The 813,167-nt window shown below is 35.8% G+C and carries 756 protein-coding genes, 1 tRNA gene, 1 rRNA gene, 1 other RNA gene, 15 pseudogenes, 1 CRISPR repeat array, 10 riboswitches and 8 other annotated features (1 of these 793 only partly in view); of the genes and pseudogenes, 600 read left to right on the forward strand and 174 right to left on the reverse strand.

The window, feature by feature from the left end:
- From cas6 to FEZ13_RS00205, 11 genes and pseudogenes are all read left to right on the forward strand, one after another.
- Nucleotides 1–604, forward strand: the 3' portion of a protein-coding gene (cas6, locus tag FEZ13_RS00165; RefSeq protein WP_146550988.1) for a CRISPR-associated endoribonuclease Cas6. It extends 110 nt beyond the left edge of the window; only the last 604 of its 714 coding nucleotides appear in the window; its start codon lies off the left edge, out of view; its stop codon occupies nt 602–604.
- Entirely contained in the window at nt 597–2,378 is a 1,782-nt protein-coding gene (locus FEZ13_RS00170; RefSeq protein ID WP_146550989.1) for a hypothetical protein, read from the forward strand. The genes cas6 and FEZ13_RS00170 overlap by 8 nt, the downstream gene beginning before the upstream one ends.
- Complete coding sequence (cas7i, locus tag FEZ13_RS00175) at nt 2,371–3,273, forward strand: type I-B CRISPR-associated protein Cas7/Cst2/DevR (RefSeq protein WP_146550990.1); 903 nt, start codon at nt 2,371–2,373, stop codon at nt 3,271–3,273. Before FEZ13_RS00170 ends, cas7i begins: the two co-directional genes overlap by 8 nt.
- Complete coding sequence (cas5b, locus tag FEZ13_RS00180; protein ID WP_146550991.1) at nt 3,254–3,958, forward strand: type I-B CRISPR-associated protein Cas5b; 705 nt, start codon at nt 3,254–3,256, stop codon at nt 3,956–3,958. The genes cas7i and cas5b overlap by 20 nt, the downstream gene beginning before the upstream one ends.
- A gap of 3 nt (nt 3,959–3,961) precedes the next feature.
- Nucleotides 3,962–6,277 (forward strand): CRISPR-associated helicase Cas3', encoded by a 2,316-nt coding sequence (gene cas3 / locus FEZ13_RS00185; RefSeq protein ID WP_146550992.1) that lies wholly within the window; start codon nt 3,962–3,964, stop codon nt 6,275–6,277.
- A gap of 67 nt (nt 6,278–6,344) precedes the next feature.
- Nucleotides 6,345–6,846 (forward strand): annotated as a pseudogene (gene cas4 / locus FEZ13_RS00190) (CRISPR-associated protein Cas4).
- A gap of 1 nt (nt 6,847) precedes the next feature.
- Nucleotides 6,848–7,438 carry a CRISPR-associated endonuclease Cas1 gene (cas1, locus tag FEZ13_RS19885; protein ID WP_255473023.1) on the forward strand — a complete coding sequence of 197 codons (591 nt, stop codon included), beginning with the start codon at nt 6,848–6,850 and terminating at the stop codon, nt 7,436–7,438.
- Nucleotides 7,413–7,598 carry a CRISPR-associated endonuclease Cas1 gene (locus FEZ13_RS19890; RefSeq protein WP_255473024.1) on the forward strand — a complete coding sequence of 62 codons (186 nt, stop codon included), beginning with the start codon at nt 7,413–7,415 and terminating at the stop codon, nt 7,596–7,598. The genes cas1 (FEZ13_RS19885) and FEZ13_RS19890 overlap by 26 nt, the downstream gene beginning before the upstream one ends.
- A 28-nt stretch (nt 7,599–7,626) precedes the next feature.
- Nucleotides 7,627–7,959, forward strand: a complete 333-nt coding sequence (cas1, locus tag FEZ13_RS19895) for a CRISPR-associated endonuclease Cas1 (protein WP_255473025.1) — start codon at nt 7,627–7,629, stop codon at nt 7,957–7,959.
- 4 nt (nt 7,960–7,963) lie between these two features.
- Complete coding sequence (gene cas2 / locus FEZ13_RS00200) at nt 7,964–8,227, forward strand: CRISPR-associated endonuclease Cas2 (protein ID WP_146550993.1); 264 nt, start codon at nt 7,964–7,966, stop codon at nt 8,225–8,227.
- Between the two features lie 149 nt (nt 8,228–8,376).
- A CRISPR array of direct repeats spans nt 8,377–10,367; the repeat unit is 29 nt; unit sequence ATTTTATCTGAACATAGAGGGATTTAAAG.
- A gap of 609 nt (nt 10,368–10,976) precedes the next feature.
- Entirely contained in the window at nt 10,977–11,225 is a 249-nt protein-coding gene (locus tag FEZ13_RS00205) for a helix-turn-helix domain-containing protein (RefSeq protein ID WP_146550994.1), read from the forward strand.
- Nucleotides 11,226–11,273: 48 nt separating this feature from the next.
- Here the strand turns inward: FEZ13_RS00205 and FEZ13_RS20345 are convergent, their stop codons facing one another.
- From FEZ13_RS20345 to FEZ13_RS00215, 3 genes and pseudogenes are all read right to left on the reverse strand, one after another.
- On the reverse strand, nt 11,274–11,360 hold the full coding sequence (locus FEZ13_RS20345; protein ID WP_222434413.1) for a DUF5776 domain-containing protein: 87 nt from the start codon (nt 11,358–11,360) through the stop codon (nt 11,274–11,276).
- Nucleotides 11,361–11,545: 185 nt separating this feature from the next.
- Nucleotides 11,546–11,752 (reverse strand): hypothetical protein, encoded by a 207-nt coding sequence (locus FEZ13_RS00210; protein WP_146550995.1) that lies wholly within the window; start codon nt 11,750–11,752, stop codon nt 11,546–11,548.
- A 245-nt stretch (nt 11,753–11,997) separates the two neighbouring features.
- Nucleotides 11,998–12,156, reverse strand: a pseudogene (locus tag FEZ13_RS00215) (transposase); the annotation flags it as partial.
- A gap of 703 nt (nt 12,157–12,859) precedes the next feature.
- Here FEZ13_RS00215 and FEZ13_RS00220 point away from each other — a divergent pair.
- The 3 genes and pseudogenes from FEZ13_RS00220 (at nt 12,860) to FEZ13_RS19220 (ending at nt 13,805) form a co-directional block, all read left to right on the forward strand.
- On the forward strand, nt 12,860–13,180 hold the full coding sequence (locus FEZ13_RS00220; RefSeq protein ID WP_146550996.1) for a helix-turn-helix domain-containing protein: 321 nt from the start codon (nt 12,860–12,862) through the stop codon (nt 13,178–13,180).
- A 179-nt stretch (nt 13,181–13,359) separates the two neighbouring features.
- Nucleotides 13,360–13,536: pseudogene (gene tnpA, locus FEZ13_RS00225) on the forward strand (IS200/IS605 family transposase); the annotation flags it as partial.
- A gap of 122 nt (nt 13,537–13,658) precedes the next feature.
- Complete coding sequence (locus FEZ13_RS19220; RefSeq protein ID WP_186725705.1) at nt 13,659–13,805, forward strand: hypothetical protein; 147 nt, start codon at nt 13,659–13,661, stop codon at nt 13,803–13,805.
- Nucleotides 13,806–13,854: 49 nt separating this feature from the next.
- Here the strand turns inward: FEZ13_RS19220 and FEZ13_RS19225 are convergent, their stop codons facing one another.
- From FEZ13_RS19225 to FEZ13_RS00235, 3 genes are all read right to left on the reverse strand, one after another.
- Entirely contained in the window at nt 13,855–14,019 is a 165-nt protein-coding gene (locus FEZ13_RS19225) for a hypothetical protein (RefSeq protein ID WP_186725706.1), read from the reverse strand.
- Between the two features lie 262 nt (nt 14,020–14,281).
- Nucleotides 14,282–14,482: a hypothetical protein gene (locus FEZ13_RS00230; RefSeq protein WP_146550997.1), complete on the reverse strand. Its 201-nt coding sequence runs from the start codon at nt 14,480–14,482 to the stop codon at nt 14,282–14,284.
- An 18-nt stretch (nt 14,483–14,500) separates the two neighbouring features.
- On the reverse strand, nt 14,501–14,824 hold the full coding sequence (locus FEZ13_RS00235) for a hypothetical protein (RefSeq protein WP_146550998.1): 324 nt from the start codon (nt 14,822–14,824) through the stop codon (nt 14,501–14,503).
- A 206-nt stretch (nt 14,825–15,030) separates the two neighbouring features.
- Here FEZ13_RS00235 and FEZ13_RS00240 point away from each other — a divergent pair, with 206 nt between their 5' ends.
- Together FEZ13_RS00240 and FEZ13_RS00245 are read left to right on the forward strand one after the other, a co-directional pair.
- Nucleotides 15,031–15,495, forward strand: coding sequence for a manganese efflux pump MntP (locus FEZ13_RS00240; protein WP_255473026.1), 465 nt, complete (start codon nt 15,031–15,033; stop codon nt 15,493–15,495).
- 443 nt (nt 15,496–15,938) lie between these two features.
- Complete coding sequence (locus FEZ13_RS00245) at nt 15,939–16,373, forward strand: Dps family protein (protein ID WP_146547929.1); 435 nt, start codon at nt 15,939–15,941, stop codon at nt 16,371–16,373.
- A gap of 267 nt (nt 16,374–16,640) precedes the next feature.
- Here FEZ13_RS00245 and FEZ13_RS00250 read toward each other — a convergent pair whose 3' ends face one another.
- The 3 genes from FEZ13_RS00250 to FEZ13_RS00260 all read right to left on the reverse strand — a co-directional run bounded on the left by FEZ13_RS00250 (nt 16,641) and on the right by FEZ13_RS00260 (nt 18,116).
- Entirely contained in the window at nt 16,641–17,612 is a 972-nt protein-coding gene (locus tag FEZ13_RS00250; RefSeq protein ID WP_146550999.1) for a metal ABC transporter solute-binding protein, Zn/Mn family, read from the reverse strand.
- Nucleotides 17,613–17,710: 98 nt separating this feature from the next.
- A complete protein-coding gene (gene yidD / locus FEZ13_RS00255) occupies nt 17,711–17,944 on the reverse strand; it encodes a membrane protein insertion efficiency factor YidD (RefSeq protein ID WP_208220725.1) in 234 nt (77 codons plus the stop codon).
- A 1-nt stretch (nt 17,945) separates the two neighbouring features.
- Nucleotides 17,946–18,116: a DUF3267 domain-containing protein gene (locus FEZ13_RS00260; protein WP_146551000.1), complete on the reverse strand. Its 171-nt coding sequence runs from the start codon at nt 18,114–18,116 to the stop codon at nt 17,946–17,948.
- A gap of 464 nt (nt 18,117–18,580) precedes the next feature.
- On the opposite strand from FEZ13_RS00260, the gene FEZ13_RS00265 reads away from it, so the two are divergent.
- On the forward strand, nt 18,581–19,432 hold the full coding sequence (locus FEZ13_RS00265; RefSeq protein ID WP_186725707.1) for a M15 family metallopeptidase: 852 nt from the start codon (nt 18,581–18,583) through the stop codon (nt 19,430–19,432).
- Between the two features lie 102 nt (nt 19,433–19,534).
- A complete protein-coding gene (locus FEZ13_RS00270) occupies nt 19,535–19,786 on the forward strand; it encodes a GlsB/YeaQ/YmgE family stress response membrane protein (protein ID WP_146547933.1) in 252 nt (83 codons plus the stop codon).
- 285 nt (nt 19,787–20,071) lie between these two features.
- Here the strand turns inward: FEZ13_RS00270 and FEZ13_RS00275 are convergent, their stop codons facing one another.
- On the reverse strand, nt 20,072–21,118 hold the full coding sequence (locus tag FEZ13_RS00275) for a Cj0069 family protein (RefSeq protein ID WP_146551002.1): 1,047 nt from the start codon (nt 21,116–21,118) through the stop codon (nt 20,072–20,074).
- A gap of 558 nt (nt 21,119–21,676) precedes the next feature.
- On the opposite strand from FEZ13_RS00275, the gene FEZ13_RS00280 reads away from it, so the two are divergent.
- Nucleotides 21,677–23,110 (forward strand): UDP-N-acetylmuramoyl-L-alanyl-D-glutamate--2,6-diaminopimelate ligase, encoded by a 1,434-nt coding sequence (locus FEZ13_RS00280; RefSeq protein WP_146551003.1) that lies wholly within the window; start codon nt 21,677–21,679, stop codon nt 23,108–23,110.
- 397 nt (nt 23,111–23,507) lie between these two features.
- Here FEZ13_RS00280 and FEZ13_RS00285 read toward each other — a convergent pair whose 3' ends face one another.
- From FEZ13_RS00285 to FEZ13_RS00305, 5 genes are all read right to left on the reverse strand, one after another.
- Complete coding sequence (locus FEZ13_RS00285; protein ID WP_146551004.1) at nt 23,508–23,738, reverse strand: hypothetical protein; 231 nt, start codon at nt 23,736–23,738, stop codon at nt 23,508–23,510.
- 386 nt (nt 23,739–24,124) lie between these two features.
- Nucleotides 24,125–25,864, reverse strand: coding sequence for a thiol reductant ABC exporter subunit CydC (cydC, locus tag FEZ13_RS00290; protein WP_146552708.1), 1,740 nt, complete (start codon nt 25,862–25,864; stop codon nt 24,125–24,127).
- A 25-nt stretch (nt 25,865–25,889) separates the two neighbouring features.
- The gene (cydD, locus tag FEZ13_RS00295) at nt 25,890–27,617 is read right to left on the reverse strand and encodes a thiol reductant ABC exporter subunit CydD (RefSeq protein ID WP_146551005.1); all 1,728 of its coding nucleotides are present in this window, start codon (nt 27,615–27,617) and stop codon (nt 25,890–25,892) included.
- Nucleotides 27,618–27,626: 9 nt separating this feature from the next.
- On the reverse strand, nt 27,627–28,628 hold the full coding sequence (gene cydB, locus FEZ13_RS00300; protein ID WP_146551006.1) for a cytochrome d ubiquinol oxidase subunit II: 1,002 nt from the start codon (nt 28,626–28,628) through the stop codon (nt 27,627–27,629).
- Nucleotides 28,625–30,025, reverse strand: coding sequence for a cytochrome ubiquinol oxidase subunit I (locus tag FEZ13_RS00305; protein WP_146551007.1), 1,401 nt, complete (start codon nt 30,023–30,025; stop codon nt 28,625–28,627). Before FEZ13_RS00305 ends, cydB begins: the two co-directional genes overlap by 4 nt.
- 640 nt (nt 30,026–30,665) lie before the next feature.
- Between FEZ13_RS00305 and FEZ13_RS00310 the strand changes: the two genes are divergently transcribed.
- The gene (locus FEZ13_RS00310; RefSeq protein ID WP_146551008.1) at nt 30,666–30,848 is read left to right on the forward strand and encodes a YjfB family protein; all 183 of its coding nucleotides are present in this window, start codon (nt 30,666–30,668) and stop codon (nt 30,846–30,848) included.
- 208 nt (nt 30,849–31,056) lie between these two features.
- On the opposite strand, the gene FEZ13_RS19900 is transcribed toward FEZ13_RS00310, so the two are convergent.
- Entirely contained in the window at nt 31,057–31,179 is a 123-nt protein-coding gene (locus FEZ13_RS19900) for a hypothetical protein (RefSeq protein ID WP_255473027.1), read from the reverse strand.
- 112 nt (nt 31,180–31,291) lie between these two features.
- Here FEZ13_RS19900 and FEZ13_RS00315 point away from each other — a divergent pair, with 112 nt between their 5' ends.
- The 4 genes from FEZ13_RS00315 to FEZ13_RS00330 are packed head-to-tail and all read left to right on the forward strand — an operon-like array spanning nt 31,292 to nt 33,362.
- Nucleotides 31,292–31,603, forward strand: coding sequence for a transposase (locus FEZ13_RS00315; RefSeq protein WP_146547941.1), 312 nt, complete (start codon nt 31,292–31,294; stop codon nt 31,601–31,603).
- 53 nt (nt 31,604–31,656) lie between these two features.
- A complete protein-coding gene (gene ytkD / locus FEZ13_RS00320; protein ID WP_146551009.1) occupies nt 31,657–32,130 on the forward strand; it encodes an RNA deprotection pyrophosphohydrolase in 474 nt (157 codons plus the stop codon).
- Entirely contained in the window at nt 32,108–32,893 is a 786-nt protein-coding gene (locus tag FEZ13_RS00325; RefSeq protein WP_146551010.1) for an alpha/beta hydrolase family protein, read from the forward strand. Before ytkD ends, FEZ13_RS00325 begins: the two co-directional genes overlap by 23 nt.
- Before the next feature lie 13 nt (nt 32,894–32,906).
- Nucleotides 32,907–33,362 (forward strand): hypothetical protein, encoded by a 456-nt coding sequence (locus FEZ13_RS00330; RefSeq protein ID WP_146551011.1) that lies wholly within the window; start codon nt 32,907–32,909, stop codon nt 33,360–33,362.
- A 379-nt stretch (nt 33,363–33,741) separates the two neighbouring features.
- Here the strand turns inward: FEZ13_RS00330 and pckA are convergent, their stop codons facing one another.
- On the reverse strand, nt 33,742–35,328 hold the full coding sequence (gene pckA, locus FEZ13_RS00335) for a phosphoenolpyruvate carboxykinase (ATP) (protein ID WP_146551012.1): 1,587 nt from the start codon (nt 35,326–35,328) through the stop codon (nt 33,742–33,744).
- A 213-nt stretch (nt 35,329–35,541) separates the two neighbouring features.
- Nucleotides 35,542–35,657: riboswitch (SAM riboswitch) on the forward strand.
- Between the two features lie 273 nt (nt 35,658–35,930).
- Here pckA and metK point away from each other — a divergent pair.
- Nucleotides 35,931–37,133 carry a methionine adenosyltransferase gene (metK, locus tag FEZ13_RS00340; protein ID WP_146551013.1) on the forward strand — a complete coding sequence of 401 codons (1,203 nt, stop codon included), beginning with the start codon at nt 35,931–35,933 and terminating at the stop codon, nt 37,131–37,133.
- Between the two features lie 82 nt (nt 37,134–37,215).
- On the opposite strand, the gene FEZ13_RS00345 is transcribed toward metK, so the two are convergent.
- Nucleotides 37,216–37,743: a gamma carbonic anhydrase gene (locus FEZ13_RS00345; RefSeq protein ID WP_146547953.1), complete on the reverse strand. Its 528-nt coding sequence runs from the start codon at nt 37,741–37,743 to the stop codon at nt 37,216–37,218.
- Nucleotides 37,744–37,869: 126 nt separating this feature from the next.
- Here FEZ13_RS00345 and FEZ13_RS00350 point away from each other — a divergent pair, with 126 nt between their 5' ends.
- Nucleotides 37,870–38,670, forward strand: a complete 801-nt coding sequence (locus FEZ13_RS00350; protein WP_146551014.1) for an alpha/beta hydrolase — start codon at nt 37,870–37,872, stop codon at nt 38,668–38,670.
- A 97-nt stretch (nt 38,671–38,767) separates the two neighbouring features.
- On the opposite strand, the gene FEZ13_RS00355 is transcribed toward FEZ13_RS00350, so the two are convergent.
- The 4 genes from FEZ13_RS00355 to mnmL all read right to left on the reverse strand — a co-directional run bounded on the left by FEZ13_RS00355 (nt 38,768) and on the right by mnmL (nt 42,061).
- Nucleotides 38,768–39,286, reverse strand: a complete 519-nt coding sequence (locus tag FEZ13_RS00355; protein ID WP_370467593.1) for an isoprenylcysteine carboxyl methyltransferase family protein — start codon at nt 39,284–39,286, stop codon at nt 38,768–38,770.
- Complete coding sequence (locus tag FEZ13_RS00360; RefSeq protein WP_146551015.1) at nt 39,283–40,350, reverse strand: type III polyketide synthase; 1,068 nt, start codon at nt 40,348–40,350, stop codon at nt 39,283–39,285. Before FEZ13_RS00360 ends, FEZ13_RS00355 begins: the two co-directional genes overlap by 4 nt.
- 173 nt (nt 40,351–40,523) lie before the next feature.
- Nucleotides 40,524–41,093, reverse strand: a complete 570-nt coding sequence (gene mnmM, locus FEZ13_RS00365; protein ID WP_146551016.1) for a tRNA 5-(aminomethyl)-2-thiouridylate-methyltransferase MnmM — start codon at nt 41,091–41,093, stop codon at nt 40,524–40,526.
- Nucleotides 41,090–42,061: a tRNA modification radical SAM protein MnmL/YtqA gene (gene mnmL / locus FEZ13_RS00370; protein WP_146551017.1), complete on the reverse strand. Its 972-nt coding sequence runs from the start codon at nt 42,059–42,061 to the stop codon at nt 41,090–41,092. The genes mnmM and mnmL overlap by 4 nt, the downstream gene beginning before the upstream one ends.
- A 510-nt stretch (nt 42,062–42,571) precedes the next feature.
- Here mnmL and FEZ13_RS00375 point away from each other — a divergent pair.
- The 19 genes from FEZ13_RS00375 (at nt 42,572) to FEZ13_RS00465 (ending at nt 61,841) form a co-directional block, all read left to right on the forward strand.
- Complete coding sequence (locus FEZ13_RS00375; protein WP_146551018.1) at nt 42,572–43,741, forward strand: MDR family MFS transporter; 1,170 nt, start codon at nt 42,572–42,574, stop codon at nt 43,739–43,741.
- Nucleotides 43,742–43,942: 201 nt separating this feature from the next.
- Nucleotides 43,943–44,152, forward strand: a binding site (T-box leader).
- An 87-nt stretch (nt 44,153–44,239) separates the two neighbouring features.
- Entirely contained in the window at nt 44,240–46,657 is a 2,418-nt protein-coding gene (leuS, locus tag FEZ13_RS00380) for a leucine--tRNA ligase (RefSeq protein WP_146551019.1), read from the forward strand.
- 538 nt (nt 46,658–47,195) lie between these two features.
- Nucleotides 47,196–47,825: a Bax inhibitor-1/YccA family protein gene (locus tag FEZ13_RS00385; RefSeq protein ID WP_146551020.1), complete on the forward strand. Its 630-nt coding sequence runs from the start codon at nt 47,196–47,198 to the stop codon at nt 47,823–47,825.
- A gap of 485 nt (nt 47,826–48,310) precedes the next feature.
- The gene (locus FEZ13_RS00390; RefSeq protein ID WP_146551021.1) at nt 48,311–48,988 is read left to right on the forward strand and encodes a response regulator transcription factor; all 678 of its coding nucleotides are present in this window, start codon (nt 48,311–48,313) and stop codon (nt 48,986–48,988) included.
- Nucleotides 48,981–50,297 (forward strand): sensor histidine kinase, encoded by a 1,317-nt coding sequence (locus FEZ13_RS00395; RefSeq protein ID WP_186725708.1) that lies wholly within the window; start codon nt 48,981–48,983, stop codon nt 50,295–50,297. Before FEZ13_RS00390 ends, FEZ13_RS00395 begins: the two co-directional genes overlap by 8 nt.
- A gap of 576 nt (nt 50,298–50,873) precedes the next feature.
- Nucleotides 50,874–51,131, forward strand: coding sequence for an AbrB/MazE/SpoVT family DNA-binding domain-containing protein (locus tag FEZ13_RS00400; RefSeq protein WP_146551023.1), 258 nt, complete (start codon nt 50,874–50,876; stop codon nt 51,129–51,131).
- Nucleotides 51,128–51,514: a type II toxin-antitoxin system death-on-curing family toxin gene (locus tag FEZ13_RS00405; protein WP_146551024.1), complete on the forward strand. Its 387-nt coding sequence runs from the start codon at nt 51,128–51,130 to the stop codon at nt 51,512–51,514. The genes FEZ13_RS00400 and FEZ13_RS00405 overlap by 4 nt, the downstream gene beginning before the upstream one ends.
- 714 nt (nt 51,515–52,228) lie before the next feature.
- Nucleotides 52,229–52,891 carry a copper amine oxidase N-terminal domain-containing protein gene (locus FEZ13_RS00410; RefSeq protein WP_186725709.1) on the forward strand — a complete coding sequence of 221 codons (663 nt, stop codon included), beginning with the start codon at nt 52,229–52,231 and terminating at the stop codon, nt 52,889–52,891.
- 32 nt (nt 52,892–52,923) lie between these two features.
- Nucleotides 52,924–53,337: a hypothetical protein gene (locus FEZ13_RS00415; protein ID WP_146551026.1), complete on the forward strand. Its 414-nt coding sequence runs from the start codon at nt 52,924–52,926 to the stop codon at nt 53,335–53,337.
- A 40-nt stretch (nt 53,338–53,377) separates the two neighbouring features.
- Nucleotides 53,378–53,629 carry a hypothetical protein gene (locus FEZ13_RS00420; RefSeq protein ID WP_146551027.1) on the forward strand — a complete coding sequence of 84 codons (252 nt, stop codon included), beginning with the start codon at nt 53,378–53,380 and terminating at the stop codon, nt 53,627–53,629.
- Between the two features lie 2 nt (nt 53,630–53,631).
- Nucleotides 53,632–54,549 carry an FAD:protein FMN transferase gene (locus FEZ13_RS00425; protein ID WP_146551028.1) on the forward strand — a complete coding sequence of 306 codons (918 nt, stop codon included), beginning with the start codon at nt 53,632–53,634 and terminating at the stop codon, nt 54,547–54,549.
- Nucleotides 54,542–55,072 (forward strand): ferric reductase-like transmembrane domain-containing protein, encoded by a 531-nt coding sequence (locus FEZ13_RS00430; protein ID WP_255473028.1) that lies wholly within the window; start codon nt 54,542–54,544, stop codon nt 55,070–55,072. Before FEZ13_RS00425 ends, FEZ13_RS00430 begins: the two co-directional genes overlap by 8 nt.
- 259 nt (nt 55,073–55,331) lie before the next feature.
- Nucleotides 55,332–56,030, forward strand: coding sequence for a response regulator transcription factor (locus FEZ13_RS00435; protein WP_146551029.1), 699 nt, complete (start codon nt 55,332–55,334; stop codon nt 56,028–56,030).
- A 4-nt stretch (nt 56,031–56,034) separates the two neighbouring features.
- Nucleotides 56,035–57,393 carry a sensor histidine kinase gene (locus FEZ13_RS00440; protein ID WP_146551030.1) on the forward strand — a complete coding sequence of 453 codons (1,359 nt, stop codon included), beginning with the start codon at nt 56,035–56,037 and terminating at the stop codon, nt 57,391–57,393.
- Between the two features lie 99 nt (nt 57,394–57,492).
- Nucleotides 57,493–58,200: a polysaccharide deacetylase family protein gene (locus tag FEZ13_RS00445; RefSeq protein WP_255473029.1), complete on the forward strand. Its 708-nt coding sequence runs from the start codon at nt 57,493–57,495 to the stop codon at nt 58,198–58,200.
- The gene (locus FEZ13_RS00450; protein ID WP_146551031.1) at nt 58,197–58,796 is read left to right on the forward strand and encodes a DedA family protein; all 600 of its coding nucleotides are present in this window, start codon (nt 58,197–58,199) and stop codon (nt 58,794–58,796) included. Before FEZ13_RS00445 ends, FEZ13_RS00450 begins: the two co-directional genes overlap by 4 nt.
- 773 nt (nt 58,797–59,569) lie before the next feature.
- Entirely contained in the window at nt 59,570–60,745 is a 1,176-nt protein-coding gene (locus tag FEZ13_RS00455; protein ID WP_146551032.1) for an MGDG synthase family glycosyltransferase, read from the forward strand.
- Nucleotides 60,746–60,758: 13 nt separating this feature from the next.
- Nucleotides 60,759–61,322: a hypothetical protein gene (locus FEZ13_RS00460; RefSeq protein WP_146551033.1), complete on the forward strand. Its 564-nt coding sequence runs from the start codon at nt 60,759–60,761 to the stop codon at nt 61,320–61,322.
- Between the two features lie 60 nt (nt 61,323–61,382).
- Nucleotides 61,383–61,841 carry a DUF2231 domain-containing protein gene (locus FEZ13_RS00465; protein ID WP_146551034.1) on the forward strand — a complete coding sequence of 153 codons (459 nt, stop codon included), beginning with the start codon at nt 61,383–61,385 and terminating at the stop codon, nt 61,839–61,841.
- Nucleotides 61,842–61,929: 88 nt separating this feature from the next.
- Here the strand turns inward: FEZ13_RS00465 and FEZ13_RS00470 are convergent, their stop codons facing one another.
- Entirely contained in the window at nt 61,930–63,195 is a 1,266-nt protein-coding gene (locus FEZ13_RS00470; protein WP_146551035.1) for a BaiN/RdsA family NAD(P)/FAD-dependent oxidoreductase, read from the reverse strand.
- 318 nt (nt 63,196–63,513) lie between these two features.
- Between FEZ13_RS00470 and FEZ13_RS00475 the strand changes: the two genes are divergently transcribed.
- Both FEZ13_RS00475 and FEZ13_RS00480 read left to right on the forward strand, forming a co-directional pair.
- Complete coding sequence (locus tag FEZ13_RS00475) at nt 63,514–65,124, forward strand: putative polysaccharide biosynthesis protein (RefSeq protein WP_146551036.1); 1,611 nt, start codon at nt 63,514–63,516, stop codon at nt 65,122–65,124.
- A 9-nt stretch (nt 65,125–65,133) separates the two neighbouring features.
- Entirely contained in the window at nt 65,134–65,859 is a 726-nt protein-coding gene (locus FEZ13_RS00480) for a pseudouridine synthase (RefSeq protein ID WP_146547974.1), read from the forward strand.
- A 328-nt stretch (nt 65,860–66,187) separates the two neighbouring features.
- On the opposite strand, the gene FEZ13_RS00485 is transcribed toward FEZ13_RS00480, so the two are convergent.
- Nucleotides 66,188–66,409, reverse strand: coding sequence for a DeoR family transcriptional regulator (locus FEZ13_RS00485; RefSeq protein WP_119415054.1), 222 nt, complete (start codon nt 66,407–66,409; stop codon nt 66,188–66,190).
- A gap of 328 nt (nt 66,410–66,737) precedes the next feature.
- On the opposite strand from FEZ13_RS00485, the gene pepV reads away from it, so the two are divergent.
- The 3 genes from pepV to FEZ13_RS00500 all read left to right on the forward strand — a co-directional run bounded on the left by pepV (nt 66,738) and on the right by FEZ13_RS00500 (nt 73,022).
- Complete coding sequence (gene pepV / locus FEZ13_RS00490) at nt 66,738–68,138, forward strand: dipeptidase PepV (RefSeq protein WP_146551037.1); 1,401 nt, start codon at nt 66,738–66,740, stop codon at nt 68,136–68,138.
- An 874-nt stretch (nt 68,139–69,012) separates the two neighbouring features.
- Entirely contained in the window at nt 69,013–71,328 is a 2,316-nt protein-coding gene (locus tag FEZ13_RS00495; protein ID WP_146551038.1) for a right-handed parallel beta-helix repeat-containing protein, read from the forward strand.
- 644 nt (nt 71,329–71,972) lie between these two features.
- Nucleotides 71,973–73,022, forward strand: coding sequence for a nuclease-related domain-containing protein (locus FEZ13_RS00500; protein ID WP_146551039.1), 1,050 nt, complete (start codon nt 71,973–71,975; stop codon nt 73,020–73,022).
- A gap of 232 nt (nt 73,023–73,254) precedes the next feature.
- On the opposite strand, the gene FEZ13_RS00505 is transcribed toward FEZ13_RS00500, so the two are convergent.
- Nucleotides 73,255–73,866, reverse strand: coding sequence for a hypothetical protein (locus FEZ13_RS00505; protein WP_146551040.1), 612 nt, complete (start codon nt 73,864–73,866; stop codon nt 73,255–73,257).
- 839 nt (nt 73,867–74,705) lie between these two features.
- On the reverse strand, nt 74,706–74,867 hold the full coding sequence (locus FEZ13_RS19230) for a hypothetical protein (protein ID WP_186725884.1): 162 nt from the start codon (nt 74,865–74,867) through the stop codon (nt 74,706–74,708).
- 198 nt (nt 74,868–75,065) lie between these two features.
- Here FEZ13_RS19230 and trmB point away from each other — a divergent pair, with 198 nt between their 5' ends.
- The gene (gene trmB, locus FEZ13_RS00510) at nt 75,066–75,719 is read left to right on the forward strand and encodes a tRNA (guanosine(46)-N7)-methyltransferase TrmB (protein WP_146551041.1); all 654 of its coding nucleotides are present in this window, start codon (nt 75,066–75,068) and stop codon (nt 75,717–75,719) included.
- A 184-nt stretch (nt 75,720–75,903) separates the two neighbouring features.
- Here trmB and FEZ13_RS19235 read toward each other — a convergent pair whose 3' ends face one another.
- Entirely contained in the window at nt 75,904–76,080 is a 177-nt protein-coding gene (locus FEZ13_RS19235; protein WP_186725710.1) for a hypothetical protein, read from the reverse strand.
- A gap of 225 nt (nt 76,081–76,305) precedes the next feature.
- On the opposite strand from FEZ13_RS19235, the gene FEZ13_RS00515 reads away from it, so the two are divergent.
- The gene (locus FEZ13_RS00515) at nt 76,306–77,172 is read left to right on the forward strand and encodes a YtnP family quorum-quenching lactonase (protein ID WP_146551042.1); all 867 of its coding nucleotides are present in this window, start codon (nt 76,306–76,308) and stop codon (nt 77,170–77,172) included.
- A 205-nt stretch (nt 77,173–77,377) separates the two neighbouring features.
- Here the strand turns inward: FEZ13_RS00515 and FEZ13_RS00520 are convergent, their stop codons facing one another.
- Nucleotides 77,378–77,692: a hypothetical protein gene (locus tag FEZ13_RS00520; RefSeq protein WP_146547980.1), complete on the reverse strand. Its 315-nt coding sequence runs from the start codon at nt 77,690–77,692 to the stop codon at nt 77,378–77,380.
- A 177-nt stretch (nt 77,693–77,869) separates the two neighbouring features.
- Between FEZ13_RS00520 and FEZ13_RS00525 the strand changes: the two genes are divergently transcribed.
- The 10 genes from FEZ13_RS00525 (at nt 77,870) to FEZ13_RS00570 (ending at nt 88,891) form a co-directional block, all read left to right on the forward strand.
- Nucleotides 77,870–78,943 (forward strand): M42 family metallopeptidase, encoded by a 1,074-nt coding sequence (locus FEZ13_RS00525; RefSeq protein ID WP_146551043.1) that lies wholly within the window; start codon nt 77,870–77,872, stop codon nt 78,941–78,943.
- A gap of 223 nt (nt 78,944–79,166) precedes the next feature.
- Nucleotides 79,167–79,715: a DUF84 family protein gene (locus FEZ13_RS00530; protein WP_146551044.1), complete on the forward strand. Its 549-nt coding sequence runs from the start codon at nt 79,167–79,169 to the stop codon at nt 79,713–79,715.
- 269 nt (nt 79,716–79,984) lie between these two features.
- The gene (locus FEZ13_RS00535; RefSeq protein WP_146551045.1) at nt 79,985–80,506 is read left to right on the forward strand and encodes a hypothetical protein; all 522 of its coding nucleotides are present in this window, start codon (nt 79,985–79,987) and stop codon (nt 80,504–80,506) included.
- A gap of 10 nt (nt 80,507–80,516) precedes the next feature.
- Entirely contained in the window at nt 80,517–80,828 is a 312-nt protein-coding gene (locus tag FEZ13_RS00540) for a thioredoxin family protein (RefSeq protein WP_146551046.1), read from the forward strand.
- A gap of 27 nt (nt 80,829–80,855) precedes the next feature.
- Nucleotides 80,856–81,671: a DUF1444 domain-containing protein gene (locus FEZ13_RS00545; RefSeq protein ID WP_146551047.1), complete on the forward strand. Its 816-nt coding sequence runs from the start codon at nt 80,856–80,858 to the stop codon at nt 81,669–81,671.
- Nucleotides 81,668–82,276 carry a YtpR family tRNA-binding protein gene (gene ytpR / locus FEZ13_RS00550; protein ID WP_146551048.1) on the forward strand — a complete coding sequence of 203 codons (609 nt, stop codon included), beginning with the start codon at nt 81,668–81,670 and terminating at the stop codon, nt 82,274–82,276. The genes FEZ13_RS00545 and ytpR overlap by 4 nt, the downstream gene beginning before the upstream one ends.
- A 349-nt stretch (nt 82,277–82,625) precedes the next feature.
- A complete protein-coding gene (locus FEZ13_RS00555) occupies nt 82,626–85,889 on the forward strand; it encodes a DNA translocase FtsK (RefSeq protein WP_255473030.1) in 3,264 nt (1,087 codons plus the stop codon).
- Nucleotides 85,890–86,255: 366 nt separating this feature from the next.
- A complete protein-coding gene (gene murC, locus FEZ13_RS00560) occupies nt 86,256–87,554 on the forward strand; it encodes a UDP-N-acetylmuramate--L-alanine ligase (protein WP_146551049.1) in 1,299 nt (432 codons plus the stop codon).
- 280 nt (nt 87,555–87,834) lie between these two features.
- Entirely contained in the window at nt 87,835–88,299 is a 465-nt protein-coding gene (locus FEZ13_RS00565) for a DUF948 domain-containing protein (RefSeq protein WP_146551050.1), read from the forward strand.
- Nucleotides 88,300–88,312: 13 nt separating this feature from the next.
- Nucleotides 88,313–88,891, forward strand: a complete 579-nt coding sequence (locus FEZ13_RS00570; RefSeq protein WP_146551051.1) for a YtxH domain-containing protein — start codon at nt 88,313–88,315, stop codon at nt 88,889–88,891.
- 185 nt (nt 88,892–89,076) lie between these two features.
- On the opposite strand, the gene FEZ13_RS00575 is transcribed toward FEZ13_RS00570, so the two are convergent.
- Nucleotides 89,077–91,233 carry a rod shape-determining protein gene (locus tag FEZ13_RS00575; RefSeq protein ID WP_146551052.1) on the reverse strand — a complete coding sequence of 719 codons (2,157 nt, stop codon included), beginning with the start codon at nt 91,231–91,233 and terminating at the stop codon, nt 89,077–89,079.
- 383 nt (nt 91,234–91,616) lie between these two features.
- On the opposite strand from FEZ13_RS00575, the gene FEZ13_RS00580 reads away from it, so the two are divergent.
- Both FEZ13_RS00580 and ccpA read left to right on the forward strand, forming a co-directional pair.
- Nucleotides 91,617–92,702: a bifunctional 3-deoxy-7-phosphoheptulonate synthase/chorismate mutase gene (locus FEZ13_RS00580; protein ID WP_146551053.1), complete on the forward strand. Its 1,086-nt coding sequence runs from the start codon at nt 91,617–91,619 to the stop codon at nt 92,700–92,702.
- 110 nt (nt 92,703–92,812) lie between these two features.
- Nucleotides 92,813–93,814 carry a catabolite control protein A gene (gene ccpA, locus FEZ13_RS00585; RefSeq protein WP_146547992.1) on the forward strand — a complete coding sequence of 334 codons (1,002 nt, stop codon included), beginning with the start codon at nt 92,813–92,815 and terminating at the stop codon, nt 93,812–93,814.
- Between the two features lie 89 nt (nt 93,815–93,903).
- Here ccpA and FEZ13_RS00590 read toward each other — a convergent pair whose 3' ends face one another.
- From FEZ13_RS00590 to FEZ13_RS00600, 3 genes are read right to left on the reverse strand one after another with little or no spacing between them, the layout of a single operon-like run.
- Nucleotides 93,904–95,091 (reverse strand): acetoin utilization protein AcuC, encoded by a 1,188-nt coding sequence (locus tag FEZ13_RS00590; protein WP_186725711.1) that lies wholly within the window; start codon nt 95,089–95,091, stop codon nt 93,904–93,906.
- Nucleotides 95,058–95,708, reverse strand: coding sequence for an acetoin utilization AcuB family protein (locus FEZ13_RS00595; RefSeq protein ID WP_146551054.1), 651 nt, complete (start codon nt 95,706–95,708; stop codon nt 95,058–95,060). Before FEZ13_RS00595 ends, FEZ13_RS00590 begins: the two co-directional genes overlap by 34 nt.
- A 22-nt stretch (nt 95,709–95,730) precedes the next feature.
- Nucleotides 95,731–96,363, reverse strand: a complete 633-nt coding sequence (locus FEZ13_RS00600) for a GNAT family N-acetyltransferase (protein WP_146551055.1) — start codon at nt 96,361–96,363, stop codon at nt 95,731–95,733.
- A gap of 193 nt (nt 96,364–96,556) precedes the next feature.
- On the opposite strand from FEZ13_RS00600, the gene acsA reads away from it, so the two are divergent.
- Nucleotides 96,557–98,281 (forward strand): acetate--CoA ligase, encoded by a 1,725-nt coding sequence (gene acsA, locus FEZ13_RS00605; protein ID WP_370467669.1) that lies wholly within the window; start codon nt 96,557–96,559, stop codon nt 98,279–98,281.
- A gap of 363 nt (nt 98,282–98,644) precedes the next feature.
- On the opposite strand, the gene FEZ13_RS00610 is transcribed toward acsA, so the two are convergent.
- Nucleotides 98,645–101,329, reverse strand: a complete 2,685-nt coding sequence (locus FEZ13_RS00610; RefSeq protein WP_146551057.1) for a transglycosylase domain-containing protein — start codon at nt 101,327–101,329, stop codon at nt 98,645–98,647.
- Nucleotides 101,330–102,208: 879 nt separating this feature from the next.
- On the opposite strand from FEZ13_RS00610, the gene tyrS reads away from it, so the two are divergent.
- A complete protein-coding gene (tyrS, locus tag FEZ13_RS00615; RefSeq protein ID WP_146551058.1) occupies nt 102,209–103,477 on the forward strand; it encodes a tyrosine--tRNA ligase in 1,269 nt (422 codons plus the stop codon).
- Nucleotides 103,478–104,094: 617 nt separating this feature from the next.
- Here the strand turns inward: tyrS and FEZ13_RS00625 are convergent.
- Nucleotides 104,095–104,343, reverse strand: a complete 249-nt coding sequence (locus tag FEZ13_RS00625; RefSeq protein WP_146551059.1) for a glutaredoxin family protein — start codon at nt 104,341–104,343, stop codon at nt 104,095–104,097.
- A gap of 264 nt (nt 104,344–104,607) precedes the next feature.
- On the opposite strand from FEZ13_RS00625, the gene FEZ13_RS00630 reads away from it, so the two are divergent.
- From FEZ13_RS00630 to FEZ13_RS00640, 3 genes are all read left to right on the forward strand, one after another.
- Entirely contained in the window at nt 104,608–104,856 is a 249-nt protein-coding gene (locus FEZ13_RS00630; RefSeq protein ID WP_146551060.1) for a metal-sensitive transcriptional regulator, read from the forward strand.
- A 158-nt stretch (nt 104,857–105,014) separates the two neighbouring features.
- Nucleotides 105,015–105,311: a rhodanese-like domain-containing protein gene (locus FEZ13_RS00635; RefSeq protein WP_146551061.1), complete on the forward strand. Its 297-nt coding sequence runs from the start codon at nt 105,015–105,017 to the stop codon at nt 105,309–105,311.
- A 610-nt stretch (nt 105,312–105,921) separates the two neighbouring features.
- The gene (locus FEZ13_RS00640; protein ID WP_146551062.1) at nt 105,922–106,692 is read left to right on the forward strand and encodes a sulfite exporter TauE/SafE family protein; all 771 of its coding nucleotides are present in this window, start codon (nt 105,922–105,924) and stop codon (nt 106,690–106,692) included.
- A gap of 330 nt (nt 106,693–107,022) precedes the next feature.
- On the opposite strand, the gene FEZ13_RS00645 is transcribed toward FEZ13_RS00640, so the two are convergent.
- Nucleotides 107,023–107,379 carry a CotD family spore coat protein gene (locus FEZ13_RS00645; RefSeq protein WP_370467595.1) on the reverse strand — a complete coding sequence of 119 codons (357 nt, stop codon included), beginning with the start codon at nt 107,377–107,379 and terminating at the stop codon, nt 107,023–107,025.
- Nucleotides 107,380–107,908: 529 nt separating this feature from the next.
- Between FEZ13_RS00645 and FEZ13_RS00650 the strand changes: the two genes are divergently transcribed.
- Together FEZ13_RS00650 and FEZ13_RS00655 are read left to right on the forward strand one after the other, a co-directional pair.
- Nucleotides 107,909–108,958: a 2,3-butanediol dehydrogenase gene (locus tag FEZ13_RS00650; protein WP_146551063.1), complete on the forward strand. Its 1,050-nt coding sequence runs from the start codon at nt 107,909–107,911 to the stop codon at nt 108,956–108,958.
- Between the two features lie 199 nt (nt 108,959–109,157).
- A complete protein-coding gene (locus FEZ13_RS00655; protein WP_146551064.1) occupies nt 109,158–109,664 on the forward strand; it encodes a cysteine hydrolase family protein in 507 nt (168 codons plus the stop codon).
- Between the two features lie 382 nt (nt 109,665–110,046).
- Here FEZ13_RS00655 and rpsD read toward each other — a convergent pair whose 3' ends face one another.
- Nucleotides 110,047–110,649, reverse strand: a complete 603-nt coding sequence (rpsD, locus tag FEZ13_RS00660) for a 30S ribosomal protein S4 (protein ID WP_146548003.1) — start codon at nt 110,647–110,649, stop codon at nt 110,047–110,049.
- Between the two features lie 405 nt (nt 110,650–111,054).
- Here rpsD and FEZ13_RS00665 point away from each other — a divergent pair, with 405 nt between their 5' ends.
- Complete coding sequence (locus FEZ13_RS00665; RefSeq protein ID WP_146551065.1) at nt 111,055–112,905, forward strand: sensor domain-containing diguanylate cyclase; 1,851 nt, start codon at nt 111,055–111,057, stop codon at nt 112,903–112,905.
- A gap of 109 nt (nt 112,906–113,014) precedes the next feature.
- On the opposite strand, the gene FEZ13_RS00670 is transcribed toward FEZ13_RS00665, so the two are convergent.
- Entirely contained in the window at nt 113,015–113,500 is a 486-nt protein-coding gene (locus tag FEZ13_RS00670) for a GAF domain-containing protein (RefSeq protein WP_146551066.1), read from the reverse strand.
- A 17-nt stretch (nt 113,501–113,517) separates the two neighbouring features.
- Nucleotides 113,518–114,318, reverse strand: coding sequence for a histidinol-phosphatase HisJ (gene hisJ / locus FEZ13_RS00675; protein WP_146551067.1), 801 nt, complete (start codon nt 114,316–114,318; stop codon nt 113,518–113,520).
- A 146-nt stretch (nt 114,319–114,464) separates the two neighbouring features.
- Between hisJ and ezrA the strand changes: the two genes are divergently transcribed.
- From ezrA to FEZ13_RS00730, 11 genes are all read left to right on the forward strand, one after another.
- Nucleotides 114,465–116,156 (forward strand): septation ring formation regulator EzrA, encoded by a 1,692-nt coding sequence (gene ezrA / locus FEZ13_RS00680; protein ID WP_146551068.1) that lies wholly within the window; start codon nt 114,465–114,467, stop codon nt 116,154–116,156.
- 88 nt (nt 116,157–116,244) lie between these two features.
- Nucleotides 116,245–117,381, forward strand: coding sequence for a cysteine desulfurase family protein (locus FEZ13_RS00685; RefSeq protein ID WP_146552715.1), 1,137 nt, complete (start codon nt 116,245–116,247; stop codon nt 117,379–117,381).
- A gap of 4 nt (nt 117,382–117,385) precedes the next feature.
- The gene (gene thiI, locus FEZ13_RS00690) at nt 117,386–118,588 is read left to right on the forward strand and encodes a tRNA uracil 4-sulfurtransferase ThiI (RefSeq protein ID WP_146551069.1); all 1,203 of its coding nucleotides are present in this window, start codon (nt 117,386–117,388) and stop codon (nt 118,586–118,588) included.
- 80 nt (nt 118,589–118,668) lie between these two features.
- Entirely contained in the window at nt 118,669–118,872 is a 204-nt protein-coding gene (locus FEZ13_RS00695) for an alpha/beta-type small acid-soluble spore protein (protein ID WP_146548009.1), read from the forward strand.
- A 550-nt stretch (nt 118,873–119,422) separates the two neighbouring features.
- Nucleotides 119,423–119,629 carry an alpha/beta-type small acid-soluble spore protein gene (locus tag FEZ13_RS00700; protein WP_146548010.1) on the forward strand — a complete coding sequence of 69 codons (207 nt, stop codon included), beginning with the start codon at nt 119,423–119,425 and terminating at the stop codon, nt 119,627–119,629.
- 172 nt (nt 119,630–119,801) lie between these two features.
- Nucleotides 119,802–121,388, forward strand: coding sequence for an acyl-CoA synthetase MbcS (gene mbcS / locus FEZ13_RS00705; RefSeq protein WP_146551070.1), 1,587 nt, complete (start codon nt 119,802–119,804; stop codon nt 121,386–121,388).
- A 319-nt stretch (nt 121,389–121,707) separates the two neighbouring features.
- On the forward strand, nt 121,708–122,619 hold the full coding sequence (gene rarD / locus FEZ13_RS00710) for an EamA family transporter RarD (RefSeq protein WP_146551071.1): 912 nt from the start codon (nt 121,708–121,710) through the stop codon (nt 122,617–122,619).
- A 54-nt stretch (nt 122,620–122,673) separates the two neighbouring features.
- Nucleotides 122,674–123,684 carry a signal peptide peptidase SppA gene (gene sppA, locus FEZ13_RS00715; protein WP_146551072.1) on the forward strand — a complete coding sequence of 337 codons (1,011 nt, stop codon included), beginning with the start codon at nt 122,674–122,676 and terminating at the stop codon, nt 123,682–123,684.
- Nucleotides 123,685–123,698: 14 nt separating this feature from the next.
- Complete coding sequence (locus FEZ13_RS00720) at nt 123,699–124,292, forward strand: RDD family protein (protein WP_255473031.1); 594 nt, start codon at nt 123,699–123,701, stop codon at nt 124,290–124,292.
- Between the two features lie 54 nt (nt 124,293–124,346).
- A complete protein-coding gene (gene tpx / locus FEZ13_RS00725; protein WP_146551073.1) occupies nt 124,347–124,856 on the forward strand; it encodes a thiol peroxidase in 510 nt (169 codons plus the stop codon).
- A 262-nt stretch (nt 124,857–125,118) separates the two neighbouring features.
- A complete protein-coding gene (locus FEZ13_RS00730) occupies nt 125,119–126,054 on the forward strand; it encodes a class I SAM-dependent methyltransferase (protein WP_146551074.1) in 936 nt (311 codons plus the stop codon).
- A 182-nt stretch (nt 126,055–126,236) separates the two neighbouring features.
- On the opposite strand, the gene FEZ13_RS00735 is transcribed toward FEZ13_RS00730, so the two are convergent.
- Nucleotides 126,237–126,695: a universal stress protein gene (locus tag FEZ13_RS00735; RefSeq protein ID WP_146551075.1), complete on the reverse strand. Its 459-nt coding sequence runs from the start codon at nt 126,693–126,695 to the stop codon at nt 126,237–126,239.
- A gap of 563 nt (nt 126,696–127,258) precedes the next feature.
- Here FEZ13_RS00735 and ald point away from each other — a divergent pair.
- The gene (gene ald, locus FEZ13_RS00740) at nt 127,259–128,371 is read left to right on the forward strand and encodes an alanine dehydrogenase (protein WP_146551076.1); all 1,113 of its coding nucleotides are present in this window, start codon (nt 127,259–127,261) and stop codon (nt 128,369–128,371) included.
- Nucleotides 128,372–128,466: 95 nt separating this feature from the next.
- Here ald and FEZ13_RS00745 read toward each other — a convergent pair whose 3' ends face one another.
- Nucleotides 128,467–129,564 (reverse strand): M24 family metallopeptidase, encoded by a 1,098-nt coding sequence (locus FEZ13_RS00745; RefSeq protein WP_146551077.1) that lies wholly within the window; start codon nt 129,562–129,564, stop codon nt 128,467–128,469.
- A 161-nt stretch (nt 129,565–129,725) separates the two neighbouring features.
- Between FEZ13_RS00745 and FEZ13_RS00750 the strand changes: the two genes are divergently transcribed.
- Both FEZ13_RS00750 and FEZ13_RS00755 read left to right on the forward strand, forming a co-directional pair.
- Nucleotides 129,726–130,406: a metal-dependent hydrolase gene (locus tag FEZ13_RS00750; protein ID WP_146551078.1), complete on the forward strand. Its 681-nt coding sequence runs from the start codon at nt 129,726–129,728 to the stop codon at nt 130,404–130,406.
- A 106-nt stretch (nt 130,407–130,512) separates the two neighbouring features.
- Nucleotides 130,513–131,823 carry a DRTGG domain-containing protein gene (locus tag FEZ13_RS00755; protein ID WP_146548021.1) on the forward strand — a complete coding sequence of 437 codons (1,311 nt, stop codon included), beginning with the start codon at nt 130,513–130,515 and terminating at the stop codon, nt 131,821–131,823.
- 51 nt (nt 131,824–131,874) lie between these two features.
- Here the strand turns inward: FEZ13_RS00755 and FEZ13_RS00760 are convergent, their stop codons facing one another.
- Nucleotides 131,875–132,192, reverse strand: a complete 318-nt coding sequence (locus tag FEZ13_RS00760; protein ID WP_146551079.1) for a YtpI family protein — start codon at nt 132,190–132,192, stop codon at nt 131,875–131,877.
- Nucleotides 132,193–132,307: 115 nt separating this feature from the next.
- Here FEZ13_RS00760 and FEZ13_RS00765 point away from each other — a divergent pair, with 115 nt between their 5' ends.
- The 8 genes from FEZ13_RS00765 to FEZ13_RS00800 all read left to right on the forward strand — a co-directional run bounded on the left by FEZ13_RS00765 (nt 132,308) and on the right by FEZ13_RS00800 (nt 142,368).
- A complete protein-coding gene (locus FEZ13_RS00765; RefSeq protein WP_146551080.1) occupies nt 132,308–133,246 on the forward strand; it encodes a DHH family phosphoesterase in 939 nt (312 codons plus the stop codon).
- Nucleotides 133,247–133,267: 21 nt separating this feature from the next.
- Complete coding sequence (gene dnaE / locus FEZ13_RS00770) at nt 133,268–136,357, forward strand: DNA polymerase III subunit alpha (protein ID WP_146552717.1); 3,090 nt, start codon at nt 133,268–133,270, stop codon at nt 136,355–136,357.
- A 133-nt stretch (nt 136,358–136,490) separates the two neighbouring features.
- Nucleotides 136,491–137,138 (forward strand): FadR/GntR family transcriptional regulator, encoded by a 648-nt coding sequence (locus tag FEZ13_RS00775; RefSeq protein ID WP_146551081.1) that lies wholly within the window; start codon nt 136,491–136,493, stop codon nt 137,136–137,138.
- Nucleotides 137,139–137,140: 2 nt separating this feature from the next.
- Nucleotides 137,141–137,998, forward strand: coding sequence for an acetyl-CoA carboxylase, carboxyltransferase subunit beta (accD, locus tag FEZ13_RS00780; protein WP_146551082.1), 858 nt, complete (start codon nt 137,141–137,143; stop codon nt 137,996–137,998).
- Nucleotides 137,998–138,984 (forward strand): acetyl-CoA carboxylase carboxyl transferase subunit alpha, encoded by a 987-nt coding sequence (gene accA / locus FEZ13_RS00785; RefSeq protein WP_146551083.1) that lies wholly within the window; start codon nt 137,998–138,000, stop codon nt 138,982–138,984. The genes accD and accA overlap by 1 nt, the downstream gene beginning before the upstream one ends.
- 192 nt (nt 138,985–139,176) lie before the next feature.
- The gene (pfkA, locus tag FEZ13_RS00790) at nt 139,177–140,136 is read left to right on the forward strand and encodes a 6-phosphofructokinase (RefSeq protein ID WP_146551084.1); all 960 of its coding nucleotides are present in this window, start codon (nt 139,177–139,179) and stop codon (nt 140,134–140,136) included.
- Between the two features lie 18 nt (nt 140,137–140,154).
- Entirely contained in the window at nt 140,155–141,915 is a 1,761-nt protein-coding gene (gene pyk, locus FEZ13_RS00795) for a pyruvate kinase (protein ID WP_146551085.1), read from the forward strand.
- Between the two features lie 63 nt (nt 141,916–141,978).
- A complete protein-coding gene (locus FEZ13_RS00800; RefSeq protein WP_146551086.1) occupies nt 141,979–142,368 on the forward strand; it encodes an FxsA family protein in 390 nt (129 codons plus the stop codon).
- Here FEZ13_RS00800 and FEZ13_RS00805 read toward each other — a convergent pair.
- A complete protein-coding gene (locus FEZ13_RS00805; protein ID WP_146551087.1) occupies nt 142,349–143,374 on the reverse strand; it encodes an AI-2E family transporter in 1,026 nt (341 codons plus the stop codon). The genes FEZ13_RS00800 and FEZ13_RS00805 overlap by 20 nt on opposite strands.
- 197 nt (nt 143,375–143,571) lie before the next feature.
- On the opposite strand from FEZ13_RS00805, the gene citZ reads away from it, so the two are divergent.
- The 18 genes from citZ (at nt 143,572) to rplT (ending at nt 165,757) form a co-directional block, all read left to right on the forward strand.
- Nucleotides 143,572–144,687 (forward strand): citrate synthase, encoded by a 1,116-nt coding sequence (gene citZ / locus FEZ13_RS00810; protein ID WP_146548031.1) that lies wholly within the window; start codon nt 143,572–143,574, stop codon nt 144,685–144,687.
- 78 nt (nt 144,688–144,765) lie between these two features.
- The gene (icd, locus tag FEZ13_RS00815; protein ID WP_146551088.1) at nt 144,766–146,031 is read left to right on the forward strand and encodes an NADP-dependent isocitrate dehydrogenase; all 1,266 of its coding nucleotides are present in this window, start codon (nt 144,766–144,768) and stop codon (nt 146,029–146,031) included.
- Between the two features lie 81 nt (nt 146,032–146,112).
- On the forward strand, nt 146,113–147,051 hold the full coding sequence (gene mdh / locus FEZ13_RS00820) for a malate dehydrogenase (protein ID WP_146551089.1): 939 nt from the start codon (nt 146,113–146,115) through the stop codon (nt 147,049–147,051).
- 118 nt (nt 147,052–147,169) lie between these two features.
- Nucleotides 147,170–147,625, forward strand: coding sequence for a MaoC/PaaZ C-terminal domain-containing protein (locus tag FEZ13_RS00825; protein ID WP_146551090.1), 456 nt, complete (start codon nt 147,170–147,172; stop codon nt 147,623–147,625).
- A gap of 52 nt (nt 147,626–147,677) precedes the next feature.
- Entirely contained in the window at nt 147,678–148,394 is a 717-nt protein-coding gene (locus tag FEZ13_RS00830; protein WP_146551091.1) for a response regulator transcription factor, read from the forward strand.
- Nucleotides 148,394–149,929, forward strand: coding sequence for a two-component system histidine kinase PnpS (gene pnpS / locus FEZ13_RS00835; protein ID WP_146552718.1), 1,536 nt, complete (start codon nt 148,394–148,396; stop codon nt 149,927–149,929). Before FEZ13_RS00830 ends, pnpS begins: the two co-directional genes overlap by 1 nt.
- A gap of 677 nt (nt 149,930–150,606) precedes the next feature.
- Nucleotides 150,607–153,234, forward strand: a complete 2,628-nt coding sequence (gene polA / locus FEZ13_RS00840; RefSeq protein WP_146551092.1) for a DNA polymerase I — start codon at nt 150,607–150,609, stop codon at nt 153,232–153,234.
- 12 nt (nt 153,235–153,246) lie between these two features.
- The gene (gene mutM / locus FEZ13_RS00845) at nt 153,247–154,119 is read left to right on the forward strand and encodes a bifunctional DNA-formamidopyrimidine glycosylase/DNA-(apurinic or apyrimidinic site) lyase (RefSeq protein WP_146548037.1); all 873 of its coding nucleotides are present in this window, start codon (nt 153,247–153,249) and stop codon (nt 154,117–154,119) included.
- Nucleotides 154,120–154,133: 14 nt separating this feature from the next.
- Nucleotides 154,134–154,733: a dephospho-CoA kinase gene (gene coaE, locus FEZ13_RS00850; protein WP_146551093.1), complete on the forward strand. Its 600-nt coding sequence runs from the start codon at nt 154,134–154,136 to the stop codon at nt 154,731–154,733.
- A 130-nt stretch (nt 154,734–154,863) separates the two neighbouring features.
- Entirely contained in the window at nt 154,864–155,886 is a 1,023-nt protein-coding gene (locus FEZ13_RS00855; protein WP_146548039.1) for a glyceraldehyde-3-phosphate dehydrogenase, read from the forward strand.
- Between the two features lie 426 nt (nt 155,887–156,312).
- A complete protein-coding gene (gene nrdR, locus FEZ13_RS00860; RefSeq protein ID WP_146548040.1) occupies nt 156,313–156,789 on the forward strand; it encodes a transcriptional regulator NrdR in 477 nt (158 codons plus the stop codon).
- 27 nt (nt 156,790–156,816) lie between these two features.
- Nucleotides 156,817–158,628 carry a DnaD domain protein gene (locus tag FEZ13_RS00865; RefSeq protein WP_146551094.1) on the forward strand — a complete coding sequence of 604 codons (1,812 nt, stop codon included), beginning with the start codon at nt 156,817–156,819 and terminating at the stop codon, nt 158,626–158,628.
- A gap of 1 nt (nt 158,629) precedes the next feature.
- Nucleotides 158,630–159,577: a primosomal protein DnaI gene (gene dnaI, locus FEZ13_RS00870; protein ID WP_146551095.1), complete on the forward strand. Its 948-nt coding sequence runs from the start codon at nt 158,630–158,632 to the stop codon at nt 159,575–159,577.
- Between the two features lie 83 nt (nt 159,578–159,660).
- Nucleotides 159,661–159,886: a binding site (T-box leader), on the forward strand.
- Nucleotides 159,887–160,165: 279 nt separating this feature from the next.
- Nucleotides 160,166–162,103, forward strand: a complete 1,938-nt coding sequence (gene thrS, locus FEZ13_RS00875) for a threonine--tRNA ligase (RefSeq protein ID WP_146551096.1) — start codon at nt 160,166–160,168, stop codon at nt 162,101–162,103.
- 520 nt (nt 162,104–162,623) lie between these two features.
- Complete coding sequence (gene exaC, locus FEZ13_RS00880) at nt 162,624–164,144, forward strand: acetaldehyde dehydrogenase ExaC (protein ID WP_146548044.1); 1,521 nt, start codon at nt 162,624–162,626, stop codon at nt 164,142–164,144.
- A gap of 462 nt (nt 164,145–164,606) precedes the next feature.
- Nucleotides 164,607–165,113 (forward strand): translation initiation factor IF-3, encoded by a 507-nt coding sequence (gene infC, locus FEZ13_RS00885; protein ID WP_146548045.1) that lies wholly within the window; start codon nt 164,607–164,609, stop codon nt 165,111–165,113.
- Between the two features lie 32 nt (nt 165,114–165,145).
- Entirely contained in the window at nt 165,146–165,346 is a 201-nt protein-coding gene (gene rpmI, locus FEZ13_RS00890) for a 50S ribosomal protein L35 (protein ID WP_146548046.1), read from the forward strand.
- A gap of 51 nt (nt 165,347–165,397) precedes the next feature.
- The gene (gene rplT / locus FEZ13_RS00895) at nt 165,398–165,757 is read left to right on the forward strand and encodes a 50S ribosomal protein L20 (RefSeq protein WP_146551097.1); all 360 of its coding nucleotides are present in this window, start codon (nt 165,398–165,400) and stop codon (nt 165,755–165,757) included.
- Nucleotides 165,758–166,162: 405 nt separating this feature from the next.
- Here the strand turns inward: rplT and FEZ13_RS00900 are convergent, their stop codons facing one another.
- Complete coding sequence (locus FEZ13_RS00900) at nt 166,163–166,603, reverse strand: Rrf2 family transcriptional regulator (RefSeq protein ID WP_146548048.1); 441 nt, start codon at nt 166,601–166,603, stop codon at nt 166,163–166,165.
- A gap of 168 nt (nt 166,604–166,771) precedes the next feature.
- On the opposite strand from FEZ13_RS00900, the gene hmpA reads away from it, so the two are divergent.
- The 6 genes from hmpA (at nt 166,772) to FEZ13_RS00935 (ending at nt 174,706) form a co-directional block, all read left to right on the forward strand.
- Nucleotides 166,772–167,959, forward strand: a complete 1,188-nt coding sequence (gene hmpA, locus FEZ13_RS00905; RefSeq protein WP_146551098.1) for an NO-inducible flavohemoprotein — start codon at nt 166,772–166,774, stop codon at nt 167,957–167,959.
- A 483-nt stretch (nt 167,960–168,442) separates the two neighbouring features.
- On the forward strand, nt 168,443–169,981 hold the full coding sequence (locus FEZ13_RS00910; protein ID WP_146551099.1) for a DUF5776 domain-containing protein: 1,539 nt from the start codon (nt 168,443–168,445) through the stop codon (nt 169,979–169,981).
- A gap of 350 nt (nt 169,982–170,331) precedes the next feature.
- Nucleotides 170,332–171,792: a DUF5776 domain-containing protein gene (locus tag FEZ13_RS00915; protein ID WP_146551100.1), complete on the forward strand. Its 1,461-nt coding sequence runs from the start codon at nt 170,332–170,334 to the stop codon at nt 171,790–171,792.
- 304 nt (nt 171,793–172,096) lie between these two features.
- Nucleotides 172,097–172,534: a dUTP diphosphatase gene (dut, locus tag FEZ13_RS00920; protein ID WP_146549892.1), complete on the forward strand. Its 438-nt coding sequence runs from the start codon at nt 172,097–172,099 to the stop codon at nt 172,532–172,534.
- A gap of 284 nt (nt 172,535–172,818) precedes the next feature.
- Nucleotides 172,819–173,907 (forward strand): M42 family metallopeptidase, encoded by a 1,089-nt coding sequence (locus FEZ13_RS00930; RefSeq protein ID WP_146551101.1) that lies wholly within the window; start codon nt 172,819–172,821, stop codon nt 173,905–173,907.
- Between the two features lie 490 nt (nt 173,908–174,397).
- Entirely contained in the window at nt 174,398–174,706 is a 309-nt protein-coding gene (locus tag FEZ13_RS00935; protein WP_146551102.1) for a hypothetical protein, read from the forward strand.
- Between the two features lie 54 nt (nt 174,707–174,760).
- On the opposite strand, the gene FEZ13_RS00940 is transcribed toward FEZ13_RS00935, so the two are convergent.
- Nucleotides 174,761–175,615, reverse strand: a complete 855-nt coding sequence (locus tag FEZ13_RS00940) for a DUF2599 domain-containing protein (RefSeq protein WP_146551103.1) — start codon at nt 175,613–175,615, stop codon at nt 174,761–174,763.
- A gap of 947 nt (nt 175,616–176,562) precedes the next feature.
- On the opposite strand from FEZ13_RS00940, the gene FEZ13_RS00945 reads away from it, so the two are divergent.
- Complete coding sequence (locus FEZ13_RS00945; RefSeq protein ID WP_146551104.1) at nt 176,563–177,792, forward strand: ISL3 family transposase; 1,230 nt, start codon at nt 176,563–176,565, stop codon at nt 177,790–177,792.
- Nucleotides 177,793–178,443: 651 nt separating this feature from the next.
- Here the strand turns inward: FEZ13_RS00945 and FEZ13_RS00950 are convergent.
- The 3 genes from FEZ13_RS00950 to FEZ13_RS00960 form a co-directional block, all read right to left on the reverse strand.
- Nucleotides 178,444–180,138 carry a methyl-accepting chemotaxis protein gene (locus FEZ13_RS00950; protein WP_255473032.1) on the reverse strand — a complete coding sequence of 565 codons (1,695 nt, stop codon included), beginning with the start codon at nt 180,136–180,138 and terminating at the stop codon, nt 178,444–178,446.
- Nucleotides 180,119–181,765, reverse strand: a complete 1,647-nt coding sequence (locus tag FEZ13_RS00955; RefSeq protein WP_146551106.1) for a pyridoxal phosphate-dependent decarboxylase family protein — start codon at nt 181,763–181,765, stop codon at nt 180,119–180,121. The genes FEZ13_RS00950 and FEZ13_RS00955 overlap by 20 nt, the downstream gene beginning before the upstream one ends.
- Nucleotides 181,766–182,358: 593 nt before the next feature.
- A complete protein-coding gene (locus FEZ13_RS00960; RefSeq protein ID WP_146551107.1) occupies nt 182,359–183,003 on the reverse strand; it encodes a hypothetical protein in 645 nt (214 codons plus the stop codon).
- A gap of 803 nt (nt 183,004–183,806) precedes the next feature.
- Here FEZ13_RS00960 and argF point away from each other — a divergent pair.
- The 4 genes and pseudogenes from argF (at nt 183,807) to FEZ13_RS00980 (ending at nt 188,420) form a co-directional block, all read left to right on the forward strand.
- Complete coding sequence (argF, locus tag FEZ13_RS00965; protein ID WP_146551108.1) at nt 183,807–184,775, forward strand: ornithine carbamoyltransferase; 969 nt, start codon at nt 183,807–183,809, stop codon at nt 184,773–184,775.
- A 1,176-nt stretch (nt 184,776–185,951) separates the two neighbouring features.
- Nucleotides 185,952–187,063, forward strand: a pseudogene (locus FEZ13_RS00970) (IS4 family transposase).
- A 190-nt stretch (nt 187,064–187,253) separates the two neighbouring features.
- On the forward strand, nt 187,254–187,772 hold the full coding sequence (locus FEZ13_RS00975; RefSeq protein WP_146548058.1) for a hypothetical protein: 519 nt from the start codon (nt 187,254–187,256) through the stop codon (nt 187,770–187,772).
- 15 nt (nt 187,773–187,787) lie between these two features.
- Entirely contained in the window at nt 187,788–188,420 is a 633-nt protein-coding gene (locus FEZ13_RS00980) for a hypothetical protein (protein WP_146548059.1), read from the forward strand.
- A gap of 103 nt (nt 188,421–188,523) precedes the next feature.
- On the opposite strand, the gene FEZ13_RS00985 is transcribed toward FEZ13_RS00980, so the two are convergent.
- Together FEZ13_RS00985 and sspI are read right to left on the reverse strand one after the other, a co-directional pair.
- The gene (locus FEZ13_RS00985; RefSeq protein WP_146551109.1) at nt 188,524–189,912 is read right to left on the reverse strand and encodes an FAD-binding oxidoreductase; all 1,389 of its coding nucleotides are present in this window, start codon (nt 189,910–189,912) and stop codon (nt 188,524–188,526) included.
- A gap of 945 nt (nt 189,913–190,857) precedes the next feature.
- Complete coding sequence (sspI, locus tag FEZ13_RS00990; protein WP_146548061.1) at nt 190,858–191,064, reverse strand: small acid-soluble spore protein SspI; 207 nt, start codon at nt 191,062–191,064, stop codon at nt 190,858–190,860.
- Between the two features lie 103 nt (nt 191,065–191,167).
- Here sspI and FEZ13_RS00995 point away from each other — a divergent pair, with 103 nt between their 5' ends.
- From FEZ13_RS00995 to FEZ13_RS01015, 5 genes are all read left to right on the forward strand, one after another.
- A complete protein-coding gene (locus FEZ13_RS00995) occupies nt 191,168–192,148 on the forward strand; it encodes a zinc-binding dehydrogenase (protein ID WP_146551110.1) in 981 nt (326 codons plus the stop codon).
- A gap of 16 nt (nt 192,149–192,164) precedes the next feature.
- Nucleotides 192,165–192,926, forward strand: coding sequence for a TrmH family RNA methyltransferase (locus FEZ13_RS01000; RefSeq protein ID WP_146551111.1), 762 nt, complete (start codon nt 192,165–192,167; stop codon nt 192,924–192,926).
- Between the two features lie 71 nt (nt 192,927–192,997).
- Nucleotides 192,998–193,232: a binding site (T-box leader), on the forward strand.
- 45 nt (nt 193,233–193,277) lie between these two features.
- Nucleotides 193,278–194,315, forward strand: a complete 1,038-nt coding sequence (pheS, locus tag FEZ13_RS01005; RefSeq protein ID WP_146552719.1) for a phenylalanine--tRNA ligase subunit alpha — start codon at nt 193,278–193,280, stop codon at nt 194,313–194,315.
- Nucleotides 194,316–194,327: 12 nt separating this feature from the next.
- Nucleotides 194,328–196,733, forward strand: a complete 2,406-nt coding sequence (pheT, locus tag FEZ13_RS01010; RefSeq protein ID WP_146551112.1) for a phenylalanine--tRNA ligase subunit beta — start codon at nt 194,328–194,330, stop codon at nt 196,731–196,733.
- Between the two features lie 289 nt (nt 196,734–197,022).
- A complete protein-coding gene (locus tag FEZ13_RS01015; RefSeq protein ID WP_146551113.1) occupies nt 197,023–198,813 on the forward strand; it encodes an oligopeptide ABC transporter substrate-binding protein in 1,791 nt (596 codons plus the stop codon).
- Nucleotides 198,814–199,086: 273 nt separating this feature from the next.
- Here FEZ13_RS01015 and rnhC read toward each other — a convergent pair whose 3' ends face one another.
- Nucleotides 199,087–200,022 carry a ribonuclease HIII gene (gene rnhC, locus FEZ13_RS01020; RefSeq protein ID WP_146551114.1) on the reverse strand — a complete coding sequence of 312 codons (936 nt, stop codon included), beginning with the start codon at nt 200,020–200,022 and terminating at the stop codon, nt 199,087–199,089.
- 87 nt (nt 200,023–200,109) lie between these two features.
- Between rnhC and zapA the strand changes: the two genes are divergently transcribed.
- The 14 genes and pseudogenes from zapA to FEZ13_RS01085 all read left to right on the forward strand — a co-directional run bounded on the left by zapA (nt 200,110) and on the right by FEZ13_RS01085 (nt 215,485).
- Complete coding sequence (gene zapA, locus FEZ13_RS01025; protein ID WP_146548067.1) at nt 200,110–200,382, forward strand: cell division protein ZapA; 273 nt, start codon at nt 200,110–200,112, stop codon at nt 200,380–200,382.
- The gene (locus FEZ13_RS01030; RefSeq protein WP_146548068.1) at nt 200,375–200,914 is read left to right on the forward strand and encodes a CvpA family protein; all 540 of its coding nucleotides are present in this window, start codon (nt 200,375–200,377) and stop codon (nt 200,912–200,914) included. The genes zapA and FEZ13_RS01030 overlap by 8 nt, the downstream gene beginning before the upstream one ends.
- Before the next feature lie 93 nt (nt 200,915–201,007).
- On the forward strand, nt 201,008–202,711 hold the full coding sequence (gene polX / locus FEZ13_RS01035; protein ID WP_186725712.1) for a DNA polymerase/3'-5' exonuclease PolX: 1,704 nt from the start codon (nt 201,008–201,010) through the stop codon (nt 202,709–202,711).
- A gap of 12 nt (nt 202,712–202,723) precedes the next feature.
- On the forward strand, nt 202,724–205,090 hold the full coding sequence (locus FEZ13_RS01040; RefSeq protein ID WP_146551116.1) for an endonuclease MutS2: 2,367 nt from the start codon (nt 202,724–202,726) through the stop codon (nt 205,088–205,090).
- A gap of 26 nt (nt 205,091–205,116) precedes the next feature.
- Nucleotides 205,117–205,530 carry a DUF350 domain-containing protein gene (locus FEZ13_RS01045; RefSeq protein ID WP_146548071.1) on the forward strand — a complete coding sequence of 138 codons (414 nt, stop codon included), beginning with the start codon at nt 205,117–205,119 and terminating at the stop codon, nt 205,528–205,530.
- 619 nt (nt 205,531–206,149) lie between these two features.
- Nucleotides 206,150–206,369 (forward strand): annotated as a pseudogene (locus FEZ13_RS20350) (hypothetical protein); the annotation flags it as partial.
- 131 nt (nt 206,370–206,500) lie between these two features.
- Nucleotides 206,501–208,189, forward strand: coding sequence for an AMP-binding protein (locus FEZ13_RS01050; RefSeq protein WP_146548072.1), 1,689 nt, complete (start codon nt 206,501–206,503; stop codon nt 208,187–208,189).
- A gap of 99 nt (nt 208,190–208,288) precedes the next feature.
- Nucleotides 208,289–208,873, forward strand: coding sequence for a fatty acid metabolism transcriptional regulator FadR (locus FEZ13_RS01055; protein ID WP_146548073.1), 585 nt, complete (start codon nt 208,289–208,291; stop codon nt 208,871–208,873).
- 63 nt (nt 208,874–208,936) lie between these two features.
- The gene (locus tag FEZ13_RS01060) at nt 208,937–209,710 is read left to right on the forward strand and encodes an enoyl-CoA hydratase (protein ID WP_146551117.1); all 774 of its coding nucleotides are present in this window, start codon (nt 208,937–208,939) and stop codon (nt 209,708–209,710) included.
- 21 nt (nt 209,711–209,731) lie between these two features.
- Nucleotides 209,732–210,505, forward strand: coding sequence for an electron transfer flavoprotein subunit beta/FixA family protein (locus tag FEZ13_RS01065; protein ID WP_146551118.1), 774 nt, complete (start codon nt 209,732–209,734; stop codon nt 210,503–210,505).
- A gap of 30 nt (nt 210,506–210,535) precedes the next feature.
- Complete coding sequence (locus tag FEZ13_RS01070) at nt 210,536–211,516, forward strand: electron transfer flavoprotein subunit alpha/FixB family protein (RefSeq protein ID WP_146548076.1); 981 nt, start codon at nt 210,536–210,538, stop codon at nt 211,514–211,516.
- A gap of 216 nt (nt 211,517–211,732) precedes the next feature.
- Nucleotides 211,733–212,047: a thioredoxin gene (gene trxA, locus FEZ13_RS01075; RefSeq protein ID WP_146548077.1), complete on the forward strand. Its 315-nt coding sequence runs from the start codon at nt 211,733–211,735 to the stop codon at nt 212,045–212,047.
- 67 nt (nt 212,048–212,114) lie between these two features.
- Nucleotides 212,115–213,890, forward strand: coding sequence for an excinuclease ABC subunit UvrC (gene uvrC, locus FEZ13_RS01080; protein ID WP_146551119.1), 1,776 nt, complete (start codon nt 212,115–212,117; stop codon nt 213,888–213,890).
- 58 nt (nt 213,891–213,948) lie between these two features.
- A riboswitch (Lysine riboswitch) is annotated at nt 213,949–214,131 on the forward strand.
- A gap of 121 nt (nt 214,132–214,252) precedes the next feature.
- Entirely contained in the window at nt 214,253–215,485 is a 1,233-nt protein-coding gene (locus FEZ13_RS01085) for an aspartate kinase (protein ID WP_146551120.1), read from the forward strand.
- Between the two features lie 356 nt (nt 215,486–215,841).
- Here FEZ13_RS01085 and FEZ13_RS01090 read toward each other — a convergent pair whose 3' ends face one another.
- On the reverse strand, nt 215,842–216,261 hold the full coding sequence (locus tag FEZ13_RS01090; RefSeq protein WP_146548080.1) for a DUF2507 domain-containing protein: 420 nt from the start codon (nt 216,259–216,261) through the stop codon (nt 215,842–215,844).
- Between the two features lie 269 nt (nt 216,262–216,530).
- On the opposite strand from FEZ13_RS01090, the gene FEZ13_RS01095 reads away from it, so the two are divergent.
- The 10 genes from FEZ13_RS01095 to FEZ13_RS01140 all read left to right on the forward strand — a co-directional run bounded on the left by FEZ13_RS01095 (nt 216,531) and on the right by FEZ13_RS01140 (nt 223,737).
- Nucleotides 216,531–217,139, forward strand: a complete 609-nt coding sequence (locus tag FEZ13_RS01095; protein ID WP_146548081.1) for a succinate dehydrogenase cytochrome b558 subunit — start codon at nt 216,531–216,533, stop codon at nt 217,137–217,139.
- A 61-nt stretch (nt 217,140–217,200) separates the two neighbouring features.
- Entirely contained in the window at nt 217,201–218,952 is a 1,752-nt protein-coding gene (sdhA, locus tag FEZ13_RS01100) for a succinate dehydrogenase flavoprotein subunit (protein WP_146551121.1), read from the forward strand.
- A 2-nt stretch (nt 218,953–218,954) separates the two neighbouring features.
- The gene (gene sdhB / locus FEZ13_RS01105) at nt 218,955–219,728 is read left to right on the forward strand and encodes a succinate dehydrogenase iron-sulfur subunit (protein ID WP_146548083.1); all 774 of its coding nucleotides are present in this window, start codon (nt 218,955–218,957) and stop codon (nt 219,726–219,728) included.
- A gap of 270 nt (nt 219,729–219,998) precedes the next feature.
- Nucleotides 219,999–220,451, forward strand: coding sequence for an acyl-CoA thioesterase (locus FEZ13_RS01110; RefSeq protein WP_146548084.1), 453 nt, complete (start codon nt 219,999–220,001; stop codon nt 220,449–220,451).
- A gap of 94 nt (nt 220,452–220,545) precedes the next feature.
- Nucleotides 220,546–220,764: a helix-turn-helix domain-containing protein gene (locus tag FEZ13_RS01115; RefSeq protein WP_119415556.1), complete on the forward strand. Its 219-nt coding sequence runs from the start codon at nt 220,546–220,548 to the stop codon at nt 220,762–220,764.
- A 75-nt stretch (nt 220,765–220,839) separates the two neighbouring features.
- Nucleotides 220,840–221,310 (forward strand): MarR family winged helix-turn-helix transcriptional regulator, encoded by a 471-nt coding sequence (locus FEZ13_RS01120; protein ID WP_146548085.1) that lies wholly within the window; start codon nt 220,840–220,842, stop codon nt 221,308–221,310.
- Nucleotide 221,311: 1 nt separating this feature from the next.
- The gene (gene racE / locus FEZ13_RS01125) at nt 221,312–222,106 is read left to right on the forward strand and encodes a glutamate racemase (RefSeq protein ID WP_146551122.1); all 795 of its coding nucleotides are present in this window, start codon (nt 221,312–221,314) and stop codon (nt 222,104–222,106) included.
- 376 nt (nt 222,107–222,482) lie between these two features.
- Nucleotides 222,483–223,076, forward strand: coding sequence for an XTP/dITP diphosphatase (locus FEZ13_RS01130; protein ID WP_146551123.1), 594 nt, complete (start codon nt 222,483–222,485; stop codon nt 223,074–223,076).
- Between the two features lie 12 nt (nt 223,077–223,088).
- The gene (locus FEZ13_RS01135; RefSeq protein ID WP_146551124.1) at nt 223,089–223,592 is read left to right on the forward strand and encodes a metallophosphoesterase; all 504 of its coding nucleotides are present in this window, start codon (nt 223,089–223,091) and stop codon (nt 223,590–223,592) included.
- A 71-nt stretch (nt 223,593–223,663) separates the two neighbouring features.
- Nucleotides 223,664–223,737 (forward strand) — tRNA-Arg (locus tag FEZ13_RS01140).
- Between the two features lie 168 nt (nt 223,738–223,905).
- On the opposite strand, the gene FEZ13_RS01145 is transcribed toward FEZ13_RS01140, so the two are convergent.
- A complete protein-coding gene (locus FEZ13_RS01145) occupies nt 223,906–225,021 on the reverse strand; it encodes a site-specific integrase (protein ID WP_146551125.1) in 1,116 nt (371 codons plus the stop codon).
- Nucleotides 225,022–225,335: 314 nt separating this feature from the next.
- Between FEZ13_RS01145 and FEZ13_RS01150 the strand changes: the two genes are divergently transcribed.
- Both FEZ13_RS01150 and FEZ13_RS01155 read left to right on the forward strand, forming a co-directional pair.
- Nucleotides 225,336–225,620 carry a hypothetical protein gene (locus tag FEZ13_RS01150; RefSeq protein WP_146551126.1) on the forward strand — a complete coding sequence of 95 codons (285 nt, stop codon included), beginning with the start codon at nt 225,336–225,338 and terminating at the stop codon, nt 225,618–225,620.
- 120 nt (nt 225,621–225,740) lie between these two features.
- The gene (locus FEZ13_RS01155) at nt 225,741–226,025 is read left to right on the forward strand and encodes a hypothetical protein (RefSeq protein WP_146551127.1); all 285 of its coding nucleotides are present in this window, start codon (nt 225,741–225,743) and stop codon (nt 226,023–226,025) included.
- On the opposite strand, the pseudogene FEZ13_RS01160 reads toward FEZ13_RS01155, so the two are convergent.
- Nucleotides 226,020–226,400: pseudogene (locus FEZ13_RS01160) on the reverse strand (IS110 family transposase); the annotation flags it as partial. The gene FEZ13_RS01155 and the pseudogene FEZ13_RS01160 sit on opposite strands and share 6 nt — an antisense overlap.
- Before the next feature lie 442 nt (nt 226,401–226,842).
- On the opposite strand from FEZ13_RS01160, the gene FEZ13_RS01165 reads away from it, so the two are divergent.
- From FEZ13_RS01165 to FEZ13_RS01185, 4 genes and pseudogenes are all read left to right on the forward strand, one after another.
- On the forward strand, nt 226,843–227,160 hold the full coding sequence (locus FEZ13_RS01165; protein WP_370467671.1) for an SRPBCC domain-containing protein: 318 nt from the start codon (nt 226,843–226,845) through the stop codon (nt 227,158–227,160).
- Nucleotides 227,161–227,299: 139 nt separating this feature from the next.
- Nucleotides 227,300–227,497: pseudogene (locus FEZ13_RS19905) on the forward strand (DinB family protein); the annotation flags it as partial.
- A gap of 1,326 nt (nt 227,498–228,823) precedes the next feature.
- Nucleotides 228,824–229,804, forward strand: coding sequence for a guanitoxin biosynthesis L-enduracididine beta-hydroxylase GntD (gene gntD / locus FEZ13_RS01180; RefSeq protein ID WP_146551129.1), 981 nt, complete (start codon nt 228,824–228,826; stop codon nt 229,802–229,804).
- 53 nt (nt 229,805–229,857) lie between these two features.
- Nucleotides 229,858–230,751, forward strand: coding sequence for a DMT family transporter (locus FEZ13_RS01185; protein WP_146551130.1), 894 nt, complete (start codon nt 229,858–229,860; stop codon nt 230,749–230,751).
- Between the two features lie 586 nt (nt 230,752–231,337).
- Here FEZ13_RS01185 and rrf read toward each other — a convergent pair.
- Together rrf and FEZ13_RS01195 are read right to left on the reverse strand one after the other, a co-directional pair.
- Nucleotides 231,338–231,446, reverse strand: a 5S ribosomal RNA gene (gene rrf / locus FEZ13_RS01190).
- Nucleotides 231,447–232,245: 799 nt separating this feature from the next.
- Nucleotides 232,246–233,562 (reverse strand): IS1380 family transposase, encoded by a 1,317-nt coding sequence (locus FEZ13_RS01195; protein WP_146551131.1) that lies wholly within the window; start codon nt 233,560–233,562, stop codon nt 232,246–232,248.
- Nucleotides 233,563–233,770: 208 nt separating this feature from the next.
- On the opposite strand from FEZ13_RS01195, the gene FEZ13_RS01200 reads away from it, so the two are divergent.
- The 4 genes from FEZ13_RS01200 to FEZ13_RS01215 all read left to right on the forward strand — a co-directional run bounded on the left by FEZ13_RS01200 (nt 233,771) and on the right by FEZ13_RS01215 (nt 238,202).
- Nucleotides 233,771–234,352 (forward strand): hypothetical protein, encoded by a 582-nt coding sequence (locus FEZ13_RS01200; protein WP_146551132.1) that lies wholly within the window; start codon nt 233,771–233,773, stop codon nt 234,350–234,352.
- Between the two features lie 230 nt (nt 234,353–234,582).
- Nucleotides 234,583–236,376: a hypothetical protein gene (locus tag FEZ13_RS01205; RefSeq protein ID WP_146551133.1), complete on the forward strand. Its 1,794-nt coding sequence runs from the start codon at nt 234,583–234,585 to the stop codon at nt 236,374–236,376.
- 544 nt (nt 236,377–236,920) lie between these two features.
- Nucleotides 236,921–237,196: a hypothetical protein gene (locus tag FEZ13_RS01210; RefSeq protein ID WP_146551134.1), complete on the forward strand. Its 276-nt coding sequence runs from the start codon at nt 236,921–236,923 to the stop codon at nt 237,194–237,196.
- Nucleotides 237,186–238,202 (forward strand): reverse transcriptase family protein, encoded by a 1,017-nt coding sequence (locus FEZ13_RS01215; protein WP_146551135.1) that lies wholly within the window; start codon nt 237,186–237,188, stop codon nt 238,200–238,202. The genes FEZ13_RS01210 and FEZ13_RS01215 overlap by 11 nt, the downstream gene beginning before the upstream one ends.
- A 1,196-nt stretch (nt 238,203–239,398) precedes the next feature.
- Here the strand turns inward: FEZ13_RS01215 and FEZ13_RS01220 are convergent.
- The 3 genes and pseudogenes from FEZ13_RS01220 to FEZ13_RS01230 form a co-directional block, all read right to left on the reverse strand.
- A pseudogene (locus FEZ13_RS01220) lies at nt 239,399–239,790 on the reverse strand (DUF1259 domain-containing protein).
- Between the two features lie 150 nt (nt 239,791–239,940).
- Entirely contained in the window at nt 239,941–240,366 is a 426-nt protein-coding gene (locus FEZ13_RS01225; RefSeq protein WP_186725713.1) for a ferritin family protein, read from the reverse strand.
- Between the two features lie 964 nt (nt 240,367–241,330).
- On the reverse strand, nt 241,331–241,642 hold the full coding sequence (locus tag FEZ13_RS01230) for a hypothetical protein (RefSeq protein WP_146551136.1): 312 nt from the start codon (nt 241,640–241,642) through the stop codon (nt 241,331–241,333).
- A gap of 298 nt (nt 241,643–241,940) precedes the next feature.
- On the opposite strand from FEZ13_RS01230, the gene FEZ13_RS01235 reads away from it, so the two are divergent.
- The 3 genes from FEZ13_RS01235 to FEZ13_RS01240 all read left to right on the forward strand — a co-directional run bounded on the left by FEZ13_RS01235 (nt 241,941) and on the right by FEZ13_RS01240 (nt 243,845).
- Nucleotides 241,941–242,864: a DMT family transporter gene (locus FEZ13_RS01235; protein ID WP_146551137.1), complete on the forward strand. Its 924-nt coding sequence runs from the start codon at nt 241,941–241,943 to the stop codon at nt 242,862–242,864.
- A 102-nt stretch (nt 242,865–242,966) separates the two neighbouring features.
- Nucleotides 242,967–243,134: a hypothetical protein gene (locus FEZ13_RS19240; RefSeq protein ID WP_186725714.1), complete on the forward strand. Its 168-nt coding sequence runs from the start codon at nt 242,967–242,969 to the stop codon at nt 243,132–243,134.
- Between the two features lie 408 nt (nt 243,135–243,542).
- Complete coding sequence (locus FEZ13_RS01240) at nt 243,543–243,845, forward strand: hypothetical protein (RefSeq protein WP_146548092.1); 303 nt, start codon at nt 243,543–243,545, stop codon at nt 243,843–243,845.
- A 285-nt stretch (nt 243,846–244,130) separates the two neighbouring features.
- Here the strand turns inward: FEZ13_RS01240 and FEZ13_RS01245 are convergent, their stop codons facing one another.
- The 4 genes from FEZ13_RS01245 to FEZ13_RS01260 form a co-directional block, all read right to left on the reverse strand.
- Nucleotides 244,131–245,156: a sensor histidine kinase gene (locus tag FEZ13_RS01245; protein ID WP_186725715.1), complete on the reverse strand. Its 1,026-nt coding sequence runs from the start codon at nt 245,154–245,156 to the stop codon at nt 244,131–244,133.
- A gap of 418 nt (nt 245,157–245,574) precedes the next feature.
- Complete coding sequence (locus FEZ13_RS01250) at nt 245,575–246,765, reverse strand: beta-ketoacyl synthase N-terminal-like domain-containing protein (protein WP_146551139.1); 1,191 nt, start codon at nt 246,763–246,765, stop codon at nt 245,575–245,577.
- 772 nt (nt 246,766–247,537) lie between these two features.
- The gene (locus FEZ13_RS01255) at nt 247,538–248,524 is read right to left on the reverse strand and encodes a GGDEF domain-containing protein (protein WP_146551140.1); all 987 of its coding nucleotides are present in this window, start codon (nt 248,522–248,524) and stop codon (nt 247,538–247,540) included.
- Between the two features lie 39 nt (nt 248,525–248,563).
- Complete coding sequence (locus tag FEZ13_RS01260; RefSeq protein ID WP_146551141.1) at nt 248,564–249,424, reverse strand: EAL domain-containing protein; 861 nt, start codon at nt 249,422–249,424, stop codon at nt 248,564–248,566.
- Nucleotides 249,425–250,366: 942 nt separating this feature from the next.
- Between FEZ13_RS01260 and FEZ13_RS01265 the strand changes: the two genes are divergently transcribed.
- The 14 genes from FEZ13_RS01265 (at nt 250,367) to FEZ13_RS01330 (ending at nt 273,479) form a co-directional block, all read left to right on the forward strand.
- Nucleotides 250,367–250,966 carry a hypothetical protein gene (locus FEZ13_RS01265; RefSeq protein WP_146551142.1) on the forward strand — a complete coding sequence of 200 codons (600 nt, stop codon included), beginning with the start codon at nt 250,367–250,369 and terminating at the stop codon, nt 250,964–250,966.
- A gap of 80 nt (nt 250,967–251,046) precedes the next feature.
- Nucleotides 251,047–251,715, forward strand: a complete 669-nt coding sequence (locus tag FEZ13_RS01270; protein WP_146551143.1) for a hypothetical protein — start codon at nt 251,047–251,049, stop codon at nt 251,713–251,715.
- Between the two features lie 80 nt (nt 251,716–251,795).
- Nucleotides 251,796–252,479 carry a hypothetical protein gene (locus tag FEZ13_RS01275; RefSeq protein WP_146551144.1) on the forward strand — a complete coding sequence of 228 codons (684 nt, stop codon included), beginning with the start codon at nt 251,796–251,798 and terminating at the stop codon, nt 252,477–252,479.
- Nucleotides 252,480–252,498: 19 nt separating this feature from the next.
- Nucleotides 252,499–254,466 (forward strand): DUF6792 domain-containing protein, encoded by a 1,968-nt coding sequence (locus FEZ13_RS01280; RefSeq protein ID WP_146551145.1) that lies wholly within the window; start codon nt 252,499–252,501, stop codon nt 254,464–254,466.
- Between the two features lie 11 nt (nt 254,467–254,477).
- A complete protein-coding gene (locus FEZ13_RS01285) occupies nt 254,478–254,810 on the forward strand; it encodes a hypothetical protein (protein WP_146551146.1) in 333 nt (110 codons plus the stop codon).
- 104 nt (nt 254,811–254,914) lie between these two features.
- Nucleotides 254,915–255,208 carry a WXG100 family type VII secretion target gene (locus FEZ13_RS01290; RefSeq protein WP_146551147.1) on the forward strand — a complete coding sequence of 98 codons (294 nt, stop codon included), beginning with the start codon at nt 254,915–254,917 and terminating at the stop codon, nt 255,206–255,208.
- A gap of 117 nt (nt 255,209–255,325) precedes the next feature.
- Complete coding sequence (gene yukD / locus FEZ13_RS01295) at nt 255,326–255,565, forward strand: ESX secretion system protein YukD (protein WP_146548106.1); 240 nt, start codon at nt 255,326–255,328, stop codon at nt 255,563–255,565.
- Between the two features lie 14 nt (nt 255,566–255,579).
- Nucleotides 255,580–256,893: a type VII secretion protein EssB gene (essB, locus tag FEZ13_RS01300; protein ID WP_146551148.1), complete on the forward strand. Its 1,314-nt coding sequence runs from the start codon at nt 255,580–255,582 to the stop codon at nt 256,891–256,893.
- 33 nt (nt 256,894–256,926) lie between these two features.
- Nucleotides 256,927–261,348 (forward strand): type VII secretion protein EssC, encoded by a 4,422-nt coding sequence (gene essC, locus FEZ13_RS01305; RefSeq protein ID WP_146551149.1) that lies wholly within the window; start codon nt 256,927–256,929, stop codon nt 261,346–261,348.
- Nucleotides 261,345–264,080 (forward strand): type VII secretion protein EsaA, encoded by a 2,736-nt coding sequence (esaA, locus tag FEZ13_RS01310; protein WP_146551150.1) that lies wholly within the window; start codon nt 261,345–261,347, stop codon nt 264,078–264,080. The genes essC and esaA overlap by 4 nt, the downstream gene beginning before the upstream one ends.
- Nucleotides 264,067–264,555 (forward strand): type VII secretion protein EssA, encoded by a 489-nt coding sequence (gene essA / locus FEZ13_RS01315; protein WP_146551151.1) that lies wholly within the window; start codon nt 264,067–264,069, stop codon nt 264,553–264,555. The genes esaA and essA overlap by 14 nt, the downstream gene beginning before the upstream one ends.
- Before the next feature lie 622 nt (nt 264,556–265,177).
- Nucleotides 265,178–265,361, forward strand: a riboswitch (cobalamin riboswitch).
- Nucleotides 265,362–265,528: 167 nt separating this feature from the next.
- On the forward strand, nt 265,529–266,941 hold the full coding sequence (locus FEZ13_RS01320; protein ID WP_146551152.1) for a prenyltransferase/squalene oxidase repeat-containing protein: 1,413 nt from the start codon (nt 265,529–265,531) through the stop codon (nt 266,939–266,941).
- A gap of 14 nt (nt 266,942–266,955) precedes the next feature.
- A complete protein-coding gene (locus FEZ13_RS01325; RefSeq protein ID WP_146551153.1) occupies nt 266,956–269,718 on the forward strand; it encodes an Ig-like domain-containing protein in 2,763 nt (920 codons plus the stop codon).
- Nucleotides 269,719–269,771: 53 nt separating this feature from the next.
- Complete coding sequence (locus tag FEZ13_RS01330; RefSeq protein WP_146551154.1) at nt 269,772–273,479, forward strand: Ig-like domain-containing protein; 3,708 nt, start codon at nt 269,772–269,774, stop codon at nt 273,477–273,479.
- On the opposite strand, the gene FEZ13_RS19245 is transcribed toward FEZ13_RS01330, so the two are convergent.
- On the reverse strand, nt 273,429–273,602 hold the full coding sequence (locus FEZ13_RS19245; RefSeq protein WP_186725716.1) for a hypothetical protein: 174 nt from the start codon (nt 273,600–273,602) through the stop codon (nt 273,429–273,431). The genes FEZ13_RS01330 and FEZ13_RS19245 overlap by 51 nt on opposite strands.
- 147 nt (nt 273,603–273,749) lie before the next feature.
- Between FEZ13_RS19245 and FEZ13_RS01335 the strand changes: the two genes are divergently transcribed.
- The 25 genes from FEZ13_RS01335 (at nt 273,750) to FEZ13_RS01455 (ending at nt 308,065) form a co-directional block, all read left to right on the forward strand.
- Nucleotides 273,750–275,882, forward strand: a complete 2,133-nt coding sequence (locus tag FEZ13_RS01335; protein ID WP_146551155.1) for a DUF4430 domain-containing protein — start codon at nt 273,750–273,752, stop codon at nt 275,880–275,882.
- Complete coding sequence (locus tag FEZ13_RS01340) at nt 275,860–277,707, forward strand: prenyltransferase/squalene oxidase repeat-containing protein (protein ID WP_146551156.1); 1,848 nt, start codon at nt 275,860–275,862, stop codon at nt 277,705–277,707. The genes FEZ13_RS01335 and FEZ13_RS01340 overlap by 23 nt, the downstream gene beginning before the upstream one ends.
- Entirely contained in the window at nt 277,704–278,234 is a 531-nt protein-coding gene (locus FEZ13_RS01345) for a DUF4430 domain-containing protein (RefSeq protein WP_146551157.1), read from the forward strand. Before FEZ13_RS01340 ends, FEZ13_RS01345 begins: the two co-directional genes overlap by 4 nt.
- Entirely contained in the window at nt 278,234–279,097 is an 864-nt protein-coding gene (locus FEZ13_RS01350) for an energy-coupling factor transporter transmembrane component T (RefSeq protein ID WP_146551158.1), read from the forward strand. The genes FEZ13_RS01345 and FEZ13_RS01350 overlap by 1 nt, the downstream gene beginning before the upstream one ends.
- A complete protein-coding gene (locus FEZ13_RS01355) occupies nt 279,070–280,746 on the forward strand; it encodes an ABC transporter ATP-binding protein (protein ID WP_146551159.1) in 1,677 nt (558 codons plus the stop codon). The genes FEZ13_RS01350 and FEZ13_RS01355 overlap by 28 nt, the downstream gene beginning before the upstream one ends.
- A complete protein-coding gene (locus FEZ13_RS01360) occupies nt 280,721–281,641 on the forward strand; it encodes an AAA family ATPase (protein ID WP_146551160.1) in 921 nt (306 codons plus the stop codon). Before FEZ13_RS01355 ends, FEZ13_RS01360 begins: the two co-directional genes overlap by 26 nt.
- Before the next feature lie 12 nt (nt 281,642–281,653).
- Nucleotides 281,654–282,697, forward strand: a complete 1,044-nt coding sequence (locus tag FEZ13_RS01365) for a DUF58 domain-containing protein (RefSeq protein ID WP_146551161.1) — start codon at nt 281,654–281,656, stop codon at nt 282,695–282,697.
- Nucleotides 282,698–282,712: 15 nt separating this feature from the next.
- On the forward strand, nt 282,713–284,974 hold the full coding sequence (locus FEZ13_RS01370; protein WP_146551162.1) for a transglutaminase-like domain-containing protein: 2,262 nt from the start codon (nt 282,713–282,715) through the stop codon (nt 284,972–284,974).
- Between the two features lie 437 nt (nt 284,975–285,411).
- Nucleotides 285,412–286,779, forward strand: a complete 1,368-nt coding sequence (locus FEZ13_RS01375) for an amino acid permease (RefSeq protein ID WP_146551163.1) — start codon at nt 285,412–285,414, stop codon at nt 286,777–286,779.
- A gap of 280 nt (nt 286,780–287,059) precedes the next feature.
- Nucleotides 287,060–287,965, forward strand: a complete 906-nt coding sequence (locus tag FEZ13_RS01380; protein WP_146551164.1) for an HNH endonuclease — start codon at nt 287,060–287,062, stop codon at nt 287,963–287,965.
- 114 nt (nt 287,966–288,079) lie between these two features.
- Nucleotides 288,080–289,075: a tetratricopeptide repeat protein gene (locus tag FEZ13_RS01385; protein ID WP_146551165.1), complete on the forward strand. Its 996-nt coding sequence runs from the start codon at nt 288,080–288,082 to the stop codon at nt 289,073–289,075.
- Nucleotides 289,076–289,180: 105 nt separating this feature from the next.
- On the forward strand, nt 289,181–290,473 hold the full coding sequence (gene tig / locus FEZ13_RS01390) for a trigger factor (protein WP_146551166.1): 1,293 nt from the start codon (nt 289,181–289,183) through the stop codon (nt 290,471–290,473).
- A 184-nt stretch (nt 290,474–290,657) separates the two neighbouring features.
- A complete protein-coding gene (gene clpX, locus FEZ13_RS01395; protein WP_146551167.1) occupies nt 290,658–291,926 on the forward strand; it encodes an ATP-dependent protease ATP-binding subunit ClpX in 1,269 nt (422 codons plus the stop codon).
- Between the two features lie 637 nt (nt 291,927–292,563).
- Nucleotides 292,564–294,891 carry an endopeptidase La gene (gene lon, locus FEZ13_RS01400; protein ID WP_146551168.1) on the forward strand — a complete coding sequence of 776 codons (2,328 nt, stop codon included), beginning with the start codon at nt 292,564–292,566 and terminating at the stop codon, nt 294,889–294,891.
- Nucleotides 294,888–295,469 carry a ribosome biogenesis GTP-binding protein YihA/YsxC gene (gene yihA / locus FEZ13_RS01405; protein ID WP_146551169.1) on the forward strand — a complete coding sequence of 194 codons (582 nt, stop codon included), beginning with the start codon at nt 294,888–294,890 and terminating at the stop codon, nt 295,467–295,469. Before lon ends, yihA begins: the two co-directional genes overlap by 4 nt.
- 204 nt (nt 295,470–295,673) lie before the next feature.
- Nucleotides 295,674–295,847: a hypothetical protein gene (locus FEZ13_RS19250; protein ID WP_186725717.1), complete on the forward strand. Its 174-nt coding sequence runs from the start codon at nt 295,674–295,676 to the stop codon at nt 295,845–295,847.
- Nucleotides 295,848–296,430: 583 nt separating this feature from the next.
- On the forward strand, nt 296,431–297,795 hold the full coding sequence (hemA, locus tag FEZ13_RS01410; RefSeq protein ID WP_146551170.1) for a glutamyl-tRNA reductase: 1,365 nt from the start codon (nt 296,431–296,433) through the stop codon (nt 297,793–297,795).
- A gap of 98 nt (nt 297,796–297,893) precedes the next feature.
- Complete coding sequence (gene ccsA, locus FEZ13_RS01415) at nt 297,894–298,724, forward strand: cytochrome c biogenesis protein CcsA (RefSeq protein WP_146551171.1); 831 nt, start codon at nt 297,894–297,896, stop codon at nt 298,722–298,724.
- 19 nt (nt 298,725–298,743) lie between these two features.
- Entirely contained in the window at nt 298,744–299,676 is a 933-nt protein-coding gene (gene hemC / locus FEZ13_RS01420) for a hydroxymethylbilane synthase (protein ID WP_146551172.1), read from the forward strand.
- A complete protein-coding gene (locus FEZ13_RS01425) occupies nt 299,666–300,445 on the forward strand; it encodes a uroporphyrinogen-III synthase (protein WP_146551173.1) in 780 nt (259 codons plus the stop codon). Before hemC ends, FEZ13_RS01425 begins: the two co-directional genes overlap by 11 nt.
- Nucleotides 300,426–301,409, forward strand: coding sequence for a porphobilinogen synthase (hemB, locus tag FEZ13_RS01430; protein WP_146551174.1), 984 nt, complete (start codon nt 300,426–300,428; stop codon nt 301,407–301,409). Before FEZ13_RS01425 ends, hemB begins: the two co-directional genes overlap by 20 nt.
- Nucleotides 301,410–301,412: 3 nt before the next feature.
- Nucleotides 301,413–302,705 carry a glutamate-1-semialdehyde 2,1-aminomutase gene (gene hemL, locus FEZ13_RS01435; protein WP_146551175.1) on the forward strand — a complete coding sequence of 431 codons (1,293 nt, stop codon included), beginning with the start codon at nt 301,413–301,415 and terminating at the stop codon, nt 302,703–302,705.
- A 468-nt stretch (nt 302,706–303,173) separates the two neighbouring features.
- Nucleotides 303,174–303,749: a hypothetical protein gene (locus FEZ13_RS01440; protein ID WP_146551176.1), complete on the forward strand. Its 576-nt coding sequence runs from the start codon at nt 303,174–303,176 to the stop codon at nt 303,747–303,749.
- A 375-nt stretch (nt 303,750–304,124) separates the two neighbouring features.
- Nucleotides 304,125–304,343 (forward strand) — a binding site (T-box leader).
- Between the two features lie 390 nt (nt 304,344–304,733).
- Nucleotides 304,734–307,361 carry a valine--tRNA ligase gene (locus tag FEZ13_RS01450; protein WP_186725858.1) on the forward strand — a complete coding sequence of 876 codons (2,628 nt, stop codon included), beginning with the start codon at nt 304,734–304,736 and terminating at the stop codon, nt 307,359–307,361.
- Nucleotides 307,362–307,498: 137 nt separating this feature from the next.
- Nucleotides 307,499–308,065 carry a hypothetical protein gene (locus FEZ13_RS01455; RefSeq protein ID WP_146551179.1) on the forward strand — a complete coding sequence of 189 codons (567 nt, stop codon included), beginning with the start codon at nt 307,499–307,501 and terminating at the stop codon, nt 308,063–308,065.
- Between the two features lie 54 nt (nt 308,066–308,119).
- Here FEZ13_RS01455 and FEZ13_RS01460 read toward each other — a convergent pair whose 3' ends face one another.
- Nucleotides 308,120–308,929, reverse strand: coding sequence for an ATP-grasp domain-containing protein (locus FEZ13_RS01460; RefSeq protein ID WP_146551180.1), 810 nt, complete (start codon nt 308,927–308,929; stop codon nt 308,120–308,122).
- A 4-nt stretch (nt 308,930–308,933) separates the two neighbouring features.
- Entirely contained in the window at nt 308,934–309,800 is an 867-nt protein-coding gene (locus FEZ13_RS01465; protein WP_146551181.1) for an ATP-grasp domain-containing protein, read from the reverse strand.
- Between the two features lie 238 nt (nt 309,801–310,038).
- Here FEZ13_RS01465 and FEZ13_RS01470 point away from each other — a divergent pair, with 238 nt between their 5' ends.
- Nucleotides 310,039–311,313, forward strand: coding sequence for a bifunctional folylpolyglutamate synthase/dihydrofolate synthase (locus tag FEZ13_RS01470; protein WP_146551182.1), 1,275 nt, complete (start codon nt 310,039–310,041; stop codon nt 311,311–311,313).
- A 59-nt stretch (nt 311,314–311,372) separates the two neighbouring features.
- Nucleotides 311,373–313,079: a sensor domain-containing diguanylate cyclase gene (locus FEZ13_RS01475; protein WP_146551183.1), complete on the forward strand. Its 1,707-nt coding sequence runs from the start codon at nt 311,373–311,375 to the stop codon at nt 313,077–313,079.
- Between the two features lie 140 nt (nt 313,080–313,219).
- On the opposite strand, the gene FEZ13_RS01480 is transcribed toward FEZ13_RS01475, so the two are convergent.
- The 6 genes from FEZ13_RS01480 to FEZ13_RS01505 all read right to left on the reverse strand — a co-directional run bounded on the left by FEZ13_RS01480 (nt 313,220) and on the right by FEZ13_RS01505 (nt 318,870).
- Nucleotides 313,220–314,719 (reverse strand): pilus assembly PilX N-terminal domain-containing protein, encoded by a 1,500-nt coding sequence (locus FEZ13_RS01480; RefSeq protein WP_146551184.1) that lies wholly within the window; start codon nt 314,717–314,719, stop codon nt 313,220–313,222.
- Nucleotides 314,719–315,183 (reverse strand): type II secretion system protein, encoded by a 465-nt coding sequence (locus FEZ13_RS01485; protein ID WP_186725718.1) that lies wholly within the window; start codon nt 315,181–315,183, stop codon nt 314,719–314,721. The genes FEZ13_RS01480 and FEZ13_RS01485 overlap by 1 nt, the downstream gene beginning before the upstream one ends.
- Entirely contained in the window at nt 315,183–315,671 is a 489-nt protein-coding gene (locus tag FEZ13_RS01490; protein ID WP_146551186.1) for a type IV pilus modification PilV family protein, read from the reverse strand. Before FEZ13_RS01490 ends, FEZ13_RS01485 begins: the two co-directional genes overlap by 1 nt.
- A gap of 418 nt (nt 315,672–316,089) precedes the next feature.
- Nucleotides 316,090–317,733 (reverse strand): DUF7305 domain-containing protein, encoded by a 1,644-nt coding sequence (locus tag FEZ13_RS01495; protein WP_146551187.1) that lies wholly within the window; start codon nt 317,731–317,733, stop codon nt 316,090–316,092.
- A gap of 116 nt (nt 317,734–317,849) precedes the next feature.
- Nucleotides 317,850–318,434 (reverse strand): type II secretion system protein, encoded by a 585-nt coding sequence (locus FEZ13_RS01500; RefSeq protein WP_146551188.1) that lies wholly within the window; start codon nt 318,432–318,434, stop codon nt 317,850–317,852.
- Nucleotides 318,427–318,870, reverse strand: coding sequence for a type IV pilus modification PilV family protein (locus FEZ13_RS01505; RefSeq protein WP_146552721.1), 444 nt, complete (start codon nt 318,868–318,870; stop codon nt 318,427–318,429). The genes FEZ13_RS01500 and FEZ13_RS01505 overlap by 8 nt, the downstream gene beginning before the upstream one ends.
- Nucleotides 318,871–319,190: 320 nt before the next feature.
- On the opposite strand from FEZ13_RS01505, the gene FEZ13_RS01510 reads away from it, so the two are divergent.
- The 26 genes from FEZ13_RS01510 (at nt 319,191) to pheA (ending at nt 340,945) form a co-directional block, all read left to right on the forward strand.
- A complete protein-coding gene (locus FEZ13_RS01510) occupies nt 319,191–320,582 on the forward strand; it encodes a G5 domain-containing protein (protein WP_146551189.1) in 1,392 nt (463 codons plus the stop codon).
- Between the two features lie 19 nt (nt 320,583–320,601).
- A complete protein-coding gene (locus FEZ13_RS01515; protein ID WP_146551190.1) occupies nt 320,602–322,266 on the forward strand; it encodes a GspE/PulE family protein in 1,665 nt (554 codons plus the stop codon).
- Nucleotides 322,267–322,277: 11 nt separating this feature from the next.
- Nucleotides 322,278–323,321: a type IV pilus twitching motility protein PilT gene (locus FEZ13_RS01520; RefSeq protein WP_146548143.1), complete on the forward strand. Its 1,044-nt coding sequence runs from the start codon at nt 322,278–322,280 to the stop codon at nt 323,319–323,321.
- Complete coding sequence (locus FEZ13_RS01525; protein WP_146551191.1) at nt 323,318–324,523, forward strand: type II secretion system F family protein; 1,206 nt, start codon at nt 323,318–323,320, stop codon at nt 324,521–324,523. Before FEZ13_RS01520 ends, FEZ13_RS01525 begins: the two co-directional genes overlap by 4 nt.
- Before the next feature lie 104 nt (nt 324,524–324,627).
- Nucleotides 324,628–325,098 carry a prepilin-type N-terminal cleavage/methylation domain-containing protein gene (locus tag FEZ13_RS01530; protein WP_146551192.1) on the forward strand — a complete coding sequence of 157 codons (471 nt, stop codon included), beginning with the start codon at nt 324,628–324,630 and terminating at the stop codon, nt 325,096–325,098.
- Between the two features lie 139 nt (nt 325,099–325,237).
- On the forward strand, nt 325,238–326,218 hold the full coding sequence (gene pilM, locus FEZ13_RS01535) for a type IV pilus biogenesis protein PilM (RefSeq protein WP_146551193.1): 981 nt from the start codon (nt 325,238–325,240) through the stop codon (nt 326,216–326,218).
- On the forward strand, nt 326,215–326,802 hold the full coding sequence (locus FEZ13_RS01540) for a hypothetical protein (protein ID WP_146551194.1): 588 nt from the start codon (nt 326,215–326,217) through the stop codon (nt 326,800–326,802). Before pilM ends, FEZ13_RS01540 begins: the two co-directional genes overlap by 4 nt.
- On the forward strand, nt 326,799–327,632 hold the full coding sequence (locus FEZ13_RS01545) for a hypothetical protein (protein ID WP_146551195.1): 834 nt from the start codon (nt 326,799–326,801) through the stop codon (nt 327,630–327,632). The genes FEZ13_RS01540 and FEZ13_RS01545 overlap by 4 nt, the downstream gene beginning before the upstream one ends.
- 269 nt (nt 327,633–327,901) lie before the next feature.
- On the forward strand, nt 327,902–328,657 hold the full coding sequence (locus tag FEZ13_RS01550; RefSeq protein WP_146551196.1) for a prepilin peptidase: 756 nt from the start codon (nt 327,902–327,904) through the stop codon (nt 328,655–328,657).
- 87 nt (nt 328,658–328,744) lie between these two features.
- A complete protein-coding gene (locus FEZ13_RS01555) occupies nt 328,745–329,365 on the forward strand; it encodes a hypothetical protein (protein ID WP_146551197.1) in 621 nt (206 codons plus the stop codon).
- 95 nt (nt 329,366–329,460) lie between these two features.
- Complete coding sequence (locus tag FEZ13_RS01560; protein ID WP_146551198.1) at nt 329,461–330,072, forward strand: Maf family protein; 612 nt, start codon at nt 329,461–329,463, stop codon at nt 330,070–330,072.
- The gene (radC, locus tag FEZ13_RS01565) at nt 330,062–330,760 is read left to right on the forward strand and encodes a RadC family protein (RefSeq protein WP_146551199.1); all 699 of its coding nucleotides are present in this window, start codon (nt 330,062–330,064) and stop codon (nt 330,758–330,760) included. The genes FEZ13_RS01560 and radC overlap by 11 nt, the downstream gene beginning before the upstream one ends.
- Nucleotides 330,761–330,855: 95 nt before the next feature.
- Entirely contained in the window at nt 330,856–331,872 is a 1,017-nt protein-coding gene (locus tag FEZ13_RS01570; protein WP_146551200.1) for a rod shape-determining protein, read from the forward strand.
- A gap of 13 nt (nt 331,873–331,885) precedes the next feature.
- On the forward strand, nt 331,886–332,788 hold the full coding sequence (mreC, locus tag FEZ13_RS01575; protein WP_146548154.1) for a rod shape-determining protein MreC: 903 nt from the start codon (nt 331,886–331,888) through the stop codon (nt 332,786–332,788).
- 2 nt (nt 332,789–332,790) lie between these two features.
- On the forward strand, nt 332,791–333,315 hold the full coding sequence (gene mreD / locus FEZ13_RS01580) for a rod shape-determining protein MreD (RefSeq protein ID WP_146548155.1): 525 nt from the start codon (nt 332,791–332,793) through the stop codon (nt 333,313–333,315).
- Between the two features lie 23 nt (nt 333,316–333,338).
- Complete coding sequence (minC, locus tag FEZ13_RS01585) at nt 333,339–334,010, forward strand: septum site-determining protein MinC (protein WP_146551201.1); 672 nt, start codon at nt 333,339–333,341, stop codon at nt 334,008–334,010.
- A 1-nt stretch (nt 334,011) separates the two neighbouring features.
- Nucleotides 334,012–334,809 carry a septum site-determining protein MinD gene (gene minD / locus FEZ13_RS01590; RefSeq protein ID WP_146551202.1) on the forward strand — a complete coding sequence of 266 codons (798 nt, stop codon included), beginning with the start codon at nt 334,012–334,014 and terminating at the stop codon, nt 334,807–334,809.
- A gap of 415 nt (nt 334,810–335,224) precedes the next feature.
- On the forward strand, nt 335,225–335,746 hold the full coding sequence (locus FEZ13_RS01595; RefSeq protein WP_146551203.1) for a peptidoglycan DD-metalloendopeptidase family protein: 522 nt from the start codon (nt 335,225–335,227) through the stop codon (nt 335,744–335,746).
- The gene (locus FEZ13_RS01600; protein ID WP_146551204.1) at nt 335,746–336,363 is read left to right on the forward strand and encodes a site-2 protease family protein; all 618 of its coding nucleotides are present in this window, start codon (nt 335,746–335,748) and stop codon (nt 336,361–336,363) included. The genes FEZ13_RS01595 and FEZ13_RS01600 overlap by 1 nt, the downstream gene beginning before the upstream one ends.
- Nucleotides 336,364–336,397: 34 nt before the next feature.
- Nucleotides 336,398–336,473 (forward strand) — a sequence feature (ribosomal protein L21 leader region).
- A gap of 13 nt (nt 336,474–336,486) precedes the next feature.
- Nucleotides 336,487–336,795: a 50S ribosomal protein L21 gene (gene rplU / locus FEZ13_RS01605; protein ID WP_146551205.1), complete on the forward strand. Its 309-nt coding sequence runs from the start codon at nt 336,487–336,489 to the stop codon at nt 336,793–336,795.
- 15 nt (nt 336,796–336,810) lie between these two features.
- Nucleotides 336,811–337,152, forward strand: coding sequence for a ribosomal-processing cysteine protease Prp (locus FEZ13_RS01610; protein ID WP_146548161.1), 342 nt, complete (start codon nt 336,811–336,813; stop codon nt 337,150–337,152).
- Between the two features lie 12 nt (nt 337,153–337,164).
- Nucleotides 337,165–337,461: a 50S ribosomal protein L27 gene (gene rpmA / locus FEZ13_RS01615; protein ID WP_146548162.1), complete on the forward strand. Its 297-nt coding sequence runs from the start codon at nt 337,165–337,167 to the stop codon at nt 337,459–337,461.
- Between the two features lie 274 nt (nt 337,462–337,735).
- Entirely contained in the window at nt 337,736–338,278 is a 543-nt protein-coding gene (locus FEZ13_RS01620; protein ID WP_146548163.1) for a Spo0B domain-containing protein, read from the forward strand.
- Entirely contained in the window at nt 338,278–339,567 is a 1,290-nt protein-coding gene (obgE, locus tag FEZ13_RS01625) for a GTPase ObgE (protein WP_146548164.1), read from the forward strand. Before FEZ13_RS01620 ends, obgE begins: the two co-directional genes overlap by 1 nt.
- Nucleotides 339,568–339,586: 19 nt before the next feature.
- Nucleotides 339,587–340,042, forward strand: coding sequence for an ACT domain-containing protein (locus FEZ13_RS01630; RefSeq protein WP_146551206.1), 456 nt, complete (start codon nt 339,587–339,589; stop codon nt 340,040–340,042).
- Between the two features lie 15 nt (nt 340,043–340,057).
- A complete protein-coding gene (pheA, locus tag FEZ13_RS01635) occupies nt 340,058–340,945 on the forward strand; it encodes a prephenate dehydratase (protein WP_146548165.1) in 888 nt (295 codons plus the stop codon).
- 290 nt (nt 340,946–341,235) lie between these two features.
- Here the strand turns inward: pheA and FEZ13_RS01640 are convergent, their stop codons facing one another.
- Nucleotides 341,236–341,769, reverse strand: coding sequence for a transcription repressor NadR (locus FEZ13_RS01640; RefSeq protein WP_186725719.1), 534 nt, complete (start codon nt 341,767–341,769; stop codon nt 341,236–341,238).
- A gap of 105 nt (nt 341,770–341,874) precedes the next feature.
- Nucleotides 341,875–342,996 carry a tyrosine-type recombinase/integrase gene (locus tag FEZ13_RS01645; protein ID WP_146551207.1) on the reverse strand — a complete coding sequence of 374 codons (1,122 nt, stop codon included), beginning with the start codon at nt 342,994–342,996 and terminating at the stop codon, nt 341,875–341,877.
- Between FEZ13_RS01645 and FEZ13_RS01650 the strand changes: the two genes are divergently transcribed.
- From FEZ13_RS01650 to FEZ13_RS01710, 13 genes are all read left to right on the forward strand, one after another.
- Nucleotides 342,991–343,215, forward strand: a complete 225-nt coding sequence (locus FEZ13_RS01650; protein ID WP_146551208.1) for a hypothetical protein — start codon at nt 342,991–342,993, stop codon at nt 343,213–343,215. The genes FEZ13_RS01645 and FEZ13_RS01650 overlap by 6 nt on opposite strands.
- Nucleotides 343,216–343,812: 597 nt before the next feature.
- Complete coding sequence (locus FEZ13_RS01655; protein WP_146551209.1) at nt 343,813–344,079, forward strand: hypothetical protein; 267 nt, start codon at nt 343,813–343,815, stop codon at nt 344,077–344,079.
- On the forward strand, nt 344,066–344,635 hold the full coding sequence (locus tag FEZ13_RS01660) for a type II toxin-antitoxin system HicB family antitoxin (protein WP_146551210.1): 570 nt from the start codon (nt 344,066–344,068) through the stop codon (nt 344,633–344,635). The genes FEZ13_RS01655 and FEZ13_RS01660 overlap by 14 nt, the downstream gene beginning before the upstream one ends.
- A 14-nt stretch (nt 344,636–344,649) precedes the next feature.
- Nucleotides 344,650–345,060, forward strand: coding sequence for a hypothetical protein (locus FEZ13_RS01665; RefSeq protein ID WP_146551211.1), 411 nt, complete (start codon nt 344,650–344,652; stop codon nt 345,058–345,060).
- Nucleotides 345,061–345,530: 470 nt separating this feature from the next.
- Nucleotides 345,531–346,787, forward strand: coding sequence for a LysM peptidoglycan-binding domain-containing protein (locus tag FEZ13_RS01670; protein WP_186725720.1), 1,257 nt, complete (start codon nt 345,531–345,533; stop codon nt 346,785–346,787).
- Nucleotides 346,788–347,651, forward strand: coding sequence for a phosphotransferase (locus FEZ13_RS01675; RefSeq protein ID WP_146551213.1), 864 nt, complete (start codon nt 346,788–346,790; stop codon nt 347,649–347,651).
- Nucleotides 347,652–347,788: 137 nt separating this feature from the next.
- Nucleotides 347,789–348,409 carry a Holliday junction branch migration protein RuvA gene (gene ruvA / locus FEZ13_RS01680; protein ID WP_146551214.1) on the forward strand — a complete coding sequence of 207 codons (621 nt, stop codon included), beginning with the start codon at nt 347,789–347,791 and terminating at the stop codon, nt 348,407–348,409.
- Between the two features lie 18 nt (nt 348,410–348,427).
- A complete protein-coding gene (gene ruvB / locus FEZ13_RS01685) occupies nt 348,428–349,432 on the forward strand; it encodes a Holliday junction branch migration DNA helicase RuvB (protein WP_146548178.1) in 1,005 nt (334 codons plus the stop codon).
- A 194-nt stretch (nt 349,433–349,626) separates the two neighbouring features.
- Nucleotides 349,627–350,676 (forward strand): tRNA preQ1(34) S-adenosylmethionine ribosyltransferase-isomerase QueA, encoded by a 1,050-nt coding sequence (gene queA, locus FEZ13_RS01690; protein WP_146551215.1) that lies wholly within the window; start codon nt 349,627–349,629, stop codon nt 350,674–350,676.
- Nucleotides 350,677–350,679: 3 nt separating this feature from the next.
- A complete protein-coding gene (gene tgt / locus FEZ13_RS01695; RefSeq protein WP_146551216.1) occupies nt 350,680–351,822 on the forward strand; it encodes a tRNA guanosine(34) transglycosylase Tgt in 1,143 nt (380 codons plus the stop codon).
- Between the two features lie 45 nt (nt 351,823–351,867).
- Entirely contained in the window at nt 351,868–352,146 is a 279-nt protein-coding gene (gene yajC, locus FEZ13_RS01700) for a preprotein translocase subunit YajC (protein WP_146551217.1), read from the forward strand.
- Between the two features lie 154 nt (nt 352,147–352,300).
- Nucleotides 352,301–352,525 carry a hypothetical protein gene (locus FEZ13_RS01705; protein ID WP_146551218.1) on the forward strand — a complete coding sequence of 75 codons (225 nt, stop codon included), beginning with the start codon at nt 352,301–352,303 and terminating at the stop codon, nt 352,523–352,525.
- 264 nt (nt 352,526–352,789) lie between these two features.
- A complete protein-coding gene (locus FEZ13_RS01710; RefSeq protein WP_146551219.1) occupies nt 352,790–353,428 on the forward strand; it encodes a DUF421 domain-containing protein in 639 nt (212 codons plus the stop codon).
- Here the strand turns inward: FEZ13_RS01710 and FEZ13_RS01715 are convergent.
- The gene (locus FEZ13_RS01715; protein ID WP_146551220.1) at nt 353,423–354,940 is read right to left on the reverse strand and encodes a putative polysaccharide biosynthesis protein; all 1,518 of its coding nucleotides are present in this window, start codon (nt 354,938–354,940) and stop codon (nt 353,423–353,425) included. The genes FEZ13_RS01710 and FEZ13_RS01715 overlap by 6 nt on opposite strands.
- Nucleotides 354,941–354,985: 45 nt before the next feature.
- On the opposite strand from FEZ13_RS01715, the gene FEZ13_RS01720 reads away from it, so the two are divergent.
- From FEZ13_RS01720 to dtd, 8 genes are all read left to right on the forward strand, one after another.
- Nucleotides 354,986–355,345, forward strand: coding sequence for a post-transcriptional regulator (locus tag FEZ13_RS01720; protein WP_186725721.1), 360 nt, complete (start codon nt 354,986–354,988; stop codon nt 355,343–355,345).
- A gap of 489 nt (nt 355,346–355,834) precedes the next feature.
- Entirely contained in the window at nt 355,835–358,105 is a 2,271-nt protein-coding gene (secDF, locus tag FEZ13_RS01725) for a protein translocase subunit SecDF (RefSeq protein WP_146551222.1), read from the forward strand.
- 159 nt (nt 358,106–358,264) lie between these two features.
- Nucleotides 358,265–358,402 carry a hypothetical protein gene (locus tag FEZ13_RS19255; RefSeq protein ID WP_186725722.1) on the forward strand — a complete coding sequence of 46 codons (138 nt, stop codon included), beginning with the start codon at nt 358,265–358,267 and terminating at the stop codon, nt 358,400–358,402.
- A gap of 305 nt (nt 358,403–358,707) precedes the next feature.
- A complete protein-coding gene (locus tag FEZ13_RS01730) occupies nt 358,708–360,636 on the forward strand; it encodes a S8 family peptidase (protein ID WP_146551223.1) in 1,929 nt (642 codons plus the stop codon).
- A 495-nt stretch (nt 360,637–361,131) separates the two neighbouring features.
- On the forward strand, nt 361,132–363,477 hold the full coding sequence (recJ, locus tag FEZ13_RS01735; RefSeq protein WP_146551224.1) for a single-stranded-DNA-specific exonuclease RecJ: 2,346 nt from the start codon (nt 361,132–361,134) through the stop codon (nt 363,475–363,477).
- A 2-nt stretch (nt 363,478–363,479) separates the two neighbouring features.
- Complete coding sequence (locus FEZ13_RS01740; RefSeq protein ID WP_146548190.1) at nt 363,480–363,992, forward strand: adenine phosphoribosyltransferase; 513 nt, start codon at nt 363,480–363,482, stop codon at nt 363,990–363,992.
- 826 nt (nt 363,993–364,818) lie between these two features.
- Nucleotides 364,819–367,014 carry a RelA/SpoT family protein gene (locus FEZ13_RS01745; protein WP_146551225.1) on the forward strand — a complete coding sequence of 732 codons (2,196 nt, stop codon included), beginning with the start codon at nt 364,819–364,821 and terminating at the stop codon, nt 367,012–367,014.
- Between the two features lie 17 nt (nt 367,015–367,031).
- Entirely contained in the window at nt 367,032–367,472 is a 441-nt protein-coding gene (dtd, locus tag FEZ13_RS01750) for a D-aminoacyl-tRNA deacylase (RefSeq protein ID WP_146551226.1), read from the forward strand.
- Nucleotides 367,473–367,669: 197 nt separating this feature from the next.
- Here dtd and FEZ13_RS01755 read toward each other — a convergent pair whose 3' ends face one another.
- Nucleotides 367,670–369,499, reverse strand: a complete 1,830-nt coding sequence (locus FEZ13_RS01755) for an SH3 domain-containing protein (RefSeq protein WP_186725723.1) — start codon at nt 369,497–369,499, stop codon at nt 367,670–367,672.
- A gap of 115 nt (nt 369,500–369,614) precedes the next feature.
- Nucleotides 369,615–369,852: a binding site (T-box leader), on the forward strand.
- Between the two features lie 345 nt (nt 369,853–370,197).
- Here FEZ13_RS01755 and hisS point away from each other — a divergent pair.
- From hisS to FEZ13_RS19260, 3 genes are all read left to right on the forward strand, one after another.
- Nucleotides 370,198–371,463, forward strand: a complete 1,266-nt coding sequence (hisS, locus tag FEZ13_RS01760; protein WP_146551228.1) for a histidine--tRNA ligase — start codon at nt 370,198–370,200, stop codon at nt 371,461–371,463.
- 15 nt (nt 371,464–371,478) lie between these two features.
- Nucleotides 371,479–373,257: an aspartate--tRNA ligase gene (gene aspS / locus FEZ13_RS01765; RefSeq protein WP_146551229.1), complete on the forward strand. Its 1,779-nt coding sequence runs from the start codon at nt 371,479–371,481 to the stop codon at nt 373,255–373,257.
- A 252-nt stretch (nt 373,258–373,509) separates the two neighbouring features.
- Nucleotides 373,510–373,647 (forward strand): hypothetical protein, encoded by a 138-nt coding sequence (locus FEZ13_RS19260; RefSeq protein WP_186725724.1) that lies wholly within the window; start codon nt 373,510–373,512, stop codon nt 373,645–373,647.
- Nucleotides 373,648–374,339: 692 nt separating this feature from the next.
- On the opposite strand, the gene FEZ13_RS01770 is transcribed toward FEZ13_RS19260, so the two are convergent.
- A complete protein-coding gene (locus FEZ13_RS01770) occupies nt 374,340–374,525 on the reverse strand; it encodes a hypothetical protein (RefSeq protein WP_146551230.1) in 186 nt (61 codons plus the stop codon).
- A gap of 201 nt (nt 374,526–374,726) precedes the next feature.
- Between FEZ13_RS01770 and ssrS the strand changes: the two genes are divergently transcribed.
- The 9 genes from ssrS (at nt 374,727) to FEZ13_RS01815 (ending at nt 382,487) form a co-directional block, all read left to right on the forward strand.
- Nucleotides 374,727–374,908, forward strand: a non-coding RNA gene (gene ssrS / locus FEZ13_RS01775) — 6S RNA.
- Nucleotides 374,909–375,186: 278 nt separating this feature from the next.
- Nucleotides 375,187–376,278 (forward strand): ABC transporter substrate-binding protein, encoded by a 1,092-nt coding sequence (locus FEZ13_RS01780; protein ID WP_146551231.1) that lies wholly within the window; start codon nt 375,187–375,189, stop codon nt 376,276–376,278.
- Nucleotides 376,268–377,086 (forward strand): alkaline phosphatase family protein, encoded by an 819-nt coding sequence (locus tag FEZ13_RS01785; RefSeq protein WP_146551232.1) that lies wholly within the window; start codon nt 376,268–376,270, stop codon nt 377,084–377,086. Before FEZ13_RS01780 ends, FEZ13_RS01785 begins: the two co-directional genes overlap by 11 nt.
- Nucleotides 377,087–377,097: 11 nt before the next feature.
- Nucleotides 377,098–377,925 carry an ABC transporter permease gene (locus FEZ13_RS01790; protein WP_146551233.1) on the forward strand — a complete coding sequence of 276 codons (828 nt, stop codon included), beginning with the start codon at nt 377,098–377,100 and terminating at the stop codon, nt 377,923–377,925.
- The gene (locus tag FEZ13_RS01795) at nt 377,926–378,768 is read left to right on the forward strand and encodes an ABC transporter permease (protein ID WP_146551234.1); all 843 of its coding nucleotides are present in this window, start codon (nt 377,926–377,928) and stop codon (nt 378,766–378,768) included.
- Complete coding sequence (locus FEZ13_RS01800; RefSeq protein WP_146551235.1) at nt 378,701–379,705, forward strand: ABC transporter ATP-binding protein; 1,005 nt, start codon at nt 378,701–378,703, stop codon at nt 379,703–379,705. Before FEZ13_RS01795 ends, FEZ13_RS01800 begins: the two co-directional genes overlap by 68 nt.
- A gap of 5 nt (nt 379,706–379,710) precedes the next feature.
- Nucleotides 379,711–380,466 (forward strand): DeoR/GlpR family DNA-binding transcription regulator, encoded by a 756-nt coding sequence (locus tag FEZ13_RS01805; RefSeq protein ID WP_186725725.1) that lies wholly within the window; start codon nt 379,711–379,713, stop codon nt 380,464–380,466.
- Nucleotides 380,467–381,498: a histidinol phosphate phosphatase domain-containing protein gene (locus FEZ13_RS01810; RefSeq protein WP_146551237.1), complete on the forward strand. Its 1,032-nt coding sequence runs from the start codon at nt 380,467–380,469 to the stop codon at nt 381,496–381,498.
- A gap of 227 nt (nt 381,499–381,725) precedes the next feature.
- Nucleotides 381,726–382,487, forward strand: a complete 762-nt coding sequence (locus FEZ13_RS01815) for a tRNA threonylcarbamoyladenosine dehydratase (protein ID WP_146551238.1) — start codon at nt 381,726–381,728, stop codon at nt 382,485–382,487.
- A 182-nt stretch (nt 382,488–382,669) separates the two neighbouring features.
- On the opposite strand, the gene FEZ13_RS01820 is transcribed toward FEZ13_RS01815, so the two are convergent.
- Complete coding sequence (locus tag FEZ13_RS01820; protein WP_146551239.1) at nt 382,670–383,494, reverse strand: uroporphyrinogen-III synthase; 825 nt, start codon at nt 383,492–383,494, stop codon at nt 382,670–382,672.
- 392 nt (nt 383,495–383,886) lie between these two features.
- Here FEZ13_RS01820 and FEZ13_RS01825 point away from each other — a divergent pair, with 392 nt between their 5' ends.
- The 4 genes from FEZ13_RS01825 to FEZ13_RS01840 all read left to right on the forward strand — a co-directional run bounded on the left by FEZ13_RS01825 (nt 383,887) and on the right by FEZ13_RS01840 (nt 387,079).
- Entirely contained in the window at nt 383,887–384,201 is a 315-nt protein-coding gene (locus FEZ13_RS01825) for a PadR family transcriptional regulator (RefSeq protein ID WP_146551240.1), read from the forward strand.
- A gap of 2 nt (nt 384,202–384,203) precedes the next feature.
- Complete coding sequence (locus FEZ13_RS01830) at nt 384,204–384,734, forward strand: DUF2812 domain-containing protein (RefSeq protein WP_186725726.1); 531 nt, start codon at nt 384,204–384,206, stop codon at nt 384,732–384,734.
- A 214-nt stretch (nt 384,735–384,948) separates the two neighbouring features.
- The gene (locus FEZ13_RS01835; RefSeq protein ID WP_146548200.1) at nt 384,949–385,848 is read left to right on the forward strand and encodes an ABC transporter ATP-binding protein; all 900 of its coding nucleotides are present in this window, start codon (nt 384,949–384,951) and stop codon (nt 385,846–385,848) included.
- A complete protein-coding gene (locus tag FEZ13_RS01840; RefSeq protein ID WP_146551242.1) occupies nt 385,841–387,079 on the forward strand; it encodes an ABC transporter permease in 1,239 nt (412 codons plus the stop codon). Before FEZ13_RS01835 ends, FEZ13_RS01840 begins: the two co-directional genes overlap by 8 nt.
- A 78-nt stretch (nt 387,080–387,157) precedes the next feature.
- Here the strand turns inward: FEZ13_RS01840 and FEZ13_RS01845 are convergent, their stop codons facing one another.
- Nucleotides 387,158–388,444, reverse strand: coding sequence for a replication-associated recombination protein A (locus tag FEZ13_RS01845; protein WP_146551243.1), 1,287 nt, complete (start codon nt 388,442–388,444; stop codon nt 387,158–387,160).
- Nucleotides 388,445–388,591: 147 nt separating this feature from the next.
- Between FEZ13_RS01845 and cymR the strand changes: the two genes are divergently transcribed.
- From cymR to mtnN, 19 genes are all read left to right on the forward strand, one after another.
- Nucleotides 388,592–389,011 (forward strand): cysteine metabolism transcriptional regulator CymR, encoded by a 420-nt coding sequence (gene cymR, locus FEZ13_RS01850; protein WP_146548203.1) that lies wholly within the window; start codon nt 388,592–388,594, stop codon nt 389,009–389,011.
- Between the two features lie 14 nt (nt 389,012–389,025).
- Complete coding sequence (locus FEZ13_RS01855; RefSeq protein ID WP_146551244.1) at nt 389,026–390,168, forward strand: cysteine desulfurase family protein; 1,143 nt, start codon at nt 389,026–389,028, stop codon at nt 390,166–390,168.
- A 19-nt stretch (nt 390,169–390,187) separates the two neighbouring features.
- Nucleotides 390,188–391,309 carry a tRNA 2-thiouridine(34) synthase MnmA gene (mnmA, locus tag FEZ13_RS01860; RefSeq protein WP_146551245.1) on the forward strand — a complete coding sequence of 374 codons (1,122 nt, stop codon included), beginning with the start codon at nt 390,188–390,190 and terminating at the stop codon, nt 391,307–391,309.
- Nucleotides 391,310–391,323: 14 nt separating this feature from the next.
- Entirely contained in the window at nt 391,324–391,983 is a 660-nt protein-coding gene (locus tag FEZ13_RS01865; protein ID WP_146551246.1) for a tetratricopeptide repeat protein, read from the forward strand.
- 19 nt (nt 391,984–392,002) lie between these two features.
- Entirely contained in the window at nt 392,003–394,489 is a 2,487-nt protein-coding gene (recD2, locus tag FEZ13_RS01870; RefSeq protein WP_146551247.1) for an SF1B family DNA helicase RecD2, read from the forward strand.
- Between the two features lie 818 nt (nt 394,490–395,307).
- Entirely contained in the window at nt 395,308–397,971 is a 2,664-nt protein-coding gene (alaS, locus tag FEZ13_RS01875) for an alanine--tRNA ligase (protein WP_146551248.1), read from the forward strand.
- A gap of 412 nt (nt 397,972–398,383) precedes the next feature.
- Nucleotides 398,384–398,650: an IreB family regulatory phosphoprotein gene (locus tag FEZ13_RS01880; protein ID WP_146548209.1), complete on the forward strand. Its 267-nt coding sequence runs from the start codon at nt 398,384–398,386 to the stop codon at nt 398,648–398,650.
- 2 nt (nt 398,651–398,652) lie between these two features.
- Nucleotides 398,653–399,072, forward strand: a complete 420-nt coding sequence (gene ruvX / locus FEZ13_RS01885; protein ID WP_146551249.1) for a Holliday junction resolvase RuvX — start codon at nt 398,653–398,655, stop codon at nt 399,070–399,072.
- 9 nt (nt 399,073–399,081) lie between these two features.
- Complete coding sequence (locus FEZ13_RS01890) at nt 399,082–399,372, forward strand: DUF1292 domain-containing protein (RefSeq protein ID WP_146548211.1); 291 nt, start codon at nt 399,082–399,084, stop codon at nt 399,370–399,372.
- 32 nt (nt 399,373–399,404) lie between these two features.
- The gene (locus FEZ13_RS01895) at nt 399,405–399,704 is read left to right on the forward strand and encodes a DUF1292 domain-containing protein (RefSeq protein ID WP_146551250.1); all 300 of its coding nucleotides are present in this window, start codon (nt 399,405–399,407) and stop codon (nt 399,702–399,704) included.
- A gap of 129 nt (nt 399,705–399,833) precedes the next feature.
- A complete protein-coding gene (mltG, locus tag FEZ13_RS01900) occupies nt 399,834–400,952 on the forward strand; it encodes an endolytic transglycosylase MltG (RefSeq protein ID WP_146548213.1) in 1,119 nt (372 codons plus the stop codon).
- A gap of 136 nt (nt 400,953–401,088) precedes the next feature.
- Nucleotides 401,089–401,721 (forward strand): O-methyltransferase, encoded by a 633-nt coding sequence (locus FEZ13_RS01905; protein ID WP_146551251.1) that lies wholly within the window; start codon nt 401,089–401,091, stop codon nt 401,719–401,721.
- Between the two features lie 6 nt (nt 401,722–401,727).
- Complete coding sequence (locus FEZ13_RS01910) at nt 401,728–402,657, forward strand: peptidase U32 family protein (RefSeq protein ID WP_146551252.1); 930 nt, start codon at nt 401,728–401,730, stop codon at nt 402,655–402,657.
- A gap of 15 nt (nt 402,658–402,672) precedes the next feature.
- Entirely contained in the window at nt 402,673–403,947 is a 1,275-nt protein-coding gene (locus FEZ13_RS01915) for a peptidase U32 family protein (RefSeq protein WP_146551253.1), read from the forward strand.
- Nucleotides 403,947–404,585: a uridine kinase gene (udk, locus tag FEZ13_RS01920; protein WP_146551254.1), complete on the forward strand. Its 639-nt coding sequence runs from the start codon at nt 403,947–403,949 to the stop codon at nt 404,583–404,585. The genes FEZ13_RS01915 and udk overlap by 1 nt, the downstream gene beginning before the upstream one ends.
- Nucleotides 404,586–405,048: 463 nt before the next feature.
- The gene (greA, locus tag FEZ13_RS01925; RefSeq protein WP_146548218.1) at nt 405,049–405,525 is read left to right on the forward strand and encodes a transcription elongation factor GreA; all 477 of its coding nucleotides are present in this window, start codon (nt 405,049–405,051) and stop codon (nt 405,523–405,525) included.
- A gap of 252 nt (nt 405,526–405,777) precedes the next feature.
- Nucleotides 405,778–405,933 (forward strand): hypothetical protein, encoded by a 156-nt coding sequence (locus FEZ13_RS19265; RefSeq protein ID WP_186725727.1) that lies wholly within the window; start codon nt 405,778–405,780, stop codon nt 405,931–405,933.
- A 503-nt stretch (nt 405,934–406,436) separates the two neighbouring features.
- Complete coding sequence (locus FEZ13_RS01930) at nt 406,437–407,237, forward strand: YrrS family protein (protein WP_146551255.1); 801 nt, start codon at nt 406,437–406,439, stop codon at nt 407,235–407,237.
- A 99-nt stretch (nt 407,238–407,336) separates the two neighbouring features.
- On the forward strand, nt 407,337–408,029 hold the full coding sequence (mtnN, locus tag FEZ13_RS01935) for a 5'-methylthioadenosine/S-adenosylhomocysteine nucleosidase (RefSeq protein WP_146551256.1): 693 nt from the start codon (nt 407,337–407,339) through the stop codon (nt 408,027–408,029).
- 626 nt (nt 408,030–408,655) lie between these two features.
- Here mtnN and sigK read toward each other — a convergent pair.
- Nucleotides 408,656–409,354, reverse strand: a complete 699-nt coding sequence (gene sigK / locus FEZ13_RS01940; RefSeq protein ID WP_146549897.1) for an RNA polymerase sporulation sigma factor SigK — start codon at nt 409,352–409,354, stop codon at nt 408,656–408,658.
- Nucleotides 409,355–409,745: 391 nt separating this feature from the next.
- A complete protein-coding gene (gene pssA, locus FEZ13_RS01945) occupies nt 409,746–410,285 on the reverse strand; it encodes a CDP-diacylglycerol--serine O-phosphatidyltransferase (protein ID WP_146548221.1) in 540 nt (179 codons plus the stop codon).
- Between the two features lie 87 nt (nt 410,286–410,372).
- Here pssA and FEZ13_RS01950 point away from each other — a divergent pair, with 87 nt between their 5' ends.
- The 12 genes from FEZ13_RS01950 to FEZ13_RS02005 all read left to right on the forward strand — a co-directional run bounded on the left by FEZ13_RS01950 (nt 410,373) and on the right by FEZ13_RS02005 (nt 419,964).
- Nucleotides 410,373–411,158, forward strand: a complete 786-nt coding sequence (locus FEZ13_RS01950; protein WP_146551257.1) for a phosphatidylserine decarboxylase — start codon at nt 410,373–410,375, stop codon at nt 411,156–411,158.
- A 60-nt stretch (nt 411,159–411,218) separates the two neighbouring features.
- Nucleotides 411,219–411,740, forward strand: a complete 522-nt coding sequence (locus FEZ13_RS01955) for a YqeG family HAD IIIA-type phosphatase (RefSeq protein WP_146548223.1) — start codon at nt 411,219–411,221, stop codon at nt 411,738–411,740.
- On the forward strand, nt 411,737–412,840 hold the full coding sequence (gene yqeH / locus FEZ13_RS01960; RefSeq protein ID WP_146551258.1) for a ribosome biogenesis GTPase YqeH: 1,104 nt from the start codon (nt 411,737–411,739) through the stop codon (nt 412,838–412,840). The genes FEZ13_RS01955 and yqeH overlap by 4 nt, the downstream gene beginning before the upstream one ends.
- 12 nt (nt 412,841–412,852) lie before the next feature.
- Nucleotides 412,853–413,686, forward strand: coding sequence for a shikimate dehydrogenase (gene aroE, locus FEZ13_RS01965; protein ID WP_146548225.1), 834 nt, complete (start codon nt 412,853–412,855; stop codon nt 413,684–413,686).
- A gap of 4 nt (nt 413,687–413,690) precedes the next feature.
- Nucleotides 413,691–413,996: a ribosome assembly RNA-binding protein YhbY gene (gene yhbY, locus FEZ13_RS01970; RefSeq protein ID WP_146548226.1), complete on the forward strand. Its 306-nt coding sequence runs from the start codon at nt 413,691–413,693 to the stop codon at nt 413,994–413,996.
- Nucleotides 413,997–414,008: 12 nt separating this feature from the next.
- Nucleotides 414,009–414,581 (forward strand): nicotinate-nucleotide adenylyltransferase, encoded by a 573-nt coding sequence (locus tag FEZ13_RS01975; protein WP_146548227.1) that lies wholly within the window; start codon nt 414,009–414,011, stop codon nt 414,579–414,581.
- Nucleotides 414,568–415,149 (forward strand): bis(5'-nucleosyl)-tetraphosphatase (symmetrical) YqeK, encoded by a 582-nt coding sequence (gene yqeK, locus FEZ13_RS01980; protein WP_146551259.1) that lies wholly within the window; start codon nt 414,568–414,570, stop codon nt 415,147–415,149. The genes FEZ13_RS01975 and yqeK overlap by 14 nt, the downstream gene beginning before the upstream one ends.
- On the forward strand, nt 415,146–415,499 hold the full coding sequence (gene rsfS, locus FEZ13_RS01985) for a ribosome silencing factor (RefSeq protein ID WP_146548229.1): 354 nt from the start codon (nt 415,146–415,148) through the stop codon (nt 415,497–415,499). The genes yqeK and rsfS overlap by 4 nt, the downstream gene beginning before the upstream one ends.
- Nucleotides 415,496–416,233 carry a class I SAM-dependent DNA methyltransferase gene (locus tag FEZ13_RS01990; RefSeq protein WP_146551260.1) on the forward strand — a complete coding sequence of 246 codons (738 nt, stop codon included), beginning with the start codon at nt 415,496–415,498 and terminating at the stop codon, nt 416,231–416,233. The genes rsfS and FEZ13_RS01990 overlap by 4 nt, the downstream gene beginning before the upstream one ends.
- A gap of 70 nt (nt 416,234–416,303) precedes the next feature.
- Nucleotides 416,304–417,008, forward strand: coding sequence for a helix-hairpin-helix domain-containing protein (locus tag FEZ13_RS01995; RefSeq protein ID WP_146551261.1), 705 nt, complete (start codon nt 416,304–416,306; stop codon nt 417,006–417,008).
- 77 nt (nt 417,009–417,085) lie between these two features.
- Nucleotides 417,086–417,676 carry a ComE operon protein 2 gene (locus tag FEZ13_RS02000; protein ID WP_146548232.1) on the forward strand — a complete coding sequence of 197 codons (591 nt, stop codon included), beginning with the start codon at nt 417,086–417,088 and terminating at the stop codon, nt 417,674–417,676.
- A 107-nt stretch (nt 417,677–417,783) separates the two neighbouring features.
- Entirely contained in the window at nt 417,784–419,964 is a 2,181-nt protein-coding gene (locus tag FEZ13_RS02005; RefSeq protein WP_146551262.1) for a DNA internalization-related competence protein ComEC/Rec2, read from the forward strand.
- 23 nt (nt 419,965–419,987) lie between these two features.
- Here FEZ13_RS02005 and FEZ13_RS02010 read toward each other — a convergent pair whose 3' ends face one another.
- A complete protein-coding gene (locus tag FEZ13_RS02010) occupies nt 419,988–420,122 on the reverse strand; it encodes a YqzM family protein (RefSeq protein WP_146551263.1) in 135 nt (44 codons plus the stop codon).
- 165 nt (nt 420,123–420,287) lie between these two features.
- Between FEZ13_RS02010 and holA the strand changes: the two genes are divergently transcribed.
- A complete protein-coding gene (gene holA, locus FEZ13_RS02015; protein WP_146551264.1) occupies nt 420,288–421,298 on the forward strand; it encodes a DNA polymerase III subunit delta in 1,011 nt (336 codons plus the stop codon).
- A 120-nt stretch (nt 421,299–421,418) separates the two neighbouring features.
- On the opposite strand, the gene FEZ13_RS02020 is transcribed toward holA, so the two are convergent.
- The 4 genes from FEZ13_RS02020 to rpsT all read right to left on the reverse strand — a co-directional run bounded on the left by FEZ13_RS02020 (nt 421,419) and on the right by rpsT (nt 424,259).
- A complete protein-coding gene (locus FEZ13_RS02020) occupies nt 421,419–421,658 on the reverse strand; it encodes a hypothetical protein (RefSeq protein WP_146551265.1) in 240 nt (79 codons plus the stop codon).
- A gap of 13 nt (nt 421,659–421,671) precedes the next feature.
- The gene (locus FEZ13_RS02025) at nt 421,672–422,331 is read right to left on the reverse strand and encodes a peroxiredoxin (RefSeq protein WP_146551266.1); all 660 of its coding nucleotides are present in this window, start codon (nt 422,329–422,331) and stop codon (nt 421,672–421,674) included.
- A gap of 337 nt (nt 422,332–422,668) precedes the next feature.
- Nucleotides 422,669–423,541, reverse strand: coding sequence for a DMT family transporter (locus tag FEZ13_RS02030; RefSeq protein ID WP_146551267.1), 873 nt, complete (start codon nt 423,539–423,541; stop codon nt 422,669–422,671).
- A 469-nt stretch (nt 423,542–424,010) separates the two neighbouring features.
- On the reverse strand, nt 424,011–424,259 hold the full coding sequence (gene rpsT / locus FEZ13_RS02035; protein ID WP_146548239.1) for a 30S ribosomal protein S20: 249 nt from the start codon (nt 424,257–424,259) through the stop codon (nt 424,011–424,013).
- A gap of 164 nt (nt 424,260–424,423) precedes the next feature.
- Here rpsT and gpr point away from each other — a divergent pair, with 164 nt between their 5' ends.
- The 14 genes from gpr (at nt 424,424) to FEZ13_RS02095 (ending at nt 439,015) form a co-directional block, all read left to right on the forward strand.
- Nucleotides 424,424–425,431 carry a GPR endopeptidase gene (gene gpr / locus FEZ13_RS02040; RefSeq protein WP_146551268.1) on the forward strand — a complete coding sequence of 336 codons (1,008 nt, stop codon included), beginning with the start codon at nt 424,424–424,426 and terminating at the stop codon, nt 425,429–425,431.
- 52 nt (nt 425,432–425,483) lie between these two features.
- The gene (gene spoIIP, locus FEZ13_RS02045; protein WP_146548241.1) at nt 425,484–426,326 is read left to right on the forward strand and encodes a stage II sporulation protein P; all 843 of its coding nucleotides are present in this window, start codon (nt 425,484–425,486) and stop codon (nt 426,324–426,326) included.
- A 60-nt stretch (nt 426,327–426,386) separates the two neighbouring features.
- The gene (gene lepA, locus FEZ13_RS02050; RefSeq protein WP_146551269.1) at nt 426,387–428,222 is read left to right on the forward strand and encodes a translation elongation factor 4; all 1,836 of its coding nucleotides are present in this window, start codon (nt 426,387–426,389) and stop codon (nt 428,220–428,222) included.
- A gap of 485 nt (nt 428,223–428,707) precedes the next feature.
- Entirely contained in the window at nt 428,708–428,857 is a 150-nt protein-coding gene (locus FEZ13_RS19270; RefSeq protein ID WP_186725728.1) for a hypothetical protein, read from the forward strand.
- 202 nt (nt 428,858–429,059) lie between these two features.
- Nucleotides 429,060–429,290 carry a hypothetical protein gene (locus FEZ13_RS02055; RefSeq protein ID WP_146548243.1) on the forward strand — a complete coding sequence of 77 codons (231 nt, stop codon included), beginning with the start codon at nt 429,060–429,062 and terminating at the stop codon, nt 429,288–429,290.
- Between the two features lie 670 nt (nt 429,291–429,960).
- Nucleotides 429,961–430,083 (forward strand): hypothetical protein, encoded by a 123-nt coding sequence (locus tag FEZ13_RS19920; protein ID WP_255473034.1) that lies wholly within the window; start codon nt 429,961–429,963, stop codon nt 430,081–430,083.
- A 35-nt stretch (nt 430,084–430,118) separates the two neighbouring features.
- Entirely contained in the window at nt 430,119–431,252 is a 1,134-nt protein-coding gene (gene hemW / locus FEZ13_RS02060; protein ID WP_146551270.1) for a radical SAM family heme chaperone HemW, read from the forward strand.
- 99 nt (nt 431,253–431,351) lie between these two features.
- Nucleotides 431,352–432,365, forward strand: a complete 1,014-nt coding sequence (hrcA, locus tag FEZ13_RS02065; protein ID WP_146551271.1) for a heat-inducible transcriptional repressor HrcA — start codon at nt 431,352–431,354, stop codon at nt 432,363–432,365.
- 91 nt (nt 432,366–432,456) lie between these two features.
- Nucleotides 432,457–433,026: a nucleotide exchange factor GrpE gene (gene grpE / locus FEZ13_RS02070; protein ID WP_146552722.1), complete on the forward strand. Its 570-nt coding sequence runs from the start codon at nt 432,457–432,459 to the stop codon at nt 433,024–433,026.
- 44 nt (nt 433,027–433,070) lie between these two features.
- Nucleotides 433,071–434,900 carry a molecular chaperone DnaK gene (gene dnaK, locus FEZ13_RS02075; protein ID WP_146548247.1) on the forward strand — a complete coding sequence of 610 codons (1,830 nt, stop codon included), beginning with the start codon at nt 433,071–433,073 and terminating at the stop codon, nt 434,898–434,900.
- Nucleotides 434,901–435,378: 478 nt separating this feature from the next.
- Nucleotides 435,379–436,509, forward strand: a complete 1,131-nt coding sequence (gene dnaJ / locus FEZ13_RS02080; RefSeq protein ID WP_146551272.1) for a molecular chaperone DnaJ — start codon at nt 435,379–435,381, stop codon at nt 436,507–436,509.
- 18 nt (nt 436,510–436,527) lie between these two features.
- Nucleotides 436,528–437,472 (forward strand): 50S ribosomal protein L11 methyltransferase, encoded by a 945-nt coding sequence (gene prmA / locus FEZ13_RS02085; RefSeq protein ID WP_146551273.1) that lies wholly within the window; start codon nt 436,528–436,530, stop codon nt 437,470–437,472.
- Between the two features lie 12 nt (nt 437,473–437,484).
- The gene (locus FEZ13_RS02090; protein ID WP_146551274.1) at nt 437,485–438,222 is read left to right on the forward strand and encodes a 16S rRNA (uracil(1498)-N(3))-methyltransferase; all 738 of its coding nucleotides are present in this window, start codon (nt 437,485–437,487) and stop codon (nt 438,220–438,222) included.
- 595 nt (nt 438,223–438,817) lie between these two features.
- A complete protein-coding gene (locus tag FEZ13_RS02095; protein ID WP_146548251.1) occupies nt 438,818–439,015 on the forward strand; it encodes a hypothetical protein in 198 nt (65 codons plus the stop codon).
- A 764-nt stretch (nt 439,016–439,779) separates the two neighbouring features.
- Here FEZ13_RS02095 and FEZ13_RS02110 read toward each other — a convergent pair.
- The gene (locus tag FEZ13_RS02110) at nt 439,780–440,211 is read right to left on the reverse strand and encodes an IS3 family transposase (RefSeq protein WP_146551275.1); all 432 of its coding nucleotides are present in this window, start codon (nt 440,209–440,211) and stop codon (nt 439,780–439,782) included.
- A 278-nt stretch (nt 440,212–440,489) separates the two neighbouring features.
- Here FEZ13_RS02110 and FEZ13_RS02115 point away from each other — a divergent pair, with 278 nt between their 5' ends.
- From FEZ13_RS02115 to FEZ13_RS02250, 28 genes are all read left to right on the forward strand, one after another.
- Complete coding sequence (locus FEZ13_RS02115; protein WP_146551276.1) at nt 440,490–441,038, forward strand: hypothetical protein; 549 nt, start codon at nt 440,490–440,492, stop codon at nt 441,036–441,038.
- An 87-nt stretch (nt 441,039–441,125) separates the two neighbouring features.
- A complete protein-coding gene (locus FEZ13_RS02120; protein ID WP_146551277.1) occupies nt 441,126–441,437 on the forward strand; it encodes a hypothetical protein in 312 nt (103 codons plus the stop codon).
- Nucleotides 441,438–441,996: 559 nt separating this feature from the next.
- Entirely contained in the window at nt 441,997–443,346 is a 1,350-nt protein-coding gene (mtaB, locus tag FEZ13_RS02125) for a tRNA (N(6)-L-threonylcarbamoyladenosine(37)-C(2))-methylthiotransferase MtaB (protein ID WP_146551278.1), read from the forward strand.
- Between the two features lie 98 nt (nt 443,347–443,444).
- A complete protein-coding gene (locus FEZ13_RS02130) occupies nt 443,445–444,308 on the forward strand; it encodes an N-acetylmuramoyl-L-alanine amidase family protein (RefSeq protein ID WP_186725729.1) in 864 nt (287 codons plus the stop codon).
- Nucleotides 444,309–444,612: 304 nt separating this feature from the next.
- A complete protein-coding gene (gene deoC, locus FEZ13_RS02135; RefSeq protein ID WP_146551280.1) occupies nt 444,613–445,281 on the forward strand; it encodes a deoxyribose-phosphate aldolase in 669 nt (222 codons plus the stop codon).
- Nucleotides 445,282–445,397: 116 nt separating this feature from the next.
- Complete coding sequence (rpsU, locus tag FEZ13_RS02140) at nt 445,398–445,571, forward strand: 30S ribosomal protein S21 (protein WP_146548259.1); 174 nt, start codon at nt 445,398–445,400, stop codon at nt 445,569–445,571.
- Between the two features lie 265 nt (nt 445,572–445,836).
- Nucleotides 445,837–447,828: an ABC1 kinase family protein gene (locus FEZ13_RS02145; protein WP_146551281.1), complete on the forward strand. Its 1,992-nt coding sequence runs from the start codon at nt 445,837–445,839 to the stop codon at nt 447,826–447,828.
- Between the two features lie 88 nt (nt 447,829–447,916).
- Complete coding sequence (locus FEZ13_RS02150) at nt 447,917–448,669, forward strand: NfeD family protein (protein ID WP_146551282.1); 753 nt, start codon at nt 447,917–447,919, stop codon at nt 448,667–448,669.
- A gap of 38 nt (nt 448,670–448,707) precedes the next feature.
- A complete protein-coding gene (gene floA / locus FEZ13_RS02155) occupies nt 448,708–449,688 on the forward strand; it encodes a flotillin-like protein FloA (protein WP_186725863.1) in 981 nt (326 codons plus the stop codon).
- A gap of 36 nt (nt 449,689–449,724) precedes the next feature.
- The gene (locus tag FEZ13_RS02160) at nt 449,725–450,192 is read left to right on the forward strand and encodes a hypothetical protein (protein ID WP_146551283.1); all 468 of its coding nucleotides are present in this window, start codon (nt 449,725–449,727) and stop codon (nt 450,190–450,192) included.
- 48 nt (nt 450,193–450,240) lie between these two features.
- Entirely contained in the window at nt 450,241–450,480 is a 240-nt protein-coding gene (locus FEZ13_RS02165) for a hypothetical protein (protein ID WP_146548264.1), read from the forward strand.
- A gap of 5 nt (nt 450,481–450,485) precedes the next feature.
- Nucleotides 450,486–451,604, forward strand: a complete 1,119-nt coding sequence (locus FEZ13_RS02170) for a sporulation protein YqfD (RefSeq protein ID WP_146551284.1) — start codon at nt 450,486–450,488, stop codon at nt 451,602–451,604.
- A gap of 2 nt (nt 451,605–451,606) precedes the next feature.
- Nucleotides 451,607–452,563, forward strand: coding sequence for a PhoH family protein (locus FEZ13_RS02175; RefSeq protein WP_146551285.1), 957 nt, complete (start codon nt 451,607–451,609; stop codon nt 452,561–452,563).
- A 516-nt stretch (nt 452,564–453,079) separates the two neighbouring features.
- Nucleotides 453,080–455,209, forward strand: coding sequence for an HD family phosphohydrolase (locus tag FEZ13_RS02180; protein WP_146551286.1), 2,130 nt, complete (start codon nt 453,080–453,082; stop codon nt 455,207–455,209).
- 16 nt (nt 455,210–455,225) lie between these two features.
- Nucleotides 455,226–455,714, forward strand: coding sequence for an rRNA maturation RNase YbeY (ybeY, locus tag FEZ13_RS02185; protein ID WP_146548268.1), 489 nt, complete (start codon nt 455,226–455,228; stop codon nt 455,712–455,714).
- Nucleotides 455,701–456,063 carry a diacylglycerol kinase family protein gene (locus FEZ13_RS02190; protein WP_146552723.1) on the forward strand — a complete coding sequence of 121 codons (363 nt, stop codon included), beginning with the start codon at nt 455,701–455,703 and terminating at the stop codon, nt 456,061–456,063. Before ybeY ends, FEZ13_RS02190 begins: the two co-directional genes overlap by 14 nt.
- A 10-nt stretch (nt 456,064–456,073) precedes the next feature.
- Nucleotides 456,074–456,481: a cytidine deaminase gene (locus FEZ13_RS02195; RefSeq protein ID WP_146551287.1), complete on the forward strand. Its 408-nt coding sequence runs from the start codon at nt 456,074–456,076 to the stop codon at nt 456,479–456,481.
- Complete coding sequence (era, locus tag FEZ13_RS02200) at nt 456,468–457,379, forward strand: GTPase Era (protein WP_146551288.1); 912 nt, start codon at nt 456,468–456,470, stop codon at nt 457,377–457,379. Before FEZ13_RS02195 ends, era begins: the two co-directional genes overlap by 14 nt.
- A gap of 21 nt (nt 457,380–457,400) precedes the next feature.
- Nucleotides 457,401–458,225 (forward strand): DNA repair protein RecO, encoded by an 825-nt coding sequence (recO, locus tag FEZ13_RS02205; protein ID WP_146551289.1) that lies wholly within the window; start codon nt 457,401–457,403, stop codon nt 458,223–458,225.
- A 764-nt stretch (nt 458,226–458,989) separates the two neighbouring features.
- Nucleotides 458,990–459,439, forward strand: coding sequence for a DUF4362 domain-containing protein (locus FEZ13_RS02210; RefSeq protein ID WP_186725730.1), 450 nt, complete (start codon nt 458,990–458,992; stop codon nt 459,437–459,439).
- 240 nt (nt 459,440–459,679) lie between these two features.
- On the forward strand, nt 459,680–460,000 hold the full coding sequence (locus FEZ13_RS02215) for an ArsR/SmtB family transcription factor (RefSeq protein WP_146548273.1): 321 nt from the start codon (nt 459,680–459,682) through the stop codon (nt 459,998–460,000).
- 12 nt (nt 460,001–460,012) lie between these two features.
- Nucleotides 460,013–460,969, forward strand: coding sequence for a cation diffusion facilitator family transporter (locus FEZ13_RS02220; RefSeq protein WP_146551291.1), 957 nt, complete (start codon nt 460,013–460,015; stop codon nt 460,967–460,969).
- A 243-nt stretch (nt 460,970–461,212) separates the two neighbouring features.
- Nucleotides 461,213–462,034: an AraC family transcriptional regulator gene (locus tag FEZ13_RS02225; protein WP_146551292.1), complete on the forward strand. Its 822-nt coding sequence runs from the start codon at nt 461,213–461,215 to the stop codon at nt 462,032–462,034.
- 128 nt (nt 462,035–462,162) lie between these two features.
- Nucleotides 462,163–463,146 carry an ABC transporter substrate-binding protein gene (locus FEZ13_RS02230; protein ID WP_370467673.1) on the forward strand — a complete coding sequence of 328 codons (984 nt, stop codon included), beginning with the start codon at nt 462,163–462,165 and terminating at the stop codon, nt 463,144–463,146.
- Between the two features lie 394 nt (nt 463,147–463,540).
- Nucleotides 463,541–464,551 carry a FecCD family ABC transporter permease gene (locus FEZ13_RS02235; RefSeq protein WP_146551294.1) on the forward strand — a complete coding sequence of 337 codons (1,011 nt, stop codon included), beginning with the start codon at nt 463,541–463,543 and terminating at the stop codon, nt 464,549–464,551.
- Nucleotides 464,541–465,569 carry a FecCD family ABC transporter permease gene (locus FEZ13_RS02240; protein ID WP_146551295.1) on the forward strand — a complete coding sequence of 343 codons (1,029 nt, stop codon included), beginning with the start codon at nt 464,541–464,543 and terminating at the stop codon, nt 465,567–465,569. Before FEZ13_RS02235 ends, FEZ13_RS02240 begins: the two co-directional genes overlap by 11 nt.
- Before the next feature lie 11 nt (nt 465,570–465,580).
- Complete coding sequence (locus tag FEZ13_RS02245; RefSeq protein ID WP_146551296.1) at nt 465,581–466,342, forward strand: alpha/beta hydrolase; 762 nt, start codon at nt 465,581–465,583, stop codon at nt 466,340–466,342.
- Nucleotides 466,343–466,547: 205 nt separating this feature from the next.
- Nucleotides 466,548–467,252, forward strand: coding sequence for a class I SAM-dependent methyltransferase (locus FEZ13_RS02250; protein ID WP_255473035.1), 705 nt, complete (start codon nt 466,548–466,550; stop codon nt 467,250–467,252).
- A 144-nt stretch (nt 467,253–467,396) separates the two neighbouring features.
- Here FEZ13_RS02250 and FEZ13_RS02255 read toward each other — a convergent pair whose 3' ends face one another.
- Nucleotides 467,397–468,239 carry a DUF2268 domain-containing putative Zn-dependent protease gene (locus tag FEZ13_RS02255; RefSeq protein ID WP_146551298.1) on the reverse strand — a complete coding sequence of 281 codons (843 nt, stop codon included), beginning with the start codon at nt 468,237–468,239 and terminating at the stop codon, nt 467,397–467,399.
- Nucleotides 468,240–468,916: 677 nt separating this feature from the next.
- Between FEZ13_RS02255 and FEZ13_RS02260 the strand changes: the two genes are divergently transcribed.
- Nucleotides 468,917–469,189, forward strand: coding sequence for a hypothetical protein (locus FEZ13_RS02260; protein WP_146551299.1), 273 nt, complete (start codon nt 468,917–468,919; stop codon nt 469,187–469,189).
- Nucleotides 469,190–469,559: 370 nt separating this feature from the next.
- Here FEZ13_RS02260 and FEZ13_RS02265 read toward each other — a convergent pair whose 3' ends face one another.
- From FEZ13_RS02265 to FEZ13_RS02280, 4 genes are all read right to left on the reverse strand, one after another.
- Nucleotides 469,560–469,727 (reverse strand): FeoB-associated Cys-rich membrane protein, encoded by a 168-nt coding sequence (locus tag FEZ13_RS02265; RefSeq protein ID WP_146551300.1) that lies wholly within the window; start codon nt 469,725–469,727, stop codon nt 469,560–469,562.
- Nucleotides 469,728–469,745: 18 nt separating this feature from the next.
- Nucleotides 469,746–471,755, reverse strand: coding sequence for a ferrous iron transport protein B (feoB, locus tag FEZ13_RS02270; protein ID WP_146552724.1), 2,010 nt, complete (start codon nt 471,753–471,755; stop codon nt 469,746–469,748).
- Nucleotides 471,755–471,982: a FeoA family protein gene (locus FEZ13_RS02275; protein ID WP_146548284.1), complete on the reverse strand. Its 228-nt coding sequence runs from the start codon at nt 471,980–471,982 to the stop codon at nt 471,755–471,757. The genes feoB and FEZ13_RS02275 overlap by 1 nt, the downstream gene beginning before the upstream one ends.
- Nucleotides 471,983–472,299: 317 nt before the next feature.
- Entirely contained in the window at nt 472,300–473,682 is a 1,383-nt protein-coding gene (locus tag FEZ13_RS02280) for a glycine--tRNA ligase (protein ID WP_146551301.1), read from the reverse strand.
- Nucleotides 473,683–474,138: 456 nt separating this feature from the next.
- On the opposite strand from FEZ13_RS02280, the gene ccpN reads away from it, so the two are divergent.
- From ccpN to cccA, 6 genes are all read left to right on the forward strand, one after another.
- The gene (ccpN, locus tag FEZ13_RS02285) at nt 474,139–474,777 is read left to right on the forward strand and encodes a transcriptional regulator CcpN (RefSeq protein ID WP_146548286.1); all 639 of its coding nucleotides are present in this window, start codon (nt 474,139–474,141) and stop codon (nt 474,775–474,777) included.
- A 12-nt stretch (nt 474,778–474,789) separates the two neighbouring features.
- Nucleotides 474,790–475,608: a pyruvate, water dikinase regulatory protein gene (locus FEZ13_RS02290; RefSeq protein WP_146548287.1), complete on the forward strand. Its 819-nt coding sequence runs from the start codon at nt 474,790–474,792 to the stop codon at nt 475,606–475,608.
- A 270-nt stretch (nt 475,609–475,878) separates the two neighbouring features.
- Entirely contained in the window at nt 475,879–477,702 is a 1,824-nt protein-coding gene (gene dnaG / locus FEZ13_RS02295; RefSeq protein WP_146552725.1) for a DNA primase, read from the forward strand.
- Nucleotides 477,703–477,735: 33 nt separating this feature from the next.
- Nucleotides 477,736–478,884, forward strand: coding sequence for an RNA polymerase sigma factor RpoD (gene rpoD, locus FEZ13_RS02300; protein WP_146551302.1), 1,149 nt, complete (start codon nt 477,736–477,738; stop codon nt 478,882–478,884).
- Nucleotides 478,885–478,974: 90 nt separating this feature from the next.
- Nucleotides 478,975–479,541, forward strand: a complete 567-nt coding sequence (locus FEZ13_RS02305) for a hypothetical protein (protein WP_146551303.1) — start codon at nt 478,975–478,977, stop codon at nt 479,539–479,541.
- 524 nt (nt 479,542–480,065) lie between these two features.
- On the forward strand, nt 480,066–480,443 hold the full coding sequence (gene cccA, locus FEZ13_RS02310; protein ID WP_146551304.1) for a cytochrome c550: 378 nt from the start codon (nt 480,066–480,068) through the stop codon (nt 480,441–480,443).
- A gap of 254 nt (nt 480,444–480,697) precedes the next feature.
- Here cccA and FEZ13_RS19275 read toward each other — a convergent pair whose 3' ends face one another.
- Nucleotides 480,698–480,874 (reverse strand): hypothetical protein, encoded by a 177-nt coding sequence (locus tag FEZ13_RS19275; RefSeq protein WP_186725732.1) that lies wholly within the window; start codon nt 480,872–480,874, stop codon nt 480,698–480,700.
- A 100-nt stretch (nt 480,875–480,974) separates the two neighbouring features.
- Between FEZ13_RS19275 and FEZ13_RS02315 the strand changes: the two genes are divergently transcribed.
- Nucleotides 480,975–481,670, forward strand: a complete 696-nt coding sequence (locus tag FEZ13_RS02315; RefSeq protein WP_146551305.1) for a tRNA (adenine(22)-N(1))-methyltransferase — start codon at nt 480,975–480,977, stop codon at nt 481,668–481,670.
- A complete protein-coding gene (locus FEZ13_RS02320) occupies nt 481,670–482,788 on the forward strand; it encodes a Nif3-like dinuclear metal center hexameric protein (protein WP_146552726.1) in 1,119 nt (372 codons plus the stop codon). Before FEZ13_RS02315 ends, FEZ13_RS02320 begins: the two co-directional genes overlap by 1 nt.
- 216 nt (nt 482,789–483,004) lie before the next feature.
- Here the strand turns inward: FEZ13_RS02320 and FEZ13_RS02325 are convergent, their stop codons facing one another.
- A complete protein-coding gene (locus tag FEZ13_RS02325; RefSeq protein ID WP_146551306.1) occupies nt 483,005–483,988 on the reverse strand; it encodes a 4-hydroxy-3-methylbut-2-enyl diphosphate reductase in 984 nt (327 codons plus the stop codon).
- A gap of 70 nt (nt 483,989–484,058) precedes the next feature.
- Nucleotides 484,059–484,742 carry a VrrA/YqfQ family protein gene (gene vrrA, locus FEZ13_RS02330; RefSeq protein WP_146551307.1) on the reverse strand — a complete coding sequence of 228 codons (684 nt, stop codon included), beginning with the start codon at nt 484,740–484,742 and terminating at the stop codon, nt 484,059–484,061.
- Between the two features lie 287 nt (nt 484,743–485,029).
- Between vrrA and FEZ13_RS02335 the strand changes: the two genes are divergently transcribed.
- The 9 genes from FEZ13_RS02335 (at nt 485,030) to FEZ13_RS02375 (ending at nt 492,460) form a co-directional block, all read left to right on the forward strand.
- Entirely contained in the window at nt 485,030–486,328 is a 1,299-nt protein-coding gene (locus FEZ13_RS02335) for a DEAD/DEAH box helicase (RefSeq protein WP_146551308.1), read from the forward strand.
- 23 nt (nt 486,329–486,351) lie between these two features.
- Nucleotides 486,352–487,242 carry a deoxyribonuclease IV gene (locus FEZ13_RS02340; protein ID WP_146551309.1) on the forward strand — a complete coding sequence of 297 codons (891 nt, stop codon included), beginning with the start codon at nt 486,352–486,354 and terminating at the stop codon, nt 487,240–487,242.
- Nucleotides 487,243–487,533: 291 nt separating this feature from the next.
- Nucleotides 487,534–487,947 carry a YwqH-like family protein gene (locus FEZ13_RS02345; RefSeq protein WP_186725733.1) on the forward strand — a complete coding sequence of 138 codons (414 nt, stop codon included), beginning with the start codon at nt 487,534–487,536 and terminating at the stop codon, nt 487,945–487,947.
- 7 nt (nt 487,948–487,954) lie between these two features.
- On the forward strand, nt 487,955–488,230 hold the full coding sequence (locus FEZ13_RS02350; RefSeq protein ID WP_146548298.1) for a TIGR04197 family type VII secretion effector: 276 nt from the start codon (nt 487,955–487,957) through the stop codon (nt 488,228–488,230).
- A 36-nt stretch (nt 488,231–488,266) separates the two neighbouring features.
- Entirely contained in the window at nt 488,267–489,838 is a 1,572-nt protein-coding gene (locus FEZ13_RS02355) for a T7SS effector LXG polymorphic toxin (protein WP_255473124.1), read from the forward strand.
- 12 nt (nt 489,839–489,850) lie between these two features.
- Nucleotides 489,851–490,630, forward strand: a complete 780-nt coding sequence (locus FEZ13_RS02360) for a hypothetical protein (protein WP_146551312.1) — start codon at nt 489,851–489,853, stop codon at nt 490,628–490,630.
- A gap of 126 nt (nt 490,631–490,756) precedes the next feature.
- Nucleotides 490,757–491,506 carry a hypothetical protein gene (locus FEZ13_RS02365; protein ID WP_146551313.1) on the forward strand — a complete coding sequence of 250 codons (750 nt, stop codon included), beginning with the start codon at nt 490,757–490,759 and terminating at the stop codon, nt 491,504–491,506.
- Between the two features lie 54 nt (nt 491,507–491,560).
- On the forward strand, nt 491,561–492,004 hold the full coding sequence (locus FEZ13_RS02370; RefSeq protein ID WP_146551314.1) for a DUF5085 family protein: 444 nt from the start codon (nt 491,561–491,563) through the stop codon (nt 492,002–492,004).
- A 3-nt stretch (nt 492,005–492,007) separates the two neighbouring features.
- A complete protein-coding gene (locus FEZ13_RS02375; RefSeq protein ID WP_146551315.1) occupies nt 492,008–492,460 on the forward strand; it encodes a DUF5085 family protein in 453 nt (150 codons plus the stop codon).
- A 324-nt stretch (nt 492,461–492,784) separates the two neighbouring features.
- Here FEZ13_RS02375 and FEZ13_RS02380 read toward each other — a convergent pair whose 3' ends face one another.
- On the reverse strand, nt 492,785–493,030 hold the full coding sequence (locus FEZ13_RS02380) for a DUF2624 family protein (RefSeq protein ID WP_146548304.1): 246 nt from the start codon (nt 493,028–493,030) through the stop codon (nt 492,785–492,787).
- Between the two features lie 103 nt (nt 493,031–493,133).
- Between FEZ13_RS02380 and FEZ13_RS02385 the strand changes: the two genes are divergently transcribed.
- From FEZ13_RS02385 to FEZ13_RS02415, 7 genes are all read left to right on the forward strand, one after another.
- Nucleotides 493,134–493,907, forward strand: coding sequence for a metal ABC transporter ATP-binding protein (locus tag FEZ13_RS02385; RefSeq protein WP_146551316.1), 774 nt, complete (start codon nt 493,134–493,136; stop codon nt 493,905–493,907).
- Nucleotides 493,904–494,752, forward strand: coding sequence for a metal ABC transporter permease (locus FEZ13_RS02390; RefSeq protein WP_146551317.1), 849 nt, complete (start codon nt 493,904–493,906; stop codon nt 494,750–494,752). Before FEZ13_RS02385 ends, FEZ13_RS02390 begins: the two co-directional genes overlap by 4 nt.
- A gap of 16 nt (nt 494,753–494,768) precedes the next feature.
- Entirely contained in the window at nt 494,769–495,197 is a 429-nt protein-coding gene (locus FEZ13_RS02395) for a Fur family transcriptional regulator (RefSeq protein ID WP_146548307.1), read from the forward strand.
- A 187-nt stretch (nt 495,198–495,384) separates the two neighbouring features.
- Nucleotides 495,385–495,762, forward strand: a complete 378-nt coding sequence (locus FEZ13_RS02400) for a hypothetical protein (protein WP_146551318.1) — start codon at nt 495,385–495,387, stop codon at nt 495,760–495,762.
- Between the two features lie 781 nt (nt 495,763–496,543).
- Nucleotides 496,544–497,023 (forward strand): hypothetical protein, encoded by a 480-nt coding sequence (locus FEZ13_RS02405; RefSeq protein ID WP_146551319.1) that lies wholly within the window; start codon nt 496,544–496,546, stop codon nt 497,021–497,023.
- A gap of 42 nt (nt 497,024–497,065) precedes the next feature.
- Entirely contained in the window at nt 497,066–497,404 is a 339-nt protein-coding gene (locus FEZ13_RS02410) for an MFS transporter (RefSeq protein WP_146551320.1), read from the forward strand.
- Nucleotides 497,405–497,442: 38 nt separating this feature from the next.
- On the forward strand, nt 497,443–498,087 hold the full coding sequence (locus FEZ13_RS02415) for an endonuclease III domain-containing protein (protein WP_146551321.1): 645 nt from the start codon (nt 497,443–497,445) through the stop codon (nt 498,085–498,087).
- 608 nt (nt 498,088–498,695) lie between these two features.
- On the opposite strand, the gene FEZ13_RS02420 is transcribed toward FEZ13_RS02415, so the two are convergent.
- The 4 genes from FEZ13_RS02420 to FEZ13_RS02435 all read right to left on the reverse strand — a co-directional run bounded on the left by FEZ13_RS02420 (nt 498,696) and on the right by FEZ13_RS02435 (nt 501,392).
- Nucleotides 498,696–499,268: a hypothetical protein gene (locus FEZ13_RS02420; protein ID WP_146551322.1), complete on the reverse strand. Its 573-nt coding sequence runs from the start codon at nt 499,266–499,268 to the stop codon at nt 498,696–498,698.
- 18 nt (nt 499,269–499,286) lie between these two features.
- A complete protein-coding gene (gene ispG / locus FEZ13_RS02425) occupies nt 499,287–500,402 on the reverse strand; it encodes a flavodoxin-dependent (E)-4-hydroxy-3-methylbut-2-enyl-diphosphate synthase (protein ID WP_146551323.1) in 1,116 nt (371 codons plus the stop codon).
- A gap of 93 nt (nt 500,403–500,495) precedes the next feature.
- The gene (locus tag FEZ13_RS02430; RefSeq protein WP_146551324.1) at nt 500,496–500,828 is read right to left on the reverse strand and encodes a hypothetical protein; all 333 of its coding nucleotides are present in this window, start codon (nt 500,826–500,828) and stop codon (nt 500,496–500,498) included.
- 51 nt (nt 500,829–500,879) lie between these two features.
- Entirely contained in the window at nt 500,880–501,392 is a 513-nt protein-coding gene (locus FEZ13_RS02435; protein ID WP_255473036.1) for a DUF1189 family protein, read from the reverse strand.
- A 323-nt stretch (nt 501,393–501,715) separates the two neighbouring features.
- Here FEZ13_RS02435 and FEZ13_RS02440 point away from each other — a divergent pair, with 323 nt between their 5' ends.
- The 5 genes from FEZ13_RS02440 (at nt 501,716) to phoU (ending at nt 507,821) form a co-directional block, all read left to right on the forward strand.
- Nucleotides 501,716–502,195 carry a DUF456 domain-containing protein gene (locus FEZ13_RS02440; RefSeq protein WP_146548312.1) on the forward strand — a complete coding sequence of 160 codons (480 nt, stop codon included), beginning with the start codon at nt 501,716–501,718 and terminating at the stop codon, nt 502,193–502,195.
- A 129-nt stretch (nt 502,196–502,324) separates the two neighbouring features.
- Nucleotides 502,325–502,933: a superoxide dismutase gene (locus FEZ13_RS02445; RefSeq protein WP_146548313.1), complete on the forward strand. Its 609-nt coding sequence runs from the start codon at nt 502,325–502,327 to the stop codon at nt 502,931–502,933.
- Nucleotides 502,934–503,384: 451 nt separating this feature from the next.
- Entirely contained in the window at nt 503,385–505,574 is a 2,190-nt protein-coding gene (locus FEZ13_RS02450) for a peptidoglycan D,D-transpeptidase FtsI family protein (protein ID WP_146551325.1), read from the forward strand.
- Between the two features lie 743 nt (nt 505,575–506,317).
- Nucleotides 506,318–507,148: a phosphate ABC transporter ATP-binding protein PstB gene (gene pstB / locus FEZ13_RS02455; protein WP_146551326.1), complete on the forward strand. Its 831-nt coding sequence runs from the start codon at nt 506,318–506,320 to the stop codon at nt 507,146–507,148.
- 16 nt (nt 507,149–507,164) lie between these two features.
- Nucleotides 507,165–507,821: a phosphate signaling complex protein PhoU gene (gene phoU, locus FEZ13_RS02460; RefSeq protein WP_146551327.1), complete on the forward strand. Its 657-nt coding sequence runs from the start codon at nt 507,165–507,167 to the stop codon at nt 507,819–507,821.
- Between the two features lie 374 nt (nt 507,822–508,195).
- Here phoU and FEZ13_RS02465 read toward each other — a convergent pair whose 3' ends face one another.
- Both FEZ13_RS02465 and FEZ13_RS02470 read right to left on the reverse strand, forming a co-directional pair.
- Nucleotides 508,196–508,687 (reverse strand): endolytic transglycosylase MltG, encoded by a 492-nt coding sequence (locus FEZ13_RS02465; protein ID WP_146551328.1) that lies wholly within the window; start codon nt 508,685–508,687, stop codon nt 508,196–508,198.
- The gene (locus FEZ13_RS02470; protein ID WP_146551329.1) at nt 508,684–509,064 is read right to left on the reverse strand and encodes a DUF433 domain-containing protein; all 381 of its coding nucleotides are present in this window, start codon (nt 509,062–509,064) and stop codon (nt 508,684–508,686) included. The genes FEZ13_RS02465 and FEZ13_RS02470 overlap by 4 nt, the downstream gene beginning before the upstream one ends.
- Nucleotides 509,065–509,230: 166 nt before the next feature.
- Between FEZ13_RS02470 and rpmG the strand changes: the two genes are divergently transcribed.
- From rpmG to FEZ13_RS02510, 8 genes and pseudogenes are all read left to right on the forward strand, one after another.
- On the forward strand, nt 509,231–509,380 hold the full coding sequence (rpmG, locus tag FEZ13_RS02475; protein WP_066786565.1) for a 50S ribosomal protein L33: 150 nt from the start codon (nt 509,231–509,233) through the stop codon (nt 509,378–509,380).
- A 67-nt stretch (nt 509,381–509,447) separates the two neighbouring features.
- A complete protein-coding gene (locus FEZ13_RS02480) occupies nt 509,448–510,011 on the forward strand; it encodes a 5-formyltetrahydrofolate cyclo-ligase (protein WP_146548319.1) in 564 nt (187 codons plus the stop codon).
- 22 nt (nt 510,012–510,033) lie between these two features.
- Nucleotides 510,034–510,249, forward strand: a complete 216-nt coding sequence (locus FEZ13_RS02485; protein WP_186725734.1) for a YqgQ family protein — start codon at nt 510,034–510,036, stop codon at nt 510,247–510,249.
- Nucleotides 510,250–510,737: 488 nt separating this feature from the next.
- Nucleotides 510,738–512,618 (forward strand): LTA synthase family protein, encoded by a 1,881-nt coding sequence (locus FEZ13_RS02490; protein WP_146551330.1) that lies wholly within the window; start codon nt 510,738–510,740, stop codon nt 512,616–512,618.
- A 261-nt stretch (nt 512,619–512,879) separates the two neighbouring features.
- On the forward strand, nt 512,880–513,080 hold the full coding sequence (locus FEZ13_RS02495; protein ID WP_146551331.1) for a hypothetical protein: 201 nt from the start codon (nt 512,880–512,882) through the stop codon (nt 513,078–513,080).
- A complete protein-coding gene (tnpB, locus tag FEZ13_RS02500) occupies nt 513,070–513,423 on the forward strand; it encodes an IS66 family insertion sequence element accessory protein TnpB (RefSeq protein ID WP_124218077.1) in 354 nt (117 codons plus the stop codon). The genes FEZ13_RS02495 and tnpB overlap by 11 nt, the downstream gene beginning before the upstream one ends.
- Before the next feature lie 50 nt (nt 513,424–513,473).
- Nucleotides 513,474–515,038: pseudogene (gene tnpC / locus FEZ13_RS02505) on the forward strand (IS66 family transposase).
- A gap of 128 nt (nt 515,039–515,166) precedes the next feature.
- Nucleotides 515,167–516,258: a YqgU-like beta propeller domain-containing protein gene (locus FEZ13_RS02510; protein ID WP_146551332.1), complete on the forward strand. Its 1,092-nt coding sequence runs from the start codon at nt 515,167–515,169 to the stop codon at nt 516,256–516,258.
- Nucleotides 516,259–516,471: 213 nt separating this feature from the next.
- Here the strand turns inward: FEZ13_RS02510 and FEZ13_RS02515 are convergent, their stop codons facing one another.
- Nucleotides 516,472–516,651 carry a DUF2759 domain-containing protein gene (locus tag FEZ13_RS02515; protein WP_146548322.1) on the reverse strand — a complete coding sequence of 60 codons (180 nt, stop codon included), beginning with the start codon at nt 516,649–516,651 and terminating at the stop codon, nt 516,472–516,474.
- A gap of 852 nt (nt 516,652–517,503) precedes the next feature.
- On the opposite strand from FEZ13_RS02515, the gene FEZ13_RS02520 reads away from it, so the two are divergent.
- Nucleotides 517,504–518,142: an MBL fold metallo-hydrolase gene (locus FEZ13_RS02520; RefSeq protein ID WP_146551333.1), complete on the forward strand. Its 639-nt coding sequence runs from the start codon at nt 517,504–517,506 to the stop codon at nt 518,140–518,142.
- A gap of 426 nt (nt 518,143–518,568) precedes the next feature.
- Here FEZ13_RS02520 and FEZ13_RS02525 read toward each other — a convergent pair whose 3' ends face one another.
- Together FEZ13_RS02525 and FEZ13_RS02530 are read right to left on the reverse strand one after the other, a co-directional pair.
- Nucleotides 518,569–518,811: a DUF2626 family protein gene (locus FEZ13_RS02525; protein WP_119416339.1), complete on the reverse strand. Its 243-nt coding sequence runs from the start codon at nt 518,809–518,811 to the stop codon at nt 518,569–518,571.
- 317 nt (nt 518,812–519,128) lie between these two features.
- Complete coding sequence (locus FEZ13_RS02530) at nt 519,129–519,824, reverse strand: helix-turn-helix transcriptional regulator (RefSeq protein ID WP_146551334.1); 696 nt, start codon at nt 519,822–519,824, stop codon at nt 519,129–519,131.
- A 427-nt stretch (nt 519,825–520,251) separates the two neighbouring features.
- Here FEZ13_RS02530 and comGA point away from each other — a divergent pair, with 427 nt between their 5' ends.
- The 11 genes from comGA (at nt 520,252) to gcvPB (ending at nt 529,231) form a co-directional block, all read left to right on the forward strand.
- Complete coding sequence (gene comGA, locus FEZ13_RS02535) at nt 520,252–521,283, forward strand: competence type IV pilus ATPase ComGA (protein ID WP_146551335.1); 1,032 nt, start codon at nt 520,252–520,254, stop codon at nt 521,281–521,283.
- Entirely contained in the window at nt 521,243–522,316 is a 1,074-nt protein-coding gene (gene comGB, locus FEZ13_RS02540; RefSeq protein ID WP_146551336.1) for a competence type IV pilus assembly protein ComGB, read from the forward strand. The genes comGA and comGB overlap by 41 nt, the downstream gene beginning before the upstream one ends.
- 29 nt (nt 522,317–522,345) lie before the next feature.
- Nucleotides 522,346–522,642, forward strand: coding sequence for a competence type IV pilus major pilin ComGC (gene comGC / locus FEZ13_RS02545; protein WP_146552728.1), 297 nt, complete (start codon nt 522,346–522,348; stop codon nt 522,640–522,642).
- Nucleotides 522,617–523,087: a competence type IV pilus minor pilin ComGD gene (gene comGD / locus FEZ13_RS02550; RefSeq protein ID WP_146548327.1), complete on the forward strand. Its 471-nt coding sequence runs from the start codon at nt 522,617–522,619 to the stop codon at nt 523,085–523,087. The genes comGC and comGD overlap by 26 nt, the downstream gene beginning before the upstream one ends.
- Nucleotides 523,077–523,379: a hypothetical protein gene (locus FEZ13_RS02555; protein ID WP_146551337.1), complete on the forward strand. Its 303-nt coding sequence runs from the start codon at nt 523,077–523,079 to the stop codon at nt 523,377–523,379. The genes comGD and FEZ13_RS02555 overlap by 11 nt, the downstream gene beginning before the upstream one ends.
- The gene (gene comGF, locus FEZ13_RS02560; protein WP_146551338.1) at nt 523,361–523,804 is read left to right on the forward strand and encodes a competence type IV pilus minor pilin ComGF; all 444 of its coding nucleotides are present in this window, start codon (nt 523,361–523,363) and stop codon (nt 523,802–523,804) included. Before FEZ13_RS02555 ends, comGF begins: the two co-directional genes overlap by 19 nt.
- Nucleotides 523,782–524,009, forward strand: a complete 228-nt coding sequence (locus FEZ13_RS02565; protein ID WP_146551339.1) for a hypothetical protein — start codon at nt 523,782–523,784, stop codon at nt 524,007–524,009. Before comGF ends, FEZ13_RS02565 begins: the two co-directional genes overlap by 23 nt.
- Before the next feature lie 383 nt (nt 524,010–524,392).
- Nucleotides 524,393–524,905, forward strand: a complete 513-nt coding sequence (locus tag FEZ13_RS02570; RefSeq protein ID WP_146548331.1) for a shikimate kinase — start codon at nt 524,393–524,395, stop codon at nt 524,903–524,905.
- Nucleotides 524,906–525,051: 146 nt separating this feature from the next.
- A riboswitch (glycine riboswitch) is annotated at nt 525,052–525,145 on the forward strand.
- A 3-nt stretch (nt 525,146–525,148) separates the two neighbouring features.
- Nucleotides 525,149–525,223, forward strand: a riboswitch (glycine riboswitch).
- A gap of 61 nt (nt 525,224–525,284) precedes the next feature.
- Nucleotides 525,285–526,385, forward strand: coding sequence for a glycine cleavage system aminomethyltransferase GcvT (gene gcvT, locus FEZ13_RS02575; protein ID WP_146551340.1), 1,101 nt, complete (start codon nt 525,285–525,287; stop codon nt 526,383–526,385).
- A 25-nt stretch (nt 526,386–526,410) separates the two neighbouring features.
- Nucleotides 526,411–527,760: an aminomethyl-transferring glycine dehydrogenase subunit GcvPA gene (gene gcvPA / locus FEZ13_RS02580; protein WP_146551341.1), complete on the forward strand. Its 1,350-nt coding sequence runs from the start codon at nt 526,411–526,413 to the stop codon at nt 527,758–527,760.
- Nucleotides 527,753–529,231 carry an aminomethyl-transferring glycine dehydrogenase subunit GcvPB gene (gene gcvPB, locus FEZ13_RS02585; RefSeq protein WP_146551342.1) on the forward strand — a complete coding sequence of 493 codons (1,479 nt, stop codon included), beginning with the start codon at nt 527,753–527,755 and terminating at the stop codon, nt 529,229–529,231. Before gcvPA ends, gcvPB begins: the two co-directional genes overlap by 8 nt.
- A gap of 705 nt (nt 529,232–529,936) precedes the next feature.
- Here the strand turns inward: gcvPB and FEZ13_RS02590 are convergent.
- On the reverse strand, nt 529,937–530,317 hold the full coding sequence (locus FEZ13_RS02590) for a rhodanese-like domain-containing protein (protein WP_146548335.1): 381 nt from the start codon (nt 530,315–530,317) through the stop codon (nt 529,937–529,939).
- 107 nt (nt 530,318–530,424) lie between these two features.
- Here FEZ13_RS02590 and FEZ13_RS02595 point away from each other — a divergent pair, with 107 nt between their 5' ends.
- The 4 genes from FEZ13_RS02595 (at nt 530,425) to FEZ13_RS02610 (ending at nt 535,054) form a co-directional block, all read left to right on the forward strand.
- Nucleotides 530,425–531,258 (forward strand): lipoate--protein ligase family protein, encoded by an 834-nt coding sequence (locus tag FEZ13_RS02595; protein WP_146551343.1) that lies wholly within the window; start codon nt 530,425–530,427, stop codon nt 531,256–531,258.
- A 175-nt stretch (nt 531,259–531,433) separates the two neighbouring features.
- Complete coding sequence (locus FEZ13_RS02600) at nt 531,434–533,998, forward strand: vitamin B12-dependent ribonucleotide reductase (protein ID WP_146551344.1); 2,565 nt, start codon at nt 531,434–531,436, stop codon at nt 533,996–533,998.
- 60 nt (nt 533,999–534,058) lie between these two features.
- Nucleotides 534,059–534,649, forward strand: a complete 591-nt coding sequence (locus FEZ13_RS02605) for an HAD-IA family hydrolase (protein WP_146551345.1) — start codon at nt 534,059–534,061, stop codon at nt 534,647–534,649.
- Nucleotides 534,650–534,706: 57 nt separating this feature from the next.
- On the forward strand, nt 534,707–535,054 hold the full coding sequence (locus FEZ13_RS02610; RefSeq protein WP_146551346.1) for a hypothetical protein: 348 nt from the start codon (nt 534,707–534,709) through the stop codon (nt 535,052–535,054).
- Between the two features lie 18 nt (nt 535,055–535,072).
- Here the strand turns inward: FEZ13_RS02610 and FEZ13_RS02615 are convergent, their stop codons facing one another.
- Nucleotides 535,073–535,969, reverse strand: coding sequence for a DUF1385 domain-containing protein (locus FEZ13_RS02615; RefSeq protein WP_146552729.1), 897 nt, complete (start codon nt 535,967–535,969; stop codon nt 535,073–535,075).
- Between the two features lie 453 nt (nt 535,970–536,422).
- On the opposite strand from FEZ13_RS02615, the gene FEZ13_RS02620 reads away from it, so the two are divergent.
- From FEZ13_RS02620 to FEZ13_RS02765, 33 genes are all read left to right on the forward strand, one after another.
- On the forward strand, nt 536,423–536,740 hold the full coding sequence (locus FEZ13_RS02620) for a hypothetical protein (protein ID WP_146551347.1): 318 nt from the start codon (nt 536,423–536,425) through the stop codon (nt 536,738–536,740).
- A gap of 53 nt (nt 536,741–536,793) precedes the next feature.
- The gene (gene aroQ, locus FEZ13_RS02625; protein WP_146551348.1) at nt 536,794–537,234 is read left to right on the forward strand and encodes a type II 3-dehydroquinate dehydratase; all 441 of its coding nucleotides are present in this window, start codon (nt 536,794–536,796) and stop codon (nt 537,232–537,234) included.
- 6 nt (nt 537,235–537,240) lie between these two features.
- Nucleotides 537,241–538,302: a M24 family metallopeptidase gene (locus tag FEZ13_RS02630; protein WP_146551349.1), complete on the forward strand. Its 1,062-nt coding sequence runs from the start codon at nt 537,241–537,243 to the stop codon at nt 538,300–538,302.
- Nucleotides 538,303–538,326: 24 nt separating this feature from the next.
- Complete coding sequence (gene efp / locus FEZ13_RS02635) at nt 538,327–538,884, forward strand: elongation factor P (RefSeq protein WP_146551350.1); 558 nt, start codon at nt 538,327–538,329, stop codon at nt 538,882–538,884.
- A gap of 470 nt (nt 538,885–539,354) precedes the next feature.
- The gene (locus FEZ13_RS02640; RefSeq protein WP_146548344.1) at nt 539,355–539,579 is read left to right on the forward strand and encodes a SpoIIIAC/SpoIIIAD family protein; all 225 of its coding nucleotides are present in this window, start codon (nt 539,355–539,357) and stop codon (nt 539,577–539,579) included.
- Between the two features lie 54 nt (nt 539,580–539,633).
- Entirely contained in the window at nt 539,634–539,954 is a 321-nt protein-coding gene (locus FEZ13_RS19760) for a hypothetical protein (protein WP_146548345.1), read from the forward strand.
- Between the two features lie 6 nt (nt 539,955–539,960).
- Nucleotides 539,961–540,881 carry a stage III sporulation protein AE gene (locus tag FEZ13_RS02650; protein WP_146551351.1) on the forward strand — a complete coding sequence of 307 codons (921 nt, stop codon included), beginning with the start codon at nt 539,961–539,963 and terminating at the stop codon, nt 540,879–540,881.
- The gene (locus FEZ13_RS19280) at nt 540,881–541,027 is read left to right on the forward strand and encodes a hypothetical protein (RefSeq protein ID WP_186725735.1); all 147 of its coding nucleotides are present in this window, start codon (nt 540,881–540,883) and stop codon (nt 541,025–541,027) included. The genes FEZ13_RS02650 and FEZ13_RS19280 overlap by 1 nt, the downstream gene beginning before the upstream one ends.
- A 264-nt stretch (nt 541,028–541,291) precedes the next feature.
- Nucleotides 541,292–541,540 (forward strand): hypothetical protein, encoded by a 249-nt coding sequence (locus FEZ13_RS02655; RefSeq protein ID WP_146548347.1) that lies wholly within the window; start codon nt 541,292–541,294, stop codon nt 541,538–541,540.
- Nucleotides 541,537–542,085 carry a SpoIIIAH-like family protein gene (locus FEZ13_RS02660; protein WP_146548348.1) on the forward strand — a complete coding sequence of 183 codons (549 nt, stop codon included), beginning with the start codon at nt 541,537–541,539 and terminating at the stop codon, nt 542,083–542,085. The genes FEZ13_RS02655 and FEZ13_RS02660 overlap by 4 nt, the downstream gene beginning before the upstream one ends.
- Before the next feature lie 115 nt (nt 542,086–542,200).
- Nucleotides 542,201–542,704: an acetyl-CoA carboxylase biotin carboxyl carrier protein gene (accB, locus tag FEZ13_RS02665; protein ID WP_146551352.1), complete on the forward strand. Its 504-nt coding sequence runs from the start codon at nt 542,201–542,203 to the stop codon at nt 542,702–542,704.
- Nucleotides 542,705–542,720: 16 nt separating this feature from the next.
- Nucleotides 542,721–544,076 carry an acetyl-CoA carboxylase biotin carboxylase subunit gene (gene accC / locus FEZ13_RS02670; RefSeq protein ID WP_146551353.1) on the forward strand — a complete coding sequence of 452 codons (1,356 nt, stop codon included), beginning with the start codon at nt 542,721–542,723 and terminating at the stop codon, nt 544,074–544,076.
- Between the two features lie 21 nt (nt 544,077–544,097).
- Nucleotides 544,098–544,505, forward strand: a complete 408-nt coding sequence (locus FEZ13_RS02675) for an Asp23/Gls24 family envelope stress response protein (protein WP_146548351.1) — start codon at nt 544,098–544,100, stop codon at nt 544,503–544,505.
- 509 nt (nt 544,506–545,014) lie between these two features.
- Entirely contained in the window at nt 545,015–545,389 is a 375-nt protein-coding gene (nusB, locus tag FEZ13_RS02680; protein ID WP_146548352.1) for a transcription antitermination factor NusB, read from the forward strand.
- 36 nt (nt 545,390–545,425) lie between these two features.
- Complete coding sequence (gene folD / locus FEZ13_RS02685) at nt 545,426–546,277, forward strand: bifunctional methylenetetrahydrofolate dehydrogenase/methenyltetrahydrofolate cyclohydrolase FolD (protein ID WP_146548353.1); 852 nt, start codon at nt 545,426–545,428, stop codon at nt 546,275–546,277.
- Between the two features lie 191 nt (nt 546,278–546,468).
- On the forward strand, nt 546,469–547,827 hold the full coding sequence (gene xseA / locus FEZ13_RS02690) for an exodeoxyribonuclease VII large subunit (RefSeq protein ID WP_146551354.1): 1,359 nt from the start codon (nt 546,469–546,471) through the stop codon (nt 547,825–547,827).
- Nucleotides 547,828–548,036: 209 nt separating this feature from the next.
- Nucleotides 548,037–548,279, forward strand: coding sequence for an exodeoxyribonuclease VII small subunit (locus tag FEZ13_RS02695; protein WP_146548356.1), 243 nt, complete (start codon nt 548,037–548,039; stop codon nt 548,277–548,279).
- Entirely contained in the window at nt 548,276–549,160 is an 885-nt protein-coding gene (locus FEZ13_RS02700; protein ID WP_146551355.1) for a polyprenyl synthetase family protein, read from the forward strand. Before FEZ13_RS02695 ends, FEZ13_RS02700 begins: the two co-directional genes overlap by 4 nt.
- Before the next feature lie 91 nt (nt 549,161–549,251).
- Entirely contained in the window at nt 549,252–551,159 is a 1,908-nt protein-coding gene (gene dxs, locus FEZ13_RS02705) for a 1-deoxy-D-xylulose-5-phosphate synthase (RefSeq protein ID WP_146551356.1), read from the forward strand.
- A complete protein-coding gene (locus FEZ13_RS02710; RefSeq protein WP_146551357.1) occupies nt 551,159–551,980 on the forward strand; it encodes a TlyA family RNA methyltransferase in 822 nt (273 codons plus the stop codon). Before dxs ends, FEZ13_RS02710 begins: the two co-directional genes overlap by 1 nt.
- A 102-nt stretch (nt 551,981–552,082) precedes the next feature.
- Nucleotides 552,083–552,532, forward strand: a complete 450-nt coding sequence (gene ahrC / locus FEZ13_RS02715; RefSeq protein ID WP_146551358.1) for a transcriptional regulator AhrC/ArgR — start codon at nt 552,083–552,085, stop codon at nt 552,530–552,532.
- A gap of 27 nt (nt 552,533–552,559) precedes the next feature.
- Nucleotides 552,560–554,257, forward strand: coding sequence for a DNA repair protein RecN (recN, locus tag FEZ13_RS02720; RefSeq protein WP_146551359.1), 1,698 nt, complete (start codon nt 552,560–552,562; stop codon nt 554,255–554,257).
- A gap of 151 nt (nt 554,258–554,408) precedes the next feature.
- Nucleotides 554,409–555,368 (forward strand): SpoIVB peptidase S55 domain-containing protein, encoded by a 960-nt coding sequence (locus tag FEZ13_RS02725; RefSeq protein WP_146548362.1) that lies wholly within the window; start codon nt 554,409–554,411, stop codon nt 555,366–555,368.
- 560 nt (nt 555,369–555,928) lie between these two features.
- Nucleotides 555,929–556,720, forward strand: coding sequence for a sporulation transcription factor Spo0A (spo0A, locus tag FEZ13_RS02730; RefSeq protein ID WP_146551360.1), 792 nt, complete (start codon nt 555,929–555,931; stop codon nt 556,718–556,720).
- 171 nt (nt 556,721–556,891) lie between these two features.
- Complete coding sequence (locus tag FEZ13_RS19285; protein WP_186725736.1) at nt 556,892–557,029, forward strand: hypothetical protein; 138 nt, start codon at nt 556,892–556,894, stop codon at nt 557,027–557,029.
- Nucleotides 557,030–557,578: 549 nt separating this feature from the next.
- Nucleotides 557,579–558,829, forward strand: coding sequence for an IS110 family RNA-guided transposase (locus FEZ13_RS02735; RefSeq protein ID WP_146551361.1), 1,251 nt, complete (start codon nt 557,579–557,581; stop codon nt 558,827–558,829).
- 798 nt (nt 558,830–559,627) lie between these two features.
- On the forward strand, nt 559,628–559,819 hold the full coding sequence (locus tag FEZ13_RS02740; RefSeq protein ID WP_146551362.1) for a hypothetical protein: 192 nt from the start codon (nt 559,628–559,630) through the stop codon (nt 559,817–559,819).
- 67 nt (nt 559,820–559,886) lie between these two features.
- Nucleotides 559,887–560,039 (forward strand): hypothetical protein, encoded by a 153-nt coding sequence (locus tag FEZ13_RS19290; protein ID WP_186725737.1) that lies wholly within the window; start codon nt 559,887–559,889, stop codon nt 560,037–560,039.
- Complete coding sequence (locus FEZ13_RS02745) at nt 560,003–560,347, forward strand: hypothetical protein (RefSeq protein WP_146551363.1); 345 nt, start codon at nt 560,003–560,005, stop codon at nt 560,345–560,347. The genes FEZ13_RS19290 and FEZ13_RS02745 overlap by 37 nt, the downstream gene beginning before the upstream one ends.
- A gap of 237 nt (nt 560,348–560,584) precedes the next feature.
- A complete protein-coding gene (gene istA / locus FEZ13_RS02750) occupies nt 560,585–562,084 on the forward strand; it encodes an IS21 family transposase (RefSeq protein ID WP_146551364.1) in 1,500 nt (499 codons plus the stop codon).
- Nucleotides 562,084–562,821, forward strand: coding sequence for an IS21-like element helper ATPase IstB (gene istB, locus FEZ13_RS02755; protein ID WP_370467591.1), 738 nt, complete (start codon nt 562,084–562,086; stop codon nt 562,819–562,821). Before istA ends, istB begins: the two co-directional genes overlap by 1 nt.
- Before the next feature lie 892 nt (nt 562,822–563,713).
- Nucleotides 563,714–565,285: a flagellar assembly protein A gene (locus FEZ13_RS02760; RefSeq protein WP_186725738.1), complete on the forward strand. Its 1,572-nt coding sequence runs from the start codon at nt 563,714–563,716 to the stop codon at nt 565,283–565,285.
- Complete coding sequence (locus tag FEZ13_RS02765; RefSeq protein WP_146551366.1) at nt 565,278–566,012, forward strand: glycerophosphodiester phosphodiesterase; 735 nt, start codon at nt 565,278–565,280, stop codon at nt 566,010–566,012. Before FEZ13_RS02760 ends, FEZ13_RS02765 begins: the two co-directional genes overlap by 8 nt.
- Nucleotides 566,013–566,171: 159 nt before the next feature.
- Here the strand turns inward: FEZ13_RS02765 and FEZ13_RS02770 are convergent, their stop codons facing one another.
- Nucleotides 566,172–566,414, reverse strand: coding sequence for a DUF2627 domain-containing protein (locus FEZ13_RS02770; RefSeq protein ID WP_146548387.1), 243 nt, complete (start codon nt 566,412–566,414; stop codon nt 566,172–566,174).
- 1,157 nt (nt 566,415–567,571) lie between these two features.
- Here FEZ13_RS02770 and FEZ13_RS02775 point away from each other — a divergent pair.
- The 9 genes and pseudogenes from FEZ13_RS02775 to FEZ13_RS02815 all read left to right on the forward strand — a co-directional run bounded on the left by FEZ13_RS02775 (nt 567,572) and on the right by FEZ13_RS02815 (nt 580,392).
- Nucleotides 567,572–568,665: pseudogene (locus FEZ13_RS02775) on the forward strand (Leu/Phe/Val dehydrogenase).
- 185 nt (nt 568,666–568,850) lie between these two features.
- A complete protein-coding gene (lpdA, locus tag FEZ13_RS02780) occupies nt 568,851–570,278 on the forward strand; it encodes a dihydrolipoyl dehydrogenase (protein ID WP_146551367.1) in 1,428 nt (475 codons plus the stop codon).
- Between the two features lie 15 nt (nt 570,279–570,293).
- Nucleotides 570,294–571,298, forward strand: coding sequence for a thiamine pyrophosphate-dependent dehydrogenase E1 component subunit alpha (locus tag FEZ13_RS02785; protein WP_146551368.1), 1,005 nt, complete (start codon nt 570,294–570,296; stop codon nt 571,296–571,298).
- Nucleotide 571,299: 1 nt separating this feature from the next.
- Nucleotides 571,300–572,283, forward strand: a complete 984-nt coding sequence (locus FEZ13_RS02790) for an alpha-ketoacid dehydrogenase subunit beta (RefSeq protein ID WP_146551369.1) — start codon at nt 571,300–571,302, stop codon at nt 572,281–572,283.
- Between the two features lie 104 nt (nt 572,284–572,387).
- Nucleotides 572,388–573,656, forward strand: coding sequence for a dihydrolipoamide acetyltransferase family protein (locus tag FEZ13_RS02795; protein ID WP_146551370.1), 1,269 nt, complete (start codon nt 572,388–572,390; stop codon nt 573,654–573,656).
- Between the two features lie 64 nt (nt 573,657–573,720).
- On the forward strand, nt 573,721–575,436 hold the full coding sequence (locus tag FEZ13_RS02800; RefSeq protein ID WP_370467604.1) for a methylmalonyl-CoA mutase family protein: 1,716 nt from the start codon (nt 573,721–573,723) through the stop codon (nt 575,434–575,436).
- A complete protein-coding gene (scpA, locus tag FEZ13_RS02805; RefSeq protein ID WP_146551371.1) occupies nt 575,433–577,580 on the forward strand; it encodes a methylmalonyl-CoA mutase in 2,148 nt (715 codons plus the stop codon). Before FEZ13_RS02800 ends, scpA begins: the two co-directional genes overlap by 4 nt.
- Nucleotides 577,580–578,659 carry a methylmalonyl Co-A mutase-associated GTPase MeaB gene (gene meaB / locus FEZ13_RS02810; protein ID WP_146551372.1) on the forward strand — a complete coding sequence of 360 codons (1,080 nt, stop codon included), beginning with the start codon at nt 577,580–577,582 and terminating at the stop codon, nt 578,657–578,659. The genes scpA and meaB overlap by 1 nt, the downstream gene beginning before the upstream one ends.
- Nucleotides 578,660–579,069: 410 nt before the next feature.
- A complete protein-coding gene (locus tag FEZ13_RS02815) occupies nt 579,070–580,392 on the forward strand; it encodes an NtaA/DmoA family FMN-dependent monooxygenase (protein WP_146551373.1) in 1,323 nt (440 codons plus the stop codon).
- 198 nt (nt 580,393–580,590) lie between these two features.
- On the opposite strand, the gene FEZ13_RS02820 is transcribed toward FEZ13_RS02815, so the two are convergent.
- Nucleotides 580,591–581,031, reverse strand: coding sequence for a hypothetical protein (locus FEZ13_RS02820; RefSeq protein ID WP_146551374.1), 441 nt, complete (start codon nt 581,029–581,031; stop codon nt 580,591–580,593).
- Between the two features lie 125 nt (nt 581,032–581,156).
- Here FEZ13_RS02820 and FEZ13_RS02825 point away from each other — a divergent pair, with 125 nt between their 5' ends.
- The 4 genes from FEZ13_RS02825 to FEZ13_RS02840 all read left to right on the forward strand — a co-directional run bounded on the left by FEZ13_RS02825 (nt 581,157) and on the right by FEZ13_RS02840 (nt 585,857).
- Nucleotides 581,157–582,188, forward strand: a complete 1,032-nt coding sequence (locus FEZ13_RS02825) for a trypsin-like serine peptidase (RefSeq protein WP_146551375.1) — start codon at nt 581,157–581,159, stop codon at nt 582,186–582,188.
- A gap of 339 nt (nt 582,189–582,527) precedes the next feature.
- Nucleotides 582,528–583,988: a D-alanyl-D-alanine carboxypeptidase/D-alanyl-D-alanine endopeptidase gene (gene dacB / locus FEZ13_RS02830; RefSeq protein ID WP_146551376.1), complete on the forward strand. Its 1,461-nt coding sequence runs from the start codon at nt 582,528–582,530 to the stop codon at nt 583,986–583,988.
- A gap of 341 nt (nt 583,989–584,329) precedes the next feature.
- Nucleotides 584,330–584,770 (forward strand): BrxA/BrxB family bacilliredoxin, encoded by a 441-nt coding sequence (locus FEZ13_RS02835; protein ID WP_146551377.1) that lies wholly within the window; start codon nt 584,330–584,332, stop codon nt 584,768–584,770.
- Nucleotides 584,771–584,828: 58 nt separating this feature from the next.
- On the forward strand, nt 584,829–585,857 hold the full coding sequence (locus FEZ13_RS02840) for an aromatic acid exporter family protein (protein WP_146551378.1): 1,029 nt from the start codon (nt 584,829–584,831) through the stop codon (nt 585,855–585,857).
- A gap of 104 nt (nt 585,858–585,961) precedes the next feature.
- Here the strand turns inward: FEZ13_RS02840 and ku are convergent, their stop codons facing one another.
- Nucleotides 585,962–586,786 (reverse strand): non-homologous end joining protein Ku, encoded by an 825-nt coding sequence (gene ku, locus FEZ13_RS02845; RefSeq protein ID WP_146551379.1) that lies wholly within the window; start codon nt 586,784–586,786, stop codon nt 585,962–585,964.
- 112 nt (nt 586,787–586,898) lie between these two features.
- On the opposite strand from ku, the gene FEZ13_RS02850 reads away from it, so the two are divergent.
- A complete protein-coding gene (locus FEZ13_RS02850) occupies nt 586,899–588,731 on the forward strand; it encodes a DNA ligase D (protein WP_146551380.1) in 1,833 nt (610 codons plus the stop codon).
- A gap of 72 nt (nt 588,732–588,803) precedes the next feature.
- Here the strand turns inward: FEZ13_RS02850 and FEZ13_RS02855 are convergent, their stop codons facing one another.
- Nucleotides 588,804–589,430 carry a nitroreductase family protein gene (locus FEZ13_RS02855; protein ID WP_146551381.1) on the reverse strand — a complete coding sequence of 209 codons (627 nt, stop codon included), beginning with the start codon at nt 589,428–589,430 and terminating at the stop codon, nt 588,804–588,806.
- A gap of 493 nt (nt 589,431–589,923) precedes the next feature.
- Between FEZ13_RS02855 and FEZ13_RS02860 the strand changes: the two genes are divergently transcribed.
- Nucleotides 589,924–590,253 carry a hypothetical protein gene (locus FEZ13_RS02860; protein ID WP_146551382.1) on the forward strand — a complete coding sequence of 110 codons (330 nt, stop codon included), beginning with the start codon at nt 589,924–589,926 and terminating at the stop codon, nt 590,251–590,253.
- Nucleotides 590,254–590,925: 672 nt separating this feature from the next.
- On the opposite strand, the gene prli42 is transcribed toward FEZ13_RS02860, so the two are convergent.
- Nucleotides 590,926–591,021 (reverse strand): stressosome-associated protein Prli42, encoded by a 96-nt coding sequence (gene prli42 / locus FEZ13_RS19295; protein WP_186725739.1) that lies wholly within the window; start codon nt 591,019–591,021, stop codon nt 590,926–590,928.
- A gap of 124 nt (nt 591,022–591,145) precedes the next feature.
- Here prli42 and mce point away from each other — a divergent pair, with 124 nt between their 5' ends.
- The 4 genes from mce to FEZ13_RS02880 all read left to right on the forward strand — a co-directional run bounded on the left by mce (nt 591,146) and on the right by FEZ13_RS02880 (nt 595,010).
- Complete coding sequence (mce, locus tag FEZ13_RS02865; protein WP_146548407.1) at nt 591,146–591,556, forward strand: methylmalonyl-CoA epimerase; 411 nt, start codon at nt 591,146–591,148, stop codon at nt 591,554–591,556.
- A gap of 9 nt (nt 591,557–591,565) precedes the next feature.
- Complete coding sequence (locus tag FEZ13_RS02870) at nt 591,566–593,125, forward strand: acyl-CoA carboxylase subunit beta (protein ID WP_146551383.1); 1,560 nt, start codon at nt 591,566–591,568, stop codon at nt 593,123–593,125.
- Between the two features lie 251 nt (nt 593,126–593,376).
- On the forward strand, nt 593,377–594,501 hold the full coding sequence (locus FEZ13_RS02875; RefSeq protein ID WP_146551384.1) for a M20/M25/M40 family metallo-hydrolase: 1,125 nt from the start codon (nt 593,377–593,379) through the stop codon (nt 594,499–594,501).
- A gap of 23 nt (nt 594,502–594,524) precedes the next feature.
- Nucleotides 594,525–595,010 (forward strand): chemotaxis protein CheW, encoded by a 486-nt coding sequence (locus FEZ13_RS02880; protein WP_146551385.1) that lies wholly within the window; start codon nt 594,525–594,527, stop codon nt 595,008–595,010.
- A gap of 510 nt (nt 595,011–595,520) precedes the next feature.
- Here FEZ13_RS02880 and FEZ13_RS02885 read toward each other — a convergent pair.
- The 7 genes from FEZ13_RS02885 to FEZ13_RS02915 form a co-directional block, all read right to left on the reverse strand.
- A complete protein-coding gene (locus FEZ13_RS02885) occupies nt 595,521–596,945 on the reverse strand; it encodes an NAD(P)-binding domain-containing protein (RefSeq protein ID WP_146551386.1) in 1,425 nt (474 codons plus the stop codon).
- A 219-nt stretch (nt 596,946–597,164) separates the two neighbouring features.
- Entirely contained in the window at nt 597,165–597,500 is a 336-nt protein-coding gene (gene uraH / locus FEZ13_RS02890) for a hydroxyisourate hydrolase (protein WP_146551387.1), read from the reverse strand.
- Between the two features lie 11 nt (nt 597,501–597,511).
- Nucleotides 597,512–597,805, reverse strand: a complete 294-nt coding sequence (gene uraD / locus FEZ13_RS20360; RefSeq protein WP_146551388.1) for a 2-oxo-4-hydroxy-4-carboxy-5-ureidoimidazoline decarboxylase — start codon at nt 597,803–597,805, stop codon at nt 597,512–597,514.
- A gap of 2 nt (nt 597,806–597,807) precedes the next feature.
- A complete protein-coding gene (locus tag FEZ13_RS20365) occupies nt 597,808–598,035 on the reverse strand; it encodes a 2-oxo-4-hydroxy-4-carboxy-5-ureidoimidazoline decarboxylase (RefSeq protein WP_146551389.1) in 228 nt (75 codons plus the stop codon).
- Nucleotides 598,036–599,355 carry a nucleobase:cation symporter-2 family protein gene (locus tag FEZ13_RS02905; RefSeq protein ID WP_146551390.1) on the reverse strand — a complete coding sequence of 440 codons (1,320 nt, stop codon included), beginning with the start codon at nt 599,353–599,355 and terminating at the stop codon, nt 598,036–598,038.
- Between the two features lie 302 nt (nt 599,356–599,657).
- The gene (locus FEZ13_RS20370; protein WP_370467675.1) at nt 599,658–599,780 is read right to left on the reverse strand and encodes a helix-turn-helix domain-containing protein; all 123 of its coding nucleotides are present in this window, start codon (nt 599,778–599,780) and stop codon (nt 599,658–599,660) included.
- Nucleotides 599,725–601,272 carry a PucR family transcriptional regulator gene (locus FEZ13_RS02915; protein WP_146551391.1) on the reverse strand — a complete coding sequence of 516 codons (1,548 nt, stop codon included), beginning with the start codon at nt 601,270–601,272 and terminating at the stop codon, nt 599,725–599,727. Before FEZ13_RS02915 ends, FEZ13_RS20370 begins: the two co-directional genes overlap by 56 nt.
- A 395-nt stretch (nt 601,273–601,667) precedes the next feature.
- Between FEZ13_RS02915 and FEZ13_RS02920 the strand changes: the two genes are divergently transcribed.
- The 3 genes from FEZ13_RS02920 to FEZ13_RS02930 all read left to right on the forward strand — a co-directional run bounded on the left by FEZ13_RS02920 (nt 601,668) and on the right by FEZ13_RS02930 (nt 605,037).
- The gene (locus FEZ13_RS02920) at nt 601,668–602,924 is read left to right on the forward strand and encodes a pyridoxal-phosphate-dependent aminotransferase family protein (RefSeq protein WP_146551392.1); all 1,257 of its coding nucleotides are present in this window, start codon (nt 601,668–601,670) and stop codon (nt 602,922–602,924) included.
- Between the two features lie 572 nt (nt 602,925–603,496).
- Nucleotides 603,497–604,375: a BMP family ABC transporter substrate-binding protein gene (locus tag FEZ13_RS02925; RefSeq protein WP_146551393.1), complete on the forward strand. Its 879-nt coding sequence runs from the start codon at nt 603,497–603,499 to the stop codon at nt 604,373–604,375.
- A gap of 404 nt (nt 604,376–604,779) precedes the next feature.
- Complete coding sequence (locus FEZ13_RS02930; protein WP_146548434.1) at nt 604,780–605,037, forward strand: DUF3243 domain-containing protein; 258 nt, start codon at nt 604,780–604,782, stop codon at nt 605,035–605,037.
- 315 nt (nt 605,038–605,352) lie between these two features.
- Here FEZ13_RS02930 and FEZ13_RS02935 read toward each other — a convergent pair whose 3' ends face one another.
- Nucleotides 605,353–605,892 carry a GNAT family N-acetyltransferase gene (locus FEZ13_RS02935; RefSeq protein WP_146551394.1) on the reverse strand — a complete coding sequence of 180 codons (540 nt, stop codon included), beginning with the start codon at nt 605,890–605,892 and terminating at the stop codon, nt 605,353–605,355.
- 408 nt (nt 605,893–606,300) lie between these two features.
- On the opposite strand from FEZ13_RS02935, the gene FEZ13_RS02940 reads away from it, so the two are divergent.
- The 10 genes from FEZ13_RS02940 to cysI all read left to right on the forward strand — a co-directional run bounded on the left by FEZ13_RS02940 (nt 606,301) and on the right by cysI (nt 618,247).
- Nucleotides 606,301–607,542 (forward strand): DNA polymerase IV, encoded by a 1,242-nt coding sequence (locus tag FEZ13_RS02940; RefSeq protein WP_146551395.1) that lies wholly within the window; start codon nt 606,301–606,303, stop codon nt 607,540–607,542.
- 11 nt (nt 607,543–607,553) lie between these two features.
- Nucleotides 607,554–608,498: a ribonuclease Z gene (gene rnz, locus FEZ13_RS02945; protein WP_146551396.1), complete on the forward strand. Its 945-nt coding sequence runs from the start codon at nt 607,554–607,556 to the stop codon at nt 608,496–608,498.
- Between the two features lie 674 nt (nt 608,499–609,172).
- Complete coding sequence (gene allC / locus FEZ13_RS02950) at nt 609,173–610,432, forward strand: allantoate deiminase (RefSeq protein ID WP_146551397.1); 1,260 nt, start codon at nt 609,173–609,175, stop codon at nt 610,430–610,432.
- Entirely contained in the window at nt 610,432–610,674 is a 243-nt protein-coding gene (locus FEZ13_RS02955) for a hypothetical protein (protein ID WP_146551398.1), read from the forward strand. Before allC ends, FEZ13_RS02955 begins: the two co-directional genes overlap by 1 nt.
- Entirely contained in the window at nt 610,671–611,969 is a 1,299-nt protein-coding gene (allB, locus tag FEZ13_RS02960) for an allantoinase AllB (RefSeq protein ID WP_146551399.1), read from the forward strand. The genes FEZ13_RS02955 and allB overlap by 4 nt, the downstream gene beginning before the upstream one ends.
- A 596-nt stretch (nt 611,970–612,565) precedes the next feature.
- Nucleotides 612,566–613,336: a uroporphyrinogen-III C-methyltransferase gene (gene cobA / locus FEZ13_RS02970; protein WP_146551400.1), complete on the forward strand. Its 771-nt coding sequence runs from the start codon at nt 612,566–612,568 to the stop codon at nt 613,334–613,336.
- A 13-nt stretch (nt 613,337–613,349) separates the two neighbouring features.
- Complete coding sequence (locus tag FEZ13_RS02975; RefSeq protein ID WP_146551401.1) at nt 613,350–614,105, forward strand: sirohydrochlorin chelatase; 756 nt, start codon at nt 613,350–613,352, stop codon at nt 614,103–614,105.
- Entirely contained in the window at nt 614,105–614,266 is a 162-nt protein-coding gene (locus FEZ13_RS02980; protein WP_146548443.1) for a YezD family protein, read from the forward strand. Before FEZ13_RS02975 ends, FEZ13_RS02980 begins: the two co-directional genes overlap by 1 nt.
- Before the next feature lie 448 nt (nt 614,267–614,714).
- Nucleotides 614,715–616,505 carry an assimilatory sulfite reductase (NADPH) flavoprotein subunit gene (locus FEZ13_RS02985; RefSeq protein ID WP_146551402.1) on the forward strand — a complete coding sequence of 597 codons (1,791 nt, stop codon included), beginning with the start codon at nt 614,715–614,717 and terminating at the stop codon, nt 616,503–616,505.
- 17 nt (nt 616,506–616,522) lie between these two features.
- Nucleotides 616,523–618,247 carry an assimilatory sulfite reductase (NADPH) hemoprotein subunit gene (cysI, locus tag FEZ13_RS02990; protein ID WP_146551403.1) on the forward strand — a complete coding sequence of 575 codons (1,725 nt, stop codon included), beginning with the start codon at nt 616,523–616,525 and terminating at the stop codon, nt 618,245–618,247.
- Between the two features lie 292 nt (nt 618,248–618,539).
- On the opposite strand, the gene FEZ13_RS02995 is transcribed toward cysI, so the two are convergent.
- On the reverse strand, nt 618,540–619,460 hold the full coding sequence (locus FEZ13_RS02995; RefSeq protein ID WP_146551404.1) for an alpha/beta hydrolase: 921 nt from the start codon (nt 619,458–619,460) through the stop codon (nt 618,540–618,542).
- A 495-nt stretch (nt 619,461–619,955) separates the two neighbouring features.
- Here FEZ13_RS02995 and FEZ13_RS03000 point away from each other — a divergent pair, with 495 nt between their 5' ends.
- Nucleotides 619,956–620,195, forward strand: a complete 240-nt coding sequence (locus FEZ13_RS03000; protein WP_146551405.1) for a hypothetical protein — start codon at nt 619,956–619,958, stop codon at nt 620,193–620,195.
- Between the two features lie 400 nt (nt 620,196–620,595).
- On the opposite strand, the gene FEZ13_RS19300 is transcribed toward FEZ13_RS03000, so the two are convergent.
- The 3 genes from FEZ13_RS19300 to FEZ13_RS03010 form a co-directional block, all read right to left on the reverse strand.
- Nucleotides 620,596–620,748 carry a hypothetical protein gene (locus FEZ13_RS19300; RefSeq protein WP_186725740.1) on the reverse strand — a complete coding sequence of 51 codons (153 nt, stop codon included), beginning with the start codon at nt 620,746–620,748 and terminating at the stop codon, nt 620,596–620,598.
- Nucleotides 620,745–621,107: a hypothetical protein gene (locus FEZ13_RS03005; RefSeq protein ID WP_243881352.1), complete on the reverse strand. Its 363-nt coding sequence runs from the start codon at nt 621,105–621,107 to the stop codon at nt 620,745–620,747. Before FEZ13_RS03005 ends, FEZ13_RS19300 begins: the two co-directional genes overlap by 4 nt.
- A 261-nt stretch (nt 621,108–621,368) precedes the next feature.
- Complete coding sequence (locus tag FEZ13_RS03010) at nt 621,369–622,454, reverse strand: CotH kinase family protein (RefSeq protein ID WP_146551406.1); 1,086 nt, start codon at nt 622,452–622,454, stop codon at nt 621,369–621,371.
- A gap of 276 nt (nt 622,455–622,730) precedes the next feature.
- On the opposite strand from FEZ13_RS03010, the gene FEZ13_RS03015 reads away from it, so the two are divergent.
- Together FEZ13_RS03015 and FEZ13_RS03020 are read left to right on the forward strand one after the other, a co-directional pair.
- A complete protein-coding gene (locus FEZ13_RS03015; protein WP_186725741.1) occupies nt 622,731–624,257 on the forward strand; it encodes a DEAD/DEAH box helicase in 1,527 nt (508 codons plus the stop codon).
- 32 nt (nt 624,258–624,289) lie between these two features.
- Nucleotides 624,290–625,069: a YqhG family protein gene (locus FEZ13_RS03020; RefSeq protein WP_146551408.1), complete on the forward strand. Its 780-nt coding sequence runs from the start codon at nt 624,290–624,292 to the stop codon at nt 625,067–625,069.
- Between the two features lie 191 nt (nt 625,070–625,260).
- On the opposite strand, the gene FEZ13_RS03025 is transcribed toward FEZ13_RS03020, so the two are convergent.
- The gene (locus FEZ13_RS03025) at nt 625,261–626,532 is read right to left on the reverse strand and encodes a glycoside hydrolase family 18 protein (protein ID WP_146551409.1); all 1,272 of its coding nucleotides are present in this window, start codon (nt 626,530–626,532) and stop codon (nt 625,261–625,263) included.
- Nucleotides 626,533–626,952: 420 nt separating this feature from the next.
- On the opposite strand from FEZ13_RS03025, the gene FEZ13_RS03030 reads away from it, so the two are divergent.
- Nucleotides 626,953–627,549, forward strand: coding sequence for a hypothetical protein (locus FEZ13_RS03030; protein WP_146551410.1), 597 nt, complete (start codon nt 626,953–626,955; stop codon nt 627,547–627,549).
- A 260-nt stretch (nt 627,550–627,809) separates the two neighbouring features.
- Here the strand turns inward: FEZ13_RS03030 and FEZ13_RS03035 are convergent, their stop codons facing one another.
- The gene (locus FEZ13_RS03035; RefSeq protein ID WP_146551411.1) at nt 627,810–628,349 is read right to left on the reverse strand and encodes an ECF transporter S component; all 540 of its coding nucleotides are present in this window, start codon (nt 628,347–628,349) and stop codon (nt 627,810–627,812) included.
- A 540-nt stretch (nt 628,350–628,889) separates the two neighbouring features.
- On the opposite strand from FEZ13_RS03035, the gene nadB reads away from it, so the two are divergent.
- The 4 genes from nadB (at nt 628,890) to FEZ13_RS03055 (ending at nt 633,840) form a co-directional block, all read left to right on the forward strand.
- Nucleotides 628,890–630,470: an L-aspartate oxidase gene (nadB, locus tag FEZ13_RS03040; RefSeq protein WP_146551412.1), complete on the forward strand. Its 1,581-nt coding sequence runs from the start codon at nt 628,890–628,892 to the stop codon at nt 630,468–630,470.
- The gene (nadC, locus tag FEZ13_RS03045) at nt 630,439–631,308 is read left to right on the forward strand and encodes a carboxylating nicotinate-nucleotide diphosphorylase (RefSeq protein ID WP_146551413.1); all 870 of its coding nucleotides are present in this window, start codon (nt 630,439–630,441) and stop codon (nt 631,306–631,308) included. Before nadB ends, nadC begins: the two co-directional genes overlap by 32 nt.
- A 235-nt stretch (nt 631,309–631,543) precedes the next feature.
- Nucleotides 631,544–632,503, forward strand: coding sequence for a quinolinate synthase NadA (gene nadA, locus FEZ13_RS03050; RefSeq protein ID WP_146551414.1), 960 nt, complete (start codon nt 631,544–631,546; stop codon nt 632,501–632,503).
- Nucleotides 632,504–632,946: 443 nt separating this feature from the next.
- A complete protein-coding gene (locus FEZ13_RS03055; protein ID WP_146551415.1) occupies nt 632,947–633,840 on the forward strand; it encodes a patatin-like phospholipase family protein in 894 nt (297 codons plus the stop codon).
- Nucleotides 633,841–634,138: 298 nt separating this feature from the next.
- Here the strand turns inward: FEZ13_RS03055 and FEZ13_RS03060 are convergent, their stop codons facing one another.
- A complete protein-coding gene (locus FEZ13_RS03060) occupies nt 634,139–634,642 on the reverse strand; it encodes a GNAT family N-acetyltransferase (protein WP_146548460.1) in 504 nt (167 codons plus the stop codon).
- A gap of 122 nt (nt 634,643–634,764) precedes the next feature.
- Here FEZ13_RS03060 and FEZ13_RS03065 point away from each other — a divergent pair, with 122 nt between their 5' ends.
- On the forward strand, nt 634,765–634,950 hold the full coding sequence (locus FEZ13_RS03065; RefSeq protein ID WP_146551416.1) for a hypothetical protein: 186 nt from the start codon (nt 634,765–634,767) through the stop codon (nt 634,948–634,950).
- Nucleotides 634,951–635,130: 180 nt separating this feature from the next.
- Nucleotides 635,131–635,628 carry an Lrp/AsnC family transcriptional regulator gene (locus FEZ13_RS03070; protein WP_146551417.1) on the forward strand — a complete coding sequence of 166 codons (498 nt, stop codon included), beginning with the start codon at nt 635,131–635,133 and terminating at the stop codon, nt 635,626–635,628.
- A gap of 429 nt (nt 635,629–636,057) precedes the next feature.
- Here the strand turns inward: FEZ13_RS03070 and FEZ13_RS03075 are convergent, their stop codons facing one another.
- From FEZ13_RS03075 to FEZ13_RS03090, 4 genes are all read right to left on the reverse strand, one after another.
- A complete protein-coding gene (locus FEZ13_RS03075) occupies nt 636,058–636,276 on the reverse strand; it encodes a hypothetical protein (RefSeq protein ID WP_146551418.1) in 219 nt (72 codons plus the stop codon).
- 114 nt (nt 636,277–636,390) lie between these two features.
- Complete coding sequence (locus tag FEZ13_RS03080) at nt 636,391–637,395, reverse strand: ABC transporter substrate-binding protein (RefSeq protein WP_146551419.1); 1,005 nt, start codon at nt 637,393–637,395, stop codon at nt 636,391–636,393.
- A 316-nt stretch (nt 637,396–637,711) separates the two neighbouring features.
- Nucleotides 637,712–638,482, reverse strand: a complete 771-nt coding sequence (locus FEZ13_RS03085) for an ABC transporter permease (protein WP_146551420.1) — start codon at nt 638,480–638,482, stop codon at nt 637,712–637,714.
- Nucleotides 638,469–639,215, reverse strand: a complete 747-nt coding sequence (locus tag FEZ13_RS03090; protein ID WP_146551421.1) for an ABC transporter ATP-binding protein — start codon at nt 639,213–639,215, stop codon at nt 638,469–638,471. Before FEZ13_RS03090 ends, FEZ13_RS03085 begins: the two co-directional genes overlap by 14 nt.
- Nucleotides 639,216–639,289: 74 nt before the next feature.
- A riboswitch (TPP riboswitch) is annotated at nt 639,290–639,379 on the reverse strand.
- 195 nt (nt 639,380–639,574) lie between these two features.
- A riboswitch (TPP riboswitch) is annotated at nt 639,575–639,683 on the reverse strand.
- A gap of 236 nt (nt 639,684–639,919) precedes the next feature.
- Between FEZ13_RS03090 and FEZ13_RS19305 the strand changes: the two genes are divergently transcribed.
- The 9 genes from FEZ13_RS19305 to FEZ13_RS03130 all read left to right on the forward strand — a co-directional run bounded on the left by FEZ13_RS19305 (nt 639,920) and on the right by FEZ13_RS03130 (nt 648,735).
- Nucleotides 639,920–640,096 (forward strand): hypothetical protein, encoded by a 177-nt coding sequence (locus FEZ13_RS19305; RefSeq protein WP_186725742.1) that lies wholly within the window; start codon nt 639,920–639,922, stop codon nt 640,094–640,096.
- Between the two features lie 149 nt (nt 640,097–640,245).
- Nucleotides 640,246–641,013 (forward strand): NRDE family protein, encoded by a 768-nt coding sequence (locus FEZ13_RS03095; protein WP_146551422.1) that lies wholly within the window; start codon nt 640,246–640,248, stop codon nt 641,011–641,013.
- A gap of 614 nt (nt 641,014–641,627) precedes the next feature.
- A complete protein-coding gene (locus FEZ13_RS03100) occupies nt 641,628–642,467 on the forward strand; it encodes a MetQ/NlpA family ABC transporter substrate-binding protein (RefSeq protein ID WP_146551423.1) in 840 nt (279 codons plus the stop codon).
- 248 nt (nt 642,468–642,715) lie between these two features.
- The gene (locus FEZ13_RS03105; RefSeq protein WP_146551424.1) at nt 642,716–643,795 is read left to right on the forward strand and encodes a methionine ABC transporter ATP-binding protein; all 1,080 of its coding nucleotides are present in this window, start codon (nt 642,716–642,718) and stop codon (nt 643,793–643,795) included.
- Nucleotides 643,737–644,390 carry a methionine ABC transporter permease gene (locus FEZ13_RS03110; RefSeq protein WP_146548469.1) on the forward strand — a complete coding sequence of 218 codons (654 nt, stop codon included), beginning with the start codon at nt 643,737–643,739 and terminating at the stop codon, nt 644,388–644,390. The genes FEZ13_RS03105 and FEZ13_RS03110 overlap by 59 nt, the downstream gene beginning before the upstream one ends.
- A 15-nt stretch (nt 644,391–644,405) precedes the next feature.
- Nucleotides 644,406–645,266: a MetQ/NlpA family ABC transporter substrate-binding protein gene (locus tag FEZ13_RS03115; protein ID WP_146548470.1), complete on the forward strand. Its 861-nt coding sequence runs from the start codon at nt 644,406–644,408 to the stop codon at nt 645,264–645,266.
- A 36-nt stretch (nt 645,267–645,302) separates the two neighbouring features.
- Nucleotides 645,303–646,646: an LLM class flavin-dependent oxidoreductase gene (locus FEZ13_RS03120; protein WP_146551425.1), complete on the forward strand. Its 1,344-nt coding sequence runs from the start codon at nt 645,303–645,305 to the stop codon at nt 646,644–646,646.
- Nucleotides 646,643–647,833 (forward strand): acyl-CoA dehydrogenase family protein, encoded by a 1,191-nt coding sequence (locus FEZ13_RS03125; protein WP_146551426.1) that lies wholly within the window; start codon nt 646,643–646,645, stop codon nt 647,831–647,833. Before FEZ13_RS03120 ends, FEZ13_RS03125 begins: the two co-directional genes overlap by 4 nt.
- A gap of 59 nt (nt 647,834–647,892) precedes the next feature.
- The gene (locus FEZ13_RS03130) at nt 647,893–648,735 is read left to right on the forward strand and encodes a MetQ/NlpA family ABC transporter substrate-binding protein (protein ID WP_146551427.1); all 843 of its coding nucleotides are present in this window, start codon (nt 647,893–647,895) and stop codon (nt 648,733–648,735) included.
- Nucleotides 648,736–648,986: 251 nt separating this feature from the next.
- Here FEZ13_RS03130 and FEZ13_RS03135 read toward each other — a convergent pair whose 3' ends face one another.
- Together FEZ13_RS03135 and FEZ13_RS03140 are read right to left on the reverse strand one after the other, a co-directional pair.
- On the reverse strand, nt 648,987–650,192 hold the full coding sequence (locus FEZ13_RS03135; protein ID WP_146551428.1) for an MFS transporter: 1,206 nt from the start codon (nt 650,190–650,192) through the stop codon (nt 648,987–648,989).
- Between the two features lie 423 nt (nt 650,193–650,615).
- Nucleotides 650,616–650,798, reverse strand: coding sequence for a hypothetical protein (locus tag FEZ13_RS03140; protein WP_146548475.1), 183 nt, complete (start codon nt 650,796–650,798; stop codon nt 650,616–650,618).
- Nucleotides 650,799–650,923: 125 nt separating this feature from the next.
- On the opposite strand from FEZ13_RS03140, the gene tlp reads away from it, so the two are divergent.
- The gene (gene tlp, locus FEZ13_RS03145; protein WP_146548476.1) at nt 650,924–651,160 is read left to right on the forward strand and encodes a small acid-soluble spore protein Tlp; all 237 of its coding nucleotides are present in this window, start codon (nt 650,924–650,926) and stop codon (nt 651,158–651,160) included.
- A gap of 117 nt (nt 651,161–651,277) precedes the next feature.
- The gene (locus FEZ13_RS03150) at nt 651,278–651,520 is read left to right on the forward strand and encodes a small acid-soluble spore protein Tlp (protein ID WP_146548477.1); all 243 of its coding nucleotides are present in this window, start codon (nt 651,278–651,280) and stop codon (nt 651,518–651,520) included.
- Nucleotides 651,521–652,049: 529 nt separating this feature from the next.
- Here FEZ13_RS03150 and FEZ13_RS03155 read toward each other — a convergent pair.
- Nucleotides 652,050–653,354, reverse strand: a complete 1,305-nt coding sequence (locus FEZ13_RS03155; protein WP_146551429.1) for a murein hydrolase activator EnvC family protein — start codon at nt 653,352–653,354, stop codon at nt 652,050–652,052.
- A gap of 1,171 nt (nt 653,355–654,525) precedes the next feature.
- Between FEZ13_RS03155 and FEZ13_RS03160 the strand changes: the two genes are divergently transcribed.
- The 3 genes from FEZ13_RS03160 to FEZ13_RS20375 all read left to right on the forward strand — a co-directional run bounded on the left by FEZ13_RS03160 (nt 654,526) and on the right by FEZ13_RS20375 (nt 655,927).
- Entirely contained in the window at nt 654,526–655,143 is a 618-nt protein-coding gene (locus FEZ13_RS03160; RefSeq protein ID WP_146551430.1) for a hypothetical protein, read from the forward strand.
- A gap of 189 nt (nt 655,144–655,332) precedes the next feature.
- The gene (locus FEZ13_RS03165) at nt 655,333–655,758 is read left to right on the forward strand and encodes a pentapeptide repeat-containing protein (RefSeq protein WP_186725743.1); all 426 of its coding nucleotides are present in this window, start codon (nt 655,333–655,335) and stop codon (nt 655,756–655,758) included.
- 28 nt (nt 655,759–655,786) lie between these two features.
- A complete protein-coding gene (locus FEZ13_RS20375; protein ID WP_186725744.1) occupies nt 655,787–655,927 on the forward strand; it encodes a hypothetical protein in 141 nt (46 codons plus the stop codon).
- A gap of 72 nt (nt 655,928–655,999) precedes the next feature.
- On the opposite strand, the gene FEZ13_RS03175 is transcribed toward FEZ13_RS20375, so the two are convergent.
- Entirely contained in the window at nt 656,000–657,220 is a 1,221-nt protein-coding gene (locus tag FEZ13_RS03175; RefSeq protein WP_146551433.1) for an MFS transporter, read from the reverse strand.
- A gap of 314 nt (nt 657,221–657,534) precedes the next feature.
- On the opposite strand from FEZ13_RS03175, the gene FEZ13_RS03180 reads away from it, so the two are divergent.
- The 18 genes and pseudogenes from FEZ13_RS03180 to FEZ13_RS19945 all read left to right on the forward strand — a co-directional run.
- A complete protein-coding gene (locus FEZ13_RS03180) occupies nt 657,535–658,893 on the forward strand; it encodes a radical SAM protein (protein ID WP_146551434.1) in 1,359 nt (452 codons plus the stop codon).
- 29 nt (nt 658,894–658,922) lie between these two features.
- On the forward strand, nt 658,923–659,984 hold the full coding sequence (locus FEZ13_RS03185; protein ID WP_146551435.1) for a PqqD family peptide modification chaperone: 1,062 nt from the start codon (nt 658,923–658,925) through the stop codon (nt 659,982–659,984).
- Nucleotides 659,981–661,183 (forward strand): MFS transporter, encoded by a 1,203-nt coding sequence (locus FEZ13_RS03190; RefSeq protein ID WP_146551436.1) that lies wholly within the window; start codon nt 659,981–659,983, stop codon nt 661,181–661,183. The genes FEZ13_RS03185 and FEZ13_RS03190 overlap by 4 nt, the downstream gene beginning before the upstream one ends.
- Nucleotides 661,180–662,484 (forward strand): NtaA/DmoA family FMN-dependent monooxygenase, encoded by a 1,305-nt coding sequence (locus FEZ13_RS03195; RefSeq protein ID WP_146551437.1) that lies wholly within the window; start codon nt 661,180–661,182, stop codon nt 662,482–662,484. The genes FEZ13_RS03190 and FEZ13_RS03195 overlap by 4 nt, the downstream gene beginning before the upstream one ends.
- A gap of 967 nt (nt 662,485–663,451) precedes the next feature.
- Nucleotides 663,452–663,796 carry a hypothetical protein gene (locus tag FEZ13_RS03200; RefSeq protein WP_146551438.1) on the forward strand — a complete coding sequence of 115 codons (345 nt, stop codon included), beginning with the start codon at nt 663,452–663,454 and terminating at the stop codon, nt 663,794–663,796.
- Between the two features lie 41 nt (nt 663,797–663,837).
- Nucleotides 663,838–664,637: pseudogene (locus FEZ13_RS03205) on the forward strand (IS4 family transposase); the annotation flags it as partial.
- 489 nt (nt 664,638–665,126) lie between these two features.
- Complete coding sequence (locus FEZ13_RS03210) at nt 665,127–665,474, forward strand: mediterrocin family bacteriocin (RefSeq protein WP_146551439.1); 348 nt, start codon at nt 665,127–665,129, stop codon at nt 665,472–665,474.
- Between the two features lie 44 nt (nt 665,475–665,518).
- Complete coding sequence (locus FEZ13_RS03215; protein ID WP_146551440.1) at nt 665,519–667,483, forward strand: DUF1430 domain-containing protein; 1,965 nt, start codon at nt 665,519–665,521, stop codon at nt 667,481–667,483.
- Nucleotides 667,480–668,091: an ABC transporter ATP-binding protein gene (locus FEZ13_RS03220; protein WP_146551441.1), complete on the forward strand. Its 612-nt coding sequence runs from the start codon at nt 667,480–667,482 to the stop codon at nt 668,089–668,091. Before FEZ13_RS03215 ends, FEZ13_RS03220 begins: the two co-directional genes overlap by 4 nt.
- Entirely contained in the window at nt 668,088–668,558 is a 471-nt protein-coding gene (locus tag FEZ13_RS03225; protein WP_146551442.1) for a hypothetical protein, read from the forward strand. Before FEZ13_RS03220 ends, FEZ13_RS03225 begins: the two co-directional genes overlap by 4 nt.
- Nucleotides 668,559–669,502: 944 nt before the next feature.
- On the forward strand, nt 669,503–669,901 hold the full coding sequence (locus FEZ13_RS03230) for a MarR family winged helix-turn-helix transcriptional regulator (RefSeq protein WP_146551443.1): 399 nt from the start codon (nt 669,503–669,505) through the stop codon (nt 669,899–669,901).
- Nucleotides 669,902–670,243 (forward strand): DUF3147 family protein, encoded by a 342-nt coding sequence (locus FEZ13_RS03235; RefSeq protein WP_146551444.1) that lies wholly within the window; start codon nt 669,902–669,904, stop codon nt 670,241–670,243.
- Nucleotides 670,244–670,614: 371 nt separating this feature from the next.
- Nucleotides 670,615–670,719, forward strand: a pseudogene (locus tag FEZ13_RS03240) (DUF255 domain-containing protein); the annotation flags it as partial.
- A 207-nt stretch (nt 670,720–670,926) separates the two neighbouring features.
- The gene (locus FEZ13_RS03245) at nt 670,927–671,811 is read left to right on the forward strand and encodes a helix-turn-helix domain-containing protein (RefSeq protein WP_146551446.1); all 885 of its coding nucleotides are present in this window, start codon (nt 670,927–670,929) and stop codon (nt 671,809–671,811) included.
- Nucleotides 671,812–671,873: 62 nt separating this feature from the next.
- Entirely contained in the window at nt 671,874–672,035 is a 162-nt protein-coding gene (locus FEZ13_RS19310; protein ID WP_186725745.1) for a hypothetical protein, read from the forward strand.
- Nucleotides 672,036–672,219: 184 nt separating this feature from the next.
- Nucleotides 672,220–672,489: a transposase gene (locus FEZ13_RS20380; RefSeq protein ID WP_146552732.1), complete on the forward strand. Its 270-nt coding sequence runs from the start codon at nt 672,220–672,222 to the stop codon at nt 672,487–672,489.
- A 201-nt stretch (nt 672,490–672,690) separates the two neighbouring features.
- A pseudogene (locus FEZ13_RS20385) lies at nt 672,691–672,864 on the forward strand (ATP-binding protein); the annotation flags it as partial.
- A 133-nt stretch (nt 672,865–672,997) separates the two neighbouring features.
- A pseudogene (locus tag FEZ13_RS19945) lies at nt 672,998–673,731 on the forward strand (IS3 family transposase); the annotation flags it as partial.
- Nucleotides 673,732–673,863: 132 nt separating this feature from the next.
- Here the strand turns inward: FEZ13_RS19945 and FEZ13_RS03275 are convergent.
- Nucleotides 673,864–674,700, reverse strand: coding sequence for an alpha/beta fold hydrolase (locus tag FEZ13_RS03275; RefSeq protein WP_146551448.1), 837 nt, complete (start codon nt 674,698–674,700; stop codon nt 673,864–673,866).
- A gap of 152 nt (nt 674,701–674,852) precedes the next feature.
- Here FEZ13_RS03275 and FEZ13_RS19315 point away from each other — a divergent pair, with 152 nt between their 5' ends.
- The 9 genes from FEZ13_RS19315 (at nt 674,853) to FEZ13_RS03310 (ending at nt 680,876) form a co-directional block, all read left to right on the forward strand.
- Entirely contained in the window at nt 674,853–675,011 is a 159-nt protein-coding gene (locus tag FEZ13_RS19315) for a hypothetical protein (RefSeq protein ID WP_186725746.1), read from the forward strand.
- Between the two features lie 53 nt (nt 675,012–675,064).
- A complete protein-coding gene (locus tag FEZ13_RS19320; protein ID WP_186725747.1) occupies nt 675,065–675,217 on the forward strand; it encodes a hypothetical protein in 153 nt (50 codons plus the stop codon).
- A 24-nt stretch (nt 675,218–675,241) separates the two neighbouring features.
- Nucleotides 675,242–675,469 (forward strand): hypothetical protein, encoded by a 228-nt coding sequence (locus FEZ13_RS03280; RefSeq protein WP_146551449.1) that lies wholly within the window; start codon nt 675,242–675,244, stop codon nt 675,467–675,469.
- A gap of 50 nt (nt 675,470–675,519) precedes the next feature.
- On the forward strand, nt 675,520–675,795 hold the full coding sequence (locus FEZ13_RS03285; RefSeq protein WP_146551450.1) for a hypothetical protein: 276 nt from the start codon (nt 675,520–675,522) through the stop codon (nt 675,793–675,795).
- A gap of 216 nt (nt 675,796–676,011) precedes the next feature.
- Nucleotides 676,012–677,241, forward strand: coding sequence for a YcaO-like family protein (locus FEZ13_RS03290; RefSeq protein ID WP_186725748.1), 1,230 nt, complete (start codon nt 676,012–676,014; stop codon nt 677,239–677,241).
- A 13-nt stretch (nt 677,242–677,254) separates the two neighbouring features.
- Nucleotides 677,255–677,968 (forward strand): SagB/ThcOx family dehydrogenase, encoded by a 714-nt coding sequence (locus FEZ13_RS03295; protein ID WP_146551452.1) that lies wholly within the window; start codon nt 677,255–677,257, stop codon nt 677,966–677,968.
- Nucleotides 677,955–678,755 (forward strand): arylamine N-acetyltransferase, encoded by an 801-nt coding sequence (locus FEZ13_RS03300; RefSeq protein WP_186725749.1) that lies wholly within the window; start codon nt 677,955–677,957, stop codon nt 678,753–678,755. The genes FEZ13_RS03295 and FEZ13_RS03300 overlap by 14 nt, the downstream gene beginning before the upstream one ends.
- 94 nt (nt 678,756–678,849) lie before the next feature.
- Complete coding sequence (locus FEZ13_RS03305; protein ID WP_146551454.1) at nt 678,850–679,623, forward strand: DUF2268 domain-containing putative Zn-dependent protease; 774 nt, start codon at nt 678,850–678,852, stop codon at nt 679,621–679,623.
- Nucleotides 679,623–680,876: an MFS transporter gene (locus FEZ13_RS03310; RefSeq protein WP_146551455.1), complete on the forward strand. Its 1,254-nt coding sequence runs from the start codon at nt 679,623–679,625 to the stop codon at nt 680,874–680,876. The genes FEZ13_RS03305 and FEZ13_RS03310 overlap by 1 nt, the downstream gene beginning before the upstream one ends.
- Before the next feature lie 896 nt (nt 680,877–681,772).
- Here the strand turns inward: FEZ13_RS03310 and FEZ13_RS03315 are convergent.
- A protein-coding gene (locus tag FEZ13_RS03315; protein ID WP_370467607.1) for an IS3 family transposase occupies nt 681,773–683,340 on the reverse strand; the annotation gives its coding sequence in 2 pieces (ribosomal slippage) (nt 681,773–682,857 and nt 682,857–683,340; 1,569 coding nt in all).
- A 346-nt stretch (nt 683,341–683,686) separates the two neighbouring features.
- Here FEZ13_RS03315 and FEZ13_RS03320 point away from each other — a divergent pair.
- The 3 genes from FEZ13_RS03320 to FEZ13_RS03330 all read left to right on the forward strand — a co-directional run bounded on the left by FEZ13_RS03320 (nt 683,687) and on the right by FEZ13_RS03330 (nt 689,874).
- Nucleotides 683,687–685,648, forward strand: coding sequence for a thioredoxin domain-containing protein (locus FEZ13_RS03320; protein WP_146551456.1), 1,962 nt, complete (start codon nt 683,687–683,689; stop codon nt 685,646–685,648).
- Between the two features lie 986 nt (nt 685,649–686,634).
- Nucleotides 686,635–687,858 (forward strand): GNAT family N-acetyltransferase, encoded by a 1,224-nt coding sequence (locus FEZ13_RS03325; RefSeq protein ID WP_370467676.1) that lies wholly within the window; start codon nt 686,635–686,637, stop codon nt 687,856–687,858.
- Between the two features lie 132 nt (nt 687,859–687,990).
- Nucleotides 687,991–689,874, forward strand: a complete 1,884-nt coding sequence (locus tag FEZ13_RS03330) for a dynamin family protein (protein WP_146551458.1) — start codon at nt 687,991–687,993, stop codon at nt 689,872–689,874.
- A gap of 338 nt (nt 689,875–690,212) precedes the next feature.
- On the opposite strand, the gene FEZ13_RS03335 is transcribed toward FEZ13_RS03330, so the two are convergent.
- From FEZ13_RS03335 to FEZ13_RS03345, 3 genes are all read right to left on the reverse strand, one after another.
- Nucleotides 690,213–690,587: a nucleotide excision repair endonuclease gene (locus tag FEZ13_RS03335; protein WP_146551459.1), complete on the reverse strand. Its 375-nt coding sequence runs from the start codon at nt 690,585–690,587 to the stop codon at nt 690,213–690,215.
- A 230-nt stretch (nt 690,588–690,817) separates the two neighbouring features.
- Nucleotides 690,818–691,333: a thioredoxin domain-containing protein gene (locus tag FEZ13_RS03340; protein ID WP_146551460.1), complete on the reverse strand. Its 516-nt coding sequence runs from the start codon at nt 691,331–691,333 to the stop codon at nt 690,818–690,820.
- Nucleotides 691,334–691,400: 67 nt separating this feature from the next.
- Complete coding sequence (locus tag FEZ13_RS03345; RefSeq protein WP_146551461.1) at nt 691,401–692,153, reverse strand: GTP pyrophosphokinase; 753 nt, start codon at nt 692,151–692,153, stop codon at nt 691,401–691,403.
- A gap of 176 nt (nt 692,154–692,329) precedes the next feature.
- On the opposite strand from FEZ13_RS03345, the gene FEZ13_RS03350 reads away from it, so the two are divergent.
- Nucleotides 692,330–692,515: a hypothetical protein gene (locus FEZ13_RS03350; protein ID WP_146551462.1), complete on the forward strand. Its 186-nt coding sequence runs from the start codon at nt 692,330–692,332 to the stop codon at nt 692,513–692,515.
- A 328-nt stretch (nt 692,516–692,843) separates the two neighbouring features.
- Entirely contained in the window at nt 692,844–693,029 is a 186-nt protein-coding gene (locus tag FEZ13_RS03355) for a hypothetical protein (RefSeq protein ID WP_146548514.1), read from the forward strand.
- A gap of 220 nt (nt 693,030–693,249) precedes the next feature.
- On the opposite strand, the gene FEZ13_RS03360 is transcribed toward FEZ13_RS03355, so the two are convergent.
- From FEZ13_RS03360 to FEZ13_RS03370, 3 genes are all read right to left on the reverse strand, one after another.
- Nucleotides 693,250–694,422, reverse strand: coding sequence for a cation:proton antiporter (locus FEZ13_RS03360; RefSeq protein WP_146551463.1), 1,173 nt, complete (start codon nt 694,420–694,422; stop codon nt 693,250–693,252).
- 958 nt (nt 694,423–695,380) lie between these two features.
- Nucleotides 695,381–695,701: an AzlD domain-containing protein gene (locus FEZ13_RS03365; RefSeq protein WP_146551464.1), complete on the reverse strand. Its 321-nt coding sequence runs from the start codon at nt 695,699–695,701 to the stop codon at nt 695,381–695,383.
- A complete protein-coding gene (locus FEZ13_RS03370) occupies nt 695,698–696,429 on the reverse strand; it encodes an AzlC family ABC transporter permease (protein WP_370467608.1) in 732 nt (243 codons plus the stop codon). Before FEZ13_RS03370 ends, FEZ13_RS03365 begins: the two co-directional genes overlap by 4 nt.
- Nucleotides 696,430–696,616: 187 nt before the next feature.
- On the opposite strand from FEZ13_RS03370, the gene FEZ13_RS03375 reads away from it, so the two are divergent.
- Nucleotides 696,617–696,973: a hypothetical protein gene (locus tag FEZ13_RS03375; RefSeq protein WP_146551465.1), complete on the forward strand. Its 357-nt coding sequence runs from the start codon at nt 696,617–696,619 to the stop codon at nt 696,971–696,973.
- 226 nt (nt 696,974–697,199) lie between these two features.
- Here the strand turns inward: FEZ13_RS03375 and FEZ13_RS03380 are convergent, their stop codons facing one another.
- The gene (locus FEZ13_RS03380) at nt 697,200–697,424 is read right to left on the reverse strand and encodes a KTSC domain-containing protein (RefSeq protein ID WP_146551466.1); all 225 of its coding nucleotides are present in this window, start codon (nt 697,422–697,424) and stop codon (nt 697,200–697,202) included.
- A 148-nt stretch (nt 697,425–697,572) separates the two neighbouring features.
- On the opposite strand from FEZ13_RS03380, the gene FEZ13_RS03385 reads away from it, so the two are divergent.
- On the forward strand, nt 697,573–698,097 hold the full coding sequence (locus FEZ13_RS03385; protein WP_146551467.1) for a hypothetical protein: 525 nt from the start codon (nt 697,573–697,575) through the stop codon (nt 698,095–698,097).
- An 82-nt stretch (nt 698,098–698,179) separates the two neighbouring features.
- Here the strand turns inward: FEZ13_RS03385 and proC (FEZ13_RS03390) are convergent, their stop codons facing one another.
- A complete protein-coding gene (gene proC, locus FEZ13_RS03390; RefSeq protein WP_146551468.1) occupies nt 698,180–698,974 on the reverse strand; it encodes a pyrroline-5-carboxylate reductase in 795 nt (264 codons plus the stop codon).
- Between the two features lie 1,076 nt (nt 698,975–700,050).
- On the opposite strand from proC (FEZ13_RS03390), the gene cyoE reads away from it, so the two are divergent.
- Both cyoE and FEZ13_RS03400 read left to right on the forward strand, forming a co-directional pair.
- Nucleotides 700,051–700,998, forward strand: a complete 948-nt coding sequence (cyoE, locus tag FEZ13_RS03395; protein WP_146549915.1) for a heme o synthase — start codon at nt 700,051–700,053, stop codon at nt 700,996–700,998.
- Between the two features lie 169 nt (nt 700,999–701,167).
- Nucleotides 701,168–702,511: an ISL3 family transposase gene (locus FEZ13_RS03400; RefSeq protein WP_146551469.1), complete on the forward strand. Its 1,344-nt coding sequence runs from the start codon at nt 701,168–701,170 to the stop codon at nt 702,509–702,511.
- Nucleotides 702,512–702,734: 223 nt separating this feature from the next.
- Here the strand turns inward: FEZ13_RS03400 and FEZ13_RS03405 are convergent, their stop codons facing one another.
- Together FEZ13_RS03405 and FEZ13_RS03410 are read right to left on the reverse strand one after the other, a co-directional pair.
- Nucleotides 702,735–703,340, reverse strand: coding sequence for a hypothetical protein (locus FEZ13_RS03405; RefSeq protein WP_146548520.1), 606 nt, complete (start codon nt 703,338–703,340; stop codon nt 702,735–702,737).
- The gene (locus FEZ13_RS03410) at nt 703,333–703,947 is read right to left on the reverse strand and encodes a hypothetical protein (protein ID WP_146551470.1); all 615 of its coding nucleotides are present in this window, start codon (nt 703,945–703,947) and stop codon (nt 703,333–703,335) included. The genes FEZ13_RS03405 and FEZ13_RS03410 overlap by 8 nt, the downstream gene beginning before the upstream one ends.
- A gap of 395 nt (nt 703,948–704,342) precedes the next feature.
- Here FEZ13_RS03410 and FEZ13_RS03415 point away from each other — a divergent pair, with 395 nt between their 5' ends.
- From FEZ13_RS03415 to FEZ13_RS03425, 3 genes are read left to right on the forward strand one after another with little or no spacing between them, the layout of a single operon-like run.
- Nucleotides 704,343–705,482, forward strand: a complete 1,140-nt coding sequence (locus FEZ13_RS03415) for an ABC transporter substrate-binding protein (protein ID WP_146551471.1) — start codon at nt 704,343–704,345, stop codon at nt 705,480–705,482.
- A 21-nt stretch (nt 705,483–705,503) separates the two neighbouring features.
- Complete coding sequence (locus FEZ13_RS03420) at nt 705,504–706,505, forward strand: FecCD family ABC transporter permease (RefSeq protein ID WP_146551472.1); 1,002 nt, start codon at nt 705,504–705,506, stop codon at nt 706,503–706,505.
- Nucleotides 706,502–707,326, forward strand: coding sequence for an ABC transporter ATP-binding protein (locus tag FEZ13_RS03425; RefSeq protein ID WP_146551473.1), 825 nt, complete (start codon nt 706,502–706,504; stop codon nt 707,324–707,326). Before FEZ13_RS03420 ends, FEZ13_RS03425 begins: the two co-directional genes overlap by 4 nt.
- A gap of 200 nt (nt 707,327–707,526) precedes the next feature.
- Here FEZ13_RS03425 and FEZ13_RS03430 read toward each other — a convergent pair whose 3' ends face one another.
- Together FEZ13_RS03430 and FEZ13_RS03435 are read right to left on the reverse strand one after the other, a co-directional pair.
- Nucleotides 707,527–708,537: a CAP domain-containing protein gene (locus tag FEZ13_RS03430; protein WP_146551474.1), complete on the reverse strand. Its 1,011-nt coding sequence runs from the start codon at nt 708,535–708,537 to the stop codon at nt 707,527–707,529.
- Between the two features lie 147 nt (nt 708,538–708,684).
- Nucleotides 708,685–709,632, reverse strand: coding sequence for an aldo/keto reductase (locus tag FEZ13_RS03435; RefSeq protein ID WP_146551475.1), 948 nt, complete (start codon nt 709,630–709,632; stop codon nt 708,685–708,687).
- 460 nt (nt 709,633–710,092) lie between these two features.
- Between FEZ13_RS03435 and FEZ13_RS03440 the strand changes: the two genes are divergently transcribed.
- Complete coding sequence (locus FEZ13_RS03440) at nt 710,093–710,728, forward strand: LysE family translocator (RefSeq protein WP_146551476.1); 636 nt, start codon at nt 710,093–710,095, stop codon at nt 710,726–710,728.
- A gap of 323 nt (nt 710,729–711,051) precedes the next feature.
- Here the strand turns inward: FEZ13_RS03440 and FEZ13_RS03445 are convergent, their stop codons facing one another.
- The gene (locus tag FEZ13_RS03445) at nt 711,052–712,314 is read right to left on the reverse strand and encodes a glycosyl hydrolase family 18 protein (RefSeq protein ID WP_146551477.1); all 1,263 of its coding nucleotides are present in this window, start codon (nt 712,312–712,314) and stop codon (nt 711,052–711,054) included.
- A 436-nt stretch (nt 712,315–712,750) separates the two neighbouring features.
- Here FEZ13_RS03445 and FEZ13_RS19325 point away from each other — a divergent pair, with 436 nt between their 5' ends.
- On the forward strand, nt 712,751–713,167 hold the full coding sequence (locus FEZ13_RS19325) for a hypothetical protein (RefSeq protein WP_186725750.1): 417 nt from the start codon (nt 712,751–712,753) through the stop codon (nt 713,165–713,167).
- 664 nt (nt 713,168–713,831) lie between these two features.
- On the opposite strand, the gene FEZ13_RS03455 is transcribed toward FEZ13_RS19325, so the two are convergent.
- Nucleotides 713,832–714,197 (reverse strand): helix-turn-helix domain-containing protein, encoded by a 366-nt coding sequence (locus tag FEZ13_RS03455; RefSeq protein WP_146548530.1) that lies wholly within the window; start codon nt 714,195–714,197, stop codon nt 713,832–713,834.
- A gap of 149 nt (nt 714,198–714,346) precedes the next feature.
- On the opposite strand from FEZ13_RS03455, the gene FEZ13_RS03460 reads away from it, so the two are divergent.
- The 9 genes and pseudogenes from FEZ13_RS03460 (at nt 714,347) to FEZ13_RS03500 (ending at nt 724,792) form a co-directional block, all read left to right on the forward strand.
- The gene (locus FEZ13_RS03460; RefSeq protein WP_146551479.1) at nt 714,347–716,359 is read left to right on the forward strand and encodes a type I restriction-modification system subunit M; all 2,013 of its coding nucleotides are present in this window, start codon (nt 714,347–714,349) and stop codon (nt 716,357–716,359) included.
- The gene (locus tag FEZ13_RS03465) at nt 716,356–717,711 is read left to right on the forward strand and encodes a restriction endonuclease subunit S (RefSeq protein WP_146551480.1); all 1,356 of its coding nucleotides are present in this window, start codon (nt 716,356–716,358) and stop codon (nt 717,709–717,711) included. Before FEZ13_RS03460 ends, FEZ13_RS03465 begins: the two co-directional genes overlap by 4 nt.
- A gap of 77 nt (nt 717,712–717,788) precedes the next feature.
- Nucleotides 717,789–720,254, forward strand: coding sequence for a type I restriction endonuclease (locus tag FEZ13_RS03470; RefSeq protein ID WP_146551481.1), 2,466 nt, complete (start codon nt 717,789–717,791; stop codon nt 720,252–720,254).
- A 431-nt stretch (nt 720,255–720,685) separates the two neighbouring features.
- Nucleotides 720,686–720,955, forward strand: a complete 270-nt coding sequence (gene rpsN, locus FEZ13_RS03475) for a 30S ribosomal protein S14 (protein ID WP_146551482.1) — start codon at nt 720,686–720,688, stop codon at nt 720,953–720,955.
- A 391-nt stretch (nt 720,956–721,346) separates the two neighbouring features.
- Nucleotides 721,347–721,790 carry a MarR family winged helix-turn-helix transcriptional regulator gene (locus FEZ13_RS03480; RefSeq protein ID WP_146551483.1) on the forward strand — a complete coding sequence of 148 codons (444 nt, stop codon included), beginning with the start codon at nt 721,347–721,349 and terminating at the stop codon, nt 721,788–721,790.
- 51 nt (nt 721,791–721,841) lie between these two features.
- The gene (locus FEZ13_RS03485; protein ID WP_146551484.1) at nt 721,842–722,771 is read left to right on the forward strand and encodes a ring-cleaving dioxygenase; all 930 of its coding nucleotides are present in this window, start codon (nt 721,842–721,844) and stop codon (nt 722,769–722,771) included.
- A gap of 131 nt (nt 722,772–722,902) precedes the next feature.
- A pseudogene (locus tag FEZ13_RS03490) lies at nt 722,903–723,208 on the forward strand (LLM class flavin-dependent oxidoreductase); the annotation flags it as partial.
- Nucleotides 723,209–723,407: 199 nt separating this feature from the next.
- Nucleotides 723,408–723,878: a GNAT family N-acetyltransferase gene (locus FEZ13_RS03495; protein ID WP_146551485.1), complete on the forward strand. Its 471-nt coding sequence runs from the start codon at nt 723,408–723,410 to the stop codon at nt 723,876–723,878.
- Nucleotides 723,879–724,030: 152 nt separating this feature from the next.
- Nucleotides 724,031–724,792, forward strand: a complete 762-nt coding sequence (locus FEZ13_RS03500; RefSeq protein WP_146551486.1) for a hypothetical protein — start codon at nt 724,031–724,033, stop codon at nt 724,790–724,792.
- A gap of 245 nt (nt 724,793–725,037) precedes the next feature.
- Here the strand turns inward: FEZ13_RS03500 and FEZ13_RS03505 are convergent, their stop codons facing one another.
- The 5 genes from FEZ13_RS03505 to FEZ13_RS03525 form a co-directional block, all read right to left on the reverse strand.
- Nucleotides 725,038–726,333, reverse strand: coding sequence for an aminotransferase class I/II-fold pyridoxal phosphate-dependent enzyme (locus FEZ13_RS03505; RefSeq protein WP_146548541.1), 1,296 nt, complete (start codon nt 726,331–726,333; stop codon nt 725,038–725,040).
- Nucleotides 726,334–726,874: 541 nt separating this feature from the next.
- Nucleotides 726,875–727,642: an ABC transporter permease gene (locus tag FEZ13_RS03510; protein WP_146551487.1), complete on the reverse strand. Its 768-nt coding sequence runs from the start codon at nt 727,640–727,642 to the stop codon at nt 726,875–726,877.
- Entirely contained in the window at nt 727,643–728,551 is a 909-nt protein-coding gene (locus FEZ13_RS03515) for an ABC transporter ATP-binding protein (RefSeq protein WP_146551488.1), read from the reverse strand.
- Nucleotides 728,548–728,748 carry a PLD nuclease N-terminal domain-containing protein gene (locus FEZ13_RS03520; protein ID WP_186725751.1) on the reverse strand — a complete coding sequence of 67 codons (201 nt, stop codon included), beginning with the start codon at nt 728,746–728,748 and terminating at the stop codon, nt 728,548–728,550. The genes FEZ13_RS03515 and FEZ13_RS03520 overlap by 4 nt, the downstream gene beginning before the upstream one ends.
- Before the next feature lies 1 nt (nt 728,749).
- On the reverse strand, nt 728,750–729,862 hold the full coding sequence (locus tag FEZ13_RS03525) for a helix-turn-helix domain-containing protein (RefSeq protein WP_186725752.1): 1,113 nt from the start codon (nt 729,860–729,862) through the stop codon (nt 728,750–728,752).
- A gap of 217 nt (nt 729,863–730,079) precedes the next feature.
- Here FEZ13_RS03525 and FEZ13_RS03530 point away from each other — a divergent pair, with 217 nt between their 5' ends.
- Nucleotides 730,080–730,454: a hypothetical protein gene (locus tag FEZ13_RS03530; protein WP_146548547.1), complete on the forward strand. Its 375-nt coding sequence runs from the start codon at nt 730,080–730,082 to the stop codon at nt 730,452–730,454.
- A 95-nt stretch (nt 730,455–730,549) separates the two neighbouring features.
- The gene (locus tag FEZ13_RS03535) at nt 730,550–731,059 is read left to right on the forward strand and encodes a DNA-deoxyinosine glycosylase (RefSeq protein ID WP_146548548.1); all 510 of its coding nucleotides are present in this window, start codon (nt 730,550–730,552) and stop codon (nt 731,057–731,059) included.
- 59 nt (nt 731,060–731,118) lie between these two features.
- On the opposite strand, the gene FEZ13_RS03540 is transcribed toward FEZ13_RS03535, so the two are convergent.
- Both FEZ13_RS03540 and FEZ13_RS03545 read right to left on the reverse strand, forming a co-directional pair.
- Complete coding sequence (locus FEZ13_RS03540; RefSeq protein WP_146548549.1) at nt 731,119–731,589, reverse strand: GNAT family N-acetyltransferase; 471 nt, start codon at nt 731,587–731,589, stop codon at nt 731,119–731,121.
- The gene (locus tag FEZ13_RS03545) at nt 731,586–732,944 is read right to left on the reverse strand and encodes an MATE family efflux transporter (protein WP_146551490.1); all 1,359 of its coding nucleotides are present in this window, start codon (nt 732,942–732,944) and stop codon (nt 731,586–731,588) included. Before FEZ13_RS03545 ends, FEZ13_RS03540 begins: the two co-directional genes overlap by 4 nt.
- Nucleotides 732,945–733,018: 74 nt before the next feature.
- On the opposite strand from FEZ13_RS03545, the gene FEZ13_RS03550 reads away from it, so the two are divergent.
- The 12 genes from FEZ13_RS03550 to FEZ13_RS03605 all read left to right on the forward strand — a co-directional run bounded on the left by FEZ13_RS03550 (nt 733,019) and on the right by FEZ13_RS03605 (nt 745,333).
- Nucleotides 733,019–733,783 (forward strand): MerR family transcriptional regulator, encoded by a 765-nt coding sequence (locus FEZ13_RS03550; RefSeq protein ID WP_146551491.1) that lies wholly within the window; start codon nt 733,019–733,021, stop codon nt 733,781–733,783.
- Between the two features lie 211 nt (nt 733,784–733,994).
- Entirely contained in the window at nt 733,995–734,852 is an 858-nt protein-coding gene (locus FEZ13_RS03555; RefSeq protein WP_146551492.1) for a MurR/RpiR family transcriptional regulator, read from the forward strand.
- Nucleotides 734,849–735,988: a M20 peptidase aminoacylase family protein gene (locus tag FEZ13_RS03560; RefSeq protein ID WP_146551493.1), complete on the forward strand. Its 1,140-nt coding sequence runs from the start codon at nt 734,849–734,851 to the stop codon at nt 735,986–735,988. The genes FEZ13_RS03555 and FEZ13_RS03560 overlap by 4 nt, the downstream gene beginning before the upstream one ends.
- The gene (locus FEZ13_RS03565) at nt 735,988–736,809 is read left to right on the forward strand and encodes a GNAT family N-acetyltransferase (protein ID WP_146551494.1); all 822 of its coding nucleotides are present in this window, start codon (nt 735,988–735,990) and stop codon (nt 736,807–736,809) included. Before FEZ13_RS03560 ends, FEZ13_RS03565 begins: the two co-directional genes overlap by 1 nt.
- Before the next feature lie 14 nt (nt 736,810–736,823).
- Nucleotides 736,824–737,954, forward strand: a complete 1,131-nt coding sequence (gene menC / locus FEZ13_RS03570) for an o-succinylbenzoate synthase (protein WP_146551495.1) — start codon at nt 736,824–736,826, stop codon at nt 737,952–737,954.
- Nucleotides 737,951–739,024, forward strand: coding sequence for a YkvI family membrane protein (locus FEZ13_RS03575; protein ID WP_146551496.1), 1,074 nt, complete (start codon nt 737,951–737,953; stop codon nt 739,022–739,024). The genes menC and FEZ13_RS03575 overlap by 4 nt, the downstream gene beginning before the upstream one ends.
- A 437-nt stretch (nt 739,025–739,461) precedes the next feature.
- Nucleotides 739,462–739,570, forward strand: a riboswitch (TPP riboswitch).
- Between the two features lie 76 nt (nt 739,571–739,646).
- A riboswitch (TPP riboswitch) is annotated at nt 739,647–739,746 on the forward strand.
- 130 nt (nt 739,747–739,876) lie between these two features.
- Nucleotides 739,877–740,506 carry a thiamine phosphate synthase gene (locus FEZ13_RS03580; RefSeq protein ID WP_255473037.1) on the forward strand — a complete coding sequence of 210 codons (630 nt, stop codon included), beginning with the start codon at nt 739,877–739,879 and terminating at the stop codon, nt 740,504–740,506.
- Nucleotides 740,493–741,566 (forward strand): glycine oxidase ThiO, encoded by a 1,074-nt coding sequence (gene thiO, locus FEZ13_RS03585; RefSeq protein WP_146551497.1) that lies wholly within the window; start codon nt 740,493–740,495, stop codon nt 741,564–741,566. Before FEZ13_RS03580 ends, thiO begins: the two co-directional genes overlap by 14 nt.
- A complete protein-coding gene (gene thiS, locus FEZ13_RS03590) occupies nt 741,556–741,750 on the forward strand; it encodes a sulfur carrier protein ThiS (RefSeq protein WP_146551498.1) in 195 nt (64 codons plus the stop codon). Before thiO ends, thiS begins: the two co-directional genes overlap by 11 nt.
- Before the next feature lies 1 nt (nt 741,751).
- Nucleotides 741,752–742,522, forward strand: a complete 771-nt coding sequence (locus FEZ13_RS03595) for a thiazole synthase (RefSeq protein ID WP_146551499.1) — start codon at nt 741,752–741,754, stop codon at nt 742,520–742,522.
- Nucleotides 742,515–743,531, forward strand: a complete 1,017-nt coding sequence (locus FEZ13_RS03600; protein ID WP_146551500.1) for a MoeB/ThiF family adenylyltransferase — start codon at nt 742,515–742,517, stop codon at nt 743,529–743,531. Before FEZ13_RS03595 ends, FEZ13_RS03600 begins: the two co-directional genes overlap by 8 nt.
- 227 nt (nt 743,532–743,758) lie before the next feature.
- Entirely contained in the window at nt 743,759–745,333 is a 1,575-nt protein-coding gene (locus FEZ13_RS03605) for a long-chain-fatty-acid--CoA ligase (protein ID WP_146551501.1), read from the forward strand.
- 77 nt (nt 745,334–745,410) lie between these two features.
- On the opposite strand, the gene FEZ13_RS03610 is transcribed toward FEZ13_RS03605, so the two are convergent.
- Nucleotides 745,411–745,944, reverse strand: coding sequence for a GNAT family N-acetyltransferase (locus FEZ13_RS03610; RefSeq protein WP_146549917.1), 534 nt, complete (start codon nt 745,942–745,944; stop codon nt 745,411–745,413).
- Between the two features lie 155 nt (nt 745,945–746,099).
- On the opposite strand from FEZ13_RS03610, the gene FEZ13_RS03615 reads away from it, so the two are divergent.
- The 3 genes from FEZ13_RS03615 (at nt 746,100) to ade (ending at nt 749,651) form a co-directional block, all read left to right on the forward strand.
- A complete protein-coding gene (locus FEZ13_RS03615) occupies nt 746,100–746,738 on the forward strand; it encodes an RNA polymerase sigma factor (RefSeq protein WP_255473039.1) in 639 nt (212 codons plus the stop codon).
- A gap of 3 nt (nt 746,739–746,741) precedes the next feature.
- A complete protein-coding gene (locus tag FEZ13_RS03620) occupies nt 746,742–747,746 on the forward strand; it encodes a hypothetical protein (RefSeq protein WP_146551502.1) in 1,005 nt (334 codons plus the stop codon).
- A 147-nt stretch (nt 747,747–747,893) separates the two neighbouring features.
- A complete protein-coding gene (ade, locus tag FEZ13_RS03625) occupies nt 747,894–749,651 on the forward strand; it encodes an adenine deaminase (protein WP_146551503.1) in 1,758 nt (585 codons plus the stop codon).
- A gap of 381 nt (nt 749,652–750,032) precedes the next feature.
- On the opposite strand, the gene tatA is transcribed toward ade, so the two are convergent.
- Nucleotides 750,033–750,260, reverse strand: a complete 228-nt coding sequence (gene tatA / locus FEZ13_RS03630; protein ID WP_146548565.1) for a twin-arginine translocase TatA/TatE family subunit — start codon at nt 750,258–750,260, stop codon at nt 750,033–750,035.
- Nucleotides 750,261–750,442: 182 nt separating this feature from the next.
- Entirely contained in the window at nt 750,443–751,177 is a 735-nt protein-coding gene (gene tatC / locus FEZ13_RS03635) for a twin-arginine translocase subunit TatC (protein ID WP_146548566.1), read from the reverse strand.
- A gap of 841 nt (nt 751,178–752,018) precedes the next feature.
- On the opposite strand from tatC, the gene FEZ13_RS03640 reads away from it, so the two are divergent.
- The 11 genes from FEZ13_RS03640 to hypE are packed head-to-tail and all read left to right on the forward strand — an operon-like array spanning nt 752,019 to nt 762,138.
- The gene (locus tag FEZ13_RS03640) at nt 752,019–753,095 is read left to right on the forward strand and encodes a hydrogenase small subunit (protein ID WP_146548567.1); all 1,077 of its coding nucleotides are present in this window, start codon (nt 752,019–752,021) and stop codon (nt 753,093–753,095) included.
- Nucleotides 753,095–754,816, forward strand: a complete 1,722-nt coding sequence (locus FEZ13_RS03645) for a nickel-dependent hydrogenase large subunit (RefSeq protein WP_146551504.1) — start codon at nt 753,095–753,097, stop codon at nt 754,814–754,816. Before FEZ13_RS03640 ends, FEZ13_RS03645 begins: the two co-directional genes overlap by 1 nt.
- 12 nt (nt 754,817–754,828) lie before the next feature.
- The gene (gene cybH / locus FEZ13_RS03650) at nt 754,829–755,623 is read left to right on the forward strand and encodes a Ni/Fe-hydrogenase, b-type cytochrome subunit (RefSeq protein ID WP_146548569.1); all 795 of its coding nucleotides are present in this window, start codon (nt 754,829–754,831) and stop codon (nt 755,621–755,623) included.
- On the forward strand, nt 755,604–756,092 hold the full coding sequence (locus tag FEZ13_RS03655; protein ID WP_146548570.1) for a HyaD/HybD family hydrogenase maturation endopeptidase: 489 nt from the start codon (nt 755,604–755,606) through the stop codon (nt 756,090–756,092). Before cybH ends, FEZ13_RS03655 begins: the two co-directional genes overlap by 20 nt.
- Nucleotides 756,089–756,514, forward strand: a complete 426-nt coding sequence (locus tag FEZ13_RS03660; RefSeq protein WP_146551505.1) for a hypothetical protein — start codon at nt 756,089–756,091, stop codon at nt 756,512–756,514. Before FEZ13_RS03655 ends, FEZ13_RS03660 begins: the two co-directional genes overlap by 4 nt.
- A 13-nt stretch (nt 756,515–756,527) precedes the next feature.
- Nucleotides 756,528–756,878, forward strand: a complete 351-nt coding sequence (locus tag FEZ13_RS03665) for a hydrogenase maturation nickel metallochaperone HypA/HybF (RefSeq protein ID WP_146551506.1) — start codon at nt 756,528–756,530, stop codon at nt 756,876–756,878.
- The gene (gene hypB / locus FEZ13_RS03670; RefSeq protein WP_370467609.1) at nt 756,878–757,543 is read left to right on the forward strand and encodes a hydrogenase nickel incorporation protein HypB; all 666 of its coding nucleotides are present in this window, start codon (nt 756,878–756,880) and stop codon (nt 757,541–757,543) included. Before FEZ13_RS03665 ends, hypB begins: the two co-directional genes overlap by 1 nt.
- On the forward strand, nt 757,528–759,825 hold the full coding sequence (gene hypF, locus FEZ13_RS03675; RefSeq protein WP_146551508.1) for a carbamoyltransferase HypF: 2,298 nt from the start codon (nt 757,528–757,530) through the stop codon (nt 759,823–759,825). The genes hypB and hypF overlap by 16 nt, the downstream gene beginning before the upstream one ends.
- Nucleotides 759,816–760,052 carry a HypC/HybG/HupF family hydrogenase formation chaperone gene (locus FEZ13_RS03680; protein ID WP_146548575.1) on the forward strand — a complete coding sequence of 79 codons (237 nt, stop codon included), beginning with the start codon at nt 759,816–759,818 and terminating at the stop codon, nt 760,050–760,052. The genes hypF and FEZ13_RS03680 overlap by 10 nt, the downstream gene beginning before the upstream one ends.
- On the forward strand, nt 760,024–761,136 hold the full coding sequence (hypD, locus tag FEZ13_RS03685) for a hydrogenase formation protein HypD (protein WP_146551509.1): 1,113 nt from the start codon (nt 760,024–760,026) through the stop codon (nt 761,134–761,136). Before FEZ13_RS03680 ends, hypD begins: the two co-directional genes overlap by 29 nt.
- Nucleotides 761,137–762,138: a hydrogenase expression/formation protein HypE gene (hypE, locus tag FEZ13_RS03690; RefSeq protein ID WP_146548577.1), complete on the forward strand. Its 1,002-nt coding sequence runs from the start codon at nt 761,137–761,139 to the stop codon at nt 762,136–762,138.
- A 256-nt stretch (nt 762,139–762,394) separates the two neighbouring features.
- Here the strand turns inward: hypE and FEZ13_RS03695 are convergent, their stop codons facing one another.
- Nucleotides 762,395–763,165: a sporulation protein gene (locus tag FEZ13_RS03695; protein ID WP_146551510.1), complete on the reverse strand. Its 771-nt coding sequence runs from the start codon at nt 763,163–763,165 to the stop codon at nt 762,395–762,397.
- A 387-nt stretch (nt 763,166–763,552) separates the two neighbouring features.
- Here FEZ13_RS03695 and FEZ13_RS03700 point away from each other — a divergent pair, with 387 nt between their 5' ends.
- A complete protein-coding gene (locus tag FEZ13_RS03700; RefSeq protein ID WP_146551511.1) occupies nt 763,553–764,131 on the forward strand; it encodes a YitT family protein in 579 nt (192 codons plus the stop codon).
- Between the two features lie 6 nt (nt 764,132–764,137).
- Here the strand turns inward: FEZ13_RS03700 and FEZ13_RS03705 are convergent, their stop codons facing one another.
- Nucleotides 764,138–764,575, reverse strand: coding sequence for a Fur family transcriptional regulator (locus FEZ13_RS03705; RefSeq protein ID WP_146551512.1), 438 nt, complete (start codon nt 764,573–764,575; stop codon nt 764,138–764,140).
- A gap of 202 nt (nt 764,576–764,777) precedes the next feature.
- Nucleotides 764,778–764,992 (forward strand) — a binding site (T-box leader).
- A gap of 44 nt (nt 764,993–765,036) precedes the next feature.
- Between FEZ13_RS03705 and FEZ13_RS03710 the strand changes: the two genes are divergently transcribed.
- The 4 genes from FEZ13_RS03710 to FEZ13_RS03725 all read left to right on the forward strand — a co-directional run bounded on the left by FEZ13_RS03710 (nt 765,037) and on the right by FEZ13_RS03725 (nt 768,750).
- The gene (locus FEZ13_RS03710; protein ID WP_146551513.1) at nt 765,037–765,216 is read left to right on the forward strand and encodes a hypothetical protein; all 180 of its coding nucleotides are present in this window, start codon (nt 765,037–765,039) and stop codon (nt 765,214–765,216) included.
- Entirely contained in the window at nt 765,194–765,487 is a 294-nt protein-coding gene (locus tag FEZ13_RS03715; protein WP_146551514.1) for a DALR anticodon-binding domain-containing protein, read from the forward strand. The genes FEZ13_RS03710 and FEZ13_RS03715 overlap by 23 nt, the downstream gene beginning before the upstream one ends.
- Nucleotides 765,488–765,607: 120 nt before the next feature.
- Complete coding sequence (locus FEZ13_RS03720; protein ID WP_146551515.1) at nt 765,608–767,737, forward strand: type IA DNA topoisomerase; 2,130 nt, start codon at nt 765,608–765,610, stop codon at nt 767,735–767,737.
- A gap of 833 nt (nt 767,738–768,570) precedes the next feature.
- Nucleotides 768,571–768,750, forward strand: a complete 180-nt coding sequence (locus FEZ13_RS03725; protein ID WP_146548584.1) for a hypothetical protein — start codon at nt 768,571–768,573, stop codon at nt 768,748–768,750.
- A 216-nt stretch (nt 768,751–768,966) separates the two neighbouring features.
- Here FEZ13_RS03725 and FEZ13_RS03730 read toward each other — a convergent pair whose 3' ends face one another.
- Complete coding sequence (locus FEZ13_RS03730; protein ID WP_146551516.1) at nt 768,967–769,590, reverse strand: TetR/AcrR family transcriptional regulator; 624 nt, start codon at nt 769,588–769,590, stop codon at nt 768,967–768,969.
- 571 nt (nt 769,591–770,161) lie between these two features.
- Here FEZ13_RS03730 and FEZ13_RS03735 point away from each other — a divergent pair.
- From FEZ13_RS03735 to FEZ13_RS03760, 6 genes are all read left to right on the forward strand, one after another.
- A complete protein-coding gene (locus FEZ13_RS03735; protein ID WP_186725753.1) occupies nt 770,162–770,596 on the forward strand; it encodes an OsmC family protein in 435 nt (144 codons plus the stop codon).
- A gap of 403 nt (nt 770,597–770,999) precedes the next feature.
- Nucleotides 771,000–771,725, forward strand: a complete 726-nt coding sequence (locus FEZ13_RS03740) for an ABC transporter ATP-binding protein (RefSeq protein ID WP_146551518.1) — start codon at nt 771,000–771,002, stop codon at nt 771,723–771,725.
- A complete protein-coding gene (locus tag FEZ13_RS03745; RefSeq protein WP_146551519.1) occupies nt 771,722–772,738 on the forward strand; it encodes an ABC transporter permease in 1,017 nt (338 codons plus the stop codon). The genes FEZ13_RS03740 and FEZ13_RS03745 overlap by 4 nt, the downstream gene beginning before the upstream one ends.
- Before the next feature lie 314 nt (nt 772,739–773,052).
- Nucleotides 773,053–774,144, forward strand: a complete 1,092-nt coding sequence (proB, locus tag FEZ13_RS03750) for a glutamate 5-kinase (RefSeq protein WP_146551520.1) — start codon at nt 773,053–773,055, stop codon at nt 774,142–774,144.
- Between the two features lie 12 nt (nt 774,145–774,156).
- Complete coding sequence (locus FEZ13_RS03755) at nt 774,157–775,404, forward strand: glutamate-5-semialdehyde dehydrogenase (protein WP_146551521.1); 1,248 nt, start codon at nt 774,157–774,159, stop codon at nt 775,402–775,404.
- Between the two features lie 91 nt (nt 775,405–775,495).
- The gene (locus FEZ13_RS03760; RefSeq protein WP_146551522.1) at nt 775,496–775,942 is read left to right on the forward strand and encodes an SRPBCC family protein; all 447 of its coding nucleotides are present in this window, start codon (nt 775,496–775,498) and stop codon (nt 775,940–775,942) included.
- 156 nt (nt 775,943–776,098) lie between these two features.
- On the opposite strand, the gene FEZ13_RS03765 is transcribed toward FEZ13_RS03760, so the two are convergent.
- Complete coding sequence (locus FEZ13_RS03765; RefSeq protein ID WP_146548594.1) at nt 776,099–776,500, reverse strand: hypothetical protein; 402 nt, start codon at nt 776,498–776,500, stop codon at nt 776,099–776,101.
- A gap of 712 nt (nt 776,501–777,212) precedes the next feature.
- Between FEZ13_RS03765 and FEZ13_RS03770 the strand changes: the two genes are divergently transcribed.
- Together FEZ13_RS03770 and FEZ13_RS03775 are read left to right on the forward strand one after the other, a co-directional pair.
- Entirely contained in the window at nt 777,213–777,644 is a 432-nt protein-coding gene (locus FEZ13_RS03770) for a DUF1641 domain-containing protein (RefSeq protein ID WP_146551523.1), read from the forward strand.
- Between the two features lie 45 nt (nt 777,645–777,689).
- Nucleotides 777,690–778,874, forward strand: a complete 1,185-nt coding sequence (locus tag FEZ13_RS03775; protein WP_146548596.1) for an NAD(P)/FAD-dependent oxidoreductase — start codon at nt 777,690–777,692, stop codon at nt 778,872–778,874.
- Nucleotides 778,875–779,151: 277 nt separating this feature from the next.
- Here FEZ13_RS03775 and FEZ13_RS03780 read toward each other — a convergent pair whose 3' ends face one another.
- The 4 genes from FEZ13_RS03780 to FEZ13_RS03795 form a co-directional block, all read right to left on the reverse strand.
- On the reverse strand, nt 779,152–779,889 hold the full coding sequence (locus FEZ13_RS03780; RefSeq protein ID WP_146551524.1) for an amino acid ABC transporter ATP-binding protein: 738 nt from the start codon (nt 779,887–779,889) through the stop codon (nt 779,152–779,154).
- A gap of 196 nt (nt 779,890–780,085) precedes the next feature.
- Nucleotides 780,086–780,790, reverse strand: coding sequence for an amino acid ABC transporter permease (locus FEZ13_RS03785; RefSeq protein ID WP_146551525.1), 705 nt, complete (start codon nt 780,788–780,790; stop codon nt 780,086–780,088).
- Nucleotides 780,774–781,592: an amino acid ABC transporter substrate-binding protein gene (locus FEZ13_RS03790; protein WP_146551526.1), complete on the reverse strand. Its 819-nt coding sequence runs from the start codon at nt 781,590–781,592 to the stop codon at nt 780,774–780,776. The genes FEZ13_RS03785 and FEZ13_RS03790 overlap by 17 nt, the downstream gene beginning before the upstream one ends.
- A 400-nt stretch (nt 781,593–781,992) precedes the next feature.
- Nucleotides 781,993–783,591 (reverse strand): FMN-binding glutamate synthase family protein, encoded by a 1,599-nt coding sequence (locus FEZ13_RS03795; protein ID WP_146551527.1) that lies wholly within the window; start codon nt 783,589–783,591, stop codon nt 781,993–781,995.
- Nucleotides 783,592–783,836: 245 nt separating this feature from the next.
- Nucleotides 783,837–783,879: riboswitch (PreQ1 riboswitch) on the forward strand.
- A 251-nt stretch (nt 783,880–784,130) separates the two neighbouring features.
- On the opposite strand from FEZ13_RS03795, the gene queD reads away from it, so the two are divergent.
- The 6 genes from queD (at nt 784,131) to FEZ13_RS03825 (ending at nt 791,457) form a co-directional block, all read left to right on the forward strand.
- Complete coding sequence (gene queD, locus FEZ13_RS03800) at nt 784,131–784,604, forward strand: 6-carboxytetrahydropterin synthase QueD (RefSeq protein ID WP_146551528.1); 474 nt, start codon at nt 784,131–784,133, stop codon at nt 784,602–784,604.
- The gene (gene queE / locus FEZ13_RS03805; protein ID WP_146551529.1) at nt 784,597–785,325 is read left to right on the forward strand and encodes a 7-carboxy-7-deazaguanine synthase QueE; all 729 of its coding nucleotides are present in this window, start codon (nt 784,597–784,599) and stop codon (nt 785,323–785,325) included. The genes queD and queE overlap by 8 nt, the downstream gene beginning before the upstream one ends.
- A gap of 221 nt (nt 785,326–785,546) precedes the next feature.
- Nucleotides 785,547–785,924 (forward strand): hypothetical protein, encoded by a 378-nt coding sequence (locus tag FEZ13_RS03810; RefSeq protein ID WP_146551530.1) that lies wholly within the window; start codon nt 785,547–785,549, stop codon nt 785,922–785,924.
- A gap of 696 nt (nt 785,925–786,620) precedes the next feature.
- Nucleotides 786,621–788,303, forward strand: a complete 1,683-nt coding sequence (locus FEZ13_RS03815; protein WP_146551531.1) for a methyl-accepting chemotaxis protein — start codon at nt 786,621–786,623, stop codon at nt 788,301–788,303.
- Between the two features lie 265 nt (nt 788,304–788,568).
- The gene (locus tag FEZ13_RS03820) at nt 788,569–790,251 is read left to right on the forward strand and encodes a methyl-accepting chemotaxis protein (RefSeq protein WP_146548605.1); all 1,683 of its coding nucleotides are present in this window, start codon (nt 788,569–788,571) and stop codon (nt 790,249–790,251) included.
- 405 nt (nt 790,252–790,656) lie between these two features.
- Nucleotides 790,657–791,457, forward strand: coding sequence for an ATP-binding protein (locus tag FEZ13_RS03825; protein WP_146551532.1), 801 nt, complete (start codon nt 790,657–790,659; stop codon nt 791,455–791,457).
- 42 nt (nt 791,458–791,499) lie between these two features.
- Here the strand turns inward: FEZ13_RS03825 and FEZ13_RS20390 are convergent, their stop codons facing one another.
- From FEZ13_RS20390 to FEZ13_RS03840, 4 genes are all read right to left on the reverse strand, one after another.
- A complete protein-coding gene (locus tag FEZ13_RS20390) occupies nt 791,500–791,715 on the reverse strand; it encodes a CPBP family glutamic-type intramembrane protease (RefSeq protein WP_186725754.1) in 216 nt (71 codons plus the stop codon).
- Nucleotides 791,652–792,020, reverse strand: coding sequence for a hypothetical protein (locus FEZ13_RS03835; RefSeq protein ID WP_146551534.1), 369 nt, complete (start codon nt 792,018–792,020; stop codon nt 791,652–791,654). Before FEZ13_RS03835 ends, FEZ13_RS20390 begins: the two co-directional genes overlap by 64 nt.
- A gap of 177 nt (nt 792,021–792,197) precedes the next feature.
- Nucleotides 792,198–792,371 (reverse strand): hypothetical protein, encoded by a 174-nt coding sequence (locus FEZ13_RS19335; protein WP_186725885.1) that lies wholly within the window; start codon nt 792,369–792,371, stop codon nt 792,198–792,200.
- Between the two features lie 289 nt (nt 792,372–792,660).
- Nucleotides 792,661–793,455 carry an enoyl-CoA hydratase/isomerase family protein gene (locus FEZ13_RS03840; RefSeq protein WP_146548608.1) on the reverse strand — a complete coding sequence of 265 codons (795 nt, stop codon included), beginning with the start codon at nt 793,453–793,455 and terminating at the stop codon, nt 792,661–792,663.
- 328 nt (nt 793,456–793,783) lie between these two features.
- On the opposite strand from FEZ13_RS03840, the gene FEZ13_RS03845 reads away from it, so the two are divergent.
- The 4 genes from FEZ13_RS03845 to FEZ13_RS03860 all read left to right on the forward strand — a co-directional run bounded on the left by FEZ13_RS03845 (nt 793,784) and on the right by FEZ13_RS03860 (nt 799,678).
- The gene (locus FEZ13_RS03845; protein WP_146548609.1) at nt 793,784–794,557 is read left to right on the forward strand and encodes an alpha/beta hydrolase; all 774 of its coding nucleotides are present in this window, start codon (nt 793,784–793,786) and stop codon (nt 794,555–794,557) included.
- A 310-nt stretch (nt 794,558–794,867) separates the two neighbouring features.
- The gene (locus tag FEZ13_RS03850; RefSeq protein WP_146551535.1) at nt 794,868–796,034 is read left to right on the forward strand and encodes an exonuclease SbcCD subunit D; all 1,167 of its coding nucleotides are present in this window, start codon (nt 794,868–794,870) and stop codon (nt 796,032–796,034) included.
- Complete coding sequence (locus FEZ13_RS03855) at nt 796,031–799,111, forward strand: AAA family ATPase (protein WP_146551536.1); 3,081 nt, start codon at nt 796,031–796,033, stop codon at nt 799,109–799,111. Before FEZ13_RS03850 ends, FEZ13_RS03855 begins: the two co-directional genes overlap by 4 nt.
- A 213-nt stretch (nt 799,112–799,324) precedes the next feature.
- A complete protein-coding gene (locus tag FEZ13_RS03860; protein WP_146551537.1) occupies nt 799,325–799,678 on the forward strand; it encodes an LPXTG cell wall anchor domain-containing protein in 354 nt (117 codons plus the stop codon).
- A 72-nt stretch (nt 799,679–799,750) separates the two neighbouring features.
- On the opposite strand, the gene proC (FEZ13_RS03865) is transcribed toward FEZ13_RS03860, so the two are convergent.
- Entirely contained in the window at nt 799,751–800,569 is an 819-nt protein-coding gene (gene proC / locus FEZ13_RS03865; RefSeq protein WP_146551538.1) for a pyrroline-5-carboxylate reductase, read from the reverse strand.
- Between the two features lie 285 nt (nt 800,570–800,854).
- Nucleotides 800,855–801,069 (reverse strand) — a binding site (T-box leader).
- Nucleotides 801,070–801,191: 122 nt separating this feature from the next.
- Here proC (FEZ13_RS03865) and FEZ13_RS03870 point away from each other — a divergent pair.
- The 7 genes from FEZ13_RS03870 to FEZ13_RS03900 all read left to right on the forward strand — a co-directional run bounded on the left by FEZ13_RS03870 (nt 801,192) and on the right by FEZ13_RS03900 (nt 808,488).
- A complete protein-coding gene (locus FEZ13_RS03870; RefSeq protein ID WP_146551539.1) occupies nt 801,192–802,136 on the forward strand; it encodes an MBL fold metallo-hydrolase in 945 nt (314 codons plus the stop codon).
- Entirely contained in the window at nt 802,123–802,875 is a 753-nt protein-coding gene (locus FEZ13_RS03875) for an SDR family NAD(P)-dependent oxidoreductase (RefSeq protein WP_146551540.1), read from the forward strand. Before FEZ13_RS03870 ends, FEZ13_RS03875 begins: the two co-directional genes overlap by 14 nt.
- A gap of 698 nt (nt 802,876–803,573) precedes the next feature.
- Nucleotides 803,574–804,785: an argininosuccinate synthase gene (locus tag FEZ13_RS03880; protein ID WP_146551541.1), complete on the forward strand. Its 1,212-nt coding sequence runs from the start codon at nt 803,574–803,576 to the stop codon at nt 804,783–804,785.
- The gene (argH, locus tag FEZ13_RS03885; protein WP_146551542.1) at nt 804,782–806,164 is read left to right on the forward strand and encodes an argininosuccinate lyase; all 1,383 of its coding nucleotides are present in this window, start codon (nt 804,782–804,784) and stop codon (nt 806,162–806,164) included. Before FEZ13_RS03880 ends, argH begins: the two co-directional genes overlap by 4 nt.
- Before the next feature lie 698 nt (nt 806,165–806,862).
- Nucleotides 806,863–807,573, forward strand: coding sequence for a cytochrome c biogenesis CcdA family protein (locus tag FEZ13_RS03890; protein WP_146551543.1), 711 nt, complete (start codon nt 806,863–806,865; stop codon nt 807,571–807,573).
- 29 nt (nt 807,574–807,602) lie between these two features.
- Nucleotides 807,603–807,962, forward strand: a complete 360-nt coding sequence (locus tag FEZ13_RS03895) for a response regulator (protein ID WP_146548619.1) — start codon at nt 807,603–807,605, stop codon at nt 807,960–807,962.
- A 25-nt stretch (nt 807,963–807,987) separates the two neighbouring features.
- Complete coding sequence (locus FEZ13_RS03900) at nt 807,988–808,488, forward strand: CcdC family protein (RefSeq protein ID WP_146551544.1); 501 nt, start codon at nt 807,988–807,990, stop codon at nt 808,486–808,488.
- 136 nt (nt 808,489–808,624) lie between these two features.
- Here the strand turns inward: FEZ13_RS03900 and FEZ13_RS03905 are convergent, their stop codons facing one another.
- On the reverse strand, nt 808,625–809,056 hold the full coding sequence (locus FEZ13_RS03905) for a DUF2621 domain-containing protein (protein WP_146548621.1): 432 nt from the start codon (nt 809,054–809,056) through the stop codon (nt 808,625–808,627).
- Between the two features lie 106 nt (nt 809,057–809,162).
- On the opposite strand from FEZ13_RS03905, the gene FEZ13_RS03910 reads away from it, so the two are divergent.
- The 6 genes from FEZ13_RS03910 to FEZ13_RS03935 all read left to right on the forward strand — a co-directional run bounded on the left by FEZ13_RS03910 (nt 809,163) and on the right by FEZ13_RS03935 (nt 813,085).
- Complete coding sequence (locus FEZ13_RS03910) at nt 809,163–809,381, forward strand: DUF1659 domain-containing protein (protein WP_186725755.1); 219 nt, start codon at nt 809,163–809,165, stop codon at nt 809,379–809,381.
- A 32-nt stretch (nt 809,382–809,413) separates the two neighbouring features.
- Complete coding sequence (locus FEZ13_RS03915; RefSeq protein ID WP_146551546.1) at nt 809,414–809,629, forward strand: DUF2922 domain-containing protein; 216 nt, start codon at nt 809,414–809,416, stop codon at nt 809,627–809,629.
- A 255-nt stretch (nt 809,630–809,884) separates the two neighbouring features.
- The gene (locus FEZ13_RS03920; protein WP_146551547.1) at nt 809,885–810,007 is read left to right on the forward strand and encodes a YvrJ family protein; all 123 of its coding nucleotides are present in this window, start codon (nt 809,885–809,887) and stop codon (nt 810,005–810,007) included.
- A 105-nt stretch (nt 810,008–810,112) separates the two neighbouring features.
- Nucleotides 810,113–810,712 (forward strand): SCO family protein, encoded by a 600-nt coding sequence (locus FEZ13_RS03925; RefSeq protein WP_146551548.1) that lies wholly within the window; start codon nt 810,113–810,115, stop codon nt 810,710–810,712.
- Between the two features lie 256 nt (nt 810,713–810,968).
- Nucleotides 810,969–811,445, forward strand: coding sequence for an IS200/IS605 family transposase (gene tnpA, locus FEZ13_RS03930; RefSeq protein WP_146551549.1), 477 nt, complete (start codon nt 810,969–810,971; stop codon nt 811,443–811,445).
- Nucleotides 811,446–811,741: 296 nt separating this feature from the next.
- Complete coding sequence (locus tag FEZ13_RS03935) at nt 811,742–813,085, forward strand: ISL3 family transposase (protein ID WP_146551469.1); 1,344 nt, start codon at nt 811,742–811,744, stop codon at nt 813,083–813,085.
- Nucleotides 813,086–813,167 lie beyond the last annotated feature (82 nt).

The following is an 813,167-nucleotide window of genomic DNA, read 5'->3' on the forward strand; positions in this document are numbered from 1 at the left end:
TGAACTTTATGATGTAGGGAAAAGACCAAAATGTTTAACGTATAGTTTATATATGAGGCAATTCAAATTGGTGGAAAATGAATTTCATATGGAAAATGCAACATTAACGGTTTCAACATCTGATCCAAATTTAGGGATAGCATTTATTAATGGTATTAGTCAAACGAGGGAGTTCCTTCATCCACAGTATCCACTTGAAGTGACGAGCACGCAGATTGCAGCAGAAGAACATATTCATACAAAAATTGTGAAATTTAAGATATTAAACGCAATATTGTTAGAGGATAAAAACCATAAACCATTATTAATTCAAGATGAGTCTTTTGAAAGAGAATTAAATATTGTCATGAATAAACAATTTGAATATTTATATGGTCGAAATCTTTATGAACCAATTCAAATTTTAGAGCATCATTTAAAAAAACAAGTTATTCAAGAAAGTAATCGACATGCAGATGGAAGGACACTATTTTACACAGCACAAAAAGGCGATATTACTTTAAAAGGACATCCAGAGGATTTACAATTTTTGTATCAGAATGGGACAGGAAACCGTTCATCACAAGGTTACGGGACTTTGGAGGTGATTAGTTGTTATGACTAAGATATTAATCAATGATTGGCCGTTTATGATGGGTGCTACGGCACTGTTACGTATAGATACAGAAAAGCAAATAAAGGTAGATAACAATGTATTAGACATTCCAGTTGAATGGATGGAGCGGTTTCCTGAAAAACTTTTTAATTATATGGTGGAGTTTTATAGTGTAGCAAAGAAAAAAGAAGAAACATTGCAAAGATATACAAAATCATTAACATTTAATGTAGAACGAAAAACGAAACAACAAGAAAACACTTTTAAGAACTATTCTGCGTGGACACAAAAAAGTTTAAAAGATAGTTTAGAAAAAGTTATAAAATATTTTGAAGAGGATGCTTCTATAGCTCAAACACTTTTGTCGGATATGAAAACGGCTTTTAAAGAGTCCAATATGGAAGAGATCCTTCGAATTATTAATGAAACGATTCAATTGTTAAAACAAACAAAAATAAATCAAAAATTAACATTAAATAGTGTTAAAGCCAAGATGTTAACTGCATCAGGAGGACAAGTATCCTTCCTAAATGTTACTAAAAACAGTCTAACCTTTAAAGAACAAATAGAAGTTTTTACAAAAGATTTTATTGAACCTATTTTATGGGAATGGAAATTGAAGCAAATTATTATAGAAAAAAATGAAGAAGTAGCAACTGCTATTTTACAGGAAAGTGAATATAGTATTGCGAAAAATTATCGTAAGGCGCATAAAAAATCTAAAACGATCGATTGGGAATGGTTTAACCATATTGAGGAATGTAGTGCAATCGCTGAACAATGGGCAACACTTCCTTATGAAGAAATGATGTTCATGCCATTAGGTTCTACTAGTTTAAATGATCGTTGGGATGGACAAGTAAATAATATTCAACAAATTAGTGCATTTGCTCGCTTGTTATTATTTATTGCACCATTAGGATGTGCGACTTATAAAAGAAAATTTGGTAGAGACGAAGATTTTGTATTTAGTTTTTTGCATGTAGAAGGGGATTGCCAAGAAACGCTTAATAAAAATTATTTATTTATGCAATCATTATCTCATCAAGAACTTTTCAGTGATGCTTTAGTTCATAGTTATGATAAAAAGAAGTGGCTTGAAAATGAACGAGAAAAGATAACATTATTGGTAGAATGGACAACTTATAGTAAAGAGAAAAAAACATTATTAGAATATCGAATTTTGAATGAAAAATTCATTAAAAATATTTTGAAAAATCCAAAAATTAATTTTTCGAAAATATATCCCTATGAATTTCGTGAAGAATTAATGCAACAAGGACTTCGAGGACAAGATAGCAAAACACTTATTATTGAAGAGATATATCGATTGATAAAAGAGCCTATCCGTAATTTATATAGTGTAAGAAAAGCGTTAATAATGCGTGAGTTACTAATAAGGGAGGACATCTTAATGGAGGATACTACATTAACAGATCGTATGTATGCAACAGGGGCGGCAATAAGAAATAAACTATTAGGAAAAGGAAATAGTGGTAGTGATGAAAATTATGTAGCACCACAAGAAAAAAAGTTAACAGCTATTGTCTATCGTTTATTAAATGCTTCAAAGGGTGGAAATCGTCACTTATTTTTTGATACAGCTGTGCGCTTGCATTTAGAGACAGGGAGATTTATTGGAAAAGAATTTACCACTATGTTAGATAAGAAAACCGTGTCAGATAGTGAATTTGCCACAATGTCACTAGCATTTATTGCTGGATTGACACCAAGTATACAAAAAGAAGATGATATAAAAGAAGGAGCGAGTGTAAATGAGTAAAACAATTACAATAACAGTTGTGACAGAAGCAGGTTCGTTGAATTATGGAGAAGGCGTTGGAAACATTTCTGAGTTAAAGAAATTTAATCGAGCTGATGGCAATACTTATTCATTAGCATCACGCCAGTCAATTCGTTATGATATTGTGAGATTAGGAAATGAGTTGTTCGGTTGGAATTTGGATACGGTATCAAAATCGAAAGGAACAGTACAATTTAAAGATGATGTAACCATTGAAGATTCAGTCGAAATGGATTTATTTGGATATTTAAAAACTGGAAAAAAATCATTAAAACGTCCAGCAGTAGCACGTTTAAGTCATGCATTATCATTAGAACCATATACAGGAGATATGGAGTTATTAACGAATATGGGGCTTGCAGAGCGTGAGGGTGAACATCCAAACTTAGCGAATATAGAAAATCATATTAGTTATTACACTTATACTATCACAATTGATTTATCTAAGGTTGGTATCGATGCCAATAACGATATTACATTATCAAATGAAGAACGCTTTAAACGTGTGGCACAATTACTTGATGTTTTAAAATTGTTATCTCGTAATATTAGAGGTCGTCAAGAAAACTTAACTCCATTATTTGTGATTGGTGGAGTCTATCCACTTGCTAATCCATTTTTCCAAGGGCGTATTCATTTAGATGGTAGAGCATTAGATTTAACTCCTCTTCTGCAAACAGACGAATTAACGTTTGGTGGACAGGCGATGAAAGAATTTACGCAAGTTGGTTTAACAGAAGGTACTTTTTCAAATGAAGCAGCTATCCTTGATCATTTTGGTGAAAAAGTACAAACAGTGGAGCAATTTTTCCAAGCCGTTGTCAATGAAGTTGCTAGATATTATGAGGTATCGAATGAAGTTACTAAGGCTTAAAATATTTCAAGAAACAGCTTGCTATCAAAAGCCATTTGCTTTTAAAGTGGGTGAAACTTACCCACTTGCCCCTTTTTCAACGGTGAAGGGAATGCTACATGCTGTTTTGGGAGCGACAGAATATATTCCGATGAATTTGTCTATTCAAGGGCAATCTGAGAGTATGTTGATTGATTATCAAAAAAAGTATATTTATAAAAAAAATACAGTTCCTGCTTTAGTATCAACAGCAGGATTGCCGAATGAAGTGGAAATAGATTCTAAATTAGTTTCAACAATGCCTATGTATCAACATTTACTACTAAATGTAGAACACGTGATTCATATTGAAGCAGAAGAATCAGTGTTAAATACCTTATATGAAAAGTTTCAACATTTAGATACGGCGATTAGCCTTGGAAGATGGGAAGATGTTGTCCGGATTGATGAAGTGGATTTTGTAGAAGTAAAAAAACAAGAGTTAGAGGAAACATTAAATAACCAATATATTCCTTTTGGAGAAAAGGAAAGATTTTTTACAATTACCAATAATCCTTATTATAGACTTCCTCGTAAATATGAAATCCATAATGATAGGCGTACATGGGATTATGTCACAGTATTGTATGTTACAAAGGGTGAAACATTAGAAATAGATGAAGTATTATCAGATGGAAAATATAGTGTTTTTTTGATGGAGGGTTAGTAGATGATATACTATGCAAAATCAAAACCAGACATACTAACTATTTTCGAACATACAAACGATGTTTTAGATGCCGTAAAGGTGCTTTGCCAAAATTATGGCAAGCATCTTTCTTTTTTAACAAAGGAAGATTGGAATTTAATAGAGCTATCAGCTAAATATCATGATTTAGGAAAATATAGTGATGGTTTTCAAGATGTAATTCAAAATGCAATTGATCCTAACTATAGAAAGAAAGGATTGAGGAATTACCCACATAATTATCTATCTGTTGGACTACTTCCTTTTAAAGAATTAAAAAAATTATTTTCACTTGAACAATTAATTTGTTTAGTATTCGCTGTTGGCTTTCATCATGAAAGAGATGAATATCCTTCGAAAGAAGTATTACTGACATTATTTGATCAACAGATTAAGCATAATATTTCTGTAATTAAGGAAATATCGGTGGCGGATCATCCAAGTCCAGCTGCTATAAATATTCTTATAAAAAGAGAACAAATGTTGAAAGATATAAAAAGCGATCTTTTTAAAAAGTATATCCTTATAAAAGGACTGCTTCAACGTGCTGATCATGCTGCTTCTGCTAAAAGAAAATTTGAAGATGTAAATGAATATGTTGAACAAGCAGTGGAAGCTAATGTTGGTGAAAATACCAAATCTTATCTTGAGTCAGCATATGGAGGATTAAGACCTCTTCAAAAAATGACATTTAAACATCAAGATAAAAATATTTTACTTGTAGCACAGACAGGCAGTGGCAAAACAGAAGCCGCATTGCTTTGGATTGGTGAGAGGAAAGGTTTTATTACATTGCCCTTACGTGTTAGTTTAAATGCGATGTATGATCGGATTATAAATGAACAAGAAATTAACTTTTTAAATGTGGGTTTGTTGCATTCTTCAGCAATTGATTACTTTTTTGATAAAAACGCAGACACAGATGAAACGGCCTATGAACAATCTATTTTACAAGTGGAACATACGAAAAGATTAGCGAAAAAAATAACATTGTCAACAATCGATCAACTGTTTAAATTTCCATTACTTTATCGGGGATTTGAAGTAGAATTATCAACGCTTGCCTATTCGAAGGTTGTGATTGATGAAATTCAGGCATATGATCCATACATTGTAGCCATCTTATTAAAAGGGTTAAAAATGATTGATGAACTAGGTGGACAGTGGATGATTATGACTGCAACATTACCAACTATTTTCAAAGAAGGTTTAAAAAAGTTAGGATTACTCGGTGAAAATACGATAGAAGAAACATTACTCATACCAGATGACCGACAAGAGAAAATGGAAATTCCACGACGCCATCGAATACAATTAATGCCTTGCTCTATAGTAGAATGCGTTGAAGAAATATTAAAACGTTCAGAAAATGCCAAGGTATTAGTTGTTGTTAATACAGTCAAGCAAGCCTTGACTTTATATGATGAGTTAAAAAATTGCACCAACTGTTATTTGCTTCATTCTCAGTTTATTGCAAAACATCGTCAAATAAAAGAGACAAAGATATTGGAGTTTGCAACACTAGAAAACGAAGATGTTGGCGTTTGGATTACAACACAAATTGTTGAAGCCTCTCTTGATGTTGATTTTGATTTTTTATTTACAGAAGCTGCAACACCAGATGCTTTATTCCAACGTTTTGGTCGATGTAATCGTAAAGGAAAGAGGTACGAGGGTGGTGTACCAACAGAAACAAATGTGTTTATTTGTTCAGATGCGGCAAATAGCAGCGGAGTGGGAATTAAAAACGCCATTTATGAATTACCAATTGTTGAAAATGGATTACGAGAATTATCCGGATTTGATGGTGAGTTACTGGGCGAACAAGAAAAAATTTTGATTGTTGAGCATGTATTTGGCCGGGAACAATTAGAAGGGACAACTTATTTATTACTTTTCGATCAAGCAATGGATGAACTTGAAAGAATTCAACCATTTACAAAAAATAAAAAAGAAGCACAGGGCATTTTGCGCAAAATTCAATCATGCAGTTTTGTCCCTGGGTGTGAAAATTATGAGGCTGTATTATCACTTATTGAAGAGTACCAACAAATTGATCCTAAATTGTCAAATCAAGAAAGAAAAAAGATACGCCAGCAAATAATGTTAGAAATACAAAGTTATATTGTGTCTGTGAATTATAATAGTTTAATATATAAAATGAAAAAAGGGCAATATACCTTATCTCATTTTTCACAAAAAGGATTTGAATATATTTATTATTCAACAGATGTAAAATATTCAGAAAAACGAGGTTTAGAATTAACGGTTGATGAAGACTTTGACCCTATTCTCTAATTGGGTGAATCAACTGAAAAAGCTATCAAAAATAACTCTTACTATTAATATATAAGGAGAGTGTGAGATGGAACGAAAAATAGGTGGACTGCATGTTCAATATTATACTGTTTGCAAACGAAAGCTATGGCTTTATAGCAAACAAATTTCTTTTGAAACAGATCATGATAAAGTAATAGAAGGTACATTACTTCATGAAAACTCTTATAAGCGTAAGGATAAGGAATTAGAAATTGGCGATGCGGTAATTGATGCGATGGATTCAGAATTTGTTCAAGAAACAAAGTTATCCAGTAAAATGCAAAAAGCTGATGAATGGCAGCTTTTATATTACTTATTTCTATTAAAAAATCGCGGTATTGAAAAGCGGGGGGGAAATTGCATATACGAAAGAGAAAAAAGTCATTACATTGGAATTGACTGAAGAGAAGGAAAAACAATTAAAGAAAATAATTGCAGAAATTTATCAAATAATAGAAGCAGAATGGGCTCCTAAGTTCAAAAAATTACCTTACTGTAAAAGTTGTGCGTATTATGATTTTTGTTATTCCTCTGAAGGAGATGAATAATTTGCAAAGAGACTTTTTTATGTTTTCAAATGGTACTGTAAAACGTAAAGATAATACGATTTATTTAGTATCAGAAGATGAGAAAAAACGTGCTTTGCCTGTTGAACAGGTTGAAAATTTACATTTGTTTGGTGAAATCAATTTAAATACATCTTTTTTAAATTATGCTGGACAAAAAGAGGTAGCTGTCCATTGTTATAATTATTATGGCTTTTACACAGGAAGTTTTATCCCAAGAAAGCAAAAAGTATCAGGGATTGTTACAGTTAAACAAAGTGAACATTATTTGAACAAGACAAAGAGATTATATATTGCCAGGGCATTTGTTCAATCCTCTGCTTATCATATGCTGCGTCTAAATCGGAAGAAAAATAATATGTCCTCGAAATATGTGAAAGAAATTCAAAACTTAAAACAACAAATTGACGGAACAACGTCTGTTTCGCAGTTAATGGGAGTTGAAGGAATGATTCGACAATATTATTATCGAACATTAAACGAGATGATTTCAACGCTTTGTAGAATGTTTCAAAAACATCTTGCATTATTATCGAACATTAAACGAGATGATTCCAACAGATTTTGCCTTTGAAGAAAGAACAAAAAGGCCTCCAAGAGATCCCTTTAATGCACTGATTTCGTTTGGAAATACAATGATGTATACGACTGTTTTAGGGGAAATTTATAAAACACAGTTAAACTCAACGGAATATAAAAAGAATATCATCGATTGGAATTACGAAAATTTATAAAACACAGTTAAACTCAACGATTAGCTTTTTGCATGAGCCTTCACAAAAGCGCTTTTCACTTTGTTTAGACTTAGCTGAAATATTCAAACCTTTATTTGTTGACCCATTAATTATTGCATTAGTGAATACGAAAAAAATTCAAATGAAGCATTTTGAAGACCATGATGGTATGATTTATTTGTCCGAAGAGGGACGAAAAATTTTTATTTCTGCATTTGATAAGAAATTAAAAGATTCAATTAAACATCGGCATTTAAAAAGAAATGTAACTTATCGTTATTTTATTCGTTTGGAATGTTATAAATTAATAAAACATGTTATTGGTGATGAGCAGTATAAACCACTACAAGCTTGGTGGTGAGAAAATGTTTGTGATTATTACATATGACGTAAATGAAAAAAGAGTAGGAAAAGTATGTAAGAAGTTACGTGAATATTTAACTTGGACGCAGAATTCTGTATTTGAGGGGGAAATTACCAAAACACAATATTTAAAATGTCGTCAAGCTGTTGAGGCTATTATTAATCCTGATGAAGACAGTTTATACTATTATATTGTAGGAAATCCGAAAAATATTAAAAAAGAATTTGTAGGAAATGAAAAAGGAGATATGGACTTATTTTTTTAGTGGTGAATCCTGGAAAAATATTTAAAAACGTTATAAACGCTGATATGACAATGTTTGCAGCACATTTTAGAAAAATTTGATTTGCAACACTAGAGGTTCACTGCAAATCTGTTATTATAAACGTTGATATAATGCGGTTTTAGGAAAGTATTTTATCTGAACATAGAGGGATTTAAAGATTGACGAAAGTGTTTCGGATGAAGATAGATGGTATAATTTTATCTGAACATAGAGGGATTTAAAGTGCAAACGGAAGTTGAAGAGTTAGCAGAAGAAGCACATTTTATCTGAACATAGAGGATTTAAAGCAACAAACCATCACAGAAATACAAGTAGTTAGAGGTATTTTATCTGAACATAGAGGGATTTAAAGCTATATATGCATCCAGTATGTATGTCTCTGGAGCTTCATTTTATCTGAACATAGAGGGATTTAAAGTTAAGAATGTCATGTACCGTTGATCTAGGTATGTTATTTTATCTGAACATAGAGGGATTTAAAGCTTTGCCGTCAACCAATGTTTTTATCTGGAAATCTTATTTTATCTGAACATAGAGGGATTTAAAGGTGAATATAATGTGTTCTTTCCCGTCTAACTCAAATTATTTTATCTGAACATAGAGGGATTTAAAGTCGCTCGTAGAAAACAGAGTGCAGAAATCAGACAAGATTTTATCTGAACATAGAGGGATTTAAAGATTACCATGGAAGAAACGTAACAAGTAACAGAATTTAATTTTATCTGAACATAGAGGGATTTAAAGTATAATTTTATTTTTTGATTCGGATAAATAACTGTTATTTTATCTGAACATAGAGGGATTTAAAGATCAATGCTGACAAACCAATAAAAGTTACATTCGAAGATTTTATCTGAACATAGAGGGATTTAAAGTGGGAAGAAGAAAGTACTTCGGTTGACGAGAATACGATTTTATCTGAACATAGAGGGATTTAAAGGTTAGAGAGCGTATCTTATATGCAGCACCATCGATTATTTTATCTGAACATAGAGGGATTTAAAGTCTACACCAAATAAGAACACGCCTCATTTGATTGTTCATTTTATCTGAACATAGAGGGATTTAAAGACAATGGAATAAAACGAATCCTGCGGAGTCCCGCTTGATTTTATCTGAACATAGAGGGATTTAAAGGATTACACTTCCTATTGTTTTTCTAACATTGCTGTTATTTTATCTGAACATAGAGGGATTTAAAGTTTGACGAAGCGTATATCAAGCAACTCAAGCGCGAAGGATTTTATCTGAACATAGAGGGATTTAAAGATTTAAGAGTAATTAAAATATTTTTTTTTTTATTCTATTTTATCTGAACATAGAGGGATTTAAAGAAGAATGTATTCAACTCATTGGAAGTTAAAGCATGCAATTTTATCTGAACATAGAGGGATTTAAAGTTTAAAACGTTTAAGTTAGAAGCTTCAGGGATTTCAAGATTTTATCTGAACATAGAGGGATTTAAAGTTTGAGTTTCGTAATTGTGTAATTCGATTGGAAAACATTTTATCTGAACATAGAGGGATTTAAAGTTTGCAAAACCAGGAAGGTGAAAAGCTACTATTCGATTTTATCTGAACATAGAGGGATTTAAAGACATGATCCGATAAGCTATTCTCACCAGCATTTAACATTTTATCTGAACATAGAGGGATTTAAAGAAAGTCGTTCCGCCCGCTTGTGCGTCGCCACCAGTCATTTTATCTGAACATAGAGGGATTTAAAGATCAGAGTGCTCTAATTGAAAATATTCCGTAAACCAATTTTATCTGAACATAGAGGGATTTAAAGAGTCATAACCTTTGATTTCCCCATTAGCACAACCCCTTATTTTATCTGAACATAGAGGGATTTAAAGTCATGCAATCAAGCTAAATTAGAATTAACAGTGCATATTTTATCTGAACATAGAGGGATTTAAAGATCGTATATCGTTTAGAAGTTATAGCAGGATTATTATTTTATCTGAACATAGAGGGATTTAAAGCGCATGTCAAAACGACTAATGCTATTTATAGATTCATATTTTATCTGAACATAGAGGGATTTAAAGTCCTCTTCTAAGCGTTCTTCGCATTTCGATAATTCGCATTTTATCTGAACATAGAGGGATTTAAAACCATGTAAATTTCTTGCTTATGCTCGTCTAACTTTTCATTTTATCTGAACATTCATTAACTATGAGGAATGTAAATGAGCATTTAGCTAAATCATCAAGCATTACAAAATTGTTATTCATTAACTATGAGGAATGTAAATGCTTTAAAAGATTGAGAGATCATCCGTGCGATGGTCTTTTTTTAATGCATAAAAAATAATAGAAAATTTTCAAATAAATAGTAGCAAAACTATTAACTAATGTAAATAGATATTATATAATATAAATATAGAAAGGGAGGTGATAAAATGAGTCGAATGGAACGAAAGCAACAAGAAAGAGAACGGCAAAAAGAAAAAAGCAGTAATAACGATAGCGGTCACTAACGTTATCACTGCAATCCTAAATTTCCTAAAAGCCTTACTGGGTTAAGGAAATCGGGAAGAGGGGAAACCCTCTCCCACCTTCATTATACAAAATAAGAAAGGATGATGTCACATGAAATACAAAGTATTAATGATTATTTCGATCATCGCCTTGATTTTAACAATTGTAAGTTTCTTTTTATAAGATAAAATAATTTAACCATTCGACTCAGTGTAAAATAATTTTAAAGGATTGATAAAAGCTATGACAAAATATCAAGTGGCTTCAAAGGAAGAATTTATTCAATTAGTGCAATCGGAAATATTAACCTCATCGGAAGTAATCGAAGAGTTACAAATATCTCGTCAGGCATTAGGATCACTTGTAAAGCGTGGTAAATTGGTTCCCATCAAAGAAGTGAATCGAGATAGGCTATTTTTAAGGGAAGATATAGAAAATAGAAAGGAATCAGCTAAGGAGCTTTACTCAAAATACAGACCATATGATGAATAAACGAAAATGACCATGTACTCACATTTATAGTAGCACATGGTCTTTATTTTATACTTTCTCAACAAACGCTTTATTAGCTGTGATGTACAATCCAGATTTTGTTTTTAAACGATATACTGAGCCATAGCGCGTTATTCATTAACTATGAGGAATGTAAATTGTATGGAAATACGCCAGTTCTTACAATTGGAACATCTATAACCGTTAGATAACCCTCTGGTGTTTCAAGATAATCCTTGATATACGTTCTGTCATAGCATTGCAGTTTCGTTTTTCTCACACCTTTCAAAATAAAAACACCTAACATTTTGTAGATGCCGTTAAGGATTCTGCTTTTTTCTTATTCTTGCTAATGAATAAGGGTTATCATGTTTTTCTGGTGTTTGTCCAACAGTCTGCTTTTTACAGGCTTCATTAAAATGACGTATCATCTCTTTATCGACTAACCCCTTAGGTTGAGCTTCTTTTAACAAATCAAGTAATTTTACAGCATCGTCAATTTTCATAAACTCATCTTTGAATCCCATTATCTCAGCCCCTCAATAAAATTATATAAATCAACATCATAAGCCATCAATTTCTTTGAATTAAGTATATAGGCTTTATCCCTCTGCAAAATATTCACCTAATGCTTTTGGATTAACAAGTTATTCATTAACTATGAGGAATATAAATTGGATAGGATACATTTGTAAATGCTAAACTATAGTGGTTCTTACGGAATTTTGATGAAAAGATAAATTAGTTAGTCATAGATTCCGCAAATATTATTTTACATTCTATAAAGAATGCGTTTTTCTAATAGCTCTAGCCCAGCTCGTCCATAGGTCATCCGTTTGATGGTCTTTAATCGATTGATCTGTCCTTCTAGCAAACCGTTGCTATATGGAGACAAAAACGAGTTTTTTACTGCTTGAAAATCACTACGAAGTTTAAGGACAATAGTAAAAAGGCATTTTCTTACTGGATAACTGTTCCTTCAACCGTTGCAAAAAGGATTCAAAATCCTTATTTTGAACAGACTTACGGTATCCTTGTACTGTATAGTATAATGATTTTAAAGAAGGATACCGTTCAAAACAGTGTTCTAGGGAATCCTTGCCTCTCTATTTAGTTCTTCTTCCAGTTTCCACAACCAAGAGCTAAGTTTTTTTCTTGAAATATGAATCTTCTGTTCTTTCGATAAATTATATTTACACTCCTTGTAGACTCTTTCAACTATTGTACGTACAGCTGAATAAGTTCTAGTGTACCCTTGTTCTCTGATAGAGTCATCATAATTACTGCTCAAACTAAACTTCGTACTTCGCAGTTAAATGACATCGCGAACAGATATACTACATTAACGATCTCTGTTGACGGAAATGATTATACACGGAGATACGAAGTTATAAAAGCTTTGCGAAAACAGCCAATTTATGAATTACGTTATGGATTTGATAACAATAAACATTTGCGTTTATTGTTCTTTCCGTATTATTATAATGATATACGCTACCTCGTTTTTACAAAAGTATTCATTAAAACTTTAAATCCCAAATTCGATCCAACAGATAAGCTGAGGGATGAGTCATATGATATTTATAAATTGGTCAGAAGCAATCCTGAAGAATACTTTGGAGAGGATGATTAAAATGGCTAAATTAAATAAATTTAATGCGGTTAAAAGGTTCATTAATGATTTTCCTGGAACAGAGTCGTTATTTTTTGGTGAGGCTGCGGTTAAAGGTGGGCTAATTACAAATCGTCGAACTTCTTTAGAATACACACAAGAAGAACTCGCTGAAAAAACAGGCTTACCAGCTGAACGCATTTATCTTGCTGAAGGCGGAGCTGTTGAACTCGACAAATCAGAATATGAAAAAATCTTTTCAACTTTAAAAATTACAGAAAGTGACATTACTGAATTCCGTACTTTTTTTAAAAAAAGAAGTGGACAATTAGTGCCACAATAAAATAAGTTCTAAACCCATTTTGAAATAATATCAAAATTAGGTTTTTATTTATTGTAGAATTGAAAACCCCTTGCTATGCGAGGGGTTCTAAAAAGCTTTTAGCTATGGACAATAAAAAAACCCCGGTCGTACAATGGAGTGAGGTCTAGCCAACCAACTCTGTACGAAAGGAAATCCAAATGGATAATAAAAGTTTAGCACATACAACATGGAATTGTAAGTATCACATTGTTTTTGCACCGAAATATAGAAGACAGGTTGTATACGGAAAAATAAAAGCAGATGTAGGAAAAATACTACGCCAATTATGCGAAAGAAAAGGCGTTGAAGTAATAGAAGCAGAGGCTTGTGAGGAATGTAAATTGTGATCCACAGAATCATATCTTGACTACAAAGTAAGCCCGTAATCAAACATCGCATATAAATCCCCAGCGTCTCCCGGTATGATGAATCTATCAATCGAAAGGAGGTGCTTTCTATGTCCTCCATCCCACCACTGACCATCATTCCTGTGACGCTTGATCCCATTCCTGAATTTGAACAAACCAATTTTTCACCAGTTTCCTCCCAACCGAGTTTATCATTCAAATCGAAGAGGCAGAAATTAGGATCTTTAACGGCGTAGAGGAGTACATCGGTGAGCTTCTTTTTTATATCTCGGGCTTACAATCTACTCATTCCCATCTTGTACATGATGGAATAAAAGTGAGCGTATTTTTCTTGATAAAGCCTGCTTTCGATAAATCATCATAAATGGAGTTTTTTAATTCTTCAACGGATAGATAAGTGAATGAAGTATCACCATATGTTTCTTCTTTAACGCCATCAGTGCTAGACAATTCATACCCCACCAATTTAGCAACAACTTTTTTACAGTTGGAGGTAACTTTAAGGTGCCATCCACTATAAAATCTTGTTTACACATGCGTTGTACTTCATCTATGGCGTCATCTAGATTAATTTGCAATTTTTCATCGCTTACATCATCTTCTGACAATTCTAAGTAAATTTTCAGCTCTGCTAACCCATCATGTTTCCTCCTTTCAATAGAGAAATAATGGCATAATAAAAGCACTCAACCATTTCACAGTCAAGTGCTTGCTAATTTAATAAGTATATTGAATCATAAACTTTCTGGGCTTCAAAATATAAATCTGTTGGATCATCATTCTCATCTAAACCTTCGATTGTAATATCATAGACTTCAGATAATATATTATCAACTGTTCCATGCATTAATTCATCAAAGTTTGTCAAATGTTTACGCAAGAACTTTTCATCTTGCGGTGTCATATTTATCATATTTCTCACCTTTCACTTTTAGAGCTGTTTGTATTGAGTTACCTGTACATAGTTTATACTCACCCTGCAATTATTACCAACATATTGTCTAGAATTAGGGGGTTTTGTTTTAATGTCAATGGGATTTAGAAGTACATCTTTTGCATCTTCAATACGAACCCCTTCACGTTTTCCTTTGTGTGTACTTCCCGCTTCAACTTGACCTATTAATCTATCTACGAAATACGATTTGTAACCAGTAATTAATATCCCATCAGCTGCTGTTTGACCTACTAGTTCTGTTTGCACTCTATTAGCTATTTTCTTATGCACTTCAAAATCCAGTAAGAGCGTGTATATCACCTTTTTTAACAGCCATCTTATATCCTCTTAATAAATACTCATTTTTTGTTGAAAATGAAGAGATGAAGCCAAGGAAAATAGCTTCATAATATAATCAAAACCCTAATTGAAGCATTTTCTGAACGGTGAGTTTAGAAGAACTAAAACAAAAAAGGAATCCTTGCATATGATGAGGTGAACAGTTGAATCGATGCAGGGAGGATAGTATGCATTGGATTACGATTATTTTAATCGGTATCGCAGCGAATTTAGATAATTTGGGGATTGGGCTTGCTTATGGAGTGAAAAAGACGAAGATTCCCTTTACTTTTAATCTAACCATCGCAGTGGTGTCGATGATCGTTACTTATGTATCGGTAGTGATTGGCAGTATATTGATTGAGTATATAACACTTGAAAAGGCAAACTTTGTGGGAAGCCTTTTGTTATGCGTAATAGGAGCGTATACGATCGTGTTGCACATATTTTCTTGTACAAAGTCCATTAAAAAATTTGAGGGTATTGATAAAGATCGTAATAATGTTATTTCGATTCGAGAGGCTGTTGTTTTAGGCCTTGTCTTATCTATGAATTGCTTAGGGGGAGGCATTGCAATAGGGGCAAATGGAATTTCAGCCATTTGGACAGTGCTTTCGCTTTCGATCGGCATTTTCTCCATTGTCCACATTTAGTATTGGTGGACGGTTTGGACTGTTGCTTTCCAAAACGTTTATTGGAAGATATTCGGCTGTTATTTCAGGGATAATCCTTATTTTTATAGGGATTTTAGAAATGCATATATAACAAAGCCATTTTTTTGTCGCATGAACAGGTAGCTCTTTGCATTAAGATCAAGAGCAACTATTGCACTTGACCTGAAAAGGGTATTACACAAAAAGAAGGAATCAATTGGCTATTGGCTGTAGATTGCGTTTAGTTTAACTTCACATACATTGGAGGAAGAAACTTCATATTGTGTGAAGTTTTCTTTTTAGACAATGGAGAATATATGGACAAATTTCAAATTTTGGATTTATCGGCATTTTTCAAGTTGACAAAATGTTTAGCTTATAGTGAAATGGGAATAGTAAGAAAGAGTAAAATAAACTAGAACATAGTAGGAGTGTGGTTCTTTATGTCAAATTTACAAAAAGAATTAAATCAACTTGTTGCATCATGGTCTGTATTATACACAAAGCTTCATAATTTTCATTGGTATGTAAAAGGACCTTCCTTTTTCACATTGCATATAAAATTTGAAGAACTTTATAATGAAGCAGCCTTAAATTTAGATAATATCGCTGAACGTTTATTAGCTTTAGGTGGACAACCCGTTGCAACGTTGAAGGAACATTTAGAAATATCAGAGATCAAAGAAGCGGAAGGTCATGAAACAGCTGAGCAAATGGTTGAAACTTTGATCCAAGATTTTGATATCGTTAAGAAAAATTTAAGAAGTGGCATGATTGAAGCTGCTAATGAAAATGATGATATGACACAAGATTTATTAAATGCGATCAATCAAAGTTTAGAAAAACACGTATGGATGCTTAAAGCATTTATCTCATAAGCAAGTGAAAAGTATTAACTAAGTAATTCCTATTATTTTTGAACAACATAGAAGTGTCGAAATCTGGAGGTCACTGAAAAAATCGGCTTATCCTGATAAGAATCAGCTTTTTGGCTCTGAAAAGATGGATTTTTATCATAAACAGAATGATGTTAGTATCTTATTGGCCTTTAAAATACTCTTTCTCCGGTACTTTACAAAAACTAAAAATAAAAGCAGTTGGATAAGAAAGATCTCTTTCTTTCATCCAACTGCTTTTTTGATGGTTTATTTTGTTAGGGCTTTTTCAAGTATTTGAATATTCTTATGCATCAATGTAAAGTAATCATCATTGTTTTGGATATTGTCATTCGTTAACACACTTAAGTTGTTTAAAGTAAGGGCCTCGGCGCCAATATCTTTTTCAACTACTTTGGCAAGATTTGATGATACATTTTGCTCAAAAAGGATGTAATGTATATCATCCTTCTTTGCTTGTGCGACGATTTTCGTAAGTTCTTTTTGAGATGGCTCATCTTGCGAGTTTAGACCGGCTACTGAAATCTGCTTTAGTCCGTATGTTCCTGCAATATAGCCAAATGCTGCGTGGGAAACGAAGAATGTTTTCTGATCCGTTTTATCTGCCATTGCTTTAAAATCACTATCCAAGTCTTTTAAATCTTTGATCAGTGATTGGTAGTTCTTTTCGAATTCTTTTTTGTTATCAGGTTGTGCTTTTACAAGTGTATCTTTTATAGAAAGAGCTAGATCTTGGCTAATGATGGGTGATAGCCATACATGTGGATCGAATTGAGAATCATGATGATGTTCCTTTTCTGCTCCATGTTCTTCATCTTCATCATGGTCATGCCCCGTACTGACAGAAAGCTTATCTTTCGATATATCAGCTGCGGTTTCAACAAATTTGACGTTTTCGCTTTGTAATGATTTTTTTGCATTTTCAACGAAGCCTTCAAGACCAAGGCCAATATAGAAGAAGTAATTTGCATCAGCTACTTTCATCATATCTTGTTGAGTAGGTTCAAAAGTATGTTCATTCGATCCTGGTGGATAGATTGAAGACACTTCCACATGTTTGCCACCAATACGTTGTGCAAAATACTCAAGTGGATAGACAGTTGTATAAATTTTTAGTTTGTCATTTTTGCTTTTGGTTGTTCCAGTTTCTTTGCTTGCACCACAAGCTGTAGTAAAAACAGCTAGGAGGGTGATTAGAAAAATGGAAAAGATTTTTTTCATTTTTTCACCTCGTAAATAGTAACTATTACTATTTATTTTTAGACAATAGTTACTATACAAGATTTCTATGAAAAAAACAATAGAAAAACCTTCGAAAATTATTTCTTTTTCGAAGGCCATTCTTCAGGAACAGGATCATATCCACCTTTGCAAAAGGGTTGGCAACGCAGGATCCTTTTAATGGTTAGGTATCCGCCTTTTAAAACACCATGCTTTTCAATCGCTTCAATCCCATAGTTGGAACATGTAGGATAGAAGCGGCAACTTGGAGGTTTTAAGGGTGAGATCACTTTTTGATAGAAACGAATAGGGAATATGAATAGCTTTTTCATTTCATTTCTTCTCTTCCTTTTTAGAATCATCATTAAAACTATCAGTTGGTTTTGGGTCGATTGTTTTATGTGAATTTTTCTGATTGTTTTTAGCTACAAAGTATATTAATACAATCGCTAATACGATGGTCAGTATGACAACCGGCATAATTGCAATCCATGCGACGGACATTTTATTCACTCCATTATTGAATTATCTTTATTGTACTAAAATTTTATTGATAGTTATAGTATAGTGCTTCACGAAGAATAAGAACTGTGAACGTTTCATGACAGCTCTTTAGTTGGTCACTTCAAAATGATCCTGAAAAATGGATTTTAAAGTGGATATGTTGAAGAGGAAAAAGTTAGGATGAATGTTTGGCATAATCATGAAAATCATATGTTTTTAGCAATATTTGAATTAATTTCACAAATTGCTTTCTTCTTGATTCTGCATTATGAAATTGATTCATATATGGATTAGGGAGAAAAATTGTTCAAGTCTTGTAGAAAAGTAATCTCTGACAGAAATTAGTTGAGGATACCTATTTTATTGGATAAAATTAGATGAAGAACATATGTGATTGTTCATACATATTTTAATTTGAAAACTGGAACAGTGAAATGAGTTTGATGAAAAAAGAGGCGTATTTAATGAAAATAACAAAATCACTAATCGCTAGTTGTCTAAGTTTTACATTATTATTAGGAGGGGTTGATCAGGTAATGGTTCCATCGACAACCGCAAAAGCAGCAACCATACAAAAGGTCGAAAAAACGTTGAAGGCAACGGCACAATTGAATATCCGTAAAGGTGCTGGGGTAAAATATTCAAAAATCGACCAAATCGATCCAGGTGTTTTTGTAAAATCAACGCAATTTTATAAAGGGTGGTACAAGGTAAGTTATAACGGCAAAATAGGTTGGGCTTCTGGAAAATATTTAAAAAAAGCACCTGCTCATTATAAAGAAGCTGGATTGGTAGAGTTGACTGAAAAGGACGGCTTTGTGATCGACTTACAGTATGCCACAAAGAAAAATTTTATGGGCTATCGATTATATCCTAAAAAAGCAAAAGCATTATTAACCAAATCAACAGCTAAAAAATTGAAAAAGGCAAATAAATTGGCCAACAAAAAAGGCTATAAAATAAAAATTTGGGATGCTTATCGTCCACTTAGTGTGCAATGGGAGATGTGGTACAAAATTCAAAATCATATGTATGTAGCATATCCATTATTGGATTCAAAACATAGTAAAGGAGTAAGTGTAGATGTAACGCTTGTTGACAAAAAGGGTAAAGAGCTCACAATGCCAACAAAGTTCGACTCTTTCTCTAAAAAAGCAGGTCGCAGCTACAAAAAGAATTCCAAGAAAGCACAAAAAAATATGGAACTTTTAACAAAAATCATGAAAGAGGCTCATTTTACAACCATTGATTCTGAATGGTGGCATTACAATGATAAAAATGATGATTATCCGACGCTTGATGTGCCATTGAAATAAGATGATGAATACCTTTCTTTCTAAAATAATCGAATTGCTTAGTTTAAATTCATAAAAACGGGGAATATATAAGCAGAGCCGAAAGAAAGGAAGTTGATTTCTATGTTCAGTTTCATTTGGTTTTTAATAATCGGAGGTATTTTAGGATGGTTAGCCGGACTTATATTAGGTAAGGATATTCCGGGTGGTATAATAGGTAATATTATCGCAGGTATTATTGGTGCTTGGATTGGTAGTTTATTATTAGGCTCATGGGGACCAAAAGTCAGCGATTTTTATATAATACCAGCTCTAATAGGTGCGATTATATTGATTTTCATCATGAGCTTTATCCTAAAAGCAATGAAGAAATAAGGCAAGCGCGAATTCCTGAATAGTAGGGATTCGCGTTTACAATTTTAAGCTTTGTTATTTTTGTGAAAAGAATGTTTTCCATAGATTTATCCCGCTTTAACGGGCAGTAAGACCCCCATCTCAAGATTTAGAGAGAAACGAAAAAGATAGATGGGGGATCAACTGCCCGTAAAAGTCCGATTGGTTCAACTAACCATCAGTGGGGGATGAAGAAAACCCCCACTGATGGAGTTTCACTTTATATCCAAAAATACGGTGGATTTTGCCATGCGTCATAAAAATTTTTTAGACTGTTAAAGTGGTGTCTTTTGAAATTTTGGTTATGATTTCTTCTGCGATATTATGCGCTAACTCTAATTCAGATGTGAATCCGACGCATGAACAATTCATTTCGCCAAGGATATAACGGTCATTCCCCAATTCATCTGTATCAAGGATAAAGTCTGCTGTCCAGATTAATGGCAAATCATATCCACCTAAAAGCTTCATGATTTCAGGAAGTTGCTGAAGAAATGTGTCGACTAATTCTTTCCAGTCTTCTGGCTTATCATAGCGGTAATTTGCACCAGAGAATAAGGTTGCACTAAATGCTTCTTCGCTATCAGCTGGTTTTTTGTGTACAACATTAATGGGGTGATTATGTAACATGAACAAACGAATTTCCCCCTCTTTTATACGTGGAAGGAAGCGCATATCAACAAGCATGCCATTGTCACCTACAATATACTGCTCACAGAAGTCCATAAAAGCACTCAGTTCAAAATATTCCACATGATTATCTTTTGCTTCTGTGCATTTAACTTTTGCAGTAAGGGGGACTTGCGTTACTTCTGACGGTAACTCATCTACTAATTGAACTCGCCAAATCCCCTCACCTGTCGATCCACGATTTTGTTTTAACACGCGAATGCCATGTGTCAGTGACTTTGGAAAATTATTCTTGAATTCTTCAATTGTATAATAAGCATACGTATCACTAGGTACAAGAGAAGTATCCGTTAATTTTACTAAAGCATCCTTTGCTCCATAACCAATCATTGCGTCAGGGTGAGGCATCCCGATAATGCCTTCTTCACAGAGCTGACGCAGCATAGAAAAATAAGCCGACTCATCTTTTAAATTTCCAGGGTTAATACGAGAGACATAAGCAATTGCATGATTTTTTACATAGTCGAAAATCTCTTGTTGTTTTGCTACATCAAAGAAAATCACTTCTGCCTCTTGACCACGTTGTTGCAAAGCGTTGACCATCGGCATTGTATCTTTTCTATAGCCGTCTGGACCTTTGTCACTGCCGCCTTTTACTTCAAAAAATATAACCTTCTTCCCCATAAAGCTCCTCCTTTGTCTGAATGGATTCTAATCATATAATACAACAAAAGTAATATGTGTAAATGAAATAAATGTATATAATTTGTGAATAAGTAATTAATTTTTTATTAAATTTATATTTTTTTATAATAAAATAGTGTTTTTCTGATTTTGTGTAAAATGACAAAAAGGCGATCATACCATATGCAAAATCGTTACTGAGTGTAATTAAAAATAAAAAATTGATAACATAATTGTATCATTGAGTATTCATTTTTGTCTCGCAAAAAGGAAAAAAATTAGCGCTTTAAGGTTTCGCCAAAATATATACTTGCTGCTGAAATGAAGTATGTTGAAAACTTGAAGTAATAAAACCGCAAAAAAACATTTTTTACTTTATGAACTGGAATGGATAAAATCGCATCATTAAGATACCTAGCCATGTCAAAATAGAAAATGTGCTTTTTTAATTAAATAATTCCTTTTGCATAAATTATTTTGAATGGGTCATTATAAAAAAGAATTATTTGAATGTCCAATAAGACAAAACGTTATGCTTCGTTAGGAGTGAAATGCATCATGAAACTGAATACCCTATTAGAACGCATAGAAAAAAATGCAAATGACCCCATTCACAATTTGGATATCGATGGAATTTCTACTAACTCCTCTGAGGTGCGACCGAATGATCTATTTGTCGCCATAAAAGGTTATCGTGTAGATGGTCATGATTTTATACAAAAGGCTATTGAAGCGGGAGCGCAGATCATTATTGGAGAGAAAGATCTGCCGAAATTATCTGTTCCATATATTAAAGTAGAAAACAGTCGTCGAGCATTGGCAGAAATAGCTTGTGAATTTTATGGCAACCCTTCACGAAATAAGAAAATGATCGGTATTACGGGTACAAATGGTAAAACCACGACTTCTTATATGCTTAAGCATATTTTAGAATCGGCTGGAAAGTCTTGCTCATTATTTGGCACGGTTAAAAATGTAGTAAATGGACAATCTTTATCTTCAACAAATACAACTCCTGATGCCCTCGAATTAAACAAGCAGCTTGCCTTGAGCGAAGATGAATATATCATTATGGAAGTTTCCTCTCATGGATTGTCACAATATCGAGTTCACGGTGTGGAATTTGATTTTTGTTTATTTACCAATTTAGACCAAGATCATCTTGATTATCATCGAGATATGGAAGAATATTTTTCAGTGAAAGCAGGTCTCTTTGATCAGATGAAGCCAGATGGCAAAGCGGTGATTAATCATTACAATAGTTGGGGGCAAAAACTAGCAGAACAGTTGAAAGCTAAAAACTGCACCATTCACGTTATGGGTGATCAGAGCCATTATGACTTGCGAATCGATCAATTGAAATCTGGGAATTCAACAATTATTTTTGATCATAATGCCAATCTAAATTTAAAAATCAATATTTTAGGAAAGCATAATATTTTAAATGCGGCAATGGCATTTTTAACAGCAAGTAAAATGGGCCTATCTACAGAAGAAATACTGGGGGCGTTAGAATTGTTTCCGGGAGTGCCAGGCAGATTTGAAATGTTCCAACATCCCAAAGGAGCAACTGTTGTTGTAGATTATGCACATACAGCGGATGCGTTTAATCATTGTCTTCAAACGGCTAAGGAAGAAGGGGCAAAGCGTATTTTTCACATCTTCGGATTTAGAGGCAATCGTGATGTGACGAAACGTGGAGGAATGGTCAATGTGTCAAAGGAAATTAGTGATGTTCACATACTTACATTTGATGATCTAAACGATGTCACCTATGAAGAAATGGAAGAGGCCCTGCGTATATTAAATGAAGGTGGTTACATCATACCGGATAGAACTTTAGCGATTAAGCAAGCGGTTGAACATGCTCAACCGGGTGATTGGATTTGTATTACAGGTAAAGGCGCAGAAGAATATCAGCAAAAGTTCGAATTACCAACAAGTTCTGATATCGAAACTGTACATTTTTTGTTCAAACAAATGGAAATGTAGCGGTTCCTTCTGATGAAGTCGATAAACCCTGTTCACATCTTCTAACACTTATCTTAAGTGCTGGAGATTTTATATAGATGCCCCCATAAATTGAGCTGATCATTTTGTGGGGTTTTCAATCTTGTATCAGGTGCAATGCTAAAAACGCAAACGAGTTGGGTTATCCGCTTCCTAAGGTTTTCAATCTTGTATCAGGTGCAATGATTGCATAAAAAGCGGAGATCTTCAAATGAGGATCTCCATTTATCCCGTATATAGGCAAGTAAAATTTCCTTCATCAAAATTCAAGTAAAAATGGCGGATAAGCGTAAATCAGCTATCGGCAAAAAGCTCGATGGATTCAATAAACACCCAGCAAGATACAAAAGATTTCTACTGCCTGAGGACTTACTGTATTTTAAAAGAAATAAAAAAGATACCATACCACAATAGATAAAATAATCCCTATATAAGCAAATTTTGGCCAGGAAGCTTGAATTCCAAACAAAGATAAGAAGAGAGCTGTTGAATATATGCCTAAGCTAAAAAATCCGATGGCCTCTCCAGTTATGTTATCGATTAAAAGACCGATGATAAACAAAATAATAGCTAACACAAAGATGATCGTCATTCTGTTATTATGCTTCATCTTCCTTGAAAATAAATAGATCAACGTATTGAAAATCAGCCCTGATAGCAATCCAGCAATATACATATGAGAATACAGATGCATGAATCCTCACCGCTTTCGCAATTTTCAAGATTTACATCAGGTGTGCTGAGGAGAACTAAGAATAGATATGAAGCAAAAACACGAAAATCCCTATATTTTCCCGATTTTATCAAAGCAGATAAATCAGAATAATCAGTACACCTGAATTTATAATATACATTATATGAGAGGGCTTTCGTACAGTTCTAATGAAATTGCCTAGGGACAAGATATTCATGATCATAATCTCAAATAATCTCTATTTCAGAAAAAACAAAATGGGTTATTGTAGATAATAAATTAAAGTACCAATATCTATTCAGTTATTCAAGCATTGGATGATCTAGCGTGTACAAATTTCTATAGCGAGCACTATTTAAAAATAGTTCTTGATGTGTTCCTTCTAAGTGAATTTTTCCTTCTTCAATAAAAATGATTTTATCCATTTTTTCCATGCCTGCTAAGTGATGTGTTATCCAAATAATTGTTTTGCCTTCTAATGCTTCAAAGATGGTTTGGATTAATGTTTGTTCAGTAATGGCATCAAGGCCAACTGTTGGTTCATCGAGAATGACGATAGGCGTGTCTTGCAATAAAATACGTGCTAATGCGATTCGTTGTCGCTCTCCACCTGAGAAACGCTCTCCAAGCTCTTGCATGCGCGTATGATATCCTTCAGGTAATGACTTAATATAATCATGCATCTGAACTTTTTTGGCGGCTGCCATCACTTCTTCGTCTGTAGCATGGATATTTCCTAAACGAATATTATTCATCACCGTCGAGTCAAATAAATGCGGCTTTTGTTCAAGAACACCAACAACTTCAGCCATATCATCACTAAGCAGAAAAGCATTTATATCATTTAGTTGGACTGTTCCTTTTGTTGGTACAATCGCACCTAAAATGAGCTTAGCTAATGTACTTTTACCAGAACCTGTTTTCCCTAAGATAGCTATTTTTTCACCTTGATGAAGTTGTAAGCTCAATTGTTGCAAGATAGATGGCTCTGTATGATCGTATTCAAAATACACATGATCAAACGTAATGGTGATAGGTTGTTTTTTTAGCATGTTTACGGATGCTTGTGTAGATGCATCTTTTGGGGGATTCGATAATTCGATCTTTTCTAAACGATCTAAAGACGTTTCATAATTCGGCAAATGGCTAATCGCATCTGAAACAGGAACAAAGGCTTCTGCCAATGGGAATACGACTAATACAAAGGCCGCGATCCAAATATGCGCGAATTCTCCATGATCAGCACTGATCCCTGCGAAAGCGATCATCATCAATGTGATGACTGCCACTATTGATTGAAATAATAGATTGCGTCTACGATTAAAAGTGTCCATTTCATATTCTTGATCATCTTGTTGTTGTTCGATTTTTTCATAGGCTTTTAAAAATTCTTGTTGCTTTCCGCTGATTTTCCAATCATTCAACCCCATCACGGCATCGGTCAAAGAGGCATATAGCTTCCCACGGATCATTTTCATCTTCAATAGACGTTTACGATTGGCTAGTAATGATACGAGCGGGATCAGCACTACAAGTACAAACAATAACAGCGCCATCAATAAGGCAAATGGAATAGAAAAAAATCCTAAAGCAACAACGGCAATCATGTATAAAATAGCGGCAAAGATACTAGGAAAAATGGTTTTTAAATATAGATTTTGTAAATGTTCCAGATCATCAGCCAATACCCCTAGTAGATTGCCTGTTGAAAAACGATTTGTAAGCGCCAATGCTTGTGATTCTAATTTTTGATATAAACGAACACGCATGTTAGAAAGAATTTTCAAGACAAATGAATGGCTGTACAATTTTTCTACATAGTTAAATACTGGACGAAAAATACCAAATGTACGCACAAGCACAATTGGCACATATACTAATAAGATATTTTCAGGATGAGTAGCAGATTTGGAGATTAAATACCCTGATGTGAACATTAATGCGCTTGCACAAATAAATGCCATTGTTCCAAGAAATGATACAAGCCATAATAATCGACGATTTTGTTGTAAATATGGTCTTACCCATGCATGTTGGAGGATTTTGGATGATTTTGTTGTCACGATATTAAGCCTCCGTTCCATGTGATTGTTGATCAATCAAATCATAGTAATAACCTTGTTTTTCCAGAAGTTCTTCATGAGTTCCTTGTTCTACTATTTTTCCATGATGCATGACCAATATCCAATCCATATCTTTCATCCAGTGAAGACGATGAGTGGCAAAGAAAACGAATCGCTCCTTCAATAATGGCAGCATCCGTTGTTTAATCTCCCATTCGGTTTCAATATCTAAATGAGCAGTGGGTTCATCAAAAAGCAAGATCTTTCGCGAATCCTCTAAGAATGCTCGTGCTAATGCAATTCTTTGCTCTTGACCGCCACTTAAAGACCGACCTGTTTCACCGATCATTTCGTCATAGCCGTTTGGTAGTGATTCAATCACATCTGTTAAACCAGCGCGTTCACAAGCTCTTTTTATTTGTTCATCTGTAGCTTCTTTTGTATAAAAAGCGACATTATGTCGAACGGTATCATGGAATATATATGGATGTTGAGGAATATAGTAAATTTGTTTTTGCCAATCCTTGTTGGCAAAAGACTGAATCGTTTGATCATTTATTTGAATTTCTTCAGCATTAGTGTTAACAAAACCACTTAGTGCATGGATCAGCGTGGATTTACCAGCACCACTTGCACCAATAATCCCTATTTTTTGATACCCTTTGATGGAAAAGGATACTTGATCTAAAAGGGGAACACTTGCACCAGCAACTTGAACGGTCATATTTTTGATTTTTAAGCTAGCATGCTCATCCCATGCTGGAAGCTTCGTCTGGTCTTGAGTATACATAGGTTTTTCTAAAATAGCAGAAATCGCTGTAAAGGTATTTTTCCCATCAAGTGTCGCGTGATAATCTGAGCCAAACTCGCGAATTGGTGCAAAATATTCCGGTGCCAGGATTAAAATGGTCAATGATGGCAGTAATGTCAATGTGCTATTAATGAGCCCTAAGCCCAAAAATAGAGCAACGATGGCGATTGAAATACTTGTAAAAAACTCTAAGGCAAAGGTAGAAAGAAAGGCAATAGCCAACGTGTTCATAGTCGCTTTGCGATATTGTTCACTGACTTTGCGGATATTGCGATCATATTTTTTACTCAAACCTAAAAAACGCAAAGTTTTTAATCCGCGTAATGAGTCCACAAAATGATTAGAAAGGATTTGATAGGATTCATATTGCTTATCTGCTCTTGTCCTTGCAGCAAACCCTAAAAGGATAAGGAAAAAAATCAATACAGGAAGGACTAAGAAAAGGATAAGCGCTGATCTGCCATCAAGTATGAAGATATAAATGAAGATCAAAATAGGAACGATCATCATATTCATCAATTTAGGTAAAAATAATTGAACATATTTTTCGACATTAGAAATACCTTCTAGTGCCATCGTTACCATGTTTCCTGAACCGGTCGTTGCGGTAATGTTGGGCCCAAGGTGAAATAATTTCGTTGTTAGTTTCTTCCGTAACACGGCACCTGTTTTTATTGAAAAATGGGTCATATATTTTTCTCTAAAGTAAATGACAATATGCTTAGCGATAAAAAAGATAAAGAATAATGACATAGGGAGCAACTGATCAGCCAGCTGCTCCTTATGGAATAGATTTGTAATTGTAGTCGCTAGATAAATCGCTTGGAGTATTGTGAATATGCCTTGAAAAATGGCCATTATGAATAAGAATACAAGTGTTTTGGTGATTCCATTAAGTTTAAATAGCGCTTGATCAATCATTTATGTCACCTATTTCTTAGGACTAATACGTTGACGGAATACGTAATAACTCCAAATTTGATAGCCTAATACGAATGGCAGTAAGGTAAAGGCTACTTTTGTCATAACTGATAATGTGTAATGACCACTTGCCGCATTATGGATGGTTAAGTTAAAAGCAGGGTCGATAGAGCTAATCATCACACGTGGGAATAGCCCGATAAATAGCATTGCTACAACAAAGGCTACAGCAAGACCAGAGAAAGTGAATGCATACCCTTCACGTCCCTTATTGGCATATAGCATGCCTAAAACAGTTGCTACAACAGTTAGTCCTAATAATACAGGAGTAGCTACTGGACGTACATCAAAAAGATCTGTTTGTAAGTAGGTCAATATAGCAAAGATTACTTCTCCTACCAATAATACAATGTAAACTTTGTTTAATAAGCTTGTTGCGCGTTCATGAATATCACCAATTGTTCGTAAACCGATAAATGTTAACCCATGGACCAGTGAAAGTAAGACAACAGCTAGTCCACCGACCAATGAGTAGATATTGACAAAATCAGCGAATGATCCATATAGATGCATGTTTGCATCGATCGGCATACCGCGAACAAGACTTGTGAATAGCATTCCTACTGAAAATGGTGCTGCTAAGCTACCAATAAAGAATAACCAATACCAGAAATTTTTCGTTTTATCTGTTTTTGCATGATGACTATATTCAATACCGACACCACGAATGATTAACGCAAGTAAAAGAATGACGAATAATGTGTAATAACCTGAGAACATCGTAGCATACCAGCTAGGAAATGCTGCGAATAATGCACCGCCTGCTGTGATCAGCCATACCTCGTTGGCATCCCAGAAAGGTCCAATGGTTGTGAGAATTTGTTCACGTTCATGTTTATTTCGAGCAAGCAGGCGTGTTGACATGCCAACACCAAAATCAAATCCTTCTAAGAAGAAGAAACCAATAAAGAGGACAGCGACTAATACAAACCATAGTACTTCTAAACTCATTTTTCAAACGCCTCCTTGTCCATCAAATCGACTTTCGTATCTAGTTTTTCCTTTAAAAGAGCATCTGGTCCTTCTTTGGCTATGCGCGTCACCATCATAATCATAATGATCGTTAGAATAACATAGGCACTACTGAAAGAAATAGTTGAGAATAAGAGTTGTCCCTTTGAAACATTCGGTGAAACGGATTGTGCAGTCGTGTAATAACCAAAGACTGTCCATGGTTGACGACCAATTTCAGTCACGATCCAACCGGTTGTATTGGCGATAAAAGGTAATACAATAGCGCCGGTCATTGAACGTAAGAACCATTTTTTGTTTGTGATTGTTCCACGATTGGCAAACCACAAGCCAATCAATGAAAGAAGTACCATCAAGCCTCCAAATCCAGCCATGATGCGAAAACTCCAGAATACGGTTTTCACTGGTGGAATATAGTTGATGTTATCACCATATAGTTTTTCGTATTTTGCTTGAAGAGTTTTCAAACCTTCAACGGAACCATCGAATTCACTATAAGCAAGATAGCTTAATAAGTAAGGAATATTGACTTCCCATTTATTTTCCTTCTTATCGGTATCGATGCCACCAATTAGAGTCCAAGCTGCTGGATCACCAGAATCTTCCCATAATGCTTCGGAAGCAGCCATTTTCATTGGTTGAGATTTCATCAAATGTTGTGCTTGGGTGTGACCAGAGAAGATGAGCCCAAAACCAGCCACGCATGCAACAACCATAGCATAGTTAAATGATTTCTTGAAAAACTCTATATTGCGTTTTTTTAATAAGTTGTAGGCACTAATGCCGCCAATCACAAAACCACCTGTTGCAAGTGCGCCAAAAATTGTATGTGGATATTCCACTAATAACTGAGGATTCGTGAGTAAAGCTGTAAAACTTGTCAAAATAGCTTTGCCATTTTCAATTTTAAATCCAACGGGTTCTTGCATAAAAGAATTGGCTGCTAAAATCCATAGAGCCGATAATGAAGTTCCTAATGCAACCAGCCAAGCAGATAATGCAATTGTCCATTTAGGCAACTTATTGCGTCCAAACATCCAAATCCCTATAAAGGTAGATTCCATAAAGAACGCAAGTAAGGCTTCAACGGCAAGTGGTGCACCGAAGACATCCCCCATAAATCGAGAGTACTCAGACCAGTTCATACCAAATTGAAATTCTTGCAAAATACCTGTTACAACACCAATAGCAAAAGATATTAAAAAAATTTTACCCCAATAGAGAGACATATCTAAATAGATCTTCTTCTTTTTCCATACATACATCGTTTCGAATATTGCCACTAAGAAAATCATGCTAATAGAAAGCGGAACGAAAAAGAAATGGAAAATGGTAGTGATTGCGTATTGGATTCGAGCTAGAACCAAAACATCCATTTGAACTTCCTCCTAAGAAAAAAAGAATTATTTTGAATTTCTCCTTCAGTATACGACCAATTTTTCTTAATGGAAGTGCTAAATTAGTACAAAAGTGTCACGAAGTTGTGAGGTTATTGTGAAATTTCGCTTATTCACATAGTGGAAACTTTTTCAATAGGGGAAAAACCTCAAAGTTTATCATTTTTTTATATGATGGTGTTTATTTTAAAACAATTGTACTAAAAATAGATAAATTAGTAGTGATTTTGGTATATTATTTTGGAATATGTATTAATATAAAAAGCGTGAAAAAGAGAATATAAAGACTCTTCAGAAGCTTATAAAACAGCGCAGAGGTTTATATTTTACTCTTGAAAAGCAATGGAATTTTATTATATGAAATATCATAATTAGGACTTTTGACTTATTTTTTATTTCAACGTTAAAGGAGCCTTAAAAATCAGGAAGAGGATGCTTGATCAATATCAAATTTATACGATATTTGGTATTAAACAAAAGGTAAATAAATAGAAGTACAAGTTTGTTTGATTAAAAGAAATAAAGATAATTATTGAATGTAAAGAAAATTCTTATCGTGAAAAATTCCACTTTAGAATCATCAATCCTTACCCGATATTAGAGTAGGGGAGTGATCGATATGGATTTGAATGCCATTATGGCGACACAGCTTTCAGATCTTCAGCAAACTGTTCAATTAAGCGTTTTACAAAATGCGATGAATATGCAAACGACTACGGCTGTTCAATTGTTAGAACAACTACCAGAGCAACCACAAGCTGTTCATCCATTCAAGGGTACTACGATTGATATCCAAGTCTAAATTTCAAAAAGGATTGTTTAAAAAGTCTCGCTTAATAATATAACACTTTGACTAATGAAGAAAAATCTGCTCAATCTAATGAAAAGAATGAGCAGATTTTTTTGATAGGAGTAGAAATTTTTCGTAACGAAGGTGAAATGAATTTTACTCTTTTAATTTTTCGTACAGTTCTTTCTTTTTTGTATAAAAATTTTTCAAATAAACCAAGCTATTGATAAAGTGAAGCTTCCATCAGTGGGGGTTTTTTCATCCCCACTGGACTAGAGGAACGGAAGTGAAAAGCGCCACGTCCTGTGGCAACACCTGAGGGACCAGCATCTTGTTGACCCAAACCAATCGGACTTTTACGGGTAGTTCATCCCCCATCTCGCTTTGTCGTTTCTCTTTCAATCTTGAGATGGGGTCTTACTGCCCGTTAAAGTAGGATAAAAAGGAGAATTTAAATGTCTGATAACGTCGATGTATATGTATCTGTCATGCACCAATATTATAATTTTTCGCCTCATGATGCTCCTTGGGAATTTCATATTAACGTAGATCCATCCATGTTAAAAGTATTTGATCTATTGTTTGAGCAACTGACGAGTTGGGATCATAATGGTATGTGGAGAGCACAGCTTCCTGCCGTACCATATCACTTTGATGAGCAAAATGATGAAGTCGATAAACGTTTAATGAAGTTATATGCACTGATCCATGAGTACGGAGATCAGGATACAAAAAAATTCATTGAACAAATGCCTTACTATAGTTGATACTTGGCGTTGCCTTCGCTACACTTATGTTAGTAAGGAGTGAGCGAAAAAATATGTTTTCATATACAGATTTAAATGGTAATGGCTGTGAATTATCTTTTAAAAAGAATGCATTTAGTATTGAGCCACAGCACGTGCTTGTATTGGCTAAGTACAATGGCAAGTGGTTGCTTACAAATCATCCAAAGCGTGGCTATGAATTTCCGGGAGGTAAGGTCGAGCAAGGTGAAACATTAGAAGAAGCAGCTGCAAGAGAAGTATACGAAGAAACGGGAGCTAAAATTGAAAATATAGAATGGCTTGCAACTTATATGGTCCAAGAACAAATACCTTTTACAAAAGCAGTTTTTACTGCAACCGTACAATCGGTCAATATGGATCATCCGAATCTAGAAACAAAGGGTGTTCTATTATTGAATGAAGACGAATTATTAGCAAATGAGCATTTAAGCTTCCATATGAAGGATTTAGGCATGAAAAAGATCCTTGAAAAGGTGAGTGAACGTGAAGATAAATGGGGAAATTGAACATTTAAGAGATTACCCATCACCCAATCCACATGTGTCCTTAAAGGAAATAACCTATTGGTCAGACGGTTTACGAGTAAAAGGATTACTTGCTTCACCTATTGTTTATGCTGCTTATGAAGGAATTCTATATTTACGTGGAGGTATGCAGGGCGTAGGAATGGTGCGCCCTGCGAGAATTGCACAACTTGCTTCGCATGGCTTTGTTGTATTTGCACCCTATTATAGAGGAACACGTGGTGGAGAAGGAAGAGATGAATTTGGTGGCAAAGATCGCTTGGATGCGATAAATGCAGTGGACGTTTTGAAACGATTTTGCAAAAGCGAACGGATTCATCTTTTTGCTTTTTCAAGAGGCGGTATAATGGCGCTATGGACGGGAATATTACGCGATGATATTACTTCTATTGTGACATGGGGCGGCGTATCAAACGTGGAATATACGTATGAAGAAAGAATCGATATGCGAAGAATGATGAAGAGAGTTCTAGGCGGCTCACCTCAAACAAATCCTATTGCTTATGAAGAGCGGACACCAATGACACAGTTATCTCATATTCATGCACCTATTTTGATCATCCATGGAATACGAGATGAAAACGTTGGATTTAAGCATGCACAGTTTTTAGAAAATAGTTTAAAGACTTATAATAAGCATGTGGAAACCTGGTATTATCCTGATTATACACACTTTTTCCCGAGCGATATCAATCGAAAAGTTGTGGATGATGCTTGTCAATGGATGAAGTTACAGCAATCGTAATGGGGTGAACATGGTGGGGTATATCAAAGCAAGGGTTAATCCTGAAATGCTAAAAAATAAACAATTGGGATTTGATGAGAAATATTCCTATTGGCAAGAATTGTGGACCAATTATACGGAACCATATACAGAAGTTCAAATTCAGAATTGGAAAGAAGAAAAGCAGGTTATTGAAGAGTTAGAACAAATCAGCTTTGTGTCTCGGGATGAAGGGCTTGTCAAAATCCAACTGGTCATGTTAGAAGATGATACTCGAAACTATTTTAGAAACAAACCACATATAGATGGAAAACTTAAATGGTTTTCCATCCTCTTTCATGATGAGGAGATGAGGGAAGGAATCGAAATCCGTAATTATGGAGAAGAGGTTTTCTTCAATCAAGTAACAAAGGATGAAGCCGAACCAATTGTCGAGATGTTTGAACAATGTCAATTGATCGTAGAATTTGTACCGGATGATACGGACTAAATGTGCACTGCAACTTTTGTTGTGGTGTGTTTTTATTATTGAAATAACTGGTCGTCGTTCATTAAGTCTCTTCTATTTATTTTTTGTATAAAAAGTTAATAAGGATAATGGTATGAAACGAAAATATCCTATTTAAGAGGTGAAATAGGCTTTTTTCATACTAAATGATAGCGGCATGAATTTGACTGCCATGTAGCTTTTTTTGTATAAAAAATTTGTCAGAAGCAGATTGGTTGGGTAAGTTGTTTCTGAAAGTTTACTTTACATGCATCTTAAAGTGAACCACACAGTTTGTTTATATAAATCAAAAACTCGACCAATTCATTGAAATTGGTCGAGTTGGATACGATTTTGGATTACTTATAGGTTGATGGGACTACTAAGCGAGTGGTGCCCCTTTTTTAGCAATATCTTCAGCGACTGAACCGAATTTTTTAAAGTTTTCATGGAACATACCAGCTAATTCAGTTGCCTTTTTATCATAAGCTTTTTTATCGGCCCATACATTACGTGGATTTAAAAGTTCTGTTGGAACATCTTCAATAGCTGTTGGGATTGCAAGACCAAAAACTGGATCTCTGTCAGTAAATACATCGTTGATTTTACCGTTGATAGCAGCGCGGACCATTGTACGAGTATAAGAAAGTTTCATACGGCTACCTTCACCATAGCTACCACCAGTCCAGCCAGTGTTGACTAAGAAAACATTTACTTGGTGTTCGTCAATTTTCTTTCCTAACATTTCTGCATAAACTGTTGCATGAAGTGGGAAGAATGGAGCACCGAAGCAAGTAGAAAATACTGGTTCTGGTTCTACAACACCACGTTCTGTACCAGGGATTTTAGACGTGAAGCCTGATAAGAAATGATACATCGCTTGTTCTTTTGTTAGTTTGCTGATCGGAGGTAAAACACCAAAAGCATCAGCTGTTAAGAAGATAACTGTTTTTGGGTGACCTGCAACAGATGGATCAACGATATTTTCGATATTTTGAATTGGATATGCAGCACGAGTATTTTGTGTTAGTGTAGCATCATCGTAATCAGGAACACGACTGTCAGCATTGACAGCTACATTTTCAAGTACAGTACCAAAGTTGATCGCATTATAAATTTCCGGTTCTTTTTCAGCAGAAAGGTTGATTGTTTTTGCATAGCAACCACCTTCGATATTGAATACCCCATTATCAGACCAACCGTGTTCGTCATCTCCGATTAGTTTACGATTACCATCAGCAGATAATGTTGTTTTACCAGTACCTGATAAACCGAAGAATAGAGCAACATCACCTTGTTCACCAACATTTGCTGAACAGTGCATGGAAAGAATGCCTTGTCGTGGTAATAAGTAATTCATAATACCAAAGATTGATTTTTTCATTTCACCAGCGTATTCAGTACCGCCGATTAAAATAATACGTTTTTCAAGAGATACGATGATAAATGTTTCTGAAGCTGTGCCATCAACTTTAGGATCTGCTTTAAATGTTGGGGCAGATACGATTGTGAAATCAGCATCATGAGTTTTAAGTTCTTCATCAGTAGGTCGGATGAATAATTGGTGAGCAAATAGGTTATGCCAAGCGTATTCATTAACAACTCGGATCGCTAGGCGAGAGTTTTTATCTGCACCTGCAAAGCCTTTAAATACAAAAACTTCTTCTTTTTGCTTTAAATAATTGATAACTTTGTTATATAATGAATCAAATACTTCTGCGGAAATTGGTTGGTTAATTTTTCCCCAGTCAATATGATCTTTAGAAGATTCTTCAACTACCATAAATTTATCTTTAGGTGAACGTCCTGTATATTTGCCTGTTACTGCACGAACTGCACCATCAACTGTTAAGATTGCTTCACCGCGTGAAGTTGCTTTTTCCACTAATTGTGGGACTGAAAGTTGCTCTAAAATGTTTTGTCCTTGTAATAAGTCCTTCAGTTCATTCGCAATTTCTACTGAATTCATCTTGGTTCGTACCATCCTTTTTTTATTTATTTATTATATGCCCTTCTGAAAAGGGGATCTAGTTATTCATTTCGAGAATTAGTATAACACATTTGAATGAATAGTCTATACTAATTATTAATTATTTTTTTAAATTTGACTTTTTTCAAAATCAATAGAGAATACGTTTGACTTTCGGAACAATATCACTTACTATAAGCATTAGAACGGATACTCTTATCCCGAGCTGGTGGAGGGTCAGGCCCTATGAAACCCGGCAACCTGCATTATTTTTCACGTAATGCGTTGGTGCTAATCTGATGCAAGGAACATTCCTTGAACGATAAGAGTGAAAGGTGCTTACGAAACATATCCTTTCCTCATTGTTTTTCGATGAGTGAAAGGTTTTTTTTTTCAAAAAATAGAAGCAAATCTGATTTGTTTCATTATTATATGCGATTTGTGGCATTCTATTTATACTATGTACTGGCACTTTCTATATCCTCGTGTTAAAAAAGCAGCTTACAGCGGGCTTGTCGTTTAGTGTAACTGTTTAAACGGACATGGGTAATGAGTACCGTATCTTTTTTCGAGAGGATCTCGTTATAATAGGAGGAAACCAAATGACAAACAGACGATTATTCACATCAGAAAGCGTAACAGAAGGACATCCGGATAAAATCTGCGACCAAATTTCAGATGCAATTTTAGATGCAATTATTGCAAAAGATCCGAATGCGCGTGTAGCATGTGAAACAACAGCTACAACAGGTCTAGTACTTGTAGCTGGTGAAATTTCAACTACTACATATGTAGATATTAAAGGTATTGTACGAGATACAGTGGCAGAAATTGGCTATACTCGTGGCAAATACGGCTTTGACGCCGAAAATTTAGCTGTGCTTGTAGCGATTGGTGAACAATCACCTGATATTGCACAAGGTGTTGACCAAGCATTAGAAGCTCGTGAAGGCTCTATGACAGATGCAGATATTGAAGCCATTGGTGCAGGGGATCAAGGTTTAATGTTTGGCTATGCTTGTAATGAAACACCAGAATTAATGCCATTGCCAATAAGCCTTGCCCATAAATTGGCACGACGCTTATCAGAAGTTCGTAAATCAGGCCAATTATCTTACTTACGACCTGATGGTAAAACACAAGTGACGGTCGAATATGATGAAAATAACCAACCTGTACGAGTAGACACTATCGTGATTTCAACTCAACATGATGAAGAAGTATCATTAGAACAAATCAAAAAAGACCTAAAGGCGGAAGTGATTGCGAAAGTTGTCCCAGCTGAATTACTTGATGACAATACCAAATACTTTATCAATCCAACAGGTCGTTTCGTAATTGGCGGACCAAAAGGTGATGCAGGTCTTACTGGTCGTAAAATCATTGTTGATACCTATGGCGGTTATGCTCGTCATGGTGGCGGTGCTTTCTCAGGAAAAGATGCAACAAAGGTTGACCGTTCAGGAGCATATGCAGCTCGCTATGTTGCGAAAAATATCGTCGCAGCAGGCCTTGCAGAACGTGCAGAAGTTCAACTTGCTTATGCTATCGGTGTTGCACAACCAGTATCAATTGCAGTCGATACGTTTGGCACTGGTAAAGTAAAAGAAAGCGATCTAGTAGAAGCGATTCGTGAACTCTTCGATTTACGTCCAGCAGGTATCATCAAAATGTTGGATCTACGTCGCCCTATTTACAGGCAAACAGCAGCATATGGACATTTTGGACGGACTGATTTAGATATTCCATGGGAAAAAACAGATAAAGTAGCAGCATTGAAAGAAAAATTTGCTGTAAAAGCTTAGAAAATCAATGACCAAATCAAAAAGGTCATTCGCCATGATGATGGTGGATGACCTTTTGTTTTGTGTAAAATGTTAAAGTAAATTATCGAGGTAGCGGGTTGTTTTGTACAGATTTATAATATTGCCCTTTTTCGTAGTATTCGTTTAGGATACGATCCATATCTTTTTTGTCTTCCTCTGTTAGTTCACGAACCACTTTTGCAGGACGACCGAATGCAAGTGTATTTGGTGGGATTTTCTTTCCTTGCGTAACCAGACTACCAGCACCAATAAATGCGCCTTCACCAATTTCAGCACCATCTAAAACGATGGAAGCCATTCCTATTAGTGCTCCTTTTTTTATATGACAGCTATGAAGTGTTACTTGATGGCCAATGGTGGCTTCATCTTCTATAATTAGCGGTGCAGCTGGACTTTGATGTAAACAACAGAGATCTTGAATATTTACTTTACGACCAATAATAGTAGGCGAAACATCACCACGAATAACGGTATTATAAAAGATAGATGAATCTGGACCTATCGTCACATCTCCTGTTATAACAACATGATCACCAATGAAAGCAGATGGGTCAATAGATGGTTTTTTATCTTTAAATGGATAAATCATCGAAAATACGCCTCATTTCAAGTTAGAATTTTTTATAATTATCGTAACAAACGGATGTGATAATTGGAACAGAAAAACATAGAATACGTTAAAATAGAGATAGAATCAATGAGGAGAGAAGTAATTATGTGGAAATGGGAAGCTGAAGGTCAAGCGAAAGCAGTGGTTGTTTTTATACATAGTGCATACGAGCACCATCGAAGATATGCTTGGTTAATTGAAAAATTGAGAACGTCTGGAATGCATGTCATCACTGGTGATTTACCAGGACATGGTGAAGAGAGCAGGCGTAAAAAAGCGCATGACGAAGATTTTAGAGATTATGCAAAGTTTATTCGTCAAATGATGCAAATCGCATTTACTTACAATTTGCCGATCTTTATCATTGGGCATGGGTTAGGCGCAACACTTGCCATTCAAATAGAAAGAAAACATAAATACGAATGTGCTGGGATGATTTTGACATCTCCATGGATGCATTTAATTCATCAACCCTCTAAGTTATCCAATGCCTTAACAGGATTGAGCAAATTAACGGGGAATATGAAGATTCATCATGACATTACGGTAAAGCAGCTAACACGTAGCTATGAATTTTATAAAGAAGAAAAAGATGATATTTACTATAATTCAGTGATTACTGTTAATTGGTATCGAGAATTACATCAATTTATGAAGAATGTTGTGATAGCCACCGAAGAATTGCCAGACATCCCCGTACTGTTGATGAATGGCGGAAATGATAAAATCGTTTCACCAGCGCACAGTAAAAAGTGGCTTATGCAGCAAAATATTTCGGAATTGCAATATAAGGAATGGAAAGTTTGTTATCATGATTTGTATCAAGAACCTGAGCGGAATGATATTTATCAGTATATGGAATCTTTCATCTATAACGCATTACGAAATATTGGCTATATTATTTAATCATGCTATATAAGAAAGATGTCCGTCGTTGAATCATCAATTGACGGACATCTTTTGGGTATTGCCTGAAACATTTTTCAACGCATCGTCTGTTCAGTTAATAATCATTTTGACTTTTTAATGCCGCTTCTTCAGCAGGAATACGAACGAACATTATCATTATATTCAAAGCTGAAAATACAATGGTGGTGAAGTAGGCTTGGAAAATTAATGGAATAACAGCAATTTCTAAAGCAACGATGATATAGTTTGGGTGAGAAAGCCATTTGTATGGACCTTTTTTTACCAAAGTGGTATTGGGCAATACAATAATCTTCGTATTCCAGAAATGTCCAAGCGATTTAATAGACCAGATTCGACCAATCTGTAAGAGTAGAAAAAATCCAAGCAAAATAATCCAAAATGGACTAAGAGGAGCATCCTTTAAAATATATTCAATCCATAAACTGCTCAAAAATAACCCATGCAGCATAACGATAAAGGGATAATGTGATTGACCGAATTCAATCGCTCCACGATTTTTCATGTAACGTTCATTTTCTCTAGCAATTCGTAATTCTACTAATCTTTGGATACAAATGATTGTAAAAATAATGGCAAATAAAATATTTATCACTCCCACTCTAGTAATACTAACTCTCCACTAAAACCTGGGCCGAGAGAAGTCATTATTCCGAATTCACCGCGATTTGGTTGTTGATCCATAACATATTTCAGTACATAGAGTACCGTTGGAGAAGACATATTGCCGTGCTGCTGCAAAATAATAGAACTGGGTGCTGCTAATTCTTTTGGAAGTTCCAAGGCGGATTCATACGCAGTAAGAACCTTTTTGCCACCTGGATGAGCGATAAAACGATGAATAGTTTGCGGAGAAAGTTCATGCTGAGCAAGAAAGCTTTCTACAAATGGTGCAAACCATTTTACGATAATATTAGGAATGCTTTTGGCAAAGATCACATGCAGACCATCATCTTCAATTCGCCAGCCCATAATATCCTCAGAATTCGGTAATAATTTTGAAGCAGTTGCTTGAATACGAGGTAAAGTTTTGGTATGAGATAATTTTACTTGGTCACCGCTTATTAAAGCGCAGGCAGCTCCATCCCCAAAAAGGGAAGTGCCGATAAAGTTACTTTTATTCAAATCCTTTGGTTGAAATGTTAGACTGCATAGCTCAACGCAAATCACCAAGACTGATGATTCTGGATGTGCCAAACAATAGTCATTTGCACGGCTAATTCCTGCAGTACCGCCACCACAGCCAAGCCCCCATATTGGAATGCGGACAACATCATTGGAAAAAGATAATTGGTTCATTAATCGGGCTTCTATACTAGGTGTTGAAATCCCTGTAGTCGAAACAAAAATAATAGCGTTAATATCCCTTATTGTCACATCTGCTGCTTCTGCTAAACATTTCTGAATAACTTTTATGCTATATTCCGTCGCTAACTCAATATATAAGTCATTTTTTTCTGAAAAAGAGTGATTTTCTTTATACCATTCTATTGGCATAGCCAGTTGACGATTAAAAATTTCCGCATTTTTAAATACTTTTAAATATCGTTCAAGCTTATTCATCTTTCCCGTAAAAAGTTCCTTGATGAAATTCTCTGCATTGTCCTGCGTTAGCGAATAAGGAGGAGCATATGTACTAACGGCTTGTATTTTAGGCATAGATCATTGAACTCCTTTATAATTGGATGGTTTCAATAATCTATGCATACGATCAAATATTTAAAACAAAATATGGTTCAATAGAAAAAAGTTCTAGGTTAGTACCTGTTCTTTTTTTTGCGTAGAACCATGTAAAAGACATCCTAAATCGTTCATTTAAGGTGTCTAGAAGATTATAGTTCCTTCAATTTTTCAAGAGCAATGACAAAAGGAGGATCATTTTTTTGATTGATAAATTCATAACGTAAAACACGGACTTTTTTCTGCGGCAAGCTTGAAACGTAGTCGATGATTCGATCGCGCTCCTCTTTGCCACCTTCGTGACCATAGTAGATAACTAATATAATGATGCCACCTATTTTTAACAAGCTTAATAGACGATCAATCGCTTGCAAAGTTGTATTTGGCTTAGTAATAATGGTGTGTTCACCACCAGGTAAATAACCTAGATTGAAAATAGCTGCACTAACAGGCTCTTTTACATATTGATCTATGTTTTCATGACCATCTAAAATAAGGGATACTTGTTTTGACACTCCTGCTTCCATTAACCGTTTGCTGGTCGCATCAATCGCCTGTTGTTGTATATCAAATGCGTAGACATGTCCATCTTCACCGACAAGCTGTGCAAGAAAAGTCGTATCATATCCATTTCCGGCTGTCGCATCAACTACAACGTCGCCAGCCTCTATTGTATCTTGAAGTAAAAGATGGGCATATTGTAAGACAAGTTTTAATGTCATAGGGTTTTCACTTCTTTCGCGTTGTAAAACTTACCTTGCCAGCTTTCTCTGCGTTCTAGTTCTGCATCAATCCCGTTTAAAACTTCCCATTTGTTTACTGACCACATGGGTCCGATCATTAAATCGATAGGTCCATCACCCGTAATACGTTGTACAATCATTTCTGGAGGGATGACTTCTAGTTGGTCAGCCACTAAATGGATATATGCCTCTTTGTCCATTAATTGTAACATGCCTTTTTCGTATTGTTTGACAAGCGGTGTCCCCTTTAATAGATGAAGCAAATGAATTTTGATGGCTTGAACATCTAGTGTTGCCACTTCTCGGGCAGTTTCCATCATCATATCGTAGTCTTCAAGAGGCAAGCCATTGATGATATGCGTACAAACGCGAATATTATGCTTACGAAGTTTTTCTACCCCCTCTATATAAGTGGCATAATCATGAGCGCGATTGATCAAATTCGCTGTGCGTTCATGAACAGTTTGTAGTCCAAGTTCAATCCATAAGTACGTGCGTTCATTTAATTCAGCTAAATATTCGACAACATCATCAGGCAAGCAATCAGGACGAGTAGCAATACTTAACCCCATCACACCTTCGCAGGCAAGAGCTGCTTCGAATTTTTCTTTCAATATGGGAAGTGGTGCGTGTGTATTGGTATAGGCTTGGAAGTAGGCCATTGTTTTGCCGTCCTTCCATTTATGTTGCATTTTTTCTTTAATTTTCTCAAATTGAACAGGGATAGGGTCGACACGATCTCCTGCAAAATCACCTGATCCAGCAGCACTGCAGAACGTGCAGCCTCCAAAAGCAACTGTACCGTCTCGGTTTGGACAATCGAATCCTGCATCTAATGCCACTTTATAAACTTTACAGCCAAATTGATCACGTAAATAACGATTCCATGTATAATAACGTTTCCCATCTGAAGGAAACGGAAATTCATTGTTTTTCACATCCGTCATAATTTCAACTCCTCAACTTTCTATTCTATCACGTAGTGGCGAAAGTGGACGAATACTTTAACTGTGACAGGAAGAAAGATAGAATTTAACTGTTAAGGTTGTACATTTTTGAAAAGGTTGATACCATTACTTAGATATGCGAAATAAAGTGCGGCTTCCATCAGTGGGGGTTCTCTTCATTCCCCACTGAACTAGAGGAACTCAGGTTAAAAGCGCCACGTCCTGTGGCAACACCTGGGAGATCAACATCCTGCCCGCCCGAACCAATCGGGCGCATGCGGCAGTTGATCTCCCACCTATTTTTCTCGTTTCTCTCTAAAACTTGATGGGGATCTTACTGCCCGTTAACGCGGGATAAAATGAAATTTCCCCCAATCGTTTTGGGGGGAGTGTTAGTTGTACAAAGTAAGCTTTTCCAGACGGTTCCACCATACATAATTCTCGTTGATTATTTGAATCGTGATCACTGGGAACTTTTCGTCTGTTAAAGTGGTAAATGGAGGATTTATAATGCCAAGAAGTGTTTGGTTATTAATTATGGGGATGCTTGTCAATACGGTAGGTAACGCATTTTTATGGCCATTGAATACCATCTATATGCACGATCATCTGGGGCAATCATTATCAGTAGCGGGGCTTGTACTGATGGGGAATGCTGCAGCTGGAGTTGTTGGAAATCTTATAGGTGGCTACGTTTTTGATAAATTTGGTGGCTTTAAATCGATCATGCTTGGAACGATTATTACAATCATCGGTTTGATTTGTTTAGTGATTTGGCATGGGTGGCCTCATTATGTCTGGTTTTTGACACTAATCGGCTTTAGTGGAGGAATCGTTTTTCCAAGTATGTTCGCAATGGTGGGAACTGCTTGGCCAGAAGGGGGCAGAAAAGGCTTTAATGCCATCTACCTTTCACAAAATCTAGGTGTAGCTATAGGTCCAGCACTTGCAGGTATTGTTGCTAATAAAAGCTTTGACTATTTGTTTGTAGCTAATTTAATCATGTATATTCTATTTTTCTTTATTGCTCTATCCTATAAAGGAATTTCAACAGAGAGCGTAATGCCACCAAGTTCTGTTATTAGTGAGAGTGCAAAGATAAAGGATCGGTCTTCTTTATATGCGCTGATGATTTTAGGGATTGGTTATCTTTTAAGTTGGATGGTTTATACGCAATGGACGACTACCATTTCATCTTATACGCAATTTCTAGGAATATCGTTAAATCAGTATAGTTTGCTATGGACTACCAATGGTTTATTGATTGTTTTAGGTCAACCACTTATTCATCCGATTATTAAGAGAATAGGGGAGTATTATAAAGGGCAAATTTTTATAGGCGTTGCGATTTTCATCGTGTCATTCTTTGTTGTTAGCTTTGCACATACATTTAAAATGTTTTTAATCGCCATTATTATTTTGACCTTTGGAGAAATGTTTGTATTTCCAATTGTACCGACAATTGCTAGTAAGCTTGCGCCAAAGGGAAGAGATGGTTTTTATCAAGGACTTATCAATAGTTTTAGTGCAACGGGAAAAATGATCGGTCCATTTTTAGGCGGTGTTTTAGCGGATCAATACGGGATGAAAATCACTTTTTATGTATTAATCGCTATATTGGTGGTGGCACTGATTCCGTATACGATGTATGACCGACCGATGAAGCAAAAAAATGTATAAGGATTTTGGTGGCAATAACAAAATAGTGAAGCTCTCATCTGTGTGTGAAGTTTTACGATAGGTTTTGAAATATGAATTTTGAAAGATAGAGGATTATAGAAGAGTTTTGAATAATTGAATCGTGAATTTTCATAAGAAATTCATAATTTTGCTAAATCTCTTGTCAATTTACGTTATTTCGATTAGAATAAAACTCAATATGATACGATTGTGAAAGGGATTAGTAAGTTTGATTGATTTTATAGAGAGCTAACGATTGGTGAAAGTTGGTAAATCATTAGGCTGAACTCGCCCGGGAGTCACGTTGGTGAAATAAATGATAGCCAAAGTCGTTTTCCACGTTAAGGAATCAAGTTGAGTGCTTACACTAATTTGGGTGGTACCGCGGGAGATTTTACTCTCGTCCCTTTTCTTGGGACGGGAGTTTTTAAATTTTACGGAATTTTTCATTTTAGTAGCAACTATGCTGTCTTTTTATATATTAAGGAGGAATAACCGTTGAATTTCAATCATCAAGAAATTGAAAAAAAGTGGCAAAAATACTGGGCAGAACATAAAACATTCAAAACAGTAAATGACAATTCTAAACCTAAATTTTATGCGTTAGATATGTTTCCATATCCATCAGGAGCAGGTCTGCATGTAGGACATCCAGAAGGATATACAGCAACCGATATTTTATCTCGCTTCAAACGAATGCAAGGTTATAATGTTATGCATCCAATGGGGTGGGATGCATTTGGTCTTCCTGCCGAACAATATGCTTTGGATACAGGAAACGATCCTGCAGAATTTACAGAAAAGAATATAGGTACATTTAAACGTCAAATTCAAGAATTAGGCTTTAGCTATGACTGGGACCGTGAGATCAACACAACTGATCCCGAGTACTATAAATGGACGCAATGGATTTTCATCCAACTTTACAAAAAAGGTCTAGCTTATATTGATGAAGTTGCTGTCAACTGGTGTCCAGCACTTGGTACAGTACTTGCCAATGAGGAAGTGATCGATGGCAAATCCGAACGTGGTGGTCATCCAGTAGAACGTCGTCCCATGAAACAATGGATGCTTAAAATTACGGCATACGCTGATCGCTTACTGGATGATTTAGATGAAGTCGATTGGCCAGAGAACATTAAAGATATGCAACGTCACTGGATTGGACGTTCTGAAGGTGCTGAAGTAGATTTCAATATTAAGGGTACTGACAAGCACTTCCGCGTATTTACGACACGTCCAGATACTTTGTTCGGTGCAACCTATGCAGTGCTAGCCCCCGAACATACATTGGTAAAAGAAATTACATCTGATGGACAGCGAGCAGCGGTTGAAGCCTATCTTGATAAAGTAAAAGTGAAATCTGATCTTGAACGTACAGATTTAGCAAAAGAAAAAACAGGTGTATTTACAGGTGCCTATGCTGTAAATCCTATTAATGATAGAGAAATTCCGATTTGGATTGCGGATTATGTATTGGCAAGCTACGGTACAGGTGCGATTATGGCTGTTCCCGCACACGATGATCGTGACTATGAATTTGCCAAACAATTCAATTTACCGATCATTCCAGTACTAGAAGGTGGAGATGTTTCAAAAGAAGCCTTCACTGAAGATGGAACTCATATCAATTCTGATTTCTTAAATGGTTTAAACAAGCCAGAAGGTATTAAAAAAGCGATTGAATGGCTTGAAGAAAACAAAGTCGGTGAAAAGAAAATTTCTTATCGTCTACGTGATTGGTTATTCTCTCGCCAACGTTATTGGGGGGAACCAATTCCTGTCATCCATTGGGAAGATGGCACAATTACGACGGTCCCTGAAGAAGAACTTCCATTAGTTCTACCAAAAACATCTGATATTCGTCCATCTGGAACTGGCGAATCGCCTCTTGCTAATATTGAGGAATGGGTAAATGTTGTAGATCCAGTAACAGGGAAAAAAGGCCGTCGTGAAACAAATACGATGCCGCAATGGGCGGGTTCAAGCTGGTACTTCTTACGTTATATCGATCCACACAACAAAGAAAAAATCGCAGATCTAGAGTTATTGAAACGCTGGTTGCCGGTCGATATTTATATCGGTGGTCAAGAACACGCGGTGCTTCACCTGTTGTATGCTCGTTTCTGGCATAAAGTGCTTTATGATTTGGGCGTTGTACCAACAAAAGAACCATTCCAAAAACTATTCAACCAGGGCATGATTCTAGGTGAAGGTAATGAAAAAATGTCGAAATCAAAAGGGAATGTTGTCAATCCTGATGACATCGTTGCTAGCCACGGTGCAGACACACTTCGTCTTTATGAAATGTTCATGGGACCACTTGAAGCTTCTATTCCATGGTCTACAAATGGTCTAGATGGAGCACGTCGTTTCTTAGATCGTATTTGGCGTCTATTAATCAACGAAGAAACTGGTGAGTTGTCAGATAAAGTTCAAGCTTCAAATGATAAGACTTTAGAAAAAGTGTATAACCAAACAGTTCAAAAAGTTACGGATAACAACGAACATATTCGTTTCAATACATCTATTTCTCAAATGATGGTCTTCATCAATGAATGTTACAAAGCGGATATAGTACCTACTCAATACGCTGAAGGCTTTGTTAAAATGCTATCGCCAATTGCGCCTCACATCGCAGAAGAGCTTTGGTCTAAACTAGGTCATGATTCCACGATTACTTATGAACCATGGCCAACATTCGATCCTGCGAAACTGGTTGACGATGAAATCGAAGTCGTCGTTCAAGTCAACGGTAAAGTACGAGCAAAACTAATGGTAGCCAAAGATGCCTCCCGTGAGGATTTAGAAGCAGCAGCACTCGCCGATGATCATATAAAAGAATTTATCGAAGGCAAGGATATTAAGAAAATCATTGCTGTACCAGGAAAATTAGTGAATATTGTAGCGAAGTAATAGTAGTAAGTTTAAAGCCATGTCCATTCTTATATTTGGGCATGGTTTTTTGTTTGGGCTGAGGAATAAAGCTTTCGAAGGAGTAATAAATTGTCGGAGGAACGAATAAATCCTTTGAAAGAGCTAATAAACCATCGGAGAGAGCGAATAAAACTGGAGAGAGCGAATAAATCCCTGTGAAGAGCGAATAAAGTCTTCGAAAGAGCCAATAAATCATCGAAGAGAGCGAATAAAACTGGAGAGAGCGAATAAATCCCTGTGAAGAGCGAATAAAGTCTTCGAAAGAGCCAATAAACCATCGAAGAGAGCGAATAAAACTGGAGAGAGCGAATAAATCCCCTGTGAAGAGCGAATAAAGTCTTCGAAAGAGCCAATAAATCATCAAAGGGAGCAAATAAAACTCCAGAGAGGGCAAATAAATCCCTCAAGAAAGCGAATAAAATGAAAAGAGTCAAATTTCACTGTGCGGGTTTGAAACTTTACTAGTCTTATTACGTATATAATAGAAAGTGAATAATTTGAGAAGAGGTTATGTTAGATGGAATCGCAATTTCCGAAGGTTCTTCGGTTCTTTACGTTATTGTGGGTGGTAACGGCAGTTGGTTTGTTTGTTGGTGTGTTTATTCCTCCGGCATTGATTCTGCCAATTAGTATTGCCACAGTAATTTTATTGATCATCGTGATGTTTAGCCGTGCGGCAAGGAGAGCGAGCAAGCTGATTTCTATTTTGTTCGCATTTTTAACAGGTATTACCCTATATAGCCTGCTCAATTTTTATATAGGTGCTTTAGGTGGAAACCTGGTACTTGTTATTTTTGGAACATCAGCAGCCATTTTTATAGTTGCAGGGCTAATTGGTTATCATACAAAGAGAGATTTAGGAAATTGGGGTAAATTTTTATTTATCACATTAATCGGTGTGTTGATCTTCTCGATCATTACTATTTTTGTTGGCTTTAGCGACATTGTTATGGTTGTAGCAAGCGGAATAGGGGTACTATTATTTGTGGGCTATACGCTGTACGATATGAATCAAATCGCCCGTAGCTACATTAGTGATGATGAAGTACCGCTTGTCGCATTAGATTTATATCTTGACTTTATCAACCTATTTACAGAGCTGCTCAAACTTATTTATCATTTAAAAAATATTTTTGATGAAGATTGATGCCGATAGATAGAAGAACCTTCAAAAAAGTCAAAATAGTATGCTAGGAGCAATCCCGGCATGCTATTTTTTAATATGCAGGAAACGTAAAAAAAGTGCTAAAAACATCGATTGATTTCCAGAATGTCATAAAAACCGACTTTTTGGTAAATAAGATAAACGAAAAGATCTATTTTAAGAATTTCCTATAATTAAGGCTTTATTGATCCCACATGGTGATAGGATTTCCACAGTAATGTGAACTGTCTCGGTTTTATCCCGCGTTAACGGCCAGTAAAGACCCCCATCTTAAGGTATAGAGAGAGATAAGAAAGGTAGGTGGGGATCAACTGCCCGTAAAAGTCCGATTGGTTCAGCTAACTATCAGTGGGGGATGAGGAAAACCCCCACTGATGGAAGCTTCATTTTATTGGCAAGGATTCAGTTCCATTTCAGCTTTATCCATTAAAATGAACGGAAAGATTTTAAAGTAAAGGGTGAGGTCTGTGAAAATTTTAGTAGCAGAGGATGATTTACGCTTATTAAAGAACATTGCTTTTATGTTAAAGAAAGAATGTTATGTTGTGAGCTGTGCTAAAAATGGTGAAGAAGCTTTAGAAATGGCCTTGATTGAAGAGTATGATTTGATCATATTGGATTGGATGATGCCCAAAATGGACGGGGTTATAGTATGCAAAGAGCTTCGAAAACGAAACTATGAAGGTGGCATTTTAATGCTTACCGCAAGAGATGATGCACAGGATGTCATCTTTGGACTCGATAATGGGGCAGATGATTATCTCATTAAGCCATTTAAAATGGAGGTATTGTTTGCGAGAGTGCGTGCTATCTTAAGAAGAAAATCGAAACCAATCGAACGAATCATTCCATTGGGTGAATATGTACTCCATATGGATGAAAGGACACTTTATCGAAATCAAGAAAAAATTGAATTGACGAAAAATGAATTTTTATTGTTAGAGTATTTATTTATCAATAAGGGACGTATTTTAACTCGTGAGCAGATTTATGATCATATTTGGGGATATGATGAATATGTTTCCAATAACGCACTCGATGCATTAGTAAAACTAGTGCGAAAGAAAGTGGATACGGATGATAGTCCTTCTCTCATTCAAACAATTAGGGGGACAGGCTATAAGCTGAGGGATGCCTATGTTTAAACAAATTCAACGAAAACTGACCATTCAATACGCAGCTTTTTTTGTTCTGTTTGTATTGATCCTAATGATTATTCTTTATATAGCTATTCAAACAATTATGCAACAACAGCAAGTACAAGAATTAAAAATGTTTTATACGAAAGAGCAATATCATTTGATGGGTGATAATATCGAAAGAAATCAGGATCAGGAAATCGAATCGGATCAAACAGACCCCCATGAGAAGGAACTTCATGATCATACAACAAATAAGGAAAAGGAAATCGAATACGATACGAACCGAGTTTATTTTTATTATGTATTTACCAAAAAACATGAATTGGTACATGCCGATGAATCTTTAATCGGACTTCAGAAAGATATTGATCGATTGATGCTTCAAGCAAAAGATGGCGAACCGCAATCGGTGAAGTGGAAACAAGAGCATTTGCTGCTCATTAAATATCATGCAAAATCAGATAAAAATGGAAATTATATAATCGTTGGGCAATCGATTACAAAACAACACCGTTTGTTAGAACGAATGATGTATGCATTTGTTGTTTTAACGGTGATTGGTACGCTGTTTATTACCGTTCTTAGCCATTATCTAGCAGGTAAAGCTATGGTACCTATAAGACGTTCTTTTGAACGACAACGAAAATTTGTATCCGATGCATCACACGAACTACGTACACCTTTAACGGTTTTTTATAGTTCTTTAGAAGTTTTAGAAAGTGATGAAGAAAATCATTTTAGTTCTTTTGGGCAGGAAGTATTGGACGATCTAAAAGAAGAAACACAGCATATGAAATCGTTATTGGAAGGACTTTTATTTCTTGCACGGTATGATCAGAAAAAGCTTAAAACAAAAAAAGAAACCATTGAGTTATCTAAAATTGTGAATAATATTGCTAAATCCTTTAAGAGAACTTTGCCAGCTACGATTACACTTAAACTTGAAATAGAAGAAGGGATTTTATTTGAAGGAGATGAAACGAGCATACGAGAATTATTGTATATTTTATTGGATAATGCAGCTAAATTTACAGAGCAAGGTTATATAAAAATTGCGCTTTCCAAATTAAAAGAAAAAATAGAACTTGTCGTGGAAGATACAGGTATCGGGATCAGTGACAAGGATTTGCCAAACGTATTTGAACGATTTTATCAAGCAACGAAGAATCGTCAAAAGAAAGGCACAGGATTGGGATTAGCCATTGCACAGGCCATTGTCTTCCAACATCATGGTCAAATTTCAGTAGAAAGTCAATTACAAAAAGGCACTAAATTTACAATATTTCTCCCTACTGTGGATCATAAAGGTTAAGAAAGGATATGGATCACCATGGTCCCTGAATGATATAAAATCATGCCTAATGGAGGTAATGGAAAACTACTTTGTACGAAGAAATTGATGTAAATATTATTTTAGGTACTCAAAGTGAGGGGATGTGTATAAAGGAATATGTTGTTGATTTGCCTGACGATGATGAAATAAATACGAATGTTCAGGTAAAGTGTATACCAATAAAATAAATAATGAAATGAAACCAAAAAATTTATCCCGCTTTAACAGGTAGTAAGACCCCCATCTCAAGATTTAGAGAGAAACAAAAAAGATAGATGGGGGATCAACTGCCGCATGCATCCGATTGGTTCGGGCGGGCAGGATGTTGGTCCCTCAGGTGTTACCACAGGACGTGGCGCTTTTAACCTGAGTTCCTCTATTTTCGTTGTGGATGAAGAAAATCCCCACTGATGGAGTTTCACTTTATGAGCTAATAACAGGTATTGAGCAGAGCACATTTGCATATGCTATAGATACCTGTTATTATCGTTATAATAATTGATAATAAATTATAACAAATAACAAAAGTTATAACGTAAGGAGGCAATAAGAATAATGGCAGCAGTAGAAAAAAGACGTATAACACAAATAGGAAACTCGTTAGGAATTACTTTGCCAAGTTCTATGCTCGATAAATTGAATATTACGAAAGGGGATGAAGTCCATGTAGAAATTGAAAGTGGAAAACTAGTTATAAAGAAAAAACCAGTAATGGTTGAATTACCTGAAGGAATGCCGGCAGATTTCTTTGAATTATTAAAAGAAGAAATGGAGGCACATAAAGAAACAATGAAAGGATTGGTTAATAGATGACAAGATACATTACTATAGCAATGGCCGCCTATATTAATCGATTGTCAATTATTGAATTATCCCCAAAAGAACAAATAGGAGTAAAAGACTTTGGGTTACTTGAATCAGCATTAGCAAGACCTCAGCAAACAGTGTTCGGGCAAGATGCTTATCCTAGTATCTTCCTGAAAGCTGCGGCATTGTTAGAATCTTTATCACAAAATCATGCTTTTCATAACGCTAATAAACGAACAGCTTTCATGAGCACATCTATGTTTCTGCGAATAAATGGTTATAAATTACGTTTCGATGATCCTAAACTTGCCGAAGATTTTATAGTAGACATAGTAAACCATAAGTACACTTTAGAAGAAGTCGCAAATATTTTAGAACAACATACTTAATCTATACATATCTTGTTCATACATACTTATTGTAAAAGTTCTCTATAAAAAGGAGAACTTTTTTCATCCCACTTTAACGGGCAGTAAGAACCCTTGTCCCAAGATGTAGAGAGGAACGAGAAAGATAGGGATCAACTGCCCATAAAAGTCCGATTAGTTCAGGCAGGCAAGATGGTGGTTCCTCAGGTGTTACCACAGGACGTGGCGCTTTTAACCTGAGTTCTTCTAGTTTAGTGAGGGATAAAGAAACCACCGCTGATGGAGTTTCACTTATGTGCATGCTTCCTTCACATGGATAAGTGATACAGATAAATGTTTAAAGTAGGCTACTGGAGAAGTCCATCCATCTTCAAAAAGTATTTTAGTTCATAAAATGAATCAAAGATCGATTTTTATCTATAAAAATGATGCTATAGCGGTCTTGCTTAGAGATGGATAGAGCTTTTTTACGACAGAAGAAAAAATTTGCGAAGAAGCAAGGCAATAGAAGCAAATGTTCAACCTGCACCCCAAAAGGTAGAATGGAAAATCACCTTTTAGGGTGTTTTTTACTTTTGGAGCAGGTTCATTTATTTTGTGCATTTTGTTATAAAAAGTGTGGCGTTCTTACAGGAAAGATCATTGATTTGTAAAAATATTTTTGAGTTTTTGAATTTCTTCAGATTCATTTCATAATGGAATCCTAAACTGTAGCTATAAAAGGAGATGATCAAGTTGAAGAAAAAAATTGTATTTTTCATTATTAGTTTGGTCACCACTTTATCTATTGGACAATATATCGTCCATGCAGATGATGACCACGAACATTATGAAAAGTATGAAAATCACGGTGAAAAAGAGGAACATCACAAGGATTATGATGGAGAGAATGACGAAAGATGGGATGATGATGAAGATGAAGAATATTATGAAGACGACGGCTACTATGAGGATGAAGAAAACGATGGTTTAGCCGAACAAGGAAAATGGAATCTTTGGACTCGTTCAATGGTACAAAATGATGGCGTACTACCATTCAATGATTCAAAAACGGTGAACTTTGCAATTGAAGGAAAAACTATCAAATGCTATGTAATACCGAAAAATGGAGATGTGTTTGTACCTGTACAAAAATTAACGGAAGCGCTAGGTGGTCAAGCGACATATTACAAGACATCTAAAATTATGGATGCAAAATTGAAGGATGAGCAGCTGATTTTTCGAGTGAATACAAATGTCGTATATGAAAATCTGATGAAAACGCCTATGACATCAAAAGCATTTTTGTTCAATAAAGATGTTTATGTACCAGCAAGTGTCCTTTTAAATGCTTATGGCTATTCAGTCGATTGGCAAGAAGAGAAGCAACAATTTATCTGCCAGTCCCTTAATAAATAAGCCCTATTTTATCAGCGTTTAAGGAAAATGGATTGAATCCACGGAAAAGGACTTCAATCCACGGAGAGAGCAATCCAATCCACGGAAAGGGCTCCAATCCACGGAAAAGAGGCTTCAATCCACGGAGAGAACGATCCAATCCAAGGAAAAGAGGCTTCAATCCACGGAGAGAACGATCCAATCCAAGGAAAAGAGGTTTCAATCCACGGAGAGAGCAATCCAATCCACGGAAAAGAGGTTTCAATCCACGGAGAGAGCAATCCAATCCACGGAAAAGAGGCTTCAATCCACGGAGAGAGCAATCCAATCCACGGAAAGGGCTTCAATCCACGGAAAAGAGGCTTCAATCCACGGAGAGAGTGATTCAATCCACGGAAAAGAGGCTTCAATCCACGGAGAGAACGATTCAATCCACGGAAAGGACTTCTCCACCAATAGCAAAATAGATAAAGTCAATAAATAAAATAGTGAGGAGAGATGTTAAACATGAAGGATACAAAAAAGGCAAAATGGCTTGTAGGAACATCTGCAGTTGTTTTATCCGGTTTGTTATTATCGCAACTGGATGATCAAGGAACTACTGAAACAAAAACTACTTCTCAAAATCAGCTATCATCAATTGATCAATCAAAAATTGGTAAGAAAGAAAAAGAACTATTACAACTTGATTGGACGAATTTTGAAATGACCAATGCGACAACAGTAGAAAAAAATGATCGACAAACAAGAAGATCCTAGAGGTGAAAAAAGTGGAATCGATGACAATGCAAATAATGAATACTAACTTTTATATAGAAGTACCCTCAACTTCATATAACTGGAAGGAACAGGTTTCCAAATGGTTGCATTATGTTGCAAAAGAGTGGTCTCGATTTATCCCAAATAATGAGTTAGACCAAATCAATCAATTACCTATTGGTAAAACTTTAACCATCAATTCATCTCTATATGATTGCTTAAAAATGGCTAATGACTATTATAAGCAAACAGATGGATTATTTTCACCCTATTTAAAAAAACAAATAGAGCATCATGGTTATGATAAACCCTTTCCTTTTTATATAAATGACAAGCAAAAAGATGAACAAAATGTAGAGCTAAAGCAAAATGTAAAAAATCCTTTGTGTTTTTTGGCTAATCACCAAATTTATAAGACTTCGGATCAACCGATTGATCTTGGTGGTTTTGCAAAAGGCTATGCTGCTGAAACGGTTAAACAATGGTTACAATCACGAGGCTTCCGCTACGGAATCGTTGATGGTGGTGGCGATATGGCAATATGGTCAGATGGAGAAAAAGAATGGACGATTGGTATTGCTGATCCGTATGACCAAGAAGATATTGGACGCATTAAAATCCAAAATGGAGCGATTGCAACATCCAATAGTGTTTATAGAAGTTGGCGCTATCATCATGAAGTAAAGCATCATATTTTAAATGGACAAACTGGAGAAGTAGCGACATCTCCTATCATTCAGGCAACAGTTGTGACAGATCGTTTATACCAAGCAGAAGTAGCGACCAAATTAAGTTTTTTAATGCCTGAGAAGCAGTTACAAGAATGGTTGGACAAAAGGAAATGGCGTGTCGTACGTTTCCTTGTCTATCAAGATCATAAAACAAAATGGATAAAAACAGGTGGTGATCATCATGCTTAATACTTGGGAATGGATTCGACTTTGTGGCTTTGTTGCTTATTTTTACTTTACTGTTGCAGTGATTTTTGGACTTTTTCGAAAATCACCTACTATAAAAAAACAGAAAAACTTGTTGTTTCAATTGCATTTGAGTGCAGGATGGCTGGGGCTATTCGCATTGATCGCACATGCATTGTTGTTATTAATCGATCAGTACCAACCCTATCGTTTGATCGAAATTCTTATACCTTTTACAAGTACTTATCAAACGATACTATCAGCACTAGGAATATTCAGTTTCTATATTTTCCTGTTGGTTTTAATAACATCAGACCTTTGGATCACCAAGATGAACCGGAAAATTTGGAAGTCTATTCATTTTCTTGTGCTACCGGCTTGGGTGATGTCTTTTGTCCATGGAGTATTCATCGGTACAGATAGTACCAATCCGATTGTTCAGCTATTTTATATTGTTACAGGTTGTAGTATCGTCATTGCATGCTGCATCAGGATATACGGTCAAAATGCTAGAAAGCCGGCTTAAATCAGGTCAAAATCCTGTTCCATAAAATAATACTCCCGCTAGTTACTAAGAATCTGCTCAATCTCACTGTAGAAAGGAGCAGATTTTTATCTTGATTCAACAAATCTTTTTTGTACCGAAAGCGTAGCGACAGGTATAAAAGATGCTCACCTCTTTTTTCGAGAAATTCATGCAAAAAAATTAAAGTTCCATTAAAAAATGAAATTATACATAAAATAATGCTAAATTGAAATGGAGATGTAAATGAGGAGTGTATAGAATGGTTAAGCGAATTTTGGTAGTTGAGGATGAAATCCAAATCGCTAAAATATTGAAATTAGAATTGGAATATGAAGGCTATGAAGTTGTTGTTGCAAATAACGGTAAATTTGGTTTGGAAATAGCATTACAAGGTAAAATTGATCTAATGCTTTTAGATATTATGTTGCCAGAGATGAATGGTATTGAAGTGTTAAGAAGGGTCCGTCAAGAAAATGAACTGATGCCCATTATTTTATTAACAGCACGCAACATGACAATGGATAAAGTAAGGGGACTCGATCTCGGTGCGAATGACTATATGACAAAACCATTTGAGATGGAAGAACTATTAGCGAGAGTGCGTTCATGTTTGCGTCAAAACGAAATCATCACAAATGTGACAAATCATGAGGAGGACTTATTATCCATTCGTGATTTATCGATCAATATGGAAACAAGAGAAGTGATCAGGGCCAATACATCCATTTCCTTAACCCCAAAGGAATTTGATTTACTTGTCTATTTGATTTCTCATAAAAACAAGATTGTCACAAGAGAAAATATTATCAAAGATGTTTGGGATTATGACTACGAAGGCGATACAAATGTTATCGATGTCTTTATCTGGCATTTAAGAAAGAAGATTGATGAAGGGTATACAAGCCCCCCAATTATTCAGACAGTTAGAGGAGTGGGGTATATAGTAAAGGAGAATTAAATATATGAAAATTACTACTAAAATCAATTTAATTACAACAGCGTGGATTATTTGCGTATTGGTTGTTGTAAATATTGTTGTTTTTTACTCCTTTATGAATGTAACAGTTAACGTAGAAAAGAAAATAGTTCTTCAAAATGCAGATGCTATTTTAGAGGATATTAACAACGGAGATTCGAATGAAGTGATAAAAGAAAAGTTATTGAAGTATTTAACAAATGGATCTTTTATCAGAATCATTGATCACAAATCCAAAATTATTCATCAAGTAACAAATAATAAACAAATTGCTAATAAAATCAAAGGGAAATTTGTCACTCAAACAAAATCCAAAAGATATTTAATCAGATCGGCACAGGGGGAAGAGCAGATTCTTGTTGTCCGAATTCCCATCGAATCCAATGGACAAGTAATCGAAACACTAGAAATTGGCGCAAGATTAGTGGGATTAGAATTGGGAAAGGATGTTTTACTTTCCATTCTTATTGGTTGTACTGTATTTGGTGCGATCATTTCTCTTTTAGGTGGAAAATGGCTGGCAAATATCCTTATTCATCCTGTATCTAATATGATTGATACGATGGAGGAAATTGAACAAAGTGGTGTAACGAAGCGAATGGTCGTTGATGGACAACCTAAAGATGAGTTGCAGAAAATGGCTGTAACTTTTAATCGAATGCTGGATCGCTTAGATGATAATATCGAAAGGCAACAGCAATTTCTTTCAGATGCTTCCCATGAGTTAAAGACACCTATTACTGTCATTAAAAGTTATATAGATTTTTTGCGAAGGCATGGTATTCAAAACGAAGCGGTGGCACTGGATGCGATAGAAGTTATTTATTCAGAAGCCACGAGAATACAAGTTATGACAGAAAAGTTTTTAGATTTAGCGAATACAGAATTAGAAAATATGGTGGAAAAAACAACCATTGATTTGGTAACATTAAGTGAGAGCATTGTTAAGCAGTTACACAGTGCCTATAAAAGAGAAATAACACTCCATTATGATGAAAGACCGATCTTGACCGTAGCAGATGAACTAAAATTGAAGCAAGTGATCATTATCCTTTTGGACAATGCCATCAAATATAGTAAAGATCGTATTGATCTATATTTAGAAAATCGTGAAAATGATACCGTTATTCGAGTAAAAGACTATGGTATAGGAATACCTGCCCATGAGATGGAAAACATATTTGAACGTTTTTATCGGATAGATAAGGCAAGGAGTAGAGAAACCGGTGGAACAGGGCTTGGCTTAGCTATCGCTAAAAATATTATGAAACAGCATGATGGAGAGATTAAAGTAGAAAGTACGGAAGGAGAAGGGACAGAAGTAGCATTATTTTTGCCAAAATAAATTTTCATGCGTGATTGCTTTCAACTATACATGAAAGATTTGTTTGCACAGAAAAATGTTCGATTTACACAATATAAATTGAAAAGGGTTGTTTGAAAAGTGTCATATGTATTGATAGGAATCGCTCTTGTTATCATACTGTTCCTTTGCTATGGGGCAGTACCAACAGTGCTGATTCGAGTATTTGAATGGGGAATTGTCAAAAGAATCCATACGAAAGAAATGGCTTTAACTTTTGATGATGGACCCAATCCCAAATACACGCCACAGTTATTGGATTTATTGAAAAAATATCATATAAAAGCTACTTTTTTCGTTGTAGGTAGTAATGTAAAAAAATATCCTGAAATTATTAAACGTATGGCTGATGAAGGTCATACAATCGGCATCCATAGTTTTGATCATATATCTAGCTGGATCTTATCGCCATCTCAATTAAAAAAACAATTAGAAATGACAGAAAAGGCAATAACAGAGTGTACGGGTGAAAAAGTTTCATTTTACAGACCTCCATGGGGACATTTTAATCTCTTCACATTATGGGTCAGTAAAAAATATACCAAAATAATGTGGTCCTCTATTTTTGGCGATTGGAAGGTAGCAAAAGCAAAAAATGGACTTTTGGAAGAACTACGGGTATATGCAAAAGAGGGAGCCATTTTTGTACTCCATGACAATGGTGATACTTTAGGGGCAGAGGAAGAAGCACCAGGATATATGATTCGAAATTTGGAGATTTTTCTTGAAGAAAGTAAACAGAGAAATATTCAATTTATTACATTAAAAGAGTTAGAGAGGGATTTATGAGTATAGACGCAATTACAGAATATATAAATTCATACGGCTATATTATTTTATTTATCTGCTTGTTTTTTGGAATTGTTGGGATTCCAGCTCCTGAAGAGTCTTTATTGTTTTTAACAGGGATATTAGTCAGCCATCATCATCTTTCTATGGGGGAGTCCCTCATCTATTCAGAGCTTGGAGCCTTTTTAGGGATGCTGACAGCCTATTTTTTGGGAAAATATTTAGGAAAACCTTTCGTCAATCGATACGGTCATTACTTTGGATTGACAAGAGAAAAATGGAAAACGATAGAGAAAAGATATAGAGGAAATGCTCATAAAGCGATCATATTTGGTTATTACTTGCCAGGAATACGTCAGATTAGTCCTTATTTTGCAGGAATTGCTCATATTTCGTTTCGTTATTTTTTCTGGTTTTCCCTAATAGGAAGTATTATTTGGACGATTCCGCTCATTTTGGCAGGCTATTATACAGCAAAAGTGATCTACATCAATCCTAAATATGTTCCTTATTTTGGAGTAGTCTTGTTTGTTTTGTTTTTAATACAACTTTTATGGAAGAAAATGTTGCCAAAAAATAAGCGAAATTTGAAATAAAAAACGTAGGAATGCGAACCTTTCTTACCATTCTTACGTTTTTTAATTAGACCCTGTTTCATTTTTTTTGCGGTACTTGAAATTGAAGGAAAAATTTGTTTTAAAAATGGGTGAAGACCTTGAAATAAACATCCGATGCTAGCTTTTCTTTTCTACCATTACCATGACAGCGTCCATTTGTAGCGGAGCTTATTATTGAATGATTATAAAGACAACCTGAAAATTAAATTAAAAATACATTAAAACTACAGGGTATTGAAAAAACTGTGATATTGTCAAATTGTTAAATACAAAGTCGATCACATCAGGCGCGTTGATTAGGAAAAAATGACATAAATATTCGAGCGAATCAATTTCATAAATCATTTTCTTCTTAAAAAATACGAACATTTAAGAATAACTAATTTTGATAGTTGTGGAGCGGAAGACGGCGACTCCTCGAAAATGCATGCATTTTCTTCGTGCGGTGTTAGTTCAGGGAGGCTTATTCAAAGTCCTACGGGAAAAGCTTGAGCTGAAAGCCCCGCAGGAACAATTGAAGGGACAAAGCCTAAGTTCGCCACGTCCTGTGGCAACGGCTTCGGGGTCAACATCGTGTCGACCCGAGGAGATTGAAGCCAAGCCCGTGGAAAGCGCCGTCTGGAGCGGAACAAAAATTTCTGAATATTAATGTTCGTGTTGATTTAAAATGTTCGTGTTTTTTATCTGAATTTTACATTATGAAATTGATTTGAGCATAAACAAAATATTGATTGTAAAAGGAGTTCTTAAAAGTGAAAAAGATTCTATTCTTACCACTCTTACAAATGCAATCAGGGCATCATCAAGTTGCAGACGCACTAATGGACATGTTAAAAATTCAAAATGCAGATATCGAACTAAAGAAAATAGATATTATGAGCTATTCTAATCAAACATTAGAAAAAATAATTTCTACTAATTATTTAAAATGGATCAAGCTAGCTCCTGAATCTTATGATTTTGTATATAAAAAAAGATTCTATTCTTCCAATCCATCAAAAGGCTTAAGTAGGTTTTATGAGAAATTTTTCGTAAAGAAAATGCATAGCTTAATGACAGAAGAAAAGCCTGATGTGATCGTTTGTACACATGGTTTTCCATCTTATCTTATAAGCAAACTAAAAGCGATGGGAAAATGTGATATTCCTGTTATCAACGCGTACACAGACTTTTTTGTTAATAATGTCTGGGCCAAGGAGGGCATAGATCTTCACTTTGTCCCAAGTCGTGAAGTAAAAGAAAACTTGATCGCTATGTATGATGTTCCGAGTGAAAAAATAATTGTGACGGGAATCCCTGTCCATAAAAATATTATGAAGGTCACTCATCGAGATATTCATACAGAAAAACCTAAAATATTGATTGCTGGAGGAAATAGTGGTTTAGGAGGAATATTGAAGCTATCTGCTGAGTTGAAAAAAATAAAACAATTCCAATTCATCGTGCTCTGTGGCAATAACAAAAAGCTTTATGATGAAATAACCTCTTGGCAAATAGAAAATATCAAGCCATTGCCTTATATTTCATCACGACAAAAAATGAATGAACTTTATGATGCGGTAGATGCAATTATGACAAAGCCAGGTGGCGTGACCATCAGTGAAGCTTTAAGAAAAAGACTGCCAATTTTCGTCCATTCATATCTTCCAGGGCAAGAAAAGATCAATTTAACTTATTTAAAAGAACATCAATTGGTATTTGAAATGGATCAAACCATTCCACTAGAAATCCAATTGAAGACCATATTAAAAAATACTGAAAAAATGAAACAGTGGGAACAAGCTATTGACGCTTTTCAGCAAGAAATAGAAATGGATACACCCAATCAGCTAGTGGATGTTATGAATTGGATACTAGATAAAAAAACAAATCGTATGCCATTACAGGATAGAACACCATCTATTCATTTACGAGTAGCTAGGGTATAGGAGCGGATTGGTAATGGAAATAACAAAAGCATTTATAAGGGAAACAGAAATACCTATTCAAAAAGGAATATTAAGATTAGTCGAATATGAAGATGAGCTTACAGTGGATGATGATGAAACGACTGTAGAGGTAGAACTAAATGTCCATCCTACTGTAGCTGATTTTATTGATTCTGTCGTGGACTATGGAGAAGAGCAGGTCGTTTTAATCGCTAAGAACGGCGATAGAGTAACAGGCCTATTTGATATTCATGTAGGAAAAGCAGGTGTGTTACTGCTAGGAGATCCAAGCTTTGTAAAGGGAGTTAGTCATATAGCAGCTATTCCATATGAAAAAAGGCCTTTTCAATTAGAAAAAGGTCATGGAATCCCTTTGAATAGAGAATTACGAGAAAACCCACAATTGAAATTCATCCATTTTTTGGACAGATTCGCTAAAAGTGATCTTCAAGATCATGAAAACCAACAATTCATTTTCAAATTGAAGGATAAACTCCAAAGAGGGGAAAAATTAAATGCTTTTGATCGGTATTTAAAAAGAGAAGTTTACAATTATATAATGGAAGCATTTGCTTAAAATTTCAGTCTCCTTTCAGTTTTTATCAGTATGATAAGAAAAGAAAGGAGATTGATTTATATGCCATTACATCCATCCATTGTTCATTTTCCGATTGCTCTATTGGTATTAGGAGCTGTCATTGAGATTGTCAATTGTTTTGTGAAAAAAGACACACTCAACAGATTTGGCACTTTATTAATCGTTATTGGGGTAATTTCAGGATTCGTTGCACTTTTAACAGGTGAAGGAGCAGAAAAATTTGCCTTTCAAAATTGGGGTCACGGTTTACACGATCAGGTAGAAATGCATGCTTTCTTTGCAGATGTTTCAATAATCCTATTCAGTATCGTAGCTGTTATTAAATTAGTTTTTAAACATACTTTATTCAAATGGAGACCTAAGCGAATAAAAGACGGACTCGTTTCAATCATTATTGTCATTCTTTGTGTAGCTGGTATTGCCTCCTTAGCTACTACTGGTCACTTAGGTGGTAAAATTGTATACGAACATGACACGACAGAATCTGCTCATTCCTAAAATTAGAATGAGCAGATTTTTACAGCCTAGTTGAAAAGTATTTTATGGAATTGGTTAGATCAATCGGATAAGCCTTTTTCGTAAAATATCACTTTGCGTCAACATATTGTGCTGCACTCATTCCGGCGATTCTTCCTGTAACGAGTGCAGACGTAATGTTGTAGCCCCCAGTATAACCATGGATATCTAAAATCTCCCCACAGAAATATAGACCTGCTTTCTTTTTAGAAGCCATTGTTTTAGGTTCGATTTCTTTGATCGATACACCGCCTCCCGTAACAAATGCTTTTTCAAGTGGTTGGGTGCCATTAACGGTCATTTCAAACCCAACAAGATCATTTGCAAGCAGGCGCGCTTGATCGGCTGAAAGATCTGCACCAGTGAGCGATTCTGCTATATCACAGTTAGTCATTAAAAAAAGTAACCAACGTTCTGGAACAAGTCCTTTCCAGACGTTTTTTAATGTTTTTTTAGGCTCCGCTTTTGCTAATTTGAAAATAAGCTGAAAAGCAGATTCAGCATTATGTTCAGTTAATGCTTGAATACGAAGAATTACTGGATTTCTACCGTTTTTCTTCATCTCTTTGACAACAAATTGGCTACAACGCAAAATAGCTGGACCACTTAAACCAAAATGTGTAAAAAGCATGTCCATTTGATGAGTAATGATGATTTTCCCCTTTTTACTTAATACTGAAACTTTTGCATTTCTAAGTGCTAAACCTTGCAACTCTTTGGTGCGAATAAACGTCTCATTGGAAAGTAGAGGGACTTCGGTCGGAAACAGCTCCGTAATAGTATGACCGGCTTTTTCTGCCCAAGGGTAACCATCACCTGTAGACCCTGTTTTAGGAACAGCTTTTCCGCCTACAGCAACTACGACAGCCTTTGTTTTGATTTCGTTTCCATCCTTTAAGCGGACACCTAAAACTTTGTCATCGTCCATTAATAGTTTTGCGACAGGCGTATTTTGACGAATTTCTACTTTTAAACGATTGAGCTCGCGCAGCATTGCGTCCACAACATCTTGGGCACGATTGGAAACAGGGAACATTCGACCATGGTCTTCTTCTTTTAATGCGACGCCATGATCTTCAAAAAAAGCTATAATATCTTCATTGTTGTAAACAGTAAATGGACTATATAAAAAGCGGCCATTTCCTGGAATATGTTTAATGATTTCATCAGTTGATAGTCGATTGGTGACATTGCACCTGCCACCACCAGAGATGGCTAATTTGTGTCCCAGTTTTTGTCCCTTTTCGAGAAGAAGGACTTTCTTTTTCTCTATACCAGCAGCAATAGCCGCCATTAAACCAGATGGACCTCCACCGATCACGATTACATCATACATGCTATAGAAACTCACTTTCTTTTTTGAATTGATTTTTGTCATATAATAATATCGATTTTTGCCCATAGTGAGGGTAGCGGTGGTTCTTGCAGAAAATGGGCAAGAAGCAACCTTATGTGCGTAACGAATAAAAAGATTGGAGAAATGTTCGTATTTTTTTATCTGAATTCTGCATTATGAAATGGATTCTATCAAAAGTATTTTTAAAAAGAATCTTAATTAATTATACACGAAGTGCAGAAACTATTTGAGTAATTGTATGACGAGTTGTAAACTAAAATTTAGGTTTATGAGATTTGGATAGATTGGAAGGGTATTATGTCATCTTTAATGAAGGGCACTGCCATACTAACGGTTGGCATGTTTTTATCAAAGGTACTTGGCCTCGTTTACATATTCCCGTTTTACGCCATTATTGGACAAAAAAACGTGGCATTGTATTCGTACGCCTATGTTCCATATACAATTATGCTATCGGTAGCGATTTCGGGTGCTCCGATTGCTGTATCGAAGTTTGTAGCAAAATATAACAGTCTTGGTGATTATGAGTCAGGAAGAAAGCTTGTAAAATCAGGTTTAATGATTATGACACTTACTGGCTTTTTATCATTTTTGGCACTGTTTCTTTTAGCGGATCCAATTGCTCATTTGGTCATTAAAGATGAAGAACAGGTTTTTACGGTTTCACAGATCGCAGGAGTTATTCGATGGGTTAGCTTTGCTTTAATCGTCGTGCCGTTTATGAGCTTAGTTCGTGGGTTTTTCCAAGGTTATGATCATATGGAGCCAACAGCAATTTCTCAACTGGTAGAGCAAATTGTCCGTATTATCGTTCTATTGACCGGTTCGTACCTTGTGATGCGTGTTTTTGATGGGAAGGCGCAAACAGCCGTTTCATTTGCTGTATTTTCGGCATTTATCGGTGCCGTAGCTGGTTTGATCGCACTTTGGTATTATTGGCGTAAGTTAAAGCCAGAGTTTGATCTAAAGTTACAATATAGTGTGTCGTCAGGACAGCTATCCTATAAAAGTATTTATAGAGAGGTCATCACATATTCCATTCCTTATGTGTTTGTGGGGATCGCCAATCCGCTATTCCAATTAGTTGACATGTTAACATTTAATACGGCTATGACGAATATCGGCTTAGCTAAAGTATCGGATGATTATCTTGGTATGTTAAATTTTACAACACAAAAAATTGTCATTATTCCGGTGATGCTTGCAACCGGTTTTTCTATGGCACTTGTACCAACTATTACTAATTACTATACTAAAAACCAACATAGTGCATTGATCAATGCGATGGATAAGACGTATCAGGTTTTATTATTTATAACATTGCCAGCAGTCATAGGGATCTCTTTATTATCTACAGATATCTATCATTTACTTTATTCAGAAAGTGTAATGGGCTCTAGTGTCCTTGCTTTCTACGCGCCTGTAGCGATTCTTTTTGCTTTCTTCCAAGTAACAGCTGCTCTATTACAAGGAATCGATTATCAAAAATGGATTGTTTTTAGTTTGTTGACAGGGATCTTGGTGAAATTAGCCATTAATATTCCTTTGATCGAAACATTTGAAACAAAAGGTGCCATTATAGCGACAGCAATTGGCTATCTGATTTCGATTACGATCAATATGCTTGTTTTGAAAAAGGCATTAAATTATAAATCCAGATTGGTCATAAGACGTTCAATTCTAATTATGGCATTAACAGTTATTATGGCGGCGTTTGTTATTGTGGCGCATAAAGTATTAGTTATTCTGTTCGGCGTTGCGCATACTAAGATGCTGGCACTAATGTATCTAGTCGTATGCATTAGTATCGCTGTAGCTGTATATGCCTTCTTATCATTCCGAATTGGACTCGCACAAAAATTGTTAGGTGAGAAAATAACTAAAATTGTTGGTAAGTTTGGTCTGTAGGAGGGAACAATGCGGTTAGATAAATTATTATCCAATATGGGATATGGTTCGCGTAAAGAAGTAAAAAAATTGTTGAAAATGAAAGCTGTGTCTGTAGACGGAGCAGTTGTAAAAGATGTATCACTCCATGTCGATCCAAAAGAACAAAATGTCACAGTTCTTGGTGAGAGGGTATTCTATCAAGAATTTATCTATTTAATGATGAACAAACCAGCAGGCGTTATTTCTGCTACAGAAGATTTGTACGATCAAACAGTGATTGATCTACTGAATCCGTTTCATGCACATTTCAAGCCGTTCCCAGTAGGGCGATTAGATAAAGATACAGAGGGCTTGTTACTCATCACCAACGATGGGGGATTAGCACATAACTTACTGTCACCCAAAAAACATGTTCCAAAAGTCTATTATGCAAAAATTGAGGGCAGAGTGATGGAAGAAGATGTAGAATTGTTTCAGCACGGTGTCATTTTAGATGATGGCTACCATACGAAGCCGGGGAAATTAAAGATATTAAATGCTGGTGCGATTTCTGAAATCGAGTTGGAAATCTCAGAAGGAAAGTTTCATCAAGTGAAAAGAATGTTTGAAGCGGTTGACAAAAAGGTTATCTATTTAAAACGTTTATCAATGGGAAGTCTACAATTGGACGAGCATTTAAAACTTGGGCAGTATCGAGAATTATCAGCGGAGGAGATTGAAAAAATTCAATCATGTCCGCCAGTTCAAGGGTAAGGGAGTCTAACCATCTTTATAAAGTGAAATTTCACACAGCAGGTTTCTTCAACCTCCGCTGCGTTAGCTGGATTCATCGGGTTATGCGGGCAAGATTTCACACTCATCCATTGTATTTTATAGGTGTCTTGTCTTGAAGCGGGAGCATGCATACAATTTGTTCATGTGGGATAAAATACAAAAAGAATGACCAAGCGACGCAGCATGGTCATTCTTTTTTAAATTTCAATAATTAGCATAGTAACATGTTAGACGAATTTGCCACCAGCATATGGCGAGTTGACCGTCCATTCAACGAAAAGCGTGAGATCCAACTCGTTGAATCTTTCTAAGATGTCATTTTCACTTTCTTACGCGTCGTTGTCCATTTGCCACGACTTGGACTTTCTACCAAATCGTTAAAGGCTAACACATTCAAATCTCTTTGAATGGTGCGAGGAGTGATGCCGAATTCATCGACTAAATCTTGTGTAGTCACAGTACCTTTACTATGGATGTACATATACACATCTTTTATTCGATTGAGCATCCGATCAGTGGTTGGTTTCATTGGTGAACCACTCCTTCATCTTATTTCTCAAGACTAGCGGACGAAAATAATTGTGAGGTATTCAGGCTCCTAATTTAGTTTGCCTTAGACATCCCCTTTTCAATTTTAATTGTCAGACTTTATTATCTGACAATTCCATTATAGCGAATGTATTTTCAGTTTTCCATACTTTTGTTTGATTTTTCATGATTGTAATATTTGGTTTCCTTTTAAATACGAATGATATATCTGTGCTAAACACTTAACGTACGCCTTTTTGCTATCCCTATGTGAAAAATAGAAAAGGGTGTAAAATGATCATGAGGTTATTTGTAAGGAGGAAATATGAATGGATTGGATGAAACAAGCCCAACAACGCCAAGATGAATTAATCGGCAACTTGAAAGAGTTAGTACAAATTAACAGTGTGCTAGATGAAAGCACTGCGTCTTCTGATGCACCTTTTGGTGAAGGACCAAAAAAAGCTTTAGATTGGATGCTTCAGCAAGGTAAAGAACAAGGGTTAAAAACGAAGTTAATCGATAATATAGTGGGTTATATTGAAATGGGAGAAGGAGAAGAACTAGTCGGTATCCTTTGCCATGTGGATGTGGTTCCTGCTGGAAGTGATTGGATACATCCTCCATTTGGTGCTGTCATTGAAGATGGCAAATTATTCGGTCGCGGTTCTATTGACGATAAAGGTCCAACAATGGCTGCATGGTTAGCTATGAAGATGGTTAAAGATGCTGGTATAAAATTAGACCGTAGAGTCCGCATGATTATTGGATCTGATGAAGAAAGTGGTTTCCGCTGCGTCAAACGTTATGTGGAAAAAGAAGAAATGCCAACATTAGGTTTTGCACCAGATGCAGATTTTCCAATCATTAATGCAGAAAAGGGAATCGCTGAACTTTCATTCCATCAACAAGCAAGGTCACAAGAAAACGAACAATTGGTTTCATTCCATGCAGGTCATCGTATCAACATGGTGCCAGATTTTGCGGAAGCAATCGTTCGTCATGTACCAGAAGAATTTGAAGTAACTTTTAATAGCTATTTAAAAATTAGTGAATTAGAAGGGACAATCGAAAAAAACACAGATGGTTTTAAATTATCTATAAAAGGACGTTCTGCTCATGCAATGGAGCCAAATGCTGGCATCAATGCTGCTGTCAAACTAGCTCAGTATTTGAATACAGTATTTACAACTCCACAATCAAAAGAATTTACTCAATTTTTAGTGACTGGTTTTGCAAACGAAAGTCGTGGTCACGCATTAGGATTAGCGTTTACAGATGAAATTTCAGGAGATACGACATTAAATGCCGGTGTTGTTACATTTGAAGAAGGTAAAGGCGGTCAAATCGATGTAAGTATGCGATATTCTGTTTCGTATCCATATGAAGAAAAAATCACTGCTGCAAGCACTATTGTAGCTAAACTTGGTTTTGCACTTGATGTTGTAGATGATTCTAAACCACATTATGTGGATCCACAAGAAGAACTAATCCAAAAACTTTCAAAAGTATATGAACGCAATACAGGAGAAAAAGCAGAGTTGTTATCTATTGGCGGCGGTACTTATGCTCGTGAATTAAAAACTGGCGTAGCATTCGGCATGTTATTCCCAGGTGAACCTGATTTAGCTCACCAAGCAGACGAATATGTAGTCATCGAAAATTTAGTAAAAGGTGCAGCGATTTATGCGGATGCTATTGTTGAATTAGGCACAAAAAATAGCAAATAGTCTTCTAAAAATGTAAAGGTATTGTTAATATAGTATTAAAATCCCTCATGAATTTAAAAATGAGAGCTTTTTAGGCTATACCCTAAAGGTCTGGAAGATTGGAACTTTCACATCATATAGTCAAAAACGTAGGGACATCTTTATCTGTCTGTAGTGAAATATGCAAGTTTGGATGTTGAGTTGGTATTATTTTTTAAATGTTCGTATTTCAAAGTTAAAATAATTTAGATTTAATTTATCCTGCATTAACGGGCAGTAATACCCCACCCTCAAAATTCAGCAAGAGTAAAGAAGTTAGGTGGGAGATCAACTGCCCGTAAAAGCACGATTGGTTTAACCATCAGTGGGGGATGAAGAAACTCCCACTGATGGAAGCTTCAATTTATCAATATTTTACATAAGTTAGTTCTTTAATTTATACGTATAATGATTGATCTTTAAGCCTGATTGATGGAAAAGAAATTTTTGCCACGTTGGATTTTGATAAGTGACCGAATAACAATGTCCTAATGGCGAATAATACGTTTAAATCATTAGACAGCACAATAAGAAATCATCAAAATCTGGATGAAAGCTTGCATAATGTAACGATTTTTCGAAATAATACTATTCAAAATATGCGGCTTTACTGTTATTTCAAATGACCAATTCAATATAAGTCGTGATGAAGATAATGGCTCATATGAACTTAACCAGAGCTTATCCCACATAAATGAGCGGTAAGATTGCACTTTGAAAAATTTTACTTTGTTTATAATAATACACACATGCATCACAAAGGGTAGGAAAAGAACTGTACGATAATTTTTTAGGATGTGCAGTAACGGTAGAAACATGTTCAAAATAATTTTAACGAGGAAGGAGTAACTTAGCAGTGAAGAACATAGGTAAGATATCCATCTACATAATAGCCCTAAGTATTTTGTTTAGTATTTTATATTTAAAAAATGATGTCTTAACTGCTTCTGCAAATCAGTGGACCTATACGATTTCTCCCAGCACAACACCATTAAATAAAAAGATGAAAAAGTATAAAACTTATTCATCCCAAACCCAAAATTATTATACGATAAGATCTTATCTTGAAAAGCTGGAAGTGAATGGTGGAGGAAAGTTAATACTAAAAAAAGGAAATTATAAGATTACAAACACATTATATGTACCTTCAAACGTAACAATACAATTAAATGATGGCGTAAAGCTAGAAAAAAGCATGAAAACAGGTAGTTCATTAAAAGCTTCAAAGTCCATGTTTCAACTTGTAGCACCCAATATTAAAAAGAATGGAGATCTGAATGATGGCTATTCGGGGTCAAAAAATATTAAGATTATAAGTAAAGGGAAGGCAACTATTGACTTAAAAAATAATAAAAATGTAAATGGTATTATTACAGGGCATAATCAAAACTTGACCATTAAAAATATACAATTCAAAAACGCTAATAATGGATATTTCATCCAATTGGTAGCTACTCAAAATGCCAAAATTCAAAATAACACATTTACAAATGAAAATTCTACATCCAAACCCTCTATTAGCATTGAAGCAGCTGACTTTTCGTATGGCACATACAAAGTTGATTGGAGTATGTATGATGAAACCCCTAATTCACAGATCGTCATCGAAAAAAATAAATTCGATCAAGTTTTCGAAGCCATTAGTTCCAATCAATTTACTGGCGATATATTTCATTCAAAAGTAAAAATTTTGGACAATACGATCAAAAATACGACGTCATATGCGATTGTAGCTAAAAATTGGAAGTTGCCTACAATCGAGAATAATAAGATTCAATCTGTAAATGGGGACTATGGGATCTTTGTGAAGGGGACTTATAAACCAATTATTCAACATAACCAATTTGTAAAAATGAACATAGCAGTCATGTTAGCTGCGCAAACTGGATTAAACGAAGCAGCAAATTCCAATACAGTTACGCTAGGAACAAAAAAAGCACTTGCATCAAATGAAGGAAAAGACTTACGAGAATATTTTATGCATATCGAGCATGATTCGGCAGAACCTGTTGAGAAAATTGAAATTACGGATATGAATGATTTAGGAAAAAAAGAGTATAAGGTGACTCCAGAATCATCTCCACTTAATAAAGAATTCCTTTTACGGGCGTCATATACTCCGCAAACCAAGCAATATTATGCTTTGCGCTCTTATATGGAACAACTTGAAAAACAGGGTGGAGGCAAACTTATTTTTACAAAGGGCGTATATACCGTATCAAATGTTTTATATGTACCATCGAACGTATCACTTGTATTTGAAGATGGTACAGAGATTCAAAAAGGCGATGATACGGGAACAACCGTTATAAACCCATCTAGCTCTATTTTTCAATTGATCCGACCATCTTTATCCAAAAAAGAGCGAGTCGTAAGTGGTCATGGTGGTGAAAAAAATATAAGTTTTGTGGGCAAAGGGAAAGTTGTTTTCAATTTGAATTATAAGCTAAGCAGTTTTGCCATTATTATGGGGCATAATAAAAATGTTCATATATCGAATATAGAATTTCGTAATATGAACGCTGGGCATTTTATTGAAATAGATGCATCAGAGGATGTGACGATTGAAAATAATAAATTTATCGACTCTAAACCTTCTGATCGAAACATTAAAGAAGCGATTAATGTTGATACGCCAGATAAAACCACTTTAGGATGGAGTTCAAAATGGAGTAATTTTGACTGTACGGCTAACAACCGCTTGAATATCATTAATAATGAATTTCGAAATTTAGATCGAGCGATCGGAACTCACAAATATTCTGGTGGGCATCTTCATACAAATGTTATAATCCGCGGCAATACGATTGATACGATGCGAAATGATGCGATACGAGTGATGAACTGGAAAACACCGATCATCGAAAATAATGCTATTCGAAATGTTGCGATTAATAATCCTAAAAAAAGAGGGATTTTATCGAGTGGTGCTATTCATCCGAAAATCCGAAATAACACATTTACAAATGTAGGACGAGCAGTTCAATTCATTGCATGGAAAAATAGTGGACCGGGAGAACAATACGAAGAGATCAAAGACGTCTTATCCAATGAAGAAAAGGATTTATTGAAAACAAATCAACTTTTCAATACAACGGAAAGTTTTATACGAATTTCTTCAGTTTACTTACAATACCGTGAACCTGAAAAAATAACATTAAAGCCGTTTTAGGGAAAGACATATTGAAATATACTTCGTCTCATGGTTTTATCAGAAGAGAATATTTTCCTCGTAAGGGCAGCTGCCCATTTTCTCAACTGTTAGTATGAATCGGCGAAGTCTTAACTCAGGTCGCTTATTTCTAACTGAGTAATTTATCGAATATCACCATAGTAGGTCCAAAGAAAAGATGTGATGAAGAATGACAAATTTCATCACATCTTTTTTGCGATTAATGAAAATGGAAGGAATGAAGAGAACGGAAAATGAATGTACAGGATGATCGCACATAGACGATATAAATATTAAATCAATATTTCAGTTCAAAAATAAAAATTTTTTGGTCAAAAGAAACAGGTTGCCTGATAAAATCATTCAAATTATAACCTAAATCTTGAAACAAAGTGTTTTTAAAAGTGATTAACTTCTCTTTTTTTCGCTTCATATCGTGGTAAAATAGAAGCATATGCCTTTTTATCCTACTTAACAGGTAGTAAGTCAACCAGTTATGATGATGAACCGATTGTTGAAAGACAAAAGATATATAGTGTGTTTAGTCTACTTGCTCATATAGATATAGTGAATAATATAGAACGATAACATCAATAGAATCATTTTATTTGTAATCGTGGGATCATTTTTTAGGAGGAACAGTTATGGCACAATTGGTGAAGTTACAAGATTATGTTTCACGTTATCAAAATGATTTAAAAAGATATCCAACCCAATTTGTGAGATTAAAAAAAATACAATGGGAACGCATGAAGAAAGATTGGGCATCTGGGGAGGAAATTCCTCAATGGGACCATGAAGAATTGGAAGAAAAAACTCATAAAAGTTTCTTGCAACGTATTTTATCTTTTAATCGAAAAAAGAAAGAGGATCATGCGGAAGAGGATATGGATATTGGGGATAAAGAAGACTTTCTCGACCAAATATCTGAAGAGCTTTCCAAACAACAGCAAGATGAGGAAGAGATTCAGGAAGAGTCAAATGCGTTCATGTTCCAGCCAACCATATTTTACTATCCGCAAACCATTGAAGAATTAAAGAAAATGTATGTAGATCAACTTTTTCAATTTCAGATAAAGTGGGCAAGTTCTACTTTAAGAGAAAAATCATACGTAGATTCAAAATATTATCGAGATTCTTTGCTAAGGGCATTTACACAACGTTTACCAGATAGCTATTTGTTGTTTTACTATCCAATTTTTCAAGTGAAAAAGGCACCTGTTGAAATGGGAATCCTCTTATTAACACCTACTGATTGCTTCTGCATTCAAGTTTTAGAGGAAGAATTCCAAGCTGTATTTGTCGGTGATAGCAGTCGATTTTGGGAGAAGAAAGTCGGTAAAATAGATAAAAAGGTTTTAAATCCTCTTATTGGATTAAATCGCATGGAATCTATTGTGAAACAGATTTTTAAAAAGAATACAGTCGATCTACCTATCCGCAAAGTTGTCCTTTCAAGGAATGGTTATATTGACTATCCAGGCTCTAGTTATAGTGTTGAATTTGTCGATAAAAGAAAATACTCAGATTGGTTTGCTCGTCTGAAGAAAAACCATTCTCCGATGAAACTGATGCAATTTAAAGCCGCGCAATATTTGTTGAATAATGTACAGACGACTTCTTATCACAGACTTGATTTGAATGATGACGATCTCATATCTCCTGAACAGGTTATTGAGGAAAAGCATTCATAAAACTTCTTTTTATCGTCAATAGCAGAGCTAGGGATGGTAATACAAAGAGAAAATGGAAAAATTAAGTGGAATTTATCAGTTCCTTTTGAAATATCCAGGTCATACAACAGAAATCGTTAAGCAATATGCACAAGGTTCCAAACAGTCTGTTTTGCTGGTAGTGGTTGAGACAGTGGAGAAGTGTTAAATAATAAATAGGCACTTTATCCATTAAAAGATAAGTGCCTAAAAATTAGCTTACAACACCAGTTGAACTACAGTGAAATTCAACAGTTACACCGTTGCCTTTTTTTGTTGCACCATTATAGGTGAAAGTTCCTGTCACATCGATTTCATAAGTTCTACCACCATCTATTAGGTAAGGTGTATAACCTGTTTGCTTCCATTTCCCTTTGCTTGATGAAGAAGTTAAAGAGGTAATAGAACCAAACTTTTGTATTCCATTAGAAAGTTGAGTAGTAAAAGAGCCTTTAACGGTAATTTTAAGAGATACATTGTTAATAGTTGTTGCTACAGACTTCGTAGCAGATGTTGAGCTTAACGGTTGAATAAGACTAGAAGTTTTTTCTACGGGCGTAAACTTTAATACAGCCATATCTTCAACGATTTTTTTAAACTCTTCTGGTTTTACCCATTCTTTTTCTGGAAAATCCTCTAATGGAACAATACCTATATCAGCATCAGGATATTTCAAATTAGTTTCTTTTATGATATGGACATACTCTTCATAGTACAATCCCTTTTGTCCTTTTGTAAGTTCAGTTGATGCTGAAGCTTTATCAACAGTACCAAATACAATAATCGTTGCTAATAGGGCAGTCATCAATTTTAACAATTTTTTCATTTTATTCACCTCCTCTTGTATAAATATAAAGCCACGGAAATTAATAGTAAATGCATTCGACAAATATAGACAAAAACAGTATTATAGTCGGAAAATATTAATTAAAATATTAAATGAATCAATTTCATAAATCATTTTCTTCTTAAAAAATACGAACATTTAATAATAGCTAATTTTATAGTTGTGGAGCGGAAGACGGCGACTCCTCGATTAGGCTTGCGCATCTCCTTCGTGCGGTGTGAGTTCAAGGAGGATTATTCAAAGTCCTACGGGAAAAGCTTGAGCTGAAAGCCCCGCAGGAACGTTTTATGGGACAAAGCCTAAGTTCGCCACGTCCTGTGGCAACGGCTTCGGGGTCAACATCGTGTCGACCCGAGGAGATTGAAGCCAAGCCCGTGGAAAGCGCCGTCTGGAGCGGAACAAAAATTTCTGAATATTAATGTTCATATTGATTTAAAATGTTCGTATTTTTTATCTGAATTTTACATTATGAAATTGATTCAAATATAAGAGAAAACTAATATAATTGTCATTTCTTCGTGTCGATAAAGGTATTTATAAATCGAATTTTGTCGTAAACAGCTGGTTACTAATTATTACTTGGTGAAAGATGAAGAAAACCCCAACTGACTGGAAGGTTCACTTTATAGAGGGGCTTTGCTATACTTCAATTGTTGATCACGCGTGTTGATTTTACAAAATTAGGGGTGTCTGCTTGGCATAGTTTTGAAAAACTCTGTATTTTTCAGACCATTTATATAGATCTTCGCTGCGGCTTGCTCGAGTCCTCTATTAGGCTTGCGCATTTCCTTCGTGCGGTGTTGATTCAGGAAGTCCATTCAATGTCCCGCGGGAAAAGCGAATAGATGAGACCCCGCAGCGCAAGCGATTAAGGAACGGAGTTGTAGTGCGCCACGTCCTGTGGCAACGACTCCGTGACCAACATCCTGTTGCCCCCAGCAGTCGCCCGCATGAGTCGTGCAAGCCTTCGCTGTAATCAACAAATCCCCTATTTTCATGGATTAAATTGGATAATCAACACGCCTGATTGTTGATATGAATAATCGTCAAATAAAAAGTAACCGGTTCAGTGAAAAGAGGTCTGTTGTGAAGCGCTGTAAAATGAATTGTATTTTAACAGACCGAATAATGAAATGAAACATTGGATTAGATGAAAAAAATAGAAATGAGGAAATACATTGAGAGTTCGACATAAACCATGGGCAGCTGATTTTATTAAAGCACATCCAGAAATCATCATACCTGATCCAGAAAAATGTAAAGGAAATTGGAAAGAGTTGTTTGAAAATAATAATCCATTGCATATTGAAGTAGGTTCAGGTAAAGGGAAATTTATCACTGGTATGGCTTTGCAAAATCCAGAGATCAACTATCTTGGTATTGAATTATTTGATAGTGTCATCGTGAAAGCAGCTGAAAAAGTTATGGAGGCTGGTTCACCGAAGAATGTCCGTTTACTATTAGTAAATGGTGCAGAATTAGAAAAATATTTTGAAAAAAATGAAGTGAGTCGTATCTATTTGAACTTTTCTGATCCATGGCCGAAGACACGTCATGCAAAACGACGCTTAACGCATGAAAACTTCTTAAAATTATACGAAGCAGTGTTAGTAGATAATGGAGAAATACATTTCAAAACAGACAACCGCGGTTTGTTTGAATATTCTTTAGTGAGCATGTCACACTATGGCATGAAATTGAACTACGTGTCGCTTGATTTACATGCAGAAATGCCAGAAGATAATATCATGACGGAATATGAGGAAAAATTTTCTTCGAAGGGACAACCGATTTATCGTTTAGAAGCTCAGTTCCAAACAAAACAGTCATAAGCTTTGTACCATAAGAATTTTTTTGTACAAGTTGCTTCTGAAGAAAGCAAGAAAATTCAAATTATGTAATGTTTTACTTTAGAAAAGTCTTAAAAAGATAAATATGTCATTATAAAAAGCACAGAATGTTGTCAAAGCCGCATTCTGTGCTTTGTTTTGGGATACGTCTTTTTTAGACATAGGTTTATTTAATGTCATGGTCATACAGTGATTGGCGTAGTATTTCCTTTTCTAATTGCTGTAGCTGATTGCCTATGTCTTTTTGCAAATCTTTAGATAAATCTGTTTTCCTTTCTAAATTTTCGATAGATACCAGTAATTTTAAATATTTTTGACATGTTATTTCATGGTCATTGAACATCTTCATGGCTCTCCTCACTTAGTCATAAAGTTTTATTTCCCTTTTTATATATTTTTTATCATAAAATAGTAAAATTTGTAGATATAAATATCTAATCTATTACATTATAGAAAATGTTGTCTATTTATGGTATGGATAAGTACAAATTTTTTTAAACATGTTACAATTATGTGAAGCATCATCTATCCATTTTGATGCATAGATTTACACAAAGGGGGATTTAATGTGGACGCATTTCAGTTTCACGATATGAAGCTTACATGGCTGAATGGAGGAGTCACTCATTTAGATGGGGGAGCAATGTTTGGGGTAGTGCCAAAGCCGTTATGGTCACGAAAATATCCAGCGAATGATAGCAATCAAATTGAATTACGAACAGACCCAATTTTAATCCAATATCAAGGAAAAAATTTATTGATCGATTCAGGAATTGGAAATGAAAAATTTACCAATAAGCAACTGCGCAATTATGGGATAACTGAACAATCAAAAATTGTTGCGAGTCTAGGAGAACTAGGATTAACAACAAATGATATCGACTATATATTGATGACACATTTACATTTTGACCATGCATGTGGTTTGACAAAGTGGCAAGATGATCAACTGATCCCTGCATTTGCAAACGCTACCATTTTAGTTTCTCAAGTAGAATGGGATGAGATGCGTGATCCGAATATTCGTTCAGTAAATACGTACTGGGAGGCTAATTGGAAGTCAATCGTAAACCAAGTGAAAACCTTTGAGCAGCAATTAGAAGTGTTACCGGGTATCCTTATGGTTCATACTGGTGGTCATAGCGATGGGCATTGTATTATTCGTTTAACGCAAAAGGGAGAAACGATTATACACATGGCAGATATAATGCCAACTCATGCACATCAAAATCCATTATGGGTATTAGCTTACGATGATTATCCAATGACCTCTGTGTTTGCAAAACAAAAATTAGTGAAGGAAATCGTAGAAAATGGTTATTGGGTTAGCTTTTATCATGATGCCTACAAACGTCTTATCAAATGGGATGCAACTGGTAAAAATGTAATAGCAGAGCTACCACGTACAAGAGAATCTCATACAACCGCTAATTAATACGAGGGTAATAAAGTAAGGGTCGAAAGTTTCATATATGAAAAAGAAAGCACAAAATGCTGTTCAATCCGCATTTTGTGCTTTTGTGTTGAAGGTGGTGCGTATACTTTCCTTAGAAGGATCCACAGAAAAGCGAGCAATATGTAGCAGAAATCTATCATACCTATTGCAATAGATAAAATTCGATGATCAATCTATTATTATATTAAACTCTTACCAAGTCAACAATGGACCCTGTTTTTGCATCAGCTGCAAATTCAAAATTCACCGTTTCTCCTTCTTCTACTCGAGAAATACCACCCTTATACACTGGAATTTCGATATTTTCTTTATGAAATAATTGAGGCTCCATGAAAATCCATGATCCATCTATTGGTCCTTGAATTTTAAAGGCGTTTTTTATATTTTCTAAAACAGCATTGGCATTTTTATAGGGATTTACCTTTTCACTTACTTCTTTAATGACATATGCAGTAGCAATCCCTGTCGCAACGCCCAGTAAGAAATCCTGTAATTTCATTTAACATGCCTCCTTTGGGTATATGCCATTAGTTTAACATATACTATTCATCGTATGAAAATCGGAAGGATGCGGGATAATTTATGTAAAGAGCATTTCGATATTCGAAGTAAAGTGGTAGAATTTTATCTAAGCTTTGTCTACAATAGGAGTGAACGTTCTAAGGGAGGCTTTATCATGAATCAAGATATGCTAGAAATGTTTAAGACACTTACAGAATTACCAGGTGCTCCAGGAAATGAGCATGCAGTTCGTGCCTATATGCGTCAAGCATTATCAAAATATGCTGATGAAATTGTGCAAGACAATTTAGGTGGTGTTTTTGGTCTGAAGAAGGGCGATGAAAATGGTCCGAGAATTTTAGTCGCAGGTCATATGGATGAAGTAGCATTCATGGTCACTCAAATTACGGAAAATGGTATGATTCGTTTCCAAACGCTTGGCGGCTGGTGGAATCAAGTGATGCTTGCTCAGCGCATAGAAGTTTATACAAAGAATGGTCCTATTCCAGGTGTTATTTCTTCAGTTCCCAAACATTTACTAACACCCGAAATGCAATCAAAACCGATGGAGATTAACAATATGTTAATTGATATTGGTGCAGATGATAAAGAAGACGCGATTCGATTAGGCGTCCGACCAGGGCAATCGATTATTCCTGTTTGTCCATTTACACCAATGGCCAATCCAAAGAAAGTGATGGCGAAAGCATGGGATAATCGATATGGCTGTGGTTTAGCGATCGAATTGTTAAAAGAATTAAAAGATGAAAAATTACCAAATACCTTGTATTCAGGTGCTAATGTGATGGAAGAGGTTGGTTTAAGAGGGGCAAAAGTTTCTGCGAACATGATCAAACCAGATCTTTTCTTTGCACTAGATGCGAGCCCTGCGAACGATACTTCAGGTGATAAAAATCAATTTGGTCAACTCGGGAAAGGCCCGTTAGTTAGAATTTATGATCGTACAATGGTCACTCATAAGGGGATACGTGAATATGTGTTAGATACAGCTGAATCGAATCATATTCCCTATCAATATTTTGTCGCTCCAGGTGGTGGTACAGATGCTGGTAGTGTGCATTTATCAAATGAAGGTGTACCAAGTACAGTTATTGGTATTTGCGCACGTTACATTCATTCCCATGCATCGATTATTCATACAGATGATATCGATGCTGCGAAGGAATTACTTGTAAAATTAGTCAAAAATGCAGACCGTTCAACTCTAGAAACGATTCGCAAAAGCTGAGCATGCTCATGAGTGCTACAGGTTCGAATCAAAACCATTTTTTAACAGTTGATCGAGAAGATGAAGCGACACGAGAAACTGGCATTTAGAAGCTAGCTAAAATGAAAAGCTGAACATGTTCAATCCGAAACAGTTAGCTAGATAGAGACAACTAAAATTTGGTATAGTAAAGGAGATTTCCATCGGGAATCTCCTTTAATCTTGATAGTTAGGAAGTGTCATGATGAAAGTAGGAATAGGTACGACAAACAAAGCCAAAGTAAGTGCAGTACTTTCCGTAGTGACGAAACATTTTCATGATATTTTAACATTTGAACATATTTCAGTAGATTCAGGTGTTTCTGCACAACCAATGTCAACGGAGGAAACTAGAACGGGTGCTATAAATCGTGCAAGAAAGGCATTGGAGGAGACGAATGCCACCATTGCCTTTGGTTTAGAAGGCGGTGTCACAATGATTGACGACATCATGTATTTATGCAATTGGGGTGCATTGGCTATAGAAAATGGGCAATTGTTTACGGCTGCAGGTGCTCAAATTCCGTTGCCAGATGAAATAGCAGAGCAAATAGCTGCGGGGCGAGAGTTAGGACCTGTAATGGATGACTTTGTTCATCAATCAGATACTCATCAAAATGCGGGAGCTATTGGTATTTTAACGGATGGTATGCTGGATCGAAAAGAAATGTTTGAACATATTTTGCAACAATTGGTAGGTCAATATTTTTTTTATCCCGCTTTAACGGGCAGTAAGACCCCATCTCAAAATTGAGAGAGAAACGAAAAATATAGATGGGGGATCAACTGCCCGTAAAAGTCCGATTGGTTCGGACGGGCAGGATGTTGGTCACTCAGGTGTTGCCACAGGACGTGGCGCTTTTAACCTGAGTTCCTCTATTTCAGTGGGGGGAAGAAAACCCCACTGATGGAGTTTCACTTTATCAAAAATATGCGAAATAGGTAGAAAAGACACGATAGTTGCATAGGTGTCGCATGACTTTTACAATAAAGGTAGTCCAAGTACGAATGGAGGAATTACATATGTTCCGTCAATGTACCAAGCTATTCGTCCCAGCGTTACTTATATTGAATATGGCAGCATGTGGCAATTCGGTAGATTCTCAAATATCAGAAGGGCTTTCAGATGCCGACACAATTTTCAATGCAAAACCAGAGAGTAGTACGGCATCAACTGAACATTTGCAATTTTATCTACCTAAAGGCTATCAAGTGAAAAATTCTTCTGATGAGACTAATGTGATTTTATCAAAGGGCAAGCAAACATACGCCATATTTTTTAATCCAAATGAATCCAAGAAGAGTCAACACTTTTATAAAGCGCTACAGAAAAGCGAAAAAGAAGAGATCGTTAAAGAGCAAACATATAAAAAAGATAATCGTTTTGGCTTTGCAACTGTATTAAAGAAAGACCAAGAAAATTATGAAGTCATTGCAAGCACAGGTGGAGTGAAAGTTACGGGTTTAGTAAAAACAGAAGAGGTCAATGATACTATATCTGAATTAATGACGATTGCCCATTCCGTACAATTGAAAAACAAGTGAGGCTATGAAAATGGAAAAATTACAATCAGTAGAACAATATCATTCTTTAAAAGAACAGGGTAAACACGTTTTTGTATTTGAAGCAGGATGGTGCAAAGACTGTCGCTTTATTGAACCCTTTATGCCAACGGTTGAGGAAAAATTTAATGATTTTACATTTGTTTCTGTGGATCGAGATGAATTCATCGATTTATGTGGAGAACTAAATGTATATGGTATTCCTAGTTTTATCGCATACAATAACGGTGACGAAACAGGACGCTTTGTCTCAAAAGACCGCAAAACTCAAGAAGAGATTGAAAAATTTTTACAACAACAATAAGCTATTTTGGATGAGGTGAGTAACTAGGTGACGGCACAAGATTTAGTCAAAAAATTAAAAGAGCGTCTAGGTGAAGCTCACTTTGAATGGAAACTAGATTTAAAAACAAACAAATTAAGATTAGAGCATCGTGAGCTATGCAAGGGAATGGATTTGTTGTTAGGCGATGTTTTAACAAAATATGATATACGTAAAGAAAAAGCGATTGATGAAGTTGTTTACACGATTGAGCAAACTTTTGAAGCGATGAAGAAAGAAAAGGAGCAAGGCTTTGAAGAGCTTACAAATATTTATCCTGTGATTCGTTCAGGCTCTTTTCCTAAAAAATCAAAAGAAGGTCACGCTTTTATCACAACAGAACATACTGCTGAAACAAGGATTTACTATGCGCTAGATCTTGGAAATACGTATCGCTTAATCGATGAAGAGATGGTCCAAAAATTACAAGTCCCCGTGGAACAAATCAAAGAATCTGCACGCTTTCAAATACGTAAATTGCCGACAAATGTTAAACAGGATGAAGTGGCTGGCAATATCTTTTATTTTCTAAATGAAAATGATGGGTATGACGCAAGCCGTATTTTAAATGACGCCTTTTTAAAAGAAATGCGTGGTAAAATTGAAGGCGACATGACGGTTTCAGTGCCTCATCAAGATGTGTTGATTATCGGTGATATTCGCAATAATACAGGATATGATGTTTTAGCCCAAATGACCATGCATTTCTTTACAGTAGGAGCAGTTCCTATTACATCATTGTCCTTTATCTACGAAGAGGGCCACTTAGAGCCGATTTTTATCCTAGCCAAAAACAGAGTAAAAAAGGAGCAAGAAAGAAAATGATCGTATCGTATAACAAAGCACATGTAGGTGACGTATTATTAGTTCAGTTGACGACAGAAGCGATTGTCAAAACGGAATTAGAAAAACACGGAGATTTAGTATTATTAAAAGAAGCAGCAACTAGCGAAGTAAAAGGGTTTAATCTTTTTAATGCTAGTAATTATTTGACAATAGAAGAAGTCGGCAATATAGAAGTGACGAAGGAACTTGTTGCACAATTAGAAGAGGCTATCGCAAAAAATGGAGTTGCACTCAGTCTTGATGTAGACTTATCTCCTAAATTTGTAGTAGGCCATGTGAAAGAAGTGGGGGAACATCCAAATGCTGACAAACTACATATTTGTCAAGTAGATGTTGGCGAAGACGAACCATTACAGATTGTATGTGGTGCTCCAAATGTCGCAGAAGGACAACATGTAGTCGTTGCTAAAATCGGGGCAGTAATGCCTTCTGGTATGGTCATTAAAGAATCTGCGTTGCGAGGTGTGGATTCTTATGGCATGATGTGCTCTGCGCGCGAATTAGCTATTCCAAATGCGCCACAAGTAAGAGGCATCATGATTTTAGATAACGACACAGAAGTCGGCTCAGCATTCAAATTTTAACTAATACTATTTATGGAGTCTTTATCAAATATGTACTTGCTTAAATAAGCATATGCATAGCAGACCGTAGCGGAAATCAGCGAATCAACTATGTTTGTGGATAATTTGGTGTTGCCCTAAAAATGAAAATAACAAACAGCAAAGTGTCTTTCTCAAAAAGGGTAAGACACTTTTTTCCATTTTAATAAAGAGCATGAGGGGATCATTCGTATATTTTAAAACGACTCTATGAATAATATCCTAGTAAAAAAATAAGGATATATGATGGAATCATTTTAAACGCGTTGCATGAATGCATTTATTATTGATAAAATGAAGGCAATGATTTAGAAAAGAGTGGTGCAAATATATGAGCTGGTTTAAAAAAATCGTCTCTCGCATTCTAGGTGATGAAATAGAAGAACCATCAGCTAAGAAAAATATGAATAACAATGATAATAATGAAGAACAATATAAATCATTCGAACAATTTGAAAATGATTATGAATACGAAGAAACTAAATATGAGGATGAATATATTCAACAGCAGCAAAGAAAACAGGCACGGAGCGTTGAACCAAATTTTATCAAAAAAAGAGAGTCTTTTAAATTCCCTTTGATTCCAGATGAAAATGAGCAATATGGGGATGAAACAGGGTTTACGAAGTCAACTAGCAAGCAACGAGCTCAGCAAGAAAATATGACTTTTCCTGATTGGTTGTCACCGAATAAATCCGTAAGTCCTGTTCGGAAAGAAACGTCCAATCAGGTACAACATGAGCGTTCCTATCAAGCAGCACAACATATGGATCAGCGACCAGAAATGTATTCGCCTTTTGCGCGTGAACCTCGTGGATTAAAGGGAGTCGTTGAAAAAACAAGTAGGGAAAATTATAATCCATTTAATCCTAATGGGACAAAAAGCTTGAATCCCTCCAAAAAATACACACCACAACAAAATAGGGTGGAAAAGAAAGCTGTTAGTGAACCTGTAAAACCTTCATACGTACCTAAAAAGAAAAAATTTGTACCAACAGAAGTACCATCGCCCATTTATGGTTTTCAAAAGCCACCAAAGCGTGGTCGAAGCATATATGATTTGTTAGATGAGAAACAAAAAGAAAAAGAGCAAAGTAGTGGTAAAGTGGATGTACAGAATGAAATAGCTGCCACAACTGTAAAGGCATCCTCTAATCAAAAAAACACAGAGAGTATTTCATCAGCAATGGTTGACGAAACTTATGGCAATGAAGCGACAATAGCTAACGAAAATGCAGTGGAACTAAAAAATAGCGAAAAACACTTTTATGAAAAGGATCAGAACAAAGTAACAAAAACCGAAGAACAAGAAGGACAGGTTCAAAATGTAGTAAATGAACATATAGTTGTAGAAAAGGAACAAAACACATCCCCAGTAAAAGAGGAATCCATAGAGGGCGCAGAACTTCTATTAAACAAAGAAGAAACGAATATTGGTGAAAAAGTAGAAATAGAGGAAACAATTTTAAAATCAGATGAAACAACTATTGAAACAGAGCCTATGCGACCATTTAAAGAAGCGGTCGATATCGAAGAAACTGATTACTCAAATGATTCATCAGAAACGATTAGGTCAATCGCAGAAGCTGATCCTAAGGTAAGCGAAACGATGAAGGTTGAAACAATAGAAATAGAGAAAGCTTTAGATCCAGAAGAAGTGACAAGAGCAGAGCCTGAAGTGTCTATAAACGGTGGAATACCTGATAAAGAAATTAAAACTACGGAGGTTTTTACTCAATTAGAGGATGAGGAGATATCTAAAGAAGAAATAGCTCAAAGCCAACCATCTGAAGTGGGAAACTTCGAAAATCGAAAATCGGGTAGTCAAATTCCGTTTAATGTTGTCATGTTAAAATCGGATAAGAAAAAAATAGAACAATCCATTATGCAGACAACTCCATTATCTCGCGCAAAAAACTGGAGTGAATCTGATTCAAAATCTGTTCGTAGTGAGTCTAAATCACCTAAGGATGTAATGTCGAAAGAAGAGTATAAGGAGCTTGCTGAACAAGATAAAATGAAAGTTGAAGGGGTTAATGGTGAATCATCGGCAACTGCGGTTAAAATATCAGTTCCACTAAAACAAGAGGAACAAGAAAAAACAGCGTCTATTCAAGATACTTCTGAGCATCAAAGAAATATGATAGTAGAACAGGAACCGTCAACCGTAAATGATCATCTTGAAACAGCACTTTCTTATTTGGAACCACCAGAAGAGCAAACAGAGGATTTTGAATGGATGGATACACAAGGCATGAAGTTGATCGAGGCATTGTCTTATTTTCAAATTGAAGGAGAAATTGTACAGATCGTTCAAGGTCCTGCCGTAACACAATTTGAAATTACAGTAGGTCATGGAGTAAAAGTAAGTAAAATACGGAACTTAGCGGATGACTTAAAACTTGCACTAGCAGCAAAGGATATACGTATCCAAGCACCAATACCAGGGAAAAGTTCAATTGGCATCGAAATCCCAAATCGCAAATCGCGACCTGTTAGACTTTCAGAAGTGGTGACCCACGAATCCTTTGTTGATTCTAAATCGCCTCTTGAAGCGGCATTGGGATTAGATTTAACGGGGGAACCTGTTACTATTGATTTACGAAAAATGCCACATGGAATGATCGCTGGGGCTACTGGTTCGGGAAAATCCGTGTGTATAAACTCACTTTTAATCAGTTTACTCTTGAAAGCTAGTCCGCAAGATGTAAAATTGATGTTAATCGATCCAAAGATGGTGGAACTTGCACCTTTCAATCATATTCCACATCTAGTTAGTCCAGTTATTACAGACGTCAAGGCTGCTACTGCCGCGCTCAAATGGGCAGTAGATGAAATGGATCGCCGTTATCAACTATTTGCTCATGTTGGTGTACGTGATATTACAAGATATAACAAAATGGTTGAAAAAGAGCGCAAATATTCATTGAAAATGCCTTATCTCGTGATTGTTATTGATGAATTAGCCGATTTAATGATGATGTCTCCACAAGAGGTGGAGGAATCGATTTGTCGAATAGCGCAAAAAGCACGTGCTTGTGGTATTCATCTTGTATTAGCAACACAAAGGCCCTCAGTGGATGTTATCACTGGTTTGATTAAATCGAATATTCCAACACGAATTGCATTCTCTGTATCTTCCCATGTGGATTCTCGTACAATATTAGATTGTCAAGGAGCTGAAAGATTATTAGGGAGAGGAGATATGCTTTACCTTGGTAATGGCATGTCTGCACCAGTGCGAGTACAAGGTACATATGTTACGGATGAAGAGATTGAAGCTGTAACGAATTTTGTCCGTACACTTGGTGAGCCTGATTATCTATTCGAACAAGATGAATTATTAAAAAAAGTCGATTCTATTGATGAACAAGATGAACTTTTTGAAGAAGCTTGTCGCTATATTTGCAGTGAAGGATCTGTTTCAGCATCCTCATTACAGAGAAAATATCGTATTGGCTATAATCGTGCAGCTAGGCTAGTAGATATGATGGAAGCACAAGGTTTTATCTCAGAATCTAAGGGAACAAAACCGAGAGATGTTTTTTTAACAGAGCATGATATAGAGGAAATATTCGGTACACATAATGCATAAATTTTATGTGTTTTAACATATTTTTTCTATTTTAAGTCGAAAATAATAAGGAATTGGTGATTAGTTTAGAACTGTGGTAAATCGTGCTATAATGAAAGATGTTTTAATTGACGATTACAAAAATAGGACTTACTAAATTAGTAAGTATGAAAAAAGCGAAAGTAAATGAAAGAGCTAGTGTCATAGAACTATTTACGGATCAATTGTTCAGTAATAGAGTCTACTGGCAACTTAAAACTTGAAGAACAAGAGGGTTTGCTTGATGAAGTATGCTTAGCATTATCCATCAAGAAGTCACCGTCTTTACGGGACAGTTCATAGATTTGATTATTCAAGGGTAAGGAAACTTTCCCAGGAGGTTTCAACATGACAGTTTATCATTTTACAGGAATTAAAGGTTCAGGAATGAGTTCGCTTGCTCAAATTTTGTTTGATTCAGGGGAACAAGTACAGGGATCAGATATAGAAACATATTTTTTCACTGAAGAACCACTTAGAAAACGAAATATTACAATTTTGCCATTTAACGCGGATAATATTAAACCCGGGATGACTGTAATTGCAGGCAATGCTTTTCCTGATAGCCATCCAGAAATCGTCCGTGCTAAAGAAATAGGCGTAGAAGTTATTCGATATCACAAATTCTTAGGAAGTTACCTAGAAAACTTTACATCCATTGCTATTACAGGAGCACATGGTAAAACTTCAACAACTGGGTTAATGGCGCATGTATTAGAAGGAGCGCATCCTACATCCTATTTAATCGGTGATGGCACAGGTGGTGGCACAAAGAACGCACAAAATTTCGTAATGGAAGCTTGTGAATATCGCCGCCATTTCCTAGCGTATCATCCGGATTATGCAGTTATGACGAATATTGATTTTGATCATCCAGATTATTATAAAGACGCTGAGGACGTATTTGATGCATTCCAAACATTGGCTCTTCAAGTAAAGAGAGCGATTGTGGCATGTGGGGATGACGAATATTTACAAAAGATTAAAGCAAATGTTCCGGTTGTATATTATGGTTTCGGTTCAGAGAATGATTTTGAAGCTCGTAATGTAGAAAAAACAACAGAAGGTACTTCCTTCGAAGTGTATGTTCGAAATGAATTTTATAGTAAATTCTTTATCCCAATGTTCGGAGACCATAATGTGTTAAATACATTGGCTGTTATTTCGCTTTGTCATTATGAAGGTCTGCCAACAGAACTAATTCAAGAGCGCCTTCATACTTATCATGGTGTCAAACGCAGATTTACTGAAACAGATATTGGTGAACGTACATTAATCGATGATTATGCACATCATCCAACTGAAATAAGTGCAACGATTCAAGCTGCACGTCAAAAATTTCCAGAACGTGAACTTGTGGCTATTTTTCAACCACATACATTTACACGTACACAAGCATTTCTACAAAACTTTGCCAATAGTTTAAAGCAAGCGGACAGTGTTTATCTATGCAATATTTTTGGCTCTGCCCGTGAAAAATCTGGTGCACTATCTATTCAAGATCTAGCTAATCTAGTGGAAGGTAGCAAAATATTAACAATGGATAGCGTATCAGATTTGCTAGCGCACAGGGATTCAGTCTTCTTATTTATGGGTGCGGGAGATATTCATAAGTTCCAAGAGGCTTTTGAAAATCTGCTCAAATAAAACTAGAGAATTTAATATTTATAAGGAGAAGTTGTCGAAAACATCAGGAACGTTTTCGACAATTTTTTTAATATGGAATAACAGTCTTATATGAACGATATAATGCTAAATAATGACGATCTTCCATAATCCACTAGAAGAAAAGAGATTTCGTATTTTTTCGTACAATATTTTACTGGCAGGATATAGAAAGAATTTGTAGAATATAATTAAGTAAGTGATGTTTAAATACACTTATTTTGTGGAAAAATCCGTATATAGAGAATGGAGGTATTTAAAAATGATTGTTATTCTATACATTGCTGCATTAGTAGCTGCCATTGGTTTCCTTGTGTTGTGTATTAGTTTAGCTATGACATTAAATTCGTTGAAAAAAACGATGAATAATGTCGCCAGTACAATGGCTGGCATTGAAGGACAAATGGAAGGGATTACAAGAGAATCTACAAGTCTATTAGAAAAAACCAATGGGCTTGCTGAAGATATTCAGGAAAAATCTCAACAATTGAATTCAGTAGTGACTGCTGCTAAGGGATTTGCAGATTCTGTTAGTAACTTAAGCGATTCTGTAAAACATGTTACTTCATCCATTAATACGAATGTCGTGAAAAACAGCGACCAAATTGCCAAAGTGATTCAATGGAGTAATGCCTTTATGGGAATTCGTGATAAGATGAAAGATCAAAAAGATTCTCAGGTAGAAACGATTTATGAAGATGTACCAAGGAAAAGAAAACGTAAATAAGAGGGGGATTTATATGGTAGAACAGAAACCGAACTATAGTGAAGTAAGAAATGTAGGTTATGAGGAAAACGGTCAAACACTTTTACCGCAGACATATGAAAGACGTGCTGAATCTTTATATTCAAATGATAATGGCAATGTGAATATCAAAGACTTTATCATTGGCGCCTTTGTTGGCGGTGTAGTTGGGGCAGCTACAGCATTGTTCTTAGCTCCTAAAGCAGGAAAAGAGTTGCGTAATGATGTGGCGATTCAAGCTAGTCAGTTTAAAGAAAAAAGTGCTGAATTGACATCAACTGCAAAAGAAAAAACAGTGGAACTATCCAAGAAGGTCCAAGCACAATCAGGTCAATTGGTTGATAAAGTAAAATCTTTTAAATCTACTGCAACACCTCCACTTGATGATGGTACGGTTTCCTACGAAGGAGAAGAACCCTTAGATATTATGGAAACAATGGAAAAGACAATTGCTGAATTTGAAGCTGAAGACAAAGAGCATACAGCTGTAAGTGCAGCGATCGAGGAAGCCCTATCAGATACAGATGAAAAAGAAACCAACGAAAAAGAAACCGACGAAAAAGAAACAAAATAGGATAGAAAAAATCTGTCCCAAAAGAAAAATAGTATGTTAGGAGTAATCCTAGCATGCTATTTTTTATCTGAAGTATAAATTGATCATACAATGACAGATCAAAATCCATATAGAATATAGAGGATTTTGATCATTGAAGATAAGTATGGGGAATGATTGGGTGCCTATTTTTTTAATAGTCTTTTTTAAGGGGTTACGCTTGTTGGCACAAGGTGAATCGTAAGTTGATCTCCACCAAAAATTTCTGCATCAAAATGCGAAGGTTCACCATTTCTTAATATCTTGAAGGTTCCCTTAAAATTAGTAGGTATTTGCCAATTAGAAAATAGGAAAACATCTTGATAGATAAAATTAGATGCTTCCATTGCGGAAAATTCTATGTTGTCTCCACTATGAATAACAGCAGTGTCATTTACTGATTGTCCATTTACGAATATACGATAGCATGGTTTTTTTAACTCTAACTGTTCATTTTGGAATGATACAAGGATACGATTTTCTAATAACATATTGAAATGTTCAGCAATAGCATGGATGGTTGGATGTTTTGCTTCTTGAATATTTATATGATCTCCATTTTTTACTTGAAAGTATAATTTAGTAGGTTGATCATTCACAAGAATCTTATGACTGAATTCTGGTAATTCTATTGTTACGCCATTTTTTATAATGAAAAATGGTTTAAGTTGGCTCAATATATTTTCTTTTCCGGTCCATTTTAAAATCTGCTCAACGGTTTGTGCTGTTTCCATTGTTAAAACATCCCCATCTTTAAGGGGAACAGTTAGTTCTGTTAGCTGTCCATTTAATCTTATTTTAGGTTCAATGATAAAAGGTTCATCATTAATATATATGGTATATTTTCCCTCAGATTCAATCATATCTTGAACCGTTGCTTTTGCCGGCTCACCATCAGCACCTTCAACAAGTTCAATTACATCCCCATTTTGTATAGGATGCTTTGTGGATACTTTTTCTCCATTTACGAATATTTCTGTAGGTTTTCCATGACCGCCCGGTACGAAGATGTCTTGTCCATTGACCGTTATACTGATAGCTAATCCAGGTTTCCCGTACAAACGATTAACATTTACGTTTGCTGCTAGTAGAGCATCGGCAACGGTCATTTCTTTTAGCTCAAATAGTCGAATGATCTGCTGATTTACCTGCACAGACATGTATTTAATCGGAGAAATTTTCGCTGCAATAGCAATTCCGATTGGTGTGACAAGTTCGGGTGAAATCGGAATATGATCTTCGTGTGTAAGCTTTTGAATAGCGTCAATTCCTCTTACTGCGGCACGGTTTTTCGGGATTTCAAGAGTTTTACATAACTCATCAGTGATGTCAGGTGTTAAACTTCCACCACCAACAAGTAAAACTGCTTTTGGAGCGACATGACTATTAAGCTGGAGAATTTCATTTCCTATTGCCTTTGCTAAGGAAGATACAGCAGGTCTTAAAACATCCATAACTTCATCTTTGGTGTATACTTGTTCAAAACCTAAAATATCTGCAATAGCGATTTCATCGTATTGGGACATATCACGTTTTACTTTTTCTGCAACGGGAAAATCCAATAGATAATGATCACATAAAGCCTCAGTGATTTCATCGCCTGCTGTTGGGACCATTCCATATGCAACAACTGTGCCTGCATTTGTAATCGCAATATCAGAAGTGCCGGCACCGATATCAACGAGAGCGATATTTAAACGACGCATGGTGGAAGGAATTAAAGCATTGATGGCTGCAATAGGCTCTAAAGTTAATCCTGCCATTTCTAAACCAGCACGTTTTAACGCGGCTAGAAGGGATTCTACAACAACTCTTGGGAGGAATGTAGCAATTACCTCTACTTCTGCCTCTTCGCCTTGTTGATCCATCAAACTGCCGATTTCTTCACCGTCTAACCGATAGTATAAAACTGAGTAACCAACACAATAATAATGACTACTGTGACTTTTCTCTTTATGATCCAGTAATTGTCGTTGTGCTTTTTGAACGGCTGCCAATTCTAACCGATTGATATCATCTTCTGTCATTACAGGTCGATTTTTGATATCTAATGTGGCAGCAGCTTTTTCGGTTTTCAAGGCTCTTCCGGCTGCCGCTACACTAACTGAATGAAGTGGACCATGTTTTTCTTCCAGTTGATCTTTAATATGCTGAATAACGGATGCAACATGTATCACATTATGTATTTGACCATCAACCATTGCACGTTCTTTATGTTCTTCTGCAATTAAATCTACTACATGAAATTTTTCATCGTGCTCCTCTAAAATAATACCAACGACAGATCGAGTACCAATATCTAATGCAAAAAGTTTTGAAGCCACATTTACACAACCTTTCTAATAAAGTAAAATATTCTAACTTTACTCGCACTAATAAGCAATAAACCCTTCGCTTCAAGCCACAAGTAAACGTTCATGAGCGAGTGTGCTTAACTTGTATATGAAAAAGTTTTTACACAGAAACAAGCAGAGGATATACATTGGAAATCCACTGCTAGTAAAAGCTCGATTGGTTCAACAAACACCCAGTGGAGGGTGGAGAAAACCCTTCTTTAGATGAAGATTTGCTTTATTGCGTTGAAGCGTTAAAGAAAATACGTGACATTCTCGTGTGAATTGATTATAATGTTCCTAATATCATAAAATGTATCATAGTTTTCAGACTTCTGAAAGTACCTGATACGAGGAAGAGAGGAGAAACGGCAATGAGTCATCAAAATTTGGATCACCTACGCGAACGCGTTGATGAATTAAACCTTGAAATTCTACGTTTAATCAATGAACGTGCTGGTGTTGTAGAAGAAATTGGGAAGATAAAAGAGAAACAAGGTGTCAACCGTTATGATCCTCTTCGTGAGCGACATATGTTGAATCTATTGAAAGAGCATCATCAAGGTCCATTAAGTCAAGGTACAGTTGAGCACATTTTTAAAGAAATTTTTAAATCAGCATTAAAATTACAAGAAACAAATCAGAAAAAAGAGTTGCTAGTATCACGTAAACGCAAACCAGAAGATACAATCGTTACAGTAAATAAAGAACCTATCGGAAAGGGAAGTCCGACATTTGTATTTGGTCCATGTGCTGTTGAGTCTTATGAACAAACAGCAGCAGTTGCATCATCTATTCATGACAAAGGCTTAAAATTAATGCGTGGAGGTGCATACAAACCACGTACATCACCATATGATTTCCAAGGCCTTGGTGTTGAAGGTTTGAAAATATTAAAAGAAGTTGGTCAAAAATATGGTTTAGGTATTGTTAGTGAAATTGTTACACCTGCTCATTTGGAAGAAGCGTTAGATTACATTGATGTTATCCAAATCGGTGCTAGAAATATGCAGAACTTCGAGCTACTAAAAGCAGCTGGTTCCGTTAACAAACCTGTGTTATTAAAACGTGGTATTGCAGCAACAATTGATGAATTTATCAATGCAGCTGAATACATTATCTCTAAAGGTAATGATCAAATTATTCTATGTGAGCGCGGTATTCGTACTTATGAAAGAGCAACGCGAAATACACTAGATATATCAGCTGTTCCAATTTTAAAACAAGAAACGCATTTACCTGTATTTGTGGATGTGACGCATTCAACTGGCCGACGTGATTTGCTTTTACCATGTGCGAAGGCTGCAATTGCAATTGGGGCTGATGGTGTTATGGCGGAAGTTCATCCAGATCCAGCAGTTGCATTATCAGATTCTCAACAACAAATGAGCATTCCACAATTTGATGATTTCTACGATCAAATTCAAAATTTCATGAAAAATTACCAAGTTCAATCATAATTGAATGCCAGTGGCGATTCGAGTTACGAGAATCGTCACTTTTATTTTCTTGAAAATCGCTTCCAATTTATCGTATCATTGAAACATGATATGAAAAGGGGTGGCATTAAGTGACCGTAACAATTTATGATGTTGCACGAGAGGCAAATGTTTCAATGGCAACAGTTTCTCGTGTTGTAAATGGAAATCCAAACGTTAAACCTACCACAAGAAAAAAAGTACTCGATGTTATTGCACGTTTAGAGTATAGACCTAATGCGGTTGCTCGAGGCTTAGCAAGTAAAAAAACAACAACAGTAGGTGTTATTATTCCGGATATTTCGAATATCTTCTATGCAGAATTAGCTCGTGGTATTGAAGATATTGCGACGATGTATCGCTATAATATTATCCTTTCTAACTCTGATCAACGAGTAGAAAAAGAATTACAGCTATTAGACAATATGTACGGCAAGCAAGTCGATGGCATTGTTTTAATGAGCGATCAAGTGAATGATGAATTATTAAAGAAAATGAGCCATTCACCGGTACCAATCGTATTAGCTGGCTCTATCGACGAAACGAAGCAGGTTTCTTCTGTCAATATTGACTATTTGCAGGCTGCATATGAGGCAGTTCAACGTTTTATCGATAATGGGCATAAACGTATTGCCTATGTGTCAGGTCCATTTACATCAACGATTAACAGAATGTATAAATTTGAAGGCTATAAAAAAGCCTTAGAAGAAGCAGGCATCCCATTAGATGAAAGTTTAGTTATGGCTACTGAGGATTCGTATGATAGTGGATTAGAGGATTTTAATACTTTAAATCAACTACAAGATCCACCAACTGCATTTTTCGCAGGTAGCGATGAATTAGCAATTGGAATTATCCATGGTGCACAAGATTTAGGTAAAAAAGTTCCGGATGATTACGAAGTTATTAGCTTTGAAAATTCAAAACTGGCCCGTATGGTACGTCCACAACTAACAAGTGTCGTCTTACCACTTTATGATATCGGTGCTGTATCGATGAGACTGCTGACTAAAATTATGAGTAAAGAAGATGTTGAAGAACGTCAAGTCATTTTACCATATCGTTTAGAAATACGAAATTCAACACAAAATTAGAGCGATGTTTATTAATAGTTGAAAATGCCAAAAGCACGAATGCTGTTTAATCAGTATTCGTGCTTTTGGCTATGTGAATGAGTTTCACTTTAAGATTTGTCATGATGAAGAGTATATAGTGCTTTTTCGAGCATTTGAGCATTTCTTTCTGTGATTTCTGCTTTACGTGGTATAGGATCATAAAGGTTTTCTGGATCCATCCAGGTAGAGATCAATGGTACAGGAGATTCTTTTTGCCATTTATCAAGCCATGCTTGAGGAAGTTTGCCAGCTGGTGTAGGCTGATCAGTCATTTCTGTCCATATCAGTGACCATGCTCGTGGCACAACTCTCCATATGTCATAACCACCACCGCCCACTGCAATCCATTTGCCATTGCAAAATTCATGAGCAAGTTCATGAGCAAGCTTTGGAATTTCTTTATAAATATTCATGGTTCCATATAAGTGGGTTAAAGGATCAAAGTAATGGGCATCGGCACCATTTTGAGAAAGAATGACGTCAGGTTTGAAGTAAGTAGTGATTTCCCGAAGTGCTGTTTTATATACATCTAGGAAAGAGTCATCTTCTGTAAAGGCATCAATTGGAAAATTAAAGGCCGTTCCATAACCTTGCCCGCTCCCTCTTTCTGTTACTGCCCCTGTACCTGGAAATAGATAACGTCCTGTTTCATGAATCGATAGGGTACAAACATTTGGATCATCATAAAAACTCCATTGAACGCCATCACCATGATGGGCATCTGTATCGATATATAAGACACGTGCATGATATTTTTTCTGCATATATTTGATGGCAACCGTACTGTCATTATATATACAAAATCCTGAAGCACGACCTTTGAAACCATGGTGTAGACCGCCTCCAAGATTTAATGCATGCTGAGATTTTTCTTGCATGACGTAGTCGCATGCCGTGAGTGTACCTCCCACAATTTTTGCACTTGCTTCATGCATCTTTGGAAAAATAGGAGTGTCTTCTGTTCCAATGCCAAAAGGTTCTCCTTGCTTTTCTGTAAGATGACCATGACCAGCCATTTTAACCGCATTTATGTAGCGAATATCGTGTCCAAGAAGAAGTTCTTCATCTGTTGCGGTGCGCAGAGTTACAATATCTTTTGGATCAAGTACACTTATGCTAGTCAGAAGGTCAACTGTTAGTTCTAATCGCTTTTGATTAAATGGGTGTGTGTCAGAGAATTTATAGTCTAATTGTTCGGGTGAATAAACAAAAACCGCCTTTTTTATAGACGATTGATGCCCGGCATATTTGGCCATAGCACATCAAATCCTTCCTTGCGTAGATCATCAATAATGGCTAATGGATTCATGATTTTCACGCGAATTGATAAAATCTTTTGTTCTTCGTGTTCAGCGTCAGAATATACTAGTACACTCAAGATACTTGCATGATGGTTCGCGAAAATCTTAGTTACGTCATGAAGAATCCCGACTCGATCACTAACACGAATTTCAATTTGAGAACTTGGCTTTGTGGCACCTGTTATTTCAATATATGTGTAAAGTAAATCGCTGCCAGTAACAATCCCCACTAATTTTCCACCACTTACGATGGGTAAGCAACCTATTCGCTGTTCATAAAAAATTAATGCCACTTCTTCTACAAAATCAAGTGGATGACCCACCATTGGGTCAGGGATCATTATTTTATCTAAGGTCTGTTCGTATATATTGTCGTCTTTTACTTTTAAAAGAGGGGAAGGGAGTGCATTTTTTAAATCTCTTTCAGTGATTAATCCGACTAAATGATGATCATCATTAATAATTGGTAAATGGCGAATTTTTTTGGCTTTCATAATTGTAGAGGCATCTTTAATGGTATTCGATGGTTTCAATGTAATAATATCCGTTTTCATGATTTCTTCGATCAGCATCATATCCACCCCTTCATAAAAATCAATACATATAGCGATTCATAAAACGTAGTTGGTCAAATTTCTCGATGGTTTCTTGATCGACTCGATTACCGATTCTGACCATTAGACAGTTTGCAGGGTGGGAGGAAATCTCTGGATCATCTGTCGCAGTCACTTCTAATCCACCTGCTTGCATCGTTTTTTCCATTATTTTTCGGTATTCCCATACATTTAAGCCTGTTCTTTTTAAATCCCAATGCCAATAATATTCTGTTGTGATAACAATATAGTCTTCCATCGCATCATCCATCATGGACACTTGTAGGATCGTTTTGCCAACGCCTGTTCCACGAAATTCAGGAGCCACTTCAATAGCACCTAATTCTATCAAGTTTTCCATTTTACCTTCTGACCAACGCTCAAGAGGATCTGGATAAAGGAAAGTTGCATATGCAATAATTGTATCATCTAAACGGGCGATAATCATACGTCCTTCAGGAAGCTTCGAGATTTCTATGACTGCAGCAAATTGTTGTTTGGGAGTTCTAAAAGAAGTCAATCCTTCATGAAATTTAAGTTTTTGAAGGTTTTCTGTTGAAACAGGTCCCTCCACAAGAATCGTTCCAAGAGAGGTTTCCAGTTTTTTAGAATAATATGTTCGTAGATGCTCCATAAATTCACCTTCTTGTTCCTACTTTTGAATTTATTATACATGAATAAAGCAGAAAAAAATCTCATAAATGAGAAAATTCTGTGTACTTATACATTGTTACAAAACAAATAGAATTCTTTTTAAAATATTTGTTATACAATAGGGCAAAACTGTTATATAATAGTAAAGAGGCAGTTGATATAAGGGGGGATCGATATTGAGAATCGAACCATTGTCAGCAATAAAAGGCGAATACCAATTACAAAATTATGACGAAGTAAGATCCACTTTTGAATGGGAGAAAACAGAGCAAGCTTTTAGCTGGCATAAAACTGGTAAAGTCAATATGGCTTATGAAGCAGTTGATCGTCATGCTGAATCCGAACAGAAAGATAAAGTAGCACTTTATTTTGAAAATGAAACAAGAAAAGAATCATATACATTTGCTGATGTTAAGGAATGGACCAATAAAGCTGCAAATGTTTTCCAACAAACGGGATTGAAAAAAGGAGATCGACTTTTTATCTTCATGCCTCGTTCACCAGAATTATACTTTTCAATCATTGGTGGTTTGAAAAAAGGACTGATCATTGGACCTCTTTTTGAAGCATTTATGGAAGGTGCCGTTTATGACCGTTTAAGTGATAGTGAGGCAAAGGCACTTGTTACAACACCGTCATTATTAAAACGTGTACCATTAGAGCGATTACCACTTCTTGAAACTGTTTTTCTTGTGGGAGAGAAAGAGGATATAGAGGAGACAGAACAATTAAAGGATTTTCATAAGCTATTATTACAAGCTTCTAAGGACACAGATATGGTATGGGTTGATCGTGAAGATGGCATGGTGCTTCACTATACATCTGGTTCTACGGGTAAACCAAAAGGTGTGTTGCATGTGCACAATGCAATGCTTCAACAATATCAAACTTCCAAATGGGTGCTTGATTTAAGAGATGATGATATTTTATGGTGCACAGCAGATCCGGGATGGGTGACTGGTACAGCATATGGCATTTTTGGACCATGGTTAACAGGTACAACTGTTGTTGTTATAGGGGGACGCTTTTCACCGCAATCATGGTATCAGGCATTGCAAGATTATGGTGTGACTGTTTGGTATAGTGCACCTACTGCATTTCGTATGCTAATGGGTGCTGGGGATGATATTTTAAACGACTATGATTTATCGACATTGCGTCATGTATTATCTGTTGGCGAACCGTTAAATCCTGAAGTGATTAAATGGGGGTACCAAGTACTTCATCATCGGATTCATGATACATGGTGGATGACAGAAACAGGGGCTCAAATGATTTGCAATTATCCCTCCATGGATATTAAACCTGGTTCTATGGGGAAACCAATTCCAGGAGTCGAAGCGGCGATCGTAGACGATCAGGGAAAAGAGCTGCCCCCATATACGATGGGAAACTTGGCTTTTAAAAAGGGATGGCCATCTATGATGAGGAAGATTTGGAATAATCCAGCTCGCTATGAATCCTATTTTTTTGCAGGACAATGGTATGTATCTGGAGACTCGGCATATATGGATAAGGATGGCTATTTCTGGTTCCAAGGACGTGTTGATGATGTCATTATGACATCTGGTGAGAGAGTGGGACCATTTGAAGTTGAAAGTAAATTAATAGAGCATCCTCTAATCGTTGAAGCGGGTGTAATAGGTAAGCCAGATCCCATACGTGGTGAGATCATCAAGGCATTCATTGCATTAAAAGATGGAGTAGAGCCATCTCCTGAATTAGAAGAAGATATTAAACAATTTGTCAAAAAGGGTCTAGCCGCTCATGCAGCACCTCGTGAAATTGAATTTAGAGATAAACTACCGAAAACACGAAGCGGAAAAATTATGCGTCGCGTCTTAAAAGCTTGGGAACTTGATCTTCCTACTGGCGATCTCTCCACGATAGAAGATTAAGGAATCACTAAGAAGAAAAAAATAAGTTTGATGTTGAGCATCGGGGATAATAATGTTCATATATTGAAGGGGTATATTTTTTATATAAACATGAACCGTATTTAAATGTTAAAAGCACATCTCAAAGTTAGGGGACTTTTGAGATGTGCTTTTGCCTTTTCCAAATATGTGCGTAAGACTTTTCTGATTTCTATTGCAGCAAGTTAACATAGAATCTGAAAGGTAATTCAAAATATTGAACCCCCAAAAATTAGATTTTCTGACCTAATTTTTGGGGCACATGACAGATTAAAAAATGTATTCTTTTAATCTTTCAAACAGTCTCTACCATTTTCGCATGGCGAGTAGTTTCATGATTAAATATTATTGAGTTTTTTCATCATCTTTGCTAGGTTCTTGATGGTTATTTGAGTCACCTGTACCCGTGTTCCCTGAATCATTTTGGTTATTTGAGTCATTTGAATTATCTTTTTCATTCGACTTATCTTTTGACTTATCATTTGAATTTCCATCGTTCTGATTTGAGCTGTTCGGGTCATTCGAATTCACAGGTTTTTTTGTGTTGTTCGGACTGTTTTTGTTATTTTTATTGTCTGTTTTATTGTTGTTTGTGTTATTTGTATTAGTTTCGGAATTATTTTCAGTTTCTTTCTTCTTCTCTTTTTCCTTCTTTTCCTTTTCTTCTTTTTCTTTTGCACCGAATAGTTTTGAATAATCTCCACCAAATGGACTTAATATCTTTTGCTTGAAGGCATTCGATAAAACACCTCCTGAGAATGCTGTTTCAGCACTTGGTAACATAACATTAGCATTGAACAAATCGGTGCGTGAATTTCCAGAACATGCATCTGTATAGGCATTACCTGTAATTCCACAGAAAGTTTGGCTGACAACACCAGATGGCTGTTTGAAAGTCTTACCGTTTGCAGTAGCTAATGTTGGGCTCGTATCATAAACAGCATTCATCAATCGAGCCCACAGTAGGTTTATACGCGTACTTGGTTCGCCATAGACACCATTAGCTTGATATAGTGTTTTAGGTTGATCATAGCCCATCCAAACACCTAAAGAAATATCAGGGTTATAGCCGACTAACCATACATCTTTGTATTCTTGAGATGTACCCGTTTTGGCAGCAAAATCTGCTCTAAACTTCAAATTGCTATTGGCAGTTGTACCTGTACCTTGTTTTAAAACATCCCGCAACATATCTGTAGTAATATAGGCTGTCTGTTTACTGTAGACTGTTTTCGTTTTTTCTTTATGCTTATAAATAGTTTTACCATTGTTATCGACGATTTTAGAAATCATATAGGCATCTACAAATTTGCCGCCATTGGCAAATGTCGCATAGGCATTTGTATTTTCTTCAATAGTGACGCCATATTTTAGCGCACCGATAGCAGTCGCATAGTTCGTATAGTCATCAGCATCTAAACTTGTAAAACCGTTTTTCTTTAATAATCCAGCAGGTCTATAATTCATGATCTGCGCATATAGCCGAATAGCCGGTAAGTTTTGTGAATCTTTTAGGGCTTCACGAGCTGAGATCAAGCCGCGCTCATCTGTTTCAGTATAGTTAGAAGGTGACCAACCATTTATACTGAATTTTACGTCTGCAACGGGGCTACCTGCGCCAATCACACCATATTGAATAGCTGGTGCATAGACAAGTAATGGCTTCATGGTAGAACCATTAGAACGTTTTGCCTGTGTGGCGTGATTCAATTCCTCTAATTTATGATCTCTACCACCGACAAAACTTAAAATCCTACCAGTCTTGTTTTCTATCACAATACTACCCACTTGGACAGGATCAGGAACATTACTAACCTTACCCGTTTCGGAATCTGTCACTTGCTTCGTGAAAGTTGTACCGTAATAAGGGAAGTTATCTTTTACCTTTTGCATCGTATCGTACATTTTTTTATCGATAGTTGAGTAGATTTTATATCCTTTTGAACGTAATTCACGGTCTGCTAGGATGACATATTTATCTTTTAACTTATCTTCATGGTCTAATCGACTAACATCGATTCCATCTTTTTTCGCTAAAATCTTTGCCATAATATCTTTTGCACGATTTTCGATTTCATAGGTTACGTATGGATATTTTTCTTCTGGGCGAACTTCTGGTTTGCGGAAATCCTTTTTAATATTGTATTTCAATGCTTTTTTGTACTGCTGATCTGTGATATAACCTGTCTCATGCATACGGTATAAAACGGTTTTCATTCGATTAATACCAAGTTGCAAACTTTTAGCGTCTTTCAGCTTGCCCCCTTGTGTAAAAGGTGTATAGGCGAATGGAGATTGAGGAATCCCGGCGATATACGCAGCCTGTGCAAGATTTAAATTTTTGGCGCTTTTATTAAAAATCCCTTCAGCAGCAGTTTCGACTCCGGCAATATTGCGTCCACTAGCGTTTCGTCCATAAGGTATAACATTTAAGTAGGCCTCTAAAATTTCATCTTTGGTCATAAAATGTTCTAAGCGCATAGCAAGAAGTAATTCCTTTGCTTTCCGCTCATAAGAAACTTCATTTGTTAAAATTTGGTTTTTAATCAATTGCTGCGTCAAAGTGGAACCACCAGTTTGAGTATTCGAGTTGCTCACATCTTGTAGTAAACCACGTACTACTGCTTTTGGCACAATCCCGTTATGTTGGTAGAAATATTCATCCTCAGTAGCTAATACAGCATGAGTAACATTGGGTGAAACTTTGTCCAAAGATGTTTCCTGACGTTCTAGATCTGTCCGCATTTTTCCTAAATACTTATTACTAGCAAAATAGAGTGTACTGGTTTCATCATAATCAAAGATGGCACTGCGCATTTCTGCTTTTGAACGTAAAGGCTCATCTTTAACAAGAGAAGCGAAGTAACCAGCACCAATTGAACCGACAAATACAAATCCCATTACAATAAAGAGGATGAAAATTAATAATAAGTTCCAAATAACACTAGAAGCAATACGAAAATATTTCATCCTTGTTGTTTTGGATAATTCATCGATTTTTTGATTTATATTGGCTATCCATTCCTTCATCTTTTTAATTATTCGACCAATGCCAAAAATCTAAATCTTTATCAATCATGCCTCGCTCTGGATCTTGAATGGTGCTTGCACACAACTCTCAAAATTCGTGACATCCATTGGAGGTTTTATCTTTATCCAGTGTTTGCGTACTTACTGAATGAAGATAAAAGTTTATAAAGATTGGATGGTGCACTTTTGACAGTAGGTCTACCTCCTTCAATTGTTTTCGCTGAAATTCACTATTGATGCATCCACAATAGATGATTTCTATGCAGCTACTGTTGTTTTAGAAGTATGCTAATTTGATGTTGTTTCATAGGGTGCTTGATAGAGAAATTAATCGTCTATTCATTTCATTGAACAACAGTCTTATCTACATTTTGCTCACTTCTTATTAAAAGATGGTTACCATGCTTATCAATTTAGATTAAGCAGTTTAGTATCATTAACACTTGTATACTAATAACCTTCTAAAATATTGTCTATTATACCATAATACGAATTGACAATAATATATATTAAAATTGACAACGGTCTAGATGTACATCTATAATGGGGTACAATAGTCATTAATCATTTTCTGGCGTTGAAGGATGCGCAGTAGTGGACATATTTCCTGTTTAGAGAGCTAGCGGTTAGTGCAAGCTAGACATAATATGGACATGAATTACACATTTGGAGCGAGAACGGTAGCGACGATAAAGCTATTGAAGCGGGAGAATTGTATATTCTTCAAGCTGGGTGGTACCGCGTTAAATTCGCTATTAACGTCCCTGCATTTTATGTGCAGGGGCGTTTTTTGGTTTTAAAGTAACGAACGGTGCATATCATCTAAAATGATTCAATAGTTCAGTTGTTAAACCAGAACAATTAATAGGAGGAATTTTAATGGCAAACACACTAATTGAAGATCTAAAATGGCGTGGTTTGTTATATCAACAAACAGATGCTGAAGGTATGGAAAAATTATTAAACGAAGAGAAAGTTTCTTTATATGTGGGTGTTGATCCAACCGCAGATTCCATGCATATTGGTCATATCGTACCATTGTTAACATTACGTCGTTTTCAACAAGCTGGTCATCGTCCGATTCTACTTGTAGGTGGTGCAACGGGAATGATCGGTGACCCATCAGGACGTTCTACAGAAAGGAACTTGCTTACGGCAAAACAAATCGACAATAATGTGGCAGGTATCAAAAAACAGCTTGAACGTATTTTCGATTTTTCTGGTGATCAAAATGGCGCACAATTGGTCAATAATTATGACTGGGTAGGAAAACTAAGTGCAATCGAATTTTTACGCGATTATGGTAAATTGATCAATATTAACTACATGCTGAACAAAGATACCATTTCATCTCGTCTAGAAACTGGCTTATCTTTTACTGAATTCGCCTATACACTCATTCAAGGTATTGATTTCAACCATTTATACGACCATTATGATGTCCGTATCCAAGTTGGGGGATCAGACCAATGGGGGAACATCACAACAGGTCTTGAGGTCATCCGCAAAACGCATGATGAAGAGACTAGAGCATTCGGTATCACCATTCCATTGGTGACAAAATCAGATGGTACAAAATTCGGTAAAACAGCTGGAGGGGCAGTTTGGTTAGATGCTGAAAAAACATCTCCGTATGAGTTTTACCAATTCTGGTTGAATACTGCTGATGCAGATGTTGTGAAATACTTAAAAATCTTTACATTTTTAAGTCACGAAGAAATAGAGACATTAGCGCAAAAGGTGGAAACTGAACCACATCTTCGTGAAGCTCAAAAAACTTTAGCTGCTGAGATGACAAAGCTTATCCATGGTGAGGCAGGCTTAGAACAAGCACTTCGCATTACGGCTGCATTATTCTCGGGAGATTTAAAATCACTTTCTGTAGATGAAATGAAAGTAGCTTTTTCAGGTGTTCCTTCAATAGAACTTCCAAAAGAAGCTAAAAATATAGTAGATTTGTTAGTAGAAGCTAAAATCTCCTCTTCAAAGCGTCAGGCGCGCGAGGATGTGACAAATGGAGCCATCTCTGTGAATGGTGAAAAAGTTAAAGACCTAGATTATATCATTGATACAAAAGACCGAATGGAAGATGCATTTGCCATTATTCGTCGTGGTAAAAAGAAATATCATATGGTGAAATTTAACTAATTACCGATAAGCTAAATCGTCTTGTTGGTCTTTTATGATATGTGAAAGTTTGAGGTTCATGAAGAAAGGATTCTCGCTATATGCTGATGAAATTTCAACAGTATATTTATTCACATTCAAATGAATAAAAGATGTAATGTTTTCTTTCAAATTAATGGGTGACTTCAAAGTACTTTTTAATACTTTGAAGTCACTCTATTCCTTTTGGGGCAGTCAACACTCCATATCAAGACATAATAAGTGAGTGATGAACTCCCGAAAAGGTTGATTAGTTCGACTAACGCACAATGCGGACGAAGAAACCCACTGTATGAAGGTTCGCTATATGAAATCAGGTATGGTCAATCCAGCTAGGCAATACAATGTGGGAGTATTCAGCAGGATGTAATATTTTGACCAATTTCAAAGCACCTTCTAATAATCGAGGAGAAGGGCGGCAATAGAGCCATTCCTCCATGATATGCAGGCGTCCCTCTGCAATCGCGAGGAGTTCTGACCAACCAGGTCGTTTCATGAGTAGGGAGAGTTGTGTGTTATTATAACATCCTTCTGAAGGAAAATTCTCCAGCAATCTCATCGCCCTTTTGTATTCTCAACATACTGAAAGGCGGCATTTGCTAAAAACGTTTGACTTTTTCTATGATCTTCATTGCCTGATTTGGCTCATAGCCCAGCACCCACTCACCGTTAATGCAAGTTTGAGAAGCACCGAGACGTCCAGTCTGTTGCATCAAAAATTGCGCCATGTCTGGATCATTATGAATATTGATGACTTTAAAGTCTATGCTTTGCTCATGCAAGAAATTTTTCATCAATTCACAATACCCACAATTTGCGGTTGAATATATGGTTACATCTAATTCCATCATTTTTTCTCCTTTGTAATAGTTTTTCTTATAGAATAAACTTGAATTGTTGACCTAGTGAATTTGTGTTGAAATGTATATAAATATTAGGAAAGAAACTATTTAATTACACCTTCTATTAGTATAAAGGAATATTTATATCATACTGTCAGGGGTATTCGAGCGCAATGAATTTGTTTTCATTTATTTGCTTTTCTTGACATAATACCTTTAGGGGATATAATATCGATACGAGTTATATTCAAAGTTTTTAGGGGTGAATAGATGGAATATAATGATCAGATTCGCAATCGTTTAAAGCGTTTAGAAGGTCAACTAAAAGGTGTTATTAGAATGATTGATGAAGGAAAAGAGTGCAAAGAAGTCGTTACACAATTATCTGCTTCACGTTCTGCCATTGACCGAGCAATCGGATTAATCGTTAGTACAAATTTAGTATATTGCATGTCAGATGAACAACAATTTCAAGATAAGAATAAAGAAGCTGTTGATTTATTAGTGAAAAGTCGTTAATATGGAGCGTTCAAGCTGGATAATTTATTGAAAGGGAGAATCGAGGCATCATTTAGGACTTCAAGCGATGGACTGAAATGATTCGAGATCAACTGCCGAAACTAGATAAGTTGTAGCGGAGAGCGCTCTATAGCCAAATAGGAAGGAGACAAGTTCGTATGAAAATTATTACACCAGAAGAAGTATTAAAAAAGATTGATGAAGGACAAGAACTCCATCTTATTGATGTTCGTGAGCCAGAAGAAATAGCTACTGGAAAAATTGGCATTGCGCAAGCGATTCCATTGGGAACTCTTGAATTCCATCTAGATGAGTTGGATAAAAATCTTGAATATATTATGGTTTGTCGTTCAGGGCGCAGAAGTGCACAAGCAACATCATTTTTAGAGGAAAATGGATATAAAGCAGCTAATATGGAAGGCGGAATGTTAGCGTGGGAAGGTCCTGTAGAATAGTTTAAAATGGTGATTGAAGAAGGGGTATGCTTTTCGTAAGCATACCTCTTTTGAATTGAATTTTGATGTTGTTGAATTTTATCCCGCGTTAATGGGCAGTAAGATTCCCACCTCAAGGTATAGAGAGAAACGAGAAAGATAGTTGGGGGATCAACTGTTGCAGGCGCCCGATTGGTTCTGGTGGGCAAGATGTTGGTCACTCAGGTGTTGCCACGCGACTTGACGCTTTTAACTTGGGTTCTTCTATTTCAGTGACGGAAGAAGACCTTCACTGATGGAAGTTTCACTTTATCGGAATAAAATGATGAAGAAAGCTCAGAAATTACAAACATTTAACTTAAAAAATAAGAAAGTCTTACAAGCCACTAGTACATTTATGTTGTTGCCATTTATGCGGCATTAGCAGGCGTAAGCACACACTACAGGACACAAGTAGCAAGCAGAGGATAAGAGGGATCCACTGCCTGTATAAGCTTGGCTAGTTCACTTATAATACACAAGTGGAGATGAAAAGAACCTCCACTGTGGGTAGTATCACTTTATGATCAAGGCTAAACATGAGGGTTAGATGCGTTGAAGCGATAAAGTGGGTTTTTAAGGAGAGATTTTGTTGGGTCTATTGATGTTACTTTTTTTTCTAGGTATTATTGGGTCTTTTTTTTCAGGGTTAGTAGGTGTAGGGGGAGCAATTGTTATGTATCCGCTGCTTCTGTTTATACCACCCTTGTTAGGATTTGAACGTTTTTCATCACTTGAGATTTCAGGATTACTGGCATTCCAAGTATTTTTTTCTACTTTGAGCGGTGTAATTGCACATAAAAAAGATGGTAAGTTGCAGCTTATTCTTGTATGGACGATCGGAATTCCAGCATTGATAAATGGTTTTTTAGGTGGAGCTATAGCCAAATTCGTTTCTGATTATTTTTTAAATATGTTATATGGTGTGCTTGCAATCGTAGCCATAATGATGATGACTATACCATATAAGGACTATAACCATAAAGAAATCTCGAAAAAAGTAAAAATTTCATTATCTATTTTGATAGGAAGTGTAGTAGGTTTTGTATCCGGTATGATTGGAGCTGGAGGTGCTTTTCTTTTCGTGCCACTAATGATTCGCATCATTAAAATATCCACTCGGGCTGCAATGGCAACTTCACTCGCCATCACATTTTTGTCATCTATCGGTACTATTCTTGGTAAGATTCTTACAAATAGTATTGACTATCATTTGGCGATTTGGTTAGCAATAGCTGGTCTAATTGGATCTCCTATTGGCGTACGTATCAGCAGTAAACTACCTGTGAAACAGCTTCAATGGATTTTTACACTGCTTTTAATGATATCGGTGATAAAAATCTGTTGGGATATGTTCATATAACATGTTATTCCTAATGTCATTCATAATAGGAATTGTCAACTGATTTCCACTACGCTTGCTAGATCTCCTGTGGTTTGCTGCACCCCGTTATGTTAGTAGCCTAAGCGAAGAATTCATGAGAGAAAAGATACTTAGCTCACACAAGTATTCACTTGCTAAAGGTTTCCTATAAAAAATTTTTGCCTTGATACAGGAGTGCTTTCGTTAAAAGGTAGTAGCGTTTATAAAAGGTAAAAGGCCAGACTATAAATAGCCTGGCAAAGGATTGGATTGAAGAAGAGGCTAAGTTTTAGTAACTAGGCATTACTAAGAAAACCGCCTTTGATTTTCTTATCTTCTTCCCCAATGATGTGGCGGGCAGCAACCATTATGGGGCTTACCGCACATAGTATTTGTTTCGACATATTCGTTTACCACAGACTCTGTATGAGGGAAGTAATGTTGGTTATTGATAACATGACGATTAACTGTTGTTGTATGAGACGGATGGATATGTGGGACTACAGTATTTATGATGTTTGTTCTAACATATTGTCTTGTTGGTGAAACGCGTGCTGGGTCGAATTGTGCAGGAGATGTTTGCGGCGGACAGAATTCTGCAGGAGATGTTTGATGTGGGAAACAATGTGCTGACATACCTTGATGACCTCTCCCGCCAAATGAATGATCGTGATATTTACTGTTCATTTTATGACCTCCTTTGTAATAAGGTATATGTCATTAATAACATATGAAAAGGAAGGAAGTGGGGAGTGGTTTTATGCCTATTTGATTTTCAAATAAAAAAATTTATGAAATAACAAAGCATTTGATTCCATTTTGACTCAGTTGAATGTATTGATGCAATCGTAGTTAAGTTTTCGTAAACTATTCAAATTATTATGTAGCTCTCTCATAAAATGAGAACACTGAAAAACTATAGAATCTCTATTTTCATTGATAAAAATCCATCTTTTCTTTAATTTTATAAACTAAAAAAGATTATTTTTATCATTTTTTTGAAGATGCATTGACTTTTTCAGTGGCCTCCATAAAATAGAGGGTCTTTTTTATATGTTTACTACTAAAGACTGAGAGTAAAGCATTAGAAGTTGTATTATAATAAAAATATCCTAATCTTAGGATATTTTTATGAAATCGTTTCCGGAAACCGTGCTCATAAAAGAGGCTTACTATCAGAGCCATTTATATGATTTAATTTTTGGAGGTCTAAACAATGAAAGCAGCAGTATGGCATGGTAAGAAAGATATTCGTATTGAAGAAAAAGAATTAAAACCATTAAAAGATGATGAAGTAACCGTTCGTGTCGCATGGGCAGGAATCTGTGGTAGTGACTTACATGAATATCAAGAGGGACCTGTGTTTGTTCCCGTTGAAAAAGCAGATGAACTCACTGGGGAAATCGCTCCCATCATTATGGGTCATGAATTTGCAGGGATCATTGAAAAAGTCGGCAAGGACGTTCAAAATTATAAAGTGGGAGATCGCGTAGTGGTGAATCCAACATTAACACATGGCGATAAACCAGAAGATGTTGACTGTTATGATGGCTTCAGCTTTATCGGACTACATGGAGATGGCGGCTTCACCAAATATGCAAATGCTCCAGAATCCAATTTATATCGCTTACCTGAAACGTTAACACTTCAAGATGGTGCTTTAGTGGAACCGACAGCCGTAGCTGTACAAGCTGTCAAAGAAGCTGATTTACGCTTTGGAGATACCGTAGCCATCTATGGTGCGGGCCCAATCGGGTTATTGACAACACTTGCCGCAAAGGCAGCGGGTGCTACCAAAATTATTGTTCTGGATCTTTCTGAAACGCGTTTAGAAAAAGCGAAAGAACTGGGCGCTACGCATATTATCAACTCGGGAAAAGTCAATGGACCAGCAGCTGTTCGAGAAATCGTCCCTAATGGTGTAGATGTGACATTTGAAGTGGCTGGTGTGGCTCCAACCTTTAAACAAGCCATCGATTCGACTCGTGCACGCGGGACAATGGTGATCGTTTCTATCTTTGCGCGTCCTATCGAATGGAACCCATTACATTTAACAAATACAGGTGTCAAAATCACTTCAACCATTGCTTATACCCCAACTACATTCCAACAAACTGTAGATTTAATGGGCACTGGTCAATTGAAACCACAAGGTATCGTCACTTCTCAAATTGTATTAGACGATATTGTAGAAAAAGGCTTTGAAGCATTAACAAACGACAAATCTCAAGCTAAAATTCTAGTTGAATTAAGCGGAGAAAAATAAATCCTGCTACTATAGATGTAAACTTCTTAAATAGTGGAATAATTATAGAAGTAAGAGACCATGAGATATTCCCTCATGGTCTCTTATTATGTAATTTCGAATAGAATGAGTTAAAAAGTAATTTAAGTTTCAATGATATTATGGAGGAGATTTTTGTGGTAAAATAATTTACAAAAATACCAATAAAAAGAGGAGAATTATGAAGAAATTTGCGGATGTTTTAATTGTAATAGATTTACAAAATGGAGTATGTACTGGAGTGGGGAACTTATATAATTTAGATGATTTATTGATAAAAGTAAATAAAAGAATATCTTTATACAGAGAATTGGATAAACCTGTAATTTTTGTGCAACACTGTGATGATGAATTAGTACCTGAAGAAGATCCATGGAATATCAATTCAAAGATAGACTTTCGTAAACAAGACCTTTTTGTAAGAAAAACTCATGCTAATTCATTTTACAAAACTAATTTGAAGGATCTCTTAGATACATTATCTATACATAGTATTGAATTTTGTGGAGCCCAAACAGAATATTGCATGGATGCAACTATCAAATTTTCTCATGGATTAGGATATAAAAATTATATGGTGCGAAAAGCAACTTCTACTTTGAATAATGCCTATATGTCTGCAAAAGAGACTATTCATTTTTATGAGAATATATGGAGTCATAGATTTTTAGAATTTATAGAAGACTGATATTAGTTTTATCATTCCTGTTTAAAGTCTTAACAATGATTGGTCAACTAAAAATATGATTAGTGATGAAAATATCAACTTTCTTGAAACCATTTTGACTTTTATTTCTTCAGTAAAAATACTTGCAGATAAGTAAATTCTCATAAATAGAAGTCTACGCAATATATATTAATAGCTTCCCCATCAGTAGTATCAAGGTTTTGAGAGTTCTCCCAAGTATATTGAGAAATAACGGTGATAAGAAAAAGCCCCCAATAATTCCCCCCCAAAAAACGATGAAGTTTGAGCATTTTTGGGTAGCGGTAAAAAACAAAAAACCTTGCAACCGCTAATATAACGGTAACAAGGTTTTGAGAATGATACACTTTGAAATCCACGAAGATTAACGTGAATAGTATTCGACGATGAATGATTCGTTGATTTCTGCAGATAATTCGCTACGTTCTGGAAGACGCACAAAAGTACCTTCTTTTTTGTCTGCATCAAGTGAAAGGTATTCTGGTACAAAGTTAGTAACTTCGATTGCTTCAGCTACAATATCAAGGTTTTGAGATTTTTCACGAAGAGAAATCACTTGACCTGGTTTTACGCTGTATGAAGGGATATCAACGCGTTTACCGTCAACTAAGATGTGACCATGGTTTACTAATTGGCGAGCAGCACGACGAGTGCGAGCTAGACCAAGACGATAAACTAGGTTGTCTAAGCGAGTTTCAAGAAGGATCATGAAGTTTTCACCATGAACACCATTCATTTTACCAGCTTTTACAAATAAGTTGTGGAATTGACGTTCGTTCATACCATACATATGGCGAAGTTTTTGTTTTTCTTGTAATTGTAAGCCGTACTCGGATAATTTTTTACGTTGAGTTGGGCCGTGTTGACCTGGAGCATATGGGCGTTTTTCGATTTCTTTACCAGTACCGCTTAAAGAAATGCCTAAACGACGTGATAGTTTCCAAGATGGACCTGTATAACGAGACATTTAGAAGTCTCCTCCTTTGGTTTTTTATTCGGCATAAAATAAAAACCAGATGTATTTAACCTTATGGTCATTTTATTTTCATGTACCTTCGCTCTTGCAGCCGAAGAGTTACGCAATACCCCGTCTACATTAGTAGAGGAATAAAATGAGCCAATAAAGCCATACAACCGCTGCATTTATTTTACACAAGTTCCATTCTATCTGTTACAGGAGTGAGTGTCAAGAAAAGTTACCTTTTTTATTATAATAAATGCTATAGAAATAAATTTTATAGTAATTTATAATGAAATTTGTGTTAATTAATAAAAAATAATAGATTGGTCATAGTTAAAAAGGCTTGTTTAGTGTATAATAAAATAGTAAAAAATATATACATATTGTATCGGAGAAAAAGGTGATGGAACGTTGCGAAATCTACAAATAATGCAAAGTATTAAATGCCAATTGCTTGATTTGTGGATAAAAAATGCTGGGAAACCGCTTACTGCAATTGAGTACTTAGAATTATTTAATGGGGTTATGCTCCGAGAATTTAATATCAAAAAAATAGAATACTTAAATGCCGAAAATGACGTATTATATCCTTTAACTACTTCTGATATATCAAATGGAATTCCATGTACATCGTTGACGCCTCACCTAGAACAGAGGCATCGTTCTCACCATTTGCTTATTAAAACGCTAAAGCGTTACTTTGAGTACGCTGGTGATGTACTTGTTTTGAAAGGAAATGGTGAAATATTAGGAATCCTTATTATAGAAGATACACCAATATGGAATAGTTTTGCACAAACTCCATATGTCGCAGATTTGGAGAAACTTCTATCAGATATGTTTAGGGTGATCAAAAATAGTTGGAAAAATACTTATGAGAAAAAGTTAAATCGTGAACTTTTTGAAATGACAGAGGTTTTTCACTCAACGATGGATGTTAATCATATTCTAGAAGCAATGATTCACGGCGTTAAAAGGATTTTCCCAAAATTCAATTCAAAGTTGATTTTATCGAATGATCAAGATCGTAGGGGAATAGAGAATGTTTATGTCTTTGATTATTTATTAGAACGTCCTTCCACCATCGAGGCATTTGTATCAGGGGAGATGACGATCGATCATGCTTCAGATATAGATAGTCGTCTATTGAATGCACCTATTAAAGGAAAACAAGGTATTTATGGTGTTTTGCAAATTTTCACCCCGATTGATTATCGATTTAGTCCAAGAGAGAAGAAATTTATACAGCATCTTACACAAATTTCTGGCAATGCACTTGAAAATGCTAAGCTATACCACCAATCCCATCGTCTCGTTTCAGATTTACAGCTTATAAATGAAACTTCACAACGATTGAATATGAAGTTGAACAAAGAAGAGATATTATCCTTTTTAACAAAACAATTGAACAAATCTTTTACGCCTTCCGAGATATGCTTTGCATTACTTGATGATGATCAGTTTCAAAATGCAAAAGGGACTTCAGCTTTTTTCTATCAAGAAGAAGCAAGAGTATACAAAAACTATATTGCCAAGCATTTTGCTAGCTCAACAGATCCTTTATTCGTAGCAGAATTTGATAGCCTAATCGAACAAAAAGTTGCGTATAACTCTATGATGGTAGTACCAATTATTATTCGGGAGAAAGTGCAAGGATATTGCGCTATTTTACATCTTGATCCTTATTATTTTTCATTTGATAGCTTTAAGTTAATGCAATCACTTATTCGCCATTCTTCACTTGCAATCTCCAATATTTTATTGCGTGAACAATTACAGGAAATGGTCGATCGCGACTATTTGACAAAATTATATGCACGCAAGTACTTAGATCGATACGTAGAAAACTCAATGGAAGAGGATGAGTATGGGGCTTTTGTATTGCTTGATATTGATAACTTTAAAATGATCAATGATACATTTGGTCATCAAACGGGTGATTTTATCTTAAAAACAATTGGCAATCAGTTGCAACTGAGTATTCAAGATCAAGGGATATGTGCTCGATGGGGTGGCGAAGAAATGGCCATTTATTTACCAAACAAGGATGCAAATGACGCTATCGAAATTGTTAGGAAAATAATTAAGTTAATACCAAATGTGACAGAGCCATCTGTCACATTATCATCAGGTATTGCCGAATGGCACAATGATTTGGATCTAACATATCAACATTTACTCAAAAATGCAGATATTGCTTTATATGAGGCAAAAAATAGTGGTAAAAACCGATATTGTTTATTTCAGTCCATCAGTTCTTAAATAAAGTGAAACTTCCATCAACTGCCTATTAACGCGGGACAAAAGTCCGATCCGTTCTATTCATATACAGTGGGGAATGAAAGAAGCCCCCACTGTATAAAATTTCACCTTATAGATAAAGATGATCGGTCAATACAGAAACAAATTGTTCAAGACCAGCTTGGTCATCTTTAGAAAAACGTCCTTTTATAGGGCTATCGATATCAAGTACTCCATAAAGGACATTATCAACTATAATAGGAACAACAATTTCAGATTGAGAAGCGCTGTCACAAGCAATATGACCAGGAAATGCATGGACATCCTCTACAATAAGAGTTTGTTTAGATTGTGCTACAGTCCCACAAACCCCTTTGCCAAGTGGAATATGAACACAAGCAGGGAGTCCTTGGAATGGACCTAAGAGCAATTCATTGTTTTTTACTAAATAAAAACCGCACCAATTGATATTTTCTAAAAATTGGTTGAGAAGAGCAGAGGCATTGCTTAAATTTGAAACGTTATCTAATTCACCTTCCAATAATGCATCTAATTGTTTAGCTAATAGATCGTATTTTGGGGCTAAATCCCCACTAGGATTTTTTGTTTGAAACATATTTTACTACCTCCTGATTAATCTTTTAATGGAAAAATTTCATCGTAAAACTGATGTAAATCTGCAACTTGATGTGCATCTGAGCCAAAAACTAATGGGATATTCAATGATTTTGCGTATCGAACATATGGTAATGGTGGATAAGGTTCTTTGCAATATTTTTTTGCAAGCCCTGCACTATTAACATCGAGTTCATATTGATTGTCTGCCATTAATTGTAGAACCTGTTTAATTTGATCATCATCGTCAATTTGTTCGCCATGAGCAAGCTGGAATTTATGAATAAGTGTAGGATGTCCAATCCTCTTTGGTTTATATTGACCAAGATTAGCAGAAATTGATTGTTTTAATGTTTCATAGTATAAATCATATACGGCTTGAACAGAACCTAATTTTTGGGCAAATTCTAAAAAAACTTCACTTGAATAATCGATGCATGTATATTCATCGTTATACTTTAGAAAATGTACGGATAAAATAGCATCATCAATTTGTGGGCCTACAATATTTAAAAAACTAGTTGTTTCCGTTTCATATCCAATAATATAGTCCACTTCGAAGCCAATACGAATATGTATGTCTTCTTTGTATTGCTCCTTAAGTGTATTTAGTTCGTCCAAATACGCAATCAGCTTATGAGGATCCATACCACTATCCTTTTCAGGTGTAGGATCTATAAAATTTGTAGGTAAAGGAGCATGTTCAGTAAAAGTTATATCTTGGAATCCCAATTTCATAGCTTTTTTGATATAATTTTCTATAGAATCTTTAGTGCCATGTGGACAATATGGGGTATGAATATGTGCATCACGCTTCAAAAAAATCCCTCCATTAATAATTATTTAGTTGAATTATAGAGGATTTTATGAGAAATCTCTCTAAAAAGTAAACAAAATATCCAAAAACATGGTACTATTAAGCATAATTAGAAGCTGCAAAACTGATTTTGGATAGGGGGCTTACGATGAAGTATATCATTCCTACCATCATCGTACTATGTGTAATTATAGCAATTGTCTTTCTATTTCGTCGAAAACATAGAAATGAGATTCAAAGACTTGACCAAAAAAAACTACAGATCCAAAATAAACCAGTGCTAGAAGAGCTAACTAAAGTAAAGGCGCTGAATATGAATGGACAAACTGAAGAAATGTTCGAACGTTGGCGAAATAAGTGGACAGAGCTGATGGATGTAGAAATGCCTAAAATTGATGTCCTTTTATTTGATGCTGAAGAACAAGTCGACCAATTTCATTTTGGCAAAGCTACAGAGATTGAAAAAGAAATTGAATCTCGAATTACAGAGTACGATCAAGAAATGGTAAAAATTTTAAAAGAATTAGATGAATTAATCGGTAGTGAAGAAAAAAATCGAATTGAAATTGAACAGTTAAAAGAACAATATCGTTCTGCGCGGAAGACATTGCTGGCACATCAATATTCTTATGGCCCAGCTGCGGAACCTCTTGAAAACCGTTTGGAAAAGTTCAATCCTCAATTTGAGGAATATGATCAGTTAACAGCATCTGGTAACTATTTAAAAGCAAGAGAAATTGTAGTGAGTTTAAAGGAAGAAGGACAAACTCTCTTTAAGCTTATAAATGAAATCCCAACATTGCTGACGGAGATCCAACATAAAATTCCGTCTGATATTCATGAAATCCGTAATGGACACCAAGAGATGGAAGAGCAGTCTTATTTTCTTGTTCATCTTGAAATATTAGAAAAGTTGAACCAAATAGAAGAAAATTTAGTCGAGTTCAAACAAAAAATAGCTGATCTTGACATTGCTCCTGTTCAATTACGTGTAGTTGAAATCAAAGATGAGATTGAATCATTTTATGATGCACTTGAAAAAGAAGTTATCGGTAGAAAATATGTGGATGATCATTTTACAGAAATAGGTGACCTACTAGAATCTGCTATTGAAGCGACTGAAAAGACAGTTGAAGAAGCAGAGGTTGTTCAAAAAAGCTATCGAATATCGCCAAAAGAAGCGAATGTACCAGTAAATTGTAAACAGCAATTACTTTCTTTACGTCAACGTTATGAATTATTGACGGTAGAAGTACAAGAAGAGCAGTCTGCTTATTCAAGCATGGAAGAAACGTTAAAAGAATTAAAATCATCTATTGAGCAATTGTTTGAAGAACAAGAGCAATTCGCTGATCGTATGAAGAATTTACGAATAGATGAAAATAAAGCGAGAGCAACATTAGCTAAACAAAAAAGGTTGCTACATGATACAGAACGCATGCTACATAAAGCCAATTTGCCAGGTATACCAGAAGAAATGGATGCACGGTTGGAAGAAGCAGCCGAACAGATATTTGTTGCTGTTAATAGTCTTCAAGAAATCCCGCTTAATATGGAAACTGTAAATAAAAATCTTGAGATTGCAGAGAAATGTATAGAGGATGTACATAATACAGCGGTTGAAATGCTTGAAAACGTACAATTAATCGAACGAATTATTCAGTACGGCAATCGTTATAGAAACTCGAATCCAGCAATGCACCAACAACTTTTGGAAGCTGAAGATGCATTTCGTGAGATGCGTTATGCAAAGGCACTCGAATATGCAGCAACTGCGGTAGAAGCCGCTGAACCAGGTGCGATGAAAAAAATTCAAGTACTTGCCAAAAACAAAGGTTGACGTTCATAATAAGAAAAGCATTAAGCCACCCGCGATATTGTGCTGGTGGTTTTCTTTTGAAAGGAAATGAATGATATTGAAAGACAAAATGATTTATTTAGATCATAGTGCAACAACAAAACCGGATCCAGCGGTTTTACAAACATTTGTCCAAGTAAATGAACATTACTATGCAAACCCAGCATCTCTTCATCAAATGGGTGTTGAGTCAAACGCATTACTCAGTCGAGCAAGAGAACAAATCGCTGATATTATAAATACTTTACCCGAACAAATTATTTTTACATCTGGTGGTTCGGAGTCCAATAACTTTGCTATTAAAGGATTAGCTAGAGCAAATAAACATCGTGGTACAAAAATCCTTGTTTCATCTATCGAACATGCATCTGTTTTAGAAAGTGCTAAGGCAATGGAAAAAGAAGGTTTTACAATTGAATATATCGATGTTGACAAAAACGGCGTGATCTTAATAGATGATCTAAAGAAAAAACTGACAAAAGATACGGTTGTCGTTAGCATCATGCATGTGAATAATGAAATAGGTGCTATTCAACCGGTGGCAGAAATCGCTAAAATAGTGCATCAAAATAGTCGAGCCTTTTATCATATGGATGCTGTACAAAGTTTTGGCAAAATTCCTGTACAATTTACAGGAGAAGATGGTCCAGATGCCATTACAGTTTCTGGTCATAAAATTAATGCATTAAAAGGATCTGGATTTTTAGCCTTACGAAAACAAATGAACATTCAACCTATTATTCATGGTGGTGGTCAAGAAATGGGCTTTCGGAGTGGCACAGTTGCAGTACCACAGGATGTAGCTTTAGCGAAAGCCGTTCGACTAGCCATTGAAAAACAACCTAAGAAAACAGCACAATTCAGTAAATGGAGAGATGAATTACATGAATTTTTCAAGCAATTTTCATATGTAAATACACTCTCAAGTAGTCAAGGTGCGCCACATATTATTAGTTGTGCAGTGCAAGGTTTAAAAGGAGAAATTTTAGTCAATGCCATGCAGCATGAAGGTATTATTATTTCAACTTCAAGTGCATGCTCATCAAAAGATCATTCAGTTAGTCATGTCGTCAAAGCAATACAAGTTGAACCATCTTATGAAAAAGGTGTCATTCGTATGAGTCTAGGTGAAGGAATCACAGATACAGATATCGCATTCTTTAAAACAGCTTTTAGCAAGGTAATGCACCAAGTAAAGGAGTTTTAACCACATGAAATGGCATGAAATTTTAATCCGTTATGGAGAAATTACGACAAAGGGACGTAACCGTAAATTATTTATCAATCGATTGAAAGAAAATTTACGCTATACGTTCGCTGATGTTCCCAATTTGCGTATTCGTTCAGAACGTGACCGCATGTATTTGAGCAGTAATGTAGATACTGAAATGGAAGAACTCATCAAACGTTTACCACATATTTTTGGTATTCATTCATTTAGCCCTGTGGCTCAATGTGAACCAACCATCGAAGAGATGAAAAAACTAGCTGTTGAAATTGTAAAGGACATGAATTATCAAGGAAAAACATTTAAAGTAAATGCCAAACGCTCATTCAAAAAATTCCCGATGGATACATATGAACTCCAACGGACTTTAGGGAGTCATGTATTAAGTTCGTTACCTGGCATGACCGTTCAAATGAAAAATCCTGATATCGAGCTTCGTGTAGAAGTTCGTGAAAAAGCAGTTTATATGATGATCGATGTCATTCCTGGAGCTGGCGGTTTACCAATTGGCTCTAACGGTAAAGCGTTGTTGCTTTTATCTGGTGGAATTGATAGTCCTGTAGCAGCTTATTATATGATGAAACGCGGCGTAAGAGTAGAAGCTATTCATTTTTTTAGTCCGCCATTTACGAGTGATCAATCATTAGGAAAAGTGAAAGAGTTATGTGAAAAAATTAGCCGCTTCGGTGGTAAAATCCGCTTACATGTTATACCTTTTACAGAAATCCAACAAAAAATTCAAAATAGTGTTCCTGAAAATGTAACAATGACTTCTACTCGAAGGATGATGATGAAGGTAGCGGATGTTGTTCGGAAAGAAATCGATGCCAAAGCAATTGTTACAGGTGAAAATTTGGGACAAGTTGCTAGTCAAACATTAGAAAGTTTAGCTGCGATTAATGCTGTTACAACTACACCTATTTTGCGCCCATTAATCACATTCGATAAATTAGAAATAATAGAAGTTGCCAAAAAAATTGGCACTTATGATATTTCCATTCGTCCATTCGAGGACTGTTGTACCGTATTTACACCAGCAAATCCAAAAACAAAGCCTAGAATCGACAAGATGAACTACTATGAAAGCTTTACTGATTTTGATGAATTGATCGAAAGAGCCGTGAAAAATCGCGAAATTCATACATTCCCGAAAAAACAGACAGATGAATTTCTAGATTTTTTATAATACAAGAATAAATTTCCTATATTTTTGTTGTATGTTTTCTTCTCTTCTGTACATTCTATGTACACAAGGAGGTGATACACATGCCAAACAACACTTCTTCAAACCAATTAGAAGTTCGTGGAGCTAAACAAGCTATCGATCAAATGAAATACGAAATTGCACAAGAATTCGGTGTGCAACTTGGTGCAGATGCATCAGCGCGTGCTAACGGATCCGTTGGCGGAGAAATCACTAAGCGCTTAGTTGCATTAGCTGAACAACAACTAAACGGTTATTCTAAATAACAAATCTTGAGTACAGTATGCTCAAGAAAAAGCAAAAAAACCGAGGAAGAATTCGAGAGAATTTTTTCTCGGTTTTTCAATGATTAGCAATAGAAACATTGTCGAAAGAAATGTTCCTATTCAGATCGTATTTCTGTAGTTTTGCATAAAACTATAGAAAATAGAAGGTGTATATCAGGTATGATGGTTCGAAAAAATTAGATATGCAGGGATACAATCGTAAAAGGTCACATATTTTTTACTTCATTTTACGAATTGTAACAGAGGATTACTCGAGTCCTCGAAAATACGGAAATGTATCTACAATTTCTTTGTGCGGTGTTCATTCGGTAAAGTCAGTTCAATGTTTTACAGGAAAAACGAGCAATTTGTAGTGAAAATATTGACTATCTATATTTTATGGATAATATCTATTTGAGATTCATCACTGCAACTTGGAGTTATAATATTCGATTAACTCTCATTTATATCCATAAATCATTTTTTTTAAACTTAAGTGCATGATTTTTTTTCAAACGCACATTCTATAAGTGCAAAGGAGGTGATTTACATGGCAAGAAGCGGGAACTCAAATCAATTAGAAGTTCGTGGTGCACAACAAGCAGTAGATCAAATGAAATATGAGATCGCACAAGAATTTGGTGTGAGTCTTGGAGCAGATGCATCGGCGCGTGCTAACGGATCCGTTGGAGGAGAAATTACAAAGCGTTTAGTTGCATTAGCTCAACAACAAATCAGTGGCTTTCCAAAAAAATAATTAAATTAAATTAAATAAATAGCGTAAAAGCCGGGGGAGAATAAAACATTCTTTCTCGGCTTTTTAAATTTAGTACTAACTACTAATTACTAATATTTATATCTAGTTGTAATTTCAAAATACATTACATATAATAATTTGTGATGTCAATTTGTTATTCAGGGGGGTTTTTATGAAACAACAAGATTTAATTGCACCTGAAGATTATAATTTAGTGGAAGAAATTGAACGATTCGCAAAAGGGCAAGAAAAAATTGCTATTCAATTTGAAAATGAGATTGGCAGTACAGATTCTATCACATATGATGGGCTAATAAGAAGAGCCAACCAAGTAGCAAATGTTTTTACAAATCATGGGTTGCAAAAAGGTGATGTAGTCCTGATTATGGTACCTCGTTTAATCGATGCCTATATTACATATATAGCGGCATTAAAAGCGGGTTTGGTTGTAATTCCAAGTTCTGAAATGCTAAGAGCGAAAGAAATCGATTATCGAATCGCTCATAGTAACGCGAAAGCGGTCATTGTTTATGAACCATTTATAGAACAGTTCTATCAAATAGAAAATTTACAGGGCGTACAACAATATGTGATTGGGCAAGCAAACGCACCTTGGATCCAACTGATTCAGGAAGCTGAAAAAGAGTCAGAACAATTTGAAGATGCTAAAGTAAAAAGCACGGATAGTGCATTTTTATCTTACACGAGTGGTACGACAGGAAATCCTAAAGGGGTTGTCCACACACATGGATGGGCTTATGCACATCTGAAAACAGCCGCATCCCATTGGTTAGATATTCGGGAAGATGATTTAGTATGGGCAACTGCAAGCCCTGGGTGGCAAAAGTGGATTTGGAGCCCATTCTTATCTGTATTGGGGAGTGGGGCAACAGGATTTGTCTATAATGGACGTTTTAAAGCAGATAAATATTTAACTTTATTGGAAAAATATCGAATTCAAGTTTTATGTTGTACACCAACGGAATATCGCATAATGGCAAAAGTCGATAATTTAGCGGATTATAATTTATCAGCCTTGCATAGCGCTGTTTCAGCTGGGGAGCCATTAAATCAGGAAGTTATTAATGTTTTCAAAAAAGTGTTTCATCTGAATGTCCGAGATGGATATGGTCAAACGGAAAACACATTACTGATTGGAAACCTTAAGGGTATACCGACAAAGCCAGGGGCGATGGGAAAACCTACGCCAGGTAATATCGTAGAAATCATCGATAAAAATGGAAACGCTTGCCCTGTTGGAGAAGTTGGAGATATTGCTGTTCATCGCTCTACACCAGCATTATTTAAAGAATATCTTCATGATCCTGAACGGACTTCAAAACAATTCAGGGGAGATTATTATATAACTGGAGATCGTGCCAAAAAAGATACGGACGGATATTTCTTTTTTGAAGGTAGAAATGATGACATTATTATTAGTTCAGGCTACACAATTGGACCATTTGAAGTTGAAGAGGCATTAGTGAACCATCCTAAGGTTCAGGAATGTGCAGTAGTGGCAAGTCCAGATACAGTTCGTGGAAATATAGTAAAAGCATTTATTGTCTTAAAGGATGTTGTCAAGCCTTCAGATGAATTAGTGAAGGAATTACAACAACACGTGAAAAAGAGAACAGCACCCTATAAATATCCGAGAGCCATTGAATTTGTAAAAGAATTACCTAAAACATCATCAGGTAAAATACGGAGAATTGAATTGCGTGAGAAAGAAAAAAGAAACCATCGTATAAATTCATGATAAGTGGATATATCTTGCATTAACGGGCAGTAAGATCCCCATCTCAAGATTTAGAGAGAATGTGGGATTAGCTATTAAAGTGACTGTTTAAAAGATAGAATAGTATGCTAGAAAGTATTCTGGCATACTATTTTTATATGAGTATGACTGTATTTTTATACAGTTTTTTAATGCTGATAAAAAATTTTTCCTCGAAGTTGTAGTTATAATATAAGTGTAACTTTACTCTAAATGAGAGAATGCAAGTTTTTAATATTTACATTCACTAGTTATAAATTTATAATTTGGAAATGAACGCACTAGAAATTGAGGTGAGATTGTGCAAAATGAAAGAAAGGGTATTATTGCATCAGTAGGTGCCTATTTTTTATGGGGTTTATTCCCTATTTATTGGAAGTTTGTTGAACATGTTTCAAGTGAAGAAATCTTGGCAAGTCGTATCATTTGGTCATTTATATTAACATTGGTTTTTGTATTGTTATTCAAACAATGGCATATATTGATTTTGGATTTTAAAAAATTATGGCATTATCAGAAATCTTTTTGGTCTCTATTTTTTGCAGCCTATTTAGTTTCTCTAAACTGGTTCATCTATATTTGGGCTGTAAATCATGATCACATCGTACAAACAAGTCTTGGGTATTATATGAATCCAATCATTTCGATTCTTTTAGGAATTATTTTTTTAAAAGAAAAATTATCAAAATCACAAATTATTGCATTTTTGCTCGCTGCGATTGGTGTTCTTATCTTAATCACTTCATATGGTCAAATCCCTTGGGTTGCCATTGGATTAGCATTAAGCTTTGGTATCTATGGTTTATTAAAGAAACAGATTGTGCTTGATGCAACACGTGGCTTAGTGATTGAAACAATGTTTATTTTACCGGTTGCATTGATCTATTATGTATATCTTTATTTCCAGGGAAATATGTCGTTTTTGCATGTCGATATGAAAACTGATTTGTTTTTAATTGGAACAGGGATTGTAACAGCTGTTCCACTTATTCTTTTTGCAATGGGTGCACAAAACATCCCTTTATATTTGGTTGGCTTTATTCAATATATTGCTCCTACAATGACACTTATTTTAGGCGTTATTGTTTACCATGAATCGTTTGGTGGAATTGAGTTAGTATCGTTTTCATTTATATGGCTTGCATTAGTCATTTTCTCTATTTCTACTATTGTAGGAGTGAAAAAATCTCACAGAATTCATCAAAAAGCATGAAACGTTTTAAGGTTTCATTCGTATAAACAATTGAAGGCCAAAGGAGGAGAAATAATGACAGCAAAACGATGGATCGCTCTAGCTATAGCGGCGGCATTATTTGTCGTTTCTACATTTGCAAGTGTACTGTGGTCAGTTGCTAAGCTAGACTTTAAGAAAGAGTTTACATCTGCATTTAATATGAATGCTACATATGATACAGATATTATTAAAACTGGAAATCCTGCGAACAAAATAGCGGTTTTAACAGTGAATGGAACGATACAAGATACTGGAGAGTCAGCATCTTTATTGAGTTCGGGAACATATAATCATCAATTTTTTATGAATCAACTAGATGAAATTTTAGATAATCATCAGGTGAAGGGTGTACTGTTAAAAGTGAATTCTCCTGGTGGAGGAACAAATGAATCAAAGCAAATTTATGAAAAAATTGTACAAATAAAAAAAGAACGTAAAATCCCTGTTTACGTATCCATGGGATCGATGGCTGCATCAGGCGGTTATTATATTTCCGCACCTGCTGATAAAATATTTGCGGATGAAGAAACGATTACTGGTTCTATCGGTGTTATTATGCAAGGATTGGATTATAGTAAATTAGCCAAAAAATATGGTATCGAATTCAACACAATTAAAACAGGTCCGTATAAAGATATTATGAATGGTTCTAGAGAAATGACGGATGCTGAAAGAAAACTATTACAAGATATGGTGAATGATTCATATGGACGATTTGTTAAAGTGGTGGCAGATGGTCGTGGAATGTCTCAAAAAGAAGTAAAGAAAATTGCGGATGGGCGTATTATGAATGGTTCACAAGCAGTAAAAGCAGGGTTAGTCGATCAAATTGGATATAGTGAAGATGCACTCCAATCTCTTATGAAGGATCATCATCTTGTAGGTGCTGAAGTATATGAGTACAAATCCTTAGATGACTGGACATCACTTTTCTCTTCAAAGATCAATACGTTACTTGGGGGATCTACTGAAAAAGAAGCGATCACTAAATTATTAACGAAAAATGGTGCCCCTCGTATGATGTATTTGTATGGTGAAGAATAAGGAGGTTTTAGATGATGGCAGAAGCAATTGATGTTGGAATGCTCCCCCCAGAACCGATACAAATAAAAAAAGAAATGGACTACCAATTGAAAGCGGCAGGCTTTTGGACTCGATTTTGGGCATATTTGATTGATCTAATCGTTGTATTTTCTATAAATGCTATTACAGTTAAACCGTTATTTTTCTTTACTGGATGGGAGAATATTGAAATTTTTTATATCCCGCTTTATGGATCCATGACAAGTCTTTTATTTTATGCCTATTTCGTTGTGATGACGAAAATCTGGGGACAGACAGTTGGGAAAATGGTTCTGGGTATTCGTGTTGTTTCAGAGGATGGTAAGCCCTTATCTTGGGCAACTGTGTTTTTCCGTGAATGGATTGGTCGATTTATTTCTGTTACAATTGATATTCTTTATATTTTGGTCGCATTTACACCAAATCATAAGGCTATTCATGATTATATAGCAGATACAAAGGTTATCCATGAAAGAACCTTTGAAGCAAAAGCAAAAATACTAGAAACTGAAGTTCAACCTAAGCAAAAGATAGTAGACTTAGATGAAAATAATAGAGAAGATACAATCACAAATGATCGTGAGTCTTGAAAGTTGCATGACTAAGAGAAATTCGAGTAATATTGTTTTTGAGGAGGCGTTGAAATGGTACAGGTAACATTTATTAACAAACCAGTAACATTAGTAGGACCAGAAATTAAAGTAGGTGACAAAGCACCTGACTTCACGGTGTTATCAACAGATCTTACAGAAAAACATTTATCAGATTTTGCAGGTCAAACTGTTTTAATCAGTGTTGTTCCATCATTAGATACAGGTGTATGTGATGCACAAACTCGTCGTTTTAATGAAGAAGCAGCAGGATTAGGTGAAGATGTAGTTATCTTAACGATCTCTTGTGACCTTCCATTTGCTCAAAAACGTTGGTGCGGTGCAAATGGTATCCAAAACGTCCATACTTTATCCGATCATCGTGATTTATCTTTCGGTGATGCATACGGTGTTCATATGAAAGAATTGCGTTTATTAGCTCGTTCCATCTTTGTTGTCGATAAAGAAGGAAAGGTTTCTTATGTAGAATACGTATCAGAAGGTACCAATCATCCGGACTATGATAGTGCCATAGCTGCTGTAAAATCACTGAAAAATAAGTGAGTTTTATCTTGATTCAGCACATCTCTCTTATAGGTGGCGAGATAAATGTCGTATTTCCTATTTAGAGGTACAAATGGTCGCCGAATCGAGATAGAGCCTACGTTGGCGAATATCATATCATGGATTTTGACAAGGAGCTTTTCGAGTAAGTTTGAAAAATCTGGATGCCATTACGCTGGGCGTAATGGATAGGAAGAAATAAAGAAACAAGTTGAAACCCACTCGTTAGTTTGAGTGGGTTTCCATTTTGAGGGAGAAGAAAATGGAAACGATTGAAAAACTATTTTCATTTATAGATGAATACACAGAAAATACCGCGAAAGAGCATGAGATGACTTATTTAGAGGGTGTTCTTGAAACGCTAAACACATGGCTAGAGGGTGAGATAAAACCCGCTGATCTTGAACCTTCTAAAGAAGAAATTCGTAAAGCGATACAGCTAGTCCTATTAAAGGGTATGCATCAGAGCACACAGCCCAATCACCAAATGACTCCTGATTCACTTGGGCTGCTATTAGGATATTTTGTAGAACAGTTTTATGAAAAAGAGTTGACATCCAATGGAAAAATTACTGTATTGGATCCAGCGATCGGAACTGGTAATTTGCTATTAACTGTAATGGGCTTAGTGGGAGATAAAATAGAAGGCATTGGTGTAGAAATTGATGACTTACTGATACAACTTGCAGCGGCATCTGCAGAATTAGAAAAGCGATCCGTATCTTTATATCGTCAGGATGCACTAGAGAACTTAATCATTGATCCTGTAGATGCCGTTATATGTGATCTTCCTGTTGGCTATTATCCCAATGATGAAGTCGCAAAAGATTATGAGGTGAAAGCACCAGAAGGAATGACATATGCTCATCATTTATTTATCGAGCAATCATTAAAATATGTAAAAGATGGAGGATATCTTTTCTTCCTAGTACCAAACCATATATTCGAATCTGAACAGTCCTCCATATTAAATAAATTTATTACTTCAAAAGCTTGGATTCAAGCAGTTGTGCAATTGCCGGATGAACTTTTCAAAAGTAAAGCACATGAAAAGTGCTTATTTATACTGCAAAAGAAAAATGATACAGGTAAACCTGTAAAAGAAGTATTATTAGCAAAGGTCCCCAATTTAAAAAATATAAAAGCATTAGAATTATTCTTTGCTAAAGTTCAGAAATGGAAGAAAGAACAAAAATAAGGTTTATCAACATAACTCAGGATGGGCTTTCGAAAGCTTACAGAGCATGTTATATGTTCCGCATGTTTCGGAATGTAACATGACAGCGTCTTGCTTAAAATAGAATCTATCATTGAAAAAGGTACTATTCAGATTGACACTGAATAGCACCTTTTGTTATTTTTCAAACAGTTTTGTTCAAATTATTTTTCTTTGGCAGCTGAATCTGTACGAACAACAAGTACATCGCATTTTGCAGAGCGTACAATATTTTCAGATACACTACCGATTAAGAATCTTTCTACAGCATTAAGACCAGTAGCACCACAGATGATTAAATCTGCGTTAACTTTGCTAGAAACTTCTTTTGTGATGATTGTTTTTGGAGAACCGTATTCAATTAATACGTTTATATCTTTAACACCTGAAGTTTCAGCTTCTTTTTTGTAGCCTTCTAATAATTCTTCCGCGAATTCTTGAGCGCGTTCTTGAATGGAACGATCATAAGCTTCAATTGCCGCAAAAGAACGAGTATCAATAATATTGACTAAATATAGAGCCGCTTCGTTACGATTTGCTATAGCAACAGCCTTTTTGAATGCGTATTCAGCTTCTTTTGAACCATCTACTGCTACAACGATGTTTTTATAATTTAATGCCATAATGGATTCCTCCTTTTTTATGTTTCTATTATAACATCCTTCTTTTAGAAATACTCTCCCTAAATTTCCAAATTCAAAATTTCGTAAAATATAATATAACTATGGAAATAATAGAATCAAATCAATTTCATAGATTTTTCACTAGGTATGGATTTAATCAATTAATACTAAATATAGATAAAAAATCAGGTGTGTTAATTATCCGATTTTATCCATAAAGATAGGAAGAATTCGTTGTTTTCCGCTGCGGCTTGCTCGCTTTTCCCGTGGGAAATTGAATTAGTCTCATCGAATTATGTCAAAGATATTTGCTGATTTCTGCCTAATCATCAATACGTCTGAAAAAACAAATATATTCCATCGATATGAACATTAATATTCAGACTTATGTGTGCGTTTTACAGGAAATTTGTTTTCTCTTTTTGGTAGTGCTTTCAAAAAATAATTTTCAAAATTATCAACAAAATATTATAGAAATCTGATACAATGAACTTGTTTTTATGTGGGTACAACTTTATACATAAAAAACAATCGATATTTTTTACACATGAGGAGGATGGAGTATGAAGATTGGTATTCCAAAGGAGATTAAAAACAATGAAAACCGTGTGGCTATGACACCAGCTGGAGTTGTAAACTTAGCGACGTTTGGTCATGAGGTATTTATTGAAACAGGGGCAGGATTAGGTTCAGGCTTCACAGACAAAGATTATCAAGCAGCAGGAGCGCATATTGTTCCAACAGCGCAAGAAGCTTGGAAGCAAGAAATGGTCATGAAGGTGAAAGAACCAATATCTCCAGAGTATGATTACTTTTATGAAGGGCAAATTCTTTTCACTTATTTACATTTAGCTCCTGAACCTGAGTTAACTCAAGCGCTACTTGATAAAAAAGTAGTAGCCATTGCATATGAAACGGTGCAATTACCAAATCGTTCATTACCATTATTAACGCCAATGAGCGAAGTAGCAGGACGTATGGCTACGCAAATTGGTGCGCAATATTTAGAAAGACAAGAAGGCGGAAAAGGAATTTTACTTGGTGGCGTGTCTGGGGTACCACGTGCTAAAGTAACGATTATCGGCGGAGGTATGGCAGGTACTAATGCCGCAAAAGTGGCAATTGGTATGGGTGCCGAAGTAACGATCATCGATTTAAATCCTGAACGCTTACGTCAATTAGAAGATCAATTTGGAAATGATATACAAACATTAATGTCTAATCCATATAATATTGCTGAATCCGTAAAACATTCTGATTTAGTCATTGGAGCTGTACTAATTCCAGGAGCAAAAGCACCAAAACTAGTAACTGAAGAAATGATCGAGTCTATGTCTCCAGGTTCTGTAGTGGTAGATATTGCTATTGACCAAGGAGGTATTTTTGAAACATCTGATCATATCACAACACATGATAATCCAACATTTATCAAGCATGGTGTCGTCCACTATGCAGTAGCAAACATGCCAGGTGCTGTGCCTCGTACATCAACGATCGCTTTAACCAATAATACAGTTCCTTATGCATTAGAAATTGCCAATAAAGGCTATAGACGTGCATGCTTAACAAACGAGGCATTGAAAAAAGGAGTCAATACATTGGATGGCAATGTTACGTTTGAAGCTGTAGCGGAAGCGTTGAACTATCCATATGTTCCAGCTGATTCACTATTATAATGAAATGAAATCTTAACAAAAAATAAAGAGGTGACTCAACGATCGTTTATCCAACGATTTTCGAGTCCCTCTTTTTTATCTAAAAATAATTCCTCTTATTTTGGTTGAATGATTTGCAATTCTTTGGGGAAGCTTGTTAAAACTTCTACGCCATCAGCCGTTACATAAATATCGTCTTCAATACGGACACCCGCTGTATCGCCTTTGTAGATACCTGGTTCGATGGTAAAGACCATTCCTTCTTTGATGGCAATTTCGTTTGCACCATGTACAGATGGAAATTCATGTACGGATATTCCAAGACCATGACCAAGACGATGGGTGAAATATTCACCATAGCCAGCTTCACGAATGACATCACGAGCGATTTTATCTAAATCCATAGCTCGTACACCTGGCTTAACAGCAGCAATTGCGGCTTCATTCGCATTTTTGACAGCTTCATAGACAGTTTTTTGTGCTTCGGAAGGATCACCAAATGCTACTGTACGAGTAATGTCTGAGCAGTAACCTTCATAAATCACGCCAAGATCGAATAGTACTAAATCGCCTTTTTGGATCTTTTGAGTTCCTGGTGTTCCATGTGGAGAAGCGGCGTTTAATCCAGTAAGTACCATTGTGTCGAATGACATGTAGACACCTTTTTCTTTCATTGCTGCTTCGATAGCAGACAATACTTCAATTTCAGTTTTGCCTTCTGCTAGTTCATGACAGCCAACTTCAATAGCATAGTCAGCTAGTTTAGCTGCTTCACGTAGTTTTTCTAATTCATCTTTCGATTTGACTAAACGCATATTGTTGAGTTGTTTGTCTATACCAACGAAGTTAGTTGCTGGATAAAATGCTTGTAAAGACTCTAAACGTTCAACGGTTAAATGATTTTTTTCAATAGCAATTGTATTTAATGGGACATTACGAGTTTCAGCAGTGTTATGGAAAATTTCCCATGCATTTTCCGTATCATCATGACCTACCACTTCGTATGACCAGCCAGCGGATTTGGCATCAGGAACTTCCATTTTAGGGCAAATCATAAATGGTTGTGCATTTTTAAATACCATTACGCCAAGAAGACGCTCATGAGGATCGCTACTAAAACCTGAGAGATAAAATACGTTATCAGGTGTTGTAATAAATGCTGCATCGATGTTGTTTTCTTGTAAATAATTTTGAATCAATTGAACCTTGTTCATAAGAATCCTCCTTAGAAATATTAGAGCTCTTGAAATAATGATAGAAAACTAATTTCAATTTAAGTAACTCTTTTCAACTATAGTCTACCAAAAAAGAGGAAAATATGTATCAATAACGAATTGAAATATAGTGAAGCTATACATTGAAAGGATGATACATCATGCAAATTTCTTATCATGGACATTCTATTGTGAAAGTTAAAACGAATGGCTACACAATTTTAATGGATCCTTTTATTACAGGTAACAGTTTGACAGATTTAAAGGTGGAAGAACAGAAGCCAGATATTATTTTGCTAACGCATGGTCATAATGATCATGTCGGCGATACCATTGAAATTGCAAAACAATCTGGGGCTTTGGTAATTGCTCCAAATGAGTTAGCTGTGTATCTTTCTTGGCAAGGCATTCAAACGCATCCTATGCATATAGGAGGCTCACATCAATTTGATTTTGGTAAAGTAAAATTCACACAGGCCTTCCATGGCTCATCTTATGTAACGGATGATCAACAAATTATTTATACAGGCATGCCTGCAGGAATTCTTCTATTTGTGGAGGGAAAAACAATTTATCACGCAGGAGATACGGCACTATTCTCAGATATGAAACTAATCGGCGAAAACCATCCAATCGATGTTGCATTTTTGCCAATCGGCGATAATTTTACGATGGGGCCAGAAGATGCTGCTAGAGCTGCCCAATTTTTGAAACCAAAAGAGGTCGTACCTATCCATTACAATACATTTCCGGTCATCGAGCAAGATCCTGAAGAATTTGCCGAAATGGTGTCGAATACTACTGTTCAAGTGATGAAACCTGGCGATAAATTTGACATTTAATTGAATTATATATAATAATCTTGGTTTCAAAGGTTAAATTATTAAAGAAAATGGCCAAATTATGTTACACTTAAGCCAAGAACGATGTTGGAAAATAGGTGATTTTTTGGCTACAAAACATGAAAAGATTCTTCAATATATTGAATCATTACCAGTAGGAGATAAAATTTCAGTTCGTCAAATTGCTAAAGAGATGTCCGTTAGTGAAGGCACAGCTTATCGTGCAATTAAAGAGGCTGAAACGAGAAGATTAGTTAGTACGATCGAACGCGTAGGGACAATTCGTATCGAAAAAAAGAAAAAAGAAAATATCGAAAGACTTACATTTGCAGAGATTGTTAATATTGTTGAAGGTCAAGTATTAGGTGGCAAAAGTGGTCTGCACAAAACGTTAACGAAATTTGTTATTGGTGCGATGAAATTAGAAGATATGATGCGTTATACAGATGCAGGGAGTCTACTAATCGTAGGAAATCGGGAACGGACACATGAGTATGCTCTAAAAGCAGGAGCTGCTGTTTTAATTACAGGTGGATTTGATACGACCGATGAAACAAAGAAATTAGCAGATCAGCTAGAGCTTCCTATTATTTCAACAAGTTATGATACGTTTACAGTTGCGACGATGATCAACCGTGCTATTTATGACCAATTGATCAAAAAGGAGATTTTGCTAATTGAAGATATTGTCATTCCGATTAAAAATACATCTTATTTAAGATCAACAGACACTGTAAAAGATTATAATCTACTCAATTCTAAGACAAATCATGGTGGATATCCTGTTGTAGATAAGCATGGGAAAATTGTTGGAATCGTTACAGCTCGTGACCTGATTGGTAAGTTGGATAGCGATCATATCGATCGATTGATGACACGCAATCCAATTACTGTAACATTAAAAACAAGTGTAGCTACTGCGGGGCATAGAATGATTTGGGAAGGTATTGATCTTTTGCCGGTTGCGGACGAGCATGGGGTTTTACAAGGCGTTGTTAGTCGTCAAGATGTTTTAAAGGCATTGCAAATGGCGCAAAGACAACCACAACATGGAGAAACGATTGATGATTTGGTGAAAAATGAAATATCCATTGATTCAGAAGATGAGGAAAATACTGTTAAATTCTCCGTAACACCACAAATGACTAATCAATTTGGTGCTATTTCATATGGGGCATTTATGACTTTAGTGGTTGAATCGGGTTCCTTTATGTTGAAAAAGGTGAAACGTGGAGAAAGCGTATTAGAGAATATGGCTATTTACTTTATCAAACCTATTCAAATGGAAACGATGGTTATCGTAAAACCACAAATACTTGATATGAGCCGTAAATTTGCAAAAATGGACTTTGAAGTGTTTAGCGAAGAAATGCTAGTTGGGAAAGCAATGGCTACATTTCAAATACTTGAACGTTAGCGGATAGATATATTTATATGCAACCAAAAAAGTGATGCACACTTTTGTGCATCACTTTTTGTTCAATTCCTCTTCTTCCGCAATATACTGACCATAGTGGCGAACACGCTTATTATAGTTAATAGAGGCATATACCCCGAATAGAATCATAATCGTGCAGACTATATATGTAAGGGTAGTATGATATATAATCATTTGGTTGATTCCAAATAAGGTCAATAGGATGCCAAGTGAAACACCTGCTCGATTAGCATACCATTTTTTATGAATTGGTAAGTTTGTGCGGAATTGCTTTGTTTTAAAATATAAATAAAACACAAATGAAATAACAATTAAAAATGCTAAAATAATATTTAAGATATTACTCATGGTGCTCCTCCTAAAAAAGCAAATCTGTCTTTATTTTAACGATAATGTTTAAAAAAAGATAGTAAGAAGTAGGGAGTTCCTTATGAGAGACCATTTATTAGTAGGAGGTTTTTTCTTGAAAACCAAAATTATTGAAACGATTCAATCGTATGATACGATCATTATTCACCGACATGTACGTCCTGACCCAGATGCATATGGCTCACAGCTTGGATTACAAGCAATTCTGCAAGCTACTTACCCAGAAAAAAATATATATGCTGTTGGTGAACATGATCTGGCTTTTGACTATTTAGGCAAACCTGAAGTGATTGCAGATGATGTATACCAGAATGCGCTAGTTATTTGTACAGATACTGCCAATACGGAACGAGTAGATGATCAACGTTATCATACAGGGGCATTTTTGATTAAAATAGATCATCATCCTAATGATGATGCATATGGCAATTTATTGTGGATTAATACTTCTGCCAGTTCTTGTAGTGAAATGATTTATGAATTATTTAAGAAAGGTCAAGAAATAGCTGGTTGGAAACTGGATGCAAAAGGTGCGCGCCTATTATTTGCAGGTATCGTTGGCGATACAGGACGCTTTATTTACCCTAGCACAACAGAAACGACGTTTCACGTAGTAGGGGAACTTATTCAATATGATTTTGATCGTACAGAGCTATTTAATAGTATGTATGAATTAGATCGATCATTGTTGCATTTACAAGGGTATATCTATCAAAACTTTTCAATTGATGAAAACGGCGCAGCTTATATTAAACTACCTATCAATCTTTTAAAAGAATTTGGAGTGACAGCTAATGATACATCTGCATTAGTTGGATCGCTTGGCGATGTCAAAGGCATCAAAGCATGGGCTATGTTCGTAGAAGAAGAAGATCAGATCCGTGTTCGCTTGCGTTCAAAAGGTCCGATTATTAATACTTTAGCCAAACAATATCGTGGTGGCGGACATCCAATGGCTTCAGGAGCTAAAATCTTTGAATGGTCTGAAGCGGACGAAATGATCGATAAATTACAAAAACTATGTAAAGCATAAAAAAGAAAGGAAGAGATGATGATGCAACCTGTATACTCTCAGATAGTGACAGCTGCGGACATGCTAAAAAGTACAATTCGCATAAGTGAGCTCATTTCCTTCCTTCAACATGAAAAAGCAAGGGCTGCGGCGATTACAAATTCAAAATTGTACGGATTATTGCCCTTTTGGCGCGCACTAAAAAAAACAGCTATTCACCCTGTTGTTGGCCTGACTGTCAAAGTTGAGTTTTCTCAAGAAGATATTAGGCCATTAGTGTTGTATGCCCAAAATATAGATGGCTATCAAAATCTATTAAAAATGACTTCATCCATTTCTTTAAGGGAAAATGAAACATTACCACTTCGTTGGTTAGAAGGGTATCACAAAGGATGTATTGCATTAGTACCGATTACAAATGATTTATGGCAACAAGAAAACTCTTATGAAGCAGTAGAAAGACTTTTGAATATTTTTGACCGAGGTTACTTATGGATGGGAATTGATCGTCCAGGTGGCATTAGGCATCCGGCAGAAGAGGTAATAGTTGCTTATTGCTTAGAGAATTCACTAAAAGTATGTGCTACCCATTTAAGTACTTTTGTGAAGGAAGAGGATGCTTTTACATATGAGGTAGCAAAGGCCATCTCATTGGGTTCTAAATTGGCTGATCAGGACAAACTCACTTTTCGGGAGAGCAAACAGTTTTTACCTTCTGAACAAAACTATTGCGAGTGGTTTGAGGATCATCCAGAATGGCTGCAAGCAACGGAAGAGATGCTTTTGTCATGCCAAGTGGAACTGAACTACGATCGCTTTTATATGCCAAAATTCCCTGTGCCAGAGGGAGAGACGACAGCCAAAGCTTTACAAAAAAATTGTTTGGCTGGCTTGCAAGAACGTGTCCCTCATGCAGGAAGAGAATATCATAAAAGATTGTCCTATGAGTTAGGCATCATTATAAAAATGGGCTATGCAGATTATTTTTTGATCGTTGCAGATTATATCCAATTTGCAAGAAGTAAACATATTTTAACGGGGCCTGGTCGTGGTTCCTCAGCAAGCTCTTTAGTCGCTTACACGTTGCGCATTACTGATGTAGATCCCATCCAGTATGGTTTGCTGTTTGAACGATTTTTAAATCCAGAACGTATTACACTACCTGATATCGATGTTGATTTTGCTGATTATCGCAGACAAGAAGTGATTCAATACGTTGCAGATAAGTATGGAGCAAATTACACATCTCAAATCATCACATTTGGGACATTATCAGCGAAGGCTGTAGCTCGTGATGTTGCACGTGTTTTTGGATTCGACAGTGAAGAGCTTGCCCATATTTCTAAGCTGATACCTGGAAAACCTGGCATAACATTAAAAGAGGCTATAGCGCAGTCTGAGTCTTTAAGAGGATTTATCAACTCCAGTGAAATCCGTAGACAATGGATGCAAGTTGCTTTAAATTTAGAAGGATTGCCACGCAACGCATCTACGCATGCAGCAGGAGTTGTGCTATGCCCAGAGCCGATCGTTAATGTGGCGCCAATCGAAAAGGGTAATGAAGGTCTCTATTTAACACAATGGCCAATGCAAGAAGTTGAATCAGTTGGCTTGTTAAAAATGGACTTTTTAGGTTTGCGTAATTTGACTATTTTGGAAAGAATTCGTTCGATGATTTACTATGATCAAAAGAGATTCTTGCAATTCGAGAAAATTCCATTACATGATCCCAAAACATTTGAATTATTACAAAATGGCGATACAATAGGTGTTTTCCAATTGGAATCGGAAGGTATGAAAAAGGCTTTGCGTGAGATCCGGCCGACTGTTTTTCAAGATATCGTTGCGGTGAATGCTTTATACCGTCCTGGACCAATGGATTTTATCCCTGTTTATAGCAGACGAAAACATGGACAAGAACGTGTTGAAATGCCACATCCTGCTTTAGAATCCATCCTAGGTGAAACATATGGGGTGATTGTCTATCAAGAACAAATCATGCTGATTGCTTCTAAAATGGCTGGATTTACGATGGGAGAAGCGGATATTCTTCGCAGAGCAGTAAGTAAAAAGAAGAAAGAGGTTCTTGATTCGGAAAAGACTCACTTTGTTCATAATTCAGTTGCTAATGGATTCTCCGAGAAAACTGCAGTGGATGTTTATAATTTGATCATCCGTTTTGCAAATTATGGATTTCCCAAAAGTCATGCAGTTGCATATAGTATCATTTCCTATCAAATGGCCTATTTGAAAGCTCATTTTCCAGCTTATTTTTATGCGGCATTATTAACTTCTACGATAGGAAATCGAGATAAATTCAATAAAATATTGCATGAAGCCAAACAAAAAGGTGTTGTTATTTTACCGCCATCTATCAATGATAGTGGACGATCGTTTCGTGTTCAAAATGGTGCCATTCGCTTTGCATTATCTGCGATCAAAGGTGTTCCACATACATTTATCAACAAAGTAATGGAAATACGAAGAACGGAAGGACATAAGAAGTGGCAAGACATATTTGATATGGCCATCGATTTAACAGCGATCCATTTTACGCATAAAGCGATTGAACCATTGGTTAAAGCAGGGGCACTCGACGAATTTGGCAAAGATCGTGCGATACTTTTAGCAACAATCGATGCTGCTGTTAAACATGCCGAATTGTATCGACCTGAAGAAGAGGATCAGCTTTTAGAGGATGTATCATTTTTCTTTGGCAAACCGAAGCATGCGAAAGCTAGTCCCATTTCAGAAAAACTAAAATTACAATTTGAAAAAGAAGTTTTGGGATTGTATATATCTACACATCCAGTTCAAAGAGTAAAGCAGGAACAACAAATCCAGTCAACTACTGCAGATATCATACGACATATGACAGGCGGTCAATATGTTAAAATGGTTGGAATGATTGCCGCTATTAAACAGATAAGGACTAAAAAGGGCGAATTGATGGGTTTTATAGAAATGGAAGATGAAACAGGTAGTATTTCTGTGACTATTTTCCCAAAAGAATATATAAAAGTCATCGAATGGATAAAAGAAGATGAAATGCTATTCATTGAGGGGATTGTTGAGGTAAGAAAAGGATTCCCTCAAATTATATTAAAAAAATGTACAGCCATTTCATCCTAAAGTAAAAAACTGTGTGACTATCGCACAGTTTTTTGTTTTTTACTTTACAGATGCTAACAGTTTTTGTATGATAAAATTGTTCAAAAGTGGTCAGACCACTTTTATAGAATATTTGGGCACTGGGGAGACGGCTATGAGTGTAGATAAACCCGCTTCGAAAATGTTTATACAAATCGTACGTGAATTACGAGAAATTATTCAAAATGAGAAAATTCCTCCTGGAGGTAAAATCCCATCAGAACGTGTTTTGGCTGAGCGATTGAATGTAGGACGGTCTTCTATTCGAGAAGCTTTGCGCAGTTTAGAGTTATTAGGCCTGATCGAAACTCGTAGAGGTGGGGGGACATTTGTAGCAGATTTTCGTAATCATCAATTAGTAGAAGTATTATCAACATTTATCTTACAGGAAGAAAAAACTTTAAGAAATGTTCACGAAACAAGGAAGATTTTAGAACGTGATGCCATTCGTATCGTCGCGGAGGATGAAAAACTTCGAAATTTACCAGTATGGGAAAGTTTGCTAACAAATTTAATTATAGAGGGACGTATTGAGCGAGAAGATTTGATGAGAGAAATTATTATCACGTCCAATAACCGGCTTGTGCTTAAAATCTGGATACTTTTAAAACAATATGGCAAAGAACCCTACAATGGACTGTCTACAGAAGAAGAACAGCCATTTCTACAAACGTTTATCAGTGAGATCATGCTTGGACATACAGAAGAAGCCATCCAGGCTTTTGAACTTTGGACAATGTTATTACATAAGGAGAGAGAATGATTATGAGTATTCGAGATTTATTTAAAAAAAATAAACCTAATAAGAATATCACGATTACGCGCGAACAGCATAGTGTTCCAGAAGGTATTATGACAAAATGTCCAGAATGTAATCATGTTATGTTAACAAAGGATTTACAAAAAAATAAAAAAGTTTGCCCAAATTGTCAATATCATCACAAAATGACGGCGAAAGAACGGATTGATGATTTTTTAGATGAAGGATCATTTCAATCAATAGACGATCATTTACAAACAGTGAACCCATTAAATTTCCCAGGATATATTGAAAAAGTAACATCAGATATGCAGAAGACAGGTTTGAATGAAGCCGTTTTAACGGGTGTTGGAAAATTAGAAGGCAGACAAGTTGTTGTTGCCGTGATGGATTCATTTTTCCGTATGGGTTCCATGGGATCTGTTGTTGGTGAAAAGATTACTAGAGCAATAGAGAAAGCCACTGAGCTTAGTGCGCCATTTATTGTTTTTACTGCCAGTGGTGGGGCAAGAATGCAAGAAGGTGTTATTTCACTAATGCAAATGGCCAAAACAAGCGTTGCATTGGAACGCCATGGAGCAAAAGGAAATTTATTTATTTCGATTATGACTCATCCGACAACAGGAGGCGTCTCTGCAAGTTTTGCTTCACTTGGTGATATCAATTTAGCAGAGCCAAAAGCGTTGATTGGTTTTGCTGGTCGTCGCGTGATTGAACAAACTGTAAGAGAAAAATTGCCAAATGATTTCCAAACAGCCGAATTTTTATTGGAACATGGTCAATTAGATGCTGTTGTATCACGACATGAAATGCGGAAAACGGTTAGTACAATTGTGAAATTGCATGTAAGGGAGGCAATCTAATGGTAAAAACATTATCTTTTGAAGAGCCACTTGTTCAACTACGTTCCAAGATTACAGAACTAAAAGAGTTTACATCAAATACTGAGGTAGATTTATCAAAAGAGATTGAACAGTTAGAGGAACGTTTTACAAATCTTGAAAAAGATATTTATCACCATTTGAGACCTTGGGATCGGGTCCAAATTGCACGTCATCCAGAGCGACCAACGACGCTTGATTATATTCATGAGCTTTTTGATGATTTTATCGAGCTGCATGGTGATCGTACCTTTGGCGATGATGCAGCGATTGTTGGTGGAATTGCTTGTTTTGAAGGAACGCCAATTACCATTATCGGTCATCAACGTGGAAAAGATACGAAAGAAAATATTCGCCGCAATTTTGGTATGTCTCACCCTGAAGGCTATAGAAAAGCTTTGCGCTTAATGAAACAAGCGGAGAAGTTCAAACGTCCAATTATTTGTTTCATTGACACAAAGGGGGCATATCCGGGAAAAGCAGCTGAAGAACGAGGACAGAGTGAAGCCATTGCAAGAAACTTATTGGAAATGGCAGGATTAAAGGTTCCAATTATCAGTATTGTAATCGGAGAAGGAGGAAGTGGCGGAGCACTAGCTTTAGGTGTGGCTAATCACGTACATATGCTAGAAAACTCTACTTATTCTGTCATTTCACCTGAGGGAGCAGCATCGATATTATGGAAAGATGCTGCTCTCGCTCAAAAAGCTGCGGAAGCTATGCGGATTACAGCTCCAGATTTAAAAGAAGAAAATATAATCGAAGAAATAATTCCAGAAGTATTAGGTGGAGCCCATAAAGATGTTCATAAACAAGCTCAGTTTTTAAAAGATGTTTTACAAAGCTCATTAGACAAATTAAAAGATTTATCAGAGGAAGAACTAATAGAGCAACGTTACCATAAATTTAGAAAAATAGGCACTTTTTCAGATAAAGATTTTCAAAAGACGTCTGACAAGTTAAAATAATGGTATATTAGGTTAAAGGGCTGTTTTAAACGGATGATCGTTTGAATCAGCCTCTTTCTTTCAGACGATAAAACATTTGAACACAATACATATGAAATTTGGTGTGTTGATCAGAAAAAGTAGGATTGCACGATCAATACATCTGCATAAATATAAATGTTCAAATGAAGAGTTGGCGGGAGGTTTAAATAGATGAAAAAAATAGGTGTATTAACAAGTGGTGGAGATGCTCCTGGTATGAATGCTGCAGTTCGAGCAGTGGTCAGAAAAGCACTTTATCACGGGATAGAAGTGGCTGGTATTTATCATGGATATCAAGGATTGATCGAAGGAAATATCAAGGATTTAAATGCTGGTGATGTAGGGGATATTATTCAAAGAGGCGGAACAATATTATATTCTGCTCGCTGTCCCGAATTTAAAACAGAGCAAGGTCAAAAAAAGGCCATTGAACAATTAAAAAAACATGGAATTGAAGGATTAGTCGTCATAGGTGGAGATGGTTCATATCGTGGGGCACTGGCTTTAACAGAAAAAGGTTTCCCATGCGTTGGTGTTCCTGGAACGATTGATAATGATATTCCAGGTACAGACTATACGATTGGCTTTGATACAGCTTTAAACACAGTCATAGAAAGCATTGATAAAATCCGTGATACAGCTACCTCTCATGAGCGAACATTTATCATTGAAGTCATGGGACGTGACGCTGGAGACCTAGCTTTATGGGCAGGACTAGCAGGTGGTGCTGAAACAATCGTTATTCCAGAAGTTCCTGTGGATATTGATGGTTTAGTCAAGCGATTAAAACAAGGTCATGAACGTGGCAAAAAGCACAGTATTATTATCGTAGCTGAAGGTGTTATGTCTGGAGGAGAATTAGCAAAAATACTTAAAGATAGAGCAGAAATCGAAACTCGAGTATCTGTTTTAGGGCATATTCAACGTGGGGGATCACCAACTGCTAGAGATCGTGTTTTTGCTAGCCGACTCGGTGCAAAGGCAGTAGAAACTTTATTGGAAAATCGTGGGGGAGTGGCTATTGGCATTCATAATCGTGAGGTGGTAGACTATGAATTGAAAGAAACATTCAATAAGGAACATAAAGCTGAACTATCAATGTATACATTATCGAAAGAATTATCGATCTAACGGATTGGAGTGGTAGTGATGAGAAAAACAAAAATTGTCTGTACAATTGGACCCGCAAGTGAATCACAAGAAATACTGGTGTCATTAATCGAAGCTGGGATGAATGTTGCGCGATTGAACTTTTCTCATGGTAATCATGAGGAACATGCAGCACGTATTCAAGCCATTCGTGAAGCTGCTAAAAAAACGGGTAAAGTAATAGCTATTTTACTTGATACAAAAGGACCTGAAATACGTACACATAATATGGAAAATGGAGCAATTGAACTGGTAACAGGTCAAAATATCGATATTTCTATGACAGAGGTTCTTGGAAATAAAAATATATTTTCGATTACTTATGAGAGATTAATTGAAGACGTTCAAGTCGGCTCCGTTATTTTACTAGATGATGGATTAATTGAATTACATGTAACAGGTATTGATCAACAGGCTGGTATTATCCATACAACAGTTGCCAATGCTGGTGTCTTAAAAAATAAAAAAGGCGTCAATGTACCAGGCGTTTCAGTCCAACTTCCAGGGATTACAGAAAAAGATGCTCAAGATATTTTGTTTGGGATTGAGCAAAAAGTAGATTTTATTGCAGCTTCTTTTGTCCGTCGTCCTTCAGATGTTATGGAAATACGTGAGCTGCTCGAACAAAATGGAGGAGCTCATATTCATATTATTCCAAAAATTGAAAACCAAGAAGGCGTTGATAATATTGATGAAATTATTCAAGTATCTGACGGTCTAATGGTTGCTCGTGGAGATCTAGGCGTAGAAATTCCAGCCGAAGAAGTCCCAGTTGTGCAAAAAAATTTGATCCATAAATGTAATAAGGCTGGAAAACCAGTTATCACAGCTACTCAAATGCTTGATTCGATGCAGCGTAATCCTCGTCCAACTCGTGCTGAAGCAAGTGATGTTGCCAATGCCATCTTAGATGGTACAGATGCGATCATGCTGTCAGGAGAGACAGCAGCGGGTCTGTATCCATTAGAATCAGTTAAAACAATGGATAAAATCGCAAGACGTATTGAACAAACATTAGACCATAAACGTATTGTTAATGAGCGTAGTAAAGAAAAAGGTGGCAACATGACAGAAGCCATCAGTCAAGCTGTTGCACACACTTCTTTAAGCCTTCAAGTGTCTGCCATACTAGCTCCAACAGAAAGTGGTAATACAGCGAAAATGATTGCTAAATATCGTCCGGGTGTACCGATTATTGCGATGACCTCATCCGAAGAAGTGTGTCGTAATTTAGTGCTTGTTTGGGGAGTCCAACCAATCGTAGCGCCGCAAGTTGCTTCGACAGATGGTGTTTTAGAACAAGTTGTTCAACAAAGTATTGATCGTGGTTATGTAAAACATGGAGATTTAGTAGTGATCACTGCAGGTGTGCCAGTAGGAGAAGCTGGTACAACGAACTTGATGAAATTGCATGTCATTGGTGATGTATTAACAAGAGGACAAGGCATTGGTAAATCGACTGCTATCGGAAAAGCATTGGTCGTGCATAATGCAGAAGAAGCATTAAGCCAAGACACAACGGATCGCATTATCGTTACGATTGGATCAGATAGAGATATGATGCCGGCTATTTCGAAATGTGCAGGGCTCATTACCGAAGAGGGTGGTTTAACAAGCCATGCTGCGGTTGTAGGATTAAGTCTAGGAATCCCGGTAATCGTAGGAGTAAAGGATGCTACTAAACTGATTAAAAACAATCAAGAAGTATCGATGGATGCCGTTTCAGGTGTTATTTACTACGGATCATCAAGAATTTTATAATCCAAAACATATGGATTTGATAGATTGTACATCTTTGGGTATTCTAAAGAAGAGGTGAAGGCAATGAGAAAGTTTCTAATGCTTTTAATTGCAGTACCAATTGTTGAAATAGCTGTTGTATTACTTTCAGGAAAATTGATAGGAGCAATCCCAACCCTTTTATTGATTGTCGGAACAGGTGTGCTAGGTGTATATCTAGCTAAAACAAAAGGATTGAATGCCTTTCAACAGCTGAAAAGAGAAATTGAAAAGGGAAGGGCACCTGGAGATGCAATAATCGATGGTGTATTAACGTTTGTTGGTTCTATCGTGCTCATTCTTCCAGGATTCATTTCTGATATAATTGGGATTTTACTGGTGATTCCAATAACCAGAAAATTATTTAAGCCTGCCATATACTATTGGTTACGAAAAAAAATGAAAAATGGTCAAATTATTTTGATACAAAAATAGGATGGCGTTGCAATTTCACAGCGATTAATAATATGAATGGGCTAATAATGATCCCTGCCACTCCGAAGAGCAATAGACTAATAGCACTTAAAATGAAGGCGTGTACCGAGCGAATCTGCATGGTAGACGCCCACATCATGGATTCAGCAAATTGCCTTGTCAGTTGAATCACAATATATAAAACAATCAGTTGAATGCCTATTGCAACTTTTCCGGTTGCCATAAATACAATACTAATAGGAATTAGAAATACTCCGATACCTAAAAAAGGTAAAAAATCACATACTGAAACAAGTAATGCTTTTCCAACAGGTTGAGAAAAGCCTAGAAAATAAAAGCCAATAGATAGCATTCCAAATGTAATAAGTGCTAGACGAATTTCAACTGTCATAAAATAACTAAATAATGTGGTCGCCTCTTCGAAAATAGTATATATAGGCTTTCTAAAACGAGCAGGAATATAAACAAAAAACCAATGTTTATTTCTGCTCGTTTCATATAGAGAAAAATAAAATGCTACAATAAATATCGTTACTTCCACTAAATGCTGTAAGATATCTTGTATAGATTGAAATATTTTGGATAACAATATATCGAATAACTCAAATAGTTGATCCCTGATTTGAGTAGTAATTGCTACAGGAACATGGATGAACGATGACACATTTAATAGGTTTTCTTTCAGGACAGGAAGGGTATCTATTAATACTGAAATTAGGAACAATAAACCTACTGTTATACCTGCAACTACTATGAATTCAGTCAGAAGTGCAGTTATAAACGAAGGCAATTTCAATTGCTTATGGAATAATTGAAGTAAGGGCGATAGGAAATAAGCTAAAACGATTGCTAATGTTACAGGTAGTATGAGCCAAGCGAAAAAAATTAAAAAAAGTATAAAAGTCCATAATTTTATATTATTTTTTATATTTTCATCAGGAAATTTTATAATATGGTCACCAACTTCCTTTTTTACTAATTTATGTTTTCTTAATAATTTTAATATCTTCTATAAAATACTTAAATTTTCTTCGAAACGCTGTTTTTTCATAAAATGAAGGTTTTTCATTCACAAAGCCGTCAAAATTTATTATAATATCAATGTAAGCGATTTACTTATAGGTTCATATGGATTTGACTATTTTTTTGATAAGTTGAAACTTGGTTTCAACGCTATTGGAAATCGAAAAAGGAGCGAGAATAATGGCAACAACTAAAGGTTTAGAAGGCGTTATAGCAGCGGAAACTAAGATTAGTTCAATCATTGATGATACTCTTACATATGTAGGTTATAACATTGATGATTTAGCAGAAAACGCATCTTTTGAAGAGGTAGTTTACTTACTATGGCACACTCGTTTACCAAAAGCAGACGAATTAGCAGAGCTAAAACAACAATTGGCTGACAATATGGCAGTGCCACAAGCAGTATTGGACCACTTCAAAACTTACGATCTTCAATCTGTTCATCCTATGGCAGCTTTACGCACAGCTGTATCTCTATTAGGTTTATATGATGAAGATGCAGAAGATATGTCAACTGAAGCGAACTATCGCAAAGCTATCAAATTACAAGCTCGTATAGCAACAGTGGTTACTGCATTTGGTCGTATCCGCGCTGGTAAAGAACCAGTTGCACCAAAAAAAGATTTGTCATATGCAGCTAATTTCTTGTATATGCTACATGGTGAAGTGCCACAACCACTCGAAGAAGAAGCTTTCAACAAAGCATTAGTGCTTCACGCTGACCACGAATTAAATGCTTCTACATTTACTGCTCGTGTATGTGTTGCAACATTATCAGATATGTATTCAGGTGTTACTGCAGCAATCGGTGCTCTTAAAGGGCCTCTTCACGGTGGTGCAAATGAACAAGTTATGAAAATGTTGAGTGAAATTGGTTCAGTTGATAATGTAGAACCATATATCCAAAACAAATTAGATCATAAAGAGAAAATCATGGGCTTCGGACACCGTGTTTACCGTAATGGTGACCCACGTGCAAAACATTTGCGTTTAATGTCTGAAAAATTGACAAAACTAAAAGGTAAACCAGAACTTTACGAAATGTCAGTTAAAATTCATGATATGATTCAAGAACAAAAACATTTACCAGCAAACGTGGACTTCTTCTCTGCATCAGTTTACGATTCGCTAGGTATTGAACATGATCTATTCACTCCAGTATTCGCTGTTTCACGTGTATCTGGTTGGGTAGCTCACATCTTAGAACAATATGCTAATAACCGTTTAATTCGTCCACGTGCAGAATATGTTGGACCTGGTATGCAAAAATATATACCAGTAGAAGAAAGATAATTGCTATAATGGTAATATCGCAGGGCAGACTTTTAGAGTTTCTGCCCTACGTGTATGAATATAGGAGGAAAGAAACCAATGTCTAACGAGAAAATCATAGTAGAAAATGGTGTACTTAAAGTACCAAATAACCCTGTTATTCCATTCATCGAAGGGGACGGAATTGGCCCTGATATCTGGGCAGCTGCTTCTCGCGTAATCGATGCAGCAGTAAAAAAAGCTTATAATGGCGAAAAGAAAATTCAATGGCTTGAAGTTTTAGCTGGTCAAAAAGCATTCGACAAAACTGGCGAATGGTTACCACAAGAAACTCTAGACAAAATCAATGAATATTTAATCGCTATTAAAGGACCTCTTACAACACCAATCGGTGGAGGAATTCGTTCATTAAACGTAGCATTACGTCAACAACTTGACTTATATGTTTGCTTACGTCCAGTACGTCACTTTGAAGGTGTTCCTTCTCCAGTTAAACACCCTGAAAATGTTGACATGGTAATCTTCCGTGAAAACACTGAAGATATTTACGCAGGTATCGAATATCAAGAAGGTTCAGATGATGTGAAAAAAGTTCTTAACTTCCTTCAAAATGAAATGGGCGTAACTAAAATCCGTTTCCCAGAAACTTCTGGTATTGGTATTAAACCAGTATCTAAAGAAGGTACAGAACGTCTAGTGCGTGCTGCTATCAATTATGCAATTAAAGAAGGCCGCAAATCAGTTACTTTAGTACACAAAGGTAACATTATGAAATTCACTGAAGGTGCATTCAAAGCTTGGGGTTATGCTGTAGCTGAAAATGAATTCGCTGATCAAACTTTCACTTGGAACCAATATGATGCTATTAAAGCTGAACAAGGTCAAGAAGCAGCTGACAAAGCTCAAGCAGACGCTTTAGCTGCTGGTAAAATCTTAGTTAAAGATTCTATCGCTGATATCTTCTTACAACAAATTTTGACTCGTCCAAAAGAGTTCGACGTTGTTGCAACTATGAACCTAAACGGTGACTACATCTCAGATGCACTTGCTGCACAAGTTGGTGGTATCGGTATTGCTCCAGGAGCTAATATTAACTATGTAACTGGACACGCAATCTTCGAAGCAACTCATGGTACAGCTCCTAAATACACTGGTTTAGACAAAGTTAATCCATCTTCAATTCTTCTTTCAGGCGTTCTTTTGCTTGAACACTTAGGATGGAAAGAAGCTGCTGATTCCATTACTGCTTCAGTTGAAAAAACAATTGCTTCTAAAGTTGTAACTTATGACTTTGCTCGTCTAATGGATGGTGCAACAGAAGTTAAATGTTCTGAATTTGCTAATGAATTAATCAAAAACCTTTAACCTAATTAGAAAGATTGAAAAAGGGAACGGGGTGTTATCCCTGTTCCCTTTTTACATTATAAATAAAAGGGAGAGTTTATAATGGCATCTAATCGTAAAAAAATCTCAGTAATCGGCGCTGGTTTCACTGGTGCTACTAGTGCATTTTTATTAGCTCAAAAAGAACTTGGAGATGTTGTATTAGTCGATATTCCACAAGCAGAGAATCCAACAAAAGGTAAAGCTTTAGATATGGCTGAAGCTGCTCCAGTTCAAGGTTTCGATTCTCGTATTATTGGTACTTCTCACTATGAAGATACGAAAGATTCAGATGTAGTCATCATCACTGCGGGTGTTGCCAGAAAACCTGGTATGAGCCGCGATGATTTAGTTCAAATTAATCAAAAAGTGATGAAATCAATCACAGGAGAAATTGTTAAATACTCCCCAAACTCAATTATCATTGTATTAACAAATCCTGTTGATGCGATGACTTATACCGTGTACAAAGAATCAGGGTTCCCTAAAAACCGAGTAATCGGTCAATCAGGCGTCCTTGATACTGCTCGTTTCCGTGCTTTTGTGGCAGAAGAACTAAATCTGTCGGTTAAAGATGTAACAGGTTTCGTTCTTGGTGGCCACGGTGATACAATGGTTCCGCTAACGCGTTTTTCTTATGCTGGTGGCATCCCATTAGAAACGCTAATTGCTAAAGAACGTTTAGATGAAATTGTTGCTCGTACTCGTACTGGTGGTGGTGAAATCGTTAATCTACTAGGTAATGGTTCTGCCTATTATGCTCCAGCGGCATCCCTTGTGGAAATGGCGGAAGCCGTTCTTAAAGATCAGCGTCGTATACTACCAGTAATTGCTTATTTAGAAGGAGAATATGGTTACGAAGGTATTTATCTCGGTGTCCCAACGGTTTTAGGTGGTAATGGGATAGAAAAAATTATTGAATTAGATTTAACCGCAGATGAAAAAACGGCTTTAGATAAATCTGCCGAAGCAGTTAAAAATGTCATGACCGTTCTTTCTTAATATTTCGTGTCAATATAGCCGAGTAGGTATAGCCTATTCGGTTTTTTGTTTTCATACTCGATTTTTCTTACGATTATTGATACTATAAAATTACTGGAGATTTCAAAGGGGGAATCCTGTGTTACTTGATAAAAAAGGAAAGCTGGGCAAACAGCTTGAAGAGTTATCAGTAGGGGAGTCGATTCAGTTAACAGAGAAGATCGAGGATAAGGATTTATTATTGTATTTAGGATTAACAAATGATAATAATCCTTTGTACATACAACATGACTATGCTGCTCAAACTATTTATGAGAAACCAGTAGTACCTACAATCATGTTAACTGGAATAGTTACATCAGCTATTTCAAAATATTTACCTGGTGCAGGAGCATATATTCGTGAACAAATATTTCGATATCCAAAGCCTTTGTATCATTATGAAACAGTTCAAATTCAATTAACAGTTGAAAATATCGATATTGTTAATCGTGAAATTATTATAAAAATCGAGGGGAATAACAGTAACGAAGAGATTGTATTAGAGGGCACAGTAGTGGCTGTCCCACCTACTCGTCCAATAGATTACACCTAATGGCAAATAGATTTGAGATGGGGGTTTCAAATCAGTTGCGGAGGAACATAAAATGACAAACAAAATCTTAGTAGTGGAAGATGAAGTATCAATTGCGACTTTATTACAATACAATTTAAAACAGGCGGGCTATGATGTCATAATAGCTAATGATGGTCTGGATGGATTACACAAAGCCATAGAAGAAAAACCTGATTTAATCTTATTGGATTTAATGTTGCCAAAATTGGATGGTATGGAAGTTTGCAAAGAATTACGTATGAAAAAGCTAGATATACCGATCATTATGCTCACGGCGAAGGATGATGAGTTTGATAAAGTACTTGGCTTAGAGTTGGGTGCTGATGATTATATGACAAAGCCATTCAGTCCAAGAGAAGTAATGGCACGTGTTAAAGCGGTTTTAAGACGTTCCAAAGTCATTAATAATTCTCAAGAAGCAGAACAATCTTCAGGAGAAAAATCATATCACATCGGTCTTTTAAATGTTTATCCAGATCGGTTCGAAGCATTTTTGGATGATAAATTATTAGAATTTACCCCAAAGGAATTTGAATTACTGTTGTACCTTTTAGAAAATAAAAATCGTGTACTAACACGTGATCAATTGTTAAGTGCCGTATGGCATTATGATTTTGCAGGCGATACACGTATAGTAGATGTTCATATTAGCCATTTGCGTGATCAAATTGAAGAAAATAGCCGAAAACCAAAGTTTATTAAAACCATTCGGGGATTAGGTTATAAATTTGAGGAGCCAAAAATTTGATGCAATCACTACGATTTCGTTTATTATTTACCTTTGGGTCATTATATATTATTACATTAGCTGGCTTAGGATTTATACTGGGTCAGCTTTTCCCGCTATTACTACAAGATTCTATAAAAACGAATATTGTGACATCGAAAGAAAAAGTGACGCATGCGATTGAACAGCAACATCTTTCCTTAACAAATTCACAAAGGGATGCAATTATAAACTCTATTGGGGATCATACGAAAATACAAGATGTATCAGATATTCGACTACAGTTATGGATTTTACTTGGAATTATTTTTATGCTGGCATTTATTATTTTAATCTTAGTTACATATCGTCTTATTAAAAACTTATCACAACCAATAGATAATATGATGATGACAGCATTTGAATTAGCAAAAGGAAATTATCGTGCACGTGCCTTTGAAGTAACAGGTTCTTTTACATTGCGTTTAAGTAAAGCCATCAATATTCTTGCTAGAAATTTACAAGATATGGCGATTACTCGTGAAATCGAACAAGAACGTTTAAAAACATTAATTGAAAATATGGGCAGCGCTTTGATCATGATTGGTAGAGAAGGAGATATAACTATTGTCAATCGTACATTTACGGAGCTGTTTGATCAATCTTATGAAGACGTACAAAGACAGCAATTTCGCGAGTTAGGGCTACCTCATGAATTAGAAGAGTTTGTAGATTATGTTTTTATGACGGAAGTTCCATATAGGAAACAACTTCATATTCAGCTTCAACAGGAATTTCGTGATATGGAAGTGTATGGTGCACCTGTAGTTGGAGAGCACGGATTGTGGCTTGGTATTGTCATTGTCATGCATGATATCACTGAACTTAAAAAGCTTGAACAAGTTCGGAAAGATTTTGTGGCAAACGTATCACATGAGCTTAGAACACCCATTACATCTATAAAAGGTTTTTCTGAAACATTATTGGATGGTGCCTATAAAGATCAAGAAACATTATTAGGGTTTTTAAAAATTATGAATAAGGAGAGTAATCGTTTACAAATGCTTGTCAATGATTTACTTGATTTATCCAAAATTGAAAAATCAGGTTTTACAGTGAATATGGAAAAAACAAGTTTACGGGATGTTATTATTCGTACAATCGAAATGACACATCAAAAACTGGAAAAAAAGCATATACAGTTTGAGGCAAAAATTGATGAAGATGTTTATATAAATGGTGATCCTAATCGTTTAGTGCAAATCGTCATGAATTTAGTGATCAATGCGATTAATTATTCTCCTGAACAGACGAAAATTACTGTTCATCTTTTTGAAAAGGATCAAACTGCTATTCTCGAAATATCAGATGAGGGAATAGGGATAAGTGAAGAAGAAATTCCTCGTGTATTTGAACGTTTTTATCGAGTTAACCGCGATCGAAGCCGCAATTCTGGTGGCACTGGTTTAGGTTTAGCGATTGTGAAGCATTTAGTAGAAGCTCATCGCGGTAAAATTCAAGTTGAAAGTACTGTTGGAGAAGGAACAACAATGCGACTTCTTTTTCCAAAAGCTTAAGAGATAAACATAATGTTGATATTGCCGTAAGATCAGAGAGCTTTAGATAAGATGATATTTGATCGAAAAAACGGCTAGAAATTTGTGGAGGGTTTTACTATCTTTTAAATTTTGTATGATGAAATGGATGTATTTACAATGTTTTTACAATTTGTTTATATAAAATTCAAAATAGAAAATTATACTAAAGGATGAAGCCCCCTTCAAATTTAGTATCGTAAAAGAGAGTTGCAAATCCTTGCACTCTCTTTTTCTATTTGCCTAGGTATGTTGATTAAACAGAAATCAGGAAAAATATTTGACATGATCTTTAAAAAAACATGTATTTTAGCGTTATCTTAATAAATATTGATAGTTTCAAAACATCAACAAATAAGTCTAAAAGCAAATGGGCATATTCCTACCACTTTGATCGAGATATTTATCGAGAACCACTCGTAAATGTAATCAAACAAAACTAGATGTTTGAGGGAAAAAGAAGGATAGGCATCGGTGCTTGGTTTGTGAAATATAGCTAAATCCTATCACCAACATCTGGCTTTTCATGGTCACTCTTTTCCTTTCCTATTATAGGCATGGTAAAATATATAATAAGAAATCATTCATGAAAAATCTTAATTAGGCAAAAATGAATTTAAGAAATAAATGATTTAATTATTTAGTAGGAGTGTGCCAACATGACAAGTGAAAAATTACTTTTATTAGATGGTAATAGTTTGGCGTATCGAGCGTTTTTTGCGCTTCCGTTATTAACGAATGACCATGGGATTCATACAAATTCCGTCTACGGCTTTACAATGATGCTGCAAAAAATATTAGAAGAAGAAAAGCCAACAAAAATGCTCGTTGCCTTTGATGCTGGAAAAACGACTTTCCGACATGCAACCTATTCAGAATATAAAGGTGGACGACAAAAAACACCCCCAGAATTATCAGAACAATTTCCATATCTGCGAAAATTATTGGATGCTTATCGTATTAAACAATATGAATTGGAAATGTATGAAGCAGACGATATTATTGGCACATTAAGTAAACAGGCAGATGAACAAGGGCTTGAAGTGGTTATTGTTTCAGGTGATAAGGACTTAACCCAACTGGCATCTAGTAATACAACTGTCTATATTACTCGTAAGGGTATGACAGATATTGAGCATTATACACCGGATCATGTACATGAAAAGTATGGATTGACCCCTCATCAAATTATCGATATGAAGGGACTAATGGGTGATTCATCTGATAATATCCCAGGTGTTCCTGGTGTTGGAGAAAAAACAGCGATTAAATTATTAAAACAATTCCCAACAGTTGAAGAAGTTTATGAACATATTGATGAAGTGAGTGGCGCAAAACTAAAAGAAAAACTTGTTCATAATGAGGAACAGGCAAAAATGAGCAAACAATTGGCAACGATCAATCGTGAAGCACCTATTGATATAGCGATCGATGATTTAAGCTATGAAGGCCCCGATATGGAAACATTATTCGCTGTCTGGCAAGAGCTCTCTTTCAAATCTTTAATTGAAAAAAGTGAATTCGAATCGGAAGCAAAAGAAACGGCAGACTTAGATTTCAAGATTGTTGATGATCTTTCTGAGGATCAATTAGCAAATCCAATGGCTGTACATCTTGAATTAGCAGACGAACATTATCACACTTGTGAAAGATTTGGGATTGCCTTAACAGCTGGAGAAATTGCCTATTATATTCCTTTTGAAAAAGCATTGGCATCCAAAGCGCTTATAGCATGGCTTGAAGATGATGCACAGAAAAAATATTTATTTGATTCGAAAGCAACTCAAGCTGCATTATTACGGAGTGGTGTCAGATTAAAAGGAGTGGAATTCGATCTTTTATTGGCGGCATATATTTTGAATCCTGCGATGCCCTCAGATGATGTAGCGATTGTTGCTAAAGAATTTGGTTTTACCGATGTCCAACCAAATGAAGTAGTCTATGGTAAAGGTGCAAAAAAATCCATTCCTGAGACAAAAGTTGTGGCAGAGCATGCAAGTCGAAAAGCTACGGCAGTCTTTAGCCTTCAACCCAAACTTGAAAAGCAGTTAAAAGAGAATGAACAATACGAATTATATCGTAATCTTGAATTGCCGCTTGCTGCGATTCTTAGTCAAATGGAAAGTGAAGGAGTAGCGGTGGATCGTAATCGTCTAGTTGAGATGGGAGCAGAACTAACGGCTAAGCTAAAGGACATTGAAGAGGATATATACCAAATAGCAGGAGAGAAATTCAACATCAATTCACCAAAGCAATTAGGTGTTATTTTGTTTGAAAAACTGGGACTGCCTGTCATTAAAAAGACAAAAACAGGCTATTCTACAGCTGCTGATGTCTTAGAAAAATTAGCCCCAGCGCATGAGATTATTCAGCATATTTTAAAATATCGTCAACTCGGAAAATTGCAATCTACTTATATTGAAGGTTTGTTGAAGGTGATTCATGAGGATGATCATAAAATTCATACACACTATCAACAAGCATTAACGTCTACTGGTCGTTTAAGCTCAACAGATCCTAATCTACAAAATATTCCAATACGTTTGGAAGAGGGACGTAAAATTCGTCAAGCTTTTATTCCTTCTCATGAAGGGTGGAAAATGTTTGCTGCCGATTATTCTCAAATTGAATTGCGTGTGCTCGCTCATATGTCTAACGACGGTAATCTAATCAGTGCCTTTAATCATGGCATGGATATTCATATGAAAACAGCAATGGATGTTTTTCATGTCAATGCAGAAGATGTGACACCAAACATGCGGCGGGCAGCAAAGGCCGTTAACTTTGGGATTGTTTATGGAATCAGTGATTATGGATTATCTCAAAACTTAAAGATTACCCGTAAGGAAGCCGCTGATTTTATCGATCGTTATTTTAAAAGCTTTCCTGGTGTTCAGGCTTATATGAAAAATATCGTAGATGAAGCGAAAAAGAATGGATATGTGACAACAATATTAAATCGTCGTCGTTATTTACCTGACTTAAAAAGTTCAAACTTTAATTTACGCAGTTTTGCGGAAAGGACTGCGATGAATACGCCGATACAAGGGAGTGCCGCTGATATCATTAAAAAAGCAATGATTGATATGGCAAAGGCGCTAGAAGAACATCAGCTACAAGCAAAAATGCTGTTACAAGTTCATGATGAATTGATCTTTGAAGCGCCAGAAGAAGAAATCCCTATATTAGAGAAAATAGTTCCTCAAGTGATGGCGAATGCGATTAAATTACAAGTGCCATTAAAGGCAGATTTTGCATCAGGTTCTACTTGGTATGAAACGAAATAAGGGAGTGATTGTATGCCAGAATTGCCTGAAGTAGAGGGAGTTGTGCGTGCACTTCAGCCTGTTGTGGCGGGAAAAGTGATCCGTCATGTTCAGGTTTCAAATACAATTTGCACCTCCATAAAAGAAGGAAAAGCATGTATTATTAAGGACATGAATCCTGAAAAATTTTCAAATACATTGCAAAGTATGACGATTAAAGAAGTCGAACGACGCTCGAAATATATCTTTTTTTATTTAGAAAATCATGATTTGAACTATGTTCTTGTTAATCATTTGGGGATGACAGGAGCATGGTTCCATGTTCATTCATTGAATGAAATAACAGAGGGGAAATTTCAAAAGCATATACATATTGTATTCACTTTTGATGAGGATGAATATCTTGTTTATGCGGATATTCGACGATTTGGTGAGATGCGGCTGTTGCATTCAATCGATGAGTATCCTCCACTATTAGAAATAGCACCGGAGCCTTTTTCAAAAGAAGCATTGTCTCATTTTCTGACTAAATCAACATTGCCAAAATATATGAATAAGCCTGTGAAAGAAGTTATTATGGATAGTCATGTGATTGCCGGATGTGGCAATATCTATGCGACGGAATCTCTATTTCGTATGAAAATTCATCCTGCAAGAAAACTTTCAAGAATAAGTGCTAAAAGAAAAATAGAGTTGTTTTATACGATTGTGGAAGTTTTGAAGGAAAGTATACATGCGGGTGGTTCAAGTATCTCTGATTATCGAAATATTAATGGTGAAGCAGGTGGTATGCAAGATCGTTTACAGATGTATGGGAAGAAAGAGTGCCCAATATGTCATACTAATACAAAACAATTGGTAATTTCAGGACGCAATTCTGTGTACTGTCCAAATTGCCAGCATTAAAAGGTGAGTGAAAAATGATTATTGGTTTAACTGGAAGTATTGCTAGTGGTAAAAGTACAGTAGCTAAGATGTTTCAAGAATTGGGTATTCCCATTGTAGATGCTGACATCGTTGCGAGAGTTGTTGTCGAACCAGGAACCGAAACGTTAGGAAAAATTGTAGAAGCGTTTGGAAAAGAAATTTTGAAGGACAATGGAGAACTCAATCGTGCAAAATTAGGGGATATTATTTTCCATAATCCGTCCAAAAGAAAAGAATTGAACGATATCATGCATCCTGCTATCCGTAAAGAAATGTTGCGACAAAGGGATGAATGGCTTGAAAAAGGGGAACAACATGTAGTGATGGATATTCCATTGCTTTTCGAAAGTCGTCTACAACATTTTGTAGAAAAGATTTTAGTTGTTTCTGTGTCCGAGGATACACAATTAGCAAGATTGATGGAAAGAAATCACTTATCAGAAGAGGAAGCAAGAGCGAGAATTGCTTCACAACTTCCTCTTTCTGAAAAAGAAAAAGGGGCTGACGCTGTCATCTACAATAACGGAAATTTAGAAAATACACGTGATCAATTGTTGCAAATATTGAATTTGTGGGGCGTTATTGATTGTTGAATAAAAATTTAGAAAATATAAATATTAAAATATAGTTTATATTATGTTTTACTTTCTTGGAAATGTGCTATACTATTTGAGAATAATACAAATTAAGTATAACTCATAGTGAACAGGGAGGATATTATTCATGACAGTTTCGATTGCTATTAACGGATTTGGCCGTATTGGACGTATGGTGTTCCGTCAAGCGATTCTACAAGATGATTTAAATATCGTTGCGGTAAATGCAAGTTATCCAGCTGAGACATTAGCTCACTTGGTAAAATATGATACAACACATGGTAAATTTGATGGTGAAGTAAAAGCGGAAGAAGATGCACTCATTGTGAACGGTAAACGTGTGCAACTTGTGAATGATCGCAATCCTCAAAACTTACCTTGGAAAGAAATGGGCGTAGATGTTGTCATTGAAGCAACTGGTAAATTCAATGAACGCAGCAAAGCAGCATTACATCTTGAAGCAGGTGCTAAAAAAGTCATTTTAACAGCACCAGGAAAAAATGAAGATGTCACAATTGTAATGGGTGTTAATGATGATCAATTAGATCTTTCAAAACATGATATTATTTCAAATGCAAGTTGTACAACAAACTGCCTTGCACCAGTTGCAAAGGTTTTAAATGATACATTTGGAATCGTAAATGGTTTGATGACAACCGTTCACTCTTATACGAATGACCAAAAAAACATTGATAATCCACATAAAGATTTACGCCGTGCTCGTGCATGTGCCGAATCCATTATCCCTACTTCTACAGGTGCTGCGAAAGCGTTAACACTTGTACTACCTGAATTACAAGGAAAATTACATGGTTTGGCTTTGCGTGTTCCTACACCAAATGTTTCTTTAGTCGATCTAGTTGTAGATTTACAACGCGATGTAACTGCTGAAGAAGTAAATGATGCATTCATAAAAGCATCTGCGGGCTCATTAAAAGGCATTTTAGATTTCACAATGGAACCACTTGTTTCTCGTGATTACAATTCAAATCCTGCATCAGCAACAATCGATGGTCTTACGACAATGACAATCGGTGGCAATAAAGTGAAAGTACTTGCTTGGTACGATAACGAATGGGGTTACTCAGCACGTGTCGTAGACTTAACTAGAAAAGTGGTTTCTGAATTAAAAGAAGAAGTGAATGTTTAATCATTACTTTTTGTAAAAGTTTTCACTTTTATGAGGGAAAATCCATTTAAATAGCAACAAAAAATCCTCGGTATTGTCGGGAATGTCTAAAAAGTAGAGAGAGTGCGATTCACTGAATTGTGCTCTCTCTACTTTCATTTTGGTTTTGAATGCTTTCTACAGGGAGGACAAGCATCACCTAGAAAAATTTTCTCCACGCAAGCTGTAGCGGAAATCAACGAATTCTCCCTATTGTTATGGATTAAATTGGATAATCAACACGCCTGATCAGCTAGCTTCGATATTTTGAAATTCTCTACTAAATCGACAATATTGTGTAGGAAAGCCTCGAGTAAAGAGGATTTTCTACACTTTTTTCGATTTATACCATTATTTTTTGTTATAATAGATAAACTAATACGTTTTCGAAATCAGGAGAGAAAAATTATGAAATGTCCAGCTTGTCAATATAACGGAACAAAAGTCATTGATAGCAGACCTGTTGATGATAACAAAGCAATTCGTAGACGCCGAGAATGTGAATCTTGTGGCTTTCGCTTTACCACTTTTGAGAAAGTAGAAGAAATGCCGCTTATTGTGATCAAAAAGGATGGATCGCGTGAGGAATTTAGTCACGAAAAAGTACTCCGTGGACTGATACGTGCATGTGAAAAGCGCCCTGTCGCATTAGATATATTAGAGGATTTAGTGTTTAACATCGAACAAGATTTACGACGTATTGGCAATGCAGAAGTAAAATCAGAAGATGTTGGAGAAATGGTGATGGATCGACTTTCTAAAATCGATGAAGTTTCATATGTACGTTTTGCTTCTGTTTATCGTCAATTTAAGGATATCAATGTTTTTATCGACGAACTAAGAGAGTTAATCGAAAGACAATCCAAAGAACATGAAAATGAGTAATAAGTCGATATTTGGAGGGACTAGTCGATGAATTTACATAACGAATTGCAATCTGTAGATCGTCTTTCCATTCGCGTACCTTTTCCCTTATCTAGCTATGATCGGAAATTGATAACCCTCTTGTATCAACCACTTGTTGGAGCAGAACCAATTAGTCTTTATTTTTTATTATGGGCTGAGGGGGAAAATATAGAGGATAATACAATGTCGCATTATCATTTGATGAATGCGTTGAATATGCCGATCGGTAAAATTTTTGAATCACGAATAGCACTTGAAGCGATTGGTTTACTTCGTACATGGCGTAAAGATCAACAAGAAATGCGGTCTTTTATCTATGATGTGATGCCGCCACTCGATGCCGCTACTTTTTTCGACGATCCTCTTTTATCTATGTTTTTATATAGTAAGATTGGGGAATCAGCTTATCGTAATTTACGGCAACGATTTGTTTCAAAAGGATTGTCTAATCATGGTTATCAGGAAGTTTCTAGAACATTCACAGATGTTTATCGACCTGTTCAACACAATTTGCCATCTGATGAAATACAACTTACAGGATTGCAAGAAAAACCAAAAAAATTGCCATTTAACTATGAAGACTTTGATTTTAATCTATTAAGAGTTGGCTTATCGGAACAACTTGTGCCATCTTCTGTCTTGACTGCTGAAGCAAAGGCGACTATTGCAAAGTTAGCATTTCTTTATCATTTAACACCGCTCGATATGCAAAAGATTATTCTTTTAGCACTTGATGATCAAATGGTTTTAAGCGATTTACGTTTAAAAAAAGAAGCGGCCGATTATTATAAATTAACGGTTTCAAAAGAGCCGCCAACCATGCAAACAGTTATTGAGAAGCAAAGTCAGGAAGCCTTTACACAAACAGCCATCGTTGATGATGATATCGATCCAATGGAGGCTGAACTGATTCGATGGTTTGAGACATCTTCTCCCATTGATATATTAAAAGCCGTTGCGGGCGGCAAAGAGCCATTTCCAAATGATTGTCAATTGGTGGAAGATTTAGTCATGCAATATGGCATTCCCACGCCTGTTGTCAACGTACTAATACATTATGTATTTTTACGCAATCACGGGAAACTCAATCGAAAATATGTTGAAACAATCGCTTCACACTGGCGTAATACAGGTGTGAAAACGGCTAGAGAAGCGATGAAACTAGCTAGGGATTTTGAAGAACAAAAGGGCAGTGATTCTAAACAAGAAGAAACTCCTATGGAAACTAAGGATTATTCAACAGAATATAAATTATTAAAAGCAGGGGCAGGTATTTTTTATCAGTTGCCACAGTTTGTTGACGCTGATTTTACAAATACAGATCAGTTAAAAAAAGAATTGCTGGTTATATTGAATAGTGTAAAGCCAATTGACTTATTGACGATGCTCGTAAAAGGAAAAACACCATTTGAAAAGGACGTCAAAGTGGTGCTTGATTTCACTGCGAAATATGACATGCCAATACCGGTTGTCAATGTTTTGATTCATTATGCTTATTATGTAAGCAACGCAAATCTAAATAATGCGTTTTTACAAGCGATTGCTTCCAATTGGCAAAAAAACAATATACAAACGGCAGAGCAAGCATTAAATTTTGCAAGAGATTATCAAATTCAAAAAGCACGTAAGCAAAATGTTCCAAAAGGAAAGCCAAATGCGAAGACTCAAAATGTGCCCAATTGGTATTATGAAAATAAACTAAAGCAGCAAAAGAAGAAGGAAGAAAGACAAGCAGATAATAGCCATACAGATTATGAAAAAAAACGTCAAGAGATTATGAAAAAACTAGGTATGGATGAAGGGGAGGTGGATTCATAGAATGGAGCCAATCAACAGTAGATTAACGAAATTGATGGATTCTCAGTTTCAAGCTCGTTTTCATGAGATGCAAAAGGAGATCCTTGAAGATAAGGGCGTACAAAAGTTCCTAGCTGAAAATGATCAATTAGCCAGCCGTGAAATGGTTGAAAGAGGCTTAGGGAAGCTTTATGAATACGTCAATCAACAGCATGATTGTAGCCGATGTGAATCTGTTGCTACTTGTAAGAATGCGATCAACGGTTTTATCCCAAAACTGACGATCATTCGAGGGCAAATTGATGTAGAATATGTTCCATGTCAGACAAAAAGAATGGAAGATGCACGTCGCAAAGCAGCTTCCATGATTTCTAGTATGCATATGCCGAAGGATGTATTAAAAGCTAAAATTAATGATTTAGATACGAGCAATGAATCTAAAAAGGCCATTCGTGCATTCGCTGAATTGTTTATCCAAACCGTCCGTCATACAGGAAACTTACCAAGGACGGGATACTATATCTATGGGAACTTTGGTGTTGGTAAATCCTTTGTTCTAGGTGCAATTGCCAATGAACTTGCATCGATGGAGATTAAGACTGTGATGGTTTATGTCCCTGATTTTTTAAGTGAGATAAAAAGTTCTATCCAAGATCAATCTTTGCAAGAAAAAGTTGATTTCGTGAAGAAAGCACCTGTTCTCATGTTGGATGATTTAGGGGCGGAAAATTTATCAGCTTGGACAAGAGATGAAATTATCGGTACGATCCTACAATATCGGATGAATGAAGGACTGCCAGTTTTTATTACGTCTAATTATAATTATGATCAGCTTGAGAATCATTTCGCGACGACTCAAAAAGGCGAGGTAGATGTCCTGAAAGCTGCTCGAATAATGGAGCGAATCAAGGCGTTGACAACAGATGTTGAAATGATCGGCGAAAATAGAAGGCTGTATCAAACAGATTGACTTTTTCTATGCTGATGAAGCAGGACTCAATTGAAGCTTGATTTTCAAAACAATTCAGTATATAATTTCAACCATAATCTAATACAAATGCTTTGAAAAGGACAACAATTTTCTGCACGACTCAAAGAGAAAGAAGCCTTGGCTGAAAGCTTCTTAGTAACGGCATAAAATTTACCGCCTTGGAGCAGCGACAGTGAATGTCAGTAATTGTCGACGGTTGCGGCCCGTTAGCCGAACTAGAGCTTCGTCTAAGCAAATTTTGTTTAGAAGGAAGAAGGGTGGAACCACGAGTATCATCTCGTCCCTTTGTGGACGGGATTTTTTTATGCATAAATTTAGCTAATAGCAGCTTGTTTAGATATTCAAAACGAAAATTATGAGAAGATTTGATTCGGAAGTGTGTTTTTCGGCTTCCCATCAATTGACGGTTTTAGAGGAGAGTATAGCACTTAAATTGCGGGTGTTTGGAGTGATCCTCGAAGTTCTCATCATGAAAATTGGACTTTTTGAATAAGTAAAATTTATGCATGAAACAATTTCTCCAGCTTGTGGCCCAGAGCTCTAGAATATAAAAAAGGAGAGATTATTATGGCAGACATGATCAAATTAACATTTCCAGATGGCTCAGTAAAAGAGTTTGAAAAAGGTATCACTACTGATGCAGTGGCATTATCCATCAGCCCAGGATTGCGCAAAAAAGCAATCGTTGGTAAGTTCAACGATATCCTAGTTGATACAAAAACACCTCTTGAAGAAGATGGTTCCATTGCTATCATTACACCAGCAGATAAAGAAGCACTTGAAGTAATGCGTCATTCCACAGCACATCTTTTAGCGCAGGCTGTAAAACGCTTATTCCCAGGTGTGAAATTAGGTGTGGGTCCGGTAATCGATGATGGTTTTTACTATGATATAGATTCTCCAGAACCGATTACTTCAGAAGATTTCCCACGCATCGAAAAAGAAATGAAAAAAATCGTTGCAGAAAATATTGAAATCGTTCGTCATGATGTATCTCGTGCAGAAGCGAAAAAACGTTTTGAAGAAATTGACGATGAATATAAATTAGAGCTTCTTGAAGCCATTCCAGAAAATGAACAAGTTTCAATTTATGAACAAGGTGATTTCTTCGATCTTTGCCGTGGTGTACATGTACCTTCAACAGGCAAAATTAAAGAATTTAAATTGTTGTCAATCGCTGGTGCTTATTGGAGAGGCAACTCAGATAACAAAATGTTACAACGTATTTACGGTACAGCATTCTTCACGAAAGATGAATTAAAAGCCCATCTTCAAATGCTGGAAGAGGCAAAAGAAAGAGATCACCGTAAAATAGGGAAAGAACTTGAATTATTCACTACCAACAAATTAGTAGGTCAAGGGTTACCTCTATGGTTGCCAAATGGTGCTACAATCCGTCGCACCATTGAACGTTATATCGTCGATAAGGAAGTGTCACTTGGTTACAAGCATGTTTATACGCCAGTATTGGGATCTAAAGAGCTCTATGTAACTTCTGGACACTGGGATCACTATCAAGAGGATATGTTCCCTCCAATGGAAATGGATAACGAAACACTAGTACTTCGTCCAATGAACTGCCCTCATCACATGATGGTCTACAAATCAGCAATGCGTTCATACCGTGACCTACCATACCGAGTTGCAGAACTTGGTACAATGCATCGTTATGAAATGAGTGGCGCTGTTTCTGGCTTACAACGTGTTCGTGGTATGACTTTAAATGATGCCCATATATTTGTCCGCCCAGACCAAATCAAAGAAGAATTCAAAAGAGTCGTTGAGTTGATCCTAGATGTGTATAAAGACTTTGATTTAAACGACTATGAATTCCGTCTTTCTTATCGTGATCCAGAGGATACTGAAAAATATTTTGATGATGATGCTATGTGGGAAAAAGCGCAAAGTATGTTAAAAGAGGCTATGGATGATCTCGGCTTAGATTATTATGAAGCTGAAGGTGAAGCAGCATTCTATGGTCCAAAACTAGATGTTCAAGTAAAAACTGCCATCGGTAAACAAGAAACATTATCTACTGTTCAATTAGACTTCTTATTACCAGAACGTTTTGATCTTGGCTATGTAGGTGAAGATGGTAAGCAACATCGCCCAGTTGTTATTCACCGTGGTGTTGTATCAACGATGGAACGTTTTGTAGCATTCTTGATCGAGGAATACAAAGGAGCCTTCCCAACATGGTTAGCACCTGTTCAAGTACAAGTCATCCCTGTATCAAATGATGCTCACTTTGACTATGCAAAAGATGTTCAAGAAAAACTGCAAGCAGCAGGTTTCCGAGTAGAAATGGATTACCGCGATGAAAAACTTGGTTACAAAATCCGTGAAGCACAAATGAAGAAAATTCCTTATATGCTTGTTATTGGAGATAAAGAATTAGAAGCGGGTAGTGTAAATGTACGTCGTTATGGCTCAAAAGATTCTGAAACAGTATCATTTGAAGAATTTTTAAAGGCTATTCGAGAAGACGTTGCTCATAAGGGATAGTAGATATCTATAGAAAAGTCGGGGAAAAATCCTCGGCTTTTTTTGTGTTTGAATAATTTCTAGGTTTTGCATAAAAATTTTATTTATAAAGAAAAAGTATTAAAAGATACTCATTCAAACGTGAAAATATTCACAAGAATATGTGATGATTTTCACAAATAATCGTGAAATATTTCACAAGTATTTGTGTAATTTTTCACATGGCATTTGTTAAATATTTCACAAACTAAAAATACTATATTTTTTAATTGAATATGCTAAATAATCTCGAAAATGTTCTAAAAATATTCATAAAACAACATATTATCTTATTATTTATTGATTATTTATAAATATAAAATGAAAAAATATTCTCTTTATATCAATAATTTTCTTAGTATATATGTGTATTTCACAAACTTTTGTAATCACAGAAAAATATCATAGATTACTATTGTACTTTTAGGGAAAAAGGTTCATGATGAAGGAAAACAAAATAGTAAATCTGTTTTGTAATTTCATTGAAAGAAGGGGTTTTAGAATGATTTATGCAAATCCAAATACAGCAGGTGCTGTCATTCATTTCAAAGAACGTTACGATAACTTTATTGGTGGTGAATGGATCGCACCTGTAAAAGGAAATTATGCAGCTGTTACTACGCCAGTTACTGGAGAAAAATATACAACAGTTGCAAAGTCAACTACAGAAGATATTGAATTAGCTTTAGATGCGGCCCATGCAGCAAAAGATACTTGGGGAACAACATCTCCTGCTGAACGTGCAAAATTATTAAACAAAATTGCAGATCGTTTAGAAGAAAACTTAGAAAAATTAGCAGTTGCGGAAACTTGGGACAATGGGAAAGCAGTACGTGAAACTTTAAATGCTGATATTCCTTTGGCAATTGACCATTTCCGTTATTTTGCCGCTGCTATTCGTGCTCAAGAAGGAAGAACTACTCAAATTGATCATGATACCGTTGCTTATCATTTCCAAGAGCCTCTAGGTGTTGTTGGACAAATTATTCCATGGAATTTTCCAATTCTAATGGCGGCGTGGAAGATTGCACCAGCCCTCGCTGCTGGTAACTGTATCGTATTAAAGCCAGCTTCTCAAACACCTATTTCTATTCTTGTATTAATCGAAATAATTCAAGATTTGCTACCAAAAGGTATCTTAAATATTGTCAATGGTCCTGGGGCTGAAATTGGAGAAGCACTTGCAACAAATCCGCGTATTTCTAAAATCGCATTTACAGGTTCGACAGCTGTTGGTCGTCAAATTATGCAATATGCCACTGAAAATATTATCCCTGTAACCCTTGAACTTGGCGGGAAATCACCAAATGTTTTCTTTGAAGATATCATGGATAAAGATGATGAATTTTTAGATAAAGCACTTGAAGGTTTTGCATTATTCGCATTAAATTCTGGTGAAATTTGTTCATGCCCTTCACGTGCATTGATTCAAGAATCTATTTATGATCGATTTATTGAAAAAGCTTTAGAACGTGTAAAAGCTATTAAAATCGGCAATCCTCTAGATACAGAAGTCATGATGGGGGCACAAGCTTCAACAGCACAGCAACGTAAAATTTTATCTTACCTACAAATTGGGAAAGAAGAAGGCGCGGAAGTATTAATCGGTGGTGACGCCAATCGTTTAGATGGTGAATTTGCTGAAGGTAATTATATCCAACCTACAGTATTTAAAGGTACAAATGATATGCGGATTTTCCAAGAAGAAATCTTTGGCCCTGTCCTTTCAGTAACAACTTTTAAAGACTATGATGAGGCCATTAAAATTGCAAATGATACAGTATATGGCTTAGGTGCTGGTGTTTGGACACGTTCTGGTGATCTGGCATATCGTGCTGGTCGCGCTATTCAAGCAGGCCGTGTTTGGACAAATACGTATCATCAATATGTAGCTGGGGCTGCATTTGGTGGTTACAAACAATCAGGTATTGGACGCGAAACACATAAAATGGTGTTAGATCTTTATCAACAAACAAAATGTTTGCTTGTAAGCTATGATCGCAAGGCACAAGGATTCTTCTAATGTAATTATTTGAAGGATTTAAATACAAGGCTTAGAATATATTTGTTATCTTGAATAAGTCAGAAGTTAAATAGAAGAATGCTCGTATTTTAAAGGCAAAAAGTTGTCCATAAAATGATTTGTTTAAGGTAGAACATATATATTGGCTATAGTTTTGAAAATATGTTGACTATATGTACAGAACGTGGTAAAGTATAAAAGGTTATGAATACAAGTTTGTGGTTGAAGTAGAGGCTGCCCGCTTCTCACCTGATCAATCTAAGCCATTAGTGTTGGCAGGTTACATGATAGAAGAACGGATCACGCATTTCGGCGTGTGCATATATCTTGCGGGCGGACATTTCGACAGTGTCCGCCCTTTTTTAGTGGACATCGAAATACCCGTACCGATCATCATCGGGCAACTAGCCCAAACCATGTATTCGCGACACTACTCGGAGGTGGATTGTTATTAGCAAAGACATGTATGTAAACGAAGGTATTCGCGCTCGTGAACTTCGTGTAATCGACCATAATGGAGATCAACTTGGAGTAAAATCACGCAATGAAGCCTTAACAATTGCAGAACGTGCAAATTTGGATCTTGTCCTTGTGGCTCCTCAAGCCAAGCCACCAGTCGCTCGTATCATGGACTATGGTAAATTTAAATTCGAGCAACAAAAGAAAGATCGCGAAGTACGCAAAAATCAAAAAGTGATCGTGATGAAAGAAGTAAGACTAAGTCCTACTATCGATGAACATGATTTCCAAACGAAATTGCGTAACGGGATCAAGTTCCTAGAAAAAGGGGACAAAGTAAAAGCATCCATTCGGTTCAAAGGTCGTGCGATTACACACAAAGAAATCGGTCAAAAAGTATTAGACCGCTTTGCAGAAGCTTGTGCAGAATATGCAACGGTTGAACAAAAACCGAAAATGGAAGGCAGAAGCATGTTCTTAGTATTACAACCTAAGAACGAAAAAAAATAAGTTTTAGTCGAACAGTTTAGGAGGAATTCGAAATGCCAAAAATGAAAACTCACCGTGGCGCAGCTAAACGTTTCAAAAAAACGGGTACTGGTAAATTAAAATATGACCGTGCTTTTGGTAGCCACTTATTTGCAAACAAATCTACAAAAGCAAAACGTCACTTACGTAAAGCAAATATTGTCTCTCCAAGTGACTACAAACGTATCAAATCTTTACTTTCAAACATTAAATAATTTCGAAAAAAATAATATATTCATGTAATTGAATAGCAGGAGGTAATTAGTATGCCACGCGTAAAAGGCGGTACTGTAACACGCGCACGTCGCAAAAAAGTTTTAAAATTAGCTAAAGGTTACTTTGGCTCTAAACACACATTATATAAAGTTGCTAACCAAGCAGTGATGAAATCAGGTCAATATGCATATCGTGACCGTCGTCAAAAGAAACGTGATTTCCGTAAATTATGGATTACACGTATTAACGCCGCTGCTCGTATTAATGGTCTTTCTTATAGCCGCTTAATGCACGGTTTAAAAATTGCTGAAATCGAAGTTAACCGTAAAATGTTAGCTGATCTTGCAGTAAATGATGCAGCTGCATTTGCACAATTAGCAGATGCTGCTAAAAAAGCCATCGCTAAATAGTTTTAAAAGAAGGAGTGCTTGTTCAGATTCTCGACATTAGAGAATCTGAATCGAAGCGCGCTTTAGCTTTTAACAGAAATTCCAGTGTTTACACGGATATGGATGGTTATAAGTATACCCAGGGTTTGGTCTTAAAGTCTCTTTTGGGATGAAATTTGTAACAGTAAAAAACACGGATGTTGTTCAATCAACATTCGTGTTTTTTCTATTCTAAATTATTTTTTCTATACTAAATGTTAAGGGAGATAAACGATAAATAGTTTTATAACAGATAACTACTTATCGTATAAAAGTAAAGAGGGCATGCCCTAACACCAAAATGTATTCGTAAGGTTCTTCTAAATCCTACACCAACTTATGATATAGAACTGTTATTCAGTAGAAATCCACTTCTTAATCGCGCAATTACTTGTCGTTAAATAGTAATGCAGCCATCTTCTCTTTTGAATCTAACAGATCGTTTAAAGTATATTCATCTAAAACAGCTAAATAAGCGTGAAGTGCTTTATTTAGCACGCCCTTCAACTGACAGACGGGAGAAATGATGCAGCCAACAGATTCAGGATTGAAACAGTCTACTAGGTAGAAATCTTCCTCTGTTTGTCGAATCACTTCCCCTATAACAATATTTTTAGGGTTCATGGCAAGACGTATACCGCCACCACGACCACGTATTGTTTCAATATATCCAAGTTTACCAAGCTCATGGGTTACTTTCATTAAATGATTTTTCGAAATTCCATATGTGTCCGATATTTCTTTAATCGTGGCTAGCTTTTCGGGATCCATTGCACCGAGAAAAAGCAGGACACGTAAAGAATAATCGGTATATAAAGTTAATCGCATCCAATACACCACCATTTCTATGTCTATTATACCATGTAAAGTAAAAACCCTGTTATTTTTAAAAGATGTATTTAAAATATGTCTTTTTCGTTAAAGATGTATATAAAATATTGCTTTAAAGGATATATGGGTGTAGCTTTGAATTATAAAAGAAAAGGAGTGTTCATGATGTTATCACAACAAACAATGGATATTGTAAAATCTACTGCACCAGTACTAGAAGTGCATGGAACAGAAATCACCAAAACTTTCTATAAAAACATGTTTGCAGCACACCCAGAGTTATTAAATATTTTCAACCATGCAAACCAAGTAAAGGGTCGTCAACAAGCAGCATTAGCGAACACAGTTTATGCAGCAGCAGTTCATATTGAAAATCTCGGTGCAATTTTGCCAGTCGTGCAGCAAATTGCACAAAAGCACCGTAGTTTGGGTGTTAAACCCGAACATTATCCAATCGTAGGGGAATTTTTACTTGGAGCTATAAAAGAAGTTCTTGGTGATGCTGCCACAGACGATATTATCAATGCTTGGAAGGAAGCATATGGTGTCATTGCCGATATCTTTATGTCAACAGAAGAAGATATGTATAAGGAAGCTGAAAGCCAAAAAGGGGGATGGAGATTCTTCAAAGAATTTGAAATTGCTGAGAAAGTAGTAGAAAATGAAGAGATCACTTCTTTCTATTTAAAACCAGTGGATGGCAAAGCTTTACCAGATTATAAACCAGGACAATATATTACGCTAAAAGTTGAGATCCCTAACGAAAAATTCACTCACTGTCGTCAATATAGTTTATCAAGAGCTGCCAATAAAGAAGCATTTCGTATTTCTGTAAAACGAGAAGATTTACATGATCCGGCAGGTAAAGTATCGGTTTACTTGCATGATCAAGCAAAAGTGGGAGATCGCATTGAAGTGAGTGCACCAGCGGGAGAATTCCAATTAGACATTGCATCTAAAGCACCTGTAACCTTTATCGCAGGTGGTGTTGGTATTACGCCATTAATGGCTATGTTTGATACTTTAGCTTCACTAGATGCAAATAGACCTGTAACGTTCATTCACAGTACACGTACAGCCAAATTGCATGTATTTGATCAAGAAATTGCTGCTAACTTAGAAAAAATGCCAAATGCTAGCTACATTACAATCAATACTGATGAAGTGGGTTATGTCACGAAGGAATTTTTAAAGGAAAATGTAAGTCTTGAAAATGATGTTTATGTTTGTGGTCCATCTGAATTTATGGAAGCAATGATCAATCATTTATATGCAATTGGCTTTAGGGAATCTCAAATTCACTTTGAATTCTTCGGTCCAGCACAACAATTAAAAGTTGAATTAGAAGCTTAAGGATACAATGAAAATCATAGCAAAAGTTCAAGTGGTCAGAAAAATTTTCTGGCTGCTTTTTTTATCCCGATTTAACGGGTAAATAAGCCCCCATCTCAAGATTTGGAGAGAAACGAGAAAGTTAGATGGGAGACGGACTGCCCTTAAAAGCCCGATTGGTTCAGACCAATAAGATGTTGGTCACTCAGGTGTTGCACAGGGCGTGGCGCTTTTAACCTTAGTTCCTCTAGTTTAGTGGGGGATGAAGAAAATTCCCACTGATGGAAGCTTCACTTTATTGAATATCCATATCTATGTAAGAAAAGATTGTGAATAGATTTAAGTGTTCGAGTTTTTATGGGCTCCTAGTAGAAGATTTAAGAATGCGACAAAAATTTTACATTTTCTCATTTTTTAATTTATGATTCTTTATACCTAGTAAAAATTTGTTATTCTATAATAAAGTACTAAGTCTATAGATACATTAAAAAAGGAGATGGCAACATGAAAAATGTAAAGTTGTTAGTAGCGATTTTTGCTGCCTTAGTTGTATGTGCAATTGGTGTGCAGCGTGCACAAGCAGAAGAATTTGCTCCTGCCAACCCAGATAGCACTACAAAATGGGAAACAACCCCTATTATCGTAGATACAACGAGTCAAAAATTAAGATTGATGGGATCTTCTCCTATTATTGCTGATATTTCAAAATGGCAAGGAGACATAAATTGGGCAAAAGCTAGTAAAAAATTAGATCTAGCCATTATACGTACACAACATGGTAGTACAGAAGAAGATACATATCATAAGAAAAATGAGACAGAGGCAAAGAAGTATGGGGTTCCTTTTGGCGTATATGCGTTCAGTTTAGCTGAATCTTCAAGTGATGCGAAAACAGAGGCGAATAATTTTTATAACCGTGCCGATAAGAATGCATTATTTTATGTGATCGATGTTGAAAAAAATACAAGCACATCTGGCGAAAGTATGCGAACGATTACAAATGCCTATATGAAGCAACTTCGCACAAAAACAGATAAGAAAATCGGATTATATATAGCACATCATTTATACAAAAGTTTTAATCTAGATACGACGAAGGCAGATTTTGTCTGGATTCCTCGATATAGTACGACGAAACCAGATTTTTCTTATGATTTATGGCAATATACAGATAAAGGGCGAATCGATGGGATCAATACAAATGTCGATTTGAACCGATTAAATCCAAATCTTACACTAAATCAGTTTTTAGCGAATGTAACATCAACAAATGATCAGTATACAGTTGATCCAGATCAACATTTTAATGAAGGACAATCAAACGATAATGCATCTGAAACAGAACCGGCAAGTGTACACATTGAATATCACACTTCAAATCCTAAGCATATTATATTAAGTTCAAATACAAACCAATATAGTAGCAGTAGTTTAAGTGAATCTACTAAAACCAATACTTTGAAAAAGGGACAAGTATTTGAAACCGTTGACCTTATAAAGAACACACAAGGCAAAATGGTTTTAAAGTTGGCAAACGGGCAATATATCACAGCAGACAAAAGAGTTGCGATCAAGTGTATAGCTAATATGGCATCTTATTATACAGTGAAACCTTCTTTCATCATTTTAAAAACAACAGTAGGTGCTTATTCTTCCACAACATTCAATAATTCTACAATGCTTGGTAAGGTAAAAAAGAACACAATTTTGACCGTTCGAGATATAGAATACACATCAACGGGAGTTCCAAGATTCAAAACCGTTTCAGGTAGCTATGTAACAGCGAACAAATCGTATGTAAATGCGTTGACAACAAAATATAAAAATTATGTAGTAACGAAACCAAGCTATGTAAAATTAAAGAAGAGTATTTATCAATATAGCAATATTTCTTTGACAAAATCGGCAAAAGGTCCGCTCCTTCTAAAAGGAAAAGTATTAAATATTAAAGGAATTACTTATACATCAGGTGGAACTCCACGTTTACAACTTACAAATGGTCGATTTATTACTGCCAATAAAAGTTATTTAATAGCATACTAAGTATCAATGAGCACAGATTTTTGAGGAAGAAATTTGTGCTTTTTATGTCGCATGAACAGACGGTAAGACCTATTTCGAGAGAAGGACCAGTGAATTAATTGTCCTTAAAAAACACAATTGGTTCGACTACAATGGGGATAAAGAAACTTCCCTTGTGAGAAGTTTCAACTTATTTTCTAATAAAAATAGCATAAAGTTAAAGAATCTTAAAAGAAATGTAACTTTTGTAATGCATTTGAAGGTAATATGTTTTATATTTTCCCTTAATAGTTTGGTATTCTATAGTTGGCAAAGACTTATATCGTTAAGTATTTTGTTCGAATTAAAGTACATAGAAGGAGACGAAAATAGTGAAAGTTATTCGGAATTTAGCAGCTGTAGTTTGTATGATGGTTATTTGTCTTATCACTGTACATACTGCATCAGCAGAAGAGCCTGCACCTGCAAACCCTGATCATACAGAAAAATGGGAAACAGCGCCAACAACGATTATGAAGACTCAGAGTTTATTAAAAACAGCTTCCTCAGAACCTATCATTGCAGATATCTCATATTACCAAAAAGATGTCGATTGGGCACAGGCAAGTAAAGTGTTAGATTTAGTCATCATTCGAACACAGTACGGCAGTACGTTTGAAGATCCAATGCATAAAACATATGAAGCTGGTGCAAAAAAATACGAAGTACCATTTGGCGTTTATGCATATAGTTTAGCTGAATCTTCAAGTGATGCAAAAACAGAAGCCAATAATTTTTATAATCGCGCAAGCAAGGGTACGAAATTTTATGTGCTGGATGTTGAAGAAAACACAAGTAAATCTGGCGAAAGCATGCGAACAATTATTAATTCATACGTAAAACAATTACGAACAAAAACCAATAAGAAAATTGGACTTTATGTAGCCCATCACTTATACACTTCATTAAATTTAGATACTTCTAAATTCGATTTTGTTTGGATCCCACGATATAACAATAGTACCGCTGCCCCTGCCTATCCTTATGATTTATGGCAATATACGGATCAAGGTAGAGTAGCAGGCATTAGTACATATGTTGACCTAAATCGTCTAAATTCAAAGGTGAGCTTAAGCTATTTGACTGGAACAAGTAGTGTCACACCTGCAAGTAAACCAAGATATTACACAGCTAATCCAGGAACAGTTGCTACTAAAGTACAAGTGAATCAATACTCTTCAACAAGTTTTACAAGTGCGACAAAAGGGAAAGCAATAGCAAAGAATACTTTAGTAAAAGTTGCTGGAATTGTAAAAACAAGTGCTGGTACACCAAGACTTAAACTAACGAATGGTACGTATATGACAGCTAATCTTGATTATGTTGTAAAAGTGACGTCTAAAATCGATCAATATTACACAAAAAAACCAAGTAAGGTTCTAGTTAAATCAGGCTTATATGCATATAACAATGCGGACTTGGATAGTAGAGTGACTGGTGTAAAGAAAAATACAGTATTGAGTATTAAGGATCTTGCTTATTCTTCAGGTGGAACACCACGATTAAAATTATCAAATGGATATTATATTACAGCAAGTAAAGATTTTGTTAGAGCAGTGACATCATCCATTGCCAATTATATTTATGTCAATCCAGGAAAGGTTCAACTGAAAAGAAGCGTCTATCAATATAGTAGCCCTAATATGTCAAGCGCTACACGAAAAAGTGCATTGTCAAAAGGTAAAACATATACTGTAAAATCGATTTCATTCTCTTCAGGTGGAACACCACGATTGAAATTATCAAATGGGAATTATATTACAGCAAACAAGAATTATGTCGTAGCGAAATAAGAACTAAACAAAAAATTGATCCCGCTTTAACGGGCAGTAAGACCCCATCTCAAGATTTAGAGCGAAACGAGAAAGATAGATGGGGGATCAACTGCCCGTAAAAGTCCGATTGGTTCAACTTAACCATCAGTGGGGGATGAAGAAAACCCCACTGATGGAAGTTTCACTTTATCCCATTTAGCATATGGAGAAGATGATTCTCCATATGTTTTTTTATATTTGTATGTATTAATCTTTTCAATCATCTCTTTTTTAGATACGATAAGAAGGAGGAAATATTGATTACAAAAAGGTAGGTAAAACGATGGATTTCACATTAAAAGTACAACTTATTCATAAAGATGCAAAATTGCCATTTCGAGCAAATCCAGGTGATGCAGGATTAGATTTATACGCAGTGGAGGAACAAGTCATCAAAGCAGGGGAATCTGCATTGATTCCAACAGGGATCGTGATTGAACTGCCAAAAGGTACAGAGGCACAGGTACGTCCAAGAAGCGGACTCGCACTAAAGCATTCGATCACAGTACTAAATAGCCCGGGAACTGTTGATGAAGGTTATCGTGGGGAAATAAGAGTCATATTAATTAATCATGGTAAAAAAGATTTCTTAGTGGAAAAGCATATGAGAATTGCACAAATGGTTATAGCTCCAGTACTTCAAGTAAATGTAGAACAAGTAGATGCAGTTTCTGATTCGGTTCGTTCTGTTGAAGGTTTTGGTTCATCCGGTAAATTCTAAATATTATTTTTTTGAATTGATCCCGCATGAACGGGCAGTAATACCTCCACCTCAAAATTCAGCGAAAGCAAAGAAGTTAGGTGGGAGATCAACTGCCGCATGCGCCCGATTGGTTCGGGCGGGCAAGATGCTGGCTACTCAGGTGTTGCCATACGACGTGGCGCTTTTAACCTGAGTTTCTCTAGTTCAGGGGGGATGAAGATAATCCCCACTGATTAAAGTTTCACTTTATGATCTATCAGGATTATAATGGGCGAGGAAAGAATGTTTAGGGGGACGAAATAATGGCTCGATTAGATGAAACATTAACTATGTTGAAAGATTTAACGGACGCAAGAGCTATTGCTGGTAATGAAAAAGAATCTCGTGAGGTGATGAAAAAATATATAACACCTTATGCAGATCAAGTGGAAAGTGATAACTTAGGTGCAGTGATTGCCAAAAAAGTAGGTGATCCAAATGGTCCTAAAATCATGGTAGCAGGCCACTTAGACGAAGTAGGTTTTATGGTGACCAAAATCGATGATCAAGGCTTCTTGAAATTCCAGACAATTGGTGGCTGGTGGTCACAAGTAATGCTTGCACAACGTGTGCAAGTCGTCACACGCTCTGGCGAAACGATCGTTGGTGTCATTGGTTCGAAGCCACCACATATTTTGCCTGCTGCTGCTCGTAAACAATCATATGAAATAAAAGATATGTTTATCGATATTGGTGCAGCTTCCAAAGAAGAAGCAGAAAGCTGGGGAGTAAGTCCTGGCGATATGGTGGCACCATACTTTGAATTTACAGTGATGAAAAACGACAAACATCTACTTGCAAAAGCTTGGGATAATCGTATTGGTTGTGCCATTGCCATCGAAGTTTTAAAAGGATTGAAAGATGTCAGCCATCCGAATATTGTGTATGGCTGTGGTGTTGTTCAAGAAGAAGTGGGTCTTCGTGGCTCCAAAACAGCGGCCAATAAGATCCAACCTGACATTGGTTTTGCAGTAGATGTGGGGATTGCTGGTGACACACCGGGAATCACCTCAAAAGAATCCAATAGTAAAATGGGTGCTGGGCCACAAATTATCGTTTATGATGGTTCAATGGTAGCCCATAAAGGTTTACGCGATTTTGTTGTGGATATAGCAGAAGAAAATAATATCCCATACCAATTCGAGTCCATCCCAGGTGGCGGCACAGATGCGGGCTCCATTCATTTAACAGCAAATGGTGTACCGGCTCTTTCCATTGGTATCGCAACACGCTATATTCACTCTCATGCAGGAATTTTGCACCGCGATGACTTTGAAAACACCGTCAAATTAGTGATTGAAGTCATCAAAAAACTTGATCGTGAAACGGTGAATAAGATTACGTTTGGATAAAAAAATAGAATGGCAAAGAAGTGATTCATTTACTTTTATCACGTCTACCATTCAGATGAATTTAGCGATTAACTACCTTCTAACAAATAAGTTAGGGGGTAGTTTTGATGTCCAGAAAAACTAGAAATTTTTGATGTAGATGTAAATAATGCATTCATTCAACGAACCAGTAGTGAGCTTTTATTTGATATGAAAGCAAAATCTGTACCTATTTCAAAAAAACAAGCTATAAATAAGATCGCAATGATTGAGATATGAAAAAATGTACTGAATGGTTTGAAAAATAGAAAATCATTAATTGATGAAAAATACTAGATGGAGAGTTTTCTTAGAAAAAATTAGTAGCACTGATGTAAATTTAATATCCAAAAAAAATTATTATTACATAATATTGATATTTTTATATTAAAATAAGAAAATTACTTTATTTTTCTAATTATTAATTATATACTTATTAAAGTAATTATATTAAAAATTAGGAGGGATAATATTGAATATCTTAGATCCAATATATGTTTCAGTATTCTTTTATATTGTAGCCTATGCCTATATATTTTTACTTATTTATTCGATTTATAAATTTAAATGGAATTTAATAGGATATGGTTTAATTATTGTTTCCTTTATATCTTATCTTTTACTTGGAAAATACATGATAGATAGTGGGATTTATGCGGATGAGCATAACAAGGTTCTACTTAAAACTGGTTTTTTTGAATTAATTTTACTAGCTTATGTTTATATATTTATTATTTTAGCATTTACTATGGGAAATAAAACGGTTCGTAAAGTTAAATAAATATGGAACTGACAAAAGGCTGAAAAAACCGCCTTTTTGCCAGTTCCATATTTATTATGGGTTACAAGCCTTTAATACTGTTTTAGCATATCCTACATTTGGTCTAGAGGGTTCTATATTCCAAGGATTTTTTGCTGCTGAAATTGTATTGTAGTGGCAAGCATATTGATCTTCTAAGCCTGCTTTGTTTTTCCATTTTTTATCATCAGAATGTTTTTTGACTACTTTATTCCATGAGTCTGCTAATTTCAAAATTCTATCATTAGTAGAACCACTATGTAAATAAGATTTATGTGTCAGGCTTAGAGAAACTACGCCAGATCTAGTGATCCATTTTCCACTAGAAAAATAGCTAGAATAGGATGTTGCAGCCAGTGTAGTTGCTAGAGTTACAGAAGATGTAAGATCCTCAGATTCTATTCTTAATTGAATTGTGTCTCCGTTAATTATTTTAGCATCGGTAATTTCAACATCATTTTTATTTTCTATTTGTGGAGATAAGAATAAACCAACAGATTCATTATTTTTATTATAAATAGTTGCTGCACCATCTGATTTTCCATCTGCATTAGTCGATAAAACGATATAATCACCTTTATTAATTTCTAATGGAATATCTATTATCGAGTTAGAAGTTGATGGATTAATAGTTATTTTCTTCTCTAAACTATTCCCTTTTTTAACTGTTGAGCTTTCTAAAGGGGCATCAGACAATAAAGGATCTACTGTAAAAAAAGAAAACAGAGATGTTTCTAATTGTGGGGTTCCAATACTGATAGAAGTATTATCTTCAGTTATAATAGATAAATTCTTATGCTCTTTTGCGGTCGAGGATAAGGGATAAAACGAACCAACAGCTATTACTGCTAATAAAATCGACATAAAAATAGTAATATTTTTATTTTTCAAAATAATCAAATCCTTTATTTTTTTGTAAAATATAACACATTAAATTAAAAGTGTAAATATAATATTGTTAATTTATATATTTTTTTACATAAATAATTAATTGAACTATAATAGTGCATTTTCCTTTGAATATTTTTCCGTTCAAATAACCAAATAAAATTTTAAGCTATTTTTAACAATTCAAAAAATTGATTGAAAAGAACACTTTTCAATCGGACGATTGGCCAGGGCTTCGTCTTCTTAGAAATGGTATCATCCACAATAACATAAATGGGTTGATTGATTTTTCTAGATATCTTCCAAATAAAAGAGACAACGAATATAGCATGGACTTATCATAAATGTTTGTTTTACCTATTTGCAAAAGTATCAAATGTTTTTGCACTATTATAACAATTGGATTAATAACAGAGATATATTGGAATATACAGTTTGTGGATGGAGTATATACTGATAAAATGTAGAGTATTGTTTTCTTTAAAAAATTGATATAAGTGGAAAATTTGGAAAATACATGATAGATAGTGGGATTTACGCTGATGAGCATAACAAAGTTCAGCCTAAAACCGGTTTTTTTGAATTGATTTTACTAGCTTATGTTTATATATTTATTATTTTAGCATTTATTATGGGAAATAAAACGGTTCGTAAAGTTAAATAAAAAATAATAATTGGATTTCTGTTACTTTTTCATTTTGATCGACCCATAAATAAATTTCTTTAAATTTGTATGAAAAATAGTATAGTGCTAATGAATTTTTCAAGCTATCACTTAAATATCAATCAAATAAGCTTAAAAATAAATAAGACTCACTTTTAGGGTCAACACCAAAATCAATAGTTGACAATTGATAGATAAATATGGTAACAGAGCTAAATAAATGAAAAACATCTGCTAACCTGTTATGCTTTGAGTTCCTACACCAAAAGCGAAAGAGGTTAGACAGATGCCCTTTGAGTATATCAATGAACTCTTGAATTTGCCAGAAGTAAATATTGTCAATGTAGAAATAGAGGATGATCACGCAATTATTGAAGTTACTCCAGTTGATTATGTTCAAAATTGCCCATGTTGCCAATCTTCTTCTGTGATTCGGAATGGTATACCTTATAAGCGGAATATACGTCATTTAGCTGCTTTTGATAAAACCGTTGACTTGCGAATCCCTGCCATCTCTTTATTTTGTAAAACCTGCCATGCTACATTTACTTGGACGTACACTTTTGTGGAGTTTAAAAAACGCTATACAAAGGCTTTTTCTGCATTTCTTGCTCGCCAAACATACGGTACTACGGTGGAACAGATCTCTGATGAACAACAGGTTCCTTATTCAACGATGGAACGGATTTTCAAGCGTGAACTTCATGAAAAGAGTGAACAGATTCAAAAACAAGTATATCAAGAGGCGGTTGAACGGGATAATTTAGTGTTGGGAATCGATGACTTTGCGATCCGTAAAGGTCACACCTATAATACAGGGCTACATGATTTGAAAGGAGGACGTTTTCTAGATGTCATCTCCGGACGAAAAGGAGATGAACTTCGAGATTATGCGGAAAAACATCCGCTTTTTAAGCAGTTAAACCCTGTTGCCGTCGTGATAGATTTAGCCAAAATGTATCATACATTTTGTGCGGAATGGTTTCCAAATGCCATTCGAATTGCGGACCGTTTTCATGTAAACCGCTATGTGACAGAAGCCCTCCAAGATGTGCGGAGAAGCGTACAAACGAATCTTTCGTCCCAAGCCCAAAAAAGCCTTAAAGCAAAAGCACGTCTCTTAATTAAGCGTGCAGATGACCTTACGAAAGAGGAAGCTGTGATCGTTCAAGAATGTTTAAGCTATGATAAAAGATTAGAAAACACCTATAAATGGAAAGAAGATTTCATCACATGGTACGACTGTGCACCAGATGTAAAAACGGCAACAATCTGGTTTGAACGTTGGTGTGAACAAGGGCAGGCACTTAGCTTAGTGGAGGTAGAGGAATGTTTAAAAACCATGTACAACTGGAAGGAAGAAATCATCAACTATCATCGTCTTCGCTATACAAATGCAGCTGTAGAAGGACGCAATAATCGAATAAAAGCTCTTCAACGAAGACTATATTTCACTCGCAACCAGTCCGTTTATAAGGAGCGTATTATAGTAGAGTGTAACCGTGATCTAGCATAGTTGCACTCTAGATGTCAACCATTTATTTTGGTGAAGAGCCCACTTTTAGAGGGTTTTTTAAATACGATAAAATTCTATCAGGCGTGTTGATTATCCAATTTAATCCATGAAAATAGGGGGATTTGTTGATTGTAGCGAAGGCTTGCTCGCTTTCCTGCGGGCGAATGCTGGGGGCAACAGGATGTTGGTCACGGAGTCGTTGCCACAGGACGTGGCGCCCTTAGACTCCGTTCCTTAAATCGCTACGCTGTGGGGTCTCATCTATTCGCTTTTCCCGCGGGACATTGAATTTGCTTCATCGAAACAACACCGCACGAAGGAAATGCGCATGCATTTTCGAGGACTCGAGCAAGCCGCAGCGAAGATCTATATAAATGGTCTTAAAAATACAGAGTTTTTCAAAAGCTATGCCAAACAGACACCCCTAATTTTGTCAAATCAACACGCGTGAAATTTTATTTTTCTTCTTGGGAGGAGATTATTTCTTTTTTACTATGATTGTTCTTCTGGCTATCTTTTTTCTTTTTACAGGAGACGGTTAAAGCATGAGGAGACTCGTTCATTCATCCGCGAAATTTCACTTTTCAATAAACAAACCACCAGTGTGGGATATGAAGAAAATCTCTACTGGTGGTTTTGTTTCACTTTATCTTAAAGGTTAAATTTATGAATAGCATTGCGAAGTTGTTCAGCCATGGTAGCAAGATTATTCGAGGAAGCGGTGATTTCTTCCATGCTGGCTGTTTGTTCTTCAGCAGCGGCTGCAACATTTTGTATGCTACCGGAATTTTGTTCTACGATTACACTAACTTCTTCCATGGATTCAACGATATTGCTTACTCCACTATTCATATTTTCAATGGATTGACTAAATTTATTCATTTGTGATGCTAAGTTAGATACATCTAAGTAGATTGCTTTAAATGCCTCACCTGCTTCGTCAAAAGCATCTGAACTTACTTTCAAATTTTCAGTACTTGTAGACATTGAATCTACAGCATTTTCTGATTCTGTTTTGATAGAATCTATTCTATCACTAATATCGTTTGCGGCTTCTCTTGATTGATCAGCAAGTTTTCTTACTTCCTCTGCAACAACTGCAAATCCCTTACCGTGTTCTCCTGCACGTGCGGCTTCGATAGAGGCGTTTAAGGCTAATAGATTTGTTTGATCAGCAATTTCAGTAATTAATGAAACAATTTGGCCAATTTCTTTTGAGTAGTTGTTTAGACGATTCACGACCTCAGAAGTTGATTGGATCATTTCAGTTGTCGTACCCATTTTTTCAACAGCATTTTGGATAATGTCTTTACCATGTTCAGCAGTCTTAGTTGTATCCGTTGCTTTTGTGTTAACTTGTTCTACATATTTTGTCATTTCGTTCATTTTTTTTGAGATACCATTGATGTTTGATCCAATGCTTTCAACAGCTTCCGTTTGCTTATCAGAACCAGTAGCCACTTCTTGCATAGAAACTGTAACTTGTTCAATAGAGGCGCTTGTTTGTTCGGAACCTGCAGACAGTTCTTCTGACGTTGCAGCTACTTGTTCCGCATTTGAACCGATTTGTGAAATGATGTCTCTTAAGTCATCCACCATATGAAAAACACCAAAAGATAATTTGGATAATTCATCTTTCCCTTTCATTTCAAATCGTTTAGCTGCAAGATTTCCTTTAGCTACTTCATCTACATATTGTTTTAAAGCTAATAGTGGTTTAACGATTCGTTTACTGATAAAGAATGCAACGATTGCTCCTAAAACAATAAACAAAATTGCTAGACCTACTGAAGTCCAAATCGCTTGGGATTGAACTTTAGAGATAAAGGATGCATCCATATCTAAACCGAAAATGATATCTGTCCCCTTAAAAGGAATAAAGATAGATTTATGAACCCCATATTTATCTGTATAGATGTCACTAAATGTAGTTTTTTGTTCATCTATTGCTTGATTCATCTTAGGATCAAATTTATAAGCAGCATTATAACTATCTGTATCACTTAATGCGACAATATGTTCTTTACCATTTGAACGAGAAAGAACATAAGCATTTTGGATGCCATGTTTTTTCTTTTCTGAGTTTAAGGTAGTTAACAGCTTATTATAATCTGTCTTATTTTTATTATCAGCGCTACTAACAAGATTTGTATTTAAATGTGTCATGACTTCATCTGAAACAAGTTGTAACTTGTCCTCAAAAAGACCCATTACTTTATTTTGAATCAGATTGTGAGATGAAGTAAAAAGTATGATACCGAAAACTATTGATAGAACGGCGATCGGTAAGACAAATGATAGAATATACTTAAATAATAGTGAATGTTTATATTTGGCAAGATTCACGATTTGTTTCCTCCAATTCTTTTATCGAGTGTTTAAGAGAATCAATTATTGCAGGTATATGCTTTACACCTGTATAAGGAGAAATGGAGAAGAACTTCGCTACACCAACTGGAATACGGTTTGTACTATCAGATGCATCAACCGTACAGATGCGTGTTGTATCTCCAAAGAATACATCATCACGATGCTTCCCTAATACTTCAAATAGAGAAGAATTCAACGTATTGATCATTTCTATTTCCGAAACTTTATAGCAACCTGCTTGTTCGTCTCTCCAGTTATATTCATTCGGATAAAGGCGAAATGCTGTAATTGGTCCAATATTTGTCTCATTTACTACATCAACTGATGATAATTTTTGTGCTAGCTGTTGACGAAATGCTAGGTTTACACGAACATAATTAGCTAATATTTTCTGATAACCTGTTTTTCCGAACGCCACTAAGGCTGCGTAAATAGCAATTGAGCTCCCCATTCGTGAACACTCTAAGGTATAGCCCGTATGATAAGAGCCGTATCCACGATTTCCTACATACGGTGTATCAAAATCTTCTAGATCGAGAAGACCTAATGCACTACCATCTTTCACTAAGAATAAACTTGTAAGATAAGGTGTTTGTCCAAGCTTTTGGAAGTCGAAGCATAAAGAATCAGCCAAGGATAAATACTGCATACGTGAACGGATGACCATTAAACTTTCAAGCACTGCATCTTCGAAATGTAGTGGGTTCTTCCCAAAATCATAATCATTAAAGAATGCGTAAAATCCTCCTAAAGCAGAATCTGCATGAATATGAATTGGTTTCAGGTTATAGCGATTTTCAATAGTAGCTGTGACTTCTTTAATTTCTTTAATATCGTCAATCGCAAAACTATCTGTAGCACCAGTTGTTGCTACAATATAGACTGGAATTCCACCATTTTCGACCACTTCAGTTAAACGTTTACGTAAATTATCTATATCCATTGAATGATCTTGGCCCGCTTTCACACGGATTAAATGATTGCTTCCAATTCCTACAGCTTCAATTGATTTCAATAAACTATAATGGGCATTTTCAGATGCAAAACAGTAAAGGTTATTTGGTACACCTTCTTCCTTTGCATGTGGGAATTGTTTTGCAATCGCTACTCGTAATCCACTAAAAACTGCACCTTGTCCGCCCCAAGTGGTATATCCAAAGCTTTTTGTATAATCATATCCTACTAATTTTGACATCATGGAAATGACTTTTACTTCAGACTCAGTTGCAGCGGGTCCATAGACATCCCATAAGTTATTGCCATTCAGGAGAGAATTAACAAATAAACCTAAAATCCCGGGAATACTGGCCATAGGTAATACATTGGTTACAAAGTTATGTGTATGGAATGGATGCCCTTTCATTAAGCCAGTTAGAGCATCTACTACTGTGTCTAAACCGGTACCGTTTGTAGGTACATCATGTTCTTCCATCAATTCTTTGTAAAAGTTTTCTGATCGTTCCTGCATAGGACCAAGTGTTGTTTTAGATGGATCTTTTAATGAGTCCATGGACGTTAAAATTTCTTCGATATAATGAACTAGTTGTTCTCTTTGCTGTTGATTGCCGTCTTCACTTTGGAAGAGCTGATGAATATTAGTCATAAATTAAGCACCCCTAGTAGTTCGAAATTCTTACATTCGAATTTAGTTAATTAGTTCGTTGTACATAGAATAGTATAATGAATAAAATGATAAAATCCATAGATAGAAAAAAATTAAAATAATTCTAAAAAAAGAGATAATTAGACATTGAGACAAGAATTTATTGAATATAGCTTCTGTTTTGTAATAGATTGATTTGTTATTTTGAAAAATTATTTGTGAAAATTGTATATTTTAATGGGCAGTATGATTCCTACAAGATGGAGAGAAAAATGAAAGGACTTTTATAAATTACGCATAAAAAATTGGAAATTGGAAATAAGAATTATTTGATAGAAAATAATACAATTGTAAATGGTATAATAGATTTTCTAAATGTGACGAAAATACTTATTTTTGCGGTAATCCATAATAAAGAGGTGTCTTTATCCCGTTAAAGTTCGATTGGTTCAGCTAACCATCAGTGGGTGGGGTAAAGAAAACCCCCACTGATGGAAGCTTCACTTTATCAATGTTTAATCTTTGTTGTATTTAATATTGCCATTTACGTATTGGAAATAAAATGGTCTGCAAAGTTAAATAAAAAACAGTGCTCATACTAATAATTGGATTTCTGTTACTTTTTCATTTTGATCGACCCATAGATAAATTTCTTTGAATTTGTGTGAAAAATAGCGTATTGCTAATGAATTTTTCAAGCTATCACTTAAATACCAATCAAACAAGCTTAAAAATAAATAAGAATCACCTTTAGCTGGCTTTAAATAGGGTAAAATTGTGTCAAAATCTTGATTTTCGTATTGTTCAATTTTTTCAGAAATAACTTTAAAAGTTTTTCGAGGCGTCCATTCATCAGAATCTTCTACAGGCTTATTGATATCATATAGACTTTGAATTACTGGATTTTTAGGAGAATTCATTATATAGTTGACAGAATTACTTTTAGGATGTCTTAACATTAGTTCAGTTGGAATATTGTTGATCATGATCACTTTCCTTTCTTTAAAATGTGTTACAACATCTTCTAAAAGAATAGTATTAATGTGAGCGTTAGCTAAAAAAATAGATATAAGTGGTGTATTTGAAACTTTAGAGGCAATTGAAATAAAAAATTCTGTTAACACAGAAAAAGATTGATTAATTTTTTCAATATTTTCTATTTGCTGTATCTTAAAACACTGATCTTCATCTCCACTCGAAGTTTTCAAATCTACTGTACATTCTTCTAACCACTCCATATGCAACACCTCTCATTTATTTGGTTTCGACATCAGCGGGATCATTTGTCAAAACACATATAACAAGTTGTAGCTGAGTCCTTGGGCTTTATTTGATATTTCTTTTGATCATCTGAATCTTACTTTATTTCATATAACCAGAATATTTAAAAAACATAGAATAATACTTCTTTCCCAAAGCATACCATAAAGTTTTCGGGATAAACTATCACATTGTTCTTAGAAAAATTTTATCCCGCATTAACGGGCAGTAAGACCCCCATTTCAAGATTTAGAGAGAAACGAGAAAGATAGATGGTGGAACAACTGCCCGTAAAAGTCCGATTGGTTCAACTAGCCATCAGAGGGGGATGAAGAAAACCCCCTCTGATGGAGTTTCACTTTATCCCGCATTAACGGACAGTAAGACCTCCATCTCAAGGTTTAGAGAGAAAGATAGGTGGGGGATCAACTGCTCGTAAAAGTCTTATTAGTTCGGGCGGGCAAGATGCTGGTCACTCAGGTGTTGCCAGAGGACATGACGCTTTTAGCCTGTTCAGTGTGGGGTGAAGAAAACCCACACTGATGGAAGCTTCACTTTATAATCACTCCATATTTGAATAAAAAAATATGCATGTTGATTCGGAAAAAATTAGGCTGAATAGGGAGTATAATTTTTCAAGATTTTTCGTATTTCTAAAAGTGAGATCATTTTAAACCCTTCATGTATGTTTAAATTTAAAAAATAATAAAAATACAATTGATTTAATATTTATTCATATGTATAATGGTTTTTATCACAACAAATGTAAGGAGCGATTTTAATGAAATTATTAGAACTTGTCCAATTGAAGTTAGTAACATCTTTAAAAGATAAAGATTTACTTGAACTTGCAGATTATACAAGCGAAGAAGTGCAAGGACTACTGGATCTTGCGATGAAGCTAAAAGTCATTACCAAAGAAGGCAGTTGTCCACCCTTATTAGAAGGTAAAACTTTAGGAATGATTTTTGAAAAGAATTCAACTCGTACTCGTATTTCATTTGAAGTAGGGATGAATCAACTAGGCGGTAAAGGAATGTATATGAATACACGCGACTTACAAATAGGCCGTGGTGAATCGATTCATGATACAGGTCACGTACTATCAGGCTACCTAGATGGCATTATGATTCGTGCTAACTCTCATGAAATGGTCAAAGAGCTTGCTGAACATGCTTCTATTCCTGTCATCAATGGTTTAACTGATTTAACTCATCCATGCCAAGCTTTAGCAGACTTAGAAACAATCGCTGAAGAAAAAAGTGAACTAAAAGGATTAAAATTAGCGTATATCGGGGATGGCAATAACGTAGCGCATTCGCTAGTGGTTGCTTGTGCTCATGTCGGAATCGATGTTGTCGTAGCGACACCAAAAAATTATGAGCCAAAAGAAGAATATATGAAAAAAGCGGCGGAAATTGCATTGCAAAATGGAAGCACGGTTGCACACACATATGATCCTGTTGAAGCTGCAAAAGATGCAGATGTCATTTATACAGATGTATGGACGTCAATGGGGCAAGAAGAAGAAGCTGCCAAACGATTACAAGATTTTAAAGGCTATCAAATTAATGATGCACTTGTCGCACATGCGAAATCTGATTATATGTTCCTTCACTGTTTACCTGCTCACCGTGAAGAAGAAGTAGCGACATCCGTTATTGATGGACCAAACTCCTTTATCTTCCAACAAGCTGAAAACCGTTTACATGCGCAAAAAGCTGTCCTTGCTTCTATTTTGGGCGAATAGGCCAATTTTAACAAGTAGAAGTATTATAAAATTTATTGGAGTCTTATTTATCCCGCGTTAACGGGCAGTAAGACCCCCACCTCAAGGTTTAGAGAGAAACGAGAAAAATAGGTGGGGATCAACTGCCCGTAAAAGCTCGATTGGTCTAGCTAACCATCGGTGGGGATGAAGAAAACCCCCCCACTGATGGAAGCTTCACTTCATCATTTAATTTAAGCTTTAATCAAAAATTGAAATCTTTATAAATGTACAAGTCAAATTATTTGTCGTATTTTCAATAAATCTTATTGAAAATACGGCTTTTTTTATCGATTCAATATAATAATACGTTAAGAGTGAAAAAGTAAATGTTGTAAATAATGGTCAACATTATATGAAGTGAATATCCCATTTTTTAATCTAAAAAAAACTGGTGAAAGATTTATATATTTTAAGGTTCCGTTCCCTAAATTGCCCCGCTCTCATCTGGATACTAATCTTCTATGAGCTACATCAGCTTTGCTACAGCCTATTTACACTATATAATCAAACCGATTTTCGATGAAAAATATTTTTTAAGCTATATTTGAATCAATTTCATAATGCAAAATTCAGATAAAAAACACGAACGTTTTAAATCAACATGAACATTAATATTCAGAAGTTTTTGTTCCACTCCAGACGGCGCTTTCCACGGGCTTGGCTTCAATCTCCTCGTCACTACGTTCCTGCGGGGCTTTCAGCTCAAGCTTTTCCCGTAGGAGTCGCCGTCTTCCGCTCCACAATTATCAAAATTAGTTATTATTAAATGTTCGTATTTTTTAAGAAGAAAATGATTTATGAAATTGATTCATTTATAAACAATTAGTTGTTTTGTACGATAAACTAAAAAAAGTATATTATATCCATGATCTACGAGTGCAAAATATAGTAGATAGGATTAATTGTTATGTAGAATGAAAAAAGCATAAATATGATCTTTCTATGACTCTGAAAAAGAAAGCATTATTTAAAAAATCTAATTCTATTATAACATATTATTTTATTTATGTTATAATTCACTAGTGTTGCATTAATTTTAACTGAATATTAAAAATGCTCATAATCTTCAATTATTTAATTCTAACCATAAAAAAATCCTTTATAATGGATTTAGCAAGTGATCACCCGTCCAAATCCACTAATAAAGGAACTCACATGGACAAGAGTACACCAAAAAATTCATTTGAACAATGGTTTTCGCCGATAAACTTTCGATTATTTGAAGAAAAAGTGAAAACGATGAAATTAGATTATTATACGAAAAAATTTACGACGGATTCATTTTTAAAATTACTTCTTTTTGCACAGTTGAACGAAACGGAAAGTCTACATGCTTTAGCAGATTGCCTTTTTGATGAAAATTTACAAGATGGTACAAACTTAGAATCCATAAGTATTTCGCAACTTTCACGTCGATTGAATGGTATAAATCCAGAGATTTTCCTCCATCTCTTTCTTGATTTAGTCGGACAAATTCACACCAAGACACACTATTCGAAGAGAGTCTTACCATTGAAAATTGTCGATTCTAGTACATTGCCACTCAATTTAACGAACCATAAGTGGGCTCAATTTCGTAAAACCAAGGCAGGTGTGAAACTCCATTTACGCCTTGTCTTTATGGAAAAAGGTGAATCTTATCCAGAAAAAGCTATACTTACTCACGCTAAAGTTCATGATCGGAATGAGTTAGAAGTCATGGTAGACGATCGGGACTGCATGTATGTTTTTGACCGTGGTTATTTAGATTACGAGCGTTTTGATCGCATGACCGATGAGGCCTATTTCTTTCTAGGCTAAGGAAAAATGCCGTTATTCGAGAAGTGTACGATTTTAAAATACCCGAGGATTCGGATGTGTTGTCTGATCAAATGGTATTGATTGGTACTACTCAAAATAGAGCTGAAAACTATTTTCGTTTAGTAAAAGTGCTAGATACCAAAGGAAATGTACTCCATCTAATCACCAATCGTTTTGATTTAGAGCCAGAAGAAATAGCAGAAATGTACAAATCTCGTTGGGCCATTGAATTATTTTTTAAATGGATGAAACAACATATGAACATCAAAAAGTTCTATGGTCAAAGCGAAAATGCGATTTACAGCCAAGTATTTATGGCACTAATTGTTTTCTGCCTGAATGTGTTAGCTCAAATGGATACAAAGAGTGAACGGAAAATCCTACAAATCAGCCGTTATTTGAGGGCAGCATTATGGAAGCCAGCACCTATTTGGCTTCGGAAAATGAAAGGAAAAGCTGTACCTTAAACAATAAAAATCGTCGTTGTTGCATAAGTGTAATTGTAAATAATATCCAAATGGATGGGCCACTTTTAATAAAGCATTCACTTTTTGGCCCCAAAGCCCTGAAAATAAATAGTTCGAATTTTCTAACTATATTTATGCAACACTAGTGGTTATAATTATATAAAAATAAACAAAGAAAGGATTGATTAGCTTGAAAAAATTCACAATGCTCATTTCGTTTTTGGTGCTGATTTTATTTTTTGCTATTCCACAAAACACGAAGGCTGCTTCTATTTACAGTGCTGGTTCTAGTTCACCTTCCATTGTTAAAGTATATGGAACATATAATTGGTCCGAAGCTGGATATTGGGATTTAACCGATGTGGATACAATTCCAGATACAGCCGTTGTTACAGCTGCTAAGGTAAATTGGAGTATTTGTTTAAGTTGTGGTATGAATTACGCTGATACGTACGTCGCTTTATTTAATGAGGATGGATATGGTTATTGGATGGATTCTGGCATCTTTAATACTAATTTTGAAGGTGAACCATTAAAACAAAATTGGTCCACGCAATTTTATGTAACTAAAGTTAATAGTTCGGGAGGATATATAACGCCTAATTTAACACTTAGCTGGGAAGATTCAGAAACTTCAGCGAGTGGTAAAGTCAATTTAGTAAACTCAACTGAAAAAAATCAGGTAAAAATTGAAGAAACAATCGAGTAGGGAGTGGTGTATTCCATGAAAGTTCATCTTAATAATCCTATTACAAATATAGTAACAACCTCCTCACTTCGAAAAAATGAAACCACATTCGACATCAATAAAGTATTGGAAGATGATTCGAAGAAAGCTGAAATTGAACTTTCGAGGAGAAAACATGCAGAATTTATTCAATCGACAATGGCTATTTTAAATGAGAACTCTCCGAGTGAATTAGTGGATTCAAAAACGAATACCATTCATATTGAAAAAGGCGTTTATTATTCTCTTGGAACAGTCAATGGTAAACCGTTAAATGCAACGCCTTTGACGAGTGGAGGTGTGAACTCTAACTTTTCGCCTAAATTATATGTGAAGCCTGGTAGTGCAGGAATGCCTGTAACATCAGAACAACTATATTCTTCGAAAGTATTTCAATCCTATACGGAAGAAGAGCACAAAGAGGCAAATCAGATCATTGGCGTTTTTTTAGCATTAGAATTGGTCGGGAACGGCACCTTATCGGTCAACAGTTTTAACGAAAAGGATGCTACCTATTTCCCACAATTTGCAGAAGGTATCGGACTAGATTTGGATAAGCCTTTCTCCATTAACGGGAAAGTGTTTGAATTTAAAGATGGTAAACTTAACCGATTGAAGATAGAAGAATGATACTTATAGAGTCAAAACACATATATGATCATCTTAAAAGCATTGATTCTTAAAATAGAAAACCTTCCTACAATCACTGCTTGTAGGAAGGCTTTTTCATATGTCATAACGATTCTTGAATATCCACTAATTTTCCGGGATTTAAAATATCTTTTGGATCTATCGCTTTTTTGATCGTTTTCATAACATTCAATGCTTCTCCGTGCTCTAGGACTTGATATTTTTGCTTTCCGAAGCCAACGCCATGTTCACCTGTGCATGTACCATTGCGTTCGATGGCAAAGCGTACTAATTTTTCATTGTATGCTTCGGCTCTTGCTAATTCTTCTTTGTTACTCATATCAATCATCAATAATACGTGGAAGTTGCCATCACCGACATGACCTAAAATACCACCAGGAATATTCACTTTTTCTAGTTCAGCACGGGCAAATAATACGGCATCTGCTAAGTCTGTAATAGAAACGCAAACATCCGTTGTCATCAGTTTTTTCCCTTTGAAGCCATGGATATAGGCATAAGCTAAATTGTGGCGAGCCTCCCATAGTTTATGACGAGCAGCGGTGTCTGTTTCAAATTGAATTGATAAACAACCACTATCATTCATAATTTCTTTTGTAAATTCTACGTCTTGTGCAAGCCCTGCTTCATTACCATGAAATTCTAAAAATAAGGTTGGTTTCACTGGAAAATCTGTTTCACTATATTGATTGACTTGTTCAATAGATTGTTCATCTACTAACTCAACACGTGCAATTGGAACACCCGCTTGTAGAATTCCTGTCACAGCTTCAACGGCAGATTGAACATCAGGGAATACAGCAATAGCCGCTGTTTCAAATTCGGGAATACCATAAACTTGTAAGGTCAACTCTGTAAAGCAGCCGAGTGTACCTTCAGAGCCAACGAACAAGCCGTTGAGATGATAGCCAGAAGAAGATTTCGCGGCTAAATTTCCTGTATGGATGACTCGTCCATCTGCAAGCACGACCTCTAAATCACGCACTTGGTCACGCATAACACCATAGCGAACAGCCGTTGTACCACTAGCGTTTGTAGCAGCCATACCACCAAGTGAAGCATCTGCTCCGGGGTCTACGGAGAAGAAAAGACCATATTTTTTAAGTTCTTTATTCAATTCCGTTCTTGTGACACCAGGTTGAACACGCACAAGCAAATCTCCGGGGCGAATTTCTAAAATCTTATTCATCCATGAAAAATCAATCGTGATACTTTGTCTGATCGGGATCACATGACCTTCAAGACTAGATCCTCTTCCAAATGGAATAACGGCAATTCCAAAATCATTGGCAATTTTTAAGATATCACTGACTTCTTTTGTAGAGGAAGGAAAAACAACAACATCCGGCAATCGCCCTTCATGATAGGATTCATCTTTACTATGTAATTCTCGTATGGTTTCATTTACTGTTACTTGCTCATCACTTAAAATATCTTTTAATGCAGAAACAATGGTGTCAGTTGTAGTCATATGCTCGTTCTCCTCTTCTCAAAAAATCTGTATTTTCTAATAATTGAATCAATTTCATAATGCAAAATCCAGATGAAAAACACGAACATTTCTAATCAACATGAACGTTAATATTCAGAAGTTTTTGTTCCACTCCAGACGGCGCTTTCCACGGGCTTGGCTTCAATCTCCTCGGGTCGACACGATGTTGACCCCGAAGCCGTTGCCACAGGACGTGGCGAACTTAGGCTTTGTCCCTTAAAACGTTCCTGCGGGGCTTTCAGCTCAAGCTTTTCCCGTAGGACTTTGAATAAGCCTCCTTGAACTCACACCGCACGAAGGAAATGCGCATGCATTTTCGAGGAGTCGCCGTCTTCCGCTCCACAACTATCAAAATTGGTTATTATTAAATGTTCGGATTTTTTAAGAAGAAAATGATTTATGAAATTGATTCAATTATAAATCAAATGAGGAGAAAATTAAATATCGATAGCGGTTTGCTATTTTTTAAGAACCCGATTCTTTTAGATAAAGACAGATGGCTGGATAAGGAGAAACTTAGAAAATGTATTGGATATAGGCCTAAAAAGGCATTCCATCCATGGGGAATGGGCATCCACGGGAAATATAGTTCTATCCATGGGAAATAGGCATCCATCCACGGAGTAGACTATCCTATACACGGAACGAGCCTCCCAATCCACGGAAAAACCAATTGTATCCACGAAGGAGAAAACTTAAGTCCTACGTTGTGCTAGATTTAGCGAAAAACTTTATCCTTAAAAGTTCAGTAGGAGATGGAGAAACCCCCACTGATGGAAGCTTTACTTTATTGTTCGGATTCTTCGTTGATTGTGACAACTTTTACCCAGTCTTTAAAGTGTTTCTAGAGACTAGTCAACCTTCCTTCCTCTCTACTAAAAAAGTAGCACAAACCATGGTTTTGGCTTGTACTACTTACTAATGTTAAGCTAAAGCTTTTGATAACTCACTTAAAAAATGTTCCTGTTCGTTTTTTTCTGCTTGTTGCCACCATGTTTCAAAGAATACGCCTAATCCTGGAAGTAGATGTTCTTCACCACGTTTAATGGCATCTTCCACGATATCCTTTAATTGTTCCGGACTATTCCCAGAGACATTCTGTTTAATAGCATCACGAATTTGAAAATTCACTTGGCATCCCTCCTAAAGATATTTTTGCCTATAACTCGATTGTTATACATACATTTGGTACACTTATTGTAGAAAAGTTTTACATATAAGGGGGAAAGATTTGATGAAAGCAGTTGTATTTGAAAAGGGACAATTACTTGTAAAAGATATGCCAGCACCAGCTCCAAAATCAGGTGAAGTGTTAGTAGCTATTAAGGCTGCCGGTTTGAACCGACGTGATTTATATACAGCAGGTCGATTAGGGAATGATCGCGAGGCATTGATTCTTGGGTCCGATGCAGTAGGAGTCGTAGAGGAAGTAGGGAATGGTGTAACGAATTGGAAAGTGGGCGACGAGGTTATTATCAATCCATCATTACGTTGGTATGAAAATTCTGATTTTCCACCCGAGGATTTTGAGATATTAAGTTTACCTGATAATGGGACTTTTGCCGAGAAGATTGCTATTTCTGCTGAACAACTAGAGCCAAAACCCGCTTATTTATCTCTTGAAGAAGCTTCAGTCATTGGTATTTCACCATTAACAGGCTATCGAGCATTGTTTACGAAAGGACAAATACAAGCAGGACAAACCGTATTTATTCCTGGAGCTGGCAGCGGAGTAGCAACATTTTTAATTCAAATAGCCAAAAATATTGGGGCTAGAGTCATCGTTACTTCGCGTTCAGAAGAAAAACGCCAAGCTGCATTAAAAATCGGTGCAGATCTTGCAATCGATACAAATAGTGATTGGTCAAAAGAATTGGAAGAAGAAACGATCGATTTAGTGATTGACAGTGTTGGACGTGCGACTTTCAATCGTTCTCTAGCGGTTTTAAAAAAAGGTGGTAAAATAGTAGTGTTTGGCGCAACGACTGAAGATACTGTCGAGCTTAATTTGCGACAATTCTTTTACGCACAATATACGTTATTGGGGACAACGATGGGAAGTCGTGAAGAATTTAGAGCATGTATCGAACATTTAGAAAAATTCAATACGCATCCCATTATAGATCGTGTCTTTCCAATAGAAGAAGCACAAAAAGCACTTGATTATTTAAAAGAAAATCACCAGTTCGGTAAAATTGTCTTGGCGATTTCATAAAGGCGGTAAAGAATAGATGAAAAGAATTGAATCTCCACAAAATGCCCTTGTGAAGCATTGGAAAAAATTAGCGGCAACACGAAAAGAACGTGAACGCTCAGGAGAATTTCTCGTAGAAGGTTTTCATTTAGTAGAAGAAGCGATTAAAAGCAAAAGTGAAATTCTCCATTTGATTGTAAGGGAAGATGTAGCTATTCCAGTAAGTTGGAATATCGATCATATTTTTGTGGTGGAAGTCACTGTTCAAGTAGCGAAAGAATTTGCAGAAACAGAAAACTCACAAGGGATTTTTGCTCAAGTAAAACAACCTGCAATCTCAGAGAAAGAACAAAAGAAATGGACAAAACTATTGCTAGTTGACGCTGTTCAAGATCCTGGAAATATAGGTACGATGATCCGGACTGCGGATGCTGCAGGGATCGACGCAGTTATTTTAGGAAAAGGAAGCGCTGATCCCTTTAATCCTAAGACAGTACGTTCAACACAAGGTTCCATTTTCCACATACCTGTTGTGCGAGGCGAGTTAAGTGAATGGATCGATTCATTAAAAGAAAAGAAAATACCTGTATACGGAACAGCCTTAGAAAATGCAGTGCTCTACAATCAAGTAGAAAGAAAAGAGGAATTTGCACTTATTATGGGCAATGAAGGTAGTGGTATTCATCCTGATTTTTTAGAAAAGACAGATTTGAATGTCACAATTCCTATAATGGGTAGAGCAGAATCTTTAAATGTAGCAGTTGCAACAGGGATTGTGCTTTATTATTTTGCAACATGATTCTAAACTTGAAGTAAAGTGCTGAATTGCGTATAATGGTTGAGTATGATAAATATTGAAATGAACAATAATGAAATGCAATGAGCGGGAAGAGTACATTCATTTGACCCTTTTAGGGAGTGCACGTCATAGACTGAAAGCGTGTATAAGGTGTTGATAGATGGAAGTTCACTCCGTTAGCAGCCACCGGGACCAGTGTTATTACTGTAAAGGTAGGCCGGTGAAACGCCGTTAAGCGAATGAAGTGATTGCATTTTTGATTGGCAATAACTAGGGTGGTAACGCGAATATAACCTCGTCCCTTTTTGGGATGAGGTTTTTTATTTTGGAAGGAGGAATTTATAAATGGCAATGATCGAGCAACTAACTCAACTAAAAAAAGAAGTTGTAGCAAAAATCACAGCGGCAGAAAATGTAAAACAATTGAATGAAGTCCGCGTTGCATATTTAGGTAAAAAAGGTCCGATTACGGATTTATTAAAAGGAATGGGGAAACTTCCAGCAGAAGAACGCCCTAAAATGGGTGCGTTAGTTAATGAAGTACGTGCAGAAGTTCAACAGATCCATGATGTCCGTAAAACAGAGCTTGAAGAGAAAGCAATCCAAGAACAATTAGAAAAAGAAGCGATCGATGTAACATTACCAGGTCGTTCAGTGAATGTAGGCAATGCCCATCCATTGACTCGAGTTATCGAAGAAATCGAGGACTTATTCATCTCTATGGGCTATGAAGTGGCAGAAGGTCCTGAAGTTGAAAAAGATTATTACAACTTTGAAGCATTGAATTTGCCGAAGGGTCACCCTGCACGTGATATGCAAGATACTTTTTATATCTCAGAAGAAATTTTGATGCGTACACATACATCTCCTGTACAAGCACGGACGATGGAGAAAAAACAAGGTGCATCATTTAAAATCATTTGCCCAGGAAAAGTATTCCGTCGTGATAATGATGATGCGACGCACTCTCACCAATTTACGCAAATTGAAGGATTAGTGGTTGGCGAAAATATTCGTATGAGTGATTTAAAAGGTACATTGGATATCTTCGCAAAGAAAATGTTCGGTGAAGACCGTGAAATCCGTCTCCGTCCAAGCTTCTTCCCATTCACAGAACCTTCTGTTGAAATGGATATTTCTTGTTTTAAATGTGGTGGTGAAGGCTGTAACGTATGTAAACATACAGGTTGGATTGAAATTCTTGGTGCCGGCATGGTTCATCCCAATGTCCTTTCAATGGCTGGCTATGATCCTAAAAAAGTATCTGGCTTTGCATTTGGTATGGGACCAGAACGTATCGCCATGTTGAAATATGGGGTGGATGATATTCGTCATTTCTATACAAATGATGTACGATTCCTATCACAATTTCATCGCATAGAAGAGTAAGGAGGGGTAGACATGTTAGTTTCTTTAAAATGGTTATCACAATATGTTGATTTACAAGGTTTAGAACCTGAAGTTTTAGCAGAAAAAATCACCCGTTCAGGAATTGAGGTAGAAGGGGTCCATCACCTATCACAAGGTTTAAAAAAGTTAATGGTCGGTCAAATTAAAGAAATAAAAAAACACCCTGATTCAGATCATTTAAATATTTGTCAAGTTGACTTTGGTGAAGAAGAGCTTTCACAGATTGTTTGTGGCGCTCCAAATGTTGCAGAAGGTCAAAAAATCGTGGCTGTTCGTCCAAACGGTTACGTTAGCGGTAAAAAAATCAAAAAAGGGAAACTTCGTGGTGAAGTATCCAACGGTATGATCTGTTCCCTACAAGAATTAGGAATTGAAGGAAAAGTTGTACCGAAAAAATATGCAGATGGTATTTATGTATTACCTGATGATACACCAATCGGTATGGATGCTATTGAGGCATTAGGTTTAGACGATGTTGTTCTTGAATTGGGATTGACACCGAACCGTTCAGATGCCATGAGTATGTTAGGTGTTGCCTATGAAGTAGCAGCAATTCTTTCTGAAGATGTCAAGCTTCCAGAAACGAGTCATAAGGTAGCTACTGAAAAAGCAGAAGATGTTTTGAACGTTCGTGTAGAGGCACCAACGATAAACCCAATGTACACAGCAAAAGTTGTGAAAAATGTGAAAATCGCTGAATCTCCATTATGGTTGCAACAACGATTGATGGCCGCTGGTGTTCGTCCCTTAAATAATGTTGTGGATATTACAAACTATATTTTGATGGAATATGGACAACCACTTCATGCATTTGATTATGATGCGCTTGGTACCGGTGAAATCGTCGTTCGATTGGCAAAAGAAGGCGAGCCAATGACAACATTAGATGGTCAGGATCGCGTATTAAATGCAAAGAATCTTGTGATTACTAATGGAAAAGAACCAGTTGCTGTAGCTGGTGTCATGGGTGGATTGGATTCAGAAGTAACTGAAAAAACAACCACTGTTGTGATTGAATCAGCATACTTTGATGGTCTATCTGTTCGTTATACAGCGAAAGACCTTGGTTTGCGTAGTGAAGCAAGTGCTCGCTATGAAAAAGGAATTGATCCAAACCGTATAATCCCTGCAGCAGAGCGCGCTGCACAATTATTAACTGAACTGGCAGGTGGGGAAGTATTATCTGGGTCTGTTGTTTTCGATGAATTAGATAAAACACCTTCAAAAGTCATCGTTTCACCAGATTTTGTGAATGCACGTCTTGGTATGAAAATTTCTCTTAATGAAATGGTTTCTATTTTGAATCGCTTGAAATTTGATGTAGAAACAGCTAACGGTCGACTTTATATCGATGCGCCAACTCGCCGCCAAGATATCAAGATTGAAGAAGATATTGTGGAAGAAATTGCTCGTTTGTATGGTTATGATGAAATTCCAGCCACAGTACCTGTCAGTGAGGCAAAAGCAGGTGGTTTAAATTCATATCAAGCAAAACGCCGTATTGTCCGTCATCAATTGCAAGGATCGGGCTTGTATCAAGCATTGACTTACTCACTTACATCTGATGAGCTTTCACAAAAATACGCATTAGAAACTGCACCAACAACACGTCTTTTAATGCCCATGAGTGAGGAACGTAGCACTTTGCGTCAAAGTATTCTTCCACATCTTATTGAAAGTGTCACTTATAATGTTGCTCGTCAGCAAGATTCCGTAGCTCTTTATGAAATAGGTTCCGTATTTTTAGGTAAAACAGAAGAAGGTCTTCCAAAAGAAGAAGAACATCTTGCAGCTGTTATGACTGGGGATTGGTTGAATAATGCTTGGCAAGGTGAACAGAAGAAAGTCGATTTCTTTGTATTAAAAGGAATTTTAGAAGCTTTATTTGCTAAACTTGATTTAACAGATCGTGTTAAGTATGAAACGGCTGTAGTCGATGGTTTACATCCAGGACGTACAGCAAACATAATCTTAGATGGTACACGTATCGGTTTCCTAGGCCAATTACATCCAGCACAACAAAAAGCAAATGGTATCAAAGAAACATATGTGATGGAATTAAATCTAGAAGCTGTTCTTGCAGCTCCTATCGATCCACTAGTATATGTTCCTGTTCCACGTTTCCCATCTGTTTCACGTGATATTGCGCTAATCGTTGATCGTACTACAAAAGCAGCTGATATAGAAGCAATTATCCATAAAGCAGGCGGTAAATTATTAAAAGATGTTCATGTATTCGACCTTTACGAAGGCGAAAAAATGGAAAAAGGAAAGAAATCAGTAGCATTTACACTGACTTACTTTACACCAGAACGTACGCTTACTGATGACGAAGTAGTAGCTGCTCATGATAAGGTAGTAGCAGCATTAACGGAGTCAGGCGCAGAGCTGCGATAAATTGAAACTTCCATCAGTGGGAGGCTTACTGCCCGTTAACGCGGGATAAAAAAACGATGCATTAAAGAGATGAAACAAAAAATCAAGGCAGAGATGATTTTTTGGATTCATCTCTTTTTTCTTTTCTATTGATATTAATATTTATACGAATAGTAAGCATAGAATATATTGGTCAAGTTTATATATTTCTTACAAGCATGAACCGATTTAAAAATCTATGGATATATAATCTAGCATTATGAAATTGCTTCATAGGTATAAAAATTAATTTCATAAAAGGAGAGAAGGAATGAGGAAAAAAATCTGCTTTTTAGGGTTGCTTATGTGCGTAGGGTTCTTTGCATTAGTGGCTTGTGATGGAACAGATTTAAATACGAAGGTGGAAAAGAAGGTAAGTAAAAAAGAAACAGGTTTATGGTCGATTGAAACAAAAAATGATGGACAAGCGATTCAAGGAGGAACTTTAAAAGTAGGGCTAGTCACCGATTCCCCATTTCAAGGAGTTTTCAGCTCTGAACTTTATGAGGATCGTTATGATGCCGAAATCTTACAATATGCTTCTAATTCAATTTTTGAATTAAAAGAGGATTTTCTCATTGGAAATGAGGGTTTAGCCAAATTAGACGTGGATGTGCCGGCAAAAAAAGCAACCATTACAATTAGAAAAGATGTCAAGTGGTCTGATGGTCACCCATTCACCATTGACGATGTGATTTATCCATATTATATAATCGCAGATAAAGATTACACAGGTATTCGTTATGATACGGATTTTCAGAATATCGTTGGTGTCGTTGAATATCATAAAGAAAAAGCCAAAAAAATTACAGGCATTAAAAAAATAGATGCCTACACAATGGAAATCTCGTTCAAAAAGATATCACCGTCTATTTATTCTATTGGAAATGGACTTTGGGGTTATGCAGCGCCAAAGCATCAGCTAAAAAATATAAAGATAAAAAATTTAGGGAAATCTAATACAGTACGTCAAAAGCCAGTCACGCTTGGTGCATTCGTAATTGATAAAGTGGTCAAAGGGAAATCCGTTCAATTGGTGGCAAATAAAAATTATTATAAGGGAAGACCTAAGCTAGATAAAGTTGTGATAGAAGCTGTTCCATCTGCTTCTGCAGCTGTTGCTATTAAAAATGGCAAATATGATATGATATCTGGCTACAAACCAAATGATTATCAAGCCATCAAGAATTTCGATAATATTGATATCTTGGGACGCGATGAATTGGCTTATACTTATCTAGGCTTTAAATTAGGAAAATATGATACCAAAAAAGGGATCAATAGGACAAATCCGAAAGCTAAAATGGGGAATATAAATTTACGAAAAGCGATTGTTTATGCGATGAATGTGGAACAAGTCACAAAAACATATTATGATCATCTTCGCACTCGTGCGAATGCATTATTACCACCTTCATTTAAAACGTTTTATGATGGCTCTTTAAATGGATATCAATATGATCCAGAAAAAGCAAAACAATTGCTCGATGAGGCTGGCTATAAAGATATAAACCATGATGGCTATCGTGAAGATCCAAAAGGGAAAGCGTTCAAAATCCGATTTGCAACAATGGCTGGTTCTGATGATGAGGAAAAGATAGATGAATTCTATATTCAAAATTGGAAAGCTGTAGGATTGAAAGTTGAGTATACAACAGGTCACCCGATCGAATTTAATAATTTCTACAATAAAGTACAGGCTGATGATAAGAATATGGATATGTTCATAGCGGCTTGGAAGATAGGTTCGAATCCATCACCAGTAGGACTATATGCCAAAAATGCAGCTTTCAATTTTAGTCGCTTTGCTTCTAGTGATCTAACAAAGCTGTTAAAAGATATAGATTCTGTCGCTGCAATGGATCAATCTTACCGCAGCAACGCATTTGCAAAATGGCAAGAGTATATGAGTGAGCAGGCAACAACTGTTCCAATCTATTTCCATACAGAAATTATTCCCGTAAATAAACGTGTAAAAAAATTCAATATTGATCATATTCATGGAACAGAATTACAAGATATCGAATTGATCGCTGATGAACCGATCCAGTCTAGTCAATAATTTGATCATATGAAGCATAGAAAAGTGCCAATAAGGTGTAGAATCCCTTATTGGCACTTTTTTGCAAATATCATAACACATGGCGCAAGAAACGAGCAAACTGTAGTGGAAATCAGTAAATCCATTATATTTATGGATAAGATTGTACCATATAACATATCTAGTTTTACATCAAGAACAGATTTTGCTGCTGCCCCATACTTATAGCTGAAAAAATATAGAATGGTTACAACTTTGCAATAATTGTTCAGCTATACTGAAGAAGGTGATCATTTAAAAATTACGTTTTTTTGAAGCAATATGAGAAGCTTTTCGGGTATTCGCAAAATGCCACTTCGTTACGCTGTAAAGAGCTTCTTCACCCTGTGCTAGTAAGATTTGTGCTGCTATTTCATCTACTTGATGACTTGCCCCTTTTGGTAATGTGATACCGATTTGACGGCTTAATTTATCCATTTCCTGTAAAAATGCACAGCGAGCTAAAATAGATGCGGCTGCTACAGCAACATGAATTTGTTCGGCTTTTGTTGCAAATAATACATTTTCTGTTACGATTTCTTTTTCATTTTTAATATAATTGTAGTAGGTTTTTCTTTCTGCGAATTGATCGATCAGTACATATTCTGGTTTTTCGGGTGCAATTTTTTTAAGAAGATGGCATAGTGCTTGGTTGTGGAGCAATGCTTTCATTTTTCCTTGTGAAGTACCTGCTTTTTGAACGGTATTGTATTTTTCGTTATGGAGTGTCAATACGCAATGCGGCAATGTCGCTTTTAAGTCAGGTGCGATTTGGAGCATATAGTCATCTTTGAGCATTTTAGAATCTTTAACTCCTAGTTCTTTGACCAGTTCGATCTTGTCTTGTGGTACATAAACGGCTGCCACCGTGATGGGACCAAAATAATCGCCCGTTCCAGTTTCATCGGATCCCATAACGGCCAAAGAAGATAGATTTTTAGGCAACGCATCCCCTTTTGATAACGTCATAGTAGGTGTATCTTCCGTTGATGCTTCCCAATGCTTTGCTTCACGCTCGCAACCACCACCTTGAAACATTACTTTTCCAGAGGAATAGATGGTAATCGCACAGTCTGGAAGCTTTGCAGCAAAGATAACACCAGGGGCTTTACGTTCGATCGTATTTTGAGAATAATAGTTCATTATTTCTTTTTGTGTTGTTGAAGTTAGCTTCATAACAATATTAGACATATTTAATATTCCTTTCTTCTCAAATCATTCACAACTTAGATACTTCATGATATCATAAGAAATAGGACTTTGAAGGAGGTTACGGCTTTGTCAGAGCAACAAAAAAATCGAGTTTCAGTTGAAATCTACGGTCAAACATATAATATAGTTGGAACAGAATCGCCTGGACATTTACGATTTGTAGCGGCAAGTGTTGACGACCAAATGCGAATGATTAAGCGCGCAAATCCAAGCCTCGACAGTGCCAAATTAGCCGTCCTTACTGCCTGTAACGCAGTAAACGATTACTTAAAATTAAACAAACAGGTAGAAATACTAGAATCACAATTGAAAAAATTAAAGGATGAAGTGAATGATTGATTTAGTCATAATTATATTATTAGTTGCTGGATTAGTAAGTGGTGCTAGAAGAGGGTTGATCGTGCAACTAATCCAGATGGCTGGTTTTTTAATATCTATTATAGTAGCTTATCTCTATTATAAGCCTTTAGCGGAAAAATTAGTATTGTGGATTCCATATCCTTCCGTTGATGAAAATACTACATTAAAATTTGCCGTTGAGCAATTAGATTTAAGCCAAACTTTTTATCAGTTACTAGCATTTGCGTTAATATTCTTTGTTGTAAAATTCGCAATACAAATTTTAGCATCGTTATTTGATTTTTTAAGATATATTCCGATTTTGGGTGGTTTAAATCGTCTATTAGGTGGAGTTTTAGGTGTAGTGGAAGCATACTTACTTATTTTTATTGTACTGTATGTATTAGCTTTACTGCCAATAGACGGCATCCAAAAATATATTGAAGGATCTTTCTTAACAACACTTATGCTTGAATACACACCGATTTTATCAAAAGTATTCCAACATTTATGGTTTGTGTATATGAAATAATGAGAGGCGTAGCTTAAAAAAGCCAAAAGCACGAATGCTGTTTAACCAACATTCGTGCCTTTTTCATTTTATCTTTGTTCGAGGAGGAAAATGATGAATAAAAAAACAATCATCCACACATTAGAAAAAATTGCTCTCTATTTAGAACTTCAAGGGGCCAATCCTTTTAAAATAGCAGCATTCCGCAAAGCTGCCGCTGCATTAGAAGCAGATACTCGTAGTATCAATGAAATAGAAGATATTACAGCGATTAAAGGCATTGGGAAAGGAACAGCCGCAGTTATTCATGATTTGATCGAAAATGGACAATCTGAGGTACTGACACAATTGGAAAAAGAGGTTCCGAAAGGGTTGCCACCACTATTAAAACTGCCAGGGTTAGGTGGTAAGAAAATTGCAAAACTATATCAAGAGCTTGGTGTCGATTCGGCAGAAAGTTTGAAGCAAGCATGTGAGGAAGGAAAAGTATCTACTCTTTCTGGTTTTGGCAAAAAGACAGAGGAAAAGATATTAAAGGAACTTGAATCTTTTGGACAAAGAGCAGAATTTCATCCAATATGGTTGTTGGAAGAAATAGTAGGTGAAATTGAAAAAACACTACAGCAAATACCTGATATTGAACAGTTTTCAGTTGCTGGAAGTTTTAGACGTGTAAAGGAACAAAGTAAGGATGTTGACTTTATCATCGCGACTAACAAACCAGAAGCGGTAAAAGAAGCACTATTAACCAGATTGGCTATAAAAGAAATTATTGCAGCTGGAGATACAAAGATATCTGTAACTTTACATATAGAAGATGTGAATGTTGATTTTCGCTTGGTATCACAAGATGAATATGCAACTGCTCTTCATCATTTTACTGGATCAAAAGAGCATAATGTTCGTATGAGACAAATTGCAAAGGAACGTGGAGAAAAAATTAGTGAATATGGTGTTGAGCAGTCAGATGGCTCAGTTTTAACATTTCACACTGAAAAAGATTTTTTTCATTATTTTGATCTGCCTTTTATCCCACCGACAGTACGTGCAGGCACACATGAATTTGATCGTTTAGACGACATTCCAAAGCTTGTACAGCTTGGCGATATTCAAGCTGATTTGCATATGCATACGACTTGGTCTGATGGTGCCAATGCTATTCATGAGATGGGACAAGCGCTGATGGCAAAAGGGTATCAATATGCAGTTATCACGGATCACTCGCAATACCTAAAAGTAGCGAACGGTCTTACGCCAGAGCGCTTGATGAAACAGCGAGAAGAGATCTGGGCCTTCAATGCACAACATCCGAATTTCCGATTATTGGCTGGAACTGAAATGGATATATTACCAGATGGATCGCTCGATTTTGAGGATGATGTGATGGCAGAATTAGATTTCGTTATTGCATCCATTCATTCTAGTTTTTCACAACCGCAGGAAAAAATCATGGAGCGCTTGCATAATGCGATGAAAAATCCTCATGTTGATATGATTGCACATCCAACTGGGCGTGTGATCGGACAACGAGATGGTTATAATCCTGATATACCTCAACTTATTGCATGGGCGAAAGAATATGGTAAAATTTTAGAGTTAAATGCCAATCCATACCGACTTGATCTTTGCGTGGAACATTTAGAAATGGCTGTAGAAGCAGGTGTGCCTATTGCGATTGATACAGATGCACATGCGATTGAACAATTACGTTATATGGAGATAGGCACAAAGTATGCTCAGAAAGCATGGTTAAAAAAAGAAAATATAGTAAACACATGGTCATTCAATGATTTTGTGAATTTTTTAGAGAAGAAATAGGAGGTGTTTGAAGTGATTGCAGAACGCGCACTAAAAACACTAGAATTTGATAAAGTACGTGCTCAGGTTGCGAGTTATTGTACATGCTCGATTGGTACATCAGCCATTGAACAATTAGTACCTGAAACAGATTTAGAGCAAGTAAAAGCATTATTAGATGAAATGGATGAAGGTCTATCGATTCTACGCGTGAAAGGAACTGTGCCAATGGGAGGAATATTTGATATTCGTCCTCATGCAAAACGAGCACAAATTGGTGGGATGTTAAGCCCTCAAGAATTGATGGAAATCTCAAGTACTATTCGAGCAAGTCGCATTTTCCGCGAGTTTATCGAAGGTATTGAGGAGGAAGATGTGATTCAAATTCCATCTTTCATTCAAAAGAAAAATGATATTCCTGTTTTAACAGGTTTACAGCATGAGATCAATTCCTGTATCGATGACAATGCAGTAGTGATGGATTCCGCTAGTTCTGAATTGCGCTCTATTCGGCAACAACTTCGTGCTCAAGAGGGAAGAGTGCGTGAAAAATTAGCCAGTCTAACACGCGGTAGTAACGCATCCAAAATGCTTTCAGATTCCATTATTACGATTCGGAACGATCGCTTCGTTATTCCGGTCAAGCAAGAATATCGAGGACATTATGGTGGGATCGTGCATGATCAGTCCGCATCAGGTCAAACGCTTTATATTGAACCAGATGCAGTCGTTCAAGCGAATAATGAGATCCATCGTTTAAAAGCAAAAGAAAAAGTTGAAATCCAAAAAATATTGCTTCATCTTTCGTCATTAGTGCAAGAAGTTGCCCATTCATTATTTTTATTGGTTCAATTACTGGGTGAAATTGATGTTATTTTGGCAAAAGCAAAGTATGGTCAGGCTTATAAGTGCACAATGCCAATTATGAATGATGCTGGATATATCAAATTAGGAAAAGCACGCCACCCATTATTGCCAATCGATGAAGCAGTAGCTAATGATATCGAATTTGGTCGTGATATTACGGCGATCGTCATTACAGGTCCTAACACTGGTGGTAAAACTGTCACATTAAAGACAGTTGGTTTATGTACATTAATGGCGCAGGCCGGTATTCCAATACCTGCTTTAGACGGTTCGGAACTGTCCGTATTTACACAATTGTTTGCTGATATAGGTGATGAGCAGTCGATTGAACAAAGTTTGTCTACATTCTCCAGCCATATGGTCAATATCGTGGACATTTTACGAAAATTCGACGAGCGTTCACTTATCCTATTTGATGAATTAGGTGCAGGGACTGACCCACAAGAGGGGGCCGCTTTAGCCATTTCGATCTTGGATGAGGTTCATGGTAGAGGAGCTCGTGTTATGGCGACAACACACTATCCTGAGTTGAAGGCATATGGATATAACCGACAAGGTGTTGTCAATGCAAGTGTCGAATTTGATGTTGAAACACTCAGCCCAACGTATCGCTTACTAATAGGAGTACCTGGGCGCAGTAATGCCTTTGAAATTTCTACAAGACTTGGATTGCCAGAGCATATTATTAATAGTGCCAAATCTTTCACAGGTACAGATCGTCATGAAGTCGAATCGATGATTGCATCTCTTGAAGAAAGTCGTCGTCGTTCTGAGGCAGATGCAGAACGTTCGCACCAACTTTTAGAGAATGCAGAAAAATTACAAGAAGAGCTTGAAGGAAAACTAAAAGAGTATGAAGAGAACAAAGAAGAGCTTGTGAAAAAAGCAAAGGAAAAAGCTCGTAAAATAGTAGAAGACGCGAAGAAAGAGGCTGAAGAAGTCATCGATGAACTTCATAAAATGCGTTTGAATGCCAATAAAGTTGTGAAAGAGCATGAAATTATTGAAGCTCGTAAACGACTTGAAGAGGCCGCTCCTGAAGAAAATCGCATACTGAAAAAACAGCGTCAAGCAAACGCTCGAGCTGTCAATTTACAAAAGGGCGATGAAGTTAAAGTACTAAGCTATGGTCAAAAAGGGATATTGCTTGAAAAAGTTTCGGATAAAGAATGGATTGTTCAAATCGGTATTTTGAAGATGAAACTGGAAGAATCTGATTTGGAATATGTCAAACCTGAAAAAGCAAAAGATACCGTTTCTATTGCAACAGTTCGCAATCGCCGATCGAATGTAAAGCTTGAACTGGATTTACGTGGGGAACGTTATGAAGATGCCATGATCCGAACTGAAAAATATTTGGATGATGCATTATTATCTAATTATCATCGTGTAACCATTATCCATGGTAAGGGAACCGGCGCACTTCGACAAGGTATTCAATCACTACTGAAACGTCATAAAGGAGTCAAGTCATACCGCTATGGTGAAGCGGGAGAAGGCGGATATGGAGTAACGGTCGTGGATTTAAAATAGGAGAAAGCAAAGAGAGTGGGGGTTTTATGTTACCAAATAACTTTTGGCATCATCCAATTGTTGAAACAACGGGTTATTTTAGTCTGGTTGTCCTATGTCTTATCGTAGCTATGGCCATATTTGAATTTGTAACAAAATATAAAAATTGGCAAGAGATAAAAAATGGCAATATTGCTGTAGCATTAGCAACTGGTGGTAAAATTTTAGGGGTGTGCAATATATTTCGTTATTCCATTGAACGTCATAATTCATTGATTGAAATGATCGGATGGGGATTGTTTGGATTTATCTTACTTATTTTTGCGTATCTTCTTTTTGAATTTTTGACACCAACATTTAATATTGATCATGAAATTGAACAAGATAATCGATCTGTAGGTTTTGTTTCCTTTACGATTTCAGTTGGTTTATCATTTGTTATAGGTGCAAGTATTTCTTAGTTATTTAGGATTAGGAGTATTTAGATGGAAAATTTAGCAAAAGCATTAATGGTTGTATGTGTTCTCTTTATTCTTACAGGAGTTATTTATCTTTTAATGCATTAAAGAATATGCCTATTTCAGCCACAAAAGTTTAAGATTCATATCGTTGGGATTGTCCCAAAAGTAAGTTGGGACAAAAGCATTTTAGCCGATGAAAAATCCGAACAGTGAATAGAAGTTCTAATAAGAATTCTCTATTTGTTCGGATTTTTTTATCCTGCTTTAACGGGCAGTAAGACCCCCATTTTAAGATATTGTGAGAAACGAGAAAGATAGATGGGGGATCACCTGCCCGAAAAGCTCCTCTTCAAAGGTTCTTCAAAATCCTATCCACGGGAAATACTCTCTTATCCATGGGAAATGACCTCCCATTCACGGAAGAAGAGGCCCTATCCACGAAAGTGACTCTTCTATCCACGAAAAAACAAATTGTATCCACGAATGAAAATATTTACGTCGCCAATTACTCATTTAGAGCTTAAAATAGTGGTGGGTTTTTCAAAAATAGAGAGTAATCAGGAATTTTTGCCCTCATTTGAATTCATCAGTCACAACAATCCTTTCAAATACGGAGAAATTTAAAGCACTGGCAAAAATCCATTACAAAATAGAAGCGAAGAATAGTGAATTAAAAAATAGACACGGGTGTGAAGCAGTATTATCGGTTTGGCATGGAAATACAAGGAGCAACAGCGATTTTCACTTTTCAACCAGCAAATTGCCAAGTGAAAGGTAGAGACTACAATAGTCGTTTGAGCAGATCAGGCCATTTTACAAACAGAACTGCGGAACCCTGATGCTCGAATATGTAATATATATCTAGAAAAATCGTAAAATTAATGAATTTCAATTGAAAGCGCTGCCCTTCTTACTTATAATTAAGCTTAGAAATATTCTTACAATTTGTAAAATAAAGGAGGAGTATCGATTGACTGAAAAGATTTGGTTAAAGAACTATCCGCCTAATATTCCTACGACGATGAAATATGAAGACATTCCATTGCAGGAATATTTGACACGAGCTATTGAGAAAACTCCGAAAAAAATTGCGATTCATTTTCTGGGTAAGGATATTACGTATCAGGAATTATATGAATCCGCATTAAAATTTGCAAATTATTTAGTGAAGATAGGAATTGAAAAGGGAGATCGTATAGCGATCATGCTGCCGAACTGTCCTCAAAGTGTTATTTCATATTATGGCGTATTATATGCAGGCGGTACTGTCGTTCAAACAAATCCGCTTTACACGGAGAGAGAGGCAGAGTATCAGCTAAAAGATGCAGGTGTAAAAGCAATCGTCACCTTGGATATCCTCTATCCTCGAATTATGAAGATTTGGAAAAACACTGATTTAGAGAATATGATTGTGACAAGTATAAAAGACTATTTGCCATTCCCCAAAAATCTTTTGTATCCTTTTGTTCAAAAGAAAGAGTATGGCTTTAAAGTAGCGATTGAGCATAGCGGTCCGAATCATCTTTTTTCAGAAATAATGAAAATCGGCAACATAAATAATCTTAAAGTAGATTCCGATTATGAAGAGGATATTGCCTTACTTCAGTACACGGGTGGAACAACAGGTTTTCCGAAAGGTGTCATGCTAACACATAAAAACCTAGTATCAAACGTACAAATGTGTAGTGCATGGATGTCTGAATGTGTACCAGGAAAAGAAGTGATCATGGGGATATTGCCGTTTTTTCATGTTTATGGGATGACAACGGTTTTACTTCTTTCCGTTATGCGAGGAGATAAGATGGTATTGCTGCCGAAATTTAATGCAACTGAAGCCTTAAAAACGATTCAAAAACAAAGGCCAACGCTATTTCCAGGTGCACCAACGCTGTATATTGGCTTGTTAAATCATCCTGATATTGATAAATATAATCTTTCATCCATTAAGGCATGTATAAGCGGTTCAGCACCCTTACCTGTTGAAGTACAAGAAAAATTTGAAAAAGTTACTGGCGGAAAGCTGGTCGAAGGTTACGGTTTAAGTGAATCATCACCTGTAACACATGCTAATTTTATTTGGTCAAATGAACGTGTGAGGGGATCAATTGGTGTCCCATGGCCAGATACAGATGCGATCATTTTCAAACCAGATACAACAGAACCACTTTCGGTTGGAGAGATAGGCGAAATTGCTGTAAAAGGACCACAAGTGATGAAAGGTTACTGGAATCGCCCAGAAGATACAGCGATGACTTTACGTGATGGATGGTTGTTAACAGGAGATTTAGGTTATATGAACGAAGATGGTTATTTCTTTGTAGTCGATCGTAAAAAGGATATTATCATCGCAGGTGGTTATAATATCTATCCTCGTGAAGTGGAAGAGATTTTATATGAACATGACGCTGTACAGGAGTGCGTCGTTGCAGGTGTACCAGATCCTTATCGAGGGGAAACAGTAAAAGCCTACATTGTCTTAAAAGACGGTTATCAAGTATCAGAAGAAGAGTTCAATAAATATTGCAGAGCCAATTTAGCTGCATATAAGGTACCACGAATATATGAATTCCGTTCAGAGTTGCCTAAAACAACTGTCGGTAAAATTTTGCGTAGAACACTAGTAGATGAAGAAAAAACAAAGCACCAGCAGATCACTTAAAAAACAATACAGTACTTGACATTTTCCGGTTGAAAATATATTATGAAAATATGAATGAATAGTCATTCATATTTTTGTGATAAACCGGTGGTGATCAAATTGAAGAAAAACAAACCAAAATATAAACAGATATTGGACGCGGCTGTTATTGTAATTGCGGATAATGGTTATCACCAAGCGCAAGTTTCTAAAATTGCGAAACAAGCGGGTGTTGCAGATGGAACGATTTATCTATACTTTAAAAACAAAGAAGATATTTTAATATCTGTTTTTCAAGAGAAAATGTCCGTCTTTGTAGAAAACCTGCAAGAGATTATTAATGAAAGTGCTTCAGCATCTGAAATGCTTTATCGGATGATTGAAGGACATTTTAGGGTGCTATCAGAAGATCATCATTTAGCTGTCGTTACACAATTAGAACTTCGCCAATCCAACAAAGACCTTCGTTTGAAAATCAACAGCATTCTAAAAGTGTATTTAGGACTGCTCGATGAAATTCTAAAAAGAGGTATTCAAAATGGCGAGTTTCGAGAAGATATGGATATTCGTCTGACAAGACAAGTTATTTTCGGAACAATCGATGAAATATCCACAACTTGGGTAATGAAAGAACAAAAATATGATCTCGTCGAAATGGCGCCTCGCGTTCATCAGATTTTACTAAAGGGAATTCAAAAGGGGTAGTATGTTGGCAAATTGTTATAAATTTGCCACATGTATATTTTTTCACAAGGGAGGATATGGGAGATGAAATATCTAAATTATACAGTGGATGAAGGGATTGCAATTGCTGGTATTAATCGTCCACCTGCAAACGCTTTATCTCGTGAATTGATTGAAGAAGTGAACCAACTACTTGATATGGTTGAAAATGATCCAGATGTTAGAGTTGTTTTACTTCATGGTGAAGGTAGATTCTTTTCTGCGGGGGCAGATATAAAAGAATTCACTGAGTTTTCAACAAGCGAGAATTTTTCGGCATTATCCACTCGAGGACAAGATGTTTTTGAAAAGCTTGAAGTATTTCCTAAACCAATTATGGCAGCCGTTCATGGTGCAGCTCTCGGTGGCGGACTCGAACTTGCAATGAGCTGCCACTTCAGATATGTCAGCGAAACAGCCAAATTAGGCTTACCGGAATTGCAATTAGGCATAATACCGGGTTTTGGAGGTACGCAGCGCTTACCACGCTATGTTGGTAAAGCAAAGGCAGCTGAAATGATACTCACAAGTGAGCCTATTTCAGGTACAGAAGCTGTACAATGGGGCTTAGCAAATCGTGCAATTCCTGAAGAGAAATTATTAGAGGAAGCGATAAAAACAGCGAAGAAAATTGCAAAGAAGAGCCCGATTGCATTAAAAACAGCCATCGAGATGTTGCAATTTACAAAATCAGCATCTTTTTACGAAGGAATTACTGCTGAAGCGGAAGGATTTGGAAAAGTTTTTATTACGGAAGACGCAAAAGAGGGTATCCTAGCATTTATTGAAAAAAGAGAGCCTGTTTTTAAAGGTCAATAAAAGTATTGGGAGGTTAGGTATATGAACATTTATGTACTCGTTAAACGAACTTTTGACACTGAAGAGAAGATTGTATTAGATGGTGGCATCATTCAAGAAGACGGTGCAGAATTCATCATCAATCCTTATGATGAATACGCTATTGAGGAAGCTATCCAAATTCGCGATGCACAGGGTGGCGAAGTGACAGTTGTAACAATTGGCGGAGAAGATGTTGAAAAGCAACTTCGCACAGCATTAGCAATGGGTGCCGATAAAGCGGTGCTAATCAATGCAGAAGAAGATGTTGAAGATTTAGATCAGTTCTCCGTGGCATATATTTTAGCTGAATACTTAAAAGACAAAAAAGCAGACTTGATTTTAGGTGGAAATGTTGCGATAGATGGAGGATCTGGTCAAGTAGGCCCTCGGGTTGCGGAATTATTAGGGATCAATTATGTAACGACGATAACAAGTCTTGAAATTGATGGGAATACAGCCAAAATCGTGCGCGATGTGGAAGGGGACTCGGAAGTGATCGAAGCCACTCTCCCTCTATTGGTGACCGCACAGCAAGGATTAAATGAGCCACGCTATCCTTCTTTGCCTGGGATCATGAAAGCGAAGAAAAAACCGTTAGAAGAACTAGAATTAGATGATTTAGATATAGATGAAGATGATGTTGAAACAAAAACAGAAACAGTAGAGATCTTTTTACCAGCTCAAAAAGAAGCTGGTCGTGTATTGCAAGGAGAATTGCAAGACCAAGTGAAAGAGCTGGTTCAATTATTGCATTCAGAAGCAAAAGTTATTTAAGCTGATTCATATTGCTGAGGAGGAAATCGTATGACAAAAAAAGTTTTAGTTTTGGGTGAAGTACGTGAAGGAACTTTGAGAAATGTTTCGTTTGAGGCAATTGCAGCTGCAAAAACAATTGCTGATGGTGGTGAAGTGATCGGCGTCTTAATAGGTGATGCCGTTGAATCATTAAGTGCAGAACTTATTCAATATGGTGCCGATCGTATTGTGACTGTAGAGCATCCACATTTGAAACAGTATACTTCTGATGGTTTTAGTCAAGCATTTGTCGCTGTAACAGAAGCAGAAAATCCAGATGCCATTGTATTTGGTCATACAGCGCTAGGGAAAGATTTATCTCCGAAAATCGCAAGCAAATTGCAAAGCGGTTTGATCTCTGATGTCACAACGATTGAAGGTAATGGTGACGATGCTTTATTTGTCCGTCCAATATATTCTGGTAAAGCATTTGAGAAAGTCAAAGTAAAAGATGATGGCATCGTATTTATCACGGTTCGACCAAATAACATCACGCCGCTCGAAAAAGATGAAACCCGTTCAGGGGAAGTTTCAAGTCTATCAGTAGATATTACAAATTTACGAACGGTTATCAAAGAAGTGGTTCGTAAAGCTGCGGATGGCGTTGATTTATCGGAAGCGAAGGTCGTTGTATCTGGTGGGCGCGGTGTGAAAAGTGCTGAAGGCTTCGAACCATTACAAGAATTAGCAAAACTTTTAGGTGGTGCTGTAGGTGCTTCCCGTGGGGCCTGTGATGCAGATTATTGTGATTATTCATTGCAAATCGGTCAAACGGGTAAGGTGGTAACACCAGATTTATATATTGCATGTGGTATTTCAGGGGCCATTCAACATTTGGCAGGTATGTCTAACTCCAAAATTATCGTAGCGATCAATAAAGATCCAGAAGCGAATATTTTTAAAATAGCAGACTACGGAATTGTTGGTGATCTATTTGAAGTTGTCCCATTGCTGATCGAAGAATTTAAAAATGTAGTCGTTCAATCTTAATGAAAATGAGGGATTACTATAAAAATAGTGTGTTAGGAAATATCCCTAGCATACTATTTTTTGATGTGTGAGTTAGAACCAAAATCGATTGTTAGAAAAATTTATAGTTTGATTTTTTAGTAGGTAAATGAATCGTTTCAAGTGAGCAGAAAAGTCGCCTCATATTTTCTTTTATGCTACACTACCGATACATAGAGTTAAGGAGGAAATGAAAAAATGGCAATTGTACATTCAACAGATGCAACATTTTCAAATGATATTGCAAATGGATTAACATTAGTAGATTTTTGGGCAACTTGGTGTGGCCCATGTAAAATGATTGCTCCAATTTTAGAAGAATTAGATCAAGAATTAGCCGGTAAAGTGAACATTGTAAAAGTTGATGTTGATCAAAACCAAGAAACAGCTAGCCAATTCGGTATTATGTCAATCCCAACATTACTATTATTTAAAGATGGAGAACAAATTGACAAAACAGTTGGTTTCCAACCAAAAGAAGCATTAGCTGAATTCATCCAAAAACACGCTTAATCATTTAAGACTTACAAACGAAACCGGGTCCCTACAAAAGGTGCCCGGTTTTTTTAGAGGTGATTTGATGAATGAATTAATCAAACAAAAGCTAGCTATCTTGCCAGACCAACCGGGATGTTATCTCATGAAAGATCGACAAGGCACTATTATTTATGTCGGCAAAGCAAAAGTTTTAAAAAATCGGGTTCGTTCTTATTTTACAGGCACACATGATGGTAAAACGCAAAGACTCGTTAGTGAGATTGAAGATTTTGAATACATTGTCACTTCTTCAAATAAAGAAGCATTTTTGCTCGAACTCAATTTGATCAAGCTACACGATCCAAAATATAATGTTATGTTAAAGGATGATAAAACATATCCTTATATCAAAATCACAAATGAGAAATATCCAAGATTACTCACAGTTCGCAAAGTAAAAAGGGATAAAGGAAAATATTTTGGTCCTTATCCGAATGTCTATGCGGCAAATGAGACCAGGAAACTGCTTAATCGACTATACCCTTTAAGGAAATGTTATTCACTTCCGAATCGTGTTTGTCTATATTATCATCTAGGTCAATGTTTAGCTCCATGTGTCAAAGATATTGATAAACAGGTTTATGATGAGATGGTCCAAGAAATTACGAATTTCTTGAATGGCGGATATACGGCAGTCAAAGAGGAATTGCATCAGAAAATGTTGGATGCTTCAGAAAAACTAGATTTTGAACGTGCAAAGGAATATCGAGATCAAATAGCCCATATTGACGCTGTAATGGAAAAACAAAAGATCACCACAACTGATTTTATCAATCGGGATGTTTTTGGCTATGCGGTAGATAAAGGCTGGATGTGTGTACAAGTATTCTTTGTTAGACAAGGGAAACTAATTGAACGTGCAGTCTCTTTATTTCCTTCATATGGAGAACCAGAGGATGAATTTTTAACATATGTCGGGCAATTTTATGAAAAAGCTGAACATATAAAACCTAAGGAAATTCTTATCCCAAAAGAAATAGATGGTGATATGTTACAGCAAGTATTGAATATTAAAGTGTTAAAGCCACAAAGAGGTAGGAAAAAGGAATTACTCGATTTGGCATCAAAAAATGCTCAAATAGCTATTACTGAGAAATTCCAATTGCTTGAGAGACAAGAACAAAGAACAATAGGTGCTTGCGAACAATTGGGGGATGCGATGAATATTGCAACTCCTCTACGTATCGAAGCTTTTGACAATTCTCATATTTTTGGAGCGGATACAGTTTCGGCAATGGTTGTTTTTATTGATGGTAAACCGAGTAAAAAAGAATATCGTAAATTTAAAATTCAAAATGCCCATGCACATGATGATTATGGAGCGATGCGCGAAGTTATTCGTCGCCGCTATTCAAGAGTTTTAAAGGAAGGCCTCCCTCTTCCAGACTTACTCGTAACCGATGGAGGGAAGGGACAGATGGAAGTAGCAAGAGAAATTTTAGAGGATGAGCTTGGATTGGATATTCCAATTGCGGGATTAGCAAAAGACGATAAGCATCAAACTTCTCAACTGTTATATGGAAATCCGCCTGAAATCATTCCGCTAAAACGAACAAGTGAAGCTTTTTATTTGTTACAACGCGTTCAAGATGAAGTACACCGATTTGCGATCACATTCCATAGGCAGCTGCACGAAAAAAATGCGATTACATCCATTTTAGACGAAATTCCAGGAATCGGACCAAAAAGAAAGCAACAGCTATTAAAACACTTTGGTTCGATCAAGAAGATTAAAGAAGCAACGTTTGAAGAATTACAAGAAGCTGGTGTACCTAAAAAACTGGCTCAGGCAATCATTGACTTTTTTTTGAAAAAATAATTGCAAAAATAGCGATTTATATGGTATCGTAGTGTCACCAATTAAAAATCACTGATTTAGTGATGATAGAGGCGCGGGTTTCAAGAGTACCCGACTGGAGGATGAATAGATCCTTTGAAGGTCGATGAAAGGGGAGGCCGCCGAAGTTGCAAGATTGCTAATTCCATCTTGCTGCTGGTTCTACATTGAAGAAATGTAGAATTGTCAGAGTCAACATAGATTCTGGAGGGCTATCTCACATGAATGTTCTTTTGAACGTGCATGCTAAGAGCAGCTCTTCACACATGTGAAAGGGCTGCTCTTTTTTCATTAGAAATCATTGTGAAAGTCGCCCACATACAACTATGTAGGGGAGCGTTTTGATGAGTATTTTAGTGGTAAAATTTGGCGGGACTTCCGTCGCAACAACAGAAAGAATTATGCATGTTGCCAAACGCATTCAGCGTGAGAAACAAAACGGGCATGACATTGTCGTAGTTGTATCTGCAATGGGGAAAACGACAGATCAACTTGTAGATATGGCTCATGAAATTTCTGAATCACCTTCAAAAAGAGAAATGGATGTACTATTGACAACTGGAGAACAAGTAACGATATCATTGTTATCCATTGCTTTGCATAAATTAGGAATTGAGGCGCAGTCATTTACTGGTTGGCAAGCCGGTATTATGACAGAGCATGTGCCAAGCAATGCAAGAATCGAGAATATTGCACCAAAGGCTGTCAAAGATGCTTTGGAAAAGGGGAAGGTTGCTGTAGTCGCTGGTTTCCAAGGTATTGATGATGAAGGAAATATTACAACATTAGGCCGCGGAGGTTCAGATACGACTGCTGTTGCACTTGCAGTAGCACTAAATGCTGAACGCTGTGATATTTATACAGATGTTGATGGTGTTTATACAAGTGATCCTCGATATGTTAAAGGCGCCAGAAAGTTACTGGAAATGTCCTATGATGAAATGCTCGAACTAGCGAATCTGGGAGCAGGTGTTCTACATCCTCGCTCTGTAGAGGTAGCCAAGAATCATCATATTCCTATGTCTGTTCGTTCGAGTTATGAGGATGTTGAAGGTACTATCTTGAAGGAGGAAATTACAGTGGAAAAAGGCTTGGTTGTACGTGGTGTTGCATTTGAATCGGATATTATTCGTTTAACGGTATATTATAAGGAAGCATATAATAGTTCATTAGCTAATATTTTTACAACATTAGCCAAAAATCATGTCAATGTCGATATTATTGTCCAAACGATTATTGAAGGAACGGAACCATCTGTGTCGTTCTCAGTAAAAAAAGAAAATCTTCAAGATACATTACAAGTTTTATCTGAACACAAAGATACATTGGGCTATCATCATGTGGACTATGAAGGGGAACTGTCAAAAGTTTCAATCGTCGGATCTGGTATGGTGTCAAATCCAGGTGTTGCGGCATCGATGTTCGAACGCTTATATCGTGAAGGGATTCCTGTTAAAATGGTCAGCACTTCAGAAATCAAAGTATCTGTTGTTGTACCGCAGGAAGATATGTTAAAAGCAGCAAATGCTTTACATGACGAATTTGGTTTATCCGTCAAAGAAAAAATTCCACATTAATAAATGACTTTCACCTGATGGCTACTACAATTAATGAGTAAGCGTCAATATGTTCATAAAGGACTTTTCATATGAACGAACGTATGCGTGGAGTCCTTTATTACGTAAATAAAACTCCTACCAGTATTTTGATGACTACTGAAAAAACTGTGATAAAAATCATGGTTCTATAGTTTTTCAGTATTCTCCATTTTTTCTGGTAGGAGTTTTTGATGAATGAATCTATCGTGTATGAACAAGCAGAAAGTTTTCTTTTAAAATAACTAGTAAAGTATAGAATTAACCGCTTATAAAAGATGAATTGATCCAACTAACTAACCCAAGTGAAAGAAAATTTCCCTGGGTAAAGGTTCACTCTAGCCTTCTATCCTATCCTTCAAATCCCATTTGATGTGAAATTTAACTTGTGCTTGTTTTGGTTTCGTTTCTTCGTAGCACTCTGTTAGGAAGCCACAGTATTTTTGTTGGTTCTGCGCCAAAAATCCAGCCTCAAGTTGAAAACAGCGACTATCAAATTTTAATACTTCGGGATCTCCGGTTAAAGTACAAAAAGCTTCATCAGTTGAGACCTTATCAATCGTTAAATCTCCCCAACCAGCTTCTTTAAAGAATGAGATTGCTTCTTCTAAATCATAGAGCGGAAATTGACGAGCTAGTTCTTTTCCACACCAATATAGTATATCTTTTTCATTTTTCCCCAATATAGAAGAGAGTACATGATCACGAATTAGCTCATAACCAAATTGTGTTATTTCATTTTTTTGTTGAGTAGACATGAAAATCCTTCTTTCATATTTTGTCTAAATTATGTCAGTAAAAGAATTAATACACATTAGACATGAATGATTGCTTTTTTCGAGAATAATATGAACGAGAATAGCTCATAAAAAAGTTCATGTTGCCTTGACGCTATTGTGGTATGAGAGTACAATAAACTTGTCATAATATTGTACCATTATGAAACAAGCAGTCAATAGATGTCGAGTGATAATTACATGACAAAAAATTGACATCTTGCTTTCAAGTATTAAGGGGGGTAACAGTCTTGTCGAAAGATCGAGAGTTTTATTGGCGTCGTCTGCATTCTCTTCTTGGAATTATTCCAGTAGGGTTATTCGTGACGCAACACTTGTTAATCAACTTCCAAGCAACACACGGTGCAGAAGCATTTAACACAGCAAGTGGATTTATGGGGAATTTACCATTCTTATGGTTCCTTGAATGGTTTGTCATTTACATTCCTTTAATGTTCCATGCATTTTATGGAGTGTATATTGCCTTTACAGCAGCACCAAATAATCAACGTTTTGGTACTTTCCGTAACTGGATGTTCCTACTTCAACGTATTACAGGCGTTATTCTTGTAATATTCATTGCATGGCACATTTTCCAAACTCGAATTCAAAAAGCGCTTGGTACAGAAGTTGACTATGATATGATGGCTAATATTTTATCTAACCCAGTCATGGTTGCGTTCTATGCATTAGGTATTATTTCAGCTACGTTCCACTTGGCTAACGGTATTTGGTCATTTTTAGTAAGTTGGGGAATTACACAATCTCCAAAATCTCAAAAAATTGCAACTTACATCACATTGATTTTCTTTGTAGTGTTATCTGTAATCGGCGTGGGTGCTCTACTTGCATTTATTTAAGCAGTCATGTGTAAACTTGTAAGCGCTTGATTACTATTTGAACGAGGAGTGAGAAAAAAACATGGCTAAAAGCAAATTGATAGTCGTTGGTGGCGGTTTAGCTGGCTTGATGTCTACTATGAAAGCTGCCGAAATGGGCACAGAAGTTGAATTATTCTCATTAGTTCCGGTAAAACGCTCACACTCTGTATGTGCGCAAGGCGGGATTAATGGTGCCGTAAATACAAAAGGTGAAGGGGACTCTCCTTGGATCCACTTTGATGATACAATTTATGGTGGGGATTTCTTAGCAAACCAACCACCAGTTAAAGCAATGACTCAAGCAGCACCTGGTATTATTCACTTATTTGACCGTATGGGCGTTATGTTTAACCGTACACCTGAAGGTCTGTTGGATTTCCGTCGTTTCGGTGGTACTATCCATCACCGTACAGCGTTTGCTGGTGCGACTACTGGTCAACAACTTCTTTATGCACTTGATGAACAAGTTCGTCGTTGGGAAGTTGAAGGATTAGTGACAAAATATGAAGGCTGGGAATTCCTAGGCGTAATTCTTGATGATGAAGGCGTATGTAAAGGTATTAAAGCTCAAAACCTTACAACTCATGAAATCAAAGCATTTCGTGCTGATGCCGTAATCATGGCTAGTGGTGGTCCTGGTATCATCTTTGGTAAATCAACAAACTCAATGATTAATACAGGTTCTGCAGCATCAATCGTTTATCAACAAGGTGCAAAATATGCAAATGGTGAAATGATTCAAATTCACCCAACAGCAATTCCTGGCGATGACAAATTACGTTTAATGTCAGAATCTGCTCGTGGTGAAGGTGGACGAATTTGGACATATAAAGACGGTAAACCTTGGTACTTCTTAGAAGAAAAATATCCTGCATTCGGTAACTTAGTACCACGTGATATTGCAACACGTGAAATCTTTGACGTATGTATTAACCAAAAACTAGGCATTAACGGTGAAAACGTTGTATACTTAGATCTTTCTCACAAAGATCCACATGAATTAGACGTTAAACTTGGTGGTATCATTGAAATTTATCAAAAATTCGTTGGTGATGATCCACATAAAGTACCTATGAAAATCTTCCCAGCTGTTCACTATTCTATGGGTGGTCTATGGGTTGACTTTGATCAACATACTTCAATTCCTGGTCTATTTGCTGCAGGTGAATGTGATTACTCTCAACATGGTGCAAACCGTCTTGGTGCAAACTCATTACTTTCAGCTATTTACGGTGGTAGTGTAGCAGGTCCTAACGCTGTTCATTACATCCAAGGATTAGATAAACACGTTGAAGATCTTTCATCTTCTTTATACGATAACGCTGTGAAAGAAGAACAAGCTAAATGGGATGAAGTATTGCGTTTAGATGGTAATGAAAATGCATACTTACTTCACAAAGAACTTGGTGAAGTCATGACTTCAAACGTTACAGTTGTTCGTTACAATGATAAATTAGAACAAACTCTTGTAAAATTACAAGAATTAAAAGAACGTTGGAACAATATCAATATTAACGATACATCTAAGTGGTCCAACCAAGGTGTTCAATTTACTCGTCAATTGAAGAACATGCTTGCTTTAGCAAATGTTATTACAAAAGGTGCTTTACTTCGTAACGAATCTCGTGGAGCTCATTACAAACCTGATTTCCCAGAACGTGATGATGAAAACTTCCTTAAAACAACAATTGCTGAATTTACACCTTCATTTGATCCGAAAATTACTTACGATGACGTTGATATTTCACTTATCAAGCCTCGTAAACGTGACTATACGAAAGGAGCTCACTAATTATGGGTAACGAAGCACAAAAATATGTTGAAGTTGAAGTCCAACGTCAAGATGACTCGAACTCAAACCCTTATTGGGAAAAATTTAGAGTTCCTTATCGTCCAAATATGAACGTTATTTCCGTTCTTATGGCAATTCGTGAAAACCCTGTAACAACTGATGGTAAACAAACTACACCTATTGCATGGAACATGAACTGTTTAGAAGAAGTTTGTGGGGCATGTTCAATGGTTATCAATGGTCGTCCTCGTCAATCTTGTTCCGCATTGGTAGATCAATTAGAACAACCATTGAAATTACAACCAATGAGTACTTTCCCTGTTATTCGTGACTTACAAATCGATCGTAGCCGCATGTTTGATTCATTGAAAAAAGTGAAAGCATGGGTTCCAATTGATGGTTCTTACGACTTAGGCGAAGGTCCTCGTATGCCTGAACGTAAACGTGAATGGGCTTATGAATTATCTAAATGTATGACTTGTGGTGTATGTTTAGAATCTTGTCCAAATGTCAATAGCCATTCAGACTTCATCGGACCAGCTCCACTTTCACAAGTACGTCTATTTAACTCGCATCCAACAGGTGCTATGAACAAAGATGTACGTTTAAACGCAATTATGGGTGAAGGCGGTCTTGCCAATTGTGGTAACGCACAAAACTGTGTGGCTGCTTGTCCAAAAGGTATTCCTTTGACAACTTCTATTGCGGCTTTAAACCGTGCTACAACTGTTCAAATGTTCAGAAACTTCTTTGGTTCTGATCATATGGTTGACTAGTAATAAAATAGATAACGAGAAAGCACAGAATGCTATTGATCAGCATTCTGTGCTTTTTATTTCCTCCTGTAAATTTTCAAGAGTAATTGTCTCCCAATCATACATAAAAACTTTTACACAAAAAATAAACAAAGAACACAGGCTTAAATAAGAATCACTGTGTGCCCAAAAGGCCAGTAAAAAATCGATTCGTTCAATTGAATAGATTCCATAGCCAACTTTTTGTTATAATAAATGAATAACTATTCATTTTCAACAGGGGGGATATGGATGTTAAAAAGTTATATAGAAAATATAGAAAAATGGAGAGAAGAATTTTCGTTTTATGTGCCGATCAAAGTACGCTTTTCAGATACAGATATGTATGGACATTTGAATAATACAGTGCCAATTGTTTATTTTGAACAGGCTAGAATTGATTTTTTTAATCATTTAGGATTAATGGAGGATTGGACGGATCAGGATGTGAATAACATCCCTGTAGTCGCAGACATACAATGTGACTATCTAAAACAGGTGTATTTCAACGAACCATTGAAGGTATATGCCAAGATTGCCAAAATAGGATCTTCGTCTGTCGATTTGCATTATTTAGGTGTAGATCATCTTGAACAAATATGTTTTACAGGCAGAGGAACAATCGTTCAAATAAACCAAAACAACGGAAAATCAGCATCTTGGACGGAAAAACAACTGGAGAAATTGTCTGGATCAAAAAAGTAATTTTAATCTCTAAAATTCATCGGGCAAATGCCGTCACCGCAACGCAACTCCTATCATACTGTACAGTGTGAGGGGATTGGAGGGGCGCACGTAAATGAGTCGTTTTCATCATTCAATTTTGACGAAAAGAGAACACGAAATATTCCTTTTATTAATGAAGGATTATACGACGAAAGAAATTGCTAAAGAGCTAGGTATAAGTGAAAAAACAGTTCGAAATCATATTTCCAATACTATTCAAAAATTAGGCGTATCTAGTCGCGCACAAGCAATGCTTGAGTTGATCCGATTAGGGGAGTTTACTTTAGAATAAAAAGTATACTTGCCATTTTGTAAAAAACACTTCACAATAGGGATAAGTAATCCTTTTGAGGAGTGGAAAAGCTACATGTCAAACCAGGAGCATCATAAGATTATCCATAATATGGAACAAATAGAGTTGTTAGAAAGAGAATTACGCCATATTGCAGCTCTTATTAAACAAAAAGGCAGAGAAATTTTAAGTAATTATACGATTACACCACCACAGTTTATCGCTCTACAATGGCTTCATGAGCTAGGAGACATGACAATTGGTGATCTTTCGAATAAAATGTATTTAGCGTTCAGTACGACGACGGATTTAGTTGATCGTATGGAAAGAAATGAGCTGGTACAGCGTATTCGAGATAATCAGGATCGTCGTGTCGTTCGTATCCATTTGCTTACAGAAGGAGAACGCATTATTGAAGAAGTAATTGAACAACGCCAACACTATTTGGCAGGTATCGTAAAAGATTTTCATATCGAAGAAGTTCAATCTCTTTCAATATTATTAAGCAAACTATACAAAGAAATGAACCAGGATAGAGGCGGTTAAAGTGAATGCTCCCATTGGAGTAATTGATTCAGGAGTTGGTGGGCTAACCGTTGTGAAGGAAATGCTGCGCTATTTACCAAATGAATCGATAACCTATTTAGGCGACACTGCTCGTTGCCCATATGGTCCCCGTTCTAAGGAACAGGTGATTCAATTTACTTGGCAAATAGTCGATCAGCTTGAAAAGATGAATATTAAAATGCTTGTGATTGCTTGTAACACTATAACAGCGGTAGCTTTAGATGGGTTACAGAAGCGTTGTAAATTCCCTGTAGTGGGCGTTATCAATGCGGGTGCACAAGCAGCTATTAAAGCGACAAAAACACATGATATTGCAGTTATTGCAACTCAAGGAACAGTCAAAAGCGGAGCATATGAAAATGCTCTTTATTCATTATATTCTTCTAGTAACATAACATCATTAGCATGTCCAAGATTAGTGCCACTTGTTGAAAGTGGTGAATATGAAGGCAAATTTGCCCAAAACTTGGTAGCGGAAACACTAGCACCATTAAAAAATACAAAGTTTGATACGATGATTTTAGGATGCACACATTATCCAATTATTCAAGGACTTATTGAAGAAGTAGTGGGCGATCAAGTGCATGTTGTTTCTTCTGCAGAGGAAACAGCGAAACAGGTAAAGGAGATTTTACGATTTCAGCACATTGCTAGAACAGATAAAAAACCTCCTGAGTATCTTTTTTATACGACAGGATCAGTTCCTATTTTTAGATCAATCGCAAGTAATTGGTTACCCTTAAAAGAAATCAATGTCAAACGAATAAAACTATAGTATAAAGCTCGAAAAGTTTTCTTTTCGGGCTTTCATAATACTACCCTTTAGGACAAGTATATGAATTTTTAATTACATAACGCTTTCAATATAAAAAAGTGAATTTCACCTAGCTTTGGGAAGACATTTCACTGTAGTAAAATTGGAGACTACTGAAAAGGTTAACTCTCCTCCAAATGCATGATAAAAATCAGTTTTTTGGCTTATAAAATGAAAGAGAAGATAGATTTTGATCTATAAAAATGGTGATGCTACAGTTTTCAATGATCGTGAAATTAGGCAGAAGGGTAAAAAACTTTTGATTTTTTTAACCATACTGGCTTATATAAAGGATGTAAAATTTTAATTTTAGATGAAAACAGGAGGACTTTTTAAATTGAAACAAGTAATCATTGCAACGAAAAATAAAGGGAAAGCAAAAGATTTTGAAGCTATTTTTGCGCCGCTAGGCTATAAAGTTCTTACACTATTTGATGTAGCACCTGATATGGAAATTGAAGAAACAGGAACAACTTTTGAGGAAAATGCCATTTTGAAAGCAGAAGCTGTTGCCAAACGATTAAATACATTTGTCATTGCCGACGATAGCGGACTACAAATTGACGCTTTAAATGGCGAACCAGGGGTTTATTCTGCTCGATATGCAGGAGATCACGATGATGAAGCGAATATTAACAAAGTGTTGACAAAATTAAAGGGTGTACCTGAAGAAAAACGCACTGCACGCTTTTGTTGCTGTATAGCGATAACAGGTCCAAGCCACAAAACAGAAACTTTCTTTGGTACATGCGAGGGCAAGATTCTTACAGAAAAACGTGGGAATCATGGCTTTGGGTATGATCCTATTTTTTATGTACCATCACTTGGTCGTACAATGGCGGAATTAACAGCTGAAGAAAAAGGTGCGATTTCTCACCGTGGTCATGCCATCCACAAATTAGCTGAACAATTACCATCATGGTTTCAATAGGAGTGAATATCGATGAAAATATTGGTCATGAGTGATACACATGGTGATGCAACAGTCATTTCACATGTCATTCATCAAAATCCTGATGTAGATAAAATCTTTCATTGTGGTGATAGTGAATTAAACTTTTCTGCACCAGAACTGCAAAATGCACTGAAGGTAAGAGGAAACTGTGACCATGACGGGCAATTGCCACTTGAAATCATAGAAGAAATAGAGGGAAAACGAATTTTCATGACACACGGTCATTTATTCAACGTAAAATTTGAATTGACCACATTGTCCTTTAGAGCAAGAGAACTAGGAGCAGATGTCGTTCTTTTCGGACATTCCCATGTATTAGGTGTTGAATTAGTCGATAGGATTTTATACGTCAATCCGGGTAGTCTGCTACTTCCTAGAAGGCGTAAAGAAAAAAGCTATGCAATTGTCGAGACCGTTGAAAATGGCTGGCACATTATTTTTTACACAGAAGAAAAACAAGTGATTGAAGAAAAAACATTATTATACAAATAAAACATGTTGACATATTCTTTACCAATGTTATAATAGTAAATGTCTTACTGATATGACTCAGTAAGCATACTGTCTCAGTAGCTCAGCTGGATAGAGCAACGGCCTTCTAAGCCGTCGGTCGGGGGTTCGAATCCCTCCTGGGACATCGAAGGGTTCAGACAGTAAAAGTTTGAACCAATAAGAAGATGCTTCAAACCTTGATATAAAAAGGTTTGGGGCGTTTTTTAGTTTTTGAAGAAAGAGAAATAATCCGAATGAAACGAGTGAAAAAGACGCTTTTTATACACGTTTTACACCATTTTTACACCAGGATTTATTCATCGAGTAGTTCATCGAATATTGAGATAGTTTTTGAAGAATCCCTTTCACGGAGTTCTTTTAAAAGATGTGCGTAAGTAGAAGTGGTGATATCGATCGACGCATGACCAAGTCTCTCACTAACATATAGAACAGAAATATCTTTATAAAGTAGAACACTAGCGTGAGTATGACGTAAACCGTGTACCGTAATAACAGGTTTCATTTTTAGTTTTTTTATAGAAGCTCTTAACACATCATTTAAACGATCATTTGTAATGACTTGAATCGGTGAATCTGGTGCATAAAACACCAAGTGATTTTCATTTTGTGGATGGTTTTTAATTTTAAGTACCTGTTTTTTTAAGATGTATATTGTTGCCTTGTCTAATCCAATTGTACGTTCAGATGATTCATTTTTCAACGGACCAAATCCACCATTTTCTTTATAACGCCATTGTCGATAGATTTTAATAGTATTCTTTTTAAAGTTAATATCTTCAATGGATAATCCAACTAATTCTCCATATCGCATACCTGATGTTAATGCAACAATCAGCATTAAATATTCCAATCCATCATCAAGATGATTGTGTAAGTAAATTAGTAGTTTTTTACTTGCCTCATAATCTAAAAACTTTTCAGAGCTTTTCTTACTTGCCAATCCTGTTATGGTAACATTGCGAGTAAAATCTATTTTTATTAAACCTTCATCGATTGCCTCTCTTATACAAGTTCGAATAAAACCATTCATTTTACGATTTGTTGTTTTAGCAAATTGCTCTCCCATACAATTAAGAAAATGTTGGTATTCACGTTTGGTGATATCTTGAATTGCTTTATCCCCAAAGTATTTTAGAAGTTTATTGTGGGATGCTTTATATGAGTTAAGGGTAATATTCGATATATCTCTCTTATATGTCTTGTACCATTCCATAAAGTATTTTTCAATGGGATAGTCTTTTTGAGGATCAAGTACTCCATTTTTTAAATCAAGCTCCATCTGTATAGCTGCTTCTTGTGCCTCTTTTTTGGTTCGAAATCCTCCTTTACGAATTGGTTTTTGCTTACCGTTTATTTTGCGACTAATGGTATATTGCCAAGAGTTACCACGCTTTGTGTAGCTAGCCATACTATTTCCTCCTTTTATTGGTATAAAAATAGTATAGATTTAGAACGAATGTTTGACAATTGAGAGTTTGAAGTTGATTAAAATTGTTGATAAATGGTTTAAACATAATAATTACCCACTAATTTATAGTACTATTTTATTAGATCTATATAGTAAAATTAAGTAAATCTAATTAATTTAGGTGGTACTATATGTTATTTGAACCATTGTCTCAAGTTGAGAGAAATGAATTGTTATCACTTGTCACACCTAAACAATAAGATTATTTATTAAATAAAGTAAAGTGTGGAAGAAGAACGATTTTCGGTAACATTATGGTTGAAGAAAAAGTACAAGCAATTAGATCTGTAGATATAGATTTACAAGAGGATGAAAGAAACGTAGAGGATTGGGATATTATTGATTACGTTGATTTTGGTTCAGGGAATCGTTTAGGGAAATGTGCTTGCGGTATCACTTTACGATTTATGTTCACTGTTCAACATAAGAGGACAAATAAAACGATTACATATGGTAAAGACTATTTAAGAGCATTCTTAAATCTGCCTATAAAAGACATAGAAGCAGTAATAGCTGGATTAAAAACTATAGATTATTAGCTAGATGAAATACTGGTTAAGATTAAAGATAATGATTATGGATATGAAATATTAGATGAAATACCAGAAGAAATTGAGCTACTTAAAAATATAAATGAACATGTAGAATATCAGATTCCTTTGTTAAATCGACAAATCAAAAAAATTGAACAAGAAGTCAATAAATACTACGCTGAAGAATTAGCTAAAAATGAGAAACTTAAAGCAGAGCGAGTAGAAGTAGCCAAAAGAGTAGAGACTTATTTAAAAGCTAAAGAAATATTAAGAGAACGTTATGAACTAGAACAAAAAGAGAAACAAGCCAGGGAAGAGAGAATCCTAGAAACTACTAGACATTTACCAGAGTCTTCTAATGCGACGATTGCTGAAATTGCTTTTCCATTAGTACTTAGTGGGGTTTCCTAGTTGTTTGTAAGGCTCTAAATCCTCTTTATAATACAATTCGCAGAGGTGGTGAGCGTCAATAATATCAGTCTTTACCTTACGTAAATTAAAACTCTTAGCTCGAAATGATACGAGAGGGTTCACTATAATTAATAAGTACCCTCTTTTCTCGAAATATTGCACAATGGGTGTGTGATAATGTCCGGTTGCTTCTAATACTATAGGAGGATGTATCCCTGATATACCTTCTACTTCTCTAATAAAATCTAAAAGACTACTTAACCCTTCAAGAGTATGTGTTACTTTGAAACTCTTTTTGTAAGGTAGCTTTTTATCCAAGAATGCTTGAACCTGACTTTCTCCTTTTGCCACATCCAGAACTATGACTGGATTCATCATGTATCTCCTCCTGAAAATCTATTAGCCGGTAACCATATTCCTCCATGTAGTTTCATAGCTTCGCTTGTTATACGAGATCCAAGTCCCAACCAGCCTCAATCATGTTTCTACAAGTAGGGGGGGACTGTTTAAATGACGGGATCAAGTCCCAAGGGCCATTACGTTCTCCCCCGGCTACCGTTATCATATATCGATATAAAAAATGGTCAACCAGAAATATTTTCTTTTCTGATTGACCTTATAATACGAAGAGCCATTTAATTGAAAGGGAAGGAATTATTAGAAAGTAAATCGAAGTAAAAGTACTAACAAAGACTGTTAAGAATTATGAGGTGAAGAAATGAAGAACCAAAGAATTATTGGACAAACAAAAGATGTTGGATTTCAGGTCGGAGTTAGAAGGACTTTTTCAATTTCACAGGAGAAAGCTTAGGAGCTTATTGCTTCTAAGGAAGGATTAGATTTATGGTTGGGTGAGAGTACTAGCATCATTCTTGAACCAGGTCAGAAATATATAACGAAAACCGGGGCAGGGGAAATTCGGATTGTTAAACCGTTAGAACAGCTTCGCCTAACATGGCAAAAAGAGGAATGGGAAAAACCCTCAACAGTTCAAGTCCGTATTATATCGAAAGCAAGTAATAAAACAACGATTAGTTTTTATCAAGAAAAGCTTGCCGATAAGAATGTTCGAGAGGAAATGAAAGTATATTGGGGAGAAATTCTAGATGGAGTAACGGAAGGGCTGCAAAATTAATTCTTTAGATAAAGAAGGGTTGATGTGAAGTAGAATGCTTGCCCACTCGACTGAGTTTATAGTACGCAAAACCAAAAATCATAAGTGAGGAGAGGAATTTATGATTAAACAACTGATCGTTGGCAACGCAACGCATTAGCTGGCCTCTACGCGTATTCTGGAAGGTTTGTCCGATGAACATATGTCTTGGAAGCCGCACGATAAATCAATGACGCTCGGAGGGCTAGCCACACATCTGATCAACCTGCGAAATTGGCAAATTGCGATTTTTCAGTACCTTGAGTTCGATCTTGCGACCGTACCGCAGAGGAGAGAGACTTTGAAAAAACGCGCTGACTAAGAGCTTGATTTGCATAACGAAGTACTACATCATTACCTGCAGTAGCAACTTGCATGTCACTAAAGTATTCATCTACTAGTTGCCAACCTACTATTCGTATACGTTTTGTGCAAGTTCTCGTTTGAGGTTAAAATATTCTTGTCTTAGATCCTTTAGTAATGAATCCATCATTGGGAGAAATACCATTTTCATTTTAAACTGCCTAATTTACGACAGTCAACCTGCAATGATTTAAGTGCTAATTCCAACAAAAGATACTTATGAAGTAACTGTCTTTCGTAGGCTATCTCCTGGTAAAACTAAATAAAAGAAGAAAAAACTCATGCTTTATAAATAATGACACTAGGGAAATCAGTCAAATAGGTGCATTCTTAGGGATGAAAAGAGCGACGGGTACCTTTTTTGACGTAAATATATCATCATATAAAATAAATGATATGAGGATATATCAATCGAAAATGCTAGGAGATTTATGTGTTCTTTCAAAATACAAAGAATGGTGCATAAATAGAAGAGTGAAGATAGTCCAATTGTGTTTTCGGATATAACCTGGCTTAGCCAATCAAAGAATTTAATATCTGTAATTACTGAGAAGCAGCTTCTGATTTAACAAGTCTAATACTTGTCATTCAATAATAGTGGGAAAACATCATCATCATATCCATTTTAGAATTACATATAAAAGAATTGCATATAAAATAAAATAGCAACCGACCATCCAACATGATAGCTGCTATTTTATTTATGTAAATAACTCCCTAAAACAAAGCTAGGCTAGCAGTCTTTGGCAAGAATCTTTAATACCGTTAAAACGTATATAGGTTTATTATTTTGAATGAAACGTAGAAATTAAATCTTTCTCTTTCAATTTGCAGTTGCACAGATAACATAGTTTACGACCTCTGAAGCTTCATTGGGATGTGTATCAATGATGATATAATCAAACAAAAAAGTAAATTGCATTGACAAATACATGTAACTAGTTTTACATTTAAATAAACAATCAAACAGATATGTATAATATAGGTATTTATATAAAACTTAGTAAGTTTTATTACATATGTATATAAAAGTGCAATTAATGTATGTTGTTTTCCCTCTGTTCCATCACTTCGCTTGACTTCTGTCCTGTATTTTTATTATGCATTTCCAACATCAAAACTAAAAAATATATATTTTTTAATAAATGTATTGAATATTATTAAATGCAATAATAATCTATTTTTTTGATAAAATTAAAATTATTCATAATATTGACATATTGATGTGAGATGTCTACAATTATAACTAGTTGTTCATAAATATACAAAAGGAGTGATTGTTTTGTTAAAGACAAGACAAAAGGCAGCTATTTTAACTTTAAATCCTGATGAAGTTCAAATGATTAATGAACAGTTAGAAAATTTGGTTAAAAAATATCAAAAGGCCGATGATGAAAACTTTATAAAAAATGCTAGTATTCATGCTCATTTGTTACCTGAACGAGTTAAAAATTTTTTAAATGAGTTTAGACTCTCAGAAAATTATGGAGCTTGTATTGTGCGAGGATATCCAATAAACAATGAAGAAATTGGTAGTACTCCATCTCATTGGAATTACACTGAAAAGGATAAAAATACAGTAAAACAAGATATCTTATTCATTTTATATGGTTCTATGCTTGGAGATGTTTTTGGCTGGTCAACGGAACAAAATGGAAAATTAGTCCAAGATATTTTGCCTATAAAGGGTGATGAAAATAAACAAGTCAACTCTGCTAGTGAAGAACTTATTACATGGCACACCGAAGATTCCTTCCAAACTTATGCTCCCGATTACTTAGGTTTATTTTGCTTAAGAAACTTTGAAAAAGCTGCAACTACTTTTGCATCCGCTAATTCTATTGAGCTTGAAGAACGTTATAAGAAAATTCTTTTCGAAAAGCGATTTATCATTAAACCTGATAATGCCCATAAAATAGATCATTCTTTGCCTTTTGAAAAAACTTCAATTCTTTTTGGTAGTTTCGATTCTCCTTATCTACGTGTCGATCCTTATTTTATGGATAGAACTAGTGAAACAGAAGATGAAAAGGCTGCACTCAATCAATTAATTCATGAATTTGACGAAGTCATAGATGATGTAATCTTACAATCAGGAGATGCTTTATTCGTTGATAACTTTAGAGCCATACATGGAAGAAAGCCTTTCCGAGCTAAGTATGATGGACAGGATCGATGGCTTAAAAGGATTCGCATTACTAGAGATTTAAGAAAATCTAGATCTCATAGAATATCTGGCAATGATAGAATAATAAAAAATTAAAACAATGCAAGGCGGTGTTTTCAGCATTGCTTTTATCATCGAGGGAGATTTAAATGAATGAAAACAAGTTACCCGTTTCCCCAACAATACTATTAATAATCGGTGTTGTTGCAATTTCCTTTTCATCTATTCTGGTTAAATGGTCTGAAGCCCCTGCTTCTATTTTAGGTATGTATCGATTGTTCTTCACAATCATTATTCTTTTTCCCTTTTTACCTTGGAAGCAAATGAAGCATATTTCTAAAAAAATGACGGTAAAAGATTGGACACTATTATTCATATCAGGTACATTTTTAGGACTTCATTTTTTATTTTGGATGGATTCGTTAAAACACACTACAGTTGCAAGTTCAATGATTTTAACAACGCTTGAGCCTGTTTTCGTAATGATTGGTGCATACTTTCTCTTTAAAGAAAGAACAAGCCCTGTAGGAATACTGAGTATCGGATTAGCTATTATTGGATCAATCATTATTGCTTCTGGGGATATTGGATTTTCTTCTTCGGCTTTATATGGTGATTTACTCTCTATCCTCGGTACATTGGCCGTTGCGATTCATATGTTAGCCGGACAAAACTTATGCAGAAAAATTCCGCCCTCCATTTATAGTACATTTGTATTTCTGATTGGGGGTATTATTTTATTATTCTATAGTCTTATTAATAATGTTTCGTTGGTAAATTACTCTAAGAATGATTGGATTATATTTCTTTTACTCGCGCTCATTCCCAATATTTTTGGACATGCATTATTTAACTGGCTACTGAAATATGTAGATGCTACGACAATTTCAATGAGTGTTTTAGGTGAGCCAATTGGTGCTATTATTTTAGCCTATTTCCTATTAGGAGAAGGTATTACTATGTTACAAACTATTGGTGGTGTCCTTGCTATTGTTGGGGTAGGTATATTCTTAAAAATAAAATCAAACCATATCACTACTTAAAATTGACAAAACCACATTAATTGATAAGTCTTTCTTATCTTTTCAGGTAGGGTTTATGATCATTTATTAATGATTAGTCAAAAGCTAGGTATACGTTAAATTTTTTTGGGGCAACGATTAACTTACATCATAAATAAAAGGATAATAAAGGGGAATTTAGGGTTTGGTAGGCGGTATTTTACCGTAAATTACCGAAATTTATGCTAGAATACTTCAATTTCCTTTAAAATACTATATTTTTTTGGCATTATTATTGAAAAAAAGTATAGCTAATGGCTATACTATGATTGTAGCAGAAAGCAGCTAGGACTTTATTTACGGACCTTCAGTGGCCTTACTCCTGACGAAGCCTATAGCAAGACGCCGTATATCTATTCGGAAGATATACCATAGTGGAATTTTAATCGTCTCGAAAAAATTTCAATTTACATCGCAAGTAGGATATCGCTGAAAAGCTTACAAAAGCTATTAAAGCCATATCAGCTATATTAGAACATAGTTTTATATATCAGACCTTAAAATTCCTAAAAAAAACCCCCACTTGACCTCGGAAATCAAGTGGGGGTTTTTATGTAGATTAATCAAACGTTGGCGACTTTCTATTCTCGCACAAATGTACTATCCTAAACGTAGAGAAACTTAACTTCCGTGTTCGGAATGGCAACGGGTGTATCCTTCTCGCTAACATCACCAATAACCTCAATCATATTATGTGTAGCTTTCAACGGGAACGTCCCGCTAAATGCCCAGTCGGATTCTGGGTGGCTACATTCCACTGATTCGGTGTCAGTGGTCCGTTTACTAACAACACTATGTAAGGTGTTTAACCATCTAATCATTTAACCATGTCTAATGCGGTCTTTATTACAAAATAAGCAGCTTTGCAGAGATTCGTTAAGACAGTGGTCACTGGAACAAGAACTTTAAAGATATCATGGAACTTTTTCTTCATAGGACTTTACCCCCTTTCTTAACGCAAAGGACGATGTAGCCTAAGTTTAATTAAAGCAATATTACCTTTAGTTGTAAATTTTACCAATCTATTATTTGTTCAGTATTTTTTAAATCGTTCAAAAGTAGAACTTTTATATGCTATAAAGTACAACCGCTTCCTGAAATAGTAAAGTTTGTATTACTATAAATATATAGATTATATAGAAAAATATAATAGTTACTTTCGGAAGATTTGAGATTATTCATGAGAGAGTTTGAAGACTTAAATTACACCGATAATTTTTCCATTTTAAAAACTTTGGAAATTATCATGACATCTCCTGTTTATATAATAAACCTGAATTATTCACAGCCACATCATAAGTTGTGGATTTAGTACGGAAATCAGTTATTTTCTCCATTTTAAGTTTAAAAAGTGCTTATTTGCCTGCCAAAAATACCTTTTACCATTTTTTACATTAAAAAAGTGCTTTTTTGGGCAGACTATTCCCTTGAATTAGAATACGTTTTTTTTAGATGGAGATAGAGAAATTGAAGTAATTATTCTATCTGTAGGTTTTGAATGTTATTGAGTACCTGCCAAAAGAATTTCTGGTACACAAAACTAGAGGCCATCTTAAAATAAAGAGATCGCCCTGATTGGACTAATTTGCTTGCGACTTTAATAATTCGCGTGCGAATCGTCTCCATTTGCATATTCCTTTGTGCTTTTGGAAAAGTGAGCGTTCTCATCCAATTGGTCAAGTTATACGCAAGAAGACTTACCATCATTTTGGCTTCATTTACTTGGAAAGAGTGGCTATTCATTTGATCCAATTTGAAGCCATTCTTGGCTTCTTTAATATAGTTTTCCATCGTTCCTCTTTTTTGATAACTACGGACAATGGCTTTTGGAGAAAAAGCTTCTTTCAAATTCGTCACAAAAAAGGAATGCGTAAAGAGAAGTTCTCCTTCAGGGCGAACCGAATAAATGATTACTTTTCTGGGTTGATCCCATGATTTTGCTTGATAAATGGTTTCTTCATAATAGACTTCTGTTTTAGTAATATCTGAAGGCGAAGTGGAAGGGTGGTATTCTTCCGCAAGTTGTTGGAGAATCGCGTTTGATTTTAAGCGGATAATATAATAAACCGATTCTTTTTCACATAATTCATATAAACCAGGGACGGCAAAACCACTGTCTCCCCGTACAAATAAGGTGGTTGAAGGGAATTTTTCATTGTAATGTTCCATCAACGGTTGGATAAATGGGACAACCCCATTGGAAGTATACACATTTCCAGGACGTAATTGAGCTTTTAAAAAGTCTCCTGTCCCCCCATCAAAAGCGACGAGTGGATGGAAACCAACTGTTCCATAATGGGAATTGTAGGCCGCAGACTCTTGGTGACCATAGGTATCTGAATGAGTCGAATCTAAGTCAAAGATAAGGGCTTGGGATCCTCTGAATGAATGTATTTTATCGAGTAATTCCTGATTGGCTTGGTGACACTGTGCAATCGATTGGGCATCAAAACGTTTATAAAATCGAGATAAACTAGGTTGAGAAGCTAAATGATTGGTGCCAATTACTCGCGTAAATACTGGATCATCTATCAATTGATCCGCAGCATCATCTTGTGCATATCCGGCGATGGTTTGATAAATTTTTTGACGAAGTAAATGGATATTGGAATGAAGAAAGAACAGTCTTTCATCTTTTAAATGGAGATGTTTCGCAAGGGTCTTGGAGAAATTAATTTTTTCATCAAATTCTCTAAAGACAAATTCACCTGTATCCGAAGAAAGAGCGCCTCCATCATTGGATAGTTTGATTTGATGATTGAAATTTAGTGTCATTTGAGGTAAAGTAGCCATTATGAGAATCCTTTCTTTTGGTTATTTCATCGTTGTTTTAACCTTAACAGAAACGGATTCTTTTTTCATTTATTTCATGCATAAATGATAAGTTCCTAAAGTTGATTTATCAGCTTTAGGAACTTATTTATAAAATTCTATGAATAATTCAGGTTTAAGTATATTAATTTATTCTGATTATTCTAGTTCCAAGAAAAACTATAATAGTTTGCCAGATTGGGCTTTTTACAGATTACTCATACCGTGGTTGCAAGCTCTTTTAATCCTTGTAGTCATTTTTATATTGATGATATGGCTAAGTACCACAAAATATAATAATTCTATAATTTTAATAGTTTGTTCTTGTTGGCTATTTTCTTTAATAACTGTTGTTTATGTTTTTAGAAATATCTATTCGCTTTTAAAAAAGATTAAAGAAGTAGTTCAAGAACAAAGTTTATTTAATAAAGGAATTTTATCTCTATCATTCTTAACTCTTCTTTTTACCTTTGTCGCTCCAGACATAGCTTTTGCTTTTGGGTATAATTTATTTTTATCTGTATTTAAAGGTGTCAAACTAGGGTTTTTAGATAGTTATTATTTAAGTCTAATTATTTCAAATACTTTACCTATAGGAACAACTTTTACTAATTATATTTCTGATATAGGAGATAATCCTTATATTTACACTTTTCAAATTTTTCATGTCTTTACGAATAAAATTATTAATTGGGTTATTATAGGTATGATTTTTAATTATCTATTTTTGGCGTTTGATGGAAAACAACAGCGAAATCATACACGAAAATAGTAATGAATATGCAAGCTATTTCATGTGTAGAGGATTATTACTTTGATTACTTTATTTTGGCTTTTTTTAAGGACTAATACTCATAATAATAATCTTTTGACCAATGTTTCCTAATCAATCTGATAAATCAGATTTAGAAAAACAAATAAGTCAATACCACACTAGGAAATTTTTGGTATAATAAACCTATATACTGTTTGATAATTAAGAATATGGAAGGGTCTTGGAGTATGAGTATTAGTGTTTATGATAAATTAGAAAAGAAAATAAATAGCTTAAAAGATATACTTAGTGAAATAGATACAGAAAATCTAATTGGGTTAGTTGCTACTGAATTTGGTGTCACAGTAGATATAAGTGAGAGTATATTTAAAAAGACGCAATTAAATTCACCTTTCAAACAATACTTGTATTTAATTGGCTTATTACTATCAACACAAGATAAAAAAATATCGACAAAAAAAGAACCTTCAATGGAAAAAATAAAAAATAACCTAAATGATATTACAGATTTATATACAGAAATATTTTTTCCCATTGAAGGACAAGAAGTAGACGAACGCTGGTTAGAGTCAAGAAAAATAAGTATGCCCGTATTTTTGAATTATTTTAATACCAATTCCTTAACGTATGAAGAACAAGATATAGATAGGATAAGGAATTGGTTTACTCCATTTAATAAATATATTCAAGAACAAACAGGTATAACTGTTGATGAACTTATAAGAATTTTTACTTTTATTAGGGATAATCTTCAAAAAAGGTTTGATGAAATACAAGTATTACACTTTAAGATGTTTGAAGAACGGGAACAATTTCTTCATTATATGAAAAAGAAGAAAGTTTCTTTCGAACAAGCAAGGAAAGAACTTCACCTTCCCTACACAATTAAATGGGGTGAGGAATTACAATTAGTTCACCATATTAAGGTAGAAGACTTAAAGGATGAGTTTGGAGAAGAAGTGACAAAGAGTTTTGTCAAATTATTTTCAATGATACGAGAGGAAAGAAATTTTTTCTATTATACTGAACCAAATCCTTTTGAATCATCTCCTATTTGGAGAAAATCTGATGAATTATTATTTGTACCTATATATAAACAGATTATACATGCAATACAACTTCAACTTACTTCTTTACTAGAGGATAGTGAACATAAAGCAAGATTTTATAAGAATAGAGACAATAAATCAGAGGATAAGACACTAGAAATTTTCAAGAAACTATTTAAAGATTCAGCTACCTACTACACTTCTGTATTTGAAAATGACAAATCACAAAATGAACATGACATACTTATTAAATATAAAGAAACGCTTTTTATAGTAGAAGTTAAAGCTTCAAAAGTGAAAGCACCATTTAGGGACCCAGATAAAGCTTACAACAGAATAAAGAGAGATTTTAAAAGCGATGGTGGTATTCAAAAAGGATATGACCAAGGGTTAAATTTAAAAAATCTAATTTTGCAAAACCAAGAGACTGTTTTATATGATTCAAAAGGGAATGAATTAGTAAAAATAGAAAAAGAAAATATAAATAAGATATTTATTATTGTTGTAACTGCCGAAGATTTGGGAATCCTCTCTACAAACTTATCCTACTTACTTGAAAAGCCAGAGGAAGAACCTTACGCGTGGGCTTGTAACTTATATGATTTGGAAACTGCCTTAGATGGAATCATCTATAAACAAGGTACCATTAGTACTTTTATTCAATACTTGCAGGAAAGAGAAGAATATCATGAAAATCTAGTAGCTTCAGATGAATTAGAAATACTGGGTTACTTCTTAGAAAATGGAAGTTTAAATTCTTTATATGTTGATGAAAAAACAATGGTAGGATTTCACCCAGATTTTTCAACAATTTTTGATGAAATTTATTTTGAAAAAAGAGGTATTACTAGAATACACCCCTCTCCAGAATTAAAACAGAATAAAAATAACAGTAAAGCTAATAAGAAAGATTCAAAAAAGAAGAAACGAAAGCAATCTAGAGAAAGTAAAAAGAAAAATAGAAAAAAATAGTAACTAATTATTTAAAATTCATTTCAACGCTGTATCTATGAAAATACTAGCTTTAACAAAGGCATTGTATCAGTTTTTGTATGAATCTATTTATTATCTGATTATATTGTACTTATATACTATACTTTACAATAGGCTGTAAGGAAATGATACCTATATTCGTTGAATTGTGAAGATACTTAATATGGTACAAAAATGGCGGAAACTTATTATTTAAATTATAGTTGGTATGAAATATAATATTTTATGAATAGTTGCCAATAATTCCTTGCCAATAAATTTGTTGGATTTAATCCAACGGGAAATAAAAACCCTCATACGACAACGTTTCGGCATTATCGCCATTCGTATGCACGCGCAATAGCACCTGTATGATGTGCAACAGTACATCGTATCGATGACCAAACGCAAGGGGAAGATGGCTATAACAGCCAGCTATGAAGAGTAGAAATCTTGTTTAGACAGATTTTAACTTTTAAAAATCCTAGTAAGTATATGCAAGGGGGAGGCGCAAGCCTCAATACTTATAGGAGGTAATGCTAATTTGCAAAAAATTAAACATAAAGCTATTCAGTTGAAATCTTGGGTTTCGGGAAATGTAAGAGGAGACGATGGAGAAATCAGCTATGTTAAGACGTTCTTTTTTTTAGCGATTTTGTACAATGGTATTGGTCCATTCGTTAAATTCTTACTTAAAATGATTGTTATGATTCTTAAAGGTCTTACTATCATTATTCCTTACGTTATCCACTTCGTCGAAGGTCTAATTTCTACTCTTTCTTATTCTTTAAATAAGAAGGAGTTTTTTTATGAACTTTAATAATAGTAAACTATATGGTTTATCTAACAAGAAAATATTAGCAGACTTATTAAAAGTAGATAAAAAAAGATTAAAAAATGTAATAGAAGAGTTTGTGCCATATAAATTACCTACGGAACTTTCCACTATAAATGGTAAGAAAAGAGATTTATATAATCCAAAAAATGAACATAAAAAAGCATTAAAAAAATTGGTAGGATTATTAATGCAAGTAGGAATACCTTCATACGTATATGGGGGTATTAAAGAGAGAAGCCATATACAAAATGCGTCTATTCATAGAACAAAAAAATATCTTATGCTTATAGATATTCAAAACTTTTTCCCATCTACCTCAGATTCTTACATATATAATTTATTTAAAGATAGATTTGGGATGGCAAATGATTTAGCGAAAATATTAACGGATTTTGTAACAGTTCAGTGCGAAAATAGAGAAGGAAGATACTTACCACAGGGGTATCCAACAAGTCCAGTATTAAGTTACTTATCTTATGCAGCAATGTATCAAGAATTATTACATTTGGCAGTGGAGAATGGAATGCAATTTAGTTGTTATTATGATGATTTAACTTTCTCTTCTGATAAATTTATTTCTAAATCTTTAAAGAGAAAATGTTCTCAAATAATAGAAAGATATCATTTTAAAATCCATCCTACTAAATCAAAGTTAATGGTAAAAAAAGGAGTAGAAGTAACAGGAGTATTTCTAGGTGATTCAGGAGAAGTAAAGGCTCCTAAAAAACTATTGAAAAAAGTGCAAAATTCTTATGAGAAAGTGAAAGAAATGGATAAAAATCCAAATGCTTTTACAAAAATTGATTTTGTAGATGAATTGAATAGCTTTCAAGGGTTAATTGCGGCAGTAAAGAGTATAGAAAATGATAGAAAAGTTGATTTATATTTAAATGAATTAAAACATATCAGAAAAAAATATGATGTTCCTTATAGAAAAGGTTCAGCAAAAGAGCACTTTAGGTCGGAGAATGCAAAATTTATACTATGAATTTTGATGAAATAAGATACAAGGCAACCTTATAACACATTAATATAATAGTAAATTATTATGAATATCTATATAATATATGTAGGAAAATGATTACGTACTTATTTCTGTAAATGTTCTAATCCCTAGTGTCCTTCACTTTGATACAACTTTTAACATCAAATCAACTGACTCAACGTTTTAGAGCATTGTGGCCTTCTCAAAAAAAGGTAACTTGTTACCTTATTGTTTTTGGGGTCGGGGGTTCGAATCCCTCCTGGGACATAGTTTGCGTGGATTTGCTTGGATTTGAGTAAATCTAAAATAGCCTTGAAACCTTGATATATAAGGGGTTTGGGGCTTTTTTCTTTTTTGTGAGAATTGATGTATTTGGAACTATGTGTTGTGCTACACAAGACAAAACACAAGACAAGATTAACTGATTCGCATATCTGCAAATACTTTTGCGGAAATAGTTTCATCGCGTTCTTCTTTTTCTTTTAAAACATGAGCATAATCGAATCAGAATCCTACATTGGGATATGTTAATGATTTTCAGAAAACAAGGGAATTTGGAAGACGTATGTAGGGAGTAATGAGTTAAGACGGGATACGACATTTATATGAATGAAAGATAACCATAAGAAAAATAATTGATTGAAAGCAGGCTGTAACATCCAAGTCGCAACGGCAGGTCAATAGGTGCTTGCCTACACTTGTCCCTCCTGTATTGTCAGTGTTCGGAGTGTTTTGTGAAGTTGCTCAAAAGCATGACGCTACTGCTTCATTTCTTTTTCACCTTCACAATGACGATACTGATTGTAAATTACCATGGTGCTCTTGCCTATACTGACATCAAAAGCCACAACATGTTTCATTCGCATTTTTTAGCCAATCATAAAAGTTTTCATATCACCTTATTGATTCCATTTTCTTATACGATCTCTTGAACCCAACATATTAAACTGATTCATATAAGGGTGTGAAGTTAGTCTGTTTATTGATAAGGACTCTAAAATGATTTCAGAGACTGGTCGATTTTCCTTCACTTCTACTAAAAAAATAGTAGTACAAACTATGGTCCGGGTTTGTACTACTAATGTTAATATGTTTATTTTGCGTAGTTTTAATATATTAGGTGGAACCAAATTAATTTTTAAATATAACAGAAAAAGCCATACCTTGTTAAGAATTATTTATTCAAAGAGTCAATGAAACTAATGTTTTAGAACACTAAATGCTTCTGCAACTTTTTGTGCAAACGTTAACGGAGGTTCTACAGATTGAAAATGAATATATAAAATATTGGGGTTGGTAAAAATCCAGTGATTATGAATGGCACTTATAATTGATGATTACGGACTAATACATTAACAAAAGGTTGGAGTTCTTCTTCTAAAAGGACAACTTCTCCAAGATTCAGTGCATCTCCTTTGTAATCCAATGATTCAAACGATATTCCTGCATGAAGTACACTGTGACTTGGACGTCCTTGAATAGTGACATGGAGATTCCGATTGATTTCAACTGAACAAACTTCATGTTTCACATTAGCTTTCCCATTAACAATTTGAGCATATTGATGACATAGATAATTGAAGTTCGACATATTAAAACACCTCATTTTTTAAAATTTATGAATTAAGGTAAATGTCTAGAACTAATAATCACTATGTCAATGCGGTAATAGTTTGGAGAAGTAGCATAGAAAAATAATAATATTAATTATTAAGTAGCCAGTATGTTATGTTATTTCTAATTATTGATGATTCATGAAATATAAGAACCAAACAGCGTGGTTTTGTTCATCAGCAGAGGCATGTGTAAATGCATTTCTGATATTTTCATTGTTGTATCTTCTTGCGATTTCATGGTAAAAATCTACCGTTTCCTGTTCATCTACAAATGCAGCTTGAACTCCACTTTTATAATCATTTGGACATGGTTGTGTTATTTGTGGAGAAGGCTGATTTCCAGTTAAGGAAGAATAAATTTGGGCAAAAGTTTGATAATGCCGGATTTCATCATTCCTGATTTCAAGGATTCTATTTTTCACCCAAGAATTAGGAACTTGATTAGCTAATAATTCATAGCAATAAATAGCATGGTATTCTCCATTAATTGCTTTTGAAAGATCATTAAGGATTTCCATGTTTGCAGAACTCTGCATGGAGCTATGATTCATTTTATTATCACCTCCAATCTTTAATGTATGACTTTCTTCATAATATGAAACTTATCCAAGCGGACAGATTTATAAACATGATTGATTTCCTTCGCAAAGAATACAGTTGGAATGTTAAAAGATAATAATCAATTTAAGAAAGTGAAAAGTTGAAGAAAATAAAAATTATTCTAATCGAATTGTCTTGCATGGTAACGAAAATTGTCTTGCCAGTAAAGAAAACATTATGAACAAACTAGGAAAGTTTCATGTGAAATAAAGAAGGAATCATTAGAAAGTAAATTGAAGTTACAACTATCTGTAAGTTTTTAATCGACGGGTATTTAGGTGGGAAGGTACAAAGAGAAATGGGGGAGGACTGATTATTTTGAAAAATGCAAGGATATTAAAAATATGGATGTGTGTAGGATTATTAAGTTTAAGTCTAATAAGTCTGTTTTCCAGCAGATTGATTAATTGTTTGAAATACAACAGAATGATTTTGTTATCTAGGAAATACGCTTCAACCTTCTCAGTGGTTTTCCCCGATTGGTATACAAAGATAGTTTAAGTTATTGATATATAAGTTTTTTGCACTCTCTCCCGGGTATCAATTGCATGGATTTGAGTGGCTCTAAAATAGCTTTAAAACCTTGATATATGAGGTTTTGGGGCTTTTTTCTTTATAAGAATTAATTTTTGAAACTTTGTGTTGTACTGTGCAACACAAAGCATCGGTTATGAGTGAAAATAAAAATCCTCACAAGCTACTGGAACAACGAGTGAGGAAAAGATAATGGAACATGATTATGAGTATCTTCAAAATATTTTATCTAATCACGATATTGACAGACTGAATATTGCTATTAAAGTAGGTAGCCCAATCATCGTGGAAGGTCCTCAAAATCTGACGACAAAATCAGCGTTTGTTAAATATCTAAGATCACATAGTGTAAATGCTGTAGGATCCCATGGAACTGAGACATTACATTAAATAGATTGTTTCTTTGACTTGATCAATTGAGCGTTTCGAGACATTGAAGCACCAATTTTCCAGTAGTTCATCTTTCACTTCGTAACCAGCTGCAAGCATAGCACCTTTAAATTGCCCGTTAGTGATATAAAAACCATTTAACGAATCGCTAAAAATATGCTTTAAATCGTAAGAATTGGTAGCAAGATCAAATCGGTTATCACGTTCTAAATTTTTTAAAATCCAGTCTTGAAGAATCTCTTGTTGCTCTTCAGTAAGATTTTTGAAATCATCTGGATTATTTAGATCAGCATTGTTTACCACATTCATCACCTACCTTTCACAGTTAATTATACAAAAATATGGAATTAAAAAGTCATTAAATTGTGACTAATTTATAAACAACTTCACTAATTTCAAAATAGAGGGATATAATTAAAGGGGATTTATACAAAATATGTATTAATTGTGATTATTCCTTATTGAGATGATAAAATTATGATGAAAGATACTGATTATTAGGAAGTGAATGATCAAATGGGAGAAGTATTTATGGCTTCAAATTCGAATCTATCATTGATGCTTGATTGGATTAAAAATAATGAAATAAGGAATTTTGCAAATGAAAAGTAAATATGGTATGGGCATAGTGCTGGCGTTAGGGGCAGCTTTATTAAATGGAACAGTTGGAATACTTAGTAAAGGTCTATTTGACAGTGATTTAACATCTTCGGCAGTTTCTTTCTATAAATGTGTATTTGCATTTATTGGTTTATCTATTATTGCATTATTTAATTTAAAAATGAGAAAAGAAATAAAAAGATTAACTAAAAAGATCTTACATATTGCGATATGCTCTTTTTTGGGGATTTTTGTATTATATTTCTTTGAAACAACAGGATATAAATATGATAAGGTACCATACATTGTATTCATTTTATTGGGAACATCGGTACTTACAACATTTGTATTCAGCACAATCATATTAAAGGAAAAGAAAAGTGTTATGAATTATATAGGTCTTGTATTGTTAGTTGTAGGCTTATTTATAATGGAATTTGCTTCAGGAGTATCAAATGCCGTATCAATCGGTACGTTATTTGCTGCGATTGCAGGATGTGGATATGGTCTGTTTTTGGTATTGACAAAAAAGTTTAATTTAGAAGGCGGATTAGCGCTAATTTGGTACTTTATGCTCTTTGGAATTATTTATTTGTTTATACCATTTTATAAAGAGGAGATCGTTATTCCAAATGATTCCTCTATGCCTTCGTTAATAGCTTTGGCTATACTTCCTACGATTGGCGGATTTTATTGCACAACTAAAGCATTAACCTTCTTAGAGGCAAACAAAGTGCAGCTTTTAGAACTTACGGAACCTTTATTTGCAACGTTATTTTCATATATTTTTTTAAGAGAGGTAATAAGCAATATTGAATTTTTGGGTGCTTTTTTGATTTTATTTGCCATATATATTTCAGAGTATAAGTTGAAAAAGGAAAATAATTTTAGTAAAAATAAAAGGAGGGGCGTAATTGAAAAATAGAAAATTTTATACCTATGAGTCTATGCTTTTTACTTTTAGTATTTTTGTGTTGGATGTTCTAACATAGAAGACTCACTATTCCAAAAGGAAGCGGAACAAATAGTGATTGACTATAATAATAATGGAAATGGTTCGCCCAAAATCATTTCAACAAAAATAAAAGGGAATGCCTATTATATAAAATGGGAGAACAAAGGTAATTTAGAAGAAGGTACTGATAAGGTGGATAAAAATGGAAAAGTAACAATGATCGATAGAAAAATTGAATAACTTCCATGGAAAAATAGAAATGAGTCCAGAAAGTATTTGTTTGGCATTTAATTAAAAGGTCATTTTTTGTCAATTCTAAACGTGTTGTTGGCGCTTTCCACGGGTTTGGCTTCAGTCTCCTCGGTGCCCGGATATGATGTTGATTCCGAAGACATTGCCACAGGGCGTGGCCTCTTAGACTTAGACTACTTGGTCAACATTCTATTGCCCCCAATATTCGCCCTCAGGAAAGCGAGCAAGTCTTCGCTGTAATCAACGAATCCCCCTATTTTTATGGGCTAAATTGGATAATCAACACGCTTGATAATGGAATCAACTTCCGAAAGTTAAAAAATCATGATTGACTTCGATACAGAAATAAGTAATACTTATGCTTAAATTAAAGGAAAATTTAGGAGATGCAGTAAAGTGATTATAAGAGTGTTTTTAGAATTTTTTCGAGTGCTCATTTTGTTATTTTTATTAATGGCTATCATATCTTATCCTATAAGAAAACTATATGATTTAATCGGTATTGGAACGGACAATTATTTTTATATAACAGAATTCGCTATTTTTCTTCTTGTTTATGTTATTTACAATAATAAACTACAATTTACAGGATTTTATACAGAGGGGGCTAAAAAGCTACCTTCTAAAGTAACATGGTCAATCGTATCCATTTCAATTTTGCTACTATCAATACCTATTATTATGAACGGCTTTAAATAAATGAATATATTTTTAAGTTAAGAGGGAGATGAACAATAAGCTGGATTGTTCGTCTTTTTCTTTTGAGAAAAGAGGGAGGTGCATAAAATAAAACAATCATTAACAAATTTTTAGCAGTGAACGAAGTGAAGGCAAATTAGTAAATAGATGATAGGAGCGGATGATTAGGTTTTAAAAATGGAAGAAGGTGAATAACACGATTTACAGCGCAACTTATTTATTGATCCACAGTGGGGGAGGAAGAAAATCCTCCATTGTGCAAAATTCACTTGATGCTTCTGTTTTTTACCATACATTATGTTGAGGTATCGTTATTTGGAATTCTGTTCCTTCTGGAGTACTGTTTAAAACCTTTAAATCACCACTGTGCTCATACATGATTTTTCGACTGAAGGCTAAACCGATGCCCATTCCTTTCTCTTTATCGCTTACGAAAGGATTAAAAATCTTATCCCATTCTTCCTGTGGAATACCCTTTCCTGTATCTTTTATGTGGATGTAGACAAGCCCATTAGAATACATAGTATCTATGCTGATCAGGCGTTGTTGTCGTTCTTCTGGAATGGACTCTGCGCAATTCTTTATAATATTTACAAGTACTTGAGTGAAAGAAATTGGGTTTGCTAATATCTTGAGCTTTTCATATTTTTTCTCAAATATCACGTTTACACGATTTTCTTTTGTGTTCTCATTCGTTAAATAGATTGCATGATCAATGATTTCATTCAAATCCACTTTTTCAAGTTCTGGCTTTTTGTTTTTCATGTAATCTGTAAAATTTTCCACAATATTTTCTAGTTGATTCGTAGCAGAATTTATATACTTTAAGTATTCCACACCATTCTCTGACAATTTTTCATTTTTCTCAAGAACAATGGAGAAGTTTTTAATAATATGGAGTGGATTTCGGATTTCATGAATAAGAGAAGAAGATAGACTACCTATATAATCCATTTTCTTTTCCCGTTCCATCAATACACGAAATTGCTCATTTTGCTCAAGATGCAATCTAAAAAATGAAAGCATTAATCCTATGGAGAAGATAATCACAAAAATACTCGTCACTAAGCTTCCTAAATTCGGGATCAGGTTAACCGTTCCGCATAATATTAATACAGTCGAATAGCTGAAAAAAGCTGCCATAAAACGTTTAATCGTTCTGCTTTGGACTTTACTTATAAACATGAAGCTACTGATACTCACTATGATGGATAATAGAACTTCTGTAATAAAGAAATAAGCCTGTGTAGGGCTGCTAATAGGATATAAATAAAATAAGTCCTTTTTATAGATGAGCTCTACATAATGCATATCGGAAATTCCATAGGGCGTCCAGTTTAAAATATATAAAAACGTGCTTACGATAAAAGTTATCCAAAACATTTTTTTGCTTACAATCATTGATAAAAGTTTATTATGATTATCCCTCAGTATTACATCATTATACATTTTATAACTTATGTAAATCATAACAGGGAAAAAGTATAAAACGGCAAATCTAAATAATTTGAAAACCCACATAATCACATTTTTAGGTAGCAATTCATAAAAATAAAGTATCCCTATATCCATTTGCCAAGAAAACATGAGGACCATGTAAATGGACAACGGTATGGAGAGTTGTGTACCCCGTAATACTTGAAAAATGAATTTTGCTAAGATTAGTGGTATGAAACCAATTGCGATTATTAAAATTCCTATTATATACATTTATTTACTCACACCTGTTTTATACTTTTTTTAAATAGGCAACCGCATTATTTCCACCAAGTCCATGATTGGTCACTAGTACTTCGTTAATCTCTTTATATTGAATAGCTGTATTGATAAACATTTCTTCATATCCCAGCTTTTGCGTTTTTATAGTAGGAGGGATAAACCCATATTTAATGCTTAACAACCCAGAAATAACTTGTATAGCACCTGCTGCTCCGAAAGGGTTACCAACCATTGCTTTTATAGATGTATAAGGCACTTCATGATTGAAAACTTCTTTTGAACACCTTTTTTCTATTTGATCGTTTATTTGAATCCCTAATGCTTGACTATTGACGTAGTCAGGTTTTCTATTATATGCAATTTGTTGCACTAAATTTTTTAATTGTTCGCCCTTAGTATCGGTGGAAAAAGCACCGATCCCATCATTGTTAGAGATGACTTGTTCTATTTCACCTAAGATTTCTATATTTCTTTTTAGGGCATCTTCTTCTCTTTCTAAGATTAGAAAGGCTGCTGCCTCCGCAATAGCAAAACCTCTACTACTTTTACTAAATGGAATGGCCCCTTCTTCTAATGTTTGATTGATCGTTATGGATCTATTTTTTATAAAGGCTTGATTTGTTGTCTTTGACATGGCGCTGTCTACTCCACCTACCACAGCCACATCTATGAGTCCGTTCTTTAAGTATAGCATGGCAATTTCTATTGCTTCTAAACTAGAGGTACAACCTGTACTAATTGTTTTTTCAATACCTTTGATTCCTAAATCATGACCAATTGCCGATGTAAGGCTATGATGATTTGCAAAATGGATAAAATGAGTGACCATTTTATTAGGGTCTTCTTCCATAAGAGCAATAGATTTAAGAAAACCTTCCTCGGAGATACCGCCTATAGCCGTTCCTACAAATAACCCCACTCGCAGAGAAGTAAGGTCGATATTTGCAGATGCGATCGCTTCTTTTGCTGCCTTTATGCCTAGTAACATAGCCTTGCTATAACGTTTATATGCAGGATTATTTTGATATTCTTCTAATCCATTTTCGACTATTCCTAAAATGGTTGATTTTTTTTCATGCGGCATAAGTGTGCTGTTTTCTTTTAAAGTATTTTCTCCTGTTTGAAGAACATTCAAGAAATCTTTGATATTCTCTACTTTTGGACTAATTACGCCTACTCCCGTAGCAACAATGTGATTCATATGATCGCCCTTCTTTTAGCTATTTTCTCATACCTATACTAATCTTAGCCTTTTTATTTATTTGTCACAATATGAATTTGCTATACAAAAATACTATATACGAATAGAAAATAAAGGAATAGAAAATAATGGCTTTATATATGTATTTAATTTACTTTTCATCCAAATCACCCTTTTTTTTACAATCTTTGAGCGTATAAAATAGTTTGTATAAAGGCAAAGTCTAAAAAAGGAAGAACTTTTTTGATCAAATAAAGCCATCACAACTCATCAAAGAAAAAAAGGTCTTTCTTCCTATATATCAGTTTACAACAGAAATGATAGATGCTCTAGTAAAAAAATAAAATATTACAAAAGTTTTTCATAATTGATCGTGATACAATCTCTATTGATGCGACTTTTTTGTAGTAATATGTCGTAATATCATGTTTAAAGAAGCTGTTTTTATCCAAGCTAGAATTTACTTTAATTTGGGCAAATGTAAGCAAATTTAAAAACATCTTAAAACTTTTATTTAAAAGAGTTCTAAGATGTTTTTCTTTTTTTACCATACTCCATGTTTTACAGAATGCATGAAGTCTTTCTTTATCCCGCATTAATGGGCAGTATACTACCACCTCAAAATTCAGCGAAAGTAAGGAAGTTAGATGGGAGATTAACTGCCCGTAAAAGCTCGATTGGTTTAGCTAACCATCAGTGGGGGATGAAGAAAACCCCTAATGATGGAGTTTCACTTTACGGATGATGGATGATATATAATAGTGAGTTTTCCTTAGTTTGATTTCATTGTCATGCAATCACTTTCGTCGATTAAATAGCAACTTTTCTTTATCTGTTTGCATTTTCTTTTGACCGATGCAACTGCATCTGAAATGTTTTCGACTTTTTCGTAATTCTTTTTTTTATTTGTTAATACAGCGATGGATAGGGAGATGATAGTAAATGGCTCCATATCCTCAGACCGACCTTTTATTTGAAAATGAGGATCTAGAAGATGCTTAGGATTATAAAAGTTTAAAATGGTCGTATCGAAATCATTAATAATTTGCGAACAAATGTCGTCTACTTCATAATGCGGAAGGATGGCCATAAAATCATCCCCACCAATGTGACCTAGAAAATAGCCAAGTTGCTGAACGTTTTTTTTCAGTATTTCGGTTAGATGGAGCAGTACCTTATCTCCCTTATTGAAGCCATATAAATCATTATAGGCTTTGAAGTGATCGAGATCAAAATACATAATGCTATACATTTCCAAGGTCAACACTTCACTTAATTTTTTTTCAATTAGGCGATTGCCAGGAAGACTGCTTAATGGATTTAAAAAACTCGCCATTTCTACTTGTATTTCAACAAAATTCATCAATAATGCTCTGATACTGACAACTCCTATATATTTTCCTTCTTTTGTGACAATTACGTCATCGTATAAATCTTCTTCTTTTCTTGCCATAGCCAGTTTACTAACTTCTGTGATGGGCTGACAATATTCTACAATGAGTGGATTTTGTTTGGACAGCAAGTTGTTTTCTCTTCCCATATAAAGATTATAACCATATAATGTTCCGATTTTTTGATAGAAATGTGTTCTCGTTATATGTGCAATTGGTTTTTCATGATGTACAACGACAATTCCTCTCATATTGGGATTTTCGACAAATAATTTGTCTACTTCTTTATTTTTGACTGTTGGGTCGATTGAGGGAACTGTTTTCACGATTTGACCAATAGTTGTTACTACTACCCCTTTATTTGCCATAACTTCCTCACTCCTGCAACAAAATGCCAAATCGTTTGGTTAACGATTTGGAATACTTCCGTCAGTAATTTCTGTTTTTGGTTTTCCTAATGCATAACCTTGTCCGAAGTGAATACCAATGGATTGAAGGTATGCTATTTCTTCTATTTGCTCGATTCCCTCTGCAATTATTTTTGTATTGGATTGCGTGGCATATTCGTAGATCAATGAAACCAGTTTTTGTGCGGCATCATTTTGATGAATGCTTTGTATAAGAGAACAATCTAATTTCATAAACTCGGGCCTTAAATAGATGAGTGTTTTTAAGCTATTGTAGCCAGAACCTACATCATCAATAGCAATACGGTAACCTTGTGAGCGATAGTTAGAGAGTACTCGCTCAAACTCTCGATAATCCGTAACCGCACTACGTTCCGTTAATTCGAATACAATTTGATTTGGCTGGACGCCCATTTCGTTTAGAAGCTGCATCGTTTCGCCCATATGATAATTTTTATCCAATAATATAGAGGGATGAATGTTTAAAAATAATGTGTAGTGTTTTTTTATAATTGTCTCTTTATTTAATCTAGCCACATATCTTTGAAGAGAAAGATTCCTGCAAAATTTTTCAAACTCAAAAATCATATCTGTCGTTCCAACAAAATCATAAAAAGCATCAGTAGTTGAAAATAAATGAGATTTTGTTGGACGGTTTAATGCTTCAAACCCAAATGTTTCACTTGTTTTTAAGTCAACGATCGGCTGGAAAAACGTATCGAGTTTTTCATTTTTCAATATTCTTTTTAATTCATGGTATCTTTTGTAATCGAGTAGATTTTCATGGCGACGGTTGAACAAATAATGAACATATGAAAAAAAGTTAGCGGGTAAATCCTCGGAATTTAGTAAAAAATGCATAAGAACTCCTTATAAATAAAGGTATTTTTTCTTATTGTAATCTTTTATTATTAAATCTATGTTAATTTTTTCTAAATTTTTAAAATAAAACGAACTCGATAAAATGATAGAGGACTTCTACAAAGGGGATTTAAAAGAAAAATTTCTCATGTTTGATGTTGCTGGAGCGGTTCATTTAGTTTTGAAAATATAAGTAGCTGGATGATGAAATAAGATTTTTCAGACGTGTCGATGATCCGGTTTAATCTAAAAATACGAGGCCTTTTAGAATTGTAGTAAATAGTGATCCGAATTTTTTTCTAATTAACATACCTGAAGATTTTTAACCTAAAATAAGCGGAAATAATACGAAAGTTACAGGGCGATTTAATGAAAAAAGGAGAAAGACTTATGTTTGAGTTAAAAAAATGATTATTTGAAAAATGATTATATAAAAAATCAAATAGTTATAAGAGAAAAGATAGCTTGTTTTGATTTAGTTGAGCCGCGTAAAAAAAAGGAGAAAATAACTATAAATTTTTTAAAAATAAAAAACAGGAAAATATGGGACTGGTAAGTTTTATGTGACTTATTTCCTGTATAAAATGTTATGATATGGAAACATTGCTTTTGGAAGAAACTTGTTAAAAACGTGATCATTATAAGGGTTTTTGGAGAATTTAAAAGAATTCATCGTAAATATAAAAACTGAAATATCTAAATTTTTAGTTTTATTGTAGTAATAAATTACCAATGTAAATATAGGAAAATATGATTTTTACTTTGATAGCTAAATCATGTAATATTTATCCATAAATGATGAATTAATGACCATTTTATTGAACAATGGGAATCAAAATTTAACGATGTGGGTTTGATAATATGATACTGAACCATGTAAAGAAGTTAGTTTTTATTCTTTTTTTTACAATAATCTCCTCTTTTTTTATGGGCGGATGCAATGTGAATATCAGTGTAGATAAAGCCCCAGACAAAAGTGTAGATCCAAATGAGGAAAAACTATTAAATTCAAGGGCAATGAAAGATGCCTATTCAGCAAAATTCTTATCCAACAATCCAAAAGAAAAAGATTATTTAACATTTACCTCTGGGACAAAGGGGTATAAGATGCTGTTTTATAAAGATGCCATTGTCAATGATTTTTACGAAATTCATGGCAAGATTTTTGAACGATTGACTGTAACGTTTGAATATAAACCAGATAATTTATTAGTTTACCAAGATATGACTTATTATGATAGCGAACATTTAGGTGCGAATGTAGATTATTTAGTTGGAGAAATGAAAGAAGAACTAAAGGGAGAAAAGATTAAGCATTTTGAGGATGATGAAAATGTATATTATACCGGAAAAATATTTAAATATGACGAAAAAATACCTTATAGCTTCTTTTACGCAGTTATTCATTCCAAAAAACATGATACAAAAAGTGTCGAGTTTTATGGTTATGGAAGCTGCTCAGATGTAGATAAGACATGTAATGCAAAGGATGAAAGAATCGAAAAACATTTCAATAAAATTATTAGATCTTTTGAATTTTGATGAAAGCTAAAGAGGGTTACAAACGAATTCATAAAATTAAGAGATGGATTTTAAGAAATCTTAAAAACAGGAGTAAATAAATGAAATTATTTAAAAAGGGAGATTTCATAATAGTAAGTTTATTTCTCATTATAACAACCACCTTACTAGGAGGATGCAATGTGGATATAAGTGTAGACAAAGAGGATACTACAAAAGCTAAAAATGCAGACGAACAGAAATTATTAAACTCAAGAGCGATGAAAGATGATTTCACATCCCAATTCTTATCCATCAATCCGAAAGAAAAGGATTATCTAACGTTTACCTCCAAGACAAAGGGATATAAGATATTGTTTTATAAGGATGCTATTGTCGATGATTTTCGCGAGAGAGATAATACAAATTCTGAAAGTATCACGGTCAGTTTCGAAGATAAACCTGACAATCTGAAGATTTATCAAGACATGACCTATTTTGATAGTGAATTTTCTAGGAAAGATGGAGATGAAATGGTTGAAGAGATGAAAGAAATTTTAAATAAAGAAGAAATTAAACATTTTGAAGATGATGAAAAGGAATGTTATATCATGCATGATAAAAAAGGTACTTATAGTTTATTTTTCGCAGTTATTTACTCAAAAAAACATGATACAAAAGCTGTAGAGCTTCATGGTCATGGGAAATGCTTAGATGCAGAAAAGACATGTAATAAGGATGAAAGAATCGAAAAACATTTCAATAAAATCATTAGATCCTTTGAATTTTAATGAAGGCTAAAGAGGTTACAAACGAATTCATAAAATTAAGAGATGGATTTTAAGAAATCTTAAAAAACAGGAGTAAATAAATGAAATTATTTAAAAAGGGAGATTTCATAATAGTAAGTTTATTTCTCATTATAACAACCACCTTACTAGGAGGATGCAATGTGGATATAAGTGTAGACAAAGAGGATACTACAAAAGCTAAAAATGCAAACGAACAGAAATTATTAAACTCGAGAGCGATGAAAGATGATTTCGCATCTCAATTCTTATCGATTAATCCGAAAGAAAAGGATTATTTAACATTTACCTCTGGGACAAAGGGGTATAAGATGCTATTTCATAAAGATTCTATTATTAGTAATACTTTATATGAAATCCATAATAAGAGCTTTGAAAATGTTGTTTCCTATCTTAAATATCCCAAAGAAAATTTGATGATTGAGCAAGAAACTACCTATTATGATTATAGTGTTGGGGAAGATCTAGATTTCTTATTAAGCGAAATCGAACAATTTGTAGACAGAAAAAATATTAAACAATATGAAAATAAAGAGTATGAATATTATATTGCCAATCTATTAAAAAAAGAAGATGGGATAAATTATAATTATTTTTATGCTGTTATTCATTCCAAGAAAATTAACACAAAGAGTATATCGCTGACAGGGTATGGAAGATGCATTAACATGAAAAAATCATGTGATGTTGAAGATGAAAAAATTGAAAAGCATTTTAATAAAATCATTAGATCCTTTGAATTTTAAAGAAGAATAGGTGATGGAAATGGGGAATAAAAAAGAAGTTTTTGATTCGGATATCGTAAAAATTCGGTTAGCTAAAGAAGAGTATACAGGAATTAGTGAAGAACAAGTAAAACAGATTTATTTAGAAGAAACAGGTCAAAAATTAGATGCAAAAGTAAAAGTCTATAAAAGTGACGACTATATTAAAAAAGATTCAGGTTTTGCAGGTTCTATTATTCATGTTTATAATCCTAAAAAAGGGATTAATGAAGCTTATACCATCACAAGAGGAACAGAAGATGCAAAGGATTGGGAATATAATGTATTTGGCTTATATGGAGGAATAGATAAAAAACAATATCAAGATGCAAGAGCATTTTATTATAACACTTTGAAAGATATAAAAAATAAAACAAGGGATTCTGTTCGAATTAAGAATTATGGAATTGGACATTCATTGGGAGGAAATTTAATTCAAACATTAAATATTACTGGAGCAAATTTTGATGAAGTTACTGCTATTAATGATGCCCCTCCAAGTGTATATCAACTTATAAAAATAGATATTACTTTTAGAAATTATATATCAGCTAAGCTTAATGTATCTCCTGAAAATGTAGAGAAAATTATTGTTTCAGATCCTCAAAAATTAAAAAAACTGGCGGAAGAATATTACGCTAAAAAAGGTTCCAATATTCATCATATAACGGCGAAAGACGATATGCTTTTTTGGGCTTCAAAAATTCGAGGCTTTATTGATTTAGGTACTCGAGGGCAAACAATCGAAACAAATCCTAAGTTTTCAGGATTAGATGGAACGTTGGGGAGTGTTACCAATGTAAATGATAAAGATTTGGCGACACTTCAACTGTATATGGACAAATTTCAAGGTGAATATCAAACGGGTGGATTAAAGGGCTTTCTATATGCGGCTACAGGTATAGATTCTTTAAAAAAGGCTTGGAAAAACTACCAAAAACATTTGAAAGATATGATTTCTCCTGTTGACATAAGAGCTTCAGCTACTAAGAAAAAACTAACCATCGATTTTGGTATCGGCAAGCTACCGTTCAATGTATTAGATATTGATCTTTCTGTTCAACTAAAAAATCCGGTTCGTTCGGCAGCAAAATTGTATACGAGTAGTCTTATAATGGCTGATCAGGTGATAAAAACCGTTGTAAAAACAGCCACATTAGTAGGCATTTTGTCTAAAATATTAAAACCACTGTTAGATACACCGAATGACAGGATTTCAACTAGGATAGATGCTATTTCTTCTAAATTTGATAAGATCAATAAGCAAATTGAACTTCTGCAAAAAATAAAAGATCAGCTTGCAAAGAGTGGATTGGCAGGTACTCCTAATTTGTCTCTCATGTCTGATCTAACGTCAGAAATGACAAAAATTGTCCTCGAATTCTCTGAGCTTATAGCAGATATAGATGTCACGATCGATGAAGTGATTGATATCATCAAAGAAGTCCTTTCAGGTGTCTCAGCACATGGATTAGAGGAGTTATTGAATGGTCTTTCTGACTCTAAAAAAAGTTACAAGGAGTCTGATCTCATATATACAAAGCGCATTGGAAAAACAAAAATAAAGGTTAATATTTCCTCTGCATTGCGAATTTATAAAAAAGGTTTAGAAATATATGATGAAAAATCTGCATTGCTGACAAGAATGCAAGCCCGTTATGAAGATGAATATCCGGATTACTATAATCATCATGTAAAAGAACTTTTAAAAGAAATTCATTTAATGGAAACTAATCCAGGCGCATATCGTTCACTCGTACCATACTCGGATATAAGAGTTACGGCTATTTCAGTAGAGGAGAAAATAGACCCCATGAATCATATTATCGCCAACACTTTCACGACAATATTTGAAGAATTGGCGACTGAAATTGAAACGGGAAGAAAATTCATCTCAAAAATCAGGTCATCTATTGAAAAAATGTTTCAAGAAGATGAAAATATCTCGCAAATGTTCAAACATATCTAGGGGGTGTGAAGGTGGGCATCTATACAACGGATTACCGCTTTTTATCAGATAAGGATCTATTACACAAATCTACATTGATGAACAATCTCTTTGAGGAAAACCTCAATTTACATATGCAGCTCAATGACAGCATAAATAGTGAGTTAAAAGCAAGTAAAGGAATGTTGATCGATGAAATATTAAAAAAACTACAAGAAAAAACAAAAAGGCATAAAAGTTTGATTACGGATGCCAAAACAAAAGGATATTTTCAAACAATTGTTTTTGAATATTGTATCAATGAAATGAACAAACAAAACATTCATATTTACTATGAAGTTATAGAAAAAATGAAAAAAAGTTGATAATTAGATGGTTGCGTCCATTTTATAATGCCGAAAGGTAAATATAAAATGATTTCGTTTCCATCAATTATATAAATATTAAAAATTTAAAAGGAGATGTTTTTATGTCAGGTCTTATTCGAGTTACACCAGCAGAATTAGAGTCAATGTCAAGCAGGTATTCAAAGGAAAGTAGAGAAACAGAAGAACAAATCAATCGTTTGAATCAAATGATTCAAGAACTACAAGGAGTATGGGAAGGGGAATCAAGTAAAGCCTTTGCGGAACAATACGAATCATTGAAGCCTTCTTTTGTAGAAATGCAAAACTTGCTAGCGGATATTGCAACTCAATTATCAGCTGCAGGACGTGCTCTTGAAGATGCGGATCGTCAAATTGCAGGTCAAATTAGAAGCTAACTGCTGCGATTCTATAGAAGTGCCTATAAATAGCGGCACTTCTTTTTTATCCCGCTTTAAACAGCCAGTAAGAGGAAATCCCTTGTGTAGAGTTTCACTTTATAAGGAGTGCAAAGTATGTATGTAGATATAACGATCGATTTAAAAAATTATAATTCTTCCATCTTTGACTTAAGAATCTCTAATTATCATTCCATTAGAACCATGATTGACATGGTTTGGCAGGTGCAAAATTTGATGGAACCACCTCGAGATGGGTATTGGATAAGAGTGGACAATAAAGAGAAGGTACATGGTGGTTATGAAAAACTTATCCATGCAAATATAACTTCTGGAGATCGTATCGAAATATTATAGGAGGAAATCGAAAAATGAGCGAATATCCAAAAAATTATCTGAGTCAACAGCTAGATGCTCTGACAGAAATTCGAGATCATGAGCTCGAAATTACTTTTCAAAGAGAAAGAATCAAATTAGACGATCCATTAGAAGTTACGTTTATAGAATCTTTAGACAAGCTCATCCATCGAAAAGTTGAATGGAGTGATGTTGAACTAAAAATAAGTTATCAATTTGAATCACCGCTGCAATGGAGTAACAAAATTGTCAAGGAAGCCGAATTAAGCCGCCTTTATTTTTCAGCGAATCTTGTTAAAAAAGTAAAATTCCATGAATTAAGTCGGCTACATATCATCATCAGTCCTGAAAATGTTATTTATGATGATGCCATGCAAGTGTACTTTTTGCATTATGGAGTAGAAAATAGTGTTCCTCCTTATATTCAAGAAGAAAGGCGTCTATTTCAAGAGGTGAGAGCATTATGCTGTGCGGCTATTGAACCCAAGTTCGATTTTTTACACTATTTGAATTATTCTGCAACGACAGCTATCCCTCCTAGGGCAAAAAAAATGATGGCATGTGAATCGTACCAAGAATTGCTCAAAGCGATTTCCGAAATGATTCAAAACTATCATACATATGAAAAAACGATTACACAAATACCAGTAAAAAGATGGAAAACAATGAAATACAGCTTTATAGCTGTAAGTGTGCTATTAGTTCCTCTATTGGTCTATGTGATTTACTCATTCACTTTTTCTTTGCCAAAATATAAAGCATACATAGCGAGCCAAGAACATTTTCTAAATAGTGAATATAGCGACGTAGTAGATCAATTAGAGCCGTATGATGTGGAGAAAATGCCCTATGTTACGAAATATATGCTCAGTCTTTCTTATGTGACAAGTGAACAGCTAGATGAAACACAACGAGATAATGTTTTAAAAACGATTACACTTCAAACGGATGAACGGTATTTTTTATTTTGGATCTACATAGGGCGTGGTGAATCAGAAGAAGCATTGAAAATCGCCCGTGAATTAGAAGATACCGATCTAACCATTTTTGCATTATTAAATCTAGAAGAGAATGTGAAAAACGATTCTTCCTTAGATGATGAAGAAAAAGAGGACAAGTTAGACAATATTGAACAGGAAATAGAAGACTATAAGGGGCAACTTGATGAGGCAAAAAAGGAAGAACAGGGTGGAATAACAGAAAGTGAGCTAGATTCTTCCACACAAACGCCAAATACAGTGGAAGAAAAGGATTCAAAAACGACGGACACTGATCAAAAAGAGTCCACTAAAAAAGAAAACAAGTCAGAAAAGAAATCGGAAAAGTAAACCATTTAATCTACAAGAAAGGAGGAAATCATTTTGAGAACACTTTGGATTTATGCAAATGATTTTGTCTACTATTATCCAATTGAAAAAGAAAAAGAATTAACAATCGGAAAAGAAAAAAATCAGACGATCACATTGAATACTTTATCCGATCACACAAAACTAACTGTCAAAATAGCAACACCTGATATTAGCATTTATTTAAAGGAACAGTTATTATGCAATCTTTCGCATATGCAATCTTTTAGCAAGCAAATCGATGGTCACTCCATCAGGTTTTTATATACGAATGAGGAACCCAAAACGGAACGTTATTATGTTGGGAAACAAACAGCGTTTTCTGTCAGCGGAAATGACGTGATCCAAATAGATCAAGAACTGTCCCATTCAGAAGGTCTGCGGTTTGTAAAATACAATGATAGCTGGAGCGTGTATCCCAGTAGTACAGATGTCTATATCAATGGAAAAAAACAATTATCACCATCTCCATTGAATCTTGGGGATCAGATTATGACTGAATGCCATACTTTTTCATTTATAGAAAATGATATTTTCGAGGTAACTGCGTATAGACCGATTGAATCGGCTCTTCCAACCATTACTGTCCCAACTTCGAAAATAGCAGAAAATTATCCATTTTATCGTAGAACGCCTCGTATGATTTATGAGCTGCCAAAAGAGAAAGTCTCTTTATCCTTTCCCTCCCAGAAAAATGAGGATCATCATAGGGGCTTATTATTAGTCGTCCTGCCACCTCTTATTATGCTGATTGCCCTTGCGATCATGGCTTTTATTCAGCCGAGGGGTATTTATATCGTCGTCACGCTTTTGATGTTTATCGTTTCAATCGTGACCTCGTCTGTTCAATTCGTGAAGGATAAGAAGCAACAGTCGAAAAGAGAAAAGAAGAGAATTGATGTCTATCAAAAATATTTGGAAGCTAAAAGAGTCCATTTACACGAATTGGCTTCAGAACAAAGGACAGTCATGGAATACCATTTTCCGTCATTTGAACAAATGAAAGGATTAACAAGTTCGCTTAGTGATCGTATATGGGAGAGATCACTCAAAAGTCATGATTTTCTACAATTTCGTTTAGGAACAGGAACAGTAGAATCTAGCTTTCAAATCGATTTTAACGCGAATGATTTAGCCAATAGAGAGCTGGATGATCTGATCGAACAATCTCAACAACTTGAAAATACATATAGTCATCTTCAAGACTTACCGATGATTGCTGATTTAGCGAAAGGACCCTTAGGGATAGTTGGACAAGAACCAATCGTGAAACGAGAATTACATCAGATGATTGGACAACTTGCTTTCTTTAATAGCTATCATGATTTGCGTATTGTTTTGATTTTTCATCAAGAAAATTATCAAGAATGGGAGTGGATGAAGTGGCTGCCCCATTTTACATTGCCTCATGTGCAAGCGAAAGGGTTTATATATGATGACCAGACAAAGGATCAATTATTGAACTCCCTTTATGAATTGATTCGAGAGAGAGAACTGAATGATGAGGAAAATGTTTTATATAGGCCGCATATGCTATTCGTGGTTCTCAATCAGGATCTATTAGTAGACCATAAAATCATGGAATATTTAGAAAAAAATCTTCATGATATAGGAATTTCAACTGTTTTTGCTGCTAAGTCTAAAGAAGAACTACATGAAGAAATAGCCACTTTGGTGCGATATGTCAATCCGTTCGAGGGTGACATTTTAATTGAAAATAAACGGGCGATCAAGCGCTCCTTTAAAATGGATAAACATTACCGTGTATCCAATGAAAAGTTTGCAAGAGAACTGAAAGCGCTAAATCATCAAATAGGTTTCACCAATTCAATCCCTGAATCCATTTCATTTTTGGAAATGCTAGATGTCCATGATATGTCACAGTTGCCGATCGCTACTAATTGGAGAGAACATGAAGCCAAAAGTTCTTTAGCAGTCCCGATAGGAGTAAAAGGTGTTAACGAGGTTGTCGAGCTGAATTTACATGAGCGTGCTCATGGACCTCACGGGTTACTAGCTGGTACTACCGGATCAGGGAAAAGTGAATTTCTACAAACGTATATTTTATCACTGGCTGTTCATTTTCATCCTTATGAAGTCGCGTTCCTGCTAATTGACTACAAAGGTGGTGGGATGGCGCAACCATTTAGAAGCTTGCCTCATTTACTCGGGACCATTACGAATCTAGATGGCAGTAAGAACTTTAGCGCGCGTGCATTAGCTTCGATTAAAAGTGAATTGAAACGAAGACAGCAATTATTTGATACATTTAATGTCAACCATATCAATGATTACAATGATCTTGTGAAAAATCATATAGCTGCAATCCCTATGCCACACCTATTTCTTATTTGTGATGAATTTGCAGAGCTCAAAACAGAAGAACCAGAATTCATAGGGGAGCTAGTGAGTGCTGCACGAATCGGCCGTAGTTTAGGGGTCCATTTAATACTGGCAACACAAAAGCCAGGAGGTATCATTGATGATCAAATCTGGAGTAATACCAATTTCCGTATCGCCTTAAAGGTTCAAAATGCCTCAGATAGTAAAGATATTCTAAAAAATTCAGATGCTGCTGCGATTTCTGTAACGGGGAGAGGCTACCTGCAAGTGGGGAACAATGAGGTATATGAACTTTTCCAATCTGCTTGGAGTGGCGCACCTTATTTGGAGGATACTTCAGATGCTGAATCAGAGGTTGCCATCATAGCAGATTTAGGACTGATTCCACTTTCAAATGTGGAAAGCAAAAAAACATCCAAGCGCCAAGAGCAAACGGAAATTGACATGATTGTCCATGAAATCGAACAGGTGCAGAAAAAATTGAAAATTGATAAGCTGCCAAGCCCTTGGTTGCCACCATTAAAAGAACTGATTCATCAAGACGATGCTGTATGTGATGATCCGATGAAAATCCCGATCGCTATGGTGGATGAACCCGAACGGCAAAAACAGTCTCCTTATTATTATGAAATAATCAAGGATGGCAATATAGCCATTTTCGGTTCTGCTGGATATGGAAAATCGACGACAGCATTACTGATTCTTCTGAGTATGGCACGAAACTTTTCACCAGAAGAAATTCATTACTATATTTTGGATTTTGGCAATGGTGCCTTACTACCTTTGGCCTCACTAGCGCATACAGCTGATGTGTTTACAGTTGATGACCATCGTAAAATCGAAAAATTTCTAAAAAGAATTCGACTGGAAATGGCATCAAGGAAAAAGGTATTGCAGAAAAAGCAAGTGAATACGATTCAAATGTATAATCAGATAGCTGAAAAACAATTACCACTTCTTTTTATAACAATTGAAAACTTTGATTTTATCAAAGAAGAATTGCCGGATATTGAAATGATTTTGAACCAATATGTACGTGATGGTCAGTCATTAGGGATCTATTTCATCTTTACTGCCACAAGGATCAATGCGATTCGATCAGGTATGATGAATAATTTAAAAACGAAAATCGTTCACTATTTGCTCGACCACACAGAAGCAGCTTCAGTTCTTGGAAGATTACCGTATTTGCCAGAGCCGATACCTGGCAGATCTATTATTAAAAAAGAATCAGCCTATTTTTCACAAGTCTTCATACATGCTGAAGGGAAGGATGATTTCGAGCGTTTTGAAAATGTTAAACAAATGATCCAAACTTACAATGAAAAATATAAATATGCGATGAAACCAGAACCGATTCCAATGTTGCCAGATCGATTAACAACAGTAGATATGCAGAAATATATTTCTTCAGAAAATCCAAATTTACAAATTCCAATTGGATTAGAGGAAGAAAATGTAACACCTGTCTGCTTGAATTTACATCAGGTCAATCATTGTTTAATTGTTGGCCCTAGCCAAAGTGGAAAAACAAATATATGTAAATTCATAGTCGAAGCTTTATTGAAAGAAGATATTCAATATTTTGGTATTTTCGAAGCATTCCAGAAAAACTTTACACATATGGCTCATCTAGATTATCTGAGCTATTTATCAACAAAAGAAGAAATAGCCGAGTGGATCGAAACAGTAGAGGAAATATTAACCTATCGTGCAGAAAATGAAGACATCCTACAGGAGCATCCACCAATCGTGCTATTAATAGATGGCTATAGTTTCTTCCAAAATATAGTTGACTCGCGTCTTCAAGAACGATTATCAAAGTTGATTAAGAATTATACAAATATCGGATTTACACTGATCGTAACAGGAAGTAACAATGATTTCTCGAAAGGATATGACGCATTTACAAATGAGTTAAAACAATTGCGCCAAGGTATTCTATTGATGAAAAAATCAGATCAAACCATATTCAACCTACCATTTGATCGAAAAGAAAGGGAGATTCATAACGGCTTCGGCTATTATGTGAAAAATGGTCAAGCGTCGTTTATTCAAATACCATTAGTAGTAGAAAGTGGGGTAACAATATGACATCAGGCAAAAAATACGTTTTCAAGGTGCTAGTTTTAATCCTTCTCATTGTCGCATTGCCTACACTTTCCTTTCAATTTGTTAATCATAAAACAAGCCAAGATCAAGAAGTATCCAACACGATTGCTATTATAAATGAAGATATTGGCGCCAAAAAGGAAGGAAAATCATTAGCACTAGGCAATGAATTATCGACAATTTTAAATAAGAATTCAAATTATGAGTGGAAAGTTATCGGGCGAAGTGCTGCACAGAATGGTTTGAAAAATAATCGTTATGCAGCAGTACTTTATATACCTTCTGATTTTTCAAAGAATTTAATGCAATACGAAGAAAAGAATACCGTGGCGACTGATTTTGACTATTCCATTCAGGATAATCTCACAGCCTTAGAAAAAGAAAAGGTACAAAGAGAAGTGGAAAGAGCTACAGGCGTTGCCAATGATAAAGTTTCCGCATTATATTGGAGCTATGTTTCTCAAGACCTTCAGAATGTTCGTCTAGGTTTTGACGGCATATTGAACAAAGAAATCGATTTCCAAACGAAAATGACTTCATTTTACAAAACAATTTCTTCAGATTTCTCCAATACCATGAATGATCAAACAAAGCAATTGAAGCTGATCCAATCAGGTATTCAAAATTATGCTGAAAATACAAATGAATCGATTACATCCGCAGATCAATTTCAAACACAGTTAAAGGATTTTACGCAGCAGGTTCAACAATTTCAAGAGTATCAGGCTGCACAAGAGAAAATTTTGCAGCAAGATTCAGATAAGCAATTACAAATTGTGAAAGACGACTTATTCAAGCAACAATCAGATGTAAAAACGATTAATGAGTTATTGAATAATCAGGGAACAGTCATTGAAAAAGAGTTTACTGGTTTTTCAAACAATATTGGAAACAGTAATCGTGTATTAGAGGATCTGTACTTATTAAGATCTAAAAATAATAACTATGAAGTCGTCCTAGATACGCTGACCCAATTAGAGAATAGTAATATCGAAGATCAATCAAGAGATATTATCAATCAAAGAAATGCTTTGCCTCATTCGGATCCTTCAGATTCAGGGGATGATTCAAAAACGATTTCGCCTTTACCACAATTAAAACTAAATATCCAAAATGAAAAACATGCCTTAAACAGCGTTGCGACTAGTATCACACAGGTACAGAAGAGCATAGAAACAGCAAATAAAGATGAATTGCCAGAGCTAGCGAAAGCAAGCGAAAGTCTGCAAACGATTCAATCGAATATTGAAACGATTCAAACGAATCTCGAAGCGATAAAAGGTGAACAATCGGCCTTCTATACATCAGCCCAGCAATTACTTGTAACTGCTAAAAATTTAGAAAAAGAAAATGTTAATCTACAATATCAGCTTGATCAATTATTAGATGGAAATGAATCGAATCTCATAGAACAAATTCAAAAAATAGAAACGAAGATCCTAAAGCAAGCAGTTTTAACGGATTCACAAAAGGCCGAGCTGAGAGCGGTATTTAACACACCGATTACAACAGATGATCATGATCGACTTCTCAACTATTATGAAGCACTAAACCAATTTGATGGTACACTTTCATCAAGTCTATTAAATGAAGAAAAACTGGAAACATTTAAAGAAAAAGTGAAACCAAAGTTGGAAATTTCCAAAGAGGAAACAGATTTATATCAGCTCTTATTAAACGATTTACCATCGATCCAAAAGAAGATTGACGAAACGAAGCCTTCACTTCTTGACAATATCGATAAAACAAATGATTCAGTGACAACTCACTTTGAACAGATCTCAAATGATTTAAATAATATGAGTGATTTAACGCAAAACTTGCAAAGCCAAATTTCAGAAACTATCCATCCACCTTTAACCAGTAATTTAGAGGAAGGTAGCTCTTTAGAAGGTGTACATGATCAAATACGTACCGCGATGAAATCTGTTGAAGACTCGATCCAATCAATTGATAAATCGCAATCATCTGTAATTGGCAATGCACAGCGTATCCTATCAAATGTCAACGGCGTAAAAACAGATGCGGGTGTGTTAGATGATAAGTTAGGGAGCAACTTACTGGTTACCAAGAAATATAAAGATGATCTATTTTCTGTGCTACCTAATACATTTGTAGATGGACAAAGGAATACACAGGTCTTTGATGCTTTAGCCGCACCGATCAATGTAGAGAACAAAAGTCCGATTGTAGAGGAAGTCAAGAAAGTTCCACCTTTAGTATTGATCATCATTATCTTAGTTTGCAGTTTGTTGATTGGCTATCTAGTGAATGAGATAAAATATTCATCTTGGTTAATGAAAAGCACCATTTTTATCATCCTAAATCTTATCGTTGGGTTAATCATCAGCATGTTCAGTTTGAAAATGTATGAGTTAGATGGGACAAAGGGGATTCAATGGTCCATTTTCACAGTATTATTATTAATGACAGGCTCAGCGTTTATATTGGGCACAAATATAATTGGGCGCTTTATGGGCTGGATCGGTAGTATTATGCTTTTATTATTCTTTATTGCACCATTACTAGCCATAACGGTTCCTGATTTTAATTATCGGGATCCTATGACAACGATGTATATGTCGATCCAATATGATGTCCATCCTCCGACTGAACTTGCTTATTCTATCCTAGTGTGCTTAATTGTTGTATTTATGGGTATTTCATTGGCTACGATGAAGCTTAAAAGGGGTGAGGAGGTTGTCGAAGAATAGACGGATCATCATCGGGCTTTTTATATGGGGTGTGTTCTGTGCAATGCCTTTTCAGGTTCTTGCAGCGACACCAGATATTCGCACACTTGTCCCGAACAGCTATCAATATAAAGAATTTAAAGAAAATAAAGAAGTATTGCATGATGATCATAGGCAAAAGAGAATTCAATTATTAAGTGATGATTTGAAAATACTTACATTTGAAAAAAATCCTTATCCGAATCATGATGAACTAAAAGTTACATTATTTGCTCGAAATGTTTCTGAACATAATACGATTCAGCTAAAATCTCAAAAGCTTGATCTTTTTAAGGAAAAAAACAATGCACTCAAAGATGACTCCTATAAATCAGATCAAACAGAAGCCTTCACACTCTCTTTACCGTCTCTATTTTTAGGGATTGTGATCATCCTTTGCCTTGTACTTTTCTTTATCGTTTTACCTAAGGTTCTCGTAAAGAAAAAGATATCCTAAAAGTACTCAAGCTGTAAATGTCGAAATACGTTTGAATTTTATAAGTTTGAATGATCATACGTTAAAGAATGAAATATGATCTATTTTTTCGCAGAATGGTTGGCTACTGCTGATATGATCATGACCTGAATTAGAGAAATCTATCTTCTAATTCAGGTTTTTTTAGTGAATCAATGTCATAAATTTATTTTTGATTTCACGAAGGGGGATGTATGCGTTTTCAAGGAGTCGTGTTATTGTTTCACAATTATTAATAATGAATGTAATTAAATATTCATATTTTTATATAAATTTATGTTATGAAATTGATTCAAGTACCATACATCTATTAACGGGTTGATAATGAAAACGTAGGATTAATGGTTCTGGTAATAAAGAAGTGATTCTTGCGTTTTGAAAGTCTTATACACAACCTTTGATGGAACGAGATTGTTTGACTCTTGTGGAAAAGCGAGCAAGTCGGGGCAGAAATCAGTGAATCCTCCTATTTTTATGGATTAAATTGAATAACCAACACGTCTGAAAAATATAGTATTTTTTGAATATAAACTAAATTTTAAAAGGTTTTATTTCTTTTTTGGAGAATAATTTGTATAATGAATTTAATAGTTTTTTTCAATTTCATAAATAAGCCTATATTGGTGCTATTTAACATAGCTTAAAAAGGAATCAAGTGAAAATCTTGAACGGTCCGGCCACTGTAATAAATGTGTACTTTTTTATATCCACTGGCAGCTATTATGCTGGGAAGGGAAAAAGTACGATACATTTTAAGTCAGGAGACTTGCCTATAGGTAATAGACACACCTTCTGGGACTAAGGTATGAATGGCTGCTAATGTTTGGATTTGAAATCGTTTTCAATCCTTAAACAGACATTTATTTGAATACATACTTTCAGTTCTGATCTCTTTGGAGGTGAGAACTTTTTTTATTGAAAAAAACAAATTTTTATACAAAGGAGATAGAGGGATATGAAAAGAAATCGTTTTTTATTAAAAGCAACAACAGCATTAGTCATCGCGTTGACAGCACTACCAGTAATCAGCCATGCAGAAGCATATGATCCAAATGATGATTATCAGCAGCTAGATGTAAAATTTTATGAAAATCAAAAACCAGATCAAGGTTTCTATATTAATGCAGCTGCCAATTATGTGCTAGAAACGGTGGGGAATCCGACGGTCGGTTCTGTCGGTGGAGAATGGTCTGTCATGGATTTAGCGAGAGGTGCTTATACAGGCTATGACTATGTAAACAAGTTAAACGGAAGTAGTTTTAATAGTACGTATTTATCAAATTTAAATGATTATGTAACAAGCGTAAATGGCAATCTTAGTTCAACAAAATCAACAGAATATTCACGCGTGATCTTAGCTCTTAGCGCCTTGAAAAAAGATGCTCACCATGTCACACTAGAAAATTATGATTTCATAAATAGATTAGAAGAATCCTTCAAATTTTCCTATAAGCAAGGAATCAATGGTCCCATTTGGGAACTTATCGCTTTAAATACAGCAGACTATGAATTTAGTGGCGGATTGACAGGAGACGATGTCAATACGAAGGGCAAAATGCTGGATTATATTTTAAATAAAGAGCTTTCAAATGGTGGTTGGGCACTATTTGGCACAGCTACGGATCCAGATATTACAGGAATGGCGTTACAGGCGCTTGCTCCCTATTACAATCATTTAGCAGATTATGAGGCAACAGGTGCAACGATTCCTTATGGAACTTTTATGGGGAAAGTAGAACGAGCTGTCCTAGCACTTGCGAATATTCAAGCGGATAATGGTGGCTACAATGCATGGGGCAATGTCAATGCGGAAAGCACAGTACAAGTTGTTGTTGCGTTGACAGAACTAAATATGAACCCGAAAGCGACAGCGATTAGTCTCCCAACAATTGGTGAAACAGCCTATTTTAACGATACAACTGCCACACAGGATGGTGTCACTACAGGAAATATGATAGATGCACTTTATACATTCTTTGCACCTGGCAGTGGTATTGCAAAAGAAAGTGCTGGTTTCAAACATGTTACGACCGGTTATGACGGTGGTGGTGGTTCTGGTGCGGGTGTCAATGCGATGGCAACTGACCAAGCCTTATATGGTTTAATCGCTTATGATCGTTATAAAAATGGCGAAAACGCGCTATATGATATGACAGATGCGCAAGAAAATTATACAGCTAAACAATTTAGTCTCACATATGTAGAAAATGGAAATTCAACTACTGAACATTATTCACCATATGCAGCAGTAAATTTAAAAGACACTATAGAACGATGGAATACAAAAGCTGATGGCACTGGTACAAGCTATCTGGCGACCGATACGCTATCAATGCCAGAAGAAAATATTACTTTATACGCTGAATAAGGAGTGAACGATTAGTGTCAACAAATATGAAACGATTGTTTCATTGTTTTGCATTTGTGATTTGTTTCATATTTTTATCGACGCCCATAAAAGCAAATGCACAGGCTTTTGACCCAAATGAAGATTTTAAAGATTTAGGCATTCGTTTCTATAATGATGAGAAACCGGATATTGGATTTTATATGAATGCCTCTTCTCGCTATATTTTAGAAACGGTCAAAGAACCAAAGATGGGATCTGTATATGGTGAGTGGTCGGTTATGGATTTACTACGAGGAATGTATACAGGTTACGATTATATCAACTATATTCCTAGTGACTACTTTACTGCATACAAGAAAGGGATCAATCAGTATGTTATGGATAAAGGCGGTATACTTGATCCCAGTAAATCAACAGAATGGTCACGTTTAACGCTTGCGATGACAGCACTTGGACAACCAATTACCGATATTGCTGGTTATAACTTTGTGGATAAATTATCCCAATCTCTTAAATTCTCTTATCGTCAAGGTATTAATGGACCGATTTGGGAGCTGATAGCTCTTGCTACAGGCGGCTATGATTTATATACAAAACCATCAAAATTTGAAGATGAAAGCGATATTAACTCGAAGGGCAAAATGATCGATTATATTATGAAAAAAGAAATCCCTAGTGGTGGCTGGGCGCTGTGGGGAAGTACGCCTGACCCTGACATTACAGGAATGGCATTACAAGCTTTTGCACCTTACTACCTTAGTGAATCGAAATATAATGCAACTGATGCAACCGCTTCTTATACGGACTTTAAAAAGTCAGTCGAACGTGCCATCGTCGTACTGGGAAATATTCAAGCTGATAATGGTGCTTATAATGCATGGGGAAATGTCAATGTAGAAAGTACGGTTCAAGTCATTGTGGCTTTGACCGCATTAAATATAAATCCAAAGACAACAGAAATCTATCTACCGACGATTCAGCAAACTGCAAAATTCAATGAAAAGGGTGCAACGCAAGATGGTGTGTATACCGACAATATGATTGATGCACTTTATACATTTTGGGCATGGGGGAGTGGTTCTTCTCCAGAAGTAGGGGGTTTTAAGCATGTCACGACAGGCTATGACGGCGGTGGTGGTTCAGGTACAGGTGTCAATGCGATGGCAACTGACCAAGCGCTTTATGGCTTAATCGCCTATGATCGTTATGCAAGAGGAAAAAATACGCTTTATGATATGAGCGATATGAAAAATGGTGAATATAAAACGATGACAGCTAAGAAGTATACAGTAACTTTTAAAATGGGGAACGAAACCGTAACAGAAAGTTATTCACCTTATGCACTGGTGTCGATGAAAGATACATTTGGTACAAATCATACACCTGTCATTGCTTGGACAACAAAAGAAGATGGTCAAAATGCAGCTCAATACTTAACAGCTGAAAAATTATCAATGCCAGAGCAGAATATCACATTATACGCCAAAACTAACACAAAATCTTATAAAATTTCCTATCAATTAAATGGTGGAATTTTAGATGACCGCGCTGCCTCAACCTATATTGATGTTGAAGGTGCAACTTTACCTACCGCGAGTCAAGTTAAAAAAGCAGGATATCAATTTGTAGGCTGGTATACGAATGCAAACTTCAGTGGAGCAGCTGTGACAAGTGTTCCTAAAAATTCGTCTGGTGATCAAATATTCTATGCAAAATGGGTTGATATGAATTCCGCAAGTAGTGAATTAGTCCAAATGATAAAAAATTTACCATTAAAGATTACGTCAAAGGATATTATAAGCGTACAAAATGCACGGACGTTATACGAATCATTATCCGTTGATCAAAAATTGCTTGTAACGAATATAGGCAAGCTATTAGATGCTGAGCAACAAGTTTTACAGTTAAACCAAAATAACAATGGTACAACTGGTAATACTGCGGAGTCTGTGACACATTTAATCGAACAATTACCGGCAATTTCAGTGATTACGCTGGATGCACAGTCCGCGATTACGAAAGCACGTACCGCATATGATAGTTTAATCATTAGTGAAAAACGTCTTGTTTCAAATTATAGTCTATTGGTCCGTACTGAAAAGGCATTTGATACCTTAGTAAGTAAAGAAGTAGATCAAAAAGTGGCGGATCGACTGATCAAACAAATTAATGCTCTGCCAACGACTTCTAAAGTGACTTTAAAAGATTTAGAAAAAATCCAAGTTGCACGCACAGCCTATGATGTCGTGACACTAAAGCAACAAGAGATGGTCACAAATTATAACAAGCTGATTCAATTGGAATTGAGATTAAAATCTTTAGAAGCGGATAAAAAACTATCCGTCCAAGCAGTCACAAATGCTAGAAAGACAATAACAGGAACTGCAACACCTAATATTACGGTGAAAGTTTATAATGGCTCGAAGAAAATTGCTACAGGGAAAGCAAGGGCAACTGGAAAATTTTCATTGACGATCAAGCAACAAAAAGCGGGCAGTAAGCTGAAAATTTCAACATCCGATGGTGGAATAAAATACGTAACTGTTAAAGCTTCTAAAACATTGAAAAAGCCTATTGTTTCTTCTGCGAAAACGACGAAAATCACTGGTAAAAGTAAAAAAGGCTACACGGTTGAAGTTTATAAAGGAAGTAAACGAATTGGAACCGCAAAGGTTTCTAAAAAAGGAACATTTACAGTCAAAATCATTAAACAAAAGAAAAAGACAAAATTGAAAATTCAAGTAAAAGACTCATTGAATAATCATAGTGAATTTAAAATGGTGAAAGTACAATAGGAGGAACTGAAGAAGTGATAAGAAATCTTGTAAAGTGTGCTGGGCGGCTCCTGTTGGCAAGTATTTTAGCATGTTCAACAATCTTAACAAACGGTGTATTCCTTGAAAAAGACATTGAAGCGAAAGCAATGGAATCAAATGGTGAATCGGTTCTTTTTCGCACTACACTAAACGATCGAACAACAAAAGCAGATCAACTTACATTTGATGTCTGGGCAAGTGATAAATCCACAGGGACTAAAATAGATAAGGAACAAATAAAAGTAACTAGTAATGACAAAAATGTTGCCATTAATTGGGCTGATTCTGAGAAAACAAGTTTTACCTTATATCTAACAGAAGGGGAAAACAAAGTCACCATTCAAATTACCAATGGTTCGGATGTTTTAACAAAAAGATATACAATCATTCAAGAAGAAGCAAAAACTGGAGAGGTTATTGGTGATTTTGTCTTTAGTATAGATGCATTTACACTTGGTATCGGTTATTTGGTTGAACCACAACGCACACCCATTGTTAAAGGGGAAAATAGTGCGCAAATTTTAGATCAATTATTGAAGGACAATAATTATAAATATAAATTCACAGGTAAGCTTACATCTGCTTTTTATTTAGCTGCTATCCAGTCAGCAACAAATAATTTTTTTGAAAATATGGCAATCCCTCAATCTCTACTGACTGCTATTAATGATTGGGGCGGAGACATAGATTACGAAGGAATTAATAGTGATAAAGATATTAAAAATGGACTTCCATACAGTATAGGTGAATTTGATCTGACCTTTATGTCTGGTTGGATGTATGCCATTAATGATGTATTTCCAAATGTAGGGTTTGCTGATTCGTATCCACAAGAGGGGGATGTATTACGGACACAATTCACACTATATGGCTATGGTAGAGATATTGGTTCAGGTGGTATTTGGGGAGAAGACTTTTTCCAAGAAAATAATAAAGATGAGGCAACAAGGGCTCTAGCATATATTAATAGTAGTCAACAACGTGAGGAAATTTTACAATCTAGCGAAGTGAAAAATGCCTATGATGCACTTTTAGAAGTTATTCAACAAATTGATGTTGATCAAGCATCTTTAGATAAATCAACGGATGTGTTAAATCATGCTGTTGTAAAATGGGTGCTAAAAAATGATGTAGAAGAACAATATAGCTATGATCTTACCGAGATGCAGAAATTGTTATTAGACGATGTATTAAGTTATAAGCAACGTATTGCTGCATTACCTTCAGTTGAAGATGTTTCAATAACTGATGTAACAACTATTAATCAGTTGAAGAAGGATGTGAACTCTTTAACTCAAGAACAAATAGATCTAATACCGAATATTTCTAAAATAGAGGAATTGGAACAAAAGATTGAGATGAATATAGTTCAATCTATCAAACAACTACCGGCAGCAGATAGGGTATCACTTGACGATCAACAAGCCATTGAAGCAATTAGGGCAGCCTATGAATCACTTTCAAATGATCAAAAAGAAGAGATTACAAATTATGAGGATTTTAAAACAATTGAACAAGCATATGAACAGTTTGCGATTAGTACATTAACGCAGCAAATAAATGAGTTGCCAGAAGCAAAGTTAGTGACGCTAGATGATGGTGAAAAAATTAATCAAGTATTGCAAAATTATAATCGCTTAAGTGAAAAAGTAAAAGAACAAATTTTAAATGCTGCAAAATTAGATAAAGTTGAATCTAAATATCAAAGTTTAGTAGCAATTCATCAAGTACAACTGAAATTAAACAAATTACCTAAAATTGATAATTTAACCATCAAACATGGACAACAGTTGAAAGAAGCTCGTCAAGCATATAATGATTTAACTGAGGAACAACAGCAAGAAGTAGATATTACACTTCTTGAACAACTAGAACTTAAGATGGAACAACTTGTGATATCGTCAAATAAGGTTTCAAATGTCATTAATTTAATTGATAATTTACCATCAGTTGATGAGTTAAAACGAACGGACCGTATGGATGTAGAATTAGCACGTGCTTTATTTGATGCACTTTCAGTAGATGATAGAGAAAAGGTGACGAATGAAGCAAAACTTATTTTGATTGAATCAGTTTTAAATGACTTAGAAAATGAATATGATCAGCCGATTAAAATAGTCGAAAATTTAATTAATCATATACCTAGTCTTTCTAATATTACGTTGCAAAGTAATTCAATAATCGAACAAGCATCTTTGGCGTATAACCAGTTATCGGAAGAACAGAAACAACAAGTATCAAATGCCTATATCTTAACGACAGCTAAAGCTATTTATGATGATTTGAAAGCACAAGATGATGCCAAAAAAGCACAAGCAGTAGCAGACAAAATTGCTACACTACCAAGTGTGTCATTGATTGATCTAACTGATGAAACACTGATAAAAAAAGTAAAAAATAATTACGATCAGTTAACGGATTCACAAAAACAGCTCGTTTTGAATAATGGGATAATCAGTGAATTAGAAGCCCGATTAGCGACGATGAAAGAAGCAGCTCTTAAAGTAAAGTCAATGATTGCCACTTTACCAGAAACTTCGAAAATCACAGAAACAGATTGTAAGAAAATCGAAGAAATACGCACGGCATATACAGCTTTATCGACAGCACAAAAGCAGCTCGTCACAAATGGTACTGTACTTGATCAAGCGGAGTTGCAATTAGCACAGCTACAAGAAGCATCAATCAAAAAATTAATAAAAGAAATCGATAATTTGCCAATAACGATTTCACTCAAAGATGAAAAGACAATTCGAGAGTTACGTTTAAATTACGATAATTTAAAGATACAACAACAAGCACTAGTGACAAACTATGTGACATTAAAGGCAGCAGAAAAAACGCTTGAAAGTTTAATCAATAAAGATAAAGAAGCAGCGGAAAAAATCGTGAAATCGATTAATGATCTTCCTTCAAAAATAACTGTGAAAGACCAACCAACAGTAGAAGCAGTTCGCAAAACATATAATGCATTAACAGAAACACAACAAATATATGTTTCCAATCTTGCCAAATTAGAGGCGGCAGAGAAGGTATTAGCAACTATTAAAGAAGCTGATCAGAAGAAAGCCAAAAAAGTGGATGATAGTATTTTACAATTGCCAACTACATCAAAAGTTACATTAAATGATGAAGCAATGATCACATCCGTGCGCAAGGCTTATAATGCGTTGACAACCACTCAAAAACAGTATGTTAAGCATTACGCAACACTCAAAAAATTGGAAGCAAAACTAGCTACTCTTCAACAAGCAACTAGAAAACCTGAAATCGATATTCCAACAATAAAAAATACAAGCAAAACGATTGAGGGCTATGTAACACCAAGTTCAAAAGTGGTGGTTTACAAAGGTAGCAAAAAGATAAAAACGGCAAAAGTTGATAAAAACGGTTTTTATAAAGTAACGATTCCTCTTCAAAAGAAAAATACAAAATTAAAATTTGTTGTATACAATCAAGAGGGAAAAAAATTAATTCAAAAAACAGTTAATGTGAAAGCAGCAACCGTAACCGCAGCATCTTCTGTAAAAGCGACAACGACAAAAATAATGGGGAAAGCACCTAAAGGCAAAACTGTCAAAGTATATAAAGGAAGTAAGCTGATAGGAAAATCAAAATCTTCAAAGAAAGGTACGTTTGTCGTAAAGATGAAGAAACAGAAAAAGGGCGCAAAGCTAAAAATAATCGTATTAGATAGTGTAGGCAATAAAAGTAAAACCAAAACGGTAACAGTAAAGTGAAGTTTCCGTTAGTGGGGGTTCTTCCTCCCTCACTGAAATAGAAGAACTCAGGTTAAAAGCGCCACGTCCTGTGGCAACATCTGAGTGATCAACATCATGTTGGCCCGAATCAATCGGGCGCATGCGGCAGTCCATCCCCACCTATATTTCTTGTTTCTTTCTAAACCTTGAGGTGGGGTCTTCCTGCCTGATAATGTGGGATAAAATAATCTTTATACTTTAAGTCAGTTGCACTGGCTTAAAGTTTTTTTAAGATGTTGAGGTGACAACATGTATCGAAATAAGTGGATACAGCGGTTCATTCGATTAGCAGCTATAGTGATGGCAGTTAGTTTCCTACTATTTTTCTTCAATCGACAAGATGTTAAAAAGTATGATGATGTGCTGGATTCGGAAGCAACAAATGTATCGAAAATGCCTTTATCTTTATCAGCAGTGAACGGCACAATCACAACTAATAATAGTGGGAACGGTGGATCAAATAGACATCAATCATCTGATGAAGAGGAAGACACTAAAAATACAAGTGATCCAGACACAAAAGATCAACAACAAGATCCTAAGAAAACAAATCATTTACGCTCTGAACAACAACGCACGCAAACAAAGATAAACAATGATCCAATTGATGGGCAAAGCAAAAAAGATAACAGCGATCTATCAGCACAACAAACAGACCAAGACTCAGGAAATCATCAAAAGCCATCAAAGAAAATAAATACAACTAACGAAGCGGGCAACCATCAAAGTAAGCAAGCCGATTCAAAAGAAATTATTGCAGGAGAAGAAGATCATAATCCGTATTTTACAACGTCGATTCAAAATGGAGAAACGGTTAGTCAGTCAAATTATCATTTTTCCATTACACAAAAGAATGCAAAAGTAAAAGTGTTACAAACATCCATTATCGTAAATGATGTCACCATAAAAGATTTTGCAGGGCAAGTGAAACTTAAACAAGGCAAAAATACGATCACTATCCGAGTCACCTATAATGATGCGCGAACACCGAATGTGGAACGTAGCTATACCGTTTATTATGAAGAAAATAAACTTGTTATTCGTACAAATCTAAAAGAGGAAAAAACGAATGATCAAGTGATTCGTTTTTATGCCAATGCATACTTTAATGAGCAACAATTTGATGTACATGTAGAATTGGATGGGGAAGTACTTGTTCAAAATAACGATGGTCAATATGAAGCATCGTTACGAAACGGCTATAACAAATTTGTCATTACGGCTAAAAAAGACGGCGAACAAGTCAAAAAGATTATTATCGTACAGTATGAAAAGAAAAAAGCACGCATCCATTTTGAAACAGATTTGAAAAATCAACAAGTAACATCGGCTGAACTAACATTTTATGCAACAGCATCAGTTAAAGAAAAGGCGATTCCTATGACTGCCTCACTCAACGGTGAAATGATGGAGGAAAAGAATGATGTATATTTTGACCTTTTAAGAGAGGGAAAAAATATAGTTGTATTGAGTGCAAAGTCAGATGGTGAAATCGACAAAGAAACATATACGATTTATTATGCCGAACCAACAGAAACTTCACAGGAAACTGTACCAAATGATAAAAACGGACCAACCATTGTTACGGATTTAAAAAATGGTACTCAGGTTCGTGGATCTATCAAAAATATTATTGTACGCGCAAGTGATGCCAATGGTAAACGAATACAAGCAAGTGGTGTTTCAGTAAAGGTCAACGGTCAAGGGGTTGGCTTTATATGGGATGATAGCGAAAAAACAAGTTATAAATTAAAACTACGTGAAGGGAAAAATACCATCGTCATAAAGGCATGGGATGTAGAAGGACGGATTACAACTAAGACCTATACCGTTTATGCTAAAAATGTGGATGAGGGAAAAGTAATCGGTCAAGCGACAATTAGTGTCGAAGCTTCTACTGTAGGATTAAAATATTTGATTAAACCAACAACCATTGATATTCACGAAGGAGAAAAAGGTTCTTATGTTTTAGATCAGTTACTCCGTAAATACGGGTTTACGTATCAAAATACAGGTACACTTGATAGTAATTTCTATTTAGCGAGAATTGCCAAAAAGGGAATGTCGCAAAACTTAAGGATTCCGTTAGACTTAGCGCAACTTGTAAAAAAATCATCATCTTATTATGATGAAACGAATTATGATCCAAATTCATTGGGCGAATTTGATATTGCCAATGGTTCAGGGTGGATGTATAGCATTAATGGTGATTATCCTAACTATGGATTTTCAGATGCCTATTTCTTAGATGGTGATATTATACGCATTCGTTACACATTACATTATGGTAGCGATATCAATGGATCAGGGATAAAAGGCAATAATAGTAATGGAGCGAGTACAACAGGAGGAAATGGGGATGCTTGGGGGAAAGAATGGTAATTTTATTGTAGCTATGTTATTAGCATTTGTTGGATTTTTTTATACCAACAATGCAGTACAAGCAAGTGAACGAACAGATCAAGATATTCAATCAATCATTGAACAAGTGATTGATTGGAAAAAACAAAGCATCGGGCAAAATGTAGATGATCCCCTTTTCAGCAATACGTATTTGAAAGATGCAGGGAATACAATCGCAGACTGGTATCCCATCGGTATGGGACGCATTGGCTACGATGATGACTATATGGCTTATACTGCTATGATTGATCGTATTGTCACTGAACGTTATGCGACGAAAAATAAGCTGAGTGAAACAAAAGCAACTGAATGGCATCGAATTGCCCTTGCATATTTAGCATCAGGTGGAGATGCAACAAATGTTGGCAATGGTATTAACTTAATTGCGGACGGTACGTATAATCGTGGAAAAACAGTGGATTTAGGCACGCAAGGGATCAATGGTTTAATTTGGGGATTGATCACTCTTGATGCAATGCGCTATGAAGTGCCAAAAGATGCGCATGATACGAGGCAAGAAATTATTCAACGTATTTTAGCCTTGCAATTAAAGGAGGGTGGCTTTGCATTCGATCAAAAAAAGTCAGATGTCGATATGACAGCTATGGCAATTACCGCCTTAGCTCCTTATTACAATAGTGAAGAAACTTATCATTATACAAACAAACAGGCAGGTAAGCAGGTCACGAAGTCAGTACGACATGTTATTGATGAAGCACTTCTATGGTTAAGCAAACAGCAACAAAAGGATGGAGACTATAAAAGCGATGGTAAGTCCAACTTAGAGAGCACTGCACAAGTTGTCGTGGCGCTTACATCTTTACATATTGATCCACAAAGAGATGAACGTTTTATAAAAAATACGCACTCCTCAGTGGATGGTATGATGAAATACCGCCAAGGAGACGGTGGATTTATCCATGCGAAAACCTATAACAAAAACAATCCAACATCGCAACCAGATGAGTCAAATTCAATGGCGAGTGAGCAAGCGCTTTATGCGTTCGTAGCACTTTTTCGATATATAGAGGGAGATCGTACACTCTACGATTTTCGAGATGAACAAACAACAAAAGTAAAAAATAAGATTTATGAGGTAGAACAAGCAATCGCTAAGTTAAAGAATCAGCCAGACCTAGCAAAGCAGGCGCTTGTATTGTATAAAAAAGTACCAATCGCTGAACGCAGTTATGTTGATAACTATGCTCTGTTAGAAGATACACTTACAGAGGAAAGAATTCCATTCAAAACAGCTTCATTAACAGCAAATCAAAAACAAACTAAACGGGTAATGACGACGCCAAGTTATTTCCATCAAAATAGACGCAAAGACAACGCCATTACAAAACAAGATGTGGCTGCAGTAGCTGAACTTGTTCGACAAAAGCCTTCGACTGAACAGGAGGTTACTGTTACAAAGTATTTAAAACAGTGGAAACAAGCAGATAATGCGTCTGATTTTTCAGAAGAAAAGAAATTATTGCAACAACGTCAGCAGGAAATTGACAAACTAAAAAAAGAAATTGCTTCTCTAAATGAAGAAATACTAGATAAATTATATCCATTTGAAGATTTAAAATGGAGTGATGCTAAAGCTGTAAAAGAAATTACTGCACGTTACAAGGCACTTCCGGTTAATGATCGTAAGCAAGTAATACAGTATGAAGATGTGGAAAAAGCAGAGGTACAGATTAACAGCTTAAGACGTCAACGTGTAATTACAGTTCTTCTAGTGGTTGTAGTAATCGTTTTAGGCATGAGCTTCATCATCAAAAAACGTCGTCAAAAGGATGATGAGGAATGAAAAAAGATCTACTTATTGTAGGATTTATCGTTGTTATTTTAAGTATTGTGTTTTCAGGGACGAAGATCCAATCTGTAGATGAATATTATATGACGCATGCGGATGATATTCGTCCAGATTCTGAAATTGTAACAGTATCAATCCAAGCAACCACACTTGTTGGACATGAAAATCGTGTAAAACCTGAACTTAGAAGATATATCCCAAAGAATGGGGTTATTTTAAAACCGACAAAATATGTGTTACGAAAAGACGATACAGCTTTTGATATTTTACAACGTGCAACAAGACAAGAAAGAATCCAAATGGAATATCAAGGAGCAGATAAAAATATTTACAAAAGTGCTTATATCCAAGGCATCAATTATTTATATGAATTTTCAGCTGGAGAGGGTAGTGGTTGGATGTATCAAGTCAACGGTAAATTTCCAAATGTGGGTGTCAGTCGTTATCGATTAAGGGATGGCGACACGATTGACTTTTTATATACAACAAATTTAGGTGACGATATCGGGGGTGGCATGTAATGGCTTTTGCGACGTTTCATCCTTTAGCAGTGCTTTTCTATTATAGCGTGCTGTTAGTACTTGCAAGTGCTACAAAACATCCATTGCTAATCGTTATTGTTCTATTGTCTTCCATAATATATAGCTTTTTATTGTATGGACGAAAAGGAACCTTTTCTAATATTTTGTATGATGCTCTTGTCACACTATTAATCGTTTTAGCTAGTGCAGCCTTTAAGCATAATGGTGTCACTCCGTTATTTTTCTGGAATGATCAGCCGGTGACAAAAGAGTCACTGATTTGGTCAATGGCATTGGGAGGTCTTGTCACAACTATTAGTTTTGTTTATCGAAATGCGATCCATGATTTACCAATGGATAAGTTGTTATTTGTAGGACGCCTTATATGGCCTACACTTGGCATGGGTTTATCAATGGCGATCCGCTTTGTACCACTCTGTAAGGAACGATTCTACCGTATGCATGCCGTGCAAAAAACGATTGGTTACTATGCAACAGCCAGCTCTTTTGATAGACTAGTTGGTTGGGTGAAAACCTTTTATGAGGCGGTTATTTGGACATTTGATCAATGTTTCCATAAGAGTGATGTCATGCGTGCAAGGGGATATCATTTACCACATAAAACAACTTTTCATTTGTATTCTTGGCATATCTCAGACTTCGTATTACTAGTCAGTTTAGCCATTATTATGGTATTTTTTTTCGTTATATATCCAAATATAGCCTATTATTATTTTCCACAAATAAAAGAAATGCAAGTTTCAACCATCATATTAGTAGTCAGCCTCATAATGGCACTATTACCGGTCATGCTTGAACTAAAGGAGAGAATCATATGGCATTATTACAGCTCAAAGATGTAAGTTATAGTTATTCAGAGGAGCAGTATATTCTACAACATATCGATTTATCAATTGATGAAGGTGCTTTTGTCACGATTTTTGGTCCTTCTGGTTCGGGAAAATCCACACTTTTAAAATTAATGAAGCCTACATCATTAGTCAATGGCAATGTAGTAGGTGAGATATTGTATGAAGGTAAAACTTTCTCAAACTTAAATGAAAAACAGAAAGTGAGCGATATTGGATTTGTTTATCAAAATCCAGATCATCAAATAGTAGTTGAGGATGTATGGCATGAACTTGCTTTTGGGCTTGAAAATCTGGGACTGTCAACGGTTGAAATGAAAGTGCGCATCGGTGAAATGGCTAATTTCTTCGGTATTCAGCATTGGTTTCGAAAAAAAGTATCGAATTTATCTGGAGGACAAAAACAACTTCTTAATATGGCATCCGTGCTTGTACTTCATCCCAAGCTGTTGATCTTAGATGAGCCCACTGCACAACTTGATCCGATTGCTGCAAAAGAGTTGATGAATATGCTTGGGCGCATTAATCAAGAACTAGGTGTGACGATTGTCATTGTGGAGCATCGTTTAGAGGAGTTGTTACCTTATACAACGCAATTTGTTTTTATGAAAAAAGGACAGATTCTAATACAAGGTTCTAGCGAATCATTTTTTCATCATTTTGCAAAGAAAGTTCCGGCATGGCAGTGCTATTTGCCAGCAGTTGTGCAACTTTCATTAACATTAGATCCGGAAAAAAAGCCTGCTTTAACAATACAACAGGGGCTGGCTCGCTTGAAAAATAAATCGTTCATGTTGCGTCCACCAGTGATAAAACATATTTTACAGGAAAATATCATCTTAGAATTGAAGAATCTCTCTTTTCGTTACCATCGTTATCAAGATGATATTTTGAGAGATGTACAGTTAAACGTATACGAAGGAGAAATTATTAGTTTGTTAGGAGGCAATGGCGCAGGAAAATCCACACTTTTACAAACGATAACAGGACAGTTAAGGGCTTATAAAGGAAAAATTTATTTGCATCATGAGCGTATTCGCTTTAATAAAAAAATATATCAGCAAGAAATCGGATTGCTACCACAAGATCCGCAACTTCTTTTTTTAGAATCGACTATAGAGAAAGATTTTGAACGGTTTGGTAAGCGTCATGGTTTAACAAAAGAGGAATGCCAAAAACGTATTATACAATGCAGCGAAAGACTTAACATTGCACATTTATTGCAACATCATCCTGAGGATTTAAGTGGTGGTGAACTTCAAAAGGTGGCGCTTGCAAAACTATTACTTTATCAGCCACGCTTATTGCTTTTAGACGAGCCAACAAAAGGGCTCGATCCACAGGCAAAACAGGAGATCATCTTTCTATTAAGGGAATTGCAAAGGGCAGGGTTAACCATTGTCATTGTTACACATGATATTGAATTTGCGGCAGTAGTATCCGATCGTTGTGGATTGTTCTTTGATGGACATATACCAGCGGTTGAAGAACCACATTGCTTTTTTATGAATAATCATTTTTATACGACAGCAGCAAATCAGTTAGCAAAGCCAGTTGAGCCACGAATTATTTTAACAAGTGAGCTGCTAGAAGGAATACAGCAAAAGGAGATACATGATGGACACACAACAGTTATTAGATGAAGTCAATCGCGTTGTTCGAGGGAAAGAAGAGGTTACAAGAAAAGTACTGATGGCCATTTTGGCGGGTGGTCATATTTTACTTGAAGATTTTCCAGGAGTAGGGAAAACGACAATGGCACTCGCTTTTAGTAAAGCGATGGGAATATCTTTTAATCGTATTCAGTTTACGCCAGATGTAACCGCTTCAGATATTGTCGGGTTTAATTATTTTGATAAGGGGCAAAATGGTTTCGTTTATCATAAGGGAGCTGTTATGGCGAATTTTGTGCTTGGTGATGAAATCAATCGTACATCGAGTCGGACGCAATCTGCTTTACTTGAAGCAATGGAAGAAGGAAATGTAACTGTCGATAGTGTGACATATGAGTTGCCACAACCTTTTATCGTAATGGCAACGCAAAATCCACTCGGAAGTGCGGGAACACAGCCACTGCCTCAAGCACAGCTAGATCGTTTCATGATTAAAATATCAATGGGCTATCCTGATTTTGAAAGTCAAGTGGCTCTATTGAAAGATCGTCAGACAACACAGCCTTTGGATGAAGTGGCACAGATCGTTGATAGAAAGCGATTATTGATGTTGAAACAACAAGTGCAAACTATTCATATTGATGATGCGTTACTCGTGTATATTACAAATTTAACGATGGCAACGAGGAATCATGCACAAATTTTACAAGGTATTAGTCCTCGTGGAGCGCTTGCAATCTGTCAAATGGCAAAGGCGCATGCATTTTTAGAAAATCGATCGTTTGTAACTCCTGAAGATATTTTAGCTATTTGGTCAGATACATGTGCACACCGTCTTGTTCTTCATCAAGGGGGTCAATCTGCCAATGAACTTTTAGAAGAGATTGTACATGCTGTACCTTCACCAGATGAGCAGTTAAGCTAGGGGGACTATGATATGAAATGGCGTTATTGGTTCTCAATTATGATTATATTAACTCTCTTCATGTTATTTAGTCAGGATACTTTCTTTTTTGTTCTGTTTATCAGTTGGATTATTTGGAATTTGGTTGATATCTTGATAAAAAGATTAGTGAGCCATACTTTCTCTGCTACGATCTCAATCCAGAGTGAAGTACAAAGGAATCAACATATTCCACTAACTATACAACTAAAACATCACAGTCTGTTGCCGGTTGCAAAGGCATTGTTATCCATACAAGCGGAAAATCGATTAACCAATGAGATGATGACAAAGGTATTGCCACTATCGATTGGCAGGAAGAACGAAAAAGTACTTACGATAGATGTACAAGCCCAAAGTTGCGGGCAATGGCATATTACATTACAACATCTTATAAAGCAGGGCGTTTTTCCGTGGAGTAAAACAGTGTATCCACTTCAAACAGCTACTTCGTTCATAAGCTGGCCCACAATCTTTCCGATTCAAATTATTTCGCCATTCGATACAGTAGAAGAAATTCCAGTATTGCAGCAACAACAAACACTGCGATCAACGTCTGAAAGATTAGGATTGCGTCCATACCGAATGGGCGATTCGATTAAACAGATTCATTGGAAATTGTCCGCAAAGCAGGATGAATTAGTTGTGCAAGAACATCTTGAGCAGCAACAATCTGCGGTGGCATTCTATATTGAAAAAAGAAAAGATACAGAACAATACGATACGATGCTATCAATGCTTTTTTCATTGTTAAATGCATGTATGCAACAAACAAAACTCGCTTTTATAGAGATAAATGGGATACGTTATGAATGCTCTACATCGCAGCAGTTAGGACATATTGCATGGCAATTATTACAAGGGGAAAAGGTGACGATGCCAAAATCATTTGGTTCGTGTATTGCTATCGTAGCAGATGAGAGTGTACCTGCTTCAGCAACAGCGCTTCGTTATCAACAATCGGAGACAGATTGCCGCACACCATTTGACTTTACAAAAGAAACAATGGATCAACGCTTTGCATCGGTCATTTTATAAGGAGATGCCACTTCAATGAAAAAAACAATATCGTTCGATTGGAAAGAACAGCAAAATAGGCATCTTCTATTGGGGTTTGCGATACTTTGTTTTTTAGCCAGTATTTATAGTGCTATAAAAGAACTTTTTCAAATCAAGAGTATGTCATATATAGGTCTTGTTGTTCTTACAATCGTTGCAATGATTCTCGAATGGCAAAAAAAAGAAGAACGAATATTTCGCTATACAAAACTCGGCTTTTTATTAGTGGTACTTTGTTCATTTCCTCTTTGGCTCAGTGGACTGACGACGCTTTATAATGAGGCGGCAGAAACTGTAGGAAAGACTATGGGGTATGATTGGACACAATATGATGTCAAGGAAGGTATGAGTTTTTATACCATTTGCTTAATCACAGTGTTTCTTGCCTATATGATGCAATGGTCCATTAAGAGAGTGTCATCTGTTATTTATATAGTGATGGCGCTTTTAGTATTCACTTGGCAAATGATAAGTATCCACTCACTCCACTGGTTACTCAATGCAGCCATTGTGATCACATTAGTTTTAGTTATTTGGTTAATGAAACAACCCAAATTAGAAATCAATGTATTGTTTCAACTCGGTACAGTTACTGTTGTGATGACATGTATGATTATTGGACTAGCATTTCTTATGAAGCAGCCAACATGGCAAAAAGAAAGTTTTATGATGACTCATACAAAGGCATTATGGGAGCAATGGCAGTATGGTGGTGAAAAAATCGATTGGCATACAAATGGTGATATGCAAAAACTAGCAAAGGCAAAAACAACGGATAAAGTAGCGATGACTGTCATGATGGAAAAACCGACTTCCCTATATTTACGTGGTTTTGTTGGTGCGAGTTATGATCAAAATAAATGGCAACCATTATCCAATGAAATCTATTATAAAGAGCAAGCTCTATTACATGGTCTTCGTGAAAAATCGTTTAGTAGCGATACATTATTGGCTCAAACTTTTCAGCTAGTTGAAAAATCGCCACTTTCAGAAGTACGCATATATCCGAAAAGTGTATCCACAAAATATAGCTATACGCCCTATGAATTAGCAACACAGCCAATGGCATTAGGGTTTGAACATGATGGATTAAATGAAAAAAACACGTGGACAAAAGCAGAACATTATCGTTATAAAATTGCATCTGCCGCACGTGTGCACTATCCTATTACAGCTTCTAAATTACAAGCAAGTAAGGCGGATGATTTCTTTGCAATGGAAGGTCATTACAATGAATTTGTCTACAAACAATATATTGCCATGACAAAAATGGACCGTACTATTCTACAAACTCATTATGGAGATCGTCCAAAAGAACGTTTGCCTTATGAAACAGCCATGAAAAAAGTTCAAAAGTTTGTGAAAAATGAATTACGCTACGATGAAAATGCAGGGGAACTTCCGAAAGGGAAAAATTTCGTACAATATACATTAGAAGATACAAAACGTGGCTATAGTCCGCATTACGCAACCATAGCGACGTTAACCTTTCGTTATTTGGGTATTCCGGCACGCTATGTAGAAGGTTATCTAGTGACACCAAGCCTAATGAAACATAAACAGGCCTATACGGATATAGCAGTAACAGGTAAAGAAGCACATGCATGGGTTGAAATTTATATCGATCAGTTGGGATGGATCCCCGTTGAAGTAACACCTGGATATGAAAATAAAATGCCAAAGGTGGAGACACTTAAAGCAATTACAAATCAAAAATCTGTGCATTCTTCTATTCCGCAACAATCTGTACAGAGAGAAAAGAAAACAAGTCAACAACAAGTAATTACAGACAAAGATTCAACTATTGAACCAGCACCAAAAAAAGAAAATAATCAGTGGCCTGTGATGAAAAAACTTTTATTCGTAGGCAGTATATTGTTGCTTCTTCTTATTTGTTTCATCAGCTGGTATGTCTATCGAAATCGGCACAAACTGCATAAATGGAAAAAAGCGTTACAATCGGATGATCCAATAATGTCAGCGAAGGCTCCTATTGCTATATTAGAAGGACAGTTTATGTATATTTTAAAGCTCGCAAAGCCAGATCCATCACTTTATAGCTGGTTAGCAGTTTTACCAATAGATATGGTTAAACCTTTCAGAAGGGCTATGGAGGATTATCAATCCATTCGCTACAGCCCTATTACAAAAGATTCGACGGAGTTATTGCGTAATTATCATATTATCCGAGAACAAATTGATCGTAATCTTTCTATCTATCAAAAAATTTATTTTTGGTTTAAGGGAGTCAGATAGTAGGGAGTATTTTATCTCGCGTTAATATTTGAAGAAAAATTTCATTTAAATAAGCCAATAGAATCACCAACAGTGTTTAAAAGAAAAAGTATGTATTTCTAATCAAAATAACTTAAAAAGACGCGGATGTTGCTAACCAACGTTCGTGTCTTTTTTGTAAGCTCTTTTTAAAAGAAATGAGTAAGATGAAACCAACGACGATCTGAGTTATGCTCTTTTTTATATAATTACAGTGTATATTTAGAAAATACAATTGTATTTTCCGGAGAAATTGTTTAAAATTAATGACATAAATAAACTTGTTGTATAACACAATATAGTTTTGTGTGATTTTTGTTTTCATATAGAAATTACTAAGATAAATGACCTCATTTGTTCTTTATATGAAGTATAAAACTATGAAAATGCAATTGTGTTCATACATTAGGAGGATAATAATGTTTGATAAAGAATTGAAAAGGGGATTAGAAGCAAGACATATTCAAATGATCGCGATAGGTGGAACAATTGGCGTCGGTCTATTTATGGGTTCAGCAAGTACAATCAGCTGGACTGGACCATCTGTTATGCTTGCTTATGCGATCGCCGGTATTTTTGTGTATTTTATTATGCGCGCGATGGGGGAAATGCTTTATATCGAGCCTAAAACAGGTTCATTTGCCACATTTGCTCATGAATATATTCACCCATTAGCTGGTTATTTAACAGCGTGGAGCAATTGGTTCCAATGGGTCATTGTAGGAATGTCAGAAATCATTGCAGTTGGTGCATATATGCAATATTGGTTCCCGAATCTTCCAGCATGGGTACCGGGGATCATCGTTATGGTGATTTTAGGGATTGCTAATTTAGTATCTGTTAAATCATTTGGCGAATTTGAATTTTGGTTTGCTATGATTAAAATTGTCACCATTGTTTTAATGATTATCGCTGGTTTCGGATTGATCTTCTTTGGTCTTGGAAATGGTGGACATGCCATCGGCTTTTCAAATTTATGGTCACATGGAGGATTCTTTACAGGGGGGATAAAAGGTTTCTTCTTTGCTCTATCACTTGTCATTGGAGCCTATCAAGGTGTCGAACTAATTGGTATTACAGCTGGTGAAGCAAAAGATCCTCAAAAAACGATTACCAAAGCGACAAAATCTATTATATGGCGTATTTTAATCTTCTATATAGGTGCAATTTTTGTCATTGTTACTGTTTATCCTTGGGATGAACTAGAAGCTGTAGGTAGCCCATTTGTGGTAACCTTTGCAAAGGTTGGTATTACAGTCGCAGCAGGCTTTATCAATTTTGTTGTGATTACGGCTGCCATGTCTGGATGTAATAGTGGTATTTACAGTGCTGGTCGTATGGTTTATACGCTTGCCGAAAACGGACAAGCACCTAAAATGTTCTTAAAAGTGTCTAAAAATGGTGTGCCTTATTGGGGCACAATTGCTGTTTTAATCGGCCTAGCTGTTGGCGTTATTTTGAATTTTGTTGCGCCATCTAAGCTTTTTGTTTATGTGTATAGTGCAAGTGTGTTACCGGGCATGATACCATGGTTTGCTATTTTACTTAGTCAAATCCGTTTTAGAAAAGTCCATGCAAAAGAAATGGCACAGCATCCATTTAAAATGCCTTTCGCACCGGTAAGTAATTATTTAACGATTATTTTCTTATTAATCGTGTTAGTGGGCATGTGGATTAATGATGATACACGTATTTCATTGATCGTAGGAATGATTTTCTTAGCACTTATGACTGTTTTGTTCTACGCATTTGGTATGAATAAACGCGAATATAAAACATATAAGTAATCCATCATCAATAGAAAACTAAGACAAAAGTATTTCAGCTAATAAAAAATCCGAACGATGAATCGAAATTCTAATTAGAATTTCACATTAGTTCGGATTTTCTTTTTATGGTTGAGTTCGTATTTTTGTCATAGCAACAGGAGAATATAGAGAGTTTGGCTGTATACTTAAAAAATTAGGCTGCATACTATTTTTACTTTTGAGACAATCTTTCATTCCTATCCAATCTGATAGCGTTATAATAGGGATAGAAAGTAAATGGAAGCAAGGAGTGTTTTAGATGCGTAGCTTTATCGTGATGCAGGGGGAAACCTATGAAGAGGATAAGGATTTGGGAATTATTTGGTCACCCATCTATGATAAGGCAGGTCTAGAACCGCATTTTTGGTCACGAATGAAACAGGTGAAAAAAGGAGATCTTATTTTTCATTATGTAAAGGGTGCGATCGTTGCAATGAGCATGGCACAAAGCGATTGCAGAGAAGAAGTGAAGCCGGTTCTATTTCGTTTACAGACGGAGGAAAAAGGTCATGTTGTTCAGACTACCTATTACCCTTTAGAGATCCCAATTATCATTCGTGATTTTTGGCAGGAAATCCATCCCCTACTGCCAGCAAAATATTCTGCTTTTCAAGATGATGCTAGTGGAAACAGCGGCTATTTATACCCATGCAGCGAAGAAATGACATTGACTTTTTCACATATCATTCGTTCCCTGAATAAGAAGAATGAAGAACAACAATTATCATTATCTATCGACGACATTCAACAAACCAATCCTCTTTTTTCTCTACTAGATCGTATAGATGCACAAGTAAAAATGCATTTACAACAAGAACAATCCTATTTTTTAGAACAACAACGAACATTGTGGCAAGAAAGATGTTCGATTTGTGATATTCATCTTCCAGCACTGATGCGAGCTACTCATGCGAAACCGATCAAAGACAGCCTATTAGAAGAAAAAAACGATCCTTATAACGGTATTCTTCTATGTGCCAATCATGCTATTTTATATGAAGAAGGATTGATCACATTTGATGGAAGCGGAAGACTGCATATCTCACAACAAATTGATCCTGAAGATTATAGTAAATTTCAATTGGTCCAAAATATGAAAATAAAAATCCATCCAGAAAATAAGTCTTATTTTAGATGGCATAAACGGTATCACTTTCACCCATAATGGTGAATACTGTCCGTTTCAATATGACATGAAGAATCAATAAGTTTTGTCATATGAAATTGTTTCAGCTTCAATTGAAAATATGCTATGATGTTGTAGGGAGAGTGAACACAATTGCGTAAAAAAAGAGGAAAACTTCAAAAACAAGGTAATGTTATTGTGTTCCCTGGGACAGTGGAGAAGCTGATTGATGAAGGTCAGCGATATGCTGAAAATTACCAATACGATAAAGCTGTCGAATTATTGCGTGAGGCATTGCAATATACAGAAGATGATGAAGGACTATTAAGTATTTATGCATTTTCCCTGTATGAAACGCGAAATTTCCAAGAAGCGAAAGCGGTTTGCGAAAAATTATTGGCTATTGGTTCACAATTATACATAGAAACCATGGAGCTTTATTTGACAGTATTAATGGAGTTGAAAGAATTTAGACAGGTAGAGACACTCATTAGCTCACTACTTGAAGAAGATGTCATTCCACCGGAGTCTCGAGATAAATTTATTCGGATTCAAAATCTTAATGCAATGGTTGCGGATACACAACATAAAGAGCAATCAGGTGGAATAGAATTAGAAAAAGTGTTTGAACAATTCAAAGCAGATTCTTTTTTTACTCAAAAAAATTTACAACAATTGCAAAATTTACAAGCTATTCGTGATATGAATCTTCTCCCACTGAAAGACTTAATGGTTGCCATAATTGAAGATAAGCGAGCACATCCAATGATTCAAAGTTTTGTATTGTACTTACTTGTTCAACAACAAATTGATGTAGAAGTACAAGTGAGAAAATTTGGTGAAATGTGTACGGTAAACCCAAAAAATCTAAAATTTCCTGAGGAAATGCCTGTTGCTAAGGAAGTTTTAAAACTCGTAGAAGAGAAATTAGAACAAGAACCATCTGCATTAGAAATGGTCCAATATCTATTAACAAGACATATGTTCGTGACATATCCATTTGAATGGTTTCACTATTTATCAGAGGAAATAGCTGAGGGCTATATTGATTTTGTACATGCTATGTTTGGTGAGGTAAAAGAAACTGACTACGATTTAATAGACCTTATCAATTTTCTTGAAGAACAGTCTGAGCTGTTCGATGTATGAAATCAGTTGAAACTATAGTTATCTATGATATACTAAAACAGTTGTGAAAGTCGTATTAACGAATGAATTGTCCAACATTTGAATTTAATTTTGGAGGTATTATAAATGTCAGCAAAATGGGAAAAACAAGAAGGCAACGTTGGCTTATTAACAGTTGAAGTTGCTGCTGAAAAAGTAGACGAAGCTTTAGATAAAGCTTTCAAAAAAGTTGTAAAACAGATCAATGTACCAGGTTTTCGTAAAGGTAAATTGCCACGTCAATTGTTCGAAAAGAGATTTGGCGTAGAGTCATTATTCCAAGATGCTTTAGAATTTTTAGTCAATGAAAATTATCCTATTGCTATCGACGAAGCTGGTATTGAACCTGTTGATCAACCAGAAATCGATTTTGAAATTGAAGATTTAGGAAAACATAAAGATTTCAAATTTACTGCTAAAGTTACAGTAAAACCAGAAGTGACTCTTGGTGACTATAAAGGCTTAGAAGTAACTAAGCAAGAAACTTCAGTTACTGATGATGAAATCGAACAACAATTAAAAGATCAACAAAATCGTCTTGCAGAATTAGTTATTAAAGAAGAAGGCGCTATCGAAGAAGGCGATACTGCTGTCATCGATTTCGAAGGCTTCCAAGATGGCGTAGCTTTTGAAGGCGGAAAAGGCGAAAATTATTCACTTGAAATCGGTTCAGGTTCATTCATCCCAGGATTCGAAGAGCAATTAGTAGGTGTAAAAGCTGGTGAATCGAAAGATGTAGTTGTGACATTCCCTGAAGAATATCATGCTGCAGAATTAGCTGGTAAAGAAGCTACTTTCAAAGTAACTGTCAAAGAAGTAAAAGCAAAAGAACTTCCAGAATTGGATGATGACTTAGCTACAGAAATCGATCCAGACGTAGAAACGTTAGAAGAGCTTCGTACTAAACTAAAAGAAAAAGCTGTTTCTGAAAAAGAAACTTCTGCTGACACAGCTTTACGCGATGATTTAGTAGAAAAAGCTGCTGAAAATGCAACAGTTGAAATTCCAGAAGTAATGATTGAATCAGAAGTGAACCGTATGCTACAAGAATACGATCAAAGCTTACAAATGCAAGGTATGAACCTTGATCTATACTATCAATTCTCAGGTCAAGATGAAGCCGCTTTGCGTGCTCAAATGAAAGAAGATGCTGAATCTCGCGTTCGCGTGGCATTAGTTCTTGAAACGATTGCTGAAGCTGAAAAAATTGAAGCAACTGAAGAAGATATTAACTCTGAATTAGAAAAAATGGCTGAACAATTCAAAATGGATGTAGAACAAATTAAATCAGTTTTAGGCGGTACTAGTGTAATTGAACATGATGTTAAAATTCGTAAAACAATTGAATTCCTGGTAGAAAATGCTAAAATATCTGAATAATACATTTGATTTTGAGTAAACCTGAACAAGGTACGGGTTTTAAATCCGTACCTTGTTTTCTTACTATAAATTTAGAAAATTTAGAATTATACATATTGAGAAGTAATATTGTAGCGAGAGTTCATAACATTTGATAATATAGATAGAATCTTGTAACATTGTTGCTTGAGTAGGGGTGAAATAATTGTTCAAATTTAATGATGAAAAAGGTAATTTAAAATGCTCATTCTGTGGCAAACCGCAAGAACAAGTTCGCAAACTAGTTGCAGGACCTGGAGTATATATTTGTGATGAATGTATTGAACTTTGTTCTGAAATTGTAGTGGAAGAACTTGGTACTGAAGAGGAAGTTGAGCTAAAAGACATACCAAAGCCAAAAGAAATACTAGACATTTTGGATGATTATGTCATCGGTCAAGAGCGTGCGAAAAAAGCGTTATCTGTAGCTGTATACAATCACTACAAACGCATAAACTCAAATAGTAAAATTGATGATGTTGAGTTGTCAAAATCTAATATTGTATTAATCGGACCAACTGGTAGCGGTAAAACATTATTAGCGCAAACTTTAGCACGCATTATCAATGTGCCATTTGCTATTGCGGATGCTACATCATTAACAGAAGCGGGTTATGTTGGAGAAGATGTTGAGAATATCTTACTTAAACTGATACAAGCAGCTGATTATGATATTGAACGTGCTGAAAAAGGAATTATTTACATCGATGAAATTGACAAAGTAGCTCGTAAATCTGAAAACCCATCTATTACGCGTGACGTATCTGGTGAAGGGGTTCAACAAGCCCTATTGAAAATTCTTGAAGGTACGACTGCAAGCGTCCCACCACAAGGCGGTCGCAAACATCCACATCAAGAATTTATCCAAATTGATACGACGAATATCTTATTCATCGTAGGTGGTGCTTTTGATGGAATTGAGTCCATCATCAAGCGTCGTATGGGTGAGAAAGTGATCGGTTTTGGATCCGATAACACCAAACATAATATGGATGAAAAAGATTTGATGAAGCATTTAATCCCAGAGGATCTGCTTAAATTCGGTTTGATCCCTGAATTTATTGGTCGTTTACCAGTATTGGCTAGTCTAGAACAATTAGATGAGGACGCACTTGTCCAAATTCTAACAGAACCAAAAAATGCATTGACAAAGCAATACGAAAAAATGTTAGAACTTGATAATGTTGAGCTCGAATTTGATAAAGATGCACTATATGAAATTGCAAAAGAAGCGATCGAACGTAAAACGGGTGCACGTGGCTTGCGTTCCATTATTGAGAATATTATGCTGGATGTCATGTTCGAGTTACCTTCTCGTGATGATATTGCAAAATGTATTATTACAAAGGAAACAGTTACAGAAAAAGCTCGGCCGAAACTTCTTTTACAAGATGGTACAGAGTTAGAGCCAGGCAACAAAAAAACGTCTGCATAAGAACTGATTGAAAAGCTGGCTTCGAACAAGTGCCAATCAGCACTTGTTCGGTGCCATTTTTTTATACCGTATTAACAACCTGCACGAAGCGTTTTAAAAAACGAGACTCTAGGGACGCCACTCCATTCATAAAACGAAAGAAAAATCAATTTAATCAATCAAATCGTTATTCTATAATAATTGTTGTGCTTTCAAACGTTACCAGAATGAGAAAATTTTATCCCGCTTTAACGGGCAGTAAGATCCCCATCTCAAGATTTAGAGAGAAATGAGAGAGATAGATGGGGGATTAACTGCCTGTAAAAGTCCGATTGGTTCGGGCAGGATGTTGGTCACTCAGGTGTTGCCACAGGACGTGGCGCTTTTAACTTGAGTTCCTCTATTTCAGTGGGGATGAAGAAAGCCCCCGCTGATGGAGTTTCACTTTATCTATTCTTTTGTGAAACGTCTATTTGTAATAAAACTGATGAAATATCGACGGTATTCATTAAGCTTTATTAAAGGCAGAACGAGTTGCTTTAATAAACTTTTACTGTGCATGAAACGAGCATTCTGTAACATACTTATTGTGTAAATAACAATGTTCAAAAGATACTATGATAAGATATTTTGAAATCACTTGGAGGTGTTCACTCGTATGACAGAAGTAACAAGAACGAAGGACATACCACTTTTACCACTTAGAGGGTTACTCGTTTACCCAACGATATTATTACATATTGATGTAGGTCGTGAACGCTCTATTGTTGCATTGGAAAAAGCGATGGCAGATGATAATTTGATCTTTCTTGTCACACAAAAAGTAATGAGTGTCGAAAATCCTGTTGAAGAGGATTTATATGAAGTGGGAACAGTTGCCTATGTCAAGCAAATGTTGAAATTACCAAATGGTACAGTGCGAGTACTTGTAGAAGGTCTCAATCGTGCAAAGATAAAGAAATGTTTAGAACATGATGACTATATGTCTGCTAACTTAGAAAATTTAGTGGATTCAAAAGATGTAGATATTGAAACAGAGGCATTGATGCGAACATTATTATCGTATTTTGAAAAATATTCTAAAGCTTCTAGTAAAATTTCAAACGAATCTTATGAAACGGTTGCAGATATTGAAGAACCGGGACGTTTTGCTGATACAATCGCCTCCTATTTGCCATTAAAAATGCAAGGAAAACAAGAAATCCTTCGTGCTATAGATGTCAAAGAGAGGATTAAAATCTTAATTCAGCGTCTACATGACGAGCAAGAAGTATTAAATCTTGAACAGAAGATTAATACGAAAGTAAAGCGTGCAATGGAAAAAACGCAAAAGGAATTTTATTTACGTGAACAGATGAAAGCCATTCAAGAAGAACTAGGCGATCGTGAAGGCAAGCAAGCTGAAGTGGCAGCACTAAAAAAACGTATTGAGACTTCGGATATGCCAGAAGACACGATGAATGTTGCGTTAAAAGAATTAGGACGTTACGAGAAAATACCAATTGCTTCTGCAGAAAGTGGCGTTATTCGAAATTATTTGGATTGGCTTCTTACTATACCATGGCGTACGGCAACGAAGGATCGTCGTGATATTCATGTAGCAGAAAAAATTCTAAATCGTGATCATGAAGGATTAGAAGAAGTAAAAGAACGGATTTTAGAATATCTATCTGTCCAACAATTAACCAATTCTCTGCGGGGACCAATCCTTTGTTTAGTTGGACCACCAGGAGTGGGAAAAACATCTTTAGCTAAGTCAATCGCGGAGTCTTTGAATAGGAAATTTGTTCGGATCTCACTTGGTGGAGTGCGTGATGAATCCGAAATCCGTGGTCACAGAAGAACGTATGTTGGCGCAATGCCAGGGCGCATTATCCAAGGCATGAAAAAAGCAGGTACGATCAATCCTGTTTTCTTACTGGATGAGATTGATAAGATGTCGAATGATTTTCGTGGTGATCCTTCTGCAGCCATGTTAGAAGTATTAGATCCTAACCAAAACAGTACGTTTAGCGATCATTACATTGAAGAAACATATGATTTATCCAATGTAATGTTTATTGCAACAGCAAATGATTTAAGCACGATCCCAGGCCCTTTAAGAGATCGTATGGAAATCATCTCAATTGCTGGTTACACAGAAGTCGAAAAACAAGAAATTACGAAAAAGCACTTAATTCCAAAACAAATGAAAGAAAACGGTTTGACCAAATCTCAATTACAAATTCGTGATGATGCAGTGCTTGACTTGATTCGTTATTATACTCGAGAAGCAGGTGTTCGAGGCTTAGAACGTCAAGTTGCTTCACTATGCCGAAAAGCAGCCAAAAAGATTGTTTCAGGTGATAAAAAGCGAGTGGTGATGACTTCGAAAAATTTAGAGGAGTTTCTTGGAAAGCATCGATTCCATCATGGACAAGCTGAAACAGAAAACCAAATCGGTGTTGCAACAGGTTTAGCCTATACCGTTGTTGGTGGCGATACGCTTCAGATCGAAGTTTCACTTACTCCAGGAAAAGGGAAGATCCAATTGACTGGTAAGTTAGGAGATGTCATGAAAGAATCTGCTCAAACAGCATTATCTTATGTGCGTTCAAAATCAGATGAATTGGGTGTGAAGGATGATTTCTTTGATACACATGATATCCATATCCATGTCCCAGAAGGGGCTGTACCAAAAGATGGACCTTCAGCTGGGGTGACAATGGTGACGGCCATTACTTCTGCTATTACTAAACGTCCAATTCGACGTGAAATAGGAATGACAGGAGAAGTTACTTTACGTGGGCGCGTTCTACCGATTGGCGGTTTAAAAGAAAAATCACTAGGAGCTCATCGCGCAGGATTAACAACCATTATTTTACCGAAAGACAATGAACGTGATATTGATGATATTCCAGAAAGTGTTCGTAAGGGACTCACATTTAAGCTCGTGTCAAATGCGGATGAAGTATTGGAATTAGCATTAGACGGAGGGATTTCATGAAAGTTCATAATGTAGAGATGGTCATCAGTGCTGTTCGACCATCTCAATACCCGGATGACGGTCTGCCAGAGTTCGCTCTAGCAGGTCGTTCTAATGTCGGTAAATCTTCTTTTATAAATCGAATGATTGGCCGAAAGAGTATGGCTCGTATATCTTCAAAGCCAGGGAAAACCCAAACTTTAAACTTCTATAAAATCGAAGAACAATTATTTTTTGTGGACGTCCCCGGATATGGCTATGCGAAAGTATCAAAATCTGAACGGGCAGCATGGGGCAAAATGATCGAGCAATATTTAACAGGAAGAAGTGTGTTAAAAGCGGTCGTACAAATCGTTGATATTCGCCATGAACCAACGGATGATGATTGTATGATGTATGACTTTTTAAAACATTACAATATTCCAACGATCGTCATAGCGACAAAAGCAGATAAGATTAAAAAAGGAAACTATGCCAAACATAAAAAAATAGTCAAAGACGTCCTCGATATGGACCCAAGTGATCCACTCATCTTATTTTCAGCTGAACTGGGAATGGGAGTGGAGGAAGCTTGGGAAGAGATTGAGAAAAGAATGTAATGACTACATAAAATGAAGCTTCCATCAGTGGGGGTTTTCTTCATCCCCCACTGAAATAGAGGAACTCAGGTTAAAAGCACCACGTCCTGTGGCAACACTTGAGTGACCAACATCCTGTTGGCCCGAACCAATCGGGCGCATGCGGCAGTTGATCCCCACCTATCTTTCTCTTTTCTCTCTAAACCGGGGGCTTACTGCCCGTTAATGCGGGATAAAGTGAAGCTTCACTCATTAGGGCTTCATCTCCAATGGGTGTCAGTAGAACTAGTCGGTATTACAGGCAGTATCCCTATAACCTCTACAGGTTGCTTGGATCTAAAGGAGAAGAGAGGTACTGCTGTTCATACAGATATAAAAGTAGAATATTGTTTCAGCTAACAAAAAGGAGCCAAGAATGTTCCAACATGCATTTTCTTGACTTTTTTATCTTGATTCAGCAAACTTTTATGCGAGGAAAGCGAAGCGACAGGTATAGATGTTTTTTGTACCGAAAGCGGAAACAGCAGGTGCAGAAAACGATCCATCTCTCTATAGGGTGAGATGAATGCAGTTTGAATTCCGATTCAGCGAGTGTACACAAATGCTCACAGAAACGATTTGTCAGATCTTTTTTTAAAGTCCTTCACCTATTTGACATTACTTGCAGAAAGCGCTTACTTATAGTGAAAATCAATTGCAAAGTTGAAAAGAAGTTTTAAAATAAAAAGAGGTTTATGAAATGGGCTCAAATGCATAAAATATTGAAAAGGACATTCAATATCAGAAATTTCAATATAAGTGCAACAATATTGTGCTTAGGGGTATGATTTGATAAAATATAGATTATAATAATTCTAAAGAGCAATAATAAAAGAAAAAAGTCGATTTTATGTCATATCCTGTTCATAATTGCAAATGGGATGAAGCGATATTTATGCTATAATAGAAATCGTCAATTAGAACGTGAGAGGTGTATAATTTCATGCATACCATCATAGTAGGCTTGAATTATAAAACAGCGCCCGTCGAAATTCGCGAAAAATTCTCCTTTATGGAAGAACAACTTCCCGAAGCGATGAGAGCATTACAAAGTCGAAAAAGTATATTAGAAAATGTAATCGTTTCAACATGTAACCGTACTGAAATTTATGCAGTTGTCGATCAATTGCATACAGGGCGTTATTATATCAAACAATTTTTAGCGGATTGGTTTAAAGTTCCAGTCAGCACTTTTGAATCGCATTTATATATTCGTGAAGAAGATAGCTCAATTATGCATCTATTCAAAGTTTCTTCAGGAATTGACTCAATGGTGTTAGGTGAAACTCAAATTTTAGGACAGGTCAAAGGTAGCTTTTTAAAGGCTCAAGAAATTGGTACGACTGGTACTGTGTATAATAAATTATTTAAACAAGCTATTACCTTTGCCAAACGTGCCCATGGCGAAACGGCTATTGGTGAAAATGCAGTTTCTGTTTCTTACGCTGCCGTGGAACTTGCAAAGAAAATATTTGGATCATTGTCTAACAAGCATATTGCCATATTAGGCGCTGGAAAAATGGGTGAATTGGCTGCTGAAAATTTATACGGAAGCGGTGTTGGAAAAGTAACCGTTATCAATCGTACATTCTCAAAGGCTGAAACGCTAGCTGAAAAATTCCACGGTACGGCAAAGTCTATGCGCGAGCTACAATGTGTACTATTAGAAGCAGATATTTTAATCAGTTCAACCGGTGCGACAGAGTATGTCATTGATTATGACTTGATGCAATTTGTAGAACGTTTGCGTAAAGGAAAACCAATATTCATGGTGGATATTGCTGTTCCGCGTGATTTAGATCCACGAATCGGCGATCTACCAAATGTTTTCCTATATGATATTGATGATTTACATGGGATTGTTGAAGCAAATCTTGCTGAACGTCAACGTGCGGCTGAACAAATTACATCTATGATCGATAGTGAGATCGATGAATTCAAAGATTGGATGTCTACTTTAGGCGTAGTTCCTGTTATTGCAGCACTTCGTCAAAAAGCTGCTCGTATTCAATCAGAAACAATGCAAAGTATTGAAAATAAAATGCCTGATTTAACAGAACGAGAAAAAAAGGTATTAAATAAGCATACGAAATCGATTATCAACCAATTGTTAAAAGAACCAATTTTACAAGCAAAAGAAATGGCTGGCTCTCAAAAATCGAAAGAGCAACTCGCGTTATTCCAACAAATTTTTGGGATTGAAGAAGCAGTTGAAGAAGAAGCTCAAAGACAACAACTTCATGAAAAAGAACGCATGCAAAAATTAGTATTAGAAGCACAAACAACTGATGCTAAATTGTCATATTAGAGGACTTTTTAGAAGGCGTTTTCGTATCTATGTGGTAAACTGATAGGTGCGAGGACGCTTTTTTCTTTTAAGAAACAATTATTGAAAAGGAGTCGGTTATGGCTGATTTGACAATGGCAAGGCTGCATGAAGCAATGACCGTCTTATATGCAATCAGTCTTGTCTTTTATTTTATAGATTATCTCAATAAAGACGCGAAGGCTCATCGGATTGCTTTCTGGTTAGTGTCAATTGTTTGGGTGATGCAGTCTGTATTTTTAGGACTTTATATTACAGAAACACATCGTTTTCCAATATTATCTTTATTTGAAGGCATTTATTTTTATGCATGGCTATTAGTAACAATTTCGATATTGTTACATTGCTTATATCGTGTCGATCTGCCGGTATTTTTTCTGAATGTGATTGGTTTTATCTTTATTTCCATTCATACATTCGCGCCAAATCAGATTGCACAGTCGCCGGTAGGAGATTCACTTATTTCTGAGTTGCTTATTATTCATATAACGTTCGCAATATTGTCATATGTAGCATTTTCTTTGTCATTTGTTTTCTCCACATTGTATTTAATCCTTTATAATGTACTTAAGAAAAAGAAATGGACAAAACAATGGACAAGATTACCTTCTTTGGACCAAGCTCAAAAAGGAATGTCGAGTGCATTATTAACAGGTATTCCATTTTTACTTATTAGTTTAATACTAGGATTGCAATGGGGCTTTGCATCATTTGATCATTTTTCCATTTTTGATGCTAAAATTATAGGTTCTTTTATATCCTTATTAATTTATTGTTTGATTTTATTCGGATATCGAAAGGGAAAACTACATACTACCATGTATGCTTGGACACAGGTCTATGCATTTTTGATCATTATTATCAACTTCTTTTTAGGGAGTCGTTTATCAAGTTTTCACTTTTGGAATTGAGAGAAAGGTTGGATTGTAAGTGCGTAAAATTATTGTAGGTTCAAGAAGGAGCAAACTTGCTTTGACGCAAACGAATTGGTTTATCGAACAGTTAAAGCAAGCAGGTGCACCATTTGAATTTGAAGTGAAGGAGATTGTTACAAAAGGTGATAAAATCCTGGATGTTCAATTATCCAAAGTTGGTGGGAAAGGCCTATTCGTAAAAGAAATCGAACAAGAGTTATATGATAAAGAAATCGACTTTGCTGTTCATAGCATGAAGGATATGCCAGCAGTACTTCCAGAAGGACTTGTTATTGGCTGTATCCCCAAACGTGAAGATCCACGTGATGCATTTATTTCTAAGGGGCATGTAAAATTTGCGGATCTTCCTAAGGGTGCGGTTGTCGGTACAAGTAGTTTACGTCGTAGTGCTCAATTGTTACTTGCTCGTCCCGATTTAGAAATCAAATGGATTCGCGGTAATGTAGATACGCGTTTGGCAAAATTAGAAACGGATGAATACGATGCGATTATTTTAGCGGCGGCAGGTTTAAAACGTTTAGGCTGGAATGATGAAGTCGTTACAGAATATTTATCAACTGATATTTGTATGCCAGCTGTTGGTCAAGGTGCGCTCGGAATCGAATGTCGTGGAGACGATGAAGAATTGCTAGCAGAACTTGCGAAACTAACAGATCAAGCAACTTGGAAAGAAGCACAAGCTGAACGTGCATTCTTAGCAGCGATGGATGGCGGTTGCCAAGTGCCAATCGCTGGGTTTGCTCGTTATACGGAAGGAACAGTTTGCTTCAATGGTTTAGTAGCAGCACCCGACGCTTCTGTTTTCTATAAAGAAGCATTCACTTCAGAGGATGCATCCTTAGCAGGAAAAGAAGTCGCAGCTAAGCTTACAGAACAAGGCGCTTATGAATTGATACAAAAAGTGAAGGCTGAGCAAGATGCCAAGTAATTTGCCATTACAAGGACGACAAATTGTGCTAACTGGTACGAAAATGACGGATTCAGTGTTTTCCAAAATAACAGCTTTAGGCGGTACAGTACATTACTTACCGCTTATTACTGTTCATGAAATCGAGACACCTGAAGATAGTATAATGTTGCACCGTGCCTTCAGTAGCGAATGGCTGATTTTCACCAGTCAAAATGCGGTACAAGCATTTTCAAACAAACTAAAACGATTGAACAAGGCAAAAGAAAATTGTAGGGCAAAAATTGCCGTAGTTGGAGAGAAAACAGCACAAGCACTTCAAAAACTAGGATTTACAATCGATTTTATGCCTTCTACATATAGTGCAGATATTTTCGTGAAAGAATTCCCCAATCATGTGGGACCATTAAAAAGTTGTCTATTCTTGAAAGGTAGTTTAGCAAAAGCTACTATAAAAGAGGGGTTACCTTTTCCGGTAGAGGAATGGACGGTTTACGAGACCATTCAAACGACTGAACATGTTTCTGCGATGAAAAAATTGGTCGAACAATCAGCACCTGTTACTGTGATCTTTGCAAGTCCATCTGCAGTAGATGTTTTTGCAAAGCATATAGCGCCTACAACAGGGTGGAAAGGTTTTCAAATCGCAGCAATCGGTCATGTAACGGAAAGGGCAATACAACATGTGGGTGCTCAGGTAGATGTAAAACCAGAAAAATATACAATGATGGCCATTATTGAAGAACTGGCTAAAGAAGGGAACTTGAATCATGACAGACTTGAATTTTAAAAGACACCGACGTTTACGCCAATCTGCAACGATGCGTGCAATGGTGAAAGAAACACACTTACACAAAGAAGATTTCATCTATCCTATTTTTGTAATTGATGGAGAAAATATTAAAAATCCTGTACCTTCAATGCCAGGAGTTTATCAATTTTCGCTAGACCGTTTAGGTGAGGAAATGGATGAAGTTGTATCTTTAGGTATTCCATCTGTGATCCTTTTTGGACTTCCTGCTGAAAAAGATGAAGTGGGAACACAAGCTTTCCATAATCATGGAATCGTTCAAGAAGCAACTCGTTTGATCAAAAAAGATTATCCTGATATTGTTGTTGTCGCAGATACTTGCCTATGTGAATTTACTTCCCATGGTCATTGCGGAGTCGTATCAGAAGATCATAAAATTTTAAATGATCCTTCATTAGATATCCTTGCAAAAACAGCTGTGTCACAAGCACAAGCCGGTGCAGATATTATTGCGCCGTCTAATATGATGGATGGCTTTGTGGCTGCGATCCGTAAAGGATTAGATGAAGCTGGCTTTGAAGATGTTCCGATTATGTCTTACGCTGTGAAATATGCATCTGCATACTACGGTCCATTCCGTGATGCGGCAGATGGAGCGCCTAAATTTGGTGATCGTAAAACATATCAAATGGATCCGTCAAATCGTTATGAAGCTATGCGTGAAGCTACAAGCGATGTAGAAGAAGGAGCAGATTTCTTAATCGTCAAACCGGCATTAGCATACCTAGATATTGTTCGTGATGTTCGTAACAACTATGATTTACCGATCGTTGCCTATAATGTAAGTGGTGAATATGCAATGGTGAAAGCGGCGGCACAGAATGGCTGGATCGATGAAAAGCAAGTTGTTCTCGAAACATTAACAGGTATGAAACGTGCAGGAGCAGATTTAATCATTACTTATCATGCAAAAGATGCAATTCGATGGATGGAGGAAAAATAAGCAATGACTCGTTCACATGAAAAATCAAAAGCAGCATTTGCTGAAGCAATCAATTTAATGCCAGGTGGGGTCAACAGTCCTGTTCGTGCATTTAATGCTGTAAACATGGATCCTATCGTAATGGAAAAAGGCCATGGGGCTATCATTACAGATGTAGATGGCAATGACTATATAGATTATGTATTATCATGGGGACCACTTATTATTGGTCATACTCATCCGGATGTTGTAGCGGCTATCAAACGAGTCGCAGAAACAGGTACAAGCTTTGGGGCATCCACTGTTGTCGAAAACGAATTAGCAAAAGAAGTGATCGAACGTGTACCATCAGTGGAAATGGTACGTATGGTTTCATCAGGTACTGAAGCCACAATGAGTGCGATTCGTGTAGCACGTGGCTATACAGGACGTGATAAAATCCTTAAATTCGAAGGCTCTTATCACGGTCATGGTGATTCTTTGCTGATCAAAGCAGGTTCAGGTGTTGCAACACTTGGTTTACCTGACAGTCCTGGGGTTCCGATGGGGATTGCTCAAAATACTTTAACAGTTCCTTACAATGATTTAGCAGCTGTACAACAAGTGTTTGACAAATATGGTGAAGATATTGCAGCTATTATTGTAGAACCAGTTGCAGGTAATATGGGCTGTGTTCCTCCACTACCAGGTTTCTTAGAGGGTTTACGAGATATTACGACAAAAGCTGGTTCACTATTGATCTTTGATGAAGTGATGACAGGTTTCCGTGTAGGTTTTAACTGCGCACAAGGCTATCTTGGGATTACGCCAGATCTTACATGCTTGGGAAAGGTAATCGGTGGTGGTCTTCCAGTGGGCGCTTTCGGTGGTCGTCGTGAAATTATGGAACATGTGGCACCAGCTGGTCCGATTTATCAAGCCGGTACACTTTCTGGTAACCCATTAGCAATGGCTGCTGGTCTTGAAACATTGAATCATGTAACACCAGCATCATATGAATACTTTAAAAAATTGGGGGACCAATTAGAAGCTGGTTTCCGTGAAGCAGCTGAAACATATAATATTCCTCATACTGTAAACCGAGTAGGTTCTATGATTGGCTACTTCTTAACAAACGAAAAAGTGATCAACTTTGAAACAGCTAAAACGGCTGATTTGCAATTATTCGCAGATTACTATGCATTAATGGCTGAAGAAGGAATCTTCCTTCCACCATCTCAATTCGAATGCGTATTCTTCTCAACAGCACATACAGAAGAACATATTGCTAAAACAGTAGAAGCGTTCCAAAAGGTATTCAAGAAATTGGCTAGATAGATCATAACGGATATTTGGAAAAAGGTTTGAGTTTACTTAAGCACAACAAAGGACAGAAGCAAAAATTTATTCCTTTTTTAGGGAAATGAGTTTAGTTTGGGTTTGTCTTTTGATAAATGAAAACAATGAAAACACAGAATGCCCTAAACGAGCGTTCTGTGTTTTTCAGTTTAACAGCTTATACGCAGCGGGGAAGGATCAAGAAGATTACGCTGTGCAAAGTTTTCTTTATAATAAGAAATCGAATGATCATATTAGGTGTGTTAATGATCTCATTTTATCCATAAGATATAGAATTTTTTAGGATTACATCAAATATTCATCCTCATTTTTCCTCATCGACACGCTGTAATGATATTTTAAAATAACTTCAATAATAAAATAGCACTCGGACAAATTCCCTCTTTAGTAGAAGTTCTTTTTAAAATTTTTTCTGCATATATATGAAGATAGAGGAGGGATGTCGGAGTGTCAAACATTACCTGGGAAATAAATGAGTCATTTATTTTTCCTGAAGCGTATGGCCGCCCAGTAAAAACAGAAGAGATTAAAGTGGTTCCACGTTGGGAACAACAAATAGATGATTTATCGCTCCAAGTTTCCGGAATTTATCATGTATCAGCTTATTTAGAATTTGATAAAGAAAAGGAAAGAGCGAAACAATTATCAAATGATTGTACATTAATAGACGATGTGGAATGGCGAGACGACAAAGGATATTTCGAATATGCGATTGCTTTTGATGTGAGTCTACCAAAGGAAGTAGTGCAATCATCTATTCAATTAGATGCGCGAGATGTTAAGGTGGAATTACAAGACGATGGAATTTGCCACGTTAACTATCAAGTAGATTGTCACTATGATGAAGTGAAAAAGGAGCAACCAGAGATCTTAGTACAATCTACTGAAAGTACAACTTCAGCTGATCTTTTAGAAACTCCTATAGAATCAAATTCGGAAGAATCTATCTTAAGTGAATTTTTATGGAATTTAGAAGAACATTATACGACGGTTGAGATTCCATTAAATGATATCCGTAAATAATAAATACCAAAGTAATATAAAGATTAAGAGGAGGACAACATCTAAAGTTGTTGGGACAATAATGACCCGTATGAATTGAAAACAGGATAAAGGTAAGATGATATTTTTACAGTAAAACCTCGTCTTACGTAACCAAGGGGGAAGTAAATAAGGATTGTAACGTCCTCTTTTCATTATTGAATCTCCTTTCTTTTTGAAATGAAAAATCCATTCCTAGTAGTATATGTTGCTAGGAATGGGTTTTTGTCGTTAAAGTTATAAATATTATTTCATCTGTAGGAAATCAAATAACTTGTAGATCGAATAATGGTGATGAAATGATGTATTGAAAAACTTGAAAAATAATGTCGTATTCGGTAAAATAAATATAGCTATATATATGCGAAGAAGGGGAGGAGTAGAACGCTCCTACTTGTTAGAGAGGAAACGGTTGGTGCGAGTTTCTCAAGTAGACGTTTGAAGGTAGCCCTGGAGCAGTTTCTGTGAACAAACGAAGTAGCAGAAACCGGTGTGATAAAGCCGTTATCCGATGAAGTGTCAGCTCATATTGGCTGAAATTAAGGTGGTACCGCGAATAGAACCTTCGCCCTTTGTTTAGGGTGAAGGTTTTTTATTTATCTTCCCCCGATTACTTTGTCCTGTATTAACGGGCAGTAAGATTTCCTGTTTCAAGACTTTAATCACAAGCAGGAAGAATGGAGGTCCACCACCTATAAAGGTCCAATTCGGGCAGTAAGACCCCATCTCAAGGTTTAGAGAGAAACGAGAAGATGATGGGGGATGAACTGCCGCATGCGCCCGATTGGTTCGGGCAAACAGGATGTTGGTCACTCAGGTGTTGCCACAGGACGTGGCGCTTTTAACCTGAGTTCCTCTATTTCAGTGGGGGATGAAGAAAATCCCCGCTGATGGAAGGAAGCTTCACTTTATCGAATAACAAGATAATTAAAGGAGGTCATACGATTGACTGAACAAAATACATCAATGCCTACAAAATACGATCCACAGTCGATTGAACAAGGTCGCTATGATTGGTGGCTGAAAGGCGAATTTTTTAAAGCACAACCTGAAAGTGGAAAACAACCATATTCTATTGTTATTCCACCACCAAATGTAACTGGTAAATTACATTTAGGTCACGCCTGGGATACGACACTACAAGATATCTTGATTCGTATGAAACGCATGCAAGGTTATGATGCTCTTTGGTTACCAGGGATGGATCATGCAGGTATTGCAACACAAGCAAAGGTAGAAGCAAAGCTCCGTGAAGAAGGCGTTTCTCGTTATGACATAGGACGCGAAAAATTCCTCGAAAAAACATGGCAATGGAAAGAAGAATACGCGGGTACAATTCGTCGGCAATGGGCGAAATTAGGTTTAGCTCTTGACTATTCTCGTGAACGCTTCACCCTTGATGAAGGTCTTTCTGATGCAGTAAAAGAAGTATTCGTCAGATTATATGAAAAAGGTCTAATTTATCGTGGTAAACGTATTATCAACTGGGATCCACAAGCCAAAACAGCCCTATCTGACATCGAAGTTATTTATAAAGATATCGAAGGGGCATTCTATCATATGGAATATCCTTTAGCTGATGGTTCTGGCAAACTCGAAATCGCTACAACACGTCCAGAAACCATGCTTGGTGATACAGGTATCGCTGTCAATCCAAAAGATGAACGCTATGCACATTTAGTTGGTAAAACCGCTATTCTTCCAATCGTAGGTCGGGAGCTTCCGATTGTAGCAGATGATTATGTCGATATGGAATTCGGTACAGGTGTTGTTAAAATGACTCCTGCGCATGATCCTAATGACTTTGAAGTAGGGAATCGCCACAATTTAGAACGGATTATCGTGATGAACGAAGACGGTACGATGAACGAAAACGCTGGCAAATATCAAGGCATGGATCGTTTTGAATGTCGTAAACAAATCGTCAAAGACCTACAAGAAATGGGTGTATTGATCCGCATCGAACCATATATGCACTCTGTTGGTCACTCTGAACGCACGGGTGTTGTTGTAGAACCTTATCTATCCGCACAATGGTTTGTTAAAATGGAGCCTCTTGCAAAAGCGGCATTAGCGCTTCAACAAAAAGAAACAGAAAAAGTAAACTTTGTACCAAACCGTTTTGAAAACACGTATTCTCGCTGGATGGAAAATGTTCATGATTGGTGTATTTCTCGTCAATTATGGTGGGGTCACCAAATTCCAGCTTGGTATCATAAAGAAACAGGTGAAATTTACGTAGGAAAAGAAGCACCAGCTGATGAAGAAAACTGGACGCGTGATGAAGACGTACTAGATACTTGGTTTTCATCTGCATTGTGGCCTTTTTCTACAATGGGATGGCCTGATACAGAAGCAACCGATTTTAAACGCTACTATCCAACAGATACCTTAGTAACAGCGTATGATATTATTTTCTTCTGGGTATCCCGTATGATTTTCCAAGGTCTTGAGTTTACAGGGGAACGCCCTTTCAAAGATGTACTCATTCATGGCTTGGTACGTGATGGTGAAGGACGTAAAATGTCTAAATCCCTTGGCAATGGTGTCGATCCAATGGATGTTATCGAAAAATACGGTGCAGATTCATTGCGTTACTTCTTGGCAACTGGTTCATCTCCAGGGCAAGATTTACGTTACACCACTGAAAAAGTAGAAGCTGTTTGGAACTTTGCTAACAAAATCTGGAATGCATCACGTTTTGCATTGATGAATATGGATGGCTTAAAATACGATGAGATCGATCTTTCAGGTGAAAAATCAGTTGCGGATAAATGGATTTTGACACGTTTAAATGAAACAATTGAAGAAGTAACTCGACTTGCCGATAAGTATGAATTCGGTGAAGTTGGCCGTCATCTACACAACTTTATCTGGGACGATTTCTGTGACTGGTACATTGAAATGGCCAAACTACCGCTTTACGGTGAAGATGAAGCAGCCAAGAAAACGACTCGTTCTGTACTTGCTTATGTTTTAGACAATACAATGCGTCTATTACATCCATTAATGCCATTTGTGACAGAAGAAATTTGGCAAAACTTACCTCATGATGGTGTATCGATCACTCAAGCTTCATGGCCTGTAGTAAAACAAGAATATATTTTCGATCAACAATCACAAGACATGAAATTATTGATGGATATCATCCGTGCAGTACGGAATATTCGTGCAGAAGTAAATACACCAATGAGTAAAAAAGTGCCAATGTATATTTCTGCAAAAGATCAAGCAACACTTGCCGTTCTAGAGGCTAATAAAGCGTATATCGAAAAATTCTGTAATCCTGAAACACTTACATTAGGTGAAAATTCACAGCCTACGGTGAAAACGATGTCAGCTGTCGTATCAGGTGCTGAATTATTCTTACCACTTGAAGGTTTAATCGATGTAAAAGCGGAAATTGAACGTTTGACGCACGAACTTGAAAAATGGGATAAGGAAGTAAAACGTGTTCAAGGAAAACTAAGTAATGAACGTTTTGTTTCCAAAGCCCCAGAAGCAGTCGTTGCTACAGAACGCGCAAAAGAAGCAGATTATCTTGAAAAATTTGCAACTGTTGAAAAACGCATTACCGAATTGAAAAACATGTAATTTGAAAGTGGGACTACGCTTATTATAGAGATTTTCAATAGGTGTCAGCGAAAGCAATCGAGCAGAATTAAACGTCTTTAGAAATGGGGATTTTCCCTGTTAATGCAAGATCAATAAAATCGTCGAAGTCTTTATGAATGGACTTCGACGATTTTTTTATGGGGAAGATAAGACTTCATTTGCTGATAAAATATAGGCTTTATCTTAAAAAGTTTGAATTGATTTACGGAAAAGGAGGCTCAATTTATAGAAGAGGAAGGAGGAGTTCTATCCACGGAAGGAGGGGTTCCATCCACGGAAGGAGAGGTTCCATCCACGGAAGGAGAGGTTCTATCCACGGAAGAAAGAGTCCCATCCACGGAAGGAGAGGTTCTATCCACGGAAGAAAGAGTCCCATCCACGGAAGGAGGGGTTCCAATCCACGGAAGGAGGGGTTCCAATCCACGGAAGGAGGAGTTCCATCCATGGAAGAAAGGCTCTATCCACGGAAGGAGGGGTTCTATCCACGGAAGGAAGAGTTCTATCCACGGAAGGAGAGGTTCTATCCACGGAAGGAGAGGTTCTATCCACGGAAGGAGAGGTTCTATCCACGGAAGGAGGGGTCCCATCCACGGAAGGAGGGGTTCCATCCACGGAAGAAAGGCTCCAATCCACGGAAGGAGAAATTCCATCCATGGAAAATAAAAATACAAGGCCTCACCTAAAACTCTTCTAAATGAATTCTTTATCTTTAACCAACCAAATCAGTATGATGATAACTATAAATTTTCTGCAAAATATTCCATGATCAATGTAGGTAATTCTTCGTTATATAATTGATAAAAAGATCTGGCGCCGACGGGATCCTCGATTTCATTTAAAAGCCAGTCGCCGTTTGGTAATAATAAAAAGTCGATGCCGATGTAATCGCTTTTCAATGCTTTTTGTAGCTGAAGAACATGTTGTTGTTGAAGAGCATTTAATGGATATTTTTCGATTGTTCCTCCTAAAGTATAGTTGGAGCGGAAATCGTGACTGCCTATGCGTTTGACAGCGCCGATGATGGTTGAACCAAGCACCCATACACGAACATCCGTAGCCTTTGTTTCGATGTAGGGTTGGATAATCGTTTGGCGATTGCTCCATATATGCTGATGTTTTTTTAATTCATTTTCATCTGAGCATAATGCTACCTCTTTGCCGCCATGTCCATCAATGGTTTTGATGATAACTGGAAAGTTGTTGATTGGGTCTTCCGACAAAATAGGGACAGAAGGAATGCCATGTAATTTTCCAAATTGAAGAGTCCTTTTTTTATTATTCGCAATGCCATTGACAAATGAATTATTGAAAACTTTAATGCCTGCTCGCTCCAACTTTTTGGCTATTTGAGAATTGCGCGTACGATTCCAGACAAATGATAATGGATCGATTGTATAGTTTTCAAACTGCAACTGTCCATCTACTTCATCATCAGTGATGAATGAAAGTGCTATGTCATACTTTTTAGCCGTTTCAATCATTTCCTCGATAAAATACTTATTTTTCTCTACATCCTGTTGTTCATATATGAGATAAGCATGTTTCATCGTGTCACCCGATTTTCTTTAAAATATATTCGACGAATGCTACACCTACATTAATACCTGTCACATTATACAGATTTCGGATATGTGCAGCGGCATTGACTTCACACACAATCGGCGCCTCATCGGGACCAAATAGCAAATCCACACCAGCAAATTCAGCTCCTACAGCTTTGGCTGCTTGAATAGCCACTTCTTTTTGGGTATCAGTCAACATGATTTTTTCGGCATGACCGCCATTTGTAATATTGGCACGAAAATCCGTTTCAGAATGGCGATACATAGAGGCAATGATTTCGTCCCCAATAATATTCACACGAATATCACGACCACGACTTGAAGCGACAAACTGCTGGAAGACAAAATCTACACCTCGTAGGGCATCTACTTTCTCATAGAATTCCTCTTCCGTATGGATCAAATATACATTCATCCCAAATGAGCCATGTCCTTCTTTTATAATCATTGGTAGCCCCAATGTATGTAAGACATTTTCGAAATAGCCACTGTCACGAATCGTAAACTTGGGATAGACCTTGGGTGCGATAATTGTAGTAGGCATTGGCACATGAGCCTTTGCCAATTGTATGTATTGCTTTGCTTTGTTGTCGCAGGTTTCAATCACTTCAGGATCATTGAATACAGGAATTCCACAATTTTTTAAATAAGTAGCAAGTAAAATATCTTTATCCAAAAAGATAACGAAATCAGGTTTGTTTTGAAGCTTTTCATCTAGCTTCATCATGATTTCATAGTTCTTTAAAATAGTTGGTTGAACATTTAGTTGTTCACAAGCTTCAGCCATTAATCTGGCTTGGTCGAGAAATTTATCATTGATAAGACTACCATTGTAAATAATCCAACATGTTTTCATTATAAAATCCCCTTCATACAAGTGAGTGCTATAATAATAAAGTAAAATTTCATACAGTAGATATTTTTTCCATTTCTACTGTGTATGACTAGTTGAACCGATCAGGCTTATACAGGCAGCTGTTTCCACACTTATTTCTTTCTTTTTATTGGGACCTTAAAGTGGGGTCTTCCTGTTAATGTGGGATAAATAAAAGTTTAGCACGAAAATGATTGAATATATAGGATGGAGTGTTAAAATGATTCCTAAATTAGATGAATATAAAAAACGCTGGCATATTTTAAGTGATTCAGCGATCAAACCAGGACTAGATGCAATGACAGAAGCATTGGCATTAGTAAAAAATCCGCAAAACGATCTTCCTGTTATTCATTTAGCAGGAACAAATGGCAAAGGTTCTACCGTTACCTTTATTGAACATATTGCTCAACAGCATGGATTAAAAACAGCAACATTCATGTCTCCTTGTATTGAGGATGTTCATGATCAAATCCAGCTTAATGAAAAACCAATAACGCCGAAAGAAATGAATGCCGTTTTTCAAATCATGCATGATGCAGGGCTAGATGGGAAATTGACTGATTTTGAACTTCTCACAGTGGCAGCTTTTCTCGCCTTCAGTCGATTCCAACCTGATATTGCGATCATCGAATGTGGAATGGGCGGCCGTTTTGATTGTACAAATGTGATGATCCCTGTTGTTTCAGTTGTACCAAGCATTGCGTTAGAACATACCAATTTCTTGGGCGATACATTGAGGAAAATCGCTTATCACAAATCAGGCATTATTAAAAAAGACAGACCTATTGTGACAGGTGCTCTTCCAACTGAAGCAATGGAAGTTTTTAAAGAAGAAGCGACAAAACAACATGCGCCCCTCTATGTGTTTAATAAAGATTTTTCAGTAGAAACAACTAAAGATGGTGAAACATACATCAATCCGAATTACGAATTTACGAACTTAAAACGCATCATGCCAGGCGCTCACCAAAGAAGTAATATGGCACTTGCTATTACTGCCTTTACATTATTTGCAGGGGAGAAAAATATTAAAATCGACTCGACAAAGCTGCAAAAAGGTATACATGAGGCTCATTTAGCCGGGAGATTCGAGAAAATAGTCCCAAATCTATATATTGATGGTGCCCATAATCCTGCCAGCGCAAAAGCGCTAATTAAGTCGATTAAGGAAGAATTTCCAGGAAAAAAGATTCATTTTATAGTAGGAATGCTAAAGGATAAAAATATAGAAGGTGTTTTAAGGTTATTAGAAGAAATAGGTACTAGTTTTACTTTTGTGGATGTGGACAATGAAAGAGCAATGCCTGCTGAAATGATCTATGACATAAGTCACAGTAAAAATAAGCGCGTATCAGATGAAGATATCATTCGTATAATTGATGAAAAGCTAGATGAAACAAGCATTGTTATCATGACAGGATCACTTTATTTATTAACACAGTGGAGGAAAGCACTATTAACAAGGTTTAAAAGTACTAAATTTTTATATTGAAATATGAGTATATTTTGGTATAATTTACATTATAAATTTAAAAAAGCAGGGTGAAAAGTATGGAAAAGACAATTGGTTTTCAAGTGTTGATCTTCATCTCATGGATTGCATTAGTACCTATAAGTATTTATGCGATTTATGTCCAATTTCCCCCTGCTTTCAATATAGATTGGCCTTTACTGATAGGATTGACCATTTTAGGACTTGTGACAGCTTCCTGTCCAGCCAATATTAATGGAGTACCTTATTTTTTGATTCAGTGGGTAGGTCTTGCTGTATTTTTAAGATTTGGCTTATTTATAGAAATCATTGTGTCTCAGATCGCCATCATACCATTGATTTATCGCTTAAAATTAACCCGGCAAGATATTTATCGGATTCCCTGGAATTCAATGATGTTTTTAATGGTGTCATTTATCAGTGGTTTTGTCTTTTTGAAATTAGGAGGGACTATTCATTCCATTGACCCTATACATATGGTTGGTTATGGATTGCTTTATATTTTGGTGAATAATGGGGTAAATCACACACTTATAAAACTAAGTGGTTTTTTATTAGGCAACAGAACACCATTCTTTACGATGGAAGATGCTTGGGATTATTTGATAGGTTGCTATGTACTGCCAATGGGGATTAGCTTGTACTTTTTATGTGAGTATGTCGGGATTATCGCCATCATATTATTAGGCATTCCTTTTTATATTTCAACAAAACTTTTACAGCTTTATGGAATCTCCAATAAATTGAATAAGGAACTTTCTGAAGCTGCTCATTTCGGTCACCAATTGGCTGATCGGCTAAGTTCAGAAGAAACACTCGACTTATTTATGGAACAAGTGCCGAAAATGGTATCAATTGATGGGTTTTATATGATCGATCGTCGAAAACAAACGGGAATCCTTTCTATTTTGAAAGCTTATGAAAATGGACAAACGATCATGAAAAACGTCACACATAAAGAACTTAGCAAGGGGATATTAGAGGAAACATTATATACAGAAGAAAAAATTAAATTTAAGAGGCGAATGGAATGGGAATCAAAATCTAGCGACTATTTGCTCCCTGATACTCAAAGCATTTTAGTATTGCCTCTCTCAAGAAATCACGAAATGGAAGGGATTCTCATATTAACATCTAAAAAGAAAAACTTCTTTAAGGATTATCAGGTGAAAATCCTCGAACTCGTTTGTTCGTATTTTACGGTTTCTTTAGAAAAAGCAAGATATGTAGAAAAGGCGAAGCATAAGAGTGAGCGCTGTGGCTTAACGGGATTATATAATTATAGGTATTTTGATGAGCATTTGACCATCACGATGGAGCAATTGAAAAGAAGAATGATTTCTAATTTATCGTTAGTCATGTTAGATATCGATTATTTTAAAAAGATCAATGATAATTATGGTCATCAAAGTGGCAATGATATCCTATGCGGAATTGCAGACATTTTACGAAGAGAAATCGGTGAGCATGGCACAATCGCTAGGTATGGAGGAGAAGAGTTCGTCATTCTTTTGCCAGGCTATTCAAAAGCAGCAGCACTTCATATTGCAGAACATCTACGCAAGACCATTGAACAACAACCATTTGAAATCACACCTGATTTGATGGAAAATGTCACACACTTAGTTGTCCATGTAACAGCAAGTATAGGTGTATCTGCTGCACTTGAAGACACCGATGATGCTCCAGCGCTACTACGAAATGCTGATCAGGCCATGTATATCGGCGCGAAGAAAAAGGGAAGAAATAGGGTTGCCGGGTATTGATGCTATAAGCAATAATAGAATTTACTTATTATGGGTTAAATAAATTTTACAAAAAATGAAGAATACTGTTATTCAATATTCTTCATTTTTTTATGAAAATATTTGTTTAATTGTTGCTAACAAATACAAAAATTAACATTCTACTTTTCAATCATATCTCCCACAGTTGTTAACTTATTAGCATCTCCATAAATTTTAATAGTCGTTGTACCGCCAACAGAGTTTGTTGGATCATAAAAAACGGATGAGCCACCACTAGCTTCAAAAGAGTTGGAAATAATGGTGCCTTTAATTTTTCCACCACCAGATAATGAAAAATTCGCATGGGGTGCAAGAAAAATTTGAGAATAGACATTTGTACCGCCACTAACGCTTACATTTTGCCCACCAGTATAAATATCCCCTTGGAATCCAGCTCCAGCAGTAATGTGAACATCAGCTTGTTGTGCATAAAGAGATCCATATATTTTTTGTGCACCATCCATATCCACTGCGTTTTTTCCTTTATAGTAAATTTTTAATTTGGAAATATCACCTGGTGAGCTATTATCATATATATCTTTATCTATATATTGGCTATTAATAGTACTACCACTACCAGTTGTTATTTGATTTTCTACGTAAAAAGTTAGCTTACCAGAACCTATTATTTTAATATGCCCATTCGTAACATCTAAATGGTTGACGAGAATTTTTTTATCTGTATTTCCTACATTGATGACCAGTGTGTAATTACTATTTAAAATGATGTTATCAAATTTCATATCTGTAGTCATATCAAGTTGATAGCCATTTGTAAGATAATGAGTAATCAATAAATCATGATTTTTTATAACAAATGCAGATTCATATTGGTTTTTTTGAACTACTTTGTTTGCTGGATAAGGTAATTGCTCTAATATCGAAAAGTCATTATCGGGAAATGGAGGTAATGAAATTTCAATAGGAGTTGTGATATTAATTTTGGGCTTTTCTGTATAGTAATCAGGTATTGAAATGTTTTTTATATCACTTGATTCAGTAGCAACTTCTCCATCAAAAATATTTGCACTACCTGATAGTTTAAGAGTATTGGAAACATGTACTGCATATTTATTGCTTTTCGTTTCTTGCTTTTCAGTGATATTTGCATTTAAAGTAACTGTGTAGTTTTGTGAAAGTGTTCGTTTATTCTTTCCGATTTTTCCAACTGATAAAATATCGTATTGTATAGGAAAACTATTATTAATACGGCTTACTGTAACAGTTGCAGTGGGCTGTTCGTTAAAATTTTTATCAAAATTGTCAAATATATAAGTAGAAAGTCGAATGTTATTTTCAACAATTGTATAAAACTGTTGTTCAAAATTATAATTTATCTTTTGCTCAGTTGTAAGATTATCATATTCATTTTTGGTTTGATCATATGCATTGTTGACGATTGTATCTAATTTTGATTTGGTTTGAACAATTCCGGCTTCTGCAATATAGTAGGCAGATTGATCCGAACGCTCATGATCTGCCTGTTTTAATGTAGTTGCAGAAGTTCCCATTAGACCTAATCCAAGTATAGAAATTACTACTAAAGTGAGAACTGCAATGATAAGTGTATAACCGTGTTTATTATTTAAATATGATTTTAAATATAGCAATTTTTTCATCAATCCTCACTCCTCGATACAATAGTGGTTGATAATTCTTTATTACTATCTAATTTTTTTATGGAAATATGCCAAGTATTGTTATTTTGATTTACAGTAAAAGTATCAATTTGTTTTGCTAGAATTTCATCATTTGTTGTAAAGGTATTTGGAGCGCCATTAAATTTATAAATAGTGTGATTGGATTTATCTAATTGGTAATTTACATTGTCAATTTTTATGCCATTAGTAATTGGCTGTATGTTATTTGCAGTTGTCTTTCGAATTTCCTTTGTAATGATTTTAAAAACATAAGATATATCACTCAATTGATGATTTTCAGTTAACTGAACATCATAATGATCGACACTTTTTGTAAGTAAACTTAGGATAAGCAGTGACAAAAAACCAATAACCACAAGCACTGCCACTGTTTCAACAAGTGTCATTCCTCTTTGATGTTTCAAAATTTCTTTGCCTTTCATTACGATCCCGCCTTCCATTCAATGACGTTTTGCATAATCGCTTTATAGTTTTGAGGATTACCACAGACAGCATCGGGATTTTCTAACGTTTTTTTATCATAAACAGTAATCGTCATATCGGAAAGTTTAGAGGGGAATTGGACATTTTGAGCTAGTTGTAATGCAATCGTATAGCTAGGATATTGAGCGTCTTCTTTAAAATAAGTATTTGCACAAGATGCATTTTGATAGTGTAGACTTGTAATGCCATCTTCTTTATGGTTAAAAGTATATTTTTTACTGACGCTATAGAAATTCTCCATCTCCGTTTGCGCAACGTATGTTGCATCAATGATTGTCTCTGAAGATTTTGTCGTTTGTTTTGTTTGAATAAAAAGTGTGAAAAATGACACTAATAGAATGACTAATATGACAAAGGATGCAATGACTTCTACGAGTGTGCTTCCTTTTTTGTTACAAATGTTATGGGTTATATTCAAATTGTTCATCCCTGCCTTCTATCATTAGTGAAAAAGTAATATATATTTGTTTAAAATGATAACATATTTTAAGATAGTTTTTACGAGAATAAAGGTGAAAAAGAAATAAATTTTATTAAAATGAATGCTAGATTGGTATCATCATGAAAAATATAAAAATAGGGCACAAAGAATAGTGATTTAACAGTATTCTTTGTGCCCTTTTTAATATGTTTTTTTCTGCTTTAACGGGGCAGTAAGACCTTTATTTCAAAATTTAGAGAGAAACGAAAAGATAGATGAAGGAATCGAATGACCGTAAAAATCCGATTGGTTTAGACCGACAAGAGGTTGGGTTCCTCAGGTGTTGCTAAGGGATATGGCGCTTTTAACCTGAGTTCCTCCATTTCAGTGGGGGATGAAGAACCCCCGCTGTTGGAGTTTCACTTTATTGACTGGAACGTTCTATATATTCTGGAGGATTTAGTTCCGTAATATATTCTTCTTGTTGATCTCGCATAAAGGTGGTGTATTGTTGGATAAGATCTTCATCGTATGTTACTTTTAGACGTGAATCTTTTTTCTTTTGTTCATCAATTGAATCTGTATTAATTCCAAACCAATCTGGTGTAGTATTCCCTCTAAGAGCAGTCAGGATTAATCTTTTGGCTGAGATGCCGCCAGTTAATCTGATATTAGAACCTACACCATACATAATCATATTAGACTTGGAATAGAAAAAGCCTTTTATTGTACTTGGATCGTGATAGTCACTATACTCGGAAATATTAGAAATCTGAATATTTCCATTGGCAAAAATGATCAATGTGCTATCGGGATCCAACCCTTGTAGTGTACTCTCTTTTATTTCAACATCCCCTTTTACATAAATTAATGCATCACTTTTTAAATTGGTATCATTTATCGTTAAATCACCGTTAACGTAATATGTGCCTGTTAAGTTTATATTTTGGTGATTACTATCTATTTTCATGTCACCTTCATATTTATACTCTTGGCATTTGTTATTCTTTTCTTGCCTACATTTTTTCCCCACGAGAACGGTATCACTGCGGCTAAAATTTTCCGTTGGTTTTTTAGAAATAGTTAAATCTTCAAAGTAATAATCAGCGATTCCCACATTTTTTTCCTGTATTTTTGCTAATACATCAATTTGATCCGCTGGCAAAGATTTTGTCACAATGTCTAGATTAGGTGTATTAAATAAATAATTATTTTTTAGCTTATTCGTTGTGCTAACGTTTGCGGGGGATAACTTAGTATATGGAGGCTTATCCAAATAATATATTCCCTTTTTATCTGTAGGATTGGAAATATGGTCATCATAGTTACTTGCCTCATCTACAGTGTAAATATTTTTTCCGCTTTCTCTCATAATGATTTTAGGAGTTATACTTTTTGTATCTTTCACTAATCTTGGACCGACACTGTTTTCCCAAACTGCAATGATTCCAAACATCCAATGTGCATTCCTTGTAATAATCAAATTCCCATCTGTCTTAACATCACCTTGTATCTCAACTCCGCCATGTAGATAGAGGTCACCACCATCATTCGTTGAGAGTGCATAGCGAAGCTGGTCTGGGATGGCATCTGTTCCGATAATGACTTTGCTAGTGGTGATACGTGTTTTTCCATTGACGATACCAGTGCTTTTAAACGTTACAAGGCGTTTATAGAGATCTTTTTCATCGTTAGAAACCATTTCTACCCGATCAATGCATACTTTCGTTTCTTTGGTTTGATCCTGTTTTCCCCCTGGGATTGTGATTCCTCCTCCATCTGAGCAGTTAGGTATTATATTATTCTCTAATAATTGGTAGAAATCTGTTTTTCCCATCGGATTGTTTTTGATTTCATTTTGTAAGTATAGTTGTATATCGTTCACTGCATATTTAATCCCTTTATCAGATAAATCCTGTGCCTGAACAGTGTCTTGCCGTAGTTCATTTTTCTTGATACCACTGGATGTCAACGTTAATAAGCTTAGCCCTAATACCGTGAAAATAACGATAACAGCTACTGTGAGTATAAGCGTGTAGCCTTTTTCGTTTTGTAATTGTTTTGTCAATGATATCCCTCCTCCGTCTATTAGTAAGAGCTTTTCTATTTGAATCTCTAGTTGTTCTTAGGGGTTGCTAGATTTCCTATAGGAGCTGACCGTCTAATGGCTCCTTCCTTCAATCATTAGTTAGATGTAGAGAAAAGAGGTTGAATCGTATTTTTGAAAGCTATCTTTTTTTTCGTCACGTTTTGACTGCGTTTCGTTGTTTTTTCAAGAACAAGGTAGATTTCATAGGAAGGGTCCGTCTCAGGATCCCCATTTATCTTCGATTCTGGTAATATACGAATATTCGTATTTTCTATATGATAATGGTCGTTTTTTAAAAGGATATTCGTTGTAGTCCCATTTGTTTGAAAGCCAATTTTCTGCAATGTATTTTGACAAGCACTATCATCGATATTCCAGTTTCCTTCCTCATCCTTTTGGCATTTTGTTAGATCCGTTGTTACTTCTAGAAAGCTGCCACTTTCATTTGTTGTATTGCGTACGATCGTGTTTTGATTGGTTGAGTATATTATTTTGATGAATTGACTCATAATAAGATCCGCCTCATCACGTAACTCTGTATCTGTTTGAATATCATTCGCTTCTTCACTACCTTTTATAAAAACATTCACAACGATGACAGAAATAATAGAAAGGAGTACGAGACTCGCTAACACTTCTACCAGCGTGATACCCATATTATTTTTAAGGATTTTATTCAATAGAAACATACCCTTCCGTTGAACTTTTGGTTTTCCCATCTGGTGCAGTAACAGTGACGACCACTTTTATGATTTTTAAATCTACTTCAGAATTGCGCCCATATTTTTCTGTTCCTTGAGAAGCAGCATAAGAAACGGTATATGCTTTTTCATTAAATGTAATTGTATCGGGTGGGGCAGCAGGATTAGTAGCAATTTGAAAATAATCTTGAACATCCGAAGCTGCCTTGATTTCTTTCATTGGTTTTGCTTTTAACCCTTCTAATATCCCATCTGCCAAATTGATGACAACCAATTTCTCATTATTGATGTTTGCGGTTTTATTTGTTTGCACAAATAATTGAGTAAAAGATAGCAAAATAATCACAAGTAAGACAATGGATGCAAGAGTCTCTACAAGTGTAAAGCCATTTTGAGTGGCAGTAGTCTTATTCATCACATAAGAAACCTCCAATCCTCCTTATTAATGAAAGAAGAATTAAAAAAATAGTTATAGCTTTTTGGATGTTAAAAAAGTTTTTTGTTCTAAAAATCTAAAAAATAAGATAGTTAACTCTATCTATCCTTTTTGTATTATTATATATCCTTTAATATACAATCGCTGTGATATTTAGCATATTAAAGTTTGAAAAAATTACATATTTTTCGGGAATTATGTGAAAAAAGGCATATCTTTTCTTCATTTTTTCATTTATAATGTTGATTGTAGCCAAATATACATATACGAAAAAGAGAAAATGATGGGAGATCTATAACATGAAGATATTCTCTAAAGCTATGATCATTATGCTTTTGATATCCGTAGCGCTAGTTTCAGGAGAATATATGAGTATCCGGACACTAGCAGCTTCTGAGGGGTCTACTATTGGATCTATTTCTGTGAAAGACTTATCTGAAAGTGATTTAAAGAAAAAGTTAAATACTGCAATTGCGGAATGGAAAAATAACAATATTGAAATCATGGTTGGAAATCATAAAGTACGCTTGAGCGGAGATGATTTTCTATTTGATGTAGATGCTTCTATTCAACAATATGAGGTAGCTATAGACAAACCGTGGTATGCTTTTTGGAAAAAGACACCAATTGTTCATGAACCACTTCAAGTAAAAGCCAATCATTCACTGATTGAGAAAATTGAAAGTGAAGTAAAGCTAAAGGGAGGGAACATAGATCAACAAGTTTTAGAAGCAGCATCTTATTTAAAAAAATCTCCTATTGAAATACAAATAGATGATTTTTCGATAGAAGATGCTGAGCGCATATCATTTGAATCGATTCCAATCCCTGACAACCTGCAAACAGAGGTCGAAACCATTGCGAAAGAATTAGATGGCATCATGATCGAACCTGAGAAAACATTCTCTTTTAATAAAGTAGCCACACAGGTCGGCAGTAATGATGATGCGATGTCGCTTGTAGCATCCGCATTATATAGTACTGTTTTACAAAGCAGCTTTGAAGTTATTGAAAGACATCAAGCAGAGGATATTCCAACCGATGTGAAACCGGGATATGAAGCAAGCGTTAGTCCTTTTTTAGAACAGGATCTGCAATTTGTTTCACATAGTCATGTTCTTGCTAAAATCATGGCGAAAGTAGAAGATGGAAAGTTAAAAGTTTCCTTATATTCTTTACCGGGAAATCCACAGGTGACGATTTCCGAAAAAGATCGGCAGACTGTTGCACCACGTACGATATATCGCTATACGAAAAGCTTAGATGAAGGTGAGAGCAAAACGATTCAACAGTCAAAGCCGGGTTTACAGTTGCTTATATTCCGCACCATTACGGATGAAAATGGTGATACCAAGACGCAATTGATCGGTCAAAACTATTATGCTCCTAAAAATGAAATTATTGAAAAGTCTTCTATAGAAGCACCAGCTGATACGAATGCAACGGCCAATGCTGAGGATGGAAACACGGACAATACCAATGGCACTGATGAAAATGTAGGTCAATCGAATCATGGTCAAACAGAGGATAACAGTAGCCATTCAAACAATAGTAAAAGCCAAACAAATAAAGATCAATCCAATACATCAACTCATAAAAAAGCAACAGAAAGCAAAAATGGTGGGACTGTACCAAAAGGTAGCTACTATAATGATTCTGGCGATATTGTAACACCAAAAGACACTAAATAAGCATGTAGAGGTGATAATGATGGGGCTTTCTGCAAGAAAAAGATTGGGAGATCTGCTCGTTGAAGCAGGGGCGATCACTCAGCAACAGCTTGATTTCGCATTGGCAAATAAACCAAAAGCCGAAAAACTAGGTGACTTTTTAATCAGCGAAAATTTATTGACAGAGCAACAACTTATTGAAGTACTAGAATTTCAATTAGGGGTCCCGCATATTAGCATTAGTCAATTTATGATTGATCCCGAGTTAGTGCAATTATTGCCCAAAGATTTAGCAAAACGATCACTTATCATGCCGCTTACACGTGAAAAGAACAAGTTATTAATCGCAATGGCGGACCCAATGGATTATTTTGCAATTGAAGAAGTTCGTATGGCGACTGGCTGTCAGATCGAAACATGTATCGCTACAAAGGATGATTTAAAACGTGCCATCAGCAAATATTACGATTTGCAAGAAACAATGGACGCAGCACTCAATGATTTGATGCCGGCAGAAAATAGCGACGAAGCAGAAATATTAGATGATGACTCACCTATTGTCAAATTAGTCAATCAAATTATTTCCAATGCCGTTGTGCAAAGAGCCAGTGATATCCACTTCGATCCACAAGAAACAGAATTCCGTATTCGTTATCGGATTGATGGTGTTTTAAGAACAGAGCGTTCACTCCCAAAGAATATGCAAAATATGGTTATTGCTCGTATTAAAATCATGGGTAATCTGAATATCACGGAAAGTCGTTTGCCGCAAGATGGACGGATCAAGGCAAACATCAATCTGCATCCTGTAGATATTCGATTATCTACTTTGCCAACTGTTTATGGAGAAAAAGTGGTGATGCGTGTCCTAGACTTAAATAATTCGCATGGTGATTTAGGAAAATTGGGATTTTCAGAAAATAATTTAGTTCATTTTAAAGAAATGATCAGTAAGCCGAATGGCATCGTACTGATCACTGGGCCAACAGGTTCTGGTAAATCTTCTACATTGTCGACTGCCTTGACTTATTTGAATAGCGAAGAAGTCAATATTATTACAGTAGAAGACCCGGTCGAATATCAATTAGATGGTGTCAACCAAATTCAAGTTCGTGAAGAAATCGGTTTAACATTTGCCACTGGTTTACGTTCTATTTTGCGTCAGGACCCAGATATTATCATGATTGGTGAAATTCGTGATCTAGAAACAGCACAGATTGCCACAAGAGCCTCACTAACAGGGCATTTAGTATTAAGCACACTACATACCAATAGTGCTGCGGAATCGATTTCTCGGCTTTTTGATATGGGCATCGAGCCATTCCTATTATCATCATCGATCGTAGGGGTAGTGGCCCAACGACTTGTGCGTCGTGTTTGTCGAGATTGTGGGGAATACCATGATTTATCGAGTGAAGAACTAGAGATATTTGCCAAACATCATATTCCTATTTCAAAAGTAAAAAGAGGAAAAGGCTGTACCTCTTGCAATAACACAGGGTATCGCGGTCGATTAGCAATTCATGAAATCTTAGTCGTAGATGAAGAAGTAAAAGAATTGATTTTGAAAAAGGCTAGTTTGGCGGATATAAAGAGGCATATGTCGAGGAATGGCTATCGGACATTGCTGGAGGATGGATTGTTAAAAGTAGCAGATGGTGTAACGACAACGGAAGAAATATTACGTGTGGCAACAGAAGAGTAGGGTGTGAAAAAATGACAGTATCCATAGTAGAATTACTAACTTATGCAGATGACAAAGACGCTTCAGATTTGCATGCAACAGTGGGGGTTCCTCCATACTATCGAATTAATGGTCAGCTAATGCCGCATGGAGAAGAAAAGTTAACACCTGCTGATTTAGAACAAATGGTTCGTGAGGTGTTGCCATCTCATCGTATGGAAGAGTTTGAAACGAAGGGTGAGGTGGATTTTAACTATTCATTGCCGGGAAGATGCCGGTTTCGTATGAATGCTTATCATCAGCGCAACAGTTGCACGATAGCGGCCCGTAAAATTACTGCGGAAATACCAACGATTGAGCAGCTTGGAATGCCGGAAGTGCTGAAAAGCCTATGTCAAAAACCACAAGGCTTGATCCTTGTCACAGGACCAACGGGTTCAGGTAAATCGACCACTTTAGCGGCGATGATCAATGATATCAACGACCATCAAGCCAAACATATCATCACACTAGAGGACCCGATCGAGTATTTGCATAAGCATAAAAAATCAATTGTCAACCAGCGAGAGGTAGGTTCTGATACGAAAAGCTTTGCCAATGGTTTACGTGCTGCCCTTCGTCAAGATCCTGACATTATTCTAGTAGGAGAAATGCGAGATTTAGAGACGATTTCGACAGCTATTACAGCGGCTGAAACAGGGCATTTGGTGATGGCGACCTTACATACCAGTAGTGCACCTACTACGATCGACCGTATTATCGATGTTTTTCCACCACATCAGCAAGGACAGATTCGTATTCAGTTAGCCAATGTACTACAAGGGATCATTTCACAACGTTTGTTTAAACGGATAGACAAGCCGGGGCGTATTGCAGCGACAGAGATTTTAGTCCATACGCCATCTGTTGCGAATCTGATCCGCAACGACAAAGTTCATCAGTTGACGAATATTATGCAAACGAATCGTGCACTTGGTATGCATACGATCGATCATTCGATTCAACAGCTGCTTACCCAAAGGATCATTGACTATGAAACTGCCCGACTTTATATGAATGCAGGTGATCTTGCATGACAGTCTTTCGTTTTACAGGTCGAACTTTGCAGGGAACGATGGAAAAAGGCACGATTGAAGCGATGTCCAAGCAGCAAGCGATGAAAAAACTGCGTGATAAAGGCATCAATCCACGCCAAATTGAAGAATCCAAAAGTATTTTTCATAAAGATTTAACGCTTGGAAGAGCGATCAAAAATGAGGATTTTGTCATCTATTGCCGTCAATTCTCCACGCTGATACGTGCGGGTATTTCCATTGTGGAGGCGACGCATATTTTAGGCGAGCAAACGTCTAGTAAAGGCTTGAAAAAAGCACTAAACGGCGTAGAAGAAGATCTGCGTTCGGGGATCGCCTTTTCAGATGCAGCCGCTAAATTTCCAAGGATTTTCCCGACACTTTTTGTCAATATGATGAGATCTGGAGAAGCCACAGGGAATTTGGACGACACATTAGATCGCATGGCATTTAGCTATGAGAAGTCATTTAAGTTAAAGAAGAAAATACAGTCGGCGATGGCTTATCCAATCGTGTTATCGGTTTTAATCGTTTGTGTCGCCACTTTTATGCTCATTTGGTTAGTCCCAAAATTCACCGCGAACTTTGAGAGTTTTGGCGCGCAATTGCCGCCCATTACTTTAATCGTACTAGCCTTTAGCCATGCGCTGAAAAAGTTTTGGTGGATCTTTTTACTCGTCATCATCATGGTGACGGGCACGTTTATCTATCTTTACAAAAACAATAAGAGATTTCATTTCTATACACATTATGTGCTATTGAAATTACCGATTTTCGGGAAAGTTTTTCAAAAATCAGCGATTGCTCGTATGACAAGGACATTAGCGACGCTATTTAGCAGTTCGGTGCCGATTTTAAACGCATTAGTCATTGTGGAAAAAGTCATCGGCAATCCCGTGATTGAAGATGTGGTGAAAAAATCCAAAACATCGTTAGAAAAAGGGAGCTCACTTGCAGAGCCATTAGAAGCCAGCTGGGTTTTCCCACCATTAGTGACGCAAATGGTATCGATCGGCGAGCAAACGGGTTCACTGGATTATATGCTAGAAAAAATCGCGGAGTTTTACGAGGATGATGTTGACCGAACCGTTGACTCTTTAAAATCATTGATCGAGCCGATTATGATTATTTTATTGGCAGCGGTCGTCGGCTTTATCATGGCAGCAGTTATGCTACCGATGTTTAGTTTATATGAACAAATTTAAAAGATTCGTATTCTATTTGAAAGGAGGTGAAAGGGAAATTGACGAACGACTCATCAAGAAATTCCCTGAACAAACAACAAACCAACCCTAAAGGAGGAAATAAAATGAAAGCAAAATTTAAAAAATTGATGAAGAATCAAAAAGGTATGACATTGATCGAATTATTAGCAGTTATCGTAATCATCGCTATTATTGCATTGATCGCTATTCCGGCGATTGGGAATATTATTAACAAGTCACATGATAAAGCGATTTTATCAGATGCTTCACAAGTAATTTCATCGGCTAAAATTGCTATTGCTGACGGATCATGTGAGACGGATGATACAGATAAAACGATAACATGTAACAAAGCAGAATTAGATGATAAAGTTGATGGTATTACTTTGGATAAAGATGATAAAGTTGTAAAAACACAAGATACTAATGGTAAAAGTGTTTACACTATTACGTTCAAGAAGTTTGCAAGTTTTAAAACAAATAATTTCAAAAAAACAGAAACAAACACGGATGGGATAGATAGTGACAATACTATAACAGATGCAAAATTGGCAAAACTAATGGGGAATAAATAACTTAGGAGACAGCAGCTCCAAGCTGCTGTTCCCCTTTAATCTTTCGTTGAAGAAAGCCAGATTCCGATCATATGTACAATCATTGACCATTTGGCTTTCTCCACCGAAGCATTAAAGCTTTCGTGTAGGAGGTCTTACAATGTTATTTGGCAAGAAAAAGCGACATGTTTCGCTGGATTATAATGATTTTGGCTTACAGATATTAACCTATAGTTCGGCTGATTTATCACAGGCAAAGGGTTATTCGATTCCACTGGATGAGGGGATTGTCGTGGAAGGGATTATTGAAGATGAATTGGCATTCTTTGAGTTATTAAAAGAGCAAGTGAAAAATTGGGGCATCAAAGGGCAAGACGTTCGTTTTTTTGTGCCTGAAAGTACGGTGATGATGAAGGCTATCGATCATCCGAAAGAGTTAGTAGACAAAAAAGCGATTAAAGAATATGTAGAAATGGAATTAGGTCGTGCGATCCATCTTCCTTTTGAAAATCCTTTAATCGACATATACGACGCAAAACAGGGAGACGGAAAAGCAACCATTTTTGCGACAAATGCAGAAGAAGTGCAAAAAGTAGTGAGTATTTTGATGGATGCAGGACTAACACCCGCTGTGGCGGATATTAAAGTGATTTCGCTTATTCGATTCGTCGATCGCATTTTACCCAATCTAGCGGATACGACCTCTCTTATTGTCAATTGGTCGATCAATGAAATATCCTTAGCGATTTATTCGTTCGGTGAAGTAGAGTTTTTACGTTTCCAAATGATTGAAACGGAGCGCAGTAAATGGCAATCTCGCTATACAGAAGATGGTTTTGATTATGTGTATCAAGATGATATCAGTCATTATCAGATGGCTTTAATGGATTCGATTGCTGAAATCGAACGTATTATTAACTTCTATCGTTTTTCATTGAACAAGGGTGAAAAAGGTGTTGAGCAAATTGTAGTGATGGGCGATTCACCGGAGCTTTCCTATATTGCGAAAACGATTGAAGGGCAAGGGGCAATACCTGTACATATTTTCACGGATCAAATGATCGCTGATGCGTTTCCCAATTTTAAGTCTTCTCAAGCGAGTTTGATCAGTTTGGCTTTGAAGGAGGATGTAAAGGCATGATTCCTGATATTAACCTCTTACCCAAAGTAGAAAAAAGAGCATCCAAAAATTCAACATGGTTATTAGCGATAATCATCATTGCCCTGTTAGCTATCATATTTGGTATTTATTATGCTTCCCTCAGAAGTGATGTGAAAGCTTTGGATGCGCAGCAACAGGCATTATCCAATGAAATCAATGCCTATCAAAAACAAATCGATCATTTTCAAGAGGAATCACAAGGTTCTTTTGATCAATCGGTCAAATATGTAGAATCTGTTTCCTATCCTGTCACACCGATTATTGATAGTATTGAAAGTCATCTTCAATCCTATGAAAAGCTGACAGATCTGACATATGGCGAGGCAGGTGTAACGATAACAGCCGATTTTGAAACATTACATGGTGTGTCAACGTATGTTCAAAATCTGTTGACAGATCCTTTGTATACGGATGTACAAGTAACATCTATCACATCCTTTGAACCGGATAAGAAGGAATACCAAGATGCGACTTCAAGTGATCGATTGGTTCCTCGCTATACGGCTACGATCCAATTAACGGTCAATCAAGTAAAACTATTAGCGGAAGGTGAAAGACCATGAATTCATTAGGAAGCAATAAAAAGATGACGATCCTTCTTATGGTTGCATTGGTACTCGTTGTTGTTTTCGCCCTTTTTTACTATGTGATTTATCCGAAAATAGAAGAAAAGGATTCATTGCAGCTTCAGCTATCAAGTTCACAATCGGAGTCGAAACAATTAGAGAAACAGCTAGAAACACTCAAATCGAATCAACAGGCTGAACAAAAAAGTACCGCTGAATTGAAGATGAAAGTACCTACAAGCCGTGAACTGAATCATTTGATCGATTCAATTGAACAATTAGAATCCGTCAGCAATACAGATGTCACAGAGGTAGCCTTTAATAATTATGATGCGAGTGTAAAAGAAACACTTAAAACAGATGAGCAAGAAGATAAAAATAAGCAAACAGACCAAGAAAATGCAGCAAACTCTTCAGCTGATTCGGCGGCATCTACGGATACAACACAGGCTAAAGACGAAAATACAGATACAAACGATCAAAATAATGCTTCCCAAACATCAGACGAACAAAACAATGATGAAGAAAAAACAGCACCTGTTTCACCGATCGCATCGAGTAGTCTGCCAGATACATTAAAATTAGTCACAATGAATGTCACAGTGGCGGCAATGGATAAAAAAGAAATAAAAAATTTTTTAAAGGAAATCGAGCTTTTGCCTCGAATTATGCGTATCGACTCTGTTTCTTATGCAACCCCCAATACAGAAGTAACAGGGACAACGGATGGATCACAAGAAGATTCTTCAAAAGAAAAATTACAAGCCACCGTACAACTAACCACTTTCTACTATGTCGGTCAGCTGGATGATCAAAAAGAAAAGTAAGGAGAACTGAGGCAGTGAATCCCCATCATAGCCAAATGCTAGGGATGACTGCCTTTTATCCCGCAGTAGTGGGTAAGTAGTAAAACTTCATATCATATGTGTTGATTAGGCAGAGCAAGTCGTAGCGGAAATCAACGAATTCTTCCTATTCAGTGGACAATAAGATTGGATAATTAACACAACTAACCTCATATCGAAAATCAAGTAAACTTTCATAAGTGTATTTGAATTGGTCATAGAACATGTTAGATGAAATAGAGGTGAATCAAATGGAAATTGTTTATCTAATATTTTGGATGATACTGGGTCTCGTATTCGGCTCCTTTTTTAATGTGGTCGGATTACGAGTTCCTAAAGGCGAGTCGATCGTGACGCCACCATCCCATTGTGATCAATGCAATAGGAGATTGACGGCGATCGATCTCGTCCCTGTGCTTTCCTATATCTTCTTAGGTGGAAAATGTAGAACTTGCGGCGCAAGGATAGGATTTTTTTATCCGTTGATGGAATTATTGACTGGTGTGTTATATGGCTTAGCCTATTGGCATTTTGGCTTTACAGTAGAATTCATCGTTGCGATTTTGTTTATTTCATTGCTTGCCATTATTACAGTTTCAGATATTGTGTATATGTTAATCCCGGATAAAATTTTACTGCCTTTTGCATGTGTATTTATGATTTTAAGGATTTTTTCTCCACTAGATCCATGGTGGGATGCTTTTGTCGGTGCTGCTATTGGATTTGGTATTTTATTTCTGATTGCGGTTGTGTCGAAAGGTGGAATGGGTGGTGGCGATATTAAGTTATTTTTCGTCATCGGTCTTGTTTTAGGCTTTAAGCTAACGATTGTCGCATTGTTTATATCATCTATCATTGGTTTAATAGCGGGTATTATACAACTTCTATGGCAAAAGAAAGGGCGTAAACATCCAATTCCATTTGGACCTTGGATCGCATTGGGAAGTACGATCACTTATTTTTATGGTTTGAAAATACTCGAATGGTATACCAATTTGTTATTTTAACAAGAAAACTTTTTAGGGCGAGACGACAGCAGTCTCGTCTTTTTTTATGTCTATTCTGCTACGGTATTGAATAGGGGTGATGTCGTTATGAAATTAAAGCGCAACAAAGAGGAAAAACAATTTCTATTAGCTGCGGTCATTCATGGTGTAATGATTGGGGCTGCGGGGGTACTATTATTTTTCTTTATATTACAGGCGGTTGAGAAAAAAGAGGGGGCTTCTGACAAAGTATTACCTGTCAATTTACCAAAAAGTACAAAGGTGGAAAGTAAATCAGTGCCATTCTATGCGATGCAATACGGTGTCTATTCTTCGTCGCAGGCGGCTTCTGATTTTCTAGCAGGGCATCCGGAATATGAAAATGTAGCTATCATACCTGCCGATAAGCAATTCTATCTTTGGGGAGCGATTAGTACTAGTGAAAAGAAGATCAAGTCGATTGTTACAAAAGATTCCTTTGTAAAGCCTTTTCGTCTGAGTGGTGCTGCATGTGAAGAAAAAGGGCTCAAAAGTATACCACAATTGCTAGAAGTAAGCAAAGTAGCGAAATTAAATAGTAGCGATTCTCAATCTAAACTCGCTGCACCTGTTGATTGGAAGGCGGCGGTCGCAGATGCGACAAAGGCTTCGGATAAATTGGAACTCGTCAAATTAATGCTTTTGGAGCATTATGTATCGCAAAATGACTGTTTGAAAATCGAATTTTGATAGAAAAAAAGTATGCAAAATTTAGTTTCTCTTATTTTTTCTGATTTCCCTAATTTTTACTTTTATATTATGATGATTAAAAAAGGAGTGATTATATGTCCATACGATTAAACAGAGATATGATTCTATTGAATCCACAAGGGAATTGTGAGGAGTTGTTAAAGAAATTGCAAGTTCCTTTTTCAGTCATTCATCAAAACATAGCGCTAGATTGTCCATTACCACCGACTCCCTTTGAATATGCAAATACTTCAGTTGTCGTTCGATTATTGAGGATGAATGTATCGCATTCCTCTATATGTTATATGACTATTGAGCGTGTCATCAGTTTAAATGGTGTTATTATGCGTTTACCCCATGCTAGAAAGGAAGCAATATCATTTTTAAGGCAATTGTCCAATCAAAAGCATGTAGTCACTACTGCTGTGGGCATACGCTATGATGATAAACTATCATCCTTTGTTGTACAGTCTGATGTGATTATGCATCGCCTTTCAACAAAAATAATTACACAATATATCGAAACAGGGGAACCTTTTGAACAAGATATTGGTTATAATATAATGGGAGTCGGACAAAATTTAGTGAAGAGGATAGATGGAAGTAAGTATAATGTCGCTGGTCTACCATTAGATGTACTGAAGATCTTTCTAGCAGAAAAGCATATTATCTCTGTGGAAAAGGAGGAATCCATCCATGGCAACTAATGTTGAAACGCCATTGATGATCCGCGATGTTCATCTAGATGATCGACCAAGAGAAAGACTCAAGCGGCAAGGCGCAGATAGTTTATCAAATCAAGAGTTACTAGCGATTCTCCTACGCACAGGGACAAAGCAAGAATCTGTGCTCCATGTGGCGAATCGTGTCTTAACCCATTTTGAACAGCTTCACGAATTAAAGAATGCGACAATTGAAGAAATCATGTGCATTAAAGGGATTGGTGAAGCAAAAGCCATTCAATTGTTAGCGGCTATTGAATTAGGAAGACGTTTACATAAGCAAAGGACAGATGAACGTTTTACGATTCGCTCACCACATGATGCGGCTCGTTATTTGATGCCCGATATGTCTTCTTTATTGCAAGAAAATTTTGTGACGCTATTTTTAAATGTCAAAAACCAGATTATTCATCAGCAAACGATTTTTATAGGGAGTTTAAATGCAAGTATTGTACATCCCCGTGAAATTTTTCGTGAAGCTGTAAAACGATCAGCCGCCTCGATTATTTGTGCTCACAACCATCCATCTGGTAATCCTTCTCCTAGCTCGGAAGACATAGACGTGACCAAACGTCTACAAGAAGCAGGTTTAATCATTGGAATCGAACTTTTAGACCATGTCATCATCGGGGATCATCAATTTATAAGTTTAAAAGAGAAAGGGTATATGTAGCACTGTAATTTTTAACTCTTTTCCGTTATAATGAAATTTATGATTTGATGAACAGCTACGAAGTTATGGCTAAAAAGAGAAAGGAAGAACAGAAAGTGTTTGGATTAGGTGGAAAAGATGTCGGGATTGACCTTGGCACAGCAAATACATTGGTATTTTTGAAAGGGAAAGGAATCGTACTCAGAGAACCTTCTGTAGTAGCGAAAAATACAAAAACTGGTGAAATCGTTGCGGTAGGTAACGACGCCAAAAATATGATTGGTCGTACACCAGGTTCAATCGTGGCTATTCGTCCGATGAAAGACGGTGTTATTGCAGACTTCGATATTACAACTGCAATGATCGAATATTATATGAGAGAAGCGATGAAAGTTTCTGGCGGTAACTGGAAAAAGCCAAACGTCATGGTTTGTGTGCCTTATGGCATTACATCCGTAGAACAACGTGCGGTAATCGATGCATCTCGTCAAGCAGGTGCGAAGGAAGCCTATACAATTGAAGAACCATTTGCAGCTGCGATTGGCGCAAATCTACCAGTTTGGGAACCAACAGGCAGTATGGTAGTAGATATAGGTGGCGGTACTTCTGAAGTGGCAGTGATCTCTTTAGGTGGTATTGTGACAAGTGAATCTGTACGTGTCGGTGGAGATGCAATGGATGCGGCTATTATTGCTTATATTCGTAAATCTTATAATCTCACTATCGGTGAACGTACAGCTGAAACGGTTAAAATGGAAATCGGTTCTGCAAGTACTGAAGGTCCAGAAGCAAAAATGGAAATCCGTGGTCGCGATTTGGTAACTGGACTACCAAAAACAATTGAAATTTCGTCTGTTGAAATTGTAGCTGCATTGAAAGAATCGATTGCGGCGATTATCGATGGCGTGAAAAAAACATTAGAACAAACTCCACCTGAATTGTCTGCCGACGTGATGGAACGAGGAATCGTGTTAACTGGTGGTGGCGCTTTACTGAAAAACTTGGACAAAGTAATTAGTGATGAAACAAATATGCCTGTATTTATCGCAGAAAACCCATTAGACTGTGTTGCAATAGGGACAGGTATGGCATTAGAACATATTGACCTAATGCGTCGTCACCAAACAAAATAAGGGGGATTAGACAATGCCACAGTTTTTCTCGAATAAGCGATTGATATTGCTGCTTGTCGGCGTAATCTTCTTAGTGGCATTGATTAGCTTTTCCTTACGCGATCGTCAAAACGCATCTCTTCCTGAACAAATTATCAAAGACACTGTCGGATTTGGACAATCCATTGTTGCCAAACCGGCAAGTTATATTACAGGATTTGTCAATAATGTAGATGAATTATTGAACACCTATGATGAAAACAAACGTTTAAAATCGCGCCTGGAAGAATTCGGAACATTACAAGCTAAAGTCAATGAATTGAAAGTTGAAAATGACAAGTTAAAAGATTTAGTTGGAAAAAAGGATGATTTACGTAACTTTGATCCGATTCAAGCAAATGTCATTGCACGTAATCCTGACCAATGGGAAGAAAAACTCATTTTAAATGAGGGCTCTATGAGTGGTATCAAAGTCAATATGGCTGTACTAACTTCTAAGGGCTTAATTGGTAAAATCGTTCAAACTACCCCTTATACGTCGCAAGTTGAATTACTATCAACCAATAACACCAATTATCGCGTATCTGCTGTTGTAGCCAATAAAAAGTCAGAAGCATTCGGCTTAATCGAAGGTTTTAATGCAAAACGTGGAGAATTGGTCTTAAAAAGAATTGATTCAAGTCTGCCTGTTAAAAAAGGTGATAAAGTGACAACTTCTGGTCTAGGAGGAATATTCCCTAAAGGCGTGTTAATCGGTGAAGTGACAAAAGTTTCTACAGATGATTTTGGTTTGACGAAATTAGCATATGTCAAACCGGCGGCTGATTTTTCTATGTTAGATCATGTTGTCATTGCGAAACGTCAATCTATCTCTGTTGATGGTTCAGATGGCAATGGTACAAATAAATCTATCACTACAGAAACTGGGGATCAGTAACAATGGTTAAATTTCTTATTCCGCTTGTAGCCGTTCTATTGTTTTTTTTAGAAACAGAGTTTTCGCTTTATTCTCCAATTGAATGGCACGGTCATTTATATTACCTAGTACCGAGATTTTTGATTCTTTACTTGATTTTCTTGTCTATTTATTATGATCGTAAACGTGCAATGTGGTACGGATTAATATTTGGGGTATTGTATGATATTTTTTATATTGATATTATTGGATTGTACACATTCTTATATCCATTCATTTGTTTTATAGCGGGTTATACAGTAAAATATATCCATCAACATCTAGCGATTACAACAGTCCTTTCATTGGTACTCGTAGCACTACTAGAGATCGTTTTACATCAATTTTTCTTATTGATTTCTTTTACTTCGGTTCCATTTACCGAGTTTTTAAACCAACGGCTGATTCCAACGATGATCGCAAACTCTATCTATTTGATCATGCTAGGTTGGACATTTAAATATTTGATAGAAGCTCGACTCTTTAAAGCAAATCAATCAACTTTATAATAGAGAAGCGTGAGGTGAAGCATTTGACAACTAAGCAACTTGTCTTAATCAAAGGTACAAAAGAGGGACTTGTGCTTCAGCTTGATGATCAATGCGCTTACTCTGATTTATTGGATGAATTAAAGCGTAAAGTCACTGAAGATGGTTTAGAAGGACAAGCAGAAGTAACGATACATGTGGGAAATCGATATTGTAATCAGGAGCAGTTAAAGGAAATTCTTCATACCGTTCAACAATCTAAACACTTAAAAGTTTCTAAGATTAAGAGTGATGTGATTACCGTAGAAGAATGTAATCAAAAGCTTTTGAAAAGTCAATCTGCAACTTACATAGGTATTGTGCGTTCTGGACAAGAATTGAGAGCTGACGGTGATCTAGTTGTTATTGGCGATGTCAATCCCAACGGTAAAGTGATTGCTGGAGGCAGTATCTATGTCATGGGACGTTTAAAGGGAATGGCACATGCAGGCGTTGAAGGAAACCGTGAATGTGTAATTGCTGCTTCATGGTTAGAGGCCACCCATCTTATGATTGCCGATTTAATGGAATTGATGACCAATGAGGTGACCATTTTAGCGGAAAAACCAGAAATGGAATGTGCTTATATTCATCCGAACGGACATATTGCTATAGACCGCTTGCAGGATTTACGCATTTTAAGACCAAATTTATCGACATTTAAGGGAGGAAGCTAATGTGGGTGAAGCTATCGTAATTACTTCTGGTAAAGGTGGAGTAGGGAAGACAACTACTACTGCCAATTTAGGTACTGCATTGGCACTTCAAAACAAAAAAGTATGCTTAATAGATACGGATATCGGTTTACGTAACCTAGATGTCATTTTAGGTTTAGAAAACCGTATTATCTATGACTTAGTAGATACTGTTGAAGGGCGTTGTAAAATTCAGCAGGCACTTGTAAAGGACAAGCGATTTGATGATTTACTTTTCTTATTACCAGCTGCCCAAACCTCTGATAAGAATGCTGTAACACCACAGCAAATGGCAAAGTTAGTGGAAGAATTGAAACTAGATTTTGACTATGTTTTAATTGACTGTCCTGCAGGAATTGAACAAGGTTATAAAAACGCTGTTGCAGGTGCTGATAAAGCGATTGTTGTGACAACGCCTGAAATTTCGGCAGTCCGTGATGCTGACCGTATAATTGGATTATTGGAAAAAGAAGAAATAGAACCACCAAAACTCATTATCAATCGTATCCGACCTCAATTAATGAAAAATGGTGATTCAATGGATGTCAATGAAATTACGACACATTTATCAATCGATTTGCTAGGGATCATTCCAGATGATGAGCAAGTCATCCGTTCTTCTAATAAGGGAGAACCCATCGTTATGGAACCATCTACTCAAGCAGCGATTGCCTATCGGAATATTGTGCGTAGAATTTTAGGCGAATCTGTGCCGCTGATGTCATTGGAAAATGAACATAAAGGTGTTTTTTCAAAAATTAAAGCTTTATTTGCGAAATAATAGGATACTACATAATGTGTAACAAGGTGCTAGCTGCTTAAAAGCAAGCCCTGTTCTAACAAAATAATTAGTTACTAGTTAAGTTAGTAAAGCTCTTCTCTATTATTTTAGAGATCAGCCATCATTTGTACGATGACAAGTGCCATTCAGCATAATTGAATGGCGCTTTTTTTGTTTAAAAAATTTTTTATGTACAGCTCTTGAATGTTATGGGAATTTCATAGGCTTATGGGGAAAGAGAGACAATAAAACGTATTCTACATTATGAAATGGATTCAGGTGAATAATTTCATAGAAGGTATAAAACCTTTTTGAATGGTTTTCATCTCGACTATTGAAGTGTGATCGATAGTTGTACTGTTTGCAAGGGATGCCTCATAAACTGATAGAAAATGTAGTTTTGGGGTGGTAGTTCTTGAAAAAGTGGAAATTGACGCTATTCGTTGCAGTATTGCTATTTACATTCATCGTATTAGAAAAAAAGCAAATACTAGATAGTCATGTAACGGATTATGTCTTATCAAATGATGACTTACTGATTCTCACGAATTGGACAAAAGAAGTATTCCAGGAGGAAGAAAAGGTAACAGTTATGGCGCCGGTAGCTGACTCACATATCGGAGAATATAACACGATGCAATCTTTTTCAAACGGAGTGCTATTATCTTACGATGAACCATTGACTATTTATGCAAAACATGACGGCTTTGTTATTTTTACAGGGCATACAAAATCACTTGGTAAAACAATGACGATTACATATGATACAGGTGAGCGGGTAACATATGGATTGCTAAAATCACTAGATTATTTGCCCTATACAACTATTAAGGAAGGAGAACCTCTAGCTACAATGGATTCGGGAACTTTCTATTTGCAAATTGAGCGTAGAGGCGCTATGTTAGATCCGGATTCTATAAAGGGTTGGCTTCAGTGATGAGGAAACTAAAGCTTCACCCCACACTTTTGCCATTGATTGTATGGTTAATCATTACGGGGCAGTTTGCTAATTATGCGTTATTATTTATTTCTTTATGCTTGCATGAATTTGGACATTTATTCGTTGCTTATGTCCTTCATGTGAAAGTAAAATCTTGCGTTATCATGCCTTATGGTGGGGAGATCCTTTATGCTACAAGGTGGCAAGTGACAAAAAGACAGCAATTTATGATTGCTCTAGGAGGTCCGATTGTCACGTTGATCCTTTATGGGATTGCATTTTTCTTTCCGAAATCTTTAAGTGAGCCGCTTCAAGCCATACAGATTTTATTGCTTTTGATCAATATATTACCTATTTGGCCTCTTGATGGCGGGAGAATGCTAGAAATACTATGGAGTGAAAAAAAGTCACTGCAAACGACTAAAACGTCTTTTTTGCTATTATCCATGTCTTGTTGTGCAACATGTTTTGTTGTGGCTATATGGTATTTTCCGCACTCCATCTTTTTTATGCTGATTCTGTTATTGCTTTTTGTTCAAAATATCAAGGTTTTTCGTTACAGAAAATATGAACAAGCTTTTGAAAACGTTGTGCTAAATAGGTTGACGTCATAGTTTTTGTGTGATAATATTTCTATGTTATGTAGCACCCGTGCTACAACCGCTCTGAAAAGGTTATAAGCATCCATCTGGATCACCTATTGAAGGCGAGTCTGAGACTTTTGAGGAGGTGCAGTTATGTACGCAATTATTGAAACTGGTGGTAAACAAGTTAAAGTAGAAGCTGGTCAAGAAATCTACGTTGAAAAAATCAACGCTGATGCTGGTGAAACAGTTACTTTTGACAAAGTTCTTTTCGTTGGTGGCGAAGATGTTAAAGTTGGAGCTCCATTCGTTGAAGGCGCAACAGTTACAGCTAAAGTTGAAAAACAAGGCCGTGAGAAAAAAGTTGTTGTTTTCAAATTAAAAGCTAAAAAGAACTACCGTCGTAAACAAGGTCATCGTCAACCATACACAAAATTAGTTGTTGAAGCAATCAACGCTTAATAGTGGAGGGATTCGATGATTACAGTTAAGATTCATAGCGATGAAAACCGCAAATCTTATGGCTTTGAAGTTTCAGGTCATGCCTATTCTGGTGATCCTGGTCATGATTTAGTTTGTGCAGGCGCGTCTGCTATTGCTTTTGGCACGGTAAATGCAATTGGACAAATCCTACAATTACAACCAGGTATTGAACAAGGCGAGAACGGAGGATTTTTATCCTGTGTGATTGATCAGGCAGATCTTGACGCTGAGGCTGATGCAAAACTGCAAATCATTCTTCAAACAATGGTGACCCAGTATTATACGATGGTCGCAAGTTATGGAGATTTTATCGAATTAAAATATAAAATGATCTAGGAGGTGGAACATATGTTACTAGTATCTTTAGATTTACAATTCTTCTCTTCTAAAAAAGGTGTAGGTTCTACTAAGAACGGTCGTGATTCTGAAGCAAAACGTTTAGGTGCTAAACGTGCTGATGGTCAATTCGCAACAGCTGGCTCTATTTTGTATCGTCAACGTGGTACTAAAATCTATCCAGGTGAAAATGTAGGTCGCGGTGGTGACGATACTTTATTCGCAAAAGTTGATGGCGTTGTTAAATTCGAACGCCTAGGCCGTGAAAAACGTAAAGTCAGCGTATACCCAGTTGCTCAAGAAGCATAATGAACGTGTATTAGATCTGTCTCATCAGTTTCTTTTGAGACGAGATCTTGCAAAAGCAGAGAGGCACGAATGTTGATTTAACAGCATTCGTGCTTTTTTGCTATTCTAAGTCATCTGGGAAAAACCTCCCTTTCTTTTCATCCATAATTGAGGGAGGAAAGTTCAATATTCTTTTGCTGCAATTTACGAAAATCGAATTTTTTCTAATTAGAAGAAAATCTCTAGGGAAATTGGTATACTGTAAAATGAACATCTCATCGAAGGAGAGTGAACGATGATGAACGGAAATACACTCACCATAAATGAAGCGCTACGTTTTGCAAACCATGATTTTCTAAATCAACTTCAACTTATTAAGATTAATCTTGACTTGGGTAGGACAGACTCTGCTAAAACAGCTGTAGAAGAAATTACTGAACAATGTAAAACCTTTTTCAATATCAATAGATTGGGTTTACCAAAAACGATTGAATGGATTCATACATTAGGATGGCGTTATCAAAACTTCCATGTTGACATTCAGAGCATGATTGAACATGAAGTAAATCCAATTTTGGATGATGCGATTTGTAACTATTTGGAGAAATCTGTATTACATGTTTATTCATCACTAGATCCGTTTGTTGATCAACAACTATCATTACAAATCTATTCAACAGCAAGAAAATTCGAGATTTTGTTTCATGCAAAAGGACGTTGGGAGCAAAAAGATGTTTTTCAACAATCGATCCAACAGCCATTATTAGTGGTTGAAGATGACCAATTTTCAGAACAAGAATGGCAATATGTCATTTTAAACAACAAGGAGGGACTTTAATGTTTGTCGACCACGTAAAAATTTATGTTAAAGGTGGAGATGGAGGCAATGGTATGGTAGCCTTCCGCCGTGAAAAATTCGTGCCAAACGGTGGTCCTGCTGGTGGAGATGGCGGTAAGGGCGGTGACGTAGTATTCGTAGTTGACGAAGGTTTACGCACATTAATGGATTTCCGTTATAAACGCCATTTTAAAGCTAACCGTGGCGAACACGGCATGAGCAAAAACCAACATGGTAAAAATGCAGAGTCTTTATATGTTTCTGTGCCGCCTGGTACTGTCGTAACGGACGAAGAAAACGGCCGTGTGATCGCGGATTTAGTAGAGCACGGTCAAAAAGTGGTCATTGCAAGAGGAGGACGTGGCGGTCGAGGCAACTCTCGTTTTGCTACACCTGCAAATCCAGCTCCAGAACTTTCAGAAAAAGGGGAGCCAGGACAAGAACTTAATGTTATATTAGAATTAAAAGTATTAGCTGATGTTGGTTTAGTTGGATTTCCAAGCGTTGGAAAATCAACTCTATTATCAGTTGTTACATCAGCAAAGCCGAAGATTGGCGCTTATCACTTTACAACGATCGTGCCGAACTTAGGTATGGTTCGTATTGATGATGGGAGAAGTTTTGTCATGGCTGATCTTCCAGGTCTTATTGAAGGTGCATCTGAGGGGATAGGCTTAGGCCATCAATTCCTACGTCACATCGAACGCACACGTGTCATCGTCCATGTGATTGATATGTCTGGTATGGAAGGTCGCGATCCATATGAAGATTATTTGACCATCAATAAAGAGTTAGAACAATATAATATGCGACTAACAGAGCGTCCGCAAATCGTCGTTGCCAATAAAATGGATATGCCAGATGCCGAAGAGAATTTCAAAGTGTTTAAAGATCAAGTAGGGGAAGATGTTAAGATTTTTCCGATCTCAGCTATTTCACGCCAAGGTTTAAAAGAAATGTTATTTGCAGTTGCAGATCTTTTAGATGAAACGCCTGAATTCCCACTCCATGAAATGGAAGATGAGGAAACAGATGCAACTGTTCTATACAAGCATGAGGCGAAAGGTGAAGATTTTGTCATCAGTCGTGACGATGATGGCGCTTACGTATTATCAGGCTATACCATTGAACGGCTATTTAAAATGACAGACTTTAGCCGTGAAGAATCAGTACGACGTTTTTCACGCCAATTACGTGGTATGGGTGTCGATGATGCACTACGTGAACGAGGTGCTCAAAATGGGGATACCGTTCGCTTATTAAAGTTTGAGTTTGATTTTATAGAGTAGTTAATCAGGGGGGAAAAAGATGAAAAATATTGCAGATCAACGCTATTATTTAGTACGCGAAGATGTATTAACAGATGCTATGCAAAAAACATTAGAGGCAAAGCATTTGTTACAAACCGGTGCTGTCACTTCTATTTGGGATGCTGTTAAGCAGGTAGATTTATCCAGAAGTGCGTTTTATAAGTATCGAGATGCTGTTTTCCCCTTCCACTCTATTGTACAAGAACGTATTTTAACAGTTTTTTTACAGCTAGAGGACCGCAAAGGAACACTAGCTCGACTTCTATCCACCGTAACAGATACGCATTGTAATGTACTAACCATCCATCAAACGATTCCGATTCAAGGGCGGGCAAATGTTACACTATCACTTGATGTGACAGCAATGGATGTAGAGTTAGATGAGTTATTGCAAAATCTTAAGAAATTAGATTTTGTAGAGTCAGCAGAGGTTATTAGTTCAGGCGCGCTATAAGGGGGCATTTTCGAGTTGGTATCCGAAGAATGGAAAAATCGAGTGGCTTATTTGGGCCCAAAAGGTACATTTACACATTTAGCAGCACAAGAATTATTTCCAAATGAATGGATGATTCCATTTAGAACGATTCCAGAATGTATTGAAGCTGTAGCAGAAAGTCAAGTAGAATTAGCCATTGTTCCATTAGAAAACGCTTTAGAGGGTATTGTCCCATTGACCATCGATTATTTATATCATGAGGTCAATTTATACGTAGTGGGTGAAGTACTGTCACCAATTGAACAGCATTTAATGGTACATAAAAAGCAAGTAGCAAATTGGAAGAATATACAAGGCGTCTATTCTCATCCTCATGCATTAGCACAATGCCATAAATATTTGTATTATCGCTTTCGAGGTGTTCCACTACATCAGACTTCATCTACTGCAGCAGCTGCAAAATTTGTTTTTGAACATCCGGAAGAGTGTATTGCAGCAATTGGTAACTCCGCTGCAGCCGAGACCTATGATTTGGAAATTGTTCAACCTAAAATTCATGATTTTCATTTTAATCATACTCGTTTTGTTGTACTTTCAAGAAGTAATGGACGTATTGAATTAGCAGAACGAGAAGAACAGATTAAAACAACGCTTATGATCAAATTATCCAATGACCATTCTGGGGCATTGCATCAGATTTTATCAGTTTTTGCTTGGCGAAAAATTAATTTAAGTAAAATTGAATCACGACCTTTAAAAACAGGTTTAGGCGATTATTTCTTTATATTGGATTTGTTAGAAGATGAAAATGCTCCATTGATGAAAGGTGCTATGGAAGAATTAGCAGCACTAGGCTGTACGGTTAAATCGTTAGGAAGCTACTACACCTATAAACAACATTCAAAAAAAGCATCCAAATGATAAGGTGAAATTTCACCCAGTGGGAGCTTTTCCTCATTTCCTACTGGGTTGTTTGTTGGTCCAACCAGACCGTTATAGGTGGTGAGCCTCTGTTATATTGGAACGTTAGAGTAGCGGAAGCTTTACTGTCTGTTACTACCAGATTAATTGGTCTCAATACGAGTGATATTCATCATTCGCGATGGTTAATCAGTAGCTTTGTCAATTATTGCAGTACTATTCATATGGAATTATAGAAGAGATGTTACATAGTAGGTGTACTTTATGTTCCTTATGCAACAACTCTTTTTTTAATCCTTTGAGAGTAAATAGCCTTTTTCTTTTAATCGTTTTTCGGCTAAGTCAAGTTGAGCTACCGTGGGGGCAGAAATGGTATGAAGATGGGCACCATCTGTCAATGCCATCAGTGGACTTGCATTTGTTTCCTGAAGTTTTTTCATAAATTGCTGTACCTCAAAACGATTTTTTACCATAATATTAGCTGTGATTTCTCCATAGACAGGATGTTCGACTGTAACATCCTTTACAGTGGTTCCTGCATCCACTAATGTATTTAATTCATCCTCGGTCTGTTCAGAAGTATGGTAAGCGGCGATCTGCCGTTCAAAATTTTGTACACTTGCTTGCTGATTAAAATAGAGATAGCCTTGACTCGTAGCGACAATTGGTTCATTCCTTGCTTTTAGTAAGGCAATGTCATTCACAATCACTTGTCTGGAAACATTCGTTCTTTTGGCGAATTCTGTTCCTGTAATGGCTTTTCCCTCTGTTTTCAATAAATTTAACAAAAATGTTCTACGTTCTTCCCCAAGTAATTTTTTCATAAATAACACCTCAAAATACAAGCATAAATAGTACTTCTCTATACATAGTGTAACATGAAACGAATACATAAAACCGCATTAAATCAATGCTTGAAGCCTGCTTTTTTATGAGTTAGCCCCAGTTTTAGCCCCATTTAGTGCTTGTTTGAATACTAAAACCGATTCTTTTTCGGTCTTTTTCATAACATGTCCATATACATTATAAATCATTTGAACGGTGTTCCCTAAGCGATCCGCAATTGCTTTTACATTAAAATCATTATTCAATAAGATGGTAGCGTGAGTATGCCGTAAACCATGTACATTTATCTTATGAATGCCCGTTCTTTTAATGGATTTTCTAATGATGTGTATGGGAATATGCTCTTTTATAGGTTCTGGCATGTCGCTGGAAATAAAAACAAAAGTTTCACCGGTTATTTTTTTACCGTCTTTTAGCAACTCTTTCTTACACCATTTTTTATAGTTTTCAAGTTGTACCATAACGATTTCATCAACTACAATAGTTCTATGACTATTCTTTGTTTTGGGTGTTCGTGATCCCTTATCATCACGAGTTCGTTCAACGGTAATTGTATGCTTTTTAAAGTCTATGTTTTTCCATTGAAGCCCCAATGCTTCACCGCGGCGAATGCCAGTATAAGCAAGCGTAAGAATCAAAGAATAGTTTGTGATATTTTCGTTTAGTTTAACATCATTCAATAAGATATTTAACTCGGCGGGTGTGAGAAAGTTATTTTTCACATCCGTTTCTTCATCATTCAATATGGCAACTTTCGTGAAGCGGTTGCGATCTAACATTTCATTTTCTACCGCGGCATTAATCGCTATTTTAAAAATCGTATGCCAAAGCCTAACGGTTCCGCTTTTGAATTTTCCTTCTACTTTATGAATAAATTCGCGTTCATACGTTATTTTATCAAGTTTTTGCAATTTGAAGTGGCTTAGATAGGGTTTTAATTGAGTACGTATTATCCATTCTCTTTGAATGGCGGTTCCAATTTTCCACTTCTTTTTGTTGGATTCATACCAAATATCAAGCCATTGGCCAACTGTCATATTTTCATATTCCACTTTTTTAGATCCGCCACTTAATAACTCGGCTTTTACTTGGAGCAGTGCTTTGATTGCCGCTTTTTCGGTAGCATAGCCGCTTCCTTTCTTCTCTTTGCGTTCGCCTAGAGCATTGTAGTATTTATGGCGAAATCCCCATAGAAGAACATGAATAAATTATTTTCATTAGAAATTAGCAATACAAACAATGGGTTAGGGTTATTAGAAGGTGACGGGGTTATTGTGTCTACAATCGAGCAACCGCAAGGAAATGGAAAGGATTTAGCGGTATTTGAAGTAGCTGGACAACGCTTTGTAAGTACATTCACACGCTTTGGCAATCAGATCATGTTGTTAGGTGAAAAATACAAGTTGCGAGGGAACATCGAGTAAAAATCATTGGTAAAGTAGTTGGCGGCAGTCATTTGAGCAAACAAAAGGCTCCTGCTGCAACAGGAGCATAAATTAATAAAACAAACATGGACCACTCAAAAAAGGTGGTCTTTTTTTATTGTATATCAAATTTATGATATACGCACTTTTGGAAATTATTTATAGTAAACACAGAGGTGAAGTATGAAAATAATTGACAGTAATTTTGATATTAGTGTGATCAATGGAATGGCTGCTCAATTCGGCCTTTTCTTAGGTATTTTAGTCAGGGCAATTACAGCACTAATAATCTTCTTCAAGATATTGAAAGTACCAAATAAAATAGCTGGTCCACTAACTGTTTTAATATTTCTTGTCACTGCATATTATGTTTTTAAGTTAGTCATATCATGATGGTATGGCTATTTATTATGTTTAATAAATATGTAATATACTTCCTTTTATTTATTTTATTTTTAGTTTCAATGAGGATTTTGGGGTATATTTAAAAAAAGAATACATAATAGTAAGAGATATAGAGGTATTGCATCCTTCGTTACATTTGTGTAAAATCAAAATATATATTGACACTATATATGGTGCGGAAGTGATGCGGAATTGGGGAGAAAAGAAAAATTACTCGATCAAATAAAGAAAAATCCTAAAGATAGAGATTTTAGAGAACTTAAAACTTTACTTGAACGCTACGGTTTTATTGTTGATGAAAGCTCAGGGAAAGGCTCTCACTGTCCAGTTTATCATTCTAAATACAAAGATGATGAAAGTTTAAGATGGACACTTTCTAAAAGAAAGCCAATGAAAGTCTATCATGCTAAAGAAGCTGTAAGACTTGTTGAGGAGGTAATAAGCCGTGAAGAAAATTAATATTACATTGGAAGAGTTTTTAAAATTAGATTACAAATTTACAGTGACTCCCTATAAAGATGAAGAATTTAATGAAAGTGGTTTCGTAATTACAAGCCCCGAATTACCTGGAATAAAAGTATTTGGGGAAAGTATTCAAGAAGCATTAGAAGAATTTGAAGAAGCTAAAATAGCTTTTTATGAATTAAAAGAAGAATTAGGAGAAAATATCGTACTACCAATAAAAGAATCTGATAGACCGTCGGGAAGGATAACTGCTAGATTTGGTGTTGATTTGCATGAAAAGATTATAGATTATGCATCTTCTAATAAGATTTCGGTAAATGCCGCAATTAATCAGCTTGTTAATTTTGGGCTTGAGAAAAGTCAAAATAATCTTGTTCTAAATGAAATTAAAGTGGTTAAGCAATTGATTAAGTTACAAGATATTAAATTAAGTTATGGAAATGAATATTTAGATGAAAGTTATTCTTTTGAAATACCTAGATCGCCAAAAAAGGATTTCGGATTGGATTTCGAACTTACGGATAGATTATTTTGTGAAGATTTAAATTGAATAGAGGTGATATTATGGAAAAATCATTGAGAATAAGTATTAATTACATCGAATTACGCGAATTAGAATTTAAAAGGTCCGAAAATAAATCTGAATCTGAAAATAACTTGGACTTAAAAGTAAACATAAAAGATAAAATTAAAAAAGATAATAGTTACCAAGTAAAAGTAGAGTTTGTTGCTAACTTTAAAGTAATCTCGGGGTATATAAATATTAATGGACAATATGTTTATGTAGCAACTTTAAGAAATATTGAAGATATAGAAGAATTTGATCAATTTGTAGAAGAGAAGAAGTATGAATTAGCATATCCAATGTTATGCAAAATTACTAGTTTAATTACTAAAATGTCAGAAGAAGTTAGAATCTTTCCTTTAATTGTCCCTCCAGGAGCGTGGCTTGAAAGAGAAGAAAGCGAAGAATAATCTTATTACATGTACCAGTATACAATTTGTATAACTGGTCTTTTTTTGTAGATGTAAAAATTTATATAAAAACACAAAATTTAAAAATAATACTGAATACTCCATTTGAAATAGGAAGAATTAAAAAAGTGTAGATAGATATTTAAATAGGAAAATCGACAAATATATGGTCATTTTTATCATTTAAAATATTCACCCATTCCTACACACGCTCGCCGTTATTTTAATCATTAGTCCCAACTAGCCCCAATCAGCCCCAAATGCATACTTTTTTATGCCTTATTTTGCATGCTGAACATTTTCAAAAATAGGCAAGAATCCTTGATACAAAAGGATTTAAGAAATTATAAAAATCCATTCTACATTCAGAATTTGGTACATAGTGTAACATGAAAGGCGTAAACAAATAAGATTAGAGTGTCCAAATAATGATGCTTTTCATATTGTATAGAGATGGAAGGAGGAAAAGCGTGCGCGTTCATACTGTCAAAAAGGGCGAAACACTTTGGAAAATTGCAAGACAATACGGAATTTCTTTTGAGGATATGAAGAGATTAAATGCTCATTTAGCAAACCCTGATTATATTGTTCCGGGGATGGAATTATTTTTGCCTGATGCGCCTAAAAAGGAACAACCTAAAAGCCAGCCGAAAGAATATCCGAGGGTACAACCAAAGGAATATCCAGTAGCAAGACCAAAGGAGCAACCGGTGACACCGCCAAAAGAGCAGCCGGTAGCGAGACCAAAGGAGCAACCAGTGACACGACCAAAAGAGCAGCCGGTAACGAGACCGAAAGAGCACCCGATAGCGAGGCCGAAAGAACAACCGGTGACACGACCAAAAGAGCACCCGATAGCGAGACCAAAAGAACAACCGGTGACACGACCAAAAGAGCATCCGATAGCAAAACCAAAAGAACAACCAGTGGTAAAACCAAAGGAAATACCGATTCCTATCCCTATACCAATAGAAGAACCAAAACCAATCCCCCATATACATCCATTTGAAGAAGCCCGCCCCATTAGAGCCAGAATAGAATTGACAGAGCAACATGAGGAGGAATTCTTTATTCAACCGCAAAAAGAACATAAGCCGGAGCCTGAATGTGAACCTTGTGCACAGGCGGCACCGTTACCAGCACCTGTTCCAATACCTGCTCCACCACCAATGCCATGCCCGCCACCGATGCCGATGCCGTGTGCACCAATACCATGTTTCCCACAATATGCAGCCCCACAATATCATCATGACTGTGGATGTGGAGGACATCAATCGATGCCACAATGGCCAGCACCCGTTCCAGTGCAGGTACCACAATGGCCAGTGCCAGTTCCAACAACACAATGGCCAGTGCAGTCATCAGTCCCTCAATGGACTGAACCAATGGTGTCACCTATGGAACAGATGACACCAACGACACAGCCAAGTTGGGCTATGCCAGAATCAACAAGAGAATGTGAAGAACCACCATCGTATCAACATCATGACGACCATCAAGAATTCCATCAACAACCAATGGAATCATGGTACCATGCTCCGGCAATGCCATATCCAAATTATGTTGATCCATACTGGAATTTCGGACCGCCGATCTATCAGCATAATCCAATGCCACAAGCGTGGCCAGGACATTATTATTCACCATACCCACCAGCTCAACATTGGCCACAACCACAGCCACATCACGTGCCAAACTTCCCGCAAGCAGGCTATGAGTCTTACTAGGTGAACAAATTCAATGTAAAAAAGAAGATTAAATCAAATGTCTGGCATTGTCAGTCAGGGAATGAAGAATTTGTTGTTAAAAAATATGATAATCCTATGGTTGCGAAGAAGGTAAAAGTAATTCATGAAAGTCTTGCTGACATACAATTTCCACATACGATTTCAAAGGTTACATTAGAAGATGAAAATATACTTATACAACCATGGATAAAAAACGCTAGAGCATTTAAGTATCACTATAAGCATGATCGTACAAATTCTCTAGCTATTTTGTACCAGTTACATCAAACGGGCAAAAAAATAGACTGGTCAAAAGATGAATATCTTTTGCCACCATATGATTTAAGGCTTAAATGGCAAGAACGATTACAAAAATTTATCTTGCATTATGCACAAGTATCTGTTTATCTAGGTGCAGATAAATGTAATCAGCTCATTTTATATGCACAAGAAGCTCTATCGGGATTTAATCAAATTGAACCTTTGGAAAGTCAAAAAACATTACTTCATGGTGATATCGTCCATCATAATTTTTTGAAGGATGCAAAGGGGAAAAACATTTTAATAGACTTTGATCTGGCTTCTTATGGATATCCAGAGGAAGAGCTGATTATGTGGATGCACCGCGTATTGCCAAATGTGAATTACAACTTGAGGGCATTGTTAAATGAGCAACCTATACTGAAACGAATACCAAAGAATTACTTACAGACATTACGTTTTCCAAATGAATTATTACGTGAATGGATGTATGTAAAAACAGTGACTACTGAAAGACAACAGGCATTTGTGGAGGAACTAATACGCTTTACGGAAGCGGCACTCTCTTCTTGGCCAAAACTGTGGTATGATTGTGATAGGTGAAATTAGAATACATGTTTGTATTTTAAGATAGGTCGTATGTTGACCTATCTTTTTTTCACGATGATCCTAGGTTCATATATCATCACTCATTTAAAATTATGCTATAATCTATAACGTTGAATAAAAGGAGAATTGCAATGTATGACTACATAAAGGGTTCTGTTACGCGTGTTACCCCAGAATATATTGTTATAGAGCAGCAAGGAATTGGCTGGCAGTTGTATACGCCAAATCCATTTGCATTTCAAGTGAATAAAGAGCAAATAAAAGTCTTTACACATTTACATGTTCGTGAAGATGCACATCACTTATTTGCGTTTAAAACATTAGAACAACGTGAGTTATTCCGCAAGCTCATCCAAGTATCGGGAATTGGACCAAAAGGAGCACTTGCCATATTAGCGAGTGGTGATCCAAGTCAAGTAATCTCTGCCATTGAACATGAGGATGAGAAATTCCTTGTGAAGTTCCCTGGTGTTGGTAAAAAAACAGCCCGCCAAATGATTTTAGATTTAAAAGGAAAATTAGATAGTTTACTAGAAGACATTGAATTGCCAAGTGCAGAAAATGAGCTTCCGCTATTTGGCGTCAATCCAAATAAACACGAATTAGAGGAAGCTCTTTTAGCACTTGCTGCATTGGGCTATTCAGAACGTGAACTAACGAAAATCCGCTTGCAGTTGGACAAGGATGAACGTTTAAAAACGACAGAGGATTATATGAAGGAAGCGTTAAAACTTTTACTAAAACAGCAATAATGGAAAGGAGGGAATACGATGGATGATCGTGTCGTTTCAGGTGAGGCGATAAAGGATGATGTTCAATTTGAATTATCATTACGCCCTCAAACACTTACGCAATATATAGGACAGCATAAGGTAAAAGAAAATTTGAAAATTTTCATAGAAGCCGCTAAAATGCGTGAAGAGAGCCTTGACCATGTTCTCCTATACGGACCTCCGGGACTTGGAAAAACAACGCTGGCAGCTGTTATCGCCAATGAACTAGGCGTTCATATACGTATGACAAGTGGTCCAGCTATTGAGCGTCCAGGCGATTTGGCCGCTATTGTCAGCTCACTAGAACCGGGAGATGTCTTATTTATCGATGAAATTCATCGTCTGCCAAGAGCTATTGAGGAAGTTCTCTATCCAGCAATGGAAGATTTCTGCTTAGATATTGTAGTGGGAAAGGGACCTCAAGCACGATCGGTAAGACTGGATTTACCTCCTTTTACATTAGTTGGTGCAACAACAAGAGCTGGTGCACTGTCAGCTCCACTTAGAGACCGTTTTGGTGTATTATTACGATTGGACTATTATGATGAGCATTCATTGACAGAGATCGTATGCAGAAGTGCTGAATTATTTGATGTCCATGTGGATCAAAGTGCGGCAATCGAATTAGCCAAACGATCTCGTGGCACACCGCGAATTGCCAATCGTCTATTAAAGCGGGTACGTGATTATGCACAAGTCATAGGTGATGGTGATATTACATTGAAATTAGCACAGGATGCATTAGAATTACTCCAAGTCGATCCATTGGGATTAGACCATATCGACCATAAACTGATTGAAAATATGGTGGAACGTTTCCGAGGTGGTCCGGTTGGGTTAGATACGATTGCTGCAAGTATTGGTGAAGAGTCTATGACGATTGAAGATGTTTACGAGCCGTATTTAATGCAAATCGGATTTATCCAAAGAACACCAAGAGGTCGAATCGTTACGGCGCTTGCCTATGAACACTTTGGTTACAAATATCCATCTGAATCCTAATGGTGGGAAGTTAAACTAAATAGGGAAAATTAAAAGGATGTTTTGATATCCATTTATTTTCTACTGCATATGAAAAATAAAGTTAGTGAAAACTAGGCTTGAGCATTTTTTCTTTGCATTCAGTCAATAGGCAGGAGTAACCAATACAATAGCTATGTATCATTGATAGTCAAATAACAAAAAGGAAGTTTACCATGAAATTAGAAGACTTTGATTACTATTTACCAGAAGAATTGATCGCGCAAACACCATTAAAAGATCGTGCATCAAGTCGTCTAATGGTATTGGATCGTGAAACTGGTGAAGTATCACATCATCATTTCCGTGATATTTTAGATGAATTACATGAAGGCGATTGCCTGATTTTGAACGATACACGTGTATTACCAGCACGTTTAATCGGTGTTAAAGAAGAAACAGGAGCACATATAGAAGTATTATTATTAAAACAAACGAATGAAAATGAATGGGAAACACTTGTAAAGCCTGCTAAACGTGTAAAAGTTGGTACTGAAATCACGTTTGGTGATGGACTTTTGAAAGCAGTATGTACGGGTGAATTAGAACACGGTGGCCGCATGTTCAAATTTGAATATGAAGGAATTTTTGTGGAAATACTTGAGAAATTAGGGACGATGCCATTGCCACCATATATTCATGAGAAATTAGAGGACCAAGAACGTTACCAAACGGTTTATTCTAAAGAGCTTGGTTCAGCAGCGGCTCCAACAGCTGGGCTTCACTTCACTGAAGAATTATTAGATCAAATCCGTGCAAAGGGTGTTAAGGTAGCATTCTTAACTTTACATGTAGGGATTGGTACATTTCGTCCAGTCAGTGTTGAAAATATTGAAGATCATGATATGCATGCAGAATTCTATCATTTATCTGAAAATACAGCGAAGGTTATTCATGACACAAAGGCAAATGGTGGTCGCGTTATTGCGGTAGGGACAACTTCTACACGTACACTTGAAACAATTGCTCAACGCCATCATGGAGAAATTGTGGCAGAGTCAGGGTGGACGACCATCTTTATCTATCCAGGATTTGAATATCAAGCAATTGATGGTATGATTACAAACTTCCACTTACCGAAATCAACACTTGTCATGATGATCAGTGCACTTGCAGGGCGTGAAAACGTATTAAATGCATATAAAATCGCTGTTGAAAATAAATACCGATTCTTCAGTTTCGGTGATGCTATGTTCATCCGACCAAAAGCAAAGAAAGGAAATTAATACATGTCTCAAGCAATTCGATACGAACTTATCAAAACAGATAAGCAGACAGGTGCAAGATTAGGAATTGTGCATACACCGCATGGCTCCTTTGAAACGCCTGCTTTCATGCCAGTTGGCACACAAGCAACCGTAAAAACAATGTCTCCAGAAGAAGTCAAAGAAATGGGTGCAGGTATTATTTTAAGTAACACCTATCATTTATGGCTTCGTCCAGGCCACGAAATTGTTCGTGAAGCAGGTGGCTTACACAAATTTATGAACTGGGATCGTGCCATCTTAACCGATTCAGGTGGTTTCCAAGTATTTAGTTTAAGTGATATTCGTCGTATTGAAGAAGAGGGTGTCCACTTCCGCAATCATTTAAATGGGGATAAGCTTTTCTTAAGTCCAGAAAAATCCATGGAGATTCAAAATGCTTTAGGCTCAGATATTATGATGGCATTTGATGAATGTCCTCCGTATCCAGCTACGTATGAATATATGAAAAACTCTGTAGAACGCACTTCTCGCTGGGCGGAACGTTGCTTAAAGGCACATGCACGTCCAGAGGATCAAGGATTATTTGGAATTGTACAAGGTGGAGAATTTGTGGATCTTCGGAAACAATCGGCAAAAGATTTAGTTTCGCTTGATTTTCCGGGATATGCAATTGGTGGTTTATCTGTAGGGGAGCCAAAGGAAATCATGAATCGTATGTTAGAATTTACGACACCATTATTACCGAACGATAAACCACGTTATTTAATGGGTGTAGGTTCACCGGATTCTTTAATAGATGGTGCAATTCGTGGCATTGATATGTTTGACTGTGTGTTACCCACTCGTATTGCGAGAAATGGTACATGTATGACAAGTCAAGGTCGTCTAGTTGTCAAAAACGCCAAGTATGCTCGTGATTTTGGACCACTTGATCCGAACTGTGATTGCTATACTTGCAAAAACTATTCACGTGCCTATATCCGTCATCTGATTAAAGCAGATGAAACATTCGGTATTCGATTAACTTCCTACCATAATCTTTATTTCTTACAAGATTTGATGCGTCAAGTACGTCTTGCTATTCGTCAAGATCGTCTTGGTGATTTTCGTGAAGAATTCTTCGAACAATACGGCTTTAATAAACCGAATGCAAAAAATTTCTGATTCTTGTATAATATACGCTAGTGATAGAAAGGGGGATATATAAGAATGGGACAACAATTACAAGCGCTACTACCAATGATTATTATCTTCGCATTAATGTATTTTATGTTGATTCGTCCGGCTCAAAAGCAACGTAAAAATACACAAGCGATGCAAAATAGTTTAGCAAAGGGTAATAAGATCGTGACAATCGGCGGTTTACATGGTGAGATCGAAGCAATCGATGACTCTTCCGTATTGATCAAAGTAGAAGATGGTTCTAAATTACGTTTTGAACGTGCTGCTATTGGAAAAATAATAGATACAGCAGCAGAAACAAAATAATTTTTTGCAACATATCCAGCATGGAATTCCTAGATAGTTGAATACTATTGACGACAAAAAAAGTCTTTATTTCAAACAGAAATAAAGGCTTTTTTGTACTTTTGTCGAAAGAATATAGTATTCATCATGTTGAAAAATGAAGGGATTTCAGATAATGTCTAAAAAGCTTCAAAATCAAAAAAAGAAAATAGAACCATTAGGATTTGATGATGATACTATCCACTCACGATTAACAGCAAAACAGCGCATGGCTCAAAGACGTACAGGAAGCCATCTAAAAATACAGCCTAAGCCAAAATGGATTCGTTCTTTAGGCTATATTATTTTTATACTCCTTATGTGTGGTTTTGCTGCAACTGCCATTTTCCTTTTGTTTTAATGAATAATTTTTTTTGAAAGACAAAGGATAGAAGATAAAGTGAAACTCCATCAGTGAGGGTTTTCTTCATCCCCCACTGAACTAGAGGAACGAAAGTGAAAAACGCCACGTCCTGTGGCAACATCTGAGGGACCAACATCTTGTTGGCCCGAACCAATCGGACTTTTACGGGCAGTTGATCCCCCATCTATCTTTCTCGTTTCTCTATATCTTGAAGATGGGGGTCCTACTGCCCGTTAAAGCGGGATAAAAAGGGGTCGTAATGTGAACGATTTATTAGTTATCTCTTTTCGTATGATTTTCCTATACTTTGTCATATTGATTATTTTCAAACTAATGGGGAAACGTGAAGTCGGAGAATTGAGTGTAATGGATCTTGTGATCTTTGTATTGATTGCAGATGTAGCATCGTTTGCAGTTGATGATCCAAAACGAAATTTATTTGAATCTATTTTGCCAATGATTATTTTATTAGTGATACAAGTAGCCATTTCTTGTATTTCCTTAAAAAGTAAAAAGATACGTGATAAAATTGATGGTGATCCCACAACAATCATTCGAGATGGTGTACTCTTTGAACAAGAGATGAAAAAACAGCGCTATAATTTAGATGACTTGTTTCAACAACTGAGAGAACAAAAAATTGGTTCTATCCAGAAAATTGCCTATGCTTTCTTAGAACCATCTGGCAATCTTTCTGTATTTATGAAAGACAGTTTACCACCTATATTGCCGTTGATTGTTGATGGTGAGATCCAAAAACGGCATCTTCAACTAATCGAAAAAAATGAGCAATGGTTAAGAGAAGAACTAATGAAAATTGGATATAAAGATACAGAGAATATTTTTTACTGTTGCTTTGAAGATGGCGAAATCTATGTCCAACTAAAATCTTCATCATAATCTTTTTCTCAATGTTTTGGTTAAATAGCGAAAATCATTTAAACGGATTTGATCAGCGAACATCAGAACAATGAGTGTTAAACCAAGTGTGATAGAACCATTAACCCATATATTAAATTCGGAGGTAGGGAGAATATATTGGCGGAACACAACGATTAAAATACAAGCCCAATATGGTATAACGAATAGCTTAAAACCCGTGTCCACATATTTCTTTTTCCGAATCGTCGCTATATGCAAAAAGGATGTGATCAGTACGCCAAAGCCAATAGCGATAACGGCTCCTGTTTCTGCAATCCCAGGTTGTGACGCGAGAGCAAGCATTACAACAAGCTTACCGATTCCGCCATATACTGAGTTCATCATCGCTGCTCTTGCTTCATTTAGCGCCTGAAGAATCGAATTTAAAGGGCTCTGTATATAGTAAAAGAAGAAAATCGGGGCTAATAATTTCATATATCCTCGATTTTCCGATAAATGGAATAGCTTGGTGGCAAATTCATCGCCGTATAAATAAAAGAAAACAGCACTAAAACATCCAACAATGGTTGATAGTCTGAGAGCGATGTGAACGCGCTCTCTTAGTAGTGGCTGGTTGCCTCTTGCAACCGCGTCACTAACTGCAGGGATCAACACAACGGCTAATGCATAAGGGATAAATGATGGGAATAACAACAATGGTATATGGACACCCGATATAATGCCGTATTGTTTTGTAGCGGCTGCAGCCGTTAAGCCGGCCAATGTTAGGGCTTTTAAAAATACGATTGGTTCTAAAAACCATGTAAAAGAACCAAATAATCTGCTACCCGTTGAGGGTAATGCGATATTCAAAATCGGTTTTGGAGAAGAATAGCCTTTCGATGATAAAACAAGTCCTTTTTGTCTTGCATGTACATATTTCCAATATAGGTAGAGAAGTGCCGCCGCTTCTGCAAGTCCTGTGATGACCATCGCATATGTGGCGGTCATTGCAGGAGACCCTTGAACTACACCATATGGTAATAGCCATGTGATCATGGCAATTCGTATAACTTGTTCAATCGTTTGAGACCAAGCTGTTTCTTCAATCCGTGCAAGACCTTGGAACAATCCTTTAAACAAGGCAGAAGCCATTGAAAGCGGCACAGTAAACAATGATATATATAAAAGCATGCGAACTTGATTGTCGTGTAAAAGATTTTCTGCTAAATAGGGGATGAATAATAATATCAATGGAAAGAAAACGAGTATAGAAATATAACTTAATAGTCTAGATGTTCGCATTACTTTACTGATTTCTACTCGTTTACCTTTTGCTTCTAGCTCAGCGACGATTTTAGCGATAGCTGTAGGTATCCCCAATTGAACAAGTGATAAAAAGAAGATGAATGCTGGATAGGCTGTCATATAAATTCCAACTGCATCTTCACCAGCGATTCGCATAAATTGCATTCGATATAAAAAGCCTAATAATTTAGATAGTAGAACAGCTCCCATTAACAAAAAGGTGCCATGAAAAAACGAGGTCATAAGATCCCTTCTTTCTGTAAATACAATTTCGGTGGAAGACTAATCATGTACGTTCAAAAAATTGAAAAGGACGTGAGTATATTGGTAGTTCAATATGAGTCATTATTTCAAAAAGTATTACCTGTCCTAACCATTAGAAAAGCAGACTTCAAGATGGAAGGTTTGAAACACGTTACAGAACAAGAAATTTGGCATTATTTAGTTGCAAAGAAGTGGAAAAAAATAAGTGAATCAGATTTAGCTTTACATAAAGTAATTGCCGATATTTTTTCATTAACTGCTGCTCAGTATATGACCTTTATGCAAGTGGAAGAACTAAAAAGCGCAAATTGGTTTTCTTCTGTTGATGAAAACGAATTACAAGTTTTACTGGGAAAGCAGGAATCTTCTAAAATTTCATCTTAAACCAGAAAGTAGATAGGATTAATTTGACAGGCAGGCAAACCTGTTTCATAATAAACGTGTTATGCAATTATAGTGACAAATAGAATCAATAGAATCATGAACATTAATATGCAACAAGGTGTGCTGATTGGAGAAAATAGGAGAAAATTTAGCGTGATCGAAAGAAACGCCATATTCTAATGCCATTTTTATGGATAACAGCGGAGAAAACAGCTTAGCATTTACTGCAGAACAGCGAGCAATCCGCAGCGGAAATCAGAAGATTATTTATATTTTGGTGCATAAATTGGATCATCAACATACCTGATATGTAACAATTCTACTGTTTCAAAAGGGCGATGGATGCCCGTAATTGTGAGATAGTTTACTGACTAGGATGATAACTTTGATACAAAGTAGTGACAGGATAACTAGCGAGCAGAACGGACATCAAGAATCGTCTGCTGTCATTTCGTAATATCGCGGCATTTGTTTGAGGAGGAAGTTTTAATGAAATTAAAAAGCCGAATTGTCGCGTTTCTAATGATTGTTGTTGTAATTGGCGCACTCATGGGAACGACCATAAAAGGCGTACTAAGTAATATTAACTTAGGCTTGGATCTTCAAGGTGGCTTCGAAGTTCTTTATCAAGTAGAACCATTGAAAAAAGGGCAGAAAATTACAGAAAGTGATGTTAAGGCAACAGCTGAGTCGATTAATAAACGTGTCAATGTTCTTGGAGTAAGTGAACCTAGCATTCAAATTGAAAGCGGGAATCGTATCCGCGTTCAATTAGCAGGTGTGAAGGATCAAGAATCTGCACGAGAAGTTTTATCTAATCAAGCAAATCTAACATTCCGTGATGTCAATGATAAAGTATTATTAGACGGAAACGATTTGCAACAAGGCGGAGCAAAAGCATCGTTTGACCAACAAGGTCGCCCAATGGTTACGCTTAAATTAAAAGACCCTAATAAGTTTGGTAATGTAACGAATAAAGTTGCAGCAATGGGAGAACCAAATAATCTATTAGTTATTTGGATGGACTTCGATGAGGGCAAGGATTCTTATAAAAAAGAGGTTTTAAAGAAAAAACCTCGGTTTATTTCAAATCCACAAGTTACACAAACGATTAACTCAAAAGACGTGCAAATCACAGGTAACTTTACAGTACAAGAAACAAAAGATTTAGCAGGTATTTTAAATGCAGGTGCTCTTCCAGCCAAATTAGTTGAAAAGTATTCCACTTCAGTTGGGGCACAATTTGGGGACGAAGCACTAAATGATACAGTATTTGCTAGTATTGTTGGTGTAGCATTGATCTTTATCTTTATGCTATTGGTTTATCGTTTACCAGGTTTAGTGGCAGATCTCACACTAACCATCTTTACATTTATTGTGTTGGTGCTATTTGACTGGATTCATGTCGTATTGACCTTACCGGGGATCGCTGCCTTGGTACTAGGAATAGGGATGGCAGTCGATGCCAACATTTTGATGTATGAGCGTATTAAAGAAGAATTGCGTGTCGGTAAATCTGTCAAAGCCGCATTCCATTCCGGTTCTAAATCTTCATTTAGCGCAATTTTCGATGCCAACATTACAACGATTCTTGCAGCTGCAGTATTATTTGCTTTTGGTACAAGCTCGATTAGAGGGTTTGCAACGACATTGATCATTTCTATTCTTGTCAGCTTTTTAACCGCTGTTTGGGGGACTCGTGTTCTTTTGGGGTTACTTGTCAATAGTGGTTACTTAGATGGTAAAGTCGGTTTATTTGGTGTCAAAAAATCTCGTGTACATAAACTTGAAGAAGGCGTTGATACACTTGATCTAACAACACACTTTGATCGCTTTGATTTTGTTCATAGTCGCAACAAATTCTTTGTACTATCAACTGTTTTGATTCTTGCCGGTATGATTGTACTTGGTATTTTTAAATTGAATCTAGGAATCGATTTTACAAGTGGATCACGTGTCGAAGTGACATCTAATCATGCATTAACGAAGGAAAATGTTGAGTCTTATATCGATAAGATTGGTTTTTCTTCTGATGATATTGTTATTTCTGGTGACAAAAATGATCGTGCTGTCATTCGATATAAACAAAACTTTTCAAAAGAAAAAGTGAAAGAAATCAAAACTGAGTTCAAAAAAGAATTTGGTGATACACCAGCGATTAGTACTGTTTCACCAACGATCGGTAAAGAACTTGCCAAGAATGCGATGAAAGCATTGCTTTGGTCATCACTTGGTATCATTATTTATGTTGCTTTCCGATTTGAATGGCGGATGGGCGTTAGTACGATTATTGCCACGCTCCATGATGTATTCTTCATGGTCGCGATTTTCAGTCTCTTCCGTATAGAGGTTGATATAACCTTTATCGCAGCTGTTCTAACAATTATCGGATACTCCATAAATGATACGATCGTTACATTTGACCGTATTCGGGAAAATCTACATCGTATTAAGAAGATTAAGGATGCAGACGATCTGGCTCATATTGTCAATAAATCATTACGTCAGACATTAGGACGTTCTGTCAATACGGTTATGACAGTGCTTATTGTAGTTGTTGCCTTATTAATCTTTGGGGCAAGCTCCATTACAACATTCTCTATCGCCTTATTGATCGGTTTAGTAACAGGTATGTATTCTTCTATTTACATTGCAGCACAAATTTGGTATGTCTTAAAAGTTCGTGAAATGAAGAAAAAAGGACATGTAGATGTAAGTAAGAAGAAAAAACAATGGGGTTCAGATGAGCCTGTCGTTTAGCTTATCTTTTTCATAAATAACAAATAAAAGTCCATCCTATAGGATTTTCTGTAGGATGGGCTTTTTTGTTTTGTTAGAAGCACTTTATCCTGCTTGAACGGGCAGTAAGCCACCTATCTTAAGATTTAGAGAGAAACGATAGATGGGGGCAATTGCCGCATGCGTCCGATTGGTTCGGGTAGGCAGGATGTTGGTCACTCAGGTGCTGCCACAGGACGTGGTGCTTTTCACTTCCGTTCCTCTAGTTCATTGGGGGATGAAGAAAACCCCCAATGGTGGAGTTTCACTTTAGCTTGATTTCTTGTGAACAGGCAGTGTTGAACCTCGACGACAAGATTCAATGAGCAACAGTCTGTGAAAGCTTGATTGGTTTAGCTAATACACAGAAAGAGAAAACCTCCCTACTGAGAGAAAATTCACTTTACGAAAAAATAACAATTGCCCCATTTAAAATGATAGCAAACTATAAAAAATATGATAATATAATAGAAGTATAAAGTACTATTAGAAAAGCAGGTGATAAGACTTAAGTATCAGTTTGGCGATTGTGTAAAATTTAGTGCGGTGGGATGTGCTAATTTATATAGAAAGCGGAGAAGCAAATGAATAATTTGATGAAATGGCTCACGACATTATTGACACCTTGTATTGTTTTTATTTTTTTACCATTGTTTGCCCACGCAGCAGACGAGCAGTATAACAATGTGATGGTTGTTTACAAAAATGATAGCGGGAAAGAACAGGTATTCAATCAGGCTACTAAGATTGAACATACATATGAAAATCTTCATACAATTGAAGGTACATTTACGAAAGAGGCAGTTGATGCCTTGAAAAAGGTGCCTGATATTCAAGTGGTCGAAAAAAATCCGACAACAGTGGAAACCAATAACACCACAAGCTCGCTTCTTACAACGATTACACCTAATTGGAATATTCAAGCTGTCAATGCGCAAAAAGCTTGGTCCTCCGGTTTAACAGGGAAAAACGTAAAAGTTGCAGTAGTTGATACGGGAGTTTCTATAAATCCTTTATTGCCAAATGTTGAGCGGCATTCTTTTGTAGATGACAATCCTAGAACTCGTATAGATGAAAGTTCACCGTATGATACGGAAGGGCATGGTACATTTGTTTCAGGCATTATTGCTGCTGGAGTAACGTCCAGTCAATTATATGGCAATATCGTCGGAGTTGCGCCGGATGTATCTTTATATAGTCTAAAAGTTTTTGAAAAAGATGGCGCAAGCATGGAATCTCTATTAAAAGCACTTGAATGGTCAATCGAAAATAACATTGATATTGTCAATATGTCACTCGGTACTACCGATGATGATCCTATTTTGAAGAATGCGGTCAAAATAGCTTACGATGCGGGTCTGACATTAGTTGCAGCCGCAGGAAATGATGGTGTGGGAAAAGACGTGGAATATCCTGCAAAATACGATGAAGTAATCGCGGTTTCTTCTTTGGACCAAAGTAATCAAATATCCTATTTTTCTAATACGGGCTCAAAAGTAGAATTTTCAGCACCTGGCAGTGATGTTTATTCTCTAGGGATATATGATGAATTTAGAGAAGATTCTGGAACCTCTTTTTCAACGCCACACGTGACAGGGTTTTTAGCTTTATTAAAACAGCAATATCCTGATTACACAAACAAGCAATTAAGAAAGGTCCTTCAAAATTATACAATGGATCTAGGGGCAAAAGGGAAAGATCCTTACTATGGTTATGGCTTGGTCAACTATGTTCAAACAACACCAGAAGATGTCCAAACACTTAAAGTCCGTAATGTATCCAGAACATCCGCAACTGTTTTCTATACACCAAAGGAAAATGGAGAAATTCCTACTGATAAATATCGAATATATGTTAATGATCAATTAATGGCTACAACTACAGATTTGAACTATGTTCTTCCCAATTTAAAAGAGGGTACGAAATATACCGTATTAGTTGAAGCGGTAAGTGCCAATAATGTTTCATCAGTAGGGAAGACAATTAGTTTTACAACATTAAAACCTACCGTAGAAGAACAATATATAGAAAATCATAAGAGCACCATTACAAGTTGGATGACTCGGTTAAAAAAGGGTCAATCGTTGACATTCCAAACACAATTTGTACCTTTATATTCGATAGCAGCAGGATTGACGACTTCACAAAAAAATATGGTAACGAATTATAGTAAAAAAATTAATCTCGTTGCTATTTCAGCAACGTCTTCATCCAGTTATATAAAGGCGACAAACTTAAAAAATATGAAAAGTAAAAAATCAACGACAATCACATTCGGAACAACTATAAAACCATCAACGCTTACTTCAAGCAAAATATCTATTATAAGTGCAGGTAAAAAAATAACAGGGTTCACACTCACAAAAGGGGCTAAAGGCAAGAACATTAAACTATCGACTAAAAAAACATTAGCAACCGGAAAATATACGATCTTTATAGATAATAAGGGCGTGAAAACTTCCAAAGGAAAATCTCTCTTAAAGCCGATTGCTATAAAATTTGAAGTGAAATAAGGTTTCTTTTGAGAAGAGACCTGCAAGAGTAAGAATATGGATTGAACAGCATAGATGAGATCTTAAAAGATGGACGAATTATTTAATTGAACTTTCTCGGTAGTGAGAACTCTGTATAAAACAGGGATTTTGCTACCGCGTTTTTTTGTCGATGTTGGACATAAATCGCTGTATGGAAAATACAATTTAAAAGGAGCAAATAAGTGGACGGAGAGAGCAAATAAATGGTCCGAGTTAGCGAATAAAACCTTCAAAGTAGCGAATAAAACCTTCAAAGTAGCGAATAAAACCTTCAAAGTAGCGAATAAATCCATCGAAAGAGCGAATAAACCACCAAAAGTAGCAAATAAACCTATCGAAAGAGCAAATAAATCCCCTCAATGGTTATCTATGAAGTTTCACTTGATCCATCCGCTATAATCATAGAAAGATAGTCTTCTACTTTCATTATCTAGCATATATTTTGTATAATGAATCTCATGAGGAAGTGACACAATGATAGCAACGGAAAAAAGATGGCGTATCAATCGCCCAGATGAACAGCTTGTGAAAGAATTTGTGGATGAACTTAAAATTTCTTCAATATCAGCTAAAATTTTAGTAGCACGCGGTTTCACAACAGTTGAAGCAGCCCGTGCTTTTTTAACGATTGATGAACAAACCATCCATGATCCATTTGAAATGTATGGTATGAAAGAAGCGGTTGATCGGATTCAAAAAGCCATACAAAATAGAGAAAAAATATTAGTATATGGGGATTATGATAGTGATGGAATTACCAGTACAACGGTTATGAAAACTGCTCTCCAAGATTTGGGGGCGGATGTATCTCATATGATTCCAAACCGATTCATTGATGGCTATGGACCGAGTGAACGTTTATTTAAACAGGCACATGAAGAGGGGTACCAACTTATCATCACTGTCGATAATGGGATTGCCGGGAACCATGAAGTGCAGGTAGCGAAAGAATTAGGAATGGATGTTATCGTTACAGACCACCATGAACCAGGGGAAATATTGCCCCCAGCCGATGTGATTATCCACCCAAGACATCCGGCTGGAAACTATCCATTTGGTGAGTTGGCAGGTGTTGGCGTCGCATTTAAAGTGGCACACGCCTTGTATGGTAAGTTGCCTAAGCATTTATTAGAGATTGCGGCAATTGGTACCGTAGCAGATTTAGTACCCCTTTTAGACGAAAATCGTTATCTTGTCAAAGCAGGATTAGAGGCACTGCAACATTCTACAAGGCCGGCTATTCAAGCGTTATGTAAAGTAGCAGGTGTCAATCAGCAAGAGATTGATGAAGAAACGATTGGCTTTGGCTTTGCACCAAGATTAAATGCATTAGGAAGATTGGGAGATGCGGCACCTGGTGTGGATTTTTTAATGGCACAAGATGCAGCGGAAGCAATGACGATGGCCAGCTCCTTAAACGAAAAAAATAAAGAACGCCAAGCAATGGTAACAAGTATTACAGAACAAGCTATTGCTATGATCGAAAATGATGAAGAAATTGGACATTCACAAGTACTAGTCATTGCAGGTGAAGGTTGGAATCCAGGAGTTGTTGGTATTGTTGCATCGAGACTTGTAGAAAAATACTATCGTCCAACGATTATTCTTTCTATAGATATCGAAAAAGGTGTAGCAAAAGGCTCTGCTCGAAGTATAGAAGGTTTCCATATGTATAAGGAGCTTGCTAAAAATAAAGATATTCTACTGGCTTTTGGAGGGCACCCAATGGCTGCTGGTATGACACTCGCAATGGAAGATATTGATGAATTGCGTTATCGTTTGGATCAGCAAGCAAGAGATTGTTTAACAGAAGATGCATTAACACCGGTGTTAGATATCGATATACCACTGACACTCGATGAAATCGATATAAATGCGATCGAAGATGTCCGTAAGCTAGCGCCCTTTGGTACAAGTTTTGCGAAGCCTGTCTATGCAATAGAAGATACATCTATTCGTTCCATGAAAAAAATCGGTGCCAATGAAGACCATATCAAGCTGCAAATCGTTTCAAATGATCAAGAATTAGATGTAGTAGGCTTTCATAAGGGCTATCTAGTTGATGAACTAACATATGGTATTCAAGTATTTTTTGCAGGTGATCTTCAAATCAATGAATGGAATGGCCGCAAAAAACCGCAGCTGCTGTTGCAGGATGCTCGAACGGATGAATGGCAATTATTCGATTTGAGAGGTATTAGGCAGGTTGCACGCTGGTTACAAACGATTCCACTTGAGGAGGTAACATTTATAGCTTTTAGGGAAATGACTGTAAATTATTATGACTCTTTAATTCCCCAAAAGATTCAAAGTTACTCTGAGGACATCTCAAATGAAAATTGCATGCCATATGTTGTATTATTAGATTTGCCCCCCAATGTTCGAATGCTGGAACAGCTATTAGAAAATGTAAGACCCAATCGAATTTATGCGCACTTTTATATGCCAGACTCTCACTATTTTGATGGAATGCCTACAAGGGAACAATTTGTATGGTATTATACTTTTTTGAGAAAACGGCGAATCTTTCAATTGCGTCAAAATTTAACTGAATTGGCCAAACATAAAGGCTGGAGTCGCGATATGCTTATTTTCATGACGCAGGTGTTTTTTGAACTTGGATTTGTTACAATAGATAATGGACTTGCGAAAATTGTTGATCATCCGCCTAAAAAAGAGTTAACAAGTGCGAAGATCTATCAACAACGTGCGCAACAAATGGCTTTAGAGCAAACTCTGCTGTATGCACCGTATAAGGATTTAAGAGAGTGGTTTGACCTTCGTTTAAACGGTCAATCGGTTTCTGAGGAGGAACAATAATAATGGATTTAAAACAATATGTGACGGTCGTAGAAGATTGGCCTAAAAAAGGCATCTCTTTCAAAGACATCACGACAATTATGGATAATGGAGAAGCGTATAAATATGCTACTGACCAAATCGTTGAATATGCTAAAAAAGTTGGTGCAGAATTGATTGTTGGTCCAGAAGCACGAGGATTTATCACAGGATGCCCAGTTGCTTATGCGCTTGGAATTGGTTTTGCCCCAGTTCGTAAACCAGGTAAATTACCGCGTGAAGTAGTTTCTGTAAGTTATGGTCTTGAATATGGGAAAGATACGTTAACGATGCATAAAGATGCTGTAAAAGCCGGTCAAAAAGTTTTAATCATAGATGATTTACTAGCCACTGGAGGTACCGTAGATGCTGCCATCCGTTTGGTTGAACAACTTGGTGGGGAAGTAGTGGGCTGTGCTTTTTTAATCGAACTAGAAGAATTACATGGTCGCGATAAGCTTCATGGCCACGATGTCTTAACATTAATGAAATACTAATGATAAAGTGAAGCTTCCATCAGTGAGAACACTGAAAAACTATAGAATCTCTATTTTCATTGATAAAAATCCGTCTTTTCTTTAATTTTATGAACTAAAAAAGATTATTTTTGTAATTTTTTTGAAGATGCATTGACTTTTTCAGTGGCCTCCCATCAGTGGGGGTTTTCTTCATCCCCTACTGAACTAGAAGAACTCAAGTTAAAAGCGCCACGTCCTGTGCAACACTTGAGGGACCAACATCCTGCTTGCACAAACCTATCGAATCTATGCGGCAGTTGATCCCCATCTATCTTTGTTTCTCTCTAAATCTTGAGAGGGGGGTCTTACTGCCCTTTAAAGCGGGATAAATGGCTATCTAAAAATTCATATACACTAGGTAAAATTTCGCCACACTTTTACAGGCAAAGCCGAGGGATAGGTCGCACTACGAACTTGTCATGGTTCTCGTGTTTTTTCTGTTAGAGTTTGCACAGAGCTTTACCTGTATTTCAAAAATAGCATGCTAAGTTTACGCTTAGCATACTATTTTTACTTTTAGCTTGCATAAACAGGCGGTGAATTCATGGATGGCAACCGGGGATTTGCTTAGCTTCTCGAGAAAGCAAAGCGGGCAATTTGTAGAGTGATTGGTTGAACATCTCTATTTTTGAGGATAAAATGGAATGATTAATACATTTAAATTCGTGGGATCTTATTGTCGAAGTTTCACGTAATTTGTCGAACTATTATTTTTTTTGAAGAATTAGCCTTTACAAATAGGCTCTTTTTTTAATACAATTAACGTTATACATAATCGGAAAATTATGAAATAGGGTGGGCTAACATGGCGAAAGATCAAGTGATGACAGTAGAAGAAGTATTCGCAATTCTAACATCGTATATGAATAGCGAACACGTTGCATTTGTAAAAAAAGCATATGAACTGGCAAAAGATGCACATAAAGAACAGTTCAGAAGTTCAGGAGAGCCATATATCTTACATCCTGTCCAAGTTGCCGGAATTTTGGCAGAGTTACAAATGGATCCGGAAACAGTTGCAGCGGGTTTTTTACATGATGTTGTAGAAGATACACCTGTCACACATGAAGACCTTGTCGAACAGTTCAATGAAGAAGTTGCAATGCTTGTAGATGGTGTTACGAAATTAGGAAAGATTAAATATAAGTCAAAAGCTGAGCAGCAGGCTGAAAATCATCGTAAAATGTTCGTAGCGATGGCACAGGATATCCGCGTTATCCTCATTAAATTAGCAGACCGATTACATAATATGAGAACGCTTAAACATTTACCAGTTGAAAAGCAGCGCCGTATCTCAAAAGAAACACTTGAAATCTTTGCTCCACTGGCACATCGTCTAGGAATGTCAGCTATTAAGTGGGAGTTAGAAGATACTGCACTCCGTTATTTAAATCCACAGCAATATTACCGCATCGTTAACCTTATGAAGCGTAAACGAGTAGAACGCGAAGATTATTTAAAATCAGTAATGGATGAAATTCACGTTCAACTTGATGACATCCATATCAATGCAGATTTATCTGGTCGTCCCAAACATATCTATAGTATTTACCGTAAAATGGTTTTGCAAAATAAGCAATTTAATGAAATCTACGACTTATTAGCTGTTCGTGTCATAGTAGACAGTATAAAAGATTGCTACGCAGTTCTCGGTATTATTCATACGCTTTGGAAGCCGATGCCTGGCCGTTTCAAAGATTATATTGCGATGCCAAAACAAAACCTTTATCAATCCCTTCATACAACTGTCATCGGACCATATGGAGATCCTCTTGAAGTCCAAATTCGCACAAAAGAAATGCATAAGATCGCTGAATATGGGGTCGCAGCACATTGGGCATATAAAGAAGGTAGAACCGTTGATAAAAATAAATCGAATATCGATAATAAGCTAACATGGTTCCGTGAAATTTTAGAATTCCAAAACGAATCATCTAATGCAGAAGAATTCATGGAATCACTGAAATTTGATTTATTTTCTGACATGGTTTATGTATTCTCTCCAAAAGGCGATGTGATCGAGTTGCCAGCAGGGTCAGTACCCATTGATTTTGCGTATCGAGTACACTCTGAAATTGGTAACAAAACAATTGGTGCTAAGGTAAATGGGAAAATGGTTCCTCTTGATACACCTTTAAAGACGGGCGATATTATAGAAATTATGACATCCAAGCAATCATTCGGTCCAAGCCGAGATTGGCTAAATATCGCACAATCTTCACAGGCCAAACATAAGATTAAGCAATTCTTTAAAAAACAATTACGTGAAGATAACGTTAATAAAGGCCGTGAAATGATTGAAAAAGAAATTGTTGAGCAGGGATATGATCCAAAAGAAATATTGACACCTGAAAACTTTAAACGAGTATGTGAAAAATTGAATTATGCGAATGACGATGATTTAGTCGCAGCCGTTGGATTTAACGGAATGACAGCACTCCAAGTCGTTAATCGCCTCGCCGAACGGGTAAGAAGACAACGTAGTCAAGAAGAAACAATAGAGAAAATTGCGAAAGAGATGAAAACACCTCCAAAGGAAAAAGTAACAGAGACAGGTGTGATTGTTAAAGGTTTGGACAACTTATTAATCCGTTTATCTCGTTGCTGTAATCCAGTACCAGGCGATGATATTGTTGGGTTTATCACCAAAGGTCGTGGTGTTTCAGTTCATCGTGCAGATTGTCCAAATATCCAAACATCAGAAAATCATGAACGATTGATCGAAGTTGAGTGGGGAAAGAATTTAGAACAAGAACATAAATTGTTCAATGTGGATATTGAAATTTCTGGCTTTGATCGTGTAGGTTTGTTAAACGAGGTCATACAGGTCGTCACTGAAACGAAAACACCAATTAGTGGCATTAGTGCACGGACGGATCGAGATAAAATTGCGACCATCAATTTGACTTTACAGATTAAGCATATTCAAAATCTTTATAAAGTAGTAGATCGTGTCAAACAAATTCCAGATGTCTATTCTGTACAACGTATTATGCATTAAGATTGGAGATTATATCAATGAGAGTAGTTCTGCAACGAAGCAAAGAAGCTTCCGTTACTGTCAATGGAAAGGTTACAGGGAAGATTGATCAGGGCTATGTGTTATTAGTTGGGATTACACATGGTGATACGAAAGATGATGCAGATTATCTGGCAAAGAAAATTGCAAAATTACGAATTTGGGAAGATGCAGAGGGCAAGATGAACCGCTCTATTAAAGAACATGGCGGTGACATTTTGTCAGTCTCCCAATTTACTTTGTATGCTGATACAAGAAAGGGCAATCGTCCAAGTTTTACAGATGCTGCCCGACCTGAAGAGGCTTTTGGTTTATGGGAATACTTTAACAGTACACTTCATGCACTAGGATTACATGTTGAAACGGGTGTCTTTGGTGCAATGATGGATGTCAAACTTACAAATGATGGACCTGTAACGATATTGCTGGAGTCGAAATAATGAAAAAACGTCTGATTAATGAGAAATCAGACGTTTTTTTCTCGTAAAGTAGTGAAACGTGCATTCATAATAGGACACATAGTCTAACAAATAAACTAGATGGTCAAGCCTAAGCTAAATTTGTATATTCAAAGACTTCAAATCTCTAAACAAAAACAACCATATCATTGAAGATATGGTTGTCCATTGTGTAGTGATTAGTCGCGACCATAGTAGTTTAAAAGTCCATTTACAACACCTTTAGCAACTGTTTCGCGATAATCATTACTATTCACTAGTTTGGCATCTGAAGTATTTGAAACAAAGCCAAGTTCTAATAATACAGATACAACAGAATTGTATCTTACTACATAGTAGTCCATTGCTTTGAGTTTGCGATCTTTATAATTCGGATATTCCTTTTTTATTGCATCTTTGATACCATCATGTATAGCATCTGCAAATTTCTTGCTGCTCACTTTAGCTGAAGTTGAATAATAGCTTTCATAACCCGTAGCAGAAGAAGGTCCCGAATTGTGATGTACGCTTATAAAGGCGTTTGCCCCTTTTTTTTTGGCGTATGCAGCACGTTGTTCTAATGATAAAAATTGATTGTCCGTTGTACGTGTCATGTACACGATACCGCCAACTTTTTCAATAGCAGATTGAATGGCTTTCGCTGCTTTTAAGTTGAGTGTTTTTTCAACTACATGATTGCCAGATGCTCCATTATCTTGCTTCCCATGTCCAGGATCAACAACAATCTTAATCCCTTTTAAAGTTCCTTTTACACTATTAGAAACAGTTGTAGTTGGTTTCTTTGTAGTGATTTTACTACTAGTAGTATTAGAAGAAATCCAGCCTTTTTGTTTGGAAGTATACTGAACTTCTACCCAATTATTGTTGGAGATACGTAGGATCTTAAAATAATTGCCCTTTGACGCTTTTCCAAGTGATGGAGCAGCAGTTGTTGGTAACGATCTTACGTTCAAACTACCGGAACGCATGACAAAATATTGTGTTTTAGATGGTTTCTTTGCTGTAAATGAGATATTAGTCGTTGAAGCAAAACCGTAGGATGTACTACCATTGATCCAACCTTTTTTATCATTATAATTTACATAAATCCACCCGTTGCTTGCTTGTTTCAAAATTTGAACTTTTGATTCAAAAGGTACGATTTGACCGAGAGATTTTGCATTCACACTGTAACTGTTTCGTATTGTCAGTCCAGTTGGTTCTGTTACATAATAGTAGGTTGTTTTTTTAGGTACAACAACGGTGATTGAACTAGTAGTTGGTTCTTTTACCTTTTGAGTGCCGTAATGGGTGGAAACCCAACCTTTTTTGCCAGTTTGATATGTAACTTCTACCCAATCATTACTTGCAATACGAGAAATGAGTAAAGATTCGTTTTTCTTTACATATGCCAGTAATTTAGACTTTGAATTTGGCTCTGAACGTACAGATAATGACTTTGCTGTAACGACAAAATATAAATTCTTTTTAGCGTTTGTAATTTTAGGTTTTGCTGTAGTAGCCTTTTTGGTGGAAACCGTAACATAAGTAGCACTTACCCACCCAGTTATACTAGAAGTTTTAATTTTAATCCAGCCATTTTTTTGTTGGATATATGTAGCAGTTTTTCCTTTGTTTAATTTTCCTAAAACCGTAGAATTAGTGGAATTAGATTTTCGAATATTTAGATTATCCGTTTTAGAAGTAACAATTTTGGAAGTAGTAGAAGCGGTCGAAACGGTTGTCTTGACAGTTTTTAAATATTCGGCTGATGCCCAACCTGTTTTGTTCTTATACTTCACTTGATACCATTTTCCACTTGCCTTTACTTTTACTAGGGTCGTATTTTTTTTAACAGTTGTTATGACCTTTGAACTAGTGCTAGGAGCCGTTCTTATATTTAGTGCGCTGGCAGTAACCTTTAATTTTGTGGAAGAGGCATGTGCTTTAGGAATTACTGCGAATATTGAAAAGACTAAAACGAGACAAAGTAAGACAATAGTCGCTGCATTTAGTTTTTTGGTATTCATATTTTTCCTCCTTTTTTCCATTGTAAGATGAAAAGAGATAAAAAACTATAAGTTTTTTTAAATAGTTGACATATTTTGCGAAAATGTTATGATATGAAGTAATCTTTATGATTATTAAATACCTATGACCAAGAAAGTAACAATCAAGTTGTACTTTTTAGAGAGGAAAAGACGTGGCTGAAATCTTTTCTATTGTACCGATATGTGAAAAACACTTGAGAGGTTTTTCTTCGAACGATTAGTGAGCTAGTAGGGGAAAACGGTATCGGCCGTTATCCGATTTGAGAGGATCTAGTATTAGCTAGATCAACTAGGGTGGAACCGCGGAAGCTTATATAGCTCTCGTCCCTTGCATTAAGCAAGGGGCGGGAGCTTTTTGTTTGCAGAAGATAGCATGCAGAGTCTTCAGAAACATTGAAAAGTTTGAATCAAAATGTTTTTTCAGTTTTCAACAGCAAGACTGAAACTAATTTATCCCGCATTAACGGGCAGTAATACTTCTCCTCAAAATTCAGCGAAAGCAAAGAAGGTAGGAGGGAGATCAACTGCCGCATGCGCCCGATTGATTCAACTAATCATCCGTGAGGGATGAAGAAAACCCTCACTGATTAAAGTTTTACTTTATGACAGTAGCTGTCGAAGCTTCATATCGCGTTCATCATCAGTGAAGACTGTTAAAAATAGAAAGGAGATTGTGTATGAGTTTTAAAGTACCTAGGGGCACCCAAGATATCTTGCCTGGTCAAACAGAAAAATGGCAAAAAGTTGAGGAAATCATTCGACATCTTTGCCATGTTTACCGTTACCAAGAAATTCGCACACCTATTTTTGAATCAACTGAGTTATTCCAACGTGGTGTTGGCGATACAACAGATATTGTGCAAAAGGAAATGTACACATTTGAGGATCGGGGAGGACGTTCCATAACACTTCGACCAGAAGGTACAGCCTCTGTCGTTCGTTCTTATGTTGAACATAAAATGTTTGGTCAACCTGATCAGCCAGTAAAATTATCTTACATGGGACCAATGTTCCGTTATGAACGCCAACAAGCTGGACGTTATCGACAATTCGTACAATTTGGCGTAGAAGCAATTGGTAGTAAAGATCCTGCAATTGATGCAGAAGTGATTGCGCTTGCGATGAATGTTTATGCAGCAGCTGGATTAAAAGATATAAAATTAGTGATTAATTCTCTAGGGGATCATGAAGTTCGAACAAAACACCGTGAAGCATTAGTGAAGCATTTTGAACCACATATTCATGAGTTTTGCCCAGACTGTCAATCACGTCTTAAAAAAAATCCACTTCGTATTTTAGATTGTAAAATGGATCGTGAACATCCATTAATGGCGACGGCACCTGCTTTAACAGACTATCTAAATGAAGGATCTGCAAGTTATTTTGACCAAGTGAAAAACTATTTAGATATACTTGGTATTTCGTATGAAGTAGATCCAAATTTAGTAAGAGGTTTGGATTACTATAATCATACTACCTTCGAAATTATGAGCACTGCTGAAGGATTGGGCGCGATCACCACTTTATGTGGTGGAGGTCGCTATAACGGTCTTGTTGAAGAAATTGGTGGACCTGAATCACCTGGTATTGGATTTGCTATGAGTATCGAACGTTTACTTTTAGCTTTAGAAGCTGAGGGGAAAGAGTTAAATACTGAAAATCAATTAGATGTGTTTATCGTTACGATGGATGCTGATTCGAAACGAAAAGCTGTAGAATTAGCAAGTTCTTTCCGTGCAAAAGGTATTTCTACAGAAATCGATTATTCAAACCGTAAAATGAAAGCACAAATGAAAGCAGCTGACCGCCAAGGTGCTAAATGGGTGATTGTACTTGGCGAACAAGAGCTAGCTGAAAATGTTGCAAGCGTTAAAAATATGGAATCAGGTAACCAAGAAAAAATACCATTCCATGATTTAGTAAATTATTTACAAACACATTAACTGGAGGAATTATACATGGCAACACGCACACATGAATGTGGAGTTTTGCGCGCTGAAAATGTTGGCGAGCGCGTCGTATTAAAAGGTTGGGTACAATACCGTCGTGACTTCGGTGGTTTAATCTTTATCGATTTACGTGACCGTACTGGTTTAACACAAGTCGTGTTCACACCAGAAAACTCTCAAGAAGCACTAGATCTTGCAGATTCATTCCGTAGTGAATACGTAATTGAAGTAGAAGGTGAAGTACGCCCTCGTACACCTGAAATGGTTAACCCTAATTTAGACACTGGTATGATCGAAGTGTACGTTGATAAAGTAACATTGATCAACAAAGCAAAAACACCACCATTCCAAATTGAAGACCGTATCCAAGTAAACGAAGATTTACGTTTAAAATACCGTTATTTAGATTTACGTCGCCCTGTAATGTACAAAACGTTTAAATTACGTTCTGACGTAACAAAAGTAGTACGTAACTTCTTACAAGATGAAGGATTTTTAGAAGTAGAAACACCGATTCTAACAAAATCAACTCCAGAAGGTGCACGTGACTATCTTGTACCATCACGTGTGCATGAAGGCGAATTTTATGCTCTTCCACAATCACCACAATTGTTTAAACAATTATTGATGGTTTCTGGATTTGAAAAGTACTTCCAAATCGCTCGTTGTTTCCGTGATGAAGACTTGCGAGCTGATCGCCAACCTGAATTTACTCAAATCGATATGGAAATGAGCTTTTTAACACAAGAAGAGATTCTTGATATTAATGAACGCCTAATCCAAAAAGTGATGAAAGAAATTAAAGGCATCGATATCCCACGTCCATTCCAACGTATGAAATATGACGAAGCGATGGCACGTTTCGGTTCAGATAAACCAGATGTTCGTTTTGGTTTAGAGTTAATCGATTTAACAGATGTTGTTGGTGGTTGCAGCTTTAAAGTATTCGCACAAACCGTTGAAGCTGGCAACCAAGTAAAAGGTCTTAATATTAAAGGGGCTAATGATAAATACTCTCGTAAAGATTTAGACGAATTGACAAAATTCGTTGGTCGTTACGGTGCAAAAGGTCTTGCTTGGATCAAAGTAACTGAAGAAGGGCTTACGGGTCCTATCGGTAAGTTCTTCCAAGATGACTACGGCAAAAAATTAGTTGAACGTATGAAAGCAGAACCAGGTGATACATTAGTATTCGTAGCAGATAAAAAATCTGTTGTGGCAGATTCGCTTGGTGCTCTTCGTAAAAAATTAGGAAAAGAATTAGAATTGATTGATGAATCTCAATTCGCCTTTTTATGGATTACAGATTGGCCATTATTGGAATACTCAGAAGAAGAAGGACGTTATACAGCAGCTCACCATCCATTCACTCGTCCGTTTGATGAAGATCTCGAAAAAATGGAAACAGCTCCTGGCGAAGTTCGTGCTCAAGCTTATGATATCGTTTTGAATGGTTATGAACTAGGCGGTGGTTCTCTTCGTATCTACGAAAAAGACCTTCAAGAAAAAATGTTCAAAGTACTTGGCTTCACCCAAGAACAAGCACAGGAACAATTCGGTTTCTTGATGGATGCCTTTGAATATGGTGTTCCGCCACATGGTGGTTTAGCATTCGGTCTTGACCGTTTCATCATGCTATTAGCTGGGCGCGATAACTTACGCGATACCATTGCATTTCCGAAAACAGCATCTGCAAGCTGCTTGTTGACAGATGCCCCAAGCTCAGTAGCAACAGCTCAGTTAGACGACTTACACATCCGTACAAAGACATTAGCTGACGAAAACTAAAAGGGTAATATTTTGTTTAAGGAAAGGTAAAGTATAGATTATTTACATTCCTGACTATATTTTGCGGATTGTCTATATGGGATTAGTAAAGAGGAGCCAAAGAAGGATGATTCAATATTCTTGGCTCCTCTTTTTGTATAGTTGAATCGAATGGCTGTTTTTAAAAATGACTTTATAATTCAGGCTCTTATTGTTGAAGTGCTTGGATTGTTATATTATTATGACAATAATTTTAGAAAAGGACTGGAATGAATGGAATTAATAGTAGGCATAACGCTTATCATAATCGTTTTCTTATCAAGTAGTATTATTGAAAAAAACTTAAAAGATGTGAAAAAGCAAAATGAAACAATCATTGAGATTTTAAAAGAATGGAGCAAAAGATCTTAGTTACTAATTATGAAAGAAGCGAATAAAAAGTTATTTAAGTCGTAGTAATGAGGATATTTCTTCTTTATCCCGCTGTCCCCCACCTCAAGATTTAGAGAGAAACGAGAAAGATAGATGGGGGATCAACTGACGCATGCGTCCGATTGGTTTGGGCGGGCAGGATGTTGGTCATTCAGGTGTTGCCACAGGACAGGACGTGGCGCTTTTAACCTGAGTTCTTCTCTCCATCAGTGGGGGGATGAAGAAAACTCCCACTGATGGAGTTTCACTTACGATGAAATATATTGAATGTGTATCTAATTGGTCTAAAAAGTAATCAACATTAATTCACTATAAAGAATTATAGCATTTGGAAAAATTATACAGAATATTGGAGATAACAGTTCAGCCAATTCATAATTTTTTTGATGGATAGAATGTTTAAGCTGAAGTAGCTTCAACTACTCCGTAAATTGTTTTAGAGATACACATACTAACACTAGTGTTTACTAAAATTAATTTTCAGGGGCTATTCTTCGATTTATATCTATATTAGTAGTTATACCTACTGCATAGATTGAACAGTCACCCAATTACTTGGAGATGTATAAGAAAAAGTATTTGAACTAGGATAAGCTTTTTGTCTTTGAATTACAAATGTATTTTGGAGATATGCTGGACCAGTACTATAAAAGTAAAATCTGATGATATTTTTATTTTATAAAAATTCCATAAATGATTATTCCTAAAATTATTAGAAAAATGATAATGCCGCCAATAGTTGGGCTTCCATATAAAGTACGATTTAAAGAGTCATTCGTATCGATCTTACTTTTTTTCTCTTTCTCCCATTTATCCCTGTCCTTTTTAAATACGTCCATTTTATTTTTGTTACTCATTAAGTCACATCCATTTATGTTATTCATTTTCTTTTCTTATTCTACTTTCTAAATTTATTTTCCTTTATATACTTGGAGAATTTTGATGATAAAAGGTGTTTCTTTATCTATGATGTTCTACCTATTCTCAAAAATTTCCCATTAAATTCTCCATGGTTTATTTTGATTTTTCTGAACCCTTATGTTAGTATTAATTAACAACAAATCCTGATATGTTCGTTGAAACGTAATCAGTCTTGACCGAACATAATATCATTGGGAGTTGTTATTTTGGAACGGCAAACATGCCCGATGGGGACCTTTAAAGTTTCAAATACGACACCCACCTGCAAAGAGTGCGGGTTCAAAACGATTTAAAAAGCAACGGCATAATTGGGATTTGTTACTTTTAGGAGATTTAACTTCCGATTCTTTTAGGATTGGGAGTTTTTTATTTTTCTATGATTCTGCTGGAGTAAGTTTAGTGTTAGGAAACAAAAGAAAAAGAGTGATTCGAACAAAATAAAGCACTTATTAAATTTACAAATTCACTATTAAATTTACAAATTCACAACTTATTTACACATGGTTACATAACCTTAATTTTTGTTTTATTTTTGCTTAACTTTTGAATTGTATATTTTAACTGTATTCAAAACTAAAACAAAAGTGAGGGGTTCGAATGAAGAAAGTTCATAAAAGTTTATTGGCGATATCAATGCTGTCGTTAGGTGTTTTAGCAGCATGTGGGAACGAAGCTGGAACAGGAAATACAGAAGATTTAGGTTCGACAACTCTAGAAGAAATCGAAGAGGAGGCTAAAAAAGAAGGTGAAATTAATTCTGTAGGGATGCCAGATACTTGGGCAAACTGGGTAGAAACTTGGGACGAACTAGAGCAAAAATATAGTCTAAAGCAAACAGATACAGACATGTCGAGTGCAGAGGAAATTGCAAAGTTTGAAGCGGAAAAGAAAGACGCATCAGCCGATATTGGAGATGTTGGGATTGCATATGGTCCCATCGCTGAAGATAAAGATTTGACATTAGCATATAAAACTTCTTATTGGGATGAGATTCCTGATTGGGCGAAAGATGATAATGGTGACTGGATTGTAGGATATACGGGAACAATAGCTTTCTTAGCAGATAAAAATAACGTAGATAAAATACCGACTTCATGGAAGGAACTTCTCAATTCAGATTACAAAGTGGCGGTTGGTGATGCTTTAACTTCTAACCAAGCACAATTTGCTATTTTAGCCGCTGCATATGCAAACGGAGGCGATGAAAAAAACATCGAGCCTGGAATTGAGTATTTTGCTGAGATTGCTAAACAAGGACGTTTAGTTTCAACAGATCCAGATATTGCTAATTTAGAAAAAGGTGAAATGGATATTGCGTTATTATGGGACTTCAATGCACTTGGCAATCGCGATAAAATTGATCCGAACCGCTTCGAAGTAACGATTCCTTCAGATGCATCTGTCGTATCGGGTTATACAACGATTATTAACAAATATGCTAAAAACCCACATGCGGCGATGCTTGCAAGAGAATATATTTTATCTGATGAGGGGCAAGATAATTTAGCAAAAGGATATGCTCGCCCAATTCGTGAAAATGTAAAATTGTCTGATGAAGCAAAAGGAAAATTACTAGATGCTGAACTATATAAACATGCTCGCCCAGTGAAAGACTTTGAAGCGTGGGAAAAGACAACTGCGCAAATTCCTACATTATGGAAAGAGAAGGTCTTAGTTCATGTCAAATAAAGTCATCGTTATTGTTTTAGATGCACTTCGTTTCGATGTTGCGTGTACACATCTAGGGTATATGCAACATTTAGTTGAGCAAAAGAAAGCAGCTCGGTTTAAGGTGAAAGGACAATTGCCAGCCTTGTCTCGCCCAATGTATGAAACGATTTGTACTGGAACACCACCCATCGAGCATGGCATTGTAAACAATTTTATTAGTAGAGCATCTAAAGAAAAGAGTATTTTCCATTTAGCAAAAGAGCACAATTTAGTAACGGCAGCAGCAGCTTACTATTGGTTGAGTGAGTTGTATCAGAGAACACCTTTTCAACATTTTAATGATCGCATCCAGCTCCATACAAAAGGACCAATTGATCATGGAATCTACTATTTTGAGGACCATTATCCAGATTCCCATGTATTTGCAGATGCCCATGCATTATGCAATACGTTTCAACCAGATTTATTGTATATCCATTCCATGAATATTGATGATGATGGACATAAATTTACAGCGAATTCCGTTCAATATCGAAACCGAGTCTTAGCCGCAGATGGTTTATTGGCGTTATCCATTCCATATTGGTTAGAACGGGATTACCAAATTATTGTCACAGCCGATCATGGAATGACGGATGATGGTAATCATGGTGGTAATACGACTGCCGATCGGGAAGTGCCTTTGTATATTATTTCCAACAGTGTAGAAGCAAAGGTTTATGAAGAGGAACTTTGCCAACTACAAATTGCCCCGTTAATTTGTGAATTGTTGCAGATAAACCCTTCAGAGAAAATGCAAGACTTACAAGTACCAGGCATTTATTGAGGAGGGTTTTTATGAAAAAGTGGATGTTTCTATTTTTGTCACCTTTCATTATGCTATTGCTCTTGTTTTTCTTTGTACCGTTAATTTATATGCTGTACAGTAGCCTCCAATCGAACGGTGAATGGAGTTTAAGTCATTACCAATCAATCTTTACAAGTGCATATGTTTTACAGGGCTTTGCGAATAGTATTTGGCTATCTACTGTATCAGCTATTGTTGCATTAATTGTAGCAATCTTTGTATCAGGGTCACTCTACCATTATTCAGAAAAAGTGAGAGAAAGAATTTTAGTTATTATTAATTTAACTTCTAACTTTGCAGGTGTTCCCTTAGCGTTTGCGTTTATCATTTTGTTAGGTAATAGCGGGTTGTTCACATTATTTATTAAATCAATTGGTTGGAATTGGTCTTTCAATTTATATAGTTGGTCTGGTTTATTATTAATTTTTATTTATTTCCAATTACCGCTTGCAATCATGCTTGTGTACCCTTCTTTTTATGCAGTTCAAAAGCATATGAAAGATGCTGCTATGCTATTAGGGGCTTCAAATGGTTACTTTTGGAGAAAAATTGGTTTGCCGATTATATGGCCTGCTTTAGCTGGAACCATCACCATCTTATTTGCAAATGCAATGGGAGCATATGCTTCTGCGTATGCTTTAACAGGTAGTGGCTATAACTTAGCAGCTATTCAAATTGGAGCGTTATTGTCAGGAGATATTTTTGCACAGCCTGAGTTAGCCAGTGCAATTGCTGTTATTTTAGGAGCCATTATGGTCGTGGTGATGTTTTTAAGTGAATGGTTTTCCAAAAAAATGCGGAAGGACGTGCATTTATAAATGAAAATTACACGATATACGTCCTTAGGGGCATTGTTTCTATATTTAGGATTGCCATTGTTGGGAATGGCATTATACTCCTTTTCAACCTCATGGAATAAATCCATCTTACCTGAAGGGCTGACATTGAAATGGGTGATTGGCTTGTTTCAAGATGGGACATTTTTACTTGCTTTCGGTCGTTCCTTGTTGTTAAGTTCAGTGTCAGTGTTGGTCTCCATTATGTTTATAGTGCCGGCGATTTGCGTCATTGTTTTGTATTTACCGAAACAAGAAAAGTGGATTAAATCGATCATCGTTTTAATTTACTCATTTCCGGGTATTATTTTGTCGGTCGGTTTATTGAAGTTTTACTCTGGTTCATTTATGCCATTAATAGTGGTCATTGGAGGAGTATATTGTGTCATTATATTACCTTATTTATACCAAGGAATAAAAAATAGTTTGCTAACGGTAAATGGGAGAACCTTAATGGACACGGCGGAATTATTAGGTGCAAGTAAATGGTATGCATTTCGCAAAATATTATTGCCATCGATTTATCCAGGATTGTTCGTTGCTACGTTGTTAAGTTTTTCAATTTTATTTGGAGAATTCGTATTGATTAATTTAATTGTTGGATCTAAATACGAAACATTACAAATTTACTTAATGGAACAATTGCAGACGAGTGGACATGTAGCGAGTGCGATTTCATTTGTATATGTTGTGTTAATGGCATGCTTGACGTTTATCGTTATGAAATTCTCGGCAAATAAAGGAGTTGTACGAAAAGATGAGCGAAGTAAAGTTACAGTCGATTCAAAAAAGCTATTCAAAGAAAATGGTGCTAAACAACATTAACTTAACGATTAATGATAGCGAGTTTATCACGATTCTTGGACCTAGTGGTTGCGGCAAGAGTACGATATTGCGTTTAATCACAGGATTGGAGAAACCAGATGCTGGTAATATTATTATTGATGGCAAAGTTGTAAATCATAAAGTGCCAAAAGAACGACAAATAGGAATGGTGTTTCAACAATATGCTCTATTTCCAAATCTAAACGTATTAGAAAATATTGCATTTGGACTACGTGTTCAAAAACTAACTGAAACGGAACTTCGCAAACGCGTTTATGACATGATTTCGTTAGTAGGTCTAGAAGATAAAGTGAACCAATATCCTGCCCAACTTTCAGGAGGGCAACAGCAGCGTGTTGCATTAGCGCGATCATTGGTTGTTCGTCCAAAAGTATTATTGTTAGATGAACCATTAAGTGCTCTTGATGCACAAATTCGAAAAAATTTACAAATCCAATTGCGTGACATACAGCAGCAATTAAATACAACGATGGTTTTAGTTACGCATGATCAGGAAGAAGCAATGAACGTATCGGATCGAATTGTTGTGATGAATCAAGGGAGGATAGAGCAGATAGGTACTCCTACTGAAATTTACACGCACCCTCAGTCCACATTTATCGCAAACTTTATTGGCAATTATAATGTTTTATCAAAAGATCAACTATCTATCGTACTAGGTGAACCTGTTTCAATGGATGGCAAGCAATTTGCTATTCGCCCAGAAGTAGTATCTTTCCAACTTAAAGCACACAGTTATAACACAACAGGCGTCGTTTCAGGTATTCGAATGAAAGGTGCAATCGTTCAAATTGAAGTAAACGTCCATGGTGAACAGATTGTAATGGAGCAATTAAATGACCATCAATCTATTCCACAAGTCGGAGCTACCGTTCAATTAGCAATTCCGAAAGATGCTTTGGTAAAAGTAGCATGAAATTAATGAAAGAGAAGCGTCATGAGCAAATTGTTCAATATATTCAACAATATCAAAATGTGACTGTTCGTGAGCTAGCCTTTCAATTGAATTTAACTCCTGAAACGATTCGCAAAGATTTAAAGGAATTAGAAAATTTAAAACGTGTTACACGCTTTCACGGTGGAGCAAAGCAATATGAACCTCCAGCAAAGGAACCAAAATTCATGTTGAAAATGAATACGAATGAAGAGGAAAAGAAACGTATTGCGAAAGTGGCTGCCTCATTAATTGAAAGTGGAGATACGATATACGTAGATGTGGGAACAACGACGGTTCATCTTGCTCAATATATAGTAGGGGATAATATAAAAATCATCACGAATTCATTGGCAGCAACACAAGAGTTTTGTCGAGCCATCGAACGAAAACAATTTACTGGAGAAGTGATCTGTGTAGGTGGACATGTGAACTATGATCAACAGTCTGTTGCAGGGAGTATGACTTTAGAATGGATGAAACACTTTTATGTTCAAAAATCATTTATCTCTTGTGGTGGTATAACAGAGCAGATTGTGTATGATTATGATGTCGATGAAGCAGCAATTTCAACGTATATGGTGTCGCAATGTGATGAAGCCTATTTACTAGTGGATAGCTCAAAAATAAATAAACAATCTTTTTCAGCGATTGGTCCTTTGTATGTATTCAAACAGATTATTTGTTCGGCAAACTGTCCTTGGGAAGAATGGGAGCCGATTTGGAGGAAAGTAGGGAACTAAATGCCAGTAGATTTTCATTTTCATCTTGAAGAGGGTCCGTATAATGCGAAATGGCTAGAAAAGACCATGCATTCATTGGTAATAATGACAGATAATTTTCAATTAGATAGCAAAAAAGTTAGCATGGAACGCGGAATCCAACTGCTACAACTCAGAATGACTGAAGGAGCATACAGTGAGTTTTGGTTTGACCTATACTTAAAACGTGCGAAACAGCTTGGCTTAAAACAAGTAGGTGTTGTGGATCATTTATACCGTTTTAAAGAAACAAGAAACTATTTTTTAGAACATCTAGATGTAAATGAATCTTCGGAATTAGGACAAGTTCAAAAGAATTGGCTCGACCAGGTCATGACGGAAAACATGGAGGCATTTGTTGCTTTTGTTGAATCTCAAAAAAAGAAATGGAAACAACACGGTATAGAACTAAAATTAGGTATTGAATGTGACTATTTTGAAGGTGGGGAGCAAGAGCTTCAATCATGGATTTCAAAAAATGATTGGGATTTTGTAATTGGTTCTATTCATTATGTTGATGGGTGGGGTTTCGACAATCCCAAGTTACAGCGACGCTTCGAACTATACGATTTGAAAGAACTATATACACGATTTTTTCAATCAGTAATAGCTATGATCAAAAGTAATTTATTCGATTTTGTGGCACATCTGGATAATCTCAAGGTTTTTAATTACCAAATAGATGATGAAGAATTTATGCATGAATGGTATTTAAAAATAGCAAATGCGTTAAAAGAGCACAATCTTGCAACTGAAATCAATGCTGGATTAAAATACCGCTATCCAGTTAAAGAGGAATGTCCGAGTCCAACTTTTTTACACTATTTAGTAGATAGCAATGTACCAATCACATTAAGCTCAGATGCTCATTTTCCTCAAGATTTAGGGATGTATGTAAACGAATCGGCAGAACAGTTGAAGCAGTTAGGAGTCCACCGTGTTGCGACTTTTACGAAAAGACAAAGGACAATGTTTGTAATTAAAGAGTCATTATGTGAAAAGCTTGATTTGTGATGAGGAAATTCATTATACGTTGATTAATGTAAAAGAAAGTTCATATGTGCAAAATAGCCAACTATCCGAAAAATTTTAGATAGTTGGCTATTATACTTCGGGCTTACGTTGAAAAGGTACTTTTTAAAAACTTTACTTGCATTCCTCTATACTTTAGGTTTATATTTTTGATGGAGCAATTATCTAAGTAATAGAATGGGATTACTTTATTAATAGGAGAGACGTTCATGTTACATCAATTTTCAAGAAATGAACTGGCAATAGGACAAGAAGGTTTAGATGAACTTAAAAAAACGACAGTCGCTATTTTAGGTATTGGAGGCGTTGGCTCTTTCGCTGCTGAAGCATGTGCTAGAAGTGGAGTGGGGCGAATTATTTTAGTCGATAAGGATGAAGTAGATATTACTAATATCAATCGTCAATTAGTGGCTTATCTCTCTACCATTGGCAAATCCAAATCAGCAGTAATGAAAGAAAGAATTGCGGATATTAACCCACAATGTGAAGTCATCGATCTGCATATGTTTTATACAGAAGAAACATATGAAAAATTCTTTAGCTATGGTATAGACTATGTCATTGATGCTTCTGATACAGTAAAATATAAAATTCACATTATTAAAGAATGCTTGAAACGTAATATTAAAGTGATTTCTAGTATGGGGGCTGCTAACAAAACAGATCCAACTCGTTTTAGAATTGCGGATATTTCAAAAACACATACAGATCCACTTGCCAAAGTAATTCGTCTAAAATTACGCAAAGAAGGTATTAAAAAGGGCGTCCCTGTTATTTTTTCTGATGAAAGTCCAGTTGTCATTCGGGAGGACGTTGCACAAACAGTAGGGAAGCCAGATGCAGCGATCAGAAAGGCAAAGATGCCGCCATCTTCCAATGCATTTACACCTTCTACAGTTGGATTATTTGCTGCAAGTTGGGTGATTAATGATATCTTAAAAGACGTTCATATTCAACATATCCAAGGTTAGAAGGAACTGTCGGAAAAATAGAAAGGTACAATTTAGTATGAAATCTAAATTGTACCTTTTGCTTTTTCAATGATTGATGATTGCTCCAAGTAGTTCCTTTTTTGATCAATGAATGGCACTTTCTTTCGCTAAATGGATATCAAGAGAGAGTACCTGCCTTTCTAAACTGATTTCTTCGCTTTTTATTCACTTAAGACATTTTCAAGTTGATCATAATATTGGGCAAGTTTTACTAAGGCGCTGCCCATTCGTTCGTTTTCTGGTATAACAATTCGTTGGACACCTTGTTCTTTTAAAGCTTGTCCTGTTACTTTTCCAACGGATAATGCCACTGCATTTGTTTCAAAAGCTTGAAGTAGTTTCGCTTTTTTTCCTTTTTCTTCTGCATAAGCAAAAAGGTAACGAACTTGAGGGGTACTTGTAAAACTTACAGCATCAACTTCTTGTTCGAGTATCTCAGCTAATAATTTTTCTAAAATCGCCGTTTCAGGTTGGATATGTTGATAAGGAAGGATTTCATGGAATTCGGCTTGCTGCTGCTCTAACCAATTGACCAGATTGGGTGCTGGATCTCCATGAAGTTGCAATGCGATATGTAAATCTTTTAAATCAAAGCGTTTTAAGTCTCTTATTAAGCCAACCGTGCTTCCATCATCATCTCTTGCAATCGGAGTAAGGCTGTACTTTTTTAATGTATTCACAGTTTTATAGCCTCTTGCCGCAATATTTGTATTTTTTAAAGCGACTAGAAAATCATCTTTTTTTCCTAGTTCATCCGCGATTTTAATGAGTGTTTCCGTACCAACTCCTGTTGTCAAGATGATCCAATCAAAATAACCTTTTAAGATATTCAATATTTCAGTTTTTACATTTTCATCATTTAAAAAAATGGTTCCTTGAGAAGGGCGCAATATGGGTGTACCGCCAAGATTTTGGACGATTGTACTTTGCTCTTCTGCTTTTCGAGCGCCTAAAAGTGCAATTCGCTTTCCTTCTAATTTTGTCAATACATTCATCTCCAATATGATTACTTTATATTATTATTTTAACAGAAATTTCGTTGCATTTATATAGTGTTCATGTTGGGGATTGGAAATTCTTTGTCTTCATCAACGGCGGTTTTTATGATGAAAGCGAAGCGACAAAAAGAAGCCGTTTTTGTGTTGAAAAAAAAGATGTCAGCTATAGAAGAGATTCTTTGGATAGGAATGTAATGGAGGACATCCTAATGCACATTAGTGAAAGTACCTTTGAACCTAAATCTCAAACTCTGAATACCATTTACACAAAATATAATTAGGTATTATTTCCATTTATGGTTGACTGAATATATCGAGTGCTGATATATTTAATATATCGACATACGATATATCATATGCCAATGTATGGAGGGATTTTCATGTCAGATGAGTATGCTCCTTTAACGGAAGGCGTGTATTATATTTTACTGGCACTTTATGAGCCGCGTCACGGATATGGCATTATGCAGTTTGCAGATGACATGAGTCGTGGACGTGTTAGGTTAGGAGCAGGAACCATATATGGTGCCATTAAATCGTTGCAAAAGAAAAAATGGATTGTTCCATATGATGAAGATGGGCGAAAAAAGGAATATATTATTACTGATTTAGGCAAAGAAATAGTAAAAAAAGAAGTTGAACGTTTAAAAGAGCTTTATAAGAATGGACAACATTTATTAAGTCAGGAGGAATGATGATGAAGAGATATTTTCGGGGCTTTATCGATTATGAAAAAGAAGAAAAATGGATTAATGAACAAAGCCAAAAAGGACGTCAGCTAAAGAAAGTTTTCCCATTTTATTATGGCTTTGAGGAAGGTGACTCAGAAAAGTATACTTATCGCATTGTATTATTACCAAAAGATCGCCAAGACTATTTAGATTTTTTAGAATCAGCAGGCGTGGAAATTGTCTGTATTTTTAACAAATGGGTATATGTTCGTAGAAAATCGACTGAGGAAACGTTTGAATTGTATACAAATTATGCTTCCAAAATCATTTATTATAAACAAATCTCTCACTTCTATTTCTACGTATTGATTTTCAATTTAGTTGCTGGAATATTGAATTTATTTCTATTTTTTATGGGAGAGGGAGAAAAAAGTGACGTAAATGCGTTGAGTAGTTTATTCAATTTCTTGGTTGTTATTCTTTTATTTTTCACTTTTAAAAAGATACATAGAAAAAAGAAAATTTTACAACAGGATCATGGAATATTTGCTGATTAAGGCGATTATATATCAGATGTGTTGATTAGAAAAAATAAGGAGAAGCATAAGACAGATGTTCTTTCATTATTTTATTGCTCTTTACTAGAGTTTTGAAGTTGATGTCTTCCTGTTCATTCCTAAGATAAATAAAATTAGTAAAAAGTGAATACATTTTGAATGTTGAGACGTATATGTAATAGGTTTGGAAATTTTCGATAAAAGGAGAAGGAGAATGACGCTAGTAATAGATCAAGTTACAAAAAGATATCAAGATTTCACAGCGGTAGATCAGCTATCTTTTACCATTAAAAAGGGAGAGATATTTGGTTTAATCGGTCAAAACGGAGCTGGTAAAACAACAACGTTTCGAATGATTCTAGATTTGCAGGAGACAACAGAAGGGGATATTACCTGGAACGAACAACCGATGAACAAAGTCAATCGAGATATACTTGGTTATCTGCCGGAAGAAAGAGGAATCTTCCCCACTATGGCGGTAGAAGAACAACTATATTTCTTTGGCATTTTACGTGGATGGACAAAAAAAGATTTGAAAAAAGAAGTAGATTACTGGATCAAGAGATTTGATTTAGAAGATAAACGGAAAGCAAAAGCTGAGACCCTTTCTAAAGGAAATCAGCAAAAAGTGCAATTGATCGCAAGTTTTATCCATCAGCCAGAGTTTCTCATACTAGATGAACCGTTTAGTGGTCTCGATCCGGTGAATCGACAATTATTAATGAATGCTATTTTATTTTTAAAGGAAAAAGGAACGACCATCCTTTTTTCAAGTCATCAAATGGATAATGTAGAGGAACTTTGCGATCATCTATGTGTGCTAAAAAAAGGTGCATCCTTGTTCACGGGTAGTTTACTAGATTTAAAGGAGCAGTATGGAAAGATCAAGTTAAGCATTCGATCTGAGCTAGAAGAATCACAGTTGAATGCACTGCCTGGTGTCAAAAGAGTAAAGAAAACGAAGGATGGATACACGTTACTATTAGAAAATGAGCTATATGGGGAACAACTTTTTCAAATACTTGGAAAAGGTAAATATATGGAGAAGTTTAGTATGGATTATTTATCGTTAGATGAAATCTTCAAAGATTTGGTAGGTGGAGAACATGTCTAAATTTTGGTTATTAGCAACACAACTGTATAAACAAAAGATTAGATCGAAGTCCTTTATTTTTTCTACATTACTTTATGTAGCAATTGTTAGTGGGATTATGTTTTGGTCTAATATTAAAGCGGCTATATTTTCGGAAGAACCCCTTAAAATTGCGATGGTCAATGATACGAAGCAGGATTTTAAAGAAGTGTTTCAATCTGATGAAGATGTGAAATTTTCATTTCCTACTGAAGATCAGGCAACGATTGAAAAACAGATAAAAGCTGAAAAACTAGACGCAGCTGTTTTTCTGACGGAAAAAGATGGTCGATTAAATGCTGAGATTGTAACCTATACACCACTTGAATTCAATGACCAAACAAAATTATCATCAATGATACAATATGCTGGGAAAATATATGCTGTACAGCAGCTGCATTTAACAACTGAACAAGCAGCTCAAATTATTGAATCGCAAACGCCTATTCATATGAAAAATCTAGATATGCAAAAGCAAGATGGTAAAAGTGAAGATGAAAAAGCTGCGGGTATTGGAGCCTCTATTTTAGTTGGTTCAATTGTGTATTCGATCGTTATTTCATTTTTATCCATTATTACGACAGATGTCGCTTCTGAGAAAGGCTCGCGTGTATTAGAGGTGTTACTCGCAAGCGTTAAACCTTCTACTCATTTTTTGGCAAAAATTACAGGAACTTATTTACTGGCTTTTTCGCAAGTAGCCTTATTATTAGTTATACAAATTTTGTTATTGTTAACGGTTGATGATGGTTCAAAATGGAAGAAAATTGCAGGCATTATTGAAAATTTGTCCGTCAGTTATGTAGTGTATACACTTGCTTATCTCATCTTATCTATTTTCTTGTTCTTAATTGTTGGTGCTCTTTTTGGTTCACTCGTATCCAAAGTGGAAGAGGCTGGTCAGACAATGATGCCGGTCATGTTCATGGGCATCGCTGGTTTTTATGTATTGATGTCAGGCTTATATAGTCCAGATACACTACTTGTGAAAATATTTTCATTTATTCCTTTTACGACAGTGATGGTTATGCCGCTCCGAATAGGCGCAACAGATTTATCACCTATAGAACCACTGATTGCCCTGCTCATATTAATCGCTACGGTTGTGGTATTGTTTTATGTTAGTCTTTCATTCTACAAACGAAGCGTATTGACATATAGTTCTGGTGGAATTATTCAAAAAATTAAAACCGTATTGAAAGTCACTACATAATCTTATCATTTCACAATATAAAGTGGCGATAACAAAAGACAAGTAGTATTTTAGTTACTTGTCTTTTGTGTTTTTTTATTATTTTTTCTTTTTCAAGCTATTCAAATGATCATAGATTCCTGCCATTCGTTTTTCCTGTCCGGCAATGACAGGATGGTAGAATTCAACTCCTTCTAGTTCATCTGGCAAATATTGCTGATCTACCCAACCGCCAAATGTACCTATAGGTGTATCATGCGGATATCGATAGCCTTCGACTCCAAGCACTTTTGCACCGGCATAATGTGCATCATGCAAATGCATAGGAATCTCTCCTGTTTTGCCAGCATGAATTGTTGCGATTGCTGTATCGATTGCAGTAATGGCTGAGTTTGACTTTTCGGCAAGACACATTTCAATGACCGCATGGGCTAGAGGAATTCGGGCTTCTGGCATTCCTAGCCTTTCAGCTGATTGGACAGCTGCCAGTACATGTGAGCCAACTTCTGGCGCGGCGAGTCCAACATCTTCATAGCTCATCACAAGCAATCTACGGCTTACTGCGACTAAATCTCCATTTTCCAAGCAATTAGCTAAATAGTAAATGGCCGCATTGACATCGCTGCCGCGAACAGATTTTTGTAATGCAGACAATAGATTATAAAAATGGCTGCCTTTTTTATCACCATACACACCAATGCGTTCTGCTAGATTTTTCACGATGGAATCTTGTACAATTGTTTCATCATTTTCTTCATCTGAAGAGTAATAGACCGATTCCAATAGTGTTAGTGCTTTTCGTGCATCCCCATGAGCAGCTTGTACGATCATAGCACGTTGGTCATCGGTCATTCGAATTTTGTAGCGTCCTAGTCCACGTTCTTTATCTTTTAAGGCACGAAGAATAAGTGTGTTTATATCATCGTCTGTTAGTCGTTTGAGTTGTTTGATTTCGCCACAACGAGAGCGGATAGCGGGATTGACATCATGAAATGGATTTTCAGTTGTAGCCCCGATTAACACGATAGAGCCATTTTCAACATGAGGAAGCAATGTATCTTGTTGTAATTTGTTAAATCGATGAATTTCATCTAAAAACAAAATGACTTGTCCAGATAATTTGGCTTCCTCTACAACGTTTTCTACATCTTTTTTTCCTGCACGTGTGGCATTCAAAGCAAAAAAGGGTAGTTTGGATGAGCCGGCGATTGCAAAGGCAATAGACGTTTTACCGATTCCTGGCTTTCCATAGAGTAATATAGATGGCACATGACCGTTTTGAATCATTTTATAAAGAGTCGTATTTTGTCCGATTATTTCTTGGTGACCGACCACCTCATCAAGATTACGTGGTCGCATACGAAATGCGAGTGGTTCGTTTGGCATGTGGGCACCTCTTTCTTTCAAAATAATAGTTGTCATTAAACATTTTTCGATAACTCGTAACAATAATCATAAATCATTCCTGAGTAGAATGAAAAGAAATATGCTATACTTTAATCTAGACAAATAGCTTATTTTAGAGGTGTATATATGAAAATATCAACAAAAGGGCGTTATGGCCTAACAATTATGATTGAATTAGCAAAAGAATATGGTCAGGGACCTATTCCACTTAGACAGATCGCTTCAGACAACAACTTATCGGAAGCATACTTAGAACAGCTTGTTTCTCCATTACGAAACTCTGGTCTTGTTAAGAGTGTTCGCGGTGCATACGGTGGTTATATGTTGTCAAAAGCACCACATTTAATTTCATCAGCTGATGTGATTAAAGTGTTAGAAGGACCGATTCAACCTGTAGAAGGAATTGAAGAAGAGGCTCCACCACAACGAGAGTTATGGCTACGAGTTCGCGATGCAGTAAAAGAAGTGCTTGAAACAACGACACTTGATGATTTAGCGACTTATACAGAAGAACAAAATGATGATGGTTATATGTTTTACATTTAAAAGGAGTTTTTACCATGAAAGAAATATATCTTGACCATGCTGCCACTTCTCCTATGCATCCAGCAGTCATTGAGAAGATGGCAGAAACGATGAGTACTGTCTTTGGCAATCCCTCCAGTATTCATGGTATTGGTCGCTATGCTCGAAAATATTTGGACGAAGCAAGAGCAGTATTAGCAAACGCTATTGGTGCAAAGGAACACGAAATCATTTTAACAAGTGGTGGTAGTGAAGCAGATAACTTAGCGATTATCGGTACTGCACATGCTAGACGCAATGAGGGCCGTCATATTATTACAACCCAAATCGAGCATCATGCAGTGCTTCATACTTGCCAACAACTTGAAAAAGAAGGCTTTGAAGTGACTTATCTTCCTGTCAATGAAAAAGGGATGATTTCACTTGAAGACGTAAAAAAAGCTCTTCGTGACGATACCATTTTAGTAACCGTTATGTTTGGTAATAACGAAGTCGGCACACTACAACCAATTAAGGAAATTGGGGCACTATTAAAAAATCATCAAGCAAGTTTCCATACAGACGCAGTTCAAGCTTTTGGTATCCAAAAGCTTGATGTCGATGAACTTCAAGTAGATCTACTATCTGTTTCATCACATAAACTAAACGGTCCAAAAGGTTTGGGCTTCCTATATCAGCGCGATCATACGAAACTTCAACCCATTATTTTGGGTGGTGAGCAAGAGCGTAAACGTCGTGCAGGCACTGAGAATGTACCAGCAGTTGTTGGCTTTGCAGAGGCTACTAAAATTGCCCAAGCAAGTTTTGCAGAAAAACAACAACAATTTAAAAATTTCCGCGAAATATTCTTGGAAAAGTTAGATCAAGCGGGCATCTCCTATCATGTAAATGGTGATGAAGCCCACTATTTACCACATGTTTTAAACATTAGTTTTACAGGAATGGACGTTGAATCTTTCCTAGTCAATTTAGATATGGCGGGAGTAGCTGCGTCAAGTGGATCTGCGTGCACGGCCGGTTCTATTGATCCATCACATGTATTAGTTGCTATGTATGGAAAAGATGCGGATGAACTGCATAACTCTATTCGTTTTAGTTTTGGCTATGGTTTGACAACAGAGGATGTTCAAACAGCTGCAGACAAAACAATTGATATCGTAAAACGCTTAGTGAAATAACAGAAAAAAGGTGAACAATATGAGCGCAACAAAAGACCCCTCACAAACCCGTGTTGTTGTCGGCATGTCTGGAGGAGTCGATTCCTCTGTAGCGGCTTATTTATTAAAAAAGCAAGGCTACGATGTGATCGGTATCTTTATGAAAAACTGGGATGATACTGATGAAAATGGCGTTTGTACTGCTACAGAAGATTATGAAGATGTTATCAAAGTTTGTAACCAAATCGGCATTCCTTACTATGCTGTAAACTTTGAAAAACAATATTGGGATAGAGTATTTACTTACTTTTTAGAAGAATATAAGGCTGGTCGTACACCAAACCCTGATGTTATGTGCAATAAAGAAATTAAATTCAAAGCATTTTTAGAACATGCCATGAAACTTGGTGCAGATTATCTTGCAACAGGTCATTATGCACGAGTAGCAGTTCGTGATGGTGAAACAAGAATGTTGCGAGGTGTCGATCAAAACAAGGACCAAACTTATTTCTTAAACCAATTATCACAAGAACAATTATCGAAAGTTATGTTCCCGATTGGCGAATTAGAAAAGCCGCGTGTTCGTGAAATCGCAGCGGAAGCAGGTTTAGCAACCGCTCACAAAAAGGATTCCACAGGTATTTGTTTTATCGGTGAACGTAATTTCAAACAATTTCTAAGTCAATACTTACCTGCCAAGCCAGGTAATATGGAAACATTCGATGGCAAAGTAATGGGTAAGCATGATGGGCTTATGTACTATACAATTGGGCAACGTCATGGTCTTGGTATTGGTGGCGATGGTGATCCTTGGTTTGTATTAGGAAAAGATTTAGAAAGAAATGTTTTATTAGTTGGACAAAATTTTTATAATGATAAACTTTTCTCCACGAGCTTAACCGCAGTTAAAACAAGCTTTACAACACATCGTCAAATGCCAAAGAAATTTAGTGCTACCGCAAAATTCCGCTATCGCCAAAAAGATGTACCAGTAGAAGTAGAATTACTTGATGAAGGTAAATGGCATGTCACCTTCCATGAACCTGCCCGTGCCATCACACCGGGACAATCTGTCGTTTTATATGACAACGATGAATGCCTAGGTGGCGCAACGATCGATGAAGTATTTAAAAATGGCGAAAAATTAACATATGTCGGGTGATAGAGGTGGAAAAAGTGGATTTTAATGAAGAAGGCGTCAAAGCGATTCAAGAAAAACGTTATGAGGATGCAGCGAAAGCATTCACAAAAGCAATAGATGAAAATCCTCATGATCCTGTAGGCTATATTAACTTTGGCAATCTATTAGCTTCAATGGACGATCTTGAAAGAGCTGAGCGCTTTTTCCAAAAAGCATTAACCTTAGATGAAAAAGCTGCTACAGCTTATTACGGATTAGCTAATTTATATTACAATTCTGAACGTTACTTAGAAGCTGCAAAATTATATGAACAATCGATTCGTAATGGAATCGAAGGTGCAGATGCGTATTATATGTTAGGAAAAAGCTTTGAACACGAGGGGCAGTCTAAGTTAGGCTTACCTTATATGCAACGCGCAGCTGAACTAGCGCCACAAGATTTGCAAATAAGGCTTTCCTATGGCATTATGCTTTGCACATTGGAATTATTTGAGCCAGCAGAGAAAGAATTGCAGTTTGTTATCGCTGAAGACTGGAATAATGCGGATGCTCATTATAATTTGGGCGTGTTATATGCCGTTTCAACCGAGCGAGTAGATGATGCCATGTACCATCTAAAGCAAGCTTTTACACTACAGCCTGAATTTGAGCAAGCACGCTACATCCATGACATGCTTGCGATGAAAAAGGACTAATGGAAAGAAGGGGACAGTGTTGACTGAAAACTTATCGTTCTTGAAAGACGAACAGCTTTTTATCGTCGGTCGACCTGTTGTCACTATTTTTCACAATGCACAGAATTTGTTTTCTATTGTTAAATTGAAAATTCAAGAAACGAACACAGATTATAAAGACAAGGAAATAATTGTGACAGGTTATTTTCCATCAGTTACTGATGATGCTTTATATCGTTATACAGGACAGTTAAAGCAACATCCCAAATACGGCCTACAGTTTCAAGCTGCTACTTTTGAAAAAGAGATTCCAGCTACTGAAACTGGGGTCGTTCAATATTTAGCGAGTGATTTATTTCCTGGCATTGGGCGTCGCACTGCCGAAACGATTGTCAAAAAGCTTGGTTCTGATGCGATTAAAATCATTATTGAAAATCCTGATGCATTAGATGAAATTCCTCGGTTAACAGAAGATAAAAAGCAAACGCTTCGTGCAGTATTAGAACAAAACCTCGGACTTGATCGTATTATGATTCAACTGAATGAGTGGGGATTTGGTGCACAGATTGCAGTGAAAATTTACCAAACATATAAAAGCGAAACATTGCAGGTGTTACAAAAAAATCCATACCGATTAATTGAAGATATTGATGGAGTTGGTTTTCAGCGTGCTGATGAACTAGGTGCGAAATTACATATAACAGGAAATCATCCAGATCGTATAAAAGCGGCTATTTTACATCTTTTGAATATAGCTGCATTATCTGAAGGCCATGTTTTTCTTGAGGCTCAAGAAATCATGACGGAAGCAAAGCGATTATTGGAAACAAGCCAACGTTGTACGATAACGTATGAAGATATTTCAAAATGTATCATTGAATTAGGCGAGGATAGTAAGGTATGTGGCGAAGAAACAAGAATATACATGCCCTCTCTCTACTATTCAGAAATTGGCATCGCAACAAAAATTACAGAACTCGTTCAAAAAAATAAAGAGCATTCTGCATTTCCTTCTTCCGAAATTCGTAAACGAATTGGCGATGCTGAAGAACGATTTGGTGTAGCTTATGCTGAGACACAGATTCAAGCAATTGAAACCGCAATCAATTCAGCCATAATGATTTTAACAGGTGGCCCAGGTACTGGTAAAACAACAGTTGTCAAGGGGATTGTAGATGTTTATGCAGAATTGCATGGGTTGTCCTTGAATCCTAAGGAATATGCGGCGAAAGAAGAAGAGTTCCCCATTGTTTTAGTTGCACCAACGGGACGTGCCGCTAAACGCTTAAGTGAATCAACAGAACTACCTGCTATGACGATCCATCGCTTATTAGGTTTTACTGGACAAGAAAAAGACGAAGATACGGAGCGCGAAGTAGCGGGTCGACTTATTATTGTTGATGAAATGTCAATGGTCGATACATGGCTTGCCTATCAATTATTAAAAGCCTTAAATGATGATTGTCAAGTGATTTTTGTGGGAGATCAGGATCAACTTCCACCAGTAGGCCCAGGTCAAGTGCTGAAAGATTTACTTGCCTCTAAAACTATTCCGACTGTTGAATTAACGGATGTTTATCGTCAATCCGCAGGTTCTTCCATAATAGAACTGGCACATCAGATGAAGCAAGGAGAAATACCTCAAGATTTAATGGCTAAAACAGGTGATCGATCATTTATTCGAGCTAGACAAGAACAAATTGCGGATGTTGTTGGTCAGGTTGTAAAAAGTGCTATCAAAAAAGGTTTCTCTATTCACGATATTCAGGTATTGGCCCCCATCTATCGTGGAAACGCAGGGATTGATGCGATGAACAAAATGCTACAGGAACTTATCAATCCAAAGGAGAGTGCTAAAACAAAAGAAATCGCATTTGGTGATACTATCTACCGTATTGGAGATAAAGTTCTGCAACTGGTGAATCAGCCAAATAATAATGTCTTCAATGGTGACATGGGGGAAGTTATTTCAATTATTAAAGCCAAAGAAACCATTGAAAAAACAGATTTATTGGTGGTTTCTTTTGATGGTATTGAAGTGACCTATCAAAAAAGTGACTTAAATCAATTGACACTCGCATATTGCTGTTCAATCCATAAATCACAAGGTAGCGAGTTTCCGATGGTCATTATGCCCATTGTCCGAGGGTATTCAAAAATGCTTCGAAAGAATCTACTGTACACAGGTATCACGCGGGCGAAAAACTATCTGATTCTTTGCGGTGAACCGGATACTTTTATTTATGGTCTCCAAAGAACAGATGATTTACAAAGACACACAAGTCTTGCGGATCGTTTAAATAATGATTTAACAGCAGATGATGCCTTACCTAAAAGCATGGGCGATAAAGACAATGTCGATGAATCTTCGCCCCATTTAGAAGATGAACAATTATTGGAAGAAGCTTCTGTAGAAGGGCAACCGAAGGAAACTGTAAAGCTAACGATGGACAATGTTTATGCCATTCATCCTATGATCGGCATGAAAGGGATTAGTCCATATGACTTCATGAACAATGAGAATTGACATAATGACAGGCATTTTTTAAAATAAGATAGAGAAAAAGTGGATACAACTAGTAATACCGCGAATGTACTATTCAAAGCCCTATAAATGAAAACGTTGATGGAAAAAAGTACTTTTGGGAAAATGTTCAGAAAGAGGTTCCTAGGCTGTGAGAATCTTCATCTACCAATTTGGAAAAGCTCGTCCTGAGTGCAGTCAAAAACTGCCGTTAACCGCGTTAAGGTCAATTGAGAGATAATAGTGTAGGCTATTGTAATTTAGGGTGGTACCGCGAAAATTAACCTTCGTCCCTGGTTAAGAGGATGAGGGTTTTTTATTGTATTGGCTCTGTTATAGGATATGGTTGTAATTTCATACTTCAATTTTTCGCTAAGCTAAAGGCAACAACCTCTATGAGAAAGCGAGGAAGCCACTGGAAATTGGTTTAAATGTCGATTTGTCATGATGAAAATTGGATCTTATTAAACTTTATCCCGCATTTATCAGTGGGGGATGAAGAAAACCCCCACTGATAGAAGCTTCACTTTATTAGATAAAAGCAAGTTGCTATTATATGGATTAGAAATAAATTGACTTTTTCAGTGTGCTTGAAAACAAACTTCGGCGTATTTTTCATAATGAAGGCAAAGCGACAGAAACAAAATTTTTCTGTGACGAAGCAAAGCGAGCGACAGGAATATATCTCTTCTATGACGAGCAATCGCAGAAAACAAGCTTGGCCAAATGAGAGTTATTTGGAAAATGACCTGAAGCGAAACGAAAGAGTAGCAACAATATGACTAAACAAAGCTATTGTATTAAAGGAGGAACATATATTTATGCAATCATCTGCAGAAATTCGTCGAAAATTCATTGAATTTTTCAAAGAAAAAAATCATAGACAAGAACCAAGTATGCCGCTTGTGCCAATTAATGACCCATCCTTACTTTGGATTAACTCTGGTGTAGCTACATTAAAAAAATATTTTGATGGTACGGTGATCCCTGAAAATCCACGTATCACAAATGCACAAAAAGCCATTCGTACGAATGATATTGAGAACGTTGGAAAAACAGCAAGACACCATACTTTTTTTGAAATGCTTGGTAACTTTTCAATCGGTGACTATTTTAAAAGAGAAGCTATTCACTATGCGTGGGAATTCCTAACTGATCCAAAATGGATGGGCTTCGATGGGGATAAATTATCCATTACGATTCATCCAGAAGATCAAGAAGCATATGATATTTGGAAGAACGAAATTGGCGTGCCAGAGGAACGTCTTATCCGTCTTGAAGGGAACTTCTGGGATATCGGTGAAGGTCCAAGTGGTCCAAACTCTGAAATTTTCTATGATCGTGGCGAACAATACGGCAATGATTCGAAAGATCCTGAATTATATCCAGGTGGAGAAAACGAACGTTATCTTGAAATTTGGAACCTCGTGTTCTCTCAATTTAACCATAATCCTGATGGCACTTATACACCATTGCCAAAACAAAATATTGATACAGGTATGGGGCTTGAACGGATGGCTTCAGTTGTACAAAATGTCCCAACAAACTTTGACACGGATTTATTTATGCCTATCATTGAAAAAATTGAAGAATTTGCGAATCGCAAATATAAACGACCTAACGAAATCGACTTCAAAGAAATATTCGGTAGCCACGAAGATATCAACACGCCATTTAAAGTGATTGCAGACCATATTCGTACAGTCGCATTCGCTATTGGTGACGGGGCACTCCCATCAAATGAAGGACGTGGTTATGTATTGCGTCGTTTGTTGCGTCGTGCAGTGCGTTATGCGAAGAAAATCGGCATTGAGAAGCCATTTATGTTCGAGTTAGTTCCTACAGTTGGCAATATTATGGCTGATTTTTATCCAGAAGTAAAAGAAAAAGCTGAATTCATCGCGCGTGTTATTAAAAACGAAGAAGTTCGCTTCCATGAAACACTTCACGATGGTTTAGCCATTTTCAATGAAGTAGTAGAATCACAAAAGGTCAAAGGTGAAACGGTCATCCCTGGGGCTGATGCATTCCGCCTATATGATACGTACGGTTTTCCAATAGAACTAACAGAGGAATATGCAGAAGAAGTTGGCATGACAGTGGACGAAGTAGGGTTCGAAGCTGAAATGGAAGCGCAACGAGAACGTGCTCGTAATGCTCGTCAAGATGTCGATTCCATGCATGTTCAATCAGAGGTATTAGCGAACTTAAAACAAAAAAGTACATTTGTGGGCTATGATACATTGACATCTCATACAAAAGTTGTTGCAATGGTTGCTGGAGGACAAGAAGTAAAAGTGGCCTCTGAAGGTGATGAAGTACTTGTCATTTTATCTGAAACACCATTTTATGCAGAAATGGGTGGACAAATTGCTGATCATGGTACGATTTCAAATGATGCCTTCACAGCATCAGTCAAAGATGTACAAAAGGCACCTAATGGTCAAGCTTTGCACACAGTTATTATTGAATCTGGTGAAATCCATGTAGAAGATGAAGTATTGGCTCAAGTTGATCGTGCAGAACGTAACTTAATCGTGAAAAATCATACGGCAACTCATCTTCTACAACGTGCTTTAAAAGATACACTTGGTGAACATGTCAATCAAGCAGGTTCATATGTTGGTCCAGATCGTTTACGTTTTGACTTCTCTCATTTTGGTGCAGTTACAAAAGAGGAATTAGAAAAAGTAGAGCGTATTGTCAATGAAAAAGTTTGGCAAGATATTCCGGTAGTCATAGAAGAAATGCCAATAGCAGATGCAAAAGCAAAAGGTGCTATGGCATTATTTGGTGAAAAATATGGCGACATTGTTCGTGTTGTCCAAGTTTCTGACTATTCCATTGAACTTTGTGGTGGTATCCATGTAAAACGTACTTCAGAAATCGGTTTCTTTAAAATTATTTCTGAAGGAGGTATTGGTGCAGGTACTCGTCGGATTGAAGCTGTAACAGGTAAAGCAGCATATTTGGCAGCAAAAGAAGAACAACATATCCTTGAGCAAACAGCTAGTCTTCTAAAATCAAATCCAAAAGATTTAGTTGCTCGTGTTGAAGGACTACAACATGATTTAAAAGAACAACAACGTGAAATCGAATCATTATCGGTTAAGATTGCAGGTGCTCAAGCATCTAATATTTTATCAGCGGCACAACAAATCGGTGATGTTACAGTGCTTGCTACGAAAGTAGATGCAAAAGATAATAATCAATTACGTCAATTAATGGACGATTTAAAAGAAAAAATGGATAATAGTATTATCGTTCTTGGTGCAACTGCTGGCGAAAAAGTAATGTTATGCGCAGGTGTAACGAAGGATATAGCTGGTGGAAGCTATCATGCTGGTAAAATCGTCAAACATGTTGCAGAATTATGTGGTGGTAAAGGTGGCGGTCGTCCAGATATGGCGATGGCTGGAGCGAAAGATGGTTCAAAATTGGCGGAAGCACTTGATTCTGTGTATAATTATGTAAAATCTATTTAAATGGAAGAGAAATTCAGGTATACTAACAAAGAAAAGTTCATCTTGATTCAGTGAATGTTTTATGCGACGAAAGCGTAGCGACAGGACCAATGCTCTATGCAACGAACAGGAATAAATATTTTTATACCGAAAGCGTAGCAACACAGAAGATGCCCACTTCAATAGGAGGCGAGATGAATATGATTTTAAGTCCTATTGAGCCGGGAGTACGGAAGCTGAATCAGAGAAACTCGGACTTAAAAGTGCTACATCCTGTGGCAACACCTGAGTGATTAACATCATGTTGACCCAAAACCTCTGGTGGATGTCATAGATTTTGAAGGAGCTTTTTGAGGAAACTCGAAAAAATTCGGATGCAATGACACGGGAACGTAGTTGATTATTCCAATAACTTTAAAGCGAGGTGCTGAGCATGAGTAAATTTGATCAAACGATGAAATTTAATTTCCCAGAAGAATCTATGGAACAAGAAGTGAAAGAAACCATGCTTCATGTTCATGCAGCACTAGAAGAAAAAGGATATAATCCGATTAACCAAATCGTTGGATACCTATTATCAGGAGATCCTGCTTATATCCCTCGTCATCAAGATGCACGTAATAAAATTCGCAAGCTTGAACGCGATGAAATTTTAGAAGAACTTGTAAAATTTTATATTAAAAAGAATAACGAGGCTTGATGATGAGAATAATGGGTTTAGATGTTGGCTCCAAAACAGTTGGAGTAGCAGTTAGTGACGCACTTGGATGGACTGCACAGGGAATTGAAACTGTTAAAATTGATGAGGAAAATGGAGAATTCGGTATCAATCGAATTCAGGAACTTGTCAAACAATATGGAGTGACGGAATTCGTTGTTGGTTTTCCAAAAAATATGAATAACACAATTGGTCCTAGAGGTGAAGCGTCCAAGGCATATGCAAAGTTGCTAGAAAATACTTTTTCCATGCCTGTCACACTTTGGGATGAGCGTTTAACTACGATGGCTGCAGAGCGTCTACTTATTGAAGCGGATGTGCGACGCAAAAACCGTAAAAAGGTGATAGATAAAATGGCTGCGGTCATGATTCTGCAAGGCTTTTTGGATCGAAAACAAATATGAGGTGAAAAAATGGAAGAAGAATTAGAACAACGCCATATTACTATCGTTGACGAAGACGGAAATGAGCAACTTTGCGAAGTCCTTCATACTTTTGATTCTGAGGAGTTTGGAAAATCCTATGTTCTTTACTCTGTCATCGGATCTGAAGATGAAGACGGTACAGTTGAAATTTTTGCGTCATCATTTGTTCCTTCTGAAAATGATACAGATGGTGAATTATCACCAATCGAAACAGAGGAAGAATGGGATTATATTGAATCCATTATTGAAGAACTTGATGAAGGTATTGAACAAGAATAAGTAGTTTAAATAATTTGAAGAGGTGACTAATGATGGCACATGATCACGAACATGAACATAATCACGAACACATTATTGCTGTAGATGAAAATGGTAACGAGCAAGTTTACGCTGTCCTTTATACATTTGATTCGGAAGACTTTGGAAAATCTTATGTATTATATTACAAAGAAGGCGCAAAAGAAGGCGAAGAGGTAGAAATTTTCGCATCAGCGGTTGTGCCAGCTGAAGATGGCGAAGGTGGAGAACTTGTCCCTATTGAAACCGATGAAGAATGGGATATGGTGGAAGAAGTATTAAACACTCTCGATGCTGAATTCGGCGAAGAGTAACGAGTAGCAATCGTTCAAGCGGGATGAGTAACTTAGCATTCCGCTTTTTTATTTGATAGCAGTAGCTTTTTAGAGCTAAAGCTAGATAAAAATAAGCGAGGCATACTCTTCTCAAAGGAGGACAAGCAAGTGGGTACGAACTCGTCAAAACAAGATCAGATCAATCTATTAAAGGAACGACAAGCAGAGAAACGGCTTGTTCGAAAAATCGTTTTAATCATATCAGCGATCATAGCTGCGCTCGTACTTATTGTTGGAATAAGTATGTACTTTTATATTTCTGGCGCATTAAAGCCTGTAAATGAAAATGCAAAAAAATCGATAAAAGTGGAATTCCCGATTGGTTCATCACTTGACTCGATTTCACAAACTTTAGAAGATAAGGGAATTATCAAAAACGCAAAGGTATTTAAATACTATGCTAAATTTAAAAACGAATCAGCCTTTCAAGCAGGTACATATAAGTTAACCCAAGCAATGACAATTGATGAGATTATCAAAAGCTTGAAGACAGGGAAAGTATATCGTCAACCTGAATTTACAATTACCATACCTGAAGGATTCACTCTCGATCAAATAGCTGAGCGTGTAGCCAAAAATACAAGCTATTCGGAAAAAGAATTTATGAATTTAGTAACAAGTAAAAAGTTTATCAATGATATGAAGAAAAAATATCCAATGACAGTGACTAAAGCAGTAGATAATAAGAATATCCGTTATGCGCTCGAAGGATATCTGTATCCTTCAACTTATCCATTTTTTGAAGAAAAACCAAAACTGGAAGAGATAGCTGAACAAATGGTTGCTATGACCGACGAGGTGGTAGGAACTTACTCTGCACAGTTAAAAGAAAAGCATATGTCAGTGCATAAATTTTTAACTTTTGCGTCTCTACTAGAGCGGGAAGCGACAGCAAAGGCGGATCGTGAAACAATTGCGAGTGTATTTTATAATCGTCTTGATAAGAAAATGCCGCTACAAACAGACCCAACCGTTCTATATGCGTTAGGAAAACATAAATCTCGTGTATTATACAAAGATTTAAAGGTCGATAATCCGTACAACACCTACGAAAATACAGGATTACCACCTGGTCCGATTTCAAATGCAGGTAAAGAATCTCTAGAAGCAACGATAAATCCAGCTGAAACAGATTATTTATACTTTGTGGCTGATGAAAAAGGAAATAATCATTTCTCTAAAACGTATAACGAACATTTAGATAAAGTTGAACAGCATGTTAAATAACCTAAGATGGAAGAAAGGCATTCTCGCTTTTCTTCTATTTTCGTGATAAGATAAAGTGTATTTTTATCTTGATAGAAAAGCACTTGAATTCGGTTGATCACAAGTGCTGGATATGAAATGAAGGAGTGAGTGTTGAATGGCTATTTCGGATGCATATACAAAATCCTTCATTCAACCACGAGATGCATTATTAATGGAAATGGAACGATTTGCTGAGGAAAATTATGTTCCCATCATGCAATTACCGGCGATTGAAATCTTACTTCAAATGCTCCGTATACAAAATCCTACAACCATTTTGGAAATTGGCAGTGCTATTGGTTATTCGGCCATTCGAATGGCCAAAACGCTACCGGACGTGAAAATCGTCACCATCGAACGTGATGAAAAACGGATTGAACAAGCCAAGCATTTCCTATCAAAGTCCAATGTGAAAGATCGTATTACGTTACTTGAAGGAGACGCGTTAGAAATGGATGTCGAAAGCACTTATCCATCTTTTGATGCGGTTTTTATTGATGCCGCAAAAGGACAATACAAAAAGTTTTTTGAAAAATATAGCCCGCTTGTGAAAAAAGACGGTATATTATATATCGATAATATGTACATGCACGGTCTTTCAGATTTAGATATAAAAGATGTACCAAAGCGAAAAAGAACAATGATTAAAAAACTACACCAATTTGCAGAGTGGATCATTGCAAATCCTGCATATTACTCTACATTCTTTCCTGTTGGTGATGGTTTATTGATTTGTGTAAAGAGGTGACCACTTATGAAAAAGCCTGAATTACTCGTGACACCAAAATCTGTCGAACATATTAGAGCACTTATCCAGGCAGGGGCAGATGCTTTTTTAATAGGTGAACAGCAATTTGGTTTGCGTTTAGCAGGGGAGTTTAACATTGAACAGATAGCAGAAGCAACAAAATTCATCCATCATTCTGGCAAAAAAGTTTATGTAGCTATGAATGCCATTTATCACAATGATCGTGTGGATCGTTTAGCTTCATATATGCAAAAACTATCAGAAATCGGTGTGGATGCAATTGTCTTTGGTGATCCCGCTGTTGTGATGACAAAACGTGAAACAGGTATTCCTATTCCGTTACATTGGAATCCAGAAACAATTGCGACAAACTGGTTTCAAGCTAATTATTGGGGAAAGCGTGGGGCAACGCGCGCTGTATTGGCACGTGAACTAAGCATGGATGAGATTATAGAGATTAAGGAAAATGCTGAAGTTGAGATTCAAGTACAAGTACATGGTATGACCTGTATGTTCCAGTCCAAGCGACCACTTCTAGGCCATTATTTTATGTATGAAGGAAAAGCGATGGAAGTGGAGAATCGCAAATACGCACGTAATATGTATCTGCATGATAAGGAACGTAATAGTAAATACCCCATCTATGAAGATTTGAATGGCACACATATTTTCAGCCCAAATGATGTATGTATGATTGATGAATTAGAAGAATTATTGGAAGCAGAAATAGATGCTTTCAAAATTGAGGGTGTCTTGCAATCAGAAGATTATGTGATAGCAGTGACGAAATGTTATCGTCAAGCGATTGATGCTTACGCTGAGTCCCCAGATGCTTATTTTGATATTAAAGAAGAATTATTAGCGAAAATCGAAGAAATTCAACCCGAATTACGCCCGCTTGATACTGGTTTCTTCTTTAAAGAGACTGTTTATTAGGAGGGAGGAGATATCGTGACATTATTACAAAATGACCATATTAGTGAAATTCATGATGGTAAAAGAATTATTGTCAAGAAACCAGAGCTATTAGCTCCAGCTGGTAACTTAGAAAAATTAAAAATTGCTGTTCACTATGGGGCAGATGCTGTTTTTATTGGTGGACAAGAATTTGGGTTACGTTCTAATGCGGGCAATTTCTCTATTGAAGAAATTCATGAAGGCGTAGAATTTGCTCGAAAATACGGGGCGAGAATTTATGTAACAACTAATATTTTTGCCCACAATGAAAATATGACTGGACTTGAAGCGTATTTACGTGCGCTTGAAAATGCTGGTGCAGCAGGAATTATTGTAGCTGATCCCTTAATCATTGAAGCATGTAAACAAGTCGCACCAAAACTTGAAATCCATTTAAGTACACAACAATCACTAACGAACTGGAAAGCTGTGCAGTATTGGAAAGAAGAAGGCTTGCATCGAGTAGTTCTGGCAAGAGAAACAAGTGCAGAGGAAATCAAACGAATGAAGGAAAATGTCGATATTGAGATTGAATCTTTTATCCATGGGGCACTATGTATCGCTTATTCAGGCCGTTGTGTATTGTCTAACCATATGACAGCACGTGATTCAAACCGTGGAGGTTGCTGCCAATCTTGCCGATGGGACTATGATTTATATGCTGTAGAAGATGGTGAATCAAAGCCATTATTTGAAGAAGGCGACGAGGCTTTTGCCATGAGTCCTAAAGATTTAAAATTAATCGAATCGATTCCTAAAATTATTGAATTGGGCATTGATTCATTAAAAGTCGAAGGACGTATGAAATCGATTCATTATATTGCAACAGTTGTTAGTGTATATCGTAAAGTGATCGATGCTTATTGCGCAGATCCCGAGCATTTTAAGATTAAACAGGAATGGTTAGAGGAATTAGATAAATGCGCGAATCGTGAAACTGCATCTGCCTACTTTGAAGGCGCGCCAGGCTATGAACAACAGATGTTTGGCGAGCATGGGAAGCAAACAAAATACGACTTTGTAGGTATGGTATTAGAATATGACGAAGAAACAAAGATGGTAACATTACAGCAACGTAATTATTTTAAACCAGGTGATGAAGTAGAATTTTTTGGTCCTGAAATCGAAAACTTCACAGTAGTCATCGATGAAGTCTGGGATGAGGATGGAGAATCACTTGATGCCGCACGACATCCCTTGCAAATAGTTCGCTTCAAATGCGAACATAAATTATATCCACATAATATGATGCGCAAGGAGATGCGATAATGGGGCATAAACGTCCAGTTTTGATTGGCATTGCTGGAGGTTCAGGTTCGGGAAAAACAAGTGTTACTCATGCTATTCATGATGTTTTTAAAGAGCATTCCGTAGTTGTCATCGAACAAGATTATTATTATAAAGATCAAAGTCATTTAGAGTTTGAACAACGACTAGGAACGAATTACGATCATCCAGATGCCTTTGATACAGATTTATTGATTGAGGATATAAAGCGATTGCTAAATCGTCAAGCGATTGAAAAGCCTATATATGACTATGCACTCCATACTCGTTCAAAAGAAACGCTTCATATTGAGCCGCAGGATGTCATTATTTTGGAAGGTATCCTTGTATTAGGTGATCCACAACTGCGGGATTTAATGGATATTAAATTATTTGTGGATACAGATGCAGATTTGCGTATTATTCGACGTATTTTAAGGGATATTAATGAACGAGGACGCTCAATGGATTCTGTTATTGAACAATATCTTTCAGTTGTTCGTCCTATGCATAACCAATTTATCGAACCGACCAAACGCTATGCAGATATTATTATTCCTGAAGGCGGACAAAATGAGGTTGCAATTGATTTAATGGTAACAAAAATTAAAACAATCCTTGAAACTGATAGTATTGTGTAATATCATGGTATTGATAAGCAAATATTTTTTTAGAAGCTATGTCGCATTCTTTATGAAGTTGCGACATAGTATTTTTATTAAGTTCGGCGATGTTCAGTTCATTGTTGTAAAAAGTCATGAGACTCGACCATAATTGGATAAAACAAGATACGAATGATTCCTATACGATCAAATAAACTTTTCACAGTGGAGGTTTTCTTTATCCCCACAAGTTGAACCAACTGTGCTTTACAGGCAGTTGATTTCCAGCTTAGCCTCTTCTTTTTCGATGTAAAGAGTTATTTCAGGATGGTTGGGCGCAATCACTCGTGGGAAAATTCATTTAAATCTTGAAGAGTGCTGTACGTTAATGCGAGATACAAATATAGTGAGCCATTTGGCAGATCCGTTATCGATTTTTCATATAAGCAACTACATTGATGAACAGAGCCATGCTAAGATGTAATTTAAGGAGTGAATTATATTGTCAACTGAAAAACAATATCCAATGACTGCTGCTGGAAAGCAAAAATTGGAGGAAGAATTAGAATACTTAATCTCAACAAAACGTAAAGAAGTAGTAGAACGTATTAAAATAGCACGTGGTTTTGGTGACCTATCTGAAAACTCTGAGTATGATGCAGCAAAAGACGAACAAGGTTTTGTCGAAGGACGTATTTCACTTCTTCAAACAATGATCCGTAATGCGGTGATTATTGAAGAAGGTACAAGTGCCTCAGACATTGTTACAATCGGTCGTACAGTAACATTCAAAGAACTTCCTGATGAAGATCCAGAAACTTATACGATTGTAGGTTCTGCAGAAGCAGATCCATTTGAAGGACGTATTTCAAACGATTCACCAATTGCAAGAGGTTTAATAGGCAATAAAGTTGGCGATAAAGTAAAAATCACAACTCCTGGTGGAGATATGGATGTTGAAATTGTGGCAATCAAATAATCGGTTACTCTTTCAAAAAGCTCACCACTTATATAAGAGACCACTGAAAAACTATAGAATCTCTATTTTCATTGATAAAAATCCATCTTTTCTTTAATTTTATGAACTAAAAAAGATTATTTTTATCATTTTTTTGAAGATGCATTGACTTTTTCAGTGACCCACTTATATAAAGGTGGGTTTTTTCTTTCTTTCGCTTTAACGGGCAGTAAGTTCACCATCTTAAGATGTAGAGAGAAATGAGGAAGATAAATGGGGGATCAACTTTCGCATGCGTCTGATTGGTTCAGGCAGGATGTTGGTCCCTCAGGTGTTGCCATAGGATGTGGTGCTTTTCACTTTCATTCCTCTATTTCAGTATTGGATGAAGAAAACCTTCCACTGATGGAAGCTTCACTTTATATGTGAAAATGAAGCGGTAGCAACTATAGAAGAGACTCAATAAAGTAACTAGAATTGCTCTGTCATCAGAAGTTAGAGAGCTTAGTATATTTCCTTACTATGGCTCATATAGATGTCATTAGTTGCGTTTTTGATAACCGCTAGAAGATGTTCTCTATTTTATGCTATGATATATTTATCTTCATCCAACAAAAGCAGACCCATTGATAGGTGGCAAGATGAATACGATTTTATTTTTCCATGTGGAAATGCTCTTGAATCAAGACAAAGGTCCAGGAAGCAATACGCTGGGCATAATTGATACATAGTTGTTGAAGCAACCTTTAAGAACTTGAACCCGTCACCATAAGTGAAACTTCACACAGTGGGTTTCCTTCATACTCTTGGGTATTAGTTGAAACAAGCGGGTATTTACAGGCAAGTGATTCTCCCGACTAGCCTTCTTGCTAACTGAGGTCTATAGTGGGAGTTTACTGCCGTTAATAAAGAGATAAATAGGGGGAATACATATGGCTGAACTTGGACGTCGATATAACCCAAAAGAAAAAAAGACAAAAAACACCAAAAATACAGGGAAGAAAAAGATGGATAAAATATTAAACCTGTTAATAGGAGTTGTGGTTGTATTAATACTGATCGTTGCTGCTTTTATCGTTATTGGAGGTTCAGATGATCCAGATACCAATAATAAAAAAGTGGCAAAAACAACTCAACAAGATCCAGAAGAAAAAGATGAAAATATAGTGGAGAAAGATCCTAAAGAAATAGAAAAAGAGAAAGCTCAGCAAGCAGAAGATGCTCAAGAGGCTGAGGAACAGGATCAAACTCAAACGGATACTAATGAAAATTCGATCAATACAACAGAAGAAAATATGGATGATACAACTACAGAAACAGATACTTCATCGAATGATACTACAACAAACGATGATTATAATTATGAAGATAGTCAAACAGCTTCTACCGAAGCATCTAGTGATCCAAATGTAGCAAAAGTAATCACAGATTCTAGTTGGCAGCCTACTAAAACTTCTCAAAAAAATAGTGGTAGCACTCATGTTTCAAGTTATTCTGAAGGATCCGCTGATTGGAATGAAAAAATTACGACGATTGCGAATACTACAGGATTAGATAAAAAAGATATGATTATTTGGTATGTCAAAAACGGTGGTAGCCCTGATACCTCAGTTGGAATTGTTTCATCAAAAGATAAAAAGAAAAGTTATCGTGTTTCGATGAAATGGATTACGAATGAGGGTTGGAAACCAACAAAGTTGGAAGTACTAAAAACGTATAAAGGTGCATATTAGTATGTTAAGACGGTTGTCCTAATCTTGACGGATAGCCGTCTTTTGCTTTAGATTAAAAAATGATGGTTGTATGATCATATAGAAGGGAAGATTGATGACATGAAAATTGCTGTCATTGGAGCAATGGAAGAAGAAGTGGAATTATTAAGAAATACACTTCAAAGTACTTCAACAAAAATAATTGCCAATAGTGAATATACAAAAGGTACATATGCTAGTCATGATGTTATTGTATTAAAAAGTGGAATAGGTAAAGTAAATGCAGCTATGTCCACAACTATTTTATTAGATGAATATCAACCAGATGTTGTGATCAACACGGGTTCTGCAGGCGGCTTTGATGAAAAATTAGAAATAGGTGCAATTGTTATTTCTGATGAAGTTCGTCATCATGATGTGGATGCTACGATCTTTGGATATGAAATGGGACAAGTACCGCAAATGCCAGCATCATTCAAATCTGATGAGAAATTGATGAAACTTGCTGAAGAAGCAGTAACAGAAATTGGGGAACATCAATTTGCTGTTGGATTAATCACAACAGGCGATTCATTTATGAACGATCCAGTTCGCGTCGAAAAAGTGCGGAGTTATTTCCCCACTATGAAAGCAGCTGAAATGGAAGCAGCGGCAATCGCACAAGTTTGTTATCAATTTGGCACTCCATTTGTAGTTATTCGTGCATTATCAGATATTGCCGGAAAAGAATCCAATATCAGTTTTGATGAGTTTTTACCAGTTGCTGCAAAACATTCAACTCAAATCGTATTAAAAGTTATCTCTAAATTATAAGCTGTCACAATTTCGTCAACCTTTTGACAGGGGATGTTCAAAAAGTATTCGTATAAACCCTCCTTTCAAGTGTTAAGATATAGGTAATAAGTTACTACAATCTAGGGATGTTGGGAGGGTCTAATATGACATTCATTATGGTAGGAGCTGTGGCTATTACTGCAATTCTAAGTCTTATTATGGTATCAGAAGTATCTGCTTGATTGAACAATGATTCTATATTGTTTTCAGGGGTTTTGAATACAGTTTTAAGCTAAGATCCAGCAGATTTATATTGACTTTGCGACTACTCATGGAAAGTTTTTATCCATAGAAGTATGTGCATGGAACATATTATTAATTTGAACTAAAAAGACATAAATAGGATAGAGCTAACGATTTTTTTAGCTCAAATTGAAAGCGCTTTTCCAAGTTTGGATGATTAATAAAAGATTATTTAATTCTACAATCTTTTTTCACAATGCTCATCGAATTGATGCATGTAATCTTAATCTACTACAGGCTGATGTTGGCAAGATTCAAAACAAGCAAAATACCCCCAATTGAATGTAAAATTAAGAAGGAGTTGCCCCAAGACCGCATGGGGAACTCCTTTTTTGATTATTTTTTTGCGAACCTCCTTTTTTTTAAAGGTTTTTTCGTTTAAAGTGTTGATATAGCTTGATTAAAGCTCTTTTTTCAATGCGGCTTACATAACTTCTCGAAATATTCATCTCCTGAGCAATTTCCTTTTGTGTTTTGGCATCTTGCTGTCCAAGACCATACCGCTGCTGGATAATAGATAACTCTCTTTCATCCAATAAATCTAAGTGTTCATATAACTTTTGTTCTTCTTCTCGACGTTCAATTTGTTGTTCAGTTGTGGGATCATCACTTTGAAGAAAATCTGCAATTTCAAGAGGGTTTCCATCTTTGTCAGAACCAATTGTTTCATAAAGTGAAACATCTTTTTGTACCTTTTTTTGACTTCTCAGATGCATTAAAATTTCATTTTCAATACAACGAGCTGCATAAGTGGCCAATCTTGTTTTTCTTTGTGGCGTAAAACTTGCGACGGCCTTCATCAAACCGATTGTTCCGATTGAAATATAATCATCTAATTGTTCATGTTTTGGATGGAATTTTTTTACGACATGTGCTACGAGCCGCATATTTCTTTCAATCAACTCCAGTTTGGCTGATTCGTCACCATTCAAAAAGCGTTCGAGACACTCTGCTTCTTCTTCCTTTGTAAAGGGCTGAGGAAATGATTGCCCTTTTAAATAGCCAAGTAAGATGGGGAGTTCAACCCAAAACTGTAGGATGGCTGTTAAAAGGGTGCTAATGGTCGTCATCCTTTCGTAATTGTTAATAGTACACCATATGACATGAAATGTCTTTTTACAACAAAAAAATGATTGTAAAAAGAATAGAATGACTTTTGCAAGAGGTGAGTGGCTTATGGGGTGTAAGTTTGAAGGAAAGTTAAAAAGGCTTATGACAAACAAATAAAGTGGAAATTTGATTTTAAGAACAATGAGATTGAATCATTATGGATGATTTTCGTTCCAGATGACGAATCTTTGAAAGTCGTGGTATTATCTTCGAAATTGATTCTTTTATTGAAAAATAACAAAAGTACCGAGAGGAGAAATCCTTTCGATACTTTTTTGACATTCTGAAACGACTGATCCATTATTAACAGGCAGTAAAATCTCCAATGTGTGAAGGTTCACTTTATACTTTCTTCAGTGAAAATGTGCTAACCATAAGATAAGATAATAGCGGGAACAAAAATAGATAAAAAGCCGTTGAAAGTATAGGTATGAAGAAAAATGATACCGTTAAGATTGCGCCTGCTGCAGTAATGGGTAAACCACAAAAGTATCCATTCGATTCAGTAATGTTAAAACGAGCAAGTCGGAATGCCCCACAAGCGATGTATAATACAGCTAGACTCATACCGAGCGTACCATAATTGATGATGGTCATTTCATACATTAATATCGCAGGAGCTACGCCAAATGATATAATATCACTCATGGAATCCAATTGTTTTCCTAGTTCAGATTCCTGATTAAATTTCCGGGCTACTTTCCCATCATAGCGATCTAAAAAAGCTGCGATAAATATAAATAAGACGGCGAAGTTATATGATTCATTGATAGTGGCCATTATGGAGGCTCCACCAAATGAGATATTTCCAATTGTAATCAAATTTGCAATATGAGCTTTCATTTTTTTAATTGTGGTATCCACTTTATGAATAAGGAACAATGGACAGCACTCCTTTATATTCAGTATTTAGATATTATACTGCTATTTTGTTGCTACTGTAAAACTATTTAAGAATGAGGTATTAAATTGTTAAGAGAAAAACTGTATCGCTCCATAGTAGAATTGACAAACGGAAGATGGACATCTTTTTTGCTAAAGCATTTTACAACTTCCCGAATTAGTAAAAGATTGATTTCTTCATACATTCATATATACGATATTAAACTTGACGAAGTTTCAGAAAAAAAGGAAGATTTTCGAAATCTCCATGATTTTTTTATCCGACGTTTACGAGAAAATGTACGCCTTATTGAGGAAGGGGCATGTGTGTACACCAGTCCTGTTGATGCAAAAATTGAATCATTTGGTGATATCGAAAAAAACACAACATTTTATGTGAAAGGGAAAACCTATGATTTAAAAGATTTACTTGGCAAAGATGAAATTGTCAATCATTATATAAATGGAAAATATATCGTGTTTTATCTCAGTCCTGCTGATTATCATCGATTTCATAGCCCGATCGACGCTAAAGTCATTAGACAATTTACATTGGGAAGAAAATCTTATCCAGTCAATCGTTTAGGCTTAACTTATGGTAATCAGCCGATTTCAAAAAATTACCGGCAAATAACAGAATTGATCACTAAAAATGGATCGCGCTGTGCCTTTATTAAAGTGGGGGCGATGTTTGTCAATTCGATTCATATTACAAATACTTCAGAAAAGTGGAATAAAGGGGAAGAAGTCGGCTTTTTTGGATTTGGTTCAACGGTCGTTATGTTATTTAATGAAAACAGTATCCAGTTTTCGGGAAATGTCATACAAGGTATGCACATCAAGGTGGGTCAAGCGTTCGCACATATGTTATAATTTTAAAAGTTAGTTGTAGCGCGAAAAAAAGAAGTACTAATTAGAATAGGAGAAAGAAATTTGTATAAATTGATTATGCCAAAGGAATTTGCTCTTTCAATATTTGACATAACACCTAAAAAGCTAAAGCAAATGGGTATTAGAGGGATTATTACAGACCTTGATAATACATTAATCGAATGGAATCGAGCAGATGCAACAGATGAACTCATTGAGTGGTTTAAAATAATGCATGATGCTGACATTCAAATCGTCGTATTATCAAACAACAAAGAATCTCGTGTCAAAAAATTTGCAGATCCATTGGGAATTCCTTATATATTCAGAGCACGTAAACCGCTAATGAGTGGATTTAAACGAGCGCTTGCATTGTTGAAGTTGAAACCAGAAGAAGTCATGATGGTGGGTGACCAGATGTTCACAGATATGATGGGAGCGAATCTTAGTAGATTACACACCATTTTAGTGAAGCCTGTAGCCCAATCTGACGGCTTTGCAACGCGTTTTAATCGTTTTATCGAAAGGCGTGTTTATAAATATTTAGACAAAAAAGGTATTCATATTTGGGAGGAAAAACGATGAACGAAATGCCACATTGTATCGGCTGTGGTACACAAATCCAGACAGAGGACAAAAATGCACCAGGATACGCTCCTGTCTCAACTTTAGAAAAAGAAGATATCATTTGCCAACGTTGCTTTCGTCTGAAAAACTACAATGAACTTCAACCTGTGTCTTTAACGGATGATGATTTTTTACGTATTTTAAATGGCTTGGGCAAGCATGAAGGCCTGATCGTGAAAATTGTAGATATTTTTGACTTTAATGGCAGCTGGTTGCCTGGTCTACATCGTTTTGTAGGCAATAATCAAGTATTGTTGATTGCAAACAAGGCAGATTTGCTTCCTAAATCTGTGAAAAAGCAAAAAGTCATTCATTGGCTGAAACGAGAAGCAAAGGCTTTAGGGTTTAAGCCAATCGACGTACTACTTGTTAGTGCCCATAAAGGAATTGGTATGCAACAAGCTATGGAAGCTATTGATGAATATCGTAGAGGGCGTGATGTCTATGTTGTTGGGTGTACAAATGTAGGAAAATCTACGTTTATTAATCGTATTATCAAACAAGCGACAGGTGCTGGGGATATTATAACAACCTCCTATTTTCCAGGGACAACGCTTGATATGATTGAAATTCCTCTTGATGATGGTCATGCTATTTATGATACCCCTGGAATTATCAATCATCATCAAATGGCGCATTATTTAGATTCGTCTGAATTGAAATATATTATGCCTAAAAAAGAGATCAAACCGAAAGTATTTCAACTGAACCCTGAACAAACATTATTCATCGGTGCTTTAGCACGTTTTGATTTTATACAAGGAAAAAGATCAGCTTTTACAGTGTATATTGCAAATGATTTGAATATTCACCGTACAAAGTTAGAAAATGCAGATGAATTATACAGAAATCATAAAGGCGAATTACTGACTCCACCATCTGAAAAATATATTGATCAACTACCGAAATTAGTCCGCCATGAATTTTCGATAAAAGAGGCAAAGACAGACATTGTTTTCTCGGGTCTTGGATGGATAACCATTCAAAATCCAAACGTAGTAGTTGCAGCATATGCCCCAGAAGGCGTAGAAATTCAAATTCGCCCTTCACTAATTTAGGAGGGATAGGTTTTGAGAAAATGGTACGCAGTGATTGGAGATCCGATCGAGCATTCGATGTCACCACTTATGCATAATGCCTGGATGGCAGAAGAAAGCAGAGATGCTAGTTATATTCCGATTCATGTACAACCAGAAAATCTAGAACAAGCGGTTGCATCATTAAAACTATTAGGTTGTAGTGGCTGGAATATTACGATTCCACATAAAGAAAAGATCATCCCATATTTAGATGAACTGGATGAATCTGCTCGTAAAATGGGGGCAGTTAATACTGTCGTAAGGCAACCAAATGGGACGTATAAGGGATATAATACAGACGGTTTAGGCTTTGTCCGTTCACTAGAAGATGAAATAGGCGACAGTCATCGTGATGAACAGGTCTTAATAATTGGAGCTGGAGGAGCAGCACGGGGTATTGCTTTTGCTCTTGTTGCAACAGGTTACAGACATATTACGATTGCTAACCGCACTGTTTCCAAAGCGCAAGCGATTTGCGACGAATTAGATATTACGGCAAAAGCAATTTCGTTGACTGAAGCAGCTGAACAACTTAGCGGTTTTGAAATTCTCGTACAAACTACTTCAGCAGGGTTAAATCACAGTGCGTTTGCATTGCCGATTGCAATGGATCGATTATCAAGCACTGCAATTGTTGCGGATATTGTGTATAATCCTTTAATGACACCGTTTTTAATAGAGGCAAAGAAAAAGGGAGCGACTGTCATAACAGGACTTGGCATGTTTATCCATCAAGGTGCACTTGCTTATAGTTATTGGACAGATACGTACCCAAAAGCAAAAGTTGTCCGTCATCTTTTGCTTGAGCATTTAGGAGGAAAATAATTACATGTTAACAGGCAAACAAAAACGTTTTTTACGTGCAGAAGCACATCATTTAGAACCCATTTTCCAAGTAGGGAAAGGTGGCGTAAACGAAGCGATGCTTGTTCAAATTAAACAAGCATTAGAAGTACGCGAATTATTGAAAGTGCGCATTTTAGACAACTGTGAAGTCGATAAACGTGAAGTGGCGGAACAATTAGCTGAAGGGACAAATTCCGAGCTTGTACAATTAATTGGTCTAACAGTCGTTTTATATAAACAAGCGTCCAAACGTGAGCATCGTAAAATCGAGTTACCAAAAGTAAAGTAAGGATTTGATGATATGAAAAAAGTAGGTCTTCTTGGCGGTACATTTAATCCACCTCATATGGCGCATCTATTAATGGCGAACGAGGCTTATGATGTCCTTGGATTGGATGAGGTACGTTTTATGCCTAATGCGATTCCACCACATAAAGCGGATCCCGAAGATGCTACTGCAGAAGAGCGACTACATATGACCGAACTTGCTATTCAATCGATCCCCTACTTTAAAATAGAATTGTATGAAATTGAACGTGGAGGAGTATCTTATTCATATGATACTTTAAAGGGTTTAACAGAACGTGAGCCAGATACAGAATTTTATTTTATTATTGGTGGCGATATGATTGATACGTTAGATGAATGGTACCATATTAAAGAGCTGACAAAGTTAGTTCATTTTGTTGGTGTTCTTCGACCGGGTACTGCAGGTGCTACAAAATTGCCCATCCAGCTTATAGAAGCACCACTAATAGATTTGTCTTCAACGATGATTCGCGATCGATTACGTGAAGGTCGCACTGTAACATTTCTAGTACCAGCAGCCGTTGAACAGTATATACGAGAGGAAGGTTTATATGGAACGCGATGAATTATTAGCAACGATAAAAGACCGTATGCCGGAAAAACGTTATATCCATACAATAGGCGTGACGGATACAGCCATAAAACTCGCAAAGCAATTTGGAGAGGATCCCAAAAAGGCAGAGGTAGCAGCAATTTTACATGATTCATGCAAATATGCTGATCGCGATTGGATGAAACAAATCATTATTGAGCAACAAATGGATCCCACATTACTTCAATATCATCATGAATTGTGGCATGGCCCTGTAGGTGCGTATATTGCTAAAACAGAATTTAAGGTGACAGATGAAGATGTACTAAATGCCATTCGTTTCCACACAACGGGTCGGATAGGCCAAAGTAATTTAGAAAAAATTGTATATATTGCAGATATGATTGAGCCTAATCGTAAATTTCCAGGAGTAGACGATTTACGGAAGGCATCTGAAGAATTAACGTTACATGATTTAATGATTAAATGTATCACACATTCCATTTCATTTTTGATCAATAAATATCAACCTATATTTCCAGATTCATTTGAATGCTATAATGACTTATTGTTGCAAAAGAAAGGACAAGTGAAAGAATGACAAATAGTACATTACTAGATATTGCTTTTAAAGCTGCAGATGACAAACGTGCAGAAGACATTGTTGTATTGAATATGCAAGGGATCTCATTACTAGCAGATTATTTTTTAATTTGCCATGGTAATTCTGATCGCCAAACACAAGCCATTGCACGTGAAATTGCAGATGCAGCTCATAAAGCAGGCTTTCCGGTAAAACGTATGGAAGGCTTTGATGCAGCTCGTTGGATTCTTGTAGACTTAGGGGATGTAGTGTGCCATGTTTTCCATAAGGATGAACGTCAGTACTATAATCTAGAACGTCTATGGGGAGATGCACCAGAGAAATTCATAGCAGTGGATCCAAAATGAGCAGCTACGGTCGATTTGCAGAAGTATATGACGCATTGATGACAGACATACCCTATGACGATTATAGTCGTTGGATTGCAAAATATGCTCCATCCACACAGTACAAAAAACTTTTGGACATTGGCTGTGGTACAGGTACGCTAGCTGCAAAATTCGCATCATTAGGATATGAAGTAAGTGGACTTGATTTATCTGAAGAGATGCTAATGATGGCGTCAGAACGCTTACTAGGACAAGGTTTGAATGTACCTTTATATTGTATGTCGATGGATCAACTTGAAGGTTTTGAAAATCTAGATGTGATTACAATACCGATTGATTCGCTCAATTATTTATGTGAACGGGAGGCTGTACAGGAAACTTTCAGCCGTATCTATCAATCTTTAAAAATGGGTGGTCAATTATTTTTTGATGTACACTCATTATTTAAGATGGACGAAATTTTCATGGATTCTCCCTTTACTTATGATGATGGTGAGATCACCTATTTATGGGTAACAGAGCCTGGAGAAGAACTCCATTCTGTGCATCATGATATCGTTTTTTATGTGCAACAGCCTAATCTTTTCTATGAGCGTTTTGAAGAATATCATTATCAACGAACTTTTCCTATCGAAACATATATCGATATGTTACAGCAATCAGGTTTTAACAATATAACCATTACCGCTGATTTTACGGAGACAGCACCGACAGAAGAATCCGAAAGAATTTTTTTCCGTGCAGTAAAATAGTCTTTTCAAATATTGTAAAATCATTTATATTGGAATTAGCTCCATATGATTTGTCTTCTGATCAGAAAGGATGTGCGAGCTAATTCCTTCTTTTTTAAAGAAAAACGGTAAAAAGTATGGCATCCCCATTGCTGCACTGCTACTGTGCATCATTATATTTTATATCTCCAAGCAATCGTCCGCACCCCCACAGGACGAGTTATTCTCAACTATTCAAAATGAAGAACAACCGAATTTAGAAAAAACAGAGTCAGAAGTAGAAGACACTCAACAAGATACTCAGAAAAAAAGTGTTGTCGCTACGACATCTATCATGGTAGACATTAAAGGCGCGGTCAAAAATCCCGGTGTCTATCAATTAGATGCAGATAGTCGTGTGATCGATGCCATCACACTTGCAGGTGGGTATGCCAAGAATGCTCAGTCTCGTCAGATCAATCATGCCCAAAAACTACAAGATGAAATGGTTATTTATGTTCCTAAAAAAGGGGAAGCGATCGAAGAAACAAATGCGATTGCCTCAGTTGAAAAAACGACATCCGTATCCTCTACGCAAGGAACGACACCGGAAGCAAAATCAGATTTGGTCAATATAAATACGGCCGATGAAGCTGTGCTAACGACATTAAATGGAGTTGGACCTGCCAAAGCTCAGGCCATCATTACTTATCGAACAGAAAATGGACCTTTTAAAACAGTGGAAGACTTAAAAAATGTCACAGGAATCGGCGAAAAAACATTTGAAGCTCTGAAAGATTCCCTCACAGTGAATTAAAGTAAAATAATGACTGTTGAAAAAGCCAGTTTCTATCACTAAACTATGGATAGAGGAATTATTCAGGAGGCATTTATATGGAGCGTATTACATGGAACCAATTTTTCATGGCACAAAGCCATTTACTAGCATTAAGAAGTACTTGTACGAGATTGTCGGTCGGCGCAACGATCGTTCGGGATAAACGCATCATTGCAGGCGGATACAATGGTTCTATTTCAGGTGATGACCACTGTATCGATAAAGGTTGTTATGTAGTAGATAATCACTGTGTTCGAACAGTTCATGCCGAAATCAATGCATTGTTACAGTGTGCAAAGTATGGTACCCCTACGAATGGCGCAGACTTGTATGTCACACATTTCCCCTGCTTGCCTTGTACAAAATCAATTATTCAAGCAGGTATTCAAGATTTATATTATGCAGAGGACTATAAAAATAATCCTTATGCATTGGAACTTTTAGAGCAAGCAGGTGTAAATGTCGTACATGTCCCATTCGATGAACGAAAAATCGACTTTTTAAGTGATGAGAAAATAACGCTTTATGTTGATTTGTTGTCAAAACTTCGTGAGCATGGCGCAACACATGAAGAATTGGAGCCGTATGAACGGAAGGTGGAAGGATTATTTGGTCTATCAACATTAGACACAAAATCATTTATGTAGCGCTTATTCTTTTACTAGCATCACTTGCGGCACATTTCAATAAATGGCTGCTAGTTTTATTCATTCCCCTTAGTCTATTTTTGTGGTGGAAAAAAGAACATTTTTGGATGATTGCAGCTCTTGCGGTCATCTCTTTTTCTACCTTTTTTTATACCTCACACATACTACAACACAGAGAAAAAAGTATTCCAAAAGAAACGGTTTTAACCTGGACAGATAGTTATACAATCAATGGTACAAAGCTTCGAGGATTTGCCTACTTAGAAAATGGTACAAAAATATATGCTGTTCAAACATTTCAAACAGAACAGGAAAAAAAGAAGTATGAAAAAATTTCTTTATGTGGTCTCACATTTCATGTAAAGGGAAAAATGGTTCCACCACCTTTACCATCTCATCAATTCGCTTTTTCAATGGAAAATTATATCGAGAGCCATGAGGCACAGGGAATCTACGAAATGGAACAAGCTGTATTTAGAAAAAAGGAAAATACAATTTCGACTATTTTAGCTGATCAACGATTTCGAGTGAAAAAACAGATTGAGGAAACATTCCCAGAAAGCCTGATTGCAGAAGCACAGGCACTTATAATCGGCGAACAAGAAAATGTAGATCCAGATGTAAACAGAGCCTATCAAAAACTAGGAATCACGCATTTGTTTGCGATTTCAGGGCTTCATGTGGCACTTGTCTCTCTATTAGTCTTTGAAATACTGGTAAGGCTTCGTGTCAGGCGTGAGCATGCAACAATCATTATAATGATCATACTACCTATTTATGCTTGTATTGCTGGTGGAGCTCCCTCTGTTTGGCGTTCTGTGCTGGTTGTAGAAATGGTAATGATGAGCAAAATTTTTTCTTCCAAACTGTCCATTGATGACGCATTATCATTAAGTTTTATCGCTTTAGTATTGTATCAGCCGAGTATTATATTTCAAATAGGTTTTCAGTTATCCTATTTGGCAACCATAGCACTGATCTTTTCGAGCGTTATCTTACAATCGACACAGAGTTTCATCATGCGGTCCTTTTATATGACGACCGTATGTCAATTACTCGTCTATCCACTTCTCATCTATCATTTTTTTGAAATGAGTTTATCGTCATTTTTGGCTAATATTCTATTTGTTCCTCTTTTTTCATTTGTCATTTTGCCGATGAATCTGATTCTATTTGTTTTGACCATCATTTTTCGACCGCTTGCACAATTGCTATTTTTCATATATGAACCATTCAGAGAACTGATCACAAAGTTAATCATGTTAGGTCAGGCAATACCCTATCAAATGTGGGTTACTGGAAGACCAAGCGTACTTTTGTGCTGCATTGCCTTTCTTGGGGTTTTATGTGCATTTGTTTATGTTGAAAAAAGAAGATATTTAGTGGCATCATTGCATATATTTATTCCAGCAATCATGATATACATTGCCCCCAGTTTACATTCAGATATACGTATTACATTTTTAAGTGTGGGGCAAGGTGATAGTGCTGTTATTGAACTACCATTTCGGAAGAAAGTATATGTTGTGGATACAGGCGGCTTATTACGTTTTGAGCAAGAGAGCTGGAAACAATCGAAAACAGAATATGAGATAGGGAGACGAATCGTTGTGCCTTATTTAAAAGGGCGTGGCATCAGGGAGGTCGATATTATGATTATGACTCATGCCGATGCTGATCATGTGGAGGGTGCTGAAGAGGTGATAGAAGAAATCCCTGTAAACGAAATTCATGTCAGCCCTAATTCATGGAAGAAATCAATCATGCATGAAGTCGTCGATCTTGTTAAAAAGGAAAAAATACCATTAAAAGAGAAAATAGCAGGAGATCGATGGCAAGAGGGTGACATTCATTTCGAATATCTATCACCAGCAGATATCCAGTATGAAGGGAATAATGATTCACTTGTGTTATGGATGCGATATGGGCACTTTAAAATGCTCTTAACAGGTGATCTTGAGGAACCTGGGGAATTGCAATTGATAAAAAATAAAAGCCGGTTGATCGATCATGTTAGTCTATTAAAAGCAGGACATCATGGGAGCAAGACGTCAAGTGCGGAACCATTCTTGAAAGTTACAAGACCAGCTTTGTCGATATTTTCAACGGGGCTAAATAATCGATACAAACATCCTAGTAAAGAAGTGGTGGAGCGATTTCAGCACCTTGGCTTACCAACTCTGAATACAGCTGAGGTTGGATCAATCGAGGTACAAGTGTCAAAAAAAAATTGGGAGATTATGACGACATCCCAACTAATAGAAATGAAAAAAGCTTTGTCCAAGTGACAAAGCTTTTTTGAGTTAGACGCTTATAGATTTACATAGTCAATTACAGTTGCAATAATGAACATAAATGTGAAGAATACGAATGATACTATAAAACCTACGCCTGAATCTATAGCGTCATTTCTTTTACTTTGTACATCTTTTTCAAATGGATTCATTTATATCCCTCCTGATTCGTATTAATTATACGGTAACGCATTCAAAAAAGCTATATTGAATGCAGAAATTACGTTATTCAGCGTACTTTGACACAATTTGTACATACTCGCAGTTAAGAAAAAATGAATGTATACTAGGAATAGTATTGTGCTAGGAGGAAGAGTATGTTCTCAAAATTGTGGAATGATATTCAAAAAGGAAAAATAGCACCTGTTTATCTATTAGCAGGGCTTGAATCCTATTTTATAGAGGAAACGATTCATCGTATGAAAGCAAAGCTTGAAGAAGAAGGAGAAATCGAGACAACTACAATTGATCTTGATGAAAAGCCCGTTGATATGGTTATTGATGAATCGGATACAATTCCTTTTTTCTCGAATAAAAAATTAATCATCGCTAAAAATGCGTCTTTTCTAAAAGCTACAGATAAAACGAAAGAGAAAATAAATCATGATTTGAAAAGATTTGCGAAATGGCTTGAGTTTCCTTCAGATACCTCTGTCACTGTTTTTATCGCACCATATGAAAAACTCGATGAACGTAAAAAAGTGACAAAGCAATTGAAAGAACACGCTGTTTATTTGCTTGCAGAAACACCAAAAGAACATGATTTAGCAGTTTGGGTGCAAAATGAGGTTTCTTCATTAGGAAAAACGATTGATGACGAAGCGATTTCTAAACTCATTGAGATGGTTGGTTTGGATATGGTGCATTTACAATCTGAAATCGAAAAAATTTGCTTATATCTTGGTGAGGATAAGAAGATCACGGTTTCGGTAGTAGAAAAATTGGTGGCTAAAACATTAGAACAAGATGCTTTTAAGATGCTCAATGCCTATATGCAGCATGATGTTTCGGGGGCATTGTCCATTTATCATGATTTGATCCGACAAAAGCAAGAACCAATTATGCTCGTTGCTTTGTTAGCTTCTCAAATTCGTTTAATGTCTAATGTGTATTATTTGTTGTCAAAAGGATATCATCCACAACAAATCGCCAAACAGCTAAAAGTGAATCCCTATCGTGTAAAAAGAATCGTAGAGGATAGACGGAAAGTATCTGATCAATCTTTGTTGAAGGCTTTGTATGGATTAAGTGAAGTAGACCTCCAATTAAAATCGATGGGCGGCAGAAGAGAAAGATTTTTGGAATTATTTTTGATGAAACCGTTATAAGGATGACATGATTAGAAGGGTTCGTATGAACTAGTATTTTTTGAATCAATATACCTGATAGAAACTGATAAAAAGGCGTGAGACCATATATACTTAGTCTCACGCTTTTTATTCTCTGTTTTATTTATCCAAGTTATTTTTTTCTAAAATTTGTTTACCTTTTTCGCTTATTTTGTATTGATTATTTTCTTCAATGATAAGCTCAGCATTTAACATTTCACGTAGATTACTATGTACTTTAAAAATTGGTAACCCTGAATTCTTTGAAATATCTTGAGTAGTGAAAGATTCGACTGCAAGTGATCCTAATAGTTTTTTTCCTGCAGGGTTTAATTGACCTTTTTCATTCACACAAGCCATTGTAATTGCTCCTTTATAATTTTTTTGTACAATAGTACCAATCGATACATTCAATACTATCATCATTCATTCTTTCATTTGCAAGTTCATCTGTTGTTGCAGGTGGAACAAGAACTTTGTCACCTTCTTGCCAATTTGCCGGAGTAGCAATGTTGTGCTTATCAGTTGCTTGTAGTGCTTTTACTAGACGGAGGATTTCTTGCATATTTCTTCCTGTTGAAAGTGGATAATAAATGATAGCACGCACAATTTGTTTATCATCAATGACAAATACAGCACGTGATGTTTCTGTTGAGCTTTCTTCAGGCATAATCATTCCGTATTTTTGAGCGACTTCTTTATTTAAATCTGCGATAATCGGAAATTCAAGTGTAACACCGAATTTTTCTTGAACGTTACGAATCCAAGCAACGTGAGAGCTGACACTATCAACGCTTAAGCCAAGTAATTCAGTATTCATCTCACGAAGTTGAGGGTAAATTTCTTGGAAACCAATAAATTCACTCGTACAGACAGGTGTAAAATCTGCAGGATGAGAGAATAATATTAGCCAACTTCCTTTATAATCGGATAATCGAAGTGTTCCTTGAGATGTAGCAGCTTCAAATTCAGGTGCAACTGATCCAATCCGTGGTAAAGATTTTACTTCATTCGTAACATTGTTCTCATTCATTGAGAATCTCTCCTATTTAGTAATAATTATAATTTGAATCTTATTACAATCTGTATTGTATACATACAGGGGTATAAAATCAATTCATTTGCACCATGTATATGTTACAAGTATGTGTCCAAAGATGAATGGATTACAATCAAGGAAACAAGCATAAATGAAGGAAATTGAAACCTATCAAAATCGTATTAATAAGCTACGTACGATTGATGAAAACGAATCTTTTCACACTCTATGCTCGGTATAAAAGTTTCTCAAAGCATAGATAAGGTGAGATTTCACACAAAACAAAAAGTGCGCCTCATTAAAATAGAAACGCACTTACTAACTATATAATCTATTCGTCTTTCATAACTATAAACACACCACTAAAAATTAAAATGGTACCTAACCAAAAGGAAGCGCCTATAGTTTCTTGTAATAATAACCAGCCCAAGAAAGCCCCAACAATTGGTTGGAAGAAAAAGAACAATCCGCCACTAGAGGCTTTCATTAGTTGTAAACCTTTGTTCCATAGTAAAAAACCACCAGCCGTTGAAACAATGCCTAAATACAATAAACCACCAGAAATGGTCGGATCAACAATCTTAGTATAGTCTAAATCATTTAATTTCGGTAGAACAAAAGGCGTCAATAAAATGACAGCAATCATAGACGAATAGGTTGTCACAACAATTTGTGAATAATGACTAGGGATTTTTTTTACTAATACAGACATAATTGCCCATGTTACTGCGGCTATCAATAATGATAATCCACCTAATTTTTGTGTCACATCAATTCGTCCACTTCCAACAATGACGACAACTCCGATTGTTGCTAGCAAAATAGAAAGACATTTTTTTATCGTTATTTTTTCTTTTAAAATAAAACGTGCAAATATGACCATAAATGCAGGGGTTGTTGCTGTGATGATCGCACCCATTTGAGCAGTGGATAACATCGTGCCTGTTTCTTGTGTGACAATCGATATGGTATTACCAATTAGACCAACAAGGAAAATCAACAACCAATCCCTTTTAGCTATTTTCCATGATTGCTTCATGCAAATACCAATAATAGCAAGTGTAATGACAGCAATCACATAACGGATCCACACAAGTTCCAAAGGTGGAACAACATCCACTACTACTTTTACGACAACATACATGGCGCCCCAAATACTTGCAGCAAGTGATAAAAATAGGGCACCTATTACTTTATTTCTCATGTTTTTTCCTCCGTTTTTCATAAATATCTATGTCCTTAACGGAGAAAGACTCTTCAACCGTTAAGGAAGAAGGATTGCAGGTACATCTTGTTCAAATAACGGAGAAAACATCATAAGAATCACTCCTCATATAATAAATTTTAAGTTAATAACTGTTCCTTGAAAATTGAATAGTTTTTATCTTCAAGGGCTACATCCAAAAATGATAGATGGAAAACTTTCTTCTTGGGTACTCTTTTTTAGAAATTCTTCTCTAGCTTTTATCAATCATATACTTGACTTAATACCACAAGTCTTTCTATGGTCATTTTCATTTAGTATAAATCAAATTTAATCATTTAAATAGAGGGGCTAATAACAAAAGATTAGCTATCTAAAATTCACAATTATTGTATATGAGAGATAAACCGCACAAACAAAAAAAGACTAGAGAAATTCTCTAGTCCCTTTGAATCCATATGAGGATGGATTAAGCTTTTTTCAATAAACGTGCTTTTTGACGAGAAGCTGCGTTTTTGTGGATTAAGCCTTTAGAAGCTGCTTTATCTAGTGATTTAATAGCAGCATTTACTAATTCTTTTGCGTTTTCATCTTCAGCAACTAATGCAGCATCAGCTTTTTTGATAGCAGTACGCATAGCAGATTTTACTTGTGCATTTTGTGCGTTTGCTTCAGAAGCAGTTTTTACGCGTTTAATTGCAGATTTAATATTTGGCATTAATGGTTCACCTCCTAAAAAGGATCGAGATGAGTAGATTCTCAACTGTTCATTTGTCTATACAACAAGCCCCATTATAGCAAAATCCTAATAGAAAAATCAAGAGAGAAAAGCAAAGAATATTTACTTGACACAATGTACAGACTAGAACAGAGGTGAGATTTATGGAAAATTTTCAATGGTCAACAACAGACCTAGTAGATGAGACCGAAGCATATATTAATCATAAGACAGAAGAAGAAAGAACAAAACTAAGAGAATCAAACGGAATCGACATTCAAGAAAATTGGGAGGAAATTGTAAAGGTTACACAGGTAACAGTTTCCAAACAAGGCGAAGAACATATTGGCAAAAAAGAAGGAACTTATATTACATTATCAGTACCAACATTAGAAGCAAATGATCAAGAGGGACTTCAAATTTTTGAAGAATCGATTGTTAAAGCGCTTCAAAAAATCCACTCCAAAGAAAAGCTAGAGAAAGTTCTTATAATTGGTTTAGGCAATCGAACCATTACACCAGATGCAATTGGACCGTTGACGATTGATCATTTGCATAACCAGGATGAAGTGATTCAGGATAATTGTATTATATATGCGCCTGGTGTAACGGCACAAACAGGCTATGAAACGAGTGAATTTGTCAAAGCACTTGCGGATAATATTCAACCATCTTTAGTCGTTATCATCGATGCTCTTGCAACGAATTCTAGTGAAAGGCTTTGTAAAACCGTGCAAATTACTAATACAGGTATTCAACCGGGTGCGGGTGTGGGAAATTCGAGAAAGGAAATTTCTGAGGAAACTATGGGATGTCCAGTCATTGCGATTGGATTACCAACAGTCGTTGATGGTCCAGTGCTGATTACAGATGCGGTTGAAACATTATTTAGATATATTTCAGCAAAAATATCAGAGAAGGACAGACCTTCATCCGCATTATCTGTCTCCTCCTTTACGGTCGATGAAAATACAGAAATTTTGACAGAAACGTTGCTGCCGATTTTTGGAGAGTGGGTAAAATGGGATAAACAAGAGAGGCTCCAGCTTTTTCAAGAAGTATTAACAGGCCAACAGCGTTTATTTGTAACGCCTAAAAATATTGATGATTGGGTTTCAGCCTATGTCGCCATGCTTGCCAGCGTGTGTACAAGATGGTTGAGTGCTGCTTAGTTGTTCTAAATTATATCCTTTCTCCATAAAGTAATTGGAGGAGGGATATTGGATGCAAAGACGGCAACGAGGACGATGGAAAATCATTGTATTATTCTTAGCAATCTTTTTTTCACTACCTATTATTGCAGCGAAAGTTCCGCTTTTGGCTGAAGAGCAACCGGTTATTGAATCACCAAAACAAGACACCAAAATCGCTTACGCAGCAAACAAAGACAAAGCGCTTGCAACAAAAGTTTCTGAGAAAAAACAGACAAAATCTTTTAATACGTTAATTTATTTCACACACTCCCATGAGGCATACTATCCTATACTGAAAAAACAGCAACAGACGATCACGGTTTATAATGATTCAACGAACGTACAATCTTTAGGTGATTTATTTGTTAAACATTTTAAACAGAATCATATAGACACTGATGTTTTAGGTGTTGATACCATGAAGGTTATGAAACAACAACAAATGGCATTTTACCAAGCGTATGATGCAGTCCGTCCCTATGTAAAAAAACAGATCGACAAAAAAGATTATGATTTAATCATGGATATTCATAGAGATTCTGCGGGAAGAAAAGTAACGACTACCACTTATAAAGGGACTCCATATGCTAGGATGGTCCTTGTTATTGGCGGGAAAAATAAACAATTTCAAGCAAATGAAGCCTATGCAGAACAATTATCTAAAAAGTTAAATCGTCTAGTTCCTGGAATTTCTAGAGGTGTGATGAGAAAGACAGGTACAGGTGTCAATGGCATATATAATCAAGATTTATCTAAGCAGATTATTTTAATTGAACTTGGTGGAGTGGAAAATAATGAGGAAGAGTTGAATCGTTCAATCGCTATTTTAGCGAGAGCGATTGAAGAAGCGTTTGTGGAACCAGCATCATCCTAACATTGCAATATAAGGCGAATCACTGCTATAATTCTAGTAGTTTAAATAGGAGTGGAACGCATGAATCGAGAAGAACTGATCAAACGACAAGAACATATACGAAATTTCTCTATTATTGCTCATATTGACCACGGTAAATCAACATTAGCAGATCGTATTTTAGAGAAAACACATGCATTAACTGCGCGTGAGATGAAAGAACAACTTCTAGATTCTATGGATCTTGAAAGAGAACGTGGAATTACGATTAAATTAAATGCAGTACAATTACACTACACTGCTAAAGATGGAGAAACGTATATTTTTCACCTAATCGATACGCCAGGACATGTCGATTTCACATATGAAGTTTCAAGAAGCTTAGCTGCTTGTGAGGGTGCCATTTTGGTTGTTGATGCGGCGCAAGGGATTGAGGCACAGACCTTAGCAAATGTTTACCTTGCTTTAGATAATGACCTCGAAATATTGCCAGTCATTAACAAAATCGATCTTCCCTCAGCCGATCCCGAACGTGTTCGTAAGGAAATTGAGGATGTTATTGGGTTGGATGCATCAGAGGCTGTCTTAGCCTCAGCAAAAGCAGGTATAGGAATTGAAGAAATACTAGAGCAAATTGTTGAAAAGGTACCAGCACCAACGGGTGATCCCGAAGCGCCTTTACAAGCACTTATTTTTGACTCTGTTTATGATGCTTATCGTGGCGTCATTACATCCATTCGAATTGTTGAGGGGACTGTAAAACCAGGGGATAAGATTCGTATGATGGCAACAGGTGCTGAATTTGAAGTGATCGAAGTGGGTGTACATACACCGAAAATTACACCTACAGAATTTTTAACTGTTGGAGATGTTGGGTATTTAACGGCTTCTATCAAAAATGTCAGTGATACACGTGTAGGGGACACGATTACATTTGCTGATCATCCAGCATCAGAAGCATTATCAGGTTATCGTAAATTGAATCCCATGGTTTATTGCGGTTTATATCCAATCGATACAGCAAAATACAATGATCTTCGCGATGCACTAGAGAAACTAGAGCTTAATGATTCAGCCTTACAATATGAACCGGAGACATCACAAGCGCTTGGCTTTGGCTTCCGCTGTGGGTTCTTAGGATTGCTTCACATGGAAATCATTCAGGAGCGTATCGAACGTGAATTTAATATTGATTTAATCACAACGGCTCCAAGTGTTATTTACCATGTACACATGACAGACGGAGAAGAGGTAAAAGTGGACAACCCTTCTATGATGCCGGAACCGCAAAAAATTGAGCGTATCGAAGAACCCTATGTAAAGGCAAATATCATGGTGCCAAACGATTATGTCGGTGCTGTCATGGAAATTTGTCAGCGTAAACGTGGTAATTTCTTAACAATGGATTATATTGATACGACACGTGTCAATATTTTCTATGAAATTCCGCTATCTGAAATTGTCTATGATTTCTTTGATCAACTAAAATCTAGTACAAAGGGATATGCTTCTTTTGATTATGAATTAATCGGCTATAAACCATCTAAACTAGTGAAAATGGACATCTTATTAAACGCAGAGCAAGTCGATGCATTAAGCTTTATTGTCCACAAAGATTTTGCTTATGAACGTGGTAAAGTGATTGTCGAAAAACTGAAAGAATTAATCCCACGCCAACAATTCGAAGTACCTGTACAAGCTGCGATCGGTCAAAAAATTGTAGCTCGCTCAACGATTAAAGCGATGCGTAAAAATGTCCTAGCAAAATGTTATGGCGGAGATATTTCTCGTAAACGAAAACTTCTTGAAAAACAAAAAGAAGGTAAAAAACGAATGAAACAAGTAGGTTCCGTGGAAGTACCCCAAGAAGCCTTTATGGCGGTATTGAAGATGGATAATGACCAATCGAAAAAATAAGGCTGATTAGATGAATGGAGGAGCTGTCTACGCTATGAAGATGGCTCCTCTTTTAATTTGGCTATGACTATCTATCAATTCTATGTGTAAGCAAAAGACGATAAATCAACTCTAACAATCATAATAAGGGAAGTACCTATCTGTAACAATAATTTAAAACCAACAGAATTATTGGTTTCTCTAAATAAATTATAAAATCCTTATACATAAAATATTTTAAAAGTAAAATTGTATGATTACATCCTAAAAATAGTCCTAATGTAATACTTTTGTATTTTAAAAAATAAGTATTTTCTCTATTTTTACAATGTAAAATTCTGTATAATAGATGAATGCAAGGTTGTTGTTCACTATTTTGAATTTTAAAACTTTGTAAATGAATCCATTCCATGAATCTTTTTCTTTTTTGAAAGTTCTGATATATAATGGGGAGCTGCATGATGGAATTGATTTAAATATGAATATTCAATGGGAGTGATACGATCATGTTTAAAGAGGATGTAGATTGCTTGGAGCGATTGTTAAAAAAGATTGAAACGAAACTTGCAGCATTTGAAATCCATATCACTCATATGCAAGCTAAATTAGATGAGGTAAAAGAGCAGGATCAAATATATTATGTTCGTAAATTTTAATTGTATTTGTTGGTTTAATGAAAAATATGCTTTTTACGTAGAAACGATGTGGTTGATATTTCATTCTAGATAGCTGTTTTGTTGAGGAAATAGACGAGCCTTCTTCGTGTTCATATCCGCTGAAAATATTTTCGTAATTCGACACTTTTTCATTGGTTATTTCTACTATAGATATGAAATAATAGAGTCGGAGGCGATTAGCATGAAAAATCTCGAAAAAATTAAAGACACACATCAATGTTTTAATTGTGGTCATGAATTTGAATGGAAGGCCGTATATTTTAATCCGCCAATTACAACAGCAACTGTAAATGCTGCACGTGAAATGTCAGGCAACGTTGCAAAAGTTACTTTTATTGATAAAGGATCAATAGAAATAGAAGTTGCGTGTGATGAATGTTATAATTTAAATCGTTTTACATATTCGAAATAGTTTAAACAAAGCCGTATGTATAATCTATGCATACGGTTTTGTTTTGAAAAATAATCTGTGCTGGAAGCAAGTGGTCATGAATATTCATCTTGCATGAACGACTGATGACTCTTATACCAAGACTTAAGTAAAAGAAAGGAATAAATGTGGGATCCAACTACCTATCAAAAGCTGACTTGTTCAACTAACATACAATCGAGGACGAAGGAAACTTCTATTGTAAGAAGTTACACTGCATAGTGATTTGGGGATAGGGGAAGTTGATATGTTTCTCCCAATTTTGCAGTATGCTGTATATTTGTGTACTAGACATTTTGAGAATAGTGTAAAATACATTAAACTATCACGCGTGTTGATTAACTAATTTTTTACATAAAATATAGTCCATTAGCTGATTTCCGCTACGGCTCGCTTTCCTGCGGGCGAATGCTGAGCCTCCTCGCTATGCTACGGGGTCTCATCTATTCGCTTTTCCCGTGGAAGTCGAGCAAGCCTCCGCTACAATCTATGCAAATGAAGATAAAATACATCATTTTTGAAAAATTACAGAAAATAAAAATCCTGTTTTCTCTAAATCAACACGTCTGTTAAACTATATTTAATGTCGATTAAAATGTTGCCTCCATATGAACAGGCAGTAAGATTAGATTTCATATTAAGACACAAGTAAGTGGAGAAATCGGCTGCCTGTAAAAGTCCGATTGGTTTGGGCGGGTATGATGTTGGTTTCTCAGGTGGCGCTTTTCACTTCCGTTCCTTTAGTTCAGTGAGGGATGAAGAAAATCCCTACTGATGGAAGTTACACTTTATTTGAAAGAGGGTTTTAGGTTGGTTAGAGGTATTTATATTCATATTCCATTTTGCCATCAGATTTGCAATTACTGCGATTTCAACAAAGTTTTTTTCAAAAACCAGCCAGTTGATGAGTACATAGAGGCATTGGGCGAAGAAATGCGCCTGTGGACAGCGAATCATGATTTTCATAATATAGAAACGATTTTTTTAGGTGGTGGTACGCCAACATCATTATCACCTAAACAATTGAATAAACTACTATCATTCATCCAAATGTATATACCATTGGAACATGTCACAGAATTTACATCAGAAGCAAATCCAGATGAACTAACAAAAGAAAAACTAGAAGTGCTTTATCAAGGCGGTGTCAATCGTCTAAGTCTGGGGGTACAAGCCTTTCAAGAAGATCTATTGAAAAAATTAGGAAGAACACATTCAAATGATCATGTTTTTCACACAATCGATGAAGCTAGGCGTATTGGATTCGATAATATTAGTATAGATTTAATGTACGGATTACCTGGTCAAACGATGCAGCAATGGAAAGAAACCTTGAATATTGCTTTTTCACTTCAACTACCGCATTACTCAGCTTATTCCTTAATTGTCGAGCCAAAGACTATTTTTTATAATTTAATGACTAAAAGAAAATTACGATTACCAAGCGAAGATTTAGAAGCTGATATGTATGATGTGTTGATGCAACAAATGGAGCAACATGATTTGCACCAATATGAAATTAGCAATTTTAGTAGAAGAGGATATTCTTCTATCCATAATCAAATTTATTGGGATAATGATGAGTATGTTGGAATGGGTGCAGGTGCTCATGGGTATATTAATGGTATCCGTTATTCCAATCATGGTCCACTCAAAAAATATATGAAATCAATTGCTGACGGTGAAAAGTCGATTTATGAAACACATATCGAAACAAAGCAGGAACGAATAGAAGAGGAGCTTTTTTTAGGTTTACGAAAAACAATGGGCGTAAGCAAAAAACATTTTTATGAAAAATTCAACTGTACAATAGAAAGTGTTTATGAAAAACAATTACAAGCACTTCTCCAAAAAGAGCTGATCGTTACCGAGGGAGATTATATAAAACTTACTCGAAATGGTCGTTTTGTTGGAAATGAAGTATTTGAAGAATTTTTGCTGTAAACCTATGCATTTTCGTTGACATCATTATATAGAGGTGATAAATTAATAATTGTATTAGCACTCCTCTGTAGTGAGTGCTAACAACGAGAGGTGATGATCATGCTAACAAATCGACAGTTGCAAATTTTGCAAGTGATCGTAGATGACTTCATAGCGACGGCACAGCCTGTAGGATCTCGCCAAATTGCGAAGAAGGAAGGAATACCTTTTAGTGCAGCTACTATTCGAAATGAAATGGCTGATTTAGAGGATTTAGGATTTTTGGAAAAAACGCATACTTCTTCTGGACGAGTACCTTCGGAAAAAGGTTATAGATTTTATGTGGATCATTTGTTAAAGCCTCAAGTTATTACTACTCAAGATATCAAAACCATCCAATCCTTATTTCAAGATCGGGTGATAGAAACGGAACAGGTCATTCGTAAATCTGCAAGTATTTTATCAGATTTGACGACATACACTTCCATTATTTTGGGTCCAGATGTTCAGCTTCATAAAGTAAAACAATTTGCGATTGTTTCTTTAACAGCTGACTCAGCCGTGGCCATTATCGTTACGGATAATGGGCATGTTGAAAACCGCCTGATTTCAATACCGAAGAATTATTCGCCCTCGGATATTGAAAAAGTCGTAAACATTCTAAATGATCGACTTGTCGGTGTTCCGCTTGAGCAGCTTCAAAATAAGCTTGAGCAAGAGGCAGCGACAGTGATTAAACAGCATTTAGGCGCTTACGAAGGCTTGCTATCGTCAATCTTTGATATTCATAAATATCAAGGTGAGGGTAAAATATACTATGGTGGAAAGACGAATATGCTTAACCAGCCGGAATTCCATGACTTAAATAAAGTCCGAATGCTAATGGAACTAATGGAGGGAACGAGCCAAATTCAATCGATCTTCCCATTAGATGAAACAGGTATTCATATCCGAATAGGCTCTGAAAACAGTCATTTAGCAATGGAAGATTGCAGTGTGATTACCGCATCTTATTCAGTTGGCTCAGAGCAAAAAGGATCTATTGCTATCATCGGTCCTACTCGAATGGATTATAAACGAGTAGTTTCTATACTAGATTTCATGACAAATGAATTTACAAAACGAATCTGGTAAGATCGACATTAGAGGAGGATGACAATTGTCTCAAGCAAAAGAAGAAAAAGATCAACTAGTTAATAACGAAGAAGCTACGACTGAGGAAACCATTACTGAAGAAACAACTGAAGAGATAACTGAAGAAGCATCAGTAGAAGAAACATCAGTAGAAGAAACATCAGTAGAAGAAACTGTAGCTGAGGATAAAGAAACTGCTAAAGAAGATGAATCAGACGAACTAGCGCTGTTAAAAGAAAAGCTAGAAAAAGAAGAAGAACGCTATTTACGACTGCGCGCTGATTTCGATAATTTAAAACGTCGCAATCAAATCGACCGTGTAGCTCAAGAAAAGTATCGTGCACAAAATTTACTAACAGATTTATTACCTGTATTAGATAATTTTGAACGTGCACTACAAGTTGAAGCAACAACGGAAGATGCTAAATCGATGAAACAAGGAATCGAAATGGTGTACCGTTCATTAGTAGAAGCTACAACAAAAGAAGGCTTAGAACCAATTGCAACAGAAAATGTTGCATTTGATCCCAACATCCATCATGCGGTGATGCAAGAAAAGGATGACACAAAAGAATCAGGGATTGTTCTACAAGAATTGCAAAAAGGTTATATGCTGAAAGATCGCGTATTACGACCAGCAATGGTCAAAGTTAATGAATAGAAAACATCATAATTTGATGAATTGAATTATAGGAGGAAATTGAAATGAGCAAAATTATTGGTATTGACTTAGGTACAACTAACTCTTGCGTATCTGTATTAGAAGGCGGTGAACCCGTAGTTATCGCAAACAAAGAAGGCGCTCGTACAACTCCATCAGTTGTAGCATTCAAAAATGGCGAACGCCAAGTTGGTGAGGTAGCAAAACGTCAATCAATCACTAACCCAAATACGATTATTTCTATTAAACGTCATATGGGTACTGACTATAAAGTGAAAATTGAAGATAAAGAATATACGCCACAAGAAGTTTCAGCCATGATTCTTACGCACTTAAAAGAATATGCTGAAGATTACCTTGGTGAAAAAGTAACAAAAGCAGTTATCACAGTTCCTGCATACTTCAATGATGCCCAACGTCAAGCAACTAAAGATGCTGGTAAGATCGCAGGTCTTGAAGTTGAACGTATTATTAACGAACCTACAGCTGCTGCTCTTGCATACGGCTTAGATAAAACAGAAGAAGATCAAAAAATATTGGTATTTGACCTTGGCGGTGGTACATTCGACGTATCTATCCTTGAATTAGGTGATGGTGTATTTGAAGTATTAGCGACTGCTGGTGATAACCATCTTGGTGGCGACGATTTCGACCAAAAAATTATTGATTATTTAGTAGCAGAATTCAAAAAAGAAAATGGTATTGATCTATCTAAAGATAAAATGGCATTACAACGTTTAAAAGATGCTGCTGAAAAAGCGAAAAAAGAATTATCAGGGGTTTCAACAACTCAAATTTCTTTACCATTTATCACTGCTGGAGAAAATGGCCCGTTACATTTAGAAGTGACATTATCACGTGCTAAATTTAATGAGTTAACAGCAGATTTAGTTGAACGTACAATGGTTCCAACTCGTCAAGCATTATCTGATGCAGGTTTATCAGCTTCTGATATCCATGAAGTAATCCTTGTTGGTGGTTCAACTCGTATTCCAGCAGTACAAGAAGCAGTTAAAAAGGCTACTGGTAAAGAACCTCATAAAGGTGTAAACCCTGATGAAGTTGTAGCAATGGGTGCTGCTATTCAAGGTGGCGTTATCACAGGTGATGTAAAAGACGTTGTATTACTTGACGTAACTCCACTTTCACTTGGTATTGAAACAATGGGCGGTGTATTTACAAAATTAATCGATCGTAATACAACGATTCCGACTTCAAAATCACAAGTATTCTCAACAGCTGCAGATAACCAACCTGCTGTAGACATTCATGTATTACAAGGTGAACGTTCAATGGCTGCAGATAATAAAACGTTAGGTCGCTTCCAATTAACGGATATTCCACCAGCTCCACGTGGTGTTCCACAAATTGAAGTAACATTCGATATTGATAAAAACGGTATTGTGAATGTAAAAGCAAAAGACCTTGGTACTCAAAAAGAACAAAATATCACTATCCAATCTGATTCAGGTTTATCTGAAGAAGATATCGACCGTATGGTAAAAGAAGCAGAAGCAAATGCTGAAGCAGATAAGAAACGTAAAGAAGAAGTTGATCTTAAAAACGAAGCAGATCAATTAATCTTCCAAGTCGATAAAACAATCACTGATCTAGGTGATCAAATCACTGAAGATGAAAAGAAATCAGTAACTGATGCAAAAGAAGAATTACAAAAAGCACTTGAAGCTGGTGAAATTGAAGGCATCAAATCAGCTAAAGAAAAATTAGAAGGTGTTCTTCAACCATTAGTGATGAAAGTTTATCAAAAAGCTGCAGAAGCACAACAAGCTCAAGCAGGTGCAGATGGCAACGCAACAGACAAAAAAGATGATGGTGTAGTTGATGCCGATTTTACAGAAGTAAACGATAAATAATCATAAAGAACCGCGCCTATTACAGTAGATAGAAATAAGAGCGCGATAATGGTATCGTAATAGCTATCTGTCATCCAAGTCAGATATCCATCGTTATTGAGAAATATTAAAAAGCCAAAGACCGCTCTCGGGCTTTGGCTTTTTATATTAAAACTTTGTTATAGGATTGTTTGCTCTTGCAATAACAGATAGTATTGCTCTCTACAAGGCTTTAGTCAAGAGGAAATCGACAATTATCTATATAAATAGCATTGGATAACAAACACGCCTGAAAATCTATATCCTAAGGAAAAATAGTTGTTAGGCTGTGAAGACTATTTGAAGTCTCTTTTAGTTTTCAACTAGGAACATATTTTAAAAAGGATAGCTGCAAGCAGGATCAGATGACAACAAAATGATGACTTGCAAATTATTGCTTTTGTCATCTTATCGATACATGATACAATATTAACTATGTGAAAAGAGCGGAGTGTGGAAGATGGAAAAACGCGATTACTATGAAGTCTTAGGGCTTGAAAAAACTGCATCTAAAGACGAAATTAAAAAAGCATATCGTAAACTCTCAAAGAAATACCATCCTGATTTAAACAAAGAACCAGGGGCAGAGGAAAAATTTAAAGAAATCGCTGAAGCATATGAAGTGCTAAGTGACGATCAAAAACGTGCTCGTTACGATCAGTTCGGTCATCAAGATCCAAACCAAGGTTTTGGAGGCTTTAGCGGATTTGGTAGTACTGAAGGTTTTGGAGGATTTGAAGATATCTTTAGTTCATTCTTTGGCGGTGGGAGCAGAACTCGTCGTGATCCCAATGCGCCACGTAAGGGTGATGATCTTCAATACCGAATGACGATTAGTTTTGAAGAAGCCGTATTTGGTAAAGAAAAAGAAATCGAAATCCCACGTGAAGAAACTTGTGATACTTGTCATGGCACAGGGGCTAAACCAGGAACATCAAAAGAAACATGTCCGTACTGTAACGGTACTGGCCAAATATCAGAAACTGTTAATACACCATTTGGTCAAATCGTAAATCGTCGTACATGTAGTCATTGTCAAGGTACTGGCCAAATAATCAAAGAAAAATGTTCAACATGCCATGGTTCAGGTACTGTTAAAAAACGTAAGAAAATCAAAGTCAATATTCCAGCAGGTGTAGATGACGGACAACAATTGCGAGTAAGTGGTCAAGGTGAAGCAGGTGTAAACGGAGGCCCAGCAGGTGATTTATACATCGTGTTCCATGTTCGTGCTAGCGACAAGTTTGAACGTGATGGAGATGATATTTATTTAGAATTACCAATCACATTCGCTCAAGCTGCACTGGGTGATGAAATAGAAGTACCAACCATCCATGGTAAAGTAAAAATGAAAATCCCAGCAGGTACGCAATCAGGCGACCGTTTCCGCTTAAAAGATAAAGGGGTTAAAAACGTCCATGGTTATGGTAATGGTGATCAACATGTCATTGTTAAAATAAAAACACCTAAAAAACTTACAGAAAAGCAAAAAGAATTACTTCGTGAATTTGCAAGTATTTCAGGCGATATTCCTGATGAGCAGAGTAGCTCATTAATCGATAAATTAAAGAAAAAATTTAAAGGTGAATAATTAGAGGAGTGATTGCAAGTGAAATGGTCGGAGTTATCCATCCATACAACAAATGAAGCTGTAGAACCTATCTCAAATATATTGCATGAGGCAGGTGCAAGTGGTGTCGTTATTGAAGATTCAGGAGATCTGTGCAAGGTTCGTGAAAATGAATTCGGCGAAATATATGAATTAGATCCTTCAGATTTCCCAGTAGATGGAGTGATCATCAAAGCTTATTTACCTGTCACAAGTTTTTTAGGGGAAACAGTGGAAGAAATTAAACTTGCAATCACTAATCTAGTCAATTTTGATATTAATATTGGTGCCAATGAGGTGTCCATTAGCGAAGTGAACGAAGAAGAATGGGCAACAGCATGGAAAAAATACTATCATCCAGTGAAAATTTCAAATCGCTTTACGATCGTTCCAACATGGGAAATCTACAAGCCTGTTGACAGCGATGAACTGATTATCGAATTAGATCCTGGTATGGCCTTTGGTACAGGAACACATCCTACAACAGTGATGAGTTTACAAGCACTTGAAAAGTATATGGCAGAAGATTCTACAGTAATTGATGTCGGTACGGGTTCAGGTGTATTAGCGATTGGGGCGGCAATGCTAGGTGCAAAACATGTCCATGCGCTAGATCTCGATGAAGTAGCTGTCCGATCTGCTAAATTAAATGTCAAGCTAAACAAAGTTCAAGATCATGTTGAAGTAGTGCAAGGAAATTTATTGGATACGGTAAAAGAGCCCGCTGAAATAGTTGTCGCCAATATATTAGCAGAGATTATTATGACCTTTATAGATGATGCACATCGTGTTGTCCAACCAAATGGATATTTTATCGCTTCAGGGATTATTGAAACGAAAAAAGAAGAAGTGAAAACAGCGCTTGAAAAAGCAGGGTTTGTGATTGAAGAAGTGATGATGATGGAAGATTGGGTCACCATTATTTCTCGTAAAGCCAAAGATTAATGGAGTGTATTTATGCAACGATATTTTATAAATGAATCATTTAATCATGAACTAGCGATTATCAGTGGTGATGATGCACACCATATTATGAAGGTCATGCGTATGCGTGCTGGCGATGAAATAATCGTTGTACATAATGGGGAAGCTACGATTTGTGAAATTGCAAAACTAACGGAAGAAGGCGTGCATGTACAAAAAACAATGCGCACACTTCCATCTCCAGAGCTTCCGATTCATGTCACAATCGCCTGCGGCTTACCTAAAGGTGATAAGTTAGATTTAATGGTTCAAAAATCAACAGAGCTAGGAATGTATTCTTTCATCCCTTTTGAAGCAGAACGTTCCGTCGTCAAATGGGATTCTAAAAAAGGAAAAAAGAAACAAGAACGGTTGCAAAAAATCGCCAAAGAAGCGGCAGAACAATCACATCGTACACATATACCAATGATCCAAGAACCTATTAGTTTCAAAAGATTATTACAAGAAGTGGGAAACTATGATGTTGTTTTTCTAGCAGATGAAGAAGATGCTAAACAAGAAGTGCGCACGAGATTTGCCGAACAGCTAAAAAAGGTTTACGATAATCAATCAATGCTTGTCATTTTTGGACCAGAAGGTGGAATTGATCGCGGAGAAGCGCAAGCACTGCGACAATTAGGATGTCAACCTATAGCGCTAGGTCCTAGAATATTACGAGCAGAAACCGCCCCCTTCTATGTACTTTCTGCTATTTCTTATGAATTTGAATAAAAAGTGAGCAGACTTGTCTTCAATGGGCTTCCACATGCTCGGGTTTGTGACCATGATTGTGTACAAAGTTAATAGTGATAAGGCTTCAAGCGCCTTGCAAAAAACTACTTAAAACCGTTATTTTTAAGTAGTTTTTTTGTTTAAGTGATACTTGATGCCAATAGAATTTGCCACATTTCATAACTAAATTTCTCCCCATGCTTATGCAATAAATGACAAAGCTTCTACGTTTTATGTTAGTCAATTTTTCAATATTTGTTCTTGAAGTACACTCATTTTCTTTTCAATATTTAATTGCCATTCTTCGTATGCTTTACAAAGTGATTTTTTGACGAATTACTGTCTTTATGTTCTATAAGCGATTGTAGATGAATTAGATTAGTAATGTAATTTAAAATAACAGTGCAATTACCATGTCATTATCAAGTCTTGTGACAGGTGTGATTGAAAAAACACGCTATGCCAAAAGCATTAAAAAGTAGATGAATAAATTCCAGCAACGTGTTAAAGTAAAAGTAGATAAGCGTTCAACACGTAAATCAAGTTTATTGAAGTAAGAGTTAGCTAAATATAAATCATGCCGAGGTGTTTAACTATGAATGAGCAAACTGTTCGTGAACAATCAACATGGGAGCACTACAAATCCATCGAAGCTGAAAACTATCACTTGAAACGACAATTAGCTAATAAAAGCAAAGAAAATAAGCGACTGAAACGTGTTATTAGCGCTTTAAAAGAAAATAGAAAAAAAGATAAACAACGTTTTCGTAATAATGGAAAAGCTGGAAAGTAATTTGAATCATAATAGATAATAAGTTAAAAATATACCGAATTAATACGCTTATCGGAACAATTGGAGACACTGAATTTACGCATTTAGCGCGCTTATTTGGTGTTTTTTTATTGAATAAAGAATATTGGTTTGAGAATGTACAGGATAAAAGTCATTCGAGTATAAAAATTTAAAATTGGATATGGATTATAAACACAAAGAAATAATTATCACAAAAACATTAACATTTTGCTTGAAAACTGAATGAAGAAAGGCATCCCAGTGGAATATATGATTACCTCAGCAGAGGGATGTATTAAGGAAGTACTCCCACGAAGAAATTGATTGCGCAAAAATACTGGATTGCCTAACGCTGCTCGATGACCATGATAGGTACTTTATTATTGAATTATTTTATCATACTGTATATACAGTCAAGAAAGACGACACTCAAAGCGAGATAGCAGCAAAATACAATACAACAGCCGCTTATCTACAAAAGCTCAATAAGATTAAATAAAATTTATGTTGGTCAGAAGATTGTTATTAAGAAAGCATCAATTACAACTGAAACAGTTCCAAAAACATATACAGTGAAGAGCGGAGATACGTTATCTAAGACGTTGCTAAGCATAACACGACAGTTACAAAATTAGTAAGCTTAAACAAGATAAAAAATCCCGATAAAATTTACATTGGGCAGAAAATTAAATTGAAGTAAGTAGATAAAAGCCAGGTACCCATTGAACTGACCTAGTCATTTGAGACACACATAAAACACCTAATTAGGCTGCTAGCTTTCCAAATTCAGGGGGAGTTAAGTAGCCTAATTTTTCTTGTATTCGTTCCTCATTATATTCCCTCATATATTCCGATACGCGGAATCTTGTCACATCATTAGTTAATGAATGATGCTTCACACGCGCAAATGCTTCTGTTTTAATATTCGAATGAAATGATTCAATGACCGCATTATCCCAACAGTTTCCATGGCGGGACATACTTGCTCGACAATTCATTTTCTCCAATAAATTTTGATAGGCATAAGATGTATACACACTTCCTTGATCTGAATGGACAATTATGTCTTTTGGATAATTTCTAGCTTCTAAAGCTGTCTTTAATACATCCATCACAAGTGATGTCTGCTGATGGTCATACATTTTATACGCTACAATTTCATTATTAAATAAGTCTAGAATCGTTGCTAGATACATAGTTGTCGAACCCTATTGAATGTAGGTAATGTCTGTCACCCATTTTTCATTAGGTGCCGTTGTCTTATGAAATTAGGTTAGTCCACATTATAAATAGGAGTACCTGGCTTTTTTATGTTTATTCATTTCTTAATTCCTTTTCACGTTCCTCGATTAATTTCTCCAAATTCTTCAAATTAAAATATACTATTATATATTTGTGTAAAACATACTATATTTTTACAAATTAATAGATTATAATTAAATGGAATTGAAAATTCAAAAAAGGAGATGATTTTATGAAGAAGTGGTTAAGTATCGTATTTCTTGCAAGTTTATTGTTTATTACTCTTCCAATTGTTTCGAAAGCAATGGAAATTGAACCTACAGTTGAAGGTTCAGAAGTATTAATGACAGAAGAACAGGAATCCTCGGTAGATGTTAATTCGTTACCAAATGTTGCAAATTCTGTGTTTACTCCTGGAACAACTGGTGAGATGCAAACTTTTGGTTTAAAGTTTGCTAGGGGAACTATTGGTTGTTTTACAGTGGGAAGTAACGTTTATTGTCCGTGGACTATTGAAGTTGGAGGAGATGTTATTGTACAGAGTAAGGTAATAGTATATCTTGAAAAAGATTATGGTTTTTTAAATGGTGGTTGGAAAAATTATTCTACTTTCTCATTTAACTATCCTGTTAATATACCAACCTCCACCATTAGCAATGAAGCATCTTTTAGATTGTCAAAAGGAGCTTATAGAGCAAAATTAGGCGGAAGTTTTATAACTGCCAAAAATGGTGTTTATTCAGCAATTGCCAACGGTGCTTCCTATTTTGAAATAAAATAATATATCTTAATATGTAAAACCAAAAGAAATCGTATTTAACAGTTACAATGCGTGTTAAATACGATTAGCAGGAGGTATAAATAAGGAGTGATGAAAATTAGCACTGAAGAAGATTGGAGTGAATTTAAACGAACAGGTATAATAATAAACTATCCCCATGTCGATTTAATAAAAAAGAAAGTTACAGCTACAATTTCTATTGAGGAAGATGTGAAAATGACTGTAATTGTAGACTTAAATTTGAATGTTGTATCAAAAAATGGGAATATAGATGAAATTCTAGATATTCTTCCTGATGATGATGAAGAATATTACATAGAAGTCATCAGATATTGGGCAGAAATGTTCATCAATAATAATATTGCAGACCCTAAAGCATACTTTGATTCCCTTACATGATTTATTTGGTAAGGTCCATGAAATTTTTTTTGATTCAGAGAACAACAAAAAATTAAATAATAAACAAAAACCAAGTTGCCAAGTAGGCAGCCTGGTTTTTCGTTAATTAAAAAACAGAAATTAGCGGTCTAAAAATAATTAAATGCTACACATTAAAACGTATAAATACTATTATATCAACGTTTTGAATGATATATAATATGTCCTTCTTATTATATTTATCGCCTCCAAACGCATCTAAATAGGTACCCGCTATCTAATTGAACTTTTATATTGGTATCATTCTTGCTTACTGTAGTTGATGCAGATTTTTCTTTTTCAACACTTTTTTTATTTTTCCTCCTACCTATATTTTCTTACTTTATTTACATATTATATATAACTAAAATCATATGAAAATAAAAGACTACCGTAAAAGGTAGCCTTTTGTTTGTAACAAAAAGTAAGTATACTTTAAATATCTCTCTTGTATAGATTCCTAAACGATATTGATTCAAAAAAATATGTTATCATGTCAAGTATCGAGTAAAATTAGATACAAAAGAAAGGTTGATTTAGAATGAAGAACAAAAGCGTCGGAAACGTTAGCTTCTTTACGCTTGGATGTAAAGTGAATCACTATGAAACCGAAGCGATTTGGCAGCTATTTAAGGATAATGGATATGAACGTACGGAATTTGATCATCAATCCGATGTTTATGTCATTAATACATGTACAGTGACCAATACAGGTGATAAAAAAAGCCGTCAAGTCATTCGTCGTGCCATTCGGCAAAATCCAGATGCTGTTATTTGTGTAACAGGATGCTATGCGCAAACATCTCCTGCTGAAATCATGGCAATTCCGGGTGTCGATATTGTCGTAGGTACGCAGGATCGTGTGAAAATGCTGGACTATATCGAGCAATATAGAGAGCAGCGCCAACCTATCAATGCGGTTAAAAATATTATGAAAAATCGCGTGTACGAAGAATTAGATGTTCCATACTTTACAGATCGTACACGTGCCTCTTTGAAAATACAAGAAGGCTGTAATAACTTCTGTACATTTTGCATCATCCCTTGGGCTCGAGGCTTAATGCGTTCGCGTGATCCAAAAGAAGTGGTTCGACAAGCACAGCAACTGGTGGATGCTGGGTATCTTGAAATTGTCTTAACAGGTATTCATACAGGTGGTTATGGACAAGATTTAAAAGATTATAATTTAGCACAGCTTTTACGTGACATTGAAGCAAATGTAAAAGGATTAAAACGTCTTCGAATTAGTTCTATTGAAGCAAGTCAACTAACAGATGAAGTAATAGAAGTGTTACGCGATTCTAAGATTGTTGTCAATCATTTACACATTCCAATTCAATCCGGTTCCGATACAGTATTGAAACGTATGCGCCGAAAATATACAATGGCGTTCTTTGGTGAACGTTTAGAGCGTTTGCGTGAAGCGTTACCGGATTTAGCTGTTACTTCAGACGTCATAGTTGGTTTCCCAGGTGAGACAGAGGAAGAATTTATGGAAACATATCGTTTTATTGCAAAACATAAATTTGCGGAACTTCATGTATTTCCATTCTCAAAACGTACAGGTACTCCTGCTGCTCGTATGGAAGATCAAATCGATGAAGAAATTAAAGATGAACGTGTGCATCGTTTATTAACATTGAACGATCAGCTAGCCAAAGAATATGCTTCAAGATTTGAAGGAGAAGTTTTGGAAGTTATCCCAGAGGAAATCATCCAAGAAGGTGAAGAAGCGGGATTGCTTACAGGCTATACTGGAAACTATATGAAAATTGTATTTGAAGGTACAGAAGATATGATCGGTAAACTAGTAAAAGTCAAAATTGACAAATCAGGATATCCTCATTCACATGCACAATTTGTTCGAGTGTTGGACACTGTTGAAGCATAATTTTGAGAATATGTCCAAAAGCCTAGCGACCAAAGCTGGGCTTTTTTGTTATAGTTATATATATATCAAATGGAGGATAACGAATTGAGGCGATGCAGATGAAAAAATTGGCACTAACATTAATCATAATGACGCTCGTTGTCTCAAGCGCTATTTTGATCGTCAATCATCAAACACATCAAGGACTATTGAATAATAGTGATAGCAATCATATGAATTCCATGGATGCTGCACACAAAAAAGAAAACACCAGCAATAAAATGAAAAAAGAAACTGCGACAACCACTTCAAAGGAAAAGAAGCCTTTACAACAAAAAAAGGATACGAAGCAAGTCGTCATTACCATTGATCCTGGTCATCAAAAGCATGCCAATACGGAACAAGAGCCGATTGCACCGGGATCAGAGGTAAGAAAATACAAGGCTACTGTCGGTTCGATGGGAATCATTACTAGAAGACCCGAATATGCCATTACGCTAGATGCCTCCAAAATGCTCCAAAAGAAATTGACCAAAAGAGGCTATAAGGTGATTTTAACCCGTAACACAAATGATGTAGATCTATCCAATCGAGATCGTGCTAAAATAGCAAACAAGCATCACTCAACTTTATTTATAAGAGTTCATGCAGATGGAGCAGAGAGCCCCGATGCACATGGCTTTTCGATTATTGCACCATCTAAGAATAATCCATATACCAAAAAAGTATTTAAAGAAAGCCAAAAAGCATCAAAATCAATTGTTCAATATGTAAAGCAAGACTTTACACTCTATCAAAGTGGGATAAGCTATCGCAGTGACTTATCAGGATTTAATTGGTCAAAAGTACCTGTTATCCTTGTAGAATTAGGTTATATAACAAATCCACAGGAAGATCGCAACCTTACAAATCCTAAATTTTTAGAAAAATTAACAACTTCTATTGCACAAGGTGTCGATCATTATTTAGATGAAAACAAATAAAAGTGGTCAAAAATTTCTTGGGAAATAGAGTGGCAGCTTCATCATGTGAAAAGAGCACAAAATGCTGTTTAATCAGCACGTGTGTTCTTTTTTAGTATATTCTTTTCTTGAACAGCTTTGATCTGTCTATAAATGGCTCTATGAAAGGCTAGGCTAGAGCCATTTTCAAGTAAAGCATATTCTAATGTTTTAGTGAAAAAAACAATTGTACGGATAGTTTGTGTTACTTTTTGTGGAAAAGATATCATGTATCGTGATAGACTTTAGATGTACGTACATCTTATGACTAAAGGAGTTTGACAATATGACGAAAAGCTATGCCTCATACATTGATCACACATTATTGAAACCAGAGGCAACAAAAGAACAAATCCAAAGAATTTGTGCTGAGGCAAAAGAATATGGATTTGCTTCTGTTTGTGTAAATCCTACTTGGGTAAGTTTAGCTGCCGCAGAGTTAAAAGAGGTAGCATCGAAAGTTTGCACAGTAATCGGTTTTCCATTGGGAGCATCAACAAGTGCTACAAAAGCTTTTGAAACAAAAGATGCCATTGCAAATGGCGCGGATGAAATCGATATGGTGATCAATATTGGTGCTTTAAAAAGCAAACAGTATAAAGCAGTGGAAAAAGATATTCGAGCCGTTGTAGAAGCAGCAAATGGCACTTTGGTAAAAGTCATCATCGAAACATGTCTTCTTTCAAAAGAAGAAAAGATAAAAGCCTGTGAATTAGCTGTCTCAGCTGGTGCCGATTTCGTGAAAACTTCTACTGGTTTTTCAACAGGAGGAGCTACAGTAGAAGATGTAGCGTTGATGCGCCAAACAGTTGGTCCTAAAATCGGTGTAAAAGCATCTGGCGGCGTTAGAAGTTTAGAAGATTTAGAATCGATGGTGGAAGCAGGTGCTACACGTATAGGCGCAAGCTCCGGTGTTAAAATCATAAAAGGTCAAAGTATAAAAACAGACTATTAATTCAACCAATGGTATTGACCAAAACCTAGTAATAAGTTATAATTTCTAATACACGACGTTATGACGTCATAAATAATGTTGTGTTTTGACGTGTGTTCGGAGGGAGGGAAAAAGAGATGACAAAAACTGTCGTTAGAAAAAACGAATCGCTTGAAGATGCTCTTCGTCGCTTCAAACGTACTGTTTCTAAAAGTGGTACTATTCAAGAGGTAAGAAAACGCGAATTTTATGAAAAACCTAGCGTAAGACGCAAAAAGAAATCAGAAGCTGCTCGTAAACGTAAGTGGTAATTTCCGTTCCTAGACAATCCCTACGTTCTAAACACGCACTATCATGATTTATTAAACTCGCAATCATTGTAAGCCGAGAAATCTTAATGGATTTCTCGGCTTATTTACATTTTGAGAAGAAAATGTACTGGCTTCGATCTAAAAATGGGTCTTCATCAGATTTTTACATAAAAATGGATCGATCATATAGTAGGCTCTGACAAGCTTTACCAAGTTTTTTATGGTTTAATATACATAACCGAAATAATTTTGCGAAGGTGATTCCATGCATTATCTATGGACAGCTTTAGAACTAATTGTAATAGGGATCTTGATCTATTTCGTTAGTGGACGACTTATAGGAACAAAGCTCAATTTTATGAAAAAGATATTATCAGCTGTGCTGAGCGTTGTCTTTACGACATTCGTATACTGGTACTCATATTTAAGACACACAGACTTTCCTAAAGAGGATATGCTTCAAGAAGTCACGAATATAAGTACACTCGTATGGATTGGGAGCATGCTTTTAATTGCGATGTTGTTTTATTTGATATTAGAATTGTTCGATCCAATCCAACTAGGTGAACGAGGAGAAAGATTAACAGGAAATCGCAATATTATATCTAGGGCTCTTAGTAGCTGGAGAAGACAAAGACGCCTTGCACAAGTGTTTAGAATTGCGTTTCAACAAGGAATCGGACGTACACTAAGATATAAAAGAACCTATGAAAATGATCGTTTTTTAGCTAGTATTTTGCGAAAGACATTAGAAGAATGTGGCGGTATCTTTATAAAATTTGGACAGGTGCTGTCGACGAGAAAGGATATATTACCGCCTGTCTTTATCGATGAATTATCGAAGTTGCAGCAATATGTTAAATCGATGACGACTGAGCAAGTGTATGAGCAGTTATCTGAAAATCTTCAGCAGCCCATAGAGGAAGTTTTCAAATATTTTGATGACAAACCTCTTGCAGCTGGCTCTATTGGACAAGTTCATAAGGCAGTCTTAAAAGAAAATGGCGATGAGGTAATTGTCAAAATACTGCGCCCCGATGTTGTATCTGTGATGAATCAGGATTTAGATATTCTTCTTCACTTCGCCAACTGGCTTGCTGAGGAATCTTCATGGGCTGAAAATTTAGGATTATATCAATTAGCAACAGGATTCGCGGACAATCTCCGTGAAGAGATCAATTTTGAAATTGAAGCAAGAAACATGGAGCAAGTGACAAATGCATTGGGGAATAACCAAAAAAATATTAAGATTCCAAAGGTTTATAAAAAATACAGTAATCGCATGATTTTAGTGGTTGAGTTTTTACATGGCGTCAGTATAAAAGATAGCACATTATTATTAAAGCAGCATGGGATAGAGGAAAATGAATTGTTGCGTACCATTTTCTATTCATTCTTGCAGCAATTGCTTGTGGCAGGTGTATTTCATGCAGATCCTCATCCAGGAAATATTTATGTGCTAGAGGAAACAGGACAGGCTTGTTTCCTCGATTTTGGAGCAGTAGGAAGAATTGGACCTATTCAACAACAAGGATTCCGCACATTGTTTATCGGCATTGAACGAAACGATCCAAAGGTTGTACTAGAAGGTTTAAAGCATTTACTCCAAGATGAAGAAATACGGCATGAAGAAAATCTTCTGCAAGCAATCAGCCAACTACTTATTCAACTATCTTATTTGGATCGGATATCAGCAGAAGAATTGGTTCAATCATTATTTACAATTATCCAAAAATATGAATTGCGACTTTATCCGATGGTCAGTGTAGCATTGCGTGCACTTATCACATTAGAAGGCACTTTAAATATTTTGGATACAGACTATGACTTATTTTCTGAAGTTAAGCGATTTACATCCAAGAATAAGAAAGAGTTTTTAGCCGTTTCAAGTTTTAAAGATGCAAAAGACCTTATAGAACAAGAGCTTGTCATGATGCTGCCGACTTTACAAGATTTACCTCGTCGTTTTGAAAATATGGCCGAAACCATTGAAAAAGGTAAGGTAACAGTGAGATTAGATATTTTTTCAGAAAAAGCAAGCAGTACATTTGTGAACCAATGGCTATCTCATTTTATGCTCTTGTTAGTTGGTATTACGATTGGAATTATTTCAGTTTCTTTGCTAGCTATCTCTCAATTTATAAACTCTGTTTCAGCCCTCTATCTAAACACGGCTTCTTTTTTGGGGCTCTTCTTAAGTGCCATTATTCTTGTCCGTCTATCTATTCATGCGATTAGAAGTTCCAAAAGAGTATAAGTGAAAATAAATGAAACTTATACCGTATTGGATCGTATGTTATAACGAATCTTTTTTTAGTGAGAGGAGAGGTAGATGGTATTAAAAAATGCAAAAAATAATTTTATTCATGATGTTCATATTCTTGGCATTGAGCATTGTTAGTCCAAGTAATGCTATTTCTTTAGATGATGCCTCATCAACTCAGGCAACAGATGGGTGGCTATGGTGGATGACAAACCCATTTGTTGTGACAATTATACTTTGTATAGCAAGCATCGGCATGGTATTGCAGTTATTTCAGCCACATTTTAGTTTTGGTGGCATGATCAGCATTTTTGCATTATTTATATTTTACGTGACTCATATGATTGCTGGCTATGCAACTTGGCAAAGTATATTTATATTAGTCTTAGGGATTCTTTTATTACTATTAGAGTTGATATTGCCCGGTGGTATTGTAGGTATCTTAGGCTTTGCAGCAATTATCATAAGCTTGTTAAGCTCTGGAACCGATACAATACATATGGCATATGCAATTTTGATCGCCTTAATCATGGCGTTCTTAGGAATGGTGATTCTGATGAAGTTTTTTGGCAAAAAGTTAAATATGTTTAACAAAATGGTATTAAATGATTCAACGGATACCGAAAAAGGTTATGTATCCAATAAGAATCGTACGGAATTGTTGGGATTAGAAGCGATAACGACAACTCCGCTCCGTCCTTCTGGCACTGCTATGTTGGGAAATGAGCGGATTGATGTTGTCACAGAGGGCGGCTATATAGAAGCTCATAAAAAAGTTACGATTATTAAAGTAGAAGGCGTTCGTATAGTCGTGCGAGAGTCTCATCAAGAATAGGAGGAAACAAAATGGCACTTTTAAGTGGTAGTCTTTTGATGACAATTATCGGAATTGTAGTAGTGTTTTTAGCTTTAGTCATCTTATTTACCTTTGTACCAGTAGCACTTTGGATTTCAGCGTTAGCTGCGGGTGTTAAAGTTAGTATTTTTACATTAGTTGGAATGCGTTTGCGCCGTGTTATTCCTGCACGTATCGTGAATCCTTTGATCAAAGCACATAAGGCAGGTCTTCCTGTAACGATCAATCAGCTAGAAAGTCACTATTTAGCTGGTGGGAATGTTGATCGTGTCGTCAATGCATTGATAGCGGCTCATCGTGCCAATATTTCATTGACCTTTGAACGTTGTGCTGCCATTGATCTAGCAGGTCGTGACGTATTAGAAGCTGTACAAATGTCTGTTAACCCAAAAGTCATTGAAACGCCTTTTATCGCAGGGGTTGCGATGAACGGTATCGAAGTAAAGGCAAAAGCACGTATAACTGTTCGTGCTAATATTGATCGTTTAGTCGGCGGTGCTGGTGAAGAAACGATTGTTGCTCGTGTAGGGGAGGGGATTGTCAGTACAATTGGTAGTTCTCAAAGCCATACAGATGTTCTTGAAAACCCTGACTCTATTTCACAAACGGTGTTATCAAAAGGATTAGATTCAGGTACTGCATTTGAAATTTTATCCATCGATATCGCAGACGTTGATGTTGGCAAAAATATTGGAGCAGAACTTCAAATTGAGCAAGCCCAAGCTGATAAAAATATTGCCCAAGCAAAAGCGGAAGAACGTCGTGCAATGGCGGTTGCATCTGAACAAGAAATGATTGCAAAAGTTCAAGAGATGAAAGCAAAAGTCGTTGAAGCAGAGGCAGAAGTTCCAATGGCGATGGCAGAAGCTTTACGCAATGGTAATATTGGCTTTATGGATTATATGAATTATAAAAACATTCAAGCGGATACAGGAATGCGTGATTCCATTGGAAAGATGAATCAAAGTGGTCATGATGGAAACAAGGCTGGTCAATAATAGAACCATGAATCAATAGAGAAAGGCGGGCGTCATATGGAAGCGATTATATTATTAGTCATTTCTTCACTTATTGGTTATTTCTTAAAAAATAGAGAAGAGACGTCAAACGTACCACCACCACTTGATCGCAGAGTCCAACGTTCTGAATCAAAGAAGATCGGACCATCGATGCGCCAAAAGCTCGACGAAGTTTCAAAAGAGGTATTACAGGATTTAGAGAAAAAAATACCAGAGCCAGATGAGTTACAAAAACAGACGGGCCGAATGATGAGGCAGATGGAACCACCTTTTGAGAAGAAGATATTTGAGCATACTGAACGTTTGAAGCCATTTCAAAATTCAAATTCCCCTTCTACGATGATGCAAGGGGCAACGCAACAGCCAATGCCTAAACAAGAAACGGCTGATGCCAACGGTTTTAAATTTCCAAGTTCCTCAAATGAATTAGCGCAAGCAATGATCATGGCTGAAATTTTAGGCCCACCTAAATCGAAAAGATAACATGCCCTCCTCTCTTTAAGCATATGCTACAAAGAGAGGAGGTTTTTTATGTCGAAAAGGCTATTACAAGTCATGCCTCTGATCGAAATCGAAAACTTCCGGCAAATCAGGATCAGAGGAGATTTACTGCTTGAAACGATTGCAGACCACCATATGGTTTTTTTACATGAAGATTATCGCATCAAAATCGAAGCCGATTCCTTTCATGTAAGACTTCTTCGCGATGAATTGTTGGCACTTGACATGAAAAATTTAAAAAAAATTGAGCTTACCAGAATAGAGGAATAGGAAGTATGAAAAAAAGTCGTGAATATCGCATTGTTCGTATTCGTATCAAACGAACGAAAAGACTCCCAGCTTTTTTAACAGCCTTGACCAAAAATAAAATCGCATTGCATCATCTTACAACCACTGACAATGAAGTGTCATTCCATACGATTCGAAAACATCTACCAACTATAAGAAAATTACGCTATCAATATGGCATTTCATTTCGCATTGAGTCATTGGATGATGATCAAGTATTACGAAAAGAATGGATTGTTTACGTAGGATTGCTGATTTTGTTTGCCATTCCTTTTTTCTTTTCTCAATGGATATGGCAGGTTTCAGTTGAAAATGCCACGCCTGAACAATCAGAAGAGTTATCGGAAACCCTTCATGAGATGCATTTGGCAGGTCCATTTATGAAAAGGAATAAACCAGATGATTCGCTTATACGCCAATATATTTTATCTAAACATCGAGATTTATCTTGGGTGCATATCCATCGAAGAGGCAGTAAGATTATTTTTGAACCTTTAGAAGCACCAGTTATCGAAAATGAAGTTAACAATGATTCAGTAAAAGGCAATTTAATCGCAAATAAAAGTGGTGTTATTACACATTTTAATTTACTAAAGGGAGAAAGAGTTGTAGAAGAAAATGATGCTGTGAAAAATGATCAATTATTAGTGTCTGGCGTTATAAAAAGTGGCGAAGAAAGTATTGTTTATGGTGCAGAAGGAGAAGTATATGCAGATTATTGGATAGAATCGGCGTTTTCATTGCCAAAGAAAATTACCTATCAAACGATGGGAGAAAAAACTTACCATTTTCGCTGGGCAAATGAAAGAAAAAAAGGGAATGAATGGAAAATTGTGAAGCTTCCTAAATGGTTTTCCATGATTGGCGAAGTATACTTACAACAGGAATTAATCGAAAAACAAGTGACATTGGATGAAAAATCGGTCGAGGATATCGTGATTCCTCTATTACACCAAAGATATATAAAAGACTTACCACCTAAAACAGTCGTTAAACGTGAAAAACTTTTGAATGTTACATTTGATAATGATACAGTTAAAGGGAAAGTATTGTTTTTGGTAAATGAAAATATTGCGATTAAACAAGCGTTTAACCAAGGAGATTGAGCATGGCAGAACAACAACCTATTCAATTACAAGTGCAGGATCCAAACGAAGCAGTCATGCTTCTAGGCATATCTGATGCCAATTTAAAATTAATCGAAGAAGCTTTCAAAATTCAGATGATTACGCGCGGTGATTCGATTGTTATTGTCGGAGAAGAAGAAAATAAGCAACAAGCTAGCCTTTTAATAGAACAATTATTGAAAGTGATTCGAAAGGGTATTAATATCAACCAACGTGATGTTGTATCGGCATTGGAAATGTCTAAAAATGGAACGATTGAATATTTTGCAGAGCTATATGATGAAGTTATTGCAAGAAATACAAAAGGAAAAGCTATACGTGCAAAAACAATTGGACAAAGACAGTATATTCAAGCAATCCGTCACAAAGATTTGGTATTTTGCATTGGACCTGCTGGAACAGGGAAAACCTATTTGGCGGTTGTTATGGCGATCCAAGCCTTAAAAAATAGCCAAGTCAAACGAATCATCTTAACAAGGCCAGCAGTAGAAGCCGGTGAAAGCTTAGGCTTTTTGCCAGGTGATCTAAAAGAAAAGGTAGATCCTTATTTAAGACCATTATATGATGCTTTACATGATATCTTGGGCTCGGAGCAAACAACTCGTATGATTGAGCGAGGTACAATCGAAATTGCTCCCCTTGCCTATATGCGTGGTCGAACACTAGATGATGCTTTTGTCATTCTTGATGAAGCACAGAATACAACAGAGGCACAGATGAAAATGTTTTTAACTCGTTTAGGATTTGGGTCTAAAATGGTGATTACAGGTGATGAAACACAAATTGATTTACCTAATGGAGCAAAATCCGGTCTCATCAGTGCTGAAAAAACATTGCGATATGTCAAAGGTATTGAGTTCCGATTTTTAGAACAAGGGGACGTTGTACGACATCCACTCGTTGCGAAAATTATTCAAGCATATGAACAACAAAAATAATGGAAATAACTGTATGAAGATTTAGTCCCGTATCCGTAAATAATGTTTCAACTAATTTATAAAAATCTGCCTAATCTCCTGTGTAAAGATTAGCAGATTTTTTTATTTATCCCGCATTAACGGGCAGTAAGACTCCCATCTCAAGATATAGAGAGAAATGAGAAAGATAGGTGGAGGAACAACTGCCGCATGCGTCCGATTGGTTCAGCTAACCATCAGTGGAGGATGAAGAAACCCCCCACTGATGGAAGTTTCACTTTATTGTAGGAGCAGGCACAGGACGTCTAAAAAAGTTTTATGACAAAAAATAAAATGAACATCCCGCACTAAAAAAGACGACTGACATCAAAGAAAGATGAAATAGTATAAACGTATGTAATGCCAGCCTCTAGCCTGCATACGAAGAACTATTTTAACCTTTACACTTTAGGATAAAGATAAAATTATGAGTTAACGATAAAATAATGATGGAAAATCTTTTGTCAATTGGTATGATAGGAGAAGGGAGGTGGCGTGATGATTCATTTCATAAAAACACTTAACCGCTATGTACGTTTTCCTTTATTGTTAGCAAGTTTGTTAATAATAGCGGGAATCATACAATTTTTTCTGATGGTAAGAGATATAGAGGGTGAACATTATGATATCAAATTATTTCAATTGTCACCTGAAACCATTCGTTCTGCCAAGACTGTAGAGGATACTGAAAAAACCGAGGAAGATAAAGAAAAAGTGGCAAACGAAGTAAACCCTGTTTATACTTTTTCACCGGATATCGGGAAAAACCAAGCAGCTATTATTAAATCTACATTTGACTACATAATTGAAGCGCAAAAGACCATTAACGAGGAAAAAAAGAAATCTAAAAAAGAAAGTTTACGACAAGAACAGATTAAAAATCTTCGAGAGAAACTAGATGAAATTGACACAGAGGGACAAACTATTCGATTAACAGATCAAGAAATTTCAACATTACTTGCACAAAACAATGAAGATCTGATCAATGCAAGAGATGTATTAACATCGATTATTTTGAAAAAATTATCTGAATCGATTCGACAAGAACAAGTAGTGGATGCTAAAGCCAGTGTAGAGCAATCTGTACGTGAGAATTTTACGATTCCAGAAAGTATGCGCTCTATTGCCATTGCATTAGTAAGGACATCTATCGTAGAAACAGAAAAGAAGGACAACAAGTTAACGAAGGAAAGAATTGAAGAGGCAAAGGCAAGTGTGGATCCCACAAGGATTCTACAAGGACAAATTATTGTACAGGAAGGTCAGCTTATCGATCGAGATGTATACCATCAGTTAGAAATAACGGGTATGTTGTCTAACAAACAATCGACCAAGCCCATTATTGGTTTAGGCCTTTTTATCTTTTTGCAAATGGCTTTCTTTTATGCGGCATTTTATAATTGGAAGGCTGATTCAAAATTAAAAACACGTAATTTGATCATCACGATGATTATATATCTTTCATCTATTATTGTTATGAAATTATTAAACTTAGTAACAAGTGAATTTGATGTGAATATCGGTTTTCTATTTCCGGCAGCTGTGATACCCATGCTTATATTAGTTTTGGTCAATGAACGAATTGCATTGCTTACAACAACTATGACTGCGGCGGTTGGCGGAATTGTTTTCCAAGAAGGCTATTCGTCTGTTCTTCAGATGGAAGTGTCTTTATATATCATATTCAGTGGTTTTGCTAGTATCTATTTCATGAGGAATGCTAAAAAAAGATCGAGTGTTATGAAGACTAGCTTATATGTAGCGGCTGTTAATATTGCTTTCATTTCCTTTTATCTACTTTTATCACAATCTAACTATGGAGCAAAGGAATTAGCCTATTATATTATCGCGGCGATATCCTCGGCTATTTTATCAGGGGCATTAATGCTTGGGTTATTGCCATTTATCGAGTCAGCGTTTGGTATGCTGACAACCTACCGTTTAATCGAATTAGCCAATCCTAATCATCCACTATTAAAGAAAATATTAGTGGAAACTCCTGGCACGTATCATCATAGTATAATGGTAGCTAATCTAGCGGATGCTGCCTGTGAAGCCATTGGAGCGGATGGATTACTGGCGCGGGTAGGCTGTTATTATCACGATATTGGAAAAACGAGGCGTCCAGGGTTTTTTGTAGAAAATCAGATGTCAGGCATTAATCCACATGATCAACTGCCAACTACTACTAGTAAAGATATTATTATTGCACATGTTGAAGATGGTGCTAAAATATTAGAGCAACATAAGATGCCTAAAGAAATTGTTGATGTTGCGAGACAACATCATGGTACGAGCTTAGTGAAGTACTTTTTCTTTAAAGAAAAGGAAAATAATCCTGATGTAGAAGAATCCGAATTTCGTTATGCAGGACCGAAGCCACAAACAAAAGAAATTGCTATAATAAGTGTAGCAGATAGTGTGGAGGCAGCTGTTCGTTCGATGAAAACCCCGACATCAGAAGGCATTAAACAGCTTGTTCATAATATCGTACAAGATAAACTGCAGGATGGACAGTTTGATGAATGTGATCTTTCTATTCGTGAACTGAAAACGGTGGAATACGTTTTTTGTGCTACATTAAATGGAATTTTCCATTCACGTATCGAATATCCGAAGCCAAAATAAGCCTAGGAGGCAAATAATGAGTTTAAATATTGATTTTTTAGATGAAACAGGAAAAGTAAAGGAATCTGATATAGCATTGGTCGAAAATCTATTGCAACATGCAGCCAAAATCGAAAATGTTGAAGATGGCACTGAATTGTCGATTACTTTTGTGACCAATGAAGAAATCCATAAGATTAATCGTGAGTACCGTCATAAAGATGCGCCAACAGATGTCATTTCTTTTGCTCTTGAAGAAGTTGGCGAAGGTGAAACACCGATTATTGCGGAAGGGATGCCACGTGTTTTAGGGGATGTCATTATTTCAATTGATCGGACAACAGAGCAAGCTGAGGAGTATGGACATTCATTTGAAAGAGAACTTGGTTTTCTTGCCGTTCATGGTTTCCTTCACGTTCTTGGCTATGACCATATGGTACCAGAAGATGAAAAAGTGATGTTTGGAAAACAAGATGAGATTTTAGAATCTTATGGATTATCACGTGAAAACAATGGACATGCGTAAGTTTTTTCGTTCTTTTAAATATGCCATTGAGGGAATACAACAAGCCATGGACGAACAAAACTTTCGCTTTGATCTAATGTTTGCATTTATCGTTATTATAGCAGGAGTATTTACAGACATATCAAAGACGGAGTGGATTATTCTCATCATTGTCATAGCGCTAGCATTATCGTTGGAGATGATAAATACGGCTATTGAGAGAGTGGTTGATCTTGCATCTCCTGATCAGCATCCATTAGCAAAAGCGGCAAAAGATATCGCAGCAGGGGCTGTGCTTGTGTTTGCATGTGCAAGTGTTATAATCGGGTTACTTATTTTTTTACCGAAATGGATCAATCTATGGATTTGAGGTGTATGAAATGGACATAGAGCAGTTGATGAGCCTTGCAAAAGAGGCACGTGAAAAGGCGTATGTTCCTTATTCAAAATTTAAAGTAGGGGCAGCATTATTGACGGTTGATGGCAAAATATATAAAGGCTGTAATATTGAAAACTCAGGCTATTCCCTGACAAATTGTGCTGAAAGAACGGCAATGTTCAAAGCTGTTTCTGAAGGTGAACGACATTTTGCTGCAATCGCCATTGTGGCTGATACGGAGGGACCTTGCTCGCCATGTGGAGCTTGTCGACAAGTGATTTCAGAGTTTTGTGCAGCTAATATGCCAGTTTATTTAACAAATATGAAGGGCGATATACAAGAAACAACCGTTGCGGAGTTGTTACCTGGCGCCTTTTCACCGGAGGATTTATGGAATGCAGGAAAATAAAAATTTTAAATCAGGATTTGTCACAATTGTTGGTCGACCAAATGTAGGGAAATCTACATTCTTAAATAATGTTATTGGACAGAAAATAGCTATCATGAGTGACAAACCTCAAACAACGAGAAACAAAGTCCAAGGTGTATATACAACAGATGATTCGCAAATGATTTTCATCGACACACCGGGAATTCATAAACCTAAACATAAATTAGGTGAATTCATGTTAAAAGTATCTAAAAATGCTTTACGTGAAGTAGAAGTCATTATGTTCATGATTAATGCTACTCAAAAGCTTGGTGCTGGTGACAAATACATTATGGAGATGCTAAAAGATACGAAAACACCTGTCTTTTTAGTGGTGAATAAAATCGATGCCGTACATCCAGATGGATTATTAGAAATAATTGACGCTTATAAAGCGGAATTCGATTTTGCTGAAATTATTCCTATCTCTGCATTGCAGGGCAATAATGTCCAACAATTATTGGATACATTAAAAAAATATCTACCAGAAGGACCTCAGTACTATCCAGCCGATCAAGTAACAGATCACCCAGAACGATTTATTATTGCGGAGTTAATACGAGAAAAGGTACTGCACTTAACGCGTGATGAAGTACCACATTCAGTCGCGGTGGAAATTGAGAAAATCGCTAAAGATGATAACAAAGATTTAGTGCGTATCAATGCCTCTATCATTGTTGAACGCGATTCGCAAAAAGGGATTGTTATTGGTAAGCGTGGCGCTTTGCTAAAAGAAATTGGTACACGTGCTCGCAAAGATATTGAGACATTGCTAGGGAGCAAAGTGTATTTGGAACTGTGGGTAAAAGTACAAAAGGATTGGCGCGATCGTGCATCACAGCTCCGTGATTACGGATATCGTGATGATGAATACTAAAACAGTAGGAAGTGAAGACAGTTGCTACATAAATGGGAAGGCATTGTCTTAAAAACGCGGCCATATGGTGAGACCAATAAGGTCGTTACCCTTATGACAAAGGAGGTCGGCAAAGTTGCAGCAATGGCCAGGGGGGCAAAAAAGCCTTCTAGTCGTTTAGCAGCGATCAGCCAGCCCTTTGTACATGGGATTTTTATGATTCAACAAGGTCGCGGGATGGGGACATTGCAGCAGGGTGAGCCTTTGGAATCCATGCGTCATATTCAAGAAGATATTGTAGCAACTGCTTATGCAAGTTATGTGGTCGAGATAGTGGATCGCCTAGTAGAATCAGAGAAACCCGAGCCTTATGCCTTTGATCTATTATCACAAGCACTTCATGCTATAGAAGAGGGATATGACCCTGAAGCGATTGCCATGTTTGTAGAATGGAAGATGCTCCCTTATACAGGGGTTCAACCGATTCTTCATGCCTGTGCGAGTTGTGGAGCAGTGGAAGGGGAATTCGCATTTTCTTTTACGCAGGGCGGCTTCTTATGCCACCGTTGTTTTCATCAAGACCCTTATCTTATCCGATTAACGCCAACACAAGTGAAGCTGATCCGGATGTTCTATAATGTGCCAATAGATCAAATTGGCAAGCTAGCATTAAAAAAAGAGACGAAGAAATTTATCCGTAAAATTGTGACGACCATTTATGAAGAACAAACGGGGATGCGCTTTAAAAGTCGTTCCTTTATTGACCAATTAGAGCGAACTCCTTTATTATTTGATGCGCATTTTGAAAAGCAACGTGAAGAGCCAGATGAAAAAATTAAAAAGTTACGAGATTGGGATAAAAGCTAATCTTGTAGCTTTTTCTTTATTTTAGAAAAAAAGGCTTTCTACTAAGGGGTGGATACAATAGATAGATTCACGCCATATAGCTTAAAATCGCATACAAGTGAAGAGGAAATGTTCTCATACTATCACTTTTTCGGTACAAATTAAGATTTGTCTAAAAAACGGCTTCCAAGATCCAATAAAGAGCTTTCACGAATAAGGAAAATCGGTGGTGGTCAGCGAAAAGAAAGAAATGTACTTATGCGTTTTTTGTTTTATTCCAATATAGATGAATCAATTTCATAATGTAAAATTCAGATAAAAAACACGAACATTTTAAATCAACATGAATATTAATATTCAGAAATTTTTTCCGCTCCAGACGGCGCTTTCCACGGGCTTGGCTTCAATCTCCTCGGGTCGACACGACGTTGACCCCGAAGCCGTTGCCACAGGACGTGGCGAACTTTAGGCTTTGTCCCTTAAATTGTTCCTGCGGGGCTTTCCGCTTAAGCTTTTCCCGTAGGACTTTGAATAAGCCTCCCTGAACTCACATCGCACGAAGAAAATGCATGCATTTTCGAGGAGTCGCCGTCTTCCGCTCCACAACTATAAAATTAGCTATTATTAAATGTTCGTATTTTTTAAGAAGAAAATGATTTATGAAATTGATTCAGATACAGAACTAAAATAAATTGTCGCTAATGAAAAAAGGAATTTTTTAAAATAAAACGAATGTGTTAAATAGATCAATGAACGAAGTAGTTGGAATAGGGAGGAGATTATTAGTGAAAAAAATAGTTAGGTTGAAGGCGCTGATTATTCTACTCTTTGTTTTACTTTTGTTCGCGTGCAGCCAAAATGAAAATAATAAAAGTGATGTTGGTGGCTATGAATCTGCAGAAGCTATTGAAAGGGGAGATGTTGTTATTACTTCCGACGGTTTAAGTAATTTTGATCGATTTGAGGACTTTTTAGATCATATTTCAAAGAAAAAAGAAGATTACATTCGAATCACAAGTTATACGATCGAAGGAGATCCTATATTTCAAGATTTGCATTATGATGGAAAAGTGATTCAATATAAGCATGATAATACACATGATGAATATGGAGAAAAAAAGGTTGATACAGATGACTGTAAAAAGATTCTAAAAAAAATCAATGACGGTGGAAAAACAGAATATTACGCTACAAGCTGTGAAAAAGATGGTCCAATACTATTGCTGGAAAAATAAAATGAAATCTATTCAAAATTCGAATAAAAGTACGAACAGCTAAGAGGCTAAGATGTGATCAACTGCCTGTAAAAGCTGGATTGATTTAGTGAATATCCAGTGAAAATGAAAACTCTCATTATTGAAGTTTTCGCTTAGATTAGATTGACATTTTTAGTTGTTCGTACATATAATATGTATATATGAATAGATACGCATATACTCAAATAATCAGAAATAGGACGGAAAGGAGCTATGCTTGTGAATGAGGAACATACGACATCTGAAAATGAAGATTTGGATGAAGAAATATTATTTTTAGTATCTCAGACTTTTAAAGCCATCAGTGATCCAACTCGTATTCGCATTTTAAATCTATTGAGTAAAAAAGAGCATTCTGTCAATGAACTTGGGGAAAAATTAAATTTAAAGCAGTCTACCGTATCTCATCAATTAAGTTTTTTAAAAAATCTAAGATTAGTGAAATTTCGTCGTGAGGGAACAACGCTTTATTATTCACAAGATGATGAGCATGTCATGGCTATTCTGCAACAAACCATTGATCATGCAAAACATAATTAGGAGTGATAGACAATGGAACATTCACATACTGAGCATGGGCATAGTCATGACCATACACATGGTGCAAATAAAAAGACGTTAATGATTGCTTTCGCTATTATCGCGGTTTATATGATTATTGAAGTTGTAGGAGGGTTCATGACCAATAGTCTGGCATTGTTATCTGATGCTGGACATATGTTAAGTGATGCTATTTCACTTGGGGTAGGTGTACTCGCATTTACATTTAGTGAAAAAGTTTCAAATTATCGAAATACTTATGGTTATAAGCGATTTGAAATTTTAGCGGCTGTTTTCAATGGTGTTACATTAATCTTAATAGCGATTTTTATCTCTGTTGAAGCTATACAGCGCTTTAAAAATCCTCCAGAGGTCGCTTCAAGTGGAATGTTAATGATTGCGGTTATAGGACTTCTCGTCAATATTTTAGTTGCATGGATATTGATGCGTGGTGGTGATACGCATGAAAATTTAAATATGCGAGCAGCATTTTTACATGTAATCGGTGATTTGTTTGGCTCGGTCGGTGCGATTATAGCAGCAATTTTAATCATGCTGTTTGGTTGGGAATGGACCGATCCAGCAGCCAGTATCATTGTAGCAGTGTTAGTACTAACAAGCGGCTGGCGTGTTACGAAAGATTCTATACATGTGCTGATGGAGGGGACACCTTCGAATGTCAAGACTGATGACATCATCCGTACTTTCAAGGAAACGGAAGGTGTGAAAGCAATTCATGATTTACACATTTGGAGCATCACGAGTGGACAAAACGCCCTTTCATGCCATATTGTCGTAGATGGATCACTTACAGTAAAGGAAAGCCAAAGTATACTTCAAAAGTTAGAGCATAAATTGCTGCATCTTGGGATTGGACATATGACGGTACAGCTTGAAAATGATGCACATAAGCATGATAATTCTATTTTGTGCAATTATCATGCAAACCATGAAGATCATGAACACTAGATGTAGACCCAACAATTATCCATACTCTCTAATAAGCATTTAGATAAAAAGCATTCAGAGCAGCCTCATTCTGAATGCTTTTGTACTTTGATAACGCATCTGCTGAAACGTCAGAAAGCATCACTTATCTACAAGCTAGCTACCTTTCTCTTTGGAAAAAAGATAGAAAGTCTTTACATTTTGCCTTTTATTGATTACTATTTTAAATGATAACTATTTTCAATTAGAAGGTGTTCAGGATTTATGGAAACTTCATTAAATGAAATTATTGACTATTATGCAAAATCTTCTTTTTCATTTGCGAATATTTTTGTGACGAACTTAGAGCCTGGAAAAAAAGATAGCGGACGTAGGACAGCACCAGGTATGTGTGGACTGATTATTCCATTGCAGGGAGGTGCCATTTTTAAACTGAACAATGAATCTTATGATATGAAACTTGGCACAATTGTCCATGCAGGACCACAGATGAATATTAAGGTCGAAGCGACAGAAAAAGAATCATGGCGATATGCTGTTTTACATTACGAAGTTCCTGCAAAAGAGCAGGATCGTTTTCCACTGTATCACCAACATTTTTCTTTAAAGGTGGACAATCAAGCTAGGATCAATCGGTATGTAGATCAATTGTTAAAGGCCTATTCGATTCCTGGGAGTTTGTCTGCCATCACAGCTAAAACACTGTTCCTCCAAATTGTAGAAGAACTTGTACTCGGGGCAAAAAGGTATACCAAATCGGATAAAGATAAAATTATTGAACAGGCAGTTGATTATATACACAACCACTATACAGAGAAAATATCTGTTACTGAAATAGCGGAGCATTTCAATCTGGATAGACGCCGCTTTTCAGAAATATTTGAGCGACATACAGGGCTCAATCCTTCGAATTATATGATCGAGTTAAAGATTAAAGAAGCAAAAGAGATGCTTCGTCTAAGTAAATTATCTATAGCAACTATTGCTTTTCAATTAGGCTATGATGATCCATTCTACTTTAGCAGAATTTTCAAAAAATATGCAGGCGTATCACCATCAACATTTCGAAGAAACATGCAGTTTTAAGGAATGATCGGCAAAAGTCCATAAAAATATAATTTTTGTCCATTGCCATTGTAGTATTTTTTTGGTAGATTAGTAATCGACAATGATAATTATTATCAATTGGAAAAGAAATTCATTTTAGGAGGATTATAATGAGAAAATATTGGAAATTAGGTGCGATTGCTATGCTTTCTTTAGCAATTGTCACAGGCTGTAATTCAAACAGTGACTCTTCAAAATCGAGTGACACAAAAACAACTGATAGTAGCTCTTCAGGATCAGAAAAAGAAGCTACCACACAAAAGATCACATATCTTGGAAAGGAATATACAGTACCATCAAAAGTTGATAATATTGTTACAGCAAGTTTAGAAGCAATGGAAGATGCTGCTGCATTAGGTGTGAAACCAACTGGTGTTGTTTCAATTGCTGGAAATGAAATCCCTGAATATCTTGCAGATGATTTAAAGGGAGCTACTGTTGTTGGAACAAAATTCGAACCAAGTGCTGAAGCAATGTTAAAACTAAAACCAGATGTTATTTTAGGTACAGATAAATGGGATGCTAAAAATCTAGCAAAATACAACAAAGTAGCACCAACTTTCCCATATACATTTATTTCAGAAAAATGGCGTGAAAATTTACGCTTGTTTGGCGAACTAACAAACAAACAAGATGAAGCTGAAAAAATTATTAGTGATTATGAAGCAAAAGCAGCAGAATTAAAAGAAAAAGCTGCAAAAGATCTTAAAGGTCAAAAAGTTCTAGTCATTCGTATTCGTGGGAATATGGCAGCTTATGGTCCATCTCTTTATTTAAACCCTATTTTATATGATGATTTAGGTCTTGAAGTTCCAAAAGAAATTGCAGATGCAAAAACACAAATTGAATTATCTTATGAAACGCTTGCTAAGATCAATCCAGATGTCATTTTCCTTCAATTTGACAAAGCTGAAAACGCCAAAACACCAAAAGCACTGGATGAAGTATTAAATAATAGTATTTTCAAAAGTGTAAACGCTGCTAAAAATGACAAAGTATTTGTCAACTCTATTTCTCCTTCTGCACAAGGTGGAACAGCTTGGTCTAAAACAAGATTTTTAGATGTAGTTGCTGAAAAACTTTTAAAATAATGATGTTAAAAGATTCTGTTAGATGATCTAACATAGGGACACGCTGAATGAAGTATATTGGCTTCAGCTGGAGCAAAGCTAAATTCTATAAGAAATGTAGTGGAAAAAAGCGACTCGCAGATTGCTCCAGAAAGCGTTTACCTGTAGCGGAAAATCAGTATTTTTCTTCGACAGAACCTTTTAAAAAAAAGATATTCTAAATGTTTTTTTGTCATCCTATAGATCAATTTATCATCAGAATATATTTATTTTCTTCTGAATTTGATCTGTTTTACTCAAAAAAGCAGTTGGAAGAGGTGCCATCTCTCTCATCCATCTGCTCTTTTTCTCATTATAGAATATCTCATCATCTTTTTTTCAATAATTGCATACATTCTATGAATGAGGTGTCTCAATGAATAAACAACATTGGAATGTTGTCGTCATATCTGTTGTAGCCCCGGTCCTAATTGTGGCTATTATGATCATTTCAATTATCTTAGGAACAAAGGATATTCCTTTTGCAACTGTATGGCAGGCTTTCATTCACTATGATGCGACAAATGTGGATCATCAAATTATTTGGACAAATAGACTTCCAAGAGCAGTTGCCGTTATGATGGTCGGTGCATTTTTGGCTGTAGCTGGAGCTATTATGCAAGGGATTACGCGTAACTATTTAGCTTCTCCATCATTGATGGGTGTCAATGATGGTTCTGCTTTTGTCATTACACTTGCTATGATTTTTTTACCCGGGATTGCCAATTATCAGCTAATCTTATTATCAATGCTTGGATCTGCATTAGGAGCAGGCCTTGTTTTTGGATTTGGATCTCTTATTCGAGATGGTTTATCTCCGGTCAGACTGGCCATTATCGGTACAGTAATAGGAACTTTTTTAAGTAGTGTAGCCACAGCCATTGCAATGTATTTCCAAGTTTCTCAATCTATTAGTGCATGGTATAACACCAAAATTCAGATGGTGGATCCGAAATTACTATTAATCTCTATTCCATTTGGTTTGATTGGTTTGGTTCTCGCTCTTTCTTGTTCAAAATCTATTACAGTCACTGCATTAGGAGAAGACATCGCTACTGGGCTTGGACAAAACACCAAATGGGTAAAAATAATTAGTATGTTTGCAGTTGTTTGTTTAACAGGAACAGCAGTTGCACTTGTTGGGAAAATTGCTTTTATCGGTTTAGTTGTGCCACATATCACTCGCTTTTTAGTAGGAGCGGATTATCGTATCATTATTCCTTTTTCGGCATTGCTTGGTGCTTTGTTTTTATCTCTCTGCGACTTAGTAAGCCGTTATATTAATTTTCCATTCGAAACACCAATTGGCGTGGTAACGGCCATTATCGGTGTACCGTTCTTCTTATATTTAATTCGTACGCATGGAGGTGGGAAACATGCGTCATAAAAAGTTTAAAACAATCATTACGGTATTCGTATTGTTAGGCTGTATTCTATTTGCTAGTTACATACATATTACAAATGGCGTATTTGATATAAGTGTGAAAGATATTTTCAAAACAATTTTAGGTATAGAAGAAAACGAACAATTTAAACTTGTTATTTTTGAATTTCGTTTGCCTCGTATCATTATTGCGGCCGTTGTCGGTGTAGGACTAGCGTTAGCTGGTGTTGTATTGCAAGGGATGACTCGTAATCCACTCGCTGATCCAGGAATCCTTGGTATTAACGCAGGGGCGGGAGCAGCTATTGTCTTGTTTATGTTTTTCTTTCAAGTACAAGTAACGCAAGCAGATATACAGGATTGGCTAGCTATTCTGTTGATGCCTATTTTTGGCTTTGTTGGAGGAGGATTAGCTGCTTTTATCATCTTTTCATTTGCTTACAAACAAAAGAGACTGGATATGCAAAGACTTATTTTGACGGGTATTGCGATCAATAGCGGTTTTAGTGCTTTGTCTATGTATTTTTCGTTAAAGATGAATGCATCTGATTTTGAAGCGGCTGCTGTTTGGATGAATGGTTCGATTTATAATGCAGATTGGCTTTTTGTTTGGACAATCCTTCCATGGGTAGTGATTTTGTCTATCTATCTTTTTTGGAAAGCACATCTTTTAGATTATTTCCAACTGGGTGAAGAGAATATGGTCAGCCTAGGAATCGAAACGGAAGTTGAAAAAAGAAAGTTGATGATGGCGAGTGTGGGTTTAGTGAGTGCTTGTGTATCCGTTTCAGGAAGCATTGGCTTTATCGGTTTAATAGCACCACATATAGCAAAACAACTTGTTGGGAATCATCATCGATCTGTTATTATCATCAGTGCGTTAATGGGGGCATTTTTACTCATTTTTTCAGATTTTATCGGCAAAACCGTATTTGCGCCATCTGAATTATCTGTGGGCATTGTTGTGTCCATTATTGGAATTCCATATTTTCTTTACTTATTGGTTAAGACAAAGTCTTAGGAGGAGTATAAATGGTTTCAAAGATAGAAACTTTCAATTTAAACTCTGTATATACAGATTACACATATACCATTCGTATATTTATACCTGAATATATAGAAAAAGTGGATCATCTGCCGATTTATTATATTTTAGATGGTAGTTCATATTTTCCATTCGCCAGTCAAATTATTAATCTCCAATCGTTAAATGCACCTAAAACCAAAGTTTCTCCCGCAATAGTGGTTAGTATTGAACATGGGGAAGACAGACGTGACCGGAGATTTTATGATTTTACTGCACCCGCAAAAACTTATGTATATCCAGAACGTTTTCAAAACCGGGATGTGCGCAAAAACGGAGGAGCCAAAAAATTTACAGAATTTCTTATGAAGGAATTAAAACCGATTGTACATCAAAAATTCCCTTCCCATGGTGCTGAGGTCATATTTGGTCACTCACTTGGCGGTTATTATGCGCTTTGGTTATTATTGATGAATGCAGCCTATTTTGATCGGTATATCGCATTTAGTCCTTCTATATGGTGGAATCAATATGAGCTTGAAAAGTTGGCATTGCCATTTATAAAGGCGAAAGACTTTTCACCATCTCCTTTATTTATAGCTGTTGGTGGAAAAGAAGGTTTTATGGTAGAAGATTCCGATAAAATGTATCAATTACTGCAACCATCATTTCAAAACAACATCGCATTTTATAAAGCTGAAGATGAAAATCATGCCTCTGTTGTTCCAACTGCCATGAGTAGGGCAATCCGCTTTATATCAAGCTTCTAATATGCCTATTTCTGTTGGTAATAGCTAATTTCTCCTAAAAAAGCAACTGGATGAAAAAATGTTTCTCATCTAGCTGCTTTTTTGATGGCGTGGTCATGCTGTTTCCATGTATCTACTGATCGTTTTTTTAGACGTATAAGTTTCCGTACACTCTAGAATTTATCACATATTATAACAATATCTAAATTTAGAGGAGGATCTTATGATGAATCAGTATTTAGATTTACTTGCCTACTTCGGTATTGGTGGTGCACATCCAGGAGGAATGGCACTTACACACTCGATTTTTGCAAAAGAGAAAATCAAACCGCAAGATCATGTACTAGATATTGGCTGTGGTACAGGAAAAACGGCGTCCTTTCTAGCAAAAAAATTTAACTGCACAGTATCAGCCATCGATTTACATCCAACGATGATCGAAAAAGCTAAAAAAAGATTTGCAACGGAAGGCCTTACTATAAAAGCGATTTTAGGCGATGTGCAAAACATGGAATTTGCAGATCATTCGTTTGACTACGTCCTGTCGGAATCCGTCATTTCTTTTACGGATATTTCAAAGACTTTAAGTGAGATTGCTAGAGTATTAAAAGAAAATGGTTGTTTGTTAATGATCGAGATGACGGCTGAGCAAGATTTATCAGATGATGTGAAAGAAAAAGTGGTGGAGATTTATGGAATTGATGAGGTATTAACAGAAAAAGAATGGATTTCTCGTTTGCAGCAAGTGGGATTTGCCGATATAGAAAAAATTCCTACATCTGGTTTGCTTATTCCGAGTGAAATTGCTGATATGGATCTATCTAATCATATTTCTATGGCACTCCACGATGTCTGGGAAGCACACAATCAATTTATAGAACAAAATGGGCATCTTATCAATTACCGTGTGTTTAAATGTTATTTGCGATAAAAAATATCATAAAATTTATTAACAGGAGGGCATTCATTCATTTATTGTGCAGCAACAAAAAAACAAAGTTGGGCGACCGACTACCTGTAAAAGCTTTTTGGATTTAATGAATATCTAGAAGTACCAACCTCACCTGAAGATGTTTTACTTTATAGGGAATTTTGAACCGGCTATTAATGTATCAGCAGATTTTTGGTATAATTCGTTCTTTTTAAAGGGACCATGCTGTTCTTGATACGTATCAATAATTTGATAGCCTATATAATAGCCAATCCATTTTGGCAAGGGGCTTCCTTTTTGACCATATAAAAAAGCATGGTGATTCGTTAAACCTTTGATAGATAAGGATGGCAAAAAGTGTTTTTTCCAAATTTGGAGTGCCTGATCAAAGGGATAAAGATTCGTCCATGGTGCTAGAAGTTTTTCCCCATATAAATCTTTCACTGCGTATTCACCCAGCCCTTCAATAATAAGCGACTCTTTTAGAGGTGTTTTTTCAGGTGATAAGTTTATGAAATGTAATCGACATGCATGATTATATTCATGAGCCAGCATTGCCTTTATTTCCTCTTTACTGAGATCCGTTGATAAAAATAAAAAAATAGCTTCTTTATAGGCAACACCATTTTTACGATGCATATCTTTTCTAAATCCTAGTAATCCTCTTTTAATAGGAAAAATATAAATGGGCACATTTGGACCGTTCCATATTTTTTTTAAAGATTGAAATTCTTTTTCGATGATTTTCCAAACGTTTTGTTTTTCCATTTCTTCTACAACTGTTTCGATTTTAAACCATTCAAAAGGATCAAATAACCCATGATTTAGTAACTCCTGCTGCATTGCCTGTGAATGTACTTTTGGAAATGCTTTTTTTAAAGGGTTACAAATCGTCTCACACTGTACACTAGCATAATCGACAATCGATTTTTCTTTACACTCTTTGACAAATTCATAGAGCCATTTTTGAGTTTGAACAACTGACAAATACCCCATCCTTTACAAGCTTTTATTGTTATCATATGTATTCTCGGTGGTATTGTTTTTAAAAATTATACGCTCCTTCATATTGCTGGTGAGATCTTACTTTCTTTCTAGAAATAACTGTATTTCACTTTTCGAGTGTCACTAGCTGAAAAGATCAACAATATATTATAACAACACCTTTAATCAACATGAATATTATTTTTCATACGTGTTGATTTACAAAAATTAGGAGTGCCTGTTTGACGTAATTTTTGAAAAACTCTGTATCTTCAGGACCATTTATATAGATCTTCGCTGCGGCTTGCTCGAGTCCTCTATTAGGCTTGCGCATTTCCTTCGTGCGGTGTGGATTCAGGAAGTCCATTCAATGTCCCGCGGGAAAAGCGAATAGATGAGACCCCGCAGCGCAAGCGATTAAGGAACGGAGTTGTAGTGCGCCACGTCCTGTGGCAACGACTCCGTGACCAACATCCTGTTGCCCTCAGCATTCGCCCGCATGAGTCGTGCAAGTCTTCGCTGCAATCAACGAATCCCCCTATTTTTATGGATTATATTGGATAATCAACACGCCTGATTATTTTTATATTGTTAGACCTTTGGCCATTCATCACTATCTCTCACGCCATATAATACAAGGCATACCTTTATGCAAAAATAATTTGGGGAGGAGGGATAAGATGAATCAAAATGATGCTTATCAATTATGTTGTCGATATCATGGTCAAAATGTAAGAATTAAATGTAATGATGGTACTGTGCATGTAGGGGAGATTACAAGAGTTACTCGCAATATGGTCTGGATTCGCCCACAAGGTGGCGGATTAGGAGGAGGATATGGTCTAGGCTTTTGGGGATATGGCCCAGGTTTTGGCTATAGACCAGGACTTGGTGTTGGAATAGCACTTGGGGCAATCTTAGGAATTGGCTTAGCTTCAGCCTTTTTCTGGTAATCAGCAAGATGTAAGTAATGTTTTTGTCAATTATTCTTTTAGGAATGCATATGAAAAAAACAGCGTCTCAATGATAATAGAGGTGTCCTAAAGGCATTCTTTATAAACCTTTTAGGACACCTTTTTTTACATGAAATCCATTTAACTACTTTTAAAATTTATTGGAAAACGGCATGAAGCGGTTAACTCCTACAATTATTTGTCTTGCAGAAACAGGTAATCCACAGAAAGACATCAAGGCTCAAGAAAAAGAAGAGGCTTGATGGAGGACAACTGCCTGTAAGAAGGTCCTCAATTGTTTTCATTAAAACCCCTAATGGGAGATGAAGAAGACCCTCCCTTGGTGAAGTTCATTTTGTTAAATAGGTGGTTAATGGTTAGTATGTTTTAATTTCATAGCTGCAGGACTACAACATTCACAATTACTTTTTAATTCGCAAGACCCGCATTTTCCCTTCTTACTTTTTTGAACATGACGATAAATAGTCCAACTTGCATATCCAAAAATAAGTAATCCAATTACAATGTTTGCAATCATTTGAATCGCTTCCTTCCTTTAGAATCCTAAGAGCTTTCCACATTGATAAAGGATAAACGAAACAATATAGGCCAATATCAGTGCGTAAATAACTGCAAAAAAGGTCCATTTTGCTGAACCCGTTTCTTTTTTGATTGTACCAACAGTAGCTAAGCAAGGCACATACAATAAAATGAAAACGATAAAAGAAAAGGCTGATAAAGGAGTATAGGCTTGTGTCAATAATCCTTGTAGGCTGTCAGTATTTGGTGCGTGATAAATAATATTCATACTTGAAACGACCACTTCTTTTGCCAAAAATCCAGTTAGAAGTGAGGCGCCAGCTTGCCATGTGCCAAATCCGAGTGGTGTAAGTATGGGGGCAAGTACACCGCCAATCGCTGCAAGGAAACTTTTATCCATATCAACATTCAAACCTCCAGGGCCCGCATAGGACAATAGCCAGATGGCGACAGATCCACCGAAGATAAATGTACCGGCTTTACGGAGAAAGCCTTTTCCTTTATCCCAAGTGCTTCTTAACAAAGTTTTTGCTTGTGGAATGCGATAGGGAGGTAGTTCCACAACAAAGATAGATGTTTCACTCTTTAGCAATGTCTTTGAAAAGATTTTAGCCATTAGTAATGCTAGCGCAATACCCAAAACATAGAGTGAAAAGACAATAATGGTTTGATGACCAGCAAAAAAAGCACCAACAAATAGCGCATAAACTGGTAATCGAGCTGAACAGGACATTAATGGCGTTAACAGAATGGTGATTAAACGTTCCTTCGGCTGTTCAATCGTTCTTGCTGCCATAACACCAGGTACATTACAGCCGAAGCCAATGATCATTGGAATAAAAGCTTTCCCATTAAGACCGACAGCTTCCATCAGTTTGTCCATTACAAGAGCAGCGCGTGCCATATAGCCCGAATCTTCAAGGAATGAAATAAAGAAAAATAAGATGAAAATTTGTGGCACAAAGACAAGCACTCCGCCGACACCAGCAACAATCCCATCTAAAACTAAGGATTGAATAAAATTAGATGTACCAAGATCTTCTAGTAATATCTTCAACCATCCTGTCAACGAACCAGATATAAATTGATCTAGTAAATCTGAAAGTGGTGTTCCAAGCCAGTCAAATGTTAGTTTAAACATTAAAAACATGCATAACAAAAAGATCGGCATTCCTAAAAATCGATTGGTCACAATGGCATCAATTCGATCCGTTAGATTAGCTCGATGAGTCTGTTCTTTTTTAACAGATTGCTCTAAAATAGCTAAAATATAATTCTTTCTTACTTGATAAATCCACTGAGAAAGCCCTTTCACACGATGATTGCTCTTTACTTGTTTTTCTACTTCTTGATAGAGCTCGTTCAATTGTCTTTTTGGAACAAGTGTTTCTAAATAATTTTCAATGATCTTATTTCCTTCAAAAAATTGCAGCGCTAGCCACCTAGGGGAAAGGTGTTGAATCGTTTCTATTGGTAGAATAGATAATAATCGATCAATCCCGTTTTCAATGTCTAGACCGTAATCTAGTCTCAGCTGCTCCGCCGGTCTTGTCCCGATAGATGTAATAGAGCGCATCAAATCATTACAGCCTTTCCCGGTTCGTGCGATAATTGAAACGACGGGTGTATGTAACGCTTCTGAAAGTTTTTCTTCGTCTAATAAAATGCCCCGCTGTTTTGCTACGTCTGACATATTTAAACCAATGACGACGGGCTTTCCATATTCTAAAAGCTGAATGGTTAAGATTAAGTTACGTTCTAACTGAGATGCGTCAACGATATTCACAATGCCGTTAAAATCTTCTGAAATAAAATAACTTGAAACAACGCTTTCATCTTTAGATAAAGGACTTAATGAATAAATTCCTGGCAGATCAATTAGATGATCTCGCCTATTTTTTAATGTCCCAACTTTCTTTTCAACGGTAACTCCGCTCCAGTTGCCGATATATTCATAAGAACCTGTTAGATAGTTAAACAAAGATGTTTTCCCAGTATTGGGGTTCCCAACTAACGCAATATTCATCATGATGTTTTTATCTCGATTTGCAAAGCTTCTCTATAGCGGATTCCTAAAATTTGTCCATTATGTTCAATCATGAAAGGACCGTGAAATGGCATACGATTTTTTAGCAAAACTTCTTCACCCTCTAAAATTCCCAAATCTAACAATCTTCTTTTAATGTATCTATTTAATGATGATAAATTGACGATGGTTGCTTTCTCGCCAAGGTGCAATTCATTTAAAGACATTTAACCACTCCAATGAATTTGAATAATCTCTTCGCATTCATGATAACACTTCTCAATTGGGCAGTCGATACTATCTAGTAAAAATTCTTTTTATTGACTAATATCATAAATATGTGCATACATTTTCGAGGAGGTGCCGTTCTCCGCTCCAATCTATCTAAATGGAGTTAAAATTCACTATTCAGCACTACTTTTTACTAATAAATCTGTCCATTCATCCCGCATTTATAAGAAAATAAAAAATCTGCTCATTTTGAAAAATAGAATGAGCAGATTCTTTTTCATTAGTTCATGAATTTTTGGTGATATTAAAAGCTTTAAAATACAAGATGTTTTTCAATATAAGCTTTCACATCAGCGATCGGCATACGTACTTGTTCCATGGAATCACGATGACGAACGGTTACTTGACCATCTTCAACTGAATCAAAATCATACGTAATACAGAATGGTGTACCGATTTCATCTTGTCGACGGTAGCGTTTACCTATAGATTGGGATTCATCATAATCTACTGGGAAAGATTTGCGTAATTCAGCCCACACATCATTAGCTTGTTCAGATAATTTTTTAGACAATGGTAATACGGCGGCTTTGAATGGTGCAAGAGCAGGGTGTAAGTGAAGAACCGTTCGAGAATCTCCGCCTTCTAATGCTTCTTCGTCATATGCATCGCATAAGAATGCTAGGGTTACGCGATCGGCACCAAGTGATGGTTCGATACAATAGGGTACATAACGTTCGTTTGAGATTGGATCGATGTAGGTGAAATCTTCACCGGAATATTCCATATGTCGTTTTAAGTCGAAATCTGTACGGGATGCAACACCCCATAACTCTCCCCAGCCAAATGGAAATTTAAATTCGATATCTGTTGTAGCATTTGAGTAGTGGGAAAGTTCCTCTTGCTCATGATCACGGAGACGTATAGAATCCTCTTTTACATCTAAATTCAATAGGAAGTTTTTACAAAATTCCTTCCAGTATGCATGCCATTCCAACTCCGTACCTGGTTTACAGAAGAATTCAAGTTCCATTTGTTCGAATTCACGCGTACGGAATGTAAAGTTACCAGGTGTGATTTCGTTACGGAATGATTTCCCAATTTGTGCAATACCAAATGGTGTACGTTTGCGCATAGAACGCTGTACATTTTTAAAGTTAACGAAGATACCTTGTGCTGTTTCAGGGCGTAGGAAGAGTTCATTTGTAGAATCTTCAGTCACACCTTGGAATGTTTTAAACATAAGGTTGAATTGACGAATTTCAGTGAAATCTTGTACACCACAGTCTGGACAGTGAACGTCGTATGTTTTCATCACTTCAGCCATTTTGTCAAAAGGCATACCATCGACGATGATTTCTTCCCCTTTTGCAAGTGCTGCTTCTTCGATTAGTTTGTCAGCGCGATGACGAGCCTTACATTGTTTACAGTCAATCATTGGATCATTAAAGTTACCAACATGACCAGAAGCTACCCAAGTTTTTGGATTCATCAAGATAGCTGCGTCAAGTCCAACATTATAGGGTGATTCTTGCACAAATTTTTTCCACCATGCTTTTTTGACATTATTCTTCAATTCGACACCGAGTGGACCATAGTCCCAAGTATTGGCTAAACCTCCATAGATTTCAGAACCAGGAAAAACAAAGCCACGATGTTTAGCCAAGCTTACGATACTTTCCATTGTTTTTGCCATTAGATATCCCTCCAAATATTAAAGCACCCGTCTCCGGGCACAAATTGTACCCGGGGACGAGTGCGTATAGACCCGCGGTTCCACCCCGATTGGCTACTCAAAAAGTAACCCTCTTTCAAAAGTTTAGCTCCCGGTTGCCTTTTTCTGATTTCTTGTAGACTTTCACCATCTCTACTCGCTTTAGTAAGTTGAAATCATACTTATAGACCGTTCATTGCTTATTTCCCCGTACTAACGGGTAATATAGACCCCAACTTTAAGACTTACATGTGGGGGATTGCTGCTTATGAAAACCTGATGGTTCGACTAACCATACAGTGGGAGATGAAGAAAATCCTACTGTGTGAAGTTTTACTCTACAATCGAACACAATTGTAACATGTGATTCTTTTCTTCGCAATATAATCGGAAATAGTATATAATAATTAGGCATTGAGTATAACATTTTTTGAGGCGGTGAGTCCAATAGAACTCAACAAACGTCAGGAAGAGATCTTAGAAATTGTTAAGGAAAATGGCCCTATTACTGGGGAACAGATAGCTGAGCGTCTTTCACTGACTAGAGCGACACTTAGACCAGATTTAGCCATTTTAACAATGGCAGGTTTTTTGGATGCTAGACCGCGTGTTGGTTATTTTTACTCTGGTAAAAAAACAAACCAAGCTGTTGTCGATAGCATGACGAATATGAAGGTGAAAGACTTTCAATCGATTCCGGTAGTAGTTTCTGAGAATGTTTCTGTATATGATGCCATTTGTCAAATGTTTTTAGAAGACGTGGGTACATTATTTGTTGTAGACCATAGTTCTTATTTGACTGGTGTGCTTTCAAGAAAAGATTTACTTCGAACAAGTATAGGTAGTCAAGACTTAAATCATATTCCCGTACATATAATCATGACGAGGATGCCAAATATTGCGTATTGTTTTAAATCAGATGGTTTAATTCAGGCAGCACATAAGCTTATCGAAAGGCAAATAGATGCATTACCTGTCGTAATCGAACATCCAGATGGCTTAGAGGTCATAGGTCGTTTGACAAAAACAAATATTACACGAGCGTTTTTGTCGCTTGCTGAAAATCATGATTTGTGAGGTGATGCTTTCATGAATAACTTAACTGTTTTTATCATTTCAGATTCTGTGGGAGAAACCGGTGATTTGGTAACAAAAGCAGCTATTAGTCAATTTAGACCTGGTATGCAGGATACAAAGATTCAGCGCTTTCCCCATATAGAAAGTAAAGAACAATTGACCGAGATTGTCCATCTTGCATTAGAGCAGGATGCGATCATTGTTTTTACTTTAGTAAAAGAAGTAATGAGAGACTTTTTGCGACATATATGCCTTGAAAATAATATTCCAAATGTTGATTTGATGGGGCCAATCATGACAATCCTAGGAAACACTCTACAGGTTGAACCTTTGGAAGCACCTGGGTTGGTTCGCAAATTAGATGATGATTATTTCAAAAAAATAGAGGCGATCGAATTTGCAGTAAAATACGATGATGGTCGTGATCCAAGAGGTTTACTAAAAGCCGATATTGTATTAATAGGAGTTTCCCGTACTTCTAAAACGCCATTATCGCAGTTTTTAGCCCATAAACGTTATAAAGTAGCGAATGTACCACTCGTTCCTGAAGTAGAGCCACCTGAAGAATTATTTTTAGTGGATCCAGCAAAATGTTTTGGACTTATTATATCTCCTGAAAAACTAAATAGCATACGCAAAGAACGTCTACTTGCTTTAGGTCTAAATGATGGTGCAAATTATGCAAAACTTGAGCGGATTAACGAAGAAATTACGCATTTTCAAAATGTAGTCAATCGAATAGGGTGCCAAGTGATTGATGTGACAAACAAAGCTGTTGAAGAAACCGCTAATGATATTATTCATCGTATTCAACTAGCCAATCATGATTGACTATGTATCCTCCTTCTTGGGGAGGTTTTTTTCTGTGTGGAAACTTTTTCATCTATAGGTGGAAAGTAATCGTTCAAAGTTTATTTTGATTAAAAATGTTAAAAAAGTAATAGAATTTTTAGACGTAATGTTTTATAATAAAAAATTGTGGTAAAAATAATTACAAGTGTTTAGTTCATACTAACTTCGATTAAATTTTTTTGTCGAAAAATGAAGGACTTTTTGATAATTATCTCGAATTCAGTTATGAGCAAAAAAGATGGTGATGGAATAGTGCAAAAAATACCTGAAGAGATTATTGAACAAATACGTTCCCAAACAGATATTGTGGATATTGTTGGTGAATATGTTCAGTTGACAAAAAGAGGCAGAAACTATTTCGGCTTGTGCCCATTTCATGGTGAACAAACCCCTTCTTTTTCTGTATCCACAGACAAACAAATATTCCATTGCTTTGGTTGTGGTGCTGGAGGCAGTGCTATCACATTTTTAATGGACATTGAGAACATCTCTTTCCAAGAGGCGACAGCCAAGCTTGGTGAACGCGTCGGTATTCATGTCGATGTGTCATCAACACCAAATCAGCATACGCATCTTATTTCTCCAGAAGAAGGGCGTATGAAAGATGCCCATACATTCGCTGCTGAATATTTTCAGCATTTACTTTTAAATACTGAAGAAGGCGAAAAAGGGCTTGAGTATTTGCAACAAAGAGGTTTTACAAAAGAAGAAATCGAAATAAATGGGATAGGCTATTCTTTACCCCATTGGGATTCTTTAACTCAGCTTTTAACACGAAAGGGCTTTCGTTTAGATGAAATGGAACAGAGCGGATTAATTATAAAACGAGAGGACGGTTCTGGCTATTTTGACCGTTTCAGGGGTCGCGTTATGTTTCCAATTCGTGATGAGCAAAGCAATATTATTGCGTTCTCTGGTCGTATTCTTGACAGTGGTGGAGAAGATGCTAAGTATTTAAATAGTCCAGAATCCCCCATTTTCCATAAAGGACAAGTCTTATATAACTTGGATCAAGCAAGACCTATTATACGAAAAGAACGTAAAGTTGTTCTATTTGAAGGTTTTATGGATGTGCTCTCTGCAAAAAGGGCAGATGTATTTAATGGTGTTGCATCGATGGGGACAGCGTTGACTATGCAACACATGACCAAGTTAAAACGTCTAACCAATCATATAATTGTTTGCTATGATGGCGATAAAGCGGGTTGGGAAGCTGCAAAAAAAGCTGCGGAAATGTTACATGCAGAAGGATTAAATGTTGAAGTTGCAGTGCTTCCTACAGGTTTAGACCCAGATGAATATATACAGCAATTTGGTCCAGAAGCTTTTAAAGAAAAAGTAATCAGTGAACCTCAAAGTTATGTTGCATTTATGTTGATGTATGCAAGACGCAATAAAAATTTTCAGTATCAAAACGACATATTGCAATATGTGGATGAAGCTTTGAGTTTTTTAGTTAAAGGAATTTCTCCTATTGAAAAAGAATTATATCTCAAACAGATTTCAATGGATACAAACATTTCCGAAGAAACATTACAGATTCAGTTACGTCAAAAGGATGCACAGGTTGTAAAAGATTCTAAACGATTTGAGCAACAAGCGCAACCAATAACTGAACAATTACCTCTTCCAAAAGAAAAAATCACAGCGACTGATCGTGCCGAAAGACTGCTCTTAGCACATATGTTACATAACATTGACGTTGTAGATAGAATTCGCCAAGAAGAGGATGAAAATCCCTTTGTGAGGGATAATTATATAGCAATCTATATTCACCTAATTGGCTTTTATGAAGAACATCAAAAAGCGGATTACCAGCGTTTTGCTGAAGTCATCGGTGATAGAGAGCTACGCAAAATCATAATGGAAGCTGCTCTTGTGGAGCGGGATCCTGATCATATGGAAGAGGAGATCTCTGACTGTTTAAAACAAATAAAGAAATTCAGGATTAAACAACTTATACAAGATAAAAATCATGCAATTAAAGAAGCAGAAAAAATGCACGATTTAAGAAGTGCTTTGCAGCTTTCAAAGGAAGTCATTGATTTAAGGAATTCACTATCAAAAGTGTAGTGTGATAGTGAAGGGTAGAAGGAGGAAACACCTGTGGCGGACAAGTCTAAACGTTTAACTGATGAAAAAAAAGTAAAAGAAACAGAACATGAGCATACTTTAGAAGAAACAAAAAAATTCTTACTAGATTTGGGTAAGAAAAATGGCGAATTAACATATGCAGAAATTGCAGACAAGTTACAAACTTATGAAATGGAAGCTGATCAAGTAGAAGAATTCATCGAAAAACTTGAATCTAAAGGTATAGAATTAGGTGGTAAAGATGGCGATGAAGAAAATTTAGATCGACTTCTCAAAGGCAAGGACCATGAAGAAACGTTTGACTTGAATGATTTAAGTGTTCCACCAGGCGTTAAGATAAATGACCCAGTTCGTATGTATCTGAAAGAAATTGGCCGTGTCGATTTGCTGAGTGCGGAGCAAGAAATTGCACTTGCTGAACGCATAGAACAAGGAGACGATGAAGCACGCAAACGGCTAGCAGAAGCGAATTTACGACTTGTTGTCAGTATTGCAAAACGATATGTTGGCCGTGGTATGCTATTTCTTGACCTTATTCAAGAAGGAAATATGGGATTGATCAAAGCGGTTGAAAAATTCGATTACCGAAAAGGTTTCAAATTCTCAACATATGCTACTTGGTGGATTCGTCAGGCCATTACGCGTGCGATAGCTGACCAGGCGCGTACGATTCGTATTCCAGTGCACATGGTAGAAACGATCAACAAGCTGATTCGGGTTCAACGTCAATTACTTCAAGACTTAGGCCGTGAACCGACACCGGAAGAAATTGGTGAAGAAATGGATTTAACGCCAGAAAAAGTTCGTGAAATTTTAAAGATTGCCCAAGAACCAGTATCATTAGAAACCCCAATTGGGGAAGAAGACGATTCACATTTAGGGGACTTTATCGAAGATTCTGAAGCTCAATCACCTTCTGAACATGCAGCATATGAGCTTTTAAAAGAACAATTAGAAGATGTTTTAGATACGTTAACGGATCGGGAAGAGAATGTTTTACGCTTACGTTTTGGCTTAGATGATGGCCGTACTCGGACACTTGAAGAAGTGGGGAAGGTCTTTGGTGTAACAAGAGAGCGTATTCGGCAAATAGAAGCAAAAGCACTAAGAAAATTGCGCCATCCATCAAGAAGTAAACGTCTAAAGGATTTTCTAGAATAGTAAAAAGGGCACTCTAAAAAGGGGTGCCTTTTTTTAATTGAATAAGGTAAAATTATGGATGAAATGGTTTCTAGAGCTGGGGGCATTTACGTGAACAGTCAAAAGAAAGAAGTAATCCTTAACGAAATCGCATTTTGGAAGAAAAATAAATTATTACCGGAACAATATTGTGATTTTTTAACGACATTATATTCAGAGGGACAAGAAGTAAAGAATTCCTCTCAAATCGAAGTAAATGCTAAAAGGTCTTTATTAGCAGAAAATTCGAGGAAAAATCATTGGAAGATAGTTTTGGGCTTAGTTGGAACTATTTCCTTATTGACCGCATTGTTTTGGTTAAAAGCACCTTTTGTTTTTATCCCAATTGTTTTGAGTATTAGTATTATTATTGCGCTCATATTATTCCTTTTTAAATTTAAGCCCAATAAAACAGTGATGACAACTTTTACTTATGCGACAACCGCGTTACTCATTTTTGGTGTCTCCATTAAAATAGTGAATCTCTTTTTAGGCGGACATTCTTTCATGCTGTATAGTGTGCTGATTGGTAATTGTATTTTATGGTTGTGGGTGGGTAAATTATTACATCTTATTTATTTTAAAATTTCGGGAATTGTTGGATTGATTATCATTATTTTTTACATGATATTTAAATAAATCAATTTCGTAAATCCGATGAGAAAGTCGTGAAGTCGAAACTGATTAGATCGATGAACAGAAATATGACAGAATATGATAAGAATATTCGTGAGAAAAGTTGTTACACTAGAAATAAGAAAAAGATCATATAAAACAATTTTTAGAAGAAATTTTAACACAATTAAGCGAATTGGGAATAATGAGCCGCCTTTTGAAGAAACTTAAGATATGACAAGTTTTGATATGTTCGTTTTGTCATTATAACGAAAAATTGAGTAGAACAGTTGCGTCTTAGACAACTTGAAATCAAACGTTAGCAAAGAGATGTGAAGCTGTTAGAAATTGGTGAAGGTACTTCTGAAATAGGCAAAATGGTATAGTAAAGCCAATGGTGTGCTAATGTGTCGATTGTGTCAAATTTGTCACAAACGAACGAAAACTTATACAGAAAGCCTTTTCGTTTCAGCAGTTATGAAGTACAATATAAAGTGTTGACTGATTCTATTTATAGAAATAGATTGAACTTATGAGGAGGGTAATTAATGAAAAAAAATCCTATCATTCCGTATCTTTTAATCATGGCTTTCGGTTTAGGTTTAATCTTCTTCATGTCTATTGAAGGAGCAGATAATAAGGCCGATATTGCTAAAAGCGGAGACAAAGCGAAAACTGAACAAAAAGCTGAAGATGGCGCTGCATCAGGGGATGTTGATCCAAAAGCTATTGCTCAAGCAAAATGTTCATCTTGTCACGGTGGAGACCTTAAAGGTCAAGTAGGTCCAAGTTTACATGGTACTGGCTTAAAAGAAGCTGATGTCAAAAAAATCCTAACTAACGGTAAAGGCACTGGTATGCCTGCAGGTTTAGTTTCAGGTGCAGAACTTGATGCAATGGCAAAATATATCTCTGAATTAAAATAATTAATTCTAATATATTTCTCCAAACCCTTATCTCAAAAGGATAAGGGTTTTTATGTGAAAACAGAGATGAGTTATCCAACCTCGATCTATCACTTTTCTATACAAAAACACGCGTGTTGATTTGACAAAAATTAGGCGTGTCTGTTTGACGTAATTTTTGAAAAGCTCTGTATTCTTAGAACCATTTATAACGATCTTCGCTGCGGCTTGCTCAAGTCCTCGAAAATGTAAGCATTTCCTTCATGCGGTGTGATTCAAGGAAGAAAATTCAATGTCCCGCGGGAAAAGCGAATAGATGAGCCCCAGCAAGCGTAGCGATTGAAGGAACGGAATTGTAGTGTGCCGCGTCCTGTGGCAACGATTCCGTGACCAACATCCTGTTGCCCACAGCATTCGCCCGCATGAGTCGTGCAAGTCTTCGCTGCAATCAACAAATCTCCCTATTTTCATGGATCAAATTGGATCATCAACATGCCTGATACAAAAAGTGATTATTTTCGATACAATACAACAAGAAAGGAGAAGTCGAATATGAATGCTCAAAAATTATCTAAACGCCTTGAAAAAGTGGCTTCATTTGTGCCTGAAAATACAATAGTAGCTGATATAGGTAGTGATCATGCCTATTTACCATGTTATTTGGTTTTAAATCATATTGCTACAAAGGTGATTGCAGGCGAAGTTGTAAAAGGTCCATATGAATCAGCATGCCACGAAGTAAAACAAGAAGGCTTACAAAACCAAATTACAGTACGTCTAGCGGATGGACTACAAGCCATCGAGCAAGAAGACCATATAACTGTTATTACAATTGCAGGAATGGGAGGCCCCTTAATAGCATCTATTTTAGAAAAAGATGTGAAGCGATTGACGGGCGTAAAGCGGTTAATCCTTCAGCCTAATATACATGCAATTGCTATTCGGGAATGGGCAGTTCAACGTAATTGGAAGATTATCGACGAATCCATTTTAAAAGAAGACGGGAAAATTTATGAAATATTAGTACTTGAACCTGGGAGACAGCTCTTATCAGCTGAAGCATTGCTATTGGGCCCAGTATTGATGCAACAACAAAATGATGTGTTTAAAGAAAAATGGAACCATGAAATCGAACAATGGCAAACTATTTTAAAAGCACTTGAAAAAGCCGACCAATCAGAAGAAATCATTGAAAAACAGAAATTATTAGAACAGCGTATTAAAATGGTAAAGGAGATTTTACAATGATGAAGAAAACAAATGGGCAAGAAATTATACAAATTTTTGAATCATGGTCTCCCAAAAAAATTGCAGCAATGGATGGTGATCCTATTGGCTTAGCAATCGGAACTCTAAACAAGCCTGTTTCAAAAGTATTGGTGACATTGGATGTCAACGAAGAGGTAGTTAATGAAGCCATCGACAACAATTGTCAACTAATCATTGCTCATCATCCACCTATTTTCCGAAAACTTGCCAACCTACGTACAGATAATCCAAAAGGCCAATTATTTGAAAAATGTATTAAAAATGATGTTGCGGTATATGCAGCACATACAAATTTAGATGTTGCTGACGGAGGAGTAAATGATCTTTTGGCAGAAGCACTACAATTGAAAAATTGCAAAGTGCTAGTACCTACATTTACAGAAAAAATGTATAAGCTAGCTGTTTATGTTCCTGAAAATTATGCTGAACAATTACGTCAGGCAATGGCGGGGGCTGGTGCCGGAAAAATAGGGGATTATGATTCATGTAGTTATACCATTTCAGGAGAGGGAAGATTTAGAGCGTTAAATGGAGCACAACCTTTTGTAGGTGAAGTTGGGAAATTACATACAGAAGCAGAAATCAAAATAGAAGTTGTCGTCGCAGAAACAAACAAAAATAAAGTCTTACGCGCCATGCTAAACCATCATCCTTATGAAGAACCTGCATACGATTTATTTGCCTTGGAAACCCCTGCAAAAGAAATGGGATTAGGCAGAATCGGCACCATCGATCCTATGACTTTACAAGAATTTGCTGAATATGTAAAAAAATCATTGAATGTACCAACAGTTCGTGTTGTTGGTGATTTATCAACGCAAGTCAGTAAAATAGCTGTTCTTGGTGGTGATGGCAATAAATATATCTATGCTGCGAAACGTGCTGGGGCTGATGTATTTGTAACTGGAGATATGTATTTTCATATTGCACAAGATGCAGAGAGTATAGGATTACACATTGTTGATCCAGGTCATCATGTAGAAAGTGTGATGAAAATAGGCGTAGCCGAAAAAATGACACTACTTTGCGCTGAATATGGACTTGATTGTACGTTTATTCCTTCTAAAATTTCAACGGAGCCCTTCCAATTTATATAATTTTTTGAACTACATGAGCCTAAGAAAAAATGGAGCTTTTTATAAAAAGAAAGAGCGTCTAATCACTCTAAAAATGATGCTAGGCGCTCTTTTCATATAAGATTAATGCTTGAAAAAGATTGCAAAATACGAACACACAATAATCACTACAAAACGCCAGTTAAAAGCAGAGAACGAGTGGGAGACGAAGAAAATCCCGCGGTGTGAAGTTTTGCTTTATTTTTCAGTTAGATTATAAGGCATGATTTTTTCAACTGGCGTAGGTTGTTTAATCTTAGGCAAAATTTTATTCAGTGTAACGGTTCTCCTTAAATCATGTGTTGTAGGGTCATTAGGATCATATTGTTCTAAAAATTTAATCACTTCTTTAACAATCGGTGTTGGTGTAGAAGCGCCTGCAGTAACCCCTACCTTTTCGATTCCATTCAGCCATTCGAGTTTAAGTTCTGATAAATCCGCAATCCGATAAGAGTGTGTATGAGCAATTTCTTCAGAAACTTGCGTTAAACGATTTGAATTGTTGCTTCTCGGATCTCCAACGACCAGTAATAGGTCAGCCTCACCTGCCTGTTTCGCGACAGCTTCTTGTCGAACTTGAGTCGCTAAACAGATTTCTTTATGAATCTCAATATATGGGTATTTTTCTTTTAAACATTCCATTAAATCCGCCACATCCCATTGACTCATCGTCGTTTGGTTTGTCACGAGGATCTTATTTGTTTGTAGATTTAATTGTTCCACATCCTTTAAATTTTGCACTAAATGCACGTGGCCTGGAGCGACACCGATAGCACCTTCTGGTTCAGGGTGTCCTTTCTTACCAATATAAATAATTTCATAACCTTGAGCGGATTTTTCTTTGATTAGTTTATGCGTAACGGTGACGTCTGGGCATGTTGCATCAATAGCAATTAGTCCTTTTTTACGTGCCAATTCACGTACTTCTGGCGACACGCCATGTGCCGTAAAAATAACAGTTCCTTGTTCAACTTGTTCTAAAATCGCAAGTCGGTTTGGTCCATCTAAAGTAATAATTCCATCTTGTTCGAATGCATCCGTGACGTGTTTATTATGAACAATCATTCCGAGTATATATATCGGTCTTGGTAATGTTTTATCAAGAGCTGCATTGCGTGCGATGACCATGGCATCAACCACGCCATAACAATATCCCCTTGGTGTAATTTTAATGACTTGCATGATTCGAACTCCTTTCAATGCTCGCTACGTCTATTATAACGGACTCAGGATTTGAATACAAAGTTAGAGTTTAAGCATCAAATGGAGGTTGGAATATACGCGGTGTGGATGGACGTGTTCTTGGTGTATATGTTTGTGCTTGCGTTTCTGGTTGTGGAGTTGGAGGTGGAGCTCCATTTCCACCAAACCTAAACCTCATTGGTCTTCTTTGTGGTGTATTGCCATTTTGTGCAGGTCCGGCCGCATTTGTTGGTCCATTAGCGTTAGGAATAGATCGGAAACCTTTGTAAAGTCTATAAAGGGCAGGAAGATTTTGGAACATAGGCGAGATTTGTTTGACCATAGGCGTAAATTTCTGAGCAGTATTGAATAATTGATCAGCTGTATTTAAGTATTGTTCTATTTTGGCAAAGCCCCCCAGCGCACCGGCTCCTCCAACCGCAGCTGCAGCTCCAGTTGCTTCGGCAGCCCCAGCAAAATTCCCCGCTGAATCAGCAGCCCTTGCGGCTCCGCCGGCAAAGTTCCTAGCAGCTCCCGCCATACTTGCAAAATTCCCACCACCTCCGCCACCTCTTGCAAAATTTTGAGAAGCATTATTGATAGCTCTAGGTATAGCTTGTGGTGGTCCGCCAAAATTCCCAACGGCTCTAGTAGGTGGAACAGGCATAGGTCGCATCATTTGTTGCATTCCATACGGATTAAAACCTCTTTGAAATGAGGAGTTACCATATGGGAAAAAAGATGGGTAAACCATAAGATTCTCCTTTCATGTTTTCAAGATAAAATCAAATTTACACAAGGCAAAGAACGATCTAACTCAGATTGACATATTGGTTAAGTCAATCTGAGTTATCCTCTGTTATTTCATATGAGAGAAGTAAAAAAGAGGTTTTAAATACTCATTAAAGTGATGACAAAAGAGTACATAGGAAAAATCACCAAAGGAATTGACGAATGCCTTATTAATAGATATGATATGCAAATGGTCTAATGAATGCGAATCGTGTTACAATGATTGAAGGAAGTTAGGAGGGACAATTGATGTCCAAATATACAGATTATAATTTTCAGCCTTTTTTACGAGAGGCTATTCAAAAGTTAGGCTTTACAGAGCCAACACCCATTCAAAAAGAAATGATCCCACTTATTTTAAAAGGAAAAAGTGCGATCGGACAAGCACACACTGGTACAGGAAAGACGCATAGTTTTTTAATCCCGATTGTAGAACGTATTCGTCAAGACAAACAGGAAGTGCAAGCTGTAATTGCAGCTCCAACACGTGAATTAGCTATGCAAATTAATGTGGAATTGCACAAGTTAATAGAAGAAACCGATATTCAAGCAAAACTATTTATTGGAGGTACTGACAAACAGCGTTCAATTGATAAGCTAAAAACACAGCCACAAATTGTCGTTGGTACACCAGGACGAATTCGTGATTTAGTGAACGAAAAGGCGTTGCTTGTTCATACAGCATCTATTCTTGTCATTGATGAAGCGGATCTTGCCTTTGACATGGGCTTTATAGAGGATATTGATCAATTTGCATCACAAATGCCAGACAATCTTGAAATGTTTGTTTTCTCTGCAACAGTACCTGAAAGCTTACAACCATTTTTGAAAAAATATATGGAATCACCAGTTCACATTCAAATGGATGATAAAAAGCCTGTAGCGGAAAACTTAGATTTCTATCTTATTCCGACTCGTAGTAAATCAAGAAACCAAAAATTATTAGAGATAATGGAAGCCATAAATCCCTATTTGGCTATTATTTTTACGAATACCCGTAAACAAGCGGAATATGTTGCTGATTTTCTTACGAAGAATGGTTATCGTGTGGGTCGTGTTCATGGAGATCTTACGCCCCGTGACCGCAAAAAAATGATGAAACAGATACGTGATCTCGAATTCCAATATATTGTTGCGACAGATTTAGCTGCTCGTGGTATCGATATTCCTGGCGTCAGCCATGTCATTAATTATGAATTACCAACAGATTTAGAGTTTTTCATCCATCGCGTAGGTCGAACAGCACGTGCTGGCAATAAGGGACTAGCCATAACTATTTTCGAACCATCTGATGAAGATGCCATTGCACGCGTTGAAAATATGGGAATTCCATTCCAAGCAAAAGATATTAAAAATGAAGAAATTGTGGATATGAAAGACCGCCATCAACGTCAAAAACGTGAAAGAAAAGAAGACGAAATCGACAAAATCGCAAAAGCACGCGTTCGTAAACCAAAAAAAGTAAAACCGGGCTATAAACGAAATATGCGATGGGAAATGGAAAAAATCAAGAAAAAAGAAAGACGTAAACGTAGTCGCAATCGTTAACATTAGAAAGGGGATCTTAGAACATGCTTATCGGTTCTCATGTATCAATGAGTGGCAAAAAAATGCTTCTCGCATCAAGTGAAGAAGCTGCTTCTTATGGAGCAACTACTTTCATGATTTATACAGGTGCACCACAAAACACGCGTAGAAAACCTATTGAAGAATTGAATATTGAAGCAGGTTTAGCACATATGAAAGAACATGGTTTATCGAATATCGTTGTGCATGCGCCATATATTATTAATATCGCTAACACAACGAAGCCAGAGGTCTTTGCACTTGGTGTAGATTTTTTGCAAAAAGAAATTGAACGTACAGCTGCAATCGGTGCAACACAAATTGTATTACATCCAGGTACTCATGTTGGTGCAGGTGCCGATGTAGGAATTGCAAAAATCATCGAAGGCTTAAATGAGGTCTTATCAACTGATTATCCGGTTCAAATTGCGTTAGAAACAATGGCTGGCAAGGGATCTGAATGTGGGCGGACATTTGAAGAATTAGCCAAAATTATAGATGGTGTCACCAATAATGAACGCCTATCTATATGTTATGATACATGCCATACACATGATGCAGGATATGATATCATAAATGATTTTGACGGCGTTTTAGATCATTTTGACAAAGTCATTGGCGTTGATCGCATCAAAGTTCTACATATCAATGATAGTAAAAATGTTTGTGGCGCTGCAAAGGACCGCCACGAAAACATTGGCTTCGGATATATCGGCTTTGAAGCATTGAATCGTATCGCACATCATGAGGCATTTACAGAAATCCCTAAAATCCTTGAAACACCATGGGTTGGCACAGATGCTAAACACAAAAAGGCTCCATATGCTTATGAGATCGAAATGCTCCAATCCCAAAAGTTTATGCCTGAAAAAATTGACGCATTACGTGGAGAATAAAAATTATTTGAATGCTTGCTATCTTGAAACGAAACATTTTACAAAACACTTGTCTTTTTAAATAAAAGAACAGGTGTTTTTTATATACGCTACTTATTATCTAACAAAAATTACATAATGAACTAAAATATGAAAATGAATAGGATAATTTACATATGCAAAATGTTTTAGATAGGAATATTATAATTAGCAAAATAAAGTCTAAAGTTCTGTTATTTGGAAAACTATTGATTTATGGAGTGTAAATGTTGGAAAATAATACATATGGCGATTTTGAAGGTAGGTGTGAATTTGGATAAAGCGGAACTAATTAGCAGAAGATCTGCTTTGCAAGGACAAATAGCTCAAAAAAGGCAACAAATTACTATTTTAAATGGTAAAATTGAGCGTCTTAAATCAGCAAAAGCACAACTAATTGATGTCATAAATGAAAGTAGCCATTATGAAAGGAAAATTCAAAGTTTAGACATAGATACAACACTTTGGAAGGGTATTACGAAAAATAAATATGAAAATGTAAAGCATAATATCGGACAATCCTTAGGAGATTATAATCAAAGTTTGCAAAGTATAGAAGATAGCATGGAAGAGGAAATTGTGAGATTGTCCAATCAGCTACAACTTTGTTATGAAGATATTTTTTCTTTACAATCTAGTATTTCAAGTCTCAGTCATTCTATTGAAATATCGGCGAAAGAAGGATGAATAATCTATGGGAGAAATCTCGATCAATAAATTAGTATTTGATTCAACGGTTAAGGAGATTAAAAATGCTAAATCTGTTTTAGAAGGTGTTAAAATACCAAGGCATCAATTCAAGATGACAGATGTAAGCAGCATAGAAGAACAACTAAAGGTCATAGAGGATTTAAAAAATGTATTAAGCTTATATGACCAATTTTTAGGAACAGATTTGACTAAGTTACAAACTATAGGAGATTCTATGATACAGCACGATGAGCATCTAGCAAACCAAATAAAAAAATAATGAAGATGCTAGGAGTTGAAATGCATGAAGATAGCGATGGAAGAATTGCTAGATCTTCAATTGGATTTAAAGAGTAGTGTGAAAAATATCACTGCCAAATTAGATACAGTTAAACAAAAAACAAATAACATAAGCAAAATGCATTCGTTTCAAGGAGTAACTGCAGATACAACGAAACAATATTTTCAGAATGTTCACGGACAAATAATAATGGATTTACAAGAAACTACGCGACATGTATTGGAAAACTATTCAAAAATGATTCATGCATTTCAGCAAATGGTGGATGCGGATTCTAATGCTATTCTAACAAAAGAATATTTAACCGATTTAAATAAAGAAGTAAAAACATTAGAAAATAGCATGAAGGATATACATCATGAAGGACAACAAATCATAACAAGCGTGTCAGATATCATCAGCTTACAGCCACCAGTCATTTCAATGTTTATCGACAATGTGAGCAACTCAGAGAAGTATATACAAAATGTTAAGGAAAGATTTCATCATTTTAATCAAAAAGGATTACAGATCGTTAACGATTCCAAACAAGATGTAGAAAAAGTGATGCAGAAAATTAGACAGCTTACTACAAATAGCATAGCATCATCCAATAATTTTCCTAAACTCAATTCAAAAGATATTGAAAACATACAAATCGAATGGGCAACCATGACTGTGGGAATGTTGGCTGGTATGAAGAGCTTTGAAAAGGTATTAAAAAATATTAATAAGGCAAACACACTGATGACTGCCGCAGCGCAGTTATATACTTATTTCAAGTTAGATAAAAAAACAAGAGATATATTAAGAAAAAAAGGTATACATGGATTTACAAAAGAACAATATCGAAATTTTAATAACATAATTTCAACTACTTTTTATAGATTCAAAGCAAAAGACTTTATGCACCATTTGGGAGAATTTAAAACAAAAGCATTCACTGAGGATAATTATAAAATATTGAGAGATAGCTTAGATGCATATGGAAAAGAACGTGGTAAGCTCGCGATGCTGCGAGAATACGATAAATTATTTGGATTAGAAAAATATAGAGAATTTGTAAAGCTCTCACCTTCCAAAAAAACAATAAAAATGGTTACCACATTTGGGGATGAATTTGTAGGAAAAAAATATAAAGCAACCAAAAGGGCAATCAAATCTTTACCAAGTTGGAAAAATCCAAAGATTGCTTATAAAAATGTAGCAGAAAGTTTCAAAGAAAGTACTAAAGGTATGAATTCACTTGGGAAAAGTATGAAAGCTGTAGGAAAAGGATTAGGACCCCTAGGCGTAGGAATTGTTGCTACGGACAATTATAAAACTTACAAAGGAGACACCCAAAAGGTTGTTGTGGGTACAGTTGTTGATACAGCGTTTAGCTCAGGGGCTGCAGCAGCAGGAGCAGCAGTAGGATCTGCGTTTTTACCTCCGATTGGTACAGTGGTTGGAGCTGGAGTGGGAATAGGTGCTAACGTATTAATAAACAAAAAATATGATGGGAAAAGTCTGCCAGAAAAATCGAAAGAATTAATAAATAAACAAATAAAATCTACAGCTAAAGCTTGTAAAAAAATAAGCTCATCTATATCAGGGTGGTTTAAATAAAAGGGTGAAAAGATGAATCATTTAGATGAAAAATATTTTGCGGATTTTAAATACATCGCCAAAAATAGACTTGATAATGGGGGAATGTATGTTTTTAATATTGGTACCTTAATATATTCAGTAATAATGATTGGAATTCCATATCTTGTGATGAAAACATGGGGAACTGTTGGTTGGGAACAATTAACTCCTTTTCTCCAGAATGTTTTTAAAATGGAAGGAATTTTAATAACATTGCAATTCTTCATTTTACTATTTTGTTTTAAAGTGAATAATGTGAATCAGAGAATACTTAGTATTTCAAGTGTTGTTTATGCATATAAGATGACAATAGATCCATTTGTAGCACTAGCTTATAATACGATGTATAGTGGCGTTTATGATATTGTAAAATACTATTTAGCCGCAATTCTAATTTTAGGATTACTAATACATTTTGTTTTTCTTTATCATTGGATCAGGAAAATAAAAAAAGGAGAATATTCAACATCAATCCGGATTGAGAGTCAAACAAAAAGAAAAAAGAATTTTTTATTATTTTTTGCTATTTTTAATCTTGTAGTATTTTCATTTTTATTGATGCGCAGTTTTAATAATTACAATGATATCATTCTTTTACTAGTCGCACTCGTGATACTAATCTCCATAGCTTATGCGATTTGTGAATTTATCATTGTAGCATATTGTGTTTTCCGCTTTCCATCTTTTGCAGTTAATCCGCCACCGCAAAAGAAATCGCAATATGTAAATCCTAAGAATCGAAGAAAAAAGAAAAAAAGGAAGAAACAATAGATAGGGAAAGTTAATTTAATTTATCTTAAATGAATTGGAATGGTGCTTTCAGTATAGAAATCAAAAGAATCAAAGAAAAAGTAATTCAATTCTGGAATGGTTCAATTGTCTATGAGAGGCGGTCTTATGCTACAAATAAAAAAGGAAAAATTTTCTGAGATTAAATATGAAATTCAACATGGTAGGCTAACGATTTCTGGAAATAGAATGTATCTTTTAAGTTTATTCATTTATTCCCTTGTTCTATTAGGCATAACATATAGAGTTGCTTGTTCAGTCGGAATAAATGTACTTCCAAGGGAATGGAAAGTAATTCTTTACGCTGAATTAAGTCTATTGATTCTTCAAATACTATTAATTTTATTATGTAAAACAAAAAGTACTTTTAATTATAAAGTATTAAGTGTTAGTCGAGTTTTCTATACGTATAAAGTTTCTCTTGATCCCTTCATAATGATTGCCATGTTTACCATAGATAATGGAACATTTAATTCCTATGCTCCTTTTCTATTATTAATAGTTTTTACAGGAATGATTGTTCATATATTAGTTTTGATGAATAGTATTAAAAAGGAAAAAAAGAAATTATTCAATAAACAAAACACAATGATATGGATATCAATTTTATTTTTAAGTATTGTTTTAATAACAGTATTATCAAGAAATGCACTATTTCAAGATATTAATATGTTCTTAATGACTATAGCATTTACAATAGTATTTATAGCTATGTTAATAGGAAATTGTGAATTCATAATAGCAGCTTATTGCGTTTTTCGCTTTCCATCCTTTGCAGTAAATCCGCCACCGCAAAAGAAATCGCAATATGTAAATCCTAAGAATCGAAGAAAAAAGAAAAAGAAGAACAAAAGATAAATAGTCATTCCATATTTTAAATTCTGAATCTATTATATAGAAAGGAGATTGAACATGATCGTACGTGAAGAATCACTTGTCATTCGCAATGTTATTTGTGTAGAGGAGATTATTCCACATGGGGAATGGTATTTGCCTGCTTTAAGTTTACGTAGAAATTTAGTGAATAAAGATATTTACTATACAAGTCCTGTCGTTTTTAAAGCAGAGGAGATGAAAGACGAGCCTGCCTTTGGAAAATATTCTTATTATATTGGGTTAAATACCGAAGTTGAAGTAGATGATGATGCAGAATTTAAACAATTAGAGTATTTGGAAATTTCTCCAGCCATTTATGTGAGATGTGCAGAAATTGACGAATTAGAAGAGGCTTATGCACTTTTAAGAAATTATGCGCAAGAAAATGATTTTATGATAGAAGAACCTTTTTATCATGTATGTTTTGATGCATTTGATCGTGTGATTATGGATATTTATGCTCGAGTGAAAGAAGGGTGAGGAATGGTTGTAGATTTTGAAACAATGATGTATAAGAATGTGGTCTGGCATACATATGAAATCCATTTTAGCCAATTTGAGCTTGCGATGGAGGATTTTAATGACAAATTGGTGGACGCAAATTTAACAGTAGCAGGTCCTCTCTTTTATGCATTACATAACATTCCTTTTGACGAAAAAATGCTGATTGATATTTATATTCCTATAGAACAATCTTATGTTCCGAAAGAGTCGGATTTATTCTTTCAAAGTTATTTCTATATAGATGAGATGTTGATGACGAGAGTAAGAGATCATTTTGAAGCGAGGACCGAAATAGCCTACGATGAATTATTTCAATATGCGTTTCGGCATGATTATCAGATCAATTCACCAATCTTCCATATTTTAAGAGGTGACGATGAAGGGGAATGGGTAGAATTGAAAGTACGAGTCTACAAGGAAAATGATTTATAAAGTGAAGCTTCCATCAATGGGGGGTTTCTTCATCCCCCACTGAATAGAAGAACTCAGGTTAAAAGCGCCACGTCCTGTGGCAACACCTGAGTGACCAACATCTTGCCCGCCCGAACCAATCGGGCTTTTACGGGCAGTTGTATCTTTCTCGTTTCTCTCTAAACCTTGAGGTGGGGGTCTTACTGCCCGTTAAAGCGGGATAAAATAGATTTATAATGGACACAAATAACAGGCGTGTTGATGGAGAAAAAATGAATAAATAGCACGTCTGGATAAAGATTGTATCTGTTGAGGTGACGTGCTATTTATATTGCTTACTTCTACCTATATATATTTGCTGTATTTTCCTAGTAATTCTTTTGCTTTCTTTTTGCCAAGTACCGTTTCGATTTCTTTTGTCACATGATCAGGGATACCTGTTAGTAGCCATGAGATCGAAAACGATGAAAGAAGTGGGCGGAGTTTTTGTATTTCTTTTTTCGAAAGTGGAATCTGATAAGTTTTGGCATATTCAGCAAGCTCCTTATCTGATTTACGATTAATTTCACTTAATAATGCAAGATAATCCATATACTCATCCTTTCAAGAGATTGTTCTTTACAAAGCTCCCTCTATCTATTATACTTTGATTCTGTAAATCGTAATGATTATGGATTGGAAAGAAGCGAAGCATATGGCGCAACAGTTGTTAATTGAATTACAAGATGTTTCATTTCAATATGAATTTACGCAAGTGTTAACAGATATATCTTTAACTGTTAGAGAAGGTGATTTTTTAGCGTTACTCGGTCCAAATGGTTCTGGAAAATCTACTTTGTTGAAAATTATTTTAGGTCTATTAAAGCCTACAAAGGGTACTGTCAAGTTATTTGGAGAACCAAGTTCAACTTTTAAGCATAGAGAGTGGATTGGCTATGTTTCACAAAAATCCAATTCATTTAATGCTGGATTCCCTGCAACTGTAAAAGAGGTTGTAACGAGTGGGCTTACTAAAAAAATGGGTCTATTCAAAAGACATTTACCTAATCAGCAAGAGCTTGTGATAAACTCTTTGAAAGCTGTTGGTATGGAGCAATTTGCAAATCGAAACATTGGTGAACTTTCTGGTGGTCAGCAACAACGTGTCTTTATAGCAAGAGCACTAGTTGCAGAGCCAAAACTACTTATTTTAGATGAACCAACTGTCGGAATTGACCACGAAAATGTGCAGTCATTTTATGATATGCTGACGAATTTAAATGAGCAACATCATATGACCATGATTTTAGTGACACATGATGTTGATACTGTAGCGAGTTCGATCAGCCACGTTGCTTGTTTGAATCAAACGCTCCACTTTCATGGCTATAAAGACGACTATGATTCTTTATCTGAGGATCAATTGAATGCATGGTATGGTCATGCCGTTCGCAAAATTCATCATGACAATAAGGTGAAACAAAAATGATTGAATCAATATTACATTATGACTTTCTGCAAAATGCTTTTTTATCAGGAATTATTATTGGCATCATTGCCCCGTTATTAGGTGTTTTTATTGTTGTACGCCGCTTATCTCTTATTGCAGATGCATTAAGCCATGTTACGTTGGCGGGGATTGCTGGCAGTTTGTACATTAGCCAAAGTTTCGCAGCACTTGCCACCTTGAATCCAATTTATTTGGGCATTATTTCTGCTGTAGGGGGATCTGTTTTCATTGAACGCCTGCGCACATTATATAAGCATTTTGAAGAACTAGCGATCCCTATTATTATGTCAGCAGGCCTTGGGATGAGTGCTATTTTTATTTCCTTGGCACAAGGCTTTAGTACGGATTTATTTAGCTATTTATTTGGTTCTGTTTCGGCAGTCAGTAGGCAGGATTTATGGATTGTTCTGGGCATTGCTCTATTGGTGTTAGTGTTTATCTCTATGTTTTATAAAGAATTATTTGTTCTTTCTTTTGATGAGGAATATGCAAAAGCAAGTGGTCTACCTGCTAAAACTATTCATCTGTTCTTTATGATAGTAACAGCACTTGTCATTGCAGCAAGCATGCGGATCGTGGGGATTTTGCTTGTATCATCTTTGATCACATTACCTGTTGCAGCAAGTATTCGAATTGCAAAAGGATTCAAGCAAACGATTTTCTTTGCTATTCTATTTGGCGAGTTAGCGGTAATCGTTGGATTAGTCACTGCATTCTATTTAAATTTGGCACCTGGTGGTACAATTGTAGTAACTTCTATTTTAATTTTACTATTCGTCATTATTGGAAAGAAAATGGTAATGACTATTCGGGCAAAGAATTGAAAGGAGTAGGAGGGCTATGAATTTAACAAAAGCATGGGAAATTTTAAAGAAAAGCGGCTTTAAAAAAACAGATAAGCGTGAGCAAATCCTAGAAATGTTCGAAGCGACTGAAAAATATTTAACAGCCCGCGACCTGCTTGTTGTGATGAAAAAGGATTACCCAGGTATGAGCTATGATACCATCTATCGCAATCTAGCTACATTTGTAAAACTTGGCATATTAGAGGAAACTGAGCTGTCAGGTGAACGTCATTTTCGTATGCAATGTGAAACCGAGCATCATCACCATCACTTTATCTGTATGGAATGTGGGAAGATCAAAGAAATCCATCTCTGTCCAATGGATATGCTACAAGAACAATTACCAGAGTATGAAATAGATGATCACAAATTTGAAATTTACGGCAAATGTCCAGAATGTATTGCAAAAGCCTGTCACAGTTAATGGATGACAGGTTTTTGCTTTTTTATGACCTGAAAATCGAGTTTATTAACTTTCCAAGGTCGAGTATTTTTAAGGATTTTAGAAGATTTCCAAAATAATACATTGATTGTTTTTTATTATTTTACTTCATTTTTTTTATTCTAAACCGATAAAGTAGAGAGAAATAGATTGGAAAGAGGCAAGAGAGTTGGAGCATAAAGAATTAATTGCCATAATAAATAAATTGGTTGATGAATTAGATTTTATTTCTGCAAGAAAACTGATCGAGGAAAATATGGAGTGGGTCAATCAATATAGGGTTCATCTCAACAGCAATGCTAGAGAGATTCTTGCATTTCTCAAACATAAACTAGATTCTGGTGAAAAGCCATTGACGAAATCTGATATTGCCACAATAAATGCTATCAATATGTATGCTTCTAAATTTGATTTAAGAGGCTTAAAGCTGACTATAAAAGGAAAAGAACAATTACTATTAAGAAAAGAAACATTAAATTTCTTAAATATTGATGCCAAGACGTTGCTAGAAAGCATGGGGACAATTAAAAAAGAGAGCCAAGAATAGTAAGCATTTGACTCTTTGAATGGGCAAAAGGAAACTCGTCATTAACAGTATTTTTATGAGGAAAATCAGTGAAGATTGATGAATGGTTATCAATTGCTTGAGAGAAATCACAAAATAATTATTCATAATAGGAAATGAAGATGGGACATAAGTTAAAAATGAATAGATTTTAATAAAAATCTTGAAAATAAAACCGTATGAAAATCAGGTTTATCCATCTGATTTCATACGGTTTATTCATTTAATAAGGTTTTGGGTTGGTCTCTTGGATCTTATTCTTCAAAAGGAAATTCAATCACATATCCCAATCGAATATCACATTGTTCAAGAACAGGAATAGATAATGTGATCATGGTTGAGATAATCAGGCAATTGATGAGTATTTTGGATAATAGATCTGTGTTTTTCGATTTAAATGTACTGATAATGTATTGAATGAAAAAGAGGAAAATAAAACAATTTACGAAGACATTCAAAAAATATTGCCAGTCCATTATTCTACACCACTTTTCTCGATTCTTATATGTTTTCATGCAGATTAATTAGAAAAAAATGGGGCAAAAATGATAATAGATCATCAATACGCCTAACATCTCTTTCTTTATTAATTATTATACAAAAAGATTGTTAAAGATAATAGTTTTATGGATTTTAAATATCGAAGATTTATGATAAGGTTTGCCAATCTTGTTACAAGTTCATCTATAGTGAATTTTATAATATTTTACAATGTATAATATGAGTTGGGGAAAGTTATAGTAGGGAAAAGGAGAGTTCTGCCATGAGATTATTAAAAGCCTCTTTATTAGTAATTGTTTTAATCATTGGATTAGTCGGCTGTGGAAAAGGTGATTCTAAAGCAAATACGAGAGAAATTATTATTCCTAAAACTGAATTTTATCAATATCTATATATCCAAAGTGTAAATGATAAAGGTGTTTCAACAAAAGAGACAAGCAAACTGATTCAAGATCCTGCCGTCGTACAAGATTATATACGAACTGTTAATCGATCTGTTGTAATGGTGCCTAAATCTGAAAAGCAGGCAGAAGTTGTAAAACAATTAGATAAAAAAGGAAGTTATATAGTAGCGCTTGGTGATACAAAAGAAATGAATAAACTAACTTATAAGATCTACATGCTTAAGGATGGTACGATTTTCTTCCAAGATACAATGAAAAAAGAAATGATGTATATGACAGTCAAAAAAGAGCCTAAGAAATTAGAAAAGGCTAAAGAAATCTTGGATATCAATTTTTGATGGACATTGAGTAGAAAAAGTTTTTTTAACGAAAAAGAATATGTGGCACAATGGAAAAGTGGTATTCCACAACATAAATATAATACTTCAATTGGTATCTCGGAAGTAATATTAACAATTACGAATCAGACTGTAATTCAAATAGGAATAGATAATCAATATCAAGGAAGAGTTTTTAGTGTTTCAGAGGCTGGGTGGAATTGTTCATTATTAATTGGTTCAGTAATAGGTGGATTATTAAATGATTGGTTAAGTTTGACTTTTACATTTACAACGTTAGGCGCAATACTTGCCTTGTACTCTATTTACCAATTATTCACTTTTTTAAAGACTTCAAAAAATGTTAATAATAACATCCAAAAAACAAATATTGATTCCTAATAAAAGTTAATATCTACATGACAAATTGGAGAGAAATAATGGATCAACTTTATATAAAAATTTACAAGAAACTATATGATTACTATGGACCACAAAATTGGTGGCCAGCTGATACACCATTTGAAGTCATAATCAGTGCAATTCTTGTGCAAAATACAAATTGGAGTAATGTTGAATTGTCTTTGAAAAAATTAAAATCATATCTTACTCCTGAAAAACTAGAGAGTTTAACAGAAGAAAAGCTTGCTCAACTTATAAGATCAAGCGGATATTATAATGTGAAAGCAAAAAGAATTAAAGCATTTTTGAGTTGGTTCAAAACATACGATTACCAGTTTAGTAATGTGGAAAAAGATCATACAGATATTTTAAGGCAAGAATTGTTAAATATTCATGGTATAGGTCAAGAAACGGCTGATGTCATCTTGTTGTATGTATTTAATCTTCCTGTCTTTATTGCTGATAGTTATGCTAGAAGACTTTTTAAAAGAATTGGAATGAATGTGCCAAGTACCTATGATGGATTACGTAAACGAGTTGAAAAAATTTTTCCGACTGAGTCTTATTTACTTAATGAATATCATGCATTATTAGTAACCCATAGTAAAACACACTGTAAAAAAAAGCCTATTTGCGATCAATGCCCAATAAGAGATATTTGTGAGCAACACCTCATAGATTAGTTGTCGTACTTTCTCCTTTTTGCTGAGGGATAAGATGCTACAAATAATACAATTATTCCTGTTGAATTAATCATTGTAGACGAATCTAACCGCTAAATTGAACGTGAAATTAAACATGCGTATTGCTTCTGACTGGGTTAAGAAATCTAATGATGTGCAAAGCGAGAAGCCACTGAAAAAATCTATTCAGCTCTAAAATATGATAAAAATAAACTTTTTTAGCCTATAAAAGTAAAGGAAAAGCATATTTTTATCAATAAGAATGTCCGTTCTATAGTTTTTCAGTGGTCTTAAAAGTGAGCAGGTCGTAGCAGTGATCAGCGAGTACACTTTATTTAGTGGAAAATATTGGATAATAAACATGTCTGATTTTCTATATAAGAACTTTATATCTTTCTCTTTATTCTCTGCTTAGAAAGAATTGGTTACGTGGAGAATTTAGAGTTTTATTTACGCTGACAGAAAATACGTGTTTACTTGAAAGAAAAAGAGTGCAATTCAGATCGATGCTGAATTGCACTCTTGCTTTTTAGAGAGCCTTTCTTTGGAAGATGAAGCTCTTGAATGAATGGATTACCTAGCTTCCAATACTTCTTTCTCACAATCTATTAAATTCCAAATTCCTTTTTCACCCAATGTTCGGCATCAAGCCAAGTATTGACGCGAATAACCCCCTTTGGAATGGGATCACGATTATACGGAGCATCGAACAACAAAACAGGAACATCTAATTCTTCATGAATATGAATCGCATTATCATGTTTATCTTCCATAAACAATTCAACCCCATGTCTACGTCCAGCAAGTACTTTGTCAGTTGAACCAACAATATCAATCGTATCATATGGTAATTGCTTTGTTTTAAACCACTGATTGGTCACTTCACGGGAGTTTTCTTCACGAGCTGTAATATAGTTTAATGCGACATTGGGATACCAGTAAGATAAAATACGCTGTGCATTTAATTGAACTGGTGGATTTTTGTAAATGTTAAGTTCTTCTTTTTTATACCATTTAAAGAATTCCTCTTTAGCAACAGTAAGTGATTCAGTCAGATCATAGGTTTTAAGGTCGTCTAATATAATATTCGTGCGAAATGCTTTATTGATATAGGGTAAAAGAAAATCGGGTGTTGTTACTGTACCATCAATATCAATGCCAAAACTATATTTTTTCACCATAGAAAATCCTCCTAGATGCTAATGTTGCGCGTTTACGATTTTTTCTTCTTCTTGCTTTTTGTAATACTCTTCTGCAAGAATATCAATTTCCTTTTTCAATTCTTCGACCATTGTTTCTTCTGGTACTTTACGAACTGTTTTACCATGACGGAAAAGTAATCCTTCACCACGAGCACCTGCGATACCGATATCTGCTTCACGTGCTTCACCGGGACCGTTTACTGCACAACCAAGAACAGAAACCTTGATAGGTGCTTTGATGGTTTGCAGATATTCTTCTACTTCGTTAGCGATTGAAATTAAATCGATTTCAATACGTCCACAAGTAGGACATGAGATCAACGTTGGCATATTAGAAGCTAAACCGAAAGATTTTAACAATTCTTTGGCTACTTTGACTTCTTCCACAGGATCAGCGCTTAAAGAAACGCGTAATGTGTTGCCGATACCTTTTGAGAGGATAGAACCTAAACCGGCAGCAGATTTAATCGTACCAGAGAACAGTGTCCCTGATTCTGTGATGCCTAAATGTAGCGGATAATCAAATGCACGAGCAGCTTTTTCATAGGCTTCAATAGCCAGATTAACATCAGATGCTTTCATCGATACAATGATATCGTGAAAATCAAGATCTTCTAAAATTTTAATATGGTGTAATGCGCTTTCTACCATACCATCAGCTGTTGGATAACCATATTTGTCAAGAATTTTACGTTCAAGTGATCCGGCATTGACACCTATACGGATCGGTACACCTTTTGCCTTTGCTGCATTAACAACAGCTTCTACTTTTTCTTTACGACCGATATTACCTGGATTGATCCGGATTTTATCCACACCAGCATCAATGGCTTTTAATGCAAGTTTATAGTCAAAGTGAATATCCGCAACGAGTGGGATATGAATACGTTTTTTTATGTCAGCTAAAGCATTAGCAGCTCGTTCATCTGGACAAGCAACGCGAACGATTTGGCAACCTGCATCTTCTAAACGAAGAATTTCAGCGACTGTTGCTTCAACATCATGTGTTTTTGTAGTTGTCATACTTTGGATGATTACTTCATTGCTTCCGCCGATTGTTAAATCACCTACACGAACTTTACGTGTTTTCGAACGGTGCGTGATTTCATTCATGAATTACTCTCTCCTTCGTGGCTTTAAAAGCCTTCGCTACAACCTATTTTAGCAGTGTTTCAAAGAAAATGACAAGAAAGAAACATAAACCGTTTAATTTGCACATGAATTAGCGTTTTTTGTCCGAAATGGCAACACAACCTGTTCACCAGGTTTAAAACTTTGCTTTAACAAGTGGGGATTGAATTTATATACAAGTTCAAGACGATCAGCAAAGGTTAAATTTTCTGCTGGGTATAAAGAAAATAATGATTCCCACGTATCTCCTGGTGCAGTTGTAACAGTGATCGTTTGAATTTTATCGGTTTCCTCGCATTTTTGTTTTGGGGTGTAAAAATCCGCTTTTGATATGGTTCCTTCCATTAAATCTACTTTTATAAAATATGCACAAATTAAAATAATAAGTGCGGAAACTAGTACTTTCACAAAAAATCCCTCCCTTTTCCATCAATATATGAAAAAGAAAGAGATTCAGACCTATTTTTTCGGTTGAATAGGATATTTTGAACAAGCAATGATCAAGAAAATAGCTGTAATAACAATACTAATGCTGGATACTAAGCGATTATTCGTCGTGATAAAGACAGAAATTGTCGTGAAAATCGTTGCTAATGTTACAGCAAATGCAGCAGTACGCCAAATGTGTCGGAATTCACCACGTCTATTTTGAAGCTTCAAAATGCCCAGCCCAACAAAAGCGTAAATACTAATTTGAACAAAAAGCGTAAACGAATTAATGATAAATAATAGTACAAAAGCAAATGGATATATCAGCCATTTAATGTCGTCGACAAATTGTTTCAATCCTTTCATTTGGCTTGTTTCAAATCCTACCCCAGTTATAAATTGAATAAAAGAAATAATGGTAACGAATAGCACCAGTAGCAAGACGTATTGAATAACTTTTCCAATTGGAAGCAGTCGATATGCAGCAAGCTTTTTAGGATGAATGAGGCTGTCAGTGAATAACTGCCAATGTTTGATCTTCATATATATAACCTCCAATAGTATAGTAACATGGAAATCAACAGGACATGTACACAACGCATAAATGATTTCAAAAATGTTTGAGATCAAATTTTACTGGATACAGATATAGATTTTGAAGATTGCTAGGAAAAATTGAGAATCTATAAATTGGCATTTTTCATGTCTTAATGAGAAAATATACAAAGTGAATTTAATTATTGGGGGATGGATAGCTTTTTATTAATGTGGATTTTTTGGACACCTCCTTCATTTTATGGATAAAATCGAATAATAGAAAACATCTACTTAACTATATTGAAAGTATTATGGAAAGGAGAAAGTGAATGGATATTCTCTCATGGATTCTTGTTATTACTAGTTTTATCATTGCATTTGTTGGACTGATCTATCCGATTATTCCTTCTGTTTTATTTATCTTTTTAGGTTTCATCATCCATGGACTTTTTCATGGATTTAGTGAATTTCCGTGGTGGTTCTGGGTTAGTGAGGTACTTTTTACTATATTGCTGTTTGGTGCCGATACATTGGCAAATGCATTTGGTGTGAAGAAATTTGGAGGGTCTGAGGCTGGTATTTGGGGAAGTACCATTGGGTTATTGGTGGGCCCTTTTGTGATTCCTTTTGCGGGGATTTTAATCGGTCCGTTTATCGGAGCCGTCATTGCAGAATTACTATTTTCAAAGAGTTCTCTGAAACTGGCTTTAAAAACAGGGGTTGGATCGCTTGTCGGCTTTTTGACTTCTGTCGTAACAAAGGGAATTGTGCAAATCGTGATGATCGTTCTATTCGCGTTAGCTGTATAAAATGAGTAGTATTTCAGACTAAAGACTGAAATTGCAAAATATAGTTAATAATATTTGAAGGCAAATCTAAATTTTGTTAACCTATTGAATGTAGTAAATAACTATTTAATTTTGAGGAGGAATTTTATCATGGCATTTGAATTACCAAACTTACCATACGCATTTGATGCATTAGAACCACATATTGATGCTAAAACAATGGAAATCCATCACGACAAACATCATGCTACATACGTAGCTGGCTTAAACGCTGCTTTAGAAGGCAAAGCAGAATTCGAAGGAAAATCAGTTGAAGAAATTATCGCTAACTTAGCTGCTGTTCCTGAAGCAATTCGTACAGCTGTTCGTAACAATGGCGGCGGTCACGCTAACCACTCATTATTCTGGGAATCATTATCTCCAAATGGTGGCGGTCAACCAACTGGCGAATTAGCAAAAGCAATCGATGAAAAATTCGGTTCATTTGATGCATTTAAAGAAAAATTCGCTACAGCAGCTAAAACTCGTTTTGGGTCAGGCTGGGCTTGGCTATCATTAGCTAACGGCGAACTAGAAATTTCTTCTACTCCAAACCAAGATTCTCCACTAAGTGAAGGTAAAACACCATTACTAGGTCTTGATGTTTGGGAACATGCCTACTACTTAAATTATCAAAACCGTCGTCCTGACTATATTGCAGCATTTTGGAATGTGGTAGATTGGGATAAAGTTGCAGAACGTTACGCTGCTGCAAAATAATATTGGTTTTATTGGAACTAAGCACGTATCTTACACGTCAGTAAGATGCGTGCTTATTTTTTTTACTAAGTAAAAATGGATTTTGTTTTTTCTGTATATAAAAGTTGATCTATTAGCTAAATAAGATCATTAAAATTTTTGTGGATTTTGAAGAATTACCTACATATAAATTTTCAAAACAATGTACCTTAGAAAAATAGATTGCGATACCGTAGAATTATTTTGGGATAGAAGAAGCTTTCAAATATTACTAAGCCTTCCTTTATAGCGGATCGTTTCACCAAACTTTTTGGTATAGATTGAAACAAATACATAGATATAGGTAGGGAATGCTAACTCTCTATGTTTTGGAAAAGCATGCAATTCTTCATTTTTTACGAAATCGTTTTATGTTTCCGGTTGAAAAATGATATACTACTAATTGTAAATTGAGCGGAAAGGGGCTAAAAGCATGCGCCAAAAAAACAAAAATATAAAGAAACGTGCTTCAAATATCAAAGCAAAACAGCGTGCAAATCTTTCTTTTCGGATGAACATTCTTTTCTTCTCGATTTTCTTGTTATTTTCAATCCTTATTTTACGCTTGGGTTATATGCAAATCGTAAAAGGGGAAGATTATGTTAGGGAATTAGAACAAACAGAAGAAGTCACAGTTAATACTAGTGTTCCAAGAGGGAGAATATATGACCGCCAAGGACGAGTATTAGTTGATAATAAACCGAAGAATGCTATTACGTATACGAAACTACAATCAACTACAAGTAAGGAAATGCTTAAAACCGCTAAAAAATTGGCACAGCTTATTAAAATGGATACGAAAAAAATCGCGTTGCGTGATAAACAAGACTATTGGATCACGATTCATAAAACAGAGGCCTATGCAAAGGTAACCAAACAGGAAAAATCTGCTATTGAAAAAGATGAAAAATTATCAGCATCAGATAAACAAGCAGAGATTGATAAATTAGTGCGTAAACGTATTACAAAAGCCGAGCTAAACAGTTTTACCAAAAAAGATTTACAGGTTTTAGCCATTTATAGCAAAATGTTAGCCGGCTATAATTTATCCCCTCAAATTATCAAAAGTGATAAAGTTACAGATAAAGAGTTTGCCATTGTATCCGAACATTTAAATGAATTGCCAAATGTCAATACAACAACAGACTGGGAGCGCAAAAAGAATTCCGATTTAAGTATCTTAGGATCCACCACGACACCTTCGGAAGGAATTCCTAAAGACAAGCTAAATTATTATTTAGCACGTGGTTATTCTAGAAATGATCGTGTGGGAAAAAGTTATATCGAAGCCCAATACGAAGATCTATTACAAGGTCAAAAAGCGGTCGTAAAAAATGAAACCAATGGGAAAGGGCAAGTAGTCGAAACAAAAACAACTTTCCCAGGTTCTCCAGGAAAAGACTTAGTACTAACCATTGATAGTCAGTTACAAAAGAAATTAGAAAAGATTGTGGAACAACATTTGCTCTCAGCAAAGGCAACGGGTGCTTCCAGCTTGCTAGACCGAGCATTTCTTGTCATGATGAATCCGAATACGGGTGAAATCTTATCAATGGTCGGGAAAAAAATTGATACGGATGAAAATGGTCGCTCCGTCGTCAATGATTATGCAATCGGTACATTCACGTCTGCTTATGAAGTAGGGTCAGTGATTAAACCTGCGACACTATTAACAGGATATTCCTATCATGCTGTAAGTCCGAATGAAGTATTGACCGATAAACCTATTAAAATTGCTAGTACAGAGCCTAAATCATCTATCTTTAATCGTAATGGTGCGATTCCAATGTCCGATTTGGACGCTCTTGAGCAATCATCGAACTCGTATATGTTCCAAGTTGCGATGAAAATTGCCGGCGTTCACTATGTTTATAATGGTGGGCTTGCTGTAAAACCGTCTGATTTTACGAAAATGCGGAACTCTTATGCACAATTCGGGTTAGGATCTGATACAGGTATTGACTTACCAGGGGAGTTTGCAGGTTTTAAAGGGCAAGAACTATTACCTGGTAAATTGCTTGACTTAGCCATCGGACAATTTGATACATTCACACCACTTCAATTGGCGCAATATGTTTCAACAGTGGCCAATGGTGGGAAAAGAGTTCAACCACGTCTTGCAAAAGAAATTCGCGAGCCTTCAGAAGACGGCAAAACACTTGGACCCATTATTGAAGAATTTAGTCCTAACGTATTAAATACGATCAATAATTCTCAATATGAGATTGATCATGTTAAAGAAGGAATGCATCGCGTGTATTTTGGTAGTAAAGGTACGGCAGCCAAATATTTTCAAGATGCGAAATTTGATGCCGCTGGTAAAACAGGTACAGCAGAAGTTGTTTATTACGGTCCGAAAAAAGCTGCATACGGTTTACGGACATTGACGATTACACATATTGGTTTTGCACCGTATAAGAATCCAGAAATCGCTTATGCAGTAGTTGTCCCATGGGTAACGACGAATGATAATTATGAAGCAATCAATAATGAAATTGCGAGAGAAGCGGTTGACACTTATTTTTCTTTAAAAAAGAAAGAATTAAAAAGAGATGAGGAAACTGTAGGACAAAAAATTATCAGATCCACATCTAAAAATACTTCTGATAACACAGAAGAGTAACGTTTTTATATGATAATATAGCGGTCTCATAAATTGACATAAAACGCAAAGTACGAATGTTGGACGCAAAACAGCATTCGTACTTTTTGTATTTTCCATACGATTTGAAATCATCTCTTGTGAGAACATTTTTATATCTAAAGCTGCCAATCAACGATTGCCTAATATTTTTTATGGATATAATTGGATAATCAACAAATCTGTTTTATATTAGAAAAAATTTTTTCATAGATTCCACACAAAATGCAGTATGTCTTTATAAGAAGCACCCACGACTTTTGGTAAAAGAACTAACTGGATATCAACAAGCTTGATAAACGTATTCAATTATTTACAATCTATTTACAAAAACATAATAATATATAACATTCCATTTATATTTCCTCAACAAACCTTCTATATAGTATGTATTGTAATAAACAAAACAGGGGCTTTGAAAAATTCATTAACGGCGAAACTGATTTTTTAAATACATCTCATGAAGAAGATGAAGAAGCTGACCAGTTGAAAAAACAGGAATTAACTATACGAAATTTAAAATTGCACATGATGGTTTATCTATTGTTATAAATAAAGGAAATAATTAGATTGAATAGTTCATTTAAAACATGGCAACTTATGATGTGCAGCTATCAAACGGTAATGTAGTTATGGAACGACTAATTATATTATTCGTATTTCAGATTATTTTAAACTCGATGGCTATTTTTATCCGAAAAACGTTATCAATAGGGGGATATTAGATGTTGAAAATTCAAGCAAAGGAAACGACTGTTGAAAGTTCGGTTGAAGATATAAAAGTGCTTCATACAAAAGAGAAAAAAAAAGTTTATCAAACCGAAAATTTAAATCTTTGGTATGGTGATCAACAAGCTTTAAAGGATATTAATCTTGATATTGCTGAAAACGAAGTAACGGCTATTATTGGGCCTTCTGGTTGTGGTAAATCGACCTACATTAAAACATTGAATCGTATGATAGAACTGATCCCGTCTGTTCATACAACAGGTGAAATTATTTATCGCGACCGTAATATTTTGGACAAAAATTATAGTGTAGAGGAATTAAGAACAAAAGTAGGAATGGTTTTCCAAAAACCAAATCCGTTTCCAAAATCTATTTATGATAATATCGCGTACGGACCAAGAATTCACGGTATCAAAAATAAGAAAGTATTAGATGAAATTGTAGAAAAAAGTTTGCGCGGAGCAGCTGTTTGGGATGATGTAAAGAACCGTTTAAATCAAAATGCATACGGCTTATCTGGTGGACAACAGCAACGTATTTGTATCGCACGTTGTTTAGCTATTGAACCAGATGTTATTTTAATGGATGAACCAACTTCAGCTCTTGATCCAATTTCAACATTAAAAGTGGAAGAACTTGTTCAAGAATTAAAACAAAATTATTCCATTATTATCGTAACGCATAATATGCAACAAGCCGCTCGTATTTCTGATAAAACAGCGTTTTTCCTAAATGGGGAAGTGATTGAGTTTGACGATACCAATAAATTATTCTCAACACCAGCAGATCGAAGAACAGAAGATTATATTTCTGGAAGATTCGGTTAGGAAAGGTGAAAAGTCTATGACACCCAGAGAAAAATTTGATAACGATTTACAGCACGTACAAAGTTTATTAGTTGAATTATGTGAACGTTCGATCCATGCTTTTGAAAAATCATTAAATGTATTCTTTTCAAAAAATATGGATGGTGCCATTATTATTATTGAACAGGACCGTTTTATCAATCGCTTGGAAGAGCATTTACTTGACGAAGTGATTCTTTTGATCATCAAGCAACAGCCTGTTGCAACAGATTTGCGAAGATTAGTTGCTCTTATTAGAGCAGCACAAGACATGGAAAGAATAGGGGATTATGCAGTCAATATTGGAAAAGAAACCATTCGCATCGGAACAAATCTTAACCCTTATCCGGAAGAACAGCTTCGTGAAATGGGCAAGTTGACGATCGACATGTTGAAAGAGATGTTAGATGCTTTTGTTCAAGAAGATGTGAAAAAAGCAAAAGAAATTGCTTTACGCGATGATCAAATTGACCGTTACTATGGTGAAACAATGGCGGCAATTGAAAACATGGTGTCAACTGAAAATACGAATAATCAAGCCATTCAATTAGCATTAATATGTAAATATATTGAAAGAGCAGCGGATCATGCGACCAATCTAGCAGAGGCATTGTTCTTTATTGTACAGGGAAAAAGATTCGCATTGAATTCTTAAAATGAGTTTTCAAAAGATACTTTTGGAAGCTTTTTTTCTGCATCATCTGCATCATCAAATATTTTTTAGCAGTAAAATGAGAATAGTTGCCAAACAAATTCTAAAGAAAAACGCTCCAACAGTAATTTTTTCACTGTTGGAGCATTTTTAATCTCGTATTTATCCGCTTTAACGGGCAGTAATACTCCCACTTCAAAATTCAGCGAAAGGAAAGAAGTTAGGTAGGAAATCAACTGCCAGTAAAATCCGATTGGTTCGAACAATCAAACAAGATGTTGACCACTCAGGTGTTGCCATACGACGTAGCGCTTTTAGCCTGAGTATCTCTAGTTCAATGGGGGATGAAGAAAACCTCCACTGATGGAAGCATCACTTTATTTACCAGAAGTTATTATTTTTAAGATTTCTTCATTAGACATATCGGATGTTAATGGATAGTCACCGATCTGTATATATTTTGCCTTATCCTCATTAATGATGTATCTTTCAAATTCTGCAGCATTCTTAATAATGCCGCCTTCCTTCAAAGCCTCGCTAACTTCTGTAGTACCCATTCCTTTTTTGATAGCTAGTTTGTAAGAAGTTACTTTGTTTTTCTCATTGCTTTTAGAAGATTGTTCCTTTTTTAAGTTTTGATAATCCGTTTGAATTTTAGCAAGCTGTTCTTTTGCATCAGCGGCTTCATCTTTTAAAGTATTAAGTTCTGTTTTTTTGATAACAACTGTTCCTTTTTGATCGGTTGCTGAAGATTTGGATGAAGTAATAGATGCTGTTGTTTTCTCTGGATTAAACTGATTATTGATCGCCATGATACTGCCGGCTAGGAAAAAACCAATACCAAGTGAACGAATCGTTGATTTCATCATAAACGGTTGCCTCCAGCAGCAATAATAGCTTGTACTTGCTCAAGGGAGAGGGAAGACCGTTTGCTGATTTCTTCAAAGGTATAACCTTGTTTATGTAAAGTTAGCACTTGACTAATGAGAATCTGATGAATGCCATTGATACTAACTTTTGCATTTTGCTTTGGACTTCCTTTTTGGGGCTTTGCAAAGGCTTGAGGCTCCATAAGCAATTCTTCTTCGACTGCTTTTAATCTGCGTTTTAAATGCTGTGTTTCTTGATAAAAATTAAGCGATAATTCTTCAACATCGTGTTCTAATTGTTTCGATTGGTTGCCAACAAAAAAGGATGCGATGAAGATAAGTATTCCAACAATGATTAGTATGAGTGATAAGTCCATTCCATTCACCTCATGTAGTTATTTAGTTGTGTATTTAATTGTAACATAACAAAATCTAATTAGAAATGACAGTAGATTTTTTTGCAATATATGATATAATAAGCTAGTCGTATAAATCATGCTCACTAAGACATTTTATTCTGTATATAGAGTGGGAGGGATAGCAATGCGCGTTAATATTACATTAGCTTGTACTGAATGTGGCGAACGTAACTACATTTCAAAGAAAAATAAACGTAACAATCCAGAACGTCTTGAGTTGAAAAAATACTGTTCTCGTGATCACAAAATGACACTTCACCGTGAAACAAAATAATGCTCATTGCCAAAACCCTCGTGGTTTTGGCTTTTTCCATTTTTAAAGAATTTGGGGTGAAAAATATATGCATAAAAAAGAACTTCGTATAATAATAATGAATCATTTAAAAAAACTTACTGAAACAACCTATAAAGAAAAATCCGTACTTATACATAAAAAACTTCTTCAAGAACAAGGCATAAAGAATGCTCAAGTAATTGGGATCACCCTTTCTGTGTTTCCGGAAGTTGAAACTTGGGATCTGATTAAACTATTTTGGTCACAAGGCAAAAGGGTAGTTGTGCCTAAGTGTGAGCCAAAATCGCGTATGATGACATTTTATGAAATTACGTCATTTAACCAAATTGAAAACGTATACATGAATCTTTCGGAACCTATCCCACATATGACGACAAAAGTATCAAAAGAAGAAATTGACTATTTAATTGTGCCAGGACTTGCATATGATCGCCAAGGCTTCAGACTTGGTTTTGGCGGCGGATATTATGATCGATTTTTGACAGATTTTAAAAAGCCAACTATTTCTTTAGCATTTCACATGCAGATAGTTGAAAAAATTCCAACAGATGATTATGATGTACCTATTGAAAAAATAATGACAGAAAATGAAACTATTCAATGTAAATGATTGAAAGGGGGCGAAAGTACCCTTGGAAACAGTATATGATGTAATGCAATTTTTGAAACGCTTTGGAACGTTTATTTATACAAAAAATCGAGTGGGTGATCTGCAATTAATGGAGATCGACTTAATGGAATTGTATAAAGGTGGTTTAATTGAAGCTCGAGAATTCCAATCAGCTCGCCATATTTTAAGAACAGAAGAAATAAGATTAGAAAATGAAATAGCGAAAAAAGATCAATAACATCATTTTGGGTGAAACTTTTTTAGAATTTATTCGTTTATATATGAGTACAAACTTAATTGTTGGAAAAATAGGGTAAAATGTTGCTGATACTTTACTAAAGATATAGGGAGTGGAGGAGCATTTGTCCTGAGGAAGAAGCAGATCTACACGAACTGATGGAAGAAGCAAAGTTGTAGTGCATCATATCCCATGGCAACTGCTCCTCGTGATCAATATTCTACTGTCTAGAAGTGGCACAAACACCTATTTGAGGAAAGCAAGGAAAGAAATCAATCACAGAAATCAGTTGACGATATCTATTTTGATGGGTAAAATTGGTTAATAATATAAGTGATAGGAGTAACAAAAATAATAATATGTAACGAACAGTGAAGATGTAATAAATATGTTGCGTTTTTGTAAAAAAAGTATTAATATATATTTTGTTTCTTTCATATGTAGAATTAAATCTGTAACGAACGAAAGAAAGTAGGAGGATGTTAGGAATGAAACTCAATAAGCTACCTAAACATTCAATATTGGTGATCGCAATTGTCACCACTTGGATTAAGACATATATTACTTATCAAACAAGCTTTGATATGAAAATTGAAAATACAATGCAACAACTTATATTATTGATTAATCCACTTGCATTTTTATTGTTTATATATGGAATTTCGTTATTCTTTAAAACGGCAAAAGTACGTAATCGATATATGATTACTGTAAGTGCCATTTTGTCAATTGTTTTATATGGTAATGTTGCGTTTTACAGATTCTTTAATGACTTTATTACACTACCTGTATTATTCCAAACAAGTAACTTTGGAGATTTAGGAAATTCAGCTGCATCATCTATTTATTGGTATGATATTTTCTATTTCACAGATGTAGTGTTATTGATTTTAGCTGTTAAGTTCTTACCTGTCGCAAAAGAAGCGGCAATTATAAAACCAAATATACGTCGCACATATTTCGTGTTGTCTTTTGCTATGCTATTCCTAAACTTGGGTTTGGCAGAAACAGAAAGACCTCAACTATTAACTCGTAGTTTTGACCGCGAATTATTAGTTAAGAATATTGGTACGTATAACTATCATTTATATGATATTTTCATTCAATCCAAATCACACGCTCAACGCGCTTTGGCTGATGGCAGTGAGTTAACGGATGTAACAAACTATGTGAAGTCAAACCAAGGTGAAAATAACAAGAAAACATTTGGTATTGCCAAAAAACGTAACGTTATTATTATTTCGCTCGAATCTACCCAAAACTTTGTTATTAACAATAAAGTGAATGGTCAAGAAATTACACCATTCCTTAACAGCTTAACAAAAGATAAAGATACGTTCTATTTCGATAATTTTTATCATCAAACAGGTTTAGGCAAAACTTCTGATGCAGAATTTATCGTTGAAAACTCTTTATATGGTACAGGACGAGGAGCCGTATTCTTTACAAACAGTGGAAATACTTTCAACTCTATGGCTGAGAGATTAAATGATAATGGCTATTATACTTCCGTATTACATGCAAATAACAAGAGTTTCTGGAATCGTGATATGATGTACCAAGCGTTGAATATTAAACATTTCTATGATGTAGAATCATATGATGTAACGGATGAAAACTCCGCAAACTGGGGCTTGAAGGATATTCCTTATATGGATCAATCAGTGAAAATAATGAAAACATTGCCACAACCATTCTATACACGTTTGATTACATTATCTAATCACTATCCGTTTACATCAGATCCTGAAGATCAATTGATCAAACCTTATACTTCAGATGATAATACTGTAAATCGTTATTTCCAAACGGTTCGATATACAGATGAAGCTATAAAAGAATTGTTCAAAGACCTAAAAGAATCTGGCTTATATGATAACTCAGTGATTGTGATGTATGGTGACCATTATGGTATTTCTGAAAATCATAACAAGGCAATGGCCCAATATTTAGGCAAAGATTCAATTACACCATTTGATTCTGCTCAACTGCAAAAGGTGCCATTCTTTATCCATGTTCCACATTCAGGTATTGGTAAAGAAATGCATGAAATTGCTGGGCAAATGGATATACGTCCAACCGTTTTACATCTACTTGGTGTTGATACGAAAAACGATTTACAAATGGGCACGGATCTATTCTCTAAAGATCACAAAGATTTTATCACGTTCCGCGATGGGCGCTTTGTAACAGATAAGTTAGTTTATGCTGGTGAAGTATGTTACGATAAATCAACCGGAGAAAAAACAGATTCATCTAAATGTGATCCTTATATTGATCAAGCAAACAAAAAATTAGATTACTCTGATAAGATTATCAATGGGGATTTACTTCGCTTTTACAATAACAAAACAGGTGAAGCAAAATAAGAATAGATGACATTTTTGGACCACATAGCTAATTGTGCTATGTGGTTTTTATCTTGATTCAATAAGAAGAATGCCATTATAGAAAAAGTAGTAAAAGCTCGCTTATTTATAATAAAGGAAAAAAACCGCACTATGTGAAGTTTCACTTTATAAATCTCTCTTTTTTTATCGTTTAATCGTAAACCCGTATTCAAATAACGCATATAAATAAAGCAGCACCTCCGGTACTATAAAGGTATTAATTTAAGGAGGTGCTTACTTATGCCAACAAACAAATTAACGATTGTTCCCGTCAAACTAGATCCAATCATTGAAGAAAATACTCCTGTTGAATCTCCGATATATCCTGTAAGTCCAGACTGTGTGATCAAAACAACTATGGCTGAAATCTCCTTCTTTAATGGCGTAGATGAGCGCATCATTCAAACCATTATGAAGGAGTTGAATAAACATGAAGCATGATTTTACGAGCGTGCAAAACATCTATATTATTTGCGGCAAAACTGATATGCGTAAAGGTATTGATGGTTTGGCTACGCTCATTCAAGATTCTTTTGAATTGGATCCATATAGTGATTCTATCTTTTTATTTTCTGGTTGGAGTAAAGATCGCTACAAATGTTTATACTTTGACGGTGATGGCTTCGCCATGCTTTATAAACGCTTAGATAATGGAAAACTGCAATGGCCTAAAAATGAAAAAGAAGTACGTAATCTATCACAACAGGAACTTCGCTGGTTATTAGAAGGATTATCCATTCAACAGCCAAAGGCCATTGCGAAATCTGTAAAAAGTATCTTTTAAATTCATCTATCAAGATGGTATAATCATTCATAACTTATATTGAACGAAAAGTGGTGAATGATTTGGAAAACACTTCGAATGAAAAAATAATTCTATTACTTCAAGAACAACTAACCTATACGAAAGAACAAAACAAAAGTTTGACCAAACAAATTGAGGTGTTAACCGAACAAGTTCGCCAATTAACAAAGGCTTTATACGGTTCAAAATCGGAAAAATCAAAGTATCAAGCGCCAGATGGCCAATGTTCTTTATTTGAAGATGATCCGTCTTTTAACGATTCTGAGCACACAGAAGAACAAAGCACGGCAACGATTACTTATACAGTTGTCCGTAAACTAAATAAGAAAAAACGGAATGATTCTTTACGTGAGGGGATTGAAATTGAAGAAGTTCACCATCATCCCAAAAACACGCAATGCGACTGTTGTCAAGCACAAATGGAGGAAATCGGAAGTACCGTTGCGCGTGAAGAAGCGAAATTCATTCCGGCAAAAATGATGTGCATCCAACATATTGAGCATGCTTATGAGTGTAAACACTGTAAAAAGGACGCTAAGCAAAAGGCACAAATCAAACGTGGAAAAGCACCACAAGCTGCCATTCAACGAAGTATTGCTGGACCAACTGTTCTCGCAAAACTTATCTACGATAAGTTTATTCAGTACTTACCTCTTTACCGTCAGGTGAAAGAGTGGGAACGATATGGTCTTCTAACAAATGATAAGAACTTATCGAACTGGGTTATTCGTGCAGCAAAAGATTGGCTCTTCCCTGTTTATGAACAGATGAAAAAAGCTTTAATGGCCAAATCAGTTCTGCATGTGGATGAAACCTATGCGCAAATTATTCATCGATCAGACGGAAAATCTGGGCAATCGAATGCCTACAATTGGGTGTTCCGTAGTGTATCTAGTCAAGGACCCATCATTGTCCTTTTCCAAAGTGCTCTATCAAGAGGTCGTTCTGTATTAGAGGACTTTACAAATGGCTTTAAAGGAACCATTATTTGTGATGGCTATTCTGCATATGGGATCTACCTGACGTCACATTCGCTAACTGTTGGGCACATGTGCGACGTTATTGGATGAAAGCCGATAGTAAAAATGGCCAAGTGGGTGTTGATTATTGCGATCAGTTGTATCGTTTAGAACGCCAGTTCAAGCATCTTTCACCCGGAAAGCGTCGAAAAGCACGTCAAAAACAGTCGAAGCCGATTGTGGAGAAATTTTTGAAATGGGTAGATGAATCACCTTTCTTCGGGAAAAATGCGCTCGCAAAGGCAGCCGAATATACCTTGAATCGTGTCCATGGTTTGAAGGCATTTCTATTGGACGGACGGATTGAAATCGATAATAATCCAGCGGAAAACGCCATTCGTCCAAATGTGATAGGTCGAAAAAACTGGCTTTTCTCTGTAAGTGAAGCTGGCGCCAAAGCAAATGCCATCTGTTTGAGTTTAGCGGAAACAGCCAAAATAAACGGTATTGATTTCTATCAGTACCTCGTGAAGCTGTTAAGCGAGCTACCCAATTTACCAATCTATCAGCAGCCAGAACTTTTAAATGATTACATGCCTTGGTCAAAAAACATCCAAGCGACATGTGCAAAATAGCCAACTATCCGAAAAAAATTTCAGATAGTTGGCTATTCGTCGTGCGTACCGAAAAGGTGCGCTTATTTTTTATATTTCGGGCTTACGTTTAATCGTATAATAGAATAATTAGAAAGGATGTGATAAGAGTGAAGAAAGTGATTTATCTAGTAGCGATTACAGTATTTTTTCTTGTGGCATGCCAGCAACAGTCCCATTCAAAGGAAAATTCAAAAACAAATACAAAGAAAACCATTGCGACTATCGACTCATCATTAAATATTGTTCCATATCATTTAATGGAAGATCATTTCTATAGAGTTGTTGGATTTTCATCTGAAGTCGAAGTTCTATTAATTGAACAGCAGCCAGAAGGGGAGCAATTAGTTCAATATAATTTATTGACAGGAAAGAAGAAAATCCTTTATTTTTCCAAAGATGATATTATACAAGCTTTTATCCATCCGAGTATGAAACAAATCCTTTTACAAACGGCAACGAATGAAAAAAGAGCGACCGTTATGATACTATCGAATACTGGTGAACTTTTACATAAGTTTCAGGTGAAATCCTCAGAAATCTCTATTGTATGGAATCCAAGCAATGCAAATCTTTTGGCATTGGCAGCTTTTAGCGATGATTTTTCATATAAAAGTTATATTTATGAAAGTAACAAAGAAAAGCTTCATAGATTTCAATCTGCAAACCCTTTTTGGACATGGCTTACGGATGATTCATTATGGATGAATAGAATGGGTAATAACCCTTTGAATGGTGGTACATTATCAATAATAGATTGGAAAAAGAATCAAGAAATACCGCAGTCTGAACACAAAGTGATCTATATGAGCTGCTTTAAACAATCAAAGATTATTGTCACAATGGATTTTAAACATGAAGAATTTCAATATGTATTACAAAAAGGAAAGCAAAAGAAAGTGTGGAAAACACCAGCCGTTTCGAGCTTTTCCCAATGGTTTGTGCCGGAAATTCAGTGGCTTGAAGATCAATCTATGATGACATTACTTCCGATGAAAAATGGTATAGTAGATGATGGAGAACATCCATTTCAGCTTGTTCATGTAACTTTAAAAGGTGTTCAAAACATAGGACAATTCAAAAATTATGAGCCCATTACTTGTTCGTCTAAGGGAATCGTATGTCTATCGGGAAATAATTATGAAACCTTAATCAGTACCAAATCATATGAAATGAAAAAATGGCTATTGTTGAAGAAATAATATACCTGCATAATGTCTAAAAATTTATCCGTAAACAGGCAGTAATATCCTTATTTCAAGCTAAGCTGTAAACAAGTAGAGAAGTGAGGGATAACTGCCAGTAAATTTGATTGGTTTAACTCTACCCAGTCGAACCAACACGAGGTAAAGCTTGTAAACGAATACAAAAAGGATACCCCAAAATTGGGATATCCTTTTTGTATCAATTTTTAATTAGTGTAGGCTTGGTGGGAAACCTTGATGAAGAATCGTCATAACAACGAACCATCCAAACACGGCGAATGCCGCAAGGTTAAAGATGACACCAAGAATAGCTTTTTCTTTAAGCGCTTGCACAGTTCCTACTAGGCCTAGAATTGCAACTAGACCAAAGATAACCATTAATAAGTTCAATATAGACACTCCTTTCGACATCAGAAAATGAATGTCGCAAAACAATATTCCTTCTTTATTGTAAAGCTATTTGTGAAGTTTGTCGAGAACTTAATGTGACGTATATTTGAACGTATTTTAAAATAGTTGTTTTTTTGTGAAAAAAGATTGTTCATTTTTGAACCCATCATTTAACAAGCAAAAAGCAGCAACTCCTTCGACAAATTGAAGAAATTCAACCTTTGCATGCAAAGGTTTGGAGAAGTTTTAGTTCCATCACAAAAGTTTTTCCCTCTATTTATCAATAGTATTATGAATTAGAGATAAAATTATAACTGAATCAATTTCATAAATCAATTTCATAAATCATTTTCTTCTTAAAAAATACGAACATTTAATAATAGCTAATTTTATAGTTGTGGAGCGGAAGATGGCGACTCCTCGAAAATGCATGCGCATTTCCTTCGTGCGATGTGAGTTCAAGAAGTTTATTCAAAGTCCTACGGGGAAAGCTTGAGCTGAAAGCCCCGCAGGAACAATTTAAGGGACAAAGCCTAAGTTCGCCACGTCCTGTGGCAACGGCTTCGGGGCCAACATCGTGTCGACCCGAGGAGATTGAAGCCAAGCCCGTGGAAAGCGCCGTCTGGAGCGGAACAAAAATTTCTGAATATTAATGTTCATGTTGATTTAAAATGTTCGTGTTTTTTATCTGAATTTTACATTATGAAATTGATTCAACTATGTATTAATTAAAAATAACTCAAGGTGATTTCACATATAATGATTTATAAATAGTACCAATAATTTATCACAAAATACTTTCATCTTGAGTGCTGATTCACTTTTTCTGTATAATGGGAGTGAGGTGAAGAAATGCTAAATATTCGTACATATCCATTAGGACCAATTCAGGCAAATTGTTATGTTGTTAGCAACTCGGAGAAGGAATGTCTGATAGTAGATCCAGGTGGAGAAGGAAATACATTAGTCAGACAGTTGAGAGCCTTCAATTTAAAACCCGTTGCGATTTTGTTAACTCATGCCCATTTCGATCATATCGGAGCTGTAGATGCAATTAGAGAAGTCTATAAGATACCGGTATATTTGCATAAAAAAGAATCTAGCTGGCTTCAAGATCCTATGAAAAATGGCTCAGGACGATACTCAGAAATTCCAAATGTCTTAGTTTCTCCTGCTGATCACTTAATCGAGAATGAGCAAATATTGATGATTCATCATTTCAAATTTGAAATATTGCATACACCTGGGCATTCACCAGGAAGCGTTAGCTTTTTCTTCAAGGATGATGGATTTGCTATAGTGGGGGATACATTGTTTGAAGGTAGTATTGGTCGTACAGATTTAGAAGGTGGGAATCATAAACAATTATTATCATCCATTCATCAAAAGCTATTAACATTAGATGAGGATACTATCATTTATCCTGGTCATGGAGGACCAACACGAATTGATATTGAAATGGAACAAAACCCATTTTTAAATGGATTTTAAAGTTCAAGCATCTAAACATAGTTTGGGTGCTATTTTTATGTAATTGAACCGATTTTTGATTTCAAGTTGCACTATTCTAGCCATTGTTTAGATTGTGAGATCATCATTCATACAGGCAACTATTCTTTGCGAGTCTGGTTTAGTTTTTTTATATCCATTTCATAGTGGTGCGTATGAAATGAATTCAAGTATAAAGTGAAGCCTGCATAAGTGAGGGGGTAAAGCAGAATAAAAAATAAAAAAGAGGCACTGAGGCCTCTTAGTTCGAAGAGATTATCTTCATTTAGGGGATGTTTTCTCTCCATCTATAAAAGGGAGGGATAAAGTTAAGCTACGAATATATCATATAGCACCTTTTCCAATATGTCAATAGTGCAAACTAATAATTATAATAAAAAAAGACAGTCAATGACTGCCTCTTTCTTTTTAATGCTCTAAACCTGGTACGTGAATGAATGTAGCGTAATATGTGAATCCAGCAAAGAATACTGTTAAGTAAGCACCGAAAATATACATATACATACGTTCTGTAAGGTTTAAGAAGCCTAATAGAAGGAAAAATCCTGTGTTAGCTACGAATAATAGCGAAACCTCTTTCATACCACCTAAATAAAACATAACTGCGAAAATACCTGTCCAAAAGCCAAGCACTTTATACATATTATCCATGTACGGTTCCCTCCTTTTCGACGACACAATAATCTCATATCCATTATAAATGATTTTATTGATACATGTAAACTGCAAGTTAATAAGAGTTTGTGACAATACAGTGTAAAAAATTCACAAAGCTTAAAAAATATAAATATTAATGGAATCAGCAGCAAAATAAAAATATTTACTTTGTCGGTATTTTATATGTTTAGTTTAAATTGATTGAACGTGTTTGCTAAAAAGCATACAATCGTTTGAAGATTGTACTAGCACAGATTTAATAATTGAGTGAAGAAAATAATATCCTATAAAAGCGGTTTATCTATAATCTATTATATATTTATGCGATAAGTACAGTAATCACAATTATTCGTCATGCTTTCAATTTGCACAAAATCTTTAACGTCAAACAGCGCATCAAATTGTCCCTTTAAATAGGATTCGTGTAAATCACATATGATGGATGCATGCTGACCAATTTTATCATGATAAGGGCAATTATAGACAGCAAATGATATAGTTCTGCCATCTGGTGTATTTTTGATGAGAGGAACATAGCCGATAAGAGATGCAGCTTCTGTCATAAACTCTACTTTTTCTTCAAATGTTAATTGAAGTTTGTCTTTTCCATGACTTAAAATAAGCTGGTCCATATCTTTTATGCCTTTTTTATAGCTGATTTTTTTACCAATTTGATTTGCTGGTTCTCCGATTTCATTGATAATTTCGAGAGTCCATTCCAGCAGCTCTTCATAGTTTCTTTTTGGAAATGATATAGTGATACCGTTTTCATTTGCTTTATATCTTCTTCCAGGACGTCCGCCTTTACCTGTTTTTTCATATTCTGAATTCACTACTTCAATTTCTGTGAGTTTTGTTAAATGTAGTCTGGCTACGTTAGGATGAATTTGAAATTTTTCAGCAATTTCTTGAACAGAAAAGGATTTCTTTTCTTGTAATATAAATTGATATATGGAAAACCTAGTTTCGTCTGATAAAGTGCTTGTAACTTTTAATGGATTTAACATGATTCATTCACCTCCGATTGTCACTTACTATTATATAACAATAATTCAATTGTAACAGTAGAAGACAACTATTCTTCAAGAAAATGTGATTTTTTTGAGAAGTTTTAAAGAACTTTATTGAAAGTTTTATAAATTCAGCAAGATTGTACGAATAGTAAATAAAATTTTTTAGAGATATTACAACTTCACGCCGTTGCAGTTTTTTTCATTCCTCACTGTATATTGACTAATCGGTCAAGCAGTTGCACTTATAGTCGATCTTCTTGATCTCTTTGCTTGACTTGCGTTTTGAAGTTGAGAGGGATACTGTCTGTTCATACGAGATAAAAATATTTTCAATAAATTCTTCCAATTTTATAATAGACTATGTATAATACTGTTAACAAGTATTGAGCGGTCGTTACTTGTATGGTTAAAAGGAGGTAAAATGTCTTTTACTGAAACGATTATTGAACAAAAATCGATGCAGTTATTACAAAAGGCGATAGAGTTTGGCGCATCAGATTTACATTTAATGCCGTCAACAGATCAGTATAGCGTTTATTTTAGAAAATATGGACAACTTATACCGGTTGGACAACTTCCCCAAGATATAGGAGATCGGATGATTTCTTATTTAAAATTTTTATCCTCATTAGACATAAGTGAAAAACGTAAACCTCAAAGTGGCTCATTCGAGCAAACATTCAGTAAACAGCTTATTTCTTTTCGTGTTTCTACCTTACCGTCCGTCTATTTAAAAGAGAGCTTAGTCGTTCGATTAATGCTTCAAAATCGTGCACGTCCGATTTCGGAACTTAGCTTATTTCTGCATTCTGCGAACCAATTGGTTCAACTTGTAGAACAATCTCAAGGAATCCTATTTACAACTGGCCCAACAGGTTGTGGAAAATCAACAACTTTATATTCACTAATACATCATCTTGCAACAAAATATCAAAAACATATTATTTCTTTAGAAGACCCTGTTGAAAATAACCAATCAGATTTATTACAAATACAAGTAAATGAAAGAGCGGGTGTCACCTATGCTGTAGGCTTAAAGGCTATATTAAGACACTCACCTGATGTGATTATGATCGGTGAAATAAGGGATCGAGAAACTGCACAAATCGCTATCGAGGCAGCATTAAGTGGTCATTTAGTGGTGACAACGATTCATAGCAAAGACACTGTCGGCTGTCTATTCCGTTTATTAGACTTAGGAATCTCACTGGAAGAATTAAAACAAACAGTTGTAGGTGTCGTAGCCCAGCGACTTGTTCATCTTATGTCAACTCAAAAAATGACTGCCGTTTTTGAAATATTATCAGGCTGTTATTTAGCTGAAGCCTTTCGATCCATAGAATATGGTCATTCATATGAACTCCCAATGGAAATTACACTAGAAGGTCAAATCGCAAAGGGGGTAAAGATGGGTGCAATTACCCTTCATCCACAAGAAAAATTGGATCGATAAATTGTCTTTTAAAAAGCAAAAACAAATAAAAGAACCAGCACAATTATTGAAAAAGTTGAGTGTGTTGCTAGAAGAAGGCTATACATTTTCTGATTCATTGTTCATGCTGATGCCTCACCATTTAAAACATAAATCAGAGCTGGAAGAAAAGGTTCAAAAACAATTACGTAATGGAGCATCAATGACTGAAGTTCTAAGTTTGTTAGGTTACCCTAAAATTTACCTTATGACGATTTTAGTTGCAGAACAATATGGAAAAACCGTTCAAGTTTTGAAAACAGTAGCAAATCAAATGAAAAAGAAAGAAGAAAATAAACAGCGATTTGCAAAATTGTTGACCTATCCAATCATTCTTTTCTTCTTTCTTATTGTGCTTTTTTTAGCTTTTAGATCATACTTTTTACCTAATATGTCCTTAATGATGAATAATCAAACAACAGAAGATCGTTTTGATTTAAAATTGTCTACGTTTTTTTTACATTTACCAGATTTGTTTATGATATTAGCGGCTTTACTAATAATTTTATTATGGATAAGCGTCTATTGGCTAAGTAGAAAAACAGTTGACGACCAAATTCAATTCATATTGAAAATTCCAATTGTAAATCGTCAATTCAAATTACACATGACAAGGCAAATCTCATATGAATTAGGTGGTTTGATTGAAAGTGGAATGTCAATGCAAGACGGTCTCCATATATTGCAAAAACAATCATTACAACCTTATTTATCCGAGGTCGCTGAAAAAATCAAGAAACGAATCATCTACGGTGATTCGTTATCGACAGCTATTAACAAAGAAAAATTTTTTTATAAAGGATTCGCAGAGCATGTACTTCATGGTGAGCAGGGTGGAAACTTAGGACGTGAATTACAAATTTATAGTGAATTTCTGACCAACCGAACTGAAACCAATATCCAAAGAGTACTTGCACTCGTACAGCCAATACTCTTTGTCATTGTAGCACTCTGTATTTTGGGCGCTTACCTTGCCATATTGTTGCCCATGTATAAAATGATGGATCTTGTGTAAAAGGAGGAGAAAAAATTTTGAACCAGCATATGCAAAAAGGCTTTACACTGATTGAAATGTTAATTGTTCTATTTATTATATCAATTCTCATCTTAATCTCCATTCCAAATGTAACACGGCATTTTGCAACTGTCGATGAGAAGGGATGCAATGCTTATAGCAAAATGGTGCAAGGACAGGTCGAAGCATTTAGGATTGATCAAGGGCAATATCCGACAACAATAACAGAATTAGAAAGCAAAGATTATTTAAAAACAAGTGATTCTAAAGCATGTAAAGGAAAAACAATTACGATAACTGATGGTAAAGTGGAAGTTTCAAGTTAAGCAATTCCAGATTAATCAAAAGGGTTTTACATTAATCGAAATGTTACTTGTTTTAACCATTACAATGATCACTTGTACAATGGGTATTACTGTCGGAAAGAAATATATGGATCAGCAACTAGAAAATCGTTTTATGGAGCAATTAAAAGCTGATATTGAAATGACACAAGCATTGTCGTTTCAATATCAATCACCTGCAAGCTTATATATTTACCAAAGTTTAAGAGAAATCCATATCTATTCAACGGGCTATAGTATGGAAAAACCACTATTAATACGAAAATATCCTGCAAATATAGTGTTTCAATCAGGGAATATGGATCATGTCATATTTACAGAGAACCAAACAGTTAATAGAGCAGGAACAATTGGCTTTAAAGTGAATGGGAAAAGAAAAAACCTAATCGTATATCTGGGTGAGGGAAGGGTGAAAATTGATCAATGAAAAAGGGCACTCGCTGCCAGAAACCTTATTAACATTAGTCATTATTATCCTGATATTTGGTACGTTATTGCCGTTTTTTTATCGCCTAGAGACATCACTTTATGAAAAAAAATTGAGTTTACATGCTGCAGAAGCGGCATTATATGCTGCGGGAAATATTAAAAAATTTAAAAAATACGAAGGACAGATAACAATTGATCAAGTTACGTACTCGTGGGAGGGAGACGATCAGACCATTTGTATCCGATATTTGGGTATTCAAGAAGAAGAGTTATGTGTAAACAAAGATTGAAGCATCCTCAAAAGGAGTGTGGCTTTACATTATTAGATTCGTTATTACAGCTCATCGTTTTGGTGCTTTTCGCCCAGTTTTTTCTTTTGTTCTATTCATGGTACAGTCAAAAGGATAACGGTATGTTCAATAACAATGAGTTGCAATGGGAGATATTTGTCTTTCAGCTGCAAAAAGAATTGACGCATACGAAACAATTTAGCCGTAATACAATACAAAATATTTCTTATTCGTCAGATCGGGGAACATTAAGTGTAGCAATCGGGCCAGGAGAGTTAAAAAGGGGAAAAGGATACCAGCCACTATTATTTGGGATAACAACTGTTAAATTTGAATATTCAGACTATATATTAGATGCAACGATTAATTTTGAAAACGGAAAGGGAAGGAGTCGAAAGTTTATTGTTCCAAATAATACGAGATGAGAAAGGCTTTTTACTACTTACGGCTATGATTTTCTTGTTTTTTATTACTCATATGATGATAGCGGCAAGTGCAGCCTATGACTCACATTATCGTGCGTATGATGCACTAAAGATTGCGGCAGTCGATCAAACGAAAATGGTGTTGAACTCCATAGAAGAGGATCGTGAAGATGTGAATATGGAGGATTTAGAAAATAACCATTGAATGATCCGCATGAACAGACAATAAGACCCTCAATTCAACATCAGGAAGCGGATAGGCTTATAGAGAACAACTACTTGTAATAGTTATTTGGTTCGACTAATGGAGCGGGGAAAGAGGAAATCTACTACTGTGTACTTTGTTTACCTACACCACAAGCTTATGACGATTTAACAGGCTCACCGGAAATCTACTACTGTGTACTTTGTTTACTATGCCTGATGAAATAAGGAAACATATGGTTATATGAATTGACATCGTTTTCTGATTAGCCTATATTTCTTCTCATCATTGAATGAATGATTGGAATCGACAAGTGTTCATGCTACTATTATAAAAAGTGATAATTAGTTGTAAGGCAGTCGAAAGTCTAAGAAGGTGAGAAGATGAGAAAAGTTTATCTAGTTGGCTATATGGGCAGTGGAAAAAGTGCAATCGGTAGAAGACTTAGCTATTTTTTAAGAATGCCTTACTATGATATGGACAAAGAGATCGTGAGACGGGAAAAAATGACGATCCCTGAGATTTTTGAAAAAAAAGGAGAAGCGTATTTTCGCAAGATCGAAACAGAATTTTTAAGAAATTTCCGTGATGAATTTTGCATTATCTCGACAGGCGGAGGCGTAGCGGTTAATGCAGAAAATCGGAAAATCATGCGACAAACGGGTTTAGTTTTGTTTTTAGATGCAACATTTCCTGACATATGGAAAAGAATTCATAAAGACAAAAATCGGCCCATTGTCCAACGTTCAACGAAAAAAGAATTAGAAGATTTATTTTATCAGCGTAGAAGATGTTATAAAAGTGCGGCACATATCAATATTCGTACGGAGGGGCGTTCTTTAAGACAGATTGTAGAATATGCTGCATATCAAATAACCAGATTAAAAGGCGAATAATAATTTTTGATTTATGGCACATTATTCGTTTTTAAAACATTTTTTATAAAAATATTGCAAGGCGTCTTATTCAATGTTAGGATATAGTCAGCGATCCTGTTATAGCACATTTAAATGAGAATAGTACCAAGATGATTCTTGGGCGGATGATTGTACGGGGAGAGAACGCAAATTTGCGTCGCCGAAGGAGCAAGTAGTGAATACTATGAATCTCTCAGGCAAAAAGACTCGTACGGGACGCAACTCTGGAGAGCGCTATTTCACTAGCCACCAAAGAGGCCAGCCGTAATGGTTAAACTTTCAGGTGCATGGACAGAGAAATCCTTTTAGGGGTTTCTCTGTCTTTTTTTTGAATTTAACAAATAGGGGGAAGAAGGATATGGCGACTGACTTAAAACACACACCGTTATTTGATTCATATGCAAAATATGGTGGTAAAACGATTGATTTTGGTGGATGGGATTTACCCGTGCAGTTTTCCTCTATCAAAGGTGAACATGAAGCAGTTCGCACAAAAGCGGGATTATTTGATGTTTCGCATATGGGTGAAATTTTCGTTGAAGGTTCAGAAAGTTTAGCTTATTTGCAAAAACTTGTGACCAACGATGTTTCAAAAGTAGCAATCAACCAAACCCAATATACAGCAATGTGTTACGAGAATGGAGGGGTTGTAGACGATTTAATTATTTACAGACTCGATGAAAATCGATACTTATTGGTCGTGAATGCTGCGAACATTGAAAAAGACTTTGAATGGATGCTCAGTCAATTATTTGAAGATGTAGCTATTACAAACCATTCACATGAATTTGGCCAATTAGCACTACAAGGACCTCTCGCTGAAGAAGTACTACAACAATTGACAACAGTAGATTTACATGACATTAAGCCTTTCCGTTTGAAGCAACATGTAGTGATAAATGGTTTTGATACATTGGTATCTCGTACAGGATATACAGGTGAAGATGGCTTTGAGATTTATGCTTCAAATGAGGCGACAGTAGCGTTATGGGATGAAATTTTAACAACTGGTGAAGCAAAAGGAGTTGTTCCCTGTGGCTTAGGTGCCCGTGATACTTTACGCTTTGAAGCATGTCTTCCTTTATATGGTCAAGAATTGTCAAGTTCCATTTCACCTCTTGAGGCGGGAATCAATTTTGTTGTGAAATTGAACAAAGAAGATTTCAATGGTAAAGCGGCCTTAGTTGCTCAAAAAGAAAATGGGCTGCCACGTAAAAGTATTGGCATTGAAATGATTGACAAAGGGATTCCTCGTCATGGTTATAAAATATTTAAAGAAAACGAGGAAATTGGTGAAGTGACGACAGGTACGCAATCACCTTTGACGAAACGCAATATCGGATTAGCACTGATAAAAAGTGAATTCGCAGTGGTTGGTCAAGAATTAGAAATTGAAATTCGTAATCGCCGCTTACGAGTAAAAACGGTTGAAACACCTTTTTATAAACGTCAAAAATAACCAAAAGAAGAGAGGGCTTATTGGCATGAAACATCGTTATTTACCAATGACTGAGCAAGATCAACAAGAAATGTTAAAGGTGATTGGCGTTTCATCAGTTGATGAATTATTCGCAGACATCCCAGAAAAAGTTCGATTCAAGGGTGAATATCATATCAAACCTGCTAAATCGGAATCAGCTTTATTGAAAGAACTAACACAACTAGCAAAACAAAACGCAAATAGTGACGAGTATATTTCTTTTTTAGGCGCAGGTGTTTATGATCACTACAAACCAGTAATAGTAGACCACGTTATTTCTCGTTCAGAATTTTATACGGCATATACGCCATATCAACCTGAAATTTCTCAGGGGGAATTACAGGCAATCTTTGAATTCCAAACAATGATTGCTGAGTTAACAGGGATGGATTTAGCAAACTCTTCAATGTATGATGGTGGCACAGCGCTTGCTGAAGCAGGGATGCTTGCGGCAGGGCAAACTAGACGCAAGAAAATATTAGTTTCAGAAGCTATACACCCAATTGCACAAGATGTTGTGAAAACATATGCATATGGTCAATCTATCGACATCGTAAACATTCCGTTAAAAGATGGTGTGACAGACTTAGAAGCACTAAATACGCTAATCGATAAAGAAACAGCAGCAGTAATGGTGCAATATCCTAATTTCTATGGTCAAATTGAAAACGTTCAAGCTGTTTCTGATGCAATCCATGCAGTGAAAGGCCTTTCCATTGTATCGGCCAATCCTCTAGCATTAGCTATTTTGACACCACCAGGAAAAATGGGGGCAGATATTACGGTAGGAGATGCCCAACCTTTTGGTATTCCTGAAAGTTTTGGCGGTCCTCATTGCGGCTATTTTGCAACAACTTCAAAATTAATGCGTAAAGTGCCAGGTCGACTAGTTGGTGAAACGGTGGACGAAGAAGGACGTCGTGGATATGTCCTTACTTTGCAAGCACGTGAACAACATATTCGTCGTGAAAAGGCGACTTCGAATATTTGTTCAAACCAAGCTTTAAATGCTTTAGCGGCTTCTGTAGCAATGACAGCACTCGGTAAAAAAGGCGTTCAAGAAATGGCAAAACAAAATATTTTAAAGACACATTATGCAAAAAAAGCTTTTGAAAAGGCAGGTTTTAAAGTACCTTTCCAAGGGGCTCATTTCAACGAGATTGTTGTGAAAGTAGATGGATCGGTTGAAGCTGTAAACAATACATTATTTGAAAAAGGAATTATTGGTGGCTTTGATCTAGGAAAAGTAAGTCCTGAACTTCAAGGGCATATTTTGATTGCAGTGACTGAACAACGTACAAAAGAAGAAATCGACGCACTCGTGCAAGAAATGGGGGCTCTACAACATGCATAAAGAAAACCAACCACTTGTTTTTGAATTATCAAAAGAAGGTCGTGTGGGCTATAGTTTATCAGAACTAGATGTACCTGAAGTAGAATTATCAAGTATTTTACCAACTGAGTTTATTCGACAAGAAGAAGCTGAGCTTCCAGAGCTTTCAGAATTGGATATTATGCGCCATTATACAGCGCTATCTCGTCGTAACCATGGTGTAGACTCTGGATTTTATCCACTTGGTTCTTGTACGATGAAATATAATCCCAAAATCAATGAATCTGTTGCCCGTTTCCCTGGATTCGCGAATATTCATCCATTACAAGATGAAAAAACGGTTCAAGGCGCTCTTGCATTAATGTATGATTTGCAACAACAATTGGTTGAAATCACGGGTATGGATGAAGTAACTTTACAACCTGCAGCTGGAGCTCATGGTGAATGGACAGCGCTTAGGATGATTCGTGCATTCCATGAAGCAAATGGTGATTATCAACGCACAAAAGTAATCGTTCCGGACTCAGCGCATGGTACAAATCCAGCCTCTGCTTCTGTTGCAGGATTTAATATTGTAACGGTGAAATCTGATGAAAATGGATTAGTTGATTTAGAGGATTTACGCAAAGTGGTAGGATCTGATACGGCTGCCTTGATGTTAACAAATCCAAATACTTTAGGCTTATTTGAAGAACATATTCTTGAAATTGCCGAAATCATCCATGGGGTCGGGGGAAAAGTTTACTATGATGGTGCAAATCTAAACGCTGTCATGTCGAAAGTAAGACCTGGAGATATGGGCTTTGACTGTGTGCATTTAAACTTGCATAAAACTTTTACTGGTCCTCATGGCGGTGGCGGTCCAGGTTCAGGTCCTGTCGGAGTAAAAACAGATATGATTCCATTCCTTCCTAAACCAGTGCTTGTTAAAACAGCAGATGGCTATCATTTTGATGGCGACCGTCCACAATCAATTGGTCGTGTAAAACCTTACTATGGCAACTTTGGTATCAATGTGCGTGCATACACTTATATTCGTTCTATGGGACCAGACGGTTTGAAAGCTGTTACAGAAAAAGCTGTTATCAACGCAAACTATATGATGCGCCGCTTACAACCATATTACGAGTTGCCATATGATCGTCATTGCAAGCATGAATTTGTTTTAAGTGGTAGCCGTCAGAAGAAACTAGGTGTTCGTACACTTGATATTGCCAAAAGACTGCTAGATTTTGGCTATCATCCACCAACCACTTACTTCCCATTAAATGTAGAGGAAGGATTAATGATCGAACCAACAGAAACGGAATCAAAAGAAACACTAGATGCCTTCTGTGATGCGATGATTCAAATTGCGAAAGAAGCGGAAGAAACACCTGAAATTGTGCAAGAAGCACCACATACAACAGTTATTAAACGTTTAGATGAAACGCGTGCTGCACGTCATCCCGTTTTGAGATATGTAAAACCAACTGAAACTGCAGAAATATAGTTAAGTGGTCAAGAAAAATAAATAGTATTTTCATTTTAGATAAGTTATCGGACGATTCATCTCCTACTGGTTGGTATGGATGAATCGTCTTTTTTTACTTGAATAAGAACAAATGTTCCTGTATAATCTTTTTAAGAAATCATTTATTCTGCATAAACAGTCCATAAGTTTCTACTAATAATTTTTTCCACAACAAGCAGGTGATAGAAGGAGACACAACCGCCTAAGAGCCCAATTGGTTCAACTGGCATCCAGTAGGAGAGTGAAAAAACTTCCACTGAATGAAGTTTCAATTGTATAGATTTAAAAAATCACATGAAGCATTTGGAGTTTCTTCCTATTATATTGTCCAGGAAATGAACCGGGAAATAAAATATCAATATTTGGTGCTGGATGATTTATATTTGATTCAATCCACTCAATCGTTTTAGACAATTTTATCTTCAAAAAGAGAAAGATATGACTTTCTATCTGAAAATCTTTTTAAGAATAACTAGATATGAAGTGAAGCGATACGGTTTTTATGAAAAAACATATAAAAGAGATTTCAGGATAAGCAGCTGGTGGAGAAGTTTTTATTGTTTATTCATTCACTTAGAAGAAAACGATGAATCATTTAGGAGCTATTTGTGACAATTTCTAAAAATAGTATATAAAAAAGAAGACCATTCCAAACTAGAAATGACCTTCCTATTTAGAAGAAAACTATTTAACTTTAATCTTACCATGCCAATTTTTATAGCCGCCTTCTAATTGATATAATTGATTATATCCCTTTTTCTTTAGAAATAGTGCAGCACGTGCACTACGACCAGCATTTTGACAGTAAAGGTAAACAGGTTTATCTGGGCGAAGTTCGTGGTAACGATTGCGAAGTTGGGTTGTAGGTAGGTTACGAGCACCTAAAATATGTCCGCCCTCAAATTCTTTTAATTCGCGAACATCGATTAATTGTGCTTTTCGATAGCCCTTTTTAAATTCTTCTTCATTTAAAGTAGTTACTGCTTTTTTTAAGCGAAATGCGTTTATAAGCGCGTAAATAATAATTACGCCAAGGATGATTAGTATTGTATATAACCAACTCAAGATGACTTACCCCTTTCTATCTATAAATAATATTATAAAAGAAGAACTAGCGATAGTCCAATGACTTTGATAAAATAGAAAAGCTGATATAAAAGGGAGACGATAGAATGACAAAAAAATGGTATTTTATTAATTCAGGACCATGTAGTCCCGCTTATAATATGGCCTTAGATGAAGCACTGTTGCATTGGCATAGTAAGAGCTTAATTCCCCCAGTAATTCGATTTTACGAATGGAATCCGGCAACACTATCAATAGGATATTTCCAACGAGCAAAAAAAGATATTGATTTTGATCAATTACATAAATTAAATTTAGGATTTGTGAGACGACCAACAGGTGGACGAGCAGTTTTGCATGAGCATGAACTAACATACAGTGTAATCGTTTCAGAAGAATATCCTAATATGCCTACAACGGTTACAGAAGCTTATAGAGTCATTAGTGAAGGACTGCTATTCGGTTTTCGTCATTTAGGTTTAGACGCCTATTTCTCTGTTCCTGACACAGAAGAAAAAAGGGAACTTTTGAAGAAACCAAAAAGCGCAGTTTGCTTTGATGCACCTAGTTGGTATGAACTTGTCGTAGAAGGAAAAAAAGTTGCAGGTAGTGCACAAACTAGACAAGAGGGTGTAATTTTACAGCATGGTGCCATATTAATTGATCTGGATGATGAAAAATTGATCTCTCTTTTCAAATTTCCATCAGAGGCATCAAAAGAACGAATGCGCAAACATTTACCACAAAAAGCAGTCGCAATTAATCAATTAGCCAATCATAAAATAGACATTGAAGCATGCGTCAAAGCATTCCACAAAGGATTTGAGGATGCGCTTGATATCGAATTAGTACCTTACGAATTGACACAAGAACAACAAGATTTTGTTGAGAATCTTGCAAAGGCAAAGTATGAAACAGATGAATGGAATTTCAGAAAATAATAGGTTTTTTGGCTTATTTTTTGTGAAAAAAAAACGAAGATACCTATGAATCGCGATATAACAACATTTTTCAGAAAAAGCACTATTTGCTTTTCTAATCAATATATAGTATTGTATTTAATTGTATAAATACTATATGTTGTGTTTTTCTATATAAATAGGGGAGGCGGATGGTATGGTACTTGCATCGCAGCATCATAATCAGACAATTAACATTGAACAATTAAACAAAGATATTCAACAATTTCCTCAAGTTCATCCAATCACAGAGGACATGCATTTAACACATAAAGGCGTTTCTCGACTTGTGATGATTGACCGTTATTCTTTTAAAGATACTAAAAAGAAGACGTTAAAAGTAGGGGATTTTGTTGTTTTAACAGTGAAAGCAGATCCTAAGTTCCCTGCTCGTGGGCTTGGCTATATCGTTTCAATTGATGACACTAATAAAAGAGCCAAAATATTAATAGAAGATGATTATCGCGGTGCAATTGATGATCCGCAAGAACAATCAACGGGAATTGTCACTCGCCCACTAGACGTTATTGAAAAGCCTCTTGAAGTTTTTTACGAACAAATAGCAAAACGTAATGCAAAGGGCTTAGCATCTGTCGAAAAGACGGAAGCAAAACGTAAAGAATGGTATCAAAAATTTTACCGTCAGCTTGTCAATCTAAACTTCATCCCAGCTGGACGTGTCATATATGGAGCAGGATCAGGTACAGATGTTACATATTTTAACTGCTATGTCATGCCATTTGTAGCTGATTCTCGTGAGGGAATAAGTGACCACCGTAAACAAGTCATGGAGATCATGAGTCGTGGAGGTGGTGTTGGTACAAACGGTTCAACATTAAGACCACGTAACACATTGGCAAGAGGTGTAAATGGTAAATCTTCTGGTTCCGTATCATGGCTGGATGATATAGCGAAATTGACACATCTTGTTGAACAAGGTGGATCACGTCGTGGTGCACAAATGATTATGCTCTCTTGTACTCATCCTGATATTTTTGAATTTATCATTTCTAAAATGCAAAATCCACGTATTTTACGATTTTTAATCGAAAATACAAAGGATGAAGAAATCAGTCGATTAGCAAAAGAAAAACTGAAATTTACACCTTTAACAGAGCAAGAAAAGGCAATGTATCAGGGGATCATCAATTATAAAACTATCCCTGGTTTTGGCGGATTCAATGAAGCGATTTTCAAGGACGCAGAAACAAAGTTACGAGATGGTGGTACGTATACAGTCAACAATCCAGAATTCTTAACGGGTGCTAACATTTCTGTCACATTAACAAATGAATTCATGGAAGCTGTTGAAAAGGACGAGGAATTCGATTTGCGTTTCCCAGCTGTCGAATCCTACAATGAGCAAGAAATGGCCATCTATAATGAAAAATGGCATAAATGTGGTGATGTTCGCGAATGGGAAGCAATGGGGCATGCTGTTCGTGTTTATCGTACGATCAAAGCACGGGAACTTTGGAACTTGATCAATATCTGTGCAACATACTCAGCAGAACCGGGTATTTTCTTTATCGATAATGCCAACGAAATGACGAATGCGAAAAGCTATGGTCAAAAAGTAGTTGCAACAAATCCTTGTGGGGAACAACCATTGGCACCGTACTCAGTATGTAATTTAGCTGCAGTGAACTTGGCACAATTTGCACAAAAAGATACAAAAACAGTTGATTTTGATGCATTAAAAGAAACAGTACGTGTAGGCGTCCGTATGCAAGATAATGTAATTGATGCAACACCATACTTCCTTGAAGAAAATCGTGTACAAGCATTGGGCGAACGTCGTGTAGGACTTGGGGTAATGGGACTTGCAGATTTACTTATCTACTGTGAAAAAGAATATGGCTCTAAAGAAGGCAATATTTTAGTAGATGAAATCTTTAAGACAATCGCAATCACAGCTTATGAAACTTCTATAGAATTAGCGAAGGAACGGGGCAGTTTCCCATTTTTAGTAGGGAAAACAGATGAAGAAACAAAGGCACTTCGTGAACGTTTCACAGAAACAGGCTATATGAAGAAAATGCCAGAACATGTTCGTCAAGCAGTACTCGAAAATGGTATTCGTAATTCTCATTTATTGACAGTTGCACCTACTGGTTCCACAGGGACAATGGTAGGCGTATCAACAGGTCTAGAACCATACTTCTCTTTCACTTACTATCGTAGTGGTCGTTTAGGTAAATTTATCGAAGTAAAAGCAGATATTGTGCAGGAGTTTTTAAAAACGCATCCAGAAGCAGATGAAAATAACTTACCAAAATGGTTTGTCACTGCGATGGAATTAGCTCCTGAAGCACATGCAGATGTGCAATGCATTATTCAACGCTGGGTTGATAGCTCCATATCTAAAACGGTCAACGCACCACGCGGCTATAGTGTAGAACAGGTTCAAAAAGTATATGAACGTCTTTATAACGGTGGTGCAAAAGGCGGTACGGTTTACGTTGATGGTAGTCGTGATTCTCAAGTTTTAACTTTAAAAGCAGAAGAAAATCATATGGATGAAATATTGCAAGAAGAAAAGGTGATTGAACCGCGACCAGTTGTTCTTGTAGATACCATCCAAGATTTACGCTCTACAGATGTAACAATTGGGTCAGAAGTAGGGAATACATGTCCTGTATGTCGTAAAGGAACAGTAGAAGAATTAGGTGGCTGTAACACTTGCACAAATTGCGGTGCCCAATTAAAATGTGGTTTATAAAATAGAAAAAATCCAAGTATGTGCAACATGCTTGGATTTTTTTAAATGGGAGATCGTTCAATGAACATATTATGGGACTTTGATGGCACAATTTGTAATTCATATCCGGCTTATGCAAAGCTTTTTTATGAAACAACTAAAAAAGGAGAAAGTGGTCATGAGGTATTACAACATTTAAAAATATCATTTTCGCATGCATTTGAATATTTTCAACTAACAAAGCAAGAAATCAATGCTTTTATGGAGAAAAATCATGAGCTTGATATGGCGCAATTACCACCATTTCCATATATCGAAGAGGTGTTAAAACAAGCAGATCTCAATGTGGTGATGACGCATAAAGATAGAGCAACAGTTGAAAGAGTGTTAGAAAACTATGATCTTGCTCAATACTTTACTGAAATTGTGACACCTGAGGATGGCTTTCCAAGAAAACCGGATTCAGCCTCTTATCAATATCTGCATCAAAAATATCATTTAACACTAGCGATTGGAGATCGCGAATTAGACCTAATTCCCGCAAAAAAGATTGGCGTAGCCACATGTATGTTTCAAGGGCAATGCTCATTGGCAGATTTCAGCATTCAATCGTATGCCCAATTCCATAATGCGTGGGACCGATTTATAAAAGCACAAAGTTCTCTCTATTAATACTTCTTGAAATTCTTTTCATGTTAAAATAAAAAGAACTGCAAGGAGTTGAATAACGTGTACAATAAAATTGCTGGTTTGATATTTCCAGCTTTTACAATGTTAACATTATCTGTATTAGCAATGTTTGGTCTTTTCGGTGAAGGTGATGTCAATAAATCTTTCTTTATATTGGGACTCATCATTATTTTTCCGTTAACCTTCTTAGTACAAGGGATATCGTGTGCTATGAATCATATGAATCCTTTTATCGCACTACTTGTATCGTATATTGCTTTTGTGATAGTGATTATAACATTTTTAAATAGTTCGGCATGGGTATATTCTATCTATTATTTAGTATTTTGGATTGCTGGATTTTTTGGAGCAAAAGCTATTCGCAAATGGAGAAATCGTCAAAAATAGAAAAATGCAAGGCGCTAATTAGGCGCCTTGCATTTCTTTTTGTACAGGGATTTTAGAGGGATCTTTTTCAATTTCTAATAATTTATTGAATGAGGCGATTGCAACCTCTACTTGATCGTCTTTCGGCTCTTTTGTTGTTAATAATTGTAGCCATAATCCTGGATATCCTAAAAATCGTAAAACAGGGATATTGCGGCATGCATTTGTTGCCTGTAAGACTTCAAAAGCAGCACCAAGCACAACAGGGATTAACAAAATACGATTCACAATTCGTAGCCAAAATGGATCTGTCGGTACTAGGAAATAGATGAACATTCCAACAATGACAGTGAATAATATAAAGCTACTGCCACAGCGGTAATGCAATCGAGATTGTGCTTGCACATTTTCGACAGTCAATGGAAGTCCATTTTCAAAACAGTTAATCACCTTATGCTCAGAACCGTGATATTGGAATACACGTTTAATAAGAGGTGTTAATGATACAAAATAAATATAGCCTAGTAAAAGAAGCAGCTTAAAACCACTTTCTATTAAGATTTGTGCCGTTTTACCGGGAAACCAAGTGTGAAAAAGCTGTGCTAAAAAGACAGGTATTAGCGTAAAAATAAATTTACCAAAAATAAAGGACAACACACCGATCGCAGCAACACCGAGCCACATTTCTAATTTTGAACCTTCTTCTTTTTTTTCTGTATTTTCTTCGCCAGGATTGACACCATATCTCTCACTAGCAAATTGTAAATGCTGGGAGCCGTTTGCTGCCGACTCTATTAGTGCAATAATCCCTCGCACAAAGGGAATTTTTTTTAGCTTTCGAAGTTTAGGATTTTTTTTCCTTGCTACGTAAAAGTATTCGATTGAATGGTCATTTCGACGAATGGCTGATATTGTATGTTCTTTGCTCCCCATCATGACACCTTCAACCAAAGCTTGTCCTCCATATATAGGAAGATTAGGTTGGTTTTTCACGATTGACACCGCTCTCTTTAAATATAATAAAATGAAACTTCACACAGTGGGATTTTTCTTTATACGCATTGTGTGTTAGTTGAACCATCAGACTTTTACAGGCGGTTAGCCTTCCATTTATCCTCTGCTTGTTCCTTGCGTCGGTGGGAAGGATTATTACTGCCAGTTAATGCAGGGTAAAACTGTTTTAATTGTACTAAAAAATCATAGAAAGCTCTAGGAAAAGCATATTATTATTGGAATTTGTCTATCCTTTTGACGAAGGAGGGGGACGATTTGAGATTACAAGTGTATTTTTGGACAGTTTTGTGTAGTTCTATAACATTCCTGATTTCATTAAAACTTTTAAAAGTGTTTTCATTTATAAAATATTCTCCAATAGGGTGGACGAAAAAGATGCACGTATTTGAGGATTCTGAGCCACTTGTCAAATGGTTTATGCTTTGGATCGCGGTGATTGTAATCTTTACCTTATTATTTGCTTTAGGAGAATGGCTAAAAAAAATTCGAATAGATTTTGTAGCTATTTTTTTAAGTGTTGCTATTGTGTGGCTGATTGAATGGTCTATACAAAAAACACCCTATATCCACAAATTTTCTATACCTTTAGCGGTCATTATTGCCATTCATCTTCTTTGGATATTAGAAACAGCTGTCTATCATGCAAAAGTTAGAAGTTTAGATGCTCGAAATAAGTTGCCCAATTCTATTTAGGAATGTGCTAAAATAAGAATATTATGGAATGGAAGATGAGGGGGATTTATTGGATGAAGTATTTAATCTTAAACGGACCTAATTTGAATCGCCTAGGTAAAAGAGAACCGACTATTTATGGTTCTGAGACATTACAGGATATCGAATCACAGCTAGAAAAACTTGCAGCTCAGTTTGATGCTGAGATTGAATGCAAGCAATCGAACTATGAGGGTCAGCTCATTGATTGGATTTATGAAGCTGAGGATACAGGTGTGGATGGAATTGTCTTTAATCCAGGCGCATTCACTCACACCAGTGTAGCACTAAGAGATGCAATTGCAGGTGTTGAAGTGCCAGTAGTTGAAATCCATATCTCTAATGTACATAAGCGCGAGGAATTTAGACATCACTCTTATCTTGCACCCGTTTGTGTAGGACAGATAACAGGACTTGGTACATTTGGCTATCAAGCTGCGTTACGAATGTTTTTAGAAACAAGGAGAGGGGAATAGATCACTATGGAAAAATTAGAAAAATTACGCGAAGCACTTCAAGCGCAAAATCTAGACGCTTTATTGATCACTAATGACTATAATCGTCGTTACATGACAGGATTTACTGGAACGACGGGTGTAGCGATTGTTTCACAAAATGATGCTGTGTTTATCACAGATTTTCGCTATACAGAACAAGCCAGACAGCAAGTGAAAGGTTATCGGATTGTTGAAAACAAAAGGACCATTATGGAGGAAATCGCAAATCAAGTTAAATTGATGGGCATAAAAACACTAGGTTTTGAGAAAGATACAGTAAGCTATAGCATGTTTGAAATTTATTCTAAACTAATTTCCGCAGAGCTAGTGGGTGTTTCTGGCATCATTGAAAATATTCGCTTGATAAAGACTCCAGAAGAGATTAAAATTATTAAGGTCGCATGTGACATTGTGGATGCCACTTTTGAACATATTATTCAGTTTATCCAACCAGGAAAAACGGAACTTGAAGTTTCCAATGAGATGGAATTCTTCATGAGAAAACTTGGTGCAACTTCTTCTTCCTTTGACACCATTGTTGCCTCAGGTCTGCGCTCAGCATTGCCACATGGCGTTGCAACTGATAAAATAATTGAAAAAGGTGATTTAGTCACTTTGGACTATGGTGCTTTATACAATGGCTATATCTCTGATACAACCCGTACAGTTGCTGTCGGTGAACCTACTGCTAAACTAAAAGAGATTTATCAAATTGTTTTAGATGCGCAATTACTAGGACTTGAAAAATTAAAACCTGGTATGACAGGCATTGAAGCAGATGCAGTTGCACGTGATTATATTAAGAAACATGGCTATGGAGATGCATTTGGTCATTCAACAGGTCATGGCATTGGTTTAGAAGTACATGAAGGTCCTGCATTATCAATGCGCTCAAGTGTAGTATTAGAACCGGGAATGGTCGTAACTTGTGAACCAGGAATCTATCTACCAGGTATTGGTGGCGTACGTATTGAAGATGATACGCTTATTACAGCGACTGGCAATGAAAAATTAACTCATGCCCCAAAAGAATTAATGATCTTATAATTTAATATTGGAGGATATTTAGAAATGATTTCAGTAAACGATTTTAAAACAGGTTTAACAATCCTTGTTGACGGTAACTTATTTCGTGTTATCGAGTTCCAACATGTAAAGCCAGGTAAAGGTGCTGCTTTCGTACGTTCAAAATTACGTAATTTACGTAATGGCAACGTAACAGAAAAAACTTTCCGTGCTGGTGAAAAAGTTGAAAAAGCACAAATCGATACCCGTAAAATGCAATATCTGTATGCATCAGGTGATCAATATGCATTCATGGATATGGAAACTTATGAACAAATTGAACTTTCTAAAGAACAATTAGAATATGAGCTACAATTCTTATTGGAAAACATGGAAGTATTCATCATGATGTATGAAGGTGAAATCTTGGGTATCGATCTTCCAAATACAGTTGAATTAGAAGTGACTGAAACAGAACCAGGTATTAAAGGTGATACGGCTACCGGGGGCTCTAAACCAGCGACTCTTGAAACAGGTTTAGTTGTCAACGTACCATTCTTCGTTAACCAAGGTGACAAATTAGTGATTAACACATCTGATGGTTCATACGTTTCACGTGCCTAATGAAATCTCTTTATCCCGCTTTAACGAGGAGTAAGACCCCACTGATGGAAGCTTCACTTTATCACTCATGAATAGGTAGGGAGTAAGATTTCCATCCCAATATCCCGCTACCGAGCAGAGGATAATTAAAGATCAACTGCCTATAAAAGCTAGATTGGTTCAGTGAATACACATATTGATATACATCGAAAACCTGCCATTCAATTTGACGTTGAATGGCAGTTTTTTTACTTTTGGAACAGCTCTAGATTTATGGATTAAATTAGATAATCAACACATCTGTCTTTTTTTATAAATTTTGCATGATGAAATTCCCTCCATCATATGAATAAAATATGAATAAAAAATCTCCAAATCATCCCTTCTGGAAAGTACAAATCTATTTCAAGCATTATAAATTTACTTCGTTAATATCTATAATTCCATCTCTTTCTTTTTTGCATATTTTTTAATACTGTACATAGATTGAAGTGAGAGGAGGGGCGGCTTCGGAACTTCAAGATTTGCTACGTATCGCAGGAATTGGACTTGTTTTAGGATTATTGCATATTTTCTTTGAACAAACAGGGAAAAAGGAATTTTCTTTTTTCTTAAATTTCGTTGCTTATCTCTATATAACCATAGAATTATTAAGATTTATGCGTCTCTTCTTTGATGAGATTATATCTTTTTTCCAATGGCTGATGACGTCATAGATGGTGTTTCTATTTTTTATATTGCTATCACTTTTGCTTTTGGTAGGAATACAAATGGTATCTCCAGCATTACATCGATTATTAGCCATTGTATTTTTTTTCATATTATGCAGTTATTTGATGATGCAAGTTGTCATCCCTTTTTTTCAGAGGCTTAGGACCTTCTATTTATTTGATCTACCTTATTTACCCTTAATTCTAGGAAGTTCTCTGCTTTATTTATGTTCCATTATTGTTTCACAGGTACTAGAAGATAATGATTATGGAAGTATCGCTTTAATAAGCCATCTGGCGATTAAAATATGGATCATTACACTTTGGTTGGACAAGCTAGGAGAACTTTTAAAACAATGGGAAAAGCTATTAGTACCATAGGAGGTTGTGAAAATCGAACAACTGACTACATTTTTTTTGGAACCATTTAAAGAACAAATTTTTGCATTACGTTCTTTTTTTCTATATGGGTTTTTATTTCTTTGTATCAATTGGTTGATACCATCTATGAAAGAGTGGACAAGGTTCTTCTTTTTGATTGTCGTCATCATGGTGACTATTCGTCCAGTATTCGCTGCATTCGAGAAGATGCAAAGTATAACAGATCAGCTCATGCATATCTATGTAGTATTATCGCCACTATTAACTTCATCGCTGCTTCTTGGTTCGGGACTATTTTCTGTTTTAGCGATTAGTCCCGTTTTTTTGTTGTTTTTGCAAACGATTTTAGTAGTGGTTTCAAAATTCCTGATTCCCATGTTAATCGCTACACTAGTATTCGATTTTATCACGAGAATGATCCCCGAGTTGTCTTTTGCCAAAATGTCCGATTTTTTACGGATGTCTGTTTTAAGCATTGTTTCTGCCTCTGTTGTTGTGTATGCCATGTTGCTAGCTGCAAACGGGGTGATCGTCGGTTCTTATAGCAATGATTTATCTGAACCGATAAAGAGGCTTATCCAACAGAACATTCCGATTATCGGCTCGTTGGTCACTGAGTCATTGAATACATTTAAAACGTATTCTTCGACGGCTATTGTTACAACAAGTACGGGGTTATTGATAAGTGTTTGGGGAGTAACCATCTTACCAACATTAAATATTTTAATCTTAGGTTTTAGCTATCGATTTATGTCTGCTGTGCTAGAGCCCTTTACAGATAGTAAGGTGAATGGCCTTATTGAGGATATTAGTAAAACACTTTTTATATTATGTGCTGTTTCATTTTTGATCGCTTTCGCTTACTTCTTCACCATTATGATGGTGTTACTTATGATCCAAATGCAGATTGGGAGGGGAGGAGCGTAGTGAGAGATTTCTTATTTGGTTTGTTGGTCTACAGTGTGATTGTGAAAATATTACTTTTAATCATTCCGCAAGATTATGAAGAAGAATCTACTACTCTCTTTAAAATGTTCGTGGCACTCTATTGTATTAACTATTTCTTTTTATAACTAATTTTGCATATTGGGTTTGATACATTCATAAGATGAACTAGTTGTTAATGTATTGAAGGAGGAGATGTCCTTGGAAAAGCACCAAATATCAAAAAAACACAATTTCTCATTGCCGGCATCATTATCGTATTACTTGTAGTTAGCGGTTTTTGGAGTCTTTCAAAAGGAGCGAAAGATGATGTCAATACTTCTACGAACGATCTCGAGCAGTATCAGCAACTAACATCAACTCTTAGTTCAATTGAAGGCGTTGGAAAGGTCATGATTTATTTTTATTATGATCAGCCAACAACGGAAACTAAAACGGATGATTCGTCACTAAGTCAATATTTTAGTTGGCAACAAAACGATAAAAGCAAACAGAAGGTGACGGGCGTTTTAGTCGTAGCAGAAGGAGCTGATTCCATAACGGTAAAAAATGATCTTGTTACCGTATTATCAAGTGTGCTGGAAATACCCACCCATCGTATTATTGTGCGACCAATGGAAAAAAAGGAGGATTCAACATGAAAGTAAAAAAGAAAGCGGTATGGTTTTTGACATTACTAAGTTTAGCTGCGGTTATTTCGGTATATTATCTATCTAATCCTGTGACACCGTTCAACGGACTAGCCATTTTTAGTGATAATGCACTAAAAGATACGAAAATTAGTGATCTTGCAAGCAAAACTGGAAAAACGACACCTGTAACATCAGAGAGCCATCTGTTTGAAGAAATGCGTATGGAACTGCAAAACGAACGTAGTCAATTAAAAGAAACACTCACACAGAAGATTGCATCAGCTCAATATACAGCAGAAGAAAAAAATGAGGCTTTCAATCAAATTGATGCTATTACAAAAAATGAATCAAATGAAGCTATGCTGGAAATGTTAATCGAAACTTTAGGTTATCCAGATGCGTTTGTAAAAGCTGATGACGATCAAATACGTGTTACAGTACAGGCAAATGAATTATCAAAAACAAAAGCAAATGAGATCATTTATATGGTAAAGAAAGAAATAAGTGGTTCTGGAAAAGTTGTAGTAGATTTTCAATCTGAAACAATTAACTAATATTTGTGCGAATTTTCTTGAATAATGTTTATTTTTAAATAAGTGTTTAAAAATTGTAATAAACGCGATAAAATAAAAAATGTATTATATTACACAAAAGTTAGGGGAGCAATATATGTTGAAAATTCAAGAAATTCGCGAAATTATCAAACTAGTAGATTCTTCTTCAATCGATGAATTCGTTTTTGAAGCAGATGATACAAAAGTGAAACTTAAAAAAAATGGTGCTACTACAGTCGTTACTGATGCACCAGCGCAAGTTATTAAAGCGGTTACACCAGCACCGGCAGCACCAGTTGTTGAAACTCCAAAAGCACCAGCAGCACCAGTTGCAGAAAAACCAGCAGCACCAAAAGCTGAAGTTGCAAATGATGCATCACTACACAAAATCGTTTCACCAATGGTTGGTACTTTCTACAAAGCGCCAAATCCTGAATCTCCAGCATTCGTTCAAACAGGCGATAAAGTGGGCGAAGAAACAGTCGTTTGTATCGTTGAAGCCATGAAATTATTCAATGAAATCGAAGCAGAAGTAAAAGGTGAAATCGTTGAAATTCTTGTAAATGACGGCGAATTAGTGGAATACGGTCAACCTCTATTCCTAGTAAAAGAAGACTAAGGGGGAGGCTTTCCACATGAAAAAAGTATTAATCGCAAATCGTGGTGAAATCGCGGTACGTATTATTCGCGCATGTAAAGAATTGGATATTCAATCTGTAGCTGTATATTCAGAAGCAGATAGTGATGCACTTCATGTTCAACTTGCAGATGAAGCCTATTGTATCGGTTCTAAGTTTTCTAGTGATAGCTACTTGAAAATTGATCGAATCCTTACAGTAGCTGAAAAAACAGGCTGTGATGGTATTCATCCAGGATATGGTTTCCTTGCAGAAAACGCTAGTTTCGCAGAAGCTTGTGAGGATGCAGGTATTACATTTATCGGACCAACTTCAGACGCGATTAAAATCATGGGTATCAAAGATATCGCAAAAGAAACGATGATTGCAGCGGATGTTCCAACTGTTCCGGGTTCAAAAGGTCTAGTAGCAGATGAACATGAAGCTGTTGAAGTAGCGAAAGAAATCGGTTATCCAGTTATTATCAAAGCTACTGCTGGAGGCGGCGGTAAAGGAATTCGTGTTGCACGTGATGAAGAAGATTTGATCAAAGGTGTTCAAATTACTCAAAAAGAAGCAGCTGCAGCCTTCGGAAACCCAGGGGTATATTTAGAGAAATTTATTGAAGATTTCCGTCACTGTGAAATTCAAGTGTTAGCAGATAGCTATGGCAATACCATTCACTTAGGTGAACGTGACTGTACAGTTCAACGTCGTATGCAAAAATTAGTAGAAGAAGCTCCATCTCCAGCACTATCTGAAGAACGACGTGCAGAAATGGGTGAGGCAGCCGTAAAAGCAGCAAAAGCTTGTCACTATCGTGGTGCAGGTACTGTTGAATTTATCTATGACTATAAAGAAGATAAATTCTACTTCATGGAAATGAATACACGTATCCAAGTAGAACACCCAGTAACTGAAGCAATTACAGGTATTGATTTAGTTCGTGAACAGTTGAAGATTGCATCCGGTGAGAAATTAGAGTATAAACAAGAAGATGTGAAAGTGAATGGTTGGGCGATCGAATGTCGTATCAACGCAGAAAATCCATCTAAAAACTTCATGCCATCACCAGGGAAGGTTGAAAACTACTTAGCTCCTGGCGGCAATGGTGTACGTATTGATTCAGCAATGTATCCAGGCTATGCAATTCCACCATACTATGATTCAATGGTCGCAAAACTAATTGTACATGCTGATACTCGCGCAGAAGCAATTGCTAAAATGAAACGTGCCTTAGGTGAATTTATTGTTGAAGGACCAGGAATCCATACAACAATTCCTTTCCACGAAAAACTAATGGATAATGAGGTCTTTAAATCAGGAAAATTCAATACAAAATTCCTTGAAGAAAATGACATTATGAATTCATAGTAGGAGAAAGGGGCGAACTCTATGGCTGATAAAGTCGTACAATCTCTACCGCAAAACACACCTACTGGCAAGGATGAATTGGGTAAGATTGAGGTTGCACCTGAAGTCATTGAAGTTATTGCGGGAATTGCCACGACAGAAGTGGAAGGTGTCTCTAAAACAAGAGGTAATTTTGCCACTGGTGTCGTAGAAAAATTCGGTAAAAAAGTTCATGGTAAAGGGATCAAAACGGAGTGGACAGAAGAAGGCTTGATTGTGGATGTCTATTGCTTTGTGCAATATGGAGTATCTGTAGCGAAAGTAGCAAAACAAGTTCAAATTCAAATCCGAGAAGCGATCGCTAATATGACATCACACGCAACAAAAGAAGTGAATGTACATATTACGGGTATTCAATTTGACCAATTGAACGACGCAAAAGCTGAATAATGATTGAAAAAGATGTCTTAAAAGTGGGTAAAATAGCTTTTAAGGCATTTTTTTGTTTGTTGATTTTGTGTTGCTGAGAAATGGTTTTATCCCGTGTTAACGAGCAGTAAGACATCCATCTCAAGGTTTAGAGAGAGGCAAGAAAGATAGGGGGATCAACTGTCGCATGCGCCCGATTGGTTCAGCTAACCATCAGTGGGGGATGAAGAAAACCCCCACTGATGGAAGCAATGTTGTGGATAGAAACTATTAAGACATCATACAGCATAAGAAGTGTTGCTGGATGGCTTTGTATGTTAGGAATGTCAAGTTATTAGAGAACATTTTTTCTGACTTTTCAAAACTTATAACAATTCATGCGGTCCGGGCTATTTTGTGTTAGAATAAAAATACTTGTGAACAATTGAAACACTTCGCATAATGGACCTTTTGTGATGATTTTTGCTATTTTTCAACATTTAGCATTTCGCGATGTCCCAATGTAGTAGAATAAAGGAGAACAAATTAAGATGAAGCGACGAGAAGCGCGTGAGAAAGCATTACAAACACTTTTTCAACTAGAAAATACAGAGTTAACCATTCAAGAAGCAATGGAACACGTGATGGAAGAACAAACGGATGAATTTTATGAAAAACTGGTATCTGGTACGGTTCAACATCAATCAGAAATCGATGCTGCATTAGCAGAAAAATTAGAAAATTGGTCATTCGACCGTATAGCGAAAATTGAACGTACAATTTTGCGCTTAGCGGCTTATGAATTGATGTATACACTTGAAACACCAAAAAGTGTTGTTCTTAACGAAGCCATTGAACTAAGTAAAACATTTGGTGATGACAAATCAAGTAAATTTGTCAATGGTGTATTATCAAAATTTGCATAACAATCGAAAAAAGCTGAATTTGGGAGTGTTAACAAGATGTTAGGAAAACTGATTAACGGTAAAGAAATTGGCAATACAATTCGACAATCCATTCAACAAGAAGTGAATGCTTTAAAAGAACAAGGTATTACTCCAGGTCTAGCAGTTATTTTAGTAGGTGACGATCCTGCTTCACGTACGTATGTTTCCAACAAACAGAAATCATGTGAAAAAATGGGGATCTATTCAGAGCTCATTAAGCTTTCCGCAGATGTTACAGAAGAAACATTGTTACAACAAATTGAGCAACTAAACGCAAACCCGGCAATCGATGGCATCTTAGTTCAATTGCCACTTCCAAAACATATCGATGAACAAAAAGTGATTGCTACGATTTCTCCAGAGAAAGATGTCGATGGCTTCCATCCTATCAGTGTGGGTAAAATGTTATTAGGACAACCTACGTTTTTACCTTGTACACCATTTGGCGTTATGAAACTGTTAGAATATACGAATGTTGATATTGCAGGTAAACATGCTGTCGTAGTGGGCCGTAGTCATATCGTCGGCGTTCCTATGGGACAACTTTTACTGCAAAAAGATGCAACAGTTACATATTGCCATTCTAAAACTCCTGATTTAAAAGCGATTACAAAACAAGCTGATATTCTAGTGGTAGCTACAGGTCGTGCAAAAATGATCGGGGCTGATCATGTGAAAGATGGAGCAGTTGTTATTGATGTCGGTATGGACAGAGACGAAAATGGTAAACTATGTGGAGATGTAGACTTCGATGCAGTCATCGATAAAGTATCAGCCATCACCCCTGTTCCTGGCGGTGTAGGTCCAATGACTATTACTATGTTGTTATTTAATACATTGCAATCTGCTAAAAACAAGCTATCATAAGACAAATGGTTACAAAGCAGGTAAAATAGTAACGTCAAGGGCTGTTTTTCTAGCGAAAGACAGCCTTATTAAATGATAGAGTGGCTCGATTGGAAGCTGAATAGTAGTAAACATGGATAAGTTTTGTCCAGGCGTATAGTAACCGCTATATATCAAACGCTAAAAGGCGTATAGATAAGGAGTCTGAGATTTTGACAAGCACACCTTATTTAACCGTTCAAGCATTGACAAAATATATTAAAAAGAAATTTGATGTAGATCCCTACTTAAGAAATGTATATGTAAAAGGGGAACTTTCAAATGTAAAACATCATATAGGCTCAGGTCATATTTATTTCACCTTGAAAGACGAGAAAACACAGATAAAAGCTGTTATGTTTGCATCATATGCTAGGCAACTCAAATTCAAACCTGAAAGTGGAATGAAGGTACTGATCAAAGGTGATGTCAATGTTTATGAGGGTGGAGGGCAATATCAACTGTATGCACAGGTAATGGAACCAGATGGACTCGGTAGCTTATATTTAGCGTTCGAACAGTTAAAAGAAAAACTTCAAAAAGAAGGTCTTTTTTCGGATCAGTATAAGAAACCAATTCCAGCATTTCCTAGAAAGGTTGCAGTGGTAACTGCTACAACAGGTGCAGCTATACGAGATATTTGCACCACGATCAAACAAAATTATAAACTAACAGATATCATTATTTTTCCTGCTCTTGTCCAGGGGGAGCATGCGGCAAAAAGTATTGTAAAAGCGATCGAACAGGCAAATCGTACGCCTGAAATCGATACACTAATCGTCGCGCGTGGTGGTGGCTCTATTGAAGATTTATGGGCATTTAATGAGGAGATTGTAGCGAGAGCTATATTTAATAGCGTAGTTCCTGTTATAAGCGGGGTAGGTCATGAAACGGATACAACCATTTCTGACTTAGTAGCTGATGTAAGAGCGGCTACACCAACAGCAGCAGCTAAACGTGCTGTGCCAAGTAGCGAAGAGTTAGCCAAGTACTTGCTCACTAGAAAAGCTCAATTATTCCAATTGGCACAAGCCCGGATCAAACAGGAAAAAGCAAAATTAGAGCGCTTACAAAAATCCTATCCACTCGCTTATCCTGATCGACTATATCGACCTTTTATAGAAAAAATATCGAGGATGGATGAACGATTACATCAAAGTATTTTAGATTATCTAAAGCATCAAAAACTTTTGATGACTCAAATGGACCATCGTTTGCAGCTTCGCTCCCCATTGCAACAACTTCGTTATGAAAAAACAAGAGTAGAAAATAACGAAAAATCCTTAAAAAAAGCAGTGCTGCAACAACTCAATCGAAGAAACGATGAATTTCATTCTGTTATTCGAACATTGGAAGCACTGAATCCTTTAGCCATTATGACACGAGGCTATAGCCTTACTTACCATAATGGGAAAGTTATCAAATCGATTCAAGAAGTGAAGGAACATGATGAAGTGGAGTTCCATCTCCAAGATGGGAAAGCAACAGCAACCGTTACATCGATTACAGTGGAAGATAAAATGAAACTTTAATCAGTGGGGTTTTTCATCCTTACTGAAATAGAGGAATTTAAGTGAAAAGAGCCAATTCTTGTGGCAATACTTGAGTGACTAACATCTTGTTGGCTCGAAACAATCGGGCGCATTGGTAGTTGATCTCCCTCCTAACTTTTTTACTTTCGCTGAATTTTGAGGTGGGAATAATACTGCCCGTTAATGAGGGATATAAGGGGGAGTAATAGATGACGACTAAAAAGCAAACTTTTGCAACATCGATCAATGATCTTGAAGAAATTGTGCAACAGCTTGAACAAGGCGATGTACCATTAGAAGATGCCATTGAATTATACAAAAAAGGAATGAAATTATCTCAGTTCTGTCATGAACAATTGACAAAAGCTGAAGAACAACTTGTTTCCGTTATGGATGAAAACGGAAATGAACAACCGTTTGAACCAACAGGAGAAGAGGGAAAAGGGAAATGACGCAACCATTAAAGTCTTTCATGAATGCCAATATTCCAGTTATTGAAAAACGTATCAATGATCTTGTTAAAGAAATTACAGCACCAGAAATATTAAAAGAAGCAATGCTCTACTCATTAAATGCAGGTGGTAAACGAGTTCGTCCATTATTTGTATTAGCTGTTATGGACCATTTCAATGTCAAAGATGATGCAGCTTATACTGTAGGTGCTGTCATTGAAATGATTCATACCTATTCATTGATTCATGATGATCTACCAAGTATGGACAATGACGACTATCGCCGTGGCAAACTAACCAATCATAAAGTGTATGGGGATGCTTTTGCCACACTAGCAGGAGATGCGTTAAATACGATTGCGTTTGGTATTTTAGCGCGTATGGAACAAGTTGATGCTGGAAAACGTTTAGAACTTATAGATAAGCTTAGTGTAGCAGCAGGTGCTGAAGGAATGGTAGGAGGACAGATTCTCGATATCGAAGGCGAAACGAAAAAGCTGACATTAGAAGAATTAGAAGAAGTACATGTCCATAAAACAGGGGCGATACTTCGATTCAGTATTGAATCTGGCGCTATTTTGGCGGGTGCTTCTGATGAAGAAAAGGCTATTTTAGTCGAATACGCACATCATATTGGTCTATGCTTCCAAATCCAAGATGATATTTTGGATATAGTTGGTACTACAGAGCAATTAGGAAAAACAGCGGGTAAAGATGTTGCAAGTGATAAAAGTACTTACCCAGCACTTCTTACACTAGATGGAGCCAAAGAAAAACTTCATGTACACTATGAATTAGCTATTAAAGCATTAGAAAAATTGCCATCTGAAAGTAAGTTATTAAAAGAATTTGCCGAATATATTGTTCTTCGCAACAAATAGCAACTCTTTTAATTTTGTGCAATTGTTTATCACTGCTATAATGATAAAAACAATGCGCGATGAATCTATAATGAAAAGGTGTGTGATGGCGATGGATTTGAATAATATATCTAGTCCATCCTTCTTAAAAGAATTAAATACAAAACAACTTCGTGATTTGAGCTATGATATTCGCAAATTTTTAATCGAAAAATGCTCAAACACGGGTGGCCATATTGGACCCAATCTAGGAGTTGTTGAGCTGACAATCGCACTGCATCGTGCTTTTAATAGTCCAAAAGATAAGCTTTTATTTGACGTGGGGCATCAAGCCTACGTTCATAAAATTTTAACAGGTCGTGCATCTGAGTTTGATACACTTCGCCAATACAAGGGATTGTCCGGTTTTCCAAAACGTATTGAAAGCGAACATGATGTTTGGGAAACAGGACACAGTTCAACATCTCTTTCTGCGGCTATGGGAATGGCTGCAGCACGTGATGTAAAAGGTGAACATCATTATATCGTTCCAATCATCGGCGATGGTGCTTTAACAGGTGGTATGGCTCTTGAAGCACTGAATCATATTGGACACGAAAAAACGAATATGATCGTGATTTTAAATGATAACGAAATGTCCATCGCGCCAAATGTTGGGGCTGTCCATAATATTCTAGGTCGTCTTCGTACTGCAAGTCCATATAATAGAGTAAAAGACGATTTAGAAATGTTGCTCAAGAAAATACCAGCAGTAGGTGGCAAATTGGCTGCTACAGCTGAACGTGTTAAGGATAGCCTAAAATATTTACTCGTATCCGGTATCTTCTTTGAAGAATTGGGTTTCACTTATCTCGGTCCGATTGACGGTCATAATTTTGAGATGCTGGAGGAAACTTTACAAAACGCTAAAAAAATTCAAGGGCCTGTTATCATCCATGTTGTAACGAAAAAAGGGAAGGGCTACTTGCCAGCTGAAAACGATACCATTGGTACATGGCATGGAACAGGTCCGTATAAAATTGAAACTGGCGACTTTGTGAAATCAACAACATCAGCACCTGGATGGTCTAAATTGATTGCAGATACGGTTACTCGGATCGCGCGTGAAGATGATCGTGTTGTGGCTATCACACCAGCAATGCCTGTAGGTTCCAAATTGGAGGGATTTGCAAAAGAGTTCCCCAATCGTTTTTATGATGTTGGGATTGCAGAACAACATGCGGCAACAATGGCTGCAGGAATGGCTGCTTCGGGAATAAAACCTTTTTTAGCGATTTATTCTACATTTTTACAGCGTGCCTATGATCAAATGTTGCATGATATTTGTCGACAAAATTTAAATGTATTCATCGGTATTGATCGTGCCGGACTTGTCGGTGCGGATGGTGAAACACATCAAGGGGTATTTGATATTGCTTTTTTACGTCATATGCCGAATATCGTCATTATGATGCCAAAAGATGAAAATGAAGGCCAACATATGGTCAAAACAGCATTAGATTATGAGGATGGTCCGATCGCACTGCGTTATCCCCGTGGAAATGGCTTAGGTGTACCGATGGATAAGGAACTACATGATATTCCAATCGGCACATGGGAAGTGCTGCAAGAGGGAGTCGATGCGGCGATTGTTACATTTGGAACAACCATTCCTTTAGCAAAAAATGCTGCCAATATTTTATCAGCAAAGGGCATCCAAACAGAGATTATCAATGCACGTTTTATCAAACCTATGGATGAAAAAATGCTGCATCGACTAATGCAAAGTGGAAAGCCAATCTTAACCATTGAAGAAGCAATGCTTGAAGGTGGATTTGGGAGTGCTGTGTTAGAATTCGCAAATGACCATGGCTATTCAACCGATAGGATTGCTCGAATGGGCATTCCAGATATCTTTGTGGAACATGGCAGTGTGGATTTATTGCTTCGTGATTTGCATATTACGGATGAAGAAGCCGTCAATCGCATCGAAAGATTAATTGCCAAAAAATCTAAAAAACAAGCAGGTTTAAAAGCATAATGACAACAAAGATTCCAAAAGAACGCGTGGATGTATTACTTGTTCAGCGTGGCTTATGCGAGACGAGAGAAAAAGCGAAGCGTACGATTATGGCGGGGCAAGTATTCTCAAAGGAAGTCCGTATTGATAAGGCAGGGGAGAAAATCCCTGTTGATAGTGAATTGACCATTAAAGGACATCAGCTACCCTATGTAAGCCGCGGTGGTTTAAAACTAGAAAAAGCGTTGAAAGTATTCGATGTAGATGTCACAGGAAAGCTAATGCTAGATATCGGTTCCTCAACGGGCGGTTTTACGGATTGTGCATTGCAAAATGGTGCAAAACATTGTTATGCACTTGATGTCGGCTCCAATCAGTTAGCTTGGAAAATACGTTCTGATGAGCGAGTAACTGTGATGGAAAAGACTAATTTTCGATATGTGACAGCACCCGATTTAGTAGAAGGATTACCTGATTTTGCGACGATCGATGTATCCTTCATATCTTTAGAATTAATATTACCTGTTCTGAAAACTCTTCTTTTACCCGGCGGAGATGTGGTTGCATTAGTGAAGCCACAGTTTGAGGCGGGAAAAGAAAAAGTAGGGAAAAAAGGAGTAGTCCGCGAGGCAAAAACTCACTTAGAAGTATTGGAAAAAATTGCGACATTCTCTGAATCCATCGGTTTTATCGTTAAAGATGCATCGTATTCACCTATTACAGGTGGCGAAGGGAATATTGAGTTTTTATTTCACCTTTATAACCCAAGAGCAGGAGAAGAAATCAAGTCTTACACAGATTTCGCTTCATTAGTAAAAGAAGCACATCAACAGTTGGAATAACGCGATCCGTGCTTTGTCGGATCGTGTTTTTTCTTGTTAAAATAAAGAAAAAATGATACGTTATAAACAAATGGGCATAAATATACAAAGAGGTGAAAGCAATTGAATAAAAGCCAACGACATATTAGAATCCGCGATATGATTGCTAATAATGAGATCGAAACACAAGATGACTTGGTCGATATGTTAAAAGATGCAGGTTATCACGTTACACAAGCAACGATTTCCCGTGATATAAAAGAGCTGCATCTTATTAAAGTGCCACTCCAAGATGGAAGATATAAATATAGCTTACCAGCAGATCAACGTTTTAATCCAATCCAAAAATTACATCGTGTATTAGCTGACGCCTTTGTATCCATAGATGGGACTAGCCATATGCTTGTGATGAAAACATTGCCAGGAAACGCACATGCTATTGGATCATTATTAGATCATTTGGATTGGGAAGAAATTCTTGGAACCATTTGTGGCGATGACACGATTCTAATCATTTGCCGAGAAGAATCAGAGCGTGAAAAGATTAAAAATCGTTTACTTGAAATGCTATAATGAGAGCTTAAGCGAGGTGAGCTAGTTATGTTAAAAGAGCTATCCATTAAAAATTTCGCGATTATAGAAGAGCTAACCGTAGCTTTCCAAGATGGATTAACCGTCTTAACTGGAGAAACAGGTGCAGGTAAATCCATTATTATTGATGCTGTTCAGCTTTTAGCTGGTGGACGTGGTTCCCAAGAGTTTGTTCGACATGGTGCAAAGAAAGCGGAATTAGAGGGCCTTTTTACATTGACCTCTGAAAATCATCCGGCATATGAAAAGTGTGAAAATGCCGGGATTGAAATCGAGGAAGATCTAATTATCTTGCGCCGTGATCTAAATGACAATGGTAAAAGTGTATGTCGTGTAAATGGAAAACTGGTACCATTGTCTCTATTACGCGAAATCGGTGCGACATTGATCGATATACATGGACAACATGAAACCCAAGAATTGATGGATGATCGGCAACACATTCATTTATTAGACCAATTTGCAGGAGAACAAATAGAAGCCGTTCAAGAAAAGTATTTCAAGCAATTCAACGATTATAATACGCTAAAAAAAGAATTGGCTGCTATTTCTGTGAATGAACAGCAAGTGGCTCAAAAAATAGATCTTTATCAATTTCAGATGAAAGAAATTGATGCATGCCAATTCCGTGAAGATGAAGAAGAGGATTTGACAGAAGAACGTCGTCGGCTCATGAATTTCAACAAAATATTTGAATGCTCGAATACGGCACATGAAGCGATTTTAGGCGAGTCGAAAGGGCTTGACTGGATTGGACGTGCAATGTCTGAGTTAGAGGATGTAGCAACTATCGATACGACCTTTAAAGAATATTCAGAAGCCGTTTCAAATGCTTTTTACAATCTTCAAGAGGCAGCCTTTGGGATAAAGAATATTTTGGACGATTTAGAATTTGATCCAGAACGTTTGAACGAAGTAGAGCATCGTTTGGCCCTTATTCAATCGATGAAAAGAAAATATGGATCCACTTTAAAAGAAATTTTAGCGTATCGTGCAAAAATCGGCGAAGAATTGGAATCCTTATTTAATAGAGATGAAAATATTCAAAAAAATGAACAACAGCTCATTGAACTTCGAAAAAAACTTCAGTCAACAGCTTCAAAATTGACAGCTGTTCGCAAAAAAGTTGGCAATCAATTGTCTAATGCTATTATGCAACAGTTACGGGAATTATATATGGAAAAAGCGAAATTTAGTGTTCATTTTGAAACATTGCCTGAAGGTCAATTCGATCATGATGGAGTAGATAAAATTATCTTTTATATTGCAACGAATGTTGGGGAACCACCTAAACCTCTCACGAAAATTGCTTCGGGTGGGGAACTCTCTAGAATTATGCTGGCACTAAAAACCATTTTCTCTACGACGAATGGCATTACTTCTATTATTTTTGATGAGGTGGATACAGGTGTTAGTGGCAGAGTGGCGCAGGCAATTGCTGATAAGATCGCGGCCATTTCTGTTCATTCACAAGTATTATGTATTTCTCATTTACCTCAAGTTGCAGCAATGGCAGATCATCATTATCATATTCAAAAACAAGAGGATACCAATCGAACCTTTACGTCATTAACGGAAATTTTTGGCGATGATCGAATTGATGAGATCAGTCGCATCATGTCAGGAGCAGAAGTCACAGAATTGACATTCAGACATGCAAAAGAATTGATTGAAATTGCTGAACAACGAAAAAGATGTTTAGTTTAAGTATGTATCACTTGTTTAAAATTTTTGGTGGAAAATTAAAACATCTTGCAAATTTTGTGAGATGTTTTTTTATACATTCAAACGGTAGACAAATATTTACCTTTCATAACAATTCGATTTGAAGCCATCATAAATGAAAAGGAGGTGACATATGCGAAATGCGAAGCGCTCTTTTTTGAGCTTATTTATTTTACTTGTCGTTTTTGGATCATGGACGACAATTGCAAGCGCAGCCAAGAAAGTAATCCCAATGGGAGACTCAATAGGTGTTGAATTGCAATTGTCAGACATTACGGTTTCAAATGATGTGTTACTACAAGATGGAAATTGGCTCAAAAGAGGAGATATTGTTGAAAAAGTCAATAATACTTCAGTGGAAAAATTGGAAAACATTCATCAAATTATAAAAACATCCTCAAAGGAATCCCTAATTTTAACAATAGGCAGAGATGCTGAAGACAAAAAAGTCAACGTGAAAAAAGAAGAAATGACATCTGTTATGAATTTTCTTCGCGATGAGACAGATGGAATCGGTACGCTAACCTTTTTAGATCCTGATACGAAACAATATGGTGCGTTAGGTCATCAAATCGTCGATCAAATATTACAAAAGCCACCACAATTCAATCAGGGTTCCATTTTCTATGCAAAAATCGAACATATTAAGAAGAGTACTCCTGGAGAACCAGGGTATAAAATCTCTGCGGTTGAAAATGATAAAGGTCAAATCGGCAGTATCGTTTCCAATAGTGTGTATGGGATATTTGGCAAATGGCAAAAATCTATACAACCATCATTGCCAAAAGCGATAGAAGTTATGCAACCTTCTGATATAAAAAAGGGGCCTGCCAAATTATTAACAACGATTTCAGGTAAAAAAGTGGAGTCGTTTGATGTGAACATAACAAAGGTGAATGATAAAAGCTTCCAAATTGAAATAACAGACCCTGTATTAAAAGAAAAAACCGGCGGTATTTTACAAGGAATGAGTGGAAGCCCCATCATCCAAGGCGGGCACTTCGCAGGTGCTGTAACACATATGTATATTGAAAGTCCAGAAAAAGGAGCAGCACTCCCTATTACAGAGATGCTCAAAAATCAACCTGCTTAAAATAAATATAAGACGGTCAAAAAATAGCCGTTATAAAAAATAAGCAACCACACTCCCCAAAAGCAAAATCCACCCATCTCGGGTGGATTTTTTAGATCTGTACCAATTTTTGTTTGCTTATACTTATAGAGGATTTCATTTCATTTTCAAAAAGCGATAGAATTTCACCCTCAAGACTCGAGTAAAGGGTAGATGTGACGATCAATTGCTCAATAGGTTTAAAACTAACATCTAGTGAGGGGAGGGACCAAGAAAATCTTCATTAGGTAAAGTTGTACTTTAAAGTTCGATATTTGTGGGGTTTTAAAATAGTTATTCAACTGTTTTCTTCGAGCATTCTTTTTCTTTGGATTATTTGTTACAATTAACATGTAAATAATATATACATTTTTGTCGAATTTGAAGAAATTTCTATTACAACATACTCATTTTTTTAAATTTGGAAGGGCTTGACTTAAAGTTGTCGAATAATCCCATTTGTATCAAAAGTGTGTCTACATTTAGAGTAAACTCAGATTTTGATCTTGATTTAGGAAGTGCATGATAAAGGAGGAAGTCGAATGGAGAAAGTCAAAGTTGCAATTGTGGATGATAATAGTGAACTGGTAAAAATGATGGGAGAATATTTATTAAATCATGGAGAGATTGAGGTAATTAGTACAGCAACAAATGGTAAACAATGTTTGAAAATGTTAGAAGAGCATGTACCAGATGTTCTGTTATTAGATATTATTATGCCACATCTTGATGGATTAGCAGTTCTTGAAACGATGCATGAAAATCCCCAATTTAGTAATGTCCAAGTCATTATGCTAACCGCTTTTGGCCAAGAAGATGTCATGAAACAAGCAGTTGAACTAGGTGCTTCTTACTTTATATTAAAACCATTTGAATTTGACCGTTTAGCATTAAAAATTTTACAATGTGCTGGTAAAAAAGTTGAAAAACAAAAACGTGTCAGTATCTTACAAGGTTCCAAACCACAAAAATTGGATCAACGTCAGCTAGATGCGACCATCACAGCCATTATCAAAGAAATTGGCGTACCTGCTCACATTAAGGGATATGCGTATCTCCGTGAAGCCATCCAAATGGTCTATCTTGATGTAGAATTACTGGGTTCTATCACAAAGGTTCTATATCCGGACATCGCCAAAAAATTTGATACCACACCTTCAAGAGTAGAGCGTGCCATTCGCCATGCCATCGAAGTCGCATGGAATCGTGGAAACTACGAATCTATCTCGAAAATGTTCGGCTACACCGTTCATCATCTAAAATCAAAACCGACTAATTCAGAATTCATCGCCATGATCGCGGATAAGATTCGGATTGAGATGGTTGCGGTTTAGAGCCTTGAGATATAAGGGTTGAAAGTGATTAATCATAATTTGCATACTGAACTCATAACCACCAATAAATCACTTTTTGAGCCTATAATTAACTAAAAAAGAATGTGTTACTTTAAGCACATTTCCATTTATTGAGTTTGCAAAAAATTCAACAAGTGGAGGTGTGCTTTTTTGCGTTCGATTGAAAATAAGATTACTGAAATTGAATTACAACTCGATTCATTTATGCTGTATTGTGATTCAAAACAATTGTCTAAAAAAACATTAAAAAGCTATCAGCAGTCATTGACATTATTCATTCGTTATTGAAAGCAAGAATTGAATATTGACAATGCTGCAAAAGTTAAATCATCACATATTAGACATTACATTACGGGAGAGAGGTAAATATACGGTCACAAATTTTAGCTAACAAAAAAGATGAGGTTATATCACGTTATAAAAAATAAGCAAATAAAAAAAGGTTAAGTGATTACAGTCACTTTCCCTCTCGTATATTATGTTTAGGCCCTTTTTTAAGAGCCCCTAATTTCCTACTTTCCTGTGATTAATTATTCAAATCCCTTGGGTGTCCCGAGATATTTCTAGATAATGAGAATAGGATCATTTGGGACAATTCTTTTTCCCCCTGTGGACTTAACCACATTGAATAGACTGTTTCTCAGTGTACGTGCGGTGCTTCCTACTCGCAGGCTGTTCTCCCTGAATCTCGAACCTAGAGGATAGTAGCTCTAGGGCGGCTTTCGAATCAGGGCAAGTTCTGATACACGAGGTTGCTGGTCGGCGTTCACACTAGAGATATCTCAGGGCATCCAAGAAACGCACCCATGATTCTAATTAGAAAGGAGGGGGCAACCCATGAAATTATTTGTTGGTTTAGATATTAGTTCTTTTGATATGAAAGTTTGTATTTTGAGCGATGAAGGTGAAAAGCTTACATCCTTTACCGTCTCTAACGATCTTCCAGGTGCCATCCAACTGCGTGATCGTATTCTAGATTGCACCATGGTCAAAAATGTTCAAGCCTTAAAAATAGGATTAGAATCTACATCCGTTTATAGTTTTCACCCATCCATGTTTTTGCATAACGATGAATCACTCAAAAGCCTTGGCGCTAAGGTTTTTGTCATAAATCCCAAACAGATTGCCAACTTTAAAAAAAGCTATTCGGATATGGATAAGACGGATGAAATGGATGCTTTTGTCATAGCTGACTATCTTCGTTTTGGGCGTCATTCCATGTCTGTGGTCAAGGAAGAACAGTATATTGCCTTACAACAATTGACTCGTTCCCGTTACCAACTCATTCATCAAGTGACTAAAGAAAAACAACATTTCTTACAACACTTAAGTTTTAAATGTAATACCTTTTCTCAGGAGGTGGATTCATCCGTTTTCGGGAACGCCATGATGGAAATGTTCTCAGAAAAATTTAGCTTGGATGAACTAGCACAAATGCCATTAGAAGATTTGGCCGGTTTCCTTCAGGAAAAAGGAAAAAACCGTTTCAATGACGCTGAATGTGTAGCAAAATCCATCCAAAAGGCCGTCCGTTCTTCGTATCGCCTAGATAAGGTAGTCGAAGATTCCATCGACGTTCTCCTTGGTACTTCCATTGAAGTGATTAGAACACTTCAAAAACAAGTCAAGGAGATTGAAAAGGCAATCGAGCGCATCATGGCTGGCTTAGAAGAGTCCCAGACTCTTCAATCCATCCCTGGTGTGGGACCTGTATTCACAGCCGGTATTATCGCTGAAATCGGGCAAATTGACCGTTTTGAAGACGAAACGAAAATAGCCAAATATGCAGGTCTGTACTGGCGAAAATATCAATCTGGACGCTTTACTGCGGATGATACTTCCCTTTCGCGCAACGGAAATCAATACCTAAGATATTACTTAGTTGAAGCCGCCAACTCCGTAAGAAGGTATATTCCTGAGTATCAAGAATACTACGCGAAGAAATACAAAGAAGTACCGAAACATCAGCACAAAAGGGCACTCGTTCTAACCGCAAGAAAATTTGTGCGTTTGGTCGATGCGCTACTACGCAATCACCAAATTTACACGCCGAAAAGGGGGCGTAAATATATGACGCATATGCGTTAATAAAATCCCTTTTATTAATTCCAGTAAATTCCAAAACGTTACTGGTCTAGTTTGGTATTGCCTTTTTTCAGATTTTTAATCCTTGATAACCAAATAACAAATCATTTTGTGCTTGACATATTACCACAGGTCTATAACTGAATAAAACTAACACTAATCGCACAACAAGCATAAGTGTTTATGTAGCTACTTTATTAACATTTTAAAAAAATGAGGTCAAGTAGCTGTGTTAAATTTGCACTTTTTTAGTGTAGTTCATCTAGGTTGCCCATTAACTGGACGTTAAACAAAACTGGTCAAGTTATGTTATGACTTAGCTACTGCAATAAATAAGTCTAGCGTACAATACGAGCATTTTCTCATTCATGCTAATGTCTGGATGGTGCTAACTACCAATTTGAAAGGGTAGGAGTGGAAAGTCTGAATGGCTACGGTCATTGTAGGACAAGTCATAGAGTATATGTTTAGTGAGTTTCTCGATAGAATAGCTATTTACTTGTACACGCACAATCGCTTATATAAGACATATACAAACTTTCGGGGGGCAGAAGTAGAAAGTAGACTTGTTAAGATGGAAATCTTGCAACTGAATGAGAGCATGCAATACTCACAATACACTGTGACGCTTTATGCTATGAGTTGTCTGTCTTTGTTTCTACGATTCTATTTTTTAGTTTTGTAGAAACAAGGCAGACAAACTTCGCATCAAGTCTACAATTTCTATTTAGCTTTATGACAAATTGATACAAAAATACTGTATAATGTACTTATAAAATTAATTAAAAAGAGGAGTTTATTATGAACAACGAAGAACAATGGTTAGAGTTTTCAGATGACAATTGGGAAAATGAAGATGCTGAATCAGAATTCTTAGAAGATGATATTGATGAATTATTAAATGATATTGATGAGTTTTTAGAAGATGAATTAAAAAATGATTCAAGTAAAGCCGTACAAGTGGCCACTAACGTTTTTATGAGTACGTGGTAAAAACTAATGTTGATAACGATGAAAAAATGAAGATGCCTTTGGTTGAATTAGTAAAGGAGAAAAGATAATGGATAACAAGTCAGCGGTTAAATCAGGAATCGGATTTGGTTCGGTCTTAGCTATTACGATTTCGTGGAGCGTACATCATTCAGTATTGTGGGCTATTTTTCAGGGTATTTTTGGTTGGTTGTATGTAATTTATTATGTCATAACGAGATAGATTATATTTATGATCCGGATTCTACATTAATTGATTCAAATAACGATGAAAAACCATTAAAAGCAAAAGTACAGGTTAGTGATAATCTGAAAGGTTTCATCATAACAGATGACTATAATAATGAAGAGTCGAAAGAATATGTATTTAAAAATATTGAGAGCGTACCCATCAAAGCAGGTATAGGTTTAGATAAAAAAGGTGAAATTTATGGTGTTAGTATTATTCACAACAAAGCGATAGACAAGGTTCATATAAAGTATAGCTATCTCGGTATTTTATTTGCAAAAACAGTGCCTTTTGACAAATAGGCAGGGCTCTCAATTAGAAAGTCAACTATCGAGATGGCTTAGAAAGAGTTTGGGATATAGCTTTACACAGAATTTATAATTGATAAGCTTAATATGGTTGTTTATTGCAAAATAAAAGTACAGAGGTTTGCGAGAAATTTGTGCAGAACTCAACTGCATAAAAAAAGGCTTGCCAGCCCCATAATAATTCCCTACTGTATTGATTGAGAGACCACAACAGTAGGAGGACATGAAAGGATGCTAGCGATGCCTGAAGTAAATTATATCAAACATTTAAGAGAAGAAGAAGATTTATCTATAAACGAGATTGCAAGAAAAACTGGTTGTAATTGGAGGACTGTTAAAAAATACGCAGATGGAGAAAGTTTTCAAGAAACACTCAAGTTCACTAAAAGAGGAATGATGTATGAGGAGGGGTTCGGAGAAATTGTTGACTGTTGGCTTGAGGAGGACATGAAACTCAAGAGAAAAGACCGAAGAACTAGCAAGAAGATCCATGAAGAACTTAGAAACAACCATGATTTTAAAGGTTCGTATCGGACCGTATGCGAATATATCCAACACCGAAAGCCCCAACTCAAAGCAGCCAAGGTTGAAAGACATGAGCGTTTAGAACACCCTCCGGGTGAAGCACAAGTGGACTTCGGAAACATGACTGTGGTAAAAGACGGAGCGTATAAAGATGTCAAAGCCCTAATCTTGAGTTTTCCACATAGTAATGCTGGATTTAGCTACCCTCTTCCAAGCGAAAATACGGAGTGTTTCCTTGAAGGGCTAAAGGAGTTGTTTCACCAGGCTGGAGGGGTCCCAACCTATCTACGTATTGATAACTTGTCTGCGGCAGTAATTTCAATTGGCAAAGGGGACAAACGGACCTACACTGACGCATTTTTGAGATTCAAGTGCCATTATGGTTTTGAAGTGCAGCCATGTAATCCGTCAAGCGGGCATGAGAAAGGAAATGTGGAAAAGAAGGTTGGTTATACAAGGAATAATCTATTTACAACAGCACCGATAATGAAGAGTTTTCCACAATTAGCGGACTGGTTGAAGGAGGAAATGGAAAAGGATCGGCAACGCCTCCACTATGAAAAAAATGTGTTGATTGATGAGTTGTGGAAAGAGGATAAAAAACATTTGAAAGCCTTGCCTTTAACGGATCTTCCGATTTATTCTGTAAAATCCACAAAGGTTAATAAATATGGGGAAATTGAAGTTGACGGTAAAAAAATTGTTATCCACAAAGCGAAAATGAAACAAGGATTGGTCCTCAAAATGGAATGGGATCGATTCACCTGTTTTACGAATGGCGGAGAAATTGTTTACCAGGAAGACCGCCCTTATATGAATACAACAAGAGCGATACCATGGAATGATATTTTAATAGATTGGGAGAAGAAGCCCCGGTCTGTCAAGTATTCACGATTCTTTAAATATTTGCCTGAGAGGGTTCAAGCGTATCTGACGATACACCCGGAAGAAACCCGAGCAAGGGTTAAAGGTATAAAGAAACTATTAGAGAAGCATACACTAGATGATATTCACTCCTCTCTGGAAACAGAAGAACGGCTTGAAAGAGCTCCACATGAACTGGGGTATATCCTAGAAGCTAAGGAAGCTGCTTATCCAGAAAAATTAACCGAAGTACACACACCTGAGATTTTGCTTAACTACGAAACAGATTTGCACACTTATGATAAAAAACTTTGTCCTTCCTTGGAAGGAGGTGTTTCCTGATGAACGATTTAAAGGCCATTTGTAAAACACTCCACCTTGCCCATATTATCGAGGAATTTGAGGAGATACCTTTTGAAAGCAAAGAACAGTTTTTACGTGATATTCTATCGATTGAAGTCAATTCCAGACAAACCACCAAAATCGCTAGACTGATAAAAAAGGCTAAATTTAGAGAGCTTAAATGGCTTAGGGATTATGAATGGTCCGACCAGCTGCACTTACCAGCAACAACCTCGAAAGAGGAAATCTGTGACCTCCGTTTTATAAAGAAAAAACAGAATCTTCTACTTTTAGGAACGCCAGGCACTGGGAAAACTCATCTAGGAACGGCTTTAGGTGTTAAGGCATGTGAACTGGGATTTGAGGTCCGTTTCTTTAGGGTGGCTGATTTGGTGGGACAATTAGAAGAAGCGATGAAAGAAGGCACCTTGCAGAGATTAAAACGACAGATTGAGAAGTGCGATTTGCTTATACTGGATGAATTGGGATACGTTCCTTTTCAAAAGCAAGGATCGGAATTATTGTTTCACATTATTGCAGACTGTTACGAGCATAAAAGTGTGATTGTAACCTCCAATTTGGAGTTTGGTCAGTGGAATCGGGTTTTTGGGGATAACCGTCTAACTTCCGCCCTTGTGGACAGACTAGTTCACCACGCGCATGTCATAGCGTTCACAGGGGAAAGCTACCGGTTGAAAAATGCCTTATCCTCCGTAAAAACGGATACTGGGATTTAATGTAAAAGAAAAGCTGCAAGCCTATGTAAATTTCTCTGCAATTTTCTGCACTTTTTGCTTGCAAAAAACAAATATGGTGTTGGTTAATAGCGTCTGCCTTTGCAATTTGGATGATTGTTGGAGGAGACGCTTTTTGTATAAAATGATCGATTTGAAGTTGTGAGTTCTAGCACATAATTCTTTCTAACAGTCTTTAGCTTGTCGGAATAATAGTGTTAAAAGAGAAAATAAGAATATATTAGGTTTGTTGATTGGTGAAATTAAGGAAAATATACCGTGTGATCGGAAAAAAACCCCTCTATTTTTTATTCCGTTTTGATAGATTGGGGGGATTAACCCAGAGAAGTTCATTTAAAGTCACGAAGAAGAGCGAGCAATCCACAGCGGAAATTAGTTCATTACTTAAGTCTTAAAATTGGGTAGTGGGCATGCTTGACTATAGAAATAGTATACAATAGGCCTCAAGTAATGATCAATTATTCGAGAAAAGTAAATTAGGTAAAAAGGATTAATGATGTTAGTCTATTTTCATAGAAAATAGATCATAAAAAAATCAATAGTTTTAATATGGTTCAAAATACATACATATATTTGAAATTTACTATATTATCATAATTACAATAGTGAAATCTTCATAAAATTATTTCTCTCTTATATGTAAATAAATATTAAATTTTTAGCAATTTTTCAGTAAAATGTTTTACATTTATCGATTTTTAGATAGAATGATTATATAGAATACCGTTGATTAATGTTTATAAGACAATGTTTAATCAATATTTGCTCAGAATGGATATCATTTTTTTATAATATTAGCTAAATTTACCTAAAAATATTACGATAATATAATTATACATAATTACACATAAAATGATTGGAAGGATGAATGATTGTGCAAATCTTTGAAAATGATCACATACAGTTAATAGAAGACCAATCGATTGTGTATATCGAACTGAAAAAGGAAGGTTTCACTCTTAAGGATTTTGATCGAATCTTGAAGAAAAATCCACGGATTAAGTTAACGAGTTTTGCCAATCTACGTAAAGCATTAAATGGAGAATCGGGAGAACGAGTAGAAATAGGTTCTTGGTTACCTCCAATAGAAATTGTTGTTTCAAGAGATCGAATGTTGGCTACTATGTATATCAATGATGATCCTGCAAAGATTTTCAATGATGAGGAAATGATGAACAAGCAGATTAGAGAAATAGCAGCAAATGTTGGAGTTAAGTTCGGTATCCATACTTTAACCTTGGATGATGTAAAATCAGGTAAACCAGTGACTGTAGCATCTGGTCTGCCCCCAAAAAGTGGTCAAGATGCTAAAGTAAACTATTTAGAAATACCAGACAGAAAGCCTCAAATTTTGTCGGATGGTCGTGCAGACTATTTTGATATGAATTTTATCTTTGAAATCGAACAAGATGCATGGTTAGGAGAAAAAATCCCAGCACAACCCGGTACGCCAGGAAAAAATGTTTTAGGTGAGGTTATTCTGGCAACAGATGGAAAAGATGTCGCGCTCAATTATGATTCCGCTTCCATTTATGAACAAGAAGAAGACGGTAAGCTTGTGATAAAAGCTAAGAATGGTGGAGTATTAGAGAATAAAAATGGTAAATTATCTATTCATAAGCATATTCAAGTGAAAAATGATGTAGGAGTAGAAACAGGAAATCTAACTTTTGATGGATCAATCACCATTAGCGGTACAGTCGTTGCAGGATATTCTATTGTGGCTTCCGGAGATATCTCAATTGAAGACGTTGAAGGGGTAACTGGAGCCAAACTTATCGAATCTAAGTTTGGTGATGTCTATATTCGTGGTGGAATTTTTGGCAATAGCGAAACAGTTGTCCGAGCTGGTGGCAATATTTACGTAAAACATACGAATGATAGTACGCTTCATGCATTAAAAGATATTTTTATAGATTCCTATTCATTAGGCTCCAATCTGAAAGCACAAAATGTTTACGTTAACGAACAAAATGGCAAAATTATCGGAGGGTATGTGGAAGCTACACACTCTATCCATACCGCGATATCAGGCAATCGCTTAGAAAGAAAGACTGCACTTGTCATCACATTGCCAGATCGTAAAGACAGTGCGAAAGTGATTATAGATAAACAAGATAAGATCATTCATCTTGAAAAGGAAATTGCAGATTTGGATGCGAAGGTATTTCCTGTCAAACCATTTTTAGAAAAGTTGAACGAAATTCAACGTCAAACGTATGATGATACTGTTGAAAAGATTCATCAAAAAGAAACTGAGTTAAAACAGTTGGAGAGGGAAGTCGATGAAATTGTTCAACAAATAAGAAATATGGGGGATGAAAAGATCAGTATTACGAAAGAAGCGTTTCCTGGGACTTACATTCAGATTGGAAAAAAATCTACAACATTGACGAAAGTAACTTGCGGAGACTTTCTATTGGAGAATGGTGAACTGAATGTTTAGACCACTTGTTTTTGCACATCGAGGGGCATCCGCTTATGCGCTTGAAAATTCGATTGATGCATTTAATTTAGCACTCGAATTACAGGCAGATGGCATAGAACTTGATATACAAACAACAAAAGATCATATTCCAATAGTTGTTCATGATTATAATTTGAGAAGACTAACTGGAAGAAATGCACTCGTTTCTAATTTGACATTAGAAGAGATTGAATTGTTAAAGGTTGGAAAAATATTCATCCGAAAGTTTAGAGGTCCGAGAATTTTAACATTCGATGAATTTCTATCATGGTATAGCAAGCATAAAATACCACTAAATGTTGAGCTGAAAGAATCCTTTTTAAAAGATGATGAAGCATTAAAATTTACAGTAGAAAAATGCAAAGATATTGCTGGATTGCATTTTTCTTCATTTCATTCGGAATTACTGGAAAAAGTAAAGAAAATAGCATCTAATATTGAAACGGCATTGATCGCGACTAAATTTCTGAATTGGGATAGGTTAGATCAATTGCCTTTTATTGATACAATCCATGCCAATAAATCTCGTTATTATAAAGAAAGATATTTAGATGCATGTTTATCTCAAAGAAAAAAATGCCGCTTTTATAATATAAATGGAAATGAATCGTATATTGCATCACCGCATAAGGCTGTAGTTGGATGGATTACAGATTATCCGGAAATTGTACGATCCGTGCAGGAGAGAGCATCTTCTGAATACTAATTTATCCTGTATGAATAGGCAGTAAGCATTGGGTATTGAAGTATATATGTGAGAAAAGGTTTGCATTTTTATCTAAATCTTGCATGATGGAATGGATTCAATTATATAAACAGTAAAAAACGCAAGGGTTGTGAATCCTTGCGTTTTTTTACACCATCATTATTCTTTTTTCTTAGAGTACTTTGGGGCAATTCTTCCATTTTTACGATCTCGATTTAATAAGTATCCAGCGAAAAATCCAAATCCTAATAGAAATAACACGATCCCAATCACAAATTGCATCCATAAATAAGGGATGGGATCAACTAATTTGGCAAAAAACGTATCGCGTATTAATTTGATCCCAATAGCAGCCATAATAGCAGGTATGGCTAATATGATAAAAGCTATAAAACGACCCATTTCGTTCAACTCCTCTAATCTTCTTTATTCTCATGTCTAATGCATAGATTGTCAAGAGTAGAAACATTCGTTACTATAATATCCATCAATATATGAAAATACTTGCACATAAGAATTACGGATGTTTCAACGTTATCTACATATTCCAGCTCATAATGAGGGGGCATCCAAAAATTCGAAGAAAACTTTGAATACTCATGGTACATTAGAAGAAAAAATGAACGACTTTGAAAAACAAATCATCGGACGAGCATTAGAAAGTTGCTAACATAATAAAACGAAAGCAGCAAAATGCTTCATATCTCGATTTGAAATTAATATTATAAATTAGAAAAATATGGTATTGGATAAAATGACATGCTAAATCATGCAGATCCTGCAAAATATTACATGTTTTTTGAAAAAGAATATGCTAAAAGAAAACGGTATGTTAGGAGTTATCTAGCATACTGTTTTTTATATGAATTCTACAAAAGAGCTTACTTCAATAGGTGGCAAGATGAATGTGATTTTAATCGCCGTTCAAATAGGTTTGAGTTTGAATATTCGTATTTAAAAAATAAAGATTTATCTGATAACAGGCACGTTGATTATCCAATTTTATCCATAAAGTATTTATTCGCCCTTTGAGACAATTTATTTGCTCTCTCAGAGATTTTATTTGCTCTTTCAAAAGATTTATTTGCTCTCTCAGAGATTTTATTCGCTCTTTCAAAAGATTTATTCGCTCTCTCAGGGATTTTATTCGCTCTCTCAAAGACTTTATTCGCTCTTTCCGCAGGACATTGGATTGTTTTTTTATCGAATATGTGCTACACAAAAGGAACAAGCAAGCCGCAGCGAAGATCTATATAAATGGTCCAAAAAATACAGGTTTTCTCAAAAATTACGCCACAGACGACCTAATTTTTGTCAAATCAACACGCGTGATCTGATAAGCCAAATTGACTTTTTCATTTCATAAGGTGGATTAGAAAAGGAGTTTCATCCAGTTCGTACATGATGTACTGAATCTTGATGTTAAGAAAGGACATGAGGTTGTTAGCAGGATTTTTATATCCTTTTTTACTTTTGGCACGCTTCTTGCATCTAATAAAAGTGACAGGAAATTTTGGCAGCCAGAAAATGTGATTCAGTTCACTAAGGGGGATATGTAATTGGAAATTTTTAAGTATATGGAAAAGTATGATTATGAACAAATTGTCATCTGTCAGGATGGAACTTCGGGTTTAAAGGCGATCATTGCTATCCATGATACAACATTGGGGCAGCGCTTGGGGGTACGAGAATGTGGACATATGCATCTGAAGAGGATGCAATGGAAGATGCATTACGTTTAGCACGTGGGATGACTTATAAAAATGCCGCAGCAGGTTTAAATCTAGGTGGTGGAAAAACAGTTATTATCGGAGATCCCTTCAAAGACAAAAATGAGGAAATGTTTCGGTCACTTGGACGGTTCATCCAAGGCTTGAATGGTCGCTATATTACAGCAGAGGATGTTGGTACTACAGTTGCCGATATGGATTTGATCCATGAGGAAACAGATTATGTTACAGGTATTTCTCCAGCATTCGGGTCATCGGGCAATCCTTCTCCTGTCACAGCATATGGTGTATATGTAGGGATGAAGGCCGCTGCAAAAGAAGCGTTTGGTAGTGATAGCTTGAAAGGGAAAAAAGTAGCTGTCCAAGGTCTTGGAAACGTTGCCTATACATTATGTAGCTATTTATATAAAGAAGGGGCAAAATTGGTTGTCACAGACATAAATAAGGAAGCGGTCAAAAGAGTGGTAGACGAATTCAGTGCAGTAGCAGTTGATCCCAATGATATTTATAAACAAGAGGTTGATATTTTTTCACCATGTGCATTAGGGGCTATTATCAACGACCAAACCATTTCACAACTGAAAGCAAAGGTGATTGCAGGGTCTGCCAACAATCAGCTTCAGCATTCTAAACATGGTCAAATGATACATGAAGCCGGATTCATTTACGCGCCCGACTATGTCATTAATGCTGGTGGTGTGATAAATGTAGCAGATGAACTTTCTGGCTACAATCGTGAGCGTGCGATGAAAAGAGTAGAAGGAATTTATGATAGCATCACAAAAATATTTGAAATCTCGAAAGACGAAGGCATTCCAACCTATTTGGCTGCCAATCGATTAGCAGAAAATAGGATTAATCGAATTTCAAAATCACGAAGTACATTTTTGCGAAATGATAAGAATATTCTATCAAATCGCTAAAAGAAAAGTAGATTCAGGTGAAATGACTTTTTCAATATTTGTGATATAATTTAGTACCAGGTAATAAAAAATAAAACTGTCATATTCAATAAAATTTTATTTTTAGAATATGACAGTTATCACATTTTATAAATTATATTTAATGGTATAAATAATATAGACTTTAAAAATAGGAGAGTGTTCTTATGGCTAAGAATTATGACCTTGTCATAGTAGGTGGAGGCCCAGGAGGCTATGTTGCTGCAATTCGTGCTGCACAACTTGGTCTTTCGACTGCCATTGTGGAACAAAGTAAACTAGGGGGCACATGTTTACATAAGGGTTGTATTCCGAGTAAAGCTTTGCTACGCAGTGCAGAAGTTTATCGGACAACAAAAGAGCAAGCTCATACATTTGGTGTGGAAGTTCAAAATGTTACATTTAATTTTGAACAGGCTCAAAAACGGAAAAATGACATTATCGATCAATTGCATAAGGGTATTCAAGGGTTGATGAAAAAAGGGAAAATCGATGTATTTGAAGGGTATGGAAGAATTTTAGGCCCATCCATTTTTTCACCAATGTCTGGTACGATTTCTGTTGAATTTGATGATGATCGTGATAATGAAATGCTGATTCCTAAAAATGTTATTATTGCAACAGGATCAAGACCAAGAACTTTAAAAGGGCTGATACCTGATGGTAGTCGGCTACTATCTTCAGATGATTTAATGACACTACAACAATTGCCAAAATCATTGCTGATTGTAGGGGGCGGTGTGATTGGGATCGAATGGGCGTCTTTGCTGCATGATTTTGGAGTAGAAGTGACCATTGTTGAATATTCCAATACGATTTTGCCAACAGAGGATCAAGATATTCAAAAGGCCATGACGGCATCATTTAAAAAGCGAGGCATTCAAATTATTACGAATGCTCATATACTTCCAGAAACACTTCAAGATAAGCAAGGCTATATTGAAATATCTGCTGAGGTGGATGGGAAACAGCAACAATTTTCTGCGGAGAAAATATTATTATCGGTCGGTAGACAGGCTAATATTGAGAACATAGGTCTTGAAAATACAGATATCGAGGTTAATAGAGGTTTTATCGAAGTCAATCCTCATTATCAAACAAAGGAATCTCATATATACGCTATCGGGGATGTGATTGGAGGCTTGCAACTTGCTCATGTCGCCTCTCATGAAGGGATACATGCAGTAGAACATATTGCAGGGCTCAATCCGGAGACCATCGAATCTCATAAAATAGCTCGTTGTATTTATGGAAATCCAGAAGTTGCTAGTATCGGATTAACAGAAAAACAAGCGAGAGAACAAGAAATCGAAATAGCCGTTGGAAAATTTCCATTTGCAGCTATCGGGAAAGCCCTTGTATTTGGTGAAAAAGAAGGCTTTGTGAAAATCATTGCCGATAAAAAAACGGATGATATTGTCGGTGTGCATATCATGGGAGCTCATGCAACGGAACTTATTTCTGAAGCGAGTCTTGCAATGTTGGTAGATGCGACGCCATGGGAAATGTCGGCACATATTCACCCACATCCATCATTATCAGAAGCTATAGGAGAAGCGGCTTTAGCTGTTGAAGGAAAAGCGATTCATCAGTAAAGGAGAGATGAGAAAATGACTGAAAACAGACATGCTGTATCGGGATTATCCGATAAAGACGTACTTGATATGTATCGAACAATGCTTTTAGCTCGTCGAATAGATGAAAGAATGTGGCTTTTAAATCGCGCAGGTAAAATTCCTTTTGTTATTTCCTGCCAAGGTCAAGAAGCAGCGCAAGTGGGGGCAGCCTTTGCATTGGATCAAAAAAAAGATTATATTGCACCTTATTATCGAGATTTGGCTGTTGTTTTACATTTCGGCATGACCACAAAAGAACTAATGCTATCTGCTTTTGCGAAAGCAGAAGATCCAAACTCCGGCGGTAAACAAATGCCAGGACATTTTGGTCAAAAGAAAAATCGAATTATAACGGGCTCTTCACCCGTTACAACACAAGTACCTCATGCAGTGGGCGTTGCACTTGCCGGCAAAATGCAAAAGAAGGATTTTGTGACATTTGTGACCCTTGGAGAAGGATCCTCCAATCAAGGTGATTTCCATGAAGGCGCAAATTTTGCAGGTGTCCATAAATTGCCGGTTATTATCATGATTGAAAATAACCGCTATGCCATTTCTGTACCACTCAAAAAGCAATTTGCTTGTGAAAAATTATCAGACCGTGCTGCTGGCTATGGAATGCCTGGTGTAACAGTAAATGGCGATGACCCAATTGAAGTATACAAGGCGGTAAAAGAGGCAGCAGATCGTGCTAGAGAAGGAAAAGGACCAAGCTTGATCGAAACGGTTTGCTATCGTCTTACTGCCCACTCTTCTGATGACGATCAACGTCAATATCGCTCAGAAGAAGATTTAGCTGAAGGTAGAGCACATGATCCGGTAAAGAGCTTTGCCAATCATTTAAAGGAACTAAACATTTTAACTCCTGAGATTGAAGAAAAATTTCAAAATGATATCATGGCTGAAATTGATGAGGCGACTGAATATGCAGAACAAGCTCCATATGCAGCACCTGAACATGCATTGAAATATGTTTATGCAGAACAGGAGGAGTTATAACATGACCGTTTTATCTTATATAGATGCAATAACACTTGCGATGAAAGAAGAAATGGAAAGAGATGAACGCGTCTTTATACTAGGTGAAGATGTAGGGGTTAAAGGTGGTGTGTTTAAGGCCACACAAGGCTTGTATGAACAATTTGGAGAAGAAAGAGTAATCGATACACCTTTAGCAGAATCCGCCATAGTAGGTGTAGGGGTTGGCGCAGCGATGTATGGTTTACGCCCAATTGCGGAAATGCAATTCGCCGATTTTATCATGCCGGCTGTCAATCAAATTATCTCTGAAGCATCTAAGATCCGCTATCGTTCCGATAATGATTGGAATTGTCCGATGGTTATACGAGCACCATTTGGTGGTGGCGTCCATGGTGCGCTTTATCACTCTCAATCGGTAGAGGCAGTGTTTGCAAACCAACCAGGTTTAAAAATTGTTATCCCATCTACTCCATATGATGCAAAAGGTCTGCTAAAAGCAGCCATCCGAGATGATGATCCTGTCCTATTTTTTGAACATAAAAGAGCCTATCGCTTGATCAAAGATGAGGTTCCAGATGATGATTATACAATTGAAATCGGTAAAGCTGATGTGAAGCGTGAAGGTGAAGATGTTACCGTTATCACTTATGGCTTATGCGTTCATTTTGCATTACAAGCAGCTGAAAGACTTGAAAAAGATGGCATTGATGTGCATATTTTAGATTTACGAACCATATATCCACTTGACCAAGAAGCCATTATCAAAGCAGCCAAGAAAACAGGAAAAGTCTTATTGATCACAGAAGATACAAAAGAAGGTAGTGTCATGAGTGAAGTGGCTGCAATTATTGCTGAATATGCGCTATTTGATCTTGATGCACCGATTAAACGCCTAGCAGGTCCTGATGTGCCAGCAATGCCATATGCACCGACAATGGAAAAGTTCTTTATGATGAATCCAGAAAAAGTAGAGCAGGCCATACGCGAATTAGCCGAATTTTAGGCTGAAGTGATTCATCTAGATCCGAAATTGATCAAAATTTCGTATATGCGGTGATCTGAGGATTTAGCAGATGAAGTCGATAAAGGTAGAGGAGGTATACTTAGATGGCTATTCAAAATATCGTAATGCCACAGCTTGGGGAAAGTGTAACAGAAGGTACCATTGAAAAATGGTTAATCAAACCAGGTGACCAAGTAAAAAAATATGATGCTTTAGCTGAAGTACAAACAGATAAAGTAACAGCTGAATTACCTTCATCATTTACGGGAACAATTGGAGAAATTATTGCACAAGAAGGCGATACCATCGCAGTTGGAGAAATCGTTTGTACCATCGAGATTGAGGAAACAGTTGTGAGTGAAAAAACAGATACAAATGTTCCAAAAACAATAGAACATGTCACAGCTATATCAAGTGAAACATCCATGAAAACAAGATATTCTCCAGCCGTTGTACGATTAGCTACGGAATATCAAATCGATCTTTCTCAAGTAGAGGGCAGTGGTGCTTCAGGAAGAATCACACGAAAAGATATTCAAAAAATAATCGATATGGGTGATATCCCACGATCAACGCTCCAAACAACAGAGCAGTCAACAAGAGCCGCTTCACAACAGGTCATTGACGAAGTGAATTTAAAGGCGGATTCTTTGGTGCAATCGTTCAGTACTGGAGATGTTGAAATTCCACTTTCAGGTGTCCGTCGTTCCATTGCCAAAAATATGGTGACCAGTACACAAGAAATACCGCATGCGTGGATGATGATGGAAGTGGATGTTACGGATTTAGTCAGCTATCGCGATTCAATAAAAGAGGACTTTAAAAAGAAAGAGGGCTATAATCTTACGTATTTTGCTTTCTTTGTTAAAGCCGTTTCACAAGCATTGAAAGAATTCCCTATGATGAATTCACAATGGTATGGGGACAAAATTATTCAGAAAAAAGATATAAACCTTTCTATTGCAGTTGCAACGGAGGATGCTTTATTTGTACCGGTCATTCACCATGCAGATGATAAATCGATCAAAGGCATTGCTAAGGAAATTCATGAGCTTGCCCAAAAAGTTCGCAATGGAAAGTTGAAGCCTGAAGATATGCAAGGCGGAACATTCACTGTCAATAACACGGGATCATTCGGCTCTGTCCAATCGATGGGTATTATCAATTATCCACAGGCAGCTATTTTACAAATCGAATCCATTGTGAAAAGACCTGTTATAATGAATGGAGGAATGTTCGCCGCAAGGGATATGGTCAATATTTGTTTATCCATTGATCATAGAATTTTAGATGGCCTGATAAGTGGGAAATTTCTCGCTCGTATAAAGGAAATTCTCGAAAACACATCAAAAGAGAGTACTTCCATATATTGATAAGAGTCTGTGAACCGTATTATTACGGTTTTCAGACTTTTTTTTCTTTTATGAAGTCACATTGTTGTGTAAAATAGATAGTAGAATCACTGAAGGGGGGAAGCGTCATCGCGTCCGTATGACAAACATGAAAGAAGTAGAATTTAAAAAGCCTTCTTACGATGAATGGAAAGAAGCATCGATTAAGGCACTAAAAGGGAAACCATTTGAATCACTATTTACAAAAACAATCGAGGGGATTACTCTTGAACCTTTATACACTGCTGAAAGCCTAATGGCAAAGGTTGATGGCAAATTAGAGGAACAAGTATCTACGATTCGAGCAATGCAAGATGAAGATGTATTCAGCGTAGCTCAAGCTGCTTTTGGGGATTCCATTGAGGAATTTGTAGCACAAACAGAAGATTCCTTAGAACGTGGCAACCAATACGTTACAATTGGTAAAGTCAATTTTGAATGGAATAAGCATGCATTGCAACAATTAGCAACATTACTTGAAAAAAATCCATTCGTTATAAATGTAGTGGATCCGGCTGTTTTAAATGTATTTGATTATATTGAAAATAAAGAAGTAACAGGATTTATCCTTTCAAATGAAACACAGGCTATTCCTGATTTTCCGAATGTTCGAAAGTTAAACGCTTACATTCAAGACGTACACTATCAGGGAGCGAATGCCGTTCAAGAATTAGCAATCGCACTTGCAAAAGCAAGTGAATTAGCAGAAAACAAGGATTTTACAGAATTTGAAAAGCAATTCTTTGTATCGTTTGCAGTTGATACAAAATTCTTTATGGAAATTGCAAAACTTCGTGCTTTTAGAGTATTGTGGAAAGCGTTTGCTTTAGCCTATGGTGTGGAAAAACCTCAACCTGTAAAAATCTTTGCAGAAACGTCTTTGCGTAGTTTTTCAAAATTAGATGTGTATGTAAATCTTTTACGTGCCGGAAATGAAGCATTTTCAGCTGTATTAGGTGGCGCGGATGTGGTGACTGTTTATCCTCATGATATAGTAACGAAACCAACAAATCAATCTATTCGTATCGCGCGAAATGTTTTATTAGTGATTAAAGAAGAATCACATGCAACAAGAGTACTAGATCCAGCTGGTGGTTCGTATTACATAGAATCATTAACGCATGATTTAGTCAAAAAGGCTTGGACGAAATTTGTCGAAATCGAAGAAGCAGGTGGCTACAGCGCATATGTAACATCAGGCAATCTTCAAAAAGAATTGGCAGAAATAATGGCACAACGCATCCAAGATGTAGAACGTCGTAAAACGGTTTTAGTTGGTACAAATAATTTTGCGAATGCAAAAGAGGAAGTACCAACGGAAACTTTCTACGAAGTCAATCGAATTGCGAAACCTTTCGAAGATCTTCGACAAGAATTCAAAAAATCACCGATAAATGTTGCTATTCTAACATATGGTGAGTTCAAAAAGATTAAACCACGTACAGATTTTGTAAAGGGGATATTCGCTACTGCAGGCATTATTGCAGAAGCAACAGAACCATTCACAGATGTAGAAAAAGCAAAAGAGTGGTTAACGAATACAACAGCAGATTATGTCGTATTTAGTGCAATAGATGAAGACGTGAAAGAAGTCATCCCAGCATTATTAGCTGCAAAACCTGCATCCGTATTACTAGATGTTGCAGGTAAATTCGATGAAGATTGGGAAAGCCAAGGACTGAACGGTTATGTCTTTGCTGGTCAAAATATAATTGAGAAATTACAAGGCATCCAAGATACCTTGAAGGAGGTTCAACGATGAGCAAGCCAAACTTTGCAGAGATTTCGATAGAAGATGTTTTACAAAAAGAGCAAGTTGCAGTTTCAGATAAAACATTTCATACAAATGAAAATATTGAAGTGAAAAATGTTTATACGAAAGACGATTACAAAGGACTGAAGCATCTCAATGATGTAGCTGGTATTGCGCCAAATACACGTGGACCTTATCCGACAATGTATGTAGGACGTCCTTGGACGATTCGTCAATATGCGGGTTTTTCTACTGCTGAAGAATCCAATGCATTTTACCGTCGTAACTTAGCAATGGGGCAAAAAGGTTTATCTGTTGCATTTGACCTTGCAACGCACCGCGGCTATGACTCCGACCATCCTCGTGTAACAGGTGATGTTGGGAAAGCGGGGGTGGCCATCGACTCCGTTGAAGATACAAAAATTCTATTTGATGGGATCCCACTTGATCAAATGTCTGTATCAATGACGATGAATGGTGCAGTTCTGCCTGTCCTTGCATTTTATATTGTTACAGCAGAAGAGCAAGGCGTAACACCTGAGAAATTATCGGGCACAATTCAAAATGATATTTTGAAAGAATATATGGTCCGTAATACCTATATTTATCCACCAGAAATGTCGATGAAGATTATTGCAGATATTTTTGAATATACATCAAAATTCATGCCTAAATTCAACTCGATTTCAATTTCTGGCTATCATATCCAAGAAGCAGGGGCAACAAATGATATTGAACTTGCTTATACATTGGCAGATGGACTTGAATATGTTCGTACTGGGCTAAAAGCAGGTATCGATATCGATAAATTCGCACCGCGTTTATCGTTCTTCTGGGCTATCGGTATGAACTACTATATGGAAATTGCGAAAATGCGTGCAGCTCGTCGAATTTGGGCACAAATGATGTCTACATTCCATCCAAAAAATCCAAAAGCATTAGCATTACGTACGCACTCACAAACGTCCGGCTGGTCTTTGACTGAACAAGATCCATTTAATAACGTGACACGTACATTAATCGAAGCAAATGCTGCTACAATGGGACATACGCAATCCCTTCATACCAATGCATTGGATGAAGCAATCGCACTTCCTACAGACTTCTCTGCACGTATTGCACGTAATACGCAATTGTTTTTACAAAACGAAACAGGTATGACCAAAACAATCGATCCATGGGGTGGTTCATACTACGTTGAAAAGCTAACAGATGAACTAACGGAAGCCGCTTGGAAATTGATCGAAGAAATCGAGGATCTTGGTGGTATGGCAAAAGCCATCGAAACAGGTCTTCCAAAGATGAAAGTCGAAGAGGCATCAGCAAAACGCCAAGCAAAAATCGACTCCAAAGCCGAAACAATTATCGGTGTGAACAAATATCGTTTGACAAAAGAAGAACCAATCGAAATTTTAGATATTGATAATACATTAGTACGACAATCTCAAATTGATCGTATTAATAAAATGAAAGAGGAACGAGACGACGCAGAAGTAAAACGTCACTTAGCACGTCTTACAAAAGCCGCTGAAACAGGTGAAGAAAACTTACTTGCTGTTGCAGTGGATGCTGCTCGTGCACGTGCAACGCTCGGTGAAATTTCAGATGCGATCGAAGAAGTATCTGGTCGCCATAAGGCAGTTATCCGTTCAATTAGTGGGGTGTACGCTACGAACTATTCAGATGAAGATGCGATTAAAGAAATTAAGCAAATGACAGATGAATTTTTGGAAAATGAAGGTCGTCGTCCACGTATTTTAGTTGCTAAAATGGGTCAAGATGGGCATGACCGTGGGGCAAAAGTGGTAGCGACTGCATACGCTGACTTTGGTTTTGACGTCGATATTTCGCCATTGTTTATGACACCAGAAGAAACTGCACAAATGGCAGTAGAAAACGATGTTCATGTTGTTGGGGTATCGTCACTTGCTGCAGGTCATAAAACATTAGTTCCTGAGTTGGTAGCAGAATTGAAAAAATTAGGTCGTGAAGATATTATCGTGATTGTTGGTGGAGTAATTCCAGCGCAAGATTATGAATTCTTATATGAACATGGTGCAGCTGCAATCTTTGGACCTGGTACTGTATTGCCGATTGCATCACAAAAAATCATTGAAATTATTTATAAACAACTTGGCTACGAGGAAGCTTGATGAACGATAAAGAATCAGCGCTTTTTGTACAACCAGGTGTTAAAGCGATTCACGATGGTATAGAGCCAACAAAGCGAAAAAAATTTGTGAAGAAAAAGAGAGAAAAACAAGATTTAGATGCGCTTGCAAAGAAGGTGCGAGAAGGTTCTCGCTTACATCTAGCCAAAGCCATCACACTTCTTGAAAGTTCAAATGTTGATGATAAAGTAGAAGGGCAAGAACTATTAAAAAAACTTCTTCCCTATACAGGCAACTCGATTCGAGTAGGTATTACAGGTGTGCCGGGTGCGGGGAAAAGTACATTCATCGAAACATTCGGGAAAATGCTTTGCAGTCAAGGTCATAAAGTCGCTGTATTAGCTATTGACCCAAGTTCATCTGTTACTGGGGGCAGTATTTTAGGTGATAAAACGAGGATGGAAGAACTATCTCGTGAAAAAAATGCCTTTATTCGTCCATCCCCCTCTGCAGGTACACTTGGTGGTGTACACAAGAAAACGCGTGAAACGATGCTCGTTTGTGAAGCAGCTGGCTATGATATCATTTTGATCGAAACAGTTGGTGTCGGACAAAGTGAAACGATCGTGCGTGGCATGGTTGACTTCTTCTTATTGCTTGTTTTAACGGGTGCCGGGGATGAGTTACAAGGTATGAAAAAAGGCATTATGGAGCTTGCAGATACAATCTTGGTTCATAAAGCTGATGGAGATAATATACTGAATGCTAAAAAAACGGTTGCTGAATACAAACAATTTCTACATTTTTTACAACCAGCAACACCAGGATGGACAACTCGTTCCATGCCTGCATCATCGTATGAAAATAAAGGCTTAGACAAAGTGCTTGAGACCATTTTGGAATTTCAAAAACAATGTAAAGAGAATGGCATATGGGATAGTCGTCGAAGCCAACAGACAACAGACTGGTTCCAATCGATGATTCAAGATCATCTAATCGATTCTTTCTATGGAGATCCAGAAAGAAAGAATCTAGTAAAAATGTTAGAACAACAAATACTTCATGGACAAATAACTGTCACGCAAGGTGTAGAGCAGTTGTTTCCAAAAAAGGCTGAGTGATTTTCACTCAGCTTTTTTAGTTGCTTGAAAATTTGATACATGATAGTAGATATTTGAAACTTTCTCCGTATTGCCAATGTATTGATGGATTAGTAATAGAAATCAGTAGAAAGCTTGTTCAAAATAATACTAGATTGAACTCATCATTAAGGCTAAAATATAATTGATAATAATTATCATTTTCATTTGTTTATAGAAAGAATACGTATCTTGATTACATAGTGATTCATACGAGTAATTCCTTCTCGGTCATATTCGAGAAAGTTATTTTCCGAACAGAATGAATTAGGAAAGACGACAGCCAAATTGTAAATGTAATATTTAACAGTCCAAAAGCTTTGCGTCTTGTCTTGTACGCTTGTAACCAAGTATGGATGTAGCAAAATTCTTTATAAGGAAGGTCGAATTATATGACAATGAATAGACAGCTTTGTATTGGATTGTCCTTGTCAGCAACTTGGATGAACGGAAATGGTTGGAGACATCAGGATAGTGGAGTAGAAAACTTATTCGTAAGTGACTTTTATGTTGATCTCGCAAAGATGGCAGAAAAAGCGAAACTGGATTTTGTCTTCAAACCGGATTCCTTGTTTCTTAACTGTGATTTACTTGATAAATCTCCCAGTTTTAGTAGCCTTGATCCTATAGTTCTCTTAACCTCAGTTGCTCGAGAAACAGAACGAATTGGATTGGTCGCGACGGCATCCACTACTTTCAATCCTCCATATGTTGTAGCAAGACAGCTTCAATCTTTGCATTGGATCAGCAACGGACGTGCTGGATGGAATATTGTAACTTCCATCGATGGTAGTGAAAACTTTGATCATTCACCGATGCCATCATCAGAAGAAAGATATACGAAAGCATTTGAATTCACGGATGTAGTCCAAAAGCTTTGGAGGAGTTATCCAAACGAGGCACTAATCATGAATCGGGCATCAGGGAAATTTGTAGATAAGGAAATGGTCTCTCCCATCAATCATTCTGGAAAGTATTTTAGTGTGAAAGGTCCGATCAATGTACCAGCCCATGGCTCAGGAGACATTCCTCTATTTCAAGCAGGTGCTTCGACTTGGGGAAGAAACTTTGCCGCTTCGGTTGCTAATGCGATTTTCGCAGCGACACCAGATATTGCTTCTGGCATTGAATTGCGTGATGATTTAAGAAAAAGGGCAAAGGATCATCATCGCTATCCAGATGATATCCGAGTTTTGCCCGGTATGTATTTTTTCTTAGGGAAAACGCGGAGCGAAGCATATGATTTGTATAAAGAAGCGCATGCGCATTTGAGCATGAGTCATAGATATAAAGCGGTTCAATCGATTCTAGGTATGGATATCAGTAACCTACCACTAGATCAGCCCATAACAGCTGATTTACTTCCTGATACCGATATGCCCGTTCGGAGTCGAACACATGCCGATTTATTACGTCGGTTGATTGTACAGCAAAAGCCGACTGTAGAAGAATTGTTATCTAGACCAGAAGTTGTCGGTTCCGCTCATTGGGTGGTTGTCGGCACGGCTGGGGATGCGTTGAAAGAAATCGTAGAGTGGTTTGAAGCAGGTGCTATGGATGGCTTTATAGCTTTACCAGGAGGCTCGTTCCAATCATTACAGTTATTCTTCGATGAATTGATGCCAATGTTGGTTGAAAAAGGTTTATTTAGAGATGAATATAAAGGCCGCACTCTACGAGAACATTTAGGGATCAACTCCAGCCTAAGCAAATAGAATACGACTTTGCTTTACTCAAATGATCTATTTTATAGAATAAACAAAAGCTCTCATATGGTTGTTTCATATTTTCTCAAATGAGAGCTTTTTTCGTGTGAAAAACTTTTTCATGGATGGTTGAGAACAAACGTTTATGAAAGCAGACGTGTTGATTATCCCATTTAATCCATAAAAATAAGCTCAATGATCCATCGGTTATTGTTTAGGAAGGGTGATCTTAATAATCTTTGTATCCTGCGTTGGTGTGATGGTCTTAGAAGCTAACAGATTGTCTTTCTGTGGTTCCGTTTCAGAACTACCAGACTTTGGTTTACTAAAATATTCATCCATTGATTTTTTATCAGTTTTATAAACTCTTATTGTATATGGAATATTAGTATACAAGCTGGTTGTAATTTCCTTCTTGTCATTGGTGATCAACGACATGTTTTGTGGCAAGACAGTTGTCTTATCTGTTTCTTTTCCATCCGTCATGATGTGAATCAAATATCTTTGTTCTGCATTTGTAGCATCCTCAATTTGAATAGTAACCTCCATCTTTTTCAAAGTATCCACCGTATCACTCCTTCCGCAAGCCATTAATGTGATAGAGAGTATGAAACCAATAATCATTATGTGCGATCGATGACGATTCATGATAAAACTCCTTCCTTAATTAGTAAAATATAACTATTTCAAAATATTCCGAAAACTTATATAATCTATTATAATGAAAATATACAAAAAATGTATATTTTGAAAATGAAAAGGAGGAGATATAGGTGAAGAAGAAATTTTTCTTAGTCGTATTATTACTAACATTTTTCTTAGGGTTTTTGACGAATGGTAATGCTACTAACGCTTTTGCTGCTCAAAGTAACAAAGAAAGTGTAGAAAAAGGTAAAGTATATGATGATATTTCCCTTCCTCAGATTAGCAAAAAACAAGTCGAAAAAATTAAAGAATCCATTAAGGAAGAAAATCTGAAGCCTGTTCAGCAACCAGAAATCACAAAAAAAGATTTAGAAACTTATTCTTCTATTAGTTCTCAAGGAGAGTATATCAAAAATGAGAAAACAAATGTATCAAATGGCCTTTCTGAAAATTCAAATTTTAATAATTCTGCAGCTACAGAATCAACCATTTCTGCAACTGATAATAGAGTTAAAGTGACAGATACAACCGTCAGTCCATACAATTCTATTGCTCAAATTGACTTTTATGACCAAGCCACAGGAAATGGGTATTCATGTTCTGGAACATTTATTGATTCCTCTACAGTTTTAACTGCTGCTCATTGTGTTTATGATTCTTATCATAATAGATATTATACTGGCTGGTATGTATACCCAGGAGAAAATGGGACTAGCCTACCTTATGGTGGATTTGCATCGACGAATGCATATGCTTCCACAGAGTGGATCGCCACAACACCACCAGATGAAGGTTCCATCTATTTAACAGATGTATTATATGATTTTGCAGTTATCAAATTGTCCAACTCTTCCCATCCTTATAGCCAATCCGTAAGCACATCCGTGTCTGCTGGAGATTCGATAACAACCATTGGGTATCCGGGAGATAAATCAATTGTCTACAACGGTTATAATTATTACTACATGTACAGATCAGCAGGTAGTATATCTTCCTTCAATAGCGGAGCCATTGTACACACAGGCTACGTGACGAGTGGAATGAGTGGTGGTCCGATTAGAAAAGGATCATCCGTTATTTCGGTGAATAGTACAAGCTCATGGGCACCTAGATTTACAAGCTATCATACAAATCTAATTAATACTTGGAAAGCACAATAGGAATTTCCAAAAGCTTTTTAATCAGATGTGTTAAAATCGATTATTTTTAAAACAAGGGAGTTCAATTCAAATGGATGTTGAATTGAACTCTTTTTAAATTGGATATCTATTTTACCGTTTAAACATTGATATAGATTCAAATTACTAAATTGGTTTCAAGGTGAATATAGTAATGCAATACCGATAAAACTAAATATGTAAAAGTTTTAATCGTTTTACCAATGCAAAAGACTGCATAAGGAAATTTAGTGTTTCAAATGTCCACGAAGTAACGGACTGAATGTTATGAGGAAAATAAAAACACTATTTTAGACTATCATTTAAACAAGGAGCCGAAGAATGTTAAAAAAGTTCACTTCACTGCTCGCTACTTGTATGGTTGTTTTCAGTTTGTCAGGCGTACAAATATCTGTTGAAGCAACGGCTTCACCACAAATTGAAAAATTAGATCAATCCATTCAGAGAATTGTCAAAGATGAGATCGAAAATGCTGATGTGAGTATTGCGATCCGCGATGAAGAAGGTCGAATCATTTATGATTTAAATGGAAATAGAAAGCAAAAGCCAGCTTCTAATATGAAATTATTAACCAGTGCCGCAGCTTTAGAGGAACTAGGAGAGGATTATCGCTTTCAAACGAATATCTATACGACGGGAAACGTGAAAAAAGGCATTTTATACGGGGATCTTTATCTACAAGGTACAGGTGATCCTACGTTAACCATAAAAGATTTTGATCAATTTGCTCATTTTTTAGCACAGTCAGGATTGAAAAAAATAAAGGGTCGCATTGTGGCAGATGATTATTGGTTTGATCAAGATTTGTTGACACCTGATATTCAAAAAGATGATGAATCCTATTATTATGCCGCACCTGTTACTGCCTTAACTATGTCTCCGGACAGCGATTATGATGCGGGTTCAATTATTGTAGAGGCAATAGGCAAAAAGGTAGGGGAAAAACCATATATGAAAATAACGCCTGAATTGGGCGAATTGATCATTGAAAATAAGGCAAAAACAGTTGGCTCAGATGAATACCGTACGATAAAAATCGAAAGAGAGTATCGTACAAATAAAATAGTGGTTAGTGGAAATTTGCCGCTTGGGCAAAATTGGAGAGAATGGATTACGGTTCAAAATCCAACCAAACATACGATGACTTTATGGAAACATTCGCTAAAGAAAAACAATATTCAATATGTGAAAGATCAATTTTATCGTGAAAAAACACCAAAAAATGCGAGGCTAATGATACAGAAACAATCGATCCCACTTGCTGAACTAATGATTCCATATATGAAATTGAGTAATAATAGTATTGCAAATATTTTGGTCAAAACAATGGGCAAATTAAGAATGGGACAGGGGAGTACAAAGGCGGGATTGAGTGTGTTAAAGCAATATGCTTTTTCCAGACAATTGGATATAGATCATTGGTTGTTTGAAGATGGTTCAGGTATGTCTCATCATAATCGTGTTTCTAGTGTTCTTTTGACACAACTTTTATATAGCATTCAGGCTGAAAAGCAATGGTATGGTACCTTTTTTAATAGTTTGCCAGTTGCTGGATATTCAGATCGAATGATTGGCGGTTCACTTAAAAACCGTTTAAAAACATCTATTACAAAGGGAAAAGTTTTCGCCAAAACAGGGGCGATAGACGGTGTCAATACATTAAGCGGCTATCTAATAGGGAATAGTGGAAAAATGTATATCTTCAGCGTTCTAGTTCAAAATCAAAAAAATACCATTCCAACTATTGATGAAATAGTAGAAGTGATGGTAGAAAAATTATAATATTTGATCGTGGAAGAAATTATTAGACTGTCCAATAAGTAACTTTCATAAGCGATTGCCTACAAACTATTTAGGAAAAAGTTTTTGACACAGAAAAAAACAATCCGTTCAACTCATACACAGTGAGGATGAAAAATCTCCACTGTGTAAAGTTTCACTTGAACGGATGGTTTCTTCATCAATAAGCTTTCTTGGTAGTGAAAATTCGTGAATAAGAATCAATAATTGCTATGCGAGTAGGCTGATAATCCGATTAAGTAGATGTGTTTTTAAACAGCAACTTTGAAAACATTCGTTACACCTGTTATAGTAATAATTGAAATTGAAAGGAGCGATTTACTATGAATATGGATTATGATTTATTTATGCAAGATATGCTGCGTCAAGCACGAAGCGAAATGACTGAAAATGGTTATGAAGAACTTAAGACAGCAGAAGAAGTAGAGGAAGCGTTCAAACGTGAAGGAACTACTTTCGTAATGGTCAACTCTGTATGTGGGTGTGCAGGTGGCATTGCTCGTCCAGCCGCCGTTCATGCGTTAAGTTATAATAAGCGTCCAGATCATTTAGTAACTGTATTTGCAGGTCAAGATAAAGAGGCTACTGCTCAAGCACGTATGCACTTTGGTGAAGATCATATTCCTTCATCTCCATCATTTGTACTATTAAAAGATGGTCAACCTATTGCAGAAATCGGTCGTCATGAAATCGAAGGACATGATCCAATGTCTGTTATTACGAATATTCAAGGTTACTTTGAAGAATTTTGTGAAGAAGTATAATTGGTGAATTAGAAGAGTACTATATAAAATTATAGTGCTCTTTTTTAGGAGGATATATTTGAAAAAGTTTCACATTGGCTATCGAATTTTAAAGACAGCTCTTGGTGCTGGTTTATCAATCGGTATTGCACAATATTTTCATTTAGATTTTTTCTCATCGGCAGGTATTCTAACCATACTTTGTATCCAGCCTACAAAGCGAAAATCTATTCATGCAGTATATACAAGGGTAATGGCAACATTAATAGGTATTGTCATGTCCGTGACTTTTTTTGAGTTACTGGGCTATTATCCATGGATTTTAGGAATAATGGTTTTATTCTTTTTACCAATACTTGTAATGATTAAAGTAACACCTGGTTTTGTATCTTCTGTCGTTATCATTTTACATATTTTTTCTACGGCTCATTTTACTTGGGGTTTATTGATCAATGAATTATTGCTGATGCTTATTGGTTTTGGTACAGCTTTAGTAGTAAATATCTATATGCCGGATATTCAAAAAAAATTAGATGAGTATCGCTCGAAAATTGAAGCACTTTACAGTTCCATTTTTAAGGAAATTACAAAATATCTGCGTAATGGGGATACAAGTTGGGATGGTAAAGAACTGGTTGAGGCGAACATAGTGATTAACAAAGCAAAGGCCCTTGCCTATCAAGATGTAGAAAACCATCTTACTCGTCATGAAAATTTGTACTATCAATATTTTGATATTCGAGAACGACAATTAGAAATCATTGAAAGAGTATTACCTAAAATCACAAATCTGCCTGTAATTGTTGAACAAGCTGAACTTATAGCGGATTTTATGGAAGAACTTTCCGAAAACGTGCATTCTGGAAATACAACTCATAAATATCGTAGCAAATTAGAAGATGTAAAAGTAGAATTTGCAAAATTGCCTTTGCCAACAACACATGAAAAATTTTTAGCGATGGCTTCGTTATATTTGTTTATTGAGGAAATGGACAGATACCTTGTGATTAAACAGGATTTTAAGGGAATAGGCCCGTCAAATAGGCGTTTGGTAAAAAAATCTAAACAAGAAAAACAGGCTAGTCCCCCAGAAAGTCCCCCAAATTAAATCCAAAATCGAACTTAAAAATAAAGGGATTTATAATAGAAAAACAAAAAGAGACAAAACTAGGATACGTCACTAGTTTTGTCTAAGCTTATTTCTATTCATGCCTAAGAAGTTTTCTCTTTTAAAGGTTTTGTTCGTTTTCTTGTTGTTTTTTTCTTTGTCTTATTTAAGGATGCTTGGAGTGCGCTCATTAGATCTGTCACATTATCTGGAAGCTCTTTTTCCACATTATTGGCGGTAACCGTATTCTCGGCTTTTTTCTCTTCAATCAAATCCAAAAGCGCTGTTCTGTAATCATCTGTATATTTATCTGGATCAAATGTTGTTGTTAATTGATCTACTAACATTAATGCAGTTTCAAGCTCTTTTTCGATAACTGTTTGTTCGGAAGGAATATTGGGGACATCGCTAATACTTCGCACTTCATCTGGATAATGGATCGTTTCCATCACCAATGTGTTTTTATAAACACGTACGACGGCTAATTGTTCTTTAGATCGAATAATGATCTTGGCTACTCCGATTTTTCCTGAATCTTCTAGTGTCTTACGAAGAAGTATATAGGCTTTCGAACCTGTCGTATCTGGAGAGATATAGTAGCTTTTTTCAAAATAGATGGGGTCGATTTCATCTAGTTTTACAAAATCGATAATTTCGACAGCTTTATCTTCATTTTCTTTCTTTAAATTTTCTAGATCCTCTGCATCCAATACAACGAATTTGTTTTTTGTATATTCATATGCTTTTACAATATCCGTATCTTCCACTTCTTTGTTGCAATTTTCACAGAACTTTTTATAACTAATGGGTGTATTGCATTCTTTATGCAGTTGACGTAGCTTTACATCTTTGTTCTCAGTAGCAGCATGTAATTTAATCGGAATGTTGACTAAGCCAAAGCTGATACTTCCTTTCCAAACAGTGTGCATATTTTCCACTCACTTTCTTTTTCCCTTATTATCGAAGACATTGATCGTTTTTATGTATGAGATATTTGAATTGATCAAAAACTATTGAAAAAGCACAAGGGTTGGATAAATATTGAAACCAATGTTACTAACACAAGCAGAAGAAATGCCAAAAGGAAATGACTGGATATACGAAACAAAATATGATGGATTTCGTTGCCTATTAGAATGGGTGGATGAACCCGCATTGATCAGTCGAGATGGAAAAAATCTCAATCAACAATTTCCGGAAATTATAGACTTTTTGCAAGGAATAAAAGATAAAATAAGGACTTATTTGCCATTGCAATTAGATGGCGAATTAGTTTTTTTGACTAATAATTTCAAAAGTGAATTTTCAGTCATTCAACTTCGTGGAAGGATGCGCAGTCAAAATTCCATAAAAAAACATGCGGTTGAATTTCCATGTCATTTTGTCGCTTTTGATGTTCTACAACTAAAAGGAGAGAAACTGACGAATTTGGAACTAATCAAAAGAAAGGAATTATTACAGGAATTTGGTAAAGGAGCTGAACTTCCAACTTCTATCCATTATGAAAATCAAGTTCGATTACAAATTATTGATGTGTTTCTGAACGCCGAAGAACTGTGGAAAAAAGTAAAGATTCACAATGGAGAGGGGCTTATATCCAAAAAGAAGAAAAGTAATTGGATGAGCGGCATTCGAACTACCAATTGGTTAAAAATAAAAAATTGGCTCTATGTGACAGTTATTTTAACCAAATTTGATAAGAAGAATAGTTATTTTAATGGGGCAGTGTATCGAGATGATGCATTAGTTGATGTTGTTGTATTTCATCATGGTTTAAAAGAAGCAGAGTTCAAAACGTTGATGAAATTATTTGAAGAAAATGGAGAAAAATTAAAAAATGATGTCTGGGAGCTACAGCCATCTATTTGTGTGGAAATCGCTTGCATTGGTTTGTTTGGCGGTATGCTGAGGGAACCTAGATTCCATTCATTTAAGTTTAGCGTGGAACCGGAAGAGTGCGATTGGGAAGAAATGCTCCACCAACTTATACCGATACCAGAATCTGTTCAAATTACTCATCCTAATAAACCCGTATTCCACTCAATTGGCATAAGCAAACAAGATTATATCTATTATTTGCAAAATGTAGCTCCATTCATATTACCTTTTCTTCGCAGCAGACCATTAACGCTTATTCGTTATCCACATGGTGTACCAGGTGAGAGCTTTTACCAAAAGAGTAGCCCAGAAATAGTACCAGATTTTGTTTCAACCACATGGGTTGATGATATACATTTTATACTTTGCAATAACGTTGAAACACTTTTATGGTTAGGAAATCAATTAGCGATCGAGTTCCATATCCCGTTTCAACCGATTCAGACAGTCCATCCTACTGAAATTGTGTTTGATCTAGATCCGCCTTCAGTCAACGAATTTCCTTTAGCGATTGAAGCCGCTCTTCAAATGAAGGCTATCTTTGATCAGTTTGAGTTGACTGCATTCATCAAAACATCAGGTGGAAAGGGCATGCAAATATATATTCCATTACCGATAGATGCATTTTCATATGAACAAACAGGATTATTTACCAAATTTATATGTAACTTTTTAGTCGAACAAAATCCAAAATGGTTTACAATGGAGCGTTTAAAGAAGAATCGTCATAACAAACTCTATCTAGATTATGTTCAACACCATGAAGGGAAAACAATTGTAGCTCCCTATTCACCGAGGGCAAATGATGAAGGATTGATCGCAACACCTTTACATTGGGATGAGGTTCATCATTCGCTAAAACCTCAATTGTTTACGATCCGAAATGTTGAAGCACGCATTAAAGAGCAAGGGAATCCATTTCTTACATTTCGAGATGTAGCAATCGATAATGAACAGCCATTGAGTAAAGTCCTCCATCAATTAAAACATAGTTGAAACAAAAAGAAAGGAGCAATCCATTACATGGAAGGCTCCTTCTTTATAATTTATAAGTGAATCAACAAAAAATTAGATGAACTTAGCGATTTTATCTAATGATAAACGGGATGAACCATAGGCAGGACCTGCTGCTTTCCCAATTGCAATAAGTAAGATCGGTGTTAAATGAGCAGGCAATTCGAATCGATTGGCAAATGCTTTTTTATCAAATCCACCCATTGGTACTGTATCGTAACCCATTTCTTTTGCTAGAAGCATAATTTGCATAGAGATTAAACCTGCATCAAATGTCGCAATATTTGTCAACACTTCTTTTGGAAGGTTTCCGTATAGTTTTAATGAGTTTTCAATCATCATATTTTTAGTTGCTTCATTCATATAACCTAATTCAAAATTCTTATTATAAATTTCATCTACATTTTTGTACATTTCGATATCGCCTAATACAGCAATAATGGCTGAAGAAGTTTCTACTTGTTCTTGGTTATTGGCGATTTTGCGTAATTCTTTTTTTATCTGATCGTCTTGAATGACTAGAAAGCGCCAAGGTTGCAGATTACTAGATGATGGTGCTGAAGTAGCCTCTGCTATCAATTCTTCTAATTGCGATTGAGGGATTTTATATTGAGGATCATATTTTCGAACAGATTTTCGTTCATGCATAATTTTACTTAAAGAACTTTGTGCTAATGTCATAGTGAACTCTCCTTATCTATAGTACTGAGATTCTACTATACGATAAAATATTCTTAATTCCAAGTAAATTGCTCATTCTAATATATTTATAGAGTTGAATCGATTTTATCAATTTTTTAAAATTAAAATCCATATTATGAACTTGTTAGGGCAGAAAAAAATAATAGTAGCTGTGCAATATTTTCATAAGTTTAGCGCATAAATTGTCTAGTCATTAAATAATCTAGTAGTAGATATAAATTTATCCCATATAAGCAGTAAGGTCCTACTTTAAAACACAAGGAATGGGCAAAGGATAAAGATAAAGTGTGGGACCAAACTGCTCGCAAAAAAACGGTTGATTCAGCTAACACACAATGATGGCAGAACCCCCTATGTGCATCGCCCATAATAACAAGTAATCAGACACGACTTTAACATAATGAGTAACAAACAGTGGGAAATCAAGAAAACCTATTGTGTGGAATTTCACTTTATAGTAGGAGGCGAGTAAATGGTAGATGTAAACAAAGTAACAAAGGACTCAGCAAATTTGTTAGTCGAAGAGATTGAAACAACCATTCAGAACTATACTGAGGAATCTATTCAATCACTAGATAAACAAAGATATTTAGCACAAAAAAAGCAATTGTTAGTTAGTGCTTTTGGAAAAACTAGTAGCGGCATGACTCAACTGATTATAAAAGATTTGATTACAGATATCGATCAAGAACTTGCTCACTTTGATGAAATTACACGTTATTGTAATCAATACAAAGAATACTATATAGGGATTTTAAAGGTAGTGAAAGAAACGATAGAAGAATTAAAAATACTCCAATAAGCATGAAACGGGCGGTAACTCTACAGCAAGATACAGGTAAACTTCGGGAGGATAAATAGGGGAAAAACTAAAACTAATGGCTCAGCGAATACAGAGTAGGAGATGAAGAAGCTCCTTACTGTGAGACAAGGTTCAAAACACGTCTATGAAAAGTGTGCTTAAAACAGAATCAACCATTAAAAAGTCCAATGATGATTTTGTCATTGGACGTTTACTTTTGAAGCAACCTATTTTTGAAAAGGATCATTATAACTATAACTGCAAAGTTTGAATGAATCATATTTTCAAAATTCGTAACTATTATGATATGACATAAATTTTAGTAGTCGAGAAAAACTCGGATTCATCTCTATCACTTACTTTGGGGACTTAAACTCTGTCAGTGTGCGTCCGATGAGCCGCTTCTGGGAAACAGGACGTTGGTTATGTAGTCGATGCCACAGGACGTGGTCTAAACCCTCCGTTCCTTAAACTTCTCCCTCTGGGGTCTCATCTGGACGTTATTTCCTAGGAGTCACACTGGCTCCGTTTCAGCCAACATGATCAAATATCACCACGGCTTTTGGTGAAGAACTAAATCATCAAAACAATCTTCTGTATTATAAAAGAAAAATAGCAAAATAGTCGATATGACAGAAGATTCGGTAGCGTAGTAGGGTTATACTGCTATTATTAATCAATCATTGCTAGACCAAAAGTGAGTATTGATAGAACCATAATGACGGCCATTAATATAACAACAAATTTCTGTATTTTTTTATTGCTCATCTCGTTCTCTCCTTTTTTTCATTAAAATAATTTTATCAAATATAATTTATTTAACAAGTACTAGAGTTTTCTGAAAAATTTATGTACAATTGTGTTATACAACATAGAAGGAGTTGGGGGACTAATGGAGAATATCGATCATATTGGTATAGCAGTCAAAGATTTAGATGAACGCGTTATCTATTATTCAAATGTGTTGGGTATGAAAGTGATCAATGTAGAAGAAGTAGCATCTGAAGAGGTAAAAGTGGCATTTATCGATGCAGGAAACACACATATTGAATTGCTAGAACCGCTTACAAAAGAAAGCGCTATCTATAAATTCTTGGAAAAACGTGGTGAAGGCATTCATCACATTGCGCTAGCTGTTACTGATATAGAACAAGAAATGGAGAGAATGCGTGCAGAAGGTGCTCGCCTTTTATCTGACAAACCCAAAATTGGCGCAGGTGGAGCAAAAGTAGTTTTCATACATCCGAAGTCATCATACGGTGTACTTTACGAATTAGTAGACAGAAGTCAAACAAAGGAGTAATTAAGGAATATGGATATGTACGATAAAATCAACGAATTATATGACAGAAAATATGAAATCGAGCTTGGTGGGGGAGACGCTCGAATTGAAAAACAACATCAAAAAGGTAAATTGACCGCTCGTGAACGGATTGATTTATTATTGGATGAAGGAACATTTGTAGAGATTAATCCCTTCGTAAAACACCGTACAGTAGATTTTGGTATGGATAAAAAAGAAGGTCCTGGAGATGGTGTTGTAACTGGTTATGGAAAAGTAAACGGACGACCAGTTTATTTATTTTCTCAAGACTTCACAGTATTTGGTGGAGCTTTAGGGGAAATGCATGCGATGAAAATCGCGAATGTAATGGATTTAGCTGCTAAAAATGGTGCTCCATTTATTGGTATCAACGATTCAGGTGGTGCGCGTATTCAAGAAGGTGTGCTTTCACTTGATGGTTATGGTCACATATTCTATAGAAATTCCATATATTCCGGAGTCATTCCGCAAATTTCTGTTATTATGGGACCTTGTGCTGGCGGAGCTGTTTACTCTCCAGCAATCACGGATTTCATCTTAATGGTTGATAAAACATCTCAAATGTTCATCACAGGACCAAAAGTTATTGAAACCGTAACAGGTGAAAAAATCACTGCTGAAGGACTAGGCGGAGCAAAAGTCCATAACTCTGTAAGTGGTAATGCTCATTTCCGTGCAGCAGATGAAGAAACAGCCATTGAACAAATTAAACAATTACTTAGCTACTTACCACAAAATAATACAGAAAAAGCACCAATTATTGAAATAGAAAATGATTCAGAAGAAGATGATGATTATCGTTCTGAACTACTTGATCTTGTTCCAGTTGATCAAACAAAAGCATATGATGTGCGCAAAGTAATCGAACATGTCGTTGATACGGATTCTTTCATGGAAGTTCAAAAAGACTTTGCCAAAAATATTGTAATTGGTTTTGCTCGTATCAATGGTGAATCAGTGGGTCTTGTTTGTAACCAACCAAAAGTTCTTGCAGGTGGCTTAGATATCAATTCTTCCGATAAACTAGCTCGTTTTGTACGTACTTGTGACTCATTTAATATTCCAATCATTACATTCGAAGACGTTTCTGGTTTCTTCCCGGGTGTAAAACAAGAACATGGTGGAATTATCCGCCATGGTGCGAAAATTCTTTTTGCCTATTCAGAAGCAACTGTTCCAAAAATCACAGTAATCCTTCGTAAGGCTTATGGTGGTGCATATGTTGCATTAAACTCTAAATCAATCGGTGCAGATATGGTCTATGCTTGGCCAAATGCTGAAATCGCTGTTATGGGTGCTTCTGGTGCTGCAAACATCATCCACGCCGGTGAAATTGCAAAATCAGCAGATCCAGAGGCAACTCGTGCACAAAAGATCGAAGAATATAAAGAAAAATTCGCAAATCCGTATATTGCTGCAGCTCATGGCTTAGTTGATGATGTTATTGACCCACGTGAAACACGGATCAAACTAATGCAAGCACTTGAAATGCTTCGTACGAAAAAAGAAACAAGACCATTCAAAAAACATGGTAACATTCCATTGTAGTTGATGGAGAATCTCCATATATTTTAAAAATATTGAAAATTGATAAAGACTATTTCTACTGTGATTCAGCTAGAAATAGTTTTTTTATTAAAGTATTTCAGTGTTCATTTATAGTTGTTCAATACCTGTTTTTCCTTATATTTCGATCAATAGTGAAGAAGTCAATGGAAAGGTCATTTCATTCAATTTGTGATAAACTTGTGAAGGAATAAAGTAGCATAGAACTACTATAGATAAAGGAGTCTTATAATATGCCAAGTCGAATTGTAGAAGAGTTTTTAGAATTAGTTCAAATTGATTCAGAAACTTTCCATGAAGAAAAAATTTCACCTATATTGAAAAGTAAGTTAGAAGCATTAGGCTTCGATGTTTATGAAGATGATGCTGCGAGTCGTAATGGTCATGCATCAGGCAACTTAATCGCAACGTTAAAAGGGACATTAACTGATGTCCAACCAATTTACTTTACATCACATATGGATACTGTTGTGCCAGGTGTTGGGATTAAACCAATTATTAAAGAAGATGGTTATATTTACTCAGATGGTACAACAATTCTAGGATCAGACGATAAAGCGGGTCTTGCCGGTTTACTAGAGTTAGCAAAGCGTATAAAAGATGAAAATATCGAACATGGTGATATTCAATATGTGATTACTGCTGGTGAAGAAGCAGGTCTTGAAGGCGCAAAAGAATTAGACCATGAAAAAGTATATGCGAAATATGGTTTTGCTGTTGATTCAGATGGTAAAGTGGGAGAAATCGTAACAGCCGCACCTTTCCAAACTAAAATTTTGGCAACATTAAAAGGGAAAACAGCTCATGCTGGTGTAGAGCCTGAAAAAGGGATTTCAGCTATTACAATTGCTGCCAAAGCCGTAGCACGCATGAAATTAGGTCGTATCGACTCAGAAACAACAGCAAATATTGGTCGTTTTGAGGGTGGTAAAGCAACAAATATCGTCTGTGATGAAGCTTCCGTTTTAGCTGAATGCCGTTCATTGGATGAAGCGAAACTTATAGAACAACAAAAACATATGAAAGAAGCTTTCGAATCAGCAGCCAAAGAAATGGGTGGTAAAGCTGAAGTTGAAGTGAAACGTATGTATCCAGGCTTCCACTTTGGTTCAGAAGATTTAGTTGTAAAAGTAGCACAACAAGCAGTAAAAAATATTGGCCGTGAACCAAAACTAATGCAATCAGGTGGCGGAAGTGATGCAAATGTAATCGCTGGGTATGGGATTCCAACTGTCAACTTGGCTGTAGGATATGAAAAAATTCATACAACTAAAGAACGTATTCCAGTTGAAGAATTAGAAAAATTAGCCGATCTATTAGTAGAAATAGTTAAAAGTGCAGCAAAGGTAAAAGAATAACTTAACGAAGAGAGTGTGAAGCTATGCCAAATATAAAAGTCGTTGTATTTAAATGTGGAAATGAGGAATATGCCCTTCCTGTTGAAAAAGTAGTATCCATTGAAAAATTTGAAAAGGTTAACCGAATCCCACATTTACCTGACTATGTATTAGGTCTTACTAGAATTCGTGATGAATTACTGCCGGTTTTAGACTTTGAACAAATCTTATACGGGAACAGAGCCAATTCATCAGAAGCTAAAATAATTGTCCTTCAAGCGGACGAATTTGTCTTTGGACTTTTAGTGTTGGAAGCCAAAGAAATTCTAGATATTGAAGAAGATCAACTGAAGCAAGTTGGACTTGTCAATTATACAAAAACACAATATTTCAGCGCTGTTGCAAATCTAACGGATCGTATGATTACTTTAGTATCACCAGATGTATTAGTGAATACATTGGATGGTATTAAGGAACTGAAAGAATATATGAAATCACTTACGGAAGAAGAAAAGCAATCGATAATGTAAGGAAAGAAGAGATTGTGACAAAACTCCATTAAAACGAATAAACCGTATGAAATCAAATTTATAAAACTTGTTTTCATACGGTTTTATTTTTAAGATTTATAAGAAGATCATTTAGTATTTAACTTAGGTGTTAGCCTCATATAAACGGAGCAAACAATATACCGAGATCTATAACAGCACCTTGGCATATAAATATTGTTGTAAGTAAAGGTAGAACAGAAAGAGTAATTACAATGCCGGTTCTACTAACAACACACACCCAGAGCATTTTGCCAACAACGCAAGGCTGAAATCGAATGATATACTAAGAAGTTAATCAAGATTGATCCACCTATAGTCTCATGATTAAACATAAAAAATCAAATAATGAAAAATATCAATAACGCCAATGCTGATTATCGAAATTACAGCCTGAAAACGGATGTACATTGAATCGCTTCTGATTGCTTTATCTTTTACACGGATTGCTACAAAAGGTATTGTTTTACGAAAACAAGAACAGTATCGAAATTAGACACTCTCTTTTGTAACTTTTAAATCAGCAACAAACTCTACTTGATCATAATCGAAAAATTCTTTTAGGATTGTTTTCTGATCATCTTTAAATAACTCATCAGCAATCCCCTTTACGAGTTTAGGAACAGCAAATCGTAATCCTGACAATGCAGCAGCTGATATTCCATTACTGATTAGTGCAGAATAATTAAATGCGAATAAGCCATATAAAGAAACTTCTCCTTCCGGGCAATTCGCAACAAAAGAAAATTCAGGTGTTAAGTACGGATGAAGATCAATGAGTGGGTTGGCGATTTCTGGATGTGCGTTATATACATCACCCCATCGAGTGATAAAGGGTTCAACATTTTTAAGTTCAGGGCGTAATGCCGGGTCTGTTACTAGCCCAGTGCTAATAATTAAATAATCAAACGTAAAAACTTGGTGAGGTGTTTTTACCATTACTCCATCTTTTGAATCTTTTACTTCAAGCCATGGTGAGTCTAAATGTAAATGAAAACCGTCCCATGCACATGCTCGTGAAAATGTATCATTTGTAGGTGGTTGATTGAATTTAAAGAAATGGGACATGACGGCATATTTGTCATGATCGGATAGTGTGTGGAAACGACTAATGATTCCTGAGCTCTCTAGTTTACGCATAGGATTAATTCTAGGAAGTTTTTGGCGTCGAACAAAGACATGAGCCTCACTTACACTAGAAGATAAGGCAAAATTTGCATTATCAAATGCAGAGGCACCACCGCCTAAGATAGCAATTTTCTTCCCTTTTAGAGATGGAAAATCAATAGCTTCAGAAGTGTGCGCATAACGTGTTTTTGGCAAGTTATCTTTGATAAACGGGGGAATATGCCATTCGCCACCTCCTTGGATTCCAGTTGCAAGTACCACTTTTCTAGCTAGAATAGAAGAATATGTACCAGATTTTTCAACTGAAATTTTTTTAAGTTCTTTATCTATTGGTTCAATTAAAGTGACACGTACTTCATTTTGAACTGGTAATGAAAGAACTTCACGATACCATTTTAAGTAATTCATCCAGTCAGCACGTGGTATTTTATCTATTTTTTCAAAACCTTCTACTCCATATTGGGCAATCCACCATGATTGGAAGGAAAGTGAAGGAATACCAAGTTCAATGGAGGGAAGTTCTTTTGCTGTACGCAGTGTTTTCATTCGCGCATAAGTAATCCACGGACCTTCGTACCCCATCTCATTTTCATCTAAAATAACAATGTTTGTAATATGTTCTTTCAAAAGGCCAAAAGCTGTGCTCAATCCGCTTTGACCTCCCCCAATTATGACAACATCAAATATATGTTCCTCCCTATAAGAGCGTGGTTTTACCCAAGATGGCTGATTATATCCAATATAAGAAAGATCTACTAATACTTGTTTATTTAAAGTCTCTAGGCTCATCTAAACCAATCCTTTCGATATTAATTAAGAATCTAGTTGGCATCTTGATATTATTTCGCATTAACGGACAGTGAGATTCCTTGCCTCAGGATTGAGAGAGAAGTGAAAAAGATAGGGTGTGGGATAACTGCCCGTAAAAGCCGAATTTGCTCAACTAACCATCAAGCTGATCAGTGGGGGATGAAGAAAACCTCATTGATGGAAGGTTCACCTTATACCTTAACTTCCTCTATATACTTGATAGCTCCATGGCGTGACAAGTAACGGTATATGATAATGACCGTCATCTTGAATAGAAAAGCGTACAGGAATTGTTGTTAAAAAAGGTCGAGCTGAAAGCGGAACTCCTTTAGAGTGAAAATAGGCATCAAGATGAAAAACCAATTCATAGGTACCCTTTTCAAATAGTTTGTTAGGTTGAGTAGGAGTACATCGCCCGGATTCGTCTGTTTCCATTGTGAATAGAAATTGTTGGTTAAAATAAATATCTATTTGCACATTTCTAGCTGGCGTACCATGATACAAATCTAGGACATGCGTTGAAAGTGAGGTCATTTGGTTTCTCCTTATTCAGTAATTTCAATTGATTTCATTTTTTCAGTTAATTGGGTAAATCGCAGCTCAGCGATCCGATTGATCTCTTTTAAAGCAATCTGAAATTCTTCTTCATAACTGTTTGTTAATCGTGATTGCATCATTTGTAATATTTCTGATTTTGTATAATCCGCAACTGCAATGATAAATGGAAAACGAAATTTTTCTTTATAAATACGATTACAAGTTAGAAACTGATTATACTCATCTTCAGTAAGCATATTTAATCCTGCTTGTTGTTGTTCTAGAGTGGAGGTGAGGCTCATTCTTATTTTTTTCCAAGTTCTGGATGTGCTCGAATCAATTCTAGTTTTTTTTCAGTTGGTGCATCTTCTAAAACTTGTTGCATCGTTTTGAAAATGTCATTTATATGGTTAAAAGGTTTACTTCCAACTGCTTGTTGAGGAATCCATGTTGAAGATTCAAAAATATCTTGAAAAAATTCGACAAATGCATCTTTTGTAGAGTGATTGATTTTCTCTAAGAGGGGAGTCATTTAATGTCCCCCTTGTGATGCCAGTGATATATCTTTGGCTGTTTCAACCGGCTTTCCTTTCTGAGATATCAGGAGATTTAATAGTATAGCTGCTATGCTGCCGGTAATAATTCCGTCGCCGAAGAGAGTTTTGATAAATGATGGTAAGCTAGAGAATAATTCAGGAACTACTGTTGTTCCCAATCCTAATGAGATGGAAATAGCAATGATTAATAGATTGCTTTGGTTTGTAAAGTCAACTGTTGTTAACATTTTAATACCCGAAGATACAATCATTCCGAACATAACAACTGTAGCTCCTCCTAAAACAGCAGTTGGAATGAGTGTAGCAAGCGCAGCAATTTTGGGCACAAGTCCGAGAAATACTAATATAAAGCCTGCTGCAATCGTTATTCTACGATTCTTGACACCAGACATTTGAACAAGACCGACGTTTTGAGCAAATGTGCTATAAGGGAAAGCGTTGAAAATTCCGCCAAGTAAAAAAGCAAGACCTTCTGCGCGATAACCTCTTTCAAAATCTTTTGATGTTAGTCTTTGCTTTGTGATGTCACCAAGAGCTAAAAAAGCACCTGTAGATTCGATCATAATGACAATACCAACGATCAGCATCGTTAAGATTGGAACAATTTCAAATTGAGGAACACCAAAGTAAAAGGGCATTGGAAGATGAATCCAAGAAGCATCTTTTACTGTTGTGAAATTTAAAGGATTCATAAAGCTAGAGAGAACAGTACCGGCGAAAATTCCAATAAGCACAGCTATTGAGCGTATAAATCCTTTGCCGAAGTAGTGGGTGACTAAAATAATACTTAAAGTAGCTAACGATAAAAAAAGATTTTGAGCTGAACCAAAATGAGGGTTACTAGCCCCACCAGCCATATTTTTAACACCTGTTGGAATTAGTGAAAGCCCAATAATCATTACAACCGTTCCAGTGACAACTGGCGGAAACAGTTTTAAAATATGGCTGAAATATTTGGCGAAAAGTATTATGAATAGACCAGTTACAATAATAGCGCCGTAAATAGCGGTGAGGCCATATTCTTTACCAAGTGTAATCATCGGTGTAACTGCGACAAAAGAAGTACCTAAAACAACAGGTAGGCCTATTCCAAAATATTTATTTCGCCACATTTGGAATAGTGTGGCCAAACCGCAAGTAGATAAGTCAATTGCAATGAGATAAGCGAGTTGTGTGGAAGATAACCCAAGTGCCCCTCCTACAATAATAGGTACAAGCATAGCACCTGCGTACATTGCTAATACATGTTGCAAACCTAGTGACAAAGCTTTTGGATTACTGATTTGTGTTTTCATGAAGGTCCCTCCATTTCATATGTGATATTCGCTAACTAGTAGCGTTACGTTTCTTTACATAATAAAAATAAAAGGACTAAATGTCATTGGATATAATAGCTAAATTTTTATGGTTAATTTAGCTATAGTGACTGAATGTAAAATACTAACACACGTGTTGATTTTACAAAAATTAGGGGTGTCCGTTTGGCGTAATTTTTGAAAAAAACTGTATTTTTAGGACCATTTATATAGATCTTCGCTGCAATCAACGAATCCCCTATTTTTATGGATTAAATTGGATAATCAACACGTCTGAAATACTAATTGAATGTGTGCAATTTTAAATCTCTTCTTATTCGTAAAGCGAGTCTTAATTGAATAGTTACTTCAGGATCTTTTAAATCTTTTTGTAGTAATTGACTGCATTTGTCTAATCGATAAATGACTGTGTTTCGATGAACGAATAGTTTTTTGGCTCGTTTCGGATATTTGGCAATGACATTCTAAATACTCATAAAGTGTTTCGATTAGGAGTTTTTGTTCATCGGATTCAAGATTGAGCAATGGTTCAAGTAGTGTCTGATAGTAGTCGATTAAATCATTTTGCGAAATACTTTGTAATAACTCGTTAATTCCTTTTTTTCTATAAAAGTGAACGCATGTTTTGCTTTGATGATTTGAAGAAACGGCACTAAGTGCTTCCTTGTATGCTCGCTGTACATCCATAAAGGATCTTGCTGGATAACTTACACCAAAATTCATATGGAAATCTAGGAAATAAGCAATGTATAATTCTAATTCTTCTAAGAATTTAGTTAAAAATAATGTAGAATTATGGGATTGATCCTGTATTTCAAAGAGTAACACTAAATGATTATTAATCATAAATGGATATATAGGTAATTGAACTTTCTTTATACTTTCTTCACAAAATTGTTGCGTTAGTTTTGATAGGGTCAAAGAATTAAACGGAGTAGTTGTGTGTTTTGAAAGTCCGACAATGCAGAAATAAGGTTTATCACTACGTAAAGATAATTCTTCAGAACAAATCTTGGCAAATGAAGGTGTTTGGATGTTGCTATCTATAAATTCTTGAAATGTTTGATTGCGAATCGTACGCGTCTGTTGTTCCAAAGTTTGTTCTTGCATGATCGCAAATGATAGGACGTTGATAGCTTGTTTAATAAATAAATGCTTCTGAAATTGTTCTTCATTAATACAACCTTCGATCATCAAAAAACAGTTTTTGGTTAAATTCGTATGTACTGGGTAAAGGGTATAGGTACAATGATCTTCTAGTAATGATATACTCCATGGTTGTTCCGGTAAAGTTGGGTAACGCCCTCCTTTTTTAATTGTTTCATGTAAGGATGGAGGAATATGTAAATTGCGTTGTGACATATGCATTGGATGAAAGAAATAATTGATTAAGTTTACCTTTTGGTCAATAGTAGTGGATAATTTTTGAAGTAATTGTTGGATTCCGTGACCGCTTAAAATTAAATCAGTAAACTGATGATGAATGATCATTGCTTTGTTTAGTAAAGAAGCTTCATTTTGTAAAATTTTTTCTGTTATTAGAAAGTTGATTTCTCCAAGCGATAAATGTTCAGGCAATTGAATGAAAGGTAAGTTCAACTGGTCTGCAAGGTCTAGAATATCTTGTGGAATGATATGAAGAAAGCGATTTTTTTTAATGGCGATGCCAGCGCATCCAGCTTGATGCATACTTTCTAATAAGCTATGAAAATGCTCCTCATTATTTTTTAAGTGATAAGCGGTGGTAATAATAAGTTGGTTGGGGAGTAAGTAGTGCATAATATCGGGTGCGTCCATCATTGTAACAGATTTCACAGGATGATTTGTACCGTTTTCTCCGGCAATAATTGTAATTGGTGATAATTCTTTTACATTTAATAATTGTAGTATATCCATACCAAATTCCCCCTTTTAATCTAATATATGATATGTTATAAAAACTAACATAATTATGTAGATAATTCAAACGTTGTTGGTCAATTTATCTAAAGGTTTACATATCTTTCTACAATTACTCCAATGAACTATGTACTTTCTTTTTTTAAAATAGAATTGTAGCAGAAAAAGGTGGAGAAGTGCATAAGTCTTTATTCAGTAGAAAAAATTTGGAGCGAAACAGGTATATCTGAATGTTAATTTTATATTGATAAAAAATGTTCGTATTTTTTATCTAAATTTTGCATTGTGAAATTGATTTAGTCATAAAAAATGGCTATTCATTAGTTCGAGATTTAGAAATCAGCTGTTAAAAGACGTGCCTTATAAATTAGCCTATGAAGGAGTGGAATGATATGAATTACCATCAATTACAAACACCTAATCGTACAATTATGACCCCTGGTCCAGTGGAAGTAGATCCTAGAGTTCTGCAAGCAATGTCAGCACCAATTCTAGGACAATTTGATCCAACCTTTACAGAGATTATGAATGAAGTAATGGAAATGTTACGTCTGGTATTCCAAACTAATAATAAATGGGCATTTCCTATAGATGGCACTTCACGAGCTGGTACAGAAGCATTGTTATGTAGTGTGATAGAACCTGGAGATCGAGTTCTTGTACCAATTTTTGGACGCTTTGGTCATTTGCTTGTTGAAATCTGTGAACGATGTGGCGCCGATGTTTATACGATGGAAACAACTTGGGGGACAGTATTTGAAGAAAAAGATATTATCGAAAAGATAAACCAAATTCAACCTAAAATTGTGGCAATCGTTCATGGTGAAACGAGTACTGGATGTATGCAGCCTTTAATAGAAATTGGTAAAATGTGTCGACAACAAAACCGGTTATTGATTGTTGATGCGGTGGCTTCTTTAGGTGGGGTTAACATTCCAGTTGATGACTGGAACATTGATGGGATTATCGCTGGCACACAAAAATGTCTATCTATTCCTCCAGGTATGTCATTGATCACATACAATGAAAGAATAGAAGAAATTATTCAACACAGAAAAAAGGTGGAATATGGAATTGCGACTGATGAAGATTGTAAGCAAAATGATTCTAAGACAATTCAGAGTAACTATTTAGACTTGGCAATGCTTCAAGATTATTGGAGTCCACGTCGATTAAATCATCATACTGAAGCTACCTCTATGATTTATGCATTACGAGAAGGGTTACGGTTGGTTTTAGAAGAAGGAATATATGAGCGATTCGGACGACATCAATATCATGAAAAAGCATTAATTGAAGGAATTAAAGGTATGGGTCTAGAACTTTATGGGGATTTAACATGTAAACTTCCTACAGTAACTTGTGTAACGATTCCTGAAGGGATAGATGGAGAGTCGGTTCGTCATTTTATGTTAGAACAATTTGGTGTGGAAATTGCATCATCATTTGGACCACTTAAAGGGAAAATATGGAGAATAGGAACGATGGGTTATAGTTGCCGTAAAGAAAATGTTATAAAAGTACTACAGGCGCTTGAAGCAGCATTAATTCGCCATGGATACGAACCAAATCGTGGGCAAGCGGTAGAAGCATCACTTGATTTTTATGAAGCCCCCAGATATTCAAAGAAATCAGGTGTTGTGCAATGATTATACTATGAGGAGTACATATAATAATTTTTTGTTTAACTATATATTGACATACAATTTTGAATTTTGCTAATATAAGGAAAACTTAATCTTCCATTAACAGACAGTAAGCCAACACTTCTAGACTAAAGTAAAAGACTAGAAGATAAGTTGTGGAACAACTGCTACACCTAGTATTGGTTCTGACCAATAGGTGGTGTTGATCAATCTGATGTTGCCACGGGGTATGACAAATCTAACGTAAGTTTCTTTTTCTTCCTAGTCATGCAGGAAGCCCACACTATGTTAAATCTTACTTTATCTTGATTCAGCGGGAAACAAACACTCGCTGAATTAAGAATAAAGCCAGATGGCACAGATTCTAAAAATCCAGACACAATTCCGCTGGAGCATAATTGATAAGGCTACTGAAAAACTAAGGATCGTCATTTTATTGATAAAGATCTATCTTTTCTTTTATTCTTTGAACTGAAAAAGTTGCTGTTTACCATGCCTTTGGAGAAAAATCGCTTTTTTCAGTAGCCTTCTAATTGATAGGAGAGGAGTGATTGGCTAGTGTCTAGATTGCATGAATTTCAAGAAGTGTTCCAGAAGGTCCAGATGCTGAACGTGTTATTGAAGAACTTGCACAGGATCATGATATCATTTTTACTACAAGCTTTGGTTATATGGATCCAACTATTAGCGTTGCTAAAAAACATCCAGATGTTTTATTTATGCATGCTACAGGATACAAGACAGCAGAAAATGTTGGTACATATCAAACAAAAGGATATGAATCAGGTTATTTATCGGGATTAGCTGCTGGGGCAATAACCAAAAATAAGAAAATCGGTTATGTTGGTGCATTTCCAATTCCTGAAGTAATTTATACGATTAATGCATTTACTTTAGCCGCTCAAAGTGTGAACCCTGATACTAAAGTAAATGTTGTTTGGAGTAATACTTGGTTTGATCCAACAGCTGAGCGGCAGGCTGCGATTAGTTTACTCGATAAGGGTGTTGATGTATTAGCAAACTATCAAGATTCTCCTGCTGGCATCCAAGCAGCTGCTAAACGAGGCGTTTGGGGCATGGGGAATGATGCGGATATGAGTGAATATGCGCCTGAAACGTATATTACCAACCCGGTCATTCATTGGGGACCATACTATGTAGAAGTAGTTCAAAGTTGGATTGATGGTACATGGAAATCTGAATCTTACCTAGGTGGCATTAAAGAAGGAATGGCTGATATTGCGCCATTCGGTAAAAATGTACCGAAAAAGGTTCAAGATCTAGTGAACGAGAAAAAACAAGAAATGGCTGATGGTAAATTTGAAGTATTCAAAGGTCCTATTTACGACAACAAGGGTAAATTGCGTGTAGCTGAAGGAGAAACAATGTCAGTTGAAGACATTTTAGCAATGGATTGGTTAGTGAAAGGAGTGAATGGTACAATTCCTAAATAATCTATTCAATTAAATAAAGCTTTGAAAACTACTCTATCTTTTTCGGGATTTAGGGTAGTTTTTTTATCATATATCTTTTTAAAATGGAGAGAATATTTAATAAAAAAGTAAAATATTTAAATTTTATCCTTGCCTGCCTCTTCCTTATAAATAGATCCAATAGAAAACTGGAAAATGGGAAGGTAAATCATCATAAGATGCAGAGATTCAAATGTGCATCACATATTGGAAGAAAATTAATTTGTACCAATTAAGCGAAATGTACTCATTTGGTGAGATAAACGTTTGAAAGTGAATATTTGAACAAAATGTTCAAAAAAATACTTTTAAATAATTTGTATAGCGTTACTCGTACATATTATTTTGAAAACTACCTATACTTACATTGTAAAGGAGGGATTTATATGCCAATATTAGACAACTGGCAACAGTGGACATCATTTTTAGGTCAAAATGTAGACAAAGCTGAAGAATCTGGTATGCCTAATCATGTAATCCAACAAGCAGCGGTACAAATCGGAGAGTACTTAGCTAATAATGTTGATCCAAAAAACGAACAACAACGTGTACTGTCTGATTTGTGGGGAGTCGCTTCAGAAAGCGAAAAGGAATCCTTAGCAAATTGTGTTATTAAGTTAGTACAAAATAGTAAATTGCAATAAAAAAGTAAACAAAGCCTCGGATCGGTCCTCAGAAGATGAACGGTCTGAGGCTTTTCATATAATGTTTATATAGGATTTCAATTATCTGTTTTTCATTTCTATTCGCAAAAATAAATAGGCAGTAAGCTCTCACATCAGATTTCCAGTAGTAAGCAAGAAAATAAGCGTGGAAATAACTCCCAGGCAAAGCTTGATAGGTTCAATTGCCACAAGTATGAAGAAATTCATATGACCTACTTATTAAGTAGCCATGAAGCAAATTCCACTGTGACAGGCTTCACTTTTGTTGTTCTTCATTTATAAGTTGAGTTTGAGCTATTCACGTCTCCACTCATCAGCTAGTATGCTATAAACAACATGATCTACAAAATGATCATAAAGCCATTCATTACTACGTAGTATGCCTTCTTCTGTGTATTCTAAACGTTGTGGGATACTTCTACTTTTTTGATTGCCTACAGCAGCTCGAATTTCAACTTTATTCATATGTAATTCAACGAAAGCATAATCAGTCAATGCTCTAGCTGCCTGAGTCATGATGCCATTTCCTTGATAGGCACTACTTAACCAGTAACCAATATAAGTGATTCGATTATTTCGATCAATTTCGTTGAATCCAGAAATTCCAACTATTTTGCCCTTCCAAATAATCGCAAAATTCAACAGTGTGCCAGCCTTTTCACCCTTTTGACTGGATATAATATAGTTTTTTGAATCTTCCACTGTTTTTGTAGCATCCACCCACGGTAACCATTCCCTTAAATATAATCGGTCTTTGTCTGTTAAAGTAAATAGAATCTCTGCATCTTCTATCGCAACAGGTCGTAACAAAAGTTCATCGGAAATTTTTATCATCTGATCCCCACCTTTGAAGTATTCCTATCATTGTAATACAAAATTCTATTTTTTGACAATACATAATTGGAATTTTTATCCCGTTTTAACGGCAGTAAGACTTCCATCTCAAGATTTAGAGAGAAATAAGAAAGTTAGATGGAGGATCAATTCCCCGTTAAAATCCGATTGTTTCGGACCAACAAGATATTAATCCCTCACAGGACACGGCGCTTTTAACCTGAGTTCCTCTACTTCAGTGGGAAATGAAGAAAACCCCCACTGATGGAAGCTTCACTTTATCCCACATCTAACCATATTAAGACTCTCACTGTGTGAAGCATCATCTTATATTTGTAAATAATGTTGTATCATCTTTGTTTTTGTTATACTAGAGGGAGAACGTTTGGTCGATTATGGAGGAGATATATGGCTACTCAAGGGAGAATACTATTTCATATTGATATGAACTGCTTTTATGCTTCCGTTGAACAAGCGCATAATTCTGAATTAAAAGGGAAAGCATTAGCTATTGCGGGCAATCCAAAAGAACGAAGAGGTATTTTAGTGACTTGTTCTTATGAAGCAAGAGCAAAGGGTGTTTATACAACAATGTCTGTTTGGGAAGCAAAACGTAAATGTCCAGAACTTATCCTAATGGCTCCTAATTTTGAACGCTACCGACAAGCATCACAAGCAATGTTTTCCATACTTCGGTCATACACATCATTAGTTGAACCGGTGTCCATCGATGAAGGCTATATAGATGTTACGAATATCGTGCATGGACAAGATGCTATGGAGCTTGCTGAATCTATTCAAATGCGAATTTTACATGAACTTGATTTACCGTGTTCAATTGGGATTGCACCAAACAAGTTCTTAGCCAAAATGGCTTCGGATATGAAAAAACCAATGGGTATTACCGTTCTAAGAAAACGTGATGTTTCCAAAATGTTGTGGCATTTGCCTGTTATTGAGATGCATGGAGTAGGAGAAAGTACAGCTCAAAAGCTGAAGGGATTAGGAATTCTCACAATAGGAGATCTTGCTAATATAGAGGATTATGTGATGAAATCGAACTTTGGAAAAAACGGACTCCGACTGAAAAATCGTGCCAACGGGATTGATCAGCGAGAAGTGGATCCAAACTCTATTTATGATACAAAATCAATTGGTAATTCGATGACCTTTCCAACTGACTTGGTCGAACTATCAGAGCTTATTGTAGCCATAAAGAAATTGTGTGGAAAAGTAGCAAAACGATTGGATGCCAAAAATTTAGTAGGATATACGGTTTCAGTGATGATTCGCGATATAGATTGGCATAATAGCAGTCGTAGCAAAACAGTATCCAACGCTATTTATAAACAAACAGATATCGAATCTATTGCTATTGCGCTGACGAAAAAACATTGGAATGGTTCACCCGTTCGGCTACTAGGTGTAACTGTTAGTAATGTTATGGATAAAAAAGAAACGGTTGAACAGCTTTCTATATTCACGTTTGAAAAATATGTAAAGGAAGAACCCATATTGAAAATTGTGGAGGAATTACAGCATAAATACGGGAAAGATATTATTACCAAAGGCATTAAAAATGTGAAAAAAACAACTTATGATTCTCAAACAAGTTTTAGCAAAGACTTTTTAGATGATCATAAACGGTAGGAGGAAAATCATTGCATATTCAATTTTTAGGTACAGGTGCAGGAATGCCTTCTAAATCACGCAATGTAAGTTCTTTAGCTTTAAAATTATTAGAGGAAAGAGGGACCATTTGGTTATTTGATTGTGGAGAAGCGACTCAACATCAAATATTACATACAACGATCAAACCCCGTAAGATAGAAAAAGTGTTTATCACTCATTTACATGGTGATCACATTTATGGATTACCTGGCTTGCTGGGATCACGTTCATTTTTAGGAGGAGATCAGCCATTAACCCTTTATGGGCCTAAAGGATTAAAAGAGTGGATTCAACTGACATTCCAAACATCTCAAACACATTTAAATTATACGATTGAGTTTGTAGAAGTGGAAGAAGGGGTAGTTTTTGAAGACGAAGATTTTATCGTGACTGCCATGCCGTTACAACACGTTATACCGTGCTTTGGCTATCGAGTCGTGCAAAAGCCGTTGCAAGGTGCATTGCAATTTGAAAAGGCACAAGCTCTAGGGGTTCCCAAGGGTCCTTTGTTAGGACAACTCAAAAATGGCCATGATATTAGGTTAGAAGATGGGACGATGATTCGAAGCAAAGATGTCACAAATCCTCCTCAAAAAGGATTTACAGTCGCGATCTTAGGTGATACGCGTTACTGTGAAAATGCGGTTAAACTCAGTCAAGATGCAGATATCATTATCCATGAAGCGACTTTTGATCATTCTACTAGGGAATTGGCTTCTAATTATGGTCATTCGACGAATATGGATGCAGCAAATATTGCGCTTAAAGCAGGTGTCCGAAATTTATTGTTAAATCACTTAAGTGCCCGTTTTTTTCCACAAGACATTGAAAGAATGCTAAAAGAAGTGAAAAGTGTAATCCCCCATTCATTTATTGCAAACGATTTGGAAGAGTTTTGTTGGGCGCATGGGAATTTAGAAATCGCAAAAAAATAGAAAAATGTGCTAAAAATCTCTATCAATAATTATTTGCTCTTTGTTCTTTTTGAAAAATTTCAGACTGCTAACAAGCGTTATACAGACAAAGTGGAAAAAAGGAAAACGCAAGTTATCAGTCTGAAAATAAATAGGAGGCTTCAACCTCAAGCTACTAACTGCTTTGATGGCACCGAGGATCATCGCTGTTATAGCTTGGATTGTATTATACGCTTGTAAGTAATCGAAAGTTTGTGCAAATGCCTTAGTTTTTATTAAATAAAATCAGGTGTGTTTACAGACTTGGCCTCAACTCCAGAGTTACTATGTTCCTATAATGCTTTTTTGTAGGACTTTAAATAAATCCCCCTGAACTAATACTCATGAAAGAAATGTGTATACATTTTCGAGGAGTCACCGTCCTCCACTCACTCCAAAACTATCAAAATTAGTCAGCGTTAACTATTCGTATTTCTCAAGAAGAGAAGATTTTATGACATTGATTCATTTATATGTCATTTTCCTTTGAATCCACTGAAATTTATGTTATAGAAACTAACATAAAAAGTTAATAATTCGAACGTGATTTAGCTAAATTATCTAAAAAAAGGTATTACTTTCTACAAAAGCTCTAATGAACTCTGTCTGTTCTTTTTTTAAAATATAGATACAGCAAACAGAAGGGCGGGACATCAATGCTAAGGCTTTATTCATCTGAAAAATATAAAAGTGTTAAGCATTTTATAGATTGGTTAGCAACTTTTGGAGAAACAGAAGACGGTGGGGTGACAAGACTTCTTTATACGAAAGAATGGAAAAATGCTCAAAATGCACTTAAGCAAGAGATGAGCGAAATGGGGATGGAAACGTATTTTGATACAGTTGGAAATCTATTTGGCCGTATTGAAGGAATAAAAGATAAACAACATGTTATTTTAACCGGATCACATATCGATACGGTAGTAGATGGTGGCAAATATGATGGTACCTATGGCGTTATCGCTAGCCTTTTAGCCACCAAAATGTTGCTTGAACAATATGGACGTCCGCAAAAAACAATCGAAGTAGTTTCACTATGTGAAGAAGAGGGAAGCCGATTTCCACTTACGTATTGGGGATCTAAAAATATTACTGGAGAATATTCCTTGGAAAATATTAGATACTTAAGGGATTTAAATGATATCTCATTCCAACATGCAATGGGGGAGGCCGGATTTCCAATCGCATCTTATCAAAACAATAAGCGAAATGATATTAAGCGTTTTATAGAAGTGCATATCGAGCAAGGATCTATTTTAGAAAAAAATAAGGCAGATATTGGATTAGTTACTCACATAGTTGGCCAATGCCGTTATACAGTACAACTGATAGGTGAAAGTAATCATGCAGGAACTACACCAATGGCTGAGCGAAAAGATCCAATGGTTTGTGCTGCAAATTGCATTGTTACATTAACTAAAAAAGCAGAGGCATCTTATTACCAAGGTTTGAGAGTAACAGTTGGCAGTATAAATGCAGAACCTAACGTTTCGAATGTCATTGCTAAAAGTGTTTCTTTTACTTTAGATGTTCGCCATCACGAAAAAGATATTTTACAAGAATATTGTGAAGATATGATTCAAATGATTAAAGAAAAGGCTATGAAAAGCGGTATTCAAATTAGTATAAAAAAATGGGCAGATAGTGAACCAGTAGCTTTAGATACTTCACTACATAGCGTGATGAGAAAAATTATTAAAAATAAAGGCTTACGAGATATGGAAATGGTTAGTGGAGCGGGACATGATTCACAAATTCTAGGTATTCATTATCCAACGACTTTATTTTTTGTCCCAAGCCATAAGGGTATTAGCCATTCACCATTAGAATTTACATCACTTGAAGACCTAGAGAATGGTGTATCAGTATTAAAAGAAATTCTTTATAAATTAGCCTATGAAGGAGTGGAATTATGATGAAGTATCGTCTCTTACAATCATCAAACCGTACAATTTTGGCGCCTAGATCGGTAGAAGTTGTTTCAAGGGTGCTTCAATCCATGAAACCCTCAGAGCAAAATCGATTATTTATCGTTAATGCAGTACAATCTGTACGAATTCGTTATGGATACGAACCAAAACGTGTGCAAGCAGTAGAGGCAGCATTTGACTTTTATGGAGTCCCAAGTTATTCAATTGAATCAGGTGTTTACAAATGATGATATTATCAGGAGCATTGGTAGTTGAGCCTCATCAAGTGACACATTCAGACATGGCTATTCAAAATGGAAAGATTTTTGCGATAGGACCTAATTTGAGAAAAACGAATGCACAACAAGTAGATGTAACTGGAAAGATTATTATGCCAGGAGTTATAGATACACATGTTCATATCAATGAACCTGGAAACGAAGAGTGGGAGGGCTTTGAAACAGGATCATACATGCTAGCTGCAGGGGGTGTTACTACTTTTTTTGATATGCCATTAAACAGTAATCCACCTACCATTAATCTTCCTGCTTTCCAGCTTAAAAAACAATTAGCAAAGAAAAAATCATGTATCGATTTTCGACTTTGGGGCGGATTGGTACCTTCGAATTTATCACAGTTACATACATTAGCTGAAAATGGGGCTATAGGATTTAAGGCTTTTCTTTCTGATTCCGGGTTTCTACCTTTTTCATCTGTTAGTGACAGGATCCTGCTGCAAGGAATGTTTGAAATAGCGAAGATAGGAAAAATTCTAGCACTGCATGCAGAAAGTGATGCGATCACATCTTTGCTTGCACAACAAAAGATAAAAAATGGAGCTTGTACTGCCCAAGATTATAACGAATCCCGTCCAGTTGTCGCAGAGGTAGAAGCAGTGCAACGTGCATTAGCTTATGCAAAAGTGACAGGATGTGCTCTACATTTTGTCCATATAAGCACACCACAATCAGTAGAAATTATCCACCACGCTAAACAATGCGGACAAGATGTAACGCTAGAAACTTGCCCGCATTATTTACTTTTTAATGATACAGCATACGATGCACATCATGTTTATGCTAAATGTGCACCACCCTTACGTTCTGAGTCTTTGCGTAGAGAGTTGATTCAACAATTGGTTGAAGGTAAAATTGACTATGTCGCATCTGATCATTCCCCTTGTCCCGCTTATATGAAAGAAGTAGGTAGAAATAATTATTTTGATGTTTGGGGCGGTGTTAGTGGAGGACAATTTACACTTCTTTCTATTTTACAAATTGCTGAACAATATGGTTTAACGTTAACAGAAGTAGCTCGATTAACTTCACAAGCACCTGCTGAAAGATTTGGTTTAAAGACAAAGGGGAAATTAGCGGTGGGAATGGATGCGGATTTTGTCATTGTTGAGAAAAAAGCATTTACAGTAGATAAAGATCAAATCTTTGCAAAGCATAAAGGGAATATCTATCAAGATCATACATTTGCGCATCGAATTGTTAGCACTTATTTAAATGGAAAGTTGGTATTCCAAGCTGATGAATAAATTTTTATAGCATGTTTTCTTTGCCAGAAGCAATATCATTGAATTTATTTATATAAACATCAATTTTATCCCGTGTTAACGGGTAGTAAGAACCCCACCACAAGGTTTAGAGAGAAGCGAGAAAGATAGGTGGAGATCAACTGCCCGTAAAAGCCTGATTAACCATCAGTGGGGGATGAAGAAAACCCCACTGATGGAAGCTTCACTTTATCAATCATTTTCTTCTTAAAATCCGCTAATATACAATTTTGATAGTTGTGGAGCGAACGGCTACGACTTTTTGAAAAATGAAATATATTCCTTTTTTGTATGCAGGAAGTTGGACATTTGCAGATAAGAAATCACAATGGATTGTTAGAGATATATGTAAAGTGGAGTGAATTAAATTTAAAAAAATATTGACAGTTTCTAAAAAGTATCATATATTATTTTTACAAGAATAGTAGGAATTGAAAAGATCGCTTACTAGAAAACTAGAGGCTCTTATTTTTTATTATTATATACGATGTATCTAGTATCATTGCTATATAAATATAAAATAATAGGAGTTTTTTGCTTTTTAAAGGATTTTTTCGCGATAAAAGGGGATTAAATACATGGGGAAAGTATATATTGTGGGAGCAGGTCCAGGAGATATAGATTTAATAACAGTCAAAGGCTTGCATTGCATTCAAGAAGCAGATGTTATTATGTATGATCGCTTGGTCAATAAAGGATTGTTAAAATATGTAAAATCAGATGCCCAACTAATCTTCTGTGGTAAATTACCAAATCGCCATGCAATGATACAAGAATATATCAATCAATCATTAGTAGATTATGCACAGGAAGGAAAGATCGTCACACGCTTAAAGGGTGGAGATCCTTTCGTTTTTGGTCGTGGTGCAGAGGAAGCTGAATTTTTGTCAGATCATCATATTGCCTTTGAAATTGTTCCAGGTATTACTTCTGGTATCGCGGCTCCAGCATATGCAGGTATCCCGGTTACGCATCGTGATATAAGTTCAAGTTTTGCTATTGTCACGGGTCATATGGGAGATGGGAAAGCTGATTCGATAAAATGGGAAAGCTTAGCGAAGGGAGTTGATACACTGGCAATTTATATGGGCGTACATAATCTTCCATATATAGTTTCACAGTTGCTACGTTATGGAAGGAATCCAAAAACACCAGTTGCGCTAGTCCATTGGGGTACATATGAAAGGCAGAAGACTGTTACAGGGACGTTAGAAACAATTGTACAAACTGTCAAACAACATGCGCTCGAAAATCCAAGCATGATTATCGTAGGAGAGGTCGTCAATTTGCGACAAAAAATTCAATGGTTTGAAAATCACAAAGAGGAACTTCAACAAATTCCTATTTAATGAGGTGTAGTTGATGAAAGCAGTACTATATGTGGCCCACGGCAGTCGAGTGGAAGAAGGAAATCAACAAGCTATCTCATTTCTGAAAGAGGTTCAAAAGGAAATACAAGTACCCATACAAGAAATTTGTTTTTTAGAATTGGTTGAACCTACAGTGGAGCAAGGAATGACAAATTGTATTTTAAAAGGTGCTACAGAGATAGCAATCGTACCTATTTTACTATTAACTGCTAAGCATGCTAAAAAAGATATTCCTCTTAAGATCGAGAGGGGAAAACAACAATATCCAAAGGTCAAGTTTTCGTATGGTCGTCCACTGGGCATTGATCATCGATTAATCCAAACGATTTATAAAAGGATTATTGAAAGTAATATCCCTATAACCAATAAGTCTGAAGTACTATTAATTGGTCGTGGCAGTAGTGATCCTGCCGCATGGAGAGATTTCTTAGAAATTGCCACACAGCTTAAGCTCAAATTTGGTATTCGTAAGGTAGAGATTGCCTTTCTTTATGGTCAGGGTCCGCAGTTTGATACTTATTTACAAATATTAAAGGAAAGGCAATCGGAACAACTATTTATCGTTCCTTATTTGTTATTCCAAGGAAAGCTGAGACAAGGAATCGATCGTAAATTGAATGAAACCAAAATCCCTCAAAATGTAATTATTTGTAATAGTTTAGGATATGACGAATGCGTAAAGGAAGTAGTCGTTGACCGTGTACGGGAAGTTTTAAACCCATTTCAACTAAAAGAGGTGGTGATATGATGGAGACTGATACTAAACCAACAAACGAGTATTTACGCAAAACATTGAGTGAAATCATTAGCAAAATCCAATATGGTTCTGTTCGAATTATTATTCAAGATAGCTATATTATCCAAATTGAAAAGCAAGAAAAAAAGCGTTATAAAATAAAACTGCAATAAAATCAATTTCACACAGTGTGAGTCAAACAGCTCATTAGTGTGAGATAAAAATTTTTCGACGCCTTTTATTTAATGTCACGTGGGAAGAGCAAATAAAGTCTTGGAAAGAGCAAATAACCCATCCGAGAGAGCGAATAACCCCTTGGAAAGAGCGAGTAAAGTTCCTAAGAGAGCGATAAAGTCTCGGAAAGAGTGAGTAAATCCACGAGAAAAGCAAACGTTGAGACCCAGCATGAGCAATTAAGGAGTGGAGTTGCGGTGCGCCAAGTCATATGGCAACGACTTTATGACCCATGTCCTGTTGCCCCAAGGAGGTTCAAACCGTCCCAGTAGGAAAGCGAGCAAGTCATAGCGGAAATCAGCAAACATAGTATTTTACATGAAAAAAATGGATAATCAACACGTTTGAAAGTAAATGTTACCATTAACCAATCTGAGGTGAATCAATTTGACATTAAAAGTTATCAACAGTCCATTTAGCGAAAAACAGGTAAAGCTACTAAATGAATTGTTACCACATTTAACACACGAACAAAAAATATGGTTAAATGGTTATTTGAGTGCACCAAACGCTGCTGTTGAAGTGACAGTAGAAGAAAAGGAACAGGAAAAACCGTTAGAAAGTAAAACAATTACAGCTACTGTTTTGTATGGTTCACAAACTGGGAATAGCCAATCTCTAGCAGAAAAATTTTCACAACAACTGAAAGAAAATCAAGTAGATGTGACAATATCATCTTTGGCTGATTTTCCGACAAAAAATTTAAAAAAAATCGATCATTTAATTATCATTACAAGTACACACGGAGATGGAGAACCGCCAGATAATGCTATTCCATTTTATGATTTTTTGCATAGTAAACGTGCGCCCAAATTAGACCATCTTCAATATGCAGTTCTTGCTTTAGGAGATAGTTCCTATGAATATTTTTGTAAAGCTGGTGCAGACATCGATGAACAGCTAAAAAAATTAGGAGCTAGTCCTTTGATTGAAAGAGCGGACTGTGATTTAGATTTTCATGACGATGCACAAAATTGGTTTACACAATTACAACAAGAATTATTGAAATCTTCTGTTAAAACGGATTCTGTACAAAATGTGAGTACCAAAACGCAACCGTCTTCTGCGTATGATCGTCAAAATCCCTTCCAAGCCAAAGTATTAGAGAAGATTAATCTTAATATGGATGGCTCAAACAAAGAAACCTATCATCTGGAGTTATCGATAGAGGGTTCTGGATTAGCATTTGAGCCGGGAGATAGTCTAGGAATCTATCCGAAAAACAATTTGGCACTCGTCACTCAGCTATTAAATGCTTTAAATTTTGAAAAAGATACACAGGTAAAGTTTGATGGTAAAACAGAAAGTCTATTATCAACTTTGTGGAATCGTGCTGAGATTACGGTTTTATCGAAACCTATATTGCAAAAGATCACTAACTTTACTGAAAGTGAAAGATTAGCAGAACTTCTTGCGAATGATGGATGGAAGGATTATGTAATTGGTAGAGATTTATTAGATGTAGCAGAGGATTTTGCACCATTTACTTGGACGGCACAACAATTTGTGGAGCTTTTAAGAAAAATCCCCCCTCGTTTATATTCTATTGCAAGCAGCTATGAGGCCAATCCTGATGAGGTTCATTTAACGATCGGGAGAGTTCAATATGACTCTTATGATCGGACACGCTTTGGCGTATGCTCCAATAGCATTGCTGAAGAAATAGAAATTGGAGATACTTTACCTGTTTTTGTTCAGCATAACCCGAACTTTAAGTTACCTGAAGATCCACAGACACCAATAATACTGATTGGTGCGGGAACTGGGGTTGCACCATTCCGCTCATTTATAGAGCAACGGGAAGAGATAGAAGCTAAAGGTGATGCTTGGTTATTCTTTGGAGATCAGCATTTTGTAACAGACTTTCTTTATCAAATTGAATGGCAACGTTGGTTAAAAGAAGGTTATTTAACCAAAATGAATGTTGCTTTCTCTCGTGATACAGAACAGAAAGTTTATGTTCAACATCGCTTAAAAGAAAATGCGGCTGAAGTTTATAAATGGATTGAAAAAGGCGCTGTTATTTATGTATGTGGCGATGAAAAAACCATGGCACACGATGTTGATGTAACCTTACAAGAGATTTTAGCAGAGCAGGGCGGTCAATCAGCGGAAGAAGCAGCGAAAGCACTGAAAACATTACAACAACAGAAGCGGTATCAACGAGATGTTTATTAACAAGGAGGCGCAAGTTGATGACACAAAAAGCGACAGTACAACCCCCCCAAGGTACTCCTAGTGAAAATGAGAGGATCAAGCAAGCAAGTAATTATTTACGGGGGACATTAAAGGAATCCTTAGCCAATTCGTTAACAGGAGCAATTGCGGAAGACGATCAAGCACTTATTAAATTCCATGGAATCTATATGCAGGATAACCGGGATGAACGAGCAGAACGTCAAAAGAAAAAGCTAGAGCCATCTTATCAGTTCATGATTCGTGTAAGAATTCCAGGAGGTGCTGTAACACCGGAACAATGGCTGACTTTGGACCAATTAACCAATACATATGGTAGTGGTACATTAAGAGCAACGACTCGTCAAACATTACAGATCCACGGTATTTTAAAATGGAATTTGACCAAAACGATACAACAAATGAATACAGTATTACTAGATTCTATTGCAGCATGTGGTGATGTCAATAGGAATGTAATGTGTAATGTTATCCCAACGCAATCCCAAGTCCACCAAGAAATTTATGATTGGTCTGTGAAAATTAGTGAAAATCTATTGCCTCGAACCAATGCATACCATGAAATCTGGCTTGATGGTGAGAAAGTAGTAGATACACGACCACAAGAAGAAATAGAACCGATTTATAAAGCTTTATATTTGCCTCGTAAATTTAAGATCGGTATCGCGCTTCCTCCAAGCAATGATATAGACGTGTTTTCACAAGATGTAGGGCTAATTGCTATTGTCGAAGATGGAGTACTTGCAGGTTTTAATGTTTCTGTAGGTGGAGGAATGGGAATGACACATGGTGAAGAAACAACATATCCTCAGCTAGGAAAACTAATTGGCTTTATCAAACCGGAACAAGTACTATTGACTACAGAAACGATTCTGACGATTCAACGAGATTTTGGTAATCGCTCCAATCGTAAAAATGCTCGTTTTAAATATACGATCGATCGCTTTGGATTGGATTGGCTGAAAGAAGAATTAGAAGACAGACTTGGCTTCAAACTTGAACCAGTGAGAGACTATCATTTTGATCGTTCAGGGGATGAATTTGGCTGGAAAAAAGGCGAAGATGGTAAATGGCATTTCACCTTATTTGTACAAAATGGCCGAATCAAAGATTTTGAAGACTATCCATTAATGACAGGGTTACGAGAAATCGCCAAGGTGCATAAAGGAAAATTCTATATGACCCCCAATCAGAATGTTATGATTAGCGATGTGGCGCCTTCACAAAAAAGTAGGATCAGCAGGCTTATCAAAAAATATAAGCTGACGGATGGGGCACATTATTCAGCGTTACGTCGTAATTCGATTTCATGTGTTTCTTTACCAACATGTAGTCTAGCAATGGCTGAAGCGGAGCGCTACCTACCGTCATTAATTACTAAAATTGATGAAATAGTGGAGGAAGAAGGTCTTCAGGAAACAGAAATTACAATCCGTATGTCAGGATGTCCAAACGGTTGTTCACGTGCCGCGATTGCTGAGATCGGCTTTTTAGGAAAAGGACCAGGAAAGTATAATATGTATTTAGGTGCTGCATTTAACGGAGAGCGCTTGAATAAAATATACCGCGAAAATGTAGGAGAAGAAGAAATTCTAAAAGAGTTACGCCCAATCTTGCACCATTATGCAAAAGAGCGTCTTGAGGGCGAACATTTTGGCGATTTCGTCATTCGAGCTGGCTATGTAAAAGCAACAACGGATGGTACAAACTTCCATTCTAAATAGCATTATTTATATAAAAGAATCAATTTCATAATGCAAAATTTGCGTATGAAATTGATTCAAAAGTACGATGATTTTAATAGAATCAAAAGTTCCATTCTATAAAATAATTTTTCTATAGTGAGAAATCTAACGCTATTTGTGTGAAACCTTAAAACACAGATCAACTAATGGAAAAGCAAAGGAGTTCAATTCAGATTGATGCTGAATTGAGCTCCTTTTTCTTGTTCTTTAATAGTAGTCTATTTAGCGATTGCTAGGTAGCTATACTATTTCGTTTGTAGTTACACATTCATTAGTGCTGTTGAAAAAATTCTGCAATGAGTTCAGTCGTTTTTTTCGTATCTTCTTCAAAGAATTCCATTTTACTAAAATAGCTATGAATAAGCCCTGGCATCACGACATGTTTAGCTTCTATTCCAGCTTCACGAAGTCGAGTAACATAGGCAATCCCCTCATCCAATAAAACATCAAATTCTGCAGCAATCAAAATGGTCCGTGGAATTTTACTCAAGTCTTTTGCAATTAGCGGAGACACAGAAGGATTATATTTTAACTTTGAATCTTTGATATATTGATTGATAAACCAAACCATGCCTTTTTGATCCAAGCCATATCCCAAACCGAATTTTTCGTAAGAGGATGTATGAAAGTTAATATTAGTGACAGGATAAATAAGCGCTTGTCCAGCTATTTCTGGCCCGTTTTTATCGGCTGCCCATTGTGAGACCACAGCTGCAATATTACCGCCGGCACTATCACCTGCTACATATAATTTCGATAGATCCACATGTAAAGATTTTGCATTTTCTGCAACCCAAAGAAGGGCATCATAACTATCTTGAATTGGGGTTGGAAATGGATATTCAGGTGCAAGTCGATAATCGACAGATACAACTACTGATTTTGAGGAAGCTGTTAAGTAGCGACAACCACCATCTGCATAATCGGGGTTACCGAAAACCCATCCTCCACCGTGATAGTAAATAATGATTGGAAATGGACCAGTTCCAACAGGTGTATAAATTCGCACCAAGATTTGTGCGCCATCAGATACCGTGATTAGTCGATCTTCAATAGAGGCAATTCCTTCAACTGACACCTGGTGAATGGGTGCAGCGGCTCTTTCCGCTCTAGCTTCTTCAGGTGTTTGTTCATAATACTGTACACCTTTATGTGCTTCTATATATGCTAATGATCCTTTTGCTAAGGTCATGTGATCGCTTCCCTTCAAGTTAACTATAATCATATTATACCACAAATTGTATTAATCCTATTGAATAACTATGTTTTAAATGAAATTAATTTATAAAAAAGAAATTAATGTTGCTATAATAGAAAAATTAGGGAATTAGTATCCATAACTGAAAACCCACAAATTCACCACTAAGTAGATGCTGCATTATGAAACTCTCTGTATCCATTCACTAGACTCTGCTCTGCTACATCCTTGTTTGAGGCGAAATGAAATGCATGAACTTCATAAGGAAAATGTCGAACGAAAGAAAATAAATGATTGATGTATAGTTTAGAACAATTTGTAATTATAATACGATTCAACTGTATTGTCACGAAATATTTGCAATATTATTTGTGTAGTTTAATTTCTTAGATACATTTCGTATTTGATAATAAAAAATAGAAAATTGAAACTATTTCATGATGTTTTACGTATTCAAGTTGATAAACTTATTATGAGGAAGTGAATGAAGTGAGCTTACAATCAAAAGGATTTTTTGTTGGATTAGCAGCTTTCATTGTTACAACGGTTGCATTGGTTTTGATTGGTCAAAAATTTTCCATTTATTGGCTGACATTTAGCTATACGTATGATAATCAAGCAGAAGGATTATATTTTACAGTAGAGCCAGTCATGCCACTTATTCTCGGTTTAATAATGTCTATGATTACTGAATGGATATACATTAGAAATAGTTCTAAAAAAAGATAGCATGCATCAATCTTAATATCCTTTCTCAAGCGTGTTGATTATCCAATTTCCCCCCAAAATATAGTGTATTCGCTGATTTCCGCTACGGCTTGCACGACTCATGCGGGCGAATGCTGGGGGCAACAGGATGTTGGTCACGGAGTCGTTGCCACAGGACGTGGCGCACTACAACTCCGTTCCTTAATCGCTACGCTGCGGGGTCTCACTATTCGCTTTTCCCGAGGGAGGTCCTTTAACTAAGAAACTATTATTTTATCCCGCATGAACAGGCAGTAATCCCCACTTCAAGTTCCAGTAAAAAGGAAGAGGAGAAAGTGTGAGAAACTGCCGTAAAAGTCGGATTGATTGAACTAACATTCAGTTAGGGATGAAGGAAAACTTCACCATGAGAAGTTTCACTTTATTCCAAGTCCAGTTCAACCTCAGATAAATTTTCTATATCAGTTGAACCAAATACTAGCATAAACAGTAATACAGTCAAAATGACGGAGCCCGTAAAACCCTTACCATTGAAACTCTTACCATTTGAATTTTTTCGATCAAATTCGCTCATGAATTATCTCCTTTATCCATTTTTTGCTGAAAGGCTTCAAATATTTCATCAAACGTTAAATCACCGTTTTCTTCAAAGAAGTCAGCTAATGGGTCGGATTTTTTCTTTTTATTGGATTGAAATTTGCCTATTAAATTAACCGTAATGATCGTAGAGCCACGAAATAATCGTACAGAGTCCACTTTTAATTTTCCTGAAAGCAACAATGCAGCTGCAACCAAATCTATATGTTTTCCTTCTGTTAAATCTTCCAACGAAAAATCTGAGATGGATCGGTGTTTTTTGAATTTCCGTGAATTTGTATTTTGAGATTGTTGATTGGATTTGTTTCTATTATTGTTGCTATAGTGATGCTCCATTCAAGAAAACACCTCCTCAAACTATCTTATGTCTGCTAAAAAAACTTGTGAATAAGCAAAAAAGATCCATTTTAAAAATGTTTGAAGGACAGCAGCTTTATCCAACAGTGAAGAGCAGTAAGTTCCTCCCGCTTCAAAACTCAAGTAAAAAGAAAAGGTTAAGTGGAGGTCTTGGCCGCTTATAAAAGTCAGATCAATTGGACTAACGTAAGGGACAAAGAAAGTCCATTCTGTGAGAAGATTCGCTTTGTTTCATCCGAATTAATAGAGGTTTTTCAGATTTGCTTTTAAAAAAAGATTGCGATTACGGACAAATTGTAGAATCATTTCTGGTTCATAATCAAAGATATCAATATTGTCATTGATATATGGATCGAGGAGATAATAAGGTCTGATAAGATCATGAAGGGCTGCTACCTTGTCTTCCAAATAGTTGACTGTATACTTTGTCTCCAGGATTTCTTCTAGCTTCTCTTTATATATTTTACGGAAGTCAGGTATCTCTAATAATCGATCTTTTAGCATATTGCCGGGTTTTCCTTCAATAGGAACATATTTGTGATCCATAATGCCACCACTAATTTTACGCCCCCATGTCGCGTCATAATCCCAAGGCATAATTTCGAACAAGCCGTTATCACTATTACGATATAAAGAATAGTTATGGTTGAAACCGTCATTATTCATGGTACAAACTACTCCAACTAACCAATTAAAGTATTTTTCTATATTTATATAATTTTGGATGTGATAATGGAAATCTTTCATATGCGTATTATTAATAACTGTGATCAAATCAATAAGGTATTGGTCATCCGAAAGTAATCCATTTGCCCGTTGCATACCAGAAAGGAGAGATCTTTTTCGTCTGCCATCTCTTTCAAAAGAAAAATTTGCATCATTATTAGTGGCATAATAAATAGGGCCAGGAGGAAGATTTCTTTTCTGTAAGAACAAGTCATCAACAGATTCTAATTGTAAATAAATGCCCCTAAATGTTTCATTGCGAAAAAAATTGATATGCTTGCAATCTGGTGCAAGGACGCCTAAATCCTGAAAAAAATCAAGAGAGAGCTTATTGCGCATAATGGAAGGATCTTTGTATTCTGCGTTAAGATGAATAGCATGTGCTCCTAAGATGTTATTGGCATTTTTAAAATGAACGATGTATGACCTTTTGCGGAATTTCCTTGTGTATGCCCCTCGATAACCGAGTCGAATTTTATAATCTATTTGATCAATCATCAATTTGGCAGGAGCGGCATAATCATTCAATAAATTTTCCCTCAATATATTTAACTCATCTTCGTCGATCGTTAATATATAAGAAGGTACAATTTCTGACATATCATCACCTACCTTGTTGCGGACTATCATAAAGGTAACAAAAGCCTTCCCCAATCACTTTGACTAAGGAAAGCTTTCATGAATAGAATTAGTGTCTTATGTTAAAGGAGAGTAGATTATATACTATGCTGTCATCGTTTATTTACTTAGTTTTTTGTCTTGTATACATACACGAAAATGTTCAAAATAATTCTTTTATTTATTTTTCATGAAATAAACATAGTTAAAGCTTTTTGGGACAAGTTAAATGAAAGAATAATAATTGAGGTGATGATCATGATGATTGAAAGATCGCCTGATTGGGAAGAAGGATTTGCCGAAAGATTAGAGCAACATAATTGGGACAGTTGGACATTATATAATATGTGTTACGAAATTGAAAAAGCAAATCTTATCACTGAATTTACAGGACTTCAATCTCCCAAATACTTACCTAACTTAACTCCTCTTCCTCATCAACTAGATGTTGCTCAGACTGTCATTGAAAAAATGAATGGAAAGGCGATATTGGCGGATGAAGTAGGACTTGGAAAAACCATTGAAGCAGGTTTGATCTTGAAAGAATATCTCATAAGAGGGCTTGTGAAAAAAGCATTAATATTATCGCCGGCTTCACTGATTAATCAATGGGCTGAAGAATTGAACAACAAATTTTATATTCCAGCCACTCCGTATAAAAAGAAATGCTCATTAGAACATATCGATATTGTTATTATGAGTATGGATACCGCTAAAAAAAGTCCCCACAGAGAACTCATTTATAATCAGGATTACGATATGATTATTATTGATGAGGCCCACAAACTTAAAAATCACAAAACGAAAATTTATGAATTTGTGCAAAGTTTGAAGAAAAAATTTTGCTTGTTACTAACGGCTACGCCAATTCAAAATGATGTTTTTGAATTATTTTATCTTATTTCTTTACTGAGACCAGGGCATCTTGGAAACTTCGATGTATTTCAAAGAGCCTTTTCAGCGAGTAAACACAATTTCGAAAACGATGAATTTTTGAAAGAATTGGTCAACCAAGTGATGGTGAGAAATCGAAGACAGGATACAGGCATAGAATGGACAAATCGTTGTGTTCAAAACATCCTCGTTCATTTTACAAAAGAAGAAAGAGAAGTGTATGAGATGTTTCCTCAATTGAGGGATGTGTCATCTGTCTTTTCAGAAACATTTTCCATGATTACTTTGCAAAAGGAAATGTGTAGTAGTAAGGAAGCTTGTAGTTTGACATTAGAGAATATGAGCCAAAACTGTAGTGATGAAGATAGTATCCAGTTTGTAAAAGAAATGATGGAGAAGTTAATGTCATTGGAGATTAACGCGAAGGCAGAAAAGGCATATGAGATTATTTCAAAAGCGAATGATAAGGTCATTATATTTACAGAATATCGTGCAAGTCAAATTTATCTCCAATGGTTTCTTCATACGAAAGGAATCAAAAGTGTCCTATTTAACGGGAAATTCAGTAAAAGTAAAAGAGATTATATGAAACGACTTTTTCAGGAGCAGGCACAAGTTTTGATCGCAACAGAAGCGGGCGGAGAAGGTATCAACCTTCAATTCTGCCATCATGTGATCAATTATGATCTACCATGGAATCCGATGAAATTAGAACAACGGATCGGGCGTGTTCATAGGCTTGGACAAGAACATGATGTGCAAATTTATAATCTTGTTATTGTTGATACCATTGAGCAGAATATTTTAGACTTACTTCAAACAAAAATTGATGTTTTTGAAAAAGCGGTGGGCGAACTAGATGAAATTTTAGCGCTTAAAAAGTCCATGTAAATAGGGTAAGAAACTTAGGAAGGAAGGAAAATATGTTTCCTAAACAAGTTCACAGATATTTAAAAGATTTTTTTCAAGAAACAGATTGTCAAGTTATAGAAGAAGGCGAGCAGTATTTAACTGTACAGTTAACCATTGATATGGATAAGAGGATCATGAATCGACCTTTTTACTGGAAATATATTGAAAGTACAAACGGAGTCCCATCCCCCTCTCAATTGACCCTGATATCAGATCAAAATAATCTGAAAGATGATGTAAAAGGTGAAGTGATTCACTTTGGTTCCTATCGTTTGAACCAGCTATTTGAAGTTACGAAGGAGCTGGGTGCATATGTACAGATGTTTGAACGACTAAGTATATATGACGATCCGTCCATCTTAACGCCCTATTTAGGTGTCAATTATAAAGTGTCTTACTTTAGCGATAAAACGAAAGAAACGCTTTACTCTTTAGGGATTAATTTGATGACAGGTAAGATTATTGAGGACTTTCATGATATCGTTACTCAAATCGATCTAGTTTCAGATGTTCCACAAAAGGCGATCCCTCTGCAATATATCATCAAGCCGGTACGAGCAATCAATCGCTTGGATGCAGTGATTCAACATACCATCCAATTAGACGATCATACATGGATAGAAGAAGCAAAAAAAAGATGGAAAAGAGATCAAAGAGTATTGGAATATTTTTATCAAGATACAGAAGAAAAGCCGGATTTCTACGAAATTGAAGCAAAAGCTTTAGAAGAAAGATATAATACCAAGGTCAAAATGGAAATTATTAATGGCGGATTATTTTATTTGAAATAAGCTGAATAGGGGAAAATATATTTCTTTATGACATCAAGTCCAGTGCAATTCATTTGCATAGGACTTTTTTCAATTGATACATAATCTTTATGCTTTAAAGGAATTTGAATTTGTCATGCCAATACGAGAATAATAAAAAGGGTATGCTCTAATCATCGGTTGTACCGGATTTTGAACTACCCCTGAAATCGCTATGTTGTTTTTTTGATCGTAAAGTTAGCGTTCAATAATGCCCAGTTTTGAGGAAAAGGGAATCCTAACGCCCAATAGCTAACGCCTCTTAGATTGAATTTTTTGATCAGATCAAATTTTGCCTGTGCACTTCTAGCGTCTTCAAACCAAACTTCATGCTGTTGCCCATCTTCATCTGCATAGCGGTAGTATGGTGATTGCGCGGTTTCATCAAAGTAAATAGTAGCCCCATATTTTACTGCACGTTGAATCGCCTCTTGTGGACTAAAGGTTTCAGCCTCTTGCCCCGCAACATGAGGGATTTTCCAATCTCTCGCATAAATTTGGAAGCCTAAAAAAATCTTATTGGCTGGTATGACCGATAATGCATATTCAACGACTTTTTGGATCTCGTCAATTGGAGAAATGGCTTGCGGAGGTCCTAAACGATAACCCCATTCATATGTCATCAAAATAACGAAGTCTGCAATTCTGCCATGTGCAGGATAGTCATGAGCTTCATATAGTAGTCCTCCTTGAGCGGCACTTGTTTTTGGAGCAAGTGCTGTTGAAACAAAATAACCTTTTGGATGAAGTCGATCAACAGCCAGTTGTAAAAAAGTATTATAATTTTCTCGATCAGCAGGTAAAACATTTTCGAAATCAATATTTAATCCTTTATAACCTTTGGCATCCATCACTTTTAAAACATTCTCAATGGTCTTTTCTCTTAGATTTTTATTGGATAAAATGATGTGTGCCACATTAGAGCCCGTTTCAGTAGCTGTAAAATTAGTAATCGACATGAGTGGTGTTACTTGCTTTGATTTGGCAGCATCCAGTATAGCATCATCATTAAAAGGTTCTAATGTGGCATCTTCTTTTACTTTATAAGCGAAGGGGCTCATATAGGTCAGTAGATCGCCAACTTCTTTAATCGATTGTGCGCCCTCTTCTGGAGATTGATACGTATAAGCATTGGATTCGATCGTTGTTTTCGTTCTAGGAATGATTAAAGGTGTTCCAGCATATAGAATAGCTCCAGCAGGGATTCGATTCGCATGGACAATGGCTTGCACAGTTGTACCATACTGATGGGCGATTTGCCATAAGGTTTCTCCATAACGAACAATATGTGTCCTTCCTGAGGTTGGAATAACTAAAGATTGCCCCACTACTAACTCATTTGGATTTTCTAATTGATTCACCTGAATAATAGATTGGATATCCACATGATATTGTGAAGCAATTTGCCAAAGTGTTTCTCCTCTACGCACAATATGTATCTCCAAGACATTCTCCTTCCATACAATATTTCGACATATGATATTCATATATATGATATAATTAGTAATATATGCATAAAAATATGGCTTATAGAAAATAAATAACCTTGGAATTATCTGTATAAATAATTAGTATGTGAGGCGTACCGATTCGTCTTTTTTATACGACAACAATAGGTAGTAAACATTGTTTTAAGGTTTGCCCGCAGGAAAGCGAGCAAGCCTTCGTTGCAATCAACGAATCTCCCTATTTCTATAGATTAAATTGGATAATCAAGACGCTTGGTAAAATATTTGCATTTATAGGGATAATTTATGATATTATAGGCAAAAGTATATAGAATAGAAGTTTGGAAAATACTGTTGTGTATGAAATACGCTCATATAAATTTAGAAATTAGAGAAAATAAAAGGAGAATTATGATTTTGAAACTTATTTTAGACTTTCTATTTTTAATGATCATTGGATACTATACCTATATGTTTATCCAACTCTTATTCAAAATGAGGAAAAACATTATTTTTCCGACATCAAATGAAGAGTTTAGCGCAATCCGAAAGTATCCGCAAAAACCCGTAAACCTTCCCACATATTCAAAGCAAAAGATGGAAATTATTATCTATTCATTTGTGTTGCTATTAACGATAACCATGTTTATCATTGGGGCATTTTACACACAATTTGATGGATCGTTTTATTTATTGTTATTACTTCCATTATCTAATGCACACAATCTGTTAAATCTATTTGCAATTGCAGAAGACGGATTGTTAACAGGCAGTCGCTATGTTGCTTGGCGAAAAATAAAATCATTTTATTTCGTTCCCATTGACAGGAACCACAAGTATTATGGATTTTCAAAAGAGGTCAACAAAGGTTATGAATTAATCATAAAAAAGAGGATTTTTTCAAATAGCTGTATTGTGACATCAGAGGAAGTCAAAGAAAAATTAACTGAGATTTTTGATGAACATGGCTTAAAAGAACAGGAAGAATCTTTATATAAGGTTTCTAGATACTGAATGTCATGATATAAAGTAATGCAGTTAGGATCAAAAAAGTCGGTTTACCACTTTGGGTAAATCGACTTTTTTTATATCCTAAACAAGCAAGAGCGAAAATAGTAAGCGATACGGTTCATTCTTTGCTTGAGGAAAACATCATGAAATTTTGCCTTATAAGAATAAAGATTATTTACACGATTTTCAAATTCTTTTAGAGTGACCTTTATCCCGCGTTAACGGGCAGTAAAACCTCCATTGATGGAAATTTCACTTTACTTTTATTTAAACATAGGTACCTTTTTTAACACAATACAAACAGGAATGGAGACGATTATTCCGATAACATTTTGGGCGATATTACCAGGCATAGAGGCTACTGGTGCAATCCAATTATGATATAGAATTCCTTCACATAGATAATAGACAGCTAACATGACTGGAGCAGAAAGAATGGCACCAAGTAAATTGAAAGCGACACTGTTGCCTTTACGACCTTTCGACCAAGCAATTTTTCCTGCAATATAGCCTTGTAAACCACGAGCTATAACTGTAAATGGTGCCCACAATGTCCAACCAGAGATCAAGTCAAATAATCCCATTCCGAGGGCGCCAGCAATCGCTCCTTTTTTGGGCCCAAATAAAAAAGAGGAGATAAAAAGCATAGCTGTGCCAAGATGAACAAGCCCTCCATTAGAGGCAATAGGAAGTTTGATATTTAAAAAAACAGTAGCCACAAATACAAGAGCAATAAGCATTGCGGTTAAAATCACATTAAAAGTTTGTGAGTGCGAGTTTGAATAACTTTGTGTTTTTTGCATGGTTATAAACCTTCTTTACTTTTTAAATTTACTGCTAACGTTAGCAAAAAACTGACTTATTTAAAAGCATCACTTTAGCATAAAATGATAAGGTCAGTTTTAGAATAAAGCGCACTCATACGATCATTTATGATTTTGAATAACTGAAAACGGAAGGTCAGAGTTAAAGATTTTCCTTTCTTTTTGCATGCCTCAGTTTTGATAGCATGCATTTATTTCGCAGGAAATAAATTACGTATCAAGATGCAAGTAACAAGCGGCAAAAGAAATGTAGCAACAATTTCTACTAAAGCTCTATTGTTTTAATGAATCTACAATGTGGGATGAAGAAAACTCATTAGTGAAGTCTCATTTTATAAACAGTTGCTGTTGTTATGAAAAATAAACTGGATATTTTCTTATGGCAAAAAGGTTCAATTAATTAAAAATGAATGGTTTTCCAGAATAAATAAGGATCTTTTTCTATAAAAACCTTGTTTTTAAGTTAAAATTGTGTAAATATATGTGTCAAGACATCTGTAAACACAGGAGGCGCACATCATGGAAGTATATGATGTTCTAATTATTGGAAGTGGAGTTGCAGCCTTACAATTGGCTACTTCACTTAGCCATGAGAAAAGCGTAAAAATAATCACAAAATCACAAATAAAGAACACAAATTCTTATATGGCACAGGGCGGAATTGCTGCTGCAATGGGAAGCCAAGATGATCCATCAAAGCATATTGCTGATACGCTTGAGGCAGGAAGGTTTCATAATAACGAAAAAATTGTTCGTGAGATATTGAATGAAGCGCCGACTCTCATTGATGAGTTTTCTAAACAAGCCCATATTTTTGATAAGGCGCAAGATGGTTCATTGCTTCTAGGATTAGAAGGAGCTCATAGTGAAAAGAGAATCGTCCATAGCGGTGGTGATGCAACAGGTAAAAATGTAATAGAGCATTTAATGAGCAGACTAACAGCAAATGTTGAGGTAGAGGAAAATATTTTTGCTTATCAGTTGATCATTGATTCAAGGTCAAAAAAATGCGTTGGTGTAAAAGCAAAAGATCCAGATGGAACAATCCGCTTTTTTTATGGAGATGCTGTAGTGCTTGCCACTGGTGGTTGTGGTCAACTTTATCCTTTTGCTTCAGGTGCTCCAACTGTTACTGGTGATGGGATTGTGATGGCTTATTTAGCAGGCGCTGAAATTGCTGATATGGAGTTTATTCAATTTCATCCAACTTTATTGTATAAAGATGGGGAGACAAAAGGACTAATCTCAGAGGCGGTTCGAGGAGAAGGGGCTATTATCATCACAGAAGACGGGACTCCAATCATGCAGGGAGTACATCCATTGAAAGACCTTGCGCCAAGACATATCGTTTCCCAAACTATTTTTAACGCCATTGAAAAAGGCCGTGATGTATTTTTGGATATAAGATCTATCCAAAATTTCCAGCAGCGATTTCCCTCCATCACGGCTATTTGTGAAGCAAATCATATCCAGATAGCGGATGGGAAAATTCCAGTCGTCCCAGGTTGTCATTTTTTGATGGGTGGTATCAAAACAGATGTAATAGGATGCACATCCATCAATGGATTGTTTGCAATTGGAGAGGCTGCATGTACAGGTCTCCATGGTGCGAATCGTTTAGCTAGTAATTCAATTTTAGAGGGGCTTTATCAAGGAAAAAAGTTAGCAAGATGGATCAATGCCAGCTTGGATCAACATCCAAATCCTGAGTTTGCAGAAGACATTCCTGCTATTCAAGAAAAAGAAACATTGTTGCCAGATGTTCAAATCTTAAAAGAAATGATGATGAAAAAAGTAGGAATTGTTCGTACAAAAGAACTTTTAGAAGAACAAAAAAATTGGTTGAAACGGTTAAAGCTAAATGATTTTTCAGAGCTTGATGCCTACTCAGTTCCAGATATTACAGCTATTTTTATGTATATTACCGCCTATCTTATAACTGATTCGGCATTGAAGCGGACAGAAAGCCGTGGAGGACATTTTAGAAGTGATTTCCCATACGAAGATGACGACAATTGGTGTAAGAAAACGATTATACAGAAATGTGATGGGGGAAAGGATGTCTATCATGAACAAATTGAAACTACGCTCGTTGATTGAGCAATTTTTGATCGAAGATATTGGTGAGCAAGATGTCACAACGGATATGATTTTTCCAGACAGTACAACAGGAAAAATTGTTTTTCTAGCAAAAGAAAAAGGAATTTTTTGTGGAGAAGAGATCATGCATACAGGCTTTCGAATTTTAAATGCTCAAATTAGCATCGAACTCTTTGTTAAAGATGGGGAGCCGATTGATGTTGGCCAGAAATTAGCCATTATTTCTGGAGATATTTCTTCACTTTTAAAAGGGGAAAGAGTCATTCTGAATCTTGTTCAACGAATGAGTGGCATTGCTACTTTAACACAAAAAGCTGTAAAAACACTTAATAGTTCCCATACGAGAATTTGCGATACTAGAAAAACAACGCCTGGACTTCGAATGATCGAAAAGTATGCAGTTCGTTGTGGAGGAGGGTATAATCATCGCTTTGGATTATATGATGGCGTCATGATTAAGGATAATCATATTTCATTTGCGGGTTCTATTCAGCGTGCGGTGACATTAGTGCGTGAAAATATTGGGCATATGGTCAAAATCGAGGTCGAAACAGAATCAGAGGAACAAGTTTTAGAGGCGGTTGAAGCAGGGGCAGATATTATTATGTTCGACAATCGTACACCACAAGAAATCAAAAAAATGATTCAATTAGTCCCTAATCATATCATTACAGAAGCTTCAGGCGGCATTCAATTAAGTAATCTAGCAAGCTATCGAGATACGGGTGTTCACTATATTTCGCTTGGATTTCTAACGCATTCCTATAAAGCGCTCGATATCAGTGTCAAGGTAGAACTTCAAAATGATGAGCGCAAATTGGTTGTTGCATCTATATAGTCGAAGAGGGGGTATGCCTGCTTACGTTATTGATCTCGAATAGGCAGTGGAATCTCCGCATCCAGCTACAAGAAAAAATTTTTTATGACCGATTGTTCATAAGCTGTATACGAAAAAGTTTTTTACAAAAATGAGATCAACTACAGGGTGTTTAAAAAGTACTGTTCTATAAAATTCATCGTAAAAAGCTCAAGTGAAATTTCGTTTTATAGTAATCACAGAAAGGAACGTTAAAATGCCAGTTATTGAAATGCAAAGTCGTTTAGTTGAGGAAATTCAAGAATGGAAAGAAAAGCGCAATGCGATCATTCTTGCTCACAATTATGAACTTCCAGAAGTTCAGGATATAGCAGATGTGCTAGGTGATTCTCTGAGTCTTGCACGTGCCACTGTTAATACTTCAGCGGATGTTATCGTGTTTTGTGGAGTACATTTTATGGCAGAAACTGCTGCCATATTGAATCCAGAGAAAACTGTGCTCTTACCGGATCTTGAAGCAGGATGCTCATTAGCCGATTCCATTACAGTGGACCAACTTCGCGCATGGAAAGCACGGCATCCTTCTGCTGTCGTCGTTGCTTATGTCAATACAACTGCAGAAGTGAAGGCAGAAAGCGATTATTGCTGTACATCTTCTAACGCAGTGGATATTGTTCGATCTATTCCCGAAGATAAAGAAATTCTATTCTTACCAGATATGTTTCTTGGCTCTTTTGTCAAAAATGAAACAGGGCGTGCCAATATGCACATATGGATGGGAGAATGCCATGTTCATGCGGGGATCGCTCCACATGATGTTGAAGATGTTTTGAAACAGCATCCTAAAGCTGAACTGCTAGTACATCCAGAATGTGGCTGTTCGACGTCTAGTATGTATTTAAAGTCAGAGGGAGTACTGCCAAAGGATAAAACACACATTCTCTCAACAGGAAATATGCTTAAGCATTCAAAAAATTCAATGACGGATGAATTTATCGTAGCAACTGAAGTAGGGATTATTCATCAAATGGAAAAACAAAATCCGGAAAAACGATTTGTTCCGGCTAATCCAAAAGCTGTGTGCCCATATATGAAAATGATTACACTCGAAAAAGTGTTAGATGCATTGAAAGAAAATAAACATATTATTACAGTTCCATCCGAGACGGCTAAACAAGCTAGTCTTGCTATTGAACGTATGATTTCAATTGGTTAAATTTGTCATAATGGAATTTTGAAAAATGATAAGCACTGTCAAAAAAGATCTTAGCCTCTTTCTTAGCCTAAAATGTCGTGGTATATTCAGGTTTATAAAAGAGGTATAGATCTTTTTTGGGCTTTATCTCGCTTTAATAACGTGCAGTAATACTCCATCTCAAAATTTACAGAGAAATGAGAAAGGATAAGATGGGGGACAACTGCCCCATGCGTCTGATTGGTTCGGGTGAATAGGATGGTGGTTCCTCAGATGTTGCCACAGGACGTGGGACGTGGCGCTTTTTACTGCCATTCCTCTAGTTCAGTGGGGATGAAGAAAACCTCCACTGATGGCAGTTTCACTTTATCTCATATGAGTAGAGAAAGAAATTTTTCGACTTAAGTTCTAAAATTTCTCTATTTTTCTTACAGTGTAAAGAGTATAAAGCGGGAGGGATTGCTTTGCTAGTAGATGGGGTGTTTTCCGGTGGAGGGATAAAGGGATTCGCTTTAGTAGGGGCACTTCAAGTTTTAGAAGATAAAGAAATTTATTTTGACCGTGTTGCTGGAACGAGTGCGGGTGCGATTATGGCATGTTTTATTGCCGCTGGGTATACAGCGGATGAAATTGAAAAAGCGCTAGATGAATTAGATGTGGCTACATTTCTAGATGAACCTAGAACATTGGTCTCATTGCCTTTTATGAAATGGATCAATCTTTACTTCCGCATGGGTCTTTATCAAGGAAAAGCGTTGGAAAAATGGTTCTATGAAAAGCTTGCAGATAAGGATGTATATACATTTGATGATTTGCCAGCAGGCGCACTAAAGTTGATTGCATCCGATTTAACAAACGGTAAAATGATCGTCTTACCAGATGACTTAGAAAATTATGGTATAAATCCAGAGAAATTTTTAATATCCCGCGCTTTGAGGATGAGTTGCGGTGTTCCGTTTTTCTTTCAACCAGTCAAATTGAAAGTTTCTGGTGGGGAATCTATTGTTGTCGATGGCGGTGTGCTAAGCAATTTTCCAATTTGGCTGTTTGAAGATGAAGATAATCGTAAGGAACATCCGATACTCGGTTTAAAATTAAGTAGCCCAAAAGATCATATAGATCCACATAAAATAAAAAACGGCCTCAATCTATTTGAGGCACTCTTTAGCACTATGAAGAATGCTCATGATGAGCGATATATTTCTAGGACGCATGAAAAGAGTATTATCTTTATCCCTGTTGAAAATTATAGCGCAACCCAATTTGACTTAGATGATGAAACGAAAGAGAATTTAATTGAAATAGGGAGAAATCGTACACTCCAATTTTTAGAAAGTTGGAAGTATAGCCCATTTTAATGGAGAAGCATTGAGGATTATGTATAATATACGAAAAGTAACAAGGGTGCCATTCGTATCTATCTGAATGATTCTTTTTTTGGCTTTTCAATGGTATGTTTCCGTTTGGACGGGTGAGGCTTCAGCTTTGTGATCTGCACAATGTCGATCATGATCTTGAAGCAGCTTGCATCTGCTGTTTCACTTTCGATGCAGAAGGAATATGGATGTTTATCCTGAAAAGTGCCCGTCTATAGCGGAACAGACCGTTTCGAATGTGAAAAAACTCTTGAAACTCATTCGAAGTCGGTCCTATTGCTTAAATGAGTTTTTTGCCCATGATCACTAAATCTCTTTTGATACCGTCCAATTCAGCCACTCCTGGTAAATAAGCCCATTGTTCGAAATGAAGACTGGAAAAAAGGTGCATGCTTGCATTATTATGTGCAAAGATGAATCCCAATAAATTTTGGATATGAAGAAGAGGACAAGCATTTATAGCATGCTGCAATACCATTTTCCCAATACCCTTTCCTCTAGATTTTTCATGAAGATAAATGCTTAACTCCGCTGTTGCATCATAAGCAGGTCTTCCATAAAAAGATTGAAAGCTAACCCATCCGCAAATTTCTCCTTGATATTCTACAACCCATAAAGGCCTTTTGGAAGAATTATGTGCATGAAACCATGGAATACGTTCTTCAATGGTTACAGGTTCCGTATCGGCGGTTACCTTTCTACTTGCAATGGTTGAGTTATAAATGGCAACGATTGTAGGTAAGTCCTCAATGTCTGCATCTCTAAATGTTATTTCTTCTATCATAAAAATTTCTCCTAACTAAAATAAGTTGTTCGCTAAGTCTTTATCCCGCTTTAACGGGCAGTAAGACCCCCATCTCAAGATTTGGAGAGAAACGAGAAGATAGATGGGGGATGAGTTGCCGCATGCGTCCGATTGGTTTGGGCGGGCAGGATGTTGGTCCCTCAGATTTTGCCACAGGACGTGGCGCTTTTCACTTAAGTTCCTCTAGTTCAATAGGGGATGAAGAAAACCCCCCACTGATGGCAGTTTCACTTTATCCCGCTTTAACAGGCAGTAAGCTTCCCACTGATGGCAGTTTCACTTTATAAACATAGCAGGTAAATCTAATATTAAAAATTTTAACACTTTCTTTTTAATATATAAATTTAATTTTGTATAATAGTATTAATTTGAAATAATAATCAAAATAATATACTTCATACAAAATTTAATTTTGTTTGGACGATATTTCGAAGCGAGATTTTGAAGAATTGAAAGGGAGAGTTTTGATGGAGTCCATTGTCAGTAAAATAGTAGATGATTTAGATTTACAAGTATTGGATATTTTACAAAGAGATGCACAAATTAGTAATGTAGAAATTGCTAAACGTGTGAATTTATCCCCTCCTGCTATTCATGCAAGGATCAAAAGGTTAGAGAATGAAGGATATATTAATCGGCAGGTCGCTATTTTGAATCAAGAAAAATTAGGATTTGAATTATTATGTTTTATCTTTATCAGCACGAATGTTCATCAAGCAAAACAGTTGGAAGTTTTAGAGAATGAATTGGCTGCTATGCCAGAGATTTTAGAGTGCCATTGCTTAACAGGAGAATATGATTATTTGTTAAAGGTTGCGAATAAGGGACGTAAGGAATTAGAGAATTTTATTAGAAAATTAAACAAATTAGGTATTACGCGTATTCAAACAAGCTTAGCTTTACGAGAAGTTAAACAGTCTACCATTCTGCCTATTTTAGAGGAAAAGGATAAAAAATCATTGTAATTAGATAATAAGGATATGTGTTGCCCACTACAAAGAGCCAAGGAAAATGACCTCCTTGGCTTTCAATTTCTGCTGATAACTATTTGTCCGCGTTAACCACGCACAAACCACCAATAAAAGCAGAGGAGAAGTGAGGGACGACTGCCAATAAAAGCCCACTCCGTTTAACTAACATTTTGTATTATGAAGAGAATTCCCACTGGCTGAGTATCACTTTATCCCGCTTTAACGGGCAGTAAGACCCCCTACCTCTAGGTTTAGAGAGAAGCGAGAAAGATGGGTGGCGGAACAACTGCCGCATGCGTCCGATTGGTTTGGGCGGGCAGGATGTTGGTCCCTCAGGTGTTGCCACAAGACGTGGTGTCTTTAACCTGAGTTCCTTTAGTTCAGTGGAGGATGAAGAAAACCCCCACTGATGGAAGCTTCACTTTATCTTCTTCTTTTACCGATTTCTTTTGAAAGAGATGGCCTTATTTTCTCTTTTTCAAAAGCGACTAGAACATGAAATTTATTTTCTGCTGTTGTAAGGATATCAACAACAGTTCCCTTGCGTCCTTTTATTTTTATAGGATCATTGATTGCAGGTAATGTTTCACGGTATTGACTCAATACAATTGTCTTGTTTTCATAAAAATGAACAATATACATTTGCCATTATCTCCTTATTCATAAAATTTCATTTGTTCATTTTATGAATAGAGGAGAAATATAGAACAATTCCTTAACGGCTATAAGGAAAGGGGGAATGGATTACTTCGTTTTCTACTTTGACACGATATTATCCATTACGTCATTGATGTTGACATGATTTTTTATCACACCTTTTTTAAATAACCAATTTTCGGTTTTTCCCCAGCTTTTTTTTTCTTGATAGCCGAATGGTAAACCATCGTCCTCCATACGTGGTAATAAAATCTCTAAACTTTTTGTTTCTACGTCTTTATCCAATGGAAAGCTATCATTTTCATGATCAAGTAGGATTTGTAAGCTTTCTTTTGGATTTTTTTTCACTTCTTCTTGTCCCTTGGCAACTGCCTTCCAAAATCTCTTAATAGCATCTTTTTTTTGATGGAATGTTTTTTGACCGGTGACGAGTACTAGCTCGTAATTATCGGGCACATCATAATCGCTATTTTGTATGCTTTTCATATCATAGCCTTCTTTGTTCAGTAGAACAAATTCATGATTGATGTATCCTCCAATTATGGCATCTACACGATTTGTTGCAACAGAAGGTATCAAATCCCATCCTACATCTGTCATTTTTACCTTGCTAAAATCACCGCCATCCGCTTCTACCATCGTTTTAATGACAGCCTCACTCAATTCACTTGATGAGTATCCAACATTCTTTCCCTCTAGATCTTTTGGTGAATGGATACCAGATGATTTTTTCATCATTAGTTCATCGAGTGAATGCCTTACAAATGCAGCTACTGAAATAATTGGGATTCCTTCAGATTTGGATAAAATGGTTTGATTTTGATAGCTAATGGCTAAATCTACTTTTCCAGTAGCAGCAAGCTTCAATGGGTCATTTGTATCGGCGGGCATTTCAATTTTGACATTTAATCCCTCCTCTTTGAAATAGCCCTTTTCTTGAGCTACATAGAAAGCTGAGTGCACAGCATTAGGATACCAATCAAGCATAATACTGATATGATCTAGTTTCTTCCCATTCTCTTCCTTTGGTTGCGCCTTTCCATTACAGCCGGCAGCCACTATGATGAATATCAATAGGATCACTATATTTAACCATTTTTTCATTTCTCGACAACTCCTATTTGTTAGTTAGAATGATTCCATTTCACGCGTGTTGATTTGACAAAAATTAGGCCGTCTGTGGCGTAATTTTTGAGAAAACCTGTATTTTTCGGACCATTTATATAGATCTTCGCTGCGTCTTGCTCGTTCCTTTTGTGTAGCACATATTCGAAAAAAAACAATCCAATATCCTGCGGAAAGAGCGAATAAAGTCTTTGAGAGAGCAAATAAATCTTTTGAAAGAGCGAATAAAATCCCTGAGAGAGCAAATAAATTATCTCAAAGGGCGAATAAATACTTTATGGATAAAATTGGATAATCAATGTGCCTGATTCCATTTATTGATTATTCTTTTTTCTATCCATGAAGCTAGTGCAAATAATAGAATTCCCACGATGGTTAGAATGGTAATGGCTGCAAAAACACCTTCTGCATTTAAATTGCCAGACATTCTTCGACTATAGTAGCCTAATCCCTCACTTGCTCCCAGCCATTCACCGATGGTTGCTCCAACGAGTGCAAAAACGATTGACATCTTAAAACCTGAAAAGAAGGAGGGAAGAGCCATTGGAATATGTAATTTTTGAAATATTTGAAACCTGTTTGCACCCATTGAGCGCAACAACTCAATATATTCCTGATCGCATGATTTCAATCCATCATAAGTTCCTACTACAATCGGGAAAAAGCAGATCAAGATCGTCACAGCGACCTTGCTCCAAATGGTATATCCAAACCACAGGACGAAGATAGGGGATAGTGCAATAATTGGGACCATTTGTGAGATGACAACTGCTGGATAAACCATTTTTTCGATTGTTTTTGAAAAAAACATACAAATAGCTAGAAGGACGCCACTTATAACAGCAAGCGAAAACCCAATGATAAATTCGAGCATTGTAGCACTTAAATGCTCGATCAACAAGGGACGCCAGTTATAAATAATCATCTGTATAACACCAGTTGGCGCGGGAATGATAAAACTTGGTATAATCTCTGCACGTACAAGCCATTCAACGATTGCTAGTACGATGATAGAAAATAACAAAAATAAACGATAGGTTTGAAAAAATTTTTTAAGTGGTTTCATTGGCAATCTTCTTCTCCAACTTTTGACGTAATGTCACAGCTTCTTCAGAAAGAAGCATTTCCGGTTTACGTGGACGTGACAAGGGTACTGAAATTTCTTCTATACGGTGATCTGGATGTAATAACAAAATCCGATCACTCAAAAAAATGGCTTCTTCTAAATCATGAGTGATGAAGACAATTGTTTTGTTTAAATCTTGCCACATGGACAATAACCATGATTGCATTTCTTTTTTCGTTAATGCATCCAGCGCTCCAAACGGTTCATCGAGTAATAGCACATTTTTCCCTGTCAATAAAGTACGTAAAAAAGCAGCACGTTGTCGCATTCCCCCAGATAGTTGTTTTGGTAGAACATGCTCATATCCACTAAGTCCTACACGTTGTAACCAGACGCCCGCTTCTTCTTTTGTGATATGTACATCTTGTTGAATTTCAGAAGCAATCATGATATTGTCAAGGATCGTGCGCCAGGGGAGTAGCAAATCTTTTTGTGGCATATATCCGACATCCCCTAGTGAAATGTCTTTTTGGTCGATTTGAATATCGCCTTCATCTGGTTGAAGGAGACCAGTCATTAATCGTAAAATGGTACTTTTCCCTGTGCCACTTCTACCAATAATAGAAATAAATTCGCCATTTTTAATTTCCATATTCAAGTGAGAAATAACTAGATTTTTTTGCCTTTTCTCATTGGTGTAGCTATAAGATACATTTTTTAGAACGACAGTCATTTTTTCTCCTTTCTAACTGCAAATTAAAAACTGCTTCCTTTTGAAGAAAGCAGTTTCATAAAACATAAAATTCCATGTCTTGGAAACTACTTTCCTACGCTAGTATGAACTAGATCAGGTTCAAAGGGTACAATCTCAGCCAAAGGGCGCCCCTAGTAGATTCAAACTTATTTAATTGTTGATCTTGTTTCAGCAATGTTTTATGCAACCAAAATGTAGTGGCAGGAGCATATGTTTTATGCGACGAAAACGCAACTGCAAGTACAGAAGAAACCCACCTCAATAGGTGACGAGATGAATTTGCTTGAAAAGCCAATAAAAAAACCACTCAAAGGAAGAGTGGGCTGAACAACATACATAATTGTCCTAACTCACTTCCCTACGCTAGCGTAAACTAGATCAGGTTCAAAGGGTTTAGAACGACTGTTCAGTCTCAGTCCTCAAATAGGGACACCCCTAGTGCTAATTCGTTTTCATATATAGCTTATCATGAAGATAAATTTATGCAAGACTTTTCTTTCGGCTGTTCCACATAGAAAGAAAAAACTTTTTTATAAACAGAGTTAGAGCAATCGCTTATGAGTCATTTTTTATCTGGATTCTATATTACGAAATTTATACAAATCCTTTTTCTTTTGATTTGTATAAAATGTAAGATGCAAAGCAAACTAATAGCGTAATTCAACTAAAAAGGAGGAAATAGCATGCCTGATAAAATGACTCCAAGATCTCACGGTAGCTACGGACATGATGAAGAATTAGGAGAAGAATTTTCAGTTCCAGAAGAAAATAAAGCGAAATCTCCAAAAAAGAGCTCTAAAACGAAATTTGAGAAGATGAAAGAAAAGGCGATTGAAATAGCTCGACAAAATCTTGAATAAAGGCGTATAGGCGGCGAAAATCGTGTTTAACTATGCGGTTTTGCCGCTTTTTTCTTTAAATATCAGTAAGTCTATCAATTGTTTTACAAAATGCTTTGTTACTGGTAAGATGAAAAGAAATTTTGAAAATTACAAAGAGGTAATGGAATATGTGTTTAGTCAATTTTCATTTTCAAAATCATCCAAAATATAAATTAATAGTTGTTGCCAATCGTGATGAGTTTTATGAACGGCCTACAAAGCCAGCACATTATTGGGAAGATGAACCCAATATACTAGCTGGACGTGATTTACTACAAATGGGGACTTGGTTAGGTATATCTAAAAAAGGCAGATTTGCAGCAATAACAAATTATCGTGATCCCAGTTTACCAGAAACAGGTCGTTATTCGCGTGGCGAGATCATTCGTCATTTTTTGACAAATGGTACGGAACCGGACATTTTTATGGAAGAACTCATAAAAGAAAGAAAAAATTACGGTGGTTACAATATTATACTTGGTGATCCTAATGGTTTGTACCACTACAATAATGTACTGGATGAGTCCAAAGATATAAATGCAGGCACACATAGTTTAAGCAATCATTCCCTCAATACACCGTGGCCAAAAGTTGTAAAGGGTAGAACAAGATTAAATGAATATATTCAAACAAATCAAGAAGAAGTGAGTATCGATATGCTTTTTAACCTTGTAACCGATCGTTCAACAGCAGATGATGGAGAATTACCCCACACAGGTGTTGGGGTGGAAATGGAAAGATTGTTATCACCTATGTTTATAAAAATTCCGAATTACGGTACTAGGTCATCTACTGTTTTATTAGTAGATAAAGAGAATCGTGTGACTTTTGTAGAAAGAACTTTCAAGGAAGGCGATTTTCAATTTGAAAAAAAATATGAGTTTAAAATCGAATAATGGATGATTCATCATGTAAAAAATGATCACAAAAATTTAAAAAATTTACTTTTTAGTCAATGAGAGAGGCTATTCATTTCTCATTGATTTTTTTGTGGATTTATTGATGGATCAACGATATTCAATCTATCTTCCTCATTCATTGATAGAAAATTTCTATCAATGAATTAATTTTTTCTATCAATTATTTATTTATAAAGGCATTGAACAATACGGGACAATATGATATTATTCAAAACAAATCTTATAAATCTAATAGGATATATAGGATTAGGGTGGTTTAATCATGTTAGAGGAGGGTTTTATTTGAGTAAAGTTAAACAAAGCAAAATGAAAACAAATGGTTGTAGAATTTGTGGAAATGACATCTTCATTAGAAGTTGTATGTCCTAGAAGCCAGTATTGATTAAAGGACTGTAATCATTGTTCTAAATAGAGGATTGGAAAACTATTTATTTATCGATTAATGAATCTGATCTTAATACTTGTTATCTAAAAACATAGTAAATTTATAAGAATAATAAAAATAAAAGTCCTAGTCTATTCTATTCTAATTTTTATCTAACATGGAAGTGATGCTTATTTGAATTTCAACGAGAAAAGAGGAGATGTAAATGAAGAAAAATTGGATAGCAATGATCCTGACATTGATCGTTTTAACTATAATATCTGCTTGTACTAATTCCGCTACAAATTCTACTAAAAAGGATGCAAATAATGGTTCAAAAGAAAAAATCACAACCTTAAAAGTAGGGGCATCCTCAGTACCTCATGCAGAGGTTTTGGAGTATTTAGCAGATGATCTTAAAAAAGATGGCGTCAAGTTAGATATTAAAACAGGCTTGGATGGTATCCAAATGAACCAAATGACAGCAGATGGTGAATTAGATTTTAATTATTTTCAACACACACCCTATTTAGAAGAAATCAACAAACAAGCTGGGTTGAATTTGGTAAGTGTTGCTGGAATTCATATCGAACCTTTTGGTGTGTACTCTAAGAAAATTAAAAATATTAAAGATTTGCCGCAGGGTGCGAAAGTAGCAGTACCAAAAGATGTTGTTAATTTTTCTCGTTCCTTATTATTATTCGCCCAAAATGGAATTATTGAATTAGATTCTAAAAAAGAAGGCGACTACACGACCGAAGATATTACAAAAAATGATAAAAAAATTAAATTTATTGGTGTTGATGGCGCATTATTAAATCGTTCTCTTGAAGATGTTGATGCTGCAGCTATTAATACAAACTATGCATTAGAAGGCGGCTTAGATCCTGTTAAAGATGCACTTATTATTGAAGATGCCAAGTCCCCATATGTGAATATCATTGCTGCATTACCTGAGCGAAAAGATGACCCTGCCATTCAAACCGTTGTGAAATGGCTCACAAGTGAAAAGGCTAGAAAGTTTTTTGAAACAAAATATAGTGGGGCTGTCGTACCTGCATTTTAGAAACTTGTGATAAAGTGAAGCTTCCAGCAGTGGGGTTTTCTTCATCTCCCACTGAAATTAGAGGAACTTAAGTGAAAAACGCCACGTCCTGTGGCAACACCTGAGTGACAAACATCCTGCCCGCCCAAACTAATCGGACGCATGCGACAGTTCATCCCCATCTATCTGTCTCGTTTCTCTTTAAATCTTGAGATGGGGATCTTATCTTACTGCCCGTTAGAGCGGGATAAAGAAAGTAGGTTGAAAGAATGATTGAGTTTATCGAAACAACAAAAGATTATCACATCCATAATCAAGTAATTCGTGCATTGGATCATGTCAATTTAAAAATAAATAAAGGCGATATTTTTGGCGTAATTGGTTTCAGTGGTGCAGGAAAAAGTACATTGATTCGTACGGTTAATTTACTAGAAGTACCAACTGAAGGAAAAGTGTTAGTAGACGGTAAAGACTTAACACAATTATCCAAAAAAGAATTGCGGAAAGAAAAGAAAAAAATCGGGATGATTTTCCAGCATTTTAATCTACTTCAATCGAAAACAGTTTTTGATAATGTAGCTATGCCGCTATCGCTAGCCGGTGTAAAGAAAGAAGAGATTAAGTCACGAGTCAATGAAGTTTTAGAATTTGTTGGTCTTGAAGAAAAAACAAATGTTTATATCAATCAATTATCTGGTGGACAAAAACAACGTGTTGGCATTGCACGGGCATTAATTACAAATCCTAAAATTTTGCTTTGTGACGAAGCAACATCTGCTTTAGACCCACAAACGACAAAGTCCATTTTAAATTTATTGAAACGAGTTAATATCGAATATGGTATTACCATTCTCATCATTACTCATGAAATGGGAGTCATACATGAAATCTGTAATCGTGTAGCTGTTATGGAGAAAGGTCGCATTGTCGAAACAGGCAGTGTATTGGATATTTTCTCTGATCCCAAAACTCAAACGACTAAAAACTTTGTTCAATCTGTTGTACGAGATGAAATTCCTGACTCTATATTTGAACAACTTAAACAAGCAAATCCAAACGAACGAATTTTCAAGTTGAAATTTATAGGCGTAGATGTTGGACAGCCAGTTGTTTCGGAGGTAGCGAAAAAATTCAATGTTGACATCAGTGTTTTATTTGGAAATATTACAGAACTTCAACAAGTACCGTTTGGAAATTTGATCATCGAAATGATTGGTGATTCAGCAGAGACAGATAAAGCTGTTCAATATATAAAGAACAGAAATGTACAAATAGAGGAGGTTATTGCAGATGGAAGTGAGTTCAGAGATCCTTCTAAACGCGATCTGGGAAACCTTATATATGGTTAGCATTGGATTGTTCTTTGGAGCAATTCTAGGATTTATTTTAGGGATTATTCTGGTTGTGACAAGAAAAGGACATATTCTAGAAAATAAATGGGTTTTTGGTATTGTCAATCCAATTGTGAATATATTCCGTTCCATTCCTTTTATCATTTTACTTGTAGCCATCATACCATTCACTCGTTTGCTCGTGGGTACGGCAATCGGTACTACGGCTGCTATCGTTCCATTGGTTTTACACATAGGTCCATATATTTCGAGATTAGTTGAAAATTCTTTACTTGAAGTGGATGGAGGGATCGTCGAAGCCGCAAAGGCAATGGGGGCTACTCCTTTTCAAGTGATTCGAAAGTTTTTAATTCCTGAAGCCTTTCCTTCACTTATTTTAAGTGTAACAACTGCAACGATTGGATTGATCGGCGCAACAGCAATGGCTGGTGCAGTTGGTGGCGGAGGCCTTGGAGATGTGGCGATCACATACGGATACCAACGATTCGATGATATGACTATTTTAGTAACCGTCATATTACTGGTCGTATTTGTCCAACTCATTCAAATGATTGGCAATAAATTAGAGAGACATTTTAGACATATATCTTAGAAAAGAGGAACTAACATGAAAAAATGGAGTTTATATTTTGTTGTTGCTGTACTATCGATCTTATTGGTTGCTTGCGGGAGCAACGATAAAAAAGCAAATAGTGGTGATAACAAGACAGTTAAGGTAGGAATACGTAGCTCAGAGATCAAAACTTGGGAATATATCAAAAAACAAGCTGCAAAAGAAGATATTAACCTTAAACTAGTTGTATTATCTGCACAAGTGGATCCCGATCAATCATTAGCGGACGGGGATATCGATATCAACGCTTTTCAACATATTGCCTATTTAGATTTATTTAATCAAAGTAACAAAACAAATATTGTACCAATTGGAACAACTATCATTGCTCCGCTCGGTATGTATTCCAATAAATATCATTCGTTGGATGAAGTAAAAGAGGGAGCTACGATCGCTGTACCAAACGATCCATCAAACTGGGGACGTGCTTTGCTTCTATTACAAGAAAATAATCTTCTAACAGTTTCAGACGATTTTGATGGAAATGGTGGGAAAGACCGTATTAAAGATAATCCGAAAAAATTAAAAATCGTGCCAGCTGATGCTGCAACATTACCACGTGTATTAGAAGATACTGATTTCGCCATTATTAATAATGGAGTCGCAGTAGAAGCAGGCCTATTTTTAAAGGATGCCATCATTCATGAAAATGAAACAGCAAAACCATTTATCAATATCATCGCTGCTGATAAAAAAGATGCAGACAATAAAGTCTATCAAAAAATCGTTGAAATTTACCAAAGTAAAGAAACATCTGATTTTATCAAGAAAACGTATAATGGCAACTATATTCCTGTCAATTTAACATTAGATGAATTATCTACTTGGAAAGATGCTTATTCACAAAAAAAATAATAGGATCAAATTTTAAGTGAAGGGAACGATGGAACGATGTCAGAAAAACGTCAAATTAAATTGTCGTTATATTTGATCGGTGCTGGGATGCATGTTGCTGCATGGAGACATCCACAAGGACAAGCAGATGCTAGCATTGACATTAAAGCACTTCAAAAAGCCGCACAAATCGCGGAAAAAGGAAAGTTTGATATTGCATTTGTCGCTGACAGTTTAGCCATTAATCATGAATCGCATCCTCATATTTTAAATCGCTTTGACCCAATTGTTCAGATTACGGCTTTAGCTAGCGCAACAGAAAAAATCGGTCTTGGTGCGACAGCTTCTACTACGTATAGTGAGCCTTATGTATTGGCTCGTCAATTATTGTCAGTAGATCATATCAGTAATGGTCGCGTTGCATGGAATTTAGTAACGACATCTGATGCAACAGGTCAAACGGCACTGAATTTTAGTCGTGAAAAACATGTTGAACATGATAAGCGTTATGAACGTGCAGAGGAATTTGCAGATGTAATACGCGCTTTATGGGATTCATGGGAAGATGACGCTTTTGTATACGATAAAGAAAACGGTGTTTTTTATGACCGTGAAAAAGTACATGAAGCGAACTATAAAGGTCAACATTTTTCAGTAAAAGGACCATTAAATATTGCCCGTTCCCCACAAGGTTATCCTGTGATTGTGGTTGCGGGCGCTTCAAAACCAGGACAAAAGCTTTCAACTCGCGTAGCGGATGCCGTATTCGTTCATTGGGATGATATAAAGACAGCAAAAGAACATTATAAAACATTAAAAAGCCAATTAGCACAACATGGTCGTTCCGAAGATGAGCTAGTTGTATTCCATGGTATTTCACCAGTTGTTGCCGATACGGAGGCAGAAGCTATTCAGCGACATAAGGAATTGCAAGATCTTCTAGATCCATATGAAGCCTTGAAATTCGTTTCCGGTTATATGGGGAATGTCGATTTTTCTAAGTATTCGCTTGATACGCCTGCGATTGAAGTGGATTATCCAGAAGTAAATAGCATTCAAAGTAATTTCAATGAATTGATCGATATTGTTAAACGTGAAAATTTAAAAGTGGGCGATTTATATGCACGTCTATTTAATGTTGGGAAAAGAGATGCTTTCGTCGGATCTCCACAACAGGTAGCAGATGAAATGGAACGTTGGTTCAACGAAAAAGCATGTGATGGATTTATGCTACAATTCCCACTTCTACCACGTGATTTAGAAGCATTTGTCGAAAAAGTAGTGCCAATTCTACAAGAGAGAGGTATTTTCCGTAAAGATTATGAAGGCAATACTTTACGTGAACATTTAGGCGTAGTAAAACCAGTTAATCAGTATACAAGAACTAAGGTGACACCATGACAACAGATATTTTTATCCGCAATGATCGAGAGCAGAGATTAGTAGATTATGCAAAAGATTTAGCAACAAAAATTGAAAAAACAGCTGCTCAATATGATGAGGCTGGTGAATTTCCTTTCGAACATTTTAAAATACTGCAAGATGCTGGCTATTTTAAATTAACAGTTCCAAAGAAATATGGTGGAGATGAAATTTCTCTTTATGAAATGTTGCTTGTCCAAGAACAACTTGCGAAAGGTGATGCTTCTACCGCATTATCAGTTGGTTGGAATTTACTGACATTTTTAAATGTGAGAGAGTCTAAATCTTGGCCAGAGTCTGTGTTTGCAGAGTTAAGTCGTAAGGCTGTCGAAGAAGGCTCCTTATTAAATATCATTAATAGCGAACGTGGCAAAGGTAATATTTCTAGAGGTGCTGTTCCTGGAACAATTGCTCGGAAAGTTCCTGGAGGTTACCTTATTAAAGGAGAAAAAGCTTATGCCTCTTTAGCACCGATTTTACAGCAATTTATGATTATTGCTTATTTAGAAGATGAGGGGATTACGGGTGAATTTCTTATTACAAAAAACGAGCAAGTAGAAATCATTAACACTTGGGATGCATTAGGAATGCGTGCTACGGGGAGTCATGACATTCTATTAAAGGATGTTTTTGTACCCGATGAGGCACTCCTCTATCGTCAACGTCCAAATGAAACCAATCGTTTTTTAGCACATGGTCGTGTGTATTCTTTAGAAATTCCTGCAGTTTATTTGGGGATTGCTGGCGCTGCAAGAGACTATGCATTTGAATTTGCTAAAAAAACTTACTCTCACAGTCTTGGCGATACGATTAACCACGCTGCACATGTGCAACAAAAGGCAGGAGAGATCGAATTGCTTTATCACTCTTCCCGCCGCATTTTGTATAGTATCGCTGCGCAAGTAGAGCATGAGCCTGAAAAGAAGGATCAATTGGCAAACGAAGTCAGTATAGCAAAATCTTTGATTTGTAATAATACAGTAGAAATTGTTTCAAAAGCCATGAAAATTGTTGGTGGTAGAAGTTTATCAAAATCAAACAAACTAGAACGCTTATTTAGAGATGCGCAATGTGGCGCATACAATCCACCGTTAGATGATGTCGTCATTTCACAATTAGCGAAAAGTGTGTTATTCGAGCAAAAACAAAATGCTTTTGATTTGTAAAGATAGTTTTACTTATTATTCTATGAAAAAAATAATGCTTTTTACACGAGGAGAAAAAATTGAAAAAGAATTGGGTTATTTTATTTAGTATTTTAATGATACTTTCGATTTTAAGCGGCTGTGGCAATTCATCCAAAAATGCTGACGCGCCTACGAATGATAAAAAAGATGATAAACAGTTGAAAATCGGTTTTAATCCAGGTCCTTATATCGATCAATTTAAATTAGGAATCGAACCGATCTTAAAAGAAAAAGGCTATAAAATCAAGTACGTGAATTTTACAGATGGGATACAGCCGAATCTAGCTGTTGCAGAAGGAACCATTGACGCAAATGTCTTTCAACATACATTATATATGGAATCAATCAATGATAAGGAAAATATTGATTTGACAGGTGCCGTTCAGGTCCCTACACCACCAATGGGTTTATATTCATCTAAGCATAAAAAGTTAGAAGCTAAAAAAGGAACAACTGTATCTATGCCAAGTGATCCTGTCAATATGACACGGGCAATGCGTATTTTAGAGGATATTGGTTGGATCACTTTAAAAAAAGATGTAGATCCTATTAAAATTTCTCAGGAAGATATTGCAGAAAATAAATATAATATTAAAATCATTCCAATGGAAGCAGCTCAAGGTCCACGCGCTCTTCAAGATGTAGACTATGTAGCTGTTCAAGGGAATTTTGCCGTATCTAGTGGCTTAAAATTAACTTCAGCACTACAACTTGAAAAAATGGAGTCACCTTATATCAATGTAGTGGCAGTGAAAAAAGAGAATGTAAAGAAACAATATGTAAAGGACATTATCGATGCTTATCATTCGAAAGAATTTAAAGATGTCATCTCATCCACAAAAGAATTTGAAGGATATACATTACCAGATTATTTTAAATAATGTTAAGAGTGATTGAAGAATAATGGTGCACAAAGAGTGTTGTAACAGCATTCTTTGTGTACTTTTTACGTACGTAGCGGGGGCTTCAATCCGATGAAGTAGGGAGGATAACTGAAGAGGAACTTTTTCGAGCAGGTCAAAAAATCTGGACCAGTTACATTTGTCTATTAAAATTCATATTAGTTGTAAAAAAACACACTTTTCGGAAAGAGAGAAAGGAAACATGTTTTGAATCCTAAAAGCAAATGCTTTCATAGATCATTATTCTTTCCTAACTTCAACAACCAAGAAAATCCACATAATAGCGAAATTGATCCTGCAAATAAACCGACAGATGATATCCCCAACTTTTCAAACAAAAAACCAAAAACAATATAAGATAATTGCATAAACCCCGAGTAAGTGGAATCATGAATGGAAAATACACGTGCTCTTATTGTGGGTCTCGTATGTTTCTGTAAAATAAATGAGTCCAAGGGTATAATAATCCCAGAACTTATTCGCATGAATAAAATCATCATAATCCCTGTAAAAATTGAAGAGAATTGTGTAAGTAAAGTAAAGAATATAGCCTGTGTTACATAAGCAACACCATATGCAAGATTTACGCGTTTCCTATTTGTTCCTATAAACTTTTTAACGATTATGGCACCAAGTATAATTCCCAATCCATCAATTGAATAAAGCAATCCTATTCCTAACCCGCCCATTTGGTAAATGGATTTACCTAATAATGGGACAACAATATAATAAGCTCCTCCGGCAAATCCCCAGCTGATTCCGATTAATATGATTGAACGAACATAGTCATTTCTTTTTACTTCATGAAATCCAACTTTTAGTGCATCAGCATATGTTTCTTTTTTTTCATAGGTGATTCTTTCTTCTTCCCACTTTGCAAGATAGATAAAAAAAGCTGAAATCATATAGGAAAAAGAGTTGATTAAAAAACATACGATTGGGCTAACGATTGAAGATACAACGCCGCCGAATAGCGCACCTACTACACTGATAATCCCTGACATACTCGAATTCAATGCATAGGCGTTTGGTAAATCTTTATGAGCTACTAGTAGTGGAATAGAGGCTTGTTGCGCTGGATTGAACATCATTCCAGATAGCCCTAACAAAATCGCACCGATAAATAGCAAGGACACACTATTGGTTATGTAAGCAAAAGCAAAAAATAAGGCAAAAACAGCACGAAATAGATCACATGTATACATAATTATCCTTTTTGAATACTTATCCACTAAAGGACTTAATAAAGGACTAAGCAAAACTCCTGGAAGAGATCTACACAAAAGAACGAATCCCATCGATAAAGCCGAATTGGTCATAGACAATGTTATAAGACTTAGAGCTACTTGATTGAACCAATCTCCTAATTTGCTTGTACTCTCTGCAAGCCAAATCATTCGGTAATTTTTATTTTTAGCTAGTAAGCCATTCTGCACCTAAACTCCTCGCTATCTTTATCTATATTCATTTTGTAATCTTAATTGTTGTTCCAAAAGCAGCTAGAGATAAAAAAACTTCTGGTTATATTATATCTGCAAAAGGATTTAATCTATGGATTAATCATACATCATACAAATGATTTGTCTTTAGACCAATGAATGAGAAATAGTAAGAACTATGTATCTTTAATTTTTAATGTTTGTACTTACATGTAAAGGCGTTCTATCAAAAATAGTATGTTAGAATGGTCCCTAACATACTATTTTTCTTTTAGAATGGGCAAATCCTATTTATAGTTTTTATAAAAAATGGTTTATTTTAAGTGTTTTCAAAAAAGAGATGATTCATAATTTGTCATTATTTCAGGCATTTGATTAGCCGATTTTGTTTACAAAATATCCTAATCAATATACATGTCATTATTTATCTACTTGATCATTTGATTGTTTGTTGATATTTTCAATCGCATTTTCTCTCCATTCAGCGGCAAATTCTGCTCGAAAATTATCGGGGATGTCCTGCGTATTGGTATCTTTTGGATTGCGAAATTTGCTATTGTGATTCTTTTTATTTTTAGCCTTATAACCATTTTGTTTTGGCATCAATTTTCACCTCCCGAAGTTAATGTGTTCAAATAATAGGATTTTATCCACTGCAACATGATGTATAAAATGGACAAAGTACATCAAACTAATCAGGTAATCTACAAGATGTAGGAGGAAACTGAATGTCACATCGACAAACACCAAAACCTGATGATCGATCTAATAATGTGGAACGTTTGCAACAAATGGTTGAAAATACAAGAGAAAATATTGAAGAAGCGGAAATAAGTAAAGAATTTGCAGATCCCGAACAAGCTCAACAGATCAAAGAAAAAAATAAACGTCGTAAACAATCTATTGATGCATTGATTGAAGAAGTGAAAGACGAAACAGCGGCACGAAAAAAGGGATATCGATAAAAATACAAAAAGCTGTGATGCCATTATACTTGCGATCACAGCCTTTGGTGCTGTATAAAGAAATGATTTACACACAAACTAATATTACAAATTGAAAATAATGAGAGGGGAGTACAAATGACGAAGCAACATCGCCCAGATTCAAATGATCGATCTACTAGTGGTTTAAGAATACAAAGTATGATTGAAAATACGAAAAACAATATACGTGAAGCAGAGATGGCTATGGAATATGCTGGTGAAGAAGAACTTGAACACCTTCAAGAGAAAAATCAACGACGCCAACATGAAATAGATATAAAGGAAAAAGAAAAGGCTGATAAAGCAGCACAAAAGGCTAGGGAAGATAGTTTCAAATAACAACAATAATTATTAAGATATAGCTTTGTGAGAAAACAAGTATTAGGTTGTCCGTGAGAACGGCGAGGAGCTGAGAAAATCCACCTGGAGCACAGTTTTAAATGATGATTTTTTGATTGAGGCTGGGACAGAACTAAATGAGTTCTTTAAAAGCCGAATAGTTGAATTTTATAGAATTATAATAAAAAGATCCGAACTAATGTGAAATCCTAATTAGAATTTCGATACATAGTTCGGATTTTTCATTAGCTGAAATACTTTTGCCCTAGCGTCTCGCTTAATTTTGTCTCAAAATAGTAAAAAGTGATAAATTTGTTCGTTATTCGCTCTTTCTTGGTGTTTATTTGCTCTTTACAAAGGTTTATTTGTTATCTTGGGGGATTTATTCGCTCTTTTGACCTTTTTATTTGCTCTTTTGGAAATTGTATTCGCCCTTACATCTTTTTAAGTCCCTAATCTGGAACATATAGGCCTTGTTTTGAATCTACAAATGATTATATACATAAGAATATATCTTTAAGCCATCATTCTAAAAAGAAATGTAGCGCAATGGATTGATCAGTCCTACTTTTTGTCCTTGCCAAGGTGTATCATGCATCTCAAAATGTAAATGGCTTCCAGTAGAACGACCTGTTGATCCCATATAACCGATTAGCTGACCTTTTTTCACGGATTGTCCAACATGAACTTTATAGCCACTTAAATGGGCATAGACAGTTGTATAAGTTTGACCATTAATAGAATGTGTCATCATAATAACATTGCCATAGGTTGATAAAGGACTTGCTCGGAAAACTACACCATCTGCTGCAGCTACTATAGGTGTACCTTCCACATTTGCAATATCAAGTCCATAGTGAACTTCAGCACCTGCTCCAATATCACGTACACCTGAGTTGGAAGTTATGCGGCCAGTTGTGGGTCTTGTCCAAGTTCCACTGGATACAGATGGCGTACTTTGGGTAGTTGCGCTTTCTGAAGTCGAAGGAGAAGAGCTAGTAGAATTGGTATTTGTCTTTTTAGCTTCCGCTTGTTGGCGGGCAATTTCTGTCAAGCGTGCTTGTTCTTTTTCGATATTATTTTGTACGTCTTTACTAATAGAGAGTGTTTCTGAATACTCCTTTTCTTTTAAGTTTTTTTCAGAGATCAATTCTTTCTGTGTTTTTTCTAATTGGTCGATCAGCTTATTTTTTTCTAGTTTTTGCTGATCAAGTTCAGTTTTTAAACTTTTTAATTGATGATAATTTTCTTGTTGTTTTTTTAGTTTTTGTTTGAGTTTCTTTTGCTGAACTGCTAATTTCTTTTTATCATTGAACTGTGCCTGAATAATATTGTGGTCTGCCTCAACAAGTGTCGTTACAGCAGAAATACGATCTATAAAATCTGCAAAGCTATTTGCGCCTAAAAGTACATCTATGTAATTGATTGAATGCCCATTTTCTTGAATAGCTCGAGCCCTATCTTTAAGTAAATCTTCACGTTCTTGAATGCTCTTTTCTAATTGCTGAATAGAAGCGTTTAATTGACGAACTTCTTTTTTAGAGACTTCGATTTTTGATGATAGGACACTTATTTTTTCATCTGTTTTGATCATTTGCTGATCCAATTTTTTGATTTGATTCATAAACTGATCCTGTTGTAATTTGTTTTCCTGAATTTTATTGGATTTTAATTGAATATCCGAAATAAGATTTGATTTTTTCTGGTCGACTTGTTGTTGCTGCTGTTTCAGTGTATCTAATGACTCAGCATTGACATTTATAGCTGGAACAGTAAGTGATGCTGTCAATGTAATGATCATTATTTTAGAAAAATGATGATATGACTTTTGCAAAATTAGTCCTCCCACTTATGTATTTATAAAAAATAGAGAAAATGCGAAGTTGAATAGTTTATTGGAATGATAGAGTAGGGACAAAACCACCGGCGAATGTCACGGATTTTGAAGAGGTGCTTCCCTGAGCAAACTTAAAAATCCGAACGTAGTTACAACGAGACGTAAGTGATCTCGCATTAAGATCCTCACATGGTGAGGCTTTACTTAATGAGTAACTGAAATGCTGGATGCTAATTTTTTGATATTTTTAATCGCATTTCCTCTAAAATGATTGTATCATTGTGAAATTTGGCTAACATTACAGTTTCATATCATCATAGTACGAACTTTCATCTAAATGTAGCATTCTTGTTATAGTCATTTTGAATTTAACATAATAGACAAATTTGTCATTTTTATTAGAAATAATGGTCTATCACATGCAATGCTAATCCAGAAAAATGACAACACAACAAGGTTTTTAGGGATATTTGTATAATAAGTATTGATAAGGTTTATCATCATAGCTTGTGATTGATGATTAGAATGGTATTTTAAATGAATCAATTTCATAAATCATTTTCTTCTTAAAAAATCCGAACATTTAATTTTGATAGTTGTGGAGCGGAAGACGGCGACTCCTCGAAAATGCATGCGCATTTCCTTCGTGCGGTGTGAGTTCAAGGAGGCTTATTCAAAGTCCTACGGGAAAAGCTTGAGCTGAAAGCCCCGCAGGAACAATTTAAGGGACAAAGCCTAAGTTCGCCACGTCCTGTGGCAACGGCTTCGGGGTCAACATCGTGTCGACCCGAGGAGATTGAAGCCAAGCCCGTGGAAAGCGCCGTCTGGAGCGGAACAAAAATTTCTGAATATTAATGTTCATGTTGATTTAAAATGTTCGTGTTTTCTATCTAAATTTTGCATTGTGAAATTGATTCAAATAGAATAATTTCTTAAATCAGTTTGCACACAAACCAAATAAGATCAAGAACGGTAAAATAAAAGTACAATAGAGTGGCTAAATAGTAGGAGGCTCATACATGTGGTGGATTAAAAATGAGGGCTAGACCAACATTCGATTTTTTATTAAATCCATTTTATCTTATAGGTTTATAGATAAAATGAATTCATTAATAGAAACCAAATGAAAAGCTTAAAAACAAAAAATAGGATTGGAGATAAATGGACGATGAAGGGGAAAAAGTTAAAGATTAATCATGTAAGTTGCACCATGTTTGGAGCAGAAAACAGCAAAATTTGCTTCATATTATCAGGAACCGGCTATACATATGATAAACCAATTCTTTATTATGCCACACAACTCATGGTGGAAAAGGGATATGATGTGATACAAATCCATTATTCCTTCGAAAAAGATTTGTTTGCACAGTCAGATGAAATGATTTCACAAACAATATATGAACTGGTGAATCAAGTTGTCATTACTCAATTAAGAGAAGTGTCTTATAAAGAAATCGCATTCATCGGCAAATCTCTGGGAACCATTCCGATTGTCAATCACTATATGCAGCAAGATTTTCATATGCCTGTTAAATTTATGAGCTTAACACCAGTATTGTCCATGAATAGACTGTATATGAATTTAAAGCAATCTAAATACCATAGCTTAGTAATCATAGGGAGTTCAGATCCTCATTATGATCCAGAGAAAATAACATCCTTAGCCAATCATCAAATCGTGGTGATACCAGATGCGAATCATTCACTGGAAGTAGAAAAGGATGTCATGAAATCCCTTCAAATTTTAAAACAATCTATAGAAGCAATAGGCTTATTTGTTTCATGACTGAACATTTTGTAGCAAGAAGGAGCATATTAAATCAAAGATTGGTCTGAAAGAAAATGTAATGTAGTTACAATAAATGTATAAAATGATATAAACTTTACTAATCAGAATTATGCTATTGGAATTATTTAATTTTTAGCTGAATTTTTAATAAATGGGTTAATATACAAAAAATTGGAGGGATTTTATTTGAAAAATGATAAATTGCTTTCACCGTATATACCTGAAATACTTGAAAATATAGTATTATCTGATCATCTATTGGATTTAAAAGAGTATAAGTATATAAAAGTTGAAAATGAAGTAATAGATAAAATTGAAAATGAAAAAATAATCATTGAAAACTCTTATTTTTTTAAATCTTCCTTTATAGCATGTGATTTTAAAAATAGTGAATGGATTGATATAGTATTCGAAAACTGTGATTTCTCAAATGCAGATTTTAGCGATTCTATATTTCATAAAATAGAATTTCAAAATTGTAAAATGATAGGCGCTAATTTTTCCGGAAGTACTTTAAGAAATGTAGTTTTTTCTTCATGTATAGCTAATTATTTGTCTTTGGGTTTTTCAAACTGTAAATTAGTTTATTTTACTAAATCCAAGTTTGAATGATGCAGATTTTTACGAATCTAAATTTAAAATGGTCGATTTTGATCATTGTGAACTAGATAAAGCTAATTATGCTAATACAAGCTTGACAGGAATAAACTTAAGCAATTCAAAATTTGAAAATCTTGTAGTATCTCTAGATACTATTGAAGGTTGTTTGATAATTTCCTGATTCGTATTAAAGCCAAGTAGTAGAAGGGAAAGTTTAAATAATGTAGAATTATGTTAATTATCCAGAGTTGTTCTATTCATGTTTTTTACCATCAGTATAATAGCCACTATATTGATGATTAAATACCCCAACACAGAGAAGTATAGCCATTAAAACACCAATAGCAGCAAATGAAACAGCTACTACTTGTAATGAAAACCAATCAGCCATAAATCCTAGAAAAATTGTCAGAGATATTTGGATTAAACTCAAGAATAATGAAGATATGCTACCAAATCTGCCCATTAATTCTGTGGGCACATTTTTCTGATAAAACGTATCATAGCCAGCATTACTAAATGACATAAAGAAACCTAAAATTAAAAAAGAGAATAGTGCAGCCCATACTTCTGTAGAGCTGTAAAATAATAAATATCCTATCGATGTTAATAACATCCCAAGAGCTATATATGCTTGAAGAGATATTCGTTTCGCTAAAACAACTGATGCGGAAGCACCAATCAAAGAACCGATACCAGCTAGACTCATTATTAATCCATATATTTCCTCTGATTGTTCTAAATCTCGTCTAATAAATGTTGCTTCTTGTGAATCAAGAGCAAATGCTATCATTAATGCAGCTTCAAATAATAAAAATACCTTAGTAAAGTATTTCTCCTTAATGATAAATTCTTTTACGTTTAACCAGTCACTCAATACCACATTTAATGTTATAGTCATACGTTCCTTTTGCAAATTTTCATCTTTAACATCGGGTAATAAGAAAATACAAAATGCACAAATCAAAAATGAAATAGCATTTATTAGCATACAAATTGTAGTACCATAAAGGCCTATTAAAAGCCCTGCTATTGCTGGACCGGTACAAAATGATCCGGTATTTAATACACTCATGACTGAATTGAATTTTTTCTTATCTGGATCCGAAACATATTTTGAAATATAAAATGTTGAACTTGGTCCAAAAAATGAACTTGCAACATTGACCACAAATAGAATCAAATAAACCGCCCAAACAGAATCCATAATTGGGATGCAGAAAATAAGTAATCCTCTTAGTAAATCTGTGAGTATCATTAACTTTCTTTTATTCATCCGATCAATCAAAGAACCTGCCCAAAAGTTTGTCATTATTCTGGCTACAGGACCTACAATGAATATCCCAGCTACTGCAGCAGCCGAGTTTGTCATATTTAATACTAGAATATTTAAAGCAACCAAATAAATCCAATTACCTAAATATGAAGTACCTATCCCTATAAATAAAAGTGAATATTTTTTCCAACTCCTCATACGATCCCTCCATATATATATGTATATAATTTTGCCATAAATATTATTATTTTGAATTCATATAAATATATATACTAAATTGGTTGAAATTTCAATTATATAGGTTTATCATATATTTATTCCAATTCATAATTTTCAGATTATTAAAATGATAAATGAGAGGAGGTGATAATATGAAAAAAAATAAAAAACAATACATTAAACCAACAGTAAAATCTGCTACAGGTCCATCTATGCAATGCAACTAATAATGTAAAGGGATGGGGAAACCCATTCCTTTACATTATTAAACTATAGGGAGGCTTGAATTCAAGATGACAAATAAAATCATTAATTTAGAGTCAATAATAGATAAAATCAGAACATTAAAATTCCGCGAAGATGTAGGAATACTTTTTGACAGTAATAAAGGTACGATATATAGATTTGAGAATGAAGTTGCATTAGTGATTGTAAAATTATTAAGAGATAACAGAACTCTAGAACAAGTAAAAGACTATATTATTGCTGAATATGCAGTGGATACGAAGACTGTAGAAGAAGATCTTAATGAATTTCTGTTAAGTGTAAATAAGCAAAATGAAGATATCTGGGAATGGGATATTGAAAAGAAACATGAAAGTCTCCTAGATTTTCCATTACGATTAGAAATTGAAGTCACTTCTCTTTGTAACTGGAATTGTGGATTTTGTTACAATGTATGGAAAATAGATCCAAATTTAAGTGACAGAGATGTAAAACAAAAGATTAAAGCTTTCCCCCAAAAATATTTATCTAAAGAAAAAATCTTAAAAATTTTAGATGAATGTAGTGAAAATGGATGTTTCACAGTTCGATATAGTGGTGGAGAAACTCTTTTACATCCCGATATTGAAGAAATATTAGAGTATGGAGGAAAATTAGGATTATACCAAGTTGTATTTACAAATGGTCACTTCTTAACTCCAGAATATGCACGAAGGTTAAAAGCTTATAATGTGCAAACAGTTTTGATTTCATTACATGGCGATGAAACTGTTCATAATTTTTTGGCAGGTCATAAAAAGGCTTATCAAAAAGCAATAGAAGCAATAGGGATTTTAAGTAAAGCTGATATCGAAGTTGTAACTGAACTTACATTAGTCAAAGACAATTTCGATAAAGCACTTGATGTCATTAAAGACGCTTATAGTAATGGATCTAAAAGATTTAGTGTTATGAGATATGTACCTACAGGGAAAAATGATGAAAAATATGGAGTGCCAATTTCAAATACACTTCCTCTTATGAATAAAATTGATAATTTAATGAATGAGTTACAAGACTTAGTTGTAGGTTGGCCGTGTGGACAAAGAATGTGTACTTCTTTAAATGACATACCTATTAAAAACAATGATTTAACAGTTAGGTTACGTAAAAAACAACTTACAGGTCACTGCGAAGCTGGGTTAACTTGGGGGAGCATATCATTTACAGGAGAATTAAGACACTGCCCTCATAGTAATGTTTATTTTGGAGATGTAACATCTTCTTCCATTAAAGGAAATTGGAAAATGCTTACCAATAAAGTCTCAAAAGTTCTTAAACCTAGGGAAACATGCAATGGTTGTTCATTATTAGATAGTTGTCGTGGTGGCTGCCATTTGCCATATTTCTTCAATACAGATTTAACTAACTCTATTTCATGTAATTAATTGATATGTAATCATTGGAGGGATTTCAGATGTTATATTTAATTATTGGAGATAAACAGTTTTCATCATGGTCAATGAGGGCATCAATTATTTTAAAAGAAAAAGAAGTACCGTATACGGAATTATTAGCTGGATTAGATTGGCCAATTAAATTCTTGGAGACTGGAATCACTCCAATAAATAAAAAAGGCGATTATGATTTACCTAAAGAGCCTGCCTGTGGATGTGGTTGTCAGCTTACTCAATTAATCAAAATGGACCCAACTGATTTAATTCGGGGAAGTATAGTTGAACATTTACCTAGGGTACCTATATTGATTGATACTAATACTGATGCAGTGATTTGCGATGTCTTGGCAATCTCAGAATATCTTGAAGAAAACTTTCAAAACTATCCTAGCCTATTAGGAAGCGATCCTAGAAAGAGAAATGACATTCGTGTGTTTAGTGGACATATTCATGCAGATCTTTTGCCTCTCATGAGTGGCATATCTTATTCTCATTCATTTAGAAATCCTATTGGTCATGAAATAGATGAGGAAACAAAAAACCAAATTGATGAAACTATAACACTATTGGAAAAAACTTTAAAAAGAAAGTCTTTTAATAATTGGGAGGGGGATTATCTATTTGGGGAATTTTCTTTAGCCGATGCTATGTTCGCACCGATTGCCCAACAATTTAAAGGATGGAATATTAAGATAAAGGATTCTGAAATTAAGAGATATTTAGATGTACTATTAAAAAGATTCTCTGTATCATCTTATTTACAGGAAGCTAATACTCCATATGAATTATTACGTGATTCTATCGAAAATTCAACAACGTGGATTTCTCGCCACTATCGTTATTGGCCAGAAATTGGTATGATTCATAATATCTCTACAAGTGTTTATCATATTTTAGACGATGTTTCTAGAGAAATGTTTGAATTGGCTTATGAAGGAAAATCAGAACAGGATATTATTGACATATTATTAGAAGAATATAATGTCGATTTTAATACACTTAAACAAGATGTTACAGATTTCTTTATACGAATTCATCCAAATAATATAGTTAAAAACGACTTTTCTGAGATTACTCTATGAAAAATATAATATTATTATTTACTGAATCATTTCGAATCATAGTATTTGAAATATTCGCAATAATGCTACCTTTAATAGGATTAAAATTACTAAAATTAGATAATTTTTCAATTGGAATATCATTATTTTTGTTTTCTGTGGGATATTTAATATTTAGTTATTTAGCAGGTAAAATAGTTGATTCCTATAATAAAAAAAATTTAATTATTTATATATATGGAATTGAAGTCATCCTATTATATTTATTCTATATCTTTATTCATAATGGTAATTTATCTATCTTGATATATTATACACTCATTTTAATAATAGGGTTGTCAGTTGTATTTATCGAAACTGCTATTACAGCGTGGATTCCAGACATATACTTATCTGAAGAATTATCAAATGGTGCTGGAGTCTTACAAACTGGTAAATCAATTTCTAATTTAATTGCTCCTACTATTGGCGGGGGGCTTATTTCTTTATATGGTTATAACAATACTATAATTTTTCTTTGTATTGTTCTACTCATAAATATCCCCCTTATAGTATTAATAAAAGGTTATGAATCGAGTAAAAAGAGTAAAACTGTACGGAAAAGCACTCTTAAATATACGTTTGAATATATAATAAAAAATCCAATTTTGAAATCCATAATGTTTACTACTGCTACTATTAATTTTTCTTTTTCCATATACAGTTCCTTAATAATTATATATTTATCAAAGAATTTTAAATTAAGTGAATATATTATTGGAATTATTCTTTCTATATCGGGAATCGGTGCATTAATTGGATCAGTTATTTCATCCCACCTGATAAAAAAATTTGGTTCTATTAGTATTATGATTTTCGGACCAATAATTCCGAGTTTTGGTTTATTACTAATATCTATACCAAAAACCAAGTTTTATTTATTGTTTATTTTTATAGGGATTTTTTTAAGCCTCTTTTCTAGAAGTATAGGAAGTATAGCACGCTTAACAGTCCAATCGTTAACTATTCCTTCAGAGAAGCGAGCTGAAGTAAATGGAACATTAATGATGTTTACATGGGGAATGATTCCAATAGGGACTCTAGTAGGCAGCTATTTAAGCGATATTCTAGGAATTCAAAAAATCATGATTATGGCTGGGCTATGCTTAATATTCTCCAATTTTTTTATGGTAAGATTATGGATTTCAAATTATAAAAAAACTCAAAGGAAAATGGTATGAAGAGAATATATTGGAATGCATTTGAAATGAATTGTGTTGGTCATATAAACCATGGATTGTGGAAGATACCAGGTAATAAAAGAGCTCATTATAAAAACTTAGAATATTGGACTGATTTAGCGAAAACATTGGAAAAAGGAAGATTTGATGCACTTTTTTTAGCTGATGTAGTGGGATTATATGATGTGTATAAAGGTGGACTTGATACTTCAATAAAAGAAGCAGTTCAAATTCCAGCAAATGATCCATTTATTCCAATATCAGCTATGGCACATGTAACGAGTAACTTAAGTTTTGCTGTTACTTTTTCTACTAGTTATGAACATCCATATGGTTTTGCAAGAAGAATGAGTACACTTGATCATCTAACAAATGGAAGGATTGCATGGAATATTGTAACTTCACATTTAGAAAGCGCTGATAAAAATTTTGAAGTAAAACAATATTTAGATCATGACGAAAAGTATGATTTAGCCGAAGAATTTTTGGAAGTTTGCTATAAGCTTTGGGAATTAAGCTGGGATAACGATGCAGTGTCTTTAGAAAATAATGATTGTTATGCTTCACCTTCGAAGGTTCATAAAATCAACCATAAAGGAAAATATTTCAATGTACCAGGCCCACATATATGTGAACCATCTCCTCAAAGAACACCTGTAATTTATCAAGCTGGGATGTCTGAAAGGGGGAGATATTTTGCAGCGAAAAATGCGGAATGTATCTTCTTAGGTGGAAAGGATATAGATACTATAAAATGGTTTATTAAAGATATTAAAAACAAAGCATTTTCTTTAGGAAGATCACAAAATGAAATTAAATTCTTTATGGGTTTATGTATTATCACAGGATTAACAGATGATGCAATAAGAGAAAAGATAGAGCTATATAAAGCTTTTTGGAGTGTGGAAGGAAATTTGGCACATTATTGTGGGGGACAAAATTTAGATCTATCAAAATACGAAAAAGAGGATATATTGAATGGTTCCAAAGTGACTGATATTCTAGATAATCTAAGAAAGATTGATGGTAAATGGTTTAGAGTAATAACTGGGAAACCTGTAGAAGTTGTTAATCAAATTCAAAGTATAATCGAAGAAACTGATATTGATGGATTCAATCTAGTTCAGTTTCACTCTCCACATACTTTTGAAGATTTTATTAACTATATAGTTCCAGAGCTACAAAATAGAGAATTATATCAAAAGGATTATTCACCTGGGACTTATAGAGAGAAGCTTTTTTATGGAAAACATGAATATAAATTTAACAACTTTTATTATAATCCTCCGAAAGATATATAAATAAGGAGATATATTTGTAAGCCCGTATTCAAACAACGCATACAAAACCCCTAGCACCTCTTGGTATGATGAATCTATCAATTGAAAAGAGGTGCCTTCTATGTCCACCACCTCGCCACTGACCATGTGACGCTCGATCCTATTCCTGAATGGGAGAAAACCCATTTTTCACCAGTGCGCGACCGAGTTGTATCTTTCAAATCAAAGAGAACCAAATTATACTCTTTAACAGGTTAGTAAAAGTAAGAAAGTATAACAGGCGTGTTGATTAGGAAAAAACCAGGATAAATATATGAGTATAAATGAGAAAAATTATTCATTGTAGGCTTTAATCTATAGAAATCTTCGTTGCGGCTTGAACGAGTCCTCGAAAATGTATGTGCATTTCCTTCGGAGTGGTACTAGGAAGAGATTTACAAGGCTTGACATTGTAGATAGTATGTTTACCATAAAATAATACTTTTAGAAGAGTATGTTAAGGTATATATAGAGAATTATGGAGAGCCATGTATTCACCGTGAATATTAGTTACAATGTTTGAAATCACAAGTTCAATGAAATAACATACCGAACCGAAAATAAGCAATGGAAAATCAATTCCATTGTTTTTAGCATGCCAATTTAATCATGATAATTTTATTAATACAAAAAATCAGGTTTTGTCTTCAGAAGAAGTAATATTCCTAGATAAATAAGTAGGTAATGCACAGTAAGAATAGAAGGAGAAAAAGGATTCTTTCCAAAAAATAAAAGAAAAATATCATGAGTGGCTGCCAAAACTTTGTGAAACATTCCAGATCTAAACATGAGGAACATTACCAGAACTACATAATTTATTTGTGCGAAAGTTAAAACACCTGTTTCTTCAATATAGCTCGTGCAAAATGTGTACTTATTTTGCACTGCATAAATTTTTTTGCATTGGGGAAAGATTGTAGAAACAAATCTAATTGGAGAACAAACATTTATGATTATTCTTTCCCTTTTATTAATGGTAAGCGGATTATTAATGATTAATGCTATTTACGCTTACCATAATACACACATTGACCCAAATTTTTTGCCCACTTTATGGTACTATATTAAGGTTATCCCTTTTTTTCTATCTGCAAGTATGATGGTTGGATACGGAGTAAAGTTTTTAACAAAAATTGTAGATAGCCTAACCTTTACGCTTATTGTATCTAAAGGAATGGAGATTTTAGTTAGTGTAGCAATCGGATACATATTTCTAAAAGAAATTCCCAGTTGGCGTACAGGAATCGGTATCCTAATTATATTAATCGGTTTTTGGGTATTAAAAGAAAAATAAGGGGTTTCTGCCGCTACTTTTGTGGAATAAATTGCAATCATTTTGTAGACTTAGTTGCACAAATTCGTCAAAAAAACAACTTGGAACAGCGCAAGAAACCACCGACACTACGGCTGAACTTGAACTATCATAAATGGGATGAATTTCGGAAAACAAAATCAGGCATCAGGCTTCATTTACAGCTCGTTTTCTTAGAAAAAGGCTGTTCCTATCCAGATAAAGCAGTCCTCACGAATGCAAAAGAACATGTCGTGGCCAATTAGAAATGCTGGTAGACGATAAAGAATGCATGTACGTGTCTGACCGTGGTTACTTCGACTACGAACAATTCGACCACATGACAGACGATGATTATTTCTTTGTCTCACGCTTTCGAAAAAACGCCGTCACACGAGTGCTAGAACCACTTGAGCTCTCTGAGGATTCGATGGTATTGCCCGATGAAATGATTCTAATTGGAACTACACAAAATCGTGCGGAGAATGCCTTTCGTCTCATCAAAGTACTGGATTCAAAAGACAACAAGTTACATTTGATCATCAATCGGTTTGACTTAAGGGCAGACGAAATGGCTGAATTGTACAAATCACGTTGGGCTATCGAATTATTTTTTAAATGGATGAAACAACACTTGAACATCAAGAAATTTTACGGACAAAGCGAGCAAGCCGTGCATCATCAAGTGTACGTCGCAATGATTGTTTACTGTTTAAACGTACTGGCTCAGCTCAACACGAACAGTTCACGAACCTACTTACAAATTAGTCGGTAGTTAAAGGCAGGCCCTTGGAAACCAGCGCACACTTGGATTCGAAAAATCAAAGGTAGTGCCGTTCCATAAGGATTCATTATTTCTGTCGCTCTCGTCAAAGGTTATAGTAAAAAAATGGATGCTTACTACTTCTGTTTAAATATCTTCGTTTTTCTTCTAGAACGGGAAAACGAGAAAACAGAAAATTCATTTAAAATTTATATAGCACTAGTGAAAAGTGACATAAAAAATTAAGGAAAATTGATTTAGGGCAGATGTAAAGGCATTTGTTCTATTTGTAATTGATAGAAAATATTATTTCATCATATTATTACCTTTAAAGCTTATTTTTATTTCTGAATCTACGTCATGGATAGGAAAACCTATTATTTGGTCCAAACTTTTTAGTCTAAATATCCTTTAAAGCTAATTCATTTTAAGGGACATTATCCTGAATTATTTCTAAATTTCTACTTTATTTTGGAAAATTACAAAATAATGTTTACGAATCCATATAGTTATATTATTATATATTTGATCCTAGGAGATTAAAAAATACCATATAAAGAAGTCTTTATTGTGATAAAAAAGATTATTAGTAGTGCTTTAGCTTTATCTTTAATTACAGGAGCAAGTTTCGGATTCACCAAATCAGTGGATGCAGCAAGTCATAGTTATAGTAACTCGAAAGGTTTTTCTTCTTCTTGGTCAGCAAAAGATTCAGGTACAAACTGGTTGATTAAATATGGATTTAATACTGCATACATTGACGAGGATTATACTTGGACAACTCATACGTCTAAAACTTCTTATGCGATTGTTAATAATGCAAATGGTAAATACTCTGACAGCGCTTCTGCAGCGAATTGGGCTAAGGTTGAAGTAAGACATAAGGGGACTAGCATAAAGTATACTATTCAATTTTAATGGGTAAATATGTGTAGTTAGAAAGTCATTAGGGGTGGTATTAAGTGAAATCAATTAAATACCTTATTGTTTGGTGTGCTATTTGTATTTGTCTATTGATTATTGGGGAGAGTAAGGTATTTTACTTGAGTTCGTTTGCAGATACTTTTCGATATACTACTATGTATAAGCCTCATCAAGTAGATAACCAAACGATGAAAGAAGATGTATTAAAATCTGCTGAGGAGCATAATATTGAGTTTTTTACGGTAAAGAGCACCCCTACTGACTTTAATTCAATAGAGTATCAAATCTATGGTACTGATAAAGCTATTGATTATATTCAAAAAAAGTTTGATATCAAGGAAGGGGTATATGGCAGTTTACTACTTGGAAATGTTTCATTTAATTTTCAATCATTCAAAAATTCTAAAGATACGCCTTTATCGACAACCTATTATATAATAGGGTCCAAAAAGCAGGCTAAAGCTTTTAAGATTAATCTAATTGATAAGTATGCTGGTAATCATCCTCGTGAGGGTACTGGTGATATTAGTAGTTTGCCTGTCGTTGCAACTTGGATTTTGGTAGCCATTGTTATTATATTATTTACGCTCTATGACATCGTTAGTCAGCGAAAAGAAAATCTTGTCCGCGTAACGATGGGAGAAAGAATGAGTATTCTCATTTTTAAAAATATAGTTAGTGATTTATTGGTATTTAGTTTATTTTTTATTATTAGTTATCTTATTCTGCAACTCGTTTCCAATCCTAACTATAAAATTCAAGTATCTATCAAAGCTTTCATTTTAATATTATTTGTAAATAGTATATTATATCTAAGTCTATTTAAGTACAATTTGAAAGAAACCTTTTCCAATAGCCGAAGTTCAAATGTAGTATTGGGTTTTAATTATATTCTAAAAATTTTCTCTATCATTATAACAACTATAGTGATATCTAGTAACATTTATATTATTTATCAGTCATACATTTTCTATCAACAAAAAGATTTTTTTAAGGAAAGAAAAAATTTCTCATACGTTAATATTAATTATGAATTGATGGATAGAGAAAAAGATGGCTCCATAAATAATCAGTTCCATATAGAACAAGAGCGTAGTACGTTTTATAATCACACCTTTTATCGAAAGTTCTTTAAGCAGTCACATGCATCACAAATCACAAAAAGTAGCTCGAAGATCAATGAAATACATATGAATAAGACAATGGAGAACTACTTAAAAAAATTATTACCTTCACTTAAGTCTATGACATTGACAAAGGATGAATACTATTTCATTCCACAGAGGTTGAAAAATAGTCCATATAAAGATGAGATAAACAGCAGTTTCTTTTCAGGAAAAGAGCATGATTATTCATCTGAAATTATTTTTTATGATGAAGACATAGCAGTAACAGCGATTAATACATATGATTCTTCGAGTAGCTATGTCCGCAATCCAATCATTACATTTAATAATCTGTCTATTCAAGATGAAGATTTCAACCTAGCAGAAGATTTGATTGCTTTCCCTTACAACCGTATTATGTACGAAGTTGATGATGAGGATTTCAAGAAGTTTATCAAAGATAACAAGCTAGAAAATCAGCTCGTAGTAAAGACCAATGTATGGGATAATTATTTGGCCCAATGGAAAATTTCGAAACGCCTTCTTTATATTAATACTATATTTACGTTACTGGTATTGGTACTCGAAATGTTGATCATTACGTCAATTATACGGCTTGAATATCAGGTGAATTCATTAGAGATTGCTATTAAGAAAACACTTGGTTATAGTCTTTTAAAACGAAATAGCAAACTTATCCTGATTACTCTTTCTGTAACATTACTCGGTATAATATTCTCTATTGTGAGTGCTTTTGTTTTAGAGATGAAAGAATGGCCTTATTTATTATGGGGAAGCGTAATTATCTTTGTGTTAGAGTTAATAGTCATTATTTTCTTGCTAAAAAAAGCAGATAAGGAGAATGTCCCGAAAATTCTCAAAGGAGGTAATTTATGATTCAAATAAAAAATCTTCGTAAAAAATTTGGAGATAAGATTGTATTTGACAATTTTAACTTAACTATAAAAAATGGTGAGTTTGTCGTTTTTTCTGGGGAAAGCGGATGTGGCAAAACTACTTTGCTAAACATGATTGGTGCTATTGAGCCATTTGACTCGGGGCAGATTTTAGTGGATGGTATCGATATCTCAAAAAAGAAAAATCAATTGCCTTATTTTCAGAAAAAAATAGGATTTCTTTTTCAAAACTTTGCTCTGGTTGATCATAAAACAGTTCGTCAAAATCTGATGCTTGTCAAAAAAAAAAGTCGTTCGTCTATTAGTATGGAAAAAGCATTAGCGGAGGTAGGATTGTCTGAAAAATTAGAGCAAAAAGTATACTCATTATCTGGAGGGGAGCAGCAACGTGTCGCACTTGCTCGCCTTATGATGAAGCAGTGTGATATCGTTTTTGCTGATGAACCTACAGGATCATTAGATCGTAAAAACGCGTTACAAGTTATCGATATTTTAAAAAAATTGAATATAGCTGGAAAAACAATTGTGTTAGTTACACATGATGAGGAAATAAAACAGTTTGGAAGTAGAGTGGTGAATTTGGGATGAAAAGAAAATTATTATTTGCTATCTTTATAATAATTGCTGTATTTGTGTTAATAAACATTATATGGTTTGTTGCTATAAAAGTTCAATATGCACCATATGAGCGTGTTGTTCCATTAAATGAGAAATTCGATGTTCATCATGTCGATGATAATAAGAAAAATGTTGTTTATGGCTATGAAACTCCTGCCTATCTCCATTTGACAGGAAATTTATATTATACACAAAAATATCCTAAAAAACAGATAGCTTACACATTCATTATTTGGCCAAAACTATTTAAAGATGAAGAATATGGGGTTATTTTGCAGGAAGAGGGTGAATCCTATCAAATTGAGATTACACCAACACTTGATGTAAGAGGAAAGGATTCAAATAATCAACGTTCTAAGGAATTGCTGAAAGATCATCGTGCAGATTTAGAAAAAGTGTTAACGGATGCTCGTAAAACCTTTCAACTGAACGATTAAAGAAGTGTTTAAACTAAATACTGAAACAATATAAATTTTTCCTTATCAACTTTTTGGGGTTGAGAATCAATACTATAAGTATAGCAGTGAATATATATAAATGCATCAACGTAGACTGAACTCAGTATTGTATTGGGCTCAGTCCTTTTAATTTTATCTTATTCGTTTGCCGAATTTCTTTGATTAAAAAATTTGAATTTCCTAGATCATCCATTTTCTATTATCTCTGAATTTATAATTCGCTCCTCCATCTATCTTTTTCGTTTCTATCTAAATCTTGAGATAGGGGTCTTACTGCCCATTAAAGCAGGATAAAAGTCGTTGAATTTATATTTATGTTTTCCATGCCACTTTATTATAGTCCTCCGAAAGATATATAAATAAGGAGATATACTGTAGGCCCGTATTCAAATAACGCATACAAAACCCCTAGCACCTCTTGGTATGATAAATCTATCAATCGCAAGGAGTTTTCTTGAATAATAATCTACAATTAGATTGGATATTAATGCTAAAATATAAAGAATATCGTGGGAAAAAGTACTTAAACAAACGGGGCAGGTTAATTTAAGAAAGAAACGGTCTTTCTAACGTCACTTCTAGATAGACAAGAACTTTCTGGTGATATTTAGGATACACTTGAATTAGTTGGAAAGAGTATTGCTAAGTCTTTATTTAGTGAAGAAGAGTTAAAAAACATAATCAGAAATGGGAAAGAGAACTAAAGTAGGAACGAGAAAAAAACGAGAGTCCACAAGTATAGGAGGAGAAAAAAGTGAGGATTGAAATTTTTAAAGATAGGTACTTCTGGTTATTTCTCAATAAGACATATTTAAATAGTCATATGCTGTTTAGTATATTGATTGCGAAAAGAGTTTTTTTATTGTAATTATATCGTTAATTACGATATAATCGTTTTGATAGATTAAAAAGGAGTCCTTTTAATGATTCAACAAATAAATAGATACTTTACTGATATTTATTTCAATTTACATCCTACGCAAGAAGAAGTTATTTCACATCAAAGTGTTCGCATTTTACAAATGGTTGAGAAAAAGCGATATGTCATGATCCGTGACATTGCCGAGCAATTATCAATTTCACATAATACAGCTTCTGAACATGTGAAAAAATTAGTGAGGAATGGTTGGTTGTATAAAGAGAGATCGCGTGAAGACCAACGTAAGGTGTATTTACATTTAACAGATATAGGTTTAGCAATATTAAGAAAAAATACAGAATTAGATGAAAATAAACTGCAAGATGCACTTAGCAAATTATCGATTAATGAAAGAGAAAAGGTAGTTGAAGCATTTCGACTTTTAAGTGAGGTATCAAAATAAATGTATTTTCTAATAAAAATTATCATTTCCGCTGCCATTATTGGCATCGTAACAGAATTAGCTAGGCGATATCCTGTATATGGAGGCATTGTAGCTTCTTTGCCTTTAATCAGTATCCTTAGTATTATTTGGTTAACCATTCAAGGAGAATCTACTCAAAACATCAACAAATTTACACTTGGTGTTTTAGCAGGATTTCCAGCAACTGTGTTAATGTTACTTGTAATTTATATAGCATTAAAGCAATCTGTTCATTTAGTTTTAGCGATTTCACTAGGAATAGTTGCTTGGGGGGTATTTTTGATAGGTCAAAAATTAATAACGGTAGCATTTGTTTCATAAAAAAAGTACTATATTGGAACCGGTCCTTATACAGCAATAGGCGCAATTCTTGAAAAGAAATCGTACTTTTTTAGATAAGGCAATTTAATATAAAGGAAGAATCTCTTTAGAGTTAAGGAAAATGATTCACCTTGTATTCTAGATAAACTAATCGACTCTTGAGCCGATAAATTTGAAATGGAATGAGCTGATTGATTATGATAACAGCAGATTTTCGATATTCTAAGCACCTTTAAAAAGTTCTAATTTTCAGATAAATAATTTCATTTGAAACTTTTTTATGTAACTTATTGAGCAATAAACTATATTAAATAAAATTCAATATGGTTAAAATAAATGGGAAGTAAATAAAAATGAAAGAGGGTGATCCAATGCCTAATACAAATAAACCCAATAGACTCATTGCTGAGACTTCGCCTTACCTATTGCAGCACACATATAACCCAGTAAATCGGTACCCATTGGGTGAAGCAGCCTAATATTTGAAATAGGATGTCCACCATTAGATTCTTCTCTCGTTCAAAGCAAGGAGTATAGTAAAAAGTGTTCTTGTTTAGTTTTCGAACTCTTCTTCATCTAGAATTAACTAGGATATAGTATAATAAAATTAATATAAAAAATTAAAATTTATTTTTTCATGAAATCTAAAACAATATTAATATATTAATTTTGAAGGGAATAATATGATAGAGAATATTTCAAAAAATTTGAAAGAAATTAGAGTTAAAAGAGGCTATACGCAAGCACAGCTAGCGAAAGATATTTGTACACAAGCCATGATTAGTAATTTTGAAAAAGGTGAAAGTGTTCCTTCAAGTACAGTGTTATTTCAATTAGCTAAAAAGTTAAATCTGGATATTAACTATTTTTTTTATGGTGAACAAGAGCAATCAAAATACACAAAATATATTAATAATAATGCTAAAACAAAAGAATTAATAAGAAAATTAGTAAGAAAAAAGGATTATGAATCTATTTATTATATAATAAAAAACGAAAAAGACAGAAATAATTTTAGTAGTTTTGAAGATGAACAATTTTTATTATGGCATGAAGCAATTAGTGAATATTACTTATTCAATACAGGTAACAAGTCTATTCAAAAATTAGAAAATATTGTTAAAAATATTAAAAATAAAGAAATCTATACAATTCAAGATATAAGCATTATGAATAGTATAGCTATTATGTATTTCGAAATAAAAGAATATGACCTTTCTTTAAAAAAATATAAAGAATGTATTTTTGCATATGAAAAACTAAATAGTCCAGATGCTTTATTAGAAATAAGAATTTTGTATGGTTTTTCACGAACTTTAAGTGCTTTGGAAAAGATAGAAGAAGCTATTTTAAACTGTAAAAAAGCAATAAGATTATGTGTTGCTCAAGAATCATTATACTTATTAGGGGAGTTGTATTTCCAATTAGGTAGAAATTCATCTATATTAAAAAAACTAGATGAGTCAAAAGAATTTTTTAATAAGGCTGAAGTAATTTTTGAAATTCAAGGGAAAGATGAATTTTTAGACATTATAAGACTATTGAAATATGAAATTGGGCTCGATTAATTTCATAATAATTTTCAAAAATGGTTTTTTTATGTTTCAATTGATATTGAAGGAGGTGCAAGATGAAGAAAACTTTAACGAAAATTTTATTATCAAGTATGCTATACTTTACATTTTTCAATTTAGCTACTCAACTGAACAATACAGATCAACAAGTGACAACAACTACTTCAGAATTTAATTTAAATGCGTCCTCATTGCCGGATTTACCCAGTGAACATTAATAAAATCTTGAAAAATGAATTTTCAGCAAATTTTAAATCGCCGAAAAATCAATATTTATGAATTACGCATATAAATCAAAAATAAAAACCACTTTCTTTATCGGAACTGCACCCCAATTATTAGACACGATCTAACAATTAGAGGTGCAGTTTTTCTATTACTTAATTAACTGTTGAAGAAAAAATCAAAGCTGTTCAACGTTATTTAAATGGAACAGAGGGATATCGAAGTTTAGCTTTACAACTTGGAGTGGAGCCTCAAAAATTTCATAATTGGATTAAAAAATTTGAGTATCATGGCGAAAAAGCTTTTAAAGAAGGCTATACAACAGCGTTTAAACTAGACGTACTTAATTATATGAACAATCAAGGTAATCTAATAGAGAAACGGCAGCGATTTTTAATTTATCAACACCTACTGTACTGCTTTCTTGGAAGAAGAGAATGGATTTAGATGTTTATTGCAAAATAAAAGTGGTTCTTACGGAATTTTGATGAAAAGATAAATTAGTTAGTCATAGATTCCACAAATATTATTTTACATTCTATAAAGAATGCGTTTTTCTAATAGCTCTAGCCCAGCTCGTCCATAGGTCATCCGTTTGATGGTCTTTAATCGATTGATCTGTCCTTCTAGCAAACCATTGCTGTATGTTTAGACTTCATTAAAAGAAAAGAGAATTTGATTTTAGTAGGATCTCCAGGTACAGGCAAACCTCATTTAGCTTCAGCATTAGGAAGACGTGCTTGCGAAAAGGGTTATGAAGTGAGGTTTTATCGTGTAGCTCATTTAGTAGAAGAATTGGGGGTTGCATTAGCCAACGGCAGCTCTAGTGGATCGACTTATCCATCATGCTCACATTATTTCTTATACAGGAAGAGTAGCTTTCGTTTAGCCAACGCTCTATCTAAGAGAACCTGAAAATATTGGGTGGCAACTCTCTGCATTTTTTCTTGCAAAATACAATTTAGGTAGATTACATGCCCTTGAGCTAGAGAAAAAGGGGCGTCCATCCATGAAGAATCAAGCAAACGATCAAAACAAGTACCAGTAGAAAGCTCTACGCAAGCACTTGAAGCGCGTATGAAACAATTAGAAATGGAAAATGAATATTTAAAAAAGTTGAATGCCTTAGTTCAAAACAAAGAAAATCACCAAACAAGATAAAGCGCAAGTAATCTTTGGATTGGGGCATCAATATTCAGTGAAAGCTCTCGTGAAGTTCGCTGAGATTCCACGTAGTACGTATTACGATTTAGTCAAGAAAATGAATCAATCCGATCCAGACGCTGATTTAAAAGCGTAGATTCAAGCGATTTACGAGGAACACAAATGCCGTTACGGTTATCGTCGTATTCGTGATAAGTTAGCGAATCGCAGTCAGAAAGTGAATCACAAAAAAGTGCAACGCATTATGAAAGAGCTAGGTTTAAAATGCTTAGTACGTATGAAAAAATATAAATCTTATAAAGGTTCGATTGACAAAATTGCGCCAAATACTTTAGACTGTAATTTTACAGCAACTTCTCCAAATGAAAAATGGGTAACAGATATTACTGAATTTAAATTATTCGGCGAAAAACTTTATTCGGAGAAATTATTACATATACAATTGGCTCTAGACCAAGCTATTCGCTAACAGTTCCTACTGCCAAGCCTGTAGTGGACTTTCACCACCAAGTAATCATCCATGCCGGGCGCACCTAAAAATGAGTCCGGTGCAATACCGAACTCATTTTATCCATTTGCCTAATGAAATAACTGTGTCTAACTTTTAGGGGGCACCTCAATCTGAAAGTGGTTTTTATTTTTCATAAGATAGTATTTTCAATTTACTGTTGATATAACAAAAACGTTAAATTTTTCTTTTTCTTCAATAAATGGATTATGGCTACTTTGTTCAAAGATAGAAAATGTTGATTTTGGAATTGATTTAGCAATTTCTTCTGAAAAAAATAAAGGACATTGATTATCATATTTACCAATATATATGTAAGTTGGAATGGAGATTTTATACAGTTCTTTACGAAGATCAAAATTTCTAATATCCGTTGATGTAAAATAATTCAATCTTTTAATCATTGATTTACCTAGATATACATTTTTCATTAATTGATCAAATTCATTTTTTTTATAGAAAGACATTAAATTCCATTCTTTATTTAACTTTCGTCTTTCTTCTAAAGTTATAGAACTGTCATTAAGTAAATCTATTATTTCTAATAGGCGTGCGTTATTAGAATTATCTTTACAATATATACTGTCAGGATGATTTATATATTTTGAAGATGCGCAGCTTCCTCCAATAATCAACTTATTCAAAGAATTCGGAAAGTTAAGAGCGTAAAGCATTGCTAGCATTCCACCTGTAGAGTGACCAGCAAACCCCCATTTAGCAAACCCCAAAGCTTCTTTAATTGCCTCTAAATCTTTAACACTATTCTCCATACTATATTCTTTTTCTTCTACAGCTTTGTCAGAGTTACCACAACCTTTTAAATTTATAAGATACACACTGTAATTTTCAGCAAAAGGTTGTGCAAAAGTATACTCCTTTTCATTGAACTCTATATATTGGTGTGTAATACATAAAGGAGATCCTGTTCCCAGCTTAAAAAATTCAAACGTACCACGAGAAGTGCTAATTAAATGTTGAGTCCACATAATAATACCTCCAATTTATTAATATAAATATATTATAGCATTTATATATATACTAATAAAATAAATTTATAATTATAAATATTTTTATTATATAAATTATTATATTTATTTTTTATAAAATTTATATATTAATTAAAGGGGGGTGTTAAACAATGAAATTAAATATTAAAAATGTGGACATGAAATCAATCAAGGTTAAAACTTCTTCTCAACAATTATTACAAGCTGGTTGCTGTTGCGGTGGTGTAAGTGAAGCACGACCAAAAAGTCTACCGAACCCAAACCCATTAATTCCTCCATCTAAAGCCTAATAATGCTTAACTTAATTCTAAATCAAATATATTTTAAAGGAGATGTTAAAACAATGAAATTAAACATTAAAAATGTGGACATGAAATCAATCAAGGCTAAAACTTCTTCTCAACAATTATTACAAGCTGGTTGCTGTTGCGGTGGTGGAAGCGAAGGCCGTACAAAAAAATTACTGAACCAAAATGTACTTTCAAAAGAAAAATAATCATAAATATTTGAGGTGATTATTTTGTATATACAATCAAATGGAGTAATTCAAAAAAATAATAATAAGCTTATTTTTAAGAAAGCTAATGATACTGGATTTGAAATTGAGGGAGACGGAGTCAATACGTTATTACAATTATTTCCTTATTTAACTGGAACTATTTCAATTGATGGGATATTGCAGTTTATTGATAATATTGAAAAAAAGAAATTTTACATATATTTAATAGCTTGGAGGAAAATAAGATAGTTAGTATAAAAGAAAAATCTTTTATTAAGATTTGTATAGTTTCAGAGAGTTTGAGTCAAAATGAATTAGAAAAATTATTTGATAACCCTATTCTTAATGATTCAATGAGTTTTGAAAATCTCAAAAATTTAGAAAGAAAATCAGCGGATATAGTAATTGCTGTAGACTATGATGAAAACAAACTATTTTTTCAAAACATAAATAATCAGTTGAAAAGCCTTCAAATTCCTTGGTTAAAATACTCTTTTGATGATTCTAAACTCTTTATGGGACCGATTTTTTCCAAGATGGTGGCCCTTGTTATGAATGCTTTAATACTAGACTAACTAGAAACACTAATGATGATATTTGGAAAATGAGTGCTGGGAATGTTAAAAAATATTTAGCCCCTTTTATAGAGAAGGAATTATTGAAACTTTCAAAATCAACAAGTCCTACTTTATGTTTTAATACAGAAATTGTTTTTGATATTTTAAATTTAGAAATTACTAAATATCCAGTTTTTAAGTTACCTAATTGTAAATCTTGTGGAGATGAGTATTATGAATAATTTATTTTACTTAAGGGATACTATGAGAGCAAGTTTCGCACATACGTTTAAAGAAATAAAACCTATGCCAGGATCACCACAAATTAATAGATTTTTAGCGTTGATAAATGCCGATGAAAAAAATCTCGTTATAAGTGGTTCAGGCTTTTCTATAAATAGAAATGTTGCTCAGAATTCAGCAATTGGGGAAAGTATAGAAAGATATTGCGCAAATTATTATAATGCCGACAAAATTATCTTTGAAAATTATTCGAATTTAGAAAAATTAAAAATTAAAACTTTAAATCCGTCAATGATTACTAGATATACATCAGAACAATATAAAAAGTACTTAGAATATAAAGATTTCAATAAAGATGAACCTATTACCTGGTCTAATGCAAAAAGTATATTAAATGATGAAAATATATTAATCCCATTCGAATTGATATATTTATGCAATCCTCCATTCAATTTGCCATTAAGAGATATTATTTCTACAGGGTTAGCATGTGGACAATCAAAAGATCAAGCTATTATTAGCGGATTTAATGAATGTATAGAAAGAGACTCCTTTATGCATTTTTGGTTATTAGGGTTAGTAAATTTCGAAATTGAGCTAACTTCAATTGATGATTTTGAAATAAAAGAGATGTTAGATATTTCAAATTATTGCAACTTAAAATTAAGAGCTTATGATATTACAACTGATTTAATGGTACCTACATTTTTAACTGTTGTCCAAGTTAAAAATCAAAATGGTTTTTATTTAGGATGTGCTAGTTCTCTAGATAGTTTTGAAGCTCTCAAAAAATCTATAGAAGAAGGTATTGGAGGATTCTCCATATACTTTGAAATAATTCACTATTATAAAGAAGAGGTACCTAATATGTTAGATTCTTCTTCAACGTTGGATCAACACCCATTATATTATTTAGTAGGTAATAATGATGAAATTTTAGAAAAACTATTGCCAGAAACCCTACCCAAAAAAACTTTTAGGAATTATAGCCTAAATTTTGAAGAAACTATAAATAATTTCTTTAATGAAGGATACGAAATTTATTATAAAGATATAACTACTATAGATGTAAAAGAAATGAACTTGTCTGTTGTTAGAGTCTCTATACCAAATTTAGGTTTTTTATCGATTAACGATCCTTTGTTGAACTGTCCAAGAATCATTGAAAAAGCAACAAAACTTAAAAAAAACATAAATCTAGAACCACACCCATTTCCATAAGGAGGTGTTGAGTTTGAATGACTCATACATTTATAAGTTTTATCATATTAATTCCAAAAATTATCGTTCTCAAGTTTTAAATGCTCCAGGGAAACCCTATGAAATAGATGTTGAAGGAAAAAAATACCCTTCACATACTTTAAATTATAATTCTTCTGTTAGAAATATAGGAACGGTAACTTCATCATGTAGAAAATATAAAAAAATTCCAATGGATATAGAAATTTTATTGGAAGTCTTAAAATCAAGTTACTTTTTAGAATTAAATGCTGAAAAAGTTAAATCCTTAACTCCATCAGCAGGGGGTATGTATCCGATTGAATTATATATTTTAACATCTGAAAATCATCCATTAAATGGAACGTATCATTATATTAAAACTAAAGGAAAATTAAATTATATTAGAGATACTATTAATTATAATTATTTTTTAACATCAATAAATCAATTCCTCAATGATGCTTCATTTGTGGTTGTAATGACAGCAAAAATGGAGAATTTAATCAATAAATACGGTTCTCGAGGATATAGATATGCATTAATAGAAGCTGGTCATATCGGACAAAATATTTCCAGAACGGTGGCACAATATCAAAATTTAGGTTGCTGTGCTATAGGTGGATTTTATGATGATGAATTACAAAGACAATTAAACTTACCTCATGATGAAATACCGTTATATGTATATGGTATTGGAGAAAAGGAAGATTCTAATGACATGGCATAAAGAATACTTAGATTTATTACATATTAATTATGAATTTATCGAAAATAAAACAAAATTTGAGATACTATCAAAAATTATATTAAATCATCAATTATATATTCCGTATGATACTATTAGAAAATTCCAAGATTTCAAATCAAGAAAAGAACTTAAAAATTTATATAGCCATCCGGAAGATTACATCGTTTCAGTCAAAAAAAATAGATTAGGTGGAACTTGCTTGCACTTCACCTGGGCGCTATATAATTTGTTGAAGTCTTTAAATTTTAATGTGAAGATTTTAAAACTAGAATATCAACACTTTGCTTTAGCGGTAGAAATTGACTTAAAAGAGTATTATATAGACGTTGGATTTTGGTCTCCTTTATTTAAGCCTTTACCTTTAAGAAAAAGCTGGGAAATTAACAAAGGTGATAATAGCGTAGAATGGAAATATTCAAATAATCATGGAACTTTATTTTGGAGCGGTTTACCTGCAAAAGAATGGAATGGTCACTTTATAACTATTGACGAATTATGGAATGATTGGGAATCTTCTATGACAAAACAGAATTATTTTTTAAATAACCTTTATATTAATAAATGGAAAGATGAAGATACTTTTATGTTTCTGCTGAATAATAAATATACAGAATTCTATAAAGGGGTCAAAATAACAGAAGCTTATATTGATTCTTTAGAATCTATAATTACAAATATTAATACAAAATTTAATATAGATATTTGTGAAAAAGATCTGTTAGGTTTACTAAATTTTGATAACAAATTAATAAATACTATAAATTAATCAGTTATACAGACTTACTTTTCTTACGAAATATTTCTCACTTATAAAATGATATTTTGGGGTTCCCAAATGAAGAAATTAAGGAGAAAAATAAATGAATGTAATAAACCTAATATATAATTCTATTGAAGAAATAGGTGCAGGGTTGTCAGAAAATGCTTCTCGATTGAACATCGATCAGTTAGTAGATTTAGGATTGATCAGAATGATTGAAGATAAATCAGATAAATCTGTATTAAAAAATTTTTATCAAGATATAGATGAAAAAATTTCGGGATATTTCAAAATTGCTTCTGAAAAAACTTGTGAGATGCAGTCTCAAATCTTTCTATTGCCACTCGTAAAAAATTCATTTTATCTAGACAAAATGAATGGCATCTTAGCTCATACTGATGGTGATTCGAATATCTATATTTATTTGGATATTGAAAATAAAGTAAATTCAAATTATATTAAAAGTATATGTATCCATGAATACCAGCATATACTTAGAAATTTTATAGGAAAACAAAAAAAATCTAAGACATTACTTGATGTTTTTATTGATGAGGGGTGTTCAGAAGCTTTTGTTGAAAGCATTCTTGGGGGTGGATTTGTAGGAAACTGGGCAACAAATTTAACTCCTTATGAATTAAAGACTTATTTAGCCTTATATGAAGATAAATTGTACATTACAGATGTATATGAAATACAAAAAATTATGTATGGGAATCAATTAGATATTCCTCTTTGGTTAGGTTACTCACTAGGATATGCTATCGTTAAAAGTTATATGGAAAATCAAACTTATAAGGACTTTACAGATTTAATTAAATTAGATCCATACGAAGTTTATTATAAATCATCATTTTATGATGGGTGTTTATAATGAAAAAGAGCAAAATTGTATATCTTTGGGAAAAATACCCTGATTATAAAAGATTACAGCTTTCCTCAATTTATACAGGGTTAGGCTCATGGATTAGTTTTATTGGCATGCTAGTATTATTAAAACAGATTACCTCGAATGGTTTCCAATTAGGTCTTTTATGGGCAATTAGTGGATTAGCACCTATTCTATTCAGTATGTTTACAGGTGTTTTTGTAGATAAAGTTAATTTAAGAAAATTAATTTATCGAATGGATTTCTTAAATATCTTTTTATTATTAATATATATATTAATTCCTTACATGGAGATTCAATTAGCATGGATACTATTTTTTGTTACTAGATTCTTAATTGGTATAGCCAATTCATTTGCAGCTGTTGCATCTCAAAAAGCAGTAAGAAATATTGTCATAGAAGATGACTTAATATTGGCCAACTCTTTAAGTTATACAATAACAAGTATAATAAGGTTAACAGGAGCTTCTATAGGGGGAGTAATTGTATCATTTTTAGAATTGGAAATGGAATGGATTATTGCAGCTATACTATATGGAATTTCTGCTATTAATATATTTTTCTGCAAATGGAAACAAATCTCTAGTGTCAAATCAGATAAGAATCTCAGAGATGAATTTTTAATAGGACTTAAAATGGTACAAAAAAATAGACTAGTTGGGTTAGTCTTATTCTCTGCATTAACTCTAGGAATTATTATAGGAACTTTTAACTTGATGTTACAGGAATATGTAACAGATATTTATGATATGAATAAATATGGAATAAGTATTTTATATTGTACAGAAGTGTTAGTAGCGATAATTGTAGGTTATATTGTTGCTGAAAAAAAATTATTATTTAAAAATAAAAGGAGATATAGTCTACTCTATGCAATGGTTGGATTAGGCTGGGTTCTTTTTAGTTTTACAGACAATGTATATCAAGGAATGTTGTCCTTAGTCATTTTTTCAATCGGCACCACTATTCTAGCTCCCTATGAAAGATACATCATGCAAACGCAAGTACCATATGAAGTTCAGGGAAGAATATTCGGTTTATGGAGTACAGTTACTACTATTTCAATTCAACTGGGGGCATTATTTACAGGGATTATTATAGAAACATTAGGTGTAACATTTGTTCCTTTACTTAGTGGATTATCTCAAATTTTGATGGCGATAGTATTCAGTTTTTTACTCAATCATTCATACTTAAAAGTAATTAGCCAACCTAATATTTCCAAAGAATCTCATTGATTTTTTATCTGTTCATAATTAAAAAGCATTTTTGGATATTTATAAAATGCGCCCTAAAAAGGGGAAAGTTTAAAAAGACTTTTCAGCTTAGGCTGCGATAAAATTTTTTATTTAAGTCCCATTGTTGTATTATTAATCCATTGTTTTATTTGTCGCTCACTTATAATCAACATCAATTCAAATTTATAAGAATTTAGGGGAGTGTGAAGTACAAGAAAAAACAAGAGAATTTTTTTATAAAGGAGTCGCTCCTTATTATCTCTAAAATTCATATTATTAGAATAAGTAGAAATTAATATTGGGAAAAGAAACGATCCAAAGGGGATAATTAATAAGAAATTAGTGACTGAATTATTTATTCCAAATACATGAATCAATTTCAAAAGTCTGAGCCTTACAGTCTCAAGGGTTTTGAAATGTAGAAAAAGGAGTACCTCCCCAAAATGTCGAAAAAAGTAATCACCACAAAAACTCTTCGACTAGAGGAAGACTCCCTATGCCTATTATACGAGGCCACTGAAAAACCCATGATTTTTTATTATCGTTAATCCATATTAATAAAAAAGGCAGATTATCGTCTGTATTTAGACGATAATCTACCTTTTTCCTTATCTATTTTCCCTCTTTTTCTTTGAGAAGTTTTAGAATTCGCTTGAGGTTGACTGCGAAGATTGCTGTCGCTCCTTGAATCTCCATGCCAAACAGACCCGCAGATGATGCTACATCATACCCGGTGTTTGTCAATATAGTTGTCGCAATTAGCTACTTTAGTATTTTTAAAAATATCCTTCATCTCCAGATGCTATTAAGGCTACCGCGCTGCGCTTGCTGGCCTGTTGATCTGAAACGAAAGGAAAAGCTTGCTTTCGTTTCAGATCAACAGGAAAATGGAGATATTATTCCTCCATGAACTGTTTTGTCTTGTCCTCATCACGCATTGGATTGAGTGCGACTTTTTCTTTTGGCGACCAATTTCTTATGCCTTGTGTCCAACGTTCTGGATGCTTTGCTTTTGCCATTTCATATACTTTTTTTCGCTTTTCCAATATCGCTATATGTTCACCTGTATGACATTGTACCGGTGTTACAAAATTTAGCCCACTGTGCAGGTGAATCTCGTTATACCATTGGACAAATTGATGTGCCCATTGTCTTGCTTTTGTAAGTGATGCAAAACCTTTATACGGATAATCCGGTCGATATTTAAGTGTACGAAACATGGCCTCTGAATAAGGATTATCGTTACTCACACGCGGTCTTGAAAAAGAACTTTGAATGCCTAATTTTTCTAGTAAACTTAAGAATGTTTCGGCTTTCATCGGACTCCCATTATCTGAATGTAGTACCAGCGGCGCTCCTTGAATTTTTTCATTGATAACTGCTTTTTTCACAAGCGATTCGGCATGTTTTGCTTCTTCTGTTTCCCAGACTTCCCATCCAACCACTTTTCTACTAAATAAATCGATCATTAAATAGAGGCGATAGTACAAACCTTTTACAGGTCCTCCAAGCCATGTAATATCCCAAGTCCATACTTGATTGGGAGCTGTTGCGAGATGACTTTCAGGAATCCTTCTTTCAGGCTTCTGGCTACGGCCACGATGGTGTTGCATTTTTTCTTCACGTAATACACGATAAAAGGTAGATTCTGAGGCGATGTATGTCCCATTGTCCGCAAGTTTAGGGACAATCTGTGTCGGTGGTAAATCGGCATATTCCCCTTGTTTGACAACTGTTAGTATTTCTTCTCTTTCTTCCGAAGATAACTTGTTTTTTGGCACAGGTCTTTTCACGAGTGGACGCTGATCAACCTTTATACCACCTTCTTTTACCCAGCGCTCATACGTTCGAACACTGATATCAAGTTCCTCACACGCCTTCGCTAATCGCGCACCATTTTGATGGGCCTCTTGGATAAGTTCAACAGCTAATGCGCGATTTGACGGGCTAATCATTCTTCCTCGTCGTCCCCCCAAATCGCTTGGGCCTTTTTTCGCAAAAGTAATAATGCCGCAGCCTCAGCTAGCGCTTTTTCTTTCTTTTGAAGCTCTTTTTCTAGTTGTTTAGCTCTCTTTTGTTCATCCTTTAAGGCATCATTCAGCTGTTTTGCTTGATCAAATGCTTGCCCATTTGCTTGAAGACATACACTTTTCCAAGCTTCTATTTGTTCACGATATAATCCTTTTTTTCGACAATATTCTGCTAATTCCAATTCATTCATGGAGAATGTCTCCATCACAATTAAAAATTTATCTTGGCTACTCCACTTGTCGCTTGTTTGTCCATTTCCAGGTGTTGCCATACCCGCTGTACGAGCAGACTTTCTCCACTTGTACAACGTTACTTCGGATATGCCTTCTTCCTTCGCAATTTGTGCTACTGATTCATTATTCGGTGGCATCATGCGTTTAATAATCATTTCTTTCTGTTCCTGCGAATATCGTACCCTTTTTCTCTCCGTCATATCGATCAACCTCCGTGTTATTCACTAAACTATAACACTAAAATATCGTACGACAACTATCCTAACAGAGAGGGAGAAGCAGTTGGTTAATTCAGTTTATCAAATTTATTATTAATATATGTAATAAGAAATACATCAATACATGGAAACAAAGAACAAAATGATGAATTAGGCTTAACTAAAAGAGCATTTAGATCTAACACGGCCAGTTACTTCAGTATATAAGAAGGTGATGAAGGGCTTAACTTCTTTTTGCGTATCTTATTGAGCAATAAACTATATTAAACAAAATTAAATATGGTTAAGATAAATCGGAAGTAAATAAAAAAAGAAAGAGGGTGATCCAATGCCTAATACAAATAAACCCAATAGACTCATTGCTGAGACTTCGCCTTACCTATTGCAGCATGCCTACAATCCTGTGAACTGGTATCCATGGGGTGAGGAAGCCTTTCAAAAAGCAAAGCAAGAAGACAAGCCTGTTCTTGTCAGCATTGGATATTCGACATGTCACTGGTGTCACGTAATGGCACACGAATCGTTTGAAGATGATGAGATCGCGGAGCTTTTAAATCAGCATTTTATTTGCATTAAAGTGGATCGTGAGGAACGTCCAGATATTGACTCGATTTATATGAATGTTTGCCAAATGTTGACGGGTTCTGGTGGATGGCCGCTCAATGTGTTTTTGACGCCAGATCAAAAGCCATATTATGCGGGTACTTATTTTGCTAAATATAATCAATATGGAAGACCGAGTATGAAGGATATGATTCCATATTTGGCGAAAATGTATCACCAAGAACGTGAAAGAGTCGTTCAAATAGGAGAGCAGCTGGTTGAAAGATTAAGAGAAATGAGCGATCAACAAAAAGAAACGATCTCCAATAAGGTAACTACTCGTGCTTTTCAAACGCTTCAGCAGAATTTTGATGCAATATATGGTGGCTTTGGGACAGCACCTAAATTTCCTACAGCCGGGCAAATTTTATATCTACTTCGGTATTATAAGGCAACAGGGACAGAGGATGCTTTGCAGATGGCAATCAAAACACTAGAACAAATCCATAAAGGCGGGATTTATGATCATATCGGTTTTGGATTTGCACGCTACTCGACTGATCAATTGTGGCTTGTTCCACATTTCGAGAAAATGCTTTATGATCAAGCATTATTATTACATTGCTATACGGAGGCTTATCAGATCACTCAAAAAGCTTCCTTTAAACAAGCTGTTTTTGAGACGGTCACATTTCTGAAGCGAGAAATGCAGCATCCTAAAGGTGGGTTTTATAGCGCCATTGATGCTGATAGTGAAGGGATTGAAGGAAAATATTATACTTGGACATACGATGAAATCATCGATATATTAGGAAAAGATAAAGGGACAAAGTATGCAGAGACTTATGGTATAAGTGAATACGGCAATTTTGAAGGAGAGAATATTCCAAATCTTATTGAAACGGAAAAAGGCAGTTTATCACGAGATGAATTGGAATGGTGCCGGGAAAAATTATTGGATCATCGCGAAAAACGAGTTTATCCCCATATTGACGATAAAATATTAACGGCTTGGAATGCATTATTGATCAGCGCTTTTGCCAAAGCAGGCGCTGTTTTTGCCAATGAATCCTTTATAGATCTAGCTAAAAGAGTCGATACATTTTTGCAAACATATCTGATGAAAAATGGACATTTATATGTAAGTTATCGTGATGGGAAAGCCAAGCAGCTTGCCTTTATCGATGACTATGCCAATTATTTATGGGCATTAAACGAACTCTATTTGGCAACAGGCGTGGATGACTATATCGTACGAGCAGAAAAAATGGCAGAGGAAATGCTCACACAATTTCATGATCAGGAAAAAGGCGGCTTTTTTATCACTAGTCATGCAGCGGAAAGACTAATTATTCGAGAAAAGACGGCTTTTGATAATGCCTATCCAGCAGGAAACAGTACGCTGGCTATGCAATTTTGGAGACTCGGAAAAATCACTGAAAATGACCGCTATATAAAATGGGCTGATGAAATAGTAGAAGCTTTTTCAGCCGATATCGATCGTTATCCTTCTGCAACATTATGGTTATTACAATTGATGCTTGCCCATCAAGCAGAAAATAAGGAAATTCATTTAGTCAACCCTTCTGAAGATGTTCTTCAAGAGCTATTTATTCAATACCGACCATTTGATGTTTGGCATATTCAAAAACAAGGCAACTTTGAAATGCAAATATGTCAAGATTATAGTTGTCAACTAGCCATTACAGATTTAACGGAGGCTCTCCGAACATTACAATTTAAATAATTTTTCAGACGTATTGATTATTCAATTCTGCCCATTTAAATTTAGGTAACTCACTGATTTCCCTACGGCTTGCACGACTCATGTGGTCGCTGAACCGCTTCAGGGCAACAGGATGTTGGTCACGGGGTTGTTGCCATAGGACATTGTGTTCTTAGACTCCATTCCTTAATAGCTCGTGCAGGTTCTAAAGCTTCTTCGCTTTTCCCACGGGGCTTCATCGAATCGACACCGCACGAAGGAAATGCGCAAGCCTAATCGAGGATTTGAGCAAGCCGCAGCAAAGATCTATATAGATTGGAGTTTACAATAAGGGATTTTTCTCATTTATGCTCATATATTTACCTTGATTTTTTCCTAATTAACACGCCTGATAATTTTTTCATTTTTTTGCATTATGTAGCTGTCCCAAAAATAAACTTTCGTAAGTGATTGCTCCCGATCTGTACAGGAAACAGTTTTTATCCCGCTTTAATGTGCAGTAAGACCCCATCTCAAGATTTAGAGAGAAACGAGAAAGATAGTTAGGTGATCAACTGTCCGTAAAAGTCCGATTGGTTCGGGCGGGCAGGATGTTGGTCACTCAGGTGTTGCCACAGGACGTGGCGTTTTTCACTTCCGTTCCTCTAGTTCAGTGGGTGGATGAAGAAAACACCACTGATGGAGTTTCACTTTATAAAATTATCTATATTTTGTCACGCGTGTTGATTTTACAAAAATTAGGAATGTTTGTTTGGTGTAATTTTGAAAAACTCTGTATTTTAGCGTCATTTATAACAATTGGAGCGGAGGCTTGCTCGACTCCCGCGGGAAAAGCGAATAGATGAGACCCCGCAGCGTAGCGAGGAGGCTCAGCATTCGCCCGCAGGAAAGCGAGCAAGCCGTAGCGGAAATCAGCAAATACACTATATATTTATGGGGGAAATTGGATAATCAACACGCCTGCTTTTAAATAATGAAAAAAATAGTGAAGGTTAAAAAGGAGAAGTATAACGATGAAATCCGATTTACATATGCGAGAGATTAAGCAAACAGAAATAAAACAATCTATCGAGTTACTTAACTATGTTTTTCAAGTCAATTTATCCATCAACAAAGACCGACCATTTGTGACCGCTAAATCAACGCAATTCAATGAAGGGAGCGCACTTGGTTGGTTTGATGGAGATCAATTAGTGGCGCAGATTTTAAATTTACCTTTTGAAGTAAATATTCATAATCGTGTTTATAAGATGGGCGGTATGACCGCGGTAGGAACCTATCCAGAATATTCGCGGCATGGCTTGATGCATAAACTGATTTATGCAAGCCTAGAACAGATGAAAAAAGATGGTTATTATATTTCGTATTTGTTCCCTTATTCCATTCCTTATTATCGTCAAAAAGGATTTGAAATAATGAGTGATATTGTCGAATATCAAATTCGAGATACTCAAATTCCATATTACGATGAAATTCCAGGACAGGTGCGGCGTTTATCCACTTCCCATGAAGATATAAAAGAAGTGTATCATCAATTTGCCATTCATACACATGGAGCTATGATTCGGAATGAGATCTCCTGGAATGAAAAATACCAAGAGGATTACTGGGAAGAGAAATTTATCGATAGCAATGCTAATTTACAAGCGGCCGTTTACTATGATGAAGATGGCAATGCTCTTGGCTATATGTTTTACCGCATCATGGAAGAAAATTTTTATATCGATGAGTTAATTACCTTAAAAGAAGTTGCTCGTAAGGCGCTTTGGAATTTTGTATATGCCCACCAATCGATGGTTTATAAAGTTTATGGCAAAACAACTGGAAATGAAGCCGTTGCCTTTTTAATGCAAGATAGTGAGATTAAGCAAAGTCTATCCCCATACTTTATGGCACGGATAGTAGATTTGAACGGATTTGTAAAGCAATTTCCTTTTTCGAAAGAATCATTTCATATGAAATGGGCTGTTAGTGATCCGTTAGTTGAATGGAATCATGGTACTTTTGATATATCTTCAGATGAAGAGGGGATACAAATCAAAAAAATAAGTGATGAGTTAAGTGACGAGGCAGTGCAGATGACTGTCCAAACCTTGATTACAATGATGCTGGGATATTTAAGACCAACCTATCTTTATCAAATAGAGAGAATTAAAGGTGATATCGAATCTATTTTGCTGTTAGAGCAAATCATTCCAACTGGTGTTCCAACATTTGTAGATTATTTTTGATAGTTAAAAAGAACTATTTTTAAATTTAATCGGTAATCACTTAGTAATTTTTTTGTGAAAATAAAAATTATACAACATTTGTTATATTTTCATGTATACTAATGATTAAGTAGTATAAAGGAGATTTAATGGATGGATAAAGACCTAATAACGGTTAATGACTTAAAAGAAGAACTACCAGTTGTCCGTTGGGAATATGAAAAACCTGCCGAATTTTTACAAAAATTTGTTGTAAAATTGGAGTATTTAAATAAATTACTTTCAAAGAATTCATATGTAAGAGAAACCACGAAAATTTTAAAATATATTATTCAAGATGCTTCCAATAATACGATTGTTTTATTTGCAGGCATGACAGATAGTGGCAAAACAAGTTTAGTTAATGCATTATTGAAGAGACCCATTTTAAGCACGAATGTGGCAGTAGCAACAGAAGTCAACACGATAATCTGTTATGGGGAAAAGGAAAAAGTTTGCGCCCACTTTTTAGACGGACAAATTGCATCATTTGATATCCAACAAGTGGAGCTGTTTACTAGTTTAGAAACTTCAAGTGCTAAAATATTGAGAGATAGTCTTGATTTTATTGAAATATATGTGCAAAATGATTTATTAAAAATGGTCACGTTAATTGATACTACGCCTCTTCAAATTTCAGGAAATGATACTGCATATATTAAAGAAAGCATCTTAAATCGAGCAGATGATATTTTTTGGATCTTTAAGTATGGCTTGCCCATTGTTCCAGAAGAGTTAAAATTACTTGAAAAAATAAAAGGAAAAAATATAATACCACTAGGGATTCTAAATGGCTTGGATTTGATCGATTTAAATCATAAAGATAGTATTTCATCCTATGAAGAACAGGTTTCTAGCTATGTAAGAGATTTGATTTGTATTTCCTCAAAAGAGGCACTAGAATCTGTATCGTTAAAAGATGATAATGATGAAAAATGGCGGCATAGCCAAATCGATCTTGTTATAAAAGAATTGGAAAAAACAGCTAATAACCAAGCCAAACGCTTGGCATATTTAACGGAGCGATTTATTCATTGGTTAAAAAGATTTCAGACGGAGATCGAAATTATTCCAGAAAGAGAACCATATCAGACATCTTTTTTAACTTTAAAGGAATATGTTGAGCATTTTGAGGAACGGCAGGCCATAGAAGCAGCACAAAACAGCTATACTTTGGAGTTATCTGTAAAGTATGAGAAAAAAAGTACTATTTTTAAAAAAGTAGATACACTATTTCAGTTGATTCAAGTCATTGAATCCAAACCATTTTGTGATAACACTCAATTATTTACGTTCAATAATCAGGCGAAACAATATCTTTTGAGAGTAAGAGAATATCGGAAACTAAGGCAGGAATACACACATATATATGAATTATTGGATAAAAAGCATCAAAAAGTAAATGGCTTAACATTATTAAAATTTATATTTGGCAAACGTCAAGAAAACGAGTATTTTGTGGATCAAATAGAAAAATTAAATGAGCGGCAACAGATTTTAGAGAAAAAGTATCATCTGCTTAAAATAGAGGAAAAAAATTTACTCAAATCATTTGAAAAGACGAAAGATTTATTAAACAAAGTCGTGCAAGAACAATTGGCAATGATTTTAAAAGATTTTTCAACGATTGAGTTTCAAAGAAATACTGAGAATGCAAAAATTCAAACAGCGATCAAAAAGTTAAAGGGATTTGATAGTATTGTTGAAGCACAAAGTTTTATTTTGAAATTTGTAAGTGATTATGTATTAAAAGAGGGCTATATTTTAACAAAAGAAGAAAAAACGAAACTGCAAGAGATACTACAGGCGATTGAGAAAACTGTGTTTGATTACCCAGCATATATTGAACAGTATGAACAAATGGGACCAATCAATAATGTTGAAATCCAAAAGTTGATAATAGAAAAGAATCCGTTTTATTCATGCCACATAACTGAAGATCATATTCGTGTACAATTGGACGAACCACCTAAAATATTGAATTTAGATGAAGAATAAAGTGAAGCGAATTGTCAAAAAAGAACGGTTTTATAAATACATCATTTTATTTTAAATCTGCCCGATCTTCTGCTTAAAAATAAGGTCGAGCAGATTTTTTAGTTGGGTAAGGAAGAGTCGGTGCCATCTGAAAGAATCTAATTGGTTTTAAAACACCTAATGATGGACAAAGAAAATCCCCACTGGATAAAAGTTTTATATTCCAGTGGGGACATTCATAATCCCATCCAAAAAGCATAAGTTTTGATGAGTCTTACATCACATAATAAACAGCAAGTTCTCATTTCTAAGATATTTCAACTTTAGATGGATAAAATTTACGAAGGGAAAATTTTCACTTATTCGTAAAAGACTTTATCCGTATTATATTTTGCACGTAATATATTAATGGCATATGTTTCGTAAATGTCGCGTTCCATTGGATCATCCACAAGAAATACTTCAATTTTATGAACCTCATCACGATGATCTTTTAAAGGGGAAACATGATCCTCAAAATGTTTTTTTACACGTTGACGCAATTTGCGTGCTTTTCCTACAAATAGTAACTCATTGTCTTTGTTAAAGAAAAAGATAAGACCGCCCTTATCTCGCGGGATTTTGTGGAAATCGATAAATCCATAAATAGAAGGGATGATCGCTTCGCCTTCTTTTGGTTTTTGTTCGCGTTGGCGAATGACAACATCTGGTTTTGGTAATTCGATTTTAATCAAAAAATTCACGTCCTCATTTTCATATAAAGTTCATGCTATCATAAAACGGTAGGAAAAGCCAGTATAGCTATACTATCAAACGTGTGGATTGGGATGATTATGAGTCGTAACAATGAAAAATTCTTCACTTTTAACTTCGTGTATACTGATTGGAACGGAGGAATAAACACCTCTAATTTTAAGAGGATATTTTGCTCAATACAGAGCATATATCCTCTTTTCTCATAGTATTATTCTTTTGCAAGTTGGTGTTCAATTTCATAGCGAAGTTCATCTGCGTCCAATTCTCGTGGATATTGGAATTCTTTGTGGTTGATAAAGATCGTTGGAACCATTGTAATATGTCGTTCGATGGTTTCGCCAAGTATCTTCAAGCTGATTGAAGTATTTTCGGATCTTTCAATTAAATCATATTTTTTTTGCAACATTTTTTTGATTTCGTGATCTGTTAAGTGGCTCCATTCTTTTTGAGTGGCAAAGAGTTCTTTTATAATTTCGCGAGTTCGATTTTTTTCACTATAGTGTAGAAATGTATTAATCAACGCGCCATTTAATAACATGGCTCTTGGTTTATCAAAATGTTTGACCACAAATTCAACTTTTCCTTCATTTATGTATGGTGTTAACACTTCCTCTGCGATGGCATAAAAAGTTGCACAATACGGACAGGCTAGATTTAAGAAAACTTCAACTTTTACAGGTGCTTCTTTCTTTCCATAACTCAAATATGCATTTTTCACTGTCATTTTATCACTCTCCATCAAAAAATTATATCGCATTATAATTTATTGCTATTGATTTTATCAATATTTATCAATTGTTGTTATTGACCATATACCCTGTGACTTTTTCAATTTCATTGAATAATAAGCGTTCTGTATCAGTTTGCTCACCGATTGTTTCTTCACCTTTGAAATTGGCCTTTTTTAAGCGTGTGATTTCCGTATTCAGATTTTCCATTTTTCTATCTAAGTGAGCAGCTGCTTCAGCGGCTTCTTTTAACTCATCTGTGAGATAGTTAGGTATTTTTTTGTTATAATTATAGTAGATTTTATGTTCTAAGCTTGCCCAGAAATCCATCGCAATTGTACGAATCTGCATTTCAACATAGACATGTTCTTCTCCATAGGTCATAAATACAGGTATTTTCATAATAATATGAAGGCTTTGATAGCCATTGGGTTTTGGAGTTTTAATATAATCTTTTATTTGGATCACTTCGATATCTTCTTGTGATTGAATCATTTTTGAAATACGATAAATATCTGAAACAAATGAACAAATAATTCGGATTCCAGCAATATCATAAATATTTTCTTGAATCGATTGAAGTGAAAGTGGAAGGTTCTTTTTATGAAGTTTTTTTAAAATACTTTCCGGTGATTTAACACGCGTATTAATATGTTCAATCGGATTATATTCATGAATCAATTGGAATTCTTCTTGTAAAATATTCACTTTTGTTGAGATCTCATCAAGGGCAAATTTATAAAGAAGCATCCTTCGTGTAACATCTACTCTGAAATCTTTAAGATTTGATTGGTTGGTAATTTGCTTTTCGACCATTTTTGTCCCCCTACTTTAATATAATCCCCCTACACTTATTTTCTCAAATTTGATATGATTTAGCACGTGTATTGTATCAATAGTGGTGATATTATTAAAAAATGAATAAATCTTTCGAAATGATGCTTGACATATTTTTGTAGTTAGCTATGTTTTAATAGAAAGGAAGATTAAATATGAATGTTAAAGTGCTTTTTCTAAGAATTATTGCCATTATCGTTTTTGTGGCAGGTATCTATATGGTGCAAGTGAAAAATGGGGCAAGCTACTATTATTTGTTGTCACTTGCCGCTTTTGCCGCTTTCTTTTATATTGATGATTATGCAAAAAGGTCAAAGGTGAACAATAGCAAGAATGATTGATAAACGCGATTCAAAAAGCAATGGATGAAGATTGTTAGAAGATGACTGTGGTATTTTAGAGAACATTTTCGTTTCAAACCTTCACCAAAAGCCGTGGTTGATATTGAACATGTAGCGTCAGTGGACTGGAGCCAGTTTGACTCTTGGGATAGTGTTCAGATGGGATGATATGGAGCGAATATGAAGTGGTCCCTTGAAAGGCGCTGGCAGAACGCAAGTCAACCTCAAGTTATGGCGATGAGTCAATTTTAAAGTATAATAGTTACAATCTTGAAATATATTTTTACAAAATGATAGAATGACAACATGAAATGAAAGGGTGAATCATTTGAAAAAAGAATGGAACTTCGTGATTGATGGTACAGAACATTTTAGGAAAACGATGGAGGAAGCGTGTGCGGATTTACCCGTTGAAACTAGAGATGGAGAACAATATGTGACCGTCAAATATAAAGATTTTCAAAAACTAATGGAATTTTATATGAAAAAACATTCTTCGGACCTACCGTTTTAATAGCAAGAAAAGTTTCTATTCTTTGCATCGTTTCCATTAAGCCATGTTCTAAAACATTTTATGTGCAAGCGAAAGAGGCTTTGCACAATAGACAAAGAAATGGAGTTTTATCTCGCATTCGAGTGAAAAATTTATAATTTTGAGACTCAAATAAAAAGCAGCTAGGAGAAAATTTTCTGCTCGCTGCTTTTGAGTATTGCTCATGTCAAAAATATATAATTTAGTGAACAGCGTGAGATTGTTTTTCAATTTCGTGTTGTTCTTTTTTATTGATACAAATTTTTAATAGTGGCGGTGTCACGATTGTTGTAAAAACGATTGCAATAATCATTGGTGTAAAATATTGTTGGGAAAATAATCCTTTAGAGAGGCCGATTTTAGCAGTAATCAATGCAACTTCTCCACGTGAGACCATAGCGGTACCAATCAAAGTGGAGGACATTACATTAAATCCAGCAATTTTGGCACCAAATCCGCCACCGATTATTTTCGTTATGACAGCGACTATACATAAAACAATGATCAACCAAATATGATCCCCGATCCCTTCAAACGTAACGGATAAACCAATACTTGCAAAGAAAACAGGAATAAATAAAACGCTAACAGACGGTGAAAGCTTATCCTCAAATTGTTCACGATGCTTATCGCTTGCAAGTGATAAACCCGCAAAGAATGCACCAATGATATTACTAATTCCCATATATTCAGCAAAATAAGCATAACCAAAACATAATACAACAGCAAAAACCATAGAAAGATCAGGAATTTTAAATTTGTCGATGGATTTTGAAATAATCGGTATGACCTTCCAATTGCATAAAATAATGACGGCAAAGAAGATCACTTGTTTGAACAGAACCATGGAAATAGATATGTTTCCACCGACTGTCAAACTCAAAACGATCGCTAACAGGATTAAGCCAATAATATCATCTGCAATGGCTGCTCCAAGTACAGTAGCACTTTCACGGGTATTCATTTGACCTAATTCACGGAACGTTTGCACAGAAATACTAACGGATGTGGCTGTTAGTACAATCCCTAAGAATAAAGAATGGGAGGGGTCCATACCGAAGCCTATTCCCACAAAATAACCTGCTAACAGTGGCAAAACGACACCAAAGGATGCGACGGATAAAGCAGCTTTTAAGTTGGAGGTTAAATCCTTCAAATTCGTTTCTAAACCCGCAAAGAACATAAGGAAGATGACTCCTAGTTCACTGAAAGTTTGCAGCATATCATTGTTTTCTACTAGTCCTAAAATAGCAGGACCGATTATTATCCCTACGATAATTTCCCCAAGAACACTGGGTTGTCCTAATTTTGTAGCTATAAATCCAGCAATTTTAGTTGCTAGGATGATTATAACTAATTGTATAAGTAACTCCATAAACAAGGCCTCCGATAAAAGTTTAAAGATTCGAACAATTCATCATTACGACAGAGGCTATAAACTCTGTAAAATATAAACCCCAAGCTTTCTTCAATAAATAACATGTTTCTATCATAACATATTTTTTTCAGAGAATAAGAAAACTGCTAGCTATTTTTAGGATAAAGATTCTTATCTTGTAGGAACTGATCATAAGTCTACCGCAAGATTTTAAAAATTCAATAGAAGATAAGCAAGAGTTGAAGCATTCTGCTGATTATGGAAGATTCTATTATAACGGTTTCGGTTAACAATTTCACAAGAAAAAAGTAAATTTTTGCGGAAAAGTAAATAAATCAAGTTTCTTATAGAAATAGAGTCTTATCATTATAGATTCCCAAGGAAAAGCGCCATTTAAGCGATTTGAATGTGTCTATCAATAGTATATGAAACAGAACTTATCAAAAAAGAAGATTTTGGAAACCATTTGTAGAACGTTCTGCATACAATACATGAGAAGCAGCTTTAGATCATAATCGTAGTTATTCATCTGGAGGGATAGAGATGAAATATGGAAATAAGAAACGAATTCAGCAGCTATATAGGGAACAAATGCGCAACAAAAAAGAGAAAGAGATGAATTTCATAGAAACGATTTTTATGATTTTGATCGTCGCTGTTCTAATTTTTTTTACTCATTTCATAGGATGAATTTATCTTCATTCACAATTTTCTGAGACGAAAGCAAAGCGACAAAACCCCTTGTTTTTGTGGCAAAATCAAACTGTTAGCTGCAGAAGACACCTCCTTCAACAACTAGCTTGTTAATTGGAAATGTAGTGGACGAATCAGTGGATGACCAAACGTTCACTGAATGAAGATAAAACCTCCAAACACAATTACGTCGAGGCGTAGTGAACATAAAGGGCTACACTAATAAGAACACTTATAGTGTAGCCCTTCTTTTATTAAACGATTATACGAAAAAGCGAATGACCGCCATTGAGATTACGCCTACAATGACTGTAGTCGATAAACTTTTTGTCCAAATAGCAACGATTACGGTAGGGATGAATGCAGCAAAAACTGGCCAATCTAATGTTACGAACGAGCCGTTTGTATCTAGCAAATTTTCTACAACCAATGCGCTTAAAATACAAATGGGAATAAATGAAAGCCATTTTAACACTACTTCAGGCAATTTTACATTACGAACAAAGATAAATGGAACAATTCTTGGTAACCATGTAACAAGTGCACACCCAACAATGATCCAAATAATAGAAGTTGTACTCACCGATCAATCACCACACCAACAGTAGCCACAACGATTGTCGAAATAAGAACCGCTAAGTGAGAGGGCATAAAATATGAGAAAACGTACATACATAGGGCAATTAAACCGATTAACAAAAGATTTTTTGCAAGTTTTGTTTTTCCAACGCTTGCAAGTTGTAAGATAAGCAATGCCACAAACATTGCCGTCAAAGCAAAGTCCAATCCCCATTTTTCAGGATGAGCAATCCATTGGCCTAAAAAAGCGCCTGCAATACATGAAGCAATCCAAACTAAATAGGCAGTTATATTTAAACCATCCATCCATTTACCGCTTATCTTTTTGGTCCGCATAATTTTAGTTATTGCAACGCCAAAAGTTTCATCAGTCAGTAATGTGCCAAATCCAATATTTCGTATGACCGAATAATTAGTGAAATTGGGAGCAAGTGTTAAACTCATTAAAAAGTGCCGTAAGTTTACGATGAATATTGTAAAAATGATTGCTGATGCGGGAGTACCTGAAAGAATTAGGGCACAAAAAATGAATTGTGCGGAACCAGCATATACTAGTATGGTCAGCAGAGCTATTTCAAATAATTTTAATCCAGAAGCAGATCCTACTACACCAAAAGCTAATCCAATGCTTATGTATCCTAATAATGTTGGTATACAATCTTTAATACCTTGTAGGAAAGAATCCTCTTCATGAAAACCAACTTTATCCATGGTTTCTGTATGGCTATTCAAGAAAATCACCTCTTGCAATATCATAGTCTATAAAGAATACAATAAAAACAAACCAATTTCCAATACTTAAAAATATGAATCTATTTCATCATAAAAAAATTGTCATCAATATGACAAACATTCGATCTTTTGATAAAATAGACACGATTTTTGCTTTTCATGTATTAATGAAGTGGAAGGTGGACATATGGCGTTTAAAAAAAGCATCATTCCTATAATAGCTATTGTCCTGTTGGTCATGGCCGTATTTTTCCTTTATATTGACTTTGGAAAACAACAAAAATATGAAGATACATTGGACTATTTAATGAATAATCAAGAGTATTATGAGAGTGATATGAAGAGTATTATTGTAAAATATTCTGTAACAGGTATTTGGCAATCGCATATAAATGAGTGGACGATACAAGTTGTATTTAATGATGAACCAAAAGCAAGATATTACTATCATGTAAATGGTGGAAAAATCATACAATCTAGTTATGCAGGAACAACAGAAAACGACTTTTTCATGCATTCTGAAAGGGAGGAATGTAACGATTAACACATATCTTAGCGATCTCAAAAGTAAAAATAGTATGTTAGGAGTATTCCTAGCACACTATTTTTACTTGATTACGGGTAAGGAAAGCTACATAAAATCTTCTTGCTGGAGAAAGGTTCAGCAGGAGGTTAGCGAGTGACGCTACTTATCCTTGTCTATTCTAAACATCCACCCGTAGCAAAATCGTCTAGATTAGCAGTATGATTGGACTGATTGGGATTCTCCATTAAGAAAGGTTTTGCAGTCTTACATAGCGATATTTGTCTTTTATAAATTGCTTAAAATAACGGCCAGGCGATTCAGCTTCTATTAACCCGTTGTAAAGCGTTTCTGGAACACCGTAGTATTCGAAGACACCATCTTTTATAAATTTAATCCTTAAAATCATTGCATTTGGTCGATAGCCGACAGAAGCTAATTTAGAAGAAGTCACTGCTTTCATTTCCATCATAAATCTCCTCCTTAAATAACTGGTCTATAAAATAAGATTAACAGATATTCGTTTGAAATGAAAACGTTTACTATTAATTATTTGTAAATATTTCAAAATCTCGTTTTTATTATTTAAAATTCAATATAATAATAGTGAGGAGGTTGTGATGTCGAAAATTAAACAGTTTATAACTTTTTTAATTATTTCAAATTTATTGACCTTGATTTTTATTGCTTATTCATTAATTCAGCATAATGTTTATCAAGATCGTTACCTTATAGATGAAATTCAAGTACCTCTTGTTCAATTACAAGCTACGATACAATATCAGGCGGAAAATAAGTGGAAAAATCCAGAGCTTATTTCATTTCAATCCACTAAAATTCAAAATGCAATTGATCATGTTATGCGAGAATCCTATCCTTCAAACGGGAAGTTATCAAAAAGAGAAAAATCTAATTTATCTCAGATTGAGCGAGTGCTACGGAATTTGCCGCAAAATAGTGATTATGCCGTTGCCAAATGGAAGAAAGCTGATAAGCAGAATGCAGTGGCTTTTGAAAAGACATTAAAAAATGCAGGGTTAACAAAAAATGCTGAAGTTTTAGATGATCGTAAGCGGTTTATGCGACAGTGTGAGACAGTTGCGAAGGAATCTGCAAGATATATGAAAGGACATCAGCAAGAATAGGAAGGGACTTATACTACAAAAATAGCATGCTGGGAAGATAACTCCTAGCATGCTATTTTATATACTTGCTGAGAAGTTACGCTTATGAAAGAGAGTGGTCTTTTTTTATGACAGCGTTGACAGCATCAAAAATGGTACTTTCAAATTGATCATTCTGCAGTGAAATGACACCCTCAATTGTCGTTCCTCCAGGTGAGCAAACTTGATCGACAAGTTCCCATGGATGTTCATGGCTTTCCATCACCATTTTTGCACTCCCTAATACAGCGCTTGAAGCGATTTGAAGTGCTTGTTTCTTATCCATCCCTGCTCGTACGGCTGCTCTAGCTAATGTATCAATATACATATAGCTAAAGGCTGGAGATGCCCCGGCAATAGCGGAGAAGATGGTGAACTGTTCTTCTGGTAATTCAACGATCGAACCGATTGTTTGGAATAAGGTGATGACCATTTCTTTCGCTTCATTTGTTGCATTTTTTGAAGCACTAAAACATGTTGTAGAAGCACCAACAATCGCATTGATATTAGGCATTACACGAATAATGGTGGTAGCCTTAGAGAGATTAGCTTCCAAATAGTTGATGGATTTTCCGGCAGCAATAGAAATGACTGTTTGGTTACGGAATAAGTGTTCATTTACTTTTGGCAGTAATTCAGCGAAAGATTGTGGTTGAACTGCAAGAATGATTACATCTGCTTTCATCACTTCTTCCAAAGTGGTGCACCCTGTAATTTGATAGGTATCCACTAAATTTTTTGTTTTATCGAATGATCGATTGAATCCTAAAATATCAGCAGCTTTAAAATGATTATTTTGAACCATTCCTTTAATAATGGCAGTGGCCATATTGCCAAGCCCAATAAAACCGTATTTCAATTTATAAAACACTCCTAATAGAATACTTTTGTACGAATATATTAAGTATAGAGAGAAAAAATACTTTTGGGTAATATTTTATCTTGATTCAGCAATGTTTTATGCGACGAGAGCGCAGCGACAGGAGCAAATGTTTTTATCTTATGCGAAGAAAGCGCAGCGACAGGTACAGAAAACTCCTACCTCTCTCTATAGATAGTGAGATGAATGCGATTTTATCCCGCGTTAACGGGCAGTAAGACTCCCGCCTCAAGGTTTAGAGAGAAGCGAGAAAGATAGGTGGGGGATCAACTGCCGCATGCGCCCGATTGGTTTGGGCGGGCAAGATGTTGGTCCCTCAGGTGTTGCCACAGGACGTGGCGCTTTTCACTTTCGTTCTTCTATTTCAGTCGGGGATGAAGAAACCCTCCACTGATGGAAGCTTTACTTTATTTCCGATTCAACGGGTGTACAAACATATACTGAATCAGAGAAATTCAGGCTAAAAGGCCACATTCTATAGCATCGAGTGTTCTTGTATATCCCTAAATAAAGGAAAATGAGAAAACCATGTCATTATTGTGACATGATTATGTAATTATTTATATTCTACTTAAGATTTGATATGATCAAAGTATTGTTGTTGTTTTTGGCTACATGAATATTTGTGTTCAAGCGCTTTTGATAGGCCCTTCTCAAAAGTCGAGATTGATAGTTTATGTAGCATAAATGGACTGAAGCGGAACCAATGCGACCCTAGAGGTTAGCGACCAGATTACCTTGAAGCGAGCAATTGAAAGAACAGAGTCTAAGACCGTGTCCTGTGGCAATGACTCTGTGACCAATGTCCTGTTGCCCTAAACTAAAGCGGCTCATAGGACGCCCCCTAGAAAGTATACTGATAGAGCTCAATTAGCCCTATGTTGCGTTGATGAGCCTTTTGATAAGAAAAAAATAGGGATGGATATTGCCAAGCGATTTGATAGCACTTTGCTTTAAATAGATTCAACAATTGAAACATTAGATATGAAATTTTATCAGTTAGTTGTTATAATATAGTGGCGCTCTTGCTATGAAAAGGAATGAAAAACGAAATAATGGGTAGTGACACAAAACGAGATCAAGCATCACAAGATACAGCTGTCACTGTATCGAAGCCATCAATGTCAAAAATAGTAGCGATGACAGTCAAGACAGGCATTATAAAATCAAATCTTATTCCGATGGTGGCCGGTTTAACGCTAGCACTTTATACGTATGAGTTAAATCCATTCGATCGATGGCTTGATATTATTTGTGCGATTATAGGTGCAGCGTTTGTAATAGCTGCTGCAGGTGCTTTTAATAATTTATATGATAGAGATATTGATGCCATTATGCAGCGTACGAAAAAACGTCCGACTGTAACAGGGGATATCAAAATCATATATGTATGGATCATTGGAATCGGTTCTATGATAATTGGATTAATAGCTCTTTATATAGCATCGCCATTAGCATCGTTACTTGGATTTGCAGGTCTTTTCTTTTATGTCTTTCCATATACGATTTGGACTAAAAGACATACTGTGTATAATACAGAAGTCGGTAGTATTTCTGGTGCGATGCCACCGTTAATCGGCTGGGCTGCAATTCATCCGAATATTATGCATCCTGCGGTCTTAGGATTATTTGTCATTACGTTAATCTGGCAAATGCCTCATTTTTATGCGATAGCTATTAGAAAGCAAGACGATTATCGTGTAGCGAATGTTCCGATGTTACCAGTTGTAAAAGGGATGAAACGAACCTATATTACAACGAATATCTATTTGGTTCTATTAACTGCTAGTTGTTTTTTACTAGGTACGTTGAGTAAAGGATTAATGTTAGTTGCCTTGTTGTTAAGTATTGCATGGCTTGTGATGAATATTTACGGTTATCATAAAAAGGAACCAAAGAAATGGGCAACATTACTTTTTGTCTATTCACTGTTTCATATGACGATTCTCTTTTCAACGGTTATTATTTATTCGATCGTTGGTCTATTTTTAAAATTACATTAAAAAACTGGTTGTACAATTTATAACGTTGGTGAATGAAAATCACCTCCTCCTGAAAGTTGGAGAAGGTGACGGGATTTCATTAACGTTATTTTCTTTTTATAATAGAAAACAAGTGAGATTCCCTGTAGAATTAAAGTCGACTAAAACCATTATTCAGGAGGAAACTCACTTGTCATATTCTAATAGTATTAAATCTTTAATCGATATTCAAGACCCAAACATTACATTTGATGAAGATTGTGTTAAAGCAGGTACTTTTAAAGGAAAGGCTTGTAAATATATCAGTGGGACATTGACTTACAGCCCTACGCATTGTGTAAATTGTGGGGTTGAAAACACGAACTTTACCATTTATAAAAATGGGACTCAATTATCTCGTATTACCCTTCCTTTCACTGGGGTTAATCCGACTTATCTATTATTAAAAAAACAACGCTTTCTTTGTAAAAAATGCAACAACAGTTTCACGGCTAAAACACCCATAGTCGAACAAAATTGTTATATTTCAAAGAATGTTAAAGCACAAGTGATGATTAAATCTGCTGAAGCCCAATCACTAAAATCCATCTCTAAAGATTGTTCGGTTTCACCGACAACTGTTCAACGCGTGATTAATGAGGGGGCGAAACAATTCAAGCCCTATCATGCTAAACTCCCAAAACATCTTTCTTTTGACGAATTTAAATACGCAAAAGGTGCGATGGCTTTTGAGTATATCAATGTGTTGAATGGGGATATTTTAGACATTCTAGATCGTCGTGATAGCTTCGCCATTAAAAATCACTTCATGGTAAATTACAGTCTAACAGATCGCCAAAATGTAGAGACGGTAACGATTGATATGAATGCAGGCTATGTAAATGTCATTAAGGAATTGTTCCCAAATGCGAAAATCATTATCGATCGGTTTCACCTCGTTCAGTTAATCAATCGGTCCATGAATAAGTGCCGTGTCCATGTGATGAATCAATTCAGAACATCAAATAATGAAGACTTGAAAAAGTACCGTCGGCTGAAGCGCTACTGGAAGCTAATTCTTAAAAAGGCATCAGAGCTTTCTAGTGTTGAATACAAATACTACCCGCTATTTGGACAACGTCTCGAAATCAGTATCTTGGAGGAGATGTTGGCATATGATCCCGTATTAAAAGCGAATTACGAACTCTATCAAATTCTTTTAAAAGCAATGGAAACGAAAGATTTTCAACTGTTGGCGTCAAGCTTAGAAAATCCAGTTCAACCTTTCATTTCCAATTATATGAAAACTAGCTTAAAAACACTGAAGAAGCACCTTCCATACATACAAAACAGCTTTGGCTATCCTTATAACAATGGAAGAATCGAAGGGATGAACAATAAAATCAAAGTGTTAAATCGCGTGGCGTATGGTTATAGAAATTTCGATCATTACAAAAAGCGAATTATTTTACATTTTAAACTCAAACCATTTGAAACAGACTTTAAGAAAACAGAACAAAAAAGCCACGCCCCTAAGCAGTGTAAGGCTGCCTAAAAGCATGGCCAATCTTCCAATAATTAGTCGGCATATATTATTCACCAACGTTATTTGACAAAGAACCAAAAAACTCGGCATTTCCATTGCGAAGGAAATGCCGAGTTTTTTGTCATATTAACAATTTGTAAGCTCTTACTTTAAGATACATATAACAAGCGAATGGGAGTGGGGATCTTGGCTCAACGAATATATAATGATGGATGAAATTTCACACTGTATGTTATATATTACCAATGGCTAAATAGGGAAAGAATCCTTCCAGAAAGCGTTCAGTTGCTGGCATAAAATAGGAGCCAAAATGATAATCAGGATCTAAAGTTGTAATGATCCAAGTTCCTTTTGTTGAAATACGATCTATATATAAGAATGCGCCACCATCCTCAGCAGTAATAATCTTTTCACATCCTTCAGGAGGCCAAAATACACCATGCTGATGCCAAGTTGCATTTTCAAGCGGGATATAGTTGAAAAACTCATGTTCAGGAAGATTCGCAATAAGTCCGCTTTTTGCATTTTTTTCAAGCCACCACCAAAAGTTTGTTGGTCGTTCCTCCCATTTTTGATTTGGTAGCCAATTCCATGGTTGTGGACCAAGGGCAACGACGATTTTCCCTTCGTTAGCAAATGCATGAATTTTAGGAGCAGCTTCTAATAATAATTGTTTATGCAATTGTGAAGGGACGACTAAAACATCCAGTTCATCTAAAGATGTATTTTGAAATTCAGGTAAATAGATTAACTTGTGGATATATTGATTGAATTTAGGTTCATGAAAAGTTTTATAGTGAACATCATTTCCACTATAGACAACGCCTATTTTACGCATGAGTTTGTACCTCTCTTTCTAACCATGTATAAAGTTGATCGGGAATTCTACCAGTTGTTTTATGATTCGAACTATAACCCAATAAATCTCTTCCTGCATGAACAAGGATTGTTCCGGCACTACTACTGCGATCAATATATGTTACAGGATGTCCACTTTTAAAACGCAATAATACTTCTACATCATGGGCAACTGGATGATAACCGCGAGCAAAAAATCCTGCGACCCCTTTGTTATAAGTCATATCTCCAGTTGTAACACCATCGAAAATACCAGAATTATTGTTAGTCGTAAAAACTTCATAATCGGAAAAAGTCTGAACTCTTTCAGGGATAAACGGTGAAACCCCTGGCAACCACATTCTAAAAAGATGCCCACAAAAAACAACAATTTTTTGATCAGCTAGAAAATTTTCAATGATGGTTTTCTGTTTTAATAAATATTCTTGATCGACAAAATTCGAGATAACAAGAACATCTATATTTGATAAATCTTGTCGATTCAAATCATATTGATCAATTTCTTTCCAAGTTTTTTCTGAATGTCGACTGCTTTCTCCAAACGCATGCATAGGATCCAGTTTTAAAATCGTTAATTTTTTATTCATTTTATCCTCCTTGTAATTGATAATGATAATCATTTAAAACACATCACCAATTATACAAGACATTATTTAATAATCAAACATTATTTTTAATACATAATTGATGATTTGAAAGCGTTTTTACATCATTTTTGTGTTTTGTGTTTTACTTTTTGTCGAATTATGTCGAAATTTTATAAATGATAATCAATCTCATTGAATTGAAAATAATTATCAACTATAATGAGAATCGTTATCATTTAAAATAATCCAAGAAAGCAGGGGTCATTTGAAATCAATGGTGTATTCATATATCCATATATAAGTTTCCAAAACGGTGTTTTAGAGCAAGGTATTGCTCGATTGAATCTATATAATCTTCCATATAGATTTGCAAAATAGTATAGAGGTGAGAAAAAATGAAAAAATCAAGATTAACATTATTAGCAACTACAGCACTAATCGCTGCTTTAACAGCTGGCTGTGGTTCAAACGACGCAACAAACAATGCAACAGATTCTAAAGATAAAGCAACAACACAAGAAGAAAAAGTTGTACAGGATCAGTTAGGACGTGATGTTAAAATCCCAACTAAAGTCGATCGCATTGTGACAGGAGGAATCTTACCATTCTATTCAACTTGGTATGTGGCAACAGATTCAACCAAAGAAATAGTAGGGATGCATCCCAATTCATATAGTGCCGCTAAAAATTCGATTTTAGCAAAAATTTCTCCAGATGTTTTAAAAGCTGATACATCGTTTGTCAAAAATGGTGAAGTTAATGTAGAAGAATTAATGAAAATAGATCCTCAAATATACTTTGAAGGCACAGCTGATGAAAAAACGATTAAAAAGGTTGAGACTACAGGAATTCCTGTTATGGGGATCAAGGCAATTGACGCAGTAAAAAATACGGAGCCAATGGGAACCTTTAATAGTTGGTTGAAAGTGATTAGTGATATTACTGGAACGACAGAACGCACGGACCGATTTTTAGATGAAGGTAAAAAAGTTCAAAATGAGTTAAATGAAAAATTAAGTAAAGTAAAGGAATCTGAAAAACCACGCGCAATGGTATTGTTTAATCATTCAAAAGATTCCATTGTGGTAGCTGGAAATAACTTCTTTGGTAATCAGTGGTTAAACGCTACAGGGGCGAAAGATGTGGCACAAAAAGATATCGTGGGAACAAAAGAAGTGAACATGGAACAAATTTATAAATGGAATCCAGATATCATCTACATTACCGATTTTACGGCTACACAACCAGAGGATTTATTGAAAAATAAAATTGCTGGGCAAGATTGGAGCCAAGTAAAAGCAGTTCAAGAGGGGAAAGTTTATAAAACGCCAGTCGGAATTTACCGTTGGTTCCCACCAAATGGGGATGCACCATTAATGTTGAAATGGATGGCACAAAAAAATTATCCGGATTTATTTACTTATGATATGAAAACAGAAATAAAGAATTATTATAAAGATTTTTATTCTTATGATGTATCAGATGACGAAGCTGAAAAAATTCTTCACCCATCCTCTGATTCAGCACTACAGTAATTGAATAGGGAATGACGATAAATGAAAAAATGGACAATCGCTTTATGTTGGATTCTTCCAATTGTTGTGGCACTTGTTTCCTTAGGAATTGGTCGATATACCATTGACTTGCCTGAGATTCTGAAAATTTTGTTTTCGCATGTTTTTCCCCTTCCTAAAACTTGGTCAAATATGGAAGAAACCGTAGTGATGAATATTCGATTACCTCGAATTTTATTGGCTATTTTGATCGGTGGGGGATTATCTATTGCAGGTGCTAGTTTTCAAGGAATGTTCGCCAATCCATTGGTGTCGCCTGATATTTTAGGTGTTTCTGCAGGAGCTGGTTTTGGCGCTTCCTTAGGAATATTATTGTTCAATACGGGTTTTATCGCACAATTTTTTGCATTAATATTTGGACTATGTGCTATTGGTTTTACATTCATGATTGCTGGATACAAAAAAGATTCTCCCCTCTTTATGTATGTATTAGCTGGTGTAGTAACTTCAGCATTGTTTCAAGCATTGGTTTCACTGACAAAGTTTGTAGCAGATCCAGAAGACAAATTGCCAGCCATTACTTACTTTTTAATGGGGAGCTTAGGAACAGCATCTTATCATGATTTAATGATCGGTGGCCCAATTATTATCATTGGTATGATTATTTTATATATATTGCGCTGGCGCATTAATTTACTTACATTACCAGATGATGAAGCAAAATCACTTGGAATTCCCCTGACTCGGTTAAAGTGGACCGTTATTTTTGGCGCAACGTTGATTACGGCGGCATCTGTAGCAGTAGCGGGAATCGTTGGTTGGGTGGGGTTGATCATTCCACATGTTGCGCGTATGCTAGTCGGAAATAATAATCAGCATGTGTTACCAGTGTCTGTCTCAATTGGTGCGGTTTATTTATTGCTTATTGATACCGTTGCTCGTTCGATTACGGCGACCGAAATTCCTTTGTCTATACTGACAGCCATTATTGGAGCTCCTTTCTTCGCTATATTATTACGAAAAACAGGAGGCGGTTGGTCATGAAGATTGAAGTACAAGATGGCAACTATTATTATGACCATAAGAAAGAACAACGACCAAATCTATATGAAACAGATATAAACTTCACGTTAAATAATGGAGAAATAATGGCTATACTTGGACCGAATGGTGCAGGGAAGACAACGATGCTAAAGTGTATTACAGGATTGTTGGAGTGGAAAAAAGGTCAAACTTTCATTGATGATAAACCATTAAAAAGCTATAGTCGAAAAGAGATTTGGAAAAGAATTGGCTATGTTCCTCAGGCACATAAAATGATATTTGGCTTCACGATCGAGGATTTAGTAGTAATGGGACGTGCACCCTATATCAGCATGTTGGCGAAACCAAGTAAAAAAGATTATGAAGCCGCCTATAAGTCATTAGAAGCTGTTGGTATTTTACATTTAGCAAAAAAATCATGCAATGAGGTAAGTGGTGGAGAATTACAATTGGCTTTGATTGCTCGGACACTAGTATCAGATCCGGAAGTATTGATTTTAGATGAACCAGAATCACATTTAGATATCCAGAAACAAATCATTATTCTACAAACCATCAAAAAATTATCAATTGAACACGGGATCTCTTGTATCATTAATACGCATTATCCCAATCATGCCTTTTATCTAGCGAATCATGTATTGATGACAGCCAAGAAGAAGAAAGTGATTCATGGTAAAGTACGTGAGGTAATGACTGAGCCACAAATGAAAGAATACTTTGGCATTGAGTTGAAGAAAATAATATATGAAGAAGATAATTATTTATTAGAAACAATGGTACCAAAGGAGCTTGGACAAGAAAAAAATATAATCTTTTGATGATTTCTTTCTTATCAAATAGATTGAGAGTACTTTTTGAATAGCTATCAATACTTAGCTTTACACTATAGGAAACTTGGAAATTTTCTAGTTTTCTATAGTGTTTTTTCATGAACGGCAGTAAGATTCCTTAGATGCAAGGAAAAAGTAAAGATCGACTTCCCGCAAAAGCCTGATTGGAAACTCCTATAAAGTAGAATTTAAAATGGTCTGTAGAAATTAATCGTATAATAGGGAACATTATTGGTATCGAATGCTACACCAACGCCAACATGTGTTAGCTTCGGATTTAAGATGTTCTCTCTATGACCAAGACTATTCATTAGGCCTTCATGAGCGTAGATACTGCTGTATTGACCATAAGCAATATTTTCAGCATACATTTGCTCCTTATAACCTGCAGCTTGCATTCTAGTATAAGGTTGGCTGCCATCACTGCCGGTGTGTGAGAAGTAGTGATTGTCTATCATATCTTGGCTATGTTGTCGCGCTTGTCCTGTTAGACCTTTATCGTAAGTTAACGGTTTTAGCCCAAATTCAACACGACTTTCGTTGATAAGCTCAACCATCAACGTTTCATATGCAGCTCTTAACTCACGACTAGCTTGTCCATAATATCCTTTTTTCTGCATTTCAATATTTTTCTTTATATACTGAACAGAACGGAGTTTATAATGATTATGTTGGTCAAAAAAGAAGGTGACAAAATAACCATCTATATGATAGACCAATTGTTCTTGGTCTTGAGAAAGTTCATAAACTATGTTTCCTTTTTGGATTTGTGAAAGTGGTGTTCCCAGTTTTTGTTTTAATGTGTTGAAAGTTGTTTTACCTGTGGTAGCTCCAAATATTGTACGATTTTTTCCAGCGATATAACCTCCATCATTATTGGGGAGTAGTAAGGTAAAGTTTTGGTAATGATCTTCGTATACACGCCACTTTTTATGATATTCACTGGCCAACGTCATTTTGGCTTTGTTAGTCATCTTAGGTATTCCTAATTCATCCACTTTTATTTCTTTAGGCTGTTCTTCAGCGAGTTCTTTTTGTTTCTGAAGTTTTTCGATGGTTTTAAGCGCTTCATCTTTTACATCTTGGCTGGCTGTCGTTATTTGCTCTACTAATTTTGGATGGTCTTTTAGCTCTTGACTAAATCTATATCCAACAAAAATGACGATTATTAATAGTAATATTTTGAATAGTTTGACCATATATTCTGCTCCTAATTTAACTCTTACTGGCATTATAAAGTATCTATTCGTCATTTGTCAGATATAATGATTGAGCAATTGTTATGTTTAAAATAAAAAGCAGAATTTGCTGTGATAAAGATCAAATTCTGCTTTTTAGCAGTAGTATTAAGAAAAAATTTGATCGATTAATGCGATTTCATCGGCTGTCAGTTGTACTTCCAATGTTTTTAGATTATTTAATACTTGATCAGCGCGTTTTGCACCAGGTATAACTACATCAATAGCTGGTTGTGTTAAATACCAAGCCAATACGATATGTTGGACTTCAACACCTTTTGAATGAGCAATTTCACGAAGCTTTTCAACTTTTGCGAGATTTGCGATGAACGCTTCACCTTGTAGATGAGGCATTTTTGCGCGCAAATCGTTAAATTTAGTATCTTTTGTATATTTACCAGCAAGAATTCCTGCGGCTAATGGAAAGTATGGAACAAAAGACAGTTGGTTTTCAATCATGTACGGGAAATAGTTTTGTTCTGCACTACGATTAATCAAATTATATTCGCCCTGAAAAACATCTACATAGCCATCTTGATTGGCTTCTTTTAGTTGCTCAGGGGAGAAGTTTGAAACACCGATTGCTCGAATTTTGCCTTTATCTTTTAATTCTTTTAGAGCACCTACGGCTTCGTATTTTGGTGTTTTTTCATCTGGGAAATGGATATAAAAAAGATCTATATAATCGGTATTTAAACGACGCAAACTGCTCTCTACTGCATCTTGTAAAAAGGCGGGGGAATTATCAAAAGTAATGTGTCCATCATTGTTTACAACATGGGCTCCTTTTGTTGCTAAAATAATATCTTGACGTTTTCCGCTTTCTTTGATGACTTCGCCGACTAGTTCTTCTGAACGACCTACTCCGTAGATAAATGCAGTATCAATAAAGTTTACGCCATGTTCAATGCCTTCTGAAACTAGTTTTTTACCAGCCTCTTCATCTAAATTTGGATATAGATTATGTCCGCCGACAGCATTCGTACCTAGTCCGATTGGATTTACATATAAACTAGACTTTCCAAGTTGTACTTTTAGTTGATGATCAATTGCCATAAGAAATTTCCTCCTTCGCTTTCATAATAGTTCATGAGCGGAAAGCAGCAGAACCAGTATAGTGATGATTTTTTCAGTGTTTAAAAATTTTATTTTTAGGAAACTGCATATTTGCTGACTTTTTTTACTGCTATTTATACTGGTTCAATTTCTCATTTCCACCATCTTCATCTTAAAAGATTTCATCTATTAAATGCAAAACATTAGAATTCTATTATTTGAAATTTTGTCCGAAAGCTTGACGCCTTGTCTCTGACTTGCATTCTTTCTGTATGGAGAGGAGAAAACTTTATGGACGGAAGTTTCACTTAATGACTATATTGACTTATTATACATTTTTAAGCATAATAATACTGAAAATGAGAGGACAAGCTTTTGTTGAATATTGGAACGTTGAATATTTCATATATCATATCGAGAGAAAGATTGTTTGGCAAGGTAAAAGGAAAAGGGGATTTAGTTGGAAATTTATATTAAATATTTATTAGTTGGACTGGCAATTGCTTTACCTATTGGTGCAATTACAGTTGAAATGACAAAACAAGGCCTAAAAAACGGTTTTATCCACGGTTGGGCAGTTGGATTAGGAGGAATGACAATCGATCTTACTTTAATATTCGCTTTATATTTTGGGCTCGCCTCTGTATTGTCATTACCATATGTCCAGATGCCATTATGGATTATTGGTGCATGTTTTTTAGCTCTTCTAGGCTATGATTCGATCAAAAATGCAGATCATGACATAACATTAGCTGGTGAAAAACCAACAAAGTCTTTTTGGAGTACATATAAAAATGGAATACTAGTTGCGGTTTCTCCAGGAAATTTGGTATTCTGGGTATCTGTTTTTGGAGCCGTCCTTTCAGAAACATATAAGTCGACACATTCTGGAAGTTTTATCATTGCAGCAGTTGGTGTATTATCAGGTATTTTAGTGCATGATATTGGATTACTTTCAATTGTTGCAACAACGAGAAAAGTAATGAGCAAAAATATGATCAAATGGAGTTCTATCGTTGCAGGAGGACTATTATTTATTTTTGCGGGTTATTTCATATATGAATTTTTGAACGATTTGATCAAATATATCCGTTAAAAAAAGAAGAGTGGATCAATTGCCTGCGACCATCAAATCTCCTTTCTATATCCATAAAGAAAGGAATATCCCAAAGCTAAGCTTAAAGGATATTCCTTCTAGTGTATTGATTAGAAAAGAATAAGTGATAGTTTGGCGTAATTCTAAAAAAACAGGTATTTTTAGCTCCATTTATGTAAATTGGAGCGAAGGCGCTTACTTGAGTCCCGCGTTCGCCCGCAGGTAAGCGAGCAGGTCGTAGCGGAAATCAACGAATACAACTATATTTTGTGAGGGAAATTGGATAATCAACACTCTTGGTATTCCTTAAAAATGAAGCTACCTTATAAAATTCTCCTAATATTGAAGAACTCTCTTAACAAGACGGCAAATTGTGTAAATGGTAATCCAAGATGCCAAGATCCGATGCCTCTTAATCGACGATCCGTAATAAGTTGGAGCTTTTGAGCAAGTCCTCTGGCATCTTCAAACCAAACAACGTGTCTTCTCCCCGTATCATCCCAGTAAGTAAAGAATGGTTGTTGGTATTCAGCAGAATAAGAGATTGGCACATTATGGCTCATGGCAGTTTTGTATGCATCTGCAACGGAAATAGCTTTGGCGCTTACAGCTGTTCCATTAGACATTGTCCAATCATAGCCGTAGCGTGGTACACCAAGAATTACTTTGCTTGCTCCCATCGTCTGAATCGCATAGTTAACAGTTTTTCTTACCTCGTTGATCGGTGCTACAGGACCAGGCTGGCTACTTGCTTCGTGCCAATCGTATGCCATCAGGAAAACGAAATCGACGGCGGAACCGATGCCTCTATAATCATACCCTCTATTCCAAGAAGGGCTATCATCACTCGTTTTGAATGGCAAAGCTACTGAAATGGAGTATCCTGCTGGTTTTATGCGATTTCGTAATTCTCTTAAAAAAGTTGTAAAATGATCTCTTTCTTCAGCGGGAACCAGTTCAAAATCAATATTCACTCCAGCATAGTTTCTGCTCCTTAATAATTCGTCAATATTATCGATTAATCTTTGTCTTATCGTTGGAGATGATAAGACTTGTTGCACGATATAGGGGCTAAAACCAGTACTTGTGAGATTAGTGATAACAGCTATTGGTGCCACAAAGTTTTGTCTAGATAGATTCACGATTCTTTGATCGTCCAATGGGCTTAAATCTCCATTAACATTTACATGATGTTCAAAAATACCGAAGTAAGTATTCAGTGGTGCATACGTACTTGTCATCAATTGATCGTTTTCAGGGGTAGTAGGATATATATAGCCAAAGCTATACGCGTTGTATCTGCTTCTTGGAGGGAGATATAGTTGCATGCCAATGGTCAGGGTATTTGACTGGAGACCATTATAAGCTTTGATCCGTTCAATAGGTACCATCGCCATTTGAGAAATAACGTATAGTGAATCGCTGGGCTGAACAATATATTGATCTGTTGGAATAAGTAAATCTTGACCAGGAACGATTTGATCGGATGATAGACCATTGGTAATTCTAATACTATCCATAGTCACACGATATTTGTTCGCAATGGAAAAGATGGAATCACCGGTTTGTACGACATAAATAAACAAAAAACCGCCACCTTCAAATTTAGTCGTCAATATTAGGATATGATACCATTAAAAAAAGGAGATAACTTTTTACCATTTACGAATTATCCTGCATAAACAGGCAGTAAGAAACCCCTATATAAGGGTTTAACTAAAAAAGCAAAGTTAGGATTCAAGTAAAGACGGATGAACTGCCTGTAAAGCCTGATTGATTCAACTAACATTAGTGGGAGGAAAAACCCTCGTTGATAGAGGTTTCACCTTATCTGCAAGAAAAGGTAGGGAGAATAAAACCTTTCACTTTATTTATCAAAAAAATTTACTTTAGTGGTTATCTGAAACCGTTGTTGATTCAATTTGTGGGGGAAGCTTATGTTATTTGATCAACACGGGCTATGGCCGAGGAACAATCACCTATTTCTACATATATTACCTTATGATGAAAGGAGGAATTTAATTGACTTCACCACAATCTGGACTAGGAGGGCAAAACTTCTGGAGGCCAATATTGCCACCAGGAGGAGGACCACCAGGAGGAGCACCAGGGGGACTGCCACCATTTGGACCACCGGGAGGAGCACCAGGAGGGGGATTACCACCAGGGGGACCACCACCAACAGGACAAATGCCTACGATTGCACCACCAAGATTTGCGCCATCAAGACCTTCTTGGCAACAAGGCTCTATCGGTATAAGTTCCTGTCTATTCTCCAATACGTATATATGGACAATTGAAGGTGGAAATTTCTGGTTTTATCCTATTGTAGTAACAAGAGATCAACTAATTGGCTATCGATGGAGCAACAGAAGAAACCGTTGGAGTTTTAGAACTGTAAGTAGAAGTAATATTTGGGCATATCAATGTTTTAGATAGAAATACATTCATTCTAGGCTATGTATTTATGATAAACATCATCATTCTCTATTTTATCCCGCTATAACGGGCAGTAAGACCCCCATCTCAAGATTTAGAGAGAAACGAAAAGATAGATGGGGAATCAACTGCCGCATGTGCCCGATTGGTTCAGGCGGGCAAGATGTTGGTCCCTCAGGTGTTGTCCACAGGACGTGGTGCTTTTCACTTTCGTTCCTCTAGTTCAGGGGATGAAGAAAACCCCCACTGATGGAGTTTCACTTTATCCTACACTAATTGGTAATAGATCATTGCTAAAAAATTTCTTTTTAATCGTTTCAACTAACAGCACCCAATGGGGAATGAAGAAAATCTCCCATTGGGTGAAGTTTTATTTTAATTACTGATATGAAATAAGGATTTTTCTACAAAATTTGTATGAATCCACGATAATCCTCGGAACGTTTTAAGGTTCATCTATCCTCCGCAACTTCATATGACCAACTTCTAGCATAGGTGACTGTTGCTTATGCAAATTAAATTTTATCAAATAAAAATAGTAAAAAAACATTAAATACTATTTTAAATAGTAAATTTATGATATATGTGATTTAACTTGTATAGAGGACAGGTACCATTATCAAGGTAAAACACTATGATAACTTCAGGGTAATTATAGCTGCTTTTATTTTTTTTTCTTTTTTTCATCTATAGTATCTAAGAATTTTGTAGTTATATCTACTATATATTTAATCTCATCTAATTCTCTTTCCCGTAAAACGGAATTATGTAAATACAAGAGGGTTTGTTTTTCTTTAATTTCAGTTTTACCAGCAAGCTTACTAATATTAAATAAATCATTAGGATGGATCTCTAATGCATCCATGATATTTTCAAGTGTTTCTAATTTCATGTTGACTTTTCCACATTCAATATTTGAAATTCGTGGTCGACTTATACCAGTCATTCCAGATAATTGTTCTTGAGATAACCCTTTTGCTTCTCTATACAATCTTAATTTTTCCCCGATCAGGGTTAATAATTCTGACATCAATCTCACCTCTTAAATAAAAGGCTAGAGAATACCCCAATAAAAATATGTATACTTAAAATATACTTATTATAAATATGTATACTTTAGTGGTACAATTTTGGTAAAAACATTTTATTTTTTTACCAAGAGACGGAGTGTACATAGTAGTGATAAATTTCCATGATAAAGAAAGTTTCATTTGGTCGATTGCAGAAATCTTGCGCGGTATTTACAAACCAAAAGATTATGGAAAGGTGATTTTGCCTTTAGCGGTTTTGCGTCGTTTCGACTGTGTATTAGAGGATACAAAAGATGAAGTATTATCTAAATACGAGGCCTTAAAAAATATCAGCGAAGATGCACGTGAATCCATCCTAAAGAATGTTGCAAAACAAAATTTCTATAATACAAGTAGGTATAACTTTAAAAATTTATTAAATGACGCTGATCATATGGCAGATAACTTACGGGACTATATTAATGGCTTTTCAGCAACTGCACGTGACATCATGGGTTATTTTGAATTTGATAAGCAAATTGACAAGATGGAAAACAATGATTTGCTATACATAACGATTAAACGTTTTGGCGAATTAGATTTACATCCAGATAAAGTGTCGAATGTAGAGATGGGTTATATATTTGAAGATTTGATCCGCCGTTTTTCTGAACATGCAGAGGCTGGGGATCACTATACACCTCGTGAAGTTATCCGTTTAATGGTGGCATTATTATTTATGCATAATGCTGATATTTTAACAAAACATGGCTTAACACAAACTCTGTACGACTGCGCAGCTGGAACAGGGGGTATGGGTTCAGTTGCACAAGAATATTTACAAGAGTTAAATCCTCATGTAAATCTTGAATTTTTTGCACAAGAGATTAATGGAGAATCCTATGCCATCTGTAAAGCAGACATCCTTATCAAGGGAGCAGATGCACATCATATACGTCTAGGAAATACATTATCAAACGACCAGTTTAAAAACAATAAGTTCAACTATCTGATTTCAAATCCACCGTATGGAGTAGACTGGAAATCATATCAAAAGCCTATTTTAAAGGAACATAAAGAACAAGGATATAATGGTCGTTTTGGTCCTGGTACACCTCGTTCAAGTGATGGACAATTATTATTTTTACTTCATTTAATTTCAAAGATGAAACCAGTCACGACCGAAAATCCACAAGGTTCACGTTTAGCGATTATTATGAGTGGTTCTCCATTATTTACAGGAGATGCAGGATCAGGGGAAAGCGAGATCCGTCGCTATGTACTGGAAAATGACTTAGTAGAAGGTATTGTTGCACTACCAAATGATTTATTTTACAACACGGGTATTTCAACATACATTTGGATTTTAACGAACAACAAATCAGCTAATCGTAAAGGAAAAATACAGTTGGTCAATGCAGTTCATCTCTCAAAAAAGATGAAAAAAAGTATTGGCAAAAAACAAAATGAAATTACACAACAACAAATCGAAAAAATCGTTCATATGTATAGTGAATTTAGAGAAGGCGAGTATGTAAAAATCTTTGATAATGAGGATTTTGGTTACTACAAAATCACGATAGAACGCCCATTACGTCTAAACTTTCAAATAAATGATGAACGAATTGAAAAAGTAGTAAAGGATAAGGCATTTCAAAGTCTCGCAACATCAAAGAAAAAAGGCGAAAATGATTTAGCAGAAATAGAGGCAGGTAAAATCGCTCAAACTAGGATCATCGAAGTCCTCCTTAATATGAAAAGTAAAACAATTTATAAAAACCGTGAGGAGTTTATAAAAATACTAAAATCGGCATTTAAAAAAGCAGATATCTCAATAAGCACCCCCATATTAAAAGCCATTTTAACTGGATTATCAGAAAAAGATGAGACAGCGGATATTTGTAGGGGAAAAAAAGATGAAGTCGAAGCAGATTCAGATTTACGGGATACGGAGTATGTACCTTTAAAAGAAAATATCCATGAATACTTTAAAAGGGAAGTAGTACCACATGTACCTGACGCATGGATTGATGAATCAAAAACGAAGATAGGCTATGAACTGTCATTTACTCGTCAGTTCTATAAATATACCAAGCTTCGCAGCTCAGAAGAAATTCTGGCTGAGATTAAAGAGTTAGAAGTAAGTATCAATGAGCAGTTGAAGAAGGTGATGGGGTCATGACAATCAATGTGTATCCTAATTATAAATATAGTGAGATTGAATGGATTGGAAAAATCCCTATAGATTGGGAAATAAAAAAACTAAAATACCTTGGCGAAGTGATTACAGGTCTAACATATTCGCCTGAAGATGTTGTCGATGAATCAGAAGGTTGTTTAGTTCTAAGATCCTCCAATATCAAAGATGGTGTCATTACTTATACAGATAATGTGTATGTAGACATGGACATACCAGAAAAGCTGCTTACCCGTAAAAAGGATATATTAATCTGCTCTCGTAATGGGAGTAAAAAACTTATAGGGAAAAGTGCCTTGATTGATCAAAAAAGTGCTGGTTTAACTTTTGGTGCTTTTACAACGGTATTTCGCTCAAGTCACTCAGAATTTTTAGCCTGTGTTTTTCAATCACCTTTGTTCAAATTTCAAATTGGGTCTTGCTTAACCTCAACGATTAATCAATTGACGGTTGGAAATCTGAATAGCTTGCAAATTCCTTTTCCACCGTATGATGTTCAGAAAAGCATCGTCGATTTTTTAAAGGAAAAAACAGATAAGATAGATCGTTTATTGATGTATAAAGAAAAATTAATAAAACTTCTAGAAGAAAAACGTCGAGTAATGATTACTGAAGCTGTAACAAAAGGGCTACAGCCAAATGTCAAGATGAAAGATTCAAATGTTGAATGGGTTGGGAAAATACCGGAACATTGGGAAATAAAAAAGATCAAATATATTTTGCAATCTACTAAAGGTTCGATTAAAACAGGTCCCTTTGGAAGTGAGTTAACGAATAGAGATATGGAAGCTTCAGATGTAAAAGTTTATAACCAAAGGACCGTGTTGGATCAAAACTTTGAAAAAGGCGAGTATTATATTTCAAATGAAAAATTTAACGAATTAAAAGCGTTTGAAGTCAAGCCTTTAGATTTGTTAATCACTACAAGAGGGACGATCGGTAAAGTAGCAATCGTTCCAAAAGATGTTGAAAAAGGTATCTTACATCCTTGTCTTATTAGAATGCAAGTCAACCAATCGATGGTCAATCTCCCATATTTAGAGTATATCTTTAACGATACAGATTTGATCAAAGAACAAATTTATTTATTGAGTAATGCAACGACTATTGAAGTGATTTACTCTGAAACATTAAAACATATTAGTATTGCCATGCCCAATACTATTCAAGAGCAAAACCAAATTGTGGAGTATCTGAATCGAGAAACTTTTAAAATTGATCAAATAATCAACCAAGTAAAATTACAAGTCCCAAAACTAAAAGAATATCGCCAATCACTAATCTATGAAGCAGTTACAGGAAAAATTGATGTGCAGAATATAGAAATTGAAGATTAACTGGTAAAACTAAATTTGAATTTGATAAAGAAATTGATATGCAGAATATAGAAATTGAAGCGTAACGGGGTGAAAAAATGGCTATTAATTTATCTGAAAAAGGGTTTGAAGCAAATATAGAGGCGTCATTGATCCGTATTGGTTACAAGAAACGTATACTGGAAGGCGAAGCAAGCAGGTTATTTAAAAAGTATGCAATTGATGTGGAAAAGTTATTTGAATTTCTGGAAGCCACTCAAAAGAAAAAACTAGAAATACTAGAGAAACTATATGGTGAAGACTACAAGATAAAGGTGCTTGAACAGATTTGTACAAGTATAAAAAGAAATGGTCTGGTCTATTGTTTACAGCATGGTGTGGAAGATCATGGCGTCAAGCTACAGCTGATTTATCGCAAACCGCTAATTACGACGAACTCAATGATGGATGCTTTATATCATCAGAATATCTTCACAGAAAGCCGACAAGTGTATTATAGTGATGAAACTGATCACAGCTTAGATATGGTTGTTTTCATCAATGGGCTGCCATTAGTTGTAATGGAGCTGAAAAATCCATTTACTGGTCAAACCATTGAGCGTACGATCATGCAGTTTGAAAATGCCTTTGATCCAAAAGAACAGTTATTCCGATTCAATGAGCGAGTAGTTGTTTACTTTGCAGTTGACTTCGATGAAGTATTTATGACTACCAAATTGGATAAATCCGAAACACAATTCTTACCTTTCAACAAGGGTGATAACTACCGTAAAGGGGGTTCGATTGTTTCCGATAATTATCGTACGCATTATTTATGGGATGAGATTCTACAGCCAATTAGTTTGCTAGATATTTTATTGGACTTTGTTTTTGTGAAAAAAGATGAGTGTTTGAATTCGAAAGGCGACACAATCGATGAACGCCCAACGCTTATTTTCCCTCGTTTTCATCAATTGGAAGCGGTGCGTAAAATAGAAGCAGATGTGCAGCAAAAAGGTGCAGGGCATCATTATTTAATTCAGCATAGTGCTGGAGGTGGGAAGACAATTTCTATGTCATGGCTAGCATATCATTTATCAAAACTACGTGATCATCATAATGAGCTAATCTTTAACAGCGTTATCGTTATGACAGACTGTCAACAGCTAGATAAGCAATTGCAGGATATGGTGAACCAGCTCGAGCCTACAGCTGATACGGTTAAATGTTTCAACAAGGATTTTCAACAGCTAGATCAAGCGCTGAATGATGAAACACGTATTATCATAGCTTCTTTGAAAAATCTCCCTTTTATAAAAGAAAAGGTTTCTGAATTAAAATACCAAAAATATGCACTGATCATCGATGAAGATTGTCTTTCTCAAGGTGAGAAGGCTCTCGCTGTATGGAAGAATGCTTTATCAGATAAGTCATCAGAAAATGCTGATGAGGAGGAGAATATAGAGGGTACTATTGAAAAGATGATCGAAACCATTATAAAAAATGGAAAACATGATCATACTTCAGTCTTTCTATTTTCTGCAACACCAAGGCCAGAGATATTTGAGCGATTTGGTACAATTGGTAAGGATGGCAAACTTCATGCGTTCCATGAATATTCCATGCAGCAAGCCATTGAGGAAGGTTTTATCTTGGATGTGTTAAATAATTATACGACCTATAAAACCTTTTACAAAATTGCAACACTTGATCCGCACGATATCGCACAAAAAACGGAGATTATTATCGAGCATTATCGTAATTTTATACGTCATAAGATCGGCGGTCGTGCCAAAGCAATCGTCACAACAGCAAGTCGCTTGCATGCAGTCCGCTTTAAACTTGCATTTGACGAGTATCTCAAAAAAATTGGCTGTGAAGATTTAAAAACAGTTGTTGCTTTCCCTGGCACAGTAAAAGATGGAGGAATCTCTTATACAGAATCAGCTATGAATGGCTTTCGTGAAAAAGAACTGCCAGCCAAATTTAGGTTAGATGATTACCAAATATTAATTGTATATGAAAATCATCCAACAGATTTTAACGAACCTTTACTGCATACAATGTATGTTGATAAGCCATTGAGTGGTATGAAAGCTGTCCGAACATTGTCATGCTTAAATCGTACATACCCAGGTAAGAATGATACATTTGTGCTTGATTTCGTCAATGATCCACAAGATATAAAAGATTCTTTTCAGCCGTATTACGAAACACCGATATTTGAAGAAGTAATAGACTTGAATATTTTATATGATCTATTAGCAGAATTAGAGTCTTACCAAGTGTATACAAAAGAAGAAGTAAAAGCAGTTCACGAATCAGAACTAAAAAGAGGTTTCAATCAATCGACTAAGCTACAAGCGGAATTGAATGCATGGATCGATAAAGGTGCAACGCGTTTTAAGCGTAATTTATCTGCTGAAGAAAAGGAAGCATTTCAGGCATCTGTAACGAAGTTTATACATACTTGTGATGTTGTATTTCAAATTGCCGCTTCTGCTTGTACAGATATCGAGCTATATAAGCAATACAATTACTTGAGCCACTTAGTTCATAAGTTGCCGCCATATCAGCAGTCGTGACGTTTGACCCGCTTAAACGGGCAGTAAGTTCCCTTTCATTTCAAGAAGCAAATAGCAAGTAGAAGGAAAAGAGAGGGGACAACTGCCTGTAAAAAGCCCGATTTTGTTCAACTAACAGTCAGTGGGAAATGAGAAATCCCCCACTCTGTGAAATGCCACTTTATCCCGTACGAATAAGCAGAAAATCTCCATTAAGTGAAGTTTTACTTTATATGAAAATGAGAGCATAATAATATAATTGAAAACAGCAAGCTGTTGAAAGCCGTATTCATTATAGTCACTAAAAATCTTAGTAATCATTGTATTACTAAGATTTTTAGTTTAGATATAAGAATAGGTATGAAAGAAATTGATTTGCATTTATAGGATAAGTATGCTTTAATTATAAAATGTAAACCGTAATTATTACGATTTAAAAAGGAGGAAAATTCATGGCAAAAAAATCAAAAGTAGTAAAACATCAAAAAATGTTGCTTGAAGTAGAAAAGTATCGTGAGCAACGCGAACAATTAAAAAAAGAAAAAAATTATGAGGCGCTAAGTAAGCTTCCGAAAAATGCATCGCCCGTACGCCTACACAATCGATGTGCATTAACAGGAAGACCTAGAGGCTATATGCGTAAATTTGGGATGTCCCGCATTCAATTCCGCGAACTTGCTTTAGAAGGGAAGATCCCAGGCGTAAAAAAAACAAGCTGGTAAAAAATTCAATCTCAACAATCAGTAATAGGGTGACAATGACTTGGAACGCCAAAAAGTAAGAAGGTCCAGTTTCATATAATAAGAAAATGGCTGGATGGGGATTTCTTTCTATTTCTAGCAAAGAGTTTGGTGCTAGAAATAAAGAAATTCCCCATCATTCTATTTGTCATTGTTAAAAATTAAAACTTTATAATAAAGATTCTGCCTTTTATCAAGGCGCAAATAAAAAGCAAAGATAAAAGAGGAAAATGCTAGGAAAGCGAGTAGGCTATAGCGGAAATCAACAGATTGCCCATATTTGAATGGATAAATTTTCACTAAAATATATAGAATTGACATTTTATCAGTTGACTAGTAAAGTGATAATAAGAAAAGGAAAGGAGGGACAAAAATGAAGAAAAACACACTTGAATCGCTTATATGGACGCGAATCACTCGTTTTGTGACAGAAAGCAATCATCTATCCAATGATTTTTTAAAACGCTTTGGTTTAACAACTGCACAATTTGATGTCTTAATCCAAATTCAAACTTATCAACCTATTACACAGTCTGAACTTGCGGAGAAAGTAACAGTTACGCAAGGAGGAATATCAAGAATGTTGGCTCGTCTTGAGAAAGATGGTCTTATCGAGCGGAAACAAGAGTGGAAGATTAAAAAGATCTCATTAACGAATAAAGGGGAAGAAATTTTAGAAGTTGCAACACCTGAACAAGTGGTATTTCAGTCCTCCTTCTTCAATAAAGCTTTAACAGAGGAAGAGCTTAAGAAATTGTACGAATTGACAACAAAATTACAGAAGTATGCACATGAAAAAAATTTAGAACAGCAGTAATTTTTTTGAGTTATCACTTAACTAATCAAATGATAAAAGGAGAGAAACAAAATGAAGGGACATCATCATATTTCAATGCTGACGAAAAACGGAAAGCAAAACAATCATTTTTATCAAAATATTTTAGGATTAAAACGTGTGAAAAAATCGGTCAATCAAGATGACCCATCTATGTATCATTTATTTTATGGGGATGAAGTTGGTAGCCCAGGACTTGATCTGACATTTTTTGAAATTCCGATTGCTGGAAAAACAAAAAGGGGAACGAATGCGATTACACAAATTGGTTTACTCGTTCGTGATTATGACAGTCTACTTTATTGGCAAAAGCGGTTTAAAAATTTAAATGTGAAACATAGTGAAATAACAAATTATATGGGACAACATGCTCTATTTTTTGAGGACCATGAGGGATTACGAATGGTACTTTTAAATAGTGAAGTTGCGGAAGTTCCTGCTTGGCAGCCTGTTTCTACATCTGAAGTTCCTAAAGAGTATCAGATTTTTGCAATGGGAACAGTTGAAATAACGGTGCGTTATTTGAATCATACAGTCAATTTATTGAAAGATCTGTTTGGTTTTGCAGTTGTAGAACAAGGAAGTGACTTTGTACGATTACAACATATGGAAGGATTGCGTACGGGCGAAATTGTTGTAAAAGAGTTAGAAGCACCTAAAGAAAAACCAGGAAGAGGAAGCATTCATCATTTAGCATTACGTGTAAATGATCAAGATGAACTTATGGTATGGAATGAAAAACTAATCAATTATGGTTTAACAACTTCTGGTATAGTGGATCGTTTTTATTTTCAAAGCATATATGCGCGTGATAAAAATGGGATTTTATTTGAATTGGCAACGGATGGACCTGGCTTTACAGTAGATTCTACCGTGGAAGAGCTAGGGCAAAAATTAGATTTACCACCATTTTTAGAAGGGCAACGTGAAACGATTGAAGCCAATCTTGAACCGCTTGACTAAGAGGAGACGATCATATGAAAAGTTATCGAATCGATTCATCAAAAGGGATGGAATTTGGACTATATTCTTTAGGCGATCACGTCATGAATCCATTCAATGGAGAGCATATCAGTGCGGAGCAACGTATCCAAGCTGAAAATTCACAGGATGCAGTAGAAGAAATGTATCCACATTTGAATGCTGGGATGCATTATATTCGTGGCACAGGTTATCCGAAAGGGCAAGTAGAAGATGGACCAGATCGTTATCAAGCGTTGATGGTAGGTAGTCCACAGCAAATTATTGAAAAAATGCTCTATCAGTATGAATTATATGGTCACCAACGATTTATGGCACAAATCGATTTCGGTGGAGTTCCGTTTGAAAAAATAATGAAAAATATCGAATTGATTGCCACTGAAATTATGCCAGCGGTTAAGAAATATACAAAAGCGTGAACATTAAAGCCTCGATCAATAGATAAAAAAACAAGAAAGAAACCTGTCAACGAGTTGGAATGGTTGACAGGTTTTTTCATAAAGTTCTGTTTAAAATTGTTGATGTTTATTTCACTGTAACAAGCAATAAGTTCCTACAACTATCTTTGGATTGAATAAAGAAACCAAATAATGTATTTTATATGAAAGGAGGATATATATGAGTATAGTTATCGAAGAATCTAGTAATGCAGCACTTATCCATGACATTATGATCAAAGCTTTTTCTGAATACAACAGCCTTCCAGCTCCCTCGAGTGCATTAGATGAAACCGTCGAAATGATTTCAACTTCTTTATTAAAGGGGGAGAAGGCATTGATAGGCTTTGTAGAGGTCGAGGCTATTGCAATGGTGCGTTTTCAATTAAAAGAAAATCATCTCTATTTTTCTCGGTTGTCAGTAGTACCTGAATTTCAAGGCAAAGGAGTTGCAAAATTATTGTTAAAAGGCTTAGAAGACTATGCACGATCAAAAGGGATCCCTGAAATTCAATGTAAAGTTCGAGTAAATGTACCCAGAAATAAACACCTATATCATTCACTCGACTATGAAATTTTTGAGCAAGAGGTTGTTCGTAAGGAAAATGGAATCAAACTTCAAGTCGTTTCTATGAAAAAACGAGTTGATTAAAACTTTGAGGAATCTAAGGCATATATCTGTAAATAATTAATGGCGTTGCAGAGATGAATAGATTAAGAGGTATGTAAATATGTTTTGAAGTATATAAAAAATGCAAATAAAATTCCCTCTATTTTTCAGATAAACATAGGAGGTGTCTTCGCATGATCAGTTCTAAAAAAATGGTTTCATACTGCGTTTCTAAATTTGCTGCGGCAGGTTTTTTATTCTTTCTCTTCTTTTTGATTGTATTCTTTAGTTCGGATATGAAAATGTATCAAACTGTTGAAGGGGTTTCGAACCATGTTCTATGGACTTTTATTTTTGGATATAGTATTTTGGCTTCCATTTTCATCGATTGGCTAATCAAGAAATATTCGGTCACTCAACTAAAAACAAAAATAGAATTGTATGCGGTTGCAGGTTTTGCTATCTTTCTTCTATTTGGTTTATCTATGTATACTGTTATAGCTGGAACTGTCGGAATTTTTTGCGCGCTGATTTTTTATCTAGGGACCGTTCTTTCAACTCACTCTAGAATTTTTAAATACATATTTGCAATTGTGGTACCAATCACATTATTCGTTTTAATTTCTAGAGATTATACGATTAAAAAGAACTGGAAAGCTTTACAAAAAGACAATTCCTATGCGGCATCATTTGATTACTTCAATGGACGGCAAGAGATCCCGATTAAGGCAGTGAAGGGTCAAACAATGATTCTTACGCGACAATTTCACGCTGAAAACGGTGGGGGACACGGTTTTCATATAGTGGATGAAGAGGGGAGATATGTTGGAGTTCAATCCATAAGTGAAGACCGAATGAAAATGAACGTTAAAAAAGCCGGAATTTATAGAGCTGTTGTAACAGGTGATGAAGTTGCTGGTAGTTTCTATATTAGCTGGGATAGTGAAAACAAATAAATGTAGGAAGTTTAAAAAGTAAAGGAGCACAATCTAGAACAGTACGCCTTTATCCCGCTTTAACGGTCAGTAAAACCCCCATCTCAATATATAGAGATGGGGGGGATCACAACTGCCCGTAAAAGTCCGATTGGTTTAGCTAACCATCAGTGGGGGATGAAGAAAACCCCCACTGATGGAGCCTCACTTTATCAAACGTCTTTAAATTTTTTCGTTGTAAAAATGGTGATTTTTAATTATGAAGGCTAAGCTTCTATATCTTTTACGCCTTTATAGATTAATTCAAATAATTCTTCGATTCCTTCTTCTTCGATACAAGAGAAAGCTATGCGTAGATCAGTGTCACTTAGAGCGATTGTACCGACACCATATTCATCTAAAAGGTGAAGACGCAATTTGTCTGCATCGACCGTTTTTAGTTTTAAACACATGAAGTAACCTGAATTGAATGGATAGTAATCCCAAGCATCATTGAATTTACCACTATCTAGAACTGCTTTTACTTTGTTTGCACGACTTTTCATGATGTTGAATTTTTCTATTTTTTGTGCTTCAAATTCAGGGCTCTGTAACGCATGAAGCACGAAAGTTTGTGATGGGTGTGGTCCGCTTGAAATCGTTGCACGGATAATCCCTTTCGTTTTTTCTTCAAGAGCTGCTAAAATGGCTTCACTAGTATTGCCGTAAGTGATGAAACCAACACGGAATCCCCAAATGTATTCTTCTTTTGTCGCGCCATCGATTTTTATAGCTAATACACGTTCGTGAGCATTACTTAACGCACCGAATAATGATTCGTGTAAAGAGTCTTCGAAGAACAGTGAAAAGTATGCGTCATCAGTGAGTACGACAACGTTGATACCTGCATCGGCAGCATCTGTAATGGCTTTAACGATAGCAGCGCCTTCTTCAGCGTTAGGTGTATAGCCAGTTGGATTATTGGGAAAGTTTAATAAAACAATGGCTTTCCCTTTCTCTTTTTGACTAAGAATTGCTTTATGTAGCCCGTCCGCATTGAATTTATTTTCTTCATTGTAAAGTGGGTAAGTGACAGTGTGTGTATGGCGACGAATGCCAAATACCATTTCGTAGTTTTCCCAGTTTTTATCAGGAAGGATTAAAGCGTCTCCTTCATCTGCAAATAAATCAGCGACGATGCTTAAACCATGTGTTAATGCATTTGTCACGATTGGATTACCGAACGTTTTCCCTTTTAATGAAGGATTTTCAACAAGCATTTTTTTACGCCATTCTTTACGTAAAGCTGGTTTACCAGCTGGTGGAGCATATAAATAAAGATCTGATGGATCATATGCAGATAGAGTATCTTGTATCACCTTTAAATGCATAGGCTTTCCGTTTTCTAATGCAGTGCCAATTGTTGCATTATATTTTTTGGCTTTTTTCCCGGCTTCTGCTGATTGGCTTAGAATTCCTTCTTTTGGAAAATATATTTCTTTTGCTAATCCAGAAAGCATGTCATACACATAAGGGTTTTCTTTCTGTATAGTTTCGTTTAATTCTTTTGCTAAACTATGCATGTTGTCATCGCCTCATTTCGAAATACTACGATAATTATACATGATTATTCATAGAAATGAATCAATTCTGTCACAATTTTGGTGAGTTTTTTTAAAAGGAAAAAAATAGATCTATTTGAGTAACAAATAGGAAAAGAATCTTTGGCTAGAAATATCCAATTTCAGTCGTTTTGATTAGGAAAAAGCAGGCGATAAAGCAGGCATAATTCTAAAAAACATGTATTTTTGCTCCATTTATGTAGCTCCTTATTTCAGCTAGCTCTTTCCCTTCGTGTAGTGCATACTCGATGAAGACAATCCAATGTCCTCGAAAAAACAAATAAGATCTCCGAAAGAGCGAATAAACCTTCCGAGGTAGCAAATAAATCCTCGTGAAAAGTGAACAAGCCGTAGTGGAAACCAGCAGATGCACTAGATTATGTGGAAAATTGGATAATCAACACATCTAATTGTTCATATTAATAGAAAATGTTCAGACTCTTCATCTAGGTTTTGCATTATGAAAACGATTCGTCCACAAGATAACCGCCAGTGAGCTTTCCTAATTGATGGATTTTTTATTAAAGATTTGTATAGTGATAAATTGTATGAATAGGATAAAACCGATAGCCATCATATAAATCCATTTGTAATCATGAACACTATAAAGCCCTTGAAGTATTTGATCCCCATTTGTTGCGAGTTTTAAAAGATTAAAATTATCCGTTTTCGGGAAAATGGAAACGATGAACCAAATACCCACAAATAAAGCTGTCCAAAGAAGATTGGCATAAATAGACTTAAACAACACATTTCCAAATAAAATAACGGCGATCAATAATAAGCCAAAAAGCCATAAATGACTGACAGCGACTGCTAAAAAGGGGACATGCTCATCTCTCCAATAATACCAAGTATAAAAATACGTCACACTAAATGAAATCCAATACATAATGGTCCAAATAAGCATCGCAAACAATGATTTTGCTAGAACAACAGAACTTCGATGTAATCCCTTTGTCAGTAAAATAATCAATGTTCCTTCATTGCGCTCATGAATGATCATTCCCGCAAATAATAAGGCGATAACGAATAATCCGATTTGAGAAAAATTTTTGAAAAACTGAGCCCAAGAATCAAGGGCAGAAGGAGTAGGAAAACATTCTGCAATTTCCTTTGGAAGAAATTGAGCCATAATATCTGGCATAAACTTAGCTGCCAATGGGCTTAAAATAGCCAATATTAAAAAAACAGCGAATAAAATGAGTAATTTATAAGTACGGTTGAACTCCATAGTTTCTTTTTTTAATAATGCAAGCAAAGTATTCATCTATCTACTCACCTCCAAGAAGATTTCATCTAGCGATGGTTGGACCACTTCTATGGAAGAAGGATAGAGATTAAGCGCATTACATAATGAGAATAACTGTTGCTGCGTATGTGTAAGATCTTTTGCTTCAATGATTAAACTATTTGATTTGTGAACGATTTGTTCGTTAAACGGAAGCTTTTCCAGAAACGTACATGCCTGATTTTCAGTATGAAACGTAACTTGTATCTGATGTTTACTATGTTTAGTCATAATTTCTGAAAGATTACCTGTGATAACAAACTTGCCATTATGCAGCAGAGCAATCTCATCACAGATTTGCTCAGCATCATGCAAAATATGAGTAGATAAAATAACCGTTGTTTCATGTTTAATCGATTGTAAAATATCTAAAATTTCTTTTCTTCCGATTGGATCAAGAGCAGAAGTAGGCTCATCACAAATTAGTAATTTTGGTTGGTTGATCAGTGCTTGTGCAATTCCAAGGCGTTGCTTCATACCTCGCGAAAATTGCTGTATCCTCTTTTTATTTTTAGCTAGTCCTACAAGATGTAAGTAATGTTCTACGCGCTCTTTTCGTACATTTTTGGGCATGCCTGTGATTTCTCCACATAACATCAAATACTCGTAAGCAGTCATATAGGGATAATAGGAAGGGACATCCGGTAAATAACCGATATGACGATTCGTGGCAGTATATCCATAGCTGACTTCTTCATCTAATATGAAAATTTTTCCTTTTGTAGAGGGGAGTAGCCCTAATATTAACTTCATCAAGGTTGTTTTTCCAGCACCATTTTGTCCTATTAGACCAAAAATCCTTCCTTCTTCTAATGTGTAACTGATGTCGTCGATCACTTGGTGCGCTCCAAATGATTTTGTAAGATGCTCCAAAGTTAATATACTCATATGTCTCTCCCTCTTCCAAATATAAAGTACACAACAGGCCCAATGATCTGGATGAAAAGAACGACAATGATCCACATGGGTTTGTTGCCAAACTGATAATGAGGATGCTTTAAAACATGTATCAATGCCACGATGGCAAGTGTCCACTCTAAAATAATAATGGGGATGATCAAGGGGAGTGCTTCTTGTAATGTCATATTAATCACATCCTAATGTATGCTTTAAATTTTCAATCATTGTTTTTACTTCAGCGCGTAGTATTAAAGGCTTTAATATTGGATTTTCTGTAATCCCAGAGATCAAGCTCATTTTAATGGTCTGTTCATCACGAGGAGCATTGGGCCCTAAATCGAGTTCACGCATTACCCATTCATCGATTAAATCAAAAAATGCATCCCCGTGTAAGGTGATTGGAAATACAATGGATTCGGAAGCTTTGATGTATTTCTTTAACATTTCAATCGCTTTTTTTTCATTTTTTTGCATCATATAGCCTTGGGCAGCCGTTAAATAAATGATCAAAGCATTATTAAAACTCAAGTTATAAATATCAAAAGTTTGCATCATTCCTTCCATACGAAGCACTACTTCATCGAATACCTCAGGTTGATCAACATACATCATCATATAGTTGGGTGCGATTCCTAATACGCCAAGAATATTTTGATACATACTCACCTGTAATGTTTCCTTTGCTTTTTCAGGTTGTTGCAATTGTTGATAAGCATTGGCTACAATGATTTCATTCCCAGTATAGGGCTCTACACCATCCCCCAGTAACTCTAGCACACGTTTCGGATTTTGTAGGAACAGTTGACAATGTGCTTCTAATGAGCCAGCTTGATAGGCGAGACGTTGATCCTCTGAGTTTTCTTCAATTCGCTGACAAAGCTCGATCGCCTTACGTATAATTTCTTGCTGTAAATCACCTGTCACATGCTGATAATTTAATAAAAGTACAGCCATTTGCATGAGTAATGGAAAGCAGGAATAGTATTCATCAATCATATTTTTGATGCGTGTATAAACTTCATCGAATGGCTTGACTGCAAAATCTTTTGATAATTCTGCGTATAATTTTTGAATATTCTCTTTTGTCATTTGAGGTTTATATCCAAGTAATTCATCAATCGATAAGTTAAAAAAGGTGGCGAGCTTTGGAAGTAACAATATATCAGGATAACTTAACCCCGTTTCCCATTTTGAAACGGCGGCCTTTGATACCCCTACAAAAGATGCAACTTCATCTTGTGTTAATCCTTTTTGCTTTCGTAAAGTAGCAATCGTATTGGCAAACTGTAAGTCTTTCATTCTTGTCATCTCCTTGATCTATGTTTAGTATAGCCAAGAAGTGCAGTAAAAACGATGGAATCATAGTGTAATTTAGTTGAAAAAATCAACCATTAGGAAACATTATGATGGGATCGTTTTAATCATAGATGCATAGTTCTTCTAAAATGTGATCCGTCAACGACTGTGCTATTATAGATATGAAAAGGTATATGTTGTAAGAAAGGTCGTAATAGTAATGGATTCATCAAATGTATCATTAGTTGTACAACAAGGAGAAAATATTCTTGCAAGCATGAAAGATTTAAAGAATGCAGCAAAGAAAAAGGGAAAAGCCCGCTTTGATTTGTACGAGAGATTTTCAGCAAATATACATTCATATTATGTTTATACTTTAACAGATTCTAAAATAGAAGAATCTCCTGAAGTTATTGCTTTTCTTGAAAAACTAGATCAATTTCAAGAGTATTATAAAAATGTCGGGATAGATTTTGATTGTACAGTTGATATAAGAAATGCAGCAATCGCTTATGATAATGTGCTTTCTGCATTTAATGAAATGGTGACGGCACTTGGTCTTCCTGATCGAAAAATAAATGCAAAAAAATTTTAAATGATTTTTCCTATCCACATACTTGCTATGTGGATTTTCTTTCATCTACAAACATACTCGATACGACAAAAAGTAAAGGAGATGTGTGATTCGACATGCGTGATGCCATACAAAATATCTTATCCCCAGTTATCGATGAGTCTACATATGTATTAATTGTCGGTTCCATGCCAAGTAGACTTTCTCTTGAAAAACAACAGTATTATGGTAATCCGCGTAATCATTTTTGGGGGATTCTGAGTGAAATTTTACAAGTTGAGATGCCAGATAATTATCAGAAACGAATAGAATTATTAAAGGCACACCATATAGGGCTTTGGGATACGATCCGATCATGTGAGAGAAAAGGAAGCTCAGATGCTAGCATTCGAAATGTCATACCCAATAACTTTACAGAATTACTAAAAGCCTATCCTAATATTCGTGTAATCCTATTTAATGGAGGAAAGGCCTTTTCTATTTTTAAGAAATATATGGGTTTAGAGCTTCTACTGCCAATCGATTATGCCAAAATGCCATCAACGAGTCCAATGCCGGGGAAGAATATCAAATCGTTTGAAGGAAAAGTGGAGGAATGGCGGATCATGGAGAAATATTTGCGTTAAAGTATTTTAAAATTGCTGCTCTATAGATGATAAAGTAAAGCTTCCATCAGTGTGGGGGCTTATTGCCCGTTAACACGGGATAAATCTTGAGATAATCGAATCATATCTCTACATTGTATACCATTTTCAAAAATTTCTTCCTCGTAGCGTCTAATGAAAAAATCTATATCCACACCAGTTATCCGAAAACCACATTTTTGATAAAGTGCTAATGGTCCTATACTTGAATTGCCTGTTCCAACTTCGATCGTTTTGTATCCCGTTGACTTGGCTGTTTGGATGGCATTCATGATCAATTGTTTTCCGATTCCTTGATTTTGCATAGTTTCAATAACTGCAATATTGACTAATTCTACAGTTTCAGGTCTTGTTGGGAGCAATACATACACTCCAACGATTTGATGGTTCATGTCTGCTACAAAACAATCACCTCTTTGAATATATTCTTCAATAAGAGACTCTGAAGGATCTGCTAGCAACAGTAATTCTATTGGGGGCATTTCGTTTTTCTCTAATTTTCGAATTTTCATATTTTCTCCTCAAAATGATTATTTTTTTCGTTTACATGTAAGATGTGAAGGCGTTTAAGAAAGTACATGGATACGATGAACGCTATCAATGTACCAATTGTATTGGCGATCCAAAAGCTATTGAGATCAAATATCGGCAAAAGCAGAGCAGCCATAGCCACTCTTAAGATTAAATCTGACATATTCGAGATTAAAAATGATTTCATTTTCGCATAGCCACGCAATAAGCTTTCATTGATATTTTTCCAGCCATAGAATAACATCATCACACAGCTATATTTTAAAAAGGTCACACCGAATGCAATGGCTGCTGGATATTGTTTTTCATCTATAAAAATAGATACCATTGGCTTTGCAAGAAAGAAATCGAGAGCAACAATGGCGAGAACATAAAAAGAAACAAACTTCATACAAAAGCGATAGGCCTCTTGAATTCTCTCCGGTTTCTTTGCACCAATATTGACAGAAGCAAATACGGTAAGCGTTTGGCAAAATCCAACCGTGATCATCATCAAAAGCATGATCAATTTATTGGCAGCAATATAGCCACTGATGATTTGACTTCCAAAAGGATTAATCAGCGCCTGTAAAATCAGCATAGAACCTGTGATGACTCCCTGTTGGATCATTAGGGGATATGAGATCGTGAGTAATTTAAAAACTTCAGATTTTGGAAAAATAAATTTTTCTTTCGCAAAGGGCAAAGCTTTAAGGCGCTTTCTTAAAATCATGACTGTCACAAGCATGCCGAATAGTTGAGCTAATATCGTGGCGATCGCTACACCTTTGACCCCCATTTGTAATTCTAGTATAAAGAACAAAGTTAAAAAAACATTCAATATGGAAGTAAAGAGTACAACGAGAGAAGGTATTTTTGTATCTCCCATAGCGATCAAAATGGCTCTTGAAATATCATAGAGGAAGATAAAAATAAATCCTATACTGTAAAAAGTCAGATAATCACTTGTTAAGCCATGTAGATTCGTTGGAATATTAATCAAATAAAAAAGCGGTTTTTGCAAAAGAATGAGGATACTGCTTAAAATAATGGCAGTCACACTTGCAAATAGGAGAATGCCCAATGAGCTCCTGAAGATAGTTTGATATTGCTTTTCACCTATAAATCGTGCGATTAAAACTTCACATCCCATCTCAAGTCCACCAGAGATAATAAGAAAAACCCCAATAATACTTGCTGCATTGCCAACAGCCGCAAGCTCATCGGCTCCTAAAAACTTCCCTACCATGATCGTATCCACCACAAGATATAGCTGTTGGATCACGAAACTAAAAATAATCGGTATGGCGAATGTGATTAAACTTTTTTTGATCGGTGACTCTGAAAGATCTAGCATATTGTATTCTCCTCATCAATTCATTATAATCACACCATAAAGTATCCAGTTAGTGGATAGTCAAGGGGAAAATTATGAAAAAAGATAAATATTCAACAGGGCAATTTGCTCAATTATGTCATGTCAATAAAAAAACATTGTTTTATTATGATCAGATTGATTTGTTCAAACCCGCTATTTTAGATGAAAACGGTTATCGTTATTACACAATTGATCAATTGGATGATTTTAGTAGGATTAAAGCATTGCAATCAGTTGGGCTATCACTAACAGAAATCAAAGAACAATTATACAGCGATACACTTATAGAGGGAATGCAAACACTCTATTCACAAAAGCGTGCCGTAAAAAATAAAATAAAGCAGCTAAAACAATTAGAAAATCTATTGGATCAAAAATTGTCAGAATTGGAACATTATATTAAAACGGGTGTTAACAAAGTATTTTTTGCAGAATATATAGATGAATATTTACTAGTGGACCAACAAACTGTACAGGACGGTTTTATGATGAATTACATGACAGAAGGACATCATGCTGGAGTCATGCTCCAATATGATCGTACCTCCAAAAAGCTGATCAATATCAGCAAATTTCAAGGGGTAAGAGAAGAAGATCCCTATAATTTCGTGAAAGAAAAAGGAAAATATGTAGGTATTTATTTTGAAGCGGAAGACGGCCATGTAATGGAAGGGGCACAGCAAGCTTATCAACAAATCTTAGCGGGCAACTATGCAATGGAAGACAACATTTTTTTACAGGATATAGCTGTAGATTTTATCAACTTTGCTAATCATTTACCCTTCAGATTAACGGTAAGACTAGCCGAAGAAAAATAACAAAGAATAAGCAATGGCTCACCAACCCTTTAACCAATTAACACCCATCCTCATTTTTCCATATCATGACACTTGATTTAATAAAATAAATTTTCTGAAAAATGATTGAATTTAAAAAATAAAAGTGCTATTGTTATATATATTAAAATGAAGTGAAAACTTCATTAATGATAAAAAATAAAGTTTCAACTTCATTTTGGAGGTAAAAAGCATGTATCAACAATTGATACAAGAGCATTTTCAGCAACTATCGAAAGGGCAAAAAAAGGTAGCTAATTATATTTTGGCGACTCCTCATGATGTAGCTTTAAAGTCTGCACAAGAAATTGGTCAGTCTGTTGGAGTAAGTGAAACAACCGTTATTCGTTTTTGCTATGCCATCGAATTATCAGGATATAGTGAATTGCAATCGATCATTCGAAGTTCGTTTATGCATGGCAAAAGTTCACTAGGCATTTACCTAGCATCAAAAAACAACATTGAGGAGGATGGTAGCTTTCATGAAACTGTTATGAAAAAGGATGCATTAAAAATTCAAAAAGTTTCTGAACAGCTAAACAAAGAAGATTTCCAGCATAGCTGCCAACACTTGCATAACGCCCCCAAAATATATGTACTTGGTTTACGATCTTCCTTTGCGGCTGCTCAATGGCTGGGTTTTACGTTAAATCTACTTCGATCAGATATTTATATGATCGAACCACAATCGCAAGATATTATTCAATTATTGAATCATATGGAAAAAGGAGAGGTATTGGTTGTTTTATCATTTCATCGTTACTATAAAGAAACGATTGAGTTGACACGTATGATAAAGAAAAAAGGGGTTATCATTATTGGGGTCTCTGATACAATCACAGCACCACTTTATCGATATTCTGATTATTATTTTCCTCTTGGAACTGCTGAAACATCGACAATCGATATGATGCCTGTAGTCATTTCATTCTTGAACACGTTGGTGTCAGGAATGACTAGACAGGAACCAAAACAATATGAGATGTATAAAGCACAATACGATAGTGTTGATAGCAGTTTTTTATTTTTAGATGGAGATGATTTTAAGTGAAACAATTAGTAGAAGAGATCACACCAAAATTAAAAGAAGTCTTTACATATTTGCATAATCATCCTGAAATAAGCTGGAAAGAAAATAACACAACATTATATGTGCAGCGGTTGCTGCAATCATATGGTTTTGAACCACATTTAGTAGAGGGTTCAACAGGATTATATGTTGAAATCGGGAACGGAAAACCTGTCATTGGTCTTCGAACGGATATGGATGCGCTCTGGCAAGAAGTCGATGGTATGTTTCAAGCCAATCATTCATGTGGACATGATGGACATATGACAATGGCAATCGGCACTTTATTGTTGTTACAAAAGTTGCACCATCCCGAAAACGGCACTATTCGTGTATTATTCCAGCCAGCAGAAGAAAAAGGGCAGGGAGCGCTATATTTTATCGAACAAGGCTTAGTAGACGATATCGATTATTTATTTGGCGTCCATGTCAGACCTATTCAAGAATTACAGGATGGTACATTTAGTCCTGCTATCTATCACGGCGCTGCTAGATTAGTAACCGGTACTATAATAGGCAAAGAAGCTCATGGTGCACGTCCACATCTTGGAAAAAACGCAATTGAAATAGGAGCTTCATTCGTAAATGCATTAGAAAGTATCCATGTCGATCCGATGATTCCTTCATCGATCAAGCTCACAAAATTCCATGCTGGCAGTTCAGCGAATATCATCCCAGGAAAAGCAGAATTCTGTATCGACGCTCGTTCTCAGAAGAATGAAGGCATAAATGTGTTGATGAATGATTTTGAAAATGCTGTGGCAGGTGTTGAAAAGCAATATGGTATTCAGATAGAGTATAAGATCGACGCTAATATTGCTGCCGCTGAGGTGGATGAGGAAGCGATGCAGTTGATGCGTAAAGCTATTGTGGATACAGTAGGAGAGGAAAATACAAGACCTCCTGTCGTAACACCAGGTGGAGAGGATTTCCATTTTTATACGTTAAAACGTCCGAATATAAAAGCGACGATGCTTGGATTAGGCTGTGGTCTACATCCCGGTTTGCACCATCCTCAAATGACATTTAATCGACAAGCATTGATCACGGGTGTTGAAATATTAACACGAACAGTATTGAATGCAGTAGCATATGCAAAAGAAAGAAGTGATTCATAATGATTACGTATAAAGTGTTAAAAACAAATGAGGACATGAAAATGGTTCAACAATTGGAACACGAGATTTGGGGAACATCGCCTATTCCAACCCATCAAACTTTGACTGCTGCAAAGCATGGAGGAACAGTGATTGGTGCATTTGATGGCGAGAAGATAGTGGGTTTTAGCTATGGGTTTGCAGGATTTGAAAATGGACAAGTCTCTCTATGCTCACATATGCTGGGGATTTTACCGGAATATAGAGAATTAGGGATTGGCGCAGAATTAAAACAACAACAAAAAAAATTAGCGATTGAAATCGGTTATGAAAAAATGACATGGACATACGATCCATTGCAAACACGTAACGCCTATTTGAATCTGAGCAAATTACATGGGGTATGCGACACATATATTGAAGATTGCTATGGTAAAATGGACGATGGTTTAAATGGCGGTTTGCCATCAGATCGTTTCCAAATAGATTGGTGGCTGACAAGCGATTATGTCAATCAATTTGAAAAAAGAGTAGAGGATGCACCCACTTTGATAGCGACATGGTCTTACAATGATCAACATTTGCCGTATTGTGAAGATGAGAACTTCAAGAAAATGACGGAATGGAAAGAAACGGCTTATCTAGTACCAGTACCAGCAGATATTACGGAATTAAAAGAGCAAGATTTAGATTTAGCTATTGATTGGCGTATGAAAACACGTGCAATCTTTCAAACATTATTCCAAAATGGCTATACTGCGATTGAATTGGTAAAATCATCCGATGAACCTGTCTATCATTATCTCGTTGTTCAAAAAAATACAGTGAATATTCCACAATAGAAAGGATTTTACAAGTGAAAATTCAAAATATCAAAATTCGTCAATTAAAAATGAAAATGAAAGCACCCTTTACCACAAGTTTTGGTACGTTTGTCAATAAAGAGTTCCTTTTATTAGAGGTAACAGATGAACTAGGAAATACAGGCTGGGGGGAATCTGTTGCCTTTGATGCTCCTTGGTATAGTGAAGAAACTTATAAAACGAACTGGATTATACTAGAAGACTTTCTTATTCCACTAATCAAAGGGAAAGAAATTGGACATCCAGATGAAATAAATGAATTATTTGCACCTATCCGTAAAAATAATATGGCAAAATCGACCCTTGAAGGTGCTGTATGGGATTTATATGCGAAACGAACAAATCAAACATTAGCCTCTGCACTTGGAGGAGATAAAAAACAGATTGAAGTCGGTATCAGCATAGGCATCCAAAAATCCGTCGATGAATTACTGGCTTTAATAGATGGTTATGTAAAAGAGGGATATAAACGCATCAAGGTAAAGATCAAACCAGGTTGGGATGTTGATGTGATCCGTGCAATCCGCGAGCGTTTCCCAGATGTCCCCCTCATGGCTGATGCTAATTCTGCCTATCGGTTGAAAGATATTGAATTATTAAAGCAGCTGGATGAATTCCATTTAATGATGATCGAACAACCGCTTGCTTCAGATGATATCATCGATCATGCAACATTACAAAAACAGCTCAAAACACCTATTTGTTTAGATGAGAGTATCCATTCCTTAGAAGATGCACGGAAAGCAGTGGAACTTGGAAGCTGCGGCATTATTAATATTAAGATTGGGCGTGTTGGTGGTTTAACTGAAGCGAAAAAGATCCATGATTACTGTCAGTCAAAAGGAATCCCAGTGTGGTGTGGCGGCATGCTAGAGTCAGGTATCGGGCGAGCTCACAATGTGGCAATTACGACGCTTTCCAACTTTATATTGCCAGGGGATACTGCAGGGTCTGAACATTATTGGGATCGTGATATTATCAATCCAGAAGTAATCGTGAAGGACGGATATATCACAGTACCGGATCAACCAGGTATTGGCTATGAACCAAACCTTGAACGTATCGATCAATTGACGGTGAAGAAGAAGGAATATAACTTAGCAGATGAAGAGGCGGTTCGATGAAGAAAAGTATCCAAATGGCAGGGGCATTCATCGGCGTCATTGTTGGCGCAGGCTTTGCTTCTGGTCAAGAAATCTTGCAATTTTTCACTAGCTTTGGCTGGTGGGGAGTTGCAGGAACAGCTCTTGCAACCGCACTATTTGCATTTTTAGGCATGAATTTAACAACATTAGGGAGTCGCTTGCATGCGACTTCTCATAAAGAAGTTGTCTATCAAATTTGTGGTAAATATATTGGAGTTGTTGTAGATTTTGTCATTACATTTTTCTTATTTGGTGTTGCAGTCGTTATGCTAGCAGGTGCAGGCTCCATTTTTGAAAGTCAGTTTGGTCTTCCAGCCGTGTATGGTAGTTTGTTTATGCTAATCATTACAGTATTAACGCTCATGTTTAATGTTCATAAAATTATTAGTGCGATTAGTGCGATTACACCTTTTCTTTTATTATTAGTAGTGATTATTGCGATATATTCTCTTTTTACCACAGATTTAAGTGCTGCTGACATGGATATGTTAGCGAAAAAACAAACTTCTGGTGCTGCCAATTGGTTCTTAGGAGGATTGTTGTATGTATCTTATAATATTGCAGCAGGAGCATCGATGCTAGCCGTTATGGGAGGAGTAGAAAAAAGTGAAAAAATAGCAAAACATGGCGGGATTTTAGGTGGAGTCGGACTAGGTATTCTTATTTTGCTTATAAATGTCGCAATTTTCACAAAAATAGATCAAATTGGTGGGGCAGATATGCCAATGCTTCTTTTAGCGACTAAAATGTCACCTGCTATTGGTGTCATTATGGCCATTGCTTTACTTGGTATGATTTATAATACAGCTGTGGGGATGCTCTATGCATTTACTGCTCGAATCGTACCGTTAGAAAGCAAGCATTTTAAATGGATTGTGTGGGTAATTGGTTTAGCTGGATTCGCCTTAAGTTTTGTCGGCTTTATCCAACTTGTTAGTGCTGTTTACCCAGCAATGGGTTATTTAGGATTTGTGTTGATCATTTCAATCATTATTGCATGGATTAAAAATGTTAAATACTCAAAAGAAAAGATACTCATCCCAAAATAGCTTGCTAGTGATTATTCTAAAAACTATTTTTATCATATGCTTTTACAAGGGTGGATTATCCAGTTTTCTCCACAAAATATAGTGTATTCGCTGATTTCCGCTATGGCTTGCTCGCTTTCCTGCGGGCGCGGCTTGAGCCTCCTCGCTTCGCTGTGGGATCTCAACTGTTCGCTTTTCCCGAGGGGCATTGAATGGACTTCCTGAATCCACACCGCACAAAGGAAATGTGCATACATTTTCGAGGACTCGAGTAAGCCGAAGATCTACATGAATGGAGTTAAAATACATGTTTTTTAGAATCATGCTAAATTTATTACCCATTTTTCCCTAATCAACACAACTGATACTATTATTCAATCTTCAACATCTATTAAATTTCAAGTAGGCTATTGAACGATTAAATCGGTAGTGCTATACTTTGACTTGTAATTTCATACAATAATTGCTAGGAGAGCTGGTGTTGCCAGCTGAGAGTAGAGCCGTAAGCTCATGATCCTTTTACCTGATCTAGATTATGCTAGCGTAGGGAAGCATTAGGATATCGCATATACACGTCCTTGTTTCCTGACCTTAGGAAGCAAGGACGTTTTTATCTTCTATTCTATGAACAACTAAATATGGGATTGACCACTAGGGGTGCATGTATATGCTGAGAGAGAAAAACTCAACTCTTATGACCTGATCTAGATAATACTAGCGAAGGGAAGTGGCGCTACTTTTGTTATATCGTACAAAATTTTAGCCACTTCTTCGAGCTTGAGAGGTGGCTTTTTGTATGGGATTGCAACGAAAGGAAGTGAATAAATCGTTATTTTTATTTCAACGTCGGGTGATTCGATATGGAAGAATGGGATGATGAAAGAATTGGATAAAAAAATAGAGTTGCATATCATAACGGATGGTGAGCGTTCCTTAGAGGAAGTGATTCATTTTGCACCAAAATTAGAACCATATTTAAGCTATTTGCATATACGAGAGCCCAATCGTACAGCATCTGAGCTATATGATTGTATTCAAAACTTACAACAACAAGGTTTTCCGTTAGAGAAACTGGTCGTGAATGACCGTATTGATGTTGCGCTTGCTACAGGTATCAGTCATGTGCAACTTGGTTACCGCAGTATTCCCGTCGCTATTATTAGTGATAAATTTCCAGCTCTTCATATTGGTGCATCCATTCACTCCCTTGAAGAGGCCTCTGATACAAAAGCCGACTGGTTACTTTACGGGCATATTTTTGATACGACAAGTAAAAAAGGAAGACCTTGCCGTGGTACAAAATTATTGCAGCAGCTAACAAAGAAGGTTTTAAAGCCTGTGATCGCTATTGGTGGAATCACTCCACAAAATACGAAGGAAGTTTGTGCGGCAGGGGCTTCTGGAATCGCCATTATGTCGGGGATATGGCAGGCTATTGATCCAGTTGAGAAAGTAAAAGAATATGCATATAAACTCGAGGAGTGGGAAGATGAAAAGTTATGACAGTATTATTATTGGTGGCGGTGTCATCGGTAGTACAATCGCACATTGTCTTGCAGAGCAGGGGCTACATGTAGCCATTCTTGAAAAAAACGACATTGCATCTGGTGCTTCTCACGCAGCCGCAGGGCTTCTAGGCGTTCAAGCTGAATGGGACGAATATGATCCTTTATATGATATGGCTAGAAAAAGCAGAGCCTTATTCCCAAAAGTTGCTGAAAAAATCCGTGAAAAAACGGGAATTGATATTGGCTATGAAGCGAAGGGAATCTATCGGATTGCACATACGGAAGAAGAATGGCAAAGAATTAAAGAAATTCGTACTTGGCAAATAGCAGCAGGAGAGGAAGCCGTATTACTTTCCTCAGAAGAAGTAAGAAAGGTCGAGCCAAATGTTTCTTCAGAAATAGTAGGTGCAGTCTATTATCCAACAGACGGACATGTTTTAGCTCCAGCATTGACAAAAGGACAAGCACTTGCGGCCGCAGCTAGCGGTGCCGAAATCTTCGAATATACAACTGTCCTACAAATTGTTGTAAAGGATGAAAAAGTGACCGGTGTCCAAACAACAGAAGGCTTTTTCCCTTGCAAACAGGTTTGTATCACAACAGGGGCATGGAGTACGCCATTTCTAAAGCAATTTAATAAAAATTATGGTACGTATCCAGTAAAAGGTGAAGTGATTTCCTTAAAAAGTAATCGTCCTTTACTAAAGGCTCCGCTATTTTTGAAACGATTTTACATCGCTCCAAAACGTTATGGCAAATATGTAATAGGCGCGACGATGGAGCCTCATTCTTTTCAAGAACAGGTGAAGGCATCTAGTGTAGCAGATATTTTACAACGCGCTTTTTCAATCCTTCCTGCTTTACAGGATGCGACTTGGGATCGTACTTGGGCAGGTTTACGACCAGAGTCGAATGAGGGGCGACCATATATGGAAGCACATCCTACGATTCAGGGACTATTTGTATCCACGGGGCATTATCGAAATGGCATTTTGTTGAGTCCATTTGTTGGTGAATACATGGCAAATAAAATGGTGGGGAATTATGTCTATTAATGGGACTACGATAGAAATACCGGAAACTGTAGGAACGATTCAGGAATTACTTATCTATTTAAAACTCCAAGATAAAATGGTGATTGTGGAACAAAATGGAGTTATTTTACAAAAAGAAGATTATTCACAGGTTGTAAAGTCAACCGATACAATCGAAATTGTGACATTTGTAGGAGGCGGTTAATATGTATCAAATTGGACCATATACATTTACATCTAGATTATTACTTGGAACAGGAAAGTTTTCAGATTTTGATATTCAAAGTCGTGCGATAGAAGTTTCAGAGGCTGAAATTTTAACATTTGCTGTACGTCGTATGAATATTTTTGAACCATCACAACCCAATTTGCTAGATAAGATTGATCTATCAAACTATCGTTTACTTCCGAATACAGCGGGAGCTAAAACAGCTGAGGAAGCTGTACGCATTGCAAAACTCGCTAAGGCATCTGGTTTTTGTGATATGATCAAGGTTGAAGTAATTGGCTGTGATGATACGTTATTGCCGGATCCATTTGAAACGTATCGCGCATGTGAAATCCTTCTTTCGGAAGGATTTATTGTACTTCCGTATATTTCAGACGACGTAGTACTTGCTCACAAATTACAAGAACTTGGCGTGCATGCCATCATGCCTGGTGCTTCTCCTATTGGCTCAGGTCAAGGAATTTTGAATCCATACAATTTACAAATCATCATTGAACAAGCAACAGTACCTGTTATTGTAGATGCAGGAATCGGTACTCCTTCTGATGCAGCACTTGTCCTTGAGTTGGGAGCTGATGCCGTATTACTCAATTCAGCCGTATCGGGTGCGAAAAATCCTGTCCAAATGGCAGAAGCGATGAAATTAGCAATCCGTGCAGGTAGGCTTGGTTTTGAAGCAGGTATGATTGAGAAAAAAACACGAGCACAAGCAAGCAGTCCAACACAAGGAATGAGCGTTATTGACTAGTCGCTATTCAAGACAAGAATTGTTTTCGCCAATTGGATATGAAGGACAGCAAAAAATTTGTCAAAAGCATGTACTGATTGTTGGAGCAGGAGCATTGGGAAGTGGAAATGCCGAGATGCTTGCTCGTGCAGGTGTTGGGAAGATATCGATTGTGGATCGTGATTATGTGGATCGGTCGAATTTACAGCGTCAGCAATTATATTGTGAGGAAGACGTGCGTGAGCATTTGCCAAAGGCTGTTGCGGCGAAGCGAAGATTAGAAGCGATCAATCAGGAAGTAAAAGTCGAAGCATTTGTGCAGGATCTAACACCATCAGGACTTTCAGCATTTCAACATGTAGATTTGATCATTGATGCCACTGATAATTTTGAAACACGCTTTTTACTGAATGATTTCGCCGTAAAGCATAACATCCCATGGATCTATGGAGCATGTGTGGGGAGCTATGGGATTACCTATACGATTTTGCCTCACCAAAAACCATGTTTGAACTGTTTGATGAAGACACTGCCTTTGGGAGGAGCAACATGTGATACATCGGGTATTATTGCACCAACTGTCGCACAAGTGGTATCTTATCAGGTGACAGAAGCATTGAAAATATTGGTAGAAGATTGGGACGCTCTTCGAAATGAATTAGTATCATTTGATTCATGGAAAAATGAGTTCAGTAAAATCAATGTGAATTTATTGAAACAGGATACATGTCAAACCTGTGGAGTAAACCCGACGTATCCCTATTTATCCAACCATTCCCTTTCAAAGGTAGCGGTCCTCTGTGGTCGCAATACGGTCCAAATTCGTCCAGCAAAGTATCAAGCTATTGACGTGAAACAATATGAGAAATATCTTGCTCCACATGTTCAAAATATTCATTGTAATCCGTATTTACTTCATTGCCAAATTGATCAATATAAACTTGTTCTCTTTGCGGATGGGCGTGTATTGATCCATGGTACAAATGATGTAGCGGAAGCGAAGAATATTTATTATCGATATTTTGCTTAAAAAACTATAATTTTCCGTTTTTTAGAGTTTTCAAAGAGGGGTTTGAGTTGCTCCTCTTTTTATGTATATTTTTATAATATAATCTTGTTTCAATTGAATGTTTAGGCATTAATCATTAGTGAAAAATAAAATATTCTCTTTTAATCTATTTATATCTTTTAAATGACAAAAATAACTGGATATTGTAAAATGTATTTGATTCCATTTTACAAAGGGGTGTATAAGGGATGAATGTACCATTAGTATTAACCGATTTTTTAGACAGAGCAGTGGAATTATACGGCGATAAGGAAGCACTTTTTGATGAAAAGAGAGCGTTTACATACGCTCATATAAATAAACGTGTCAATCAGTTATCTCGCGGGCTACAATCCTTTGGGGTGAAAAAAGGGGATAAAGTAGCCTATTTAGCTTCCAATACAGTTGAGATGTATGAAGGCTTTTATGGTATTTATCAATTAGGTGCCATTATGGTGCCGTTAAATATTCGTTTAAAACCTGACGATTATTTATTTATATTAAATCATAGTGAATCTAAGATTTTACTTGTTGATCAAGATTTTTATCACTTGATTGTTCCGATTAAAGAAAAACTAGAAACGGTTCAACAAATTATTGTTCACTATAAAGATGAAGAAACTTCAGAACTAGGTTATGACGAATGGCTTGTTGTATTTGATGATGGTAAGTTTAATCGTGTAGAATTGGATGAAAATGATGTAGCCAGTTTACTTTATACAAGTGGTACAACAGGAGATCCAAAAGGTGTTATGCTAACACATCGAAACAACTATTTGCATGCACTTTCATCGATGCATCATTTACGGGTAACAGATGAAGATACACTTTTACATGTTTTACCGATGTTTCATGTAAACGGTTGGGGGTCGCCATTTTATTATACAGCAAATGGTTCATCTCAAGTCTTCTTACGAAAGGCAACACCAGAGGCAATTTTTCATGCGATGGCAAAGCACAATGTTTCAGTTGTTCATATGGCGCCAACGGTATTGAATTCGCTGATTCAATATTATGAAGAATATCATCCTACGTTATCAGATAAACTTCGCGTGGTCATCGCAGGATCTGCGCCTCCAGTTGCATTTGTTGAAAAGGTAGAAAAAGAGATTGGTTGGGAGTTTATACAAGTTTATGGTATGACAGAATCATCCCCACTAAGTACTGTCTCTCGTATTCTTCCACAATATAAAGATTTAACTGATCAAGAAAAATATCAACTAAAAGCAAAGGCTGGCACACCCATGATTGGAACAAAAGTGAAAGTGGTAGATGAATTTGGCGATGAAGTGCCACATGATGGGGCAACGGTTGGAGAAGTCATCGTGCGCGGTAATGGGGTGATGAAAGGGTATTGGAAAAATGAACAAGCGACTATCAACACCATAAAAGACGGTTGGCTGCACACAGGGGATGTAGGGCATATTGATGAAAAAGGATACGTAGCCATAACGGATCGAAAAAAGGATATTATTATAAGCGGTGGGGAAAATATTTCCTCTATTGAAGTAGAAGGGGTACTTTATGATCATCCTGATATTCTTGAAGCAGCTGTCATTGCTATCCCACACGAAAAATGGGGAGAAACACCTCATGCCTACGTTGTATTGCGCGAAAATGCAACATTAACAGAGCAAGATATCATCGATTTTTCTCGCTCCAAGCTGGCTCATTTTAAAGCCATTACAGGTGTTACATTTATAAAAGAATTACCAAAAACAGCATCTGGAAAAATTCAAAAAGTGCATTTAAGAAAGAATTATGTGGAAAGTACAGGTGCTTAATATCTTCCAAAAGTCCAATGATGATTTTGTTATTGGACTTTTGGTAGGGCAAAAATAACACAGAATTTCAAGAACAACTATGAATAAATACGCCGCCATTCATCTTCTAAAATGCCCATTTCGATTAAATTCCAATAATTATCTCCGTTTTTTCGTGCATCTCTTAGCATCCCTTCCTTCACGAATCCCACTTTTTCATAACAATGAATAGCTGGAGTATTAAAATCAAATACGCCCAATGTCACTTTATGTAATTTTAGTTCTTCGAAGGCAATGGCTAGAACAGCTTTAACCATTTCAGTCCCGATTCCTTTTCCTCGAACTTCTGTAGAGCCAACTAGTACTTTTCCAATCCTTGCCGATTGGTTGACTCTGTCGATCTTGCCCAAAGAAATATGTCCGATCACTTGGTTGGATTCTTGATCGATGGCTTTGTAAATGTATGTGTCAGAATCCATTCTATTTGCGTTTTTTAGATAATTTTCTAATTGCTGAATGGTTAATGGATACCGGAATGTAGGACCTGACCATTGTAATGTAAAATCTGCTGATGGAATCCAATTGATCAACTGTTCCATGTCCGATTGTTCAAAATACTTTAGCTCAATCATTTGCATCCTTCTTTCCTCTTAATAGAGTATTATAATAATAAAAATTCTAAAAAATAAATGATATAGAAAATTGTAGTATGTATTAGGATGGATTCAAGGATTAGTTGATTCTTTTTCTACTTTCGTTCGTCTATAGCTGTGAAAGGAGGATTTTCATGCGATATAAACTGTTCGAACAATTATATGAACAACATAGCGATACCATTTATCCCGCTTTAACGGGCAGTAGGACCCCCATCTCAAGATATAAAGAGGGGGATCAACTGCCCGTAAAAGTCCGATTGGTTCAGCTAACCATCAGTGGGGATGAAGAAAACCCCACTGATGGAGTTTCACTTTATCAATACATATTTTTTCTCGTTAACAATAAAGAATTGGCGGAAGATTTAACACAAGAAGTATTTTTTCGAGCATACAAACGACTTGATACATTTGCAGGTCAGTCCACCCTTTATACTTGGCTCAGAAAAATTGCAAGAAATTTAGTTTATGATCATTATCGTAGAAAAAGAATGATCCAATTTGTCCCATTCGTATCGAATGATGTGTGGCAAGATGATCAATTATTACCGAACGAAATCTTTGAAAAAGAGGAGGAACTCATTACCCTTTATAAAGCGATCACTCATTTAAAATTAGCATACAGAGAGGTGCTGATATTAAGAAAAATAGAAGGACTATCGATCAAGGAAACGGCCATGGTACTAGGTTGCACAGAAGCAAAAGTAAAAAATAATACGACACGTGCTATTCAATCATTAAAGAAAATAATGAAGGAAAAGGAGGATGAGTAAGCGATGAAGAAGGAATTAGATGCACTATTCCATGAGCTTTCATTGATCAAGCGTGATTCAAAACAAAAGAAAGAAAGTTTGCAATTACTTTTAAACAGAATAGAAGAAGATAAAAATTCTTTAAGAAGGACGAAACTATGGCGGCCAATGATTACAGTAGTCATGTTTGGTTTCGTGTGTTGTTTATTCTTTTTGATTTCACAATCTCCTACAACTACAGTTCAATTGAGTAGAGGGAAAGATATGATTTCTAGCCTTCAAGGAAATCATCGCTATATACAAACGATAAATGTTTCTAGCTCGCATTCATTAAATTATTTTCCTCGAGATAATGCAAATTTTTATTTTGGTATGGAAAAAAAAGTAGATCCATTTCAAGGTGTGAATACAGAGTTGAAGGATTTACTATTAACTGCTAAACCAATACAGAAACAGAACATACAACCACTTTTCACGATAATTAGAGATGTGCAAGTAAATTACACTGATCACAAAAGTCATTTGAAAGGAACATTATTTTTAAAAATAATATTTATAGATATAAACAAGAAGCTACTTTATATAAAAGATATGAAAAATGATAAATGGTATAAAATTGAAGGTGCTGCTGCAGAAAAATTACAAACGATTAAAGCCGCCTCTAGTTTTCCAAATTCTCTATTTGGTTTATTGAATTTTTATGCACCTATTTTCCTTATTTCTTTTCTAGTAGGGCTTATTATCAAAGATAAATTTCCGATTATTAAAAGGACACCTAAATACGTAGATAAAAAGCATCAATGGATAGACCGTAGCATAGTTGGAGGAGGCATAGTCATTTTAACGGGGTCCATCTATTACTTGGGGGTTATTCATGTCTTATTTGTTTTTCTCATACCAATCATTATTCTGATATATCGTTTTTGTAGGGAGTTCAATTTTAGAGCTGAAAATAAGAGACAATATTTGATCATCAATGAATTCATTGTTTTTGTTTTATTTATAATCGGATATTTCATGGGTGTGTAAGTGTAATATATAGTGAAATAATTAAAAAATACCGTCAATATCTAACATTGCTATGGAAATTAGTTGTTCAATTTCAGATAAAATTATTTTGGTAAAAGTTGGGTGTTTGTGGTATAACATTAAAAAGTATATGGAGGGGACAACGGAATGAATGATAAAATTGAAAGAACACAAGAAAGAATTTTAAGTTCTCAACAGAAGAGGAAAGCCGACTTCATTTTGCGTAATGCACAAGTTGCAGATGTTTTTAATCTTCAATGGAGAAAAGCGGATATTGTTGTAACAGACGGAATAATTGTAGCTATAGATGATGAAGGGATTTTTGAAGCGACATATGAGGAAGATGCAAATGGAGGGTATGTCATTCCTGGTTTAATAGATGGGCATATTCATATCGAATCTTCTATGCTGCCACCCTCTGAATTTAGTAAAATTTTATTGCCTCATGGGATTACGACAGTTATTACAGATCCACATGAAATTGCTAATGTAGCAGGGGCAGCAGGTATTCAATATATGTTGGATGATGCACAAAGTGCGGAAATGGATATTTATGTGATGCTGCCATCCAGTGTACCTGCCACTTCTTTTGAAAATGCAGGAGCAACATTGAACGCACAGGACTTAAAACCATTTTTATCACATCCAAATGTTCTGGGATTAGCAGAGGTTATGGATTTTCCAGCAGTCTTGAACGGTCAAAAAGATATGTTGCAAAAAATCATTCAAACAGAAGCGACAAGAAATATTATAGATGGTCATGGAGCCGGTTTAGACGCTTCCCAAATTCGTGGATATCGTGTTGCTGGCATTCAAACAGATCATGAATGCGTTACTGCGGAAGAAGCGGCTACAAGGATTCAACAGGGAATGTATGTGCTGATTCGCGAAGGCTCTGCTGCTAAGAATTTGCGGGATGTTTTGCCGGCAGTCAATTCTTCAAATGCGAGACGTTTTTTATTCTGTACAGACGATAAACATTTGGACGAGCTAATAGAGGAAGGCAGTATTAATCACTCTATATCTATAGCAATAGAAGAGGGGATGGAACCGCTTCAAGCGATTCAACTAGCAACATTAAATGCAGCAGAATGTTATCGATTGTATCAAAAGGGGGCCCTAGCTGAAGGCTATGTTGCCGACTTTCTCTTGCTAGCGGATTTAACCACATGTAAACCGCAAGCTGTTTGGAAAAATGGTAAAAAGGTTGCTGAGAATGGGGAAATATGTACAACTCATAATGATTCTATCAAAGCCCCATCATCGATTTTAGAATCCGTCCATATTCCAAAACGATCCTTGCAAGATTTAGCCATCCCTTTTCAAAATGGGAATCTTGCCAACATCATTGAAATTGAACCAAATCAGCTCATTACTCATAAAAAAGTGGCGAAGGTTGAAGTTGAAAACGGTGTATTTGTTCCTTCTGTAGAAGATGACTATTTAAAGCTTGCTGTCATTGAACGTCATCATCATTTAGGGAATATAGGACTTGGTATTGTACATGGATTTGGTTTAAAAAAGGGAGCAGTTGCTACAACGGTTGCACATGATTCCCATAATGCACTTGTGTGCGGAACAAATGATGCCGATATCTTGCTGGCGCTTGCTGAACTTCAAAAAATGCAAGGGGGTTATGTTATAGTGGCTGATGGTAAGGTACTAAGCGCTTTACCTCTTCCGATTGCAGGTCTAATGACAGATTTAAAAGCTGAAATAGCAGCAGAAAAGTTACATGACTTACATAAAGCTCTATTACGATTAAATCCGGAACTGAAATTCCACCTATTTTTAACCTTGTCATTTATTGCATTACCAGTTATACCTAGCATTAAATTAACGGATACAGGTTTATTTGATGTGACAAGCTTTAAGCATATTCCAATTGAAGTTATTTCAGAATAAAGATTTTTTAAAACCAAAAAAGACAAATTCCAAAAGATAGGGAATTTGTCTTTTTAATTATTCTTCATCAATATACTTGGTAAAATAGGTTAAGGTTTTACGAAAGCCAAATGTTTATAAATACAACAAGCGTGTTGATTATCCAATTTTCCCCATAAAATATAGTGTATTCGCTGATTTCCGCTACGGCTTGCACGACTCATGCGGGCGAATGCTGATCCTCCTCGCTACGCTGTGGGGTCTCATCTATTCGCTTTTCCCGCGGGAGTCGAGCAAGCCTCCACTCCAATCTACATAGATGGAGATAAAATACATGTTTTTATAGAATTATGCTAAATTTGTTACCTATTTTTTCCTAATCAACACGCCTGTAAATACAACTTATTTTTTGACAATTTCTTTGATATTTTCTTTTTCCTCTTTCACTTCTTTTTTCACTTGATCGATTTCATCTACTGTATCATCTGTCAGTTCTTTTGCCGATTTTTTAAACTCATTTAATGTTTGACCAACTGCTCTACCAATTTCAGGGAGCTTCTTAGGGCCAAATATAATTAAAGCTAGCACGAGAATAATAATTAATCCAGGTATCCCTATATTTGAAAACATATTAAAAACCTCCTAAAGTTATAATTTTATCCCGCATGAACAGGCAGTAGGAGAGATCCCCATATCTAGATCCAAGTAAAAGTAGGAGGATAAGTAAAGAGATATACTGTCTGTAAAGCCCAATTGGTTCAGCTAACACTCAGCGGGAGATGAAGAAAATCCCCATAAAGCGAAAGTTCGCTTTATGATACATCTTCAGTTGATGCTGCTTTCTTTTGCTTGCGCTTATAGACGATTTTAGATAATGAAATACTAATTTCATATAAAAGTAACAAAGGAATGGATACAACAAAATCAGACATAAATTCTGGTGGTGTAATGACAACCGCAATAACGATCAAAACAAAATAAGCATATTTTCGAACTTTAGCCATCACATAAGGGTTTATAATTCCTAATGACGTTAGGAACATCATAACAATGGGCAGTTCGAAAAGTACTCCAAAAGGCAAAGAAATATTAATGATAAATTTAAAATACCGATCTGCCGTAAAGGAAATATCCATTACTCCTTCTCCAAGATTCACCAAAAATCTCATCACAAGTGGAAAAATCACAAAATATCCAAATGCTAAACCTCCTATGAATAAAAGGAACAAAGCTGGAATATAGGATAAAGCTATTTTTTGTTCGTGTTTCTTTAACGCTGGCTTCACAAATAACCAAATTTCTAATGCTAAAACGGGAATGGTTAAAGCAATCGCGACAATGCAAGCAATCGTGAAATAAATCCAAATAATATCGCTTGGCCCTAACGCAAGTAATTTGGTATCTAAATATCTTGTGAAATACAGATAAAGATCCTTTACGAAAAAGAAAGAAGCGCTAAGAAAGATTAGAAAAGCAACAGCTGTAATAATAAGTCGTCTTCTTAATTCATCTAGATGTTCAAGTAAGTTCATTTCTTGATTTTCCAAGGAGTTACCCCCCTCACTAATGTTGGAAAGGTATAAGATATGGATTATATCGATTGTATATATTCCAACTTATGTCTTTTCGACAAGTCTGATAGCCTATTGAAAGAAGCTAATTAGGTAAATGTTCTAAATTCATATATTATTCTACCAAAGTTATAAATTAAACAATATGTCCATTTTGTTAACGTTTTTAAATAAAGCAAAGCGTCATCAAACCAAAAATAAATTTATTGTTTTGACAGAGAAATTTTATTTGTAAATTGAATGGAATAGAAAGTCAACATTTTTACTAAACAGTTAGTATATTAACAGTATTGTCGTTTCTACACAAACAGGAGAAACGATTAAAATATCTTAATTTTGGTTATTTGGTCATAAAAAGCGAGTGGGATAAATTGCAAACCCTCTTCCATACTAAGATGAGCTCGTATCGAGTAGATAAGGTGTAACAAAAGTCACAGTAAGTATTGCGATATTTTGCTATTATGAAAATGAATGTTGGTGTTGTTAAATTTGAATATTGGTGTTCAACGAAAATAGGCATAAAACCCTTGCTTTAAGGGGGATTGAAACCCGTGAGTCCACACTTTAAGTAATAAAACAGGATAAGTGGGAAGATCAACTACTGGAAAAAGCTTGGTATTTAGCTAACACAATGGGGACTGTAGAAGAATTCCATAATGTGCCGTTTCACTTAATCTAGTGTTTTGTCACTATAAATACGGGCATTGTAGTGAAAATACCAATAGTAGTTTTTGGCATACCAGCTCTTTCATATAAAATGATTTGAAATTTTGCTTTAATTTGTAAGCGCTTTTTGAATAAGGGAGGCTTCGATAAAATGAAGAAACAGAAGACAATTTATGAATCGGCGCTAGATCAAGGAATTTCCAGACGAGATTTTTTAAAAATGTGTACGGCATTAGCTGCAACGATGGGGCTTGATTTTAGTCAAACAGACAATGTTGTAGAAGCAATGGAAACGAAAAAACGGGTGCCAGTATTATGGTTACAACTGCAGGATTGCACAGGATGTTCAGAGTCATTTATCAGATCTACTCATCCTAAAATAGAAAGTGTTATATTTGACATGATTTCACTTGAATATACAGAAGTATTATCAGCAGCTTCAGGTGTACAAGTAGAATCTAATCTAGAAACTGTTATTAAAAAGTATAAAGGTGAATATATTTTAGCAGTTGAAGGAAGTGTTCCTGACAATGCGGGCTATTTAATGGTTGGTGGTAAAAGTGCCAAGGATACATTTATCCGTGCGGCAGAAAATGCTAAAGCCGTCATTTCTTATGGCAGCTGTGCATCTTGGGGAGGAATTCCTGCAGCCTATCCAAACCCAACTAAAGCAAAACCAATTACAAAACTTGTGAAAAATACGCCCGTTATTTTGGTTCCCGGTTGTCCACCAATTGCCGAAGTAATGACAGGGGTAATTGCCCATATTATCACATTTGGGGAAATACCAGAGTTAGATGTAGCGGGAAGACCCAAAGCATTTTATCGCCATCGTATACATGATAAATGTAATCGACGCGCCTATTTTGATGCCGGTCTATTTGTAGAATCGTTTGATGATGAAGGGGCGAAACAAGGATATTGTTTATATAAAGTAGGTTGTAAAGGACCTACAACGTACAATTCATGTGCAGAAATGCGTTGGAATGGTGGCACAAGTTATCCAATCCAATCAGGAAATCCATGTATCGGATGTTCAGAAAGTAATTTCTGGGATAATGGACCATTCTTCACAAGACGTGCAAAAGTACCAGGAACGCAAATAACGATTAATCCTGACAAGGTCGGAGTTGCAGTATTAGGTGCTACGGCAGCGGGTGTTGCTATTCATGGGGCTGCGACTGTCGCAAAGAAAAAGCATGATGAAAAAATCCGAGGTGAAGAATAATGACAGAACGTATTGTAGTTGATCCAGTCACTAGAATCGAAGGTCATTTACGTGTTGAAGCTGATATTGACGATAGTGGTGTTATTAAAGATGCCTTCAGTTCAGGGACAGCTGTTAGGGGAATTGAAGTAATTGTGAAAGAACGTGATCCTCGTGATGTGTGGGCTTTTGTGCAACGAATTTGTGGTGTATGTACGTCTACACATGCTTTAGCATCCATTCGTTCAGTTGAAGATGCTCTGGATATTAAAATTCCAGAAAACGCTCATTTAATTCGTAACATTATGAATGCTGCAGTATTTCTTCATGACCATGTTGTACATTTTTATCACTTGCATGCTCTAGACTGGGTAGATGTAGTGAGTGCATTAGATGCGGATCCTAAAGCGACTTCCAAAATTGCTCAATCTATTTCAGATTGGCCAAATTCTTCTCCAGGTTACTTTAAAGAAGTTCAAAATAAAGTTAAGAAACTAGTAGATAGTGGCCAACTTGGTATTTTTGCCAATGGTTATTGGGGACATGAGGCATATAAACTTCCTGCAGAAGTTAATCTAATGGCGGTTGCCCATTATTTAGAAGCACTTGATTGGCAAAAAGAGATCGTGAAGGTTCAAACGATTCTTGGAGGGAAAAATCCACATCCCCATTATGTAGTTGGTGGGATGGCAACACCTCTAGATATCAACAGTGATAATGGGATTCATGCGGAAAGACTTGGACATATTTCACAATTGATTGACCAAGCCAATACATTTATCAATCAGGTGTATATCCCAGACTTATTAGCTATCGGTTCTTACTATAAGGATTGGACATATGGTGGTGGTCTCAACAATTATTTGAGCTACGGTGATTTTGCACCAAAAGATCATTATGATATCGATAGTTACCGTATGCCACGCGGCGTTATTCTGAATGGTGATTTAAGTAAGGTCCATGATATCGACTTAAAAGATCCAACACAAGTTCAAGAATTTATCGATCATTCATGGTACGAGTATAAGGGGAAAACGCAGGACGGAGGCTTACATCCATTTGATGGCGAAACCAATCTACATTATACAGGTCCTGAAGCGCCTTATAAACATTTAGATACAGATCAAGCATATAGCTGGATCAAATCACCTCGATATAAAGGTCAACCAATGGAAACAGGTCCGCTTGCGCGAATCATGATTAGCTATGCATTGGGACGTAAAGATGTTAAAACACTTGTGGATGACACACTTGCAAAATTAAAAATACCTTTGTCTGCTTTACAATCTGCATTAGGAAGAACTATTGCAAGAGGATTAGAATCTGTTTTAATCGCAAAATGGATGCGTGAAGATATGGATCAATTATTAGCGAATATCAAAAATGGCAACCAAGTCACTTTTAACGCATCAAAATGGGAGCCTGAAACATGGAAAAAAAGTGCTAAAGGTGTCGGCTGGATCGAAGCACCACGTGGCGCGTTAGGACATTGGATTGTTATTGAAGACGGTAAAACAAAAGATTATCAAGCGGTTGTTCCGACTACTTGGAATGCATCACCAAGAGATAAAAAGGGGAATATTGGTGCGTATGAAGCATCTTTAAAAGGTACGCCTGTTGCTGACAAAAAACAACCGCTAGAAATTATTCGGATCATCCATTCATTTGACCCTTGTTTAGCATGTGCGGTTCACTTAACAGATTTAGAATCGGATACGCAAACAGAAATTCGTATTGGATAGGAGGAGTGACATATGGCAAATCCATATCATTTAGACGAAAGTAGCGAGTCGGCCTTTAAAAACGAATACCCTCCAAAAATAGAAAAAGTAAATAATGAAACTGTAAAAATTTATGTGTGGGAATTACCAGTAAGAATATTTCACTGGGTGAATGCCGCAGCTATTTTTGCTCTTATGATTACAGGAATTTATATTGGAAATCCATTTTTTGATTCAATGATACAAGGAGAAGCATCAGGTTTTATCATGGGATGGGTTAGATATATCCATTTCTTTTCTGCTTTCATCTTTACAGCGAATTTACTGGTTCGATTATATTGGACATTTGCTGGCAATAAGTATGCATCGTCTAATCTATTTCGCAAAATTTTCTGGAAGGATACATGGGAAAGCGTCAAGTTTTACTTGTTTTTAAAAAATAAAAAGCCACATTTTGTTGGACATAATCCATTAGCACAATTAAGTTATTGGGTTGTTATCGGTGTCGGTTCTATCATTATGATTCTTACGGGATATTACCTATATACAGAGCCACAACCAGAATCTTTCTTAGGCAAACTATTTCAATGGGTACCAGTGATATTTGGTGATAGTTTTGACATTCGATCATGGCATCATCTAGTCGCATGGGCATTTATGGCCTTTGTTGTTGCGCATATCTATTTATCCATCCGTGAAGATTATTTATCAAAGAATGGTACAATGAGTTCCATTTTTACAGGATATAAAACAGAATCAAAAGATTCCATTGAAGACATAAAGGATGAAAGCATGCCAGGAGAAAAAAATGACAAATACTATATGTAAGAAAATTACAATATTAGGTATAGGAAATACGTTGTACACAGATGAAGGGTTAGGCGTATATGCTTTATCTCCATTGGAAGAGTTGTATGGTAGTGATGATCAGGTAGAATTGGTATATGGTGCGACAGATGGCATGAGTCTTCTAGGTGTGGTGGAAGATACGGATTATTTAATGGTCCTTGATGCGATCAATGCTGGTAAAGAGGGAGGGCATATTATTCAATTACAAGGCGAGGAGATTCCCACCTATTATGGGGTTAAAATGTCTATCCATCAATTGGGATTTCAAGAAGTTCTCCTCGCTGCGAAATTGAGGGAACGTTATCCAAAGCATGTTATGATGATTGGCATGCAGCCCACTTCCTTAGAACTTGGTGTTGGTCTTACGACAACCAATCAGTCTCAATTACCAGCTCTTGTGCAATTAGTCGAGAAACAAATCAACAAATGGAAGAATGAAATCATATGAATCGATTAGAATTTCTGAAAGAAATAAAGAAAAGTCTTGTTGAAACGGTTCAATATGCTTGTGCCCCAATTATGGAAGATAAGATTGAAAAATGGAATCACTCACTTGATGTATTGTCGCAATTGCAATGGTGGCATGTGGCAAATCGGGTGAGTGAAACCAATAAAATCGAAGAAAAGTATATTGATCGCCAAACAATCATACTCGTTCATGACAATAAAAAATTATATGCTTATGACGGGTTTTGCCCTTCTTGTAAAAAATTATTAACGATAGTTCAAATCGATTCAACATGTAAATGTATGTACTGCGAAAAGGAATATTCTCTTGCAAGCCATGAAAAAAACGGCTTGCAAGAATTTCCTCTAAAAAAAGCTGAAGATGGTTATTATGTTGGTTTAAGAAAAAGAAAGTCTGTTTGAAATAGGTGATGAAATGCATGAAATGGCCCTTATGGGAGATATACTGGACATTATTATGAAAGATGCAGAAAGTAAAGGGATTAAACAATTTAGTAGAATTGATTTGATCGTCGGTGAGTTGAGCAATGCTATGCCAGATGCATTGACAATGGCATTTGAAATATATAAAGAACAGAATGCACAACTGTTTACAAAAGATGCTAGTCTTCATATTCAATTTGAAGAAGCTATGTCAGAATGCATTTTTTGTAAGACAGTTTACAAACCGGATTTCAAAATTTCTATTTGCCCATCGTGTCATATGCCATCTGGCAAATTAATCTCAGGTGAAACATTTCAAGTTTTATCCTATGAAGGGGAGTAATGAATTTGGAAGTAAAATTAAACACGAATGTATTAACCAATAATAATGTAGCTGCGGATTATAATAGAGACTTATTTCATAAGACGAAAACACTTGTTATCAATGTAATGAGTTCACCAGGTGCAGGAAAAACGACTTTATTAGAAGAAACCATCAAAAAACTATCCAAGCAATATCGCATTGGTGTTATTGAAGGAGATTTGGCTACTGAAAAAGATGCGGATCGTATTCGGCAACTAGGAGCAAAAGCAGTACAAATCAATACCCACGGCGGCTGTCATCTTGATGCACGAATGGTTGTTGCCACACTGCCTGAGTTCGATCTTGAAGAAATAGATATACTCTTTATCGAAAATGTTGGGAATTTGGTATGTCCATCTGGATATGATCTTGGTCAAAATCATAAAGTAGCTGTTTTAAGCGTGCCAGAAGGAAATGATAAGATTCCAAAATACCCACAAATGTTTATGCGTACGGAATTGGTTCTTTTAAATAAGGTAGATCTACTGCCATATTTAGATTTCGATGTGGAAACAGCAAAAGAAGACTTAAAAGGTATTAACCCTGAATCCACACTACTACCATTGTCAGCAAAAACACAGGAAGGTATGAATAGCTGGTATTCTTGGATTGACGAGGCCTATCAAGCATGCTTGAAACAGTAAAAGTTTCGATTGTTGGAAGAGTTCAAGGAGTAGGATTCCGTCCTTTTGTTTTTCAACTTGCACAACAATACGGCTTAAAAGGTACAGTGCAAAATAATATGGATGGTGTAGAAGCATTTATCGAAGGAAAAGCATCTGATGTTCAACTTTTTTTACAAAGTGTAAGAGAGAAAGCACCAAGATTAGCCAGAATTGATCAAATGACGATACAAAGAGAAGCGTTTATCGGATATAAGGAATTTTCGATTATTAAAAGTAGACGGGAAGGTACATCTCAGCTTGTTATTCCTGTGGATGCTGGTATATGCGATGAATGTTTGGCGGAAATAAATGATCCTTATAATCGTCGTTACCATTATCCTTTTACTACATGTACGCAATGTGGTCCCCGTTATACGATTATTGATGAACTCCCTTATGACCGTCCCTATACATCCATGTCTGATTTTGAACTATGCCCAAATTGTGAGCAGGAATATCATAATCCGTTAGACCGGAGACATCATGCACAGCCAATCGCTTGCCCAGAATGTGGTCCACACGTCACATTAATAAGCCATGATGGCAACATTGTAGCGGAACGTGACGAAGCATTAGAGATGGCCGGAAAATTGCTTATTGAAGGTAAAATCATGGCGGTGAAAGGTATTGGCGGCTTTCATTTATGTTGCGATGCTCTTAATGATCAAGCAGTTTCTTTATTAAGAAAGCGAAAAAATCGTCCTCATCGTCCATTGGCTGTTATGAGTTTTTCAATTGAAGATGTAAAGCGTTTTGCAAAAGTTTCATCTAAAGAAGAGGAATTGTTGAGAAGTGCAGAAGCCCCCATCGTTGTTTTACAAAAACGAAAGGAATATCATTTAGCCGAAAAAGTGGCGCCCGATATGAAGACAATCGGGGTTATGCTTCCTTATTCTCCTTTACATTATCTTTTGTTAAAAGAAGCAGGCAACAAGACACTTGTCATGACAAGCGCCAATGTTTCCGGTTTGCCAATTGTGTATAAAAACGAAGACTGTCATCCGTATATAGGAGAAATAGCTGATTTTTATTTGCTGCATGATCGTGAAATATTACATCCTGTTGATGACTCTGTTGTTCAAATCGTTCAAGGTAAAACAGATTTTTTCAGAAAATCTCGTGGCTATGTACCAGATGCCTTATATAGCAAGATGAATGTGGATGGCATTGTAGCATTTGGTGGACAACAAAAAACAACGTTTGCTTTAGGGAGAAATCATCAAATTTTTATAGGTCCGCATATTGGTGATTTGGATAACCTTTCTACGATTCATCACTATAGAAAAGAATTGCAACATTTGTTGAAATGGATTCAACCACATCAACGAATAGGCGTTGTTGATTATCATCCAAACTATCAAACGCGTGAATTAGCAAAAGAGTTTTCGTTTGATGAAGTAATGGAAGTCCAACATCATCATGCACATATGGCGGCTTGTATGGCAGATAATGACATGGAAGAACAGACATTTGCAATCATTTTGGATGGAACAGGTTATGGTTTGGACGGGAACTTATGGGGATTTGAAATATTTTATGGGGATTGCAGGCAGTTTCAGCGCTTGGCCCATTTAAAATATACAGCTTTACCAGGTGGTGAGGTCTGTATTCGTGAACCATGGCGCAATGCTTGTGGTATGCTTTTAACATTATTAGGTGATGAAGGATTTAAACTATGCGAGCAGCTTTTTCCTTCGCATAAAGAAGCAATACCTGTTTTTCGTGCAATGATTGAAAAGGGATTGAACACAGTTTATGCAGGAACTTGCGGCAGATTGTTCGACGCTGTAAGCAGCATGATCGGTATTTGTGAAAAATCTACTTATGACGGTGAAGCAGCCATTCGTCTGTCAGAACTAGCTCAGTTTGATCAACAAATAGAATCTTATCACTATGAAATTCAAGAGAATCAACAAAAATTAGTATTTGATTTTAGTAGAATGCTACTTGAAATAGTGCAAGATGTTCGTAACGGGAAAACAGTAGAAAAAATGAGTACAGCCTTCCATGAAACGATTGTACAGGCTTTAGTTGAAGGGATGAACCGTTTGCGGGACAATTTCCCACAATATAGTAAAAAGATCGTTTTATCAGGTGGTAGCTGCCATAATCGTTATTTAAAAGAACGATTGACGGCATGCTTAACAGCAGCAGGATTTGAAGTTTATAGTCATAAGCATATTCCATGCAATGATGGTGGCTTATCATATGGACAATTAATGGTTGCAGCAGCAAAAAGGGAGGAAAAACCATGTGTGTAGGAGTACCAGCAAAAATAATTGAAAAACATGAATATAGTGCTGTAGTAGATGTAATGGGATCACAAACAAATGTAGGGATTATTTTTGTACCAGAAGTTGAACTTGGTGATTATGTGATCGTCCATGCAGGACAGGCTATTTCAATTATCAACGAACAATATGCAAAAGAAAGTGTTGTTGAATGGAGGAAGATGGTTGATGCGCGAAATTCTGAACCAATCTTCTAATCCGGAAATTATTAAACCCATGCTAGAACTGGTCATAGAGAAAGCAGAAATGTTCAAACAACGTTTTCATAGAAAACCTGTTTTTATGGAAGTATGCGGTTCACACACACATGCATTAGCAAAATCAGGTATTAAACAAGCATTGAAAGAATATGTACGCCTTATCTCTGGGCCTGGCTGTCCTGTTTGCGTAACAGATCAGCGCTCCATTGATTCGATGATTGAATTATCACAAGGAGAAAATCGGATTATTTGTACGTTTGGGGATATGATGCGTGTACCAGGTTCGAAATATTCCTTGATGGAAGAAAGAACAAAAGGAAAAGATGTGCGCGTATTATATGCACCAACTGATGCCATTAAAATTGCGGAAGACAATCCTGAACAGGAAATTATTTTCCTGGGCATCGGATTTGAAACCACTATCCCTATTTTGGCTTTATTGATGCAAGAAGCAGAAAAAAAACAGTTAACAAACTTCTCCATTTGGATGACCACAAAGCTCGTTCGTCCAGTATTAGAATATTTACTACAATCAGGAGAAGTAGCTTTAGATGGTTTTCTTTTGCCAGGACATGTATCCATCGTTTTAGGGGAAGAAAACTATAGCTTTTTAGTGGATGATTATCATATCTCTGGAGTGATTGCCGGCTTTGAACCAGCTGAACTGCTAAGTAGTGTTCAAAAGCTTGTACAGTTAGCCTATGATGGTGAAGCAAAGATTATAAACGATTATCCATCTGTTGTGACAAAAAAGGGAAATAGTGCCGCTCGCAATCTAATGGCTCGATATTTTGAAGAATGCGATGAGGCATGGCGTGGTATAGGTACGATCGCTAAAAGCGGTTTGGATATTAAACCGGCGTATCGTCAATTCAATGCAAAACTCAAGTTTAATATTAAACAACAAGAACCAAGAAAGACAAAATGCCGTTGTGGTGAGATTATTGTTGGGAAAATCGATCCAGAGGAATGTCCTTTATTTGGTAAAGCGTGTACACCTCGCAAACCGATTGGTCCTTGCATGGTATCAGATGAAGGTAGCTGTTCAGCGGCCTATCTATTTATGAGGGGGCTTGGCTAAATGTCACAAACGATTAATTTGGCACATGGCGATGGTGGTGAATTGACCCATCAGTTAATACAAGATGTTTTTGTGAAAGCCTTTGGGAACAACGAAGAATCTAAATTTGATGCGGCCATTATTCCAGTGCAACAAGGTAAAATAGCTGTCACAACGGATTCTTTTGTTGTAAAACCACTATTCTTCCCAGGCGGTTCGATTGGAAAACTTGCCATATCAGGAACAGTCAATGATTTAGCCGTAAGTGGAGCAAAACCTTTGTATTTAACTTGTGGTTTTGTCATTGAAGAAGGTTTTGCATTAAAAGATTTAAAAACGATTGTACAAGATATGGCAGACGAAGCGAAAAAGGCAGGCGTGTTACTCGTTGCAGGCGATACAAAGGTAGTAGAACGCGGTGGTTGCGATGGTTTGTTTATCAATACAACAGGGATCGGCGTATTGACGAAAGAAACAGAAACAGTTCCTTCTTTTGAAGTTGGTGATGATGTGATTATCTCAGGAACATTAGGAGATCATGGAATTGCGATACTGACATCTAGAGGAGATTTAGGCATAAAAAGTGCTGTGGAAAGTGACTGTGCGGCATTAAATACAATGCTTGAAAAGGCTACTGCTGTTTCGAAACAAGTACGTATTATGCGTGATCCAACGAGGGGTGGTCTAACAACGACACTTGTTGAAATCGCAGAGGATTTTGGTGTAACGATTACATTAGAAGAAAATGCGATCCCGATTAAAGATGGAGTACGTGGTGCTTGTGATCTTCTAGGCTACGATCCGCTCTATTTGGCGAATGAAGGAAAAGCAATTATTGTCGTGGCACATGATGATGGAGATAAAGTACTAGAAGCCATTCGTCAGTTGCCAGAAGGACAAGATGCTGAATGTATCGGAAAAGTAACAGATACATCAAAAGGTCAATTGTTAATCGAAACGCCTCTTGGGGTAAAAAGAGCATTGCATCGTTTATCGGGTGTCATGCTACCTCGTATTTGCTAGGCTTTTAGGATGAAGCGACAAAATCCATTTTGTTCAGCTAAAAAGCATACAAGATGGATTTTATCCTATATTAACAGGCAATAAGATTCTTACCTCAAGACATCAGTAAATTTTTATGCTGATTATTTCGAATCTGTATATGAAAAAATGAGGGTTAACCTAATAATATTATGGTTAACCCTCATTTTATTTTTAAAAGAATCGTATTATTTAATAACAGGTATCGGTTAGGAAAAAGCAGAAGAAAAGTTATAAATTACGAGAATTTCGAAATTAATTGATGTAGTGTTCCATGAAGATTTGGAATATCTGACTGATTTACTGAAAATTTAACATGAGATTCATCGAATTCAAATGCTTCAGCTAACACCCCACCTAAGCTGCGCGCTTTACGATCTACTTGCAACATTCCTTCCACATAGTCGGGAGTTTGAGAGGTGAAAATAATTTCGATTTCATCTAGTCTTCCACGGAAACTACCGCTTGTTGGGATGAACTCAAATTCCTGTACAAAAGGATAGTGAGATTGTAAGTGATAAGGGGCTTGCTCACATTCAACTTCGCGGAGTCTGAAGCCGAGATTTGAAATCTCTTCTAGTATGTCTGCCACCAAAGCAGAAGGTTGTACCTCAATATAATCTTCATCTTTTGGATCAATAGCATTTGGAATATCTACATTTGTTTTAATCCAAACTTGTGATCTTCCGATTGTCACAGGTGTATCAATCGGTAATGTAAATGAAAATGGAATGTTTTTTTCTTCATTTGCTTGAATCGTTAAAGGTTTTGTGACTTGAACTTTTTCAATAACAGCTTTTTTCATAAATTCTGTGTCATTAATTTCACCCTTATACGTTGTGTAAAGGGTCAAATAGATAGCATCAATTTGTTGTTCTACGTTCCCTCCATGTATTTGTACCTCACCTTGGATAGTGTCTCCACCCGTATAAACTGAACTCTCCAATTTTGTTTCAACGGTTGCAGATCCAATCCCTATACTCGCTAAAGCTTTATGTAATATTGACATCATATATCCTCCCTTAATTGATTTCTATAATTATACGAATTATTTATAGAAAGAGTTTCAAAGTTGTCTATATTTTTTTAGAATAATATTTCTACCAGATGTGTTGAGTCCTCCAATTTAACCGGATGAAGAAAATGCGTATATATTTTCGAGGACTCGAGCAAGCCACAGCGAAGATTTATATAGATTGAAGTTTCGCAATGAGGCGTTTTTCTCACATATGGAGAGTCAACGGTTTGTCAAAATCTGATTGGTTCAACTGACACACAGAGGTGGATGAAAAAACTTTTACTGTGTAGTTATGGGTGGTCTTCTAAAGCAGTCAATCATTTTTAGCCAAAATCTATCATAGCATAAATACATGCTTGAGCTTTTGAGGAGGCTAATATGTTTTTCTTTAAGAAAGGCTTAGTGATCATCATCGGTAGTGTTTTTTTAGCCACTGGCATTAATGTATTTTTAGCACCTAACAAAATTCTTGATGGGGGATTCATCGGTGTATCTTTAATATTCAATTACCTTTTTAAGCTCAAAATAGGATTGACGATTTTAGTTTTAAGTGTACCGATATTTTGGATTGCTTGGTTCAAAAATAGAACATATTTTTACAACAGTTTGCATGGGCTAATGATTTCCTCTTTTTTAATCGATTTGTTTAAACCTTTACGTTTTCTTATAGATATGAATGCTATGTTTAGTTCATTTATTGGCGGAGTTTTGGTCGGTTTAGGGACAGGCTTGATGCTGCGATTTGAGATAAGCACAAGTGGAACGGATCTACTTGCACTTTTTTTAAGCAAAAAAATAGGGATTAATGTAGGCATTATCATTTTTGCTATTGATTCTGTCGTGATAACGATGGGGGGATTATTGATATCTGGTCATACATTTATGCTGTCAATTATTACGATAACAGCTGTTGGGATTACTACTAGCCTTATTACAGGAAACCGGCTACACACGTAAAATAAGCTAGTAGTGATCGGGACGGCTACATTCCTCGCAAACACCAAAAAGTATCAACTCATGCGCATAGACTTGGTGCTTGGTAATCTGGCTTGCAATGCTTTCAATATCAATCAAATTTGGATAATGAAAATCCGTAGCTTGGTGGCATCTAATACAAATTACATGATAATGTGATTGTAAATTACCATCATATCTTGTTAAGGTAGGCATAATAGAGATTTTACGAATCAATTGTTTTTCTAGCAATAATTCAAGCTCTCTGTTTACGATATCGATCGTTAATGACGGAAATTTTGTGCGCAATGCATCAAAAACATCCTTAGCCATAGGATGGTTCGTATTATTTTGTAAGTACTTTACAATAGCGACTCGTTGATCGGTAATTTCTAAATGTGACGCTTCTAAAATCTGTTCTACTTGATCTATTTTTGAAATGTACAATCATATTCCTCCTCATATATAAATCATCATTTGGTTTTACTGTATCAACTTTCTATTAAGATCTTTTTACAGTGTTATTAATATATTCTATAACATCTGTAATTATTTCATAAAAGTTACAAATTGTACGTGAATATTTTTTCTTTTTTGAAAGAGTTGAAAGAATGAATAATTTATGGTAAATTATTAAAAATTCGATAATGACAATTCGGTGAAAAAGAGAGTAACTTTCATGTACGATTTCAGCAAGCGAGGGTAGATGTGAGCCTAGTATGGTCATGAAAATGAACCGCACTTTGGAGAAGAAACTTGAATGATAGTAGAGGATTTCCGGGGAGTTCCCTCGTTAACAATGTTAAGTGGTTGATCTATTTCAACAACTAGAGTGGTACCACGGGTTTAACTCTCGTCTCTGAATATGAGGCGGGGGTTTTTATTTTTGTAAAAAAGGAGAAAATTTAATGGAAAACATTGTAATTGAACGATTACTAAAAGTATTGAAAGGTAAAGTGTCAGTTCAAGAAGTTGAAAACTTATTAGAAAAACCAAAATATGAATATCTTGGTGATATCGCTTTTCCATGCTTTATGCTGGCGAAGCAATTTCGAAAAGTAGCCAATGGAAAAAAATATATCATATAAACTAGAAATAAATGATTATGAATGGACGGTTTATACACAATTAGTAGAATTTCCTGCTGTTATCGAGCGAGCATATGAGTTAACTGATTCTTCAATTGTAGCAAAATATGTCTTGAAATTAGCTCGTGTATTTAACAAATATTATGGTCATACAAAAATTCTGGAGCCTGATGATTTTTTAAACGGTCGTTTAGCATTATGTGAATGTGTAGCGATTGTATTAAAAGAATCTATGCGATTGTTAGGTATTGAAGTACCAAAAAGTATGTAACATATCAATATTAAACTCCAATAGAACCTTCTATCATTCTAGTGGTTAGAGGGTTATTCTATTTTGTGATAAGATTTATGAAGAATGTCTGTTTTATATATAAAGGAGAGTGACCAAAAAATGGGACGTGTTGTAATACTTGCTGAAAAACCTTCGCAAGCAAAGGCATATGCGGACGCATTTAAAGTGGCGAAGAAAACAAAAAACTATATTGAATTGCAGCCATCCGCTACATTTCCTCAAGGGGCAACAATCACTTGGGGAATCGGTCACTTAGTGGAACTGAAACAACCTGCAGATTACAAACCGGAATGGAAAAGATGGTCACTCGCTCAGTTACCAATGATTCCTGAACAATACGAGTTTCGCGTATCAAAAGGAAAGTGGGATCAATTTCAAGAAGTAAAACGACTTTTTAGAGAAGCGGATATCCTCATTAATGCATGTGACGTTGATCGTGAAGGTTCTAATATCTTTTATTCCATTTTACGGCAAACAGGTGTACGTAATAAACCAATCCAACGATTGTGGATCAACTCTCTAGAAATTGATGAAATTCGAAAGGGATTCGCCCATTTAAGAGACAACCGCAAAGATTTACTCTTATATCGTGAAGCACAAACAAGGCAAATCAGTGATTGGCTAGTGGGTATGAATGCAAGTAGACTTTATACCATGCTTCTAAAAGCAAAAGGATTGCAGGAAACGATGTCAATTGGGCGTGTACAATCTCCAACCGTTTATATGATTTATAAACGTCAAATAGAAATCGAAAACTTTAAGCCATCCAATTTCTATGAGTTAACGGGGGATTTCTTATCTGAGAAGGGACCTTATAAAGGAAAGGCCGCTGTTAAAAAGGATAAACGAGAAGAAGCAGAAGCCATTTTAATGCAAGCGAATATCAAAGAAAATGAGTCCCTGCCTGGTACAATAAAAGAAATCAAGAAGGTTAAAAAATCTGTAAAACCGCCAAAGCTTCATTCATTATCTACTTTACAGGCAAAAGCCAATAAAATATGGAAATACAGCCCTGCAAAGGTATTAGAAATTGTCCAATCTCTCTATGAAAAGAAACTTGTATCCTATCCACGTTCAGACTGTCAATGGATCACAGAAGCAGAATTTGATTATTTGGTCAAGCAGGTTCCTAGTTATCAGAGGATCATTGGACAGGCATTTGAAGTGGTAAACAATCGTCCACAAAAACGGTATGTAGATTCTTCAAAGGTAGAAGAGCACTATGCCATCATCCCAACTAAAAGTATACCATCTGAACAGAAAATAGTGGGATTGCCACCAATGGAACGAAACATTTACATGGAAATCGTGCGCAACACAATCGCTATGTTTCATCGAGACTACCAATATGAAGAAACGACCATTCTAACAGATGTAAAAGGTATTGAGTTTAAAACGATTGGTAAAGTGGAGCTTGATAAAGGTTTTCAAGAGCTATGGCCTATGTCGATTAAAAAGAAAAAAGATGAAGAACCATTATTACCAGCTGTTACAAAACAAGAAATAGTAGAAGCTAAGATTCACATCCATGAAGGAACCACTCAGCCTCCAAAACCATATACGGAGGGACAACTTGTTCAGATGATGAAAACCTGTGGGAAATTGATAGAAGACGAGGGAGAAAGTGATATTTTAAAAGAAGTAGAAGGACTTGGGACAGAAGCAACGCGTGCAGGTATCATTGAAACCATTAAAAAACATGGCTACATAGAAGTAGCTAAAAACATTGTGACGATTACAGACAAAGGAAGAGTTCTTTGTGAAACCATCGAAGGTTCTCTATTATCAAGTCCTTCTATGACAGCAAAATGGGAAACTTATCTTCGTAAAATAGGGAATGGCAACGGCTCACAAGAAGCCTTTTTGGGGAGTATTTCCAAATTTCTTCATCATTTAATTGAAGTAACACCAGCAAAAGTAGCAGGTACAAATATACAAGCTGCATTAACAACAGCACAATCCAAAGAACCAGTTGTAGCATGTCCAATTTGCCATCAAGGAAAAATGGTTGATCGAAAATCGTTTTATGGCTGTTCAAATTATAAAGCAGGCTGTAAATTTACAGTTTCAAAAACGATTGCTGGTAAAAAATTGTCGCCTAATCAGGTAAAAGATCTTTGTCAAAACGGGATTACAAAAGAAATGAAAGGATTCAAATCCAAAAAAGGAACTAGTTTTTCCGCAAAACTGAAATTAGATCAAGGGAAAATTGTTTTTGAATTTCAATAGATGAATCTCTATGTTTCCAATGTTTTGTCCTCATTAAAATGGAAGAATGTATAGTGAAAGATTATGGTGGAAACTTTACTCGGCACGGCTTTCATTACCCTTCACTAGGGGTGATTGTGCCAATTTGAGCTTTTACAAGGCAGTTGGTCCAATCTCGTATCCTCTGGAGTTTATCCCGCTTTAACGGGCAGTAAGACACCCCTCTTAAGATTTAGAGAGACGAGAAAGATAGATGGGGGGCGGGATCAACTGCCCATAAAAGCCCGATTGGTTCAGGCCAACAAGATGTTGGTCACTCAGGTGTTGCCATAGGACGTGGCGCTTTTAACCTGAGTTCCTCTGTTTCAGTGAAGGATGAAGAAAACCCCCACTGATGGAAGCTTCACTTTATTTGTGTTTGTGGAGATTTTACTGCGCGTTCAAGCAAAATGAGTGGACATTTGGATAATTTTATGAGATAATATTATCTATGCTGATTAGCTAGTTTGGTGAAAATTGGCATTCTGCTATTTGTTTTTGATCATACTTATTCACACTGGCGTGGCTAAAGGGTCACAAGGACGCAAAAGAAGGTAGGGTTTGCGTTGCTTAGGTTAGAAGGCTTTCCAGTGGAATTTTACCGCGGCAAGAAAGTGTGGTACTTTCTCGTACTATTTCCCGAATAATCGGGTTGAAAATAATAGACTTTTATAAATTAGCTAATAAATTTAATCCAAGGGGTATGCTCTAGATAGGTAGAGTATGCCCCTTGTCCAATTTGTGGAGTAGTTACATAAAAACTTCTATGTATAGAATTGATGAATTTGGGAATTCTATAGTTGGAGGTGAGCTTGATGGCGAAGAAAAAGAAAAATAAGAGCCATACAGATCGTGAAGAATATGGTGCAGGCTACGATTTAAGTCCGGATGATCTAGAGGTCATTGGTCAAAATAATGCAGCAAAAGCAAACAATAATCATGAAAATAAAGGGAAACCTGCAAATAAGGAAAACCCGTCAAAACTCAATCAATAACCTGAACGATTAAGGCATCACAGGTGATACATGAATAAAATGTATTCTCTGTGATGCTTTTATTCTTGTATAGATCAAAAGTCCAACATAATAAGATCCTCTATAATTGTAAAAATACATATGCGTAAAACCAAAAATCAGTTCATCATCTATTTTTATGGATAAATTGGGATGATTAATATGTCTGGAGTCCTCTATCTAAATGGCTTTATATCCTTACTTCATATTTCCTGTTTGAGAACGAATCATTTTAATAATATTCATCTGAACAATGCCCATTTCTTCTGGCGTTTCTTTCGCGTCATTAGACAGCCATTCTTCAATCAATCCGAAAATAGCTGAAGCTGAAAATGAAAGAAAGTAGCTTTGAAATTTCTTTACTTCTTCATTTGCAAAATTTTGAACGCTCTCTTTTGGAATATGTGGCAGGAGCTTTTTCAAAATCGTTTCTTTATATATTGATTTTACCTTTATGGCAAAAGACGGGTCACCAGTGGGACCAAGCAATACTTTGAAGGCATGAACTTCTTTGCGAAAGTACGTGAACATTTGAATGATCGGCGGGTAAGGTTGCCCGTTTTCGATAAAACCTAACCCTTCCAATGGTTCAACATCTTTCAAACAATTTTTCATACCAGCAAGCAGTCTTTCTTGTATTTGTTCCATTAAGTCGAATTTATCCGAATAGTGTAGATAAAACGTTCCACGATTTAATCCTGTCTCATTCGTTAAGGCTCTGACTGTAACGCCTTGAATTCCATGAACAGCCATTATTTTGATAAAAGCATTTTCTAATTTTTGCTTTGTTTCTGAGTTCATTTGTTCATGAATTTTTCCCATTAAACCATGATCCTACCTTTCTCTCAACATTTTAAAAAGCCTATTAATATTTTATCAAAACGGAGTCATCTAGGTATTTTCAGACGCATATTTTTTTAACAGAGGGATCAATGATTAGATAGGTTCTGATGTCATGCTGGCATCGTATTGTAGAAAAAAGCTGATTAACTTCACTTAGTAGAGTTAATCAGCAAAAATAAATGAAGAAAGCCAATTGATGAAACTTATACAAGAACATCATACCACAGTGGGTATATATTGTCGCTTTGTTTGGCTGTTTTTTTGATGTGCATTAAAAACAAGATTAGTGCAATTCGTCATTAATGTCACATAATAGAGTGTTTATTAATTAAAATGATCGGAGTACAAAGCGCTATGAATTCAATCGACCGATTCAGGCTATTTTTTAATAGTAGCAAAATCTCTACATACTCCTATAGGTATGATAGTATTGACCAAGTTGAGTTATAGAAAAGTACTAAATAAGGGTCGCACCTTAAATGTTGGAAATCATCCTATGCACTGCTTGGATAATAAAATGTATAGAATTTTTAATGGAGGAATGTTAGATATGGATAATGTTAAAACTAAAGTGAAAGCTGTATGGAATGGAGGAATCATGGGAACGGGTTCTTTAAAAGGAGAGAATGTCGACACTCAAATTGCTATTTCCAAATCTTCAGGTGGAAATGGCAATGGTGCAGAACCGCAAGAGTTACTTGTTTGTTCCGCAACAACTTGTTATATAGAAACGCTTACTTACATGTTAGAAAGTAGAAAATTACCTGTAGTTGAATTAATGGTCAATTCTGAAGCAACTATATCAGAGGATGGATTTCATATCATACACTATCCTAAAATTATTTTAGACACTAATGCAACAGAAGAACTCATCCAATCTACTTATAGAGTGATAGAAGGAGCGGATAGAGGATGTAAAGTTGGAAATCTATTAAGAAAAGCAAGAATTATCATTAATATTGAAGGAAAAGTTACAATACAATAACCCTACATTCATTTATAACTGGTAGATACAATTGTTGATTGGGGCGTTAATCTTAAAAGATTGGCGCTTTTTTATATGGAATATTTTTTACTATTTTTAATTGATAATTTCATCCATAGATAAATGTAGATTTTGTAATTAAATTGGTAACGCAGTCAATTAGCGGAACAGGATTATTTGCTGAGGTAGTCTCCCACTTTGAGCATTAATCATGAAGTACGTTGAATGAGGTATTATTTAAGCCGTATTGATAAAGCCATATATTTATAGTCCTAATGATACCGTTGAAGCGTAACGCAAAACGTTCAACACTTTTTTCAACACTGTTTATTGAGTTCAATTTTTTGAACGATTACACTATATTATATAGTCAACACAGTGTTTAGTGAAGGGAGTGATGATAATGGCTGTTTCCGTTGAGATTTCTCATGTTCAAAAACAATTTCGTAAACATATTGTTTTACAGGATATTAGTTTAACAGTTGAAAAAGGAAAAATTTTTGGGATGATTGGTCCCTCTGGTTGTGGGAAAACGACTTTAATCAAAGTAATGGTTGGGATGTTAAAAGCAGATCAAGGTCAAGTAACAGTGTTAGGCGAGCTAGTTCCACAATTTGATTTAATCGAGAAAATAGGCTATATGGCACAATCTGATGCTCTTTATACAGATTTAACTGGCAATGAAAATCTACAATTTTTCGCTAAATTATATCACTTATCTAAAAAGCAAAGAGCTGAAAAAATTGCCTATGCTGCAGAAGTTGTCCAATTAAAAGATGACTTAAAACGAAAAGTGCAAGATTATTCTGGTGGTATGAAACGGCGTTTATCTCTTGCGATTGCGTTGATTCAAAATCCAGAAATCCTCATTTTAGATGAGCCTACCGTTGGGATTGACCCTGCATTGAAAAAAATGATATGGATGGAATTGGAGCGACTTCGGGATAAAGAACAAAAAACCATTTTTATCACCACTCATGTCATGGATGAAGCAGAAAAATGTGATGAACTTGCGTTAATGCGTGAGGGGAAAATTCTTACACAAGGCACACCAAAGAAATTGAAGACAGCCTTTGATGCAGACAATTTTGATGATGTATTTTTGAAGGCAGGAGGGTATCAAGCATGAGATTTTTCGCATTAGTGACACGCATTATGCAGCAAATGTTTCGTGATAAAAGAACGATGGCATTATTGTTTTTAGCACCATTACTTGTTTTAACATTGATGTATTTCATTTTTCATTCAGATGAAGTGGATACTACTTTAGGGGTTGTCGGACTCGATGAAAAAGTTGTCACGCTGATTGAACATGGTGATATTAACGTTAAGAAATATGATCATTTATCTCAACAACAGGCGCTTGATGATAAATTAGATGGTTGGCTAAAAGTGGAAAATGGCAAAGTTTTGTTAACACTGCAAAACGATCAGCCAAGTCGCGCAAAAGCACTTCAATTGAAGTTAAAACAAACATTATCTGGTCAACAACAGCAGGCTATACCTATTTCGATCGATTACGTTTATGGAGACAAGGATACCGTTTTATTTGATGTCATTAGCCCTATTCTAGTAAGCTTTTTTGTCTTTTTCTTTGTCTTTTTAATTGCTGGTATTGCATTGCTCAAAGAGCGTACAACGGGCACTTTAGAAAGATTACTATCGACTCCAATTAGAAGATATGAGGTTGTATTAGGGTATTTAACAGGTTATGGTATTTTTGCTATCATCCAAACACTAATTGTTGTTTTCTATGCAGTGAATGTGTTGGATGTTGTGTTGGTTGGCTCTATTTGGAATGTACTTCTCATTAATTTATGTTTGGCATTGGTTGCACTATCACTTGGCATTTTACTATCTAGTTTTGCATCATCAGAGTTCCAAATGGTACAGTTTATTCCATTGGTCATTATTCCTCAAGTATTCTTTACAGGACTATTCCCGATGGATGGGATGGCAGATTGGCTAGTAAATGTAGGTAGAATTATGCCTCTTTACTATGCATCAGATGCCATAACTGGTGTCATGTATAAAGGCTATAGCTTTAAGGACATAGGTTTCGATTTGTCAGTCTTAGTAGGGTTTGCGCTCGTATTTATCATTTTAAATATTTTCTCATTGAAAAAGTATAGAACACTTTAAGAAATTCGTTTAAATTTATTGACTTTCAACATAATTTGTTGCATCCTTATAGATAATATAAGCGAAGTGAAGATTAGTACGTATGTCACTTCTGTGAAAGAGAGCAATGTTCATCGGCTGAAAGGCATTGTAACAGAACCATGCAGAACCTACTTCATAGCTCCTAGCAAAACTAGGCGCAGTCTCTAGCGTTATGAGAAATGAGTGGAGTATCGAATACGATGATATTCAACTAAGGTGGTACCACGAAGAGTTACCCTTTTCGTCCTTATTTTTAGGATGAAAAGGGTTTTTTTGTTAGGAGGATTTGTGTGATGGAAAAGAAACGAATTGTCGTGAAAATTGGAAGTAGCTCTCTGACGAATGAAAAAGGGGAGATAGATCAGCTCAAATTTCATGATCATATACAAGCTATTGCGAAATTGAAGCAAACGGGTCATGAAGTAATACTTGTTTCTTCAGGTGCTGTTGCATGTGGATTTCGAAAGCTTGGTTATTCTTCGAGACCTGTTACACTAAAAGGAAAGCAAGCTGCTGCCGCTGTAGGACAAAGCTTGCTTGTTCAATCCTATACTGAACAGTTAAGTACGTATGACATTGTAACGGCACAAATTTTATTGACAAGAACGGATTTTTCGAAAAAAGATCGCTACAAAAATGCATATGCAACACTTTCCGAACTGCTTGATCGTTCAGTCTTACCAATTATTAACGAAAATGACACGGTTTCTATTAAAGAACTGACCTTTGGGGATAATGATATGTTATCAGCATTAGTAAGCGGTTTAGTACATGCAGATCAGTTGATTATATTAACGGATATTAATGGCCTTTATAATGCTAACCCTAAAAAAAATCCAGATGCTGTCCGTATTAATCGATTAACTGAAATTACGGAGGAACAATTAGAATTTGCGACAGCTGAAGGTTCAAAAGTAGGTACCGGCGGCATGCAGTCAAAAATACATGCTGCAAAGATAGCTTATGATCTAGGGGTGAAAAAGGTATTCATAGGAAGAGGAAAGGGAGAAAATAAGCTCTTAGAAATTTTAAATGGCAAGGGGGATGGTACCTATATTGAAAACGATCAATTACCTGTCTTAAACAGTCAAAAACAATGGATTTCCATATTTTCACCAGTGGCTGGAAAAATTACGATAGACCATGGTGCAGAAATTGCATTAATCGAACATGGAAAAAGTCTATTACCAGCAGGTGTAATTGGGTTAAATGGCGAATTTTCTATAGGAGATGTGGTAGAAGTCTATGGCACTGATGGACTTCTAGGAAGAGGGGAAATTTTTTATTCCTCAGAATTATTGAAGAAAGCGATGGGCAAAAAAACAAGTGAAATCGATGCACCATTTATAGAAGTGATTCATAGGGATCGCTGGGTTCGAATATGAGGAGGTTTCGTTATGTCAGAAGTTTTAGAAAAAGGTAAACTAGCGAAGCAAGCTAGCTTCCGATTAAACCAACAATCTACAAAAGAAAAAAATGAAGCATTAGAGCTAATTGCACAACAGTTAATAATAGATCAACAACGGATTATCCAAGAAAATGAAAAAGATATTGTGGCAGGAAAAGAAAAAGGTCTTTCACCATCTGTGTTAGATCGCATTCTATTGACAGAAGATCGGATACAGGGGATTGTAGATGGTATTCGATTAGTCATTAGTCTACCAGATCCAGTTGGCGAGTGCCTGGAAAAAATCGATAAGGAAAATGGTTTGCATATTGAAAAAAGACGTGTTCCTCTTGGTGTGATCGGAATGATCTATGAGGCGCGTCCTAATGTTACTGTTGATGCAGCAACATTAGCATTGAAAACTGGGAATGCAGTAATTTTACGTGGTAGTTCTTCAGCCATTCATTCTAATCGTGCATTGGTGAAGTCTATCCATGAAGCACTAAATCAATCTAAACTACCTATAGATTCTGTTCTATTAATTGAAAATACAAGTCATGAGGCAGCGGAAGAACTATTCCATTTAAAGAAATATATTGATGTACTCATTCCTCGAGGTGGAAAAAATTTGATCGGTACAGTTGTTTCAAAGGCAACGGTTCCAGTACTTGAAACAGGCGCGGGCAATTGTCATATTTTTATCGATGAAACAGCAAAAGCTCAAATGGCGAAGGACATCGTCATGAATGCCAAAACACAAAGACCTTCTGTTTGCAATGCAGCGGAAAGTCTACTAATCCATGAAAAATGGTTTGCATCTCATGGGAAAGAGTTTATCGATCATTTGCTAAATGCAGGGGTGACCATTTATGGAGATCCAACCATTCAGAAGGCAAATGAAGCTGTCAAGCAAGCAACAGAAACGGATTGGGGAACAGAATATTTAGCCTTATCATTAAGTGCAAAAATTGTGAAAAATGTAGAAGAGGCAATCGATCATATCAATCAATATGGGACGAAACATTCAGAAGCCATCATTACGGAAAACTTTGAAAATGCAGCAAAATTTCAAACTGGGGTAGATGCAGCGGCCGTGTATCATAATGCATCCACTCGTTTCACAGATGGTTTTGAATTTGGTTATGGTGCCGAAATTGGAATCAGCACCCAAAAATTGCACGCAAGAGGCCCTATGGGATTACCTGCATTAACATCTACTAAATACTATATTTCGGGAAATGGCCAAATTCGCGAATAAGTTAGAAAAATAGGATTCAAAGGTCGATTTACAGATTAATATTATAGTATAATAACCACGAAATGATTTTATAGAGAAAGCAGTGATCATAATGGCAACAGCATCACATACAGTAGAAGTTTCAGTACCACAAAAAGAAGTTTGGGATTTTGTCAGTCATATGGAAAAGTGGGCAACATTAGTACCAGGATATCGCGAACATCAAATTTTGAATGACAAACAATCTACATGGACATTTGCAGGGAATGTTGGGGTTTTGAAAAAAGAAGTCAAAGTACAAATTGATATTACAGAATGGGAAGAACCACATAAAATCAGTTTCACTTTAACCGGTTTATCAGATAAATTTTCTGGTCAAGGGTACTTTGAAGATGTTGAATTAGGTGCGAACAAAACACAAATGACTGGTCACTTAGAAATGAAAGCAGGTGGACTTGCTGCTCCTGTCCTAAATCCAATTTTTGTTGCTGTTCTTCCAAAGGCAACAAGCATATTGACCAATCGCGTTGCTAATAAAATTCAATTGGTTCATGCGTAGATCTAGATGCTAAAGATCTGGTATATTTTTGCGTGGCATAGTTGGAAATGAAAATATATATTCATAATAATATTTTAATCAGGCATGTTGATTAGGGAAAAATCAACATGCCTGTATTCCTGTTTTTACATAATAAATCGGCTAAAAAATCCCAGATTACATTTGATAAGGTGTTTTATCAGAAATAATTTTGAAATAAATCCCTTTTGCATCTTTTGATAAGGCATCTTTAATAGCATCTAAATCCACTAATTCATTTGTTCCGACATATTTTGCGAATTCATCTATTAAACAATCAAAAGAATCCGTGAATAACTTACGCATGTTATCAAAATCTAAGTTTCTAAAGTTGCCATCGATTTGGAATGCTTCAATGGAATTCATTTGTTTGGAAGCTCCTGCAAAACGGTCATCATAAACGGTATAACTTTCATCTGTAAGGGCAATGATAAATAGCTCTTCGCCTGTTACTGTTTTTAACTCAATATGGTTTTTATGTTTTTTGACATCAACAATAATATGAATACCTTCTGCATGTCGAATGTTAAATAATGACAAATTAATTTCCTCCTCTATATAAAACTGCTTTTTACAATTATTAGAATAACATAAGAATGAACAAGTAAAAGAAAAAATATTATATTTTTTCGTAAATTCCCTTCATATTTTCTTGATTGAATCTGTGGACAATAAATTCAATGCATTCATAAATAAATAAATGTTAAAAGTCAAGGATATAATATTAAAAAAACAAATAATTCAATTCTTTGTGCATTTTTTCACATGAAATGTTCAAATTTAATGGAAACTCTATAAAGAAAGGTGTATTATCAAATGTAGAGTTATAAAAGTGGTTCATTCCACAAATTATAAGGTAGAGGTTGAATTTAAATCGTCAAAAAGACAATTGTTTCTATTGAAAAACGAGCACTTTTAAAAAAGGTAAACTTTCATCATCAGGATTTATCTCCTATTGATGGAAAAGGAAACATAGGCTAAATAGTTACTAGCTATGACAACGTCTATATTTCGAAATCAATCGAGCTTTTACTGGCAAATGATTCTATTCCATCCTCTATTGGATTTTCACAATCTCGAGGAGGAGAATGGATTGCCATTAATGCGATAAAAGTGGCGTGGTATGATTTTGGGCATTGTTGGTCAAATTCATCAAACAACTGAAATGTCGAAAGATGATTGAGTATGACTTCTTTAAATTATCTGTATTCACAAATAATAAGTAAATAGTTATTGCAAAGGAGAATTGGATATGTCAGAAGCGACTAATCAATTACAAGCTGGGCAACCCGCTGTAAGCCAAGAAAAACTTGATGTATTGGATCAATTATTAAAACCTGAGGTACAAGATTCTATTACAGCATTGGTTAACGAATTACCTAAGTTAACTGAAATGGTAACAACTTTAACTAAAATCTATGATGTTGCAGTATCATTATCAACAGATGAAATATTAAAAAATGATATTGCTGGTGCTGTAGGTGAAATCGCAACTCCAGTTGTGAACTCAGCAAAAGGTCTAGCTGCAACAGCAATTGAAGCAAAAGATCGTGCTGCTGAAAGCACTGAAACAATTGGACTATTTGGTATCATTCGTTTACTAAAAGATCCACAAGTACAACAATTTTTCCGTTTTACGAATGCCTTCCTTCAAGTGAACGAAGAACATAAAAATTTAAAATAGTCTTTTCTTAACATCAATACTGATTCTGATTACGGAGGATTAATTATGTCAAAAAAAATCATCATTTTAGGTGCTGGTTATGGTGGCGTTCTAACTGCCTTAACTTTCCGCAAATACGCAACAAAAGATGACGCAGAAGTTACTGTCGTCAACCAATTTCCAACTCACCAAATTATTACAGAACTTCACCGTTTAGCTGGTGGCACAATTAGTGAACAAGCAGTTGCATTCCCATTAGAAAAAATCTTCAAAGGGAAAGACATTGATCTTCACATCGCTAAAGTTACTGAAATTTCACCAGATAACAAGTTCGTTAAATTAGATGACGGTTCATCTCTATCTTACGATGTCCTTGTAGTGGCTTTAGGAAGCCAAACTGGATATTTTGGTATCCCAGGATTAGAAGAAAACAGTATGGTCCTTAAATCTGTTAACGATGCAAATAACATCAATGCACATATCGAATCTAAAATTAAAGCTTACGCTGAAACAAAAGATCCAGCAGATGGTACAATTGTTATCGGTGGTGGCGGTCTAACAGGTATCGAACTTGTTGGTGAAATCATCGATCATATGCCAAAAGTGGCTGAAAAATATGGTGTTGACTTCAGTGAATTTAACGTTAAATTAGTGGAAGCAGGTCCAAAAATTCTTCCTGTATTACCAAATACTCTTATTGAACGTGCGACAGAATCACTTTCTAAACGCGGTGTAGAATTCTTAACAGGTCTCCCTGTAACTGCCGTTGAGGGTAACAAAATTTCTCTTAAAGATGGCCAAGTGATCGAAGCAAATACATTTGTTTGGACTGGTGGCGTAGCTGCACTTCCAGTTGTTGCTGAATCTGGCTTAGAAGTAAATCGTGGTAAAGCAACGATCAACGAATACTTACAATCAACTTCTCATTCTGATGTATTCGTTGTTGGTGATAGTTCTGTATTGATCCCTGAAGAAGGTGCTCGTCCATTATATGCACCAACTGCTCAAGTTGCATGGCAAATGGGGGAAACTGCAGGATATAACTTATTTGCTCAATTAAAAGGTCAACCTTTGAAAGAGTTCAAAGCAGTTAACTCTGGTACACTTGCTTCACTTGGACGTAAAGATGGTGTAGCTACAGTTGGAGCGAACAACACTGAACTTAAAGGCTTGCCTGCTACTTTGATGAAAGAAGCAAGTAACATCCGTTACCTATCACATATTAAAGCGTTATATGGTTTAGTATATTAAGCAAAGTTTTAAAAACCCGATTTTCTTATGGAAAGTCGGGTTTTTTTTAAGTTTAATATCGTTTAATTACTGTTAAAGGTTTTTAACATGAGATTCTGAAAAATCCCACATTTTTTGTAGTGAAAACTTATAATAAGAAGAAAAAGCACGAATGCTAATGAATCAATGAACTGCATCTCCCATTGTTAGATCATGTTTATAACAATGGGGGCAGTTTAAAATAGCATTTGTGCCTTTTTAATGTTCGTTATTATTTGATAGGGGATAACAAGTCCCATCATTGAATTTGTTCTAAAAAGTGTCGAGTTCGTTCGTGCTGAGGATGCGTAAATATCTCATCTGGTGTTCCTTTTTCAACAATTTCACCATGATCGATAAAGACTATCTCATCTGCCACCTCTTTGGCGAACCGCATTTCATGAGTGACTACAACCATCGTCATGCCTTCTTCAGCCAAATCTTTCATAACTTGCAATACATCGCCTACAAGTTCAGGATCTAATGCAGATGTAGGTTCGTCAAAGAGCATCACTTTTGGTTCGATTCCCATTGCTCGTGCGATACCTACACGTTGCTGTTGACCACCAGACAATTGAAAAGGATAATCGTCTATTTTATCAGCAAGTCCTACTTTATTGAGTAATTGGATTGCCTTTTCTTTAGCTTGCTTCTTTGGAATTCCTTTAACGATAACAGGCCCTTCCATTACATTTTCAAGGGCAGTTTTATGAGGAAATAGATTATAATTTTGAAAAACCATTCCTGTTAAACTGCGAAATGAAACGATCTTTTTTTGAGGAATTTCTTTTCCATTAAAATTCATTAGATGATCATCTATTTCAATTGCTCCAGATGAAGGAATTTCAAGTAGATTTAAGCATCTAAGCAAAGTCGTTTTGCCAGAACCGGAAGGACCAATGATGACGATCACTTTACCAAGTTCTACCTCTAAGTCAATTCCTTTAAGAACTTCTAAGTCACCAAATGATTTATGAAGATTTTTGATGCTGATCATATCTAATACTCCTCGTATAATAAATTTTAAGTTAATAACTGTTCCTTGAAAATTGAATAGTTTTTATCTTCAGGGCTACATCCAAAAATGATAGATGGAAAACTTTCTTCTTGGGTACTCTTTTTTAGAAATTCTTCTCTAGCTTTTATCAATCATATACTTGACTTAATACCAGAAGTCTTTTGTCCTTCTATTATTATTTTGATACATATCGATCTAGCCGGGATTCAATTCGTCCTTGAATAATAGAAAGAACAGTACAAATTATCCAATATAAAATAGCTACTTCAGAGTAGAGTAGTAAGAATTCATAGTTCGTCGAAGCTATTTCTTGTGCTTTTCGACACATTTCAGATACAAGGACAAGCGATGCCAGTGACGTATCTTTTACAAGACTAATAAAAGTATTTGATAATGGCGGAATAGATACACGAACAGCCTGAGGGAAAATGATGCGTTTAAGTGTTTGTGTACGATTCATTCCGATAGAATAGCCAGCTTCCCATTGCCCCTTAGGAATGGATAAAATGGCGGCTCTAATAATTTCAGAGGCATAAGCGCCTACATTTAGTGAGAATCCAATGATCGCAGATGGAAATGGATCTATTGTAAAACCTAAATTAGGTAATCCATAAAAGATAATAAACAATTGAACAAGTAAAGGTGTTCCACGAATAATGGAAACATAGATACGTGCAATTGTATTCAAAATTTTACTTGCTGAAATCCGGGCTAGCGCTGTCAAGATAGCAAGAATTAGTCCAAGAACAAAAGTGATAATCGTTAGTGGAATCGTATATTGAATGGCTCCTTTTACCATTGGTAAAAGAGAAGACTGAGCAATCGATACTAATTGATCGAATCGCTCAGGATCTTGAAAAATACTATTTAGGAGAAACATCTTCACCGAACCATTTATCAGAGATTTTTGCGTATGTTCCGTCTGATTTTATATCTTTTAATGCTTTATTGACTGCTTCCACTAACTTGTCGCTATCTTTTCTGAACATTAGACCACTTTGTGCTAAATCGGACTCAGCATCTACGGTTTTGATTGGTGCATTTGGGTGTGATTTTTGATAATCCAAGAATGACAATTTATCATTGATAGTTGCATCTACACGTTTAGAACCAATAAGAGATATTGCTTGCGTAAATCCTTCTACGCCCACTAATTGTGCTCCGTATTTTTTAGCCATTTGACCATAATTACTTGTTAATGATTGAGCAGATTTTTTACCTTTTATATCTTCAAAAGATTTAATTTCATTATTATCTTTATTGACGATTAACACCGCACCTGATTCGATGTATGGATCAGAAAAATCGTATTTTTTTTGACGATCTGGTTGAATACCTACTTGGTTTGCAATCATATCGAATCGTTTGGCATCAAGTCCAGCAAACATGGCGTCCCATTGTGTTTCTTTAAATTCAGCCTTTACACCTAAACGTTTTGCTACTTCTGTTGCAATATCAACATCGAAGCCAGTAAGCTTGTTTGATTTATCATGGAATGTGAAGGGTGGGTAAGTGCCTTCTGTTCCAATTTTTAAAACGCCTTCTTTTTTAATCGTATCGTACAAGTCTGTTGTTTTAGACGTTGAAGATTCCTTTTCATCTTTGTTGTTGTTTGAGCCACATGCTACAAGAACTAAAGTTAATGCAATTAGCAGTGACATAAGCGAAAAATATTTTCTCATAGTAACCTCCGAGTATTCTGATAGGATTTATAAAAAATCAATGGTTATCGTATCATTAATCTCTATGATTGTCAAAAAAATATGAATCTCGGCGTGTTGATGAGGGAAAGATAGGATGAATTATTGCTGAGGTGACAATAACGGATGGCAAGGTAACGATTCTCTTTGCTAGTTCACCATCATTAGAATCTTGCTGTGAATTGCATGTATTTATAAAAATTTTTAATATTTGTATGAAAGATTTGAGACCACTGAAAACTATCTTTTCATTGATAAGAAACTATTTTTTCTTTGATGATGAGTCAAAAGGTGATTTTTCTCCTATCTTTGAAAGCACATCGACTTTTTCAGTGGTGTCAATGGATGATAAATTGCATTTCAGACAACTCTATACGAGGTTTCACTTTATTATTTGTTGTTTAATTTTTTGAAGGATCGTTTCTAAAGAGATGACAACACCTTTATCATCTTTATACATAATATGTTCGGGCTTAAAATGGACAGGAGAATCGATGCCGGCAGCTGCACCAATACGAAATAGTCCCTTTCGAAGAGTAATAAGGTAATTTACTACCCTGTATTTTTTTTCATCAATGACCAATGCCTTTTGTAAATCAGGATCGGTAGTGGCAACTCCAACTGGGCAGGCGTTGGAATTGCATTTCATTGCTTGGATACAGCCTATTGTAATCATAAATCCTCTAGCGATATTGACTAAATCTGCTCCCATTGCGAGAGCAATAGCAATTCGATCGGGTGTAAACATTTTGCCGGAAGCGATAATTTTAACTTGATGTCGAACCCCATATTTTGTTAATGTTGCCACAACAATTGGCAATGCCGATTTAATTGGTAGACCAACACTGTCAATTAGTTCTTGGTAGGAGGCTCCGGTACCACCTTCGCCGCCATCAACGGTTATAAAGTCCGGTCCTTTTCCAGATTCTTTCATATATTTTGCTAATTCTTCAATACTGTCATTTCCACCCACAACAATTTTCATACCAACTGGTTTACCAGTATGATTTCTAATTTTTTCGATAAAGTCACACATCGTTTTTATATTATTAAACTGATGGAACCGATTTGGACTATCTACTGAATGATAGGGTTCTACTCTTCGGATCTTTGCCACTTCAGGTGTCACCTTTTCAGCATCAATATGTCCACCTCGTGCTTTGGCACCTTGAGCGAGCTTGAGTTCAAAGGCCTTGATCTCTGGGATTTCACTTTTCTTTTTTAGCTCATCCCAATCTACTTCTCCATTTTGATCTCGAATACCGAATAATCCAGGCCCAATTTGCATAATGATATCAACCCCACCTTTTAAATGATAGGGAGAAAGACCACCTTCACCTGTGTTCATCCATGTTCCTTTCGCTAAAGCCAATCCTTCCGATAATGTTGTAATCGCTTGATTTCCTAAGGAACCATAACTCATCGCTGACATTCCAATAAGGCTTTTTACGACAAATGGATGTTTGGTTTTAGAACCGATGACAATGGCATCATCATCATGTAATAAATAGGCAGATGACTCCTCATCCTCCCATTTTTCTTCTCGCTGTGAAAATAGTGGATCTTTCAATAAAATATATCGTTTTGTTTTGACTTTTACGTATTGATCCAATTTTAATTCTTCCGTTAACTTAGGAAACATATCATTACGAACATAAAAACCTCCTGTTTCAAAATCACGTTTTGAGCCAAAGGCAGCAACTTCTCTCATATATTTTGCTCCTTTTACAATATGCTCGTAGTCCAATCGTGAAAATGGTTTGCCTTCAAGATCTGTGTTAAACCAATATTGACGCATTTCAGGACCAATTTTTTCAAAAAAGTATCGGATTCTGCCGAGGGCTGGATAGTTTCTTAAAACGGCATGCCGTTTTTGATTTCGATCAAATACCATCATATATACTAGAAAAATAACAATAGTGATCATAACGATTGCTATTATAGTGAATCCAATAATCACGAGTCGATCTGCAATATTCATGAAAAGCCCCCTAAAAATTCATCTATCTTTATACTTAGCACTAATCTTGTCGAAATTTATAGCATTTATTCAATGGATGTGAAACATTGGATGCTAAAAGATATACGTACAACCTTGATTTACTGATAATAGAAAGATAAAATGAATACTATAATTAAACCCATTGAACTTATCCGCACAGTATTCTCTACTTAGTGCTTGTTTTTGAACTGGTGGAGATCTCACTTGCGAGGAAAATTGCATACGCTACAGAGGTTCTAGCTACCCTCTTAAAAAAACTAAGAAAACAGTACTTTTCTTAAGGTGCTGTTTTTTTATCCCGCATTAACGGGCAGTAAGACCCCCATCTCAAGATATAGAGAGAAACGAGAAAGATAGATGAGAGATCAACTGCCCGTAAGATTGGTTCGGGCGGGCAAGATGTTGGCCCCTCAGGTGTTGCCATAGGACGTGGCGCTTTTAACCTGAGTTCTTTTATTTCAGTGGGGCTGAAGAAAACCCCCACTGATGAAGTTTCACTTTATAAGGAGTTTTGAAATATGTATGACTTTGAAATTATCGATCAGTTACAAAAGATAGATGAAGATATTGATCGAAAGCAATTGAAATATCATTCGAAACGAGTGCTCGTTAGCAAAGAATTTACTTTTGATGCCGCTCATCATCTACACTGCTATGAAGGAAAGTGTAAAAATCTGCATGGTCATACGTATAAAGTTGTATTTGGTATCAGCGGATTCACAGATGATCGAGGTTTAACGATCGACTTTAATGATATAAAGAATATCTGGAAAGAAAAAATTGAAATTCATTTGGATCATCGCTATTTAAACAAGACACTTCCTCTAATGAATACAACAGCAGAGAATATCGTAGTTTGGATTTACGAAAAAATGGCAGAAGCTTTGCACAAGAAAAATTTAGGCAATGATGCTCGTGTTGAATTTGTACGTTTGTTCGAAACACCGACGAGCTATGCTGAAGCTAGACGGGAGTGGATGGAAATTGAGTAAAATTCCCGTGATGGAGATCTTTGGTCCCACCATTCAAGGTGAAGGAATGGTTATTGGTCAAAAGACAATGTTTGTTCGTACAGCAGGTTGCGATTATTCCTGCTCTTGGTGCGATTCTGCTTTTACGTGGGATGGTACTGGGAAAGAGCAAATTGTGCAAATGTCAGCTGAAGAAATATGGGATGAGTTAAAGCATATTGGAGGAGATGGTTTTTCGTTTGTAACCATTTCGGGAGGAAACCCTGCTTTATTGAAAAACCTCAGTGATTTGATATCTTTATTAAAAGAAAAAAATATACAGATCGGTGTAGAAACCCAAGGAAGCAAGTGGCAGGAATGGTTTTATGAAATAGATGCACTAACTATTTCTCCTAAGCCCCCAAGTTCAGGGATGAAAACAAACTTTGCGGTTCTCGATGAAATATTCGCAAAATTGAAAAGGGGACAGAATGATCACCAAGTTTCACTGAAAGTTGTTATTTTCAATAATGAGGACTATGAATTTGGTAAACAGGTTCATCATCGTTATCCAGATGTTTCTTTCTATTTTCAAGTTGGAAATGCTGATATTACTACAACTGATCATTTAAAGTTAGTCCATAAACTTTTACAAAAGTATGAATGGTTAATCGAAAAAGTTCTTTCGGATGATGATGTGACAAACGTGAAGGTACTTCCTCAATTACATACATATATATGGGGGAATAAGAGAGGCGTATAAAATAGGGTTTGTCGGTTTTTTCGTATAAACAAGAATGGATAAATGCCCCTTTTATCGTGTATCAAACAGGCAGTATGACTCAAGTAATGGGCAAAAGATAGGTAATGTGATAACTGCTTGAAAAGATCAAATGTTTTAACCTAACCCTGGTAGAGGATAAGGAAAAGGCTACACGAGATGAAGTTGCATTAAGCTATGCTGAATCGAAAGGAATGTAAGAATTGAATATTTTTAAATTAGTGAGTGGGTTATTGGGTGCCACATTATTAATGTGTTTTGACTTCTATCAGCAATGGACGATATGGAAAGCCTTTCCAAATATCACTTGGATGATAGTAGGGTTCGGATTATTATTGTTTAGTGTATATACGCCAGCGATCAAAGATAGAATGATGCATTTTTATGTCGAAGTGGCGGTGATGACTTATTTGATCGTATTAATGTTTATCTTGCCGTTAGCAGGCGGTAAGTCTTCTGTTGGTTTCAGTGTAAAGGAACCTTTTTTGTGGATCGTGATTTTATTAACAATATGGCAACTTGTGGCATATAGAAAACGAATTCTTCGACAATTGAAGGACCATCAAAAAAATGAAGCATGAAGTGGAGATTTTGGACTGTTCGTTTGTCTCACAGTATTGATATAGTCAGACATTACCTCAAGATTTGAGTAGTAGGTTTGGAATCAACTGGCTGTAAGCTTTGATTGCTTCAAAAAAACTAGTTTCCGTCTATGAAGTTGCTCTTTAATTGAATAGTGTATAAAAACTAATAAAATTTCATGCGTGTTGATTTTACAAAAATTAGAGATGTTTGTTTGGTGTAATTTTGAAAAGCTCTGTATTTTAGCGTCATTTATAACGATTGGAGCGGAGGATTGCTCGACTCCCTCTTAAAATGTTGTTATATCAACGTTTGCTAGAGTTTTTTCGTGTGAAAAAATTTTTTTCTTGGTCAAGATAGAGTGAGAACTAGTTTGATATTTCCATTTGTTTAAATAAATAACAATGTTAGTGTACGCTCCCGCGGGAAAAGCGAATAGATGAGACCCCGTAGCGTAGCGAAAATCAACGAATACCTAATTTTATGGATATAATTGGATAATTAACACGCCTGAAAAACTAATAAAATTTTATTTATAAAGAACTTTCCTATCGTGTATTTTTTGTGTATGGAACTGCCGATTGATAATCTATTTATTTACTATAAGACTATTCATGTTCGTATATTTCCTATATAATATGGTATGTAAGAACTAAGAGATAGGAACTAAGAAAATTGTCAAATGGGGGAACATTATGTCTATTAGTAAAAAGATTTTGGGTAGTTTTTCTATCATCATTTTGATTATTATTGCTGCATTTTTAGTTATATTAGGTCAGCTAAACAAGATAAACCAACAATATAGCTCAACTATAAATACGGGCTTACCTCAAATTAGTGCAACAGCCAAAATTGAAAGTTTAACTGCTAAAAAAGCTCAATTAATTAGATCATATCTTTTAGGAAATGAAGAAGATTTACAAACATTAATGGATACTAGAAAACAATTGAATCAGGAAATAGAGAATTTAGAAGGAAATTTACAGCGTCAAAAATCGAAAGAATTATTGACGAAAGTATCTACTGAAGTGAACAATTATGATAAATTTTCGGATCAAGTACTTGATTTGCAAAAGAGTGGTAAACACAAAGAAGCTATTGAACAGACAAATACGAATGGGAAAGCAGCCTATTTAGAAACACTGAATGCTACCCAAGATTTGTCAAAATATATAAAGGTGTTATTTTCACAGGCGGAAACCAAATCTGAAAGCATAGCCAAAAATGCGTTGATTCTTGGGATTATCATTGTAATTGCTATTGTTATTTTTAGTTATTTGATGGCTTATTATATGCATCGAGTAGTTGCGAAACCAATTGTAAAGTTAAATGAATCAGTCAATGTAATCGCTAAGGGAGATTTAACGGAGCCAGATATTGAAGTACGTTCGAAAGATGAAATTGGACAACTATCCAAATCATTTAATCTAATGAAGCACTCTTTAAAAGACTTATTAAGCTCTTTATCGGTTAGTTCAGAGCACTTGAGTTCTTCTGCGGAAGAATTGTTGGCCTCTACACAAGAAGTTTCTGCATCATCAAATGAAGTATCACAAAATCTTGAAGTTACATCAAAAACAGCCCAATCAACCACATATGCTGCAAAAGAAAGTGCAGTTGCGATGGATGAAACAGCAGCAGGTGTCCAAAAAATTGCGGAATCCGCACAAAATCTACATACCTCTGCAAGTGAAACATCTGATATTGCTAATAGCGGACAAAAAGAAATTTCTAATGCTGAAAAACAAATGGTGCTTATCCATTCATCAACAAAGGATACAACAGATTTAATCCAATCATTAAATAAACAATCAGTGGAAATTGGAAATACACTTAAAGTGATCACGGATATTACAGAACAAACAAATTTACTTGCGTTAAACGCAGCTATTGAGGCAGCGAGAGCAGGGGAACATGGAAAAGGATTTGCTGTGGTGGCAGATGAAGTTCGGAAATTAGCAGAAGAATCTAACCGATCAGCTAGTCAAATCGAACGTCTAACAGTAGAAATACAGCAGAACACAAAAGATGTCGAAAAAGCGATTTTAGACAATCTAGACACAGTTGAAGATGGTGTCCATTTAATTCAAAAAGCAGGGACTTCATTTGAAACGATTGTACAAGCTGTAGATCATATGAAATCAGAAATTGAAGATGTATCTGCTATAACGGAAGAAATTTCTGCTGCGGCAGAGCAGGTTGCGGCTTCAGTAAGTGAAATTGCAACATCTTCTGAAAATTCAACTAAAAAAATAGAATCAGTAAGCGACAATGTGAAGCAAGTGGCAGAAACAATAGAAGAAATCACATCTGTTTCAAACGACTTAACCAATAAGGCGATTGAACAAAGTGATGCTGTTAAGAAATTTAAGATTTGATGCAAAAAATTGTCTTCTTTTAGAAGAAGAATGTGTACGGTACAAAAGGTACGGATTGTTGATTTAACAGCATTCTGTACCTTTCTTTTTTTTATAAATGTTTATAGAATAAGGTATTTCTGTCCAATTAATTATTTACTTTAATATTTAATATACGGGATAATTAGTAAGAAAGTTCCATTACTATTGACTCGATAATCATGCTGGTATAAAATTGTATTTATTTATATAGCATAAAATTCATTGTGGTGGGAGATGACATAGATTGTCTGTTCAAAGGAAAATAAGCTTAGGCTTTATTATTTTGTTTGTTTACATAATGATTCTCATGGGGTTAAATGGCAATCGAATGGATAGCGTAGTCGACTCATTTGGTCGCGTTATCAATGACAATGTAACTAATTTAAAAAAGGTTAATGAAATTAAGTCGAATATTTCCAGTGAAGGATTATATTTAAGAGGTTTTATTATTGATAATAATGCATCCAATTCTCAAAAATTAACTGGATATCAAGAAAAAACAACAAAATTGATTGATGAGCTTCAGAAAAGTGCTGACTCCAAAATTGTCAAGGATTATACAAAGAGTATGAGTGAGACAATAGCTACCTACAATCAAGTCATAGATAAAATCATCGAGTATAAAAAAGCGGGAAAAGACGATAGCGTAGCTTTAGAATTGAATAATGCGGAGTCCGCTCACCAAAGTTTAATGACGAATATCACTGCTATTGAAAAATATCAGCAAAAGGAACTGGCTGCAGCAAAGGCCAACGTCAATCATAGTGCTTTTATAGCAAAAATTGCTTCGATTATCATTGCCATTTGCGGTATGATTACAGCTCTTCTTTTTATGAATCGAGTAAGACGGATCATTGTGAAGCCTCTATTAAAGGTCGTAGAAGGTGCGAAACAAATTGCATCTGGAGATTTAACGCAAGATGATATTGTTGTGAAGTCAAAAGATGAAATTGCAACATTGGCGTCATCTTTTAATGAAATGAAGAAAAATTTACAAACGATTATTATCAATATAGGAGAAAGTTCACGTCAGTTATCTGCAGAAATGGAAGAACTTGCGGCTTCAACTGAGGAGATTTCTAGTGCAGCTGATGCAGTATCAAATAGTGTCGAAGTCACTTCGAGAGGCGCAAATGACTCGGCTGTTATCGCAAAAGATGCAGCACAAGCTATGAACGAGACAGCAGCAGGTGTCCAATCAATCGCAGAAAATTCTCAATCGCTATTTGATAAAGCAAAACAAGCATCAGAACTTGCAGAAAATGGTAGGAAAATATTGAATGTTGCCAAAGAACAAGTTTTGTTAATATCTAAAACAACAGATCAAACAAATGAATTAATCACACGTCTAAAAAATCAATCAGCTGAAATACAGAATATGACAAAAGCGATTACAGAGATTTCAGATCAAACGAATTTACTGGCTTTAAACGCTGCTATAGAGGCTGCAAGAGCAGGAGAGCATGGAAAAGGATTTGCGGTTGTGGCTGACGAAGTTCGGAAATTAGCAGAGGAATCCAAAAATTCTGCAGAGCAAATTGTCTCATTAATAAGTACAATTCAAAATGATACAGAAATTGTAGCGAAATCCGTAACAAGTAATTTAACGAATGTTCAAGATGGTGTGTATGTTATTACAAATGCGACGGAAGCTTTTGGTCATATTTCTAGTTCAGTTAATCAAATGACAAATAGCTTAGAGGAAGTAACGTCCACTTCTGAACAGCTATCAGCAGCAACTGAGGAAGTTACAGCTTCAGTTGAAGAGATTGCAAAACAAGCCGTCCAATCTGCTGAATCGACAAACACTATTTCTGGTTCTGTAGAAGAACAAAATGCGACATTGCAAGAAATAACAGGGGTTATTCAGGAAATAAGTAAAAAATCTGTTGAATTGCAAGAATTAGCGCATCAATTTAAAGTGTAAAATAGTATGTTATTAGCCGAGGTGCAAACAAGTGCCTTGGCCTTTTTCTTTTTACAGGCGCTTGTGTTTTAACTTTTTTTCTATATCAAATGAATAGTATAATGAGAAAAGCAGATTATCCATTTGAACAAAGAAGTAACATAATGAACAATCGAGTTTACATCAAATGAATGATTATTGATCCCGCTTTAACGGGCAGTAAGACCCACACCTCAAGGTTTAGAGAAAAACGAGAAAGACGAGTGTGGGAACAACTGCCCGTAAAAGTCCGATTGGTTCAGCTAACCATCAGTGGGGGATGAAGAAAACCCCCACTGATGGAAGCTTCACTTTATTGGAAAGTGTTCACTTAATTACTCAGCTGATTTTTTACGTTTAAAATAAAGATGAATAGGTGATATACAATTGAAAATATATTCATTGAGTGGGCCAAGTGGAACTGGTAAAAGTACTTTTGCATTGTTTTTTGCACATGATCATGATATCGCTGGCATTATTGATGATGGTCTTTTTATTGTCAATGGTAAGAAAATTGCTGGTACGTCTGCAAAATTTGAAAAAAGTGCCTACAAAGCAGTGAAAAGGGCCATCTTTTCAGATGAGGATCACGCAAAAGAAGTGCAAAATGCCATTAAAGCGCAGCAAATCGACAAATTATTAATAATAGGCACATCTGATCGAATGACAGATAAAATTGCACAAAGATTAGCGATCGGAGAAATTCAATATTACTATCATATTGAAGATTTAAAATCTTCTAGTGAACTGAAATTAGCAAAATTTATTCGTAAAACAGAGGGCAAGCATATAATGCCTATTCCTGTTATAGAAGTTGAGCAAAATTTTTTCAAACGATTCATACAAAGAGGAATGGAAATTTTCTCAACCAAAAAAGAAAAGATTGGTGAAACAACTATTGTTCAACCTGATTTCCATCAGGCTACTGGTCATATTGATAAACAATACTTTAGCCAAATGATTCAAAAGACTTGTGAAAAAGAAAAAATGGTTGGGAAGGTAACAAAAGTACAATTTGTACTATTACCGGCACCAAAAGTTTCGGTTAGCCTTATTTTACAAGGACCCATACAGTTGGATCAACAACTGCCTATTAGAGAATTACAAGAAAATATACGGAATGCTTTTGATCAAGAATTTGAACTGGAATTACAGAGCATTGATATAAATTTAGTGTCCATTCAGTAGGATTAAAAACTAGGGACTGATAAGCCAAGAATGCCCCATGTGTCAAATCGGGTAGTGTATAAGCAAAAATAATAATGATGTAATTCCGTTTGCCTTCCAAAAAGATATCCTGCTGTTAATTTCTTTTAGGATAAACCCCCTAAAAACCATTTCTTCTGTAATACCTACAATTAGAAACCCATCAAGATAGCTGTCTAATGGCAGTAAAAAATGAAATGTTTCTTTATTAATGAGATAGACTTCAATGACAAAACGCAAACCAATAAGTGTAGAAAGAATGATACCCCAAAATAATCCTTTTTCACATGAACGTTCATATGAAAATAATCAATTGGCTTTATTTTTAGATCATATTTTACATAAAGCCCAATAGGAACGATCCAAACTAAGATTTTTGCTGTTGCTTCCAGCAAAGCATAAGCTGTTTCTTCAAATAAATGAAAGTAATCAATGAACCACAACTCTTTCAAAGCCCAAATAAAGTAAAAGAAAAGCAGATATAAAATGAGCGTTTGCACATTACGATTTTTAACGTTATTTTCAGCCTTTGAGATTAATTCCATTTTCTCCTCCTAAATCTTAAATTGATTTAACAGGCATGTTGATTTCACAAAAATTAGGAGTACCTGCTTGGTGTAATTTTTGAAAAACCCTGTATTTTAGGAACATTTATATAGATTGGAGCGGAGACTTGCTCGGTCCTCGATTAGGCATGCGCATTTCCTTCGTGCGGTGTGGATTCAGGAAGTCCAGTCAATGTCCCGCGGGAAAAGCGAATAGATGAGACCCCGCAGCGTAGCGATTAAGGAACGGAGTTGTAGTGCGCCACGTCCTGTGGCAACAACTCCGTGACCAACATCCTGTTGTCCCCAGCATTCGCCCGCATGAGTCGTGCAAGTCGGAGTGGAAATCAACGAATTACCCTATTTTTATGGATTATATTGGATAATCAACACGCCTGATACCAATTTTTGGTTTTTTATAGGTTTTAAGAGATATACAAAAAGCATGAATAATTCATATACGAATTATTCATGCTTTTTGTGTGCGATTGAACCACATTTAATTTTTGTCCCTCTTAAAAGAGAAGAGAAGCCATTCTTTTTACATTAAAGCCTTTGTTTTTCCAAATTCTATAGACTTGCATGAATATTAGCTAATAACTTTTTAGCAAGATAGAAAAACAATTTAGATAAGGATTATTTATGATATTCGCGTAAATTGAGGTGGTCTTTTTTCAACGAAAGCGCGAACACCTTCTGGAAAATCCTTTGCGTCGACAAATGGAGTAGAACTTTTCCAAAGTACGGGTGCGGAATCGATACATTCTTGAACAGATTGCTTCACAGCTAATACAGAAGCTGGTGACATCGAAGCCACTAATTTTCCAAGTCTTATGGCATAACGATCTAAATCCTTTTCTTGTGTGACATAATTCAACATTCCAACTCGATAGGCTTCTTCCGTTTTTAAAAACTTTCCTGTATATACTAAATCTTTTGTCATACTTGGACCTATAAGGTTCACTAAACGTGCTGCAAATTTATTGTTTAACGTAATACCTAATTTTCCAACAGGGATACCAAGCTTGGCTTTCTCTGAACCAATGCGAATGTCACATGCAAGAGCCAATTCAAGACCAGCTCCCATCGCAGGGCCATTAATGACTGCAATAGTTGGTAGTGGTAAATGTTCGATGGTGGAAATCGTTTTTTCCATATGAACGAATGCTTCTTCTGATTTTTCCAATGAAATGGAATTGAATTCTTTAATATCTGAACCAGCAGTGAACTGTTGACCATATCCTCTTAAGAGTAAAACTTTATTTTTAGAATTTTCTAACGCCTTCAATGCTAGTTTTCGTAGTTCATCCCACATAATCGCCGTTAGTGCATTTTTAGCTTGCGGACGATGTATTGTAATGATGGCTAAACCTGCTGTTTCTTGATAAATGATTTTTGCATCTTCTTTTTCCAATCTTGTTGTAGAAACTTTCATCATAATCCCCCTATTTTTTAACGTACCTCTATTATATAACAGAATAAACTGTTATAGATTATTTTTTTATGACTAAAAATTTTAAATCATCGGAGACGACATTTAGAACATTATAATTATAACTAAAACGCATAATAATTTATGAAATAATATAGTGTACATTATGAGTAAAAGGTGTTAGTCTGTATGTAATATAAAATGTGAACAAAAATTGAGCGCCTACGAAAAAAAATGCGGAATGATAAACTTTTTAATTGACAATAATATTTTTAGTGGAAAAGGAAAATTATCATATAGGCACTCAAAATAAAAAGGAGTTCAAGAAAAGATGAAGCTATTAGCACCGCAACCATTTACATTTGAAGGAGATCATCGGGCTGTCTTATTACTGCATGGTTTTACGGGAAGCACAAAAGATGTGAAGAAACTAGGCCAGTATTTAAATAAACAGGGTTATACATGCCATGCACCAATGTATCGAGGGCATGGTGTAAGCGCAGAAGAAATCTTAAAATATGGTGCAAAATATTGGTGGGAAGATGTAACGAGAGGGTATCATCATTTAAAAGAATTAGGATATGAAGAAGTTGCTGTTGTTGGTATTTCTCTAGGCGGTGTATTTACATTAAAAGTGGGTGCCGAGTTTCCGGTAAAAGGTGTTGTTTCAATGTGTGCGCCAATTAAACGAAGAACAAAAGAGGGTTTGTTTGAACGTTTATACAATTACGCAAGAGTATACAAGCAAATTGAAGGAAAAGATGAAGAGCAAATCGAAAAAGAACTAAAGACATTAGAAAAACTCCCACGAGGAGCTATTGATGAAATCCAAAAAATGATTCAGCATACTTCTGAAGAAATTGAAGAGATTCATGCACCAACACTAGTGTTACAAGGTAAATTGGATGATTCTTTATACCAAGAAAGCGCTCCCTATATTTATGATACAGTTGAAACAGAAGATAAAGAAATTATCTGGTATCAAAACTCTGGTCATATCATTACTTTGGGAAAAGAACGAGATAAGGTATATGAAGATGTATTGCATTTCTTAGATGAATTAGATTGGTCAAAGGGTGCAAAGGATAAAAAACTTCACGCATAGAGAAGAGTGCTAGCATAGGCGAACGCAATGTTCTGATAGATGTTTGAATGGAAGATAGATATATGATTTTAATGACTCGTTATGAATTTTCATAGCGAGTTTTTTAGATTTTGGCTAAATATCCATAAGATTTTTAAATTGATATAACAAAGAACGTTTGTTCTATTTTACGAATTATGATAGAATATATGTAATCACTTTACTTTGTTTAATGTAAGAACCGTCATCATCTTTCGTTTGTCACATTACTAGCTGAAAAAGTCGATAATATCCTTATAGAGTTAATAGTTTTAAAGATTGGAGTGATCATATGAAGATTTTTCACACAGCAGATTGGCATTTGGGAAAATTGGTACAAGGTATTTCCATGATCGAAGACCAAGCGTTTATTTTACAGCAATTTTTGCAAGATATTGATGAAGAAAGGCCTGATGTAGTCGTTATAGCAGGAGACCTATATGATCGATCGGTTCCAGCTACGGAAGCGGTGGCGTTATTAGATGATATCTTTTCGGAAATCGCTATCAAACGAGATATTCCAGTCGTCGCTATATCAGGCAATCATGATAGTCCAGGACGTATTCACTTTGGCTCACGTTTTATGGGGGCAAAAGGTCTCCATATTATGGGGAATTTATCAAAGGATTTAAAACCTGTTGTGTTACATGATGAATTTGGTGAAGTTCACTTTCACTTAATTCCTTATACGGATCCCTCTCATGTACGTTATTTATATGCTGATGATACGATTAAAACTCAACAAGATGCAATGGCAAAAATTATAGCAAATGTGGTTGATTCACTGGATTCAAGTGCCAGACATGTATTAGTTGGACATGCTTTTGTGACGAAAGATGGAGCCGATGAAGAGAATGCTACTGATGCAGAGCGCCCATTATCAATTGGGGGTTCAGAATGTATTGATGCCAAGTTATTTGAACCATTCCATTACACAGCGCTTGGTCATTTACATCAAGCTCATTTTGTAGATTCTGAAAAAATCCGTTATTCGGGATCGCCATTAAAATATTCTATTTCAGAGGAAACACATAAAAAAGGGTATTTAATGGTCGACTTATCTGCTGATGGCTCCATTCGTGTTACCAAAAAAGAATTAATACCAAAACGAGATCTTAAAACAGTTGAAAACACTATGGAAGAAATTTTAAAGTCGCCAAAAAGCGAAGATTATGTTTTTGTAAAACTATTAGATGATACCCCCATTATTTCACCTATGGAAAAAATCCGTTCTGTCTATCCAAACGCGATGCATGTTGAACGTGTCATTTTAAAAGATTTTAGTGATGTACAACATGAGATTGTATCGCGTCAAAAAATGGATGAAATGACATTATTTACATCATTCTATCGAGAAATTTTAGGAAAAGATGCAGATGATGAGACTATTGAGCTTTTCCGAGAAGTACTGCAAGAGGAATTATTATTACAACGTGAAGTGGAGGTGAAAAATGTATGAAACCGTTAATGCTGAAACTTACTGCTTTTGGACCATATAAGGATACTGAAATAATTGATTTTAGAGAATTAGGAGAACATAAATTATTTGTGATATCCGGATCAACTGGGGCAGGCAAAACAACTATTTTTGATGGTATTTGTTTTGCTTTATATGGTTCCGCAAGTGGTGAAGACCGTGCTGATATGAAAGAAGTTCGTAGTGATTTTGCAAATGAAGATACACATACTTCTGCTGAATTAATTTTTTCAATGAAGGGGAGAACATATCGAATTTTGCGTCAGCTTGCTCATAAGAAAAAGGGCAATAAAAGTGCAACAGGAGATAAATTAGAGTTTGTTGAAATTCTTTCTGAAGGAGAAAGACCTGTTGTTGAATCACAAAAAGTAACCGAAATCAATCAAAAAATGGAGGAAATTATCGGTTTATCAAAAGATCAATTTAAACAAATCGTGATGTTACCTCAAGGTGAATTCCGTAAGTTATTGACCTCTGAAACGGAAAATAAGGAAGCGATTCTTCGCAAAATATTTAAAACGGATTCTTATCGTCATTTAGCAGATCGCTTAAAAGAAAAAAAGGATGAGGCTGAAAAAGCATTAACAAGTGCAAAGTCTATTCAACATTTACATATTGAACATATAAAAACGGCATTACCCAAACGTCAATCATCATTACAACAAGTTTTATCTTCAGAACATTTGAATATCTACCAATTGGTAGATGCCTTAAAAGAAGAAATCGAATTCTACTCAAATGAGCTGCTGCAGAAAGAAAAGGTACATCAGGCAATCGTATTTCAAACAGAAGAACAACAAAAATTAGTTGTGGAAACAAAAGAATTCAATAAACGTTTGCGTGCGTATCAAGATAAAGAAGAGCAATTGGGATTGCTAGAGCAACAATCTAAAAGTTATGAAGAAATGAAACAGAAGATAGATGCTGCGAAAAAAGCCAGTCATATCATTCCTTTAGAAGAACACTATTATGAGAATGTTCGTTTGAAAAAAGAAAAGGAGCAGGCGTTCAATCATTTACAAGAATCCTATCAGACTGCCAAGACAGCCTTGGAACAAGCCATCCACCTTTTTGAAAATGAAAAGATTAATCAACCAAAAATCGATGAACTGACGATTGAATTGGCGTCATTTAAAAAACTTGAAGAAACGTTTAGCGAATTAGCAAAAGCAGAAAATTTATCAAAGCAACAGCAACAAATTATTGACCAAGACAATAAATCCATAGAATTATTAAAAAGAGAAGTGGGAAATTTAAGTCAAGTACAGTCTCAACAAGTCTGCACAGTAGCGAGTTTAACCCAACAATTAGTTCCATTTGATGAAAAAAATGAGCAACTTTCACTATTAAAGGAAAAAACGTCGGCGTGGCAAAGCTGGCAACAACAATCAACGGCATTAAAACAGCTTCAAGATTTGGAAGTAGAGAAAGAACGTATTTATCATCAGTACACTGCACAGTACAAAATTGAGGAAGGAAAATGGCTAAGCAATCAGGCAACTATCTTAGCGGCACAACTGGTGGATGGACAACCTTGCCCTGTATGTGGAAGCATCGAACACCATCCTATCCAAGCAGCCCATAGTGAAAGTGGGGTTAACGAACAACGGCTTTCTAAATTGAGATCACAGGCAGAACAAGCAACTAATCAGTATTTTGAGTTGCATGGTAAGGTCCAAGCTAGTGCACAGCTGCTTCGTCAATTCGAAGAAAAGTTAGCCCTTTTAGGAGTGGAAATAAAAGACGGGCAACAATTATTGACGCAATATCAACGACTCCAATCAGAAATTCAACAACTCAAGCAAAAAAAGAAAGAACTTGATCAAGTACAAACTCAAAAACAACACATAGATGCGCAATTAGAATTACAAGCTCAAAAACAACAAAAATTGGAACAAGACAAGAATGCTCACTTGGAAAACTACTATGCGGCACAGGCAAAATGGAATCGTATTCAAAAAGAAATACCTGAAACCATTTCATCGATTCAAGTGCTTCATACAAAGATCCAAACCACTACTGTCCAACGAACCCAGCTAAAGGATCGTTTTGAACAGGCACAGCAACAAGTGGATTTGATGCATCGCCGAGTAGTATCGTTGGAGGCTTCTATTCAAAGTGCCGAACAAAGTAAAATAGAAGCACAAGATGCTTTGGAAGTAGCACAAAATCGATTTAAGGAAGCGGTCTTAGCAGCTGGATTTGAAAGGGGAAGTGACTATCAAGCAGCGCGTATACAACCAGATGTATTAGAACAACTTGAAATACAATTGACGGATTACATGAAACAAAAATATGCTCTTCAAGAACAATTAAAAGATGGTGCTGCTGATTTTGCAGGAAAGACCTTAAAAGATGAAGTACAATTAGAAAAACAATTAGAAGAACTTCGACAACATTCCATGAAGGCAAGTGATGAATTGCACAAAACAAAGCAATATCATTTAGATGCTATACAATTAGCAGGGAATATTGAAAAAGTCAGTCATCAGATTGCCGCACTTGAAAGAAAATGTTCTAAGATTATTGATCTATATGATCTGCTTCGTGGACAAAATGATATGAAAATTTCATTTGAACGATATTTACAGATCGAATATTTAGAACAAATCATTCAAGCTGCGAATGAGCGCTTAAAGCCAATATCTAACGGACAATATCGACTTGTTCGAAGCAATCGACAAGAGGCAAGGGGAAAACAAAGTGGATTAAGTTTAGATGTGTATGATGCGTATACGGGACAGAATCGAGATGTGAAAACATTATCGGGTGGAGAAAAATTTAATGCATCATTGTCACTTGCTTTAGGCATGTCGGATGTTATTCAGTCCTACCAAGGTAATATCCAAATAGAAACGATGTTTATTGATGAAGGATTTGGTACTCTTGATGAGGAAGCTTTAAACAAAGCAATTGATACATTAATCGAACTGCAAAACACTGGTAGAATGATTGGCATCATTTCGCATGTAGTTGAATTGAAAGAAGCTATGCCAGCCTTATTAGAAGTGAAAAAAAGTAAAGAAGGATACAGTCATACTAAATTTATCATCAAATAACTATATAATCCCTTAAATATTAGAATATAAATTCAATAATATTAAATTACGGCTTTCAAAACCTTTTGTAAGAAAAAAGCCTTATTTTGCAAATTTTTTATAAAAGATTTGTAAAGATTTATAGTTAAAATAGACAAATAGGTATATAATGTACCGACGGGGCCAAAAAGTTCCTTTAATATGATTAGAATTTTATAATAGAGGGGATATAAAATGTTTAAACAATATATAGTTGCTATGATGATTAGTATTTTTGCTGTAGGCTTCAGTTTTTCAAATGGCAATACTGCAAATGCTGCAACTTCTATTCATCAACCAAATACTATTGAAACTACCAAATCGGTCATTACAACGGTTTCTAAACCAACTAACCATATAAAAAAAGAAACAGCATCATCAAATGATGCTGAATTTGTTCAAGACACATTACCTCAAACCGGTGTTGAAGCAAATCATTCTGGATTGTATTTCTCTATTGCGGGTTTCTTCTTGTTATTAGCTGTTTTTACAAGCCGATCTAAATCATCTGGTCGCTACACTGTTTCCTCTGATAAACATAAAAAGTAAACCAAAAGTGGTTTACTTTTTAGTCTCAACCTTGTTAGTTCATTCTCAATAACGAATGAATCAACAAGGTTTTTATTTAGCTACTTTAACGGCAGCAAGTTCTCGAGATTTTGCTTCTGCATTTTGGATACATGCGTCGATCGCATCTACAAAATGATATTCTTCTAAAGCTTTAATGCCCGCTTCAGTTGTGCCGCCAGGGCTTGTAACTTTTCTGCGTAATTCTGTTGGTTCCTCGTTCGATTGTTTTAGCATCTCAGCAGCACCAGCAATTGTTTGAATAGCCAATTGTCGTACCACTTCTTGAGATAGACCAAATTTTACACCAGCTTGTTCGAATGCTTCCACTAGATAATAAAGATAGGCCGGACCACTTCCAGATAAGGCAGTGACTGCATGCAACTCGTCCTCTTTCACTTCAATGACTAAACCAATTGCTTCAAGCATTTGCATAAATTCTTCTCTTAGAGAAGCTGTAACAGATTGATTGAATGCAACCCCAGTTGCTGACATACCAATGGTTGCAGAAGTATTTGGCATAATCCTTGCGATTGGTCTTATACCTAGAGTTTGTTCGATTGTGTTCATAGAAACCCCTGCTACTACAGATAAAATAGCTGTATTTGATGGCAAAAATGGTGATAATTCATCCATTACTTGCTGAATATCCTTTGGTTTCACTGCTAAAATTAAACAATCAGCTTTTTTCACAATTTCGCGACTCCCACAAACAATTTGTACGCCATAGGTATCTGCTAATCGTTGAAGCTTTTGTTGATTAGACTTATTCATGACATAAATGCATTTGGGCAAAACAACACCTTCTTTAACCCAGCCATGAATTAATGCTTCAGCCATTGAGCCAGCACCAGCAAATACAATTGTCTCCATTTTAGTCGCCTCCTCATTTTTTAAGCTTTCATAAGCTCATTTTACGAATTGTCTCCATCTTTCAAGCATTTTCGGATGGGGACATATGCATTTTTTACAAATGGTTCTGTTATACTTCATCAATGATAATGGACAAGTTTTCATACTATGCAAAAGGAATGATCCTAAAAGAAGGAGGAAAAGTGATATCTTCGACTGAGTGCAGCGTATAAGTGCTCAACTGTAGCCAATAAATAAAGTATTTTTTAACAGAATTTGATAAATAAAAAAGCATTTCCATCCTAATTTAAGGACGAAAATGCTTGATTCCGCGGTACCACCTTGTTTTGCTACATGAAAAAATAGCACAACTTCATTTCCTCTTTATCGCAGAGAAACGACCGTGTTTCCACAGTTGCTCAGAAGTAGGTTCCAAAAAAACAGGTTATGCGACTTACAGCCGATGGTCACATTCTCTGAAAACTTATTATTTTTGTACTATTCTTCATCTTCGCTTTGCATATGTAAAATGAGTATAGTGAATCTAACATGGTTTGTCAATGTAAAAAGATGACGATTATTAAAAAAAAATGTACAATAAAGTGAATAGTTATTCATTTTAAAAAGAAAAAGGGGACTAACGATGATTCATAAAATTATTTCACCTGTACCTTTCCCAGAGGGGACTGTGAATTCATATTTAATAAAAGATGATGTGTTATCAATCGTTGATGTGGGAACTAAAACACCAGAAGCATTGGAAGCTATAAAAAAGGGGATCAAGGATGCTGGATATCAAATGGAGGATATCGAACAAGTCATTTTAACACATCATCATCCAGATCATGTCGGGTGGATAGATGCTTTTCCGAACGCAAAGGTTTTAGGGCATATTTATGTGGATGCATGGCTTCGCCGAGATCCTGTCTTTATCAATTCACATTATGATTTTTACTTGGATAGATTAAAAGAAGAAGGCGTTCCAGAAGAATATTATTTTTGGGCAAAAAAGATGACAAGATCTATAGAGATGCTTGGAGAACGTACATTAACGAGTGTTATCCATGATGGAGATGAAATTCCAGGACACAAAGGTCTTATCGCTATTGAAACACTAGGGCATGCACAAAGTCACTTTGTTTTTTGGAATGAAGAAAAAAAAGAAATGATTGGTGGAGATCTATTAATTGCGAATATTTCATCGAACCCACTAATTGAACCACCACTTAATCCAAAAGCAAAACGGGCAAAATCCCTACTACAATATAATGCATCACTGAAAAAACTATTAACTTTACCAATTGACAAAATTTATAGTGGGCATGGGAGCGAAATTACTAATGTTCAAGAGTTAGTCCGTGAAAGACTTGAAAAACAACATATAAGGGCTATGAAAGTTTTAAAATTATTAGAAGAACGTCCAAAAAATATTTTTCAGATCAATGTAGAAATTTTCCCTATACCTTACAAATCTCAACTCGGTTTAACTTTATCACAAACTATTGGACAGATTGATTATTTATTAGATCAGGATTTGATTACAGAAGTAAAAGATGAGAATGGTGTATATTGGTATGCTAAAAAATAAAACGATCTTAATAACGGGGGCAACATCAGGTGTTGGGCAAATCATTGCAAATAAACTAGCGGAGAAAGGGCATCATGTTGTTGCAACAGGAAGAAATAAAAAATCTTTAAATGAATTGGCAACGAATAATATCGTGACCATTCCAAGCGATTTATCTTCTCCGTTGGGGGTACATCATCTTATCAAGCAGCTTCCACAACTTGATATTGCTATTTTCTCTGCTGGTATTGGTACGTTTGAATACGTAACTGAAATGGAAGATGAAGACTTACTAGAAATGTTGCATGTCAATGTTCAGGCACCTATGCTATTAACAAAATATATTGCGCAGAGGATGAAAGAGCAAAAACATGGTCAGCTTATTTTTATAGGTTCGCAGGCAGGAAAGATTGCAACACCAAAAGCATCTGTATATGCAGCGACAAAACATGCGATGATAGGTTATACGAATGCATTGCGATTGGAACTGGCTCCATATCATATCCATGTCACCTGCATTCATCCAGGACCTATTGATACACCTTTTATAGATCATGCAGATAAGACAGCTTCTTATAAACAAGCGATGAAGCATGTATTATTGCAGCCCGAAAAAGTTGCCGATGCAACGATTCGTACAATTGGTAAAACAACTAGAGAAGTTAATTTACCAAGATATATGTGGATTTCAAGTAAACTATATGCAATTGCTCCAAGTATTGTAGAAAAGGTAGGGAAACGTTTCTTTTATAAAAAGTGAATATTGTATGCTATATACATTTATTGCATGAAATTTTGCGTGTATTGTTCAAAAATCCTGTTCAAAAAGCGGATTCTCATTCGAATGCAATATAGGTGTAGGCTTTCCATATATGAGTCGGAAACTCCTCATTATGCAAAGATCATATTGCCATGTCATAGAAGGATTTCCACTATGTGATTTTCACTAGCTCATTTGCTTGTGCTGCCATTTTTCAGTTTCAGCTTATATAAAATGAACTTTCACCAATAATATATACGAGTCTATTTTAAAACTAAATTAATGAAAGAAGTTAACTTAGTTTTACTTAATACAAGAGTAAAGATGTCATGGATTTTGAAAAGGCGCTTTTCTTCAGGCAAGTTCGAAAACTCCGTAATTGATCATACAAGTAAGATCCTCTCCTTCAAAACTTCTGTAAAAAGCAGGAGGATAAGTAGAAGGATCAATTGCCTGTAAAAGCTTGATCAACTCACTTTATATACAGTGAGGATGAAGAAAAATCTTCCTTGTGTGAAGTTTCACTTTACGATCAAAACCTAAATTTTAAAGTACTTTAGCTTAAATTGATGGTCATTTTAAAGTTTTAAAAAAATGCAAGAAAATACACTTGTATTCATTTTTATTACGTGTTAAGATGAATGCATAAATATTATATATCAACGCATAAACATACAGTGACTATGGAGGAATGCAATATGGCGAAAAAAATAGTATTGGCTTATTCAGGCGGTTTAGATACATCTGTAGCAATTCAATGGTTGAAAGACAAAGGCTATGAAGTAGTAGCTTGCTGTTTAGATGTAGGTGAAGGTAAAGATCTAGATTTTGTACAAAAGAAGGCACTTGAAGTTGGTGCGGTTGAATCTTATATCGTTGATGCAAAAGATGAATTTGCTGAAGAATACGCATTGATCTCATTACAAGGACATACTTGGTATGAACAAAAATATCCTTTAGTTTCTGCTTTATCTCGTCCTTTAATTTCTAAAAAACTAGTAGAAATTGCAGAAAAAACGGGCGCAGTCGCTGTTGCACATGGTTGTACAGGTAAAGGAAATGACCAAGTTCGTTTTGAAGTTTCTATTAAATCACTAAATCCTAATTTAGAAGTAATCGCTCCTGTTCGTGAATGGGCTTGGAGTCGTGAAGAAGAAATCGATTATGCAAAGTCTAAAAATATTCCGATTCCAATCAATTTAGACAGTCCATTCTCTATCGACCAAAATTTATGGGGACGTGCAAACGAATGTGGTATTTTGGAAGATCCTTGGGCTGCACCACCAGCAGATGCATATGATTTAACAGTAGCACTTGAGGATGCACCTGATACAGCAGATGTCATTGAAATCGAATTTGAACAAGGTGTTCCAGTTGCGCTTGATGGCGTTCAATATAAATTAGCGGACTTAATCTTAAAACTAAATGAATTGGCTGGTAAACATGGTATCGGACGTATTGATCATGTTGAAAATAGATTAGTTGGTATTAAATCACGTGAAGTTTATGAAATTCCAGGTGCACATACATTACTTCTTGCACATAAGGAACTTGAAGATATTACGCTTGTAAAAGAATTGGCTCACTTTAAACCAGTAATTGAAAAAAAATTAACAGAGCTTATTTATGATGGTTTATGGTTTTCCCCATTACGTGAAGCAATCCAAGCATTCTTAAAAGAAACTCAAAAATATGTAAATGGTACAGTTCGTGTGAAATTGTTTAAAGGTCATGCAATTGTAGAAGGACGTAAATCACCAAACTCTTTATATGATGAAAAATTAGCTACTTATACAAAAGATGACGAATTCAACCATGCTTCAGCTGTAGGCTTTATCGAATTATTTGGTCTACCAACTAAAGTAAACGCAATGGTCAACAACAAAGGAGCAAAGAAGGTGCAAGCATGAGTGGTAAACTTTGGGGAGGTCGCTTCCAAAAGTCCGCTGAACAATGGGTAGATGAATTTGGGGCATCCATCGGGTTTGACCAACAGCTTGTAACGGAGGATTTAGAAGGTAGTATTGCCCATGTAACCATGCTTGGTGAAACCGGTATCCTTACAAAAGATGAAGTCAACACGATTAAAGACGGTCTAGAAAAACTAAAAGCTAAGGCACAAAACAATGAGCTTACATTTTCAGTGGAAAATGAGGATATCCATTTGAACCTTGAAAAAATGCTAATCGATTTGGTGGGTCCTGTAGGAGGAAAACTTCATACAGGGCGTAGTCGCAATGACCAAGTTGCAACAGATATGCATTTATTCCTGAAAAAACGTGTAACAGAAGTAATTGAACTGATTACAAAATTTCAAGAAACGATTATCGCACAAGCACAAGCGAATATCGATACATTAGCACCAGGATATACGCATTTACAGCGAGCACAGCCAATCTCTTTTGCACATCATTTAATGACGTATTTTTGGATGTTGGAACGAGATAAAGAACGATTTAACGAGTCGGTTAAACGTATAGATATCTCTCCACTTGGAGCAGGGGCTCTAGCTGGAACGACATTTCCAATCGATCGTGAATTGAGCGCACAACTAATGGGCTTTTCAAATGTCTATCAAAACAGTATGGATGCTGTCAGTGATCGTGATTTTATCGTAGAGTTTTTGAGCAATAGTTCATTATTGATGGCACATTTATCAAGATTTGCAGAAGAAATTATTCTTTGGTCAACTGAGGAGTTCAAATTCATCGAGTTAGATGATGCATTCTCAACGGGTTCAAGTATTATGCCACAAAAGAAAAATCCTGATATGGCAGAACTGATTCGCGGGAAGGCAGGTCGTGTATATGGCAATTTAATGGGCTTGCTGACTGTGTTAAAAGGAATTCCGTTAGCTTACAACAAGGACATGCAGGAAGATAAAGAAGGTATGTTTGATACACTTCATACGATTATTGGTTCTCTTAAAATCTTTGAAGGTATGGTACGTACAATGACTGTTTCAAAGGATACTTTAAAGAAGGCAGTTCATCAAGACTTTTCAAATGCAACTGAACTTGCGGATTATTTGGCTACTAAAGGCATGCCATTCCGTGAAGCTCATGCAGTAACAGGAAAATTAGTATTTCTTTGCATTCAACGAGGTATTTACTTATTAGACCTTCCTCTTGAGGACTTGCAAGAGGCAAGCAATCTAATCGAAGCGGATGTGTACGATGTATTAGCACCGGAGACAGCTGTTAAACGTCGTCATTCCCTTGGTGGGACAGGTTTCGATCAAGTGAAGATCCAAATTGAAAAGGCAAAAGAAAAATTGTCTCATGCTTAAAACTCTACTATAAAGGGTAGATAAAATTGGAAGGCTGTCCACAGAGGGGGACTAATTCCATGAAGAAGCATACATAGTGTGCTACAGAAAAAGCCAGTTTCCAGAGGGAAGCTGGCTTTTTTGTTTAAAGTAAAGTATTTTATCCCGCGTTAACTGATGACGTTCAAAGCAAGAACTAAGTGTAGGTAATTACCTGCAATAATCTCATTGGATAAACTAGCATCCATAAAAAGATAAAGAAAACTCTATATAGGATATATTTAACTTTATAATTAAAATTTAAATATCGATTGTGCCGCATACATGTCTATTCCATTTTTTCCATGGATAATTTCTGTAACACGCGTGTTGATTTGATAAAAATTAGGCGTGTCTGTTTGACATAATTTTTGAAAAACCCTGTTTTTTTAAGCTATTTATTGTAGAAAAAATTGTTTTCACACCGCTTCTTCTGCTATAAATCAGGAAAAATAGCTCTAAATTCTTCTCATCGATAAGACGTATATTTTCCACGAATTCGTAATAGTACAAAAATATAAGATGAAATCCCATATAAATCCTTCGCTTTTATAGTCAAATAGCATTATAATAGTCGTAACATGTTAAATGTTCGAGAAAATTTCACAGTTAAAAGTTGAGAATTTTTATGTAAAGTTTGGTAACATGGTAGTAGAATTTATAAGGAGCGACATCTGCATATGAATACAGACATAAATTTATTTTTTGCCTTTGGGGCAGGTTTTTTAAGCTTTATCTCACCATGTACATTGCCTCTTTATCCAGCATTTCTTTCATACATAACTGGTGTTTCTTTTGATCAGTTAAAAAATGAAAAAGGAATGCTACAAAAAAGAGCAGTTTTACACACATTATTCTTTTTATTGGGCTTTTCTGTGATTTTTATCGCATTAGGCTTTGGAACAACCTTTGTAAAAAGTTTTTTTGTCCAATATGAGGACTTAATCCGTCAAATCGGGGGTATTTTGATTGTTGTTTTTGGTCTGATCATTACGGGGATTTTTACACCAGAGTTTTTGATGAAAGATCATAAATTCGAGTTTAAAAATAGACCATCAGGATATATAGGATCAATGCTTATTGGACTTGTTTTTGCAGCGGGTTGGACACCTTGTACAGGACCAATATTAGCTTCAATTATTTTGTTGGGTTCTACACATCCAGAGTCTGCGATGGGATATATGTTAGCCTACGTACTAGGATTTTCAATTCCATTCTTTGTTCTGTCATTCTTTATTTCACGGATGAATTGGATTCGAAGAAATAGCCAAAAAATCGTTAAAATTGGTGGTTATATCATGATTGCGGTAGGAATTATTTTGTTCTTTGATGGAATGACATACCTAAATCAATTATTAACACCAATTTTTGGTGGATTTCAGGGCTTTTAATTTTAGATTAATGTGATGGGGTGAAATTGTTGTCAACTGTATTAGTAGTAGATGATACGTTGTTTATGCGAAATGCTATTACAACGATGCTTGAAGAGGCAGGATTTGTTGTAATTGGAGAAGCAGAAAATGGAAAGCAAGCAATTGAGCAATACTTCAAATTACAACCTGATATCGTGACGATGGATGTTACAATGCCAGTCATGTCAGGATTAGAGGCTACAAAGGAAATCGTAAAAGATGATCCAAATGCAAAAATCTGTGTTGTTACTGCATTGGGGCAACAAAAGCTTATCTTACAAGCGCTTAAAAATGGAGCAAAAGATTTTATTACGAAGCCTTTTGAGAGGGAACGTTTAGTATCGACTATACGTCAAATGATAGAATAATTTTTTAAAGATAGGTGATTGTGAGATGTTAAGTTCAATTCCTTCTCAATTTATGCTAATTGGCTCTACTGTGGCTGTTGTATTAATGGGGATTATGATGATGATGATTCGTTCTAGATCATCCAAAAAACCTGCAAGTGTGAAAAAGATTATTATTCCACCAATTGCTATGTCATCAGGTGCATTTATGTTCTGTTTTGACTATTTTCATGTGGCATGGTCGCAAGTATTAGAGGCAGTTATTGCTGGTATAGTCTTTTCAACAGTTCTTATTGCAACCTCAAAATTCCAAGTTTTAGAGGATGAAGTTTATTTGAAGCCTTCTAAAGCTTTCTTTTTCATATTAATCGGCTTATTGGTTATTAGAACGGTTGCAAAGGTATATTTAAGTGGTTCTTTCCATCTTGGAGAGCTTGGTGGTATGTTCTGGATATTAGCCTTTTCGATGATTTTACCATGGCGTATTGCGATGTTGATCCAATATAAAAAAGTGGAAAAAGAATTACGCTTTTTACAACATAGTTGAATAATGAGTTTGTTTCAGAAGAGGTCTTCTTTGTCATATGATCTAGACAATCAAAAGCACGAATGCTGCTCAATCGGCATTCGTGCTTTTGACTTTTGAAGAATCTTGCTTCAAAGAGATTGTGGAGTCTAAGCTTTCATTCATCTAAAAAGTTTTCATAAGGAGAAATATCAATATCCATTTGATTTAATTTTTTCCGTAAGAATTTATGATCACGTTTTGGCGTGGCAAGTATGTATCCTCTAATGATTAAGTCAAAATCAATCTTCTTTGCTTTTTCATCTAATGCAAGTTGGCCAATTTTACCTGCAATTTTTTGTTTAGCAACATCACGAAATAGATCTGGAACAGGGCTAACTAATTCATTCAATAAATCCTTTTCTTCTTGATGCCACAAATGCAAAGTTTTGTTTACATAATAATCTTGCCAATCTAAAGTGGATTTACCATCATCTTTTGGCATGGATTTCAAAAATTTACGGAACATGAAGAAACCGCCGATTGCTATTGTGCCGATAAGTACGACCACCCAAAATAGTATAAACCACAAAAAAGGACCGTTTAACACCGCATTCACCTCCCTACTATTATAAAAGGTAAATAAAAAATTTGCACTCCTTGTCCTCTTTTGAAGGATGAAAGTCTATGTAATTAGTGAAAGAGAGGTGATGGAGATGGCGACGAAAACATTTGAAAAAGCAACACTACGTTTAAAATTTTCACAAGGTTTGAATGAAAAAGGCCAAGTCATTGAAAAAACAAAAACATATCAAAATATTTCAGAACAAGCATCATTGGATAACTTGGCTATCGTTGGAACAGCGCTTGCTAGTTTGTTTGAATACCCGTTTATCGGGACTAGTGTAGCAACGCAAGAAGCAATACAAGATTAATTCGAAAAGATGATAGTAGAGGAGGAAAAGAAATGGCAAAGGTACTGCAATTACAATTTAAAACCGCTAGTGGAGCAAACTGTTCTATCAGTGTTGATACACCTAAAAGTAATTTGACATCTGAAGAAGTATATCAAGTGATGGATACGGTGCTAGCAAGTAATGTATTTGCTATCAATGGTGCATCACTTTCAGAAATTGTAGGTGCTCGTTATGTAGAACGTACAGTCACTGAGATACATGCATAATGGATAAAGAGAAAGCTGCCTTTCTATCTTTTTGATAGTGCAGGCAGCTTTTTTAATAGCGCCTTAACGATAGGAAGACTTCACTTAGTTCAAGATTCCAGTAAAAGGAGAATATGCAGGGGAGCGGCAGCCTATAAAAATTAGGTCCCCCTCGTATGTACGCAGTTGGGATCAAGAAAATACGGTGTGAAGCTTCACTTGATAGCACACTTTTTGGAGTGTCGAATTGATGGGCACTAGGAAGGAGGAATTGTGATGGATGAATGGATTACGATGATTCAAGAAATGGGATTTCCGATATTTGTATCATTCTATTTGATGCATCGAGTTGAAACGAAACTTCAAGCAATTCACGATGCCTTGATGAATTTAAAATAAACTGATTGACTGTTTCACAAATTCGTCTTAAAGCTTTCAAACAGTGTTCTTGTAAAATGTGGTACAATTCGTTAAGATGAATGCAGATGAGGAGTGAAAGACAAAGTGAAAAAAAGATGGATCATAGCATCATTATTTTTGGTTTTATCTGTACTATTATCTGCCTGCGGTGGTAGTGAAAAGTTTAAAGCAGAAACGGACTGGAAAGTGCAAAACTTCAACTATACGAACCAAAACGGTGATAAGGTATCATTAGAAAGTTTGAAAGGAAAACCGTGGCTTGCCATGTTTATCTTTACAAACTGTACAAGTATATGTCCACCAATGACAAGAAATATGACAGATATCCAAAAATCTTTTGAAAAAAAGGGATTAAAAGATTACAAAATCGTTGGATTTAGTGTGGATCCTGATACAGATACACCTGCGAGACTAAAAAAATATATAGGGCAGTACCCTGTAGCAGATGATTCAAAATGGGATCTTCTAACAGGCTACTCTCAAGATGATATTGCTCAATTTGCATTAAAATCATTTAAAACATTAGTCAAAGATGATCCAAATTCGAATCAGGTCGTTCATGGATCAAGCTTTTTCTTAGTGAATCAGGATGGTATCGTAGTAAAAAGCTATAGTGGATATAAAGATGTACCGTATGATACAATTGCAGTTGATATGGAAACCATTATTGAAGACGGAAAGTAATCATAAAAAGACTTGCCGGTAGTCTTTTAAAAAATACGCCATACAAAAAGGAGGCCACTGAAAAAGTCCTTTCTGATTTTTATTGCGAGTATGAGAACGATCAATTCGTTCTCATACTCGCTTTTTTTTTGTAGAATTGAAAACCCCTTGCTATGCGAGGGGTTCTAAAAAGCTTTTAGCTATGGACAGAAAAAAAACCCCGGTCGTACAATGGAGTTAGGTCTAGCCAACCGACTCTGTACGAAAGGGGATCCAAATGGATAATAAAAGTTTAGCACATACAACATGGAATTGTAAGTATCACATTGTTTTTGCACCAAAATATAGAAGACAAATTATATACGGAAAGATAAGAGCAGATGTAGGAAAAATATTACGCCAATTATGTGAAAGAAAAGGCGTTGAAATAATAGAAGCAGAGGCTTGCCCTGATCATATTCATATGCTGGTAAGTATTCCACCGAAATTAAGTGTTTCATCCTTTATGGGCTATTTAAAAGGAAAAAGTAGTTTAATGATTTTCGACCGACATGCAAACTTAAAATATAAATATGGAAATCGGAAGTTTTGGTGTCGTGGATTCTATGTAGATACAGTAGGCCGGAACAGAAAAGTGATACAAGAGTATATAAAAAATCAATTGCAGGAAGATATTTTGGAGGATCAAATGACGATGAAAGAATTCATTGATCCTTTCACAGGTGAGGAAGTAAAACCTAAAAAGAGGAAATAAATAGAACCACTTTAGTGGTAGTGTGAGAACGGAGTGCGGTTGGCGGACCTTTCAGTATGTCTTTAGACATGGGCCAGTACCCCAGCGTTTCACGCGCAGAGCAAACCACCAGTTATACTGGTGGCTCTGATTCGGTTGTACAATTTATAACGTTGGTGAATGAAAATCACCTCCTCCTGAAAGTTGGAGAAGGTGACGGGATTTCATTAACGTTATTTTCTTTTTATAATAGAAAACAAGTGAGATTCCCTGTAGAATTAAAGTCGACTAAAACCATTATTCAGGAGGAAACTCACTTGTCATATTCTAATAGTATTAAATCTTTAATCGATATTCAAGACCCAAACATTACATTTGATGAAGATTGTGTTAAAGCAGGTACTTTTAAAGGAAAGGCTTGTAAATATATCAGTGGGACATTGACTTACAGCCCTACGCATTGTGTAAATTGTGGGGTTGAAAACACGAACTTTACCATTTATAAAAATGGGACTCAATTATCTCGTATTACCCTTCCTTTCACTGGGGTTAATCCGACTTATCTATTATTAAAAAAACAACGCTTTCTTTGTAAAAAATGCAACAACAGTTTCACGGCTAAAACACCCATAGTCGAACAAAATTGTTATATTTCAAAGAATGTTAAAGCACAAGTGATGATTAAATCTGCTGAAGCCCAATCACTAAAATCCATCTCTAAAGATTGTTCGGTTTCACCGACAACTGTTCAACGCGTGATTAATGAGGGTGCGAAACAATTCAAGCCCTATCATGCTAAACTCCCAAAACATCTTTCTTTTGACGAATTTAAATACGCAAAAGGTGCGATGGCTTTTGAGTATATCAATGTGTTGAATGGGGATATTTTAGACATTCTAGATCGTCGTGATAGCTTCGCCATTAAAAATCACTTCATGGTAAATTACAGTCTAACAGATCGCCAAAATGTAGAGACGGTAACGATTGATATGAATGCAGGCTATGTAAATGTCATTAAGGAATTGTTCCCAAATGCGAAAATCATTATCGATCGGTTTCACCTCGTTCAGTTAATCAATCGGTCCATGAATAAGTGCCGTGTCCATGTGATGAATCAATTCAGAACATCAAATAATGAAGACTTGAAAAAGTACCGTCGGCTGAAGCGCTACTGGAAGCTAATTCTTAAAAAGGCATCAGAGCTTTCTAGTGTTGAATACAAATACTACCCGCTATTTGGACAACGTCTCGAAATCAGTATCTTGGAGGAGATGTTGGCATATGATCCCGTATTAAAAGCGAATTACGAACTCTATCAAATTCTTTTAAAAGCAATGGAAACGAAAGATTTTCAACTGTTGGCGTCAAGCTTAGAAAATCCAGTTCAACCCTTCATTTCCAATTATATGAAAACTAGCTTAAAAACACTGAAGAAGCACCTTCCATACATACAAAACAGCTTTGGCTATCCTTATAACAATGGAAGAATCGAAGGGATGAACAATAAAATCAAAGTGTTAAATCGCGTGGCGTATGGTTATAGAAATTTCGATCATTACAAAAAGCGAATTATTTTACATTTTAAACTCAAACCATTTGAAACAGACTTTAAGAAAACAGAACAAAAAAGCCACGCCCCTAAGCAGTGTAAGGCTGCCTAAAAGCATGGCCAATCTTCCAATAATTAGTCGGCATATATTATTCACCAACGTTATTTGACAAAGAACCCTTTTTTCATTTGAA

Source organism: Rummeliibacillus sp. SL167, from assembly GCF_007896505.1.
Lineage (GTDB): Bacteria > Bacillota > Bacilli > Bacillales_A > Planococcaceae > Rummeliibacillus > Rummeliibacillus suwonensis.

Coding starts and splice junctions, on each gene's coding strand:
- FEZ13_RS02350 (WP_146548298.1), top strand. CDS start 487,955: ATGGGAGAAATCTCGATCAATAAATTAGTATTTGATTCAACGGTTAAG.
- cccA (WP_146551304.1), top strand. CDS start 480,066: ATGAAAAAAAATCCTATCATTCCGTATCTTTTAATCATGGCTTTCGGT.
- FEZ13_RS02860 (WP_146551382.1), top strand. CDS start 589,924: ATGGTAGATGTAAACAAAGTAACAAAGGACTCAGCAAATTTGTTAGTC.
- FEZ13_RS00250 (WP_146550999.1), bottom strand. CDS start 17,612: ATGAAAAAAATCTTTTCCATTTTTCTAATCACCCTCCTAGCTGTTTTT.
- FEZ13_RS01990 (WP_146551260.1), top strand. CDS start 415,496: ATGAGCAGCTACGGTCGATTTGCAGAAGTATATGACGCATTGATGACA.
- FEZ13_RS01825 (WP_146551240.1), top strand. CDS start 383,887: ATGTCAGATGAGTATGCTCCTTTAACGGAAGGCGTGTATTATATTTTA.
- FEZ13_RS03435 (WP_146551475.1), bottom strand. CDS start 709,632: ATGGCAATTGATCATCAACTAAAAGTACAACTTGGAAAGTCTAGTTTA.
- rplU (WP_146551205.1), top strand. CDS start 336,487: ATGTACGCAATTATTGAAACTGGTGGTAAACAAGTTAAAGTAGAAGCT.
- FEZ13_RS02935 (WP_146551394.1), bottom strand. CDS start 605,892: ATGATAAAAATTTCCGATGAACTTTTGTTACGACCTGTTGCGATAGAA.
- FEZ13_RS02160 (WP_146551283.1), top strand. CDS start 449,725: ATGGAAGCGATTATATTATTAGTCATTTCTTCACTTATTGGTTATTTC.
- FEZ13_RS03860 (WP_146551537.1), top strand. CDS start 799,325: ATGTTTAAACAATATATAGTTGCTATGATGATTAGTATTTTTGCTGTA.
- FEZ13_RS03790 (WP_146551526.1), bottom strand. CDS start 781,592: ATGAGAAAATATTTTTCGCTTATGTCACTGCTAATTGCATTAACTTTA.
- FEZ13_RS02600 (WP_146551344.1), top strand. CDS start 531,434: ATGGTACTTGCATCGCAGCATCATAATCAGACAATTAACATTGAACAA.
- pckA (WP_146551012.1), bottom strand. CDS start 35,328: ATGAATTCAGTAGAAATTGCGAATGAACTGAAGGACTTATTACAAGGA.
- FEZ13_RS02440 (WP_146548312.1), top strand. CDS start 501,716: ATGGATATTCTCTCATGGATTCTTGTTATTACTAGTTTTATCATTGCA.
- FEZ13_RS03610 (WP_146549917.1), bottom strand. CDS start 745,944: ATGATTGAGCTAAAGTATTTTGAACAATCGGACATGGAACAGTTGATC.
- ruvX (WP_146551249.1), top strand. CDS start 398,653: ATGAGAATAATGGGTTTAGATGTTGGCTCCAAAACAGTTGGAGTAGCA.
- FEZ13_RS01650 (WP_146551208.1), top strand. CDS start 342,991: ATGAATAAATTATTTTCATTAGAAATTAGCAATACAAACAATGGGTTA.
- FEZ13_RS02530 (WP_146551334.1), bottom strand. CDS start 519,824: ATGTTAAATCCATTAAAAGTTACAAGCACTTTATCAGACGAAACTAGG.
- tig (WP_146551166.1), top strand. CDS start 289,181: ATGTCAGCAAAATGGGAAAAACAAGAAGGCAACGTTGGCTTATTAACA.
- FEZ13_RS02340 (WP_146551309.1), top strand. CDS start 486,352: ATGCTTATCGGTTCTCATGTATCAATGAGTGGCAAAAAAATGCTTCTC.
- FEZ13_RS03745 (WP_146551519.1), top strand. CDS start 771,722: ATGAGATTTTTCGCATTAGTGACACGCATTATGCAGCAAATGTTTCGT.
- FEZ13_RS00465 (WP_146551034.1), top strand. CDS start 61,383: ATGCCATTACATCCATCCATTGTTCATTTTCCGATTGCTCTATTGGTA.
- FEZ13_RS02415 (WP_146551321.1), top strand. CDS start 497,443: ATGGATCAACTTTATATAAAAATTTACAAGAAACTATATGATTACTAT.
- FEZ13_RS02095 (WP_146548251.1), top strand. CDS start 438,818: ATGAATGAGCAAACTGTTCGTGAACAATCAACATGGGAGCACTACAAA.
- cydD (WP_146551005.1), bottom strand. CDS start 27,617: ATGATTGATCAAGCGCTATTTAAACTTAATGGAATCACCAAAACACTT.
- FEZ13_RS02420 (WP_146551322.1), bottom strand. CDS start 499,268: ATGGTGAAAAAATATAGTTTTGGCATTGATATTGATGGTACAGTAACA.
- FEZ13_RS03140 (WP_146548475.1), bottom strand. CDS start 650,798: ATGCCAAAACAAAATGGTTATAAGGCTAAAAATAAAAAGAATCACAAT.
- FEZ13_RS02360 (WP_146551312.1), top strand. CDS start 489,851: ATGAATCATTTAGATGAAAAATATTTTGCGGATTTTAAATACATCGCC.
- FEZ13_RS03225 (WP_146551442.1), top strand. CDS start 668,088: ATGAAAAGAAAATTATTATTTGCTATCTTTATAATAATTGCTGTATTT.
- FEZ13_RS03415 (WP_146551471.1), top strand. CDS start 704,343: ATGAAAAAATCAAGATTAACATTATTAGCAACTACAGCACTAATCGCT.
- FEZ13_RS01185 (WP_146551130.1), top strand. CDS start 229,858: ATGAATGAAAACAAGTTACCCGTTTCCCCAACAATACTATTAATAATC.
- FEZ13_RS03340 (WP_146551460.1), bottom strand. CDS start 691,333: ATGACAGTGAAAAATGCATATTTGAGTTATGGAAAGAAAGAAGCACCT.
- FEZ13_RS03850 (WP_146551535.1), top strand. CDS start 794,868: ATGAAGATTTTTCACACAGCAGATTGGCATTTGGGAAAATTGGTACAA.
- FEZ13_RS03665 (WP_146551506.1), top strand. CDS start 756,528: ATGCATGAAATGGCCCTTATGGGAGATATACTGGACATTATTATGAAA.
- FEZ13_RS00315 (WP_146547941.1), top strand. CDS start 31,292: ATGTCTGATAACGTCGATGTATATGTATCTGTCATGCACCAATATTAT.
- tyrS (WP_146551058.1), top strand. CDS start 102,209: ATGGCAAACACACTAATTGAAGATCTAAAATGGCGTGGTTTGTTATAT.
- FEZ13_RS00305 (WP_146551007.1), bottom strand. CDS start 30,025: ATGGATGTTTTGGTTCTAGCTCGAATCCAATACGCAATCACTACCATT.
- FEZ13_RS03700 (WP_146551511.1), top strand. CDS start 763,553: ATGTTTTTCTTTAAGAAAGGCTTAGTGATCATCATCGGTAGTGTTTTT.
- FEZ13_RS01460 (WP_146551180.1), bottom strand. CDS start 308,929: ATGAAACATGCTTATCTCATATATGAACAACAGGATGTAGAGAAAAAT.
- FEZ13_RS01835 (WP_146548200.1), top strand. CDS start 384,949: ATGACGCTAGTAATAGATCAAGTTACAAAAAGATATCAAGATTTCACA.
- FEZ13_RS00930 (WP_146551101.1), top strand. CDS start 172,819: ATGGCTCGATTAGATGAAACATTAACTATGTTGAAAGATTTAACGGAC.
- FEZ13_RS19265 (WP_186725727.1), top strand. CDS start 405,778: ATGGGGGATCAACTTTCGCATGCGTCTGATTGGTTCAGGCAGGATGTT.
- FEZ13_RS03115 (WP_146548470.1), top strand. CDS start 644,406: ATGAAAAAATGGAGTTTATATTTTGTTGTTGCTGTACTATCGATCTTA.
- FEZ13_RS03300 (WP_186725749.1), top strand. CDS start 677,955: ATGACATGGCATAAAGAATACTTAGATTTATTACATATTAATTATGAA.
- accD (WP_146551082.1), top strand. CDS start 137,141: ATGAGTATTCGAGATTTATTTAAAAAAAATAAACCTAATAAGAATATC.
- cas5b (WP_146550991.1), top strand. CDS start 3,254: ATGAAGTTACTAAGGCTTAAAATATTTCAAGAAACAGCTTGCTATCAA.
- FEZ13_RS00210 (WP_146550995.1), bottom strand. CDS start 11,752: ATGGGATTCAAAGATGAGTTTATGAAAATTGACGATGCTGTAAAATTA.
- FEZ13_RS02595 (WP_146551343.1), top strand. CDS start 530,425: ATGACAAAAAAATGGTATTTTATTAATTCAGGACCATGTAGTCCCGCT.
- FEZ13_RS02250 (WP_255473035.1), top strand. CDS start 466,548: ATGAATCAGTATTTAGATTTACTTGCCTACTTCGGTATTGGTGGTGCA.
- ispG (WP_146551323.1), bottom strand. CDS start 500,402: ATGAATGAAATCACGCACCGTTCGAAAACACGTAAAGTTCGTGTAGGT.
- mce (WP_146548407.1), top strand. CDS start 591,146: ATGGAGAATATCGATCATATTGGTATAGCAGTCAAAGATTTAGATGAA.
- FEZ13_RS03715 (WP_146551514.1), top strand. CDS start 765,194: ATGGAAAAAAATATATCATATAAACTAGAAATAAATGATTATGAATGG.
- accA (WP_146551083.1), top strand. CDS start 137,998: ATGGTAAAAACATTATCTTTTGAAGAGCCACTTGTTCAACTACGTTCC.
- FEZ13_RS01120 (WP_146548085.1), top strand. CDS start 220,840: ATGTCAAACCAGGAGCATCATAAGATTATCCATAATATGGAACAAATA.
- FEZ13_RS00525 (WP_146551043.1), top strand. CDS start 77,870: ATGAATCAAGATATGCTAGAAATGTTTAAGACACTTACAGAATTACCA.
- FEZ13_RS02290 (WP_146548287.1), top strand. CDS start 474,790: ATGAATAACTTAACTGTTTTTATCATTTCAGATTCTGTGGGAGAAACC.
- FEZ13_RS01740 (WP_146548190.1), top strand. CDS start 363,480: ATGGATTTAAAACAATATGTGACGGTCGTAGAAGATTGGCCTAAAAAA.
- FEZ13_RS03845 (WP_146548609.1), top strand. CDS start 793,784: ATGAAGCTATTAGCACCGCAACCATTTACATTTGAAGGAGATCATCGG.
- FEZ13_RS01245 (WP_186725715.1), bottom strand. CDS start 245,156: ATGCATTATGTAGAGCTCATCTATAAAAAGGACTTATTTTATTTATAT.
- FEZ13_RS00310 (WP_146551008.1), top strand. CDS start 30,666: ATGGATTTGAATGCCATTATGGCGACACAGCTTTCAGATCTTCAGCAA.
- FEZ13_RS03150 (WP_146548477.1), top strand. CDS start 651,278: ATGACGAAGCAACATCGCCCAGATTCAAATGATCGATCTACTAGTGGT.
- FEZ13_RS01000 (WP_146551111.1), top strand. CDS start 192,165: ATGAAAAGAATTGAATCTCCACAAAATGCCCTTGTGAAGCATTGGAAA.
- FEZ13_RS01525 (WP_146551191.1), top strand. CDS start 323,318: ATGACAGTCTTTCGTTTTACAGGTCGAACTTTGCAGGGAACGATGGAA.
- FEZ13_RS00595 (WP_146551054.1), bottom strand. CDS start 95,708: ATGCTGATCGAAGAAATCATGAAAACGGATATTATTACATTGAAACCA.
- FEZ13_RS03275 (WP_146551448.1), bottom strand. CDS start 674,700: ATGTGGACTCAACATTTAATTAGCACTTCTCGTGGTACGTTTGAATTT.
- FEZ13_RS01830 (WP_186725726.1), top strand. CDS start 384,204: ATGAAGAGATATTTTCGGGGCTTTATCGATTATGAAAAAGAAGAAAAA.
- FEZ13_RS01510 (WP_146551189.1), top strand. CDS start 319,191: ATGAAGATATTCTCTAAAGCTATGATCATTATGCTTTTGATATCCGTA.
- murC (WP_146551049.1), top strand. CDS start 86,256: ATGACAGTTTATCATTTTACAGGAATTAAAGGTTCAGGAATGAGTTCG.
- FEZ13_RS03105 (WP_146551424.1), top strand. CDS start 642,716: ATGATTGAGTTTATCGAAACAACAAAAGATTATCACATCCATAATCAA.
- FEZ13_RS01755 (WP_186725723.1), bottom strand. CDS start 369,499: ATGAATACCAAAAAACTAAATGCAGCGACTATTGTCTTACTTTGTCTC.
- FEZ13_RS01790 (WP_146551233.1), top strand. CDS start 377,098: ATGAAAAAGTGGATGTTTCTATTTTTGTCACCTTTCATTATGCTATTG.
- holA (WP_146551264.1), top strand. CDS start 420,288: ATGTTCTCAAAATTGTGGAATGATATTCAAAAAGGAAAAATAGCACCT.
- FEZ13_RS03795 (WP_146551527.1), bottom strand. CDS start 783,591: ATGAATATTGCAGATCGACTCGTGATTATTGGATTCACTATAATAGCA.
- FEZ13_RS02380 (WP_146548304.1), bottom strand. CDS start 493,030: ATGGATTATCTTGCATTATTAAGTGAAATTAATCGTAAATCAGATAAG.
- comGD (WP_146548327.1), top strand. CDS start 522,617: ATGGTAAAGTGGAAGTTTCAAGTTAAGCAATTCCAGATTAATCAAAAG.
- mutM (WP_146548037.1), top strand. CDS start 153,247: ATGCCAGAATTGCCTGAAGTAGAGGGAGTTGTGCGTGCACTTCAGCCT.
- tlp (WP_146548476.1), top strand. CDS start 650,924: ATGTCACATCGACAAACACCAAAACCTGATGATCGATCTAATAATGTG.
- FEZ13_RS02445 (WP_146548313.1), top strand. CDS start 502,325: ATGGCATTTGAATTACCAAACTTACCATACGCATTTGATGCATTAGAA.
- rnhC (WP_146551114.1), bottom strand. CDS start 200,022: ATGTCTAATATTGTTATGAAGCTAACTTCAACAACACAAAAAGAAATA.
- FEZ13_RS02030 (WP_146551267.1), bottom strand. CDS start 423,541: ATGAGAAATAAAGTAATAGGTGCCCTATTTTTATCACTTGCTGCAAGT.
- FEZ13_RS01805 (WP_186725725.1), top strand. CDS start 379,711: ATGAAAGAGAAGCGTCATGAGCAAATTGTTCAATATATTCAACAATAT.
- FEZ13_RS00205 (WP_146550994.1), top strand. CDS start 10,977: ATGACAAAATATCAAGTGGCTTCAAAGGAAGAATTTATTCAATTAGTG.
- FEZ13_RS03730 (WP_146551516.1), bottom strand. CDS start 769,590: ATGGGAAAAATTCATGAACAAATGAACTCAGAAACAAAGCAAAAATTA.
- FEZ13_RS00520 (WP_146547980.1), bottom strand. CDS start 77,692: ATGAAATTACAGGATTTCTTACTGGGCGTTGCGACAGGGATTGCTACT.
- FEZ13_RS01730 (WP_146551223.1), top strand. CDS start 358,708: ATGAATAATTTGATGAAATGGCTCACGACATTATTGACACCTTGTATT.
- FEZ13_RS03100 (WP_146551423.1), top strand. CDS start 641,628: ATGAAGAAAAATTGGATAGCAATGATCCTGACATTGATCGTTTTAACT.
- FEZ13_RS00270 (WP_146547933.1), top strand. CDS start 19,535: ATGTTCAGTTTCATTTGGTTTTTAATAATCGGAGGTATTTTAGGATGG.
- FEZ13_RS00635 (WP_146551061.1), top strand. CDS start 105,015: ATGAAAATTATTACACCAGAAGAAGTATTAAAAAAGATTGATGAAGGA.
- proC (WP_146551538.1), bottom strand. CDS start 800,569: ATGGAGACAATTGTATTTGCTGGTGCTGGCTCAATGGCTGAAGCATTA.
- FEZ13_RS03500 (WP_146551486.1), top strand. CDS start 724,031: ATGATCAGTTCTAAAAAAATGGTTTCATACTGCGTTTCTAAATTTGCT.
- FEZ13_RS02315 (WP_146551305.1), top strand. CDS start 480,975: ATGAATGCTCAAAAATTATCTAAACGCCTTGAAAAAGTGGCTTCATTT.
- FEZ13_RS02885 (WP_146551386.1), bottom strand. CDS start 596,945: ATGAGCCTAGAGACTTTAAATAAACAAGTATTAGTAGATCTTTCTTAT.
- FEZ13_RS00395 (WP_186725708.1), top strand. CDS start 48,981: ATGTTTAAACAAATTCAACGAAAACTGACCATTCAATACGCAGCTTTT.
- uraD (WP_146551388.1), bottom strand. CDS start 597,805: ATGAGCCTCACCTCCACTCTAGAACAACAACAAGCAGGATTAAATATG.
- FEZ13_RS00590 (WP_186725711.1), bottom strand. CDS start 95,091: ATGGCCAAATATGCCGGGCATCAATCGTCTATAAAAAAGGCGGTTTTT.
- thiO (WP_146551497.1), top strand. CDS start 740,493: ATGAAAAGTTATGACAGTATTATTATTGGTGGCGGTGTCATCGGTAGT.
- spo0A (WP_146551360.1), top strand. CDS start 555,929: ATGGAGAAAGTCAAAGTTGCAATTGTGGATGATAATAGTGAACTGGTA.
- mtnN (WP_146551256.1), top strand. CDS start 407,337: ATGAAAATTGCTGTCATTGGAGCAATGGAAGAAGAAGTGGAATTATTA.
- dut (WP_146549892.1), top strand. CDS start 172,097: ATGGATTTCACATTAAAAGTACAACTTATTCATAAAGATGCAAAATTG.
- FEZ13_RS03180 (WP_146551434.1), top strand. CDS start 657,535: ATGACAAATAAAATCATTAATTTAGAGTCAATAATAGATAAAATCAGA.
- esaA (WP_146551150.1), top strand. CDS start 261,345: ATGACATCAGGCAAAAAATACGTTTTCAAGGTGCTAGTTTTAATCCTT.
- yihA (WP_146551169.1), top strand. CDS start 294,888: ATGAAAGTTCATAATGTAGAGATGGTCATCAGTGCTGTTCGACCATCT.
- ytpR (WP_146551048.1), top strand. CDS start 81,668: ATGATCGTATCGTATAACAAAGCACATGTAGGTGACGTATTATTAGTT.
- FEZ13_RS00670 (WP_146551066.1), bottom strand. CDS start 113,500: ATGTTTCAAACAAAAAATCCTAGTGGGGATTTAGCCCCAAAATACGAT.
- gcvT (WP_146551340.1), top strand. CDS start 525,285: ATGGCGACTGACTTAAAACACACACCGTTATTTGATTCATATGCAAAA.
- ccsA (WP_146551171.1), top strand. CDS start 297,894: ATGGCTGATTTGACAATGGCAAGGCTGCATGAAGCAATGACCGTCTTA.
- FEZ13_RS01365 (WP_146551161.1), top strand. CDS start 281,654: ATGAAATGGCGTTATTGGTTCTCAATTATGATTATATTAACTCTCTTC.
- FEZ13_RS03605 (WP_146551501.1), top strand. CDS start 743,759: ATGAATGTACCATTAGTATTAACCGATTTTTTAGACAGAGCAGTGGAA.
- FEZ13_RS03890 (WP_146551543.1), top strand. CDS start 806,863: ATGAATACAGACATAAATTTATTTTTTGCCTTTGGGGCAGGTTTTTTA.
- FEZ13_RS02265 (WP_146551300.1), bottom strand. CDS start 469,727: ATGATTGCAAACATTGTAATTGGATTACTTATTTTTGGATATGCAAGT.
- FEZ13_RS01780 (WP_146551231.1), top strand. CDS start 375,187: ATGAAGAAAGTTCATAAAAGTTTATTGGCGATATCAATGCTGTCGTTA.
- nadB (WP_146551412.1), top strand. CDS start 628,890: ATGGAAGTATATGATGTTCTAATTATTGGAAGTGGAGTTGCAGCCTTA.
- FEZ13_RS19300 (WP_186725740.1), bottom strand. CDS start 620,748: ATGAGCGAATTTGATCGAAAAAATTCAAATGGTAAGAGTTTCAATGGT.
- FEZ13_RS03740 (WP_146551518.1), top strand. CDS start 771,000: ATGGCTGTTTCCGTTGAGATTTCTCATGTTCAAAAACAATTTCGTAAA.
- scpA (WP_146551371.1), top strand. CDS start 575,433: ATGAGCAAGCCAAACTTTGCAGAGATTTCGATAGAAGATGTTTTACAA.
- thrS (WP_146551096.1), top strand. CDS start 160,166: ATGGCAGACATGATCAAATTAACATTTCCAGATGGCTCAGTAAAAGAG.
- FEZ13_RS02005 (WP_146551262.1), top strand. CDS start 417,784: ATGATTGCAGCTCTTGCGGTCATCTCTTTTTCTACCTTTTTTTATACC.
- FEZ13_RS03305 (WP_146551454.1), top strand. CDS start 678,850: ATGAATGTAATAAACCTAATATATAATTCTATTGAAGAAATAGGTGCA.
- aroQ (WP_146551348.1), top strand. CDS start 536,794: ATGAAGTATTTAATCTTAAACGGACCTAATTTGAATCGCCTAGGTAAA.
- FEZ13_RS03035 (WP_146551411.1), bottom strand. CDS start 628,349: ATGCAAAAAACACAAAGTTATTCAAACTCGCACTCACAAACTTTTAAT.
- FEZ13_RS00435 (WP_146551029.1), top strand. CDS start 55,332: ATGGTTAAGCGAATTTTGGTAGTTGAGGATGAAATCCAAATCGCTAAA.
- FEZ13_RS01630 (WP_146551206.1), top strand. CDS start 339,587: ATGAAAAATATTGCAGATCAACGCTATTATTTAGTACGCGAAGATGTA.
- FEZ13_RS00500 (WP_146551039.1), top strand. CDS start 71,973: ATGGCACAATTGGTGAAGTTACAAGATTATGTTTCACGTTATCAAAAT.
- FEZ13_RS01275 (WP_146551144.1), top strand. CDS start 251,796: ATGAAATTATTTAAAAAGGGAGATTTCATAATAGTAAGTTTATTTCTC.
- mtaB (WP_146551278.1), top strand. CDS start 441,997: ATGAAGAACAAAAGCGTCGGAAACGTTAGCTTCTTTACGCTTGGATGT.
- FEZ13_RS02655 (WP_146548347.1), top strand. CDS start 541,292: ATGATTTATTTTTATTATGATCAGCCAACAACGGAAACTAAAACGGAT.
- pyk (WP_146551085.1), top strand. CDS start 140,155: ATGAGAAAAACAAAAATTGTCTGTACAATTGGACCCGCAAGTGAATCA.
- FEZ13_RS03455 (WP_146548530.1), bottom strand. CDS start 714,197: ATGTCAGAATTATTAACCCTGATCGGGGAAAAATTAAGATTGTATAGA.
- FEZ13_RS03465 (WP_146551480.1), top strand. CDS start 716,356: ATGACAATCAATGTGTATCCTAATTATAAATATAGTGAGATTGAATGG.
- FEZ13_RS00420 (WP_146551027.1), top strand. CDS start 53,378: ATGAAGGATACAAAAAAGGCAAAATGGCTTGTAGGAACATCTGCAGTT.
- FEZ13_RS02450 (WP_146551325.1), top strand. CDS start 503,385: ATGCGCCAAAAAAACAAAAATATAAAGAAACGTGCTTCAAATATCAAA.
- FEZ13_RS03780 (WP_146551524.1), bottom strand. CDS start 779,889: ATGATCAGCATCAAAAATCTTCATAAATCATTTGGTGACTTAGAAGTT.
- hypD (WP_146551509.1), top strand. CDS start 760,024: ATGCGCGAAATTCTGAACCAATCTTCTAATCCGGAAATTATTAAACCC.
- queA (WP_146551215.1), top strand. CDS start 349,627: ATGAAATTAGAAGACTTTGATTACTATTTACCAGAAGAATTGATCGCG.
- FEZ13_RS01855 (WP_146551244.1), top strand. CDS start 389,026: ATGAAAGAAATATATCTTGACCATGCTGCCACTTCTCCTATGCATCCA.
- FEZ13_RS01720 (WP_186725721.1), top strand. CDS start 354,986: ATGTACGTTCAAAAAATTGAAAAGGACGTGAGTATATTGGTAGTTCAA.
- essB (WP_146551148.1), top strand. CDS start 255,580: ATGAGCGAATATCCAAAAAATTATCTGAGTCAACAGCTAGATGCTCTG.
- FEZ13_RS02020 (WP_146551265.1), bottom strand. CDS start 421,658: ATGGCTTGTGTGAATGAAAAAGGTCAATTAAACCCTGCAGGAAAAAAA.
- rpmA (WP_146548162.1), top strand. CDS start 337,165: ATGTTACTAGTATCTTTAGATTTACAATTCTTCTCTTCTAAAAAAGGT.
- FEZ13_RS03230 (WP_146551443.1), top strand. CDS start 669,503: ATGATTCAACAAATAAATAGATACTTTACTGATATTTATTTCAATTTA.
- gpr (WP_146551268.1), top strand. CDS start 424,424: ATGGAAAATTTTCAATGGTCAACAACAGACCTAGTAGATGAGACCGAA.
- FEZ13_RS03660 (WP_146551505.1), top strand. CDS start 756,089: ATGAATCGATTAGAATTTCTGAAAGAAATAAAGAAAAGTCTTGTTGAA.
- alaS (WP_146551248.1), top strand. CDS start 395,308: ATGCAATCATCTGCAGAAATTCGTCGAAAATTCATTGAATTTTTCAAA.
- FEZ13_RS00535 (WP_146551045.1), top strand. CDS start 79,985: ATGTTCCGTCAATGTACCAAGCTATTCGTCCCAGCGTTACTTATATTG.
- hypF (WP_146551508.1), top strand. CDS start 757,528: ATGCTTGAAACAGTAAAAGTTTCGATTGTTGGAAGAGTTCAAGGAGTA.
- FEZ13_RS03775 (WP_146548596.1), top strand. CDS start 777,690: ATGTCAAAAAAAATCATCATTTTAGGTGCTGGTTATGGTGGCGTTCTA.
- FEZ13_RS03840 (WP_146548608.1), bottom strand. CDS start 793,455: ATGAAAGTTTCTACAACAAGATTGGAAAAAGAAGATGCAAAAATCATT.
- FEZ13_RS01665 (WP_146551211.1), top strand. CDS start 344,650: ATGGAAAAATCATTGAGAATAAGTATTAATTACATCGAATTACGCGAA.
- FEZ13_RS03160 (WP_146551430.1), top strand. CDS start 654,526: ATGAAGGGGAAAAAGTTAAAGATTAATCATGTAAGTTGCACCATGTTT.
- FEZ13_RS01280 (WP_146551145.1), top strand. CDS start 252,499: ATGGGGAATAAAAAAGAAGTTTTTGATTCGGATATCGTAAAAATTCGG.
- FEZ13_RS03190 (WP_146551436.1), top strand. CDS start 659,981: ATGAAAAATATAATATTATTATTTACTGAATCATTTCGAATCATAGTA.
- FEZ13_RS02365 (WP_146551313.1), top strand. CDS start 490,757: ATGCTACAAATAAAAAAGGAAAAATTTTCTGAGATTAAATATGAAATT.
- FEZ13_RS00430 (WP_255473028.1), top strand. CDS start 54,542: ATGCTTAATACTTGGGAATGGATTCGACTTTGTGGCTTTGTTGCTTAT.
- FEZ13_RS00285 (WP_146551004.1), bottom strand. CDS start 23,738: ATGAAGCATAATAACAGAATGACGATCATCTTTGTGTTAGCTATTATT.
- FEZ13_RS03200 (WP_146551438.1), top strand. CDS start 663,452: ATGATTATTCTTTCCCTTTTATTAATGGTAAGCGGATTATTAATGATT.
- FEZ13_RS02370 (WP_146551314.1), top strand. CDS start 491,561: ATGATCGTACGTGAAGAATCACTTGTCATTCGCAATGTTATTTGTGTA.
- rplT (WP_146551097.1), top strand. CDS start 165,398: ATGCCACGCGTAAAAGGCGGTACTGTAACACGCGCACGTCGCAAAAAA.
- FEZ13_RS02525 (WP_119416339.1), bottom strand. CDS start 518,811: ATGGATAATATGTATAAAGTGCTTGGCTTTTGGACAGGTATTTTCGCA.
- FEZ13_RS03785 (WP_146551525.1), bottom strand. CDS start 780,790: ATGTTTCTCCTAAATAGTATTTTTCAAGATCCTGAGCGATTCGATCAA.
- proB (WP_146551520.1), top strand. CDS start 773,053: ATGGAAAAGAAACGAATTGTCGTGAAAATTGGAAGTAGCTCTCTGACG.
- FEZ13_RS00470 (WP_146551035.1), bottom strand. CDS start 63,195: ATGTATGATGTAATCGTGATCGGTGGAGGTCCATCTGGTTTAATGGCG.
- ruvB (WP_146548178.1), top strand. CDS start 348,428: ATGGATGATCGTGTCGTTTCAGGTGAGGCGATAAAGGATGATGTTCAA.
- FEZ13_RS00280 (WP_146551003.1), top strand. CDS start 21,677: ATGAAACTGAATACCCTATTAGAACGCATAGAAAAAAATGCAAATGAC.
- FEZ13_RS00580 (WP_146551053.1), top strand. CDS start 91,617: ATGAGTCATCAAAATTTGGATCACCTACGCGAACGCGTTGATGAATTA.
- cyoE (WP_146549915.1), top strand. CDS start 700,051: ATGGGTAGTGACACAAAACGAGATCAAGCATCACAAGATACAGCTGTC.
- FEZ13_RS02000 (WP_146548232.1), top strand. CDS start 417,086: ATGGAGCGTATTACATGGAACCAATTTTTCATGGCACAAAGCCATTTA.
- FEZ13_RS03245 (WP_146551446.1), top strand. CDS start 670,927: ATGATAGAGAATATTTCAAAAAATTTGAAAGAAATTAGAGTTAAAAGA.
- FEZ13_RS03125 (WP_146551426.1), top strand. CDS start 646,643: ATGACAACAGATATTTTTATCCGCAATGATCGAGAGCAGAGATTAGTA.
- FEZ13_RS03725 (WP_146548584.1), top strand. CDS start 768,571: ATGGCGAAGAAAAAGAAAAATAAGAGCCATACAGATCGTGAAGAATAT.
- FEZ13_RS03540 (WP_146548549.1), bottom strand. CDS start 731,589: ATGAAAATTCGAAAATTAGAGAAAAACGAAATGCCCCCAATAGAATTA.
- FEZ13_RS01610 (WP_146548161.1), top strand. CDS start 336,811: ATGATTACAGTTAAGATTCATAGCGATGAAAACCGCAAATCTTATGGC.
- dnaJ (WP_146551272.1), top strand. CDS start 435,379: ATGGAAAAACGCGATTACTATGAAGTCTTAGGGCTTGAAAAAACTGCA.
- FEZ13_RS03350 (WP_146551462.1), top strand. CDS start 692,330: ATGAATGTTAAAGTGCTTTTTCTAAGAATTATTGCCATTATCGTTTTT.
- FEZ13_RS00720 (WP_255473031.1), top strand. CDS start 123,699: ATGGCAGAAGCAATTGATGTTGGAATGCTCCCCCCAGAACCGATACAA.
- FEZ13_RS02995 (WP_146551404.1), bottom strand. CDS start 619,460: ATGACCTTAGCAAAAGGATCATTAGCATATATAGAAGCACATAAAGGT.
- FEZ13_RS19290 (WP_186725737.1), top strand. CDS start 559,887: ATGGATAACAAGTCAGCGGTTAAATCAGGAATCGGATTTGGTTCGGTC.
- FEZ13_RS01110 (WP_146548084.1), top strand. CDS start 219,999: ATGTTAAAAAGTTATATAGAAAATATAGAAAAATGGAGAGAAGAATTT.
- cas2 (WP_146550993.1), top strand. CDS start 7,964: ATGTTTGTGATTATTACATATGACGTAAATGAAAAAAGAGTAGGAAAA.
- polX (WP_186725712.1), top strand. CDS start 201,008: ATGAATAAAAAAACAATCATCCACACATTAGAAAAAATTGCTCTCTAT.
- istA (WP_146551364.1), top strand. CDS start 560,585: ATGCTAGCGATGCCTGAAGTAAATTATATCAAACATTTAAGAGAAGAA.
- FEZ13_RS02495 (WP_146551331.1), top strand. CDS start 512,880: ATGCCAACAAACAAATTAACGATTGTTCCCGTCAAACTAGATCCAATC.
- FEZ13_RS02240 (WP_146551295.1), top strand. CDS start 464,541: ATGCGTCATAAAAAGTTTAAAACAATCATTACGGTATTCGTATTGTTA.
- FEZ13_RS02975 (WP_146551401.1), top strand. CDS start 613,350: ATGAAAGCAGTACTATATGTGGCCCACGGCAGTCGAGTGGAAGAAGGA.
- FEZ13_RS02225 (WP_146551292.1), top strand. CDS start 461,213: ATGGAAACTTCATTAAATGAAATTATTGACTATTATGCAAAATCTTCT.
- FEZ13_RS03565 (WP_146551494.1), top strand. CDS start 735,988: ATGATTACGTATAAAGTGTTAAAAACAAATGAGGACATGAAAATGGTT.
- FEZ13_RS19305 (WP_186725742.1), top strand. CDS start 639,920: ATGCCTGATAAAATGACTCCAAGATCTCACGGTAGCTACGGACATGAT.
- FEZ13_RS02695 (WP_146548356.1), top strand. CDS start 548,037: ATGACGACTAAAAAGCAAACTTTTGCAACATCGATCAATGATCTTGAA.
- polA (WP_146551092.1), top strand. CDS start 150,607: ATGACAAGTGAAAAATTACTTTTATTAGATGGTAATAGTTTGGCGTAT.
- pepV (WP_146551037.1), top strand. CDS start 66,738: ATGGATTGGATGAAACAAGCCCAACAACGCCAAGATGAATTAATCGGC.
- gcvPA (WP_146551341.1), top strand. CDS start 526,411: ATGAAACATCGTTATTTACCAATGACTGAGCAAGATCAACAAGAAATG.
- FEZ13_RS19760 (WP_146548345.1), top strand. CDS start 539,634: ATGGTATCTCCAGCATTACATCGATTATTAGCCATTGTATTTTTTTTC.
- mnmM (WP_146551016.1), bottom strand. CDS start 41,093: ATGACATTAAAACTTGTCTTACAATATGCCCATCTTTTACTTCAAGAT.
- FEZ13_RS01350 (WP_146551158.1), top strand. CDS start 278,234: ATGGCTTTTGCGACGTTTCATCCTTTAGCAGTGCTTTTCTATTATAGC.
- FEZ13_RS03645 (WP_146551504.1), top strand. CDS start 753,095: ATGACAGAACGTATTGTAGTTGATCCAGTCACTAGAATCGAAGGTCAT.
- FEZ13_RS00610 (WP_146551057.1), bottom strand. CDS start 101,329: ATGAAGGAATGGATAGCCAATATAAATCAAAAAATCGATGAATTATCC.
- FEZ13_RS00730 (WP_146551074.1), top strand. CDS start 125,119: ATGGAAACGATTGAAAAACTATTTTCATTTATAGATGAATACACAGAA.
- FEZ13_RS01380 (WP_146551164.1), top strand. CDS start 287,060: ATGCGTAGCTTTATCGTGATGCAGGGGGAAACCTATGAAGAGGATAAG.
- pilM (WP_146551193.1), top strand. CDS start 325,238: ATGTTATTTGGCAAGAAAAAGCGACATGTTTCGCTGGATTATAATGAT.
- FEZ13_RS00800 (WP_146551086.1), top strand. CDS start 141,979: ATGAGAAAGTTTCTAATGCTTTTAATTGCAGTACCAATTGTTGAAATA.
- FEZ13_RS02480 (WP_146548319.1), top strand. CDS start 509,448: ATGCATAAAAAAGAACTTCGTATAATAATAATGAATCATTTAAAAAAA.
- FEZ13_RS02470 (WP_146551329.1), bottom strand. CDS start 509,064: ATGGACTTATCACTCATACTAATCATTGTTGGAATACTTATCTTCATC.
- lepA (WP_146551269.1), top strand. CDS start 426,387: ATGAATCGAGAAGAACTGATCAAACGACAAGAACATATACGAAATTTC.
- mreD (WP_146548155.1), top strand. CDS start 332,791: ATGGTTAAATTTCTTATTCCGCTTGTAGCCGTTCTATTGTTTTTTTTA.
- FEZ13_RS01470 (WP_146551182.1), top strand. CDS start 310,039: ATGATTCCTAAATTAGATGAATATAAAAAACGCTGGCATATTTTAAGT.
- FEZ13_RS03015 (WP_186725741.1), top strand. CDS start 622,731: ATGATGATTGAAAGATCGCCTGATTGGGAAGAAGGATTTGCCGAAAGA.
- FEZ13_RS00505 (WP_146551040.1), bottom strand. CDS start 73,866: ATGAAAAAATTGTTAAAATTGATGACTGCCCTATTAGCAACGATTATT.
- nrdR (WP_146548040.1), top strand. CDS start 156,313: ATGAAATGTCCAGCTTGTCAATATAACGGAACAAAAGTCATTGATAGC.
- FEZ13_RS03070 (WP_146551417.1), top strand. CDS start 635,131: ATGGAGTCCATTGTCAGTAAAATAGTAGATGATTTAGATTTACAAGTA.
- FEZ13_RS03080 (WP_146551419.1), bottom strand. CDS start 637,395: ATGAAAAAATGGTTAAATATAGTGATCCTATTGATATTCATCATAGTG.
- comGA (WP_146551335.1), top strand. CDS start 520,252: ATGTCTTTTACTGAAACGATTATTGAACAAAAATCGATGCAGTTATTA.
- FEZ13_RS02465 (WP_146551328.1), bottom strand. CDS start 508,687: ATGATGAAATCAACGATTCGTTCACTTGGTATTGGTTTTTTCCTAGCC.
- FEZ13_RS03525 (WP_186725752.1), bottom strand. CDS start 729,862: ATGAAAGACTTACAGTTTGCCAATACGATTGCTACTTTACGAAAGCAA.
- thiS (WP_146551498.1), top strand. CDS start 741,556: ATGTCTATTAATGGGACTACGATAGAAATACCGGAAACTGTAGGAACG.
- FEZ13_RS00360 (WP_146551015.1), bottom strand. CDS start 40,350: ATGCCTAAAATACAAGCCGTTAGTACATATGCTCCTCCTTATTCGCTA.
- cas7i (WP_146550990.1), top strand. CDS start 2,371: ATGAGTAAAACAATTACAATAACAGTTGTGACAGAAGCAGGTTCGTTG.
- pfkA (WP_146551084.1), top strand. CDS start 139,177: ATGAAAAAAATAGGTGTATTAACAAGTGGTGGAGATGCTCCTGGTATG.
- FEZ13_RS01115 (WP_119415556.1), top strand. CDS start 220,546: ATGAGTCGTTTTCATCATTCAATTTTGACGAAAAGAGAACACGAAATA.
- FEZ13_RS03870 (WP_146551539.1), top strand. CDS start 801,192: ATGATTCATAAAATTATTTCACCTGTACCTTTCCCAGAGGGGACTGTG.
- comGC (WP_146552728.1), top strand. CDS start 522,346: ATGCAAAAAGGCTTTACACTGATTGAAATGTTAATTGTTCTATTTATT.
- FEZ13_RS03710 (WP_146551513.1), top strand. CDS start 765,037: ATGGAAAACATTGTAATTGAACGATTACTAAAAGTATTGAAAGGTAAA.
- FEZ13_RS03065 (WP_146551416.1), top strand. CDS start 634,765: ATGCGTCCGATTGGTTTGGGCGGGCAGGATGTTGGTCCCTCAGATTTT.
- hypB (WP_370467609.1), top strand. CDS start 756,878: ATGAATTTGGAAGTAAAATTAAACACGAATGTATTAACCAATAATAAT.
- FEZ13_RS02180 (WP_146551286.1), top strand. CDS start 453,080: ATGATTCATTTCATAAAAACACTTAACCGCTATGTACGTTTTCCTTTA.
- FEZ13_RS01490 (WP_146551186.1), bottom strand. CDS start 315,671: ATGAACAATTTGAATATAACCCATAACATTTGTAACAAAAAAGGAAGC.
- FEZ13_RS01520 (WP_146548143.1), top strand. CDS start 322,278: ATGACAGTATCCATAGTAGAATTACTAACTTATGCAGATGACAAAGAC.
- FEZ13_RS03770 (WP_146551523.1), top strand. CDS start 777,213: ATGTCAGAAGCGACTAATCAATTACAAGCTGGGCAACCCGCTGTAAGC.
- FEZ13_RS03530 (WP_146548547.1), top strand. CDS start 730,080: ATGGATTCATCAAATGTATCATTAGTTGTACAACAAGGAGAAAATATT.
- FEZ13_RS02375 (WP_146551315.1), top strand. CDS start 492,008: ATGGTTGTAGATTTTGAAACAATGATGTATAAGAATGTGGTCTGGCAT.
- FEZ13_RS01600 (WP_146551204.1), top strand. CDS start 335,746: ATGAGGAAACTAAAGCTTCACCCCACACTTTTGCCATTGATTGTATGG.
- FEZ13_RS01560 (WP_146551198.1), top strand. CDS start 329,461: ATGTCCATACGATTAAACAGAGATATGATTCTATTGAATCCACAAGGG.
- FEZ13_RS01745 (WP_146551225.1), top strand. CDS start 364,819: ATGGCGAAAGATCAAGTGATGACAGTAGAAGAAGTATTCGCAATTCTA.
- FEZ13_RS01545 (WP_146551195.1), top strand. CDS start 326,799: ATGAATTCATTAGGAAGCAATAAAAAGATGACGATCCTTCTTATGGTT.
- FEZ13_RS01340 (WP_146551156.1), top strand. CDS start 275,860: ATGCTTGGGGGAAAGAATGGTAATTTTATTGTAGCTATGTTATTAGCA.
- ybeY (WP_146548268.1), top strand. CDS start 455,226: ATGAGTTTAAATATTGATTTTTTAGATGAAACAGGAAAAGTAAAGGAA.
- FEZ13_RS02570 (WP_146548331.1), top strand. CDS start 524,393: ATGAGAAAAGTTTATCTAGTTGGCTATATGGGCAGTGGAAAAAGTGCA.
- exaC (WP_146548044.1), top strand. CDS start 162,624: ATGATTTATGCAAATCCAAATACAGCAGGTGCTGTCATTCATTTCAAA.
- FEZ13_RS02615 (WP_146552729.1), bottom strand. CDS start 535,969: ATGATGGGGAGCAAAGAACATACAATATCAGCCATTCGTCGAAATGAC.
- FEZ13_RS00405 (WP_146551024.1), top strand. CDS start 51,128: ATGACAAGATACATTACTATAGCAATGGCCGCCTATATTAATCGATTG.
- FEZ13_RS03185 (WP_146551435.1), top strand. CDS start 658,923: ATGTTATATTTAATTATTGGAGATAAACAGTTTTCATCATGGTCAATG.
- FEZ13_RS00450 (WP_146551031.1), top strand. CDS start 58,197: ATGAGTATAGACGCAATTACAGAATATATAAATTCATACGGCTATATT.
- FEZ13_RS02490 (WP_146551330.1), top strand. CDS start 510,738: ATGAAACTCAATAAGCTACCTAAACATTCAATATTGGTGATCGCAATT.
- FEZ13_RS01840 (WP_146551242.1), top strand. CDS start 385,841: ATGTCTAAATTTTGGTTATTAGCAACACAACTGTATAAACAAAAGATT.
- FEZ13_RS02390 (WP_146551317.1), top strand. CDS start 493,904: ATGATTGAATCAATATTACATTATGACTTTCTGCAAAATGCTTTTTTA.
- FEZ13_RS00440 (WP_146551030.1), top strand. CDS start 56,035: ATGAAAATTACTACTAAAATCAATTTAATTACAACAGCGTGGATTATT.
- sdhB (WP_146548083.1), top strand. CDS start 218,955: ATGGGTAACGAAGCACAAAAATATGTTGAAGTTGAAGTCCAACGTCAA.
- FEZ13_RS02170 (WP_146551284.1), top strand. CDS start 450,486: ATGAAAAAAAGTCGTGAATATCGCATTGTTCGTATTCGTATCAAACGA.
- FEZ13_RS00735 (WP_146551075.1), bottom strand. CDS start 126,695: ATGGCATTAAATTATAAAAACATCGTTGTAGCAGTAGATGGTTCAAAA.
- FEZ13_RS01475 (WP_146551183.1), top strand. CDS start 311,373: ATGGAAAAGACAATTGGTTTTCAAGTGTTGATCTTCATCTCATGGATT.
- FEZ13_RS02195 (WP_146551287.1), top strand. CDS start 456,074: ATGGACATAGAGCAGTTGATGAGCCTTGCAAAAGAGGCACGTGAAAAG.
- folD (WP_146548353.1), top strand. CDS start 545,426: ATGTTAGGAAAACTGATTAACGGTAAAGAAATTGGCAATACAATTCGA.
- FEZ13_RS02765 (WP_146551366.1), top strand. CDS start 565,278: ATGTTTAGACCACTTGTTTTTGCACATCGAGGGGCATCCGCTTATGCG.
- FEZ13_RS02675 (WP_146548351.1), top strand. CDS start 544,098: ATGGCTGATAAAGTCGTACAATCTCTACCGCAAAACACACCTACTGGC.
- FEZ13_RS03900 (WP_146551544.1), top strand. CDS start 807,988: ATGTTAAGTTCAATTCCTTCTCAATTTATGCTAATTGGCTCTACTGTG.
- FEZ13_RS01070 (WP_146548076.1), top strand. CDS start 210,536: ATGACAAAAAAAGTTTTAGTTTTGGGTGAAGTACGTGAAGGAACTTTG.
- rsfS (WP_146548229.1), top strand. CDS start 415,146: ATGACAAATAGTACATTACTAGATATTGCTTTTAAAGCTGCAGATGAC.
- FEZ13_RS00385 (WP_146551020.1), top strand. CDS start 47,196: ATGGAATCGCAATTTCCGAAGGTTCTTCGGTTCTTTACGTTATTGTGG.
- FEZ13_RS01715 (WP_146551220.1), bottom strand. CDS start 354,940: ATGACCTCGTTTTTTCATGGCACCTTTTTGTTAATGGGAGCTGTTCTA.
- FEZ13_RS01030 (WP_146548068.1), top strand. CDS start 200,375: ATGATTGATTTAGTCATAATTATATTATTAGTTGCTGGATTAGTAAGT.
- infC (WP_146548045.1), top strand. CDS start 164,607: ATGTATGTAAACGAAGGTATTCGCGCTCGTGAACTTCGTGTAATCGAC.
- FEZ13_RS00625 (WP_146551059.1), bottom strand. CDS start 104,343: ATGGAATTAGATGTAACCATATATTCAACCGCAAATTGTGGGTATTGT.
- FEZ13_RS00275 (WP_146551002.1), bottom strand. CDS start 21,118: ATGGGGAAGAAGGTTATATTTTTTGAAGTAAAAGGCGGCAGTGACAAA.
- FEZ13_RS19320 (WP_186725747.1), top strand. CDS start 675,065: ATGAAATTAAACATTAAAAATGTGGACATGAAATCAATCAAGGCTAAA.
- FEZ13_RS01555 (WP_146551197.1), top strand. CDS start 328,745: ATGAAATTAAAGCGCAACAAAGAGGAAAAACAATTTCTATTAGCTGCG.
- FEZ13_RS01260 (WP_146551141.1), bottom strand. CDS start 249,424: ATGCATTTTTTACTAAATTCCGAGGATTTACCCGCTAACTTTTTTTCA.
- FEZ13_RS03485 (WP_146551484.1), top strand. CDS start 721,842: ATGAAGGGACATCATCATATTTCAATGCTGACGAAAAACGGAAAGCAA.
- FEZ13_RS01320 (WP_146551152.1), top strand. CDS start 265,529: ATGAAAAGAAATCGTTTTTTATTAAAAGCAACAACAGCATTAGTCATC.
- FEZ13_RS03385 (WP_146551467.1), top strand. CDS start 697,573: ATGTCGAAAATTAAACAGTTTATAACTTTTTTAATTATTTCAAATTTA.
- FEZ13_RS01045 (WP_146548071.1), top strand. CDS start 205,117: ATGTTACCAAATAACTTTTGGCATCATCCAATTGTTGAAACAACGGGT.
- FEZ13_RS02280 (WP_146551301.1), bottom strand. CDS start 473,682: ATGGCAAAAACAATGGAAAGTATCGTAAGCTTGGCTAAACATCGTGGC.
- FEZ13_RS01880 (WP_146548209.1), top strand. CDS start 398,384: ATGAGTAAATTTGATCAAACGATGAAATTTAATTTCCCAGAAGAATCT.
- FEZ13_RS03880 (WP_146551541.1), top strand. CDS start 803,574: ATGGCGAAAAAAATAGTATTGGCTTATTCAGGCGGTTTAGATACATCT.
- FEZ13_RS03330 (WP_146551458.1), top strand. CDS start 687,991: ATGGATAAAGACCTAATAACGGTTAATGACTTAAAAGAAGAACTACCA.
- FEZ13_RS02405 (WP_146551319.1), top strand. CDS start 496,544: ATGAGATTATTAAAAGCCTCTTTATTAGTAATTGTTTTAATCATTGGA.
- rpmI (WP_146548046.1), top strand. CDS start 165,146: ATGCCAAAAATGAAAACTCACCGTGGCGCAGCTAAACGTTTCAAAAAA.
- FEZ13_RS01135 (WP_146551124.1), top strand. CDS start 223,089: ATGAAAATATTGGTCATGAGTGATACACATGGTGATGCAACAGTCATT.
- FEZ13_RS00375 (WP_146551018.1), top strand. CDS start 42,572: ATGCCAAGAAGTGTTTGGTTATTAATTATGGGGATGCTTGTCAATACG.
- FEZ13_RS01550 (WP_146551196.1), top strand. CDS start 327,902: ATGGAAATTGTTTATCTAATATTTTGGATGATACTGGGTCTCGTATTC.
- FEZ13_RS03345 (WP_146551461.1), bottom strand. CDS start 692,153: ATGGTCGAAAAGCAAATTACCAACCAATCAAATCTTAAAGATTTCAGA.
- obgE (WP_146548164.1), top strand. CDS start 338,278: ATGTTTGTCGACCACGTAAAAATTTATGTTAAAGGTGGAGATGGAGGC.
- FEZ13_RS00910 (WP_146551099.1), top strand. CDS start 168,443: ATGAAAAATGTAAAGTTGTTAGTAGCGATTTTTGCTGCCTTAGTTGTA.
- FEZ13_RS00980 (WP_146548059.1), top strand. CDS start 187,788: ATGAAAGTTCATCTTAATAATCCTATTACAAATATAGTAACAACCTCC.
- FEZ13_RS00685 (WP_146552715.1), top strand. CDS start 116,245: ATGATTTATTTAGATCATAGTGCAACAACAAAACCGGATCCAGCGGTT.
- FEZ13_RS02220 (WP_146551291.1), top strand. CDS start 460,013: ATGGAACATTCACATACTGAGCATGGGCATAGTCATGACCATACACAT.
- FEZ13_RS02740 (WP_146551362.1), top strand. CDS start 559,628: ATGAACAACGAAGAACAATGGTTAGAGTTTTCAGATGACAATTGGGAA.
- FEZ13_RS00260 (WP_146551000.1), bottom strand. CDS start 18,116: ATGTCCGTCGCATGGATTGCAATTATGCCGGTTGTCATACTGACCATC.
- FEZ13_RS01250 (WP_146551139.1), bottom strand. CDS start 246,765: ATGAATCACATTGTTGCTACGGGAGTAGGCGTAATTAGTCCAAAAGTA.
- citZ (WP_146548031.1), top strand. CDS start 143,572: ATGGCAACAACTAAAGGTTTAGAAGGCGTTATAGCAGCGGAAACTAAG.
- FEZ13_RS03290 (WP_186725748.1), top strand. CDS start 676,012: ATGAATAATTTATTTTACTTAAGGGATACTATGAGAGCAAGTTTCGCA.
- FEZ13_RS03535 (WP_146548548.1), top strand. CDS start 730,550: ATGCGTGATGCCATACAAAATATCTTATCCCCAGTTATCGATGAGTCT.
- rpsT (WP_146548239.1), bottom strand. CDS start 424,259: ATGCCAAATATTAAATCTGCAATTAAACGCGTAAAAACTGCTTCTGAA.
- FEZ13_RS01620 (WP_146548163.1), top strand. CDS start 337,736: ATGATGAACGGAAATACACTCACCATAAATGAAGCGCTACGTTTTGCA.
- yajC (WP_146551217.1), top strand. CDS start 351,868: ATGGGACAACAATTACAAGCGCTACTACCAATGATTATTATCTTCGCA.
- FEZ13_RS02435 (WP_255473036.1), bottom strand. CDS start 501,392: ATGAAGATCAAACATTGGCAGTTATTCACTGACAGCCTCATTCATCCT.
- FEZ13_RS02335 (WP_146551308.1), top strand. CDS start 485,030: ATGTCCAAATATACAGATTATAATTTTCAGCCTTTTTTACGAGAGGCT.
- istB (WP_370467591.1), top strand. CDS start 562,084: ATGAACGATTTAAAGGCCATTTGTAAAACACTCCACCTTGCCCATATT.
- uraH (WP_146551387.1), bottom strand. CDS start 597,500: ATGACCTCACTTTCAACGCATGTCCTAGATTTGTATCATGGTACGCCA.
- FEZ13_RS02150 (WP_146551282.1), top strand. CDS start 447,917: ATGCAAAAAATAATTTTATTCATGATGTTCATATTCTTGGCATTGAGC.
- FEZ13_RS00555 (WP_255473030.1), top strand. CDS start 82,626: ATGAGCTGGTTTAAAAAAATCGTCTCTCGCATTCTAGGTGATGAAATA.
- FEZ13_RS03175 (WP_146551433.1), bottom strand. CDS start 657,220: ATGAGGAGTTGGAAAAAATATTCACTTTTATTTATAGGGATAGGTACT.
- yqeH (WP_146551258.1), top strand. CDS start 411,737: ATGAACGAAATGCCACATTGTATCGGCTGTGGTACACAAATCCAGACA.
- FEZ13_RS02010 (WP_146551263.1), bottom strand. CDS start 420,122: ATGAATCCATTTGAAAAAGATGTACAAAGTAAAAGAAATGACGCTATA.
- FEZ13_RS00400 (WP_146551023.1), top strand. CDS start 50,874: ATGGCAGCAGTAGAAAAAAGACGTATAACACAAATAGGAAACTCGTTA.
- FEZ13_RS03680 (WP_146548575.1), top strand. CDS start 759,816: ATGTGTGTAGGAGTACCAGCAAAAATAATTGAAAAACATGAATATAGT.
- hypE (WP_146548577.1), top strand. CDS start 761,137: ATGTCACAAACGATTAATTTGGCACATGGCGATGGTGGTGAATTGACC.
- lpdA (WP_146551367.1), top strand. CDS start 568,851: ATGGCTAAGAATTATGACCTTGTCATAGTAGGTGGAGGCCCAGGAGGC.
- FEZ13_RS03505 (WP_146548541.1), bottom strand. CDS start 726,333: ATGCATAGTTTAGCAAAAGAATTAAACGAAACTATACAGAAAGAAAAC.
- FEZ13_RS03380 (WP_146551466.1), bottom strand. CDS start 697,424: ATGATGGAAATGAAAGCAGTGACTTCTTCTAAATTAGCTTCTGTCGGC.
- FEZ13_RS02660 (WP_146548348.1), top strand. CDS start 541,537: ATGAAAGTAAAAAAGAAAGCGGTATGGTTTTTGACATTACTAAGTTTA.
- tpx (WP_146551073.1), top strand. CDS start 124,347: ATGGTACAGGTAACATTTATTAACAAACCAGTAACATTAGTAGGACCA.
- hrcA (WP_146551271.1), top strand. CDS start 431,352: ATGCTAACAAATCGACAGTTGCAAATTTTGCAAGTGATCGTAGATGAC.
- FEZ13_RS00265 (WP_186725707.1), top strand. CDS start 18,581: ATGAAAATAACAAAATCACTAATCGCTAGTTGTCTAAGTTTTACATTA.
- FEZ13_RS03405 (WP_146548520.1), bottom strand. CDS start 703,340: ATGCGTAAAATAGGCGTTGTCTATAGTGGAAATGATGTTCACTATAAA.
- accB (WP_146551352.1), top strand. CDS start 542,201: ATGTTGAAAATTCAAGAAATTCGCGAAATTATCAAACTAGTAGATTCT.
- argH (WP_146551542.1), top strand. CDS start 804,782: ATGAGTGGTAAACTTTGGGGAGGTCGCTTCCAAAAGTCCGCTGAACAA.
- FEZ13_RS03515 (WP_146551488.1), bottom strand. CDS start 728,551: ATGAGTATATTAACTTTGGAGCATCTTACAAAATCATTTGGAGCGCAC.
- FEZ13_RS03910 (WP_186725755.1), top strand. CDS start 809,163: ATGGCGACGAAAACATTTGAAAAAGCAACACTACGTTTAAAATTTTCA.
- meaB (WP_146551372.1), top strand. CDS start 577,580: ATGAACGATAAAGAATCAGCGCTTTTTGTACAACCAGGTGTTAAAGCG.
- FEZ13_RS02835 (WP_146551377.1), top strand. CDS start 584,330: ATGAATATGGATTATGATTTATTTATGCAAGATATGCTGCGTCAAGCA.
- FEZ13_RS03875 (WP_146551540.1), top strand. CDS start 802,123: ATGCTAAAAAATAAAACGATCTTAATAACGGGGGCAACATCAGGTGTT.
- FEZ13_RS00240 (WP_255473026.1), top strand. CDS start 15,031: ATGCATTGGATTACGATTATTTTAATCGGTATCGCAGCGAATTTAGAT.
- FEZ13_RS01015 (WP_146551113.1), top strand. CDS start 197,023: ATGAGGAAAAAAATCTGCTTTTTAGGGTTGCTTATGTGCGTAGGGTTC.
- FEZ13_RS01065 (WP_146551118.1), top strand. CDS start 209,732: ATGAACATTTATGTACTCGTTAAACGAACTTTTGACACTGAAGAGAAG.
- tnpB (WP_124218077.1), top strand. CDS start 513,070: ATGAAGCATGATTTTACGAGCGTGCAAAACATCTATATTATTTGCGGC.
- vrrA (WP_146551307.1), bottom strand. CDS start 484,742: ATGGTTTACCCATCTTTTTTCCCATATGGTAACTCCTCATTTCAAAGA.
- FEZ13_RS01770 (WP_146551230.1), bottom strand. CDS start 374,525: ATGAGTAACAAAAATAAAATGGACGTATTTAAAAAGGACAGGGATAAA.
- dnaI (WP_146551095.1), top strand. CDS start 158,630: ATGGAGCCAATCAACAGTAGATTAACGAAATTGATGGATTCTCAGTTT.
- FEZ13_RS00475 (WP_146551036.1), top strand. CDS start 63,514: ATGTCATCTTTAATGAAGGGCACTGCCATACTAACGGTTGGCATGTTT.
- phoU (WP_146551327.1), top strand. CDS start 507,165: ATGACACCCAGAGAAAAATTTGATAACGATTTACAGCACGTACAAAGT.
- FEZ13_RS01290 (WP_146551147.1), top strand. CDS start 254,915: ATGTCAGGTCTTATTCGAGTTACACCAGCAGAATTAGAGTCAATGTCA.
- ezrA (WP_146551068.1), top strand. CDS start 114,465: ATGAAGTATATCATTCCTACCATCATCGTACTATGTGTAATTATAGCA.
- FEZ13_RS03735 (WP_186725753.1), top strand. CDS start 770,162: ATGGATAATGTTAAAACTAAAGTGAAAGCTGTATGGAATGGAGGAATC.
- FEZ13_RS01800 (WP_146551235.1), top strand. CDS start 378,701: ATGAGCGAAGTAAAGTTACAGTCGATTCAAAAAAGCTATTCAAAGAAA.
- FEZ13_RS02520 (WP_146551333.1), top strand. CDS start 517,504: ATGCTAAATATTCGTACATATCCATTAGGACCAATTCAGGCAAATTGT.
- FEZ13_RS02165 (WP_146548264.1), top strand. CDS start 450,241: ATGTCGAAAAGGCTATTACAAGTCATGCCTCTGATCGAAATCGAAAAC.
- FEZ13_RS01360 (WP_146551160.1), top strand. CDS start 280,721: ATGGACACACAACAGTTATTAGATGAAGTCAATCGCGTTGTTCGAGGG.
- FEZ13_RS01375 (WP_146551163.1), top strand. CDS start 285,412: ATGTTTGATAAAGAATTGAAAAGGGGATTAGAAGCAAGACATATTCAA.
- FEZ13_RS00695 (WP_146548009.1), top strand. CDS start 118,669: ATGCCAAACAACACTTCTTCAAACCAATTAGAAGTTCGTGGAGCTAAA.
- cysI (WP_146551403.1), top strand. CDS start 616,523: ATGACACAAAAAGCGACAGTACAACCCCCCCAAGGTACTCCTAGTGAA.
- FEZ13_RS03695 (WP_146551510.1), bottom strand. CDS start 763,165: ATGTCAATATTACATAAAGCTTTAGCGAGTATAGGGATTGGATCTGCA.
- sppA (WP_146551072.1), top strand. CDS start 122,674: ATGACAGCAAAACGATGGATCGCTCTAGCTATAGCGGCGGCATTATTT.
- pheT (WP_146551112.1), top strand. CDS start 194,328: ATGTTAGTTTCTTTAAAATGGTTATCACAATATGTTGATTTACAAGGT.
- FEZ13_RS02735 (WP_146551361.1), top strand. CDS start 557,579: ATGAAATTATTTGTTGGTTTAGATATTAGTTCTTTTGATATGAAAGTT.
- lon (WP_146551168.1), top strand. CDS start 292,564: ATGACAGAAGTAACAAGAACGAAGGACATACCACTTTTACCACTTAGA.
- FEZ13_RS02605 (WP_146551345.1), top strand. CDS start 534,059: ATGAACATATTATGGGACTTTGATGGCACAATTTGTAATTCATATCCG.
- FEZ13_RS03220 (WP_146551441.1), top strand. CDS start 667,480: ATGATTCAAATAAAAAATCTTCGTAAAAAATTTGGAGATAAGATTGTA.
- udk (WP_146551254.1), top strand. CDS start 403,947: ATGGGGCATAAACGTCCAGTTTTGATTGGCATTGCTGGAGGTTCAGGT.
- FEZ13_RS03110 (WP_146548469.1), top strand. CDS start 643,737: ATGGAAGTGAGTTCAGAGATCCTTCTAAACGCGATCTGGGAAACCTTA.
- radC (WP_146551199.1), top strand. CDS start 330,062: ATGGCAACTAATGTTGAAACGCCATTGATGATCCGCGATGTTCATCTA.
- tnpA (WP_146551549.1), top strand. CDS start 810,969: ATGGATAATAAAAGTTTAGCACATACAACATGGAATTGTAAGTATCAC.
- mnmL (WP_146551017.1), bottom strand. CDS start 42,061: ATGACGGATGTGAAAAACAATGAATTTCCGTTTCCTTCAGATGGGAAA.
- FEZ13_RS02880 (WP_146551385.1), top strand. CDS start 594,525: ATGCCAAATATAAAAGTCGTTGTATTTAAATGTGGAAATGAGGAATAT.
- FEZ13_RS01485 (WP_186725718.1), bottom strand. CDS start 315,183: ATGAAAGGCAAAGAAATTTTGAAACATCAAAGAGGAATGACACTTGTT.
- FEZ13_RS02275 (WP_146548284.1), bottom strand. CDS start 471,982: ATGTCTTTAAATGAATTGCACCTTGGCGAGAAAGCAACCATCGTCAAT.
- FEZ13_RS01335 (WP_146551155.1), top strand. CDS start 273,750: ATGTATCGAAATAAGTGGATACAGCGGTTCATTCGATTAGCAGCTATA.
- FEZ13_RS01895 (WP_146551250.1), top strand. CDS start 399,405: ATGGCACATGATCACGAACATGAACATAATCACGAACACATTATTGCT.
- FEZ13_RS03615 (WP_255473039.1), top strand. CDS start 746,100: ATGCGATATAAACTGTTCGAACAATTATATGAACAACATAGCGATACC.
- mdh (WP_146551089.1), top strand. CDS start 146,113: ATGGCATCTAATCGTAAAAAAATCTCAGTAATCGGCGCTGGTTTCACT.
- queD (WP_146551528.1), top strand. CDS start 784,131: ATGTATGACTTTGAAATTATCGATCAGTTACAAAAGATAGATGAAGAT.
- FEZ13_RS03420 (WP_146551472.1), top strand. CDS start 705,504: ATGAAAAAATGGACAATCGCTTTATGTTGGATTCTTCCAATTGTTGTG.
- tgt (WP_146551216.1), top strand. CDS start 350,680: ATGTCTCAAGCAATTCGATACGAACTTATCAAAACAGATAAGCAGACA.
- rpsU (WP_146548259.1), top strand. CDS start 445,398: ATGACAAAAACTGTCGTTAGAAAAAACGAATCGCTTGAAGATGCTCTT.
- FEZ13_RS02175 (WP_146551285.1), top strand. CDS start 451,607: ATGGCAGAACAACAACCTATTCAATTACAAGTGCAGGATCCAAACGAA.
- FEZ13_RS00830 (WP_146551091.1), top strand. CDS start 147,678: ATGACAAACAAAATCTTAGTAGTGGAAGATGAAGTATCAATTGCGACT.
- FEZ13_RS01150 (WP_146551126.1), top strand. CDS start 225,336: ATGGTTGAAGAAAAAGTACAAGCAATTAGATCTGTAGATATAGATTTA.
- FEZ13_RS00570 (WP_146551051.1), top strand. CDS start 88,313: ATGGTAGAACAGAAACCGAACTATAGTGAAGTAAGAAATGTAGGTTAT.
- FEZ13_RS03075 (WP_146551418.1), bottom strand. CDS start 636,276: ATGTATATTGTTCATTTTTATGAAAACAAGACAATTGTATTGAGTCAA.
- ku (WP_146551379.1), bottom strand. CDS start 586,786: ATGCACACTGTTTGGAAAGGAAGTATCAGCTTTGGCTTAGTCAACATT.
- FEZ13_RS01975 (WP_146548227.1), top strand. CDS start 414,009: ATGAAAAAAGTAGGTCTTCTTGGCGGTACATTTAATCCACCTCATATG.
- FEZ13_RS01225 (WP_186725713.1), bottom strand. CDS start 240,366: ATGAATCATAGCTCCATGCAGAGTTCTGCAAACATGGAAATCCTTAAT.
- FEZ13_RS03640 (WP_146548567.1), top strand. CDS start 752,019: ATGAAGAAACAGAAGACAATTTATGAATCGGCGCTAGATCAAGGAATT.
- recJ (WP_146551224.1), top strand. CDS start 361,132: ATGATAGCAACGGAAAAAAGATGGCGTATCAATCGCCCAGATGAACAG.
- nusB (WP_146548352.1), top strand. CDS start 545,015: ATGAAGCGACGAGAAGCGCGTGAGAAAGCATTACAAACACTTTTTCAA.
- FEZ13_RS03760 (WP_146551522.1), top strand. CDS start 775,496: ATGGCAACAGCATCACATACAGTAGAAGTTTCAGTACCACAAAAAGAA.
- FEZ13_RS02905 (WP_146551390.1), bottom strand. CDS start 599,355: ATGAAAACACAAATCAGTAATCCAAAAGCTTTGTCACTAGGTTTGCAA.
- FEZ13_RS02980 (WP_146548443.1), top strand. CDS start 614,105: ATGGAGACTGATACTAAACCAACAAACGAGTATTTACGCAAAACATTG.
- FEZ13_RS03510 (WP_146551487.1), bottom strand. CDS start 727,642: ATGAATACTTTGCTTGCATTATTAAAAAAAGAAACTATGGAGTTCAAC.
- FEZ13_RS03580 (WP_255473037.1), top strand. CDS start 739,877: ATGATGAAAGAATTGGATAAAAAAATAGAGTTGCATATCATAACGGAT.
- prli42 (WP_186725739.1), bottom strand. CDS start 591,021: ATGAGCAATAAAAAAATACAGAAATTTGTTGTTATATTAATGGCCGTC.
- dxs (WP_146551356.1), top strand. CDS start 549,252: ATGGATTTGAATAATATATCTAGTCCATCCTTCTTAAAAGAATTAAAT.
- tatA (WP_146548565.1), bottom strand. CDS start 750,260: ATGTTTTCAAATATAGGGATACCTGGATTAATTATTATTCTCGTGCTA.
- aspS (WP_146551229.1), top strand. CDS start 371,479: ATGGCAACACGCACACATGAATGTGGAGTTTTGCGCGCTGAAAATGTT.
- FEZ13_RS01815 (WP_146551238.1), top strand. CDS start 381,726: ATGTTACATCAATTTTCAAGAAATGAACTGGCAATAGGACAAGAAGGT.
- FEZ13_RS02145 (WP_146551281.1), top strand. CDS start 445,837: ATGCATTATCTATGGACAGCTTTAGAACTAATTGTAATAGGGATCTTG.
- FEZ13_RS02385 (WP_146551316.1), top strand. CDS start 493,134: ATGGCGCAACAGTTGTTAATTGAATTACAAGATGTTTCATTTCAATAT.
- FEZ13_RS02235 (WP_146551294.1), top strand. CDS start 463,541: ATGAATAAACAACATTGGAATGTTGTCGTCATATCTGTTGTAGCCCCG.
- FEZ13_RS01255 (WP_146551140.1), bottom strand. CDS start 248,524: ATGGCAAATAAAGGGGTAGTAGTAACAACTATTGGTCAAATCGTGAAA.
- cymR (WP_146548203.1), top strand. CDS start 388,592: ATGAAAATATCAACAAAAGGGCGTTATGGCCTAACAATTATGATTGAA.
- FEZ13_RS01465 (WP_146551181.1), bottom strand. CDS start 309,800: ATGAAAACATGTTGGATTATTTACAATGGTAGTCTTATCAATGATAAA.
- secDF (WP_146551222.1), top strand. CDS start 355,835: ATGAAATTAAAAAGCCGAATTGTCGCGTTTCTAATGATTGTTGTTGTA.
- comGF (WP_146551338.1), top strand. CDS start 523,361: ATGTGTAAACAAAGATTGAAGCATCCTCAAAAGGAGTGTGGCTTTACA.
- FEZ13_RS03595 (WP_146551499.1), top strand. CDS start 741,752: ATGTATCAAATTGGACCATATACATTTACATCTAGATTATTACTTGGA.
- FEZ13_RS02915 (WP_146551391.1), bottom strand. CDS start 601,272: ATGGATATACTACAATTATTAAATGTAAAAGAATTATCACCAATTACA.
- FEZ13_RS03480 (WP_146551483.1), top strand. CDS start 721,347: ATGAAGAAAAACACACTTGAATCGCTTATATGGACGCGAATCACTCGT.
- rpsN (WP_146551482.1), top strand. CDS start 720,686: ATGGCAAAAAAATCAAAAGTAGTAAAACATCAAAAAATGTTGCTTGAA.
- FEZ13_RS03555 (WP_146551492.1), top strand. CDS start 733,995: ATGTATCAACAATTGATACAAGAGCATTTTCAGCAACTATCGAAAGGG.
- FEZ13_RS02855 (WP_146551381.1), bottom strand. CDS start 589,430: ATGACATTAGCACAAAGTTCTTTAAGTAAAATTATGCATGAACGAAAA.
- FEZ13_RS03470 (WP_146551481.1), top strand. CDS start 717,789: ATGGCTATTAATTTATCTGAAAAAGGGTTTGAAGCAAATATAGAGGCG.
- yukD (WP_146548106.1), top strand. CDS start 255,326: ATGTATGTAGATATAACGATCGATTTAAAAAATTATAATTCTTCCATC.
- FEZ13_RS02785 (WP_146551368.1), top strand. CDS start 570,294: ATGACTGAAAACAGACATGCTGTATCGGGATTATCCGATAAAGACGTA.
- FEZ13_RS00230 (WP_146550997.1), bottom strand. CDS start 14,482: ATGATAAATATGACACCGCAAGATGAAAAGTTCTTGCGTAAACATTTG.
- thiI (WP_146551069.1), top strand. CDS start 117,386: ATGAAATGGCATGAAATTTTAATCCGTTATGGAGAAATTACGACAAAG.
- FEZ13_RS00480 (WP_146547974.1), top strand. CDS start 65,134: ATGCGGTTAGATAAATTATTATCCAATATGGGATATGGTTCGCGTAAA.
- FEZ13_RS02325 (WP_146551306.1), bottom strand. CDS start 483,988: ATGCAAGTCATTAAAATTACACCAAGGGGATATTGTTATGGCGTGGTT.
- FEZ13_RS00565 (WP_146551050.1), top strand. CDS start 87,835: ATGATTGTTATTCTATACATTGCTGCATTAGTAGCTGCCATTGGTTTC.
- FEZ13_RS00700 (WP_146548010.1), top strand. CDS start 119,423: ATGGCAAGAAGCGGGAACTCAAATCAATTAGAAGTTCGTGGTGCACAA.
- FEZ13_RS02955 (WP_146551398.1), top strand. CDS start 610,432: ATGAAGTATCGTCTCTTACAATCATCAAACCGTACAATTTTGGCGCCT.
- FEZ13_RS02115 (WP_146551276.1), top strand. CDS start 440,490: ATGAAGAAGTGGTTAAGTATCGTATTTCTTGCAAGTTTATTGTTTATT.
- FEZ13_RS03120 (WP_146551425.1), top strand. CDS start 645,303: ATGTCAGAAAAACGTCAAATTAAATTGTCGTTATATTTGATCGGTGCT.
- accC (WP_146551353.1), top strand. CDS start 542,721: ATGAAAAAAGTATTAATCGCAAATCGTGGTGAAATCGCGGTACGTATT.
- FEZ13_RS03005 (WP_243881352.1), bottom strand. CDS start 621,107: ATGGAGCATCACTATAGCAACAATAATAGAAACAAATCCAATCAACAA.
- cybH (WP_146548569.1), top strand. CDS start 754,829: ATGGCAAATCCATATCATTTAGACGAAAGTAGCGAGTCGGCCTTTAAA.
- FEZ13_RS01145 (WP_146551125.1), bottom strand. CDS start 225,021: ATGGCTAGCTACACAAAGCGTGGTAACTCTTGGCAATATACCATTAGT.
- FEZ13_RS03235 (WP_146551444.1), top strand. CDS start 669,902: ATGTATTTTCTAATAAAAATTATCATTTCCGCTGCCATTATTGGCATC.
- coaE (WP_146551093.1), top strand. CDS start 154,134: ATGATTATTGGTTTAACTGGAAGTATTGCTAGTGGTAAAAGTACAGTA.
- FEZ13_RS01195 (WP_146551131.1), bottom strand. CDS start 233,562: ATGGCTACTTTACCTCAAATGACACTAAATTTCAATCATCAAATCAAA.
- dtd (WP_146551226.1), top strand. CDS start 367,032: ATGAGAGTAGTTCTGCAACGAAGCAAAGAAGCTTCCGTTACTGTCAAT.
- FEZ13_RS03195 (WP_146551437.1), top strand. CDS start 661,180: ATGAAGAGAATATATTGGAATGCATTTGAAATGAATTGTGTTGGTCAT.
- hemB (WP_146551174.1), top strand. CDS start 300,426: ATGACAGACTTGAATTTTAAAAGACACCGACGTTTACGCCAATCTGCA.
- FEZ13_RS02320 (WP_146552726.1), top strand. CDS start 481,670: ATGAAGAAAACAAATGGGCAAGAAATTATACAAATTTTTGAATCATGG.
- FEZ13_RS19260 (WP_186725724.1), top strand. CDS start 373,510: ATGGAATTAATAGTAGGCATAACGCTTATCATAATCGTTTTCTTATCA.
- pnpS (WP_146552718.1), top strand. CDS start 148,394: ATGCAATCACTACGATTTCGTTTATTATTTACCTTTGGGTCATTATAT.
- FEZ13_RS00900 (WP_146548048.1), bottom strand. CDS start 166,603: ATGCGATTAACTTTATATACCGATTATTCTTTACGTGTCCTGCTTTTT.
- trxA (WP_146548077.1), top strand. CDS start 211,733: ATGGCAATTGTACATTCAACAGATGCAACATTTTCAAATGATATTGCA.
- FEZ13_RS03495 (WP_146551485.1), top strand. CDS start 723,408: ATGAGTATAGTTATCGAAGAATCTAGTAATGCAGCACTTATCCATGAC.
- floA (WP_186725863.1), top strand. CDS start 448,708: ATGACAATTATCGGAATTGTAGTAGTGTTTTTAGCTTTAGTCATCTTA.
- FEZ13_RS00865 (WP_146551094.1), top strand. CDS start 156,817: ATGAATTTACATAACGAATTGCAATCTGTAGATCGTCTTTCCATTCGC.
- FEZ13_RS00600 (WP_146551055.1), bottom strand. CDS start 96,363: ATGGAGCATCTACGAACATATTATTCTAAAAAACTGGAAACCTCTCTT.
- FEZ13_RS00760 (WP_146551079.1), bottom strand. CDS start 132,192: ATGAGTAATATCTTAAATATTATTTTAGCATTTTTAATTGTTATTTCA.
- FEZ13_RS03620 (WP_146551502.1), top strand. CDS start 746,742: ATGAAGAAGGAATTAGATGCACTATTCCATGAGCTTTCATTGATCAAG.
- efp (WP_146551350.1), top strand. CDS start 538,327: ATGATTTCAGTAAACGATTTTAAAACAGGTTTAACAATCCTTGTTGAC.
- FEZ13_RS19310 (WP_186725745.1), top strand. CDS start 671,874: ATGAAGAAAACTTTAACGAAAATTTTATTATCAAGTATGCTATACTTT.
- FEZ13_RS02790 (WP_146551369.1), top strand. CDS start 571,300: ATGACCGTTTTATCTTATATAGATGCAATAACACTTGCGATGAAAGAA.
- hemA (WP_146551170.1), top strand. CDS start 296,431: ATGCATACCATCATAGTAGGCTTGAATTATAAAACAGCGCCCGTCGAA.
- mreC (WP_146548154.1), top strand. CDS start 331,886: ATGCCACAGTTTTTCTCGAATAAGCGATTGATATTGCTGCTTGTCGGC.
- FEZ13_RS01355 (WP_146551159.1), top strand. CDS start 279,070: ATGGCATTATTACAGCTCAAAGATGTAAGTTATAGTTATTCAGAGGAG.
- FEZ13_RS03090 (WP_146551421.1), bottom strand. CDS start 639,215: ATGACTGTCGTTCTAAAAAATGTATCTTATAGCTACACCAATGAGAAA.
- FEZ13_RS19250 (WP_186725717.1), top strand. CDS start 295,674: ATGCGGGATAAAGTGAAGCTTCACTCATTAGGGCTTCATCTCCAATGG.
- pheS (WP_146552719.1), top strand. CDS start 193,278: ATGATCGAGCAACTAACTCAACTAAAAAAAGAAGTTGTAGCAAAAATC.
- mnmA (WP_146551245.1), top strand. CDS start 390,188: ATGAGCGCAACAAAAGACCCCTCACAAACCCGTGTTGTTGTCGGCATG.
- FEZ13_RS03020 (WP_146551408.1), top strand. CDS start 624,290: ATGTTTCCTAAACAAGTTCACAGATATTTAAAAGATTTTTTTCAAGAA.
- FEZ13_RS01515 (WP_146551190.1), top strand. CDS start 320,602: ATGGGGCTTTCTGCAAGAAAAAGATTGGGAGATCTGCTCGTTGAAGCA.
- FEZ13_RS01085 (WP_146551120.1), top strand. CDS start 214,253: ATGAGTATTTTAGTGGTAAAATTTGGCGGGACTTCCGTCGCAACAACA.
- FEZ13_RS01215 (WP_146551135.1), top strand. CDS start 237,186: ATGAACTTTAATAATAGTAAACTATATGGTTTATCTAACAAGAAAATA.
- FEZ13_RS03815 (WP_146551531.1), top strand. CDS start 786,621: ATGTCTATTAGTAAAAAGATTTTGGGTAGTTTTTCTATCATCATTTTG.
- FEZ13_RS02620 (WP_146551347.1), top strand. CDS start 536,423: ATGCACGTATTTGAGGATTCTGAGCCACTTGTCAAATGGTTTATGCTT.
- FEZ13_RS03095 (WP_146551422.1), top strand. CDS start 640,246: ATGTGTTTAGTCAATTTTCATTTTCAAAATCATCCAAAATATAAATTA.
- FEZ13_RS20365 (WP_146551389.1), bottom strand. CDS start 598,035: ATGACTCCCCTCTTAGAGAAAATCAATCACTCTACAAAAGATGCATTT.
- FEZ13_RS02725 (WP_146548362.1), top strand. CDS start 554,409: ATGCGAAATGCGAAGCGCTCTTTTTTGAGCTTATTTATTTTACTTGTC.
- gcvPB (WP_146551342.1), top strand. CDS start 527,753: ATGCATAAAGAAAACCAACCACTTGTTTTTGAATTATCAAAAGAAGGT.
- FEZ13_RS00655 (WP_146551064.1), top strand. CDS start 109,158: ATGAAGAAATTTGCGGATGTTTTAATTGTAATAGATTTACAAAATGGA.
- hemL (WP_146551175.1), top strand. CDS start 301,413: ATGACTCGTTCACATGAAAAATCAAAAGCAGCATTTGCTGAAGCAATC.
- FEZ13_RS02875 (WP_146551384.1), top strand. CDS start 593,377: ATGCCAAGTCGAATTGTAGAAGAGTTTTTAGAATTAGTTCAAATTGAT.
- FEZ13_RS01845 (WP_146551243.1), bottom strand. CDS start 388,444: ATGCCAAACGAACCACTCGCATTTCGTATGCGACCACGTAATCTTGAT.
- FEZ13_RS01705 (WP_146551218.1), top strand. CDS start 352,301: ATGTCTAAAAAGCTTCAAAATCAAAAAAAGAAAATAGAACCATTAGGA.
- allC (WP_146551397.1), top strand. CDS start 609,173: ATGCTAAGGCTTTATTCATCTGAAAAATATAAAAGTGTTAAGCATTTT.
- FEZ13_RS02930 (WP_146548434.1), top strand. CDS start 604,780: ATGCCAATATTAGACAACTGGCAACAGTGGACATCATTTTTAGGTCAA.
- FEZ13_RS01530 (WP_146551192.1), top strand. CDS start 324,628: ATGAAAGCAAAATTTAAAAAATTGATGAAGAATCAAAAAGGTATGACA.
- FEZ13_RS03430 (WP_146551474.1), bottom strand. CDS start 708,537: ATGGTCAAACTATTCAAAATATTACTATTAATAATCGTCATTTTTGTT.
- FEZ13_RS02245 (WP_146551296.1), top strand. CDS start 465,581: ATGGTTTCAAAGATAGAAACTTTCAATTTAAACTCTGTATATACAGAT.
- FEZ13_RS02700 (WP_146551355.1), top strand. CDS start 548,276: ATGACGCAACCATTAAAGTCTTTCATGAATGCCAATATTCCAGTTATT.
- FEZ13_RS00350 (WP_146551014.1), top strand. CDS start 37,870: ATGTGGAAATGGGAAGCTGAAGGTCAAGCGAAAGCAGTGGTTGTTTTT.
- FEZ13_RS03545 (WP_146551490.1), bottom strand. CDS start 732,944: ATGCTAGATCTTTCAGAGTCACCGATCAAAAAAAGTTTAATCACATTC.
- FEZ13_RS02260 (WP_146551299.1), top strand. CDS start 468,917: ATGAATCAAAATGATGCTTATCAATTATGTTGTCGATATCATGGTCAA.
- FEZ13_RS19220 (WP_186725705.1), top strand. CDS start 13,659: ATGTCCTCCATCCCACCACTGACCATCATTCCTGTGACGCTTGATCCC.
- FEZ13_RS03575 (WP_146551496.1), top strand. CDS start 737,951: ATGAAGAAAAGTATCCAAATGGCAGGGGCATTCATCGGCGTCATTGTT.
- rpsD (WP_146548003.1), bottom strand. CDS start 110,649: ATGTCTCGTTATACAGGTCCATCTTGGAAACTATCACGTCGTTTAGGC.
- FEZ13_RS03755 (WP_146551521.1), top strand. CDS start 774,157: ATGTCAGAAGTTTTAGAAAAAGGTAAACTAGCGAAGCAAGCTAGCTTC.
- FEZ13_RS19315 (WP_186725746.1), top strand. CDS start 674,853: ATGAAATTAAATATTAAAAATGTGGACATGAAATCAATCAAGGTTAAA.
- FEZ13_RS01090 (WP_146548080.1), bottom strand. CDS start 216,261: ATGTCTACTCAACAAAAAAATGAAATAACACAATTTGGTTATGAGCTA.
- FEZ13_RS01505 (WP_146552721.1), bottom strand. CDS start 318,870: ATGAATAAGACTACTGCCACTCAAAATGGCTTTACACTTGTAGAGACT.
- FEZ13_RS00955 (WP_146551106.1), bottom strand. CDS start 181,765: ATGACTAATATTCATCAGCTCTTCCAAAGTGAAGACGGCAATCAACAG.
- FEZ13_RS01930 (WP_146551255.1), top strand. CDS start 406,437: ATGGCTGAACTTGGACGTCGATATAACCCAAAAGAAAAAAAGACAAAA.
- FEZ13_RS00985 (WP_146551109.1), bottom strand. CDS start 189,912: ATGACTACAACTGACACCATTGTTTCTGCATTAAAAGATATTTTAAGT.
- uvrC (WP_146551119.1), top strand. CDS start 212,115: ATGAATGAATTAATCAAACAAAAGCTAGCTATCTTGCCAGACCAACCG.
- FEZ13_RS03855 (WP_146551536.1), top strand. CDS start 796,031: ATGAAACCGTTAATGCTGAAACTTACTGCTTTTGGACCATATAAGGAT.
- FEZ13_RS01450 (WP_186725858.1), top strand. CDS start 304,734: ATGCCTACAAAATACGATCCACAGTCGATTGAACAAGGTCGCTATGAT.
- feoB (WP_146552724.1), bottom strand. CDS start 471,755: ATGAATATTGCGTTAGTTGGGAACCCCAATACTGGGAAAACATCTTTG.
- ruvA (WP_146551214.1), top strand. CDS start 347,789: ATGTATGACTACATAAAGGGTTCTGTTACGCGTGTTACCCCAGAATAT.
- pstB (WP_146551326.1), top strand. CDS start 506,318: ATGTTGAAAATTCAAGCAAAGGAAACGACTGTTGAAAGTTCGGTTGAA.
- FEZ13_RS02130 (WP_186725729.1), top strand. CDS start 443,445: ATGAAAAAATTGGCACTAACATTAATCATAATGACGCTCGTTGTCTCA.
- yidD (WP_208220725.1), bottom strand. CDS start 17,944: ATGAAAAAGCTATTCATATTCCCTATTCGTTTCTATCAAAAAGTGATC.
- FEZ13_RS00855 (WP_146548039.1), top strand. CDS start 154,864: ATGACAGTTTCGATTGCTATTAACGGATTTGGCCGTATTGGACGTATG.
- metK (WP_146551013.1), top strand. CDS start 35,931: ATGACAAACAGACGATTATTCACATCAGAAAGCGTAACAGAAGGACAT.
- FEZ13_RS03360 (WP_146551463.1), bottom strand. CDS start 694,422: ATGGAGTTACTTATACAATTAGTTATAATCATCCTAGCAACTAAAATT.
- FEZ13_RS00750 (WP_146551078.1), top strand. CDS start 129,726: ATGCAAATTTCTTATCATGGACATTCTATTGTGAAAGTTAAAACGAAT.
- FEZ13_RS02630 (WP_146551349.1), top strand. CDS start 537,241: ATGGAAAAATTAGAAAAATTACGCGAAGCACTTCAAGCGCAAAATCTA.
- FEZ13_RS02795 (WP_146551370.1), top strand. CDS start 572,388: ATGGCTATTCAAAATATCGTAATGCCACAGCTTGGGGAAAGTGTAACA.
- FEZ13_RS00775 (WP_146551081.1), top strand. CDS start 136,491: ATGAGTGTAGATAAACCCGCTTCGAAAATGTTTATACAAATCGTACGT.
- FEZ13_RS01785 (WP_146551232.1), top strand. CDS start 376,268: ATGTCAAATAAAGTCATCGTTATTGTTTTAGATGCACTTCGTTTCGAT.
- FEZ13_RS03915 (WP_146551546.1), top strand. CDS start 809,414: ATGGCAAAGGTACTGCAATTACAATTTAAAACCGCTAGTGGAGCAAAC.
- FEZ13_RS02710 (WP_146551357.1), top strand. CDS start 551,159: ATGACAACAAAGATTCCAAAAGAACGCGTGGATGTATTACTTGTTCAG.
- FEZ13_RS01205 (WP_146551133.1), top strand. CDS start 234,583: ATGAGTATTAGTGTTTATGATAAATTAGAAAAGAAAATAAATAGCTTA.
- FEZ13_RS02055 (WP_146548243.1), top strand. CDS start 429,060: ATGAAAAATCTCGAAAAAATTAAAGACACACATCAATGTTTTAATTGT.
- FEZ13_RS01235 (WP_146551137.1), top strand. CDS start 241,941: ATGAAAAGTAAATATGGTATGGGCATAGTGCTGGCGTTAGGGGCAGCT.
- yqeK (WP_146551259.1), top strand. CDS start 414,568: ATGGAACGCGATGAATTATTAGCAACGATAAAAGACCGTATGCCGGAA.
- recN (WP_146551359.1), top strand. CDS start 552,560: ATGTTAAAAGAGCTATCCATTAAAAATTTCGCGATTATAGAAGAGCTA.
- FEZ13_RS03835 (WP_146551534.1), bottom strand. CDS start 792,020: ATGGAATTAATCTCAAAGGCTGAAAATAACGTTAAAAATCGTAATGTG.
- FEZ13_RS02190 (WP_146552723.1), top strand. CDS start 455,701: ATGGACATGCGTAAGTTTTTTCGTTCTTTTAAATATGCCATTGAGGGA.
- argF (WP_146551108.1), top strand. CDS start 183,807: ATGAAATTATTAGAACTTGTCCAATTGAAGTTAGTAACATCTTTAAAA.
- FEZ13_RS00220 (WP_146550996.1), top strand. CDS start 12,860: ATGGCTAAATTAAATAAATTTAATGCGGTTAAAAGGTTCATTAATGAT.
- FEZ13_RS19245 (WP_186725716.1), bottom strand. CDS start 273,602: ATGCGCCCGATTGATTCGGGCCAACATGATGTTGATCACTCAGATGTT.
- FEZ13_RS03320 (WP_146551456.1), top strand. CDS start 683,687: ATGCCTAATACAAATAAACCCAATAGACTCATTGCTGAGACTTCGCCT.
- hmpA (WP_146551098.1), top strand. CDS start 166,772: ATGTTATCACAACAAACAATGGATATTGTAAAATCTACTGCACCAGTA.
- FEZ13_RS19890 (WP_255473024.1), top strand. CDS start 7,413: ATGATTCCAACAGATTTTGCCTTTGAAGAAAGAACAAAAAGGCCTCCA.
- FEZ13_RS02870 (WP_146551383.1), top strand. CDS start 591,566: ATGGATATGTACGATAAAATCAACGAATTATATGACAGAAAATATGAA.
- icd (WP_146551088.1), top strand. CDS start 144,766: ATGTCTAACGAGAAAATCATAGTAGAAAATGGTGTACTTAAAGTACCA.
- mbcS (WP_146551070.1), top strand. CDS start 119,802: ATGAAACAACAAGATTTAATTGCACCTGAAGATTATAATTTAGTGGAA.
- FEZ13_RS03720 (WP_146551515.1), top strand. CDS start 765,608: ATGGGACGTGTTGTAATACTTGCTGAAAAACCTTCGCAAGCAAAGGCA.
- FEZ13_RS03520 (WP_186725751.1), bottom strand. CDS start 728,748: ATGACATTACAAGAAGCACTCCCCTTGATCATCCCCATTATTATTTTA.
- FEZ13_RS19235 (WP_186725710.1), bottom strand. CDS start 76,080: ATGTTCAATGACCATGAAATAACATGTCAAAAATATTTAAAATTACTG.
- FEZ13_RS01640 (WP_186725719.1), bottom strand. CDS start 341,769: ATGAAAAAATTACTTGGGGAAGAACGTAGAACATTTTTGTTAAATTTA.
- ade (WP_146551503.1), top strand. CDS start 747,894: ATGAATGATAAAATTGAAAGAACACAAGAAAGAATTTTAAGTTCTCAA.
- dacB (WP_146551376.1), top strand. CDS start 582,528: ATGTTAAAAAAGTTCACTTCACTGCTCGCTACTTGTATGGTTGTTTTC.
- FEZ13_RS00945 (WP_146551104.1), top strand. CDS start 176,563: ATGCCCTTTGAGTATATCAATGAACTCTTGAATTTGCCAGAAGTAAAT.
- FEZ13_RS00530 (WP_146551044.1), top strand. CDS start 79,167: ATGAAAGTAGGAATAGGTACGACAAACAAAGCCAAAGTAAGTGCAGTA.
- FEZ13_RS02920 (WP_146551392.1), top strand. CDS start 601,668: ATGAATTACCATCAATTACAAACACCTAATCGTACAATTATGACCCCT.
- FEZ13_RS01540 (WP_146551194.1), top strand. CDS start 326,215: ATGATTCCTGATATTAACCTCTTACCCAAAGTAGAAAAAAGAGCATCC.
- dnaE (WP_146552717.1), top strand. CDS start 133,268: ATGCAACCTGTATACTCTCAGATAGTGACAGCTGCGGACATGCTAAAA.
- FEZ13_RS00245 (WP_146547929.1), top strand. CDS start 15,939: ATGTCAAATTTACAAAAAGAATTAAATCAACTTGTTGCATCATGGTCT.
- hisS (WP_146551228.1), top strand. CDS start 370,198: ATGAGTTTTAAAGTACCTAGGGGCACCCAAGATATCTTGCCTGGTCAA.
- FEZ13_RS03310 (WP_146551455.1), top strand. CDS start 679,623: ATGAAAAAGAGCAAAATTGTATATCTTTGGGAAAAATACCCTGATTAT.
- nadA (WP_146551414.1), top strand. CDS start 631,544: ATGCCAGTTATTGAAATGCAAAGTCGTTTAGTTGAGGAAATTCAAGAA.
- FEZ13_RS03550 (WP_146551491.1), top strand. CDS start 733,019: ATGAAAAAAGATAAATATTCAACAGGGCAATTTGCTCAATTATGTCAT.
- FEZ13_RS03410 (WP_146551470.1), bottom strand. CDS start 703,947: ATGAATAAAAAATTAACGATTTTAAAACTGGATCCTATGCATGCGTTT.
- cobA (WP_146551400.1), top strand. CDS start 612,566: ATGGGGAAAGTATATATTGTGGGAGCAGGTCCAGGAGATATAGATTTA.
- cydB (WP_146551006.1), bottom strand. CDS start 28,628: ATGAGTTTAGAAGTACTATGGTTTGTATTAGTCGCTGTCCTCTTTATT.
- FEZ13_RS00650 (WP_146551063.1), top strand. CDS start 107,909: ATGAAAGCAGCAGTATGGCATGGTAAGAAAGATATTCGTATTGAAGAA.
- FEZ13_RS01905 (WP_146551251.1), top strand. CDS start 401,089: ATGGCTATTTCGGATGCATATACAAAATCCTTCATTCAACCACGAGAT.
- FEZ13_RS02940 (WP_146551395.1), top strand. CDS start 606,301: ATGGCTACTCAAGGGAGAATACTATTTCATATTGATATGAACTGCTTT.
- FEZ13_RS02090 (WP_146551274.1), top strand. CDS start 437,485: ATGCAACGATATTTTATAAATGAATCATTTAATCATGAACTAGCGATT.
- FEZ13_RS01425 (WP_146551173.1), top strand. CDS start 299,666: ATGCCAAGTAATTTGCCATTACAAGGACGACAAATTGTGCTAACTGGT.
- FEZ13_RS01480 (WP_146551184.1), bottom strand. CDS start 314,719: ATGAAAAAATTGCTATATTTAAAATCATATTTAAATAATAAACACGGT.
- FEZ13_RS02820 (WP_146551374.1), bottom strand. CDS start 581,031: ATGAATCGTCATCGATCGCACATAATGATTATTGGTTTCATACTCTCT.
- FEZ13_RS03375 (WP_146551465.1), top strand. CDS start 696,617: ATGGCGTTTAAAAAAAGCATCATTCCTATAATAGCTATTGTCCTGTTG.
- FEZ13_RS03085 (WP_146551420.1), bottom strand. CDS start 638,482: ATGAAACCACTTAAAAAATTTTTTCAAACCTATCGTTTATTTTTGTTA.
- FEZ13_RS03010 (WP_146551406.1), bottom strand. CDS start 622,454: ATGTCAGAAATTGTACCTTCTTATATATTAACGATCGACGAAGATGAG.
- FEZ13_RS03425 (WP_146551473.1), top strand. CDS start 706,502: ATGAAGATTGAAGTACAAGATGGCAACTATTATTATGACCATAAGAAA.
- FEZ13_RS02395 (WP_146548307.1), top strand. CDS start 494,769: ATGAATTTAACAAAAGCATGGGAAATTTTAAAGAAAAGCGGCTTTAAA.
- FEZ13_RS01995 (WP_146551261.1), top strand. CDS start 416,304: ATGTGCGAGCTAATTCCTTCTTTTTTAAAGAAAAACGGTAAAAAGTAT.
- FEZ13_RS19270 (WP_186725728.1), top strand. CDS start 428,708: ATGTTTAAAGAGGATGTAGATTGCTTGGAGCGATTGTTAAAAAAGATT.
- FEZ13_RS01810 (WP_146551237.1), top strand. CDS start 380,467: ATGCCAGTAGATTTTCATTTTCATCTTGAAGAGGGTCCGTATAATGCG.
- FEZ13_RS00630 (WP_146551060.1), top strand. CDS start 104,608: ATGGAATATAATGATCAGATTCGCAATCGTTTAAAGCGTTTAGAAGGT.
- yhbY (WP_146548226.1), top strand. CDS start 413,691: ATGTTAACAGGCAAACAAAAACGTTTTTTACGTGCAGAAGCACATCAT.
- FEZ13_RS03060 (WP_146548460.1), bottom strand. CDS start 634,642: ATGATAGAAGAAATAACATTTAGAGATGCAGACATTGAGGACTTACCT.
- FEZ13_RS01270 (WP_146551143.1), top strand. CDS start 251,047: ATGAAATTATTTAAAAAGGGAGATTTCATAATAGTAAGTTTATTTCTC.
- nadC (WP_146551413.1), top strand. CDS start 630,439: ATGAACAAATTGAAACTACGCTCGTTGATTGAGCAATTTTTGATCGAA.
- deoC (WP_146551280.1), top strand. CDS start 444,613: ATGACGAAAAGCTATGCCTCATACATTGATCACACATTATTGAAACCA.
- FEZ13_RS00960 (WP_146551107.1), bottom strand. CDS start 183,003: ATGGAGTGGTTAGAAGAATGTACAGTAGATTTGAAAACTTCGAGTGGA.
- FEZ13_RS01890 (WP_146548211.1), top strand. CDS start 399,082: ATGGAAGAAGAATTAGAACAACGCCATATTACTATCGTTGACGAAGAC.
- FEZ13_RS02025 (WP_146551266.1), bottom strand. CDS start 422,331: ATGAATGAGAACAATGTTACGAATGAAGTAAAATCTTTACCACGGATT.
- FEZ13_RS02815 (WP_146551373.1), top strand. CDS start 579,070: ATGACAATGAATAGACAGCTTTGTATTGGATTGTCCTTGTCAGCAACT.
- dnaK (WP_146548247.1), top strand. CDS start 433,071: ATGAGCAAAATTATTGGTATTGACTTAGGTACAACTAACTCTTGCGTA.
- FEZ13_RS00745 (WP_146551077.1), bottom strand. CDS start 129,564: ATGAACAAGGTTCAATTGATTCAAAATTATTTACAAGAAAACAACATC.
- FEZ13_RS01345 (WP_146551157.1), top strand. CDS start 277,704: ATGAAAAAAGATCTACTTATTGTAGGATTTATCGTTGTTATTTTAAGT.
- FEZ13_RS00645 (WP_370467595.1), bottom strand. CDS start 107,379: ATGAACAGTAAATATCACGATCATTCATTTGGCGGGAGAGGTCATCAA.
- FEZ13_RS01795 (WP_146551234.1), top strand. CDS start 377,926: ATGAAAATTACACGATATACGTCCTTAGGGGCATTGTTTCTATATTTA.
- FEZ13_RS03655 (WP_146548570.1), top strand. CDS start 755,604: ATGACAAATACTATATGTAAGAAAATTACAATATTAGGTATAGGAAAT.
- FEZ13_RS00460 (WP_146551033.1), top strand. CDS start 60,759: ATGGAAATAACAAAAGCATTTATAAGGGAAACAGAAATACCTATTCAA.
- FEZ13_RS00345 (WP_146547953.1), bottom strand. CDS start 37,743: ATGATTTATCCATTTAAAGATAAAAAACCATCTATTGACCCATCTGCT.
- FEZ13_RS00170 (WP_146550989.1), top strand. CDS start 597: ATGACTAAGATATTAATCAATGATTGGCCGTTTATGATGGGTGCTACG.
- spoIIP (WP_146548241.1), top strand. CDS start 425,484: ATGCAAAGACGGCAACGAGGACGATGGAAAATCATTGTATTATTCTTA.
- FEZ13_RS19255 (WP_186725722.1), top strand. CDS start 358,265: ATGCGTCCGATTGGTTCGGGTAGGCAGGATGTTGGTCACTCAGGTGCT.
- allB (WP_146551399.1), top strand. CDS start 610,671: ATGATGATATTATCAGGAGCATTGGTAGTTGAGCCTCATCAAGTGACA.
- FEZ13_RS02770 (WP_146548387.1), bottom strand. CDS start 566,414: ATGGGTCGTTTTATAGCTTTTATCATATTAGCCATACCTGCTATTATG.
- ald (WP_146551076.1), top strand. CDS start 127,259: ATGAAGATTGGTATTCCAAAGGAGATTAAAAACAATGAAAACCGTGTG.
- FEZ13_RS03920 (WP_146551547.1), top strand. CDS start 809,885: ATGGATGAATGGATTACGATGATTCAAGAAATGGGATTTCCGATATTT.
- FEZ13_RS02110 (WP_146551275.1), bottom strand. CDS start 440,211: ATGTATCTAGCAACGATTCTAGACTTATTTAATAATGAAATTGTAGCG.
- FEZ13_RS00995 (WP_146551110.1), top strand. CDS start 191,168: ATGAAAGCAGTTGTATTTGAAAAGGGACAATTACTTGTAAAAGATATG.
- FEZ13_RS20375 (WP_186725744.1), top strand. CDS start 655,787: ATGGTCGATTTTGATCATTGTGAACTAGATAAAGCTAATTATGCTAAT.
- cas3 (WP_146550992.1), top strand. CDS start 3,962: ATGATATACTATGCAAAATCAAAACCAGACATACTAACTATTTTCGAA.
- FEZ13_RS01910 (WP_146551252.1), top strand. CDS start 401,728: ATGAAAAAGCCTGAATTACTCGTGACACCAAAATCTGTCGAACATATT.
- FEZ13_RS00485 (WP_119415054.1), bottom strand. CDS start 66,409: ATGAAACCAACCACTGATCGGATGCTCAATCGAATAAAAGATGTGTAT.
- FEZ13_RS01370 (WP_146551162.1), top strand. CDS start 282,713: ATGAAAAAAACAATATCGTTCGATTGGAAAGAACAGCAAAATAGGCAT.
- rpmG (WP_066786565.1), top strand. CDS start 509,231: ATGCGCGTTAATATTACATTAGCTTGTACTGAATGTGGCGAACGTAAC.
- FEZ13_RS01455 (WP_146551179.1), top strand. CDS start 307,499: ATGGACTTCGACGATTTTTTTATGGGGAAGATAAGACTTCATTTGCTG.
- era (WP_146551288.1), top strand. CDS start 456,468: ATGCAGGAAAATAAAAATTTTAAATCAGGATTTGTCACAATTGTTGGT.
- FEZ13_RS01060 (WP_146551117.1), top strand. CDS start 208,937: ATGAAATATCTAAATTATACAGTGGATGAAGGGATTGCAATTGCTGGT.
- FEZ13_RS00540 (WP_146551046.1), top strand. CDS start 80,517: ATGGAAAAATTACAATCAGTAGAACAATATCATTCTTTAAAAGAACAG.
- sdhA (WP_146551121.1), top strand. CDS start 217,201: ATGGCTAAAAGCAAATTGATAGTCGTTGGTGGCGGTTTAGCTGGCTTG.
- FEZ13_RS02355 (WP_255473124.1), top strand. CDS start 488,267: ATGGAAGAATTGCTAGATCTTCAATTGGATTTAAAGAGTAGTGTGAAA.
- ytkD (WP_146551009.1), top strand. CDS start 31,657: ATGTTTTCATATACAGATTTAAATGGTAATGGCTGTGAATTATCTTTT.